Annotated in this window: 786 protein-coding genes, 15 tRNA genes, 12 rRNA genes, 2 other RNA genes, 6 pseudogenes and 12 riboswitches (2 of these 833 running past the window's edge); of the genes and pseudogenes, 497 read left to right on the top strand and 324 right to left on the bottom strand. The window is 44.9% G+C overall.

Features of this window, described 5'->3' with window-relative positions; translation table 11 throughout:
• Positions 1-870 carry the 3' portion of a peptidase T gene (gene pepT, locus MHH49_RS11120; RefSeq protein WP_076099720.1) on the top strand. 363 nt of this gene lie to the left of the window's left edge, so 870 of the gene's 1,233 nt are visible here — the last part of the coding sequence; its start codon lies beyond the left edge, outside the window; the stop codon is at positions 868-870.
• 94 nt (positions 871-964) lie between these two features.
• Here pepT and MHH49_RS11115 read toward each other — a convergent pair whose 3' ends face one another.
• The 3 genes from MHH49_RS11115 to hxlA form a co-directional block, all read right to left on the bottom strand.
• Positions 965-1,342, bottom strand: coding sequence for a winged helix-turn-helix transcriptional regulator (locus tag MHH49_RS11115; protein WP_036682121.1), 378 nt, complete (start codon positions 1,340-1,342; stop codon positions 965-967).
• Between the two features lie 84 nt (positions 1,343-1,426).
• Positions 1,427-1,984: a 6-phospho-3-hexuloisomerase gene (hxlB, locus tag MHH49_RS11110; protein WP_036682124.1), complete on the bottom strand. Its 558-nt coding sequence runs from the start codon at positions 1,982-1,984 to the stop codon at positions 1,427-1,429.
• A gap of 7 nt (positions 1,985-1,991) precedes the next feature.
• The gene (hxlA, locus tag MHH49_RS11105) at positions 1,992-2,624 is read right to left on the bottom strand and encodes a 3-hexulose-6-phosphate synthase (RefSeq protein ID WP_036682127.1); all 633 of its coding nucleotides are present in this window, start codon (positions 2,622-2,624) and stop codon (positions 1,992-1,994) included.
• Between the two features lie 263 nt (positions 2,625-2,887).
• Here hxlA and MHH49_RS11100 point away from each other — a divergent pair, with 263 nt between their 5' ends.
• The 5 genes from MHH49_RS11100 (at position 2,888) to MHH49_RS11080 (ending at position 7,989) form a co-directional block, all read left to right on the top strand.
• On the top strand, positions 2,888-4,279 hold the full coding sequence (locus MHH49_RS11100; RefSeq protein ID WP_038573751.1) for an MATE family efflux transporter: 1,392 nt from the start codon (positions 2,888-2,890) through the stop codon (positions 4,277-4,279).
• A 152-nt stretch (positions 4,280-4,431) separates the two neighbouring features.
• A complete protein-coding gene (locus MHH49_RS11095) occupies positions 4,432-6,105 on the top strand; it encodes a GAF domain-containing sensor histidine kinase (RefSeq protein ID WP_341138130.1) in 1,674 nt (557 codons plus the stop codon).
• Between the two features lie 16 nt (positions 6,106-6,121).
• Positions 6,122-6,814 (top strand): response regulator, encoded by a 693-nt coding sequence (locus MHH49_RS11090; RefSeq protein ID WP_076099723.1) that lies wholly within the window; start codon positions 6,122-6,124, stop codon positions 6,812-6,814.
• Between the two features lie 153 nt (positions 6,815-6,967).
• Positions 6,968-7,531: an NADPH-dependent FMN reductase gene (locus MHH49_RS11085; RefSeq protein WP_038573757.1), complete on the top strand. Its 564-nt coding sequence runs from the start codon at positions 6,968-6,970 to the stop codon at positions 7,529-7,531.
• Positions 7,528-7,989 (top strand): VOC family protein, encoded by a 462-nt coding sequence (locus MHH49_RS11080; protein ID WP_341138129.1) that lies wholly within the window; start codon positions 7,528-7,530, stop codon positions 7,987-7,989. Before MHH49_RS11085 ends, MHH49_RS11080 begins: the two co-directional genes overlap by 4 nt.
• Positions 7,990-8,058: 69 nt before the next feature.
• Here MHH49_RS11080 and MHH49_RS11075 read toward each other — a convergent pair whose 3' ends face one another.
• The 3 genes from MHH49_RS11075 to MHH49_RS11065 form a co-directional block, all read right to left on the bottom strand.
• Entirely contained in the window at positions 8,059-8,289 is a 231-nt protein-coding gene (locus MHH49_RS11075; RefSeq protein ID WP_036682139.1) for a cold-shock protein, read from the bottom strand.
• Positions 8,290-8,407: 118 nt separating this feature from the next.
• Positions 8,408-8,608 carry a cold-shock protein gene (locus MHH49_RS11070; RefSeq protein ID WP_019914790.1) on the bottom strand — a complete coding sequence of 67 codons (201 nt, stop codon included), beginning with the start codon at positions 8,606-8,608 and terminating at the stop codon, positions 8,408-8,410.
• 259 nt (positions 8,609-8,867) lie between these two features.
• Positions 8,868-9,146, bottom strand: a complete 279-nt coding sequence (locus MHH49_RS11065; RefSeq protein ID WP_038573758.1) for a hypothetical protein — start codon at positions 9,144-9,146, stop codon at positions 8,868-8,870.
• Between the two features lie 238 nt (positions 9,147-9,384).
• Here MHH49_RS11065 and gdhA point away from each other — a divergent pair, with 238 nt between their 5' ends.
• A complete protein-coding gene (gene gdhA, locus MHH49_RS11060) occupies positions 9,385-10,770 on the top strand; it encodes an NADP-specific glutamate dehydrogenase (protein WP_036682144.1) in 1,386 nt (461 codons plus the stop codon).
• A 93-nt stretch (positions 10,771-10,863) separates the two neighbouring features.
• On the opposite strand, the gene MHH49_RS11055 is transcribed toward gdhA, so the two are convergent.
• Both MHH49_RS11055 and MHH49_RS11050 read right to left on the bottom strand, forming a co-directional pair.
• Positions 10,864-11,577, bottom strand: coding sequence for an HAD family hydrolase (locus MHH49_RS11055; RefSeq protein ID WP_341138128.1), 714 nt, complete (start codon positions 11,575-11,577; stop codon positions 10,864-10,866).
• A 34-nt stretch (positions 11,578-11,611) separates the two neighbouring features.
• Positions 11,612-14,179, bottom strand: a complete 2,568-nt coding sequence (locus tag MHH49_RS11050; RefSeq protein WP_076099725.1) for a DUF2339 domain-containing protein — start codon at positions 14,177-14,179, stop codon at positions 11,612-11,614.
• A 191-nt stretch (positions 14,180-14,370) separates the two neighbouring features.
• Between MHH49_RS11050 and MHH49_RS11045 the strand changes: the two genes are divergently transcribed.
• Positions 14,371-15,411 (top strand): stalk domain-containing protein, encoded by a 1,041-nt coding sequence (locus MHH49_RS11045; RefSeq protein WP_076099726.1) that lies wholly within the window; start codon positions 14,371-14,373, stop codon positions 15,409-15,411.
• 535 nt (positions 15,412-15,946) lie between these two features.
• Here the strand turns inward: MHH49_RS11045 and MHH49_RS11040 are convergent.
• The 8 genes from MHH49_RS11040 to MHH49_RS11005 all read right to left on the bottom strand — a co-directional run bounded on the left by MHH49_RS11040 (position 15,947) and on the right by MHH49_RS11005 (position 24,627).
• Positions 15,947-18,664, bottom strand: a complete 2,718-nt coding sequence (locus MHH49_RS11040) for a CHASE3 domain-containing protein (RefSeq protein ID WP_052097386.1) — start codon at positions 18,662-18,664, stop codon at positions 15,947-15,949.
• A gap of 213 nt (positions 18,665-18,877) precedes the next feature.
• The gene (locus MHH49_RS11035; protein WP_339212128.1) at positions 18,878-19,585 is read right to left on the bottom strand and encodes a DNA alkylation repair protein; all 708 of its coding nucleotides are present in this window, start codon (positions 19,583-19,585) and stop codon (positions 18,878-18,880) included.
• Between the two features lie 33 nt (positions 19,586-19,618).
• A complete protein-coding gene (locus MHH49_RS11030) occupies positions 19,619-21,193 on the bottom strand; it encodes a histidine kinase N-terminal 7TM domain-containing diguanylate cyclase (RefSeq protein WP_341138127.1) in 1,575 nt (524 codons plus the stop codon).
• An 83-nt stretch (positions 21,194-21,276) separates the two neighbouring features.
• A complete protein-coding gene (locus MHH49_RS11025) occupies positions 21,277-21,798 on the bottom strand; it encodes a YcxB family protein (RefSeq protein ID WP_036682157.1) in 522 nt (173 codons plus the stop codon).
• Between the two features lie 131 nt (positions 21,799-21,929).
• The gene (locus MHH49_RS11020) at positions 21,930-22,178 is read right to left on the bottom strand and encodes a type B 50S ribosomal protein L31 (protein WP_036682161.1); all 249 of its coding nucleotides are present in this window, start codon (positions 22,176-22,178) and stop codon (positions 21,930-21,932) included.
• 223 nt (positions 22,179-22,401) lie between these two features.
• Positions 22,402-23,190 (bottom strand): SDR family oxidoreductase, encoded by a 789-nt coding sequence (locus MHH49_RS11015; protein WP_036682457.1) that lies wholly within the window; start codon positions 23,188-23,190, stop codon positions 22,402-22,404.
• A 16-nt stretch (positions 23,191-23,206) separates the two neighbouring features.
• The gene (locus MHH49_RS11010) at positions 23,207-23,977 is read right to left on the bottom strand and encodes a DODA-type extradiol aromatic ring-opening family dioxygenase (protein WP_076105075.1); all 771 of its coding nucleotides are present in this window, start codon (positions 23,975-23,977) and stop codon (positions 23,207-23,209) included.
• The gene (locus tag MHH49_RS11005; protein ID WP_341138126.1) at positions 23,974-24,627 is read right to left on the bottom strand and encodes an alpha/beta hydrolase; all 654 of its coding nucleotides are present in this window, start codon (positions 24,625-24,627) and stop codon (positions 23,974-23,976) included. The genes MHH49_RS11010 and MHH49_RS11005 overlap by 4 nt, the downstream gene beginning before the upstream one ends.
• Positions 24,628-24,770: 143 nt before the next feature.
• On the opposite strand from MHH49_RS11005, the gene MHH49_RS11000 reads away from it, so the two are divergent.
• Positions 24,771-25,322 (top strand): helix-turn-helix domain-containing protein, encoded by a 552-nt coding sequence (locus MHH49_RS11000; protein WP_036682170.1) that lies wholly within the window; start codon positions 24,771-24,773, stop codon positions 25,320-25,322.
• A 6-nt stretch (positions 25,323-25,328) separates the two neighbouring features.
• On the opposite strand, the gene MHH49_RS10995 is transcribed toward MHH49_RS11000, so the two are convergent.
• From MHH49_RS10995 to MHH49_RS10900, 20 genes are all read right to left on the bottom strand, one after another.
• Entirely contained in the window at positions 25,329-26,180 is an 852-nt protein-coding gene (locus MHH49_RS10995; protein ID WP_036682174.1) for a diguanylate cyclase domain-containing protein, read from the bottom strand.
• Positions 26,170-28,266, bottom strand: coding sequence for a cellulose biosynthesis cyclic di-GMP-binding regulatory protein BcsB (locus MHH49_RS10990; protein ID WP_341138125.1), 2,097 nt, complete (start codon positions 28,264-28,266; stop codon positions 26,170-26,172). The genes MHH49_RS10995 and MHH49_RS10990 overlap by 11 nt, the downstream gene beginning before the upstream one ends.
• A 52-nt stretch (positions 28,267-28,318) precedes the next feature.
• The gene (locus tag MHH49_RS10985; protein ID WP_036682179.1) at positions 28,319-29,569 is read right to left on the bottom strand and encodes a glycosyltransferase family 2 protein; all 1,251 of its coding nucleotides are present in this window, start codon (positions 29,567-29,569) and stop codon (positions 28,319-28,321) included.
• Positions 29,570-29,597: 28 nt separating this feature from the next.
• Complete coding sequence (locus MHH49_RS10980; protein WP_341138124.1) at positions 29,598-31,148, bottom strand: hypothetical protein; 1,551 nt, start codon at positions 31,146-31,148, stop codon at positions 29,598-29,600.
• Positions 31,145-32,698 carry a glycan biosynthesis hexose transferase WsfD gene (gene wsfD, locus MHH49_RS10975; protein ID WP_076274852.1) on the bottom strand — a complete coding sequence of 518 codons (1,554 nt, stop codon included), beginning with the start codon at positions 32,696-32,698 and terminating at the stop codon, positions 31,145-31,147. The genes MHH49_RS10980 and wsfD overlap by 4 nt, the downstream gene beginning before the upstream one ends.
• A gap of 31 nt (positions 32,699-32,729) precedes the next feature.
• Positions 32,730-33,884, bottom strand: coding sequence for a glycosyl hydrolase family 8 (locus MHH49_RS10970; RefSeq protein ID WP_341138123.1), 1,155 nt, complete (start codon positions 33,882-33,884; stop codon positions 32,730-32,732).
• Positions 33,885-34,053: 169 nt separating this feature from the next.
• Positions 34,054-36,099, bottom strand: coding sequence for a catalase (locus MHH49_RS10965; protein WP_076274853.1), 2,046 nt, complete (start codon positions 36,097-36,099; stop codon positions 34,054-34,056).
• Between the two features lie 136 nt (positions 36,100-36,235).
• Positions 36,236-37,249, bottom strand: a complete 1,014-nt coding sequence (locus tag MHH49_RS10960) for a potassium channel protein (RefSeq protein WP_036682185.1) — start codon at positions 37,247-37,249, stop codon at positions 36,236-36,238.
• 87 nt (positions 37,250-37,336) lie between these two features.
• Positions 37,337-37,729 (bottom strand): DUF350 domain-containing protein, encoded by a 393-nt coding sequence (locus MHH49_RS10955; protein ID WP_038573772.1) that lies wholly within the window; start codon positions 37,727-37,729, stop codon positions 37,337-37,339.
• Complete coding sequence (locus MHH49_RS10950; RefSeq protein WP_232061559.1) at positions 37,726-38,319, bottom strand: hypothetical protein; 594 nt, start codon at positions 38,317-38,319, stop codon at positions 37,726-37,728. Before MHH49_RS10950 ends, MHH49_RS10955 begins: the two co-directional genes overlap by 4 nt.
• Positions 38,320-38,388: 69 nt before the next feature.
• Positions 38,389-39,591, bottom strand: a complete 1,203-nt coding sequence (locus MHH49_RS10945; protein ID WP_036682191.1) for a glutathionylspermidine synthase family protein — start codon at positions 39,589-39,591, stop codon at positions 38,389-38,391.
• Positions 39,588-40,277, bottom strand: coding sequence for a hypothetical protein (locus tag MHH49_RS10940; RefSeq protein ID WP_036682194.1), 690 nt, complete (start codon positions 40,275-40,277; stop codon positions 39,588-39,590). The genes MHH49_RS10945 and MHH49_RS10940 overlap by 4 nt, the downstream gene beginning before the upstream one ends.
• Before the next feature lie 28 nt (positions 40,278-40,305).
• Positions 40,306-40,524: a hypothetical protein gene (locus tag MHH49_RS10935; protein WP_036682196.1), complete on the bottom strand. Its 219-nt coding sequence runs from the start codon at positions 40,522-40,524 to the stop codon at positions 40,306-40,308.
• A 67-nt stretch (positions 40,525-40,591) separates the two neighbouring features.
• Positions 40,592-41,947 carry an MFS transporter gene (locus MHH49_RS10930; RefSeq protein ID WP_341138122.1) on the bottom strand — a complete coding sequence of 452 codons (1,356 nt, stop codon included), beginning with the start codon at positions 41,945-41,947 and terminating at the stop codon, positions 40,592-40,594.
• A 92-nt stretch (positions 41,948-42,039) separates the two neighbouring features.
• Positions 42,040-43,074, bottom strand: a complete 1,035-nt coding sequence (locus MHH49_RS10925; protein ID WP_341122363.1) for a CdaR family transcriptional regulator — start codon at positions 43,072-43,074, stop codon at positions 42,040-42,042.
• Positions 43,075-43,183: 109 nt separating this feature from the next.
• Entirely contained in the window at positions 43,184-44,335 is a 1,152-nt protein-coding gene (locus tag MHH49_RS10920) for a glycerate kinase family protein (RefSeq protein ID WP_036682201.1), read from the bottom strand.
• A 33-nt stretch (positions 44,336-44,368) separates the two neighbouring features.
• Positions 44,369-45,667 (bottom strand): GntP family permease, encoded by a 1,299-nt coding sequence (locus MHH49_RS10915; RefSeq protein ID WP_038573777.1) that lies wholly within the window; start codon positions 45,665-45,667, stop codon positions 44,369-44,371.
• Between the two features lie 211 nt (positions 45,668-45,878).
• Positions 45,879-47,198, bottom strand: a complete 1,320-nt coding sequence (locus tag MHH49_RS10910; RefSeq protein WP_036682206.1) for a nucleobase:cation symporter-2 family protein — start codon at positions 47,196-47,198, stop codon at positions 45,879-45,881.
• On the bottom strand, positions 47,192-47,806 hold the full coding sequence (locus tag MHH49_RS10905; protein ID WP_036682464.1) for a xanthine phosphoribosyltransferase: 615 nt from the start codon (positions 47,804-47,806) through the stop codon (positions 47,192-47,194). Before MHH49_RS10905 ends, MHH49_RS10910 begins: the two co-directional genes overlap by 7 nt.
• A 168-nt stretch (positions 47,807-47,974) precedes the next feature.
• Positions 47,975-48,078: riboswitch (purine riboswitch) on the bottom strand.
• Between the two features lie 160 nt (positions 48,079-48,238).
• Entirely contained in the window at positions 48,239-49,186 is a 948-nt protein-coding gene (locus tag MHH49_RS10900) for a sugar-binding transcriptional regulator (RefSeq protein WP_038573779.1), read from the bottom strand.
• Positions 49,187-49,385: 199 nt separating this feature from the next.
• Here MHH49_RS10900 and MHH49_RS10895 point away from each other — a divergent pair, with 199 nt between their 5' ends.
• The 4 genes from MHH49_RS10895 (at position 49,386) to MHH49_RS10880 (ending at position 53,345) form a co-directional block, all read left to right on the top strand.
• Positions 49,386-50,354 (top strand): Gfo/Idh/MocA family protein, encoded by a 969-nt coding sequence (locus MHH49_RS10895; RefSeq protein WP_038573781.1) that lies wholly within the window; start codon positions 49,386-49,388, stop codon positions 50,352-50,354.
• A gap of 128 nt (positions 50,355-50,482) precedes the next feature.
• On the top strand, positions 50,483-51,025 hold the full coding sequence (locus MHH49_RS10890) for a hypothetical protein (RefSeq protein WP_038573783.1): 543 nt from the start codon (positions 50,483-50,485) through the stop codon (positions 51,023-51,025).
• A gap of 210 nt (positions 51,026-51,235) precedes the next feature.
• A complete protein-coding gene (locus tag MHH49_RS10885; RefSeq protein WP_038573785.1) occupies positions 51,236-52,444 on the top strand; it encodes an MFS transporter in 1,209 nt (402 codons plus the stop codon).
• Between the two features lie 58 nt (positions 52,445-52,502).
• Entirely contained in the window at positions 52,503-53,345 is an 843-nt protein-coding gene (locus MHH49_RS10880) for an aldo/keto reductase (RefSeq protein WP_038573786.1), read from the top strand.
• 4 nt (positions 53,346-53,349) lie between these two features.
• On the opposite strand, the gene MHH49_RS10875 is transcribed toward MHH49_RS10880, so the two are convergent.
• The 4 genes from MHH49_RS10875 to rlmN form a co-directional block, all read right to left on the bottom strand.
• Positions 53,350-54,279, bottom strand: coding sequence for an AEC family transporter (locus tag MHH49_RS10875; protein ID WP_038573789.1), 930 nt, complete (start codon positions 54,277-54,279; stop codon positions 53,350-53,352).
• 157 nt (positions 54,280-54,436) lie between these two features.
• Positions 54,437-54,916 (bottom strand): transcription elongation factor GreA, encoded by a 480-nt coding sequence (greA, locus tag MHH49_RS10870; protein ID WP_036682220.1) that lies wholly within the window; start codon positions 54,914-54,916, stop codon positions 54,437-54,439.
• 109 nt (positions 54,917-55,025) lie between these two features.
• Positions 55,026-55,313 carry a DUF6509 family protein gene (locus tag MHH49_RS10865; RefSeq protein ID WP_036682221.1) on the bottom strand — a complete coding sequence of 96 codons (288 nt, stop codon included), beginning with the start codon at positions 55,311-55,313 and terminating at the stop codon, positions 55,026-55,028.
• A gap of 79 nt (positions 55,314-55,392) precedes the next feature.
• Positions 55,393-56,463, bottom strand: coding sequence for a 23S rRNA (adenine(2503)-C(2))-methyltransferase RlmN (rlmN, locus tag MHH49_RS10860; protein ID WP_036682223.1), 1,071 nt, complete (start codon positions 56,461-56,463; stop codon positions 55,393-55,395).
• A gap of 155 nt (positions 56,464-56,618) precedes the next feature.
• Here rlmN and MHH49_RS10855 point away from each other — a divergent pair, with 155 nt between their 5' ends.
• Positions 56,619-57,677, top strand: a complete 1,059-nt coding sequence (locus MHH49_RS10855) for an endonuclease/exonuclease/phosphatase family protein (protein ID WP_326046176.1) — start codon at positions 56,619-56,621, stop codon at positions 57,675-57,677.
• Positions 57,678-57,693: 16 nt separating this feature from the next.
• Here MHH49_RS10855 and MHH49_RS10850 read toward each other — a convergent pair whose 3' ends face one another.
• From MHH49_RS10850 to MHH49_RS10835, 4 genes are all read right to left on the bottom strand, one after another.
• Positions 57,694-58,947 (bottom strand): polysaccharide deacetylase family protein, encoded by a 1,254-nt coding sequence (locus MHH49_RS10850; RefSeq protein ID WP_036682226.1) that lies wholly within the window; start codon positions 58,945-58,947, stop codon positions 57,694-57,696.
• Between the two features lie 5 nt (positions 58,948-58,952).
• On the bottom strand, positions 58,953-59,675 hold the full coding sequence (locus MHH49_RS10845) for a hypothetical protein (protein ID WP_326046177.1): 723 nt from the start codon (positions 59,673-59,675) through the stop codon (positions 58,953-58,955).
• A 175-nt stretch (positions 59,676-59,850) separates the two neighbouring features.
• On the bottom strand, positions 59,851-60,516 hold the full coding sequence (locus MHH49_RS10840; RefSeq protein WP_235219468.1) for a glycosyltransferase: 666 nt from the start codon (positions 60,514-60,516) through the stop codon (positions 59,851-59,853).
• Positions 60,517-60,651: 135 nt separating this feature from the next.
• Positions 60,652-61,008 (bottom strand): nucleotide excision repair endonuclease, encoded by a 357-nt coding sequence (locus MHH49_RS10835; RefSeq protein ID WP_036682230.1) that lies wholly within the window; start codon positions 61,006-61,008, stop codon positions 60,652-60,654.
• A gap of 255 nt (positions 61,009-61,263) precedes the next feature.
• On the opposite strand from MHH49_RS10835, the gene MHH49_RS10830 reads away from it, so the two are divergent.
• Positions 61,264-62,754: a peptide MFS transporter gene (locus tag MHH49_RS10830; RefSeq protein WP_036682231.1), complete on the top strand. Its 1,491-nt coding sequence runs from the start codon at positions 61,264-61,266 to the stop codon at positions 62,752-62,754.
• Positions 62,755-62,821: 67 nt separating this feature from the next.
• Here the strand turns inward: MHH49_RS10830 and MHH49_RS10825 are convergent, their stop codons facing one another.
• The gene (locus MHH49_RS10825) at positions 62,822-64,237 is read right to left on the bottom strand and encodes a hypothetical protein (RefSeq protein ID WP_326046178.1); all 1,416 of its coding nucleotides are present in this window, start codon (positions 64,235-64,237) and stop codon (positions 62,822-62,824) included.
• 163 nt (positions 64,238-64,400) lie between these two features.
• Positions 64,401-65,153, bottom strand: a complete 753-nt coding sequence (locus MHH49_RS10820; RefSeq protein ID WP_038573803.1) for an SDR family NAD(P)-dependent oxidoreductase — start codon at positions 65,151-65,153, stop codon at positions 64,401-64,403.
• Between the two features lie 187 nt (positions 65,154-65,340).
• On the opposite strand from MHH49_RS10820, the gene MHH49_RS10815 reads away from it, so the two are divergent.
• Positions 65,341-65,982 (top strand): TetR/AcrR family transcriptional regulator, encoded by a 642-nt coding sequence (locus MHH49_RS10815; RefSeq protein ID WP_076274859.1) that lies wholly within the window; start codon positions 65,341-65,343, stop codon positions 65,980-65,982.
• A 123-nt stretch (positions 65,983-66,105) separates the two neighbouring features.
• Here the strand turns inward: MHH49_RS10815 and MHH49_RS10810 are convergent, their stop codons facing one another.
• The 3 genes from MHH49_RS10810 to MHH49_RS10800 all read right to left on the bottom strand — a co-directional run bounded on the left by MHH49_RS10810 (position 66,106) and on the right by MHH49_RS10800 (position 68,547).
• The gene (locus tag MHH49_RS10810; RefSeq protein ID WP_341138121.1) at positions 66,106-67,227 is read right to left on the bottom strand and encodes a nitric oxide synthase oxygenase; all 1,122 of its coding nucleotides are present in this window, start codon (positions 67,225-67,227) and stop codon (positions 66,106-66,108) included.
• Between the two features lie 139 nt (positions 67,228-67,366).
• Complete coding sequence (locus tag MHH49_RS10805; RefSeq protein WP_038573810.1) at positions 67,367-67,645, bottom strand: hypothetical protein; 279 nt, start codon at positions 67,643-67,645, stop codon at positions 67,367-67,369.
• Positions 67,646-67,725: 80 nt separating this feature from the next.
• Entirely contained in the window at positions 67,726-68,547 is an 822-nt protein-coding gene (locus MHH49_RS10800) for a methyl-accepting chemotaxis protein (protein ID WP_036682244.1), read from the bottom strand.
• Between the two features lie 108 nt (positions 68,548-68,655).
• Between MHH49_RS10800 and MHH49_RS10795 the strand changes: the two genes are divergently transcribed.
• Both MHH49_RS10795 and MHH49_RS10790 read left to right on the top strand, forming a co-directional pair.
• Positions 68,656-69,504: a metallophosphoesterase gene (locus MHH49_RS10795; protein WP_341122367.1), complete on the top strand. Its 849-nt coding sequence runs from the start codon at positions 68,656-68,658 to the stop codon at positions 69,502-69,504.
• 185 nt (positions 69,505-69,689) lie between these two features.
• Positions 69,690-70,796 carry a PdaC/SigV domain-containing protein gene (locus MHH49_RS10790; RefSeq protein ID WP_076132759.1) on the top strand — a complete coding sequence of 369 codons (1,107 nt, stop codon included), beginning with the start codon at positions 69,690-69,692 and terminating at the stop codon, positions 70,794-70,796.
• Positions 70,797-70,859: 63 nt separating this feature from the next.
• Here the strand turns inward: MHH49_RS10790 and hmpA are convergent, their stop codons facing one another.
• The 9 genes from hmpA to MHH49_RS10745 form a co-directional block, all read right to left on the bottom strand.
• The gene (hmpA, locus tag MHH49_RS10785) at positions 70,860-72,065 is read right to left on the bottom strand and encodes an NO-inducible flavohemoprotein (protein WP_341138120.1); all 1,206 of its coding nucleotides are present in this window, start codon (positions 72,063-72,065) and stop codon (positions 70,860-70,862) included.
• Positions 72,066-72,274: 209 nt separating this feature from the next.
• The gene (locus MHH49_RS10780; protein WP_036682251.1) at positions 72,275-73,111 is read right to left on the bottom strand and encodes a YitT family protein; all 837 of its coding nucleotides are present in this window, start codon (positions 73,109-73,111) and stop codon (positions 72,275-72,277) included.
• A 38-nt stretch (positions 73,112-73,149) separates the two neighbouring features.
• Entirely contained in the window at positions 73,150-73,671 is a 522-nt protein-coding gene (locus tag MHH49_RS10775; protein WP_051491230.1) for a VanZ family protein, read from the bottom strand.
• Entirely contained in the window at positions 73,671-74,522 is an 852-nt protein-coding gene (locus MHH49_RS10770) for a D-Ala-D-Ala carboxypeptidase VanY (protein WP_038573816.1), read from the bottom strand. The genes MHH49_RS10775 and MHH49_RS10770 overlap by 1 nt, the downstream gene beginning before the upstream one ends.
• 108 nt (positions 74,523-74,630) lie before the next feature.
• Positions 74,631-75,326 (bottom strand): response regulator transcription factor, encoded by a 696-nt coding sequence (locus MHH49_RS10765; RefSeq protein ID WP_036682255.1) that lies wholly within the window; start codon positions 75,324-75,326, stop codon positions 74,631-74,633.
• 112 nt (positions 75,327-75,438) lie between these two features.
• The gene (locus MHH49_RS10760; RefSeq protein ID WP_076105097.1) at positions 75,439-76,446 is read right to left on the bottom strand and encodes a sigma-70 family RNA polymerase sigma factor; all 1,008 of its coding nucleotides are present in this window, start codon (positions 76,444-76,446) and stop codon (positions 75,439-75,441) included.
• 193 nt (positions 76,447-76,639) lie between these two features.
• Entirely contained in the window at positions 76,640-77,674 is a 1,035-nt protein-coding gene (locus tag MHH49_RS10755; protein ID WP_076140620.1) for a C40 family peptidase, read from the bottom strand.
• 176 nt (positions 77,675-77,850) lie between these two features.
• Complete coding sequence (locus MHH49_RS10750) at positions 77,851-78,315, bottom strand: RidA family protein (protein ID WP_076140618.1); 465 nt, start codon at positions 78,313-78,315, stop codon at positions 77,851-77,853.
• Between the two features lie 55 nt (positions 78,316-78,370).
• Positions 78,371-79,429 (bottom strand): LLM class flavin-dependent oxidoreductase, encoded by a 1,059-nt coding sequence (locus tag MHH49_RS10745; RefSeq protein ID WP_341138119.1) that lies wholly within the window; start codon positions 79,427-79,429, stop codon positions 78,371-78,373.
• Positions 79,430-79,713: 284 nt separating this feature from the next.
• Between MHH49_RS10745 and MHH49_RS10740 the strand changes: the two genes are divergently transcribed.
• Positions 79,714-81,378: a histidine kinase N-terminal 7TM domain-containing diguanylate cyclase gene (locus tag MHH49_RS10740; RefSeq protein WP_341138118.1), complete on the top strand. Its 1,665-nt coding sequence runs from the start codon at positions 79,714-79,716 to the stop codon at positions 81,376-81,378.
• Positions 81,379-81,455: 77 nt separating this feature from the next.
• Here the strand turns inward: MHH49_RS10740 and MHH49_RS10735 are convergent, their stop codons facing one another.
• Entirely contained in the window at positions 81,456-81,797 is a 342-nt protein-coding gene (locus MHH49_RS10735) for a zinc ribbon domain-containing protein YjdM (protein ID WP_036682263.1), read from the bottom strand.
• 221 nt (positions 81,798-82,018) lie between these two features.
• Here MHH49_RS10735 and MHH49_RS10730 point away from each other — a divergent pair, with 221 nt between their 5' ends.
• Together MHH49_RS10730 and MHH49_RS10725 are read left to right on the top strand one after the other, a co-directional pair.
• Positions 82,019-82,357: a DUF4234 domain-containing protein gene (locus MHH49_RS10730; protein ID WP_051491231.1), complete on the top strand. Its 339-nt coding sequence runs from the start codon at positions 82,019-82,021 to the stop codon at positions 82,355-82,357.
• The gene (locus MHH49_RS10725; protein WP_341138117.1) at positions 82,320-82,748 is read left to right on the top strand and encodes a DUF2752 domain-containing protein; all 429 of its coding nucleotides are present in this window, start codon (positions 82,320-82,322) and stop codon (positions 82,746-82,748) included. The genes MHH49_RS10730 and MHH49_RS10725 overlap by 38 nt, the downstream gene beginning before the upstream one ends.
• Positions 82,749-82,760: 12 nt before the next feature.
• Here MHH49_RS10725 and MHH49_RS10720 read toward each other — a convergent pair whose 3' ends face one another.
• The 7 genes from MHH49_RS10720 to MHH49_RS10690 form a co-directional block, all read right to left on the bottom strand.
• Positions 82,761-83,414, bottom strand: a complete 654-nt coding sequence (locus MHH49_RS10720) for a response regulator transcription factor (protein WP_036682266.1) — start codon at positions 83,412-83,414, stop codon at positions 82,761-82,763.
• Positions 83,411-88,492: an AAA family ATPase gene (locus MHH49_RS10715; protein WP_341138116.1), complete on the bottom strand. Its 5,082-nt coding sequence runs from the start codon at positions 88,490-88,492 to the stop codon at positions 83,411-83,413. Before MHH49_RS10715 ends, MHH49_RS10720 begins: the two co-directional genes overlap by 4 nt.
• A gap of 84 nt (positions 88,493-88,576) precedes the next feature.
• On the bottom strand, positions 88,577-89,212 hold the full coding sequence (locus tag MHH49_RS10710; protein ID WP_036682269.1) for a response regulator: 636 nt from the start codon (positions 89,210-89,212) through the stop codon (positions 88,577-88,579).
• Positions 89,213-89,457: 245 nt separating this feature from the next.
• Positions 89,458-95,271 carry an NPCBM/NEW2 domain-containing protein gene (locus tag MHH49_RS10705; protein WP_076099749.1) on the bottom strand — a complete coding sequence of 1,938 codons (5,814 nt, stop codon included), beginning with the start codon at positions 95,269-95,271 and terminating at the stop codon, positions 89,458-89,460.
• A gap of 258 nt (positions 95,272-95,529) precedes the next feature.
• Positions 95,530-95,616, bottom strand: a riboswitch (cyclic di-GMP riboswitch).
• Between the two features lie 157 nt (positions 95,617-95,773).
• Positions 95,774-96,340: a hypothetical protein gene (locus tag MHH49_RS10700; RefSeq protein ID WP_036682474.1), complete on the bottom strand. Its 567-nt coding sequence runs from the start codon at positions 96,338-96,340 to the stop codon at positions 95,774-95,776.
• A 116-nt stretch (positions 96,341-96,456) separates the two neighbouring features.
• The gene (locus tag MHH49_RS10695; RefSeq protein ID WP_036682271.1) at positions 96,457-97,440 is read right to left on the bottom strand and encodes an EAL domain-containing protein; all 984 of its coding nucleotides are present in this window, start codon (positions 97,438-97,440) and stop codon (positions 96,457-96,459) included.
• Between the two features lie 55 nt (positions 97,441-97,495).
• Positions 97,496-98,179, bottom strand: a complete 684-nt coding sequence (locus MHH49_RS10690) for a Crp/Fnr family transcriptional regulator (protein ID WP_036682272.1) — start codon at positions 98,177-98,179, stop codon at positions 97,496-97,498.
• 135 nt (positions 98,180-98,314) lie between these two features.
• Here MHH49_RS10690 and MHH49_RS10685 point away from each other — a divergent pair, with 135 nt between their 5' ends.
• Positions 98,315-99,166, top strand: a complete 852-nt coding sequence (locus MHH49_RS10685) for a leucine-rich repeat domain-containing protein (protein WP_036682274.1) — start codon at positions 98,315-98,317, stop codon at positions 99,164-99,166.
• Positions 99,167-99,181: 15 nt separating this feature from the next.
• Here MHH49_RS10685 and MHH49_RS10680 read toward each other — a convergent pair whose 3' ends face one another.
• The 3 genes from MHH49_RS10680 to MHH49_RS10670 form a co-directional block, all read right to left on the bottom strand.
• Positions 99,182-100,171, bottom strand: a complete 990-nt coding sequence (locus MHH49_RS10680; protein ID WP_036682276.1) for a sensor domain-containing diguanylate cyclase — start codon at positions 100,169-100,171, stop codon at positions 99,182-99,184.
• Between the two features lie 38 nt (positions 100,172-100,209).
• Positions 100,210-101,004 (bottom strand): alpha/beta fold hydrolase, encoded by a 795-nt coding sequence (locus MHH49_RS10675; RefSeq protein WP_036682278.1) that lies wholly within the window; start codon positions 101,002-101,004, stop codon positions 100,210-100,212.
• A gap of 427 nt (positions 101,005-101,431) precedes the next feature.
• The gene (locus MHH49_RS10670; RefSeq protein WP_036682280.1) at positions 101,432-102,193 is read right to left on the bottom strand and encodes an SDR family oxidoreductase; all 762 of its coding nucleotides are present in this window, start codon (positions 102,191-102,193) and stop codon (positions 101,432-101,434) included.
• A 203-nt stretch (positions 102,194-102,396) separates the two neighbouring features.
• On the opposite strand from MHH49_RS10670, the gene MHH49_RS10665 reads away from it, so the two are divergent.
• Complete coding sequence (locus MHH49_RS10665; RefSeq protein ID WP_235219469.1) at positions 102,397-103,029, top strand: TetR/AcrR family transcriptional regulator; 633 nt, start codon at positions 102,397-102,399, stop codon at positions 103,027-103,029.
• Between the two features lie 68 nt (positions 103,030-103,097).
• Here the strand turns inward: MHH49_RS10665 and MHH49_RS10660 are convergent, their stop codons facing one another.
• Genes MHH49_RS10660 through MHH49_RS10650 form a run of 3 tightly spaced genes read right to left on the bottom strand, consistent with a single transcriptional unit; the run spans position 103,098 to position 106,610 of the window.
• A complete protein-coding gene (locus tag MHH49_RS10660) occupies positions 103,098-105,170 on the bottom strand; it encodes a carbohydrate-binding domain-containing protein (protein ID WP_036682282.1) in 2,073 nt (690 codons plus the stop codon).
• Positions 105,171-105,193: 23 nt separating this feature from the next.
• On the bottom strand, positions 105,194-105,874 hold the full coding sequence (locus MHH49_RS10655; protein ID WP_036682284.1) for a DUF4956 domain-containing protein: 681 nt from the start codon (positions 105,872-105,874) through the stop codon (positions 105,194-105,196).
• Entirely contained in the window at positions 105,867-106,610 is a 744-nt protein-coding gene (locus tag MHH49_RS10650) for a polyphosphate polymerase domain-containing protein (RefSeq protein WP_036682286.1), read from the bottom strand. The genes MHH49_RS10655 and MHH49_RS10650 overlap by 8 nt, the downstream gene beginning before the upstream one ends.
• A 260-nt stretch (positions 106,611-106,870) precedes the next feature.
• Here MHH49_RS10650 and MHH49_RS10645 point away from each other — a divergent pair, with 260 nt between their 5' ends.
• Complete coding sequence (locus tag MHH49_RS10645) at positions 106,871-107,548, top strand: response regulator transcription factor (protein ID WP_036682288.1); 678 nt, start codon at positions 106,871-106,873, stop codon at positions 107,546-107,548.
• Positions 107,548-108,822, top strand: a complete 1,275-nt coding sequence (locus MHH49_RS10640) for a sensor histidine kinase (protein ID WP_036682290.1) — start codon at positions 107,548-107,550, stop codon at positions 108,820-108,822. The genes MHH49_RS10645 and MHH49_RS10640 overlap by 1 nt, the downstream gene beginning before the upstream one ends.
• A gap of 58 nt (positions 108,823-108,880) precedes the next feature.
• On the opposite strand, the gene MHH49_RS10635 is transcribed toward MHH49_RS10640, so the two are convergent.
• Together MHH49_RS10635 and MHH49_RS10630 are read right to left on the bottom strand one after the other, a co-directional pair.
• Positions 108,881-109,636, bottom strand: coding sequence for a class I SAM-dependent methyltransferase (locus MHH49_RS10635; RefSeq protein WP_036682291.1), 756 nt, complete (start codon positions 109,634-109,636; stop codon positions 108,881-108,883).
• The gene (locus MHH49_RS10630) at positions 109,633-110,193 is read right to left on the bottom strand and encodes a hypothetical protein (RefSeq protein WP_036682293.1); all 561 of its coding nucleotides are present in this window, start codon (positions 110,191-110,193) and stop codon (positions 109,633-109,635) included. The genes MHH49_RS10635 and MHH49_RS10630 overlap by 4 nt, the downstream gene beginning before the upstream one ends.
• A 95-nt stretch (positions 110,194-110,288) precedes the next feature.
• Between MHH49_RS10630 and MHH49_RS10625 the strand changes: the two genes are divergently transcribed.
• Positions 110,289-111,203: a phosphatidate cytidylyltransferase gene (locus MHH49_RS10625; protein WP_036682294.1), complete on the top strand. Its 915-nt coding sequence runs from the start codon at positions 110,289-110,291 to the stop codon at positions 111,201-111,203.
• Between the two features lie 22 nt (positions 111,204-111,225).
• Here the strand turns inward: MHH49_RS10625 and MHH49_RS10620 are convergent, their stop codons facing one another.
• The 6 genes from MHH49_RS10620 to MHH49_RS10595 form a co-directional block, all read right to left on the bottom strand.
• A complete protein-coding gene (locus MHH49_RS10620) occupies positions 111,226-111,972 on the bottom strand; it encodes a uracil-DNA glycosylase family protein (RefSeq protein WP_036682296.1) in 747 nt (248 codons plus the stop codon).
• A gap of 10 nt (positions 111,973-111,982) precedes the next feature.
• Entirely contained in the window at positions 111,983-113,221 is a 1,239-nt protein-coding gene (locus tag MHH49_RS10615) for an amidohydrolase (protein ID WP_036682298.1), read from the bottom strand.
• Between the two features lie 104 nt (positions 113,222-113,325).
• Entirely contained in the window at positions 113,326-114,090 is a 765-nt protein-coding gene (locus tag MHH49_RS10610) for a polysaccharide deacetylase family protein (protein WP_051491233.1), read from the bottom strand.
• Positions 114,090-114,695, bottom strand: a complete 606-nt coding sequence (locus MHH49_RS10605; protein WP_036682300.1) for a YkoP family protein — start codon at positions 114,693-114,695, stop codon at positions 114,090-114,092. Before MHH49_RS10605 ends, MHH49_RS10610 begins: the two co-directional genes overlap by 1 nt.
• 23 nt (positions 114,696-114,718) lie before the next feature.
• Entirely contained in the window at positions 114,719-115,315 is a 597-nt protein-coding gene (locus tag MHH49_RS10600; RefSeq protein ID WP_036682302.1) for a sensor domain-containing protein, read from the bottom strand.
• 189 nt (positions 115,316-115,504) lie between these two features.
• Positions 115,505-117,295: a hybrid sensor histidine kinase/response regulator transcription factor gene (locus tag MHH49_RS10595; RefSeq protein ID WP_339812875.1), complete on the bottom strand. Its 1,791-nt coding sequence runs from the start codon at positions 117,293-117,295 to the stop codon at positions 115,505-115,507.
• Between the two features lie 281 nt (positions 117,296-117,576).
• Between MHH49_RS10595 and MHH49_RS10590 the strand changes: the two genes are divergently transcribed.
• The 3 genes from MHH49_RS10590 to MHH49_RS10580 all read left to right on the top strand — a co-directional run bounded on the left by MHH49_RS10590 (position 117,577) and on the right by MHH49_RS10580 (position 120,361).
• The gene (locus MHH49_RS10590) at positions 117,577-118,185 is read left to right on the top strand and encodes a LysE/ArgO family amino acid transporter (RefSeq protein ID WP_036682305.1); all 609 of its coding nucleotides are present in this window, start codon (positions 117,577-117,579) and stop codon (positions 118,183-118,185) included.
• A 166-nt stretch (positions 118,186-118,351) separates the two neighbouring features.
• A complete protein-coding gene (gene guaC / locus MHH49_RS10585; protein ID WP_036682307.1) occupies positions 118,352-119,335 on the top strand; it encodes a GMP reductase in 984 nt (327 codons plus the stop codon).
• A gap of 135 nt (positions 119,336-119,470) precedes the next feature.
• A complete protein-coding gene (locus MHH49_RS10580; RefSeq protein ID WP_036682309.1) occupies positions 119,471-120,361 on the top strand; it encodes a diacylglycerol/lipid kinase family protein in 891 nt (296 codons plus the stop codon).
• A gap of 106 nt (positions 120,362-120,467) precedes the next feature.
• Here the strand turns inward: MHH49_RS10580 and MHH49_RS10575 are convergent, their stop codons facing one another.
• The 3 genes from MHH49_RS10575 to MHH49_RS10565 form a co-directional block, all read right to left on the bottom strand.
• Entirely contained in the window at positions 120,468-121,649 is a 1,182-nt protein-coding gene (locus MHH49_RS10575) for a multidrug effflux MFS transporter (RefSeq protein WP_036682310.1), read from the bottom strand.
• Positions 121,650-121,921: 272 nt separating this feature from the next.
• Positions 121,922-122,458, bottom strand: a complete 537-nt coding sequence (locus MHH49_RS10570) for a DUF2798 domain-containing protein (RefSeq protein WP_036682312.1) — start codon at positions 122,456-122,458, stop codon at positions 121,922-121,924.
• Positions 122,455-123,021, bottom strand: a complete 567-nt coding sequence (locus MHH49_RS10565) for a TetR/AcrR family transcriptional regulator (RefSeq protein WP_036682313.1) — start codon at positions 123,019-123,021, stop codon at positions 122,455-122,457. The genes MHH49_RS10570 and MHH49_RS10565 overlap by 4 nt, the downstream gene beginning before the upstream one ends.
• Positions 123,022-123,435: 414 nt before the next feature.
• Here MHH49_RS10565 and MHH49_RS10560 point away from each other — a divergent pair, with 414 nt between their 5' ends.
• Positions 123,436-123,837: a RidA family protein gene (locus MHH49_RS10560; protein ID WP_036682315.1), complete on the top strand. Its 402-nt coding sequence runs from the start codon at positions 123,436-123,438 to the stop codon at positions 123,835-123,837.
• 137 nt (positions 123,838-123,974) lie between these two features.
• Here the strand turns inward: MHH49_RS10560 and MHH49_RS10555 are convergent, their stop codons facing one another.
• The gene (locus MHH49_RS10555; protein WP_036682317.1) at positions 123,975-125,387 is read right to left on the bottom strand and encodes an alanine/glycine:cation symporter family protein; all 1,413 of its coding nucleotides are present in this window, start codon (positions 125,385-125,387) and stop codon (positions 123,975-123,977) included.
• A gap of 449 nt (positions 125,388-125,836) precedes the next feature.
• A complete protein-coding gene (locus MHH49_RS10550) occupies positions 125,837-126,424 on the bottom strand; it encodes an NAD(P)H-dependent oxidoreductase (protein ID WP_036682318.1) in 588 nt (195 codons plus the stop codon).
• A 121-nt stretch (positions 126,425-126,545) separates the two neighbouring features.
• Here MHH49_RS10550 and MHH49_RS10545 point away from each other — a divergent pair, with 121 nt between their 5' ends.
• The gene (locus tag MHH49_RS10545) at positions 126,546-126,983 is read left to right on the top strand and encodes a MarR family winged helix-turn-helix transcriptional regulator (RefSeq protein WP_036682320.1); all 438 of its coding nucleotides are present in this window, start codon (positions 126,546-126,548) and stop codon (positions 126,981-126,983) included.
• Positions 126,984-127,430: 447 nt separating this feature from the next.
• Here MHH49_RS10545 and MHH49_RS10540 read toward each other — a convergent pair whose 3' ends face one another.
• From MHH49_RS10540 to MHH49_RS10510, 7 genes and pseudogenes are all read right to left on the bottom strand, one after another.
• Positions 127,431-128,312, bottom strand: coding sequence for an SMI1/KNR4 family protein (locus MHH49_RS10540; RefSeq protein ID WP_036682322.1), 882 nt, complete (start codon positions 128,310-128,312; stop codon positions 127,431-127,433).
• A 222-nt stretch (positions 128,313-128,534) separates the two neighbouring features.
• Positions 128,535-129,452, bottom strand: a complete 918-nt coding sequence (gene hprK, locus MHH49_RS10535; RefSeq protein WP_036682323.1) for an HPr(Ser) kinase/phosphatase — start codon at positions 129,450-129,452, stop codon at positions 128,535-128,537.
• A gap of 118 nt (positions 129,453-129,570) precedes the next feature.
• Positions 129,571-130,647: an ankyrin repeat domain-containing protein gene (locus tag MHH49_RS10530; protein ID WP_036682325.1), complete on the bottom strand. Its 1,077-nt coding sequence runs from the start codon at positions 130,645-130,647 to the stop codon at positions 129,571-129,573.
• 248 nt (positions 130,648-130,895) lie between these two features.
• A complete protein-coding gene (locus tag MHH49_RS10525; RefSeq protein ID WP_305953524.1) occupies positions 130,896-131,132 on the bottom strand; it encodes a YiaA/YiaB family inner membrane protein in 237 nt (78 codons plus the stop codon).
• A gap of 57 nt (positions 131,133-131,189) precedes the next feature.
• A pseudogene (locus MHH49_RS10520) lies at positions 131,190-131,372 on the bottom strand (YiaA/YiaB family inner membrane protein); the annotation flags it as partial.
• Positions 131,373-131,601: 229 nt separating this feature from the next.
• Positions 131,602-131,886 carry an alpha/beta-type small acid-soluble spore protein gene (locus MHH49_RS10515; protein ID WP_036682328.1) on the bottom strand — a complete coding sequence of 95 codons (285 nt, stop codon included), beginning with the start codon at positions 131,884-131,886 and terminating at the stop codon, positions 131,602-131,604.
• 75 nt (positions 131,887-131,961) lie between these two features.
• Positions 131,962-133,149 (bottom strand): MFS transporter, encoded by a 1,188-nt coding sequence (locus MHH49_RS10510; RefSeq protein WP_051491242.1) that lies wholly within the window; start codon positions 133,147-133,149, stop codon positions 131,962-131,964.
• Positions 133,150-133,442: 293 nt separating this feature from the next.
• Between MHH49_RS10510 and MHH49_RS10505 the strand changes: the two genes are divergently transcribed.
• Both MHH49_RS10505 and MHH49_RS10500 read left to right on the top strand, forming a co-directional pair.
• Positions 133,443-134,024: a TetR/AcrR family transcriptional regulator gene (locus tag MHH49_RS10505; protein ID WP_036682330.1), complete on the top strand. Its 582-nt coding sequence runs from the start codon at positions 133,443-133,445 to the stop codon at positions 134,022-134,024.
• Between the two features lie 81 nt (positions 134,025-134,105).
• Positions 134,106-134,825, top strand: a complete 720-nt coding sequence (locus MHH49_RS10500) for a DUF4386 domain-containing protein (protein ID WP_036682332.1) — start codon at positions 134,106-134,108, stop codon at positions 134,823-134,825.
• 8 nt (positions 134,826-134,833) lie between these two features.
• On the opposite strand, the gene MHH49_RS10495 is transcribed toward MHH49_RS10500, so the two are convergent.
• From MHH49_RS10495 to MHH49_RS10460, 8 genes are all read right to left on the bottom strand, one after another.
• The gene (locus MHH49_RS10495; RefSeq protein ID WP_036682333.1) at positions 134,834-135,418 is read right to left on the bottom strand and encodes a Crp/Fnr family transcriptional regulator; all 585 of its coding nucleotides are present in this window, start codon (positions 135,416-135,418) and stop codon (positions 134,834-134,836) included.
• Between the two features lie 14 nt (positions 135,419-135,432).
• Positions 135,433-137,859, bottom strand: a complete 2,427-nt coding sequence (gene helD, locus MHH49_RS10490) for an RNA polymerase recycling motor HelD (RefSeq protein WP_036682335.1) — start codon at positions 137,857-137,859, stop codon at positions 135,433-135,435.
• A gap of 459 nt (positions 137,860-138,318) precedes the next feature.
• Complete coding sequence (locus tag MHH49_RS10485) at positions 138,319-139,905, bottom strand: ABC transporter substrate-binding protein (protein WP_036682336.1); 1,587 nt, start codon at positions 139,903-139,905, stop codon at positions 138,319-138,321.
• A gap of 54 nt (positions 139,906-139,959) precedes the next feature.
• Positions 139,960-140,841: a carbohydrate ABC transporter permease gene (locus MHH49_RS10480; RefSeq protein ID WP_036682338.1), complete on the bottom strand. Its 882-nt coding sequence runs from the start codon at positions 140,839-140,841 to the stop codon at positions 139,960-139,962.
• Between the two features lie 40 nt (positions 140,842-140,881).
• Entirely contained in the window at positions 140,882-141,802 is a 921-nt protein-coding gene (locus MHH49_RS10475; RefSeq protein ID WP_036682339.1) for an ABC transporter permease, read from the bottom strand.
• Positions 141,803-141,997: 195 nt separating this feature from the next.
• Positions 141,998-143,578 carry a response regulator gene (locus MHH49_RS10470; protein WP_305953801.1) on the bottom strand — a complete coding sequence of 527 codons (1,581 nt, stop codon included), beginning with the start codon at positions 143,576-143,578 and terminating at the stop codon, positions 141,998-142,000.
• Between the two features lie 5 nt (positions 143,579-143,583).
• Positions 143,584-145,320, bottom strand: coding sequence for a sensor histidine kinase (locus MHH49_RS10465; RefSeq protein WP_036682341.1), 1,737 nt, complete (start codon positions 145,318-145,320; stop codon positions 143,584-143,586).
• A gap of 100 nt (positions 145,321-145,420) precedes the next feature.
• Complete coding sequence (locus MHH49_RS10460) at positions 145,421-145,855, bottom strand: Lrp/AsnC family transcriptional regulator (RefSeq protein ID WP_036682342.1); 435 nt, start codon at positions 145,853-145,855, stop codon at positions 145,421-145,423.
• A gap of 158 nt (positions 145,856-146,013) precedes the next feature.
• On the opposite strand from MHH49_RS10460, the gene MHH49_RS10455 reads away from it, so the two are divergent.
• The 5 genes from MHH49_RS10455 (at position 146,014) to MHH49_RS10435 (ending at position 150,307) form a co-directional block, all read left to right on the top strand.
• Complete coding sequence (locus tag MHH49_RS10455; RefSeq protein ID WP_036682343.1) at positions 146,014-146,478, top strand: VOC family protein; 465 nt, start codon at positions 146,014-146,016, stop codon at positions 146,476-146,478.
• A gap of 386 nt (positions 146,479-146,864) precedes the next feature.
• Complete coding sequence (locus tag MHH49_RS10450; RefSeq protein WP_036682346.1) at positions 146,865-147,452, top strand: class I SAM-dependent methyltransferase; 588 nt, start codon at positions 146,865-146,867, stop codon at positions 147,450-147,452.
• 224 nt (positions 147,453-147,676) lie between these two features.
• On the top strand, positions 147,677-148,219 hold the full coding sequence (locus MHH49_RS10445) for a sigma-70 family RNA polymerase sigma factor (RefSeq protein ID WP_235219471.1): 543 nt from the start codon (positions 147,677-147,679) through the stop codon (positions 148,217-148,219).
• Entirely contained in the window at positions 148,212-149,378 is a 1,167-nt protein-coding gene (locus MHH49_RS10440) for a DUF4179 domain-containing protein (protein WP_036682348.1), read from the top strand. The genes MHH49_RS10445 and MHH49_RS10440 overlap by 8 nt, the downstream gene beginning before the upstream one ends.
• A 23-nt stretch (positions 149,379-149,401) precedes the next feature.
• Positions 149,402-150,307 carry a DUF5643 domain-containing protein gene (locus MHH49_RS10435; RefSeq protein ID WP_036682350.1) on the top strand — a complete coding sequence of 302 codons (906 nt, stop codon included), beginning with the start codon at positions 149,402-149,404 and terminating at the stop codon, positions 150,305-150,307.
• A gap of 87 nt (positions 150,308-150,394) precedes the next feature.
• Here the strand turns inward: MHH49_RS10435 and MHH49_RS10430 are convergent, their stop codons facing one another.
• The 5 genes from MHH49_RS10430 to MHH49_RS10410 form a co-directional block, all read right to left on the bottom strand.
• Positions 150,395-151,612, bottom strand: a complete 1,218-nt coding sequence (locus tag MHH49_RS10430) for a sensor histidine kinase (RefSeq protein WP_036682351.1) — start codon at positions 151,610-151,612, stop codon at positions 150,395-150,397.
• Positions 151,613-151,933: 321 nt separating this feature from the next.
• Entirely contained in the window at positions 151,934-153,316 is a 1,383-nt protein-coding gene (locus MHH49_RS10425) for an amino acid permease (protein ID WP_036682353.1), read from the bottom strand.
• Positions 153,317-153,431: 115 nt separating this feature from the next.
• Positions 153,432-154,694, bottom strand: a complete 1,263-nt coding sequence (gene ltrA, locus MHH49_RS10420; protein ID WP_036681916.1) for a group II intron reverse transcriptase/maturase — start codon at positions 154,692-154,694, stop codon at positions 153,432-153,434.
• Positions 154,695-155,358: 664 nt separating this feature from the next.
• A riboswitch (glycine riboswitch) is annotated at positions 155,359-155,441 on the bottom strand.
• A 244-nt stretch (positions 155,442-155,685) separates the two neighbouring features.
• Positions 155,686-156,393, bottom strand: a complete 708-nt coding sequence (locus tag MHH49_RS10415) for a DNA alkylation repair protein (protein WP_076143912.1) — start codon at positions 156,391-156,393, stop codon at positions 155,686-155,688.
• 70 nt (positions 156,394-156,463) lie between these two features.
• Positions 156,464-157,018, bottom strand: a complete 555-nt coding sequence (locus MHH49_RS10410; RefSeq protein ID WP_036682356.1) for a TetR/AcrR family transcriptional regulator — start codon at positions 157,016-157,018, stop codon at positions 156,464-156,466.
• Positions 157,019-157,184: 166 nt separating this feature from the next.
• Here MHH49_RS10410 and MHH49_RS10405 point away from each other — a divergent pair, with 166 nt between their 5' ends.
• On the top strand, positions 157,185-158,660 hold the full coding sequence (locus MHH49_RS10405) for a DHA2 family efflux MFS transporter permease subunit (RefSeq protein ID WP_076143914.1): 1,476 nt from the start codon (positions 157,185-157,187) through the stop codon (positions 158,658-158,660).
• A 95-nt stretch (positions 158,661-158,755) separates the two neighbouring features.
• Here MHH49_RS10405 and MHH49_RS10400 read toward each other — a convergent pair whose 3' ends face one another.
• Positions 158,756-159,283, bottom strand: coding sequence for a pyridoxamine 5'-phosphate oxidase family protein (locus MHH49_RS10400; RefSeq protein ID WP_038573887.1), 528 nt, complete (start codon positions 159,281-159,283; stop codon positions 158,756-158,758).
• A 153-nt stretch (positions 159,284-159,436) separates the two neighbouring features.
• Here MHH49_RS10400 and pdxR point away from each other — a divergent pair, with 153 nt between their 5' ends.
• The 3 genes from pdxR (at position 159,437) to MHH49_RS10385 (ending at position 162,657) form a co-directional block, all read left to right on the top strand.
• Positions 159,437-160,867, top strand: a complete 1,431-nt coding sequence (pdxR, locus tag MHH49_RS10395) for a MocR-like pyridoxine biosynthesis transcription factor PdxR (protein ID WP_038573889.1) — start codon at positions 159,437-159,439, stop codon at positions 160,865-160,867.
• Between the two features lie 93 nt (positions 160,868-160,960).
• Positions 160,961-161,821 carry a hypothetical protein gene (locus MHH49_RS10390; protein WP_143758638.1) on the top strand — a complete coding sequence of 287 codons (861 nt, stop codon included), beginning with the start codon at positions 160,961-160,963 and terminating at the stop codon, positions 161,819-161,821.
• Positions 161,822-162,084: 263 nt separating this feature from the next.
• Positions 162,085-162,657, top strand: a complete 573-nt coding sequence (locus MHH49_RS10385) for a DUF4352 domain-containing protein (RefSeq protein WP_052097390.1) — start codon at positions 162,085-162,087, stop codon at positions 162,655-162,657.
• 271 nt (positions 162,658-162,928) lie between these two features.
• Here MHH49_RS10385 and MHH49_RS10380 read toward each other — a convergent pair whose 3' ends face one another.
• From MHH49_RS10380 to MHH49_RS10350, 7 genes are all read right to left on the bottom strand, one after another.
• A complete protein-coding gene (locus MHH49_RS10380) occupies positions 162,929-164,293 on the bottom strand; it encodes an MATE family efflux transporter (protein WP_038573894.1) in 1,365 nt (454 codons plus the stop codon).
• A 75-nt stretch (positions 164,294-164,368) separates the two neighbouring features.
• Positions 164,369-165,028: a dihydrofolate reductase family protein gene (locus tag MHH49_RS10375; RefSeq protein ID WP_036682374.1), complete on the bottom strand. Its 660-nt coding sequence runs from the start codon at positions 165,026-165,028 to the stop codon at positions 164,369-164,371.
• Between the two features lie 20 nt (positions 165,029-165,048).
• Entirely contained in the window at positions 165,049-166,185 is a 1,137-nt protein-coding gene (locus tag MHH49_RS10370) for a sugar ABC transporter substrate-binding protein (RefSeq protein ID WP_036682375.1), read from the bottom strand.
• A 15-nt stretch (positions 166,186-166,200) separates the two neighbouring features.
• On the bottom strand, positions 166,201-168,141 hold the full coding sequence (locus MHH49_RS10365; RefSeq protein ID WP_341122389.1) for an alpha-amylase: 1,941 nt from the start codon (positions 168,139-168,141) through the stop codon (positions 166,201-166,203).
• 36 nt (positions 168,142-168,177) lie between these two features.
• On the bottom strand, positions 168,178-169,218 hold the full coding sequence (locus tag MHH49_RS10360) for a zinc-dependent alcohol dehydrogenase (protein ID WP_076132874.1): 1,041 nt from the start codon (positions 169,216-169,218) through the stop codon (positions 168,178-168,180).
• Between the two features lie 272 nt (positions 169,219-169,490).
• The gene (locus MHH49_RS10355) at positions 169,491-170,873 is read right to left on the bottom strand and encodes an SMI1/KNR4 family protein (RefSeq protein WP_036682378.1); all 1,383 of its coding nucleotides are present in this window, start codon (positions 170,871-170,873) and stop codon (positions 169,491-169,493) included.
• Between the two features lie 122 nt (positions 170,874-170,995).
• Positions 170,996-171,739, bottom strand: a complete 744-nt coding sequence (locus MHH49_RS10350; protein WP_051491236.1) for a glycoside hydrolase family 16 protein — start codon at positions 171,737-171,739, stop codon at positions 170,996-170,998.
• 148 nt (positions 171,740-171,887) lie between these two features.
• Between MHH49_RS10350 and MHH49_RS10345 the strand changes: the two genes are divergently transcribed.
• The 6 genes from MHH49_RS10345 (at position 171,888) to MHH49_RS10320 (ending at position 181,760) form a co-directional block, all read left to right on the top strand.
• Entirely contained in the window at positions 171,888-172,808 is a 921-nt protein-coding gene (locus MHH49_RS10345) for an ABC transporter permease (protein WP_036682380.1), read from the top strand.
• Between the two features lie 18 nt (positions 172,809-172,826).
• Entirely contained in the window at positions 172,827-173,711 is an 885-nt protein-coding gene (locus tag MHH49_RS10340; RefSeq protein WP_036682382.1) for a carbohydrate ABC transporter permease, read from the top strand.
• Between the two features lie 8 nt (positions 173,712-173,719).
• The gene (locus MHH49_RS10335) at positions 173,720-175,441 is read left to right on the top strand and encodes an extracellular solute-binding protein (protein ID WP_143758639.1); all 1,722 of its coding nucleotides are present in this window, start codon (positions 173,720-173,722) and stop codon (positions 175,439-175,441) included.
• Between the two features lie 147 nt (positions 175,442-175,588).
• A complete protein-coding gene (locus MHH49_RS10330) occupies positions 175,589-177,427 on the top strand; it encodes a sensor histidine kinase (RefSeq protein WP_036682384.1) in 1,839 nt (612 codons plus the stop codon).
• A 3-nt stretch (positions 177,428-177,430) separates the two neighbouring features.
• Entirely contained in the window at positions 177,431-179,002 is a 1,572-nt protein-coding gene (locus tag MHH49_RS10325) for a response regulator transcription factor (RefSeq protein ID WP_036682386.1), read from the top strand.
• A gap of 136 nt (positions 179,003-179,138) precedes the next feature.
• Positions 179,139-181,760, top strand: a complete 2,622-nt coding sequence (locus tag MHH49_RS10320; RefSeq protein WP_341138115.1) for a family 16 glycosylhydrolase — start codon at positions 179,139-179,141, stop codon at positions 181,758-181,760.
• A gap of 187 nt (positions 181,761-181,947) precedes the next feature.
• Here the strand turns inward: MHH49_RS10320 and MHH49_RS10315 are convergent, their stop codons facing one another.
• The 4 genes from MHH49_RS10315 to MHH49_RS10300 form a co-directional block, all read right to left on the bottom strand.
• Complete coding sequence (locus MHH49_RS10315; protein WP_036682390.1) at positions 181,948-182,328, bottom strand: FlxA-like family protein; 381 nt, start codon at positions 182,326-182,328, stop codon at positions 181,948-181,950.
• A 202-nt stretch (positions 182,329-182,530) separates the two neighbouring features.
• The gene (locus tag MHH49_RS10310; protein WP_036682392.1) at positions 182,531-183,241 is read right to left on the bottom strand and encodes an ABC transporter permease; all 711 of its coding nucleotides are present in this window, start codon (positions 183,239-183,241) and stop codon (positions 182,531-182,533) included.
• Positions 183,238-184,083, bottom strand: coding sequence for an ABC transporter ATP-binding protein (locus tag MHH49_RS10305; protein WP_036682393.1), 846 nt, complete (start codon positions 184,081-184,083; stop codon positions 183,238-183,240). The genes MHH49_RS10310 and MHH49_RS10305 overlap by 4 nt, the downstream gene beginning before the upstream one ends.
• Before the next feature lie 104 nt (positions 184,084-184,187).
• The gene (locus tag MHH49_RS10300; RefSeq protein WP_036682395.1) at positions 184,188-185,123 is read right to left on the bottom strand and encodes a LytTR family transcriptional regulator DNA-binding domain-containing protein; all 936 of its coding nucleotides are present in this window, start codon (positions 185,121-185,123) and stop codon (positions 184,188-184,190) included.
• A 673-nt stretch (positions 185,124-185,796) separates the two neighbouring features.
• Here MHH49_RS10300 and MHH49_RS10295 point away from each other — a divergent pair.
• The 5 genes from MHH49_RS10295 to MHH49_RS10275 are packed head-to-tail and all read left to right on the top strand — an operon-like array spanning position 185,797 to position 193,138.
• Complete coding sequence (locus MHH49_RS10295; protein ID WP_036682396.1) at positions 185,797-187,194, top strand: radical SAM/SPASM domain-containing protein; 1,398 nt, start codon at positions 185,797-185,799, stop codon at positions 187,192-187,194.
• On the top strand, positions 187,191-188,651 hold the full coding sequence (locus MHH49_RS10290; RefSeq protein ID WP_036682397.1) for a radical SAM/SPASM domain-containing protein: 1,461 nt from the start codon (positions 187,191-187,193) through the stop codon (positions 188,649-188,651). Before MHH49_RS10295 ends, MHH49_RS10290 begins: the two co-directional genes overlap by 4 nt.
• Positions 188,652-188,669: 18 nt before the next feature.
• Positions 188,670-189,902, top strand: coding sequence for a hypothetical protein (locus MHH49_RS10285; protein ID WP_051491237.1), 1,233 nt, complete (start codon positions 188,670-188,672; stop codon positions 189,900-189,902).
• The gene (locus tag MHH49_RS10280; protein ID WP_036682398.1) at positions 189,862-190,575 is read left to right on the top strand and encodes an ABC transporter ATP-binding protein; all 714 of its coding nucleotides are present in this window, start codon (positions 189,862-189,864) and stop codon (positions 190,573-190,575) included. The genes MHH49_RS10285 and MHH49_RS10280 overlap by 41 nt, the downstream gene beginning before the upstream one ends.
• A 7-nt stretch (positions 190,576-190,582) precedes the next feature.
• Positions 190,583-193,138, top strand: a complete 2,556-nt coding sequence (locus tag MHH49_RS10275; RefSeq protein WP_051491238.1) for an FtsX-like permease family protein — start codon at positions 190,583-190,585, stop codon at positions 193,136-193,138.
• A 126-nt stretch (positions 193,139-193,264) separates the two neighbouring features.
• Here MHH49_RS10275 and MHH49_RS10270 read toward each other — a convergent pair whose 3' ends face one another.
• From MHH49_RS10270 to MHH49_RS10255, 4 genes are all read right to left on the bottom strand, one after another.
• A complete protein-coding gene (locus tag MHH49_RS10270) occupies positions 193,265-193,798 on the bottom strand; it encodes a YceI family protein (protein WP_036682399.1) in 534 nt (177 codons plus the stop codon).
• 251 nt (positions 193,799-194,049) lie between these two features.
• Entirely contained in the window at positions 194,050-194,484 is a 435-nt protein-coding gene (locus tag MHH49_RS10265; protein ID WP_036682401.1) for a MarR family winged helix-turn-helix transcriptional regulator, read from the bottom strand.
• A 1-nt stretch (position 194,485) separates the two neighbouring features.
• Positions 194,486-195,442: a quinone oxidoreductase family protein gene (locus MHH49_RS10260; RefSeq protein ID WP_036682403.1), complete on the bottom strand. Its 957-nt coding sequence runs from the start codon at positions 195,440-195,442 to the stop codon at positions 194,486-194,488.
• A 172-nt stretch (positions 195,443-195,614) separates the two neighbouring features.
• On the bottom strand, positions 195,615-198,512 hold the full coding sequence (locus tag MHH49_RS10255; protein WP_036682404.1) for an S-layer homology domain-containing protein: 2,898 nt from the start codon (positions 198,510-198,512) through the stop codon (positions 195,615-195,617).
• A gap of 316 nt (positions 198,513-198,828) precedes the next feature.
• Between MHH49_RS10255 and MHH49_RS10250 the strand changes: the two genes are divergently transcribed.
• Positions 198,829-199,299, top strand: coding sequence for a pyridoxamine 5'-phosphate oxidase family protein (locus tag MHH49_RS10250; protein ID WP_036682406.1), 471 nt, complete (start codon positions 198,829-198,831; stop codon positions 199,297-199,299).
• A gap of 98 nt (positions 199,300-199,397) precedes the next feature.
• On the opposite strand, the gene MHH49_RS10245 is transcribed toward MHH49_RS10250, so the two are convergent.
• The 12 genes and pseudogenes from MHH49_RS10245 to MHH49_RS10190 form a co-directional block, all read right to left on the bottom strand.
• The gene (locus tag MHH49_RS10245) at positions 199,398-199,706 is read right to left on the bottom strand and encodes a hypothetical protein (protein ID WP_036682407.1); all 309 of its coding nucleotides are present in this window, start codon (positions 199,704-199,706) and stop codon (positions 199,398-199,400) included.
• A gap of 327 nt (positions 199,707-200,033) precedes the next feature.
• Positions 200,034-200,702 (bottom strand): cyanophycinase, encoded by a 669-nt coding sequence (locus MHH49_RS10240; RefSeq protein WP_036682409.1) that lies wholly within the window; start codon positions 200,700-200,702, stop codon positions 200,034-200,036.
• 21 nt (positions 200,703-200,723) lie between these two features.
• Complete coding sequence (locus MHH49_RS10235; RefSeq protein WP_051491239.1) at positions 200,724-201,617, bottom strand: DUF2785 domain-containing protein; 894 nt, start codon at positions 201,615-201,617, stop codon at positions 200,724-200,726.
• A gap of 94 nt (positions 201,618-201,711) precedes the next feature.
• Positions 201,712-202,632 carry a helix-turn-helix transcriptional regulator gene (locus tag MHH49_RS10230; protein ID WP_036682411.1) on the bottom strand — a complete coding sequence of 307 codons (921 nt, stop codon included), beginning with the start codon at positions 202,630-202,632 and terminating at the stop codon, positions 201,712-201,714.
• A gap of 51 nt (positions 202,633-202,683) precedes the next feature.
• Complete coding sequence (locus MHH49_RS10225) at positions 202,684-205,275, bottom strand: FtsX-like permease family protein (protein WP_341138114.1); 2,592 nt, start codon at positions 205,273-205,275, stop codon at positions 202,684-202,686.
• The gene (locus MHH49_RS10220) at positions 205,272-205,955 is read right to left on the bottom strand and encodes an ABC transporter ATP-binding protein (protein ID WP_036682414.1); all 684 of its coding nucleotides are present in this window, start codon (positions 205,953-205,955) and stop codon (positions 205,272-205,274) included. Before MHH49_RS10220 ends, MHH49_RS10225 begins: the two co-directional genes overlap by 4 nt.
• Positions 205,956-205,979: 24 nt before the next feature.
• Entirely contained in the window at positions 205,980-206,918 is a 939-nt protein-coding gene (locus tag MHH49_RS10215) for a VanZ family protein (RefSeq protein ID WP_036682416.1), read from the bottom strand.
• Positions 206,919-207,019: 101 nt separating this feature from the next.
• Positions 207,020-207,859 (bottom strand): annotated as a pseudogene (locus MHH49_RS10210) (sensor histidine kinase); the annotation flags it as partial.
• Positions 207,856-208,002: pseudogene (locus MHH49_RS10205) on the bottom strand (DNA-binding response regulator); the annotation flags it as partial. The pseudogenes MHH49_RS10205 and MHH49_RS10210, both read right to left, overlap by 4 nt.
• 95 nt (positions 208,003-208,097) lie before the next feature.
• Positions 208,098-210,341 (bottom strand): U32 family peptidase, encoded by a 2,244-nt coding sequence (locus tag MHH49_RS10200; protein ID WP_076099773.1) that lies wholly within the window; start codon positions 210,339-210,341, stop codon positions 208,098-208,100.
• A 552-nt stretch (positions 210,342-210,893) separates the two neighbouring features.
• Positions 210,894-211,373 (bottom strand): 23S rRNA (pseudouridine(1915)-N(3))-methyltransferase RlmH, encoded by a 480-nt coding sequence (rlmH, locus tag MHH49_RS10195; RefSeq protein ID WP_036677839.1) that lies wholly within the window; start codon positions 211,371-211,373, stop codon positions 210,894-210,896.
• Between the two features lie 259 nt (positions 211,374-211,632).
• Positions 211,633-211,983 carry an ArsR/SmtB family transcription factor gene (locus MHH49_RS10190; protein ID WP_036677838.1) on the bottom strand — a complete coding sequence of 117 codons (351 nt, stop codon included), beginning with the start codon at positions 211,981-211,983 and terminating at the stop codon, positions 211,633-211,635.
• A gap of 142 nt (positions 211,984-212,125) precedes the next feature.
• Between MHH49_RS10190 and MHH49_RS10185 the strand changes: the two genes are divergently transcribed.
• Positions 212,126-213,538 carry an MFS transporter gene (locus tag MHH49_RS10185; RefSeq protein WP_036677836.1) on the top strand — a complete coding sequence of 471 codons (1,413 nt, stop codon included), beginning with the start codon at positions 212,126-212,128 and terminating at the stop codon, positions 213,536-213,538.
• Positions 213,539-213,636: 98 nt separating this feature from the next.
• Here MHH49_RS10185 and MHH49_RS10180 read toward each other — a convergent pair whose 3' ends face one another.
• The 8 genes from MHH49_RS10180 to MHH49_RS10145 form a co-directional block, all read right to left on the bottom strand.
• Positions 213,637-213,804 (bottom strand): CxxH/CxxC protein, encoded by a 168-nt coding sequence (locus tag MHH49_RS10180; protein ID WP_063829780.1) that lies wholly within the window; start codon positions 213,802-213,804, stop codon positions 213,637-213,639.
• Between the two features lie 230 nt (positions 213,805-214,034).
• Positions 214,035-215,786 (bottom strand): thiol reductant ABC exporter subunit CydC, encoded by a 1,752-nt coding sequence (gene cydC / locus MHH49_RS10175; protein WP_036677835.1) that lies wholly within the window; start codon positions 215,784-215,786, stop codon positions 214,035-214,037.
• Positions 215,783-217,549 (bottom strand): thiol reductant ABC exporter subunit CydD, encoded by a 1,767-nt coding sequence (gene cydD / locus MHH49_RS10170; protein WP_036677834.1) that lies wholly within the window; start codon positions 217,547-217,549, stop codon positions 215,783-215,785. Before cydD ends, cydC begins: the two co-directional genes overlap by 4 nt.
• Complete coding sequence (cydB, locus tag MHH49_RS10165) at positions 217,549-218,565, bottom strand: cytochrome d ubiquinol oxidase subunit II (protein WP_036677832.1); 1,017 nt, start codon at positions 218,563-218,565, stop codon at positions 217,549-217,551. Before cydB ends, cydD begins: the two co-directional genes overlap by 1 nt.
• The gene (locus tag MHH49_RS10160; RefSeq protein WP_036677831.1) at positions 218,552-219,955 is read right to left on the bottom strand and encodes a cytochrome ubiquinol oxidase subunit I; all 1,404 of its coding nucleotides are present in this window, start codon (positions 219,953-219,955) and stop codon (positions 218,552-218,554) included. Before MHH49_RS10160 ends, cydB begins: the two co-directional genes overlap by 14 nt.
• Before the next feature lie 222 nt (positions 219,956-220,177).
• Positions 220,178-220,405 (bottom strand): cold-shock protein, encoded by a 228-nt coding sequence (locus tag MHH49_RS10155; RefSeq protein WP_036677829.1) that lies wholly within the window; start codon positions 220,403-220,405, stop codon positions 220,178-220,180.
• Between the two features lie 92 nt (positions 220,406-220,497).
• Positions 220,498-220,698 carry a cold-shock protein gene (locus tag MHH49_RS10150; RefSeq protein ID WP_019914582.1) on the bottom strand — a complete coding sequence of 67 codons (201 nt, stop codon included), beginning with the start codon at positions 220,696-220,698 and terminating at the stop codon, positions 220,498-220,500.
• 419 nt (positions 220,699-221,117) lie between these two features.
• Complete coding sequence (locus tag MHH49_RS10145) at positions 221,118-222,365, bottom strand: S1C family serine protease (protein WP_036677827.1); 1,248 nt, start codon at positions 222,363-222,365, stop codon at positions 221,118-221,120.
• 388 nt (positions 222,366-222,753) lie between these two features.
• On the opposite strand from MHH49_RS10145, the gene MHH49_RS10140 reads away from it, so the two are divergent.
• On the top strand, positions 222,754-222,960 hold the full coding sequence (locus MHH49_RS10140; RefSeq protein WP_036677826.1) for a hypothetical protein: 207 nt from the start codon (positions 222,754-222,756) through the stop codon (positions 222,958-222,960).
• Here the strand turns inward: MHH49_RS10140 and MHH49_RS10135 are convergent.
• The 21 genes from MHH49_RS10135 to rpsF all read right to left on the bottom strand — a co-directional run bounded on the left by MHH49_RS10135 (position 222,929) and on the right by rpsF (position 246,550).
• Positions 222,929-223,735, bottom strand: a complete 807-nt coding sequence (locus tag MHH49_RS10135) for an MBL fold metallo-hydrolase (RefSeq protein WP_036677825.1) — start codon at positions 223,733-223,735, stop codon at positions 222,929-222,931. The two genes, MHH49_RS10140 and MHH49_RS10135, sit on opposite strands and share 32 nt — an antisense overlap.
• Before the next feature lie 14 nt (positions 223,736-223,749).
• Positions 223,750-224,490 (bottom strand): two-component system regulatory protein YycI, encoded by a 741-nt coding sequence (yycI, locus tag MHH49_RS10130; protein WP_036677823.1) that lies wholly within the window; start codon positions 224,488-224,490, stop codon positions 223,750-223,752.
• 38 nt (positions 224,491-224,528) lie between these two features.
• The gene (locus MHH49_RS10125; protein WP_036677820.1) at positions 224,529-225,821 is read right to left on the bottom strand and encodes a YycH family regulatory protein; all 1,293 of its coding nucleotides are present in this window, start codon (positions 225,819-225,821) and stop codon (positions 224,529-224,531) included.
• Entirely contained in the window at positions 225,818-227,647 is a 1,830-nt protein-coding gene (walK, locus tag MHH49_RS10120) for a cell wall metabolism sensor histidine kinase WalK (protein WP_036677817.1), read from the bottom strand. Before walK ends, MHH49_RS10125 begins: the two co-directional genes overlap by 4 nt.
• Positions 227,647-228,378 carry a response regulator YycF gene (yycF, locus tag MHH49_RS10115; protein ID WP_036677815.1) on the bottom strand — a complete coding sequence of 244 codons (732 nt, stop codon included), beginning with the start codon at positions 228,376-228,378 and terminating at the stop codon, positions 227,647-227,649. The genes walK and yycF overlap by 1 nt, the downstream gene beginning before the upstream one ends.
• A gap of 191 nt (positions 228,379-228,569) precedes the next feature.
• On the bottom strand, positions 228,570-230,117 hold the full coding sequence (locus MHH49_RS10110) for a M23 family metallopeptidase (RefSeq protein WP_036677813.1): 1,548 nt from the start codon (positions 230,115-230,117) through the stop codon (positions 228,570-228,572).
• A gap of 316 nt (positions 230,118-230,433) precedes the next feature.
• The gene (locus tag MHH49_RS10105) at positions 230,434-231,078 is read right to left on the bottom strand and encodes a hypothetical protein (protein ID WP_036677811.1); all 645 of its coding nucleotides are present in this window, start codon (positions 231,076-231,078) and stop codon (positions 230,434-230,436) included.
• A gap of 190 nt (positions 231,079-231,268) precedes the next feature.
• The gene (locus tag MHH49_RS10100) at positions 231,269-232,555 is read right to left on the bottom strand and encodes an adenylosuccinate synthase (RefSeq protein WP_036677809.1); all 1,287 of its coding nucleotides are present in this window, start codon (positions 232,553-232,555) and stop codon (positions 231,269-231,271) included.
• A gap of 211 nt (positions 232,556-232,766) precedes the next feature.
• On the bottom strand, positions 232,767-234,128 hold the full coding sequence (dnaB, locus tag MHH49_RS10095) for a replicative DNA helicase (RefSeq protein ID WP_339812736.1): 1,362 nt from the start codon (positions 234,126-234,128) through the stop codon (positions 232,767-232,769).
• 1 nt (position 234,129) lies between these two features.
• Complete coding sequence (rplI, locus tag MHH49_RS10090) at positions 234,130-234,576, bottom strand: 50S ribosomal protein L9 (protein ID WP_036677804.1); 447 nt, start codon at positions 234,574-234,576, stop codon at positions 234,130-234,132.
• A complete protein-coding gene (locus tag MHH49_RS10085) occupies positions 234,573-236,579 on the bottom strand; it encodes a DHH family phosphoesterase (RefSeq protein WP_036677802.1) in 2,007 nt (668 codons plus the stop codon). The genes rplI and MHH49_RS10085 overlap by 4 nt, the downstream gene beginning before the upstream one ends.
• Positions 236,580-236,590: 11 nt before the next feature.
• Entirely contained in the window at positions 236,591-237,508 is a 918-nt protein-coding gene (locus tag MHH49_RS10080) for a DUF2232 domain-containing protein (RefSeq protein WP_036677800.1), read from the bottom strand.
• A gap of 6 nt (positions 237,509-237,514) precedes the next feature.
• Complete coding sequence (locus MHH49_RS10075; RefSeq protein ID WP_170914153.1) at positions 237,515-237,817, bottom strand: MazG-like family protein; 303 nt, start codon at positions 237,815-237,817, stop codon at positions 237,515-237,517.
• Positions 237,818-238,040: 223 nt separating this feature from the next.
• Complete coding sequence (locus tag MHH49_RS10070; RefSeq protein WP_036677795.1) at positions 238,041-238,466, bottom strand: CBS domain-containing protein; 426 nt, start codon at positions 238,464-238,466, stop codon at positions 238,041-238,043.
• 194 nt (positions 238,467-238,660) lie between these two features.
• Positions 238,661-239,686, bottom strand: a complete 1,026-nt coding sequence (locus MHH49_RS10065) for an LCP family protein (RefSeq protein ID WP_038573960.1) — start codon at positions 239,684-239,686, stop codon at positions 238,661-238,663.
• Between the two features lie 323 nt (positions 239,687-240,009).
• Positions 240,010-240,954, bottom strand: a complete 945-nt coding sequence (locus MHH49_RS10060; RefSeq protein WP_036677789.1) for a D-alanyl-D-alanine carboxypeptidase family protein — start codon at positions 240,952-240,954, stop codon at positions 240,010-240,012.
• Between the two features lie 84 nt (positions 240,955-241,038).
• Complete coding sequence (gene opp4A, locus MHH49_RS10055) at positions 241,039-242,757, bottom strand: oligopeptide ABC transporter substrate-binding protein (protein ID WP_076105179.1); 1,719 nt, start codon at positions 242,755-242,757, stop codon at positions 241,039-241,041.
• A 193-nt stretch (positions 242,758-242,950) separates the two neighbouring features.
• Positions 242,951-244,900: an endonuclease MutS2 gene (locus MHH49_RS10050; RefSeq protein ID WP_076143952.1), complete on the bottom strand. Its 1,950-nt coding sequence runs from the start codon at positions 244,898-244,900 to the stop codon at positions 242,951-242,953.
• A gap of 516 nt (positions 244,901-245,416) precedes the next feature.
• Positions 245,417-245,689 carry a 30S ribosomal protein S18 gene (gene rpsR / locus MHH49_RS10045; protein WP_036651767.1) on the bottom strand — a complete coding sequence of 91 codons (273 nt, stop codon included), beginning with the start codon at positions 245,687-245,689 and terminating at the stop codon, positions 245,417-245,419.
• Between the two features lie 21 nt (positions 245,690-245,710).
• Positions 245,711-246,217, bottom strand: a complete 507-nt coding sequence (gene ssb, locus MHH49_RS10040; protein WP_036677780.1) for a single-stranded DNA-binding protein — start codon at positions 246,215-246,217, stop codon at positions 245,711-245,713.
• Between the two features lie 48 nt (positions 246,218-246,265).
• Complete coding sequence (gene rpsF / locus MHH49_RS10035; protein ID WP_036677776.1) at positions 246,266-246,550, bottom strand: 30S ribosomal protein S6; 285 nt, start codon at positions 246,548-246,550, stop codon at positions 246,266-246,268.
• A 217-nt stretch (positions 246,551-246,767) separates the two neighbouring features.
• Between rpsF and MHH49_RS10030 the strand changes: the two genes are divergently transcribed.
• Positions 246,768-246,965 carry a YjzC family protein gene (locus MHH49_RS10030; RefSeq protein ID WP_036677774.1) on the top strand — a complete coding sequence of 66 codons (198 nt, stop codon included), beginning with the start codon at positions 246,768-246,770 and terminating at the stop codon, positions 246,963-246,965.
• 368 nt (positions 246,966-247,333) lie between these two features.
• Here the strand turns inward: MHH49_RS10030 and MHH49_RS10025 are convergent.
• The 4 genes from MHH49_RS10025 to MHH49_RS10010 form a co-directional block, all read right to left on the bottom strand.
• Positions 247,334-247,424 (bottom strand) — tRNA-Ser (locus MHH49_RS10025).
• Positions 247,425-247,467: 43 nt separating this feature from the next.
• The gene (locus tag MHH49_RS10020) at positions 247,468-247,680 is read right to left on the bottom strand and encodes a DUF951 domain-containing protein (protein ID WP_036677772.1); all 213 of its coding nucleotides are present in this window, start codon (positions 247,678-247,680) and stop codon (positions 247,468-247,470) included.
• Complete coding sequence (locus MHH49_RS10015; RefSeq protein ID WP_052097399.1) at positions 247,680-248,720, bottom strand: mechanosensitive ion channel family protein; 1,041 nt, start codon at positions 248,718-248,720, stop codon at positions 247,680-247,682. The genes MHH49_RS10020 and MHH49_RS10015 overlap by 1 nt, the downstream gene beginning before the upstream one ends.
• A 21-nt stretch (positions 248,721-248,741) precedes the next feature.
• Positions 248,742-248,987 carry a DUF3343 domain-containing protein gene (locus MHH49_RS10010; RefSeq protein ID WP_036677843.1) on the bottom strand — a complete coding sequence of 82 codons (246 nt, stop codon included), beginning with the start codon at positions 248,985-248,987 and terminating at the stop codon, positions 248,742-248,744.
• Positions 248,988-249,106: 119 nt separating this feature from the next.
• Between MHH49_RS10010 and yyaC the strand changes: the two genes are divergently transcribed.
• Positions 249,107-249,715, top strand: a complete 609-nt coding sequence (gene yyaC, locus MHH49_RS10005) for a spore protease YyaC (protein WP_036677770.1) — start codon at positions 249,107-249,109, stop codon at positions 249,713-249,715.
• On the opposite strand, the gene MHH49_RS10000 is transcribed toward yyaC, so the two are convergent.
• The 12 genes from MHH49_RS10000 to rpmH form a co-directional block, all read right to left on the bottom strand.
• Positions 249,687-250,187 carry a DUF4446 family protein gene (locus tag MHH49_RS10000; RefSeq protein ID WP_036677768.1) on the bottom strand — a complete coding sequence of 167 codons (501 nt, stop codon included), beginning with the start codon at positions 250,185-250,187 and terminating at the stop codon, positions 249,687-249,689. The genes yyaC and MHH49_RS10000 overlap by 29 nt on opposite strands.
• Before the next feature lie 36 nt (positions 250,188-250,223).
• Positions 250,224-251,369, bottom strand: a complete 1,146-nt coding sequence (locus MHH49_RS09995) for an aminotransferase class V-fold PLP-dependent enzyme (RefSeq protein WP_341138113.1) — start codon at positions 251,367-251,369, stop codon at positions 250,224-250,226.
• 197 nt (positions 251,370-251,566) lie between these two features.
• Positions 251,567-252,409, bottom strand: a complete 843-nt coding sequence (locus MHH49_RS09990; protein WP_036677764.1) for a ParB/RepB/Spo0J family partition protein — start codon at positions 252,407-252,409, stop codon at positions 251,567-251,569.
• Positions 252,402-253,163, bottom strand: a complete 762-nt coding sequence (locus MHH49_RS09985) for a ParA family protein (RefSeq protein WP_036677762.1) — start codon at positions 253,161-253,163, stop codon at positions 252,402-252,404. Before MHH49_RS09985 ends, MHH49_RS09990 begins: the two co-directional genes overlap by 8 nt.
• Before the next feature lie 178 nt (positions 253,164-253,341).
• Complete coding sequence (gene noc, locus MHH49_RS09980) at positions 253,342-254,157, bottom strand: nucleoid occlusion protein (RefSeq protein WP_341138112.1); 816 nt, start codon at positions 254,155-254,157, stop codon at positions 253,342-253,344.
• Positions 254,158-254,570: 413 nt separating this feature from the next.
• On the bottom strand, positions 254,571-255,296 hold the full coding sequence (gene rsmG, locus MHH49_RS09975; protein WP_076105182.1) for a 16S rRNA (guanine(527)-N(7))-methyltransferase RsmG: 726 nt from the start codon (positions 255,294-255,296) through the stop codon (positions 254,571-254,573).
• A gap of 3 nt (positions 255,297-255,299) precedes the next feature.
• Entirely contained in the window at positions 255,300-257,186 is a 1,887-nt protein-coding gene (gene mnmG / locus MHH49_RS09970) for a tRNA uridine-5-carboxymethylaminomethyl(34) synthesis enzyme MnmG (protein WP_036677754.1), read from the bottom strand.
• Between the two features lie 39 nt (positions 257,187-257,225).
• Positions 257,226-258,602 (bottom strand): tRNA uridine-5-carboxymethylaminomethyl(34) synthesis GTPase MnmE, encoded by a 1,377-nt coding sequence (mnmE, locus tag MHH49_RS09965; protein WP_076099801.1) that lies wholly within the window; start codon positions 258,600-258,602, stop codon positions 257,226-257,228.
• A gap of 109 nt (positions 258,603-258,711) precedes the next feature.
• Complete coding sequence (gene jag, locus MHH49_RS09960; RefSeq protein ID WP_036677749.1) at positions 258,712-259,446, bottom strand: RNA-binding cell elongation regulator Jag/EloR; 735 nt, start codon at positions 259,444-259,446, stop codon at positions 258,712-258,714.
• Positions 259,443-260,312, bottom strand: a complete 870-nt coding sequence (locus MHH49_RS09955) for a YidC/Oxa1 family membrane protein insertase (RefSeq protein WP_036677747.1) — start codon at positions 260,310-260,312, stop codon at positions 259,443-259,445. Before MHH49_RS09955 ends, jag begins: the two co-directional genes overlap by 4 nt.
• An 86-nt stretch (positions 260,313-260,398) precedes the next feature.
• Positions 260,399-260,749 carry a ribonuclease P protein component gene (gene rnpA / locus MHH49_RS09950; protein ID WP_036677842.1) on the bottom strand — a complete coding sequence of 117 codons (351 nt, stop codon included), beginning with the start codon at positions 260,747-260,749 and terminating at the stop codon, positions 260,399-260,401.
• A gap of 289 nt (positions 260,750-261,038) precedes the next feature.
• Complete coding sequence (gene rpmH / locus MHH49_RS09945) at positions 261,039-261,173, bottom strand: 50S ribosomal protein L34 (protein ID WP_036677745.1); 135 nt, start codon at positions 261,171-261,173, stop codon at positions 261,039-261,041.
• 675 nt (positions 261,174-261,848) lie between these two features.
• On the opposite strand from rpmH, the gene dnaA reads away from it, so the two are divergent.
• The 6 genes from dnaA to gyrB all read left to right on the top strand — a co-directional run bounded on the left by dnaA (position 261,849) and on the right by gyrB (position 268,177).
• The gene (dnaA, locus tag MHH49_RS09940; RefSeq protein ID WP_036677741.1) at positions 261,849-263,195 is read left to right on the top strand and encodes a chromosomal replication initiator protein DnaA; all 1,347 of its coding nucleotides are present in this window, start codon (positions 261,849-261,851) and stop codon (positions 263,193-263,195) included.
• 197 nt (positions 263,196-263,392) lie between these two features.
• Complete coding sequence (dnaN, locus tag MHH49_RS09935; protein WP_036677739.1) at positions 263,393-264,535, top strand: DNA polymerase III subunit beta; 1,143 nt, start codon at positions 263,393-263,395, stop codon at positions 264,533-264,535.
• Between the two features lie 48 nt (positions 264,536-264,583).
• Positions 264,584-264,811, top strand: a complete 228-nt coding sequence (gene yaaA, locus MHH49_RS09930; RefSeq protein ID WP_036677736.1) for a S4 domain-containing protein YaaA — start codon at positions 264,584-264,586, stop codon at positions 264,809-264,811.
• A 23-nt stretch (positions 264,812-264,834) separates the two neighbouring features.
• Positions 264,835-265,953: a DNA replication/repair protein RecF gene (gene recF, locus MHH49_RS09925; protein ID WP_036677733.1), complete on the top strand. Its 1,119-nt coding sequence runs from the start codon at positions 264,835-264,837 to the stop codon at positions 265,951-265,953.
• 17 nt (positions 265,954-265,970) lie between these two features.
• Complete coding sequence (gene remB / locus MHH49_RS09920) at positions 265,971-266,219, top strand: extracellular matrix regulator RemB (RefSeq protein ID WP_036677731.1); 249 nt, start codon at positions 265,971-265,973, stop codon at positions 266,217-266,219.
• Between the two features lie 47 nt (positions 266,220-266,266).
• Entirely contained in the window at positions 266,267-268,177 is a 1,911-nt protein-coding gene (gene gyrB / locus MHH49_RS09915; protein ID WP_036677726.1) for a DNA topoisomerase (ATP-hydrolyzing) subunit B, read from the top strand.
• Between the two features lie 80 nt (positions 268,178-268,257).
• Here gyrB and MHH49_RS09910 read toward each other — a convergent pair whose 3' ends face one another.
• The gene (locus MHH49_RS09910; RefSeq protein WP_340950140.1) at positions 268,258-269,133 is read right to left on the bottom strand and encodes a YheC/YheD family protein; all 876 of its coding nucleotides are present in this window, start codon (positions 269,131-269,133) and stop codon (positions 268,258-268,260) included.
• Between the two features lie 356 nt (positions 269,134-269,489).
• Here MHH49_RS09910 and gyrA point away from each other — a divergent pair, with 356 nt between their 5' ends.
• From gyrA to MHH49_RS09830, 16 genes are all read left to right on the top strand, one after another.
• The gene (gene gyrA, locus MHH49_RS09905; protein WP_341138111.1) at positions 269,490-272,054 is read left to right on the top strand and encodes a DNA gyrase subunit A; all 2,565 of its coding nucleotides are present in this window, start codon (positions 269,490-269,492) and stop codon (positions 272,052-272,054) included.
• A gap of 256 nt (positions 272,055-272,310) precedes the next feature.
• On the top strand, positions 272,311-273,408 hold the full coding sequence (locus MHH49_RS09900; RefSeq protein WP_038567989.1) for an HD-GYP domain-containing protein: 1,098 nt from the start codon (positions 272,311-272,313) through the stop codon (positions 273,406-273,408).
• Positions 273,409-273,788: 380 nt separating this feature from the next.
• Positions 273,789-275,346 (top strand): 16S ribosomal RNA (locus tag MHH49_RS09895).
• 232 nt (positions 275,347-275,578) lie between these two features.
• Positions 275,579-278,504 (top strand): 23S ribosomal RNA (locus tag MHH49_RS09890).
• 129 nt (positions 278,505-278,633) lie between these two features.
• Positions 278,634-278,750 (top strand): 5S ribosomal RNA (gene rrf, locus MHH49_RS09885).
• The 16S, 23S and 5S rRNA genes sit together here, the layout of an rRNA operon.
• A 154-nt stretch (positions 278,751-278,904) precedes the next feature.
• The gene (locus MHH49_RS09880; RefSeq protein ID WP_076101044.1) at positions 278,905-280,521 is read left to right on the top strand and encodes an ABC transporter substrate-binding protein; all 1,617 of its coding nucleotides are present in this window, start codon (positions 278,905-278,907) and stop codon (positions 280,519-280,521) included.
• On the top strand, positions 280,518-281,507 hold the full coding sequence (locus tag MHH49_RS09875) for an ABC transporter permease (RefSeq protein WP_063829812.1): 990 nt from the start codon (positions 280,518-280,520) through the stop codon (positions 281,505-281,507). The genes MHH49_RS09880 and MHH49_RS09875 overlap by 4 nt, the downstream gene beginning before the upstream one ends.
• Positions 281,504-282,370, top strand: a complete 867-nt coding sequence (locus MHH49_RS09870; protein ID WP_143761395.1) for an ABC transporter permease — start codon at positions 281,504-281,506, stop codon at positions 282,368-282,370. The genes MHH49_RS09875 and MHH49_RS09870 overlap by 4 nt, the downstream gene beginning before the upstream one ends.
• A complete protein-coding gene (locus tag MHH49_RS09865; RefSeq protein ID WP_256717659.1) occupies positions 282,367-283,134 on the top strand; it encodes an ABC transporter ATP-binding protein in 768 nt (255 codons plus the stop codon). Before MHH49_RS09870 ends, MHH49_RS09865 begins: the two co-directional genes overlap by 4 nt.
• Positions 283,125-283,874 carry an ABC transporter ATP-binding protein gene (locus MHH49_RS09860; protein ID WP_076101048.1) on the top strand — a complete coding sequence of 250 codons (750 nt, stop codon included), beginning with the start codon at positions 283,125-283,127 and terminating at the stop codon, positions 283,872-283,874. Before MHH49_RS09865 ends, MHH49_RS09860 begins: the two co-directional genes overlap by 10 nt.
• Positions 283,875-283,895: 21 nt before the next feature.
• The gene (locus tag MHH49_RS09855; protein WP_076101049.1) at positions 283,896-284,954 is read left to right on the top strand and encodes a pyridoxal-phosphate-dependent aminotransferase family protein; all 1,059 of its coding nucleotides are present in this window, start codon (positions 283,896-283,898) and stop codon (positions 284,952-284,954) included.
• Positions 284,955-284,956: 2 nt separating this feature from the next.
• Positions 284,957-286,108, top strand: coding sequence for an amidohydrolase family protein (locus MHH49_RS09850; RefSeq protein WP_076101051.1), 1,152 nt, complete (start codon positions 284,957-284,959; stop codon positions 286,106-286,108).
• 425 nt (positions 286,109-286,533) lie between these two features.
• Positions 286,534-288,091 (top strand): 16S ribosomal RNA (locus MHH49_RS09845).
• A 232-nt stretch (positions 288,092-288,323) separates the two neighbouring features.
• Positions 288,324-291,249, top strand: a 23S ribosomal RNA gene (locus tag MHH49_RS09840).
• 129 nt (positions 291,250-291,378) lie between these two features.
• Positions 291,379-291,495: ribosomal RNA gene (rrf, locus tag MHH49_RS09835) — 5S ribosomal RNA — on the top strand.
• A gap of 258 nt (positions 291,496-291,753) precedes the next feature.
• A complete protein-coding gene (locus MHH49_RS09830) occupies positions 291,754-292,167 on the top strand; it encodes a hypothetical protein (protein WP_036678856.1) in 414 nt (137 codons plus the stop codon).
• 60 nt (positions 292,168-292,227) lie between these two features.
• Here MHH49_RS09830 and MHH49_RS09825 read toward each other — a convergent pair whose 3' ends face one another.
• The gene (locus tag MHH49_RS09825; protein WP_036678854.1) at positions 292,228-292,752 is read right to left on the bottom strand and encodes a hypothetical protein; all 525 of its coding nucleotides are present in this window, start codon (positions 292,750-292,752) and stop codon (positions 292,228-292,230) included.
• A gap of 209 nt (positions 292,753-292,961) precedes the next feature.
• On the opposite strand from MHH49_RS09825, the gene MHH49_RS09820 reads away from it, so the two are divergent.
• From MHH49_RS09820 to rsmI, 10 genes are all read left to right on the top strand, one after another.
• The gene (locus tag MHH49_RS09820) at positions 292,962-293,147 is read left to right on the top strand and encodes a sigma factor G inhibitor Gin (RefSeq protein ID WP_036678851.1); all 186 of its coding nucleotides are present in this window, start codon (positions 292,962-292,964) and stop codon (positions 293,145-293,147) included.
• A 212-nt stretch (positions 293,148-293,359) separates the two neighbouring features.
• Positions 293,360-294,898 (top strand): aminotransferase class I/II-fold pyridoxal phosphate-dependent enzyme, encoded by a 1,539-nt coding sequence (locus MHH49_RS09815; RefSeq protein ID WP_076215446.1) that lies wholly within the window; start codon positions 293,360-293,362, stop codon positions 294,896-294,898.
• Positions 294,899-295,540, top strand: a complete 642-nt coding sequence (gene tmk / locus MHH49_RS09810; protein WP_076099910.1) for a dTMP kinase — start codon at positions 294,899-294,901, stop codon at positions 295,538-295,540. It begins immediately after the preceding gene.
• A 126-nt stretch (positions 295,541-295,666) separates the two neighbouring features.
• Positions 295,667-295,996 carry a cyclic-di-AMP receptor gene (locus MHH49_RS09805; protein WP_036678844.1) on the top strand — a complete coding sequence of 110 codons (330 nt, stop codon included), beginning with the start codon at positions 295,667-295,669 and terminating at the stop codon, positions 295,994-295,996.
• A 51-nt stretch (positions 295,997-296,047) separates the two neighbouring features.
• Positions 296,048-296,491 (top strand): YaaR family protein, encoded by a 444-nt coding sequence (locus MHH49_RS09800; RefSeq protein ID WP_036678842.1) that lies wholly within the window; start codon positions 296,048-296,050, stop codon positions 296,489-296,491.
• Positions 296,492-296,508: 17 nt separating this feature from the next.
• The gene (gene holB / locus MHH49_RS09795) at positions 296,509-297,483 is read left to right on the top strand and encodes a DNA polymerase III subunit delta' (RefSeq protein WP_076099912.1); all 975 of its coding nucleotides are present in this window, start codon (positions 296,509-296,511) and stop codon (positions 297,481-297,483) included.
• Positions 297,484-297,622: 139 nt separating this feature from the next.
• Complete coding sequence (locus tag MHH49_RS09790; protein ID WP_036678838.1) at positions 297,623-298,423, top strand: PSP1 domain-containing protein; 801 nt, start codon at positions 297,623-297,625, stop codon at positions 298,421-298,423.
• A gap of 30 nt (positions 298,424-298,453) precedes the next feature.
• A complete protein-coding gene (gene yabA, locus MHH49_RS09785) occupies positions 298,454-298,819 on the top strand; it encodes a DNA replication initiation control protein YabA (RefSeq protein ID WP_036678835.1) in 366 nt (121 codons plus the stop codon).
• Between the two features lie 109 nt (positions 298,820-298,928).
• Entirely contained in the window at positions 298,929-299,702 is a 774-nt protein-coding gene (locus tag MHH49_RS09780) for a tRNA1(Val) (adenine(37)-N6)-methyltransferase (protein WP_036678833.1), read from the top strand.
• Positions 299,699-300,610: a 16S rRNA (cytidine(1402)-2'-O)-methyltransferase gene (gene rsmI, locus MHH49_RS09775; protein ID WP_038568004.1), complete on the top strand. Its 912-nt coding sequence runs from the start codon at positions 299,699-299,701 to the stop codon at positions 300,608-300,610. The genes MHH49_RS09780 and rsmI overlap by 4 nt, the downstream gene beginning before the upstream one ends.
• 405 nt (positions 300,611-301,015) lie before the next feature.
• Here the strand turns inward: rsmI and MHH49_RS09770 are convergent, their stop codons facing one another.
• Positions 301,016-301,270, bottom strand: coding sequence for an AbrB/MazE/SpoVT family DNA-binding domain-containing protein (locus MHH49_RS09770; RefSeq protein ID WP_036678829.1), 255 nt, complete (start codon positions 301,268-301,270; stop codon positions 301,016-301,018).
• A gap of 295 nt (positions 301,271-301,565) precedes the next feature.
• On the opposite strand from MHH49_RS09770, the gene MHH49_RS09765 reads away from it, so the two are divergent.
• From MHH49_RS09765 to MHH49_RS09705, 13 genes are all read left to right on the top strand, one after another.
• On the top strand, positions 301,566-302,849 hold the full coding sequence (locus tag MHH49_RS09765; protein WP_038568006.1) for an HD domain-containing protein: 1,284 nt from the start codon (positions 301,566-301,568) through the stop codon (positions 302,847-302,849).
• A 51-nt stretch (positions 302,850-302,900) separates the two neighbouring features.
• Positions 302,901-303,671, top strand: a complete 771-nt coding sequence (locus MHH49_RS09760) for a TatD family hydrolase (protein ID WP_036678823.1) — start codon at positions 302,901-302,903, stop codon at positions 303,669-303,671.
• A gap of 198 nt (positions 303,672-303,869) precedes the next feature.
• Positions 303,870-304,099, top strand: a riboswitch (cyclic di-AMP (ydaO/yuaA leader).
• A gap of 285 nt (positions 304,100-304,384) precedes the next feature.
• A complete protein-coding gene (locus MHH49_RS09755) occupies positions 304,385-305,551 on the top strand; it encodes a 3D domain-containing protein (RefSeq protein WP_036678820.1) in 1,167 nt (388 codons plus the stop codon).
• 175 nt (positions 305,552-305,726) lie between these two features.
• On the top strand, positions 305,727-306,278 hold the full coding sequence (gene rnmV, locus MHH49_RS09750) for a ribonuclease M5 (RefSeq protein ID WP_036678817.1): 552 nt from the start codon (positions 305,727-305,729) through the stop codon (positions 306,276-306,278).
• Positions 306,275-307,159 (top strand): 16S rRNA (adenine(1518)-N(6)/adenine(1519)-N(6))-dimethyltransferase RsmA, encoded by an 885-nt coding sequence (gene rsmA / locus MHH49_RS09745; protein WP_076317138.1) that lies wholly within the window; start codon positions 306,275-306,277, stop codon positions 307,157-307,159. Before rnmV ends, rsmA begins: the two co-directional genes overlap by 4 nt.
• Before the next feature lie 165 nt (positions 307,160-307,324).
• Positions 307,325-308,227, top strand: coding sequence for a sporulation peptidase YabG (yabG, locus tag MHH49_RS09740; protein ID WP_036678813.1), 903 nt, complete (start codon positions 307,325-307,327; stop codon positions 308,225-308,227).
• 276 nt (positions 308,228-308,503) lie between these two features.
• Positions 308,504-308,779, top strand: a complete 276-nt coding sequence (gene veg, locus MHH49_RS09735; protein WP_019914493.1) for a biofilm formation stimulator Veg — start codon at positions 308,504-308,506, stop codon at positions 308,777-308,779.
• A gap of 143 nt (positions 308,780-308,922) precedes the next feature.
• Entirely contained in the window at positions 308,923-309,099 is a 177-nt protein-coding gene (locus tag MHH49_RS09730; protein ID WP_036678812.1) for a small, acid-soluble spore protein, alpha/beta type, read from the top strand.
• Positions 309,100-309,239: 140 nt separating this feature from the next.
• Positions 309,240-310,094 carry a 4-(cytidine 5'-diphospho)-2-C-methyl-D-erythritol kinase gene (gene ispE, locus MHH49_RS09725; RefSeq protein ID WP_036678809.1) on the top strand — a complete coding sequence of 285 codons (855 nt, stop codon included), beginning with the start codon at positions 309,240-309,242 and terminating at the stop codon, positions 310,092-310,094.
• A 75-nt stretch (positions 310,095-310,169) separates the two neighbouring features.
• On the top strand, positions 310,170-310,997 hold the full coding sequence (gene purR / locus MHH49_RS09720; protein ID WP_036678807.1) for a pur operon repressor: 828 nt from the start codon (positions 310,170-310,172) through the stop codon (positions 310,995-310,997).
• 209 nt (positions 310,998-311,206) lie between these two features.
• Complete coding sequence (gene spoVG / locus MHH49_RS09715) at positions 311,207-311,494, top strand: septation regulator SpoVG (RefSeq protein ID WP_020425826.1); 288 nt, start codon at positions 311,207-311,209, stop codon at positions 311,492-311,494.
• 272 nt (positions 311,495-311,766) lie between these two features.
• Positions 311,767-313,167, top strand: coding sequence for a bifunctional UDP-N-acetylglucosamine diphosphorylase/glucosamine-1-phosphate N-acetyltransferase GlmU (gene glmU, locus MHH49_RS09710; protein WP_036678799.1), 1,401 nt, complete (start codon positions 311,767-311,769; stop codon positions 313,165-313,167).
• An 87-nt stretch (positions 313,168-313,254) separates the two neighbouring features.
• Positions 313,255-314,208, top strand: a complete 954-nt coding sequence (locus tag MHH49_RS09705) for a ribose-phosphate diphosphokinase (RefSeq protein ID WP_036678796.1) — start codon at positions 313,255-313,257, stop codon at positions 314,206-314,208.
• Between the two features lie 88 nt (positions 314,209-314,296).
• Here the strand turns inward: MHH49_RS09705 and MHH49_RS09700 are convergent, their stop codons facing one another.
• Positions 314,297-314,497 carry a hypothetical protein gene (locus MHH49_RS09700; RefSeq protein ID WP_036678792.1) on the bottom strand — a complete coding sequence of 67 codons (201 nt, stop codon included), beginning with the start codon at positions 314,495-314,497 and terminating at the stop codon, positions 314,297-314,299.
• Between the two features lie 125 nt (positions 314,498-314,622).
• Here MHH49_RS09700 and pth point away from each other — a divergent pair, with 125 nt between their 5' ends.
• From pth to MHH49_RS09460, 48 genes are all read left to right on the top strand, one after another.
• Positions 314,623-315,183, top strand: coding sequence for an aminoacyl-tRNA hydrolase (gene pth / locus MHH49_RS09695; protein ID WP_036678864.1), 561 nt, complete (start codon positions 314,623-314,625; stop codon positions 315,181-315,183).
• An 88-nt stretch (positions 315,184-315,271) separates the two neighbouring features.
• Entirely contained in the window at positions 315,272-315,502 is a 231-nt protein-coding gene (locus tag MHH49_RS09690; protein WP_036678789.1) for an anti-sigma-F factor Fin family protein, read from the top strand.
• Positions 315,503-315,633: 131 nt separating this feature from the next.
• Positions 315,634-319,158, top strand: a complete 3,525-nt coding sequence (gene mfd / locus MHH49_RS09685; RefSeq protein WP_038568019.1) for a transcription-repair coupling factor — start codon at positions 315,634-315,636, stop codon at positions 319,156-319,158.
• Positions 319,145-320,185, top strand: coding sequence for a peptidylprolyl isomerase (locus MHH49_RS09680; protein ID WP_036678785.1), 1,041 nt, complete (start codon positions 319,145-319,147; stop codon positions 320,183-320,185). The genes mfd and MHH49_RS09680 overlap by 14 nt, the downstream gene beginning before the upstream one ends.
• A gap of 255 nt (positions 320,186-320,440) precedes the next feature.
• On the top strand, positions 320,441-320,983 hold the full coding sequence (gene spoVT / locus MHH49_RS09675; protein ID WP_036678783.1) for a stage V sporulation protein T: 543 nt from the start codon (positions 320,441-320,443) through the stop codon (positions 320,981-320,983).
• A gap of 147 nt (positions 320,984-321,130) precedes the next feature.
• Positions 321,131-322,813, top strand: coding sequence for a putative polysaccharide biosynthesis protein (locus tag MHH49_RS09670; RefSeq protein WP_076099914.1), 1,683 nt, complete (start codon positions 321,131-321,133; stop codon positions 322,811-322,813).
• Positions 322,814-322,840: 27 nt separating this feature from the next.
• A complete protein-coding gene (gene mazG, locus MHH49_RS09665) occupies positions 322,841-324,340 on the top strand; it encodes a nucleoside triphosphate pyrophosphohydrolase (RefSeq protein WP_076099916.1) in 1,500 nt (499 codons plus the stop codon).
• Between the two features lie 289 nt (positions 324,341-324,629).
• Positions 324,630-324,902, top strand: coding sequence for an HU family DNA-binding protein (locus MHH49_RS09660; protein WP_036678778.1), 273 nt, complete (start codon positions 324,630-324,632; stop codon positions 324,900-324,902).
• The gene (locus MHH49_RS09655; protein WP_036678775.1) at positions 324,902-325,180 is read left to right on the top strand and encodes an RNA-binding S4 domain-containing protein; all 279 of its coding nucleotides are present in this window, start codon (positions 324,902-324,904) and stop codon (positions 325,178-325,180) included. Before MHH49_RS09660 ends, MHH49_RS09655 begins: the two co-directional genes overlap by 1 nt.
• Before the next feature lie 157 nt (positions 325,181-325,337).
• The gene (gene yabP, locus MHH49_RS09650) at positions 325,338-325,622 is read left to right on the top strand and encodes a sporulation protein YabP (RefSeq protein ID WP_036678773.1); all 285 of its coding nucleotides are present in this window, start codon (positions 325,338-325,340) and stop codon (positions 325,620-325,622) included.
• Positions 325,619-326,182: a spore cortex biosynthesis protein YabQ gene (yabQ, locus tag MHH49_RS09645; protein WP_036678771.1), complete on the top strand. Its 564-nt coding sequence runs from the start codon at positions 325,619-325,621 to the stop codon at positions 326,180-326,182. Before yabP ends, yabQ begins: the two co-directional genes overlap by 4 nt.
• Positions 326,183-326,206: 24 nt before the next feature.
• Complete coding sequence (locus tag MHH49_RS09640) at positions 326,207-326,542, top strand: FtsB family cell division protein (RefSeq protein WP_036678769.1); 336 nt, start codon at positions 326,207-326,209, stop codon at positions 326,540-326,542.
• A 124-nt stretch (positions 326,543-326,666) separates the two neighbouring features.
• Positions 326,667-327,167 (top strand): S1 domain-containing RNA-binding protein, encoded by a 501-nt coding sequence (locus MHH49_RS09635; protein ID WP_036678766.1) that lies wholly within the window; start codon positions 326,667-326,669, stop codon positions 327,165-327,167.
• Positions 327,168-327,510: 343 nt separating this feature from the next.
• Entirely contained in the window at positions 327,511-330,018 is a 2,508-nt protein-coding gene (gene spoIIE / locus MHH49_RS09630; protein ID WP_076099918.1) for a stage II sporulation protein E, read from the top strand.
• Positions 330,019-330,486: 468 nt separating this feature from the next.
• Positions 330,487-331,233: a VWA domain-containing protein gene (locus tag MHH49_RS09625; RefSeq protein WP_038568031.1), complete on the top strand. Its 747-nt coding sequence runs from the start codon at positions 330,487-330,489 to the stop codon at positions 331,231-331,233.
• On the top strand, positions 331,223-332,161 hold the full coding sequence (locus MHH49_RS09620; protein WP_036678862.1) for a serine/threonine protein kinase: 939 nt from the start codon (positions 331,223-331,225) through the stop codon (positions 332,159-332,161). Before MHH49_RS09625 ends, MHH49_RS09620 begins: the two co-directional genes overlap by 11 nt.
• Before the next feature lie 36 nt (positions 332,162-332,197).
• Positions 332,198-333,640: a tRNA lysidine(34) synthetase TilS gene (gene tilS / locus MHH49_RS09615; protein WP_341138110.1), complete on the top strand. Its 1,443-nt coding sequence runs from the start codon at positions 332,198-332,200 to the stop codon at positions 333,638-333,640.
• A 46-nt stretch (positions 333,641-333,686) separates the two neighbouring features.
• Complete coding sequence (gene hpt / locus MHH49_RS09610) at positions 333,687-334,226, top strand: hypoxanthine phosphoribosyltransferase (protein WP_036678757.1); 540 nt, start codon at positions 333,687-333,689, stop codon at positions 334,224-334,226.
• A gap of 109 nt (positions 334,227-334,335) precedes the next feature.
• Entirely contained in the window at positions 334,336-336,390 is a 2,055-nt protein-coding gene (gene ftsH / locus MHH49_RS09605) for an ATP-dependent zinc metalloprotease FtsH (protein WP_038568034.1), read from the top strand.
• A 259-nt stretch (positions 336,391-336,649) separates the two neighbouring features.
• Positions 336,650-337,588 carry a quinolinate synthase NadA gene (gene nadA / locus MHH49_RS09600; protein WP_036678753.1) on the top strand — a complete coding sequence of 313 codons (939 nt, stop codon included), beginning with the start codon at positions 336,650-336,652 and terminating at the stop codon, positions 337,586-337,588.
• A gap of 39 nt (positions 337,589-337,627) precedes the next feature.
• Positions 337,628-339,244, top strand: coding sequence for an L-aspartate oxidase (gene nadB, locus MHH49_RS09595; protein WP_036678750.1), 1,617 nt, complete (start codon positions 337,628-337,630; stop codon positions 339,242-339,244).
• Entirely contained in the window at positions 339,234-340,109 is an 876-nt protein-coding gene (nadC, locus tag MHH49_RS09590; protein ID WP_036678747.1) for a carboxylating nicotinate-nucleotide diphosphorylase, read from the top strand. The genes nadB and nadC overlap by 11 nt, the downstream gene beginning before the upstream one ends.
• Positions 340,106-340,873: a type III pantothenate kinase gene (locus tag MHH49_RS09585; RefSeq protein WP_036678745.1), complete on the top strand. Its 768-nt coding sequence runs from the start codon at positions 340,106-340,108 to the stop codon at positions 340,871-340,873. Before nadC ends, MHH49_RS09585 begins: the two co-directional genes overlap by 4 nt.
• 48 nt (positions 340,874-340,921) lie before the next feature.
• A complete protein-coding gene (gene hslO, locus MHH49_RS09580; protein ID WP_076099920.1) occupies positions 340,922-341,806 on the top strand; it encodes an Hsp33 family molecular chaperone HslO in 885 nt (294 codons plus the stop codon).
• A gap of 9 nt (positions 341,807-341,815) precedes the next feature.
• Positions 341,816-342,760 carry a peptidylprolyl isomerase gene (locus tag MHH49_RS09575; RefSeq protein WP_081382530.1) on the top strand — a complete coding sequence of 315 codons (945 nt, stop codon included), beginning with the start codon at positions 341,816-341,818 and terminating at the stop codon, positions 342,758-342,760.
• Positions 342,761-342,901: 141 nt separating this feature from the next.
• Positions 342,902-343,840 carry a cysteine synthase A gene (cysK, locus tag MHH49_RS09570; RefSeq protein WP_036678737.1) on the top strand — a complete coding sequence of 313 codons (939 nt, stop codon included), beginning with the start codon at positions 342,902-342,904 and terminating at the stop codon, positions 343,838-343,840.
• 404 nt (positions 343,841-344,244) lie between these two features.
• Positions 344,245-345,858: an anthranilate synthase component I family protein gene (locus tag MHH49_RS09565; RefSeq protein ID WP_076105851.1), complete on the top strand. Its 1,614-nt coding sequence runs from the start codon at positions 344,245-344,247 to the stop codon at positions 345,856-345,858.
• The gene (gene pabA / locus MHH49_RS09560) at positions 345,855-346,436 is read left to right on the top strand and encodes an aminodeoxychorismate/anthranilate synthase component II (RefSeq protein WP_036678733.1); all 582 of its coding nucleotides are present in this window, start codon (positions 345,855-345,857) and stop codon (positions 346,434-346,436) included. The genes MHH49_RS09565 and pabA overlap by 4 nt, the downstream gene beginning before the upstream one ends.
• Positions 346,433-347,314 (top strand): aminotransferase class IV, encoded by an 882-nt coding sequence (locus MHH49_RS09555; protein ID WP_076099925.1) that lies wholly within the window; start codon positions 346,433-346,435, stop codon positions 347,312-347,314. Before pabA ends, MHH49_RS09555 begins: the two co-directional genes overlap by 4 nt.
• Positions 347,311-348,168, top strand: coding sequence for a dihydropteroate synthase (gene folP, locus MHH49_RS09550; protein ID WP_076099927.1), 858 nt, complete (start codon positions 347,311-347,313; stop codon positions 348,166-348,168). Before MHH49_RS09555 ends, folP begins: the two co-directional genes overlap by 4 nt.
• 30 nt (positions 348,169-348,198) lie before the next feature.
• Positions 348,199-348,561: a dihydroneopterin aldolase gene (gene folB, locus MHH49_RS09545; protein ID WP_036678726.1), complete on the top strand. Its 363-nt coding sequence runs from the start codon at positions 348,199-348,201 to the stop codon at positions 348,559-348,561.
• Positions 348,562-348,572: 11 nt separating this feature from the next.
• Positions 348,573-349,124: a 2-amino-4-hydroxy-6-hydroxymethyldihydropteridine diphosphokinase gene (gene folK, locus MHH49_RS09540; protein WP_036678725.1), complete on the top strand. Its 552-nt coding sequence runs from the start codon at positions 348,573-348,575 to the stop codon at positions 349,122-349,124.
• Positions 349,076-349,285, top strand: coding sequence for a helix-turn-helix domain-containing protein (locus tag MHH49_RS09535; RefSeq protein WP_076099929.1), 210 nt, complete (start codon positions 349,076-349,078; stop codon positions 349,283-349,285). The genes folK and MHH49_RS09535 overlap by 49 nt, the downstream gene beginning before the upstream one ends.
• 33 nt (positions 349,286-349,318) lie before the next feature.
• On the top strand, positions 349,319-350,335 hold the full coding sequence (gene dusB / locus MHH49_RS09530) for a tRNA dihydrouridine synthase DusB (protein WP_036678722.1): 1,017 nt from the start codon (positions 349,319-349,321) through the stop codon (positions 350,333-350,335).
• Between the two features lie 201 nt (positions 350,336-350,536).
• Positions 350,537-351,016, top strand: a complete 480-nt coding sequence (greA, locus tag MHH49_RS09525) for a transcription elongation factor GreA (protein WP_036678719.1) — start codon at positions 350,537-350,539, stop codon at positions 351,014-351,016.
• Between the two features lie 248 nt (positions 351,017-351,264).
• Positions 351,265-352,782, top strand: coding sequence for a lysine--tRNA ligase (gene lysS, locus MHH49_RS09520; protein WP_038573979.1), 1,518 nt, complete (start codon positions 351,265-351,267; stop codon positions 352,780-352,782).
• A 406-nt stretch (positions 352,783-353,188) separates the two neighbouring features.
• A 16S ribosomal RNA gene (locus MHH49_RS09515) occupies positions 353,189-354,746 on the top strand.
• A gap of 232 nt (positions 354,747-354,978) precedes the next feature.
• A 23S ribosomal RNA gene (locus tag MHH49_RS09510) occupies positions 354,979-357,904 on the top strand.
• A gap of 129 nt (positions 357,905-358,033) precedes the next feature.
• Positions 358,034-358,150 (top strand): 5S ribosomal RNA (gene rrf, locus MHH49_RS09505).
• A 431-nt stretch (positions 358,151-358,581) separates the two neighbouring features.
• On the top strand, positions 358,582-360,039 hold the full coding sequence (gene guaB / locus MHH49_RS09500) for an IMP dehydrogenase (protein WP_036679982.1): 1,458 nt from the start codon (positions 358,582-358,584) through the stop codon (positions 360,037-360,039).
• A gap of 125 nt (positions 360,040-360,164) precedes the next feature.
• Positions 360,165-361,559, top strand: coding sequence for a D-alanyl-D-alanine carboxypeptidase family protein (locus MHH49_RS09495; RefSeq protein WP_036679981.1), 1,395 nt, complete (start codon positions 360,165-360,167; stop codon positions 361,557-361,559).
• Positions 361,560-361,671: 112 nt separating this feature from the next.
• Positions 361,672-362,553 (top strand): pyridoxal 5'-phosphate synthase lyase subunit PdxS, encoded by an 882-nt coding sequence (pdxS, locus tag MHH49_RS09490; protein ID WP_076148021.1) that lies wholly within the window; start codon positions 361,672-361,674, stop codon positions 362,551-362,553.
• 18 nt (positions 362,554-362,571) lie between these two features.
• Positions 362,572-363,168, top strand: a complete 597-nt coding sequence (pdxT, locus tag MHH49_RS09485; RefSeq protein WP_036679979.1) for a pyridoxal 5'-phosphate synthase glutaminase subunit PdxT — start codon at positions 362,572-362,574, stop codon at positions 363,166-363,168.
• Between the two features lie 74 nt (positions 363,169-363,242).
• Positions 363,243-364,529, top strand: coding sequence for a serine--tRNA ligase (gene serS, locus MHH49_RS09480; protein ID WP_038568043.1), 1,287 nt, complete (start codon positions 363,243-363,245; stop codon positions 364,527-364,529).
• A gap of 67 nt (positions 364,530-364,596) precedes the next feature.
• A tRNA-Ser gene (locus MHH49_RS09475) sits at positions 364,597-364,685 on the top strand.
• Positions 364,686-364,830: 145 nt separating this feature from the next.
• Positions 364,831-365,172 (top strand): hypothetical protein, encoded by a 342-nt coding sequence (locus MHH49_RS09470; protein WP_036679977.1) that lies wholly within the window; start codon positions 364,831-364,833, stop codon positions 365,170-365,172.
• An 11-nt stretch (positions 365,173-365,183) separates the two neighbouring features.
• Complete coding sequence (locus MHH49_RS09465; protein ID WP_036679976.1) at positions 365,184-365,336, top strand: small acid-soluble spore protein P; 153 nt, start codon at positions 365,184-365,186, stop codon at positions 365,334-365,336.
• A gap of 105 nt (positions 365,337-365,441) precedes the next feature.
• Positions 365,442-366,533: a hypothetical protein gene (locus tag MHH49_RS09460; protein ID WP_038568046.1), complete on the top strand. Its 1,092-nt coding sequence runs from the start codon at positions 365,442-365,444 to the stop codon at positions 366,531-366,533.
• Between the two features lie 105 nt (positions 366,534-366,638).
• On the opposite strand, the gene MHH49_RS09455 is transcribed toward MHH49_RS09460, so the two are convergent.
• Positions 366,639-367,208: a GNAT family N-acetyltransferase gene (locus MHH49_RS09455; protein WP_339211067.1), complete on the bottom strand. Its 570-nt coding sequence runs from the start codon at positions 367,206-367,208 to the stop codon at positions 366,639-366,641.
• On the bottom strand, positions 367,209-367,724 hold the full coding sequence (gene tadA, locus MHH49_RS09450; protein ID WP_256721116.1) for a tRNA adenosine(34) deaminase TadA: 516 nt from the start codon (positions 367,722-367,724) through the stop codon (positions 367,209-367,211).
• 310 nt (positions 367,725-368,034) lie between these two features.
• Between tadA and MHH49_RS09445 the strand changes: the two genes are divergently transcribed.
• Together MHH49_RS09445 and rluF are read left to right on the top strand one after the other, a co-directional pair.
• The gene (locus tag MHH49_RS09445; protein ID WP_341138109.1) at positions 368,035-370,362 is read left to right on the top strand and encodes an ATP-binding protein; all 2,328 of its coding nucleotides are present in this window, start codon (positions 368,035-368,037) and stop codon (positions 370,360-370,362) included.
• Positions 370,352-371,053: a 23S rRNA pseudouridine(2604) synthase RluF gene (gene rluF, locus MHH49_RS09440; RefSeq protein WP_036679985.1), complete on the top strand. Its 702-nt coding sequence runs from the start codon at positions 370,352-370,354 to the stop codon at positions 371,051-371,053. Before MHH49_RS09445 ends, rluF begins: the two co-directional genes overlap by 11 nt.
• Positions 371,054-371,165: 112 nt before the next feature.
• On the opposite strand, the gene motB is transcribed toward rluF, so the two are convergent.
• A complete protein-coding gene (gene motB / locus MHH49_RS09435; protein ID WP_036679969.1) occupies positions 371,166-371,981 on the bottom strand; it encodes a flagellar motor protein MotB in 816 nt (271 codons plus the stop codon).
• Positions 371,965-372,765 carry a flagellar motor stator protein MotA gene (gene motA / locus MHH49_RS09430; RefSeq protein ID WP_036679967.1) on the bottom strand — a complete coding sequence of 267 codons (801 nt, stop codon included), beginning with the start codon at positions 372,763-372,765 and terminating at the stop codon, positions 371,965-371,967. The genes motB and motA overlap by 17 nt, the downstream gene beginning before the upstream one ends.
• A gap of 206 nt (positions 372,766-372,971) precedes the next feature.
• On the opposite strand from motA, the gene MHH49_RS09425 reads away from it, so the two are divergent.
• Both MHH49_RS09425 and MHH49_RS09420 read left to right on the top strand, forming a co-directional pair.
• On the top strand, positions 372,972-373,265 hold the full coding sequence (locus tag MHH49_RS09425) for a hypothetical protein (RefSeq protein WP_036679966.1): 294 nt from the start codon (positions 372,972-372,974) through the stop codon (positions 373,263-373,265).
• A 228-nt stretch (positions 373,266-373,493) separates the two neighbouring features.
• Entirely contained in the window at positions 373,494-373,781 is a 288-nt protein-coding gene (locus tag MHH49_RS09420; protein WP_036679964.1) for a 4a-hydroxytetrahydrobiopterin dehydratase, read from the top strand.
• Positions 373,782-373,862: 81 nt separating this feature from the next.
• Here the strand turns inward: MHH49_RS09420 and MHH49_RS09415 are convergent, their stop codons facing one another.
• From MHH49_RS09415 to MHH49_RS09390, 6 genes are all read right to left on the bottom strand, one after another.
• Complete coding sequence (locus MHH49_RS09415) at positions 373,863-374,219, bottom strand: c-type cytochrome (RefSeq protein WP_036679962.1); 357 nt, start codon at positions 374,217-374,219, stop codon at positions 373,863-373,865.
• Positions 374,220-374,346: 127 nt separating this feature from the next.
• A complete protein-coding gene (locus tag MHH49_RS09410; protein ID WP_036679960.1) occupies positions 374,347-374,832 on the bottom strand; it encodes a GNAT family N-acetyltransferase in 486 nt (161 codons plus the stop codon).
• 188 nt (positions 374,833-375,020) lie between these two features.
• Positions 375,021-375,512: a C40 family peptidase gene (locus MHH49_RS09405; protein ID WP_036679958.1), complete on the bottom strand. Its 492-nt coding sequence runs from the start codon at positions 375,510-375,512 to the stop codon at positions 375,021-375,023.
• A gap of 5 nt (positions 375,513-375,517) precedes the next feature.
• Positions 375,518-375,660, bottom strand: a riboswitch (cyclic di-AMP (ydaO/yuaA leader).
• A 362-nt stretch (positions 375,661-376,022) separates the two neighbouring features.
• Positions 376,023-376,451 (bottom strand): C40 family peptidase, encoded by a 429-nt coding sequence (locus tag MHH49_RS09400; protein WP_052097401.1) that lies wholly within the window; start codon positions 376,449-376,451, stop codon positions 376,023-376,025.
• Between the two features lie 57 nt (positions 376,452-376,508).
• Positions 376,509-376,647: riboswitch (cyclic di-AMP (ydaO/yuaA leader) on the bottom strand.
• A 217-nt stretch (positions 376,648-376,864) separates the two neighbouring features.
• On the bottom strand, positions 376,865-377,695 hold the full coding sequence (locus MHH49_RS09395; RefSeq protein WP_341138108.1) for a hypothetical protein: 831 nt from the start codon (positions 377,693-377,695) through the stop codon (positions 376,865-376,867).
• 11 nt (positions 377,696-377,706) lie between these two features.
• The gene (locus MHH49_RS09390) at positions 377,707-379,713 is read right to left on the bottom strand and encodes a M1 family metallopeptidase (RefSeq protein ID WP_076100083.1); all 2,007 of its coding nucleotides are present in this window, start codon (positions 379,711-379,713) and stop codon (positions 377,707-377,709) included.
• Between the two features lie 103 nt (positions 379,714-379,816).
• Between MHH49_RS09390 and MHH49_RS09385 the strand changes: the two genes are divergently transcribed.
• Positions 379,817-380,323: a YwhD family protein gene (locus MHH49_RS09385; RefSeq protein ID WP_036679953.1), complete on the top strand. Its 507-nt coding sequence runs from the start codon at positions 379,817-379,819 to the stop codon at positions 380,321-380,323.
• A 79-nt stretch (positions 380,324-380,402) separates the two neighbouring features.
• Here the strand turns inward: MHH49_RS09385 and MHH49_RS09380 are convergent, their stop codons facing one another.
• Together MHH49_RS09380 and MHH49_RS09375 are read right to left on the bottom strand one after the other, a co-directional pair.
• A complete protein-coding gene (locus tag MHH49_RS09380) occupies positions 380,403-380,876 on the bottom strand; it encodes an AbrB/MazE/SpoVT family DNA-binding domain-containing protein (protein ID WP_076106037.1) in 474 nt (157 codons plus the stop codon).
• A 205-nt stretch (positions 380,877-381,081) separates the two neighbouring features.
• On the bottom strand, positions 381,082-383,148 hold the full coding sequence (locus MHH49_RS09375) for a transglycosylase domain-containing protein (protein ID WP_341138107.1): 2,067 nt from the start codon (positions 383,146-383,148) through the stop codon (positions 381,082-381,084).
• A 181-nt stretch (positions 383,149-383,329) separates the two neighbouring features.
• Here MHH49_RS09375 and MHH49_RS09370 point away from each other — a divergent pair, with 181 nt between their 5' ends.
• The 3 genes from MHH49_RS09370 to argS all read left to right on the top strand — a co-directional run bounded on the left by MHH49_RS09370 (position 383,330) and on the right by argS (position 387,269).
• Complete coding sequence (locus MHH49_RS09370) at positions 383,330-384,514, top strand: sialidase family protein (protein WP_052096708.1); 1,185 nt, start codon at positions 383,330-383,332, stop codon at positions 384,512-384,514.
• Positions 384,515-385,143: 629 nt separating this feature from the next.
• Positions 385,144-385,587, top strand: a complete 444-nt coding sequence (locus MHH49_RS09365; RefSeq protein ID WP_036679946.1) for a DUF1934 domain-containing protein — start codon at positions 385,144-385,146, stop codon at positions 385,585-385,587.
• On the top strand, positions 385,584-387,269 hold the full coding sequence (gene argS, locus MHH49_RS09360; RefSeq protein WP_036679944.1) for an arginine--tRNA ligase: 1,686 nt from the start codon (positions 385,584-385,586) through the stop codon (positions 387,267-387,269). The genes MHH49_RS09365 and argS overlap by 4 nt, the downstream gene beginning before the upstream one ends.
• Before the next feature lie 127 nt (positions 387,270-387,396).
• On the opposite strand, the gene MHH49_RS09355 is transcribed toward argS, so the two are convergent.
• Positions 387,397-388,563, bottom strand: coding sequence for a S8 family peptidase (locus tag MHH49_RS09355; RefSeq protein ID WP_076297126.1), 1,167 nt, complete (start codon positions 388,561-388,563; stop codon positions 387,397-387,399).
• Between the two features lie 460 nt (positions 388,564-389,023).
• On the opposite strand from MHH49_RS09355, the gene rpoE reads away from it, so the two are divergent.
• The 35 genes from rpoE to MHH49_RS09180 all read left to right on the top strand — a co-directional run bounded on the left by rpoE (position 389,024) and on the right by MHH49_RS09180 (position 416,657).
• A complete protein-coding gene (rpoE, locus tag MHH49_RS09350; protein ID WP_038568074.1) occupies positions 389,024-389,572 on the top strand; it encodes a DNA-directed RNA polymerase subunit delta in 549 nt (182 codons plus the stop codon).
• 325 nt (positions 389,573-389,897) lie between these two features.
• A complete protein-coding gene (locus MHH49_RS09345; RefSeq protein WP_036679937.1) occupies positions 389,898-391,505 on the top strand; it encodes a CTP synthase in 1,608 nt (535 codons plus the stop codon).
• 271 nt (positions 391,506-391,776) lie between these two features.
• On the top strand, positions 391,777-392,163 hold the full coding sequence (locus MHH49_RS09340) for a response regulator (protein WP_036679935.1): 387 nt from the start codon (positions 391,777-391,779) through the stop codon (positions 392,161-392,163).
• A gap of 207 nt (positions 392,164-392,370) precedes the next feature.
• Positions 392,371-393,225, top strand: a complete 855-nt coding sequence (gene fba / locus MHH49_RS09335) for a class II fructose-1,6-bisphosphate aldolase (protein WP_036679934.1) — start codon at positions 392,371-392,373, stop codon at positions 393,223-393,225.
• 188 nt (positions 393,226-393,413) lie between these two features.
• Positions 393,414-394,667 (top strand): UDP-N-acetylglucosamine 1-carboxyvinyltransferase, encoded by a 1,254-nt coding sequence (locus MHH49_RS09330; RefSeq protein WP_036679932.1) that lies wholly within the window; start codon positions 393,414-393,416, stop codon positions 394,665-394,667.
• A 164-nt stretch (positions 394,668-394,831) separates the two neighbouring features.
• A complete protein-coding gene (rho, locus tag MHH49_RS09325; protein ID WP_036679930.1) occupies positions 394,832-396,184 on the top strand; it encodes a transcription termination factor Rho in 1,353 nt (450 codons plus the stop codon).
• Between the two features lie 25 nt (positions 396,185-396,209).
• On the top strand, positions 396,210-397,487 hold the full coding sequence (locus MHH49_RS09320; protein ID WP_038568079.1) for a radical SAM protein: 1,278 nt from the start codon (positions 396,210-396,212) through the stop codon (positions 397,485-397,487).
• 121 nt (positions 397,488-397,608) lie between these two features.
• The gene (rpmE, locus tag MHH49_RS09315) at positions 397,609-397,806 is read left to right on the top strand and encodes a 50S ribosomal protein L31 (protein WP_036679927.1); all 198 of its coding nucleotides are present in this window, start codon (positions 397,609-397,611) and stop codon (positions 397,804-397,806) included.
• A gap of 117 nt (positions 397,807-397,923) precedes the next feature.
• An RNA gene (ffs, locus tag MHH49_RS09310) (signal recognition particle sRNA large type) lies at positions 397,924-398,192 on the top strand.
• A gap of 137 nt (positions 398,193-398,329) precedes the next feature.
• Positions 398,330-400,099 carry a DNA polymerase III subunit gamma/tau gene (dnaX, locus tag MHH49_RS09305; protein WP_076148013.1) on the top strand — a complete coding sequence of 590 codons (1,770 nt, stop codon included), beginning with the start codon at positions 398,330-398,332 and terminating at the stop codon, positions 400,097-400,099.
• 47 nt (positions 400,100-400,146) lie between these two features.
• The gene (locus MHH49_RS09300) at positions 400,147-400,458 is read left to right on the top strand and encodes a YbaB/EbfC family nucleoid-associated protein (protein ID WP_036679924.1); all 312 of its coding nucleotides are present in this window, start codon (positions 400,147-400,149) and stop codon (positions 400,456-400,458) included.
• Between the two features lie 38 nt (positions 400,459-400,496).
• On the top strand, positions 400,497-401,096 hold the full coding sequence (gene recR / locus MHH49_RS09295) for a recombination mediator RecR (RefSeq protein ID WP_036679922.1): 600 nt from the start codon (positions 400,497-400,499) through the stop codon (positions 401,094-401,096).
• Between the two features lie 137 nt (positions 401,097-401,233).
• Entirely contained in the window at positions 401,234-401,485 is a 252-nt protein-coding gene (locus MHH49_RS09290; protein ID WP_036679920.1) for a DUF2508 family protein, read from the top strand.
• Positions 401,486-401,527: 42 nt separating this feature from the next.
• The gene (locus tag MHH49_RS09285) at positions 401,528-401,785 is read left to right on the top strand and encodes a pro-sigmaK processing inhibitor BofA family protein (protein ID WP_370510561.1); all 258 of its coding nucleotides are present in this window, start codon (positions 401,528-401,530) and stop codon (positions 401,783-401,785) included.
• Between the two features lie 302 nt (positions 401,786-402,087).
• Positions 402,088-403,645 (top strand): 16S ribosomal RNA (locus MHH49_RS09280).
• A gap of 124 nt (positions 403,646-403,769) precedes the next feature.
• A 5S ribosomal RNA gene (rrf, locus tag MHH49_RS09275) occupies positions 403,770-403,886 on the top strand.
• Positions 403,887-403,932: 46 nt separating this feature from the next.
• Positions 403,933-404,009: transfer RNA gene (locus MHH49_RS09270), tRNA-Ile, on the top strand.
• A 26-nt stretch (positions 404,010-404,035) separates the two neighbouring features.
• Positions 404,036-404,111: transfer RNA gene (locus MHH49_RS09265), tRNA-Ala, on the top strand.
• Between the two features lie 139 nt (positions 404,112-404,250).
• Positions 404,251-407,176, top strand: a 23S ribosomal RNA gene (locus MHH49_RS09260).
• Positions 407,177-407,258: 82 nt separating this feature from the next.
• Positions 407,259-407,350, top strand: a tRNA-Ser gene (locus MHH49_RS09255).
• A gap of 30 nt (positions 407,351-407,380) precedes the next feature.
• A tRNA-Met gene (locus MHH49_RS09250) sits at positions 407,381-407,457 on the top strand.
• Positions 407,458-407,465: 8 nt separating this feature from the next.
• A tRNA-Val gene (locus MHH49_RS09245) sits at positions 407,466-407,541 on the top strand.
• Between the two features lie 32 nt (positions 407,542-407,573).
• A tRNA-Thr gene (locus tag MHH49_RS09240) sits at positions 407,574-407,649 on the top strand.
• Positions 407,650-407,663: 14 nt separating this feature from the next.
• Positions 407,664-407,741, top strand: a tRNA-Asp gene (locus MHH49_RS09235).
• Between the two features lie 62 nt (positions 407,742-407,803).
• Positions 407,804-407,876, top strand: a tRNA-Phe gene (locus MHH49_RS09230).
• 8 nt (positions 407,877-407,884) lie between these two features.
• Positions 407,885-407,970, top strand: a tRNA-Tyr gene (locus MHH49_RS09225).
• A gap of 5 nt (positions 407,971-407,975) precedes the next feature.
• A tRNA-Lys gene (locus tag MHH49_RS09220) sits at positions 407,976-408,048 on the top strand.
• 149 nt (positions 408,049-408,197) lie between these two features.
• Positions 408,198-409,292 carry a PucR family transcriptional regulator gene (locus tag MHH49_RS09215; protein ID WP_038568087.1) on the top strand — a complete coding sequence of 365 codons (1,095 nt, stop codon included), beginning with the start codon at positions 408,198-408,200 and terminating at the stop codon, positions 409,290-409,292.
• A 111-nt stretch (positions 409,293-409,403) separates the two neighbouring features.
• Positions 409,404-410,525 (top strand): ABC transporter ATP-binding protein, encoded by a 1,122-nt coding sequence (locus tag MHH49_RS09210; RefSeq protein WP_036687044.1) that lies wholly within the window; start codon positions 409,404-409,406, stop codon positions 410,523-410,525.
• A 210-nt stretch (positions 410,526-410,735) separates the two neighbouring features.
• Positions 410,736-411,674, top strand: coding sequence for an HPr(Ser) kinase/phosphatase (gene hprK / locus MHH49_RS09205; protein WP_036687047.1), 939 nt, complete (start codon positions 410,736-410,738; stop codon positions 411,672-411,674).
• A 12-nt stretch (positions 411,675-411,686) separates the two neighbouring features.
• Positions 411,687-412,718, top strand: a complete 1,032-nt coding sequence (gene lgt / locus MHH49_RS09200; protein ID WP_038568089.1) for a prolipoprotein diacylglyceryl transferase — start codon at positions 411,687-411,689, stop codon at positions 412,716-412,718.
• A gap of 5 nt (positions 412,719-412,723) precedes the next feature.
• The gene (gene ppaX, locus MHH49_RS09195; RefSeq protein ID WP_038568092.1) at positions 412,724-413,380 is read left to right on the top strand and encodes a pyrophosphatase PpaX; all 657 of its coding nucleotides are present in this window, start codon (positions 412,724-412,726) and stop codon (positions 413,378-413,380) included.
• Positions 413,377-413,886, top strand: coding sequence for an acyltransferase (locus MHH49_RS09190; RefSeq protein ID WP_170914218.1), 510 nt, complete (start codon positions 413,377-413,379; stop codon positions 413,884-413,886). The genes ppaX and MHH49_RS09190 overlap by 4 nt, the downstream gene beginning before the upstream one ends.
• Before the next feature lie 293 nt (positions 413,887-414,179).
• On the top strand, positions 414,180-415,388 hold the full coding sequence (locus tag MHH49_RS09185; RefSeq protein WP_341138106.1) for an acyltransferase: 1,209 nt from the start codon (positions 414,180-414,182) through the stop codon (positions 415,386-415,388).
• Positions 415,389-415,499: 111 nt separating this feature from the next.
• Positions 415,500-416,657 (top strand): acyltransferase, encoded by a 1,158-nt coding sequence (locus MHH49_RS09180; protein ID WP_038568098.1) that lies wholly within the window; start codon positions 415,500-415,502, stop codon positions 416,655-416,657.
• Positions 416,658-416,729: 72 nt separating this feature from the next.
• Here MHH49_RS09180 and gntK read toward each other — a convergent pair whose 3' ends face one another.
• Complete coding sequence (gene gntK / locus MHH49_RS09175) at positions 416,730-418,259, bottom strand: gluconokinase (protein ID WP_038573985.1); 1,530 nt, start codon at positions 418,257-418,259, stop codon at positions 416,730-416,732.
• Positions 418,260-418,539: 280 nt separating this feature from the next.
• On the opposite strand from gntK, the gene MHH49_RS09170 reads away from it, so the two are divergent.
• The 26 genes from MHH49_RS09170 (at position 418,540) to MHH49_RS09045 (ending at position 446,455) form a co-directional block, all read left to right on the top strand.
• Positions 418,540-419,757, top strand: a complete 1,218-nt coding sequence (locus tag MHH49_RS09170; RefSeq protein WP_036687060.1) for an ATP phosphoribosyltransferase regulatory subunit — start codon at positions 418,540-418,542, stop codon at positions 419,755-419,757.
• A gap of 69 nt (positions 419,758-419,826) precedes the next feature.
• Positions 419,827-420,465, top strand: a complete 639-nt coding sequence (gene hisG, locus MHH49_RS09165) for an ATP phosphoribosyltransferase (protein WP_036687062.1) — start codon at positions 419,827-419,829, stop codon at positions 420,463-420,465.
• A 38-nt stretch (positions 420,466-420,503) separates the two neighbouring features.
• Positions 420,504-421,814, top strand: a complete 1,311-nt coding sequence (gene hisD, locus MHH49_RS09160) for a histidinol dehydrogenase (protein ID WP_036687064.1) — start codon at positions 420,504-420,506, stop codon at positions 421,812-421,814.
• Positions 421,801-422,409: an imidazoleglycerol-phosphate dehydratase HisB gene (gene hisB, locus MHH49_RS09155; RefSeq protein ID WP_036687073.1), complete on the top strand. Its 609-nt coding sequence runs from the start codon at positions 421,801-421,803 to the stop codon at positions 422,407-422,409. The genes hisD and hisB overlap by 14 nt, the downstream gene beginning before the upstream one ends.
• Position 422,410: 1 nt before the next feature.
• The gene (gene hisH, locus MHH49_RS09150; protein WP_038568103.1) at positions 422,411-423,028 is read left to right on the top strand and encodes an imidazole glycerol phosphate synthase subunit HisH; all 618 of its coding nucleotides are present in this window, start codon (positions 422,411-422,413) and stop codon (positions 423,026-423,028) included.
• A 147-nt stretch (positions 423,029-423,175) separates the two neighbouring features.
• Entirely contained in the window at positions 423,176-423,913 is a 738-nt protein-coding gene (gene hisA / locus MHH49_RS09145) for a 1-(5-phosphoribosyl)-5-[(5-phosphoribosylamino)methylideneamino]imidazole-4-carboxamide isomerase (protein WP_076297209.1), read from the top strand.
• Positions 423,914-425,043: 1,130 nt separating this feature from the next.
• Complete coding sequence (gene hisF, locus MHH49_RS09140) at positions 425,044-425,802, top strand: imidazole glycerol phosphate synthase subunit HisF (protein ID WP_076101059.1); 759 nt, start codon at positions 425,044-425,046, stop codon at positions 425,800-425,802.
• Positions 425,799-426,512 (top strand): bifunctional phosphoribosyl-AMP cyclohydrolase/phosphoribosyl-ATP diphosphatase HisIE, encoded by a 714-nt coding sequence (gene hisIE / locus MHH49_RS09135; protein ID WP_076101061.1) that lies wholly within the window; start codon positions 425,799-425,801, stop codon positions 426,510-426,512. The genes hisF and hisIE overlap by 4 nt, the downstream gene beginning before the upstream one ends.
• A 13-nt stretch (positions 426,513-426,525) precedes the next feature.
• Positions 426,526-427,353 carry a histidinol-phosphatase HisJ gene (hisJ, locus tag MHH49_RS09130; RefSeq protein ID WP_076101063.1) on the top strand — a complete coding sequence of 276 codons (828 nt, stop codon included), beginning with the start codon at positions 426,526-426,528 and terminating at the stop codon, positions 427,351-427,353.
• Between the two features lie 26 nt (positions 427,354-427,379).
• Positions 427,380-428,330, top strand: coding sequence for a ribose-phosphate diphosphokinase (locus MHH49_RS09125; RefSeq protein ID WP_036687083.1), 951 nt, complete (start codon positions 427,380-427,382; stop codon positions 428,328-428,330).
• 232 nt (positions 428,331-428,562) lie between these two features.
• Positions 428,563-430,302, top strand: a complete 1,740-nt coding sequence (locus MHH49_RS09120; protein WP_076101065.1) for a tetratricopeptide repeat protein — start codon at positions 428,563-428,565, stop codon at positions 430,300-430,302.
• A gap of 150 nt (positions 430,303-430,452) precedes the next feature.
• Positions 430,453-431,406: a thioredoxin-disulfide reductase gene (trxB, locus tag MHH49_RS09115; protein WP_036687084.1), complete on the top strand. Its 954-nt coding sequence runs from the start codon at positions 430,453-430,455 to the stop codon at positions 431,404-431,406.
• A gap of 351 nt (positions 431,407-431,757) precedes the next feature.
• Entirely contained in the window at positions 431,758-433,185 is a 1,428-nt protein-coding gene (gene uxaC, locus MHH49_RS09110) for a glucuronate isomerase (protein WP_038568112.1), read from the top strand.
• Between the two features lie 57 nt (positions 433,186-433,242).
• Entirely contained in the window at positions 433,243-434,247 is a 1,005-nt protein-coding gene (locus tag MHH49_RS09105) for a LacI family DNA-binding transcriptional regulator (protein WP_038568114.1), read from the top strand.
• 157 nt (positions 434,248-434,404) lie between these two features.
• Entirely contained in the window at positions 434,405-435,874 is a 1,470-nt protein-coding gene (locus tag MHH49_RS09100) for a tagaturonate reductase (RefSeq protein WP_038568116.1), read from the top strand.
• A 33-nt stretch (positions 435,875-435,907) separates the two neighbouring features.
• Positions 435,908-437,398 (top strand): UxaA family hydrolase, encoded by a 1,491-nt coding sequence (locus MHH49_RS09095; RefSeq protein WP_076101249.1) that lies wholly within the window; start codon positions 435,908-435,910, stop codon positions 437,396-437,398.
• Positions 437,399-437,601: 203 nt separating this feature from the next.
• Positions 437,602-437,826, top strand: a complete 225-nt coding sequence (locus tag MHH49_RS09090; protein ID WP_036687092.1) for a DUF1858 domain-containing protein — start codon at positions 437,602-437,604, stop codon at positions 437,824-437,826.
• A gap of 15 nt (positions 437,827-437,841) precedes the next feature.
• Positions 437,842-439,101 (top strand): DUF438 domain-containing protein, encoded by a 1,260-nt coding sequence (locus MHH49_RS09085; RefSeq protein ID WP_076101067.1) that lies wholly within the window; start codon positions 437,842-437,844, stop codon positions 439,099-439,101.
• Between the two features lie 209 nt (positions 439,102-439,310).
• Entirely contained in the window at positions 439,311-440,261 is a 951-nt protein-coding gene (locus MHH49_RS09080) for an ROK family glucokinase (RefSeq protein ID WP_036687097.1), read from the top strand.
• A 46-nt stretch (positions 440,262-440,307) separates the two neighbouring features.
• Complete coding sequence (gene rapZ, locus MHH49_RS09075; protein WP_036687099.1) at positions 440,308-441,207, top strand: RNase adapter RapZ; 900 nt, start codon at positions 440,308-440,310, stop codon at positions 441,205-441,207.
• 54 nt (positions 441,208-441,261) lie between these two features.
• On the top strand, positions 441,262-442,209 hold the full coding sequence (locus MHH49_RS09070) for a gluconeogenesis factor YvcK family protein (protein ID WP_169744815.1): 948 nt from the start codon (positions 441,262-441,264) through the stop codon (positions 442,207-442,209).
• A gap of 45 nt (positions 442,210-442,254) precedes the next feature.
• Complete coding sequence (whiA, locus tag MHH49_RS09065) at positions 442,255-443,184, top strand: DNA-binding protein WhiA (protein WP_036687104.1); 930 nt, start codon at positions 442,255-442,257, stop codon at positions 443,182-443,184.
• A 97-nt stretch (positions 443,185-443,281) separates the two neighbouring features.
• Positions 443,282-443,551, top strand: coding sequence for an HPr family phosphocarrier protein (locus tag MHH49_RS09060; protein ID WP_036687106.1), 270 nt, complete (start codon positions 443,282-443,284; stop codon positions 443,549-443,551).
• Positions 443,552-443,719: 168 nt separating this feature from the next.
• Positions 443,720-444,475 carry an SIMPL domain-containing protein gene (locus tag MHH49_RS09055; protein ID WP_076101069.1) on the top strand — a complete coding sequence of 252 codons (756 nt, stop codon included), beginning with the start codon at positions 443,720-443,722 and terminating at the stop codon, positions 444,473-444,475.
• A gap of 126 nt (positions 444,476-444,601) precedes the next feature.
• Positions 444,602-445,705, top strand: coding sequence for a PdaC/SigV domain-containing protein (locus MHH49_RS09050; protein ID WP_076101071.1), 1,104 nt, complete (start codon positions 444,602-444,604; stop codon positions 445,703-445,705).
• Positions 445,706-445,816: 111 nt separating this feature from the next.
• Positions 445,817-446,455 carry a GDSL-type esterase/lipase family protein gene (locus MHH49_RS09045; protein WP_036687110.1) on the top strand — a complete coding sequence of 213 codons (639 nt, stop codon included), beginning with the start codon at positions 445,817-445,819 and terminating at the stop codon, positions 446,453-446,455.
• An 89-nt stretch (positions 446,456-446,544) separates the two neighbouring features.
• Here MHH49_RS09045 and clpP read toward each other — a convergent pair whose 3' ends face one another.
• Entirely contained in the window at positions 446,545-447,141 is a 597-nt protein-coding gene (gene clpP, locus MHH49_RS09040) for an ATP-dependent Clp endopeptidase proteolytic subunit ClpP (protein WP_036687113.1), read from the bottom strand.
• Between the two features lie 193 nt (positions 447,142-447,334).
• Positions 447,335-447,409 (bottom strand) — tRNA-Arg (locus tag MHH49_RS09035).
• A gap of 268 nt (positions 447,410-447,677) precedes the next feature.
• On the opposite strand from MHH49_RS09035, the gene MHH49_RS09030 reads away from it, so the two are divergent.
• The 22 genes from MHH49_RS09030 (at position 447,678) to MHH49_RS08925 (ending at position 475,196) form a co-directional block, all read left to right on the top strand.
• Positions 447,678-448,730, top strand: a complete 1,053-nt coding sequence (locus MHH49_RS09030) for a sugar-binding transcriptional regulator (protein WP_036687118.1) — start codon at positions 447,678-447,680, stop codon at positions 448,728-448,730.
• A gap of 113 nt (positions 448,731-448,843) precedes the next feature.
• Positions 448,844-449,854, top strand: a complete 1,011-nt coding sequence (gap, locus tag MHH49_RS09025; RefSeq protein ID WP_036687120.1) for a type I glyceraldehyde-3-phosphate dehydrogenase — start codon at positions 448,844-448,846, stop codon at positions 449,852-449,854.
• A gap of 116 nt (positions 449,855-449,970) precedes the next feature.
• Positions 449,971-451,152 carry a phosphoglycerate kinase gene (locus MHH49_RS09020; protein ID WP_036687122.1) on the top strand — a complete coding sequence of 394 codons (1,182 nt, stop codon included), beginning with the start codon at positions 449,971-449,973 and terminating at the stop codon, positions 451,150-451,152.
• 26 nt (positions 451,153-451,178) lie between these two features.
• The gene (gene tpiA, locus MHH49_RS09015) at positions 451,179-451,931 is read left to right on the top strand and encodes a triose-phosphate isomerase (protein WP_036687124.1); all 753 of its coding nucleotides are present in this window, start codon (positions 451,179-451,181) and stop codon (positions 451,929-451,931) included.
• A gap of 1 nt (position 451,932) precedes the next feature.
• The gene (gene gpmI, locus MHH49_RS09010) at positions 451,933-453,477 is read left to right on the top strand and encodes a 2,3-bisphosphoglycerate-independent phosphoglycerate mutase (protein ID WP_076101073.1); all 1,545 of its coding nucleotides are present in this window, start codon (positions 451,933-451,935) and stop codon (positions 453,475-453,477) included.
• Positions 453,478-453,550: 73 nt separating this feature from the next.
• Positions 453,551-454,837, top strand: a complete 1,287-nt coding sequence (eno, locus tag MHH49_RS09005) for a phosphopyruvate hydratase (RefSeq protein ID WP_036687130.1) — start codon at positions 453,551-453,553, stop codon at positions 454,835-454,837.
• 231 nt (positions 454,838-455,068) lie between these two features.
• The gene (secG, locus tag MHH49_RS09000; RefSeq protein ID WP_036687153.1) at positions 455,069-455,302 is read left to right on the top strand and encodes a preprotein translocase subunit SecG; all 234 of its coding nucleotides are present in this window, start codon (positions 455,069-455,071) and stop codon (positions 455,300-455,302) included.
• A gap of 354 nt (positions 455,303-455,656) precedes the next feature.
• On the top strand, positions 455,657-458,524 hold the full coding sequence (gene rnr, locus MHH49_RS08995; protein ID WP_036687164.1) for a ribonuclease R: 2,868 nt from the start codon (positions 455,657-455,659) through the stop codon (positions 458,522-458,524).
• Between the two features lie 769 nt (positions 458,525-459,293).
• Positions 459,294-459,773, top strand: coding sequence for an SsrA-binding protein SmpB (smpB, locus tag MHH49_RS08990; protein ID WP_036687155.1), 480 nt, complete (start codon positions 459,294-459,296; stop codon positions 459,771-459,773).
• Positions 459,774-459,974: 201 nt separating this feature from the next.
• Positions 459,975-460,339: a transfer-messenger RNA gene (gene ssrA, locus MHH49_RS08985) on the top strand.
• Between the two features lie 298 nt (positions 460,340-460,637).
• Complete coding sequence (locus MHH49_RS08980; protein WP_036687156.1) at positions 460,638-461,000, top strand: hypothetical protein; 363 nt, start codon at positions 460,638-460,640, stop codon at positions 460,998-461,000.
• Positions 461,001-461,405: 405 nt separating this feature from the next.
• Positions 461,406-461,771 (top strand): hypothetical protein, encoded by a 366-nt coding sequence (locus MHH49_RS08975; protein ID WP_036687158.1) that lies wholly within the window; start codon positions 461,406-461,408, stop codon positions 461,769-461,771.
• A gap of 854 nt (positions 461,772-462,625) precedes the next feature.
• Positions 462,626-465,343 carry a DNA-directed RNA polymerase subunit alpha C-terminal domain-containing protein gene (locus tag MHH49_RS08970; protein ID WP_076101074.1) on the top strand — a complete coding sequence of 906 codons (2,718 nt, stop codon included), beginning with the start codon at positions 462,626-462,628 and terminating at the stop codon, positions 465,341-465,343.
• Between the two features lie 54 nt (positions 465,344-465,397).
• On the top strand, positions 465,398-466,615 hold the full coding sequence (locus MHH49_RS08965) for a hypothetical protein (RefSeq protein WP_076101076.1): 1,218 nt from the start codon (positions 465,398-465,400) through the stop codon (positions 466,613-466,615).
• A complete protein-coding gene (locus MHH49_RS08960; RefSeq protein ID WP_076101077.1) occupies positions 466,608-469,175 on the top strand; it encodes an SNF2-related protein in 2,568 nt (855 codons plus the stop codon). Before MHH49_RS08965 ends, MHH49_RS08960 begins: the two co-directional genes overlap by 8 nt.
• Positions 469,176-469,586: 411 nt before the next feature.
• The gene (locus tag MHH49_RS08955; protein ID WP_076101079.1) at positions 469,587-469,784 is read left to right on the top strand and encodes a hypothetical protein; all 198 of its coding nucleotides are present in this window, start codon (positions 469,587-469,589) and stop codon (positions 469,782-469,784) included.
• Positions 469,785-469,798: 14 nt separating this feature from the next.
• Complete coding sequence (locus MHH49_RS08950) at positions 469,799-470,542, top strand: hypothetical protein (protein ID WP_076101080.1); 744 nt, start codon at positions 469,799-469,801, stop codon at positions 470,540-470,542.
• Positions 470,543-471,217: 675 nt separating this feature from the next.
• Entirely contained in the window at positions 471,218-471,424 is a 207-nt protein-coding gene (locus tag MHH49_RS08945) for a hypothetical protein (RefSeq protein ID WP_143766210.1), read from the top strand.
• Positions 471,425-471,635: 211 nt separating this feature from the next.
• Complete coding sequence (locus tag MHH49_RS08940) at positions 471,636-471,893, top strand: hypothetical protein (RefSeq protein WP_076101084.1); 258 nt, start codon at positions 471,636-471,638, stop codon at positions 471,891-471,893.
• Positions 471,890-472,276, top strand: coding sequence for a retropepsin-like aspartic protease (locus MHH49_RS08935; protein ID WP_076101085.1), 387 nt, complete (start codon positions 471,890-471,892; stop codon positions 472,274-472,276). Before MHH49_RS08940 ends, MHH49_RS08935 begins: the two co-directional genes overlap by 4 nt.
• Positions 472,277-472,540: 264 nt before the next feature.
• Complete coding sequence (locus MHH49_RS08930; RefSeq protein WP_326046974.1) at positions 472,541-473,848, top strand: BaiN/RdsA family NAD(P)/FAD-dependent oxidoreductase; 1,308 nt, start codon at positions 472,541-472,543, stop codon at positions 473,846-473,848.
• A gap of 31 nt (positions 473,849-473,879) precedes the next feature.
• On the top strand, positions 473,880-475,196 hold the full coding sequence (locus tag MHH49_RS08925) for a BaiN/RdsA family NAD(P)/FAD-dependent oxidoreductase (RefSeq protein ID WP_036687159.1): 1,317 nt from the start codon (positions 473,880-473,882) through the stop codon (positions 475,194-475,196).
• 235 nt (positions 475,197-475,431) lie between these two features.
• Here the strand turns inward: MHH49_RS08925 and MHH49_RS08920 are convergent, their stop codons facing one another.
• Together MHH49_RS08920 and MHH49_RS08915 are read right to left on the bottom strand one after the other, a co-directional pair.
• Positions 475,432-475,878 carry a YdeI/OmpD-associated family protein gene (locus MHH49_RS08920; protein ID WP_036687161.1) on the bottom strand — a complete coding sequence of 149 codons (447 nt, stop codon included), beginning with the start codon at positions 475,876-475,878 and terminating at the stop codon, positions 475,432-475,434.
• Between the two features lie 51 nt (positions 475,879-475,929).
• Positions 475,930-476,400, bottom strand: a complete 471-nt coding sequence (locus MHH49_RS08915) for a DinB family protein (RefSeq protein WP_339812613.1) — start codon at positions 476,398-476,400, stop codon at positions 475,930-475,932.
• A 227-nt stretch (positions 476,401-476,627) separates the two neighbouring features.
• Between MHH49_RS08915 and MHH49_RS08910 the strand changes: the two genes are divergently transcribed.
• On the top strand, positions 476,628-477,254 hold the full coding sequence (locus MHH49_RS08910) for a Crp/Fnr family transcriptional regulator (protein ID WP_339812611.1): 627 nt from the start codon (positions 476,628-476,630) through the stop codon (positions 477,252-477,254).
• Positions 477,255-477,365: 111 nt separating this feature from the next.
• Here MHH49_RS08910 and MHH49_RS08905 read toward each other — a convergent pair whose 3' ends face one another.
• Entirely contained in the window at positions 477,366-477,542 is a 177-nt protein-coding gene (locus tag MHH49_RS08905) for a hypothetical protein (RefSeq protein WP_169744731.1), read from the bottom strand.
• 343 nt (positions 477,543-477,885) lie between these two features.
• On the opposite strand from MHH49_RS08905, the gene MHH49_RS08900 reads away from it, so the two are divergent.
• Positions 477,886-480,039, top strand: coding sequence for a pectate lyase family protein (locus MHH49_RS08900; RefSeq protein ID WP_038568140.1), 2,154 nt, complete (start codon positions 477,886-477,888; stop codon positions 480,037-480,039).
• Positions 480,040-480,174: 135 nt separating this feature from the next.
• On the opposite strand, the gene MHH49_RS08895 is transcribed toward MHH49_RS08900, so the two are convergent.
• Positions 480,175-480,396, bottom strand: coding sequence for a helix-turn-helix domain-containing protein (locus MHH49_RS08895; protein WP_036687168.1), 222 nt, complete (start codon positions 480,394-480,396; stop codon positions 480,175-480,177).
• A 222-nt stretch (positions 480,397-480,618) separates the two neighbouring features.
• On the opposite strand from MHH49_RS08895, the gene MHH49_RS31165 reads away from it, so the two are divergent.
• Both MHH49_RS31165 and MHH49_RS08885 read left to right on the top strand, forming a co-directional pair.
• A complete protein-coding gene (locus MHH49_RS31165; RefSeq protein WP_445667569.1) occupies positions 480,619-480,858 on the top strand; it encodes a DUF6809 family protein in 240 nt (79 codons plus the stop codon).
• A 192-nt stretch (positions 480,859-481,050) separates the two neighbouring features.
• Positions 481,051-483,840: an AAA domain-containing protein gene (locus tag MHH49_RS08885; protein WP_339812609.1), complete on the top strand. Its 2,790-nt coding sequence runs from the start codon at positions 481,051-481,053 to the stop codon at positions 483,838-483,840.
• Between the two features lie 155 nt (positions 483,841-483,995).
• On the opposite strand, the gene MHH49_RS08880 is transcribed toward MHH49_RS08885, so the two are convergent.
• Positions 483,996-484,793, bottom strand: a complete 798-nt coding sequence (locus MHH49_RS08880) for a WYL domain-containing protein (RefSeq protein WP_339812608.1) — start codon at positions 484,791-484,793, stop codon at positions 483,996-483,998.
• A complete protein-coding gene (locus tag MHH49_RS08875; protein WP_076141443.1) occupies positions 484,780-486,093 on the bottom strand; it encodes a helix-turn-helix transcriptional regulator in 1,314 nt (437 codons plus the stop codon). The genes MHH49_RS08880 and MHH49_RS08875 overlap by 14 nt, the downstream gene beginning before the upstream one ends.
• A gap of 229 nt (positions 486,094-486,322) precedes the next feature.
• Here MHH49_RS08875 and MHH49_RS08870 point away from each other — a divergent pair, with 229 nt between their 5' ends.
• The 5 genes from MHH49_RS08870 to MHH49_RS08850 all read left to right on the top strand — a co-directional run bounded on the left by MHH49_RS08870 (position 486,323) and on the right by MHH49_RS08850 (position 492,056).
• Entirely contained in the window at positions 486,323-487,114 is a 792-nt protein-coding gene (locus MHH49_RS08870; RefSeq protein ID WP_076105209.1) for a nucleotidyltransferase domain-containing protein, read from the top strand.
• A 25-nt stretch (positions 487,115-487,139) separates the two neighbouring features.
• Positions 487,140-488,405, top strand: a complete 1,266-nt coding sequence (locus tag MHH49_RS08865; protein ID WP_036687179.1) for a class I SAM-dependent methyltransferase — start codon at positions 487,140-487,142, stop codon at positions 488,403-488,405.
• 3 nt (positions 488,406-488,408) lie between these two features.
• Positions 488,409-490,994, top strand: a complete 2,586-nt coding sequence (locus tag MHH49_RS08860; protein WP_339812604.1) for a metallophosphoesterase — start codon at positions 488,409-488,411, stop codon at positions 490,992-490,994.
• A 209-nt stretch (positions 490,995-491,203) separates the two neighbouring features.
• Positions 491,204-491,653, top strand: coding sequence for a LytTR family DNA-binding domain-containing protein (locus tag MHH49_RS08855; RefSeq protein ID WP_038568151.1), 450 nt, complete (start codon positions 491,204-491,206; stop codon positions 491,651-491,653).
• Positions 491,646-492,056, top strand: a complete 411-nt coding sequence (locus MHH49_RS08850) for a hypothetical protein (protein WP_036687183.1) — start codon at positions 491,646-491,648, stop codon at positions 492,054-492,056. Before MHH49_RS08855 ends, MHH49_RS08850 begins: the two co-directional genes overlap by 8 nt.
• 74 nt (positions 492,057-492,130) lie before the next feature.
• Here the strand turns inward: MHH49_RS08850 and MHH49_RS08845 are convergent, their stop codons facing one another.
• The 3 genes from MHH49_RS08845 to MHH49_RS08835 form a co-directional block, all read right to left on the bottom strand.
• Positions 492,131-494,512 carry a GH36-type glycosyl hydrolase domain-containing protein gene (locus MHH49_RS08845; RefSeq protein WP_076297219.1) on the bottom strand — a complete coding sequence of 794 codons (2,382 nt, stop codon included), beginning with the start codon at positions 494,510-494,512 and terminating at the stop codon, positions 492,131-492,133.
• Between the two features lie 213 nt (positions 494,513-494,725).
• A complete protein-coding gene (locus tag MHH49_RS08840; RefSeq protein WP_076274185.1) occupies positions 494,726-495,334 on the bottom strand; it encodes a zf-HC2 domain-containing protein in 609 nt (202 codons plus the stop codon).
• Positions 495,331-495,813 carry an RNA polymerase sigma factor gene (locus MHH49_RS08835; RefSeq protein WP_038568157.1) on the bottom strand — a complete coding sequence of 161 codons (483 nt, stop codon included), beginning with the start codon at positions 495,811-495,813 and terminating at the stop codon, positions 495,331-495,333. The genes MHH49_RS08840 and MHH49_RS08835 overlap by 4 nt, the downstream gene beginning before the upstream one ends.
• A 203-nt stretch (positions 495,814-496,016) precedes the next feature.
• On the opposite strand from MHH49_RS08835, the gene MHH49_RS08830 reads away from it, so the two are divergent.
• Positions 496,017-496,358, top strand: coding sequence for a nitrous oxide-stimulated promoter family protein (locus tag MHH49_RS08830; RefSeq protein ID WP_036687189.1), 342 nt, complete (start codon positions 496,017-496,019; stop codon positions 496,356-496,358).
• A gap of 48 nt (positions 496,359-496,406) precedes the next feature.
• On the opposite strand, the gene MHH49_RS08825 is transcribed toward MHH49_RS08830, so the two are convergent.
• The 3 genes from MHH49_RS08825 to guaD all read right to left on the bottom strand — a co-directional run bounded on the left by MHH49_RS08825 (position 496,407) and on the right by guaD (position 500,516).
• On the bottom strand, positions 496,407-497,558 hold the full coding sequence (locus tag MHH49_RS08825; RefSeq protein WP_076274191.1) for a glycosyltransferase: 1,152 nt from the start codon (positions 497,556-497,558) through the stop codon (positions 496,407-496,409).
• Between the two features lie 202 nt (positions 497,559-497,760).
• The gene (locus MHH49_RS08820) at positions 497,761-499,113 is read right to left on the bottom strand and encodes a uracil-xanthine permease family protein (RefSeq protein WP_036687191.1); all 1,353 of its coding nucleotides are present in this window, start codon (positions 499,111-499,113) and stop codon (positions 497,761-497,763) included.
• A 38-nt stretch (positions 499,114-499,151) separates the two neighbouring features.
• On the bottom strand, positions 499,152-500,516 hold the full coding sequence (gene guaD, locus MHH49_RS08815) for a guanine deaminase (protein ID WP_038568158.1): 1,365 nt from the start codon (positions 500,514-500,516) through the stop codon (positions 499,152-499,154).
• 119 nt (positions 500,517-500,635) lie between these two features.
• Here guaD and MHH49_RS08810 point away from each other — a divergent pair, with 119 nt between their 5' ends.
• The 9 genes from MHH49_RS08810 to MHH49_RS08770 all read left to right on the top strand — a co-directional run bounded on the left by MHH49_RS08810 (position 500,636) and on the right by MHH49_RS08770 (position 512,264).
• Positions 500,636-501,334, top strand: coding sequence for a GyrI-like domain-containing protein (locus MHH49_RS08810; protein ID WP_254924599.1), 699 nt, complete (start codon positions 500,636-500,638; stop codon positions 501,332-501,334).
• 115 nt (positions 501,335-501,449) lie between these two features.
• Positions 501,450-501,638: a hypothetical protein gene (locus MHH49_RS08805; protein WP_076101096.1), complete on the top strand. Its 189-nt coding sequence runs from the start codon at positions 501,450-501,452 to the stop codon at positions 501,636-501,638.
• A gap of 87 nt (positions 501,639-501,725) precedes the next feature.
• The gene (locus MHH49_RS08800) at positions 501,726-502,448 is read left to right on the top strand and encodes a GntR family transcriptional regulator (RefSeq protein ID WP_036687196.1); all 723 of its coding nucleotides are present in this window, start codon (positions 501,726-501,728) and stop codon (positions 502,446-502,448) included.
• A 293-nt stretch (positions 502,449-502,741) separates the two neighbouring features.
• The gene (locus MHH49_RS08795) at positions 502,742-505,123 is read left to right on the top strand and encodes a phosphoketolase family protein (protein ID WP_175618986.1); all 2,382 of its coding nucleotides are present in this window, start codon (positions 502,742-502,744) and stop codon (positions 505,121-505,123) included.
• Between the two features lie 627 nt (positions 505,124-505,750).
• Complete coding sequence (gene ltrA / locus MHH49_RS08790) at positions 505,751-507,013, top strand: group II intron reverse transcriptase/maturase (protein WP_036681916.1); 1,263 nt, start codon at positions 505,751-505,753, stop codon at positions 507,011-507,013.
• Positions 507,014-507,179: 166 nt separating this feature from the next.
• On the top strand, positions 507,180-509,375 hold the full coding sequence (locus MHH49_RS08785; protein WP_076141435.1) for an ABC transporter ATP-binding protein: 2,196 nt from the start codon (positions 507,180-507,182) through the stop codon (positions 509,373-509,375).
• A complete protein-coding gene (locus MHH49_RS08780) occupies positions 509,368-509,901 on the top strand; it encodes a DUF1854 domain-containing protein (RefSeq protein ID WP_052096710.1) in 534 nt (177 codons plus the stop codon). The genes MHH49_RS08785 and MHH49_RS08780 overlap by 8 nt, the downstream gene beginning before the upstream one ends.
• Positions 509,902-510,055: 154 nt before the next feature.
• Positions 510,056-511,378 carry an MFS transporter gene (locus tag MHH49_RS08775; RefSeq protein WP_076101099.1) on the top strand — a complete coding sequence of 441 codons (1,323 nt, stop codon included), beginning with the start codon at positions 510,056-510,058 and terminating at the stop codon, positions 511,376-511,378.
• The gene (locus MHH49_RS08770) at positions 511,350-512,264 is read left to right on the top strand and encodes a polysaccharide deacetylase family protein (RefSeq protein ID WP_036687200.1); all 915 of its coding nucleotides are present in this window, start codon (positions 511,350-511,352) and stop codon (positions 512,262-512,264) included. Before MHH49_RS08775 ends, MHH49_RS08770 begins: the two co-directional genes overlap by 29 nt.
• 36 nt (positions 512,265-512,300) lie before the next feature.
• On the opposite strand, the gene MHH49_RS08765 is transcribed toward MHH49_RS08770, so the two are convergent.
• Positions 512,301-512,738, bottom strand: a complete 438-nt coding sequence (locus MHH49_RS08765; RefSeq protein ID WP_076316573.1) for a hypothetical protein — start codon at positions 512,736-512,738, stop codon at positions 512,301-512,303.
• 686 nt (positions 512,739-513,424) lie between these two features.
• Between MHH49_RS08765 and MHH49_RS08760 the strand changes: the two genes are divergently transcribed.
• The 6 genes from MHH49_RS08760 (at position 513,425) to MHH49_RS08735 (ending at position 526,130) form a co-directional block, all read left to right on the top strand.
• Complete coding sequence (locus MHH49_RS08760; RefSeq protein WP_076101105.1) at positions 513,425-517,765, top strand: bifunctional 2',3'-cyclic-nucleotide 2'-phosphodiesterase/3'-nucleotidase; 4,341 nt, start codon at positions 513,425-513,427, stop codon at positions 517,763-517,765.
• Between the two features lie 227 nt (positions 517,766-517,992).
• A tRNA-Leu gene (locus tag MHH49_RS08755) sits at positions 517,993-518,076 on the top strand.
• A 118-nt stretch (positions 518,077-518,194) separates the two neighbouring features.
• Positions 518,195-519,589, top strand: a complete 1,395-nt coding sequence (locus MHH49_RS08750; RefSeq protein ID WP_076135377.1) for an MATE family efflux transporter — start codon at positions 518,195-518,197, stop codon at positions 519,587-519,589.
• A 164-nt stretch (positions 519,590-519,753) separates the two neighbouring features.
• A complete protein-coding gene (locus MHH49_RS08745) occupies positions 519,754-520,854 on the top strand; it encodes a glycerol dehydrogenase (protein WP_076101108.1) in 1,101 nt (366 codons plus the stop codon).
• Positions 520,855-521,071: 217 nt separating this feature from the next.
• Positions 521,072-521,413, top strand: a complete 342-nt coding sequence (locus MHH49_RS08740; RefSeq protein ID WP_076101110.1) for a hypothetical protein — start codon at positions 521,072-521,074, stop codon at positions 521,411-521,413.
• 397 nt (positions 521,414-521,810) lie between these two features.
• Complete coding sequence (locus MHH49_RS08735) at positions 521,811-526,130, top strand: glycosyl hydrolase (RefSeq protein WP_081382604.1); 4,320 nt, start codon at positions 521,811-521,813, stop codon at positions 526,128-526,130.
• A gap of 103 nt (positions 526,131-526,233) precedes the next feature.
• Here MHH49_RS08735 and MHH49_RS08730 read toward each other — a convergent pair whose 3' ends face one another.
• From MHH49_RS08730 to MHH49_RS08720, 3 genes are all read right to left on the bottom strand, one after another.
• A complete protein-coding gene (locus tag MHH49_RS08730; protein WP_038568170.1) occupies positions 526,234-526,989 on the bottom strand; it encodes an SDR family NAD(P)-dependent oxidoreductase in 756 nt (251 codons plus the stop codon).
• Between the two features lie 714 nt (positions 526,990-527,703).
• Positions 527,704-529,056 carry a sensor histidine kinase gene (locus MHH49_RS08725; RefSeq protein WP_076297226.1) on the bottom strand — a complete coding sequence of 451 codons (1,353 nt, stop codon included), beginning with the start codon at positions 529,054-529,056 and terminating at the stop codon, positions 527,704-527,706.
• Complete coding sequence (locus MHH49_RS08720) at positions 529,034-529,771, bottom strand: response regulator transcription factor (protein ID WP_036687211.1); 738 nt, start codon at positions 529,769-529,771, stop codon at positions 529,034-529,036. Before MHH49_RS08720 ends, MHH49_RS08725 begins: the two co-directional genes overlap by 23 nt.
• 160 nt (positions 529,772-529,931) lie before the next feature.
• Here MHH49_RS08720 and MHH49_RS08715 point away from each other — a divergent pair, with 160 nt between their 5' ends.
• Positions 529,932-530,579: a hypothetical protein gene (locus MHH49_RS08715; protein ID WP_038568178.1), complete on the top strand. Its 648-nt coding sequence runs from the start codon at positions 529,932-529,934 to the stop codon at positions 530,577-530,579.
• A 96-nt stretch (positions 530,580-530,675) separates the two neighbouring features.
• Here the strand turns inward: MHH49_RS08715 and MHH49_RS08710 are convergent, their stop codons facing one another.
• The gene (locus MHH49_RS08710; protein WP_341138105.1) at positions 530,676-531,599 is read right to left on the bottom strand and encodes a DMT family transporter; all 924 of its coding nucleotides are present in this window, start codon (positions 531,597-531,599) and stop codon (positions 530,676-530,678) included.
• Between the two features lie 142 nt (positions 531,600-531,741).
• On the opposite strand from MHH49_RS08710, the gene MHH49_RS08705 reads away from it, so the two are divergent.
• A complete protein-coding gene (locus MHH49_RS08705) occupies positions 531,742-533,082 on the top strand; it encodes an aminotransferase-like domain-containing protein (protein WP_076107303.1) in 1,341 nt (446 codons plus the stop codon).
• A 458-nt stretch (positions 533,083-533,540) separates the two neighbouring features.
• Entirely contained in the window at positions 533,541-534,515 is a 975-nt protein-coding gene (locus tag MHH49_RS08700; RefSeq protein ID WP_256717074.1) for a MerR family transcriptional regulator, read from the top strand.
• Here the strand turns inward: MHH49_RS08700 and MHH49_RS08695 are convergent.
• The 7 genes from MHH49_RS08695 to MHH49_RS08665 form a co-directional block, all read right to left on the bottom strand.
• A complete protein-coding gene (locus tag MHH49_RS08695) occupies positions 534,497-535,975 on the bottom strand; it encodes an alpha/beta hydrolase (protein WP_341138104.1) in 1,479 nt (492 codons plus the stop codon). The two genes, MHH49_RS08700 and MHH49_RS08695, sit on opposite strands and share 19 nt — an antisense overlap.
• Positions 535,976-536,163: 188 nt before the next feature.
• Positions 536,164-537,474, bottom strand: a complete 1,311-nt coding sequence (locus tag MHH49_RS08690) for a 6-phospho-beta-glucosidase (RefSeq protein WP_076101120.1) — start codon at positions 537,472-537,474, stop codon at positions 536,164-536,166.
• 6 nt (positions 537,475-537,480) lie between these two features.
• Positions 537,481-538,476 (bottom strand): N-acetylglucosamine kinase, encoded by a 996-nt coding sequence (locus MHH49_RS08685; RefSeq protein WP_326046954.1) that lies wholly within the window; start codon positions 538,474-538,476, stop codon positions 537,481-537,483.
• Positions 538,477-538,507: 31 nt separating this feature from the next.
• Positions 538,508-539,497: a LacI family DNA-binding transcriptional regulator gene (locus tag MHH49_RS08680; protein WP_076101123.1), complete on the bottom strand. Its 990-nt coding sequence runs from the start codon at positions 539,495-539,497 to the stop codon at positions 538,508-538,510.
• Between the two features lie 135 nt (positions 539,498-539,632).
• On the bottom strand, positions 539,633-541,018 hold the full coding sequence (locus MHH49_RS08675; RefSeq protein WP_076141426.1) for an ABC transporter substrate-binding protein: 1,386 nt from the start codon (positions 541,016-541,018) through the stop codon (positions 539,633-539,635).
• 52 nt (positions 541,019-541,070) lie between these two features.
• Positions 541,071-541,949: a carbohydrate ABC transporter permease gene (locus MHH49_RS08670; RefSeq protein WP_339812585.1), complete on the bottom strand. Its 879-nt coding sequence runs from the start codon at positions 541,947-541,949 to the stop codon at positions 541,071-541,073.
• On the bottom strand, positions 541,946-542,839 hold the full coding sequence (locus MHH49_RS08665) for a carbohydrate ABC transporter permease (protein ID WP_036687229.1): 894 nt from the start codon (positions 542,837-542,839) through the stop codon (positions 541,946-541,948). The genes MHH49_RS08670 and MHH49_RS08665 overlap by 4 nt, the downstream gene beginning before the upstream one ends.
• Before the next feature lie 363 nt (positions 542,840-543,202).
• Here MHH49_RS08665 and MHH49_RS08660 point away from each other — a divergent pair, with 363 nt between their 5' ends.
• A complete protein-coding gene (locus MHH49_RS08660) occupies positions 543,203-544,000 on the top strand; it encodes an ATP-grasp domain-containing protein (protein WP_341138103.1) in 798 nt (265 codons plus the stop codon).
• Here the strand turns inward: MHH49_RS08660 and MHH49_RS08655 are convergent.
• The 3 genes from MHH49_RS08655 to MHH49_RS08645 all read right to left on the bottom strand — a co-directional run bounded on the left by MHH49_RS08655 (position 543,995) and on the right by MHH49_RS08645 (position 547,123).
• Complete coding sequence (locus MHH49_RS08655; protein WP_038568200.1) at positions 543,995-545,344, bottom strand: bifunctional folylpolyglutamate synthase/dihydrofolate synthase; 1,350 nt, start codon at positions 545,342-545,344, stop codon at positions 543,995-543,997. The two genes, MHH49_RS08660 and MHH49_RS08655, sit on opposite strands and share 6 nt — an antisense overlap.
• Positions 545,345-545,358: 14 nt before the next feature.
• Positions 545,359-546,405, bottom strand: a complete 1,047-nt coding sequence (locus MHH49_RS08650; RefSeq protein WP_341138102.1) for a hypothetical protein — start codon at positions 546,403-546,405, stop codon at positions 545,359-545,361.
• A gap of 67 nt (positions 546,406-546,472) precedes the next feature.
• Complete coding sequence (locus tag MHH49_RS08645; RefSeq protein ID WP_076101130.1) at positions 546,473-547,123, bottom strand: N-formylglutamate amidohydrolase; 651 nt, start codon at positions 547,121-547,123, stop codon at positions 546,473-546,475.
• Between the two features lie 333 nt (positions 547,124-547,456).
• Here MHH49_RS08645 and MHH49_RS08640 point away from each other — a divergent pair, with 333 nt between their 5' ends.
• From MHH49_RS08640 to MHH49_RS31160, 5 genes are all read left to right on the top strand, one after another.
• Positions 547,457-548,839: an ABC transporter substrate-binding protein gene (locus tag MHH49_RS08640; protein WP_036687237.1), complete on the top strand. Its 1,383-nt coding sequence runs from the start codon at positions 547,457-547,459 to the stop codon at positions 548,837-548,839.
• A 156-nt stretch (positions 548,840-548,995) separates the two neighbouring features.
• Complete coding sequence (locus MHH49_RS08635; protein WP_036687240.1) at positions 548,996-549,838, top strand: carbohydrate ABC transporter permease; 843 nt, start codon at positions 548,996-548,998, stop codon at positions 549,836-549,838.
• The gene (locus MHH49_RS08630; RefSeq protein WP_036687243.1) at positions 549,838-550,671 is read left to right on the top strand and encodes a carbohydrate ABC transporter permease; all 834 of its coding nucleotides are present in this window, start codon (positions 549,838-549,840) and stop codon (positions 550,669-550,671) included. The genes MHH49_RS08635 and MHH49_RS08630 overlap by 1 nt, the downstream gene beginning before the upstream one ends.
• A 164-nt stretch (positions 550,672-550,835) precedes the next feature.
• On the top strand, positions 550,836-551,867 hold the full coding sequence (locus MHH49_RS08625) for a LacI family DNA-binding transcriptional regulator (protein WP_076107316.1): 1,032 nt from the start codon (positions 550,836-550,838) through the stop codon (positions 551,865-551,867).
• A gap of 49 nt (positions 551,868-551,916) precedes the next feature.
• Entirely contained in the window at positions 551,917-552,231 is a 315-nt protein-coding gene (locus MHH49_RS31160) for an ArsR/SmtB family transcription factor (protein WP_080742665.1), read from the top strand.
• Between the two features lie 440 nt (positions 552,232-552,671).
• On the opposite strand, the gene MHH49_RS08620 is transcribed toward MHH49_RS31160, so the two are convergent.
• The 4 genes from MHH49_RS08620 to udk all read right to left on the bottom strand — a co-directional run bounded on the left by MHH49_RS08620 (position 552,672) and on the right by udk (position 557,448).
• Positions 552,672-553,871 carry a Ger(x)C family spore germination protein gene (locus MHH49_RS08620; RefSeq protein ID WP_076107318.1) on the bottom strand — a complete coding sequence of 400 codons (1,200 nt, stop codon included), beginning with the start codon at positions 553,869-553,871 and terminating at the stop codon, positions 552,672-552,674.
• 50 nt (positions 553,872-553,921) lie between these two features.
• Positions 553,922-555,034: a GerAB/ArcD/ProY family transporter gene (locus MHH49_RS08615; protein WP_341138101.1), complete on the bottom strand. Its 1,113-nt coding sequence runs from the start codon at positions 555,032-555,034 to the stop codon at positions 553,922-553,924.
• Between the two features lie 48 nt (positions 555,035-555,082).
• Positions 555,083-556,675: a spore germination protein gene (locus tag MHH49_RS08610; RefSeq protein ID WP_341138100.1), complete on the bottom strand. Its 1,593-nt coding sequence runs from the start codon at positions 556,673-556,675 to the stop codon at positions 555,083-555,085.
• 146 nt (positions 556,676-556,821) lie between these two features.
• Positions 556,822-557,448 (bottom strand): uridine kinase, encoded by a 627-nt coding sequence (udk, locus tag MHH49_RS08605; protein WP_036687251.1) that lies wholly within the window; start codon positions 557,446-557,448, stop codon positions 556,822-556,824.
• 157 nt (positions 557,449-557,605) lie between these two features.
• On the opposite strand from udk, the gene MHH49_RS08600 reads away from it, so the two are divergent.
• On the top strand, positions 557,606-558,706 hold the full coding sequence (locus MHH49_RS08600; protein WP_076141424.1) for a threonine aldolase family protein: 1,101 nt from the start codon (positions 557,606-557,608) through the stop codon (positions 558,704-558,706).
• On the opposite strand, the gene MHH49_RS08595 is transcribed toward MHH49_RS08600, so the two are convergent.
• The 4 genes from MHH49_RS08595 to MHH49_RS08580 are packed head-to-tail and all read right to left on the bottom strand — an operon-like array spanning position 558,692 to position 563,732.
• Positions 558,692-560,008: a glycosyltransferase family 2 protein gene (locus tag MHH49_RS08595; protein ID WP_341138099.1), complete on the bottom strand. Its 1,317-nt coding sequence runs from the start codon at positions 560,006-560,008 to the stop codon at positions 558,692-558,694. The two genes, MHH49_RS08600 and MHH49_RS08595, sit on opposite strands and share 15 nt — an antisense overlap.
• Before the next feature lie 19 nt (positions 560,009-560,027).
• Complete coding sequence (locus MHH49_RS08590; RefSeq protein ID WP_341138098.1) at positions 560,028-561,575, bottom strand: sugar isomerase; 1,548 nt, start codon at positions 561,573-561,575, stop codon at positions 560,028-560,030.
• Positions 561,550-562,677, bottom strand: a complete 1,128-nt coding sequence (locus tag MHH49_RS08585) for a polysaccharide pyruvyl transferase family protein (protein WP_341138097.1) — start codon at positions 562,675-562,677, stop codon at positions 561,550-561,552. Before MHH49_RS08585 ends, MHH49_RS08590 begins: the two co-directional genes overlap by 26 nt.
• Positions 562,674-563,732 carry a glycosyltransferase family 2 protein gene (locus tag MHH49_RS08580; RefSeq protein ID WP_341138096.1) on the bottom strand — a complete coding sequence of 353 codons (1,059 nt, stop codon included), beginning with the start codon at positions 563,730-563,732 and terminating at the stop codon, positions 562,674-562,676. The genes MHH49_RS08585 and MHH49_RS08580 overlap by 4 nt, the downstream gene beginning before the upstream one ends.
• Positions 563,733-563,952: 220 nt before the next feature.
• On the opposite strand from MHH49_RS08580, the gene MHH49_RS08575 reads away from it, so the two are divergent.
• From MHH49_RS08575 to MHH49_RS08560, 4 genes are all read left to right on the top strand, one after another.
• Entirely contained in the window at positions 563,953-565,179 is a 1,227-nt protein-coding gene (locus MHH49_RS08575; protein WP_341138095.1) for a Zn-dependent hydrolase, read from the top strand.
• A gap of 281 nt (positions 565,180-565,460) precedes the next feature.
• The gene (gene ald / locus MHH49_RS08570; protein WP_038568222.1) at positions 565,461-566,594 is read left to right on the top strand and encodes an alanine dehydrogenase; all 1,134 of its coding nucleotides are present in this window, start codon (positions 565,461-565,463) and stop codon (positions 566,592-566,594) included.
• An 811-nt stretch (positions 566,595-567,405) separates the two neighbouring features.
• Positions 567,406-568,668 (top strand): PucR family transcriptional regulator, encoded by a 1,263-nt coding sequence (locus MHH49_RS08565; protein ID WP_036687266.1) that lies wholly within the window; start codon positions 567,406-567,408, stop codon positions 568,666-568,668.
• A 75-nt stretch (positions 568,669-568,743) separates the two neighbouring features.
• On the top strand, positions 568,744-569,472 hold the full coding sequence (locus tag MHH49_RS08560; RefSeq protein ID WP_038568230.1) for a hypothetical protein: 729 nt from the start codon (positions 568,744-568,746) through the stop codon (positions 569,470-569,472).
• Between the two features lie 156 nt (positions 569,473-569,628).
• On the opposite strand, the gene hflX is transcribed toward MHH49_RS08560, so the two are convergent.
• On the bottom strand, positions 569,629-570,894 hold the full coding sequence (hflX, locus tag MHH49_RS08555) for a GTPase HflX (protein ID WP_036687269.1): 1,266 nt from the start codon (positions 570,892-570,894) through the stop codon (positions 569,629-569,631).
• Positions 570,895-571,421: 527 nt separating this feature from the next.
• On the opposite strand from hflX, the gene MHH49_RS08550 reads away from it, so the two are divergent.
• Positions 571,422-572,222: a hypothetical protein gene (locus tag MHH49_RS08550; RefSeq protein ID WP_038568234.1), complete on the top strand. Its 801-nt coding sequence runs from the start codon at positions 571,422-571,424 to the stop codon at positions 572,220-572,222.
• 49 nt (positions 572,223-572,271) lie between these two features.
• Here the strand turns inward: MHH49_RS08550 and MHH49_RS08545 are convergent, their stop codons facing one another.
• A complete protein-coding gene (locus MHH49_RS08545; RefSeq protein ID WP_445253114.1) occupies positions 572,272-574,398 on the bottom strand; it encodes a DEAD/DEAH box helicase in 2,127 nt (708 codons plus the stop codon).
• A 78-nt stretch (positions 574,399-574,476) separates the two neighbouring features.
• Between MHH49_RS08545 and MHH49_RS31155 the strand changes: the two genes are divergently transcribed.
• The gene (locus MHH49_RS31155) at positions 574,477-574,626 is read left to right on the top strand and encodes a hypothetical protein (protein WP_370510716.1); all 150 of its coding nucleotides are present in this window, start codon (positions 574,477-574,479) and stop codon (positions 574,624-574,626) included.
• Positions 574,627-574,962: 336 nt separating this feature from the next.
• Entirely contained in the window at positions 574,963-575,100 is a 138-nt protein-coding gene (locus MHH49_RS31150; protein WP_341070298.1) for a hypothetical protein, read from the top strand.
• 188 nt (positions 575,101-575,288) lie between these two features.
• Here MHH49_RS31150 and MHH49_RS08540 read toward each other — a convergent pair whose 3' ends face one another.
• Positions 575,289-576,935, bottom strand: coding sequence for an SWIM zinc finger family protein (locus tag MHH49_RS08540; RefSeq protein WP_036687274.1), 1,647 nt, complete (start codon positions 576,933-576,935; stop codon positions 575,289-575,291).
• A 409-nt stretch (positions 576,936-577,344) separates the two neighbouring features.
• On the opposite strand from MHH49_RS08540, the gene MHH49_RS08535 reads away from it, so the two are divergent.
• The 3 genes from MHH49_RS08535 to clpB all read left to right on the top strand — a co-directional run bounded on the left by MHH49_RS08535 (position 577,345) and on the right by clpB (position 582,412).
• The gene (locus tag MHH49_RS08535) at positions 577,345-577,818 is read left to right on the top strand and encodes an Hsp20/alpha crystallin family protein (RefSeq protein ID WP_036687276.1); all 474 of its coding nucleotides are present in this window, start codon (positions 577,345-577,347) and stop codon (positions 577,816-577,818) included.
• Positions 577,819-577,993: 175 nt separating this feature from the next.
• A complete protein-coding gene (locus tag MHH49_RS08530; RefSeq protein WP_341138094.1) occupies positions 577,994-578,992 on the top strand; it encodes a DnaJ C-terminal domain-containing protein in 999 nt (332 codons plus the stop codon).
• 765 nt (positions 578,993-579,757) lie between these two features.
• Positions 579,758-582,412 (top strand): ATP-dependent chaperone ClpB, encoded by a 2,655-nt coding sequence (gene clpB / locus MHH49_RS08525; RefSeq protein ID WP_341138093.1) that lies wholly within the window; start codon positions 579,758-579,760, stop codon positions 582,410-582,412.
• 55 nt (positions 582,413-582,467) lie between these two features.
• On the opposite strand, the gene MHH49_RS08520 is transcribed toward clpB, so the two are convergent.
• A complete protein-coding gene (locus MHH49_RS08520) occupies positions 582,468-584,045 on the bottom strand; it encodes a glycosyltransferase family 2 protein (RefSeq protein ID WP_036687287.1) in 1,578 nt (525 codons plus the stop codon).
• 434 nt (positions 584,046-584,479) lie between these two features.
• On the opposite strand from MHH49_RS08520, the pseudogene MHH49_RS08515 reads away from it, so the two are divergent.
• From MHH49_RS08515 to MHH49_RS08485, 7 genes and pseudogenes are all read left to right on the top strand, one after another.
• Positions 584,480-584,640 (top strand): annotated as a pseudogene (locus MHH49_RS08515) (peptidylprolyl isomerase); the annotation flags it as partial.
• A 127-nt stretch (positions 584,641-584,767) separates the two neighbouring features.
• Positions 584,768-586,384, top strand: coding sequence for an ABC transporter substrate-binding protein (locus MHH49_RS08510; protein WP_036687290.1), 1,617 nt, complete (start codon positions 584,768-584,770; stop codon positions 586,382-586,384).
• A gap of 69 nt (positions 586,385-586,453) precedes the next feature.
• Positions 586,454-587,404, top strand: coding sequence for an ABC transporter permease (locus tag MHH49_RS08505; RefSeq protein ID WP_036687292.1), 951 nt, complete (start codon positions 586,454-586,456; stop codon positions 587,402-587,404).
• A gap of 4 nt (positions 587,405-587,408) precedes the next feature.
• Positions 587,409-588,254 (top strand): ABC transporter permease, encoded by an 846-nt coding sequence (locus tag MHH49_RS08500; RefSeq protein ID WP_036687295.1) that lies wholly within the window; start codon positions 587,409-587,411, stop codon positions 588,252-588,254.
• Positions 588,255-588,269: 15 nt separating this feature from the next.
• Positions 588,270-589,289: an ABC transporter ATP-binding protein gene (locus tag MHH49_RS08495; RefSeq protein ID WP_036687296.1), complete on the top strand. Its 1,020-nt coding sequence runs from the start codon at positions 588,270-588,272 to the stop codon at positions 589,287-589,289.
• The gene (locus MHH49_RS08490) at positions 589,282-590,199 is read left to right on the top strand and encodes an ABC transporter ATP-binding protein (protein ID WP_305953613.1); all 918 of its coding nucleotides are present in this window, start codon (positions 589,282-589,284) and stop codon (positions 590,197-590,199) included. Before MHH49_RS08495 ends, MHH49_RS08490 begins: the two co-directional genes overlap by 8 nt.
• A 33-nt stretch (positions 590,200-590,232) precedes the next feature.
• Complete coding sequence (locus tag MHH49_RS08485; RefSeq protein ID WP_036687301.1) at positions 590,233-590,682, top strand: hypothetical protein; 450 nt, start codon at positions 590,233-590,235, stop codon at positions 590,680-590,682.
• Between the two features lie 94 nt (positions 590,683-590,776).
• Here the strand turns inward: MHH49_RS08485 and MHH49_RS08480 are convergent, their stop codons facing one another.
• The 6 genes from MHH49_RS08480 to MHH49_RS08455 are packed head-to-tail and all read right to left on the bottom strand — an operon-like array spanning position 590,777 to position 595,974.
• Positions 590,777-591,646 carry a metallophosphoesterase family protein gene (locus MHH49_RS08480; protein ID WP_341138092.1) on the bottom strand — a complete coding sequence of 290 codons (870 nt, stop codon included), beginning with the start codon at positions 591,644-591,646 and terminating at the stop codon, positions 590,777-590,779.
• Positions 591,647-591,697: 51 nt separating this feature from the next.
• A complete protein-coding gene (locus tag MHH49_RS08475) occupies positions 591,698-592,024 on the bottom strand; it encodes a DMT family transporter (protein WP_076107439.1) in 327 nt (108 codons plus the stop codon).
• A gap of 11 nt (positions 592,025-592,035) precedes the next feature.
• Positions 592,036-592,824 carry an HAD family hydrolase gene (locus MHH49_RS08470; protein ID WP_341138091.1) on the bottom strand — a complete coding sequence of 263 codons (789 nt, stop codon included), beginning with the start codon at positions 592,822-592,824 and terminating at the stop codon, positions 592,036-592,038.
• A gap of 15 nt (positions 592,825-592,839) precedes the next feature.
• Entirely contained in the window at positions 592,840-594,186 is a 1,347-nt protein-coding gene (locus MHH49_RS08465) for an ABC transporter substrate-binding protein (protein WP_341138779.1), read from the bottom strand.
• Positions 594,187-594,221: 35 nt separating this feature from the next.
• Positions 594,222-595,067, bottom strand: a complete 846-nt coding sequence (locus tag MHH49_RS08460; protein WP_339189174.1) for a carbohydrate ABC transporter permease — start codon at positions 595,065-595,067, stop codon at positions 594,222-594,224.
• 25 nt (positions 595,068-595,092) lie between these two features.
• Entirely contained in the window at positions 595,093-595,974 is an 882-nt protein-coding gene (locus MHH49_RS08455; RefSeq protein ID WP_339170823.1) for a carbohydrate ABC transporter permease, read from the bottom strand.
• Between the two features lie 219 nt (positions 595,975-596,193).
• Between MHH49_RS08455 and MHH49_RS08450 the strand changes: the two genes are divergently transcribed.
• From MHH49_RS08450 to MHH49_RS08440, 3 genes are all read left to right on the top strand, one after another.
• Positions 596,194-596,751 carry a GbsR/MarR family transcriptional regulator gene (locus MHH49_RS08450; RefSeq protein WP_076101159.1) on the top strand — a complete coding sequence of 186 codons (558 nt, stop codon included), beginning with the start codon at positions 596,194-596,196 and terminating at the stop codon, positions 596,749-596,751.
• A 208-nt stretch (positions 596,752-596,959) separates the two neighbouring features.
• A complete protein-coding gene (locus MHH49_RS08445) occupies positions 596,960-598,147 on the top strand; it encodes a polysaccharide deacetylase family protein (RefSeq protein ID WP_081382606.1) in 1,188 nt (395 codons plus the stop codon).
• Between the two features lie 140 nt (positions 598,148-598,287).
• Entirely contained in the window at positions 598,288-599,304 is a 1,017-nt protein-coding gene (locus MHH49_RS08440) for an AI-2E family transporter (protein ID WP_076101160.1), read from the top strand.
• Between the two features lie 105 nt (positions 599,305-599,409).
• Here MHH49_RS08440 and MHH49_RS08435 read toward each other — a convergent pair whose 3' ends face one another.
• A complete protein-coding gene (locus tag MHH49_RS08435; protein ID WP_038568262.1) occupies positions 599,410-599,796 on the bottom strand; it encodes a hypothetical protein in 387 nt (128 codons plus the stop codon).
• Positions 599,797-600,052: 256 nt separating this feature from the next.
• Here MHH49_RS08435 and MHH49_RS08430 point away from each other — a divergent pair, with 256 nt between their 5' ends.
• From MHH49_RS08430 to MHH49_RS08370, 13 genes are all read left to right on the top strand, one after another.
• Positions 600,053-605,944 carry an S-layer homology domain-containing protein gene (locus tag MHH49_RS08430; RefSeq protein WP_341138090.1) on the top strand — a complete coding sequence of 1,964 codons (5,892 nt, stop codon included), beginning with the start codon at positions 600,053-600,055 and terminating at the stop codon, positions 605,942-605,944.
• A 575-nt stretch (positions 605,945-606,519) separates the two neighbouring features.
• Entirely contained in the window at positions 606,520-607,059 is a 540-nt protein-coding gene (locus MHH49_RS08425; RefSeq protein ID WP_036687318.1) for a MarR family winged helix-turn-helix transcriptional regulator, read from the top strand.
• 25 nt (positions 607,060-607,084) lie between these two features.
• Positions 607,085-608,539 carry an aryl-sulfate sulfotransferase gene (locus tag MHH49_RS08420; RefSeq protein ID WP_076107352.1) on the top strand — a complete coding sequence of 485 codons (1,455 nt, stop codon included), beginning with the start codon at positions 607,085-607,087 and terminating at the stop codon, positions 608,537-608,539.
• Positions 608,540-608,561: 22 nt separating this feature from the next.
• Positions 608,562-609,602: an ABC transporter substrate-binding protein gene (locus tag MHH49_RS08415; RefSeq protein ID WP_076215544.1), complete on the top strand. Its 1,041-nt coding sequence runs from the start codon at positions 608,562-608,564 to the stop codon at positions 609,600-609,602.
• 12 nt (positions 609,603-609,614) lie between these two features.
• Positions 609,615-610,391: an ABC transporter ATP-binding protein gene (locus MHH49_RS08410; RefSeq protein WP_036687325.1), complete on the top strand. Its 777-nt coding sequence runs from the start codon at positions 609,615-609,617 to the stop codon at positions 610,389-610,391.
• A 15-nt stretch (positions 610,392-610,406) separates the two neighbouring features.
• A complete protein-coding gene (locus MHH49_RS08405) occupies positions 610,407-611,186 on the top strand; it encodes an ABC transporter permease (protein WP_036687327.1) in 780 nt (259 codons plus the stop codon).
• A gap of 274 nt (positions 611,187-611,460) precedes the next feature.
• Entirely contained in the window at positions 611,461-612,573 is a 1,113-nt protein-coding gene (locus MHH49_RS08400; protein ID WP_036687329.1) for an ABC transporter substrate-binding protein, read from the top strand.
• Between the two features lie 91 nt (positions 612,574-612,664).
• Positions 612,665-613,585 carry an ABC transporter permease gene (locus MHH49_RS08395; protein WP_076107355.1) on the top strand — a complete coding sequence of 307 codons (921 nt, stop codon included), beginning with the start codon at positions 612,665-612,667 and terminating at the stop codon, positions 613,583-613,585.
• Positions 613,582-614,385, top strand: coding sequence for an ABC transporter permease (locus tag MHH49_RS08390; protein ID WP_051491499.1), 804 nt, complete (start codon positions 613,582-613,584; stop codon positions 614,383-614,385). The genes MHH49_RS08395 and MHH49_RS08390 overlap by 4 nt, the downstream gene beginning before the upstream one ends.
• A complete protein-coding gene (locus MHH49_RS08385; protein ID WP_076215547.1) occupies positions 614,382-615,425 on the top strand; it encodes an ABC transporter ATP-binding protein in 1,044 nt (347 codons plus the stop codon). The genes MHH49_RS08390 and MHH49_RS08385 overlap by 4 nt, the downstream gene beginning before the upstream one ends.
• A gap of 4 nt (positions 615,426-615,429) precedes the next feature.
• On the top strand, positions 615,430-616,305 hold the full coding sequence (locus tag MHH49_RS08380) for an alkaline phosphatase family protein (protein WP_081386806.1): 876 nt from the start codon (positions 615,430-615,432) through the stop codon (positions 616,303-616,305).
• A 57-nt stretch (positions 616,306-616,362) separates the two neighbouring features.
• Positions 616,363-616,680, top strand: a complete 318-nt coding sequence (locus MHH49_RS08375; RefSeq protein WP_036687337.1) for a hypothetical protein — start codon at positions 616,363-616,365, stop codon at positions 616,678-616,680.
• 110 nt (positions 616,681-616,790) lie between these two features.
• Entirely contained in the window at positions 616,791-617,027 is a 237-nt protein-coding gene (locus tag MHH49_RS08370; protein ID WP_036687339.1) for a DUF6953 family protein, read from the top strand.
• 104 nt (positions 617,028-617,131) lie between these two features.
• On the opposite strand, the gene MHH49_RS08365 is transcribed toward MHH49_RS08370, so the two are convergent.
• From MHH49_RS08365 to MHH49_RS08355, 3 genes are read right to left on the bottom strand one after another with little or no spacing between them, the layout of a single operon-like run.
• Positions 617,132-618,211, bottom strand: coding sequence for a mannose-1-phosphate guanylyltransferase (locus MHH49_RS08365; protein WP_036687341.1), 1,080 nt, complete (start codon positions 618,209-618,211; stop codon positions 617,132-617,134).
• Positions 618,204-619,310 (bottom strand): glycosyltransferase, encoded by a 1,107-nt coding sequence (locus tag MHH49_RS08360; RefSeq protein ID WP_076275598.1) that lies wholly within the window; start codon positions 619,308-619,310, stop codon positions 618,204-618,206. The genes MHH49_RS08365 and MHH49_RS08360 overlap by 8 nt, the downstream gene beginning before the upstream one ends.
• On the bottom strand, positions 619,310-620,491 hold the full coding sequence (locus MHH49_RS08355) for a glycosyltransferase family 4 protein (RefSeq protein WP_036687342.1): 1,182 nt from the start codon (positions 620,489-620,491) through the stop codon (positions 619,310-619,312). Before MHH49_RS08355 ends, MHH49_RS08360 begins: the two co-directional genes overlap by 1 nt.
• Before the next feature lie 216 nt (positions 620,492-620,707).
• Between MHH49_RS08355 and MHH49_RS08350 the strand changes: the two genes are divergently transcribed.
• The 3 genes from MHH49_RS08350 to MHH49_RS08340 all read left to right on the top strand — a co-directional run bounded on the left by MHH49_RS08350 (position 620,708) and on the right by MHH49_RS08340 (position 622,583).
• Positions 620,708-621,004 (top strand): helix-turn-helix domain-containing protein, encoded by a 297-nt coding sequence (locus tag MHH49_RS08350; RefSeq protein ID WP_051491502.1) that lies wholly within the window; start codon positions 620,708-620,710, stop codon positions 621,002-621,004.
• Positions 620,970-621,914 carry a DUF1861 family protein gene (locus tag MHH49_RS08345; protein WP_341120040.1) on the top strand — a complete coding sequence of 315 codons (945 nt, stop codon included), beginning with the start codon at positions 620,970-620,972 and terminating at the stop codon, positions 621,912-621,914. Before MHH49_RS08350 ends, MHH49_RS08345 begins: the two co-directional genes overlap by 35 nt.
• A gap of 87 nt (positions 621,915-622,001) precedes the next feature.
• On the top strand, positions 622,002-622,583 hold the full coding sequence (locus MHH49_RS08340; protein WP_051491503.1) for a 50S ribosomal protein L25: 582 nt from the start codon (positions 622,002-622,004) through the stop codon (positions 622,581-622,583).
• A gap of 64 nt (positions 622,584-622,647) precedes the next feature.
• On the opposite strand, the gene MHH49_RS08335 is transcribed toward MHH49_RS08340, so the two are convergent.
• Positions 622,648-624,945: a UvrD-helicase domain-containing protein gene (locus MHH49_RS08335; protein WP_036687345.1), complete on the bottom strand. Its 2,298-nt coding sequence runs from the start codon at positions 624,943-624,945 to the stop codon at positions 622,648-622,650.
• Between the two features lie 734 nt (positions 624,946-625,679).
• Here MHH49_RS08335 and MHH49_RS08330 point away from each other — a divergent pair.
• The 3 genes from MHH49_RS08330 to MHH49_RS08320 all read left to right on the top strand — a co-directional run bounded on the left by MHH49_RS08330 (position 625,680) and on the right by MHH49_RS08320 (position 628,575).
• The gene (locus MHH49_RS08330) at positions 625,680-625,979 is read left to right on the top strand and encodes a hypothetical protein (protein WP_341138089.1); all 300 of its coding nucleotides are present in this window, start codon (positions 625,680-625,682) and stop codon (positions 625,977-625,979) included.
• Between the two features lie 377 nt (positions 625,980-626,356).
• Complete coding sequence (locus tag MHH49_RS08325; protein WP_036687392.1) at positions 626,357-627,193, top strand: DUF6492 family protein; 837 nt, start codon at positions 626,357-626,359, stop codon at positions 627,191-627,193.
• 2 nt (positions 627,194-627,195) lie between these two features.
• Entirely contained in the window at positions 627,196-628,575 is a 1,380-nt protein-coding gene (locus MHH49_RS08320) for a sugar phosphate nucleotidyltransferase (protein ID WP_341138088.1), read from the top strand.
• A gap of 414 nt (positions 628,576-628,989) precedes the next feature.
• On the opposite strand, the gene MHH49_RS08315 is transcribed toward MHH49_RS08320, so the two are convergent.
• Positions 628,990-629,862 carry a Cof-type HAD-IIB family hydrolase gene (locus MHH49_RS08315; RefSeq protein WP_038568287.1) on the bottom strand — a complete coding sequence of 291 codons (873 nt, stop codon included), beginning with the start codon at positions 629,860-629,862 and terminating at the stop codon, positions 628,990-628,992.
• 305 nt (positions 629,863-630,167) lie between these two features.
• On the opposite strand from MHH49_RS08315, the gene MHH49_RS08310 reads away from it, so the two are divergent.
• Positions 630,168-631,409, top strand: coding sequence for a DUF445 domain-containing protein (locus MHH49_RS08310; RefSeq protein WP_038568289.1), 1,242 nt, complete (start codon positions 630,168-630,170; stop codon positions 631,407-631,409).
• Between the two features lie 443 nt (positions 631,410-631,852).
• Here the strand turns inward: MHH49_RS08310 and MHH49_RS08305 are convergent, their stop codons facing one another.
• Positions 631,853-632,992 (bottom strand): glycosyltransferase family 4 protein, encoded by a 1,140-nt coding sequence (locus MHH49_RS08305; protein ID WP_076101179.1) that lies wholly within the window; start codon positions 632,990-632,992, stop codon positions 631,853-631,855.
• 181 nt (positions 632,993-633,173) lie between these two features.
• Between MHH49_RS08305 and MHH49_RS08300 the strand changes: the two genes are divergently transcribed.
• Positions 633,174-633,950 (top strand): YheC/YheD family protein, encoded by a 777-nt coding sequence (locus MHH49_RS08300; protein ID WP_036687402.1) that lies wholly within the window; start codon positions 633,174-633,176, stop codon positions 633,948-633,950.
• Here MHH49_RS08300 and MHH49_RS08295 read toward each other — a convergent pair.
• Complete coding sequence (locus MHH49_RS08295; RefSeq protein ID WP_341138087.1) at positions 633,943-634,758, bottom strand: hypothetical protein; 816 nt, start codon at positions 634,756-634,758, stop codon at positions 633,943-633,945. The two genes, MHH49_RS08300 and MHH49_RS08295, sit on opposite strands and share 8 nt — an antisense overlap.
• Positions 634,759-635,038: 280 nt before the next feature.
• Here MHH49_RS08295 and MHH49_RS08290 point away from each other — a divergent pair, with 280 nt between their 5' ends.
• The 5 genes from MHH49_RS08290 (at position 635,039) to yfcE (ending at position 642,632) form a co-directional block, all read left to right on the top strand.
• The gene (locus tag MHH49_RS08290) at positions 635,039-637,540 is read left to right on the top strand and encodes a PAS domain-containing hybrid sensor histidine kinase/response regulator (protein WP_051491506.1); all 2,502 of its coding nucleotides are present in this window, start codon (positions 635,039-635,041) and stop codon (positions 637,538-637,540) included.
• Complete coding sequence (locus tag MHH49_RS08285; protein WP_341138086.1) at positions 637,537-638,160, top strand: C39 family peptidase; 624 nt, start codon at positions 637,537-637,539, stop codon at positions 638,158-638,160. Before MHH49_RS08290 ends, MHH49_RS08285 begins: the two co-directional genes overlap by 4 nt.
• Before the next feature lie 107 nt (positions 638,161-638,267).
• Complete coding sequence (pulA, locus tag MHH49_RS08280) at positions 638,268-640,223, top strand: type I pullulanase (protein ID WP_341138085.1); 1,956 nt, start codon at positions 638,268-638,270, stop codon at positions 640,221-640,223.
• A gap of 250 nt (positions 640,224-640,473) precedes the next feature.
• Positions 640,474-641,958, top strand: coding sequence for a glutamate synthase subunit beta (locus MHH49_RS08275; RefSeq protein ID WP_341042266.1), 1,485 nt, complete (start codon positions 640,474-640,476; stop codon positions 641,956-641,958).
• 125 nt (positions 641,959-642,083) lie between these two features.
• Positions 642,084-642,632, top strand: a complete 549-nt coding sequence (gene yfcE / locus MHH49_RS08270; RefSeq protein WP_076316588.1) for a phosphodiesterase — start codon at positions 642,084-642,086, stop codon at positions 642,630-642,632.
• Positions 642,633-642,645: 13 nt separating this feature from the next.
• On the opposite strand, the pseudogene MHH49_RS31145 reads toward yfcE, so the two are convergent.
• Positions 642,646-642,987 (bottom strand): annotated as a pseudogene (locus MHH49_RS31145) (LysE family transporter); the annotation flags it as partial.
• A gap of 183 nt (positions 642,988-643,170) precedes the next feature.
• Between MHH49_RS31145 and MHH49_RS08265 the strand changes: the two are divergent.
• From MHH49_RS08265 to MHH49_RS08170, 20 genes are all read left to right on the top strand, one after another.
• Positions 643,171-644,199, top strand: a complete 1,029-nt coding sequence (locus tag MHH49_RS08265) for an agmatine deiminase family protein (protein WP_038568299.1) — start codon at positions 643,171-643,173, stop codon at positions 644,197-644,199.
• 54 nt (positions 644,200-644,253) lie between these two features.
• Positions 644,254-645,129, top strand: coding sequence for an N-carbamoylputrescine amidase (gene aguB, locus MHH49_RS08260; RefSeq protein WP_036687411.1), 876 nt, complete (start codon positions 644,254-644,256; stop codon positions 645,127-645,129).
• A 231-nt stretch (positions 645,130-645,360) separates the two neighbouring features.
• Positions 645,361-646,170, top strand: a complete 810-nt coding sequence (locus tag MHH49_RS08255; protein ID WP_076134895.1) for a transporter substrate-binding domain-containing protein — start codon at positions 645,361-645,363, stop codon at positions 646,168-646,170.
• Between the two features lie 93 nt (positions 646,171-646,263).
• Positions 646,264-646,914: an amino acid ABC transporter permease gene (locus MHH49_RS08250; RefSeq protein WP_076124698.1), complete on the top strand. Its 651-nt coding sequence runs from the start codon at positions 646,264-646,266 to the stop codon at positions 646,912-646,914.
• Positions 646,915-646,924: 10 nt separating this feature from the next.
• Entirely contained in the window at positions 646,925-647,647 is a 723-nt protein-coding gene (locus MHH49_RS08245; protein WP_076220274.1) for an amino acid ABC transporter ATP-binding protein, read from the top strand.
• A 156-nt stretch (positions 647,648-647,803) separates the two neighbouring features.
• Positions 647,804-648,250: a tellurite resistance TerB family protein gene (locus MHH49_RS08240; RefSeq protein WP_076185595.1), complete on the top strand. Its 447-nt coding sequence runs from the start codon at positions 647,804-647,806 to the stop codon at positions 648,248-648,250.
• A gap of 124 nt (positions 648,251-648,374) precedes the next feature.
• Positions 648,375-648,971 (top strand): TerD family protein, encoded by a 597-nt coding sequence (locus tag MHH49_RS08235; RefSeq protein ID WP_076124695.1) that lies wholly within the window; start codon positions 648,375-648,377, stop codon positions 648,969-648,971.
• Positions 648,972-649,000: 29 nt separating this feature from the next.
• A complete protein-coding gene (locus tag MHH49_RS08230; protein WP_036687420.1) occupies positions 649,001-649,576 on the top strand; it encodes a TerD family protein in 576 nt (191 codons plus the stop codon).
• A gap of 56 nt (positions 649,577-649,632) precedes the next feature.
• Positions 649,633-650,214 carry a TerD family protein gene (locus MHH49_RS08225; protein ID WP_036687422.1) on the top strand — a complete coding sequence of 194 codons (582 nt, stop codon included), beginning with the start codon at positions 649,633-649,635 and terminating at the stop codon, positions 650,212-650,214.
• A gap of 133 nt (positions 650,215-650,347) precedes the next feature.
• Positions 650,348-651,628 carry a TerD family protein gene (locus MHH49_RS08220; protein WP_038568304.1) on the top strand — a complete coding sequence of 427 codons (1,281 nt, stop codon included), beginning with the start codon at positions 650,348-650,350 and terminating at the stop codon, positions 651,626-651,628.
• A 27-nt stretch (positions 651,629-651,655) separates the two neighbouring features.
• Complete coding sequence (locus MHH49_RS08215) at positions 651,656-652,396, top strand: TerC family protein (RefSeq protein ID WP_036687425.1); 741 nt, start codon at positions 651,656-651,658, stop codon at positions 652,394-652,396.
• 224 nt (positions 652,397-652,620) lie between these two features.
• Positions 652,621-653,829, top strand: a complete 1,209-nt coding sequence (locus MHH49_RS08210) for an HpcH/HpaI aldolase/citrate lyase family protein (protein WP_235219550.1) — start codon at positions 652,621-652,623, stop codon at positions 653,827-653,829.
• Positions 653,774-655,216 (top strand): phosphoribosyltransferase family protein, encoded by a 1,443-nt coding sequence (locus tag MHH49_RS08205; protein ID WP_081386972.1) that lies wholly within the window; start codon positions 653,774-653,776, stop codon positions 655,214-655,216. Before MHH49_RS08210 ends, MHH49_RS08205 begins: the two co-directional genes overlap by 56 nt.
• Positions 655,197-656,348: a cysteine protease StiP family protein gene (locus MHH49_RS08200; RefSeq protein WP_341138084.1), complete on the top strand. Its 1,152-nt coding sequence runs from the start codon at positions 655,197-655,199 to the stop codon at positions 656,346-656,348. Before MHH49_RS08205 ends, MHH49_RS08200 begins: the two co-directional genes overlap by 20 nt.
• Positions 656,345-657,178 (top strand): HAD family hydrolase, encoded by an 834-nt coding sequence (locus MHH49_RS08195; RefSeq protein ID WP_036687429.1) that lies wholly within the window; start codon positions 656,345-656,347, stop codon positions 657,176-657,178. The genes MHH49_RS08200 and MHH49_RS08195 overlap by 4 nt, the downstream gene beginning before the upstream one ends.
• A complete protein-coding gene (locus MHH49_RS08190; RefSeq protein WP_036687430.1) occupies positions 657,175-658,230 on the top strand; it encodes an ATP-grasp domain-containing protein in 1,056 nt (351 codons plus the stop codon). Before MHH49_RS08195 ends, MHH49_RS08190 begins: the two co-directional genes overlap by 4 nt.
• A 34-nt stretch (positions 658,231-658,264) precedes the next feature.
• Complete coding sequence (locus tag MHH49_RS08185; protein WP_076224902.1) at positions 658,265-658,972, top strand: hypothetical protein; 708 nt, start codon at positions 658,265-658,267, stop codon at positions 658,970-658,972.
• A gap of 11 nt (positions 658,973-658,983) precedes the next feature.
• On the top strand, positions 658,984-660,084 hold the full coding sequence (locus tag MHH49_RS08180; protein ID WP_036687432.1) for a toxic anion resistance protein: 1,101 nt from the start codon (positions 658,984-658,986) through the stop codon (positions 660,082-660,084).
• 416 nt (positions 660,085-660,500) lie between these two features.
• Positions 660,501-661,289 carry a formate/nitrite transporter family protein gene (locus MHH49_RS08175; RefSeq protein ID WP_036687433.1) on the top strand — a complete coding sequence of 263 codons (789 nt, stop codon included), beginning with the start codon at positions 660,501-660,503 and terminating at the stop codon, positions 661,287-661,289.
• Between the two features lie 192 nt (positions 661,290-661,481).
• Positions 661,482-663,098 carry an ATP-binding protein gene (locus MHH49_RS08170; protein WP_341138083.1) on the top strand — a complete coding sequence of 539 codons (1,617 nt, stop codon included), beginning with the start codon at positions 661,482-661,484 and terminating at the stop codon, positions 663,096-663,098.
• Between the two features lie 91 nt (positions 663,099-663,189).
• Here MHH49_RS08170 and MHH49_RS08165 read toward each other — a convergent pair whose 3' ends face one another.
• Both MHH49_RS08165 and MHH49_RS08160 read right to left on the bottom strand, forming a co-directional pair.
• Entirely contained in the window at positions 663,190-665,472 is a 2,283-nt protein-coding gene (locus tag MHH49_RS08165) for a TPM domain-containing protein (protein WP_076101188.1), read from the bottom strand.
• A 174-nt stretch (positions 665,473-665,646) separates the two neighbouring features.
• Positions 665,647-665,790 carry a hypothetical protein gene (locus MHH49_RS08160; protein WP_167348483.1) on the bottom strand — a complete coding sequence of 48 codons (144 nt, stop codon included), beginning with the start codon at positions 665,788-665,790 and terminating at the stop codon, positions 665,647-665,649.
• 305 nt (positions 665,791-666,095) lie between these two features.
• On the opposite strand from MHH49_RS08160, the gene MHH49_RS08155 reads away from it, so the two are divergent.
• A complete protein-coding gene (locus MHH49_RS08155; RefSeq protein ID WP_076101189.1) occupies positions 666,096-669,218 on the top strand; it encodes an EAL domain-containing protein in 3,123 nt (1,040 codons plus the stop codon).
• A gap of 118 nt (positions 669,219-669,336) precedes the next feature.
• Here MHH49_RS08155 and MHH49_RS08150 read toward each other — a convergent pair whose 3' ends face one another.
• A complete protein-coding gene (locus MHH49_RS08150; RefSeq protein ID WP_076101191.1) occupies positions 669,337-670,431 on the bottom strand; it encodes a GGDEF domain-containing protein in 1,095 nt (364 codons plus the stop codon).
• Between the two features lie 234 nt (positions 670,432-670,665).
• On the opposite strand from MHH49_RS08150, the gene MHH49_RS08145 reads away from it, so the two are divergent.
• The gene (locus tag MHH49_RS08145; RefSeq protein WP_051491509.1) at positions 670,666-672,180 is read left to right on the top strand and encodes a methyl-accepting chemotaxis protein; all 1,515 of its coding nucleotides are present in this window, start codon (positions 670,666-670,668) and stop codon (positions 672,178-672,180) included.
• A gap of 75 nt (positions 672,181-672,255) precedes the next feature.
• Here MHH49_RS08145 and MHH49_RS08140 read toward each other — a convergent pair whose 3' ends face one another.
• Positions 672,256-672,771, bottom strand: a complete 516-nt coding sequence (locus MHH49_RS08140) for a nucleotidyltransferase family protein (RefSeq protein WP_051491511.1) — start codon at positions 672,769-672,771, stop codon at positions 672,256-672,258.
• A 260-nt stretch (positions 672,772-673,031) separates the two neighbouring features.
• Here MHH49_RS08140 and MHH49_RS08135 point away from each other — a divergent pair, with 260 nt between their 5' ends.
• From MHH49_RS08135 to MHH49_RS08125, 3 genes are all read left to right on the top strand, one after another.
• A complete protein-coding gene (locus MHH49_RS08135) occupies positions 673,032-674,636 on the top strand; it encodes a sensor histidine kinase (protein WP_280513476.1) in 1,605 nt (534 codons plus the stop codon).
• Positions 674,633-675,361, top strand: a complete 729-nt coding sequence (locus MHH49_RS08130; protein WP_036687441.1) for a LytR/AlgR family response regulator transcription factor — start codon at positions 674,633-674,635, stop codon at positions 675,359-675,361. Before MHH49_RS08135 ends, MHH49_RS08130 begins: the two co-directional genes overlap by 4 nt.
• A gap of 138 nt (positions 675,362-675,499) precedes the next feature.
• The gene (locus tag MHH49_RS08125; RefSeq protein ID WP_036687460.1) at positions 675,500-676,744 is read left to right on the top strand and encodes an L-lactate MFS transporter; all 1,245 of its coding nucleotides are present in this window, start codon (positions 675,500-675,502) and stop codon (positions 676,742-676,744) included.
• Between the two features lie 765 nt (positions 676,745-677,509).
• Here MHH49_RS08125 and MHH49_RS08120 read toward each other — a convergent pair.
• Positions 677,510-678,421 carry a helix-turn-helix transcriptional regulator gene (locus MHH49_RS08120; protein ID WP_038568333.1) on the bottom strand — a complete coding sequence of 304 codons (912 nt, stop codon included), beginning with the start codon at positions 678,419-678,421 and terminating at the stop codon, positions 677,510-677,512.
• A gap of 190 nt (positions 678,422-678,611) precedes the next feature.
• Between MHH49_RS08120 and MHH49_RS08115 the strand changes: the two genes are divergently transcribed.
• From MHH49_RS08115 to MHH49_RS08035, 17 genes are all read left to right on the top strand, one after another.
• Complete coding sequence (locus MHH49_RS08115) at positions 678,612-679,727, top strand: glycoside hydrolase family 88/105 protein (RefSeq protein ID WP_076101196.1); 1,116 nt, start codon at positions 678,612-678,614, stop codon at positions 679,725-679,727.
• A gap of 127 nt (positions 679,728-679,854) precedes the next feature.
• Positions 679,855-680,901 carry an inositol 2-dehydrogenase gene (gene iolG / locus MHH49_RS08110; protein ID WP_340950214.1) on the top strand — a complete coding sequence of 349 codons (1,047 nt, stop codon included), beginning with the start codon at positions 679,855-679,857 and terminating at the stop codon, positions 680,899-680,901.
• A gap of 38 nt (positions 680,902-680,939) precedes the next feature.
• On the top strand, positions 680,940-681,770 hold the full coding sequence (gene iolB / locus MHH49_RS08105; protein ID WP_076101200.1) for a 5-deoxy-glucuronate isomerase: 831 nt from the start codon (positions 680,940-680,942) through the stop codon (positions 681,768-681,770).
• Positions 681,771-681,955: 185 nt separating this feature from the next.
• Positions 681,956-682,966, top strand: a complete 1,011-nt coding sequence (locus MHH49_RS08100) for a LacI family DNA-binding transcriptional regulator (RefSeq protein ID WP_076101202.1) — start codon at positions 681,956-681,958, stop codon at positions 682,964-682,966.
• 262 nt (positions 682,967-683,228) lie between these two features.
• Complete coding sequence (gene iolC / locus MHH49_RS08095; protein WP_341138082.1) at positions 683,229-684,239, top strand: 5-dehydro-2-deoxygluconokinase; 1,011 nt, start codon at positions 683,229-683,231, stop codon at positions 684,237-684,239.
• Positions 684,240-684,348: 109 nt separating this feature from the next.
• Entirely contained in the window at positions 684,349-685,809 is a 1,461-nt protein-coding gene (locus MHH49_RS08090; RefSeq protein ID WP_339812470.1) for a CoA-acylating methylmalonate-semialdehyde dehydrogenase, read from the top strand.
• 26 nt (positions 685,810-685,835) lie between these two features.
• Positions 685,836-687,809 carry a 3D-(3,5/4)-trihydroxycyclohexane-1,2-dione acylhydrolase (decyclizing) gene (gene iolD / locus MHH49_RS08085; RefSeq protein WP_341138081.1) on the top strand — a complete coding sequence of 658 codons (1,974 nt, stop codon included), beginning with the start codon at positions 685,836-685,838 and terminating at the stop codon, positions 687,807-687,809.
• A 39-nt stretch (positions 687,810-687,848) separates the two neighbouring features.
• The gene (gene iolE / locus MHH49_RS08080) at positions 687,849-688,745 is read left to right on the top strand and encodes a myo-inosose-2 dehydratase (RefSeq protein WP_076275640.1); all 897 of its coding nucleotides are present in this window, start codon (positions 687,849-687,851) and stop codon (positions 688,743-688,745) included.
• A 281-nt stretch (positions 688,746-689,026) separates the two neighbouring features.
• Complete coding sequence (locus tag MHH49_RS08075) at positions 689,027-691,276, top strand: helix-turn-helix domain-containing protein (RefSeq protein ID WP_341138080.1); 2,250 nt, start codon at positions 689,027-689,029, stop codon at positions 691,274-691,276.
• A gap of 379 nt (positions 691,277-691,655) precedes the next feature.
• Positions 691,656-693,266: an extracellular solute-binding protein gene (locus tag MHH49_RS08070; protein ID WP_038574040.1), complete on the top strand. Its 1,611-nt coding sequence runs from the start codon at positions 691,656-691,658 to the stop codon at positions 693,264-693,266.
• Between the two features lie 75 nt (positions 693,267-693,341).
• Complete coding sequence (locus MHH49_RS08065) at positions 693,342-694,244, top strand: ABC transporter permease (protein WP_038568353.1); 903 nt, start codon at positions 693,342-693,344, stop codon at positions 694,242-694,244.
• A 25-nt stretch (positions 694,245-694,269) separates the two neighbouring features.
• Entirely contained in the window at positions 694,270-695,142 is an 873-nt protein-coding gene (locus MHH49_RS08060; RefSeq protein ID WP_341138079.1) for a carbohydrate ABC transporter permease, read from the top strand.
• Between the two features lie 34 nt (positions 695,143-695,176).
• The gene (locus MHH49_RS08055; RefSeq protein ID WP_076107395.1) at positions 695,177-696,127 is read left to right on the top strand and encodes a sugar phosphate isomerase/epimerase family protein; all 951 of its coding nucleotides are present in this window, start codon (positions 695,177-695,179) and stop codon (positions 696,125-696,127) included.
• Positions 696,127-696,813 (top strand): hypothetical protein, encoded by a 687-nt coding sequence (locus MHH49_RS08050; protein WP_341138078.1) that lies wholly within the window; start codon positions 696,127-696,129, stop codon positions 696,811-696,813. The genes MHH49_RS08055 and MHH49_RS08050 overlap by 1 nt, the downstream gene beginning before the upstream one ends.
• A 28-nt stretch (positions 696,814-696,841) precedes the next feature.
• The gene (locus tag MHH49_RS08045; RefSeq protein WP_076282349.1) at positions 696,842-698,590 is read left to right on the top strand and encodes a hypothetical protein; all 1,749 of its coding nucleotides are present in this window, start codon (positions 696,842-696,844) and stop codon (positions 698,588-698,590) included.
• Between the two features lie 326 nt (positions 698,591-698,916).
• The gene (locus tag MHH49_RS08040; protein ID WP_076282348.1) at positions 698,917-699,525 is read left to right on the top strand and encodes an RNA polymerase sigma factor; all 609 of its coding nucleotides are present in this window, start codon (positions 698,917-698,919) and stop codon (positions 699,523-699,525) included.
• On the top strand, positions 699,486-700,448 hold the full coding sequence (locus tag MHH49_RS08035; protein ID WP_341138077.1) for a hypothetical protein: 963 nt from the start codon (positions 699,486-699,488) through the stop codon (positions 700,446-700,448). The genes MHH49_RS08040 and MHH49_RS08035 overlap by 40 nt, the downstream gene beginning before the upstream one ends.
• A 375-nt stretch (positions 700,449-700,823) precedes the next feature.
• Here the strand turns inward: MHH49_RS08035 and odhB are convergent, their stop codons facing one another.
• Both odhB and MHH49_RS08025 read right to left on the bottom strand, forming a co-directional pair.
• Positions 700,824-702,110, bottom strand: a complete 1,287-nt coding sequence (odhB, locus tag MHH49_RS08030; protein ID WP_280753314.1) for a 2-oxoglutarate dehydrogenase complex dihydrolipoyllysine-residue succinyltransferase — start codon at positions 702,108-702,110, stop codon at positions 700,824-700,826.
• Between the two features lie 52 nt (positions 702,111-702,162).
• Positions 702,163-705,030 (bottom strand): 2-oxoglutarate dehydrogenase E1 component, encoded by a 2,868-nt coding sequence (locus MHH49_RS08025; RefSeq protein ID WP_341138076.1) that lies wholly within the window; start codon positions 705,028-705,030, stop codon positions 702,163-702,165.
• A gap of 470 nt (positions 705,031-705,500) precedes the next feature.
• Positions 705,501-705,585, top strand: a riboswitch (cyclic di-GMP riboswitch).
• Positions 705,586-705,612: 27 nt separating this feature from the next.
• Between MHH49_RS08025 and MHH49_RS08020 the strand changes: the two genes are divergently transcribed.
• The gene (locus MHH49_RS08020) at positions 705,613-705,768 is read left to right on the top strand and encodes an anti-repressor SinI family protein (protein WP_232061118.1); all 156 of its coding nucleotides are present in this window, start codon (positions 705,613-705,615) and stop codon (positions 705,766-705,768) included.
• A 107-nt stretch (positions 705,769-705,875) separates the two neighbouring features.
• Here MHH49_RS08020 and MHH49_RS08015 read toward each other — a convergent pair whose 3' ends face one another.
• From MHH49_RS08015 to MHH49_RS07980, 8 genes are all read right to left on the bottom strand, one after another.
• The gene (locus MHH49_RS08015) at positions 705,876-706,205 is read right to left on the bottom strand and encodes a helix-turn-helix domain-containing protein (protein ID WP_036682795.1); all 330 of its coding nucleotides are present in this window, start codon (positions 706,203-706,205) and stop codon (positions 705,876-705,878) included.
• Between the two features lie 169 nt (positions 706,206-706,374).
• Entirely contained in the window at positions 706,375-706,983 is a 609-nt protein-coding gene (locus MHH49_RS08010) for a TasA family protein (RefSeq protein WP_036682781.1), read from the bottom strand.
• Between the two features lie 90 nt (positions 706,984-707,073).
• On the bottom strand, positions 707,074-707,664 hold the full coding sequence (gene sipW, locus MHH49_RS08005; protein WP_076124645.1) for a signal peptidase I SipW: 591 nt from the start codon (positions 707,662-707,664) through the stop codon (positions 707,074-707,076).
• A 1-nt stretch (position 707,665) separates the two neighbouring features.
• Entirely contained in the window at positions 707,666-708,841 is a 1,176-nt protein-coding gene (locus MHH49_RS08000) for a hypothetical protein (protein ID WP_036682777.1), read from the bottom strand.
• Positions 708,842-709,220: 379 nt separating this feature from the next.
• Entirely contained in the window at positions 709,221-710,198 is a 978-nt protein-coding gene (locus tag MHH49_RS07995; RefSeq protein WP_036682775.1) for an aldo/keto reductase, read from the bottom strand.
• A gap of 52 nt (positions 710,199-710,250) precedes the next feature.
• Positions 710,251-710,466, bottom strand: coding sequence for a hypothetical protein (locus MHH49_RS07990; protein ID WP_051491260.1), 216 nt, complete (start codon positions 710,464-710,466; stop codon positions 710,251-710,253).
• Between the two features lie 89 nt (positions 710,467-710,555).
• Entirely contained in the window at positions 710,556-711,122 is a 567-nt protein-coding gene (locus MHH49_RS07985; RefSeq protein WP_036682773.1) for a PadR family transcriptional regulator, read from the bottom strand.
• 5 nt (positions 711,123-711,127) lie between these two features.
• Positions 711,128-712,648: an MDR family MFS transporter gene (locus tag MHH49_RS07980; protein ID WP_036682771.1), complete on the bottom strand. Its 1,521-nt coding sequence runs from the start codon at positions 712,646-712,648 to the stop codon at positions 711,128-711,130.
• A gap of 259 nt (positions 712,649-712,907) precedes the next feature.
• Here MHH49_RS07980 and MHH49_RS07975 point away from each other — a divergent pair, with 259 nt between their 5' ends.
• From MHH49_RS07975 to MHH49_RS07935, 9 genes are all read left to right on the top strand, one after another.
• On the top strand, positions 712,908-713,255 hold the full coding sequence (locus tag MHH49_RS07975; protein WP_051491259.1) for a metal-sensitive transcriptional regulator: 348 nt from the start codon (positions 712,908-712,910) through the stop codon (positions 713,253-713,255).
• Positions 713,256-713,308: 53 nt separating this feature from the next.
• Complete coding sequence (gene copZ, locus MHH49_RS07970; protein ID WP_036682768.1) at positions 713,309-713,509, top strand: copper chaperone CopZ; 201 nt, start codon at positions 713,309-713,311, stop codon at positions 713,507-713,509.
• A 113-nt stretch (positions 713,510-713,622) separates the two neighbouring features.
• Entirely contained in the window at positions 713,623-716,085 is a 2,463-nt protein-coding gene (locus MHH49_RS07965) for a heavy metal translocating P-type ATPase (RefSeq protein WP_036682766.1), read from the top strand.
• Positions 716,086-716,116: 31 nt separating this feature from the next.
• Positions 716,117-716,869 (top strand): oxygen-insensitive NADPH nitroreductase, encoded by a 753-nt coding sequence (nfsA, locus tag MHH49_RS07960; RefSeq protein WP_076101226.1) that lies wholly within the window; start codon positions 716,117-716,119, stop codon positions 716,867-716,869.
• 195 nt (positions 716,870-717,064) lie between these two features.
• On the top strand, positions 717,065-717,973 hold the full coding sequence (locus MHH49_RS07955; protein ID WP_036682763.1) for an ABC transporter ATP-binding protein: 909 nt from the start codon (positions 717,065-717,067) through the stop codon (positions 717,971-717,973).
• 2 nt (positions 717,974-717,975) lie between these two features.
• On the top strand, positions 717,976-718,710 hold the full coding sequence (locus MHH49_RS07950) for an ABC transporter permease (RefSeq protein ID WP_036682760.1): 735 nt from the start codon (positions 717,976-717,978) through the stop codon (positions 718,708-718,710).
• 4 nt (positions 718,711-718,714) lie between these two features.
• Positions 718,715-719,869 (top strand): sensor histidine kinase, encoded by a 1,155-nt coding sequence (locus MHH49_RS07945; RefSeq protein ID WP_036682757.1) that lies wholly within the window; start codon positions 718,715-718,717, stop codon positions 719,867-719,869.
• Positions 719,866-720,468: a response regulator transcription factor gene (locus MHH49_RS07940; protein WP_036682756.1), complete on the top strand. Its 603-nt coding sequence runs from the start codon at positions 719,866-719,868 to the stop codon at positions 720,466-720,468. The genes MHH49_RS07945 and MHH49_RS07940 overlap by 4 nt, the downstream gene beginning before the upstream one ends.
• Before the next feature lie 18 nt (positions 720,469-720,486).
• On the top strand, positions 720,487-720,663 hold the full coding sequence (locus MHH49_RS07935; RefSeq protein WP_143758693.1) for a histidine phosphatase family protein: 177 nt from the start codon (positions 720,487-720,489) through the stop codon (positions 720,661-720,663).
• Between the two features lie 532 nt (positions 720,664-721,195).
• Here the strand turns inward: MHH49_RS07935 and infC are convergent.
• Both infC and MHH49_RS07925 read right to left on the bottom strand, forming a co-directional pair.
• Positions 721,196-721,714, bottom strand: coding sequence for a translation initiation factor IF-3 (gene infC, locus MHH49_RS07930; RefSeq protein ID WP_038568388.1), 519 nt, complete (start codon positions 721,712-721,714; stop codon positions 721,196-721,198).
• 61 nt (positions 721,715-721,775) lie between these two features.
• Positions 721,776-722,681 carry a LysR family transcriptional regulator gene (locus MHH49_RS07925; RefSeq protein ID WP_036682751.1) on the bottom strand — a complete coding sequence of 302 codons (906 nt, stop codon included), beginning with the start codon at positions 722,679-722,681 and terminating at the stop codon, positions 721,776-721,778.
• Positions 722,682-722,791: 110 nt separating this feature from the next.
• On the opposite strand from MHH49_RS07925, the gene MHH49_RS07920 reads away from it, so the two are divergent.
• From MHH49_RS07920 to MHH49_RS07900, 5 genes are all read left to right on the top strand, one after another.
• Positions 722,792-723,196, top strand: coding sequence for a tautomerase family protein (locus MHH49_RS07920; protein ID WP_036682749.1), 405 nt, complete (start codon positions 722,792-722,794; stop codon positions 723,194-723,196).
• Between the two features lies 1 nt (position 723,197).
• On the top strand, positions 723,198-723,527 hold the full coding sequence (locus MHH49_RS07915) for a carboxymuconolactone decarboxylase family protein (protein ID WP_036682746.1): 330 nt from the start codon (positions 723,198-723,200) through the stop codon (positions 723,525-723,527).
• 85 nt (positions 723,528-723,612) lie between these two features.
• On the top strand, positions 723,613-725,187 hold the full coding sequence (locus MHH49_RS07910) for a sigma-70 family RNA polymerase sigma factor (RefSeq protein ID WP_076147992.1): 1,575 nt from the start codon (positions 723,613-723,615) through the stop codon (positions 725,185-725,187).
• Positions 725,188-725,454: 267 nt separating this feature from the next.
• Positions 725,455-727,845: an ABC transporter permease gene (locus MHH49_RS07905; protein ID WP_076147994.1), complete on the top strand. Its 2,391-nt coding sequence runs from the start codon at positions 725,455-725,457 to the stop codon at positions 727,843-727,845.
• 102 nt (positions 727,846-727,947) lie between these two features.
• Complete coding sequence (locus MHH49_RS07900) at positions 727,948-728,925, top strand: phosphotransferase (RefSeq protein ID WP_076316598.1); 978 nt, start codon at positions 727,948-727,950, stop codon at positions 728,923-728,925.
• 47 nt (positions 728,926-728,972) lie between these two features.
• Here MHH49_RS07900 and MHH49_RS07895 read toward each other — a convergent pair whose 3' ends face one another.
• Positions 728,973-729,866: a helix-turn-helix transcriptional regulator gene (locus tag MHH49_RS07895; protein WP_076316599.1), complete on the bottom strand. Its 894-nt coding sequence runs from the start codon at positions 729,864-729,866 to the stop codon at positions 728,973-728,975.
• Between the two features lie 145 nt (positions 729,867-730,011).
• On the opposite strand from MHH49_RS07895, the gene MHH49_RS07890 reads away from it, so the two are divergent.
• The 3 genes from MHH49_RS07890 to MHH49_RS07880 all read left to right on the top strand — a co-directional run bounded on the left by MHH49_RS07890 (position 730,012) and on the right by MHH49_RS07880 (position 734,805).
• Positions 730,012-732,264: a beta-L-arabinofuranosidase domain-containing protein gene (locus tag MHH49_RS07890; RefSeq protein WP_339812443.1), complete on the top strand. Its 2,253-nt coding sequence runs from the start codon at positions 730,012-730,014 to the stop codon at positions 732,262-732,264.
• Between the two features lie 306 nt (positions 732,265-732,570).
• Positions 732,571-734,286 carry an ABC transporter ATP-binding protein gene (locus MHH49_RS07885; RefSeq protein WP_076316601.1) on the top strand — a complete coding sequence of 572 codons (1,716 nt, stop codon included), beginning with the start codon at positions 732,571-732,573 and terminating at the stop codon, positions 734,284-734,286.
• 36 nt (positions 734,287-734,322) lie between these two features.
• Positions 734,323-734,805 carry an NUDIX hydrolase gene (locus MHH49_RS07880; protein ID WP_036682730.1) on the top strand — a complete coding sequence of 161 codons (483 nt, stop codon included), beginning with the start codon at positions 734,323-734,325 and terminating at the stop codon, positions 734,803-734,805.
• A gap of 65 nt (positions 734,806-734,870) precedes the next feature.
• Here the strand turns inward: MHH49_RS07880 and MHH49_RS07875 are convergent, their stop codons facing one another.
• Complete coding sequence (locus MHH49_RS07875) at positions 734,871-735,767, bottom strand: LysR family transcriptional regulator (RefSeq protein ID WP_036682727.1); 897 nt, start codon at positions 735,765-735,767, stop codon at positions 734,871-734,873.
• Between the two features lie 228 nt (positions 735,768-735,995).
• Between MHH49_RS07875 and MHH49_RS07870 the strand changes: the two genes are divergently transcribed.
• A complete protein-coding gene (locus MHH49_RS07870; protein WP_036682724.1) occupies positions 735,996-736,667 on the top strand; it encodes an O-methyltransferase in 672 nt (223 codons plus the stop codon).
• A gap of 164 nt (positions 736,668-736,831) precedes the next feature.
• On the opposite strand, the gene MHH49_RS07865 is transcribed toward MHH49_RS07870, so the two are convergent.
• From MHH49_RS07865 to MHH49_RS07845, 5 genes are all read right to left on the bottom strand, one after another.
• Positions 736,832-738,778 (bottom strand): FtsX-like permease family protein, encoded by a 1,947-nt coding sequence (locus MHH49_RS07865; RefSeq protein WP_036682721.1) that lies wholly within the window; start codon positions 738,776-738,778, stop codon positions 736,832-736,834.
• The gene (locus MHH49_RS07860) at positions 738,768-739,529 is read right to left on the bottom strand and encodes an ABC transporter ATP-binding protein (protein ID WP_038568421.1); all 762 of its coding nucleotides are present in this window, start codon (positions 739,527-739,529) and stop codon (positions 738,768-738,770) included. Before MHH49_RS07860 ends, MHH49_RS07865 begins: the two co-directional genes overlap by 11 nt.
• Positions 739,530-739,635: 106 nt before the next feature.
• Positions 739,636-740,640 carry a sensor histidine kinase gene (locus tag MHH49_RS07855; protein ID WP_036682716.1) on the bottom strand — a complete coding sequence of 335 codons (1,005 nt, stop codon included), beginning with the start codon at positions 740,638-740,640 and terminating at the stop codon, positions 739,636-739,638.
• Positions 740,637-741,326 carry a response regulator transcription factor gene (locus MHH49_RS07850; RefSeq protein ID WP_036682713.1) on the bottom strand — a complete coding sequence of 230 codons (690 nt, stop codon included), beginning with the start codon at positions 741,324-741,326 and terminating at the stop codon, positions 740,637-740,639. Before MHH49_RS07850 ends, MHH49_RS07855 begins: the two co-directional genes overlap by 4 nt.
• Before the next feature lie 77 nt (positions 741,327-741,403).
• Entirely contained in the window at positions 741,404-742,294 is an 891-nt protein-coding gene (locus tag MHH49_RS07845; RefSeq protein WP_235219480.1) for a TetR/AcrR family transcriptional regulator, read from the bottom strand.
• 205 nt (positions 742,295-742,499) lie between these two features.
• Between MHH49_RS07845 and MHH49_RS07840 the strand changes: the two genes are divergently transcribed.
• Positions 742,500-744,023 carry a DHA2 family efflux MFS transporter permease subunit gene (locus MHH49_RS07840; protein ID WP_036682711.1) on the top strand — a complete coding sequence of 508 codons (1,524 nt, stop codon included), beginning with the start codon at positions 742,500-742,502 and terminating at the stop codon, positions 744,021-744,023.
• A 47-nt stretch (positions 744,024-744,070) separates the two neighbouring features.
• On the opposite strand, the gene MHH49_RS07835 is transcribed toward MHH49_RS07840, so the two are convergent.
• A complete protein-coding gene (locus MHH49_RS07835; RefSeq protein WP_051491257.1) occupies positions 744,071-745,117 on the bottom strand; it encodes a YncE family protein in 1,047 nt (348 codons plus the stop codon).
• A 185-nt stretch (positions 745,118-745,302) separates the two neighbouring features.
• Between MHH49_RS07835 and MHH49_RS07830 the strand changes: the two genes are divergently transcribed.
• Entirely contained in the window at positions 745,303-746,184 is an 882-nt protein-coding gene (locus tag MHH49_RS07830) for a nucleotidyltransferase domain-containing protein (protein ID WP_038568432.1), read from the top strand.
• 383 nt (positions 746,185-746,567) lie between these two features.
• A complete protein-coding gene (locus MHH49_RS07825) occupies positions 746,568-747,317 on the top strand; it encodes a WecB/TagA/CpsF family glycosyltransferase (RefSeq protein ID WP_038568435.1) in 750 nt (249 codons plus the stop codon).
• Positions 747,318-748,251: 934 nt separating this feature from the next.
• Here the strand turns inward: MHH49_RS07825 and MHH49_RS07820 are convergent.
• The 8 genes from MHH49_RS07820 to MHH49_RS07785 form a co-directional block, all read right to left on the bottom strand.
• Positions 748,252-749,253: a hypothetical protein gene (locus MHH49_RS07820; RefSeq protein WP_341138075.1), complete on the bottom strand. Its 1,002-nt coding sequence runs from the start codon at positions 749,251-749,253 to the stop codon at positions 748,252-748,254.
• A 229-nt stretch (positions 749,254-749,482) separates the two neighbouring features.
• The gene (locus tag MHH49_RS07815; RefSeq protein WP_038574047.1) at positions 749,483-750,316 is read right to left on the bottom strand and encodes an ABC transporter ATP-binding protein; all 834 of its coding nucleotides are present in this window, start codon (positions 750,314-750,316) and stop codon (positions 749,483-749,485) included.
• A gap of 34 nt (positions 750,317-750,350) precedes the next feature.
• Complete coding sequence (locus MHH49_RS07810) at positions 750,351-751,112, bottom strand: ABC transporter permease (RefSeq protein ID WP_076101296.1); 762 nt, start codon at positions 751,110-751,112, stop codon at positions 750,351-750,353.
• On the bottom strand, positions 751,109-751,402 hold the full coding sequence (locus MHH49_RS07805; RefSeq protein WP_036682688.1) for a thiamine-binding protein: 294 nt from the start codon (positions 751,400-751,402) through the stop codon (positions 751,109-751,111). Before MHH49_RS07805 ends, MHH49_RS07810 begins: the two co-directional genes overlap by 4 nt.
• Before the next feature lie 560 nt (positions 751,403-751,962).
• The gene (locus MHH49_RS07800) at positions 751,963-753,012 is read right to left on the bottom strand and encodes an ABC transporter substrate-binding protein (protein ID WP_036682667.1); all 1,050 of its coding nucleotides are present in this window, start codon (positions 753,010-753,012) and stop codon (positions 751,963-751,965) included.
• Between the two features lie 161 nt (positions 753,013-753,173).
• A riboswitch (TPP riboswitch) is annotated at positions 753,174-753,284 on the bottom strand.
• A gap of 158 nt (positions 753,285-753,442) precedes the next feature.
• Positions 753,443-754,906 (bottom strand): hypothetical protein, encoded by a 1,464-nt coding sequence (locus MHH49_RS07795; protein ID WP_051491254.1) that lies wholly within the window; start codon positions 754,904-754,906, stop codon positions 753,443-753,445.
• Between the two features lie 72 nt (positions 754,907-754,978).
• Entirely contained in the window at positions 754,979-755,818 is an 840-nt protein-coding gene (locus MHH49_RS07790) for an MFS transporter (protein WP_235219479.1), read from the bottom strand.
• A gap of 20 nt (positions 755,819-755,838) precedes the next feature.
• Positions 755,839-756,198, bottom strand: a complete 360-nt coding sequence (locus MHH49_RS07785; protein ID WP_235219478.1) for an MFS transporter — start codon at positions 756,196-756,198, stop codon at positions 755,839-755,841.
• A gap of 160 nt (positions 756,199-756,358) precedes the next feature.
• Between MHH49_RS07785 and MHH49_RS07780 the strand changes: the two genes are divergently transcribed.
• The 7 genes from MHH49_RS07780 to MHH49_RS07750 all read left to right on the top strand — a co-directional run bounded on the left by MHH49_RS07780 (position 756,359) and on the right by MHH49_RS07750 (position 761,893).
• Entirely contained in the window at positions 756,359-756,778 is a 420-nt protein-coding gene (locus MHH49_RS07780) for a pyridoxamine 5'-phosphate oxidase family protein (protein ID WP_036682665.1), read from the top strand.
• Between the two features lie 119 nt (positions 756,779-756,897).
• Positions 756,898-757,572: a response regulator transcription factor gene (locus MHH49_RS07775; protein ID WP_036682664.1), complete on the top strand. Its 675-nt coding sequence runs from the start codon at positions 756,898-756,900 to the stop codon at positions 757,570-757,572.
• The gene (locus tag MHH49_RS07770) at positions 757,569-758,996 is read left to right on the top strand and encodes a HAMP domain-containing sensor histidine kinase (RefSeq protein ID WP_036682662.1); all 1,428 of its coding nucleotides are present in this window, start codon (positions 757,569-757,571) and stop codon (positions 758,994-758,996) included. The genes MHH49_RS07775 and MHH49_RS07770 overlap by 4 nt, the downstream gene beginning before the upstream one ends.
• A gap of 70 nt (positions 758,997-759,066) precedes the next feature.
• On the top strand, positions 759,067-759,978 hold the full coding sequence (locus MHH49_RS07765; RefSeq protein WP_036682661.1) for an ABC transporter ATP-binding protein: 912 nt from the start codon (positions 759,067-759,069) through the stop codon (positions 759,976-759,978).
• Positions 759,975-760,691 carry an ABC transporter permease gene (locus tag MHH49_RS07760; RefSeq protein WP_036682659.1) on the top strand — a complete coding sequence of 239 codons (717 nt, stop codon included), beginning with the start codon at positions 759,975-759,977 and terminating at the stop codon, positions 760,689-760,691. The genes MHH49_RS07765 and MHH49_RS07760 overlap by 4 nt, the downstream gene beginning before the upstream one ends.
• 1 nt (position 760,692) lies before the next feature.
• Positions 760,693-761,427, top strand: a complete 735-nt coding sequence (locus MHH49_RS07755; RefSeq protein ID WP_036682657.1) for an ABC transporter permease — start codon at positions 760,693-760,695, stop codon at positions 761,425-761,427.
• Between the two features lie 100 nt (positions 761,428-761,527).
• Positions 761,528-761,893, top strand: a complete 366-nt coding sequence (locus tag MHH49_RS07750) for an ArsR/SmtB family transcription factor (protein WP_036682656.1) — start codon at positions 761,528-761,530, stop codon at positions 761,891-761,893.
• A gap of 363 nt (positions 761,894-762,256) precedes the next feature.
• Here MHH49_RS07750 and MHH49_RS07745 read toward each other — a convergent pair whose 3' ends face one another.
• The gene (locus tag MHH49_RS07745; protein WP_036682655.1) at positions 762,257-763,018 is read right to left on the bottom strand and encodes a CPBP family intramembrane glutamic endopeptidase; all 762 of its coding nucleotides are present in this window, start codon (positions 763,016-763,018) and stop codon (positions 762,257-762,259) included.
• Between the two features lie 264 nt (positions 763,019-763,282).
• Between MHH49_RS07745 and MHH49_RS07740 the strand changes: the two genes are divergently transcribed.
• Both MHH49_RS07740 and MHH49_RS07735 read left to right on the top strand, forming a co-directional pair.
• Positions 763,283-765,526 carry a heavy metal translocating P-type ATPase gene (locus MHH49_RS07740; RefSeq protein ID WP_036682654.1) on the top strand — a complete coding sequence of 748 codons (2,244 nt, stop codon included), beginning with the start codon at positions 763,283-763,285 and terminating at the stop codon, positions 765,524-765,526.
• Positions 765,527-765,706: 180 nt separating this feature from the next.
• Positions 765,707-767,749 carry a methyl-accepting chemotaxis protein gene (locus MHH49_RS07735; protein WP_235219477.1) on the top strand — a complete coding sequence of 681 codons (2,043 nt, stop codon included), beginning with the start codon at positions 765,707-765,709 and terminating at the stop codon, positions 767,747-767,749.
• Positions 767,750-767,858: 109 nt separating this feature from the next.
• Here the strand turns inward: MHH49_RS07735 and MHH49_RS07730 are convergent, their stop codons facing one another.
• The 3 genes from MHH49_RS07730 to MHH49_RS07720 form a co-directional block, all read right to left on the bottom strand.
• Positions 767,859-768,821, bottom strand: a complete 963-nt coding sequence (locus MHH49_RS07730) for an L-lactate dehydrogenase (RefSeq protein WP_036682652.1) — start codon at positions 768,819-768,821, stop codon at positions 767,859-767,861.
• 402 nt (positions 768,822-769,223) lie between these two features.
• Positions 769,224-769,724, bottom strand: a complete 501-nt coding sequence (locus tag MHH49_RS07725) for a CcdC family protein (protein WP_036682651.1) — start codon at positions 769,722-769,724, stop codon at positions 769,224-769,226.
• A gap of 207 nt (positions 769,725-769,931) precedes the next feature.
• Complete coding sequence (locus MHH49_RS07720; RefSeq protein WP_036682650.1) at positions 769,932-770,192, bottom strand: GlsB/YeaQ/YmgE family stress response membrane protein; 261 nt, start codon at positions 770,190-770,192, stop codon at positions 769,932-769,934.
• Between the two features lie 249 nt (positions 770,193-770,441).
• Between MHH49_RS07720 and MHH49_RS07715 the strand changes: the two genes are divergently transcribed.
• Positions 770,442-771,491 (top strand): lactonase family protein, encoded by a 1,050-nt coding sequence (locus tag MHH49_RS07715; RefSeq protein WP_036682649.1) that lies wholly within the window; start codon positions 770,442-770,444, stop codon positions 771,489-771,491.
• A 129-nt stretch (positions 771,492-771,620) separates the two neighbouring features.
• On the opposite strand, the gene MHH49_RS07710 is transcribed toward MHH49_RS07715, so the two are convergent.
• Entirely contained in the window at positions 771,621-773,888 is a 2,268-nt protein-coding gene (locus MHH49_RS07710; RefSeq protein ID WP_036682647.1) for an alpha/beta hydrolase family protein, read from the bottom strand.
• Between the two features lie 386 nt (positions 773,889-774,274).
• Between MHH49_RS07710 and MHH49_RS07705 the strand changes: the two genes are divergently transcribed.
• The 4 genes from MHH49_RS07705 (at position 774,275) to MHH49_RS07690 (ending at position 777,676) form a co-directional block, all read left to right on the top strand.
• Complete coding sequence (locus tag MHH49_RS07705) at positions 774,275-775,402, top strand: sulfate ABC transporter substrate-binding protein (RefSeq protein ID WP_036682645.1); 1,128 nt, start codon at positions 774,275-774,277, stop codon at positions 775,400-775,402.
• 93 nt (positions 775,403-775,495) lie between these two features.
• Positions 775,496-776,344 (top strand): sulfate ABC transporter permease subunit CysT, encoded by an 849-nt coding sequence (gene cysT / locus MHH49_RS07700; RefSeq protein WP_036682643.1) that lies wholly within the window; start codon positions 775,496-775,498, stop codon positions 776,342-776,344.
• Between the two features lie 126 nt (positions 776,345-776,470).
• On the top strand, positions 776,471-777,334 hold the full coding sequence (gene cysW, locus MHH49_RS07695) for a sulfate ABC transporter permease subunit CysW (RefSeq protein WP_036682641.1): 864 nt from the start codon (positions 776,471-776,473) through the stop codon (positions 777,332-777,334).
• Positions 777,335-777,451: 117 nt separating this feature from the next.
• Positions 777,452-777,676: a YezD family protein gene (locus tag MHH49_RS07690; protein WP_036682638.1), complete on the top strand. Its 225-nt coding sequence runs from the start codon at positions 777,452-777,454 to the stop codon at positions 777,674-777,676.
• Positions 777,677-778,312: 636 nt separating this feature from the next.
• Here the strand turns inward: MHH49_RS07690 and MHH49_RS07685 are convergent.
• Positions 778,313-778,621, bottom strand: a complete 309-nt coding sequence (locus MHH49_RS07685; RefSeq protein ID WP_036682636.1) for a hypothetical protein — start codon at positions 778,619-778,621, stop codon at positions 778,313-778,315.
• 179 nt (positions 778,622-778,800) lie between these two features.
• Here MHH49_RS07685 and MHH49_RS07680 point away from each other — a divergent pair, with 179 nt between their 5' ends.
• From MHH49_RS07680 to MHH49_RS07670, 3 genes are all read left to right on the top strand, one after another.
• On the top strand, positions 778,801-779,214 hold the full coding sequence (locus MHH49_RS07680; protein WP_235219476.1) for a GNAT family N-acetyltransferase: 414 nt from the start codon (positions 778,801-778,803) through the stop codon (positions 779,212-779,214).
• A gap of 232 nt (positions 779,215-779,446) precedes the next feature.
• Positions 779,447-780,079, top strand: a complete 633-nt coding sequence (locus MHH49_RS07675; RefSeq protein WP_036682631.1) for an NAD(P)-dependent oxidoreductase — start codon at positions 779,447-779,449, stop codon at positions 780,077-780,079.
• Positions 780,080-780,169: 90 nt separating this feature from the next.
• Entirely contained in the window at positions 780,170-781,816 is a 1,647-nt protein-coding gene (locus MHH49_RS07670) for a bifunctional ADP-dependent NAD(P)H-hydrate dehydratase/NAD(P)H-hydrate epimerase (protein WP_036682629.1), read from the top strand.
• A gap of 16 nt (positions 781,817-781,832) precedes the next feature.
• Here MHH49_RS07670 and MHH49_RS07665 read toward each other — a convergent pair whose 3' ends face one another.
• Together MHH49_RS07665 and MHH49_RS07660 are read right to left on the bottom strand one after the other, a co-directional pair.
• Positions 781,833-782,288, bottom strand: a complete 456-nt coding sequence (locus tag MHH49_RS07665; RefSeq protein WP_051491252.1) for a hypothetical protein — start codon at positions 782,286-782,288, stop codon at positions 781,833-781,835.
• Between the two features lie 31 nt (positions 782,289-782,319).
• Positions 782,320-783,219: an SDR family oxidoreductase gene (locus MHH49_RS07660; protein ID WP_341138074.1), complete on the bottom strand. Its 900-nt coding sequence runs from the start codon at positions 783,217-783,219 to the stop codon at positions 782,320-782,322.
• Between the two features lie 124 nt (positions 783,220-783,343).
• Between MHH49_RS07660 and MHH49_RS07655 the strand changes: the two genes are divergently transcribed.
• From MHH49_RS07655 to sdaAA, 4 genes are all read left to right on the top strand, one after another.
• The gene (locus tag MHH49_RS07655) at positions 783,344-783,919 is read left to right on the top strand and encodes a DUF4269 domain-containing protein (RefSeq protein WP_038574055.1); all 576 of its coding nucleotides are present in this window, start codon (positions 783,344-783,346) and stop codon (positions 783,917-783,919) included.
• A 2-nt stretch (positions 783,920-783,921) separates the two neighbouring features.
• On the top strand, positions 783,922-784,341 hold the full coding sequence (locus tag MHH49_RS07650; protein WP_339279525.1) for a GNAT family N-acetyltransferase: 420 nt from the start codon (positions 783,922-783,924) through the stop codon (positions 784,339-784,341).
• Positions 784,342-784,495: 154 nt separating this feature from the next.
• Positions 784,496-785,206: an L-serine ammonia-lyase, iron-sulfur-dependent subunit beta gene (gene sdaAB, locus MHH49_RS07645; protein WP_339279527.1), complete on the top strand. Its 711-nt coding sequence runs from the start codon at positions 784,496-784,498 to the stop codon at positions 785,204-785,206.
• Positions 785,203-786,081 (top strand): L-serine ammonia-lyase, iron-sulfur-dependent, subunit alpha, encoded by an 879-nt coding sequence (sdaAA, locus tag MHH49_RS07640; RefSeq protein ID WP_339279529.1) that lies wholly within the window; start codon positions 785,203-785,205, stop codon positions 786,079-786,081. Before sdaAB ends, sdaAA begins: the two co-directional genes overlap by 4 nt.
• 2 nt (positions 786,082-786,083) lie before the next feature.
• Here the strand turns inward: sdaAA and MHH49_RS07635 are convergent, their stop codons facing one another.
• Positions 786,084-786,386 (bottom strand): hypothetical protein, encoded by a 303-nt coding sequence (locus MHH49_RS07635; protein WP_036682619.1) that lies wholly within the window; start codon positions 786,384-786,386, stop codon positions 786,084-786,086.
• Between the two features lie 62 nt (positions 786,387-786,448).
• On the opposite strand from MHH49_RS07635, the gene MHH49_RS07630 reads away from it, so the two are divergent.
• Positions 786,449-786,646 carry a YwbE family protein gene (locus MHH49_RS07630; protein ID WP_036682616.1) on the top strand — a complete coding sequence of 66 codons (198 nt, stop codon included), beginning with the start codon at positions 786,449-786,451 and terminating at the stop codon, positions 786,644-786,646.
• Between the two features lie 64 nt (positions 786,647-786,710).
• Here MHH49_RS07630 and MHH49_RS07625 read toward each other — a convergent pair.
• A pseudogene (locus MHH49_RS07625) lies at positions 786,711-787,040 on the bottom strand (HNH endonuclease); the annotation flags it as partial.
• Positions 787,041-787,229: 189 nt separating this feature from the next.
• Here MHH49_RS07625 and MHH49_RS07620 point away from each other — a divergent pair.
• The 12 genes from MHH49_RS07620 (at position 787,230) to MHH49_RS07565 (ending at position 803,255) form a co-directional block, all read left to right on the top strand.
• A complete protein-coding gene (locus MHH49_RS07620) occupies positions 787,230-787,415 on the top strand; it encodes a hypothetical protein (protein ID WP_254924567.1) in 186 nt (61 codons plus the stop codon).
• A 291-nt stretch (positions 787,416-787,706) separates the two neighbouring features.
• A complete protein-coding gene (locus MHH49_RS07615; RefSeq protein ID WP_094902055.1) occupies positions 787,707-788,189 on the top strand; it encodes a hypothetical protein in 483 nt (160 codons plus the stop codon).
• A 62-nt stretch (positions 788,190-788,251) separates the two neighbouring features.
• A complete protein-coding gene (locus MHH49_RS07610) occupies positions 788,252-789,268 on the top strand; it encodes a LacI family DNA-binding transcriptional regulator (RefSeq protein ID WP_076101327.1) in 1,017 nt (338 codons plus the stop codon).
• Positions 789,269-789,664: 396 nt separating this feature from the next.
• On the top strand, positions 789,665-791,002 hold the full coding sequence (locus MHH49_RS07605; RefSeq protein ID WP_038568480.1) for a glycoside hydrolase family 30 protein: 1,338 nt from the start codon (positions 789,665-789,667) through the stop codon (positions 791,000-791,002).
• A 28-nt stretch (positions 791,003-791,030) separates the two neighbouring features.
• Complete coding sequence (locus MHH49_RS07600; protein ID WP_341138073.1) at positions 791,031-794,258, top strand: cellobiose phosphorylase; 3,228 nt, start codon at positions 791,031-791,033, stop codon at positions 794,256-794,258.
• A gap of 173 nt (positions 794,259-794,431) precedes the next feature.
• On the top strand, positions 794,432-795,421 hold the full coding sequence (locus MHH49_RS07595) for an ABC transporter permease (protein WP_036682605.1): 990 nt from the start codon (positions 794,432-794,434) through the stop codon (positions 795,419-795,421).
• A 17-nt stretch (positions 795,422-795,438) separates the two neighbouring features.
• On the top strand, positions 795,439-796,329 hold the full coding sequence (locus MHH49_RS07590) for a carbohydrate ABC transporter permease (protein ID WP_036682603.1): 891 nt from the start codon (positions 795,439-795,441) through the stop codon (positions 796,327-796,329).
• Between the two features lie 92 nt (positions 796,330-796,421).
• Positions 796,422-798,116: an extracellular solute-binding protein gene (locus MHH49_RS07585; RefSeq protein WP_036682600.1), complete on the top strand. Its 1,695-nt coding sequence runs from the start codon at positions 796,422-796,424 to the stop codon at positions 798,114-798,116.
• 118 nt (positions 798,117-798,234) lie between these two features.
• Positions 798,235-800,145 carry a cache domain-containing sensor histidine kinase gene (locus MHH49_RS07580; RefSeq protein WP_080742381.1) on the top strand — a complete coding sequence of 637 codons (1,911 nt, stop codon included), beginning with the start codon at positions 798,235-798,237 and terminating at the stop codon, positions 800,143-800,145.
• Entirely contained in the window at positions 800,142-801,701 is a 1,560-nt protein-coding gene (locus MHH49_RS07575; protein ID WP_248549096.1) for a response regulator, read from the top strand. The genes MHH49_RS07580 and MHH49_RS07575 overlap by 4 nt, the downstream gene beginning before the upstream one ends.
• 73 nt (positions 801,702-801,774) lie before the next feature.
• A complete protein-coding gene (locus MHH49_RS07570) occupies positions 801,775-802,578 on the top strand; it encodes an aminoglycoside N(3)-acetyltransferase (protein ID WP_339170970.1) in 804 nt (267 codons plus the stop codon).
• Positions 802,579-802,616: 38 nt separating this feature from the next.
• Entirely contained in the window at positions 802,617-803,255 is a 639-nt protein-coding gene (locus MHH49_RS07565) for a histidine phosphatase family protein (RefSeq protein ID WP_339170971.1), read from the top strand.
• Positions 803,256-803,361: 106 nt separating this feature from the next.
• Here the strand turns inward: MHH49_RS07565 and MHH49_RS07560 are convergent, their stop codons facing one another.
• The gene (locus MHH49_RS07560) at positions 803,362-809,658 is read right to left on the bottom strand and encodes a 5'-nucleotidase C-terminal domain-containing protein (protein ID WP_341138072.1); all 6,297 of its coding nucleotides are present in this window, start codon (positions 809,656-809,658) and stop codon (positions 803,362-803,364) included.
• Positions 809,659-810,073: 415 nt separating this feature from the next.
• Positions 810,074-811,363, bottom strand: a complete 1,290-nt coding sequence (serS, locus tag MHH49_RS07555) for a serine--tRNA ligase (RefSeq protein WP_341138071.1) — start codon at positions 811,361-811,363, stop codon at positions 810,074-810,076.
• Between the two features lie 401 nt (positions 811,364-811,764).
• Between serS (MHH49_RS07555) and ssuE the strand changes: the two genes are divergently transcribed.
• Positions 811,765-812,313, top strand: coding sequence for an NADPH-dependent FMN reductase (gene ssuE, locus MHH49_RS07550; RefSeq protein ID WP_036682586.1), 549 nt, complete (start codon positions 811,765-811,767; stop codon positions 812,311-812,313).
• Positions 812,314-812,494: 181 nt separating this feature from the next.
• Here ssuE and MHH49_RS07545 read toward each other — a convergent pair whose 3' ends face one another.
• From MHH49_RS07545 to MHH49_RS07530, 4 genes are all read right to left on the bottom strand, one after another.
• The gene (locus MHH49_RS07545; RefSeq protein WP_036682584.1) at positions 812,495-813,526 is read right to left on the bottom strand and encodes a ribonucleotide-diphosphate reductase subunit beta; all 1,032 of its coding nucleotides are present in this window, start codon (positions 813,524-813,526) and stop codon (positions 812,495-812,497) included.
• Positions 813,527-813,810: 284 nt separating this feature from the next.
• Positions 813,811-816,144, bottom strand: coding sequence for a ribonucleoside-diphosphate reductase subunit alpha (locus MHH49_RS07540; RefSeq protein WP_076142084.1), 2,334 nt, complete (start codon positions 816,142-816,144; stop codon positions 813,811-813,813).
• 55 nt (positions 816,145-816,199) lie between these two features.
• Complete coding sequence (nrdG, locus tag MHH49_RS07535) at positions 816,200-816,715, bottom strand: anaerobic ribonucleoside-triphosphate reductase activating protein (RefSeq protein WP_076124537.1); 516 nt, start codon at positions 816,713-816,715, stop codon at positions 816,200-816,202.
• Positions 816,712-818,697 carry an anaerobic ribonucleoside triphosphate reductase gene (locus MHH49_RS07530; protein ID WP_036682578.1) on the bottom strand — a complete coding sequence of 662 codons (1,986 nt, stop codon included), beginning with the start codon at positions 818,695-818,697 and terminating at the stop codon, positions 816,712-816,714. The genes nrdG and MHH49_RS07530 overlap by 4 nt, the downstream gene beginning before the upstream one ends.
• Positions 818,698-818,939: 242 nt before the next feature.
• Positions 818,940-819,174: riboswitch (cobalamin riboswitch) on the bottom strand.
• Between the two features lie 378 nt (positions 819,175-819,552).
• Between MHH49_RS07530 and MHH49_RS07525 the strand changes: the two genes are divergently transcribed.
• From MHH49_RS07525 to MHH49_RS07515, 3 genes are all read left to right on the top strand, one after another.
• Positions 819,553-819,861 carry an MTH1187 family thiamine-binding protein gene (locus MHH49_RS07525; RefSeq protein WP_339281612.1) on the top strand — a complete coding sequence of 103 codons (309 nt, stop codon included), beginning with the start codon at positions 819,553-819,555 and terminating at the stop codon, positions 819,859-819,861.
• A gap of 93 nt (positions 819,862-819,954) precedes the next feature.
• Positions 819,955-820,026, top strand: a tRNA-Thr gene (locus tag MHH49_RS07520).
• A 723-nt stretch (positions 820,027-820,749) separates the two neighbouring features.
• On the top strand, positions 820,750-821,553 hold the full coding sequence (locus tag MHH49_RS07515) for an undecaprenyl-diphosphate phosphatase (RefSeq protein WP_036682573.1): 804 nt from the start codon (positions 820,750-820,752) through the stop codon (positions 821,551-821,553).
• Positions 821,554-821,830: 277 nt separating this feature from the next.
• Here the strand turns inward: MHH49_RS07515 and MHH49_RS07510 are convergent, their stop codons facing one another.
• The 4 genes from MHH49_RS07510 to MHH49_RS07495 form a co-directional block, all read right to left on the bottom strand.
• Complete coding sequence (locus MHH49_RS07510) at positions 821,831-822,046, bottom strand: hypothetical protein (protein WP_038568499.1); 216 nt, start codon at positions 822,044-822,046, stop codon at positions 821,831-821,833.
• A gap of 316 nt (positions 822,047-822,362) precedes the next feature.
• Positions 822,363-822,704: a DUF3221 domain-containing protein gene (locus MHH49_RS07505; protein ID WP_038568500.1), complete on the bottom strand. Its 342-nt coding sequence runs from the start codon at positions 822,702-822,704 to the stop codon at positions 822,363-822,365.
• Positions 822,705-822,895: 191 nt separating this feature from the next.
• Complete coding sequence (locus MHH49_RS07500; RefSeq protein WP_036682566.1) at positions 822,896-823,717, bottom strand: SDR family oxidoreductase; 822 nt, start codon at positions 823,715-823,717, stop codon at positions 822,896-822,898.
• 13 nt (positions 823,718-823,730) lie between these two features.
• Positions 823,731-824,144 carry a MarR family winged helix-turn-helix transcriptional regulator gene (locus MHH49_RS07495; protein ID WP_341138070.1) on the bottom strand — a complete coding sequence of 138 codons (414 nt, stop codon included), beginning with the start codon at positions 824,142-824,144 and terminating at the stop codon, positions 823,731-823,733.
• A gap of 327 nt (positions 824,145-824,471) precedes the next feature.
• On the opposite strand from MHH49_RS07495, the gene MHH49_RS07490 reads away from it, so the two are divergent.
• Complete coding sequence (locus tag MHH49_RS07490; RefSeq protein ID WP_341138069.1) at positions 824,472-824,885, top strand: ASCH domain-containing protein; 414 nt, start codon at positions 824,472-824,474, stop codon at positions 824,883-824,885.
• Between the two features lie 196 nt (positions 824,886-825,081).
• On the opposite strand, the gene MHH49_RS07485 is transcribed toward MHH49_RS07490, so the two are convergent.
• Positions 825,082-825,474 (bottom strand): hypothetical protein, encoded by a 393-nt coding sequence (locus tag MHH49_RS07485; RefSeq protein ID WP_081386753.1) that lies wholly within the window; start codon positions 825,472-825,474, stop codon positions 825,082-825,084.
• Positions 825,475-825,970: 496 nt separating this feature from the next.
• A riboswitch (cyclic di-GMP riboswitch) is annotated at positions 825,971-826,061 on the top strand.
• Between the two features lie 108 nt (positions 826,062-826,169).
• On the opposite strand from MHH49_RS07485, the gene MHH49_RS07480 reads away from it, so the two are divergent.
• The 10 genes from MHH49_RS07480 (at position 826,170) to MHH49_RS07435 (ending at position 838,031) form a co-directional block, all read left to right on the top strand.
• Entirely contained in the window at positions 826,170-828,359 is a 2,190-nt protein-coding gene (locus MHH49_RS07480; RefSeq protein ID WP_341138068.1) for a choice-of-anchor A family protein, read from the top strand.
• 149 nt (positions 828,360-828,508) lie between these two features.
• Positions 828,509-829,444, top strand: coding sequence for an alpha/beta hydrolase (locus MHH49_RS07475; protein ID WP_305953821.1), 936 nt, complete (start codon positions 828,509-828,511; stop codon positions 829,442-829,444).
• An 819-nt stretch (positions 829,445-830,263) separates the two neighbouring features.
• Positions 830,264-830,653 (top strand): NusG domain II-containing protein, encoded by a 390-nt coding sequence (locus MHH49_RS07470; RefSeq protein ID WP_036681022.1) that lies wholly within the window; start codon positions 830,264-830,266, stop codon positions 830,651-830,653.
• Positions 830,637-831,194: a Gx transporter family protein gene (locus tag MHH49_RS07465; RefSeq protein WP_036681020.1), complete on the top strand. Its 558-nt coding sequence runs from the start codon at positions 830,637-830,639 to the stop codon at positions 831,192-831,194. The genes MHH49_RS07470 and MHH49_RS07465 overlap by 17 nt, the downstream gene beginning before the upstream one ends.
• 29 nt (positions 831,195-831,223) lie before the next feature.
• Positions 831,224-832,078 (top strand): ATP-binding cassette domain-containing protein, encoded by an 855-nt coding sequence (locus tag MHH49_RS07460; RefSeq protein WP_341138067.1) that lies wholly within the window; start codon positions 831,224-831,226, stop codon positions 832,076-832,078.
• Positions 832,069-832,971: an ATP-binding cassette domain-containing protein gene (locus tag MHH49_RS07455; RefSeq protein WP_036681017.1), complete on the top strand. Its 903-nt coding sequence runs from the start codon at positions 832,069-832,071 to the stop codon at positions 832,969-832,971. The genes MHH49_RS07460 and MHH49_RS07455 overlap by 10 nt, the downstream gene beginning before the upstream one ends.
• Positions 832,964-833,755 carry an energy-coupling factor transporter transmembrane component T family protein gene (locus tag MHH49_RS07450; protein ID WP_036681014.1) on the top strand — a complete coding sequence of 264 codons (792 nt, stop codon included), beginning with the start codon at positions 832,964-832,966 and terminating at the stop codon, positions 833,753-833,755. Before MHH49_RS07455 ends, MHH49_RS07450 begins: the two co-directional genes overlap by 8 nt.
• Before the next feature lie 43 nt (positions 833,756-833,798).
• Entirely contained in the window at positions 833,799-835,724 is a 1,926-nt protein-coding gene (locus tag MHH49_RS07445; protein WP_038568508.1) for a peptidase U32 family protein, read from the top strand.
• Positions 835,725-835,821: 97 nt separating this feature from the next.
• The gene (locus MHH49_RS07440; RefSeq protein WP_076275468.1) at positions 835,822-837,108 is read left to right on the top strand and encodes an aspartate aminotransferase family protein; all 1,287 of its coding nucleotides are present in this window, start codon (positions 835,822-835,824) and stop codon (positions 837,106-837,108) included.
• 38 nt (positions 837,109-837,146) lie between these two features.
• Positions 837,147-838,031: a UbiA-like polyprenyltransferase gene (locus tag MHH49_RS07435; RefSeq protein WP_036681005.1), complete on the top strand. Its 885-nt coding sequence runs from the start codon at positions 837,147-837,149 to the stop codon at positions 838,029-838,031.
• A gap of 550 nt (positions 838,032-838,581) precedes the next feature.
• On the opposite strand, the gene MHH49_RS07430 is transcribed toward MHH49_RS07435, so the two are convergent.
• From MHH49_RS07430 to MHH49_RS07415, 4 genes are all read right to left on the bottom strand, one after another.
• A complete protein-coding gene (locus MHH49_RS07430) occupies positions 838,582-839,562 on the bottom strand; it encodes a polyprenyl synthetase family protein (RefSeq protein WP_036682537.1) in 981 nt (326 codons plus the stop codon).
• A 16-nt stretch (positions 839,563-839,578) separates the two neighbouring features.
• Positions 839,579-840,028, bottom strand: a complete 450-nt coding sequence (locus MHH49_RS07425; protein ID WP_036682535.1) for a hypothetical protein — start codon at positions 840,026-840,028, stop codon at positions 839,579-839,581.
• 245 nt (positions 840,029-840,273) lie between these two features.
• On the bottom strand, positions 840,274-842,154 hold the full coding sequence (locus tag MHH49_RS07420; protein ID WP_036682533.1) for an FAD-dependent oxidoreductase: 1,881 nt from the start codon (positions 842,152-842,154) through the stop codon (positions 840,274-840,276).
• A 48-nt stretch (positions 842,155-842,202) separates the two neighbouring features.
• Positions 842,203-843,096 carry an FMN-binding protein gene (locus tag MHH49_RS07415; RefSeq protein WP_076141849.1) on the bottom strand — a complete coding sequence of 298 codons (894 nt, stop codon included), beginning with the start codon at positions 843,094-843,096 and terminating at the stop codon, positions 842,203-842,205.
• A 460-nt stretch (positions 843,097-843,556) separates the two neighbouring features.
• Here MHH49_RS07415 and MHH49_RS07410 point away from each other — a divergent pair, with 460 nt between their 5' ends.
• The 5 genes from MHH49_RS07410 to MHH49_RS07390 all read left to right on the top strand — a co-directional run bounded on the left by MHH49_RS07410 (position 843,557) and on the right by MHH49_RS07390 (position 847,869).
• Positions 843,557-843,760 carry a CsbD family protein gene (locus tag MHH49_RS07410; RefSeq protein ID WP_036682530.1) on the top strand — a complete coding sequence of 68 codons (204 nt, stop codon included), beginning with the start codon at positions 843,557-843,559 and terminating at the stop codon, positions 843,758-843,760.
• 167 nt (positions 843,761-843,927) lie between these two features.
• On the top strand, positions 843,928-845,340 hold the full coding sequence (locus MHH49_RS07405; protein WP_038568513.1) for an ATP-binding protein: 1,413 nt from the start codon (positions 843,928-843,930) through the stop codon (positions 845,338-845,340).
• 95 nt (positions 845,341-845,435) lie between these two features.
• Positions 845,436-846,710 carry an MFS transporter gene (locus MHH49_RS07400; RefSeq protein WP_051491245.1) on the top strand — a complete coding sequence of 425 codons (1,275 nt, stop codon included), beginning with the start codon at positions 845,436-845,438 and terminating at the stop codon, positions 846,708-846,710.
• A gap of 19 nt (positions 846,711-846,729) precedes the next feature.
• A complete protein-coding gene (locus tag MHH49_RS07395) occupies positions 846,730-847,395 on the top strand; it encodes an oxidoreductase (protein WP_038568515.1) in 666 nt (221 codons plus the stop codon).
• Positions 847,396-847,488: 93 nt separating this feature from the next.
• A complete protein-coding gene (locus tag MHH49_RS07390) occupies positions 847,489-847,869 on the top strand; it encodes a RidA family protein (RefSeq protein ID WP_036682524.1) in 381 nt (126 codons plus the stop codon).
• A gap of 93 nt (positions 847,870-847,962) precedes the next feature.
• Here the strand turns inward: MHH49_RS07390 and MHH49_RS07385 are convergent, their stop codons facing one another.
• Positions 847,963-848,727, bottom strand: a complete 765-nt coding sequence (locus tag MHH49_RS07385) for a TspO/MBR family protein (RefSeq protein ID WP_076146867.1) — start codon at positions 848,725-848,727, stop codon at positions 847,963-847,965.
• 463 nt (positions 848,728-849,190) lie between these two features.
• Between MHH49_RS07385 and MHH49_RS07380 the strand changes: the two genes are divergently transcribed.
• The 3 genes from MHH49_RS07380 to MHH49_RS07370 all read left to right on the top strand — a co-directional run bounded on the left by MHH49_RS07380 (position 849,191) and on the right by MHH49_RS07370 (position 854,392).
• Positions 849,191-852,277: a DEAD/DEAH box helicase gene (locus MHH49_RS07380; RefSeq protein ID WP_036682521.1), complete on the top strand. Its 3,087-nt coding sequence runs from the start codon at positions 849,191-849,193 to the stop codon at positions 852,275-852,277.
• Between the two features lie 33 nt (positions 852,278-852,310).
• Positions 852,311-853,102 carry a hypothetical protein gene (locus MHH49_RS07375; protein ID WP_076101349.1) on the top strand — a complete coding sequence of 264 codons (792 nt, stop codon included), beginning with the start codon at positions 852,311-852,313 and terminating at the stop codon, positions 853,100-853,102.
• A 138-nt stretch (positions 853,103-853,240) separates the two neighbouring features.
• The gene (locus MHH49_RS07370; RefSeq protein ID WP_076141851.1) at positions 853,241-854,392 is read left to right on the top strand and encodes a WD40/YVTN/BNR-like repeat-containing protein; all 1,152 of its coding nucleotides are present in this window, start codon (positions 853,241-853,243) and stop codon (positions 854,390-854,392) included.
• 362 nt (positions 854,393-854,754) lie between these two features.
• Here MHH49_RS07370 and MHH49_RS07365 read toward each other — a convergent pair whose 3' ends face one another.
• On the bottom strand, positions 854,755-855,444 hold the full coding sequence (locus tag MHH49_RS07365) for a GTP pyrophosphokinase (RefSeq protein ID WP_051491247.1): 690 nt from the start codon (positions 855,442-855,444) through the stop codon (positions 854,755-854,757).
• A gap of 243 nt (positions 855,445-855,687) precedes the next feature.
• On the opposite strand from MHH49_RS07365, the gene MHH49_RS07360 reads away from it, so the two are divergent.
• The 4 genes from MHH49_RS07360 to MHH49_RS07345 are packed head-to-tail and all read left to right on the top strand — an operon-like array spanning position 855,688 to position 858,302.
• Positions 855,688-856,479 (top strand): zinc ribbon domain-containing protein, encoded by a 792-nt coding sequence (locus MHH49_RS07360; protein ID WP_036682517.1) that lies wholly within the window; start codon positions 855,688-855,690, stop codon positions 856,477-856,479.
• 40 nt (positions 856,480-856,519) lie between these two features.
• The gene (locus MHH49_RS07355) at positions 856,520-857,338 is read left to right on the top strand and encodes a TrmB family transcriptional regulator (protein ID WP_036682516.1); all 819 of its coding nucleotides are present in this window, start codon (positions 856,520-856,522) and stop codon (positions 857,336-857,338) included.
• 25 nt (positions 857,339-857,363) lie between these two features.
• A complete protein-coding gene (locus MHH49_RS07350) occupies positions 857,364-857,666 on the top strand; it encodes a hypothetical protein (protein ID WP_038568522.1) in 303 nt (100 codons plus the stop codon).
• 42 nt (positions 857,667-857,708) lie between these two features.
• The gene (locus tag MHH49_RS07345; protein WP_036682513.1) at positions 857,709-858,302 is read left to right on the top strand and encodes a xanthine phosphoribosyltransferase; all 594 of its coding nucleotides are present in this window, start codon (positions 857,709-857,711) and stop codon (positions 858,300-858,302) included.
• Positions 858,303-858,415: 113 nt separating this feature from the next.
• Here MHH49_RS07345 and MHH49_RS07340 read toward each other — a convergent pair whose 3' ends face one another.
• The 3 genes from MHH49_RS07340 to MHH49_RS07330 form a co-directional block, all read right to left on the bottom strand.
• The gene (locus MHH49_RS07340) at positions 858,416-859,372 is read right to left on the bottom strand and encodes a diacylglycerol/lipid kinase family protein (protein WP_052096739.1); all 957 of its coding nucleotides are present in this window, start codon (positions 859,370-859,372) and stop codon (positions 858,416-858,418) included.
• A gap of 113 nt (positions 859,373-859,485) precedes the next feature.
• On the bottom strand, positions 859,486-859,824 hold the full coding sequence (locus MHH49_RS07335; protein WP_036682511.1) for a DUF4870 domain-containing protein: 339 nt from the start codon (positions 859,822-859,824) through the stop codon (positions 859,486-859,488).
• A 93-nt stretch (positions 859,825-859,917) separates the two neighbouring features.
• Positions 859,918-860,907, bottom strand: a complete 990-nt coding sequence (locus MHH49_RS07330; RefSeq protein ID WP_038568527.1) for a serine hydrolase domain-containing protein — start codon at positions 860,905-860,907, stop codon at positions 859,918-859,920.
• Between the two features lie 470 nt (positions 860,908-861,377).
• Here MHH49_RS07330 and MHH49_RS07325 point away from each other — a divergent pair, with 470 nt between their 5' ends.
• The 7 genes from MHH49_RS07325 (at position 861,378) to MHH49_RS07295 (ending at position 867,442) form a co-directional block, all read left to right on the top strand.
• Positions 861,378-861,566 (top strand): hypothetical protein, encoded by a 189-nt coding sequence (locus MHH49_RS07325; RefSeq protein WP_019913840.1) that lies wholly within the window; start codon positions 861,378-861,380, stop codon positions 861,564-861,566.
• Positions 861,567-861,969: 403 nt separating this feature from the next.
• Positions 861,970-863,016: a cytochrome c oxidase subunit II gene (coxB, locus tag MHH49_RS07320; RefSeq protein WP_038568530.1), complete on the top strand. Its 1,047-nt coding sequence runs from the start codon at positions 861,970-861,972 to the stop codon at positions 863,014-863,016.
• A gap of 126 nt (positions 863,017-863,142) precedes the next feature.
• Positions 863,143-864,990, top strand: a complete 1,848-nt coding sequence (ctaD, locus tag MHH49_RS07315; RefSeq protein ID WP_051491246.1) for a cytochrome c oxidase subunit I — start codon at positions 863,143-863,145, stop codon at positions 864,988-864,990.
• The gene (locus MHH49_RS07310; RefSeq protein WP_076101357.1) at positions 864,987-865,613 is read left to right on the top strand and encodes a cytochrome (ubi)quinol oxidase subunit III; all 627 of its coding nucleotides are present in this window, start codon (positions 864,987-864,989) and stop codon (positions 865,611-865,613) included. Before ctaD ends, MHH49_RS07310 begins: the two co-directional genes overlap by 4 nt.
• 5 nt (positions 865,614-865,618) lie before the next feature.
• A complete protein-coding gene (locus MHH49_RS07305) occupies positions 865,619-865,945 on the top strand; it encodes a cytochrome C oxidase subunit IV family protein (protein WP_076316514.1) in 327 nt (108 codons plus the stop codon).
• Between the two features lie 85 nt (positions 865,946-866,030).
• Positions 866,031-866,951: a cytochrome c oxidase assembly factor CtaG gene (gene ctaG, locus MHH49_RS07300; RefSeq protein ID WP_076316513.1), complete on the top strand. Its 921-nt coding sequence runs from the start codon at positions 866,031-866,033 to the stop codon at positions 866,949-866,951.
• Between the two features lie 26 nt (positions 866,952-866,977).
• Positions 866,978-867,442 (top strand): DUF420 domain-containing protein, encoded by a 465-nt coding sequence (locus MHH49_RS07295; RefSeq protein ID WP_036682502.1) that lies wholly within the window; start codon positions 866,978-866,980, stop codon positions 867,440-867,442.
• A 352-nt stretch (positions 867,443-867,794) separates the two neighbouring features.
• Here the strand turns inward: MHH49_RS07295 and MHH49_RS07290 are convergent, their stop codons facing one another.
• A complete protein-coding gene (locus tag MHH49_RS07290; RefSeq protein ID WP_179088402.1) occupies positions 867,795-867,965 on the bottom strand; it encodes a hypothetical protein in 171 nt (56 codons plus the stop codon).
• 465 nt (positions 867,966-868,430) lie between these two features.
• Here MHH49_RS07290 and MHH49_RS07285 point away from each other — a divergent pair, with 465 nt between their 5' ends.
• From MHH49_RS07285 to MHH49_RS07260, 6 genes are all read left to right on the top strand, one after another.
• A complete protein-coding gene (locus MHH49_RS07285) occupies positions 868,431-869,159 on the top strand; it encodes a hypothetical protein (protein WP_051490929.1) in 729 nt (242 codons plus the stop codon).
• Between the two features lie 61 nt (positions 869,160-869,220).
• Positions 869,221-869,616, top strand: a complete 396-nt coding sequence (locus tag MHH49_RS07280; protein WP_036676688.1) for a GntR family transcriptional regulator — start codon at positions 869,221-869,223, stop codon at positions 869,614-869,616.
• Positions 869,617-869,635: 19 nt separating this feature from the next.
• Positions 869,636-870,565: an ATP-binding cassette domain-containing protein gene (locus MHH49_RS07275; protein ID WP_038568538.1), complete on the top strand. Its 930-nt coding sequence runs from the start codon at positions 869,636-869,638 to the stop codon at positions 870,563-870,565.
• Positions 870,566-870,569: 4 nt separating this feature from the next.
• Positions 870,570-871,472, top strand: a complete 903-nt coding sequence (locus tag MHH49_RS07270; RefSeq protein ID WP_036676693.1) for an ABC transporter ATP-binding protein — start codon at positions 870,570-870,572, stop codon at positions 871,470-871,472.
• On the top strand, positions 871,465-872,745 hold the full coding sequence (locus MHH49_RS07265; RefSeq protein WP_076101360.1) for an ABC transporter permease: 1,281 nt from the start codon (positions 871,465-871,467) through the stop codon (positions 872,743-872,745). The genes MHH49_RS07270 and MHH49_RS07265 overlap by 8 nt, the downstream gene beginning before the upstream one ends.
• A gap of 31 nt (positions 872,746-872,776) precedes the next feature.
• Positions 872,777-872,971, top strand: a complete 195-nt coding sequence (locus MHH49_RS07260; RefSeq protein ID WP_143761263.1) for a hypothetical protein — start codon at positions 872,777-872,779, stop codon at positions 872,969-872,971.
• A gap of 462 nt (positions 872,972-873,433) precedes the next feature.
• On the opposite strand, the gene MHH49_RS07255 is transcribed toward MHH49_RS07260, so the two are convergent.
• The 3 genes from MHH49_RS07255 to MHH49_RS07245 are packed head-to-tail and all read right to left on the bottom strand — an operon-like array spanning position 873,434 to position 875,017.
• Positions 873,434-873,886, bottom strand: coding sequence for a hypothetical protein (locus MHH49_RS07255; protein ID WP_038568543.1), 453 nt, complete (start codon positions 873,884-873,886; stop codon positions 873,434-873,436).
• A gap of 40 nt (positions 873,887-873,926) precedes the next feature.
• Positions 873,927-874,448 carry a hypothetical protein gene (locus tag MHH49_RS07250; RefSeq protein ID WP_052096743.1) on the bottom strand — a complete coding sequence of 174 codons (522 nt, stop codon included), beginning with the start codon at positions 874,446-874,448 and terminating at the stop codon, positions 873,927-873,929.
• Between the two features lie 14 nt (positions 874,449-874,462).
• The gene (locus MHH49_RS07245; protein ID WP_036676704.1) at positions 874,463-875,017 is read right to left on the bottom strand and encodes a hypothetical protein; all 555 of its coding nucleotides are present in this window, start codon (positions 875,015-875,017) and stop codon (positions 874,463-874,465) included.
• A 68-nt stretch (positions 875,018-875,085) separates the two neighbouring features.
• A riboswitch (cyclic di-AMP (ydaO/yuaA leader) is annotated at positions 875,086-875,250 on the bottom strand.
• A gap of 419 nt (positions 875,251-875,669) precedes the next feature.
• Positions 875,670-875,859: riboswitch (cyclic di-AMP (ydaO/yuaA leader) on the top strand.
• A gap of 252 nt (positions 875,860-876,111) precedes the next feature.
• Between MHH49_RS07245 and MHH49_RS07240 the strand changes: the two genes are divergently transcribed.
• The 6 genes from MHH49_RS07240 (at position 876,112) to MHH49_RS07220 (ending at position 883,564) form a co-directional block, all read left to right on the top strand.
• Positions 876,112-876,528, top strand: coding sequence for a hypothetical protein (locus MHH49_RS07240; RefSeq protein ID WP_036676842.1), 417 nt, complete (start codon positions 876,112-876,114; stop codon positions 876,526-876,528).
• A gap of 126 nt (positions 876,529-876,654) precedes the next feature.
• Complete coding sequence (gene kdpF / locus MHH49_RS31140; protein ID WP_076101420.1) at positions 876,655-876,732, top strand: K(+)-transporting ATPase subunit F; 78 nt, start codon at positions 876,655-876,657, stop codon at positions 876,730-876,732.
• 12 nt (positions 876,733-876,744) lie between these two features.
• Positions 876,745-878,421: a potassium-transporting ATPase subunit KdpA gene (gene kdpA / locus MHH49_RS07235; protein WP_036676707.1), complete on the top strand. Its 1,677-nt coding sequence runs from the start codon at positions 876,745-876,747 to the stop codon at positions 878,419-878,421.
• 16 nt (positions 878,422-878,437) lie between these two features.
• A complete protein-coding gene (kdpB, locus tag MHH49_RS07230) occupies positions 878,438-880,471 on the top strand; it encodes a potassium-transporting ATPase subunit KdpB (RefSeq protein WP_339812347.1) in 2,034 nt (677 codons plus the stop codon).
• Positions 880,472-880,547: 76 nt separating this feature from the next.
• Positions 880,548-881,135, top strand: a complete 588-nt coding sequence (gene kdpC / locus MHH49_RS07225; protein ID WP_036676845.1) for a potassium-transporting ATPase subunit KdpC — start codon at positions 880,548-880,550, stop codon at positions 881,133-881,135.
• 104 nt (positions 881,136-881,239) lie between these two features.
• Positions 881,240-883,564 (top strand): histidine kinase, encoded by a 2,325-nt coding sequence (locus MHH49_RS07220; protein WP_036676712.1) that lies wholly within the window; start codon positions 881,240-881,242, stop codon positions 883,562-883,564.
• Positions 883,565-883,664: 100 nt separating this feature from the next.
• Here MHH49_RS07220 and MHH49_RS07215 read toward each other — a convergent pair whose 3' ends face one another.
• Positions 883,665-883,904, bottom strand: coding sequence for a glutaredoxin family protein (locus MHH49_RS07215; RefSeq protein ID WP_036676715.1), 240 nt, complete (start codon positions 883,902-883,904; stop codon positions 883,665-883,667).
• On the bottom strand, positions 883,901-884,227 hold the full coding sequence (ytxJ, locus tag MHH49_RS07210; RefSeq protein WP_038568551.1) for a bacillithiol system redox-active protein YtxJ: 327 nt from the start codon (positions 884,225-884,227) through the stop codon (positions 883,901-883,903). Before ytxJ ends, MHH49_RS07215 begins: the two co-directional genes overlap by 4 nt.
• Positions 884,228-884,455: 228 nt before the next feature.
• Between ytxJ and MHH49_RS07205 the strand changes: the two genes are divergently transcribed.
• The 7 genes from MHH49_RS07205 to MHH49_RS07175 all read left to right on the top strand — a co-directional run bounded on the left by MHH49_RS07205 (position 884,456) and on the right by MHH49_RS07175 (position 890,949).
• Complete coding sequence (locus MHH49_RS07205; protein WP_036676722.1) at positions 884,456-885,178, top strand: SDR family NAD(P)-dependent oxidoreductase; 723 nt, start codon at positions 884,456-884,458, stop codon at positions 885,176-885,178.
• Between the two features lie 49 nt (positions 885,179-885,227).
• On the top strand, positions 885,228-885,863 hold the full coding sequence (locus tag MHH49_RS07200) for a ThuA domain-containing protein (protein WP_076101367.1): 636 nt from the start codon (positions 885,228-885,230) through the stop codon (positions 885,861-885,863).
• Between the two features lie 144 nt (positions 885,864-886,007).
• A complete protein-coding gene (locus tag MHH49_RS07195; protein WP_036676727.1) occupies positions 886,008-886,400 on the top strand; it encodes a MerR family transcriptional regulator in 393 nt (130 codons plus the stop codon).
• A 38-nt stretch (positions 886,401-886,438) separates the two neighbouring features.
• Entirely contained in the window at positions 886,439-886,765 is a 327-nt protein-coding gene (locus MHH49_RS07190; protein WP_036676728.1) for a thioredoxin family protein, read from the top strand.
• A 111-nt stretch (positions 886,766-886,876) separates the two neighbouring features.
• On the top strand, positions 886,877-888,622 hold the full coding sequence (locus tag MHH49_RS07185; RefSeq protein WP_076101368.1) for a spore germination protein: 1,746 nt from the start codon (positions 886,877-886,879) through the stop codon (positions 888,620-888,622).
• A 27-nt stretch (positions 888,623-888,649) separates the two neighbouring features.
• Positions 888,650-889,741 (top strand): GerAB/ArcD/ProY family transporter, encoded by a 1,092-nt coding sequence (locus MHH49_RS07180; protein WP_036676848.1) that lies wholly within the window; start codon positions 888,650-888,652, stop codon positions 889,739-889,741.
• Positions 889,738-890,949, top strand: a complete 1,212-nt coding sequence (locus MHH49_RS07175; RefSeq protein ID WP_036676729.1) for a Ger(x)C family spore germination protein — start codon at positions 889,738-889,740, stop codon at positions 890,947-890,949. Before MHH49_RS07180 ends, MHH49_RS07175 begins: the two co-directional genes overlap by 4 nt.
• A 28-nt stretch (positions 890,950-890,977) precedes the next feature.
• Here MHH49_RS07175 and MHH49_RS07170 read toward each other — a convergent pair whose 3' ends face one another.
• Positions 890,978-891,865 (bottom strand): CHAD domain-containing protein, encoded by an 888-nt coding sequence (locus MHH49_RS07170; protein ID WP_036676731.1) that lies wholly within the window; start codon positions 891,863-891,865, stop codon positions 890,978-890,980.
• A gap of 239 nt (positions 891,866-892,104) precedes the next feature.
• Here MHH49_RS07170 and MHH49_RS07165 point away from each other — a divergent pair, with 239 nt between their 5' ends.
• Entirely contained in the window at positions 892,105-892,998 is an 894-nt protein-coding gene (locus MHH49_RS07165; RefSeq protein WP_081384020.1) for a lipoate--protein ligase family protein, read from the top strand.
• A 100-nt stretch (positions 892,999-893,098) separates the two neighbouring features.
• Here MHH49_RS07165 and MHH49_RS07160 read toward each other — a convergent pair whose 3' ends face one another.
• The gene (locus MHH49_RS07160; protein WP_036676852.1) at positions 893,099-893,884 is read right to left on the bottom strand and encodes a carbon-nitrogen family hydrolase; all 786 of its coding nucleotides are present in this window, start codon (positions 893,882-893,884) and stop codon (positions 893,099-893,101) included.
• Positions 893,885-894,042: 158 nt separating this feature from the next.
• On the opposite strand from MHH49_RS07160, the gene MHH49_RS07155 reads away from it, so the two are divergent.
• The 8 genes from MHH49_RS07155 (at position 894,043) to MHH49_RS07120 (ending at position 900,796) form a co-directional block, all read left to right on the top strand.
• A complete protein-coding gene (locus tag MHH49_RS07155; protein ID WP_036676732.1) occupies positions 894,043-894,471 on the top strand; it encodes a MarR family winged helix-turn-helix transcriptional regulator in 429 nt (142 codons plus the stop codon).
• A gap of 35 nt (positions 894,472-894,506) precedes the next feature.
• A complete protein-coding gene (locus tag MHH49_RS07150; RefSeq protein WP_076101373.1) occupies positions 894,507-895,142 on the top strand; it encodes a nitroreductase family protein in 636 nt (211 codons plus the stop codon).
• A 58-nt stretch (positions 895,143-895,200) separates the two neighbouring features.
• Positions 895,201-895,494, top strand: a complete 294-nt coding sequence (locus MHH49_RS07145) for a putative quinol monooxygenase (protein WP_038568563.1) — start codon at positions 895,201-895,203, stop codon at positions 895,492-895,494.
• 175 nt (positions 895,495-895,669) lie between these two features.
• Positions 895,670-897,238 (top strand): phospholipase D-like domain-containing protein, encoded by a 1,569-nt coding sequence (locus MHH49_RS07140; protein ID WP_339812334.1) that lies wholly within the window; start codon positions 895,670-895,672, stop codon positions 897,236-897,238.
• A 62-nt stretch (positions 897,239-897,300) separates the two neighbouring features.
• Positions 897,301-897,678: a hypothetical protein gene (locus tag MHH49_RS07135; protein ID WP_036676739.1), complete on the top strand. Its 378-nt coding sequence runs from the start codon at positions 897,301-897,303 to the stop codon at positions 897,676-897,678.
• Between the two features lie 74 nt (positions 897,679-897,752).
• Entirely contained in the window at positions 897,753-898,079 is a 327-nt protein-coding gene (locus tag MHH49_RS07130; RefSeq protein ID WP_036676741.1) for an ArsR/SmtB family transcription factor, read from the top strand.
• Between the two features lie 107 nt (positions 898,080-898,186).
• Complete coding sequence (locus MHH49_RS07125) at positions 898,187-899,950, top strand: SulP family inorganic anion transporter (protein ID WP_339812330.1); 1,764 nt, start codon at positions 898,187-898,189, stop codon at positions 899,948-899,950.
• A gap of 150 nt (positions 899,951-900,100) precedes the next feature.
• Positions 900,101-900,796, top strand: coding sequence for a DUF1361 domain-containing protein (locus tag MHH49_RS07120; RefSeq protein ID WP_076103907.1), 696 nt, complete (start codon positions 900,101-900,103; stop codon positions 900,794-900,796).
• Here MHH49_RS07120 and MHH49_RS07115 read toward each other — a convergent pair.
• Entirely contained in the window at positions 900,793-901,110 is a 318-nt protein-coding gene (locus tag MHH49_RS07115; RefSeq protein ID WP_036676747.1) for an MGMT family protein, read from the bottom strand. The genes MHH49_RS07120 and MHH49_RS07115 overlap by 4 nt on opposite strands.
• Positions 901,111-901,324: 214 nt before the next feature.
• On the opposite strand from MHH49_RS07115, the gene MHH49_RS07110 reads away from it, so the two are divergent.
• The 14 genes from MHH49_RS07110 to MHH49_RS07045 form a co-directional block, all read left to right on the top strand.
• Complete coding sequence (locus MHH49_RS07110; RefSeq protein ID WP_036676749.1) at positions 901,325-902,377, top strand: LacI family DNA-binding transcriptional regulator; 1,053 nt, start codon at positions 901,325-901,327, stop codon at positions 902,375-902,377.
• A 67-nt stretch (positions 902,378-902,444) separates the two neighbouring features.
• Positions 902,445-904,856: a hypothetical protein gene (locus MHH49_RS07105; RefSeq protein WP_076103909.1), complete on the top strand. Its 2,412-nt coding sequence runs from the start codon at positions 902,445-902,447 to the stop codon at positions 904,854-904,856.
• 92 nt (positions 904,857-904,948) lie between these two features.
• A complete protein-coding gene (locus MHH49_RS07100) occupies positions 904,949-906,349 on the top strand; it encodes an extracellular solute-binding protein (RefSeq protein WP_076101376.1) in 1,401 nt (466 codons plus the stop codon).
• Between the two features lie 34 nt (positions 906,350-906,383).
• The gene (locus MHH49_RS07095; protein ID WP_081384363.1) at positions 906,384-907,361 is read left to right on the top strand and encodes a carbohydrate ABC transporter permease; all 978 of its coding nucleotides are present in this window, start codon (positions 906,384-906,386) and stop codon (positions 907,359-907,361) included.
• The gene (locus MHH49_RS07090; protein WP_081382617.1) at positions 907,361-908,239 is read left to right on the top strand and encodes a carbohydrate ABC transporter permease; all 879 of its coding nucleotides are present in this window, start codon (positions 907,361-907,363) and stop codon (positions 908,237-908,239) included. The genes MHH49_RS07095 and MHH49_RS07090 overlap by 1 nt, the downstream gene beginning before the upstream one ends.
• A 19-nt stretch (positions 908,240-908,258) precedes the next feature.
• On the top strand, positions 908,259-914,639 hold the full coding sequence (locus MHH49_RS07085; protein WP_341138066.1) for an S-layer homology domain-containing protein: 6,381 nt from the start codon (positions 908,259-908,261) through the stop codon (positions 914,637-914,639).
• Between the two features lie 1,515 nt (positions 914,640-916,154).
• A complete protein-coding gene (locus tag MHH49_RS07080) occupies positions 916,155-917,705 on the top strand; it encodes a spore germination protein (RefSeq protein WP_340950263.1) in 1,551 nt (516 codons plus the stop codon).
• The gene (locus MHH49_RS07075; protein WP_036676759.1) at positions 917,702-918,859 is read left to right on the top strand and encodes a Ger(x)C family spore germination protein; all 1,158 of its coding nucleotides are present in this window, start codon (positions 917,702-917,704) and stop codon (positions 918,857-918,859) included. The genes MHH49_RS07080 and MHH49_RS07075 overlap by 4 nt, the downstream gene beginning before the upstream one ends.
• A gap of 24 nt (positions 918,860-918,883) precedes the next feature.
• Positions 918,884-919,072: a hypothetical protein gene (locus MHH49_RS07070; protein WP_143763183.1), complete on the top strand. Its 189-nt coding sequence runs from the start codon at positions 918,884-918,886 to the stop codon at positions 919,070-919,072.
• Between the two features lie 26 nt (positions 919,073-919,098).
• Positions 919,099-920,211, top strand: a complete 1,113-nt coding sequence (locus tag MHH49_RS07065) for a GerAB/ArcD/ProY family transporter (protein WP_036676761.1) — start codon at positions 919,099-919,101, stop codon at positions 920,209-920,211.
• A gap of 225 nt (positions 920,212-920,436) precedes the next feature.
• Positions 920,437-920,955 carry a DJ-1/PfpI family protein gene (locus tag MHH49_RS07060; protein WP_038568581.1) on the top strand — a complete coding sequence of 173 codons (519 nt, stop codon included), beginning with the start codon at positions 920,437-920,439 and terminating at the stop codon, positions 920,953-920,955.
• A gap of 23 nt (positions 920,956-920,978) precedes the next feature.
• Complete coding sequence (locus MHH49_RS07055) at positions 920,979-921,605, top strand: alpha/beta hydrolase (RefSeq protein ID WP_036676765.1); 627 nt, start codon at positions 920,979-920,981, stop codon at positions 921,603-921,605.
• A gap of 18 nt (positions 921,606-921,623) precedes the next feature.
• Entirely contained in the window at positions 921,624-921,920 is a 297-nt protein-coding gene (locus MHH49_RS07050; RefSeq protein WP_036676767.1) for an antibiotic biosynthesis monooxygenase family protein, read from the top strand.
• Between the two features lie 14 nt (positions 921,921-921,934).
• Positions 921,935-922,746 carry the 5' portion of a phosphotransferase family protein gene (locus MHH49_RS07045; protein WP_341138065.1) on the top strand. It continues 7 nt past the right edge of the window, so only the first 812 of its 819 coding nucleotides appear in the window; the start codon lies at positions 921,935-921,937; the stop codon falls past the right edge of the window.

Genomic DNA, 922,746 nt, shown 5'->3' with positions numbered 1-922,746 from the left:
CTGGCGGAATACAAAGGCCACACCTTAATTACAACTGATGGCACGACCCTGCTTGGCGCAGATAATAAAGCCGGTATTGCTGAGATTATGACCGCCATGCATTACCTCATTCAACATCCAGAAATCAAACACGGCAAGATTAGAGTTGCCTTCACACCAGACGAAGAAATCGGCCGCGGGCCTCATAAATTTGACGTAGCCGCTTTTAATGCTTCCTATGCTTACACTGTAGACGGAGGTCCACTCGGAGAATTAGAGTATGAAAGCTTTAATGCTGCGTCTGCTAAAATCTCAGTCTACGGCGTTAATGTTCACCCTGGTACTGCAAAAGGAAAGATGATTCATTCCGCCAAAATCGCCATGGCACTTCATCTCAGACTCCCTGCTGAGGAAGCGCCCGAATATACAGACGGTTATGATGGCTTTTATCACCTAAGCTCTATAGAAGGCACACCTGAATTCAGCAAGCTGCAATATATCATCCGCGACTTCGACCGTGAGAAATTCGAGGCACGTAAAGCTTATCTCTCAGCTGTCGTAGAAGAATTCAAAAGCATCCATGGCGAAGAGAACATCGTGCTTGAAATGAAGGACCAATATTACAATATGCGCGAAAAAATCGAGCCTGTGCGTCATATCGTCGATATTGCCCATGAGGCGATGGAGAACCTTAACATCACACCGATCATCCGCCCGATTCGCGGAGGTACAGATGGCTCGCAGCTTTCCTACATGGGCTTGCCGACACCTAATATTTTCACCGGAGGCGAGAATTTCCATGGCAAATTCGAATATGCGTCTGCGGACAATATGGTAAAAGCGGTAAATGTTATCGTGGAGATTGCTAAGCTATTCGAACAGAAAGCCTAAAGCATTATCCGCATCACTCCTTTAAAACACCAAAAATCCCTGTAGAGGCCGATCCAGACCTCTCAGGGATTATTAATGTTCTTAGACTATTCGATTAGCATCTTTCTTCCGGCGGCGTGTCCTTCCAGATCACGTTTTCTCCGTAATTCTTACCCCAATCGTACATCAATCGAAGGACGGGAAGCAGACTTTGGCCGTATGAAGTCAGGGAATACTCTACTTTTGGTGGAACCTCAGCGTAAACTTTTCTTAGAACCAACTGGTCCTCTTCAAGCTCGCGAAGCTGATTGGTCAACATTTTTTGCGTGATATGAGGAATTAGCTTTTTCAGCTCGCTGAACCGCTTTGTCCCTTCAAGCCCAAGATGCCAGAGGATAATCAGCTTCCATTTCCCTCCGATCACCGCAAGCGTTAATTCCTTCTCACAGTTAATTTCCTTCAAGTTTATGCGATCTTTAATCTCGGTTGCCATTCCTAAAGTGCCTCCTCTCTCCTGTTATCATACTAACACAAAAACGAATAACCTCCTTATAGGAAGGCATTCGTTTCTGTACGTTCACTCTAAATTAGCATGCTTGCCGAACATTTGCTGATTCGTCTGCCCCGTCTTCTCCATCATTCGCAGAATAATAGCATCATAAAAGACCAACATCGTCTGTTCGAATAAAGAAGCCATCGGCTGGATCGTGCTGTAGCTTCCACTGGCCGGATCTTTTGGAGATCCCGGCAGCTTCACTGTGTAGCCCGCTAAACGTCCAACCGTCGAATCCGGCGCAATGGTAACGGCAACAACTTCTGCACCCACCCCTTTGGCTTTCTCAGCCATAGAGATCAACCCTTTCGTCTCACCGGAACCGGAACCGAGGACTAACACATCCCCCTGTTCAATCCCCGGAGTCACCGTTTCGCCTACAACATAAGCCTCTTTACCAACATGCATTAACCGCATAGCAAAGGCCCGTCCCATCAATCCAGATCTGCCCGCTCCAGCCACGAAGATCTTGTTGGACTGAAGCAGCAGCTCAGCCATTCGCTCAGTCTCTTCTTCATCAAGCTGAGATATGGAGCGCTGGAGCTCCTCTATAATTTGCTGCGCGTATTTCATTGTATCCATTGTAATCTTAAGCCTGACTAACTAGACGTTTCATTTCTGCTGCGGCAGCCTTTTGATCCGCTTCACCTGTGATGCCTCCGCCAACGATGACAAGATCAGGGTTCGCGGCGATCACTTCTGGAAGTGTGCTTAGCTTGATCCCTCCAGCGATAGCTGTTTTTGCCTGCTTAACCACACTCTTAATCGCATTTAAATCTGCAAAAGAATTTTTACCTTCCGCTTGATGGTCATATCCAGAGTGCACACAGATATAGTCTACGCCAAGTGCGTCTACTTCAGCCGCTCTTGTTTGGATATCCTTCACATTGATCAGATCAACTAGAATCTCTTTATTGGTTTTCTTCGCTTCCTCCACTGCACCTCTAATGGTAGAATCATCAGAAACACCAAGTACAGTAACGATATCCGCGCCCGCTTCCACGGCCTTCATCACTTCATATCCACCTGCGTCCATGATTTTCAAATCTGCCAACACAGTCAAAGCAGGAAAAGCCTCTTTAATTGCTTTCACTGCATGCAAACCTTCATTTATAACGATAGGTGTTCCAATTTCAACGATATCTATAAATTCGGCAACTTTTGAGACAACCTCTTTCGCTCCCGCAATGTCCACTAAATCCAACGCTAATTGTAATTTCATATTTATTTGCACTCCTCATTAATATATTTTAGTAAGTCATGTACAAATTGTAGTTCCTTACATCCCTCTAGGGAAGTAGGCACTTTATTGTGATGTAGTTACCTGGAGGATACTAATACGCGGTTAAAGGGCTCTTTTCGACCTAAATTAAAAACGTTTTGTCATTTTTCTGTAAAAATACTGCATTTCCATGAAAGCTGTGCTAATATTACAGTTTGTTTATGAAATTTTAGGAAGTACATCATAATATAAGAAGGTGCACAATGAAGCAAAATAATCACCAGGAATTCAACCTGGTCAAACTGACCTGGCCGATTTTCCTCGAGCTATTCCTCTTTATGCTCATGGGTAGTGTGGATACTTTTATGATCAGTTCAGTGTCCGACGATGCCGTGTCTGGTGTCGGCGCAGCGAATCAGATCATTGCGATAGCAATTTTAGTCCTCAGTGTAATTGGTAACGGTGCAGCTATTGTGGTCTCCCAATATCTCGGTTCCAAAAAACCTCTGGAAGCCGCTCAAGTGACCGGCAATGCCATTACCCTAAACCTGTTAGTCGGCATTCTTCTAAGTACGTTTTTGCTGATATTCGGAGGGACGCTACTGACTGCGCTGAATGTAAAAGGGGATATCCTCATTTACGCCAAAGCCTATATGAATATTGTTGGGGGCGGTATTTTTCTGCAAGCATTAATCAATGCTCTGGCGACTACTATCCGTACTCACGGTTTCACCAAACAGACGATGGTCGTATCCTTGCTGATGAACATTATTCACGTGGTGGGCAACTACCTGCTCATTTATGGTCATTTCGGACTTCCGGCGTTAGGTGTGGAGGGTGCGGCTATCTCAACAGTGATGAGTCGATTTATCTGCCTGATCCTTTTCTTCCTGCTGCTCTACAGAGTGATGGAGGTACGGGTGAAAGTAACCTATTACATTCATCTTTCTAAAAAATACGTGCTGCAAATTCTCAAAATTGGCATCCCGTCCGCTTTTGAATCCATCACTTATCAATCATGCCAGCTTGTATTCACACTCTATATTACTTATTTAGGCGCTGAAGCTATGGCTACTCGCCAGTACGCGCTTAATATTTCCAATTATATTTATTTATTCAGTGTAGCTGTCTCTATGGGAACTTCCATCGTTGTAGGACATCTCGTGGGAGCTAGACGCCCTGATGAAGCCTATAAGCGTGTATTCACCAGTGTAAAGTGGGCGCTGCTGGTTACCGTAATAATAGATGCTGTGGTGATTTTCTTCCGGGTACCGCTATTCGGGCTTTTCACAGACAATGAGAACATCATTAGGATGGGGGCGCAGGTCATATTGCTTAGCTTCTTCCTGGAAACCGGGCGCACAACCAATCTGGTTATCATTAACTCTTTACGCGCCTCGGGCGATGCCAAATTCCCTGTATATATGGGACTGATCTCTATGGTCTGCATGAGCTTACCTCTTGGTTATTTCCTGGTGTTCCAACTTGATCTCGGGTTAGCCGGCGTGTGGATTGCCACTGCGGTGGACGAGTGGGTGAGAGCCGTCATTATGTATTTCCGTTGGAAAAGCCGAGCTTGGGAGAAACATGGACTTATTGAACACGAAGCTCCAGAACACTGTACGCCTTCCGCTACTCCCGCAGCTGTAAATTAACATGTATACTCAGAGGTTCTTTAAGGTCATATCAGATCTTAAGGAACCTTCTTTTTTATTTACGCCAACATTACATAAAATTTGAGAATGAATGAACCATTCTACGTTACAATAGATAGAACATAATTAACAAAGCTAAAGGAGAGAGCTTCATGCCGGAGGAAACCGGAATTCATGAGTTACTGACGCTCAAAACGATTGCGGAGACTTTGAACAGTTCCAATGAGCTGAGACCCATGCTCGATACAGTCATGGGCAAGCTACTTGAGTTAACCGGAAACACTGCAGGCTGGATCTTCCTGAGCGAAGAATACATGGAATATGAGTGTGCCGCTGATCGAGGTCTGCCACCTGCACTACAACGCGACAATAAACAACCAATGCAGTGCGGAAGCTGCTGGTGCCTAAGCCGCCTATGGGATGATCAGCTCGAGCATGCCGTCAACATTCTAAGCTGCAAGCGGCTCAGTAACGCCAGGCAGTATAACTGGGGCGACACGCTGGGGATCACCCACCACGCTACCGTCCCGCTGCATTCAGGTGAGCGTTACTTGGGACTTATGAATGTGGCTGCACCAGGCAAAGCACATTACGCCGACAGCGAGCTGGCTCTGCTGCAATCCGTGGCTTTGCAAATTGGCAGTGCTATTGAACGGATGCAGTTATATAGCACCGAGCAGCGCCGCGCGAATCTGTACGCCAAATTAGGCGAATTCAGCGCAGCTTTAAATCTAACCGCCAACCAATGTATCTCGCCCAGTATTCTAATCGAGAAAAGCGCCGCCCTGATTGGCGACTATTTCGATTGGCCCTTTGCAGCGATTATCGGGCAGCATGAGGGACAATTCGAAGTCCATGCTGCCTATGCGGCTAATATAACGCCGGAAACAGCTCCCTTCGAGCTCTCGGATTCTTTTAAAGTACGTCTAGGAGATATCGCAAAAGGACAACGCTTTGCGACATTAAGCCCTGATGAAGAGCAGGAAATTACGAAGTCCTGCTGTTCTGAACAACCTGTTGCGGAGCGTGTCGTGATGCTCGCTGTGCCCTTTCGGCAGATTGCCGCACAAGGTGCAGGAATTCTACTGATCACCTCACCCAAAGCACTAGCCTCCGCAACTGCGGATGGAGAGGTGCTTGAGGCTGTCGCTGAACATATTTCCGCTACATTGGAAAGTGCTCAGCTTGGAGAGAAACGCCGCGAAATTGCGCGTCTTGACGAGCGGAATCGTCTGGCCCGTGACCTGCACGACTCCGTGAACCAGATCCTCTTCTCCCTCTCAATGACCGCCAAAGGCGTGGAAAGCATGCTGAAGCAGGAGCATATCTCCCATCCTGCTACTGAAGCTGTCCGCGATATTCAAGCTTTATCCCAGTCAGCACTCAAAGAAATGCGTGCATTAATTATGCAGCTTCGGCCTGCCGGACTGGAAGCCGGTTTATTGACTGCGCTGCAGGCTCATGGCCAGCAGCTAGGGCTGCTGATACAGACGCAACGGAGCGGTGTTCACGAACTTCCCCGCAACGTGGAGGAAGGGCTGTGGCGCATTGGCCAAGAAGCGCTCAATAATGTACGAAAGCATTCCGGAACCTCTAAAGCGGAGGTATCTCTGCATCTGAATGCAGCCGAGGTGGTAATGAGCGTTGCCGACCAAGGTAAAGGCGGGGCCAAACGTCGTTCTAACACAGACACTAATGAATCTCTTGGTCTGCATATTATGAAGGAAAGAGCAGAAGCTCTCTCCGGTCGTATTCATATCCACAGTGTGGAAAATCAAGGCACAACGGTTGAGGCAATCATACCTCTGCCCATCCAATCTACATGAAGTCGGGTGATCATAAATGACGATAAACTTATTATTAGTAGACGACCATGCAATGGTACGCCGTGGGCTGCAAGTATTTCTCTCCACACAACCCGATATCAAGGTTATTGGGGAGGCCTCCAACGGCCGCGAGGCACTGGAAAAAACAGCTGAATTGAACCCGGATGTCATATTAATGGATTTGCATATGCCCATTATGGACGGCATTGAGACCGCTCAAGCACTGAGGATCTCCCACCCGCAGGTCAAGGTCATTGTATTGACCTCCTTTTCGGATCAGGATCATGTACTCCCGGCTATCCGCGTAGGAATCAAAGGCTATTTGCTTAAAGATATAGAACCAGAAGCGCTGGTAGTTGCGATCCGCAAGGTACATAACGGGCAAGTGGAGCTACATTCCGAGGCTGCCAGCCAACTGATGAATCTAATGGCGACCTCTACACTAGAGCAATTGGAACTTAATGCTTCCGATCCGAACGGCCCAAACGCAACACCTGCTGCGATCACCGGATTAGAGCTTCTTACTCCACGCGAGCAAGAAGTATTAGACCTGATTGCGCTCGGTATGAGTAACAAAGAGATTGCCAGCAAGCTGGTCATCACCGAAAAAACCGTTAAGACCCATGTCAGCCACGTTCTCGGAAAGCTAAACTTAGCGGATCGGACTCAGGCTGCCATTTTCGCATTGAAAGGCGGCTATAACGCCTAGAATCAAAACTCCTCTACAACTTTAGTCTTAGACGCTCAGCACAATGGCTGAGCGTTTTTATTATGTATGTTCATTCCATGTGCTGATGTTAACAGAGGCCGATTCAACTATCATTGGTTTATAGCAATTGACCTCACATAGGAGTGGATACAGATGAAAGTGATGATCCTGACAGGCAGTAATCGAAAAGAAGCAACCAGCACGAAGCTGGCAGAACATGCTGCCCATTTCATTAGTCAGCATGGGGAAAAGGTTACCATGTTTGACCTCTACAAACGCCCACTTCCCTTTTATTCACCAGACGAGATTTACACAGAGCATGAACATTTAAACGAGCTTAAACAAGAGATGTTAGCAGCGGATGCAGTAATCTTGGTTACTCCGGAATATCACGGCTCGGTAAGTGGCGTATTAAAAAATGCGATTGATCATCTAGGCCAGGCGCATTTCAACGGTAAAGTTGTGTTATCCGCCAGTTCAGCCGGGGGAGCGGTAGGGATAAGCTCATTACTTCAATTGCAAGCCATCGTACGTAACCTGCACGGTATTAATACACCAGACTGGATCTCCATCGGCGGACTGCAACGCAAGCGGTTCGAGGTCGGGTACGACGGATACGAGGGTGGGCAAGAAATCGAAGATCGCATTCACCTAGTATTAGAAGCATTCCTGAATTTAGCCCGCAAAATCGACAGATCGGCAGGTGCTATCCAATGATCAAAGGACTATATGAAGCACATTTACCAGTAAGCAATCTTGAGGTATCCATCGAATTTTATGAGAAATTAGGTCTGAAAATGGCTTGGCGGGATGAAGAAACTGTATTCTTCTGGATCGAGGAAGGTCGGAGCTGGATTGGTCTTTGGGAAGGCCAGGAGGTTCATACCCCATACCACCCGTCCTTACGGCATATTGCCTTCCGTGTCACTTACGAGGACTTGAAGCAATCACTGCAATGGCTGGAATCGATTGGGGTAGAGGCTGTTCCGTTCCGCAACCGGACTTCTGTTGAGCCTTTTATCCGGGCTTATCAAGGAAATGCTTCTGTCTACTTCAACGACCCTGACGGCAACAGCTTGGAATTTATGTGCCACGTAGAGGTCCCTGAACATCTGAAGCCTATTTCAGAGAACATAACCTTAACGGAATGGGAGAAATTACTGCACAGTAAATAAAATACTCAAACAAAAAAACAGCTGCTCCCGTCCAAGGGTCCAGCTGTTTGAGTATATTAGCTTCTTCGATTACTTAATCGAAATGCCCTTCTTCATGGCCTTCATGTCTGCATTCGTATTCACAAGCGTTGGCAGTATCTTCATACTTCTAGTCATGGGAGAGTTGCATTGCCAGCAGGTAGGTACATATTGAAAGGCGAAATTATCGCGCATCCAACCTGTGCAACCTTCCTTGGTACAGGACCAAATTGCTGTGTCTTCTTGCGGAAGTTCCTCCAGTGCTTTTTTACGAAAATACATAAGTACCCCTCCTTGGATCGAATCGAGACGATATCGCTACCCTATTAGGGGCAGATTCATAATATGAAAATAAAAAAAGCTGCCCTCAACTTGTGTTAAGGGCAGCCTGATTTTTAAACTACAGTTTTACAACGTTTTCGGCTTGTGGTCCACGAGCGCCTTGAGTTACGTTGAACTCAACGCGTTGGCCTTCGTCCAAAGATTTAAATCCGTCGCCTGTGATTGCGGAGAAGTGTACGAATACGTCGCTTCCACCTTCAACCTCGATAAAACCGAATCCTTTGTCTGCGTTAAACCATTTCACTGTACCTGTTTGCATGATATTACCTCCAATATTTTATTTAACACATGTCCTTTTATTCCTACGTAGTGTACGAACAAATAAAAATTCACACATTGGAAAAGGACTCATACGCACAAATGATAACCTTTTACAATATGTGAATTAAGGGTTAAATTTATGATTGATTTCATTGTACCACACTAAATCACTAAAAGCAATGCGTATGCCTATTTAATTTTCACTCCGGCTCTTATTGCCTGTAAACAGCAGCAGCCGAGCCGGACGAATACCCATGTTAGTCGATATAACCTGCCAATCCTTTATCCATCAAGTAATCCATTTCTGCATCAAGAATGGTCTCTACTGTGATTTCATCCAGCTTCACATCACGTTGGGCAGTGACATAGTCGACCAGATCATCGCTGTCGATGTCTACCTCACCCTTGGCGTTCGCCTTGGCCTTATTGATAAAGGTCTGTTCATGCTTCAATACTAAGCGGATGATTTGCGGATCCACTTTGGTTTTGGCAGATAATACATTTACTAGCTCCTGCTCATTTACTTTGTCACTCATTTTTTAAATTTCATCTCCTTACAATTATTACACAATCATTGTAGCATATTTCGCGCTTTAACGCGTCATTACGCGAAGTATACCGCGGTTTATTCACACTTTTCTTATCATCCCAGCGTCTATAACGTTCCACTTGAAGTAAGTTATTTAATAAAAACAGTTGTGAGGAACATTGACTTGTGCCAAAATATAAAAAAAGTGTTGGACCAAATGAATACTAGAAAAGGCGGTTGAATTCATGAGCTCTGTATCTACCCAGCAATTAGACACAAACAGCAACAAGGCACATCGTTATATCGAAGACGTATACGCACAGGTTGTTGCGCGTAATCCTTTTGAGCCCGAATTTCATCAGGCCGTAAAGGAAATCCTTGAATCTTTGCTTCCAATCCTCGCTGCTGAACCTAAGTATCAGGAAAATGCCATTCTGGAAAGATTGGTTGAGCCAGAACGTTTGATTATGTTCCGTGTTCCTTGGACAGACGATCAAGGTAAGGTCAGAGTTAACCGTGGATATCGTGTACAGTTCAGCAGTGCAATTGGACCTTACAAAGGTGGACTTCGTTTTCACCCATCCGTTAATGCTAGTATTATCAAATTCCTTGGTTTCGAGCAAATCTTCAAAAATGCTCTTACCGGCCAACACATCGGCGGAGGTAAAGGCGGATCCGACTTTGATCCTAAAGGTAAATCCGAAGGCGAAATCATGCGTTTTGCACAAAGCTTCATGACTGAATTGCAAAATTACATCGGTCCTGACCAAGACGTTCCTGCAGGAGATATCGGTGTAGGTGGTCGTGAGATCGGCTACATGTACGGACAATACAAGCGGATCCGCGGAGGATATCCGGCTGGCGTATTGACTGGTAAAGGTATTGGTTACGGCGGAAGTCAGGCTCGGACAGAGGCTACTGGTTACGGTACGGTTTATTTCGTAAACGAGATGCTGAAGGCAAAAGGCCTTTCTTTTGAAGGAAGCCGCGTTGTTGTTTCCGGTTCTGGTAATGTAGCGATCTATGCGATCGAAAAAGCTGTACAGCTAGGCGCTAAAGTCGTAGCTTGTAGTGATTCGGCCGGATATATCTATGACGAAAATGGGATTAACCTCGAAACTGTCCGCCGCCTAAAAGAAGTCGAAAGAAAACGGATTAGTGAATATGTGAATGAACATCCTAACGCTGTGTATACTGAAGATTCCACGCAAATTTGGACCATTCCTTGTGATATCGCCCTTCCGAGTGCTACTCAGAATGAGATTGATGAAGCCATGGCATTGAAACTGATTGAGAATGGTGTAAAAGCAGTAGGCGAAGGTGCCAATATGCCATCCACCCTTGAAGCTATTCATCAGTTCCAACAAGCTGGCGTGCTATTCGCACCTGCCAAAGCTGCTAATGCTGGCGGCGTAGCTGTATCTGCGCTTGAAATGGCACAAAACAGCATGCGGTTGTCCTGGAGCTTTGAAGAAGTAGATACGAAGCTGCATGAAATCATGGTTTCCATCTACGAACAATCTGTAAATGCATCCGAGCAATATGGACAGTCCGGCAACCTTGTTGCAGGAGCGAACATCGCTGGATTCAAAAAAGTGGCCGACGCTATGCTGGCTGAAGGTGTAATCTAAATAAATTACCGGCGCTCTAGACACGAACGCCCGACATACAAAAGTCCCCGTAACCGGTCAGTAAGAATCCGGTTACGGGGACTTTTTGTATGTCTAAGCGTTCCATCCGGGGATCTTCCGCAAATCCCCGTCCCCTATCGATTGAGTACTCTCCGCAGTCGTATTGGGGGGTGAAGAGGCCGTACGAATGTAACAGGAATCTATTCCTATCGTTAGTGCCCCTGCAATATCCGTACGGGGATCATTCCCGATCATGATGGCCGAACGCAAATCCGCTCCATAATGCTCAACTAAATAACGAAAAAATAGCGGATCCGGCTTACTCACTCCTGCTTCGGAGGAAATGGCAATGCCATCGAATAAAGGAAGAATATTCAGCATCGTTAATTCTGCTTCTATAAAGGTTTTCTGGCCATTGGAGAGCAAAAACACCTTTTTGCCACGTTCTCTTAATGTTTGCAGAATTTCAACCACACCCTCATAAAGTGAGATATGGATCATCGATAATGTCCGCAGCCATCTAACCGTTTCATGTAACCACGCTTGATCCGGTTGTCCGCCCAATTGACGGGCAACAGAACGAAACACATCCTCCATTACGAAATCCGGGTACTGACAATTCCGTGCGGCTTCGGTGAGCTGTAAATCTCTCTCCCGCAGAAATTGTGCGTGTAGCTCACTCCCTGTTATGGACATCCCCTGATATCCGAAATGGAGCGATAATCGATCCCATACCTCCGGCTTCTCCTCATCTGTCTGAATATCGATTAATGTGCCATACAGGTCGAAAATATAAGTCTCGTACATCCACCGTCTTCCTTCCTATTATTCTCTCTGTGTTTTATCCTTTAGTACCATTATCGGCGGTTGTCTGGCCCTCCTCCATCCGGTTTGACACCTTTTGATAGAGATAAGAGATACCGAGCAAGCAGATGCCAAAGCTGGCATAAGCTATGATTTTGCTGCCAGTGTTCAGCAGGCCCAAATCATAGAGCAGCAGCTTGCCCGTAGCCAGCAGTGTTAATCCAAGGCCGAAGCGCCGGATGTACACATACCTTTTGCGGAAGCCATACATGATAAACAGAACGGCTAATAGTAGATAAATGAGACTAAAAATTAACCCTGCATCACTCAATTGCAATTGCACTCCTAGGAAAGCGGTGATAATGCCGAGTAGATAAATCGCCATGAAAACAGGATAGATCTCCATACTCTTAAACTGGCGATTCAGCGCTGCAATCAGCAGATCACGTCCGCTAAACCAAACAAAGATATTAAAGATAATCAGTACGGCTAGTGCGATATAATCAGCTGCTGTATTTTGCGCGAGATTATTTTGCAGACTTGGAAGGCCTACTGTAATTACTATACAAATGACGTAGCCAACCCCAAACAGAAATCTCACAAAATATTTAACAATCGTGTCATACAGCACCTTCACCTTTGGCAGCACGTACGCCAGAACCAAGGTCCATACAGCGGACAGCAGTAAATTATAGAAGGTTCTATGCGCAAAGTCCTCCGGTACAACCAGATGATACAATCTTCTCGATTCATACAAGCCGTAAATCCAAAAATTTAATAACGCCGCATATTTAAACCACAACGCTAAGGTGATTTCATAAGGTTCGCTGCGCTGAAGAGCATCCTTGCGGTTATGCTGAACTGCATACAACACCGCGACAATCAGCATGCCTGCTGTGATAAAGACATATTTTAGCGGGAAGTAGACATCTCTAAAATTCGTCCATTGATAGTCTGCGACCCACTGCGTCGGTACATTTAGACAGAAGAATACTACAAGGCAGAGCATCATAATGCCCCAGCCTGCCCTTTCCATCCCCTTAAAGCGGTTCAGATTGCCATACAACGTAAGAACGACGCCCTCAATCAGCCAACCGATGGACCACCAAGCCGCTCCAAATTGAAATGGAATCATCAATATGCCGAAGGTCAGTGAAGTGGCGTAGAACAGCAGCATGCTTTCTTTTTCCTGTGGCATCAGCTTCTCAAGCCCTCGACCCAGACCGAGATACAGCAGGCAGAAAAGCAACGCCAGTGCACCATTGTAATCCTTCAGTCCTGCATCCATAAATAAAATATACAAGGTGAGACAGCTAATAAACGTATTACATCCTAAGAGAGAGAAATCCCACCAGGACAGCTTGGAACGATATTTGAACGGGTACCACAAGGTAATTCCCAGATACATCGCAAAAGTCAAAACAGCATAACACATATTAATTCCGTTGCTATCCGACAAAGCTATTAATATGAGCATGGAGGGTGTATTAAATAAGTAGCTGATATAATTGACAACGTTCCAGCGTTTGCGGAAAGAAATCAATAAGATGAATAAATTCAATAGAAACAAGTAACCCATAGCTACATAAACTGCGTTGCCCGAAAGGCCAAACGCCCCCAGATAAGAGTATAAGGGCAGATATCCTCCGATTAAGCCCAGTGCACAAATACTCCGTGATTCATACCTTAAAGACAGGAGTACCGCAGTTAAAGTAACGAGTACAGACAAGGATAACCCTACATATATACTAATAATATCAAGCAGAAAATAGCTATAAAAAATAGAGCCATACAGCACCGAAATCCCGCCGCCAAGCAGCCCTAAAGCGAAGGTACCTTTTCCTTTGCGGTATAACCACTCCCCGCCTCCCAGCATCAATAATCCCAGTAGAAAAAAGGCGCTTCCCTTCATATAACCTGTGAACCAGTTGGAATAGGTATACCGGAAGCCTGCCCCCACCGCCAAAATCAACAGCAGAATACCCAGCTTGTTAATCCAGCTTAGTCCAATCTTCATTTCGATCTGATTTTGTTTTCTTCGGCGCTTCAGCACCTCTTCACTGATCTCTTCCGAGGCAAAATCATGTAATCCATTATCCATGCCCGAGTTGAGGCGAAGTTCCGCTTCCCTCATTCTCTGCCGCTGTGCCAGCACACGCTCATTTAATTCTGCCGCCAACGCCCCAAGTCGACTGGATATCTCTGCTTGTTCCTCACCCAGCTGCCTGGAGGCTGTATGGTACAGCTGCTGAATATGACGTTTCGTCTCCACTTCAAAAGCCGTCAGACGATCTGTATGAGCATGGCTTCTAGAGGAAAAATAAGTCTGCAGCTTCTGCCTCGACACTTTAAGAATGCCCAGCTTTTCATCTAAAATCTGTTCCGTTAGCGCAACTCTTAGCTCAGTATTCTCTTCTTGAAGCTTACCTACCTGAGTCTTTAGCTCGACCAAAGCAAGCTTATGCTTCTCATATTGCTTCTTCAAGTATTCATTCTCGTTGACCAGATCGTGACTTTCATATTCCGCAATCAGAGCCTCATATTCCTTAATAAGCCCGTCCTGCTGTACCTTCATGAATCTCAGTCGATCTTTGAATGACTCCATAGCGCCTCCTTATGTGAGCGATTGTTAATACTTACATATTACTACATATAGCTGTGGGGTCTTATGCTTTTTTTATATTTGCAGTGAATGAAGATTACGATCGGGATGCAAAAAAACTGCAACATTTTGGAGGGGTGTCCCGTCAGAATAATAACAACACTAACAAAAGATTTTAAAAGGAGCTCACAACCATGAACAACATTTTAAAAACAAGTACAGTTCTTTTAACTTTGTCACTAGCACTTTCTACAGGAGCAGCTTATGCTGCACCCACCACAACTTCTGCTAAAAATGAGGCTATACAAACCTCCGCTAGCGTTAATCAAAAGACGTTTGCGATTGAAATCAACGGATCGACTATTAAAGAAACAGGCTTCCAAAGCACAAATGGCAAAGAGCCGATGGTGCCACTACGTTCGATTACTGAAGCCCTTGGATTTGAATTAACCTGGAATGCACAGAATAAATCCGTTGAACTTATCAATGGCGCTGTATTCACTACAGTGAAAGCTGGAGAAGATCGTTATAGTATCAACAAAATGTATACAACACTTGGAACTGCACCACAATTGGTTGACTCCACTTTGTATGTCCCAGCTTCCTTTTTAAGCGAAGTAATTCATCAAAACATGACTGTGAAGGGAGATTCCATTGTGATCAACACAAATGCCGCCGAGCAGCACATGACTAAGACTGGTGTGATTACAGCAGTCTATGATGGTGGTAAATACCAATCCGTTCAAATCCAAGGTGTAGGTACGGATGGAATCGTATTAAATGTAGGGGAAGATACGGCTATTGAGATGGCAGACGGCACTAAAATTGCACTCAAAGATCTCCATATCGGGATGACTGTAAAAGCAGAACACTCCATGGTCATGACTATGAGTCTTCCGCCACAAACACCAACTTACAAAATCACCGTTCTGGATAAGCAGAAACAAGATGATCTTCTAGGTACTGCTGGCACTATTGAAGAAGTTCAAAAAGACGATGAAGGAAATATCAGTATCACTGTTAAAGGCAGTGGCCTGAGCGAATTGTCACAAAAAGAAGTAGTACTGCGCATTAACGAAGACACAGTACTCATTAATAAAGACGGCGAAGCTGTTAAAAGCAGCGAGCTTGTTAAAGGTACAAAAGTTATCGGATTCTACAGCCCAGTGCTGACCAGAAGCCTGCCACCAATCGGCACAGCTGTCAAAGTTGTAGTAGATTCTGCGCAACAATAAGTGAGAGACTGAAATCTTATTAAAAAGATTCCAAAGAGACATTAAAACAGCGATCCTTCCGTTATGGGAGGATCGCTGTTTTGCGTTTTGGGCAATAGGGTGGCTGACTCGCTTCAGCCGATTTGAGGTAAACGAAAGCCGGCTGAACGCCTAGGCACACTTTTGCTCACCTGCTGCAGAGTTTTGGATGATCATAATTGCGAGGCTTACGGACTCAGATGACGTTATTTCCGATTTTTCCGCCTTTAGAGCAGCGTTTCGGACTCCAGCGCCACCATTCATTAAAAAGAGGGCATATTCGGTATTTTTTATGCCAATAGCGTCAGTGGGGTCCGTTAGAATTACAAATGTGGTAAAAAGCTGCGTTAACGGTCAGCTGTGTCCGATAGCAGATTATAGTTACTTCGTTCGCGCAACTTCGTTTGAATTATCCGAAGTTAGAGGTCTAGTTCAACGTCAACAAAAAAGGGGTGCCCCAGCAGCCATTGTCATGACTACTAGGACACCCCATGATTGTTTCCGTCCATTATCTATTTCATGAATCGCTAGCTAGAATCAATTGCATCAACGCTAATAAACGTTCCAGGTTAATCGGCTTGCTAAGATAATCTGTTGCCCCTGCCTGAAGGATTTTAGCCTTATCTTCCTTCATCGCTTTTGCAGTCAGTGCAATGATGGGAATATCCTTCTTTGCGGGCATTTGTCTGATCCGATTGATTGCCTCATACCCGTTCATCACTGGCATCATAATATCCATAAGAACGATATCTATAGAAGCCGCCTGCTCCAGTTCATACAGGCCGCTCTCTCCGTTAGTAGCTGTAGTTACATGCAGCCCGCGCTTTCTTAGGGTATTTGATAAAGCGAACAAATTCCGTTCATCATCATCCACGATAAGTACATGCTTTTGATTCAGAGAAGTGAAGTCATTACGTGTATCCTCAGCCGTTGTAGCGGCAAGTACCACTCCATTCCCAATCTCTTGAATAACAGTCGCTTGATCAGCCACTTCCTCAAGGCTTGGGGCCTCAAGCTTCAAGGGCAAATACACCGTAAAGACGCTACCCACTCCTTCTTGACTCTCCACTATAATTCTACCACCGAGCAGGGTTGCCAGCTCTCTAGATATGGATAACCCAAGCCCTGTTCCACCATATTGACGTTCTGTATTTCCATTTGCCTGTTGAAAAGCCTCGAAGATAATTGACTGCTTTTCTTTTGAAATCCCAATTCCAGTATCCTTGATGGCGAAGGCAATAAATTCCCCTGTATACGAATCTGCCAAATCCAGCAGCTCGTCCTTAGTTGCTGAACGGATTTCCAGAGTGACTGCGCCTTCCGCTGTAAACTTAAACGCATTGGACAGCAAATTTATAATAATTTGCCGCACTCTTTGAGCATCCGAATAAAACAGCGGGGGTAAGTTCTCTCCCAGCTGTATTTGCAAAGGAATCTCTTTTTTGCGGGAAAGCTGACTGAAGTTCTGGATCATTGCCTCCGGAATCTCCGATATATTTATCGCTTCAATTTCAATATTCAGCTTTCCTGCCTCAACCTTGGACAAATCCAGAATGTCATTAATCAGCGCCAGCAGATCTTGTCCCGAAGAATGAATGGCTTTTGAGAATTCAATATCCTCTTCGCTTAAAGCTCCCGACTGATTCTCCATAAGAAATTCGGAGAGCAGCAGAATGCCGTTAAGCGGAGTTCGCAGTTCGTGAGACATGTTAGCCAGAAACTCTGATTTATATTGTGAGCTTTGCTGCAATAACTCTGTGTATTCACTGAGTTCCGTTTGAGCTCTTTCCGCCTCTAGTGACTTTTGTTCCGCCAGCAGTTTCTTATCCTCCAGCTTTCTATTCGTTGCATGCAGTGACTCCGTCTGGATTTGCAGCTCCTCAGACTGAGTCTGTAGTTCCTCGGTATATACCTGTAGCTCTTCGTTTAGACGCTGAGATTGTGCCAGAAGTTGGTCAATCTTCATAATGCTAATCGTACTGTTAATTGCGGAGCCAAAGGCATTCGAAATAGACCCTAGGAACTTAACCTGCAATTGCGTAAGTGGAGCAAAGGCGGCGATTTCCACCACAGCAACTACCTCACCCGAAAAAGAAATCGGCATTAGTAGAAGCGCCTTCGGCGCAGAAATACCCAACCCAGATTGTATGCTAATATAATCCTCCGGCAGATCCTGTATTTGCATCAAGCGCGCCTCTTTAGCACATTGTCCAACTAGACCTTCTCCGATCTGGAATGCCCGCTGATCTGGAATGTTACTGCTTCCGCCAAAAGTAGAGACTCTCTTAAAGAAATCTCGATCATGGTCCTGTGTTCGAACATATAAGGAACCATATGGGTAATCGAGGACTTCTGCGGTTTTGCCAAGAAAAATGTCGCCCAGTTGCGAGATATGTGTGATGCCCTGATACCTCGCCAACAATTCGTTTGCGTTAGCCTGAATCCATATCCGCTCTTGTTGCGTGTCTATCAGATGATTCGTAGCTACGCTCAGATCCCTGATCTCATCATTCGTGGTGATCTCTATCCTTGTCTTCATATCTTCGTCAGATTCCAATTCTGCAATCGTATGGGTAACTTTACGAACCGTACTAACGATGGCGCGTGAATTGATCCACGAAGCGACCATCGCGGTAACCGCTATAATTGCCCAAGCAATATAAAGAAGCTCTAGCAATAATTTATTCTTGTCTGCTTGTCTAGCAATCAGACTGTTGGTGTTCTCTTTCATCGTCTCGCGGTAAGTGCTGATCTGATTACGAATCCGGTCCATTTGATCTTTGCCGTCGTCGGAATTGAAGTATCTTAGGAGCTCAGCGTCCTGTCCCTCTTTTTTCAACTGGATCACATAATTTCCCGACTGTTCGATCCATTGCTTAATTTTACTTTCAATACCCAACAGACGCTGTAGCTGTAAAGAATCATTAGCAGTCAGCACGTAAAGCTTATCATAATTAGCTTCCCATTCAGCCTTACCCAAATTGTAGGGCTCCAGATACTTGTTATCGCCGGTGATGACATATCCACGTTGTCCGGTTTCCATATCTAAAATATTCTTCTCAATTAGATTAGCCAAATTAGTAATCTCTCGATCCTGATGAGAGATGAAGCTGGTTTCCCGCTGTAGAGCATTGATTCTTCCATGCATGACAAAAACAAATCCTAATAGACAGATCACGATTAAAACTGTAATTGACAGTATTTTATACTGCAAAGTGAATCGACGTTTGTTCACAACTAGCCTCCGTCCTGTCTTCTAACTATAAACCCCTTTCTATTCTACATCATTGCAAAAGATTACTTGAATAAGGCTTCATTAATTCTTCTATGTAAATTTTGACTGCTGCTAATTTAAACAATTTCCGCAGGGTTGAAACACTTGTTTTTCCCGGAATAAAAAAAAACCCACAAGTGCCTTTCTCCTTGAAGGGTTACCTAAATATCTAACTCAGCAAATACAAGTTTTCTTCTTCACACCTAGCTTCCCAGCCTGTTCAACCTTAGCAATATAATCAACAGCCATGGGAACTTTACAAGCGGTTTGTCCCACGTTCACCTGGACCTTACCTATACCTGCTGCGATCTTTGCTGCCTCCTCATGCAGTTCTGTGATACTGCTGCCCACCATAATTACAAAAGTATTCATCGTATAACGGACACGATTCCGCTCCTGATGAATAGTAGCGCCTACTTGTTGTAACAACTCCCTAATCTCAGCGATGTCCAGCTTATCATCCGGTGTAATTGAAATGTAATTTGCATAAGTGCTCCAGCCGCAAACGGCTATTAGTTCATCCGAGGAACGAATCCACTCTCTCGCAAGTTCCAATCCATATGGACTCTCTGCGGCGAGAGGGGATACTATATATTCCACTACCGCATGCCAACTGGCCGCCGAAGCCCAGCTTTGAAGCTCTTGCTTCGTCATAGTCTTGGGATTGACGGTTAGCCCAGCCAAATACATTGCATCGTAATTGCCTGTCTGATACAAAGCCCTTGCCAGACTCTGATCTTTTTTCACATCCTTAACCAGCTTCTTCATATCCCCTACCTTTACTCCAAATAAAGGTTCCACTGCGCCATGTCGTAAGAAGGTACGTTTCGTCTGCTCTGTACCCATCTCCTCAAGCTTGCTCATCACTTCATCAACAGTCAGATTCATTAGGCCACTCCCTTATCTTCGATGTTCTTATCCCTTTACTGTTTCTCTTATGATCGGTTCACGACCTAACGTAACTCTGTTCTTCCCTGTATTCTTAGAGTGATATAACGCTTCATCCGCTTCCCGATATAAATCTTCGAAAGTCACCTCTCTACGCTCCGTAAAAGAGATTCCGATACTTGCGGTAAGATGAATGCTATCCTGTTCATTCAAGATTATCGTGTAATCACTCATCATTGTACGAAAATTCTCTGCTTCTTTTAAGGCTGCACATTTATCTTCAGCGAAAAAGCATACGGCAAATTCCTCGCCACCTACTCTTCCAGCAATACCTTTATTCTGGTATACCTGAAGTATTTTATTCGAGAAATCAACTAACGCCTGATCGCCCGCTAAATGACCATAAGTATCATTAATTAATTTAAAATCATCGATGTCAAATAACAGCAGAGCCAACCCTAATCCATCCGGGATCGTTTGATTCTGGACCCTTTGCATGAAATGCCTGCGATTATAAAGCCCTGTCAGATCGTCAACCGTTGCCTGATAGACCAGCTCACGCTCATACCGCTTCTTCTCACTATGATCACTAAACACAATAAGCATACCCTTATTCTCTGTTGTCGCATGTTCCGTAGCAATTAAAGAAACCCCATAACAGAGCTCCCCTGCGCCAGAACAAACTACCTCAAACTGTCCCTCCGTCCTCTGACTGTAATGAGCTGCAATGTCTTTGTGAGACTTCATAAAAAGATCAATGTTTTTTCCCATCCAGTTATCGTTCGCTATTCCGGTAATGTCGTATAAAATAGCAGTCGCCGCATCATTTATGCCAATGATATTATCATAACGGTCAGTCAGAACTACGCCGTCTTTCATGTGCTCTAGAATTTTGTTTTTGGTTAGAGGGAAGATGGTTAATTTGGAGCTAACAAAAAGTGCGAAATAAGCCGCTATAATCGCAGGCAAATAAGTAAACGCCGTAAAACCTGTAATGGTAATCTTCAAGAGGGGAAGTAAAAAGACGGAAATAACCGGAACTAGCAAACCCACCAACAGCAGCAAATTAGTCCGCAAATAAACTCTCGGGGTATTCAGTAGGGAAACTGCCAGCAAGCAGACTGCATATAGCCCAAAAAGCTGATCATACGCAATAAAAGCCATACTAAGGAGCGTAGGCTTTACAGCAATTCCACTAACACCCGCGACCGTCAGGACGGCCACTTCACTGCGCATCAGATGATGATAGCTATCCGTAAAAATAAGAAGTACATCCATAACAATAGGGATAGAGAAGATGGCAAGCTTCACGGGCAGGCGCCCTGTGGAAGGAGATACGTATTCTTTTACCACAGCATAAGTAAAGAGCGCACTAAAAAAAAGCGGAGCCTGCTGCACATTCTTCCACCACAGCTTAGACTGAAAAGAGGGTGACATAATCTCTCCGGCCGTTGCAACAAATATAAGGCTGACTAACAGCATTAAGATCCACAAATAGCGTCTGCCTGCTAACTTACGGTGCCGATAGGAGCTGACGCCCATGTACAGACTTAGAACACTGCCCATTAATAAGTAATACGGATATCCCTGAATCCATGGCATGCCATATTTCTCCTATTTTTCAAGTCGCTCCTATCATTATAGCCTAATCCTTGGTACAAATGAATCAACAATAACAGCACATCTTATGCCTTAAATTTCACCCGATTGGAGAACATATATTTTCTGGCTAAATCCTTAAATGTTATTTTATCTTGTGCCGATTCAAAGAAACGTTTAGGGATAATCAGCGCTCTCTGTGTGGACACAAAAAACACAAACAAGTTCGTAGTTTCACCTATCTTATGTATCTCTTCCCACTTCACTTGTCCAGTGCCCGCTTCGGAAAGATAAGATATGCCTTCATCTGAAATCGTATAATTTTGCGGTTGCTGAATTAGGCTATCTGTTTTGAACGCCTTCTTGGATTTTTTGATCAAGCTTGCCTTGGTCATATACCATAAGACAGCGGCAAGAATTATAGCAGTCACAGCCAGGATTGAGATGCTTTGAGTACTGTAATCCTTAGTAATTAATAACAAAATCATAAAGTAAGCGACTACGCTAAAAGAGTTGAGTATAATCCGGCTATTCAAGCTGAACCATAAGTTAAACTCCTGAACGTCTTCACTCTTTAGGACTGTATCTACTTTTATTACATTTTCCATCACTGATCGCTCCCTCGACGCCATGTATATTTTTAAATTCATCTCATTTTAACATGCCTGAACACAAAAAAGGGACATCCCCGAAGCGATTGCTTCTACATGGGTTGTCCCTCTTCAATCCGTAAGGATTCTTATTTCTTTTGTGCAAGACGTTGTTTGAACTTGTCAACACGGCCGCCTTGTTCTGTATCTCTTTGTTTACCAGTGTAAAATGGGTGGGATGCGGAACTTGCGTCCACACGGAGCACTGGGTAAGTGTTGCCGTCTTCCCATTCCATAGTTTCATTGGATGATTTAGTAGATGCACTCAAGAATTTGAAGCCTACGCTTGCATCCAAGAAAATCACTTGGTTGTACTTAGGATGTATGCCTTCTCTCATTCTAATCGTCCTCCTTCTGAATAAATTCGTGGAGCCTTTATGGTAAATTATCCAAATGATCTGTAGGTTTATATATAGTATAACCTAATAAACGTAGGAAAATTCGTAAATCTTACGATTTAGACCACCGCTCCATCATACGCTTATTTAGAGCACAAAGCAACTAATATTGAAATTACTAATATTTCCATAACCTTTCAAAGCCTACCCATAACGCCGGAGGTTAGAGCGATTTCACCATTCCTCCATCGACTAAAAGAGATTGTCCCGTAACATAAGTATTCGCAAAAGAGCCTAGAAAAACAGCAGCCTTGCCGAATTCTTCGGGCGTGCCCAATCTTCCTAACGGGATTTGCAGCAGCGCTTCCTCTTGAATCTGCTCCATAGGGATCCCCTCGGCTTGTGCACGTTTGCCGTCTAGTTGAAGAATCCTGTCGGTTGCAATACGCCCTGGAGCGATCGTATTAATTAAAATGCGATCCGCAGCCAGCTCAGTAGCCAAGCTCTTGGTCAAGGCATACACGCCAGCGCGAAAAACATTGGAAAGAATTAGTCCCTCAATAGGCTGCTTGATAGAAATCGAGCTTATATTAACGATTCGCCCTGCCCCAGAAGAGCGCAGATGCGGCAGTGATTCACGGATCAAACGAATGGTGCTCATCAGTGTGAGCTCAAATCCTTGGTTCCAATCCGCGTCTTCCATATCAGCGAAACCTCCGCCATGAGGCCCCCCCGCATTGGTCACTACAACATCAAGCCCACCGTTTTGGGCTACAACCGTTTGAATAGCATGTACGATATCCTCTGGGACAGTCACATCCATCTGAACAATGTTCACCTGCTGTCCTGTGGCTGCCTGAATCTCTTTCTGTGCGTCTACAAGCTGCTCCATACTCCTGCTGGCGATCATTACCTTCGCCCCCTCACGGGCGTACTCCAGCGCAGTTGCGAGTCCTAACCCTTTACTTGCTGCGGCTACAAAAACTGATTTCCCACGAAGTCCCAAGTCCATCATTAATGCCTCCTTCTTAATTAAACTCCCAACAGCTAAGACTTAAATTGCCATACTGATAACTTCGGTGCAGCAGCTTCGCTTCTTTCCCTTTATCGCCAGCTCCCATAGCTATTATCAGAGGGATAAAGTGCTCATTAGTCGGCACTGCATCAATACCATAGGGAGCAAGCTCCTGATAGCTAAATAGTGACTCTGTATCCCAAGCTTCCACCCTGTGCTGCAGCCAGTCATCGAATGTCTCCGCCCATTTCTCGACGTTCTCCATTCCCCACTTCACGCTACGCAAATTATGGACGGTTCCACCACTGCCAATAATCATAATATCCTGCTCACGCAGCTCAGATAAAGCCTTACCCATTAAATATTGCTGTTCATTGGACAGCTCTCGATTAACTGACAAAGACACGACAGGAATATCTGCATTCGGATAGATTAATTTAAGAATAGCCCAAGCTCCGTGATCTAGTCCACGCTCTGTATTTAATTTGCTGACAATCCCATTCTTGTGGAACAGAGACATAATTTGCTGTGCAACCTCATTGTCTCCTTTGGCAGGATAAGTCATTCGATACATCTCATCTGGGAAGCCATAGAAATCATAGATGGTGTCGAAAGTCTCCATAACTCCAACCGACTGTGTGTGTTCTTCAAAATGTGCAGAAAATAGAACAATCGCTTTAGGTTTGACATTCCTCTCAGCGAGCTCCCCAAGAAATTTCGTATATGCATTGTTATCAAGTACCAGAGAAGGAGCACCGTGGGCAATAAAGTAAGAAGGTATCATAATTTATCACTCCCTAAGTTCTGCAGTAACCAAGCGATCAGGTCATGCTGATTCTGCGGTAATACACCATGATCCGAAGGATAAGTTTTAAAGGTTAATAATGGGGTTAGACCTTCGAAATAAGCGGCTGTTTCTGTCCCCACTGAAATTGGAAATACAGAATCATATTCACCATGCGAGATGAATACCGATACCTCCTGCACACTCTTCAGCTCATAATCTGTCTTCACAAACCCCGGAACATAACCGTTCAGCGCCACAATTCCCCGAAGCGAATTCCCCATTGTAAGAGCGAGTGTCATGGACAAAATGGCTCCTTGACTGAAGCCAAGCAGATAACGGTGTTTAGCATCTATAGGATATTTGTCGGTGGCGTATTCGATAAACTGCTGCAATTGCGATACAGCCTGATCAAACTGCTCACGGATGGGATGACCTAGACTTTTGAGATCATAATATTGAAATCCAGCCCCTAAAATCATATTTCCCCGAATCCCGATAATAATAAACTCTTCAGACAAGGGCTCGACAAGTCCGAACATATTCTTCTCATTGGAACCTTTGCCATGCAAGGTGAAGATAACCGGATAAACCCGATTCACATCGTAGCCGGAAGGTAGACTGACATCATATATATAAGGTGCCTTCATACTAAACACTCCTTCAAAATATTTGTAATACAAAAATAATATTTGTAAGGATAATATTATAAACCTCTGGCTAGTATGTCAATTAATAATTTGTTAATATAAAAATATATTTGCTATTACTAATATTAAAAGGGGCTTTACTTATGAATATAGGTTCAAACATTCGTACAATCCGTAAAAGAAAACATATAACGATTGCCCAAATCTGTGAAACTACTGGCCTGTCACAAGGTTTTATGAGCCAAGTTGAGACTAATAAGACCTCTCCTTCGATCGCTACCCTTAGCCTGATTGCTGATGCGCTGAACGTTCCGTTGGCTTATTTGCTGTTAAAAAAGGAAGAGCGGATGCAGGTGGTACGCTCCAAGGAGCGGCAAATCACCAGCAGTGGAAGTGATCGACTGCAAGTTGAACATTTAAGCTCGGCAGGTGGTGTACGAATGGTGCTTGTCCATTTCCCTCCGGGTACTTCTACGGGTGAAACTCCGCAGGCGCACGAAGGCAAAGAGGTCCATTTAGTGATAAAAGGTGAGGTTTATGCGGAGCAAGGTGAAGATTTCGGGATGTTCCAAGCGGGGGATTCCTTTAGCTGGAATGCCTGTGTGCCACATCTGGTCATAAATAAAGGCGATGAGCCGGCAAGCGTGCTCATCGCCATCCATACAGAGGCTGATAGTGAAACTGTTGATTTTTAAGCTGGCCTACACGTCGTACTCCAGCTGTTTTTTGGCCTGAACAATGAAATCCAGCGGATTCTCAATCGTGCCGGCTTGGTATTCGACCGCCCCAATCTTAAGACCCAGGCTGACCTTATATTTTCTGGAGAAATTATTGTCATTCAACTCCTGAAGCTTGAGCTTAATCCGCTCGATCACAATCTTCGCCCCATCGCTGTCCGTGAACAGCAGCAGGCCCCATGTTGCTTCATCCTTATCTAGCAGATAGAGTGCATCATTGGTACGAATACTCGCCTGACTAAGCTGAGACACATCATAGATAGCTTCTGCCAGCTGATCTTCAGGAATGATCCGTCTGATCTCTTTCCAATACTTCACCTTCACCACTAGCAGGGTGAGCGGAATCTGATAGCGGGTCGAAATGCTTGTAAATAATGTAGCATCCGTCTGAAAAGAAATACTGTTCCGCAAATTTGTGTTTTCATCGACGATAGCCATATTGGCAGTCTTTTTGCGTAGCTGCTCATTCTCCACCTGCAAATCACGGCTGCTTAAAGTGAATACCCATAGAACGACCGTTAATAGCGGAGTCATAATTAACCAGAAATAAGTATTCAGGCTAATCGTCTCCCCTAGCGTTATCGTCTGGTACATCGTGTAGAATCCGTAAGCAAAGATAAACACCAGATTCAAGACCAGCCCTGCAGTGACCGTTGTAAAATACGTAACAATGGCCAGAATAAAAGCCACCGTTAAAATGATAATATTCTGGAGGTAATCATCCGGCGCCCCGGCAATGAAGACGATACAGAGGAACGATAACACCAGGAATGATAAGAGAGCGATGTCCGACACTAAGCTGCGATTACGTCTCACGCTTATCACCACGTTTCTTCATGTGTTTGCGAAGCAGCAGGATCAGCGATAGAACCACCAGCGTTAGAACCAGTAAAATCACAATGATAAAACTGAGCACATCCGACCGTTCCATTATTTTTTGGGCCACAGAGTCCTCGGCTGCTCCAGTGATCGTTTTGAAACGATGTGCGCTGACATTACCGTCTTTATCAACGATTGCACCATCGCCAAACACCTTCCACTTGTCCCGTTCTGTAGCGAGCAGCTTCGATCCTAAGTAATACTCTTCCGAGCTGACTCCCGTAACCGCGAGCAATGCACGTCCCGCCTCAAATGGGGAATCAATCAGCTGCAGTGTTCCGATTCGTGCGCCGTATTGCTCTTCAATACTCATTTTCTCATTGGAGCGAATTGTGGTTCCATCTCCGTTATATTGAAAATAAAGCTTAGCATTCTGATCACGGATCACCTTATTATTCTTATAAGCACCAATAACGATGATATTATTATTTTTCAAATGATCGGTGCTGACGGTATCGGTATAGAACTGGATATTCCCTATATTTCCGCTGGCATATTTACCAAGCAGATTAAAGATATTCGATACACTTAAATAGGCGTAATCATCCATTTGTTCGGGCAGTACAACCGCCACATGATTATAGATCCCATCGCGGATGAACGGATATGGATAGTTATTAAATAAGAGATCTGTGCGATCCTTCGTATTCAGCTGCATTACAGAATCTTTACTGATATAAGCCCACGGCATTTGATCCCGATCGATAATACATCTGGCTCCTTCGATCTCCAAATCAAAAGCCACTGTCACCGAGAAATTTCCGGATATATTCAAGTTCTGAGGCACCGAGAGATTAAGAATATCGCCATTCGCCAGTTCCTTGGTCAGCTTCTTACTGCCAATCGGAGTATTATTGATGCTCACGGTAACCAATGAACGAGTAAAATCCAAATTCTGTGCATAACGGAAATCCAGGCTGATTTTACCGGAATCGGCAATCGAGCGGTTCGCTGGCAATGAAATAAAATACGTCTGCTCCTGATGATGTGCCCCGGTCAGTTTATCACCTGTTTCAGTGAACGTGATGTTAGAGCTAATCGAAAGCGCAGGTGCTGACACTTCTGTAGCATCCGTTACTGTTTTCAGATCACTAGTGATCTGCCCGATCAGCTCTGGATTAGCAATCAAACGACCCGCTTTAATCAGCAAGTTCTCATCCTTCGAGGTTACAACCAAGGTGGGCTGGGTATCCTTATTCACTAGCTGGAGCAACGCGTGCGTACCCAAATCTTCAGTGGAGCTTAGCTGAGCTTTCAGCCCGCTTGGTACTCTGTCATACATAGCTACCAGTACAACTGCGGCCTTATTCTGCACAGTGTCTGCCCGGTAGGGAAGCAAGGGAATAGTCTTATCATTTAACGTAATCCCCTTAACAAACCCGGAGAGCGCATAAGTGGCTGCTTCCATTTCTGCCGCCGTGCTTTTGTCCGGTACAGTCAGAATACTCTGATTCTTCGTTAAGGTATCTATCCCGGCGAATCGCTCGCTGAAGTCACTGATCCCTCCACTCAAGGGCTTTGCGGTATAAATCACGTTAACACTGGACGTATTGAACAGATGCAGCCAATTATCCGACGTTTCATCGACCGAACAAAAGAGGTCATCTTGACGATCTGTCTTTAAATAGCCCTGAATGCCCAGCGTATTCGTCCCTTTTTTCAGAAACCCCTTGGGCGCCGCAAGGGTCAACAGCTGTTCGCCGTTGTCTTGTAGTGACGGACGAAACGTATAGAACGGGCTGCCGTTTAGCGTTAAGGTAACACTAGAAATCTGCTCTTCGGTAATTTGTGAAATTTGAAAATGCAGTTTGATCTTTACTTGATCCACATTCCAATAATCCAGAACCTCAAAATATTGCTGCTGGGCACTCGAACCTGTTAAGGACGAGTCTGTTCCCGTGAATGAGGTTGTATAAGTAGACTTATGATCCTGTGGCAACGTCTCTGCGGCAGCAGGATGGATTGGAATTAAGAAAAGGGAGAGGCAGGTTAACAGTATAACCAGCTGTTTTTTTATCTTCATGTTCTGTTTCTCCTGTGATTACATTTTTCTCATATGACTTTTTGGTGCCTCGTTAGTAGCGCTCCGTCTTATACCATTTGGCTTCTCTTTTGAAGATGAGGTCTTTCAGGTATAGATATAATCCGTTAGCCGCGACAACCATCCACAGCTGGCAATAAGACACATACATCAACATTACAATCCCTAGATTGGACAAGCTCATCTCGCCCTTTTCTGTTGTTAGCGTAATGAAGGTCCCCACAACGAATAAAATAATAGCGAGCAGCCATAAGAAATTACTAAGACCTGCAATAGTAGTATGCACATAACCCAAAGCATGCAGGATCAGCAGCACATCCGAGGTGATTAACGACAGCAGCAACAAGAAGTAAATGGATAGAAAATAAAGAATATCGAACCGCACCTTTGCGGCCGATTTATTGAACAGCAGCGGGATATTTTTGACAATGACATAAATATTGCCCTTCGCCCAGCGGGTTCGCTGCTTGAACCAGACCTTCAGGGTCTGTGGTTCCTGCTCCCACGTGACGGATTTGGGCTGGAACTTGATTTGGTAACCCATCATATAAATCCGGAAGCTGATTTCTGTATCCTCGGCTATCGCTTTGACATCCCAGCCACCGATGCTTTCCACAATAGACCTGCGCATAATGAAATTTGTTCCCGGAATAGTGCAAAGCTTGAACAGCTTCCAGCGCCCCGCTTGAGCCATCCATTGAAAGGATAAGGTCTCAATATTAATGAACCGGGTCAGTAAACTTGCATCACGATTACGGGTCCGGAACTTCCCAATCACCGCACCGAGGCTGGAATCATGCATGATCTCAGCAACCAGATAACGCAAAGCTGTTTTCTCCGGAGTATTGTCGGCATCATAAATGGCGATTAGCTCCCCTTTACAGCTGGTAAAGCCTATATTCAAGGCATTGGATTTGCCTTTGCCTCCTGTAACTGCATCCGTATTAATGACTACCAGCTGACGCCCCGGATTTCGGGATTGTATGCCCGCAAGCAGCTCAGCACTGTTATCAGAGGAATTATCATTAATCACAATAATCTCATACCGATCTTGCGGATAATCCAGCGCCAGCAGAGATTCAACCGTCTTACAAATCACTACCCCCTCATTGTGAGCGGGAACCATAATTGAAACAAAAGGATATTCACCCTCTATCTCTGGTATGTCCTCATTTTCGGATTTAATGTAATATAGATAGCCCGCGATAATGAGGGTCACATTCACCAGCAGCAGAGACCAAATACAGATCACCGCAATCACCATCAGCACGTCTGAAATCGTCATAGGGTCCTCCAAATCACGATTAGTTGTCTCATTTCAAAAACTTTCTGCGATATAACCGGTATCCGATCATCAACAATCCGCCAAACAGCAGCAGAGAAATCATGATCACAACAATAAAAAATTGATTCTGAATATTAAAAAGTCGGGTGAAGCTCTTTTGCTGCTCCTCTGTGTAGCGATAATCGCTATCTACTGTTTCCGGTGTATAGTCCAGGCTTAGAGGTTGTCCATTAATAGAAATCATTCCATCTAGTGAGGAGATTGTGTTCTGATCAGTAACGACCTGGTGCTCTTCTTGCTTATAATCGGCAAAAAAAACCCAATTCCGTTCCAGACTTTGCAGCATTTCTTCAAGCTGACGCTCATCCTCGGGCATGTCGACGGTGATTACAGTATCCATCGGCAATTGCGGTATCACTTTATTGGATGTAGGCAAAGCCTGAAGAAATTCCAACGGAACGCTATATAAAGAGGATGGAAAGGATCTTGAGGTGTCGCTCTGCTCCATATAATCAATCTGTTCATCCGGATATAACACCACGGAATCAAAAAAGCTCATCCCCGCTTCTGAATACTCCTTGTCATACGACCAATGCATTTCCGCCCCGACTCCAAGCGGCCCAAGCCCGTTTTCGGCCAACAGATTGATGAAATCATTCATCTTTCCTTTAAGCGTATGGTCACTGGAGCTTATCGTTGGCATCACCACTGGGGCATTGACCAGAATGCTTCCATTGCTGGATTGCACACTTTTCATGGCCACTAAATAACGCTGCATGGCGGGATAATCGGTATTGCTGAACACAGGCCGCACACTTGCAAGAAACGGAATCCCCAGTTGATACAGCCGCTCACCCGTTTCTGCCAGCAGTCGCAGATCGGAGAAAGGATAGATTTCTTTGATCGCAAGGTACATTTTAGGAGCAGCAGTGATATGGAGCCAATCCTTCAGAACATATGCCATCCCCAGCGTACTGACATTCCCTTGTTCAAAATATGGGGCATATGTATCATTCCCCTTACTCACAGCGTACGGTGCTTGCAGACCCTCCTCCGCAAAAGAGAGTTTCCCAAAGGATTTGAACGCCTGACTCGCTGCAATATAAGGCATATCCTGCACCTTAGCTTGAATTCCGGAGAACTGTCCAATTTCGAGCTCAGCACTCCCGTCATAGATCACATCAGTGGTTAGCTGTAACGCCTTCATTAGACTAGCAGGTGGGTTGTACCCAATATGCAAATACTGCCCCTGATAATGCTCCCAATCCTCTATATAGGATTTATTCGTGATCGAAATATCCGCTTCGTTACGGACCATGATCACTCTGGAGTAATTTTTCAGCATCCCCTGCTCGTATTGATCTAGGCTTCGAAGTGTAACCTTTGTCGAGTAAGCTGCCAGCAGACGTTGAAGTTCAGTCACATTTCCATCCTTAGCGGTCCCCTTGGCAAGGCTGTCATAGAGCAGTAAGACTTGTTGTGGCGATGCAGCAGATTGAACAGGAGTGGCGGGAAGCAATAGGATGGTTAAGCTCAGCGTCAGCAGCAATATACAGTATAAGATCCCTCTGCGCTTCAAACACTCACATCCTTTTGAGACTTTGTATATGGACTAGAAGTGGTGGAACTCTCGTTAACCGGCTTTTTACGATTTTTGGAGAATCTGCGTCCGATCACACTAGATACTGTCAGAAAGGTCACCAAATCAAAAGATAAAGTGAACAAGAATTCATGCTTGGAAATGTCGGCATCACCAGCACCGATAATCGATACAAAAATGCCTGAAAGACCAATGCCTATCGTAGCGACAATCAATACCATCCGCTGCAATCCTCTAAAATTACGTGCCTTAATGGCTGTTACGAAGGAAGGCATATACAGACCGATGACAAGCACTGTCCAAAGGAAGATAAAACCTATCGTTCGTGGTGCCAAAGCCTTTTTCAGCTGACTGTATCCAGTAAAAAAGTGACTCTGTGCTCGAAATTCCTTCCCAACGGATTGCTCGTAATTGCCCATCGCCGCTGGTTTGATCGAGAATGCACTTTGAGCAGCTACATTAAGAATCGAGTTAAGCTGATCCGGATTCGATATATAGTATTTAAGGATCGAAACAAATCCGTAACGACTGTAAAAGTTCTCTTGGAGGATCGGTGAATTCACATCAATAGTTCCGTATTTCTCGTAGTAAATGCTATTCTTCAAGATGGCATATTGTTCATTAATATCGAATGACTTCAGTGCCTTCTCCGGATCGGAGGAATCCTTCAGCACCCCGCGGGTCATGGCATGGAACTGGTTAATATTCACGAACTCATCCGAGATATTCAAATAGGTGAACACACCCGCGAACAGGATCAAAGCAAGGGAAACCATTGTCAGAATGCGAAATATTTTATCCCTGCGAATCCAAAGGAGCGAACACCCCAGAACCGCAATGATTATACCCACTGGCGCATTTTGCTGCTTGGAAGTAGTCAGGATGATCGTACTGATCAAGAACAGGGCCAGCAGCACATAGTCATTGTATCTTTTTTGATATAACAACAACCAAGCTGCGAACATAGTAATCATCGTGATCATCACGACGCTCTCGCCGTAAAAGGAGTTGAAATAAGCGGTATACCCGGTATCTCCAAATATAAAAATAGCAATACCTGCAGTGACCCATCCCTGCTTGCGGGTCATCCCCCATGTAACAGCCTCTATTAATAAGTAGATCGCCGCAACATATAAAATCGTATAAATGACTGCTTGAAACCGGATATCGAAAACCTCGCTGCTAAAAAACAGCTTATTAAGTCCAATGGCCAGCTTGATAAATAGGGACTGCGAAGAAAATAATGTCGCGCCATTCTCATTAAAATATTGAAAGATTCCATATTGCTTTACAAAATAACCAAAGTATTGCTCGTCATAATCCGGCAGATTGAAATAAATTCCGTTACTATAGATGCTGCGAAAAAAATCACCATTATCCGCCATTCCGACATACGGGGCGGTAAATAAGGCTATGATGGTTATAAGCAACACTCCAACAGCAGTGATAAAAGCCGGGGACAATGGCAACGGTAGGTTAGCGAGTGTCATCCCCTGCCTCAGAGGTGATTTCACCGTGTTGTTTATCATGCAGATTCACCTTCGTTACTATAGGTTTAAATTAATAGACATAGGCCAATGATGCCATCAGATTATCAAAGGAATAGGCTTGGCCACTAGCTACATCGCCGAAGCCTCCATACAGTGAGCTGCCGGCATCGGTTATTCTGAACTCGTTCATTCTTTCAATGCTTTTGCGATAGAGTGCATCGTCTCCGATCTCGGCACCAATCATAGCCGTAATAGCGTAAATGGCTGTTGAGCGAATATCGTTAAGCGGCTTTCCCTCACGCGAATATTGTCCATATAATGTGCCAGCTTCGACCTGCTGCTTGATATAATCAATGCTGGAGGATTTCTGCTGGTCTACCTCTGCCAAAGCCAGAATAGACAGTAGCGATTCTACTGTATTGATATTCTCCGAAGTATAGGTTCCACTCTCATAATTAAACCTTGTTTCATAGAAGGGAAACTCATCTGATAAATATCCATCTTTCAGTATAACGCTCATATTATTCAACAAAAATTCACGAGATTCTCCAGAAACCGACAATTTTCGCATTGTACCTAAATCAATATAACATAAAGTAACGAATGTGTTGGTTTTTTTGTAATTTTCATCATAGAAGTCATACATATATCCATTTTTTACATTATAGTTATAAAATCTTTCACCATACTTATCCGCTTCCTCTGTATAGTGTTTATCCCTAAACGTATCCCCCGCTTCATAAAGCGCACGAATGATACGTAAGTCATCAACGGCAGCATTCACAGGATATAATTTCTGCTGTTTAGGGCTATATCGGTAGCTAAAACCGCCCTTCATATCAAAGGTTTGCTTAGCCAGCGCCCATTCTTCTGCAAATCGCTCTTTCTCACCATTCCGTACGGCTGCCAGCATCCTCAGAGAGGCAGACTCACTTAGAATCTCATGGCCGCTTGCCGCTTCCCCGGATTGCTCTGTTTCAATTAAATTCGTATAAACACCGGACGAGCCGGTAAGCTTCGTAACAATAAATTGCTCTAAAGCATCCAATTCCTGTGAATGGTCCCCCACATCATTATTAGCCGAACCCGTAGGATTCGGTGGCTCTGTTGTATGAACATTCGCGGAGGGCGAGGGTGTTGATGCCGGCGTTGCTGTTTGCTCGCATGCTGTTAATGCTGTAAAACCTATAAGTACCACTACAGCAACAGCTATCTCTTTCCTCAAAAAATCACCTCCCTAAGCATCTGCTTATATTGCCTAGTATTATCTATAACGGTAATATACATCACATACTTAATCCAAATGTTAAATTTATGAAACTATTAGATGAAAAAAAGAGGCATCCACACGCCTTCTGACGAGCAGACCCCTCTTTTTCTATCATCTATTTACTTTATTCCATACGTTCCCAAAAACGATGGGCAGAAATGGCCGCAACGAAGCTAGCCGCAAAAACTTCCCCACCATCGCCTATTACGACGCCCGGACTGCTTCTGTGTTCATCTGTTGCAAGCAGCTCAGCAAGTGTTGTGGTCATCGCGATGGGTTTAAAATGTGCATATGCTTGGTTGAGGAATAGCGCTGCATCTTTATGGAATTTCTTGCGCTCTGCATTTCCACCAGCCGCATAAATCGCATCGAAGAGCACCGAATCTGTAGTGGATAAGGTGTGGATGACTTCAAGCTCTGTGCCGTTTGAGCCTTTAATAAATCCAAGCTTATCACTGATTAGCTCCGGTTGAATCCCAGCTCCCATAAGCGTGTCCAATACAGGCATTACCGCAGCTTCATCAAAACCATCCCCGATAATCACGCCTACTTTCCGCGTGTTGGGATGTTTTTTCGTATTAGCTTGACTTAAGGCTGGGGAAGCTTGAGTGACCTCAGAACCGCCAACTTCTGGAGCCGCTATTCCAATGGCTTCTGCCACAGGTACAGCAAGCTCGGAGGTAATGTTAGCAAGCATATTTACGACCTGCTGTCGGACCGACTTACTCTTAACCTTTCCAAGCTCAAAAGAATAAGCTTCGATAATATGCAATTGTTCCGGAGGGCTCATACTATTCCAGAATAACTTGGCTTGTGAAAAATGATCCTCAAAGCTTTTACTCCGGCTCCGTACCTTACGGCCCTCAATCTTTTCTTGATAATGCACATAACCGCCTTCAGCCTCTGGGACAGGTCTCGGTGTATTTTGGGCCAGAGAATTATTATGATAACTCACAGTGCCCTGATTAATCGTCTGCCGCCCATATCCGTCACGCTGGTTGTTGTGGAAAGGACACACCGGTCTATTAATCGGCAATTCATGAAAGTTAGGACCCCCAAGCCGAATCAGCTGTGTATCCGTATAAGAGAATAGTCTGCCCTGAAGTAGGGGGTCATTGGTGAAATCAATACCAGGCACTACATGTCCAGGGTGGAAAGCCACCTGCTCCGTTTCGGCAAAAACATTATCCACGTTGCGGTTCAAGGTCATTTTCCCAACGATCTGCACGGGCACGTCTTCCTCTGGCCATAGCTTTGTAGGGTCCAACACGTCGAAATCAAACTTGAATTCATCTTCTTCACTAAGAAGCTGAATGCCCAGCTCGTATTCCGGAAAGTTGCCAGCTTCAATCGATTCCCATAAATCACGTCGGTGAAAGTCAGGGTCCGCTCCTGATATTTTCTGTGCTTCGTCCCACACCAAAGAGTGTACACCAAGCACTGGTTTCCAATGGAATTTAACAAAATGTGCTTTCCCCTGCTCATTGATCAGACGGAAGGTATGAACCCCAAACCCTTCCATCATCCGGAAGCTTCGCGGAATGGCGCGGTCAGACATCAGCCACATCGCCATATGGGCCGATTCCTGGTTATTGGCGATGAAATCCCAGAAGGTATCATGGGCTGATGCCGCCTGAGGCATTTCATTATGCGGCTCCGGCTTAAGCGCATGCACTAGATCAGGGAACTTAATCGCATCCTGTATAAAAAAGACCGGCATATTATTGCCTACCAAATCATAATTGCCTTCTTCGGTATAAAATTTGGTCGAGAAGCCCCGGGCATCCCGCACAGTTTCGGCTGAACCCCGTGATCCTGCTACCGTTGAGAACCGGACAAACACCGGGGTCTTTACGGACGGATCTTGAAGGAATTTCGCCTTCGTATATTCTTTCAACGATTTATATACTTCAAACTCCCCGTGGGCGGCAAATCCGCGTGCATGCACGATCCGCTCAGGAATCCGCTCGTGATCGAAATGGGTCATTTTTTCCCGAAAATGAAAATCCTCCAGCAAGGTTGGCCCCCGGTCACCGGCTTTTAGGGAGAACTCATCCTCGGACACTTTCAATCCCTGATTGGTTGTTAAAGCGTGACCTTCGTCCTTACTGCGAAACTGTTCCAGTTGCTCATTTTTGCTATTTCCGTTCACTTTTTGCTGTTCACTCATTAACAATGGCTCCTTCCGAAAGGTAGAGTAACGATAATATTCATCTCTTACCCTTAAGGAAGGAACGGCAAACAAAAAGAAGCGGAATTCCGAGAAGCCCTTCTCCCGAAAATCCGCTTACTCGCTTATCTCTGACCTAACCTTTAATTCTCCGGTACGTCTCTTCATCCGAAACAATATATAATCTAGCCTCTTTAGGAATAGGCTGGCCCAGCTTGCGATTGATGCTAAGGTCACTACGATCCGAGAGTAAAGTTGCACCTTGAAGGAGCAATTCCTGAAACGCCTGCCCATAGGTCTTCCATGCACTATTCACTGGAATCTCATAAATATCATCCCCATACTGGCGGCTCAGCAGCTGCGTAATCACCTCTGAATTCCCCTCTTGTAGAGCGGATCGGACAGCCAATCTAGAAATGGCATCATGCGACAGAACGAATTCATTGACCTGAACATGCCTGAAATTCTGTATATTCTTCTCCTGCATAATTTCTACGGTAGTATGTACTTGTGGCGCTATGCGCTCAATGCTGGAGGCGATAAGCAGAGACTTCCCGTCAATTAGCGATGCTTCATCAATCCGTGTGTCTCCGAACACAATGGCTGCCCGGGCTTCGTGTATGTTAGCTTTAAGGAGAATCTCATCGCTGGAAGCATCACCGCTTACAAAGTGGACCTGTTCCATATGCTCCAGCGGATGCCGTCCTATCTCATCAATGATGACGATATGACATTTAGGTGAATAGCATAACACCTCATCTACCGCAGCTTGCGCTTTCTTACTCCAATTGATTAATATCACATGATCCTTTCCCCGGAAGCTCAATGTTCCTGCTCCTCTCCTTCTCTGCACTTCTGCAATAGAGTCAATGACCTTGCCAATAACCAAGCTCAGAAGACCAATCCCAAAAATATACAGAAACATGGTGAATAGCTTACCCACTACAGTCTCTGTAAAATAATCCCCATACCCAACGGTTGCCATCGTTGTCATGACCCAATAGAAGGCATTAAACCAGTTGTGGAATGTACTCGGTTCAAGCAGGTAAGCTATCGATGCGCTAAGAATTATAAAGATCAAAATAATCAAACCGATCGACCGTTTGCGTAAACGCATCATCCTGGTGGATATTCTCAGAAAAAAATGCATCTGCCATCCCTTCCTCACATTAATAAAGCTGCCTCTCGAGGTTATTACTGAGGGCAGCCTTATCCATGTCCATCTGCGATTTTTGAACTAAACAATCAAACTGCTGACTGCAAACGCTGTGCCGATAAACACCAAGCAGAGCATAGTGCCTACTGCCACATTGCCTTTTTCCAGATGTTCTGAAATTTTAAAGCTTGGTGTCGCCAATTCAAAAATCCAGTAAGCAGCGATGAGGCACACATAACCGACAGCAAACCAAATGATCATATGCAGAATAGAGGTATTCGTATACGCCGCTACTCCAATGATAATTGCTGTGGCGAGAAATTTGCCGCCAAGCGCTAGAGCTACAGCCACATTCCCTTTTTTCAGCTCTTCCATATCCTTGAACGGGGTCATCAAGCCAAAGATAACCATACCCAACAATTGCAGAAGAATAATCACAAATATACTGACTATCAAATTAACAACAATCGTCACTTTGCCCACCCCCGAAATTTCGCATATGCCGAGTCATAATCGGCGAAATCATGTACTTCCTCAAGGACTACGGAAGCGGTCTTTTCTTTCTCTAATGCTGCATAACGCTCATCGTCTATCGGCTGCTTGATCCGGTTGCCGGAAGGCAGCTCAAGGACGGCAAAGTTTCTTGTCTTCTCATTATATTTTGTCTTGTATACTCCTACAAGATCAACATCCGTAGTTACCGATACCTTAAGGTTGGTAAGGTCCTCTACTGCTGTTTTTTCATCGGGATACGATTTAATGGTCGTCCAGGAAGATAGGCGGACTTCATTGCGTTGGTCAGCATCTGTGATCAGCTCAGCGTCCATGAACTGCAATGTCCATATTTTATCGCCAGTAGCATAATTCTCATCATTCGGCAGCAGCTCATTATCCGGCAACACCGTCATATCGCTGCCAATTAGATCGCCTACAGTACTCTCCACAACCCGGTAATCCCAAGGTACCCGTGCAACACTGTCAGAAGTTTCGGCAGTGCCTGAATCAAACACACTCCCCTGATTACTGGAACATGCACTAAGCAGCAGCACCGTTAGAAGCATCATACATAAAGCGCCGATCCGGGCCTTTACTAATCTAGTAGACGACTTGTTTATAGCCTTACTTTTATCCAACTATCTCACTCCCAACGCGATAAAATGACTGGCATTGCCCGTAATCAGTCCGCCAGCCCGGCCGAGCAGCCCACACGGCTTCCCATTAATGACGAACATGCCTGTCAGTAGGTGGAATTCACCTTCGGCGGTGTGTATTCGGGCTAGTTCAGCTCTTTTTTGATATACAGAGGGAAAAAGCTGACTGCTATCATAACCCTCTTCGTCCTCAATTTCCAGAGTTCCACTATCGTCAAAGAGACGTACAGAACCGCCTTCGCGGCCAAATACAGATTTGGACACAAAGCTGCCAGAGAACACAGGCTTATTATAAGTCGGCAAAATATAACGTGAGATCGCCTCACGCTCTTCATTGTCAAATAATAAGCCAAGCTCATACATTCCCCACACAGCTGCAATCAATCCCTTAGACTGCAACAGGATACTGTGAGGTCCATTAAAAAGCTGAAGATTTCCCTGCTCAACGGCATAGGCAAGTGCATCTCCACCTTCGTCGACGGCCATCCACTCTTTAGGATATAGAGCAAACATCCGCTGTATCACCCGGTCCTCCCCATCCTTCAGAATGCCCTCATCGACCCACAGGTCGAGGCAATCCACACACTGAATAGTAAGTCCGCTATGTCTGACCAAGGCTTCAATCGTACCTGAATCTTCAAGATGGGACCCATAAGCAACACAAGCTGCGGTATCTGGACGTTCTATCTGCCATGCTGCGGCAAGTTGTTCCTTCATCGCATGATTTGGACTAGCCACACCCGCCTGTTCACAGATCCAAGGTGTTGCTATGGAAGCCTCCACATAACCTGTAGGTGTATCGGCATTCAGTTCCAGAAGCTTGATGGTTCCATCATGAGCTATCGCAAAATCAAACCTTGCATACCGGCTGATTAAGCCTTCTTCCGGAATAGGAGACCCATCAAGCATCTCCCAAAGAACAGGGGGAATGCCCAGTAGCTCATACAAATCGCGTTTTAGATGTATATACCGAACCGCCTTATCGAGGATAGCCCAAAGCTTTGCGGAGGCTTCCTCAAGCTCCTTGTAAATGTCGCTGCGCATCACAGCTATTGCATCCATCCAATACTCTTCTTCCTCTAGATCTGCCCAAGTGAACCCAAGCTCATACAGCGCTTGTACCCGTGGGCCCCGCTCCAGATCAGACAAATCCAGGATCTCAAACACGCTCTGCTGATCACTCATCCGCCGAAACCACTCTTGCTTGAACCTGATCTCGATGAAGATTTCGAGCCTGAGCTTGATTTAGAGTTCTTCGAAGAGTTTAAGCCACTGGAAGTGCCCCCGATTCCGGTCTTCGAAGAGGAACCCCTTCTCGTGATGGAACCCGTGGATGAGGTTGAGGTTTTAGGTTTCACTACAGAACCGGGCACCTTTTTATTCTGAAACTTTTCGCTGCTATAAGTAGGTGGTTTATAAGTGGTTCTCGTGCCTCCATAATAGGTAGGACGGTCCTTAGCCCATCCTCTGGAAGAGTAATTGGCACCGCTGTTAAACAACATATGATACAGAAGCAAATCCGTCCAGCCAAAACCTGAATGATAACCGCCATAGTTATTCACTACAGTTGTCCCGTTTGAAGTTACTACGCCTTGGCCTTGCTCCTCTACCTCTTTCGTACCTTCTTCGGGATAGGGAATATTCCAATCCACATTTTTATCAAAATAAGCTTTAACCTCTTCATTAGACCAAGAGACTAGCTGTGGTTCGCCCGCAGAAGTATTCGCGCTAGCCCCCGCTCCGCCAGGAATAAACATAGCATTCGCTAATAAGGCTATGCCTAGCGATGTTGATAATACACGGATGGGTTTGCCATCGGCGGTAAATAATTTTGATGCAGGCAATTCCTTATCCCTTTCTTCTTTAGCCATCGTAAGGTTCTCCTTCCCTGATGATCTTCTATCCCTCAGTGTGCATCGGAACAAGCAAAAGCTCCAGCTTGCCTTCATCCACATTCAGCCGTCCTTCAACCGCTTCATATTCCTTACTGCCCACCACTATATAATTGACATGTTCAAGTGCAGTTATCATATTCATGCTCCACGTACGCTCTTCAATTACTCGTAGATCACCCTCTGGCATTTTTTCGATTAAAACTACACTCATCCCGTTATCCATTATTACCATTCCTTCCTTATATCTGCTATAGCATCTGATACGTTTTTATCACCTTTTCGTTTCAGTTCTAAGCTTGTATAGATTGCCCAGTATTACTTTTGGAATGAGAACGTCTGTATAAAAGGAGAACTCCTAACGAACACAAGCTGACAAGAAGCAACAGTCCGTATACATGCTCATATGCTTTTGCCGGCGCAAGATCACGCTGAGCATGCAGCAACAGCCCACAGACCGCAACAGATACAGAACCTCCAAAGAACTGAATCAGTTGTAAAAGCCCCATACCTGAACCAATCCAAGTTCGCGGAAGAACCCGAGAAGCTTCATTATTTAAGGATGCCATTGTCGCCGAGAAGGCAGGAGAGAAGCAAAGATAACCAAGCAGAAGAACTACAGGAGATACAGAAAGGTTCAGCGCAAATGCAGCCATAACAGCGGCAAGGATACAATGTCCTATGATTAAGAAGCGCAAGTTGCCATACCGGTCAATAAAACGTCCAACAAAACGGGTAAGAAATGCGGATAATAACGCACCAGGTGCGATAAACAAACCAATCATCAACGCGGATTTACCAAACAGATTAGCGAGCACAAGCGGCATCAGGAACAAATTCCCCAAGTTCAGCACCAGAATACAAAAGCCTATGGTAACTAGCTTCAAGTATCCCGGCATTTTTAGCAACTGCGGGTTAATAAAGGATTCCTTCGCCTTCTTCAAATACCAAGCGTGCACGATAATAGATACTATGCCCACTGCTAACCATACCAGAGATTGGGTAGTTACGGCTACCAGCAGACTTGCCGCATTTACAACGGTCAACGCCGCCCCAATAACATCAAAGCCTGCAGGCTGAGGCTGTTCCTTAGGTAATAACCGCAGCAGCACTGGCAATACAACAAGCACAAGGCAAGTAATTCCGAATAACCCATTCCAGCCAAAATACTGACTGATGACGCCACCGAAAATAGGGCCCAACCCAAAGGCCATTGCACTCCCTGCGGAGATCATGGCGATAGCCGCACCACGTCTTTCAATAGGTACATAACGGCTGGCCAGTACGAGACCCAATCCAGCCATCGCACCCGCGCCGGCAGATTGTACTATTCTCGTTATCAATAATGTATTAAAGTCATGCGCAAATAATCCAAACACTGAGGCTAACCCAAGAGTAATTAAGCCAACGGTCAAAAGTCTCCGAATCGGCACCACGTCTGATAAGCGGCTATAAATAACCGTCGATAAAGCATATCCAATCGAATAGCTCGAAATTACCCATGAACCTAGATCAGCAGAAATTTGGAGATCCTGAATAATGGTTGGAAGTGATACATTAAACATCGTTGTGTTCATCACTACGATAAAAAGGCACATGGTCCATAATGGCATGACTACTTTATCATTCATTACTACTTTATCATTCATTCCTATCCATCCCTGTCCTAATTTATCTATACAAGCTTATCTAAGTTTATGCCTATAAAATCAGGATGGCAATTGGAATAGGGGGATTTAAATTACTTCCGCCACATCAATCCGCACAACAATTCAAACAACTCCATGTAGTTACGTGGATTTTTGCCCGTCAATGTATGAATGCGATTAAGCCGGTAGTTCAGTGTATTTCGGTGAATATTCAGCTTCTGTACAGTACGATTATGGTCCCCATTCTCAGCAATAAATACTTGCAGCGTTTCAATCAGGCCTGTCTTATCGCCCGACTGATCCAGCAGAGCATAAATCGTTCCGGGCCGTTCAGCACCGTCATAAGAGAGATGAATCAAGAATTTTAGTTCCTCATAAGTGTACAGTTTCTTGAGCGGGTCGACTCTGCTGCCAACACTAATCGCCGCCTGGGCCTGTTCAAGTGAATAAGCAGCTAACTCCGCCGCTTCGCCAGAACCTATTCGCCCCACATTCGTACATGAATTTAGTTTTCCTATAAGCTCTTTATAAAGAAAAGCATCCGTTATGAAAAAAACCGCCTTATCATTCTCCAAATTCCAATAATGTGGATAAGACCTAAATACATTTTTGAATTCTTTTCCGTTCACATCACCTTCCACAAGGATCGCCCAGCATTTTTTCTTAAGGTCAAGCCCATAGCTGCCCGCCCGTTCCAGAAACTCAAGATCATATGCTTCTTTACGATAAGACAATTCATGATAAAATTTCACACGTTTTACTCGCTCATCCTGTTCCAGCTTGTTCCTTGCTTCCTGCTCAATAAGTAATATAGTAGTGACTCTGACCAGCTTACTAAACGGCCTAACCTCATCTGGATGTCCCGTAATACCTACCACACCCAAAACTTTATGATCTATAATAATGGGTTCATTCACCCCCGGCTTCATGCCGCTGCCATCCTCGTACACTTCAAAGACATGCCCACTTTGAATAGCTATTCTCGCTCCCTCATGTAAGGTTCCGACCCGTTTCAGATCTCCGCTCCCCACAATAAACCCGCTCTCATCCATAACATTAATGTTATAAGGAACTACGCTCATCATTTCTTGTGCTATTTGTCCTGCGAGTGATTTCGATATCTTCATGTCTGTACCTCCTGTTCCTTTATATTCTACTCAGAAAGCTTCTACCTTAAAAAAGAAAAAAGGGGCTGACTCCGTTCAGTCAGCCCCTCTATCACTTTGTATAATTCAATCAGCTTCCTTGGTTCAGCATGACTAACCTAGCCACATTCTCAGCCGTTCTTTCCAGATTCTCTTGCCCTTTATTCAAGGCATCCTCCAATGAAGCTGCACCTGGCATGATGCCAAAAATAGCATCGATCCCTTTATCATACAGCACTTCCGTCTGATCGCCGATCCGTCCCGCGAAGGCCAGTACGGGTTTATTATATTTCTTAGCTACCTCAGCAACGCCAAGCGGGGTCTTGCCATATTGGGTCTGGAAATCGATGCTTCCTTCCCCGGTCCACACCATGTCCGCCTGCTGCACCTTTTCTTCAAGTCCAGTATAGTCGATCACAAGCTCAATGCCCTTTTTTAATATTCCGTTTAAGAACACTACCAGTCCTGCCCCAAGTCCACCCGCTGCACCAGCACCAGGCATATCTATAATATCGAAACCCAGTTGCTCTTTGATGACACTCGCATAATGATGCAGATTGCTGTCCAGCTGTTTGATCATATCCGACGTAGCCCCTTTTTGCGGACCAAATACATTGGAAGCTCCGGTCAACCCACATAATGGATTCGTAACGTCGCAGGCCACTTCAACCTGTACATCCTTCAGGCGAGGGTCAAATCCACTCAGATCAACACGGGCTAATCTGCCAAGCTGACCACCACCAAATAACAGCTCATTGCCTTCGGCATCCAGCAGCCTGCCGCCTAATGCCTGCACCATCCCGGCGCCTCCGTCATTGGTGGCACTGCCACCGATGCCAATCAGCAGCTTGCTGACCCCACGATCCAGACATGCTTTGATTAATTGTCCTGTCCCGTAGGTGGTTGTAATCAATGGGTTACGTGTCTCAGGGGATACCAGCTGAATACCACTCGCACTAGCCATTTCCAGCACCCCTGTCAGCCCGTCTCCTGTGATTCCGTAGGATGCGCTAACTTCATTGCCCAGTGGCCCTTTAACTTTTGTTATATATACTGTACCTTCCGTTGCATCGACCAAGGACTGCATCGTTCCTTCGCCGCCATCTGCCATGGGTACATGAATACAAGTAATATTAGAATTTACTTTATGAATGCCTTTTTCCATGGCTTCACAAGCTTCTTTGGCTGTCATGCTTTCCTTGAAAGAATCCGGTGCCAATACGATGACAAAGTCTTTATTCATAGAATATCCGTCCCTTCTAGTTGCAAATATAAATTATAGGATGAAGCCGTATAATATAGTGGCGACGATAGCCATCGTCAGACCCACGAGACTTTCATAAGGAATCAGTGACATCCGGTCCTTAATGTTCATCTTAACGGAATCTGCGGTCACGTGGAAGAAGTTACCGTGTGGCAGATGGTCAATAACTGTAGCCCCGGTGTGCACCATAATTGCTGCATTTAGCGGCGCTGTGCCCATCGAAAGAATAGCGGGACCAAATGATCCGGCAGCCACGATAGAAGCCGTAGAGGTTGATGCTGTAGCAGCCGCCATCAGGATCCCTGCAATTGGAGCAAGGAACGTTCCGGAAATCCCCATAGCCGTTATTGCATCTACAACAGTAGCGCTCAGATCCGATTTCGAGATAATACCAGCGATAGCACCAGCACCAATCAGGATAATGGCTGTACCTGTCATTTTATTTAACCCTGAGGTTGTAAAAGAAATGATGTTCTTCGTTTGTTTCATAGCAATCAATCCAATAATGCCGGCAAGAGGCAAGATGATCATAGAATCGACTTTAAATGATTTCAGCAATTCGATATTTAGAATATTTCCGATTGGGTTAATGGCTAGAAGCAAAATAGCGACAACTGGAGCGACGATAGCACGGCCAAAGCTAGGTTTAACCTTAGTGCTGTCTTCCTCTTTAGTTACAACGTCGCCCTCTGCAATTTTTACACCTTTGTTGACCAACAGATTAGCAATAATAACAGTGACAATCAGACCCGCAACGGCTGGGATGAATCCATGAATCATGACCTGAGCCAAATCTACATCAAAGCCTTTAGCTACGGCAATGGTGTTCGGGTTCGGTGAAATAATGTTACCGGCTTTACCGCCACCGACCAGTGCGAGCAGCAAAGCGGTTTTGGAAATGCCGATCTTCTTACCTACGGACAAAGCGATTGGAGCGACAATAATGATAGCGACTGTGATGAATACGCCCACTGCTGTAATTATCATAGTAGCCAGCGCTATAGATAATAAGGCTTTCTTTTCACCAAGCTTATCTACTATGGTCTCGGCCATTCGTTCGGCTGCCCCAGATTCAATCAATACCCCCGCCAGCACACCTGCCGCGAGTACACGTACAACTGCACCCATAACGCTATTCGTTCCGTCGATGATATATTGTACTGTCTCTGCAATGGATGCCCCGCCTAATATTCCTCCGGCAATCGCGCCTAAAAAGAGTGCGTAGACCGGGTTAACCTTTTTGAAAATCAATACGACGGCCAGAATCAATCCCGCAATCGCGCCCATCCAGTTAATTACTGTGCCTTCCATCTCTAGTTGCCCCCTAGTATAAGAATTTGACACTATACAGTGTGTAATTTGATAACGCTTTCTAAACTGAGTATACTGCGCTTACAAACCCAATAATATTGACGGGACAACCTATTTTTTTGTGCATATGCACAAGCACTGAGCATGAGAAAAAGACCAAGCTTAGGTTTCAGCACACCAGAGCTTGGTCTTTTAACATGAATTAAACGTATTATGAGACTTGTGTTTCTTTCGTTAGAACAGGGGCAGCAGGATCTTCTGCCAGAACATTATCCTTTGTCTTCGAGAGGAAGATATTCAGCACAATCGCTGTAAGGGAACCGGATACGATACCGTTTTGCAGCAGCATCCGGGCGAATTCAGGCAATTGATCGAACATCGCAGGTACAGTTGCCGAACCCAAACCAACAGCGATACTACAAGCGGCAATCAGCAGATTACCATCCTTACGCAGATCTACCTCTGACAGAATCGACATCCCGGAAACAGCAACCGATCCGAACATCACGATCATCGCTCCACCCAGTACGGCATTGGGAATAACCGTTGTCAGAGCCGCCAATTTAGGCAGTAATCCAAGCACAACCATAATCCCGCCGGCTGCAAAAATAACATTACGAGTTTTGACCCGAGTTAGCGAGACCAATCCTACATTTTGCGAAAATGCTGTGTACGGAAATGCATTAAAGATCCCGCCCAGCATAATCGCCAAACCTTCCGAACGCAGCCCGTTTACGATCTGCTTTTGTTCCACTTTCTGATCCGTTACTTTACCAATCGCAAAGTAAACACCTGTGGACTCCACCATACTAACAATATTAACAATGATCATAGTGAAAATAGCCGTAAGATTGAACTGAGGCCATCCGAAGTAGAAAGGCTGTGCAACACTTACCCAAGAGGCTTCACCTACTGTAGAGAAACTAACAATGCCCATTCCATAAGCAATAATTGTACCCACTAAAAGACCTATCAAGACAGAGACCGAGCGAAGAAATCCTGTAGTAAAACGGTTAACCGCTAAAATGACCAGCAGCGTGATCAGTGCAAGCAACAAATTGCGGGGATTCCCAAAATCAGCGCTGCCTTCTCCGCCAGCTACGCTATTCATAGCTACAGGAATAAGAGATAACCCAATAATGGTCACGACTGAGCCCGTTACTATCGTTGGGAAGAACCTCAGCAGCTTCCCGTAAAGCGGGGCCGCCAGTACCACGAATAGACCAGATAAAATAATTGCTCCGTACACCGTTGCCAAATTGTTGGCACTGCCGATAGCGATAATCGGCCCTACTGCCGTAAAGGTACATCCAAGAATAACCGGCAGCCTGCTGCCAAAATACTTAGTGCCCATAATCTGCAGCAAAGTAGCTAACCCGCAAGTAAACAAATCAGCTGCGATAAGATAGGCCATTTGGGTGGCATTCAGGTTCAGCGCGTTCCCTACGATCAGCGGAACAACAACTGCTCCGGCATACATCGCCAGTACATGCTGAAATCCTAACGCAAATACTTTTTTCTTGCTTAACATCTCGCACTCTCCTTGATTGGCTCTTTTGAACTTTCATTATCAATGAAGTGAATTTCACCTGGTGACATAGATGTGATCCGGGCTAAAGCATGGACTTCTATCCCTCTATCCTCGAGTAGACTCCGGCCTTCTTGGAAGCATTTTTCAATCACACAACCAACGCCAAGGAGCTCAGCGCCAGCCTCTTGCACGATATCAACCAGTCCAACAAGAGCAGCACCAGTAGCCAAAAAGTCATCTACAATAAGCACCTTATCGCTTGGTCCGATATATTTTTGCGAGACACTAACCATATAATCCTCTTTGCGTGTAAAAGAATGTACCGGCGCGGAATAGACCGCTTCAGATAAGGTCACTGCTTTCTTTTTCTTCGCATATACAAACGGTACGCCTAAGGCGATGGCCGTAGCCATGGCGAATTGAATGCCACTTGCTTCAATAGTGATGATCTTAGTGATAGGCAAATGTCCAAACAACCGCTTGAACTCCTGTCCAATTTGTAAGGCAAGCTCCGTATCCACCTGATGATTCAGAAATGAATCTACCTTTAGTACCGTATCTGATAAAATAAGACCCTCTTGTCTGATGCGCTCTTGAAGTACCTTCATAGTAAACTTGATCTCTCCTTCTGAATTAAAAACAAAAAAAGGACAAATCCCTTGAGTCGTTTCTCTCAAGTGAATTTGTCCTTCTGGGTTTTTGTCCCTTAGTGGTGTAACACTGCATAGTGTCCGCATCGCTCGGTCCAGTCCTTCCATAGTCAGGAAGCGGAACCCTAGATGCGCTATTTCACTCATAGTCGGATAATTACAGTGGTTATCCGGTAGAAACTTATGGGCCATATTCCCAAGATTATATGAGTTGACAAGCAAATATAAGGATAATGTATAATGTGAAACTTATATTTTTATAAATGTTCGATATGAATACCTTGTATATCTTACACGCTCTGTCTGGTGCTTACAAGCAAAATTTTAAGCAATTTGCATGCCATTTTCAGGTTATTTTCACGAAATTCAATTGTTTACATTTAGTAGTTGTTACTCCAATATCTTCTGCGCTGTTTCTTGGGTCGTTACAAGTACATTCATATAACCGCCATTTAGCGCACCACGGATCCCTGTAACCTTCTCAAGTGACTCCGCTACACCAATCGAATACCGAGCTTGCTTGATCTGCTCCAGCTCAATAGTCAGCGTTCGATCCGATATTCCGGTATGCACGGGAATCCCGTTCCCATCATAGAATCGTGAACAGATATCACCAGCGACCTTTCCATTCTCCAGCTCAGCAATCACTGCATCACCATAAAATCCGCGCCACGCCTCTTCCCCTTTCATTTCCGGCGATCCGATGCCGAACACAGCGATATCCAGATGGTCCCACGCCTTGGCAATGGTCTGATAATACTGCGAATTCATCAGTTGATCTCTAGTTTCCTTTTGCTCCGTGATCGCTGGAACATCAATCATTAACGAGCGCGCACCCCATTTCAGGGCAGCTTGATAGCAGATGTTATTTACATGGTACCCGCTCTCCATCTTTCCTGATGGGCCGCCAACCGTAGGTACACAGGTTACAAAAGGTCTCTGGGCTTGTGTTAGGCTTTCTACAACGCTAGCTAAGCTGCTTCCCCAAGAAAACCCAATCGTATCTTTCGGGAGAAGCACTTGCTCGAGCCATCTCGCACAGGCTTGTCCTATAGCTTTGCGTTTTATCGTACTGGACTGTGCAGGATCTACCTCCACAACAATGGCTTCCCGTAGCCCGAACCGCTCCTTCAGCTCCTGCTCCAATGTAAAATGATCGCCAGTATCGTAATTAATAGTTATTGTAACGATACCTTCTTCACGTACCCTCTTTAGCATCCTGCTGATGGTGGTACGATATATACCAAGTTCGCTAGAGATTTCACTCTGCGTTAAATTCTGTTCATAATACATTTGTGCTATTTTAATGAGCAGCTTCTTATCTTCTTTTCGATCCATGTTACAACGCCCCCGCTATATTCAACAGTTTGACGGATTTAGAACCCCCCGCTATACTGTAGACGATTGTTTTGCACATTTATTATTATATTGCACAAATGTGCTTAATATCAAAACTTTTATGGAGATGAATGGTTCAGATGGAATCAAGGTTATCTCTAAATAAAAACAAACAATCCAAACAGGTGAGGTGCTGGAAATGAATCCCTTAAAGTGGGCAATTGTAGGTCCGGGAAGTATAGCTGCCGAATTTGCGGCTGCGCTGAATGAAACGGGGGAAACATTGTATGCGGTTGGATCGCGGAGCTTAGAGAAAGCACAACAATTCGCAAATCAATATGGAGCCACGAAAGCTTATGGCAGTTACAGTGAAATGCTGCAGGATCCCGCAATTGATGTAGTGTACATCTCTACGCCACATAGCAATCATTATGAATACATCATTGAAAGCTTACAGAATAACAAACATGTTCTCTGCGAAAAAGCAATCACAGTGAACAGCAAACAACTTCAAGAGGTCACCCTACTTGCCGCTGAAAAGGATCTGGTTGTGGCCGAAGCTATGACCATCTACCATATGCCACTGTATAAAAAACTGCGGCAGCTCATTGAGGATGGCATCATCGGGCGCCTCAAAATGGTGCAGGTCTCCTTTGGCAGCCATAAAGAATATGATGTGAACAACCGTTTCTTCAGCAAAGATCTGGCGGGCGGAGCCCTGCTGGATATTGGGACGTATGCGTTGTCCTTCACAAGATTCTTCCTGTCCAAACAGCCCCATGAGATTCTTACTACGGTAAAACGATTCGAGACAGGAGTGGACGAGCAATCCGGCATTATTCTTAACAATGCTGCAGATGAAATGGCGGTAATCTCCCTTACAATGCGCTCCAAAATGCCTAAACGAGGCGTGGTTGCAGGAGAACTCGGATTTATTACCGTAGACAATTTCCCGCGGGCCAGCAAAGCCACCATTCAATATTTGGATGGCACAGTAGAGACGATTGAGGCTGGAGATACAGCCAAGGCTTTACAATACGAGATTGAAGATATGCGGCGGTATATTGCAGATAAAAGCCATAAAGAGACCCTCGACCTCTCCTTGGATGTCATGGACATTATGAGCAATGTCCGGGAACAATGGGGGATCAAATATAGCTTTGAATAAATAAACCGATTATTAGGCAGCAACTTAGGCAAATGATTGTTTTTCGAGGTGGTCCGCCCGTATTCATCACTTAATCCCCCCATCTGCATTAATGTTAATGAAGTCAAAGTATGGGAGAGTGAATATGGGTGGCCTATAAAAGAGACCGGATCGTTGTCATTATTCAAAAAGGAAAACGGCGCATAATTACAAGGACCCCACTCCACGGAGTGGACAGATTAATCTTTGTCATCAACAATCAATATACGAACGCCCCCAACACTACACAAATTGCAAGCGGTGCAGGACGCAGCAGCGCAAGCGGCAATAATGCCGCCATTGCTTCTCCCTATACACGCCAACAACAAAGTGTCGGCGCAGGCGGTGATGCGACTAACCTAGGCAGTGGGGGCAACAAACGCGGCAAAGCTAAGCCCCTCTTATTATATCCGTATCGCAAAGAAGTTGTGGTCGTTATCAATACCCAGACGGTTAAACTGCCTAAACGGAGCCAGAATGCCTCCGCAACTCAGGTAGCAAGCGGAGGCGGAACGTTCAGCACCGGTGGAACAAACTCCGCTATTGAAAGTCCAGGAACAAGACAGCAACAGGCGGTTGGTGGAGGATCGGGTGGGCACGCCACTAACAAAGGCACAACTAAACGGCGCCACCTCAAACAACGGTCTCGTTAACCCTTTCGGGACTATATAACAAGTATAGCAAAAAGCATGGGCAAACCCGACGAGATCAGGGCGCCCATGCTTTTTTTGGGTTTGGTGAGTTGCGTTACAGGTACTTTTTAGTACCTATAGCACTTTAAAGTACGTACTATACTTAATGGACATATCTCTTCATAATAGCACTTACCGGCCGGTGATTAACACAGCGTAGGAGTGAAAGAAATGTCCTTAGATAAAAGAAGAAGCACCTTGGCGCTCTTAGCTCTAGCCATTAGTGCCTTTGCGATTGGAACCACTGAGTTTATCAGTGTGGGGCTGCTGCCTCTAATCGCCACGGATCTGCATATACCGGTAACCACAGCCGGGTTGACCGTTACTTTATACGCTTTAGGAGTAACTTTTGGCGCACCCATCTTAACGTCGCTAACCACGTCGATATCACGCAAAACATTGCTGCTAAGCATTATGATCGTTTTTATTATCGGCAATAGTCTTGCGGCGGCGGCGGACGGGATTACATTGCTGTTAATCGCGAGAGTGATTTCCGCCCTGGCACATGGCTTGTTCATGTCGATTGCTTCGACCATTGCCGCCGACCTCGTGCCTGAGGATCGTAAGGCCAGTGCCATTGCCATCATGTTCACTGGACTTACAGTAGCTACTGTTACTGGCGTTCCGCTAGGTACGTTCCTTGGCCAACAACTCGGCTGGCGTGCTGCATTTGTTGCTATCATTGCAATCGGGCTTATAGCACTCATCGGCAATCTGATCCTTGTTCCTTCATCCGGGCTGCGCAAAGGTACCCACACACCCCTTCGTGAGCAAGTTAAGCTGGTCACCAATGGGCGTTTACTGCTTGCCTTCGCGATTACAGCTTTGGGCTATGGGGGCACATTTGTAGTCTTTACTTATTTATCGCCCCTTCTGCATGAGATCAGCGGATTCAAAGAGAATACAGTCGCCGTCATCTTGCTTGTCTACGGCATTGCGATTGCCATCGGGAACGTGATTGGAGGTAAAGCCGCCAACCGCAAACCAATGAATGCTCTATTCTATATGTTTGCAGTCCAAGCTGTCGTCTTATTTGTCTTAGCTTTTACCGCACCTTACAAGGTTGCCGCACTGATTACGATCTTCTTTATGGGACTGTTAGCTTTCATGAACGTGCCCGGCTTGCAAGTACATGTTGTTACGCTTGCAGATCGATATGCGCCAAGTGCACGAGATGTAGCTTCTGCATTAAATATTGCTGCTTTTAACGCTGGTATTGCCATTGGTGCGTACCTTGGCGGCATCGTCACAGATCATATGGGACTGATTCATACCACTTGGGTAGGTGCAATCATGGTTCTGTCCGCAGTATTACTGACGGCATGGAGCCGTGCTCTGGAGAAGAAAGATGAGGCTCCTCTCCAGACTAAAGCTGCTTAAACAGCAGTCCATTAACAACCCAAACAAACTTTTAAATATCTTAGGAGGTTACTTTATTATGGCTCAACATCTACAGGATACAACTACATTACACAACGGTGTAAATATGCCTTGGCTAGGGCTTGGCGTATTTAAAGTAGAAGAAGGCGCAGAACTGATACAAGCGATCAAGTCCGCTATTAAACACGGTTACCGCAGCATTGACACTGCCGCAATTTATGAGAATGAAACAGGCGTGGGACAAGCCATCCAAGAGGCTCTGCAAGAGAACAGCTTGTCCAGAGAAGAGCTTTTCGTAACCACAAAGGTCTGGACCGCAGATATGGGCTACGAAGAGACCATCGCCGCCTACGAGACTAGCTTAGCTAAACTCGGACTTAAATACCTGGATTTGTACCTTATTCACTGGCCTGTAAAAGGAAAATATAAAGAGTCTTGGAGAGCGCTTGAAACGTTGTATAAAGAGGGCCGGGTAAAAGCCATTGGGGTCAGCAACTTCCAGATTCACCATCTTGAAGATGTACTGAAGGATGCTGAGATTAAGCCGATGGTCAATCAAGTTGAATTACATCCCTATTTGAATCAGCAAGAGCTGCTCGACTTCTGCAAAGAGCAAGGAATCCAATTAGAAGCTTGGTCTCCGTTAATGCAAGGTCAATTGTTCGATCAGCCTGTACTGAAACAAATTGCTGCCAAACATGACAAATCCGTCGCTCAAGTTATTGTCCGTTGGGACCTGCAACGTGGGATTATCACTATTCCTAAGTCTACTAAAGAACACCGGATCATCGAAAATGTAGACGTGTTTGATTTCAATTTATCTGACGAGGATATGACTCTAATTAACTCTCTCAACCAAGATCAACGGGTAGGTCCAGACCCAGATCATTTTGATTTCTAAGGGCTTACGCACCTTGCACTAACACTATAAGCACCGGCAACACGAGAAACGAAGCAAGCGTCGTCCACAAAATACATTTGGATACCAGCTCCGGTGAGGCATTAAAGCGCTCGGCTAACACTACGGCGTTGACGGCAACTGGCATAGAAGCCAAAATCAGCAGCACAGAGAACAAGGTCCCGGTTATTTGCAGGATCGATAATCCGAGGTAAGCCACTAGCGGCGCTAAGATTAATCGAATCGACATCCCTGTCCAAAAAGTAGACTGGCCCTTGCGTGCGGATGGCATGGTTCTCACTTTAACCATCTGTGCGCCAAGGATCGCCAGTACCACCGGCGAATATCCTCCAGCTACCAAGGCAACCCCTGTAGCCACCTCTGTAGGCAAATGCAGGCCAAAGATGCGGAGAAGAAGGGCCAACAGAGCTGCGTAAATGGCAGGAAGCGAAAAGACCGATTTCACTGCATTTTTTACCGAAAACTGAGATCTTGCTGCAAAATAAACGCCTATCGTATTCACGATAATCATCTGTCCGATCACATATACAGAGGCCTTATCGAGACCAAGCTGTCCGAAAGCTAGCAACACCAGCGGAAGTCCATAATTCACGCTATTCGTAAACGTTGAAATCAAGGTCAGACCGGATACTTCGGATGGATCTAGCTTCAATAATTTGCCCACTATATTCGCAATCGCCCATAAGAAGATTAGATTTAGAAGCGAAAAGGCGAGCGTCCTATAAATATCATTCATGGATATCTCGGCAGTAGCCAATGTATTTAAAATAATTGCCGGCGTTAAAAAGTATAGATAAAGCGTCAATAACGGCTTCGTATCCAGATTCTTAAACCGCCCAAGCAGCGCACCCACGATCACAGGAATGGACAAGGGCACGATGACTTGGTATAACGTCGATAACACACTTTGGATCATGAATAGAACTCCTCTGCTGTAGTTTACTTCAAACTATAAGCGCAACAGCGCAGAACGTCTAAGATATGAAATCAATATACCTCATAGCCAAAACCTATCATGCCAACAAAAAAAGCTCCCAGCCCTTACAAAGGGTTGAGAGCTTTTCGGTATATTGTTACATCATTTTGATCTCAAGCAACTCATATTTAATGATGCCCATCGGTGCATTTACACTAACAATATCGCCGACCTTTTTACCCAGCAATTCCTTGCCTAGCGGGCTTTCATAGGAAATCTTGTTATTAAGAACATCTGCCTCAGCAGCTCCAACAATTCTATATTCGATCTTCTCCGAATATTCGATGTCATTCAGAATAACAATACAACCCATACTAACCTTTGACAGATCCATTTGGCTCTCATCCACGATCTTGGCTTTGGTCAACATTTTCTCCAGAATCATAATACGAGTCTCCATGAACGATTGATCGTCCTTGGCCGAATGGTACTCACTATTTTCCTTCAAGTCTCCATAGCTGATCGCCAATTTAAGCCGTGCCGCCAATTCCTTACGCCCTGCGCCTTTCAATTCCTTCAGCTCTTCCTCTAATTGAGCCAACCCTTCTTTGGTCAAGAACACTTCTTCATTAGACATGTATACAACTCCTATTTAGATAATTTACAGCTTGAACATATAAATGCTTATATTTTAAAAAAATCCCTGCCACAATTGAACATTGGGCAAGGAGGTCAATGCTGCTTAATTATTCTGGCAAATGCTCTTTACAAAAAAGGAGTAACGCTTCTTCCTCGTCCTCTTCCATATCGAAATCGAGCAGTTGACCTGAAGTTGTCTCCTGTAGATCATAACTTACGATGCTGACTTGATCTTCATCCACCTTAATAATCGCTCTAGCGGATACTCCGTTCTCTACATACAGCTCATCATCCTCTGGAACGTCCAGTTGAACGACAAATTCATACCGTTTACCGGTTAGTATACCGAAAGGATCTTTTACATTCTCCACATTGTAGCCCGTAAATGTCAACATAACTCAATCAACCTCTTTTCCTAATACCTGCCACGTCATTGTATCACAAAAAGTAACATATTGTTGTCGAGGTAGTCCATCAAGCCATGGCTTTGGATTTCTTGATTTGTTTGCTTCGCAGCTGTCCGCAGGCAGCATCAATATCCACACCATGCTCCAGACGAGTGCTTACGCTGACACCCTGCTTCTTCAAGGTATCAAAAAAGGCCCGCACCGTCTCCCGCTCGCTTCTTTGATATTGGCTGTGTTCATCCACCGGGTTATAAGGAATCAAATTCACATTGACGAGCGGGCGTCGATCGCCAATCAGCTCGGCCAGTTCAAGCGCATGCTCTCTGCCGTCGTTTACATCCTTCATCAGAATGTATTCCAGCGTAATTCTCCGCTTGGTTTTCTCCAAATAATAATCTATAGACTCCATTAGCTTTTCTATTGGAATGGCCTTGTTAATCTTCATGATCTGCGTCCGCAGTTCATTATTAGGGGCATGCAAAGAAACCGCCAGGTTCACCTGCGTATTCGCATCCGCAAATTCAACGATTTTGTTAGCCAATCCGCTCGTTGATACGGTAATCCCTCTACCCGCAATTGCTAGTCCCTTGTGATCTTTGACAATCGCCAGGAAATCGAGCAGGTTCTTAAAGTTATCGAATGGCTCGCCAATGCCCATCACTACGACGTGACTGACCTTTTGATCCAGGTTCGCCGCATCCAGATGCTGCTGGACCTTCATAATCTGCTCCACAATCTCTCCGCTGGAGAGATCCCGGCTCTTCGCCAACAGCCCACTTGCACAGAAGCTGCAGCCGATATTGCAGCCCACTTGCGTGGTTACACATACAGACAAGCCGTATTTCTGTCTCATAAGCACTGTCTCGATCAGGTTGCCATCCTTTAGGCGGAACAGGAACTTAATCGTTCCATCCGCAGATTCCTGCTTCACATGTTCTTCCAAGGTATGAATGACAAAATTCTGCTCTAATAATTCTACACAATCTTTATTTACATCGAGCATTTCCGAAAAGTCTGTAATCCGCTTCCGATAAAGCCAATCCCAGACCTGCGTAGCCCGAAACTTTTTATGTCCACGTTCTAACAGCCATGCCGCCAGTTGATCAAAAGTTAATCCATAAATGGATTCTATATTCATTCGTTATCCTCTTTTCAAAACGTTAAAGTTCAGACCATCACTACTCATTGTCTCAAATTTTTTTTATTAAAACAAGGGGAGTTATTGGGTAGTGTCGAAGTTTACACCATTAAAGTCTGTTCTATGAACATGTATCTAAGGAGCGATGGAATCATATGGGTTCAACAAGAATAAAAGCAATCAGTCTCACCCTTCTAGCTGCCGTTCTAATCCTTGGTGGTTTTTTAGTGTATATTACCCTCACTGACTACAAACCACAGGAGATTACTACCCTTACTGTAAACAATAATCCGCAGCAAGTACTGAAGCAGGGAGAGTCCTTCTCGGTAACCACCTTTAATATTGGCTACGCCGGGTTGGATAAAGGCCAAGATTTCTTTATGGATGGCGGAACAAAGTCACGCTCAAGCAGTAGGGAACAAACGAAGACAAACCTTGAGGCCGTAGCGTCCCTTATGACAACTACAGACTCGGACCTGTTCATGTTGCAGGAGGTCGACGTCGATTCTTCCCGTAGCAACGGTATAGATGAAGTCTCTTTCTTGTCGAATAAGTTCGCTGATTACAGCAATGTTTTCGCGACCAACTACAAGGTACCTTGGGTACCGCTTCCAGTTCTTGATCCGATGGGCTCGGTGAACAGCGGTTTATTAACTTTATCCCGTTTTAACAGCACAAGTAATATTAGATATGATCTCCCGGGCAAAGAAACCTGGCCTCGCCAACAGTTTGATCTCGATCGTGCTTTTGTGGAGAGCAGATTGCCCGTTGATAACGGAAAAGAACTGATTCTGATCAATCTTCATTTATCAGCTTTTGACCAAGGCGGAACGATTCGTAAACAGCAGTTGGAGTATTTATCGGCTTATATCAAGAAGGAGAATAACAAAGGGAATTACCTCATCTTAGGGGGAGATTGGAACCATTCCCTTCCGGGTACAGCTCCTGATGCTTTCGAGACAACGCAGGATTGGCCGCAATGGCTGCAAGAATTCCCTGAACATTTTCAACAGGGCTTTCAGTGGGCTGTAGATGCCAAGGTACCCTCCGTCCGGACGCTCGATGTTGCCTATACAGAAGGTGTGAATTTCCGCGCAGTGATTGATGGCTTTCTAGTCTCACCAAACATCAGCATAAGCGGCGTACAGGGTCATGAGTTATCCTTCGAACACAGTGATCACAACCCTGTAACAGCCACTTTTATTCTGCAATAACATGGATTCTCTGATTCTATTTAAACACAACAAATTTCAGGTTTTTCTCTTGGAAATACTTAATGATAGCAGGCAAAGCTTCTACAGTAATCTTCTTTTCGTGAAATAGATAGACTCCGCCGGACGGATCGGCATGATGAACATATTGAAGAATATCCTCTGGGTTCTTGACGTTCCAATCCTCGGGATCACGATTCCACAATAATACCTTCATCTGCTGTTCCGTCACCTTGGCGGTTAACTTGTCATTGATCGCCCCATATGGCGGCCGAAAAATAGTAATCGGCGATTGTGTAATTTGCTCCAGCGCCTGATTAGTCTTCGCCAAGTTATTCCGGTTCTCCTCAACGCTATTAGCAGTCATTTTGCTATGATCCCACGAATGACTCCCAACCGACATCTTATGCTCATTAGCATACCTAACGGCTTCCGCATTATGAGCTACCTTATTCCCAATGAATAAAAAGGTGGCAGCCACCTTATGTTCTACTAGAATATCTACGATCTCTTTCGTATACTTTGACGGTCCATCATCAAATGACAAGGCAACGTAACCCTTTGGCAAGCTATACAAAAATTCATTCTCGGGTAATTCATACTTCTCGTACGGCAATGTCTGTTCCTGAGGAGGGGCCGAAGGTTCTGGTGTAGGCTCGGCTTGCTGGTTATGAACCGATATCGTCTGCGCAAGGGTAACGAACGGCACCGAAAGTAATGGCTCAGAGTCGGCCCCTAATACGGGTTCCTCCAGCGCTTCAGCACTATCTACGAGTTGTCCATCCATTCGCAGAGGTAACACAAATATCAAACAAGCGAACATGAGACACAGCAGTGCAACCAGTCCAATTCGTTTGGTCTTCTTTCTGCTTATCCTATGCCCTGGTTCTGTAGAGGGAAGCATGGTCTGAACTACCCTCTCCTCTTCTGCTTGAGGATAGTCCTGCTGCTTTAATTGAAGAAGTTGGTTTACATAATTTTCAGAACAGGCAAAATACAATGTTTCGCTGTAAGCTCTGTTCATTATAATCAGCGTGCTGTAGTAACTATTCCGAAACGGATCCCACTTCGGATACAGCGACAATCTCATTCTCCCTCCGGAAAAGGGACCTAGCGCCTTCAATTGTTCGTATGTAAATTCATCTATGGTGAGCTTGCTTCTTGCGTACCCAACATTACGGGTTAGACCTACCTCAATCTGATAACCGGCCTGTTCATGCTCAAGCGACAGTAACTCAATCATTAGAATGGTGTCCGGTTCCTTAGATGCCATGAATCCTATGTATCTCCGTTTCCATCATTTCGATCCGTCAGACTACTGCCACTCCCAAAAGGAACCGTCATCCGATTGGTGAAATCGCTGATCATACCCGAGAGATACGCCTTTTCTTGGCGAATCGTATCGTACTTTTGTTTTAAATGTGCATTCTCAATCTCAACCCGTCCGATTTTCTCTTCCAGATCATTCATCTTTTTAAGTTTCTCTGCATGGGCTTCGTTATGTTTTTGAATCAGATTTACATATTTTTGCTGCTCCAGCTCAATGGTACTCTTTAATTCCTCGAGCTCAGCTGTGAGCGCAGTTTGAAGCTCGCGGTAATCCTCCAGCACTTGATCGACCTTCAAATTTCTCTCAATCAACTTATGCTCAAGCTCGCGGACATTCTTTTCTCTTTCCTCAATGACCTTATTAAGGTTTTTCATATCCCGGTTTAATCGCTCCACATGACTGCTGGAATGGGTCAACCGATCCTGAAGCTCATTAATATTGGTCTCCGCATGTTGTCTGGCCTGAATAATCTGCTCCACGGAGAAGATCAAATCGAGTGATTTTTTATCAAGCTGAGCTTTGCCTGTCGTAACCAATCCAGCTAAAGTCTCGTCCGAGGTCTTTTCTTCTATTTCTTCGACCTGATCATCTAATAACTGTACCTTTTGAACCATATCCGACTTGGATTGCTTATCCACTGAATCTTTCTTTTTAAAAAAGGGGGAAATCATCGATTTTATCACCTCAATTATAAAAAAATGTCAAAAAATGTCGAGTGCCCACGAGTCTATTATAGTTTACTTATCTTGTATGTAAGTGAGCCTTTATATCTAACTTTCTGAAATGCACCTAAAGACCTATTTTCTTCTGCAAAATAAAAAAAGCACCCCTTCGGGTGCTTTGATTTCAATTGAATTTATCGGGAAATTGTTTGATCAATCCCTCGGTTAAGATATCTGCGAACATGATCATATGCTCCAGCCCTTTATCAAATGCGACAATTTCGGCATCCCAATCCTTTTTAACTCTAGCCGTCACGTCATCAGTAATCAATTCCAGATGTTCATGAAGCATTTCCTTTAATTGTTCATAAGAATATTTGGGATTCTGACTACTAAGGAACTTGGCAATGTCATCGGCGTTGGTATACCACTCTTTATTGTATTTTTCCACATCGGCCTGATTTCCAGCCTTCGCAGCATCTAGGACTTTTCCGGCAATAAGAATATGCTCCCGCAATAATTGAGCTACCTTATCTCCAACTGCCTCACCGTAATACGGTTTAAAGGCATCCCCTATGTCCTGCTGATTCTGTAACAGCCTTGCCAGTACCTTCTCCTTATCCTCGGAATCTGCAAAGGCGCTAACAATGTAGTTTTTTGTCCATACCACATGATCGATCCATAACTTCCTAAGATTATCCTTAAGCTCAATTACGGAAGGGGTTAAGCATTGCTTGTGGGAGCTCTTTTTCTCTTTAGCCGCTGCAGCATCAGCAATTGTAGGTGTAACACTTACAACCAGAAACATACACAATAAGGTTAGCTTCAACATCAAATTCTTATTTTTCAATATGACCTATCTCCTTGTGAACAGTGATGGATTTGAATATCTTGTATATTGTGCACCTTTACTTCCATTTCATTCACAGCTGATCTCAGAACACAAAAAAAGCACCATCACGTGGACGGCGCCTGAGTCTAACTATTATCTAAACATCACTTTGTCTACATTGTATTTAGATTTCAGTTCATTAATGATATAGGTTTCATAGATCTCTCTATGAACTGGACTTTCGATTAAACATACATCAATTCTGGTGACCTCGTCCCGATGTTGCTTGATGTCAGATACGGTGTCTTCAAAATGTTTTTTAATTCTTGGTCTTAACTTTCTCGCTTTACCTACAAACAACAACTCATCTTGATCATTGTAGAACATAAAGATACCGCCGTAATCTCTCGGAATCAGGTGAAAATCAGTAAATCCGTAAATATTGCTTAACTGCGGGTTAATTTGTTTAGTAATACTAACATCCGCTTTGGGAATCGTTATGTTGATCATTAGCTCACGTCCTCTTTCTATATAGGAGTAAATAGTATCATAAATCGCTAAGTAAGACCATTCAATCTGGCCCAGTCAAATAAATACAATAAAAGCAAGTTCGATTGATCTAATGGAAATATTACTAAAAAATATGGCATTATTCAAAACCTTCCTGCCCAAGGGTTGCGGTCTTAGACAGGAGAGGATTATAAATAAAATAGAGGCGTTTGCATCATGATATATAGATATTTGTCATCTAGGAGGATTTGATTCATGGCAGTAACAGACCGGCAAAAAATAGTAGATAGTGTCCCGCAAAAGGGTTTCTTCGGACATCCTAAGGGACTTTTCACCCTTTTCTTCACAGAATTTTGGGAGCGTTTCTCTTATTATGGCATGCGAGCTATCCTTGTCTACTACATGTATTATGAAGTGAGCCAAGGCGGTCTCGGATTACCTGAAGATATGGCACTTTCTATTATGTCTATCTATGGATCGCTTGTATATATGTCAGGGATCATCGGAGGCTGGCTTGCAGATCGGCTTCTCGGGACTTCGAGGGCTGTTTTCTACGGCGGCGTTTTAATCATGTTCGGGCATATACTACTGGCTATTCCAGGCAATACCACATTGTTTTTTGCTTCGATGGTTTTAATCGTACTCGGAACGGGTCTACTGAAACCCAATGTTTCAAGTATTGTCGGCGAAATTTATAGCGAGCAGGATAACCGCCGTGACGCTGCCTTCAGCATTTTTTATATGGGCATCAACCTGGGAGGATTTCTCTCCCCACTAATTGTTGGTGCAGTAGGCATGAATAATTTCCATCTAGGTTTCTCGATTGCCGCAGTCGGAATGTTTATTGGACTAGTCGTTTATATTATGACTCGCACAAAAAATCTGGGTCTGGCCGGTACGATTGTACACAACCCTATTCCTGCAGATCAGAAGAAAAAAATCTTTACTTGGATTGGTGTAGGATTAGTTGTACTTGCGATTTTGATTACGATCGGCATTCTTACCGGAGTGCTTACCTTTGAAACATTAATAAAAATAGTAGGGGTATTAGGCTTACTTATTCCTACGATGTATTTCATTATGATGTACCGCAGTCCCAAAACAACAGCCGTTGAACGGTCAAGAATTCTCGCATACATTCCTTTATTTATCGCATCGATTATGTTCTGGGCGATTCAAGAGCAGACTTCCACAGTTCTAGCTAGTTTTGCTGATAAACGGACCCAATTGGATTTTGCAGGCTTACACATTTCTCCTGCTTGGTTCCAATCGCTTAACCCGCTGTTTATTATCACTCTTGCACCTATATTTGCCTGGTTGTGGTTAAAGCTCGGTAACCGTCAACCCTCGATTCCGCAAAAGTTCTCGCTTGGTTTATTGTTTGCAGGTTTATCCTTCCTGGTGATTTTAGTACCTGCTTATTTCGGTGGAGCTAATTCACTTGTGAATCCATTATGGCTGGTACTCAGCTATTTTATCATCGTAATCGGGGAGTTATGCTTGTCCCCTGTGGGTTTATCAGCAACGACCAAACTGGCACCGGCGGCTTTTACCGCTCAAATGATGAGTATGTGGTTCTTATCGAATGCCGCTGCCCAAGCAATTAATGCTCAGATTGTGAAGTTCTATACCCCGGATACCGAAATGATGTACTTTGGAGTAATTGGTGGAGTGGCCCTTATCCTTGCGCTTATCCTCTTCCTATTCTCTTCCAAAATTCAGACTTTCATGAAAGGGATACATTAAACACACCCAAAGGCTGCCCGAGATTCTCTCGGCAGCCTTTTTTTGGTTTCCTATAGTTATCCAACCTCTACACCAGAAACATGGCGACAATCGTCGTGACTACCAGCCCAATCAATACAGGCTTAACATTCCGTCTCGCCAGCTCAAAGGGGCTTACTCCGCAAATAGCGGCGGCCGGAATCAATGCCCACGGAATCAGCGTGCCTCCACCCACCCAAATGGCAGCTACCTGACCTAGCGCAGTTAAAGTCGCCGCATCGGAATGTGTGGCCACAGCAAACAATTTCCCAATGGACCCGGCAAGTGAAATGCCCGAGAACCCTGAACCATCTAGGCCTGTAATGGCTCCGGTTATGGTCGCGGTTACTGCACCCACAGCGCCGTTCAGAGGAACGTTATGAGCTAGAGCGACCCCTAGATCATTTACAATCCCCTGAGATGCGGCGGGCAGCACTTTGCCGAATAATTCAGCAAACGCCGAATCCCCCAGATAGAAAAAAGCGGCAATCGGTATCACAGGACCAAATACTTTGAAGCCAAACGTAAGTCCATCAATCAGATAAGAGGTTACTTGCTCCAATCCTTTATTACGATGTGCCAACAAGGTGACTACAACCAGAATGAATACCGCAGTACCACCAACTAAGGCAGTTGCGTCTCCACCCTGCAAATCGAGCAGGAACATGCCTGCTACATCGGCTAAAAACAGGATGGGAATGGCGATGGCCAGCCATTGTTTCAATGCTGGATGAATCACCGCTGGATCCTCTGCCGTATCATTCTCTGCAGATAACGCACTCACGGCACTTTTCCCGGCAATAAGCCCGTCTCGCCAAGTTCCCTTCTTCTGATCTCTGCGCATCATCCAATACGCCGTTATCGTAGTCACCACGCCCATAACAATTACAAGCGGAACACTCGCCTCCATGACACTGGTCACTGGAAGTCCGGCCGCATCTGCTGTTAGTTTAGGTGCACCTTGAATAATGTAATCACCTGAGAGCGCAATCCCGTGGCCAAATAAATTCATTGCCATCGCCGCTCCAAGAGCCGGCAGTCCCACTCGAATGGCAACCGGCAGCAGCACAACCCCGATCAAGGCCACTGCAGGTGAAGGCCAAAAGAACCATGAGGTGACCATCATAATCAGACCGATCCCCCAAAAGGCTATGAACGGTGTGCGCAAAAAGCGGGTAAGTGGAGCAACCATGATCTCGTTAATCCCCGTGCGTGTTAATACCCGGCTCATGGCTACTATGATCGAAATAATCATGATCGTACCCATTAGCTCCTTGGTTGCATATACAAAAGAGTTGAATATACCTGTGACTGAACCACTGACGGTCTCCGTGGCTAACCACCCAAGTACAAAGATGCCCGCAATACAGATCATCGTTGTGTCCCGTCTCTTGATCAGAAGTGCCATTATAAATACGATAAATGCCAGATATACATAATGGAGCGCTGTTAACTGGATGCCCATCTCTGCACCACACCCTTCTCCTACTATCCGAGTGCTATATGGTATGCAGGGGTGTAGGCTAAAGTTCGGTAGAAATGGGCTTAAAACAGCAAAAGAAGCCATCCCGTGCGTAGAGAAAATCTACGTATGGGACGGCTTCTTAATGTTTCTTAATTAGAGACTATTATTTAGCTACAACTCCGCCATCAACCGGCAGCTCAACACCTGTAATGTAAGAAGCTTCATCAGAAGCCAAGAACAATACAGCTTCAGCTACTTCAGAAGCACGACCAACACGTGGCAGCGCAGTCTGAGACATAAAGAAGCTATGCATTTTTTCGTTATTTACAAATTCAGCACTCATTGGGGTTTCGATAAATCCTGGGTGAACAGAGTTCACACGAATGTTATCTTTACCAAAGTCTACAGCTGCTGCTTTACTTAGCATACGAACTGCACCTTTAGAAGCTGTATAAGCACCAGCACCGCTGCTGCCAGTCAAACCTGCGATGGATGAAATATTAACGATGGAACCACCTTTATTGTTCTTCATTTGAGGAACAACATGCTTCATGCCAAGGAATACGCTGCTCACGTTGATGTTCATTACTTTGTTCCATTGATCAACAGTGGATTCGAGCAATTGAACCGGGAATGAGATCCCTGCATTGTTTACCAAAATATCGATTTTCCCGAACTTGCTAATCACATCTTCTACAACCTTGATCCAGTCTTCTTCGGAAGCCACATTATGTGCATAAGCTGCTGCTTGTCCACCATTTGCTTCAATTTCCTTCACAACTGCTTGTACGGCAGCCTCGTTAATATCAGTTGCCACAACTGTAGCGCCCTCTTTGGACAATAAAAGGGCTTCTTCACGGCCCATGCCACTGCCTGCACCTGTAATAATTGCTACTTTATTAGTTAGACGATTCATAATTAGGTCTCCTCTATAATCGTATTGTGATATAATATTTGAGTGATGATAGTCACACTATCACTGTGATATATATCATATCATTTTTGTAAAAGAACTACAACTACTCCTTGCTTAATCCAATAAACGGTGGATATAATACTAATAATTGAAAATCCCAATCAAAAAATGGAAGGGTCTAGCCCTCATGAATCCTAAAACACGATACGAAAAAGAAAGATCCGATGGTAAGCAACAACGATTAATTACGATCCTCGAATCCGCAGAACGAGTATTTTCACAAAAAGGAATCGAAAAGTCGACGATGCAAGATGTCGCAAGCGAAGCCAACATCGGGATTGCGACGTTATTTCGCTATTTTCCCAGAAAAGAAAAACTCGTAGTGGCTGTAGCCACCCGAATGCTGGAGCCTATGCTCGATCATTTTAAATACGTAGCGGACTTGCCCCTTACTTGTCTTGAACAAATCGAGAAATTATTTGATTTTTTTATTCAGGATCAAAATCATCTAAGTATTATTTTTATGGTCAATTTCGAAAGCTACGCCTCACACTCAAGTGAGCCTGTTGAGGATGTTCTGAGCTTCAATGCACTCAACCGCAAAATTTGGCATGAATACTCCAGGATCATTCAAAATGGGGTAGAAGACGGCTCTATTCGTGCGGGTCTCCCCGTAAAAGAGACCTTAATTACGCTCATGAATAGCTTTGCCCTCTTTTCCAGAAAACTAACGATGAAAAAAAACATTCTCCTGCTGGAATCGGATCTAGACTCCGACGATCAGCTTGAGCTACTTAAACAAATTTTTCTGGATCATTTAAAAGCCTAAAAAGCGCCAGTTTCCTTAGGAGGGGAACTTGGCGCTTTTTCTATAGTCAAACAAAAAGAGACATTTCCGAGGAAAATGCCTCTATCCAGATTCAAGTTACGACCTATATACTGCCTTCGTTAGCTAGTGAAACGGGCAGGTTGCGACGGGTGATTGTTGATAAAGAAAACGAGGGCTGAAATCATATTCTTTTAACGTACGATCATGCCAAATCGGTGTAGACGAAGGTGACATAGGCGGAATCAGCCAGGACCAGCGCCCTGAGACTTGGCGCCCCTGCTCGTTCTCCTGTTGCTGGAATCGAACAAATTGATCTGCTGCTGTATGGTGATCCACGATGCTGACCCCTGCTTGCTTGAAGGAATGCAGCACTGCGCGATTCAGCTCAAGAAGCGCCCGATCCTTCCAAAGCGTTGTGTTGCTGGAGCGATCCAGTCCCATCACATCAGCTATAGCTGGCAAAGTGTTGTATCGTCCAGTATCCCCCAAGTTACGCGAGCCGATTTCAGTCTCCATGTACCAACCGTTAAAAGGAGCAGCCGTGTACAGAATACCGCCAATTTCCAACTGCATGTCCGTGATAATGGGTACAGAATACCAACGGAGCTGAAGCTCAGCAAAACGTTCAATTTCAGGATGTGTTAACGGTACCTCCTGAATGAGGTGATCAGGAATAGGGAAAACGTAAGGATGCCCGTTGCCAATACTGATCACTAACGGCAACACATCATAACCGCCACCTGTTCCTTGCCAACCTAGTTGCTGGCATATTTTTGTGAATTCATCCGATGCCGGATCGCCAGCGCGTCCGTGTTCTTCATCGCCAGGATACCCGGCATAACGAATCAATTGGTGGTTCCAGATCCGAATCCGCTGATTCGGATCTTCTCCGCTGCGGAAGACCGTGATGAGTGAACGTATACGTCCTCCGTTGTTCGCCTTTTCCAGATGTCGCAGCAACGCTTCAGCAACTTGTTCCTCAGTCTCTGCTTGGCGTTCATCGACCAGCTCAATGGATTGCCAAAAAAGACGCCCAATGCAGCGGCTATTGTGGCGCCAGGCCATTCTTGCACCATGCGCTAATTCTTCCGTTGTATGTGTGTAACTGCCTGATTGGTTAATTTCCTCATGTACGGCTAGGATGCGATGATCCGTCTCGGCTTCAGACTTGTCTAGTTCAGCGTAACATTGTCGAATGAAAGCTTCCGCCTGCCGGGTTAATTCTTCGATGTGCTTGCCATTCATATCCCTAATCCCCCATCTACACCCTTGCTTAAACTCTCAATCCAGTATAACATCCCTCTTCCTATGCCACATCTTTCAGGGAACAGCGCATAAGAACAACCCGTGAAGCTTGGAGCTTCACAGGTTGCGGCAGGAACATTTAGCGCTCTGAACGTTTCCCTTGCTTATTCAATGAGGCAAGTCTGCTCTTATCCTCGGTCAACAGTTCTTCAGCCAACTCCACACCTTGAGGACCTAGCCAGTCCTGAGCTTGCTGAATCGCCTGCTCAGTATGTGCCAGGCGGTTCTCAGCCTGTGCCAAAGTCTGTTCTGTTGGATGACTAAGTGCCTGAGAGACAGAGAAATGAAGCTTGCCCAAAGAATTTTTGGCTTGAGTTACATTGTCATTCGCTTGCAGACTGGAATCGGGTTGTTTCATAAATGAAATACGCTCCCTTCTGAAATGCGCCTGTTCTCTTCTAGCATGGTTTGGGTGAAGTAATCTTATGCATTCACTATCTACTGGATAATGGATTGCATAAAGGACGTCATTTCATTACTCGCTTTATTCAGGCGCTCAATGACACCGCTGAATTCAGTGACCAATTCTGCTTGTGAGTGTGAAGAAGCAGAGATCGCTTCAATTTCTTGCTCCATTTGCTTAATGGACTTTTGAACATCACTCAGTGATTTTTCAATATTATGGGTTGCTTCTTTAGTGTTAACGGACAGTTTGCGTACTTCCGTAGCAACCACCCCAAAACCAGCCCCTTGCTCTCCTACACGAGCGGCTTCAATTGCCGCATTCAGCCCAAGCAGGTTCGTCTGCTCAGAAATCTCACGAATGAAGCCGGCAACCTTATTCACTTCTTGTGATTCCGTTACGGCTCTACGCGTATTATCTAATATTTGCTGCGAAGTAGCTGATAATTCCTGAGATTGGGCAGCTACGCTCTGCACCATCTCCATTAGATGACTGCTTATCTCATTAATCTCATCTGTGAATCCTTCAAGCTTATTCTCGTTCTCTAGTGTATAGGCAATGGCAAAAACCCCGATTACATCATCATCCGTTCCGTAGATAGGTACACATGTTGAGATTACAGGAGCTCCATAAATTTCTGCTGGGATTCGGTTAGAGCTTGCTATACCTTTCAGTCCATTTGAAAGCGACAGATCTTCAGGCGGGATAGGGTTACCCTTAACCAATCCGAGATCAATAACTTTACTTGGTGCGTAATAATGGAAGATCTCCCTGTCCGTGATTCCAATCATAATATCCTGCGAGTGAATCTTTTTGAAATAAGGTGCTGCGAGGACTAAGGCATCGATAATACTCATCTCTTCATCTCCCATATAAAAAAAATGTATATGTAGTTTTATCGTCACAATGGGTTATTAAATGAATATTGTCATAGTAGAGTAACAATCCCCACGTATGATTTGTTTATGAATACTATTAGCAGACGACAATTTCTAAAGAAAAGCGCTCAATTGACTCTAGGGCTTCTTGGGACAGCTGGTGCATCCGGCATCTATTCACATTGGATCGAACCCTACTGGCTGGAAATCAAATATGTAGATATTACACTTCCTAGACTTCCTCCAGCCTTCGATAGATTTCGTATCGTTCATTTTAGTGATTTACATCAGGGGGTATATTCCAAGCCGCAAGCTTTAACGGAGTTAGCGCAGCAAATTCAACATGTAAATCCAGATCTGATCTGTTTCACCGGCGATTTATTAGATCATTCAGCCGATTATATTTCAGAAGCCGTAGCCTTGTGCTCTCAATTGCGGGCCCCCTTTGGACAATATGCAGTATTAGGAAATCATGATGCTTTTGGGACCAGAAAGGTTGTAACGAAAGGGCTAACACAATCGGGCTTCCACGTGCTCCATAATGAACATATCGTCTTAACCCAAGGTACGGACAAGCTCTATATTGCCGGAATAGATGATCCTTGGGTCGGAAAAGCAGACATTGCCCAAGCGCTGCTTCATATCCCGGAAGAGGCTTGCACAATTCTCCTTGCCCATGAACCTGATTTCGCCGATGACTTTTGCAAGCTGCCTATAGATCTGCAATTGTCTGGCCATAGCCACGGAGGCCAAGTGCGGCTTCCCTTTGTCGGAGCTTTATATACCCCGCCTCACGGAAGTAAATATTCAAGTGGATTATATCAACTGCCCAACAGCCAACTTCAGGTCTACACCACTCGCGGGATAGGAGTAACTCGTATGCCTGTTCGTTTTAATTGTCGCCCCGAGCTCACCGTAATTACTTTACATTCTTAATGCTAGTGTCTTAATCGTACAAAATGGTTAAAAAGTATATACCTTTTGCATATCTATGCAACAACACTGTAACCGCCTTTGTAATCAAATCTATTTAGGACCTAGGTATAATTGTAGGAGTGATAGAGGAAAAAATATCATATTGCAACTACATAAGCCCATCCTTGGGAAGGAGAGATTAAGTTATGAATAAAAGTATGAAATGGACCTCAGCCATCTTGGCTGCTGGAGTATTGCTTGGAGGGTCGGGACTAGTAGGAGGAACTTCAGTTCAAGCCGCAACTACCGGAGGAAATACGGTAAAACAAGCCGCACAGCAACCCTCTGTAGTGCTTAAATATAAAGGCCAGACCTTATCGCAGCAAGCGAAAATAGTAAACGGCAATACCATGATCCCTTTAACTGTACTACGGGATGCTTTTGGCCTTTCCATTAACTATAATGCAAGCACTAAAACTTATAGTGTGGGCAGCGATTCCATGAAGCTGGACATGGAGGTCTCAGATTACGGTGTTAGTACAACCCTGAATGGCTATTACATTTATAGCATGACCGGCAGTCATGATGTGAAGGTCATCAACGACCGGATTTATGTTCCATTCAAACTCTTGTCTGACTATTTAGGAGTGCAAGGCGTTTATAATCCTTCATTGAAATCACTTGATCTAAGTAAAAAAGTAATGAATGACATCAAAATTACCTCTGAAACCTTAGATAAGAGTAATAAAAATGCTAGTATCAAAGTGCAATATCCAAAAATCAGCGGCTTAACAGATGAAGTACAAACTAAGATTAATGCAATCTTCAAAAAGCAAGCTGAACAATTCGTCGCAGAGAGCGAAGAACAGGCTAGTCATAGAGATGGCACTATAGAGAATAAATATGACTTCTCTCAAACTTTTGTTGTCTCCTTTAACCGTGAAGGTGTACTAAGCTTAGTGACGGATCAGTATGGTTATACAGGTGGAGCTCATGGTGGAGCCCTTCGTGAAGGATTTACCTTCTCGCTGAAAGACGGCAAACCAATAGAACTTAAGGACCTGCTGAAGGCAGAGCCAAACTACAAACAAAAATTAGATAAAATGTTGAAGGAAAGCACCAAGGAGCTAGCTTTTCCAGATACACCTGGCGGACTAACAGAAAAACCAAACTTCTACGTTTCCGAGAGTGGCCTTGCAATCTTCTACCAACAGTATGAAATTGCCCCTTATGCGGCTGGAATTCCTACGTACACCTTTAATTTCAGTTCAATATTACCAAAGGGAACTAACCCATTCGCTGCCTTCAAATAAACTTCTATTGTAAAAAAGAGCGTCACAGTCATTAGGACTGGGACGCTCTTTTGGTTTTACAGCTTATGCTTCCAAACTTCCAGCCGGGCCGAAGAATTCATAATGAATTCTGTCTTCAGCCACCTTCCATTCCTTAAGAGCCTTATATATCGCCTTCATAAAAGGAGTCGGTCCGCAGAAATAGAATTCAGAGTTTACGTCTGTTACTTCTTGCAGGCAAGCTAGATCAATATAACCTGTTTTATGGAACGTATCTCCTTCACTTGGGGTTTCATAACATACATAGGATCGTAGGGTAGGATGGGACTGCTCTAAATCCGCCACCATTTCTTTCATAGCATGCAAGCTTCCATTGATGGCTGCATGAATGTACGTTACCTCTCGTTCTGGCTGCGTAGCAATTAACGTCTCCAGCATACTTACCATAGGGGTTAGTCCAACCCCACCGCTGATAAGAACCACTGGACGATCACTATCTTTATTTAGTACGAAATCACCCGCTGGCGAGCTCACTTCCAATATAGATCCCACTTGAACAACATCATGAAGGAAAGTAGATACGACACCAGCCGGTTTATCGGGCCCCTCACCTTCCCGTTTAACTGTGATGCGGTAATACGACTGTCCCGGCGCACTGGACAAACTATAGTGGCGAACATGGGTGTATTCCTCGTCCTCAGGCTGAACACGAACCGTGATGTATTGACCCGGCAAGTAAGAAGCTATAGCCCCTCCGTCCTCAGGAGAAAGGTAGAAGGAAGTAATAAGTTCACTTTCTTTAACCTTCTTAGTAACCACAAAGTTTCTAAATCCACTCCAACCCCCGGGAATTTCGGCAGCCTCACGATACTTCTCTGCTTCGACACCAATAAAGGCATCTGTGATCACGCCATACGCCTTTGCCCAAGCATCAATAATTTCTGGCGTCGCCGCATCGCCAAGTACTTGCCCAATAGCAGCTAACAAAGTCTCACCTACGATGGGATAATGTTCAGGTAATACTCCCAATGCCCGATGTTTCTCCGCAATCTGTTTTACCACAGGCAAGATATTTTCTAGCTGATCAATATTCATTGCCGCCGCGAGTACGGCGTTAGCAAGTGCAGTCTGCTGTTTACCTTCCCGTTGGTTGGCGTGATTAAATATATTTAGTAACTGCGGATGATTTTCAAATAACATGCGATAGAAAGTAGTTGTGATGGTCTTCCCATGAACCTGCAAGACAGGCACCGTTGATTTTATGATTTCAATTGTTTGTTGATCTAACATCTAAATACCCTCTTTCCTGCAATAAATTAATTCCTCTATAAAAAGCATATAGAAGCTTCGCATGCCATAGTGTGCGTTCAATCACACGGGAAATTGAAAAAATGTGAACGAACCAATAATTGCAATGATATCCATCACAATAACGTACCCAAAATCAAAAAAAGCTATCCAAGCAGCCATTATAGCTTCCGGGATAGCTTTTTATCTTATTATTTTGACAGCTCCACAAACCCTTCTCCGAATACATCTCTTACATCGTGTATGGTAATAAATGCCTCTTTATCAATGGATTTGACGATTTTCTTAAGCATAGTCACTTCCTGCTTGCTAATCACAATATACAGCAGCTCTTTAGGTGTCTTGGTATAGTACCCACGGCCATATATTACTGTGACGCCTCTATCCATAATTCCATTAACCTGTTCAGCAATTTTGTCCTGCTCTTGGGATACAATCGTAACAGCCTTCTTAGGGTTCACTCCCTCAATAATGAAGTCCATTATCTTAGTGGCTACATAGAGCATCACGATCGTAAACATCAGACTTTGTACTCCAATGATGAAATACGAAGCGAACACCACAATTAAATCGACGAGCAGCAGTGCGTAACTAACGTTCCAGTCCAAATATTTATGTAGGATTCTGGCGATGATGGTTGACCCTGCAGTCGTTCCACCCACTCGTATAATCAGCCCGATCCCCACACCTGAGAAGATACCCCCGAATATTGCATTAATTATCAACTCATCACTGCCAATATTCCAATTTTTCGTAAGAATCAGGAATAACGAATTGAAAAACACCGCAATAATCGTGTATACCGTCGTAGTTTTGTCTAGAAATTTGTACCCCACAATTAATAATAAAGCGTTAAGAATCAAACTAACAATACCGGGTGACCACTGATACAAATAGTAAGTAATCATAGTCAGTCCCGTGACCCCGCCTTCACCGAACTCGTTTGGAATTACAAACAAATTAACGGCCAAGGAGAATAACAAAGCTCCTACTATGATGGAAACAATATCCGAAATACGCTTTTTCATACGATGCCCCTTCTACCCTAGATCTATATCCACAAATACTAACACCGCTTTGATATAGATGCAATCCATCCGAAAGAAGTCAACAGTCTATAGATACAGTAACCAACCACCCCACCGCTAGTGTTCAAAATAAGATCATCCACATCAAAGGTACCGATATACAATACTAATTGCGTGAATTCAAAACAGAAGCTCAGCGCCAGTGAGAGAAAGAAGACTCTTTGAAACAGCCTTACTTTTTGCGATAACAGCATAGGCACCAAGATCCCAAATGGAATAAAAGCCAACAGATTCCCTACTAAATTAATAGATGAAAAAGGATCTGAAAGTGACAGATTGTCCATCCCCCGTGAGATCTCCTTAAAAGGGATATAGTTGCCACGCCGATTAAAAATCCTGTCTGGATGTTCAAACATACGTCCCGCTTGATCCAAAAGCGATAATAAGTTAACCGGTGCACCTTTAAATAAAATAATTCGGATTAAAAAATACATATAGACGATAAATATCGCTGCCAGCAAAAGGTTTATAGCAGACTTTTTTTTCGGCTCTTTAGTCATTAATATGTAGTAACAATTATGCCATCCATGTTATCGCCTGAAGTCATATATTGCCCTTCCTGTGGAATTTTGATCGTAGTGTATTTGGATACCGGAAAATAACTTACTGTATAAGCTTTACCGTCTACTGTTGTCGAAATCTCTTTGTTCTCCTTCAAGAAATCCAAATATTGCTCTAACACAAGCCCTTTCTCATGAATAATGGCGCTGTGCGGCAACCCTACATAACGGAAATGCCAGGGTTCATATTTTATCCCCGTAATCTCGGTTTTGTCTTTCGGATAGCGGAGAATAAAGCCGTATTTCCAAGCATTTTTTTGCAGCCATTTTCCTTCAGGCGCTTTACTCATTTCTGCTTGGGACGACCCGATATCCAGAGATAATCCTAAATTATGTTCACTGTATTGCGCCGGTAAAGCATAGTCCGAGCCTTTTTCCTGATATAATTTCTCTTGCTCTTCAAAGTCCCTGTACCCGCTGCTAATTAAAAAATGATTCACACCCTCTTTTTCGGCAGCTTTGACCATCTTATTGAATTTATGCGCTACACTTTCAGACAAACGAATCGAGGTATCCAGCAGTCCATAACCCTGCACCAGATCCGCCTGCTCATATAAGGTCACGATATCAGGCTTCACACTATCCTCATGTACCGGGTATTGTCTATTCACCAGCAACAAATCCCCTTGATACACCTGATCTTGTGTTACCACCTCTAAACTATTGTTATTTGTAATAGATTCTTTGCGAATCTTATCATCGTATCCTAAATTGCCCGTATTCGGTAAATAACGAGCCGCTGCATACCCAAGCAACAACACAACCAACGCCAAAAAGCCCCACTTCTTCATCAGCAATGTCCTCCCATTTCCTTGATAGGAATAGAATAACGAAGACACTTTAAAGAAAAGGCGGGACAAATATAAAGTTTTTCTTAAAATATATAAACTTCACTGGCTTTACCCATTAAAAGTATATCCAACGCCCCAGATCGTCTTAATGAATTTATTCTTATTGATGTCTTCGCCCAGCTTTTTGCGCAAGGTACGGATATGCACCATGACCGTGTTCCCACTCTCATAATAAGCATCGCCCCACACCTGTTGAAAAATGCTCTCCGCACTAAACACCTGCTTGGGATGGCTAACCAATAAATGCAAAATATCAAACTCTTTTGGAGTTAACTCTATGACCTCACCATAAAGAGTAACCGTATGCTCATCCGGTGAAATCATCAATCCCCGAACCTCTAGCACCGATTTAGTTATGGCTGCGGGCTGACTGAATTGTATGGAACGCCGCAACTGGGAATTAACCCGGGCGACCAGCTCCATTGGATTAAACGGTTTGGTCATATAATCATCTGCGCCCATAACCAGTCCGGTGATTTTATCAAGATCGGAAGTTTTAGCACTCAGAAAAATAATCGGCAGATGATGATGCTCCCGAATATGGCGGGTTACCTCGTAACCATCCAGCCCCGGCATCATAATATCCAGAATCGCCAAATCTATCGTTTGCGACTCAATGGCTTGTACCGCTGCCCTTCCATCGGACACTTTGAGGATATGATACCCCTCTTTTTGCAAATGCAAGGCCACCAAGTCGGCAATTTCCGCCTCATCATCCGCAATTAAAATGGTGATGCGCTTCATCTATTTTTCACTCCTATAGGTTGTGCTGTACACTCTTCATCCATTATACCCTAAACTCAAAAACCACTCCTAGAAAGAAGTGGTTTCCAATTAAATCTATGATTTATATAGTTTATTTACTTTTATTATAGCTGTCTAACAATAGCTCTAATGAAATACCATTTACTGTGACGCCTGAAAGATTGCAGTCTCTTATATCCACATTCGAAAGATCACAATCTACAAAGGATGTCCCGTTCAGCTGGCATCGCTCAAACTTATTGCCTTTGCCGTACAAATGAATATCGTGGAAATAAGCCTCTCCTAGTTCACTGTTACTAACCTCTATTTCCCACAGCCCCACTTCATTAAACTTAACAGAATGCATATTGATGTCATTAAAGGTGGTACTGCTCATATTAATATTATCGAATCCGGTCCCCTCCATATTTACATTGGAGAAGTTTGTCTTATGCATATCAATATCATCAAATTCACTCTGGCCCATAGCCACACGACGAAAATTCGTTTCAGTCATTCTTTCATCCTGAAAGACTCTCTTCTTAAATTCGTCCTGTAATTTGTTTTCACTAAGATTATTATTCACTGTACTCAACATCTCCCTTTTTAAGATCGCTCTTGATCTACGGAGTCTACTCTCAACAGCTTCGCTGGATAAATCAAGGAAATCGGCGATTTCCCTAACCTTGTAATTGTCGATATAGTAGAGAATTGTGACTATACGGTTAGCTTCTGATAGGGTGTTTAAGGCTTTCCACACATCTTGCTGGAGTTCTTTTCTGAGCAGCTGATCTTCGGTAGATTCTAGCTGCGGAACCTCCATTTTTTGCATGAATTCGTAAGCAGTTTTCTTTTTATTTGACCTAAACCAATCCATGCATTCCCGTGCAGTAACCGCATATAACCAACTGGCGAGTTTCTCAGGCTCCTTCAAGTTGGGTAATTTGCGATAGGTTTTAACAAAAACCTCTTGGGCAATGTCTTGTGCGGTATGAAAATCACCCAATTTACCATAAGCAACCCCGTATACTGCATTGGAATATTTGCCGATAAGTACACTGAATGCATCCATGTCACCTTTACACACCTTATCTACCAGTTCTGCGTCCGTACAAGTCACTATTTTCCTCCTTAACATCAAGCTCATAACATAGACGGAAAAGAGACTCAAAAACCGTCTTTATGCCTGCAAATAAATTTTAATGGAGAGGGGATTTCAACTTTTCTACTATGGTCTTAGCCAATCTGCTTCATCCCCCAAATGTATTCGGATGCTTATTCACCGTGATAATTATAGCCTAATTATTACCTAGCTAAAACAATCTGCGAGCCGTCACCAAACGTTTCTTCCACTTGTCACTTAAGGCTTCATAATGAACGCCAAGCTCCTTGGAGTACGTATGTAAGATCTGATTATTTCCCGCGTAAATCGCCACATGTCCAATATCAAGTCCACGTGCACTGAAGAATAACAGATCCCCCTTGCGCAGCTCGTTAATTCCAACCTCTTTGCCCTCTTTGGCCTGATTGTAAGAGACACGTGGCAGGTCAATTGCCAACATATCCTTAAATACATGTCCTACAAAAGAAGAACAGTCAAAGGTTGACGTCTGGTCAGTAGCAGCGCCAAATTCATAAGGCGTTCCCAGATATTTTTCTCCGTAAGCAAGCAGCTCGTTTCCCTGCCGCTCTACAAGAGCAGCACTCGTATAATTGCTATATTTGGGTTTAGCAGAGATATATCCACTCTTGTTATCCTGCGTTCGCACTTCTAACCATAAAGCATCTACTTCTCTAACCACATGTACCTTATCTCCTGCCGACAACATTTGCTGAACCGTTGATTGGGCTGACGAATCTGGCAAACTTCGCAGATTAACTCCATAAAGAATTGTCGTATCGTAATCCACTGCCGAGTAGATACGAACAGCACGAGTAGCAGTATCCCACTTCACAGTGCTGCCCAAAGCTTCGCTGACAAAACGCAGTGGCATCATCGTATAACCGCCGGCAATCTGGCCGGGAACGGCTACGCTTAAGGAATGGCCATTTTTATTCGCTGCTTGATCGCCAATATGATAGGTCAGCACCAGGTCTCCCTTGGTTGCCTTAACGGTCTTGGTATCATTATTCCAAGTAATCTTTGCCCCTTGAGCTTCAAATAACTTGCGCATAGGGACTAGTACTGTATCGTTTACGAGCAAGGGCTGAGCCTCTAATTGTAGCTGTTGATCATCCAGATAGACGGCTGTAACCGGAGTCTGAGGCGTTGTCGCCGCATAGGCCGGAGCAGTATAGAGCATAGATGTAAGTAGTAAAAGTAACATAGCTTTCTTTTGAAATTTCATGATGTCATCACCTCGTTGATTGATATGTACACCTATTGTTACTAAAAAAAGGGTGATTAGTTTTGTTACAAATTTTGGGGTAAGCATCTACCTACGGCATAAGCACCTAAAAAAAGAGGACTACGATCACCTTTCGGTATCATAGTCCTCTTTTTAAATATGCCTCATGGAGCCGGCTAGACAGGTTCCTCAACTTCAAAAATGGAATCAATAATGATCGGTAGATTATCCCTTACGGAAACAGCACCCAATACAGAACGAGCATGAACACCCTTGTCTCCGAACACCTCAAGCATTAAATCTGAACAACCATTAAGCACTTTATGATGTTCTTCAAAAAGGGGATCTGCATTAACGAAGCCTTGAATTTTGACTACTCTTTTCACTTTGTCCAAAGAACCTAAAGCTGTCTTAAGGACGGCAAGGATCTCTATACCCGTTAAACGTGCAAAATGGTAGCCTTCTTCGGTAGTGTAGTCTTGTCCCAGCTTTCCTTTGGGATGGCCCGCTGGTCCTTTTCCCGACACAAAACATAAACCATTAACAATTACGTAGTTAGCGTATTTTGCCGCCGGTTCACTAGCCTCAGGCAGGACAACTCCTAATACTTCGAGTCTGCTCGCTATAGTGTGCTCTGTCATATCCATCTCCCCCTCCATTATCAACAGCTTCAATAATTAAGTAAGATCATAGTTACTACTTAGCTTCAACCTCTGCTTCCCATCTCGATATCTCAGCGCGAACAATGGGTGCTACTTGGGTACCCAATAGCTCAATGGCTCTCATTACATCCTTATGAGGCATTGTGCCAAGCGGCACATGCAGCATAAAACGTGTGATGCCTACTTGCTTGCGCAGGTGAATGATTTTCTCAGCAACGGTCTCTGGGTCACCTACGTACAAGGCACCTTCAAATCTACGTGCCGCATCATAGCTTGCACGGGTGTATTGACCCCATCCGCGTTCCCGGCCAATAACATTCATACTAGCTTGCGTAGAAGGGAAGAACATATCCGCAGCCTGCTGATTATCCTCTGCAATGAAGCCGTGTGAGTGTGAAGCAACGGGCAGCTTCGACACATCATGTCCCGCTTGCGCCGCAGCCTTCTTATAGAGCTTCACGATCGGAGCAAACTGTAGCGGACTGCCGCCAATGATAGCCAGCACAAGCGGTAATCCTAGTAGACCTGCACGAATTACGGATTCTGTATTTCCTCCGCTGCCAATCCATACTGGCAAAGGATTCTGCACGGGACGCGGATAAATCCCCAGATTATTAATGGCAGGACGGTGCACGCCGCTCCAGGTTATTTTTTCGGATTCCCGTATTTTGAGCAGCAAGTCCAGCTTCTCATCGAACAGCTCATCATAATGATTCAAATCATACCCAAACAGCGGGAACGACTCGATAAAAGAACCCCGGCCTGCCATGATCTCTGCGCGTCCATTTGAGATTCCATCAAGGGTAGCGAAATCCTGAAACACACGTACTGGGTCATCAGAGGAAAGTACTGTAACCGCACTGGTTAGCCGAATCCGTGTCGTCTGTGAGGCCGCCGCAGCCAGCAAAACTGCTGGAGAAGAAGCCGCATAATCTTTACGATGATGTTCGCCCACGCCAAATATATCTAAACCCACCTGATCTGCAAGCACAATCTCCTCTACGACCTCGCGCAAACGCTGCGCATGACTTATCACTTCACCTGTCTGGACATCCGGTGTTGTTTCTACGAACGTGCTTATTCCTATTTCCACTTACAAATCCCCCTTAACTATAATTTCCTCTTTAAATTGTTTGTTTGATTATAACACAAGTTAAGGTTAAAAAAGCTAATCATTCTGTCCAACCCCAGTTTGTCGAGAAACTCATCCTTAAAATTTGCAAAACCACGCTTACAAATAGAGGATTTTGAAGGAATATGTTGAAACACTCTTAAACAAATAGCCGTTCTCATAGAACAAATGATCATATGGCAAACGATTAAAATTCAAGGTAACATGAAAGAACTGTTAACCGGGTGGGAGAAGGTGTCACTGAAATGAATATCATGACATGGATTGATTTATTATTATTTTTTGTTTTGTTCGCTTTGTTCATCTACATATTTGCGTCTGTAACCATCACTAACCTACATAAAGCATACTTAGTATTTCATTTTACTATGATGTTATGGCCCTTCTGTCAATTTGCTATTAAAACAACCGACAATCCCAGGTTTCAATTGTTTTATGTGAAGCTCGCATTTATCGACTCGGTTCTGTTAACGATTGGCTGGCTTCTTTTTACGATACTTCTCACTGGAAATTCACATCTCCTTCGAAAAAAGAACACGCTGATCCTATACATTCTCGCAGCATTGATCATAGTAGTAGTGATCGCTAATCCAAACGGAAATTTTGTTCTCCCTATGAACGGCGGATATATCGAAAGATATTATGGTCCGATTTTTTGGCTGCTTATTATCTTCTTAACCACCAGCGTAATGATTTCTCTGTATATCATCTATTCAGCCCTAGTCTCAAACACTACACAGCGGATCAAAAAACAGGTTGCTCATGTGCTCAAAGGGGTGCTGGTGCTAACGGTATTTATATTATTGGATGTTTTTCTTAATGTGGTGTTGCTTAAATCTGATCCAGTTATTCCGGGGCTGACCTCTCTTGGGATCTTAATCTCGGCAATTTTTTTCGTAATTGCTATTCATCGGGATAAAATATTTGATCTCGTAACCATCGCCCATCAGGATATCATTGACACAATTACAGAAGGAATTCTTGTACTGGATGATAGTGAGACTGTAGTAGAAATCAATCGCTCGCTTTTCCCAAGAATCAATCTACTAACCGGTGCTCGCTTTGACGTGTCGACCATCGCACCCATGGAGCAAACTTCCGGAGCTTTCGATTTATTCCTTCATACATACTTGAACCAGCCCATGGAGAGAACCGAGGTTGAACTATTCTACACCTCACTCAATGCATACATTAACATTACTGCCGCGCCGATTGTGGTAGGTGGAATCAGGGTTGGACGCATTCTTACTTTTCAGGACAGAAGCGAGCTGCATCGCCTCATAGCCGAGACCAATCACCAGAACGAGACCCTGCAAGAGCGTAATGCTGCATTAACTGAAATCCAGAATGAACTATCGCAAACCAACCAAAAACTTAAGCAGATGGCCATAACGGACAGCTTAACCGGTTGTTATAATCGTCATTACTTAACGTTACACTTAGAGCATGAGATCATAGAAAATATGAAACTCAAGCAGCCTTTTGCTATCATCCTTCTGGATATCGACTTTTTCAAAACAGTGAATGATAATTACGGCCATTTAATCGGTGATGTGGTCATTTGCAGCACGGTAGAGGTAATTAAGAAAACGTTGAGGGAGACGGATGTTCTGGCGCGTTATGGCGGAGAAGAATTTATCATATACTTACCAAATACAGATCAAACACAAGCAAACCACTTGGCAAAACATATCAAATCTATAATAGAAGCTAATAAAGTACATGTAGAGGATGTTGCTCATGCCCTATCAATTACTGTTAGTATGGGACTGCTGTCCATTAGTAATTTTGCAGCTCAATATACAGAAAGCCTGACCAATCAACTAAATGATTTATTCGAATCTGTGGACAAAGCCTTATATCAAGCAAAAAATGCCGGACGAAATCAGATTGTTGAGATTAATAGATAACACTCCTTTGAGCGAATGACCATATCAAAAAGAAAGAATCAGCCTACTTCTGTTGAAGTTAAGCTGATTCTTATTTTTTAGATCTTTTTAACAAACTCGGACTTTAATTTCATAGCTCCAAAACCATCGATTTTGCAATCAATATCATGATCTCCGTCCACTAAACGGATGTTTTTCACCTTTGTTCCTATCTTCAGAACGGATGAGCTTCCTTTTACTTTAAGGTCTTTAATAATAGTTATAGCATCTCCATCATTTAAAATATTACCGTTGGCATCTCTGACAACCTTGTTCTCTTCACTGCTTTCAGCCTCTGTGTCGAGGCTCCACTCATGCGCACATTCCGGGCAGACGAGCAAACTACCATCTTCATAAGTGTATTCTGAATTACATTTCGGGCAATTTGGCAAAGTAGACATCAAAGTGTCCTCCATTCGTTAATGTAAATCTAGTTGTGGTTCCAGTGCATAGCCTCAAAAGTATATTTCATATTTGGTAAGGTTTCCACTAGATATCAGCAGTAAGTTTGTCTAGATTTCGACAGCGGACAGTAATTCTCAAATATTGTCTTGTATATTTTTTCCTAATTCAATAAGATGGAAATGTCGAATTTTTATGTAAATAGATAGGAGAGTGAGTAATGATTAGTCGCAGAAGTGTTGCATTCGCCATTATTTTGTCATTAATTACATGTGGGCTCTATACAATATATTGGTTTATTGTTCTAACCAATGAGGTAGGCGAACTGAGTGGGGACTATACATTTACAGGAGGAAAACATTTTCTTTTAACGTTGGTTACGTGTGGGATCTGGAGCTTCATTTGGGCCTATCAGGTAGGTAAACATATTGCTGAAGCTCAAAGACAGCGCGGCCAGTACCCGTCAGATAATTCAGTGCTTTATGTGATCCTGACACTCTTTGGTCTGGGTATTGTCACGTATGCCTTGGTACAATCCGATGTTAATAAACTGGTATAAGTTTACGACTTATAAAAGGACACATCCTAAACTATTTTGGGGTGTGTCCTTAAGTCTCGTCGGCGTAGTTTATCTCAAAGCATGGATACCCTTAACCAAGATTAGTATCCCTTGTCCATTTCATGAATGGACTGGATTGTATTGTCCCGGATGTGGAGTCACAAGAGTTATTCTTTCCTTGCTGAAGCTCGACGTTATTCAAGCGTTTAGATTTAACCCGTTGCTGTTTATTTTAGCACCTCTGTATATGTTGTATTGGATTACTAATAAGAAGCAAATCCGGCCTCTTAGCCAGGCAATGATGGCTATAATGTTGATTCTGACCGTTACATTTGGAATACTGAGGAATCTCCCGCTGTTTGAATATTTGGCCCCGACAGTAATTCGTTAACAGCAACAACTATTACAAAATAGCTTGCAGTCGCACAATCGCTTGGGCCCGATCAACCACTTCTAATTTGCTGTAAAGATTGCTAATATAATTGCGCGCCGTACCTTCCGCAATATGTAATGTATCGGCGATTTCACGATTGTTCAGTCCCCGGATAATGAGCTGTGCCAGCTCTTCTTCCCGTTCTGTCAGACTGATACGATCCAGACCCGATCTTTGCCAATGTTCATAGTCCTCTGTTAACCTGTTCATCCTCGACGCCAGTTTGGCTGCTACCGGAGCTGGCAGAATAAATTGCCCGGATAACGTATCATGAATCGAAGCGATCATTTTATCTGCGTCCATGTCCTTCAGCATATAACCGCTTGCTCCGTAGGCCATTCCCTCTACAATATAATCAGTCTCTATAAAAGTAGTCAGGATCAGAATGAAGATGTTCGGCCGAATCTGCTTTATTCGTTTCAAGGCGCTAAGGCCATCCATAACTGGCATTTGAATATCAAGCAGCACCAGATCAGGCTGGAGTGCCTCCACCATCTCGCAAGCCTCTTCTCCATTCTTGGCAGCACCGACCACTTCCATATCATCTTCCAGATCCAAAATGGTGCGAAGTCCTTCCCGCGTCAACAATTGATCATCGGCAATTACAATTTTTATTTTACTCATGTTCTATCCACAACCCTTCGCATGGGCAGATCAATCTCCAGTAAACATCCTTCATCCATTTCTGAATCGATGGATAAGCTGCCTCCCAGTTGCTCAACCCGTTCCTTCATCGTCCTAAGTCCAAATCCCATCACGATTGGACTCATCCCTAGCCCACAATCCTTGAGTCTAAACTGCAAGTTCGCTCCAACAGACTCCAGACTAAAATGGAACTCGGCACTCTTTCCATGTCTGATCCCATTAGTTAAGCCCTCCTGCAAAGCATGATAGATTGCCTTTTTATAGGCTGTTGACATGGCTTCCGGCAGATCATAAATAACTGCATGAACAACAACGCCTGCATTGCGTTCTGTATCTTTAATCAACTGCCTCAGCATCACGGTTAGGTCAGAATACCTGTCCTCTTTCAGCATATGGACAGAGCCGCGGATTTCATTCAAGCTATGCCGCACAAGATCCTGGGCTTCTGCCAGACGCTGAAAGCCGCTGTCTATCTCCTTCTTCTGAAGCAGCCGCTTGCCAGCTTCAATCTGCAGAATCGTCGATGTAAGGGTATGCCCGACAATATCATGAATCTCTTGGGCAATACGATTGCGTTCCTCAAAAACAGTAGCTTCGGCCAAAGCCGCAGATGTTTCCCGCATCGAACGCTCCAGGCTGCGAGTTCTTTCTACCACTTGATCCTCCAGATTTTTTTTGAGATATTGGATTCCCGAATATAGCTTGGCATTAGCGATTGAGATTGCGCATTGTGAACCAAGCAGCTTGAGCACATCGAGTCTGCTTGGAGTAAATACACCCGGCGATAGATTATTCTCCAAATAGAGCAGGCAAACCAATTTATTCTGATTCATGATGGGGAGACATAGAACAGATTTCAGTCTATTATTCCTAACGTAAGTATTACGTGTAAATATCCCTTCACTGAGCGCATCATGTAATACAACCTGTTCTTGTGTTCTTGCCGCGTAAGCTATAATCGCTGCCGGGACCAACCCCGATTCTTCCCCAAGTGGAACAGATTCGATATGCTGGGCTTCTGAGGTCCCATAAGCTTCCACCATCCATTTGCCGTCATGATCAAAAATAACAGCCCCATATTCTGCCCCAGCATTGTGGAGCATGATTCGCATCAGCGTGGCCAATAATCGGCTCATCTCCATCTCGCCCGATAATGCTTGGGCAGACATTACCACAGAAAGGGAATCCACACGATCGAGCCCGGGCTCTCGTTTAATATGCAGCAAATGGCGATGCTGCTGCTCCAGGTCAGCCGCTTTAGCCTTTGCGCCCCATTGCAGATAAGCCTCATAGGCCTCAGTCATATAGATTCTTGCCAGATGCATTTTGCCATGACGAAGCCCATATTTGCCATAACATTCCGCCGCCATCGCTAAATCGTGAATATGACCGTGGACCCGGGCGGTCTCAATGGATTGCTCATACAACGCTTCAGCTTGGCGGGGATCTCGCGATAGACGAGTTAACTCAGCCTTCATCAACAGATATTTATGCTGATAATTCCCCGGACAACGCCTGGCAAGCTTTTTCATTTTCTTCAAGCATTTACGCATTTTTGCCCGATATGTACGTTGCTCTTCAGCGTTATATTCCTCATACAACTGAGCCCAGACTAAACATTCATACATGATCTGCATGGGACTGTCTAAGCCATCTTCGCGTGATTTTATAATGGCCGCTGATTTGGCTAATGCCTCACCGGCTTCTCGGTATTCTCCAAATACATAGCCCGTCAAATACTGATAGATCCAGACCATTTCTTGTATAAAATCAAAGGTGTCCCCATGAACCGACTGTGCAAAATCAGGCTCGCTAATCTCCGCGATGGGAAAGGGATCATCTATAGAGCGATAACCTGTCAGTCGAACAAGAATGGCCGCCGCTACAATAGCCTGCTTACAGTGAAGACTGTTGTTATGGCGCAGCAAATCTCCGGAATGAGTAATTAATCGCTCATAGATATCGCCGAGAGGATGACCAAATTGCAAAAGGGAGGCACAGTTGATCAGCACATTCTGGTTGCCCTTCCATAAGTCACCTGATTCCAGTCCCACTTTACCAGCCTTCTCGGTAAATGTATGGAGCATAGCTGGATCATAATGCCGCCAGCTATCGTAGCACATGGCGAACGCGGCTAAGGTTGTCATATGCTGTTTCGGATAGGGTTCGGATAAGCTGAATGCCAGCATGGCCCATTTAAATGTTTCTTCATCATTACGGAAGTAATAGTACTGAAACATTGCATAGCCTATGAATCCAATGGAAGCCTCCGGGGTCATCCCATAATCAAGCGTTAATTCAATCATGGTGAAGGAAGAAGCGAGCCACCCTTCTCGATTGACGTAGAAACAAGCATTGCTCGAATGATCTAAAGTAGACATTGCGATTCTACGTGCTTCATCAGTCATTGGAGGTAAAAGAGTAAGCGATTCGAGTGAGACCTTCTTGAGTCTACGCCGCAATCGTAACCATTGAAGCGTCAATTGAGCATAACCAGGATCAAATTGATGCTTCACTTTCAGTAACGATAGGGTATGCTGGCCTAAGGAGATCACCTCTTCGTGGTTATCATTACTTGCTTCCAACTGCACCTTCATTGCGTAGACATAAGCCTTATCCATATTTGTCGTAGCTTTATCAATTAACAGATGGAATAATTCATTAGCCGTATCAAAATGGGAACATAAATATTCGAGCTCTGCCCTCTCACGAAATACCCGGAAGGTTAGCCCATAATGCGCCTCCCAGCTCTGCTCCGCTAATAATGACGTTGCCTGAAGCATATGTTGTAAGGCTGTCTCATGTGCGGTTGTTTGCTTCGCTTTGACCCCTGCCTGTAAGTTCAGCTCTACCAGTTGAAGCCTCTGTTCAGGGCGGTCTAACCATGTAAGTGCCTGATTCAAATGCTGGACAGCTTCAAATAGGGTCGTTCCTTCACTTAGCGGGCTGCGGCCTAGCAATAACAGACCAATCTTCCAATGCAGCTCGGAACGCTCCTCTTCGGAAATAAAGGCATATGCTGCCTGATGAATGCGGTTATGCTGAAACTTATAATGCGGATATTCCTCCCCGTTAACGGGCTGCAACAAGCGCCCATGTACAGCAACCGCCAACGCTTCGCTCAATGCCTCTATCGGGGTCTCCGTAATATCAGCAAGTGTACGTAAATCAAATAGGCTGCCTATGAATGCGGCTCTGCTAAGTGCATATACCGTCTGTTCAGAAAATTGTTGCAATTTACTTGAAAGGTATGAAGCTACGTTATCGGGAACATTTAATTCAGTAATACGCTGGAGATCCCATTTCCAGCTTCGAATATTCTCATCAAATTCCACTCGCTGATCATCTATCAAATCTTGAAGGAATTGCTTAATAAATAACGGGTTTCCATCTGTCTTATGAAGCAGCACACGCGCCAGCTCGTCCAAGTCAGCTGCCTCGTAACGCATAACATCAAGTAGCAGTTGTTTTAAATCGGTGAGTTCAAGCGCTTGTAAAGAAATTCTGCTCATCGCTACGTTGCGGTCAATCAGATGCTTTTCCAGCCTACTGAGTGGGTGCAGCCTTGTAATCTCCCGATTGCGATAGGAAAGCACGATTAGCAGATGAGTCGTTGCCGTATCCTCTATAAGCGAAGTGAGATATTGCAGCGACGTATCATCAGCCCATTGCAAATTATCCAATACCAAGATCAATGGATGATCCTCATGAGGAAAGAGTTGAATAAATCGGCTCATGATTAATTGAAAGCGATGCTGAGCTTCCAGCGGTGGCAGTGAAGGCACGGAGGGTTGTGGGCCAATCAAGAGTTCAAGCTTAGGAACAAAATCGATCAGCAACTGACCGTAATTGTCCACTGCTTGTAGAATACGCAGCTTCCAAACCTCCACTTGCAGCTTTGTTTCCATCAGCAGCTGACTAACCAACTCTTCTATGACTTGATGCCAGATGCCATAAGGGAGTGAGGTATGTCGGGATTCGAATTTGCCTCTGGCGAAGAAACCATCCAAAGAGACTGTATTTCTAAGGGTCTCCTTTAGAAAGGTTGTTTTGCCGATACCACTCTCCCCGCTAATCCAGACCGTCTCTACGGCACCTTGTGATGCTCGTTGCAGCGCTTCCCTTAAGCTTTGTTGCTCAAGATGTCTTCCATAGAAGCGTCCTGATACCATCCACCGCTCTGGGATATCCCAGCTTCCTAGTGGAAAAGGCTCAATATGCCCGGATTCTTCTAGACGGGATAGACATTCCTCAAAATCCGATTTAATGCCTAATGCGCTGGCGTATCTCGCTTCAGGCATCTTCTCCATGCATTTACCAACAATATCAGAGACCGATAGAGGGATAGTGGGGAACTTGCGGTGCAGAGGCTCAGGTGTATCTGCAAGATGACGATATACAATATCAACAACATCATGCAGCTCAAAGGGGCGGCTGCCTGAGAGACATTCATACAGGATGATCCCAAGCGAATAAAAGTCAGAACGGTAATCCGGTTTGACTCCGGTTCGTCCCGTTTGTTCTGGAGCTATATAAGGAAGCAGAACATCGGGCCGACCGCTTAACGGTGACAAAGGACTCGTGATGTTTTCGGTAGAGCACATTCTTATATCAATAAATTTCACTTCAAAAGTAATGGGATTGACGATTAGATGAGCGGGGGTTAGTTCATTTAGTGTTATTTTTTCACGATGAATTTGCATAAGACAATCAGCAATGGCTGTAGCGATCCGAAGCAGCGCTGGAAGACCCAGTGAATTAACAGGCATACGCAGGATCTGCCCAAGAGTACTCCCCTCTATATCTTTTAAGAGAAGGACTGGTCGGTCCGCCATAATTTCCAAACTGTACGCCTCTATTGCACCACGTCCGCAAAGTCGCTTAAGCATGTCATACTCATGACGAAAAGCATCGACCATGGCAGCTCCCGGGTATTCTCCTATTGTTGTCTTAGCGATAACCCTTAGGCCGTCCTCTTGACGTAGGAGTCTGTATAATCTGATATCCGCGGTATTATCTATCAGATCTAAGGTTTGGTATCCTGGCAATTCAAACATCAACAGCACTCCCTAATTACAATTAGACAGAATACTCAATCTTGCAAAGTAGTTAAAGCCATTATAACATCTGATCTTGCCGTTCTACTCGTAAGACATTTCATATTTCGTTAATCCTATCGCGTTGGCGCACAGTGCCGCCTGTGTCCGGTCAGTAACCTGCAGCTTCGCTAAAATCTGACTGACATGCTTCTTCACCGTAAATTCACTGATAAAAAGACGTGTGGCAATCACTCTATTGCAAGCACCTTGTCCAAGCTGAATCAGGACTTCCTTCTCTTTTGGTGTCAATTCATCTGTTGGACTGCTGGCGCTCATTCGCATCTTTTCTTCCATTAGGCCAGGATCGTAATATTTTCTCCCTTTGTACACCAACTGGATAGCAAAGAGTAATTCCTCCGGCAGTGCCTCTTTCAGTACATATCCGTCTACCAGTACTTCTTCAGCCCTCAAAAAATCCTCTCTGCTCGCAGAGGAAGTCAACAGTATGAATTTACTAACAATGCCGCGGGTACGTGCTATCTTAATGACATCCAGTCCTGATTCATCAGCAAGTTTAAGATCAATGAGGACAATGTCTGGCTTTGTCTCTTCAATCACATCAAGTGCTTCCGGACCAGTCGTAGCTTCACCTGCAAATTGCATATCCGATTGCATTGCAATGACAGATGCCAGCCCTCTTCTAACTAAAGGATGATCATCTACAATGATGATTTTCACAGAAACACCTCTCTCTAAACCGCATACATTATTTACTTCTTTGTATAAAAAGCTTCAATTAGAGTATTCATTTAAATTTGGCGCATTTCTGATTAAGTATAGTTAAAAGACTACACCGCTTATAGTGAGCGTTGTCATTTCTTTTGTCACATGACAAAATGGATATTTTTACATAAAAACTTCCTCATTTAAAAACTGGCGAACCATGGTTATAGAGACCACAATCCGCCTGTTTTCTTGGGAATTTAATTATTATCAATAAAAGAAATGATTTGCACGAGATTACCTGCGACTTGGTAAGTTAACCCCAGCATGTAAGTTCCTTTCTCCTCGTTTGATAGGTCAATAGTGAACACATCCGGATTAGCAGCCCATTCCTTCATATCAAACACAATTTCTTTAGATGTTCTAGTGTTTCTTACCCCAGCGGAATTAGGGATCACTTTGCTGCCATCGAGCCCTCTCACCAGATTAGCTACTTCAACCACAGGTCCCTTAAATTCTCCTACCTCTAACACTTGTGGGTCGGCCAATAAGCTCGTTAGTTTAGTTAACCCTTGTAATGGGGAGAAATCTGTAATTTCATTTCCAGTAATATCAAGTGTCTCTAGGTTCTTTGCGTACTGCAAACCTTCCAAGGATCTGGCTCTTCTGGTTTCGCTGGTTAACGTTGTAAGGTTATACATATCCCCTAACGTTAGTTCTCCAGTTACGCCCAATGTAGTCTTGATCGAAGCACTTAAATACGGGTCCGCCACAGTAATCTCTTTCGTAAGATCTATTTGGACCAAACCTTCGGTTGCTTGTTGCAACGCTGCTACAGCTTCGTCTACTTCACTTTGCGTAACAGAAGAGTTAGCCAACACTGTCTCTGCTGTCGAGAGGTTGGACGTAAATGCCGCGATGCTCTCAGGTGTGAAGCCTTCTAGAGAAATTGCTTTAGCCGCTGCAATCGCCTGTTCCAGATCTCCAGTGAATAAGTGATCTCCATTCGCAAAATGTAGTTTGGCTCCACCCCATGTAGCATGGTCAGATCCGTTGCCATTTCCCCCGTCTGTGACAACTAATTTCAGTTCTTTTGCTCCATTAATATCCAATTCAATGAATTTCTGCGGATCTCTTGAACTCATGACTCCACTATCGAATTTCTTCTCTCCATCGACAAACACCTCAAAGCTCACCGAACCAACAGAACCGTACATTTGTCTATCTACACCTACATAGGAAGTGAAATAGTCCACGTTTTTGTCGCTTAGATCGTATACAATCGTCGAGTTAGAGTGCGCTCCAATTCCTCTTTCATAGGACACTACCTGATTGTTCTCATCTGTTAATCTCAGCGTATTCGCACTAATAGATTTATCCTTCAAAGGTGCAGTATAGCTGTTCTGAGTAGAGTTCCAGTCGTAATCCGTCATATACGTAAAGTCCGTCATGTCTACTACGGCTATAGTTCTAATCTTCGTGGTCGTATTTCCATCACTATCTGTTACTGTGTAAGTGATTGGATACTTTCCAGCCCGGTTGAATTTAACTTGCTCTTGACCTGTGACCTTCACTTGAGCCGTCAAGTCACCGTCTTCCGAATCCATTGCCGAATAGCTTTCACTGATATCAATCACTTGGCCCACTTTGGTTGAGACAGATTTAGGTATGGTAAGCTCTGGTGTATTGTTCAAGATCATAAACTTCGCATCAGCAAAATCACCGTGATCTGAAGCATTTCCGTTACCTGCATTATCTAACACCAGCTTCAATTCACTTACCCCCTTAACAGGTATCCGCGCAAGCTTGGCTTCTGTACCAAATTTCATCAGTCCGCTGTTATAAACCTCTGCCCCATCGGCAAAGATTTTGAAAATCACACTGGAGTTGCTTTGCTCAGGGATATTTCTATCAACCCCTACATATGTTTCAAAATATTCATAGTTTGTACCCGCCAGATTATACACGATTTCAGAGCTGGCATGGGTTCCTAAGCCCTTAGCGAACTCTTTGACCTCGCCATTTACCAGCAGCTTAATCGGATTGTTAGAGCTAGCCTTATCTTTTCGAACCACATTATAATCCGTTTTTGCCGATTGCCAATCTACATCACTCAGGTATTTACTAGCGCTGTATACAACAATCTTTCTGGCCTGCACAGCGGAGTTCCCATCTGAGTCTGTGACTGAAAACTCGACGTTGTAAGTCCCTGTTTTGCTTGATGTGAACCCATTTGGGTTTACATCAACGGCTCCAATTAAGTTACCATCTTCCGTATCAAAAGCCGTAACATCGCTCAACACATCAAATTCGCTGTTCAGCTTAACGAAGGTTGTCTCTTCCGGCACTGTAATGATAGGTTTGCTTGAATTATTCGAGAACTTCGCATCGGCCCATACCGTATGGTCTGAAGCATTGCCATCCTTAGCATCTGTTGTAACCAGCTTCACCTCTCTTGCGCCAGTCACAGGGATTTTCACAAATTGATGTTCTGTTCCTGCCCGGAAAACATCACTCTCAAATTTCTGTTCTCCATCCACATACACTGCAAAAGTAGCCGAGGAAGGTTTCCCTTTCATGGCTTGATCGATCCCAATGTAGCTTTCAAAGAAGTCGTAACCCTTACCTTCAATATCGTAAACTACCTCAGAGTTGGCATGAACACCAATCCCTTTCGCGTATGTCGCAGCCAATCCTTGGCGAACAAGGGTTATGATTCCCCCGGAAACGGCTTTATCTTTCTTTAATTCACCCCAGCCTACAACGACTGACTTGGCATTGAGATCGGAAATATAGGCGTAGTCGCTCGTTACCGTAACCTGTGTGGTTTTCGTTTCCGTAACCCCTTCGCTTTTCACTTCATATACAATTTCGTAGTTGCCTTTTTGCGTTACATCAACGTTATTGGCTTTCAGAGAGACATCTGCAGTAATATCGTTTCCTAGATAGTTAGCCGCTTTTACATAGCTCATCGGATCAAAGGTTTGATTAAGCTTTAAAGTGAGCTGATCTTCAACAGACAAGGCTGGCTTAAAGGCTTTAACCTGTACGGGCTTCAGTGGGTTCAGCTTTTTATCATAACCGACGATCTTGTACGTATAGTTGATACTCGCATCTACATTCTGATCCACAAATTGGTCAGTCCCTGTAAAACCAACTAACACATTATTTCTATACACTTCATATCCTAAGAAATCTTGCTTAAGCTCTTTATCTATACTGAAACTTAACGTGTTCGTTCTAGCCGTGGTGTTAGGTGTGATATTAACCTTAATGGCCAGATTTTTATCCGCTATTCCAGTTCCCTCATAATTAATCACCGAGTTATTTAAATACCATAACTTTTGCGGTGCCGGATACTTGGCTACTTTCGCTTTTGTCTCAGGATTCACAGTGAAGCCATGTCTGGCAAAATAGCTGCTTAAATCTAATCCCAGTACTTCGGAGGAGAACTCCACCAAATACTGCTGCTTGGAATTGTCACCGTTGGGAAGGGTGACCTTCCGCTCCCGATATAGCTTGGTCAGCTCTGTCCAGTATCCCGGATGTGCCAGCTCCAGCTGCCAATAGGCTCCGAGTTGTGCAAATAAGCCCTGCTGATTCATAACCACTTTATTTTCTTCGAGGACATATTTATAGATATCTGATTCATACGGTATACGATTATCTATCGAATTCGCCGCGACAGACATAAACATAGACACCATATTATTAGTTACTTCGCCATATTCCCGTTCACCCATAGCCAAGCGATGCCCAATTTCGTGATTCAGTCCCCAGCCCGGATAAGCTTTGTTAAAATCACCTAACATGGTTCCTACTGTTCCAAGTTGGATCCCTGTATGATCTCCCGCTGCATACATCGCACCATAAGGCTGCATCAATCGAATATTCTCACGAATTAGCTTGGCATCATGAATCTCACTACTGCCATCCAAGCCATAGAAGGTAAAAATGCTTTTCATCCAGGTGTCATACCCAGTTACGGTATCCAGCGGGTTATTTCCTTGCGTAATAAATTTGTTGTACGCTTCAGTCGCAGTTCCTGTAAAAATAACATGATCGCTGGCCATTTCTACCACATCGATAAGTTTGCGATCTTGAACATTTGGATGAGCCGCTTTATCTTCGTCTAATCTTTGTTTGTATGTGGTTAAGAAGGTTCTGAATTGTTCTGGATCCGTGGTCTTGGTCATAAAAGGAATCTTTTCTAAACCTTCGAAGCGGATCAGTGGCGCCTTCCCTTGCTCCTCAGCTGTATAGGGATTTACGATATAAACGGTTCCGCCCTTAGTTACATCATGAGCATAAGCACTAGTCGTTGCAATTTCAGGTACAGTTATAGTGTTCTTGCCCGCACGCAATTGTACGCCCCTAGCCCAACTATTCCAAGCTCCCTCTTGTTGAGAAAAGATCAAAGAAGGCAACTTATCACCCGAAGCAGCATCCACATAAACATTGATGGTCTCGCCAGGCATTGCCGCAAGTCCTGTAGGCTGGTTGTTCGTGCCGAAGCCTATTCTCAGGTTTTGCTGAGCATGTTTTTTCATATCTCCACGCTGCTCCGCCTCTATGATGGTACCTTCGATTTGAACCTCGCCATTAACCAGCTTCTTAGCTAGTTCCAATGAATCTTTAAGGATTGGATAGAGCGGATGTACTTTTGTCGCTTCCTCCAATTCATTGATTTTTGCAACGTTATTATAAGCAGACACAACCGCACTCATCGTTCCATCTGTGAAAATACCATTTACAGCTTCGCTTACTTTATCTTCTGTATAAAATCTAAATTCAGCCGCAAAAGGTCTGTTAATATTAGCTTTTGTGAACTTAAATTTTAATCTTTTAAACTTCGTCGGTTCGAATTTAAATTCCAGAAAATCATTGGTACTAATCGCGGTTCCGCTAGATACAAGTTGGAAGGTCTCTCCTTTACTCGTCTCTGATGCATAGATTTCAAAAGCCTCTGGGAATCCTTTGCGGTTATCTCTAGCCAAAAAAGCCACTCTGTCCAGCACTTCCGCTTGCGCTAGTTCAAACACGACTTCATTCGTGAAGCTTGCATCATTGTTTTTGTTCGTTTCCCAATGCGTAGTGGGCTGGTCATCCAGCATATATTCAGGCTTCGTACCTGGGTAGCTTCCACCGTTCACCGTTACTTTTGATACGTTTGCATTTGGCATTCTATAAGCTTGGCTATAGGCATTTTCATAGGCTGTACCATACCCTTTTAGCTTCGAAACCTTGGCTGCCGTTGCATCTACCTGATGGTTCTCCAAAAGGATCTTTGCATTCTCTATCTCTTCTTTAAACTGCGTATACAGTGGATGTGCCTGCACTTCATTCTCTAAAGCTGTTAATTTCTCTGTCGTATTAAAGGCAGCACTAACTTGGCTCAAGGTATCATCTGTAAATAAATTTTTCATTTTAGCAGAGACACTATCCTCTTTATAAAAAGAAAACTCAGCCGCACTCGCCCAATCTTGGTTGGCTTTTTTGAAGACAAATTTAAATCTCTTAAAAGCCGTAGGTGCGAACTGAATCTCCACTACATCACCGGTTGAGCCTTTATATTCTCCAGAAGACACGAGTGTGAAATCGCCTGCATCTGTAGTGGAGCCATAGATATCAAATTCTTGAGCAAAACCTTTACCTTTAGCACCAGATTGCCTAGCGGCGTAGACCATTCTATTTAATTCAGTGGACTCATTGAAAACAAACACAACCTCATTCGTAAACGTTGAACTATTCGGTTTGCCAGTCTCCCAATGCGTGCTCATATCCCCATCCATAGCCTTAGCTATAGGTGAGCCTGAGTAGTTGCCACCGTTATTTGTGATGGTTTTAATATTTGCTGGATTCATTCTAAAAACCTCATTATAGGCATTTAGAACATCCTTGCCGTACAGCTCAAACGGAATAACCGAAGCGTTGCTTAATAAGTTGACCTTACTTTGCGCGACTGTTTTTGTTACATTTACCTTGCTTGCCTCACTTGCTAAAGCATAACCTGCCTCACTCGAAAAACTGGCCAACATGGCCGCCGATGTAGCGATCGCAATCATTTTCTTCATCTCTTCTTACCCCCAGATGTCATATGAATCTCTCCAGTGCCCAAAAATGGGCACAAAAAAAACTACCCCAAAAGAGTAGCTTGATTGCGTATAAAGTCGCCTAAAAATTAAGACTTAATTTTTATTAAACCTTAACAAGCATAAACGCCTTCGGCGTCCTTATAAGGACGGTAAGCGTTTAAGCGAGAAATATAAGATATTAAGTATAGGTGTATAACTTATACTTTCTTATATTTTAACAAAAAGCGTTACACACTCTTTGGCAGCTGGCTGACAATAGTTATGATAACCTTAGTCCCTATAGCTTTGCGTCCCTACATTTCCATAGGTTTGCCTATGAAGTTTCGAATACATTCAAAGAGTAACATAAGCCTAGATCTGATCGCATGATTAATTGGTATGAAATGAGTATAGGTAATTGCAATTAGTTTTTCTCATGTGATAGATATTATTTATCGACTATCCCGGAAGAGAATGGGATCCTTTAGGACTGGAGGTCTAATTAACTCCCCGATCCGAACAAACGCCGGAACCAATTCCACACATCGCCCGTGATGGGAATTAATCCGAAACCATGTTCGCCAACTGCGATTACACCATATGCCCATTGTCCGATAGCTATGGCACCCCCAGCGATCCTGCCTATCGCTATCGCACCAAACGCCGTATCCCCTATGGCGATGGCCCCCAACGCTTTTTCCGCGATTGCGATCGCTCCTACAGCCACTCCTGCAATCGCAATCGCTCCCACTGCGAAGCCAAGCCAGCTAAGTGCTATTGCTCCAATCGCTAACCACATTCCCAGTGATATTGCTCCTAAGGAAAGTACGCCCACGCTTATCGCACCTATGGAAATCAATCCGACAGCTACATCTCCAATAGCGATTAAACCAACAGCTGTCTTTACACGGGGTTTACTTCCATGACCATACTTTTGACCTGAGTATCGCCCTAAATTACTACGAATACTGATGACCGGAAATGAGGGAGAAGGCCATTGATAATCAATTTCTCGTCCATCAAAGCCCCTAGAATCCGCCCAGCGCGTTACAAATTGATGCCATTTCATATCCATCCCGTCCCCCTTTTCAAATTACCTAAATTATACAACCCCGGGGGTTGGCTGTACTCAGACTCTGACCTGAAATTCATCTCATCCTCTGGACCGATATATACTCATTAGGATTACTGTTTGGGAATAGGATCAGGCTTTCCAAATAAATATCCCTGAAACAACTGATAACCACTCTGCTTAAGCCATTCAAAGTCCTCTCTAAACTCCACACCTTCTGCTAAAGGAACAGATTGGATTTCTAAAGCCTTTTCTAAAAATTGTTTAGCTATTTTCTGTTTGTTCGGATCACTGGACACGCCTTGAACATATTTCATATCTAACTTCATGTAATGAGGTTTAAGCTCCAATAACATCTCGATTGTGCTGAAGCCTTCCCCAACATCATCTAAAGCGTATTCAAATCCCCGGTCCTTGTAATATGTCAAAATAGCTTTCAAATGAGCGAGATCATCCACTTTCTCCGTTTCAACAACTTCAAAGACAAAAAGAGAGGGATCGACACCTAATTGATTAGCCAATTCAACCGTTGATCTTAAGCAGAACTCTGGAGCGTAAATTGATGTAGGGATAAAATTAATAAACGTTTTTTTATTTAAGGGCGCAGCATATTTTACGGCAGTCATTCTACATAACCGGTCTAAAGCATATAAACGCCCACGATTCCGTGCTGCCGCAAAGATCTCATTAGGATAGATAAGGGATCCATCTTCTTTTTTAAATCTCGATAAAAGCTCGTATGCAAAAATCTCTTCCCTTACGTTCACAATCGGTTGGAAGTAACAAGTAACAAGACCCTTAGTGATAACCTCATCAATCCACTTCATATCCATTACAGTAGACATCTCGGATAGAGGTCTCCATGCTTGGTCATCTATACGAAATTCAATTTTCCCGGACTCCATATGATCGTTACAGAAATCTAGAAGATCTCGCGCTTCAGCTTCCTTAATCGTAATCACATTTTCTTCTACCTTATGTATCGTATTACTTCTACTCAAGTGATGAATAACCTTAGGTAAAACCCTAAGATTAAGCTCACCATGAGGCTTGATTTGAAAATTCAGCTCTCTTACTACACAATGATTACAAGCCATATTCATAACCCCTTTAATAATCGATTCTCTGAAAAAGATCCCGGAACGGCTCTTCTCAATCGAAATCCGTATACTCCAGTAAATATGTCGCGTCTAACACGGTGATCTGCTGATGTTGAATCTCAATAATCTTTTGCTCTTGCAGATCTTTAAGCACAAGGGTAGCCGTCTCCCTTAACGTTCCGATCATATCCGCGAACTGCTGATGGGTCAATCGAAGATCAATCCTCTGTTTGCCTTGCTCCTCTACTCCAAATCTTTGGTATAGTCTTCTCAGCGTAAATATCGCACGCGCTCTCGCATCATGAAATTTCATTTCATGTAATAACCGATTCGATAAAAATAAACGGTCCATTTGCAGCAGCATCAATTGCTCCTTAATCAACGGGTAATCGGCAAGCATCTGCTTAAAAAGCTCATGTTTAATCTCAAATAATACAGTATCATTCATAGCCACCGCAGACAGCACTCTTATATTGGAGGGATGGATCACTTCCAGATCGCCAAAGAAATCGCCTTTTCCAAAAAGATCTACGGTATGCTCTTTCCCTTTCGTGGTAGCGTACACCCTTATAATCCCCGAATAGATAATGTAGGCATAATCCCCCGGATCTGATTCTGCAAACACCATGGTCCCCTTAGAATATGCCTTATAAGTGAATAATCCTGAGACCGCCTCGATCTTCTCCGAGGGTAAACCTTGAAAAAAGCGAGTGCCAGTCCAAAAAGAAGCTTCCATCTCATTATTCCTTTCTAACAGATTCCATAGTTTTGTATGCCAACATACTGATAATAAATCATCATCCTGTTATATTCTATCGTAACGTTGTCACATAGGCTTGATGCCAATACAAATTACAAAGGAGATCCATTCATGAAATATAATTTTGACGGAAAAGGACTTATTGAAACGCCAGATGTCGTGTTTGAGAGCAATCCGCTACTAGAACTGAGCATGTACAACAATCATATTAAAGAGATTCCCGATCAGCTCTTCCTTCATGACGAATTAGAGGTACTTAATTATGCGGGCAATGAAATCGAACAGTTATCCGAGAACATCGGTCGCTTAGTTCACCTAAGAATGCTGGATTTAGGCCATAATCGGCTGAAGGTGTTGCCGGAGAGCATTGGCGGATTGCAGGGGTTGGATTCTTTTCTATACCTAAGCAATAATCAGTTCGAACAGCTGCCGGAGCAGCTCTGTATTCTCCAGAAACTTAAGTATCTGAACGTAACAGATAATCATCTCAAGCAATTGCCTGCCCGTATAGGCGAAATGAGCAGTCTGATTGAAATGCGGCTTTATTATAATCAGCTAGAATGTTTACCTGATTCGATCACACAAATAAAAGGGCTAAGAGAGATCCATCTCTATGGTAATCAACTGGTCATGTTACCAGAACATTTAGGTGCTATAGAAGAACTTCGGATACTTGATTTAAGTGATAATCGAATCACTAAGCTGCCTTCATCTATCGGTAATTTAAGCAAGTTAAGAAGACTGAACCTTAGAAAAAATAAACTTAATCAGCTTCCTGAGGAAATAGGTCAATTAAGCAGCCTTGTTGAGCTTGATTTAAGAGATAATAATCTGCAAGAAATCCCGGATTCGATTCTACAACTTGGACGATTAGAGAAACTGGATTTAAGATGGAATCACAGCTTAAGAAGAACAGAATTATTAGAGCAATTAGAGCAAAGAGGATGTATCGTTTATAAATAACAAAAAAGCCTCCGATTAAAGAAGCTTTTCACTCAAATCCATAATATGCGTAACGCGATTTCTCCCCTGTTCTTTCGAAGCGTAAAGCGCATGGTCAGCTTTTTCCAGAAGAGTGATGTCTGTATCGGTTGCTTCAAAAGTAGCTATGCCGACGCTTACCGTAACCCTGCCAATCTCCCAAGTGGAGCTGGCAATGAATTGCCGCAAATTGTCCGCTATAGCCTTGGCATCCGATGAATCTATATTAGGCAGCAGAAGGATAAACTCCTCACCACCATACCTAGCTACTATATCTTCTTTACGAGATTGGGACTTCAGGATACTCGCCAATTTCTCCAGGACATAATCACCCATCTGATGACCGTAGGTATCATTCACATTTTTAAAGTGATCAATATCTAAAATACATAATGAAAAAGGCGCCTGATCACGGTGATACGCTGCAATCTGCTCTTCCAGCTTTTCTTGCAGGAACCTTCTATTCTTTAATCCAGTAAGCTTGTCTGTAGTAGATAGCTCTACTAAAACGGCATTCATCTCCAGCAATTCAGCTTGCTTTTGCTCGATTTCCAGGTGGATTTGTTTGAGCTTTGCCAGCGCCTGATCTTTTTCCCAATAGGCCTCTTCTATTTGCTTCTTCGCAGATCGTAACTCTAGCTCATAATCAATACGTTTGCCCATCTGTACGAGAATACAATCAATGACCTCTACACCTTCACACTCGAGGCGTCTACCATTTAACAAGTAAGGGACGGCTTGTCCCTTGCTGTCCTTCAAATTGATAAATAGCTCTTCTACATGTCCATTCAGATTGATAAAAGGATAGAAGTATGAATGAAAAATAAGCTTGTTTGCCGTAGACATGATAGATTCAAAATGTTTATTTACCAAATCAACCTGCTGATATCCCATCCCATCCAAAAAGGTTTGATTCACATTGAGGATCATTCCTTCATGGGTAATGGAAACATATCCGCATGGCGCATATTTTAACCGGTCATCCATTGTCTAAATATCCTTTCAACACCATAATCTTCTCCATCTCACCTAAGATACTCATTAATCAAAGTAATGGTCTCCTGTGGATGGCTAATATGCGGATAATGGCCCTTGGCCTCCATTAACCGGAACGTACTATTATTCAAGTGTCTATGTAAATATTCTCCTACTTCTATAGGAACGATACTATCATCCGAGCATTGCAATATGAGTGTAGGCACTGTCGCTTTAGGCAGATCTTCTCTATGATCCGAAAAAAATGTAACTTCCGCAAATTCTCTAGCGATAATAGGGTCGGCCGAAATAAAACTTCGTTCCAGCTGTTTAGTCAACATTGGGTCAGGGTTATTCATCGCAAGTGGAGCCATAAAGCTAGCCCAGCCCGCGAAATTCATCTCCATCATATCCAGAAGCTCAGTAATATCACTTTTTTCAAAGCCCCCGAAATAAGCATCTCCCTCATTTAAATAACGTGGGGAAGGTCCGATCATAATCATTTTATCAAAATAATCCGGCCGCTCGATTGAAGCAAGCAAACCGATCATAGAGCTAATAGAATGGCCTATAAAAATAATATCCTTGAGTTCAAATGTTTCGATGACATCTAGTACATCCTGTACATAACCATGGAGAGTATGATATTTATCCGATGTATATGCGCTTAAATCTGAATGGCCTGAGCCTACATAATCAAATAGAACGATTCGATACTTTTTCTCAAATGATGGCGTAATAAACTGCCACATGCTTTGATCACACCCAAATCCATGCGCAAAAAGGATAGTTTTTTCTCCTGCTCCAATGACTTTTACATGATTCCGCACCATAACATCGTTCATTTCATATAACTCCTCTATAGTTAGCATTCTCTCTATTTTGCAGGGTTCCCCTGGAAATATCAAGCGTATAAAAAACTCCGCTAGATTAATCTCTAGCGGAGTTTTATGTAACATCCCGTTTGGGTCATCATTTGGCATAATGGTAGCGTGCTGGGGCACTCCTTCGTTTAATCCGATAACATTTTGCCCGAAAAAATTGGTTGGCGGACCCAGCAGACCTTAAATGCGCCATTATTCCATATTTGAATTGCTATCGGACTCCACTGCAGCTATTGGCGCGAAAACACCAAATATGGGTCGATTTATATGAAATAGCGTCTCTGGAGTCCGAATCCCTTCTCAAAAGACTGAAAATTTGCGAATAACGTCATCTGGGTCCCTAAGACTCCGTGGATAAATTGTTGAGGCAGAGGTAGACAACCAACATTTAGAATGCAGAAGTCCAACCCGCATCAGCAGCGATGATAGCTCCGTTCACAAAACTGGAATCATCCGAAGCCAGGAATAACGCAACTTGTGCGATTTCTTCAGGTGTACCTACACGAGGGATCACAGCCTGTGTTAATTGTGTACGGCTCACGCCGAATTCATTTATATTTTTCATTGAAGCACTGATGTTTGTGGCAGTAGCTCCCGGTGCGATAGCATTACAACGAATCCCTTTGTTGGCATACATAAAAGCTGTATTTTTCGTCAAGCCTACTACAGCATGTTTAGAGGCAGTATAAGTTGCTCCCGCATGGGCACCACTTACGCCACCTGTAGAAGCGGTATTAACGATAACCCCTTTTCCTTTTTCCAGAAAAATAGGCATTGCTTTACGAGTGGACCGCATTACACTTTTGGTATTGATATCAAAGATAAGATCCCATTTCTCGTCGCTAATGTCGCCAACTGGCTCAAACCCATCCATAATACCGGCGTTATTCACAAGAATATCTAGTGTTCCGTATTCTTTTACTGCGGTATCAATCATGCTATCGATATCTTCAACTAGGGCAACATTTACTTTCAGTGCCTTAGCTACTCCACCATTACTGTTGATCCCTGCAGCTACTTGTTCTGCACCTTCGAGATTAAGATCGGCTACAATCACTTTCGCCCCTTCTTTAGCGTACAACTCTGCGATAGATTTCCCCATACCTGATGCCGCCCCGGTAACCACTGCAACTCTGTCTTGAAGTTTCATGTTGGAAGTCTCCTTTACGTTTATCTATAATGTAAATATCAATATATAAAATCTCTTTAACGCTTAAAATTTATACTACTCAAGTTTAATCCTCTAAAATTTAACTATCAATATACAAATGGGACACCAAATGTTCATAAATATATATAATGCAGGATTCTGTTCAAATAGGATTAGAAAATAGACAGTTAGGTGGTCTTCTGTTGCTTAAAAATAATCGGAGAACTAGCAAATCGCGTAAAGAGCTTAAAAACGCATTGATATTAATCATGGAAAAAAAGAATTTCCGCACCATTACGATAACCGATATCGTTACCCTTGCCGATTTAAACCGCGGAACCTTCTATAAACATTATCAAACCAAAGAAGAACTTCTGAATGAGCTAATTGATGATGTGTTGGAGGATTTAATTAAGGCTTATAAAGAACCCTATCTTCATACCGATAAATTTATAGTTAGTGAGCTGACCACCTCGAGCATCAAGATTTTTGAACATGTGGTCTCTTACTCTAATTTTTATACCATCATTATAAATTCCAATGTTCTGCCAGGGTTCCAAAATAGGATTTGCGACCTCTTAAAGGAGCTCACCAAGCGGGACTTAGTCGCAGTTAATAACACTAATACCAATGTTAATATCGAATTGTTTTCCAGTTATACCGCCTATGCTCTATTTGGATTAATCATAGAATGGGTAAAAGGCGGATTTAAATATACAGCTAACCATATGGCAGAGCAGCTAATTGAGATTCTGTCTTTTAATTCACATAATGTGATCATCAATACTTCAAATCAACCGATTAAACAGAATTCCATCCCTGTTAACGGCGACTGATTTACCTCAAACTATCAAAAGCCACTCCAAAATAATGCTGGAGTGGCTTTTGATATGCAATTTATAAACTAAGGTCTTCTGTTTCCACCACCACCGCCACCTGGACCTTGATTGGTGTTTGCGGTTGTTACTCCGGATTCATTTAGCCAAGTTACGCTGCTTGTAATTTCGAAGGCTACTACTTTTGTTCCTCCTGTGTATTCACCATCCGTATACAGTCCGTTCGCTTCACTACCAGTCGAGGTACCTCCCGAGTAGAGGGTGTAAGAACCTCCGTCCTTCAGATCCGGTGAACTAATCACCACCGTTTGATAGCTCTTCGAAGGAGCAAAGGTCAGGATTGTGTTGCCTTCGCTGTCCTCTAGATGAACCAAGGTTCCAGCCTCCTGGGTCTGAGGGAAAGTCATGCTCACTGCATGTTGGCTAGAGGTGTCAGACGGTGCTTGTGCCATGCCCGAACTTCCCGCAGCCACCAAAATTCCTCCACTCTGTTCAAAGCTACCGTCGAAATCAAGTGCACCGTTACCGCTATTGGTAGGTCCATTGACAATAACCGTGCCACCCGACATTGTGATGGAGCCGTTCGAATCCAGCCCGTCACCTGAAGCATCCACCGTTAGTGTTCCTCCACTAATCGTTAGCATATTGCTAGCAGAATCGCTGAATTGATCCTGCTCCTGAGGCCCGCCGCCTACAGTCGCCTCATCGTTACCTCCTGCTACATTCACTCCATCATCAGAAGCAACCACATGAGCCTCGCCACCGGAAATCTCGATGTTTGCTCCTTCAATCCCTTCGTAGCTCTTCGTAATATCAATTTTGCCACCAGATATCGCCACCAAGGCATCCGCATGGATTCCATCGTCGCCAGTTTTGATGTTGAATTCTCCATCAGCTATAGCAATGTTACTGTTGCTGTGCACTGCATCATCAGCAGAATCGATGGTAAAGGTTCCGTTGTTCACGCTAATATCTCCTCCAGCCTTCAAGCCTTTAGTACTTGGTGTTTCCGATCCTGTAGTTGTTGCCGTTGTTGTCGTTGTTGATGCTTCCGTTGTTGGTATCTCCGGTTTTGTTTCTGGCATCGTCTCTGGTTTTGTTTCAGGTGTTGAGGTTCCTGTTGTTCCTGGTGCTTGATCCCCTGTTCCCTGACCTCGGCCACCTCTCATGCCCATACCTTGCCCTTGATCACCTGTTTTCACTTCACCCTTCTCGTTGCCCCCACCCGTAACTAAGGTGTATGTTCCGCCATCTATTACAAGTGAAGTCTCAGCTTGAATTCCATCATTACCAGCCGTAATATCAAATGTTCCTGCTGCTATTGCTATGAAGCCTTTGTCCGTCTCAGTATCGTTGGTTGATTTCATACCATCGCCTTCTGCCGTTATGCTGATATTTCCGTCTTGTACAGCGACAAGATCTTTACCTACAATCCCGTCATCGGCAGCCTTAATTTCAATAGTGCCACCCATAATTTTCAGATCGTCCTTGCTCGTAATTCCGTCATTATAGTTAGCGGAAACAGACAACTTCCCGGTACCATTAATCGTTAAATCCGCTTTACTGAAGATAGCCGCACTCGGTTCATCTGTAGTTTCATCGGCATACACGTAAGTTGCTCCATCAGATACGGAGTTCTCCGTCCCGTCTTCCAAGGTAATGATCACTTTGCCTGCTTCTTTAATATAAATTGCAGCACTATCGCTGTTCGTGATGTTCACACCGTTCAGTACCAAGTGCACACTACCTTCATCCTGATTATTAACTACAATCTGTCCATCACTCAGCTTACCAGACAGCACATAAGTTCCTGCTGCAGTAATTGTCACTGCGCCATCCTTAGACTCAGCCCCGGTGCCGTCAACAAGCGCACTTGTTCCAGCCAAAGCAATTTCCGTCGATTGGTCAGCCGTCCAAGTTGTATTAGAATCCTCTTCATCGAACGTCACCAGATCGGACAATTTGGCGCTTGCCAGTTGTACTCCCGTGTCAGCCCCGTTCTGAGTTATCGTTGTTCCCGAGGCTGCTGCTGTACCCGCCGCTTCAGACTGTGTTGTTGTGGAATTGGTGCTGCAAGCCGACATAAGTAATGCACACAATAGCAAGATTCCTACTTTACTTCCGGTTATATATTTATCCATTTTTCATCCATCCTTTCGTTATCTTAATAGTCATTAACAGTTGGAGTCATGGTCAGCGAGAGGTCTAGATTACCGTTCCGGGTACGAATCGCATCCAAAAATTCCTTCTGGTTCACAGCCTCACCCAGCGTTACAGCGTAGACCAGCTCATATAAACTGCCAAGCTCAGTTGTTCTAATCTTTTTAAGCTCGTATCCAACATTATATTTATTGAATACTTCAGCGAAGGCTTCCTCATATCCCAGACTCTCCGGGATGGTTACCTTTAATGTTTTTTGCGACGTTGTTCTTACGCCAAAGTTAGTCCGGTTAAGGATAAACATAAGGGCACATAGGATAAGGGTGAACAAAACTGCATATCCAAAGGAACCCACTCCGCAGGCAAGTCCAGAAGCCATGGTGAACAAAACAAATGTGATATCCTTCGGATCGCCCGGCGCACTTCTAAAGCGAATGATGGAGAACGCCCCGGCAAGACTGAAAGCTCTGGCAACATTACTGCCGATAAGCAAAATGATGATTGCCACAATTACGGGCAGCAGTACCATCGTCAGTGTGAAGCTTTGCGAATAGCCGCTGGCATTCGTCTTCATATAGGTGTAGCTAATGATTCCGCCAAGAACAATAGCTATAAAAATAGTTAGCAGTGCGTTGGTAAACGTTAACTCTGTACTAGTTGCTACGGTAAATAATGAATCAAGCATAGAGGGCACTCTCCCGTTCTGTTTTACTGTTCTTCAGCATTTTTTTATATTCGTTGCCGTACTTAGAGAAGCTTGTACGGTACATTTGATGCTCTGAGAGCATTCTGGCCAGCCAGACCGGAATCGTGTTCTCAGCCTTTACTTCCATAAGCCACTGCCCCGGCTCCAGCAAGGGTTCGCCATGAACACCCTGCTCCATCTTCAGATCGTACCGGCGGCTGCGAATATTTGTATCGAATGTAATTCTTAGATCGCGATTGTTTTTACAGAACAACGCTTTTCGGTCATAAGACAGATACACCTTGGGCTGCAAATCATAGCGTGTCAGAAAATATTTGATCTCTTCAATCACCTGTTTATTCATGTAATCCTTGAATTCCGGTTCCATACCGGTGGCGACAAAATCATAAGCCTCGTTTAATTTAAGCGACGTTCTTCTTTTATTAACAAGACCAAATACCTTCTTCTTGATTTCCAGATACACCTTCGTATCTTGATTTGGAACACCGTAAGCTCTTAAACGAAGCTTCTCTTTGTACTTGGGCTTCGCAAGACTGTTACGAATCAGGGTGTTGTGCTCCGTGTCATAATATAAGTTGGTTATGGAGTAAAACTCATGTTGCTTGTTGAAATCGTCCAGTTCCATGTATTCAAGCAATTGGTTATAAAATTTATAGTAGGCTTCGTTGTCCAACAAATATTTGTTCTCATAACGGTTGAATACCTCAATCGCCATATGTGATCAATCCTTTCTGTTTATCGTTGTCTCGTGTGCTTATGAATGTATCTTAGATCCCAAACCTTTAATGAATCTTAAATGGTTTTACAAATTATTGATTATCTTTTACATTCCCTTAACACAGGTGTACATCGTAACTGCGGTGTATGTTGGACTTCCGGCCGCTGTTGTCTCTCTTCATTAAGGTTCAATAAAGGTAATACTGATATAATGACCTCAATAACAAATACTGGTTCTATGTAGGGGATGGCAAAACCATGAGAATATTAATAGTAGAAGACGAGCTTCATCTCGCTGAAGCCTTAACTCAAATATTAAAAAAACATAATTATTCGGTGGATGCAGTCCATGACGGCAGGTCGGGTCTGGATTATGCACTGAGTGGAATCTATGATTTGCTGCTGCTCGACATTATGCTGCCTGAGATGGATGGGGTTAGCGTCCTCAAGATGCTGCGAAAAAAGGGGATACCCACTCCCGTTATCCTGCTTACTGCAAAGGGTGAGATTACAGATATGGTCACTGGGCTGGACTATGGGGCTGACGATTATATCGCCAAACCTTTTTCCTCAGAGATCTTATTGGCAAGAATAAGGGCTGTACTAAGACGTAAAGGCGAGGTGATACCGGATGATGCTTTAAAGTTCGGGGATATTGAACTGAATACATCCAATCTGAAGCTTACCGTGGGTGGCAAAGAGATCAAGCTCAATCTAAAGGAATGTGAACTATTGGAGCTTCTTATCTTGAGGAAACAAGCCGTAACCTCCAAAGAACAAATTATTGAGAAGCTGTGGGGCTTCGATTCTGATGCTGAGCACAATAATGTAGAGGTGTATATTTCTTTTTTGAGAAAAAAACTGACCTTCTTAAATTCGACCGTACGTATTAGTACGATCAGAAACGTAGGGTATGTATTAGAGGTGACGACCTAATGTTCACGAAGCTCAGAAATCGGTTTCTTATTGTTAACTTAGTCACTATCTCGGTGATCATGCTGGTGGCCTTCATCTCGATTTATGTAATTACGTACCAAGATGTCCAAAACAATATTCAGATGGATCTTCACAGAATCATGGAAAACTACAAGTCTCCCGGTGGTGATACAGGACGAATGGGCTCAACTAAGGGAAGTTCCCAGTTACCCCATGCTGATAATAAACGTATGGATAACGGGACTCCACCTCCTGAACGGTCAGTCTCATTTATGCTGAAGATAGATACAGCGTCGAACCTCATAGGGAAAGATTCCAAATTTACTATGGACGATGAATTTTATAATACGGCTCTGCAAGAAGCGCTAAGTGCCGGTAAAGATACCGGAAGGTTCACCTTGGATAGCAGCAAATGGATCTTCAACATCCAGCATACGAGTGATGGGGCGATGCTTGTATTTCTGGACATCACTGCAGAGCAAAAAATCCTCACCAATTTAATCTATACCTTCTCTGTAGTTGGTTCGGTGATGCTGATTATCTTGTACTTCGCTAGCCGCTTTTTTGCTAATCGTTCAATTGCGCCGGTAAAGGAGGCTTTTGAGAAACAGAAACAATTTATTGCGGATGCTTCCCATGAGTTAAAGACGCCGTTGACCATTATTAACACCAATGCGGATGTTCTCCTGTCCAACAGTGATGACACCATTCACAATCAGTCCAAGTGGCTGCACTATATCAAATCGGAAACAGAGAGAATGACCAGCCTGACCAATGATCTGCTGTACCTGACCGAGATGGACGATTCCAGATCGAGAATGATTTATTCGAAATTCAATCTGAGCGACGTGGTTGAAAATATCATTTTAACGATGGAAGCTGTAATCTTTGAGAAGCATATCTCCCTTGAATATGACATCGAGCCTGATCTGACAGTGCTAGGCAATAGTGAACAGATCAAACAAGTGATTATGATCCTCTTGGACAATGCTGTAAAATATTCGAACCCTAAAGGCTCAGTCACCTTATCCCTTAAAAAACAGCATAATGACATGGTGTTAGCAGTCACTAATACGGGGGAGGGCATTGCACCGGAGCACTTAGCGAGCATCTTTGACCGATTCTACCGTACAAATGCCTCCCGGGCGCGTAAACAAGGGGGATATGGCCTAGGACTGGCGATTGCCAAATCCATTGTTGAACAGCATAAAGGAAAAATTTATGCCAAAAGTTTCGTCGGCGAGTCCACCACGTTTTACGTACATCTTTCATAACTACAAATAAAAAAGACTCAAACCCTGTTATCACTAAGGTTTGAGTCTTTTATTTATTTTACACTTCGCCCCAATAAATTTCGGTCTTATAATCAAAAAACACTTGCCCACTCTGGTTATTTCGTTCAAATATATTCCGCAGCTCAGTCATCATATTCTCATAGCTTGGATCTCCGGGGACCGGAGTGTAGGAAGACGATCGAAGCCGCCCGCTTAAGCCCTCCAAATCAAACACCTGCTGATTGCTAAAATGCGCTACTTGCATCTGTCCTTTCTTGAAAAAGGAGCTAAGGATCTCAGGGGTAATGTTCTTATGATTAACTTGAGTGTAGTTCGTGCCGAAGGTCTGCAGTAGCTGCTCATATTCCTCCAGAAATGGGGTACCGTAAGTAAGCCGGGAATTCCATATCAGAATAACTTTTCCACCCGGTTTTAGAATCCGCTTGAATTCCAATTGCGTTGCGTCCCTATCAAACCAGTGAAACGCTTGGGCGCATACTATAAAATCCATCGACTGATCTGATAATTCTGTATGTTCAGCAGACCCCGGCGATACAGAGAAATGGTTATCCTTTGCGAACTTCTCTTCCGCAGCTCTACGCATTTCCGGATTGGGTTCAACGGCAGTCACACAACTCCCGCGCTCCAGAAGTAATGCTGAGAATATTCCTGTTCCTGCACCAATATCAGCAATATCACAATTAGGTTGGAGCCCAATAGTATTGTACAAATAATTAATGGCTTCTCCAGGATAGCTCGGCCGATATTTCACATACGAATCTACCCGATTAGAAAATATTTCTTTGCTATTCATCCTTCGTCTCCTCCTAGGCGCTCAGGTTCATATTCACTTAATTTACCTTGGTAAACCAATCTCAGCCGATCACTTTGGCGAAAATCATCCGGAGTAACGAGTGCAGGCAGCTTATTCCATAACTTAATACCCGACCGCTCTAGAATTTCCGCTACAAATTGCGAACAAAAATAAGAGTTGCTGAATTCGACAGGCTCCTTCAGGGCAATGCCAATTACGCCGAGAATATTATAGAGATACTTTTGACGGCTTCGGATAAAGACTTGCAAGACCCGCTCCATTTTCTCCACTTCGCGGGCTGTAACTTGAAGTTCATATAGGACACATGTTGTATTTGGATATTTGCTGAACGTACCTGTCTTAATATCCTCCTTCACAAACCCTCCATTCAGGGGGTTGCTCGGATGCTTCCTGCCAAAGCTATACAGCTCGGAAAGCTCTCGATTAAAGGAGATCGAGGCATGATTATAGGGTGCTTTTGTATAGCCTTGAATGAGCTTCGTAAAAAGCGTCCCGGTATTCGTCAGTAATATAAAGACCGATGGATCTGCTGCCATTTACAATTTTCCCCTTATCAAGTTTGAACGTTTCCTTCATAATAACATATGAACCCATTAATGGAATCTACTCTAGGACAAGTTGGTGATCAGTTATCGACCGCTCTTTATTAACTATAATTCTTATCTTTGCGGCCCTATCGGCCATTCACTTGATGTATGTAGTTATAGGGAAGCTACAGCCAAATAAAGATTATACGGGCATTGGCTTTCGCATCAAGACGTGGTGGGGAATGCTTTTTATCTTTTGCCTAGCTACCCTATTTAATCCCGTCGTCTCTCTTCTTTCTCTCATGGTGCTCTGCTTCTTTGCACTGAAGGAGTATTTCTCCATGATGAAATCACGAAAATCCGACCGCAGGCTATTTCTGTGGGCGTACTTATCCATTCCGTTACAGTTCTACTGGATTTATATCGAGTGGTACGGAATGTTTATTGTCTTCATCCCAGTTTATGTATTCTTGCTCCTACCACTGCCCAGAATGATTAATAAAGGCACGGTTGGTTTTATGCGTAGTGTCAGCTCCACGCAATGGGGGCTAATGCTGATGGTATTCGGGCTTAGTCACTTGGCATACTTTCAATTTGCTACACCGGAGTATGGAGCCGGGCTTGTACTTTTTTTAGTAGTGCTAACGCAGCTCAATGATGTGGTCCACTATCTGGCATCACTTTATGTAGGGAAGCGTAAAATAGTTCCCACCGCCAATCCGTATTTGACTTGGGAGGGTTTCGCTTTCGCATTTGTCATCACGACAGGAGTTTCCTATCTAATCTATCCCTACCTGACGCCGCTCAACCCAATCTTCGGGTTACTGTCAGGCATGTTGGTCAGCTTGAGCGGCTTCTTTGGCAGTTTAACGGTTTCCGTGTTAAAGCGGGATCTGCTAATCGGCGATGGCGATAAATTCGTGGCTTTGAAGCAAAGCCATTTAAGCCGGATCGATAGCTTGACCTACACTTCACCGGTCTTTTTTCATGTCATTCGTTATTTTTTCGACTTCATGTAAATTATCTGATTGTGAGCTTGAATCAGCCCTTCCATGAATGATTATGCAGTATCTTCATCATCTGTTCTTGATGGCTGGCGAACTGCTTATATCGATGTCCGTTGGCGCCCGAGGGGTGGGGAAATCCCCATAAGCAGCGTTGTTTATCTAGCTCACCTGCGGACACAAGGAGTTGAAGTATACTTTCCACTGTTTTTCCTAAGGGAATAATTAAGGCCCGGCTCAGTATGTTCAGCTCCTCACGCAAGGAAGATAATGCCTGCGCCCTGAGGAATGAATTTGAAAGTAGCTTGGGCTGGGTCCCACTATAATTTTTCTTATCCACGAACACAGGAAAACGCAATAAAGAGCTGGTGTGCAGGATCGTCTGCTGCTGCTGAAATAGTTCTTCACAAGAGGTTAGGTTCAAGTGTTGATGCAGTTTAAGTGTATCTAACATATGAATTAACGTGTTCCGCATGGAGCCTGCGAATCTCGCCGCTTCCTTCGCTGTCCTACATACCTCTTCATCTGATAAACCAGCTTCCAGACCTATGATCGCTTCTTGTATCGCTATGCCCATTTGTGTGAACCCGGGCGTTAACCCTATAATGATCATCTTAGCAGAAGGATTAATGTATTCATTATGGGGGGCATAATACATTTCCACCTTGCCATTACGCTCCATTAGAAGCTTATCCACCTGCAGATCCTCTTTAGTTAGCACTGTACCCTTCGGGAGTGAGAGGATCGCCGATTTATACTGATGCAGATAGTTAGAGAGGAGCATATCATCTGCCTCACAGGTCTCTATTTGTTATCGAACCACTCACCAGACGGCCTTCGTACCAGACAGCTTGGCGCTGCGCTCTTCGGGCTACTGCTTCTGCCGAACAGCTGGCATGCAACAGCACAAAGCTAGCAGTGTCGCCAACCTTTGGCCATACCTGCTCGCCTTTTGGATCAAGGGGTGTTAATCCTCCTGTTATAAATCCGAGGGATTGAGATAATGCCAATTCATCGTTGCAGCCGTACAACTCCGCGTAACGTCCTGCCTTTTCCAATTGATCTCCATTACCAAAAGGGGACCAGTGATCGGTAAGGCTATCTGTTGCCAGCTTCACTTTTACCCCTTGGCTATGCAGCATCGGAAGTGGCATCATCATTCTTCCAATAGGCACTGTGGATGCAATAGTCATACCCAGTGATGCCATCCGTTTAGCTACCTCTTCTGCCTCTTGCTGCTGAGCTCCTGCGAACCAGAACGCATGACTGACCGTGACCTTTCCTTGCAAGCCAGCTTCTTCCGTCAGATCAGCTAACCGCGTCAGTGTTTTCTTTCCCGCTTCTTTTCCATCATGTAAATGAATATCAATGCCGGCATTACTCATCACTGCTAGTTCCACCATCGTCTGAAGTGACTTCTCGATATCTCCATCCACCGTATAAGGATCTACTCCGCCTACAAAGGTTGCCCCCTCTGCCAGAGATTGTTTTACCAGTTGCACAGAATCCGAGCGCAGCAGGCCATGCTGGGGAAACGCCACAATTTCAGCTGAAATTGTGCCCGCGAATGTATTTAATGCTTGTACAGTTGCCTCTAATCGCTGCAAACCGCTGACAGGCTCAATATTGCAATGGCTACGCACATGTGTGGCACCAAACCCCTGAATAAGCGTCAGGATGCTCTCTGCTTGTTGTCTCGCCATGGGCAGCAGCTTAGGCAATAATACCTTCTCTTCCTCAATCCGTTCGAAAACACTGGACGCAGGCTTTACCGCTCTCCATGGTCCACCGTAATACGTTTTATCTAAATGGATATGTGCTTCTTCGAAAGAAGGCAACATCAACAACTCTTTACAGTCATATTTCGGGAGCTGGCTCTGAAGCTCTATGTCTGCTCCAACAACTTCTGATATCTTATCCCCGTCAATGCGGAGATGACAAATCTTCGTATTCGTACCCGCTACTTGCCCATCCTCAATAACATAACCTTGTTCTAATCTTATATTGGTTAACCAGTAAGAAGCATTCAACATGCTACCCCATCCTTTTCTCAACAATTTATATAGGTACGGACCGCTTTACTCTAAATGTTACCATAGCCCTTGCCATATAAAAAATGATTGAGAAATTTCAATAGCTACAGATCAATCTGCCCCCGATGTTTGACTCTGGATCTAGCTTCTCTACTATGACTAACTTCCTTGTTCAGCAGTTCATCCATCCGAAGACACTTCAGACCCTTTTTATCCATTTCTTTTAAGACTTCTTCTAATCCAGTGATCATATTCAAGGGCGCTTCTTCATCTGCCCACGGTGTATCTCCGCTGTCGTGTAGAACAATGATTGAGCCTGGTTTTATTTTTTTTATTAAGGCATCCTTTAATTGTTCTGCACTCAGTGACGCTTTCCAATCTCCGACCATGACAGACCACAATACGATTCGATAAGATTCTCTTAGCAAAAAGAAATCCCCTAAATTAAGAAGCCCCCAAGGTGGGCGGTAAAAGATAGGCCGCTCTCCTGTAATTCGCTCAACAATGTCTGCTGTGCGATCTACTTGCTTCCGTCTATTGGTCCAGGGGAAGTGGATCCAGTTGGGTGTATGAGTATAATTATGAATGCCGATTTGGTGTCCTTCTCTGTGCATACGCTCGATCAATTCCGGATATTGCTTTGCCTTTTTGCCTAATACGAAGAAGGTCGCCTTTATGCCATGCTCTTTTAATAGATCTAGAAGTTCAGGTGTATAACAAGGATCCGGACCGTCATCGAACGTAAAGGCAATTTCCTTCTCTGCACCTACTTCCGAGTGAACCCCCCATCCCAATATTCGGGTAAGCGCAAAAGGAACGATCATATAAAGAACAATCACATCCACTGCTAAAATTATGAAGGTCCACATTAGGAAGCCGCCTCTGTCTTGCGCGGGGCAAATCGTGCTTTCAAGGACTGCTTGCTAAGCACAAGCATCATGGGAGATAACTTCTCTGTGCTGTCCTCTACACGATGTTTCCCTTCCGGATGCAGCATGCGAAGTAAGAAACGAAGGTATATCCCAAACCAGTGCCGCTGCCATTTGGACTTGATAGGGCGCTGCTCAAAACCTATTCCATGAATAATCCCCCGGTGAAGCAGTGTAATCCCGGTTAGCGCATTTACTTTGCTTAGTTCCGGATTGCTGTCTAGATCACGACTGATCTCCTTCATAGCCTCGCGGAGCATGCGTGCCGTACGAATTCCGGCCCGATCTGCGCCAAGCGTACGTGTCAGCTGCACGATCTGGCGATTGTCCAAATGAAGCTCACCCACCCAATCTCCCGGAAGTATCCGTTGCCCATCTTGGCAGACCAAAATTTCTCCGTGATATTTCAACACTACCAATTTACATATCCCGTATCTACGCACGGACTGACTACGAAATTTGGTGATGACAGCAAATACGTTCTCCCACATCATCCAAAGGGATTGTGAGAATAATTTTATAAATGGAACTGAGGTTATCATCATTTTTCCTTCTTTCCTGTTTGAGTTTATCTTCTAGCAAAATCCTTCACTAAACGCCGCGTATACCTGCCGATCATCTTTACCAGACTGTTTCCGAGATAAGCACCTATCCATAGAGACACTGCACCTAACAACATGAAGAAAAGTGAGATGTTGAATGTTTTATTTTCAATCCCAAATAGCGTTATAGAGGATACATCTAATAAATACAGGATAGGTGACAACAGGAGAATAATAGGGGTCAAGTAAAAAAGAGTGGCACAAATGAGACTGACCATGCCGATGCCAAGTTGCAACATCAACCCTATAATCGCTCTCCAGTTATGATTATCCTGCAACTCCATCTTCACCTTTTCCCACAAGCTGCCTTCTTCGTGAGATCGGGTTGGTAGCGTGCGAACGGAGATATCGGTATAGACTTTAGTTCGAATTCGCTCATACTGTAAAAAAGTCTCGGTAGAACGCAAAACATAATAGAGGATCGGAATCCCCACTAAGGTGAAGGACATCGCAACTCCAAAGGTAATACCCACCAAATAAAAACAAAAGTAAAATAGCCCTGTGGCAAAAGTAATTAATAAGAAACAGAAATTTCTCACATGTTTCCGGATCATTTGATTCATGCTTTTCTCTCCCTCTCTGCAATAAAAAATTGTTCATATCTAAGCAACTCTTATGCTAGTGCTTTTGGTGTAAAATCGACCAGTGCCATAATGTCATATGACAAAAAAAACACCCTACTGCCTACTCCCACAAGGGAAAGCAAACAATAAGGTGTTTCTCAATTTTAACTGATTTAGATTTAGTCAGCGTTAATCCGAAATGCCAAAAGCCTTCTCGACTGCCTCCTCACGGTTTCGTACCCCGAGCTTAGCATAGATGGTGGACGCGTAATTTCTCACCGTTCCATCGGACAGATATAGTTTAGCGGCAATAGATTTATAACGCATTCCCTTCGAGAGGCATTCTAGAATCTCCAGCTCACGCGAGGTCAGCCCATATTCATTATTCTTCTCCGTCGGCGGCGCCTCTGAAGCTGGATGCATCTCATAGTGATCAATTAATACATTCGTAATATCGGGTGTAATCATCTTTACGCCCCGATGTACGAGACGTATTCCTTCGAACAGCTCCTGCGGCTCGGTAGACTTTAACAAGTAACCATCTGCCCCATTTTGCAGTGCCTCGACTGCCATATCTGCTTCTTGAAAAGTAGTCAGGATCAACACTCGTACCCCTGGCCACTTTTGCTTAATAAGCTTAGTCGCTTCTGCACCGTCCATGCCTGGCATATTTAAGTCCATCAGCACCACGTGAGGTTCTTCCTGCTCGCAGAGGCTTATTGCTTGTTCACCATTCTCAGCTAACCCAATAATCGCAAAATCCGGCTCCTGCTCTAGAATAATTCGCAGACTATCGCGGATATAGGGTTGATCATCCACCAGCAATAAACGAACCGTTTCCTCCTGTATCTCTTCAAGCCTTGGTAAACTGCAGGTCACTAAGGTTCCTTCCCCTGGCTTAGAGTAGAAATACACCTGTCCTTGCAAGTTGGAGGCACGCTCCTTCATCGCATTGACACCAAATCCTGCTTTTAAATCTTCAGTGCCTAATCCATTATCCTGCACATCCAGCCGAATCAACTTCTCTTCATAATGTAAGCTGATGACAATTTCAGTGGCGTGACCATGACGTGCAGCGTTGGTTATCGACTCCTGCAAACATCTGTATAGTGCCATTTGGGCCTGCTTAGATACTGTATACGGCTCTCCGAATGTTCTTAAGCGAATCTTAACCTTGGAGAAGGTCTGGAAGTCATCCACTAATTTCTGTAGGGACTGCATAAGCGTCAATGCATCCTCCGAAGCGCCCACATGGTGCAAATATCGCCGAACATCATCCAAGCCATTGCGGGTTAGCTTTAACAAGGCATCTATTTTGTGCTCTCCTTCAGAGGTGTTCACCTCCGAACGTAAAGTCTCTAGCCCCATAATAATTGAAGTATAAGAATGCCCCACCGTATCATGCAGATCTTTGGATAAACGATCTCGTTCTTCCAGAAGTGTCATACGTTCAACTTGCGAGATATACTGCTCTAAAACAGCATTTTGCTCCTTAATAATTCTACCCTGCTTGTGATTCACCACTAGTAAATGAAAAGCGAACCCAAGCGTATACACTAAACCCATGTTAAAAATCATTGATACAGCATCCATTTGTTGTGACAATCTAGATAACATAATTGGAATCAAAATGACCGTGATCGGAGCTGTCCAACGATAGGACTTCTCTGCACTATTGCTGGCAATCATAAAAGCGATAGGCAGAAAAGTTACGTATGATTCAGGAAACAAAGCAGCCAAATATAAGCAAAGTCCACCCGAAAAGAGGATCTCCGCCATCAGATAATACTTGTAGTGCAGCTGCAAACAAAACCAAGGCACAGAAAAAGAGACCACGCCCCAAACAAACGCGATCCAGAACGGAATCGTAAAATCCTCCGAAAGATAACACATGGTGACCAAAAAAGAAGTAGAAAAACAAATCCGAAACAGGAGGACGAGCCAATCGTACCAGAACCACTGTTTGACCAGATTAAACAAGACATTTCCCCCTATATACTCTGCTGACTTAATCTTTATTATAGTGTAACCCCTTAAGGACTCACTAGTTACAAAAAGTCATGAGTTGAGATGACATTTTTACTAATGGTGTAATTAGTGTAATTGATCATTCAATGTCCCTCTGAATAAGCAGCTTTTTAAAGCAAAGCCCAGACTGTATGATAGTACATATTATTTGTCCATAAAATTGTAGTAAACCAATCAAACCAATAGGTCCGTAAATTTTATAACGTATGACCAGTATCGGGGGAATAATAACTATGTTAGCCGCACTACTTCATGGCATTGCACTAGCCTTTGGATTAATTCTTCCACTTGGCGCACAAAATGTCTTTGTATTTAACCAAGGGGCCTCGCAGCCACATTTTAAAAAAGCCATTCCCGTTATTGTTACAGCCGCTTTATGCGATACCCTGCTTATTTTATTAGCCGTATTAGGTGTTTCAGTCCTTGTGTTTGCCATCCCCGTTCTGCAGACCGCTTTATTTGCTGTAGGACTTTTATTTCTTTTGTATATGGGATGGTCTATCTGGAAAAGTACACCGGCATCGTCAGCGCAAGACGCAACCCCTTTATCCTCCAAAAAACAAATCCTGTTCGCGCTGTCCGTTTCTTTATTAAATCCACATGCGATTTTGGATACTATTGGCGTTATCGGCACTAGCTCGCTTAGTTACACAGGTGTAGACAAAGTTGTATTTGCTGGCGCGACTATCCTAGTGTCATGGATTTGGTTCTTTGGGCTGGCTGTAGCCGGAAAAACCGTAGGACAAATCGACTCAAGTGGCAAAATCATGCGGATCATTAATAAGATCTCCGCGATCATTATCTGGACCGTTGCTGCTTATATTGCCTTCAAGCTTTTTTAAATGGAGGAAAAAGAATGCCGTACACGAATTTGCCGTATAATTATGTCCAATTTACACCATAATGTACTAGAATTTTGACTTACGGCGCAGAATGAGGTACATTACAATTTGGACGAACAATTAACAAACCAAAATACTATAATGTTCGCATTTAGAGGTGTAAATTATGAAAGAAGTATTCGATTATGAAGATATTCAATTAATTCCTGCAAAATGTATCGTAAACAGCCGTTCGGAGTGTGATACATCAGTCACCCTCGGTGGGCATAAATTTAGATTGCCGGTGGTACCTGCCAACATGCAAACCATCATTGATGAGAAGATCGCTATCTCCTTGGCGCAAAATGGCTATTTCTACATTATGCATCGTTTTGAACCGGAGAAACGTACGTCTTTCATCAAAGACATGCACTCCCGTGAATTAATCGCATCCATCAGCGTCGGAGTTAAAGAAGAAGAGTATGATTTCGTCGAACAATTATCCAAAGAACAGCTGGTTCCGGAATTCATTACAATTGACATTGCACATGGCCATTCCGAAGCAGTCATTCGGATGATCAAACATATTAAACAATACCTGCCTGCTAGTTTTGTTATTGCAGGAAATGTAGGAACACCTGAAGGCGTTAGAGAATTAGAAAACGCTGGGGCTGATGCTACTAAAGTTGGGATTGGACCAGGGAAGGTATGTATCACTAAGATCAAAACTGGATTCGGTACAGGCGGCTGGCAGTTAGCTGCACTACGCTTGTGTGCCAAGGCTGCAAGCAAGCCTATTATTGCCGATGGAGGCATTCGCACACACGGTGATATTGCTAAATCCGTACGATTTGGCGCTTCTATGGTCATGATTGGTTCACTATTTGCTGGTCATGAAGAATCTCCGGGTGAAACCATCGAAATCGCTGGGAAGCTCTATAAAGAATACTTTGGCTCCGCTTCAGAATACCAAAAAGGTGAAAAGAAGAACGTCGAAGGTAAGAAAATTGCGGTTGAGCATAAGGGGGCTTTAGCAGAAACCCTAAGAGAAATGGAGCAGGATCTTCAATCCTCCATCTCTTATGCAGGTGGCAATAAATTAGAGGCTATCCGTAATGTGGATTACGTTATCGTTAAGAACTCCATTTTTAATGGAGATAAAGTCTATTAATTGAATACACAGGTGGGCAGGATGACTTAGGTCAATCTTGCTCACCTTTTTTTATGAGAACGAGTTCCGCTGGCCTACTTTGGGGTAATGGTAAGAATAAACTTCTATTAGATCACAATAGAGAGGATTATCCTTATGCGGCAAGCTATGATTATTATTAACCCCTCATCCGGTAAAGAGGAAGCCAGCCAATATGTCAGATACGCAACAAGAGTCCTAAGTGACAAAGACTACTCCGTTACGATCAACGAGACGGCAAAAGAACTAGACGCCACTCGTTATTCCATCACTGCTTGTGAGGAAGGTTATGACCTGGTTGTCTCTATCGGCGGGGATGGCACGCTTCACGAGACCATTAATGGTCTTATCGATCAGGAACACCACCCAATATTAGGTGTGGTTCCTTTAGGAACGGCTAATGATTTCGCCCGTGCATTACAAATTCCACTGAATCCCGAAATAGCCATTCAAACCCTTGCCTCCTCTAACCTAAAAAACGTAGATATCGGTCGCTTAAATGACCGCCTATTCGGCAACGTTGTTGCTGTAGGTTCAATTGCCGGATCATTATCCTCTGTATCCTCCGAAGATAAAACCAAACTCGGCTCATTGGCATACTTGAAAGAAGGTCTTAAACAACTTACAAGCCCTACAGCCCACCCCCTTGTCATTCACCATGATGAACAAATATGGCAAGGAGACTCCTTACTCTTTCTCGCCGTATTAACCAACTCAGTCGGCGGGTTCGAGAATCTAATACCGGATGCTGCGGTTGACGACGGTCTGCTTCATTGTTTTATTATTTTGGACCTCAGTATATTCAATACCATTACAGCCAGTATATCTTTACTGCTGGGTACCCTCAAAGATCATAAAGACGTTGTCTATTTCACAGCCCACAATGTAAGTGTAAGCTCTCCAGAAACCGTAAGAACCAATGTAGATGGCGAAGAAGGTCCAACTTTGCCTATTACACTAAGTGTTCTCCCTCGTCATATCCAAGTCATTGTGCCAGAAGTGGACTAACAAACAAAAAGCAGTCCGGAACTCAAAAAGTTCCAGACTGCTGCCCTTAATTTATGGACGCCCCGATCCATATCTTCCTACTAATCAAATGACTAAGAAGTTATTTCTATTCCACTACAATAAATTTTTTGCCTAATAACCACATTCCGCCGCTAATCCCCAAGAAATAAATAGGCATCGTCAGTAATGAACCATTATGAAGAGCGCTCATTCCCCACGTCGCCAAGCTAACAAGCAAATAATAGCCCAAGCTAAATATTGCGCCTGCTGTTCCTACAACATCCTGAAATTGAACAAGAGCAAGACTTAGACAATTAGGTAAAGCAATCCCTGCACCCATTAATAGGACAAACAGCGCTATTAGAATACATACGATCACTATCATGTCCGGCAGCGAGTCAAGACTGCTTGCGATTGTTAATAGCAAGGCTCCGCCCGCCATTACTAGACAGCCGATATGGATTATTTTTTCTGGGGCATAGAGGGTTAATAACCTTTTGGAGATCATTGCTCCTACAATCGACGCCAAAGCCACAATAATGCCGAGAAAACCATAGACTCCTGGCGAAATCTGAAAGTGTTCAATAAATATAAAAGGAGCTTCAGCATAATAGCTGAATAAGATTCCGTTAATGCCTCCAATTAGTAATCCAAACACCAATACACGTGGCAATGCGAGCATTTTTTTGACTATAGGCAGAATAGCCACCTTTTTTCTCATGGAAACATCAGTGGTTTCTGGCAGCTTCCAAAAAGCATACATAAATAACAACACACTCATCATCACTAATGTAAAGAAAACCGCTCGAAAACCAAAAGCTTGATCCACCCATCCGCCAATTAACGGACCTACTGCGGGAGTAAAAGCAATGACCGCCGAGATTTGGGCAAACATAACATGCCGTTTATTCCCGGAGACACTCTCACGAAGAATGGTTTGGGTAATAATCGAACCTGTTGCTGCTCCAAACGCTTGTATAAACCGGCTGACTAACAGCAGATGAATGGATTCTGAGTAAAAACACATCAGGCTTCCCATACCGTATACAAGAAGTCCAGCCAGCATGGAAGATCTCCGCCCGATGAAGTCAGACAACCAACCCCAGCTAAAAACACCTAAAGCAAATCCAATAAAATATATACTTAACGTTAACTGTACAGAACTATTGGTGGCCCCAAGTGCTACTGCGATATCCGGTAACGATGGGGTGTAAATCGTCTCACTAATTTGCGGAAAAGCCACAAGAACAATCATTAAAAGTAACGATGGTGCTGCATATTTTTTCATCTTATTTTCGCCCTCCTACAAGCTTATATCCTCGAACAACTACAAGAATATGAGCCTAGCTAGGGAAATGGGGGCATCATTATGGCAAGACGACTATAGATCATCATGTCAGAAAATCACCTTTCATTGTTATGCTTTCATTGTTATATAGGAGGGCTTACCCGAAAGATATCGGGCAAAGATTTGAGTTTCAATTATTCAACCAAAACATCATTATACACGGTAATAGAAAAGCTCTCAAACGAATCGCTTCGCCTGAGAGCTTATTTAGGTTAGGAATTTTGTTCTGATAATCCATGTATAGTTACGCCAACAGCGCTGGATTTCTTTTTGTCCTGAGAAGCATGTAGCTTTACCATCACAAATCTTGCAAACGGCTGTATTAATATACTTTCAGCGAACAGTGCAATCAGGAAATTTCTTGGCCAATTGGCTAAGAAGTGATTAAACGTTTGAGAACTCAACCCGTTTCCGATAATGTCTCCAATAAACGTCATACAAAATGACATCCCTAGTACGGTGAACAAGATACGGAATAGGATTTTGGCGTTGAAGCTATCTGTGGGTTGTGTGAATGTAGCTGTCAGCTTTTCGGCAATACGGCCAATAACAACAGGCTCAATAATCATGACAATTACCCAAATGATCGGAAACACCTTAAGAATCGTTAAGGCAACCTCACCATTAAATTCTCCAACCCCTAAAATGATATTTATTGAAGACATAAACAGTACCGTCAGTGTACAAATGATTGCACCATATAATGCCCCCTCCTTACCGTTTCTTGGTAATCTTGCTTCTTGATTCATGATGTTCTTCCTTTCAATATTGTCGGTAATAGTTTGGCGATAGTTTTTAAGGGAGTTGTAGATTTTTGCGTTAGGCACAACATCATCGCCCCTTCAATCGAAGCCGTCATCCACAAAGCCATATCGGAGGCTGATTCCTGCGAATAACCTTCAGTTACAAGCTTATCGCAGTAAATTCGTTCCATGTTCTCATAGAGCAAGCTACATGCCTGGCGAACAGGTTCACTCACCGTAGCCATCTCACTGACAATACTGCTAAAGGTATATCCGGTAATCGTGCCCTCAGTTTCTAAGTTGTGAACTAACTTGTCAATCATGGATTGTGTAGCTTCTAACGTCGATGGATGCTTTTTAAAAATATCCTCAATATCTATCGTAATTGCTTCATTTAAGCCCTTTAAACAAGCAATTAATAGTTCTTCTTTTCCATTTGGAAAATGATGATAAAGCGCTCCTTTGGTCACATTACAGGCTTTTAAAATTTCACTCACGCCTACATTTTTATATCCTTTTTGCTGAAAAAGAAGTGTCGCCGTCTCAATCATTAGCGATTTTGTATCCACAATAACGTACTCCCCCTAACATACCAACCGGTCTGTTTGTTATTATAACAATATAAAAATGATTAATGTAAGTCTTTTTTGCTTTTTTTTCAAAAAATATTTCATTATTTTCATTTATAACAGCAAAAAAAGCTTAGAAAATTGTGTCGAAAGTGGAATTGTTGCAGTATCACTTGGATTAATGATATCATTCTGAGGAAACTTATCTTACTTTAAATATGAAGGAGGAATACCCGGTGAAAAAGAGATCGCTAAAATATCTATCTTTTGGTATTGGGTATTCTACTGCTGTTTTTTTCTAGAATTAATTATTGATAGGATAGGTCTGTCAAAAATTAAAAGAAACTAAAAAACAGCGGAGATATATAACTTAGATATCGGTATGTATCTTCTATTTAAAGGAGAATTCACAAAATGAACTTAAATAATAATGTTATTACAAGATATAATCCAGAGAATATTGCTAAACCGGTTGGTAACTATAGTCATGTAACAAAAATAAGTAGAAATGCTGAAATGTATGTATTTTCTGGCCAAATTGGAATCGATCAAAACAATCATATCCCTACAGATTTTAACCAACAGGTAACAAATACGATGAGTAATATTGTTGAAGTCCTTTCTTCTCAAAGGCTAACACCTGATAATGTAATCAAAATCAACATTTGGGCTACGGAAGAAATCGATTGGAACCATTTCTATGAAATTTGGAATAAAGTATTCGGCATGACACCTCCTTCAATGACAATTGCTTATATTAAAGGATTAGGGTTACCTGAATTAAAAATTGAGTTAGATGTATGGGCTGCTGGTTAAACCCTAAATCAAGAGGGAGTAATTTAATTTTCTGTACACCAAACGAGCCTTAGAAGCGATTCTAAAGGCTCGTTTTTCTAACTACCCCTTTATACCAAAAAGGGCTCAGTTTCCTGAGCCCTCAAATACTTACCCTACTATGTTTTTATATCTGAAGAATTGTCCCAACATTCCACGTTCTCCAAACCCTCTATGCTATCTTTATAAAAGACAGGGTCCTTGCCTGCACGCTTCTGGCGCTTATAATCCTGCAGGGCGGCAAAGGCCACCTTAGATAATAGAAGAATAGCGATCAAATTCACGATGACCATGAAGCCCATAAATAAATCAGCCAAATCCCATACCAATTGAACCTTAGCTACGGAGCCAAAAATAATCATCGCCAAGACGCTGTATCTATAGAATAGTAATACTTTTTTATTGGAGTTCAAGAATTCTATATTGGTCTCACCATAATAATAATTTCCGATTAACGTACTGAAAGCAAACAACAAAATCATGATCGCTAGGGATCCAGAGGCCCACGAACCAATATGTTCGCTTAATGCCGCTTGTGTCAGCTTAATTCCATCCAGCCCTGGCTGTTTATACGCATCAGATAACAAGATAATAAAAGCAGTACTCGAACAAATAAGTAACGTGTCTGTAAGTACACCCAGCGCTTGCATCAGCCCTTGTTTCACCGGATGACTAGTTGTTGCAGTTGCCGCAGCATTTGGAGCACTACCCATCCCCGCTTCGTTGGAGAATAGTCCTCTTTTCACCCCTTGCAGAATGACTGCCCCAAAAGATCCCCCCGCGATTTGTTCAAATCCAAAAGCACTTTTCACAATAAGCGCCAGAATCGCCGGTATTTCCGTAATATTAATTAACATAATAATAACAGCGGCCCCAATATAGATCCCTGCCATTACCACTACAATATATTCGGACATTCTAGCAATACGTTTAACCCCACCAAAGATAACAGCCGCAAAAGCAGCAGCGACTACAAGTCCAAGAATCACCCGATTAGTGCCAAATGAATTCTCAAAGGCCACTGTAATCGTATTGGATTGAACTGCATTAAATACAAGACCAAAGGATAACGTGATCAAAACCGCAAATACCGCGCCCATCCAGCGTTTTTTCAGGCCTTGCTCCATATAATAGGCGGGACCACCACGAAATCCAGTCTTGTCCTTCACTTTATACACCTGTGCCAGAGTACTTTCAATAAATCCGGACGCTGATCCAATAATAGCTATGACCCACATCCAAAAAACAGCTCCTGGTCCACCTATTGCGATAGCAATTGCGATCCCTGTAATATTCCCTGTCCCAACCCTTGCTGCCATACTGATACAGAAAGCCTGAAACGACGAAATGGAATCTTTTGACCTTTCATTGGACTCTTTAAGGACCCTAAACATTTCTTTAAACATGCCAAACTGAACAAACTTCGATCGAATGGTGAAATAAATTCCACAAACAATAAGCAGAACCACCAAAATTTTCGACCAAAGAAAGTCATTTGTTGCGCTAATCATACTGTCTAACATTTGTTGCATGTGAATCCGCCTCTCCATTGTGTCGATACCCAGTTGCTGAACCTTAAGTTACATAGTATTTTCAAATATAACAGCCCTTATTTCAAAAGCCAACAAAAAAAATTAGCCAGCAACACCATACCTTACACCGGTGTGAGAGCTATTTCTCCATCTTCATCTGAGCCACAAGCTGCTTTAGAATAATATAGGCTTTTTTTACATTAATTATATTTAATCACATACGAGTTGTATATAATTAAGGCTTTCACAATTAATAGTAAATAAGGAGGCTGAATAAAAAAAGCAGCCGGTGGAAGAAATGTATGACTACAATGTATGCGCGTATTTATATCGTGGAGAACATTTGGTTTGATCCCACCGTTGTTTTGAACCATCCAACTATGGGATCGCTTGAGACATCCACTTCCAGTGTTATCTTGAATAATCATAGAGCAGATATTTTCGAGGTATTAATTAGCCACAGCTTTAAAATATTGGTACACCTGATTTAACTTCTTATCATGTTTCCCTTTCGGACTCTCCATATTCCCAAATTCGAAAAACTTCACTTTCTTGATGCCACAATATTGAAATAATGCTTTTCTCATCAGCACTTTATGGGAATTATTCAGCCAATATAAAGGATAGAGGGTCGGCCCCTTCATGCTGGAAATGCAAACCACTGACTTTCCTTTCAGCAACCCTTCGGGGATGAGGCCACCCTTTTCTCTGTAAGCGAAATTAGAAGCAAACATTTGGTCAATATAACCGAGCAACATCGCGGGGGGACGTCCCCACCAGATTGGATACACAAACACAATTTTATCGGCCTGACGAATCTGCTCCCGATACTTCTCGAGCTTGGGATCAATATGCATGTCTCTTCTACGTTTATTTTCATTAAAGACCAGCACAGGATCAAATTGCTCTTCGTAAAGATCAAGGACCTCTATCTTCGTGATCTTTTGATTCTCATTACTTCCCTGAATGACTTTATTGAAAAAAGCATAACTTAAACTTTTATGATTCGGATGTGTATAGATGACCAAAACGTTCATTGCTCCACCTCTTTAATTATCATTTGATAACAAAATGGTATCACAACCGTTATTTAGTTGTCAAATGATAATTGTATTATGATAATTATTTTGTTAAGGTTTACAATAAGAGGTGATCCTTATGGACAAACAAGCGTTTTTTCAGAAAATTGTTACCTTTACGACAGCAGTCCATGAAGTAACATTTGACTTTACCAAAGATGTTAGACCGGAAGGCATTACGCCCGTTCAATATAGTATTCTGGAATATATTGCGGTTAGCCAGCCTGTTACCCTCAGCCAAATCAGTGATTGTAAGAATATCTCTATGCCGAATACCAGCCGTGAGCTCAAGAAATTAACAGAAAAAAACCTGTGTGAGAAGCTTGATGTCGCCGAGGACCGGCGTAAGCAAATGATTCGGTTGTCTGATGCTGGACAAGCGATGATGAACGAGGCTTTTGAACGGATCGGTGAACGTTTTCTGAACCGGATTAAAGAGGTTCTCCCAGAGGAATTAGCCGAGATTAACCATGCCCTCGATATCCTGCAATCTAAGGTGTTTAGCACCCAGCAATGATCCGAGAAAAAGACAGCAGAGCAGCGGTTCCCCATTAATGGGGGCACCGCTGCTCTGTGTTTTGGGTCGTTGGTTAGCTGACTCAAGACCGATTATTGGCTAGTAAAACCCAACGACTTCGAATCAGCCCCACCTTCAGCTAAATCGCCGAATCGCATTCGTCCACTGAGGCTTTCGGACCCAGATGACGTTATTGGCATATTTTTAGCCTTTTGTGCGTAGTTTCGGACTCCAGCGACGCTATTCCTATGAATCGGGTTCATATTGGGTGTTTTTTATGCCAATAGCTGCTATGCGGTCCGTTGGCATTTCAAATATGCGAAAAAGCTGCATTTAAGGTCAGCTGAGTCCGAAAGACGCTCCCCTTATAATCACCTAATAGAAATAGGCACTCCTCTTAAGGAATGCCTTGATTTGATTATAAGTATTCTTAGCCAGCGAAATAGACTATTTCACCAGTCCGCTGATAAAGGTCTCAAAATTATCAGCCAAACGTGTGATTTTGTATTTGTTATCCCGATCTACATGAATAACCTCAGGTTCGCCATCATTCCCGAATTCGCGGTAATCCAGCATCACCACTTCATTCTCAGAAGGACAATCACAAATCACCACGCCAACTTCAGGATAACGTCCATTTTCAATCACAGTCCGGCTGCCTGAAGCTCCACACAGCGACTTATTCTTATCTCGTCCAATTCCGAGGATACCAGAAATCGTAATAAATTCTCCTGTTCCCGGAATCGGATAACGATTGTTATGAGGAATTCCCCCATTATGTAACTTCATCATATCCACATAGGAAGCAGGCAGCTTGAAGACCAGCTCTTCTTGTACTGAAGTAATCAACGCATCTGAAGGCGGATCAGAGATATATTCTGAGAACGCATACTCGCTGTCATCCCAGAAATTAGTGGTATCCAACGCTATTACAGGCTTCTTTGCAGGTTTGTTTACAGGCTTTCTCGCAGCTTTTTTAGCCAATTTACGTTTGATCCAGCCCAGAAACTCCAATGTGTCTTCATCATCAGGCTCCAGCTGATCGGCAATCGTAAACGCTTTTAAAGCTTCGTCATATCTTTTCAGATAATAATAAGAAACCCCGATACGGTAATGCCAGAGCGGGTCACCTTCACCCTCTTCTTCAATGCTCAAATACTGCTCTAAAGCCTCTTCATATTGACCGAGATTATTAAGCGCCCTGCCCAAATGACTAGTTAGAACATAATCTCTTTCCTCTTCAGGAATTTCCGCGATTGCATCCACGATTTCTTGAAATTCATCTTCCTCATGCCATTCATCCAATTTTGCCAATAACTCATCACTCATCATTAATACCTCCTATTAACGATCACTCAAAATACCTATTAGAAATTATACCATTTCTAACCTATGCCCAGCCAATAACGCATGTCCTAGCCATATCAATCAAAAGACAACTTCCCTTTTTGCTGTGAAAAACAGACCGCAGCGTTTATCTGCGGCCTGTTTTTCGTATACAGAAAACCATTTATTTATGGGTAACTATAATTGCTGCCTTCTATCTTGCCTTTACGACTGCATCCCGTTTTCGATCCTCTGCAGGAACTCTTCAGCGGCACTATAGCCAAGCTGCTTAAGGTACCAATTATTCGCAGCCGCTTCGATCAGGCCAGCCACATCGCGGCCAGGCTGAAGCTGAACTTCAATATGCGGAATTTGCACGCCAAGATAGTCTGTGAACTGGGGTTCGATTTCGAGCTCATTATTCAAGGAATTCTCCCGCCATGGTGACAACTCGATGTCGAGTACAATTCGTGTCTCTTCCTGAAAAGCTCTACGCCCGTACTGCCGTACAACATTGATTAGACCAATACTGCGCAGCGCTAGGAATTCACGGGTCGTTTCATTATGCGTGCCGAGAAGCGTCGCCGGTCCCAGCTTCTTAAGCACAACTACATCATCGGCCACAAACCGATGGCCTCTCCTAATGAGCGTGTGTGCGGTTTCGCTTTTTCCGATCCCGGACTTGCCTCTCAATAGGACCCCTATGCCGGACACGTTCACACACACTCCATGAATTGAAAGTTCAGGCGCCAGCGCCTTCACCAGATAAGTATCAATCTTTGCGATGAACTCTGACGTCGTCTCTTCCGTTCGAAGTAGTGGTATACCTTCTTGGTCGCAGAATAAAGTCAAATAAGGAATCTCCTGCTGACCCGTCGTCACAATAAAGCATGGGGGATGATACTTAACAATATTGCCAATATGTAACTTGCGTTGCTCAACGCTTAGCTTTAGCAGATAATTGATTTCTTTGCGGCCCAATACTTGTACTCGCTTCATGGGGAAAAAATCGAAGTAACCCACGAACTCCAGGCCAGGTCTATGTGTCTTTGAGCGAGTAATCTCACGGTCCATGCAGCTAGCACCCGCAAGCACTTCCAGCTTAAACGTTTCCGTAAGGCTTTGAACGGTAATCGATTTCAATGTTGTTCTCCTCCTGTGGCTACGTATTTTGAATACGTAATACGGTTACCGGGATATATTCAACGACGAATAGAATGATTCCTGCAAAAGAAATAGACAGATCAAGAGATATTAACAACTATGTTCCTTCAAGAAAATTAATAAGGTATATCTCCGGCTGCGTGAGAAATTCTGCAAAACTACATAAATCCGCGTACGTCTGATGTTCCACGTCGTTACAGCCGATCAGGCCTTTTTTCTTCGGATTCCACATAAGCAGCAGATCAGAGTAATTATCTATATCGGCTGACAGACGGAGCAGCTTTTGCCGGCCGATTTTCATTTCAATGGTATCAGTTAATGTGAAAAAGTCGATATATCTAATTTCATATTCATTTTGTGTTAGCTCAAGACGCAGATTTTTTCCAGTAAGAAAGCTAACCAATTCATCAGACAATTTATATTTTCTCAGCTCAAACTTCTTGTTCTCGATATCATGAAATTCAGCCGGCTCTAACGATTTCAAATAGTCAGCCAAAGCTGTATTCTTATTACTCACTGCAATGGTGTACGGGCGATCGCCATCTTTTTCTGCCAAGGTAACGTCTGCGCCACGTTCAATCAAAAATTGTACCATCGCTTGATTACCAATTCTCGTGGCAACTGTTAACGGAGTCGCTTGATAAGGATAGACCATATCGGATTTGTTGTAATTAATGTCCACCCCATGATCCAGTAAATAAGTAACGGTCTTAAGGTCATGATCTGACACCGCTTTGCGTAATACGCCCCCACCATGCTGCTTAATATCTAATCCTAGCTCATGTATGAGCGGGATATTGTTTTTGTTGCCATAGTAGGCCTGCGAATATGCACCTGACTTGACCTGATTAAGCTTGTCCAGTTTAGCCCCTTGTGCTGCAATATAGCGGACGATATCTTCTTTGCAATAGCGAACCGCGAGCAAAAAAGCCGGATTATTCTTCACATTCAGATTTACACCGTGCTGTACCAGCAGCTTTATGACATCCATTCTCTCTGATATAAGCGCCAAATCTAACGGGGTTAACGTAGTATATTGGCTAAGGACGATGCCCTCTTCAATATCCCAGCCTGCTCTAATGGCAGCCTCTAATTCCGGAATGTTTCCATTGTAAATATGCATGGCCATTTGCGGCAGTTCCTGGAACTTCCCTATATCCTTCAGACGGATCATCCATTATCCACTCCTACTTCAAGTATTATGAAGAGTATAGAGAACCGTATAGTAAAAAACAATCCAAACTAAGGATGTTGTTCTAACAAATAGTCCTCATAATATTTAGATCGGCAAGATTATTGCTGCTATTCAAAAAAATAAAAAGAAGCTCCGTTAATACACGAAGCTCCTGTTTACAATTTATGATGGTAAGTAAAGTTGAAGCAGCTTGCTGTTGGCAGCGAGAAAGCTGGCTATATCCCTCTTTATCCTTGGATGTCCCGTCTCGCCTCTTGCTCGGCAAGAATCTCGTTATCTTCCGCGTTATCCCGCGTCACTTTCTGAACGCCAATAGCGCTATAAGAAATCAAGAGAATAACAGCTATGTAATACCCCTTTACATTTAATTCAAATGGAGCATTGTAAAGGCCAATAAAAAACATCGCATACCCGATAATCAAACCCACAAAAGCCATAATTGTGAAGGCCCCTGTGTTTCTCATCCTGTGTTTAGGGTTATCCAAACGAAATTCTTTATCCTCTGTATTGTCCCTGACCACCTTTTGCACAACGATACAGGAAATCGTAATTAACACCATACAGAGCAAATAATACCCTTTTACGTTTAGCTCCCAAGTGTCGTTGTACACTCCCAAACAGAATAGAAAAAGTCCTGCCCCCAATGCAAAATACGATGCCCCCGTAAAAGCAGCCGTGTTGCGTTTGCGATATCTCTGATTCATCTGATAATTCCTCTCCCACTACAGACTTGAATGATGATATATCCTTCTCCACTATACCGTGGAACATCGGTAAAATTCTACCATGAATCAGGTTGTTTTAGGGAATTTCAGGAATTTTTTTACTATACAAATATAAAATAACGCAAACACCGAAAGGACGGTCTCAGTCCCATACAATATAGGACAAAAACCGCCTCCCGCGATCTCAGCAACATATATTAGAAAAATGCTACTGCCTTTCCTGGTCCACCAATTGCTGCTGTGCGAGACGAATCATTTCGCGGACCATCGATCCACCAATTTTACCGCCGATCTGGCCCACCGATTCTGTGCTCAAATGACCATTTTGACCGTGCTCCAAAGGGACACCCAGTTCTTTTGCAACTTCGTATTTCACATCATCAGGCCGCTCCGGATCTACGTCATACCCCTCGCGGCGCATCACTTCCGCTTTAAAAATTTGCATTCCGCGGCTGGCTCCCGGCACTGCATATTTCCTGTTTCTTCTAGACATCCTTATCCCCTCCCAAACCTGTTTTAAATAACATGCCCGGAAACCGGAACCTCCACCCTTATTGACTTGCCCCGATTATTTCCAAGCAGGGCGCCGTTGCAACGCGGCATTCGTAGCACGCAAGGTTACAGCCCAAAATAAAAAAGCCACAGCACTAACAGAAGCTCCAAGCCAACATACCCCGTTCCAGCCATAGTGAGAATATATTTGAGTGGAAGCAATCGATCCGGTAGCACTTCCAATGGAGTAAAAAACCATATACCCTGCGGTGAGCCGACTACGTGCCTCCATGCGCAAGGTAAGTATGATACTTTGATTGGTGACATGCACCGCCTGCACAGCCAAATCAAGCAGAACAATACCAATGACCAATGCCAACAGCGACTGCTCCGTAAAACTGATAAACCACCATGAAATCAACAATAGAAGTAATGCTATGCCTGTCGTTCTCTGTCCATGACCCTGATCAGCTAGCTTTCCCGCCCGCGCAGCAGCTAATGCTCCCACAATTCCCGCCAGACCAAATGCCCCAATTGCAGTATGTGAAAGTGATAACGGCGGAGCACTGAGAGGCAAGACCACAGAAGTCCACAGAATACTGAAAGCAGTAAAAATCAGCAAAGCCAGAATAGCGCGGATACGCAATACTCTCTCTTGCACAAACAACATAAACACTGAACTAAGCAGCTGAGCGTATGACAGTGTTTTTACCTCACGTTCCACATTTGGCAACACCCTAAATAATGTACACACCATACAAAGCATTAAAGCAGCAGAAAAAAGGTATACGGAACGCCAACCTGCAAGATCTGTAAGTATTCCTGAAATGGATCGCGCAAGAAGTATTCCAATCACAATTCCACTTGTGACCATGCCTACGACTCGCCCGCGTTCGGCAGGGGCAGCCATTGTCGCCGCGAACGCAACAAGCGTCTGTGTTACAACAGCGAGTAGTCCCACTGAGGCCATACCTACGAATAGTACCGTGCTGGAAGAGGCAGTACCCACGATAATCAAAGCCACCACAGATAATAACATCTGGCCGATAATCAGGCGGCGCTGATTCAGTAAATCTCCTAGTGGCACGAGCAGTAACAGCCCCACTGCATAAAAGATCTGCGTGATAGTAATAAGAATACCAATGGTTGAATAATCAATACCAAATTCTCTCGACAAATGATCAAGCAATGGTTGTGCAAAGTAGATGTTTGCAACCGACATCCCGCAGACAACGGCAAACAAAAGTGTCATATAACGAGGCATCGAGGAAGCATGAATAGAATCAGATGGCGTATGCGTCTCTTGTGACGAAAGCTTCTCTTTAGTCCCTTGCATTTTGGACACACCCTTTCTCTGTTAAATTTAAATCGCAAACACTTTCCATACCGATCAGTATGTTATTGTGCTCAGTAAATTTATCTCACAAAACAAATGATGTCAACATAAATATTTGACGCCACCGACTTTCATTTGACAATTTATACGACTAGTTCTAGTATTATAAAATACTGTTCGGTAATCAATTATTGAAATCAAATATAAAGAGGGGTGTTATAATGGCTCGAACCCGTGAATTTGACGAGGAAAAAGTATTAGAATCAGCTATGGAGCTATTTTGGGAAAAGGGATATGAGGCTACCTCATTAAGTGATTTAACTTCCAGAATGGGCATTCAACGCCCCAGTATATACTCAGCTTTTGGAGACAAAAAAGAATTGTTCGAAGCTGCGCTACGTAAATATACGATGTCCCATGCTTCTCGTGTCCGAGCCCAACTTCAAAGCAATCCATCCGTGAAAAAAGCCTTTCGTAGTTTTTTTGAAGATGTGGTGGCGGAGGAGTATTCAGGCAGTGTGAACCGAGGATGTTTTTGCATCAATACAATGGTCGAGCTGGCACCTCATGATGAGAAATTCGAGATCCTTACAAGAGAACATCAAATGTATCTATCGGTCATATTTCAAGAAACTATTGAACGCGGTATACAATCAGGTGAGCTTAAGGGTGGTGTAAATGCGAAGGCCTTGGCACAGGCACTAATCGTATCGCTAATAGGGCTTACTGTACTCTTGAAATCTCGCCCAGAGCGATCCTTTGTTGATAACGCGATAACAATGATACTTACTTCGCTTGATTAAATTCAGAGTCTTGATTTAAGTCAATGCCCGACATAGTACTCCTAATTACAATGAAATAAAAGTCCTTTAGGAGGCTATCTTATGGCTATCTCAGAAAAAGACCTGTCGAATCAGCGCAAGTCCGCTTTAACAGCTGGAATATCACTGATCATCATGACCCTCGCTTCATTTTTTTCATATGGCTTTGTCCATGGGACTCTTGTTGTGCAAGGCGATGCCAGTGCCACATTTATTAACATCGTATCTTCCAACAACCTTTTCAAAGGGGAAATCTTGGGCTGGATCATCATTATGATTGCTGACATTCTGGTCGCCTGGGCGTTTTATGTGTTTCTAGAACCCGTCAACCAAAATCTTTCATTACTCGGCGCATGGCTCCGTTTAACCTATTCCGCTATATTGGCAATCTCTATCTTAACCTTGATATTTGTGCTGCTGCTCACGGGAAACACAAATGGCTTTTCCACATTAACAATCGAACAAACTCAAGCATTTATGATGTTATTTCTGGATGCATTTCAATTCATTTGGTCTATGGGGTTAGTCGTTTTTGGCGGGCATTTGTTAATAGTGGGCTATGTGGCTTTAAAATCCGATGTCATTCCTAAAGTAATCAGCATCCTGCTGCTGCTTGCTTCAATAGGCTATATTATCATTCATCTAAGCAAAATGTTTCTCCCACAATATGAGGCAGTCATTACAACACTTAATTTTATTTTTACTATTCCTATGATTGTAGGAGAACTAGGCTTTGGGATATGGCTACTGCTTAGAGGTGGAAAAATCCCCAAAAGTGTATAACGATTTTGCTATTCATCACCGGAATGAACCCGCTTCTTAATTCTACTTAATGACTCTGGCGTAATCCCCAAATAACTGGCTAGTTGATGTTGGGGGACACGGGTAAGTAAATGAGGTCTTTTTTGTAACAAGGCTTTGTAACGTTCTTCAGGATTGGAAGCAATAAAGGAAGTCAACTCATCCTGAACCTCACCCAGGTTTTCCTCTACCATTTTGCGTATCATGGTTTCCAGCTGAGCGTGTTTATGGAGCATATCCTGTTCCGCATTAAGATCACCAACCACCAATATGCTGTCTTCTAGGCAGGTTAAGGTGTACGCTGAGGGTCTACTCTCTTGATGCCGATTAAAAATCGAAACCGCTTGCTCTTCCGTATAAAAATTAGATGTGACTTCTTTGCCCGATTCATCTACCGAGGACTGCCTCACACATCCCTTTAACACAAAAAAACATTTTGAGGGAACGTCTCCTTGTCTAAGGAGTACCGTTCCCTTCTTGTATTCCTCAATAGGAATACCTTCAACAATATCCTGCTGTTCCATTTCGTTAAGAGATGTAAATTTACTCATATACTTATACAATATGCTTTTCATTTATCTCTCCAATCTCATTGCACGACCTCATATAAAGATACCTCTAACGGCTGAATAAAGTGTGACCAATCACCCGTTGTGTACAGCAGAAGCCGATGCATCGCACGCGTACAGGCTGTATAAAAAAGCTTGCGTTCGCTTTCCCGATCATACGTCTGTGTGGAAGCATCATAAATCAGTACGGCGTCGAATTCAACCCCTTTTGCGAGATAAGCGGGAATTACTAAAATGCCCTTCTCAAAAGTGAGCGTCTCCTTCGTAATAAGCCGCAGAGCTTCGCATCCTTGTTTCTTTAATTCTTCATAGGCCGCACGGCTTTCAGCTGCAGTCTTGGTAATAACGGCAATAGAGTCGAGCCCTTCAGCCATCAGCGCCGCGAGATCCTCTTTAATTCTTATCGCCCGCTCTACGTCGCTACTCGCCTTCACTAGGAACGGCTTCTCACCCTCTCTTTCAAAAGGTACGATCTCCTCATTAGGCAGCAACGCCTTCGTAAACTCCACAATCTGACGAGTTGATCGATAACTTCGAATTAGACGGATCAGGCTCGTTTCATCTTCCCCATAAAGCCGGATCAAAGTCGAATCCACCTCGTGCAAATTCGTTGCTTGCGGAAAAATCGCTTGGCCGAAATCGCCGAGCACAGTCATGCGCGCGCGGGGAAACAGCTGTTTGAGAAACGCGTATTGGAACGGCGAATAATCCTGGCCTTCATCGATAAACAGATGCCGCACCTCTGTGTTCATACGAGTCCCCTCGACAAGTTCTTTTAAATACAGGAATGGAGTCGCATCCTCGCAAAAGAGTTCATCGCGGCTCAGCTTTTCCTTCGTTTGCTTACAGATCCCCTGCCACTGAGCAGGCAACTCAGTCTCGTTTGTCATTCTCCGATAGATGGTTTCATCAATAAACAACTGATCGTATAACCCAATCGTATCTATGAACTTGAACCGTTTGACATCGCGTCTCAGCGGTTTAAAGTGCTCCTTCACAATCATGCGGCGCAGCAGTTCTTCTTCCTGCAGACCAAAGTCAAAAACATTCTCTTCCCCTTGATCCTGATTAGGAAAATCCCCATAGTTCTCAAGATACTGAGTCGTAAAATCAAAGACGGCTTCCTCCCGCCGATATTTCTTAAGTATCTCACTGTAGGCTTCGGCATACTGATCGGTATCGAGGTAATCGAGTTCATCTTGAACCCAGAATGCCTCCTGTTCCTGACGCTCCAGCGAAGCCAACTGACGCAGTAGCCATTCACGCAATAAAACGATGCGATTAGCCAAACGAATGGAGCTATCATAGCTGTAAAATTGCGATTCCATCTGCTCCGCAGTAATCAACTCGCGATCCCGAAAGCAGATACTATGAAACAACATCCCTTCCTTCCCTAACCACAACGCATAGTTTTGCAGAGCATGCAGAAAAGCTTCTGAAGCTTTATACTGCATGCCAGTTAGCCGCGCTTCATACTCTGGAGAAGCTTTGGACGTCAGTACATATTCAATCTGCTCGAACGGGTCCTCTAGACGAAGCGTAGATCCAAGCCAATAATCAATATACTCCTGAAAGGTAGTTTGCTGCATATTCTCTTCGCCAAGCTCGGGAAGCACCGTGGATACATAACTGTTAAACATCGGGTTAGGCGAAAAAAGAACAATCTGATCCGCCTTGAGCCTATCGCGGTGTTTATATAGCAAATAGGCTACCCGTTGCAGCGCTGCGGATGTTTTCCCACTGCCCGCAGCCCCCTGCACAATGAGCATACGACTACTATCGTTGCGGATAATAGCATTCTGTTCCTTCTGAATAGTCGCCACGATGCTCTTCATTTGTGAATCCGCACCCTTACCAAGCACCTGCTGAAGTAATTCATCACCGATCGTTAAGCTCGTATCGAACACGTTCTGAAGCTGACCCTGACGGATCTGGTATTGCCGCTTCAGCATCATCGTTCCCGAGATTTGTCCTCCCGGTGTATCGTAAGAGGCGGGGCCTGGCGAATGGTCATAATACATACTTGCAATAGGTGTCCGCCAGTCATATACCAGAAAATTCACACCTTCTGCATCGATGAAAGACGCCACCCCGACATAGATTTGCTCACTGGAGTTCAACCCATCTTCTTGAAAGTCCATTCGTCCAAAATAGGGCGACGGCAGCAGCCGTTTCATGTTCTTATAACGCTGCATCCGTTGGCGGTGACTACGCTCCCGTTCAGACAACAACGCTTCTTGCTGTTTTATACTGTAAAAGGTCTCCTCGAAATCCTCATGTGTGCTCGTATTGACCGTAACTTCCTCCCAAAACCGCTTGCGGATGTCCGTTACCTGTTCACGTAATCCTGTCACTTCCGGTTCCAGCTCGCCAATCTTTGATTGCAATTCTTCCGTGACCAAATCTAGCCGTTCCTGTTCTCGCTGCCAATCTTTTTCGTTTAACATTTTTACTAACACGCTCCTTTTCAAGGTTGTTATCAAGAAGCAAAAATACAAATTTGACAAACTGCTAATCCGCATGGTATTATTAATGTATAAATAAGATGTAATAAATCTGTCTAAAATACACGGATTAACAGTGGTCTTCTCATATTATCACGTTATTTCGTTGTGCGCAAATTATATATTAAGAAGAACCGGCAGCTCATGCCGGTTCTTCTTTTTTATTCCTTTTCACAAAGAGTATCCGTTCTCCTGAGTTTACTGATTTTCAGCCTTTAAAGCAGACTTTCGGACTCCAGTGCAGCTATTCTTTATCCTGAGCTTCATTCTAGGCATGTTTTAGGCTGATAGCGACTGTGGGGTCCGCTGTGTCCGATAGCGACTTCACCCGCGGATGAGTTCAATTAAACAGGGAGACCTAACAGCCATTTGATGACTGTTAGGTCTCCCTTATTCCTTATCTTATTTGTTTGCCAAAAAAGCATCAATTTGAGTTTGCAGTTCGGTTTGGATTTTATCAATGCCAGCGGACTTCAGTTGCTTGTTCAGATCTTCAAGACCTTTATCGATATCTTTAATTACGCCGTATTCGAGCGGAATCGCATAACGGAGCATTACGTTACCAATGTTGGCAATTTCCGTTTTCACTTTGCTGTTATCGAATACAAAGGTTTCAAGCGCGTAGTGATAGACATTTGCTTCCCAGCCTTTAGCCAGATCGTTTGCTTCTTGCGGGAATGCTTCATTGTCACGGTTAAGTGGCGAGTTGAAGTTCCAGTTAGAGAAGCCCATAAAGTTCGGATTCTTTTCAAGTGCTTTATATTTGTCATCGCCAACCGCTTCGTAATGTACACCGCTAAGGCCGTACATCATCAGGTCGTGCAGTTCTTTATCATTTTGCATCAGATCGAGGAACATCAAGGAGCGTTCCACATTTCTGGAAGTAGCGTGGATCGAAGTACCGTTTTGTGTTGAAATTGCCACTGATTTCTTCTTGCCTTGGTTGATGTCAGCCAAAGCTACTTCATAAGGGGAATTCTCTTGGCGCATCAAAGCCATAAGTGCTCCAAGTGTTCCGTTGTTGTGTGTAATCGATGCTGTTTTGCCTGCTTTAAAATCGGCCTGATGATCATTTTTACTGTTAAGGACGTTTTTCGACCATGCATTGTTATCAGCAAGATCTTTGTAATATACGAGTAGATCTTTAAACTCTTGGGTTTCATATACGTTAAATACTTGCCCTTTTTCATCCGTCAATTTGAAAGCAAACGGAAGGTCGAGATCAAACATATTCCATTCGTTTTGCTGCTTCAGCAATACACGGTCCAAATTATGAAATTTCCAGTCTCCTGTTTCCGGAGTGAACGGTGTAATTCCTTTTTCGTTTTGCGCTATGGTTTTCAAGTAAGTGGCATACGCTTCTGGGCTGTTGATCTCAGGAAGATTGTATTTCTTACGCAAATCCTCACGGTACAAAATCAGTTTTTCAACGGATTCCCCTCTGTTTTGTGGAACCATGTACAGTTTGCCGTTTACTTTAGCCTGATCCCAGCTCACATCAGACATGGCTGCTAAAGTCTGCGGCATATATTTGGTAAGCAGCTCATCAGTCAATTCCAGGAATCCGCCTTTCAACGCCTGGTCATTGTAGCCAGCCCAGTTTGCCGAATAGATGAGGTCAAAATCTTCATTTGCTGCCAGCTTCAACGGATATTTTTGCGCCCAGTCCGACCAATCCAGGAACTCGCCCTCTACAGTAGCATTAATTTTTTCTTTCAGCTTTTTATTAATCTCAGCAAAAACGCTATCATAGTCTATCGGTTTAGGGCCCACAAAAATCATTTTCAGCTTCACTTCTTTTGAGGTATCAAGGGTGTCTGAGGTAGTTGCAGGTTCTGAGGTGTTCGTAGTGTCGCTTCCCCCCTCTGACGCATTATTTGTAGCCTGTGCAGAAGTATTAGCATTGTTGTTTCCACCACCACATGCACTTAGAATCATTACGAAGGTTAAAACGAGCGCTAGCATTATCAATCTATTTCTCTTCAGCATCTCAAGCCTTCCCCCTTGTGTTTAATTATATTGATAAACCGAGTGTCCCCGGGTTCATCCTTTCACAGCACCAATCGTCAAACCTTGGACAAAATACCTCTGCACGAATGGATAAGCCAGCAAAATCGGGCCAGTGGCCACAACTGTCATCGCCATTTTCAAACTCTCGGTTGGGATCGATGTCGTTACGACTGCCCCTGCACCCATCATCGCTTTGCGCATGCCATCCATATTGCCTAGCATTTTATACAAATAATATTGAAGCGGCATCAAGTTTTCATTCGATACAAACAGCAATGCATTGTACCAGTCATTCCAGTAGGCTAGTGCTAGAAACAATCCAATGGTAGCTAACGCCGGCTTGGACAGCGGCAGGATTAGACGAGCATAGATCTTAAAGTCGCCTGCACCATCAATTTTTGCTGATTCTACAATCGCTTCCGGAATGCTGCCCATAAAAGACTTCATAACAATGATATAAAAGACATTGAGCATCATCGGAACCACTAAGGCCATCAGCGTATCCTTCATATGCAGGTAGTTGACCATAAGCAGATACCACGGAACTAAACCGCCGCTGAACAAAGTCGTAAAGAAAAAGAAGAATGAAAATTTATTGCGCCACTTAAAATCTTTTCGGGATAGCGCATAAGCAGTCATCGAAGTCAGAAACAAGCCAAGCACCGTGCCGAGTATAGTAACCCCTATTGTCACTATATAGGCTTGAATCATCTGTTCGGGATACTTAAACAAAATGCTGTAGGCCTCGGTTGAGAAGGCCGTCGGTATAAATTGATAACCATCCGTTAGGATTTTGGTTTCTTCCGTAAAGGATGAAGATACGACAAGTATAAAAGGGAAAATACATAAAACTGAGAGAAAAATCAGGGACACATAACCAATACCTGAAAATATTTTACGATCGAGCTGCTTCATATCGTTACCTCCATTATGAAAGACTTAACTCCTGATACGATTAGAACAGAGCGCGGTCTTTGTCGTATTTACGGACAGCATAGTTCACTGACATGATCGTCGCAAAGCCAAGAACGGACTGGAAAACACCAGCTGCAGCTGACATGCCGATATCATTCGAAGTAATCAGTGACCTAAATACGAAAGTGTCGATAACGTCTGTCGAGGAGAACAGCAAGCCGTTGTTGCCGATCATATTATAGAACATCCCGAAATCACCACGGAAAATATTTCCGACCGCCAGCAGCACCAGAATAATAATCGTCGGATACAAATTTGGAATGGTTACTTTCATAATTCGCTGAAAAATATTAGCCCCATCAATTTCGGCCGCTTCATACATTTCTGTATCTATCCCCGTAATCGCAGCCAAGTACATTACCGTTCCGTATCCGAGACTTTTCCATGCAGAAACTATAACCAGGATATACGGCCAATAGGAAGGCGTATTATAAATATCGACAGGCTGGAGTCCGATACCTCTGAGCAAAGCATTCACGGTGCCAATATCATAATTGAGCAGGTTATAAGCAATCGCTCCGACAACGACCCATGAGATAAAGTAAGGCAGGAACAACGCCGATTGTGTGATTTTGCGGAACCATTTACCACCGACCTCAAACAACATAATCGCTGCAAAAATTTGCAAACTGTTATTAACGACGATAAACGCAATGTTATATAGTGCTGTATTTCGTGTTACCCGCCAAGCATCGCCTGATTCAAAGAAAAAGCGGAAGTTGTCGAGTCCGTTCCAGGCACTTCCAAAAATACCGCCCGCGTAATCGTAATGCTTGAAGGCAATAATAATACCCGCCATCGGGACGTAGGCAAACAGAAGGAAAAAAGCAACCGCCGGAGCCAGCATCAGCAAGAGAACCCTGTAATTTTTCAAATCGCTCCAAAATGTATGCCCTTTCATCTTTGCACCCCTCTCTTCTCTATATCTCTCATTATAAAAGGGCGAAGACGCTTAGATAATTCAGCGAAACAACTAAACATAATACTAATTCAACGATTCGACAAAAAAAGGTTAGCGGATAAACCAAAAACACCCGGCAGCGATTCTCTAATAACAGAAAAATCATCGCCGGGTTTTCATTTCACCGCTGTTTTGTTAGATTTTATTTTTCTTCCGGTACTCGCCGGGCGACATGCCCATGTAGTGCTTGAACTGTCTGTTAAAATAAATAATATTTTTATATCCGGCTTGTTCCGCAATCTCATACACTTTCTTAGTCGGATCTTCGAGCAGCTCGCATACCCGTTTCATCCGTAATTCACTTAAAAAATCGCTGAATAAACTGTTGGTTTCAAGCTTGAACAAATGACCCAGATAGTTAGGCGTAAAATCGAAGTGGGCGGCCACTTCGTTCAGCGTTATTTTTTGATCTAATCTTTCTTTCACATATTCCGTGATTTCATCAATTAACTTCCGCTTTTGTCTTTGCCGTTTCAAATAAAGCAGCTCCGACAACTCAAAGAACCTTCTTCTCAGCCACGAGAGAATATCATGCACCGTTTCGAACTGAAACAGCACAAAGGGATGATGCGAATCCCAATTTAAAATCTCGTATAGATGCTCGTTCATTTGCTGCAGATCGGCATGAAGCTTGGAGGTAATTCGAATAATGATATCGTAGATGTCGTTTTTCTGGGAGAGCGGACTGTCCCCGGCAAACAGCTTCAGCAAACAATCATCAATGGTGGTAAGGTCGTAGTCGAGCATCGCTTTAAGCATCCGGTCCACAATAACCTCTAAATCTGAGGCGATTTTTTCCTTCGGGCTCCATTCCGAAGCATCTTGGATGATTCTGTTTTTCCCAACAATCCATTTAATACTTAAAGCAGCCTGAGCTTGCCGATAGGAATCATGCAGCTTACCCAGTTCTGTTGTGTACATCCCTCTTCCAATCGTAATTGAACAGGAGAACTCCTGATAGAATGACCGAATGAGCTCTTCCATCAAAGCGGTAAAATATTGTTCCTGAACCGCAGCTAGGATCACAAAATGATAGTCATAGGTTGTGATGACCATGCCTAAATTTTGATCTTGCGCGAACTTCCGGATAAACTGATTAGCTGCGCTGCTCCATAAACTCCGCTCTTCTTCCGTCCAAGTTTGGATTTTCCGTGCCATATCGTCGATCTCGACGATGGCGACCGCCGACGCGCCTTGTAAGTATGACGTGAGAACGTTGTGAATGTGCGTCTCGACCTGCCCCGGAGCATTCTCGTTAAACCAGCGCAGCAGCAGCTCCTGATTCACAAGCGTCAGTGTTTCCGACAAGGAAATATGCTGCTTCCTCTCCTTCTCAATCTTGGCGCAGAGTTCAGTCAGCGTCTTATTCAACTCGTCATCATCGATGGGTTTAAGCAAATAACCGGAGGCATTTAATTGAATCGCCTCTTTGGCATAGTTGAAATCCTGATGTCCGCTAATAAAAAGCAGATGGACCTCAGGGTTAATCTCCTTCGCTTTCCGGGCAAATTCCACACCTGACATAATCGGCATGCGGATATCGGAGAGAATGATATCAACGCGGTGCTGCTCCATCATTTTTAAAGCGGAAAAACCGCTCGTTGCCGTTCTCACGCTATGCAAAGGCAAATGATCACTGCCCGCCACCCGCCGTCTCAGCCATTCCAAATCGATCACTTCATCATCCACCAGCAGAACGTTGATCTCCATCGCCATACTATTTACTCCCCCATAACTTCCCGGATTTCCGCATTATCCACCGGTAAGATAATTTGAACGGTCGTTCCTGCCCCAAAGTAACTGCCGATATGAATGCCGAAATCATTGCCGTATCTCAGCTTGATTCGTTCCTCCACGTTTCTCAGTCCATAGCTGCTCGAATGGAATGAGCACGAACGCATATTTCGCAGTGTGTCCGCCCGCATACCAATTCCGTTATCGATAACCTTAAGCTCGATGCGTTCACCCAGCCGTTTTCCGGTAATCCGGATCGCAATCGTCTCCCCAAACCAAGCATGCTTGAATATATTTTCTACAAATGGCTGCAAAATCAGCTTGATGATGGGAACCTGTAAAATATCAGGATCAATATCATAATAAACCTCAAAAGCATCGGCATACTTTACCCTCTGAATTTCAAGGTACATCCTTACCTGCTCCAGCTCTTTTTCAAGAGAGATATAGACATGTCCTTCATTCAAGGTGAGGCGATAGAATTTAGAAAGACCTTGTACCATCTGTGTAACCTTCTCAACTTCGCCCAAATTGGCCAAGCTGCCAATGGTCGACAATGTATTGTACAAAAAGTGCGGACTGATCTGAGCTTGAAGCACATCCAGTTCTGCTTGCTTTTTCTGAATACCTTGCTCATAGACGTTCTGGATCAAGTCCTGGATGCTAGTCGCCATCTGATTAAAACTATTAGCAATGTAGACAAATTCATCGTTCCCGGCAAACCCAATTCTTTTATAAAAATTCCCTTCCTGAAACGACCGGACCAAATATACGATTCGCTTAATTTTTTTGCCTGATATGCGGGCAACGAGGAAGCCGATCACCGCCATGACTAAAAAGCTGATCAAACAAACAGTGGTGATCACCTTCTGCATTCGGCTAGCATCTTTATTTAAGTATGCATGCGGCACCCGTACCTCGATAGCATAGTCAGACAACGGAATATCTTCACTAATGATCAGATAAGCATCTTGCTTCGCATGTTCATCGACAATACCTTGTTCATAAAGCGTTAATCCACTAACCCTATCCACTAGGCGAAGGTCTATGCCCTGTTCAATTGGAAAGGTATCGAAATTGCCAAAAAGCTCGTCAATTCTCGCCGTGACGCGAATATAACCAATAATCGACGGGCCTCCCTTGGAAGAAACCAGCTTGCGGAAATACGAAATATTGTTTAGTTCACTGTCGCTGTCCGCCTGAAGCCACAAGCTGTCTTTGTTATTGGCAACGATCGACTTGAACCATTCCTTATTTTCAATAACCTGATCAGAAAGAATATAATAATCGCTTCTACCGATAGGTACAGACATATCATCACCGGGGATTTCAAGCATCGTCTCATTCGCGGTATAGAGCACAAGTCTCAGATTGTTCCCATACAATTGCAGAGGGGCTTTCATATAAGGAACGATGTCATCCCTCATTTTGAGCATGTTTTCCAATGCATCTCCCCTAAACTGCAGAGCATTCTGAAAATTCGTATTGAGAAACAGCGAGTTAGTCATTCGTTTGATTTCATCTGTCTGATATTCGATATTGTTCCTCGTCTGCTTCAAAGCTGTCCGGACATTCGTTTCCGCCATTTCCGTTCTGGACTCTACGAGCATCGTATAAGCTATATAACCCACCAATACATCTGTCAGCAATACTAGAATGAGGTACGGTATCATCATCTTATAGGTGAACGGAATATACTTTTTACTGAATAAAAACCTCTCCATACCCATGCTCCCTTGTATCCGAGTCAATGCTAACGTTGTTTTCATCCATTCTACAATGCAATGAAAGCGGTTACTATATATTGTGTTTGGAAAATGGGCTCTAGAGCAACACCCTGTTTTCCAATATATTTTTCAAACTGATATGAGATTTTGAAGGTCCAAACTTTATAAGGTTGTCTTGGAATTCAGCTAACTCCTCAATCGACGCGGTTTGCACCTTTATGAGATAATTATATTCACCGCTAATCCGATATAAATCGGTAACTTCCATAGCATGTTTGCAAAAATCCGTAATCTCTTGGCAATGTTCTGTTTTTAATAGAATAAACGTAGTTGTGCCCCGATCCAGATCTCGTAGATTAAAAGCTGTATGATACCCAGAAATGATATTCCTTTCCTCCAGCTTGATCATTCGTTCTTTAACAGAGGGTTGTGACATCGAAACCTCTTTGCTGATTTGTGAAATGGACATTCGGGCATTGTACTGAAGTAATTGCATAATCTTTTTATCAATGTCATCTATAAGTTGTTCCATAGCAAGCGCCTCCTAAACTCATTTTATAAAATAAACTGATTCCACTAAAATACCTTAAATTTAATAACCATATTACTACAAAACACTTATCTTATATATATATCTCATATTTTAATACAACTATAATAAATATATATTAAAGTTGGGAGCGATTATAAATGAGTGTAAAAGGCCTTGCACATGTAGCGATTCAAGCCAAAGACTATAAAGCAACTATTTCTTTCTATATTGACGTTTTAGGATTTAAGCTAGGTCATCATTGGAGTCTGCCATCCTTTCAGATCAAAGAAGCCTCCATGCTGATTTCACCTGACCGCAGAACCTGCATTGAGATTTTTGATAATGATGCAGTCATCGCCGCTCAAGGAAAAAAAGCCTTGTCTGATGAAGATATAGCGCACGGAGCGTTATTACATCTTGCCTTCTATGTAGATAATGTAGAGGAGATGTATCAAAAAGCCCTTGCACATGGGGCAAAAGCTTTTATAGCACCGGACTCTCTGTCTCTGGGCGAACCGCCTCTTCTAATAAAAAACGCGATCATTCACAGTCCCAATGGAGAAGTTATTGAATTTCTTGAAGAGGTTGATTTTGATATGTCCAGCAAAGTTCATGTAGAATAAACGCTAGGGAGGGTTATGAATTATAAAACATACCATTCTCAGTAAAAAGTCGCTTTTCCTCTTAATTTTTTTGATATTTCTTATAGGAGTCTACTTTTTATTCTTTGGACTTCCGTGGAAGTCTCTGGCTTTAAAAAAGCAATTTGAAATCTATTTAGAAGATAAATATCAAATCGATTTCCAGCTGGGTAAGATGGATTTTGATTTTATACATCGCACTTACCTTTCTTATGCCCATCCAGTAAATGATCCCACTCTGATTTTTTATGTAGGTCAAGATATTGAAAGCAAGGAAATTCAGGATCTTTATAAATATCAAGTTGATAAACGAAATGCTGGGAGAAAGTAAGAGAATTTGAAGCCAACTTCTAGCAGATGAAGAAGGAATGATCGTATTGATTGTGATTCAAGCCATCGCTTGGCTCATCGCCTTCGCAGCCTTGTTATCCATGGTGTCGATTGTGCTGGTGAGCTGGAGGAACGGGATATCGCCGATGCCTACGTCAAAATCTGTACGCTCGGCTGTTGCCGTTGAGGTGAATCGGATTCCGGGATATAGCAGCATTGTGGAGGCGGGATCGGGTTGGGGAACACTTGGTATGGATGTTATTCGCCAATGTCCAGGCAAAAGGCTGACAGGCATTGAAAATTCCAGTATTCCCTTATGGGCATCCCAGCTGCTTACTAGGTTCGGCACACGTATGCTGCGAGCAGCCAAAGGCCAGAATCTGCTCCACGGAAGGCTCCGTTATGTACGTGGGGATATTTATAGCAGTTCTTACGAGCATGCGGATATTGTTCTTTGTTACTTATTTCCCGGAGCGATGAAACGGCTGGCGGAAAAGTTCAAGCGTGAGCTACTGCCGGGTGCGGTGGTTATTAGCATTTGTTTTGCCCTTCCAGGCATGCAGCCTGTCCGTACCATAACATGCACGGACACACTGCGTACCAAGGTATATGTATACACTTTTTAATTCAGGATTACCCCACTACTTCTTTTCAGTTAAGGTGGTAATTCTGGATTTTTTTCAGTTTATCCACTTGAAACTCCCCTTGCCAAAAACAATGAATTGCACGGACTTTATACCACTACCGAGGTAAGTGATTTGTCCAGGAGAATGAATTTTATCCTAAATATAACTTTTTGTATGTCTTCTCCATCTAATTATACAGAGGGCCCTCAAGGAGGAAAAATCATTTGCTGGAAAACGAACTGGATATCAAAAAAGCGCAGAAAGGCGACCACGAGGCGTTTACCCGTCTTTTCAGGCAACTGGAATCCCAGTTGTACAGATTAGCCAAAACCATTCTGCTAAAAGATGAAGATTGCGCGGATGCTCTTCAGGAAACAACACTGAAGGTGTATAAAGGGTTGGCCAACCTTAAGCAGCCTAAGTTTTTCAAAACCTGGGTTATACGCATCCTGATTAATGAATGCAATCAGTTACTTCGTATGCGAGAACGAACTATAGCTGTGGCGGAAATTCCCGAGGAACCGGTCGTTTCCTATGTGCATTTTGAAGATTCAGGCAACGTAGACCTGCAAAGCTTCATTAATCAGTTGGACGAATCCCTGCGGCTTGCTATCGTGCTTTTTTATTATGACGATTTATCCATTAAGCAGATTGCAGATGTGCTCGACATCTCCGAGGGAGCGGTCAGGGCACGACTCCATCGCGCACGGAGATTGTTGTCCAAACAGATACATCCTGTGCCGGAGGAGGGTCTTGCTAATGAATAATAACAATTTAGAAAAGCAGATCAGGGAGCTAGGGAAAGCTAATATACAGGAGCTTCCTCCTTTACTACGATCACGGCAGGATTCGATTTATGCATCGCTGGCCACCATTGTCCAGGATCCTGTGGAAAAGGAAAAGAAAAAGAAAAAGCGGATATATCCAAAAATCACAGCTGCTGTGACTGCGGCGATATTGTTAAGTGTTATGCTAACGGCTATCTATCCGCCTACGTTGGCCAATGCGCTCAAGCAGCTTCCCTTGATAGGTGGTATTTTTGAACGGGCAGATGATATAGGATTACAAGCGGCCCAGCGTCTGGGACTGACTTCCCGTCTAAACAGCAGTGATACGCATGAAGGGATCACCTTGTCTGCCGAAGAGGCTGTATTTGATGGCAGCCGGTTGGCATTCTCGGTGAAGCGTGAGGGAGAAGAACTGGAAGGTAAGCTAGCCGGAGTAACGATTGGAGCGGATGGGAAGCCTTTTCTAGCGGAAGGTGCGATAACCTCTGCAGAAGTATTGATCGACGGGGCTTCCCTGGAGCAATTTTCAGAAGGTCTCTGGAAAGCTATGCCGTTTCTAAGCTGGATAGAAGGTGCTGAAAGCAACACAGCTATTTTTAGACTAGTGGATTCCTCGAATTCGGGGATCTCCAACAAACCTTTTCCTGATCGATTTGTATTGACCGTAACCCTTGACTTAAACGGTATTGATGAACCGTTTGTTCTCCAAATTCCTGCGCGGAAGGCTACGATTAATAAAATTTCCACACCTGATATACGCGCACAAGTTGGAGGATGGAGTTTGATCCTGAAAAAGCTGGAATATAGTCCATTAACGACACGCCTGTCGCTCATGCTGGAACAGGATACAGACGAAGATCATACAGCATTGAGTTTAGTGGGCTTTGAAGTAAAGGATCAACAAGGACAGGTGCTGAAAGATATTTCGCAGAAAGTCCTCTCGACTTCCAATAGGTCACTTAATGTCGATTTGCTTACTGAGCCATTTGAGAAACACCCTAATATGCTCACAATCCGTGGCTATCTTTATGAGTTTGAGAACCCACAAAGTAAGAATGGAGCATTTAAAACAGACAGTTCTGGAAACCCAGTGAAGCATTATATTGACGGTCTAGAGATAAACGTGCTAGTTAAATAAAAATTAAGGAGCTTGATAATATCATGAAAAAAATGACTAAGAAGATGTCTGTAATTTTAAGTGCTGCTGTATGCCTAGGAGCGTTGGGAATGCCAGCTTTAACTCAAGCATCCAGTGCCCAACCCGCTGTTGAAGCTTCCCTGAATACAACAAAAGTGGCCGATTCACACGATCAGCTTACTTTAAAGGGCAGTGCGCAGTTTGATGGTAACTATATTAAGATCGACCTGAGCCGTGAGGGATCGCTATTTTCAGGAATGCTCGCAGGAGTAACTTTAAATGATAAAGGTGAGCCCTATCTTGCAGAAGGTACTATTGTGGGAATAGACGCCAAGCTCGCTCAACCAGGAGGCATCGATTTAAAAACACCACGCTGGATCAGTGACGGAGATGCCAACAAGGCGGTTGTTGTATTGCAGACCGGATGGCTAACCGAGCAACAAAAGGCAAGCCTGGCTTCCTCTGAATTGAGTATCTATGTGAAGCTTAACGGAATCGAAAACCCGTATGTACTTAAATTTTCCCTCAAGCAAGCAGGATTAGTGCGTAATATTCAGCTACCTGCTATAAAGAAAGACAACCAATTTGAAATCAAAACCACCCGTGTTGCTGCGGGAGAGACTTCTGTGCGTATCGCTTTAGCGGTTAAAGGGGTTGCCACCCAAGGCCAGGCTTTAGGATATGACATTTATGATAATCTGGGCAATAAATTAGAATCTATTGCAAGAGATTCTATTGCAGCAACTCAAAATACGGTTTCTGAAGATTTATTGTTCGAAGCGCCTCGCTCAGCCGCTGAATATCTAGTTATCAGACCTTATCAAGCCGTATTTGAAAAAGGCAACACCGGGGCTTATAAATTAGATGCCAAAGGCAATGTAGTTAAAAATTATAACAAGCAACTGGAGATCAAAATCCCTCTAAAATAATCGTTAACGCAGCTAGGAAAAGGGGATTACCTCTCCAGCCGAAGGCTTGAGGTAATCCCCTTTGTTCAATTGAAAGAAGGCTCATTATTACTGATCATTTATAGCTAAAAAGCGGATAGTAGCTGTTGTCCCCTTACCTTCAGAGCTACTATAATAAATTTCCCCGCCGTATTTTTCTACGATATTAAAGCAAATCATTAATCCTAAACCTGTTCCATTACTTTTTAATGAATAAAAAGGAGTGCCTAGCGACTTAACCTCAGCTTCCGACATCCCGCTTCCTTCATCGATGATTGTTATCTCAATAAAATTATTGTTCCTATTCGCCATAATAGAGACAGATTTACCAACTTCCGAAGCCTCTAAAGCATTTTTTATTATATTAATAAGCAGCTGCTTAAATTCAATTTTATTAATAGAAATCATGCAATCTTCTTCTACGTAGGTAACGATTTGATTATCAGATAACATTGCGTAGGAATGGAGCAATCCTGTAACACTTTCAAGTACATCCTTCACATCTACTTTTTCTAATTTTTGCTCTCCATTTGGCTTTGAAAGGGTTAGAAATTGCGAGATAATCTGTTCTACTGTGTTTAATTCATCAATCATTAATTTAAATTTTCTTTTCATAGGATCATCAAATGAAGGATCCTCATCAAAAAACTGCAAAAAACCTCTAACCACTGTCACTGGATTTCTAATTTCGTGCGCAACGGCAGCTGTTAATTGTCCAACCATCTTTAAACGCTCAGATTGCTGTAATTGTTCATAATAAAGCTGCTGTTTTTTCATCCGTTTAAATGATATTTGAAAAATGAAAAATAATAACACTTGAACCGCTATTATATTAATGAAATTGCCTAGCATATCATAATGTAAATATGTATATAAATCCCCTCTATCAATCAAGAGGATATAGCCAAATGTAACTACCATTAGTACCCCATTTATAATGAAGGAAAAATAGAACAATTTTAAATCAAAAAATAGAATAGACAGTGCAGGAATAAGACAAATGAGGATATAGGTAGTCCATGTTTGAGGATATAAAAAGAATAGCGTATAAAAATACGCAAATCCAAATAGAATGATAATCTTTCTAAAAGTATGTGTCTCATGCTTAGGGTAAATCCATAAACAAACCGTTAGAAACGCCACACATAAAAAATGAATGATATAACCAAAATCAATCCCATCTAACTCTAGGGTAGATAGTATCAATCCAAACATCATAAGAACGATGATCATTAACATTAATATGTAATAGGTTTTTCGATTCACCCGACTGTAGAACTCTCTCATGAATTCACCACTTTTAAATTGATTTTACCATTACGATAGTTATCTTACTTGTAAACTTATTGTCGAAATAAGAATTATATCAGTTGAAATAGTAATAAACAATAACTGAAAAAAACTGTAAACTCGATGATATTATAGTTTGTAAAAAACTAAAAAACCGGGAGATACCATTTTAACAGTATCTTCCGGTTTTCTGTTTAACTTTGCATATTCTTTAAGCAAACGTCCATGTAGGAACGCTTGAAACCGGCAAGGGCTCCCTGCCCAGTCGCGGTTGAATATAACCACGGCTTCTGCGCCGGTTAAAGCTTTCCTCATAAACTAGAGAGGTGTTTCGGTCCTGATTATTTTATTATCTCTTTCCCTCTTTCTTCTATTTATCGAATACAAAACAAATAATAAAATAAACCATAAAGGCGTCAACAATAATGCCGGACGAGTTTCATCAGCAAACAGCATAATTATGAGTATGATTGCAAACAAGGCTAGAACAACATAATTCACAAAAGGTGTGAACGGTGCCTTGAATTTTGATTTGGCCTGCAATTCCGGCTTCGTCTTTTTATATCGCAAATGGCAAATTAGAACGACGCCCCAAACCCAGATGAAACAAATGGCACTAATCGTTGTCACGATGCCAAAGGCCGTCTCCGGAATCAGCTTACTCAACAAAGCCCCTACAGATAAGACAAGCGTGGATATGAATAAAGCATTACTTGGTACATGATTTTTATTAAGCTTTGCAAAGTTGGCTGGAGCCTGGTCATTTCTGCTTAGATTGTATAGAATCCGGCTTGTTGAGAACATCCCGCTGTTACAAGCGGAAGCAGCTGAAGTTAATACAACGAAATTAATAACCCCCGCGGCAATCGGAATCCCCACTAAACTAAATGTTTTAACAAAAGGACTTTCTGCCGGGTTTAGTTCTGTCCAAGCGTTGATGCATAATAAGGCAATAATAGCACCCACGTAGAAAAATAGAATTCGTAAAGGTATTTTATTAATCGCCGATGGGATAGTTTTTTCTGGATTGGATGTTTCCGCTGCTGATACCCCCACCAATTCCACACCCACAAAAGCAAACACAACCATTTGAAATGAAAGTAAGAACCCGGAAATCCCGTTTGGAAATACTCCCCCATGTGCCCAAATATTACTGAGCGCAACCGTTCCGGTAGTTGTTTTGAATCCAATCACCAGTAAAACTACCCCTATGGCAATTAACGCGAGAATAGTGATTACCTTAATTAAAGCAAACCAAAATTCCAATTCGCCAAAGCTTTTTACAGTTAATAAATTGAGTCCTAATAAAATAATTAAACAAATGACTGCGGGTATCCATTGCGGGATATCAAACCAATATTGTACATAGACCCCAACAGCTATAATATCGGCCATAGCCGTCATGATCCAGCAAAACCAATAGGTCCATCCAGTTACAAACGCCGCCCGCGGTCCAAGATAGTCTTCGGCAATGTCTGTAAAAGATTGATAACCTGCTTTTGACAACAGAAGTTCTCCCAATGCCCTCATCACAAAGAAAATAGCGATACCCACGATTAAATAAGCAAAAATGATCGATGGTCCTGCCAGCTGTATAGCTTTTCCAGATCCTAAAAATAATCCGGTACCGATGGTTCCACCAATCGCAATGAGCTGAACATGTCGATTCTCTAAATCTCTCTTTAATTCTTGTGCTGCCATTTCGAACTCCCCCTTATGTGAAAAAAATAACAAGTGAAAATGATAATCGAGTAGGAGGGGGCGGCTAGCCCCCGACCTCTCACACCACCGTACGTACCGTTCGATATACGGCGGTTCATGAAATATTCCGTAAGGAGTTGTATCTGTCCAATACACTCTTTAATCCATTGGCTTCCCAATATTGGTTATTCAATGCATGTTGTAGAATTGGACTCCCTGCAATTCGCCAATACCCTTTTCGGGTATTTCCCCACTCATAGGCTTTATCCTTAGGTACCCCTAAGGATATAAGTCTTTTGACTTTGGTTCTAGGGGTCTTCCACTGCTTCCAGAGGCACATTCGTAGCCTTCTTCGTATCCATTTATCCATATCTCGAAAGGTACTTGGGGTATCCGCCAGCGAGAAATAACCGCACCATCCCATGAGGTAGTGGTTTAGTTCCTTGATTCGCTCTTCCATCTTCATCGATCTCTTTCGAGAGGATATCTCCTGTATTCGAACCTTGACTCTCTGTAAGGACTGCTTCGCAATTCTCACCTTTGGTTCTTTGTCCACACTAAAACTAAATCCTAGAAACTTTCGTTTCCAGGGACGGTCTACCGCGCTCTTTACTTGGTTCACCTTCAGCTTTAGCCTCGTCTCGATGAATCGGGTGACCGTTGTCTTGACTCTCTCTCCTGCTCTTAGCGTTTTCACGTAAATATTGCAATCATCCGCATAACGAACGAAGCGGTGCCCACGTTTCTCGAGTTCTTTGTCGAGCTCATCTAGGACAATGTTAGATAATAACGGACTCAGTGGACCGCCTTGCGGGGCACCTTCCGTTGTCGGGGTTACTAACCCGTTCTCCATCACACCTGACTGAAGATATTTGCGGATAAGCAGGAGAACTTTCTTGTCCTCCACTTTCTCCGAAATCTTCATCATCAGTCGGTCATGGTTGACGCGATCAAAGAATTTCTCCAAGTCTAGGTCGACTACGAATCGATATCCTTCTTTCATAAAGGTTCGAGCTTTCCTCACCGCATCATGCCCTCGTCTTTTCGGACGGAATCCATAGCTATGGTCGGAAAACTCTGGATCAAACAATGGAGTTAACACCTGCGCGATTGCTTGTTGAATCATTCGATCTGTCACGGTAGGTATTCCTAGTAACCTAACACCTCCGCCACCGGGTTTCGGGATTTCGACTCGGCGCACGGGGCTCGGTTCATAGGTTCCTTCTTCTATGGCATGCCGCAAGGTCTGCCAGTTTTGTACGATGTGTTCTCGTAAGGATTTTACGGACATCCCATCTACGCCATGACTTCCTTTATTCGCTTCAACACGCTTTAAGGCTTGCAGAAGATTTTCCCGTGATAGCAGTTGCTCCAACATTTTTTTTTAACCTCTCTTTACGTGATTTATACCTTCCATTTGTGCCAAAGATGAACTCCGCCCTGCTGAAGACCCCCACGGGATTCACCGTTTCCTTCTTCAGTCAGGTCCTTTCGGATTTTTTTTCTGCATTCATCGCTCATCTTGAACGCCTGGATGTATAAATCCTATTCCATGTTCAGCCCTTCCGCAGCTGTTGCAACAGCTTGCGTACTATGGCGTCTGCTGACTTCTGTGCACTCAGCCTACTCTCACAAGTAGGGTTACGAAGTATACTCGCCTATCACACAGATCTCCCCAGGTAAGAACGCTATCTTCCTCTCCATCTATCTGCTTCATTTACTCTCGTACGCCTTTGGCAGTATGGACTTTGGTTTGTTGTGCAACCTCATCCAGCCTACGTTAGCCTTGTATGAAGTTCGTATTCCTCAGACCGGAGATTTGCCGCTGGCTTCCTTCAGATTCCACCTCGCGGTGGACACCCTTGCCTTAAGCTAATGGCTACTACTGCCTTCGCCATTCGGGACTTCAACCCTATAGATAGCGCCCATGCTGGGCGCACACAAAAAAGAGATTGGATACGCTCCAATCTCTTAGGTATAAGAATAATAAATAAAATACATTTATTTATTCTGACGATGATCAGAATAACAAATGAATTATCTAGTACTCTTCTGTCCTTTTGCCTGAGATTGTGAACCCTTCGGCGCCGGGGGATTCCCCCACGGTCTCTCCAGAAGCTGCTCCTGCTATAGTGTGATCCATAGCAATCATAGCTTGCGAATTATTTAATTTTTATGTCGCTAACTTCATTTTTAATATTTTTCAATACTAATCATTGTCAAATATTTTGTCAATAACATTAATTACCGCTTTATTATTGTTCCATTAACTTTTATTGCACACAATTAAGGGCTTGTCAGCCAAGCCGCCAATTCTTCTGTCTGCAGGCACAACCTTCAATACGCTCTCCTTAGCACTCCATGACTGACTAACACCTTACATGTTTTCGTTTGAAGCCCAGCTGCGATTTATCAACTGCCTTTTGAATATTAATTGAAGCATTCAAAATCTTGCTTTTTGCACTACCGGTATGGACTTCCACCGGGCCAACTTCCTTTGCAATCTCAACCGCTTTATCATGAAGCGGCAGATAGGATACGCCCACAGTGTAGATGAAATTGTTCATTGCGTATTTCGTTCGTTCAGGGGCATCATGAATCGTATTTTTAGCAAGCTCCAACATAGCGGCCAATTTTTCTGCGGAAAATTCACTGTCCGGGCGATTTCCGAGCAGCCAGCAGTAACAGTTCCAGCCCGCCGACATTTTCAACTCTATCTCACTTGCAATCCATTTATCAGAAACCTCTTGCGCAATATCCGTCTCCGCCAACGTTACTGCCACCACAAAGTCCGATAGCATATAGAAATAAGCCCCAGCAATCCACCGCTCAAAATCCGACTCTGACATTGCTTTAGGCTCCGCGATCACCCCGGCAAAATACATAGCGTCGTAATTTCCCGTAGCATAAAGCTGCTCGGCCAAGGGTTGATTATGTTTTATTTTTCTGAAGATAGGCTTCATCTGGCCTGTGGCCACACCAAAAAGCGGTTCGTGCGCGCCATTGGATAGATATATTTTCTTGGTGCGTTCCTTGCCGAGAGCTTCAAGCTCTTGCATGACCGTTTCTAAATCCATTGTTCGCACTTCCTTTTTTATGAATATTGGCTAGGGACTCAAACTTTACTTGAATATATCATAAAAGCCCTTATAAATATCTTCTTTTATACATCAAGGTAATTTGCCCCGCTATGTATTCAGCGCTATATTGGTTGCCATCCTTAATCCACCACATAATAATCCCCAGTAGTGAGGCTGCAATAATATCAACGGAGACTACCTCCTTAGTAGAGTCAATGTTCCTCGCGTTTCTTCGTTTTTCGACAGTATTTTTTAACAGGTTGGTCAAGTGGTTTTTGAAGCCTTTATGCTCAATCAATACAGCAAAAACTTTCCGGTATTCAAAAAAATAATTTAAAAAGGTGATCAGCTGCTCCTGTTCGTTGTTGCTCTTCATTTGTAATAGCGGTTCAACCTTCATGGATAGGTCATCGAAGATTTCATGTACGATCTGGCGCAATAAATCGTTAATATCCTCATAATGCAAATAAAACGTTGCGCGATTTAGTTCCGCGCGGTTGGCGATTTTTTGGACGGTCAATTGCGAAATCTCCACATTGTCGGACAATAATGAAAAAACAGCGTTTTTCAACATCTTTTTTGAGCGAATGGCTCGTGGGTCAACTCTTTTATGTTCAGTCATTTCATCCCTCTATTATCGTTTAAATGGCCTTTCATCAACTAATTTGCCTATTCTGTCGATTAGTCGACATTTTCAATAAAATTGCAAATAGGAATACTTTTTAAATCCTGATATGATTTATTTTATTGACACTATGTCGAAAAAGCAATGAAGAGAGGACTGCAACATGCAAGAAGACACTAAGAACATAAATAAAGGGATCTTATTAACCATCTTAATCTTTGGTTGTTTCTTATCCACACTCAATCAGACGCTTTTAAATGTCGCCTTAAGTAGTTTGATGGATGTTTTTGATGTCACAGCAACAACCGTACAATGGATTTCAACAGGATTTATGCTGATCAACGGGATTTTGATTCCGATTACGGCCTATTTAATGAAACGTTTTACAACACGGCAATTATTTATAAGTGCCATGTCATTTTTATTAATCGGTTCTATAATTTGTGCAGCAGCGCCGAGCTTTAGTCTACTCTTAATCGGACGGATGATCCAAGCTGCCGGTGCAGGGATTATAATGCCGCTCATGATGAGTGTTGTGCTCGCGATCTTCCCCGTTGAAAAACGTGGCAGCGCTATGGGACTGCTTGGGCTGGCGATGATATTCGCTCCTGCTATTGGGCCAACGCTCGCGGGTTTTGTTGTCGAATACCACTCTTGGCGCTGGTTATTTATCGGGCTTATTCCACTTGTCCTCATTGTTATAACGTTGGCGTTCAAGTATTTAGTGAATGTATCTGAGACGTCTAAGTCGAAGCTTGATGTGGTAAGTGTTCTTTTATCAACCGTCGGATTCGGCTTAATTTTATACGGCTTCAGTAGTGCAGGAAGTAAAGGCTGGGATGATGTAATCGTGATCCTAACCTTAGGGATTGGGGTCGTGGTAACAGCCGTATTCTGTCTTCGACAAATCAAATCGGATGATCCACTGCTAAACCTGTCGGTCTTCAAAAATAAAGTGTTTACGATGACATCTCTTATTAACGTACTAATCACAATGATGATGTACGCAGATATGATCTTATTGCCTATTTATCTGCAGAATGGTCGCGGGTTTACAGCATTTGATGCAGGACTACTATTGTTGCCGGGCGCACTCGTAAATGCGTTCATGTCACCCGTCACCGGTAAATTATACGACCGTTTCGGTGCGAAACCGCTGTTCATCATTGGCCTATTGTTTATTATTCCATCTATGTGGGCGGTAACAGATTTATCTGAATCGACCACGTATACTTATCTAATGATTCGTACCATAGGCCTGCGAATTGGATTAAGCTTCATTACTATGCCACTCAATACAGCCGGACTAAATGCGTTGCCCAAACAACTTGGCACTCATGGTACAGCTGTGAATAATACCGTTCGCCAAATTGCCGGGGCCATTGGTACTGCTGTCGTAATTACAATTTATACAGTGCAGGCAACCAGTCATGTAACTACACTGATGCAGAATAATCCCTCCGCTACTCCTGAGATCCTTAAATCCCTTACATCGATTCTTGGGGCAAGTGACGCCTACTACTTCATGATGATTTTATCCATTGCCGCATTTGTTATAACATTATTTATGCCCACGAAAAACAAGCTCATGATTGAAAGGAAAGCAAACCTAGTTAGCAAAGAAGAACCTCCGTTGTAACTAGTAATTGCAGTGTATATGAAGAAAAGCCATTCCTTAGCGGAGTGGCTTTTGTTATACTTATGAGCTTTCGTCAATCATTAAAAATATCATTTTCAACTCCTTTTATACATTTTTTCTGCTTCAATAGGACTTTCTTTTGCCGTGATATGATGCGGAATTACCCGATAAACTTGAACCGGACCGCCAAATACAGCCGATCTATACTTTTCCACATGCTGCTTGGACAAGGGGCGATTATAATAACCCGGTACGTATTTATTGATCAATTCCTGAAGTACGTGTGTGGCTTCATCCAAATCTGAAATCGGTTCTGCTTGTCCAAATATCATTACGCTCATATAAGCTGTATCCGTTTTGGCTGGTACCGGGTCTGTAATAGTTCCGTATTCCTCACATACCGTAAAACATACCTCCGGATTATCACGCATGACCTGATTACGTCTTCCATCTCCAGCCCCGTGAATATACAGTTTCCCTTCAGTCCATACATAATTAAGTGGCACAACATAAGGGAGGTTCCCATCAACCAACCCCAGATAACCTAATCTCGTTTGGTGAAGGAACCTTTCAATCTTCTCTTGATCTAAGCATTCCCTGGTCTTGTAACGAACCGAATTCATATCGAATCTCTCCTTTTATTTAAATTGCGGATACCAGCGTTGTTACGGTAGTATATCAATGAATGGATTGTATTAAAATATCCAAAATTCGCTGTTTAGAGCAATCCATAATTCGTTTTTTATGATTGGAGTTTCTATTTGGAGGTATGTACGATGATGAAAGTAATTCGCAATGATAAGAGACCAATCTGGCAGCAATTGCTTGATCAAGCGATTCATAATATTACTAGCGGAGTCTGGGCACCAGGAGAATTACTGATTCCTACCCGCGAACTTGCGCACATCGTAGGTGTCTCCCGCTCAACTATACAGATCGTCTATGAGGAATTGTTAAGTCGAGGTTATACAGTTACCTCCCGCCGGGGAGGGACGCGAGTTAGTACGTGGAAGCAAGTCACTATGTCCACGAAGGAAATAGAAACAGAGGGCCCCACACCTCCGTCACTCTCCTTGCTAGACTCAGCTGTTGATCAATTACATGACTGGTTCAGAGGTAAAGAACAGCTAGAAGTGGATATTGATTTCAGTCCCCATGAACCCTATTTGGATGAACAATTTCAAAAAAACTGGCGGCAATCGCTGCTCCAGGCATCCGCTGAAATGGATTTATCAAGCTGGGCTTACGGTAACTGCTACGGGTACACACCATTACGTGAGCAAATACAGCGTTATTTATCACTTGAACGGGGCATACATGTCCAAACCAATCAGATTCTGTTGACCTCAGGAGCTCAGCATAGTATTGACTTAATCGCACAGTCACTTTTAGCTGATGGGGACACTGTCTCAGTAGAGGATCCAGGTTTCCCAGCTGCTTGGATGGCAATGAGATACCGCCGTATGAATGTGGTACCCGTTCCCGTTGATGAGTATGGTCTAGTGGTTGAACATATTCACCCGCAATCCAAGCTGGTCTTTGCCACCCCTTCCCACCAGTGCGCAGTAGGGGTCGTTATGTCGGAGCCCCGCCGGCAACAATTGCTGTATAAGGCCGTTCAAGAACGATTTTGGATCATTGAAGACGATTATGATAGTGAATTTCGATATCGCGGGGAGCCGCTGCCAACGCTGTTTAGTCAGGCATCTAATAATACTTTGTACCTCATGAGTTTCTCTAAAATGATTGCACCAGGTATTCGTATTTCGGCTATTGTTGGATCAGTCGAGGCGATTGCTCAGCTAGCGAAGGTGCAGGAGCTGACTTACCGTCATCTTCCGATTATGGATCAGCTAACACTAACCCACTTCATTAAAAATGGTCATTTTATGCGCCATATGCGAAGAGTCAGAAATGTGTACCGGCGAAGACACGAGGTCATGGCAAAAGCTATTATGGCTAGCGGTTTAGGGGAGCGCTTCACGCTCAGTGGAGTAGAAACTGGATTACATATGTTATTAGAAGCTGAGGAAACATTCGACGAAGAAGCTGTGACAAAGTTAGCCCTACAACATGGAATACGTGTGTACCCTCTTGGGCCCTATTGTTTGGATAGCAAAAGAAAAGGATGGGTATTAGGGTTTGCAAAAGTAAATGAGGCAGCGATCGAGCAGGGCATTCATCGTCTTGCGGAGTTGATCCTATAAAATCACCTCTGCAGCACTCACAAAATTTGTTGAACAGTCCATAAACTATTTTAGATTTATGAAACCATTAAAACTTCAAAAAATAGTTAATATATGGTAAATTTAAACTACGATAGAACCTGGAGATGGGGAATTCATGGCTTCAGCAAATATTTTTTAGGAGGGCTTCCCATTAAGAAAATGCTGTTGTTAACCATAGCTTTATTTTTATTATTTCTGACTTTTCCCTTGCCTGCATGGGCTCAGGCCGTAGCTGAAGATGTTATTTCTTTTGCGAATAAAGAAGGATTAACATTGATTAGAGAAGGGCTTTCTAAAGACCCTAAAGGATACGGTTACAACAATGAAGCAGAGATTAGTAAAATTACCGTAGGCGAAGGAATGCAAATTCATTTTATTGATGGCGCTAAGCTTAGGCAAGCTTCCAATAGTCTGATTGAAACGGTCACACCCCAAGAGATCTGGGAGTTTCTTATTTTATCGGGCGGGATACCCAAATCTAAATTGATCATTCAAAAGGATTCAAACGGGTCCTATCAAGTTACTGAGTTTGGAGGGAATCCTGATACTCTGGCCTATGTTATTGAATCTCTACAGGCTGAGGGTGAAGGGAGTGAGCCCATACTAATCCGTGAGCGCGACGAATATATAGCTGCCTTCAAGAAAGACAATCAGGAATTCATCATTGTTCCACAACAAGCCTCATCGGCAGAAGCTAAAGGACTAACCACTAATATAGAGCCTCAAACCCCAGAACATTTAATAGACGTGTTGCAGACGATGCAGAACGACTTTTCCGATGACGAGCAGGATGGTTGGGAAACCATTGCTTCCGCGTATTACGCGGACTATAATAATCACCTAACAAGGTCTATCACCATTAGCGCCATTATTGCTCTAGCAGCAGTATTTGTGATCTGGGCCTATCTCAGAAGACGTAAGCAACCTAAGTAAATGTAAAAAGAAATAGGCCGCTCTCCTTCATGGAGTGCGGCCTATCTTTCTCTCATCTACGGCTCCCGAGAAATATTCAAACACTGCACTAATACTATTAAAAACTTACCAAGAAACTACTCAAAGGCATATCGGTTTACTCAACTTTCCTTATAAACAATTTTTTTCAAAAAAAGCATAATCCTTATAAAGAATTTTCTGGAATTTCCGATATATTTATAGTACACATAATGGTTCAAATTACCTAATTGGGAGGGTTTTATTTGAAAAAGATTTTTAAAATCGGGTGTCTGGGATTCATCGCTTTAATTGTACTAATCATTGTCATTGGTATATTTGCTAAAGATAAGGATAGTTCAAACGACACAACTAGCAAATCTAATACCACCGCAAACTCTGTAGAAACAAAGGGCACCTCAAAAGAAGATGCGAAAAAACTAGCAAAAAAAGGAGAAGAATTACAAGTTGGCGATGTTGTTTTTAAAGTTAACAAGGTAACTACTACCAAGGAAATTAAAGATGGAAATTACTTATCCTACTCACCTAGTGCTGACGGAAGTATTTTCCTAGTAGTAAATGTAACTGTTAAAAATGCTGGTAAAAAAATGATTACCACAGACTCATCATACTTTCAGCTCCTAAAAGATGAAGTTACGTATAACCCATCAACGTTGATTACTACTTCCGGAGACTATTTTTTATATGAAGGAATCAATCCTGGATTGGCTCAAACAGGCAATGTAGTATTTGAAATCCCAGAAGATATGACTGGCTTTCTTTTGAATGTCCAAACTGGGTTCTGGGGAACCGAACAAGGACAGATTGAATTGAAATAATACTATATGGATCGTAAACCACCAATGTAAGTTGGTGGTTTTTTGCTACTTCTTCGACGTAAAAATTCTACTTTATGATCAAAATAACCGTCAACGAAGTAACTAGTGCTTTAAAACGTAGTGGTTAAGATACTTGGCAGTTAACAACTGGATATTTAAAAAACAATGCAAAAGGCACTACCTTGAGGCAGTACCTTTTGCATTGTTAAGTGAAGAGATATCTAATTTAGGGGGAGATTAATCCTCCGCATCGATTCAATCAGGTCGTATGTTACATAGCTTTTTCAGCCAGATCGCTAACTAAATTTCTCATCCACTTACGGGAGTAAATCCGGGCGTAGCCGAAGCCAAAGCGGACAACCTCCTCCAGCGAGATGACGAGATACACAAGGTAGACAGGTTGCTTCCAAATGTATGACAGCAACAGCCCGGATGGGACTCCTATCAGCCACGTTGCGGTAGACTCCATGCCGAATACGAACTTGCTGTCTCCTCCGCTGTTTAGTATACCGCCGGCTATAATCATATTGGATACTTTGACCCAAAGAAATCCAGCAAACACGATAACGATATACATGCTCATTTGTTTAGCGTCCTCGGAGATATTGAACGCAGAGACATACAGCTTCGAGCCTGCCGCAATGATAACCCCGACGATCAGAGAGATAATGATGCCTAGACGAATGAATCTTTTCGCATGATCGAGTGCGATATCAGATTCATTCGCACCCAAACGGTTGCCAACCATTACCCCTGCTGCACTAGCCAGACCCGATAATAGGCCAATGCAAAGACCCTGAAGTGGGAAGGTAATGGTCATCGCAGTCATTTCCATCGTCCCCATACGGCTATAAATAATCGCATATGCTGTTTCGCCCAATACCCAGATTAATTCAGTCAGTAGCAGCGGATAGGTCGTTCCAAAAAACTTGCGAATGAGCGGTTTAGGAACAATGAATAAGTTCTTTAACCCGACAGCTCCCGGTAAACGATACCGGTACACGGCACCAATGATCAACAAGCATTCGAAGACCCTAGAGATAAGAGTAGCAATGGCAGCGCCCTTCAGACCAAGCGCAGGAGCACCGAAATGTCCGTAAATAAGTACGTAATTCAGTATAATATTCAAGCCAACTGCAATTAGACTTACATACATCGGCCATTTGGCATGGCCAGTACTGCGTAAAATCGCGGAATACATCATCGTGAGCATGACAGGCACAAAACCGATCGACATTATCTGGAGAAAGATATAACCCTCATCTATTACATTCATGTCTGTAGTGAATAGGCTCAGAAAGAGCGGCGAATCGATAAAGACAGCCGCAGAGAACAGGAACGAGAACGCAAAGCCAGTGATCAGTCCGAGACCCAGTACTTGAGAGACGCTTTTGGAATCTTTATTTCCCCAAAACTGGGCTGCATATATGGATACACCCGTCGATAAACCGGCCAAGACAACCGCGATGATCCCGTATATTTTGGTCGACATCCCCACCGAGGCAATTGCCACATCTCCCAGCTGCCCAACCATCAATTGATCCGTCAAATTAAGCAATGCCATCAGCAAGCTTTGAAGCGTAACGGGCACAGCGATTTTATACACACTTTTATAGAAATCTTCTTTCTCTGACATGTATCGTTCACAACCCCCATATTCTCGATTTTTCCAGAACTTATAGCCATTCGCAGTCTATGACTTAGTTTGAGGTTAGATCACCTTTTTGTAGCGCATGAGCGTGTAGTTATCTTTTGGTTGAATTTCTACAACCTTGAACTTTTTCGCAAAGTTCAATTGCTGATACCCGTCTCCATCCACTAAAGTAATGTTTGTGGAGCCGCCTATGATGATTGGAAGCTGCATTAGAATAATCTCATCGACGATATCCTGATTGAAAATATGCCAGTTTAAGAATCCGCCGCCTTCGACCATCAGACTGGTAATCCCATAGTTCTCCTCCAACTGACGTTCAAGCTCCACAAAATCTACTTTATCCTCGCCGCAGATAAGGCACTCCTTTCCTCTTTGCCGGATCTGTTTGATTTTTTCTTCATCCCGTCCTTTCTCAGTCGTGACAATAATCGTCTTCCCTTGGTCCGAGAGTACATTGCAATCCAGCGGAATATCCAAGGTAGTTGTCGGAATGATACGGATTGGATTTTTATTTTCCTCATACCGATTAGTAAGGAAGGGATTGTCCGTCAAAATTGTATTTTTGCCGACCATAATTCCCTGCACCTTCCCCCGGAATAGATGAATAAATTCCATATCCTCACTGGAAAATAAAGAAAAAAGCTCTTTACTCGAATTACCAGCGCCCATAGTGAGCTTTCCATCAATAGAAATTTGGCTGAATATCGTTGTTTTCATTTGGCTCTCCCCATCTCTAATTAGCTTTTAAATGCGCCCCAAGAGGCTTGAATAGTCTGTTCTATTTTGTTCAATGCTTGTTCAGGATTGCTCAAGGGCAGCTCGATAAGACCCGCATTTAACGCCTCCCATACATGGATCATGAAGGGATAAGTCGGCATCGGCCGTGAGTGATCCAAAAGCGATAAAATCATCTTTTTGTTAGGCGCAGCAGAGGCAGCTAGATGGTTCAGCACCTCTTCCTGAGCCGGAATCCGCTGTACACCCAGCGTCCACATAGTTTGGCATTCGTCACTCAGCATAAAGCGCGTGAATGATAAAATATCTTCCCGCTCCTCGGACGTTAATGAATGATTAGGGTAGATCAGGCCAATAGAAGAAGACATGGATAATGATTGCCGCCCTTCGATGCTCGGAAGCTGGCAAACCGCAAGCCTATTGTTCATATGTTTATCTAGATGGTTATAAATCCACTCGCCACAAATAATGGCGCCGATCTTACCGTCAATGAACTGCTCAAGCAGTCCTGTGGAGCCGTCGAGACTAACGAGCACGCCTTGATCCATCTTGTCGCGAATAAACTGAAGCGCCTGCTTCATTTCAGAGGTGACGATATTCGGCTTTCCATTCTGTACAGGCCAACCGCCGAAAGCTGTAAGGAACGGAATAAACCAATAGCCTTGCTGTAAGTCTGCTCCAATCGGTATGATACCTTGGGCGGATAACTTTTCTGCTGCCTCTTCGAACACGTCCCATGTCGTCGGCGCACTAGGGTAAATCAACGGGTTGTAATACACAACCAGATGATTACCCCGCAATACAGGGATACCATACTGAACACCATTCATTTGCATCGTTGAAAGGGCTCCCTCAGTCAGCGTATCGTCAAATAGCCCGCCCGGTACTTCGGAGTAAAGACCGTTCTCCACATAGGAGGACATGTCAGCAGGAACCATCGCCAGATGCGGACCTTGCTGGGTGTCCTTAATTTGGTTCAGGCGCGCAGTCAGCTCCGTAATATTCATCACTTGTGGTGTAATTTGTACGCCGAAGCGCTCTGTATACAGCTTACAAATTCCCTCCAGCACCTCAATCGAGGTATCTCCCGGACCATCAAACTCATGCCATACCACGACTTCCTTATTGTTCTTTTCCATTGCAGCCTCTCTCCCTTACCTAAATTGTCTATGATTGTTTACGAGCACTAAAGCCTGATTAGGCGCAAGCAGCAAGCAATCGAACGCCTGACCTACGCTGCTACCCGTTAAGGAACTATCCAGTGTTACCGTCATTGGGCATCGGCCAGGTACGGCAACCTTCAAATCAACTTGGCAGAAAGCATCAGCACTCAAGTTAAAGCAGCACAGCAGCGTTTCATCCCCTTGCATATACCCGTACAGAACAATACCTTCCGGGGATTGAGCCACGAAAAAGTTTTCCGGCTTCACTAGGTGGCGCCAATCTTTCTTGAGTTCACTTAGCTCCGCCAACAGCGGCAGCATCGGTGTAGGATTGGTCCAATTAATTTGCATAACGTTAAAAAAAGCTCGGGAAATCTCCTCTCCGTTCGTGTTGTCTCCAAGACCACAGTTGAGCGGCTGCTCCTCATTCATTTCATAACCCGTCGTCACGTATGGAATTGCGTTCGGAAGAAATTGATTAAATACCGCGATCATCCGAGCAACCTCTACACCGCCACGGCTGGTGATCCGAGGAGTATCTGCTGTTTCTGCACAGGCAAATACATGAATATTCAACTCAGGCAGCTCTTCTAAGAATGAAATGAGATTCTCTTTAGTAATTTGTGACATGACGTTCCATCCACTGCCAAGCATAATGTTATAGCCGGTGTTTGCTGCCTTCTTGTGGTTGCGATTAAACAAATCTTCGCTGATTAAGATCGCATTTGGATTCATCTCTTTAATCGTTTCAAAAATACGAGTCAACAACGGAATAGGAAGCACGTGTCCGATGTCGATACGGAAGCCGTCAATCCCATATTTTTCGAGATTAACCCGTACTGCCTCCTCCAGAACATCCCACAGCTCCAGATTCGGCTCCTCTCCCGGGTAGTCATTGCATTTAATCGTATCAAAAAGGACATATGGCGCCTGATCCGGACTTATAAGATGTCTCACTTGCGGAGAGAAATCCTGGTAGAGGCGTAAGAACGTAATGTCTGTCCAAATCGGCTGCACATCATTTATCCAATCCGAATGCGCTGGAGCAGTCGTTATCCCCATCTCTTGCTCTACCAAAGTTAATAGCTCATCTCCTGTTTTAGCAGCTCTCTCTTTCAAGTGCTGCCAAAGGATTGGATGGAGTTCATTGGGCGGTGGCGTGAACTTCCGCAGAAATACTGCTGTCTCCTGGCTGCGGTAGACCGTCTCCAATTTGTCCGGCGTACACTCCTCAAAAAATCCAAGCTGGGGAATCGCGGGCGGCGCAAAGCCTTCTAATTCATCCATTTTGATCCAATACACCCATTCAGGATGCTCGGTAATGAACGCACTGTTTTTCGCCGTCACACGGGGAATGAAGTCAACAACAGTCTTAATATCAAGTAAATGACAAGCCTCTACCAAAGCGCTGAGCTCATCGTGGATCGTAAACTCCTCCATATCATCCAATAGGCTATCATGCAGGTTCTCGTCCAAATGGAATAACGATTGCACCGCGTAAGGGGACCCCATATCCCCCTTCAGATTCAATTTGCTATACTGGTTAACTGGAAGCATGTACAGAATATTGATGCCCATTTTCTTTAGCAGCGGCAGAAGCATAAAGAATCTTAAAAAAGTACCCGATTCAATTTTTCCGTCATGGTTGTAATCCCAAGCGGTCGAATAGCGAATAAGCGAAGAATAGATCGCGCTATCGTCCAGATTTGTACGTTCCTTAAGCAGATATCTCCACGAAAGCCTGTCCACATAATTCAAATGATCTGTCAAAAAATCATACGGGTGTACACAAATTTCACCCTCTTTTTCTAAGAGAACACGCTCATATTGGCACTCATTCCACACTGCGGGTATCCAAATTGGCTCTACGTCTTTGGCCTTGTGTGCAGACAAGTAGTCTTGAATTAATCTGAATTTGCTGTCGTTGCTCATTAACAGTGCCACCTCTCATTGAATGTAGTTTTACGTTTAGGGAACAAAAACCGTCTTAACGGTTTCACTTCCAACCACCTTCAAAGAGTTCAATTCATAGCCGATCAACTCGTCTATCGCTGCTTCATGCTCACTGAGCTTAACTTTTCTAGTCACTAGTTTCTCCATTTCAGGAGTTTCAGCGGCAAACCGCAAAGCTTCCTCGAACATGTAGCGGTATTCACCTGCTGCTATAATTTTTATTGCATGCTGCACGAATTTAGTAGGGGAAAAGGTGTAGCGATACTTCGCATTAATACCAAAAGGAACGATGCGGCCTCCACGTTCAATCCACTTTTCCGCCATTTCGAGTTGAGTGCCCACCGTATCGATAATCACATCAAACTTATGTCCCGCACAGATTTTGTCTACGATAGCTTGATTTAATTGGGCAGGGGTTAAAGCAAAATCTGAGATCTCTCTGGCAAAAGCTAGCCGATAGGGATTAACTTCAGTCGCTACCGTGAGCGCAGATTTCGACTTGCTCACAATTTGGCTTAACAGTCCCATTGGACCCGATCCAAGAATGAGCACCTTGTCGTCTGCTGTGACATTGGCTTCTTTGAAATTGTGCAGTACACAGGCAAGCGGCTCAATCAAAACCCCCGTCTCCCAGCTCATATGATCGGGAAGACGGTGTGCAAACGTTTGTGCAGTGGAGTAAAAAAAAGTGAATGTCCCATTTCGATTCAAACCCGCAATAGGCATCCCATTTCCATCGATGCCCGTACAGAGGTGCGGCTGTTTCTTCAAGCAAAAATAGCATTCATCACAGCTTTGATTCGGATCGATAACTACGCGGTCGCCTACCTTAACACGATCAACGTTGCTGCCGATTTGAATTACAGTCCCTACTGCCTCATGACCACGAATGACCCCTGGAACCCCCTCCTCTTTCCCGGTGATGACTGCTAAATCTGTTCCACATACACCTGTCATCTCAATCCGGATCTTGACTTCATCCGGTGCTGCAATCTGCGGCTCTTCCCATTCGCAGAGCTCCAGCTTATGATTAGATGTCCACACCAACGCTTCCATACTCATTCCCCTTTCTTTTTTGTTATCCATATTCGCCCAGAATATATCATAACTACCATGTAAAAGTAAGGTGAATGTTGTCGAAAAATGTTAATAATTACATTTATATATAAATACTTCACGAGTAAGCGCTTTAATTTTCTTTCGCTTATTATGCGGAGTGCACTGTCTGAAACGGCAAGTTTAAGGGCCATCCTTTGTGGGATGACCCTTGAATACGATTGTGATCAACCGAGCTCCGTGCGGGAGAGTAGCCCCCGAATCAACGTCTCCTATTTTGCAGCTTCCGCTTCCAGCCGTGCAATGACCTCAGAGCGGGCTTGATCTGTGAAGCGAAGCACCCCGTTTTCCTGGACGATTAGCCCTTCCCGTATTCGCCCATCCAGCCAGTCGCTGATCCATCCCGGAGCGTATCCTCCTTGCCCGAACTCGCCGCCAAAAGCGATCATTTTCTCATATACATCCAGATATTGTTGACGGCTCGTATTTGGATAAGAGCTTGTGTACAGCCAGAACTGCACATCGTACATCAGAGTAGAAAGCTCATCCGCATGAAAGGAGAAGTGTCCCTTCTCTTCAACGATTCGGGTACAGACTTTACGGATCTTCTGCTCAAGCTGATCTACCTCAGACACATCACTGCACAGCTTCGCAAGCAAAGGTGAGAATTGGCCTACGGCTACTTTGCGCAAATCCTCCTCTTTATCTTCTTCAGAGGTGTCGTATTCCTCATCACTCACCAGGCCGCGTATAAACGTCTCGAAGTCTTGGGCCAGAAACGTAATCTCATAATTATCTTCCTGATCCACATGAATTACCTCGGGTTCGCCGTCCCTCCCGCAATTGCGGTAATCCAGCATCACGACATCATGGCCTGCCGAAGGGCAATCACAAATTACCACGCCGATGTCGGGATACCCCCACTCCTCAATCATGAACGGGCTGCCGAGATCGCCGCAGATGGAATAGCTTTTCTCGCGTCCGATGCCCATAATGCCCGTAATCGCAATATGATCCTCAGCCCATGAGGTCGCGTCCTCGGTCGGAAAACAAGTATTATAAGGCACTCCCCCATTGTGCTGCTTCATCAGACTGATATAAGAGGCAGGAAGCTTGTAACCCAGTTCTTCTTCTACAGAAGCAATCAGCTCATCCGTAGGCGGAGAAGAAACATATTCTTTTAGCGCATAATCGCTATCGTCCCAAAAGCCGGAGAGATCCATCCCGTCAAAAGGAGCTGCAGTCGTCCCCGAATCATTATGCTGTTCTCTGATTGCCCGTCTGGCTGCGGCGTCTTGTTCTTTGCGAAGCTTGCGCTGGCTGAATTTCAAAAACATGGCCGTGTTCTCATCATCCGGATCGAGGTCATGGGCAATACTCAGCACTCTCACCGCTTCCTCATATCGATTCAAATAATAGTAGGAATATCCCACACGAAAATGCCACAGATAATCATTCTGCCCTTGTTCCGCAATCATCGCGAAGTGTTCAAGGGCTTCTTCATAACATCCCACATTGTTATACGCTCTTGCCAGACTGCTGACTACCTCGTAATCTCTGTCCGCTGGAGGAATCTCCATCAGAGTGTCTACAATCTTCTGGTGTTCATCATCTTCATGCCACTGTGTCAGCTGTGCCACTAGTTCTTTGTCCATAGTCTACCTCCCCAAGCTTATAATTAAGTTACTAGAATATAGAGAAATATGGTTTTCCCTATTCTACCAGATGGGATGTAGGTATTGAAAATCGAAAAAGAGGGCATCTCCAAAATTTTTAATTATGGATACAGCCATATTCCTGAAACCGTCATCACCGCTGGCAGTGCAGTCTCGTCAACCGCTACATTGTCATACCAGCCGCCCACTGCAAGGTTCAGCACCAGATAAAATGACTCGTTAAAGGGCATAATGCCTGGCTCCAAGCAACGCTCGGCAAAGCAATGTCCGTCTACCAGCCATCGAATCGAACTGGCATTCCATTCCAGTGCATAATCATGGAATTCATTAATGGTTCCGCTTTCAAAATGGTGCGAGAACTCCTCAACGATTTGATGTTCCCAATTCTTTCCGTAGTGCAGTGTTCCGGATATTTGCTGAGGCAAGCGGCCTTTGGCTTCCATGATATCAATCTCGCCGGAAGCTGGCCAAGGCCCGTAAGCCTGTTCCTGCGGAAGCAACCAGATGGCAGGCCATACCCCTTGCCCTACCGGCAGTTTTGCACGCACAACCAACTTGCCATAACAAAAGGAAAAATGGTCCTTTGTATCCAAACGAGCCGAGGTATATGCAAAATTGCGCCCATCCTTTTCAATGGATTCGCTGCGCGCGCACAGGTTTAAGCCAAATTCATCGATATACAGATTGCTGGAATGATCCGTGTAATACTGCTGCTCTCCGTTGCCCCAACCTGGGTCTATGGGATTACCTTCATTATCTAACAAGTCGTTGCCAAGGCGGACATTCCATAGCTTTAAATCGGCATTTCTATCTAAGAAATTCTGTTCCCATATAGGTTTATTCATCCTTTGCACACTCCCTTCATTTAATCACAGCATACTTAATTTTTGCGGCTGGTCAAACAAATCTAAAAAAATGGGATAGGGTCGATAATCATGGGCTTTTTTTCCTATACGCTTTTTCATACGATGAAATAGAAAGGGGGCACGGAAAATGTTCCAATACAGAACGGAACAAATGAAAGCGCTTTTTAAGCAGTGGCAATTGCAAAGCATGGTTATCCCGGGAATCATCTGGATGTTTATCTTTTGTTATATCCCTATGTTCTGGCTCATTATTGCATTTATGGACTACAGCATCGCCAAACCCTTACTAGAATCACCGTTTGTCGGGCTGAAGCATTTTCAGGATTTTTTGACGGATGAGCGTTTTTGGCGTTCGATTCGCAATACTCTGGGAATGAGCAGCATCAAGCTGGTCTTGGGTTTTCCCATTCCTATCTTGTTCGCCTTGCTGCTGAATGAAATACGGAGTCTTCGATTTAAGCGAACGGTACAAACCATTTCGTACCTGCCGCACTTTATTGCCTGGACGATTTTTGGCGGCATTGCGCTCAATTGGCTGGGCGAGGGCGGTGTGATCAATCAGTTGATGATGGCGTTCGGGTTCCAGGAACGCGAAATCCTGTTTAACAGCGACCCTAAGTACTTTTGGTGGATCACCTTTTTCACCGATACGTTAAAAGAAACCGGCTGGAGCGCCATTATCTACATAGCGGCAATATCCGGCATTGATCCGGGGCTGTACGAAGCGGCTGAGCTGGATGGCGCAAATCGGCGGCAGCGGATGTGGCATATCACCATTCAGAGCATACGCCCCACCATCGCTATTTTGTTCATCCTCGCTGTCAGCGGGATACTCGGCAGTAACTTTGAGCAGATCTTTATGTTGAAGAACAATATGAACATGAGGATGGCGGAAAGCCTAGACTTGTATATCTACAACATGGGGTTGGTCTCCGGGCGCCATTCCTTCTCAACAGCCGTCCTGTTCGCCCGCTCTATTGTGGCGCTAGGTTTGTTGTTTTTGGCCAATCACACATCCAAAAAACTAACCGGCGACAGCATTTTTTAGAAGGGAGAGGACAGAGGTATGGAAAGACGCAAAAGATTTCGGCAAATTGGAGTATTTGAGGTCTGCAACACCCTGCTGATGCTGGCGGTTTGCTTTTTAACACTGTACCCGATGTGGTTTGTATTCATTAACTCGCTTAATGCTCCGCAGCAGGCATCCCTGGGCACCGTCAACTGGTTTCCCAAAGAATTATCGCTGGCCAGCTATAGCGTTGTGTTCAATGATAAGACTATGATGAACGGTTTTTACATTACCACTCTGCGCACAGTGATCGGGACAGCAACGCATGTGTTGTTTACCGCCATTATTGCTTACGGAATGAGCAAGTCTAATCTGGTCGGACGCAAGCTGTATCTTAAAATCGCATTGGTTACGATGCTGTTCTCAGGCGGGCTGATCCCTACATTTATTCTGATGACGAAGCTGGGCTTATATGATAATTTTTGGATATTCATCATTCCCTCTATGTACACTTTTTTTAATATGGTCATTTTCATGAGCTTCTTCCGCACCATACCCGATAGCCTGGAGGAGTCTGCGAAGGTAGACGGTGCTTCAGACTATGGCGTCCTGTTCAGAATCGTATTGCCCAATAGCATGGCTGTCATTGCGACTATATCGCTTTTTTCAGCCGTTTATCATTGGAATGATTATTACCAGGGGGTCATCTACATCCGTTCGCAGGAATTACTGCCACTGCAGACCATGCTGTACAAAATCATTGCGGAGAACTCTATGTCCTTCATGCAGCAGCAAGCTATGGCGCAATTCGGCGCAAGACTTCCCGGCAACTCTATTAAATTTGCATCCATGATGGTGGCCACACTGCCTATTCTGATAGTCTATCCTTTCATTCAACGCTATCTGGTCAAAGGCGTGATGATTGGCGCCATTAAGGGATAAGAGTGTGAGTGTCTAGAAACTGGTATTCAAAAATTCAGAAGCAGCAAAGAAAGGATGATTATGTCATGAAACGTAATCTCATTAAGCCGGGGTTGACCCTCGTTCTGGCCGCAAGCCTGATGCTAGGCATAGCCGCGTGTTCCAATTCAGCGAATAGTGAAAATAAGCCGACACCACAGCCTACAGATAGTACACAGCCGCCCCCGAGTGAAGCAAAGCTCAATCCCGATGATCCGGCATGGAAGCTGGATACCAGCCCTGTTGATTTAACCTGGTTCGTAGGTGCTAACTGGTATGCCCACACTTGGGGAGACAGCTTGACCTCCAAGTACGTAACGGAAAAAACAGGCGTAAACATCAAGCTTGAAGTACCTTCCGGTGAAGCCAATGAACATATTACCCTGATGATGACCTCGGGCAAGCTGCCAGACTTGATATCAATGGGTTCGTGGGAAACCGCTGTCAAAAAGCTGTGGGAAGGCGATCATGTCTACGCCTTAAATGAATTAGCTGACAAGTATGACCCTTACTTCTTCAAGGTGGCCGGGGACGGTACACTGAAGTGGTATCGTCAAGAAAATGGCAATACCTATGGCGTTCCGAATGATTCATATAGCCCCAACCTGATGCATGAAACTGGCATGACGGCGGCTAACCAGACTTTCCTGGTGCGGAAAGATCTGTATGAGGAGATGGGCAGCCCGGACCTTAGCACTCCAGAGGGCTTTCTGAACGCACTGCAACTGGTAAAGGATAAGTACTCCCAATATAAAGGCCAGCCCATCAGTCCCTTTTTTGCACAAGGGAACGTCCCTTACGGGATGACCGAATATCTGCAGAACCTACTGGCCGTTCCGCATGAGAAAGACGGAAAAGTATACGACCGCATTACCGATCCCGATTATATTGCCTGGCTAAAAACCTTCCGTACGGCTTACGAGCGCGGGTTGATTAATGTGGATTTCCTGGTGGATTCCGATACTCAGGTAGAGGAAAAAACAAACAACGCCCGCTATTTCATGATGGTCCGCGAGTGGACCGGTATGTCGGCTGTCAATCCTATGCTGGCTGCTAGCGGCAACCCGGACTCTTACTACATCGCAGTCGATGGGCCAAAGAACAGCAAGGGCGATAACCCTAAGTTATTCCCTGGCAACATGGACGGCTGGATGGTGACGATGATTAGCAAATCAACCGAAAACCCTGAACGAGCCATCCGCTTTTTGACCTATCTGGCCAGCGAAGAAGGCCAACGAGATTTGTTCCTTGGCAAGGAAGGCGAAACATGGGAGATGGTAGATGGCAAGCCGCAACTGAAGCCTGAAATGGTAAAATTACTCGACACTGATATTGAGAAGCTGGAGAAAGAATACGGCATCATGGATACCTATTGGATGATGCGAAACCCTGTAATCGTCAACCAGTGGAGACCGGAGAAATCTCCTGTCATTAAGCAAATGGAAGACTTCGCCAATAAGCAGGCCGATATTGATAGCGGTATCTATAAGGGCTTAGATCCACAGGGCGATTCTGATGTGTCGGTAGCCTGGTCCCGTATTTCGCAAAATTGGGAGGAAGTACTCCCTGAGCTAATTACGGCCAAAAATGAGGCTGAATTTGATAAAATCTTCGACAATTTCCTTGACCGCCGCGAGAATTACAACTTTGGCAAGGTGATGGAATACCGCCAGGCTGAACTGGATGTGCGAAAATCCAAAATGGCAGAGTAATAATGCCCGTATTAAGATTGCTGCCGGCCACCGAAAGGGTGGCCGGTATTCCCTTTTTCGCTTCTTTAACCATTTAACAAAACAGCCTAGTTACCTACCGGGCAGTTTGTAATATATGGTATATTACAAGGGTAGGAGGCTACTTAAATGAAGTATCTGCTGACTAAAATGAGGAAGCTGTACCGTAATTCCCGAATCTCCCAAAAGTTGTTTCTGGCTTTTAGCATGATGATTGCCATCCCTGCGATTGTGGTATCCTTTTTATTTATCCGCACACAGGAAAGTCAGCTATACAAGGACGCTATGGCTACCGGCAGCAGCCATGTCTCACGAATTAACGAACAACTGCGCAGCAAAATGGGCATTATTGAGAACGCTTCCTCTACTGCGCTGAATCAAAAGGCATTTGTAGATTTTATTCACTCCAATATGCGCGGGGATGGCCTGCGTCTCGTAAAATTTAGACAAAATCAATTTGAGCAAATGCATAATATCATTCAAAGCTACGAGATGATCAGCGAGCTAAGTTTCTATGTCGATAATCCAAACCTATTTGAGATTTGGCCTGAAATCTACCATTATGACAAGTTCTGGCCGAAGGACTACTGGGTGACACTTCGGGAGGAAGGCGGTGCGGCATACCGCTTATTTGCTTTTAAAGATGGAGAGCATACGCTATCCTATTACCGGCTGGTACGCCTTCAGGGGCAACAGCAGAAACTCCCTACCATTATGGAAATCCGCGCCCAGCATAGCGTCTTTTTCAGTGACCTGCTTGAGGATAGCGGGGGGGATTTCTTTTCTGTAGTGATGGATGGAGCCGACTCTTCCCGATCTGTATACAATCCTGAGCATATCTTTTCACAAAATGCCGGTGAGGAATTGGATAACATTCTAGGTAGCATTCACCAGCGGCTGGATGTGCTGCAGCAGAGTAGCCCCATTAAGGTCAAGGTAGGCGACCATACTTACTACGCGTTGTATCGCTACATCGCCCCACTGAACGCCTATGTAGTGGATATTGCCTCTCATCAAGCGCTGATGAAAGGCCCACGAAGCTGGTATTTGCTCGTAGTAGCGATCACATTGTGTATATTGCTGCTAATGTTACTGCTCGTTTCACATACCACTCGGCGCATTTTCCGCCGGCTCGACAGGGTGCTGGCTTCTATGCGCAAGGTGCGGCAAGGCCAACTGGATGCGAAAATTGATACCGGCCTGGATAAAAACGAAACCGGTGACGAAATCGACGAGGTGGCCGTCAGCTACAATAATATGTTGGACGAAATCAAACATTTGATGACCCAAGTGGTAGATAAGCAGCTGATTGCCAAAAATGCACAGCTGCACTCGCTGCATTCGCAGATCAATTCACACTTTTTATATAACGCGCTGGAATCCATCCGTATGCTCGCGGAGGTTCAGCGACAGCCCGCTATCGCCGAAGCGTTGGTGTCTTTAGGCTCACAACTGCGATACAGCATGCAATGGCGCAGCGATACGGTTGCGCTTAGCGAAGAACTTGCCAACATACACAGCTATGTCCGATTCATAAACTTTATGGAGGGTGGCAGCATTGAGTTGACGGCGGATCTCCCGCAGGAGGTACTGCGTTATACAATTCCTAAAATGTGCATGCAGCCCATCGTCGAAAATGCCGTTCATCATGCAGCGCCCTCGGGCGGCAGCGTACGTATCCATATTACCGTATCGGTAGAAAATGAAAGCCTTCTGCTAATTGAGATACGAGATGATGGCGCAGGTGTTGACCCGGAAATGCTGTCCAGTCTGCAGGCTGTGCTGCGGGGCGACTCAGATTCACCGATTGTTACCAGCAAAAACGGACTGGGCTTGGAGAACGTGCATAAGCGCATACAGCTTCATTATGGTAAGAACTGCGGTCTTTGGATTGACAGTGTGCAGGGTGCCTATACTTGTGTAACCATACGTTTGCCTTGGGAAAATGTGAATCTTGGAGGATGGTAGGGCATGATCAATATTCTAATTGTGGACGATCAAAAGCACATTCGTGATGGGCTGCAGGCGATGCTGCGTCAATTTCCGCTGCAGCTGGACAATATTTACTGTGCAGTAAACGGAATTGAGGCCTTAGATATATTGAGTCAGCACACCATCCAACTGGTGATTACTGATATCAGGATGCCCGATATGGATGGACTGACGCTGATGGCGAAGAGCAAACAGGAGCATATTGAGGTAGATTACCTGATTATTAGCGGCTATAGTGATTTTGCCTATGCTCAAAAAGCCATCGAACTTGGAGCAAAAGGCTACCTGCTCAAACCTGTGAAACGTGAAGATCTGCAAACCGCAGTAGAACATGTAGCAAATGAGATAAAAACACGGCAGGCGCTCTCGCGTAATATGGAGCATATCTCCCGCCGCGCCCGGGAGACAGACCGCAAAGAACTGAGTATGTTCATGCAGGGTGCAATGATTGATGAAGCGTGGGTTCTCCAGACCCAGCAACAGAATCCAGAGTTGTGGAGTAATTACCGCCTGTGTCTGCTGCGGGAGGAATTATGGATTAACCAACCGGGGGCCGACAGTAGCCACAGTATGGAATCCCTTGCCTACCGTGTGTATGGCAGACGAGGGTGTATATGCCTGCAACACCGCCCGTACCTGATTCTCGCGGTTGATGCGGCCGTAGATACGGGAGCCTTCCCGGCCGCCCTCAAAGCAGGACAGATAGATGCCATTACTGCCATGACCAGCCCGCAGCAAGGATTGAAGGAGTTGCCCCGCAGCTATACACAAGCGTTGGAGCTCTATCGCCACAGTTACCTGTTTCCAGAGAAGAGCTGCATTTTGCCAACACATATTGAACGACTGGAGCAGCAGTGGGAGCTTCCCTATGAGGAGTTATATGCCCTGTTCCAGTTAATCGGCACCAAAAACAGCGGTACAATCACCCAAGGCATTTCTATGATATTTCACAAAGATACATTGCAACGCTATCACATCCAATACACACAGCAGCTATGCCGTGCCATTGTACAGATGCTGGAGGAATCTGTGCGTGTGATCCGCCCGTACATGGGGGAAGAAGCGCTGGACATCGAATGTTTACGTAATCTATTCGATTATCCGGGTATTCGCGATTATATTCAGGCGCTGCAACAACAGCTGCTTCGGCTGAACCAATTTTATTATGAATATAAGTGCAGCTATCGCAACTCGCAAGATTTGAATGAAGCCATACGCTTTATACACGAAAGCTATCATAAACCCCTGGATCTCGCGATGGTATCGAACCACGTGTCGCTTAATTATGCCTATTTTTCTAACCTGTTCAAAAAAAATATCGGCAAAGGCTTTGCAGAATACTTGCGCGATGTGCGCCTGGATAAAGCCCGGCGGCTGCTGGCCGAAACCGATCATAAAATTGTAGAGGTAGCCACCATGGTAGGGTATGAAAGCTACAAAAGTTTTACACGATCATTTCGGGATGTCATGGACATGCAGCCCACAGAATACCGGCAAATGATGCGCCGGAAGCACGACAGCGAGGAAAAGTACCGTGACACAGCGCTATAAATAATCAAAAGCCAAAAAATTGGGTTAGAACAAAAATAATTGTACCTTTTAGCTGATTATTATATTCGATAGAATAGAGATGATCCTAAATGTAAGCGGTTTCGTTTCTTCATTATTTTATTAAAGGAGGGCAAGTATGAAACGACTTTACGATACGGAAAGTGGTTTTAAGCAGAAGGTATTTAGTTTGTTTTTAGCAGTAGTACTGTTGGCCGGGGTTGGTCTATTGCCGACTTCGAAGGTGCAGGCAGCAGGAACCACAGTTACCTCTATGTCTTACTTTTCAGCGGCAGACGGTCCTGTCATCTCAAAATCAGGGGTTGGGCAAGCTAGCTATGGTTTCGTCATGCCTACATTCAATGGGGGCTCTGCCACCTGGAATGATGTTTCCGATGACGTCGGTGTAAAAGTAAAAGTTGCTGGAAACTGGGTGGATATTGACAATGCAGGCGGCTATACCTACAACCAAAACTGGGGACACTGGAGCGACGGTGGCTTGAATGGCTATTGGTTCACTCTCTCCGCAACAACGGAGATTCAGCTGTTCTCCAAGGCTAATGGAGTTACACTTGATTACACCCTGGTATTTCAAAACATAAACAAAACGACCATTACTGCTATGGCCCCTACACAAGGGCCGCAGATTTCAGCAGGATTTACAGGAAGTGCAGGCTTTACTTATCCTACCTTCAACAATGATCCGGCCGTTACCTATGAAGCCGTAGCTGAAGATCTGAAGGTATATGTAAAACCTGTAAGCAGCAGTACATGGATTGATATTGACAATAATGCAGCCAGCGGCTGGATCTATGATAACAACTTCGGACAATTCACCGAAGGCGGCGGTGGCTACTGGTTCACCGTAACAGAGTCTATCAACGTCAAGTTAGAATCGAAAACCTCAACGGCTAACGTCGTTTATACCCTCACCTTTAATAAACCTGTAAGAAATTCATATGTCTTAACTCCTTATGAGGGAACGACCTTTACCGCAGATGCAAAAGGTGTAATAGGTGTACCGCTACCTAAGATTGATGGGGGCGCTCCAATAGGCACTGAACTAGGAAATTACGTATACCAAATTAACATCAACGGACAATGGGTTGCTATGAGTGATTCCAGCCAGAGCGGATTTGTATACGCCGGCAATGGCTATAACAACATGTCCGATGCCAACCAGTGGGGATATTGGGCTGACTACATCTATGGGCTTTGGTTCCAGCCTGTCCAAGAGGATGTGCAAATCCGTATTGGCTATCCATTAAATGGACAGGCGGGCGGAAGTGTCGGCAACAATTACGTCAACTATACCTTTATTGGTAATCCAGATGCCCCACGTCCGGATGTATCCGATCATGATGACATTGCCATCGGAACACCAAACGACCCGGCGATAGAGGGCATGAATCTCATTTGGCAGGATGAATTTAACGGAACAGCACTCGATACGAGCAAATGGAGCTACGAACAAGGTTATTATATTACTGACGATCCGAATAGCTGGGGCTGGGGCAACGCGGAACTGCAGCACTATACAGACAGTACACAAAATGTATTTGTACAGGACGGAAAGCTGAATATCAGAGCTTTGAACGATTCAAAATCCTTTCCACAGGACCCAAGCCGGTATGCCCAGTACTCATCCGGCAAGATTAACACCAAAGATCAGCTGTCCTTCCAGTACGGCAGAGTAGATATTCGTGCTAAGCTGCCTACAGGTAACGGCGTTTGGCCAGCACTTTGGATGCTTCCGGAAGATGCCGCTTATGGAGCGTGGGCCGCATCCGGGGAAATTGATATTATGGAAGCCAAAGGACGCTTGCCCGGCACGACCAGCGGGGCCATACACTTTGGCGGACAATGGCCTGTAAACAGATATATTGCTGGTGAATATCACTTCCCTGAAGGTCAGACCTTCGCCAATGATTATCATGTGTACTCCATGATCTGGGAAGAAGATAATATGAAATGGTATGTGGACGGCAAGTTCTTCTTTAAAGTCAGTAGAGATCAATGGTATTCCGTAGCTGCACCTAACAATCCGAACGCCCCATTCGATCAACCCTTCTACATCATTATGAATCTGGCGATCGGCGGGTACTTCGACAGCGGCCATACCCCAGATCCGTCGGATATTCCTGCAACAATGCAAGTGGATTATGTTCGTGTCTATAAAGAAGGCAACAGCGAGAATCCGGTAAACGTGCCGGTTACCGGTATTTCTCTGAATCAAACCACTGCGCAGGTGGAGGTCGGACAGACTGTGCAGTTGAACGCCAATGTTGCCCCGTCTAATGCAACCAATAAGCAGGTCACTTGGACCGTATCAGGTACCAGCGTCGCTTCCGTGAATCCGAACGGTCTCGTGACGGGACTCACTCCAGGCACAACAACCGTAACGGCTACAACAGCCGACGGTAATAAAACAGCCTTCTCCACCCTCACTGTTGTACCGGCAGCATCATCCGGTGTTATCATCGTCGGCGATGAGGTGCGGGGCCTGAAGAAAATAGGCGATGACCTGCTGTTCTATGTGAACGGCGCAACCTTTGCCGACTTACACTATAAGCTGAATAACGGTGGGCAGCTAAACGTAGCCATGACCCCGGCAGGGAACGGTAACTATACCTACCCTGTAAATCACCTGCAACACGGGGATACCATCGAGTACTCCTTCACCTATAATCCGGGACAAGGGGCCGTCGATTCCCCAACGCTCTCGTATATCCATGGGGTAACCCAAGGAACACCAGAATAAAGTAGTTGAACCCTAAGCAACTGCATGAACACAAATAGGCGAGGAGGAAGTGTTGAAGCTTCCCTCTCGCCTATTTTGTTGTTTTTACCGTGCTGCGGGTCTTCTCGGTGGAAGCTCGGCTAGCTAGCCTCATGATTATGGACCGTCGGTTCATCACCTGACGCTTTCCGGACCTTCGCTCGCTTGCCTAAATTAACGCGTCGAAATGACCCTCCGCGTCCACCGTCGCCGTCCGGGGATCAGTCAGGCCGATGCCCTTGAGGCCTCCCTTTCCTTCATTTGCCCAAAGGGGGAGGTGATCTTGAAGCGGAGAAGCAGGCACAAAATTTACGGAGGTACTGCTCCCGCTTTTCTGTACCAGTTGGGACTCCAGCAGCCGGATTTGCCGCTGCAGCTGCTCCCTGCGATAAGGAGTCTGCATCTCACTTCCTTGTGCCGCATTCACTTTATCCAGTTCCATCATCAGCCGGTTTCGCTGTTTCTCCAGAGAACTGACATCACTCTGTGTACCGCCGTAGGCCGCAATGGTCTGTACGGAGCTGATGCCTGATACTGTCTGTGCCGCCATGATCTTTCCCCCGTTTCCTTGGCTCCTAATCCAAAATCAGCCAAATTTGAAAGTTCTAATCATCTTTATTACCCGGCAGGCCCCGTCATGACAACATCACAGCCTCAATTGGAAAATAATCGTCGTATAGTCTCAGTCGGCCGCTTGTTTCAACCCTACCAAAGACCCACCCAAGGCTGGCTAAAGTCCCTTCAGAGCTCCCTTACTCGTCCTTCAACCGCCGCTGATACAAAATGACAGACACTACTGTTAGCACAACCGTCCATGACAAATTAATGAGGAGTGGTTTCACTACATCGCCCGTCGTATAACCTGTATTGCTTAGACCCAGCAGATGCACAAGCTGACTGCTTGGCATGTAATCCAGCACTTTGAAGACCGGATAATCCTTCGCTAGTACTTCTCCCCACGGTGCCCCCATAAATATGAACGCCACAGGGAGTATAGATAATGAGGCTTCAAGCAACGTCTTGGAGAATAAACCGCAGATCGTCCCGGCTGCAGTGTACAGAATAATCGAAAGAATGATTACTGCCACAAACGCCCATATATTAGCTGGCTCATAGCCAAATAATAATGTAGAAATAGCGAGAACAACAGCAGACATGACAAAGACCAAACTGCTTTTACCGATTAGTACATCCATGGTCGTAGCCGGTGTCATCATTAATGACCGTAAAGTGTTACGCTCCTTCTCTTCCGCAATCAAGCAGGCTTGTGCGAAACATGTTAGCAATACAAACGAACTATTAAAAAGAAAACCGCTGGCTCCAGGTAAAGACGCACCTGCCCTCTTGAAAATCAGAGCGATAATAATAGGAAAAATCAGCATAATGGACAGTGCGTAGTTACGTGAAAACTCTTTGTAATCCTTCACAAATATCGCCCGGGCACGTTTGTATGAGATACTCATAGTAGCTCACTTCCTGTCATTTTAATAAAGATATCACCAAGACTTGGCTCTTTCGTCTCTAACCGGTCAATTAGCCCCCGCTTCATCCAATCCGCGATTTGATCAGCCGTCCCCTCATCGATCGGGAGCTCGTAGGTTTCCCCATTGATTAAGTCCACACAAATTACGTTCTCCCGGTGCTGTCGCTTAAGTTCCTTTGGTGAGCCCATTGTTTTGATTTGACCCTGATACAGAATCGCTACACGGTTGCATATCAATTCTGCTTCAGACATATCATGCGTAGTCAGAAAAATCGTTGTTCCTTTCTCATTTAAGTAGCGTAAGCCTTTATAAATATGTGCTGTGTTTACCGGATCTAGAGCTGAAGTAGGTTCATCCAGAAATAATAATTCCGGCTCATGGATAATCGCGCATGCCAGCATGGCACGCTGACGCATCCCTTTGGATAAGAGATTGGCTTTCTTTTTGCGCTCCCCGCTTAAGTTTACAAACTGCAGCACCTTGTCGACCGCAGATTTGGGAAGATCATATAACTTACGATACAGCTCCAGATTTTCCTCAATACTTAACCTCTCATATAGACCACTGTTATCCGTCAAAATGCCAAAACGCATCTTCTGAGCAGACTGCTGCATCATCTCCGCCGGCTGGTCAAATACACTTGCCTGTCCACTTGTCGGATTTAACTGTGCCGTTAGAATCTTGATTAATGTTGTTTTGCCTGAGCCACTCGGGCCAAGGAAACCAAAAATTTCACCCTTAGGAATTGAAAAAGAAACATCTGCTAACGCATCCTTTTCTCCAAATCTCTTACGGATACGTTCTACCCGGATAACATTCATTAACTCCACATCCTTAGTGTTGATGGCTTAAACATATACAGATTACATGCTTCCTGCCATCAAAACGCGCCGAAATGTAGCTGTAAGCGCCTGAATGGTACCCTTTAAATGTTAAGAAGTGCTTTTAAATCAGGCAATTTTGAACGGGATAACGGAACCACGGCATCTTGACCTGTATTTAATCGCAAGCTGTAGCTATTTTTCGTCCATGTAATAATCTCTCTTACTTTTTGCAGATTAACAATGTAGGATCGGTGACACCTAAAAAAACCGAAATTTAATAATCGCTGCTCGAGCTCGGTCAGCGTCAACGCACAGTCATAATTTTCACCGCCCACATGAACAAGGATTGACCCCTCTACACTTTCTATAAAATCAATTTCAGGCGGATTAAATAAAATCACTTTATCATTTCTTTTGGTAGAGATCTTCTGCAAGGTTATATTGGCCTCGTCTTGTTTCTGTACTTCCTGCTTATCCTCGTCGAAGTCCCGAATATCCAATGGATGAAATCCCGATTCGTTCAACCGATAAATGGCATCACAGGAAATAAGGGCATCCTCTAAATTCGAAGTTAAAATTAAAATCTGCTTTTCTTGAGAAAGATCATCCAGAATCCGTTTGAGTTGACGACAATCTTGCTCTTCCAAGTAAAAATAGGGTTCCTCCAGTACAAGTGTAGGCTGATGCGCAAAAAAGACACGCAGCAATGTCACATACATCCTTTTCGATGAGCTTAGATCCTTGATCTTTACCTTCCGTTCTTCTTTTAAAGCAAAATAATCTATCAACGAAGCGGTACGCTCATTCCTCTCTGTTACTCTGATTAGAAAAGTGATTAGTTCCTCCACCGTTAAACGCATATACTCGTTTTGCCCAGCCCGAAATAAATAATATTGGGAATGATCCCCTAATTGATTCATTAAAAGCTGCTTTCGCTTCAAGTCCGTTATGATGCCAACCGATTGGTTCGGTGTCATATTTAATTCGATCTTCGGTAGAAATAATTCCCCATTATAATAAATTGGTTGAAATTGCATGCCATCCTCCCGGTCAGTGCTGCTATAGGGTATACTTTTTCAATTTTGTTCCTGTTATTTCCTCCTCGATAAATACGATTTAGGTAATATTTAATGCAAATATTAGTAGTCAAGGCATCTAGTTTACCGCATCTCTAGTGAGCAGGAATTCCCTCAACTTAAATTCCTCACTGAGATTTAATACATTTATTTCGAAAATTTTGGAAGAGTTTTGATTTTGTGACTAAATTCACATAATAAGTAGATTTAAAATTATAGAATAACATTGTAAATAAATGGGTTATTAGGGTATCTAAAGAATCAATGGATGTCATTAGGTTTGGGTTAACAATTTTATCTAAAAGCATCTTTCTTCTAGATAAAAATAATATAAAGGAGGTTTACATATGTCGAGTGAAAATCAATTCAAAACTCGCTCCGTGAACGACGACAAGGATCTATGGACAGAATTATTTGATCAGGTAGAAACATTGGAAAATCGTGACGAAATGGCCTGTATTAATCTTTGTTGCTGGAATTGTTGTTTCCAAATTTGAGTCGATGAAAAAAGCCGTTCTCTGCGGCTTTTTTTTACGAATAATTCTTTAATACCCAATATAAGTGATTCACAATAAATTATACAATTAAACAATATTTTTTAATAATTCCAAAATTGTATAGAGGTGAAAATATCATGATAGTAAATAAATACCATTTAAGATATGAGTTTGATGAAAAAAACCTTGTTATCAATACTTTGACAGGTGCTGTAGATTTTTTCTCTGCAGAAATGCTTGATTTACTGGATTCAGCAGAGAGTTGGGAACTATCTAATTACCCGCCTGAGCTTAAAGAAGACGATATCGAGTTCTTATTGAGGAGAGGCTACATTTTTGAGAATAATGAAGATAAGGAGCGACGATTAAACCAAGCATCACAAATCATGAATTATGATCAATTCATGCATTATATTATTTGTCCGACTTATGCCTGCAATTTTCGTTGTACATATTGCTTTGAAGATCATTTGCTTCATGAGAGTACACGCTTCATTACCGAAGAACAAATAGAGCATGCGTTTTCCGCAATTGATATTCTGCATAAAGAAAGCGGAATGGACAAAGGATTAATTAACCTATTCGGAGGTGAGCCCCTCTTACCTCCCGCCAAGAACATGGTAGAAAAAATCTGCGAAGAAGCGGAAAAACGAAATTTTATAATCGGTTGTAATACAAATGGTTATCACTTGAAAGCTTACGCCGACATTTTAGAACGCTTTCGCGATTGTTTAAGTGTTATGGTTTCTGTCGATGGCCCTGAGGAAATACATGATAGTCGGCGCTTTTTATCTGGAGGACAGGGTACATTTCAACGGATACACCAAGGCGTTAATGAATTATTAAACCGTAACATCCCTGTTATGATCCGGATTAATATAGATCAAACTAATATTAAAACTGTACCTGAGTTAATAAAGTACTATCATCAATGCGGCTTCTTCGGGCATCCTTCCTTCTCAATAACCTTTGCTCCTGTAACAGATCATACTTGTCTAGGTCTGAGTTCTACTTTGATGAAAGGTTATGAGATTGCAAAGTCTTTAATCCGACACGTCCCTAACTTTACAGAACTTGAAAAACAAAAGAAGATCGGCCTTAGTCCTGAAATGTTCCGTTTCTTCCGGACAGGCATGTTACTTGATCCTGAATTACAAGATAGAGTTGGGATTATTTCGCCACAACTTGTCTACTGTGAGGCTACTGAAGGAAAAACCTATGCTTTTGGACCTGATAATAATATGTATGCATGTCCGGATTTAGTGGGAAAATCAGAATATCGCATCGGCCAGTTCTCCCCTGTTTTTACGAAGGAACCCGTTTTTGACCAATGGAGAAATTTTAATGTTCTACAAATACCCAAATGCAAAGACTGCTCTGCAGCAATGATTTGCGGCGGCGGCTGCGCTGCACAAGCTTTATCAACATACGGAGATCTGGACCTTCCTTGTTGTCCGGATGCAAAGAACATGCTTGGTCAATATCTACACGAATTGCAGGAGGAAGCTGCACAATACGAGGAGGTTAAATCATGATCAAAAGCACATATAATTCTATTCATCCTATTAACAATGGGAATTATATCTTGATTAATTCTCTTAGTGGAGCAGTAGATGTAGTGGATGGTCTAGTAAAGGAACGGCTAGATCGGATTGAACAGACTAATCTGCAACGAGATAATCAAGATGAGGTTGAACTACTTACTTTTTTCAAAAAAAGAGGGTATATCTTTCATAGCCTTGCAGAAGAACAACAAATACTTTTTAAAGTTAAAGATGCAATGGAAAAAATGACGGCAAAGAGTAAATGGGGTATGACCTTCAATGTTTGTACAACATATGCTTGTAATCTAAGGTGCCCCTATTGCTATCAAGGCCATCAAATTCATGACCATAATCATGCATTAGACTCAGATGAAATAACCAAAATGTTCGAAGCTATTACTCAAATTATTAAAATGGAAGAAAATCGTGGCCGCTTCATAGGAGCACAACATCGTATGGTTTTATATGGAGGAGAACCACTTCTTCCGCAGACTAAAAATACAGTTAAAGAAGTGGTAGAACGTGCTGTTAATGAATATGGTTTCCGTATGTGCGCTATTACTAACGGGACATTCTTGCATCAATTTTTAGATATTTTTCAACCTTACCGTGACCAATGGGATTTCTTTCAAATTTCACTTGACGGCCCCAAAGCTGTTCACGATAAACGGCGTATCATGGCTGGTGGACAAGGAACATTTGATCGTATAGTCCAAAATATTGATATGGCCCTGGAACGAGGCTTTGCCGTTGCTACTAGGACAAATGTTAACAAAGAAAATCTGGGTCATCTGGTCGAACTGGCTAATTTCATTGAACAAAAGGGCTGGAATAAGTTCCCCCACTTTGGTTGGCAAGTCACGCCTGTTACTAATCACTTCAGTGAACCAATGCCCGACCACTTACCTGAACATGAACTGTTGATAGCCCTATATGAAATGTTCGGCGACTTGGATTCTTTTATTGATAAATACAACGCAAGACTGGGATCAGTGATAAACATGCGCACCTCACGAATTAGAAACACGATCCGATCTTTTGATTGGAGCAGGATGGACGATATGGATGCTTGTACTTCCTCGGGGGTCACTAGTGTTCCACATTTTAAAGAATGCAGCGCGCGCGAACAACGTTTCTATTCATTTGGGACAGAAGGACTTATCTATGCCTGTCCCGACTCTGTAGGCCGTGCAGAGACCGCCGTTGGATCATTTTTCCCAAAATATGAGCTGAATTCTGAAGCTCATCAGCAATGGGACCGGGGAATTACAGATTCCAAGGAATGCACGGAATGCTCTATCTCTCTCTTTTGTGGTGGTGGTTGTGCTTATGCCAATTTAATGAGGAATGGAGATATTACAAAGCCCTATTGTAATTATGCCAATGAAACAATAGATGTTTATATCAAACATAATAAACACCTTTTCGAAGAATTGGGTACCGTCTAAAGAAAGAGGGGGATAATTATGAATGCGATAGCAGCAACAAAATATCCCCAATTGATACCCTATATTATCCATGAAATGGATGTTTGGGAAGAGGGGGCTCGCTATTTAGTTCACTTTGACAATGGTCTACAAATGAAAGTAACAGAAAAGATTTTAACCATTTTTAACTGTATGGACGGAAAAAAGTCGCTTTTAGAGATTTCTGAGCAATTATTAGAGAAATATGAAGTTGCCCCACGCTTAGAAGAGCTACAATATTTATTAGAACATCTTCTAACTGAGAAGGGTATCGTTGTAGGGAGCGAAAAAATAGCAGAACATTCCTCGGCCATCCGTTTTCGTACTCCACTATTAAATGCAAGCCGACTGGAAGGCTGTTCCCAACCCTTTCAGCATCTTTTTTCTTTAAAAGGTATTTGTATTTTTGGAGTTCTTATGAGTATTGCCCTCTACAACTACATAATAAATTTAAGTCTTTCTGCAAATAAAGCAGATTTAGGTTCTTATCTTTTTTGGATTATTACTTTTTTCATGATTTTGTTTTCGGCTATATTCCATGAATTTGGGCATACAGTGGCGGCTTTTAAATATAATGTTAAACCAAGAGATATGGGGATCGGATTGTTTTTTTTAGCCCCTGTTCTTTTCGTGGATTTGAGTGATGCTTGGAAAGCAAGTAGAAAAGAGCGAGTAGTGATCGACCTTGGAGGTATATATTTTCAATTATGGATATTTATTATATATGAATTATCATCTATAATAACAGGGAGCAATATACTATTTACTGCCAACCATTTTATTTTGCTTTCCATTATTAGCAATCTAAATCCATTATTACGTCTTGATGGTTTCTGGGTACTTACAGATATCCTCGGAATTCCCAACCTGCATACTAGAACTTTTACATTGGTAAAACAAGGATTATTGGGATATGTATGTAGGAAACGACTTTTCCGCGAGAAATTTAGATTAAATATTATCAATATGAGCAGTACTTACAAGAAAGTATTTTTAGCGTATTCCTCTTTATACTTAATTGTTTTCAGCATTGCTTTAATGTATATGTTACGTTTTATTTTTTCATTTACTTCCCTCCTTCATTCTTGGAACTGGACAAACTTCAAAGGCCTTTTGATAGTGATTGTGATATTAATTCTTCATTTCACCATATTACTTATTAAAAAAATTAACAGAAAGAAGGAAAATTCAGTTGATTGTAGAACAACCGATTCTGGCCATCCAAAATCTTAACAAAGAGTACGAATCCGAAGCCGGCATAATATCTGTTCTTAAGGGAATAAATCTGAAGTTTTACAAAAGTGAGATTGTAAGCATTATGGGACCCAGCGGCAGCGGAAAATCAACCCTGCTTGGGATTATGGGATCCCTAGATAAGCCTAGTACAGGGAAAATCGCACTTGAGGGTAAGTCAATCGAATCTTTATCTGAAGAAAAACTTTCTGATTATCGCGCACAAAAAATTGGGTTTGTTTTTCAATCCTTCAATCTAATCTCTACAATGACCGCTCTTGAAAATGTAATGCTTCCCATGTTCTGCATCAAAGGCACCCGACATAGTGAAATACGTAAAAAAGCAGAAGAAATGTTGAAGCTTGTGGGGATGGGCGATCGGATGAAGCACCTGCCTAATCAACTATCCGGCGGACAACAGCAACGTGTCGCTATTGCAAGAGCTCTGATTAATAAGCCCTCTCTAGTCATTGCTGACGAGCCAACCGGCAATTTAGATCGTGATTCCGGACAGAAAGTTCTTGACCTTATCTTCCGCTTAAAACAGCAAATGAGAATGACCTTCATTATTGCTACCCATGATCCAGAGGTTGCTTCAAAATCCGACCGAGTGATTTACATTAGAGATGGAAGGGTTGAAACTGAGGATCCTTGTCTGAGTAAAGGAAGGTGAATATCTGATGATATGGCTGAGCTCTGCCGGGAGAAGTTTATTACGTAACAAATTAAGAACAATTTTCACTATATTGTCTCTCATTATTGGAAGTGCAAGTTTCTTTAGTATGTTCCTATTATCTGAATTGGCGCCACGTTCTATTGAGAATTCTGCCAAACTGCTATTAGGTGGGGATGTATTAGTCCAGTCCTACCTTAAGCCACTACAGAGCAATATAGTGAATGATATATTCCAAGACATGGGAGAAATCGACAGCCATTCATCTTCATATGTCGGACAGAGCATGGTGCAATCCAAAAATAAAACAACAAGCGTGATCTTGAAGGGAATTGATACGAAGACTTACCCTTATTATGGGGAAAATCAATATCCTGGCATCCGTTCACTTCAAGCAAATGAGGTCCTTCTTGCTGATAATGCAGCAGATCGCCTACAGGTAAAGGTTGGAGAAAAAATTTGGTTGCCGAGCGCGTCTGATGGAAGTCTGCATGAGTACAAGGTAAAAGGATTAGTACTTAATGTTCAAGAGTCTTACGGAGATGCGGATATTTTTGGAGCTGCTTATCTTCCGTTGAATGAAGCAGCTAATCTGCTAAACGCTCCAGCCGGAAGCACAAATGAAATTCTTATCCATTGGAAAGCGGGCACACCAAAGACTTCTTGGCAAGCAGAACTTGAGAAGCATCTGCCAAGTGCTACACTAACGGACACGAAAGAGCGGACAGACGAAAGCTTGGCTCAAGCCAAGACCCTTCTTTTACTTTTACAATTGTTCAGTCTGCTTGCACTGGGAATCAGCGCTTTGACAGTTTCAAATACAATGAAGCAGGCAATGAGCACTAGAATGCGCGATATTGCAGTTATGAAGGCAATAGGTGTACGCTCTCGCTCAGTTGCCGGTACCTTTTTAACAGAAGGTATTCTTATCGGGACGATAGGAACTATTACTGGAATAGTAACAGGTCTTCTAGTGAGTACTTGGTTAACTTCTTACGTAGGCAAAATGTTAGCTATACCGTTGTCTTGGGAGTTTTCATGGAAAGTCACAATTGTTACCTTCGCAGTAGGAATGCTAATGGCACTGATATCAACATGGATTCCTCTAAAAGGAATGCTCATCGTCTCTCCTATGCAGCTATTGCTTGAAGGAAACCATCAGATCCCTTCTTATCGGGTACGCTTTTGGAAAAGAGGACTCTTATTATTACTGATTTCGCTAGTTGTAGCATTCTACTTACAAAAAACACTTTTTCTGGGTTCAACCGAATCCATTAGTTCTAGAGTCGTTCTATCTTTTTTAGGGATTCTACTGATTATTATATTGGTAAGTATATTTGTGAAGGTATGTTCTTCTGCTTTCTCTTTCATTTTCAGAGTGGTTGGAAGCATGAGGAAACTCATCTCTCCTCGTTGGTTTATCCCTTTTCATAATTTATCATCTGGAAGAAAACGATACGGACTATTGGCTCTTATCTTGAGTGTTGGTGTTGCATCAGCAGTATCAAGCGAACTTTTCGCTGATAACTTAACTCAGTCTGTCAGTCAACAGTTAGAGACCGAGGCCAAAGGAAATCTACTCATCACAAGCTCCTTAGTAGAGTCTGAAGCAGTCAAGGAAGCTTTTCAATCTCTCGATATTAAAAAGTGGACAGAGGGTGTCCAGATGAACGGTCTTTTAAGTTCAATTAACGGAAGTGAAGCAACTTCTCTTTTTCAGCAAAAGTCAGACGGGAATAAGTTCTTCGCTTCCAATAAATTGAGCATTGAAGGTGTTGACCCTTCACTTGCATCAAGGTCCTATTCCATTATTGGTGGACGTGACCTTATAGAAGATGATTCATCGCACAAGACCGCATTATTATTGGAAGATTATCAACAGTTGGGAATTAAGACAGGCGATACAGTTGAAGTTACAATGGGAGAAAAGAAGATTCCTTTCAAAATTGTTGGCTTTTTTGAATCAGGGTTCGTAAAAACAGTAGGTATGAGAACAACTAAAGATATATTGTCTAAATATGGGGCGCCTAACCGGGTAATGTTTTCTATTGACGGAGGGACCCTGACTACGGGTTTACTCTCTGAATTAAACGGTGTACTTCCAGCATCCGCTATGGCGTATTCAGTATCAAGTACAGCCTCCGAAAGCTTAAATTCAATGATACGTATGATAAGTGTATTCTTCTCTATAGTGACTTTATTTGCCTTCATTACAGCGATACTTACCATCGGGAATCAAATTGTGATAAGCCTTTTAAGAAAACGCAGAGAAATTGCAATCATCAAAGCAGTGGGAGTATCCAATGGTAAGACATTACGGTCAATCTTGTTAGAGAACTTTGTTTTATCTTTAGTCTCAGGAACTGCTGGTACAGGGATAGCTTTGTTGTTAACGACTGTAGCTCTAAAACTTATGTTCAAGTTACCTGTCCTGGTTGATGTTAAATGGGTGATTTATGGGATTGGCCTATGTGTTATAACCACACTCTCAGTGGCTTGGATAGCGGCGAGGCCTGCTCTGCTTACTAAACCTACGCAGCTCTTACAGACCAACCAGTTATGATCTAATAAGGCTCTAATGAATTGGTACTTAAATAGTTACTGTCCCTCTCTATTACGCAGAGAGGGATTTTTTTATACCTTGTCATAACTACGTTTGGTGTAAAAATACATTAATTTGTGATACGGTTCACAGTATTTTAATTGCCTCAATATAAAGCTCGATCCTCACTTCATTTCCGACTATAATTCCACCGGTTTCCAGAGGCGAGTTGAATTTCAATCCAAATTCATTACGATCAATACTGGCTGTTGAATGAAACCCTACACGTTCCCGTCCGCGGGGGTCCTTGTTTAGTCCTTCAAAAACAGTATGAAAAGTAACAGATTGGGTTACTCCATGCAGAGTTAGATTGCCTGTAAGTTCATATTGCCGCTCACCAGCAAAGACGCAGTTGGTGCTTTGAAACGCAATGGTTGGATACTTGGCAGCATGAAGGAAGTCGTCGCCCCTCAAATGTTCATCTCGCTGCGCTTGGCGAGTTGTGATACTATTTGCGTCTATGGAAGCCTGAATACCCATAGTTGTTAACTCGTTGGGATCAAAACTTAAGATAGCCTGGAAACGCTCAAATACTCCTTTGATTTTATTAATCATTAAATGCGTCACCGAAAACTCGACGGAGCTGTGGTCCGGATCCACTTCCCATTTGATATTACTCATGAATAAATTCCACCTCTATAATAAGATTATGAGCAAGGTCACCCTATCTCCAAAACACTGCGCTACTCGCTATACCCCTAATATACAAAAACGCTACTGACAACGTTGTGTCAGTAGCGTTTTAGCATTTTTGCGGCTTCCTCGTAAATCCGATTTCAGAATGGTTCCCCATTGAATCCGTAATTCCTTTTACCCGAATATCCACCATCGCAATAAACATTGAGCTGTGTGTGAACAGTCATAATCTGCAACTAGTCGAATCTTTGCAACGATTCAAATAAACGCCTTAAGTTATTCAATAAGCTGTTTTTTTCCTCTAGAGTCCAGTCATCCAAAGCTTCATGCAAAATGCGTTCACGGGTGAGGCTAATCATTGCATTGATTTCCTCCCCGCTTTTCGTCAATTCAGACACACGAATGCGGGAATCTGCACTTGATGGATACGTATGAACCAACCCCGCGTTTTCTAACTTATCGATTTGCCGGCTAACACTCGAATAGTTTTTTCCCATCATGGCGGCCAAATCACCAACACTAGTCGGTTGGAGATGCACGATGCCCACAAAGACACGAAAGGTTGCTGCTTCCAAATTTACGCCAGCATTAGCAATCATCTTCTTATCACGGTCTGGCCTATTGATAATGGAAACTAAATCGATCAGTGCTTTAAAAATATCGTTTTCCATTTTATTTCACCCTTACAACAGGACGAGGCATTAGCGGGGCATTCCAAGCCTCTTCAATATCTTCTAGAGCGAACTCTTTTGTGGTAATTTTTATCTTCCCCTCGGCAGCCATTTCAAAGACACCTCTAACAGCAGATAGCATATCAGCTTTAGAAACACTCTTATCTCCGCTACCTACGAGTTCGATTGTTGATGAGCGTAAAAGAGATGAAGGTAAATGAATGCTTTCTTGGCCAGATGAAGTTCCAATGCTTACAAAACGAGTTGAACGATCCGTTTTCGCCTTAACAAGAGCTGACATGATAGCGAGTGCGCTGTCGCCCCAAAGATAATCCAATATAACATCAACACCTTCAGCAATAACTGGCATTAGGGCGTTTTCAAACATTTTTTGACCGTTGTCGGCTGTCATATCAAATGCAATAGCCTCATCAGCTTCAAGTGCTTGCAACTTCGATTCGTTGCGTCCTGTTACAATGACCTTCTTGGCCCCCAGACCCTTAGCAATCTGAACTGCTAAACTACCGGATGCACCAGTAGCGCCATTAATCAATACAGTTTGACCGGATTTAAAACCAGCTCGAAATACCAATGCAGCCCATGACGACATAGCAGGGTTGGCGATAGCGGCAGCAGTGAGATCATCAATACCATCTGGTAAACGGACAGTCAGCTTTTCGTTGACGATTGTTTGCTCAGCCAAACTGCCATATGGTGCAGTAGGCAGCGCAAAGTAAACACGAGACCCATCTTTCAAAGTTCCTACACCGTCGATACCGGCTACAATTGGAAAGTTAACTTCAGAAGAGTAGTGCATACCCATTGAACGGAACTTGCTAACTCGACTCAAGGCTGTGGCCGTAACGTTAATTATAACTAGCCCCTCTGTCCCAACAGGGGAATCACAATGACCCATTACGGGAATCGTCCCCTTATCCTTTACGATTGCTGCCTTCATATTTACACCCTTCTTCCACCCCATATTATGTGCATATTGCACATAATAAAGTATAACACAAATTATGTGCAATATGCACATTTTATTTGGAATCCATATCCGAACGCAAGTCCATTAGCTTATTTCCAAAAGAAACGGCTGGTCAGGTTCCCCTGATCCAGCCGTTTTTTGATTACTTTAATATTACATTATCGATTAGTACTGCCGTATCGTAGATACTATCTCCTTGATCCCAAACATGGAACCGAAGGACAATGGAGCCCTTGCCGGCAAATTGGCTTACATCAAATTGTACATGCTTCCAATTCGTCATGTATGTTGTATGATCCCCGCCGTAGAAATCAATCGCTACTTTGTTCTCTTCAATCCAATAGGCCGTGGATTCATTAATCGATTCAGCCCCGATAATAACAGAATCATTGCCATAGACACTGGACGTCACTGTATTGCCGCCATTCATGTGAGAAGTAATGAGGGAAGCCGTATTAATGTATACACTGGAAGTTACCGTTGCTCTGAAGGTGTCATTGAATTTGCTTCCAACGAATTCCTTAGGCTCCTCAGAAATGAAATTGTAATCAAACGATAGGGTTGTTGCACCCGCTGGAACAATGAAACTTTGCTCGATATAACTATCTGAATTGTAGTCATATCCTCCTTGATCATTGTTTTCATACCCAAGGCCAGTGCTGATAATAGCCATGTAGTTCCCCTCTGTCGGTTTAAGCGGTCCCAGCTTGGAGATCACCCGAACATCGCCGTTTCCATTCCAGCCGGTCCAAGTTCCGTTTTCAAAGGTTCCGTTGATGACCCCTTCGGTCTTAGTGCCAATGCTGCTTCCTTTCATGAAGAATGCCGCCAACCCATCGTTTGCTCCATGGGCAGCCACTGCTGCTTGAAAGGCTTTTTCGGTTGTCATGTTCTCATCGTTTAAAGCGGTAAATACGGATTTAGCAATAGCTTGATCATATGCAAGCTTTACATAATCGGTATATCCATAATAAGTGCCAGCACCATTGTTGATGAAGGCATCTGCCATGGAATCGTTGTACGCGCTGCGGCAGCTGCCATTATATACGATGGTATCAGGAAGCATATCGTTGTACCGTGTAATAAAAGACGGTGTAATAGCATAATAACCGGATATAATAGCCAATCTTCCCTTTTTCAAGTCCAACTCATAGGTCTTTTTGCTCTCTGTCGTTGCCTTTTCTCCTGTCAGGAACATGACTTGCGGTCCAGCGTATTTGAAATCAATGCCGTATTTATTATGGAGCTTCTGTAGCACTATTTCATCATAATAAGTATCTCCGTGGGTATCCAAGACCACGACGCCATACTGATTCAGTCCTTTAAAGAAATTCACGCCCGCTGCGGTGTCCTTTACTCTTTCCACAAGGAAAGGGTAACTCGACTGGTCAAAGCTGTGATATACAGCGTCATAAACAGTCGAAGATGGAAGTGTGCCGGAGAACGGAGAAATTACAGCAACCCGCTGGCTTCCTATGGTGGCTACAGTTTGTTCCACATTTTGCGTTAGCGCCTCAGCCGCCAATGCAGTACTGGACGCAGCCTCTTCTACGGTGCTGCTTAACCCTTTTGTATTCTCAGGAGCTGCGGATATCCCCCCTAGAATCCCGTTGTCCAGCAAATACCAGATGCTTCCTCCTTCACCCGAAATTCCAGCATGCTCTACTTCTGCTTGGGTTTGGAGCCAAGCCACAGTTTCTTCCTTTGCTTTTTGCAAATTACCATATGAAGTAGCCAGTTGATCAAGCTTACTCTGTGTATTATTTTCAATGATTTCCGTTTGTGCAAGCTGTTCATCCGTAAGATGCTTCATTACAGATAATTTAAAAACTGTGCTGCTTGGCACATCTCCCACAAACGCCTGCAGATTTATGTAACCCTCCGTACTTTCAGTCAATACTGCTTTGCCACTGTACAGCCCGTCTGCCTCAAGACTGTCTCCATGGGCTTCCAAACCGTCATCGTACAACGAAATGATTTGGGAAATCACTTTGCCGCTGTCATCTACTTGATAGACACTAGCGATTACCGTTCCTGCCGCATTAATCGATGAGCGGAATATAACTTCTGTTGGCTCTTCCACATAAATGGCATCTGAACTCTCCCCCTTCACCACAACCTGGAGAGCATTTGCCGGTGCCGGGGTTGCCGGTGTCGGTGTCGATGTCGGTGTTGGTGTTGGTGTCACTGGTGTTGGTGTCACTGGTGCTGGGGTTGCCGGTGCTGGGGTTGCCGATGCTGGCGTTCCCGGACCTGAAGCTCCCGGCGCTGGTGCTGTCACAGATGTCCCGCGGTCAGTCGTTGCCGGGGTGGCAGTCGGTGTTACCTCAGGACTCTTGCCCTTATTAACCTCTTCAGCCAGAAGCTGTTTGGATTTCTCGACATATACTGACTTATTGGTTTTGAACTCATAAGCCAGACGAGCCAGAGCTTGGCGCTCCGCATGCTCTTTGGGTTTGAATTTCAGGGTGCCGTCACTGCCTTGGACCCCGTTGATGAAACCATTTTTAAAGGCAAGGGATACTTGCGCTTTTGCCCATTCGGACACCTCTGAGATATCTGACAGCTTGCTATCAACCGGAAGCTTCTTCGCTGTTTCATCCAATTCGAAAGCTCGGATGAAAAATACGACCAGCTCTTCACGGGTGACATTTGCATTAGGACTGAAGGTGGTCGCCGATGTCCCCTCCGTAATGCCTGCCTTTACCAATGCACCTACATAACCGCGATACCAACTGTTCGCGGCAACGTCTTTAAACGGTGCGGCTTGATCAGCATTTGCTTCTAGACCTAACGACAGGACTATGATTTTCGCCAGTTCGGCACGTGACATAGCCTTTTTCGGTTTAAAAGAGTTATCTTCATACCCTGAGATTATTCCTGCTTCAGTTAATGAATGAATCTCCTTTTGCGCATAAGAGCCTGTGATGTCTTTGAACTGCGCGGCCTCACCAAACACCATATGTGGCGTAAGAGTGCTTACTAATAGGGCAAACACAATCATCAGACTGAGTTTACGGCGTGCTGCTTGGAATAACATTGTTTCTTCCCCCTTCTTACTCTAAAAATATCAATGAGTCTGTCGTCCTAGTGAGTTCCAAGGATGGCATTTTACACCATTATTCGACAACTTCTTGATTCTACAATAGGACCAGGGTAATTGACAATGTCTATTACATAAAAAAAATAGATATATTTGTAGACTGGAGATTAAATGGCATAAAAAAAAGACCATCGAGTATAAGCTTGGATTGATGGCGATTTAATCTTTTATCGTATTATTCTTCACATGCACTAAGATTTTACAATGATAAGCTTAACAATGTATACCTTATGACATTTTAGGAGGTAGTATAATGAGCAAGTACGACGAAGCCATGAAGCTGCTGGAAGAACAAGTGGGTAACAAGGACGGCCTGATTACTCTGTCTACCATCGCGCTGGAACCCGGGACCAATGGTATAAGCCGTCCCGCCGCCCGCATAGTGGACGCCTATTATGAGGACGGCGCGTTCTACACCGTCACTTATGCGACCTCAGGCAAAATGCGGCAGATCGCCCAGAACCCCGAAGTCGCCGTTTGTATCATCGTCGAAAACTTTACGGCCGATGGTATCGGTGAGAACCTGGGCTGGGTATGTGACGAGAATAACGCCGAGATGATGACTAAGTTGCGCACTATATTCGCCGATTGGTATAACGAAGCCAATAACGACGAAGATCCTAACACATGCCTGCTGCGCATTCGCCTGACAAAGGGCCTGTGGAATGACGCCCATAAAGGGATCAGAAATGAGATTGATTTTATCAATAAGACGGCAAATTAAGTGGTCTGTGTGATAGAACAGTCAGCAAAAAAGGTTCATCGCAGCAGTCCGCCGCGATGAACCTTTTCATAAGAACCAACTAAATGATAACAACTACATTAGAACTTTATAAAACCCGTAAGGCCTGGGAATTGACTTCCCGGAAATCCCGGATTTTCACCTTCTCCACCTTCTCCGCTTCCTTCGTCAGGCAAGATAAGCTCATAAGTCACATTTTGTGCCGGCACTAAGTTCATAGCATACTCATCAATTTCCGGTGCCCCGTCTAACGCCTTCCATCCAATTCCAGTCACTCCTAATCCCCAGACAGATTTACTTGGAATCGTGAATTGTACGCCGAAACGATAGGTTTCCTCATTGATTAGCTTTTCTTCTTGTGTAAATGGATCAATGTAGATAAATTTCATTTTATACACATTTCTATAATAAATGAATTACATGAAAAAAAACGACTGACACCCTATTACAGTGTCCAGCCTCTTGTGCATCCAATTGTTATCTTCATTTATGTTAGCATAGCAACTTAACCCTCATCTGAAACTTAAAGAAAACTTTAACTTTAGCTTAAATAATGGGAAATAGAAATAGAGCGAAAATGATGTTCATCTAAAAAAAATAGCGGCGGAAGAGAGTTTATCTCTTCGCCGCTTACCGGAATACTCTGGATACAGGTCCATATTGAGAGGTGACTAATTATTATTTGAGCGTTTCATTTCGGTAGCCCCTCTCCCTAGTTAGAGCGTCTCAACCAATTTTTGAATCTTTGAGCGGGAAATTAAATATAAAGGACCCATTGTTTCGATTTTGCCGTCCTTTACACGTATAGCGCTCTCCTGTTCTGCCGCATAAACATCGATCTCTTCAGACAAGGGGAACAGATAGCCTTGAACAAACGTGGCGTAGCCACGCTTAGAATGGGATTCATAGGCAAAATGATCAAAGCCAATCCCCTCATAAATCGTACTTGTTTCAACTTCATGACCAGTGTCATTCAAGCTTAACCATTGAGCAGACATGTTTAGCGCACCGGCGCTGGCACCCAGTATAACGGCATCGCTATTTTTAATAACATCCGATAATTCATAATCCGCCAAAAAATCCTTCTGCAAAACAGGATACCCGCCGCATAAAAAAATGACAGAAGCGTTCTGAATGAACCTCTGGGCATCCTCCTTCTGCATGCGGTAATCAATGAAATGATATTCATCAAAAATAATGTTAGCCTGATTCAGCCATGTCCATTCAGAGATATCATCAAAGTTAATTGGCTCTTCTGTGTAACCAGACGGGTCAGCGCTAATCATAACAAGCGATTGTCTGTCTTGTATATCCTCATGCAAACAATGGACCAGCTTCTCTGGAAAAAAATGATTAAACCAACTGAAATAGTAGTGAGTACTCAAACTTAATTACCTCCATATGTATTAATTAGCCTCTTTAAAGTGGTTCAATTTAGCTTCAGCCGTCAGCATGGCGCCGTTAAGAATAAGATTATTCCCGTCATTGTGGGCCCTCGTTCTAAAATATAGGCTGCGCACAAAATTTTTCCCGTTTACTCTGGCAATTCTCGGCGCGCGCGTATCCGGCCATTCCGTACACAGCGACAAGCTATGAATCCAGTCGGCAATCTCCTGCTGCGGAAGCAGTGCTTCGCTAATCATCGTCTCCACAATGCTGGCCATGCGCTCGTCTTCCTCCTCGTCAAATATCCGGACACCGTTATGCAGCATCCCTTTAATCTCCCCCAGCACCTCGCGCTGCACTGCATTATCGCTTTCCGGACAGCGGATCAGCTCCTCGAGGGCATCTGCCCCGTGAGCCGCGGCATGCGCCCAGCCTTCAACTGCCAGATAACCGCGCAGGTCCTTCTCCTCCTGGTAGTAGCGAAGCAGCGAATGCTTTAGATGCTGGAACTCATCCGGAGTCAAGAATGAATTATTCCTGTGCCGCTGTACAATAAGAACGATAGGCAGAACCGCAAACGCCCTGGTGAGTACGCTATGGTCATCTTCGCTTCCAATCTGATAGAACAGATGCCGGTCATCCATCAGGACAGCCAAAAGATGCTGCATTTCCGCACATGAGAACTTATTATCGCGCTTCAGCCATATGTGAAAAGTGGAATAGATCTGCTCACGGAGCTCCGATTCCGGATCGCCAATATGCCGCAGCATCAGATTGGTAAAGTCTTGTAACCTTTCTCCCTCACGCAGGATATAGCGTTCCTCCTCCAATCTTTGCAGCTTCCGTATCAGTTCTGTTCGTGTGTCCTCCGTACCCCATTCATTGAAATCATCGTCCAAAATACTGGCTTTCATTTAGTCGGTTCACTCCTAGCCTAGTTATAGCGGGCGTTATGGATTTCTCCCGCCGATATCCCTACTATAGAACACAATGACTGACACCAGGGCGTCAGTCATTGTAGGATAGAAGCATATTTTGCATATATTGCTGCAGCTCCGCCCGTAATTCACGAGGCTCCAGCAGCTCGCACTCCTTGCCGAAGCTTAGAATGAATTTCAGCAGGCCCTCCTCATAAGGAAATGTATCCGAAACGAGATAGAAACCATCTTCACCCCGGCTAATCTTCTCTTTCTGAAAATACTCGGGAAGCTGCGCACCAATTCGTGAAGTGAATCTGAGCACAACCTGTATGTCCCGCTGCGAATAGCTGTGCTCAATGACCTCGGCGATTCGGTCATCGGGCAGCTCTCTTTTTACAAAAGGCGGTCCCTGCTTCAGTTGCTTGATCCGCACGAGCTTGAATCTGCGGTAGTCCCCTCTGACCCGGCAAAAGCCTATCACATACCAATCTCCATGGCGAAAGTCAATCCAGCTTGGCTCTACCGTTCGCTCCAGGTATTCCATATCCCTGTTGATATAGTCGAACACCAGCAGCCTGTTATCCGTGATGGCCTTGCTTATGATCCCAATGTATTCTTTAATTTCCTGCTCCATGCTGAAATGGGACATATCCAGAGTCAGTTTATGCTTCTCGGGCTCCCGCTTATAGGTATGCTCAACCTTTAGCATAATGTCATTAAAAGCTTCGTTCCTGCCAAACAAGCCGTGTAAATTCTTCATTACAGCTACAAACGTATGAGCTTCATCCCGGTTTAAAAAGAGGCCGCTTATATTATAGCTGTCCATAATATAGTATCCTCCGCCCTTGCCGCTGGACGAGGCAACCGGTATGCCGGCTTCTCCTAATTTTTCGATATCCCGGTAGATCGTCCGCAAGGATACCTCGAAATGCTCGGCAAGCTCCTTGCCCGTTACCGTACCTTTACCGGAGATGATCAGCAGCATGGAGAGCAATCGGTCAACTCGCATGATTGTGTGTGACGTCGGGTAACGTCTCCTCCTCTGGGTGAAGTAAGTGAATCATATATTCTCTTGCTTTAATGCATCAATAATATTCTCCTTTTTTACTTTAGCTCCGGAATAAACAACCGCAGAGCTGACAATGACAAATACACACACTATGACAGACAGAATGCTCATCCAGGGCAGGGTGAACCCATAGCTGAATTTGTTCGCAAATGCTTTATAGATCAGAACCATCACGGCGAAACTGACAGGAAGCCCATACAAGAGCGACTTGACCCCATAAAAAACACTCTCATAGTTCAGCATTTTTGCAAACCCCTTTGGCGTCGCGCCTACGGATTTCAGCATCGCGAATTCCCGTTTGCGAAGAGCCAGCCCTGTTGAGATCGTATTAAAGATGTTCGCAACAGAAATCGCAGAGATTAATACGATAAAACCGTAAGAAAAGACCTTCATCAGCAGAATCTGTTGTTCTTCTCTTATTCTGAATTGATATACATTGTAGACATTCAGATTGGTCTCATTCATCGCTTCAATTTCCTGCTGCGTTTTCACCGGTTCCGTGCTTTTCAAATGGAGGTACATCGAAGCGTTAGCCAGCTCCTCGCCGTCTGCCAGCCGATTCATGACGCGTTCCGACACGATCATATTTAACCCGCCTACGCCTACCGGGCTCATCCCCATCGGTGCCTTATCCGTCAATGCGGCAAATATCACTTTATTTGCCTTCGTTTCTTCCCCACTCGCTTTAATAAAACTCATTAGCTCGATATGTTGTCCGATATTCGCATATATGGACTTCGTCTGAATATATTTCCCCGTATCTATATCTTTGTAATGAATCGTATCCATCACGATTGCGGCGGGATGATCCAGATCCGTAAGCTGTTCGTAATCTGCGCCAACCGCTCTGGCATAGGCTTGCAGGCTCGAATCATTCATTGCATATAGCTTAATTTCGTAAGGGTATTTCCCGTCTTGCAGCATACTCTTATCCTGCTTAACCTTCTCTTGCAACTCGTCGGCGATGCCTGCTGCATCGACCCAAGCGTTCCCGACTAACTCATGACTCACGTTGTATTCCGTGACGCCAACAAGAGATACAAGCGATTGCATCAACCGGTCATCTAGTCTTTCGCCATTACTGGACGACACTTCAATATCGTAATTGATGCCTTCCAGCGACAATGCCAGAGATTGTGTCAGGCCAGTCGTGAAAAACGATATCGTCAAAAACAAAACGATGCTGATAACAAGCGAAAAAAGAATAACATGATGTCTTCGTTTGTTCCTTTTTAAGTTTTTCAGCCCGATTTCTGCTTCGATTCCGAAGAGCTTACGAATGATCTTCGACGTCTTCACTGCTTTGGCCGTAAGCTTTACGTCAGTGGTTTGGCGAATCGCGTCCACGGGAGATACCCTGGATGCTTTAACCGCCGGGAGATACGCCGAAACGAAAATCGTCAGCATCGAAACAAGACAAGTAATCAAGAGCAATAACGGCGTGACGATAAGCCTCAGCTTTTCACTAGTCCATAATGCCCCTTCAATCATTGTGTTCATGAACGAAAAGGCGATTCCGATTCCGGCAAGACCGCATAAGATGCCAATGGGAATGCTGATCAAACCAATGACGATACCTTCAAAAAATACGGAATTTCGCTTCTGCCTTTTCGTCGCCCCCACGCTCGCGAGCATCCCTAAATGGCGGGAACGTTCCGAGACGGATATCGCAAAAGCGTTATAGATGAGTCCAACCGAGCCAATTATAATAATCCCTATAATGATTGCCGATAATGAGAACATCATGCTGGATGAGGCCCCGCTGCTGGACAAGCCATAATAACGAAGCAAATCGTCATTATATTGGACAGTGTCAATTTGGTTTTTCTCAGCCAGCTTCTCCGCATGTGCGAACAAGAACGGATTGACCCGCTGCAAGACCACCGACGCATCGACCCGATCGTCCCCCCCGATGATATGATCATCGACATAGCTAATGATCGTATAAGCCGGGGCCCAAGCCGTTTCCGACACCGGATGTTTAATGAAGCCTACCACCGTATAATCCCTAATTATGCTATGCTGTAATGTCTCGGTTAATGTGCCGTCTTTCCTGCGCAGCGGTTCCGTCTGATCCAGGGGATGATCGCCCCCTTGTTCGAATCGGTCGCCGACGCGAAGCGTTAGACGGTCGCCGATTTCGTACTTCACTTTGCCATTTGTTGCAACAGACTCGGAGATCACAACCTCCTTGTCCGTGTGCGGAAGGCGTCCCTTGCTTATTTCAATCTGAAATTGTGTGAACCCTTGCACATCATATTCCTTAATGAACAAGTACGGCTTATTGGAATTTTGTCCCCCTTCTAATGGGGCATACCCAAGGTCTCTTGTGATTGCAACCGTTTTGGTTGCATCATCGCCCTGTATCGCCGCAAGCTGTTTCTTGGTTATATCTTGATACTGAATATGCCACTCCCCTGTATCTGTGATAGTTTGTCTGATCATTAAATCCGCAAAGGAAAAAATAAGCGTAATGACAGCGGTCATCATGGATACCGAAATAATTACGCCAAAAATAGTCACAAGTGTTCGTCTCTTGTTCTGCTTCAGATGCCGGATGGTTAATGTATTGACAATATTCATCGCCTTATCACCTCGTTTTTGGCAATCCTCCCATCTTCAATCGAAATGATTCTGTCGGCTTGCAGGGCGATCCGTTCGTCATGCGTGATTACGATCAGTGTCTGATGATAGGTCTTATTCAGCATTTTCAATAAAACGACGATCTCAATGCTATTCCTGCTGTCCAGATTCCCGGTGGGTTCGTCGGCCAGCATGATCGCAGGATTGCCGATGATCGCCCTGCCAATCGAGACACGCTGCTGCTGTCCACCGGATAGCTGATTCGGCAGATGGTTTAATCGATGCTGCAAATTCAACGTATTCACAAGATCAGCCAATTGCTTTTGATCTACCTTTTGTTGATCCAGCAAGAGCGGCAGCGTAATATTCTCTTCCACCGTCAGGACGGGAATCAGATTGAAAAACTGGTAGATCAGCCCGATTTGCCTGCGTCTGAAGATGGCCAGCTGCGTTTCGTCCAAGGTATACATATCCGTATCCTGAACATACACTTTCCCGCCAGTCGGTCGATCCACACCGCCCAGCATATGAAGGAGTGTCGATTTCCCCGATCCGGAAGGTCCGATAATTGCGACGAATTCACCTTTTTGGACCGAAAAGGAAACATCATCAAGCGCCTTCACCGCCGATTCGCCTGTGCCGTATATTTCGGACAAATTTTCAATTGTTAAAATCTCCATTGTCATCCCTCCTTCCCTAGATGCTCAATTCCAGGTATATACCATCTCTCTATATCCAACATCCCAAAGGGTTTCATTCCCCTCAATGGTTATCTTAAGCTCATTAGCCCCGGTGAGATAAAGGATCCTCATATCCGGCTCATGGAGCTGATCTTCTGCAGATACAGACAGGAGCTCATGCCCGTCAACGGTAACCTTAATGCTGCCCTGAAAATCCTTATGATCAGGAATTCCATAATTCAAGCTAAGATACAGATCTCCCTTATTACCTAGCGAATACGTATATGTTTCCTTCTTTTTACCTTCGATGCCATACACATTATATTGGGGTGTCACGTCTTGACCGCCAATCTTAAGACTGTCCTGTTTGGTTCCCGTTAATCGATTTCCGGTACTATCTTCCCATTCGTTTATCGCTACAAAAGGGGCCAACTCTTTGGTGAACACTTGATCAACTACTCCTAAGACCCCCCACACGCCGAGCATTAAGACAGCACTGGCAATTCCCGTAGCAGTGATATTTCTCCAGTAGTTTTTTGTACGGAAGCCAATCTTGTACGCCCCGAATCCAATAGCAGCGCCCAATGAGTTCTTTATGACGTCGTTCGTGTCAAAGCTGCCGAGGAATGTTAGTGCCTGGATGGTCTCCACCACAAGAATGGACAGGATAAACCCTGTCATGAAGCGAACAAAGCTGGTGCGGTATAACAACGGAAACAGTATGCCAAAAGGTATGAAGGCTGCAATGTTTCCAATACCCACCAAGTCCATCAGTGTCGGATGTAGAAGATCGGAAAGACCCGGCACCCTAAAAAAATCGTCCGGCAAAAAAATAAAGGTGTACTGACTGGTTAGATCTACCTTATCCGCTCTGCCGAAAGCAAAAAACATAAAATAAAGAATAATCAGGGTGTAGCCTATGGTGATAAAAAAAGTAATCTTGCGCTGCTGCTTCATTTGCATGGTTGTACCTCCATCGTTCATCTGATGAATATCATTTTATCTGTCCAAAATGACTTTACAGTGACATTGGAGGTGACAGTTTAGTCACTTATGGAGTGCTGTTAAATCACATGCTTATAAAATTTGATCCGAAACTCTGTACCAGTCCCGCTGTCGCTCGTTACATCAATCACGCCGTTCTGGCTTGCAATGATGCTGTGAGCCATCGCAAGCCCTATACCGATGCTTCCTTCATTAGCATTCTTTCCTTTATAAAAACGTTTGAATATATAAGGCAAATCCTCTTTCGGAATGCCCTCTCCGTTGTCAGCAATAACGATTTCCGTAAATAGCACGTTGTCGGAAAATGTGATGGTAATCGCACCGCCCTCAGGTGTATGCTCCACTCCATTCTTCAAAATATTGATAACCGCTTCAGCAGTCCAATGGAAATCGCCGTCAAAAGAGACGTTGTCATCCCCTGTGATGGAAACGGTCTGACCCTTAATATCCATCGGAATCATAACCGGCTCCAGTGCATTTAGGATTAGGGTTTTCATGTGTATTCGATCTTTTTTGAACGGGATAGTTCCCGCATCCATTTTCGCTAGCTTTAATAAAGATGAAACAAGCCAATCGATCCGTTCAAGTTGAATGCGAATATGATGGGTGAACTTCGTTCTTTTGAGTGGAGGCAGATCAGGGGCGCTTAACAGATCTGCCATGACTGTCATAGAGGTGATCGGTGTTTTGAGTTGATGTGAAATATCGGAGATGGCATCGGTCAGTTGAAGCTTATCCTGCTGCAATAGAGAACGATGCTCGGAGAGCATGCGTGTCACCTTGTAAATATCATTCTTTAAGATGCTAAGCTCACCTTCTTGATTATCGCGAGGGTCAAGGGAGGCCTGGCCGCTGCTAATCTCCCGTAAATAGATGGACAGCTTCTCTAGCTCGTAATAGTGAACTGATCGATGTCTTCGGCGAGCACCTTTCGGGCTGAAGCGGCATTATGGCAGAGAACAGTCCAATAAACCTCTTGCTGCAGCGAATATTCCAGTCCCGACGCGATCGTCTTATCATCTTCAACTAATAATATTTTCATCTGAAGTTCATCCTTATGATTGGATTGAATTGCACCTGTCTCGGATTTACTTATAGTATTCCCCAAGATTTTAGAACATTTAATGAATTCAACGACTACACAATCTCTTTATTATAATGCCCTCTTGTGTCTGTTTCCTGATTAAAGACAGCATGATTCATTGAGCCATTTAATTTGCCTGACGCCATATTAATGACTTTCACAACCTGCTCTTTTGATTCAACTGTGAAGTTTAATCTGAGCGCCTCAATTCCTTGGATATCTTGTAGCTCATCTAAAAGATTAAGCGTCTTCCCGTTAAGGAGAGTCGTTGTACAATCATCATGGGAAATGATAGGGAACGTTCCGTGCTCATCTTTTAACTCATAGCTCTTCGTTTTGCAAATTCTGCATTGATTCATTTTTTTCATCGGACAATATTTCGTAAACATCAAAGGAGCCCTGCCATATACAATCATTTCCAGTGCAGGATAGCCGTCATTTTCTTTAACATAGGCATTCATTAAATCTTCAATTTGGCCCTTATTCAATTCATAAGATAAAGTGACTCGCTTTGCACCTAATTTATATAATTCATAGCAACTAGTGGCATTAATAACATTTAGAGAATAGTCCGTAACAAACGGGTTTGTTTCTCTATAGTGATTAATCCCCCCATATCCTCCAATTAGTAGCTGTCCTTCTTGTTCCTTATAATCATTCTGATTTCTTCTAACCACATTTTCGTAATAGATTTCCTTAATTCCACAGCTCACGCAAGCATCGTACTGTTCCTTAGTCGTTACAGAGGCCGTAAGGTATGGTTTTCCAGGGGCAAAGCTTATTTTTTCTTTTGCTTCCAAAGCCTTGGTTCTTTTCTGCTGGCTGTTAAGCTTTAAGTCATACAAGCCCAGTACAATATCTCTTCTTGCTGCATTTAACAGTTTAGCTGGAATAAATGCATTGCATTCCTCATACTCGACATGATTAAGTTCGAATATCGTATCATTTAATCTTGAGAATTGCTTGATTACCTGGTCTTTTGTTGTTGGATTATTAATGGCTTCGCCCAGTATTTCCTCGCTTTCATAGGAATAATTAAAGCCTAAGCCTTCCGCATCTATGAAAAGCTTTGAATCTGGACATGCATATACTCTAATATCGAGGTCAAACCGCTTAAATTCTTTTTCCAGTGATGCTTCTAATTCTTTGTTATAGAAATAATCCTTCGTTTTATATACTAAATCTCCCTTAGACATCTTTTCTTTGATTTTGATATAGCAGACATCCTCTGCTTTGTTGATTAATTCGCCATCTTTATCGTACAGTTTGGCAACCGTTAAATTAACATCTTCATTGTTGTGACTGATTCGAATGGTATCGTTCTGATTTAAAGGACGTGTAAGTGTTATTTCATACATGTCTTTAACAATCCCGCTGATTGTTCCAATTTCATAACCAAAGTTATTAGGTTTTAAGATGTTTGTAATATTTCTCCTGTCTTCGTGAAACAAATACCCTTTAGTAAATGTTCTATTGAATGTTTTTTTCAGATTTTCTTTGTCTTCTTCGGTTATTTTATGATCTAAGGCCTTGCGGTATTTGGATACAACATTAGCAACATACGTAGGCGCCTTCATTCGGCCTTCTATTTTTAAAGAATCGATTTCTTTTAAATCATGGATATAATCGATGGTGTTTAAGTCCTTAGTAGATAGAATATAGCTTTTCCCTAAAGATGTATCTGTTGTCTTATCGATTAGTTCATACTCCTTACGGCATGAACCCACACATCTTCCGCGATTTGCGCATCGATTGCCGAGCAATCCTGACATTAGACAATTTCCCGAATAAGATACACATAAAGCACCGTGAACGAAAATTTCTAAAGGGATTTCAGCTATTCTTTTGATCTCTTTTACTTTTTCAATCTTGACCTCACGGGACAGAACAACTCTTTTAGCACCAAGTTCTTTAAATAATAAAGTTCCATCTAGATCGTCTATTCCCATTTGAGTTGAACAATGTGCTTCCATATCAACAAAGTTTTTAACGATATAATCAAAAGCAATCAGGTCCTGGACGATAATGCCATCAACACCGATTTTATTTAATTCGTGTATCTGCTCTTTCATCTCTTCAACTTCGTTTTCAAAAACGATGGTATTCATGGCAACATAGATTTTAACGTTCCTCAGGTGCGCATACGTAACAGCCTCTTTTAACGTTTCTAAATCAAAATTAGACGAGTATGCACGTGCACCAAATTTTTGCATTCCTAAGTATATTGCATCACAACCATTAGATATTGCAGCTTTTAAAGCTTCCATATTTCCTGCTGGAGCTAATAATTCAGACATTTTTTCCTCCTATGACCCATAAATTGTACGCTAGTTAAAGCGACATTTCTTTATTAAAGATATTTTTTGTTACGCCTCAAACTTCAGACTATTTCCATTAATCATAAAATAAGAAATATACTTAAGCTGCAGCAAAACGCACAAGTCAATGGCTTGTGCGCTTGTTTTAAATGACCTCATTTGCTCTAAGGGACGTATCTCATAATAATTCTTTAAGTACATTTTTCGCCACGCGTATCTCCTGAATATCGCTCTCAGCTGAGGTAACCATAAACTCTTCACTCCTCATGTATAGAGAATTATTTGGCTCCTGAAGCCAAAATTGAGCAGGAATTATGGGTGCCTATCATTGCCAAGTAGCTAACATTTTATTTTACATAAGTATGAGCGAGCATCTGGCGCATTGATTAGCAGCCTTAAAAGAGCCTCCACTAAAATCGAAGTGGAGGCTCTTTTTACATTTTTGTTATTTCAATTGTATTGGCTTTAACCGTTATGCTGTGCAGTTCAAGTCATTTAAACTAATATTGAGTTCTGTTCTCCGCTTTACCACTATTTGTGATACGGTTCACCGCGATTGATCTTCACCGCGCGATACACCTGCTCCACCAGCACCAGGCGCATGAGCTGATGAGGCAGCGTCATGCGCCCGAAGCTCATGCGTTGCTGCGCGCGGCGCATGACCTCGTCGGAGAGCCCGTGGCTCCCTCCGATGACGAACACGACATGGCTCGTCCCGTAGGTGCCGAGCCGGTCAATTTCTGCGGCAAGCTCTTCCGAGCTCCACAGCTTGCCGTCGATCGCGAGCGCAATGACATGCGCCTCGCTCTTAATCTGCGCGAGGATGCGTTCGCCCTCGCGTCCCTTTACCTGCACGACCTCTGCTTCGCTTAGAGAATCGGGTGCTTTTTCATCTGCCACCTCAATGACCTGAAACTTCAGGTATGGTGTCAGCCGTTTTGCATACTCCGCGATGCCATCGATCAAGTACTTTTCCTTCAATTTTCCTACGCCAATAATTTGAATAAGCATAAGTGCCTCCTGTCATAATCCTCTATAGAAATAGCAAAAGGACGCGCACTGGGCGTCCCTTGTAGTTTTAGTAAGTACCTTCTGTTCTATCACATATTTGGTGGAAAAGAAACGACAATTAAAACGGCCTACTCTTGCGCAGTCCCTAAATGTCCTATTTTTCATGCAATCTATGGATCTCCTGATCCCACGTATATTCCTAGATTGCCTGAATCTAGAATTTCATGTATTCCTCGTCCTCAGCAGGTTCAATCCATCCCTACTTACTTTCTTCCTGCTCCTCCATCACAAAATCCGGTTTCCCCCCAGCTTCATAAGCGCTCAATATAGAGTCCAGCAAGCCTGGGAAACGTGCATTAAGATCCTTAGTCCGCAGGGACAACATGCGCTGTGTTCCTTGAACTCGTGTAAAAACAACTCCTGACTCGCGCAAAGTACGGGCATGGTGAGACATAGTGGATTTTGCGATCGGGACGTTGAAGCCGTTGCAAGCCTGTTCTCCATTTAAGTGAATATCCGATACGATATGTAAGCGAATCGGATCGCTGAGTGCATACAATACGGAGGCAAGCTGAATGTCCTTGCGGTCCGGATGAAATAGTATTTTCACGGATGATTATCCCCTTTTGTCGTACGATGAATGCGAAAAAAATATTGGTGTTCCTAATTGCATTTTATATCAACGCATGCTATATTTCAATTGTTCGTAAGTAATCGAACTATTAAACAATAATAAAAGGAGTGCTTCGCACATGACTTCTGTAAATAACCTCTCCGCGAATGCGGATCATGAAGCCTCCGTTCCGGAAGCGCCTCTTCCACGAGAAGGCCTGCTGACCCTGCTGTTCAGTGTCGCTGTGGTTCTCGTCATCATGAATACGGCTATGTTCAATCTGGCGCTGCCTGATGTGACCGAAGCCTTCGGGATTACGGCTGCGTCCGCTTCTTGGATTGTCACCGGGTATTCTATTATGTTCTCGATTGCCTCAATCACGTACAGCCGGCTTTCTGATTTTCTGCCGATTCGCCGTCTGTTGGTTATAGGCTTGTTGACGCTGGGCCTCGCGGCTGTTGCCGGCTTTTTCAGCACCAACTTTATCTTCCTGCTTATCGTACGCATTCTCCAGGCCTCAGGCGCGGGCGCAGTAATGTCCTTGTCGCTTGTCCTGTTTACCCGCTATATCCCGCAAGCTCGCCGCGGCAAAGCAATGGCGACAATTATGTCAGCCGTCTCGCTGGGTCTAGGGCTTGGGCCGGTCGCGGGCGGAGCCATCGTCGAATATCTTGGCTGGATTTGGCTATTCTCTGTAACGGCAGCTATTCTGCTTCTAGTGCCGCTGTTCCTTATCCTGCTGCCCAAAGAAGTACCCACCCGTGGCTCCTTTGATGTGCTTGGTGGGCTGTTCTTGGGCGTCGGCACGACCGGGCTGCTGCTGTTCCTGACCAGCGGGCTGTGGATTGCCTTGATCGCCGGAATTGTCGCCATTGCTTTATTTGTTGGCCGTATCCGCAGCACACCTGATCCATTCGTGATGCCGGAGCTTTTCCGTAACCGCTCATATCTCGTGTTGGCTCTGATCGGAGTTGCCTCCTACCTATGCAGCTTTGCCACGTTATTCCTGCTGCCGCAGATTCTGACTCACCGTTTCGGCTTCAGCGCAAGCCATGCCGGGCTTGTGATCTTTCCGGGTTCGCTGCTCGCCATCTTTGTCTCCCGCTCCATCGGGCGAATCATTGACCGTTATGGCAATGCGGGGATTTTGCGTTTTGCACCATTGCTCGTATTGACCGCTACCATCCTATTCGCTTTCTTTGCTGGGCGGTCATGGATTGCCGTCATGTTCATCTATATGATTATGAGTCTGGCCTTCACGACACTGTCCAGTAGTGTATCCAATGAAATCTCTCGGATTCTGCCTTCTTCACAAATTGGCTCCGGAATGGGCCTGTTCCAGCTGCTGCAATTCTTCAGCGGCGCCTTCAGCGTGGCTATGGCCGCAAGCGCACTAGAATGGCAGCGCGGACTGCCGCTTTCTGCAGCCTACTCCAATATCTACTGGGGACTCTCTATTGCAGCATTGATCGCCATCATCTCAGCTATTCTCTACCGCCGAGGCAACCGAAGTAGCTCGCTGACCGACATAGTAGATGCAGCAGATGCATAAGACCTAATCGGCTAACACATATATTATTTCATGCAAAAAAACACCCTGCGGCCCATTTCCGGGACTGCAAGGTGTTTTTAATAAATTTTAACAGTCCTTTAGACCACTAAATATTCCGCATTCTTCTCACATTCCGCACATTTGGCCGGCGGGTCCCAGTCCGAGAACTCGGTCTCCTTCAAGTCCACAATATCAGGTGCATCCTCATACTCGTCCACAAATTTGTCGATGGCTAACTCTACATGTTCTTTACATACTACATACATTCAACCAAGCATCCCTTTCTGTGCCGCTGCGGCCTATACTCCTTCTATTGTTCTACCATACTTCCCACGAAAATGGAACTCCTATCTATCCATTCCAGCAATCTGTTCATCCATTGTCTATATTCTTGCCCTACCGAAAAAAAAGATTCCTCTCACCCCAAACGGGCAAAAGGAATCTCTTCACTAATATCTCTCTAATTTCTATAAATGTTATCTACCAACTCTCCATCTTACCCTAGAAACTCCACTGGACGATCCAGCTCATACAATCTGCGGTAACGTGGTTCTTTTTCCATCAGCTCCGCATGGGTTCCACGCATTTCTACCGAGCCATTTTCCATAAAAATCACTTCATCCATCTGCTCTGCACCAACCAAATGATGCGTTACCCAGATCAGAGATTTACCGTCCATAGCTTCAAACATCGTCTGCAAAAGATCACGTTCCGTGCTTGGGTCCAGCCCTACGGTCGGTTCGTCAAGAATGACGACAGGTGTATTTTGCAGCAAAATACGAGCTAACGCTATCCGCTGACGCTCTCCACCGGAGAAACGTTGCCCCGCTTCACGGACAAAGGTATTGTATCCCTCTGGTAACGAGGAGATCAGCGTATCCATTTTGGCTAATGCGCCAGCTTCTTTAATCGCTTGTTCGGAAGCCTTCGGATCACCCATGCGAATATTGTTCGCTACCGTAGTATCAAATAAGTGTGGGCTTTGATTTAGCACCGCAATAATAGAAGGAATATTATCGCCATAGGCAGCCGCCGCGATTCCATTAATCATAGCCGAACCTGCAGAAGGTTGGATAACCCCTTGAATAGCCTTTAACAACGTCGATTTCCCTGCCCCACTACGGCCGATGATGGCAATTTTTTTGCCTTGTGGGATGTCGAGGCTGAGATCACGAACCGACCAGTTATCCTCTGATCCATAGCGGTAACCCACATTTTCGAGCTGGATATGAGCACTTTTTATGGCCTGAGGTAGAACATCGACTACAGATGCCTGTTCGGAAACTATATTCTGCTCTTCTCCAACCACTCCAGACAACCGCTCCAGCGAGTTACGGTACTGCGGGATTTTCTCCACAGCTTCGGATACTGGCAAAAAAGCATCTGCCACAGGAAAAACAACCAATACAAACGCCGCAATCAACGTACCTGCAATAGCACCATCCGCATACTCCCCGGCGGCCCAATATAACATCGAAAGCACGCCAACTCCAACAACTGCTTGCCCGATGAACGCACGTAGACGCGCCCAGCTGCGCAGCGCTGCATCCGTTTTGGCCACTTTTTTCTCATCTGCTTCATAGGTCTCCACGAACTGGCTTTGCCGTCCACTAATGACCCAATCGCCCATACCGAGAACGGCGTCAGTCAGCTTTTGATAGAGGCGATTACGCTCTACCTTCACTTCACGTTGACGTTTCTGGGTGAACAACAAAGATATAAGTGGCAATACCACGACCAGCACCAAAATATACAAAGCCATTAATAACGCAAAACCGATATCAAAGGTGCCCAACGCAATCACTACAACCCCGTAGATCAATAAAGCAATAACACTTGGAAATACAGTTCTCAGATAAACATTTTGCAAATATTCGATGTCATCAGCTAACATCCCTAGAATATCCCCAGTACGGAAACGCGACGACAGGAACAAGGCCTGTGGCTCCAAAATATTGTACAGGCGCACACGCATTTTAGAAAGAATCCGTAAAATGGTGTCATGCCCAATCAGCCGTTCCACGTAGTGAATGACTGCTCGGCTTGTTCCGAACGTACGTACACCAACAATCGGCACGTAGATCATCAGGATATTTTCGACCGGTGTAGACGCTTTTGAGATCAGAAATCCTGAAGTATACATCAATGAAGAGGCTGTAAAAATCGTCAACGCCCCAAGCACAATAATTAGCACAAAACGCCAAAAATACGACGATACATAGGGAGCAAACCATCCTTCACGTTTCAATGGATTCCCTCCAATTGCGACCCAATCAACTCATAATACGCACCCTTGCGGGCAAGTAACTCCTGATGGGTACCGATTTCTGCCACTTGGCCTTGCTTCATTACTACAATAATGTCCATATCTAGCATCCAGTGTAGGCGATGGGTAGCCAGAAAGACCAGCTTTCCTTCAAAAAGAGGCACCATCGTCTCCTTCAGCTCATATTCCGTTTCAATATCCAGATGCGCCGTTGGCTCATCTAGAAGCATAATTGGACGGCTGCTAAGCAGTGCCCGGGCTAATGCCACCCGTTGCTTCTGGCCACCGCTGAACGAACGGCCGCCGCCACCAATCATCTCATCTAAACCATGCGGAAGAGTATCCACCAGCCCCGATAAACCAGTAGCTTTCACTGCCGCGGAAACAGCTTCCATAGAAGCCTCAGGGTAATAAAAACGTATATTATCCGCTAACGTGCCGCTAAAAATATACGGACGCTGCGGGATATATGAGGTCTGTTTTCGCCAAGCCTCATCCGTTAATGCACTAACCGTTGTACTGTTAACCGTGATACTTCCTGAGGTAGGGTGTAAGAAGCCCCCTAATATATCCACTAAAGTAGATTTACCGGCCCCGCTCTCTCCGATAATCCCAATTTTACTAGCTCCTTTAAATTGCAGGTTCAGCGCTTCCAGCGAAGAAAGCCCTGCTTCCTCATACTTCACGCTAACGTCATTTAATGTGAGCACGCTATTCTCATGCCAAGTGAATATTTGTTCCGATGTTTTTGCTGCAGAACCGACAGATAGATTACCGTTAGGGCCGATTACTTCAGCCTTCACCTCATCTTGATCTATAATGCTCTTCATTGCTTCAGCGGCTTCTTTCCCATCCAAAGTAGCATGGAAATCTGAACCCACCAATCTGACAGGCAGGAAATATTCCGGAGCCAAGATTAGAATCGTTAAGCCCGTAACCAATGTCATCTGTTCATTTACAAGCCGTAAACCGAGGCTTACCGCTACAGATGCTACAGACAGCATAGTGAAGAAATCCAGGGCGAACGATGACAAAAAGGCCACTCGCAGCGTACGCATGGTCGCCGAGCGATAACGATCGCTGACCGTAGCAATGCTGTCGCTATGACTACGACTTCGTCCTAGAAATTTTAATGTTTCTAGCCCACGTAGTGAGTCTACAAAATGATTAGATAATGTGCGATATGATTTCAACTGCCGATCCATTTGCTTACGGGCCGTCATCCCAATCAAAATCATAAAAACAATAATAATCGGCATAGTTACCGTAAGAATAATCCCGCTCGTAGTGTCCATCGTAAAGACGTAAATAAGCACCAAGACCGGTGTAACAGACATCCCTACCATTCTAGGAATGATTGCTTCCAGATACGTGCGGAATTTAGTTACGCCTTCCAGCACTAGTGTAACAAGATCCCCGGTTCCACGCCCGCCCACCATTCTAGGGCCAAGCTGGAAGAGCTTGTCCATCATTTCCCTCCGCATAGTGCTGCCCGTTGCTTCCGCGAAGCGGTAAGAGACACGGCTCATCAGCATAGCACAAGCATGGCGCACAAGAAATGCAAGAAGGAACAATAGCGCAGTGCCCCATTGTTCCTTCAGAGGTTCTCCCGCAAATAGCGCAGAGATGACTTCTGCCAGCGATTTAGCCAGCAGAAGTATGGACAAGCTTTGCACCAGGGTAAGGAAGCCTACAATCAGAAAGACTGGCTTAACTCCTTTATACCCAAGCAAGTTTTTATCCATTAGTATTCAAGATGCTCCTTCTCGTGAACCCGTTTATGAAAGACAAAGTAACTCCAAATTTGATATCCCAATACGAACGGAAGGATGGTCAGTGCCACAATCGTCATTACCTTCAAAGAGTAATGGCCCGAAGCCGCATTAGTGATCGTCAAATTAAAAGCTTGATCAATTGAACTAATCATAACACGCGGGAACAATCCTACAAAGATAGAAGTTACCGAAAGCGCCATTACCGCTCCTGTCATTCCAAAAGCGTAGCCGTCCTTCTTCTTCGTCATGAAGTAACCGGACAGTACAAAGGCGATAACTCCCATGGCTACAATAATCATAAGAACCGTTCCACGTTGCTCGAAAATATCCGTCATATTATAAGTCATAATCACAAAAGCAGTAAATAAAGCTGCGAGTGGTATCAGCAATTTTTGTGCCAACTTGCGAGCGCGAGCCTGTAGATCACCCACTGTACGCAGCGTTGTGAACATGAGACCATGCACCAGGCACAGAAGGACAACAGTAAGCCCTGCTACTACAGTGTACACATTCACGATATCTGTGAACCCTGCATACATTTGCATATCCCCATCAATAGGCAACCCTTTGATAAAGCTTGCAAACACTACAGCCAAGAGGAATGGTGGAAGGAAGCTGCCGATAAAGATACAAGCATCCCAAGTTCTTTTCCAAGCCAATGAATCACGTTTACCTCTGAATTCAAAAGCAACACCACGCGCTATCAGAGCTAATAAGGCAAATACAAAAGGAATATAGAATCCACTAAACAGCGTTGCATACCACTCCGGGAAAGCCGCAAACATTGCACCCGCAGCGGTGATAAGCCATACCTCATTCCCATCCCAGAAGGGTCCGATCGAGTTAATCAGAACACGGCGCTCTGTATCATTTTTAGCGAGAATTTGTGTTTCCATCCCTACGCCGAAATCGAAACCCTCCAGGAAGAAGAACCCTATAAACAGAACTGCAATCAGCACAAACCACAATTCATTAAGAGATATCATGGGAACCCTCCTCGTTATATGGATCATTCGAATCGCCGTGATCGTTATCCATCGCATAAGGACCTTTTTTAATCACTTTAATAAACAATCCGACCAACACTAATCCTAGAATTAAATAAATCGTTGTAAAAGAAATCACGGAGAACAGAACTTGACCACTTGTAATATTAGGCGACACACTGTCTTCCGTTGTCATCAGTCCGAATACCGTCCATGGCTGACGCCCGAATTCGGTCATAACCCAACCGGCTGTATTCGCAATCGGAGGAAGCAACAAGCCCCATAACATGAACCGCATAAACCAAGTGTTCGGACGGTCCATTTTTTTGCGCCACATTAAGTACATAGCGTACATTCCCAATACAATCATTAACGTTCCTGCTAGAACCATGATCCGGAAACTCCAGAATGTCGTACGTACAGGTGGAATATAGTCACCGGGGCCATAGGTTTGCTCATACTCCGCTTGCAGCTCAAGCATACCTTTAACTTCACCGGAAAATTTACTGTATGAAAGGAAACTCAGCATATAAGGAATTTGAAATTCTCCAGTACTGATTTGATTCTCTGGATCAATGTTTGCCCATACGGTCCAAGGTGCCGGGTCACCACTCTTACCCCACAGTCCTTCGGAAGCTGCCATTTTCATTGGTTGAGTTTCAACCAAATATTGCGCTTGGGCGTGACCAGCAACAGCTACACCAATAGAAGAAATAATCCCTACGATAGCTGCAATCTGAAAAGACTTCTTAAAGAAAGAAACCTCTTGTTTCTTCAATATTTTATAAGCACTAATACCTGTTACAAGAAAAGCACCTGTTGCATAAGCAGCCAGTACTGTATGTGGGAATTCAACCAGCAATTGTCCGTTCGTAATAAGCGCGAAGAAATCATTCATTTCTGCACGTCCATTATTTATCTCAAAACCCACAGGATGCTGCATAAAAGAGTTAGCCGCTAGAATCCAGAATGCAGATAACATCGTACCGAATGCTACCAGCCAGATGGACAGTAAATGTACTCGCTTGGAAACCTTATCCCAGCCGAATATCCATATCCCAATAAAAGTAGACTCCAGGAAAAAGGCTGCCAATGCCTCAACTGCAAGTGGAGCCCCGAATACATCACCCACAAAACGTGAATAATCGGACCAGTTCATCCCGAACTGAAATTCCTGCAATATCCCTGTAACTACCCCTACTGCAAAATTGATGAGGAATAGCTTTCCCCAGAACTGCGCCATTTTTTTGTACTCTTCATTACCTTTTCTAACGTACATTGTCTCCATGATTGCAATCAAGAGCGCTAGTCCGATTGATACCGGTACAAAGAAATAGTGGAATATTGTCGTCGACGCAAATTGTATACGCGACAGCATTACTGTATCCATATTTGTCCCTTCCTTCTCCCCTTTTCGTTAATTATATTCTGTCAAAAATTTAAGCTTCTTTTTGTGATAAATGTCACATAAAGATAGTCATTTAACGGTGAAATTCAAATGATTTGTGACAAAGATCACAATTTAGCATAAAGAAAGCAAAAAAAATAAGACGGTTTACCCGTCTTGAGTGGTTCGTCGTTCTATTAAATGCTTGACTCATTTAGGTATTGGTTAGATGGAAATACCCTTCTTCAGCGATTTGAGATCGCCATTCGAATTAAGCAATTGGGGTAGCATCTTCGTGCTGCGAACCATTGGAGAGTCACATAGACGGCAAGAAGGCGCATGTTCAAATGCGAAATTATCCCTCATCCATCCGTTGCATCCCTCATTGGTACATGCCCAAATTGCGGTATTTTCTTCCGGTATTTCTTCCAAAGGTTTCTTCCGGTAGTTCATTGCCGTTCCTCCCATCCTGTAAGTCAATAGTGAGTAACTAGATATAAAAAGACCGTCCCAACTTTCACAAGCTGGGACGGTTTCTTCTATTATTACAGTTTTACAACGTTTTCGGCTTGTGGTCCACGGTTGCCTTGAACAACGTTGAATTCAACGCGTTGGCCTTCGTCCAAAGTTTTGAAGCCGTCGCCAGTGATTGCGCTGAAGTGAACGAATACGTCGCTTCCGCCTTCAACTTCGATAAATCCGAATCCTTTTTCTGCGTTGAACCATTTAACTGTACCTGTTTGCATGTGTGTTACCTCCACAAATTTAAATTAATATGTTCTTTTTATCTTCAAACAAAGAAAAAATTCACACATTGAAAAAGGTTGTATTACCAAATATGACAGCCCTTTTCAATGCGAGAATTAGGGACTAAATGTATGATTGATATCATATTACCACACCTGATTAGCAAAGGCAAGCAAGCATCCGAATATATCCGGTTTTGCCCTAATAAGTATTACCTTCCAATGTAAGGGCTGCCACTTAGTGTTTATTCCCTAAATAGATCCTTTTTCTGGCATAATTATCATGGTTTTAGAAAAATAGCTTTCCCAAAAACGTTACTTTTATCCGCTTTTTCAAGAAGGTACCCCCTCGGAATCGAAGGGGTAGTCCGCTCTACTTGTCGTAACTGCTATATCATTATATACCGACTTCCAGCATATTATTCCTGTGGTTTTTCAAGAAGTTTAACTGTTGCCTGTTTGGCCTCGCCGTTTCGATAGTAAGTAATTTTCAGATCATCACCGATCTTCGTATGATTATATAAGTACTTGCGAAGAGAAAGGGTAGATATGATGGATTGATCATTAAATTTGGTAATGACATCATTGAATTGCAGTCCAGCTTCCTTCGCAGGGCCAACGGCTTCTAGAACAACTACTCCATCCTTAACACTGTTCGGCAGGTTCAATTCATTGCGTTGATCTTCTGCTAGTGGAACGTACGGATTGTTTAAATCAACTGAATATACACCCAAGTACGAACGTGCAATATGCCCTTTTTCAGCCAGCTCATTAGCGATATCTATCACATGATTCGCAGGAATTGCAAAACCCAGACCCTCTACACCCGTGTCTGAAATCTTCATCGTGTTAATTCCAATGACCTTGCCATCGAGATCCACTAACGCGCCGCCACTATTTCCTTCATTAATCGCCGCATCGGTCTGTATCACTTCTTGTTCCCAGTCATATACTCCATCCTGATTAAGGGATACGGGAACCATCCGTTCAGTATAGCTAACAATCCCCGAGGTCAATGTATCACCAAGTCCTAGCGGATTACCGATAGCAATGACCGTTTCACCTAGACGAAGCTTAGAGGAATCACCGAGCTGCGCGATGGTATCGATTCCTTTGGCATCAATAGAGAGTACCGCAATGTCGCTTACTTTATCCGTTCCAACGAGTGTTGCCTTACGGGTCTCTCCGTTCACTGTAACTACCTCGAGATTACCGGAGTCTTCGATGACATGATTATTGGTAATGATAAATGCTTTATTTCCTGTCTTTTTATAGATCACTCCTGAGCCTAGTGCGGACTCATCCAGAATGTTTAATTCTTCATTATCTTCTTTATGATTGATAATACTTACTACTGCAGGGCGAACCGTGGCAGCAGCTTGAATAATCCGGTCAAATGGATCACTACTGCTTGGGGCAACATTTCCAGTTGTTACAACCGGCTTTTGAGCAGTCTCATGACTCATCTGGCCTGTAAACATACTGAATAACAGAACTGCCACCACAGCGCTGACTAAGGAGCAAACGGCGGATATTTGCCAGGTAGATAGCCCTTTACGCGATCTGCGTACAGAATGTCTACGGTTAGCAAACGATCCCTTTGATGCTTCATCCCCTCTGGACCGCGAAACTTTAGTTGAATAGAAATCATCATCAAACAATCCCACCGAAAATCTCCCCCTTCTATTGCCAAGCGTTCACTGTTGTTAAGACCTGAACCTATAGCAACCACGTCCGAACCAAACCTCTGTAACCATTAGACTCCAAATATCACTAAAAAGTTTCACTTTATCCATTAACCCCACAAGAGTTTCGATCAATCGTTAGATTATGATAATCTTTTAATATATCTTCTCTATTAGGAATATTTTGCAACTTAAAAGACTACAATAAAATAGAAGTGTCCCTAAAATTTTAGCTTTGCTCATCACGCTTTTAATTGTATCACAGGCAACCTGCAATTCGGGATTTTCCTCAGCTAAAACACCTGCGAATTTTTTACAGTTTTCAGTTCTAATTACACTATAAATTCACACTATTAAAGGAGGATTAATTATGAGTTCTTTTTCAACAAGTATGGATTTAGTCGAGTTTATCGGTAAGCTTGGTGACTTAAAGGATGAACACTACCACATGACCCTTGCCTTTAGCGCAATGATCGAATTGATGATTGAAAAAGGCCTAATCTCCCGCCAAGAATTAGATCGCAAGACCGCTGAACTTGATCAGCTTATGACTGGCTCAGCTTATCCCATGGCGTAGGTTGATCATAATACGTATCACACAGTCTGAACTCACTATCTTTGAAAAAACAGCCCCGATCCTCCATTGCGCCGCGTACCGACATTTTTGCCAAATCCATCATATTGTGATCCCGGCTTAAATGCGCCAAATAGGTCCGTTTGGTCCGCCCTGTAAGAATTTCGCTAAGCGCAGCTCCAGCTGCCTCATTGGAAAGGTGACCCATGTCGCCTAGGATGCGCCGTTTCGTATTCCACGGATAACGTCCCATTCTCAGCAATTCGATATCATGATTCGCCTCCAGCACCAATACATCTGCATCTGAAATTGCATCTCTTACCTTATCACTAACATAGCCCAGGTCTGTAGCTACACATAACTTCTCTTTTCCATCATAAAAATTGTAACCCACTGGCTCCGCTGCATCATGAGAAATCGCAAAGGATTCTACTCGCATACTGCCGAAATCCTTGTGCTGGCCAGACTCCATGATCATCCGGTTATACTCCGGTATTTTACCAATTCCCTTCTCGATAGCTCCCCAGGTATTGGTGTTCGCATAAATCGGAAGATCGTATTTACGGGCCATGGCCCCGAGTCCCTTGATATGATCGGAATGTTCGTGTGTAACTAGAATCCCGTCTATATCATTACCCGTTAGTTCACGCATGGCCAACAGCTCATCGATCCGCTTGGCACTAAAACCTGCGTCAATCATAAGTGTTGTCTCCCCGTTTCGTACCACCGTTACATTGCCGGTAGAACCACTGGACAGTACTGTAAATGAAATCCCCATTTTCCTTACTCCTTCTACTCTGTTGTCTTAGGACTGATGATGTCCGCACTAATAGCATCCACATAATAGGCATTGCCGTTCTCCAGCATAAACCGCCACATCGGCGAAGCTACCTGACTTTCCGAGTTGAACAGCTCACCGTAATACCCCAGCTCAATCTCCTTCACTACGGAATCTGCCGGAAAATACTTCTCTATCAAGCTACTAAGTGCTTGCGATGCTGGAAGCACCTTCTGTTCTTTATCGCTGCTGCTTGTCCCTATTTCAATCTTCGGCCAGCGGTAAGCTACGATTTTTTGATCACTGTTAATCAACTCTAGCCTAACACGGAACAACGACCACTGATTTTGAACCAGCGGATGAAGAACGAACTTTCCTACCTCACTTTCCTGTGAATCAAAGCGATAATTGGAAATGTCAGGAATCTTATCCTCAAGCGCCTTGCTAAGCTCTGAGAAGGAAGAATAGATCAGCTTGCTGTCTATAGGTACATCTAATTTAATTGGTGGTTCAGTCTGCTCTTCAGCAGAATAACGATAAGTAATGTTAGGAAGCTGCGGGGTAGACGCCGGAATGGGACACAATACACGAATCCCTTTCTGCTCCATTACGGCTTGGGTCTCAGCAGACAGGGAAGTAAAATCAAGATTAGCACTAACCTGATCGCGCAAATCGACCCACAGCTGGTAACATAGCAGCAGATTCAGACCTAAAAAGGCGCAAATCAGTACATTTTTAGCTCTTCCCCAATCCATACCCGAACCTCCTAATTGTTATATGAACCACTTGTCCATTAATTTAAAGTAAGAACACTGCCATCACTAAGTGTAACTTTCCAGACAGGTATCAGCTCCAGATGATCTTCCTTCACCTCAGGCACATAAGCAGGCGTTAAATCCTTCACTGCCGAAGTTTTACTGACCAGAGACAACCTATACTCCAGATCCGCACCTCCAGATAGCTCCACTACCTTTTTTACGGCCTTACTTTCATCTATATAAATTAGAGAACGTTCATAAGAGGATACTGTTCCCTGCTGCAGTTCCAGATTTATTACACCATACTGTAATGATGAATTGCTCATTATCGGATAGGAGCCGTACGGATAGGAGCCATAATATTGTTGAAAAGAGACCTTTCTCTCCTGTCTGCCTTCCTCTGTAGCCTCCAAACGGTAAGTCCCATTCCATCCGCCATGCTGGTTCACAAATTCTACAGCTTCCAAAGCATCCTTGGCAGGGGTACTTTCTCCAGCTGGAAGCGCCGCAGGGTCACTATAGCTCATCCAGTTCTTACCCTGGTCCACCTGAAGGCTCCGTTTGCTATCCGTATAAATCTCCGAGCCGTTCTTCTCCCGAATATATCTAGTGCTTCCAACATCGAAGAAAAGATTACTCTGCATTTGCTCTATGGTGTACATCCCGGAAGGCATGTCTACCTGAACCAGAGAAATCTTACTGTCTGGCACATAATAATCCCCGCTTACGGTCTTGTAAGGCGTCCAATTCTTACCGAAATCAACATGCTGCTGCACATCCTGAACCGTTAAATCCGCTTTTGCCGCTTCGTATATGATGTCGCCTCTCGTACTGAAGAAAATAGCATGGGCCTTGGAATCATTCTTAATGTTATAGATCCAAATGCGATCAATGCTTTCTCCTTCAAAAAGGGAATCTGGCGATAACTGCATCACCCGCTGCAATAACGTTACCGGAATGCCCGCTCCGAATGAAAGCTCAATCCCAGGATTCTCATTGCGGATCTTATCCCAATCATAATCCTGTACCGAGTGCCGTTGGAAGCTTTCGAAGCCACGACCTTTTAAGCGATTCATGATCAAGCTATAGAACGTAGAGTCCGGATAAAAAAGCGTATGTTTGCCTTCTCCCATATGGATGATCATTTTGTCAGGGTATAACAGGTTCTCTACCTTCTCTTCCGGACCCATATTATCTGTCTTCACATACAGGTTCTCAGAAAGCACTGCTGAATCAGCACCAGGCAAACGGTAGATCAAATAATAGCTTTCAACCAGGCTTCCGAGCACGAGCAAGGCTAGAATGCATGATTTGATTCGTTCCTTCATGCCTCACTCCCCCTTTGCTCGTTCAAAGGCAGGGTAAAGGTTACCTTTGAACCTTCATTTAGCTCGGATTGCAGGGAAATGGAGCCTCCATGTGCCTTCACAATTTCCCGGGCAATGGAAAGGCCAAGTCCGGTGCCTCCCATGTTCCGCGAACGTGCCTTATCCACGCGATAAAATCGTTCGAAGATCCGCTCGATATCCTTTTTCGGAATCCCTATCCCCGAATCACGCACAGAAATGGAGAGCATTCCATCCTCATTCTTCAACGCTTCCAGTTCAATCGTACCGCCTTCTGGCGTATATTTTAGCGCATTGGAGACCAAATTCCCCAAGACCTGATCGATTTGATCGCGATCAAGCCACGCCGTGGTAACATCTTTGCGGACCCTTGTACTTATATCTATACGCTTCTGCCGAATTTGAAAAGAAAAACGATCCGCCACATCCTCCAGCATCTCGGTAATATCCGTCTGCTGAATTCGAAGAAGAGCTTCCTTGGAATCCAGACGGGAAAGATGCAGCAAATCCGTGACCAGACGAATCATCCGTTCTGTTTCGTTGCGAATAACCCCAACAAATCGAACCGCCAGCTGCGGATCTTCAAGTGCTCCATCATCCAGTGCTTCAACATAGCTTTTAATAGTGGTAAGTGGTGTTCTTAGCTCATGCGAAACGTTCGCCACGAACTCACGGCGTGATTCCTCCAGATTCTCCTGTTCGGTGACATCCTGCAGCACAGCAATTGTGCCGGCAATGCCACCCTCACGACGATGAATCGGAGTAAACGTCACTCTTACGATATTAGAATCTTCTCCACCCATATGAGTCAGATGAAGCATTGCAGATTGGGCATTGCCTTTAGCCAGAGATCCGCTTTGTTCGTAATCTAAGCCCAACAATTTATCTAGAGGGGCACCTTCCGGCAACGGTCCTTCATTTCCGAGCATCAGCGCTGCCCGCCGATTCATCAGAATCACTACTCCGTTCTCATCTGTAGCCACGACACCATCACTCATGTTCGTCAGAATAGAGGTAAGCTTCTCCTTCTCCTCTTCATTCTGCGAGAGTGCCTCACGCAATCTACCGGTCATATAATTGAACGCCTGACTGAGTTGTCCAATTTCATCATTGCCCAATACGGGCATTTTACGATTGAATCGGCCTTCAGCGACAGCCGTAGCATGCCTCGTCATTTCCTTAATAGGCTGCGTGATGGTGTGCGCCAGAATGACGCATAAAACAACCGTTAACGCTAGAGCTAACAGCAAACCTGAGATAAATACACTATTGATCCGGCCCATCGTGGCGTATAGATCCTTCATGTCAGCAGCAATATAGATTGCGCCCACTACCTTGTCACCCGAGAGCACAGGCTTGGCCACAACCTTTTTACGCACATTATCATCGGCAATAATATATTCCTCGTTATCACTGATGCCCTGCAAGGCCCGATTCACAACTGTCTGGGTGTTACGCTGCCCGACATAGTCATTCTGCGAGGGAACGGAAGTGGTGATGATTTTGCCGCTGGCATCCAGTACCTGAATCTCAGCCCCGTTAATGTACAGATTATTGACCATTCCGCGCAGACTTTCCACAGCGGTTTCCTCATCTGCGGTTCCAGCCTCACTACCAAATTTATCAGCAGTCAGGATAGACAACATCTCAGCACGTGCTTTAAGGTCCTTGGTGAAATTATCTGTTAACGAGTTCTTCATCGAGCTGACAAAATAAACCCCGATCAACTGCATAGCTATCAGAATTAGCAATACGTAAATAATAATAAGTTTTGCCTGAATTGTCCGGATAAAGGACCGCCACTTCATCACAGTCCTCCATTTTTAGGGCTATGCATCAAATAGCCGAGTCCACGCCGAGTATAAATATATTCGGGCTTGCTGGGGTTCTCCTCAATTTTCTCTCTTAGACGACGGATCGTCACGTCAACGGTCCGCACATCACCGAAATACTCAAATCCCCACACTGCCTGCAGCAAATGCTCCCGAGTCATCACCTTACCGGCATGTTTGATCATATAGTAGAGCAGCTCATATTCACGATGGGTCAAGTCAAGCGGCTCCCCGCCCTTATAGACCAAATACATATCTGTATCTATAAACAGATCAAAATGATAAATGCCCTGCTTATTCTCTGCTGGTTCACTCGCCATCCCCTGTGGTGACGGTTTATGCTGTCTCCGCATCTGGGCTTTAACTCTGGCCAGCAATTCACGTGTACTAAAAGGTTTGGTCACATAGTCATCAGCACCAAGCTCCAGGCCAAGTACCTTATCAATCTCTCCGTCCTTGGCTGTAAGCATAATGATAGGAATGTCCAAGTGCGCAGAACGCACCTCGCGGCAGACGTCCATACCATCTTTGCCGGGCAGCATAAGATCAAGCAGCATAAGATCGGGCCTTTTGGACAATGCCAGCTCCACTGCACTGTTGCCATCAAAAGCACAAATAACCTCGTAGCCTTCTTTTTCTAAATTAAATTTCAATATATCAGCAATAGGCTGTTCATCATCTACTACCAGAATCGTTCCCATCTGCATGTCCCAGCTTCACCTTCCTATCCTTACTTAATGATCATTCCTTTATTTTAACATACCTGTCTAACCGTCACATCCTACGAAATAAGCAATCCCCCTGCCCAGCAAAAAGAAACGGCTTTGCCGTCACTCGTAGATTAAAAAAAATAAAAACCGCCCGATTGAAATCGAGCAGTTAAAGGACAAAGTATGAATTATTGCAAATACTTCATTGGATTTACAGCAGTGCCATTCTTCCGAATCTCAAAATGCAGATGTGTACCCGTCGAACGTCCGGTGCTGCCCATTACGCCAATCTTGCCACCCTGCTCCAAGCGTTGGCCTGTAGAAACCGAGATGCTTTTTAAATGACCATAATAGGTCTGGTATCCGTTGCGATGATCTACAATAACTACATTCCCGTATCCACTCTGCACACCTGCAAAGATCACGGTCCCGGCATCAGAAGCTTTTATATTCCGATTGCTAGATACCATATCAATACCCTTATGGGCACGGCTCCAACGCTCGCCGAAGCTACTTGTCAGTGTCGCCCCGCTTACCGGCCAACTGAACATGCCTGTTCCTTCACCAACAACCTTCGTTCCCCGATAAACAACTTCTGGCAGCGAGGCTTGTATAACGGTCTGGCCTAACCATTCTTCTTGGACGACCGTACCATTTTCCTTCGTTACCCGATACTCCATTTCTTTAAGTCCAGTTTGCCCTGGACGAACGACTTTGCTTTTGCCTGCCGCTAGCTGATCGCTCGAACGCACAACCACTTCCGGCTCAGTCACTATTTGCTCAGTCACTTTTTCCACAGTTACTACTGTAACATCTGGTTGGGGTACCTTCAGCTTCAGTGTATCTCCAATCTTCAACGTCAGCTCTTTCACGTTAGGATTGTTACTATAAATCTCTTTTTGGGTGATTTCAAACCGTTTGGCAATCCCCGAAATCGTATCACCCTCTTGAACGGTATAAAGAAGGGGCGCCTCTTTACCTTCGGTAAGTGTCTGGACCGCTGCCTCCACATCCAACACTTTATTAGGATCTGCTTTGATAGGAACGATAGAAATATCTTCACTAATCTCTACCGACTCTACTTGCTCCGGAGTCTTCGCTTTTGCAGCAGATGAGCTGGAAGCAGCCGTTCTTGTTAGCTTACTAGCCGTCGTTGCTACTTCTGCTTGTGGGACATAATGATTTTTTACCCCTTCAAGCACTGCATTAGCAGTTTCCTGATCCTTAACTATGCCAACAGCCTTGCCATCTACCATCAATTGTACGCCTACCGCATAAGCCTTCAGCATTCCATCTAGTTTAGTAAGTGTCGCCTCACTATCAACTTCTGGCTTGTATGCCTTCTGCTCTTCTATTGTAATGCCCTCTGTTTGCAGCACCATGGTTGAATTCGGATATTTCTCCTGATATTCTCGTTGTTTCTTATCGTATAGCTGGTTAAGCTGCGTCTGATCGGTAAGTCTTCCGACTTCTTCACCCTTCACCAACACTTGATAATAGGTAACCGTGTTAGCAGCTACATACCTTTTCTCTGCTCCAACCAACACCGTAGCTAGAAGCACAAGGCCGACAGATCCCAAAATCCAAGCGCGCCGAAATCTGCGAGTACCTTTCTCTTGTTGAAAGTGTTTGGAGTCGTGATCGAAATTGTGGCTCTGTTGAACATTCGCCTCGGACTCTGCTGGATGTCCATCTTGCAGCTTGCTCATCCGACGCATGAACTTAAATCCCTTCATGAAACTCTCCCTTTCAGTCCGCTTTTACTTCCGACAAAAGCGGCCAAGCTAATTGTACGACCTCGATTATATAGATTACATCCATGTAAATTTCTGCGTATACTAGTGCTTAATTCCTGCTTCTAATGAACCTATAAAAAGGTTGTTAAGGAGGTTACAAAAAATTAACCTCTTGAGGTCCTTGTTTACTGTACCATAGCTTAGAGAAAAATTTCAACTTTAGACATAACAAAAAACCCGCCAAATACGCGGGTTTTTTGCGCAAATATGAAATTTTAACCTTTTTCATGTGTCTATAAAGTGACAATTACAAATGCTATTGCGTAGATTCTGTAGTTGGTGTAAGCATTTTCATTATGCTCTCATATTCGTCTGCATCAACATATTTTGCAATTACCTGCTGCAGCTCTTTAACCTCATCTTCTGTTAATCCATCCTCCATCGCTGTTGAAATTTTTGCCATCTCATCCTGGGGTAGTTTGGACATCAAAATATTGAATATATTTACCTTCTCTTCCGATGGAAGCTTATCTTTGAAGTCACTGAGTGCCTCAGGTGTCATTACTAATTGTTGGTCACCAACACTTCCACTTCCGTTATCAGCTGAACTTTCGGTTGTAACTTGCCCCATAACTGGTAAGGCATCAGTCGGAGTATTATCATCTACGGGCTCACCCTTGCCTTTAGCTGGCGAATCCGTGCTTTTGTCGGTCTCCTTGCTAACTGTACTCCCTGTGGTTACTTCTTTATTAGCTGTATCCGAGTCAGATTTGTTATCCATGCCAATAATGCTCCGAATCATTCCTCCAAATCCCGGACCGGGAGTATTCACTTTAATATCGAAGCTAGCCAGTACCGACTGAATATAAGCATTTACAACCACGCCCGTTGTTAGAATTGAAAGAGTGCTGGCAAGTACCACAATCAGACATACGCTAAGTGCACGCTTCACGATCTTCATCTTCATTTCTCCTCTCACCTATGTTCAAGTCTATCTGGTAGATCATGTACATGTTCTTCTATACATCCAGTATTGACTAGAACCGGCCTTGGGAAACGTCTAGGCATAAATCTAGGCCCCAAAAGAGAGAGATATAGTCCTCAGAACAAAAAAAAGAGCCTCTAACGAGGCTCCTTAGTATAACTAGGTTTTAGATATAAATTGGCAATACTTGATTCGTCTGCTCACGGTTACGACCCACTGAGAAGATAGCAATCGGAATACCCGTAAGCTCAGATACACGTTCAACATATCTGCGTGTATTGGCTGGAAGATCATCCAACGTTTTTGCAGAAGTAATATCTTCGCTCCAGCCTGGAAGCTCTTCATATACCGCTTCGCATTCTGCCAGCATTTTGAGGCTAGCAGGGTAATGAGTAATTACCTCACCACGGTATTTGTAGCCTGTGCAGATCTTCACAGTCTCAAGTCCGCTAAGTACATCCAGCGAGTTAAGAGATAGCCCTGTGATTCCACTTACACGACGAGCGTGACTCACAACTACACTGTCGAACCAGCCTACACGGCGCGCACGTCCGGTAACTGTGCCATATTCATGACCTGTTTCACGGATATAATCACCTGTTGCATCATTCAGTTCTGTAGGGAACGGGCCATCTCCAACACGAGTGGTATAGGCTTTTGCAACCCCAATAACCTGTTTGATTTTGGACGGTCCCACACCAGAACCTATGCATACCCCACCGGCAGATGGGTTGGATGAAGTAACAAACGGATACGTACCTTGATCGATATCAAGCATTACTCCTTGCGCACCTTCAAACAACACTTTGCGATCCGCATCAATGGCTTCATTAAGAATAACAGAGGTGTCTGTTACATAATTACGCAGCACTTCTGCATATTCCAGATATTGAGTCAGAATCTCTTCTACGTTAAGAGCTTCCGCACCATAGACCTGTGTAATCACTTGGTTCTTCTCTTGCATCAAGGGGCGGAGTCTCAGTTCGAATTCCTCAGCGTCCATCAAGTCAGCAATACGGATACCGTTGCGTGCTGCCTTATCCATATAACAAGGACCGATACCTTTACGTGTAGTACCAATCTTGTTCGGACCCTTACGGTCTTCTTCGAGAGCATCCAGCACCATATGGTATGGCATAATGACATGAGCACGATCACTGATCACTAAGTTCTTAGTGTCAAAACCGTTCTCGTGAATATAATTAATTTCTTGGATCAAGGCAGCCGGATTAATAACCATTCCGTTACCAATTACACAAGTTTTCTCTTTATAAAATACACCCGAAGGGATCAAGCTGAGCTTAAACTTCTCACCGTCAATCAGAATCGTGTGACCGGCATTATTGCCCCCTTGATAACGGGCGACCACATCTGCACTTTCCGCTAGAAAGTCAGTGATTTTCCCTTTACCTTCGTCTCCCCATTGTGTTCCCACGACGACTACCGTTGACATGTTCATTCCTCCGTAGGTGCTACTTAGCACCATTATTTTTCATAATATGGGCCCTATACGTCATTCTTATGTACGTGGCCCTCCGGACGCCAAGCAGATTTAACCCGCTAAAGGACAATTCTCAGTGTAACAGCGGTTTTTTTCAAAGTCAAATAAAACGAACGATTACACAAAGAAATGTGCAATCGTTCGGGAATTATACATGTCAGGTTTAACCAACAAAGGGTTCCGCATGTGCTCGCTCGTAGTTAACGAACTTGTTGAAATTTTTAAGAAAGACCAGTTCTACCGTGCCTACGGGACCATTACGCTGTTTAGCTATAATGATCTCAATAATATTCTTCTTCTCCGTATCTGCATTGTAATAATCATCACGATACAGAAACGCAACAATGTCGGCATCCTGCTCGATAGAACCCGATTCACGCAAGTCACTCATCATTGGACGTTTATCCTGACGCTGCTCTACACCCCGGCTTAACTGCGACAGAGCAATAACCGGAACATCCAGCTCACGAGCAATCTGCTTCAGTGTACGAGATATATCCGATACTTCCTGCTGACGGTTCTCTCCGCCTTTACCGCGGCCCTGAATGAGCTGCAAGTAGTCGATGACGATCATGCCAAGTCCTTTTTCCTTCTTCAGTCTCCGGCACTTTGCACGAATATCGGTTACCGTGATACCTGGTGTATCGTCGATATAAATCTCCGCTTCAGATAGAGACTGAATACCCATCGTCAGCTTGGACCAATCATCATCACTCTTGAAGTCACCGGTACGCATAATATTGGCATCTAAGTTGGCTTCAGCACAAATCATCCGCTGTACCAGCTGTGGCGCTGACATTTCCAGACTGAATATCGCAACAGTTTCTTTAGCGCGTACTGCCACGTTCTGTGCAATATTCAGGGCGAATGCAGTCTTACCAACAGATGGACGAGCCGCAACAATGATCAGATCGTTACGTTGGAATCCGTTAGTCATATGATCTAAATCCACAAATCCGGTTGGGATACCTGAGGTACCCCCCTTATTTTGATGAAGCAACTCAACCTTGTCGAACACTTCCATCAAGACATCGCGGATCGCAATAAATCCACTGCCGCTTCGCCGGTTGGAGATTTCAAGAATACGCCGCTCTGCATCACTCAGCATATCGGCTACATCTTCACCGCCAGTATAACCTTCGCTCACAATCTGCGTGGCTGTGCGAATCAAACGGCGCAGCATGGCTTTCTCTTCGATAATCTGGGCGTAGTATTCTACGTTAGCAGCAGTAGGCACGGCATGCGCCAGCTTAGCTAAGTAGCTAACACCACCAATATCTTCAAGCTCTCCTTTGTCCTGCAGTCTGGACGTAAGTGTAACAAGATCAATCGGCTGGCTCTCTTCTCCGAGCTGCACCATCGCCTCAAAAATCATTTGATGCGCTTTATCGTAGAAGTCTTCAGTATTCACCCGTTCCATTGCAGTAATGAGCGCTTCATCCTGCAACAGAACCGCACCAATTACCGCCTGCTCGGCTTCAAGATTCTGCGGGGGAACCCGATCGAAAAAGAGATCTCCACCCATGTTACTCCTCCGTTACCTCAACCTTAAGTGTGGCCTTTACTTCAGTATGCAATTTTACGCTTACTTGAAATACTCCTATATGGCGAATTGGCTCACCTAATTCAATCTTGCGCTTATCAATAGTAATTCCTTTGGTGGAAGCCAGTGTCTCAGCAATCTGTTTGCTTGTAATAGCGCCGAATAAACGTCCGCCTTCACCTGATTTTGCTTTCATTGTCAGTGTTAACTCGTCAAGCTTCTTACCCAATTGCTGTGCTTCTTCTTTTTCGTTATCTTTACGGCGTTGTTCAGCAGCTGCTTGATTCTCCAGCGTCTTCACGTTACCTTCCGTTGCCGGACGAACCAATCCACGTGGCAATAAGAAGTTGGAAGCATAACCTTCGGATACCTCTTTAACCTGACCTTTTTTACCTTGACCCTTAACATCTTTTATGAAAATGACCTTCATTCGAATAACCCCTCTTTCGATTCGATTTCCGCCAGCACCTGCAGTAATCTGGCTTCTGCTTCTTTACATGTTCCTTCAAGCTGTACTGCGGCATTGGACAGATGCCCACCGCCGCCTAATTTCTCCATCACGACCTGTACATTCATACGTCCGAGTGATCGGGCACTAATGCCAATCAGGCCGTCAGGCCGCTCGCTGATGACGAATGAAGCGACTACGTTGGTCATCCCAAGTAGCGTGTCCGCAGTCTGAGCAATAAGAAGCTGCGGGATTTTCATGCCTGGTGCCGTAACTACGAGCGCGATTTGGTCATACACCATTCGCGCATGTTTGATAATTTCGGCTTTGGAAATATACTCCTGTAAATCCTCCTTCAGCATGCGCTGAATAAGTACGGTATCGGCACCATTCCGGCGCAGGAAGCCTGCGGCCTCAAAGGTACGCGAACCCGTATGGAGCGCAAAGTGCTTTGTATCCACCGTGATCCCCGCTAACAACATTGTAGCATCCAGCGGACTGATCTTTACCTTCTCATGGATATACTGAAGCAGCTCTGTCACCAGCTCACAGGTCGATGAAGCGTAAGGTTCCAAATATACCAATACAGCATCATTAATGAACTCTTCACCTCTGCGGTGATGATCCACCACTACGATTCTGCTGGCATATTGTACTAGCCGCGGCTCCATCGTCATAGACGCCTTATGTGTATCCACAACAATAAGCAGGGTATGCTCTGTCATGATCTGTAGGGATTGCTCCGTTGTGATGAATGACTTATACAAATCGTCATCCTTACGAATCTGCTCCATCATGTTAGTTATCGATGGATTTGGAGTCTCCATCACAATGCTAGCCTCTACATTATACATCTGCGCAGCCCTTAACAGGCCGATTGCAGCACCCACAGCATCGATATCCGGTGTCCGATGACCGAGGATCAGCACACGATCGCTCTCCTGCATCAGATCCCGCAAAGCATGCGCAATGACCCGCGCCCGCACTCGGGTACGCTTCTCAGCAGCATTACTCTTGCCACCGTAGAAGGATAACCGTTGGCCTGCTTTTACAGCCGCCTGATCACCACCTCGGCCCAGCGCCATGTCTAGACTGGATTGGGCCAATGCCCCTAATTCACTTGCAGAGTCTGCGCCAAAGGCCAGACCAATACTCAGTGTCATAGGTACCTTGAGATCAGCAGTCATTTCTCTGACTTCATCTAGAATCACGAAGCGGCTCTCTTCCAACGCTTGCAGGCTACGATGATTAAGCAGCATTAGATAACGTTCCGAGGACAACCGCCGCAGATAAACCTCAAACTGCTTACTCCATTCAGTGATCTCACTCGTCACCTTAGCAATCAGCGAGGTTCGCTGTTGATCATCCATTCCTTGAGCGGATTCATCCAGGTTATCCATCATCACTATGCCGATCGCCAGCTTCTCATCCTCATACCGCTCACGTAACACCACAAGCTCAGTGATATCATACAAGTAAAGAATACGCTCACTCGGAATAATGACAGCTTGATAAAATCGTTCATCCACGGTGATCTCAAGGCGGGTGTCATGGAGCACACCTTCTTTGCCGACCTCCCGCTTACCCGCTGCAGCACCTGTAAAAAAAGACTGCATATCAGGCAATAATTCTTGCAGTGATTCCCCAACTAAAGACTTGCGTGCGAAAATATCGCCGGCATAGCGGTTATTCCATTCCACCGTTCGATCCTCGCTAAACAGAATGATTCCAAGCGGCAGCATGCTGACTGCTTCGCCCTCTACCCGCTTAATGCGGAAAGACAGCCCATTAATATATTCCACCAGATTACGGCGGAACGAGATCTCCGCTTTCAACATATAGAAGCATAAAGTACCTGACAGAAACAGGCCGGCGACCCCAAGCGCCCAGTTATAGACACTGACAATTATAATAAGGACCAACAGCAGCATGAACGCCCATACGGTATGATAGCCGTGCCAGCGTCTTTGCAGAAATTTAGGCATGAACTCTCACCCTATCGTTTCGATTTGGTCACATACTCCCGCAGTGGGAACGCAAGATCAATAATACCAATAATGCGCAGCGGCGGCAGTAAAATAACCGGTATCGCTAACAAAACGGCAGACATCTTGTTCCATTTGCGTTCATGCGCCAGGAAGAAGAAAAATCCGATGGCCTGAATCATAAAGCCAATTCGCAGCAATGGCAGAAGATTGGCAGAAATCATGAGGATGAAATTGTTCTCCGACCCTGAGAAGAAGAGCTGTAGAACAACACCAATCAGATAGTACCAAATAAACGATCTCGAAAGTCTCCATTCACGTGCAGGCTTCATCTTAGGCACTGCATAATTCATACTGTTCAGAATCGGGCGGGCAATAGCATGCGTAATCACAGCAATCATGAAGGAGCTTACGATTAGAGTCATAGGGATCATTTGGACCGTCATATGACTTATCTTGTTTACATCCTCAGTTGAAAATCCAATATCAGTGAGCAGAGGATTGGTAGTTCCGAGCTCGGACAGAGGTGAATTAACCATTTGCAATACATCGTTCACATAGGTAGACAGGTCAAAATTAAATAATGCCGTACCCAGCAGCAAAAGCAGCAGGAACTGTGCAAGAATCGTAACCGTACCTGCGATCACAGTAGACATAGCCGGGGCATGTCTTTTATACCAGCGCCCCATAACCAGCGCCGGTATTAAGAAATACGCAGCTATCAACAGATAAATTGGTGTAATCAAGCCTACAATCAGCAACACCGGCAATACATGCAGCACAAATTGTCTCGTGTTCAGTGTAGTAAACAACACTACTGCCGGAACAATCATAAACAGGGTAGTGATGATGAGGAGTGGAGTCGTTAAACTAAGCAGCAAAAGTAAGTATGCTACGCTCCAAGCCACAGATGACCAGCGAAATTTCAACAGTATTCACCTCTTACGCATATGTTCTTCTAAAGCAGATATATCTTGGTACCAATCTTCCAGTTGATGCCCTTCCTGCTTGTGCTTTCTAAGCTTCTCCAGTAGCAAGTCATCTAAAGAACGATAAGGAATCCCTAGTCTGCGGCCCAAAATATAAGAGCTCATAATCAAGCTAGCCAGACTGTCACCGACACGGGTAGTACTGCCTTCCCATAACGCTTTAAATAACCGTGAAACTTGATCAATCACTTCGGTTTTCAGCCATTCAATTACCTTGGCGCGCTTGGCTACATCCAGATCCTTCGGCACATTGGACACGTCTCTCTACCTCCGGCAAAAAGCTTTATTCTCCATTATAGCATAAAAAATTCGGTGTCACACTGGACGCCCCGCGCCCCTTAAGTATGCTTCAATCCATGCTGACTATGCCTCTTTTTGGAGAGGAGCTTTCTTTAAAAAAGACCCGCATTCCGTTATCGCCGGAAATACAGGCCTTGTTCCGATAGCTTCTATAACCGCGAATACACTGGGACTATAATGATTCCTGTGATTGTCTTGTTACAAATTTCTCGCAATACTCTATGACTTGACTCCGGCGAACAATTCCAATAAACCGGTTCATATCATCGACCACAGGTACAAAGTTCTGCACCTTAGCCAAATTAATTAGATCTTCCATATCCGCATCAATCGAGACCGGCTTGTTATTCATACGTAATGGAACGTCCTTCAGCAAAAATTTTGAAGCGTTCTCAAACGAAACCTTGCCCTCCGACTCTTTCATGTACCAGAGCAGATCACCTTCCGTTACCGTGCCGGCATACTCTCCATTACGGTTAAGAATCGGGACTGCTGTATAGCGGTGAAACTCCATCCTCTCAAGCGTTTGGCGCAGCGTAGAATCGAGCGTTACGCAGGCCACCTCCTGTTTCGGAAGTAAAAAAAATGCAATATTCATCTCTTGATCCTCCTCAAAGAGTTCCGAAGGAATTACGGTTCTTTAACTTCCTTTTACTGCCATACCAATGTGATTATACGTAGCAGCTAAATAATAGTTCCAATTCATTATAACATGAAGACAGTAAGCAGCAGCCATGAGAATGTTTATGGCTGCTGCAATTTATTTATATGAGTTTAGCTTTCCAATTAGAATTACTGCGTAACTGCTGTTGCTTTGGGCTCGAGTGCATTACTTGCTTTTCCCGGCTCAATCAGTTGATCTACTGGTGTTCCTGCATTCATCCAATTATCAATCAGCGCCTTAGCTTCACGCAAATCCTCTTCATCAACGATATCATAATAAAGTCCGTCAATACGTTTTCCTTCGCCCATTACCGTAAAGCTTGAGATATCCATGTCTTTGCCGCCCATGAATTTCTTGGCCAGACTAATGATCATTGAAGGCTCTATATCGGTCTTAAAATTATCGCCCATAATATCCAGCAGCTTTGGAATATTGCCGATTTGGCTGATCGATAACATTTTATTAGCTACAACATCAATAAAAACCTGTTGGCGTTTGGTCCGGTTAAAGTCACTATCTTCACGGTAGCGTGTATAGTTAAGTGCTTCTTGACCGTTATAATTCGACTTTCCACCCTCGATCGTAAACTTTTCATGGTCCTTACCCTTGTTTACAATGTCCTTCTTGATTGGCAGCGGAACGCCTCCAATAGCATCAACGGCATCCTTGAGCCCTTGAAAGTTAATGGTGGCATAATACTGAATATCATGCTCCAGCAGTGCTTCCAGAGTATCCTTAGCCATTTGCTGCCCACCAAAAGCATAAGCATGGGTAATCTTATCTTTTTTATTATCGTTATGCCCAATAATCTCGGTATACGTATCACGTGGAATAGAAATAAGCAGAATTTTGTAATCCTCTGGGCGAACAACAGCATACATCATCGTGTCCGAACGTGCGGTTTCATTGTCGCGTTGATCAGTCCCGAGCAGCATCAGCGAGAATGGATCGCTTTTGTATACAACCGGCTCTGGCTTAACCTTATTCTCATCCTTAAGTGGCTGGTAAGATTCTTCTTTCAGCTTGCTTTCTACCCGATCGGACAAAAAGAGGTCAAAAGCTAATACGGCCAAAGAATTTCGAAAGAGAAAACCTCCCGCTATAATAACGACGAGAACAATTAGCGCAATGTATCTTTTCTTTATTTTTTTCATCTTTGATTCCTTCTTTATTGTAGAATAATTGCACGTACCATATATTTACAATGCCTCCTGATCGTTCTCAGGCAGTCATGGTTTTATTTCTCTCGGCGGCGAATTTACTGTCCCTTATTCCATTATCTTATTGTCCCCCCTTTCAGGAAATTCGGGTCATTCTAAATTATAGAAAAAAAGTTTTTTTGTGTTTCTAAAATAATATGGGATAAAACAATATTTCTATTGTAATCACTAAATTGATAAAAAGAAACAACAAATACCGACATGAATAGGGAAAAAGCACCATACCAAGTAATAATTACTGGTATGATGCTCCAAATTTAACTTCGAATCCCAAGGGCATGTATAATATGTTTTACCCGTTCTCCATAATGTAAACCGCGGAAAAACCCATAATCGAACAATTTAGCAGCACCCTCAAATCGGCTGCCATAAGTCTCCGCCCCCATAACGACCGCAATAAGCCGGTGCCCCTCCCTCTGGGCTGATCCCGCAATACAATATCCCGTCTGGCTATCATATCCAGTCTTCAACCCATCTGCTCCATCGTATGCGTAAGCGCCGCCCATACCTGGAAGCATAAGGTTGCTATTACTAACATATAACCCTTTATCCTTTAATTGCATCTGTGTACGACCGGAAATATTCAGTACATCAGGATGATTATGGATTAGCGCAGCTGCCAATTTGGCTGTATCCCTCGCTGTCATCATCGTCTGGCCACCGATATGCGTAGGCTGACGAATGATACCAAGATCCTTGCTCGACAATCCAGAGGCGTTGGTAAATACCGTATTAGGAGATAAACCTAAACTACGTGCTCTATCATTCATCATAAGTACAAAAGAATCCTCTGATCCTGCCATATATTCTGCCAATGCAACTGCAGCATCATTAGCAGAATATATGGTGATGCCTTCGAATAGCTCCCTTACTGTATAGAAATCTCCTCGTTTTAATGAGAGACTCATACCTCCCATTTGACTGGCGTAAGCACTAATAGGGACTCTATCCTCCCACCTAAGGGTTCCAGAGGTTATGTGATCCAGCACAATCATTTCAGTCATTAATTTAGACACACTGGCCGGTGGCATAGGCACATCGCCGTTTATATTGACCCATATGTCTCCACTATCCATATCTAGCAGCACTGCTGAACCCGCGTCAATATCCGGTTTAAAGCCCAACTCGATAGGCCTCCACACCGTAATTAAGACAACGACTATCAAAGCTGCACCAGCCCATATTAATATCCGTCTCTTCATCGTTGTCATCCTCCATAATATATATGACGAATGAAACAGCAATTTGATTTCACTTTTTGCGTAATTTTTTTTATTTTTTTTAATTTAGTCCTTTATCCACCATTTATTAGGCTCAATTATGGAGCCCAAAGAATCAACACGCACACCTTGTAGACGTTTATTGACAGCAGTAATGCTTTCTCTTTCCGCAAAAAAGATCATAGGAACCTCTTCATTCACTAGCTTCTGCCATTCATAATAGATTTGTTGTCGATAATCTCTATCATACGCCTTCATACTTGTGCCATCGCGAATCAATTCTTCATTCCGCTCCGAGGACCAACGTGGGTAGTTCCACAAATCATTCTCTCTCCAGAGACCTGAAGGATCAGGATCATTAGCTAATCCCCATACCCCGTTAAACAACTCAATGGACGGATCATCAGCCTCTACTGCTTCATAGAAGGTGTTGAGCTCTTTTAACGCCCCACCATTAAGCTGCACATCAAGTCCCACATTTCGCCAATCCTCCAGAATAGCAGCAGTTCGTAACTCCGCTGAATGACTGCCTAGCATAGAATCATAATTAATAACTAACTTTTCTCCTTTTTGATCCTCACGCAGGCCATCTCCATCAACATCTACAAAACCAGCCTCATCAAGCAGCTGCTTCGCTTTTTCCGGATCATAGGGATACGTATTAATCTGACTATCAGGGATCTTCGCCCAGCTTGCACTGGAAACCGGAGTTTCTATAGGCTTGCCTAACCCATGAGAAAATGATTGAATGATCCCCTCCCGATCAAGTGCATAATACATCGCCTGACGTAATCTTTTATCCGCAAATTTAGGGTTATCCATTACGATTTTTTCAGCTTCACTATCCCAATACCCAAATTTAAACCCTATATACTCATAAGCAAGCTCATTTGATTGTAAAATATTAATATTATCGAGTTTACTCAACTTTTCATAAGTATCTCGTGGAGCATTCTCTATATCAATTACGCCTTGTTCAAACAGGCTGATGATTTCCTTGTCATCAAATACCTTATACAACACACCATCCAATAAAGCCTTACCTTTATAGTATTGATCAAAGCGCTTCATCTCCACCCGCTGGCCAGGTTCAATAAGGCTCACCTCAAAGGGGCCAATCCCAATCGGATTTTTTCGCATCTGATCACTCTCAGGCATATCCTTAACAGCGACTCCAGTATAATATTTTTTATTCATCGGATACGGCCATAGATTATCAATCGTATTTACGCGGGCAGCTGTCATTGTTATTTTCAAAGTATAAGGATCTATAACCTTAAGACCTGTTATATTCTTCGCCTCACCTTTATGATAGGCTTCTGCACCTTGAATCATTTCCACACTATAATAACGCGATCCGGTGTAGTCTGGACTAGCAATAGTCTCCATCGCAAATTTCCAGTCCTCTACGGTCAGTTCATCTCCATTATGCCAACGGATTCCCGGTTTGATTTTAAAGGTAAATATTCTATGATCCTCGGACTCCTGCCAAGTGGCGATATTAGGAACCGTTGATAAATCATCATCTATCGTAAACATGGCCTCAGTAATAAACTCCAGCACATGAAAATCATCTTCACCTTCATAAAAAGCAGGCTCAAAGAAGCCCATAAACGGCGATGAGTATCCATAAGTAACTACTCCGCCAGTCTGTGGCTTTTCGACCACCTCATTGTGATGTAAAGATAATGAATTACTGCTGGTACCTGCTCTGCTGCATGCTGACAATACAGTAGTCATCACGAGCATTGTTAACAAGAACCCGCATATCTTCTTATTCTTCATGTGTTCCTTCCCTTCTCTAGTTGAACGTATATCTACATCTAAGCTATGGAATAAATATTTACTGTAACAAAGTTTTAGAATGGTTACAATAACTTCTAAGCTTTAGGCCTATACTCCTGCTTGAATTTACGCATATTTCATAGTATTTATAAAAAAAGAGGGACCTACCTCATAGGCAGATCTCTTTATTTCATTATTCTTCATCCTTATGCGTAATTCTCAGGCCTTCGACATGCTTACGCTGCATCAATTTACGCTTTTTACGGGTATCCTTGCTCTCAAAAATTATATCAAAGTCATATTCCTCAGGATACAGCTCATCTTTGGATAGATATGGCTTTAAACGTTTATGATTAATCCGCATTTTTTGCTTCTGGATCATCACTCCGACCATTCCTAAGTGATCTTTTTTCTCATAAACAATTCCTAACCGTCCCAGTGAAGTTACAAGAACGGCATCACCAATTTCATATTGGGTCTGCTTCTCCTTATCGCTCTGTGATTCCGCAGACTTTTCTTCTTTTTCAAAATCCTCTATAACAGGTGCAGTCTTCCCTTTCTCTCCCTCTTTGCTAAAAAGACTTGCCCATGCCGACCCATCACCTTTCTGCAGCCTTTGCTGCTGCGCCTCAACGATCTCCCACGATCGCTTGATAACGTTATCCTGGATACCCAGCTTTTTAGCAATTTGCAGAGCGTAACTCTCCCCCGCTTCTCCGATAGTCAGACGATACAACGGCTGCAGCGTTTCTTTGTCGAATTCCATTCGTGCATTTTGAAAACCGGCTGTCGCAGCAGCAAAGGCTTTTAGCTCATTAAAATGGGTTGTGACGATAATATTCGCCCCTTTACGGCTCAGTTCTTCCAGAATGGCGATTGAGAGGGCGATTCCTTCCCCAGGGTCTGTACCTGCCGCCAGCTCGTCAATGAGCAGCAGCACCCCTTTAGAGGCATCTCTCAGCATTCCCTCAATACTCTTCATTTGTGCCGAAAATGTACTGAGTGATTGGGCCAAACTTTGTCCGTCTCCGATTACACTGATCACATCCGTAAAGACCGTAAACTCACTCCCCTCCTCGACCGGAATCAACAGCCCCGATTGAGCCATGAGGGTCAGCAGCCCGAGGGTCTTGAGCACCACCGTTTTACCGCCTGTATTTGGACCTGTAATGATTAGGGATCTATATCCCTTCCCTATCTCCAGGCTAATTGGAATCATGCCCTGCAGCATAGGATGCCTGCCTCCGTTCATCCTTAGAAAACCCCTATCATTTAGAGTAACCTCAGATGCTCCCAGCGTTCGTGCGTATTTTGCTTTGGCAAAAATAAAATCATAGGTGCCTGTAACCTCGATATTTAGGCGCAGTGCAGTTTGTTCCTGTTCTACCATGCTGGTCAGCATACTGAGGATCACAGCTTCTTCACGTGCCTCTTCTCCTAATAACAAATCCAGCTCAATCTGCATGGAGGCGATCTCATCTGGTTCGATGAACACCGTCTGTCCACTTGTGGATTGATCAAGTACCGATCCCTTTATTTGCTTATGATACTCCCGCTTTACGGGGATAACGTAACGTCCACCACGCTGACTATAAATATTCTCTTGCAAAATCGATTGATGGCGCGACATGATCCCGTCGATTTTTTTATGAAGACGTTCTTTAGCTACGCCAATCCGTTTACGAACCCGCTCTAACCCCTTACTAGCTCCATCATCAATCGCCCCAAAGCGGATACAGCGGTCAATTGCTTCCCGCACATGATTTAATTCCAGCAGAGAGGAGGCATAAGCAGCAATCCGGGGAGCACTTTGCTCTTTAGAAGCCATATATTTGCGCAATTGACTACAGCTCTTTAGAAATGTAGCCACTGCAGTGAAGTCTTGCTCACTGTACAGATATCCAGTCCCCATTAGTGACATGATCCACTCAATCCCCTCTAATGAAGGAATCGGTACACTGGACCCCCGCTCCAGCAGCTCTTTAGCTTCAGACGTTTCCTCCATCGCTCTTTGAATGGAAGGCAAATAGGTCATAGGCATAAGCTCTTCTACAGTTTTCTTTCCTACATAAGATACCGCATGACGGCTAAGCTCGGTTTTAATAATTTCGTATTCCAACGTGTTTAGACTTTGTAAATTCACAGCAAATCCTCCTTATTGATCTAACTATTTTTTTGGAACAAAATCTCCCTAACGCAAAAAGGACAAAGAATGCCACTATGGCAGTCCTTGCCCTTCTTTTTATACTATTGTTCTCTGGCGTTTTAAGGTCCCCCTATAAAAGCCAGGGTGGCCGAAAAACAAAAAAACCGTGCTCTAAGAGCACGGTTAATTACAAAGAGAACAATAGCCGTAAAGAGGCCATATGACGCTTCGTGTGTTCTTAACTAAATCATCCACCGTTAGGAACAACAGACATCTGTGCGAGACGGACTCAAATAGAGCACGTAAACGCCAAAAGACGAGCCTGCTAAAGCCTTCCTAATCCAGTGTTATGAAATTGCTAGTTAAGAACGGTCACCAACATCAATATTTCCCCTTTTATTATAGGATAGCTGTAATTTAACACATTCCAGATTGAACGTCAAACGTAATCCGCACGCTGGCTTTTCACAACAAAAAAAGCAGCCGGTTTCCCGACTGCTTCTATAAAACGTCCTATTCCGTTGTGTAAGGAAGCAACGCGATTTGACGCGAGCGTTTTACAGCAATGGTAAGAGCGCGTTGGTATTTTGCACTTGTACCTGTTACACGGCGTGGCAAAATCTTTCCACGTTCGCTGATGAACTTCTTAAGAAGTTCAGTATCTTTATAATCAATGTGAGTAATCTTGTTCACAGTGAAAAAGCAAACTTTTTTACGCTTGTTGCGTCCACCACGACGTGCTGGTCTTTTGTCGTTGTCAGCGCCTTCTCTTGGTTTAAAAGCCATATTCTTTTCAGTCCTTCCTAATTAAAATGGCAAATCATCATCCGATATATCAATCGGTTTACCATCGCCCGAAAAAGGATCTTGAGTATTGTTGTTACGCGAGAAATTATTGTTGTTATTTCCGCGTCCAGCGTTACCACCGCCACCATATGCTGGCTCTTCAGGCATACTACTTGCACCACTTGAAGTATTTCCACCTTCACGGCTTTGTGAAGATTCCAGGAAACGAACATTATCAGCAATAACTTCAGTTACGTATACACGTTTACCTTCGTTATTCTCATAGTTCCGCACTTGGATGCGTCCTTCCACTGCTGTCAGACGACCTTTGCGCAAATAATTGGCACAGGTTTCTGCTAGCTGTCTCCAGGTAACAACCGGGATGAAGTCTGCCTCACGTTCACCGTTCTGGCCCGTAAAGTTACGATCTACGGCAAGCGTAAATTGAGTTACGGCAACACCAGCGGGAGTATAACGAAGTTCCGGGTCACGGGTCAACCGTCCGATCAAAATGATACGGTTCAACAATTCTGGTCCCCTCCTTTAGAGCGATTCATTACAAAGCTTGTCAAGATCTTAAGCAACGTCGTTCGTAATGAGATAACGAATAACTTCGTCAGAAATCTTCATAAGACGTTCTAATTCAGTAACTACTGCAGGTTCTGCATTGAAGTTAACCAAAACATAAACGCCATCACGGAATTTCTTGATCTCATACGCAAGACGGCGTTTACCTTGCACTTCGTGCTTTGTAATTTCCCCGCCATTGGAGATGATGCCTTGGAATTTATCGACTGCTGCTTGAACAGCTTCTTGTTCAATGTCAGGACGAATAATGTACATCACTTCATATTTGCGCATAATTTTCACCTCCTTATGGTCTGAGGCCCCTAATCACGTCAGGAGCAAGGAACGAGCACAAACATAGACTCGCACCTGATTAATATACCAAAACGAGCAGCAGAGTGCAAGCAATATTAATACCGGACAACCCTCCACCCTCTTTTTACATGAAAAAAACCCTACCTGCGCACAATAATCAGTGAATTCATCTGCACTTAAGGAAGGAGCGATAATGATGGGCGAAAAGACGGAATATGAAAAAGGCGACAAAGCCCCCAATCCAGGCATGTATACAGAGGTAGGTGAAGCGCGAAGCTTCCATACCGAAATTCAGAATCCACAGCATATTAAAATGGAAAAAGGGGATACCTTCCCCGAGACCAGTAACAAAAATCGGAAGTGGAAAAAGGTTGAAAAAGCACGTGTACATTAATTAAAAATAAATGTGTATAAAAAAAACGACATTACACCATACTATTCTCAGGCAGTACAAAAGAGAGGTGTGGTTCCGTTGGCCGTCGTAGACGAACACAATCACAGGATATCTGATTCAGCATCTATTGTTAGCTGGGAATAGTAGTGGGTTATTGTCTAAAAAGCAGTAACCTCAGCAACGCCTAAATCACTTTAGTAGCTATATACAGAGAAATTCCAACATCATTGATGTACTGCCTCTTAAAGAAGGACCCGAAAGGGCCCTTCTTTTTGCATGTTATGATCTTTTGCAAACAGCTCATTGGACACAAAAAAACCTCCGTTACAGGAACGAAGGATTCATTAAAATGTTATATTATGCTGAAGTGGCGGAGAGGGTGGGATTCGAACCCACGCACGCTGTGACACGCCTAACTGATTTCGAGTCAGCCCCCTTGGGCCTCTTGGGTACCTCTCCGCAGCAAAAATAATTGTATCATGCAGACATGCCATTTGCAAGCTTAATTATTGTCTGTATTTCCCTCTGCAGAACGCAGTACCTTCTTCATATTCTTCTCGAATTTCGCCCGGGGAATCAGAACACTGTGCTGACATCCTGTACACTTAATGCGGATATCCATCCCCATACGAATGATCTCCATCTCATTAGAACCGCAAGGGTGCTGTTTCTTCATCTGTACAATATCTCCAAGCTGAAAAACTTTACGTTCCACTACCCTTCCCCCTTTTTCCCCTCTTGTGTAGCTGCGATTTGGCGTCTTGATCGAGTGTCAGGCGTATCCGATACTTCCTGCTCATTTTCTGTTTTTCCCAGTTCAATTTCAGCCTTTGCTTCTTCTTCTGCCTTCAAACGAGCTTCCTCTTCGGCTTGAGCAGCTTGAGCCTGCTCTAGACTGCTTAGTTTCTCTAGTGCCTGCTTAATATCATTCTGAATCTGTCTCTCCGCAACCTCTTTTGCATTGGGTAAACAGCTAGCCGCTATACGAATTACATATTCCGAAGTACTCATGGACTGTATACCGAGCACATTAGGATAAGCAAGCACATTAGAGTTACGCTCTTCTATTCCCTTTAACGCTTCTCCAATCAAACCTAGCGTGGCCTCCAAGCTGCGCTCCATTTTTACAGGAACATCAACTACAGCCAATGCATTCGAGAGAGAATAATTGGTCACGTTCGTGATTAATCCATTCGGGATAATAAATACTTCTCCAGTTGTGCTTAACAGCCTGGTTGTTCGCAGTCCGATTAATTCTACAGTTCCTTTATAGGTACCTGTTTGAATCACATCACCCACTGCAAATTGATCCTCTAAAATAATAAAGAAACCTGTAATAACATCCTTCACCAAACTTTGCGCCCCAAAACCTACTGCTAAACCAAGTACACCCGCTCCAGCCAACAATGGTGCCAAATCGAAGTGGAACTCAGAAAGCACGAGCATGATCATCACAAAATTACAGATAACTGTCACTACATTTTTCATCAATTCCCCAACCGTAGTAAACCTTCGTGTGTTGGACAGAAGTCTGCCACCGGTTTTACGCTCAAGCGAACGATCAATAATATTAGAAACAATTTTAATAATAACCCGGGTTAAGAGAAAAATAACAAGAATCCGTAGACCCGCAAATAATACATCCGCCCACATATCAGCATCGGTAAACCAATTCCACACCTTATCTTTAAAGCGAATGGCATCTTTTAATGTATCCGCACCGGGTGTATCAGCCTCCAGTATCCACATATTCATCGCATGTACTCCTCCCTACCCCTAAATCAGTATGTAGTTCTCGTTGTGTTTTCCGTAGATGCCGCGTATTTCTATTTCTTGCTCAACTATAATCTTTTTTACCTCTTCCAGCGCATTTTGAAAAAACTGAATTGAAATTGCACAGCCTGCGGTGATTTCCTTCGGAGTTGGAAATATATCAATTTCTATTTCAGCATACTCAAGCAGCATTTCAGCACGAAGCGCCTGCTGGGTGGAGTCAAACGCTATTAACATCTCATCCTGCATATACGTCAAGCCTCTCCATAGGTTTATCGTCCTATCTCTTGCTGCTGTAGTATAAAACCCCTCTTCTATCCATATACTAGATACCAACAAATAGAATCACCTTTAGAAAGGAAGATGGTATGAACTCCTCATCCAAGGCTACAGCAGCGCAAGAAACGTCCTGTTTAAAAATATCACATACAGATCCCGATATCTATTCCGCAATTACTCATCGGCTACTTTTTCACTTTTCACGCACGCGTCCAGAGACTCAAATTATCGTCATCTGTGTAGGCACTGATCGCTCCACCGGAGATTCTCTCGGTCCTCTTGTTGGTACTGCATTATCCCGTTTTCATAGCCCGTTGTTTCATTTATACGGTACCCTTGAGGAACCGGTTCATGCCGTCAATCTTGAAGAGACTTTGTCGCTAATTAATGAAAAATATAATAACCCGTTTGTCATCGGAATAGATGCCTGCTTAGGTCACTCTACTAGTGTTGGCTGCATCCAAGTCGTTGAAGGCCCCCTCAGACCAGGAGCTGGCGTAAATAAACAATTGCCGCCGGTTGGGGATATCCATTTGACTGGAATCGTTAATGTCGGCGGCTTTATGGAGTATTTCGTATTGCAGAATACACGGCTAAGTCTAGTCATGCGATTATCTGATATTATCGCTACAAGTCTATATTCTGCTTTAAAACAATGGAACCTACATGCTACTTCTGCTGCAACGCGAGAGTTATAACTTCTTTTTCTTCCGGCGATAAGGCATATTGTGACTCCCCATTTTGCATAGGCTTGGAGTAAATATATGAGTTCTCACGATTATGAAGGCTGGTTAATACAATGCCACTGCTATTGTCATCCAGAATAGCCACCGAGAAGCTCAAATCATTACCACGTTCACCGAAGGCATTATAACGCTTGAGAGCGATATTTGACTTCATACCGCGGATTTTGACTTGGGTAGCTTCTATCAACGCTTTTTGCTCACGTTGTTCTTCTTCCAGCATGTCGCTTTGGTTCTTCAGATCAACCAGAAGGCCTTCCAGATCCTCCACACCGCTTCCTGCCATCATGGCCTCATATTTGCGCCGTATAGTCCGCAGCTTAGCTCCCTGGGCGATTACAGTCACTATCAGTACTAGCATAATTACTACGAAACCAAACACAAACCACTGCAACTGTTCATTAATTAATTGATTCATTTCAGACATGAATGGACCATCCTTTTTATTTATCTGCTGCGGGCATCAGCCATATAACTCATCCATAGCAGCTAGCATTCTGCTTATATTATGCTCTGTTGTATCTACGCCTACACTCGCCCGAACAGCACCACTTTCTAGTGTATCAACAGCCTTATGTGCCAGTGGGGTACAATGCATACCCGCTCTGACGGCTATTTTATACTCACGATCTAGACGGTGAGCTATATTCGCCGATTCTTCCCCATCCACTACAAACGACACAATTCCAGTTCTCGGAGCCCCTAATGTGGGTCCTAATAGTTTAATGTTTGGAATGTGGGACAACCCCTCCATCAGCAGTTGAGTCAGCTTCCACTCTCTTTCGTGGATAACGTTTGTCCCTATCGATTTTACCTTTTGAACACCGGCTAGTAAACCAGCAATTCCTACCGCATTTTGCGTTCCCGCTTCATACCGATCTGGGCGAACAGAGGGTTGTTCACTATTCTCAGATTGACTGCCTGTGCCTCCATGCATTAAGGGCTCGAGATCCAATTCAGGTGATATATAGAGTCCACCAGTCCCTTGTGGTCCAAGCAATCCTTTATGCCCAGGAAAAGCTAATAAGTCAATATTCATCTTTTTCACATCAATATCAAGCGAGCCTGCACTTTGAGCAGCATCTACTAGAAATATAGCACCCTTTGCTTTAGCTAGATCTCCGATTTCACCAATGGGAAGTATACTACCTAGTAAGTTGGAGCTATGATTACAAATTACCATTTTAGTGTTTGGTCGAAACGTTTTGCCCAATTCCTTCAAATCCAATTGACCCGCCCGATCCACCTTCAGATAATCAACACTTATCCCTAGTGACTTACGTAAATATTCCAAAGGTCTCCGCACAGAATTGTGTTCAGTCATTGTAGAGATTACATGGTCCCCTGCTTTGAGCGCACCTCTAATCGCCATATTTAATGCCATCGTAGTGTTTTGGGTAAACGCTATGTCTTGTGCATTAGAAACCCCAAACAACTCCGCCAGCAAACTCCGGGCTCTCACCAACGCCCGTCCGCTTCCCATGGCCAGCGAATAATTCCCTCTGCCAGCATTTGCTCCCGACTGCAAAGCATTCATCATCGCAGCTGCCACCTCTGGAGGTTTAGGCCAGGACGTAGCCGCATGATCCAAATATACGAAGTCTTCCATAACCCCGCTCCTCGTCTCATACTCTTTTTCATTAAGAAGAAATAACGTTGTCACCCTTTATTGATAATAACCTTATCTGTAGAAAATATAAGGATAATATTCAGCTCTACTTTATACACCCTTATATTTTGAAAAAACATACCCCTACTTATCCGATTACGGATAGCTCAGGATATGTTCTTGGCATAGATACCCATTTAGTTACCCAATAATTCCAACAGTCTTTCTAAGTCCTGCGCACTGTAGTAATTCAGTTCAATCTTCCCTTTTTCCTTACCTTGTTTTATCTTAACCGTTGTTTTAAACCGTTCACGCAATACTTCCTCTACATTATCAATATAGGGATCACGTTTAACAACTTTAATCTTTGTACCGTTCGTCGGCTTTCGATCCAGATTTTTCACCGTTTCTTCAAGCTCTCTTACGCTCCATTGCTGTTCCACGCATTGTTCAGCCAATTGTTTAATAACTTCCGGATCTTTCAAGGCAACAATAGCTCTCGCATGTCCCATAGACATTGTTCCACGTGAAACATATTCTTTTACTTCTTCCGGTAAAGTAAGCAATCTTAGGAAGTTAGCGATGTGTGATCTGGACTTCCCAACTTTCAGAGATAGCTCTTCTTGTGTGAGTGAAAATTGATCCATCAAACCTTGATAAGCAACTGCGATTTCCATGGCGTTTAAATTTTCACGTTGCAAGTTCTCAATCAGGGCGATCTCCATAACCTGTTGATCACTTAGATTTCTTACGACTGCTGGAATCGTAGGTTTACCACAATATTGCGAAGCCCGGAATCTGCGTTCCCCGGCAATGATTTCATACCCCTTCAAAACACTCCGTACAATGATCGGTTGAATCACGCCATGTTGTCTGATAGACTCAGCCAATTCCTGGATTGCTTCTTCATTGAAATCCTTGCGTGGTTGATAAGGGTTAGCTCGCAATTGAGCTAATGGGATTTCTACTACCTTATCATCTTCATTAATAGATAAAGAAGGAATCAGAGCATCCAGACCTTTCCCTAAACGTTTACTCATAAGAAATCACTTCCTTTGCCAACTCTAAATACACTTCTGCTCCCTTTGAGCGAGGATCATAAGTAATAATGGATTGTCCATGAGACGGTGCCTCACTTAAGCGGACATTCCGAGGAATGATAGTTCTGTAAACTTTTTCCTGAAAATACTTTTTAACCTCTTCGATGACTTGGATCCCTAAATTCGTACGGGCATCCAACATGGTTAATAATACTCCCTCTATTTTCAAATGCGGATTAAGATTTTTTTGCACTAGACGCACGGTGTTTAAAAGCTGACTCAACCCTTCGAGCGCATAATATTCACATTGAATCGGAATGATTACCGAATCAGCAGCTGTAAGGGAATTGATCGTCAAAATCCCAAGGGATGGAGGACAATCAATGATGATATAGTCATAATTATTTTTAACCGCATTTAAGGCTTTTTTCAATTTCAACTCTCTGGAAATCGTTGATACTAATTCGATCTCCGCCCCCGCTAATTGAATAGTCGCTGGAATGATGTGCAGTCCTTCATTTTGAGTTTCAAGTATCGTTTCTAGAGGATTTACTTCATTAATGAGAATGTCATATATACAATTCGCTACGTCCGCCTTGTTGATGCCAACGCCGCTGGTAGTGTTGCCTTGAGGATCGATATCAACTAGAAGCACTCTTTTTCCTAATGTAGCCATACCGGCACCTAGGTTCACAGAGGATGTTGTTTTACCGACACCGCCTTTTTGATTTGCTATGGCAATAATCTTGGACACTAATTTCACCTCGAATAGTTAGGAAGAATCTTCTCGTAGATCGCAAGTACAAACGGCCAAACTATGTTACTTTATATAGGCTAAAACTCTAAAATGCAGGACTGAGCAATACATCCTGGTTCAAGTCACACAAAAGGCGGCCAATCACTTTAAGGCCGCCTTCAGCTTTTGAAACAATTTATCTTTTGGGGATTTGGATTACAATCTCGTAATGGTCACCACGGTCATTTTCTGACGTTTTGATTTCCATACCTGAGCCTGACACCATATCAATAGATTGACGAATTGTATTAAGAGCTAGACGAACATCCTTGGTATAGGAGACCCGTTTTGACTTTTTAGTTTGTGAGACTTGTTTATAGAAAGCAATACGAGCTTCCGTCTGTTTAACATTTAATCCTTTTGCAATAATCTCTGCCAAAACTTTTAATTGCATTTCCACACTATCCAGTGATAAGAGTGAACGGGCATGTCTTTCGGAAATCTGACGTTCCATCAATGCTGTCTTGACCTCTTCAGGTAAGTGGAGTAAACGAATCTTATTCGCTATAGTCGACTGACTCTTGCCTAAGCGTTGTGCTAAGCTTTCTTGTGTTAATTGATGAAGATCAATTAACTTCTGATAAGCGACAGCTTCTTCTATGGAGGTCAAACCTTCACGCTGTAGATTTTCTATGAGCGCAATAGATGCAGCCTGCGAATCATTGAACTCACGGACAATAGCAGGGATCGTCTCTAAACCAAGCTTTTTAACTGCCCGCCAGCGCCGTTCACCTGCGATGATCTCATATATAGAATCTCGCATACGTACAACAATAGGCTGAATGACACCATGAGTTTTAATTGTCTGACATAACTCATCAATTTTGTCATCATCGAATATAGTCCGTGGTTGGTAAGGACTGCTAACGACCTCATGAACTGGTATTTGTTTGATTTCTTCTCCGCTGCTCCGCTCGTTAAACCCAAATAGCCTGGTAAATTGTTCTTTCATTCCGTTCATAACCACCTAATTTCGTTATAGTACGATCTTCTTGACCTTCTTCACGGAAAGCATATCGTACAGCAATCTAAAACATTCTGATATTATGGAATTACCTGTAATGAACAGGCATCATAATCTCTCCTTCTTTCGAACAAGAGTACAGAGAAGGAGTTATATACAAAATTAAAGTCTACTATGCTATTCTATCACTTTTCTCTACATAATCATATTCTCCGTAAAGACCTATTTTTCCTGCATTTTTACAGGTGCACAACCAAATCAGCTTATAAATCTAATTTTCATCTAAATTGATATTTATCGATTTTTGTTATCATCATCTTCATAAAAAAAGAGCATTCCCTTTGTTCAAAGGGAATGCTCCTAAAGGAACTTTGAGTATCGGCAATGTTTCACGTGAAACATTATTTCATCAATGGCGTTTTGGCAGGAATTCCCGCTTTTCTTGGATATTTAGCTGGTGTTGCTCCTGTCTTACGGATCATAACAATATGTCGATCCGACTCCTCCACTGGTAAGCTGAACGACTCCACTTTGCTGAGTTCAGCACGAAGCTCTTTTAAGCTGTACTTAGCTTCGCTTAATTCCTCTGAAGGATCGCTGCCCTTCATTGCAGCGAACACCCCATCTTTGCGTGTGAAGGGAAGACAAAATTCATTCAATAAAGACAGTCTTGCTACCGCACGTGCTGTAACCAAATCATAGGCATCACGATGAGTGAACTTGCGCGCGACATCCTCTGCCCGCCCATGGATCAATTGTACATCAGTTAATCCCAATGTCGTACTTACATGCTGCAGAAATGAAATTCGTTTATTGAGCGAATCAACAATCGTTAGCTTCAAATGAGGAAAACATATTTTAAGTGGAATTCCTGGAAAACCAGCTCCTGAACCGATATCTGCGAGATTGGTGATCTCGTTAATATCAAGGAAAAAAGCTAATGAAATAGAATCATAGAAATGCTTCGTATATACCTGCTCTCGCTCAGTTATACCCGTGAGATTCATTTTTTCATTCCAGGATACGAGTTCCTTATAATATAGATCAAATTGTGCTAACTGTTCTGCTGTAAGGGATATGCCTCGTTCCTGTAATAGTTGTGTGAATTGAACTTCCGTATTATCCATAGCTTATCCTTTCGCCGCGGTTACCCGGTTGTAATGCTCAAGATATACAAGAAGAATGGAAATATCAGCAGGTGTAACTCCCGCAATCCGAGAAGCCTGCCCGATAGAGATCGGGTGAATCTTAGTCAGCTTCTGCCGCGCTTCCATCGCTAATCCATGGATTTCATTATAATTAATGTCATCTGGAATTTTTTTCTTCTCCATCTTTTGCAGGCGCTCCACATGTTGAAGTTGTTTTTCTATATATCCGGCATATTTAATTTGGATTTCTACTTGCTCCTTCATTTCTGCATCCAGCATCTCTGGAGATGGTGATACTTGATCAACAAAACTATATACAAGCTCTGGGCGTCGCATCAGAACTAGCAAATTACTGCCATCTACAATAGGTGCCGATTCATATTGCGCTAGTACTTGGTTTACATCAACAGGTTTAACCTTTGTTTCTTGCAGACGAACAATTTCACGCTCCACCCGTTCTTTCTTATCTGTGAAGTTATCGAAACGCTCCTGTGTGATCAAACCAATGTCGTAACCGATAGGTGTAAGTCTTAGATCTGCATTGTCATGGCGAAGCAACAAACGATATTCTGCACGTGAAGTAAGCAGACGGTAAGGTTCATTCGTTCCCTTAGTCACGAGATCATCAATGAGTACACCAATGTATCCCTGTGAACGATCTAGAATTACGGGTTCTTTGTCTTGCACTTTGCGTGCTGCATTAATTCCAGCCATAACCCCTTGGCCTGCTGCTTCCTCATAACCGGAAGTGCCATTGATTTGTCCAGCAGTGAACAGACCTGGAAGACGTTTAGTTTCAAGAGATGGCCATAGCTGTGTAGGAACCATTGCATCATATTCAATAGCATAGCCGTTACGCATCATCTCTACCTTTTCCATACCGGGGATGGAACGTAAGATAGCTAGCTGTACATCCTCAGGAAGACTAGTGGACAGACCTTGTACATAGTATTCCGATGTATTTTTTCCCTCTGGCTCTAAAAAGATCTGATGCTTAGATTTATCACTGAATCTTACGACCTTATCTTCTATAGAAGGGCAATAACGTGGGCCAGTTCCTTCGATAATACCTGTGAACATTGGCGCACGATGAAGGTTATCATTAATAATCTGATGAGTAACCTCAGAGGTATACGTTAACCAACAAGGAAGTTGTTCGTTATCGGATGATTTCGTTTCGAACGAAAAGAATTTCGGTTCATCGTCACCTGGTTGAATTTCTGTCTTAGAGAAATCGATCGTATCACGATGTACACGTGGTGGAGTACCTGTTTTAAAACGCACCAATTCAAACCCAAGCTCCCGCAAATTCTCAGAAAGCTTCACGGATGGCTGTTGATTGTTAGGTCCACTTTCATATGTTAGCTCACCCATAATCACTTTACCGCGCAGGTAAGTACCTGTTGTCAGGATAACAGTCTTACTATGGTATTCGGTGCCAGTCTTCGTAACTACACCTACACAACGTCCATCCTCAACGATTAAACGCTCAACCATCCCTTGACGAAGTGTCAAATTAGGCGTTTTCTCCATAGTTTCCTTCATTGTATGTTGATAAAGGAATTTATCAGCTTGTGCACGTAAAGCATGTACTGCTGGTCCTTTACCTGTATTCAGCATACGCAGTTGAATGAATGTCTTATCTATATTGCGGCCCATTTCTCCGCCAAGCGCATCAATTTCACGCACTACATGTCCTTTGGCAGGTCCGCCTATGGACGGATTGCAGGGCATGAATGCAACCATATCCAGGTTAATTGTGATCATTAACGTACTGCAACCCATCCGGGCTGCAGCCAGTGCTGCTTCACAGCCAGCATGACCAGCGCCAATGACGATAACGTCATAGTTGCCTCCATCATAACTCATGTCCTGTTTCCCCCTTGAAATTATATTAAATCGTGAATCTTATTTTCCTAAACAAAATTGTGAGAATATTTGGTCTAACAAAGAGTCAGCTGCAGTATCGCCAATTATTTCCCCAAGCTGTTCCCATGCGAGCCGTACATCGATTTGAATCATATCAATCGGTATATACTGTTCTGCAGCATCGTATGCATCTTGAAGTGATTTATAGGCTTTTTTGAGCAGGGCTATATGTCTCACATTACTCACATATGTCAAGTCACCCGATTCCAGCTTTCCACCAAAAAAGAGTGTCGAAATGGCATCTTCAAGTTTGTCTAGACCTTCCTCTTCCAGAACGGACATCGGTACAATGTTAGACTCCTCAAAAAACGAGAGCAACTTATCCTTATCCAGTTTGGACGGTAAGTCCATTTTATTCATGATTACTAGGCACTGTCTACCGTGTATTTGTTCCATCAATGCCAATTCATCCTCATGCAGCTCTTCATTAGCATTCAGCACAAGTAGAATCAGGTCGGCGTCACTAACTGCCGCTTTGGAGCGCTCCACCCCAATTTTCTCAACAACATCCATCGTTTCACGAATTCCCGCAGTATCGAGCAGCTTAAGCGGTATATTATTTATCGTTATAAATTCTTCTATTACATCACGTGTTGTTCCCGGAATATCTGTTACAATCGCTTTATTCTCACGAGCTAATGCATTTAGCAATGATGATTTACCAACGTTCGGACGTCCGACAATAGCTGTCGTAATCCCTTCACGAAGTATTTTTCCTTCATTAGATGTCTTAAGCAGCTTTGTTATTCCCTCCATAACCTCACTGCTTTTATCTTTAATAAATTCAGCTGTCATGGATTCTACATCATGTTCTGGATAATCTATATTCACTTCAATATGAGCCAGCATCTCAATAAGTGTGTGGCGTAAAGCATGAATTCGATCCGATAAGGATCCGCTAACCTGTTTTAAAGCTACAGAAAAAGCCCGGTCAGACTTAGAGCGAATCAGATCAATAACAGCCTCAGCCTGCGATAAATCGATACGTCCGCCCAAGAAAGCACGCTTGGTGAACTCCCCCGGCTCGGCTAACCTTATCTCCTGCTGCAGAAGTAAGTCCATCACTCTTCTTACAGAAATTACACCGCCATGAGCACTGATCTCTACTACATCCTCGGTCGTAAAAGAACGTGGTCCTTTCATAACGGTTACCAACACTTCTTCCATCTTCTCTCCGTTATCAGGACTGACGATATGTCCGTAATGAACGGTATGCGATTCCGCTTCAGTTAATGGAATTCGGCTGCGAAATAATGGTGCCACTTGGGAAATAGCCTGTGGGCCACTTACCCGAATAATAGCAATTCCTCCCTCGCCTAATGCCGTCGATACGGCAGCAATGGTGTCACTAAGCATGCTGTTTTTCACCCCAAAACTTATATTTTTTGAATAGAAACGTTCTTTTATTTTTAAAAAAACAATGACCCCTTACATTGGTCAAGGAGTCATTGCATCCATATAGTCTTTACTTCAAGGTTATAACGACGCGGCGATTTGGCTCTTCGCCTTTACTGAGGGTACTCACTTGCCGATGATCCTGTAACCTGGAGTGGATAATCTTGCGCTCCTGAGGAGACATTGGCTCCAATACAACCTCTTTACGAGTGCGAATTACACGTCCGGCTAAACGATCAGCCAGCTCTTCAAGCGTTTTTTTACGGCGCTCACGGAAGTTCTCTGCATCTAACACAAGCCGTATAAAACTGTCGGAATAACGGTTAGCTACAATATTAGCCAAATACTGTAGAGCATCGAGAGTTTGTCCTCTTCTGCCAATTAACAGTCCCAAATCTGGACCGGAAATTTGCAGAATCGTGGATTCCTTGGTGTGGACGATTTCTACCTCCACTTCGAGCCCCATGCTCTTAGCGACATCCACAATGAAATGAACGGCTTCTTGGTAAGCTTCCTCCACCGGTTGTCCGGAATCTTGGCGTGGCACACCGCCGATGGCCTCCTGTTTGCTCTCTCTTGCTGACTGTTGAGGCAGTGACGGAGCACTCGCCGCTGATGCCGGTGCGGCTTCGGCTATCAAGGTTAGTTCAACCTTGGCACCTTTCGCACCGATCAATCCCAGGAATCCTCTTGATGGCTGCTCAAGTACGTTGACCGTTACCCGGTCCTTTTGAACTCCAAGCTGGGTTAGTCCCCGTTCTACAGCTTCTTCAATGGTTTTCCCTGTTGCGACGACTTTGCTCATTTTGACTTTTTGGCTCCCTTCGATGACTTGTTGCCGCCTTTGCTCTTCGGAGCAGGACTGGAGTCATCTGTACTTTTTACAGCACTTGCGATTGCCAATTTGTGTTTATCGTTGTTGCGGTATAAGAAGTAGTTCTGAATAATAGTGTAAAGGTTACTGTACACCCAGTATAGTGGCAAGGCTGCAGGGAAGTTGTACGACATAACGAAGATCAGAACTGGATAGATCATCATCATGAACTGCATTGGCCCTTGTTGTTGCACTGGGTTCATTTTGGTCATCATTCTAGTTTGAATAAATGTTGTTAATGCTGCTAGCACTGGTAAGATAAACAGATGATCCGGTTTACCTAGCTCCAGCCACAAGAAGGTGTGCTCCCGTAGATGTGGATTATAGTAGATCGAGTTGTAGAGAGCGATAAAGATAGGCATTTGAACGATCAGCGGTAAACAACCCGCCATTGGGTTAACCTTGTTCTCTTGGAACAAACGCATTGTTTCTTGCTGCACCTTTTCAGGTGTGTCTTTATATTTTTTCTGGATCTTTTGGAGTTCCGGTTGAATGGCTTGCATTGCACGCGAGCTCTTCACCTGTTTAATAGTAAGCGGAAGAATCAACGTGCGGACAATAATAACCATCACAAGTACGGCTAAACCATATTCTCCGTTAAACCAATCTGCAAACTTGTCCAAGGCAATGGCGAAATAATACACTACATTACTTTGCCAGAAGCCTCCATTCTTCAAATCCTCCGTAGTGTGCGTAACAGCAGTCGACGGAGCGCATCCCGACAGAACAGCTAACGACAACACCATTACCGTGATGAGGAGAAACCATTTTCCTCGTCTAGTCTTCATTAGAGACACTTCAAAACCCCTCTCTTAAACATTCCATTCCACCGTAAATCATACCATAATTATGAATACAAATAAACAAGCCTCTTAAGCACCCTTTATTTGCGGGAAGCCTTGAGTAGCTTGGCTTTACGAAGCACATGCAGCACACTTTTTTCGAGCTCTGCATACTCCATGGAAAGCGCTCCTTTTCTTACGATAAACACCATGTCTAAGCCACCTGCAATCTCGGGTTCATGGTGACGGACGATTTCCTTAACTAATCTTCTCATACGGTTACGGACAACCGCGTTTCCGACCTTTTTGCTAACAGACACACCTACTCTAAATCGCTCTACCTCTTTTTTGCCAAACCAATACACTACAAATTGATGATTCGCAAATGACTTCCCATGGCGGTATACACGACTGAAGTCGGCACGGTTTCGTAAACGTAACTTTTTGTGCACGGGAATCTCCTTCATAAAAATCCGGTTTAAGTGTCCCTCCGAATTTTTTCTTCTAATAGTATAGGCATTTGCAAGCAGCCATAAACGACCACATTCACTGTGCTGAAATTAAGCTTCTATATATAGTAGGAAAAATAATTTCAACTTCTCACAAAATATTTCTCAATATACGTTAAATAGCCCCGCAAAGTGTAGCTAGCGCATTAAGCGAGATCCTAGACTTTTGCAGAGCAATAATAATAAAAAGCAGTAAAAAAAGACCACCGCAGTGGTCCCTTAGTGGCCTAACTTACGCACTCAAAACTTTTCTGCCTTTCAAGCGGCGAGCTGCCAGCACTTTACGGCCGTTTTTCGTGCTCATTCTTTTACGGAAACCGTGAACCTTACTACGTTTGCTCACATTTGGTCTAAATGTCGGTCTCATAATTGCACCTCCCTTACAGGAACTTAATTACTGTCATATAAGCAGAAACGGACTAAGCCGTCCTTATAGTAGGGACAGTATCTACAAGAATCATCATTTTTATATATCGAGACATATCCTTACAGAAAACACCTTTATATATTTAAACACATTTTATGAGCAAAAGTCAACCTAGTAACCGGCTTGTTCCTCCCCCTCAAGCTCAGGTGTTTATCCACAACTCTCCCCAGAAAAAAAGTAATCCACAAGATATGACAGTTATCCACCTGTGATCAAAAAATAAAGTCGACTGCTCACAGTTGAGCACAACCTGTGTATAAAATTATCGAACCTTTGGCGTAAAGTGTCGAACCGTAAACAAATTATCAACAATATGTAGTGGTGTTCCTAATAATTGTACACAAGTGCTTGAATTTGTGGATAAAATAGCCCTGCTCATTGAAAAATAAGGGGCGTTTTGCTATGATGGTATTACTTTTGAATGTGAATAGATTTGTTTGTTCTCTTAATTATCAACAAGCTGTGGATAAAGTTGTGAACAAATCAAATTTATCCATATTTTTTTGTCTCTTCATATTGCCTACTGGGGATAAATATCAGCACCAACCTATTTTCTTCGACATTTCCACTTCATGGCTGATGCCACATTTGGAAGATTTAAAGGAGTGACAGTCTGTGGACAGCCATACTTCCGAATTATGGCAACAAATTTTATCGATTATTCAAACCAAATTAAGCAAGCCGAGCTTTGATACCTGGTTTAAGGCTACTAAAGCGATAACCTTCAACTCCCAGGTTCTCATTATCTCGGCACCTACAACGTTTGCTGTAGAATGGCTGGAAAGTCGTTACACCAAACTGGTAGGAGCAACCGTCTACGAAGTCACAGGGAAACAAGTGGATGTAAAATTCGTGATTGAAGAAAGCAAGCCGCCTGAGCTTGTGGTTCAGCAATCCGCTCCGACTCCCGTAGTATCAAGAGAAGAAGCACAAACGCATCTGCTTAATCCAAAGTACACTTTTGACACCTTTGTAATCGGCTCTGGGAACCGCTTTGCGCATGCAGCCTCACTGGCAGTGGCCGAAGCACCAGCCAAAGCATACAATCCCTTGTTTTTATACGGTGGAGTAGGTCTGGGCAAAACCCATTTGATGCACGCAATTGGGCACTATGTCCTGGAACATAACCCAAATAACAAGGTAATTTACATCTCGTCTGAGAAATTCACGAATGAATTTATCAATTCGATCCGTGATAACCGCGGTGAAAGCTTCCGTAACAAGTATCGTAATGTTGACATTTTGCTTATCGACGACATTCAATTCCTCGCTGGAAAAGAGTCTACACAGGAGGAGTTTTTCCATACTTTCAATGCGCTCCACGAAGAACGCAAGCAAATTATCATCTCCAGCGACCGACCACCAAAGGAAATTCCCACACTGGAAGAACGGCTGCGTTCCCGGTTCGAATGGGGCTTGATTACGGATATTCAACCACCAGATCTGGAGACCCGGATTGCGATTTTACGCAAAAAGGCTAAGGCAGAGAACCTTGATATCCCTAATGAGGCCATGATGTATATTGCCAACCAGATTGACACCAATATTCGTGAGCTTGAGGGTGCATTAATCCGGGTAGTTGCTTATTCTTCGCTTACCAACCAGGATGTAACCACTCATTTGGCAGCTGAAGCGCTCAAGGATATTATTCCTTCCAGTCGTCCCAAGATGATCACCATCGCTGATATTCAGCAAAAAGTCGGAGAATACTACAATTTGCGCCTTGAAGACTTCAAAGCACGCAAAAGAACCAAGGCCGTAGCGTTTCCACGTCAAATCGCAATGTATCTATCCCGTGAACTAACGGATTATTCACTGCCTAAGATTGGTGAGGCTTTCGGAGGACGTGACCATACGACCGTCATTCATGCGCACGATAAAATTACACAGGCATTAAAGGTCGATCAGGAGTTGTACAAAGTGGTAAATAATCTTGCGGAGAAAATTAAAAATCCTTCCTAAGAGGAACAAAGAGCCTATACACAATCTATACACATGTGGGTAGGCTTAATTTTATGCTGTTTGGTGGGGTTATCCACATATTCGTCGCCCCTACTACTAATACTATTAAATAACTATAATAATTCATCATGTAAAGACGCGTAATTAACAGACTCAAATCCATCGAAATTCCCAATTTTTCAGCTAGGAGTGAAATCATGAAAATAAGCATTCTTAAAAATGAGCTCAACGAATCCATTCAACACGTATCCAAAGCTATATCCAGCAGAACAACAATCCCTATTTTGACCGGTATTAAACTGGAAGTTAGCCATCAAGGCGTCACATTAACTGCAAGTGATACCGATATTTCTATTCAATCGTTTATTCCAGCAGAGAATGACAGCCACACCATCGTGAAGATAGATCAGCCAGGAAGTGTTGTTCTTCCCGCTAAATTTTTCGTCGAGATTATTAAGAAGCTGCCCTCCAAAGAAATCCACATGGAAGTAAAAGAAGGATTCCAAACGTACATTTCTTCCGGATCCACTGAGATTCAGATGGTAGGTTTAGACCCTGAAGAATTCCCAGTGTTGCCGAGCATTGAAGAGAATGACACGATCTCTCTACCAGGTGATTTGCTGAAAAATATGATTAAACAAACAGCCTTTTCTATTTCTACCCAAGAGACAACTCCGATATTAACGGGTATACTATGGAATCTGAGCGACAATGAGTTTAAGTTTACAGCGACTGACCGTCACCGCTTGGCAACAAGAGCTGCTAAACTTGAAGGCACGGAAAATGTCAATTTCGGAAATATTGTTATTGCCGGTAAAACCCTTAATGAGCTCAGCAAAATTATCCCTGACCAAAATATGCTGGTTGATATTGTCGTTGCGGATAATCAAGTTCTCTTCAAAATCGACAAAGTACTGTTTTATTCACGGATCCTTGATGGGATTTATCCTGATACTTCTAGAATTATTCCAACAACCTACAAAACAGAACTAACTTTAGATACAAAAAAATTAAGCGAATCGATTGATCGTGCTTATTTGCTGTCCCGGGAAGAGAAAACAAATATTGTTCGTATGCAGACGCTTGATCAAGGCGGTATTGAAATTTCTTCAAGCTCATCAGAGCTGGGTAAAGTTCGCGAGGAACTTGAAGTCATTGATTTCAAAGGTGAACCTCTCAAAATATCTTTCAACTCGAAATATATGCTTGATGTATTAAAGGTCATAGAGAGTGAGCAGCTCGTTATTGCATTTACAGGGATGATGAGTCCGATCATTTTGAAACCACTTGACCAAACCAATAGCTTGTATATCATTTTGCCTTACCGTACAACAAATTAATGCCAACATTCATGAACATGTGGATAAGTGGCTGAAAGGATAAAAACCATGAAAAAAATACTTATCCACAGTGGATACATTAAGCTGGACCAATTTCTGAAACTCGCAGATTGTGTATCCACAGGTGGAATGGCCAAAGCTTTATTGCAGGAAGGTCACGTATTGGTCAACGGAGAAGTAGAGGAACGGCGCGGCAGAAAACTTTATCCGGGTGACAAAATTGAAGTGCAGGATAACGGGACCTTTGAGGTTGAAGGCGGAGGAGTAAAAGAGTAGTACGCTAGGGGAGGAACCATTTCGTGTTTGTTAAAAATATCGGTCTGCAGCATTATCGGAATTACGGGCTGCTGCGTCTGGAGAGCCTGGGCGATGTGAATCTGATTCTGGGTCAGAACGCCCAAGGCAAAACAAACCTCATGGAGGCATTGTTCGTCCTGGCGATGACCAAAAGCCACCGTACCTCTAAGGACCGCGAACTTATCTCCTTCGATGCCCCCGGAGATGCAGCTCAGATCGTTGCCGAGGTAGAACGAAAGTATGGCGATCTCAAGCTGGAGCTCACCCTATCTGCCAAAGGTAAAAAAGCCAAGATCAATGGCTTGGAGCAGCGGCGCCTTAGTGAGTTTGTTGGATCTCTGAATGTGGTCATGTTTGCACCGGAAGATTTAGAGATTGTAAAAGGGACCCCTGGTATCAGACGGCGTTTTCTTGATATGGAGATCGGCCAAGTCCAGCCTAGTTATCTATTTCACCTACAGCAGTATCAAAAAATTCTCTTGCAAAGAGGCAATCTCTTAAAGCAATTATGGGGAAAAGAGGCTGCAGGGAAAGAGCTTCTGGAAATCTGGGATGCTCAACTTGTAGAGCATGGTGTTAAAATCGTCAAAAAAAGGAAACAATTCATAAAGAAGCTGCAAATATGGGCTGAAAGCATTCACCGGGGGATTACGAACGGCGGAGAAGAACTGAAATTGCTCTATGTCCCCTCTTTCGGCGATCGGGATGAGGAAGATGAAGCTGTCTTATTAGACAATTTTATGTTAAAGTTATCACAAACGAGAGAACAAGAAATCAGGCGCGGCATGACGCTGACGGGTCCCCATCGGGATGACCTGTCCTTTTTTATCAACGGAAGGGAAGCTCAGGTCTACGGTTCTCAAGGACAGCAGCGTACCACGGCTTTATCGCTTAAGCTGGCGGAAATCGAGCTGATCCATGAGGAAATCGGAGAATATCCTGTGCTGCTTCTTGATGATGTTTTATCCGAGCTTGATCCTTACCGCCAGACCCAGCTTATTGAAACCTTTCAAAGCAAGGTACAGACATTCATTACCGCTACCGGAATTGAGGGTCTAAATGCCGATAAATTAAAGGGCGCCAGCCTATTTCATGTTCATGATGGAAAAGTTGAGTTATAAAAGAGCGGAGGACGATCATGTATATTCATTTGGGCGGGGAGAAGATCATTAGGTCTTCGGAGTTAATTGCTATATTTGATATTTCGATTGAGAAATCTTCCAAGGTATCTAAGCAATTCGTTATTCACTCTGAGCAGGATAAGAAGCTTGAGCGGATTGGCGAAGAGGAAGCAAAATCTATTGTCGTAACTAAAAATATCGTGTATTACTCCCCAATTTCCTCCTCCACTCTTAAAAAAAGAGCCAAAATTTTGCTCGAAATATAACTTGCATTTGGTAACAAAGAGATAATCAGAAAGAAGTAGGTGAAGGCATGTCAATGAATCAACCGACATATGATGAGAGCCAGATTCAGGTACTGGAAGGGCTGGAAGCGGTTCGGAAACGTCCGGGCATGTATATTGGTTCGACTAGTTCTAAAGGTCTCCATCACTTGGTATGGGAGGTCGTCGATAATAGTATCGATGAGGCACTCGCAGGTTATTGTGACCGGATTCAAGTGATTATACATGAGGATAACGCGATCACTGTTATCGATAATGGACGTGGCATACCTGTAGGTGAGAATGTAAAGCTTAAGAAGTCGACGCTTGAAGTCGTAATGACCGTGCTGCATGCAGGCGGTAAATTCGGCGGTGGCGGATATAAAGTTTCCGGTGGTTTGCATGGTGTGGGTATCTCTGTAGTAAATGCCTTGTCTGAAAAGGTCCTTGTTAAGGTCAAACGTGACGGTCATATCTACCAACAGGAATATAGACGCGGTGCACCGCAGTATGATATCAAAATTGTTGGCGATTCAGATGAGACAGGAACGACTACAACCTTTCATCCGGATCCTGAAATATTTACGGAAACCACAGTTTTTGAATATTCGACACTGCTTACTCGTATTCGGGAGCTAGCTTTTCTTAACAAAGGAATCGAGCTTTCGCTTCATGATGAGCGGACGGATGTCACCAACGTGTTCAAATACGAGGGTGGTATCGTTGAATATGTGAAATATTTGAATGAGAAAAAAGAAGCACTACATGAGGATCCGATCTACGTGGAAGGCTCACGCGATATGATCCAAGTTGAAGTGGCTCTCCAATATAACGATTCGTATACTGAGAACATCTACTCTTTTGCGAATAATATTAATACGCATGAGGGCGGAACGCATGAATCCGGCTTTAAAAGTGCGCTGACCCGTATCATCAACGATTATGCTCGTAAAGCGGGAGTACTGAAGGATAGCAATTCGAATCTGACTGGTGATGACGTGCGTGAAGGATTGACAGCCATTATTTCTGTCAAAATTCCAGATCCACAATTCGAAGGTCAAACGAAAACTAAGCTCGGAAATAGTGAAGTGCGGGGTATCGTAGAATCACTGTTCGGAGAGAAATTACAAGAGTTCCTGGAAGAAAATCCAGCAGTATCACGTCGCGTTCTTGAGAAATCACTTTCCGCTTCACGCGCACGAGAAGCTGCCCGTAAGGCACGTGAGTTAACCCGTCGGAAGAGTGCGCTTGAAGTCAGTGCTCTGCCTGGTAAACTCGCCGACTGTTCATCCAAGGATGCCTCGATCAGCGAACTATACATCGTCGAAGGTGACTCAGCGGGTGGATCGGCTAAGCAAGGCCGGGATCGCCATTTCCAAGCGATTCTACCGTTGCGTGGTAAGATCCTAAACGTTGAAAAAGCTCGGCTTGACCGTATTTTATCTAACGCCGAGATTCGCGCCATCATTACGGCTTTGGGCACAGGGATCAGCGATGACTTTGACTTATCGAAGGCTCGCTACCATAAAGTCGTTATTATGACCGATGCCGACGTCGATGGAGCCCATATTAGAACGCTATTACTAACGTTCTTCTATCGTTACATGCGGAAGCTAGTAGACGCGGGTTATATCTATATTGCACAGCCTCCTCTCTTTAAGATTGAGCGCAATAAGGTTATCCGCTACGCAGGCAGCGAGAAGGAACGTGATGATATTATCGCTTCTTTTGGAGAAAATGCGAAGGTTAACGTCCAACGTTACAAAGGTTTGGGAGAGATGAATGCAACCCAACTTTGGGACACAACGATGGACCCAGAGACCCGTATGATGCTCCAGGTTACGATTGAAGATGCGATGCTGGCAGATAGTATTTTTGATACACTTATGGGTGACAATGTTGAACCAAGACGTGACTTTATCCATGAGCATGCCAAGAACGTTAGATACCTTGATGTGTAAAAACAATATTTAATACAACCTCCGGCTTCTATTCCTAACGGAATGAGAACGCTGGAGGTTCTTTGATTTCAAGCTTCTTTTTAGGCTCTTGTAGATTGTTTATTGCGGGTCGAATAAGGGGATTTTCTTGCTTTTACACGTCCATAGGCTACGGCATAGCGATGTATTTTACGATAGATTGATTTATCAGGAAATAATTTGAATACAGCAATGGACGGAAGAGTGTTGACTTCCAGCAGCCACATATCCAGATGTTGATCCATGGCAATATCCAGACCAATCTCTTTGATTCCTGGATAGGCAGATTGAAGCTGTGTCGCAATTTGTATACCCAAAGCTTTTAAGTGATTGATCGTAACTAGGACTTGGGAGGGCGGCATATAGTTTTTTAGTAGAGTACTTACGGAAAGGATACTGCCTCCACTGTGATAATTGGTGACGATTTTTTGAGGGGCAGCTACTCTTCCAAGCATTCCTGTTGTTTCCCATACTCCTGATGGTGTCTTTTGGGTAAGAACCCGAAGATCAAAAGGGCGGTCATGATGACGCAGAAGGTCAATCCCTTTTTGAATCAAATAGGTTCGATTCTGAATTCGTTTCTGTAAATTCTCATACAGCTCTTCTGGTGAGAAAAACACTTCCGCAGTCTTCCCATATCTTAAAATATACAAGATCTGTTCTTCGGGCTCTTCTTTATTAACGTTATCGAGGTCGGTACCGTGTTCAGCTTTCTGTTTGCTAGTGCTAAGAGTTACAGTACGCTGCTCAGCTCTCATTACACCGATACCATAACTTCCTCGATCTGGCTTAATATAGACCATTGTATATAACGCAAGCATCTCCTTAAGAGCATTGACATCGAATTTACGGGTATCAGGCACATATTGCAATAGAGAGTGATTTTGAAGGATGACTTTCGTTTTAGCCCATTTACTTGGGACGCGTTGAATCTTCATTATCTTCCTCCTTATGAGTTTTGTGCAGGAATAGGTCCTTTGGGTTCCTTGTTGTAAAAAATGCAGTGGCAGCATAATCTTTGACAGCTGAAAATCAGGACAAGCTACCTAAACAATGGTATAATATAAGGATATGGGGTTATGCCTTATCGAGCGATATTAGGATAATAAAACCGTGTTTCTTGTCTTTACAGTCTATGTAGTAAAGATATTTGCGGAAAGGGCAAATACCCTGATAAGCGCAAAAAGAAATCAATATTAGAAGATAAAAGGCTATCATGTTTAATTGTGCTGCTTTTGTGAAAGTAATATAATTAAGGGTAGCGGTTTTTTAACTGAAGGAGGTCCAGCAACTCATGGCTGAACAAAATAACCCACAAGTCAAAGATCGGGACATTGGCGTGGAAATGCGTGAATCCTTTATGGATTACGCAATGAGCATCATTGTTAGCCGGGCTTTGCCAGATGTGCGGGACGGACTCAAGCCGGTTCACCGACGCATTTTGTTTGCGATGTCGGAGCTTGGAATGTCTGCGGATAAGCCTCATAAGAAATCTGCAAGAATCGTTGGTGAGGTTATCGGTAAGTACCACCCTCACGGTGACTCAGCTGTCTATGAAACAATGGTACGGATGGCTCAGGATTTCTCGATGCGCTATATGCTTGTAGACGGTCACGGGAACTTTGGTTCGATTGATGGTGATATGGCCGCGGCGATGCGGTACACAGAAGCCCGTCTTTCCAAGATTGCAGGCGAAATGCTTCGTGATTTGAACAAAGAGACAGTTGACTTCGCACCCAACTATGATGGTGAAGAGAATGAGCCGGTTGTATTGCCAGCCCGTTATCCGAATCTGCTCGTAAATGGGGTATCTGGTATTGCTGTAGGTATGGCTACTAATATTCCACCGCATAATCTTGGTGAAGTTATCGATGGTGTGCAGGCGATGATTAAGAATCCTGATATCACGCCAATGGAATTGATGGAGTTTATCCAAGGTCCGGATTTCCCTACGGCTGGATATATTTTGGGTCGTGAGGGCATTCGTCAGGCTTATCGTACGGGTCGTGGTTCAGTAACCATGCGTGCGAAGGCAACGATCGAAGAGAACAACGGCAAGGCTCGCATCATTGTGCATGAGCTTCCATACCAGGTTAACAAAGCAAGATTGGTTGAAAAAATCGCAGAATTAGTACGTGAGAAACGGATCGAAGGTATAACGGATCTTCGAGATGAGTCTGACCGTAATGGTATGCGTGTAGTTGTTGAGATGAGACGCGATGTTAATCCAAATGTAGTATTAAACAATCTATATAAACATACTTCTATGCAATCCACATTTGGGATTAACATGCTTGCCATCGTAAATAACGAGCCGAAAATTCTTAATCTGCGTGATGTACTTTATCATTATTTGCAGCACCAGATTGAAGTTATTCGTCGTCGTACTATATTTGATCTTAAAAAAGCTGAAGCACGCGCTCATATCTTAGAAGGTCTGCGCATTGCGCTTGATCATCTGGATGAAGTGATTGCGTTAATCCGTGCTTCGCGGACAACTGATATAGCCCGCGAAGGATTAATGAGCACCTTTAGCCTCAGTTTAGAGCAGGCTCAGGCTATCCTCGATATGCGGATGCAACGTCTGACCGGTCTGGAACGGGAAAAGATCGAGAATGAATATAACGAATTGATCGTTAAAATTGCAGAGTACCGTGAAATTCTGGCTAACGAGCATCTTGTACTGGAAATCATCAGCAACGAGCTGCAGGATATCCGTGATAGATATTCTGATGAACGCCGGACAGAGATTACGGTTGGTGAAGAAAGTATCCTGGATGAAGACCTTATTCCACGTGAAGAGGTTGTTATCACTATTACACATACAGGATATATCAAACGTCTACCTGTCAGCACCTACCGCAGTCAGAAGCGTGGTGGTCGCGGAGTCATGGGGATGGACACCAAGGACCAGGATTTTGTGGAGCATCTCTTCGTGAGTAACTCTCATAACTATCTGATGTTCTTTACCGATAAGGGTAAAGTATACCGGATTAAAGCTTATGAGATCCCAGAATTGGGTCGTACAGCCCGGGGGACACCAATCATCAACCTGATTCAAATCGAACAAGGTGAGAAGATTAGTGCGGTAATCCAAGTGGAAGATGGCGATAGCGACAAATATTTGTTCTTTGCTACCCGCGAGGGTATCGTGAAGAAGACGCCTCTTGGGGATTATAATAACATCCGTAAAGGCGGTCTTATTGCTATTAATCTTCGTGAAGAAGATTCCCTGATCGAGGTTAAGCTGACTGATGGACAGCAAAATCTCATTATCGGTACAGCTCGCGGAATGTCGATTACGTTCTCAGAGAATGATGTGCGTTCTATGGGACGTAGCGCGACTGGCGTTAAGGGCATTACGCTTGACGGTAATGACCATGTCATTGGTATGGACTGTGTCGATAAAGAGCTTGAGGTTCTGATTGTTACTACCAAGGGTTATGGTAAACGGACACCAGCCGGTGATTATCGTTCCCAGACTCGTGGTGGTAAAGGGATCAAGACCATTAATCTCACAGATAAGAATGGTCCTGTAGTGGGTCTTAAGGTCGTTAAGAAGGATGAAGACTTAATGATCATTACGACTAGCGGTACCCTGATTCGTACCAGCATGGATGGAATCTCTACTATGGGCCGTTATGCTCAAGGGGTTAAGCTGATTAACATCCGCGAGGATGACGCAGTAGCTACCCTGTGTAGAGCTGACAAGAACGAAGAGGATGAATCTGAGGAAGTGGAAGGTCTGGAAGGCTTGGAAGGGCAAGAAGGTCTGGATGAGCAAGATACAGTCGAGGAATCTGGCGATATTGATCAGCCTGAGACTCTGACTGAGGACGAAGACACTGACTTAGAATAGGTTGAATTCAAAAATGAGCAAGGGCTTCTATTCCAGAAGTTCTTGCTCTTTTTGTTGCTTTTTGAATGAGCGATGCTTCATAAAATAAAATAAATATTTTGAAAGAATAGTTTTCACTGCACTAGTGTCTTCCATTTTTCCGTACTATAATTAGCCAATAGAATCCTATAAAGTACTAATTTCTCAGAAATTATCTGTCTTATCAATGTGAGGTAATGCTGGGTGTACGGCTTATAGAAATTAAGGGGCTGAGTATATGCCAAATATATTGGTTGGAGAAGTTAAAGCAGGCTCAAAGATAATAAAGGATGTAATTACACCTTTAGGGGGGACTTTATTCACTAAGGGAAAAATATTGCTCCCTCGTGATCTAGATATTTTACAGGCTTTTTTGATTGGGCAAGTGGAAATCGAAGGTGACCAAGGTGAGGCGAGTTCGGATGGAGCCAAAACAACAGCTAAGCAAGCTTCACCTAAAGCTGGAGCTATTATCAACGAATCGATGTTGGCCAAGACTAATTCTCCTCTACATGATGAATACGATAAACTGCTCACTCTTATTAAGAACAGCTATCGATCGGTAACGGCAGCCTCACTACCTATTTTTGAGCTGCGCAGTCAGTTAGAGACACTAATAGGTTATTTGAAGGATTATCATGTCTTGAAGTTTACACCGCGCACTTTAAAATATGAGGATTACAACTATCACAATGCTGTGTTGTCCGCGTTGACCTCCTATAAAATCGCTCAGTGGTGTGGGTACCCACAAAAGGATTGGATGCAGATTGCTTTTGCAGGATTATTACATGATATCGGCAATGCAAAAGTAGACAGCTCACTTTTACAGAAACCGGAGTCGCTTAACAATAGTGAAATAGAAGAGGTTCGCCGACACACTACATATGGTTATCAATTATTACGCAATGTTACAGCGATTAATGAAGGGGTAAGACTTGCCGCCTTGCAGCATCATGAGAAGGTTGATGGCTCTGGTTATCCATTGAAGCTGGATGGCAGTCAGATTCATTTCTACGCTAAAGTAGTCGCAGTAGCAGATATATTCCATGCTATGACCTTAGAAAGAGCCTACAGAAGAGCACAGTCTCCTTATTTGGTACTAGAGCAGATTCTGACAGAAAGCTTCGGTAAGCTTGACCCAGTGATTGTGCAGACGTTTATACAGAAGAGCACTGATCTCTTTAATGGCACTAGAATCAAATTAAGTGATGGCCGTCATGGGGAGATTATCTTCACTGATCGCGCAAACCCTACACGTCCGATGGTTAAAATTGAAGATACGATAGTTAACTTGATGTTGGAACGTGAATTGTATATTCAAGAGATCATTGCTTAGGGTGTAGTTACAAGGGAATAAGGCTGTGCTAGCCATTATATATCGCAGTATTGAGGCTTATGGCAGCACAGTCTCTCATTTATCTATTATATTTCAAAAAAAGACTTGCAATGAATCTCTATACATGATATATTCTAAGTCCGGCCAAGAAATACACATGCCGAGCTCGAAAAAGAAGTTAAAAAAAGAGCTTGACATTAAATAGCCGAACATGATATAGTATAAGAGTTGCTGCTGAGACATTAAACGGCGCCAACGAGAACTTGATCTTTGAAAACTGAACAACGAGTGAGTAGGAAATCACGCAAGTGATATCCAAAATTAGAGAATTAATTTTCTCGTCAGATGTTTCAAAATGAGCATATCGCTCTTTTCAATACTAATTGGAGAGTTTGATCCTGGCTCAGGACGAACGCTGGCGGCGTGCCTAATACATGCAAGTCGAGCGGAGTCATTTTGAAAGCTTGCTTTCAAAATAACTTAGCGGCGGACGGGTGAGTAACACGTAGGCAACCTGCCCTTCAGACTGGGATAACTACCGGAAACGGTAGCTAATACCGGATAATTTCTTTTTTCTCCTGAGAGAAGAATGAAAGACGGAGCAATCTGTCACTGAGGGATGGGCCTGCGGCGCATTAGCTAGTTGGTGGGGTAACGGCCCACCAAGGCGACGATGCGTAGCCGACCTGAGAGGGTGAACGGCCACACTGGGACTGAGACACGGCCCAGACTCCTACGGGAGGCAGCAGTAGGGAATCTTCCGCAATGGGCGAAAGCCTGACGGAGCAACGCCGCGTGAGTGATGAAGGTTTTCGGATCGTAAAGCTCTGTTGCCAGGGAAGAACGTCCGGTAGAGTAACTGCTACCGGAGTGACGGTACCTGAGAAGAAAGCCCCGGCTAACTACGTGCCAGCAGCCGCGGTAATACGTAGGGGGCAAGCGTTGTCCGGAATTATTGGGCGTAAAGCGCGCGCAGGCGGCTATTTAAGTCTGGTGTTTAAACCTTGGGCTCAACCTGAGGTCGCACTGGAAACTGGGTGGCTTGAGTACAGAAGAGGAAAGTGGAATTCCACGTGTAGCGGTGAAATGCGTAGATATGTGGAGGAACACCAGTGGCGAAGGCGACTTTCTGGGCTGTAACTGACGCTGAGGCGCGAAAGCGTGGGGAGCAAACAGGATTAGATACCCTGGTAGTCCACGCCGTAAACGATGAGTGCTAGGTGTTAGGGGTTTCGATACCCTTGGTGCCGAAGTTAACACAGTAAGCACTCCGCCTGGGGAGTACGGTCGCAAGACTGAAACTCAAAGGAATTGACGGGGACCCGCACAAGCAGTGGAGTATGTGGTTTAATTCGAAGCAACGCGAAGAACCTTACCAGGTCTTGACATCCCTCTGAATCTGCTAGAGATAGCAGCGGCCTTCGGGACAGAGGAGACAGGTGGTGCATGGTTGTCGTCAGCTCGTGTCGTGAGATGTTGGGTTAAGTCCCGCAACGAGCGCAACCCTTAACTTTAGTTGCCAGCAGGTAATGCTGGGCACTCTAGAGTGACTGCCGGTGACAAACCGGAGGAAGGTGGGGATGACGTCAAATCATCATGCCCCTTATGACCTGGGCTACACACGTACTACAATGGCCGGTACAACGGGAAGCGAAGCCGCGAGGTGGAGCCAATCCCATCAAAGCCGGTCTCAGTTCGGATTGCAGGCTGCAACTCGCCTGCATGAAGTCGGAATTGCTAGTAATCGCGGATCAGCATGCCGCGGTGAATACGTTCCCGGGTCTTGTACACACCGCCCGTCACACCACGAGAGTTTACAACACCCGAAGTCGGTGGGGTAACCCGCAAGGGAGCCAGCCGCCGAAGGTGGGGTAGATGATTGGGGTGAAGTCGTAACAAGGTAGCCGTATCGGAAGGTGCGGCTGGATCACCTCCTTTCTATGGAGAATCGTTCTCTGCAATGAGGACATTCAAATCGGAAGCTAAGCTTCCAAAACTCAGGTTTAGGCCTGTTACTCACTCGTTGCTCAGTTTTGAGAGTTTAAGCTCTCAAGTAAGACTTGATCCTTGAAAACTGGATACCGAAACGAATTTGCGTTTTAGAACATCTTTTAGCAACTTGTGCAAACAAGTAAATGTTATTAGTGAGATTTTTCTTCGGAAGAATCAAGGTTAAGCTAATAAGAGCACACGGAGGATGCCTAGGCGCCAGGAGCCGACGAAGGACGTGGCGAACAACGAAACTGCCTCGGGGAGCTGTAAGCAAGCTTTGATCCGGGGGTGTCCGAATGGGGAAACCCAGCTGTGGTAATTCGCAGTTACTCATACCTGAATACATAGGGTGTGTAGAGGCAGACCAGGGGAACTGAAACATCTAAGTACCCTGAGGAAGAGAAAACAATAGTGATTCCGTCAGTAGCGGCGAGCGAACGCGGAACAGCCTAAACCTAAGAGCTTGCTCTTAGGGGTTGTGGGACGTCTCACATGGAGTTACAAAGGAATATGGTAGGTGAAGAGGTCTGGAAAGGCCCGCGATAGAGGTAAAAGCCCTGTAACCTAAACTGTATTCTCTCCGAGACGGATCCCGAGTAGTGCGGGGCACGTGAAACCCCGTATGAATCCAGCAGGACCATCTGCTAAGGCTAAATACTACCTGGCGACCGATAGTGAAACAGTACCGTGAGGGAAAGGTGAAAAGCACCCCGGAAGGGGAGTGAAATAGAACCTGAAACCGTGTGCTTACAAAAAGTCAGAGCCCGATCTATGGGTGATGGCGTGCCTTTTGTAGAATGAACCGGCGAGTTACGTTTAACATGCAAGGTTAAGCCGAGAAGGTGGAGCCGCAGCGAAAGCGAGTCTGAATAGGGCGATTGAGTATGTGGACGTAGACCCGAAACCGTGTGATCTACCCCTGTCCAGGGTGAAGGTGCGGTAACACGCACTGGAGGCCCGAACCCACGTACGTTGAAAAGTGCGGGGATGAGGTGGGGGTAGCGGAGAAATTCCAATCGAACTCGGAGATAGCTGGTTCTCCCCGAAATAGCTTTAGGGCTAGCCTCGGTATAAGAGTAGTGGAGGTAGAGCACTGATTGGGTGCGGGGTCCGCAAGGATTACCAAGCTCAGTCAAACTCCGAATGCCATATACTTATTGCCGGGAGTCAGACAGTGAGTGCTAAGATCCATTGTCAAAAGGGAAACAGCCCAGACCATCAGCTAAGGTCCCCAAGTGTGTGTTAAGTGGGAAAGGATGTGGAGTTGCACAGACAACCAGGATGTTGGCTTAGAAGCAGCCACCATTGAAAGAGTGCGTAATAGCTCACTGGTCGAGTGACTCTGCGCCGAAAATGTAACGGGGCTAAACACACCACCGAAGCTATGGCTAGATGCTTTGCATCTGGGGTAGGGGAGCGTTGTGTAGGGGTTGAAGGTGTACTGAAAAGAGCGCTGGACACTACACAAGTGAGAATGCCGGTATGAGTAACGAAAAGATCAGTGAGAATCTGATCCGCCGAAAGCCCAAGGTTTCCTGAGGAAGGCTCGTCCGCTCAGGGTAAGTCGGGACCTAAGGCGAGGCCGAAAGGCGTAGTCGAAGGACAACAGTTTGAAATTACTGTACCACCGTAATCCGCTATGAGCGATGGGGTGACGCAGGAGGGTAGTGACGCGGACTGATGGATGTCCGTCTAAGCAGTGAGGCTGATGTGTAGGCAAATCCGCACATCGTTAAGGCTGGGCTGTGATGGGGAGCGAAAATTATAGTAGCGAAGGTCATGATCTCACACTGCCAAGAAAAGCCTCTAGCCAGGAGAAGGTGCCCGTACCGCAAACCGACACAGGTAGGCGAGAAGAGAATTCTAAGGCGCGCGGAAGAACTCTCGTTAAGGAACTCGGCAAAATGACCCCGTAACTTCGGGAGAAGGGGTGCCCCGGTAGTGTGAATAGCACGAGGGGGCCGCAGTGAAAAGGCCCAAGCGACTGTTTAGCAAAAACACAGGTCTGTGCGAAGCCGCAAGGCGAAGTATACGGGCTGACGCCTGCCCGGTGCTGGAAGGTTAAGGGGAGTGGTTAGGGGTAACCCGAAGCTATGAACCGAAGCCCCAGTAAACGGCGGCCGTAACTATAACGGTCCTAAGGTAGCGAAATTCCTTGTCAGGTAAATTCTGACCCGCACGAATGGCGTAACGACTTGGGCGCTGTCTCAACGAGAGATCCGGTGAAATTTTAATACCTGTGAAGATGCAGGTTACCCGCGACAAGACGGAAAGACCCCATGGAGCTTTACTGCAGCTTGATATTGAATTTGGGTACGATCTGTACAGGATAGGTGGGAGCCGTAGAAATCGGAGCGCAAGCTTCGGTGGAGGCGCCGTTGGGATACCACCCTGATCGTATCTAGGTTCTAACCTAGTGCCCTTACCGGGTACGGGGACCGTGTCAGGCGGGCAGTTTGACTGGGGCGGTCGCCTCCTAAAGAGTAACGGAGGCGTTCCAAGGTTCCCTCAGAATGGTTGGAAATCATTCGCAGAGTGCAAAGGCATAAGGGAGCTTGACTGCGAGACCTACAAGTCGAGCAGGGACGAAAGTCGGACTTAGTGATCCGGTGGTACCGCATGGAAGGGCCATCGCTCAACGGATAAAAGCTACCCTGGGGATAACAGGCTTATCTCCCCCAAGAGTCCACATCGACGGGGAGGTTTGGCACCTCGATGTCGGCTCATCGCATCCTGGGGCTGAAGTAGGTCCCAAGGGTTGGGCTGTTCGCCCATTAAAGCGGTACGCGAGCTGGGTTCAGAACGTCGTGAGACAGTTCGGTCCCTATCTGTCGTGGGCGCAGGAAATTTGAGAGGAGCTGTCCTTAGTACGAGAGGACCGGGATGGACGTACCGCTGGTGCACCAGTTGTTCCGCCAGGAGCATGGCTGGGTAGCTACGTACGGACGGGATAAGCGCTGAAAGCATCTAAGCGTGAAGCCCCCCTCAAGATGAGATTTCCCAATTAGTAAGACCCCTTGAAGACGACGAGGTAGATAGGTTGGAGGTGGAAGTGCAGCAATGCATGGAGCTGACCAATACTAATCGGTCGAGGGCTTATCCTATACTTAGAATGCAGATTCGTTTCGGATTCAGTTTTCAGGCGATTAAGCCTGAAATACGCTTAGAAATTCATTGTCACTTCTAGTGATGAACCGAATTTCACGCGGCAGCGTCTGTTTCACAGACGCATGTTTGGTGGCGATAGCGGAGGGGTTCCACGCGTACCCATCCCGAACACGACCGTTAAGCCCTCCAGCGCCGATGGTACTTGGACCGAAGGGTCCTGGGAGAGTAGGACGTTGCCAAGCACACAAGACCACTGTTGAGTAATCGACAGTGGTCTTTTTGTTATGTATATTTACTTTAGGATTGTTGCAAATTAAATTATGTTTGACAGACTACAGTGTTTAACCCATAATACAATTCATACTAAACATATAAGAATTATAGGGGGAGCAAATTATGTCATACTTTAGTGTATCTATTAAGAAACCGATTCTGTTGGGGGCAATAGCAGTTTTGCTATTGATGTTAATTGCAGGGTGCTCGGGGTCTAATAATAAGGCTGATTCAAATAAAGAGGCACAGGAAAGTGCGAGTCCGGCAACTCAAAGTCCTCAAACTGCAGAGCCTGCAACGGGAGGGACTTTCGTCTATGGACGACCTGCTTCTGTAACTTCGCTGGATTTGCATAATCAGATTACGTCCAACAATGCTTTTGCAATCGACAAAGTCTTTGAATCATTAGTCGCTTTTGACAGCGAAGGTGAAATTGTAGATTGGCTTGCTAAGTCACATACTATCAGTGAAGATGGTCTGACGTATACATTCGAGCTTCGTGATGGTTTGAAGTTTTCCAATGGTACGGATGTGACTGCAGAAGATGCTGTTTTCTCTCTTGAGCGGCACTTGAAGGTAGGCGGCCCGCTGGCAATATCTGCAAAGGTCGACACAATCAAAGCGCAAGATAACAAAACGCTTGTTATTACACTTAAAGAGCCTTATACACCATTTATCTCGGAGCTATCTAATTTCTCAAATGGTATCCTTCCTAACAATTTCGGTGGAGTATCTGAAGAAGAATTCTTCAAGAAACCAATCGGTACGGGACCTTTTGTTGTTGAAACATGGGACACTGCAGGTGATCTGACCTTCACTAAGAATACATTCTACTGGCAAGAAGGTAAACCCTATATTGATAAGCTTGTTTATAAGCTGATTGAAGATGACAGCCAAGCGATTAACCAGCTGAAGGCTGGAGAAGTTAATGCTATTGAATCTTTGGCTCTGCAAAATGCCAATGAGATTAAAGATGGGGCTGACACTAAAGTAGTTACTAACGGTAGTTGGGTGACAGAGCAATTGTTCTTTAATACGTTGGATGAACATTTTTCTGATGTGCATGTCCGTCGCGCTCTGGCGCTGGCGCTTGATCGTGAGGGCTTGACCAAGGCGCTAACCTTTGGTTATGCACAAACAGCAAACTCATTGCTGCCAACAACGATTCCTTATAACGCAAATGATACAATCAAAGCACTGAACTTTAATATCGAAGCAGCCAAGGAGGAGCTTGCAAAATCTGCCTTCCCTAATGGCTTCACTACCAAATTACTTGTAGCATCCGGTAATAGCACAAGAGCTCAAGAGGCACAAATTATTCAGGCAGCGGGTCAAACGATCGGGATTAAGATTGAGATTGAATCGATTGAACTTGCCACTTTCCGTGAACGTTTCTTCGCATATGATTTTGCGGCAATGCTGAACAGCGGTCAGGCGGATTCCCCTGAAGCGAACTCAATTATTGCTTTCCAAACTGATCCGGAAGGCTTCAGCAAATCATATTGGACGCATTATACAAATAATGAAGTTACGAAGCTTCTATATGAGGGACAAAAAACTGCGGATGGCGATGAACGTGCACAAATCTATACTAAGCTGCTGCAGACCCTTGCTGATGAAGTTCCGTATATTCCGCTTTACTATCCAGATGTTTTAAAAGGTATTCGTTCTTCAGTTGACGGTCTCGTTGTTCTACCGAACGGCAGTGCCCGTTTCGAAGATGTCCGCATCAGCCAATGATGAATCTTAAGCAGGCGTTAAATCAACCGAAAGGAAGCAAGGGTTCTTATAACTGGCTTGTGATATCTCTTATAAAAGCATTGGCAGTGATCTTCTGTGTAATGATAGCAGTCTTTTTCATCATTCGAATCGTGCCGGGAGATCCAGCAAAAATGATTTTGGGAGAATACAGCACCCCTGAGGCGCTCAAGAGTATGCATCATACTCTTGGGCTGGACCTCCCTTTATGGGAGCAATTCATCCGATTTGTGAAGACGCTGTTTACTCGAGGAGATACTGGAAACTCCATTATTATGGGGACATCAACAAGAGAGTTGATTACACAACGTGCCCCTGTTACTTTGCTGCTCATCGTGATGGCTTGTGTGTTGGCGATTTTTGTATCTCTTCTGCTCGCTACGGTAGCCGCTACGCATAAGGATAAACTGCTGGACCATTTGATACGTATTTTTCCTACAATTACTCTAGGTATGCCAATCTTCTGGGTTGGCTTACTTTTAATTTTGCTCTTTAGTGTCCGGCTTGGCTGGTTCCCTGTTGGGGGAGTAAGTGAAGGGTGGGTCGGAACCTTGCATAGTCTTGCACTTCCAGCAATCACTGTTGCTTTTTCACAGGTTCCTACGCTTGTTCGTTCATTAAGAGCGCAGATGCTTGAAGTGTTAGAATCGGATTTTGTAGTCACCCTTAAGGCTGCGGGCATACCAAACAGGGTTATTTTATTTAAACATGTGCTGCGCAACTCTGCTCTTCCTACGCTAATGCTGCTGGGTGTGAATATTTCTTATTTAATCGGAGGCACCTTGGTCGTTGAGCAGGTATTTGGAATTAAGGGAATTGGCAGCTTATTGTTCACTTCAATTTCGAAACGGGACTTTCCGGTTATTCAAGGAATAGCACTTTACTGTGCGCTATCTGTTGTGATCATCAGTCTCTTGATTGAAATCATTTCCTGGTGGCTCGATCCCAGAACGAAAGGAAAACAATGAAAACTATAAGACTAGACTCGCGATTGTATGAAGACGGTAAGATAACAAGCGGCTTAAAGCGAATATGGAATACCCCTTCACTTCTAGTGGGAATTATTATGTTTGCAGCTCTTATTCTCTTGACTGTGTTTATACCTTATATAAGTCCTTATGGCCCCTCTGAGCAAAATTTGAGTGCCTTTTTACAGCCTCCGTCAGCCGAACATTGGTTGGGAACTGATCAGTTAGGGCGTGATTTGTTTACTAGACTGATCTACGCAGCGAGGACTGATTTGAAAATCATGGTCTTGGCAGAAATCATTCCCTTTTGCACAGGTGTATTTCTAGGAATGCTGGCAGGATATTACGGCAAATGGATCGATACAGTTATTACGCTGTTGTCAGATACATTCATCGCCTTTCCTTTTTATCTGATCGTTATTATCGTTGCTTTTGCTAGTGGAGCAGGAGAACGAGGCATTTATATTACTTTTATCTTTGTAGGATGGATTGTCTTTGCCCGTGTCGTCAGAGGTCTTAGTGCTTCTTTTCGCAATCAGGAATGGGTGGCATCCGCTCAAACCTTAGGGCTACCTGGAGTGAAAATTATTTTACGTCATCTCCTGCCTAATGTACTTCCGCAAGCCGTGGTCGTCCTTATGACAGATATGATTGGATTGCTTGTTGCCATTGTTACGCTCGGGTATCTTGGTATCGGCATTACACCGCCAACTCCTGACTGGGGGACAATGATTTCAGATGGACAGCCCTTCATCACTACAGCTTGGTGGCTCTCGGCCGTGCCGGGATTTGCAGTGGTGTATACGGGGATAGCTTTGTCGCTCCTAGGTGATGGTTTGGCAGACATATGGAGGAAAAAATGATGTCTATACAACCCATTTTAGAAATAGAGGCGCTATCGCTGGCAGCTAAGTCAAATGAGAGATTGGTCAATAATGTTAGTTTTTCGCTGGGTAAAGGGGAGAGTCTGGGATTAGTAGGTGAATCGGGATCAGGAAAATCACTTACACTGCGTGCAATTTTAGGCTTGCTTCCAAATGGTGTTGAACAGACTGGTGGCACCATTAAAAGTGCCGTAAGCAGTGCAATGGTATTTCAAGATCCAAGAGGTGCGCTTGATCCGCTCTGTACGGTTGTCAAACAACTGGCTGAAGTTGTGTATTACAGACAGAGAGTAAGCCGTAAGACCTCGCGGGTAATTGCACTGGAACTGCTCGAAAGGCTTGGTCTCCCCGATTCATTGAAGAAAAAGGACCGGTATCCGAGTCAGCTGTCAGGCGGTCAGTGTCAACGGGTAGTCATCGCTCTGGCACTGGCGTGCAAGCCAGGCATACTTCTCTGTGATGAACCGACAACGGCGCTGGACGTCACGGTTCAACGGCAAATTATTGAGACGATCACGAGCCTCCAGCATGAGCTCAGTTTTGCCATGGTATTTGTTACGCATAACCTAGCGATTGCAGCAAACTTGTGTTCACGGCTATGTGTAATGAAACAGGGACAGATTGTTGAGCAGGGCAATACCCTTGATATTTTGCAAAATCCGAAAGACCCTTACACACAGATGCTGATTGATTCGGTGCTTCCTTTGCCAGAGCTTGAAGGGAGTAGAGACTCATGGAATTAGCCTTGCAAATAAAAGATTTAACTGTTCATTATGGCGGCTTTACTGCACTGGATCGTATCAATCTGAATCTTGAGCAGCACACCACCCTTGGGCTTGTTGGAGAATCCGGATCAGGGAAATCTACGCTGGCGCGAGTAATTGCTGGACTGATTGCCCCAAATGAGGGGCAGATTCTGTTGGGTACCCAAGAATTAAAAAAGAAAAGAAGCCGTGAGCAGCACAAAACAATCCAGATGATATTCCAAAATCCAGATGCTTCGCTAAATCCTAAACATTCGATTAGGCAAATTCTTTCCGAGCCCTTATTGTTTCATAAAATAGTGGGGCGTACAGGTGTTGAACAAAGATGCAAAGAGCTTTTGAATCAAGTTCATTTAGAACAGAAGGTCTTAGACAAATTCCCACATGAATTTTCCGGCGGCCAGCGTCAACGGATAGCGATCGCTCGTGCATTAAGTGTTGAGCCAAACATCCTGATCGCGGATGAACCTACAAGTGCGTTGGATGTATCTGTGCAGCTTAGTGTGCTCGAACTGTTTAATACGCTGAAGGCTGAGCTTAATCTCACCATGCTTTTTATTTCTCATGATCTAGGTGTAATCAATGCAATTAGTGATACGGTAGCAGTTATGCGGCAAGGAAAGCTCGTGGAGCAGAGTCCGCGGGACCAATTCTTCATCCGTCCTAAACATGAATACAGTTATGAGCTGTTGTCAGCGGTTCCGAAAATGCCAAAATAAAGTACATCAGGAGGTTTTCTTATGAACCGAGAACATAAAGGATACGTGCCACTTTCACTGGCTGAGTACAATAAGCTAACACATTTAATTTCCAAAGTTTTGTTTACTGAGCACCCTCCAGTTATCATCCCGGCTGAGGCAATCCTTGGAATCGAGGCGGTAGCCACCGGAATAGCTGCACCTGGTCGAACCATTGTAAATATAGTAACAGGTCCCTATGGAAGTTTATTTGGAAAATGGCTTGAGCGGGGTGGAGCAACGGTTGTTGAAGTGAAGGTTCCTTTTGATGAAGTGGTCACTAGCGACCAAGTTGCTTCCGCGATTAAGGAGTTTAAACCCTGTGCCCTTTCTTTTGTTCAAGCTGAAGTGGTTACTGGAGGCTCTAATCCTGCTAAAGAAATATTTAAAATTGCAAAAGAGTTCAATCTTATTACTGTGTCGGACTCCGTATCTGCGGTTGGGGGAGAGGCCCTGCTGGTGGATGAATGGTCCGTTGATTTTGCAGTTATAGGTGCGCAAAAAGCCTTAGCTGGACCCAACGGTGTTAGTGCCGTAAGTATTTCTCCACGTGGCTGGGAATTTCTTGAGTCGAATGAAAATGCTCCACGCAATTCTATTTTATCCTTGCTGGATCTGAAACCATCACTGGGAGACGCCGCGCCACTGCGGGTTGCCCCAAACATTCCTACGCTGGAGGCTAGAGCCTTGATTCAAGCTTTGACACGAATTGAAGAAGAAGGATTGGATCAAGTAATCAAACGCCATGAGCGAGCCGCAGCAGCTGCTGTAGCTGGTATTAAATCCTTGGGGCTTGAGCCTTGGCAAAAGGACAGCAGACATTATTCTACGCTGACTACAACGGTGCGGATTTCTGGAAAGCAAGAGTTGCGGATTGAGCAGCCTATAGGCATTGTGGCTCCCGGAGACGGAGAATTATTTGGCCATCTTCTACGGATCAACCATTTTGGAACGAATGCTGAGCGGCAAAGTGTGGAGAAGGCTATATCCACGCTTGCCGAACTGTTGAAACAAGACCCTGTTCAGGCATTAGCAGCTGTTCGGCTGGCATGGGGGGAATGAAGATGATCCTTAAGCATCCAGAGCTGCAAACGTTCAATGATATTTTTATAGCAGGTATCGAAGGCAGACGTTTTGATGTCGTGATAAAGGATGGTCGTTTTTCATCCATTACTGAAGCGGAGCCCCATCAAGTGGAGTCAAATCTTGCAGGAACAGATCTGTGGCTAAGTCCGGGTATTATTGATCTTCATACGCATTTAGCTTGGACAGATTTTGACCACTCTGATCAATTGAAGCGCGATGCCAACCAAATCGAAATTATGCAGGCACAAGCTTTTGAAGCTACTCTTAGGACGGGTGTAACGACTGCCCGTGATGCAGGTGGGATTCTGCCGAGCACTGTGCAGCATCTTGTTCAGCAATATCAACATCCATTAAGAGTGCAGACCAGTAGCGATATGATTGGAGCAGCAGATGCCCGTGGTCTCAAGCATTTAGAACAACGAATGGCGGAAATCTTTGCTACAGGAGCGGGTTGGATAAAAATCATGGCCACAGGCGGGCTTGGAGCACCTACCGAGAAAGTCGTTGACCCGATCTTTTCCGAAGAAGAGCTCGCGTTCATTGTTCGTAATGCACATGCCCATGATAAGAAGGTACTGGTTCATACCTGGGGTGGAGTGACGATAGACTGGTCCATCCAGGCCGGCGTGGAATCAATAGAGCATGGGATGTTTTTAACTGAGGATCAGGCAGGAAGACTTGCTAACTCGGGGGTAGCGTTTGTGCCCACCACATCAATTTATCGTATTGCTGCAGACCCAAAAGGCGTTCTAGCGTTAAACCCGATCATTTGCGACCGAGCTGCCCGCGCTGCCGAATGTCATTCCAAGGCCATTCATTATGCAAAAAGAGAAGGCGTTCGTATTGGATTCGGTACAGATTATGCCACACCTGCACTACATGGCTATAACCTTCAAGAACTGGATACATTGATTGATTATGGCTTAACTCGGAGAGAAGCGTGGCAGGCTGCGACTAAAAGTGCTGCTGATATTCTGGGGAGCGGTAACGAGCTGGGGCAAATTGCAGAAGGTTTTATTGCAGATGCTGTTGTTTTCAAAGTGGATCCATACGAAGCGCACGATGCAGATGCCCTTCGAAACAATATCGTTGCCGTAATTACTGGAGCGAAGGAAGCGGAATTAATCTAGAATCCTCTAAGCTTCTTCTAAAAACAACTGTCATCTTCTGCAGTTGTTTTTTTACTTTCTAGATAATTAGATGATAAGTGGAGGTAGTTAGTATAATACGATAATACATAGATGATGTTTTATGCTTTTGATTTTATATAAAAAAAACTCTTGCAATGAATCTCTATACATGATATATTCTAAGTCCGGCCAAGAAATACACATGCCGAGCTCGAAAAAGAAGTTAAAAAAAGAGCTTGACATTAAATAGCCGAACATGATATAGTATAAGAGTTGCTGCTGAGACATTAAACGGCGCCAACGAGAACTTGATCTTTGAAAACTGAACAACGAGTGAGTAGGAAATCACGCAAGTGATATCCAAAATTAGAGAATTAATTTTCTCGTCAGATGTTTCAAAATGAGCATATCGCTCTTTTCAATACTAATTGGAGAGTTTGATCCTGGCTCAGGACGAACGCTGGCGGCGTGCCTAATACATGCAAGTCGAGCGGAGTCATTTTGAAAGCTTGCTTTCAAAATAACTTAGCGGCGGACGGGTGAGTAACACGTAGGCAACCTGCCCTTCAGACTGGGATAACTACCGGAAACGGTAGCTAATACCGGATAATTTCTTTTTTCTCCTGAGAGAAGAATGAAAGACGGAGCAATCTGTCACTGAGGGATGGGCCTGCGGCGCATTAGCTAGTTGGTGGGGTAACGGCCCACCAAGGCGACGATGCGTAGCCGACCTGAGAGGGTGAACGGCCACACTGGGACTGAGACACGGCCCAGACTCCTACGGGAGGCAGCAGTAGGGAATCTTCCGCAATGGGCGAAAGCCTGACGGAGCAACGCCGCGTGAGTGATGAAGGTTTTCGGATCGTAAAGCTCTGTTGCCAGGGAAGAACGTCCGGTAGAGTAACTGCTACCGGAGTGACGGTACCTGAGAAGAAAGCCCCGGCTAACTACGTGCCAGCAGCCGCGGTAATACGTAGGGGGCAAGCGTTGTCCGGAATTATTGGGCGTAAAGCGCGCGCAGGCGGCTATTTAAGTCTGGTGTTTAAACCTTGGGCTCAACCTGAGGTCGCACTGGAAACTGGGTGGCTTGAGTACAGAAGAGGAAAGTGGAATTCCACGTGTAGCGGTGAAATGCGTAGATATGTGGAGGAACACCAGTGGCGAAGGCGACTTTCTGGGCTGTAACTGACGCTGAGGCGCGAAAGCGTGGGGAGCAAACAGGATTAGATACCCTGGTAGTCCACGCCGTAAACGATGAGTGCTAGGTGTTAGGGGTTTCGATACCCTTGGTGCCGAAGTTAACACAGTAAGCACTCCGCCTGGGGAGTACGGTCGCAAGACTGAAACTCAAAGGAATTGACGGGGACCCGCACAAGCAGTGGAGTATGTGGTTTAATTCGAAGCAACGCGAAGAACCTTACCAGGTCTTGACATCCCTCTGAATCTGCTAGAGATAGCAGCGGCCTTCGGGACAGAGGAGACAGGTGGTGCATGGTTGTCGTCAGCTCGTGTCGTGAGATGTTGGGTTAAGTCCCGCAACGAGCGCAACCCTTAACTTTAGTTGCCAGCAGGTAATGCTGGGCACTCTAGAGTGACTGCCGGTGACAAACCGGAGGAAGGTGGGGATGACGTCAAATCATCATGCCCCTTATGACCTGGGCTACACACGTACTACAATGGCCGGTACAACGGGAAGCGAAGCCGCGAGGTGGAGCCAATCCCATCAAAGCCGGTCTCAGTTCGGATTGCAGGCTGCAACTCGCCTGCATGAAGTCGGAATTGCTAGTAATCGCGGATCAGCATGCCGCGGTGAATACGTTCCCGGGTCTTGTACACACCGCCCGTCACACCACGAGAGTTTACAACACCCGAAGTCGGTGGGGTAACCCGCAAGGGAGCCAGCCGCCGAAGGTGGGGTAGATGATTGGGGTGAAGTCGTAACAAGGTAGCCGTATCGGAAGGTGCGGCTGGATCACCTCCTTTCTATGGAGAATCGTTCTCTGCAATGAGGACATTCAAATCGGAAGCTAAGCTTCCAAAACTCAGGTTTAGGCCTGTTACTCACTCGTTGCTCAGTTTTGAGAGTTTAAGCTCTCAAGTAAGACTTGATCCTTGAAAACTGGATACCGAAACGAATTTGCGTTTTAGAACATCTTTTAGCAACTTGTGCAAACAAGTAAATGTTATTAGTGAGATTTTTCTTCGGAAGAATCAAGGTTAAGCTAATAAGAGCACACGGAGGATGCCTAGGCGCCAGGAGCCGACGAAGGACGTGGCGAACAACGAAACTGCCTCGGGGAGCTGTAAGCAAGCTTTGATCCGGGGGTGTCCGAATGGGGAAACCCAGCTGTGGTAATTCGCAGTTACTCATACCTGAATACATAGGGTGTGTAGAGGCAGACCAGGGGAACTGAAACATCTAAGTACCCTGAGGAAGAGAAAACAATAGTGATTCCGTCAGTAGCGGCGAGCGAACGCGGAACAGCCTAAACCTAAGAGCTTGCTCTTAGGGGTTGTGGGACGTCTCACATGGAGTTACAAAGGAATATGGTAGGTGAAGAGGTCTGGAAAGGCCCGCGATAGAGGTAAAAGCCCTGTAACCTAAACTGTATTCTCTCCGAGACGGATCCCGAGTAGTGCGGGGCACGTGAAACCCCGTATGAATCCAGCAGGACCATCTGCTAAGGCTAAATACTACCTGGCGACCGATAGTGAAACAGTACCGTGAGGGAAAGGTGAAAAGCACCCCGGAAGGGGAGTGAAATAGAACCTGAAACCGTGTGCTTACAAAAAGTCAGAGCCCGATCTATGGGTGATGGCGTGCCTTTTGTAGAATGAACCGGCGAGTTACGTTTAACATGCAAGGTTAAGCCGAGAAGGTGGAGCCGCAGCGAAAGCGAGTCTGAATAGGGCGATTGAGTATGTGGACGTAGACCCGAAACCGTGTGATCTACCCCTGTCCAGGGTGAAGGTGCGGTAACACGCACTGGAGGCCCGAACCCACGTACGTTGAAAAGTGCGGGGATGAGGTGGGGGTAGCGGAGAAATTCCAATCGAACTCGGAGATAGCTGGTTCTCCCCGAAATAGCTTTAGGGCTAGCCTCGGTATAAGAGTAGTGGAGGTAGAGCACTGATTGGGTGCGGGGTCCGCAAGGATTACCAAGCTCAGTCAAACTCCGAATGCCATATACTTATTGCCGGGAGTCAGACAGTGAGTGCTAAGATCCATTGTCAAAAGGGAAACAGCCCAGACCATCAGCTAAGGTCCCCAAGTGTGTGTTAAGTGGGAAAGGATGTGGAGTTGCACAGACAACCAGGATGTTGGCTTAGAAGCAGCCACCATTGAAAGAGTGCGTAATAGCTCACTGGTCGAGTGACTCTGCGCCGAAAATGTAACGGGGCTAAACACACCACCGAAGCTATGGCTAGATGCTTTGCATCTGGGGTAGGGGAGCGTTGTGTAGGGGTTGAAGGTGTACTGAAAAGAGCGCTGGACACTACACAAGTGAGAATGCCGGTATGAGTAACGAAAAGATCAGTGAGAATCTGATCCGCCGAAAGCCCAAGGTTTCCTGAGGAAGGCTCGTCCGCTCAGGGTAAGTCGGGACCTAAGGCGAGGCCGAAAGGCGTAGTCGAAGGACAACAGTTTGAAATTACTGTACCACCGTAATCCGCTATGAGCGATGGGGTGACGCAGGAGGGTAGTGACGCGGACTGATGGATGTCCGTCTAAGCAGTGAGGCTGATGTGTAGGCAAATCCGCACATCGTTAAGGCTGGGCTGTGATGGGGAGCGAAAATTATAGTAGCGAAGGTCATGATCTCACACTGCCAAGAAAAGCCTCTAGCCAGGAGAAGGTGCCCGTACCGCAAACCGACACAGGTAGGCGAGAAGAGAATTCTAAGGCGCGCGGAAGAACTCTCGTTAAGGAACTCGGCAAAATGACCCCGTAACTTCGGGAGAAGGGGTGCCCCGGTAGTGTGAATAGCACGAGGGGGCCGCAGTGAAAAGGCCCAAGCGACTGTTTAGCAAAAACACAGGTCTGTGCGAAGCCGCAAGGCGAAGTATACGGGCTGACGCCTGCCCGGTGCTGGAAGGTTAAGGGGAGTGGTTAGGGGTAACCCGAAGCTATGAACCGAAGCCCCAGTAAACGGCGGCCGTAACTATAACGGTCCTAAGGTAGCGAAATTCCTTGTCAGGTAAATTCTGACCCGCACGAATGGCGTAACGACTTGGGCGCTGTCTCAACGAGAGATCCGGTGAAATTTTAATACCTGTGAAGATGCAGGTTACCCGCGACAAGACGGAAAGACCCCATGGAGCTTTACTGCAGCTTGATATTGAATTTGGGTACGATCTGTACAGGATAGGTGGGAGCCGTAGAAATCGGAGCGCAAGCTTCGGTGGAGGCGCCGTTGGGATACCACCCTGATCGTATCTAGGTTCTAACCTAGTGCCCTTACCGGGTACGGGGACCGTGTCAGGCGGGCAGTTTGACTGGGGCGGTCGCCTCCTAAAGAGTAACGGAGGCGTTCCAAGGTTCCCTCAGAATGGTTGGAAATCATTCGCAGAGTGCAAAGGCATAAGGGAGCTTGACTGCGAGACCTACAAGTCGAGCAGGGACGAAAGTCGGACTTAGTGATCCGGTGGTACCGCATGGAAGGGCCATCGCTCAACGGATAAAAGCTACCCTGGGGATAACAGGCTTATCTCCCCCAAGAGTCCACATCGACGGGGAGGTTTGGCACCTCGATGTCGGCTCATCGCATCCTGGGGCTGAAGTAGGTCCCAAGGGTTGGGCTGTTCGCCCATTAAAGCGGTACGCGAGCTGGGTTCAGAACGTCGTGAGACAGTTCGGTCCCTATCTGTCGTGGGCGCAGGAAATTTGAGAGGAGCTGTCCTTAGTACGAGAGGACCGGGATGGACGTACCGCTGGTGCACCAGTTGTTCCGCCAGGAGCATGGCTGGGTAGCTACGTACGGACGGGATAAGCGCTGAAAGCATCTAAGCGTGAAGCCCCCCTCAAGATGAGATTTCCCAATTAGTAAGACCCCTTGAAGACGACGAGGTAGATAGGTTGGAGGTGGAAGTGCAGCAATGCATGGAGCTGACCAATACTAATCGGTCGAGGGCTTATCCTATACTTAGAATGCAGATTTGTTTCGGATTCAGTTTTCAGGCGATTAAGCCTGTAACACGCTTAGAAATTCATTGTCACTTCTGGTGATGAACTGAATTTCACGCGGCAGCGTCTGTTTCACAGACGCATGTTTGGTGGCGATAGCGGAGGGGTTCCACGCGTACCCATCCCGAACACGACCGTTAAGCCCTCCAGCGCCGATGGTACTTGGACCGAAGGGTCCTGGGAGAGTAGGACGTTGCCAAGCACATTAAGCCATTGTTGATTTATCAGCAGTGGCTTTTTTGTTTTTTTTGGACAAGAGTGATATTTGAAGGGGAGTACAACATCTGAAGGGGCTGTAATTGAGTGACATTTTTGTTACCGACGCTGAGGTCGATACAAGTATAATAGATAAGTGCAAATAATAAGCAACATCTCTAATACGAAGGAACTACTCATAAATTCTAACTTTGAATTTTCTTGTGTCTTTAGATGCATTGTGGAGGTAAGGAGGATTTAAGGCATGAAACAAACAAGAATTATTAAGATATTAATTTTTTCGTGTATAGTAGCTTTAATACTGGCAGGCTGCGGTACGAAAGCGCCCAGCTGGGATGCTTTTGAGGGTGCGCTAAACGAGAAAAATTTCCCTGTACCCCAAGAGGCGTACTCACCAGACCAGACTACGACAAACGTTGCTATGGATTATGTACGTTATTCTTTACCTGGATTAAAGGAGAAGAATGGTATCCCAGAGGAGTATATGGATACTATTAAGGCCTGGGGATGGGTTGAACAGGAAGAGGAGAATACCGATTCATCTGGTGTTTTTCAGAAGGATGGAGTAACGGTTCATTTAACAGTACATGATGATTATTTTATAGTTATGATTCCTAAAGAAAAGAAGGCCTTAATTAAAGGTCTTAAGACAAAATAAATAATCGCCGTCCTTTATGGATGGCGATTTATTTATATGCGAATACAGGTTAACCGTACTCTATTGAGAGTAATAGGAGGCATCGGTTGGATTAAACTTCAGCATGCCTTCCTTGTTGCGTTGATTTATTTTGAACAGTGTATAGAGACGGGGTAGTAAAAGCCACAAGTGGCAAATAATCAGGGATACTGTAAATGCCGGTGGTGACCAAAAAATAAAGAGAGCTGCAATACAAAGACCAATATAAAAATTATGTAACTGTACTTTACGGAAAATGCGGTAACTAATGTGTTGATCTGGCATGAAGCCAAGCCACGGGATTTTAAATGAGATGGACCATCTTTTTGAAATAGGATGCCCGGAGATTAGAAGTACTGAGCGTGAAATAACATATTGAACCCAGAACATAACCGGAGCAGCTATAATTAAGTAGAGAATACTCCACCAAGAAAGAAAGACTGTCTCGAGCACAAGGACCAAAAAAGGGAGCAAAATATAAACACGCAGCAGAGGTGCCGTTAGATTAATTTTTTTGATTAATTTATATTGATAGAATGTAGCAGCGCCTTTGGTGTTGGATTCCATATAAAATAGACTAACCTCCTCACAGATTCATATGTTCTTAATATCGGCGAATGAAAGCATTTTATTAAACTATGGGCGAATATTCACCGATATGGGGGCAGCGGAATATATATAATACACGAAACGAAGGATATGAAAAAACTATGAAAAGGTTTAAAATGATAGAAGGTGTATCATACTGTTCTTAAAAGAGTCAAGGTGGGATGGTTATGGAACAGCAAACCGGGCAAGCTTGTATCATTTGTGGACAGGAAAAAGAAGAAGGTATTGTGATTGTCTCGCATTTTATTTGTGAGGATTGTGAGGCAGAAATGATCCGTACCGAGGCAGAAGATGCTAAGTACCGTTTTTTTATTGGCCAGATGAAGAAGATCGGATTGCAAAAGAACGCTTAAGTAAGTAGAGTAACTCTGTTAATTCATGCGGATAAGAGAGCGGTCTGGATGAAAGATATAAGGACTGCATTAGAGATATTCATATACGGCTTCCTCGTTGTTTAAGCGGGGGGAGCCGTTTTGCTGTTCAGTCAGATGCTTTTATGAGGAAACATAGGAGTTTTTGAATATTTACGTTAAAATAGAAGGAACCCTATGGGAAGGAATTTAATATGAATAAATTACAACGATGTAGGGCGCCTGTATACGAAATGCTGGAGCAATATAGAATTGTGGGTAATATATCTTATCATGTGCCGGGACATAAAAATGGAGCGGCATATGACGGCGTAGAAGGCGCTGGGTATCTAGATGAGGTTATGAAGTACGATGTTACGGAGATTACCGGCACGGATGATCTTCATCATCCTGAGGGAGTCATTAAGGAAGCACAGGAGTTGGCTGCTGATTGCTTTGGCGCAGAGGAGAGCTTTTTTCTAGTTGGCGGAAGTACGGCGGGCAACCTAGCGCTGATTCTAACGGCTTGCCCCGAGCCTGGAATGATTCTGATCCTTCAACGAAATGTGCATAAATCAGTGATTCATGGTCTTATGTTAGCTGGAGTGCGGGCTGTTTTCGTCGAGCCGCTGATTGATCCACTCAGCGGCTTGGCAGTAGCGCCGGCGGCAGAAGCTGTTGAGGCTGCACTTGCAGCCTATCCTGAAGCCGCCGCTGTATTTGTCACCATGCCCAATTACTACGGCATGGGCAGTGACCTCGCGCCCCTCGCGCGTATCTGCCACGACAGCGGAGTACCGCTGCTTGTCGATGAAGCGCATGGGGCGCATTACGGGCAGCACCCGGCACTGCCTGCCGGGGCGCTTGCTTGTGGCGCGGACGGCGTAGTGCAGTCCACGCACAAGATGCTCACTGCGATGACCATGGGCGCTATGCTGCATGTTCAAGGGCAGCGGCTCGACCGCGCCCTGCTCTCGCAGCGGCTCGCCATGGTGCAGAGCTCCAGCCCATCATATCCTATGATGGCGTCGCTTGATCTTGCCCGGCGGCTGCTGCACAGCCGGGGCAGCGATGCTTTCACGGCGGGGCTGGCCGCCGTGGATGTCCTGCGGCGCGGCCTTGCCGAGCTGCCGCGCTATGGATTGGTGCAGCCGGCAGAGCAGCTGCACGACGGTACGCCGCTGCATAAGGCGGCGTACGAGATGCAGGACCCCTTCAAAGTCGTCATTTATGACGCCACCGGGGTCCTAGGCGGTTTCGAGCTGCAGCGCAGGCTCGAAGCTAAGGGCTGTGTGCCGGAGATGAGTGACGACCGGCACGTAGTGCTGCTGTTCAGCCTCGGTTCGAGGGCTGAAGATGCAGTAAGGTTATTGCAGGCGCTGCGGGAAATAGATTCGGAGGATACATCCGAATCACCGCACACCACGGGCATTTCAGAATCTCGAAATATTTCCACGTGGAACAATTTGAATGTTTTACAAATCTCAGCACCTGTTCCCTTCTCTTTGAAGCCGGTATCAGTCAATGAGGTAGAAAGTATTAATCTTGAACACAGCGTGGGGAGAGTAGCTGCAGAAATGGTAATTCCCTATCCACCAGGCATTCCATTATTATATCCGGGTGAGGTCATCACAGATCAGATACAGCAAAGACTGACTGGTTTAGCTTATGGAGGCGCGAAGTTCCAGGCTTGTGCTGATCCGGTCTTGCAGCGTATTAAGGTATACAACATTCAGAAGGGCGGAGAAGTATAAGTGGGCAAAGAAGGTTTCTTCATAACATTAGAAGGGGGCGAAGGCTCCGGAAAAACAACGGTACTGGGCAGAGTAGCAGCATATTTGCAGAATCGGTCCATGCCCTATCGAATTACACGTGAACCTGGAGGCATTGAAATCGCCGAAAAAATTCGCTCTATTATTCTGGATCCTGCCCATACTGCAATGGATGCACGTACAGAGGCATTGCTGTACGCTGCATCAAGAAGCCAACATCTCGCTGAAGTAGTAGAGCCGGCTCTTAGAGAAGGGCTTACAGTCCTCTGTGACCGCTTTGTAGACAGTAGTCTCGTTTATCAAGGACATGCAAGAGGATTAGGTATGGAAGAGGTGTGGAGTATTAACCGCTTTGCTATTGGAAATCGCATGCCCGATCTAACCTTTTATCTGGATGTAGAACCTGAGATTGGATTATCACGGATTGCGGCCAATCAAGATCGCGAAGTCAATCGTCTGGATATGGAGAGTCTTGCCTTTCATCAGAAGGTTCGTGAAGGATATCATTTATTAATTAAGGCGAATCCGGAGAGAATAGTAGTTCTTGATGCAAACCGCCCTATTCATCTGGTAGAACAAGATATCGTGAGAACTCTTGAAGAGAGAGTATTAAAGGGTTTTTAGGGTGTTTTGTCTAATATAATAAGAGAAGTGGCATATAACTAAGCGTTTGCTTATGAAGTGAGGTTACTACTAAGAACACATTAAGTAGTAATACTCCATAAAACTTTTTTGGGAGGGAATGCGAAGATGAAGTTGATCATTGCAATTATCCAGGATAAAGACAGTAACCGGTTATCCAGTGAGCTAGTAAAAGCCAATTTCCGTGCTACCAAACTCGCAAGTACAGGTGGATTTCTGCGGGCGGGAAATACGACATTTATGATTGGGGTAGAAGACAGTCAGATCGAAGCTGTATTGAACGTTATCCGTAACAGCTGTAAAGTGCGTGAACAACTAGTCACTCCAGTAACTCCGATGAGTGGCACGACGGATTCCTATTTACCGCTCCCTGTTGAAGTACAGGTCGGTGGCGCTACTGTATTCGTGCTTCCTGTAGATCGTTTCGAACATTATTAAGTATAATATAAATGAGCAAGTCATTTACAAAAAAGGGGCGGTAGATAACCTTTGAAGATCAATCCGGGATATAGGCCCTTAAAGAGTGAGCTTCCAAATGCAGAAGGGGCTAATAAGCCTGTTCAGCAGAAATCGTTCTCTGACGTTTTTCAGCAGCAAGGTGAACAGAAAACCAAAGATGAACTAAACCGCCAGATCAAAGAAATACAGTCACAAGGCGACCGTTTATCTAAGTCTATGACCATTCGTGAACTCACCATTTACCGGATGATGATCAAAAGGTTTCTGGAAGAAACCGCTCGTAGAGGCGTTATACTGAAAGAGACACGTGGATGGGATAGACGTGGGCGGGGCAAGCGTTACAAGCTGCTTGAGGAAATTGATGCGGCTTTGCTATCTATGGCAGACGATCTGCTGAATAGTGAGCAGGGCCGAATAGATCTGTTGGGACGTGTTGGAGAAATTCGCGGGTTGTTAATCAACCTTTCTTTTTAAAGTTTTGGGAGGAAATTATGCCTTTTCATGATATAGTAGGCCAGGAGCATGCTAAACGGCTACTCCAAAATGCCTTGCGCAAGGACGCTGTGAGCCATGCTTATTTATTTACAGGACCAGCAGGCAGTGGACAAATGAAGACGGCGCTGATGTTTGCCCAAGCAATTTTTTGCACTGAAAGCAAGGATGACGCCTGTGGCGAATGTCTAGAGTGCCGAAAGGTTGAGCATGGAAACCATCCTGATTTGTCATTGCTGCAGCCCGACGGTGCAAGCATAAAAATAGATCAGATCCGTGAGCTGCAGCGTGTCTTTTCCTATCGATCTGAGGGTGTGAATCCAAAGGTTTATATTATAGATGGGGCAGACAAAATGACGGTACAAGCTGCCAATAGTTTGTTGAAGTTTCTGGAAGAACCGCCAGCTCCGGCAGTAGGAATCCTAATATCTGATAATAGTCGTTCTTTATTGCCGACGATTCAGTCACGGACTCAGCGGATTCCATTTAGTCCGTTAAATCCGGATATTATGCTTCAAGCGCTAGCAAGTGAGGGTGTGCCGATCCCCTTAGCTCGATGTGCAGTATCACTTAGTTCGGGACTTGATGGTTGCAGGGAACTTTTGGAACAGAATTGGTTTGCAGAAATGAGAAATCTAGTGTTACAATTAGCTAAGGAGTCCTTAAGCAAGGGCAGCTCCACGGTAGCAACTGCCGGGCAGAAGCTGTTCAAGACTGGGCTCGCTGAACATTTGGATATCCTTTTCAGCATGTTCCATCTATGGTTTAAAGATATGCTCTACTTCCTGTACCGCAAGCATGAAAGTATCGTTTTTATAGATCAGTTAGACTTTATTTCCAGGCATGCCCGTGGGCGCAGTGCGGAACAATGGGTGGCTTATATGGGATATGCAGCAGAGAGTACTAAGAAGCTGCGTTCCAATGCCAATGCCCAGTTGTGTCTGGAGCAGTTCTTAATCCGACTGGAAAGTTAAAGGATTAGCAATGATATATCCTCCGGATGTCGCTTTACCTGGAAGTATCGTTTTAACAGACGAGGAAGGACAAGCATGGATCATCAGGGAGCGGACATGCCCATAGGTTCCTTTTACCGGCAAACAAGGGGGTTAATTTTTGTACAGCGTAGTAGGTGTCCGTTTTAAAAAAGCGGGTAAAATATATTATTTTGATCCACTTGATTTTCCGATTGAACGAGATCAATGTGTTATTGTTGAGACAGCACGTGGGGTGGAATACGGTAAGGTTGTCGTAGGCAAAAAAGAGGTGGAGGAGTCCGATGTTGTACTACCCCTCAAAAAAGTGATGCGTATTGCCGGAGAAACCGACGCACGCGTAGTTGAGGAGAACAAAAGCGCCGCTAAGGAGGCTTTTACCACCTGTTTAAATAAAATACGCGACCACGGTCTCAAAATGAAGCTCGTAGATGTAGAGTTTACTTTTGACCGTAATAAGATTATATTTTACTTTACGGCCGAAGGACGCGTTGATTTTAGAGAATTGGTTAAGGATCTGGCAAGTATTTTTCGGACCCGCATTGAGCTTCGGCAAATTGGGGTACGTGATGAAGCAAAGATGCTAGGTGGACTTGGACCTTGTGGACGAGTGCTTTGCTGCTCCTCTTGGTTAGGGGATTTTGAACCCGTATCCATAAAAATGGCCAAGGATCAGAACCTTTCACTTAATCCGACCAAGATTTCCGGACTTTGTGGACGTCTGATGTGTTGTTTGAAATTTGAGCATGACAATTATGAGAGTGTAAAGGAAGAAATGCCAGCGGTCGGCAAGATTGTCGTGACCTCATTGGGGGATGGCAAAGTAGTAGGAATCAATGCCGGAAACCGTACGGTTCATGTACAGTTGTTTGAAGTGGGCAAAGTTAAGGAACTTCCAATGGATGATGTTGTCGTCAAGTAAACCATATAAGGTTACTTTCGGGGTGGAAACTTGGAGAAGAAAAATATATTTGCACACATGCAGGATATGGAAGCGCAGATGGAAACGATGCGCGCCAATCTTGGAGAATGGAAACAGACGGTAAAAGAACTGATGGAAGCTAACCAGAGGTTAACTCTGGAGAATGAACAGCTTCGCAAAATTTTAAAGCGGGATGCACCTTTGGATCCTACCGTAGATTCTGCGGAGGCGGAAGCTCTTTTAGCTACCGGAGAGGGAACAGAAGAGGTTGTCGGGGAAGGTTATGACAACTTGGCTCGACTTTACCACGAAGGCTTTCACATCTGTAATGTTTATTTTGGACATTTACGCACGGAAGGTGACTGTCTGTTCTGTCTTTCTTTTCTTAATAAATGAGGATATCCAGCCGTAGGAGATTAATCCTACGGTTTTTTTTGAATTTTGGCCAATAGGCATATGCATTTGAAGCAAGTTTTTTTCAACAAAACCTTTAGGAGATTATTACATGACGAATTCTTTTAATGATATATCTGTCCCCTTGTTACCGACGGAGCGGGTGGATGATTTACTAACGCATGACCTGCGCATTATTCAAAGTGATGAAGTATTTAGCTTTTCTATGGATGCTGTATTGCTTGCTCGTTTCGCCAGTGTTCCGCCACGTGGAAGAGTCCTCGATCTTTGTACGGGAAATGGTGTAATACCGATTTTAATGACTACCCGGACAAAAGCTTCTATAGAAGGTATTGAAATACAACCTCGTTTAGCTGATATGGCTCGTCGTAGTGTGGCTCTCAATGGCCTTCAGGATCAGGTTGTAATTCATGAAGGTGATTTACGCGAGTTATATACTACCGCAGGACATGGTGTGTATGATGCAATAACGGTGAACCCTCCTTATATGCCGCTTAATGGCAGTGATCTGAAGCTGAACAACCATCAGGCTATGGCTCGTCATGAGATAGGCTGTACTCTGGAGGAGGTTATTCAGGCTTGTGTGCGATTGGTTCGGACGGGCGGAAAGGTAAGTATGGTTCATAAACCACAACGGTTGGTTGATATTATCAGTCTTATGAGACAATATAGACTCGAGCCAAAGATTATTCGGTTTGTACATCCACGTGCCCATCTAGAGGCTAATATGGTATTAATCGAAGCTGCACGTGATGGAAAGCCTGAGGTTCGTTTACAACCACCGCTCATCGTATATAATGAGGACAATCAATACTGTCCAGAGATTATGGACATCTACTATGGTGCTAAAGAGGGTAAATCATGACGATATCATGCCAAAGCAGTTTTCAAAACAAGACCAATACCAGTACTCAGGAGACAACAGGGTCGCTTTTTCTGGTGGCTACACCTATCGGTAATCTGGAGGATATGACCTATCGTGCAGTCCGCACTTTACAGGAATGTGATATTATTGCCGCGGAAGATACGAGACAGACCCGGAAATTACTCAGCCACTTTGAGATTTCACCTTCGATGTTGTTTAGTTATCATGAGCATAATAAGGCCGCCAGTGGACCTGAGCTTGTACGCTATATAATAGAAGGAAAAAATTTGGCACTCGTCAGCGATGCCGGTTTACCAGCGATTTCTGACCCTGGAGCGGATCTTGTAGCCCTTGCTATAAGTCATGGAATTCCGGTGATTCCTATCCCTGGAGCTAACGCAGCGTTGTCAGCTTTGATCGCTTCTGGTCTATCTACAAATACGTTCACTTTTATCGGCTTTCTTCCCCGAGAGCGTAAGGACATCCGAGCAGTATTAAGTCCACTTCGTTCGGCTCAAGGAACTTTGTTGTTCTACGAATCTCCCCATCGCGTAGTTAAGACACTTGCTCATCTTCAAGAAGCATTCGGCAATCGCCAGATTGTGTTGGCACGTGAATTAACGAAAAGATATGAGGAGTTTCTACGCGGTTCGATTGAGGAATGTACACTTTGGCTTGCTGAACATCCTCCGCTAGGCGAATATGTTATTGTCGTAGAAGGGGAGAGCAAGGAAGATGCTGAAATCGCAGAATCGGCGTGGTGGCGTCAGTTAAGCATTGAAGAACATGTAGCTCATTACGAAGCACAGGATGTGCCACGTAAAGAGGCTATGAAAAAAGCGGCATCAGACCGGGGTGTAGCCAAACGGGATATTTATAATGCGTTGCTTGATAGAGCAGAAGAGTAAGTGTTGTAGACGAACTCTTAGAATAACTAAGGGTTCTTGGAAACGGCCCGAGCTTGAATGATTTATCTGTGGGTTAAATGTACTTTGTACAGTTATTTTTGAATTTTTTTATGTATTTGTTCGTTTAGTTGTACTTCATACAGTTATAAAGGTGGAAATGATTGATTTCACGGAGATATAGGGAATATAAGTGTACAAAATACAATTAATTCGTTTAATGGTAAAAATCATTTAAAATAACTGTAAGAAATACAACTAAGTATTACTGGTTCCGTCTTGAAGTACATTGCCCTTAGGGAGGGCAAACCCAGACATAAAAAATACCTCCCGCGGTCACGGGAGGTCAAGGAGATATGAAAAGGTTAGAATTAACAATTTGATTAGTTCTATTATATACTATTTAATTTAGTTTGTCACAGGGGTAGGGATGGAAGAAATGCATTCATGACAAACTATTTTTCCTTTAAAGTAAGTTACGTTCTCAGCGTTGCCACAGAAAATGCAGGCAGGCTCATACTTTTTAAGCATAATCCGTTCGCCATCAACGTAAATTTCCAGTGCGTCCTTTTCGCCAATGCCAAGTGTACGGCGTAATTCAATAGGAATAACAACCCGTCCAAGTTCGTCTACTTTTCTTACAATTCCTGTTGATTTCATCATAACAATCGTTACTCCTCTCAATGTTCCAAAAACGTCATTATTCGACATTGTTCACTGTTTTATGATACTTATAATACCAACGATTCCCAAATCAGTCAACCTTTTTTCATAGGCTGAATAAGAAAATTTCCATAAGAACTTTGAATGTCCCTATAAAAATTAAGAATTACCCTGAAAGCATTTTGTCGATTTACCAAGACCAAAAATGATACTTTTCGACAAAGTACGACATAATTACTTATTATATACTGATATTAGTTAAAATCATATTAAATTATTAGAAGGAGTTGATCTCATGAAGCAGCCGCTCACGGAAGAAAAGGTTTTCAAGGATCCCGTTCATAATTATATTCATGTACAGGATACGATTATTTGGCGACTAATTAATACAAAAGAATTTCAGCGTTTACGCCGGATTCGCCAGTTAGGTACCTCATATCTCACTTTTCATGGTGCAGAGCATAGTCGATTTTCTCATTCTTTAGGAGTATATGAAATTACACGAAGAATCATTTCGCAATTTGAGCGCAGCGGGTATAAGGATTGGATTCCGGAAGAAAGTTTGCTTACTTTGTGTGCGGCTTTGCTGCATGATTTAGGGCATGGCCCATTTTCCCATTCTATAGAAGAAGCTTTTGAAATGAACCATGAGGATTGGACCTGCCGGATTATTTTGGAGGACACGGAGATTACCGAAATATTGCGTGATGTGGAGGAAGATTTTCCTCGTAAAGTAGCTTCAGTTATCTCTAAGACTTATGAGCATGAAATTGTTGTCAATTTGGTTTCCAGTCCGCTGGATGCTGATCGTATGGATTATTTGCTGCGTGATGCGTACTATACAGGTGTAAACTATGGAACCATCGACATTGATCGGATTTTGAGAATGCTTCGTCCTTATAATGGGCGGATTGTAGTAAAAGAATCAGGTATGCATGCCATTGAAGATTATTTAATGTCACGTTATCAAATGTACTGGCAGGTATATTTTCATCCGGTGACGCGCAGCTCTGAAATTATTTTGCGTCAAATCTTCCGTAGAGCTAAAGAATTGTTCCAAGAGGGGTACAAATTTCGCTTTATGATCGCTCCGCTGGAAGATCTCTTTCGAGGAGAAGTAACAGTGAAGCAATATTTAATGCTTGATGAGGCACTGGTACAGACTGCTTTTATGCAATGGACACTTGAAGAAGATGAGTTATTAAGCGACTTGTGTACCCGTTTTATTCATCGTAAACTGTATAAATATGTAGAGATCGAGAATTTGGATACAGATATGATTACGGAAATCCGCAGCAGTTTTGCGGGAGTGGGACTTAACCCAGAATATGACCTAGAGATTGATTATCCGACAGATTTGCCTTATGATGTGTTCCGTCCAGGAGCAGCCTTCGACAATAATCAAATTTTACTGCTTGATCGGAATGAGCAATTGCGGGAAATTTCAGAGGTATCGGATATTGTGCGCTCAATAAGCGGAATTCATCGTGGCAGATATCATCTATATTTCCCACAGGATAAGCTGAAAAAAGCCCTTACACGCTTGCCCTCTTCTGTAGCAGAGATTTTTGCAAAATAATACAAATATTTATGGAACTATTGATAAAAACAACAAGGAGTGAGCTTTAAAATGTATCTGTTCGACACACATACACATCTAGATGCGCCTCAATTCGACGAGGATCGCGAGGAAGTTATTGCTCGTGCAGTAGAGGCCGGAGTTAGCAAGATGATCAATATTGGATTTAATCGGGAAACGATCCCTTCAACGATGAAGCTGGCTGAATCTTATGATTATATTTATGCAGCGGTGGGCTGGCATCCACAGGATGCGATTGATATGAAAGAGGGGGACCTCGATTGGATCGCCTCTCTTTGCAGCCATGAAAAAGTGGTGGCCATCGGAGAGATTGGATTGGATTATTATTGGGATACCTCTCCCAAGGATGTGCAGCAGGAGGTCTTCCGCAAACAAATCGGACTAGCCCGTGAACTAAAAATGCCAATCTGTATACATGACCGTGATGCTCATGAAGATGTTGTACGGATTTTACGGGAGGAAAAAGCAAATGAAATTGGTGGCGTGATGCATTCGTTCTCAGGCAGCTGGGAAACAGCAAAAATGTGTCTAGACCTTGGATTTCATTTGTCATTTGGAGGACCGATAACGTTCAAAAATGCCAGAGTGCCTAAAGAGGTGCTTGCACAGACGCCATTGGACCGATTATTGATCGAAACAGACGCTCCATATTTGACTCCACACCCCTTCCGTGGCAAGCGAAATGAGAGTGCTCATGTGAAGTTAGTAGCAGAGGCTGCGGCTGAAATTAAAGGGTTAACATGGGAAGAATTGGCTAAAATTACGTATGCGAACGCACTGGAACGATTTGGGATTGTCTGAAAACAGGAGTAAAACGGGTGAAAAATAGAGAATAGCCGATATATTAAACTTTTTTAATATAAAAACGGCTGATTATTACAATATTTTAACCATATATTTGCTTAAACGTGGTTGAATCGTCCTTTACAACATGCATCAAAACAGGATATCATCTTTTCAGTGATGTGAGCTGTTGTTATTGTGACAGCCATTGATTCATGGATCGTCTCGCTGAGTCTCCGTATGGAGAACGGGGGAACCAATATTGAACTGCCGCATGCCTGTATCTTGAATACGACTAGGAATTGCCGCAGAACAATATTTGATTTCTTCACGTGGTCTTTGGGGTGAATTTAAGGGCAACCGCCGTGAGCGGGTGACCTGAAATAGGGCGTCTCTCTTTCGTCCGAACCCGACAGCTAACCCCGTAAGCGCAAGTAAGAGAGGCAACCTCGTGCACAAACATTCCCGCGTATTCTGACATCGGAGAAGCCACGAAAGAGTCCTCAAGAGAACTCTTTTTAGGCTTCTTTATTTTTGAATAAACTGAATGTTGCCCGCATACTGTTATATAACAGGTGTGGGAGTAGCTGTGCCGAGCAGGCGATCCATGAGCAGGAGACGCTAAGTTAATACGTGCGTATCCTGTGACAATCTCAAATAGTTTCGTCAAAGAAATTCAGTCCTCATGATATACAAATTGACGACGAGGCTATGTAAGGAGGATGGAGAGAATGGGCTTATTCCAACCAGAGGTATCCCATGATTCGCAGTCATCCAGCAGGTCTTTCGCATTACGGTGGGAGCAAGTAAATACTCGCGTACTTTTACTTGCAGGTGTGATTTCAATCGCAATCGCGCTGTTAATTCTGCTGTACGTACACGGTCAAAGTAACAAACAATTTGTTTTAGTAATAGACGGGCAAACACAGACACTTGAAACGCGAGAAGCACTTCTTGGTGATGTGTTGGAGAAAGAGCAAATTTCGCTGCAGCCGCATGATGAATTATCTTTAGGTCTGAGTGATGAAATAAAAGACGGTGACCGTGTCGTTATCAATCGTGCGCAGAAATTTAGCCTTACTGCGGACGGAGCAACAAAAACGTTATATACGACCGAAGACACTATCGGTCAGGCGATTGACAAACTGGGTATCAACCTAGAAGGCTATGATAAGATTTTTCCTTCGTTAGACACCACCATCTCTGCTGACATGGAGATTAAGATCGTTCGTATCAACAAGCAAACGGTACAGCGAACAACTAACTTACCTTTCCGTGTTATTAAGACAGCAGATCCCTCCCTTACTGTGGGAACAGTTAGAGTGGCACAGGCAGGCAAACCAGGCGTCATGGTTCAGCATATTGAAAAGATCTATCAAGACGGAGAACTGGCCTCTATGCGCATGATCGGCAAGGAAGTACAAACGGTAACAAAAGATAAGATCATTGCCGTTGGTACTAAAGCACTTCCTAAGCCTACTGTAGTTGCTAAAGCTACAACAACTTCCAAATCAAGCACTACCTCCAAAACGACTAAAGTTAGCGCTAAGACTAAGAACGTCACAAGCAAGGCTGGCGTAGACTTTGAGTACAAGAAGATGATTAAGAACGTCTCCATGACAGCTTATTCGTCAGAAGAGCCAGGAATAGGTACTAAAACTGCCTCCGGAACACGCGTAACGGAAGGTCGTACAATTGCAGTAGATCCGAATGTAATTCCTATTGGCTGGTGGGTTTATATCGATGGGCTTGGATTCCGCCGTGCAGAGGATACTGGCGGTGCCATTAAAGGCAATAAAGTGGATGTCTATTATGATTCCCTGAGCCATGCTCGTAATTTCGGCCGTAAATCACGTACCGTATATGTGATTGGACCTGTGAAACCAGAGCTTAACTAGAACTGAAGCTTTTGCAAAAAATCCTTTGATAAGCTATAGTGATGATAACCGTAAGGAACGCTGGATGATCATTTCGTTGATCGCAGAGCAACCGCTCATCACTTATACATTCTTTAACCAAAAGAAGAGGAGCGAATCCTCTTCTTTTTGCTTTTTTTGGAAGGAGTCAAGAAATATGATTAAGGAATTAATCGTCGTTGAAGGCAAAAGCGATACCGTAGCCATTAAGCGTGCTGTGGAAGCAGATACGATTGAGACAGGCGGCTCTGCTGTAAACCGGACTGTAATTGCGAAGATTGCGCTAGCTATGGAACGCAGAGGGGTTATTATTCTTACGGACCCGGACCATGCCGGGGAGCGAATTCGTAAAATCGTTTCAGCGAAGGTGCCGGGCTGCAAGCATGCTTTTATTCCGGAGAAGGACGCAACTCGAAAAGGGGATATCGGTGTAGAGAATGCATCGCCAGAGGCGATTCGTCATGCGCTGCGTAATGTACATACCTCTTTTGAAGGAGCACCTGCTTTGATTGGTATTGATGACCTTATGGCCGCTGGAATGCTTGTACACCCTCGGGCTGCTGAAAGACGTATGGCGCTTGGTAATTTGCTTGGAATCGGATATTGTAACGGCAAACAGCTGTACAAGCGGCTGGCGATGTTTGGGATTACGCGGGAGGAATTTGCCGGGGCTCTCGCCCAAATTGATCAGGGAGGCATTACTTCATGAGTGGTAGAGAGGAAATTTCGACTCCAAAACGGACCAAAGAGATTATTCAACGTTATGGATTCAAGTTTAAGAAAAGCCTGGGACAGAATTTTTTGATTGATCAAAATATTTTGGACAAGATTGTAGACGCTGCTGGACTAGATAGCGATTCTGGGGCGCTGGAGATCGGGCCGGGAATTGGAGCGCTGACGGAGCGTCTGGCACTAACAGCCGGTGCTGTAACTGCCGTAGAGATAGACCGTAGACTGATTCCAATATTAAAAGACGTACTTTCCCCTTATCCCCATGTTAAGGTTCGTAACGATGATGTCCTCAATGTGAACTTGCAGGAAATGTTCAAGGAAGATTTCACCACTGTGAGCAAGGTCAGTGTGGTTGCTAACCTGCCTTATTATGTGACTACTCCGATTCTGATGAAGCTGCTTGAAGAGAAGCTTCCCCTTGATAACATCGTTGTAATGATTCAGAAGGAGGTTGCGGAGCGTATGGCTGCATCTCCAGGTGGAAAGGAATACGGAAGTCTTAGCATTGCCGTGCAGTACTACAGCGAGCCTGAGCTCGTCTGTATCGTGCCGCGTACGGTATTCATCCCTCAACCTAATGTGGAGTCTGCTGTTATCCGTCTGAAGGTTAGAGAGCATCCTCCGGTAAAGGTGGAGAGTGAGAAGCATTTCTTTGAAGTGGTTCACGCTTCTTTCACACAGCGCCGCAAGACGATTGCTAACAATCTGAAGGCTCGTTACTTCCCTGAACAAGGACGTGAGCAGCTGGAGGCTTTACTCGCAGAAGCGGGTATTGAACCGACCCGTCGCGGAGAAACACTCAGTCTTGAAGAATACGCCCGCTTAAGCGGTGTTTTGCTAGCCGCTGGAATTGAATAAGCAATAAGAAACGGTTGTTGTCTTAAAGGACGACAACCGTTTCTCGTAGAAATATAAGGATGTTATTCTGGTGGAGCATTATACATTCTTATATTTTAAAAATATGGCGAGTTATGAACCAACTGAGGCCTTTGCCCATACGATGGGGTAGAGGTGGTGGTTGTAATGAATTTAGGAGACTTGGTCGTTCGCAAATCTTATGGCGGTGATTTAACATTTCGTGTAGATAATATCGTGCAGGATAGAGCCGTCATTAAAGGCACAGATTTCCGCCTGTTGGCGGATTCTCCTCTGGATGACCTGGTTCAAGTGCCTCCTACCCGAATAACGGAACGGGGACAGCAAGCACAGATCAAAGCGAAGGAATCACTGACACAGCTGCGGAAGGACCGTCAGGAGCAAAGTCAGCGGAGCGGGGGAACCCTAACAGAGGGGACATGGGCTCCACCCTCCAAGGAAGCTCCTTATTTTGAAGTGCCGGGTAAAGTACTGCATCTGGATGGCGATCCGGCATATTTGAATAAGAGCCTTAGCTTATACGAGCAACTGCGGATTCCCGCTGAAGGGCATCATGTTCATGAATCTGCAATGGCTGATACGTTATACCGGCTGTTGCCCCGTGTACGCCCAGACATTGTAGTGATCACTGGTCATGATGGGGTACTGAAGCAACAGCATACTTACGATCTATATAGTCTGAATAGCTACAAAAATTCGCAAAACTTTATAGCTGCTATTAGGGTAGCTAGGGAGTATGAGCGGAATTTTGATGCGTTGACTATTGTTGCCGGTGCTTGCCAATCTCATTTCGAGGCATTACTTGGAGCTGGGGCTAATTTTGCCAGTTCACCTGGTCGAATTTTGATCCATGCTCTGGATCCCGTTTATGTAGCAGCAAAATCATCCTTTACTTCCATCAGGGATACTGTAAATCTTAGTGATGTTCTGAATAATACCATCAGCGGTAATCAGGGTATTGGTGGTGTTGAGACCCGTGGCAGCTTCCGTATCGGAATGCCGCGGCTGCAGAATCTGTCGGCGCTAAAAGTGACACCATCAGCCATTTAAGCGGCAGAGATAGGTCTATGGTTTCAGGAATATAGGTAATTTGAATGGGCTGAATAGAATATCCGAAAGAAAGGGTGAGCGCTGAGCTTAACCCTTTCTTTTTTTCTTTGTGATGCCTATATTACAGATAACAAGGATATTAGTCCGGCGCTGATTTCTCGCAAAAAAATTCCGTTGACAACGAAATATGCATCAACTATAATTAATTATTTATTTGCTTTGACATTGTCCTGAAAAAGTTGTATAATGGACAAGAAAAGAGGTGGTCGTCAGGTAATGGCTAATAACGCGCTGTTGGAAATCAAACGCAGTCTTGAAGCTCACGTCGGTCATAAGATCACATTGCGTGCAAACGGAGGTCGTCGTAAAACCGTTGAACGCACAGGTGTCCTGGAAGAAACGTACCCTTCTGTATTTATTGTCAAACTGGATCAGGAGCAGCAAACTTTTAAGCGAGTCTCCTATAGCTATGCCGATATACTTACTGAATCTGTGGAAATCACAGTTTGTGAAGACGATGGGCAGATGCGGATTATGTATATTAAAGCTTAATGTTTCACGAACAGTCTCCTTTGGAGGCTGTTTTTTGTTTGCGTTTTTTGGGACAAATATTTGGTGCATGATCCGTGTTCTAAGCAAGCATACTAATTGGGCAACGGGTTAATCATTTATTTTCATAAGGGAGGAATTCCGTAATGAGCCGCAGAAAACGAGGCATGATGTCGGAGGAACTGAAGACAGAGTTAGCCAAGGAGCTGGGTTTTTATGAAACCGTAGAACGTGAGGGCTGGGGTGGAATTACAACTCAAGACGCTGGCAACATGGTGAAAAAAGCGATACAGCTTGCTGAACAGGCCGCGCGGAAATCTTAAATTTTAGGCTATAAAGTGAATATTACTGAAAAAGGGTGCGTCTAAAAGGCGACACCCTTTTATTATTGGACTTCATTAGAAGTTTCTCATATAATATGTTAAGTTGTTTTTACGGGAAAAGCTGAAGGTGGGTGAACGCCTTGAAAATGTATGAAAAGGCACCAGCTAAAATTAATTTGATGCTGGATGTGCTGCACAAACGTGCTGACGGTTTTCATGAGGTGGAAATGATTATGACCATGGTAGATCTAGCAGACCGCTTAGAGCTGTCTGAGCTGCCAAGGGATACTATTATAATATCAAGTCAGGCTGGTTATATTCCCCTGGACGAGAAAAATTTAGCTTTCCAGGCGGCAAGGCTTATTAAAGACCGTTATAACGTGAAGAGTGGTGTACATATCCATCTGGATAAAAGAATTCCGGTTGCGGCTGGCCTAGCTGGCGGCAGCAGTGATGCCGCAGCTACGCTACGCGGTCTAAACCGTCTGTGGCGTCTCGGTATTCCTGCGCAGGAGCTACAGGAGCTTGGCGCTGAGCTGGGTTCAGATGTGCCTTTCTGCGTCACAGGCGGCACAGCCTTAGCTACAGGACGAGGTGAAAAGCTGACGCCAATCAACAACCCGCCACAATGTTGGGTTGTGTTGGCGAAACCACCGATCAATGTATCGACTGCAGAAGTGTATGGACGCGTTCGGAGCAATAATATAGCTGTGCATCCTTCTGCTCGAAAGATGCAGCAAGCGATTGAAGCAGGAGACTTTGGGGGCGTATGCAACCATCTAGGCAACGTGCTTGAAGATGTTACCCTAAGGCTGCATCCAGAGGTTCAGCAGCTCAAGGAAGCGATGATAAAGCTCGGAGCAGATGGGGTGTTGATGTCAGGCAGCGGACCTACCGTATTCGGTTTAGTGTCCAAGCAGTCTAAAGTAGCAAGGATTTACAACGGACTGCGAGGGTTCTGCAAGGAAGTCTACGCAGTGAGATCACTGAATTAGTCTGCTTCTCTTGTATAAACCCGTACAAAAGTGATATATTTTTCTAAAATATTCGGTTTTGGCGAGGAGCATTCCGTGAAGAAATTAAAAAGAAGCCAACGTTTGGTAGACATGACTCAGTTTTTACTTGAGCGGCCGCATGAACTACTGCCGCTGTCTATATTTGCCGATCGCTATGGAGCGGCTAAGTCCTCCATCAGTGAAGATTTGGCAATCATAAAAGAAGTATTTGAAGGTGAAGGCATCGGAGAGCTGCAGACTTTAGCTGGTGCAGCGGGTGGAGTTCGTTATATCCCAGTTATGCCTAAAGATATGGCGCTAACCTTTGTGCAGCGCTTATGTGTGCAGCTAGAGCAGACTGACCGGATATTGCCTGGCGGTTATTTGTATATGTCGGATCTACTTGGGTTGCCGTCTTTGATGGAACAGGCGGGTAAGATCATCGCAACGGCCTTTTACGGATCGGAAATCGATGTGGTGATGACCGTTGAAACGAAAGGCATTCCACTAGCCTATGCAACAGCAGCACAGCTAGGCTTGCCGGTAGTGCTTGTGCGACGTGACCATCAGGTTACAGAGGGATCAGCAGTAAGTATTAACTACGTATCAGGATCTCATAAAAGCATACACACAATGTCTCTCTCCAGACGGGCACTCAAGGAGAAATCGCGAGTACTTATCGTAGATGACTTCATGAAGGCGGGAGGGACTGTACGTGGTATGGTCGATCTGCTCGGTGAATTTAATGCCGAGGTTGCTGGGGTAGGCGTTTTAGTGGAATCAGGCGCTGTAGAGACGGAAGAGCGTCTGTTGCACGATTACGTGTCTTTGGTAAAACTAAGTGAAGTAGACTCCAAAGAGCGGAGAATTTCGGCGCATCCGGGCAACTACTTTTCCTCTTGATTAGCCATTCTCTTACATTTTCAAAAAGCGTGGAAATTGTCGAAAACGTAAGGAATATTAAGTAAACTACTCGATGTATGTCGAAAACAACATATCCCAAAAAATATATTTCTTTTTTAGGTATTTTATGGAATGAAAAAGAAGGAATTCGCTTTGCTGTGTGGAATTATACACCAAGTCTCTGATGGAAAAAGGTGGTGAACACACACATGCAAATTACGGATGTCAGACTCCGCCGCGTTAACTCTGAGGGGAGAATGAAAGCAATCGCATCCATTACCATCGATAACGAGTTTGTTGTTCATGACATTCGCGTCATCGATGGCAATAATGGGATGTTTGTTGCAATGCCCAGCAAGCGTACACCGGACGGCGAATTCCGCGATATCGCGCACCCGATCTCTTCGGGAACACGCGAGAAGATTCAATCCGCGGTTCTGGCCGAGTACGATCGCGCCGCTACGGAAGAAGAAGAAGTTATTGAAGAGGGAGCTTAGGCTTCCTCGGAAGACTGCTACCTTTTGGGTGGCGTAGGATCCGCCGTTTTTGATAAGATCACACCGACATACACTTCATGAATTAGCAGCCTGATCTTGCAAGAAAAGCTATTGCTGGTGAAGGATTTGACGACATCTTCGAAAGGCAGCGATAAATGCTTTTCTAACTTGGGGTTTATAGAAAAGAGAACCATGACTTCATGGTTCTCTTTTCTTTTTGCCCGGAATGAGATATATTCAGTAGTGAGTTCAAGAGTAGGAGGTTGGCATTCTTGAAAAGAATGGCTGTAGTACTTGCCGCAGGTCAAGGCAAGCGAATGAAATCTAAATTATATAAGGTGCTGCACCCCGTTTGCGGTAAGCCGATGGTAGGGCACGTGCTTGATACAGTAAAAGCGACCGGATGCCAGCGCACCGTTGTTGTTGTTGGGCATGGCGCAGAGAAAGTTAAGGCCTATGTAGGTGATGGAGCGGAATACGTTCTGCAGGAAACTCAGCTCGGCACTGGCCATGCTGTCAAACAAGCAAAGGATTTACTTGCTGGCGAAGAAGGAACAACTATAGTTATTTGTGGAGACACACCACTCGTAACCACGGAGACCCTGGAAGGACTCATGGCGCTTCATGAACAGCGTAATGCGGCTGCAACCGTATTGACAGCAGTTATGGAAAAGCCTACAGGCTACGGAAGAATTATTCGTGGTGAAGATGGCGGCGTTCTGAAGATTGTAGAGCAGAAGGATTGCACTACTGAAGAAGATGCGGTTCAGGAAATCAATACAGGCACTTATTGTTTTGATAATGCTAAATTATTTGCTGCACTCGAGAAGGTAACGAACAGTAATAACCAGCAGGAGTATTATTTGACTGATGTGATTGGGATTCTTCGTTCACAAGGGGATACCGTACTAGGATATCAGACCCATGACGCAGCTGAGTCTATCGGCGTTAATGATCGTTTAGCTTTGTCCGAAGCGGAAGCCTTTATGCGTCAACGTATTAATCGTAAACACATGCTGGGCGGTGTGACCATCATTGATCCAGCCTCCACTTATATCGGAGCAGATGTAGTTATCGGATCAGATACTACGCTTTATCCAGGAACCATCCTGAAAGGGAAGACTGTAATCGGGGACAATTGTGTGATCGGACCGGCTAGTGAAATCGAAGACTGTCAGATTATGGATGATGCAACGATTAAGCAGTCCGTATTGAATCAAGCTCAAGTCGGCGCACGGACAACCGTTGGGCCTTTTGCCTATTTGCGTCCAGGCTCTGTGCTTGGAGAAGAAGTTAAGGTTGGAGATTTCGTCGAGATCAAGAATGCTACTATTGGTGACGGTTCAAAAGTGTCACATCTTAGTTATGTCGGCGACGCATCTGTAGGTAAGAATGTAAACGTCGGGTGCGGTGCGATTACCGTTAACTACGACGGGTATAATAAATTCAAGACAACAATCGCAGACGATGCCTTTATTGGCAGTAATGTTAACCTTATTGCTCCAGTTACTGTGGGCAAAGGGGCTTTTGTTGTAGCAGGTTCGACAATTACACGTTCCGTTTCCGAGAACGATCTGGCTGTAGCTAGAGTAAGACAAGAGAACAAACCGGGATATGCAGAGAAGATCCGTTCCCGTGCTAAAGCGAAGAAAGACCACTCGAGTCCATCGTAAAGCGTTGCTAAGAAGCGCCGGACGGACTTATATTTCCGCGCCGGCGCCTTTGGAAAGCTAAATTCCGTCACGGAGGGTTTATATTTTATGACTTATTGTGATTCCAAGTTAAAGATTTTCACCTGTAACTCCAATCCTAAGCTAGCTAGTCAAATTGCTGATTACATCGGGATTCCGATGGGTGAATCACACACCACAAGTTTCAGCGATGGAGAAATTCAGGTCAAGCTGTCAGAAAGCGTTCGGGGATGTCATGTTTATATTGTTCAATCCACTTGTGGCCCTGTAAATGATAACCTGATGGAGCTTTTGGTTATGGTAGATGCGCTTAAACGTGCCTCTGCAAAAAGCATCAACGTGGTTATCCCTTACTACGGATATGCCCGTCAAGATCGTAAAGCCCGTTCCCGTGACCCCATTACCGCTAAGCTGGTAGCCAATCTAATTGAAAAGGCTGGCGCTCACCGTGTAATTACGATGGATCTTCATGCCATGCAGATTCAAGGATTCTTCGATATTCCAGTGGATCATTTGCTTGGTGTACCGATTCTGGCTCAGTATTTCCGTTCCAAACAAATCGAGAACCCAGTTGTCGTATCGCCGGATCATGGCGGTGTAGTACGTGCAAGAAAGCTTGCTGATTTCCTAAACGCTCCGCTGGCTATTATAGACAAGCGTCGTCCAGAACCTAACGTCAGCGAAGTTATGAACATCATCGGTAATATCGAAGGCAAAACAGCCATCCTGATTGATGATATCATCGATACCGCTGGAACTATCGTACTTGGTGCTAATGCTTTGATGGAAGGCGGCGTGAAGGAAGTATACGCATGCTGTACACACCCAGTATTGTCTGGTCCTGCACACGAGCGTCTGGAGAATTCTCCAATCAAAGAAATTATCGTGACGGATACCATTCCAATTCGCAGCGCGAATCCAACCTCTAAGCTCAAGGTGTTGTCCGTGGCTCCACTTATGGGTGAGGCAATTATCCGCGTTCATGAAGAGTTGTCGATTAGTAAATTGTTCGAGATTGAATAAATATAACGAATGAATAGTACAAAAGGGTTACACCTCCGTTCTCGGAGATGTAACCCTTATCGGCGTGCTACAGGTAGAACTACTGGATTCAATATCCGGGGCGGGAGACAAAGGTGAATAAACTGCGGTTATAGAGTGTCCCTTGTAGCTCCACGAAAGCTTCGTCTACCGCTGTTAATACACCGATATCAATATGCACGTCGCCCTTATATATTTCCACGGGCACAGCATATTGGATGTGGTACTGAAAATGGCGTTGATGTGTCAATAATTCGCCTTTGTGCGGCATGGGTTATCACCTGTCTTCGGAGTATAATTTCGCTCTGGTTGCACAGAGATATGTAGATTAGATCTATTGTACCAAAAACGGACTCCTCTTGCCGGAGAGCCCGAATGGAAAGGAAAGGTTCGATAATGAAATGGATTGTCGGATTGGGAAATCCCGGAACACAGTACGCGAAAACAAGGCATAATGTTGGCTTTATGGCTTTGGATGAGCTTGCCGCCCAGAACGGAATTGCCTTCAACCAGAGCAAATGTAAATCCGTCATCGGTGAAGGGGTCATTGGTGGCGTCAAAACCGTATTGATTAAGCCCATGACCTTTATGAACTTGTCCGGTGAGGCCGTTCGCGCTTATATGGATTATTACAAAGTTCAACTAGAAGATATGATCGTCGTTTATGATGATTTGGATACAGAAATCGGAAAAATCCGTTTGCGTTATCAAGGAAGCGCTGGTGGACATAATGGAATTAAATCCATCATCCAGCATGTAGGAACACAGAATTTCAATCGGGTACGAATGGGTATTTCTCGTCCTGAGCCAGGTTTTGCTATTGTCGATTATGTACTTTCTACTTTTCCAAAGAAGGAAAGCGATCCGCTTAAGCAAATGATCCTTAATACTTGTGATGCACTGGAATACAGCTTACAGCATTCATTCGAGCAGACGATGGCTAAGTTCAATGGTTAATCTGTAAACCCTGTTGTTTGTTTTTAAGGCTAAAGATGAAGCTGCCCGGACATACTGAAGGTATATAGTACCTTCAGGAGGCATATAGATGGCAATAAACTATGTTTGTAGGCACTGTAAGACATCTCTAGGCAGTATTAATAGAAGTGATGTTACAGAAATGCAGTTGGGCCTTCATTCCTTGACCCCTGCGGAGCGCAGAGATATAATAGCGTATAATTCAGAAGGTGAAATCACGGTAAAGGTTACTTGCGACTATTGCAAGGAGGCTTTAGAGAACAATCCGGAGCTTAGCCTGCTGACAAGTCCGCTTCAGTAAGGTGGAAGCGCCTGTCTCTATCGTCATCCGCAAGCCTTGGCGTTACAGCTGAGGCTTCTTTTCGATTCCAATCATAATAGGTGACGGTGGCTACGCCACCGTTAGCCTGTTTAGTAAGAGAGGTGCGCCTGTTGTTACAAGGTCTTATAGAAGCTTTTTCCAAGGATCCCGATTTCCAGTCTATCACCCATGGTGTTGCTGCAGGTATGAAAGAGCAGCTCATTTCGGGGCTTACAGGTTCTGCTAGACAGATTATGCTTGCAGCATTACATGAAGAGACAACTCGTCCCTTACTTGTAGTGACTCATAATATGTTTTCGGCCCAGAAGATGGCCGATGATTTGCAGGAAGCGCTTTCTCCTGACCGGGTTCTGCTCTATCCCGCCAATGAACTAGTGGCTGCAGAAGCGGCTGTATCAAGCCCAGAGACACTGGCTCAGCGTATAGATGTGCTGACCAAATGTGCTCAGGGCTTCCGTGGTATTGTTGTAGTTCCTTACTCAGGAGTGCGTAGATTGCTGCCAGCCCCAGAGGTTATGGCAGAGGCACAAGTCACCGTTTCCCAAGATGGAACGCTTGCTCTGGATGAATTTTTGATGTCCATGATCGAAATGGGCTATGAAAGAGTAGAGCGGGTTGAAAATCGTGGTGAACTGAGCGTACGGGGTGGAATAATTGATTTTTATCCAATGACATCTCCTTTGGCTTATCGGGTTGAGTTATTTGATGATGAGGTTGACTCCATAAGAACCTTTGATCCAGTGGATCAGCGTTCTATTGATAAGGTACGTAGTGTGAAGATTACACCGGCTAAAGAGATTATAGCTAGTAGATTACGCCAGGAATCTGCTTCTGCTGAAGCCTCAGCTATGATGGAGCGACAGTTGGAGAAGATGGCGGATCGCCAGGCGAAGCTCAGACTGCGGGAAGAGATTGGCCGTGAGCTGGAAATGCTGCGGGAAGGTACTTATTTCCCGGAGATCTATAAATATATCAGTCTTTTATATCCTGAACGCTCTCATTTATTTGATTACATGGCCCAGGATACCATTCTTATTCTAGATGAGCCGACAAGACTGCTCGAAACGGCGAGACAGCTTGAAAGAGATGAATCGGAATGGAACCTGCATTTGCTGCAAAACGGCAAATCTTTACCGGATCTAGATCTCTCTGTCGATACGGATGTTGTTATGTATCAGCGCCCGTTCCAAAGTCTGTTTATGTCAATCTTTTTACGTCAGGTTCCGCATATTCAGCCTCAGAACATTCTTGGATTTATCAGTCGTGGAATGCAGGATTTCCATGGCCAGATGAATGTGCTGAAATCGGAGATGGAGCGTTGGCAGAAGTCCGGTGTTAAGGTAATGATGCTTGCGAGCAGTGAGGAACGGATTGAACGAGTGCGCAGAGTTCTTTATGATTACGGCATTAACGAGCCGATGATTGTACAAGGAAATCTGGGTTCTGGTTTTGAGCTGCCCTCTATTCATCTAGCAGTTATAACTGAGGGGGAAATGTTCTCTCAGAAGCAGCGGAAGGCACGGAAGATTTCCAAAGGAATAGATAATGCTGAACGGATCAAGAGTTACACAGAGCTGAAAATCGGTGATTATGTCGTCCACCAGAACCATGGTATCGGAAAATATATGGGAATCGGCACGCTTGAGGTCAGCGGTATTCACCGTGATTACATGCATATTCTGTATGCTGGCGGCGATAAGCTCTCGGTTCCGATTGAGCAGATTGACCTGATTCAGAAATATGTCGGTTCCGAAGATAAAGAGCCGAAAGTATATAAGCTAGGCGGCAATGAATGGACACGAGTGACCAATAAGGTTCGTTCCTCCGTTCAGAATATTGCTGATGATTTGATAAAGCTATATGCTGAGCGCCAAAGTGCCGCAGGATATGGTTTTGAAAAGGATACACAGGAACAGCATGAATTTGAAGAAATGTTCCCTTACGAAGAGACCCGAGATCAGCTTCGGGCTATCGAAGAGATTAAGAAGGATATGGAACAAAACCGGCCAATGGACCGATTGCTTTGCGGTGATGTTGGATATGGTAAGACTGAAGTGGCTATTCGGGCGGCTTTTAAATCAGCGATTGAAGGTAAACAGGTGGCGGTGCTAGTCCCGACAACGATTTTGGCTCAACAGCATTATGAGACCTTCCGCGAACGTTTCGCTAATTACCCGCTTAATATTCAGGTCTTAAGTCGTTTCCGCAGCCGTAAAGAGCAGAACGAGACGATTAAAGGCGTTAGGGCAGGAACTGTCGACGTAGTTATCGGTACACATCGTCTGTTATCTCAGGACCTTGTATTCAAGGATCTGGGGCTATTAATTGTGGATGAAGAACAGCGTTTCGGCGTAACTCATAAAGAAAAGCTGAAAAAACTGAAAACGAATGTAGACGTTCTTACGCTGACTGCAACTCCAATTCCTCGTACGCTACATATGTCGATGCTCGGAGTGCGGGATTTGTCTGTCATTGAGACCCCGCCAGAGAACAGATTCCCTGTACAGACGTATGTAGTGGAGCATAGCCAGACCCTTACGCGGGAAGCTGTAGAGCGGGAATTAGCCCGCGGTGGTCAAGTCTATTATCTCTATAATCGTGTGCAGGGCATTCAAGAAATGGCTGCTCAAATCTCTATGCTTGTTCCTGAGGCTAGAGTTGGCATCGGACATGGTCAAATGTCGGAATCTGAGCTGGAGAAGACCATTCTCGATTTCCTTGACGGAGAATACGATGTGCTCGTCAGCACAAGTATTATTGAGACGGGCGTAGATATTCCGAACGTTAATACACTTATTGTGCATGATGCGGATAAAATGGGCTTGTCTCAGCTCTATCAGCTGCGTGGACGTGTAGGCCGGTCCAATCGGATCGCTTACGCTTATTTCACGTATCAACGGGACAAGGTTCTGACAGAGGTTGCAGAGAAACGTCTGCAGTCTATTAAGGAATTTACGGAGCTGGGCTCTGGTTTCAAAATAGCGATGCGAGATCTGTCTATTCGCGGTGCAGGCAACTTGCTGGGTGCAGAGCAGCATGGCTTTATCGCATCCGTGGGGTTTGATCTGTACTCACAAATGCTGGCGGAGGAAATTCGTAAGCGTAAGGTTACTGTGCTTGGGGAGGAAGATACATCCCTGAAAGAAGGCAATACAGTCATTGATTTGTCGATTGACGCGTATCTGCCGTCAGAGTATATTTACGACAGTATCCAAAAAATTGAAATTTATAAAAAAGTTGCGGCAGTAACCTCCTTCGATGATGCTTCCGAGCTTGAAGATGAGCTCTTGGATCGGTTCGGTGAGTTACCTGAAGCCGTGGTGAATCTACTATCGGTTGCTCGTTTGAAAGTGTATGGAAAAATGTATGGCATTGATTCCATGATTAGACGCGGAGATGATGTTACCTTGAATTTCTATGAGGGAAGTCTCGGCGCTTTAGACACAGCGAAACTCGCCAAAGTTGGAAATAGCTTCGAAAGACGTGTACAATTTGATAGGGATGCGAAAGCCAGTATCCGGGTCAAATCGAAAGATTTAAGTGATAAACAGCTGCTTGACTTGCTTGAACAGTTTCTTAAGGAAGCTAAACAGTCTTTTAAATCGAAGGGAGAACTACACAATGTCGTTAAATAAAACAAAATCATGGAAAGTGCTGCTCGTTTCATTGGCAGCGGCAGTTTCCTTTTCTATGCTAGCAGCATGTGGAAATAGTGCTGATGATAATCAAGCTGTAGCCACTTATAAAGGTGGAACGATTACACAAAAGGAATTTGCAATGGATCAAAAAATCATGAAATTCCTATCTCCACAACAAGCGCAATATTTAGAGATTGATGCGTTTAAGGAGTCCATTCTGAAGCAAGAAGTGGGCTTTGAATATTTGGCTTCCCAAGCAACGGATGAAGCGAAAAAGCAAGCGGAGAAAGAAGCCGATACTCAAATTGCAAGCATTAAGGAACAATTGGGCGATACCTATAAGAAGACACTGAAAGATGCTGACGTTACAGAGAAAGATATTCGTACTTATATGGAGCGTGTGCTGTCAGTTTATCAGGATATGCTGCTTAAAGTGACTGATGATCAAGTTGTCAAAGAATTCGAAGCGACTAAAGGCGACTTTACGGTTGCCACACTGCGTCATGTGCTAATTGGTCTGACAGATGCAGACAACAAAGAGCGTACCAGCGAAGAAGCGCTTAAAATAGCGAAAGAAGTTAAGGCGAAGCTGGATGGCGGTGCTGATTTCGCAGCCATCGCTAAGGAATATTCTGACGATACTGGCTCTAAAGAGGCAGGCGGAGAATATAAAGATAAAGCTGTAGGCACTTATGTGGATGAATTTAAGAAGGCTGCACAGACCTTGCCTCTAAATACCATCAGTGATCCTGTAGAAACTTCTTACGGTTACCATATCATCAAGGTGGAGTCCCGTACAGACAAGACTTTCGACCAGTTAACGGATGAGCAAAAAGAAGGCATTAAGAGCTCAATTGTATCCAAGAACCTAGAAACGTTCATGGAAAAGGATCTGGAAGGCATTATTGAGAACATCAATCTGCCAAAAAGCTCTGCTTCCGCAGATGAAACCGGAACAAATAGTGGAACAGAAGCCACTACAGCTCCAAGCGCATCCCCAAGTGCTACAGATGCCGCTGAATAAACATCGGTAAATATGGACAAGCTTACCTTAGAAAAGCCATCTTCACTTAAAGTGAAGATGGCTTTTTATTTCGCAGAAACGGTTGTAGAACTACCTTTATCTTGATGCAGATATTAATACATGTCAGCTTATGTATAAGGATCTGGGAAGAGATGAATACTATGGTCAGATATTACGATAAATCACTGGGATTATCCTTTCCCATAATGGACAGTAGTAAGACCATACTTCTTAAGAAAGCGGGGCACATGTGAAATGAAAGCTACTGGAATTGTTCGCCGTATTGATGACCTCGGACGCGTGGTTATTCCCAAAGAAATTAGACGTACTCTTCGTATTAGAGAAGGAGACCCACTGGAAATATTCGTCGATCGGGACGGTGAAGTCATTCTCAAGAAATATTCTCCGATTGGTGAGTTGGGTGACTTTGCAAAAGAGTACGCGGAGTCATTGTTCGAAGGTACTGGGCACATTACGATGATTGCTGATCGTGACACCTTCATTGCCCTTGCAGGCGGCTCCAAAAAAGATTATTTGGAGAAACAGGTGGGAGTGCTGTTGGAGAAAGTCATGGACAGCCGTAAGACTGTGTTAGAAACCAATGAAGGCAGTTATGAAATCGCTAAAGATCATCCGGATTTGGTGTCCTCATATGTAGCCTCACCGATCATTTCCGGTGGAGATCCTATTGGTTGTGTAGTGATGGTGAGCAAGGATGATTCGGCGAAGATGGCGCAAATGGAAATAAAAATGGCCGAAACGGCTGCCGCTTTCCTGGGCAAACAAATGGAGCAGTAATCTTAATTTAGACCCCGGTTTCCTTTTGGTAAGATATACAAAGGGCAAACGGGGTTTTGTTGTTTACACAAACCGTTTCTACTTGTGGGCATACATAAGTTATAATATAGAAATTCATCCCATCAAAGTTGTAGAAGCAGGTATTATATGAAATCCAATACACAAACATCACGATTGCTGCAAGGCGCATTTATTCTTAGTGCCGCGGCCATTATCTCAAAGCTTATTGGCACACTCCAAAAAATTCCGCTGCAAAATCTAGGCGGAGATGCTGTATTTGGTATATACAACACAGTGTATCCCTTGTATACAATGCTGTTAACGGTAGCTATGCTAGGTCTGCCTGCGGCGATCTCCAAATTTGTCGCCGAAGCTTCGGCTGGGAGACGCGATGAAGAAGGCCGGCGGATTCTACTATTATCCGCGCTAATTACAGGCATCAGCGGCTTGATTATCGGCGCCATCACCTATGCAGGTGCACCCATCATTGCCGAATGGGTAGGTAACTCACATGTAATGCCTGCCTTGCGGACAAGCGCCTGGGGTTTGGCAGTTGTCCCTGTCATGTCGGCCATACGCGGGTATTTTCAGGGGCTGCATAATATGGTTCCTACTGCCGTGTCACAGATTGTAGAGCAGTCTGTACGGGTTACAGTGATGATTGTTCTTCTTTTATATCTCACTTCGCAGGGAGCAGGAGCTGAGAGCATCGCTGCTGGCGCGCTGCTTGGTTCTGCCGGAGGGGGAGCCGCAGGGCTTGTAATTATGCTGCTGTACTTGAGACGTCACCGCCGGAGGGTAAAACAGGAAGCTGCTGCTGAAGTAGCTGCTGCTGTCGAAAGTCAGCGTGTAAGAGCGCTGGATGCAGGACATGGACTAGGTTCCAAGCAAGGGTTCATGGGCATTAAAGCAGGTACACTGCTGGCTTATGGAATTCCCGTAATGCTAGGTGCACTGGCTATGCCTCTTATCGGTCTTGTAGATGTATTCACTGTGCCTCGACTGCTGTCGTCTGACGGAAGTGAAGTAGCTGCGATGGCCCAGTTTGGTGTGTACAATCGGGGTTTGCCACTTGTGCAGATTATAACGATGATTGCCACCTCACTGTCTGTTGTGTTCATTCCCGCTTTGGCGGAAGCGAAGTACAAGGGAGATATGAAGCTGATTGAGACCCGCTGCAGCTTGTCGCTGCGTTGGTTCTGGCTGTTAGGTCTAGCGGCCTCAGCGGGCCTTGCAGTGCTTGCTGAGCCGATTAATATGGCTCTTTACGGCGATACCGCTGGCAGCAGCACAATGACTTGGCTGGCTTTTACCGCTGTGGGCGGTACAGTCAGCATCATCTCTGCTGCGCTCCTGCAGGGCCTCGGCTACGTGCGCGCCCCGGCCCTGCACCTTTTGGCCGCCGCGCTGCTCAAGGCGGCCCTGAACCTGCTGCTGGTTCCGCAGCAGGGCATTACCGGCGCGGCCATCGCTGGCGTGGCTGCGCATTCGTTCGCAGCAGCGCTTAACGTGCTGCTGCTGTACCGCCAGGGCCATCTGCGGCTTCGCCTCGCAGATGCCCTGGCACGGCCCGCGCTGCTCACAGCGGGCCTGGCTCTTGCCGCCGCAGCTGCCAGCTGGGGCACTGGCGCCGCGGCTACGGCCGCTGGCATCGGCGGCGGACGCACCGCCAGCTTGGCGCAGAGCCTGCTTGGGGTGCTCGCAGGCTGCGTTATCTTTGCCGTAGGCGCGGTGGTGCTGCGGCTGCTCAGCGAAAGCGAACTTCGCCAGCTTCCGGGCATCGGCCCGTCTCTGGCGGACAAGTTCAAAAAGCTGTGGTTATTTCCATAATTAACTCGCTTAAAAGGAGGAACACATATGAGTGCAACATTAACAGTTGTTGGTCTCGGGTCAGGTAATCCCGATCGCCTGACACTAGGAATTATAAAAAAACTGAAGGCAGCATCCGTTGTATACGTTCGTACCCAAGAGCATCCAGTCATGGCTGCTCTCACCGAGCTTGAAATCGCCACGCAATCCTTTGATGGACTGTATGAAACATTATCTTCGTTTCCTGAGGTCTATGCGGCAATTACTTCAAAATTGATTGAAGAGGCTCGCTCTGCCGCAGACGGTACAGATATTGTCTATGCGGTTCCGGGGCATCCCATGGTTGCAGAGTCAGCTGTTTCACAGCTGCGTCAGCGTTGCCCGGAAGAAGGAATAGAACTGCAAATATTAGGCGGGGAGAGTTTTCTGGACGAGGCGTTTGTACGACTGGGGTTTGACCCTATTGAAGGGTTCCAGTTATTAGATGCTTCAGGCATTCGCAGCGCTCAGCTTCAACCTGAATTGCATACTCTGATTGGCCAGGTTTATGACAGCTTTACAGCTTCGGAGACAAAGTTATGTCTGATGGAGCTATATCCGCCGGAATATGAAGTGGTGGTGGGTCATGCCCTTGGCGTGGAGAACGAAGAAAGCATTGTGACTGTTCCTCTATACGAATTGGACCGGCTTGAGGGTTATGGCAATTTGTCTCTGGTCTATGTACCTGCGAATCGTGATGAGAAGCTAAGAAGTCGTACTTTCGCTCGCTTGCATGAGATTGTCGATATTTTGCGCAGTCCGGACGGTTGTCCGTGGGATCGGGAGCAGACTCATGAATCTTTACGTAAAAATCTAATCGAAGAAACCTATGAAGTGCTTGAGACGATTGATGAGGATGACCCAGACCATATGAAAGAGGAGCTGGGCGATCTTTTGCTGCAGATCATGCTGCACTCCCAAATGGAAGAGGAGCTTGGCACGTTTAACGTATTTGACGTCATAGAAGGACTGAATGATAAGCTTATCTTCCGCCATCCTCATGTATTTGGTGACAAGAATGCGAATGACGCTGAAGAAGCTCTGATCAATTGGGAGGGCATGAAGGCAGAGGAGAAGCGGCGGAAAGGCGTAAAGCCCGAGGAACTATCCGTACTCAGTGGAGTTCCGCGTGATTTGCCTGCTCTTATGAAGGCGTACAAGCTTCAGAAAAAAGCATCCAAGGTGGGCTTTGATTGGGACAACGCTACGGATTGCTTAGCTAAGGTTCGTGAAGAAATAGAAGAGCTGCAAGAAGCCATCGATACTGACGCAGCCGCGGAGGATCAAATCCTGGAGCTGGGCGATCTATTATTTGCTGTTACCAATGTTGCCCGATTTATTGGTGCAGATCCGGAAGAAGCTTTAACCCGGACCAACCGCAAATTTGTGCGTCGGTTTCAGTATATCGAGCAAAGTCTGCGAGCCAAGGGTGTGAGTGTAGAGGATAGCAGCTTGGAAGAGATGGAAGAGTTGTGGCAGGAGGCAAAGACTGAGGAACGAAAAGTATAGTGATTTTCTCAGACTATGTACGGTATACGGACCTTAAGATGAGGCAATGCTGTGAAAGTAGCATTCATCTCTGATTTAGATTATGGCGAGTAGTTTAATAGTGCTATAGAATAGATTCTGCGACGATTTCTGAGAAATAACTGTTTCTTTTTTTAAAAAACGACGATTCGTGGCAGGATTTTAAGATGACATCAAGAATATCATAAAGACGAAATGACGACTTGCCCCATAATATGGCGGTGAATCTCGTTTCATTTATTTTTTCGTATCCTAGGAGGAACTTTAAATTATGAACAAGACAGATTTGGTAAACAACATTTCCGAGAAAAACGGATTGGCAAAAAAAGATGTAGAAGCAGTATTGAACGGATTCTTGGGTGAGATCACAGAAGCTTTGGCAAAAGGCGATAAAGTCCAACTGATCGGTTTCGGTACATTCGAAACTCGCAAACGTGCAGGACGTACTGGTCGCAACCCGCAAACGGGCACAACGATTGAAATTCCAGAATCAACTGTACCGGCATTCAAAGCTGGTAACAAGCTTAAAGAAGCCGTTAACTAATGCGTCTTGACAAATTCCTGAAAGTGTCCCGATTAATCAAGCGCCGGACAGTGGCCAAGGATGTGTCCGAACAAGGCCGGGTGCTGATTAACGGGCGGGAATCTAAACCAAGTAGTGCAGTTAAGATCGGTGACGAGATTACTGTGCAATTTGGACAAAAGCTTGTAACGGTCAAAGTCGAAAAGCTAGTCGAAACGACGCGCAAGGACGAAGCCGCTGGTATGTATACTCTACTTCGGGAAGAGCCTGTTGCCAAAAGCAGCGGATTGGACTGGTAGGAGTAACATAATGAATAGTAAATAAGAAGGTGCAACTTTACATATTGTAGAGTTGCACCTTCTTTTTTCTTATTGTCTCTCTTATTTTAGTGGATTGGAATGTTCTATAACTTCTTCTACTGCCATAGATTAGAGGTAAGAAGGAGGGGTACATGCTATGATCGAGCCAGGAAAGGTAAATAAACAGCATGATCTGCACATGCGCAGTCGTAAACAGCTAGAGTTGACGGGCGTGCAAAATGTGGAGAGCTTTGATAGCGAGGAATTTTTGCTTCGTACAGAACTCGGCCATCTCACCATTCGCGGGAATCATTTACATATCAAAAATTTAAGTCTAGAGAATGGACTGTTGTCCTTGGAGGGCAATGTACATTCCCTGATTTATCTAGATCCCGGATCGCAGGGCAAAAATAAAGGTCTACTCGGTAAGCTATTTAAATGAATCCTGCAGTTCAGTGGCTGACGCTGTTCTACATGATATTGGCCGGGGTGACAATGGGACTGGCCTATGACAGCTACCGGGTGCTGTCGCTCAAGTTCAATTTTCCCAAATGGCTGAATGCCATGCTTGACCTGCTGTATTGGCTTTGTGCTGCTTTGTTTGTTTTTAGAATGCTCTATGCCGGAAATCAGGGGCAATTGCGATTTTATGTCTTTTTAGGTTTATTTCTAGGAATATGGATCTATTTTTTGATCTTCAGTGTTACGGTGCGGCGTTTTGTGTTAATGTTAATTCAATCGGTTCAGTATATGTGCAGATTGCTATGGAGACTTATGGAGATTATGATAGGTAAACCTCTTCGCTGGCTTTGGCGCCTTATTATAGGGTTGCTAGTGCTGCTAGGTCGTATTCTATTATTCATCCTTAAGCTTCTGCTGCGTCTAACGAAGCCAATTTGGGTATTACCTGTAAGGTGGATTTCTCCATGGTTATCACGGCTTAAGCATAGCGCCTGGATCGTGAAGATCACTGGATGGATTACCAAATGGCGGAAACGCTGACCTTTGAATTAGGGGGTACGCTGCATGAACAGATTCACTGCGGAAGAGAAAAGTAATCCTAGCAAAAATTCGGCCGCAGGCGCGAAGAGAAGAAGATTCATGTGGATTCTCTTTGTGGCAGTATTTTTTGGCTGGGCGGGTTATACTTACTTCAATCAAAGTGCAGTTATTGCGGACAAGGGCGAGCAACTCGCCAAGAAACAAAAGACTAGCGAGAGTGTCACGTCATCTTTGAATCAACTGAAATATGAAGTGTCCAGACTTAATGATGATGAGTATATTGGCCAATTAGCGCGTAAATGGTACAATATCTATCCTCAAGGGGAAACTCCTATTCGAACAGAGCAATCAGAGCAATAATACTGGCTAAAAGAGGCTTTTACTCTGTTGCCTTGCTTTGCTCTTTACTGTATAATCAAATCACCGCAGACAGGATGACCTTAATATTCGTCTGTATATTTTTAAGGGAGGATCATTTTATTCTATGGCAATTGAAGTGGGCACCAAGTTAGAAGGCAAAGTGACAGGCATCACGCATTTCGGAGCATTTGTGGATCTGTCAGGAGGTGTCACAGGTCTCGTTCACATCTCGGAAATCGCCGATAATTACGTCAAGGATGTTAACGATCATCTGAAGATTAGTGATGTAGTAACCGTCAAGGTGATCAACGTCGATAAGGACGGCAAGATCGGACTTTCCATTAAGCAGGCTGTTGACAAGCCAGCATCGGAAGTACGTCCGCCTAGAGCTCCAAGACCAGAACGTCCTAGCGGCGGAGACCGTTTCGGCGGCGGTGGCGGCAGTGGTGGAGGCGGCGGTGGATTCAATCGTGAACGGGGTGGGCGTCCATTTAAGCCTGCAGCCGGTAAACCTTCATTCGAGGATAAAATGTCGCGATTCCTGAAAGACAGCGAAGAACGGATATCTTCGATTAAGAAGAACACAGAAGGAAAGCGCGGAGGCCGTGGAGCCAAACGCGTATAATCCAATACCTGTACATCATAAATAACCGCAAGGGCATTTCGCCCTTGCGGTTTTTTTGTCGTGTCATATAAACTTGCCGACAGCATCCATGTCATTTTCACATAACTCTAGGGCAATCGCTGGCGAATGACCGCCAGGCTTGCGCCTAAAACTGCACTGGAATCAAGCTTGAGGAGAAGCAAACTACTGCGCCGCAAGGGATCGCTCTATTTTTTTAGGAATAATGAACAAAGGCTTTTTTGTCGGAAATTTCTTATGACTGTCCCTCCATTTCTGACAAACTTTCTCAAATGACCCGCTATATAATGAGAACCATAAATTCTTAAACGGGTGGTGTAGGGTAATGAGTAAAAGCAATGTGGTGAATTTGCCAGAGTGGACAAGAGTGGGAAGCGAAGATAAGAAGCAGAGACAAGCCTTAGGCACGCGTATTATAGCTTGGGGTCAGAAGCAGCGTTATATTCAGCTTATAACAGCGAAGAAGTGGATGCTTCTGTTAAGTTTTATGGGGTTTCTGCTAGGTAGAGCTATGATCCTGGACGAGCTGTCCCCTTTTGCTGTCGCATATTTTGCCGTCATTGTGTTTATGCGTCGAGACTCTATTTTACCTGTAGCGGGTGCTATTATAGCTGGAAGTCTCTTCACTCCGTTTCCGGGTGCCTTGGTTACTACGGCTGAACTGATTATCTTCTTTCTTGTTTATAGAGGGCTTGAAAGTTTCGAACGAATAGATTTGTCCTATGCACCCCTTATGGTATTCGTATCCTCGTTTATGGTTGGCCTGTTCAAGATTGTTCTCGGACCTTCTCTTTCCTGGTACCCCTTTATGATGACAACTCTGGATGCTTTACTTGGGTTTGTACTTACTCTTGTGTTCATTCAGGCACTTCCTCTACTAACTTACAAACAAAAGAGCAGATCGCTGAGGAATGAGGAGGTTTTATGCCTTATTATTCTGTTAGCCTCCGTAATGACAGGCCTTGTGGGATGGACCCTTAATGGTTTGTCATTAGAGCATATATTGTCTCGTTATTTAATTCTGCTCTTTGCCATGGCAGGGGGCGCTCCCCTCGGTGCAGCTGTTGGGGTGGTGACGGGGTTGATCCTTAGTCTGGCCGATATCAGTGCTATCTATCAGATGAGTCTGCTTGCTTTTTCCGGAATGCTAGCGGGAATGATGCAAGGTGGGCGAAAGGGTGCGGTATCTATTGGCATGCTGCTAGGATCAACGATCCTTTCCGTCTATTTTACGGGTCCGGGTGATATGATGGCCTCAACATGGGAGACCTGCGCAGCAGTAGTGCTGTTTCTAATAACGCCTAAAACGATGATATCAGCGATAGCAAAATATGTACCGGGCACGTCAGATCATAGCCGATCTCAACATGAATATGCCCGCAGGGTCAGGGATCTGACTGCAGAACGGGTCACTCAATTCTCACAGGTATTCCAACAGCTCTCCAGTAGCTTTGGTCAGATTCCACGTGCCGGAGAAGTGGGCAAATCGGATCGTGAAATGGAAGATTTTATGAATACGGTCACAGAAGGAGCCTGCGCTGGCTGCATTCGCCGTACTCACTGCTGGGATGCAAAATTCTATCAGACATATAGATACATGACAGATATGATGACAACTGTTGAGGAATGCCCTGATATTACGGCTGCTCAGCTGCCACCGGAATGGAGCCGTATTTGTGGCAAAACCGGTGAAGTGCTTGAGGTCATGAAGGGACAATATGATCTCTACCAACATGATATGCGGTGGAAAAGACAAATATACGATAGTCGGCAATTTGTTGCCGAGCAGCTGTCCGGCGTGTCACAGGTTATGGAAGACTTGGCCAAGGAAATTAAGCGTGAGGGGCAGGCCATGTATCGGCAGGAAGCGCAAATCCGCGAGGCTCTTGAGAAATTGGGACTGTCTATTCATGGCATTGAAATTTTAAGTCTGGACCCCGGACGCGTAGAAATAGAAGTAGTGCACGCTTATAATCGCGGTTTTGATGAATGCCGTAAAATGATTGCCCCACTCCTCTCCGACATTCTGGATGAGAATATTGCTGTCATGAGTGAGACGGCGGTTCATCCCCGGGAAGGACTCTCGATGGTTACCTTTGGTTCAGCCAAAGCCTTTGAGGTAAATACGGGTGTGGCAGTTGTTTCTAAAGGTGGAGATATGCTATCTGGCGATAGCTTCAGCACCGTAGAGCTTGGCAATGGCACCTTTGCAGTTTCCATCAGTGATGGAATGGGGAATGGTGAACGGGCAAGGATGGAGAGCAGTGCCGCACTCGGCATGTTAGAAAAGCTGCTGCAATCCGGAATGGATGAGAAGCTGGCTGTAAAGTCGGTCAACTCAATTCTTTTATTACGCTCCCCTGATGAATTCTATGCTACTGTCGACATGGCTTTAATCGATCAATATTCTGCGCAGACAACGTTTATGAAGATTGCTTCTGCACCAAGCTTTATCCGGAGGGGGAGTGAGGTCATTCCAATAACCTCTAGCAATCTGCCGATAGGAATCATTAAAGATATTGATGTGGATTTAATCAGTATGCAGCTTCGCCCCGGCGATATTTTAATTATGATGACCGATGGTATTTATGATGCGCCTGGATATGCCGTTAATAAGGAGATATGGATGAAACGGATGATCCAAGAGCTTGAGGGTGATGATCCTCAAGATTTAGCGGACAGCCTGTTGGAGAAAGTGATCCGTTACCAGGGCAATGAGATCCTTGATGACATGACTATTGTCGTCAGCCGTCTTGATCATTTCCATCCGGAATGGTCCAGCCTGCATATGCCGGGCATCGGCCGTATGGAGCGCCCGCGTACGGTAAGTTAGTTATTTTAGGTTTAGGTTTAGTAGGTTTTAATGTTGGGTACGCGCGAAGCGTCGTGTTGCTTGTATAGTTTAAGGCACGCGTAAGGCGTCGTGCTAATGGAGGCAGTCAAGGCGAGTCCGTGATGTGTAACTCGCCGGCCTCTACTATTCTCGTTTCAATGGTCGGCTGACTTGGGACGGAATCTGTAGATCTAAACTGTTTACTAGTGAAGGTATGGAACGGAGAGAAAGTTTGGAGCTGTAGAAGCGGAGCGTTCGCCTTTGTCCTCGGATTCCAACCGCGAGAAGCGGTTCTAATCAAGGAATCTGAGGACAACAGCGATCGAAAGCCCAAACATTTCTCGCAGCTCCCCTATTCACTAACCCCTCTGTTTTGATCTAGACTCCCACTTAACATCGACCGTTTGAAATCTCTCATTTCTGGATATGCTAGAAACAGAGGTTCAAACAAAGGGGGAGTTGAGGGTTATGAAGCAAATTATGCTCATTACTGACGGTTGTTCGAATGTAGGAGAAAGTCCGGTGTTGGCAGCGGCGCATGCCCTGCAGGAGGGAATCACCGTAAATGTGGTCGGTGTAGTTGATTATGGTACGATCGGTGAAATCGGCAGCCGGGAGATTGCCGACATTGCCAAGGCCGGGGGAGGCCTTAGCCGAATAGTCGGAACACCACAACTGGCGCAGACGATTCAGATGATGACACGCAAGACCGTGGTTCAGACGATCCAGCAGGCGGTTAATAAAGAGGTAAAAAAGATACTAGGCGACGGCTCACTGGATCAGCTGCCTCCTGTTCAACGTTCACAGGTTGTTACAGTTGTAGATGAACTGACAGAAACAACGCCGTTGCGCATTGCACTTCTTATCGATGCCAGTGCCAGTATGAAACCTAAACTGGGTGCTGTGGAGGATGCAATTCGCGATTTGGCTCTCAGTTTAGAAGCACGGGAAGGCAAGAGTGAGATCGCTGTGTTTCATTTTCCCGGAAATAACAGCAGTGAAGATGCCAAGCTTGATCTAGATTGGACGCATGACATGTCAGGTATTCGTACGCTATTCTCTAAATTACACATGAGAGGCGCAACACCGACTGGCCCAGCTATTTTCAAGGTGCTTGAACATTATCGTTATGATACACTGGATGAACATCGTGGACGCCGACTAAGCGATGACCACGACGAAAGAGAAGGGATGATTGGTGGGTATGTCGTCTAATCCGTCCTATCCTACTGGTACCTTAATTAACGGCAAATGGCGGGGTAACCGTTATGTCGTTGAGCGGATGCTGGGAAGGGGCGCGAACGGAACCGTATATCTTGTGCAAAGAGAAGGCAGACGGGAAAGGTACGCGCTAAAAATCGGATACGATACACTTGAACTTCAATCGGAGATCAATGTGCTGACCTCGCTGCAATCGCGACGAAAGCGGAATGAACATCGGGCTCGTCGTGAGAATCCATTGTCTTCTTATTTTTTGGAAGCGGATGATTTTGCGAATGGGGATAATATCCCCTTCTATGTGATGAGGTATGTTGAAGGCAAACCGCTGCATCATTTTTTATCGAAAAACGGTCCCGATTGGTTAGGCCTGGTAGGTCTTGGTCTGCTTGAAAAGCTGCGCACACTGCATGAATGTGGATTTGTGTTCGGTGATTTGAAGCCCGAGAACGTCATGGTATCGAAATACGGTGAAGTGGAACTGATCGACTTTGGGGGCACAAGCCCTATTGGTCGTAGTGTGAAGCAGTTTACCGAATGGCATGATCGTGGTTTCTGGAATGCGGGCAGTCGAATCAGCGATGAGGGTTACGATCTTTTCGCATTTGCTGTGCTGTGTCTTCGTTTGCTCAATGAAGAAGGGCTCAAAAAGGCAGCCTTACAGCTGCCGCAGACGAGAAGTGTGGACGAATTATTTAAGCTGGCTAGAAATTTACCCAATAAGAAACTATCCTCCTGGATTTGTATGGCGTTAAAAGGGGGGTTCTCAGGCTCTGCGGATGCTACTGAGGTCTGGCGAAACCATATTTATAACTCGCGCAGAAAGCGCCCGGATAGTATGGACACCCCTCGGTGGTTAAAAAATGCATTCGCATTGTCTTTGTTTTTGCTCGCCTTTACGATTTATTGGGTATTCCGTTTTTGAACTCATACATATAGTTGGAGAGAGAGGGGGGCGCATATGGAGCAAATGAATGGACTGGTGGAGTCTGTATTGGAGTCAGCAGCCGAGCATGAGCTGTGGGCGCCCCATGACACCATTGTAGTCGCAGTTTCCGGCGGCCCGGATTCTGTGGCTCTTTTGCATGTTTTACATGAAATATCTTTAAAATTTATACCGCTTACCTTAATATGTGCTCATGTGAATCATGGATTTAGGCCGGAGTCGAAGGAAGAGGCAGAGCTCGTACGTGGTGTGGCTGAAGAACTGGGACTGCCCTTTGAGTTTGCGGAATTCGATATTCCCTCCTTGGCTAAAGAGAGTGGACTTGGTCCTGAGGGTACTGCACGTGAGAAGCGGTACGAATTTCTGATTGATACGGCACACCGATATGGGGCGCGTTCTGTTGCTCTGGCTCATCATGCTGATGATCAGGCAGAAACTGTAATTATGCGTCTATTACGCGGAAGTGGCTTATCTGGACTGTCGGGTATCAAGTGGAAAAGAACAGAAAAAAAGGTGGAACTCATTCGCCCATTCCTACGTATTAACAAAACAGCACTTTTAGGGTTATGCCAAAATGAAGGTTTCACTTATGCTGAGGATGCCACCAATCTGCTGACGAAATACAAGCGAAATGCCATTCGTTTGGAAGTTCTCCCTTTTCTGGAAAAGTATAATGGCAGAGTGAAGCAATCCCTCGTACAGCTTGCGGAAATTGCGGGAGCTGAAGATGAGTATATGGAGACGTCTGCGGCAAAATGCTTTGAAGAGCTAGTTTCGGAAGGGGATGGGAAATACACCTTTAACAGAGCTTCATTTGCTGCCATACCCTCCGCTTTACAACGGCGTTTGATTAAACTAATATTAAATTATCTGTCGGCGGATTTATCTGCCCTTGATTTCCCCAAGATCGAAACTGTACGTCGGGGAACGCTGCAGAGCTATCCCACCACCTGGAGCTTGGATTTGGGTGGAGGCCTGACTTGTGTGCGGCAATATGATAGTATCTTGTTCTCGTCCAAGCCCACGACGCCACAGGCAAGCTATACATATCGTCTGTTTTTACCGGACTCTAAGCTTAAATTGGAGGAAATAGGTAAGGTGATGTCGATGGCGGTACTGGAGAGAGAAAACTTTTTTGTACAGGGGGAGGATTATGGGAAGATGTCGGCTTGGTTTGACCGTGATGAACTGGTCTTTCCACTGACGATACGATCCCGATTGCCTGGAGATACCATAAGGATCATGGGATTAAACGGAAGCAAAAAGGTAAAAGATATTTATATTGATGATAAAATACCTGCTTCCGAACGGTCATTGATTCCCCTCGTTTGTGATGGTTTGGGCAATATCGTCTGGATTCCGGGCGTAAGACGCTCGATGCATGCCGCAGTAGGGCGGCACACGACCTCCGTACTTCTATTGTCTCTGGCAGAGCTGGATGACCGCGAAGAAACGTAATGGTCGAAGTAAGTCTTTCATAGTATAACTTAGGAGGTTTCGCAAGTTGCAAAACGATATTCAAGAAGTATTGATCACCGAAGAGGAACTTCAGCAGAAAATTAAGGAGCTCGGTCGAACACTGAGCGAAGAATACGCAGGTCGTACCCCTTTAGTCATTTGTGTACTAAAAGGTGCGTTTATATTTATGGCAGATTTGGTTAAAGCCATTACAGTACCTGTTGAGATGGATTTCATGGCAGTGTCCAGCTATGGAGCATCCACCAAGTCCTCTGGAGTAGTCAAAATTATTAAGGATTTGGATGTATCGGTAGAAGGCCGCGATATCTTGATCGTTGAAGATATTATTGACAGTGGTCTTACACTCAGCTATTTAATTGAGTTGCTCCGCAACCGGAATGCTGCTACTATCTCTGTGGTTACCTTGTTTGATAAACCATCAGGCCGCACTGTTAATCTTGAAGCCAGCTACACAGGCTTCGTGTTACCTGACGAATTTGTAGTAGGCTACGGATTGGATTATGCCGAGCGGTATCGGAACCTCCCATATGTTGGAGTACTGAAACCTGAGATTTATTCCAATTGAACTAAGGACTGCCTCGATCATACGGATCGGATACCCACAACTTCCTTTATTTGAGGTGTCCCAAGAGGCTATGGTACAATAACTTGAGTGTTGTGAGAGGAGGTAGGGGATGAATCGGTTCATCCGGAATTCTGGTTTTTATTTGATTTTATTTTTAGTCGTGGTGGGTATTGTCCAGTTTGTGAGCAATGGAAATGAAGCCGCCGATTTCCCTAGATACGACGAGTTACGGCAGGAGATCAAGAACAACAATGTGAAGGATTTGACGGTTCAGTTTGAGGGTAATGCCTTTCTGGTCACAGGCGAGTATAGAGAGCTGCCTGCCGATACTAAATCGAAAAGCTTCTCCACATATATTCCTCCTACAGATGCCGCTATCAATGAACTGATTCAAGCCAGTGATGTTAATGGGATTGAATTAACTCAGAAGAAAATGGAAGGTACCAGCATTTGGCTGACATTCCTTTCTTCAATTATCCCACTGGTAATTATGTTCATCTTGTTCTTCTTCCTGTTTAATCAGGCGCAAGGTGGCGGCGGTAAAGTCATGAATTTCGGCAAGAGCAAGGCTCGGTTATATAATGAAGAGAAGAAGAAAATCAGCTTTGAGGATGTTGCAGGGGCGGACGAAGAGAAGCAAGAGCTTGTCGAAGTCGTTGAGTTCCTGAAAGATCCACGCAAATTTGCAGCTGTCGGCGCACGTATTCCTAAGGGCGTATTGCTTGTAGGTCCTCCGGGAACAGGTAAAACATTGCTTGCCCGTGCGGTAGCAGGTGAAGCTGGCGTTCCTTTCTTTAGTATTTCCGGTTCTGACTTTGTGGAAATGTTCGTGGGTGTCGGTGCTTCTCGGGTACGTGATTTGTTCGAGAATGCTAAGAAGAATGCTCCATGTATTATCTTCATTGATGAAATTGATGCTGTGGGTCGTCAGCGTGGTGCCGGTCTTGGTGGCGGACATGACGAGCGTGAGCAGACGCTTAACCAATTGCTGGTTGAGATGGATGGATTCGGTGGTAACGAAGGCATTATTATTGTAGCGGCGACTAACCGCGCTGATATACTTGATCCGGCATTGCTTCGTCCAGGACGTTTTGACCGTCAAATTACGGTTGACCGTCCTGATGTGAAAGGCCGTGAAGCTGTACTTAAGGTGCACGCTCGTAACAAACCGCTTACGAAAGATGTAAGACTGGATGTTGTTGCTAAACGCACAACCGGATTCACAGGTGCTGATTTGGAGAATCTGCTGAATGAGGCAGCTTTGCTAGCTGCACGCCGTAACCGTAAAGATATTTCCATGATTGAAGTGGATGAAGCTATTGACCGTGTTATCGTAGGAACTGAGAAACGCAGCCGTGTGATCAGTGACCGCGAGAAACGTATTGTAGCTTATCATGAAGCAGGCCATACTATTGCTGGTTACTTCCTTGAGCACGCCGATATGGTGCATAAAGTTACTATTATCCCACGCGGACGTGCAGGCGGATACGTTATTATGCTTCCGAAGGAAGATCGGATGATCGTTACCAAGCAGGAGCTTTTAGATAAGGTTACTGGATTACTTGGTGGACGTGTTGCCGAAGAATTGTTTATTGGTGAGATCGGTACGGGTGCATACAGTGACTTCCAACAGGCTACGCGCATCGTGCGTGCCATGATTATGGAGTACGGTATGAGCGATAAGCTTGGACCTATGCAGTTCGGATCTTCTCAAGGTCAAGTATTCTTAGGTCGTGATATTGGGCATGAACAGAATTACAGTGACTCCATTGCTTATGAGATTGATCAGGAAATGCAGAACTTTATTACTTCGAGTTACGAACGTTGTAAAGATCTGTTGATCAAACACTCCAAAGAAATGCACTTGATTGCCAATACATTACTTGAGAAAGAAACACTTGAGCTTGATCAGATCACACAACTGATTGAACAAGGATTCCTTTCCGAGGATGGTAAACCAGAGGGTGGCGAAGGTGTTGCCCATGAAGTTGGCGAGCCTGTCATCGACAATATCGGTGATGTGCGAGTTCGCATTCAAGGCAAGCCTGAGGACGAACAGTCCACACTTCCTGACTTATCAAAGGATATCCCGAATAACCCTGATTCTGAGGGTAATGACGGTTCCGATGATGACAACAAAGGTGGGGGCACTAGCCTTACCTAATTGGGTCCACCATTCATATGATGTAAATTTATCCGGAGAACGTAACTGTTCTCCGGATTTTTTATTTTAATTTTTAAGGGATTCTATGCCTTAAAGCCTGTCCAGTTACATTGACAGGGGCTGGAACGTTGTGTACATTAGTGATTAATATTACTTACTATTTATATCAGCATGTTCATTTTTTCACCATGATGGCGCATGCCATTTGATAACATCATGTCGGCGAAAAGCCGCGAGGATTTAAGGGGGAGAACAATCGGTGGAAGCTCTGGCGCTTGAGCGCAAGCAGGAACAGAATCGAGAACTTCGTATACGTCTTGAACAGCTTAAAAAGGAACGAAACGCAATCATTTTAGCTCATTATTATCAGCGTGATGAAATTCAGGAGGTTGCCGATTTCCGGGGCGACTCTTTTTTACTCGCTCAGAAGGCTGCAGAGACAGATGCGGAAGTTATTGTATTCTGCGGTGTTCATTTCATGGGGGAAAGTGCAAAAATTTTAGCCCCGAACAAAACCGTCCTAATTCCTGATGAACGTGCAGGCTGTCCAATGGCAGATATGGTCAATGTAGACGGTTTACGTAAGCTAAAAGCTCAACATCCAAATGCTAAAGTAGTCACTTATATCAACTCGTCCGCCGAGATTAAAGCAGAAACCGATATTTGTTGTACCTCTGCTAATGCTGTGAAAGTAATCGAATCCCTTGACGCCGAAGAGATTATTTGGGTCCCAGATAAGAATCTTGGTCAATATGTACAAGATCAGACGGGCAAGAAGCTGATTATCTGGGAAGGTTATTGCAACACTCACGACATGTTGACCGTCAAAGATGTAGTAGAGATGAGAGCAAAATATCCAGATGCGGAATTTGTAGTTCATCCAGAGTGTCGTCCTGAAGTAGTGGCCATGGGTGACTATGTAGGCAGCACTACATCAATTCTGGAGTATTGCCGGAAATCGGATCGTAAGCAATTTATCGTTGGAACGGAAGATGGTACCGGATATCAGCTTCGTAAGGATAGTCCAGATAAAGAATTCCATTTTGCTACCAAATTTCTTGTTTGTCCTAATATGAAAGTTAATAATCTAAAAAAACTGGTGAAATGCCTGGAGACGATGAAGCCACAAATCTATGTACCGCCTGCTGTCGCCGACAAAGCCAGAACATCCCTAGAGCGCATGCTACAAGTCCGGTAGCATGCGCTACTCTTTCGTTGAAACAGGTGAAAAGCGGTCATGATTCCACAATATTTGGTTGATTTTGATCTTCGGGATATTCCTACGGTAAAGACAGATTGTATTGTTATTGGTTCAGGGATTGCCGGATTATTCACGGCTATTAAAGCCAGTGAAGATCGGCGTGTCATAATGATCACAAAGAAATCAGTAATGGAAAGTAATACTCGCTATGCACAGGGGGGGATCGCAGCTGTTATAGCTGAGGATGATTCCCCTGCATACCACCGGCAGGATACCTTAATGGCCGGTGCAGGTCTTTGCTCCTCAACAGCTGTCGATGCACTTGTTAATGAAGGGCCGGAAGGCGTTCATGAGTTAATTCGCTTAGGAACCCTGTTTGATAAGGAAGATGGGGTACTGGCTTTGACTCAGGAAGGAGCGCACAGCCACCGCCGTATTTTGCATGCAAATGGGGATGCTACTGGTTATGAGATTGTTCGTGCATTGGCGGAACAGGTAGCGGAACATGAGAATATTGAGGTCTGGGATGATCATTATGTTATCGATCTCATCACTGAAGGTGGCGAATGTGTAGGCGCATTATTGCAGCGGCCCGGTGGTGGACGGTTGTTCCTGCAAGGGGATGCGACCATTTTGTGCTCTGGTGGAGCAGGACAATTATATCGATACACTACCAACCCTGAGGTAGCTACAGGAGATGGTGTAGCGATCGCCTATCGCGCTGGTGCTCATATACGAGATATGGAATTTATTCAATTTCATCCTACAGCACTTAGTTACCCAGGAGCTCCTAGATTTTTAATCTCCGAAGCTGTGCGTGGGGAAGGAGCAGTCTTGCGCAATATTAATGGAGAGCGGTTCATGGAGCGTTATCATAACCTGCTTGAACTAGCCCCGCGGGATATTGTAGCGCGAGCTATTGTAAGTGAAATGGAACTTACTAAATCAACGTTCGTTTATTTGGATATTACACATGAATCTCCAGAGATGGTGAAGCATCGGTTTCCCACAATATATGAGACATGTATGGGCTATGGACTGGATATTACAAGTGATTGGATTCCAGTGGCTCCTGCTGCGCATTATATGATGGGGGGGATTAAGACCGATCTGAATGGAGAGAGTACCGTCCCGCGTCTGTTTGCTTGCGGAGAGGTTTCCTCCACAGGCCTGCATGGCGCTAACCGTTTAGCTAGTAATTCTTTATCTGAGGCCATTGTATTTGGACAGCGTATTATTGATCGGATTCATGAGCTTTCCCCGCTGGACCGTGATATTTTATCGGTTATCAGTAACGAGGGCCGTGTAGATTCGCCAACTCAAGCTATTGTGGAACGTCGTTTGAAGCTACAGAAGGTAATGGTTCGATATGCCGGACTACGTCGTAACGAAGAGATGTTACTTAAAGGATTAGATGAATTAAAACGACAGCTGCCAATCTTTGGATCAGCTTTGTCCAAACGTGAGGAATATGAATTTGCTAATATGCTGACCTGCTGTTTGCTTGTGACAGAGTCTGCTCTGGCACGGGAAGAGAGCCGTGGGGCGCATTACCGTGAGGATTATCCGCAGCGGGATGATGATCAGTGGCGTAAGCACCTGCTTCAAATTCGCGAACTGGGAATAGTGGAGGAATTAAGCGATGATGTTTAATGGTTACAATGAAGAACTAGTACAATCTATCAAGGCTTGGTTGCGGGAAGATGTTGGTTCCGGAGATGTAACCACGCAGATGACGATTCCAGTGGGCCATGAGTCCAAAGGGATTATTCATGCCAAGGAAGATGGGATAATTTGTGGCATCCCAATTGCAGAGCTGGTCTTTGAAATTGTGGATCCGGCGCTTAGTTTTACAGCCCTTGTCGAAGAAGGTCAAGCTGTAACCAAAGGGACTGTAATTATTGAGGTTGAGGGCAGCACACATGCGATTCTAACAGGTGAGCGGCTTGCGCTTAACTTGATGCAGCGTCTTTCGGGTGTGGCATCACGTACAGCTTCTTTCGTGCAGGTGCTGGAGGGATTACCGACTCGCTTAGTGGATACACGTAAGACAACACCAGGTCACCGGATGCTTGAGAAATATGCTGTTCGTATTGGTGGAGGCTTTAATCACCGTTTTGGCTTATATGATGCAGTTATGATCAAGGATAATCATATCAAAGGCGCGGGTGGTATTCGGCAGGCTGTAGGTCGTGCTCGGAAGAACATCCCGCATACGATGAGCATCGAAGTGGAGACCGAAAATTTAGAGCAAGTCGAAGAGGCGCTGGCAGCAGGTGCCGACATTATAATGCTCGATAACATGTCTAACGATATGATGAAGCAAGCCGTGGCTAGGATTAAATCCCAAGCTCCGCATGTTAAGACAGAGGCTTCTGGAAATGTATCGTTAGAAACCGTACGCGGGATTGCTGAAACGGGTGTGGATGTGATTTCTGTCGGGCGCCTTACGTACTCCTTCTCCAGTCTGGATATCAGTCTAGACCTTAATGCTAAGAAGGAAGGGCCTTTGTCATGATGCTTGCTGTCGATATCGGTAATACCAATATTGTTCTCGGTGTATATAGAAAACGCGAATTGCTGCATCATTTTCGGCTAAGCACTGCGCGCCAATCGACCGTGGATGAATATGGAGTAATGATACACAATCTTTTTCACATGTCAGGTATATCTGTCAAAGACGTTGAAGGTGTAATTATATCTTCTGTTGTTCCACCACTGGTTAAGACTATTGAGGATATGTGTATTAAATATATAGGGAAAGACCCATTGATTGTTGGACCAGGGATTAAGACGGGGCTTAACTTACGTTATGAGAATCCGCGTGAAATTGGCGCAGACCGGATTGTTAATGCAGTTGCTGCGATTGAACAATACAAATGTCCACTTGTGGTTGTTGATTTTGGTACGGCTACGACTTTTGATTGCATTGATGCAGGTGCTAATTATCTTGGTGGCGCGATAGTTCCTGGTCTAGGCATTTCAACAGAGGCATTATACCAGCGGGCATCTAAGCTGCCGCGAATTGAATTGGAGAAGCCTAAAAAGGTCATCGGGCGTAATACGGTGCATGCGATGCAGGCCGGAATTATTTTTGGCTATGCGGGTCAGGTTGAGGGCATCGTTAAACGAATTAAAGTCGAGATGAACGCTCCCGAACTGAAGGTTATTTCGACCGGAGGCCTCGCCTCGCTAATTGCGGGTGAAACGGACTGTATTGATGAAGTAAATCCTATGTTAACGCTAGAAGGATTAAGAATTATTTACGATCGTAACCAATAAAGATAAAGAAGCCTAAAAAGGCGAAGAGATAGGAGGGCTATGCACCCAATGGAAAAAAAGAAGGATCGACTAATCCGCGGCACGGCTCTTAATGGTAAAGTGAGAGCGTTTGCTGTCCGCACAACTGAATTGGTTGAAGAACTGAGACGCAGACACGATACGTATCCAACGGCTACAGCCGCAATGGGACGTACAGTTACCGCTGCAGCCATGATGGGCGCTATGCTCAAGGGTAGTGAGAAGCTGAGTATTATGGTTAAAGGGAATGGACCGATCGGACAAATCGTTGCAGAATCCAATGCATTGGGAGAAGTGCGTGGTTATGTGCATAATCCACACATTCATTTACCGAGCAATAGTATGGGGAAACTGGATGTAGCTGGAGCGGTGGGAACTGAAGGGTTCATTGATGTTATAAAAGATTTAGGCATGAAAGAGCCGTACCGAGGTAGTATTCCTATTATCTCCGGGGAGCTTGGCGATGATTTTACTTATTATTTTGCGGTTTCTGAGCAAACTCCAGCTGCGGTTGGCCTAGGTGTATTGGTAGATACCGATGAGTCGGTAATTGTGGCTGGAGGGTTTATTGTTCAACTTCTTCCTGGTCTGACAGATGCGGAGATTACTGAGATTGAAAAAGCTGTAGGGGCGATGCCTTCTGTAACAGCACTTCTCGATCAGGGGCTGGAGCCAGAAGAAATGCTGCGCTACCTTTTGCCGGATGCAGTGGTTATGGATGAACTGGATATTATCTTTGCTTGTCAGTGTTCGCGTGAGCGGGTAGAGCAGACATTGGTTAGCTTAGGGCGGGATGAACTGGAGAGATTAATTGCAGAAGATGAACAGGCTGAAGTCGTATGCCATTTTTGCAATGAGGCTTATGTTTTCAATAAGGACGATTTACAGGTCATTTTAGAACAAGCGAATTCGTAGGGCATTGGGATGATGACGAGACAGGAACGTGCACTTCGCAATACGGTTATTATTCTAGCTGTTGCAACTTTAATGCTCGGGGGTCTATTATTCTGGAGTTTGCGCGCCATGGCCCTACTTAAAGGAGATACAACAGACAATGAATCACCGGATGTAGCGACTGCAGGCGGACAACCGATAACGGATCAGCAGTGGATGGATGAGCTCAAAAAAAAGCATGGAGAAGAAGTGTTAATCAGTATGCTTAACCATATTGTCGTGGACATGGAAGCTAAGGCTTTAGGAATTACTGTGACAGACGATGAGGTTAAGCAGGAACTGGCACGCACTATAGTTGGATACGAATCAGAAGCGCAATATTATGCTCAAATGCAATCTCAGCTGGGATTATCTCGTCAGGAAGTGTTCGCAGAGACAGCTTATCGTCTGTCCTTACAAGCGATAGCCACGGTGGGCATTACAATCAGTGATGCCGATATAGATGCTTATTTAGAGCAAAATGCCGAGCGCTTCGTTCCAAAAAAGGAAATGCAGCTTTCTATGGTCAAGGTTTCATCCTATGAGGAAGGTCAGCAGGTAATGGATCGCTTGGAACAGGGTGAGGATTTCGCTGATTTGGCTAGGGAAGTGTCTATTGATGAAGAGAGTCGGCAGCATGGAGGCAGTTTAGGCAAAGTAGAGGAAGACGACCCTTTTTGGCCAGAGGGAATGTTAAAGACTGCGGCTGGATTGGATGTGGGTGATATAGCCGGTCCGATCGAGACAGGGGAAGACTTCGCCATTATTCGCTTGGAGAGTATTCACTCTCCAGAAATGCCAGATCAGAAAGAAATTCGGGCGCTTGTACGTCAAGAGCTGGCTTTGGAGCAAGCCCCTCCCTTGCAGCAGGTGGAAAGCAATTTACGCAATAAATATGAGGTGTCAATAAATATTGACAACAGCCTGCAAGATTGATAATATGATATTAACGTAAACCCTACCATTTTAGTCGGAAATAACTGACGGTGGTCAACAATTTAAACTCCACACACAGAAGCATAAAGTCACAATTTACGTTCTTATATCGCATTTATCATTCTAAGGAGGTTTTTGCTCATGGCTAAAGTCGTTAACAACGTAACAGAATTGATCGGAGGTACTCCGCTCGTTCGTTTGAATCGTCTGGCACAGGAAGGCTCCGCAGATATTTATTTGAAATTGGAATATCAGAACCCGGGATCAAGCGTAAAAGACCGGATTGCAATCAGCATCGTGGAAGAAGCTGAGCGTGAAGGTCTACTGAAACCAGGAGGTACGATTGTAGAAGCTACTAGTGGTAACACTGGTATCGGCCTGGCACTTGTAGCTGCTGCTAAAGGTTATAAGGCAGTTATCGTAATGCCGGAAACAATGAGCTTGGAGCGCCGTAATCTCCTTCGCGCATATGGAGCGGAATTGGTGCTGACCCCAGGATCGGAAGGTATGAATGGTGCGGTTAAGAAAGCAGACGAAATTTTGAAAGAGAACCCAAGCTATTTCCCATCCGAGCAATTCAAGAATAAAGCGAACGTGAAGATTCACCGTGAGACTACTGGACCTGAAATCATTGACGCTATTGAATCCATCGGCGGTCCTTTGGATGCTTTTATTGCAGGTATCGGAACAGGCGGAACGATCACTGGTGCGGGTGAAGTGCTGAAAAGCCAATATCCTGATATTAAGATCTATGCTGTGGAGCCTGCTGCTTCCCCAATCTTGGCTGGAGGCAAACCAGGCCCTCACAAAATCCAAGGTATCGGAGCTAACTTCATCCCTGAGATTCTGAACCAAGATATCTATGATGAAATCATCCACGTTGAGAATGATGAAGCTTTCGAAACTGCACGTCGTGTAGCTAAAGAAGAAGGCGTCTTGTCTGGTATTTCTTCAGGTGCTGCTGTATTTGCCGCACTTAAAGTAGCCAAAGATTTAGGCCCTGGCAAAAAAGTAGTAGTCATTATCCCAAGTAACGGCGAACGTTACCTGAGCACACCACTTTACAATTTCGAAGCGTAATTGTTTGCAATAACGTAAATCTATAAGAGTCTTCATACCACTTTTTTGGTGGTGATGGAGACTCTTTTCGTTGATTTAAAAGGCATTAGGTACTGTGCATATATGGCAGGCTAGACGTGGTAATTTTATTATTGTTGAAAAAAGCTCTGGTTTTTGCAGAAACGAAAAAATCATAATAATTTCCTATCGCTGAGGGCTTTTCAATAATGCCTTAAGTACAGTATACTGACAGGCAATATACTACTGATGATTGGACAAAACTAAGCAAATGCTTACGAAGCAAGTTTTATTGCGAAGTGATGTCTACGAAGTAATGGCTTCATAAAACTAAGCATATGCTTACGAAGCGAGTTTTGTCTCGAAGATTAAACTGTAAGATGATGCTAGACAAAACTTTTAGGAGGATGGCTTTGGAAATCATAACAACCTGGAACGAGTGGGAACAATGGGCTGCTGAAGACTGGAGCATGTTTCCCTTGATTATAAAATCCCCCCGGTGCACCAACGAATTACCCGCGTCCTGGGAGAAAGCCTGGGAGTTAGCTTCCCAGTATTCTGTAGTTTTAGAAAGTGGTAAGGGTGGCCGTTATACGTACTTGGGCTTGAACCCTGTTTCGATATTGAAGGGCAAGGAGGATAATGCGGAAGTATTTAGCTTCCCTACTGAATCTTTGGAATCAGCATCAGTGGACGAGGAGAGGATACCTGAGGCAACAACACTGCATGGACAACCGCTGGAGCTACTGCAGCAATGGATGTCGGATTTTACGTCGCCTAAGTTAAAGGATGAAGATGTTCCTCCTTTTTCTGGTGGATGTATTGGTTTCCTTGGTTATGATGTGGTTCGTTCTTTGGAACGATTGCCGTCTCTTGCCCAAGATGATCCTGGTTTTCCTGATTTTCTTTTTATGAGGTTTGACGAGATATGGATCTATGATCACGAAGAGCATGTGCTTTATTGTGCTGTTCACGTTCCAGTTCCAGCAGACTGTGGGATGGAAGAGCTGCAAAATCTTTATCTTGGCAGTATAGAACAGGCTGGACAAATGGTAGAGCAGTGGCAGCTGATATCTTCAGCCGCAGGATTGGATGATGAGGCTGTGGGCAGCATTGAGGCCCTTACAGTTTCATCAGGAGAGTGGCCGGGCATGGCTTCCGCTTTTTCGCCTGAGAAGTTTCAGCAGGCAGTGCTGGACGTTCAGGAATACATCCGCCAAGGTGATGTCTTCCAAGTGAACCTCTCGCTGCGCCAGGAGGCGCAGCTGAAGTCCCCGCCGGAGGATGTTTACGAGTGGCTGCGCAAGCTCAACCCGTCCCCGTACATGGGGCTCTTGCGGTCGCCCGGCTTCGCGCTGTCCAGCGCTTCACCGGAGCTGCTCGTCAAGCTGCACGGGGACAAAGTGAGCGCCCGGCCAATCGCCGGCACCCGGCGCCGGGGACTCACTCCCGCGGAGGATGCCGCCATGGAGGCGGAGCTTCGCGGGAGCGAAAAAGAGATCGCCGAGCATATCATGCTTGTCGATCTGGAACGCAACGACATCGGGCGTGTCGCTGCATACGGTTCCGTCAGCGTGCCGGAGCTGATGACGGTGGAGCGCTACTCTCATGTGATGCATCTCGTTTCGCAGGTAGAGGGCCAGATTGCGCCGGATAAAGACGCGTATGCGGTTATTGCAGCTTTATTCCCCGGGGGGACTATTACAGGGGCTCCCAAGGTAAGGACAATGGAGATTATTGAAGAATTGGAGCCGGTTCGACGTGGACCCTATACAGGATCGATGGGTTTTATTGACTATAACGGCAATATGGAATTAAATATTATTATAAGAACGCTGGCTGTAAAAGACGGGGTCGGATATATTCAGACAGGTGCCGGCATAGTGATCGATTCCGATCCCTACCGTGAATACCGTGAATGCCATAATAAAGCCAAAGCGGTAGTGAAGGCAGTACTCTGTAGTGAACTGCAGCAGGAATTGCCAGCTACCAGCGGAGCCGAAGGGGGAGTAGCACTGTGATCTTGGTCATCGATAATTATGATTCCTTTACGTATAACCTCGTACAGTATTTAGGTGAGCTTGGGGAAGAGGTTAAAGTGCACCGCAATGATGAAATTACCATCGAAGAGATTGAAAAGCTGGCACCTGACCATATTCTAATTTCACCAGGCCCATGTACGCCAAATGAAGCGGGAATTAGTCTGGAATTGTTGCATCATTTCAAGGGGATCATTCCGATCTTCGGCGTATGCCTTGGACATCAAGCGATTGGACAAGCATTTGGTGGCAATGTCATCCGTGCTGAGCGTTTGATGCATGGGAAGACATCGCCTATTTACCATAACGGGACCTCAGTTTTTGAAGGTCTGGAGTCTCCATTTACAGCTACCCGATATCATTCACTGATTGTAGAGCGGGAGAGTCTCCCAGATTGCTTGGAGATTACGGCTGAGACTGAAGAAGGGGAGATTATGGCATTGCGCCATAAAGAATACCCTATTGAAGGTGTGCAGTTCCACCCGGAATCTATTATTACGGATCATGGTCATACGATGCTGCGTAATTTCTTGAAACGGAGAGCCGGAGAAACGGCATGAAATATATAGGATTTAACAATGGTGTCATTGACGCCCGAGAAACCGTGGTTTCTACCTTGGATCACGGCTTTTTGTACGGCATTGGCTTGTTCGAAACCTTTAGGACCTATGGGGGAGTTCCCTTTTTGCTGGAGCGTCATTTGAAGCGTATGGCAGAGGGTTGCAAGGCACTGGGCATTCCATTTGAAGCAGAAGCGGCACATCTACTTGACTGGATTAAGCGCGTTATGGACAAAAATGAATTAAAAGAAGCTTATATACGCTATACCGTAACAGCCGGTGAGGATATTCTCGGATTACCTGCTGGTGATTATCAAAAGCCTAATCATTTGTTGTACATCAAAGCGCTGCCGAAAGTACCAGATAAACTCTATAGTGAAGGCAAAGAGCTGCAGCTGTTGTCCTTGCGGCGTAATACTCCTGAGGGAACAGTGCGATTCAAGTCGCTGCATTATATGAATAACATTCTGGCTAAGCGAGAGCTTAGAGGGTATACTTCTGCGGCAAATGGTGCTGAAGGACTAATGCTGACGGCAGAAGAATTTATTGCCGAGGGCATTGTCAGCAACATCTTTTTTGTAAAAAACAACAGGCTCTATACCCCAGATCTTACAACAGGGATACTTCCGGGAATTACCCGGGAAATGGTAATGGAGCTGGCTCTTAGTGCAGGCCTTAGTGTTGAAGAAGGAACATATCACTGGGAGCAGTTAAAAGCTGCTGATGAAGTGTTTCTTACCAATTCCGTACAAGAAATCGTTCCTGTTACTGGGGTGTGGCACGGAGATGCAAGATTTACTATAGGTACTGGCCAGTGTGGAACAATTACTGCTGGCTTGATTTCATTATATAGAGATAGGACGGCGATTGCGAAATGAGACCAGTCCTCTTTAAGCGGACATACCGTTGTGGAAATACAGACTTGGAGTTAGGAAATCGAACATTGATTATGGGCATCCTTAATGTGACCCCTGATTCTTTTTCAGATGGAGGACTTTGGGATCATCCGGACAAAGCAGTTGAGCATGCGCTGCGTATGGCTGCAGAGGGTGCTGATATTATTGATATCGGCGGTGAATCTACTCGTCCTGGCCATCAACCGGTGGGACTTGAAGAGGAGTTAGCCCGTGTATTGCCTGTGATCGAGAGTATTCATAAGGCGGCACCTCACCTTCCGTTATCTATCGATACCTATAAAGCTGAAGTAGCCCGCCAAGCTATAGCTGCGGGTGCCCATATCATTAATGACATATGGGGTTGTAAGGCCGATCCGGAAATGGCGGCAGTGGCCGCTGCTGCTGACTGTCCTATTATTTTGATGCATAACCGGCAGGACCGTAATTATACGAATCTGAGTGCGGATATGTCGGCTGACCTTAAGGAAAGTATTGATCTTGCGGTAGCCGCAGGTGTTAAGCCGGCCAATATCATATTGGATCCAGGTATCGGCTTTGCTAAGGATTATAATGAAAACCTGCAGGCAATGACGCTTTTAGACGGGTTGACTGAGTTAGGTTATCCGTTGTTACTGGCGACTTCCCGCAAAAAATTCATCCGCACGGTACTTGATTTGCCGTCTGATGATGTTGTGGAAGGCACCGCAGCTACAGTAGCTTTTGGGATAGCTCAGGGTTGCCAGATCGTACGTGTACATGATGTATCTCTGATTAAACGAACGGTTAAGATGTGTGATGCGATGTTGTATGCTGCACCTCCAGTGGTGCGTGAATAGCTATATTTTACGAAAAAGGGCGGATTAATCATGGATAAAATGACAATGCATCGCATGGAATATTACGGATACCACGGTGTATTTGAGGAAGAACGTAAGCTGGGACAACGTTTTTACATTGATTTAGAGCTGGAGCTTGATTTGCAGGGTGCGGGCTTGAATGATGATTTGAGTCAAACCGTGAATTATGCTGAAGTTCATGAATTAGTCAAAAACATTGTCGAAATAAAGTCTTTTAAGTTGATCGAAGCTTTGGCAGAATATATTGCATCCTCCGTACTGGACACTTATACTGTTATCAATGCAGTAACGGTTAAGGTAACTAAACCCCATCCGCCTTTCGACATTCATTTTCAGGGAGTGACTGTAGAGCTGCGCAGAACTAGAAAGTGAGAACAAGGTCCATGAATATACATTCCACCTCTGAAGAATCAGAGGCTTATATTGCTTTAGGGGCTAATTTGGGTGACCGCGAGGGTACACTGTCAGAGGCTTTGAACAGACTGGACGCTCATGATGAAATATCTGTGGTCCGCTGCTCCAAAGTTTACGAGACAGAGCCAGTAGGTTATTTAGATCAGCCGCAGTTTCTCAATATGGCAGCAGCTTTGCGAACGACACTTGCGCCCGAGTCCTTGCTGGAAGTGATGTTGGGGATTGAAACGCAGTTGGGTCGTATCCGGGATATCCGCTATGGACCGAGAACGGTAGATTTGGATTTGTTGTGGGTTGAGGGTCAGGTGCTCGATACACCACATTTAACGTTACCGCATCCACGCATGTTAGAGCGTGCTTTTGTATTGTTTCCGCTCAGTGACATCGTTCCACAGAATGAACAATCTTCCGGACTTCGCAAGCTGATTACAGCAGCGCTTCAAGACATAGACGGGAAGGAAGGAATTCGGTTGTGGACAACAAGCGTTTGGGACGGAGGGTCAGGGCATTCCGTAAGCTAAAAGGGTATACTCAACAGGATCTTGCGGATCTTGCCGGAATTTCCTTGGCTGTGCTTGGTGCAGTCGAGAGGGGTAACAGACGATTAGAAGATCAAATTTTAGATAAAATTGCGAATGTCCTAGGGGTTACAACAGAAGAGCTTGTGGATCCCAACTCATAATTTTTAAGAATTAAAAGGCAGGAAGTGATACGAATGCTGAAGATTGGCGATATCGAGATGAAAAATCAGGTTGTTCTGGCACCTATGGCTGGCGTGTGCAATCCGGCTTTTCGTCTGATCGCTAAGGAATTTGGTACAGGTCTGGTCTGTGCGGAAATGGTAAGCGATAAGGCCATTATTCACGGAAATACACGTACTCGCGAAATGTTGTTTGTAGATGAACGGGAGAAACCGCTTAGTTTGCAGATTTTTGGCGGGGATAGAGAATCACTGGTGCAAGCAGCAAAAGTGGTTGATAAAGAAACCAATGCTGATATTATCGATATCAATATGGGATGCCCAGTGCCTAAAGTAACTAAATGTGATGCGGGAGCCCGCTGGCTTTTGAATCCCGACAAAATCTATGAAATGGTCTCTGCGGTTGTCGATGTTGTCGATAAACCCGTAACCGTGAAAATGCGGATTGGCTGGGATAGCGAGCATATTTTTGTCGAAGATAATGCGCGTGCGGTTGAACGTGCCGGGGGTAAGGCTGTCAGCGTACACGGTCGTACCCGGGAGCAGCTTTACACAGGCCATGCGGACTGGAACTATATCAAGATGGCAAAAGAAGCAGTTTCTATTCCTGTTATTGGCAACGGGGATGTTAATACACCTGAAGATGCTCGGGCTATGTTGGATCAGACTGGCTGCGATGGCGTAATGATCGGGCGTGGAGCACTCGGCAATCCTTGGATGTTGTATCGTACGATTCAATATTTGAGCACCGGCGAGCTTATGCCTGAACCTGGCTTGGATGAGAAGATTAAGGTTGCTATTCTTCATATGGATCGACTGGTAGCTCTTAAGGGAGAAGCTGTAGCTGTCCGTGAGATGCGTAAGCATATGGCCTGGTACTTAAAAGGCTTGAAGGCTGCCGCTAGAGTGAAGGATGTTCTCATGACAGAAACAAAACGCGATGGAATGGTGAGGATATTGAATGATTTTGTCGTTCAATTAAAGCATGAAGAAGAGAGCAAGGGCATTGAAATGTCTTCTTCTGCTGTATAATCACCTTTTTTCTGCTGATATTTGAACACATCTGACTTTATATGTGGTGTCATTGACATTTTGTAGCGGTTCCAATATAATTTCACAGTATAAAATCGCCGTTACAGTAAGAGCAATGCAGCAGGGAGGGTTCTTATCCTTCTAGATTAGCATATAGTATGGTGTTTTCAATAATTGTATACGACAGGAGAATCGGTTGAGATGAGCGATAAAGAAGTCATCCTTACGCCGGACGGGCTAAAACGTCTGGAAGATGAGCTGGAGACCCTCAAATCCGTAAAACGCCGTGAGGTTGCTGAACGGATTAAGGTAGCGATTGGCTACGGAGATATCAGTGAGAACTCGGAGTATGAAGACGCGAAGAATGAGCAAGCTTTTATCGAAGGACGCGTTCTAACTTTGGAGAAGATGCTTCGCAACGCGCGTATCATCAATAGCGACGAGATCGTTACTGACGTAGTAAGTATTGGTGTTACTGTAAGTGTCGAGGATTTGGAATATGGGGACACTATGGAGTATACGATCGTAGGTACAGCAGAGTCTGATCCACTGAATAACAAGATTTCCAATGAAAGTCCGGTAGGCAAAGCTATTATCGGGAAAAAAATAGGTACGGTTGTTGATGTTTCTACACCTGCAGGAGTTATTCAATATAAAATTCTCGATATCAGAATGAAGTAATATACAGACCTTAATGTCTGTAAATAGATGTGCTGCCGTATGTATTAGTCATTTCACTGTACATAGGTAGATAAGGGAACATGTTTGGGAAAGCTTCCTTAGGGAAGCTTTTTTCAAATCATCCAGAAACGATAGGTAAAACAAACTGCTTATATTTTGAGCTGGAACGGGACTGTCCTCTAACTATGGAGACGGAGCCGTTTCTTCTTGTGTATATGATATTACTGAGTTATAAGGGGATGAATCGCATGACCGAGGAAATGAACAATGTGGACAATGCAGAGAACGAACTTAGTGAGCTTTTGCAGATCCGCCGTGCCAAACTGGACGAGCTAAGAGGACTTGGTATTGATCCTTTTGGCAAAAAATACGAGCGCACAGCTAACGCTGGCGATATCGTAGCTAAGTATGATGGACTTTCCAAAGAGGAATTGGACGAGCTTTCTGTTGAAGTGAGCATTGCTGGACGTATTATGGCAAAACGCGTTATGGGTAAAGCCAGCTTTGCGCATATCCAGGACCTTAGTGGAAGAATTCAGCTTTATGTTCGTCAAGACAGCATTCCTGAAACTCAATACGCGGCGTTTAATGTTCTCGATCTGGGAGATATTATTGGCGTTCGTGGAACAGTATTCAAAACCAAAACAGGCGAGACCTCCATCAAAGTGCATAATCTCGAAGTCTTGTCCAAATCCCTGCTGCCACTTCCTGAGAAATATCATGGTCTTAAAGATGTAGAACTGCGTTATCGCCAGCGCTATGTTGATTTGATTATTAATCCGGAAGTTCAACAGACCTTTATTGCCCGTTCAAGAATTATTCAATCGATGCGTCGCTATTTGGATTCACTTGGTTATCTTGAAGTTGAAACACCTACACTTCATACGATCGCCGGCGGAGCAGCTGCGCGTCCGTTTATTACTTACCACAACACACTTGAAATGCAGCTGTATATGCGGATTGCTATCGAGCTTCACTTGAAACGCCTTATTGTTGGCGGTTTGGAAAAAGTGTACGAAATCGGCCGTGTATACCGTAACGAGGGAATGTCGACTCGTCATAATCCAGAGTTTACTATGATTGAGTTGTACGAAGCATATGCTGACTACAAGGACATCATGAATCTCACGGAGAATATGATTGCACATATTGCCCAAGAGGTATTAGGTACACAACTGCTGGATTACCAAGGCAAAGAGGTAAATCTGTCTCCAGGATGGCGTCGTGTAACTATGGTTGATGCTGTTAAAGAAGTAACCGGTGTTGATTTCAGTGTTCACATGACAGATGACGAAGCACAAGCTTTGGCAAAAGAACATCGTGTGCCTGTTGAGAAACATATGACGTTCGGTCATATCCTTAACGCTTTCTTCGAGCAATTTGTAGAGGAAACTCTAATTCAGCCAACCTTTGTAATGGGACACCCTGTTGAAATTTCACCACTTGCGAAGAAAAACGATGAGGATCCACGCTTTACCGATCGTTTTGAGCTGTTTATTGTGGGTCGTGAGCACGCTAATGCATTTAGTGAATTGAATGATCCGATTGACCAACGTCAACGCTTTGAGGCACAGATCCAGGAGAAAGAGCAAGGTAATGACGAAGCTCATGAGATGGACGATGATTTCATCCGCGCCCTGGAATATGGTATGCCACCTACTGGCGGACTGGGAATCGGCGTAGACCGTCTGATCATGCTGCTTACCAATTCTGCATCGATTCGCGATGTATTGCTGTTTCCACATATGCGTAACCGTACTGAATAGTATCTATACAACACAGGGCTTAAGGGAGCTGTCTAAGGACAGTTCTCTTGGCTACTGTTGATTAGAAGCGGTGCTTTCACTTCATTGCTCCTATAGAATGTAGAGATTTAATATTAGTTTCAAAAAAACTCTTGCAATGAATCTCTATACATGATATATTCTAAGTCCGGCCAAGAAATACACATGCCGAGCTCGAAAAAGAAGTTAAAAAAAGAGCTTGACATTAAATAGCCGAACATGATATAGTATAAGAGTTGCTGCTGAGACATTAAACGGCGCCAACGAGAACTTGATCTTTGAAAACTGAACAACGAGTGAGTAGGAAATCACGCAAGTGATATCCAAAATTAGAGAATTAATTTTCTCGTCAGATGTTTCAAAATGAGCATATCGCTCTTTTCAATACTAATTGGAGAGTTTGATCCTGGCTCAGGACGAACGCTGGCGGCGTGCCTAATACATGCAAGTCGAGCGGAGTCATTTTGAAAGCTTGCTTTCAAAATAACTTAGCGGCGGACGGGTGAGTAACACGTAGGCAACCTGCCCTTCAGACTGGGATAACTACCGGAAACGGTAGCTAATACCGGATAATTTCTTTTTTCTCCTGAGAGAAGAATGAAAGACGGAGCAATCTGTCACTGAGGGATGGGCCTGCGGCGCATTAGCTAGTTGGTGGGGTAACGGCCCACCAAGGCGACGATGCGTAGCCGACCTGAGAGGGTGAACGGCCACACTGGGACTGAGACACGGCCCAGACTCCTACGGGAGGCAGCAGTAGGGAATCTTCCGCAATGGGCGAAAGCCTGACGGAGCAACGCCGCGTGAGTGATGAAGGTTTTCGGATCGTAAAGCTCTGTTGCCAGGGAAGAACGTCCGGTAGAGTAACTGCTACCGGAGTGACGGTACCTGAGAAGAAAGCCCCGGCTAACTACGTGCCAGCAGCCGCGGTAATACGTAGGGGGCAAGCGTTGTCCGGAATTATTGGGCGTAAAGCGCGCGCAGGCGGCTATTTAAGTCTGGTGTTTAAACCTTGGGCTCAACCTGAGGTCGCACTGGAAACTGGGTGGCTTGAGTACAGAAGAGGAAAGTGGAATTCCACGTGTAGCGGTGAAATGCGTAGATATGTGGAGGAACACCAGTGGCGAAGGCGACTTTCTGGGCTGTAACTGACGCTGAGGCGCGAAAGCGTGGGGAGCAAACAGGATTAGATACCCTGGTAGTCCACGCCGTAAACGATGAGTGCTAGGTGTTAGGGGTTTCGATACCCTTGGTGCCGAAGTTAACACAGTAAGCACTCCGCCTGGGGAGTACGGTCGCAAGACTGAAACTCAAAGGAATTGACGGGGACCCGCACAAGCAGTGGAGTATGTGGTTTAATTCGAAGCAACGCGAAGAACCTTACCAGGTCTTGACATCCCTCTGAATCTGCTAGAGATAGCAGCGGCCTTCGGGACAGAGGAGACAGGTGGTGCATGGTTGTCGTCAGCTCGTGTCGTGAGATGTTGGGTTAAGTCCCGCAACGAGCGCAACCCTTAACTTTAGTTGCCAGCAGGTAATGCTGGGCACTCTAGAGTGACTGCCGGTGACAAACCGGAGGAAGGTGGGGATGACGTCAAATCATCATGCCCCTTATGACCTGGGCTACACACGTACTACAATGGCCGGTACAACGGGAAGCGAAGCCGCGAGGTGGAGCCAATCCCATCAAAGCCGGTCTCAGTTCGGATTGCAGGCTGCAACTCGCCTGCATGAAGTCGGAATTGCTAGTAATCGCGGATCAGCATGCCGCGGTGAATACGTTCCCGGGTCTTGTACACACCGCCCGTCACACCACGAGAGTTTACAACACCCGAAGTCGGTGGGGTAACCCGCAAGGGAGCCAGCCGCCGAAGGTGGGGTAGATGATTGGGGTGAAGTCGTAACAAGGTAGCCGTATCGGAAGGTGCGGCTGGATCACCTCCTTTCTATGGAGAATCGTTCTCTGCAATGAGGACATTCAAATCGGAAGCTAAGCTTCCAAAACTCAGGTTTAGGCCTGTTACTCACTCGTTGCTCAGTTTTGAGAGTTTAAGCTCTCAAGTAAGACTTGATCCTTGAAAACTGGATACCGAAACGAATTTGCGTTTTAGAACATCTTTTAGCAACTTGTGCAAACAAGTAAATGTTATTAGTGAGATTTTTCTTCGGAAGAATCAAGGTTAAGCTAATAAGAGCACACGGAGGATGCCTAGGCGCCAGGAGCCGACGAAGGACGTGGCGAACAACGAAACTGCCTCGGGGAGCTGTAAGCAAGCTTTGATCCGGGGGTGTCCGAATGGGGAAACCCAGCTGTGGTAATTCGCAGTTACTCATACCTGAATACATAGGGTGTGTAGAGGCAGACCAGGGGAACTGAAACATCTAAGTACCCTGAGGAAGAGAAAACAATAGTGATTCCGTCAGTAGCGGCGAGCGAACGCGGAACAGCCTAAACCTAAGAGCTTGCTCTTAGGGGTTGTGGGACGTCTCACATGGAGTTACAAAGGAATATGGTAGGTGAAGAGGTCTGGAAAGGCCCGCGATAGAGGTAAAAGCCCTGTAACCTAAACTGTATTCTCTCCGAGACGGATCCCGAGTAGTGCGGGGCACGTGAAACCCCGTATGAATCCAGCAGGACCATCTGCTAAGGCTAAATACTACCTGGCGACCGATAGTGAAACAGTACCGTGAGGGAAAGGTGAAAAGCACCCCGGAAGGGGAGTGAAATAGAACCTGAAACCGTGTGCTTACAAAAAGTCAGAGCCCGATCTATGGGTGATGGCGTGCCTTTTGTAGAATGAACCGGCGAGTTACGTTTAACATGCAAGGTTAAGCCGAGAAGGTGGAGCCGCAGCGAAAGCGAGTCTGAATAGGGCGATTGAGTATGTGGACGTAGACCCGAAACCGTGTGATCTACCCCTGTCCAGGGTGAAGGTGCGGTAACACGCACTGGAGGCCCGAACCCACGTACGTTGAAAAGTGCGGGGATGAGGTGGGGGTAGCGGAGAAATTCCAATCGAACTCGGAGATAGCTGGTTCTCCCCGAAATAGCTTTAGGGCTAGCCTCGGTATAAGAGTAGTGGAGGTAGAGCACTGATTGGGTGCGGGGTCCGCAAGGATTACCAAGCTCAGTCAAACTCCGAATGCCATATACTTATTGCCGGGAGTCAGACAGTGAGTGCTAAGATCCATTGTCAAAAGGGAAACAGCCCAGACCATCAGCTAAGGTCCCCAAGTGTGTGTTAAGTGGGAAAGGATGTGGAGTTGCACAGACAACCAGGATGTTGGCTTAGAAGCAGCCACCATTGAAAGAGTGCGTAATAGCTCACTGGTCGAGTGACTCTGCGCCGAAAATGTAACGGGGCTAAACACACCACCGAAGCTATGGCTAGATGCTTTGCATCTGGGGTAGGGGAGCGTTGTGTAGGGGTTGAAGGTGTACTGAAAAGAGCGCTGGACACTACACAAGTGAGAATGCCGGTATGAGTAACGAAAAGATCAGTGAGAATCTGATCCGCCGAAAGCCCAAGGTTTCCTGAGGAAGGCTCGTCCGCTCAGGGTAAGTCGGGACCTAAGGCGAGGCCGAAAGGCGTAGTCGAAGGACAACAGTTTGAAATTACTGTACCACCGTAATCCGCTATGAGCGATGGGGTGACGCAGGAGGGTAGTGACGCGGACTGATGGATGTCCGTCTAAGCAGTGAGGCTGATGTGTAGGCAAATCCGCACATCGTTAAGGCTGGGCTGTGATGGGGAGCGAAAATTATAGTAGCGAAGGTCATGATCTCACACTGCCAAGAAAAGCCTCTAGCCAGGAGAAGGTGCCCGTACCGCAAACCGACACAGGTAGGCGAGAAGAGAATTCTAAGGCGCGCGGAAGAACTCTCGTTAAGGAACTCGGCAAAATGACCCCGTAACTTCGGGAGAAGGGGTGCCCCGGTAGTGTGAATAGCACGAGGGGGCCGCAGTGAAAAGGCCCAAGCGACTGTTTAGCAAAAACACAGGTCTGTGCGAAGCCGCAAGGCGAAGTATACGGGCTGACGCCTGCCCGGTGCTGGAAGGTTAAGGGGAGTGGTTAGGGGTAACCCGAAGCTATGAACCGAAGCCCCAGTAAACGGCGGCCGTAACTATAACGGTCCTAAGGTAGCGAAATTCCTTGTCAGGTAAATTCTGACCCGCACGAATGGCGTAACGACTTGGGCGCTGTCTCAACGAGAGATCCGGTGAAATTTTAATACCTGTGAAGATGCAGGTTACCCGCGACAAGACGGAAAGACCCCATGGAGCTTTACTGCAGCTTGATATTGAATTTGGGTACGATCTGTACAGGATAGGTGGGAGCCGTAGAAATCGGAGCGCAAGCTTCGGTGGAGGCGCCGTTGGGATACCACCCTGATCGTATCTAGGTTCTAACCTAGTACCCTTATCGGGTACGGGGACCGTGTCAGGCGGGCAGTTTGACTGGGGCGGTCGCCTCCTAAAGAGTAACGGAGGCGTTCCAAGGTTCCCTCAGAATGGTTGGAAATCATTCGCAGAGTGCAAAGGCATAAGGGAGCTTGACTGCGAGACCTACAAGTCGAGCAGGGACGAAAGTCGGACTTAGTGATCCGGTGGTACCGCATGGAAGGGCCATCGCTCAACGGATAAAAGCTACCCTGGGGATAACAGGCTTATCTCCCCCAAGAGTCCACATCGACGGGGAGGTTTGGCACCTCGATGTCGGCTCATCGCATCCTGGGGCTGAAGTAGGTCCCAAGGGTTGGGCTGTTCGCCCATTAAAGCGGTACGCGAGCTGGGTTCAGAACGTCGTGAGACAGTTCGGTCCCTATCTGTCGTGGGCGCAGGAAATTTGAGAGGAGCTGTCCTTAGTACGAGAGGACCGGGATGGACGTACCGCTGGTGCACCAGTTGTTCCGCCAGGAGCATGGCTGGGTAGCTACGTACGGACGGGATAAGCGCTGAAAGCATCTAAGCGTGAAGCCCCCCTCAAGATGAGATTTCCCAATTAGTAAGACCCCTTGAAGACGACGAGGTAGATAGGTTGGAGGTGGAAGTGCAGCAATGCATGGAGCTGACCAATACTAATCGGTCGAGGGCTTATCCTATACTTAGAATGCAGATTCGTTTCGGATTCAGTTTTCAGGCGATTAAGCCTGAAATACGCTTAGAAATTCATTGTCACTTCTAGTGATGAACCGAATTTCACGCGGCAGCGTCTGTTTCACAGACGCATGTTTGGTGGCGATAGCGGAGGGGTTCCACGCGTACCCATCCCGAACACGACCGTTAAGCCCTCCAGCGCCGATGGTACTTGGACCGAAGGGTCCTGGGAGAGTAGGACGTTGCCAAGCACACAAGACCACTGTTGAGTAATCGACAGTGGTCTTTTTGTTATGTAAATAGAGAATTCATTAGGCTATATTTTGAAATACTATGATGGAGATAAGCGTGGGTAATAAGATGAGCAGAAATGCATTGTGGATTTTTTATACACTATATGTCCACTGAGCACGGACTAACGTCCAATAATTCGCTTACTCGGGGGCCGTTTTTTGAATACCTACTCTGATGATGTAATGTTCTTGACAGTCCAAATGCCCTTTGCTAAGATGGCAATAATATATTTTTGGATAAGCATCTCAAACCTTAATTGAAGATCTACACTTGTTCAGCCCCCAGATGTACAGAATTGTCTGTCGTGAATGGACTGGAGTCAAAGGTTCTTCTTTCATAAAGTTTGTAGGCGGGTATAATTTAAAACAACCGAGGAGGAATGACCCAGGTGTGGAAAGATAAGTTTGGTAAAGAAGGTCTAACTTTTGATGATGTGCTGCTGGTTCCGCGTAAATCTGAGGTACTGCCTAAAGAAGTGGATTTGACCACAGTTCTAAGTAAGAATGTGAAGTTGAATATTCCACTTATGAGTGCAGGTATGGACACAGTCACAGAAGCAGCCATGGCCATTGCAATTGCTCGTGAGGGTGGCATCGGGATTATACACAAGAATATGCCTGTAGAGCAGCAAGCGGAAGAAGTAGATCGTGTGAAGCGTTCCGAGAGCGGAGTTATTACGAATCCATTCTCACTTACGGCAGAACACATGGTATCTGATGCAGAGCTTTTAATGGGTAAATATCGCATTTCCGGAGTGCCGATTGTAGACAGTGACAATAAACTTGTCGGTATTCTAACTAATAGAGACTTACGCTTTATTCATGATTTCAATATTCAGATTAAAGAAGTTATGACACATGAGAATCTTGTAACAGCTGCTGTGGGTACAACCCTTCAGGAAGCAGAAGGTATCCTGCAACGTCATAAGATCGAGAAGCTTCCCCTTGTGGACGAGAATAATATTCTTAAGGGTCTCATCACCATTAAGGATATTGAAAAAGCTATTCAATTCCCTAACGGAGCCAAAGATGCACATGGCCGTCTACTTGTTGGAGCAGCTGTTGGTATCTCTAAAGACACGTTCGAACGTACTGCAGCATTAGTAAAAGCTGGTGTGGATCTGATCGTCGTCGATTCTGCACATGGTCACCACATTAATATTATTGAAGCGGTTCGCCAAATTCGTGAGTTGTATCCTGATCTTACGATTGTTGCTGGTAACGTAGCTACAGGCGAAGCAACCCGTGAACTTATTGAAGCTGGTGCATCTGTAGTTAAAGTAGGTATTGGACCAGGATCGATCTGTACAACACGCGTTATCGCTGGTATCGGCGTACCTCAGGTTACAGCCATTTATGATTGTGCGACAGTTGCTCGTGAGTATGGAATTCCTATTATCGCTGATGGCGGTATTAAGTATTCTGGGGAGATCACAAAGGCTATCGCAGCTGGTGCTCATGCTGTAATGATGGGAAGTATGTTTGCGGGTACAGAAGAAAGCCCAGGGGAATCTGAGCTCTATCAAGGCCGTAAATTTAAAGTATATCGTGGTATGGGCAGCATGAGTGCCATGAAACAAGGCAGTAAAGACCGTTATTTCCAAGATGATGATAAAAAGCTCGTTCCTGAAGGAATTGAGGGACGTATTGCTTTTAAAGGGCCTCTTTCTGACACTGTTCATCAATTGATCGGCGGATTGCGCTCAGGTATGGGCTATTGCGGTACGAAGTCATTGGAAGAACTGCGTAACGATACTTCTTTCATTCGCATCACAAGTGCTGGACTTCGTGAGAGCCACCCGCATGATGTGCAAATTACAAAAGAAGCACCAAACTATTCCGTATAATGGACTAACCGTATTATTTTTTGGACAGACAGGACTATTTCGTCCTGTCTGTCTTTTTTTGCGGGTACCCCTGTGTTAGAATAGAACAAGCTATTGATATGAGATTTAAAGGAGAGTCGTAATCATTGAAGCACAAACGAAAATTTAATGGTAAGCAAATTGTAATTAAGACAGCGACTGTAGGTCTGCTTTTAAATATGTTAATGAACCCAGTAATTCCAGCATTGGCTGAAGCGGGCAAAACTCCGGTTACAACCGAAGGTGCCGCAACTACTACTGAAACTGCACCCAAGACCAACGCAGTTAAGATCCCTTCTGTGGAATCTCTTAACTTGGAATTGAGTTCTGCTATTCTAATAGAACCAACTACAGGCCAAGTACTTATGGCTCTAAATCCAGATACACCACTCCCACCTGCGAGTATGACCAAGATGATGACTGAATATCTTGTATCTGATGCCGTGAAAAAAGGAGACATCTCTTGGGATCAGAAAGTTATCATTCAAGAGAATGCTTCCAAACAGGTCGGATCACGAATTTTTCTGGCAGCTGGAGATGAACATACGGTTAAAGAGCTATACATAGCGATGGCCGTAGGATCGGCGAATGATGCCACAGTTGCTTTGGCAGAATTGGTATCGGGTTCAGAAGAACAATTCGTAGAACTAATGAATCAGACTGCACAGAAGATGGGCATGAAAAATACCTATTTTATTAACTCAACTGGACTTGATCGGGCAGACATGCCGAAGAAATTCCGTCCTGATCTTGATAAAGAGACTGTAATGTCAGCTAGAGATGCAGCTACTCTTGCTAAATTTATAGTTACTGACCACCCGGACTTCACTGAATTTACAACGATTCAGTCTTATAAATTCCGTGATCGGGATACAGCGCCGATCATTAACTACAACTGGATGCTGGAAGCTAACAAAAGTATTCCCAACTTTAAGGCATATGCTTATCCAGGTCTAGATGGACTGAAGACTGGCCATACCACAAATGCAGGTAACTGCTTTACAGGTACTGCTGTGCGTGATGGAATGCGTCTAATCAGTGTTGTTATGGGTGCTAATTCAGAGGCACATCGATTCACAGAAACTAAAAAAGTGCTCGACTACGGGTTTAACAACTTTGAAATCAAACAGGTTGTAGCTCCGAAGGCTGTTATTGCTGGCACGGAAACAGTTCCGGTACTGAAAGGCAAGAATAAAGATGTTTCTATAGTTACTGATGAAGGAGTTTCTTTCATTGTTCCTAAGGGAACTGTTTCTCCTGAAGTTACTACAACTGTTGTAACAAATGACCCTGCTACTTTGGTTGCTCCTATAGCCCAATCCTCTAAAGTAGGTAAAGTTACCTATTCCTACAAGGCTGAAGGCATGCAAGCAGCACAGGAGAAAACAGTTAATCTGATCACTGTAGAGGAAGCTGAGAAAGCTGGCTGGTTCAAGTTGTTCCTTAGAGCGATTGGCGATTTCTTCGGTGATTTATTTTCAGGGATCAAGAACTTGTTCTAATGCAGTTCGGTGTCGAAATCAGCAGTAAATCCGAGTGAATGGGTTGTAGATTTCCCTTCATTGGGGTAAAATTACAAGTTAGATTAAGATAGATCATTCGGGGGGTTAGGACATGGAAACAGGTACATCGCGAGTTAAAAGAGGCATGGCAGAAATGCAAAAAGGCGGCGTCATTATGGACGTCATGAATGCAGAGCAAGCAAAAATTGCTGAGGCTGCTGGTGCAGTTGCTGTTATGGCTCTGGAACGCGTACCTTCTGACATTCGTGCAGCTGGCGGTGTAGCACGGATGGCCGATCCTACAATTGTAGAAGAGGTTCTCAAAGTGGTAAGTATCCCTGTTATGGCTAAGGCTCGTATCGGCCATTATGTAGAAGCGAAAGTTCTAGAATCTTTGGGTGTTGATTACTTGGATGAGAGTGAAGTTCTTACTCCTGCTGATGAAGTATTCCATATTGATAAACGTGAGTTTACCGTTCCTTTTGTATGTGGAGCGAAGGATCTGGGAGAAGCATTGAGACGTATTAACGAAGGTGCCTCCATGATCCGTACAAAAGGTGAACCAGGAACAGGCAACATTGTTGAGGCCGTGCGTCACATGCGCTTTATCAACAGTCAAATCCGTAAAGTAACGAATTTGTCCAAGGACGAGCTATATAATGAAGCAAAGAACCTGGGAGTTTCCTATGAGCTGTTGCTCGAAGTGCATGAGCTTGGCAAACTGCCGGTTGTTAACTTTGCCGCTGGGGGTGTAGCTACTCCTGCCGATGCTGCTCTTATGATGCATTTGGGTGCTGATGGTGTATTCGTAGGCTCGGGTATTTTTAAATCGGACAATCCTGAGAAATTTGCGCGTGCGATTGTTGAAGCTACTACACACTATACTGATTACAAACTGATTGCTGAAGTATCCAAGAACCTTGGTGCACCAATGAAGGGGATTGATATTGCAACTCTCACCCCGGCTGAACGTATGTCGGAGCGTGGCCGTTAATAGAGAGAAGGTTGTAGGATGAAGATAGGAGTATTGGCGCTTCAAGGCGCTGTTACGGAGCATATTGTTAGTATAGAGAAGACCGGTGCAGAAGGCGTGCCTATCAAGCGTGTGGAGCAGCTAGAAGAGGTTGAAGGCCTGATTATCCCCGGCGGAGAAAGTACAACGATTGGAAAGCTAATGCGGAAATATGGTTTCATAGAAGCCATCCGTGATTTTTCTGATCAGGGCAAGCCTATTTTTGGCACATGTGCGGGTATGATCGTGCTGGCCAAAAAAATTGCCGGTGGTGAACCGGGGCATTTGGAGCTGATGGATATTACCGTAGCCCGGAATGCATTCGGCCGCCAACGGGAAAGCTTTGAATGTGATCTGGAGGTTAAAGGCATTGATGAGCCGGTTCGTGCTGTATTTATACGTGCACCGCTTATCAACGAGGTGGGACCGGGAGTTGATGTGCTTACAGTCTATAATGATGAGATTGTAACCGCGCGCGAAGGGAACTTGCTGGTGTCTTCTTTTCATCCAGAACTGACCGATGATTTCAGACTGCACCAATATTTTGCCGATATGGTAGAGGCGAATAGGGAAGTCCAACAACAAAATTGCATATAAAGAACATCCTGACTCTTTCAAAGCTGTAATCAGCATTTTGAAAGAGTTTAGGCTGTTTTCAGGAGGGAAACATTGTGTTAGATGTAAAAATACTACGTAGTGATTACGCAAGAGTGGAAGAGGCTTTAGAAAAACGGGGCAAATCGCTGGACTTAATTGCTGATTTTCCACAACTTGATTTGCGTCGACGTGAATTACTGCAAGAAACCGAAGGTCTTAAGAACCGTCGTAATACAGTTTCGGGTGAAGTAGCGAAAAAGAAAAAGAACGGCGAGCCAGCAGATGATCTAATTACAGAAATGCGTACAGTATCTGACCGAATTAAAGAGCTTGATGATGAAGTACGTGAACTGGAAGCTCAGATTGCTGATCTTACTATGAATATCCCTAATATTCCTCATGATTCAGTTCCAGTAGGGAAGTCTGAGGATGATAACGTTGAATTACGCCGCTGGTCGGAGCCCAAAGAGTTTGGATTCACTCCGAAATCACATTGGGAGCTTGCGCAGCAGCTTGATATTATTGATTTTGAAGCTGCAGCAAAGGTTACAGGATCCCGGTTTGTTTTCTATAAAGGACTTGGAGCACGTCTAGAACGGGCGCTGATTAACTTTATGATGGATCTTCACAGTGGTGAGCATAACTATGAGGAAATGCTGCCGCCTTACATTGTAAACAAAGACAGCTTGTATGGTACAGGACAACTGCCTAAATTCGAAGAGGATCTGTTCAAGCTGCGGGATACCGAATACTATTTGATTCCTACAGCTGAAGTACCGGTAACGAACTACTATCGCGAAGAGATTTTGACGGCAGCTGACCTGCCTAAATACCATGTAGCTTACAGCTCTTGTTTCCGTTCTGAGGCGGGCTCGGCGGGCCGTGATACTCGCGGTTTGATTCGCCAGCATCAATTCAACAAGGTAGAGTTGGTGAAGCTCACCACGCCTGAATCCTCTTATGAGGAATTAGAAAAAATGACAGCAGACGCTGAAAGTGTGCTGCAGCTGTTAGGACTGCCTTATCGTGTACTTGGGTTATGTACGGCTGATATGGGCTTTACATCGGCTAAGACGTACGATTTGGAAGTGTGGTTGCCTGAGAGTGGGATGTACCGTGAGATCTCCTCTTGCTCAAATACAGAAGACTTCCAAGCACGCCGGGCAAATATTCGTTTCCGTAAGGATCCAAAATCGAAGCCTGAATTTGTTCATACGCTGAACGGCTCTGCTTTGGCTGTTGGACGTACAGTTGCTGCAATTCTTGAGAATTATCAGCAAGAGGATGGCAGTGTTCTGATTCCAGAATGCCTACAACCTTATATGCGCAATGTAAAATCGATACAACCAAAAACTATTTAAAGATATAGTTGCTTTTTCTTTGCATTGTATGGTACAATCCTAATGCATGTGAAATTTAAATGCATTTGGAGAGGTACCGAAGCGGTCATAACGGGGCGGTCTTGAAAACCGTTAGGGTGCAAGCCCACATGGGTTCGAATCCCATCCTCTCCGCCATTCCTTTATGAACTTAAAGAATAATTAGATAGAAACCGTTCCCTCTGGGGGACGGTTTTTTGTTTTGTTTGGTAGACCGAGTTCTATTGAGAATAAAAAGCTTCATTTCTCCGCAATGTATTAGAGAAGGAGGATGATCATAATCATGGATAGATCATTAGAAGTTGATCAGCATAAGCTTGTTTCAGCCTGGCAGGAGCGTTTGCCGGCGTTGATGGATGATGGGGATAGTTTCAGTGTGCTGGCGGATAATGGGGATCCGAATAGCTTGCTGATTCATTTTAATGCGGCAGGTCATCAAGGCTATTCGCTGGATTTTCGCTGCAAGTATGTAGATAGCAGAGAAGTGGCAGTGGATCTGCTGGATGTGGAACAGAGCGGTCTCCATATTGATGAGCGTAGTGATGCCGTACAGCAGCTGGCACAGCAATACTCACGGCAAATTCACGAATGTGCTCAGGCTCTTCAGAACTTGACCAATCCTTAGGAGGAATGAAAATGTCGAAACCAAAAAGTATCCCTGTTCCTGGGGCAGAGCCAACAAGTGGTGAGCGGAGAAAAGACCATGCTCCTTCAGGTCCAGAACCGCTTTCAGGTTCTAAAAAGGTGAAACAAGCGAACCATGTTGACCACCATAATCCACAAGGTTAACAAATAAAAACGTTAAGAATTTTAAAGAAGTGTTTCTTGATTTTTACAAATGGTTTATCATAGGAGGGGGAGAGATTTCTTTTACAATGGGAGAGGAGAACAATAATGAACAAAAAGTGGGGTTTGTCGGCCGCTGCATTGCTGCTTACAGCAGCAGTAATTCTGCCGGGATGTGCAAGTAAACAGGAGGCGCCAAAAGAGGCCTTAAAATCAGCTGCTACTAAAGCGACTACAATGTCATCTTATGAGATGAAGAGTAAATTCACGATCAACGATCTTACGATCGAGACTTCTGACGCTGAATCTGCTGCAATGACTACACAGGTACTTAGTATGCTTAAGAATGCTGATATTACCATTGATGGGGTATATCAAGCAGAGCCAATGCAGACAGAACTAACTATGGTTCTGAATCTGAAAGGCGATATGAGCATGAGCTTTAATGTTCCTATGGTAATGACTGCCGAGAAGTTGTATGTTAAGATTCCATCTATTCCTTTCGTACCGATTCCTGAGACGATCCTCAATAAGTTTGTAGAGGTTGATCTGAAGGCGTTGGCAGAGCAGGAGGGTGCAGAATTTAACCCAAGTACGATGGATACTCAAAAAATGCAGAAGCTGTCTAATGAAGTGGTGGACACTGTCCTAGCTGAATATGACGAAGAAAAATATTTTAACGAGATTGATCCCAAAGATGCTAATTTACCAGAAGGTGTGGAAGCTAAACAAGTTGTTCAGTTCCAAGTGACTAACGATAATGTTAAAGAAGCAATCACTATCTTGGTGAATAATGCCCTGCCTAAAATTATTGATATCGTAAGCAAGGAAGAATACAAGGATATGCTGCAGATTAAAGATGCAGATCTAGCTAAGGCTAAAGAAGAACTGACATCAGGTGAAGCTAGAACTGAATTGGATAAGGGCTTAGCTGATCTTGATAAGTACCTTACCATCAACCAGTTCCACTATAATACTGCGATCGATAAAGATGGATACGCTGTGTATCAGGATTTATTGATGGATGTTAAAGTAAATGATCCGGAAGATGGCACAAAAGTGGCCTTCTCAGTAAATGGAACGGGCCAATACAGTAAGATCAACGAGAAGCCGGTATTCAAGATTGGTATCCCTCAAGGTGATGATGTAATTACAATGGATCAACTTGGAGAAGAATTCGGTGGTATGGGAACTTATTAATCCCAGTTCGCAAGATTAAGACCCGCATGATGCGTATATTATACGCCCATGCGGGTCTTTTTTTAGGAAAAAAAGTAGCACTCATTCCTGCGACAATGCAGAATCTTATTTCCGTTCCTCAGTCAGCACGTCTTCGGTTAAGATTGCGTAGGTTTGGTGATCCTGCCACTGTCCATTTATTTTAAGATACTGACGGGCGATCCCTTCAGGTTTGAACCCACTCTTCTCCAGGACTCTTCGGGAAGCTTCATTATGCAATAAAATAGCTGCTTGAACTCTATGTAGACCTAAGGCCCGGAACGCATAGCCGAGGACTAATCCGACTGCTGCTGTCATATAACCTTGTCCTTGCATCCGATGATCCATTAAATATCCTAAATCAGCATATTGTGCTATACCTCGTGAGACGTTGGACAATGTGATCTGACCGATTAGCTGTCCATCCAGCAGATAAATGCCGAACATATAAGCTCTGTCCTGTAGGGCGTCCTCAATACGCTGATTGATGATCTGTTGTTGACTCTCCAAGGTAAAGAAGTGATCATCACGTTTTGGCTCAAACGGTTCATGGGTTACCCGGTTATTTAAACGAAGCTCCAGCAGGCTCTGTGCATCCTTAAGCTCAAGTGGAGAAATATAGATGCCTTGAGAGGTATGATATAGAGTAAGGGTCATTTAGGAGTCCTCCTTTTGTTTTATTGGCTTTTTACGTAAACGGCGAAAGAAGGAGGTGAGTAGATCTGCACATTCTTCTTGTAAAACACCCTGTATTACCTCAGTTCTATGATTAAATCGCGGTTCTTCAAGCAAGTTCATGAGGGTCCCGGCACATCCAGCTTTAGGGTCAGGCGTTCCATATACCGTGAGAGGCACTCTGGACTGCACTATTGCTCCTGCACACATCGGACAAGGTTCTAGGGTGACGTACAGCTGGCAATCCAGCAGACGCCAAGAATTCATGACATTGCTGGCCTCACGAATGGCTACCATCTCTGCATGGGCTGTCGAATCCATTGTCGTTTCTCGTAAATTGTATCCACGTCCTATAATTTCACCATGTCGAACAATGACAGCGCCAATAGGAACCTCACCTAATGCCTCAGCTTTACGTGCTTCTGCGATCGCCTGCCTCATCCAATATTCATGAACCGCTTGTATATCTTCTGGCGATTCATTGGCTTTAATATTCAAGATCATCTTCCCTTCTTCTGTAACCATTGTACAACGAACAAATATTCGTTCTTAACAAAATGTGTATAACTCTGTGGATAACAGCCTACTTATACACATTTTTGTACACATCGGACTTTAATAATTTGTTTATATGTGCATAAGATGTGGATGGTTTCTTATATATTGTAGAGAAACACCTTTTGAATTTCAATATTTCGTGAATTAATAGGCTTGTTTTAAATGTCCTTTTCAAATGAGGGGGCAAAAGGTATGATGTTTATTATAGGCTCCGCAAGGATTTACCAGTGGATAAGAGGTGAATAACAGTTTGTCCATAAAGACAAAACTATCTGCTATTATTTTTGGAGCGGTACTGCTAATTTTAGCATTAAACCTGACATTTAACCTTTATGCCGCTCAGAATAATCTAAGAAATGAAAACGTAAATAATATGCAGATCACCGCTATGCAAATGGCTGTTTCTGTAGAACAAAGTAACTATAGCTCTAACTATGTAGAATATCAAATTGCGCATAACTTAAGAATGGCTGCCATCTTTGCCTCTAAGGAATTGGGTCCGGATTATAAGAATATAACCAATGCTCAACTTAAGGCCCTAACTTCCAAGTTGGGCGTGTCTAATATTTCAATTCTGGTAAAGACTGATAATGATATCGTGGTGACAAAGGCATCAAATCCTATTGATATTGGAATGTCCACTCAAGGTTGGGGGTACTGGTACCTTGCCCTTTTGGAGTTATTTGATAATCAGGAAGTCACTGTGGGACAAGGTCAGGCATTGGATCATTTTTGGTCAGGCCCATTTGAATATTCAACCTACAATCCCGATTTCATTGAGAAGTGGGGTTATTATCATGATGAAGCAAGTAACTACATCATTAATCCTGTTATTCTCAATACTGCGGCTAGTGAATATGTCAAAATCACCAATCCCGATCAAATTGTAGAGCGAACCAAAGAAGTTAATCCAGGGATTTTAGAGCTTACAGGATTTAATCCAACAACATTTGGTTTAGCGAGTATGGCGGGCGATGGAAGCGATGCATTTAAAAAGAAACTTGGCAACCGCCCAATTAAGTTCGGTACCTATACTTATGGTAATGTGGAGCAAGATAAAGCGGCCATTCTATTAGCTCAGCAGAAGCAGAAGCCAGTTACACTGGAGACGAGGGTACATGGGAAAAGAGTGCTCAAAAGCTTCATTCCTATTCAGAATCCTAAAATGGATCCTTACGTAATCGGTGTAGTTTTGGATTATTCTGTGATTTCATCCGTAGTTCATGAACAATTAGCCAATTATTTGACTACGTCTCTGTTGTTGCTGGCATTATTTTTGCTATGTAGTTACATACTTTCAGGTTTTGTTACTCGTCCAATTCAGGCTATACTTGCCAAAGTCAATGATGTAGCGCGAGGTAAGTTCGAACCTCCATTAAAGGTAACCTCTCGTGATGAGTTAGGTCAATTAGCCTTGCGGATTAACGCTATGACTTCTCATCTTATGCAACGCACCAATCGTCTTAAGCAGACGCTGGAAGAGAACCGGGCGGTTAAGGAGCATTTGGAATCCGTAATTAACGGTACGTCTGATGCGATTCATACGTTGGATATGGAGGGACGAATCACTAGCACTAACAGGGCCTTTGAGGAGCTGTATGGATGGAGTGCAACAGAAGTGATCGGCAATATGCCATATCTTGTACCCGCGACAGCGCTTAAGCAAGAGGAAGAGCGGCTTGACGCGTTAAGAAATGGTGCAGTTCTGCCGCCGATCGAGACAGTGAGACTTAAACGGGACGGATCATTAGTTGAGGTTAGCATTAGTACCTCGATAATTCGAGATGAAGAGGGTTATCCCCATTCCTTTATTCACGTTTCTCGTGATATGACGGAACGCAATCGAATGGAGGAGCTGCTTAGACGCTCTGAGAAACTAACTACAGTCGGCCAATTGGCCGCAGGAGTAGCTCATGAGATTCGTAACCCTCTTACCACATTAAAAGGATTTCTACAGCTTCAACAGGAGAAGGAGCTCTTGGTTCCGCTTCATGTAGAGCTGATGTTATCCGAGCTGGAGCGGATTAATCTTATTGTCAGTGAATTTTTAATCCTGGCTAAGCCGCAAGCCGTTCATTTTCAGGAAAAAGATCTTCGCTACATATTAGGTGATGTAGTTTCTCTATTGGATAGTCTGGCTCATCTACATGATATTCAATTTAGTACGAAATTCTCTGAACAACCTGCTACTGTACATTGTGAAGAGAACCAGCTGAAGCAGGTATTCATTAATATTGTTAAAAATGCAATTGAGGCTATGCCTGAGGGTGGCGTCATTTCAATGGAACTGTGGAACTCTGTGGATTGCGTCTTTATAGTAATCAAAGATCAGGGTGAAGGGATTCCAGAGGACGTGCTGCCTAAGCTGGGTGAACCGTTCTTCACGAATAAGGAATCGGGGACTGGTCTTGGGTTAATGATTAGCCAGCGTATTATTCAGGCTCATAAGGGTCATTTGGAAATACAAAGTGAAGTTGGCCGGGGGACAACCGTTATGATTAAGCTGCCTGCAGCTGGAGGGGGTACACCTTGGCTTAACATTAAGGATGAACGGAGTGAAGAACAACGTGAGAATTAATAAATTCATCAGTGAGACAGGGTACTGTTCACGCCGAGAAGCAGACAAGCTTGTGGATGCCGGCAGAGTTACGATCAACGGAGAGCCTGCTGTGCTGGGCAGTCAGGCTGTTCCGGGCGATGATGTGCGAATAGATGGTATAGCGCTTGAAACCTCAAGCCAGACGGTCTACATTGCTCTAAACAAGCCGGTAGGGATTACATCAACCACAGAACAGCATATCAAGGGGAATATTGTCGATTTTGTAGGTCATCATGAACGTATATTCCCGATTGGTCGTCTCGATAAGGATTCGGAAGGATTAATCCTGCTTACCAATGATGGCGACATCGTTAATAAAATTTTGCGGGCGGAAGGCCGGCATGAAAAAGAATACGTGGTTACCGTGGACAGACCCATTACGCCTTCTTTTATTACCGGCATGTCCAGCGGTGTGAAAATATTAGGCGAGAAGACGCTGCCCTGTGAGGTAACGCGTATTACGGAGCGTGTCTTCCGTATTATTTTGACAGAGGGCAAAAATCGCCAGATTCGTCGTATGTGCAGCGCTTTTGGGTATGAGGTTCGAAAGCTGCAACGCATTCGGATTATGAATATTCGCCTGGGGGCATTGCAAACGGGAGAATGGCGTGAGCTGTCTGCTGATGAGAAGAAAGAGCTTGGAGCTACGCTGAACTACGAGTTACTGTAGGAGTGTCATTACAATAATACAGTTCCATATAGAATGTAGTACTGCAACAAAAAAAGAGCTGTCCGGGGTCTAAGACCTTTGGACAGCTCTTTTTATTACCTTACGAAATCACTTATTCAGCAGAGGGAACAATCCCTGTAAACTCTTTGGTTTCTTGATATTTTCGAATAATGGAAACCTCTACCCGGCGATTCTTGCTTCGACCGGTAGCTGTGTCATTATCGGAAATAGGATGATATTCGCCGTATCCAATCGCACTAAATTTGCGTGGATTTAGATTTGTGTTCTGCAGCAAAATCTTCATGAACTGAAGTGCCCGATCCGCACTCAGATCCCAGTTGGATGAATAGTTGCTATTAGAAATCGGAATATCGTCGGTGTGCCCTTGCACTACTACATCATAATCCGGGAATTGCTGCAGCATCGTTGAGATGGATTTAGCTAATTGCCGCGAATCATCCTTAACAATGGCTTGGCCAGAAGCGAACAATGCGTTATCACTGATCGTAATCATTAGCTGAGATTGATTAAGCTTCGTACTGAGCAGATCAGTTAGGCCGTTGCTCTTAATATATTGATCGAATTGTTTCTTAAGCTTCTCTAAATCCTCTTGTTCCTTTTGTCGTAGCTTTGCCATTTCTGCTTCTTCAGCTTTCTTGGAAGTAGAGCTACCCATCTTATCATTTTTCCCTAGATCTTCTTGAGTCTTACTAGGCATTGCTGCCCGCTCTTCAAGAATACCTGTACCGCCATTAAGTGCGGAACTGAAGGCCTGACTCATCTCTTCAAATTTCTTGGCATCCGTTGCACTCATAGAATACATAACGATGAACAGAGCCACCAGAAGAGTCATGAGGTCGGAGTAAGGTAACAGCCACGATTCATCGGCATGTTCTTCATGCTCTTCGTGTCTAGTCTTTTTGCTCACCTGATCCACCGTCCTTCTCATTTAACTTAACGCGTTGCGAAGGTGTTAGGAATACAGCAAGCTTCTGATTGATGGCAATAGTAGATACACCGGACTGTATGGACAAAAGACCTTCGACCATCATCATTCGAACTTCGATTTCTTGTTTGGAGAGACGTTTCAGCTTATTAGCAATAGGATGCCATAATACGTAACCTGTAAAGATACCAAGCAATGTGGCGATGAAGGCAGCCCCGATTGCCGCAGCCAGTTTGTTCATATCACTCATATCAGCCAGAGCGGCGATGAGACCGATAACCGCCCCGAGCACCCCGAGGGTAGGAGCATACATACCTGCCTGTGAGAAAATGAGGGCTCCTGCTTTATGTCTATCCTCTGTGGCGTGGATATCCTCCATGAGGACATCGCGGACAAAATCCTGATCATTTCCATCAATAATCATCCGCATGCCGTTTCTGAGGAAGTTATCTTCTATTTCATCGACCTTTGATTCTAGAGCCAACAGACCTTCACGCCGTGTGATAGAAGCCCATTCCATGAACATAGTGATTAATTCGGGTTTACTGATTAATTTCTTTTTGATAAAAATCATTTTGAACAGACTTGGAATCTTTTTGACCTCGTTGAAAGGAAAGGCCATGAAAATAGAAGCTGCCGTACCCACCAAGATAATAACGTAAGCAGCGGGTGTGGCCAAAGCATGAAGTGGAGCGTGCTTGAGGATCATGCCCCAGATTACAGCAACCAAACCAAAAATTAAACCAATTATTGTTGAAATTTCCATTTTGCACCTCGTCCGTGAGATTTAAGATGTGTTCCGACAATGCCGCGTATATCATCCTTGAAACAGCGGCAGGGCACTCTGTGCGAAACCGAATTAACGTATATTCTTATTTATCGACATCATTCGGTTTTTTGTGAAGTCATTTTTTCGGCTATAATGGATAAGGTAAGTAATTATTCATCTGTGAAGAAAACGGAGTGATATACGTGGGTGTAAAGCATGGTAGAGATTACGGTGAAATTCTAACCGATTTGACCGAAGCCGTCGGACGAATTTCCGATGGATATTTATTTTTTGAGATGGATCCGGACGAGTGGCAGGAACTACCCCAAGAATCAAAGCTGGAGGTATGGGAAGCATTGGCTGAGGATCTTTTCTTCGCGCTGGGTAATGAACCTATGATTGAAGTGGGGAGTGGCGTAATTATTTACGATAAGGACACTCACCGCATTAATATTCTAGTTGGCGAAGAGGATTTGGCTTCAGTAGTTTTGATTTAGGCAGAGGAGACGTCTGGACGTAATTTGCCCGTAGTTAGTAGCCCGTGTTAAAATTGATAAAGCCGAGTTATAATCGCTGGGATTTGTGAATACATTTAATCGAAAATATCGCCTTTATCCTGGCACATCCCTTGGACCTCAGAAGCTAAGGGATGTTTTGTTTAACGCCTAAGACAAGTAAAGGGAACTACGCACTTTACTGCAATTTTTTGTAAGGGAGGAAACGAATTGTTATTTACGGAAGAGGAACTGCGTGAGGAGATCACCAAGCTGGAGGGCTGGAAACTGGAAGATAATGTTATGGTGCGAAAATATATGTTCAGCCAATATATGAAGGGCATTGCGTTCGTTGATGAAGTAGCCACGATTTCAGAAGCCTTCGATCACCATCCACATATTACGATTGATTATAAAACAGTTACCCTGCGCCTGAAATCTAATGAAGAAGATGGGATTACAGCTCTAGATCTTCGAGAGGCGCATGAATTTAATGAAGCTTTTGAAAAAAATCATTAGTTTAGCCAAAATCATAAAATAAACGCCCGTGCACAGATAGTCACCTATCTCATACACGGGCGTTTTTGGTTGCTTGGCTGGTTACTTTTTCTCTGAGAGCCAGAGTGCGACGTTGGCGATCTCTTCAGGAGCTAGCTTCTCCTTAAAGGAAGGCATTTGGCCACGTCCTTTGGTGACGATGCTGTAGATTTCCTCAGCGTCATGCTGACCGCCTTCATTCTGAAGACTTGGTCCAACTCCACCTTGAAGCTGATCGCCGTGACAGGTGATACAGCTGGCTTTCACGGTTGCTTCTGCCTTTGCCGCGTCCAGTTGAACTACCGGCATCGTGGGCTTATTTTCTTCTGCTACCTCTTCTTTACCCGGAAGTGTAAACATGAGTACTACCGCAAAGGCACAGGCGGCAAAAAACAAACCGCTCATGATCCATTTCTGCATCCCAATTCGTCCCTTCTATGTAAGCTGCTCCCTACATTATAGCTTATGGTGAAGCGTTATCATAGGGTTTGTGACAAAAAAATGAACGAGAATACAATCATTCTTATGAAATATCTGGTATTTAATATCATTTGTCATAGACCATGCAATAAAAAGGTTTGTCTCCTGTAGGTGTGCGGCGTTCATACGTATCTGTAATCGTAAATCCACATTTTTGATAAGTTCGAATGGCGCGTTGGTTCCAGGTCAGGACTTCCAGATCTATCTCACGATCAGGATAACGATTCAAGGCTGTCTGGACGATGGCATCTACGAATAGTTTGCCTAAACCATGGCCGCATAGATCGGGGCGCATCCCAACTCCTAAACGGACGACTCCTTCCATCGGGAACAACTGTGCGAATCCGCACAAAACCTCATTTTCATTTAATATGGAGATATATTGTTCCTCCCGGAGCTGCGGATCACCAAACTCGATGCCAAGAGCCTGCATCTGCTCCCACGGCATCCAGCCATAAATATTATATGGGGGCGTATAGCTCCACTTACAAATAGCTTCTCCGTGAATTGCCTCCATAGGAACAACATGAAAAGTTACCGAGGGATTTATCATAAGGTCAACGATCTCCTTTCACGAGGACATTGCTATATTACTAATTATATACAAAATGGGGGAGGTTCGACTCAGAAACTTTATATGAGGGGAATGTTTTACAAATTATGAGAGGGGTAAATAAGTAATAAGACAAAAAAACAAGCTCTCCTCCAAGAGTACCTTGGAAAAGAGCCTATGTACGTTATTTATTGCACATCATCATTGTCTTCCGATTCAGCAGCAACCGATTGGTAAGCGTCTGTGCTCATAATGCGCTTGGCACCAACGTAGCGTTTCACGTAGTAGCTATCACTCAGAGAGCTAATCGTAACACCGCGTGAGGTAGAAGCGTGTGCGAATTTACCTTCACCGACATAAATGCCGACATGGGAGACACCTTTGCCACTTGTATTGAAGAATACAAGATCTCCGGCTCTTATATCATCACGGGAGATTGCTGTGCCCATTTGATATTGGGAACCTGATTGGTGTGGAAGGTTAATGCCAATCTTATCAAACACATACATTGTAAATCCGGAGCAATCAAATCCGTTAGTGGATATACCGCCGGATACGTATTTAGTACCGATGGCCTTGTCAATCACTTTATCCATTTTGGAATCTGCGAAAGCGCTTCCTGCTCCGATGGTGAGGATGATGGAAAAGCTTAGTACTGCTGCTGCTAACTTCTTCTTCAAAAGTGTATACCCCTTCCAAATGCCTACGAGGTTAGCTTAAGGGTTCGGTTGAAGGTCCCCTATGACCCCTCTATATAATGGAGGTCAATTCACCCAAAGTTGGTTCCCCCGTTTTCCTAATAGTTAGGAAACTCGGCTCATACTGTTGATTAGGATTAGCTTGTAATCAATACATGACAAAACCTTTGTAAATAACAACTTAATGATTACAAAAATGTTACTAAAATCTCACTGCGCTAATTGTAACAAACAGAAAGCCGCTTGGCAATCGTTTTTAACATATTAATGCAGAAAAATTGGCATTTTTACGGTAGAAAGGCATATGTAAGCGTTAATAATGACCTAATTTTTAATATAATTGCAATTTTTATCAAATAAACGTGTTTCAATTGGGCTCTAATAGTGTAAAAATATATTATGGAATAAAGAAAAACCCGAATTTGATTACGGGCATAATCAGATTCAGGTTCATATAGTTGTAATTGTGAGGTTATAGTTGTGAGGAAGGTTTCAATCGAAGGCTACAGCTTGATAAGCTGAAGTACTCATTACTCTTTTAGCGCCAACATAACGATTGGCCCAGTAGGCCTGACTGAGTGAAGTGATGGTCACTCCACGCGAAGAGGACGATTGTGCGAATTTTCCGTTTCCAACATAAATGCCGACATGGGATACTCCATTGCCAAGTGTGTTAAAGAACACTAGATCACCAGAACGCAGATTGCTTTTGGATACAGCAGTTCCAACGCTATATTGAGCTTTTGATGTACGAGGTAAAGTAAGCCCCACATTCTTGAATACATACTTTGTAAATCCAGAGCAATCAAATCCGGCAGTGCTTGTACCTCCGGTTTTATAGGCAACTCCAATAGTTTTTGAGATTACAGAGTCCATTTTAGAGTCGGCAAAGGCGCTTCCTCCACCAATAGATAACGCCATTACAAGTCCTAGCGCCGCAGCGACGCATTTTTTTCTTAAATTATGTCTTTTCAAAAGATGTACTCCTTCCAAGGCCTGCGAGGTTAGCTTAAGGGTTCGGTAGAAGATTCCCTATGATCCCTGTAAAGCGAGATCAATTCACCCAAAATATGGTTCCCCCACTTCCCGGTGCAAAGGAATTAGGCGTGTTAAGCACCAGAGAATGACGTTTCGACAGTTACACTTACGATAAATACATTTAGTTATGTAGGAATCGTTTCAATTGATTACAAAATTGTTACTAATAGCACAGGACTTATTGTAACAGAGCTTTTACGATTTTGCAAATACTCTTAAGTTATCCGTAATGAGAAAAAGTCCCAGCTCCTGAATACAGGAATTGGGACCTTTTTATTATGTCAAATAAGGTTGATTTATTGTGGAAATGCTTTGCTACGCCATAGATGATATTGTGCAGAGATTCCCCACATTTTTAAGAGCGTAGAAGGTAGTGGTGAGATTTGCCGTATTATAAGTGCCGGTAGGCCGGGACAGAACAGACCCGTCAGTCCGCACACTAGCAGTAAGAGCAGGCCTCCCGCCCCAAGTACAATGGAAACACCTATAGCAGGAATCAGTGACCGCAAGCAGATGATCAGTGAGGAGAACATTCCTGTACCGCCGGTGTAACCAAACTGCATATATAGAAGAAACAGGCGCACGATAAAAATATATATAAGCCATGCCAATACGTGTGGTACTAAATGAAGTAACAAAGCGTAGTTAAACAAAGAGGATAAGAACAGCCCGTACATTTTTGGAGCAAGCCAGTAAAGCGGCAGCAGGGTCAGCACCCATTCGATTAGGCTAAAGACTAAGACAGGTAGTCCATAGATCTTCATGCCAGGGAAAAAGAACAGTCCACGCTCGCCCTTTCGCTCCTGGTGGAGCTCATGCAGCAATCCTGCCCTTATGAAAGGGGAAAGCAGAAGTCGCAAGACAACAAGCGCCAGAAGCATCCATAACCAAGTGCGTATCGCAGGGTCCGTATTCAAGCTGAACTGTCCCTCGATATAATACAACAGTCTGCCCATACCGCTGCCTCCGGCGTCTTTATCCGGATAGCGCAGTAGAATTGGAATAATAGCAGATCGGATGAAACCATACATAAAGTAGCCCCAGAGCAGTCGGTAGATGAAGAGCAGAATTAAAATATAAAATTGCTCCTTCATGCTTTGCCAGCCGCGGGTTATCGATGTTCTCACAATCATTCACCTCACCAGACAAGAGTTCCGAGCACGGTTTCAAGTAGTTTAGTTACACTTAATGTCCAGCGAGAGAGCGTCTTGGGCTCTATTTCCGCCAGCCTAAAGTTGTTTAGATGTTTGCTCTCCAATAAGATGGAATGTTCAGGGTCAATCTCAGCAGAGAGAAGAGGCTTATCGCTTAACAATTGAAACGTAGTCTCTACTCCTTCACCGTTCCAGACCCGCTGCACCGAAGAGCTGTCGGCGAATGTGAATTTCACGGGAACATCAACGTAATGGCTCCCTTTGTTTGAAATCTTCACTAATGATTCGTAGCTTGGAGCATCGCCGCTGTTATTTTTTTTAAAAGTAATCGTATCTACTGAGAAGTCAGGCGCTCCATCACCATAAATGTAATCATCGAAATAGGCCTGCCATGATTTTTTGGTTACCTTCTCAACGACTTTCTGAAAATCTGACGTAGCAGGATGCTGGAAACGGAACTTACGAGCGTAGGAGGACATGATGTTGTTCATTGCTTTGGTACCTACCTGGCGTTCGATATCTTTAAGTACAAGCTTGCCGCGGATATAAACATTTCGGCTATAGGAATCCGCCCCTGCATATTTCCACGTTTCCAGATTTAACGGCTCAGGTATAGTCACCAGGCTGGCCTGTAAAGGCAAATTAGACTTGATACCGTATTCTTGCTCCATAAGTCTGTCTTCGGCATAGGAAGTGAAGCTTTCATCCAGCCAGGCCTCCTCGAATTCATTACTGGCTACCATACCGTAGAAGTATTGATGGCCGATTTCATGAATGACGGTTCTTTCAAGTGAGGTATCTGGAGAAGAATCCGCGGCCCCAAAGGCTGTAATAAGGGTAGGGTATTCCATTCCTCCAGCACCGTTGCCCTCCTTAGGTGGGACGACAATAGACAGCGTAGAGTAGGGATAAGGACCATACCATTTGCTGAAGTAGGTCAGGGCAGCCTTGGCAGCCTGAAGGTAACGCTCTTTTAAATCTTTGTGTAGTGGGTCGAGATACACCTTAATTCGTACTCCAGGCACCTCCGGCGTAGAGAAGGCTTCCTCAGCTACTGTAAAATCAGGGGAAGCGGCCCAAGCGAAATCGTGGACATCATCGGCGTAGAACTGATATATTTTCTGATCTTGTTTGAGCTTGGCATTTTTTACAGGAAATCCGGTCGCAGCCACCGTATAGTTGGAAGGGACGGCAATCGTTACATTAAAGATGCCAAAATCACTGTAAAACTCAGAGGTTCCGTGATACTGATGCAGGTCCCAGCCTTCTTCTTTAACTCCGCGTGTGCCCCTCGGCTCGTATACACTAAGCTTAGGGAACCATTGCCCAGCCATAACGAAGTTGCCTGAAGCACCCATGCGTGCAAAGATTTTGGGCAGCTGGACTTCATACTGAAGCTTAAGTGTTACACTTTCCCCACCATTAACAGGCTGAGGAAGATGTACCTTTAGGAGCGTCCTATCGTTGATATTGCCGTCATCAGGTTGGACATATTGCACTCTTTGCATTAGCGAAGTTCCTTCTGTCGTGCGCAGATCGGTCAGCGTCATATTTCCGAAGCCATTCTCAGGCATACTGTCGCCTCTGAGCGTCCCCCCGGATTCCTTCATAAAGGTGGTATCTGATGAGGCAAATGCATTTGGATACATGTGAAAATATAAATCACTTACTGGCTTTACTCCGGGGTGTGTCCAGGTTACTGTCTCAGAAGCTTTTAAGGTTTCTGTGTCAGGAACAAGCTGGACATCAATGTGATACTCGACTACCCGCTGGCTTAAAGCCTCCTCTGCCGGGACGGGCGCGCTCTCAGGCAATACCTGCTGTGGTACGGCTGCAGGCGCTGTGCCGCTGGAGGACTTGGCCTCTTTTGAAGCAAAGCTAGTAACAGAAGCTGTAGAGCTATCCCCTGAAAAGGCCCATATTCCTCCTCCCAGCAGCGCGAGGATGGCCAGGGTCGCAAAGATGATGTACTTTAATGATAGTGACTTCATAGTGTGATTCCTCCCGTGACAAGCATCTACGGGATGTATATGTTTGCAATCGCCGCATTATTAGCTAAAATTAAATTATTCGTAAGAGGAAGGGTGTGCACTCGTGGACAACATACAACCGGAGGGCAAGAAACAGATTGCCTTAAATATTGTGAACGCTAAAAGTAAACATAAAGGCTTTGGAGCTGGCTCTATAGATCTCAACAACGTTTCACCTGTCATTATTGATGGTGATGTGGCGGTTATTGATATCGGTGCCATGCATGCCAAGAGCAAAGTGGAAAAAGGAATTAAATTTTCCATGAATCGTGAAGACGTACCGAATGGAAGACAGGTTTGGGTGGTATGGGTAGCGGTAGACCGTACATTGGAAGCTCAATTTTATGGTGGAATCACAGCCTGTGAAATGTGGATTGATACAGAAGCGCGCCGCGGATGGAAAATTCTTGCCGAGCATGTCAATAAGCTGGATGCAGCTCTTAAACGCAAGATCGATGTGGCAGGGCTTGGAGCCATTGAGAAGTCGGCTCTCAAATCCCTTCTGATCTCTCATAATGAAGCATGGTGGAATGCATCCTCAGATGAGCTTAAAGCTGCACTGACTGAATAGTATAGGAGCCTCCAGAAGGGTTATCCGATATAGAAAAAGCTTCGACCTCCGGAAATAGGAGCGTCGAAGCTTTTTTAATTTATGATTTGCTTGTGCTGCTAAGCTTGCGTTTGAGCTGACTCACTCTCGCTTGGCTAATACCGAGGATTTCTGCAAGCTCTTTTTGGTTGGCATAGGGATGATCTTCAATAGCTTGTTCCAGACGTTGGCACATTTCCTCTGTCTTCGACTTTCGGATGCTGGTGTTGTGCTCAGGTGCCTCAACAACAAAATCCTCACGTGACTCTGGCAATTGAGACATGCGTTCAGGATCGACAATTTCTTTTAGACAGTTGCTACAAATAAACTGCTCTTTATAGTAGGTGACATGGTCGTGGCTTCTGCAAAATGTACACTCTGTCGAGGTGTACTTCCTAAGGACGATGATTTTTTCGTCTAAAACAAAAAATTCGATAGGATCACCAATGTCAATATTACGCGTCATACGGATTTCTGCGGGAACCACAATTCTCCCAAGACTGTCTAAACTCCGGATCATGCCTGTATCCTTCATCCCATGTCCCTCATTTACATCATTATATTTTGGTTTCTAATAACTATTATAGCAGTAATTGAGAGTTAAGAGAATGGGGTAAGCATAATAAATAAAACGGTTACATCCCTTGTGCGATAAGTGATATTTGAGTTTGGCAATCCTGTTGTTACTACAATATATAACTTATAAAAAAGGAAAAACCCCTTCAATATAAATGAAGAGGCTAATTCAACCACCAGCGTTTAATGTTCTTCCACAGGGAACGGTTTTCTTCGGCAGAATCTACCTTACTTTGTGTGTCATCGACAGCAGGAGCGGAGCCTGTGCCATGCAGTTCGCAGTATTCGGTGGGCTCAGTTCCACTAATAAAAGTTTCCAGTTCTTTGTCGGGACATGCTGCTGTAGCAAGTTTGCCGGATTGCGGATTGACGTATACGCTGACTACTCCATCTGGAATAGGGAAAATTTTTGGAGGGACATTTTCCAGCGCTTTTTCAGTAAATTGGGCGAAAATGGGGGCTGCGCGCCGTCCGTCGGTAGTTGCGATGTCGCGCCCCTTGTCGTAACCAACCCAGACTGCAGTTGATAGCTCCGGGGTGAAACCTACCATCCAGCCATCTGTATCCGTGGTGCCGGTCTTGCCGGCTACCGGACGTTTGATTATCGAAGCCACACGATTACCCGTCCCCCCAGTCTCGAATACTCCCTCCATTAAACGAGTCAGTACATAGGCAGCTGAAGGTTCTACGACGGTTACTCCTTTGGGTTGAGGTGCTTCATACAGGACCATGCCATTTGAATCGGTTATTTTTAGAATGGCTGTGATCGGCATTTTCTGACCGCCGTTTCCAATTACAGCGAAAGCTGCAGCCATTTCAAGCGGACTGATCGGTGAAGTGCCTAGAGCCAGTGAAGGTACGCTTTGAAGTGGACTGTCAATGCCCATCTTCGCAGCCATTTCGCTTACTTTATCCGCGCCGATCTTCATAATTGTATTAACAGCATAGATATTGTCGGATGCTGCGATAGCTTGCCGCATATTAATTTCACCCAGATACTTATCCCCAAAGTTTCGGGGCTGATACGTTTTGCGGTTGTTATCATAATGAAACATCGTTGGCTGACTATTAAAGACCGAAAGTCCTGTCATCTCTTTGGATGAGAGTGCGGCCAAATACATAATCGGCTTAAAGGAAGAACCCGGCTGGCGTGTGGTGGCCAAAGCATGATTGTACTGGTTGGTACGATAATTTTTTCCGCCGACCATTGCTTTGATGTAACCGGTGCGAGGATCGATGGATACAAGTGCAGTCTCCAGATCACTAGTTTGATCCATCTCTTTGTCAGCGGCATTTTCTGCGGCATGCTGCATGTCAGGGTCAAGGGTGGTATAGACATTTAATCCGCCTTGCTCCAGCTCATCATTACTGATGTGGAGAGACTCTATGGCCAAATTGCGGATATAATCCCGGAAATAAGGCGCAGCTACAAGCGTATCCTTTTGTCCTTGCGGCTTGAAGTTTAAGTTCTCCTGGTCGGCTTGTCCCGCTTCTTCCTGAGTGATATTGCCTAAATTGGCCATGACGGTCAGGATGATTCTCTGGCGCTTTTTAGCATTGTCCATGTGGTTGTAAGGTGAATAATAGGTAGGTCCCTTTGGAATTCCAGCCAGCATGGTACTCTCTGCCAGGTCTAAATCCGCTGCAGATTTACCAAAATACATCCGTGAGGCTGCTTCAATGCCGTAAGCACCGTGGCCATAGTAGATATTATTTAAATACATGTTCAGGATTTCATCTTTGCTGTATTTCATCTCCAGCTGCATCGTATAGACAGCTTCTTTAGCCTTGCGCGTCCATGTTTTTTCATGGGATAGGTAGAGGTTACGTGCGAGCTGCTGAGTTAGCGTACTAGCACCCTGCGACCGGTTTCCCTCTTCCAGATTGACTAGAACAGCTCGCGCCATCCCCTTCAGATCAAATCCGGAATGTTCATAAAATTTACGATCCTCGACTGCTAGTGTAGCTTCAATGAGCAGGGGAGAAATTTGACTTAATTTGACGGGTTCGCGGCTGCGGCCGTCTGAGGTAAAGGTGGCAAGAACATTGCCCCGGGAGTCAAACAGCTTGGAGCGCACATCATCGCTAATCGGTGGAAGATCTTTTTGATATAGATAACCGAGCAGAGCTCCGGTGGTTAATACAAATAATATGATCAAGGCTGCCAGCAGCCGAAATAAACGCCGGAAGCGGCTTTTTCGTATCGGTGGATTCGTTGATTCGCGTGTCATGGCACCAGACTCCTTTCTCTCATATTATGGGGAAGGATCTGGAAGGATATTCATTAGGGATATGGAGGGTAACAAATTGTTTCTATTTTGTGATTGTTTAAGGTAGATAGGCCATCATCTCTGGCGGTATAACAGAGTAGGGATTGTAAGTAAGGGTATATACATATTAGGAGGTGTCATCATGAAATGGACGAAAAAGATTCATAAGACGACAATAACCGCCCTCTCGGCGACGCTTATTATGGTATCAGGCTGGAGTGCACCAGTAAGTTCTGTACATGCTGCGGCTGCACCAGCACCAGCGACTTGCGGCACAGGAGATCACGGCTTGCTACAGGCCCTGCAAAACAAGCACTCAGGTGATATATCCACACCGCTTAGCTTTTCTGATGTTCAGTTTTTGAAAGGGAATACCGGACGGGCAGCAGGTAATGGATTTATGATTGGTACCTCTGACGGAGGCTGCCATTTTCAAGAGATCTATCAAGGCCAATGGAGCTTCAAACAATTCGATTTTCCCGATAATGTACATGGCTTTGCTCTTGCTTCTGTAGAGGAGGGGCAGGCTCAATATTTAATCGGTACCTCTAACGGTGGCTCGGAGTGGAAGAGACTTTCGAACAAAGCCGTCAGCTTTGAAAGAATAAATTTTATCGATAGTAAGAAAGGTTTTGCTTATGAGAGAGCCGCAACGTATCACACCAAAGACGGGGGGCTGAGCTGGAGTAAGATTTCCACCCCACCCAATACAAGAGGTGCTTATTTTAGTGACCGGAATACCGGCTGGGCGGTTGTAATCGTGCCGGGAAGCGGGTATCGGGTAATGAAGACCACAGATGGAGGGGCAACTTGGAGCCTTTCACTTAAGGCGGCTTTTGCCGAGCCCGAGTTTGGACAAATCTCCGCTAAGGGAGATCAGGTCGCTGTAGTGCTCTATGGCGGTACGGGGATGAGTCAGACCTCCTACTCGCTGTATGAAAGTGCGAACAGGGGGAAAAGTTGGAATCGTGTGATCGCTCAGGAAACTGCGGGCGGCGGACCTGCGCCAGGAAGTGGCAAGGCTGAATTCAATAAAGGGCCAGCTGCTGGCAAACCTGGGAACCTGCAGCTTGTGGGAAACAGCACCTCCTTTTTAGTGGGGTTTTCCCCAGCAGCAGAGAAAGTGGCGGTTGGACGCTCTTATAACGGCGGTAAGCAATGGACTAATCTTCCGGCGCTCGCTGGTTATGAGGGGGTAATCTCCTTCACTAGTAATAAAGAGGGCTGGCTCGCCATCCGTGAGCTTGATTACTCTTCCTTGTATGTGACCAAAGACGGCGGAGCTTCATGGGAACGCAGGTTTTCTTTGAAAGTGATGACCCAATAATTCTTTACAGTGCAAGAATATAAGTTCCGATGTATTGTGAAAATCGCAAATAGACAGCAGAGCAGCGATTCTCCGGATACTTGGAGAATCGCTGCTCTGTATTTTTGTCGTTGGTATCTTTGCTTGCTTCAATAGTACCCTTATCAGTGCCCTAATCAGATCCCTCATCCTCGGAGGGTTACGGACCCAGATGACGTTATTTGCAAATTTTCGGCCTTTGGGATAGAGTTTCGGACTCCAGTAACACTATTCTCTAGAAAGAGGTTCACATGGGTTGTTTTTTAGGCTAATAGCGACTATGAAGTCCGTTATCGCACCAAATATGGAATCATACTGCGCATAGGGTCATTTATGTCCGATAGGTGCTTGGTAGGTGCAAATATTATCGAAGTAAATGATATACATAGAGAATGGACGTTCAAAGTGTGCTTTTAATCATCAATATGGTAATATTTTATGTGCTTATGAAGATATGCTTGATTCTGTATTGAAATGCTTCTTTGAACTGGATTATAGTGTACAATGGGAAAGCGAAATAGGCCTTTGATTAATATAAAAATGTTTAAGCTTTGCCATTAGACGTTTTTCTTATGCAGAATGCAGAGGCTTGCAGAATGGAGGAACGTGTGATGCCTGAAATACAGTCTGACAAATATGATGTCTCTATTACGCTCGTGAGCCTTCAAGATGGTCAGCGAAATGTTATGGAAGCGAATGGAGAAGTAACATCCAAAGGACCGCATCTATATATTCAATATGAAGAATTAGAGCAGGGTCCTCGCGGGGAGGAAGTTTCTGTTCGTACAACGATAAAGATTGCAGGTAATCAACTGAAGCTAATCCGCCATGGCGGGATTCAGTCAGAGCAGAGCTTTGAAGCTGGACGGCGTCTGCCAGGATTCTACCGCTCGCCATATACGCAGTTCAATCTTTCTACGGAAACGAACAAGCTGGAAGTTGTGCGCGAAGGGCGCTCTTTAACGGTTGCCTGGGAATATGATTTGTACGTTTACGAGGAATTGACAGGAAAGTTCGCTATTAGTTTGCATATACAGGAGGAACCGAAATTATGACACATAGTAAGAATCCGTTAGAGCTTGTAAATGAACGGGTAAAAGAAGCCATCGCCGATGCGATTGTGAATGCTGGGCTGGTTGCACCGGAAGAGGTTCCGGATATTGTACTGGAAGTACCAAGAGATAAGGCGCACGGTGATTTGGCTACGAACGCTGCTATGCAGCTGACCAAAATTGCTAAACGTAATCCACGCCAGATTGCTGAAGCTATTATTGAGCATTTGGATACGAGCAGAGCTTCTATTGAGAAAGCGGAAATTGCAGGACCAGGCTTTATTAACTTTACCCTGTCTAAGAACTACTTGTACCCAATCATCAGCCTTGTTGCTGAGCAGGGGGATGACTATGGCCGTATTAATCTGGGTCAAGGTCAGAAGGTTGAAATGGAGTTCGTCAGTGCCAATCCAACAGGTAGCCTACATTTAGGGCATGCCCGTGGTGCTGCTGTCGGTGATGCGCTGTGTAATGTGCTTGATTATGCAGGTTATGAGGTGACCCGGGAATATTATATTAATGATGCCGGTAACCAAGTAGCTAATCTGTGTAAATCCATTGAAACCAGATACCTGCAGGAGCTGGGTCAAGAGGCAGAAATGCCGGAAGATGGTTACCATGGTGAGGATATTAAGGGTTTTGCGAAGGAGCTTGTGGCAGAAAAGGGCGATACCTTGCTCGAGATGAGCCCTAGTGAGCGCGCTGCTTTTTTCCGGACCTATGGACTTAATAAAGAGTTGGATAAAATCAAACGTGATCTAGGTCTTTTCCGTGTAAACTTCGATATCTGGTTCAGTGAAACCTCGCTGTATGAGAACGGAGAAGTACTGCGTTCGCTGGACGAGCTCCGTGATCGTGGAGAAGTGTATGAGCAAGATGGGGCAACCTGGCTGCAAACGACAAAATACGGCGATGATAAAGACCGTGTCTTGATCAAAAATGACGGCACATATACCTACCTTACCCCGGATATTGCTTATCACAGCGATAAGTATGGCCGCGGTTACGATAAAATGATTAACATTTGGGGCGCTGATCACCATGGTTATATTCCGCGGATGAAGGCGGCAATGTCAGCCCTTGGCAATGATCCTGAGAAGCTAGTGGTTCTGATTGCTCAGATGGTCAGCCTGTTCCAGAATGGTGAAAAGGTCAAAATGTCCAAACGTACCGGCAAAGCGGTTACGATGGAAGATTTGATGGAGGAAGTAGGAATCGATGCGATTCGTTATTTCTTCACCATGCGCAGCATGGATTCTCATCTTGATTTCGATATGGATTTGGCGATCTCTACTTCTAATGAAAATCCTGTATTCTATGTTCAATATGCGCATGCCCGTATTTGCAGTATTTTCCGTCAGGCAGAGGAGCAAGGGATTTCTATCCCTGATTACGCTGAAATTGACTTCTCCAAGCTGACAGCAGTGCATGAATATGACCTGCTGCGAAAAATTGGTGAGCTCCCGGCAGAAATCGCTGTTGCGGCTGAAGGTTATGCTCCACATCGCCTCATCCGTTATGTATATGAGCTGGCTGCGATGTTCCACAGTTATTACAAAGCTGAACGTGTAATTACTGAGGATGCTGCTCAAACCGTGGCGCGTCTTGCATTGCTTGGCGCAACGCGTACTACTATTGCCAATGTACTGCGTCTTGTCGGAGTTTCTGCACCGGATCGCATGTAAATCAACAGCAAACGACAAAAAATCCGCCTTCCGGTTTCCTGGGGGCGGATTTTTCTTTGATGCCGTTCCTCGCACCGGCATCAGCTGCGCTCACGTCAGAGTGACCCACCCGGTGCCCGGGCGGGGTCTACACGTTCGCGGAGACCGAACGCTTCGCCCTTACTCCTGCTCTCAGCAGTCGCAGGGCATCGGCAGAGCCGCCGCCTAGGGATGCGCGGCGTTGCCCCTTGCGTAGCCGCACCGGGGACGCGGTGCGGCGCAAGAGCAGCTTCAGCTCCCTTGGCGTGAGGCCCGGTCGCAGTGCGAGCAGCAGTGCGGCGGCTCCCGTGACATGCGAGGTCGCCATGGAGGTGCCGCTCATTTCTTTGTAGCCCTCCTTCAGCCAGCAGGAGGGCACGCCTTCGCCGGGCGCGTATACATCGATATATGAACCGCGATTGCTGAAGCCGGCAACCCGGTGTCTTTTATCGATGGCGCCCACGGCTATCGTCTCGGGATAACGTGCGGGATAGTCCCCGCCACGTTTGCCGTCATTCCCAGAGGAGGCAATGACGGCGATTCCGGCCCGATATGCTTTTATAACCACATTGTGGAGCGCCTTGCTTCTAGTCTTCATTCCAAAGCTCATATTAATGACGTCGATTCGGTTCTGCACACACCAATCAATACCTAGCACAATATCGGACACATATGCTGATCCACTATGATCAAAGGCCTTGACTGGATATAGCAGCGCTCGCGGCGCCACTCCCATCATTCCGCGATTTCCCCCTGCTGCCGCTAAGGTTCCGGCGATATGAGTTCCGTGCCCGTTATCATCCAGCGGCAGCATCCCGCGGTGTAGTAGGTTGACTCCAGAGGCTAATGAATGCTTCAGATCGGGATGACGGTAATCCGCGCCGGTGTCAATGACGCCGATTTTGACGTGAACTCCGGTTGATTTAGACCATGCCTGAGGAGCATGAATCGCTTTCACCCCCCAAGGGAGGGCGGCGATTCCGCTCTTTTCGTTAGCTATAGAATGAATTTGAATCTGCAGATCGTCTTCGACGTTTAGAAGGTCTGCAAATCGGTTCATCAGCTTTCCGGCGGCAGCGGGCACGAAGAAGGCCCGAATCAGCGGAGATGCCTGTACTTGACGCAGCTCGGGCTGCTTTGCTTTTAGAGCCTTCCATTGGGAGAAAGCTCCGGCATACTGGCGGGGATCGTTGAAGGTAAGAATACGCCGCTCACCATTTTTTGGGGCAACCGATATTTCTTCAAGAAGCATGTTCCAAAATTTGTAATAGTCCATAGGTTTCGCTGTCCCCCCTCGGTGCCCTGCTGCCATATTGTATGAGCGGAGGGAGGGGTCCGAATGGGAACTTGCCCTTTTTTAAGGAAATGGGCTGCCCAGCGTGTCAAAAGACGGCGCTTTACATAAAATAAACAGAAGAGATTAAAACTCTCTTTGTAACATCCCGTAAGGAGCCGATCCTTGGCGTGGATACAGTCATGCGCGGAGGTCTTCCTCCGCCTTTTTAAATCCCATTTCTAAAAACTTTGGGTGCGGCGACCCTTGCTACAATTACATATCAACTCTTCTTGATGAAGACAGGTTTCCTGTATGGATAATAAGCAGGAGGCTTTTTCTGTTGGGCGGTTCTTGCATTTGACTTGCATTTTGTTGTTAAATAGGTTTTACTTAGTTTTGTTAATGGATATTATTGAAATAAACCGTAATGTGAACAATGCGTGAGAGGAAGTGTCCTTTAGTGAGTACGCCACTCAATTTAAAGCTAGACCCTGAGAAAGTTAAAGAAATGCCAATGGTGGATCTTGCCTTTCTGGTGCTTAAAGCAGCCAATACACCGTATTATTACCGTGATCTGATGGTCGAGGTAGCCAAGTTACGCGGTATGACCGATCAAGAAAGCCAAGATACTATTGCCCAGTTATATACCGAGATTAACATTGACGGGCGTTTTGCCTGTGTCGGAACCAACCTTTGGGGACTGAAACGCTGGTATCCTCTAGAGCGCTCCGATGATCCGGTTGGTAACACTAAACGGGTGCGCATCATCAACGATGAAGACGATGATTTGGAAGATGACGATTTTGCTGATGAAGAAGAAAACTACACAGCTGAAGAAGAGGATTTCGACGCTATCGATGAAGATCGCGACGACCTCTATTCTGACGACGACAGCGAAGAAGAAGTCGACGAAGATGTCGTGATCGATGAAGATGACATAGACGAAGACGATACGGACGAAGACGATGCAGAAGATAGCGACGATGAAGATTCCGAGGATGACAAGTAAGATCAATAATCAGAAGAGTCTTGTCTGTGGCATAATTCCTCCCTTGACAGTGGGGGATCGTCAGAGTAAACTATTGCATGGGCTTATCATGTAAGTTAATAAACGTGTTTTCTAAAATAAAAAGTGCCCCGGTTCTACGGGTGTCACTTTTTTGTTTTTTTAGATGCAAAGTAGCTGTAGATTAATGGAATTTGCGGGATGACGTTTTATGTTTTCCCCGGTGAATTAAACTTTTGATTTCCCCTGTTTTGATGATAGTAAAACGGGTTACGATAAACACCATGTGCCGCTTTTATGTTTGGACTTTATTTAGGAGGGTTTTACAGTGACAAAGTATATTTTTGTAACGGGTGGCGTTGTGTCTTCCCTGGGTAAAGGCATTACCGCCGCTTCGCTGGGCAGGCTGCTCAAGAACAGAGGTCTAAAGGTAACGATTCAGAAATTTGATCCGTATCTTAACGTAGACCCTGGAACAATGAGCCCTTACCAGCACGGAGAAGTCTTCGTAACGGATGACGGTGCAGAGACTGACCTTGACCTTGGGCACTATGAACGGTTTATTGATATCAATCTGTCGAAGAACAGCAATGTGACGACAGGTAAGATCTATTCATCCGTAATCAGCAAGGAACGTCGTGGAGAGTACTTGGGTGGAACTGTACAAGTTATCCCGCATATTACGAATGAGATCAAAGAACGCGTGTTCCGCGCGGGCCGCGAGACTAACTCTGATGTTGTTATCACAGAGATCGGCGGTACTGTAGGGGATATTGAAAGTCTTCCGTTCCTGGAAGCGATTCGTCAAATCAAGAGTGATATTGGCCGGGAAAATGTGATGTATATCCACGTAACCTTGATTCCTTATATTAAGGCTGCTGGAGAAGTGAAGACGAAGCCGACACAGCATAGCGTTAAAGAGCTGCGCAGTATCGGTATTCAACCGAATGTCATCGTGTGCCGTACGGAATATGAGCTTTCCGCAGATATGAAAGCCAAAATCGCACTCTTTTGCGATATTGATGCTAATGCTGTTGTGGAATGCCGCGATGCTTCGACGTTATATGAAGTTCCATTGAACCTTCGTGATGAAGGATTGGACGAGATTGTTGTTAATCATTTGAAGCTTACAACACCTGCGCCAGATATGCGCGAATGGGAAAGTATGCTTAGCCGGATTCAGAAATTAGAGAAGACAGTAGAAATAGCAATTGTAGGTAAGTACGTAGCACTGCATGATGCTTATTTGAGCGTTGTTGAATCACTTTCACACGCAGGTTTTGCTGCGAATGCAGAGGTTAAGATCCGCTGGGTGAACGCAGAGGAAATTACGGATGAGAACGTGGACGAAATGCTGCGTGGCATTGGCGGTATTCTTGTTCCTGGTGGTTTCGGTGATCGGGGAATCGAAGGTAAAATCTCCGCTATTCGTTATGCCCGTGAGCAATTGATACCTTTCTTTGGTATTTGCCTTGGAATGCAGGTTTCTGTAATTGAGTATGGCCGTTCTGTTCTTGGACTACAAGGTGCAAACAGCTCCGAAATCGATCCAAATACACAATATCCATTGATTGATTTGCTTCCTGAGCAAAAAGATATTGAAGATATGGGTGGCACTATGCGTCTTGGGTTGTATCCTTGTAAGATTATTCCGGACTCTCTGGCAATGTCTTGCTATGATGATGAACTGGTATATGAGCGTCATCGTCACCGGTATGAGTTCAACAATACTTATCGTGATGAAATTGAAAAAGCGGGACTGGTTATCTCCGGAACTTCTCCGGATGGCCGTCTAGTTGAGATCGTAGAGCTTCCAGAGCATCCGTGGTTCCTCTCGGTTCAATTCCACCCGGAATTCACTTCACGTCCGAACCGTCCGCAACCGCTATTCCGTGAATTTGTCAAAGCCTCTTTGACGCATTCCGAGCAGCAGTAATTTATACACAGACAGAAAGAACCCATCGGTTCTTAAATAGTCTAAGAGAGCCTTCATCCGAAGGCTCTCTTTTTGTATTACCCTTTAATAGAAATATTGTAACTGACATTTATTTCATTTTAGACTCTTTATTTACCCATTTTATCCAATTAGCAGGATTTGGACAGTAAAGCACGAATAATAGGTTTCGTATGGAGTAGTTTCTAAAGGGGCCGGTCGCTGTGGAGAGCGCGGTATAGTCAATCTGCCTTAATTTCTGGGAGGGTATCGTATGGAAAAGAAGAAAGTATTAATTGTCGATGATCAGAACGGGATCCGGATTCTTCTTATGGAAGTGTTCAATAGTGAGGGATATACAACATTTCAAGCGGCTAACGGAAAATTGGCATTAGACATTGTTCGCAGCGAGTCACCCGATTTGGTCTTACTCGATATGAAAATACCGGGAATGGATGGACTCGAGATCCTGAAGCATCTAAAGGAGATCAATCCGTCCATTAAGGTCATTATGATGACGGCATATGGTGAACTGGACATGATTAAGGAGGCGACCAAGCTAGGGGCGTTAATGCATTTTACAAAGCCGTTCGACATAGACGAAATGCGCGTAGCGGTAAACATGCATCTTCATAACAAGTCTGTGGATCAATGCAGTTAGAACGGTGATTTCTGTATCGGTCCTATTTCGCGTGGTGACTCCGAAGAGGATGAGTCTAATTGCTATATGGGCTGGATAAAAATCGTCCCACCGGGACATTTTTTTGTTTACCCTATTTAGTATTTGACACAGGATGTGCTATAATAAGCCTGTATGTGATGTCGGTTTAAAAACATAGCCAACCAACATTCTTAGGAGGATGAAACCATGCCATTAGTATCTATGACAGACATGTTGAACAAAGCACTTGAAGGAAAATATGCAGTAGGTCAGTACAACATTAACAACTTGGAGTGGACTCAAGCTATTCTTGGTGCCGCTGAACAAGAAAAATCACCAGTAATCCTTGGTGTATCTGAAGGCGCAGCACGCCACATGGGCGGCTTCACTACTGTTGTTAAAATGGTTGAAGGTCTAATTATTGACATGAATATCACTGTTCCTGTAGCTATCCACCTTGACCATGGATCTAGCTTTGATAAATGTAAAGCAGCAATTGATGCTGGATTTACATCCGTAATGATCGACGGTTCCCATCACCCAATCGATGAGAACATCGATATGACTAAAAAAGTCGTTGAATATGCTCACGCTAAAGGCGTTTCTGTAGAAGCTGAAGTAGGTACTGTTGGTGGACAAGAAGACGACGTTATCGGCGGCATCATGTATGCTAAGCTTGATGAGTGCGTACGTATTGTGAAAGAAACAGGTATCGACACCCTGGCTCCTGCACTTGGTTCCGTTCATGGACCTTACCATGGCGAGCCTAACCTCGGATTCAAAGAAATGGAAGAAATCCGTGACGCTACTAACATCCCAATGGTTCTTCATGGTGGTACAGGTATTCCTGAACATGACATCAAGAAAGCCATCTCCCTGGGTACTTCCAAAATCAATGTGAACACTGAGAACCAAATCGTGTTCGCAAAAGTGGTTCGCGAAGTTCTAGCTGCTAAACCTGATGCTTACGATCCACGTACATTCATCGCACCAGGTCGCGATGCAATCAAAGAAACCGTTATTGGTAAAATTCGCGAATTTGGATCCAACAACAAAGCCTAATCATTGTAGCTTCCGCCTCAGGTGGACAAGCAATTTGTTAAAGGATAGGGCTATTACTCTGTCCAGTTGAATAGTTTGATGAGGAAAGCACACCGCTTAGCCGGTGTCTTTCCATTTTCATCACTAAAAGTCCACAGCACGTATTGCCCACCCAGCTGCAATACACGTAGGGGGAAATTGATAAATCTATGGAAAAATTAATGATTGGCGGTGGACGTCCGCTAGAGGGCGTTGTAACCATCAGTGGAGCAAAGAATAGTGCCATTGCGCTTATTCCTGCGGCAATTTTGGCCGAATCTGAAGTTGTTCTGGATAATTTACCGTCCCTTAGTGATGTAGCCGTTTACTCCGAAATCTTGCAAGAGCTTGGCGCTAATGTATCCTGGTCAGGCAATCAGATGAGAATTGACCCTTCACGTATTGTATCTATTCCAATGCCCAATGGGCCGGTTAAGAAACTTAGAGCTTCGTATTATATGATGGGAGCTCTGCTTGGAAGATTCAAAGAAGCGACAATAGGTCTTCCTGGTGGCTGTAATTTTGAACCTCGTCCAATTGATCAACATATCAAGGGATTCGAGGCTTTGGGAGCAACAGTTACCAACGAACATGGTTCTATCCACTTATATGCAAAAGAGCTACGCGGTGCGAAGATTTATCTGGACGTATCAAGCGTAGGTGCCACTATAAACATCATGCTGGCGGCTTCACGAGCCAAAGGCTCTACAATTATTGAAAATGCGGCTAAAGAGCCTGAGATTATAGATGTAGCTACCCTATTGAACTCTATGGGCGCTGTTATTAAAGGCGCTGGTACAGAAACCATCCGGATCGAAGGGGTCTCGGAAATGCACGGTTGCCGTCATTCCATTATTCCCGATCGGATTCAAGCAGGAACTTATATGATTGCCGCTGCGGCTACGCGTGGTAATGTGTTGATAGATAATGTTATTCCTAAGCACTTGGAAGCCTTAACAGCCAAGCTTTTAGAGATGGGCGTGGATATTGAAGAGCTTGATGAAAGTATCCGAGTTATAGGTAGAGCTAATTATGAACATGCAGATGTTAAAGCACTGACCTATCCTGGATTTCCTACAGATTTACAATCTCCTATGACAAGTATGCTGACACAGGCAGAAGGGGTTAGTGTGCTTAGCGATTTCGTCTACAGCAACCGCTTCAAGCATGTGCCAGAGTTGGTAAGAATGGGCGCAAAGATTCGTGTTGAGGGCCGATCTGCAATTATTGAGGGCAGTAAACTTAATGCTGCAAAAGTAAAGGCAGCTGATCTGCGTGCGGGTGCAGCCCTTGTCATTGCCGGGTTAACAGTAGAGGATGGTATTACAGAAGTGACCGGCGTAGAGTATATTGATCGTGGTTATGATAATTTAGTGAGCAACCTTCGGCAACTTGGTGCTCATGTTTGGCGTGAGAATGAATAATATTAGGATATCCCGCTTGGAAGGAGTATTAATTTGCGGACAAACCGCATATTTCCTTCCATTTGGGGTAATACTAACCTAATGAGCATTTTAATAGAATCATATTTTTGCCTAGTAGATAGACTAGGAAGAACTCATTTAAAAATTGAATAGGTGGTTATTACATGGATCTTCAAATTTCCGATCTGGAAGAAATGAAGCTGACCGAGTTATATAAGCTGGCCAAGAAATACCAGATTCCTTATTACGGACAGCTGAAGAAACGGGAACTGATCTTTGCGATCCTTCGGGCACAGGCAGAGCAGAGCGGTCTCATGTTTATGGAAGGCGTACTAGAAATTTTGCCTGAGGGCTATGGATTTCTTAGGCCGATTAACTATTTGCCCAGCGCTGAAGATATTTACATCTCAGCTTCACAAATTCGTAAGTTTGATCTCAGAAGCGGAGATCTTGTGTCTGGTAAATGTCGGACACCAAAAGAAAATGAACGATATTTTGGCCTGCTTCAAGTCAATGCCGTTAATGGCGAGAACCCTGCTAGTGCAGCGGAGCGTCTTCATTTTCCAGCATTAACACCACTTTATCCGCAAGACAAGCTACCGCTTGAAACATCCCCTACTCATTTGTCTACCCGAATAATGGATTTGCTCGCTCCTGTAGGATTGGGGCAGCGGGGTTTGATTGTAGCACCTCCAAAAGCAGGAAAAACGCTCCTCTTAAAAGAAATAGCCAATAGTATTTCCACTAATAATCCTGAGATTGAGCTCTTTGTATTGCTGATTGATGAACGTCCTGAAGAAGTAACCGATATGCAGCGTTCTGTAAAAGGCGAAGTGGTTGCATCGACGTTTGATGAGCTTCCAGAGAATCATATTAAAGTGGCTGAGCTTGTGTTGCAAAGGGCACTTCGTTTAGTTGAGCACAAGAAGGATGTAGTTATTCTTTTGGATAGCATTACGCGTCTGGCGCGTGCTTATAATCTGGTGGTTCCACCATCTGGACGTACACTTAGCGGGGGGATTGACCCGGCGGCTTTTCACCGGCCGAAGCGGTTTTTTGGTTCTGCACGGAATGTGGAAGAAGGCGGCTCATTAACTATTTTGGCAACAGCATTAATAGATACTGGCTCGCGTATGGATGATATTATATATGAAGAATTTAAGGGTACCGGTAATATGGAGCTTCATTTGGACCGCAAATTGGCGGAACGCCGGATATTCCCAGCTATCGATATTCGTCGTTCAGGTACACGTCGCGAAGAAGTGCTCTTGAGCAAAGAAGAACTGGATACGATTTGGGCGATTCGCAAAAATATGAACGAATCCTACGATTTTGTGGAGGGATTCATCAAAAAGCTGCGTGATACGAAGACTAATGCTGAGTTCTTGGCATCCTTTGACGTTGCTGGGGCAAAAACAACACCAAACGGGACTGCAAGTAACGGGGGCACCTCCAACAGTGGTACAGCTGCTCGTCGTACCACGCGGGCGAAGACACCTTCAGTACCTACAACTTGAGAATTGATAATAAGAGGAGACTAACATGTATTTGGTATATGCCGACGGGCAAGGAAACGTATATGATCATCCCGAACTGTACGGGCTAGCTCGTAGCGGGGATATGATTGTTGAAATGCTGGAGGAAGAATTAATTCCATTACCAGAAGGTGCTACGCTCGTGGGCTTGCCTAGTACACGTGCTGTGGGTATGAATCCTGAGACGGGTGAAATGATGTCTTTGCCGGAAGGCTCGCAGGCTGTCGGAGCGCTGCTGCCGCAAGGCTATACTCGTCTATGTCTTCCTGGTTATGTGAAGACAGATAAGTCTTATAAGCTTCCTCTGTTTGGGTATTCGGCTGTAGTGTGGAAGGATGGCGGGTTCTATGTTGCGGCAGACCCTACCGATAATCCAGAGAAATGGAATCCACTTAATTGTGACAAAGAAGATCTTGAAGTCAGCGTTGGTGAGATGACAGCCAAATATCCTGATAACCGTCTCTATGAGCATCTTTCTAACTGTGCGCTTGGCTATGAATGCCTGACTTCCTCCAATACCTTTTTAGGGCGTTGGGAGGGCGGTGTACCCGTCTCTTATTCATGTAATGCTGGATGTTTTGGCTGTATTTCTGAGCAACCTGATGATAGCGGCTTTGTATCTCCGCAGACTCGGATGAATTTCCGGCCTACGGTCAACGAAATTTCACAAGTTATGTTGGAGCATTTAAAGACGCCTGAATCGATTATCAGCTTTGGACAAGGCTGTGAAGGGGAACCTTCCACGCAGGCAAAACTTATTATAGAAGCTATTCGTGAAGTGCGCTCGATTACTGATATGGGCTATATCAATATCAACACCAATGCGGGATTAAGCGATCATATGCGAGGAATCGTTGATGCTGGACTCGATTTGATGCGTGTCAGCACAATCAGTGCCCTTGATGACCATTATAATGCTTATTACAAACCACGCGGTTATACATTGGCCAATGTAGAAAAATCTTTGAAATACGCTGCTTCGCAGGGGGTTTACACATCGATCAATTATCTGATCTTCCCTGGAGTGACTGATCGCGAAGAAGAGATTGAAGCGATGCTGGAGTTTGTAAGACGTACTGATCTGAAGCTTATTCAGATGCGTAATCTAAACATTGACCCGGAGAGCTATTTAGAGTTGATTCCTCCTGCCCAGGGTGAAATCCTTGGGATGAAGACGATGCTTGATATTTTCCGCGATGAACTGCCGGATGTAGTTATAGGCTCTTATACACATGTGCCACCAGCAGATATGGCGCGGGCTAAGCGGCGGGGAATCAATATTTAAGCGGCTAAAATGTAAAAATGAAACATATTGCCCAATTCGATATTTCGTGCTAAAATACCACAGTGTAATCATATAACTCTGGGTCCGCATGAGGCTTAGGGCATGAGAGGTGAAATTCAAAATGCAAGAAGCAATTCAACCAAAGTATAATGTAACTAAGGTAACCTGCGCATGTGGCAACACTTTCGAAGCTGGCTCTGTTAAACAAGAGCTTCGTGTCGAAATTTGCTCCAACTGCCATCCGTTCTTCACTGGCAAGCAGAAGTTCCTGGATGCCGGCGGTCGCGTAGATAAATTTAAGAAGAAATATGGTATCTAATTTGAACAGTCGCTTTGCGGCTTAACGGTTAGATTGAGCCCCCAGCTGTATAGCTGAGGGGCTCATTTTATGTCTTGGAGTTGATTTTTGTCCGAGCGTGAGCTATACTTATCTTCGCCGTGCTAGACGGGGAGGTAGCGGTGCCCTGTAACTCGCAATCCGCTGTAGCGAGGTTGAATTCCTGTTAGAGGTGCTATCGATGTGAGGCCTTGGTTCCTATGGGCTGTGTTGACAGTTGGGTCCTCCGCAATGAGTGCTTATGAACCTGGTCAGGTCCGGAAGGAAGCAGCCATAAGTAAGATTACTCTTGTGCCGGAGGGTGGCCTAACTCGAGCAGTCATGTAGGGTTGCCGCTTGGATCGTAGCCATCAATAACAGGTGCACGGTTTATAATTCTGTTTATCATAGCATCTTTGCCACAAGCAAAGATGCTTTTTGTTTTTGGTCAATAGCCGATGAATATAGTATAATAAATTTGCGACAAATGCCGGGAAAGCGGCAGCTTAAGAGAGGGTAATGCATAGTGGAACATATCGCGCTGTACCGTGCTTGGCGGCCGCAGTCGTTTCAAGACATGGTTGGACAACAGCACATTATCCAAACGCTGCAGAACGCAATTCGTGAACAGCGGGTTTCGCATGCCTATCTGTTCAGCGGTCCGCGGGGAACTGGTAAGACAAGTGCTGCTAAAGTCTTAGCTAAAGCGGTTAACTGTGAACGTGGGCCAGGTCCGGAACCTTGTAACGAATGTCCATCCTGCCTGCGAATCGCTGCGGGTAATGTAATGGATGTGCAGGAAATAGATGCGGCATCAAACCGGGGCGTAGAGGAGATCCGTGATCTGCGTGAAAAGGTGAAGTATGCACCTACCGAGGTACGCCGTAAAGTGTATATCATTGATGAAGTGCATATGCTGACTACAGAAGCTTTTAATGCTCTATTAAAGACGTTGGAGGAACCTCCGTCACATGCGATGTTTATTCTTGCGACAACGGAACCTCACAAATTGCCAGCGACAATAATTTCCCGTTGTCAGCGTTTTGACTTCCGTAGAGTGGCGTTAGAAGAACAGACCGCCCATCTGACTGCTATTTGTGAGAAGGAAGGGATTACAGCGGATAACAACGCATTGCAGTATATTGCCCGTCTATCTGATGGCGGTATGCGTGATGCATTGAGCTTGCTGGATCAGATTTCATCCTTTACAGATGGTAATGTTACGTACGAACAAGTGTTAGGAATGACAGGAGGAATTCCCTCCGAGCAATTTGCACGTCTTGCCACTGCCATATTGGAAGGTGATATGGGTCTTCTTCTGGAGCTCGTTGAGCAGCTTATGCATGAAGGTAAAAGTGCAGATAAATGCCTAGAGAATCTCATGTATTATTTCCGAGATTTATTGATGATTAAGATGGTACCCGAGGCCGATCAATTAACAGAGCGGGTGCTGAATCCTGCTGAATTTAAAGATATGGCCACCGCATTTTCTCGGGAGCGTCTATTTCAGATTGTAGATACAATCAATAAATACCTAGGTGAAATGAAATACGCAACACATCCTCAGACACTGTTTGAAGTGGCGCTGATGAAGCTTTGCAGCTTGCAGCAAGAGGTAAGTCAGAGCGCCGCATTTGCTCCGTTAGGTGAAACAAATGCCGGAGTAGGCGCGAATAATTCGAGTGTTGACTCTGGTGAACTGGATCTTCTCAAAAGACAGATCGCAGCACTGGAGAAGAAGCTGGAACAGGCTATGCAATCCGGTGGTATTTCCGGAGGAGGGCGTGATGGTGCTTCTGCACCGAAATCGCATGCGGTTCCAACACCGCGGGTTTCTTCAGCCTCAAAAATGCCTCCTAACGTAGATAAGTTTATTGCTGGTAAAGATAGTCCCGATTTTGCAGCAATCTATAAACAGTGGAGCCTTGTCCTGCAGGGAGTAAAAGAGGAAAAGGTAACGGTTCATGCATGGTTTGTAGACGGTGAGCCAGTATCGATTATGGAGGATGCGGTGCTTGTTGCATTCAAGAACACGATTCACCGCGATACTACTGAGAAGCCGGCAAACAGACAGGTTATTGAGAGTGTGCTTGCAGCGCGTCTAGGCAAACCTTATAGACTTGTAACCATGATGCTTCGTGACTGGAATGAAGCTGCCCAGAAGTCTGTGGGACAGACTGGCAAAGAAGAACTGCAGCTGGAGCATGAACACGATACTGCAGAAGCTAAACCTGAACCTTGGATTGATGAGGCTATCCAGCTTTTTGGAGAAGACCTTGTTGTCATAAAAGAGTAATATAAACATACTAGCGCTAATTGCGCATTCCAAAGGAGAGACGAAGTATGAATAATATGAACCAAATGATGAAGCAAGTTAAGAAAATGCAGGAGCAAATGCTCAAAGCTCAAGAGGAACTCGGAGGCAAGGTTATTGAGGGTTCATCAGGTGGCGGCGTAGTTACTGTTCAAGTAAACGGCCACAAAAAATTGCTGTCTATTCAAATTAAACCGGAAGCCGTTGATCCGGAAGATGTTGAAATGTTGCAAGATCTTGTAATCACTGCTGTAAATGATGCATTGACTCAAGCTGAAGAGCTTGCTAACAATGACATGGGTAAATTCACTGGTGGAATGAAGATCCCAGGCTTGTTCTAATAGCCCACTCCACTTCAGTCTAAAGGAGAATTATTAATTTGTATTATCCCGAACCGCTAGCTAAGCTGATCGATGCTTTTACGCGTTTGCCCGGGATTGGACCGAAGACAGCCGCCCGGTTAGCTTTTCATGTGCTTAACATGAAAGAGGATGAAGTCATTGATTTTGCAAAAGCGCTAGTAAGCGTCAAACGCAATCTTCACTATTGCTCGGTCTGCTGTAATATTACGGATACGGACCCATGTAAGATATGTCAGGACAAAACTAGAGATCCTTCAGTGATATGTGTGATACAAGACTCTAAGGATTTGGTGGCTATAGAACGAACCAAGGAGTTTAATGGATATTACCATGTTCTTCAGGGCGCAATTTCACCTATGGAAGGTATCGGCCCTGATGATATTCGCTTGAAAGAATTATTGACCCGTCTGAGTGATGAAAGAGTAAGCGAGCTTATTATGGCGACCAACCCCAACATCGAGGGAGAAGCAACGGCGATGTACATTTCTCGTCTTGTTCGGCCGTTTGAGATTAAAATCACCAGGATAGCTCATGGCTTGCCTGTAGGTGGCGATCTTGAATACGCTGATGAAGTTACCTTGTCCAAAGCGTTGGAAGGCCGTCGCGAGCTATTCTAGCAGCTCTATAGTGGTATTTTTCAAAAAGGAAGCCCTCGGGTTTCCTTTTTTTTGTTCTAAGTTTGTCCCTATCCCGATATGAATGAGAATAACGAGATGTGTATTTTGCATCAAAATTATTCTGAGGAGGAATTGAAATGGGATGGTGGAGAGAGCTGTGGCGGGGAGTGGATAAGGAACAAGGTAAAAAGGAAAGTGAGGGATGGGAAACCCTCTTAGAGGTCCGTAAGGCGCATTCAGAGTGGGAGAGGGCGTATCTAATGTTCGACGAGGCATTGGGACAGGATCAGATAGATTACGCGATATATATTCTGGAGGCTGCAGAACGTAAATATCAGATACATCTCAAACATGCAAAAAGCTTGGGGTTGAACAGTAGTCAAATATAAGGGCTTATAAATAAATGTATAAGGGGGATCTACATGCTTAGAATGATAGCTATGGGCGTATTGATATTATCCGTTATCTTATTAGGTTTAGTTGTATTTAGAAAAAAGCTGGGTTTTGGGTGGCTAAGCTTATTTGGGGTTCATTTGGTATTGGCTGCACTCGGGATATATGTAGTGAACTTCTCGGGTTTGCTCACGCAGGTGTATATCCCTTTGAACCCTGCAACTATAGGCGCAGTAACGGTTCTTGGGCTTCCTGGCGTGGTTATGTTACTCGGATTAAGAATAATTTTATTTTAATGCTTGACGTGGCTTTGAAAAATATGATACATTAAGTCTCGCCCGTTTGGACAAGCTGTTGATTAACAACTTGCTGAAATGGTCAAGCAAAAAAAGAAATTAAAAAAATGCTTGACGAAAACAAAGGCGCTGTGATATATTATAAAGGTCGCTGCTGACAAGCAACGACGACGAAAGATGAGACATTGATCTTTGAAAACTGAACAACGAGTGAGTGGGAAATCACGTAAGTGAAATCCAAAATTAGAGAATTAATTTTCTCGTCAGATGTTTCAAAATGAGCATATCGCTCTTTTCAATACTAATTGGAGAGTTTGATCCTGGCTCAGGACGAACGCTGGCGGCGTGCCTAATACATGCAAGTCGAGCGGAGTCATTTTGAAAGCTTGCTTTCAAAATAACTTAGCGGCGGACGGGTGAGTAACACGTAGGCAACCTGCCCTTCAGACTGGGATAACTACCGGAAACGGTAGCTAATACCGGATAATTTCTTTTTTCTCCTGAGAGAAGAATGAAAGACGGAGCAATCTGTCACTGAGGGATGGGCCTGCGGCGCATTAGCTAGTTGGTGGGGTAACGGCCCACCAAGGCGACGATGCGTAGCCGACCTGAGAGGGTGAACGGCCACACTGGGACTGAGACACGGCCCAGACTCCTACGGGAGGCAGCAGTAGGGAATCTTCCGCAATGGGCGAAAGCCTGACGGAGCAACGCCGCGTGAGTGATGAAGGTTTTCGGATCGTAAAGCTCTGTTGCCAGGGAAGAACGTCCGGTAGAGTAACTGCTACCGGAGTGACGGTACCTGAGAAGAAAGCCCCGGCTAACTACGTGCCAGCAGCCGCGGTAATACGTAGGGGGCAAGCGTTGTCCGGAATTATTGGGCGTAAAGCGCGCGCAGGCGGCTATTTAAGTCTGGTGTTTAAACCTTGGGCTCAACCTGAGGTCGCACTGGAAACTGGGTGGCTTGAGTACAGAAGAGGAAAGTGGAATTCCACGTGTAGCGGTGAAATGCGTAGATATGTGGAGGAACACCAGTGGCGAAGGCGACTTTCTGGGCTGTAACTGACGCTGAGGCGCGAAAGCGTGGGGAGCAAACAGGATTAGATACCCTGGTAGTCCACGCCGTAAACGATGAGTGCTAGGTGTTAGGGGTTTCGATACCCTTGGTGCCGAAGTTAACACAGTAAGCACTCCGCCTGGGGAGTACGGTCGCAAGACTGAAACTCAAAGGAATTGACGGGGACCCGCACAAGCAGTGGAGTATGTGGTTTAATTCGAAGCAACGCGAAGAACCTTACCAGGTCTTGACATCCCTCTGAATCTGCTAGAGATAGCAGCGGCCTTCGGGACAGAGGAGACAGGTGGTGCATGGTTGTCGTCAGCTCGTGTCGTGAGATGTTGGGTTAAGTCCCGCAACGAGCGCAACCCTTAACTTTAGTTGCCAGCAGGTAATGCTGGGCACTCTAGAGTGACTGCCGGTGACAAACCGGAGGAAGGTGGGGATGACGTCAAATCATCATGCCCCTTATGACCTGGGCTACACACGTACTACAATGGCCGGTACAACGGGAAGCGAAGCCGCGAGGTGGAGCCAATCCCATCAAAGCCGGTCTCAGTTCGGATTGCAGGCTGCAACTCGCCTGCATGAAGTCGGAATTGCTAGTAATCGCGGATCAGCATGCCGCGGTGAATACGTTCCCGGGTCTTGTACACACCGCCCGTCACACCACGAGAGTTTACAACACCCGAAGTCGGTGGGGTAACCCGCAAGGGAGCCAGCCGCCGAAGGTGGGGTAGATGATTGGGGTGAAGTCGTAACAAGGTAGCCGTATCGGAAGGTGCGGCTGGATCACCTCCTTTCTATGGAGAATCGTCTTCTGCAATGAAGACATTCAAATCGGAAGTTTAACTTCCATAATAGAACCTTCGGGTTCGAACACTCACTCGTGTTCAGTTTTGAAAGAGCAAGTCTCTTTCGTATGCGTTTGGTGGCGATAGCGGAGGGGTTCCACACGTACCCATCCCGAACACGACCGTTAAGCCCTCCAGCGCCGATGGTACTTGGACCGAAGGGTCCTGGGAGAGTAGGACGTTGCCAAGCGGACAACCAATTCATTGGTTGATTCACAATGTTATATATGTTATATGGGCTTTTAGCTCAGTTGGTTAGAGCGCACCTCTGATAAGGGTGAGGTCGGTGGTTCGAGTCCACCAAGGCCCACCATATAACATTATATAGAGTAATTTTATGGGGCCATAGCTCAGCTGGGAGAGCGCCTGCCTTGCAAGCAGGAGGTCAGCGGTTCGATCCCGCTTGGCTCCACCATAAATTTTTAAATGAATAACTTTTTTAACTTGATCCTTGAAAACTGGATACCGAAACGAATTTGCGTTTTAGAACATCTTTTAGCAACTTGTGTAAACAAGTAAATGTTATTAGTGAGATTTTTCTTCGGAAGAATCAAGGTTAAGCTAATAAGAGCACACGGAGGATGCCTAGGCGCCAGGAGCCGACGAAGGACGTGGCGAACAACGAAACTGCCTCGGGGAGCTGTAAGCAAGCTTTGATCCGGGGGTGTCCGAATGGGGAAACCCAGCTGTGGTAATTCGCAGTTACTCATTTCTGAATACATAGGAAATGTAGAGGCAGACCAGGGGAACTGAAACATCTAAGTACCCTGAGGAAGAGAAAACAATAGTGATTCCGTCAGTAGCGGCGAGCGAACGCGGAACAGCCTAAACCTAAGAGCTTGCTCTTAGGGGTTGTGGGACGTCTCACATGGAGTTACAAAGGAATATGGTAGGTGAAGAGGTCTGGAAAGGCCCGCGATAGAGGTAAAAGCCCTGTAACCTAAACTGTATTCTCTCCGAGACGGATCCCGAGTAGTGCGGGGCACGTGAAACCCCGTATGAATCCAGCAGGACCATCTGCTAAGGCTAAATACTACCTGGCGACCGATAGTGAAACAGTACCGTGAGGGAAAGGTGAAAAGCACCCCGGAAGGGGAGTGAAATAGAACCTGAAACCGTGTGCTTACAAAAAGTCAGAGCCCGATCTATGGGTGATGGCGTGCCTTTTGTAGAATGAACCGGCGAGTTACGTTTAACATGCAAGGTTAAGCCGAGAAGGTGGAGCCGCAGCGAAAGCGAGTCTGAATAGGGCGATTGAGTATGTGGACGTAGACCCGAAACCGTGTGATCTACCCCTGTCCAGGGTGAAGGTGCGGTAACACGCACTGGAGGCCCGAACCCACGTACGTTGAAAAGTGCGGGGATGAGGTGGGGGTAGCGGAGAAATTCCAATCGAACTCGGAGATAGCTGGTTCTCCCCGAAATAGCTTTAGGGCTAGCCTCGGTATAAGAGTAGTGGAGGTAGAGCACTGATTGGGTGCGGGGTCCGCAAGGATTACCAAGCTCAGTCAAACTCCGAATGCCATATACTTATTGCCGGGAGTCAGACAGTGAGTGCTAAGATCCATTGTCAAAAGGGAAACAGCCCAGACCATCAGCTAAGGTCCCCAAGTGTGTGTTAAGTGGGAAAGGATGTGGAGTTGCACAGACAACCAGGATGTTGGCTTAGAAGCAGCCACCATTGAAAGAGTGCGTAATAGCTCACTGGTCGAGTGACTCTGCGCCGAAAATGTAACGGGGCTAAACACACCACCGAAGCTATGGCTAGATGCTTTGCATCTGGGGTAGGGGAGCGTTGTGTAGGGGTTGAAGGTGTACTGAAAAGAGCGCTGGACACTACACAAGTGAGAATGCCGGTATGAGTAACGAAAAGATCAGTGAGAATCTGATCCGCCGAAAGCCCAAGGTTTCCTGAGGAAGGCTCGTCCGCTCAGGGTAAGTCGGGACCTAAGGCGAGGCCGAAAGGCGTAGTCGAAGGACAACAGTTTGAAATTACTGTACCACCGTAATCCGCTATGAGCGATGGGGTGACGCAGGAGGGTAGTGACGCGGACTGATGGATGTCCGTCTAAGCAGTGAGGCTGATGTGTAGGCAAATCCGCACATCGTTAAGGCTGGGCTGTGATGGGGAGCGAAAATTATAGTAGCGAAGGTCATGATCTCACACTGCCAAGAAAAGCCTCTAGCCAGGAGAAGGTGCCCGTACCGCAAACCGACACAGGTAGGCGAGAAGAGAATTCTAAGGCGCGCGGAAGAACTCTCGTTAAGGAACTCGGCAAAATGACCCCGTAACTTCGGGAGAAGGGGTGCCCCGGTAGTGTGAATAGCACGAGGGGGCCGCAGTGAAAAGGCCCAAGCGACTGTTTAGCAAAAACACAGGTCTGTGCGAAGCCGCAAGGCGAAGTATACGGGCTGACGCCTGCCCGGTGCTGGAAGGTTAAGGGGAGTGGTTAGGGGTAACCCGAAGCTATGAACCGAAGCCCCAGTAAACGGCGGCCGTAACTATAACGGTCCTAAGGTAGCGAAATTCCTTGTCAGGTAAATTCTGACCCGCACGAATGGCGTAACGACTTGGGCGCTGTCTCAACGAGAGATCCGGTGAAATTTTAATACCTGTGAAGATGCAGGTTACCCGCGACAAGACGGAAAGACCCCATGGAGCTTTACTGCAGCTTGATATTGAATTTGGGTACGATCTGTACAGGATAGGTGGGAGCCGTAGAAATCGGAGCGCAAGCTTCGGTGGAGGCGCCGTTGGGATACCACCCTGATCGTATCTAGGTTCTAACCTAGTACCCTTATCGGGTACGGGGACCGTGTCAGGCGGGCAGTTTGACTGGGGCGGTCGCCTCCTAAAGAGTAACGGAGGCGTTCCAAGGTTCCCTCAGAATGGTTGGAAATCATTCGCAGAGTGCAAAGGCATAAGGGAGCTTGACTGCGAGACCTACAAGTCGAGCAGGGACGAAAGTCGGACTTAGTGATCCGGTGGTACCGCATGGAAGGGCCATCGCTCAACGGATAAAAGCTACCCTGGGGATAACAGGCTTATCTCCCCCAAGAGTCCACATCGACGGGGAGGTTTGGCACCTCGATGTCGGCTCATCGCATCCTGGGGCTGAAGTAGGTCCCAAGGGTTGGGCTGTTCGCCCATTAAAGCGGTACGCGAGCTGGGTTCAGAACGTCGTGAGACAGTTCGGTCCCTATCTGTCGTGGGCGCAGGAAATTTGAGAGGAGCTGTCCTTAGTACGAGAGGACCGGGATGGACGTACCGCTGGTGCACCAGTTGTTCCGCCAGGAGCATGGCTGGGTAGCTACGTACGGACGGGATAAGCGCTGAAAGCATCTAAGCGTGAAGCCCCCCTCAAGATGAGATTTCCCAATTAGTAAGACCCCTTGAAGACGACGAGGTAGATAGGTTGGAGGTGGAAGTGCAGCAATGCATGGAGCTGACCAATACTAATCGGTCGAGGGCTTATCCTATACTTAGAATGCAGATTTGTTTCGGATTCAGTTTTCAGGGAGTCAAATTCCTGTTTGGATTGCTGTGGTACTGATATCGTTTGGAGAGATACCCAAGTGGCTATAAGGGGACCCTCTGCTAAGGGGTTAGACTGCGTAAGCGGTGCGTGGGTTCGAATCCCACTCTCTCCGCCATTTTCAATCCATAGCAATACTAATTATTGTGGCGGTGTAGCTCAGCTGGCTAGAGCGTACGGTTCATACCCGTGAGGTCGGGGGTTCGATCCCCTTCGCCGCTACCATAATACCTGGAGGCTTAGCTCAGCTGGGAGAGCATCTGCCTTACAAGCAGAGGGTCGGGGGTTCGATCCCCTCAGCCTCCACCATTTTCATCTTTTTAGAATTGCTTTTACACCGTGCCGGTGTAGCTCAACTGGTAGAGCAACTGACTTGTAATCAGTAGGTTGGGGGTTCAAGTCCTCTCGCCGGCACCATTTTTAATTAATGCGGAACCGTGGTGTAGTTGGCCTAACATGCCTGCCTGTCACGCAGGAGACCGCGGGTTCGAATCCCGTCGGTTCCGCCATTTTTTCCACAAAATGAGTGGGAAGTGTAAGACTTTTCCGCTTAATTGTCATGTAATCTTATGGCTCGGTAGCTCAGTCGGTAGAGCAGAGGACTGAAAATCCTCGTGTCGGCGGTTCGATTCCGTCCCGAGCCACCTTTTTTGGGGGATTAGCGAAGTGGCCAAACGCATCAGACTGTAAATCTGCTCACGTACGTGTTCGGTGGTTCGAATCCATCATCCCCCACCATTTATGAGCCATTAGCTCAGTTGGTAGAGCACCTGACTTTTAATCAGGGTGTCGAAGGTTCGAGTCCTTCATGGCTCATCCCAAACAGAAAGTCATCACCTTAGGGTGGTGGCTTTTTTTGTGTTTTTATGTCGTATTATAGTAGCGCGCTGCTGTAGTGATTAACATAATATTAGAGAATATGCTAAAATAGGCGAAAAGAGCAAAAGTGGTGGAGTATGGTGACTATGGATAGCGAAACATTGCGGAAAAAGTTAGAGCAGCTCACCGGAAAGAAAACCGGAATCAAGCAGTTAGGGAGGCAACATTCAGCTTCTCTTTTTAGCATGGGATTGGAAGCACAGGAACAGCCGGTAATCCATGAGGGTCATCTTTGGGCACCATTATATGAGACTGATGGACGTGTAACCGCTGTCTGGGTGGAATTGGATGGACTTAACTCTTTGGAAATTCAATTAGTGAATTATGCGGTTCGAAACTTTGCAATTGCACTAAAAGCTACTGGGGTTAGAGAAGAAGGGGAAGCGGAGGCTCGGCAGCTGGGAACCTGGTTGAACACCGAACTGGAGCAAGAGAAAAATGACTCTGAGATACCCGATGAGATGGCTCTAAAGGGACGTTTATTCGGAGATATGGTTCCATTCCTACTTAGCAGTGAGAATGCACATAGCCCGCAGATCACTTATCGTTCCTTAATGAAGCTGCTGCGCAGCTATTTTGAGAATGAAATTCTGCTTATACCTCTTCAAGAAAAAGAATGGTTAATATTGGCCCGGAAGGAACTACTCACGGGCGGAGATGATAAGGATGAGGAAGAAGAGAGTGTAGATGAAATTCTGGCTCAGACCAGCATGGGCTTACACGAACTGATAGCCAGCGAATGGGTAGGTGTATTCCATTTGGCTGTAGCTCCGGCTATAGTTCCTGTTAAGGGATTGACGGGATCCGTGGCCTTGCTGAGGGAGACTATTGTACTTGGACGTATTTTCCAAGTGGGTGAATATATTCATTTACCTTGGGAGCTGCATCTGGAACGTTTGGTTAACAGCATTCCTGATGCACGGCGTAAACAGTTACTTGGACAGATTGGCGACTATTCTTCCGTATTATCGGATAAAGAGATGCTGATGACCCTGGAGACGTTTTTTGAGATGGATTGTAATGTGAGTGAAACAGCCAAGAAGCTATATATTCATCGCAACACGCTTTTATACCGTCTGGACAAGATCAAACAGGAGACTGGTGCGGATGTGCGTAGCTTTGGGGACGCTGCTATTGTGAAGCTTACTATGCTTTTGTATAAAGTGACGAAAAGGAAATAGGTTTTTTGTGAACGTTACAAATAGCCACCGTGTCCCGTCTAGGGTAATATAAATGTACAAGGAAAAAAGAATTTTTCAATTAATCAATAATTAACTCGAGGGGGAAATACAATGGCAGGCGTACGTTTAGAGCATATTTTCAAAAAATACCCGGGTTCAGATAAAGCAACAGTAATGGATATCAATCTTGATATTAAAGATAAGGAATTTCTAGTATTGGTTGGACCATCCGGTTGCGGTAAATCCACAACTTTGCGTATGATCGCTGGTCTGGAAGAAATCTCCGAAGGTAAAATGTACATTGGCGATCGTGTAGTCAACGACGTTGCACCTAAAGACCGCGATATCGCGATGGTATTCCAATCCTACGCCCTGTATCCGCATATGAGCGTATACCAAAACATGGCTTTCGGTTTGAAACTTCGTAAAGTGAAGAAAGATGAAATCGACAAGAAAGTACGTGAAGCTGCTAGAATTCTCGATATCGAGCATTTGCTAGATCGTAAACCAAAAGCACTTTCCGGTGGTCAACGCCAACGTGTCGCTTTGGGACGCGCTATCGTACGTGATCCACAAGTCTTCTTGATGGATGAGCCTCTTTCCAACTTGGATGCTAAACTTCGTGGTCAAATGCGCGCTGAAATCACTAAACTGGTTAAACGCCTTGAAACCACTTGTATCTACGTAACGCATGACCAAACAGAAGCTATGACAATGGGTGACCGTATCGTAGTTATGTATGATGGTATCATTCAACAAGCTGCTTCCCCTGAAGAGTTGTACAATGAACCAACTAACCTGTTCGTAGCTGGATTTATCGGATCCCCTACAATGAACTTTATCAATGGTACTTTGTCCGAAGCAAACGGTTCTGTCCGTTTCCGTGCTGAGAACCTTGATGTTGAAGTACCAGGCGGAAAAGCTCAAATCATCCGCAGCAAAGGCTACATTGGCAAAGAAGTAATTATGGGCGTTCGTCCAGAAGATATCCATGAAGAGCCAGTATTCTTGGAAGCTTCCCCGAACACAATCTTTACTTCATTGGTTGATGTAACTGAAAACCTTGGTCACGAAATGCTCCTTTACTTGAGCGGCCTTGGTAAATCTACTGTAATCGCTCGTGTAGATGGACGTTCCACTACTCGCGAAGGCAGCAAGCCAAAATTGGCTATCGATATGAACAAAGTTCACTTCTTCGATAAAGAATCCGAAGTTAACATTCTGTTGGGATAAGATCGCAGGATCTTTTCTCTCTTGATAAAGCCACCCGAAAGGGTGGCTTTATTGTTTAATTAGGGTCGTAATGGATAGGCGTTAAGATTGCATTCACAAGCGTTATCAATTAAGATAGCAGGAGAATTACCTCCGGAATTGTAATGAGATCGCTGTCAACCGGACGCAGTAAGCGGACATATACCGCAGGTGACGAAAGGACGAATTTACATGGCTAAGAAAGTAAAAGTATCTGAATTGGTACAACATTTTCAATTAGAGGTTATTTCCGGCCAGGAAGGTCTAAAGCGACCTATTACGGTAGATGACCTGAATCGCCCTGGACTAGAGATTGCTGGTTATTTCGAATATTATCCGGAAGAACGTGTTCAACTATTAGGTAAGACAGAACTCGCATTCTTCTCCATGCTGCCTGAAGCTGAACGTAAAAGTAGGCTTCGTGGAATCTGTAATGACAATACCCCTTGTATCGTAATTACCCGTAGTTTGGATGTACCACAGGAGTTAATTGATATAAGTAATGAAAAGGGACTTCCTGTGCTTCGTAGCTCGATGGCTACGACTATTTTCTCCAGCCGTTTGACGAGCTTCTTAGAAGGGAGATTAGCCCCTACAGCAACGATTCATGGTGTACTCTGTGATGTATATGGTGTAGGTATGCTGATTACTGGTAGTAGTGGTATTGGTAAGAGTGAGACAGCCCTTGAACTTGTAAAACGTGGACATAGACTGATCGCTGATGATGCCGTGGAAATCCGCCAGACTTCAGATAACCAGCTGCATGGTACAGCCCCTGAGTTGATCCGTCACTTGTTGGAAATTCGCGGAGTAGGTATCATTAACGTAATGACACTTTTTGGTGCGGGTGCTATCCGTAATCATAAACGGATTACACTTGTCGTTAGATTAGAGGCTTGGCAGCAAGACAAGCAGTATGACCGGCTTGGACTTGATGAGGAAACGACGCGGATTATTGATACCGATGTTCCACTTGTAACCATTCCTGTACGTCCAGGACGTAACCTTGCCGTTATTATTGAGGTTGCTGCGATGAACTATCGCCTGAAGCAAATGGGCTTTAATGCAGCCCTGCAGTTTACGAATAAGTTAACTGCGACCATATCTGAGGATATGGACGATCTCGATTAGGAGTGTGAGACAATGTTCCCATTAGCAATAGATCCTATTGTATTCTCAATTGGATCACTGCCTGTACACTGGTACGGGTTAATACTAGGGGTCGGTGCACTCGCGGGATTATTTCTTGCGATCCGCGAGGGCAAACGGTTCGGAATCCCGCAAGAATTCTTTATGGATATGCTGCTACTGGGTGTACCCTCGGCAATTATAGGGGCACGGATTTATTTTGTAGCTTTTAAATGGGACGATTATAAGCATAATCTGATAGACGTCTTTAAGATCTGGAATGGCGGCATCGCCATTTACGGCGCATTAATAGGAGCGATTATTTGCGGAATTATTTATTTCCGTTATAAGGGTTACCCTTTCTGGCGTATTGTTGATATTTGCGCACCTGGACTACTGGCGGGTCAAATGATTGGCCGCTGGGGAAACTTTGTCAACCAAGAGGCATACGGCAGCGTAGTTGAGGAATCTTTTTTACGGGATAAACTGCATTTACCTGACTTCATCGTTAATCAAATGTACATAGGGGATGCTTTTCATCATCCGACTTTCCTGTATGAATCTCTTTGGAGCTTACTAGGGATTGCGTTATTGATGGTTCTCCGTCGTCAGAAGTTTGTACGTGCTGGAGAAATCTTCATGTCTTACTTTATATGGTATTCCATCGGTCGGTTCTTCATCGAGGCTGTGCGTACTGACAGTTTAGCTTTTAACGGAAGTGCAGGACTGGCTTCGTTTATAAATGGCTTATGGAGTCCGATGGAATGGTTAGGTTTTGAACAAGGATATCTGGATCCTGCCTATGGTAATATTCGTATTTCTCAGCTGCTTTCTCTACTGATTATTGTGGCAGCTATATTATTAATCGTTATTCGCAGAGTAACCGGAGAGCCTAAAGCACATTATTCTGACCCTATCGTATGTACTAAACTGATCCAAGCAGATACTGTAGTGCCAGAAAGCGCAGTAAATACACCGCAGAAAACTCGTCAAGGAACACAACCTGAGCAAGGACAGCCAGCGGATGGAGATAAGAAGGAGCAGTAAAACTTATGATAGAATGCGTTCTTTTTGATCTGGATGGAACGATTGTCGATACGAATGAGCTAATCATTAGTTCATTTATGTACGCGCTGAAGGACAATGGTCTGGCTCCACTGACCAGAGAAGAGATAATTCCGCATATGGGAACAACCCTTCAGCAACAGATGAGAGTATTCTCTGGACTAGAGGATGTAAATGGTACGTTAGAAAAGTCCTATCGTTCTTATAATAATGAGCATCATGATGAGTTAGTGCGGTCCTTCCCGCTTGTAAAGGAGACCATTGAGGAGCTCTCGAGTCGTGGGATCAAACTTGGGATTGTAACTACTAAGATCCGTCCAACAACGATCAAGACTCTGGAAAGGTTCGATTTGCTTAAGTACATGGATACGATTGTGACTGTGAACGATGTTACTGAACCAAAGCCACATCCGGAGCCCGTTCTGACAGCGGTCAAAAACCTTGGCGTTGATCCTCGTAAAACCTTAATGATAGGTGACAGTGCGGTTGATATTCAATCAGCCAAAGCTGCCGGTGTATACGCTGTTGGAGTATCTTGGTCTTTGAAGGGCGAGGATACGCTCCGCAAGTATGATCCGGACTTTATCATCCATAACATGAAGGATATTATAGAAATTATGGAGCGAGGAACGAATGAATCGTGAGAAACGTAACCCGTTATCCAGTAGAAGGTCATAACTCACTTTGGTATATTTACCGTACGGTCAGCCCTTGGAAGGGTGTCCGCAACTTTATTTTTATTCAGATTGCCCGCTATTGTCCGATTCTACCGTTAAAGAATTGGATCTATCGACGGATGCTGGGGATGAAAGTTGGTAAACACACGGCTTTTGGTCTTATGGCAATGGTGGATGTGTTTTTTCCGGAGAAAATAACGGTAGGTGAGAATTCTATTATTGGTTATAACACGACGATTCTAGCGCATGAGTATCTGATCAAGGAATATCGCCTGGGCGAAGTGGTGATCGGTGAAAATGTATTGATCGGCGCGAATACAACGATTCTTCCCGGTGTAACCATTGGAGATTGGGCAGTTATAGCTGCTGGCTCCGTGGTGCACAAAAATGTGGCAGCTGGCTCTTTTGTCGGGGGCAATCCACTGCGAGAGCTGCGCCCCTCTTCAACGGAAGAACATGCGGAACAAGTGTAAACGATGCTTTTTTAACCCTGCAGTTACATATTGCGTTTTTTTAGCGCAGGTTCTGCAGGGTTTCTTGCGTCTTAGAGAAGATTATTAAGGAAACTTTAAGTTCTTCTTAAGTTTTTAGAACAGATACATTCGATATAATTAGCGTTAGTGATAAGGCGAATCCCACGCTAGGCATTCAGCTTCAAATATCAGAATGTAAAATCAGCAGGTGCAGGCTTCCTGGTATTTTCAGTTTCCACATTCCGCTTAGCGTCTCTATGAACAACCATCATAGTAGAGAAGAGGAATATAATATGAACACTGCGAGACAGGAAAGGCTGCCCCAGCTGGATATCTTCAGAGCATTAGCGATCTTAGGCGTATTGCATGTGCATTCCTCATCTTTTGCCGCTGGAGAGCAGGCACTGCATTCACCTTATTATTACTGGCTGAACTGGATCAACATTTTCTTTAAATTCGGTACGCCCTCATTTATTTTTCTGAGCAGCTTTGTATTGTTTTATAATTATTATGGGTGCCCTGTGACACGCAGCTTGATTATTAATTTCTACCGTCGTCGATTAAAGTATATTTTATTGCCTTATCTGCTAGCCTCTATGGGCTATTACGCACTAACCTTATATGTGAACGGACGATTGACCCAGAACCTCGGTGGCAACCTGTACAGCTTTATTAGAGCGTTATTCTCAGGTTCCGCATATGCGCATTTGTATTTTGTATTTATCAGCATTCAGTTTTATTTGCTTTTTCCAGTACTGCTTAAGCTACTCCAGAGTTCCCGCTTTTTAATAAAATGGGCGATTCCACTCGGATTGGCACTTCAGTGGGGGTTTATTTTCTGGAATAAATACGAACTGCACATTGTTGAAAAAGGGAGCTTGGCGATCTCTTATCTGGCTTATTATATGATGGGCGCTTATATCGCGATTCACTTTGAGAAGGTGAAGACGTGGCTGATGAAGCCATGGAGGCAGCTAACTGCCAAGCAAAAAGGATGGACTGCCCTGTTAGTGAGCGGGTGGTTAATTGCAGCCTTTATCCATGTGCAGCTATGGTATGTGGCCCGCCATTTTGGGGTGTGGACGGATTCGTTGTGGTACGAGCTATTATGGAATGTCCATACGATGTTATCAGCATTGGTTCTGTTGTATGCTACATTTCTGATCTATCGTAAGGCTCCTCGCGGGATTGTTGCTTTTTTTACTCGTTTGGGTGAACTCTCCTTTGCGATATATTTGATTCATCCGCTATTGCTGGCGGTATATCGCAGGTTCAGATATCATATTCCCCTAGAGTCGCTAACATATGTTTTGTTCATCTACGGAGGGCTTGTGGTCGCACTGGGAGGGAGCTGGCTTATTGTGCAGTTTGCTTTCCGGCGAGTTCCGGGTTCATGGATTATTTTTGGAAGCGTGCCTCGCTCTTTGGAGTCCAGTCCGCAGGAAAAGTCAGGTTATATCCCTGAGGAACGGGCAAAGGGGTTCGTGCAGCAGGAGAAATAACGTTAAAAGAAGGTCTCATACACGCACACGCTTAAACGTGGGGAGGTAGCCTTCATAATACTTGGTTAAAAAGGCATCACTTCGATGCGGAGCTTAACAGGAGGAAAGATTATGAGACAAAAAGAAAGAATTCCGCAGCTGGATATTTTTCGGGCGATTGCTATTTTTGCAGTGCTGGCTATTCATGCTACTTCACGAACGTTGGCGGAGACACTAGGCACAAACATGTTTCATCCGTTCTTATTTATTAATAAATTCAGCCAGTTCGCCGTACCTTCATTCATATTTTTGAGTGGGTTCGTGCTCTTCTATAACTATATTGACCGTCCGCTGGGTGGCAAAACGCTAGGAAAGTTCTACTCTAGAAGGCTGCTTTATATTATTGTGCCTTATGTAGTGTTTTCGCTGCTGTATTTTGCGTTAAAAATGAATGCCGGAAATACTTGGGGCTTACCTCCGGGGGAGATGGCTTCTAAGCTATGGAAGTATTTATGGACAGGAACGGCATATACGCATCTGTATTATATTATTATCATTATTCAGTTTTACGTGTTATTTCCGCTTATTTTGTGGTGCTTGCAAAAGGTTCGTCATCTGGCGGCTTGGGCGCCGCTGATCGGGTTATTACTACAGTGGGGTTTTGTGCTGCTGAATAAATACATGACCAATCACGGGTATTGGCAGTTATCCAAGGGGAGTCTGGCGATTACTTATTTCTCGTATTTCCTGCTGGGTGCTGGGATTGCGGTGTATTATTCTTCTTTGAAAAAATGGCTAGTGCCTTCACGTGAAGGCTGGCGCGCCGGTAAAGGTCCGGTTTGGATTACGTTGTGGTTGTTATGGATTGTATCAGGGGTTGTTCATGTTGAGCTATGGTTTAACAACTACACGAAAAAAACTGTCATCAACAGCTTATGGTATGAGGGTTTCTCTAATCTACATGCGCTACTCTCTTGTGTGGTGCTGTTGCAAATCTCCTTCTTGCTCTATGGAGCGGGTCGAAGCTTGCTGACAAGACTCTTGGTATCCGTGGGAGCATGCTCCTTCGGGATTTATCTATTACACCCTATGTTGCTGTATTTCTATAGAAAATTACCGTTTCACGGGGGTTCTCTTGCGTACATCGCAGCGATTGCAGGAGGATGGCTTGTTGCGCTGCTGGTCTCATGGCTGGCAGTGGCTCTCGTCTTCCGGTATGTGCCTGCGTCTTGGATTATTTTCGGATCAGGCGCACCAAAGAAAGCTAAAACAGGTTCCCAAAGCGCATAGTTTACTGCTAGGTAATATAAAAGCGTCGGTCTCCCGTATGTGCGGGTTGACCGGCGCTTTTTATTTTTTGCTCTATTCTCCAGCTTGTTCCCGCTGAAACTCCGCAATAGCTTGATACTGGCTTTCCAGACTACGGTAGACGGAAATATAAATCGGCAGCAGCTGCTTGTACACTTTGGTATGTTCATCAATCGGATCATGCTGGTAAGTTGAGCCGATCATGTCGAATACAACATCGAAGGAGTCCACGCGGCCCGTTGCGTAAAGTCCAAGCACTACTGCTCCGAGGCAGGAGCTTTCGATACTCTCCGGAATGATGACCTCTTGATCAAAAATATCAGACATCATCTGCCGCCATACTGAGGAGCGGGCAAAGCCCCCTGTAGCCAGAATTTTGCTAGGACGCCCGATTTGCTCTTCCATAGCTAGCAGAACCATATACATATTGAAAATTACGCCTTCTAGTACCGAGCGAATCATATGCTCCTTATGGTGATTCATCGAAAGGCCGAAGAAGGAGCCACGAGCATCAGGATTCCACAGCGGTGCCCGTTCACCAGTTAAGTAAGGATGGAACAAAAGACCACCGCTACCTGCCGGAACTTGTTCCGCGATGCGCGTTAGAACCTCGTAAGGGTCAATGCCAAGACGTTTGGCGGTTTCGACTTCAGAAGCAGCGAACTCATCCCGTACCCAGCGGAACAACATACCGCCGTTATTAACGGGTCCTCCGATCACCCAATGTTTTGGGGTTAAGTTATAACAGAAGGTCCGTCCTTTAGGGTCGGTAAGCGGGTGATCGACTACGGTACGAATCGCTCCGCTTGTTCCAATCGTAGCGGCCACTACACCGGGCTTAATCGCGCCTACGCCAAGGTTGGACAAGACGCCATCACTGGCTCCTACGACAAAAGGTGTGGCCGGGAGCAGTAACAGCTCCTCTGCTAGACCGGGAAGCAGGCCTTGCATGATCTCTGTGGTGGGAACAAGCCGTGAGAGTTGATCTGGTGAAATATGGGCTATCTCCAGGGCCTCTTTATCCCACTCCAAAAGTTTAAGGTTGAGCATGCCTGTAGAAGAGGCAATGGAATGATCGATGATGTATTCGCCGAACAGCCGAGCGAATATGTATTCTTTTATAGAAATGAATTTATAGGCTTGTTGGAACAACTCAGGCTGCTCATCCCGAAGCCACATTAGCTTGGTAATCGGTGACATAGGATGAATAGGTGTTCCTGTGCGCAAATACAACTCATGTCCGTTAAACTCGTTCTTCAGGCGAAGTGCAGACCCGGCACTACGGTTGTCAGCCCAAGTGATGCAGGCAGTAAGTGGTTTACCTAGCTGATCAATTGCAATGACACTGTGCATGGCTGAACTGAAAGAGACGAATAGGATCTTATCTGGAGTTACGGCGCTTTGCCGCATGACATTAGAGATGGTATGAAAGACTGCACCTAGGATTTGCTCTGGGTCCTGCTCCGCTATAGAAGGGGAGGGTTGATGCAAGGGATAACCCATATTCGCTTGTGCAACTATGGCTCCATTCTCCTCGAAGAGAACTGCCTTTGTACTTGTAGTACCAATATCAACGCCAATCATATAGGATTTAGTCAAGCGTTAGCCCTTCTTTCTAGTTGAAAGTATATTTTTAGAACACCAATTACAAAATTATGAAGTACAATCGTATTAGCTCATTATAGTATTCGATAAGCGGGGAGGCAAAAATAAAGAAAATGCCAAACGCTCGACTAAGGGTTTGATTGACGAAAAAGCAGTGAACATGATACGATATTGAAAATACTTTAATTTGCTACCACTTTACCATAGTAAAGTAAACATAAACAGTATCTAATGATAACTGACGAGGTGAACAATGAAGATGTCCAAACCAAAGGGATTTGAGAAGCCGTCTGGCGTTCGGGACTATCTGCCCCGGGCCGTAACGAAATTGCGCAAAATTGAGAACGATGTACTGCATTGCATGAGTCGCTGGGGATATCAGCAAATGATGACTCCAACGTTGGAATATTACGATACAGTTGGCGTGGCTAGCTCTACGTCCGACCAGAAGCTCTATAAATTACTTAACAATCGTGGTCAGGCTTTGGTGCTTCGATCAGAAATGACTGCCCCGGTTGCCCGTGTTGTTGCCTCTCTATTGAAGGATGAGCCACTGCCATTGCGTCTGTCATATCACGCGAATGTATTCCGTGCTATTGAGGAAGAAGCGGGGCGGGAAGCGGAGTTCTTCCAGACAGGTGTAGAGCTGGTAGGTGATGATTCACCAGAGGCCGATGCGGAGGTAGTGGCGCTTGCTATTTCTTCGCTGCAAGCCGCGGGTGTGAAGTCTTTTAAGATCGCTATGGGGCATGTAGGCTTTCTGAATGGGTTATTTCAAGAGGCACTTCCTGAATTACCCGAGGCTCAAGAGGAGCTGAAAAGTCATTTGCTGGGCCGTGACTATGTTTCTTTCCGGGAGACTTTACGGCGGCTGGATCTTACAGAAGCGCAGAAGAACGAACTGGATGGGCTGCTGCGTCTGCGCGGAGGCAAGGAGATTTGTGGACAGGCGCTAGAGCTGAGCAATCATCCGCTCGCCCGTCATTCGATTGATCATTTGTGCAAGGTGTGGGAGGTGCTGGTCTCTTACGGCGTATCACAGCATGTACTGATTGACCTGACGATGATCGGGGACTTTTCCTATTATACAGGCATGACTTTTGAAGGTTATGCAGCGGAATTAGGATTTCCGGTATGCAGCGGTGGTAGATACGACAATCTGCTGCAACAGTTTGGGCGTCCGATCCCATCCACAGGATTTTCCTTAAAAACGAATCGCATCCTGGATGGTGTAACTGGAGTGGTCGAAGAGGAAGAGCTGCCTATTTTGATCCAATATGATGCGATTCGCAGAAAAGAAGGCTTGGAAGAGGCAACACGCCTGCGGTCAGAGGGTCATGCAGTCGTTACTAGACTTGCTGCAGGTCCAGAAGAGCTTGAAACGGTGAAGCGTTTGGATACGGACACGGTTGAAGCAGAGGGTGTACGGTACGGTGAAATCTATACATTCGTATCTTTTGTAAGTGAGCATGGCTGAGGATATCGCTAGTACAAAAAGCGATTAACATAAATTTTGCATGGAGATGGAAAAGGAGGCAACTTAACAATGGCACAGATATTGAAGGTGGCTATGCCAAAAGGCCGGATTTACGAAAAGGCTGCTGAGCTGTTCCGCCAGGCAGGTCTTCCGATTCCACCGGACGGTGAGGCATCACGCAAGCTTGTTATTCCGCTGCCTGAGGCAGGGATGGAGTTTATATTGGCGAAACCAGTAGATGTACCTACATATGTAGAATATGGCGTGGCGGATATTGGGATCGTGGGCAAGGATGTTTTGCTGGAGGAAGATCGTGATGTATACGAGCTGCTTGATCTTGGCATTGCCCGCTGCCGGATGTCTATCATCGGATTGCCGAACTGGCAGCCGGGGATTCAGCAGCGTGTAGCGACAAAATATCCGAATGTAGCTTCAAGGTATTTTAGGGAGCAGGGCCAACAGGTCGAGGTCGTGAAGCTGAATGGATCCATCGAGCTTGCACCACTGATTGGTCTGGCCGATCGTATCGTGGATATGGTAGAGACCGGGCAAACGCTGCGGGACAACGGATTAATCGAAATGAAGAGTATATTCGAAATTACAAGCCGCCTGGTGGCGAATCGTGTGAGCTATCGGATGAAAAATGAAGAGATACAGCAACTGTGTGACCGACTACAGGCAGTTATAGGGCAACCTAATTTGCGGTAGGCGGCAACAGATGTTAGGGGTAAAGGGAGGAACCAGCGATGAAGGTTGTGTCGAGCAAGGACTTTAAGCTAGAGCGGGAAGTGGAGTATGGTACGCCAGAGCAAAATCAGGCGGTAAAGGAAATTGTGGCCGCCATTAAAAAAGAAGGAGACACGGCGCTTCTTCGCTATACGGAGCAATTTGACCGGGTCGTACTTACGCCGAATCAGCTGCGGGTAACCCCGGAAGAGCTTCAGGCAGCATATGGCCGAGTAGAGCAATCTTTCGTATCCGCTATTCAAGCGGCTGCAGCCAATATCCGGGCGTTCCATGCCAGACAGAAACGGAATTCATGGATGGACTTGCAGCCGGATGGCACGATCTTGGGGCAGATTATTCGTCCGCTGAAGCGGGTAGGGGTATATGTACCTGGTGGCAAAGCAGCTTATCCCTCCTCGGTGCTGATGAACGTGATCCCAGCTCAGATCGCGGGTGTGCCGGAGATCGTCATGGTGACTCCGCCATCCACCGGCGGCAAAGAAGGGATTGACCCTTACATCCTGGTTGCTGCTGCAGAAGCAGGTGTTAATGAAATCTACCGTGTGGGCGGAGCACAGGCGGTAGCTGCTTTGGCTTTTGGTACGGAGAGCATAGCGCCGGTAGATAAAATATGTGGGCCCGGCAACATATACGTTGCGCTGGCTAAACGCGAGGTATATGGCGCCGTGGATATCGACAGTATCGCGGGTCCCAGCGAAATTGTCGTGCTGGCAGATGAGACCGCTGAGCCGGCCTATGTCGCAGCGGATCTGCTCTCGCAGGCCGAGCATGACGAGATGGCCTCGGCGATTCTGGTCACGCCATCGCAGAGCCTGGCGGATAGCGTGGCGGCCGAAGTGGAGCGTCAGCTGCAAGAACTGCCGCGTCAGGCGATCGCCCGTTCTTCCGTAGAGAATTACGGCGCGATCATTGTTGTGGAATCTATGGAGGAAGGGATCTCCGTAGTGAATAGACTGGCACCAGAACATCTGGAGATTGTTGTCGAAGATCCTATGGGCCTCGTAGGCAGCATTGAGAATGCTGGAGCCATCTTCCTGGGAGCGTATAGCTCTGAGCCCGTGGGTGATTATTTTGCCGGACCGAATCATATTATCCCAACCAATGGGACCGCACGCTTCTCGTCACCAGTGGATGTGGATGATTTTATTAAAAAATCAAGTCTGATCTATTACAGTAAGGAAGCACTCTTGCGTGATGGGAAGACCATTATAGAGCTGGCACGCCGCGAAGGGTTAGAAGGCCACGCACGAGCCATTGAGATTCGACTCAAGAACGAAGGAAAAGGTGGAGACGGATATGGAGAACAATAACGAACAGGCCTTGCGCCAAGCTGGATTAAGCCGCAAAACAAACGAGACGGATATAAAGTTGTCTCTTAATGTAGATGGAAGTGGAGTTTCAGAGCTGGAGACGGATGTTCCTTTTCTGAATCATATGTTGGATCTGTTCACGAAGCACGGACAATTTGACCTGTCTGTACAGGCGCGTGGAGACATCGAGATTGATGACCACCACACGGTTGAAGACATTGGGATCTGCCTAGGGCAGGCGCTGCACGAAGCACTGGGTGATAAAAAAGGAATCAAACGTTATGCGAGTGTTTTTGTACCGATGGATGAAGCTTTGGCGCAGGTTGTGATCGATATCAGCAATCGCCCGCACTTTGAATATCGTGCAACCTATCCTTCACAGCAGGTAGGCAGCTTTTCGACGGAGCTTGTTCAGGAGTTCCTGTGGAAGTTCGCGCTCGAAGCACGGATTACGTTGCATGTTATCGTACACTACGGTTCTAACACTCATCACATGATTGAGGCTGTATTCAAAGCGCTTGGACGGGCGCTGGATGAGGCAACTTTGATTGATCCACGTGTGAAGGGTGTGCCTTCTACGAAGGGAGTGCTGTAGGATGACTGTTGCAATCGTCGATTATGGCATGGGCAACCTGCACAGTGTGAGCAAGGCGGTAGAACGTCTCGGTTATGAGTGTGTAGTGACGGGTGATGCCGAGCAAATTCTCGCTGCTGATAGTGTCATTCTGCCAGGTGTCGGTGCATTTGGCGATGCGATGGGGCATCTGCGGGAGAATGGTTTGGATCTTGTCGTCAAACAGGTAGCCGCTGGAGAGCAGCCTCTGCTTGGGATCTGTCTTGGCATGCAGCTGTTGTTTAGCACCGGTGAAGAGCATGGCAGCCATGAGGGGCTAGATATTCTCTCGGGTTCAGTGGTGCGGTTCGCTCCTAGAGATGGCTATAAGGTGCCGCATATGGGGTGGAACAAGCTCAGCTTTAGACAGCCGGAGAATCCGCTTTTTGTTGGCCTTGAGGAGGGGCATGTGTATTTTGTCCACTCTTATCACGCGCTTGTAGCAAAAGAGAGTGATCTGCTGGCTGTCACAGATTATGGTTACCCAGTCACGGCTATTGTCGGGCAAGATAATGTGTTCGGTATGCAGTTCCATCCGGAAAAAAGCGGAGAGCTGGGAATCAAGCTGTTGGGTAATTTTTTGAAATATAAGAAAGTATAAGTTTCACAATACACTTTATCCTTATATTTCTCGCTTAAACGCTTACTGTCCTTATAAGGACGACGAAGGCGTTTATACTTGAAGATTAAGAGAGAGCGGGCGTAAGCCACGCTATAAATATAATGTAACGAAAGTGGGGAGCGCCAAATGTCTTCTTTTATTGTATATCCGGCGATTGATATCCGGGATGGAAAATGCGTCAGGCTGCAGCAGGGGGATTACAATCAGGAAACGATATACAATGATAGTCCACTAAAGGTGGCAAAATCATGGGAAGAGCAAGGTGGAAAGTTCATTCATTTGGTGGACTTAGATGGTGCGAAAGCAGGTCATCCTGTGAACGATGCAATCATCGGTGCTATTGCTGCTAATGCTAACGTTCCTGTGCAGGTGGGCGGCGGTCTTCGCAATCTTGCGGACGTAGAGAAATTGCTCGGACTTGGCGTTAGCCGCGTTATTATTGGTACTGCTGCGATTAACGATCATACTTTTACCGAAGAGGTATTGGCAAAATACGGCGATAAAGTAGCGATCGGCATTGATGCGCGCAACGGTTATGTTGCTACACACGGCTGGCTGAACACTTCCGAAGTTCGTGCTGAAGCTCTTGCCAAAGAATTGGCGGCAAAAGGAGCCGAGACGTTCATTTACACCGACATCTCCCGTGACGGGATGATGCAGGGGCCGAACGTGGATGGTATCCTGTCCATGGCGCAAGCCAGCGGTAAAACAGTGATCGCCTCCGGCGGAGTCACCAGTCTTGATGATCTGTTGCGTCTGAACGTGCACAGCGGCAGCGGTGTGGGTGGAGCTATTGTTGGCAAGGCGTTATACACGGGCAATATTGATCTTTCTGAAGCTTTGCGAGCGCTTGGGCAGAAGTAGCGTTGGGCGAACGCGCTAATTCATGAGCGGATGAACAAAAAGACGACATGGGTTAGCCAAGGAATAGTGAATCAATGAAACAGACAGAACCAACAGTGGGTTAAAGAAATAGACTTAACAGTAACGTAGTGAACACATATCACCAAATCACCAAACTAAATTAATAGACGAGCGAATGAACAAAAAGACAACAGTTGAGCAATCCAATGAGCAGTGGATAAAAGAAATAGACGTAACAGTAAATGAGTAACTAATAATAATTAAATGAACGCACAGAGAAGCAAACTAGTAAAAGTTTAAACGAACAAACGAGCAAACGAACAAACAAGTAAACCAGCAAAAGGGCTAGACAACAAAGCAACAAAAGAGCTAAAACAAACCAGCTGACCAATAAAGCAACAAACCCAACTAGCTAATGTGTTTCACTTTGTACAATCAAAACTGGTTAAAAATCTCCTTTTCGTGAATTCTACAGGAAATTATTGTATGAAATGCAACACACTGTTCAACTAGAGGGTATGAGTTCGATTCTATTGCACTGAGTGCAATAGAATGTTGAACTAAGCTGGTTATCGGCTAAAACCCGCTGCACAATCTGCTACAATAGGCGTAATTAGGCGGCGGGAAGGGTATTTTTCCTCGGATGAGGACTTAAGTGTACTTTATACAGCTATTTTTCCTTTTCAGAGCTGATTAGCTAATTTAGTTGTATTTCGTGCAGCTATAAATGAGAGATGAGTTGATTTATAAGCTCATCCTCAGATTTAGTTGTACGAAATGCAGTTAAAAGAGTGGCTTGCAAAAAGGCTGATAAAATAACTGCACGTTGTGCAACTAAATACTCGTGGGCTTGCAGGTGGCGCGAGCTCTTCCGACCACATAAGGGTCAAAACCGCGGAACTTGAAGGTGTTATGGGTCAAGGAAGCGGCCACGAAGGGGTTAGCGATCATAGCACATGTTCAGCCGTGTGGGCTATGGTTCAGCCGGATGGGTTATGATTCGCCCATGTCAACAATCAAGGTTACCAGAGGGCAGCGGCCCTTGGGCTCCCCCTGGGCTAAGAGAGCTTTAGGGGGACCGACACACTTTAGGCGTTTGAAACGCTTTTTAAAGAAAGGGGGATTTCATAATGTTAGCAAAACGTATCATCCCTTGTCTTGACGTTAAGGATGGACGGGTAGTCAAAGGCGTTAACTTTGTGAATCTGCGTGATGCTGGAGATCCGGTAGAGCTAGCGGCACTGTATGACCGCGAGGGCGCAGACGAGCTTGTGTTTCTAGATATATCGGCTTCCGTAGAAGGTAGAGCAACGATGATCGAGGTTGTGCGGCAGACCGCCGGTGAGATTGCCATTCCTTTTACAGTGGGTGGAGGGATCTCTACAACTGATGATATGAAAAGGATTCTTCGTGCAGGCGCAGACAAAATCGGCATTAATACGGCAGCCATCACTAATCCTCAGTTAATTTTGGAGGGTGCTCGCCGATTTGGCTCCCAGTGTATTGTAGTAGCGATAGATGCTAAATATAATGAGGCTTTTGGTGAATGGGAAGTGTACACTCATGGCGGGCGTAAGCCCACCGGCATCCGTGCTCTGGCTTGGGCTAAAGAAGCTGAAAAGCTGGGCGCAGGCGAGATTTTGCTCACTAGTATGGATGCAGATGGCACAAAAGACGGCTTCGATCTGAAGCTAACCTCGGCAGTATGCGATTTGCTCAGTATTCCTGTGATTGCTTCTGGCGGCGCTGGGAAGAAGGAGCATTTTTACGATGTATTTACGGAAGGGAAAGCCGATGCGGGACTTGCGGCGACCATTTTTCACTATAAAGAGATTGCAATTAATGATTTAAAGGCAGATTTGAAGCAAAAAGGGGTAGAAATCCGATGAGCGAAACACAAAAGAATACAACAATAAGCCAAAAAGAAGCTCTGGCAGGCATTCGCTGGAATGAAGCCGGTCTGGTGCCTACGGTTGTTCAGGATGCTAGCAGTTTAGAGGTACTGATGGTTGCTTATATGAACTCCGAATCATTACAGCTTTCACTGGAGAGTGGTCAGACTTGGTTTTGGAGCCGCTCACGCAGCGAACTTTGGCATAAAGGCGGAACCTCAGGCAACACACAAGCTATTACCTCCATATCCTATGATTGTGATAGCGACACACTACTCGTGAAGGTTGTGCCTGAAGGACCAGCTTGCCATACTGGAGCTACGTCATGCTTTTTCCGTGAGATTCCTTTGAATAACCCAATAACAGATGCTTCGAAACCAGTGTCTAGTTTGACAGATGGTGAGCGTTTTGCTGTTCTTGGTGAGCTGGAGCGTGTGATTGCTGAGCGGGAAGTGGAACGCCCGGAAGGCGCGTATACCACTTATTTGTTTGATAAAGGCGTGGATAAGATCCTCAAAAAGGTAGGCGAGGAAGCTTCCGAGACCATTATTGCCGCCAAAAATAAAGATAACGCCGAGCTGCGTCTTGAGGTCAGTGATCTGATCTATCATCTGTTGGTATTGCTGCAAGAACGTAAGCTTCCACTGGATGAGATTATGGAAGAGTTGAGTACCCGTCACGAACGCCCACGCCGGGATCAGTACTAAGGGGGACTGAGTGATGCATATTGATTACCACACGCATCATGAACGCTGTGGCCATGCCGTGGGTAAGCTTGAGGAGTACGTGCAGCGCGGGATAGAGCTTGGACTTCAGCAGCTGGGGTTATCCGACCACTTGCCGCTTATCCACGTAGATCCCGCCAGCTATTATCCTGAAATGGCTATGCCAATGGCTGAGCTGCCTCGTTACGTGGAGGAATGTCTAACCCTAAAGGAGCGTTACCGTGGAGTCATAGATCTGCGGGTGGGGCTGGAAGCCGATTATATCGAAGGCTACGAAGAGCAAATCCGCGAGATTTTGTCGCCGTATCCATGGGATTATCTTATAGGTTCTGTGCATTTTCTTGGGGAGTGGGATATTACGGATCACCGCCAGGTTCATGGTTGGGAAGGCAGAGATGCGCTAGAGGTGTATCGTCTTTATTACGATGCGGTAAAGAAGTCGGCGTTATCGGGATTATATGATATTATAGGACATATGGATGTTATTAAACGGTTCGGTTATGGTCCACAAACACCGGAGGGCAAGGCTGAGGTGAAGGCGCTGGAGCTAGAGACCTTAAAGGTTATAGCGGATAGTGGAATCGCCATGGAGCTGAATGCTTCCGGACTTACGAAGCCTTGCGCTGAGATGTTCCCGGCAGAGCATCTGCTACAGGAGGCCCTAAGGCTCGGCATACCGCTGACATTAGGCTCCGATGCACATGATCCTGCCAAGCTGGGGGACGGGCTGCAAGAGGCGCGTAGCATGCTTTGGCACACTGGTTTTCGTGAGCTGGCTGTATTTGAGGGACGCCGCCGTACCACTGTTCAGTTCAAACTATAATAATTTATAATCCGCAGGAGGGTATTATGCATCATCAACAATTACGTATTTTTTCCGGTTCGTCGAATCCAAAGTTAGCGGCTGATATTGCGGAGCGACTTGGTGTTGAATTGGGGCAGATAAAGCTGACCCGCTTCATGAGCGGCGAGATTTACGTTCATTACGAAGAAAGCATCCGGAACTGCGACGTATTTTTGGTGCAATCCCTTTCGCATCCCATTAATGAGATGTTCGTGGAACTGCTGGTGATGATAGATGCTGCCAAACGGGCTTCAGCTCGCACAGTGAACATTATTGTGCCGTATTATGGATATGCTCGGCAGGAGCGGAAGTCCGCACCTCGTGAGCCGATCTCGGCTAAGATGGTGGCTGATGTGCTGACGACCGCTGGAGCAACCCGCGTGATCACTATCGATTTACACGCAGCGGCGATTCAAGGCTTTTTCAACATTCCGGTCGATCATCTGACTGCACTCGATTTGATCAGCAGCCATTTGAAAGCCAAGGCAATGTCTGATCTGGTCATTGTTTCCCCGGATGCAGGGCGTGCGTCTATGGCTGAGAAGCTGGCGAATAAGCTGGATTCACCTTTTGCCATTATGATCAAGAAGCGTCCAGCCCATAATGAATCGGTAATCACTCATGTGATTGGTGATGTCGAGGGACGGACACCAATCATTATTGAGGATCTGATCGATACTGGGACGACCATTGTGAATGTGGTGGAAGGTCTGAAGGAGAGAGGTGCGAAGGACAGTATTGTCTGCGCGACGCACGGATTATTCTCAGGGCCCGCGCTACAGCGGCTTGACCATCCTTCTATTCAGGAAGTGGTTACGACAGATTCTATTGCACTGCCTGATGACCATTCAAGTCGGTTTACGGTATTATCTGTTGCACCGATGCTTGCCCAGGCTACGCACATCATCCTTGAGGGTGGTTCAATCGATAAGCTATTTAGAGACGCGGGAATTTAATTCCCCGTCTTTTTTATTTTTTGTCAAAAAAGATGTTGTAAGCAGAGTGGTAGAGTCTTTCTCAACTTGAGATTCTCGCTGTCACATGTGGTATACTGTGTGGAGATACCCGCGCCCAATAAGGGAACGGAATAGCGATTAAGGATGGAGCTCCGGCATACCCCATAGGGCGCCGCCCTCCTATTTTTCGTTAGTATAAGGAAGCTTCTTATAAGGGAGGTGCCTTGCTTCCATGATTGAGAGAACTTCAGAGTATGAACTGGGGAATGATAATGTGATTCCTGTAACTCTGAATGCCAATTTTTTCTTTGAAAGAGCCGTTCGGTCCTTGGATCGCTTTCAATATGATAAGGCATTAAAGAATTTTCGCAAAGCTGTAGAGTACGAGCCGGAGAATCCGGTCAATCATTGCAACGTGGCTGGCGTATTATCAGAAATGGGTAATTATGAAGCGTCCAATGACATTTTAACCCATGTACTGGAGAATATTGATCCGGCAATGACGGAATGTTATTTCTATATGGCTAACAACTTCGCCAATATGGAAAGCTATGAGGAGGCAGAACGCTCACTCGTCACTTATCTCGAAGAAGATGTGAACGGTGAATTTCTGGCCGAATCGGAAGAATTGATGGAGCTGCTGCAATATGAGCTGGACCGTCCTGCTCCACTTATCCGGATTAGAAGCCGGGAAGGTGTAATAGAGCATGAGCGAGCCCGAGCACTGTTGGAGGAGGGCAAGTTTACACAAGCCGTCACTTTGCTTGAAGAGATTGTGAGCAATACGCCTGACTTCCTGGCGGCACATAACAACCTAGCCCTAGCGTATTTTTACATGGGTCGTTTTACCAAAGCTAAGGAATGTATTATGCGGGTGCTGGAGCAGGACTCCGGGAATCTGCATGCACTCTGTAACTTAGCGATCTTCCTTCAGTATGAAGGCGACCGCGGGCAACTGGATGGATTGTTACGCCTTCTGGAGACCACTATTCCGTTTCATCAGGAGCATCTGTTCAAAATGGCCACCACCATGGGGATTCTGGGACGCCATAGAACCGCCTATGGCCATTTTAGACGTCTGTTGAAGGATGAAGAGGTCGGTGGCGACGCCAGTCTCTATCATTATTGTGCGGCTGCTGCCAGCAATAGTGGCCTGTATACAGAAGCCCAGCGCTGCTGGCAGAAGGCGGCTAAGCTCGATCCGGAATCGGCTGTGCCGAGATTTTTTCTAGCTCAGCTGCAGCAGGCGCAGGGGGAAGGCAAAACGCTGTCGCTGGTCAGCTACAACTATCAGCTTCCTTTTCAGGAGCAGCTGAAGCTGTGGAAGGACAACAAGGGCAGCTTTACCGAAGAGGTACGGAACAATCCGCTGCTTCGCTCTTCCTTCTTCTGGGCGCTCCGCTACGGGGATGCCAATACGAAGCTTCAGGTTACAGAAGCTCTGCGGTGGATTGAAGATGAAGAGATGTCCGAAATTCTGCAAGGACTTCTGAAGCAGCAGCCCTTGCAGGAAGAAAAGCTGCAAGAAGCGGCACTTCTTAGTCTGCAGCGGCTGATTGGAAGTGTTCCTGAAGAGAATGTGCTTCAGGAAGTCAAAGAAACCTCTTCCCCGCGTCTGAAGGGACTGCCGGAATGGAGAGAGGATTGGCAGAAAGTTATCGATCAGACCCTTAGTATGATGGATCGAAGATATGATGCAATCCATAAAAAAAATGCTGAATTACTTTGGAAGCAATTTCTGAGCAGCCTTTATCCGGATATTCCGTTTATCCGTCATGCGAATGGCTGGTGTGCTGCCTTAGAATATCTAATTGCTAAAACGCATAACCTGCCGGTCACCTACCGTGAAGTAGCTCAGCGTTACAATGTTTCTGTATCTATGGTCAGTCGTTATGCTCGGCGCATAGATGAGGAATGTAGTTTCGAGGGAAGTGTGAGCGACAGTCTTCCGCCATTTACCGAGAATATCTAAAACGATCATGTAGTATTTCGTAGAAACGGAGCCCTTTTTATATGTCTTGCGTAAACGTTAATGTCCTTCTAGGGACACCGAAGGCGTCTATGCTTGCCAAAAAAGGGCCCGTTTCTTCTAAATAAACCCTATTGTGAGGAGGCCACTGTTATGTACAAAACGATTGTAATCGGAACAGGCCCAGCCGGGCTTACTGCTGCAATTTATTTGGCACGTGCCAACCTAAACCCACTTGTGATTGAAGGTATGCAACCAGGTGGACAACTGACAACGACAACAGAAGTCGAGAACTTCCCAGGCTTTCCTGAAGGAATTCTAGGCCCGGATTTAATGGACAACATGCGCAAGCAGGCTGAACGTTTTGGAGCTGAATTTAAGAATGGCTGGGTGGATTCAGTTGATTTTTCACAGCGTCCATTTAAAGTGACTGTAGATGGATTGGGAGTATTAGAAGCGGAGTCAGTGATCATCTCAACCGGCGCATCTGCCAGATATTTAGGAATCCCCGGGGAGCAGGAGAATGTGGGCCGTGGGGTCAGCACTTGTGCTACTTGTGACGGATTCTTTTTCCGTGGCAAAAAGATTATTGTCGTCGGTGGTGGAGATTCAGCGATGGAGGAAGCCAGCTTTTTAACCCGATTCGCTTCCAATGTAACATTGGTTCACCGTCGTGATGAGCTTAGAGCTTCGAAGATTATGCAGGCTCGCGCACGGGATAACAGTAAGGTATCGTGGGCTCTTAACCGTACACCGCTTGAGGTTACAACCGACGAGTCTGGCGTTAAAGGGCTGACGGTTCGCAACAATGAGACGGGAATTGATGAACTCATCGAAGCGGACGGAGTGTTTGTCGCGATCGGGCACACGCCGAACACCGGATTTTTAGGGGGACAAATTACGACCGATACCAACGGCTACATTGTGGTCAACCCTGGAACGACAGAAACGAACATCCCGGGCGTATTCGCTTGTGGCGACGTGCAGGATACCCGTTATCGTCAGGCAATTTCTGCAGCCGGATCTGGCTGTATGGCAGCAATGGATGCCGAGAAGTACCTAGAGGGCACGATGGTGCATGACTGGAGCGAAACACTGGATAGTTAATTTTGCGAGAAATCGTAGTCCGATGACATATAAGCAGGTTATCCTTTTTCTAAAAGGTTGCCTGCTTTTTTTATAATGGTGGGGCCGTGTCCGGAAATTAAATATGTTGTTTATTTATTACCGCTCAGAAGTTAAAATAACTGTAACAATGTCCTTATAAAAAGACTTGCGCATTTTAAAAATACGTTTACAATGAAGATATAATGTTAACGTGAACAATTTATATTAATACCTATTACAAGCAATGATTTTAAGTTTAAAATATTTATTGGGAAATCAACTGATTAAATTAATGTTCACGTTAAACTTTGTGTAACTCCCATTCGAACTTAAAGGAGAGCAGCAAACCTCATGAGTAAAAAATTCATGGATGAGAACTTTCTATTGTCGAGCGAGACCGCAATTAAGCTATTTCATAATCATGCGAAAGACATGCCCATTATCGATTATCATTGCCACCTCAGTCCAAAAGAAATTTATGAGAACAAAACGTTCAACAATATTACCGAAGCTTGGCTGTATGGCGACCATTATAAATGGAGAGTGATGCGCGCTAACGGTATAGAAGAGAAATTCATTACTGGCGATGCCAGTGATTATGATAAATTTATGGCCTGGGCTAGAACGGTTCCGATGATTATCGGGAATCCGCTATACCATTGGACGCATCTGGAGCTGCAACGTTTCTTCGGTGTATATGAGTTGCTGAATGAAGCTAACGCACCAAAAATTTGGGATGAAGTGAATAGACAGCTACAAAGTGAAGGATTCGGAGCAAGAGATTTGATCATTAAATCGAAGGTGACTACGGTTTGTACTACCGATGATCCTGTAGATAATCTAGAATATCATGAGAAAATCAGTAATGTGAGTGGGTTCAATGCTAGCGTTGTGCCGGGATTCCGGCCAGATAAAGCGCTTGAAATCAACCGTCCTACCTTCCAGCCGTGGGTAGCCCAGCTAAGCGAAGTTTCGGGAATGGCTGTTGAGAATTACGGACAGTTTCTTGCAGCATTGGAGAGCAGAGTTAGATTCTTCCATGCCAGAAGCGGCCGTGTATCTGACCATGCTTTGGATGCGGTAATGTTTGAGCCTACTACCTTGGAGGAAGCTACAGCTATATTTGCTAAAGCACTTCATGAAGGCACTGTAAGTGAGAGTGAAGAAAAGAAATATAAAGGATTCACGCTAGTATTCCTCGGCAAATTGTATAACGAGCTGGGTTGGGCGATGCAATTCCATATTCATGCGCTTCGGAATAACAACAGCGTAATGTTCGGACGTCTCGGACCTGACACGGGTTATGATTCCATCAATGACGGCGTGATTGCTAAGCCTTTGGCGGGTCTGCTCGATGCGCTGGATCGTGAGAATGCATTGCCTAAGACCATTTTGTACTCACTGAACCCTAATGATAATCATGTTATTGCCAGTTTAATGGGCAGCTTCCAGGGCGGTGGTATTCCAGGCAAGATTCAATTCGGAACCGCATGGTGGTACAACGACAATAAAGACGGCATGCTGGAACAGATGAAGACACTTGCTAATCTAGGCGTACTTAGCCAATTTGTTGGGATGCTAACAGACTCCAGAAGCTTTTTATCGTATACCAGACATGAGTACTTTAGAAGAATCTTGTGTGATCTGGTAGGCTCTTGGGTAGAGGCTGGAGAAGCCCCGGATGATATGGAGTTACTGGGCAGTATGATTGAGAACATCTGTTACAATAACGCTGATCATTATTTTAATTTCTCGAAACAGGCATTGGTGACTAGGTAATCGTTATGATATCCTTACATGGAAGAGCCAAACCCGTTTGATAAGGAAGGTTGACCCATGGCACCTACAATCAAGGATATCGCCAAATTGGCGAATGTATCGCATACAACTGTATCGAGAGCACTTAACAATAGTCCACTAATTAAAGAGGTCACACGTAAAAAAATTGCCGAGATCGCTGCGCAAGTGGGCTACGTCCCTAATTACAATGCCAAAAGCCTTGTGATGCAGCGATCCTATACCATTGGTCTGTTCTTCACGAGTATTGCCAACGGCACAACTTCGGGTTTCTTCTCTGACACGATTCGTGGTGTAAATAGTGTCATAGATGTAGAGTACAATCTGTTCATCCGTGGGATCGACGATTATGCGGAATATTCCTCTATTCATCGCAAACGTTTTGATGGAATTATTCTAATGAGCCAGAGTGAAGCAGATAATAAATTCATTTACCATGTTGTCCAGCAAGGCATTCCAATCGTTGTGCTGAACCGGGAAATTGATGACCGCTCCATTATCAACATCATCTCGAACGACCGGGAAGGTGCTTATAATGCAGGCAAATACCTGATCGAAAACGGGCATCAAGACATTGCAATTATTGAAGGTGTCGAGGGCTTTAAATCCACACAGGAACGCAGAGATGGCTTTATAAAAGCTTTGATTGACCATAATATCCCTGTTCGTAATGACTACATGATAAGTGGTAATTATGATATGCAAAGTGGATATGAGGCGATGGGCAAGCTACTGGATCTCGAGAAACCACCAACTGCTGTATTTTGCTCCAATGATGATATGGCGATTGGGGCTATGAAAGGTGTGTTTGAGCGAGGGCTGCAGGTGCCAAATGATATCTCTGTTGTTGGTTTTGACGACATTGGGTTTTCACTTTTTGCCAATCCTTCACTCACCACGGTCAAACGTCCTATTGAGAAGATTAGTGAGCAAGGCGCTCGCCAGCTGTTAAGCTTGGTCAAGGAGCCCTCAGAAAAAGACGGGCGGATCTCGATCGAGACAGAGCTTATTGCCAGAGAATCAGTCAGGAAGTTGCAGAAGTAGAGGCTGCGTATAGCAGCCTAATCCTTTACTATCGTAAAGGGTTGCTATCTAAAATTTTCACGTGTGCATATATTTAATTAATTATCAATATAAATATGATTTTATATAGTTTGTTTAATTAGTTTATCGTGTGCATTTACTATTAGGAGGCGTTTATATGAAAAGATTAAATAGCGATAATTGGACAGCTTACAAGCAGTATCCTGAGAAGGTCCTACAATTTGGCGAAGGCAATTTCATGCGCGCTTTTGTAGATTGGCAGATTCATACCATGAATCAAAAAACGGATTTCAATGGTGGAGTGGTTGTTGTACAGCCGCTGGCTAACGGACTGGCGGAAATGCTAAATGATCAGAATGGGCTGTATACCCTTTATCTGCAAGGCATTAAAGACGGAGCGGCTGTAAAAGAGCACGAGGTAATTAATTGTATTACGCGGACGCTTAATCCCTATTCACAGCATGAGGAGTATATGAAGCTGGCTGAGAACCCTGAGCTGCGCTTTATCGTGTCTAATACTACTGAAGCGGGAATTGCTTTTGAAGCCGGCGACAAGTTAACCGATACGCCGCAGAGTAGTTTCCCGGGCAAGCTGACGGCCTTATTGTACAAACGTTATCAAATTTTTAATGGGGATGCTTCTAAAGGTTTTATCATCATTCCATGTGAGCTGATTGACCGGAATGGTGATGAGCTCAAAAAGGTTATTTTGAAATATGCTGAGCTGTGGAATCTTGGAGAAGGTTTTGTGAACTGGTTGAATGAAGCTAATACCTTCTGCTGCAGTCTGGTGGACCGCATTGTTCCCGGTTATCCAAGAGACAGCATTGCCGAGATTACAGAAGAGTTGGGTTATGAGGATAAGCTGGTCGTTGTCGGCGAGCAATTCCATCTTTGGGTAATTGAAGGACCACAGTGGATTAAAAAGGAGTTCCCGGCTGAACTAGCAGGTCTTAATGTGTTGGTGGTGGATGATATGGCCCCTTATCGGACTCGTAAAGTGAGGATTTTAAACGGAGCTCATACAGCTATGACACCAGTAGCGTATTTGTACGGTATTGATACGGTTGCTGAGGCCATTGAGCACGAAGAGGTTGGGGCGTACGTGAAGTCCTTAATCTACGATGAGATTATACCAACGCTGGATCTGCCGGCAGAGGAATTGAATTCTTTTGCAGACGCGGTATTAGAAAGATTCCTGAACCCTTATGTGCAGCATTACTTGATGAGCATTTCCCTCAATTCTATATCGAAGTTTAAGACAAGAGATCTGCCTTCTTTACTGCGATATGTAGAGGCCAAAGGACAATTGCCTGAAAAGCTTGTCTTCTCATTGAGCGCATTAATTGCCTTCTATAGAGGACGCAGAGGGGAAGAAGACATTCAACTGGCTGATGATGCGGATATTTTGGAATGGTTCGCCTCCTTATGGGGAGGGTGGGATGGCACAGACACCGGGCTGCGCGCACTGGCCGTCGAAGTACTTGCCGCAACCAATCGCTGGGGCTGTGATCTGAATGAAGTGGCTGGACTTACTGACAAGGTGACAGAAGGACTGATTGCGATTGAGAAAAATGGCATGAAGCAAGCGTTAAAAGCGTACGTGAAGAGACCGGCACACAACTAATACCCTGGAGGTGACAATGATATGATCAAGACGATGAAAGAAGTATTGCAGATTAATGAGGCTGATAATGTCGCTGTTGCACTTAAAGACTATAAAGCAGGCGACACCATTGTGATTGGTTCAAAAGAGATTAAAATTACTGAAGATATCGCTAGAGGCCATAAAATTGCACTATCCAGCATTAGCGAAGGTGAAAACGTATTGAAATATGGTTACCCCATTGGTCATGCTATAGCGTCTATCGCGCCGGGGCAGTGGGTGCATACCCATAACACTAAGACAAACCTAACAGGGGTAGAGGAATATACCTTTGAGCAGAAGCTGACGCCGAATCCTTTTACAGCGGAGAATTTGACCTTTAAGGGGTATCGCCGCTTTGATGGATCCGTAGGTATCCGCAATGAGCTGTGGATCGTCCCTACTGTTGGTTGTGTGAATGGAGTGGCGGAGCAGATCATCAATATTTTCAAAGCAGAGGTTGGGGATATCGCACCTTTCGATAACGTGCTCGTGCTTAAGCATAATTACGGTTGCTCCCAGCTGGGCGATGATCATGACAATACGCGAACGATTCTGGCTAACGCGGTTAAACACCCGAATGCGGGCGGCGTGCTTGTGCTCGGATTGGGCTGTGAGAATAACAATTTGCATATTTTTAAAGATATGCTTGGCAGCTATGATGAGGATCGTGTGCGTTTCCTTGTCTCCCAAGAGGTTGGGAATGAGATTGAAGAAGGCGTGAAGCTGCTGAAGGAAATCTACAATAATGTACAAGGCGATCAACGGGAAGAAGTATCACTCTCCGAGCTGAAGATCGGTCTGAAATGTGGAGGCTCCGACGGGTTATCCGGTATTACTGCGAATCCGCTCCTTGGACGTCTGTCTGATTATATGGCTGCTCAAGGCGGGACCACTGTACTGACTGAAGTGCCTGAAATGTTTGGTGCCGAAAAAATTCTAATGGAACGTGCTGCGGACGAAACTATTTTCCACAAAATTGTCGATCTCATTAATGACTTTAAGCAGTATTTTATGGACTATAAACAGCCGGTATATGAAAATCCTTCTCCAGGGAATAAAGCCGGAGGAATTACTACGCTTGAGGATAAATCGCTGGGTTGTACTCAAAAATCCGGTAACTCTACGGTGATGGATGTACTCAAGTACGGAGAGCTTATCACTAACAAAGGCTTAAATCTCCTTAACGCGCCTGGCAATGATCTTGTGGCATCCTCTGCACTGGCTGCTGCAGGCTGCCAATTGGTGATCTTTACGACCGGACGGGGAACGCCTTTTGGTACATTCGTGCCAACGATGAAGGTGTCTACCAATACCCCATTGTATGAAGGTAAACGTCACTGGATCGATTTTAATGCAGGTGTGTTGGTGGAAGATGGTTCTCCAGATGAGGTCCTGCGCAGCTTCATAAACTATATTATTGCGGTCGCCAGCGGTGAATGGGTTAATAATGAAAAGAATAATTTCCGTGAGATTTCCATATTCAAAACAGGAGTAACGCTATAATAAATAATTAATTACAAATCAGGCTGTCTCTTATGCTTTTTAAGCGTAGGGGACAGTTTTTTTAGGTTCACAGCATACATAATCCGTCTTAAAAAGAACGATAAATGCTTTCTTTTGAATTAGTGATTGCAATCACAATGGTCCTCTACGGCCTGTGCTAATCTTTTATTGAGAATAGTTCTCACATAAAGGAGAAGAGTCAAATGGAAAAAGTGCTGAGTTTGGATGAATCTATATTCGAGATGGTATCACGGCATCCGGAGGTCATCGAGATTATGGTAGAGCTGGGCTTTAAGGATATTGCCAAGCCTGGCATGCTGCAGACCGCTGGCCGTTTCATGACCTTATCCAAAGGAATTAAGCTGAAGAAAATGGATCTCGAGCACGTGAAGCTAACTTTTGAACGTCATGGTTTCGAGATTATTTAATAAAGGAGTGTTAATATGAGCGAACTAATTAACAACCGTGAAGTTGATGTGCCGGAACAGACTCGTCGCCAGGCTATGCTTAAGGAGATTATTAAAGAGCTGCATGCAGGCAAAAGTGTAGAAGAGGTTAAGGCGCGGTTCGCCGAAGCTGTGGGTGATGTTACCGTAGCGGAGATTTCCGCGATGGAGCATTCATTAATGACCGAAGAAGGAATTCCGGTATCCGAGGTCCAACGTCTTTGTTCGGTGCATACAGCCATCTTTAAAGGCTCTATTGAGCAGATTCACCGCTCGTCCCAGCCCGAGGAGCAGCCAGGTCATCCAGTACACACCTTCAAATTGGAGAATCGTGAGATCGAAAAACTTGTTAACTTCCGCATGGATCTGCACGCAACAAAGTTTCAAAAGAACGGTAGTGAGGAACTGATCTTCAAGTTGTTGGAGGATCTTAGCTTGCTGCTGGATCTTGATAAGCACTATAGCCGAAAAGAAAATCTGCTGTTCCCATACCTCGAAAAATACGGCATTTATGGCCCAACCAAGGTAATGTGGGGAGTGGATGATAATATCCGCCGTATGATTAAAGAGGCAAAAGCAGCGCTCAGCACTTATAGCGGAAACGCAGCAGAAATAGGCGTTCAGCTTGAGGAGATCATCAAGGAAGTTAATGAAATGATCTTTAAGGAAGAAAATATTCTACTGCCCATGGCCCTGGACAAACTAACGGAAGATGAATGGGTCAAAATCGCCCGGGAGAGCGATGAGATCGGGTTCTGCCTAACCGCACCAGAGCAGGAGTGGATCCCTGAGCGGGCTGCAGAGCCGGAAGGCGCAGTGCCGGAAGAAACAGAAGGAGCGACGCCGCAAGGCGGGTTCATCCGTTTTGAGACAGGGTTGTTGTCACTGCATCAGCTCGAGACCGTACTCAACCATCTGCCTGTAGATCTAACCTTCATTGACGAGAATGATGTCGTTCGATATTTTTCACACGGGAAGGAACGTATCTTTGCTCGAACTAAAGCGGTTATCGGCCGTACAGTACAGAACTGTCATCCCCCGCAAAGTGTTCATGTGGTAGAGAAGCTTTTGGAAGACTTTAAGGCAGGTCGTAAGGATGCTGAAGACTTCTGGATCAACATCAAGGATAAGTTTATCTACATCCGTTACTTCGCTGTACGAGACGAGTCAGGCCAATATATGGGCACGCTAGAGTTCACACAGAATATCGCTCCAATCCGAGCACTAGAGGGACAAAAGCGCATTTTATCAGAATAAATCGGTACGTTGGGTTATTTTCCAGATAATAATATAGGTACGAGACTCTCTTACTTAGGCGTAAGGGGGTCTTTTTAGAATATAATAGAGTATACTCTTAAAATAAGGAATTCCCGGGTGTGTTGTCTTTCCTTGACCACAGAGAGGGCTTCTATTATAGTTGGTACTTAGGATTAACTATTTTAGTATAAAAAAAGGTGGCTTGTTACATGTCTGAGAATATCTACGTTGGCGTGGATTTGGGTGGAACTGCAATTAAGGTTGGAATCTGTAATGCTGAAGGTACCCTGCTACATACTTATGAGGGACCTACAGGAACTGCAGAGGGTGTCGATACTGTTATCGATAATATCGAGAAGTATGTACGCCAAATTGTGGAGGATTCCCCGTACTCTTGGGATCAGCTTGCAGGTGTAGGAGCGGGTGTAGCCGGGTTCACAAATATTCGTGAAGGAATCATCATCCTTGCGCCTAACATAGGATTTAGAGATGTGCCGATCCGTTCCATTTTGGAAGATCGTTGGAACAAGCCTGTCAAAATAGACAATGATGCGAATGTGGCTGCACTGGGGGAAGCTTGGAGTGGTGCGGGACGTGGCGTTGATAACTGTGTCTGCTATACGCTTGGAACAGGTGTCGGTGGCGGAATCATTATTAATGGAAAGATTTATCAAGGTTTTGCGGGATTAGCTGGTGAGCTTGGACATATCACAGTAGTGCCGGATCTGGAAGCTATTCAATGCGGCTGTGGCAACATGGGCTGTCTGGAAACCGTTTCCTCCGCTACAGGTATTATCCGCATGGCTAATGATGCAGTAGCTCGTGGCGATCGTACTTCCCTCTCTATGGTAGAGAAGATTGCTGCGAAAGAAGTCTTTGATGCGGCTAAGGCTGGCGATGAAGTAGCTATCCGTATAGTAAATCGTGCAGCGTACTATCTGGGTAAATCCATGGCTTCTGTTGCGGCTGTGCTTAACCCTGAAGTATTTATCGTTGGCGGCGGCGTATCTAAGGCTGGAGATATTCTATTTGATGAGGTTCGTCGTGTGTTTGCGAAATTGACACCGGCTCCGCTTCAAACTGGTGTTTCGATTATTCCAGCTGAGCTTGGCAATGACGCAGGTATTGTTGGGGCTGCCGGCCTTTTGCTGCGTTCTTAAAAGACGGGAAGTATTCATATACTAAATCTAGGGAGGGGACGCTTTTATGACCGAATTGGACAATACCCCAACGGCTGGAGCCACCCTGATTATTATTACGGGAATGTCAGGTGCGGGGAAGACAATTGCTGTACAGAGTCTGGAAGACCTAGGGTTCTTCTGTGTCGATAATTTACCACCGGTACTGATTCCCAAGTTCGCAGAGCTAATTGAACAGTCGAAGGGTAAGATTGCCAAGGTAGCCCTTGTAATTGACCTGCGTGGTCGAGAATTCTTCACTGCTTTGTCTGAGTCTCTTGCCTATATCAAGGATGAGTCAACCATTGGCTGTGAGATCTTGTTTTTGGATGCTACAGATTCAGTACTTGTTCAGCGTTACAAGGAAAGTCGACGTCATCATCCATTAGCACCTAAGGGGCTGCCGCTTGATGGTATCAAGCTAGAACGTAAGATGCTTGAAGAATTGAAAAATTCAGCTACGTTATGTTTAGATACCAGCAGTATGAAGCCCGTGCAGCTTAAGGAGAAGATCATTTCACGGTTTTCGCATCTAGGAAAAAGTACGCTTTCCGTCAATATTACATCCTTCGGATTTAAGTACGGTATTCCTATTGATGCAGATCTTGTCTTCGATGTCCGCTTCTTGCCTAACCCACATTATGTGGACCATCTGCGGCCTAAAACCGGCCAGGATAGTGAAGTCTACGATTATGTAATGAAGTGGCCTGAAACACAGGTGTTCCTGACCAAACTGCTCGATATGCTTCATTTTCTAATTCCGCAATATCGTAAGGAAGGTAAGTCCCAGATTATCATTGGCATTGGCTGTACGGGAGGTAAACACCGTTCCGTAGCCATATCCGAGTATTTGGGTAAAATGCTGGGCGTTAGCGAGACGGAATCCGTAACCGTTAGTCATAGGGATTCCGAGCGTGATCGGCACTAGAGAGAAGGGGTCATAGTGGCTGAAGAACAAAGACAGCGTCCACGTATCGTCGTTATGGGCGGTGGCACGGGGTTATCTGTCATGCTTCGTGGTTTAAAAGAGAAGCCATTAGATATTACTGCTATTGTTACCGTTGCCGATGATGGGGGAAGCTCTGGTATTTTACGCAGTGAACTGCAAATGCCTCCTCCTGGGGACATCCGCAACGTATTGACAGCTATGGCTGATGTTGAGCCGCTCATGGCAGAGATTATGAGATACCGTTTCAACACGGGTGAGGGACTAGCTGGTCATAGTCTCGGCAACTTGATTCTTGCTGCGCTCACGGATATATCCGGCGATTTCGTTACGGCTGTTCGGGAGCTTAGTCGATTATTCGCTGTTCGCGGGCGGGTATTGCCTGCAGCCGGTGAGGCTGTAATCCTGCATGCAGAAATGTCGGACGGCACGATTATCACAGGGGAGTCCAAAATCCCTGAAGCTGGCGGGATCATCAGACGAGTGTCCTTGGAGCCGCCAGATGTAGAACCGTTGCCCGAAGCGCTTGAGGCGATTCGGAATGCAGATGCGATCCTGCTGGGTCCTGGCAGTCTGTATACGAGCATTCTTCCCAACCTGCTTGTTCCGAAACTGGCAGAAGCGGTTGTATCTTCGAATGCTATCAAAATTTTCGTCTGCAACGTAATGACTCAGCCGGGTGAAACGGATAACTATACCGTCAGCGATCATCTTCAAGCTGTATATGATCATATCGGGATCGATTTATTCGATTATGTTATTGTTAATGACGGTGAGATTCCGGAACAGGTCCAGACGAAGTACGCCGAGAAGGGCGCGCGCCCGGTGCAGCTTGATAAAGAAGCGCTGGATGGCAATGGATACAAGGTTATAGCCGATAAACTGGTTTTATTCCGAACTTATTTGAGACATGATACCGATAAGCTTAGCCATCACATTTATCAGCTTGTGCAGGATTGGATAAACAGAAACCCTAGGGTATAGCTTATAGATGAGAATGAAGTACTTATCAAGAAAGAGGTGAGACCCTTGTCTTTTGCGGCCCTTACCAAAAAAGAGCTGACGATGGTGGAGAGTGAACCCTGCTGCGAGAAGGCGGAAATGTCAGCGCTTATCCGTATGAATGGATCTGTGCAGCTTTCAAGCAAAAAGGTTATTCTCGACATTTCGACGGAGAACGCCGCGATTGCAAGGCGGGTATATTCTTTACTTAAGAAATATTACCAGGTCCATATTGAGCTACTCGTGCGTAAAAAAATGCGTTTGAAGAAAAATAACGTCTATATCGTCAGAATTCCAAACCGTGTACAAGAGATCCTAAAGGATCTTAGAATTGTGTCGGAAGGATTTATTTTTACCGATGGTATTGATGATGAGATTGTTGGGAATAACTGCTGCAAGCGTGCTTATTTGCGTGGTGCCTTTCTGGCTGGCGGATCGGTTAATAATCCGGAAGGCTCCTCCTACCATTTGGAGATTTCCTCGATGTATGAGGAACATTGTAAAGCATTAGTGGATCTGGCTGGGGAATTCCACTTAAATGCACGCTGTATTGAACGTAAAAAAGGATTCATTCTTTACATTAAAGAAGGCGAGAAGATCATTGAATTCTTAAGTTTGATTGGAGCGCATCAGGCGTTGTTCAAATTTGAGGATGTAAGAATTATGCGCGATATGCGTAATTCCGTGAATCGGATCGTGAACTGCGAGACCGCAAATCTCAACAAAACAATAAGTGCTGCGGTGCGGCAGATTGAGAATATCAAGCTGTTGCAGCGAGAAATGGGACTGGAGAATTTGCCGGATAAACTGCGTGAAGTAGCAGAAATTCGAATGGCGCATCCAGATATCAACCTCAAGGAGGTTGGTGAAATGCTCAAAGGTACAGTCAGTAAGTCGGGAGTAAATCATCGGCTTCGTAAGATTGATGAGCTGGCGGACAAGGTTCGAGGCGGCTAATTACTTTTTTTCTAGTGTGGTTTACGTTATAATGATATAATAATATAAAATTAATGTGAAACTTTTGGGGAGAACTCAATTAGGGGGTAAGCGTTTCATGACAAAGCACCCGGTAGTTGTTCGGTTGAAGACAGGGCTTCATGCCCGACCGGCAGCATTGTTTGTGCAAGAAGCTAACAAGTTTTCGTCGGAGATTTTCGTGGAAAAAGATGATAAAAAAGTAAATGCTAAAAGTATTATGGGGATTATGAGCCTCGCTATCAGTTCCGGCACGGAGATTTACATTAGCGCGGACGGTGCGGATGCCGATCAAGCTGTAAACGCTTTGACAAGTCTGGTCAGCAAAGAAGAGCTTGAGAACCAATAATAGGAAGACAACATCGTTTCTGCTAGGAAGACTTTATTTATCGCATGACCAAAAGCCCTTCGGGGCTTTTTTTAATACCAAAAAATAGATTGAGACGTGCAACATTTACCAAAATGACTCGTCTAGAGGATAATAACAAATCACAAGAAATGAAAGGGGCTGGCAAATATGAAAGGTTTATTGAAGAAAATTGGTTCAGTGATGATCGTAGGGAGTTTGTTAATTGGAGGGATCAGCATGAGTGGTGTTTTCCAAGGTCCTGCAAAGGCTTACGCAGATGAAGTGCAGAAAAATGTCGTTAGTGTAGTAGGTAAAGGCGAATTGTCCCTCAAGCCGGATATCGTATACTTAACCATCGGTGTGGATACTACGGCCACAACTGCGCAAGAAGCGCAGAAGACCAATGCCGCTAAAATTCAGAAGATTATGACTTTACTGAAGAATACTTGGAAAATTGCAGATAAAGATATTCAAAGCACGCAGTTTTATGTGCAACCCAATTATAGTTACAGCGAAAAAGAAGGACAGCAAGTGAAGGGATACAACGCCAATCATACGCTGTTAGTGTCTTATAGAGATCTGACTAAGGTTGGTGAATTGCTGGACGCTGCATCTGCGGCAGGGGCGAATAATATCGGAAATGCACGTTTTTCTGTGGAAGATACTTCTGCATTTGAAGCTCAGGTGATTGAAAAAGCGATGGCGAATGCAGATGTTAAAGCAGGGGCTATTGCTAAGGCAGCTAAACGCAGCTTGGGTCAAGTGATCACGGTCAGCCAAAATGATGGCGATATCACTCCGGTTTATTTTGAACAGAATCTAAAAATGAATATGGCTGCAGCAGATGCTGGTGCAAGTACATCCGTGCAACCTGGTGTAGTTAAAGTTACAACTCAGCTAAGCGTAATGTATGAATTGAAATAGTATCAGAACAAGGTGAATGCAGAGAGGAGAGGTGATCTTCCACTAGTAATAGTGGGGGGCGCCTCTTTTTTTGTGTAAGTTCTCTACGATTCTGTTTAATAAATTGGAAAGGAGAGGAAAAATAAGATGATGAATATTATTTCAAAAGAATCAGTACGCAAATGGGGCATAGGTCTGATGTCGGCAGGTTTATTGTTTGGTGGAGGTCTGCTGCCCAGCGAAACGGGTTATGCAGCAGCTAGTAAAACGGAGAATAAAGCTATTGATTCGCGTATCGTTTTAAAGGCAAACGGGATAAATTCGTTACAGGAAGGTATTTTGAAGGAAGGACAGGCCTGGATTCCCATAACTTTTATGCGAGATGTGTTGGGATTACCGCTTGCGTATGATAAGAAGGAAAATGCGTACATGATTGGAAAAGGATCGGCCACGGCGAAGTTGATGTTATCCAGTTACGGTACTTCTGTGTGGGTGAATAACTATTTCATTCGAGAGTATGAAGGGAAGTTAATTAATAATCGCCTCTATGTTCCATCAGGATTGTTAAATGATTATATGGGTTATAAGGTAGATTGGAGTCGGGCCGCTAGTAGGCTGAATGTGGTGAACAGACCGCAGAACGCGCTGACGGTAACCACGGAAACTTATGCTAAAGATCGGGCAGAAGCTTTTATTCAGCTTGATTATCCGAAGATCAGTGGATTCGGCAACTCCAGTGCCCAACAAGCTATTAATAATACTTTGAAGGAAAGTGTTATGAAATTCGCGGCGGGTGCAGAACAGGATATCTCCGATCGAGATGGAGCAGAGCCCAAATACACCTATGATTCAGGTTATGTAGTGACCTACAATCAGAATGGGGTGATCAGCATAGTGATGCATCAGTATAGTGATACGGGCGGCGCTCATGGAATGACTAACCGTGAGGCATTCACCTTCTCGCTTAAAGATGGTAAACGTCTATTGTTGGGCGACCTGTTTGGAGCTAATCCAAACTACAAAAAACAGCTGAATGCTAAGCTGAGCAAGCTGCTGAAGGCAGAGGATAGTTATTTGGGAGGATTCAACGGATTGAATACGGAGAAATATTTCTATCTGAAGGATGACAAGGTTGTTCTGTTCTTCCAATTATATGAGTACACAGCGTATGCTGCAGGCTTCCCTGAGTATACCTTTAGTTTCAAAGAGCTTTTGCCGGATGGCAGCAGCCCGTTTGCTGGCATGAAATAAATGGAGATACCTCGTCTCCGCTAATGTCAGCACAAGGCATCTCCCCCTTACCGGAGTTGTCTCTAGTTCATATGCTAAAGGGAGTAACTAGTTTATGAACGGGGGAGAGCTATGGGCTACCAATATACTGCAATTGGCGATTCCTTGACGACTGGATTTGGTGCTCTGCCAGGTAACGGTTTTGTTCCGGTGTACCGTAGAATGGCAGAAGGGAGACTGCGGACTACTGTAGCCTCTACGAATTTAGGCGTGAACGGAATGACTACTTCAGAGCTGGAGCAGCGGCTGCGCGGAAATTCCATGATGCGTGAGGCCGTTCGAGAAGCCGATATCATCACTGTGTCTATCGGTGGTAATGATTTGATTCACGCGGCCAAATCAGCAGCAAGACAGCAAGGGAACTTATCCGCAGAACTGCGCAGATCGCTTCAGGAATGCAAACAAAATTTCTCTGCAATTATGAATATCCTTATACAATTGAAGGCGAGGACGCGTAGACCTTTTATCATTAGAATTGTGGGATTATATAATCCCTATCCTCAGGTGGTTGGTGCGACAGAGTGGGTCAGACAGTTTAATCAATACGCAGCACAGTACAGCAGCCGAGTATGTGGATTTGCTTCGATTTACAGTGAGTTCGCAGGAAATGAGAGAGGGCTGTTATCCATTGATCATTTGCATCCGAATGGCCGGGGTTATCGCGTAATTGCCGAGAAGCTGGATGCACTAGGTTATGGAGGGCTGAATTGATTGGATTTAGGTCTTCTATAAAATATAAAGAGGCTGTGCCCTATCCGTTATGGTTAGAGCACAGCCTCTTTATATTTTTACTTTATAGCTTACACACCGCTAGGCAATGTCTTCTCGATTACTTTATCTACGATACCGTATTCAGCCGCGTCTGCAGCAGTCATGAAGTAGTCGCGATCTGTATCCTTCTCAATACGTTCTAGAGGTTGACCCGTACGTTCTGCTAGAATACGGTTCAGCTTATCGCGCAATTTGAGGATGCGGCGGGCACGGATTTCAATGTCCGTTGCTTGACCTTGAGCACCACCCAGAGGCTGGTGGATCATGATCTCGCTGTTAGGCAGTGCAAAGCGTTTGCCTTTGGCGCCAGCGTTTAGCAGGAAAGCTCCCATGGAAGCTGCCATACCCACACAGATGGTGGAAACGTCTGGTTTAATGTACTGCATTGTATCAAAAATAGCCATACCTGCAGTAATGGAACCGCCTGGGCTATTCACGTAAAGGTGAATGTCCTTGTCAGGATCTTCGGCAGCCAAGAACAGCATTTGTGCGATGATAGAATTGGCTACCACGTCATTAACCTCCGTTCCAAGGAAAATGATGCGGTCCTTCAGCAGGCGGGAATAGATGTCATAAGCGCGCTCGCCGCGGTTGCTCTGTTCTACTACCATAGGAATATAACTCACGTGGAAAACCTCCTTGATATTGGTTCTTTAAATGTATTCATTTTTACTCTTGCCGTATTACCCACATGATAAACAAATTCAAACAAAAAGTCAAAGAAAGTCAAACTTATATTCAAAAAAAAGAGCCGACAAGCGGCTCTTTGGTTAAGTAGTAGTATAGGCACTACTAAATTATGTGCAAAAATGAAATTAATGGCGCGCCCGCCAAGAATCGAACTTGGATCTCAGGCTTCGGAGGCCTACGTCATATCCATTGGACCACGGGCGCAACAAAAATGATTATAATACAATTTTTACACAATTGCAATGTAATATTAATACTGGACAAGCGCTCTAGGGACAGGCATCGGGCGCTATATCTTTTTCTGACCTTATTAATGTATAAGAAGACAAGCGCTTGAGAATTCTACTCTCGGAAGACTTGCGCTTCGAGCAATATTTGGTTAGAATATGGGTGGGACTTAAAAAGTTTACCCGGGACGTTTTGAGACCATGAACAAGGGAATAGAGGAAGACGAAGTTGCAGGAGTGAAAGTATGCGTAATTTATTAGATATCCAAAAGCAGCTTCTGCCTGATCTCATGGAAACCCTTAAGAGACGGTACACGATTCTTCATCAGATCATGCTGTCCGATATTATTGGGCGCAGAACGCTAGCCGCTTCGCTAGATATGACTGAGCGGGTACTGCGTGCCGAGACGGATCTTCTGAAATCGCAAGGGCTTATTGAGATCGAGAGTGTTGGCATGCGCATTAGCGCTGCTGGACGTAGACTGCTTGATTTGCTAGAGCCGGTTGTTAAGAGCCTATTTGGTCTGGATGAGCTGGAAGAGAAAATTCGAGCAACGTATGGTCTGGATAAAGTTATTGTAGTACCGGGTGATTGTGAGTCATCGCCGTTCACCAAACGAGAGCTTGGCCGGGCGGGTGCGAAAGCGCTGCTGAGTATACTTCGCGCAGATGATACAGTTGCCGTCACAGGTGGATCGACGCTTGCCGATATGGCTGATCAACTGACACCACCGTTGTCCCTTTCCTATAAGAACGCTTGGTTTGTTCCGGCGCGTGGAGGATTAGGAGAGAGTATGGAGATTCAAGCCAACACGATTGCCTCAACAATGGCAAAGCGGGTTGGAGCCAACTACCGGTTGTTGCATGTCCCTGATTTGCTTAGTGGGGATGCATACCAATCGCTGGCACTTGACTCTAATATTGGAGAGATTGTACAAACCATCCGCAGTTCGCGTATTATTGTACATGGGATTGGGGATGCCATTGAAATGACCCGCCGCCGCAAACTGGACGAGGCTACAGTCTCGGAAATCCAGGGTGAAGGGGCAGTGGCCGAATCTTTTGGCTATTATTTCAATGAAGAGGGTCAGGTTGTCCATACCATGCTTACGATGGGTCTACGTCTAGAAGATATTATTCGGACAGAGAAAGTCATCGGTATTGCAGGAGGCAAACCCAAGGCCAAAGCCATTCATGCCATGCTGCGTTTCGGGCAGGAGAATATTCTCGTTACGGACGAGGCTGCCGCAGTAGAAATAGGCAAGGAAATTGACAATCAACTACAGCTATCTTCGTAGTTTTTAGATTGCAGGCAATAACATACTTCTTGCATCATACTTAACATTGTTGTCATGACAGACCTCACCGTCTGTTTTGAATAAATAAAACGAATTCTAGGAGGAACTATTCAATGAGTGTAAAAGTTGGAATTAACGGTTTTGGACGTATTGGACGCCTTGCTTTCCGCCGTATTCAAAATGTAGAAGGTATCGAAGTGGTAGCAATCAACGATTTGACTGACGCTAAGATGCTTGCTCATTTGCTTAAATATGATACAACTCAAGGTAAATTCCAAGGTGATGTTGAAGTGCATGATGGCTTCTTCAAAGTCAATGGTAAAGAAGTTAAGGTTCTTGCTAACCGCAACCCTGAAGAATTGCCATGGGGCGACCTAGGCGTTGATATCGTACTTGAGTGCACAGGTTTCTTCACAACTAAAGAAGCAGCTGAAAAACACTTGAAAGGTGGAGCTAAGAAAGTAGTTATCTCCGCTCCAGCTACTGGCGACATGAAAACTGTCGTTTACAACGTTAACGATGACATTCTTGATGGTACTGAGACTGTTATTTCCGGCGCATCTTGCACAACTAACTGCCTAGCTCCAATGGCAAAAGTACTGAACGACAAGTTCGGTATCGTTGAAGGCTTGATGACTACAATTCATGCTTACACTGGCGACCAAAACACTTTGGATGCTCCACATGCTAAAGGTGACTTCAGACGCGCTCGTGCAGCAGCTGAGAACATCATTCCTAACACTACTGGTGCTGCTAAAGCAATCGGTCTGGTTATTCCAGAACTTAAAGGTAAATTGGATGGTGCAGCTCAACGTGTTCCAGTTGCAACTGGTTCCCTGACTGAGCTTGTAACTGTTCTTGATAAGAGCGTTACTGTTGAAGAAATCAACGCAGCAATGAAAGCAGCTTCCGATCCAGACACTTATGGTTACACTGAAGATGAAATCGTATCTTCTGACATCAAAGGTATGACTTTCGGATCCCTGTTCGATGCTACACAAACTAAAGTATTGACTGTTGGCGACAAACAACTGGTTAAAACTGTTGCTTGGTATGACAATGAAATGTCCTACACTGCACAATTGGTTCGTACTTTGGAGAAATTCGCTAAAATCGCTAAGTAATTGACTTGATATAAGCAACATCTATAGAGCGGAAACAGAAATTCCTTGTTTCCGCTCTTTCTAAATGTATTTCTTGTTTCCTGCTAGAAACAATTTTGGGTGTGGAGGAATTAATCATGAACAAAAAAAGCGTCCGTGATGTAGAAGTAAAGGGTAAGCGCGTATTTGTACGCGTGGATTTCAACGTACCTGTAGAAGACGGTAAAATTACTGATGATACTCGTATTCGCGAAACACTTCCAACCATTAAATATTTGATCGAGAACGGTGCAAAGATCATTCTTGCGAGTCATATGGGTCGTCCTAAAGGCGAATTCGTAGATTCCATGCGTTTGACTACTGCTGCTGAACGTCTGTCCGAGCTTCTTGGCAAACCAGTAGCTAAAGCTGACGAAGCAATTGGCGAAGCTGTAAAAGCAAAAATCGCTGAGCTAGGCGAAGGCGACGTACTTGTACTTGAGAATGTTCGCTTCTACCCAGGTGAAGAGAAAAACGATCCTGAACTGGCTAAACAATTCGCTGAACTGGCTGATTTGTTTGTTAATGATGCGTTTGGCGCGGCTCACCGTGCACATGCATCGACAGAAGGTATCGCTCATTTCCTACCGGCTGTATCCGGTCTTTTGATGGAGAAAGAATTGTCCGTTCTTGGTAAAGCTCTTTCTAACCCAGAACGTCCTTTCACTGCGATCATCGGTGGTTCGAAAGTTAAAGACAAGATTGATGTTATTGATAACTTGTTGTCTTTGGCTGACAACGTCCTGATCGGCGGTGGATTGTCTTATACATTCACTAAAGCACAAGGCTTTGAAATCGGTAAATCACTAGTAGACAACGACAAACTTGACGTTGCTCTTGGATTCATCGAAAAAGCAAAAGCACTTGGTAAAAACTTCATGCTTCCTGTTGATGTTGTTGTTGCTGATAAATTTGGTGCTGACGCTAACACTAAGATCGTTGATTACAATGAAATCCCAGAAGGTTGGGAAGGACTTGATATCGGACCTAAGACTCGTGAACTTTATGCCGATATTATCAAGAACTCCAAGCTGGTTGTCTGGAATGGACCTATGGGCGTATTCGAAATCGATAAATTCGCTGAAGGTACACTTGCAGTAGCAAAAGCTTGTGCAACTACTGAAGGTTACACTGTTATTGGTGGCGGAGATTCCGCAGCAGCAGCAGAGAAATTCCACCTGGCTGATCAAATGGATCATATCTCCACTGGTGGCGGTGCATCCCTTGAGTTCATGGAAGGCAAGGCGCTTCCTGGCGTAGAAGCACTGAACGATAAGTAAGACCTAAGAAGGAGGCAACATAAGTCATGAGAACACCTATTATTGCAGGTAACTGGAAAATGTTCAAAACAGTTCCTGAAGCAGAAAGCTTTATTGCTGAAATTAAAGGCAAAGCAGAAGTAGAAGGCGTTGAGACTGTAATCTGCGCTCCATTTACTAACCTGCCTGCACTTGTAGCAGCTGCAAAAGGTACTAACATCAAGATTGGTGCACAAAACCTACACTTTGAGGATAACGGTGCTTACACAGGCGAGATCAGTGGTGTAATGCTAAGTGATCTTGGTGTGGACTATGTTATCATTGGCCACTCTGAGCGCCGTGCTTATTTCGGCGAAACGGATGAAATCGTGAATAAGAAAATGCATGCTGCATTCCGTCACGGAATTACTCCTATCGTATGTGTTGGCGAAAAGCTCGAAGAGCGTGAAGCTGATCAAACTAAAGCAGTATGTAAAGTACAAACTGAAGCTGCATTCCAAGGTCTTAGTGCCGAGCAAGCAGCAAAAGTTGTTATTGCATACGAACCTATCTGGGCTATTGGCACAGGTAAATCTTCCACTTCCCAAGATGCTAACGAAGTTATTGCTTACATCCGCAGTCTTGTAAAAGATCTGTATGATGCAGCAACAGCTGAAGCTGTTCGTATTCAATACGGCGGCAGCGTGAAGCCTGAGAATGTAACTGAGTACATGGGCCAAAGCGACATCGATGGTGCGCTTGTTGGCGGTGCCAGCTTACAACCGGATTCCTTCGTTCAATTGGTTGAGGGGGCGAAGTAAGATGTCAGCTCCAAAACCCGTAGCTTTGATCATCATGGATGGTTTTGGTTTGCGTGGAACGACAGAAGGTAATGCCGTTGCTCAAGCCAACAAACCTAACTATGACCGTTACCTGAAACAATATCCTAACACTACACTCACTGCTTGCGGTGAAGCTGTAGGCCTTCCGGAAGGGCAAATGGGCAACTCCGAAGTAGGGCATTTGAATATTGGTGCAGGCCGGATCGTTTATCAGGATTTGACTCGTATCGATAAATCGATCCGCGAGGGCGAGTTCTTCGATAACGAAACCCTGGTTAGTGCAGTGAGAAATGCTAAGAACACTGGCAAAAAGCTTCACCTATATGCGCTTGTATCCGACGGAGGGGTACATAGCCATATTAACCACCTGTTTGCTATGCTTGACCTGGCTAAAAAAGAAGATATGCATGAAGTGTATATCCATGCTTTTATGGACGGCCGTGACGTAGCTCCTGATAGTGGGAAGAAGTTTGTCCAAGATCTAGTAGCTAAAATCGAAGAGATTGGCGTGGGTACAATTGCAACGGTGTCCGGACGTTATTACGCAATGGATCGTGATAAACGTTGGGAACGTGTAGAGAAAGCCTACCGTGCTATGGTTTATGGTGAAGGCCCTAAATACACGGATGCTGTGCAAGCCATCACTTCATCTTATGAAAACTCGGTATTTGATGAATTCGTTGAACCTAGTGTAATTGTAGACAGTGAAGGCAAACCTGTAACGGCAGTAGAGAGCGGCGATTCCGTCGTGTTCCTCAACTTCCGTCCTGACCGTGCTATTCAATTGTCACAAGTGTTCACGAATCAAGATTTCCGCGGTTTCGACCGTGGTCCTTTGTTCCCGCAAAACCTGCACTTCGTATGCCTAACTACTTTCAGCGAAACGGTACAAGGTTATGTAGCCTACTCACCGAAGAACCTGGATAACACATTGGGTGAAGTGCTTGTTCAACAAAACAAGAAGCAACTGCGCATCGCGGAAACTGAAAAATATCCGCATGTAACCTTCTTCTTCAGCGGTGGACGTGACGAGGAGCTTCCTGGGGAAACCCGGATCTTAATCAACTCTCCTAAAGTGGCAACCTATGATCTTCAACCTGAGATGAGCGCATACGAAGTGGCTGCAGCCTGCGTAGCGGAAATCGAAGCGGAAAGACAGGATGCTATCATTCTTAACTTTGCCAATCCTGATATGGTTGGACACTCCGGCATGCTGGAACCAACAATCAAGGCTGTAGAAGTGACGGATGAGTGTGTGGGTAAAGTAGTGGATGCGGTTGTTGCCAAAGGTGGCGTTGCAATTATTATCGCTGACCATGGTAATGCAGATATGGTATTTGACGAGAACGGTCGCCCGTTCACAGCTCATACAACCAATCCTGTTCCGTTCATCGTGACTACTGAGAATGTTGTATTGCGTGAATCCGGTATTCTTGCAGACGTAGCACCAACAATCCTCGATTTGATGGGACTTCCTCAACCTGCGGAAATGACCGGACAATCCATGATTGCTAGCCGTAAGTAAGGTAAGGTATAACGCTTTTGATTTTAAGCTATACAAGTAAGACCAAAACAATGTTAAAAGGAGATTAACTTACATGACTATTATTTCTGATGTATATGCTCGCGAAGTCCTTGACTCCCGTGGTAACCCTACAGTAGAGGTTGACGTTTATCTGGAATCCGGTGCTAAAGGCCGCGCTATCGTTCCTTCCGGCGCTTCCACTGGTGCTCACGAAGCTGTAGAACTTCGTGATGGCGACAAATCCCGTTACATGGGTAAAGGCGTTCTGAAAGCTGTTGAGAACGTAAATGAAATCATCGCTCCAGAAGTTATCGGTATGGACGCTCTTGACCAAGTGGGCATCGACAAATTGATGATTACTTTGGACGGAACTCCTAACAAAGGTAAATTGGGTGCTAACGCAATCCTAGCTGTATCCATGGCAGTAGCTCGTGCAGCTGCAGCAGCTTTGGATATTCCTTTGTACGTATACCTGGGCGGATTCAACGCTAAAACTCTTCCAGTACCAATGATGAACATCATCAATGGTGGTGAGCATGCGGATAACAACATCGACGTTCAAGAGTTCATGGTTCTTCCTGTAGGAGCTCCAAGCTTCAAAGAAGCTCTTCGCACAGGTGCTGAAATCTTCCACAACTTGAAATCCGTACTTCAATCCAAAGGCCTGAACACAGCTGTTGGTGACGAAGGTGGTTTCGCACCGAACCTTGGTTCGAATGAAGAAGCAATCACTACAATCATCGAAGCTATTGAAAAAGCTGGTTACAAACCAGGTGTTGACGTATTCTTGGGTATGGACGTTGCTTCCACTGAGTTCTACAAAGACGGTAAATACACCCTTGCTGGCGAAGGTAAATCTTACACTTCCGCTGAGTATGTTGACCTTCTTGCTTCATGGGTTGAAAAATATCCTATCATCACAATCGAAGACGGTATGTCCGAAGACGACTGGGATGGCTGGAAATTGCTTACTGAAAAATTGGGCGACAAAGTCCAATTGGTTGGTGACGACTTGTTCGTAACTAACACTGAGCGTCTTGCAACAGGTATCGAAAAAGGTATCGGTAACTCCATCTTGGTTAAGGTTAACCAAATTGGTACATTGACTGAAACTTTTGATGCTATCGAAATGGCTAAACGTGCTGGTTACACAGCAGTTATCTCCCACCGCTCCGGTGAATCCGAAGATAGCACAATCGCTGACATCGCTGTTGCGACTAATGCTGGTCAAATCAAAACAGGTGCTCCTTCCCGTACAGACCGTGTTGCTAAATACAACCAATTGCTTCGCATCGAAGATGAGTTGGGTGAATTGGCTCAATACAACGGCCTGAAATCCTTCTACAACCTCAAAAGATAATCTGCTTTTATAGCAGACTTCTAAGACCCGCCGTTATGGCGGGTCTTTTTTATGATTTGAAGAAGATAGACTTCAATAGGTTTATCCTTATCTTGCAAGAAAAGCTACGACTTAACAGTCTAAGCTGTTGTATTACCGACAGCGCTATGATAAAATAAGAATACTGTTTATGTATCGTGATAACCTAAATTACCATAGATAGTGATGCTTAGGCGTAGGAGGTGGAAGTGAATGGATATCTTTTTGAAAGTTGTGCTCCTGATTTTTTCCGTCGGTCTTATTGCGGTCGTTCTTCTGCAAAAGGGGAAAAGCGCGGGTCTTTCCGGTGCCATCTCTGGCGGTGCTGAGCATCTCTTTGGTAAAACAAAAGCTCGTGGTATGGAGCTCGTACTACAACGTGTAACTGTTGGACTTGCTGCTGGTTTCTTTATCATGGCGATTCTAGCTGCAGTTCTAATCGACTAAAAGATCTACCGTAAGCCCTCGCTCTGTTCTAAATGGAATAGAGCGGAGGCTTTTTTGTTATATTAAAAGGAGTTAAAAAGCACCTAAGGGTGCTTTTCTTTTCATATTCGCAAAGAAAAAGGCTGGATCGATAGGAAGTAAACCTGAAGTCGGCATGGATGTATTTCAGCATTTAAAGGAAATTTTGTACTGTGTTAACCTTTGGATGACAGTAACAGGGATGCGCAGGATTGATTTCGTGTATACTAGGGTATGAAGTAGTAAAGGTAAAATTTACTTGGCATTACTGCAGGGCAGGACAAGATATACATATTTGCCAGCGGCTTGAAGCCGCGGAGGGCTGGGGTGACGAACATGATAACACAAGAAATATTACTCGATTTCATGCGGGAAACTGCATATAAACCAATGACTTATGAAGAGCTGGTGAGTCATTTTGCTCTAGAGGATAGCGAGGGGTTTAAAAAGTTCGAGGAACTGCTGATTGAATTAGAGCAGGATGGAAGAATTGTATTAACCCGTACTGCACGTTATGGCGTGCCAGAACGGATGGATTTGCTGCGTGGACGTTTACAAGCACATGCGAAGGGTTTTGCTTTTCTAATCCCGGATGATCGTGATCATCCTGACGTATATATCCATGCAAATGATCTTAAGGGAGCTATGAATGGCGATATCGTTCTGATTCGTATTACCTCTAAAAGTCCGTCCGGCGGACGTATGGAAGGCGAAGTAGTACGTATTGTAAAACGTGGCGTGTTGCAGACGGTAGGTGTATTTCAGAACCTGGAGACCTATGGTTTTGTGCTGCCTGATGATAAGCGGATTAATCGTGATATTTTTATTCCGAAACAATCCTTTAAAGGTGCTGTTGATGGTCAAAAGGTCGTTGTGCGTATTGTGAGTTATCCGGAAGGCCGAGCAGCGGCAGAAGGTGAAATTATTGAGATTCTCGGACATAAGGATGATCCGGGTGTTGATATTCTTTCCATTATCCGCAAACATCAATTGCCTGAGGCATTTCCAGCTGAAGTGATGGATGAAGCCGATAGCGCTCCTGATTCAATTACAGAAGAGGAGATTGCGGAGCAAGGGAGACGCGACCTGCGCGGACTGAACATTGTTACGATTGATGGCGAAGATGCTAAGGATTTGGATGATGCGGTAAACGTACAGCGCTTGGAGAATGGACATTACAAGCTGGGCGTCCATATAGCAGACGTAGGTTATTATGTGCGTGAAGGCTCTGAGCTGGATAAAGAAGCCTATGACCGCGGTTGTAGTGTGTATTTGGTAGACCGGGTTATTCCGATGCTGCCGCACCGCCTATCGAACGGGATTTGCAGCTTGAATCCTCAGGTAGACCGGTTAACAATGTCCTGTGAAATGGAATTTAACGAGCAAATGAAGGTTGTGAAGCACGATGTCTTTACGAGCGTGATTCGCACCAAAGAGAGAATGACTTACTCCAATGTTCGTAAAATTCTCGAAGACGAAGATCCAGAGCTGTTGGAACGTTATAGTCCACTGATTGACGATTTCCGCCTCATGAAGGAATTGGCGATGAAGCTGCGCGATGCGCGGATGCGCCGGGGTGCGGTTGATTTTGATTTTGAAGAGAGCAAAATCATCGTGGATGAGAACGGCAAGGCTGTAGATATCGTGAAGCGTGAACGTTCTGTAGCGGAACAGATTATCGAGGAGTTTATGCTGGCGGCAAATGAAACAGTTGCTGAGCATTTCCACTGGTTGAAGGTTCCGTTCCTTTACCGGATTCACGAAGATCCAGACCCAGAGAAGCTGCAGAATTTCATGGCTTTTGCGGCCAACTTCGGATATCACGTGAAGGGCCGTGGCAATTCGGTTCATCCACGTGCTTTGCAGGATCTGTTGGAGCAAATCCAAGGCACAAAGGAACAAACGGTCATCAGTACGATGATGCTGCGTTCCATGAAGCAGGCAAAGTATGATGCAGAGAGCACGGGCCATTTCGGACTGGCTGCGGAATATTATTCTCACTTTACTTCTCCAATTCGCCGGTACCCCGATCTGGTCATTCACCGCGTAATGCGTGAAGTGATTGAGAATGGAGGGGCACTGACCCAGAAGCGGCATGATTATTTGTCTAGCCGGATGCCTGACATTGCTCAGCAGTCTTCGGAACGCGAGCGTGTGGCGGTAGAAGCTGAACGCGATACGGAGCAACTGAAGAAAGCAGAATACATGCAGGATAAAGTAGGCGAGGAATTCGAGGCTATGGTCAGCAGTGTGACCAGCTTCGGAATGTTCATCGAGCTGGATAATACCGTCGAAGGTCTTATTCGTCTCAGTGCAATGAGCGACGATTATTATCACTTTGACGAAGGTCATATGGCGCTCATTGGCGAGCGCACATCGCGTGTGTTCCGCATTGGTGACGAGGTGAAGATCCGAGTCGCGAAAGTAAATATGGATGACCACACGATCGATTTCGAGTTGGTCGACATGAAGCCACGCGCGCCTGGTGAGCACCGCGGTGGTGGCTTTGCGGGCGGCCGCGGAGGCAAGGGCGGCCGTTCGGGCGGCGGCTTCATTAAGCCGGCCGGGGGCAAAGGCGCCGCGGGCAAGGGACGCGGCGGTAAAGGCAAGCCCGGCGGCGGCGCTGCAGGCGCGGGCAAGGGCAAGCCGGGCGCAGGTGTGCGCGCCGGTGATGGACCGCGCGAAGCGGCCGGTGTTGGCGCAGCGGGCGGACGCGGTAAGCGGAAGCGCGGGCGCGAGGCCGGCGAGGATGCGAGCCGGGTGGTTGCTGCGCCGGGCGCAGAGCGCGGAGGCGAAGCCGGCGGCAACGCAGGCGCGCCGCGTGAGCGCAGCGGCGGGCGAGGCCGCGGCGGAGACACCGGCGGTGCCGGTGGTGGACGCGGCATCAGCTTCGGCTTTGGCTCCGGCAAAGGCGGATACGGCGCTCCTGCGTCCGACTCCTCCGGCGGCGAAGCGCGGGGCATGGACGGCAGCACGAAGTTCCGCAGCCGCGAGGATCGCGGGGGTAACTTTGGCGGTGGAGAAGGCCGTAACGGCGCTCCTACAGGCAAAGGCCGCCGCAAAAAGAAAACCAAGGGCGGGGTGTTCATCGGCCAGTCCGTGACACCAGGCAACGTAGAGACATCTGAGCAAGTCACTTCTAAACGAAGTGACAATAATGGCGGCGCTCCAGAAGGAGCACCACGTAAGCGTAAAAAGAAATAAATGACGGTTATGCGCTGCATAACTCTATAACGATACTAAGCACCGTCCCTCTTGGGGCGGTGCTTTTTAACTAACTAATCATCAACATGGTTAATTGCATTATGTGCAGTTAAATTTGGGTTATGTAGTAAAAGTGGTAGCTAATTGCATTTTGTACATCTAAATCTGATCAGTTACCCATAATTGGTCCGATTTCGCTTTTTTAGCTGCAGAAAGTGCAACTAATTAGTTTTTTGGCGGTGATAAGGCTTAAATAGTTGCACGAAATACATTTATATAGAAAAACGTAGGTGATAGCAAGTGAATAGGTAGAGGATAGGATAGGATAGGTACAGTATAGGATTGCACAGTATAGGTAAAAGCAGCACTATTTGAATAGGCGTCGAATAGATGTATATCCAAGAAGAGGGAAGCGGATAATTGAGAACAAATAGGTAATAAGTAAATAGGGTAGATGGATATAGATATGTGGAGATTAGTGGATAACTATCTGTTAATTAAGGCGCACAAGTAAAAGGGTAACTTCGCTATTTGCTGAAAAACTCCAGATCAACTCAGCTTAATGCTTTTTTGTAACAAATGCTAGATATTGGGTAATGTTACTGACAACTCTATGACAAATTAGGTGAAGTATATTTGGTTGAAGGTTCCTTGCGCTCACTTGATTCCATTTGTTACAATATAGATCAGACGTTCGATGGCTGTGTCGTTTAAGATTAGACAGACATGGTTACTTTAACTTATGAATATGATTCAAGGAGTGATTCTCATGGGTAAAAAAGCAGACGGGAAAGTACTTGCCCAGAACAAGAAAGCTTCCCATGATTATTTTATCGAGGATACTTATGAAGCTGGCTTGGTGCTGACGGGTACAGAGATCAAGTCGCTGCGTAATGGCCGCGCTAATATTGGAGATGCTTTTGCTACGATCCGCAATGGTGAGATTCAGATTCACAACATGCATATCAGCCCTTTTGAACAAGGTAACCGTGCCAATCCTACCGATCCCACACGCACACGTAAATTGTTAATGCATAAGGAGCAAATTCATAAACTGCTGGGCTTGTCCAAGCGAGATGGGTTTACGATTGTGCCACTTAAGATTTATGTGCGGAATGGCTATGCGAAGCTGCTGATTGGTCTTGGTAAAGGTAAAAAAGAGTATGACAAACGTGACTCGGCTGCCAAGCGAGATGCTCAACGTGATATCCAGCGTGTACTGCGTGATAAGCAAAAGATCGCCAGATAATCTGGGAGAACTAGACGATTCAAATGAGTTCCAGTTTCAACCTTCAATTCCTTTAACCCACGTGTTAAAGTGTTGATAAATGTGCTATACTGAGTAAGTAAGTTAGTTATTGCTTCGTTACAGTTTTCTTGAATAAGAAGCTGTAGATTGGATCTCTCTTGCTTGGAAGATCCGCTTGATCCGAAGCGCCCTTTTTAATGAGGGGCCGTTCTTGGATTCGACGGGGGTAGTTCGAGCATGAGTAGCGAGTAGTGGGGACGCGTCCGCTTCATCAACGCTAAAGCCTATTAAACGGCAAACAACAAAACAACTACGCTTTCGCAGCCTAAGAAACTGTGTGCGTGCTTCTACTCTGCATCGCCCATGTGACAGGGATAGGGGCTAACAAATAGTGGGATACGCTGTCTCATCTCCGCCTGCGGTGAGCTGAAGAAGACAATCAGGCTGACCCAACGTATAGCCGGTTACGGGGCGATACTCGGGTGACATCAAAACTGTGACTACACTCGTAGAAGCTTATGTGCCGTTATCTTCGGACAGGGGTTCGACTCCCCTCGGCTCCATATGGAGTTTTAGAAAAAGCGACCTTTAGGGGTCGCTTTTTTGTATCCTCATAATTAAAGTTAGGCAATGCCTTTTAATGATTTCAGCCAATTCCTCAAATGTGTACTTGTGGTTTATCATGTCTACTATGTGGTCTCGGAATGTTTGGTATGCATATTTTTAAACTGCAAAAGATTTCTCTACCACCACGAATACCATCCGCATGAGGATGGTTCCCATACTATGGTTAACGGTACCCTTTTGCAAAGTTTCTTTGTTATAATTATTATAATAAATCTCTTCATTGGCTGGTGATTATGAATGAGTGAGAAATTTTGGTTAGTAGTACAGTATCCTCTAAAAAGTGAAAAAGGAAGCCAACGTGATAACTGGTTAAGAGATAAAGTCATGGAATACCTGGACATATCTCTAGTAGATACTAACTTAGGTTGTGTTGATGGCTTTGATATGGGTAAATGCATTTCCGACCCGAAAAAATATGCTCTTAATATATTTTGTATCATTACGGAAGAAGAACGGAGTATAGCCTTGATAAAGAGAGTGTTAAGAGATAGCAGGCTTGATTATACTCGTATAAAAATTGCTACAATGCCCTATGGAAAAGAAGAAACATATAGTCTTAAATTTTCCTATAAAAAGGGTGTTACCGATTTTTCGCTATAGCACAGTTTTGAGTTAGAATTACAACTACACCGTAAACAATTTTCTGGTGGGAGTCATGAATTTTGTGACATCAAAACAGTAACTACATTCGTAGAAGCTTATGTGCCGTTATCTTCGGACAGGGGTTCGACTTCCCTCGGCTCCATAAGCAAAAAACCGCTGAGATAGCGGTTTTTTGCTGTTTAGTGATTGAATTGTAGACCGAATGCAGACAATGAATTATGGGGAACTAATATATTCATTTTTGTAGACATGTTGTCTACGTCTAAAATTAGATCATTCACTTTGAAGTTAATAATTAGTGGCACATTTTCCGAAACTACATCTATAAGAGCTCGAACTGATATAAGATTAGATTATGGCATTAAGCACTCAAAAGCAAAAACATTCGGAGGAATTACTATTATGAGTTTTACTATTGATTATGTTAAAAATAAAAACAGAATTATTGTAACATCGGACGGTATGGAAGTTGAGGATGCCTTTGCGTACGCAGAACAATTTCCGAAAGTACTGAAGAAAACTAAGCGAGGGTTTACAGGTATGACTGTAATTACTGGTGGCCTGGTATTTAAGCAAGAGGTGATGGCAATTCTTGCTCCAACTGGTGAAGATGCTGTGAAAGCTGGAATCTCTACAAAACATAAATGGGTGTATGTTGCGCCTACCGCGTTCTACAAAACGCAAATGAATCGTATGTTTAAAGATATTGCAAACTTGTACGAATCGATAGAAGAAGCTGAAGCGTATCTTGATTCCGCAGGGAATTAGCAACTTCTAAAAATTAAAAGGATCCAGCCATCATCTGTAGCGCCAAAGGTACTTTCTGCGTATTGAAGAAGCACTGATAAAAAAACGATATATTCAGGATTAACTTATACAATGCATCACAATACTAAGGAGTTATTCCTATGATTAGTCTCCTTAATCAGACTGATTCATCAAATGCTGGTTAAATGCTTCGAGGGTGACTTTAAAACTGTGATTACACTTGTAAAAGCTTATGTGCCGTTATCTTCGGGCAGGGGTTCGACTCCCCTCGGCTCCTTATGCCAAATCCACAACATTCAGTAGAAAGCAGTTGTCGCAGAGTATTTCTGTGATGGCTGCTTTTTTCTTGTGGCAGCTCCAGCAGTTTTTGGGTGAAAGATTATTTTCAGGTAGAGCTCTATTCGTTTAGGTTCAACTTGTTATTAGATTCGTAATCAAGGCATTGTCTAATTTTTGGGGTTTGTGTTATATTGTGTTTGATAATTCTTGATATTAAATGCTGAAATTCGAGAGAATAGAAGGAAATACTGCCTTTACATAGAGGAAAAGAAAGACAACAGCCCAGTTCTACTTCTCAACATCAGGGTGTAACAATGAAAATACAATTTAAACAATCGAAGAAATACTTTTAACCACCCATTGCTACAGTGTAACGCGGAGACAATCGTATAGAAATCTTTCAGTGTCGATACTATATCACCCGCTATAGAGATCTATACGTTAAGGGACTTTTGCTCGAAAGCAATGCTCAGCGTAACGATATGTAACAGTGAATATTGAAAAGTATCAAGCACTAACCTTGGTGTAGAGCTGTAATCATTTATGCGATTTTTTAGCGAAACGAGGGAAATGTAGTGAAGTACTTGACTCGATTAGATCCAATAGAAAAGTTGGACTTTTCTGCAAGAGCGTATAACGCCCTTCGTAGAGCAGGCATCGATGGTGTAGGCGATCTACTGGATTTCCCAAAAGAAAACTTCCCGAGTCTGAAAAACATGGGGGCTAAATCTGTATCAGAAATTACAGAAGTGATTGAGCAGATAAAAATTAACGAGATTGATCCTTTGAATTGCAGTGCAGACCAAAAGGCAGAGGGCGATTTGGTTGCGTGGTTCATTGGAAAGGATGGCCTATCGTATCGAGATTTGCCTATAGAGGACATTGGGCTATCAAAGAGATCATTCAATTGCTTAAAAGGAGCAGGGATTGACTATATTTCCAAGTTGTTGGATAAGACCGAGGCTGACTTATTTGGAGTCCCAAAAATGGGCGCAAAGAGCCTGAAAGAAATAATTGAAGCCATAAATCTACTTGTTCTACAACCAGCGCCTGCTGCTCAGAGCTCCCATAATGAAGATTCAGTTTACGGAACTGATGAGTTTTGCCTTTGCATCGTACAGGAAGTTGTTAAGACAATAGGCGTTCATGCAGGCCAACTATATGAGGACATTCTTCCGTTGGTTGAGAATCGTAATGGTAGTTTTTTTTCAACGTTTTCAACTGCGGAGGTCGATGAGCAGCTGATTTCAGAGCTCTATGGGTTGCCCCTTTTGAGAGGTGCAATCAAAGAAACTTTTCTGAAGAAATTTGAATCCAACCCTTATGGACTAGATAAGTTTAATCTGGTGAGATACTTACCTTCATTTTTGCAGAATGAAGCATTAGTGGATAGCCTGATATCAGAACTGATACAGGACGGTAATTTACTCTGCTTACACGCTCAGATGTATAAGCGGAAATATCTAACGGCTCTTGAATATGCTACATACTTGCCAAAATCGCAAGATTGTGCTGTTTTAACTGGACGGCTATACGGGCAGACATTGGAAGAAATTGGTAATAAACTAAATCTTACGAGAGAACGTATACGGCAAATTGAAGCAAAGTGTATCCGTAAGGCGCCCCCTCTGAGTGAGGATCTATATGCGCTTGTTTTTCAGAAATATGACATAGCAAAAAAAGATTTCCTTTTAGGGTTCAAGGAATCCGAGATTACATATAATTACCTTTCTATTGCTTATAGAAAAGGGGAATATCCCATAGATGATTTGGCGATGGATTTTGATTTTCCCGATTACTTTAAAAAGGCGGCAGAACGAATAATTTATAAAAATCACGTGGTTCTTGGTAGCGAACGAGTTCTTTGTAGCCGCTCCGAGCTTGGTGAATACATATTGCGCACAGCGGGTGTTGAAGGTCTTACCTTTGAAGAATTTTCGCAATTATATAAGATGCTTCTAGAAGATTTAAATCTACAGGATAATCCTAAGTTTTCGGTAATGGATCGAGGATATTCCAATAAATTAGCAGCAAGCAACCATGTTCTGTGGAAATATGGACAAAAACTTCGATACTACAATATTGATGCATATGATTACTCAGATCTGCTCAGCGGTCTTAATTTGAGCGATTATAAGAATGTAGAGTTCTCAACACGCAAGTTCTTTCAAGAATATCCAGAGTTGATGAGTGATTACGACATTCAGGATGAATATGAGTTGCATAATCTGCTTAAAAAGATCTGTACAAGTGACGATTACCCACAAATTCGCTTTAAGCGAATGCCTAACATAGAGTTCGGGGTAGGAGACAGAGATACTCAGGTGATGGATATGTTGTTGGTTCTCGCTCCTATTAGAAATACAGATTTTGCTGCAGCCTATGAACACGCTTACGGCGTATTGTCTCAAACAGTGCTGGCCAACTACATGAAAAACTTCGATCAGTATTTTTATTCGGGTATTTACAAAATAGATGTGCCGATGCTCTCTGACATAATGGCTTCCCAAATGAAGCGACTACTGTCCAGAGAATTCTATCTCTTGTCCGATATTCGGAAGTTGTATGTGCGTCAATTCCCTCAGGTCGATCCCAAACTGCTGAATCCATACACGCTAAAGGCACTTGGATTTCGGGTTTATGCAAATTATGCAATCAAAGACCAGTATCCGTCTGCAACAGAGTACTTTCGTGCGATTCTTACTACAGAGGATATCGTAGATGCGCAGTCTTTTCCTAAGGAAGTGCTAAACACGATAGCATATATGTCGGAGGTCTATAAGCTAAAAGCGGCGTATGAAATTTTAGAATATGCACCATTAAAATATGTTCATTTTCGCCGGCTAAATTGTGCTGGTGTAGAAAAAGAATCCATACTGGACTATTGCCGCAAAGCATATCAAGCAGTTGATTCACAATATTTCACTGTATATTCCCTGCAAAAAAAAGGTTTTACTCATGCCTTCGATGAGCTTGGTTTTGACGAATGGTTTTATGCATCACTACTTTCAGAAGATAAGGAGCATTTTACCTATCGCCGGATGGGAAAAAACAAACTTTTCAGACGAGGTAGTGAAAATGTATCCCTAATAGATTTTTTGGAATGGATTTTGTATTCCAGTGAATCACTATCTTTAGATGTATATGAGCTGACTGAAAAACTATTAAGTGATTACAATATAAACTTTGAATGGTATAAAATAGTTGAAACGATTAAAGGTAGTGCAATGTACTATGACACAATAACTCAAAAAGTTTACGCTGACTACGATGTATATTTTGAGGAGATTTAACCTACGGTTAGCGGATGAGTTATTACAAGATAAATATGAGGAGGTATTATCTAATTGAACTTACTTAAAGAAGGCATTGAAAACAGAAGCATTTTACCAACAACATTGACCAAAAAGCTATCGGTGGATAATCACATGCAAACTTATACCGTATATAAAATCCGGCTGGATGAACTTTATTATAATGATCAGAACGACCGCATTGCGACTTGGATCAGTCAGTATAAAGCGGAAAATGAGATTACTAATATAGACACGGAAGATAAAGAACAATATAACCGGATCATTCAAGGCTTTATTACCGAAAGCAATCCAGAAGCATTGAAGAAAACACAAAATAATATTGAGCTCATTGGACAACAAGAGGCTGGAGTCATCTTGACTGATGGTAGAATCATTGATGGTAACCGGCGCTTTACTTGCTTGCGCAATTTAGAACAAAAAACCGGAAAAACGCAATACTTTGAAGCTGTTATTTTAGAGCACAATATTGCTCACAATGCTAAACAAATCAAAATGCTCGAATTGTTTCTTCAGCATGGTGTGGACAAGCCGGTTGACTACAATCCGATAGATCGACTGGTGGGTATATATAATGATATCGTAGAAAATAAACTTCTTACAGCACGTGAATATGCCAGTAGTTCTAATCAAACGGAAGCGGATATTAAGCGAGAGGTGGAAAAAGCAAAATTAATGGTGGAATTTTTGGAGTTCATTAACGCCCCGAAACAGTTCTACTTAGCTCGCACCATGAATCTCTCCGAATCATTAAAAGACTTGTATAGTATGTTAAGTAAGGTGAAAAATGATGATAGTCGTGAGGACTTAAAAAACAATGTATTTGCCCAATTACTTATGGCACCGGTTGGGGATACAAATAGATACATAAGAAAAATCGGGAAAATTGCATCAAACTCCAGACTTCTGGATGAATATCTTGATGAACAATCAGATTTGATAGAAAATGTTTGTGATGCTGTGGAGCAGCACCCAGTTACGACTGAAAAAATAATTAATGAACATATTCGTTCACAAAAAGAAATTCAATTAGAATTTGCTAGATCCACTGAAAAGTGGGTCAGCAAAGCGGACGGTGATGCAAGCCGAAATCGTCCTGCGCAGCAAGCCGAAAAGGCGTATGAAATGCTTGATACCATTGACACGAATATATTTAAGAAAATATCAGATGTGCAAAAAGAAGATATACGCGAAAAGCTTGATTTGGTTCAACAAATATTAGATAGCATTAGAGGAGAACTAGATGTTTAAAGATCTTTCGCTGAAAGCAACATATTCTTCTTATGAAGATGATATTGGATCTTCTTTCTATACCCCGATCTTGCGTGAGTGTATCAGTTATGACAGGGCTACTGCATATTTTTCAGCTCAAGCACTTGCTAACTACGCAAAAGGTCTAGAAGTATTTGCACGTCGAGGAAATAAGTGCCGAATGATTGTTTCTACGGAACTATCAGAATATGACTATCGTCAAATCAAAGAGGGATACCAGTTACGAGAAGAGGTCAATCAAGTACTGTTAGGAAGGCTGAGAGAAACACTTTCTCTTGAGGAAGAGCGTGATATCTCTAATCTTGCCTATTTAATCTCACTTGGGATTATTGACATTAAGATTGCCTTTACACGTAAGGGGATTTTTCACGATAAGTTTGGCATCATGGAAGATGAAGTAGGCGATGTGATTTGCTTTCGAGGATCAAATAATGAAACTGCGGCGGCTTATAATAATAATTACGAAGCATTTGACATTACTTGCAGTTGGCAGGCATCGGCTTTCGATTACTCAAAAATCAACAAAAGCAAAGAAGTATTTGAAAAACTTTGGAATAACAAGGTTGAAAATGTCTTCGTTTTTGATATGAGCCAAATCCTTCATAAAGAAATTGTTTCTCACAGCAAAGGGAAGGTCATTGTCGACACTGCACAGCTTGAGCCAAGTTGTCTCCTATTGGATTACGACGATGGGTTAAAGCTTGACATTAAAATTGAACCCTCTCTTCTTTTAAATAATGCAGTTTATAAACGGTGGCTCAAGCGATATGTTGATTTAGAGCGGAGCAATGAACATATTATTCGTTTTAAAAGCAGTTTAACTTATCCAACTTACAAGAAAATCATTCGTATTCTGGAGCAAGATGCCCAAAAGCGAACCTATAGCTTCTTTACCACGCGACGGCTCCATGATTATATCGCAAACCGAGAAATATATATTGAAAAGCGAGCTAATGTTGGACTTTCCATAAAAAATCAAGATCCTATTGTACGAGCAGAGTTTGCTGAATACAAAGCGGTTGTCGATTGCGCTTTTTATCGGAAACTTCGAGACAAGCAAATGTGGGATTCGTTTTTCATGTGTACCATGAAAAAATCCAGCAACTTCTCTGTCCCTGGATCAGGGAAAACGGCGTCTGTTTTAGGGGTATACGCATACCTGCAAACACAAGGCCTGGTCAAAAGAATTGTTATGGTTGGGCCAAAAAATTCATTTGGTTCTTGGGTTGATGAATTCAACGCCTGCTTCGGTACGAAGCAAAAGGTTCAATTATTTAGCATACAAGATCCAAGTTATCGATCTACCAAAGAAAAACAGCAAGCCATTTTATATGATACGGGAAATAACAATCTTTTGTTGTTTAACTATGAGAGTTTAGGGACTTACTTGACAGAAATCAAAAAACTAATTGACTCTGAAACATTGCTCGTGTTTGACGAAGTGCATAAAGTGAAAGCTCTGAATGGCCGCCGCGCTTCTGATGCACTTGAAATCGCAAAGGATGCTTGCTACACAATTGCACTTACCGGAACTCCTATACCTAACTCGTACACCGATATTAGAAACCTGTTGGATATTCTTTATCACAATGAATATGCTGATTTTTTTGGATTCACTATTCCACAATTGAAAGACCCAAGTATAGATGATATTTCCGTTATTAACCAGAAAATCCAGCCTTTCTTTTGTCGTACAACAAAACAGGAATTGCAAGTACCGGCAGCAAATCCAAATTCTCTTATCCAAGTAATGGCCAGCCGCCTCGAAAACGAATTGTTTCAGATACTGCTGCTAAAGTACGCAAAGAATAAACTTGCTCTAATAATTCGTCTTTTGCAATTGGAATCAAATCCACAAATGCTATTAAAGTCACTTGACTTATCGGAGTTTTCAGATGTTTTGGATATTTCTGGAGAGGTAGAGCGATTTGATTATGTGGATTTTTCCGACGATGTGGTTTCTCTCATTAATAATATTGAAACCACCAAAAAGTTTGATGCCTGTATAGAAATCGCCTTACAGCTTCATAGAGAGCATAAACCGGTAGTAATTTGGTGTATATTTATTGATTCTATGATGAATATTAAGGGGGCCTTGGAACGAGCAGGGGTTCGAACTGCATGCATCTATGGAGCGATTTGTATGGAAGAGCGTCAGGTGATTTTATCGGCATTTCGAAAAGGTGAGATTGATGTCCTAATCACTAACCCACACACCTTGGCTGAGTCTGTATCTTTGCACGTTGTTTGCCATGATGCAATATATTTTGAGTACAGCTATAATCTTGTTCATCTCCTACAGTCGAAAGATCGTATCCATCGCTTGGGGCTGCCTAACAATCAGTACACCCAATACTTTTTCACACAGGAGATATTCTTTACCAAAGATGGAGATCCATATTCGTTGGATGAAAAGATATATCTCCGTCTTAAGGAAAAAGAGCAGATTATGTTGGATGCGATTGAAAACAACATGCTTGAACGAGGTAATACAACGGAAGAAGATTTAGATCTTATTTTTTCTGATCTTAGATTATAGATGAATTTTTCACTCGTATATAAACAACACTTGAAAATATCAACTGCTTATCCAGTTTAACTTATTTTGCTCCTTAATACATGTAGCTAAACTACCCTCCCACACATCTGAAGCACCAAGCGGCGGCGAATTATGGATTTACCAAGCAACGGCTCAGAAAATTGAACCCTTGTCCATACAAAGCCACAATGGATAAGTTAGACTGGAATTTAACTCAGTCCTAATTTAGGATACTTAGAGGAACGAAAAATAGAACGATGATATCTCAGTGGCGTCAAAGGATGCCCTGAATGTATCACCGTTTTTATTTCACTTCGGTTAAGTATTCTTTCGTATTCTCATGTATTGTGCCCATAGCATACCATAATTTGGTATGCTTGATTTAAATGGATCAATAATGGAGGCGAGCATATGAGTAATCCTAAACTTTTAAAATCTTTAATTCGTTATTATTATTTTGCTGAAGCAATGGCATTTTACGAAAAGTATTACGAACCAATGAACAAGGTGTACCTGAAGAAATTATTCAATCTAAATATGGTGAGACAGTGGATATTCTGGAAAGGCCAATTACCTGAATACCCCTTGTTTTTCACTGCACATCATTAGAGAATTTCGCTTCAATGGTTAACGATGTTGATATTGAGCCTCGCTCCGGCACTGGATTTACTTCATTTACTGAGCTCCCTCTTGGGGAATTGGATCGAATGAAATCAAGGAGTCCCAAAGAAAACTCACAGATTACTATAGGGTTTCCAAGAAAATATATAATGACACAGGGAGCAACTCCAGTATTGTCACTAAAACGCAATAAGAAATTAATGGACATAGTACTGAGTAACAAGGAAATAAAAGAACATTTAAAGCATTTTGTAGTAGATGACGATGTTAGTGCTTTTCAGGAACTGAGGGTTCTGAAGAAAATTCCTATAACTGAAGCTGTGTGGATCTTATCTACAGATAAATTGAACTCTACGGATTGCACTGTGTCATTTAAAGATTCTGTTGCCAACTATAAGGGGAAATATGGGAATATTGCGTTTTCTTATTGGAATCAAAAACATCAGATGGAAGCATTAGCGGAATGGCAATACATGAAAATTTTTGAGGAAAATGGTTCTCTTCTAGGTTTTAAATGTATGGGTGAATACTATTGGAAACAAATCTATTTTTCCCAAATAAGTAAGAATGTTAAGATGGCAGCCGGAAATAAAGCCAAATATCAATTTAAAAGCTTCAGAAACGACTTGGAACCATTTCTAGGCCCATTTACTTTTTTTGATTTGGCCAGTTTTATTAGAGAGCTTATTGAGGAGAAATTCGGTAATTCTACATCGAGAATCAATCATTCCATTAATGAACATTGAGCAAAAGTCGCAAAGTATTTTGAAGCATTAATGCTTCATGTGTTCAGATATTCAAAACAGGAGTATTTGAATGACTATATAAAAATAGGTCCAGAGAATAAACGAATTACGCTGCCTGATCAAACATCCTCAGCATCACACGGCGGCGAATTGTGGATTTGCGCATCCACGGCTCAGTTTCTAAAGTCCCTATCCAATCAAGGGTTTAAGGCCCTTTTTGGGAAAGGAGTTCTACACGGGTTAATAGAAGAAAGGTATGGTCATTTAATTTATATAGCTTACCCAGTATTCTTTTCTGGATAGCACCATTTACAGCCATTATATCCTTGAGCAAAGTAAAACTAGGCATTGACTGTATCAATTCTATGTTGGGGTTTAATTTCATTAATTCTGCAGCGTGACTCTACTTTAGCGGTTTTGTAAACTTCCATTGTATTGGTATTCACTATATAAGTCGCCATTGTACACCTCCCTTAAAATGTATTTTACTGTATAAAAACCAATAAAATAAGAACATTTGTTGTTTTGTTATTTGTTTCCTTGTTATATATAATATTTGCTACCTGTCACTGTTCGTTGTTTTAAATCTAGCAAATAGGAAACACTAGTATTGTAGATTTGAAAGGGGGAATAAGGAATGGAGCTTGTCGTATATCAATGGTAAGGATGGACACAGTGGGAAAGCATTTTCCGAAGAAGAGAGAAACATTTTCTGAATATGCAGCACTAGAAAATGCCTATCTTGATGGAATGAGAGAAATACTGAGCGAGGTGGCTGCTAGAAAACATCTTGAGATATGGGGAATGCGATCTAAAAATCCTCATATCAGGAAGGCTAACGAAGAGTCTTTTATCAAATCGATCGCCTACACAGTAGTTTAAACGAGACTCAACGTGAATTGTACGGATTCATGGAAGAGGCTATGAGCACAGAACAGGGTCTCGAAGAAGAGGAAGCCTTTGTAGTTGGATTTCTGGAAGGATACCGCTTTATAAAAGAGCTTCAGAGATCAATCGGAGGTCTGACTCTGGTTTAGAAGTTGATAACCTATATGCTATAATAATAGTAATTATTTAACCGGAGGTGTCCAAGATGCGATGGGATGAAGTTCAGGAGCGTTTTCCGAATGAATGGGTCGTACTTGAGGCGACCAAGGCGTATTCTAAAGAAGGCCTGCGTTTTATTGAAGAGATGTCCGTTATCAATTCCTATGAGGACTCTACCAAAGCATTGAAGCGATACAGTGAGTTGCACCAGGAAGACCCTCATAGAGAGTATTGTTTCTTTCACACCTCCCGTCCTGAGATTGTGGCGCGAGAACGATATGTTGGTATCAGAGGGCTAAGATGAATATAACAGAAATTTATGGACTTCCCTTCGTAAGCATGACCGTTTTATTTAGGGGGAGAGAATTAAAGCTTGAGAAGGTACTGCTTGATACAGGTTCTGCCAGCACGCTTTTGAACGCGGATATCGTACAGGAGATTGGCATGGTTCCTGAAGGAAATGATATCGTGGATATTATACGAGGCGTAGGTGGTGTGGAGTATGTGTACACTAAGTACCTAGAATCCATTATAGTCGATGAAGTAATGCTTAAGGATTTCCAAGTTGAAATCGGTAACATGGATTATGGCATGGATATCGACGGGATTCTCGGATTTAACTTCTTGAAACAAGTAGGGGCTGTGATTGACATCAAGGAAATGGAACTAAAAAGCAGCGGCTGTTAACCGGCAACTGCTGCATATAATTCTAATAGCAATCCATGCCGAATTGTGGCTCTGCACGTTCATCCCTAGGCTCTATTTGAAACCCGCTGATAAAGCGGTTTTTTTCTTGTTTATGGACTAAATTGCAGTCAAGGGATAAAAGGCTAACCTAAGATGTGATGAGTACATAAGGAGATAAATGAAAACCAGTACACTTATGCTATAATTTAATAAAGTGCTTCTGTGCTTTTAGAAAAATTGGAATAAAGGATGCATTGATCAACCATGTATGAGAATCAGACTTCTATGCACCACAAGCTGTTTATTATCGGCGCAGGTGCTGCTGGATTAATGGCCGCTGTTACTGCGTGTGATATGGGTATCGATACTGCCATTCTGGAGAGTAACGACCGGATTGGAAAGAAAATATTAATGACAGGTGATGGGCGCTGCAACATTACAAATGAATCCACTGCAACGGGTACAGATGAAGCAATCGCTTTATCGCGCAAGTATCACAGTAATCAGGCCGGATTTCCACTTGCGGTATTGCAGCAATTTGGCATCCGTCAGACCATAGATTTTTTCTCCTTTCTCGGGCTTCCGCTTACAAGATTGAAGGATGGCTTGATGTATCCGATGTCGCTGCAGGCAGCAGCGGTGCTGGATATTTTCCAGCTTGCGCTGGAGGATCGGAATGTTCCGGTGTACCTCAATAACAAAGTGTTGGATGTTACTGTTTCGAAGAATCATCCGCGCTTCAAGATAAAATGCCAAACGGAGACAGAGGAGGAGGTTGTTTATACTAGCGACTATCTACTTCTATCTGCGGGTGGCCTTGCCGGTCCAAATGCGGGAAAAGAACCTCCTGGGTATACACTTGCTGAACGTCTGGGACACACCCTGATTGAGCCTTTACCGGCCATTGTGCAACTGAAGCTGCAATATCCGAATATGAGAGCACTGTCCACTATCAAATCTCAGGGACAAGCTCATATTATTGTAAACGGTAAAGTCATCGGCAGTGAACAGGGCGAAATTGCCTTTACGGACTATGGTATTACTGGTCCGCCAATTCTCCAGCTAAGCAGGAAGGCTGCGTATCATCTTGCAAGAGGAGAACAGGTGAAATTATCGGTGGATCTGATGCCTGACCGCACGGAGGAAGAGTTAGTTGAGTTTTTAGAAAGGCTCTGGGAGACTTTTGGACACCGGACGGTTGCAGATTCTCTCGTTGGCATCTTTAACAAGAAGCTTGTTACGGTCCTACTCAAGGAGACCGGCTTAGATCAGCAGCCACAGCTGCTTTGCCAGGCTCTGTCGTTGAAAACTAAGGAGAAATTTTATCGAATCTTGAAGCGCTGGGAATTTAAAGTGACGGATACCAATGGCTTTACGAATGCACAAGTGACAGCTGGCGGCATCGATACGTCGGAAATAATCGAAGGAACGCTGGAATCCAAGCTAGTACCTGGGCTTTATTTGGCTGGCGAAGTGATGGATGTGGATGGAGACTTCGGCGGCTATAACCTACAATGGGCCTGGAGTTCCGGATATGTGGCCGCCATGGCGCTAGCTAAGTCAATTCAATAAATTTATTAGGAAAAGGGATGCATCAATTAACATGTATAAGGATCAGACTTCTAAGCACCACGAGCTGTTCATTATCGGTGGGGGTGCTGCAGGTCTAATGGCTGCAGTTACAGCGAGGGATCAAGGTATTGATACAGCAATTATTGAAAGCAATGACCGGCTGGGGAAGAAAATAATAACGACGGGTAACGGGCGTTGCAACATTACGAACCAATCCACCGCCACCGGTACGGATGAAGCGGCCGCTTTATCACGCAAGTATCACAGTAATCAGGAAGGATTCCCAATACATGTATTGCGGCAATTCGGTGTCCGCCAAACGATCGAATTTTTCTCCTCGCTCGGGCTTCCTTTTGTAAGCTTGGAGAATGGCCGGATGTATCCGATGTCGCTGCAGGCGGCTTCGGTGCCGGGTGTATTTAAGCTGGCGCTGGAGGATCGGAATGTTCCCGTATATTATAAACATAAAGTGTTGGATGTTACCGTTTCGGCGGGACATCCGCGGTTCGCGATAACCTGCCAGACGGAGACAGAGGAACAGGTTGTGTATACCAGCGACTATCTTTTTCTATGTGCAGGCGGCCTTACCGCTCCCAAAACGGGAACGGACGGCTCCGGTTATACGCTTGTCCAACGTCTGGGGCACACCTTGATCAACCCGGTGCCAGGCATTGTACAATTGAAGCTGGATTATCCGTATTTGAAGGAACTATCGGGCATCAAATTTGAGGGAGAGGCCCATGTTATCGTAAACAATGAAGTCATCCGCACTGAGTCTGGTGAGATTCTTTTTACGGACTATGGTATCTCGGGCCCGCCCATACTTCAGCTCAGCAGAAAGGCTGCGTATAATCTCGGAATAGGAGAATCGGTGACATTGTCGGTTGATTTAATGCCGGAGCGCACGGAGGAAGAGTTAATTGATTTTCTGGAGATCCACTGGGGGATCTTCGGACACCGGACGGTTGCCGATTCCCTTATAGGTATCGTCAGCAAGAAACTGATTCCAGTTCTGCTGAAGGAGGCTGGAATTGATCAACAGTTGCACCTGCTTTGTCAGGATCTTTCGTGGAAAACAAAAAAAATATTTTATAAAATCTTGAAGCGTTGGGAATTTAAAGTGACCGATACCAATAGCTTTACTAATGCACAAACAACAGCTGGTGGCATCGATACGACGGAGCTAACCGAAGGAACGTTGGAATCTAAGTTAGTCCCTGGACTGTATTTGGCAGGTGAGGTGATGGATGTCGATGGAGATTGCGGCGGCTATAACCTGCAATGGGCCTGGAGCTCCGGCTATGCCGCCGCGATGGCGCTTGCTGATCGACGTGCTAGCACCACGTAAGGGGGCAGATGGTTGCTGACTCTTAAACGATCACCTATTACTAGGCAGAGGTTTGCTGTAACAAGTCTGGTTTTAGTAATGTGAAAGCGATGAGGGTTGTTTCTCATCGCTTTTTTGTGATTTTTTAAAGTTTGGTGCTCATTTAAAAATGATTGTTGGGGTTTAGCGAAATATCAATATTCGTTGCTTAACTCTGATGTCTTCATTTTACCTCAACTTTATTGTCGTCCCTTTATTAATCCTTAAGTTTATCAATTAGAGCTAGTATTCGTCTATTTTTTGTATCTTCCTTTTTAGCAAGCTCAATATAATTAATCTGCTCTCGTTTAATGTAATCAGGCTGGTTTAGAAATGTATTCAGCATGTGGTACTCTTCAAGGTTTGTAGTAATGTAATCTGGCACAATCAGTTTACGATTTTCCTCGCATTTCTTAAGTATTATATGTAATGTATCACCGAGCTCTTTTTGTAATGCTCTTCGAATAAATTCGTTATAAACAAAATAATGCCCATTCTTTGACGGCAATAAAGTATGGTCAAATTCGTACCCGTCAACAGAGATTTGAATAGGTACTTTACCATTAGTATTGAATATCTCCCTTACTGAATAGGGGAAATAGACTACTTTCCATTTCATTTTACCTTCCAGCAGCTTTATCTCACTATCAAATTCATAAACCATATTAAATAACACTCCTCGTGGTAAAGAAGCTGATTTCGGTCACTCATTTTATCATAGCCACTTTGCTGTTTCTAGGTGATTCGAATTCAATATGCTGTTGCAATAACCTATATGATGTTGAACATGCCTTATCTGCATGAGGATAACATCAGTTTTAGTTATTTCTTCGTATAGCACACATGGTTCCAATAATCTGCCGTCAGTAAGTTCATCAAAAAACTTGCGAGCCACACTCAATATATCTTCTACGTACTGTGTCATTTCCTCTTTAGTAGGGTACTCAGAGCACTCCTTATCTAAGTCTTCTGTTATATCTTTACCGAAGTCAGGTATTTTGAATTCTTCATCCTTTTGCTGCCTAAACCAAAATTTCATACTGGTTGTAGCATGGAATATATGCTTCCAGTATTTATGCTTGGCATCCTTCCAAAAATGATCAGGACATACTTCGATAAGATTCTTCAACATTTCTACGGTTGGATCAAACTGTCTTCTTAAAACAGCCACCATCTTATCACTCATGTTCATCAACTCACTTCTCGAAATTTTGAATCTTAACTTTATTCTTGTTCTCCACAAACAAAACCAAAACCTTCCATTTTACGATGGTGCATTTGGAAAATTTGTGTCACATAATAATTTAATGAAGCTGTCGCTATTTATCTTGAATTAAAAGTATTGCAATATAGGATAGGTTCGCGATTCAATCATAAAAAAATTATTACTTATACTGGAGGAACCTCTAGAAGATGAACCCACAACTGTTACAGGATTTTCCGTTCTTTGAACATCTTGATGATGAATATTTAGCTGAAATTACTAAGGTATGTGGCGAGCGTACTTATATAAAAGGAGAGTCCATCTTTTTTGAGGGTGAAGAGGGAGAGGAGCTCTATCTGGTTCTATCTGGAGTTGTTCAAATCTATCAAGATAACCACTCTAGGGATGTAGTACTCTCTATTTTTAGAGTAGGTGATTTCTTTGGAGAGATGGCTTTGTTGCAAAATGAAAGAGCGCGCTCTGCTTCTGCGAGGACCATTGAGAAGTCTACCTTATGTATTTTGAAAAAACGCGATTTCATTCCTTTACTAAAAAGTAATCCGGAAATACTAATCTGCATTTTGGAAACAGCATTAGATCGTCTGCGTGATGCCAATAAATTAATAACAGGCTTGACCGTTATCGACGTGCGTACGCGTATTGCTCGCGTGTTGTTGCGTCTAACAGAAGAGCACGGAGTGCCCTCTGATGAAGGTGTTCTAATCGATTTGAAATTAACGTATCAACACCTGGCGGATATGACAGGAACGGCGCGTGAGACCGTGAAAAAATCATTGCTTGGATTACAGGATGAGCAGTTGATACGTATTGATTAAAGGAAATACATTATGATGCGGCTCCATAGGTAGTAAAAGAAAAGACACCTTGAAGGGTGTCTTTTTACGTTATTGCAGCTTAAAAAGAAGATTCCAACAGTATTCCCGACTTTAATGAAAGTTCCCGGTTTCATTTTCCGTGAATTTGCCGTCGCTGTCATGCTGAGATTGCTTGCGGCGATCATTACGGGCTTGTTGCTGCTGTTGGGCTTCCAGGCTGTTTACGGGCGTGGCTTCCAAATCTTTTACAGTGTTGATCAGATTCTTGTCTGGTTTATTTGCGCTCAATTGAAAATTCCTCCTTGTTTACCTAATGGTTGTGAATTTTATTATGTGCTGGCTACTGTGTGGCTATTCGTGTTGTATGATCACAATCCATTCGCTGTCCTATAATCATTAGCTCAGAACACGGTTAGATATGGGAGATATGAGTAAATGATTGTTTCGGAACCTTTTTTAGTTTTGATATGTTGAACGTGTTCTGGTTCCAGAATTTGTATTATTTTCGAAGGGATACAGGGGCTAGATGCAGGATCTCTTTCTAAATATTTAGGAGGTGAAAAGAGAAACTTCATTTTTTGCAAGCGGTTACAATGATATCTGCAACAAATTTAAATCGGGAGGAAATAAAATGAAAAAAAGAGTTGCAAAGGTAACCAGTATTGTTGTGTTGTTTTCTCTTGCTCTTTCTTTAATAGTAGGTGGATGGACAAATACGGTGGTGCATGCTGCTGGTCTTGCGGTAACAGGCAGTGGAGGCTGGAATGAAACGGCATATGTGGAATGGTCACCTGTAAGCAATGCGACAGGGTATAACGTTTATGTTAAATTGGCAAGTGCAGCGGATTCTGGGTATCAACAAATTAATAATGAGTTAATCCGCAAATATTCTTCCTACTGGAGAGCAGATGCTGTTGGGCTTGCAGCCGGTAATTATGTGATGAAAGTTGAAGCTACCTTGTCAGGGGGTGGGACGGTAAGTGCGGTTTCAAATCCACTATCCGTAACGTCATATGACCGCTCAGGATTTGCTTTTTCGACTAGTTCGCAATATGGTACAGGATCAGGGGCTTATAATGAGAATGGAACCCTCAAGAATGGTGCTCAAGTGCTGTATATAACATCTCAGAATGCGCAAACCGTAACCCTTGGTGTGAAAATCAACAGCTCCGGCGCTGTACAAACAGGGGTTGGTCTGGGTGGTATTCTGACACTGAGACAAAAAGGTTATGATACAACTCCACTTGCGATCCGAATTATCGGAAAAGTTACAGCTGCTGATCTGAGTGGACAGCTTAACAGCAGTGGGTATCTTGAAGTCAAAGGTAAAAACAATTATTCGGAAATGAATATTACTATTGAAGGTATCGGGAATGATGCTTACGCGTACGGTTGGGGAATGCTTCTAAGATATGTAGGTAATGTGGAAGTAAGAAACCTGGGTGTAATGTTATTCCCTGACGATGGCATTTCAATGGATTCCGGCAATATGAATGTCTGGGTGCATAATAATGATATTTTTTATGGAGCTGCTGGAGGCGATGCAGACCAAGCCAAGGGCGACGGTTCCACAGACCTTAAAAATGGATCCAACTATATTACAATCTCTTACAACCATTACTGGGATTCCGGAAAATCCTCGCTAGTTGGTTTGAGTGAGCCGGCTGAATTTTTTGTTACCTTCCACCACAACTGGTTTGACCATTCGGACTCCCGTCATCCGCGGATTAGAGTGGCTTCCGTCCATATCTATAACAACTTTTTCGATGGTATCTCCAAATACGGTGTGGGTGTAACTACAGGTGCTTCAGCTTTTGTAGAATCTAATTATTTTAGACATGCTAAATTTCCAATGATGATCTCCTTACAAGGTACAGATGCTTTAGGGGAGGGTACGTTCTCAGGCGAAAATGGAGGTGTGATTAAAGCCTATAACAATCTTATTGTAGAGGCTTCAAGTCTCATCTATGCGAATTCAAACACAGGGACAGCTCCTGCTAATGCTACCTCATTTGATGCTTACTTAGCTTCGTCAAGAAATGAAACCGTCCCAAGCTCATACAAAGCATTAAAAGGCGGAACAGCCTATAACAACTTCGACACGAGCGTAAATACAGGAGTGAACGTATCTAATATTGATAACGTAAGCAATGTTGAACAGATTGTTATGGCAAAAGCCGGACGTCTGAATGGCGGAGACTTCACATGGGAATTTAATGATTCAGTGGATGACGTTTCGTATGCGCTGAATACAGCGCTGATGTCTGCAATCAGAGGCTACACAACGGGACTTGTCTCTGTAGGGGGGAATTCAAACCCAACGAACCCGACTCCGACTCCATCAGTAACACCTACGCCAACAGTAACTCCTGTGCCAACAGCGACCCCAGCTCCAACAGCAACTCCTGTACCAACGGCGACTCCAGCACCGACGACAACGCCAGTGCCGACAGCGGGAGCAACCGTTCACAACTTTACTACGGATGGAACAACAAGCAGCTTCTTCAATATCCAAGGCAATCTCTCAACAAGTAAGGGAACTGTGGCATATCAGGGTTTAACCCTATCCCAATGTCTAAAAATTGAGAGTGCAACCAGCATTCAATTCACTTCTGCTAAAGCTTCAACGCTAACCCTAGTGTTCAACACAGAGGGAACGAAAATCAAAGTGGATGGAACAAGTTACCCTATAACCAATGGCATTGCCACTGTCTCTCTGGCCGCAGGTGCGCATACCATTACAAAAGATAGTACGGCGAATCTGTATTATATGAAGCTGGAATAGGGAACTGACCGCCTCTACTTTAATATGGAGTATCAGAAAAGCGACCTGTAGGGGTCGCTTTTCTTTGCTTTTTCTTATGGTCTTATTACTTGAGTTATTGTCGATTGAAAAACTATCAATTTTGTGTTGATTTGATTAATCTTTATCATCAACCAAATCAATAATCTCACGAATATCCTCAATATTTAAAGCTTCTGCAATTTTGCTTATATGACTAAAGTTAATATTCTCCCTTTTTCCATTAGCTAACTCACTTAATGCAGCATGTCGGACATCGGATATTCTGGACAATTCTCGTAGGGAAATCTTATGTTTTTTGGTCAATTCTGATATTTTTACTATAACTCTCTTTCCCACTTCTAATCGCCTCACTAACTCTGAGTTTTCATCTTGACTATACGCATAAGCGTAACGTATAATAATTCCATAACTGGTACGCTTATGCGTATTGAATGCGTATTTTTTATTCTCACCAAAAAAATGTATCTCATATGAGAAGTTGAGGATAAGTGGTGGATATGAGCCTTTATTTAATTCGTATCACTAGAAGCAAACTATAATGAAAATAAATCTCCTCAAATATCTAAAAATGGAGGCTCCTATGCCCAACATTCTCGAATCTCTATACCACGGCAGCTTATTTCCCAGCGTGGATTTCATCTCCAAGGATCCCAGCTACCGTCCGAAGGGGATTTTGATGAGCTGGAGTCTTTATTGGAACTGTATTCTCAAGCCCAGGGGATGGAGATGACTGCTGCATTTGTGTGTGGATTCAAGACCGGAGCGGCAATGATGATTGAAATCTTAGTTGATGATTAATAATAGGATAGTTTCTCTTCATAAGTAGTTTCCTCAAATACTTTCTTGGATTAGCTTTCCCCTCAAGACACCAATCAAGGTGTCTTTTTAGCCTATCAATAAGACTATGTCCTTCCTATGAAGGAATATCCTTACATTCTACCGAATTCCCTACATATTAATTCTAAATACGCGAACACAGAAGGAATAGCCATGGACGAAGAAAGATACCTGATTATTGTTAAAAACAAAGACCGCACCTCAGAAATCGCATCATATGAACAGTTGGGCGTAAACATAAGGTTGATTTATCGCAGTTCTAATAAACCCTATTATTACAATGCAAGTGATGTAATGATTCTAGACAAGCCCGTTATTACAGCAATCACCAAAGAGCAAGTGGTGTTTCATCGGGATAACCCTCTTAGCAATGTTATGCGAGTGCTGGATTTCGGATCTCGGATTCGTGTGTTTTTTAAGGATGGAACCAATCGGGTGTATGAAGCCGTGCATGTTCGAATCGAGAGCAGCGGAGTGAAGAGCTCAGATGCGTTGAAGGTCATGGAGTATTGGCGTGCCATTTCAGGGCATATTGAGGGCGGAGAAGATCAGCCGGAGATGGACGCTTTTTTAAAAAAGGAATTTGCCAAGCTCAGTTTTGTACACCCAGAAAGTGTATTGAGTCACTATGTTAATGGGTCTCCGGTGAGCGAGGATGTCACTGTTGAATTACAGCCGATCTTCCCATTCAGGTATAACCTTAGCCAAAAGACGGCCCTGGATCATGCCTTACGAAGTAAGATCAGTATCATTGAAGGCCCTCCAGGTACAGGCAAAACCCAGACCATTCTCAATATATTGGCCAACCTGGCTGTGATGCAAGAGAAGAAGGTGGCTGTGGTCTCAGGCAACAATGCGGCGGTGCAGAATGTGCGCGATAAGCTGGAGGCGGAGGGTTATCCCTTTTTGGTTGCGGGGCTTGGCAATAATGAGAATAAAGAAAATTTCTTTGCGAATCTGCCTGTCGCCGAGGTCTCTGGCTGGGAAAGCGAGTTGCCTGAGGCGGAGCTACTATCCAAGATACAGGAGCTGGATGGTCGTATTAATCGGCTGATGGTACTGGATATGGAGAAGGCGCGTTTGAAGCAACAGCTGTCGGCGTATGTGCTGGAGCAGAAGCATTTTGAGAACTACTACGCCAAGCAGAATATAGAGCCATTAGAGAAGTTGTCATTCTATCATGAGACGCCTGAGCGGATGCTTGAGTTCATGAAGGATAGCCACCTTGCGGTGAGAAAAGGTAAAGAGAATGGTCTTTTGTACAAGTTCAAGCTTTTTGTCAAACATGGGTTCACGGAGCTTAAATATTTGAAGGAACAGGGGGCAGATGTGATTCTGAATGTTCAGCGGAAGTTCTATATTCTGCGGATTGAAGAGCTATCGGGTCGTATTGTAAGGATTGAACAAGAGCTGCAGTCTGCGTCCTATCAGCCTTTACTGAAGGAACACCAGCAGTGTTCCGTTCAGCTTTTCCAACATAAGTTGTATGAGAAATATCGTAATCTCTCTCGGTTGAAATGTAATGCAAAAGATTATCGGCAGAGCAAAAACTTTAAGTCATTCATCGAATATTATCCGATTGTCCTAAGCACGACTCATTCTTTGCGTAATTGCGTGCCGGCCAATGATCTGTTTGACTACGTTATTATTGACGAGTCTTCTCAGGTAGATCTGGTGACAGGCGCACTTGCGCTATCCTGTTGCAAACGTGCGATCATTGTTGGGGATACCAAACAGCTGCCGCAAATTGTGAGTATGGAGATTGAGAAGAAGGTTGGATGTGCTGCATCCGCTAACATCGACGAAGCTTATAATTATTTTCAACACAATCTACTGTCATCCATGCTTGTCCTATATGGAGATGATATTCCCAAAGTGATGCTTAAAGAGCACTATCGGTGCCATCCCAAAATCATTCAGTTTTGCAATCAAAAGTACTATAATGGCGATTTAATTACTTTTACGACTGAAGAGGATACAGAAGTTCCACTGCTGATTTACAGGACTGCGCCGGGTAATCACTTGCGAGAAGTAACCATTGGTGAGAAGAAAGGGAAGTTCAACCAGCGGGAGCTGGATGTCATTGAAGGGGAGATCCTTGCGGGTTGGGAGGAAGTAGCGGCTGGTCAATCGGATATTGGCTTCGTCACACCTTACCGCAAGCAGGTAGAGAAAGCAGCAGGACAGTTTGTCGATGATATCGAGAGTGACACGATACATAAATATCAAGGCCGGGAGAAGTCTATTATGATTATGTCTACAGTGTTGGATCAGACACGCTCTGGCAAAATAGGTATGAAATTTGTGAATGATCCCTGTAAGGTTAATGTGGCCGTATCCCGTGCGCAGAAGAAGTTTATTCTGATAACGGATCATGCCCTATTTCGGAAATATGGTAATGAAATTGGGGATCTCACACGGTATATGGAGTATAGCACGCTGGATGAGAACGTGGTGGACAGTGAGATAGTATCCATATTTGATCTGTTGTATCAGGAGTATTCGGGTAAGCTTCGGGCATTTAGAGAACGGGCTAAGAGAGTTAATGTATCTAAATTCAAATCGGAAAATCTGATGCAGGCACTGCTTGAGGGGCTTTTACAGGAGCCGGTTTATAGCGGATTTACACTCGGCAATCAGGTTCTTCTCAAGAATCTATTCAAGGATGTGAATAGATTGAAAGACCAGGAGCGGCGATATATCAGTAATAGAGCCTCTGTGGATTTTGTCATTTATCATAAGTTGGATCGGAAAGCGGCGCTTGCCATTGAGGTAGACGGATTTGCTTTTCATGAGAATAAACCGGAACAGAAAGAGCGGGATAAAATGAAAGATACTATTTTTAATACATATGGAATAAAGTTAAAAAGGTTCGCAACTAATGAGAGCTCAGAGGAGAGAAAGATCAGGGAGCTGCTGGATGCTATTATGCAATCAAGCTGATGTTTAATAATCACAGTACTCCGTAAGTCCACCTTTCAGTTTCTAAGAAAGCTGCTGTAAGTAAAGTAAAAGACATCTTAACCGTGTCTTTTACTTTACTATATAAGCACGTTTCAGCGCTTCAGGATAGTTGACCAGCCTATACTAATTCTCGGTTATTCCCCATACCGGTCAATCGCCATAGCTGCGGATTTCAGCATGCGCCGCTTAAGATGCTCACCCTCGACGATTTTTACGCGCAGGCCAAGAAAACGGATTTTGGACAATAGGAATTCGCTGTCGTCTCTCATGTAGATGACTTTGATTCGATAGATGCCCGAATTTTCATCAAAGGACACGGATTTATCAAAACAGGAAAAGGCGTACAGAATTCGGGACAGCTCAGCATTAAAGGTGGGAATGACTTGAATACATGCACATTCTTTCTGATCCTCTAATAATCGCGTTATTCTTGCTTTTAAGTCATCAATCCGTTTGGCAGGGAAGGGAGCTACTTCAACAGAAACAATGTTTTTTAGTTTAGTGGACATAAGAGAACGTTGCCGGGTGCTGTACCATTGCAAATACCACTCCCGCTTATACATGTTGTATTCCAGCTTATGAGCGAACCCGGATTGGTCAGTTCGTTGGCCTCCATGCTTAATATGGAAAGTAATAAGGATCGCTTGATTCTGCATGATTATACGGCGGAGTGTACGAAGCATTGGGTGATAGACCTGCCGCTCTTTGCTTTTAGCTTTCTCCATAATAATTCCCTGCACTTCTGTGGACGCTTCTGCCTCCAATATGGAGTTCAATTTACTTAAGGTATCCAGTGTAAAAGCTGCTTCTGAGGCCGGGTGCATTAACATGGTTTTCAGCCAGGAACGTTCCTGGGAGGTCAGCGCTAATGAACCCACTTCGTCGAGGCGTGAAATGATTTGGAAGTTAAATATTTTCTCAAATGGATTCATAATAGCTGTGAATCTCCTTCCACTCCGCGATAAATTGCTTACGCAGCCAAGGGGGTTCTAATACCTCGCAGCTCGAACCAAAGCTTCGTAACCACGGCTTAATTTCATAAATACCATTCACTGTGATCTCATAAAGGAATGTAGAATCGGACTCTTCCGTAATTACTCCCCACTGTCCCTGCGCTTCAACCCGCTCCCGAATAAAATTAACACCAGAGCGATTGGGGTTATAAAATCTCGCCACCACTTTAATTGCACGGGTGGTATCTATAACCCAGCTGTTTGTCATCTGCTCTTCCAGATTGCTGAGTTTCTGAGCAAACTCTGCTTCTTCCACAGTGTCGCCCTCCTCAATTTGAGTAAGGCCCTCCATTCGGAATTTCATGATGCCCATACGTGAATTATGTCCGATTAAATACCAGCGCCCATATTGATGGTCATAGATGACGCGGAGCGGAAGAACGGTTTCTGTGACGCCCCTTGTTTCCCGCTCAAAGAGAGGATTGGTATTCTGAGAGGCGTAGTTTTTGCCCTTTTTAGGGGATAGATATAGAAACTTAATTTTTTTTCGCTGCTGAATCGCTGCAAAAATTGTGTATAGGTGTGCCTCGTCAAGAATACGTGAATGATAATTATACTTGTATCTATGGGTTTCCGTAGCTTCGGGGTTATAACCCCGCTTCCGCAGGACCTTTTTTAAGGTGTCGCGCAGCAGGTAACCTTGCACCGACGGAGTCTGCGTGTTGGCGATGACATCAACATAGTCGTAAAGATCCAAGAGCTGATCGCCCGATAATTGATCAATCAGATCGTTAGCAGCCTTGTATCGATAAGGACGGCCCTCATTTACACGAAGAATAACGCCAACTTCCTCAAGATATTTCAGATCTCCACGGATGGTCTTCTCATCGGGCATTGGACAATCGGTTGGCATTTGCTCACTGCAGACATCCTGTAGATCTTTAGCCGTTAGCTCCTGAGTCTGAAGCGCAGTTAATAGTAGAGTAAGCCGGATGCTCTCCGTTTCCTTAAGCGACTTCGCCCGGAACAAGAACAGGAGCAGCGGGTCGGCAGATTCATAATAGTTATAGCGGAGCCATTCAGAGAGTTCCGTTCCTTGTTCTGTAGGCAGGTCTTGTTGTAATACGGTTACCATGCCCTTCAGGTTGCGCAGCGTTTTGTCATAGGTATGTACAGAAATGCCGAGACGATCGGCGAATTGTTGTCTGCTGTAAGCTCCCCCCGCTAAAGAGAGCATGCGAAGAAATTGAATCTCCTTGTCAAAACTTTCCCGGGCCATTTGTATCCCTCCAGCCTGTAGCGAATCCATTAGAAATAGTAGTACTTATTATATTAAGCACCAGAGTTGAATAAAATGGAAGTATTTTTGGCCGCCGCCATACTTCCGCCCTGTTCGTTACAGGGAAGATGAGCGAAGATAGATCCATGAAGCCGAAGCAATTCTGAAGAGGCGTTCGAATAGTATCAATGGTAGAGAATAGGGAAGTAACCGATCTGGAGGGATGAAGATGGATCCTATAAACAAGCTTATCTGTGAGCAGCTGGAACAGATTGAATATGAGGAGCAAGTTACAATATTGTATGCCTGCGAATCAGGCAGCCGGGCCTGGGGATTCCCATCGCAGGACAGTGATTATGATGTGAGATTTATTTATCTGCATAAACCGGAATGGTATCTATCTATTTTTGATAAGCGGGATGTGATCGAGCGTCCTATTAACAATATGCTTGATATCAATGGCTGGGATTTGCGTAAAGCACTGAATTTATTCCGGAAGTCAAATCCACCGCTGCTGGAGTGGCTGCAATCACCCATTCAATATGCAGAAAAGTACAGTATAGCAGAGAAGCTTAGAAGCATCTCCCCGTACACATTTTCGCGGAAGTCTTGTATGTACCATTATTTAAACATGGCAAGAGGGAACTACCGTGATTATCTGCAAGGCGAACAGGTCAAGATCAAAAAGTACTTTTATGTGCTTCGTCCCGTTCTAGCTTGTGAGTGGACTCACCGATATGGAGAGATGCCGCCGATGGAGTTCGATGTACTGGTAGAGCGGCTTATTCCGAAGGATGAAGAGCTGTGGCAGGTGATTCAGCAATTGCTGGCACGAAAAAAATCCGGTGAAGAACTAGACTACGGACCGCAGCTAACCGTGATTAACGATTATTTAGAAGAACAGTTCCAAGTGTTGGATAAGGTGGCGGCGTCCTTGAATGCTAAGGAGAACAACAGAGATCATCAGCTGGATGCTCTATTTCGAGAAGCTTTACAGGAAGTATGGGGACGGGCCCTATAGAAAGATTGATAGGAGGAAGATGGTAGTGGCTATTGTACAACTGAAATCTACGAATCCAAAATTCACTTTTTTAATTAAAAAAAATCCAGTGACAGGTATGCAGCTTCGTCCGGTTCGTCAGGGAGTGGCTTATGGATGGTATTCTGATGAGGCAACTTATAACGTTTATTTTAAGGATGCAGATAACGATATATCCTACAAGCAGAACGGAAGCGAGAGCTTTGAGTATTTAAATGTCTCCCGGTTTAATACACCTCTATTTCCGCTTAATGCGGTCAATGAGTTTTTCTCTACACCCTTCAAAGCCCAGGATGAACGGGATGCGGAAGGATATGAGCATTCTTTTTTCATTAATATGGTTCAGGTTGAGCGGATACACTATATTGAATTTTTCCAAAAGCATTTAAAGGGATATACCTTCTCCTTGCAGCATCAGGCACATAAGAGCTATTCGCTGACGATTACCACACATAAAAGCTTGTATCACCTCTTGCATGTTGTTGGTGTGCTGTCCTTGTTCTTATCCATATTTGGGGATGAGTACATAGATATTTCGGATGCTATCTTGGATAAATATATCCGCAGCCTTAACGTCATTGATGCACCCTTTTATATAAGAAGTCTATTTGCAAGGAATTTCCTTACCTCGAAGGAACGGTTCAAGCGATATAAAGCCTCCATCGAACAAACGGACCAGTATTCTATTGGGCTGGAGTATGGCGGTACTGCGATGCAGCGGCGTACTTTTATTTCGAGTGTGCTTCCATTCAATAAGCCGATTCTGGACATCGGTTGCGGAGAAGGTTTCTATGCAATTCCGTTTGCCGGGAAAATAGAGAGTACCTATTATGCGGTAGATATAGCTGAGGAGCTGCTGGAGGTTGTGAATCGGAAAGCGAAAGCTAAGGACATTGATAACATTGCAACCTTTGGCTCACTGGACCATTTTCTGGAGTCGTACAACGGGGAGCAGGTTGATGTGATTCTAACAGAAGTTGTAGAGCACATGAGCGAAGGTGAGGCAGCAGAGCTTATTCAGCAAATAATCGGTAATGTGAATTTTCAACAGCTTATTGTGACCACACCGAATGCTGATTTCAATCGTTATTATGAGCTGGAAGGATTCCGGCATGAGGATCACAAGTGGGAAATGGGACAGCAAGCGTTCGGGCAATGGGTTTTGGATACGATTCAAGGTTTAGCAGTCGAGGTCGAATATTTGATGGTTGGTGACCGGGTTGGCGAGATCCGTACGACGCAATGCGCTATTGTGCGAAGAAAGGAGGAATAGACAGTGGAAATTCAGACACGTGTACATACCATATTTCTGCTTGTAGGAGCAACGGAATGTGGGAAATCGACCTTTGCTAAAGAAGTTCTGATCCCGCAGTTAAAACTAGAGGATGTTTCTAAAGGGTTACGTACGAATGTGCAGTACTTATCCTCGGATAGTATCCGTCAGGAGATATTGGGCTACGACTATGATAAGTATGATCAGGTTATGCTGGAGGCGAGTTCGCATACCTTTCAATTATTGTTTGAGAGATTGAAGTTAGTCACTTCTTTTCCGATTAATGCGGAGTTTGTGGTGATGGATACCATTGGGCTATCCGAAGATTATCGTAGTAAAGTCCGTGAGATCGCCGGGCAAAATAATTACAATCTGGAGGTTATTCTGTTTGATTACCGCAAACGGGAGGATTACTACGCCTCAGAGCGCTCGAAGAAGCTGATCTCCAATCATTTAAACCGGCTCAGAAAAGAAGTCTTGCCTGTTCTGTCACGGGAAGGTTACAACAAGATTTATAAAGTGCGTGCTAAAGATTTTATTCTCGAGGGTGATGGGATACCTAATCCGGACTACCGGGTGATTATACAGGATTGGGATACTTATGCATCTACGGTACTTCTACAAGCACAAGAGTATATTGTGGTTGGGGATGTTCATGAGTGTGTCGAAGAGCTTCGGGGACTATTACGTAATTACGGCTACCGGGAGCACGAAGGTAAGTTAAGTGCAACAGATAAGCTCAGTAACACACGAGTCATTCTTGCTGGTGACTGGATTGATAAGGGTAAAAAGACGCGGGAGACGATTGAGTTCTTATTTGATAACCGCGAGCATTTCCTATTTGTTATGGGCAATCACGAGAACTTTGTATACAAGTACGTAAAGGGGGAGATTCAAGGAACCGATCCGGAACTGCTAAGAACGTACTTTGATTCCACCCAAGTGCTTAAGGAGGATCCCGCGCTTTTTAGTAAATTTTCGGCTTTAGTGGAGCAATCCCAGCCCTTTTACCGCTATATCGGTATGCAAGGTCCTTCTTTTTATGTTACCCATGCTCCTTGCCGTAATAAGTACATTGGTAAGCTGGATACGAATTCACTACGCCATCAGCGTAACTTTCGGCTGGATCGTGAGGTTTCCTTTGAGGAACAGCTTGATTTCCTAAAGCAAGAGGCTGTGAGTAATCACCCCTTTCATCTCTTCGGACATATTGCAGCCAAGCAGACTTTTCGGATCAAAAACAAACTCCACCTTGACACAGGGAGTGCGCAGGGTAATGAACTAACTTCTGTTCGCATGTCGTTTAAACCTTTCTATAAAAGTCAAAAATCGCATGTGACTACGGTGCACGAAGAGCTACCTATCCTGTTCCGGGAAAAGCAAACCGTATCCTTGCTGGAGCTTGATTACGAGTCTGTGCGCAGACTGCAGTATTCCTCGCAGAACCGGGTCAACTTCATCTCCGGGACGATGTCACCTGCGGATAAGGATGTGGCTGCCGGTGAGCTTGAGTCTCTGCGAAAAGGGTTGGATTATTTTGCCGAACGTCGTATTTCAGAAGTCGTTCTGCAGCCTAAATATATGGGATCACGCTGTAGTTTGTACCTTTATCGGAACTTAGAGCAGTGTTACGCAATTAGCCGGAACGGCTATAAGGTTCAGGCGGTCGATCTGACGCCTATCTACGAACAGCTGCTTCATAAATTCGGAACCTATATGGCTGAGCAGGGGATCCGTGTGCTTTTACTGGATGGCGAGCTGCTGCCTTGGAAAGCGCTTGGGGATGGGTTAATTGAGCGTCAGTTCCGGCCAATTGGCAAAGCGCTGGAGACAGAGCTGGATTTCTTAAGACAATATGGATTTGAGGAGTCACTGGGTAAACTGATACAGGATTTTGAAGTAAGCGGGTTTGAACAAGACCAGCACCATATGTCGAAAGAGACGCTTAACAATAACTATGGGTCTCATGTTTACCAGACTTTTAAGCATGTCCGTGACATAAGAGAATCGTATGTAGATCTTGACCAGCGTGACGAAGCCTACCGAGTATACAAGCAGCAACTGGAGCTGTATGCGGGTGATGCGGAATTAGCATACAAACCTTTTGCAATCCTGAAGGAAGTGCTGGAGAATGGCGCTGAACGGTTACCTGACGGCAAAACCTCCGAACTATACAGTTTTTTAAATGATGATGAATTTCTGGTTCTGGACTTGAAAGAGCCTGATGCTTACATCAGAGCAGAGGAGTATTTCGCAAAGATAACGGTAGAGAAACATATGGAGGGAATTGTAATCAAACCGGAGCAAGAACAGCAGGGGGTAGTCCCATACATGAAGGTCCGCAATCCGGGCTACCTGTCGATCATCTACGGGTACGACTACAAGTTTCCACATAAGTATGCCAAGCTGATGAAGCAGAAGAATATCGCTCCTAAGCTTCGTACGTCCTTAATCGAACACCGGCTGGGCAGACAAATGCTAGAAGTGAAGCTGGATGAGATCTCGTCTGACAACGAGGACTACAAGCAAATTGCAGCAAACTTGTTATTCGAGGTAACGAAAGAGAAAGAGATCGACCCGAGGTTGTAGAGGATTGTTACAGGCGAAGAAACTTGGTTTGCCAATTATGAGAATGAGTTCAGGCTGTCGGGAAGGTCCCGGCAGTCTTTTTTTCGTTCGGGGAGGAAGCGGAAACAGCTATCTTGCAACAAACAGACAAATTAATGCAAGAAAACGTAAGATAGTGGTCATAGGCCTTTTTTGATAATAATATGAAACCTGAGAGGAGGCAGCACAACTTGGAAATCATTTTTGAAGAGGACATAGAAATGGACCGGGGTACTACGAAAGTAACAACCCACCCGGCTGAAAAGGAACATTGGGCAAATATCGAAGTAGCCATTCAAACATCGGAGAAACGGATCATGGTCATCAACGCCAAAAATGATCGCAATGTCTCGATTGTATCCAGCTCAATCGCGGTCATAGAGCCGGAAGGCCGTATGTGCAGTGTACGTGTAATTACGGGAGAAATGTTTCTTCTTAATACACGATTGAAATTTGTTGAAGAAGTTCTGAATTCACCTCAGTTTATAAAAATTAATAATCAGACCATAATCAACACCAGCTACATAAAAGAGTTCTCAGCAACGGATAATGCGAGAATAAAAGTGATTCTGACGAATGGTTCTTGTTATTTTGTCAGCCGCTATTATATTAAAAATTTCAGGAGGAACTATCATGGTTAATCAATTAAAAAATTCGTTTTTTCAAGTGTTTACTTTAACTTCTTTATGGATAACGCTACTGTTAACTGTGTTTTTCAAGGATCAATCTATTGATATGTTATATCTATGGCGTATTGCAGGTATCGCCATTATTTCCGCGGGGATATTCGGAGTGATGTACAATGTGTTGTGGAACTATTTCACGTTAAGACCGCTTTGGAATATTCTGATTTCTTCGACCTTCAGTATATTTGGCGGAATGGGAATGGTGTGGTTATTCTCAAAAGAAATGTTCAACTTCATAAGCCCCTGGTTGCCTGGAATGTTGTTGTTATCGGTTATACTGCACACTATAGCTTTCTATTTCTACGCCAGAATTAATAGCAGGAAACAAGCTGAGGAGTTAAATAAAATTTTGAAATAACCTCGTTCTAATTGTAAAAACAGGAGGACGCACCTTATCGGTCCGTCCTCCTATCTATTCCTCATAAATACGCTTTAACCCATAATAACGAGCACGTTGTTTTCTGGCGCCATTTTGGCGACGGGGATCAGGTTGCCTTGAATTTCTTCACCGTTAATAACGATATGGGTAACCCCTTTTTGTACACCTTTCTTGTTCTCCACCTGGATGTTCAGCTTCTTCCCACGGAATTCCCGGACCATGGAAAAGTCTGTCCAGTCGGAAGGAACACACGGGTTGAGGCGAAGGCCATCAAATTGCGGTTGAACCCCCATAATACCTTCCACCAAGGAGACCATCACGGTTGAAGCGGTGCCGGTCAGCCAGTGGACATGGGCCCGGCCTTGATATGGGCTGTCCTTGGATTCGACAAACTGGCCATGTACATAAGGCTCGAGTTTGCGGATTTCGGCCTTATCGTTCATGCTGGCCGGACTGCAATTCAGGAAGTATTCGAACGCGCGCCCACCGTTGCCAATCATGGTTTCCGCCAGAATGAGCCATCCCTGCGGCTGGCTGAAGATGCCGCCGTTTTCCTTAGTTGAGGCGTTGAAAAGAGCCATCAACGCTACTGGCAAACCGTATTCACGGAACGGTGGGTAGAATAACATAGTGCCGTAATCGGTCCGCAGATTCTCATACACTTTGTCCATGGAGAGCTTCGCCTGATCCGGGCGGGCTGCACCACTTAATACGGCCCAGCTTTGCGGATTAAGCCAAATTTTGGCCTCATCATTCTCCCAGGAGCCGATGGTATAGTTGTCTTCTGTAAATCCGCGGACGAATTGATCGTTCTCCCAAGCGTGCTTTTGAATGTTATCGTCCAGCTCATCAAGCAGGCCCTGCGCCCATTGAATGTCTTCAGGCTTGTTCTTATTTTGTGCAATTTCCATGAACACCTTGAATGCCATATACAGCTGGAATGCGACGAACAACGACTCGCCCTTCGCTCCAAGCCGTAGACAATCGTTCCAGTCGGCATGAAGCCCAACCGGCATGCCGTGTGCGCCCATACGATCCAGACTGAACTGAAGCGCCTGGCGCAAATGCTCGTACACAGTGCCCTCACCTTTATCCGAATAAGGGATTATTTCATCTGTAAAATCCCAGTTGCCACTTTCATTCAAGTATTTAATGACGGTTGGGAACAGCCATAAAGCGTCATCGGCCCGATAATGGGGATGACCAGTTTCCCGTACATATTCCGGATCATCCGGTGTGCCCTCATGCCCAGGATTGTGGTCAAATTTCACCAACGGAAGTCCACCGCCGTTGGAAACCTGGGCGGATATCATCAGTCTAAGACGTTCAAGGGCCATCTCATGATCCAGATGAATGATGCCTTGAATATCCTGCACCGTATCCCGATAGCCCAGTCCATTACGAAGACCGGAGTATTGGAAAGAGGCTGCTCGTGACCAGATGAAAGTGATAAAGCATTGATATGCATTCCAAGTGTTGATCATGTTGTTCAGGTTATCGCTTGGTGTCTGGACCTGGAAGCGGTTAAGCTTGCTGTGCCAGAATGCTTTTAACTCTTCGAGTTCTTTATCTACCACGGACAAGTCTTTATAATGGCTGAGAATCTCGGAAGCGCCTTTCTCATCATACTGTCCCAGTAGAAATGCGATTTCTTTCTCTTCTCCCGGCTGCAAATCTACGTTAATCTGCAGGGCACCGCAGGAGTTAGTATTGTAGTTTAATGAATTGGAGCATTGGCCGTTCTCGACAGAGGCTGGATTGCCATAACTGCGGTAATCGCCTAGGAACGTATCCCGGTCACCGTCATAAGCGGTAACTTCTGCACCTGCAGCGCCGAAGAATCTCCAGGTCTGTTCTTCGGGGGTGTTTTCATTGATGACTTGAAGGATCATATTATTTTTATAGTAGGTCCGTGAAATAAACAAAGTGTACTGAAGGTTGACGGTATCCTGCTCGTAGTTGTTATTGTTGGTTAATTCAACAAATCCGAAGAGAGCCAGCTTGCGTGCTTTGGAGTCATCATTGCGCACCTTCATGCGCCACACCTCGTAGGTTTTGTTCAGTGGCACATAATATAATGATTCTGTATGGATGTTATCGTAATCCGAGACGAGGTTCGTGTATCCGGTTCCATGATGGCATACGGACTTATATTGCTCCAGATCTTTACCCACAGGCTGCCAGGAGCCGGACCAATAATCCCCGTTCTCCAAATCTCTCACGTAAATATAGCGTCCGGGCTCGTCCTTAGAGTTGAAGTGGTAACGGATATGCCGCCCATTTGCGCCAGATTTTACAAAGCTATAACCGCCTGCGTTACCTGAGATGATCGCGCCATATTCCGGCGAGCCGAGGTAATTCGCCCAAGGGGCAGGCGTATTCGGCTTGGTAATGAGGTATTCCTTGTTTTTTTCATCAAAATAACCATATTGCATAACCATTCCTCCTATTAAGTGGTTAATGGGTCAATCTATAAACGCGCGTTCACAAAGGGGTGAAATATCCATGTGTAATTTTATTATAAGATACTTTTAGTAAATCGATAACCCTATATTTTAGCGAAAAAACGAACAAAAATGCTAACTTTTTTGGTAGGTGTAAAGCGAAAGACACCTTGAAAGGTGTCTTTTTTTATTTTTGCGGCATGTCTACTCCACTAAAACACCATTAACAAACGTCATAGATTTATCTTTGAATTCAAGAATAAACTTGTTTGGAAAATCCAGATCGGTATGAATCTCCGTCCCCAACATAACTTTTTTTCCTACATCATCAAAGGGATTATGAAGTAAACCTCTAGGCGTATACCTAGTTTCAGAACCGATTACATTATTATTCTCATCGCGGATAAATTTAGTTTTTCCTGAGAACACGAGGTCCTTGCCATTTTCCAAAGTTAGATGAACCTCCAAACGATCCTTTGTCTTCTGATAATCTATGACTACATCTTTAGAGGATACAGGGAAACCGATAACAAAAAATCCAATAAGGGCCGTAGCCAGTATAAGTACCGATAAGACGGAATAAATGAGAGTTTTTATATTCTTTTTTTTCACTTTTTTAAAATAATTGAGTTTGTTAACTTCCTCTTTATCAATAATAGGCACACTTAGATTTGCTGTGGCGGTCATTTCATTATAGGATTGAAGGCAGCTTTCACAGGATTGCAGGTGTTTTTCGATTTCTTCGTTACTATGTACAGAGGTTAGCTTTTCAATATAGGAAGGTAATAAATCCTGAATAATCTCGCATTTCATGAAGATCTTCCTTTCATCAATTTTTGTTTTCCACGGTAAAAGGTAACTCTTGCCCAGGTCTCATCTCTTCCAAGAATTTCGCCAATTTCCCGAAAACTGAATTCTCCGGTTAAACGCAGATATAATACTTCTTTGGTATTTGGATCAAGTAAATGAAGTTGTTTAAATAAATCCATTTTGTCCTGAGCAAAAATGAACTGGGATTCTGTTGAATTTGCGTTAGCCAAAGAAGCGTCTTCTAATTCCTCAGACTTCCGCTTGCGCTGCTTGTCCAGCTCCTGATACCACACATGTTTAGCAATTTGACAGAGCCATACGTATACTTTGCAGGTCCCATCGTATTTGTCTATCGATTTTATAGCTCTATAAAAAGTTTCTTGGGTAATTTCTTCTGCCAGCAAGTGATTATGACAAAGGCTAAATACGAATTTATATACTTGGGTTGAATATTCCCTGTATAATTGCTCGTTGTCCTGCATCCATTCACCTCCTCAAGTTATATATCCGTAAAAAGCTATAAACGTTACAAGTTTTTTTAAAAAAATTGATTTATACAATTATCGCTTTCAACCCCGGTATGTGAGGGAATTAAGGAAGTTCAGCGTTAAGGCTGGTTTCACAGTAGGTTTACCCTTTATAATTACATGAGATCTTATTGTACAAGTTACAAGGGGGTTCATATATGATAACAAAGGTAAACCGGCAGTTAAATGAGGGTCCTAAAATTCAAAAAGAGCAAGAGCTTGTTACCAAAATGATTCGTATATATTGTAAGAAAAAACATCATCATAAGGGGTTTTGTGAGGAATGTCAGGAATTAAATGAGTATGCGCTGAAGAGGCTAGCCTATTGTAAATTTGGTGAAGAGAAAACAGCTTGTGCCAAATGTCCTGTTCATTGTTACAAACCGGATTATCGCCAAAGAATTAAAGGGGTTATGCGTTTTTCTGGTCCGTGGATGCTGCTCTATCATCCCATTGAGTCGATTAGGCATATTCCGCTACCCAATAAATTGAGAAAATAAGTGAAAACCGGACATCATTTGATGCCCGGCTTAATGTGTTTTTAGATATCATTCTCCCAGTTTTTCAGCCTTCACCAAAATCTCTCGCAAAACCCGGGCAACCCGGCTTTTTCTTCTCTTTACTTTTACACTTATCCGTCTTAACGACTCTTGGTATACGGCGGTATCCTTGGGTTCATAGAGCTGTTTGGCGGCAATCCGTAACGTTCTTCTCATTAATATTGCTGATGAACGTGTTAACTTCGTTCGGTATCCTCTGCGCAAGACCCGTATAGTATGTTTGTACTTCTCTAAGTCTTCGTTTGGGGGAACAAGGGCGAACAGATTTAGGGAGGAGTCATTGAACCCGTAGCTTTTGAACATAATTTTTAGATTCTCAATATTTATGAGATTCCCTCTGAAGTGGGTTGGATGTTCTTGGTGAACGCCGACAACTTCTTTGATGCTGTGAAAAGGGATTTTTAATCGATGCAGTCGATACCCAAGGTCCCAATCTTCGAGTCCATAGAGGATAAACTGTTCATTAAAACCTCCAGCACGAGTTAATTGGCTGCGTCTTATGGACACACAACGTGTGACGAGTAACATCCAAGGGGCTACATCTGTGCTGGCAAATTGCTTTTTAGTATTTGGAGGAACTCTTGAGGGAAAGGTGACTTTTGATAACGTCTCCGTCTGCTGAAGGATATCATTGGGTGTGATTAATGGGATGATTTCAGTCGCTGATTCGAAGTCGGGATTCCATAAGTTAGAAGGCGAAAGTGTATTGCGGCAATGCTCTTTTTCTTCAGGAGAAAAGTCTGGGTAGTAGTGGGTATAAGCGTCATCCCATGAGTGTGGAATACCTGAAATTATGGACTTAGGATATTTACGGTGATACTGGTTTACGATCCTAATGAAGTCAGGGAATACTAGAAAATCAGCATCGCAGAAGATGACGTATTTCCCTTTTGCCTGACTCAGCCCCAGATTTCTCACGGCAGAACGGCCGCGTTGTTCCTGCTGAGCGACATAAATAAGCGGATAAGAAGTTTGAAAGCTTTCGACCATTTCCTTGGTACCATCTGTAGAACCGTCATCTGCGACGATCACCTCGAATCGATCCTTCGGATAGGTCTGTGTCTCGAATGAAGTGAGTGTAAGTAGCAGCTGCTGAAGTCGGTTATAGGTTGGAATTATGATGCTGTAACGGATAGCCAGAATGATCACCCCCACCATTTAATAAAAGCCCTTGAATAGGATAAATAATAACAATATATTCAGGGACTTTAGCCTGGTCTAGTCAAACGCCTTTAAGGATCGAAATAGGCAGTGGACAGGGGCCAATATGGGATGATCTTTAAAAAAGACAGCCCCTAAAGGAGATCTATCGATTCCTTTAGGGGCTGCTCCTTTTTATTTTCTATTTTCCACTAGGTAATAATTTATTCAATAAGATCGCTGCCAATGAAGCAGCTAGGATAGGTGAGCCTAATAAATACTGCACGAATGTAGGTAAAGAGTTCAAGTAGTCACCAGGAATGAGTACCAACGCCAAGGTGATGATCATAGGTAAGGCAATAATGTACATTTCTTTTTCGCCGATAGTTACATTCTTCATTACTTGCACACCATTAATTGCGATGATGCCGCAGATGATGGCGAAGACGCCGCCGATTACAGCGGATGGAATGGAAGAGATCAAAGCGGCGAGTTTACCAGAACAACCAAAGAGGACAAACCATCCTCCTACAGCGAGAAAGACCCGGCGGCTGGCAACACCTGTAATGGAGATGATCCCTGCATTAGTTGAATAACCTGTAACAGGAGTCGAACCGAGCACAGAGGCAATAAGACAGCCAATTCCTTCTCCAATTACGCCGCGGTTAATATTTTTGTCTGTCAAAGGTTTATTGATTACATTGCTGACCGCAAACCAGGTGCCTGTTGTTTCAGCCAGCAGCACGATATAAATAATAACCATGGTGATAATAGCTGAAAAGTTGAAGGAAAAGCCGAAATCAACAAAAGCGATCCGCGGCATGCTAAACCATTTAGCGTTGCTTATCGCTGAGAAATCTAAAACGCCCATAATATTAGCCGAAATACATCCGACTACTAACGCCATCATTACGGAAAGAATTCGGAAGATAGATCCTTTATTACGGAACAAAGTACCGAGAATCACAAAAATAAGCAGTGTAGCGCCTGAAATAAGGGCTAATAATACGTTTTGATTAATTGAAGCGCCGGAGGCTCCGTAGATATTATCTCTGATCGCAACAGGCAATAAAGATAGACCTACAATGAAAATGATTGTGCCGCCTACGATAGGTGGGATAAAGTTTTTGACGATTTTATTAAAAATTCCAGCATAGCCCAAAATAATAACCAGGATGGCCCCGATTAAGCTGGCACCTAACACGGAGCTCCAACCGAGCTCCCCGCCACCACTAGCCGCATAAATACTGACGATCGCACCAAGCGGAACATAAGAAGGACCTTGAGCGATAGGCAGCTTCATACAGAAATAGGTTTGCACAATCGTTGCAAGTCCTGCGGCAATAAAGGTGGATTGGATTAACGCGCTGGACTGATTGGGTTGTAAGCCGATTAACATCGCAATAAGGAATGGCACTACATAGACATCCATAGCCAATACATGTTGAAAACCGAGAATGACGGATTTACTAAATGAAACTTTTTCATCGGGTAGGACAGTTAATAGCTGTGATTCCAAATGTGCTTGCTCTTGTACGTTTGCTTGTGTTTTCACTCCGATGCCCACCTTAAGTTTTTTAGTTTAATTAATCTTTAACGCGAATGAACTTTTTCACCCTGTACCCAGACTTCACGGATATTTTCAGGCCGGGCCAGATACATTATCTTTTGAAAAATATCTTGCAAATCCTCATTCTCATCAAAGATGGGCAATTTCGCCGACGGTAATTTCGTATCAATAATTTGAACATCCCAGGTATAACCTTCTAGTAACCGGCCGATAGGTAAGCTTAAGCTTTCCCCGCCGCCAGCGGTAGCAAGATAAAAGGATTCATGGATCGTAATCCGTGATCCGGGTACTCCGCGATTTGGTGCAGACAGGGAAGGATTCACACCATCCTCCAGCATTCTTGAAGACATTACGGCTTGTCTAATGTTATCGAAGAGACTAGGTGAAAAACCTCCGGAAATATCAGAGCCTAAACCAATCTCCACGCCTTTGGCATGGAAGTCAGCGATCGGAATAACACTATTGGCAAAATACGCGTTGGATATCGGACAATGAGCAATAGCTGTTCCTGTCTCTGCAAACAAATTCACATCATCTTCATCTAAAAAATTACAATGTGCCATTACAGATTTATCACTGAGCAGACCAAAATCATGCAAGGCAAAAGCATCGTTCTTCTGGAACCGTTCTTGCACATAACCGTGCGCCCAATCACTTTCACTACAGTGCGATTGAACATACGTATCATATTTAGCGGCTAGTTCTCCCAAGCCTTGTAAAGCCTCATTAGTGCAGCTTGGAATGAACCTTGGTGTCACTACCGGATATACGCCTTGTTTAGTAGATTTAGCGAGTTCTTGTACAGCTAGTATAAATTCTTCCGTATCCACTAGTGCGGTGTGGGTGTCGGAGTCGCGGTAATTCTCAGGATTTCCCTGCGGATCGTCCATAACCACTTTTCCAACGAGTCCACGTTGCCCTTTTTCCGCACATATTTTAGCCAATAATAAACTGGCCTCTTTATGCACCGTTGCAAAATAAAGTGCTGTAGTTGTTCCGTTTGCGAGCAAAGTGCCAACCACGTCATCGTAGACTTTTTTTGCAAAAGCCAGGTCCGAGAATTTAGACTCCAGTGGGAAGGTATAAGTATTTAGCCAATCATAGAGTGGAATATCTAATGCAGTTCCAGATTGAGCCCATTGTGGCGCGTGAACATGCAGGTCGATAAAGCCGGGCAAAAAATACTGGCCTTCAGCTAATACATGAAAATTGTCCTGACCTTGATAAGCATCAAGCAAGGGTTGATAGTCGGGGTGCTTCGGTGCAACAATCATTTCTATCATCCCATCCGTGTTGATACAGAAGAGATGGTCCTTTAAAATTTGAATTTCTTTTGGGGATAGGCTAGAAAATGAAGTGCCTAGGAATATTTGCATATATTTTCTCATGATTTCCGCCTTAATGTTCGTCTTTTGGTGTGCATTCGTTATTATAATCCGTGAAAAAGGATAAGTCCAGACCAAAAGTCGAATAAAGGCGTAATTGACGGATAGGAGGAGCGGAGGAATTGAAACCGAATATGACGCATAGACGTCATGTTCGCTATGCTAGAATACAGAAAAAGATAGGGGGAAGTAAAATGCCAAAACATGAATATAGAAAGCATGAAAAGGAGTTATATCAACCCAAAGCTAAGCCGCAATTATTAGAAGTTGGGAAACAGAAATTCATCTGTATAAAAGGTAAAGGTAATCCTAATCATGAGGATTTTTCAGAAAGAGTCGGGGTTCTATACTCTCTGGCCTATGCGGTGAAAATGATGCCTAAAAATGGATTTACTCCGGAGGGTTATTTTGATTATACGGTATATCCACTCGAAGGATTATGGGATTTGACAGAGGAAGGTAGAAATCACAAGGATTTAATAAAAGATGAATTACTATATACAATAATGATAAGACAACCGGATTTTGTAACAAGAGAGACGGTAGAAAGAGCTTTTGAGATAGTAAATAAAAAGAAACCTCACCCCCTATTGAAAGAGGCATATTTTGATGAATTAGAAGATGGCTTATCGGTGCAAATCTTGCATATTGGTTCATATGATAGTGAACCTGAATCATTCCAACAATTAAAAATGTTTATAGATGAAAACAATTATGTGCTAAAAACGCTTGTTCATAGAGAAATTTATCTGTCGGATGCTAGAAAAGTAGAACACGATAAGTTGAAAACCATTTTAAGATATAGAATTAATAAAAAATAGCAGGTCGGCTTCGATTCCTTTACGGTTATAGGAAATGAATGCGGTTACCATCTTGTGATATAATAGATGAAATCGATAGATAGTTTGAGAAAATTGGATTAGGAGTGTTGCCTGGATGAGAAGATACAACATTTGGCGCCCGTTGATGTTAATTATTGTTGCTGTACTTACAAAAAGCTTGGTCACTAACCTGTGCATTTTGTTTGGTATGCAGGCTGAAGCAGCGAGTAGTATGGGAACGCTGGGCATGGTCATTGCCGGTTTAGTGATGTACAATCGCATGACAAATCGCCGTCGTAAATAAGGTGGCCGGATAGATTATAAACGTCTGGTTATTATGTTATAGTAAAGATTGAAATAAAACTTGTATCGACCTGAAAAGGAGTACTTCATGACACAGTTTGTCTACAAACAAATTATTGATGACTTAAAAATGAAAATTTTTGCTGGGCAGTTTCCCGATATGAAATTACCGGATGAACGAACGCTTAGTGAAACTTATCAAGTGAGTCGTAGTTCTATTAAAAGTGCTCTGACTAAAATGGCAAATGCCGGCATTATTTTTAAAAAGCGTGGCTCAGGGACATTTATAAATCCTTTATACATAAAAAATGAATCTATTTTTAACTACGAAGGCTCTAATTTAGGTGTCACCGACAATTTTCAAATGAATGGGAAGAAGCCAAAGATTAAAGTTCTGAAATTCGAGGTCATTCCACCAACGGAAGAACTGCAACGGGATCTGTTTTTAGGACCACATGATTTTGTATACAAAATCGTTCGCTTGCGTCTTTTTGATGATGAACCCTTTATGATTGAAACGGGTTATATCCCAATCAAAATCGTGCAGAACTTAAATCAGACTATTATTGAAGGATCTATCTTTAATTATTTGGAGGATTCACGGAACCTGGCGGTAACCAAATCCTTTTTATCGATATCCGCAGAACCCTCTGAGGCTACGGATCAAGAGCTGCTGCATTTGCAGGCGAATGAACCAGTAAGCATTATGGAAGGGATTTTCTTTTTAGATAATGGCACACCCTTTGAATTCTCCCATATGCGCTTCCACTATAAATACTTAAAATTTAATACCTTTGTGTCCGTTCATTAAAAGTAAGACTGGGGAATTTTTCTCGGTCTTATTTTTTTTATTTTGCGCAAAATAGATGAAGGACGAGTAGCAAATATCCCTGCAAACTACAGCCCATATTTTTACATATATATTAATATTGACGTATTTTTACAGACAATTGACACCATTTTTCATACTATGTTCATATTTTCACAAAATTGGACCGTATCATTTGTTGAAAAGGTTGAATTAATTTTTGGCGGCGGTATGATGTACTTGTGGAAGAAATTACGGCAATGTAGACACAGAAAAAATTTTGGGGAGTGGAAGAAATGGTATTATCCATGGATGTTGATTACTCATCAAAAACTTATTTAGAGAAACTTGATGCATACTGGCGCGCAACTAACTACATCTCTGTAGGTCAACTGTATTTGAAAGATAATCCGTTGTTAAGAGAACCGCTGAAAGAAGCAGACGTAAAGATTAAGCCAATTGGACACTGGGGAACTATTCCCGGCCAGAACTTTATTTATGCCCATTTGAATCGGGTCATTACTAAATATGATTTGAATATGTTCTATATCGAGGGTCCTGGTCATGGCGGTCAGGTCATGGTTTCGAACTCCTATCTCGATGGTAGCTATACTGAAATTTATCCGGAAATTACACAAGATATCCCAGGTCTGAAGAAATTGTTCAAACAATTCTCTTTCCCAGGTGGAGTTGCTTCCCATGCTGCCCCTGAAACACCTGGATCGATCCACGAAGGTGGCGAATTAGGTTATTCTCTATCCCACGGTGTAGGTGCAATTCTGGATAATCCAGATTTAATCTCCGCTGTTGTTATTGGCGATGGAGAGGCTGAAACTGGCCCATTAGCGGCTTCATGGTTCTCCAACCGGTTCATCAATCCAGTTACTGATGGTGCAGTTCTGCCGATCTTGCACTTAAATGGTTTCAAAATCAGTAACCCAACGATTCTGTCTCGTCAATCCAAAGAAGAAATTACTGCATACTTTAAAGGTATGGGTTGGGAACCGTTCTTCGTTGAAGGCGAAAATCCTGATCTAATGCATCCAGAAATGGCTAAGGTGCTTGATACCATCGTAGAAAGAATTGAAGCGATTCAAAAGAATGCACGTGACAACAATGACCTTACGCGTCCGGTTTGGCCAATGTTGGTCTTCCGTTCTCCTAAGGGCTGGACGGGTCCAAAGCAATGGGATGGTGTTCCGAATGAGAACTCGTTCCGTGCCCATCAGGTGCCGATTCCAGTGGATCAAAAGAATATGAAACATGCTCCAGCGTTATTGGAGTGGATGAACAGCTATAGACCAGAAGAATTATTTGATGACAATGGTCGTCTGAACGCTGAACTTGCTGAGATTCTGCCAACTGGCGACAGACGTATGGGAATGAACCCAGTTACTAATGCTGGCAACCAGATTAAAGATCTAAACTTACCCAATTTCCGTAAGTTCGCACTTGATAATTCCAAACCAGGTGAAGTAATAGCACAAGATATGGCCGTTCTGGGTAAATACATGAAAGATGTTATCTCTCTGAACGAAGAGAACCGCAATTTCAGAATTTTCGGACCGGATGAAACAATGTCCAACCGTCTGGGACCTGTCTTTGAAGTGACGAAACGTCAATGGTTGGATCAAGTGATTGAGCCGAATGATGAATTCCTAGCTTCTTATGGCCGTGTTATCGATTCCCAATTGTCTGAACATCAGGCAGAAGGTTTGCTTGAAGGTTACGTATTGACAGGCCGTCATGGTTTCTTTGCAAGCTATGAAGCTTTCTTGCGTGTCGTGGATTCGATGATTACTCAGCATTTCAAATGGCTGCGTAAAGCAACAGATCAAAGCTGGCGTGCGGATATTCCATCATTGAATGTGGTAGCAACTTCAACTGTATTCCAACAAGACCACAATGGTTACACTCACCAAGATCCAGGTTTGCTAGGTCACTTGGCTGATAAAAAACCAGAATTTATCCGTGAGTATTTGCCGGCTGATGCGAACTCCTTGCTGGCTGTCTTTGACACCGTCTTAAATGACCGTCAAAAAATTAACTTGATCGTTTCTTCCAAACATCCTCGTCCACAATGGTTCAGTGCGGATGAAGCACAAGAGCTGGTGGATAAAGGACTGAAGATTATTGACTGGGCAAGCACCGATCAAGGTGGAGAGCCTGATGTTGTCTTTGCTTCTGCAGGTACAGAACCAACTATCGAAAGCTTGGCTGCAATCTCTATCTTGCATGAAAAACTGCCGAACCTTAAGATTAGATATATCAACGTGGTAGACTTGTTGAAACTGAGAAGTCAAAAATTAGATCCGCGTGGCTTATCTGACGAAGAGTTTGATCAATTTTTCACAAAAGATAAACCAGTTATCTTCGCTTTCCACGGATATGAAGGTCTGATTAAAGACTTGTTCTTTGATCGCCATAACCATAACCTGCACGTACACGGATACCGCGAGAATGGCGATATCACAACACCATTCGATATGCGCGTATTGAATCAAATGGACCGCTTTGACTTGGCGAAGGAAGCTGTTCTGAGCTTGCCTAATGCTAACGACTATAAAGCGATCGCAGATGAAATGGATGCTATCGTTAAGAAACATCACCAATTCATTCGTGAAGAGGGTATTGATTTGCCAGAAGTAGAGAACTGGGTATGGAAAGCTTTGAAATAAACGTATAGCCAGTACCATAGGAAGCAATACAAAAAGACACCTTTAGAGGTGTCTTTTTATTTGTGTGCGCCCAGCATGGGCGCTATCTATAGGGTTGAAGTCCCGAATGGCGAAGGCAGTAGTAGCCATTAGCTTAAGGCAAGGGTGTCCACCGCGAGGTGGAATCTGAAGGAAGCCAGCGGCAAATCTCCGGTCTGAGGAATACGAACTTCATACAAGGCTAACGTAGGCTGGATGAGGTTGCACAACAAACCAAAGTCCATACTGCCAAAGGCGTACGAGAGTAAATGAAGCAGATAGATGGAGAGGAAGATAGCGTTCTTACCTGGGGAGATCTGTGTGATAGGCGAGTATACTTCGTAACCCTACTTGTGAGAGTAGGCTGAGTGCACAGAAGTCAGCAGACGCCATAGTACGCAAGCTGTTGCAACAGCTGCGGAAGGGCTGAACATGGAATAGGATTTATACATCCAGGCGTTCAAGATGAGCGATGAATGCAGAAAAAAAAATCCGAAAGGACCTGACTGAAGAAGGAAACGGTGAATCCCGTGGGGGTCTTCAGCAGGGCGGAGTTCATCTTTGGCACAAATGGAAGGTATAAATCACGTAAAGAGAGGTTAAAAAAAAATGTTGGAGCAACTGCTATCACGGGAAAATCTTCTGCAAGCCTTAAAGCGTGTTGAAGCGAATAAAGGAAGTCATGGCGTAGATGGGATGTCCGTAAAATCCTTACGAGAACACATCGTACAAAACTGGCAGACCTTGCGGCATGCCATAGAAGAAGGAACCTATGAACCGAGCCCCGTGCGCCGAGTCGAAATCCCGAAACCCGGTGGCGGAGGTGTTAGGTTACTAGGAATACCTACCGTGACAGATCGAATGATTCAACAAGCAATCGCGCAGGTGTTAACTCCATTGTTTGATCCAGAGTTTTCCGACCATAGCTATGGATTCCGTCCGAAAAGACGAGGGCATGATGCGGTGAGGAAAGCTCGAACCTTTATGAAAGAAGGATATCGATTCGTAGTCGACCTAGACTTGGAGAAATTCTTTGATCGCGTCAACCATGACCGACTGATGATGAAGATTTCGGAGAAAGTGGAGGACAAGAAAGTTCTCCTGCTTATCCGCAAATATCTTCAGTCAGGTGTGATGGAGAACGGGTTAGTAACCCCGACAACGGAAGGTGCCCCGCAAGGCGGTCCACTGAGTCCGTTATTATCTAACATTGTCCTAGATGAGCTCGACAAAGAACTCGAGAAACGTGGGCACCGCTTCGTTCGTTATGCGGATGATTGCAATATTTACGTGAAAACGCTAAGAGCAGGAGAGAGAGTCAAGACAACGGTCACCCGATTCATCGAGACGAGGCTAAAGCTGAAGGTGAACCAAGTAAAGAGCGCGGTAGACCGTCCCTGGAAACGAAAGTTTCTAGGATTTAGTTTTAGTGTGGACAAAGAACCAAAGGTGAGAATTGCGAAGCAGTCCTTACAGAGAGTCAAGGTTCGAATACAGGAGATATCCTCTCGAAAGAGATCGATGAAGATGGAAGAGCGAATCAAGGAACTAAACCACTACCTCATGGGATGGTGCGGTTATTTCTCGCTGGCGGATACCCCAAGTACCTTTCGAGATATGGATAAATGGATACGAAGAAGGCTACGAATGTGCCTCTGGAAGCAGTGGAAGACCCCTAGAACCAAAGTCAAAAGACTTATATCCTTAGGGGTACCTAAGGATAAAGCCTATGAGTGGGGAAATACCCGAAAAGGGTATTGGCGAATTGCAGGGAGTCCAATTCTACAACATGCATTGAATAACCAATATTGGGAAGCCAATGGATTAAAGAGTGTATTGGACAGATACAACTCCTTACGGAATATTTCATGAACCGCCGTATATCGAACGGTACGTACGGTGGTGTGAGAGGTCGGGGGCTAGCCGCCCCCTCCTACTCGATTCAAGTAACCATACAAAACAATTATAATCATTTTTTCATCTTTACCACTGTAAATATATGTGAGTAAATAGGTGGGTAAAGAAAGGGGAGAAATGTATGACATCTATTGATAAACTTCCCAAGTCTATAGAAATACAGCTTACAGAACAACCTTTATTTCACTCTGTATCTGATTTAATGAAAGATGGGCAATTCGGTGAGCAGTGGCTTGTATTGACTGAGAAGGAGGTTTCCGTTTGGGGGACGGACGGGAAACTGGTCTCAAAGCTTCTAGTCTCGAATATTACCGATGCCCGGGTAGTAGGCGGGGTAGGCGGCGGTTCGTTGCTTGTGGATACCCAAGCGGGGCCTATTATACTTATACGTTATACAGCATCACTTACCTCTATATTTGGTTTTGCTGCTAAATTAATTGGCGCTGTAGCTAAAGGCGAGGAACGGCCAACCGCTTCTGAAAAAGAGTTTCCAAGAAATTGTCCAAAATGCCGCAATCCGCTGCCGGAAGATTCACAAGCTTGTCCGGTGTGCAAGAGTAACGGCAAGGTTCTATTTCGGATGTTGAGTTACGCTAAGCCTTATAAGATCCAAATGATCGCTGCGGCGATTATGTTGATTTTTACTACATTGGTAGAGCTTGTTCCACCATTTTTGACGAAGATGATCGTTGATAATGTGTTGACAGAAAAGGATATGGGCTCGACGCTTCTATGGATTGTGATCGGGCTAGCAGCCACGTCCTTAGTAATAACTTTAATGCAGACTGTACGTGGACTTATAGGGGTATGGATTGGTTCCAAAATCATGGGTGATCTTCGTCATGATGTGTATCATTCCTTGATGAAATTATCTTTATCTTTTTTCGACCGAAGACAATCTTCGCAATTTATTGGACGGGTGAATAATGATTCAGAGGCGATGCGGCAATTTATGACTGACGGTGTAATCTGGGTCTCGGGTGAATCGCTGCGGGTAATCGCTATTTTCACTATTATGTTCAGTATGGATTGGAAGCTAACGCTGCTTGCTATGCTGCCTATGCCGCTTATGGTGGTGCTGTCGACCGTGTTATGGCCGATGATTGGCAGACGTTGGTACCAGCAGTGGAGATCTATTTTTAGATTAAACGCTTTGGTTGGCGATTCTTTGCAGGGGATTCGTGTAGTCAAAGCATTCGGCCAGGAAACAACAGAGATGTCACGTTATACGGTCGCCAATAAGGAGTTGGTGCGGCATAATATTCGGATCGAAGGCTTATGGCAGGGGATGTTTCCTGCTTTTGCGTTGGTTGCTGGTGTTGGTACGTTATTAATTTGGTTTTATGGCGGAAAAACGGTGCTGGAGGGTCAATTATCCATCGGTACGCTAATTGCTTTGGTGACCTACCTTGGGATGCTTCTCGGACCTTTGCAGTGGGTGAGCCAAATGATCAACTGGGCCAGCCATGCGATTTCAGCAGCAGATCGGGTCTTTGAGATTATGGATACTCCGTCAGATGTGCCTGATACAGTAAATCCAGCAGCCATCGGCCGCGTAAATGGTGAGGTTGAGTTTAAGCGGGTTACTTATGGATACGAAAAACATCATCCTGTGCTCAAGAACGTGGATTTAAAAGTGGGTGCGGGCGAGATGATTGGTCTGGTCGGACATTCAGGTGCCGGTAAGTCGACGTTCATTAATATGATCTGTCGCTTCTATGACACAGATGAGGGAACCATTACCATCGATGGTGTGGACATCCGAAATATCAGCCAGTCAGATCTGCGTAGTCAGATCGGTGTAGTGCTGCAGGAGACGTTTCTATTCGACGGAACGATTGCTGAGAATATTGCCTATTCTAAACCGGACGCTACGGAATTAGAAATCATGCGCGCTGCAAAAATCGCCAACGCCCATGATTTTATCGTTCAATTGCCGGATGGCTATGATACAAGAGTTGGGGAACGTGGACATAAATTGTCTGGTGGAGAGAAGCAGCGAGTGTCTATTGCCCGAGCAATAATTCACGATCCACGAATTCTAATCCTAGATGAAGCAACAGCTTCTGTAGATACAGTGACCGAGCGGCAAATTCAAGAAGCGATCTCGCGACTGGTAAAAGGCAGAACGACATTCGCGATTGCCCATCGATTATCCACGCTAAGAAATGCGAACCGGCTTGTAGTGCTTGAACGCGGTAAGATCATTGAAGTGGGTACACATGAGGAATTGCTTGCTGCAGAAGGTGCTTACTTCAAGCTAGTTGAGGCACAGAAGGAAATGTCGCAGATTAAGGGGGTTGAGATGCATGAGTGATCCGAATCTTGCTAACGGGGAATTGAATCCTAAAGATCCCTATGAGATTAACATTCTTGAACCGGGTGCAATCTCTTTTAGCCGCAGTCAAGGTGGCGTGTTTCAAGGAGTAGTGGAGGGTCAAGTCTATGAGGAATTAATTCTTTTTCGTATATTTCCATTCCAATATACCACGGAGTATATTTCAGTTCGTAACTCCAAGAGTGAGGAGATCGGGGTCATACGTGACATTGATCAGCTCGATGAAGAAAGTCGGGTGGAAGTGGATACAGAGCTCCGGCTGCGGTATTTTCTCCCGGTTGTAACCCGCATTGATTCTATTAAGCAAAAAGCGGATATGTGGATTTGGGAGCTGCAAACGAATCTGGGCCAGACCCGGATCGTCATGCGGAACCTGCACGAGCATATGCAGTATCCAAGTCATAAGCGAATCATTCTTACAGATATCAATGGGAAAAGATGCGAAATCCGTGATTATCTAGCCCTGGATGTTCAGAGCCGGAGCAAGCTGAAGGATGTTTTATAGTCTAGTTGTGAAAAAGCTCCGCAGCCATTTGTTGATGGTCTGCGGAGCCTCTTTTTTTTATCCGTAGATTCTACGAAGGAAAAAATTGATGGCGTTCTCTCATTGGTATGGTAATATATTACAACCGGATCTTTTCCATATGGGAGGTATGTGAGTGAAGCGTAAATGGATCAATTCGCCGTACACCTTTGCTTTAGGGATGTTTGCGATGATGGTTCCAAGTCAGGCATTTAGTTCATTTTACAGTTACTTTTATGTAGAAAAATTAGGATTGGGCATTGGACTTGCTACATTAGCCAGAACAATCTTTCTGATCTGGGATGCGGTAAACAATCCGTTATTTGGTTATTGGTCAGATCGCACAGATACTCGTTTAGGTCGACGCAGACCATGGGTATTTGGCTCAATTCCGTTATTTATGCTGGCATTTGTACTGGTTTTCTCCCCTCCCGGCGGATTATCTGAGAATGGATTGTTCACTTGGTTTTTAGTCACACTTATTTTCTATGAGGCAGTCGCTACTGTGTTGTGGGTGAACTATGGAGCGTTACTCCCGGAGCTCTTCCGAGGAGACCGTATTCGGGCAAAAGCTTCCGCGATTCAGCAAGGCTATCAGGTCGTTGCTTTGTTAATCGGTACTGCCTTAACGCCAATTATTTTTGCAGCTATTAATTTCTCTAATATGGCTATAGTGTATGCCTGTCTCTTTGGAGTGTTTATGTTTTTATGTATGATGAATGTCCAAGAAAAGAAGGAGCTCACAGAGCAGGAACCCTTGAAGTTGATTCCGGCTTTTCGGGAGACCATTCGGAATAAAAAGTTTTGGGTGTTTAATATTTCGAACTCTTTTGCTCAAACGGTGAATGGACTTGTAAGCTCGATGATCCCTTTTTATGCAAAATATGTACTTCATATCTCAGAGGCTCAGGTATCGATTTTACTCGCAGCTGTGTTTGTTTCGGTCATTCCATTAGTATTCGTGTGGTACTGGATGATTCGTAAGATGGACGGGGTCAAGGCGTGGCGGTTATCGCTGATTTTATATGCATTATCGGTAATTCCGTTATGGTTTGGTTATGACCTCTTAAGTGGCGTGGCTGCTGGCGTAGTTGTCGGTTTCGGATTAGCCGGATTTCTAGTGACCCCAGCAATAGTAGGTGGCAAGATTATTGATGAGGATGCGGAAAAAACAGGTCTGAGAAGAGAAGGGATCTATACGGCTGTAAGCGGATTCATCACTCGTTCAAGCGGGTTAATCTCAGCGTTGGCTTTTTTCATTGTAGGTATGATTTTTGGCTATCAAGGCGGCGATGACCCAGGGTCCAATCCTGAAGCGACATTTAGGTATTTAATAAGTGTGGTGCCATTATGTCTGTTGGCCATAGCTGTTGTCATATCCTTCACAATGAAATTTACATTTATGGACTCTTTGAGAGGTGAAGCTGACTATGAACAAAAAATTAATCATCAACTGTGATGATTTTGGGCAAAGTCCCCCCATGAATCAGGCGATTAAACATCTGCTGGAAGAGGAAAAAGTATCCTCAGCAACGATTATGGCGGTGGCCCCTGGGTTTGAGGAGGCAGCTGCATGGTGTAGTCGCAGGCAACAACGAAATGTGGGACTGCACTTGACGATGACTAGTGAATTTGAGGCTTTGCGCTGGGGAAGCCTGACGGGAGAGGTTTCTCTTCACGACGAGAGCGGACATCAATATAGGACGGTAAAAGAGTTCGAACTGGGGGCGCAGACGAAAGCTGTACTAAAGGAGATAGATGCGCAGTACGAGCGAGTAAAACAGTCGGGAATAGTGATTAGCCATGTAGACAACCACATGGGTAGTTTATACGGAATGGAAACAGGACGCAGCTTGCTTCCGCAGACGCTGTGGAAAATTTCGCGCTGGGGATTGCCCTCACGATTCTTCAGATACATCCATGCTGAGGATCCGCTTTTGGCATCGCTGAAAAATATTGAACGACCAGTTGCCCTTGGAGCAGGGCTGGCGGATACGTTTGGGGTGCCGATTCCCGACTATTTGCTGTCGCATCCTTTTGGTGTAGAGGAAGGCGAGACGTATGAAAGTTTTAAAAGATCTATTATTGCTAAGCTGTATTCGTTGCCGGATGGCGTTAGTGAGACCTATATTCATCCCGGGATAGACGATCCATGGATGCAAGCAAATATTCCGCACTGGAGTAAGCGCGTTTGGGAGTATAAGTTACCCTTTGATGATGATTTTACCTATGCCCTCTGTGATGCTAAGGTTGAAATGACGAATTATCGTTATGTACAGGAGCAACTAAAGCGTCCACGGTTAAGATCTGCAGGCAGATTGTTAAAGAAACTGATAAGCTCATGAGCAAAAATAAAAGACACCTTGAGGGGTGTCTTTTGATTATCCCATTAATCCTTTTAGCCCATTAAGGAAGGGGGAAATAGATTTAATCATATTGTAGCCCATCTTCATAACCGGCATAGTTTTTTGTACCATTCCAATAAAGTTGCCGATTCCTCCGAACCCCCCGAATCCGCCAAATCCACCGCCTCCGGAACTGGCAGCCCCTGCTCCTGCGGAGCCTAGAGCGCCTCCACCCATTCCGAAAAGTGAGCCGAATAAGGGCATTAATCCTGATACGTTTGCTTTCCGGGAGCGGGAAGAAGAGTGTTTTTTTGATTTTTTGTGTTTATTTTTACGCGGTTTGGAAAGGGTCAGTCCATTCTTATCGAGGCCGGTTATCCATCCTACATACGTACGTCCATCAAGTAGCGTAATGCATACGGGTCTACCTTTCAGCTGTTCAGCACGTTTGCGAATCTTCGTTGTATTTGCCATTTGCGGATCACCTCATTGGTCTATTTACTTCTATATTACTCAGATATTTTTGTGTTGCTTGTGCTGGTTCATCATAAAAAAATATTTGGGAGCAGTGATTCTTTATGTACTGCTGTCTCTGGGACTGCCTTATGGGGAATATGCAATGGGAGGAAGGCATAGAATTATGCCTCCACAAATGAGAGTCGCGTGTGGAGTTTCAGTAGTGATACAGCTAATTGCCATCCTGTACTTATTGCAGGCAGGTAATGTGATCTCTATTGGATTACCTTTTGATAGAAGGGTATGTTATTTTTTTGCCGTCTATTTAATTCTTAATACTATAATGAACTTATTGTCGAGGAGCATGAAAGAAAAACTTGTGATGACACCCTTATCTCTAATAACTGCAATCTGTTTTGGGATTACTGCTATGAATGGGTAAAAAGTAGTGCCGGATATAGATTCGACTTTTCTAGACTTTATATAGGATTGTTTTTAGGACACATCTGGTGAAGATGTGTTCTTTTTGCATCTATTGACTCTTGACCTATAAAAACGGATTCATAAGTCTAGGTCTTTCTTCTTATGTTATTATATTTAACATAGTTTTATATTATTTTTACAATTATATGATAATTGGTTATGTTTGTGTGATATAATATCACAGAAATTATGTGAAAATGATAGGGAGGACTAATATTATTATGGGATGGAAGACACGATGGAATAAGCCGATTGCTTCTGTATTAGCAACTGCAGTGCTTTCTTTGCAGGTGTTTGGAGGTATTGGTTTGGGTGCAGCTTGGGGTACAGATAAAGCTGAAGCAGCATCCGCAGCCACAGCCAAACTCCGGCTGATGAGCACGACGGACGTGCACACCAATGTCTACGGCTGGGACTATTTTAAGAATGCGGCTTCAGTAACTGTCGGTCTTGACCGCACAGCAAGCTTGGTGAAACAAGCCAAAAGTGAAGAACCCAACACCCTCCTACTCGACAATGGGGACTTGATTCAAGGAACTCCGCTAGGTACTTATGTGGCGAAGGAATCGGATCTGAAGGATCCTACTAATGTTACTGATATCCATCCGATGATTGCAGCCATGAACGCTATGGGATATGATGCTGCGACTTTTGGTAATCATGAATTCAATTATGGATTACAATTTTTAGATCGTACGATAAACGGTAGCACTGGTAATGAGATGACTACTGGAGCCAATTTTGATTATGTGAATGCGAATATATATAAAATGGATGGCGTTACAAATGCTTATCAGCCTTATGTTATTCTTCCTAAGAAAGTTACGGATAGTAACGGCGATGAGCAGACGATTCAAGTTGGTCTAATCGGCCTAGTTACTCCTCAAATCATGGAGTGGGACAAGGTTAATCTGGAAGGCAAAGTTGTCGTTGAAGATATTGCTAAAACGGCAGAAAAATTTGTTCCTGAAATGAAAGCTAAGGGAGCAGATGTTATTGTTGCTATGGCCCATACGGGGTTTGATGTTAACGCCGTTACAGGAGACGGTTCTGAGAATGATATTAACGCTTTGAGTAAGGTTCCTGATATTGATGCGATTACGTTCTCTCATACGCATAAGGTATTCCCAACAGGGAATAACGATACGTTGGACGCGTCGTTCAAAGATCCTGTTACTAAACAACCGTATGCAAACGAAAAGGCTGTGATCGATAATGTGAATGGTCACATTAACGGTACGCCTGCTGTACAAGCTGGTTACGGCGGAGCTTATTTGGGTCTAATCGATCTGAACATTGTATACGATGGTAATGACTGGACGGTAGACAAGCAAAGTTCAAAAGCTTCTGCTCGTTCTATTTATAAGACAGAGAATAAAGTGAATATACCACTGGTTGAGCCTGATGCGGCTGTAGATGCAACTGTTGCAGCAGCACATGAGGCTACTATTGCTTATACTGGACAAAAGCTGGGTGTTACAACAGCTCCGATGAACAGCTATTTCGCAATGGTTCAGGATGATCCTACGGTTCAACTTGTTACGTATGCACAAAAGTGGTACGTTCAGAATTATATTGATATCAATGTTCCTCAATATAAGGACCTTGCCATTCTTAGTGTTGGTGCTCCTTTTAAAGCAGGACGCAACGGACCTGATGAGTACACCAGTATTGATAAGGGTGACTTGACTATTCGTAGCGCAAGTGACCTGTATTTATATGATAATACCCTTAAAGCAATCAAAGTTAAGGGTTCTGTTGTGAAAGAATGGTTGGAAATGAGTGCGGGCGCATTTAACCGCATCAAACCAGGGATCTCGACTCCGCAGTCTCTGTTGAATACGAAATTTTCGGTTTTTAACTTCGATGTAATCGATGGGGTTCAATATAAAATTGATGTGACGAAAAACGCGAAGTACAATCCGGATGGTACGATTAATGATGCTTCTTCGAGTCGTGTAACGGATGTCACTTACAATGATCAACCTTTAGATCTAGATCAGGATTTCATTGTTGTTACTAACAATTACCGCGCAAGTGGTGGCGGGAACTTCCCGGGTGTTAAAGGTGCAGAGCTGGTTGTAGACTCTCAAGATGAGAATCGTCAGGTTCTGATGGACTACATCAGTGAAGCTGGTACGATTGATCCAACTGCTGATGGTAACTGGTCCTTGGCACCTATCAAAGGCAATGTTGATGTTACATTTACAACAACACCTAAAGCGGCAAATGTACTCCCAGCGAACATTTCCGATACTGGACAGCAAGATAATAAGGGCTTTGGAATTTTCAAGCTAGATCTAAGTGTGAAGACACCTGCACCGACGGAAGATGTGGAGGTTCACCTTCTTGGAATTAATGACTTCCACGGTCAACTCGACACTGTTTCTACAGTGAACAATAAGTCTGTAGGCACAGCAGCCTATCTCGCGACTTATTTGAAAGCAACTCGTGCAAAGTATGAGAACTCATTACTCTTCCATAATGGTGACTCCGTTGGAGCATCCGCTCCAGTATCATCCCTTGAGCGCGATGAGCCGACTCATGCTTGGATGAACATGATGAAATTTGATGTGGGTTCTCTTGGTAATCACGAATTTGACCAAGGTGTTGATGCACTGATGACACAGCTTTATGGTGGTATCGACCCTAAGGATAATAAAGTTAACCATGCTGGATCTGATTTTGATTATGTTAATGCGAATGCAGTGGATGCCAAAACTGGCGAGCCAATTATTAATCCTTATGTAATCAAAGAAGTGGGCGGTGTGAAAATTGGCTTTATTGGTCTTGTAACAAAATCCACACCAAGCAAGGTAGCGCCTTCCGGTACGGCCGGCGTGCATTTCCTCACGCCTGAGGAGGAAGTGGCGGCTGTGGAGAAATACGCTAAGGAGCTTCAATCTAAAGGTGTTGAGACGATTATCGTGCTTGCACATGATCCTGCAACGACCAAAGATGGTGTGACTACAGGTGAAGCGGCTGATCTGGCCAATGCGCTTCCTGCGGAATCCCCTGTTGATGTTATCGTTGCTGGTGATAACCATGCACTTGCAAATGGAACAGTAAACGGCAAGCTGATTGTACAAGCTTATTCTTACGGTACAGCATTTGAGGATATCAAGTTGATCATTGATCCTAAAACAGGTGATGTGAAGGATAAGTCTGCTGTGGTAACTTCCACCTTCCATGAGGGTGTAACACCAGATCCGGAAAGTGTGGCACTGGTTAATGCTTACCTTGAGAAGCATCCTGAGCTTACCCAACCAGTAGGTACAACGGACGGAACTATCACTCGTACCGATGCTTACAATAATGAGGCTGCACTTGGGAATCTGATTGCTGACTCTATGCGTAATGCTGACTTCGGCGATGGTGCAAAAGCTGCCGATTTCGCCTTTATGAATCCAGGCGGTATCCGTGCGGACCTTCCAAAAGGTCCTGTAACCTTCGGCGATCTGGCTAAAATTCAGCCATTCGGCAACACGCTTGTGAAGCTGACACTAACCGGAGCGCAAATCAAAACATTGCTGCAACAGCAATGGAATGTAAAAGCTGATGGAACACCAGATATCAAAACGCTGCAAATTTCCGGACTGAAATATACAGCGAATATGTATCTGCCAGTAGCTGATCGTATTGCGAGCCTCACACTAACTGATGGAACACCAATTAATCCTACGCAGAAATATACAGCAGTAGTAAATAACTTTATGGCTGCGGGTGGAGATAACTACAAGGTTCTGACTCAAGCTAGTGATTCATTGGCTGGACCTATTGATTTGGACGTATTCTACGACTACATTGTAAAAACGTTTAATGGCAAAGAGATTAAAGCGGCCATTGAAGGACGTATTATTAATAAATTAAAGGCTGATTCGGGATCGGGCAATGGCAGTGGAGGCGGTTCTACCGGTGTAACTCCAACGCCTACTCCAACCGCGAAACCAACAGCAACACCTGCACCATCAACAGCACCAACGGTAACACCTGCACCAACTACTGCGCCAGCAGCAAACTTCAAGGATCTGGGTAAGGTAGCTTGGGCGCAAGAAGCTATTGAAGCATTGGCTGCTAAGGGCATTCTGAAAGGTCTGGATGCAAATACTTTTGCGCCAACCAAAACAGTGACTAGAGCAGAGTTCGTTACGATGCTGGTACGCGCACTGAATCTTACGGGTTCAGCAACAACCAGTTCGTTCAACGATGTTAAACAAGGAGTTTGGTACACGGATTCTATCGCCCTTGCGGTGAAGGCTGGACTTGTACAAGGCTCTGGAAATGGCAAATTTGAACCGGGTCGTGAAGTGACTCGTGAAGAAATGGCCATTATGGTTGCTAACGCACTGAAAGACAAACTACAGCCGATTGATAAAAATGCAGCATTGGGTAAGTTTGCAGACAAATCCAGTATTGCTCCTTATGCACAAGAGGCTATCGCACAGCTAACTCAATTGGGAATCGTCAACGGTGTTGATGGTGGGAAATTTGCACCTAAGGGTATAGCTAATCGCGCTCAAGCAGCGGTTATCATCTATCGCATGCTTGGACAAGCATCATAATTCTATTGTTCTAACTAAAAGTGTATCGATGATCCTCGTGAGGGCATCGATACACTTTTTTTAAATATAAGAAAGTATAAGTGGCACCAATACTCTTATAGTCTTCCCTTAAACGCTTACTGTCCTTACAAGGACGCCGATGGCGCTTTTACTTGTTAAATTTGTTGTTGCTCTTTCTGTGAAATCATGTTAACTTATATTCTGCACTGTATTTTTTAATATTTTGTGCGGTCGTGGCGGAATTGGCAGACGCGCACGGTTCAGGTCCGTGTGGGCTAACCCCCGTGGAGGTTCGAGTCCTCTCGACCGCATACCTAAGTGCATATAAACAGGCAATACTTTTGAATCGCTCTTCAACCTGAAGAGCCTTTTTCTATTTATACGCATAATTCAATTTGACAAACTCTATGTAAAAGAAGTGAAGCAAAGATGGAGCCTAATGTAGGTGTAAATACGAAGCAAAGTGTGCGGTTTCTGGAAAAGTATTTCTCTGGTGAATCGATAGATTATCGTCAGATGATTGCTTTATTCATCCCTATCCTAGTGGATCAGGCCTTTGTGGTGGGTCTTAATCTAGTGAATACAGCTATGATAAGCTCGTCTGGTGTGGCAGCTATCAGTGCGGTCAATATGATAGATTCTCTTAATATTTTTCTCATTAGTGTGTTTATTGCCGTCTCAACAGGTGGGACGGTTGTTGTTGCGCAGTATAAAGGGAGCGGCAATGACCTCATGGTGTCAAAAGCTACGGCAGGTGCTACGTCATCTGTTTCGCTGATGGCATTTGCTATTGGGATGTTCGGAATTCTTTTTCACAATCCGCTGTTAAATTTACTATTTGGAGCGGCCTCACCAGAGGTTATGGAGAACGCCCGAATATATTTGATTGGGAGCTGTATCTCTTATCTTGGTATAGCTGTTGTGGAGGCGGTATGTGGTGCTCTTCGTGGAATTGGTAGAACGAGGGCCTCGCTTGTGCTTTCGCTAATTATGAATTTAACTTATGTCTTATTGAATCTCGTCTTTATTAACCTGTTACATATGGGTGTTCTGGGGATGACCATTTCTATAAATATAGCTAGATACCTGGGGGCGTTTTGCGCACTTTATTATCTATTCCGATTGGACAACGATCTGCATATCCGTATTCGCGATCTTGTAGCGGTTAAGCTGTCTATGCTGAAAAAAATAATGTTCATCGGGATGCCGTTTGCGGCGGAGCAGATGTTCTTTAATGGTGGTAAAATTCTGACTCAGATCTTTATCGTTAGTCTGGGTACGTATGCACTTGCGACTAATGCGATTGCCTCCTCCTTTGCAGGGATTATGCAAATCCCCGGGAATGCGTTGTCCTTGACGATTATTACAGTGGTTGGACAATGTATGGGAAGTAATAATGTTAAGGATGCTCGAAAATTCATTAAATCCTTCCTTGTCACCTCTTCTCTTTCTCTGGTGGTGATGGGTTTGCTGATTATGCCGTTTTTCAATCCGTTAGTGTCGATGTTCCATCCTCCTGCTGAGATTGTGGGAGATATCTTCCTGATTGTGCTCATCAATACGATTGCGCAAATTCCGTTATGGTCCATAAGCTTTATTACACCTTCGGCGCTTAGAGCAGCAGGGGATTCCAAGTTTACCTCCATGGTTTCGATGCTTACGATGTGGCTGTTCCGTGTAGTGCTCGGATACATCTTAGGTATTGTTCTGAACTTTGGTATACTCGGCGTTTGGCTGGCGATGAATTGTGAGTGGGGGATCAGAGGTTTGATTTTCCTGCGGCGATTTATGGGCAAGAAATGGGTTCAGCATCGTGTTATATAATAGATATAAAAAAATCAAAGGACACCCTGAGGGGTGTCTTTTTTGCATGCTCTGATGAGTGCCTTTGGAGAATGCAGCTTGAGTATTTCTTGGGTAGCGGGGTAATAATATGTAGGAATTGCGTCTTTATGCTTACTAAAACACACAACAAGGAGTCTTGCACAATGTCACATTTCGTTAGATCCGTTACTTCACCAAAGAAATTTATCTCCGGCCATAACTTACTTTCAGATCTGAATGAGTATATTAAGGCGTTTGGCGATCATGCCTATGTGATCTGTGATGAGTTCATTTTGGAACGTGCTAAGAAAGAGGCGGGAAGTTCCATCGAAGGTGCGGGGAATAAGGCTACTTTTGAAAAATTCAATTATGAATGTACTCAGGAAGAGATTAATCGTAATCGGGAACTTGCCCGTAAAGCTGGGGCGAATATCATCGTTGGTATCGGCGGAGGTAAAACACTGGACACCGCAAAAGCTACTGCGTATTATGAGAAGCTGCCTGTAGTTATTTTTCCGACGATTGCATCTACTGATGCACCATGTACAGCGCTGGCTGTCATTTATAATAAAGATGGTTCATTTGATCAATACTTGTTTCTCCCAAGTAATCCGGATGTAGTCTTGGCAGATACAGCGATTTTAGCTTCAGCGCCTTCCCGTTTTTTCGCAGCTGGAATTGGCGATGCACTGGCTACTTATTTTGAAGCCCGTGCCTGTTATGCCTCTAATGGCGACAATCTCGTACTCATGAAACCTTCTACAACGGGTCTAGGTATATCAAGACTTTGTTATGAAGCTCTACTTAAGAATGCGGTAAAAGCAAAACGTGCGGTTGATCAGAAGCTCTATACACGCGCGGTGGAGGAAACTATTGAAGCGACAATTTATCTAAGTGGTGTGGGTGCTGAATCTGGTGGTCTGGCTGCCGCGCATGCTATCCATAATGGGATGACAGCCGTTCCTTCACTACACAAAGCTCAGCATGGTGAAAAGGTTACGTTTGGTCTTTTAGCTCAGCTAGTACTGGAAAATGCCTCAAATGAGGAGCTGGAAACTGTCATTAAGCTTATCAAGGATGTAGATCTTCCGCTAACCCTCGCCGATCTGGGGTGTACGGAATTTATCGAATCCGAATGGCGCCAAGTTGCTGAAGCTGCTTGTGCAGAAGGAGACACAATGGGCAATATGCCGTTCCCGGTTACTCCGGAAGATGTGTACAATGCGATAGTGGTAGCGAACTCGCTGGCAGAGTCTTATAAATAACTAGCACAACTAATATGCAGTGATAATGAAGGCACCCTTGGGGGTGCCTTTTGTTTTTATATAGGGTAAGCTTTTGAAGTACTGTAGTGGTAAAATTTTGCATATAGCTATTGGCTTCGGCACTTAATCGCGGGATAGGGTGCCTACAGAAACGAGATTATTGCTAATCGCCCCGCGCTGTGCCAATTGTACTCTATGTAATAAGGAGGAAGGAAAGATGAGAAAAAACCAATTGGGTTATCTAATCCTTATTATCATAATTATTGGAGCGATAATAGCAGTAATTCACGGAAGCTCGGAGTGTCAGAACAAGCGGGAAGCAGGAAGTCTTGGGATGGATTATGTGCGCAAAGAGTACACGGAAAGTGCGTCGCTGAGAGTTGCAACGGTTTGCAAACCCTTATTTGGAGGGTCGGGTTATCAGGTAGTGCTGGAGGATTCACGTGGGCAATCGTATTATGTCATTATCGTTCTCGGAACTACACGTAATCTTGTCACTATGGACGATCTGACGAAAGAGGTGCGGGAAGGTACATCTGTATTTCCATGCCACCAATAAAAAAATGATAAATGAATTGGATTTCATCTATATGATTATTGGGAGGCACTCCTGCGGGGTGTCTATTTTTGTTATATTAAATTGAATTTTGTTATTTATTTTCGGAATAACTAACATATGTGCTAACGTAAAAGATAAAATAATTATAACAAAAGGCAATATTTTGATTGTTTTATGCCAATGTAACCGCTATAATCTTGCATATACCGGAATATGTAACGAAATAAGAAGTTTTTGTTAGTGTTTGTTATCAATAACAAAGTTGAAAATGTGGAGGTGAATAGTTAGCGAGTAGGTCTGTAATTGTCTTCTATAAGGACAGATAGTTATTGGGTTCATAACAGCTGGTTGGCTATTCTTATTATCAAATCCATTTATTTTCGAAGGAGAATTAGGAATGAAAAAAGCGAAAAAGTGGCTGGGGGGTATACTTGCCTGTGCAATGATAATGTCTCCTTTCCCATCTGTAATTTCTGCAGCAGCAGCACCATCCACTGTTGGATTCGGTGATACAAAGGGTCACTGGGCACAACAAAATATTGCGAAGTGGGTAGAAAATGGCGTTTTAAACGGGTATCAGGATGGTTCTTTTCATCCCAATGAAGGAATTACAAGAGCTGAGTTTGCTACGATCTTGAATAAGGTATTCGGTTTCTATATGAAGTCAGATCAATCTTTTTCCGATGTAAAAGCAAACGATTGGTATGCAGATCAGCTTTCGTTGGCACGATATGCTGGGTATTATGAAGGCTACTCAGAGAATAAAGCACAAGCTACTGATTATATAACGCGTCAGGATGCGGTGACGATGTTGGCTCGGATATTTACTCTCCAAGCTACTGAAAGCGCTTTATCAATGAGTGAATTTAGTGATTCCGCTCAGATTCAGGCTTATGCTAAGGATGCAGTTCATGCGCTCTCAGGTTTGATTACAGGGTATGAGGATGGAACCTTTAAGCCGCTTGGAAGGATCACCCGTGCCGAAGTTATAACGTTAATTAATAAAATAGTGAAGAGTTATTACTCGCAATCTGGGAGCTTTGAAGGAGGAATAGTTTCTGGAAATGTAGTCGTTAATCAGGATGGTGTTGTGTTAAAAAATGCAACGATAAACGGAAACCTGTATCTAACCGCTGGGATCGGTAACGGCGAAGTGACCCTTGAGGGCATTAAGGTTACGGGCACCACATTTATTGCAGGTGGCGGGGTAAACTCCATTCTTATTAAGAATAGCTCATTAGGCAAAGTAAATATAAATCGTAAAGAGGGTGAGGTTCGTGTCCTCACGAGTGGTACAACCCAAATCTCTCAGCTAACGGTAGATAGTCTAGCAAGGCTGGAGTTTGGAATTGGGACGATGATCACCACGGGAATTCTAAATAGAACTGTGGGACTGATCCTAGGTGAAGGCGCATCGATTGCAAATCTAAACGTTGCTGATAAAGCGACTGGAACCACCCTTTCCGGTCAGGGCGACATTGCAAAAGCGGACGTTAAAGCAACAGGAGTAACGTTGAACGGTAAGCCCATTGCTCCTGGCACAATTGTCATTATCAAAGGCAATCAAGGTCCTGTAGCAACGGCTACCCCAGCGCCTAGCTCGGCATCGGGTTCATCAACAACGCCGGCAGGCCCGACTAATCCAACCGCGGCACCTACAGCGACAGCAACACCAACAGCAACGGAAACACCGACACCAACGGCAACACCAACAGCAACACCAACAGCAACACCGACACCGACCGACCCGACGGGTCCTGTGGGACGTATCGAGAATTTAGCGGATGTTGATGCAAGTAGTGAGACTAAATCACTATTCGCCTACTTACAGGATATCCGCGGCAGTGAGATCTTGTTTGGACATCAGCATGCTACTACAGAAGGACTTTCTATTACTGAAAAGGACGGAACGCAGTCTGAGGTCGAGAATGCAGTAGGCGACCTTCCGGGCCTGTTCGGCTGGGATACGCTTAGTCTTGAAGGTTTTGAGAAACCAGGCGATCTAGGCGCAACCAAGCTGGAGAATCGTGATAAATTAATCGGCGTGATGAAATCTGCTTATGAAAAAGGCGGCGTGCTTACATTAAGCTCACATATGCCGAACTTCGTCACAGGAAAGGACTTTTATGACACCAAAGGGAATGTGCTTACGCATATATTACCCGGTGGTGACAAGCATGCAGAATTTAATGCATTCCTGGATATGATTGCGGACTTTGCGAATAACTTAAAAGATGATAATGGTAAAGCTATTCCGGTCATTTTCCGTCCATTCCACGAGCAAAATGGTGGCTGGTTCTGGTGGGGTGCGCCTTACCGTACGAAGGAGCAGTATGCTGAAATTTATCGTTATACCGTTGAATATTTACGGGACAAAAAAGATGTGCATAACTTCTTGTATGCGTTCTCACCGGGAAGTCCGTTTAACGGCACAGATGCGACCTTCCTTGAGACGTATCCGGGAGATGACTATGTCGATATCCTTGGCTTCGATAATTATTATGACGGAACAACTGAGGGGTGGTTTGATTCAGTCGTGAAGGATGCTAAGCTGATCTCGAAGCTGGCGGATGATAAGGGGAAAATTGCAGCATTTACTGAGTTCGGTTATTCGGGTGTGAAGCCAACCGGCACGAAGGACCTGAAGTTCTTTACCAAGCTAATCTCTGCACTGCAGTCTGATCCGGATGCTAAACGGATGGCCTACATGCAGACTTGGGCGAATTTCAATACAGATTCTATCTTTGTCCCTTATAGAAATGCTCCAAACGGACTAGGGGATCATGAACTGCTCCCTGATTTTGTGGACTATTATAATGATCCGTATACAAGCTTCAGCCATGAGGTGGCTGTTGCGGATGCTTATTCGAAACAGGTAACTACAGAAGCCGAGCAACCTTTTTTACACATTGTCTCACCAACGGCAAACCAAACAGTGCCCACGACAAAAGCATCGACCCTTCGTGTTCGTGTGTTAAATCAAGACGTGGATAAAGTAACCTATCTGATTGGGGATGACACAACAGAGTACAGTATGGCAGCTGACACAGAAGGTTTCTATTACTTGGCAGATTGGACACCAGGTGTAGCCTTCGACGAATCAGGCGTGATGCTTACTGTTAAGTCCTATGCAAAGGATGGTTCTGTACTTTCACAAACGATCCAAATCTTTGTAAGTGACGTGCAGGGCATTGGGGACCCATTGATTGTAGATACTTTTGAGAATTACAAAGGGAATGATGAATTACTTCGTGCGGCATTAAGTCCTGCGGGCGATCTAAATACGATCTCACTTGATGCGAACCATAAAAATGATGGCAAGTATGGCCTGAGGTTCGATTATAATGTGGATGGTCAAGGTTATACAGGTCGTACCAAAAACATGAATAATGCCGACTGGTCGGACGCCAACAAATTAAAGCTCTGGATTGCACCTGATGGCAGCGACCACAAGCTTGTTATTCAGGTCAATGCAAGTGGCATCTCTTTTGAAGCTTATCCTTCACTGGCAGGTACGACACCTGGCATGGTGGAAATTCCATTCAGCCAGTTCGCTCCAGCGCCATGGGATACAGGAAATGCCGGTAAAGTAATCACTAAAGAGAACCTTAAGGACATTCGGGCAGTGTCTATCTACGTAAATAAAAAGGACACAGTAGCAAGTACGTCTGGTACGCTGTACTTTGACGATATTACAGCGTTTAATGATGGAACGGGTGGCGTCCCTAACGGGGGCGAAGGTCCTGGCAGCACGCCAGAACAGGCGAAGCTGTTGTATGGCTTCGAAAAAGATACTCAGGACTGGACAGTAGAGCAGAATAATGCCAGTGCAACCGCGGCAGTGATCTCGACTGATGAGGCTGCTGAAGGAACTCATTCGTTAAGCTCCTTGTTCTCACTCGATTCAGGTGGAGCTTTTGAGCTCAGCAAAAATGGCAGTCTGGATCTGAGCGCGGTAGATAAATTAAGCGCACAAATTAAACTGTCGAACGGAACAGCGGATGCACGTTTGTATATTAAGACGGGATCGACCTGGTCTTGGGCTGACAGTGGAGCTGTGAAAGTAGATTCGAGCGGATTTACTACGGTTTCACTCAACTTGGCAGGTATTGCTGATCTTAATAGTGTAAAAGCCATAGGTATCAAGCTCGAGGGATTCAGCGGTACGGGAACTTCTACGTTGTATCTGGATGATGTTCGGACCCTGAAGAATGGTACCGCACCTGAAGCTGTCGTCTATGGCTTCGAGGACAATACACTGCAAGGCTTCAGCATCAATGTGGATGAAAATAATAAATATAATACAGCACTGGCTCAGAATCTATCGGTGAGCAATGCTGTGTATGCTGAGGGAACTCACTCGATGCAAGCGGACTTAACATTAAATGGAGGGCAATTCCAGCTGCGTCGTATGGTGGTTACCAACTTAGCGAATGCATCAACAATTACGCTTAAAATCAAGGTTGTACCTATTGATGCAAGCGATGTTAGCGGTGTAATGGCTCAGCTGTTTACCCAAAGTGGCTCAAGCTGGGGAACATGGACTGCTTCTACGGCTGCACCAGTAGATGCCAATGGATTTACTACACTAACACTGGATATCAGCAAGGTAGCAGATCGTAATTTGACCCAAGCGATTGGCGTACAAGTCATGACCACAGCAACTGATCCTCTAGGTAGTGCTACCGTATATGTGGATGAAATCACGATTAAATAGAAAGTAGTAAAGCCGGAAGCGAACATTTCACGATGTTCACTTCCGGCTTATTTATTTAGCATCAAATTTATTCATTTTAAGGTCTACGAGAATCTGCTTGAAATTAACGAAGCTTAATAGATCCGCCATCTACCATGATAGTCTGGCCCGTAATATAATCGGAATCTTCACTCGCTAGGAATACCGCAACACGACCAATATCACTTTCCAGTTCACCCAATCTTCTCAAAGGAATTTTTGAAATCATGTTTTGGTAATACTCAGGGTTTGCTTCTGCCCATTCAATCATGCCAGGGGAATTAGCAATTGGAGCAATGATGTTTACGTTGATTCCAAATGGACCAAATTCATTAGCGGCTACCCGGGTAATTCCACGGATGGCTTCTTTTGCAGCAGCATATGTTCCTTGATTGGTATCACCGTTGAGGCCAGCACCCGATGCAAAGTTAATAATTTTACCTTGAGTTTCTTTTAAATAGGGTAGTGCTGCTTGCATGAAATAGAAGGTTGGATAGAAGCCTGTATCAAAAGATAAATCGAAATCAGCCTGTGTAGTTTCTTCGATAGATTTCATTCTGGATGCGTGGGCATTGTTTACTAAAATATCTATTTTTCCGAATTTATCAGCTACTTGTTTAACAAGGTGAGCTATTTTATCGTGTTCCTTGAGGTTCGCTTGAATAAAGATAGATTCAGGTTGATATTCTTGTAATTCTTTAATTGTTTCTTTGCCGGTTTCTTCATTGAGGTCAATAATAGCTACCTTAGCGCCTTCTTTAACAAAAGCCAGGGCCATCCCTTTACCAATACCGCCTGCTCCACCAGTAATAATAGCTACTTTTCCTGCAAGTCTGCTCATGTTGTGATCTCCTTTTTGTGAAAAAATGTAGTATTTAACTCTTATCAGAGGTAAGGTGTAATTGTTACTTCGACTATATATTACCCAAAATAGTAGCTATATTTACCATGAAGTAGAAACGGCATCATTTACCAAGATGAATATAGAGGGTGATGATGAATGTTTCAGCAGCTGATGAGGCCTATTCCGGCTCTTATGTAGATGTTGAGCGATTGAATTAAGCGGCGCACCAAGTGATGAGCAATTGATGATTCATGTGTCGCACCAAGTGATGCTGCAAGTGATGCAATAAGTGAAGTATTTATAGAGTAATTAGGGAATTTCTCCCTGAAATTCAGAGATTTCTGTTCATCAGACTTATAATTAGGGAAAACTTACCTGATTTTCGGCCGATTTAGTAACTAATTAAGAAATCCCCCTAATTATTAGGGAAGAATTCCCTGATTTCGTTCATTTAGAGCGAATACCGGTTATTTTCAGGGAGTTTTTCCCTAATTAGTTTAAACCCTACCGCAAGCCGTACGAAAATCACACCTAGCAAGTCGCCCACCGCCCACTGCCTACGCCCACCGCCCAACCCAATATTATAGAACACTACGCGTGGTGTCATATGGCACAGTAAAATCCATTACTTTTCTTTTCAATTCCATTCCATAAAAAAGAAGCTGCCCCCAAGTAGAGTTCACTACTTTTGAGACAGCCTCTTACGAATAATTATAAGGGAAACCCCATCGAGATGACCGCACCGCCATTTCTGCGGTTGCCTGCGCTGATCTGACCTCCACAACGCTCGATGATTGCGCGGGAAATAGCCAGTCCAAGTCCGGATTCTCCGTCTTTTCCTTTTACAAACCGATGGAAGAGATAGGGGAGCAGATCGTCCGAAATTCCAGGACCATCGTCACTTACGGATAACAGGGCCCGGCCCTCCTTGACCGAAACATGGATATAGATATGTTGGTTAGCGTAACGTGTGGCATTCGATACTACATTAAGAAGCGCCTGTAGCAGCTTATCTCTATCCGCACGAATCGTAAGAGAATCTTGATGATCGTGGGAGATATGGAGGGTTAATTCTTTTTTCATCAATAGAGGGTTCATTCTTTCGATGGTTTCTGTAAGTAGATCTTTTAAACAAATATCCGTAGGCTTGAATATATCTTCCTCGCTGTCCAGCTTCGCAAGTAAAGTCATTTCGGACACGAGCTTCTTCAAGCGGCTGCTTTCGCTCATGATAATGTCTAGCCCTTTTACTACATTCTCACCTTCAAAAACTCCATCCTTGATTCCTTCAGCATAGCCGGAAATGGACATTAAGGGGGTTTTTAATTCATGAGACGCATTCTGGAAAAATTGTTTCTGCACATGGTTAAAACGGTTCAATTCATCTGCCATGTCATATACCGATTGTGCGACAGAGCCAAGTTCCCCTCCTGCCTTAATTAATTTAACATCTGAGAAGTGGCGTTCTTTGACTTTGCGGAGTTCTTGTTGCAGCCTCATTAGAGGTTGAATCAGCTTCTTGGTGATAAATAGGCCAAATAGGAACATAAATGCTCCCGCTGCACTGAAAACGATCAGCAGTCTTTTGAGCAAAGCTTGTTCAATAGCAGTGACTGCGCTCATAGGGGTTAGTAAAGTTAGCGTGCCTATAGGTGTAGCCTTCACTTCAGTAATATACCGTGTATCTGTTCCATTCCAAATGTTCTGGAGCTCAGTGGCTTGGCCTGTGACACTCTTGGCATCGTAGTTTATTGCAATTGAACTCATCTCTGATGATGTGGACAAGACTTTTCCTGTTTCATCGCTAAGAATGGCTTCGACGCCTGCAGTGCTTAGAGAAGGTATGGTCACGGGCAGAGCTTCCAGCTGAGTGCCAATCTCCCCGATGTATTTACTTTCTTCAGTCAATGTAGCTGACATCGCCGCACCAATGGTTCTTAAATCCTCTTTTTGTGTTCCGACAAAATGGTTGAGCAGTACAAAATGGATCACGACAGCAGTAATAGATAGTAGCAATACCAATGCAATACTAAAGGCTAAATTAATCTGATGTGCTAGTTTCATTCGTATGCTCACCCCCATCTGTTCTCATGCGGTATCCGTGTCCCCATACTGCCTCAATGGGCAAATGCTCCAGTTTTTTGCGCATCCGTTTAATTAGATGATCCACGGCGCGATCACTTCCAAAATAGTCGTCTCCCCACACATAGCTCAGCAGCTCATCTCTTGTAAATGCCCGGTTAGGGGCATCAGCGAATACTTTTAGCATGGTGAATTCCTTGCTGGTCAAGTCCACCTCTTCACCACACCAGAATACACGTCTTTCTTCCGGCAATAGTAGAAGCTGGTCAATTTCAAGACGGGTGGAAGTGGCCTGACTGTTCAATTTTTCGGCCTGATTACTCATTTTGTACCAGCGTTGAAGCTGACGTTTGATCCGGGCGACTAACTCACGAGGACTGAACGGCTTGACTAGATAATCGTCACTGCCAAGCTCCAATCCTAATATTTTATCCACTTCATTATCTCTTGCGGAGATCATAATGATCGGTACTTCGGCTTCGTTACGAATCCTTTTACAGAACTCATAACCATCCATGCCGGGGAGCATAACATCGAGTACCCACATATCCGGGGGGCTTGTCTGCCACAAGGTCCATGCTTCCTCAGCGCTGCCAAGGCCGATGGTGTGGTAATTTTCTTTTTGTAAATAAGCTTCAACAAGATTGCGTATATGTTCATCATCGTCGACTACGGCAATGAGGTATGGATTATTCATTTCGGGTTACCTCCAAATTATTCTCCCACAAGTATATCAATCCAGAGGTGGGTAGGGGCGGCTGCCATCGTTTTTCCACAAATTAACCAATGTTCTGCCACACCCATTTTGTAAGCTTGGTCTTGTAAGATCATTCGAATCGACGAGGAGTGTTGTATTTATGAATCAACAGATGTTATTTAAAAAGTTAGCGCTGTCCACCCTGCTAGTGTCCGCCGTTGCTGCACCGTCTGCAACGAACGCAGCAAGTGGAGCACAAGACGGAAACACGAAAACAACGGCCGCAGCCGTGGTTACTGCTGCCTCTAAAGGAACAATTGCCACTAAAGTAACCACTATTGATTGGGTAGATCCCCTGGAGTTGGCTAAGACCTACGCACCTAATACCCAAGAAGACTGGAAGAACACCTTGGATCAGTATTATAAGGTTGCTGGATTTAGTGTAACCGCACTTGCCGAGCTTGTGCCTGCGGAACTGGTGGAGGGAGTTCAATTATCAAAAGAAATACTATCCACCGAAGCTCTACCTGCGGGATATATCGAAGCTGGTCGTAACCTTGAAGTAGTACCTGTAGTCGATGATATGCAGGTAGATAGCAATATCACTACTTCAATTAAAGCTGTAGATGCGACTTCAATTGCTATTTCCATTCCAGATCTTAGCGACGCGGATAAAGCTTTTTTCAAAGCTCAAGATGATCTGAATAGTGCCGTTAAATCCAAAGATGCGACTGTGATCAAGGAAGCTTTAGCTAATCTGTTGGACCAATATAAAGAGAAGATCAAGGAGCTTGAAACAGCCAAATAACGGTGATTAGCGAGGCTTGATACAGAATAGAGATACTGAAAAGGGTAAAGATAAAAGACACCTCGCGGGGTGTCTTTTTTGTATGCATATCAATCTTCACGCTTTGCCTTTGGCCTTTACTTGCTTCCGCCAGTTCACACCGATCACCCCGGCGATGATCATCACTGTACCAGTCCAATGGTACCATTCCAGTTGCTCATTCAGCAGAAGTACACCACCGAGAATAGAGACAACTGTTGAAAGACTGCCGAAAATGCTCACGCGTGAAGCCTCCATCCGTGATAAAGCATAGTTGGAGAGGAAGGAGGTCACGAGGGAGGAGAGTACGCCGAGATAGAGCATGGAGAATATAAATTTGGGCTCTTGAAAAGGTGTGAAATACTGATCCAAGGTTCCTGCCGAACCATGCTTAATGATCGCCAGTCCATTAAAAAATATAAATCCGAACAAAGTAATCATATAGGTAAGTTCTTTGGGACTCCAGGTACGTGTCAGCTTCCGAGCCGCAACATTATAACCGGCAAGGGATAAAGCTGAGATTAGGATGAGCAAGACGCCCCAAAGACTAGAAGAAGAGATACTCAAACCTGGAATGGCAAAGATAAGAATAATGCCTGCAACTGAGATTAATGTAGAGATCTTTTGGAAGCTGCTCGTGGTTTCCTTCAAGAACATCGCCGCCAAAAAGATGGTGAAGATGGGCATTGTTGCCTGAATAATACCCGCTACAGCGGAGGTTGTATACAGAAGTCCATACGCTTGAAGGGTGAAATACAACGCTGGATACATTAAAGCCAGTGGGATGATCACTGCGGCCTTGGATATTCCAAACTTCACCCGCCCCCACCCTGGAAAAGTAAATAAAGAAGCGGCAAGGAAAGATAACGTGAAGCGATGAGCTAGCGTATCAAAAGGATCCGAGACGGTTAGGGCCATTTTTACAAATATAAAGGAAAACCCGACAATAATAGCATTCAAGACAGCTGCTGCTATCGCTTTTTGAGTAGAAGATGTATTCATTAGTAAAGACCTCCAAAGTGTTGCGCGCATTTAGGTACCGGTCCTGTTCTGCTCTTTATTCTAAGGCTAGAGTAGCTGTGCTACAATGTAATTATTATTTATCTGTACCGGTACAGAATAAGCTTGGAGGAAGGTGAAAGGGATGTATAAGTATTCGGAGTTAATCAACGAGCTGGAATTGCAAATCGCCGAGGATACGTATCGTGAGGGGGATAAATTACCGTCTATCCGGGAGTTGTCCTTACGTTATGGATGTAGTAAAAGTACGGTTATTCGCGCGTTGCAGGATCTTCAGGACAAACATTTAATCTATGCCGCCTCAAAAAGTGGTTATTATGTCATGAAACGAAGCGGACAGCGAAAAGACGAAGGTGCACATTGGATCGATTTTACGGTGTCTGCACCCGACCCGGATATTTTTCCGTATCTGGATTTCCAACATTGTATTAATAAAGCGATTGATATGTACCGCAATGACTTGTTCATCTATGGAACGCCGCAGGGGCTTCCTTCTCTTATTCGTGAAATGCAGCGCCATCTGGCTTCTTATCAGGTATTTGCTAATCCGGATCAGATTTTTATTACCTCAGGTGTGCAGCAGGCGCTTGGCGTATTGACCCGAATTCCTTTTCCGAATGGCAGGCAGCGAGTGCTGATTGAGCAGCCGGGTTACCCGTTGTTTATGGAATATCTGAAGACGTATGGCATTGAGACAGAGGGGATAAAGCGTTCGGACGCTGGGGTTGACTTGAATGAATTAGAGCGGTTATTTAAGACAGGCCAGTTCAAGTTCTTTTATACCGTCCCGCGATTTCATAATCCGCTTGGCGTCTCCTATACCCGTACCCAGAAGAAGGCGATTGCTCAGCTAGCAGCTAAATACGATGTGTACATCGTTGAGGATGACTACATGGCGGACTTGGAGCAGGATGCAAAAGAGGATCCGATCTACGCTTATGACGATGCTTCCCATGTGATCTATTTGAAAAGCTTTTCCAAAATTATTTTTCCGGGCCTGCGTGTCGGTGTCGCTGTACTGCCAGAGGTCCTGTGTGACTCTTTTAACCGATTCAAAAGACTGATGGATATAGATAGCTCTATGCTGTCTCAGGCTGCCCTGGAGTTGTATCTGAAAAGCGGAATGTTCGAGCGCCACCGAAAAAAGATGCGTTCCTGCTACGAAAAAAGATCCACGCTGCTCCATGAATCGATTATGAGAGAGTTAGATACAGCAACAGCACAGCATTATTCTTACCATCCAACCGGCCAGCTTGGCGTGCATACGTATCTGAAGCTTGGTGACAGCGTAAAGACAGAACAGATGATCAAACGTCTGCAAAAAAAGTTCATTCGCATCGAAATGGCGGACAGCGGTTATTTGCCCTCTTTTAATAAAGAGAAGATTCTAAAGCTTAATGTATCCAGTGTAAAAGAGCCGGATATTCGCTCTGGCATTGAACAGGTAATGCAAGAAATACGCTGAGGGCGCAGCGATAAATCAGTGGATAATAATGGTGGAAATGCTGGGAGCCATCTATAATAAAAGGTCAGTAATCCCTGGTTTCTCTATAAATATCCGAACACATTTTCTGGTGCAATCTTCCGCCGAGTCATGCGGACCCAGATGACGTTATTTGCTATTTTTTAGCCTTTGGAGCAGAGTTTCGGACCCCAGCGCCGCTATTCAAGTAGAAAGTGGTCATATTGAGTGGTGTTCACGCTAACAACGGCTATGGGGTCCGATAGCACTCTAAAAGTGGGAAAAAGCCGCTTTTAAGGTCAGCTGTGTCCGATATCGAATTGGCTAAGTGCAAATTACCAAGATGCTTTATCCATCTTTGCTTGGGTAGCGAGTATCAGCAACAAGCAAATTGAAAGTTGTCGTTCCTTTCGGTACAATCCATTCCAACATCGTATGATTCCATCAAAAAGGGTGATCACTTGCGTAAAGATACGAAAACCATCGGCGAGGTGGCTAAGCTGCTGGGCACAACTATTAAAACCGTTCGTTATTATGACGATATCGATCTATTGAAACCATCCAGCCACAGCGAAGGCGGACACCGTTTATATACTCCTGAAGATATTTCCCGCCTGCGGCTGATCACAACGTTACGTTATTTGGATTTCGGCATTGACGAGATTCGCCAAGTTATCGCTGGAGAAATCCAGCTCACTACAGCACTCAACTGGCAGATTGAAGCTTTGGAGACCCAGGTCAGTACGCTGACCAATATGATTTCGATTCTGCGCCAAGCCCAAGAGCATGTCTCAACAGGTGATTCCATGGATTACATGAATGAGCTGGTTGATTCTTTGTCCATGAATGCTGATAAGCGAACCCGGTTCATCTCCAGTAAAATAGAAGAAATACAGCCGCTCGGTCAATTGCCGTCCGAATGGCGGGATACCTTTTTATATTTGTTCAATAAATATATTATGAATGAAGTCAAAGTGACAGCCGGACAAACCGTAGCTTGGAACGAACTGCAAGCACTTATGAACGATACACAGTACATGGAGGAGCTTGTCCGATTTGAGCTGCCTTTTTTCAATATGGTTAGGCATCCCCGCGTTCCCGCTGCGGTTTGGATTCGGACGCTGGAGAATATCCGAATTCGGGTGGAAGCAGCCTTGCAACAAAAACTATCAGCAGACAGCGCTGTTGTACAGGCAATTGTTGAAGATTTTGTGATGATGTATGCAGGTCCAGAGCAGTTCCGCGATAAAGCCGCCTTTTTCCGCCAATATGCTCATTTGATGCAAACTGCTCCTACCGAACGGATAGAACGCTTTAATAAACTATGCTTGCTCCTCAATCCCAAATGGGATGTTATTGTGAGAGGTAACGCCTTGCTGATGGAAGGGCTACAATGGAAGCTTGGGCAGGAGAATTCTCATTCCGCACCTTGTTGAAGTGTATACTTCGGATGGTCTCCCAGGTTGTTATTCAAATATTGCAAGGGCTGTCCTTTTAAATAATGGTCAAAAAAATCCAGCGTATATTCATTAATCAGCTCATGTGTTCCGCGCACATCTATATCTTCTATCCATTCAAACAAGGGGGTAAGCAGATATAGATCTGAGAAGCTCATGTGCTTGCTGTGTTTGAAGGTCAGCCAATAGTTCCCGCCTGCAGTTACTGGCTCATACCGTGCGAATAGCTCATTATAGTAGGCTGTAATCTCTTTCCTATCCGTCCCTAGTGCGGCGATTTCAGCATCGCTGGTTTGGTCTACTCCTTTTAAGGTGTCATCGGCACTCATGAGCAGAAAAGGTTTCTTCAAGCCGTCTGCAGGAATCCGCTTTTCACCGTAAAGCACCCCATCCATATCAATGCCTGCTTGAATTCTTTGATCCTCTATCAGCATCTGCACCGTTGTGGCTCCCCCAAAGGAATGACCGAACATGCCCATATGTTCAAGATCGATCCGGCCTGTAAACAGACCACTAGGATCGTCCGCAGATAAGGCCTCCATTTGATCCAGCACATACTTAGCATCTTCTACCCAGATTTCATTACGCCGATCCATAAAAGAATACTTCATTTGCTCATAGCCTGTTTTTCCTTCTGAATCAAACTTCACCACAGACTTGTCTGGAAATACCGAAGCTACGCTGCTATAAGCATGTTCAATCCCTACGACAATATAGCCGTGGCTTACCAATTGCTCGACTTGAAAGGTGTTCTGATTCTTGTAGCCCATAAATCCATGCGAGAAAAGAAGCACCGGATATTTAGTTTCCGTATCTGCCAAACCGGCATTCGCAATAGCGTGGGTGTTGGCCAGTTTTAATCCTGAGAATAAAAACTCCGGCAATTGTAAAAATTCATGTAGTCCTTCTACATACGGAGTCGGATCAGATAAATATGGCGCCGGGCTCCCTGGAGCCTCTGAACTTGCTGGATACCAGATTTGCACCATTAATTCGCGGGAGTCACCAGATGTTTCCGTGAACTTTTCTTCCCGTGCAGAATCGGTCCAATGGTAGGTGACGGTTCCTATCTTGTAAGGACCTGTGGGCTCCGCAAAAGAAAATACAGGGAACAGGAGGGGCAGAGCAATGGAAACGGCAGCATAAACCGCCCCAACTCCAGTCAGCACTAGTGTTTTCCAACGCCGTTGCGGTTTTCTTGCTGCCTTTGCTGCGGATCGGAAGAAAAGTCTTGTTCCGCCCACGTTTGCCCATAGTGTGATCAGATACACTGGAATCATCGGCCACCGCAACCCTTCCACGAATGCATGGATAAGCAGTAAAGCAGTAGAAATCCCGCCGCCGATCAGCCACCCGCGCTGTGTTTTGGGCTGTCCTAAGGTTAGCCAACCCAACAACAATACATTAAATAAGACAAGTGTGATTTCAAGTAATCTCATAATCTATAATCCTCCTTGGTTTTCTTTTCTGGCTGCTGTACTGAATCCAAGTATAAAACCTCCTGTTAGGGGAGAATCAATGCTCACTGTGACTTCACTATATTTAGAGGATTATTTAAGATTTATAACAAGAAAAAAAAGAGACCGGGTTCGGTCTCTTTTAGTTATTTCTCGATAGGAGGTATGAATTAATTCGCAAAAAAGTTCGGCAGGAACTCTTTATTAGCTTCCAGCATTTCGTCCAGCATCCGAATCGCTACGTCCACGGACGGAACAAGCGGGTGATGTGCGAGCGCCTGAAGGGCAAGGGCGCGGTCTCCGGTTACAGCGGCGTCAATCGCCAGCTGTTCATAGGTTTTGACAGCATGAATGAGTCCTTTAGCCATGGTTGGAATTTTGGTCAGTGGCAGAGGTAGCGGGCCGTTTTTGGTGACCACGCAGTTCACTTCAATGCTGGCGTCATCTGGCAGGAAGTCCAATATGCCGCGGTTAGCGACATTTAGGGTCTGAATGTCGTTTGATCCGTTATGGAGCGATCTCATGAGGTTAACAGCTGCTTCTGAGTAAAAAGCACCGCCGCGCTGTTCCAGCTGCTTCGGCTTCTCGCTTAGCTCTAGATTGCCATAAAGCTCGAAGAGCTCTTCTTCTACACGTTTGACGACTTCAGCACGGTTAATGCCTTGTTTATGGGATTCCATCTGCTCTTCGAGCATGGCATCGGTCATATAGAAATATTTTAAATAGTATGAGGGCAGTGCATGAAGGGATTGCAGGAATTCCGGGTTCCATTCTCTTGCCGGTACGTTCTTAGCGCTGTAGCTGGTTGTATCTGCAAGCATATCATCCAGCTTGTCTTCACCTTCAACATCGATACGAGTAATCCAGTGCAAGTGGTTGAGGCCCACAAATTCGGCATATACGCGGTCTGCTGCTACATTATATTTGGCAGAGACTTGCTTGATCAGGCCGATAGGTGCGTTGCACAGGCCAATACTTTTAACCTTAGAATATTTCAGAACGGCTTCGGTGACCATCCCAGCAGGGTTAGTGAAATTGAGCAGCCATGCGTTGGGAGCCAGTTCCTCGATATCACGGCATACATCCAGAATAACAGGGATGGTGCGCAGTGCTTTCATCATTCCCCCAGGACCTGTTGTTTCTTGGCCAATAACGCCATATTTGAGCGGAATCGACTCATCACGGGCACGGGCATCAAGCATGCCGACACGCATTTGGGTGCTGACGAAGTCGGCGCCTTCGATAGCTTTACGGCGGTCTGTTGTCAGATGAACCTCAATCGGAAGGCCGGATTTCTCCACCATACGTTTTGCCAAATTACCTACAATATTCAGCTTGCGAAGACCAGGCTCAATATCTACAAGCCATAATTCGCGCACGGGAAGTTCTTTATAGTGAAGAATGAATCCCTCTACTAATTCTGGGGTATACGAAGAACCTCCACCGATAACTGCAATCTTTAATCCTTGGTTAGCTGCCAAGATTAATCACTCCTGTCTTGTAGTTTGTTTGATCGATTCATAATCCTGAAATTTCCGCATTTTGTCATATACTTCACTACTAAGGGCCAATCCATCTTGATCCATAGCTGACCATACTGCACCGACTACAGGCTCTGTGGCAAGGGTAACCACGGTTGCCTGAGGGGCTGCAGCATGTACAGCTTTCTCGATAGGCTGGCGAATCCAACCGCGATCCCCTCGGGTTAGCAGACTTCCTGCCAGCACCACATCGAAGGTCTCCTGCTCCATGCCTAGCTTGTGAATGATAGCTGCCGCAGACTTACCTAGTTCAACCCCTTGCCGATGTAAAATCTCCAACGCTACGGCATCTCCTTCAGCTGCTGCTTCAAAGAGCAGGCGAGCAACATTTACAGGGACTTTTTTCCAATGATCGAGGAAATCGTGAAACATATGCCCAACTTCCTCATAACCTAGCATTTTTAGCAGTAAGCCTGTTAAGAGGGTGGGCTGTTCCCGGCCGTCCCAAGCTCGGATAACGGAACGAAACACCTCAATATTGAGTGCGCCACCTCCGCCAAAATCACCGTACATATAGTCAAAGCCGCCGCATTGATAATGCTCTCCCTGCAGGTTTCTGCCTGCTGAATTGGTGCCGGTGCCGCAGATGAGCGCGACACCATATGGGCGATTCGTTCCGGCGCGTAGACCGATCATAGTGTCACAGTTAATAGTGTATTTGGTGAATCCTATCTGGCGTATCATCGGATGGAGAATAGCGTAGTCGGCCTCGCGATCAGCACCGGCAAGTCCGAGATAGGTATGCTGGATGTCTTCCAACCGGAGTCCGGCTTCAGCCAGTGCCCCGAATGTGGCCTCTTGAATACTGTTGGCGGCCTCAAGGGCGCCTGTCTGGTGGTTGCCGTTACCGCTCTTGCCTTTACCAAGAACATTGCCATGTTCATCGCTTAGCAGAGCATAGGTTTTCGTGCCTCCCCCATCGATCCCCAAGTAGTAAGTCAATGGTCGTCACTCCTAGTGTATAAAATTTAATCTACTCAGCTCCGGTAGACTCACGTACGATAAGTTCCGGATCAATCCGCATCCCGGCTCCGCGTTTCATCTTTCCAGAGATGCGTTTGAGCAGCATATCCGCGGCTGCCAGCCCGATTTTATCCGCAGGCTGACGTATTGTTGTCAGATGTGGATGAAGCTGTGAAGCAATATAATGATCGTCATAGCCGACCACTGCCACCTCTTCGGGTACCTGAATACCCGCTTCCATCAGGGCATTGATGACTCCTAGCGCGATATTGTCATCCCCGGCGAATACGGCGGTGGGCAGCTTTCCTTCCTTCAGCCAACGTTTGCAGGTATCGTATCCCATACCAATATCGAAATCACCTGGTACGATCTCAAAGGGGGTCAGCCCTTGTTCCTGAAGCGCCTGTAGGAATCCACTGCGCCGCTCCCGCGTACTCCGGAACATTTCCTGACCGCAGAGATGAGCGATTGAAGTATGTCCCAGCTCCAGCAGATGACGCGTAGCTGCATATCCCCCCTTGAAGTTGTCGATCGTGATGGAGTAGGTATCATTTTCGGGCTTCTGATTATCTATCAGCACATAAGGGATACCCCGCCGTTTTAACTCCACAATATAATTGTCCTCTTCCATTGGAGAGAGCAGAATTAAACCGTCTACACGATCCTCCTGAATTAAATAATGGCTGTCATCCGATTCGATGCCTGTTGAGATAGATATGGCTAAAAAATAACCATGCATCGCTAATATTTCATTCAGCTCTTTGACCACTGCGTCAAAAAAGGAATCTTGCAGGGTAGTGACAATAATGCCGATAATTCCCGTCTTACCGCTTGCCAGACTGCGTGCCGCAGCATTAGGGCGGTAATCCAGCTCTTTAATTGCCTCCAGTACCTTTTGGCGATTATTCTCACGCACCGATTCGGCCCCATTTAACACCCGGGATACGGTTACAACGGATAATCCGGATTTTTTGGCTACATCAAAAATACTCACTTTCATCTTTAATTCTCCTCACGGCAGATTTTCCGATCCTGTTTTCTACTTTCAGTATACAGGGTTGGCAGACTGTCCGCTAAACGTATGATTTCACGCAGGTATACCGTCCCTAAAGGGGGCGGTATACCTGCCAAACAGTTATCGCTGAATGATCTCTGTAACCTTCTTCTGAATCGTCGCCATCACCTCTTCAACCGTCTTATGTCCAGTTTCTACTGGCTGCAATTCATTAATGAACATGTCATTAATTTGCGAGTAGTTGGTGATTAAGTGGTTATAGGATTCGAAGCCGTAGTTAACAGCACCCTCGTAGACATTTTTGATATCCTGTGGATCGATACCGTCAAAATGTTTATAGTAAGCTTCTGCAGCTTCGGTGTTGACTGGCGGGTTACCGCCACTAAGCTCAATGGATTTCTCTTGCACTTCGCTTGTGATCAGGTATTTGATCCATTCAAAAGCTTCCTTCGGATGTTTGGAGTCCTTCAAGATCAGCAGCGGATCGACATAAAGGGTGCTGCGTACCTTATCGTTGCCTCCCCATGGGACAGCAGCAACGCCAATTTTGAAGGGGAAGTCATTTGCGCCTGCAAGGTTCCATGAGCCTCCGATAGACATGCCGATTTTACCAGCAACAAAGGGATCACCGTTCTGTCCAGCTACGCTTTTGCTCCATTCGGAAGAAGGAGAGACTTTATCCTTAAAGACAAGATCAAAAAGCTTGTTGTAGGCAGCGATCACCTCGGGGGAGTCAAAATAAGTCTCGGAAGGCACGCCGCCATTAGTCCATGTATCTTCTGAGTAAGGCTCCGCTCCAAAATATAATGGCCGCATATCGCGTTCGGACCAAGTGAAGTCTACGCCATATTGAGTTTTGGCAATATCATCGGATACAAGCGTCATTTGTTTAGCTTCGTCGACCATTTTTTCAAACGTCCAGCTCTTATCTTCATAATCGCTTGTTGGATAAGTCAGTTTGGCGGCATCAAACATGTCTTTGTTATAGAGCATTAAGGTGACATACATATTGACCGGGATGCCGTAAGTGTGATCTTTAACCTTGTAGATGCCCATCAGATTCTCTGGGATGCTGTAATCCTCTGCCTTGAAACCATCCTCTTTCATAAGGTCGGTCATATCGAGCAACATACCCTTATTGTAGTATTCTGCGAAACCTCCATACCCCCAGTGACTTGTCACGTCGGGCGATTTGCCGCCGGCAATTAGCGTTTGCAGCTTGCTGTCGAACTGCTCATATGGCGCTTTTTCCACTTTCACTTTAATATTCGGATGCTGCTTCTCGAAATCAGGGATTAACTTTTCGACAAATGTGCGGTCTTCTGAATCTATTGTGTAATGGGTAATCGTTACCGTTTCTGCTTTGCCTCCAGAATTAGTAGAGCTACCGTCTCCTTCAGATAGGGCGTTACCCGCCGATTTGCCGCCGCTACAGCCTGATAAGGCTAGAACAACGAGCATGGTTGCTGCAAGTAAAAGTGCAATACTTTTCCTGTTCTTGTTCATTAGCTAAACCCTCCATGATTTCAAGTATATTTGGCCGCCTTATGGCGGATTATTACTTAATCCCTGTAAGTACAATCCCTTCGACGAACTGTTTCTGGGCTACAGCAAACAGCGTAACGATTGGGACCATAGCTAGAACCGAAGCAACCATTAGCAGATGCCAAGGTGGAATGCGGAACCTCGATGAGGTAAGAGAAGCCATCCCGACGGGTAGCGTGAACTTATCTGATGAGCTTAAGTAAAGCACTGGCGTAAGCAGATCATTCCAGTTGTAGATAAAAGCAAAGATAGCTACGGTTGCAAGTGCAGGTTTGGAGAGTGGGATTGCTATGGTAGCCCACATTCGTATTTCGCCACAGCCATCAATGCGTCCGGCATCAAACAGCTCTTCAGGCAATGTAGAGAAGAATTGGCGCAGCAGAAAAATATTATAGGCAGAGCCGAAGAAAGCAGGCACGATTAAGGGTAAAAAGGTATCGATCCAGTTCATTTGCGAAAAGAGTACAAATTGCGGAATCATAATGGCTGGATAGGGTAACATCATGGTGCTAAGCAGCAGGATGAACCACACCTGATTACCTGTACCTCTGAATCTGGCGAATCCATAAGCGACTAGCGCCGAAGAAATCAAGGTTCCCACAACACTAAAGCCGGCGATAATCAGACTGTTTTTATAAAGTGTACCGAACTGCAGGGTATCAAATATTTCTGTGTAATTGCTCCACTGCCAGCTCTCCGGAAGAAAGGTGGGTGGGAACTTCAGCATCTCACGTTTGGACTTAAGTGAAGTGGAGACCATGAAGAACAAAGGAAGCAGCATCAGAAATGTTGTAACTACTAAAGTAATAAAGCTGAAAATCTTAACAGGCTCCGCTTTCCGGCGGCGTTTTGTTCCTTTAGTCCGGGGGTTTAGCGCTCTGACTGTACTCATTTGCGTCCGCCTCCTTCATAGTGAACATAACGGTTAGACAATTTCATAATTAGTGCGGTGCACAGCATAACTACGATAAGGAGCACCCATGCCAAGGCTGAGGAATAACCGGCACGATATTCTTTGAAGGCGCTGGTGTAGAGATTATAGACATAGAACCAGGTAGAGTAATTCGGCCCCCCTTGAGTCATGACAAAAGCTTGGGTAAAGACTTGGAAGGAATCGATCAGTCCCATAATTAGTTGGAAGAGCAGCACGGGAGAGATCATCGGTAAGGTAATGTTCAGGAAGATTCTGAAGCGCCCAGCACCGTCAAGGTTAGCGGCTTCGATCAAGCTTGCCGGTACGCCTTGCAGACCTGCGAGGAATAAAATCATTCCTGAGCCTGCTGTCCAGAAAGTCATGATAATCAAGGCATATAGCGCAGTGTCTGGGTTCATTAGCCAAGCCGGTCCATGAATACCGAACCAGGAAAGGATGTAATTGAAGAGCCCGATCTGCGGGTTGAAGATCCAGTACCAAAGCAGGGACATGGCCACGCCGGATACCATGCTTGGAAAATACATTGCTGTTCTGAAAAAGCCGCGCAGAGGAATGGTCTGGTGGAGCAATAGCGCAAAGCCAAGACCGAGCGCAAGCTGGATAGGTACACCGATGAAGGTATATCTCAGCGTGACAACCACCGATTTCCAGAACAGGTCATTGTGAAACATCTCTGTGTAGTTAGCGAGCCCGATAAATTTAGGTGGGTGTATGATGTCATAATCAGTAAAGCTGAAGTAAAGCGATGATAAGATAGGATAAAGGGCGAATACTAGGAAGCCGATAATCCAAGGAGAAATGAACAGATACATGTAGAACGTCTGCCGCCTGTTCTCGCGATTGATCATGACACACCAACCTCTCGTTTTAAAAGTATAAGCGCTTTAACTTTTAATCATACTAACACTATTAATTAGCAATAATACTAGGCGCCTAGATATTAAAGTTTAATCGCTTTAACTTTTTGATTCGCTTTAATAAGCTTATCATAGAGGATGATCACTAAATAATCAACACTTATTTTAACTATAAAAGCGCTATCAGTCATTAAACGTAACATGTATTCTGCTATTTTTGTGAAAAATGGACCTAGAACAAGATTTGAGAGATTATTGTGTTAACTATTATAACGCAATATTATTATTTTTTGATTGATATTTCTCATGCTATGATTAGGTTTGGTCATATTTTGTTAGAAATGAGGAAACTGAATGACGACTAGACCTTACTTAAAAATGATCCAGCATTCTGTTACAGCCTCAGGGATTAGCTTTGAGGAAATTACACCAAATTTCGTATATAGAGCGACAGATGGAGTGAAATCATTTGTGATGGTAGACGCTGAGATCGGACTAAACAACAGTGCTTCTACGATTATTGCCATGAGTAAATCTCTAACTTATGATGTTTTGCATAAGGCGAATATCCCAGCCGTAGAACATATTTATTTGCCGCATCCTGACTCCAAATTTAGCAATTTGAATCCTTATCCATTGGCTGAGTGTTATTTCCAAGCGCGCAATGGGGAGGTAGTTATGAAGCAGGATAACGGGGCGCAGGGAAAGCATGTGTACAAAATCAATGAGATAGCCGATCTGCATGAAAAGCTGGATTTATTATTTTCTTTACAGCTTAATGGGGCAATAGGTCCTTATTATGAAGCGGAGATTGAGTATAGAATTGTAACCTTTAATCATCAGGCGCGTGTATTCCTTGGCAAAAAAAGAGTTCGTTCGTGGAAGCATAATTTGATTAACGGGGCTGTTACGATTGAGGTGAAAGATCAGGCCAAACAAGAGGCGCTGGCGGAGCTTGCCTCCCGGACCTCTAAAGCGCTGGGCCTTGATTTCTGCTCAGTAGATATCTTAGAGACAAATCAAGGCTTGATGGTGATTGAGGTCAACCATAAGGTGATGTTAGATGAATATTGCAAGCAAAATCCAAGTGAAGTACCTGGCCTCTCAGACCTTTACAGGGAAGTTATTCTTCAGCGTATGAATCAGTTATAAGCCGATATTCAGCAGCGATTGCCCGAATAATCTTTTGGCATTTCCGATTAGAGTTTGCGTACCCACGATTACAATAATCTCCGAAGGTGATTGTTCTTTAAGATACGTAAGAGCATCCTCTAAACAAGGGAATTCGGAACTTTTTTTGAGAAAACTTTTGGCGATTAGCAGGGCATCCGTAGGGAAAATCAGATGGCTTATATCGGGTTTGGTTACGATTAGTTGATCCGAGACTGTGCTCATGACTTCAAGGACCCCTGTGTAATCTTTATCCTTAGGGACACCGATGATGGATGTGACGGTACGGCTGCGCTCAGGATTCACTAATTGAATAAGTTCAGCCAGATAGCTTGCAGAATCTCTATGAATAGCTCCGTCAATAATCGTCAGTGGGTCATGATAGATAACTTCACAACGCCCCGGCCATTGTAATTGTTCAAAACAGTGATGTACGATCTCCTGATCAAGGGGTCCCCCTGTAATCTCTTCACAAAGTGACACTGCACTGGCAGCATTGACCGCTTGAAACTGTCCCAATAGCGGGAGGGTCAAGGATGGATAAATGGCTTGCTTCGTCCGGACATCAAAAGTAGTCCCGATAGAAGTGGTTGTGATAGATTCAGCTAAAAACTGTTCTTCATAATATTGCACAGGGTTGGAGGAGAGGTTGTCCTTCATGATCGCAAGAACTCCCGATTTCTGTTTGCTAACATAGACATTTGTTGTGTTGTTTTTGACAATCCCCAGCTTATGCAGTGTAATGCTGTTCAGATCAGGTCCCAAATGGGCTACATGCTCTTCCATAATTGGGGTAATGACAGCCCAGTCATTGCTCAGGACATTGGTGTCATCAAACCTTCCCCCTCTACCGCATTCAATCACATTGATATCTGTACCCTTCTCCTTAAAGTACAAAGCCGCAATAGCCAAAGCAACCCCAACCGGACCTTGATATTCGTCAGCAGCAAGCTGCTCCTCAATCTGGTGGAAGCCCCCGCGAATTACATTACCTAATCGTACAAAGTCTTCGGTGGCTATTGCCTGCCCATTGACCCGGATTCTTTCGTTGAAATCCACCAGGTGAGGGGAGGTGAATAACCCCACTTTATATCCCAAGTGACTTAACAGAGAGGAGATAAATCTAGAGGTGGAGCCTTTACCTTTACTGCCTGTGACCAGTATGTATTTTTGATTACGATCCGGACTTCCAACTGCATCCAGTAATACTCTGGTTAACTCCGGTTTTCTAACTTCTTCATCCAAAGTTTGTGTAATGTTGTTAATGGCTCTTAGATAAGAGCTGTAGATCATATCTTCAACTTGGGATTGTGAAGTGAATTCCACGGAAATCCCTCCATTTAATTAATTTTGGCGCGTTCCTCAGATAGTGTTGTGTAGATGATAATCGGAAGTAACACAAGAGAAATGATGACGGTCAGAGCGATGCTCCAGTTCAAATCTTTATATAGCTGTACTATGGTGAACAACAAAGCGATAACAGGTAAGACCAGTTTGTTTAAGTGCTTTAGGAATAAGGAGTACATACTTCTTTTTACGGTAACTGATGTGCCGATGCTTGGAATTTCTAACTCGTTACGCGATAAGGCGGTGATTCCGATAAATAAGTGGCTGTCGATAAATTTAAGCTGCTCATTATCCGCATGAAGCTTGACCGACTGGGCAATATGCTCCGTATCGATGTCTAAGATGGGGATGGTGATTTGTTTTGAATTATAGGAGATCACGATCTGATCTGTTTCTTCCATGCCTAGCAGTTTTCTAACATTCGGATGAATTCTGCATAAGTTCTGGTGCTCATCAAAAGGGTAAGGATGGCCCACTCTGAGGGTGAGCTCTCTTTTGCCAATAAAAAAGTTCCCTAATGCACTTAAGGGCCGTTGGATCAGTTGATTGATAAGTTTATGTATACATGGCTTGGGTTGGGAACGCGTCCTAGCGCGAGTAATGATTAATGGGTCATGCCCCTCGGAATGGGTTTCAAGCAATAACATGATGTATCTGTTGAAGTAAAGGGTATTCGGTTTGGCTGTGCTATCTTCTCGTAAAGTTAGGTTTACCCGGAAGCCGTTTGTGGGATTGATTAGTTCCACTTGATTCGTATATTTACGGACGAGTGCTGGACAGGCTTTTACATAGGGTTTGGCAATCTCGTCCACTTTAGGAATTCCCCGAAGAACTGTGTCGTATTCTGGCTTCGTTATAGTTAATCCTGTAGTGAGGCAGTCCCCGAGCTTGTCCTTTGCCCGCTTGGATAATTGGATTGTACCTCTTGGCACCTCATCTGCCGATAAAATTAAACAGCTGACTTTCACACCATTCTCTGCTGTAAGATCAACGAAGATATGCTGGACTAAACCTAATTCCTTTAACTCTTCAGAGTTCATTGTGATTTCTTCACGAGGTTGAAGGCTTTGTTTGTCTAGAATAGTAAAGGTTTGCTCGATAATAATGTCAGACACCGCCCAATAGTTTAATGATTTGTTCAAGGGAATGAATGGTTTTTTGGAATAAATCAAACGCATTCGGGTTACGATAATTTCGATTAATTTCAATTTGAATACTTTGAACTAACAATTCCTTAGCACAATATGAAGTAATCGTTCCAGGATGGGAAGCGGAAAATGTATGATTTTGTCGAACTTTGGTAATACCATTATTGTTAAAGATGCCTATGACGTCATTTAAATTATTCTCTCGTATAGAGGTTCCGTACAGTGTCCCTAGGTCAATATCAAACTCCCGAAGTTTGGAAGCCCCGTGCAGATCGATCACAAACTGAATGCGATGTTCTTTGACAAGCGCTCGTAGCGCAGCCTTATATTCTCCACCTAAGATGTAATTTGGGTCTTCTTTGGAGAAGCTATTCGAATAAATACAGTAGCAATTTGTGAGCTTTTGTAACAAGAGGGCAAGGGAGCCTGTATACATGTCAGCTGGTTTTACAGCATGTTCTCGAAAATGGTTAATGGCATGTGGAGCTGAGACAAGTACAGGAAGGGAGCCTTCTACAATCGAGTAGGAGGGATCTACCCCGATATCGCCAAAATAATTATTATTGGAGAATTGTAGCTCATACTGTTCGATCAGAGATAAAATATGCAATCACCTATTCATAGTTATTTAATGGGTCGTTAACCATTAGTATGTCCTAAGCATTCACCATTCATGAATAAGGATGAATCTATTATAACGCTTGCAAGGTTTGCCGTGGGCAGTTTTTCCATAAAATGATTCTAAAAGATTAGCTATTGAAAAGTTCAAAACGGTGTGCTAATATTTCAATTGAAAACGTTACCGATAAGGATACCGATAAGGATACCAAAAAGTAGGCTGGGGATTACTTAAGCAAATGAAAACGCTGACATAATTTTCACTGAGAGCATCGGAACGTCTTCATGCGAAGTAATCTAATAAAAAGTACGAGGGGGAAGAAGAATGAAGAATATCAAAAAATATTTAGGGCTCATGTTAGTAATGTCTATGGTTGTTGTCTTAGCGGCAGGATGTGGGAATAAAGAAAATAATTCTGCATCCAATGATGGAAACGCTACATCTGGTAAAAAAGGGTCAGTTTATTTCTTGAACTTCAAACCTGAGATTGCAGAAATATATGAAAAGATCGCTAAGGATTACGAAGCAGAAACAGGAGTTAAGGTAAAAGTCGTAACGGCTGCTGCGGGTACTTACGAAACTAAATTGAAATCCGAAATCTCCAAGTCTGAAGCGCCAACTATTTTCCAAATTAACGGACCTGTTGGTTTTCAATCCTGGAAAGATTACACCTTGGATTTGAAAGATACTAAGCTTTACAGCTATCTGTCCGACAAAAGCTTGGCTGTAACTGAAGGTGAAGGCGTGTATGGTATCCCTTACGTAGTTGAAGGATACGGCATCATCTACAACGACGCAATTATGAAGAAATACTTCGCTTTGGCTGATAAAGCGGTATCGATCTCCACCACAACTGAGATCAATAACTTCGATACTTTGAAGGCAGTAGTAGAAGATATGACGGCTAAAAAAGACCAACTGGGTATTAAAGGTGTATTCGCCTCCACTTCCCTCGCTGCTGGCGAGCAATGGAGATGGCAGACTCACCTTGCAAACTTGCCGCTGTACTATGAATTCAAAGACAATACTGAGTTTGACAACACCGTTCTTGCGGGTCTAGCTTCTAAAGAAGTTGAATTCAAATACAACGATAAATTTAAAAATATTTTCGATCTGTACATCAAGAACTCTGTAACTAAAGAATCCTTGCTGGGTAGTAAATCCGTAGCTGACTCCATGGCTGAATTTGCACTAGGTAACGCAGCAATGGTTCAAAACGGTAACTGGGCTTGGTCACAAATCAACGATGTTGACGGTAACGTAGTTAAAGCTGAAGAAATCAAATTCTTGCCTGTTTACACCGGTATGGAAGGCGAAGAAAAACAAGGTCTGGCTGTAGGTACAGAAAACTATTTCGCAATCAACAGCAAAGTATCTGCTGAGAACCAACAAGCTTCTATCGCTTTCTTGGAATGGTTGTTCTCCAGTGAAAAAGGTAAAGCTTATGTAACTAACGATCTAGGTTTCATCGCTCCATTCAATACCTTTGAAGACAGCGAAAAACCAGCAGATCCACTTGCTAAAGAAGTATCTGCTTGGATGGAAAAAGATCTTACTTCTGTAGCTTGGACATTCGCAGCATTCCCAAGTGAAGAATTCAAAAACGTCTTTGGTGATGCCCTCTTGCAATACGCTCAAGGAAACAAAACTTGGGATGAAGTTGTAACCATCTTCAAGGACACTTGGAAGGCTGAAAAAGCAAAATAATAAATGCATGGAAAGATGCTTGAATAACTCTCAGTTGTCATACAGATAAAAGCTTAGTGCCACTGGGCTCCCTCGGGATTCAGTGGCACTAAGCAACAATTTGAGTGGATCTTGCTACGTTTCATCATTTTCCATACTGAGATAGGAGAAGACTCCATGGAAAAATCGATAAAAAAATATTTTGCTCTTTTTGCATTACCGACCATAATAGCCTTTGGAATTGCATTTGTGATCCCTTTTCTTTTGGGTATATATTTGTCTTTTACAGAGTTTACTACAGTCAATGATGCAACATGGATAGGGTTTGGCAATTACGCTAAAGCTTTTTCGAATCAAGAGTTTCTAAATGCATTAGGTTTTACCGTTAAATTCACAGTTTTATCTGTTCTTACTATTAATGTGTTCGCCTTCATCTTGGCGATGTTGTTAACTAGAAAGCTAAAAGGTACCAACGTATTTAGAACGATCTTCTTTATGCCTAACTTGATAGGCGGTATCGTATTAGGATACATCTGGCAGTTGATTTTTAATGGGATTTTGTACAAATTTGGTGTCACTTTGACCTCTGATGCAACGTACGGATTTTGGGGACTAATCGTTCTTATGAATTGGCAATTGATAGGGTACATGATGATTATCTATGTTGCAGGTATTCAGAATGTTCCTAAAGATATAGTAGAAGCCGCAAGAATTGATGGAGCTTCACGTTCTAAGATTTTGCGTAATGTGACTATTCCACTCGTAATGCCGTCCATTACTATTTGTTTATTCTTAACCTTATCCAATTCATTTAAATTGTTTGACCAGAACTTAGCATTAACCGCTGGTGCTCCGTCTAAGCAGACCTCCATGTTAGCACTGGACATCTACAATACATTCTACGGAAAATCAGGATGGGAAGGTGTCGGTCAAGCGAAAGCCGTCGTATTCTTTGCTTTAGTAGCCTTAATCGCCTTAATACAACTTGTCATTACTAGAAGAAAGGAGGTTGAGAACTAATGCAAAAGACTAGAGCAAAAGATTATTCCATATTCACCATTTTGTTGGTCTTGGCCATTGCGTTCTTATCTCCTATTTTTATTGTTCTGATGAACTCCTTCAAGGGTAAGTTCTACATTAGTGATACGCCGTTCTTATTCCCTAATGAGACTACATTTGTTGGTTTAAAGAACTATACTAGTGGTGTAGCAAAGATTGATTTTTTCAGTGCCTTCGGAATGTCCTTGTTTATCACGGTATGCTCGGTGGCTGTGATCGTGTTATTTACTTCCATGACTGCATGGTACATTACCCGGGTGAAGTCCAAATTCACAGGTATGATGTATTATGCGTTTGTATTCTCGATGATCGTGCCTTTCCAAATGGTTATGTTCACAATGACTAAGACTGCAAACGTGCTGCATCTCGACAATCCGATTGGGATTATCTTAATCTATTTAGGGTTTGGATCAGGGCTGTCTGTGTTTATGTTTAGCGGATTTGTGAAGTCTATCCCGCTTGAGGTTGAAGAAGCGGTAATGATTGATGGCTGTAATCCACCTCAGGCCTTCTTTAAAGTGGTATTGCCCATCCTGAAACCTATTGCTGTAACTGTAGCTATCCTTAATGTAATGTGGGTATGGAACGACTTCCTATTGCCAGACCTGCTGATTGGTACAGAATATAAAACGATTCCTATTGCGATCCAGTACCTAAAGGGTGGATACGGATCGATTGACATGGGAGCTATGATGGCGATGCTGGTCTTAGCTATTGTGCCAATCATCATTTTCTACCTGACTTGTCAAAAGTACATCATCGAAGGTGTCGTTGCCGGTGCGGTTAAGGGTTAAGCTTGATCTACCTCGTTAAATAAATTAATATTCATGTAAGAAGCGAGTAGGGTGTTTTTCTTGATGGGTGACCATCAGGAATCCCCTGCTTTCTTATTTTGACTATGAAGTTGAATAAGGATTAAGGAGTTTGATAGATACTAACAAGTAAAGGATAGATAGAAATGGAGAGACTGACTATTATAGACATCGCCAAATTATGCGGTGTTGGCGTGACTACTGTATCAAGGGCTATTAACAATCATCCGGATATTAATGAAGAAACAAAAGCGATGGTTATGAGGGTTATCAAAGAAAATCATTATGTTCCGAACAACAGTGCAAGAAATTTAAAACGTTCTGATTCGAAAACGATTGCAGTATTGATTAAAGGGATATCCAATCCATTTTTTAGCCCGATGATCAAAGTGTTCGAAAAAGAGATTCAACGCAAGAAATACTCCTTCATCCTACAACGAGTTGATGAGAATCAAGATGAGATCGAAGTGGCGATTGAGCTGGAGAAAGAAAAACGGTTGAAGGGAATTGTCTTCTTAGGGGGGTTATTCTCACACTCTCAAGAGAAATTACAGCAATTAACGGTTCCATTTGTCCTTAGTACGATTGGGATGACGGAAGAGTTTGATTTGAGCGACTATTCCTCTGTATCTGTAGATGACTTTAATGAGAGTTATAAAATTGTCGACTATCTATGTAATCTAGGGCATGAGAAAATCGCGGTCATTACTGCACCAGAAGAAGATGTAAGTATCGGTAAGTTGAGATATGAAGGGTATAAAAAGGCTTTAGCTGATCATGGAATCGCTTATAATGAACGGCTAGTGCGGCGGATGAAAGAAGATATCGACAGTTACAGTATGGAAAATGGGTATGCGGTTACAAAAGAATTGCTAGAGTTAGGAGAAGAGTTCAGCGCTATTTTCACCTTATCAGATAGTATGGCTATCGGCGCCTGTAAGGCGATATTTGAAGCGGGCAAGCGAGTCCCGGAAGATTACTCGGTTGCTGGTTATGACGGATTGGATATTTCCTTCTATTATAATCCTTCTATTACTACCATCAAACAGCCGGTAGTAGAGATTGCGGAAGCGACGATTAAGATTCTTTTTGATCTCATCAATAAGAAGGTTAATCATGCGCATCAGATTTTCCCGGCAGAATTAATAGTTAGAGAATCTACGAGGTCTTTATTGTAGTTTCAACAAGTGAGTATGTTTAAGTTTATTTACGAATCGGGGTGGGGAGATAGAACCGCAAGAGATTAAACCTAACGATATCAACAGCATCACACGGTTTCTCACCGCATTTGGTGATCCTACTCGGATTCGGATTGTTACGTTATTAGGGAATAAAGGTCGGCTGAATGTTGGGGAAATTGCAGGTGAATTCGAAATAAGCAGGCCAGCGATTTCACATCATCTCAAAATCCTACGGGATGCCCGCATTGTTGACCATAAAAAGAGAGGCCAGGAAGTCTATTACTGGCTGGCGCGTGAACGGCTAGCAACAAACTTTAGGGCGCTTGCTGATTTGGCAACGTCGTTTAATCATGGGGACTAAGCCATCTCAAGGGAATGGTTCAGTCCCATTTTAGGATAACCAGGCATTTACCATATCCGAGACGGGTTTATAGATAAATATCATCCATCCCAGTGGGTTAGAGAACGAAATATGTAACGCATTAATAAGACTGAAGAAAGTTCCCAGCAACAGAAGAAATGAGAAAATCCACATCTCCTTGATTAATTTTTTCCTCCACATCAGGGAACTTCAATGGCTGCTATAATGGCTACAACTATGAGAATCACTACTATACCCAATATTCACAACCTCCCAAACCATCTAGTTTCGAGATATTAAGTCTTTGCTCAGTGCTCTTCTGAACATTACTGCGCTTAACAAAACCAAGTGTAGTAATAGGTTAACACTCGATACCTAAAGATTCCACCTACAGATATGCGCCTTGCGATGTTATACATGGTTTTGTTCACTCCAATTCATCACTTCGTCTCTTCTAGGAAAGAGTTAGTCACTTTCCCTAACAGGCGAATCTTAATATCCATCTTTACGCTTATTGGAAGGTTAACAAAGGTCTCATCCCAATTGTTTCGCAGTTTCTTCCACGCCTGCGGGTTAGAACGATGGATGATTTCGCCGAATCCAAAAATATCGCTTTTGTATTCATTCTGTACCTTTTTAATAGTAGTTTTAAATAAATTTTGGACTTTTTTATTGGCGATTTGTTCTAATTCGGTGATAGTTTTTGTGTCTGTCAGTTCTAGATTTCTACACTGAACCTCTCCTATATCTGATTCTATATGTTGCTCAATACTGACTTCTGGTTTGTCACTATGGATGCTGCCTTTCATTTTGGAACGGGCTTCAAATACATCAAGCGAAACCTTTTTACCTTCGGGACATTGGATATAGAAAACAGTGCTCTCAACTTTATTGGTTAAATAGTTATACACTTTTGATTCCTCAGGATTTAGCCAACCAATCAATTTGTCCTCCTTGAATACGGCCAATCCGGAGTATTTCAATTCTGTTGGAGAGTCTACCGTTTCAACATTATTCGGAGTTTCTCCTACATCTAGACTCCCCTCGATGACAACACCTGTTAAGACTGGATTCTTACCCCTACTCACAAGTTCTGTAATTAGTGTTCCTAATGTCACAGTAGATGTAGGTGCCCAATTTTTCTCCGAGCTTTCCAGACTGAAAAACAATCGCACGGCAGGAATCTTTTCAAGACTGGTTAATATTTTCAACGCATCTTCTGCCTTTGCATCCTTTGCTACCACTATAAAATAATCATTTCGCGTATCGGTATCTCTTGACATGAAATCAAGAACATCACTAATTCCCTCTTTAGCCAAATCCTCGCCAAGGACTAGGATTCGTAAATGAGAGATATAAATTTTACGTGGACTAACGGTTGTGATTTTCCTAAGGGCTTCATATACGGTATGCCCCGTCGCTTTGTAAAGGTTGACTGGTGCCTGAGGAGAGCCTCCCTTTGAGCCAGCGATTTGACTGGGTAAGACCACTTGTGCAGAAACTTGATATTGATCTCCAATTTTATCGATACCTATTCCTACAGCAATCGCAAGATCATTTAATTCTCGGCGGCTCCAGCAACCTGTTACAAATATTTGCATGAGAATAAGAACACAAATCAGAAGCGATCTTCGTTTCATGGTTTAATCCTCCGTTAGATCTTTCGGTATTCATGACTCCCAGCCCATCTTTAGCTTCTAGATTTTAAGCCTTTGCTCAGTGCCCTTCGAAACATCCCCACACCTAACAACACCAAGGGTAGAAATAACCCGAAGGTTATAACATAGTACACCCAATAATTATCGAATACTTTGTTGTAATAGGTGTAATTTGGCGCAATAAGAGGTGCTAGTGTAACCAAAATTAATCCTGTGGGTAGAGTTAGCACTCGGTACTCTTTTAGTTTGAATAATTGAGACAACCCCAGAACGAAAGCATAGAAGTATAAGGTAACTTCTATAAACAAGGTTAACATCCAAAGTAGTGCTATCATGGCTTCCACCCGCTCGAAGAAACCACCAACGGATATGCGCCTTGCAATGTTATAACTGGGATAGATATCCCTGGTTGTCAGATCCGGACCCAGCACTAATATGGAAATAGTGATTGTCAGGAAGATAATAATACCGCCTAAGAAACAGCCCTGTAATAAGCCTTTGGTTATCTTTTGTTGTTGGTGTACATAAGGGAGAAACATTAGAAAAACAACCGGTTCTAAAAAGGTGTAAGCCGTAATGGAAATAGACCCTCTCACCACTGGTTTTATGCCATCCTCCAATATGGGCAGTAATCGGACAATCTCCATCTGAGGAATAATTGCGACCGTCAGAATCAGAAATAGGATAATAATCATAGGTGTAAAGATCTCTCCAGCTCGTCCTATGACTTCAATACCTAGTCGTGTAGCCATAATCACGATCACCATGAATAAGATTAAAACAGCCGGAATAGGGGTTCTCGGTAATATTTCGGATGTAACGAACTCACTGAGTTCTCGCATGCTTCCAACGGTGACGATAAGAAAATACATTAAGGTCAAAAGCGATAGAATAGTCCCAATCCATTTTCCAAAAGCCTTTTGAATCGCCTCAATAAGCGTTAGTTTGGGGTACAACTTTGCGAACTTGCTGTACATATAGATGGCTAGTAGACCTACGATCATGCCAATTAATGCGGAAATCCAGGCATTTTGTCTGGCGTAGTGTGTAGTGGAAGGGGGGATTACGAGAATGGAGTCCCCGATCGTAAGGAACATAACCAGTATGGTAAGCTGGCGAGTACTTATTTTACCTTTTTCGAGCATGGCTTTGTTCACTCCAATTTATCACTTCATAGGTCAAGGTTTCAGGGGCTATTCCTCTGTGAGATCTCCCGGTTTTTCCGGTGGTGTGCTCTTTTCCCGAACGATATTTTTTTTATTGATTAGCCTAGGGCGGGTAAACATAGCCCAATGCGGCATTCGGAAAAAGGTGTCCTTTTGATCGGCGAGATTATAGGGAGCAAACGGGCTCAAATAAGGAACGCCAAAGGAACGTAAGCTGCACATATGAAGAACTATCGCAATAACCCCGATGATGATTCCGAACAAACCAAAAGATGCAGCAAGGAACATCATCGGGAAACGGAGCATTCTGATGGTCAGGGCAAGATCGAAGGATGGCAGCACAAAGCTGGAGATAGCAGTAATAGCGACGACAATAAGCATGGCAGCAGAAACAATGCCGGCATCAACTGCCGCAGTCCCAATCACCAGGGTGCCTACAATGGATACAGATTGGGCTATGGTTTGAGGCATTCGTACACTTGCTTCCCTTATAATCTCGAAGGCAAGCTCCATTAAGAGTGCTTCAATAAAGGCTGGAAGCGGTACGCCCTCCCGTTGTGCGGCTAGACTGATCAGCAGGGTTGTGGGCAGCATCTCCTGATGAAAGGTAGTAATAGCTACATACAAAGATGGGGCTAGTAGTGAAATAAAAATACTGAAGTATCTAAGCATCCGTACTAAGGTGCTGACATCGGCACGTTGATAATAATCTTCCGCTGTCTGCATGAAGGAAACGAACAAGGTAGGGACCGTCATTACTATAGGAGTCCCATCTACTAATATGGCTACTTTTCCTTCCATAAGAGCAGCAGCTATAACGTCAGGACGTTCCGTATGATGGATGGTTGGAAATGGGGTATAGGTTTCATCCTCGATTAATTCTTCGATATAGCCACTTTCCAGGATACCGTCAATGTCGATCCGATCTAAACGTGAGTGTACTTCTTGCAGAATCTCATCACTAACAATGCCATTGATGTACATGAGGGCTACGTCTGTCTGTGTTACACGTCCAATTTGCTGTGTTTCTAACCAAAGATTGGGGTCTTTTATTTTCCGCCGGATTAATGCGGTATTCGTGCGTAAGCTCTCTGTGAAGGCTTCCTTTGGTCCACGAATCACCGTTTCAGTGGCACTTTCCGTTACGCCACGGTCTTTCCAGTCACGCATGCCTATGGTGAACCCTTTGGTATATCCATTGAGTAAGAGGATCACATCTCCGGATAATAGAGAGGTGAATAAAGAATTGAACGCCGTCGCATCTTTAATATCCCCTACAGTGAGCATGTGATCTTTTAATAATTGATAGTTGGCTGTTTGTGTATCAAGATTTGGATCTGGAAGTTCTAAGATTAGGGATTCCAGAATGAAATCCTGAATAGCTTTACTATCCGCCAATCCATCTGTATAGAAAATAGCTGCTTTAATCTGGTGTTTGGAACCAATAAAGAATTCTCTAATCACAAGATCTGTACTATTGCCGAGTGTTGTTTTTATATATTGAATATTATCTTGAAGTTTTTCTTTAATAGGTTCCTTAGGTAATTCTTTAGTGGGGTTGGGGTGCCCTAATGAAGGGTTCTTAAAAACTTTTGTTATTGTTCTGTTCAGAAATCCCATTGTTGTTATCCCTCTTCCGCTGGTGCTGTAAATATAGCTATTACCATAATGAGGGGGGATTATTCTAAACCATGGATGGGTTCATACACACCAAAAAAGCCGCAGAGAGATTCTCTGCGGCTAGCTAGAAGCGCTTAATTAAGACTTTAAGACGTCCAATCGTTATATAGATGCTTCTCCGTTAGGATAGACAACAACTGAATACCAACCTCATTATGGCCACCTTCAGGGATGATCAGGTCAGCGTATTTTTTGGATGGCTCGATAAACGCTTCATGCATGGGTTTAACTGTACTCAAATATTGATGATGGATCGACTGGATGCTCCGTCCACGTTCTTCAATATCTCTAAGGACCCGGCGGAGAATACGTACATCAGGATCGGCATCTACGAATACCTTGATGTCGAGCATTTCACGGAGATTCTCGTCAGAAAGGACGTGGAGTCCCTCAATGATTACAATATTGTTTGGCTTCAGCTCTACCGTCTCTGTAGTGGAGCGGGCATGGACTGTAAAGTCGTACACGGGAGCGAATGCGGTCTGTTCTTCGCGCAGAGATTTAAGATGCTCAATGAGCAGCTCGTTATCGAAAGCGAAAGGATGATCGTAATTAATGGATTCACGTTCAGCAAAGCTGAGATGTGAGTGATCCTTATAGTAGTTATCTTGAGATATGAAAGTTACCTTTCCCGTTCCAAGACGGTCAATGACGGAGCGGGCTACGGTTGTTTTTCCCGAGCCGGTGCCGCCGGCGATACCAATAATGAGCATGTGATTCAATAACCCTCCCTAAGATTGCCGTTGCAATTCCAATATTGTAGCACAGCGCTCATGTTTTTTCACCTTAGATCGGGTAAAATTAAGATGGGATTTTTGGAAATTCGTCTATATTAGGGACAAGGCAAATCCGGAAGGGGTTATTCAACGAATGAACGGAAAAAAATCAGTACAAGAGGCTTTTAATGAAACGGCCTATCGAATCGCAGGGAATGGAAATAGAGATGTGCAAGTGTTGAAGGAAGCCTTGGCAGCCGTAGAGAACAGTATGGCATCTGATATCTATGGAACGGGCGAAGTGATTGAAGATTTCCAGACGAAAATGGCGAATATCCTGGGCAAAGAAACCGCAGTTTTCTTTCCGAGCGGAACGATGGCGCAGCAAATCGCTTTAAGAATCTGGTGCGATGAAAAAGAGGTGAAAAAAGTAGCCTATCATCCCTTATGCCACTTGGAGATTCATGAGCAGGATGGCATGAAGGAATTACATCATATTGAGCCTATCTTGCTTGCGGATAAGGACCGATTAATCACTTTGGAGGATGTGGCGAATCTAAAGGACGATATCGCTTGTCTGTTGCTGGAATTACCCCAGCGCGAGATTGGTGGTCAGCTGCCAGAGTACACGGAGCTTGAAGCTATTTCTGCTCATTGCCGTGCACGCGGCATTAAATTGCATTTGGATGGGGCGAGATTATTTGAGATTCTTCCGTATTACGGGAAGTCAGCAGCTGAAATCTCTGCACTCTTTGATAGTGTGTATATATCCTTTTATAAAGGAATTGGAGGAATCGCCGGGGCAATTCTTGCAGGCAGCGAAGACTTTACGAAGCAATCAAAGATATGGAAACGGCGGCATGGTGGAGACTTAATCAGCTTATATCCGTACATCATTTCTTCTGATTATTATTTCCGGCAAAGAGAGGGCAGGATGCAGCAGTATTATGAAGGCGCGAAGGAGCTTGCTGCTTGGGTTAATCAATGTCACGACGTAACCACTCTGCCCGCTCAACCTGTCTCCAATATGTTTCACATGCATTTTCAAATGTCTAAGGAACAAATTGAACCGATCCTGTCAGCGGTGTATGAGGCGACAGGAATCGGTTTAAGCGCGGGTATAAGAGCTACCGGGGAACATACTTCTTATTGTGAGATCAGCATTGGAGACAAGTATGCCGACATCCCAAAAGAAAAGCTTAGAGAGTTTTTTCTGCTGCTCGATAAGCTAATGAGCGAATCATCTGCCGAGTAGCGTACGGAGTAAGGAGATTCGTAATAATTGTTTTTTAATAAGCTTCATGCGAAACTCATTTTTTAATTGATTGTAGATCAGCGGGCAATGGTTAAGCGCCCAATGGTACATGAATTTAAAGTCTGTAGCATCTTTTGCAGAATTTAATAAATAGTATGAGATCGTATCGTAAGCATTATGGTTGAACCATTCCGTCATTTCCTGTGCGTTATATCCATATTTCTGCACGGCCATATTCTTAATGAGTTTCTTTTCTTCCAGATTCTCAATTAAGAATCCTTGGCTCAGATTAAAGGTGATATTGTTCCCGTGTATTCTGTACACGCCGGCAATCACATCAATGAAGCCCGCATCACCTACCAGCAGGGAACGCAAATAGATGGAAGCATCGTTGACCATATTCATATCTAGGATATCCATAGCCATTAAGGCCTCTCGTTTAAAAACAGTAGTTAAAGTAGAGGCGGGTTTTGGATATCCTTTTTTCTCAAAATTCATGAAATAATCGCGTTTCTTAATAATGCTGCTAAGCTGCAGATTGGAGATTTTTAGTTGTTTGGCTTTGGAATACTCCAGGAACACATTCGCAGCTACAAATGAAATTTCGGGATGAAGGAGATGGAAGCGGACCGCTTTACTGAAATAATTCATGTCGATCAGATAATCATCATCATCGAGAAAAAGAACATATTCCCCATCACCATGTGCAGCGAAAGCTTTTCGGCGATTATTTCCAGGTCCGCTATTGGTAGCATTGCGCATGTAAATGACCCGTGGCTCCACCCCAAAGTGTTGCTGCATTAACTCTTCCGTGCCATCTGTAGAACAATCATCAATCACTGTAATCTCTTTATTGGGATAGTCCTGCATTAAGATACTTTGGATCGCTTGGTATAGGAATGCTTTTCTATTATAGGTAGTGATAATGACACTGATCTTGGGGGAATCGGCTAAGGACTGGACCGTTGGATAGGAAATTTCCGTATCCGAAATGCGGCTTTCCATTTTAACCAACCCCTGAATTAAACCTGCGATATCGCTGGCAACAATGCTGAATTGTTCAGATAAATAGAATTTCAAGGTATCCTCTGAAGCCCTCCCCGTGAGATAAGCATGAATAACCTCAGATAAGGTTTCCAGATAAGGTTTGATTTGTACATTTTGTTCTTGATCTATGATCTGGCGGCATCTTTGCAATAGTTCTGTATCATCTATTTGGATGGTGGGTGAATGGTTTATTTCATCATTTAGGTCATTTAAAAAGACGTAACAGGCTTGCTGCAAAACCTCGCTATGATCCATTTCCAGTCCTCCTGTTGTGTTATTTGGATAAACCACTTACCTCAGGCTGAGCGTTAATTTTATTTTTGAGTTTATATCGATACTTTTTGAGATGTTCCCATGTATAGAGGAAGACTTCCCGTTCCATTAAAGAGCCGATTACGAAATATACAGGCAAGATCACAAATCCTAGAAGTACACCCCAGATCATAAGCCCCAGATAGGAATGGATCGGGATGTCGATGGCAGTCGTGATGAGAATAATACCTACAAAAACTACTGCATTCGTAAGCCATCTTCTAAAAGTGACCCATGGACTGCGTGCCAGCAAATGTTTGCTGGCATAGATTACAATATCTATGGAGCGGTATAAGAGGGCAGCTATCGTTCCCATTAGTACACCGTAAATTCCCATGAAGATTACGAAGACAATAGAAGCCACCAGATTAATGGCGGATTCCAGAATGGAACGGTTTTGTGTTTTTTTGAAATGTCCAGCGATGGTAATCACATTATTGGAAGACGTTCTGGCATTGGTTAATAATTTGATGACTACGAACAGGATCGGCAGCCACATATCAATGTAATTCACGTCGTTTACCCCAGCGGTATACAATTTCATAAAGGGTAAAATCAAAATGTAAGCCACCGTTAGAATCGAGAAGATAAGCCCCATGAAATACACTTCGTACGCATCATAAAATTTAATAAATGCTTCTTTGCTCTCATGGTAGCTTTGCCCGAGGGCAGCCTTCACACTTCCGTTTATGGTCTGGACGATATTATCCACGATCGTAAAAATCATATTGTACATAACATAGATACTGACGATTTTTAGATTCGTAAAGATGGTTAATATGAGTACGTCCGTATTTCTAAACACCAAGTAGGAGATTTCATGGACTAATACGGAATTCTTTTGGCCAATAGCTTCATAGTCTGGTTTGAGATTCAGGTTGATCCACTTGTAATTCTTATTCATATAAATATAGAAAGCGATAATTTGAAGTAAGGTTAAGATAAAATAGGAAGCTTGAACGGCAATAATGTCCACACCTTGCAGTAATAACAGAATCCGGATCAGGCTGTTCATAATATTAGCCACAGTGACAATAGAAGTCTCTACATAGCTTTTTCCCTCCGCAGCGAGCAGGACCTTGAATTTCCCCTGAAAATAATAATTGATCGCTCCGCCCATCCCTGTAAGCAAAATTATGACCATAATCGATAATTTATCGATCTCAGAAGAGATCACCAGCGGGTACACGATGGCGAGTAGCAGTACGGCGAAGAAATAGTAAATGCCTGTTTTTTTATAATAGCTGGAGGTGGCAGCCAGAATAGAGTTGATATTGTTTTTATTATTCGAAGCTACCGGCTTATAAAGCGCTTGGATTGAGGCCGCCCCAACACCTGCTTCCAGCAGCGCCAAATAACTAATAATCTGCACAATCGAAGCGATCAACCCATTGGCCTCAGAGCCATAGTTGACCATTATCAGTCTGGGTATAAAAAAACCGAGGATGATCGTGATGAGTTGACTTCCCAGTCCAAAGGATAAGTTAAGAATGCTCCGCTTGGCTTTCATAACGAATCCCCCTTTCGTAAAGCGATAAATACGTATCTAGATGCTCGAAATGCCTTTCGGCTTGTTTTGCTTGCAGTGTGACATCCATAGAGCAGGTGATCATACTTTCAAAAATCTGTGCAGGCTGGACCTGTTCCAGCGTATTGAAATCGGCATACAGACCTGTGAACCCAACATCTTCCATTACGTTGATCATTTTTTTGCTGTAGGCTACGGGGAATACCGGTTTATTAAATACCCAGCCCAGAATCATTGCATGGAATCTTGAAGCCACAATAGATCTGGCATTAGCTAACACGGACAATACTTCTTCCATGTTCGTTTTATATAAATGCACTTGCATAGCATCCTTGTAGAAGGGACCGATAAGGCGCTGAATCTCTTCAATTGCCAGTTGATCGCCTTCGTGTTCGCAAAATGACATGAAATGAACCGCGTAACCTTTTTCAATGAAATAAATTGCGAGTTCTTTCATTTTTTCATAATAGAGGTTGTCAAAACCGTTCAGACCTTTCGCAGAAGGTTTAATAACGGATAAGACGATGTAATCCTCCGGTTCGTTTGGAATATCTGGCGGGTCTAGCTGAAAAATAATATCTGGGGCTAAGCGGACATTATCCAGATCCTTAAATAAATCATAAGAGTACTGTTCTCTGAAACATATATCTGTATAATCCTTGAAAATCCGCTTGTGCTCATCATAGTATTCTTGATTTGTAAAAGGACCAAAATTAGATCCTAACAGATAGTAAGGCTTATTTTGATTACGAATGACTTCTGCATTCTTGAAATGCTCTGCCCAGTGGTCTGCCTCCATGAAAATCGAGCCGCCGATATGAACGACGCCATCTGAGTGATCTGCCAGATATTTGTGAGCCACATTATGTATCTTTAGCTTCCTGCAAATATAGCCAATGCCTCTTAGAAGAAGGGAATCGGAAGGATACACTTTGAGGTTAGGGAGCTCTTTGAAACATAGTTTATAGAGGCGTGGTGCGCAGATTCTGAATCTGGTATCCGGATATCTTTCGCATAGCACCTTAATGAATAGATCATCGCCCAGATTAAATTCAGTATAGGCGTATATCAGCATTTTTTTCATATTCTAGATTCCTTTCGGGTTCCGTTCCCTTTAAGTAGGTTTCGCTTGAACCTGGATAAGCCTCTCTCCACAGAGATGAATCTGTGATATAGAAGCGGGGAGATTAAAAATGTTCTGATATAAAGGGTTAATCTGCGATTATCTCCTCTATAACGTCTTATGAGTTCATCCATTTCTTGATTGAGCTTGGGATAGGTATGGTTGATGTCACGAAGTAATTCCTGAATGCTTACCCCTTCCGTACCATTTAGACAGGTTTTGAGGTTGAAAAAGTAGTTCTCAATCAGCTCCCGGTTCATTAACAATGGGGAGATCGTATCTAGTTCAGCAAAGGGATAGGTTTTGAAATATTCATCCACCCTTTTAAAAGCATCCACTACATCAAATTTATTCACGTTATAGCTGTTGGAGATGGAGGAGTTTCTCTGTAAATAAAAGGATAGTATATCCGGGATTGAGATGACTCTGGCCGCTCTGGACAAGGCTTTGTAGATGAACTCTTGATCCTCTCCATTCACACAGCGTTCTGTATAACCTAGCTCGTGGAGAAGTAGGAATTCTCGCTTATAAGCGATACTCCCTGTCCATATTCTCAAGCTCTTGTTCACGAAAATCCGCGCCAGTGCTTCACTTCCCGTCACGTCGCTGAAATCAGAGGTACAGCTCAATAGAGTTTCTCTGCCTTCGGAGACATGATTATAACCCCAGCAAATAATCTCGGGTTGTTCATCTTGGGTATAAGACTGAAGGGTTGAGACCAAGTCTGCGGAGACATAATCGTCTCCATCTACAAAAAGAACATAATTACCTGTGGCTTCAGCTAAACCCCTATTTCTAGCCGCGCTTACTCCATGATTCTCCGTTCGAATGACTTTACAGAAAAGGCCGGGATTACGCGAAAGAATCTTTTCTATAACGTTGTAAGTGTTATCCGTAGAACCATCATCTACGATGATGACCTCGAAATGCGGATCGCTTTGGTCAAGGAGTGAATTGAATATAGGGGTTATATACTGCTCTATATTGTATACCGGGATCACAAGGCTTAGATTCATGGGCTCGCTCCTTTCCTGTGTAAAACGGGATGATAAGCTATCTTAAGCTTACCCCTCGTATGAAAAGATTGTATATACTACTTTAGTTTACTTATTGCTGGCTCTACTCGTTGTAGCATCATGTGAATAATAATTATTACAATATGTAAAATGAAAATATTATGGTTTGGTTTAACATAGATAGAAAGCCAACAAAACGTTCGAAGCGGAGGGATCTGGGATGCAGCTGCAAAAAATATTCGTGAACGGTGAGAGACTGAAGAATACAATCGAGGCATTTGCCGATTATGGGCGTACAGATAAAAATGGCGTGACCCGATTATCGCTGACCGAAGAGGATATTAAAGTTCGGGAGTATTTTCGTGCCTGTTGTGAAGAGCTCGGAATGTCTGTGAAGATGGATGATATGGGGACGATGTATGCCACATTGGCAGGCGAAACTTCCGGGCCTCCGATTGTGATTGGCTCGCATATGGATACTGTGAAAAAAGGGGGCAGATTCGATGGCGTCCTAGGGGTTATCGCGGGTCTAGAGGTTGTGCGGACGCTTGTAGATCACGGGATTAAGCCGAAGGTTCCGGTGACGATTATGAATTTTACGAATGAAGAGGGGGCACGTTTTGAGCCATCGTTGATGGCCTCTGGTGTGCTATCCGGAAAGTTTGATAATAGTGTTATGTTGAACAAAAAGGATCCAGCGGGCATTAGCTTTGGTGAAGCGCTGGAGAAGAGTGGATATAAGGGAGAAATGAGCAATCGTATCACCGAAGGCACCGCTTATTTGGAGCTTCATATCGAGCAAGGGCCTGTTCTTGAAAAAGAGGAGCTGGCGATTGGGCTGGTTGACTGTGTAGTTGGTATGGCCTGTTACGAGATTGAGGTGACGGGAGAATCCGATCATGCGGGCACAACCCCCATGGCGATGCGCAAAGATGCTTTGTTTGCTGCCACAGACCTGATTATTGAGCTGCGGAGCAAGCTGGGGGCGCTCGATTCCGAGCTTGTGTATACCATGGGCAGAATGAATGTGCTTCCTAATATCCATACCGTCATTCCCAATAAAGTGATTTTCACTATTGAAGCCAGACATAAAGATATGGAGATTGTGCGTGAAGTGGAAGCCATTATTAACGGTTTGCCAGAGCAACTGCTGGGTTGTGAAGTAAGCAAAACTAAGCTTTGGGGCCGAGATACGGTGTGGTTTGATCAGAATGTGTGTGATTTGGTGGAGCAAGCGGCTCAAACCTTAGGTTATTCCAGTCGAAAGATCGCAAGTGGTGCAGGGCATGATGCACAGTTCGTAGCCAGCTTTCTGCCATCCGCAATGGTGTTCGTGCCTAGCGTGAATGGTAAAAGCCATTGTGAAGAGGAACTAACCTCTTATGAAGACTGCGAAAAAGGGGTAAATGTAGTGTTAGAAACAGTGATGTTGTTATTATCAAGATAGTCCATGTAACTTAATATAACATTATGCGATATGGTAGTCGCTTTAATTTCATACAAAATCGTCAAAAAGGCACTCTATAGGGTGTCTTTTTTTATGAGATAATAAAGATGGTTGTGTTGAGTACCAAAGTAGTTAAAGATTAATGGGCAGTTAAGTCTGATCCTTTGTGTAAAAACACAATCATGGTAGATAATATTTTAATTTTTTAACAAAATGGGAATGCTAATCATATGTTATTATTCTTTACATAAGGGATCTACATTAGATGGGAGAGATGAATGATGATTATCGGAGTACCTAAAGAAATTAAAAACAATGAAAATCGTGTTGCCATAACCCCTGCGGGTGTAGTTAGTTTAATTACTGAAGGTCATCAAGTGCTCGTAGAAGCTGGAGCCGGTGTGGGCAGCGGATTTCCTAACGAAGAGTATGTCTCTGCCGGAGCACAACTGATTGAGGATGCAGCAAAAGTCTGGAGCTCCGCTGAAATGGTGATGAAGGTAAAAGAACCATTGGCAACGGAGTACCCCTATTTCCGTCCAGGCCTTATTCTATTTACGTATCTTCATCTTGCTCCAGAGCCTGCCTTGGCTGCTGCGCTTAAAGACAAAGGTGTCTTTGCGATCGGATATGAGACGGTTGTTCATGGACGCACCTTGCCGCTGTTAACACCGATGAGCGAAGTAGCTGGCCGGATGTCCGTCCAATTGGGAGCGCAGTTCCTGCAAAAGAACTACGGCGGACAAGGTATTCTTCTTTCCGGTGTTCCTGGCGTTAGCCGAGGTAAAGTGAGTATTATTGGCGGCGGTGTAGTAGGTACTAATGCAGCTAAAATGGCTATTGGCTTAGGTGCAGATGTTACGATAGTTGACCTCAGTGCGGAGAGACTACGTCAATTAGACGATATTTTTGGAGCACAGATCAATACGTTGATCTCTAACCCTTATAATATTGCCAAAGCAGTGGCTGAAGCCGATCTGCTGGTAGGCGCCGTGTTAATTCCGGGTGCCAAAGCACCGAAGCTGGTTACCGAAGAAATGGTCAAGACCATGAAGCCGGGATCGGTGATTGTCGACGTGGCCATTGACCAAGGTGGCATTGTAGAAACCATCGACAGAGTGACGACACATGATAATCCCGTGTTTGTGAAACACGGCGTGCTGCATTATTCCGTCGCTAATATGCCGGGCGCTGTTCCTAAGACCTCAACTATTGCCTTAACAAATGTTACAGTTCCATATGCCCTGCAAATTGCCAATAAAGGTGTGATCAAGGCGATTCAGGATAATGACGGCCTAAGAAGCGGCGTGAATGTAGCCAATGGCAGAATCACCTGCCAAGCTGTTGCCGAAGCGTTGGGTGAGACACCTTATTCGGTTGAGCAAGCCATGGAGCAGACATTCACATTGATCTAAAATAGACACGTTCCATAATGGAATGAGCCAAACAGCAAGCTCTCTGCGGGGAGCTTGCTGTTTGGCGTTTCTTGCGGAGGAGATCGGGTGGAAGTTTGTCAGTACGGTATTAAAGTAAATAGATTGCGTTTCAGTGTGATTAGATACATTAGATGTTTGCTCGTGTGGTGTGATGGTGGAAAGATTACGTAGTGAAGTTGGTTGGAATCCGAACAGAACTGGCTAGTTCCGGCTGTATCCGGTTAGATTTGTTTAGATCAAGCTAATTTTGATTAGCTTTTTCTTCTGCGACGGTGAAAGCTTTGATGAGAGATGTTTTAGGGAAATTCTCCCTAAAAAAACGAAAAAATAGCTTTAAAATGCTGTTATTAGGGAATTCCTCCCTAAAAAGCGAGGAATACGCCTGTTTATACGCAAAACGGAAGAAAATCAGGGAGGATTTCCCCAATTATGATCGTGTGATGCTTAAAGTGCAGAATATTAGGGAGGATTTCCCTAATTATGATCGTGTGATGATTAAAACACAGAATTTCCGGGCGATGTTCCCTAAAAACCATCTATAACATTCGGTAAACACCAACAACTATTAAACCTTCCCAAACACCCGACAAAACTCCCCACAAAACTTCCCACACCACCCCCAACAAAACCCCCACCAAACATCCCCGTCCCAAACACCTTCCTCAACTAGCCGATCTCGTCCCTCACCTAAACCAGCTATTTATCTTATAGTCAGTTAGGGGGATGCATACTATAATGAAATCACTCTAGAGTACAGGATTTGGTTATTCTTCAGGTGGGAGTGAAGCTAGTGACAGATAAAGATCCATTATTTGATCGTTTTTTCGACAGTATGGAATCATTGGCGGATACGATAAGTGAATCGCTACAGTCTCAAGTTACCATCGAGGACAGCAATCATCATGTGATTGGCTACAGCTCGCATGAATTTGAGAGTGACTCCGCGCGGATTTCAACGATTATCGGGAAGCGTGTACCTAACGCTGTGATTATTGGCTTGCGCAAAAAAGGGATTATGCAGCAGCTGGAGAGCGCGGCACATCCCATTCGAATTCCTGCGGTGCTGGAGGTGGGACTTGGTCCCCGGCTGGCCATTTGTATCAAACATCAGAAGGAAATTCTCGGGTACATATGGGTAGTAGATACAGGCAACCTGGTAGAAGGGCATGCCGAAAATATCGTTGAGAAAGCGGCAGGTATCGTAGGCCGTTATTTACTTAAGCAGCGAGGCTGGAAAACGAAGCAGGATAAAACGCATGAGGATTTTTTCTGGAAGCTGATTACCTCCCACTACGACAACGAAGCAAATATTAAAAAGGATGCGGAATTTTGGTCCATTCTTTTGCCGGAAAAATATTATATTAGCGTGTTTGAGAGTGACAAGGTAATCGATGATCATTTAATACTCCGGTTTCGGCAGGTTATGGCTTCTTATTCCGGCCTGCAATTATTATTTCTGACGGCTGAGCACAATCGGCTGATTATTTTGTTTTCCTTCAGCTTTGTGATCGAGGGGGCGGGTGGATTATCTTCATTCCTGCATAAAACAATGGAGGATATGTATAAGAGTGAAGGCTGCACACTGGCTGCTGGCTGTAGTCTCGATTACACTGAATATATGTCCGCGGCTATTGCCTATTGGGAAGCGGTATCCATTGTGGAGATCAAAAAGCTGCTGCCTTTTCATGGGCGGGAGCTGCTATTGTACGAGGAGATTGGATTTTGGGCATATATACCGGCTATTATGGAGCAAAAGCGCAGTCGAATTCGTAAAAGCCCGTTGCTATATCCGCTAAAAGAACATGATCGCGAGCATAAAAGTGATTTTCTCAAAACCATCGCTGTCTATTTATCATTAAGCGGCAATTTAAAGGAATCCGCGGCTTTTTTACATATACACACTAATACATTGCTTTATAGATTAAACCGAATCGCAGAGATTACGGGCAAAAGCTTGAAGGATACGGGTTATCGGACTTCTATTTTCCTCGATATTTTGACGGAAGAGACACGGCAGCTTAACCAATGGTTTGTCGATGCCTGGGAATCATGAGAATTAAGCACCAACCCGGTGACGAACACGTACAATAACCTATATTTAGAACCTATAACATTGGAGGGACTAAGCATGGTGAAGGAAGTTCGTTCACCCGATGCCCTTGACTTTGAGCGCAAAATGAGAGAAAGCATCGTGGAATCGGCTGAAGCTTTAAATGAAAGTGGAGTGGATTTTGCAACATTTGATGATTCCCGCTGTAATCCGCTGTTTTGGACACGTACAGAGATTGGTGGACTTCAGCTGAACGCTGGCGTGGAACCCACAGTGGGGATTAAAGATATTTTTCGGAATGGACATTTATATGCCTTCGAATGCGCGACAGCCATGGTTATTGTTTTGTATAGGGCGACAATTGAAGCTATAGGTGAAGGAGCCTTTAATAAGTATTTTAAGGACTTGTTCTTATGGGACTGGAATTATGACGAGAATTTACGCTTAATCACAAACTACAACAAGGACCACACGCAGCTGGGAGACGTTGTATATTTCAAGAATCCCGATCATGCTCCGAGCAAGCCAGAATGGCAGGGCGAGAATGCAATTAAGCTTGAAAATGATCTGTTCTACGGCCATGGCATAGGGATTACTACTGGAGAGATCATCATAGACTCTCTGAATCAGGAAAGAGTATATGGGAGTGATATCTCGGCCTATTTAACGGATGAATCGGTGCATCCAGACTTTAATTACTTACAGCGGTTATCTGCAGGAACGGTTTTACCGGCAGCCAACAATAGAAGCTTCCGATACACTGTATGTTCAAGAATAGGGTCTAGAAACTATATTTATAAGATCTAGCGTCTGCCTATTGTATACTTACTGAGCAATGCAAAGAGAGGGCACTTTTGTATTGTTCATTTTTTTATTCACAAAAGAAAGGGATAGAGCTTCAGATAACTCTGAAAACTCTATCCCTCTTTTTTAATTAAGGACTACCACGTCGTTTCTAATTTGTTATAGCTCAATAAAATCGTTGCGGAATTTCTCGAAATCAGATTTTCTGCATTCCAGCTCAAGGCGTGTGCCTGTTTCTTCATAGCTAGTAGATTGAACATGGGCATGTTCGTTGAAATATGAGACTACATTACCCCGATCAAATGGAACCAGAATCTCACACTGGACATAGTCCGTAAAAACATGGCTGCGGATCAGAGCGGTAAGTTCAGCCATTCCACTATTTTGCTTGGCGGAAAGGTAGACATTGTCACCTTCAATTTGCGGGTAAGGCAAATCAGTCAGATCAGCCTTATTATAGGCATAGATCGTTGGAATCTGGTCAGCGCCGAGTGCTTTAAGCGTCTCATCCGTAACCGCCATATGCTGTTGATGCTGCGGATCGGAAATATCGACTACGTGAATCAATAAGTCCGCTTCGGTAACCTCTTCAAGAGTGGAGCGGAACGCTTTGACCAGATGATGGGGAAGCTGGCTGACGAATCCGACAGTATCTGTTAATAAAAAGGTTTTGTGATCAGGCAGCTCAATGCTGCGAACCGATGTCTCTAGTGTAGCGAACAGCATATCCTTGGCGAATACTTGTTTATTGGAACCTGGATGGTAAGTCTCTACCATGACATTCATTAAGCTGGACTTTCCGGTGTTCGTATAGCCTACAAGGCAGACGACGGGAACTTCATTTTTATGCCGTTGTTTCCGCTGGATTTGACGTCTTGCTACTTGTTGCTGCAGTTCAACCTGTAAAGCAGTGATCCGCTCTTCAATTCTTCTGCGGTCCAGCTCTAGCTTGGTTTCACCCGCACCTCTGTTTTTAAGTCCAGCTCCGCCACCTTGTCTGCCCAGCGACTCACGAAGACCTGTGAGGCGCGGCAGCATATATTGCAGCTTGGCTACTTCAACTTGCAGCTGTGCTTCCTTGGTCTTCGCTCTTTCCGCAAAAATATTCAAGATCAGAATGGTCCGGTCAATGACCTGACGGTCCAGTGCGGACTCCAAATTGCGGATCTGTGAAGGTGACAGTTCGTCGTTAAAAATAACAATAGGAGCATCGTGTGCTTCTAAAAGTGCCGATAATTCCTCGATTTTACCTGTCCCGATATAATGGGAGGGGTTAATTCGACTTGCCTTTTGACTAAGCTCTCCTACGACTTCAAGGTCACAGGCAGCTGCCAGATTGCTCAGCTCTTCCATCGAATAGGCGAAATTCGTTTCGTTCTGAAGCTGGACACCGACTATAATTGCTTTTTCTCGTATTTGTTCCATATATTTATTCATCCTCCAATAGTAAATAATAAACGCAAAAAAACACAGGCAATCTGCCTGTGCTTACGGTTCGTTAGAGGACGTCAGAGTTAGGGCCTTCCATAGGTAGAATGAATTAAACAACAGTCCAGTCGCAGGGAAGAGGCACTTTGATCCCTTGCGAGCAGCAGTTGGCTAATCGGCTTCTATGGATGTTCAATTCTTAAAGGAATGGAGGTGAAGAGAATCCTCCCTACACGCTGTTGTTAAATTATCGGGTTACCTTTAAAAATGGGTAGACCAATCCTGAGTCCTCTGCACATGGGCAGAGCTTTAGCGCTATTCAATTAGCCGCGCAAAGTTCTAACTCGGATAAAGTCTATCACACGTAACCCTCCGTTCATAAAAAGTTAAGTCGAGTTTACCACATTCGTTATTTAGTGGCAAATCTCTATTTAGGCTCTGGAACATCTCTTGTATTTTAATTACATCCAATAATTCTAAACAATGTTTACATATCATATATGAATTGATATATAGGAGGTGTGATGACATTGCCTGTTCTGTCCACAAACACCATTATTAATTTACCTGTCGACGGTACTCGGCCAATAGATCAAGTAGTGATCAAAGTTGTTAACAATGGATCGGCTGGCGCGTTTTGTTATATTACGGGCTTATCCAATAGTGTCAGTCCCCAGGCCATTTTTGTTGAAGAGTTATTTGAGCTGCAATATCAGGAGACCTTAAGCAAGACCTATGTCATGGTAGAGGATTTATTCCAATTTAATTTTGTATATTCGCAGGAGCAGATGAAGATTCAGGTTTTTCTTGTTGATGTGGACGGTGTATGGACCGCCGTTGATCTTGAAGTGTTTCAAGTGAGCCGGATAACTTCGGAAATACGTGATAACGTGTCCGTTACATCGACTGACTTCGCAGCAATCAGCTTTATGAGGCGTCCCGGCTTTGCTATTCCACAAGGTCTTGCGGCTGAGATTCGACCGGCGGCTTTAGATGTTATGTCCAAAAGACCAGTGCGCTATATGATCCTTGCAGGCGGGACACTTGATGGGACCTTCGAGAATTATCCTACACCGACTACGAATATTCCTGCCACGGACACGGCACTGCTAGTGAACTATACCTGCACTACGGTCACGGGTGGAAAAGTTATTATGCAAGGTACAGGATCAGGGATTTCTGGTGCGTATGCGAATCTGGCGGTCAATTTGCTTAATGAGCGACTCTCATACGAGTTCCATGATGAACCTGTCACATTGGTGGTAAACTCCCTCTCGGGCGGGGATGATCTCGCAGTCACCTTTAAAATGTCCGAGCAATGGTAATTATTCTTGTGAAAAAGAAACATTCGCATCTACGCGAATGTTTCTTTTTCTAGTCATTTAAGTCTCTACGCAAGGTAAAGAGATCTTTCAGAGCCTCAGTGGACAGCTCGGTAATCCAGCCTTCTGAGCTGGAGATCACATTGTCGCTGAGCTGCTGCTTATTCTCCAGCATTTCATCAATCCGTTCTTCGAGTGTACCCAGGGCGATGAACTTATGCACCTGGACATCACGAGTCTGGCCCATGCGGTAAGCGCGGTCAGTTGCCTGATTCTCCACCGCTGGATTCCACCAGCGGTCGAAGTGGAATACGTGATTGGCTGCAGTTAAGTTCAGGCCAACTCCCCCAGCTTTGAGTGAAAGGATGAATACATTCGGCTGATCAGACGGCGGTGCGTCTGGACGTGTAGACCCATCTTCCGCAGCAGGGGCTGGTGTCTGAAACCGCTCGATCATACGGTCGCGCGCCTGTTTGGAGGTGCTTCCGTTCAAATAAAGGACAGGTTCGCCCAGCTCCTGCTGGAGAACCGCCTGAAGCATTTTTCCCATACCCACATATTGAGTAAAAATCAGGCAGCGCTCGTCTTCCGCGCGCAGCTCCTTGACCATATCCAGCAGTCTTTCGAGTTTGGAGGAACGGTTAATAAGAAAGCTGGTATCCAGCTTGTTGTCCGTATCCAGTTCAGGGATAGCCTCTTTTGTTACAAGCATCGGGTGATCGCATAGCTGCTTAAGCCCGGTCAGAGCTCCAAGAATTGCCCCTTTGCGCTCAATGCCTTCCAGCTTCTTCATCCGTTCCAAGAGTCCATTTACGGTCTGATCGTAAAGCGCTGCTTGCTCGGCAGTCAGATGAACATAGGTTTTCATTTCGTTTTTATCAGGTAGATCGAGCTGTATATTAGGGTCTTTTTTCTTGCGGCGCAGCATGAAAGGTTTCACTAGATTTTGTAGGTCCGCTGTACGTTTCGCGTCGTGTTCCTTCTCAATAGCATTCGTGAATCGGTCATTAAAAGACTTGGCGCTGCCCAGATAACCTGGGGTTATAAAATCATAAATGGACCACAGCTCGGATAATCTGTTCTCTATAGGCGTCCCTGTTAAGGCAACCCGGTGTAGTGCTGGAAAACTACGTACAGCAGCGGATTGTTTGGTTTGGGCATTTTTGATATTTTGAGCTTCATCCAGGCAGATCGTCGCCCAAGTGAATTCCTTCAGCAGCTCCTGGTCAAGCGCGGCAGTCGCATAAGAGGTGAGTACCACATCGGCTTGCGAAGCTGCGCCATAGAAGAATCCTGCGTCCAGACGGCGGCTTCCGTAATGAAGCATAACATTCAACGAAGGCGCGAAGCGTTGCAGCTCCTTCTGCCAATTGCCTAACACGGAGGTCGGGCAGATGATCAATGAAGGCCAACCTGGTGGGTCGGTCTGCCGCCGGGCTGAGCTTGCATCCGTGTTCTCTTGGATGTGTAGCAGATAGGCGATGAGCTGTACTGTTTTGCCTAGTCCCATATCATCGGCTAGGCAGGCCCCCAGCCCAAAGCGGCGCAGAAAGGTCAGCCAAGCGAATCCTTCATGCTGATAGGTGCGCAGCTCCGCCTTAAGGCTTGCAGGTACGGGCGGCTTAGGCCATTCTGAGCGCTGGCCCAGCTGACCGATAAGGCTGATCAAATGCTCGTTCAGCTCTACCTCCAGACGCAGACGCGCGGCATCCTCTTGCAGCTGCTCTTCCGTAGCTTCAGAGTCTGCCTCTTCACCAGCTCCTAGCAAGTGGAGCTGAAGCACGTCTTGGAAGGACAAGCCTTGCGACTTGTCCATTCCCGCCATGGCTCTTTGGATTTGCGCCAGCAGAGCCGGATCGAGTGAGACCCATTTGCCCTTGAAGCGGACGAGCCGTTCCCCTCTTGCGACCAGCTCGGCAAATTCGGCCTCAGTGAGATCCGCGTCGCCGATGGAGATGCGCCAATCGAAATCGATGATCGAATCGAGACCGAACAGCGACTCACCGCCGCTGCGTTTGTCTTCGCCGGAGCTGATCTTTGCGCGCAGGCGCGGCTTTTTCCGGCTGGCGGCTTCCCACCACGCCGGCAGCAGCACTTGCCAGCCTGCTTCCAGCAGCCGCTGGCTCTCGGCCGTCAAGAACCGCCAAGCGATGGCATCGCTGAGCGGTTCGGCCAGCACATCGCCGCCCGCCGCGAAGCGCTCGGGCGGCAGACTGCCGCGGAGGCGCTCCAGCCATCCCGCGGCCCGTTCATGCACGTGAGCCGACCACGCGGCCGGCCACAAGCCGTACGGCTCGCCGTTATCGGCGAGCCTGATGGGAACAAGCGCGGATTCATCGCGCTTGTCCTGAAGGATCAGCTGCAGCCGCCAATAGGATTCATCCTCATCGGGCTCCAGCAGCTGTAGCGCGGGCCGGAAAGGCGCGGTGTCCGCCTTCCAGCCAATGGCGATAAGCCACGCGGCGGTATCCATGCCCGCTGCAAGTGCTCCGCTTCTATCGAAGAGAAGCGGGAATTCGCTGCGGAGGTCGCCGGCCTCGGCCTCCGTGCTGTAATAGCGCTGCGATACGGCGGCAGAGAACGCCGCACGTAATCCGCGGCTAAATTCGCTGCCGCCATTTAGCGCCTCAAGGGCTCCCTTAGCAGTGTCACTGTCCACTGCCACCTGCGCAAGAGCCCCTTCGTCCCAAGTCCATTGCAGCCTCCCGGCGCGGTAGGCTGAGATGTCGGGAATATACTGTTTGTGCTCCAGACATATTGCCAAAAGTGGCGCCAGTTCTGTGAGCTGGGCGGCATCGCCCTCCCAGCTCCATTCGATATGCGCCAGAAGCTTCTGCTCGGCAAAGAAGGGGATGACCTGCTCAGCAGGAAGAATCACTAGCTCCACGCCTTCGCCAGCTGGCTGCACGGTTAACTCCGTACCATAAAAAGACGCTTCATGCCAGGCGAAAAGCCGCTGCTTAAGCTGCAAGCCCGGCACGAGATCTTCGCGCTCATTCATTCCAAATATTAAAGCATCGCCATACTGGCTTAATGCAAGCCGGATGGTCAGCGTGCGTAAATGCATGTTCATGGTATTAGCTTTCCTTTCCGAAGCTCCTCTTGCAGCGCACGGAGCCTGCTATGCCTAATGGCGAAGGCAGTGAGGAACTCTTCCCAGCGTTCTTCTTGTTTCAGCTTTTTATACAGCTTGGATAATCGTTTCAATAATTTCACAGCCGCTTTGTAGCTATGTCTGTTCTTATCCAGCACAAATCTTTCGGCGGCCTGATGGTAAAAGGGCAGCAGAACCTCAGGTGCATTCTTTTCCAGCGGTTGGAGGTCTTTGACACGAAATTCAGAGGGCTGTTTACCGATGGACAGCTGATAATCCATCCAGGTCTGCCATTTCTCATAGGTGATTAGCTTCTCTTCATAGACTTCGCCAGAGATAGGTAACATGGTGGCTAGTGTATCCCACATTTGCGGCTCAGCTTCAGGCAGGTGGCGAACAGCTTCTTCCCAACTGGTTGAATAGCCATTGAGATTATAGAGTCTGCTGCTCAGCAGTGGACCGATTTGAGCAAGCCAACCCACCAAACGGGACCAGTCCCCTGCATCCAGCAGCGGAGAGGTGAAGCTCATGAGCTCATCGGGATGGAGACCCGGGCGCTCGGCCGCTTTATTCAATAAGTCCCAAGCCTTCTGGTCATCCATCAGATAGTAATACATACGGCTCTGAGCTAACAGCCACGCATGTTGTGAAAGGGAAGCACCTAATTCACCCTCTGCTTGCTGCAGCTGTTCGATTTCATTCAGGTAAAGCTTAGTTCCACCTGTATTCGGATAAATCCAGTTTCTCCACAGCAGATCATAGCTAAGAGAAAAAGAGGGTTGATCCCGTGAGCGATCCCGCGACTCCGTCAACATCTCGCGCCGCAGATATGATAAAGTATCGATGACATACGGCCATAGATCCTGCTCTTGCTCGGGAGATAGCGGGAGTGTCTTTTTTAATAGACCTGTGATTACTTCCTGTAGTTCTGAGACCGCTACCTGTGTGTAATAACCAAGAGAAGGGGCGTAAGAGACCTGACCGACGGATTGCGCGGAAGGCTTAGCGAGCTTTTCCAAAAGAAAAAGATGAGCATGCAGAGTGAACAGCTTCTCCGTTTCCGGAAGCATTTTCGGTTTGAATTTATTGATTGCAGACAAGGCCCGACTCACATATTCAGGATTTCGGGTGGTATGGGCTAGAGGGGAGACACAGAATTCAAAATACTCCCGCCACTCCGTTATTTTTCCGCTAGCGATGCGGTTGGCCATCTCTTTCATTTGCTGCTGACGAGTTGCATCGGCTCCAATAGATGTACTTGTTGCTGTACTTGATATTTTGGGCAAAAAGGATGCAGCTTTAGCGTTAGCCAAAACCTGTACAGATCTATTTTGTTGTTCGGCATAATTCAGCAGCACAGCAGCCATATGCTTGCAATGACCTGATACTGGACAATTACAATGACAATTGGTGAAGCCGTCAAGATCAATGGTGACGCGGTAATCCTCTCTACCTTCAACTAGAGCGTTAATCTTACGAGGCTCCGTCATGGTAAACGGCTGCACTCGATTTTGTTTATAATATTGGAACCCTCGCTTGAGGGTAAGATCATCGAAATAATAGGCGACATTTTGGATGAGCTTACTCCACTGCGTATCATCCATAGCATAGGTTGGTTGCATACAATTGGTCTCCTGTAACGAAAATGGTCTTTATTTGTCTTTCATTATATCACTTCTGCAGGCTTCATCTTTAAATCGTTAAATTTTGATAGCTCGTAAGGAAACTCCGTTTAAAAGCTGGCGTGGAGATGATTAGAAGCTAATGGCTTGTATTGAACGGAAGGTCTGAACATATAATAATCGTACTGCAAGTTGGGTCATGATTATATAGGTGTCATTTACGAAAGATCAAACAAAGGTCAAAATTGGTCAAATAAATAAAAAGAACTAATTTTCTCGTGTGAAATCAGTTAATTCGCCTGAATTTGAGCGATAATCGTCTTAAATCGGTTTTGTTATTCCTCAGTTAGGGGACTATAATAAGGTCATAGGTCAAATAAAGTCAAAGTCAATGAGAGGAGAATGGATAATGTTTGATATGGTTCCTTTTGGTAAACGGAGAGATGATGCTTTTGGTATGCTGGCTAAGTCTTTGAATGATGTTTTTAATGATGATTTTTTTGCACCGATTAAGAGTTCCACGATGTCATTCAGAACAGATATTCGTGAGAGTGAGCAGGCTTACCTGATTGAAGCTGAACTTCCTGGTTTGAAAAAAGAAGAAATCGACATTGATTATGCCAGTCCTTATTTGACGATTAAAGCGGTACGTAAGGAAGAAAATGCCGAGGAGAACAATGAACATCAGATTGTACGCAGAGAACGTCGATATGGTGAATATGTGCGCAGATTCTATGTTCAAGATATTGCCGAGGAAGAAATTCGCGCGTCTTTGAAAGATGGAGTGCTGAAGCTGGAAGTTCCCAAACGGCAAAAAATGCAAGGTAAACGCATCGAGATTCAAGACGGAGATTCTAATTCTACGGGTTCGCAGTCTGAATAAGCATAAATTAAGCGGAATGAACTTCCGCTCAGTCTTTTAGAGATGGCAGCGGGCTTTTAATATAGTGTTATGAATAGAAGGCGCATTGTAGTGGAGGATTCCGGCTATGGTGCGTCTTTTCTCGGAGTGCAATGGTGGTCGGTATGAGATTAGGGATGGAAAGGAGGAAGCGCGAGTGGCTAGTAAAAGCTATTATGATGCTTTGGGCGTGAGCAAAAAAGCTACTAAACAAGAAATTAAAAAGGCTTATCAGAAGCTTGCCAAGAAGTGGCATCCCGATGTTAACAAAGCCCCTGAGGCTGAGGCGAAATTCAAAGAAGCAGCTGAAGCCTATGAAGTGCTTGGTAATGAGGATAAACGAAAACTCTATGATGAAGAGCTGCTTTATGGAGCTCAACGTGGCAGAGCTAGTGGAGGGGCGGCGAGTGGAGCCTCTTCTTGGGATTCAAACTTTGGTGGAAATGGAAGCTGGAACGGTGGGACTTATTCAACGGGAGGTTCTGGTATTTCGGAGGAAGATTTATTCGGGATGTTTTTTGGAAATCGGGGCTCGGCGGATCGGGCTGGCTTTGATTTTTTCTCGGGAAGTGGAACGGGGCGTGCGAATGGCAATCCGTGGGGCGAGGCCCGCAGTACTATGCAGGCGCAGCTGGATATTACCTTGGAGCAGGCTTATAAGGGCGCCACTGTAAGAGTACAGGTCAGCGACAAAACGGTGGATGTGAACATTCCGCCTAGATCCTATGAGGGTACAATTATTAAAATCGCGGGAAACACTCCGGGTGGCGACGTGCTGCTGGCACTTCATATTCTTCCTCATGATATTTATGAGATTCGCGATGGTGACTTATATGGCATGGTTGAAATTGCTCCTTGGCAAGCGGTATTGGGCGGAGAAGTGAAGGTTCCATTACCGGGTGGCGGCGCCGTGAAATTGAAGATTCCAGCAGGAATTCAGAGCGGTAAAACTCTACGCATCCCCGGCAAGGGCTTAAAACGTGAGAATGGTGCGAACGGCGATATTTTATTTGGTATTGAGATTGTTATCCCTGAACCCACCAGCGAAGCGGAGAAAAATCTGTACCGAAAGCTGGCAGACTCCAGCCCTTTCGAAGCCAGAGCTAAACGTCAAAGTACTGGCACCCAGCGGCAAAAGGCGAAAGTGGGTAATTAATAGATAGGTAGAAGAGGTAGAGGTGAGGTGATTTCACCCGTTTGTGATCAACTCTGATTGGTGAAAGGCTGAATTGAATGCTAGTTGCAGAACAGTAACTTATTTAGCCACTAACTATAAAAGAACTTTTCGCTCAAACGGTGAAAGTCGGCACTATGGTGGGAAAAGAGAGTCAAAAGTGTACTAGAAGGCGCTAGATGAGGCTCGTTGGTCGAAAAGAGAAGCAAAAGTGCCTTAGAATGCGCTGAATCAGGCTCGTTGGGCGAAAAGAACGGTAAAAATCCCGTAGAATGAGAGCAAACCAGCTAGTTACTCGAAAAGAACGGCAAAAATCCCGTAGATTGGGCGCAAAGCGTTCAGTTACTCGAAAAGAACGGTAAAAATCCCGCAGAATGAGCACAAACCAGCCAGTTACTCGAAAAGAGCGGCAAAAATCCCGTAGAATGAGAGCAAAACGGCTAGTTACTCGAAAGAACGGTATAAATCCCGCAGAATGAGCACAAACCAGCTAGTTACTCGAAAAGAGCGGCAAAAATCCCGTAGAATGAGCACAAAACGGCTAGTTACTCGAAAAGAACGGTAAAAATCCCGCAGAATGAGAGCAAACCAGCTAGTTACTCAAAAAGAACGGTAAAAATCCCGTAGAATGAGAGCAAACCAGCCAGTTACTCGAAATAAGCGGGATAATTCCCGCTAAATTAACCTATCCCCGGCCAAAAAGGCCGATTTAATATAATCACTCTTAAATAGAAAGGTGAGAGAGCTATGGATTTCAATAAATTAACTCAAAAGCTGCAGGAAGCAGTGGCTGCGGCGCAGTCGCTGGCATCAGACAGCGGTCATCAGGAGATCGATAATCTCCATCTGTTAAAAGCGTTGCTTCAGCAGCAAGAAGGATTGCTGCCAAGATTGCTGCAAAAGATGAATATCCCTGTGGCTGAGCTGATGCGCAGCACAGATGAACTGCTTCAACGCAAGCCGAGCATCAGCGGGTCAGGAGCAAGCACGGTAAGGCGTTACGCCTCGCAATCGCTGATTCATCTGCTGGAGCAGGCGGAGAAGGAAGCGGCGAAGATGCAGGATGAGTTTGTTTCTGTGGAGCATGCGGTGCTGGCCATGGTGTCAGATTCGAGCGGGGAGAATCGTGAGCTAAGGGATCTTTTTGTCCGCCGTGGGCTGACCCGTGAGAAGCTGATGTCGGTGCTTGCTGAGATTCGTGGACATCAGCGGGTAACCAGCCGGGAGCCAGAAGCTACTTATGAGGTGCTGGAGAAATACGGCCGTGATCTTGTAGCAGAGGTTCGCGCGGGCAAGATTGATCCAGTCATTGGTCGTGATGGCGAGATCCGCCGGGTAATCCGGATTTTGTCCCGTAAAACGAAAAATAACCCTGTGCTGATCGGTGAACCAGGTGTAGGGAAAACAGCCATTGTGGAAGGCTTGGCCCACCGGATCGTGCGCAAAGACGTACCAGAGGGGCTGAAGGATAAGACGATTTTTTCACTGGATATGAGTTCACTTGTGGCAGGCGCCAAGTTCCGTGGTGAATTCGAAGAACGCCTGCAGGCGGTATTGAGGGAGGTTCGCGAAAGTAACGGTCGCATTATTCTTTTTATTGATGAGCTGCATACGATTGTGGGCGCAGGTAAAACCGAAGGCTCGATGGATGCGGGCAATATGCTGAAGCCGATGTTGGCCCGGGGTGAGCTGCACTGTATCGGTGCCACAACGCTCGATGAATATCGCAAATATATAGAGAAGGACCCTGCGCTGGAGCGCCGTTTCCAACAGGTGCTCGTGAGCGAACCCGATGTAGAGGATACGATCTCCATTTTGCGTGGTCTGAAGGAGCGGTTTGAAGTTCACCACGGGGTCAAAATCCATGACAGCGCACTGGTAGCCGCAGGGGTATTGTCCAATCGTTATATTACGGATCGATTTTTACCGGATAAGGCGATTGACCTAGTGGACGAGGCTTGCGCCATGATCCGCACAGAGATAGACTCCATGCCGGGTGAGATGGATGAAGTGACCCGCCGCCTGATGCAGATGGAGATTGAAGAAGCAGCGCTAAAAAAAGAAACCGATGACGCCAGCAAACGCCGTCTCGAAATATTGCAGCGCGAGCTCGCTGACCTGAAGGAGAAGCAGCTAGGAATGACGGCGCGCTGGGAGAAAGAGAAGTCGGCCATCCAAGGGATTCGCGACCTCAAAAAACGGCTGGAGCAAGCACGTAAGGATCTGGTCGATGCACAGGAGGAATATGATCTTAATAAGTCAGCCGAACTGAGCTACGGCATTATTCCTGATCTGGAGCGTCAGCTGAAAACAGCGGAAGAAGCGGCACAGCAGGATCAGGATACAAGATTGCTACGTGAGGCTGTTACTGAAGAGGAAATTGCAGATATTGTCTCCCGCTGGACCGGCGTTCCGGTTAGCCGACTGGTAGAAGGCGAACGGGATAAGCTGCTGCGTCTGGAGGATACGCTGCATGAACGGGTAGTGGGCCAAGACGAAGCCGTCAGCTTGGTGGCCGATGCGGTGCTTCGGGCAAGAGCAGGAATTAAAGATCCGAATCGCCCGATTGGTTCATTCCTGTTCCTTGGCCCGACGGGTGTAGGGAAGACTGAGCTGGCTAAGTCGCTTGCGGTATCTCTTTTTGACCGCGAAGATGGCATGATCCGTATAGATATGTCGGAGTATATGGAAAAGCATAGTGTCTCCCGTCTCGTCGGCGCACCTCCAGGATATGTTGGATATGAGGAAGGCGGGCAGCTCACGGAAGCTGTGCGGCGTCAGCCTTATACTGTAGTGCTGCTCGATGAAGTGGAGAAGGCGCATCCCGATGTGTTTAACATTCTGCTGCAGCTGCTTGATGATGGACGGCTGACTGATTCACAAGGCCGAATGGTTGACTTCAAGAATACAATCATCATTATGACTTCTAATATCGGTTCACCTCATCTGATTCAAGGCACCGATGAAAAAGGTCAGCTCACGGAAGCTGCCAAGGATAGAGTGATGAAGGAACTGAGTGGTCATTTCCGTCCAGAGTTCCTGAACCGGGTGGATGACATTGTAATGTTCAAGCCGCTGACACTGGGTGAGATCGAGAAAATTGTGGACAAACTGGTGGATGGATTGCGTCTACGTCTGGCAGAACGGGAGATCGGGCTGGCATTAACTGAATCGGCGGTGCGTTTTATCGCTAAGGAAGGTTTTGATCCTGTGTATGGAGCAAGACCGTTGAAAAGATTCATCCAGCGCAGCTTGGAGACACGTGTGGCACGTGCGATTATTGCTGGTGAAGCCGCAGAGGGATCAGTTATTCAGGTAGATGAATCCGGCAACGAGCTTGCGGTAACCATTCTGAAGCCAGAAGTCGATGGGCCACAGAGTTCTGAATTGAGTTCTGAATAAAAAAAGCGTCCACAAAACCGTAACGGCTTTGTGGACGTCCTTTTTATGGTAAGCCTCACTCCACCCAAGGGATTAGATGAGGCTGTTCATCCAAGATGGACATATATTGCTCTTTCCAGCCGTATTTGCCGTCGGGGTCGAGGAGCATATAACGCAGATATTTTTCGAGCCGGAACTCGGCTTTGGACCAACCGAGATGCTTGAGCCGCAGGTTGCTTAGCTGATGAGACAGCTCGAAGATATTTTCCGGGAATCGCCCACAGTGCTGTGGGGATTCATTCCATACATAGTTGAAGTCTTCTTTATAGCGAAGCAAAAAAGGGCGGTAGTTCAGATGAGAGCGCCAGTAGGTATCCTCCCTGTAATGGTTCGCGTTCCATAAATCGTAAAGGCGGAAGCAGAACAGATCGACCCCATCTGCATACAGCAAGGTATCTATATTTTCCGCAAAGCTGGCTTCAAAGATCTCATCCGCGTCCAGACTCAGAATCCACTCGGGATTTGTCTTTAGGACTTCCTCCCACTGCTGTTTTCGCAGCTCAATTTCATTGCTGAACTTGGATTCGGTATTATGCACGAGATGAACGGGAATGCCGTCAAGTGCTTCCAGACAGACAGCTGCTGTATTGTCGGTGCTGCCGTCATCAATAATGACAGCCTCATCGATATATTTGCGGTGTTCCTCCAGAACCTGTTGCAGGAAGCGCCCGCTTTCATTTTTTACAACCATGGTAAGGGTTAGCTTGGGGCGCTTTTTGGTTATAGGAGCAGCTGCAGCCTCATTGGAATTTTCCTCGATGGGTGTGGGTGCCGATTCAGCTTTTACCCCTGTTGTTTCTCTGATGAAATCTTCAACCTTGCTCAAATCACTATCTCTGTACAAATGAAGGGCAGGATAATGGGTGTCAACAAATAGCGGAATGCCAAGGGCCGCGGCACGAATGCAGAAATGGCGATCCTCGCCCCAGTATGAAATGTTCCGGATCTGATTGTAGCTTACCCCGGCTTTTAACGCATGCTGGCTAATCAATGTACAAGCGCCGAGACCCCCCACTTCATAGATTCCAGGATTGCGGAGTTTGGCTATGAATTCATGAAATCTGCGGTTGATCTCCTCGGGTTGCAGTTTTTCGCCGGGAAGTATCTCCCACTGATTGTATTCGTCATGCATCCAGACCTGCGGCTGAAACATGGTATCTGGCTGCCACTGTGTCCAAAATACTTCTGAAATAATATCTTTGTTCGTCCCTATTAAATGTCTTAGCGTATCTGGGTGGAGGATGAGGTCAGAGTCGATCAGGAAGAGGTAGTCATAGTTCAGGGTTTGCGCTCGGTTAATCATGAGGTTTTTGAAGTTGGCGACTTTCCAGACTAAATCAGAATTCCAAAAGTGGGTCGTATCATTGCGAATGTACGCATCGTGAAAGCCGGAGCTTTGAATAAAAATATGCTCACCCTTGCTTTTGAATTCCTGGAGCAACCGGCTGGACGCTTCATCATCATTGTCATCAATCAGATGGAAATCCAGTTCGATTTGCTCGATATTCAGGCGCAGCAGGGAATTCAGAAATTCTCGCAACACATTGGGCTTTTGATGGATCGGGCTGCCGATTAATACGCGTGTCTTATTCATTGCGGCCTCCTTGGGGGACTCTCCCTTTCTTCCGAGAGGTATAGGTATGTTCTCAATATATTTACAGTTAGATAGTAATAATCCTTATTTCGCAAAGTTCTTATAGTAAATGAGAAATGAGAGTTGGATAAATTGAACTTTTTAGATATATTAATTTTTATGGATCTGCTGTACAATTACCGGATAATTAGATAAGAATGCCAGCCAGATGAGCACAGGAATGAGACTATGGATAAATCACCACAAAAAGCTCAGTAGTTAATCGATCTGTTACTGGCCATGAATCCTCGTGCGGATGTGTTCTGGTATGATGCAAAGGTAAATACCGACCTCTGCTGGATGGGGATGTTGAGGAAATATACGTACCGGAAGAGACAGCGAAGACTGAAGCTCATATTGGTGGCTGAACAGAGTTTAGGAGAGTAGTCACGATGAAGCTGGTCCATCAAGGTTTTTATAACGGTCTGACTTTCCAACGTGTGGTTCGTGGATTTATTGTCCAAGGGGGTATTGCGACCCTTGGCATACTGTATTCGGAAGAGTCATTTCAGGTATGGACCATGTGGATACTTTAAAGCGTGGGGATGAGTCATGAAAAAGGTTGGAATTATCAGTTCCCTCAATATTACATTAATGTGAAATGCTATCCATTGTAATTCCTAGTATCCCGATATACAATATAAAAAACAAACAAAGACAATATAGACACGGGGGAGAAACTTATGCGTAAAGGATTATCTGGAGTTATTACTTTGGTTTTGTTAACATTTTTGATTAGCGCGTGCTCCGGGGGAAATAACGCCGCTTCCACAAATACAAATCAGACGCCTACGGCTACTGAAGGATCGACAGCAAGCACTGAACCAAAAGATGGTGGCAACTTAATTATTGGGGTCGCTGCAGATCCTGTCATTCTAAATCCGAACTATGCTGGTGATCGTGTCAGTCTGACGATTGACCAAGCGCTCTACGCGCCATTGTTCCAAGTGAATAACGGAGAGAAGACCTTCTACTTGGCAGACAGCCTGACACTTTCCGAAGATAACCTGACTTATACATTGAAACTGAAAAGTGGACTAACTTGGCATGACGGAGAAAAGCTTACAGCTGACGATGTCGTGTTCACGATTGATAGCATCCTCGATGAGAAGCAAAACAGCATGTTGAGAGCGAACTTATTCATCGGTGATAAACCCGTTAAGGCAGTTAAGGTGGATGATCTGACTGTAGAGTTCAAGCTTCCGCAGGTCAGCCCAGCTTTTGAAGCTACACTAGTGCAAGTATTTCCGATTCCAAAGCATATTTTTGAGAATGAGACGGATCTAGAGAAAAGCACCAAGAATGCTGCTCCGGTTGGATCTGGCCCATTTAAATTTAAAGAATACAAAGCAGGCGAATATGTTACGCTCGAGAGATTTGATAACTACTTTGGCGGCAAACCACATCTTGATTCTATAACGTACCGGATTGCTAAAGATACGAATGCTGCGAATCTCGCACTTCAGAATGGTGAGATCAACATTAAGTATCTAGATCCACAGGATGTTGGAACGATTGAGGCTTCGAACAATTTCGAAATCCTGCCTTATAGTGAAGGCCGATTGTCCTACCTGTTGTTCAATGCAAACAGTGATAGAGGTGCTCTTGCTAAAAAAGAAGTTCGTCAAGCCTTGTCTCTAGCCCTAAATCGTGATGAAATCATTCAGGCTGCTTATACTTCTAACGAGTATGCAGACCCGGCGAAGTCCTTTTTGACTCCGGATGCATTGTTCTATACTAATGACGTACCTTCTTTTGATAATGATGTAGAAAAAGCCAAAGAGCTTCTGCAATCGGCAGGGGTTAGCGATCTGAAATTGAGATTGATTGTATCGAGCGGTAATAAAGCTCAGGAAGCCATTTCACTATACGTGCAGCAAAAGCTAAAGGCCATTGGCGCTGAAGTTGAACTGCAAAATATGGATGCCTCGGCATATGGTCAGAAATTCAGTGATATGAATTCAACAGATTTTGAACTTGCGATTGCAGGTTATATTATGGGTTACGATCCTGATGCTTACAGAATTTTGTATACATCTACTGCAGACTCTAACTACTCGCATTATAATAATGCTGAAGTCGATAAGTTGTTCAATGATGGTGCAGGAGAAGCAGATGTGACTAAACGTGGTGAGATCTATAAGAAGATCCAAGAGATCATTGCTGACGATGCACCGATTTATCCAATTGCTAATACTAAGACTATTGTAGCTGTCTCCAAGAACTACGGCGGTCTAGAAGAAGCAGTCTTGAAGCCTGTCGTTATTTTTGAAGATTTATCGAAAATCTACCTTAAATAAGAACGGGAAAAAATAAGCTGGTCAATCCAGCTTATTTTTTTACCGATATAGAACTGGGAGAATATACGTATGAGACAACTTATCGTCCGAAGATTACTGCAAACCCTGCCGATGCTGTTTTTTGTCTCGGTTGTGTGCTTTGCGATGATTAAGCTGGCTCCGGGGGATCCGGTACTATCCTTCGTTACGCCGAATATGCACGCGGATGATATTGAGCGCATCCGGCATAACCTTGGGCTGGATAAGCCAGCCTACATTCAATATTTTATATGGATCAAAGAAGTACTGCAGGGCAATTTCGGTTATTCCCTTGTGAATCATCAGCCTGTATTGGAGCAAATTCTAGAACGTTTACCTGCAACAGCAGGTTTGATGGGCAGTGCAATCGGCTTAGCCGTTCTGTTGGCGATCCCGATGGGTCTGCTTGCTGGAGCTAACCGGAACCGCTGGGTGGATAAACTAATTAACTTTTTATCCTATATCGGAATTTCAGTACCTTTATTTTGGCTGGCCATATTACTTATGTACTTATTTGCAATTAAGCTGCACCTGCTGCCTATTATGGGGATGCGAACCATTGGTGTGGAATCAGCGGTTGATGTATTGAAGCATGGTATTCTGCCTTGCGCCGTATTGGCTTTTGGATTTCTGGCCGGTTACGTACGATACATCCGCTCTAGTACGATTGGACAGCTAAAAGAAGAGTATGTGCAGATTCAATATGCTTTTGGATCCAGCAAGACAACGATTCTGTTCCGTCACGTGCTTAAGCATGTACTGTTGCCAGTAATTACATTGCTCGGGATGTCGATGGGTGATCTGGTGGCGGGTGCAATTGTAACGGAGACGGTATTTTCATGGCCGGGTATTGGCTCTTTAGGGATGACTGCGGTTAAAGGGATGGATTATCCCGTAATTATGGGAATAACTTTGTTCTCTTCTTTAATGCTGATCATCGGCAATCTGGTCGCGGATATTCTATATAGCTTCGTGGACCCACGAATTAAATTGACGAGGTGACCTCATGAATCGCAGTAAATGGAAAAGTGTTGGAGATGAGCTATTTACGAATAAATTGGGTGTCGCAGCCCTCATTACTTTAATCGTCTTCACACTAGGCTCTATATTTGCTTTTTTGTCCGGACATGATCCGAATGCAATGGATGTTTTGGCACGCTTGAAAGCGCCCGGAGCGGATCATTGGTTTGGTACGGATGATTACGGCCGGGATTATTTTGCCCGAGCTTTGTATGGTGGCCGGGTATCTTTGCTAGTTGGTTTTGCTTCAATGATCATTGCCACGGGTATAGGTGTGACGGTGGGCGTAATCAGTGGATATTTTGGCGGATGGATTGATAATCTATTGATGCGGATGCTTGATGTAGTGATGTCCATTCCATCTTTCCTTGTGCTGCTGCTGCTCAGCGTATTTCTGAAGCCGAGTGTAGGAAACATCATTTTAATTATTGCTCTATTAATGTGGATGAACATTGCCCGTGTGATTCGTGCGGAGACGATGACGATTAAAGAACGGGAATATGTACTATATGCAAAAGCTTCCGGCCAGAGCAACTTCGGAATTATCTGGCGTCATATTCTTCCGGGGCTAGTACCTGTTGTGATTGTAGGTGCGACGAATAATATCGCTTCCGCGATTATGATGGAGTCGTCCCTAAGCTTCCTTGGGTTCGGGGTACAACCTCCGAATGCCACTTGGGGCAGTATGCTTAACAATGCACAGGGATATATCGCTCAGGCACCTTATTTGGCATTGTTCCCGGGGTTATTGATACTATTAACGGTTCTGAGCTTTAATGTTCTGGGCGATATTTTGCGGGTTGGCTTTGAACCGAAGCTGATCCGAAGATAGGAGTGTGAAGACATCATGACGGAACGGCTATTGTCTGTTGAGAATTTGAAGGTTTCCTTCCAAACTCGAGATGGGGAGAATCAGGCAGTTCGTGGCGTTAGCTTTCATATAGACGCTGGAGAAACGGTAGGGATTGTTGGTGAATCCGGAAGCGGGAAAAGTGTAACTGCGAAGGCGATTATGTCGTTGATTACACCTCCGGGTAAAATTATCGCTGGAAATATTAATTTTCGGGGTGAGAATTTATCTAACCTTTCGGAAAAAGAGTGGAGAAAACTACGCGGCAACCGCATAGCGATGGTGTTTCAGGATCCCATGACCTCTCTTAATCCTGTGAAAAAAATCGGCCAGCAGCTTACGGAGGTCATCCGGCGGCATCGCGGCTTAAATAAGGAAGAAGCGTTCAAAGAAGCAGCAAGTATCCTGCGGCAGGTGGGTATAAATAATCCTGAGCAGCGGCTGCAGCAGTATCCGCATGAATTCAGCGGCGGGATGCGGCAGCGGGTCATGATCGCCATGGCTCTTTCCTGCCAGCCAGAGCTATTGATTGCGGATGAGCCGACAACTGCGCTTGATGTAACGATACAGGCCCAAATTCTTGATCTTTTTAAAGAGCTAAAAAATAATACCAGTACAGCTATAGCACTGATCACCCATGATTTGGGTGTGGTGGCTCAGGTATGTACACGGGTTATCGTAATGTATGGTGGACTAGTGATGGAGGAAGGTACGGTGGAGGATATTTTTTACCGCCCACAGCATCCTTACACGAAAGGTCTGCTTCGCTCGATCCCGAAACGTGACGGCAAATCACGTGAACGTCTGATTCCAATCGAAGGCACACCTCCGGATTTGTTGAATCCTCCTTCTGGCTGTCCCTTTATGGAGCGTTGCCCTAATGCTTTTGCCCGTTGCAGCGAACGTCCTCCGGTAATCGAATTATCGCCCGGTCACCGTTCGATGTGCTGGTTAGCAGATGGTGTGCAGGAGACTCCAGCCGTAGCTGGCGTTGAAGGGAGCGGTTCGGTTGAGTGACAATAAGATTCTAGTGGACGTAAATAATCTCAAAAAACATTTCTCCAAAGGCAAGGATATGTGGGGACGCGATACATCGGTGCTTAAGGCAGTAGATGGCGTAAGCTTTCAGATTCGTCAGGGAGAGACCTTTGGGCTGGTTGGAGAGTCAGGAAGCGGCAAGTCCACGGTTGGACGCTGCTTGCTGCGCTTATATGATTACACAGACGGTGAAGTGTCTTTTGACGGGCAGCCGCTGAGCAAGCTTGGAGAGAAGCAGCTAAAACCTTTTCGCAGACGCATTCAGTCGATCTTCCAAGATCCCTATTCATCACTTAATCCAAGCTTAAGTGTACTTGATCTGATCAGTGAGCCGATGAAAATCCACGGCATCCACGAAGGTGAAGAACGCAAAGAAGCTGTTGCGGCATTGCTGGAAAAGGTAGGTTTAAAAAGAGAACATCTCTACCGCTTCCCGCATGAATTCAGCGGTGGACAACGCCAGCGGATTTCGATTGCCAGAGCATTGTCCGTAAGACCTGAGTTTGTCGTGTGTGATGAGCCGATCTCAGCGCTGGACGTGTCTGTCCAGGCCCAGGTAGTGAACATGCTGGAGGATTTGCAGTCCGAATTTGGCTTGACCTATCTCTTTGTCGCACATGATCTGTCGATGGTACGGCATATTTCTGACCGGATCGGCGTGATGTATGGCGGTCGACTAGTAGAGGTAGCCGAAAGTGATGAGCTGTACGATAATCCTATTCATCCTTATACAAAGGCGCTGCTGTCTTCCATCTTGGAGACGGATCCCCGGCGGGCCAATCAGAGAATTATTTTAGACGGATACTCGCAAGAGTACGGCAGAGCTGAGACTTCTACACTACAGGAAGTAAGCCCGGGCCATTATGTTGCTTATGATTTTACGGTATGATTAGACTCTATATATAGATTGGGAGGGATCAGAATGTCAGAGAACTTAAACCGGGTAAAGTTATCCCAGTGGGATGCGTTATTGGTGGAATCACTCCGCTCCTTGGGGTGGTCTGATGAGGATATTCTTCGTAAAGTGGCAGAGGGCGATTTGCCCGTTGACGAGAGCGAATACCAATTTGATTATAAGCAGCTGACCGCGTTGCAGTCAGAGCAGCCGGAGTTGTTCGGGCAAGCGGTGAAGACAGGCTATCAGATCAAATACAATACGATTCGTGGGATTCGCAGCTGGATATGGGTAGCTCTGGGCAAAGAAGCGGCTCTGGAGCTTGAGGAAGGTAAGGAAGCCGCTGAGGTGGCTTTAACCTTGGCTGAGAAGGAACGTTTGGCCTCTGTGTTGTCCTTCGGTTGGCAGATCGAGAGCGATACGAAGGCAGCGGATGGAGATACAGCTGTCTACCGGATTGCGCCCATTGGACGATAAGCTGAATAGCTACAGTAAAAAACGATTGTTGCGGGGAAGGACTCCCTGTGCACAATCGTTTTTTTTGTTATATTTCTCGCTTAAATGCTTATCATTAATATACGCTTACCGCTGGGTAAGCTACCTCATATTGTGCAGCCTCAATCCAGCTTCCTGTCTTAAAATCTCTGCCCCGGATAAGCACTTTATCGCTATACACTTCCACATAGAAGCCTTGGCTGCCCGTCTTATGTTTATCTTCATTAGTCCAAAGATAGGCGACAGAAGCAGCATTAAACATCGTTGCGATCTCTCCATGGCCAGGGAACATAGTGTTGTTTACCTCCAGCTCCCAATGGGTATGTCCAGTGAATAACAAGGTCTGGGGATATCTCGACAGAATTTCTTTTAATTCCTTATCTTGTGTGACACCATACCAATCTTGCGATTCCAGTGATCCGGCTACGGTGTCTTTAAGCGGTTGATGCAGGAAGAGAAAGATAGGCTGCTCTGGTGAAGCTTGCTCTCCAAGCTTATGCTCCAGCCAATCAAGCTGCTCAGAGGAGAGATCACAGAACTTGGGCAATCCTTGCTCCGTCCCTAGCAAAATAAAATGATAGCCATTGATCCAGTGATCATGATAGGGTCCGGACATTCCGGTCTGTGACGTATACATTCCTAAACGTGATTCCCAATTTCCGAGCCCCACATCATGATTGCCTAAGGTAAAGGTAATCTCGGGCAGGTCGGTTTTATATTGTTTGAGGATACGAAGCATTTCTTCGTATTCAGCAGGGAAGCCGTGGTCTGTGACATCACCGATATGCATAATCCCGCTGCTGCCTTCCCCATGCGCTGCTATATCACGGAGTGCCAGCTCGAAGTTAAGATTGTACTCATGATTGCGGTCAGCAGTGACATGGGTATCCGTAATGATCTGAAAGGTGATAACTGGTTTATCTTCAGGTGATGTGTTCGTACTCATGTTTGGGCATCCTCCTTCATCTATGAACCTATCCAATACTGTTGCTGTTCGCTAATGCGTCTTGCCGCTAATGTTCAGTCCTATGATCCCGACAATGATGACGGCTATCCATACTAGTGAGGATAGGGTTAGCTTTTCTTCAAAGAACAGGGTTCCCATGAAGGAAATCAGGATGATTCCCGCTCCTGACCATATCGCATAAGCTACGCCTACCTTAATCGAGGTGAGAGCATAATTCAGGGAGGTGAAGCTGGCTCCATAGAACAGGAACATAAGCACGGAAGGCCAGAGCTGGGTGAACCCCTGAGATATTTTCATTGAGATGGTCCCTGAGAGTTCGAACACAATAGCCAGCGTCAGAAACATCCATGCCCACATTCCTTCTATTCTCACAGGGAAGTAACCTCAATTCTGAGCTCAGCATAAGATTGTACAATGAGATCTGCATCCGGGAGAATATGTGTTGAAGCACTAGTACCTTCGCTTTCTGCTAGGCCGATAGCTACCTGTACACCCGCTGCTTTAGCCATTCGCATATCCCCGTTAGTATCGCCGATAACCGCTGTGTACGCGGGTTCCACGGCTAACCTTTTGCAGGCCAGCTGCACCATGTCGGGGAAAGGTTTACCCTGATCCACAAGATCTGTTCCAATTACTTCGGAGAAATAATGCCGTATGCCCAGCCATTGGAGATGTTTGTCTGCGGCCTCTGTTTCATCTGCGGTCACCACGGCGAGAGGGATGCCTGCACTCACGCACTCATCAAGAAAACGATGAAGTCCCGGAAGGGAGTGAACAGGGCGTTTCTCTTCTAACATAACATCCGCTTCGAGACGGCATTGATGGACAAGCTCCATGGACTCCGCCCAAGATAAACCTTGCAGATAACCCTGCCATGACAGAATGGCATAAAGATCACTCATAGTCCCCATAGCCAGCGGTCCGTTGCGATCATAATTGGTAATGCTCCCCTGGGCATTGTGTATAGTTCCCATTAATGCAGGGAGCTGCTCTTCTGCAATCTGTAGCCCTCTTTGCTTCATATACTTCGTGAATCTCTCTAAAAAACATTCGCCCCAGCTGCCCCAGAGGGATACGAACTGGAGCAGCGTACCATCCTTATCGAATAGAATAGCTGCTACAGTGTATCTGCCTTGCGGAGTGATGAGCTCAGACATGAAGTCCACCGCCCTTTATTTTAATTTATCAAGCGCTGCTTGTGCCGTTTCTTGTGCTTCCTTAAGTGCTTGTGCTGCTGGGATATTCTCAATTTGCACCTTATCTGCGGCGATTGTCAACGCATCGTTAATTTTGCCGCCAGTTGGGTCTTGGAAAGGTGCAGAACCATGAGAAGCTTGCATCAATGGGACCTTAATCTGTGGATTGCTTTCGCTGAATGACACAAATTCCGGGTCTTGCAATGCGGATTGGCGCACCGAAATATATCCCGTATTAATGGACCAGGACGCAGTATTCTCAGCATTTGTGAAGTAGGTTAGCCATTTTATAGCTGCTTCCTTTTCACTGTCGTTAGCTTTGGATAGAATGCCGGCCATAAGTGCTTGGGCTACGGGTTTGCCCTCACCGATCCCTGCCCAGCCTGGCTGCTCCATAGCCGAAACAATGCTGAAGTCCAAGTCTCCCTGATCGCCGCTGGAGCCGGTGTAGCCTGCGGATTGACCCTTCATTACATCGTCAATCGTCTTGTACCAATACTCCCAGCCTTGACCGCCGGAATGAATTCGCATGATCTTATCCTCGTGAATCCACTTGCGGAACAAATCCCAGGTTTCAATCCACTCTTTAGAGTCGACCATAACTTGTTTTCCATCCTCACTAAGGATAGTGCCTCCTTTGCTGAGTACGGCATCAATCATGTTCCCTGAACCCCACATAGGCTCCCAACCATAAAGGGTGGTTTTGCCGTCGTCTTTCACTGTCATTTTCGCAGCTGCGGCAGCTAGATCTTCCCAAGTCTTTAGTGTGCTAGCATCAATTCCATTCTTCTCAAAAACATCTTTGCGATAGTACATGACCTGCGTTGTTCCATACATCGGCAGGAAGTATTGCTTACCATCAACCTGGCCCTGATTTAGAAAGGTTTGGACAAAATCCTCTTTATTAAAATCTGGCTGCAGTGCCATAAGCTCGTCTATCGGAGCGAAATATCCTTTACGGGCCCAATCTACATTGGAGGAGAGAGCAGCCGCAGGCACTTTTCCTATAGCGATAGCTGCTTGCAGCTTCTGTTCGGTTTCAGTGTAGTCTGCCTGCGCGATACCTTTGACGATGACCTCTTGCTGAGAGGTATTAAATTTCTGAATCAGTGCCTCCATATTCTCACCAAGCTTGCCGCCGAGACCATACCAGAATTCAATCGTTACCGGCGCATTTTGTGTGGGTGCAGCCTCTGTGGAGGGGGAGGAAGAAGCTCCATTTGCCGCTGTAACATTGCCTGTATTCGCATTTCCTCCGCAAGCTGTTAACATTGTAAATCCGGCAACCAAAGACAGGGTGGACAGTCTCTTCAATACGTTCATCATCATTCTCCTCTTATTAAAATAGAATTGTTAGCTTATCCTTTGCTGGAACCAGCGGTCATGTTGACACTTTGCATGATCGTTTTCTGAGCTAGTAGAAATACTAGCAGCAACGGGGCGATGGTGAATGCGCTAGCGGCCATGATCAGCGGCCATTTTAATCCGTAAGCACCTCCTTGAGTAAAGAAACTACGCAGACCCGCCGAGACTAGCTGGAGATTAGGGTCTTTGGTGATCAGCATCGGCCAGAAATAGTTATTGTACTGATCAATGAAGGTGATCAGGGCTAGCACAGCAAAGGAAGAACGTGTAATGGGGACAAGAATGGTCCACAGAATCCGCATATGTGAGGAACCGTCCACTTCTCCAGCCTCCACCAGCTCATGGGGAACCTGAAGGAAGGCTTGGCGAATTAGAAAGATGGAGAAGACACTTACACAGTTGGATAGAATTAATCCGGCATATGAATCCAGTAGATGGAGCTGGGACAATACCAAATATCCGGGAAGATAAACAGCGGTGGCTGGAACCATATAGCCGAAAAGAATAACGCCTGAGAACAGCCCTCTGAAGCGGAATTTCATATGCGTAAGCGCATAGGCCATCATCCCGGAATTTATGACCTGCAGAATAACAATCGACACAGCGACAAATATGCTATTGCCCATATATCTGAAGAAAGGGGCTTCGTGCCAGGCGGCTGAAAAATTACTCCACAGCGGATCCTTAGGCCAAATTGTGGGCGGAGACTGCCAGATTTCATCATTGGTTTTTAAGGCGCTGGTGACCATCCAATAGAAGGGGAAGGCCATGATCAGTGCAATAGCTGTAAAAAATAGATGGCGGGTCAGCTTGCCCGCGCGTACGATCGTTGCATTCATCAGTCGTTCTCCTTTACAGCAGTTGTTATTGATAATGGGTTGTCCGTTTACTAACCTCTAGTGAGATTACGGAGAGCAGCATACATATAAATACCAGAATCATTGCGACACTAGAGGCTTCTCCAATCTGAAAGGCTTCAAAGGCAGACTGATAATACATATAGAGCAAGGTGCGTGTTGATCCTGAGGGTCCACCTTGTGTAAGTACGTTAATCTGGTCGTAAGCCTGTAACGCCCCGATGATCTGTACGATGAACAGAAACAGTGTCGTTGGCGAGATTAGCGGTAAAGTAATACGGCTGAATTTTTGAACAGCATTTGCTCCATCCAGTTGAGCTGCTTCCAGCAGATCCGTAGGGACATTGCGTAGTGCCACCAAGTAAAAAATCATCGCCCAGCCTACCGATTTCCATATTGTCACGAGCAGAACGCCAAGCAGCGCCCATTTAGGGTCTTGAAGCCAACCGATTTTTTCTAGACCTAAGAGGTCAAGTACAGTATTGGCAAGGCCGATTTCGGGTTCATAGATCCAGGACCAGACAATGGATACAGCCACGGTCGGCGTGACCCAAGGGGAGAACAGCAATACCTGATAGAGGGTGGACCCTTTCAGCTTCCCGTTCATCAGGAGTGCTAGTCCAAGTCCGATCAGAATAACGGGCAGCACACTTCCGGCACAGAATAACAGAGTCACTCTAAGTGCTTTATAGAAGGCAGGATTGCTGAACAGATCCAGATAGTTGGTTAGTCCGACAAAGGTTTTCTCAGGGCTCATGAAGTCCCATTCGGTAAAGCTGAGATAAAATACATAAAGTAATGGCGCTAGCCAAAATACAACGAATGGAATCATTGCCGGCAAGGTGAAGAGCACCGGTTTCAACTCCCCTATAAATCTCGAACGTTTCATTATTCTGTCGATACCCCATTCCATCTTCTGTTTTTTGCGGTATAATTCTGAGGCAAGCTCTTCCGTTCAAAAAAAATTGTACACTCATCGAGCGGCTGCGTGGTCAAGTGGACGTAAAGATCGATGCGAGATTATGTAAAAATTTAAGAGATTAGCGCAGGTAGTTGCTATTTTGTGTAAAATAGAAGGGTAGATTCTAAGTGGAATGAAGGTGCAGCTATGAAACAGGTAGCCTTTGGTGAAGAGAATAAAGACTTATCTCCACGCGAGCAGCTGCTGCGTCCGATGATCGATGCGATTGCTCAGACGATGGACCTATATGGTGCGAATTATTCATTCGGGCAGCTGTATGGAATTATGTTCTTTGAAGACCGTCCGATGACGCTTGAAGAGATGAAGAATGTGATGAATATGAGCAAGAGTAATATGAGCTATGGAGTCCGTTCTTTGATGGCCTCCAAGATGGTCACTAAGCTGGAGGAGAAGCGGGACCGAAAGGATCTGTATGCAGTGGAAACAGATTTCTTTCAGACCTTTAAGAACTTTTTTGGGATGAAGCTGCAGCGGGAGATTGATGTCATGAAGCACGCTTTAGACGTTGTCATTCCTGAGCTGGAGGGATTGGTTCAAGCCGTGGATACGTCTGAGGAGGAGCGGCAATTCTGCCTGAAGGATCTGGAGAAGCTGGAGCATGCCGTTCAATATTATCATTGGCTGCAGCAGTTCGTGGACGAGCTTGGGGAAGAGAATTACTTCGCAGATAAGAGAAGGTCCTAGACCGTCTACATTCACATATAGATGTACATAATTGTATATAGATCTCCATTTTTGCGGGTGTTCCTTAAGCCGGTTCGGCTTGAGGTTCACCCTCTTTTTTATGATAAAGAAACAAAAATAAGAAGAAAATGTAACCAATAGCAGGTGGAACTTCCATAAAATATATAGTTACATAGGGACAAGAAATGTTTTTAAGGAGATTCTGAGATTGAAAACGAAAAAATATATGCTGCTTGTTGTTGTCATAATTCTACTGCTAAGCCTTGCTGCTATTTTAAATACACAACGTGAACCTTCAACAATTACTATTAATGTAAATGGTCAAGTTATAAAGACGGTAGCTGCCAACCCAGCCTCGCCTGATGATCTTATGATCCCTAAGGCAGTGGCTGAACAGGCACTAAATACACAAATCGGCTGGCAGAAATCCGGACCTCTTCCGCAAGGCATTTACTACAGAGATCAGGTGGCTGTGCTGATGTATCATCATCTTTCCGAGAAGCCCATGCCACAGTTTCCTTGGGTGTTATCGGTTGATCGGTTTGACGATCAAATGAATCTGCTGAAGCAGGAAGGTTTTCATGTGATCACCATGGCGGAATACCGCGAATTTATGCTGAATAACGGCGCAGTTCCGGACAATGCAGTGCTGCTGACCTTTGATGATGGATATGAAAGTTTTTATGAATTGGCGTTCCCCGTTTTGCAAAAATACGGATATACAGCCGTCAATTTTGTTATCGTATCTACAATTGATCACCCAGATCCGAATAGCGTGCCGAAGCTCACTTGGGAGCAAATGCGGGAAATGAAGCATGCTGGGATGGGATTTTATAGTCATACCTATGATTTGCATCATTATGGGATTGTGGATGCCGAGGGCGGGCAGCGGCCAGCTGCAAGTGCTTTGTTATATGTTGATGATGAGAACAGGAATGAGATGAATGTTGAATACTACAGCAGAGTTACACGTGATCTGGCCAAGGCGGAGCAAAGGCTGAAAGAAGAATTGGGCAATACGGATTCGGCAATTGCTTTTCCTTATGGGTCCTACAATGACAGATTGCTGGCTGTTTGTGATTCGCTGGGGATTTCACTGACCTTCAAAATTGAGGATGGGATTAACACTAGAGCGGATCGGAATGCCGCACGAATTAACGGGGGAAGTGAGACACTTACTGCTGCGTTGACGCTTGATCAGATGAAGCATATCGATTTGCCCATGGAATTGACCTTGAACAACCAAAAGGTGAATATGGTAAGGAATTCTCCTGAAATGAGGAAGGGAACCTTGATGGTTCCGTTTCATCAATTATGCAAAGATCTGCATATAGATATGAAATATGATCCGAAACGCCGAATCGTTGAATTGACTCATATGGATGCAGGAGCATGAAAAGTGTCACTTTTATTGATGATGAGATTACAAAAAGTGAGTAATTTCGTCATTTTAGGCGAATCACTAGTTGCTATAAGTGAATTCCTTACTGTAGACTATAAACAGAGTACTAATTGGTAGGCGAATGGAGAGAACTGATGGAATTGTTTAAGCGTTATTACGCAAATTTAACGGTCCGGCGTTTTTTGATTTTAGGATTGGTTGCTCTGCTGCTATTCAGCATTAGAGATATGCTTAATTTGGTACTGTTGACGTTTTTGATTGCGTATGTAATGAATAGCTTTCAAGTGCTGCTCACGAAACGCATTAACAAATATGTAGCAGTTAACAGCAAAGTGATTATTGTTATTCTATACCTTGCCTTAATCGCTGTAGTTGTCATAACCCTCGTTAATTATCTGCCTAAGGTTTTCATACAGATTAAACAGTTAACGAATTTTTTGACCAATTTGACCCCTGAGAACATCCCGCAGAATGATATAGTGCAGTATATATTCGCCCAGCTTAAGGATTTGAACTATCAGTCGTACATGAAAGACGGTATTGAATATGTCTTGAAAATAAGCAATTGGGGCACCAGCTTTGTTTTATCAACCATTTTGAGCTTTGTATTTATACTTGAGAAAAACAGGATCGTTAGCTTCACTTCCCGCCTTAAAGAGAGCAAAATTTCTTGGTTCTATGTAGAGCTTGAGTATTTTGGCAGAAAATTTATTTCCTCTTTCGGAAAAGTGATCGAAGCACAAATTCTGATCGCGTTGTTTAATACATGCTTTACGGTGATCGGACTCTGGATTTTAGGTTTTCCTTACCTTTTCGCATTATCCATTATGATCTTCTTGCTCAGTTTAATTCCGGTAGTAGGTTTTGTTATCTCGCTAATCCCACTTTGTATTATTGGTTACAATATTGGTGGTCTAGTCATGACGATATACGTACTGGCAATGATTGCCGTACTGCATTTTGTAGAAGGCTACTTCCTAAATCCTAAACTGATGTCATCCAAAATGAATTTGCCTATGTTCTATACGTTTATCGTGTTGTTATTCTCTGAGCATTATCTCGGGGTATGGGGTCTGATTCTGGGGATTCCGATCTTTGTATTCTTCCTTGATATTCTGGAAATTAACAGAGAGAACAAGATAGGAACTTAGGGATTCTGTTATAAAATAAGTATTAAACATACAAAACCCGGCTAAATGGAAGGTCCATCTAGCCGGGTTTTTTGTGTATGTTACAGCGTCGCTGTATGTATTCCCTTAACCGAAGGAAGTATGGACACTATCTGAAACGATGTCCCTCAGCTCCGCTTTATATGCCGCATACTGCTCGGTTGTTATGCTTCCAGCGGCTAACCGTGAATCCAGTTGATCCGTTAGCTGGGCAACTTGTAGATCGATTACAGCTTCAATATCTTGGCCTTGTTCTGATGCAATATCTTGAAGTGACTTACCGTCATATATGGCCTCGTATAGATCCTCGTCCGTTGGCTGGTTAAGTACCTCCAATAATTCGTCTTGATCCGCGACCTCTGCGGTGGACCATTTTACAGGCGAACTTGCATTAGCGGTAAGACTAGTCCAAGCATTTCCGAAAGACATCACTACAACTACCGTTCCGACTATGATCACTCTTTTTATATCCATTAGAGTCCTCTTTTCTTGTTCTGCAATAACTTATCTTGCTTAAGCATCCGTCTAAAGTATCGTTTAAAATGGGTTCTAACTAGTTATATTGTAACCCGTGAAGCTGAACTGAAGCTTAAGCAATATTAAAAATAACCTAAAGATTTAACACGGCTATGATATAGCGATAATACACCACAGGTATACTTTCCAGATGAGCTTCAATGCATATTTATGCATTGAATCACAATCAAACAAATGGGGAGTGTTCGGAGTTTTGAGAATAACAGCAAAAGCTAAACGTTTTCTATCCAGCGTAATTGCCAGCAGTCTGATGTTTGGAATCATGGTTCCAGCAGGATATGCCGAGGAGCAGCAGCTGGAGATGGAGCAGACATCTTCCGAATTAGAGGCGCATTTTGATGAACAGGTTGAGCTCGACACGCTTTTAAGTCAACCGACTGTAATGGCAGATGTGTACGCGGTACCTAACCATCCAGGAGCATTACTGATTACAGAAGTTGTTCCGGATACTAAAAATGTAAAAGGGACAGATGGAACCTCTGTAGATGGTTACGAGTTCGTTGAGGTCTACAATAATACGGACAAGCCGGTTAATTTTAAGGATTATTATTTCTTTTATAATGACAAAGATACATGGGCACCTAATGGTGATGCTGTAATACCGGCGCATGGAAATATTGTTTTCTGGATTATGAACGGCAATAATCTGAATGTTCCTACGGAGGATTTCATCAAAAACTTTAGTCCTACTGCAGCTTTGCAGGAAGGAGTGAATCTGTTCCGGATCAACGGTGGCGGGGGGATGGCTAATACTTCTGCGCGTAATTTACAAATTAAAAGCAATGCAGGAGATACGCTAATTGTTTCTGCTTCCTATGGAAAAGAACAGGTGAAGGAGAATAACGGGATCTTCTATCAATATTTGCAGGCAGATAGCTCCGTTATGAACCTCATGGCGAATTCGGGAACGGTTGTGGCTACGCCTGGAACCGTAGAGGCAGAACAAGTGCCTGAGCTAGTTCCTGGGGACAAGCAGCCAGTGATTGAACATATCGCACAGAGTAGTGTTGATCCAGCCGATCTTCCTATCAGTGCGAAGATTACTAATCTGGAAAGCGGGGCAGATGGATCACTACCCGTAGTGAAGCTACAGTATGGCTCTCCTTCTCAGGTGAAAGATACGGTAATCACCATGACCTCAAAAGGTGGGGACGATTATGCGGCAATGATTCCTGCAGCTGCGCTGGAAGAGCCGGAGCTGCATTACAGCATCCGCGTTAACAATGTGACAGAGAGTTATTCTGTTCATGTGAATCTGCCGGCGTTCGATCCGAACAATGTGCCACCATTGTTAATCACAGAGCTGCTGCCAAACTCGACGAATGTAAAAGGAACGAGCAGCGACGCTTTTGAATTCATTGAGGTCTATAACAATACCGATGCACCAGTTAATTTCAAGGAATACAAGGTCTATTATCGTTATCCCGATAAAGGTAACGCTTCTGATGTGAAGTGGCCTTCGACACCAGAGAACTTTCTGATTCCTGCACAGCAGTCCGTGGTGTTTTGGGTTATTAATAGTGCAAATAGCACTTACACTGCTAATGATTTCAATACAGAATTCAACACAAACTTAATTGAAGGCACCAATCTCTTTTTGATCAAAAGCGATGGTATGGCGAACTCAGGCCGCCGGGCAGTCGTAATCAAAAGTAACACGGAGAAAGAAATTTCCTCCGCGTATTATGATGCAGACCTCACCTACGATGGTGGAGCTAAAGGTGACGATACTAAAGAAAATAAAGCCCTTCTATACAAGTATCCTGTCAATGGACTAAGCAAAATGCTCAAGATCAGTACGGGCTCAGCCGTTCCGTCACCAGGCCATACAGATGTAACACAACTTCCAAACACGCCGATCCATGTGGAGCCGGATACAGAGAAACCATCAGTAGAAGATCTGACGGGCGTAACGGAGATTGACCAGTCGATGGGTCTCGATTTGAAGGCTTTTGCTGATGACAATAAAGCTGTTACTTCTGTGGAGGTTAGAGTATCTTCGGACAAGCAGCCGGAGGCTGTTAGCCACAATCTATCCCAAGACTTCAACGACAGCTTGTATCACTTTAAATTGACCTCTGCTGATTTGATTGGCAGAAATGAAATTCAATATTACTTTGTCGTTTCTGATGGAACGAATGAAACACAATCTCCAGTAATAAAAGTAAAAGTTACAGGAGGACAGGATCAATCCCCACTTCGTTTGAACGTGAAGGAGGGGCAATTGATCAATGGTTCTGTGACCGTAAAAGGAACCTCTGCCACCGCTAAGGCTGATGATTTAGGCTTGAGCATCGACAGTAAGCTACTGGGCAATAACGAGGCATATACTGCACTTGAGAATGATGCCTACTTTGTATTTGAAGCCAAAAATGTGGATTATTATTTTAAAAATGCCATCACGATGGGACCGGAAGAACTAGGAGATGCCAGTATTCTGTATACCTTTCTGGACCCGATTACTACGTATACTACATTGACTTTTCCTATTTCTTCTGCCGCTTTACAAGTGGGCGCGGATAATGTGATTTACATTCGGGCGGGCTCTAAATCTTCCCCCTTTGACCCTCGTCCTGAGGAGAATAAGGATGATTTTGAAGTGAAAAATGTTCGTCTCCTGCTGGCAGACGGTACCGAAATTTGGGATCCGGCTTATGCAGAACGTGATAAGGAAATCAAGATGGGGGACAGCGCAGGTAAGCACGAATCCCTCGGCTTCCAGTTTGATCTGAAAGCGGATTTGTTCCGCTCAAAGGCGTATAACTGGAATACTAAAGAAGTACCTGACGGAGAACATAAAGTAACGCTTACCGAAGGTGGAACGAAAGTATCATCAAACGTGATTGTCGATAACACGCCACCATCCATTAAAGCATCGATAGAAGAAGGACAAACTTACCGTGGCAATTTTGAAATTGCTGCTGAAGTTAAGGATACCTATGCGGGTGTAGATAAGGTCAGTGTAAAGCTGGACGGTAATGTCATTGAACTGCCCTATGCTACTTCATCCGGGAAGTTATCCGCTGGGGATCATACGCTTTCTATCACAGCCTTGGATAAGATCGGCAATCAGGCAGAAAGGGTAATTGCATTCCATGTGCCGAATGAGAATCCATTTGCACCACTGCTTATTTCTCCTACGAACTGGGAGACTGCTGTAGGTACTAATCCGACTTTAAAGATTAAGGTTGAAGATCCTAATCAGGATAAGATAAACGTTACCTTCTTTAGAGGATTCAAGTACGATGCTAACCATCCAGAGCACGGCTTTGCTGGGTTTATAAACGCATCCGATACAGAGCCGCCGAAACAATCCGAACCTGCGGGCGAACAAGCGCTTAGCGGTGACGACTACAGTAAAATAAGTGCGGTGGACGGACAATATTTAATTAATGATGCTGTTGATCAATTCCCTTATCAGCGTTATGAAATTAAGCTGGATGAGTCGGTTAAGGCGTCAGATCGTGTAGATATTAAATGGAAAGGGAATTCGTTGCCGGGACGTAAAGTAAGTCTCTACGCTTGGAGCCCTGCTCAACAAAAATGGTTACAGCTGGATCATTTAATCGCTGGAACAGAGGATTTTGAGCTGAAATCCACGGTTACAGCTGGAGCATATGCTAATGGAAATAGCATTGCTGTAATGGTTCAGGACGAAATTGCTTCTGTGGCTAAGACAGCACCTACAGTAACACAAGATACGTATGATTTCTCTTTTGTATGGATGTCTGATACACAATATTATTCACAGAGCTACCCTTACATTTACCGTAAAAATGTAGAATGGATAGCTGACAACAAAGAGAGCTTGAACCTGAAATATGTAATCCATACAGGAGATGTCGTGGATAAATCCTATCAGGAGTATGAGTGGAAGGAAGCTGACCGGAACATGAAGGTTCTGGAGGGAGCTAACATTCCTTATGGTGTTCTTGCGGGTAATCATGACGTAGGCCATCAAACCGGGGATTACACGAAGTTCTGGGAGTATTTTGGGGAGTGGAGATTCAAGAATATGCCGACCTTCGGTGGCTCTTATGACAACAACAGGGGCCATTACGATTTAGTGTCTGCGAACGGAAATGATTTTGTTATTGTATACATGGGCTGGGGATTGGCTGAGGAAGAAATCGAATGGATGAATGAGATCGTTGCCCGTTATCCAGAGCGTAAAGCGATTCTTTGTCTCCATGAATATTTGCTGGTTTCTAATAACCGTGCACCTATTGCGGATAAGATTTTTGAGATGGTTGTGAAACCTAACAAAAACGTAATCGCAGCACTGTCCGGCCATTATCATGATGCTGAGCTTAAGGTGGACGAGCTGGATGATAACGGTGACGGTATTCCAGACCGCAGTGTCTATCAAATGCTGGCAGATTATCAAGGTGCTGAAGAAGGAGGCCTTGGCTATATCCGTCTGCTTCAGTTCGATGTTGCTAATAACAAACTTCGCGTGAAGACTTATTCGCCTTATTTGGATGATTATAACTACTATGATGAAGACGAATATCCAGGCAAAGATGAGTTCGTTCTGGATCTGGATCTACAGCCTGTGACTAAACGTGTGGCTACCGACTATATCGGAGTCAAGGTTTACAGCGATCAGGAAATTTCGGCCAATCAACAAGTAGAGAGTGGCGCGGAGACTCAGGTCATTTGGAGTAAGCTAAATCCGGATAGCTACTACCAATGGTACACAAAGGTTGAGGATGATCACTCCGGCAGTGTGCTTTCAGATATCTGGGGCTTTTACACTGGAAAAGAGGATGTGACGCCGACACCAGAGGTGACACCAACACCGTCGCCAGAGGTAACGCCGACACCTGAGGTATCGCCATCGCCAGAAGTGACGCCGACACCAACACCTGAGGTGACAACGGCACCTCCAGTAGTTTTCCCAGTGCCAACAGTGACTCCACCGCCTACAGCCACACCTGGAGCGGGAAAAGGAAACATTGAACTGACATTAGGAAGTAATGGAACGTATATAGCTGATCCGTCAGCCTTGAAGAAGCGGATAGAGGAAGCTGCTACAGGGGGAAGCCTAAAGATTAGCGTAGGCGGAGCCGCCTCGGCTCAAGATCAGATTAGAATTGCTCTTGATGCAGCGAGTATACAACAGGCTATCGATAAGAAGCTGAACCTGAATATTGTGTCTTCTAACGTTACATTGAGCGTACCGACAAGCTCCTTACCAGCCATCCCGGCAGGCAGTGATATGCTGCTACTAAGCATTGATATGAGTATGATTTCTGTACAGGCCAATGTCGCTGGAATGGGTCCAGCTAGAGCTACCGTTACGATGAACCTCAGTACATCAGCAGGCGGCAAAGAAACAGCTATCCATCAGCTTAAAGGTACTGTTACGGTTACCTTGACGCTGACTAAGGAACAGCTTGCTAAGCTCGATACGGATTTTGCGGGTGTCTATTATGTAAATGGCAGCACGTTAGAATATTTGGGTGGAGTGTTTAAGGATAATACCGTTACCTTCACAACAAATCACTTTTCCTCCTTTGCGGTGCTGGAATACCATAAGCAATTTAGGGATACTGCTGGCCACTGGGCAGAGTCGTATATTTCCAAGCTGACGGCTAAGCATGTGATTAAAGGGATTGACGATACGCATTATGGACCACAGGCGAATGTAACCCGCGCAGACTTTGTTACACTGGCCATTCGTTCTCTCGGATTGGATGAGGCAAGTGGAGCTATCGCCCAGAGTGCTTTCGCAGATGTATCTAAAGATGCTTATTATGCACAGTCGATAGACAAAGCTGTCCAGCTTGGATTGATCCAAGGCAGTGATGGCAAGTTCCGCCCTAAAGATGCAATTACCCGTGAGGAAGCGGCAGTTGTCTTGCAGAAACTGATGCAGTATAAAGCTGGATCGCAAGCTTCCGTTGCTGCTACTGCAAGCTTCAAGGATATGAATAGCGTATCTGAGTGGGCGAAGCAAGCAGTCATTGATTTACAGGCTAAGGGAATCCTTGACGGCAAGGACAACAATAACTTTGACCCTCGTGGTAAAGTAACCCGCGCTGAAATCGCAAAACTGTTATATGGAATAATTAATTTATAAGATTGGATGGCAAAGGCAGGCAGAGGTGACTCTGGTCTGCTTTTTGTCATTTTTGGCGTGTAGTCTTCATGTTCTTCTATGAAAAAAAGGAAATTCTCACTACTCATATGATTTTTCATATATAATATTTTGGATTAATTTTTAATTTTCAAATTTTTCGAAATAAAAGATAGATTGCAAGGAGTGCAAGTGAAATTAAATATCTCCAATCTGCCACTTCAGGAATCGGGTAAAATATATTTACCGGTTAGAGCGTTATTTACCGGCCGTATAATCTTTTATGCAGGTTTATGATGAAGACAGTCATGCGCTTGTACTGGAAAGTGGTCAATAAGCTTACAAGTTAGAGGGCACCTTTGTGAGTGCTCTTTTTTTGAATTCTTAAAAATACGCACTTGACAGGTAGGAATAAAGGGGTATATGATATCACCAATACTTAAACAGTAATTAAATGAACAGTGAAATAATTCAACCGAGCTGATTGGACCACCAAAGGCTCCCGTACTTTTCCCTTGTCAGGGGTAGGTGCTGGGAGTCTTTTTTTATGGGCTGATTGGGAGAAAGCAGAGGTAAGCATGAGCGAACAGTATTGGAGACAGCTGGAGGAGACGGATTGGGCATTTCGCAAGGCGGTTCGCAGATTCGTGAAAGAGCGGGATAAGGTCGCCGTAGCAGGCATCTCCTTACCAGGCATGCTGATTCTGCACAAAATCATTCGCGATGGTGAGCAAAGGCTAGGAGACTTAGCGGATGAACTAGACTTCACCTCAGGTGCGATTACCGCATTGAGCGATAAGCTTGAGGCGGGTGGATATACCGTACGTAGACGTAAAGAAGGCGACCGTAGAACGGTAATGCTGGATATTACGGATAAAGGCCGCAAGCTGGCGGAGCAGAACAGCAACATCGGAGAACGATGTATTTCGCTTTTGTTTGAGGGGTTTACGGAGGAGGAATTGGCGCAGCAAAATGACTTTTATCAGCGGATCATTAGCAATTTAGAAGGATTCTCGGATATCCTGCTGAAGCTCGCCAAGGAGAATGCAGAGACCTCTCCAACCCTTGAACAGAAGCCACGCACAACCACTAAAAAAAGTAATTATCTTAGCTACTAAAAATTGAAAATAGGAGAGATGAACGATGGGACATTCAACCATTTATCCAACTGGAGCAACCGTATATAACCCTGACAAAGCCTGGAGTGGCTATACTGTATTTCAAGCTGGTGAAGAAGGTGTTGTACTGATAGATATGAACGGTAAAGAGGTGCATTTGTGGAAGGGGCTGCTTGGATTTCCGGCTAAAATCTTCCCGGGTGGTTATGTGCTGGGCAGCACAGGAAGAAGAGATCCCAAATTCGGCATACAGGATAATGTAGATCTGGTACAGGTGGACTGGGATGGGAACATCGTGTGGAAATATAACAGCTATGAACATATAGAAGATCCGGGTTATGAACCCCTCTGGTATGCCCGCCAGCATCATGACTATCAGCGCGAAGGCAATCCGGTCGGATATTTTGCACCAGGGCTTGAACCCAAGGTAGACAGTGGCAAAACGCTAATTCTTGCTCACAAAAATATCTACAATCCTCAGATCTCCGACAAACAATTGCTTGATGACACGATCCTTGAGGTGGACTGGGAGGGGAATATCGTCTGGGAGTGGGCTCCAAATGAACATTTTGATGAGCTAGGCTTTGATGAAGCTGCCAAAAATGTACTATTCCGTGATCCTAACTCACGCTCTTTCGGAAATCTAGGTGGCGGTGTTGGGGACTGGCTGCATATCAATTCGGCTTCTTATGTAGGACCCAATAAGTTTTACGATGCAGGTGACGAGCGTTTCCATCCGGATAACGTGATCTGGGATGCGCGGGAAGCAAATATTATTGCGATAACGGATAAGCGTACCGGAGCCATCGTTTGGAGAATCGGTCCGGATTACTCGCTGCCAGAAGTGAAGCATATCGACTGGATCATTGGCCAGCATCATGCGCACATCATTCCGAAAGGTTTGCCGGGAGAAGGTAACTTACTTGTATTCGATAACGGGGGCTGGGGCGGTTATGGTCTTCCAAATCCATCTTCTCCTTTTGGGCAAAAAAATGCACTCCGCGACCACTCGCGAATTCTGGAGATTAATCCCGTGACTCTTGAGATTGAGTGGCAATATACAGCGGCAGAAGCTGGTTTCTCTGTCCCAACCGATTCTTATAAATTCTACAGTCCATATATCAGCTCAGCTCAACGGCTTCCGAATGGCAATACCTTAATTACAGAAGGTTCTAACGGCAGACTCTTTGAGGTTACGCCAGAACATGAACTGGTATGGGAATATATCTCGCCATTTACGGACTCCAGAAATACCAACATGGTCTATCGTTCCTACCGTGTGCCTTATGCCTGGGTACCACAGTTGGAAGCGCCAGTTGAACAAGCGATTGAGCCAATAGACGTAACACAGTTCAGAGTCCCGGGGGCTGCACCTAAAGGATCGGATTCTGTGGTAAGTGTGGCGACAACCCTGCCCTTTGTTGAAGGAGCTGCTTGTGTGGCGACGACGGATGAAGGCAGCAGCCGCAAGGTAAATTAACAAATTTGAGGAGATGTGTCGGTTGAAAAAATCATGGATCAGCTCAAGCTTTCTGCTCTTATCTTTATCAGTGGTTATCCTTTTATCGGGCTGCAGCTCCAAGGGCGATGCGGCTGCCTCTAATGCCTCTAAAGAGGGAGCGGCGAACAGCAAAGATGAGATATTAAAGATAAAAATTGCTGACATCAATACGAATCCCACTTTTCGGGTGGCATTAGATAAAGGCATCTTTGCCAAACACGGGATTGACGCTGAACTAGTCAACTTTGGTTCCCCTGCGGAAGGTGTAAATGCCCTTTTTATTAAACAGGTGGATGTGGCTTTCGGGGCAGACTTCCCATTGCTGAACGCAGTGGCGAAGGGCGATTATGCTATTATCGCCTCGGCGGGATTAGCGACTGATGAAGCGTCCACTGAATGGAAATTGTTCGTACAGGACGATATTCAGAAGGCTGAAGACTTGAAGGGAAAGAAGCTGAGTTTCATACGCGGCACCTTCATTCCGTACCTTTGGGATGAATATTTGAAAGAGCATAATGCCGCTCTCAGTGATGTGGAGTTAATAGGACAGGGTGCCTTTGATGAAGCTTATATCGCTTTGAAGCAAGGTGCTGTGGATGGAGCATGGTTTTATGGTTCGGTTCTGAATGATAAGCTCTATGCGCTTAAAGGTGTTCATGAACTGACGGATATGTCTAAAACCACGGTTCGATTGGGGATGGGGATTGTAACGGAAAATGATTTTGCGGCTAAGAATCCGCAAGGTATAGCGAATTTCCTAGCAGCGGTGGATGAAGCTGGAGCCTATACTCAGGCTCACCCAGATGAGGTTGCTGATCTGATGTATAAGGAAGTGAAGCAGCCTAAGGAATCTACGATAAAAGACCTGCCGAATAATCCGTGGGCACTAGGATTTACTCAAGCAGCGTATGACAGTTTGACCAAGCAGAAGAAATATATGGTCGACAACGGAATCATCGAGAAGGATTTCGATCTGGATAGCAAGCTGAATCTTGAGCCGCTGGCGAAGGCATTGCCAGAAGAGGTTACGTACAAGAAATAGGGGGAGTTCAGAATGTCATTACCTGCTAAGCAGCATACCATTCATATTGAGCAGCTCCGTAAAAGCTACAGCGAACCAACTGCTGGGGACATTCACTACATTATAAAAGATGTAGATCTCGTAATTAAAGGTGGGGAATTCTTCGTTCTGCTTGGGCCGAGTGGTTGCGGGAAATCAACACTGCTGAATATGATCGCCGGGTTTGTCTCCAAATCTGGTGGGCATCTACGGGTGGATAATGTAGAGGTGAATAAGCCCGGCAGAGATCGGGCGGTTGTGTTCCAGCAGGCGGATTCCTCCTTATTCCCTTGGTTAACCGTCCGGCAGAATGTGGAGTTCGGATTGCGGATGAAGAAAATCGCAAAGGCGGAACGGCACACAATATCGGATAGGTTCATCGGGCTTGTTGGGCTGAACGGGCATGAGGAGAAGTTCCCGAAGGAGCTGTCTGGGGGTATGAAGCAGCGTGTTCAGCTGGCTCGGGTGCTGGCGAATGATCCAGCGATTCTGCTAATGGATGAGCCATTTGGTGCGCTGGATGCGATGACGCGCCGAACGATGCAGAAGGAATTGGTCAACATTTGGCGCCAGACACATAAGACGGTGATTTTTGTAACTCATGATATTCAGGAGGCGTTATTGCTGGGAGAACGAATTGGCATTATGTCAGTAGGACCGTCCTCTAATATTACAGATATTTATGACAATACACTGGCGTATCCGCGGGACGTAACCTCACCGGAATTCTACTCGTTATACAATCAAATTCAAGGTCATTTCGAAGAATAGGATAGGGTGAGACAGATGAGGAAATGGGTGGAGAAGAAGTGGGTTTCCGTAACCCTTCTATGGATTACCGCGCTCTGCGTCTGGCAGCTTGGAGCTGTAATCTATGGCCCCGATGTGATCCCCGGACCATGGAGTACACTTAAGGGCGGACGGGAGCTGCTGGAAGACGGAACCTTGCTGCAATATATAGGGATTAGCTTTTATCGGGTGCTCATTGGTTGGGTACTCGGCAGTTTACTGGCGATTCCCGTAGGACTAATCATTGGGAAGGTGAACTTGATCCGTATTTTTGCGGAGCCTTTCCTGAACTTTATCCGTTTTATCCCGCCGATTGCATTCATTACTTTGTTCCTAGTATGGTTTGGTATTGGGGAGCAGTCGAAGATTGCGTTAATTATGTACGCCACCTTTTTTATCGTGGTGCTGAATACTTTAACCGGTGTGATGTCCGTGGAAGAGGACAAAATCCGCTCAGCCCGCAGTATGGGCGCCAGTGAGTGGCAAATTCTGATTCATGTGGTCGTTCCGGCGACGATCCCTTATATTTTTACGGGTATCCGGTTAGCGATGGGCACCTCATATATGGCGATTATCGGCGCGGAAATGATTGCTTCGAACGAAGGTGTAGGTTATCTGATCTGGAATTCCCGGTTGTTTTTCCGTACGGATTGGATCTTTGTCGGGTTGTTCTGCCTTGGCTTTATGGGCTTCTTTACGGATCGGCTTTTTGGCTGGTTCGGTAAGAAGGTGCTTTACAGATACGGTGTTGTCAGTGTGGCAGCGCGTAGACGGTAGTTATATTCATACATGTAAAACTGCCTGGAAATGTCGGGCAGTTTTTTACTTGGACTGAAGTTTATACGAATGTTTTTTGTCATTGTAAGTAAATTGTATTTCTAAGGGAAACGGCGGTCATCTAAAAAAGACGACAGGTCGTTTCTTTTTATTTACAAATATTCCTATTCTCCTTAATGCCGCGAAAATAGTACACGCCTATACTGCAATTGGGTGCCTAACAGTTGGAGCATAAAGAAGCCCGCAAATAAGAAATAGGAGTGAAGGGGAAATCATGAAAAAAGGGATCAAAAATCAATTATCAATGGGTCTAATGTTATCCTTGCTCGTCCTGTTGCTTGCTGCTTGTGGAAATTCAGCCAAGGCTGAAGAAACAACGAATGGAAAGGCTGGCACCAAAGAATTAAGTCTGACTGAGATCGAGAGTAAAGCTAAAGAAGAGGGCAGTATCGTCAGTGTAGGAATGCCGGATTCTTGGGCGAACTGGAAAGATACATGGAGTGATATGGACAGTAAGTATGGTCTTACACATTCGGATACCGATATGTCGAGCGCGGAGGAAATTGCCAAGTTTGATGCGGAAAAAGACAAACCAACGGCCGACATCGGAGATGTGGGGATTGCGTTTGGATCGGTTGCCGTGGAGAAAGGGGTAACACAGCCTTATAAAACATCCTACTGGGATGAAATCCCTGATTGGGCTAAGGACAAGGACGGAAATTGGATCGTCGGCTATCAAGGCACCATCTCTTTTCTGACTAACACTAAGCTCGTGGCGAATCCGCCGAAGAGCTGGGAAGATCTGAAGAACGGCAATTACAAAATCATCGTTGGTGATGTAACCAAAGCTGCTCAAGCACAGATGGCTGTATTGGCCGCAGCGATTGCCTTTGGTGGCGACGAGTCGAACATTGAACCAGGGATTGCTTTTTTCGAGGATTTAGCTAAAAAAGGACGTCTCTCCAATGCAGAGGCTTCCCTTGCCAACATTGAAAAAGGTGAAGTGGAAGTTACCCTGCTGTGGGATTTCAACGCTTTGAATTATAGAGACCAGATCAACAAAGATGGCTTCGCTGTAGCCATTCCACAAGAAGGCAGTGTCGTGAGCGGGTATGCCACGATCATCAACAAATATGCGCCGCATCCTAACGCGGCGAAGCTTACACGCCAATACATCCTTAGTGATGAAGGACAGATTAATCTTGCCAAAGGTTACGCTCGTCCGATCCGTGACAGTGTAACGTTGCCGGATGATGTTGCAGCTAAGCTGCTGCCAAAAGAAGAATATGTCAACGCTAAGCCTGTTGGTGATTACAAGGTATGGGAAGAGACGGCAAAAACCATTCCTCAATTGTGGCAGGAACGTGTGCTTGTGCATTTGAACTAGTATTCATTTCTCTCCAAAAAAGAAGCAGGGCGCCTTCGTCATGATGCCGTAAGGCGCCTTTGTTCTATTCCCGCGACAAGGAGCGAGTAAGATGAAACAAAGAAGCCGCGGTGTGATCCTGGCACTTATTCCATTTGCACTAATGGTGTTAGCCTTTCAACTGGTACCTATAATATCCATGCTGACGGGAAGCTTACGCACAGCGGACGGAACGGGATTTACGTTAGGCAATTATCTGCATGCGTTGCAAAGTGCCTATTACATGCAGGCGATTAAGAACAGTCTGCTAATCTCCATAACCTCAAGTCTGATAGGGATCATTGTCGGACTTTTTTGTGCTTATTGCATTACCCGGTTTACCCCGAGAGTACGCGATAGACTTCTAATGCTGTCGAATATGACCTCTAATTTCGCAGGTGTTCCGCTGGCGTTTGCTTATATCATTTTGCTCGGAAATAATGGGGTATTTACACTCTTATTTAAACAGTGGGGCTGGAGTGTTTTTGCCGATTTTGATCTATATAGCTGGTCAGGTCTAATACTGGTGTATGTATACTTTCAGGTTCCGTTAGCCTTATTGCTTTTGTACCCGTCCTTTTACGGAATCCGTGAGCAGTGGAGAGAGGCAGCGTCCTTACTGGGGGCTGGGCCTTGGCAGTTCTGGAAGACGATTGGCCTGCCTATTCTAACTCCAGCGATCTTTGGCACACTTGGAATTCTTTTTGCTAATGCAATGGGGGCTTATGCCACGGCTTACGCATTGGTTGGCGGAAATTACAATCTGTTGGCGGTACGTATCGGTTCACTGGTTGCCGGAGATGTGGTTACACAGCCACAAATGGGGAGTACGCTTGCTGTTCTGCTTGGTCTGACTACGATTTTGGCGGTTTATCTGAACCATTTAATGGTGCGGCGTGCGGAGAGGTTTGGAACGAAAGCACTCAGTAAACCGGATGTGAAAATCAAAGCTTCCCGGCGTTTATGGACAGCTCGTGAGGAGGTAGGGCAATGAATATACGCAAAGCAGGCTTCGCTCCACGCACCTTCATGCTGCTGCTCATGGTGTATTTGCTGCTTCCTCTTTTGGCGACGGGTATTTATGCTTTTGCACAAGACTGGCAGAATACCCTGCTGCCCCGAGCTTGGACCTTGAATTGGTTTGGGGAAATGTTTGAGGATATTCGCTTTCTGGAGGCGCTTTGGACCTCGCTTTATTTATGCCTGATCAGCGTGGTGCTGAGTCTGGCCGTGATGCTGCCAGCTGTTTTTGTCATCACCCTCTATTTTCCGCGCTGGGAGAGCTTTATGAAAGGTATTGTTGTTTTGCCTTATGCGGTGCCTGGTGTTGTGGCTGCGGTAGGTCTTATTCGTACCTATTCCTCTGGTCCTTTTGATATCGCTGGAACAGCGTATTTATTGGTGGGCGCATATTTTGTGGTCATCCTTCCCTATATGTATCAGGGCATTCGCAATAGTCTGTTAACGGTTAATGCCGTAGAACTGCTGCATGCTGCGGAGCTGCTTGGTGCCCGCCGAAGAACGGCCTTCTTGAATGTGATTTTGCCTAATATATGGCCTGGGGTTATCGTCTCTACACTGTTATCATTTTCAGTTCTATTCGGCGAATTTGTTCTTACGAACATGTTAGTTGGCGGACATATTCAGACGATTCAGGTATATCTATATCAAAGGGTTGGTGAAAGTGGACATTTGGCCAGTGCGATTGCGATCTCTTATTTTCTGTTTATTCTAATTCTTTCGATGGTACTAATGAAGCTCGGTAAAAAGATGGGGGGAGGTATTAAGGGATGAATGATTATCTAAAGCTGCAGGGTGTACGCAAAATGTTTGGGAATACCTGTGTGTTAGACAATGTTGATTTGGAGATCCGTGAAGGTGAGCTTGTGACACTGCTAGGCCCCTCCGGTTGTGGAAAAAGCACATTGCTACGCTGTATAGCCGGTCTTTCAGAGCTGGATGGCGGCAGAATTCTTTTGGAAAATAAAGATCTGGGAAGTTTGCCGCCCCGTAAGCGCGAGGTAGGAATGGTGTTTCAGTCTTATGCCTTGTTCCCCAATCTGACGGTGAGCCAAAATATCGAGTATGGTATGAAAATGCGGGGATTATCGAAATCAGCCCGCCATCATCGCTGCGCGGAATTGCTGGCATTGGTCGATCTGGAGGATAAACGGGATGTATATCCGCAGTCCCTCTCTGGTGGACAGCAGCAGCGGGTAGCGCTGGCTCGTTCTCTAGCGGTGCAGCCCAAAGTATTGCTGCTGGATGAACCTTTAAGCGCACTTGATGCTAAGATACGCAAGAATTTACGTGCTGAAATTCGTGATATTCAAAAAAGGTTTAACATGACGACACTATTCGTGACGCATGATCAGGAGGAGGCGCTGATTCTTTCAGACCGCATCTGTATTATGAACGGTGGCCGGATTGTGCAGGATGGCACACCTGAGGGGTTGTACTCCGCACCACGAACAGAGTTCGTTGCCCGGTTTATGGGCAGTTACAATGTATTGACCCGATCAGAAGTGATGACGTTGTTCCGGGGGATAGATAGCACGAAGGACCGCTTTGCTATTCGGCCTGAGGCGGTTACGCTGCTGCATGAGGGCGCGGGACTTCACGAGGTTGCTGCCGGAGTGCAACTGGTGGATGGCATCATTAAATCTGTCTCCGTATTGGGCAATATTATTAGGTGTACGGTAGAGGTGGAAGACATTTGCTTAACGGTTGATCTTTTAAATGACGGACGCTGGCTGAGGCTGGTGGAAGGGGCTAACGTCACCTTGGCTCTGAACCCTTCTGAGCTGCTGCATCTGGAACGAGAGGGAGCGTAATAAGATGACTGAAATGAACAATAAACTTATTGTGGTAGTGTTGGACGGACTTAGATATGAGGCCGCACGTGAATATATGGGGTATATGGAGCATCTGGTGGAGCAGGGGGAAATATCATGTCACCGAGTGAAATCGGAATTACCCAGTCTGTCACGCCCGCTTTATGAAGTGCTTTTGACGGGTACACCCGTGTCCAAAAATGGAATTACGGCTAACCATATTGTGAGACCAAGCCATGAAGAGAGCGTATTCCATCTGGCAGTGGGCGCTAATTTGCGCACAGCTGCTGTCGCCTATCATTGGGTCAGTGAGCTTTATAATTCGGCCCCTTTTGATCCGCTTGCTGATCGCCATCAGCACAATGTGATGAAGCCCATTCAGCATGGCAGTTTTTATTTCGAGGATCACTATCCCGACAGTCATGTGTTTGCCGACGCTGTGTATTTACGGAGTGCCTATGATCCGCATTTCCTATACATTCACTCCATGAATATAGATGACGCCGGGCATCGTTATGGCGGAGAGAGCAAGGAATATGAGTTTTCAGTGCGTAATGCTGACGGTCTGTTGGCCACTGTTTTGCCTATTTGGATGGAACAGGGCTATAAGATTATGATTACGGCAGATCACGGAATGAACGCAAATGGGTACCACGGCGGGATAACTCCTTCCGAGCGAGATGTGCCATTATATACGTTTGGGGTAGATGTATTATCTTCGGAAAAAGAGGAAGAAGTACTGCCACAGCTGCGAATGGCTCCTTTAATGTGCCACTGTTTGGGGCTGGCCCCTTCGGCAGCAATGAGTAAGGAGGGCTTGCCTCCACTTGTGCAGAAGCAATCCCATGACAAAGTGGAAGAACCTTTGCCGTTGGTATGAAATAAAATAATTAGCACGAGAAAAATCATATATTTCAACCAATTAGGAGGTTGTCTATTGAGCGCTTCTAAAGCTATGAAATGGATTACGGGTTCCTGTGAAATTATTTTGGCAATTCCAATCCTGGGTGCTGCTATTGTTATTGGCACGGGGTATTCCGTTCTGGGGTTGATGTTTATTCTACATGTGATTACATTGATTTTATCTTCAAGAGACCGTGAGTCTATCTACGGTTCAGTGCTAGGAATTATAACTTCTTTATTGGCATGGATTCCTTTTGTGGGCTGGTTCTTGCACTTAATTACTGGGATTCTGTTGATGGTGAGTGGAGGACAGAAGTCCCGTTATCCTTCGAACCATATCTATCCACAGTGATGTAAAATGACTTCAATACAGCCCAATTCGGACGTTTGTCCGGTTGGGCTGTATTCATGTTATAATGAGGGCACATTTTAGCAGTAAGCACAGAGAGGAGGCGCATCCATATGGAAATAACCGCACAAGAAGTAGCAGAATGGATGGTGAAGGAGATTCGTTTTACGGGTACCTTGCATCAGACGGCGGCGATTGAATATGTGAAAGAGAATTTTGGAGAACAATTTGTATTTGTGAATGAGAACGGCAATGCCTCACTCTCCAAAGAAGTGAAGAAAGCTTTCCGGAAACTCCATGGCGGGAGAATTGCTTGGGATCGAGACGGGTTCTTGTGGGCTTGGACCTAAGTTTGGCGCTTACAAAACATGTACAAACTGTTCAACTTATATAATTAGATAAAAAACGGACCATGCATGTACTGCAATGGCCCGTCTTTTTGCATTCTTTTTAGTTAGATATATTCTGTCATTCCCTGTTCCTTTAGAAGCTCCACGATATCTTTGACTGACTGCGCTTTATCCTTGGGACAGATTAACAGTGCATCCCCAGTATCCGCAATGATGAACCCGTCTACACCAATGGTCGTGATAAGTCTGCCATTTCCATAAATGATTGAGTTATGGGTATCTATTCCCACATGATTTGCTTTTATAATGTTGCCTGCATCATCCGGAGGGAAGATTGAACCCAGTGCATCCCAGCTACCGATATCATTCCAGCCAAATTGTCCGGAAAGCACGACAACTTCATCAGAGCGTTCTAAAATGCCGTAATCAATCGAAATATTCTGAAGCGTTGGGTAGATGGCATTAATAACTTCCTCTTCCTGATCTGTACCCAAACAATCACTGATGGGCAGCATGGTTTTGTAGAGTCGAGGTAGATAACGTTTGAAATTATCAATAATGACAGAGGTCTGCCAAATAAAAATCCCACTATTCCATAGATAATTACCGGATGCCAGATAACTCTGTGCATTCTGAAAGTTTGGTTTCTCTACAAATTCATCTACATCATATACAGCCACTGGGCTTGTCGCAATCGGCGTCTTATCAAAGGCAATATAGCCGTAGCCAGTAGATGGGAAAGTAGGCTTGATTCCGATGGTTACTATTTTGTCTGACTCCATGGCAACAGTACAGGCTTCGTCTAGTGTAAGACGGAATTGTTCCTCATCCGTTATATAGTGATCGGAAGGAAGGACGACCATTAAAGAATTGCCATGAGACTTCTCTATAGATAATGCTGCAAAAAGAATGCTAGCGGCTGTATTTCGCGCCACAGGTTCAATTAGAATATTAGCTTTGAGAACGCTGCTGTGCATAATACTCTCCAACAATACTGCTTGGGTACGATTAGTAACGATAACTGTATTCTCCTGAGGAATAATCCCTTTGAAGCGTTCAATCGTATCGTTTAACATAATGTCGTTGCCACTAATGTTCAGCAGCTGCTTTGGGATTTCTTGTCTGGACAGGGGCCAAAACCGTGTTCCGCCCCCGCCGGCTAGGATCGTAGCATATTTATTCATGATGCATCACCAACCGGGCAATTGTGAAGGATATAATGCTCTCCGAGCCTTGATTCAGGTTGAGCCCCGCCGCATGAATACCGTCATAACAAGCACCAGTCTGCGGATCGATTAGGGGGATTCCCAAGGAATTATGCCCTAGATACCAGTTGTAGCATAATTCTGCCTGCGCAAGATAAGAGGGGTCCTCAAGAACAACAGCTGCTTCCCGGCAGGCCAGCAGCATCTCGCAGGCTTCAATGGGCTGTTCATCATAGGGTGCAGCCAGCCCATCGCGCAGCAGCCAGCCATGGCTGCCGATCGGTTTATAGTAGCCTTTGCTGGAGAAGGTGGTGGAAGCTAGGAAATCCAGGCTTTCCTTGGCGGTCTCCCGCAGGTTTTTATTCCCGGAGATTAGGTAGGCCCGAAGCAGAGCCCAGGGCAGCATGGAATTGCCATAAGTGATGCTGTCCTCGAACCAATTCCAGCCGTGCCCCTTATAGCGGGTATATTGATTATGCAGCCGAACCGCAATATTTTCGATCAGACTCTCAATGGTTGCCCTTGGCAGAAAGGCGGCTTCTTCGGTCGTGTTTTCAGTATGCGGGTATGGAAAAGCATAACCTAATGGGCCGGGTGATTCGGTAAGATAACTTAAGCCGATGATGGCATAGGCTCCGGCCCGAGGTGAGCCCAAGGCTTCCAGATGCGGCAGTGCCTGATTGATCAAATACCGGCAGGTATTCATCAGGTTGTCAGGCAGGGAAGCTGCATGCGACAAGGCGAACCCTAGTGCCCACAAGGTACGTCCCTGGCAATCTTCAGAACCTTTATCCTCTATAAAGGAGCGGTTATAATCCATGAAATTGCGAAAATTGCCGTCCGCTGTCTGGGAATGATAGATAAAAGAGATATACGTATGAATGAGATCGAGTGCCACGGCATCCCGGGAATTCTCGTACATTAAGACCGCAGCAATCAGGGCGCGGGCATTATCATCGGTAGTGTAGCCCTTGGAACGGTCCGGAACCCCAAACTTGGTATGCTGAAAGATTCCTGTATCGTCCGTGATTCTGCGCATATAGCCTGGTTTAGACTGTACTGTGGTGGAGGTTTCCATTAAATCACGCTCCGATCAGCTGACGCCGAGCTCTGGATATGGCTGTGGAACAAGGCGGCATAGATTTTGGCGATTTCGTTCCAGCGCATAGTGAGCCCGAGCTTCAACGTGCGGTCTTCCATCGTTTGCACCAGAGCAGGGCTGTTCAGCAAGCGCAAAATGCAGGCTTCCAAGGAAGCAGAATCATGAAAATCAGCCAGTAGACCGCGGCCTTCTGCCAGCATTTCCTGGGCGTAGCGGTAAGGGGTCGACACGATGACCCGGCCATAACCGACTCCGTAGGCCAGGGTGCCGCTGACGGCCTGATCCTTACCCAGATAAGGAGTCACATAGATATCTGACATGACCAAGGACTCTATTACTTCTTCTTGGGTCAGCAACTTATCGACGAATTGGACATTGTCCTGCAAGTCAAACATTTCTACGAGGTCCGTCAGTTTCTGGCGGTAAACTTCCCCGGATTCCAGCTTGACGACCGGATGGGTCTTGCCCCAGACAATGTAAAGTGCTTCGGGATGGCGCTTGACCACGCCGCGCATGGCTTCGATGCTGTATTCAATCCCTTTGCCGGGACTGAGGAAGCCGAAGGTGGAGAGGATCTTGCGGTCTGGATAACCGTATTGTGCTTTAAGGCTGGTGCGTGAGGCTGTGCTAACTTGAGGGACACCGTGATGGATGAATGTGATTTTGGAAACTGGGATCTCATAAATAGTAGATAAATCGGTAAGGGTTGATTCTGCCATCGTCACGACCTGCACGCTACGCTCGGCCAGACATCGGATGATCTGATGCTGCTTAGGGGAGGGCTTGGTCAACACTGTGTGAAAAACAACAACATACGGAATGTTCAAACGTTCGACAAAGGGGAGCAGGTATTCACCGCTTTCTCCGCCGTAGATGCCAAATTCATGTTGGATGACCAACAAATCGGTATCAGAATTGTTGAGGAAATCGGCCGTATCTATATAATCTGCGTAATTATGCTGGTCGATCTGCCGTATTACCTGCTGATCGTAAGCGTAGGTTTCATTGTTGTTTATGGCAATAATCCGGGGCGGGTTGAAGCCGGGAAGGTGGATAAGTTCATCTAGCAGATCCTGTGTGAACGTGGCGATACCGCACTCTCGCGGCAGACTGGTTCCCAAGAACACGATGTTGTGATTACGGACTGTATTTTTCATTCAAAGAGCCTCCCTAATGGTCTTGCGATTGGTCTGGATACAAAAAAAGAAAATAAAGAAGACTCTATTTTCTGAATAGGGAAAGGTATTTGGTTTTCTGAAATTAGAAATGTTGCAAATTATTTCCTAATCCCACTGTAACATGACCGTTTTATCTTGTCAATTCGATTGACGCCTTGGGGTTAGTGCGGATATATTATTGGAGGAGGTGTAGGAATGCCAGTCATACGCAGTAAACTGAGTGAGGTCATGGAGAGGCATGATCCGAAATTATCGATCCGCAAGCTTGCTAAAGAGATCAATTACCATTTTGATTCGGTACGCCGAATGTATAAGAATGAGATGGTGCAGTATCCAAGGGATCTGTTGCTAAAATTATGTGTATACTTTAATGTCCAGCCCGGCGAGCTGATTGCCATGGATGCGGAAGACAACGATTGGGTGATCGATCGTTCAAATGATTACGAGGAGGACGGCGATGACAAGGAACCCGGCACGGACAGCCACCTGTAAGCAGCTTCTGGATACATATCATGCCGGACGCGGTACAACTACTGTAAATAAACTGACGTTCACCGGTGTTGGGCACCGGGATGTCTATAATATAACCGCCCCGTTTATGTATAACGGGGAAGAGGTACTAATGGGAAGAGTTGAGGAACGGGACAGTGAGTTCTCTCAAGTCTTCTTTTTTACATGCCATGATGGGGTTTGGAGACCTCGTGCGCATACGCATACGTACAATTTACAGGACCCGTGCTGGACCCGGATCAGGGGGGAACTGATCGTGGGCGGGGTGGAAGTGATTGCGGCAGCGGATGATCCGCACCGGATTGTCTCCTGGGTGACCCAGTTCTACCGGGGGTATCACATCGATTCTTTGACCCACTTTTCTTCAGGTCCCGGCACGATGAAGGATATCCGGCTTATCGAGCTTGATAATGGCAGTGTAGGCGTATTTACCCGGCCACAGGGCGAGCGGGGTGGGCGAGGACAGATTGGGTTCACAGTGATTCCTTCGCTGGACGAACTAAATGAGCAGACCTTCATTGATGCCGAGGTGCTACAGGATCAATTCGTGCCCGAAGAGTGGGGTGGAGCCAATGAAGCTCATCTGCTGCGGGGTGGGAAGGTGGGCGTGTTGGGCCACATTGCTTGCTTCGATAGCGCCGGAAACAAACACTATTATGCCATGGCTTTTTCGCTGAATCCTGAGACTTATAAGGCAACTCCGGTCAAAATAATAGCAGTCCGCAGTGATTTTCCGGCGGGCCCGGGCAAGCGCAAAGAACTGGAGGATGTCATCTTCAGCGGTGGCTTGAAACGTCTTGGAGGAGGCCGGGCGGTATTGTCTGTAGGGGTGAGTGACGCAGAAGCGTATCAGATTGAGATCGCGGACCCGTTTGACGAATATGAATCCTAGCGTTCTTTCAGTTGGTTTGACTAGATTATATGGTCATGTTACACTTAGTTTGACAAGAATTTATGGTCAAAGAGAGCGGGAAACCCAATGAATAAGTTTATTCAATTCAACACACGTAAGACTGACACCAAGTCCAACATCAATCAGGCGCGTAAGCAAGGACGTATTCCGGCTGTATTATATGGTATTGGTAAAGAGACTCTGACGTTGGAAGTGAATGAAAAAGAACTTCTGGACATTCTCAAAAAGAATCCGCGCGCAATTCTGCAAGGTAAGGTATCGGAAGATCTAGAGGTTCCGGTCGTGGTTCAGAACATTCAGAAGGATACCCTGTCCGGCAAAATTCTGCATATTGATTTTCAACATGTAAATATGAAAAAGAGCATGGACAGCAAGGTGACTATTCATTTTGCAGGTGAAGCCGTAGGTATTAAAGCAGGCGGTACGCTTCAGGTTGAAATTTATGAAGTGGAAGTTCGCTGTATGCCTGAAGATCTTCCTACCTCCATGGAAGTGGATATTAGCGGATTGGATATTGGCGACCAATTGCTTGTCTCTGATCTGATCTTTAAGGATGGGATTGAAGTGTTGACCGAACCGTCAACCGTAATGATCCAGATCAAGACCGTGCATGAAGAAGAGGAAGAAGCGGTAGTAACTCCAGCCTAAACCTATATTTTTATTAAAAAAGCAAGTTTCCAGGGAAGAGGAAACTTGCTTTTTTTGCGTTGAATCATACAGGAACTTCTCGTTGGTCCTTTGCCATAGGGGAACTACATAACGGGCAGGGCTTTGAGGTTAAATGATCCTCAGCTCCGCCCGCTTTCATGCGCGTCCATCCAGGACAGGTATTGCTGGTACAATTCCATACTGGAACGACATGAGTTCTTGTCGCAGTTGTGCGACTGGTAGGTAAGGATCTTGTTGTCACTGTTCTGCTCACCGTAGTCGTTGCTGTGGAGGAAACGGCAGAGCGGAAGGCTGATAACATGAAGCGGGAGACCTCTGCTTTTTTGCCTCGATGCCTCGCAGGTGAACTGATAAATAGCTCTTCCCGGGCTCTAGTAACAGCTACGTAAGCCAGTCTTCGCTCCTCTTCCAGTGCAGCCAAGCTTGAACTACCACTATTTGCAGCGGCCAGCTTGCGGTCCTTGAGCCGGTCGCCCTCCAGTGCGGAGCTATGCGGAAGAATTCCTTCAGAGGCTCCAATCAAAAAGACCACAGGAAACTCTAAGCCCTTGGATTTGTGAATGGTCATAAGCGCGATCCGATTCCCTTGTTCTTTGGTGCTTGGCTGACGATTATGTTCATTACGTTCCGTAACATTATCTATGAAATCTAGAAAGGCAGGAATACTATCAAATCGCTCTGCAGACGATTCTAGTTCATCTAGCATTTCTTTTAACGTTTCGCGATGCAAGGTTGCTTGATGCCGCTCATTCGCTTCGATGAAATAATCATAGAATTGCGTGCGGATCTGGCGGATCGCTTGGACTGGGGTTAACTCGCGCATATTGCGAATTAGATCCAGCCGCTCTCTAAGCTTAGTGCCCTTGAAATCCTCCATGCCGGGCATGGACAACAGATGGATTAGTGGGCCTTGCTTTGGTTGTCTAGCTTCCATTTGCCGGATGTGATTCATACCCTTTTCACGGTTCATATATAGAGTAGGCAGGATGTTCTCCATAGCCGCAAAATTCCGCCGATTCACGGAGAGACGCATATGATCCACGACCGGGGAAATTAGCCAGTGTTCGTACAGTAATTGGCCTTCTCCATAATCAATATAGGGAATATCGCGTAAAAGAAGTAATTCCAGAACGGCCCGGTTGCTGCTGGACGCTCTATATAACATGGCGAAGTCGCTATATTCTCTTTTGCCGCTCGAAACCTCGTTTAAAATATGCTCAACCATCTGCTCAGCTTCCTCGTCTGCTGTCTGCGGACGCATATACCGGGGCTGACTCCCGCTGCCTTTGGCAGCTTGCAGGGTTTTGGAACGCCGGCGCGTATTGTGCCGGATAATACCGTTGCCGAGTCCGACTATAGCTGGACCAGAGCGGTAATTAATATCAAGTGTAATAACCCTTGCTCCCGGGTACAGCTTCTCGAATTCCAGAATGAATTCACTGCGTGCCCCGTTGAAGGAATAAATCGTCTGGTCATCGTCGCCAACTACCATCAGATTATGCTGCGGGTGAGCAATCATTTTGACTAACTCGTACTGCAAGGCATTGGTATCCTGAAACTCATCCACCATCACGTATAGATATCTCATCTGCAATTCCTGCAAAAGCGTTGGACGCTCCTTCAGCATCCGATAGGCGATTAAGAGGACATCATCGAAGTCGATTTTGAAATTGTCTAGTTTCCATTGTTCGTAGATTTCCAGAATGGATTTCATTTCTTTTTCAGCGGTGGTTCCTTCAGGCAAGCCTTCTACGGTACCCATGTTCATCTTGCAGGAAGAGAGCAGGGAGAGTAGCGTTTCCGGTGGATAGGCATCTTTAGGTAGCCCGAGCTCACGCATGATTTGTTTCAACAGGATGTGCTGGCGCCGCGTCTCACTGAAAATTTCTTGCTGCAATCCTTGTCTGCGCAAGAAAAATAAGAAAAAGGAATGAAAAGTACGGGCTTGCAGCCGCGCGACGTCCGCTGGGCCTACTCCCGGCAATAGGGCGATCCGTTCGCGCATTTCCGCCGCAGCTTTACTCGAAAAAGTCAGCAATAGCAGCTGACTTGGCGAGACGCCGCGCACGGACAACAAATAACCGGTTCTGCAGATCAGAACCGAGGTTTTGCCCGAGCCTGCGCCGGCCAGTGTTAGAAGCGGCCCTTTATGATGCCGTACCGCAGAAATCTGCGGACGGTTGAGCAGGATGCCGCCTTCTTCCAGCCTGCGGAAATAAGCGGAGTCCTCATCCTCCCGCTTCACCAGTTCTTGGCTTGTCTGCGCTGAGGCCACAGCCGCTTGCGGGATCCGCTCACCAGTAGCTCCCAGCGGGATAGTATGAAATAAAAGCTTATTCAATAGATTCACCTTCATTATTTCTGTATAGAGTAGTGATCTCAACAAACCTAGTTCTATGATGTTTGAGTTCATCTTAAAATGTGCCGAAAATTTAGCCAATCTACAATATACCATCCCAAGCTTTTTGCTGCACAGGAAAAGTGTTGGATATTGAGCCAGTAAAAATCTGGGGATTGGTGTGGGAGTGGGACACAACGGTGGTATAAATCCCGTAGATAGGTAGGGTTGTGGCTGCGCGGACGGAATGTACGGTATAAATCCCGCAGATTAGCTGGAATGTGGCTGCGTGGGGGAATCTACGGTATAAATCCCGCAGATTATCTGGACCGTGGCTGTGCGGGCGGAATGTACGGTATAAATCCCGTAGATTAGCTGGAATGTGGCTGCGTGGGCGAAATGTACAGTATAAATCCCGTAGATTGGGTGGAATGTGGCTGCGCGGGCGGAATGTACGGTAAAAATCCCGTAGATTAGCTGGAATGTGGCTGCGCGGACGGAATGTACGGTATAAATCCCGCAGATTAGCTGGATTGTGGCTGCGCGGGCGAAATGTACGGTATAAATCCCGCAGATTAGCTGGATTGTGGCTGCGCGGGCGAAATGTACGGTATAAATCCCGTAGATAGGTAGGATTGTGGCTGCGTGGGCGGAATGTACGGTATAAATCCCGTAGATAGGCTGGAATGTGGCTGCGTGGGTGAAATGTACGGTAAAAATCCCGTAGATTAGTTGGAATGTGGCTGCGTAGACGGAATGTGCGGTATAAATCCCGTAGATTAGTTGGAATGTGGCTGCGTAGGCGGAATGTACGGTATAAATCCCGTAGATTGGCAGGAATGTGGCTGCGTGGGCAGAATGTGCGGTATAAATCCCGCAGATTAGCTGGATCGTGGCTGCGTGGACGGAATGTGCGGTATAAATCCCGCAGATTAGCTGGATCGTGGCTGCGTGGGCGGAATGTACGGTATAAATCCCGCAGATTAGCTGGAATGTGGCTGCGTGGGCGGAATGTACGGTATAAATCCCGCAGATAGGCAGGAATGTGGCTACGTGGGCGGAATGTACGGTATAAATCCCGTAGATTAGCTGGATCGTGGCTGCGTGGGCGAAATGTACGGTATAAATCCCGTAGATAGGCTGGATTGTGGCTGCGTGGGCGAAATGAGAGGCAAAAATGCCCTAGAAAAGGATGAATCCGCCTCCGTAAGCGAAATGAGAGGCATATTCGCCCTACTAAAAGGGCGCTGGGTGCAGGTCTGTTTCTATTTTTATAATATAAAAATTTCCGCCCCGCGCATCACAGAATTGTTCAGCGCACGTTTGCCACTCCCCTGAACAATTCTGTGATGCCCATTCCCTTTTCCTATCATGCTCATATCCTAAAGCAAAAACATGATATGGAGATGACCCTATGCCCTCGCCCAGTAAGGTCCGCATCAGACATGCCGTTACTATAGACGTACTGATTCCCGCGATTGAAAAAGATTTACAGACCCTTCCCCATGTGATTGACGCTGTTAGAAAGCATGTTAAGCATCCCATCGGCCGGATATTAATTGTTGCTCCCAAAAAGAAACGGATGATTGAGTTCTGTCGCACAAAAGGCTGTACCTTTATTGATGAGAATACGGTGCTGCCGATTACGAAAAAAGACATTCATTACCGCTCACGCACCTGGGAACGTTCCGGCTGGCTATTCCAACAGCTGCTGAAACTGAATGGCGACAAGCTCTGCACGGCGGATTATTTTCTGGTTATTGATGCCGATACCGTTCTGATCACCCCCCACCGTTTTCGGGCGGACGGCAAGACACTCTTTTACAGCCGGAACTGGAGCCAACCACAGTATTTTGTAACCTATAGGAAACTCATGGGCCGCAAGGTGACCGCAAAATCGTCATTTGTGACCCATTATATGCTGTTTGAACGCAGTCAATTGACTCAAATGAAAAGAGAGATAGAAGCAAAACACCAAATGCCTTGGTATCGAGCTATTTTACACAGTATGAACCGTTCCAAGCAATTTGCCTTTTCTGAATTCGAAACCTATGCCAATTACCTGTATTCGAAGAATCGCGAGGGAATGAAGATTCAAAAAGCGCGTAATAAAGGTCTCCATATGAATGCAGGACAGCTATCCAAGCAGAGAGTGAATCAGCTGGCTGAGAAGTATAGATCATTGTCTTTTCATAAACGAAAGGGGTATGTGAGAACACCGGGGGCTAAATCCAGCGCAGGGGGGCGATAGGGTTGCAGATCGTACTCCTTTCAGGGGGATCGGGGAAGCGGTTATGGCCGCTATCAAATGAGATCAGGTCTAAAGCTTTTTTAAGGCTGCTTCCAACAGAAGCTGGCGGTGTGGAGTCGATGATCGAGCGGGTATGCAGAGGGCTGGAAGAAGTAGGCTTGTTGGATTCAAGCTGCATTGTGACTCATCGCAGTCAGGTGGAGATTACTCGCAAATCCGTTGGTGCTCAAGTCCCTTTATTAGCGGAGCCGCAGAAACGGGGGACTTTTACTGCAGTAGCTCTGGCGGCGAGTTATCTGCATTCTGTGAAGGGTATGGACTCAAAAGAGATCGTAGTGGTCATTCCGGTGGATTCGTATGTGGAGACTTCTTTTTTTAAGCAGCTTCATCAATTTCCTAGTGTACTTGCCGAATCACAAGCAGATATTGCTTTGATTGGTGTTTTACCTGAATTTCCTTCAACACAGTTCGGTTATATTCTACCTGGTGAAGGGTCAGGGGTAGGAGGGACGTCTTTTTTAAATGTTGAGCAGTTTGCAGAGAAACCGAACGAATCGACAGCGGCTGAGTTCATTTCTCAGGGAGGACTGTGGAATTGCGGCGTGTTTTCCTGCTCATTAGGGTACTTGCTCTCAAGTATGGTGGAACGGGATCTTCCCGTAGATTACATGGAGTTTTTGGGGCATTATGATCAATTGCCAGAACGAAGCTTTGACTATGAGGTGCTGGAACACACACGGTGTGCGGTAGTGATCCCCTATATTGGGGTATGGGCGGATATTGGCAGCTGGGATGCGCTTGTTCCCCATTTGCAAGGAACGGTGATTGGCGAGGGGAGTATCTCAGAGGATTCAAAAGGTACCCATTTGATCAACGAACTCTCTTGTCCTGTGCATATCATCGGCGCTCCTGGTTTAATCGTGGCGGCAGGGCCAGATGGTATATTGGTTGTTGGGATAGAGCAGGCAAAACGAATTAAGCAGAAGCTGGAGGGCCATGCAGCGAAGCCGATGATTGAAGAAAAACGCTGGGGCACCTCACGCATTTTGGACTTCTCTCGCACGGCAGCCGGTATTGAGGTTACGACCTCAAAAATAACCATTTTGGCAGGTGAGCACACCAGCTACCATTTTCATCGGCATACTAAAGAAGTTTGGTCTTTTCTTTCTGGGAATGGAGAATACCGGATGAATGGCCATCTTCATGCGGTTGCCGCCGGGGACACGGTCACGATTCCTGCTGGTACGAAGCATGGGCTGCGGGCCATTACAGCGCTCGAATTGATTATCATTGAACTGTTGGAATTTCCTGAGGTGGATGACTACGTACGAGTGTCTGCCGAATGGGAGGGGGAGGACAGCTTCCTTGATGATTTGGGATAAATGGAAAGGTAGTTCGCTTTAACCCGGAGGCTGCTATAGATATGGATAGATTGCGTGGCTGAAGTGAAATAGATGTATTCAGTGCAACTATTTCGTGGAGTAGCGAATGTCTTGCGATTTAGATGTAGTTTGTACAGTTAAAAATCGCGAATTTTTGCGTTTTGAATAGATTTGCTGAATATAAGTGTACAGAGTGCAATTAAATCCGAATTAGCGCCTAAAAGAGGGCATTTAACTGTACGAAGTACAACTAATTCTTGAGAGGGACGGGGGATGCAATAGGCACGCCACAAGCTAAACCTAAACCTAAAGTGTAAATGAGAGACCCCTGCCTAACAAAAATAAACCCACAAATAGCACCGTGAGCAGAACTGCCCACGATGCTATTTGTGCATTCACTGCTTTATACAGAAATTATTCTTTAGAATTTCTATTCAAAAGATGCTCAATTCCTGCCGCGACTCCGTTTTCCTCATTGCTGGTGGTAATGAATTCCGCCATTTCCTTAAGGATTGGCGCAGCGTTAGCCATAGCAATCCGGTAGCCGGCCTTCTCGAACATCGGCTGATCGTTATAACTGTCGCCCATGACAGCTACATCCGCTAGCGAGATACCATAATGGTCAGCAAGCATGGTTACACCGGAGCCTTTGTTGGCCTCTTCATGGTTAATCTCGATATTATTCACATGGGAGGCGGTGATAATTAAGCCCGGAATAGCCGCGAAGCGGGTGGAGGCTTCCTTGAGCAGCTCTCGGTTTAGAGAAAAAGCCAATGTTTTATAAATAACATTTTCCTCCTTGCTCCACACCTCTTCCATACTCTCCACATAGGTTACCGCTGCTTGTTGAAACTGTTGATCGATCATTGCTTTCAGCAGCCAGCTGACTTCTTCAGGAACTTCTTCATCGCTTAGTGCAGATAATTTCTCTAACCGTACACGTTTGTTCAGCTCTACATAAACGTTATCCTCAGTGTAAACCTCGTAATACAAGTCCGGAATTTCGTTCATCCAGCGCAGAGCGGGAATGATGTCCGCTTTATTCAGCGGCGTGCTTGCCGCGAGGGTGCGATCAGATAATGTGACGACTGCGCCATTTAGACTGACTACAGGACATTCCAGATCCGCTAGCCGAAGCTGACGTTCTGCATCCATAAAAGAGCGCCCTGTAGCAATGATAACAATGTGACCTAGTTTCTGAGCTTTTATAATAGCTTCGCGGTTTTTTGGACTGATGTTTCCTTCTTCGTTCAGTAATGTTCCATCCATATCTAAAGCAATCAGCATATTGTATGAGCTCCTTTTCCAGGTAAAGTGGTACTTTTTAAGGGGTATTGAAACGTTACTTGTATCTTATCATTAATATTCTGAAAACCAAAAACCATTTTCATGCAACTGTACAATAATGAACGTCCAACAGGAGATAAAAGGTTTTTACAGTATATTTTTAGAAAATAGTTCAGTCGTGGTACAATAGTTGTCAAACTAACCGACTAGCCGAATCTATCGTCAGCTTATGTTCGAGGAACGTGACCGACGGTATTTTTCCTGCGTAAGGACATCGGCAGCTGCTTATGTAAAGGGGACTATTTATGAGATCCAAAAACTTAGCCACCATGTCACTCGCCTTTATGGCATGTGGGTTTCTGATTACACTGTTTCTACCTGAAAACCTTGCCGTGATTCTACTGAGAGGTGGTTTCGAGGCCGGTTTGGTGGGGGGGATTGCCGACTGGTTCGCGGTAACGGCGTTGTTCCGCCATCCGATGGGATTACGTATTCCACATACCTCACTACTGCTCAAGAATCGCGATAAGATCATCCAATCACTAATCACCGCGATGGAGACTGAGCTTCTTAACAAGGAAAGCATTGAGAACAAGCTGCGTAAGTTTGGCTTTATATCAATGGGCTCCAAGCTGCTGACAAAGTTTTTTAGTAAAAAGAAGGCAAGAGTACAAATATTGGAGCAGCTTGGCGAATTCGTGTCTCGTCTTCCGGTAGAGAAGGCAGTACCGTTTCTGCAAAAGGCAGCCTCCGAATATGTTCGTGAAGCTGAGCTTGGCGCTGCGGCCGATAAAATAGTTACTAAATTAATGAATGACGGTAAAGATGTAGCTGCTCTGGACTATGCGCTGGAAGGGGTATCTAATTGGAGCGGACGTCCTGAAACGAAAGCTATGCTTGGCAAGATCGCCAGCGAGAAATTGGCTGAAGTGAAGCTTGGCGGACTTAAAGGCATGGCCTTTCAGGCTTTTGTCGGGTTTATGGATGCAGATATGCTTGGTGAAATGCTGCAAGGTATGTTGCAGTCCGGTATCCGCGATTTTCGGGAAGAGGATAGCCCATACCGTGAAGAGATTATCCGTGAGATTCGAGTGGCCCTGTTCCAGATTGTTAATGATGAGGCTAGACTGGCTTCATTAAAAGAATGGGCACTGAATGAGCTTGAAGGCGAAGCAGCAACCGCATTTCTGCATACGCAATTGGAGAACATTCGCAGCAAAGCAATTTCCCTACTGGAAGAAGACCGGGCGGCTGGCGGACGCAAGCTGTTCACGTTATATACCCTGCTTGTACGTCGTATTGGTAAGGAACAAGAATGGATCAGTAGCTGGGAAGAGCGGATTCGCGCTTCGCTAATTGCCTTTGTAGAGGCTAACCACTACAGAATAGGTCTTTTGGTAAAAGAGAATCTGGACAGCATGGATGACGCTAGTCTAGTGAATATGCTGGAAGATAAAGTGGGTAAAGATCTGCAATGGATTCGTGTGAACGGAGCCTTATGCGGGTTTGTCGTAGGGCTTGTGCTTACAGTTATTCAATTGATTTGAATGAAACTTACCTATGTAATGTAAAATTCACAAAAAAAGCAGAGCAGCGATTCTCCCGTGTTGGAGGATCGCTGCTTTTTGTTGTTGCTTATGGCCTGTCTGCATCGTGGAGTAATAATCCTTCTCTGAGGCTTACGGACCCATATGACGTTATTTGTTAGTTTTGACCCTTGGAACATGTTTGCGGACTCCACTGACGTTATTCCTATGGATGCGTTCATATTGGGCATTTTTCATGCCAATAGTGGTTATAGGGTCCTTTAGCATTGCAAATGTGGGATAAAGCTGCGTTTGGGGTCAGCTGTGTCCGATAGCTACCTTTTATACGCATATATGACCTAATTCAATCGGAGATTGGTGTTTGTTTAGCTCAAGCAAACACCAAAAAGAAGGGAACCCAGCAGCCAGTTGATGGCTTATGGGCCCCCCTACTTTTCTTGAGTCTACAATTGCATTCCGCCTGCAAGAGTTCTGTACGCCTGCTGTGGTGATGTAGAAGCTTGGTACAGCTGTTCTAAATGGTTTGCTGTACGCTGCCAATTGAAGGCTTCAAGCGCATCTGTTCTCCCTTGTGATCCGATGGTAACTGCCAATTGTGGATTGCGGGCAATCCGTAGCAAATGTCGGGCAAAGGGTAAAGCCTCACGATATCGTTCTACCAGATAACCGTTATGGCCAGAGGCGACAATCTCTCGGATTCCCCCATTATTAGAAGCGATAACAGGTAGACCGGAGGCCATAGCTTCTACATTAACAAGCCCGAAGGATTCATGATTCTGGGAAGGGCATACAAAGCAGTCTGCTGCCTGATAAAGGGTGTGAATATTCTCATGAGCTACATTTCCTAGAAAAGTAACTGACACTCTCAGCCGCCGTGCAAGTAGCTTCAACTGCCGTATGTACGACGGTTTGCCCTTGCCTGCGATGACGAGATGAGCGGGGAGGTGTTTGTTTAAATGCGACATAGCACGTATTAATATAGGCACTCCTTTGCGGGGTATAACCCGACCAACGAACAAAACGGTAAAGGTCTGTGGAAGTCTGTAAAAACTACGAAGCTGTTGTTTTTCAGATGTCTGCACAGGGGTAAACCGATCAAGATCGGCTCCCAATAAGACAATGTGAATCCCTGTGGTCAGTTGAGGGAAGCGGCGATCCAACCTTCGCTGTAAGGAGTGGCTGTTGGCAATGATCAGATCTGCTTTTGCCAAGGCATTTGCCACTTTATCTGTACCCGGTGTGAAGGTAAGAGAGTGCAGGAACAGAAATACCGGGATATGAGGAAGCTGTTTCTTTACAGCAGACATAAGATGGGGGCGATTATCAACCTGAATGATATCAAAGGATTCTTTCTGAATGTATTCTAATACCGAAGTAAGATAATGGGCTGGGGTGCTTGCGGGCAACCGGATAATTCTGACCTGCTCCAATATAGTGGCAGCAGGTAGTCCAGGTAACTTCCGACTTACAATGGTTACCTTATGTCTCTCCGCGAGCCTTCTGGCAATGGCCCAAATGCAGATTTCTACTGAACCGTCTCCCGGAACTGGGAACTGCTCCGGTGCAATGATACAAATGTGCATGGTTCACGCCTCCTTTTATCCGCTAATGGATATCCTCTTCCACCATATGCAACACAGTAAACAGTAGATACATCCGAAAGCGGAGAGGGCGTTTCACTCATGCCATTTGTACAGTTGCAGCATAAAATACTAAGGCTTACTAAGGCCGTGATTATTTTCTGAGGGACAGGGGAGAGGACAGTTGGGAAAGAAGTTAAAGTCTGCATTGACCAGCAAATGGATTAAAACCAAGGTGCTCATGCGAAGCACTGAAATTTCACCGTTGATTCCCGAAACAGTAAAATTCAGTAAAGTCAATCTGAAAGCTATGCTGCTGAAATATGGAATGGTTTATGTCAAACCAGAATACGGTACCTATGGCAATGGTGTGATGAAGGTTGAACAGAGTAGAGAGACTTATGGAACAGAATACAAGTACCAAAGTGGAACAAGACTTAAGACTTTTAGAACCTTCGACGCCTTCCATTTATCCTTAAAGAAAGCGACGCGTGGACGTAGTTACCTGATCCAGAGAGGAATAGTATTGCTAAAGCACGGGAAACACCGCTTTGATATCCGTGTGATGGTCCAGCTCAGCCCGCAGGGCAAATGGGAAACTACCGGTCTGATTGGTCGGGTAGCTGAGAAAGGTAAGATTGTTACCAACTATCATAGCGGCGGCAAACTAACTGCTATGGAAAAGCTTCTGTCTCCTTATCTGAACGAAGCTCAGCAAGCGCAAATGCTTAGGATACTGAGAAAGCTAGGAGAAGATACCGGACGTTTCTACCATAAGAAATATCCTGGGTTTAGACAGATTGGTGTCGATGTAGGATTGGATAGATCCATGACGCCTTGGATTATTGAAGTGAATACTAGTCCGGACCCATATATTTTTAAACATCTTTCTGATAAAAGCATGTACCGCAAAGTAATGGCTTACCGCAGAGCGAATGAGAAGAAAAAAAATACTAAATGATCTGTTTCCTCGTATTAGCAATGACAACAGAAATCTTTTGTTCTAATTCTATGACTTTTTGCTTGTGCGTTGCGATTTGGCGGTAACCCGAGACGAGTGAGGACAGAGACTGAGTGGTTAATGTAAGGTTTTGCTTGCGAATTGCTGCTTTGAAGTCACTCCAATCTGCGGAAATCCGTTTATTCAATGAGGTGACTACGCTTTTGTTAGATTTAATTGAGACTTGTGGGCTATCAATGCCAGACAAGGTTTTGCGGGCATAGGTTATCTTTCGGGTACGTGTCTGTTTGGCTGCATTCAACTGATTCTGTTTGTCGCTAATCTCTTTGCGAGCCAACTGAACCAGGACCTTCATAGCATCGCCTTGGGCTTGTAGTACGGTATTCAAAGTCTTATTTTTAAGACCCTTGGCGATCTTGATACGTTTATGAAGCGCATTGTATTGGTCGAATAAGGGCTGATAGTGCTGTTTACAGCTCTTAACGGTGACCTCCAGCTGAGCTACGGCTTCTAAATCAATCTCTTTAATTTGCTTACGTACCGCAATCAGTGTTTGCTCATTGTTATAGTGAAGGGTTCGGATCTGCTCCTCACGGTTATTGTATTGCATCTTTAAAGTAGATAATTCATTGTACAGATTAGTCATCTTCATCCTTGCAGGAGCCTCGGCAGTGGCAGCTGTTAGATCAAAAGCCGCTTGAATAGAAGGTGTTAATTCAGTCGTTGCTGCAGCAAAAGCTCCTGTTGATGTGCTTAACGATAGCAGGATCACCAGTAGTAGTAAGGGGAATGACTTTAGTGCGTTCATTGATTCGCTCCTCCTTTTGTCCGTATTCCTGAAGACAACAAAAAAGCACCCGTAGCAAAGGCAAAAGCCTTTATTACGGGTGCTTCCATCGTAATAGGTCACGAACGATATATTTATTGTTAAATATAAGTTGTTTATTTGCTTGCGTCAATAATTTAAATTTAAATATTTCCAATTTAAAATAATGCGCTAGACATTTCTTTCCCCAGTTCTCTTATCGTATACTGACATAAGAAGGTATGAGAGCTTTAGCGCTAGCAACAAAGGAGGTCTGGCTTAAATGGGCAGCTCGGTAGAATTTAACGCAATTCTGGATCATGCATTTATGAGGTCTCCAGAAGGAATGGCCGTACTGTTTTCGAATAACGGCAATTTCAACTGGATAAAAGTCAATCCGGCTTTTTGCAATCTACTTGGCTTTACGGAAGCCGAGTTTCTTGCCGGGGCTCTTTTTACAGAATCGGAAAATAGAGAGGCACATTCAAAAGAGCTCTCCTATAGAGTGGTAATGGATGAGCTTCAGAAATCGCCAGCGGGCAGCTGGAAGAAGGAGCATTGTTTTTTAAACAAAGAAGGTCAACCCGTCTGCCTGTCTCTCATGTTCTCTGGGTTAGGAGCAGAAGAAGGACAAGCGCCTTCGTATATTATAGTATATGCCGAGGATATTACGGAACTAAAGATCGCAGCTCAGGAAACGGTGGATCATCTGGATCAGCAGCAGCAAATGGAAGAACAAATTCGTCAAAGTGAACGCAATTATAGATTAATGTCCGAGAATTCACTGGATTTAATCTCGCGTCATGCGGTCAAAGACAGTATTTTCTTATATTGTTCTTCGGCTAGTCGTACCCTGCTTGGTTATGAACCTGAAGAGATGGTTGGGACAAGCGCCTATAATTATCTCCATCCGGATGATCTAGTTATGATGCAAGGTTTAATGGAGCAGAGCCGCAGCTCTGGCGTTATTCCGGCTGTAGCTTACCGCTACCGCCATAAGAATGGCACCTATGTCTGGTTCGAGTCGAGCAGTCGTTATACCTATGATGATGAGGGGAATGTCATGGAGATTATAGCGATTGGACGTGAAATTACGGAGCGCAAGCAGTTCGAGTTCAAGCTTAAGGAGAGCGAGCAACGGTATAAATCTTTGTTCGAATATAATCCATCTGCCGTGTACTCTATGAATTTGCATGGAGATTATTTGACCGCCAATGCGAATTTGGAGAAGTTGACCGGGTATTCGCTGGATGAACTGATCGGAATGTACTTTGGCCCCATTGTCCATGAGAAGGACATAGAGAAGACGTTGTATCATTTTAACTTAGCCGCCCAGGGTTATCCTCAAAGCTATGATCTAACGCTTATTCATAAAGACGGACACTTTGTAGAGATTAATACTACCAATATTCCGATTATTGTAGATGATCAAGTAGTAGGTGTGTATGGGATTTCCCGTGATATTACAGAGCGCATCCGTTATACAGAACAAATTGAGAAGCTTAGCAATGAGTACACTCTTATTTTAAATGCAGTTTCGGAAGGCATCTTTGGACTCGACATGGAGGAGAAGGTGACGTTCATTAACCCTGCAGGTTTGCAAATGCTGGACTATGAACATGATGAAATTATGGGCCATCCTTATTTGGATCAAATTCAGCAGATAGCACTCGATGGGAGCCATTATCGGCCGCAGGAATCTCCACTAATGAAGGCTATTAAGTCAGGTGTATCTTATCAGAGTAATGATGCGGTCTTGTGGCGTAAGGACGGTTCTAGCTTTCTTGCGGAATATCAGGTAACCCCTCTGTTTGATAAGGGGGAGCCGAAGGGTGTTGTTGTAGTGTTCCGGGACATCACGGATGAGAAGGAAATCATTCGGGCGAAGGAATCTGCGGAAAAAGCAGACCAGGCTAAGTCTGAGTTCTTAGCTATTATGAGCCATGAAATCCGTACTCCGATGAACGGAATTGTAGGGATGACGGATCTCCTGGCGGAGACGGAGCTTGATGAAGAACAGCTTGGATATACTGACATTATTAAGGAGAGCAGCAGCTCGCTCCTATCTATTTTGAATGAAATACTGGATTACAGCAAAATTGAAGCCGGAAAAATGATGATTGTAAATGAGCCCGTGCAGCTTCAAGCCGTATTGGACAGCGTAATCGATCTATTTACAGCGAAGGCTTTGGAGAAAAATATTCAGTTATCATGCAGCATGGCACCTGGAGTGCCGCCACTGATTATGGGCGATGCCGGGCGGTTGCGTCAGGTATTGGTCAATCTGGTCAGCAATGCAATCAAGTTTACAGATCGGGGCAGTATCAGTATTTACGTAGAGCAGAAGCTGTCCGCAGATCAAAAGAAATTAACTTTGAAATTTAATGTTAGGGATACGGGAATCGGCATTCCTCTAGAGAAGCAGCATCGGCTGTTTCAGTCTTTTTATCAGCTGCATTCCTCGTTTAACCGCAAATATGGCGGGACCGGATTGGGGCTGGCGATTTGTAAAAAGCTCGTTGAGCTGATGGGCGGAGCCATCGCTGTAGAGAGCAGTGAAGGAGAGGGCTCTAATTTCTATTTCACGCTGCAGATCAATCCTGATAGTAAAGCTGAGATAGATGTGGAAGATACAGTGCAGACAGAAGAACGGGAGACAACAATGGAAGGGGCAACAGCTGTAGAAGGAGAATTGGATGCCGGTACAAATGTGATTTTACTTCCGGAGGCGACTCCACATATTACTCCTAAGTCTAGCCCTTTAAGAGGGGATCTATCTGAATGAAGCATAGACAGCCTCGGATTAGCAACAAACTGCCTGCGGAGCCATATACACAGTGGGAGGTTGGGGTCGAATCCCCGTCCTCTGCGTGTGGCCCAGCTACGATGGCAGCGTTAACGGAGTATTGGAACACCCATTTCGGAGCGGACTTTATTCGGGGGAAAGGTCATTTTCCTTCCAAAGCCGCTCATATTAATTACATATACAGCCATCACGGCGGAAGACCTTGGGGGATGAGTGTGCGCTGTTTTACCAAAGAACTGAAGAACTATATCCATTCATCGACTTTACCTAAGGATCAGCAAAAGTTACTCATTACTACGTTTAATGATTTTGAAGTATATAAAACAGAAATTGATGCCGGCCGGCCTGTGGCTGTTAAATTTGATAAGTGGTTTCGTCTGCGGTGGAGAGGCAAGTTTACTTACGATTACCATTGGGTACTAGGTATAGGATATGAGGTATTTGATGACGGAGAGCGTCCTATCCTGATTGTCCACGATAATGGTGTGCGGTACAAGGATGGTAGAGTCACTCTAGGTAAAGAACGGCGTATTCCGTATTTTGCAAATAAAGACATTATTACGATGGTCGGGTTAGATATTGCAGATGCATCGAGGTAGAGGGGTTGTCCTGACAAAATAGCTTGAAAAATTCGAGTCCAAACGTTTGCACTACTTAGACGATCATACTATAATCCAGTTAATAACTGGAAAAGGGGATAGGTGCTTTGTCCGTACAAAGGGAAATGAAGGAACCCATTTATTATGGGGACCCTGCGGCTACTAGAGGGATTTCCGTGTTTGCTCAGGAGTTTGATCAGTTATTCAGCTATGATGGGGATGATCTTGGCCTAACGTACTCACCGGGTAGTTCAGCTTTTTGTTTGTGGGCGCCCACCGCTCAAGAAGCGGAGCTGGTACTTTATAATTCATGGCAGGGAGCAGCCGAGTGTAAGTATTCTATGATCCGTGATATCCGGGGCACGTGGAGAATTACAGTTGACGGTGATTTAGATGGCAAGTTCTATACCTACCGAGTACGTCTTGGAGAACAGTGGAATGAGGCAGTTGATCCTTATGCACGTGCTGTAGGAGTGAACGGTGATAGGGGAGCTATTTTAGATTTACGCAAAACAGATCCTGAGCGGTGGACGGAAGATAAACCACCCCTGGATGATCCTGTAGATGCCATCATTTATGAGCTTCATTTGCGTGACTTATCTATCCATCCAGCAAGTGGTATGACCCATAAAGGACAATATCTTGCTTTGGCGGAAGAAGGGAACCGCGGACCGGAGGGTATTCTCACTGGACTCGATCATATCGCGAACCTCGGTGTAACCCATGTGCAGCTATTGCCTGTTTATGATTATTCTACAGAGAGTGTAGATGAGACGAGGCTGGATGAACCGCATTATAACTGGGGTTATGATCCGAAGAATTATAATGTGCCAGAAGGTTCCTATGCTACAGATCCTTATGTGCCTGGAGTGCGTATCCGTGAACTAAAAACAATGATTCAAGCACTTCATGATCGGGGCCTCCGCGTCATTATGGATGTGGTTTACAACCATGTGTACGATGGCTACCGCGTGAATTTTACCAAGCTGGTTCCCGGCTATTATTTGCGTTACAAGCAAGACGGAAGCCTGTCGGATGGCTCTGGCTGCGGGAATGACGTGGCTTCGGAACGATTGATGATGTCCAGCTTCATTGTGGAATCCGTAGTTTATTGGGCCAAAGAATACCATATCGATGGTTTTCGTTTTGATCTGATGGGCTTGATTGATCTCGACACGATGGAGGAAATCCGGCGTCGTCTGGATGGGATTGACCCGTCCATCATGACGATTGGTGAAGGTTGGATGATGGGGACAGAGTTGCCGATGGAGCGGCTTGCCCATCAGAAGAATGCGGCGCTTTTGCCGGGAATCGGACACTTTAATGATGATTTCCGGGATGCAATTAAAGGGAATATTTTTCTGCATGATCAACCGGGCTTCATCAGCGGAATGATGGGTCTGGAGCTTGCGATAAAGGCCGGAGTCGCGGGAGGCATTGCTTTTGCCCCAGGCATTGGACAATTTGCCGTGGAGCCTCAGCAAACCGTCAATTATGTGGAATGTCATGATAATCATACGTTATGGGATAAAATATTACTGTCCACACAAGGGGAGACGGACAAACAGCGCCAATCTATGCATAGATTAGCTTCTGCGATAGTGTTCATGAGTCAGGGAATCCCCTTTGTCCATGCGGGTCAGGAATTTATGCGCACGAAAAACGGGGTGGAGAACAGCTATAAATCCTCGGTGAAGATCAACCAATTGGATTGGGAACTGTGCGCTGCTCATCAAGACGATGTGGTTTATCTGAAGCAGCTAATTGCCTTGCGAAAAGCGCATCCGGCTTTCCGTATGCGAACGGCAGATGACATTCGGAATCATCTAGTATTTGAAAAAGCACCGGTAAGTTCGGTAGCTTATACGCTGCGTGGCCATGCTGGAGGAGATGCGGCGAAGCATATCTATGTGCTTTTTAATGCTAATGTTGAACAGACGGCTTTGGTTCTGCCACAGCTCGGGGCATGGAAAACGGTTTTTGGAGCCGATCTTGTGCAGAATCTGACGGGTAATAAGCTAAATGTAAGTGGGATTGGAATGGTAGTGCTGACGGTGAACTAGATGGTTTGTTATAGATAATTCGTCAAAAGCATACGGAGTATTGTGCTCAATGAGTACAGTGCGCTGTGTGCTTTTTTGCGCGGAACTTTCTTTTGAAAGGATGCTTTTATTTTACATAAAAAGGTGACATTACTCATTTTCGTTAAAGATCTAGGATGCTAATATTAAGGCATTTACTTTGGCGCTTTAGAGTGGCATAACAGCAGAAAGTGACAGAGAGTACTTTTCTTTGGTAGAGAGGATGAAAGAGATGGGGAAAGCAACCGGATTTTTAGAGTTTGAACGACAGACACCCTCCGAGTGTGAGGCATTGGAGCGAATTAAGAATTGGAATGAATTTTCGATTCCTATGGATGAAGAAAAGCTGCGCGAGCAAGGGGCACGTTGTATGGATTGCGGTACGCCATTCTGTCATGTAGGACGTCTGTTGTCTGGTATGGCTTCCGGCTGCCCTTTGCACAACTTGATTCCTGAATGGAACGATATGGTCTATCGTGGAAATTGGGAGATAGCGCTAAAACGTCTGCATAAGACAAACAACTTCCCTGAATTTACAGGCCGTGTCTGTCCTGCTCCTTGTGAAGGCTCTTGTACGGTAGGGATGAACGGCAAACCTGTCACCATTAAATCTATTGAGAAGTCAATTGTAGATAGAGGTTTTGCAGAAGGCTGGATTGTGCCTGAGCCGCCACTTCATCGCACGGGTAAGAAGGTTGCTGTAGTGGGTTCAGGTCCGGCAGGCCTTGCCTGTGCGGCACAGCTTAATAAGGCTGGACATACGGTGACTGTGTATGAACGGGCGGACCGGATTGGCGGTCTGCTTACCTATGGTATTCCCAACATGAAGCTGGATAAAAAGACTGTGCAGCGCCGGGTGGATCTGCTTGCGGCTGAGGGTATTACCTTCGTAACTCGAACAGAGATCGGCCGAGATCTCCCAGCTTCACAGCTCAAGGCAGAGCATGATGCTGTGGTACTGTGTGGTGGATCTACACAGGCACGTGATCTTCCGATAGAAGGACGTGATCTGCGTGGGATTCATCAAGCTATGGAGTTTTTAACGCTGAATACAAAGAGCCTACTGGATTCAGGGCTTGCAGATGGCGAGTATTTATCTGCAGCAGGTAAGGATGTAGTTGTAATCGGCGGTGGGGATACTGGAACAGACTGTGTGGCCACCTCAATCCGCCACGGCTGCCGCAGTGTAACACAGCTCGAGATTATGCCACAGGCGCCGCTGACTCGTCAGCCTAACAATCCTTGGCCGGAATGGCCAAAGGTGCTTAAAGTGGACTATGGTCAGCATGAGGCCGCTTCACTGTATAAAGAAGATCCACGCCGTTATCTGGTTTCGACGAAACGGTTTGTCGGCGATGAGGGCGGGCAAGTGCAGGAGCTGCGTACAGTGCGCGTTGAATGGACCCGTAATGAACAGGGACGAATGGTACCGGTCGAAGTGCCGGGCAGTGAGGAGACCCTGCAAGCGCAGCTGGTATTGCTGGCTTTGGGATTCACAGGGCCTGAAGAAACTGTACTGGGCGAGCTTGGGGTGGAACGCGATGAGCGGGGGAACGCCAAAGCAGAGTTCGGAGCACAAGCAACCAATGTAGAAGGTGTGTTCACAGCAGGTGATATGCGGCGCGGGCAAAGCCTTGTAGTATGGGCTATTGACGAAGGGCGTCAGACTGCGCGCGAAGTAGACCGCTTTTTGATGGGATCCTCGAATTTGCCGTGAGTATTAAGATATAGCGAGCTGGGCGTTCCTTTGGGAACGTCTGCTTTGCGTTGTGGTATGTTCAAGGTTAAGATTATTGTCTAAGCACATATTTACTTAAGTTAAGTTGAAAAGGAGAATACATGATGAAGTTAATGTTTATTTCCGACATTCACGGATCTTTATTTTGGCTGGAACGGGCTTTGGAAAAGGTAGAAGAAGAGCAGCCGGACAGTCTTATTATTCTAGGAGACTTCCTATATCATGGTCCAAGAAATCCGCTGCCGAAGGACTATAACCCACAAGAGGTTGCTAATAAGCTTAACGTATATAACAAAAACAAGCCGATAACCGCAGTGCGTGGAAACTGTGACGCCGAGGTAGACCAAATGCTGCTGGAATTCCCGATGATGGGCGATTATGTAATGCTTTTGCACGAAGGCAGACGGATTTACGCTACACATGGTCATGGCTTTAGCATTGAGCATTTGCCGGCGCTTTCCGAGAAGGATATTTTTATTCAGGGACATACCCATATACCAGTTGCCGATGTAAAGGAGGGAGTGTACGTGCTGAACCCCGGCTCCATATCGCTGCCTAAAGAGAATAATCCGAATTCCTATGCTGTTCTAGAGGGCGGGGAATTTATCGTTAAGGATTTTGAAGGCAATGTGGTAAAAAAGATTACCGTATAGTGAGAGGGATCGTTTAAAGGAACTCCTGAAGATTGAGAGATTGAACAAGGGAGACAATGCCAAAGGACAACATTACCAATCCGGATAGTTTGTTGAACAAGAGCTGTTTCGAACGTCCTGACATTATGTTGTTTCTGAACAAAGCGGTGCTCCCTGTCAAACCCATCCACCATAATGCGGAACCCAGAAAGACGCCGCTAACTAGAAACGGCATATTGGAGCTGCTATGAGACAGAAGGACGCCTGATGCGCTGAATACGCCAAGGAAAAAAATAATTGTCATGGGATTGGACAACGTCAGCAACAGCGTTACCGTGTATGAATTCAGTGAGCTTTTTGGGGAATTGGGTTCTGTTAGCTTCGTTGTAACGGATGAAACTTAAATTTTTTAACTGTAAAATGGGGGCTGCGAAAAAAAATTCCTTCCAACATTATTAATGTCCCAGGGAATTGAGCACTAGAACATATTATTGTATGATGAGGAAGGAGTTTTAAGGGCAGGAATGGCTCCAAATATATTAGTAAAGGTAGTTAACACATGAATCCTAAAGATTTGAACTATACAATGCCACCGGAATGGGGCAAGCATGAACGTACTTTTATCTCCTGGCCGGTGCAGGAATCTATGTGTTTCCCGGACAACCACGAGTCAGTGTGTCAAGGTTATGCTGACATTATCACAGCCATCGCCGAGTTTGAACCGATCACGGTCATTGTGAACCCGGAGGACGTGGAGCGGGTAGAACATCTGGTCGGCGGACCGAATGTAACGCTGCTGCCTATTGCGCATAGCGATGCTTGGCTGCGTGATAACGGACCTACCTTTATTGTTAATAAAGAAGGACAAATGGCAGGTGTGAACTGGAAGTTTAATGCTTGGGGCGGTAAATATTCACCTTGGGATCTGGATGACGAAGTGGCTCCGCAGATTCTGGAGCATGCACAGATCACCCGTTTTGATGCACCGCTTGTGATGGAGGGTGGCTCGATTCATACGGATGGAGAAGGCACTTTGCTTACTACAGAAGAGTGTCTGCTTAACCTAAACCGCAACCCGGAGCTGAAGCGCGAAGAGATCGAAGAGTACGTGCGGAACTATACAGGTACAGAAGCTATTATCTGGCTGAGACGTGGCCTTAGCGGCGATGAAACCGATGGTCACGTTGATAATATTGCTTGTTTTGCTGCACCAGGCAAAGTTATTATCCAGGTCTGTGAGGACCCGCAGGATGAGAACTATGAGATTACGCAAGAAAATCTGCGTATTCTGGAGAACGCTACAGATGCCAAAGGGCGTAAGCTGGAGATTATCAAGATTCAGCAGCCACCACGGGTCGATCATGACGGCAGTCGTCTGACGCTCAGTTATTTGAACTTTTATTTCGTGAACGGCGGAATTATCTTGCCTGTGTTTGGCGGCACCGCAACAGAAACGGATACACTTGCTGAGAAAGTGCTCGCTGGTTTGTTCCCGGATCGCAAGATTCGTACAGTTAACGGAATGGCCGTTATCACCGAAGGCGGGAATGTACATTGCACTACGCAGCAAATGCCTGCACAGCAATAATTTGAAGGAAACTAAACGTCCAAAGGGACATTTATATACAAGGAGGACAGATTCTTGAGAAATGTAAAAGTAGCTGCGACACAAATGAGTTGTTCCAGCAATATTGATGAGAATATCAGCAAAGCCGAGACATTGGTCAGAGAAGCGGCAGCACAGGGTGCGCAAATAATTTTGCTGCAGGAGCTGTTTGAGACTCCGTATTTCTGTCAAAAAGAGAAAGCTGATTATTACGCATACGCAACAGAGCTTGAGCATAACAAGGCGATTAATCATTTCAAAGCAGTAGCCAAGGAGCTGCAAGTGGTGCTGCCAATTAGTTTTTATGAGAAAAAGAATTACGCGCGTTACAATTCACTTGCTGTAATCGATGCTGATGGAACGGTGCTTGGTAAATACCGCAAGAGTCATATTCCAGATGGCCCAGGTTATGAAGAGAAGTTCTACTTTAATCCGGGAGATACTGGCTTTAAGGTATGGAACACTCGTTATGCCAAGATTGGCGTAGGTATCTGCTGGGATCAATGGTATCCAGAAGCGGCTAGAGTAATGAGCCTGATGGGAGCAGAAATTCTGTTCTATCCAACGGCTATTGGTTCTGAACCGCAGGATGGATCGATCGATTCCAAGGATCATTGGCAGACCTGTATGCTTGGACATGCAGCTGCTAATCTTATTCCAGTCGTGGCTTCCAACCGTATTGGTGAAGAAATTGATGAGGATTCGAGCATTAATTTCTACGGTTCATCATTCATTGCAGGTCCTCAGGGCAATAAAATCGTTGAGGCTGGACGTGATGAGCAAACCGTGCTGGTAAGCGAATTCGATCTGGATGCTTTGGAAGTTGGACGGATCGAGTGGGGAATCTTCCGTGACCGCCGGCCGGATTTGTATAAATTGATCGGTTCTTATGATGGAGATATCACACTTTAATAGGTTTAAGGTTAAATCTAAAGGCATTGCTAGGGAGAATACAATCTCTGGCAGTGCCTTTTTGTGTTTGATGGTAATTTTTTGAGAGTGATGTACGTATAAAACTTATAAAATAATAATATTATGTTATATAACCTTACATAAAATAGAAAAGTTAATTGTCATGAATCCTTTAATCTGTTAAAATCTCTTTAAGTTATTTCCAAAAATAGGGGGTATGGAGATATGACAATAAAAAGTCGCGCTTTAATGTCAGTTTTTATCGCATTGGTGGTGGTTGGATTGGTAGGTTGTGGAGCAAATAACAGTAAAGCTGGTAACGAATCCCCGGCAGAGAAAATTAAGTTTGCCAGTGATGCCAGCTACGCTCCTATGGAGTACATGGACACGGATAAAATCAAAGGATTCGACATCGATTTTATTAAGGCAGTTATGGAAGAAGCGGGAATAGACTATGACGTAACGAACACAGGCTGGGAAACGATGCTTCAAAGTGTGAAGCAGGGAACGGAGTATCAAGCAGGGCTGTCTTCAGTATCCATTACGGATGAACGTAAAGAAACCTATGACTACTCCATCCCTTATTTCGAATCTACCAATATGATCATGGTTAAAGAAGGCAGCGACATCAAAAATGCACTTGATCTTAAAGATAAAGTAGTTGCAATACAAGGGGCCACAACTGCAGACGACCTGATGAGCGGAATAATGGGCGTCGACAACCCTAACTTGAAACGTTTTGACAGCAATGCGGTGGCATTGATGGAACTGAATGGCGGCGGAGCCGATGCGGTCGTAGCGGATATTGCCATTGTACGTGAGTACATGAAAAACAATCCTAAGCAGAAGCTGGTGGGGATTGTAGACACGGAGAATTTCGGAGCGGAATATTACGGCATTCTTTACCCTAAGGGCAGTGAGTTAAAAGCGAAACTGGATCCGGCTATTAAGAAGGTATTGGAAAACGGAAAGTACGCGGAAATCTACAAAACTTGGTTCGGCGAAGAACCTAACCTGGATAGCTTATTGAACGCAAAATAAGGAAAAAACCTAATAAGCATGCGTAATGATAGCTATTGCGCATGCTTATTTTTTTAAAGAGAGATGACATAAAGAAGAGAAGGGGAGAGTCCTATGGATTTTAGAATGGACATTATCATTCATTATTTGCCCGTCCTTTTAAAAGGGACACTACTGACTATCGGTATTTCTGTAGTTTCTATTTTATTTGGCTCTATTTTGGGACTGGGGATCGGATTTGGCAAAATGGCCCCAAAATGGTATTTGCGCTGGCCTTTTCATTCATATATCAATTTTTTTCGAGGAACACCACTGTATGTGCAGATTCTGATTGTTCACTTTGGAGTGATCCCCCCGCTGTACGGCAAAACCAATGCTCTAATTACTGCGTTTGTTGCTCTGTCGCTTAATTCGGCTGCTTATTCGGCTGAGATTTTTCGGGCAGGCATTCAGTCGGTTGATCGTGGGCAACGGGAAGCGGCTATTTCACTGGGGATGACTAGTCGGCAAGCGATGAGATTTATTATTTTACCGCAAGCGATCAAACGGATGGTTCCGGCTTTTGGTAACGAGTTTATTGTGCTTGTGAAAGACTCCTCTCTTCTGGCTTTGGTGGCTGCACCGGAAATAATGTACTGGACCAACACGATGAAAGGGCAATATTTGCGGATATGGGAGCCTTATTTGACAGCGGCACTTATTTATTTCATTCTTACCTATTCTCTTAGCAAGCTGCTGAATTACGTTGAACGGAGGCTGAAATAGGATGGAGCCTATGATTTCAGTACGGAACTTACATAAATCATTTGGAACAAATACGGTGCTGGCCGACATAAGTATCGATATTTTCAGTCAGGAGGTAGTGGTGGTTATTGGGCCGTCCGGATCGGGTAAATCCACCTTTTTGCGTTGCCTTAATTTACTGGAGCAGCCGCAGGCCGGCGAGATTGTAATTGAAGGCACTTCTTTGATGGCGGCGAGTACGAAGATTAACGATATCCGTACAGAGCTTGGGATGGTGTTTCAGCAGTTTAATCTATTTCCTCATATGAGGGTTATAGAAAACATTATGCTGGCGCCGGTTCAGGTGCGTAAATGGTCTCCGGATAAAGCGCGGCAAAAAGCGCTGGAGCTGCTGCGAAAAGTAGGTCTAAGTGAAAAAGCAGAGATGTATCCAGCCTCATTGTCTGGGGGTCAGGCTCAGCGGGTAGCGATTGCAAGGGCGCTGGCTATGGAGCCCCAAATTATGCTCTTTGACGAACCAACCTCAGCGCTTGACCCGGAGATGGTGGGGGAAGTGCTGGCGGTGATGAAGGAACTGGCCCGTGAGGGGATGACGATGGTCGTGGTGACACATGAAATGGGCTTTGCGCGTGAGGTGGGGGATCGGGTGCTGTTCATGGAACAAGGTGAGATTGTGGAAGAAGGAAGTCCGGAGCAGCTGTTCGGAAATCCTATGCAAGAACGGACACGATCCTTTCTATCAAAGGTGCTGTAATTTAGTGGAAAGTAGAATCTTGTTATTTTATCAGGTATATTAGAAGAGTAACGGTTAATTCAGGGATTTATATGCAAAATCTGTCGGAACGTGGAGAGGAGGCTCTGGGGATATCTTTTGTTATCATAATCTTGCAGTGATAGAGGGAGAAATACGATGAGCACATTTAAAAACTGGTTAAACACAACCAAAAACGGACTAACAGATCAAGTGAAAAAATTCAAAAATAAAGACTTCATGAACGCGATAGTTGCAGGCTGCGCTTTGGTTGCTGCGGCTGACGGTAAAATAGAAGATGCAGAGAAGAATAAAATGGTCGGCTATATAAATCTAAGTAATGAATTGAAGGTATTTGACATGAGAGATGTCATTGCTCAATTCAACCATTATGTTAGTAACTTCGAGTTCTCTCCGGAAATAGGGAAACAAGAGGCTTTGAAAGCGATCGCTAAGTTTAGCGGCAAACCAGAAGCGGGCCGTCTGATCGTGGGCGTATGCTCGGCAATTGGATCAGCTGATGGTGATTTTGATGATTATGAAAAAGCAGTTGTGCGGAATATTTGTGGTGTCTTAGGATTAAACCCTAGCGAATTCAGTTTATAAATTAGGTGAAGTCATAGATAAAAGTTCGTTGAAACGTAATTTATTCTTTATCGTATCACTGATATAACACCTAAAAGCTAGACTAACAGATAATGATTTTTATCGGAAACGGAGGTACGTTGATTTGGCTGGAATTAATCTGGTAAAAGGTCAAAAGATTGATTTGACTAAAGGTAATGCGGGCTTGTCCAATGTAATTGTGGGCTTAGGCTGGGATCCAATTGAAGCCTCGCGGGGATTCTTTGGAGTCAAGAAACAGGCGAATGTCGACTGTGATGCCTCAGCACTGCTATTAAATGAGGATGGTAAGCTAACTAAGAAGGGTAACCTGATCTGCTTCCACAACAAGCAAAGTCCTTGCAACTCGGTCATTCATTCCGGAGATAATCTGACGGGTGAAGGCGACGGAGATGACGAGCAAATCATGGTTAATTTGAAAGCCATTCCTGCCGATGTTCACAAGGTTCTGGTTGTCGTTAACATTTACGATGCGGTGAATCGCAAACAGGATTTTGGAATGATCAAATCAGCGTATATTCGGGTAATAAATGCTGCCGGGAATAGTGAGTTGATTAAATTCAACTTGTCAGACAACTACACAGGTTTTACGGCACTTATTTGTGGAGAGCTTTACCGCCAAGGTGGAGAATGGAAGTTCGCTGCAATTGGTGAAGGCAGCCACGCCGCTCATATCAATCAACTTGCAGAACGCTACGTATAATCCAAATATAAGAAAAGAGGTATGTAATCATGGCAATTAATCTATCCAAAGGTCAAAAAATCGATTTAACGAAAACAAACCCAGGTCTATCCAAAATCACAGTAGGTCTTGGTTGGGACACTAATAAATATGACGGCGGAAAAGATTTCGATTTGGACGTATCCGTCTTTTTGACCAATGCTAGTGGTAAAGTTGATAAAGAAACAAACTTTATTTTTTTCAATAACAAGCAAAATGAAAATGCTTCTGTTGTTCATACTGGCGATAACCGTACAGGTGAAGGCGATGGTGATGATGAGCAGGTTCAAGTGGATCTTCAGAACATCCCTGCTGATGTAGACAAAGTAGCTTTTACTATTACAATTTATGATGCTGAAGCAAGAAGTCAAAACTTCGGACAAGTTTCCCGTTCTTATGTACGTATCGTAAACGATCTGAACAATGAAGAGCTGATTCGTTTCGACCTCGGTGAGGATTTCTCTATTGAAACTGGTGTTGTTGTAGGCGAACTGTATCGTAATGGTGCAGAGTGGAAGTTCAATGCCATCGGCAGCGGCTATAAAGACGGCTTGAGCGGTTTGACTCGCGACTACGGCCTGCAATAAATTTCGTTGTATATGCCAAAGATGAACCAAATGAATAATGAAGGAAGGTTTTGTCAGTGACGATCAGTCTCTCTAAAGGACAACGGATTGATCTTACCAAGACTAATCCGGGTTTGACTAAGGTAGTAGTAGGATTGGGCTGGGATACTAATAAGTATAGCGGCGGCCAAGATTTTGACCTTGATGCTTCAGCCTTTCTACTGCATGAAGATGGTAAAGCCAAGGGCTCCGATGATTTTGTATTCTACAATAATCCCTCGGGTGGCGCAGGTTCTTTGACTCATACGGGGGATAACCGTACGGGTGAGGGGGACGGAGATGATGAGCAGATTGTTGTTGACTTCAGCAAAATCCCTGCTCATATTCAGCGCATCGGAATAACGGTAACGATCTATGATTACGAAACTCGGGCACAAAACTTTGGACAAGTCTCCAATGCCTTTGTACGTGTGGTAGATGCTTCTAATGATCGTGAAGTGCTTCGCTTTGATCTGGGTGAAGACTTCTCAACTGAAACAGCTGTTGTATTCTGTGAGTTCTACCGCAATGGTGCGGATTGGAAGTTCCAGGCGATTGGAAGTGGCTTTGCCGGCGGTCTAAGCGCTTTATGCAGAAACTATGGACTGGACGCGCAATAGCATCCAAGTGGGCGGGGTCATTACCGATCCTGCCCTTTTTCTAAATATTTAGAGCAGTACAGACTCCACTTTGTGGGGTTCTTTTTTACAAAATTATGGGTTGGTTTACTCCATTTATAAAGGTGGCGTAAGAATGAGTGTTAACGTAGTCAAAGGGCAAAAAGCTGATCTGACCAAAGGCAATGCTGGACTTCATTCTATAATCGTAGAAATCGGCTGGAATGCTCCGGCTGCTCTGGAGATTGATAGCTCTGCTTTCCTGCTTGGATCAGAGGGTAAGGTAAGTAAAGACGAGGATTTAATATTTTATAATAATCCAGCCACTTCTTATATTAGGTATAAGGATGTGCCAGGATTCAATGACCGCAAGCAATTCGAAGTTCAATTGGATAAGATTCCTTCCGATGTGATGAAGATTGCCTTTACACTTACCATCTATGATGGGGAGAAAAGGGGTCAAAGTTTTGGGCAAGTAAGTCAGGCCTATTTTCGGATTCTGAATCAAGTAACAGGTGCGGAACTGCTCCGATGTGATCTCGACAATCTTTTCTCCGTGGAAACGGCCATTGTGGTAGGGGAATTATATAGATATAACAGTGAATGGAAGTTCAGTGCCATTGCAGCGGGGTTTGCCGGAGGTTTGAAAGAGATATGCAGCAACTTTGGTATTGAAGCGAATGAGGAGCCTGCTCCTGCTGCTCCACAGCCGGAGGTTAAGCCGCAGATTCCACCACAAATCTTCGCAACGCCGCCTGCGCAGCCAGTGAAACGTGAAGAGAGCCCTCCACCCACACCTCCGCCTTCGCCAATAAATCTCAACTTGAAGAAAATCGAGCTGAAGAAAAAAGGCGATTCCATCAATTTGAAAAAATCAGCCAGTGGTGATTTAGGGGAAGTGTTGATTAATCTCAACTGGAACCAGAAACAGGGCGGACTCTTTAGTCGTAAAAATGGCGTAGATCTAGATCTTGCTTGTCTGTATGAACTGAAGAATGGCAGTAAAGGAGTGGTACAAGCGTTAGGCAATGCCTTTGGCTCCTTAAATCAACCTCCTTATGTCATGCTTGATGGGGATGATCGTACAGGCTCCGTAACTACTGGTGAGAATTTGCGTATAAATGGTATCAAAATTTCCGAGATTGAACGCATTCTAGTGTTTTCCTTTATTTATAAAGGGGTAACCAACTGGTCGGAGGCCGATGGGGTTGTCACCATCAAACAAGGCGGAGGACCTGATATCATTGTAAATTTGGACGAGCATAACAACCGAAAAGGGATGTGTGCCATTGCGTTATTCCGGAATGTAAGCAATGAAACATTTAGTGTTGAACGGCTGGTGCAATATTACAGTGGTCATCGTGAGATGGATGAAGCCTATGGATGGGGGCTGCGCTGGGTTGCGGGCAGCAAATAATCGATTTTACCGGAGGCGCAAAGTGTAATGGATTGGTTCGCAGATTTTTTTAGAAATATTAGTGAGAATTACGGGCATTTTTTCTCATGGAGTGATGTAGTAGGCACGCTCTCTGATCCTGTGAGCTGGGGGATTATCGGAAGCTTAATTCTACTAGAAGGTTTGCTCTCTGCAGATAATGCGCTTGTGCTTGCCGTTATGGTTAAGCATCTACCTAAGGAGCAGCAGAAAAAGGCACTTTTCTACGGTATCTTAGGGGCTTATTTGTTCAGATTCCTGGCCATTGGACTAGGGACATTTCTTATTAAGTTTACTTTGGTTAAGGTTCTTGGTGCACTGTATCTCTTTTATATCGCATATAAAGGTTTATTTAAGGGCAGTGGCGAAGAGCATACGGAGAATAAAGGCACTTCTTTTTGGAAGACGGTTCTCCTTGTTGAATTAATGGATATTGCTTTCAGTATTGACAGTGTCATTGCTGCATTTGGACTTAGCGATCAGGTTTGGGTTCTCTTTATGGGTGGTATATTAGGAGTTCTGATGATGCGCGGAGTGGCGCAGGTATTCTTGAAGCTTATTGATAAATTCCCTGAATTGGAACAGGCAGCGTTCCTGCTTATCGCCATTATTGCGGGTAAGATGCTAGCGGGTGCTTTTGGCTTTGAATTGCCGCATGTCGTATTCTTTACAATCCTTATAGCGGTATTCGTGGGTACGATCCTCTACAGTGCTAGACGTAAGAAAAAAGATGCCCACAAAAGTGCATGATTAAAAAAGTAATTGCACCATAGAGAAGTCGGAGCCGATCATGCAAGAATAGAAACGCCTGCTTCTTTCAGGTAATCGTATATGTTATAGCGTAGGCCTTCACTTATATTTGAGAGAGCCAAGATGCCATCCCAAGGGACAGTATTGCCGGTTCTGACACTCTCTATGAGGAGAGGTCTACGCTTGTTTTGCTTGGCTTCGCAAAACTATAAGGGGGAACCGATTTGAGATACTTCGATTACCTGACGAAAGAACAAGAAAACTCTTTGTTTTACACTCCGCCTATCTCATTTGATCATACCACGAACAAGGAACTGCTAGCCTACGCTGTCGGCGCTGCCCTCTATATGCCGGCTACCCGTGCAAGTGTTGCAGAAGACATCATTAAGCTCAAGAATGCAGGTCTGGTGACGGTTATTATAGATCTGGAGGACGCAATCGGAGATGACCAGGTTGACAATGCAGAGGAGTCTATTATCCAGCATCTTATTTATCTAGCTGCTTACGCAGAAAATGAGCTGGATTCGGCAAACAGCCTCCCGCTTCTTTTTATACGAGTACGTAACCCGGACCAACTCCGGCAAATGATTTTCCGCTTGGGATCCTTGGTAACGATGTTAACAGGGTTTGTTTTTCCTAAGTTCTCTGTGGACAATGGAATTCAATATTTTGAAACGTTAGCTGAGTACAACAATACGCGTGGTTATAATGATCCTGTGCTTTACGGGATGCCAATCTTGGAAACTGCACCTATTATTTATCGGGAAAGTCGAGTGGACAGTCTGCTATCTATCCGTGATTTACTCCGTAATTACCGTGAACTTGTCCTAAACGTTAGAATTGGGGCAACGGATTTCTCCAGTCTGTTCGGACTGCGTCGCAGTCCTGATGTTAGTATTTATGATCTTACTCCTATTCGTGACTGTATCTCGGACATTATCAATGTGTTTGGGCGGGTTGAAGAGGGATATGTGATCTCAGGACCCGTCTGGGAGTATTTTGCGAATAAAGGCCATCGAGTTCTCCGGCCGCAGCTACGGCAGACGCCATTTGAGGATACTTACGGCAAAAACGGCCGTGATATGCGGAATAGCTATATTTCGAGCAGTGTAGACGGGCTAATTCGTGAGGTTATTTTAGATAAAGAGAATGGAATTGTAGGCAAGACGATTATCCATCCTTCTCACCTCAGACCTGTTCAGGCGATGTATACGGTTATGCATGAGGAATACGTTGATGCTTTAAGCATTGTAGAAAGTAATGATGGCAGTTTGGGCGTGTTTAAGAGTCAATATTTTAATAAAATGAATGAAATTAAGCCCCATCTCAATTGGGCAAGACGAACTTTACTACGATCTCAAATATACGGGGTGTTACATGAACAACAGCATTTTGTCGGATTATTACCCGAAAACGAATTTACGCACGTATAACATAGTCGAGAACCTGCAAGTGAATGTAACCGAAACCTTTAACCCCTTTCATATGCCTCTGGATTCTTTATTCTCTATGGCGGCGCGAATTAATAAAAAGCGGACTTTTCTGTTTGTCAGTAAGGTGCTTGGCAAGCATATCCCCGTCGATCCGTATACTTCACTTCTAAGCGGAGCAGCGTTGGCGCTGCTGTTATATCAGGAGATGAACGGTGATTCCGTGGACAGTGATCGTATGACAGAGTTATTGGATATGGCGGTTCATGGGCTGATTCATCCTGAATTTGCTAAGGAAGCCTATCAACATTTGCTAGCGGCCCAGCTGGTTTTGCCCAAGCCTGTGGTTTTTATTGGATTCGCAGAAACGGCAACTGCACTGGGTCACAGTGTGTACAACATCTTTGCTGAGCAGGCATCATATATTCATACTACGCGTGAGCATATTCCTGATTTGGAGTCTGTTGTAAGTTTTGTAGAAGAACACTCTCATGCGGTTGATCATCTATGTTATGCCTTGGATACCGAACTCTTATCTGGGACAGAGCCTATTATATTGGTAGATGACGAGATAACGACTGGGAAAACCGCGATCAATACGATTCGGGATATTCAGTCAAAGTTCCCGCGGGAGGAATATGTGGTAGTCTCTCTTCTGGACTGGAGAAGCGGCAGCAATCTTCAACGCTATAGTGATCTTGAGCAGGAGCTGGGGATTCGCATTAAGTCGTTATGTCTGCTGCAAGGGAATATTGAAGTGATAGGTTCACCAGTATTTAATAAGGATACAGAGCAGCTGGATAGAGAGGCTGCTGTAGAGTGTGAGGTTGTAACCACTTATGCTCCAGATGGAATGGAACGACTGGAGGTATCCTCTATCGATTCATATGGTGAGATTAACACAGCGCCGTATATGAAATATAGTGGACGTTTCGGAATTGTGTCGCAGGATAATCCGGGGCTTGATCAGGGTGTGAAGCGAATAGCTGAACAGCTGCGGCAATTGCGTAGAGGACAGAAAGCCTTGGTAATGGGCGTAGGGGAATTTATGTATCTTCCGATGAGAGTGGCGGCGGAAATGGGGGAAGGGATTGCTTATCAGTCTTCCACTAGAAGTCCAATCCACCCTGAGCGTCGACCGGATTATGGGGTGCATAGTGCTGCTGCCTATCCTTCAGCCGGCGACCCGGAGATCACAAACTTTATCTATAATGTAGCTCCTGATCAATACGATGATATATTTGTGCTGATTGAGCGTGATGTACCGCATGAACGTATGAAACCTATGCTTGATATACTGAAGAAACTGGCCCGCCATAAAGTGCATCTTATTGTACTGACCTCGGAAAGAAGAAGTGGAGGCCCTACCAATGAAGGGAACAGTAACTGAAGAAATTCTAAACAGAAGTATAGCCGAACCGGTTCCGCTAGGCAGCTATTCTCCATCAGATGTTATATTTTTGCTTAAGGATCTGAGTGATGTTTCACTGGAGCGGGCGACTGACGAAAGAGAGGCCGCCATTCAATCAGGTGTACATTACTCTGAGATGCTGCCCGTGGAATATCAGCCTACTGAGCAGTATATTGAGTTATTTCACGAGACGCTGGAGCAATCTGCGGAGAAGGTCGCTCTAGCAGTAGCGGTAGTCTCTGAGATGATTGTCGCTCAACGGGGACTTGATACGGTGTTAGTCTCTTTGGCAAGAGCGGGAACACCAATTGGTGTACTGATTAAGCGTTATATCCAAGAGCGATATGATGCTGATTTGCCGCATTATAGTATCTCTATCATTCGGGGCAAGGGGATTGATGAGAACGCAATCCTCTATATTCTGCAAAAGCACGGGCTTGACGCTGATTTGCAGTTTGTCGATGGATGGACGGGGAAAGGAGCTATTCGCCAGGTATTGATTGAAGCGTGCAACAGCCTGTATGAGAAATATGGCATTCGGCTAAATGATGACCTGGCCGTATTGGCTGATCCCGGGAACTGTTCAGGCACGTTCGGTACTAGAGAGGATTATCTTATTCCTAGTGCATGCCTCAATTCTACGGTCTCAGGGCTGATGAGCCGGACAGTGCTGCGCGACGATTTAATCGGTCCGGAAGAATTCCATGGGGCTAAATTCTACAAGGAATGGCTCGATACGGATGTATCTAATGTATTCATTGCGGCGATCTGCCCGTATTTCTCCTCCGTTGCGGAAGAAGCACAAGCGATTGCTGAACAGATGCAGCAATCCCCGCCAGAAATTACATGGCAGGGGCTGTGTGATATTCAGAGTATTCAAGAAGTGTTCGGCATAGATAACATCAATTTGGTCAAGCCCGGAGTCGGAGAAACAACCCGAGTGCTGCTGCGCAGAGTACCGTGGAAGATTCTTGTCGATACTATGGATAATCCAAATCTCCGTCATATTATTCTCTTAGCAGAGGATAGGGGGGTTCCAGTAGAAGTATTCCCTGGACTCACCTATTCCTGTTGCGGAATTATTAAACCGCTGAGAGGTGAGACGGAATGATCTATGCCAGTGATTTGGACCGAACGTTAATCTATTCCCTAAATGCAATTGGTGTCCCGGAGAATACTCCGGGCCTGGTTCCTGCGGAGGTTGTGGATGGCAAGACGGTTTCATACATTTCCCAAAAAGCATTGGCTGATCTGATGGAGCTTACTTCCCGTATTATCTTTATGCCCGTTACAACACGTACAATCGCGCAGTATAAGCGTATTAATCTGTTTCAAGACACGATTATTCCAGACTACGCGATTACTAGTAATGGCGGGAATATTCTGATTGGTGGCGAAGTGGATAAGAGCTGGAGAGCTTCTGTGGGCAGGCTTGTTCAAAATGAATCGGCTGCGGCAGAAGAAGTTAGAATGCACGTTAGGTCTGTAGTGCACGAGGAATGGATCATTAGTGAGCGGTATTGTGATGATTTATTCTATACCTTTGTGGTAGTGCGTGATTTATTACCTATGGATGAGATTACGAATCTGGCAGAGCGATTATACGATTTGGGCTGGCGGGTATCCTTACAAGGGCGCAAGCTATATGTCGTTCCTGCCGCTGTAAATAAAAGTGATGCGATTGTTCATGTACGCCGGACGGTTCGGTCAGAACCGATGGTAGCATCGGGAGATTCCTTGTTGGATAAGAGTTTACTAGAAAGTGCGGACTATGCGATTGCTCCTTGTCATGGAGAAATATTTGCAGAGCAGCAAAGTGGTCTTGTAAAATCAAGGTATCCCTTTACGAAGCAAGCGGGTGTTTTTGCTGGTGATGAAATTCTACAGTATGTAAACATGATCTATAATAACTTAACCGTATTGGGAGTTGGGCCACTATGAAAAAGGTAAACATTTATTTCAATCGCTGGTTTTCCGTCGCTTACCATTATATGAATCTCATCCGCAATAATGAGGATGGCGTTCCTGTACAAATCTTCGCCACGCACCCAGATATTCACCATATGTCACTTCAAGGGGCTGATGTTGCTGGGACTGAACCGGCACTGACTGGAATAGAATATGTTCAATTTTGTGTGGATTTCTGTCGCCGCAATGAGATCGATATCTTTATTCCACGGTTACATATGCTGGATATAGCTTTGCATGCTGCTATGTTTGATGCGATTGGTACCAAGGTTCTGGTCTGTAGAGATTTGGACTTGTTGGAGACCATCATGGATAAGGGTAAGTTCTACGAAAGTGTTAAGGAAACCGGGATTATGACAATTCCTGATTATCATGTGGTCAGTACAGCAGAGCAGTTCAAAGAGGCTTATCATGATCTTGTAGCCAAAGGGCATCGCGTATGCTTTAAACCTACGGAGACAGAGGGGGGCCTCGGCTTCCGTATCATTGATAACACACGTAGTCCTCTGCAGGAGCTGTTTGGTCATGTAACACCGCTGATATCCTTCGAAGAGGCTTATCGTATTCTGGGAAGTGAAGCTACATTCCCTGAACTTATGGTGATGGAATTGCTGGAAGGTTATGAATACAGTATAGATTGCTTGTCAGATGAGAACGGCAGACTGTTAGCGGCTGTGCCCCGTCGTAAAGCTGGTGGCCGTCTGCGGCTGATGGAGCATATTCCGGAGCTGGAGGAGATTGCTTCTCGGGTAGCAGAGGTATATAAAATACCTTTCAATTTCAATATTCAAATGAAGTATAGTGGTGGAATTCCTAAACTGCTGGAGATTAACCCCCGGATGTCTGGAGGTCTTCATATTTCTTGTCTGTCTGGAATTAACTTTCCATACCTGGCTGTCAAAAGTGCACTCGGCGGAGAGGTCCAGCCTGCGGAGTTCGGCGATAATGTGCTTGCCAGCCATGTAGAGCAGCCGCTAATTATGAAAATAAACGGCGAATCCGTAATTTCGGATCCCGTGAATTGAGCGTTCGCAATCTCGCTCACAAGAGGTGAGAAAAATTAAATTTAAATCGAAAATATTGCTGTATGCCGGTATTGGCTATGTTGTCGCTGTATTAACGAGCTCTTTTCTGCCTGAGTTACTCTCCTTGCTGTTGCCTGTAGCAGGTGCTGCTGTAGGGGTTCTTGCAACGAGAAGTCCGAGAACCAACCTTCCGGCTGAGGTGCTGCCAGCAGGTCCAGAGACGGTACCTATTGCTCCAGCTCCCTCTGCAAATGCTCCGCAATTAAATAGTGCGGCAAATAATGCTGCACCAGGTAATCCGGGCAATAGTGGTAGAACTGAGGCCGAACCAACGAAGATTGGACCGGAATTTGCTCCGGTAGTTGAGTATCTTAGCATTCTGGAAGATATGATTATCTCCGAGGGGCAGAAGGATACACTGGACAATGAAATTGTCGAGAAATCACTGGCGCTTTTTGCGAGACTTCAACGTGTAATTCCGCTGCTGCAGGAGCTCAATAATGGCGATATTAATCACACGGTCCGCAGATTGATTCTGAAGGATTTGAATGGTGTGATTAACCCATTTTTGCGCCTAAGTGGTGAAGCAAAGACGAAGAATCGGAGAACGCTGCTGAACGGTCTAAGAGATGTTGATTCCAAAATATCGGATATTGCTTCGACGATCGAACATAAAGACCTGATGGAACTTCAGACGAAGGCGGAACTGATTCATCAGCGGTATAGCAGTTCCGAATTATAGGAGGGAAACCCATGTCCACGCAGTTGATCCAATTAAAAAAAGAAGATGAACAAAAGGTAGTCGAAGAAGCGGCACAATTGATCGAGAAGGTATCCCAAACAGATACCGTCACGTTGGATTCTTTAATGGATGATATCGGGAAGCTTGGGGTGAAGACGCAGGAAAAAGCAGGCCAAACCCTCAAACTGCTGGATCGTCCGGTAAATGACCTGATGTCCGGTAAGCGTGTTGAAGTGCCTAACATGATTATGAAGCTGCGGAATGAGTGTGAAAATCTGCAACAGAGTAAGAATGTTAGCTTTTTCGGCAAAATGCTGCGGAAGAGTCCGATGAAGAACTATGTGTACAAATATCAGTCTGTCCGCACGAATATTGATGCGATTGTTACCGGTCTACGCGACGGCAGGGATACCCTCGAAGAGAGTATTGTAAATATGCGCCAGCTGAAACGTACCTCTATGGAGGAGATCTATAACCTGCAGACCAAAATTGCCTTCGGCAATAAGCTAAAAGAGCTGTTCGAGGTGGAGATTGCGAAGCCTGAGAATGAGTTCCGTAAAGCTTATCTGGAGCGTGGTCTACGTAAAGTGATGGTTCGTATTCAGTCCATGACAGAGATGATTCTATTGTACAATCAAGCGATCGCTGCTACAGATATCATCAATGACAATAATGATAAACTGATCGATTCCGTGAATAATGCGATTGATAAGACCTCTAATCTGATCACAGTGTCGGCAATGATTGCGATGTCGCTGGCCGATCAGGAGAATGTTATCAATGCTGTAGAAGCAACAAATAAGACGATTGAAGATCAGTTTAAAGAAAATGCACGCTTGCTGCGTACGACTACAGAAAAAACGACCGAGCTTCTATCCAAACCTTCCATGTCTATGGAAGCCGTGAATCAAGCGATCGGCGATCTGCTTAGCGCATTAGACACTTCGGAACAGTCAAACCGTCGTATTATCGAGAGCTGCCAGGATTATACATCCAAAATGACGACGATCAATACCCAATTGGGCAATCGTCTAGGTCTCAATGAAGCGGACAAGCCTGAGGCGCTGAAACAAGGTGAAGCAGAGAGCCAACTGAGCAGTTTCTTGAACTAATTAGTTAAAAAAAGACCGTAAAAATATAGCAGAGCAGCGAGCCTTCGTTTCTGGGGGCTCGCTGCTCTGCTTTTTTTGGTCTAATCAAACGAAGTTTGCTGTAGCCAAACATAAAGCCCTATCCACATACATAAGTTGTCACAAGACTACATGTGGAGGAAGTGGGGATAGGCTATGGTTTTAGGCTGTTTGATACTCGTGCTTATCATCGTCGCCAGCAGTGAAAAAGCAGAAGCCATTGCTAAAATCAATGAAGACAATTAGCAAGAGGTAGCTTCGCTTCCCCGTAAGTATTCAGGGATTTTTTGGCGTGAATTGGTTCAAGTAATTTCCAGCGGGTTATTGGGTATAATAACGCAAGGCTGTACGATTAGCACATAATCAGCTGGAAATACCAAAATCCCTAAGGAGGTCACATGGAGAACGAGGCGCTGCTTCAGGTTGAACATTTAGCACTTAAGAAACAGAAGATATTCCGGCAAAGCGTAATGCGCTATATTGCCAGAGCCATGCTGGCCAGTATGTTTATCGGATTCGGTGTAATTGTAGCCTTTAAGACAGGCAACTATTTCTTTATGGAGCAATCCCCCTTTGCATATCCAATGGCTGCGATAACTTTCGGAGCGGCTATTATTCTAATTTCTTTTGGTGGTGGGGATTTATTCACCGGAGATACTTTTTATTACACATACACGGCACTAAGACGGAAAATGAAATGGTCTGAGGTTATCCGCATGTGGATCATGAGTTATATCGGTAATATTCTTGGAGCTGCCGTTTTTGCCTTGCTGATTTTTTTGACAGGACTGTTCTATAGCTCAGATGTAAACGGATTTTTGTTATATGTAGTGGAGCATAAGATGGAAGCCCCGGCAGGTCAGCTTTTCTTTCGGGCCATTCTTTGTAACTGGCTCGTTTGTATGGCTTTTTTTATACCCATGAATATGAAAGGCGATGGGGCCAAAATGTTCGCAATGGTCTTATTCGTATTCTGTTTTTTCATCTCCGGCTATGAGCATAGTATTGCCAATATGTGTACCTTTGCGATTGCGCTTGTACTTGATCATCCCGGAACGGTATCGTGGTATGGAGTGTTCCATAACCTTGTCCCCGTTACGATCGGCAATTTAATTGGCGGTGGCGTACTGATGGGGGTAATGTATTATTATGTGAATAAACCTTTTTTGGATGACACTAAGCATTAACAGAAAAACAGAAAATAATAATCCTCCAAAACTTCGCTCTTTTACAGGGGTGGAGTTTTTTTGTGCAGAAAGTTATTTTTTAACATTGGGATTATTTGATTTTTAAGGATTGAAAAGGATTAGAGGGAGAGAGGTAGAATACATAATTATGCAATGCAAAATTGAAGATTCATACAGAATGGGGTAAGGGCTTTGGATGAGACAACAGGGATACTGACGGATGAGACCATTATTAAGGCTTCCAATCAGCATTGTATAGACCAAGGAATTGATCCTGAGCAACCGCCTGTCTTTGCAAAGGGATATTCTGCTGATGAATTGGGAGCGCAGCTTAGCGTATATAGTGAAGTGATTGAGGTTATCGAATTTTTTGTCAAAAAATTTCTGTCCTCAGTAAAGGGGAACCCGATCCTAATTACGATTTCGGATGATGCAGGTTATCTATTGGCGTTCCAGGGAGATGCGACGATTATTGATCTCGTAGGACAGGTAGGCATCAAAGAAGGCGTGCAGATGAACAAAGAGGTGGGTACCAATTCAATCGCTTTAGCCCTTGAATATCAGAGGCCATTCCAGCTGACAGGACGAGACCATTTCCATCATATTTTGCATCATTTAGTATGCTGTACGACTCCATTTTATAAAGAAAATGGGCAGGAAATCTTAGGCACAATTTCATTTATGGCAGATATAGATGTAGCCCATCCCCATTTGCTGCCTCTGCTCTGTACGATGGCTGACTCGATTGAACGTGAGATTTTGTTGCGGAGAGGAAATTCTCAGCTGCAATTATTAAATCGGATTTTGCTAGAGACCAATTACTTAGGGGTAATCATAACAGATCAATTCGGAACAGTCGTGAATATAAATGAGAACGGTTTAGCCATGCTTCATTTGGGTGGTGAGCATCAAGAGTCTGTTGTTGGAACTAGTGTCTTTGAAATTAGGAATGTGGGCGCATACTTTCAACATGTCATCATACATCATGTCGCATGTGCCGGGTTAGAAGTGATTCAGGAGAAAAACGGGTTGTTCGAGCATTATATGTTAGATGTACTACCCGTTTACGATGCGAATGGTTACTTAGCGCGTGTGATTGGAAGTTTGCGCAACATCACGGAGATGAAAAGAACGGAAGAAGTGCTGCGCAATACAGAAAAGCTAGTGGTCGCAGGACAACTGGCCATGAGCATTGCACATGAGATCCGCAATCCCCTGACTACGGTGAAAGGGATGCTTCAACTGGCTAATAAAGATTCACGTCTGCTGCATTATGATCTCATTATGTCAGAAGTGGAAAGAATGAATCTCATTGTGAGCGAGTTTCTTATTCTGGGTAAGCCGCAGGCTGCGCATTATATGACTGAACAATGTAGTACGATCCTTCTGGAAGTATTGAATATCTTCGCGATTCAGGTGGAGATGAATAATATAGCGTTGAATACAAAGATCCATTATGATGCTGAGATCGAATGTGACCGCAATCAGATTAAGCAGATTTTCCTGAATATCCTAAGAAATTCAATGGAAGCTTTGCCTTTTGGCGGGAGCATTACAGTAACTCTTGATGTGAAGGATGAATTCCAGGTGATTACCTTTACCGATAATGGAGAGGGTATGAACAAGGAAGTTCTGGAGAAATTAGGGGAGCCCTTTCACACGACCAGAGGCGATGGGAATGGACTTGGCTTCATGATTGTCAAAAAAATCGTGACTGCCCACAGAGGATATGTGGCAATAGCTAGTGAAAAGGGAGTGGGCACAGCCGTTACAATTTATCTTCCAATGGCACATTCATACCACAAATGAAACAGCAATAATTCATAATTAAAAAGACTCTTCCGCCCGGTATAGGCGAAAGAGTCTTTTTGTATATCCATTTGCATCTAAGTGTGAGGAATCACCACTTTGAGCCACCCGATGAATTTCCACCGGATTTGCCGCCGCCACCGCCCCAAGAAGAACCGCCGGAGGATTTGCCGCCACTGCCGCCTCCGCCCCAGGAAGAGCCGCCGGAGGAACGTCCCCCACCGAATCCGCCTGAAGAAGGAGGACCAGAGGACATTCGTTTACGGGCTTGTGCACGCCGCTGTTGCTCTCTCATCATGGCTAGCTGGGCCAGCCGTTCTTCCTCTTCCTTTTGGCGAATGATTCGGTTCGCTTCATTCACAAAGGAAGTGATGTGAGCGTCATAAGCGCGGCCAATCGATTCCAGTTCCTCTAGGTTGTAAGGCCGGGATGACAGCCGTTGCTCCAACTGGCTATATTCCGGCAATAAGGACAACTCAAAGCGGATTCTGGAAGACAAGCCTCTGCTGTGCAGCATTCGCTGGGTCGTCTCTACCCGGCTTTGTCCTTCGGAGAAGAGACGTTGTACTTTATCAAGTCTTTCATTTAATACATTTAGACTTTCAGAGACACCGTCATATTGCCGGCCAGCTTCATCCTGCAATGACAGCAAGCGCTCCAGCGCATCGTGGGCCTTGTCATATTCGCCCCGTTCATCACTGGTCCAGTTCTCAATTTGCGCCACTTCACCTGCGCCTTCCCGAAGACGTGTGCTCCACTCCGTCAGAATATTCTCTATAGTAGCTACATGCTGTTCTTCGAAATGTACACGTGCTTCTGTAATTCGTGCCTGCAGCTCGTCTCGCCGCTGTTTCAAATGGCTCCATGTGGTGCGGAATGTCTCTAGATCTCTACGGTTATTCTGCCGCAGCAGTGCTTGTTGCTCTGTCATAGCAATAGCTTCATCCAGAAGAAGGTCTAGACTGGCGCCGATTCTGCGCACCTCATCCATATCTCCTATACGCAGTGGCGCTTCAAGAGTCAACGATTCTGCGCGGGCCTGCTCCAGGTGATCATATGGCTTAACCTTCATATTGTGCAGTGAATTCTGTTCAATGATCCCGGTGATTTTGGCACGTGCCGCAGCTAATACCGTAGGGAATTTGTTTAGCTTATCATCATAGAGATCAACATCCTTCAGATCCTGTTCGATCTTTTCCTGACGTTCCTGTGCATCCTCGGTAACCTCTTGTGCAGCAATGGGATCAAAAAGCTCTAATTGGTCTGCCTTAGCTGTCTCCTCCGCAAGCTCCTTAAGTTCTTCTACAATTTCTTGAAGTTCATATCCGGTTTCTTTAACTGCACCTTGCAGTTGCTCTTCAAGCTCCGGCGTATCCTCTTTCAGCTCTGTAATACGCTGTTTGACATTGCGGTCAGCTTCGCTGATGACAGCAATGTGTTTCTCTTCCTCTTCAAGCGCTGCGCGGAAGGAAGCTTCGGTCAGCTGTAATTGTTTCACAGCTGTCTTGAGGGCAGCCAAGCGATAAAATGCCGGCTGAACGCCTTGACCTTCGCTTTGTAGTGCAGAGATTTCAACGAGCTTGGCAGACAGCCGCTTAGAAATACCCTCGACTAGCTCTCCCGTCTTGCCTTGAACGATCCCTTGAAAAGGATTTAGCGATTCCAGTGCCCGATTTGCCTGGACCATTAAATTAGATAACTGTTTCTGTTGCTCGCTAAGCTGCTTGCGACGACGCAGGCCCGTAACCACTACAAAGAGTACAAGGAGGATTAGAAGGGCTCCGATAAGAATCGCTGCAATCATAAACATGGAGCTGCTGGAGCGGTTTACACCATTCCCGGCGCCGACTGCGCTCCCGCTTCCTGCGGTTCCTCCAGTATTGCCGGCACGATCTCCAATAGAATGGATGGCATTAATCAAAGTCTTTGTCCCGCCAGCGAAGTCCCCTTTTTTGGCATAAGGAATGAAATAAGTGTCGAGCAGTTTTTGGATGGCTGAACTTCCCGAGGACCCTCCCTGATTCTTAGACCAAGTATTTAACGAGCTTTGAAAGTCTGGATTTAAGAAATTTAGCTCAATGGACTGGTCACCAGCGGAGATCAGCAGTAGAAGATCCCGCGTGGACAGTTTCCACGAGTCGTAAACCTTGTCTGCATACTTATCAGCTGGAGTACCGTCTGTGGAATCTACAGTGAGTACGTGGATGGTCAGGAGTTCTCCAGTAGCGGTAGCAGAAATAGACGCGGCTTCTGCGGAACTGAACATTTCAGCGTTATCGGTAACGAATCCCTGCTGTGCAGGAATTCCAGCGGCATATGCACCGGGTATCCATAACAGGCTGAGCATTAAGAATAAAGCTATATACTTTTTCAAGCTGACACGCTCCGATCTGAAGGGCTTTTTATTCTATATATTATGCTGATAATTATACTATATCATTAACCATCAGGTGACCTGGAGATACTCCTATTATTATATAGCTATGTCGGCATACCAACAAAAAAAGCCATGCTCCCAATAAGGGAACACGGCGTATATTCAGAAGCATTATCTTGTCGGCAGACAGAGAATGTATTGCAGTCTGGATTTAATTTCTTTTTGCCATTTCAAATCTCCAACTTTAACGGCAAGATTGAGCAGATCCAGATAATCGTCAACCTGTAATGTTGTTCGGGTAGAGGTAACGTTCATGGGTGATCAGTCTCCTTTTAACTTAAATATAGTAAATTGAAATTATTAACGCTTATAATAATGATAATCATTATCATCGTTTGTCGTTATTGCTATTATCCACATTTTCTATGTAAAAAGCAATATAAAAATCAAGACTTCGTAACTTTTATCATTTACAAATAAAAGAGTCCATCGAAAGATGGGGATTTGCGTATAATGTGTGGTTTTAGGAAAGAATTAGCAGGAATCTTACCATATTTTGTCGAATACTTTTTAGAATAATGCTTTAAATTCTAAATTTTTGCAAAAAGGGGAATTGGGCAATGAAGCGGTGCACAATGTTGCTTCTGATTATTTTTCTGCTTTTGCTCGTACCTCCTACAGCCGCTCACGCCGAAAGAGAGGATATAAGGTACCAAGTAGAACTGGAATATCCACCGTATAAATATGTAGAAAATGGGTATTTGACCGGGTTTGATATTAATTTGAGCACGATGATTTTTGAGAAGCAGGATTATCTTATTCACTACAGTACTGGGCAATGGGATGAAGTTTACAGTCGGCTGATTCAAGGAGATATTGAGATAGCAGGTCTTATGGCAATTACGGAGTCGCGTAACCAAGAGGTGTTATTTTCAGATCCGGTTATTAAAAACTATATTTCCATCTATGCAAGGCGAGAGCTTGAGGATGAGATCGATTTAAAGACGTTGGGAAGTTATAAGATTGGGTTAGGGAATGGACAGTATTCTGCAACCGTGCTGAATAGCAAGGTGGGGATTACAAATTACATAGAGTATGCAACGACTCCTGAAGCTTTAAAGGCTCTTGAAAAAGGGGAAATCGACCTTCTATTTGAGAATCAGGAAGTGATCGATTATCTGATTGCTGAACAGAAATTGAAGGGGAGTATTATCAAAAAAATGAGCAATCTCTACCCTAGGGATGTTGCTTTTGCAATAAGTAAATCCGCTCCGGAGCTAGTAACTTATGTTAACGAGAGATTGGATCGCCTGCATCGTTCCGGTGCTTTTGAAGAGCTGTATCAGCACTATTTCTTCGTTCATTCAGATTATTATAAAGTTATGATGCGCAATAGATTTATTGTGGGAGCCATTATTCTGCTTGGTCTTCTAATCATTAGTGCGGTTTTGCTAAAAATGTATATTAATCACTTACGGCGTGCGGTTTATTCGGAACAGCAATTTTTTGAGGATGTAATAGAGCATAGCGGTATGGTGGTTTGGGCTGTGCAGGCGGATAAAAAGGTAGTTCGGTTTAACAATTACGCTGAGCGAATGACGGGCCTATGCGAGAATGAAGTAGTGGGCAAAAACATTGAGGATATCGAGGGTCTGGCAGGCAGTACGGCGGCTATTCGGAATCTGCTGGAAAGGGCAGTTCAGCTTGACTATGTTGATAATATTGAGCATAAACTTCCGGACAATTCGCCAGCAGCGCGGTATTTTTCATTTCGGACCACCTTGTTAAAAGGATTGGATAAGCAGGCAGCTGATATTTTTGTGCTTGTAGGAGTGGATATCGATGAGCGCAAACAAAATGAGCTAAGGCTTCAGCAAAGTTATGAGGAACTGGAAGCTACTTACGAAGAGCTGTCAGCGACAGAGGTCGAGCTACAGGAGCAATTTGCTAAGCTGCAGGTAGGTGAACGACGGTTCAGTCTCGCGACAGAGGGTTCTGGTGCTTACATGTGGGAGCTTGATTGGGAGACAGGACTGTATAATCTATCGGATCGCTGGTACAAGCTCATGGGCTATACGGAGGATGAAATTAATTCATTCGAAAATGGGGTGCTTAGTATTATTCATCCCGATGACCAGCCATCATCCCAAAAGGCAAGACATGATCATCTGGCAGGTTTAACACCTATCTACGAGACGGAATACCGCATGCGGACCAAAGATAATCAATTCGTCTGGTTTGAGGTAAGTGGTAAAGCTATCGTTGATCCAAAGGATGAAGTTGTGTTATTTATCGGTTCACTGATTGATATTAGTAAGCGGAAGCAGGTAGAGCTAAAGCTGAGCAACAGTTATCAGGAGCTTGAGGCAACCTATGAACAGCTTACAGCCACACAGCAGGAGCTTGTAGAGCAATACGATATGCTAGTGGAGAATCAAAAACACATGCATCGTCTGGCTTATGTGGATGAGCTTAGTAATTTACCCAACCGTGTATGTCTACTGGAATCTATGGAGAAATATCTGCAATGTTCAGGAGGCAAGGCGGCGCTGTTGTTCGTAGATACCGATAATTTTAAATACATCAATGATACCTTAGGGCATAAATCCGGTGATGTTCTCATTCAGAAGGCTAGCAAAAGGCTGCAGTCGTTGGTGCGTGAAGGGGATATGCTCTCTCGGCTCGGTGGGGATGAATTCGTGATTTTTATTAAGGATATAGAAGACCACGAGGATGTGCTAGACCTGGCGGAGCGGATCATGAGAGCATTCAGGCAGTCCTTTTTAATCGGAGAGAGTTATTTGTACGTTTCCGTAAGCATCGGAATTTCCTTTTATCCGGAAGATGGGGAGACCACCGAGCAAATCTTGAAAAATGCGGACGTCGCTATGTACCGGGCGAAAGAGGATGGCAAAGGGACTTATGTGGTATATGACAAATCCATGCATACTGCGTTTAATGAACGAATGAATATAGAGAAGCATTTGCGCAGTGCCATGAATAATAATGAGTTTGAGTTATATTATCAACCGCAGGTGGATATCCAGTCTGGATTAATTTCTGGTTTTGAGGCTTTAATTCGCTGGAATAGTCCAACGCTGGGCTTTGTATCTCCACTTTCCTTTATCAAAATCGCCGAGGATTCCAGGCTGATTATTTATATTGGAGAATGGGTGCTTAGGGAATCGTGCATCTTTATGAAGGGCATTCAAGATCGTATGGGCATTCCTTACAAGATATCAGTTAACATTTCCATTATTCAACTATTGCAGGATGATTTCGTCGAGATGGTGCAGGAAAGTCTGACTGAAAGTGGGCTCAAGCCTAGTTGTCTTGAACTGGAAATTACCGAGTCTATTTTTATGGAATCGTTTGAGAGTATCGTGAATAAGCTTCAATTCCTCAAATCCCAAGGCATTCGTATTGCGCTGGATGATTTCGGAACGGGATACTCATCTCTTAGTTATTTGCAGCAATTGCCGATTTCTACGCTTAAAATGGATAAGACCTTTATCGATTCGCTTTCGGAAAAAGCTTACAGCCAGTCTTTTGTGCAGACCATTATACAGCTGGGCCACAATATGGGGCTGGAGGTCGTTGCGGAGGGAGTGGAAGAGATCAGCCAGCTGGATTTCCTCAGAAAATCGGGCTGCGATAAGGTACAGGGATATCTGGTTAGCAGACCTGTTCCGAAGCAGGAAGTGGTAGAGCTTTTGGAACCGCAGAAGCGTTACGGAATATAGCGGTTGATACACAGCCCTCATCTACAAGGTGGGGGTTTTTGGTGTGTAATGCTTCTGAGATTAAGTCTTTGCAAAAAAACAAGCTCCGACAGATAAACAGTGTCTGTGGAGCTTGTCACTAGCTGATGACAATTTTATTCTTCCCGGTGTTTTTAGCTTCGTAAAGTGCATCATCAGCCTGCTGAAAAGTGGAATTTTTGGAGTCTGCGCCTGTGTAATCATGCATCCCGATACTGACGGTTATGCTTTTACCTTCCATTTCGGCAAAAGGGGTATCGGCTACTTTGGCTAGAATTTGTTGCATGATTTCATAGGATCGCTCAAAGGTTTTGGTAGTCAAAATGACAATGAATTCCTCGCCACCGTACCGCGCGGCGAAATCAGCAGGACCGATATACTCGAGCAGAATCGCTGCGACTTTTTGTAATACGATATCTCCAACGGAGTGTCCATAGCAATCATTTACTTTTTTGAAATTATCGATATCCATAACGGCAAGCTGCATGGAGAATGGATTACTCTGCTGGTGCTCAATTAGCCAACCTAAATATTCGTGAAAAGTCTTGTGATTATACAGATCAGTCAGGGGGTCTATCTTAGATAGACGATCCATAATTATATTCTGAATGCGTAATTCCTGTTCTGACTTAACGGAGTTCTGCAGGGATTGCATCAAATCACGTCCACGAACGATTACTGCAAAACCTGCCAAAGCAGTGCCTGCAAAAATAAGAGCGATAATGATAGTTTGGGTGATCGGTAAGTACTGGTGAATGGGTGTCCTGGTGAATAAAATGATCGTGTACAGTAGAGAAATAGCAGAAGTGGCTATCATATAACTGCTCTTCAGATAGATCATCGAGACTAGTAGCGGGAACAGCATAATTAATGATTTAACATGCAACTCATCGCTGAGATTGACGATAATCAAAACCGCAAATAGATGGCTTGCAACCGTAATGGCGAGTTGGGCCCATAGGGGCTTCCATCTGTAGATTACTTCTAGAATAATGATCAAACTCACTATGATGGAATCAGAAATCAACGAGTGCTCAATATAATCGTTCCTGGTTGGGGTTTCCGGACGCTGGCTCCATAAGGATAGAGAAACAATGAACTGAATACTTAAATACACAATCAGGATGATCCAGAATGAATTGAGAAGCACACGATTCCAATAGGTCTGACGAGGAGTTTGAGGTGTGGCGCGCATAATGTGATCCTCTTTTCCAGTGGCAATATGCTTATATATTCGACAATAAGCTCAGGTTTCCTCTTGATGGCTTTCTTGGAAGCGGGAGTTCAACAAGCATCTTTATAAGGGGGGATTGCCTGGCCCGGGGAATGATTGAACGAAAAGGAATACTATAGAAAGTATTTCCTTTAATTAACTCTGCTGATATAATGTTAGAATACATAACATCAATCGAGTGGAGTGGAAGTGAAGATGCAGATCCGTCCAAACCAGATTTTCGTAGTCGTCCTGTTGCTTCTTGTCAGTGTGTACAGCTTATTGATTGACATGCTCTGGATTCATAAGCTGGTGATTATTCTGTTTATGGGTTCTCTAGGATGGTTCTCGCTGAATACATCCCGCTACGGTTATCGCAAAGAAGCGCTGCTGAAGGAGTCACAGAACAAAGTGGAGCTTCTTGGCAATGAGATTGTAGTTACCTCGGATCGGCTGCATGGTGCACTTGAAGAAATCAGCCGCCATACAGAGCAGCTGCAGCAGACAGCGGATTATTCACACGCGTATGAAACGGATTTAAGGATTCGCAGCAACGAAGCTAAAGCCAATATTGAAGGGGCCTATCAGACGATGGGCGGTGTAGCTTCAGTTACAGCACATATCGAAGAATTGACGGAAAAACTAGGCTCGAATATGCAATATGCCCGGCAAGGAATGACAGCAATGGTAGATTCCCTGAGCATTGCAGATGGGGTGATGAAGGATCTGCAAACACAGAGTGGGGACATGTTAGCTAAGTTTACTACCCTGAGTAATCATATTGCGATGGTAGAGGAGATCAATACATTGATTAACTCCATTGTGAATGAGACCTCATTGCTCGCGCTGAATGCTTCTATTGAAGCGGCCCGGGCCGGTGAACAGGGCCGCGGATTTGCAGTAGTGGCCAGCCGGATTCGGCAGCTGGCTGATCAAAGCAAGAGCTCGGTAGACCGCTCCTCAGGCATCTTGCTTGACATTAATAATGGAGTACAGCAGGTGCTGGAATCCGTTACGAAAGAGCAAGTCTCAGTGGAGCGTGGGGTGAACGAGGTCGGCACGGTGAAGCTTCGACTCGATGATATCGCGTCGAGAGTAGATGAAGTAGGCAGCGCCGTGACGGAAACAATCGATGCTGCCGCGAAGCAGGGCAAGCTGATTGTAGAAGTGACAACGGAGCTGAGCGGTGCGGTGGCGATCGTGAATGAGACGATTGCCAATGTAGACCTTACGCTGGAGCAGGTGACACGGCAGCGGGATCAAATTGGGCAGCTGAACGAAGTCAGCGCCAATCTGTTAGCGGAGTCGCAATCCTTGCAGCAATCGGTTACTAGCATTGCGGGCAGAGCGGAAATTGAGATGAGCCAATATGCAGCCCGGCTTCAGGAAATGCAGAGTCTCTTGGAGACGATTTCCGCCAAGGAAGAACTTTACGCTCCAGATACTGAAGTTCATCAAGGTGTTTTGAACGCTTACATTAAGAAAATTCCAGATGTACAAGCCATTTGGTCTAATCGGACGGATGGAACCTTTATCTACTCCGAGCCAGCGGCTGGCTTGTTGAATGCTAAGCGGCGTGATTGGTGGAATGGGGCCATGAATGAAGGTGAATATGTCTCTAAACCTTACGTATCTGCGATTACGAAACGTTCTTGTATTACATTATCTAGAGCAATCCGGAATCGTCAGGGAGATGTAGTAGGCGTGGTGGGTATTGATTTAGCGGTGTAATAAAGCAACAGCAGCAAGCCCTTCTGTAGCAGAGGCTTGCTGTTTTTTTTATTCCGATGCTAACACAACTTAGCTTTAGGTAGCGCTGACCTGCAATTGCTTCCACGTTGCCTGCCAGTTTTTTTGTGCAATTCGTTTTTCATAAATAGGGAGTAAGCTTGGATTATTGTTGAAATGAGGGGTAGCCCGCAACACTACATTAATAACATCCGCAATCCCATGCGGAGCGGTTAGGATAACCTTACCGTATTCATCTAAGGAAAGCCCAAGCGCTGTAGCTGTTTCCGGAAACTTGGAGATGGCATCTACAGATGACGTATAGGGTGCAAGGTTGTTAATGGTATGCATTCTTGCTTCATTCTTAACGGACCATGGCACATGGGGATTTAAATCTCTTAGTTTTGCCTCCCATTGCTTTTCCACTTCCTCATGAAGATTGCTGCCGTCATAATAAATAACATCAATATCTGGCAAAGGGGTCCGTTCTTCAAATCCATGTAAGGTATCCCAGATTTTTGAACGTACAAACCCCGCACAAACCCACCAGTCAGGTAACTGTAGCGATCTGGCATTTTCTAAAATATCCATCATCCAGGGATCATTATGTACAAGCTGAATGATATCTGCCTCGTGTTCTATTTTGTGCAAACTGTCACCTCCGATATTCATGCTTCCAATCTGTTAATATCATACAACAAGAGTTTCAATAGAGGTATAAAGGGACAGGCTGAATGGACAGAGGCATGAACTATCTTTATAATGAATCGACATCGAGACCTTTGGAGGCGGTGACCGTGCAATATACGTTTACTATATTACTGCAATTGTTGGAAAGAGCTGCGTTATTGCTGATGTGTCTATTTGTATTGACTCGTCTGCCGCGGTTTAAAGAGGTTTTTCAAAAAGGGAGTTACGCTCCGCAAGAGCTTGCTATTGCAACGATGATCTTCAGCTTATTTGCCATTTTTGGCACTTATAGCGGAATTAATGTGGAAGGTTCGCTTGTGAATGTACGAATTATCGCCATCGTATCTGGCGGGATTTTGTTCGGGCCATGGGTTGGACTTATAACAGGCATCATCTCAGGGGTTCACCGTTTTCTGATTGATATCGGAGGGGTAACCTCTCTTCCTTGTCTGATTACGAGTATCACCGCGGGCATAGTGTCTGGGATAATCTATCGCCGCACCTCTGGTGAGCGTCGCTGGATAGCAGGCATTTTGGCGGGAATGGCCTGTGAGGCACTGACGATGCTGCTCATTCTAGCGATGGCTCAGCCGATGTCGCTGGGTGTGGATATCGTGTCCAAGATCGCTTTTCCGATGATTATGAGCCAGATTAGTGTCGGCCTGATTGTCGTGTTAGTGCAGAGCGTGGAAGGTGAGAAGGAACGGATTGCGGCTAAGCAGTCCAAGCTGGCGCTTGATATTGCCAATAAGACCTTGCCGTATTTTCGCAATATTAACCAGGAGTCGCTGCACACCATCTGCCAGATCATCAAAGAGGATATCGGTGCAGACGCTGTAGCGATTACTGATACTCGGTTTATTCGTGCCTATGTTGGTGTGGGTGAGGAGGATTATGAGACAACTAACGATATTATCAGTGAGGAAACTAAAGTAACGTTGTCCAGTGGTGAAATTACCATCCGTAATGATGATAGTGATTACGTGAATCCGCAGATCAAGTCGCTGATCATTATTCCTTTAAAGGAAAAGGGTGAGGTGACGGGAGCGCTCAAAATCTATTACACCAAAGCCCACAAGATTACCTACTCACTTCAAGCTATGGCCGTGGGTCTGTCGCAAATGATCTCTACCTTGATGGAAGTGTCGCGGGTGGAAGGCATTAAGGAAATGGCGAACAAAGCGGAGCTGAAGGCACTGCAGACCAGCATTAACCCGCATTTTTTATTCAATGCACTGAATGCGATTGCGTCCTCGATTCGAATTAATCCGGATAAGGCGCGTGAGCTGATTGTGAATCTGTCCGGTTATATGAGATACAATCTGGAGCTTACCGATGAATTCATTGATATCAAACGAGAGCTACAGCAGGTCCAGCAATACGTAGAGATCGAAAAGGCGCGTTTTGGAAGCCGGCTTAACGTGCTTTATGATATTGATGAGGTTCAGGTTCGGATTCCGAGTCTGATCATTCAGCCGCTTGTAGAAAATGCGATTATACATGGCATACTGAAGGTAAGAGGGACAGGAACAGTAACGATTTCTGTAAAAGACCACGGGGATACCGTACGGGTGGGCATTCGCGATACCGGAGCTGGCATCAGCGAGGAAACGATAGAGAAAGTCTATACTGGCGATATGCCGGAGAATAAAATCGGGCTGTTTAATGTACACCAACGGGTAAAGCTGATCTATGGGACTGGACTTACCATTCAGAGATTGGATAAAGGGACGAACATCTTTTTTGATGTTAAAAAGGAGGACCAATGAGAGCGATCATCGTAGAGGATGAAGAGCTGGCAAGACAGGAGCTGGCTTATTTAATAGAGACGCACAGCGGGATCGATATAACGGCACAGTTTGAAGATGGGCTGGACGCACTTAAATTTTTGCAGAGTGATACGGTAGATGTGATTTTTCTGGATATTAATATTCCCTCTATCGATGGGGTGCTGTTGGCACAGAATATCAGTAGATTCTCGGTAAAACCCTACATAGTGTTCATCACTGCGTATAAGGAGCATGCCGCTGAGGCGTTTGAGATTGAAGCTTTTGACTATATTCTTAAGCCGTATAGCGAGGTTCGCATTAAAGCCATGCTGCACAAGCTGGAAAATGCGTTTGCCAACCGTGGACGACAGGGGGAAGAGGAGCGTAATCCGGTCAGTGACAAGGTCAATCTGTGGAAAAATGAAAAGATTATCGTAGTGAATGCCGACGATATTTATTACGCCTCCGCGCAGGAAAAAAGTACAAGTGTGATGACTAAAGGTGAGGAATACAGCATGGCACTTAGTATTAGCGATTTCTTTCAGCGGCTGCCGCAGGATCGTTTTTTTCGCTGCCATCGTTCCTATATTGTTAACCTGTCCAAGATCAAGGAAATCATCCCGTGGTTCAACAATACGTATTTGCTGCGCCTGCATGATTTAGATTTTGAAGTGCCGGTAAGTCGTAGTAAGGTAAAAGAATTCAGGCAGATTATGCGCTTATAAATGCAATTCATTCTTCATTTCCGTCATCTCATGCCGGATTTCTCTCAACATCGGCTGGTTTAGCTACAATAAAGAGGCGATAGAAGCTCTTGTAGCAGACAACGAGAGAGAAAGAAGGAAAAGACCATGACTACGACAATGGACAGCAAAAGCACCAAACGGTGGCTAATCGTATTAGGTACAGTAATTATGCAAATGGGTCTAGGTACCATCTATACATGGAGTTTATTTAATGCGCATCTGGTAACAAAATTTGGCTGGGAGCTTAACTCCGTTTCGATTACTTTTTCTATAACGAGCTTTGCACTCGCTTTCGCGACCTTGTTCGCAGGGAAGCTGCAGGATCGTTTCGGGCTTCGCCGTTTGACTGCTACTGCTGGGATTGTGCTCGGACTAGGATTGATCCTTAGCTCGCAGGCCAATTCACTCTTCATGTTCTATTTATTGGTTGGGGTGATCGTTGGTTTTGCGGATGGGACAGCTTATATCACTTCATTATCTAATTTAATTAAATGGTTTCCGAATAATAAAGGTTTAATCTCCGGCGTATCCGTTGGTGCTTATGGAACAGGGAGTTTGATCTTTAAATATATTAACGGCGGGTTGATTGACTCAGTGGGTGTGTCTAATACATTTATGTATTGGGGTTTGATTGTTATGGGCATGATTGTAATCGGTTCCTTGCTCGTAAGAGAAGCTCCGGTTCAAGCGGCCCCAGCACCAGCGGGTTCAACGACAGCTGCAGTAATGAGCTCACCGAAAGACTATACGGTCAAAGAAATGCTGCGGACAAAAGAAGCGTATCTGCTATTTATCATCTTTTTCACCGCCTGTATGTGTGGTCTGTATTTGATCGGTATTGTAAAAGATATCGGCGTGCAGCTGGCTGGACTTGATGTACAGACTGCAGCTAGTGCGGTGGCTATGATTGCGATCTTTAATACAGCGGGACGTTTAATTCTGGGTGCTTTATCTGACAAAATGAGTCGCTTGAAGCTGGTAGGCGCATCACTTGCTGTAACTGCGGCGGCTATGCTGACCCTCAGCTACGCGACCCTGAATTTCGGACTTTTCTTCACTTGTGTAGCAGCCATTGCGTTCTGCTTTGGCGGGAATATCACGGTGTTCCCGGCCATTGTCAGCGACTTCTTCGGACTGAAAAATCACAGTAAGAACTACGGAATCGTCTACCAAGGTTTTGGTATTGGTGCCCTTTCCGGTTCGTTTATCGCCGTCTTCCTAGGCGGGTTCAAACCAACCTTTGTTATCTTTGGCCTCTTGTGCCTGCTGGCCTGCATCATCGCGATTTCTCTGAAACCGCCAGTGGCGAAGTCGAAAGAGAAAAAAGCGCTGCGTCTCAAAGCAACGGAACGTACAGCTTAAGGTGTAATTGAAGTTAGAGCCAGGCAGCGATTCTCCGGTTAGTGGAGAATCGCTGCCTGTTTTTTTGATTTGCGGTGGCTTGCTGAGCTGAGACTTGTTTGGGCGGATTATCTTCAATTGGGAGAAGGAGTTTTGCTGGGATCTGAGAAGTAACTGCATTCTGTACAACTATTCCGTATGAAATAGTGAATCTTCGGATTTTAGCTGTATTCTGTACAACTAAAAACTCGAAATTTTGCTTAGAGGCGAAAAAACCAAGGAAATAGTTGCACCAAATACAGCTATATCTAATGGTGGCGTGATGCGTGAAAAAATAGTTGTATGAAATACAGTTAAACGTGACTACCCTTGCACCAGCACCAGCACCAGCACCAGCACCAGCACCAGCACCAGCACCAGCACCAGCACCAGCACCAGCACCAGCACCAGCACCAGCACCAGCACCAGCACCTATATCACTACGAGCGCCTAGCACCTACATCACTAGGAGCACTTAGCACCTACATCACTAGGAGCACTTAGCACCTACATCACTAGGAGCACCTAGCACCTATATCACTACAGGCACCTACACCAGCACCTACATCAGTACCAGCATCTGTACCAACGTCTGTGGGCCTGCACCATCACTTTTGCCATTCCTTTCCCTTCGTCTCTCTTTTGCGTCTAAACATTGCCTCCGTTACTGCTCAATATGTTTATTTAGAGGGTGGATAGATTTGTCGGACGCACAGCGGATTTTTTGTAACTAGGTAAGCAAGTACATCAATAGGACAGTGTGGTCGAAGCAGTGTTGGATGTGATCTGATTCTTGCGGAACTCGGATGGGGAGACCCCGCTAAGTTTATTGAATATGCGGTTGAACTGGGAGAAACTGTTGAATCCGCATTGCCCGGCGATCTCGGAAATCTTCAGGCGGGTGTAAATCAGCAATTGCTGGGCATTACGGACCCGGGTCATCTGAATATATTCTGTCAGCGTGGAGCCGGTAATTAACTTAAATTGGTGTGATAAATAATAGGAGCTGATAAAGAACTCTTTAGCGAGGAAATCAAGGGATAACTCGCTGTTGTAATGGCTATGGATGTATGCGGTGATCGAGTAGATTTTTTGCATAATGGCATTTCCGATCTCCTCTGGGACATAGCTGTTCTGATCCCTGCGCTGGTATAAAGCACATAGAAACTGTTGGAAAAGGCTGTGAATGAGTACTGGATTTAATGGTGAAGTGCTGTGTGATAAGGTGAAGATAGCGTTAAGAGGATCAAACACGGCTTTGCGCAACTCTTTTGGCAAACGGTAGATCGGTATTTCTTCCCAAAATGAGAGAAACATACTTTTGTAAGCGTTCTCTAAACCGGGTATATCCTTGGGCATGGCGAAGTTTATGATCAGCCGCTTAAATGGCGGCCCTTCCGGATATTGTGTCTTATGCATCCGATAAGGACGCAGGAGCACGATGTCATACTGCTGGAGGGCGCAGACATTCCCATCGATAATATGAGTGGCTCGGGAATCCATTAAGATATGAATCTCGTAAAAATCATGAAAATGCTGAAACTCCATATTGATATCGTGAGAACGCTGGTCATAATCAAAATAGTAAAAAAGGGGATCAACGGGCGTGTTGATACGTACGCTATATCCTTGTTCGTACAGTAAGTCGCTTTCAAGCAAATGCTCTCACCGCCTTATTCTGTAATATGCACTTATTATATGTTCAGAAAAGCAAGATTTGCAATATATGAGGGTTATTACAGCAAATATAAAGTAGTTTTTGTATGGAATGGTTTGATATATTACGGGTGAATGGAACTAGCCAACATGAGGGAAGACCCAAAATGGCAGGCGAAGGGGCGGAAAACAGATGAACAACAGCCGGATTAGTAAAGTTGAGATCATTGAAAAGCTGAACCGCGTGACGGATAAGCTGCTGAAGCTGGAGCGGCCGGAAAACGAAGCCGAACTGCAAAATTTAGGGGAGGATGCGGGACGACGGGGGTATTTTGCTCGTGATTTTGGCATGGAGGAATGGGATTGGCCGCAGGGAGTGGGGCTTTACGGACTTCAAAAGCTTGAGCAGCATTTCAAGGATGAGCGTTATCAAGAATATGCCAAGCTTTGGATGAGCAAGCAGCTGGGCAAGGGGCTGCCGAGCCGGAATATCAATACAACAGCGCCGTTGCTGTCATTGATGGAACTGAAGGAAGCGGAGGAATTAAGCCTGGAATGGGTACAGTGGTTGATGCATGGCCTGCCGCGGACGAAGGAGTCTGGTTATCAGCATGTCACAACAGGAGCGAGCAAGGATGAAGTTACGCTCAACGATAATGAAATCTGGATTGATACGTTATTTATGGCTATTTTGTTCACGGCAAAAATGGGTGTGAAATACGATAATTCCGCATGGCGGCAAGCGTCGCTTTACCAACTGCTGCTGCATATCAAATACCTGTTTGATAAAAAGACAGGGCTGTTTTTTCATGGCTGGCATTTTGGCGGCCGGCATAATTTCAGCGAAGCCTTCTGGTGCCGGGGTAATAGCTGGTTTACACTCGGCCTGCCTGAATACCTGGATTTGATGGGGCCGTATCTGGACAGTGGAGTGTTTGAATATCTTCAACAGATCCTGAACGCACAGGCAACAGCTTTATTAGCCTGCCAGAGCGGAGATGGATTGTGGCATACGCTGCTGGACGACTCTAGCAGTTATGCTGAAACGTCAGGCTCAGCAGCTATCGCAGCGGGTATTTTGCATAGCGTACGCAGGGGGTTGTTGCCGGAATCGTATGCAGGTCATGCCCTGAAAGCGATCCGGGCGGTGCTGGACAGAATTGACGATGAAGGCACGGTGCTTGGTGTATCCGGCGGTACTCCGATTGGTGCTGCAAAAGAAGATTATAAGCAAATCATTATTGCCCCTATGGCCTACGGGCAGGCCATGGTTTTAGTCGCACTAGGTGAAGCGTTACATTACTGTTGAGGTTGAGTAAATAGCTAAGGCGAGAGTCAAAAAAGCTGGAGAAATATTTGCTTGTAACTTCGCTGGTGCTTGGAGTATACTATTTTCGGGATGGTTAAGCGCTTACCTTGAAGGAGGATAAGCAAACATGGTAAATCCGATCGTAGTTGGCATTATTGGGGCAGGCAGAATTGGCCGGCTTCATGCAGATAATCTGCGTGTGATGCCGTCGTTTAAGTTGAAATCCATTGCGGAGGCTGTGGTAAGTGAGGAATTGCTGGTCTGGGCAGAGAGCCGGAATCTTGGCTCTGCATTTGTGAATGGGCAAGACCTTCTGAATGACCCTGAGATCGAGGCTGTGTTTATCTGCACACCTACGGATACCCACGCCTCATGGATTGAGCTAGCAGCCCGGGCTGGGAAACATATTTTCTGTGAAAAGCCGATCAGCCTGTCGTCAGAGTTTACCCACCAGGCACTGAAGATAGTGGAGGATGAGGGTGTATTGCTACAGGTCGGCTTCAACCGGCGAATGGACCCTAGCTTCCGCAAACTTAAGCAACTGGTTCAGTCAGGAGAGCTAGGCAGTCCACATGTTGTGAAGATCACATCACGTGATCCGCAGCCTCCGGGTGAGGCTTATGTGCGGTCTTCCGGCGGGATGTTTATGGATATGACGATTCACGATTTTGATATGGCCCGTTATCTGATGGGTGAGGAAGTAACAGAAGTTTATACCCGAGGTGCCAATCTCGTTGATCCGATGTTTGGGCGCTGCGATGATGTGGATACAGCTGTCATCACGCTGACCTTTGCCAGTGGCGCAATCTGCGTCATAGATAACAGCCGTAAGGCTGTATATGGTTATGATCAACGTGTAGAGGTGTTCGGTTCCTGCGGCTCAGCCACCGCCGACAACTGCCGTCCAACAACTGTAGAGGTTTCAACCGCTGCTTCGGTCACACGCGATCAGCCGCTTCATTTCTTTCTCGAGCGGTATAACCAGGCTTTCGTGGAAGAGGTTACCGCATTTGCCCGGGCAATCCGCTTGCAGGAGCCTATCATTTGCAGCGGGCTTGATGGGCAACAGGCGGAACGGATTGCCGAAGCCGCTAAGGAATCCTATCTTACCGGGCTTCCGGTCAAGTTGTCTTCTTGTGCCGGAGAGGGAATATCGGCGACACATGCTTTGTAAGCGGATGCAGATGCTGAAGATGGGGGAGGTCTGTGAAGATGTCCAATCTAATCATAAAAGCCGGAGCACCCGGCAAAGATGGACTTGTAGCGGCAGTTAGCAAGGAGAGCGCTGGATGGGAGTATGTAGGTTTTGAAGTGTACCAGCTGCAGGTTGGGGATACGCTGAGCCGCAGCGCGGAAGGGAATGAAATCTGTCTGGTGCTGCTGGCGGGCAAGGCGGATGTGAGAGCAGGCGCCCAGTTGTTCACCGGGATCGGTGAACGTATGTCTGTATTTGAGGATTTGCCGCCGTATGCGGTGTATATTCCGGCGGGAGGGCATTATGAAGTTACGGCCTTGACGGAGCTGGAACTTGCGGTTTGCTTTGCACCAGGAACGGGCAAATATGCGCCACGTTTGATCGCTCCGTGCGATACTGTGGCGGAAGCCCGCGGTTCTGGCAGCATGTCACGGCGAGTGGTCAACATTTTGCCTGAGCAGAGTGAAGCAGAGAGCCTGCTGGTTGTGGAAGTGCGTACGGGTGGCGGCAATTGGTCCAGCTATCCTCCGCACAAGCATGACTGTGACAATCTACCTGCTGAGTCTTATCTGGAAGAGACATACTACCACCGGGTTAACCCGGCTCATGGTTTTGTAGTGCAGCGGGTGTATAATGATGACCGCAGCCTCGATGAGACGATGGCGGTGTCTGACCGCAGTATTGTATTGGTTCCGGAGGGCTATCATCCTGTATCGGCACCGCCGGGTTATGATTCTTATTATCTCAATGTGATGGCAGGTCCGGTCCGCACATGGGTTTTTCATAATGATCCGGAACATGAATGGCTGTTCGAGATGCAGCAACACCAGAAGGATAAGAAGGAATAGTGTAGCAGCACGCACGAAAAGGGGGCTTCCGCAAGGCGGAGGCTCCTTCTTTGTGTCGATGTATTGACCAAATGTTCGCCACAGTAACAGAGTCCCTTGCACCGCTTAATAGACACTGTCAGAAGAGTTCCTTATAATCTAGGTATAGGATTGATTGTACGAACGTAAAGGCGGGCTCACTAACGATGAAACCTACGATATATGATGTGGCACGGGAAGCGGGAGTCTCCATCGCTACGGTGTCCAAGGTGTTGAACAAGAACGGGAGAATTAGCGATAAGACACGGGAGAAGGTTCATCGGATCATGGAGGAGCTGAATTACCAGCCGAGTCTGGTGGCCTCTGCGCTGACGAGTCGCCGAACGGGAACAATCGGGTTGATGATTCCCGATATTTCCAACCCCTTTTTTGCTGAGGCGGCCCGAGGTATTGAGGATTATGCTCAGGAGCAGGGAAGCGACTTAATTGTATGCAGTACAGACCGGGATGATGAGAAGGCGGCCCGGTATATCTCACTGCTCCTGCGCAAACGGGTGGACGGTATAATCATTGCTTCTCATACAGGGAATCCGGATATGGTCCGCCGCCTGCTGGCTGATCACGTGCCGCTTGTGTTATTTTCGGCTGATATCCGGATGATGGAGAGCAACAGCGTCACGGTGGATGACTATAAGGGAGGCTATCAGGCGACAGAATATCTGTTGTCCTTGGGCCATCGCAGGCTCGGCGTTATCTCTGACAATTTACCGGGGAGTAAGCTGCGCGTGGAAGGCTTTATGGATGCGCTCAAGGCAGCAGGTGTTGGCTTTGACAATCCGGCTAATCTCACGCATACCTCAGCCACGCTGGAGAACGGCCGCAAAGCGGCTGCCGCGATGCTGGCTCAGGCGCAGGAAGACCGGCCGACCGCAATATTCGCTTGCAACGATCTGCTCGCGATTGGGATATTGAAGGAGGCGCGCAGCGCAGGCTTGTCAATTCCCCGTGATCTGTCCGTAGTGGGTTTTGACAATACAATGCTGGCTGAAATTTGCCATCCTACCTTGACCAGCATTGCTCAGCCTCTGCGTGAGATGACGGAACAGGCGATGATTCTGCTGAACGAATCTATCGACAATCCCGATAGTCCTAAGCGCAAGATCATGCTGATGCCGGAACTGATAGTCCGCCATTCCACTGGACCGGCACCGCATTAGGAAGACACAAACTCTACAAACGGAGTAAGAACGCCGACTCCTATCTGAAGACCTGTACTTCGCTTAGCGGCGAGGAACAGGTCTTTTCTTTGTTTTTTTCTGGTACATGAGTTCAGATCCCAACTTCGTTTAAGTTCAGGATTGCCAAACTCCAATTTCTAAACTATACTAATGGAAATTAGGTTAAGCGCTTAACCCACCCCCGATGATTGTTGTATCTCATTAATCCATTTCACTGAAGTTTTCTCAAGGAGGCGTCATAATGAACGGTTTACAGTTCGATCCTGCACGACCGCTGGATTTAATCGCTGTCGGTCGGCTCTGTATTGACTTGAACGCTAATGAAACCGGAAGACCCATGGAAGAGACACTGACCTTTACCAAATATGTTGGCGGCTCTCCTGCCAATATCATAATTGGAGCAGCACGGCTAGGGATGCGCACTGGCTTTATCGGTAAGATATCCGATGATCAGATGGGCCGTTTTATCCGAACTTATCTGCAAAGGAATGGCATTGACGATAGCCAGGTGAGTGTTGACCAGACTGGTGCAGTGACTGGGCTTGCTTTTACTGAAATAAAGAGCCCTCAGGAGTGCAGCATTCTGATGTACCGGGATCATGTGGCTGATTTGCTGCTGAGTACGGAGGAGATCTCGGAAGAGTATATTCGGAAGTCCAAGGCACTGCTGATCTCAGGTACTGCACTGGCACAAAGTCCGTCCCGTGAGGCTGTGTTTGTCGCTTTGGAGTTCGCCCGCAAGCACAATGTCACTGTATTTTTTGATCTCGATTACCGCCCCTATACGTGGAAGTCAGCCGCAGAAACAGCGGTTTATTATAATCTGGCAGCTGAGAAATGCGATTGTATCATCGGTACCCGTGAGGAATTTAATATGATGGAGAGCCTGTACAATGTAACAGATGCAGATGACGAAGCAACAGTTAACCGCTGGTTCTCGCACCAAGTAAAGCTGGTCGTTATCAAGCATGGCGGGAGTGGTTCAATCTCCTACACGGCGGATGGGCAGAAGCATCGGAGTGGTATTTTTCCCGCTAAAGTATTGAAGACATTTGGAGCCGGGGATTCCTACGCCTCAGCCTTTATTCACAGTCTAATGCGGGGTGAAAGCGTCGGTGAGGCCATGCGCCGCGGCAGCGCGTCGGCATCCATTGTCATCTCCCGCCACAGCTGTTCGGATGCCATGCCAACCTTGGATGAATTGGAAGCGTTTTTATTGTCTAACGAGGAAATCATTTCAGGTGCAGAGTAAGTAGCCGGAGGTTGGAGAGGACACAACTCAAACAACCCCAGATCGAATAGTTATGCAAGATTAGATTACATTCGCAGGATCGCATTAATGAGATGAAGGAGTGAGTAGAATGGCACAGCAAACCGTGCAAGTGCTGAACAACTATATTGACGGGCAGTGGGTAGAGGCGGCTACGGAGCACTTAGAAACGGTATACAATCCAGCGTCTGGTGAGGAGATGGCAAGGGTTCCGCTGTCCAGCAGAGTCGATGTTGATCGGGCAGTGGCGGCGGCAAAGGCGGCTTTTGCAGGCTGGTCCAAGACACCGGTGCCGCGCAGAGCACGGATCTTGTTCAAATATCAGCAGCTGCTGGTGGAGCATTGGGATGAACTGGCGAAGACGATCACGCTGGAGAATGGAAAAAGCTTCAAAGAGGCCTACGGAGAGGTGCAGCGCGGCATTGAGTGTGTGGAATTTGCGGCAGGTGCGCCGACGCTGATGATGGGCCGGCAGCTGCCCGACATCGCGACAGGCATCGAGTCTGGGATGTATCGCTATCCCATCGGTGTAGTCGCCGGGATCACACCGTTTAATTTTCCGATGATGGTGCCTTGCTGGATGTTCCCGTTGGCTATCGCCTGTGGGAATACCTTTGTGCTGAAGCCCTCCGAACGCACACCGCTGCTGGCAGCGCGTTTGGTTGAATTGCTAGAGGAAGCCGGGCTTCCGAAAGGTGTGCTCAATCTGGTTAACGGTGCGCATGAGGTGGTAAACGGCCTGCTGGAGCATCCTGATGTGAAGGCGATTTCCTTCGTTGGCTCACAGCCAGTGGCCGAATATGTCTACAAGAAGGGTACGGCGTGTTTGAAGCGGGTTCAGGCGTTGGCAGGGGCGAAAAATCACTCTATTGTGTTGGCCGACGCGAATCTTGAGGCTTCAGCAACACAGATTGTCAACGCAGCCTTCGGCTCGGCGGGAGAGCGCTGTATGGCTTGCTCCGTGGTAACGGTGCAGGAAGAGGTTGCTGATGAGCTGATCTCCATCCTCCTGCGTGAATGTGAGCAGATGAACATCGGCGATGGCTTGGACGACGACACGTTTCTTGGGCCAGTTATCCGCCAAAGTCATAAAGACAAAACGGTCGCTTATATTGAACAAGGCGTGGCTGAGGGTGCTAAGCTGCTAAGAGACGGCCGGGCGGATGCTGCGGTGCAGGGACAGGGTTATTTTATCGGCCCAACGTTGTTTGATGGAGTGACCCGGGAAATGAAAATCTGGCAGGAGGAAATTTTCGCGCCTGTCCTTGCAGTGATCCGCGTCAAGGATGTAGAAGAGGCGATTGAAATTGCCAATGCCTCTCGTTTTGCCAACGGGGCTTGTATTTTTACGAATGACGGCGGGAAAGTGCGTTATTTCCGGGAAAATATCGAGTCAGGCATGTTGGGTGTCAATGTCGGAGTGCCAGCACCGATGGCCTTTTTCCCTTTCTCCGGCTGGAAGGATTCCTTCTATGGCGATCTGCATGCGAATGGAAGCGACGGGGTTGAATTTTATACACGCAAAAAAGTCGTCACTGCCCGCTGGCAGTAACAAAAACGGCGAAAGGGAGGCTTCACGTGGATACGATTAGATTAACGACGGCGCAGGCGCTGGTGAAATTTCTGAACCAGCAATATGTGGAATTTGGCAATGGACCGGAGCGTTTTGTACACGGTATATTCACCGTTTTCGGCCATGGCAATGTACTTGGACTGGGGCAGGCACTTCAGGAAGCGCCGGGTGAGATGACGGTCTATCAGGGGAGGAATGAGCAAGGAATGGTGCATGCGGCGACTGCCTTTGCCAAGCAGAGCCGCAGACGGCGAATCATGGCCTGCACCGCTTCGGTAGGGCCGGGTTCAGCCAATATGCTGACAGCCGCTGCCACTGCGACGGCGAATCAGATTCCCGTGCTGCTGCTCCCCGGCGATACCTTTGCCACCCGTCAACCGGACCCGGTACTTCAGCAAATGGAGCACACCTACAATCTGTCGATAACGGTCAACGATGCCTTCAAAGCGGTGAGCAAATACTGGGACCGGATTTATCGGCCAGAGCAGCTGATGACAGCATTGCTGAACGCGATGCGTGTGCTGACTGATCAGGCAGACACCGGGGCAGTCACGATTGCGCTGCCGCAGGATGTGCAAGGGGAGGCCTGGGACTATCCACTTGAGTTCTTCCGCAAGCGCATCCATCGGATCGTTTCCCGTACTCCGCATCCGGATGAGCTTGCTGCGGCAGCTGATCTTATTGCCAGCAAACAGCGACCTCTGCTGGTCTGTGGGGGTGGAGTCCGGTATGCAGATGCAGGGATGGAATTACGTGCATTTGCAGAGAAATTCGCCATCCCATTCGGTGAGACGCAAGCCGGAAAAAGTGCCGTGGCAAGCGACTGTGCCTACAATCTCGGTGGCATAGGAGTTACCGGGAATGGCTGTGCTAATACGTTGGCCGCAGAAGCGGATCTGGTGATCGGTGTGGGTACCCGGTTTACGGACTTCACGACAGGTTCGAAGAGTTTGTTCGCCCATCCCGAGGTGGAGTTCCTGACAATTAACGCTTCCCTCTACCATGCCTCCAAGCTGGATGCGCTGGCTGTGGTCTGCGATGCTGCCGAAGGTCTTAGAGCGCTGTCTGCCACGTTGGAGGAGCGCGGTTACCGCACCGCTTATACAGATGAAATTGTAGTGGCAAAAAGGGCATGGGAAGTGGAAAGAAAGCGTCTATCTGACGTGGAGTATACGGTGAATCAGAAGGCAGATCGTCCAGATCGTCCAGATCGTTCTTCAGTTTCCTTCGTGCCGGAAGTTGCCGGACATCTTGACGAGAAGCTATCTGAATATGCGGCGAAGTTGAACACTTCGCTGGCGCAAACACAGGTACTCGGGATTCTCAATGAATATCTTCCGAAAGACGCCATTGTGATAGGAGCCGCAGGCAGCTTACCGGGCGACATGCAGCGGATGTGGAATTCCACTGTGCCGGATACTTACCATATGGAATATGGCTTTTCGTGTATGGGGTATGAAATCTCCGGTGCACTCGGTGTGAAATTGGCGGAGCCGGACCGGGAGGTATATGCATTGGTGGGCGATGGCAGCTATCAAATGCTGCATTCAGAACTAGTGACGAGTCTTCAGGAGAACAAGAAGATCAACGTCATTCTGCTAGATAACATGGGGTTTGGCTGCATCAACAACCTGCAGATGGAGCAAGGACTGGATAGCATGGCGACTGAATTCCGCTACCGGGGCCCGGAAGGTCAGCTGAGCGGCGAACTGATAGGCATAGATTATGCAGCAAGTGCCGCGGGATATGGAGTGAAGACCTTCCGTGCGTCAACGGCTGAGCAGCTGCGTGACGCTTTGAGGGAGGCTCAGCTGCAGGATCGTTCCACCCTAATCGACATTAAGGTGCTGCCCAAGACAATGACACATGGTTACGGAGCCTGGTGGAATGTTGGTGTTCCAGAAGTGTCCGGCAGTGAGGCCGTTCGGGCTGCCCACGAGCAGAAGCTTGAACAGCTTGGAAAGGCCCGCAGTTATTAGTATTAGTAATACTGTGAAACGGAAGGGGTAGAATCGATGATGTTCAAAGAACATGCGGTCAAGCTGGCGATTGCTCCTATCGCTTGGACTAATGATGATATGCCTGAACTGGGAAAAGACAATACCTTTGAACAGTGCATTAGCGAAATGGCGCTTGCCGGGTTTCAGGGAAGCGAGGTGGGCAACAAGTATCCACGCTCTCCGGAACGGCTGCGCCGGGCACTGGAGCTTCGTGGACTTGAGATTGCCAGCGCTTGGTTCAGCGCGTATCTGACTGTGCGGCCATATGAGGAGACAGCGGAGGCTTTTTGCGCGCATCGTGATTTTTTATATGAGATGGGTGCGAAGGTGATTGTCGTCTCAGAGCAAGGGCGGAGTATTCAGGGACAAATGGATACGCCGCTATTTGCTAATAAACCTGTATTCACAGAAGCGGAGTGGGCCGCACTTGCCGATGGACTGGGTGGGCTTGGCCGGCTGGCTGCTGAAAAAGGTATGGCGCTTGTATACCATCATCATATGGGGACAGGGGTGCAGACTGGGGGCGAAATTGCTAGGCTAATGGAGCTCACGGAACCGGAAGAGGTGTCCCTGCTGTTCGATACCGGTCATCTAGCTTTTGCCGGTGAGAATCCCTTAGAAGTGCTGCACATCCATTTACCTCGGATTAAACATGTCCATTTGAAGGATATACGTCCGGAGGTTGTTCAGCGTGTGCTGCGGGATCAGCTCAGTTTTCTCCAGGCTGTAAAAGCGGGCGCATTCACCGTACCTGGCGATGGATGTATATCCTTTGCGGAGATTTTCACCGAATTGGCAAGTTACTCTTATACGGGATGGTTTGTAGTGGAAGCGGAGCAGGATCCGGCACTTGCCGATCCGCTGGAATATGCGATCAAGGCGCGCCGTTATATCAGAGATCTGAGTGGTTTATAGGCCGAGGAGGGCTACCACTTGGTGCTTGGCGGCTGCTCGGACAGATTTATATGCGGGGGTTCACGGCTATGGCTGTGCGCACCTCGCCTTTTTAATGAGCAGGTGTAAAATACGAATGGCTTCGTTGGTCGGGTTCATGTTGTATGTGTTATAATGGCAGCAAATTAGGCGGAAGAGTTTCCATTTCCATGATGGTGCAGCCATATATCTATGAACTACTCGTGCATTAACGGCTAAACCGTGGCCGGGTATCCTAACGGTTATACAGAGGGGGTTATCTATTGTTCCGTTCCTGGTATCGCCGATTACTGCTGTCCTACTTTCCTATTTTTTTGCTTACTGTGACGATACTGATTTTTTCCTCTTTTGTATTTATTAATGATATTTCACGAATGGAAACCAAAAAAGCGGACCGTATCACCGCCAGCTATCTTATGGATAATGTGGACCGAACGATCAAGGAAGCTGAATTGTCAGTGCTGGAGGCTGCTGAACGCAGCGATGCTTATAAACGTTATTTTAACAATCAAGGCCAGATTGATATGGCGACCGTCTACGCTGTTGCCCAGAATCTACGCAACTTGACGCGTGAATCGCCCTATATTCAGTCCATCTATCTTTATGACAAGAGAAATGAAAGCGTTTTAACAGAAACTGGATTAAAGGACCTTTCAGGATTTGTAGACGAGGATTGGATTGGCCGCATCACCTCCGGCTCTTTATCGGAAGGCTGGCAGCCTGTTAGGGAATACAAAGATGAATTTCAGCGTACGTCTATACGTGTGCTTACCATAAATAAAGGTATGCCGCTGCCCTTCGGCTCGGAGGGAGTGCTCGTAATCAATCTCAAGATGAGCGGAATGGAACAGATCGTCGACGGTATGGTCAACGAACAGTTGTCCTTTCTGACCATCTTTGGCGCAGATGGACAGGTGGTCTATCAGGCCCATTCGGACAGTGAAGGTGCCAAGAATGGGAAGCAGTTGAACACTTTATATATGGAAAGGCTTGGCTGGACGTTTTCCAGCGGGATCAAAACGGGCAGTCTATTCAGCTGGGTGTCGGTGATTTCTTACCTTTGGGTAGCTATTGCCTTAGGTACGGTTGTGTGCGCGATTTTTTACCTGATCTATGTTACGCGGCGGAACTATAAACCAATTCAGGTGATTATGAACCGGATTGAAGGCCATCAAATTCGCAAGCTGGACCAATCCAACGACAGACCGGACGAAATGATGCTCATTGACGGGGTGCTGGAAGATCTAATCAACCATATGACGGATTATGATAAGAAAAGCAGAGAGAATCTGCTGTTACAGCGCAGCAAGCTTTTCAACGATCTCTTGCAAAGCGAACGGTTGGACAATGTCGTCCAGCGGATGGAAGAGCTGTCGCCGCTCTCCGGAGCTCATTCCACATCCCGCTTTATGGTTGTGCTAAGCGAAATCAACCGCTACGACAAGGTTTTTCAAGATCGGTATACAAGGGGCGATCAGAACACGCTTAAATTTGCCCTGATGAATGTCTTTCAAGAATTGGCGCGGAGTGCGGAATTGCAGGCTTGGGCGGAGTGGATTGGGACTGACCGGGCGGCAATTCTCTTCCTGACCACAGGAAGTGATGAAGAGATGGCAGAGAAAATCCGTGTATTCGCTGAGGACTGCCGCACCTGGGTGGAGCAGAATTTGCGCCTCTCCCTAAGCTTCGCTATCGGGCCAGTGGCGGCTGGGCCAGGGGAGATTCGCGATTCCTATGCGGCAGCGGAGAATGTGATGCAGCACAAGCTTTTAATGTACGAAGACATCGTTTTAACGGAATTTGGAGAAACGCGCCAGCCGCTTCTTGAGACATTCAAGTATCTACAAATGATTGCTGAGTTTGTTAAGCAGTTCCGGATGTCGAGCGGCCAATGGCGGGAACTGCTGGAAGGTGTTTTTGATGGTTTTAAACAGGATTATTTACAAGATGATGATATTCGCTCTCTAATTCAGGCCATGCTACAGATGCTGAGCCGGGAAGTGGCTGTCATGTCTGAGCAGCTGCAGGATGAGCTGTCAGCGGAAAATGCGGAGAAGCAGCTGAAGCGGCTGGAAGAGGCAGAATCCATAGATGAAATGAAGGGGATTTTGTTTGAGTATTTGACTGATTTATTCCGCACTTATGTTTCTGTCAGTGAGACTAAAAGCTACCGGGCGATGGTAACCGAGATGAAGAACTATATAGAAGAGAATTTTACAAATCCCGATCTCTCCTTAAAGCATTTGAGCGACCGGTTTCAGGTATCCGGCAAATATGCCAGCTATCTATTTAAAACAGAATTTAAAATGAAATTTGTTGATTTTCTAACAGAGCTACGCATGAAGGAAGCCGAAAAGCTTTTAGTGGAAACGGAATGTTCGCTGCAGGATATTGCACTCCAGGTGGGGTATGCGAATGCAATTACATTCGGCAGGGTATTCAAACGAGTATTAGGAATCACGCCGGGTGACTACCGTTCTTTAAAGCGCGGGCGCGGGACCTCCAGACTATAGGCTGCCGACTTTATTAATCCAATAGCAAGTGAACAATAGTTTTTTATAACCGCATCTGTGCACGCCAACCTCTATGATGGGGGCGCGAACACCGATGCGGTCTTTATTTTCACACTTTTGAAAGCGGTTTATTCTACGAAAATGGTTTGTATGGATAAACCGGAAGTCCGATTTTGCTGGGATATGAGCATCCGAAAGAGGTTTATTGTCAGACTGCCGAAATTCGTGAAATACTGTGGGCATCCAGAACAACAAGCGACCCAGTAGCACGGCAGTAAAAAGCATCACGAGCTATGGATTCCGCTGGGGATGGATAGAGTTAAGGCTAGGGGATCATAAATACACCATTAAAGCCTGCAAGGGCGAAGGGGATGGAAAAATGACAGTGAACGTACATCAAGGAGTTCTGAAGAAAGCAATCGGGATCGGATTAACCGCAATAATGGGCGTTTCTCTGCTAGCAGGCTGTTCCAATGATTCTAAAAACAACACAGCATCCGAGGGTGCCGCAGCCGGCGAAAGTGCCAAGCGCGTTACATTAAAGGTGGAAGTGTTTGATCGCGGCAACAGCCCAGCCCCTCATACCATTACCAATAACTACTTAACTAAACTAGTGCAGGAAAAGTTCGGAGATCCGAATAACATTGATGTGGAATTTGTACCTATCCAACGTTCTGAGGAAGTTACCAAGCTGAATGTTTTGATGGCGAGCAATACGGATGTGCCCGATATCGTATTTACGTATGATTCCAGTGTGTTTTATCGGTATGCCCAGCAAGGTGGCTTGACTGATGTCGGAGAAATTCTCGATGAATATGGCCCGAATCTGAAAAAGTTTATTGGCGAGGATACGCTGGCGTTCGGCCAGCTTGAAGGTCAGCAGTATGCGATCCCTGGTAAACGGGCGATCACAGGCCGTTATAGCTCCTACATCCGTCAGGATTGGTTAGATAAATTAGGATTGCCTGTGCCAACGACGACCGATGAGCTGTACACCACTTTGAAAGCGTTTAAAGAAAAGGATCCGGGCAATCTCGGCAGCAAAAACATCCCGATGGGCATGGCACTGGCACCAGCCCAATTCGAGACGTTGATTTTCTCTTTCATGAAGCCGATCAGCGGCGATCTGACCTACAGCCAACGTTATGAGCTGCCGCTGCATGAGGGCTTTAAGGATGCCCTGCAATTTCTTAATAAGCTCTATAATGAAGGGATGATCAGTAAGGACTTCAGTCTGGACGAGGATAAAACACAGTTGGCCAAGGATATCCAGAACGGCAATGTAGGCTACTGGTCGGAGGATGTGGATGTCTTGTTCTATGCCGATGGTACCCTGGATAATCTCTACAAAAATGTAGAGGGAAGCAAGGTGCTGCCGGTAGACGTCTTAACCAACGCCAACGTTGATAACAAGCACATTAAATCCCGGTATGCCTCCAACGGCATGTACATCATGATTCCGAAGAGTAGTAAACGCGCCGTGGAAGCCGTTAAGTATCTCGATTGGATGGCTTCGGATAATAATCTGATTGATATCCAAAATGGCGTTGAAGGTGAAAACTACGACCTGGTAGACGGTATTCCAGTGGCTAAAACAGATGTTTCCCAGGAGTTCGCCGATCGTCTGTTTAATGCTGGGGACATGGCCATTATCTCCAACGGCAAAAACATCGGTGATCAGGCCACTAATGAAAAAGCATGGGCGCTGGGCTTCCCGGAACGTAACCGGGAGATGCTGACTCAATCTATCGCAATCGCCAACGCTGACACGGTGGGTCCGCTCGTCTTCGGCAAGCCGATAGAAGCGGAATCCCAATATGGCACAACGCTTAAAGATAAGCTCAACGTAATTATTGTAAAGACGGCAATGGCCAAACCAGAGCAGTTTGAAGCAGTTTACGAGCAGGAAATGAAAGATTACATGACTTTGGGCGGAACCAAACTGAAAGAGGAACTGGAGAAGTCGTTTAAGGAACTTTCGGCTCAATAAACAAATATATAGTGAAAACCGGGGGGGAGATGGTGCTGCGCTCCACCCGGTTTTTCTCCTTAGGAGGAAAACGACTTGAGCAAAGCGACATACTTTAGACGGTATTGGCAATTGTACGCGCTGCTTTCGCTGCCTATTATTTATTTTCTGATCTTCCGCTATGGTCCGATGTATGGTGTGCAGATTGCTTTTAAGGATTTCAATTTGTTTCAAGGGATTGGAGGCAGCGAGTGGATCGGCTTTGATGCGTTCCGCGAGGTTTTTGGAATGAGAGAGTTCTATACCACCTTGCGCAATACCTTTATGCTGAATTTTCTGGATTTGCTGGTCTCTTTTCCGGCTCCGATTATCCTGGCGATTATGCTGTTCGAAATTCGTTCGGTGTGGTTCAAGAAAATATCGCAGACGATTTTGTATATCCCCCACTTTATTTCCTGGGTGATCATCGGGGGGATTGTGTATCAATTATTCGGCAACCAGTCCGGTATGGTGAACGGTGTGCTGGAGAGCTTAGGCCTTACTCCCATTCCGTTTCTGACTGAAAAAAATCCGTGGCTGATCACTTACTTATTCACAGGCGTCTGGCAAAGTGCCGGTTGGGGGACTATCCTTTATCTGGCGGCGTTAACCGGTGTCAACCGAGAGCTGTTTGAAGCTGCTGAAGTGGATGGAGCGACAAGGCTGAAGAAAATCCGCTACATTACGCTTCCCAGCATAAAACCAACCATCGTGACGCTGCTTATCCTCAATCTGGGAAAGATGGTCAGCATCGGCTTTGACCGTCCTTACATTATCGGTAACACTGCTGTGCGTGAGTATTCTGATGTGCTTAGTACCTTTGTGTACCGGGTGGGTCTAGAATCCGGACAATATACGTTGGCTACCGTAGTCGGATTGTTCCAGGCCGTGGTGGGACTGGTGTTTATTTTTGGCTCCAACTATATTTCGAAAAAAGTGACCGGAGACGGTATTTTATGATAAAGAAAGAAGGAGGCGGAGTGCTATGAGTGAACGTATCTCAAACCGGATATTCGATATCGTCAATATAACGTTTGTTGCCTTGTTCGTGTTGTTCTGCTTGGCTCCATTTTTGCATGTGATTGCCGTGTCGCTTAGTTCCAACCGGGCAATTACTTCTGGAGAAGTAACGATTTTCCCCATTGAATTGAACTGGAATGCATACATTAATGTTTTTTCCAATAATGCGATGATCCGCTCTCTTGTCTTTACGGTTATTCTGACGTTTGCCACAACGGTGCTGTGTATGCTTTTCACTGTCGCAGCAGCTTATCCGCTGACCAAAAGAAAATTGAAGGGCCGCAAATTTTTTATGTATCTGATCGTTATCACCATGTTTTTCAGCGGTGGTATTATTCCTGAATATTTGTTGATCCGTGATTTACATTTGATTAATTCGGTCTGGTCGCTTATTCTGCCAGGTCTGGTCAGCCCCTTTAACCTGATTATCCTGATCTCCTTTTTCAATAACATTCCTGCCAGCCTGGAGGAATCCGCCGAGATCGATGGCAGTTCCCATCTTCGTACACTGATGAGTATTATATTGCCGCTATCCATGCCGGTTATGGCCACGTTGGCTCTTTTCTACGCAGTGGGAAGGTGGAACGGCTTTCAGGATTCTTTGATGTATATCAATAATCCGGATTTGTATCCGCTCCAGCTTAAGCTGTTCCAGATGGTGCAGAACAACATGGTATCCGAACTGACACAAATGGAAGGTGCCAACCGGACCCCGCTGACACCAGAGAGCCTAAAAGCGGCCACCGTTATCTTTGCAACAGTACCGATCCTTGCCGTATATCCGTGGCTGCAGAAATATTTTGTCAGCGGGGTAATGCTTGGTGCCGTAAAAGGTTGAACCGTAAGCTGTAACAAGGGAGGAAAACATAATTATGGAGGACAAAGGCATATTTTCGTTCTCAACTTGCTGGAACATTAAACGCCACACTGCCGGTGACGCCATGCTGCGGGAAATCCGCGATCTCGGCTTTCAGCGGGTGGAGCTGAACTATAATGTGACTAAGGAAATGCTGGAAACGATCGAGCCGATGCTTGAGCGGGGGGAGATGGGGGTCTCCAGTGTCCACAACACCTTCCCGCATGTGCAGGACTCCGATTATGGCACAGATTCCGTGCTGCTAGGTTTTGAGGATAAGGAGAAGCGGCAGCGGGCGATTGAGCTGCTGATTGGCTCGGCTAAGTACGCTCAGCGTTACGGAGGAGAAGCCGTTGTTGTGCATCCCGGTGAGGTACCCTTTCCAAATGATATCAGCAAAGAGCTGGAGCAAATTTATAACGGAGAGGGTAGAGATTCTAACGCTTATCGCAGCAAATGGGCGGAACTGATGGAGCGGCGGGAAGCTTACAGCGCCGGCTATGTGCAGAAAATTATTGAAAGCCTAGATGAAGTATGTAACCGGGCAGTTTCTGAGGGGCTAAACGTCCGCTTTGGTATCGAAACACGTTCCAAACCGCAGCAGATTCCGACGCTTGCGGAAGCCAAAACGATTATTAAGGCGCTAAAGGGAGCGCCTGTGGGCATATGGTATGACACCGGGCATGCCATTATGATGGACCGTTTGGGTTTGTACGACAGTGTGGGGGAAATGGAAGGTCTGATGGATGATATTGTAGGTGTTCACATTCATGAGACCATCGGTCTGTCTGACCACTGGTGCCCTTATGTAAACAGCGGGAATATGGAATTCTATGATGCGTATCTGCCGATGATTGAACGGGCGCAGGTCAAAGTGTATGAGCTGAAGGCAGCTTGCCAGCCGGAAGAAATTGATGAAAGTCATCGGCTGCTTATGGCCAAATTGGCGCGTAGAGGGCAGGTCTGATGTTGAACGATGAAGACCGTAGGTTAGCTATGAAGTATGCTCCGCGCTTATTTTTCGATCAGAACGAGCCGTTTTTTCCGGTACGTCTCGGTATAACGGTGATGCGGCAGGAGGAGGAGTCTCCTTCCTTCCGGCGCCGTCTAGCTGTGAAGCATCCGGATGTGCAGTTCGTTGTGGAATACGCGATTTATTACGATTATGATATTCAGCATTTATATGATCTGGAGCATGTGTGGGTTTACATCGGTAGAAACGGGGAAGTGGTGGATGCCGAAGCGAGCTTTCACGGGAAATTTCTTAAAGCGCTGCTGCGCGGGGGCAGCAATCTAAGCGGAACACGGGTGGACCTCTATGTCCAACCCGGCAAGCATGCCCTCGCCCCGTTCCCTGAAGTCTTTGAGCTGTTACCAGGATTCGCATCCAGTACACAGGATGGGGCAGGTGCGGAGGGTCTGATTTATGGTGACTTTTTCCGCGATATACTGGCATCGGATGAAGAAACTGACCGTCTTGTCCACCGTTATCTGCAAACCTGCCGGTTCACGCCTTCCCTGTCCTATTCGATCTGGGAATATGCGGACCGGGAGGAATTGTTCGTTTCTTGGATTCAACTGTTCACGGAAATTCCTGAACGTATCCGACAAGAGCTGGCGCGGCTTCAGCTCCTGTTACCACCCAGACATTGAGCAGATTGTTAACATGGAGGGAAGTATAATGTACAAGCAACTGGTAGCCAGTAATGATAGAGCGGCAGTGGAGGGATTATCCCGGCAGGTGCTTGATCCGACGAGCCGCTATTATGGAGGGACAATAGATCCGGGTACTGGCGTTGCCTGGGTTAATCATACGACCGGCACACCAACCGATATGTGTTATTGGGGAGCGGCTCTGGTTAACCCGGATTCCGCATTCTACCGTGATGAGCTGCTGCTGGCCCGCCTGCTGCTGGCGACGGAGTTCGTGCTGCGTGCACAACATGAGGATGGCTCGATCTCTCCGGGCTGGACGAACTATCATTCTCCCCCGGATACAGCCTTTGTCATCGTCGGCTATGCTCAGCTATACCAACTGTTGGCGTCGCAGGATTGGGCGCCACTGCAACAGGTGCTTGATAATATGCTCTTGTTTCTTAAGCGAACTATTCCCGTCATGCTTACAGGGGGCTGTCACACGCCGAATCATCGTTGGGTATTGTGTGCAGCACTGGGATTTCTGCATGAACTGTTCGGACTGGAGGAGGCTGTCCAACGGGCGGAACAGTGGTTGGCGGAAGGGATGGATATTACACCTGATGGAGAATGGACGGAGCGCAGCAACGGTATTTATAGTGCGGTCAGCGACATCATGCTGATTCATGCCGCTCGTCTGCTGGATCGGCCGCAGTTGCTGGAGCCAGTTCGTCTGAATTTACACATGATGGTCTATTTGGTGCATCCTAAGGGCGAAGTTGTGACCGATTATTCTGGACGCCAGGATCTGGGGAGCTTTCACGACCTGTCTCCATATTATTTACCGTTCGCTATTCTGGCCCGTTCCGATAAGGAGCCATTGTTTGCGGGGATGGCCGAATGGGCAGGCAGAGCACTGGAAAATCCGGGGGTCTGCTCTGTCAACGTACTTGTACGTATGCTGCTGGAGCCGGAGCTTCAGCAACCTTTTGAAGATTCGGCAGCTCTGCCTGTAAAATATGAGAAAATACTGAACGGCGATTTTCCGCGACACGGCTATCTGCAGGATATGGAGAAGTCCGGCCATCAAGGGCGAATTTACCACAGCCGGCTGCATACTGATTTCGGAGCACCGGTTGCGCGCTACAGGGACGGGAACACTAGCGTGACCTTAATCACGGAGACGCCGTCTTTTTTTGCACTCCGTCACGGTGCCGTCAGGCTGCTTGCAGTGCAACTGGCTTCTTACTTTAATCCGGGATATGTCCCGATGCAGAAAATGATCAAACTACCTGACGGATACCACCTGTCAGGAGAACAAAAGAAGGGTTATTACGGTCCTGTAGAAGGTGAACTGCTTCCGCAAACATCTGGGGAGCCAGTAAGCCCTTGGTATCTGCTACCGCATCAGAGCCGCGCACTTACGCATGAACAGACATTCGGCGTGGAGACGGAGGTTCAACGCACGGACAGAGGGTGGACCCTCCGGTTGCATGCTGAGGAACCTACAGAGGTTATGACACAGCTGTCTTTTATTTTTGGACGTGAAGGATGTTTCACATCGGGTGAATTGCAGGCTGTCGGAGAGGACCATTATCTCTGGAACGGCGGTAACCTCCGCTATAGTTGTGAAGAGGACTGGATTGAACTGACAGGGGGCGAGCTTGGCCATCTGGCGGCTACGGTGCGTGAGGCGAAGCTACAGGATAACTGCAAGGCGGTGTTGGTCAATTTTATGACCCCGTTCGATAAGACGATTACGATCACTCTATCTCCTTCCATGATAAGAGAGTAACCTTTGCAACAATTTACAATTTAGCAGACGTTGACGTTACACCTCAGTCTTAGAATAATAAGCCTTATTAAAAAACCTTCCATTAGAAGCAAACCTGGAGTTATCAGGTCTAATGGGAGGTTTTGTTATGCATCTGCTAAGCATAGACTCACCAGATTTTAACCGTGCATAATGGTATAAGTAAGAAATCCGGGGGCACCAGCCGTCAGAAATTCAAACATTCTCCGAAGCCGTGACTGTCAGCTTTTATAAAATTTCCTTTAGTTTGGTTTACATAGGCACTTTTTTCGGTGGTCAAGTGTTATAGAGATATAAAGGTTAAGGAGGTGCTTACATCGCCACAGGATTCGCTAGACTCGACAGAGTTGGAAGAGCTAATCGTTAGGATTCAAAAGGGAGATTCCGAGCAGTATGCTTTAATTGTCAGGTCATTCCAAAAGCCGATCTATCGATATTGCTATCGTTTGTTAGAAAACAAGCAGGATGCGGAGGACGCGGTTCAGGATATTTTGGTAAAGGGTTATCAATCTATCCGGCAATACAAATCGCAAATGCATTTCTCGGCATGGCTCTATCGTATCGCATATCATCATTGCTTAAATCTGCTGCGCAGGCGTCGTCTGCATAAGCAAGTCATGCGTATTTTTCGTCCGGAAGTACTGTCTGCAAGTCCTGAACAGGAGCTGGATGCTCGGTTGTACAGTCCTTCATTGTCTGCAGCTTTAGCGCGATTGTCGCTTGAGGAGAGAAACATACTTATTCTGCGGGTGTTTGAGGAACAAACTTATGCTGAGATAAGTGAGATTCTAGGGGTCAGTCCCAATGCGCTAACTAAAAGAATGAATCGGATCAAGCTAAAGGTTCAGGAAGCTATGAAGTCAGAGGAGGAGATCATATGGAAAGAAACAAAATCAGCAATGAATACCAAGATATAATTTATGCCTCGGCGGGCAATGAACTTTTGGATGAGGTAGATGTAGAAGATAAGGTCATGGGGCGTATTACTGGCATAACAGGTCGAAAGCGATCGTTCTCGCTGAGGGTGATGAATAAAACAACGGCAGTGGCCAGTATGTTAACGCTGTTTCTGCTGATTTCTGTGACTGCGTATGCTGCGTCTGAATATATCCAAATCCGCAATAGTGAAGGAGTAGTGAAGGTCCAACATGTTGCGCCGACTGAATCTGCAGAAAGGGCTTCTTATGATAAATATGCGCAGCAAGCAGAAGAGTTCGCTAAACCGGGTGAATTGATCGCTTATCTTGTGAAAAATAAAGCAGGTGCAGCAGGCTTGGCGACAGAATTGCAGTTTAAGTATAAAGAGCAGCGGATAGATGCGTATTCTGATTTTTTAAAAGAAATCAAAAGAACAGGGGCGCCAATGCTTCCCAAAACGGCAGCGGGGTACGCTTTTAAATATGGTGTAATCCATCCTAATTCTCCGACTACGGATACAGCTAAGCCAGGTTCTCTGTATAAGGAAACATTAAATGATCTTACCGCTCAGGCAAATAAGGACAAGGGGACCCGCAATTTGTTTATGAAGGCTATACCGTGGTCCGAGCCAGGGGCGCTAAGTGTAACTTATTCGAAGAACAATGCTTTTATAGGGATCTCAGCAACGCTCATGCATGGCGGCAAGGTTTTCGTGGAACAAACGCCTGAGAATCAAGTTAATAAGCTCACAGTTGCAGGGACAGAAGTTATCTATAACAAGGTAGTAAGGGAAGAAGTCAGCTATGATTATCTGAATTGGTATAACGAGAAGCAGGATGCGTATTATACACTCACCAGCTATGGAGATACGATTTTGACCCAGGAGCAATTTTTACAGCTGGCTGAGGAGCTATTGAAGTAGAGTTTTGAAGTTTGAAGTTTGAAGTTAGTAGTTAGTAGTGCGTAGTGTGTAGTTTGAAGGTGCATGCGCTAAGTTAGTTGTATTATGTGCAATTAAAGTTCACCAATAGCTGTATATAGGCCCTTTAGTTGTATTTGATGCAGCTATTACTGGTTAGATTAGTGGAAATAGAAGTTTTTACGGATTTTAGTTGTAGAGAATGCAATTAGAGAAGAGGCTATGAGCGGATCAGAAATAAATAAGTGTATAAAATACAGTTAAATCGTATGCAAGGAAGGCAGCAATTGGATCCAGATATAAAAAAAGGTATCCCCAAAGCGAGAGCTGTAGGGATACCTTCTTTATATTCTTATGTCTTCGAAAATTCGAAGAGCGTTAGCCTTCTAGCAGTAGTGCTTCCGGATCTTCCAGCAATTCCTTCACTTTGACCAGGAAGCTTACCGCTTCAGAGCCGTCAACGATCCGGTGATCATAGGAAAGGGCGATGTACATCATTGGACGGTTTACGGTTCTTTCTTCGTCCAGCGCGATCGGACGCAGTTGGATCTTATGCATCCCTAGAATACCCACCTGTGGTGTATTCAGAATCGGTGTGGATAATAAGGAGCCGAATACGCCACCGTTGGTGATGGTGAATGTTCCGCCTTGCAGCTCGGAGAGGCTGAGCGTATTGGCACGTGCTTTGGAAGCGAGCTCGCCAATCTGGCGCTCGATTTCCGGGAAGCTGAGCCGATCCGCATCACGGACTACGGGAACTACAAGTCCTTCTTTCGCTGCAACAGCAATACCGATGTCGTAGAATTTCTTAACGACCAGATCTTCACCGTCGATTTCGGCGTTTAGCAGTGGATAGGTTTTAAGCGCACCGATCACGGCTTTGGTGAAGAAGGACATGAAGCCTAGTCCAACTTCATGTTTCTCTTTAAATGCATCCTTGCGACGCTTGCGGATGTCGAGGATCGCTGTCATGTCCACCTCGTTGAAGGTGGTAAGCATGGCCGCGGTCTGCTGCGCTTCGACCAAGCGGCTGGCAATCGTGAGCCGTCTGCGCGACATGCGCTTGCGCTCCACGTTTTTGCCCTCGTCCGGCGTGGCTTTGCCCGCTGCCGGCTTCGCTGGCTCCGGCTTGCCTTGCGGCGCCGGAGCTACCGGTGCAGCGGCCTGCGGTGCTGCTGCACCATGACCGGACACATCGGCCTGACCAATCCGGCCGATAGGATCACGGGCGCTAACCTCGCCGAGGTCGATGCCGCGCTCCCGTGCCAGCTTGCGTGCGCCCGGCGATGCCAAGGCAGCGTGGCTGTCGCCACCTGCTGCAGGCACTTCGGGCGCAGCTACAGGCGCGGCGGCTGCTACTGCGTTGCCGCCTGCCGGAGCCGCTTTAGGCGCTTCGGCTTCGCTTGCAGCGGCCTGCGGCGTACTGCCGCTTGCGGCTCCAATGATGCCGATGGCTTCGCCAACGGCTACGTTCTCGCCCGCTTGACGCAGGATGGTGGAGATGACACCCTCCACCTCTGCACTAATTTCCAGATTGACTTTATCCGTTTCCAGCTCAGCAAGCACATCGCCTTGACCTACCGTGTCGCCTTCTTTAACCAGCCATTTGTAGATGGTTCCTTCGGATATGGATTCTCCCAGATCGGGTACTAAGATTTCTGACACAGGCCGTTTCCTCCCCAAACATAATGGTTTACGCTATTGTGATACCGTCCTCTTAAGAGGACGATACAGCCGCTTGTACGTTCGAATTTGATTTTAGGGCTTCTGTTACAATTCTACGCTGTTCGAAGCTATGAACATCTGCATAACCACTGGCCGGGCTGGAACGTTCCGGACGGCCGATATATCTTACGCCGGCATTCTTCGGTGCGATGGCGCGCAACCGAGGCTCACTATAGCTCCAGCCGCCCATATTTTTCGGCTCTTCTTGCACCCAGACAATTTCCTGAAGGGAGCTGAAGGAGTTTAAATGTTCGCTTAGCTCCTGTTCCGGGAACGGATAAAGCTGCTCTAGGCGAAGAACATGCAGCCATGACCAATCCTTATCCGGTGCTGCTTCCAGTTCTGTTTGGATGTCGATAGCGACTTTACCGCTGCAGACTACGAGCCGTTTAACTTCACTTGGTTTCTGGCCAAGCAAAGATTCAGCTAATACAGGCTTGAATTGTCCTGAAGCCAGCTCGGTTCCGGCAGAAGTGCTGCGCGTATTCCGAATGAGACTTTTCGGCGTCATAATGACTAGCGGTCTAGCATCTTCCTGCCCGCATAACGCTGCTTGGCGCCGCAGCAGATGGAAATATTGCGAAGCGGTAGTCAGGTTAGCGACCGTCCAGTTCTCCTCAGCGGATAGCTGCAAGAACCGTTCCAGCCTACCGCTGGAGTGCTCAGGTCCCTGTCCTTCGTAGCCATGCGGCAGCATGATGACGAGATTGCTGCGCTGTGTCCATTTGGCGCGTCCAGCGGCAATGAACTGGTCAAAAATAACCTGACCCGCATTGGCGAAATCACCATACTGTGCTTCCCAGATTACGAAGGTTTCCGGTGCAAACACATTATAACCATATTCAAAGCCTAATACTGATGCCTCTGACAATGGACTGTTGTATACGCCAAAGGAGGCACGGGAATCGCTTAGCTGATGCAGCGGAGAGAATAAATCTCCTGTTTTACTGTCGTGCAGCACCAGATGGCGATGTGCGAAGGTTCCGCGCTGGGCATCTTGACCGCTCAGTCGGATGGGCGTTCCATTTTTCAGAATGGTAGCGAAGGCTAATGTTTCAGCCAGTGCCCAGTCGACCTTTTCACCCTCATTCAGTGCATCTTTACGACGTTGTAAAATGCGCTCCAGCTTCGGATAAACCTGGAATCCAGCAGGAACCGTCAACAGTTCACGATTGATCTCCTGCAGGCTGGAGATAGATACCGCTGTAGTGTTTGCCGCTGCGCGGTCTGTTTGTAGAGGAATGAAGGCTTTGGGTTCTTTTTTCTTATGATTGCCTTCCTTCATATTATCGTACGCACGCTGCAATACGCTTTCTGCTTCAGCATTCATCTTTTGTACGTCTTCGGCGGTAAGAACCTTTTCGTTTTTCAGTCTCTCTGCATAAACCTTGTAGACGGTTGGATGATTGCGAACCTTACCGTAGACAATAGGTTGTGTGGTTTCAGGATCATCCATTTCGTTGTGACCATGACGGCGGTAGCCGATGAGATCAATTACGAAATCTTTTTTGAATTGATGGCGGTATGCGCTAGCTAAACGTACAGCTGCTACGCAGGCCTCTGGGTCATCAGCGTTGACATGGACTATTGGGATTTCATACCCTTTGGCGATGTCACTCGCATAATGCGTAGAACGGGAATCTTCACTTTCAGTCGTAAAACCAATTCGGTTATTAACAATGATATGGATCGTCCCACCATTTTGATAACCTTGAAGTTTGCCGATATTAAGCGTTTCTGCAACAATGCCTTCACCTGGAAAAGCAGCATCGCCATGCATCAGCACCGCCATAGCTTTACTGGTATCAATCTTCGGCAGTCCTGCAGTGCTCCGATCTTCTTGTGCGGCACGAGTGAAACCTTCCACAACAGGATTGACGAATTCCAAGTGACTTGGGTTATTCGCTAGTGTTATTCTTGTGCGTACGGTTTCTCCTTCACGGACAGCACGGTCTGCACCGAGATGGTATTTCACATCACCTGTCCAACCATAGTTAATGCCTGTGGAGCCTTCGGAAGGGAAAAGCTCCTTGTTCGGAGAATGATGAAACTCTGAAAATATGATATCATAAGGTTTGCCCAAAATATGTGCAAGAACGTTGAGGCGGCCGCGATGCGCCATGCCCATCAAAATATGCTCCGCACCGTCATGTGCAGCAGCACGTACGATTTCATCTAACATCGGCACAAGAGCATCATTGCCTTCAAGACTGAAACGCTTCTGACCTACAAAAGTCTTGTGGAGGAAGGTTTCAAATTGCTCTACCTGAATCAGGCGGTTCAGGAGCTCTTTGCGTTCTGTATTATTTAGGGGTGCTGGTGAGCTGGTGGATTCTGCCTGTCTATTTAGCCATTGCAGTTCTTTTTCTTCATGCACATGCCCGAATTCATAGGCGATGGTCTTGGTGTATGCCTGACGCATACGTTGCACGGCATCCCATCCGGTATGCACATCATTCGGCGCATTTTCCCATATAAGCGTGGCAGGCAGTGCGATCAGGTCTTCGCGGGTCAGCCCATAGGTTTCAAGCTCAAGATATTTTGCCATGGGATTCTGATCGCGTACCAGCGGATCAATTTCAGCGGCCATATGGCCATATATACGAATATTGGCGATTAGCTTGGAAGCTCTTACTGCTTTTCTAAGCCATTCGGTGTCTCCCGAGATGCGCGGCTGAGGAGCCGGTTCGCTATCCGGAGTTAGGGGAGGAGGTCCCGAATTTGTAAAAAGCTCGCGATAATTATTTTCTACGGTGGAGGGATCTTTCACAAACTGTTCATATCTTTCTTGAATGTAGCCTAAATTGGGTCCGTAATACTTACTCCAAATGGATTCGTTATAGGGCTCTTTGGCTGCCATGAATACATCCTCCTTAACGGATGAACTCCATACGTGACATTTTGTGTCAACGCTTACTGGAGCTGTGATGATTGCGGTTTCATTTCTCATCTTATTGTGCTACTTTCGGCCACTGTAATCAATTCATTCTTTCGTCCAATACGTTCGCAAAATGGTATGGGTTAGCTTGTTCTAATGAAAAGAAGGGTGTTTCTTCTCATTACCCATTCTAAAGGCCTATTAAAATGATTCTATTATCCTTATTTTTAACTATTAGGTCAGTAAATATTTATTTTGCTAGTACAATTTATTTTATGTAACGGACGAGTATCGTGATAATCGGACAAGATCTTTGAAAAAAAATCTTTTATTTTTCGTTTTTAAAATAGAAAGTAACCAGGAATCGACACACTTTTCCGCTTTCTTTTTGTATAATGTTATTGCAGATAGTAATTTTATAGTTTTTTAAGTAGATCCTTTCGTGAAAAGGGTCCAGTAAAAGGTAAACTTGCCGAAAGGCAGGGGCACAAAGTCGCGGGTCTAAGGTAGAGATACTATGACAGCCGGATTGCCTGGGGACGTAAAATCTTAGGGGGAGATTTTTTGGAAAAGTCCAACCAGGGTAGCAACAGAGAACAGCAGTTTATTGATCTGGATCAAGAGTGGGTACATTTATTATTAGCAGCTAAGAAGGCTGGCATTAAGGCAGATGAAATCCGCCAGTTCTTTCATGAGAAAACTGTGCAGATCGTGCAGTAATACATTAGAGGGGTTACATATCGAAAAAGGGCACAGCGGTTCTTCGCTGTGCCCTTTTTCGATATGATTTAGTAGAAGAGAGGATCGTACCAGATTAGTAGGAAGTATTAATCCTTTTGATCGAGCTTCCATTTCTGATAGTCCAGAAATTCTTTGAATTCGCGTTTGCTAATGCCTGAGTCCATAGCTTCCTGCACCAATCGGAACCATTCCGAATCTAAATGTGATTCCTCTGCATCATTGGGTTCTCCATAGAGTAGGGCATGAATGGATACCTGAAGCGCGTCAGCGATTTTTTCGATAAACTGGATGGATGGATTGGATTGGATGTTTCTCTCCACGTTGCTAAGATACGACTTAGCCACATCTGCTCTGTCCGCAAGCTCAGATAGGGAGAAACCCTTGTCTAGGCGGAGCTGCTGGATACGTTGGCCCATATTCTGTGGCACTATGCTGACGCCCCTCCGTAATTTTTGTTATTAGTATAGCAAATATCAATAAATCGGACAAAGTTTATTGTAAAGAGAAGAGCAGCAATCTGCTTATCCGTGGCCGGATTCAGGATCTGCTGCTCATCGAGTATTTTATTAAATTACTTTATTGATCTTAGTAGTCTTTTTTCGCACCTTGTTTAGCTACGAAATCCCAAGTCAGTGTTAAGCTATCGCCTTGGAAAATATTTTGATCTTGGTTATTTTCCACAAATTCGAATTGGACGGAGAAGCTGTCGTTGGTACCGGCTTTAATACCGGATGCTTCGGTAAAGAGTTGATCCCAACCTGTATTTTTTACGAGATCCGGATGCTGACTTTTTAAAGCAGCAAGTGTAGTCTCATAAACTACATTTTCAGGAGAGACGATAGGTACTCCTTTATCATTATTTCTAAGGAATTTAACTTTAATGAACTCGGCTAAATCCAGGTAGTTATCTCCTTTAGCATCCGTGATTTGAGTCGATGTATTCAGAATAATAGATCCGATATCGAGCGAACCATCGTTTTTCAATTTGAAGGATTTAGTTACCGTATCACCTGGTTTCAGGTTAGGAATATTAACGATGACAGAAGGGTCGGAGTTCAGATCGAGCGTGCCCGCTGCGAATGTAGCTGTGCTTTGCGCAGTGTCGCTAAAGTATGCGAAGGTTCCTCCGCCGATTAATGATAAACCCAGTGCTGCAGATGCTACGCCAAGACCCAATGTTTTCTTGATACCCATAATAAAATTCCTCCTCAAATTTGTGTTTGAATTTTTTATAAAATTTATATATTGTATCTTCCGGTTCGTAAGCGGAAGTGGACAATCAACTTAGGGCTGTGTTTCTGTTGGGGGCGGTGAGGCTGGCAGTAGGGCAGCATTTTTCTTTTCTAATGCAGCTACAGCCTTCCAAGAGGTATACAGAGCATAGAGCAGAAGCATCAAGCCAGGCACGATCATGAGGACTACACTTCCAGCTTTGGAAACCGCGAAATTCATAGCGTAACCGACATAGGGTACAGTGACCCCGGTATACTGAGCTACAACATTCACAGAACTGGTAGGGTTCATGTCGGGCGCGTCGTTGTTATCGCCTTTAGTGCGATAAACAGCTTCACCAGTAGCGTTATTGACGGTCGCTTCTACAATTCGGTGAGTAATGAGCAGATTATCTTCATTCCTAAAGGTGATGACATCGCCTGGTTTGAAACGATTCATATCCCCTCCGGGTTTTAATGCGACAATTGAGCCTGTCTGAATTCCTGGTTCCATCGATCCTGAGAGTACGGTTTTGATCTCATATCCGAAGAAAGCAGGTTCACCACCGGAGGCCTTGGATAACACTACGGCTGCCACCAGCAGAATAAAGATCACAAGCATTAAGCTCGATAAGGTATTATTGATAATTTTTTTAATTCGCATCTTATTCTCCACCTTTCTCAGGTTGAGGGTCCGAAGGAGCTTGGGTTGCTACCGGCGGGGTAGTCGTACTGTCTTCCGCCTTTGCCGTCTCTTGTGGAGCCTCTTGCTGAGGAACATCTTTTGGAATTGTGAGCTCTTCGCCAATTTCCGGCTTAACCGGGTCAGTGGCTGGGGCTTCAGGTTGTTCTTTATTTGGGGCTTCCGGAGCAGCTTCACCTGACGTTGGAGGGGTTGCCTCAGCTTTCGCTTTATCCTCGGCTTCTTGTTGCTTTTTCTCCTCAGCCAAACGTTCTTCTTCCTTCTTCGCTTCTTCTTCTTTCTTTGCTTGCTCTTCTTCTAGCCGAGCTTTTTCAAGCTCTTCTAGTTTTTGCTCGCGAGTCTGACTGATCATTTGGAGTTTATCTTGAAGGGTAGTGATACCTGAGGTTGCCGATTCTTTAAGGTTAGTCAATTCGGTATTTAGAGCTTCATAAGTGGAGGTGAGGTCGCTAGAGATCACGCCATCTGGTTGAGTGAAGGTAATCAGGAATGGCAGTGGCTGTGGGAACTCTCCTTCGCGTAATTCAAGTTGTCCATAAACATCACTGGTAACTACCGAAGCGAATGGAAGACCGACATCGTGTATGGAGGTTAGGTAACTAATAACTCCATTTAAGGAAGCATTCAAGGATTCCGAGATCACACCGCTTTGATTCAGGCTGCTTTGTAAATCTCTGAAAAATTGCTCATCCTTGATTTCTAGACAGTTTGAATCTAGAGAAGTCATATATCCTCCTATCTGGAAGAGTAAGGCTGCTGCTGCACTTAGCTCATTGTGGATTTGATTCCAAATTTGGCTGTTAGCCGCCAGTTGCTCGTTAACGCTATCTATTTGGGATTGAAGCGCCGCTATTTGCGAAGAAATCTCTTGTGCAGCGACATCAAGCTCTTCCAGCGACATCCCTTCTATTCCCGAAACGTCCGAGTAGTTAGCTGATGAGGAAAAGGGTTGTAGTGATTCTTTTAAAGTGAGCGCTCGATTAACATGCTCTTTGAACTCTGTAAGCAGTGCCTTGATCGAATTCGGAAATACTTCGCAAAAGCTAATCGTGCTAGTGGTTTGCGCAGCAGCTCCAAAGCCTCCATAGGTACCACCAACTTGCTGCGAGGTATATAGAAATAAGACGGAGACAGCCATTCCTGATTGCAGTATACGTAAACCAATTTTCCTGTTTCTTCTAGGTCTTCTCCTTGCTGATCTGGGTCTCAGAGGAATACCTCCCCTCAATGTCTGTTTCTTTGGTTCGTTATTATCGTTCTTTATTAAGAACAACTTCTGTAATGAATCATACATGGAATAAAACAAAAAGAAAACTGCCAATAACGCGCATTTGTACTCTATAAAGAACAAAAATGATAATTTATCTCTGAATAACTCTATTTATCGCTCGATTACTAAATATATTCGCAATAAAGAACGATCTATTAGGGTGATTCGCATAAAAATACCCGGCTCGCAGTAAAAACGCGAGCCGGGTATAAGTGGAGTAATGAAGTTGAGAATATAAATGTATATGTTACGGAAGTTTTGAACCACGTGAACTAACATACAGGTCGTACCATTCCTTACGGCTAAGCTCCAGCTTGTCCGCATCGGCACAGGCAGTAATACGCTTCGGATTCACAGTTCCAATAACAGGCTGAATGGCAGCTGGATGTGTCATTAGCCAAGCCAATACAATAGCTTCGGGTGTTGTTCCTTTTTCATCTGCAAGCTGTTGGACCATAGCTGCTGTTTGGACGATATTCTCCGGTTGATCCTCTAATGAACGCCCGCTAAATAGACCTTGGGCGAGTGGTCCCCAGGCTTGAAGCTGAATGTTCTCCATTCGACAATGTTCAAGGGTTCCCTCAGGAAAGATAATATCCTTCCAGGGTTCACGATTTACACTGATTCCAGCATCCACCCAGCTGATCTTAGCCAAGCTCATATGCAGCTGGTTTACGATAAAAGGTTCATCGCAATAAGTCTGCAGCAGCTTGATCTGAGCGGCGCTCATATTGGAAACCCCGAAATGGCGAACCTTACCAGCGGCCTTCAGTTGATGTAATGCGGAGGCTACTTCCTCAGGATCCATTAAGGGATCGGGTCTATGCAATAGAAGAATATCAATGTATTCGGTCCCAAGTCGTGACAATATTCCATCCACGCTGTTCAGAATATGTTGGCCAGAGAAATCAAACGTATTAGTGCTGTCCCCAGGCTCCATTAGCTTAATTCCACATTTAGATTGAATTATAATTTCTTCACGTAGTCCTGGACGATCCTTAAAAATCTGACCGAATACCTTCTCCGCCTTGCCACGAGTGTAAATATCTGCATGATCAAACATGTTGATGCCGATGGAAAGTGCGGCATCGACCGCTTCATGCCCTTGTTTAACATTCTCCGCAGTAATCGGCTCATGGTCCCAGTCACCGCCTAGTCCCATGCAGCCTAAAGCAATGCGGCTTGCGGGAATCCCGCGCTTGTTTAAAGGTAACGCTTTCAACAATGTGATTCCTCCTTGGAAAATATGATTGCGTACTTGTAGTTATTGTACACTCTCAGAAGCCCGTATGGTATTTTTTGTCGCTGGAAGAGCGGTGTTTGGTCTCCTCTTTATTCTTTTCCTCTTGCTTTTCCAGTGTCAAATCTTCCATCGGAATTGGGTCTACATTCTGCTCACTTTCATGAAGATCGAATAGACTTTCTTTCTCTGTTGGATATTGTTCCGGGTGATCCCGTTTATCACTATTCAGCTGATGTTTTTCTTGGGTCATTTTTACCGCCTCGTCTTCCTTTGAGATTTAATGGATATTGTGCTCGTTAATAAACGTATTTTGACTCCCTTAAACAGAAAAAGAGGCCATTAGGCCTCTAAATTCAACGGTGTCCCTATGTCTTTTAGCTTGCGTGCTACAACATCATCGTATAGGCGCTGCAGCCATTTCAGCTCAGTCAGGGTGTGCTCATATGTACCGTACATTAGATGCAGGGCAGAACGAGGCACGATGGAGATATGCTCCTCGTATACCTGATAAGCCAGATTAACCTGATGTTCTGTTTCCCGTAGGCGTTCCTCGAGCAGCTTCTCAACCTTGCTCTGATCGATATGACGGGACATAGCCAGGGCCATATACATCGGATGATAGAAGGGTTCGTTTTTCTTAATTTGTTGCAGGATAAGCTGTTCGAATAAAGCTTTACCTTGCTCCGTTATGGCATAGATTGTTTTGTCCGGCCGATCACTGCTGCGGATGACCTCTAAGGCTTCTATATAACCATCTTGTGCAAGCTTATCCACAGCATAATAGAGTGATCCCATCTGCAGCTTCGTGATCCGGTCCATGGAACGTTCCTTCATCACTAATGTGATTTCATAGGGATGCATGTTCCGCTCCAGCAGTAAACCTAGAATGGCTAATTTCATGGACATAATGGTTACCTTTTGCCCTCTGACGCCTGAACAGCTTTAGCAGGAATGGTAAGACGGTCTTTTGGCATGAGCAGTACAAAGACTAGACCGAGCACTGCAGGAATCAAAGCCCACATAAAGGTTTGAGCAATAGAGGTGGATAACGCACTTGATATTTTTTCTAATATTTCAGCAGGGATCTTCGCTCTTGCTTCAGGTGTTAACGCAGCGCGTGGATCTCCGAAAGCTGCTGACTGTTCACTACCGCCAAAAGCATCGCTTAGACTGTTAGTAAAGCTATTCCGCTGAATAATCCCGAAGATCGTAATTCCCAGCGTCATTCCAAGGGAGCGCATGAAGGTACTGGTTGATGTTGCCGACCCCCGTTGACGCATATCGAAATTATGGATAGCTGCCATGCTCAGCACGGAGAAGGAAAAGCCTACGCCGAACCCAGTCAGAGCCATAAATACATTAAGCATGAGGCGGGAGGTATCTGGTGATAAAGTGCTTAGGCTGTAGACCCCTGCGACAAAGCAGACTGCGGATAGGATCATAATGTTGCGGAAGCTGGTTTTTGTTGTAAGCAGCCCCCCGGTCTGACTGCCAACGACCGTACCGATCATCATCGGCATAAGGATCAGCCCTGAGTTCGTAGCTGAGCCGCCAAATACACCCTGCACAAAGATAGGGATATAAATAGTAGCTACGATAAAAGCAGAACCATAAAATAAGCTGGTCACGCTGCTTGTTGCAAACAACCGTTTGCGGAACATAGCGAACGAGATCACAGGTTCAGCAGCTACTCTCTCAATAAGGATAAACGCCAGCAAGAGAACAGCAAAACCTACGAATAAGCCAAGGATGGCACTGGAATCCCAAGCATATTGATTACCACCAAGTTCCAGAGCGAACATTAGGCAGATAATCGCGCCAACCAGAGTGAAGGCTCCGCCCCAGTCAATGCGCTGTTTAGCGTGGGAGATCGACTCCTTATAAGAAGTTGCAATCAGGAACAGTGCAATAATTCCTAGCGGCAGGTTAATGTAGAATACCCACTGCCAACCAACATAGTCGGTAATATAGGCACCGAGTAAAGGTCCAAGTACACTGGAAATTCCGAAGACGGCTCCAAAGAGACCGGTCAATTTCCCTCTTTTTTCAGGCGGGTAAATGTCGAAAACGATGGTGAAGGCGATTGGCATTAGTGCACCGCCGCCGATCCCTTGAATGGCACGGTAAATGCTGAGCTGTGTGATACTGGTGGCAGTACCGCACAGAGCCGAGCCAATCAGGAATACAATCAATCCGAAAATGAAAAAACGTTTACGTCCGTACATATCAGAGAGCTTGCCGAAGATAGGGGTCCCGGCCATTACCATTACCATGTAAGCCGAGGTGACCCATACGATTTTATCCAGACCGCCGAGATCTGAGACTATCGTTCCCATAGCTGAAGCTACAATGGTATTGTCCATTGCGGACATAAGAATACCAAGCAGCAGGCCAACTACTACGAGTTTAAGATTACTTTCTTTAGTATGCATGCTTCGCAGCTCCTTCTTCTAAATAGTGATAGTTCTGTTCGAAAAATGTTCATAATTGGAAGCAAAATTTATTATATTCAAATTTGAATAGGGAGGCAATAGTTTTTTTGAAAAATAGAGATGTATAGCCAACCATAGAAGAATACGGCGGTAATAAAGGGACAAACTACCGGTGGAGATCATCTGTGGATGAATTAGGAATGCCTCTTGACATACCCTACGGGGGTATATTATATTATAACCAAGGAGGCTGATTCTTATGTCTACTGCCAAGAAAGAGCAAGCTGCAGAATCCTGCGACATAAATTGTCATTCTTCATCATCAGGAGAACGAAAAAGTCATCATTCGGCAGAATTCAAGAATAACTTGAATACGCGCCTCAACCGGATTGAAGGCCAGATCCGCGGGGTAAAGGGTATGATTGAGCGGGATACCTATTGTGATGATGTGCTCAACCAGCTCGCAGCGGTACAGGCGGCGTTAAATGGTGTCGGTAAGTTGCTGCTAGAAGGGCATATGAAAAGTTGCATTGTTGAGCGAATCGAAGCTGGTGAACATGAGGTTATCGACGAGCTCCTAATTACGGTTAACAAATTAATGAAATAATAAGCTAATGCTTCTAGAGCATAGCTTCACAACATTTATTGGAGGTTATATTAATGTCAAACGCTACATTAAACGTTGAAGGAATGTCTTGTGGTCACTGTGTTAACTCCGTAGAGAAAGCCGTAGGCAATCTTGGAGCAACAGCTAAAGTTGATCTTGCTGCTAAGAAAGTTTCCGTCGAGTATGATGAGAACAAAGTAAGCCTTGGCGCGATTAAAGAAGCGATTGAAGATCAAGGGTATGACGTAGTTTAGTTTGAAGCACAGTAATAAGGCTTGGAGTGATATGGGGAAGCAACCCGAAGCTCCAATGCCTTTTCTTTTAGAAATTATCATACCCTATAGGGGTATGTGGAGGCGTGGAAATCATGGATAAAACCAAAACAACAGCTTCACCAAACGAACAGCAGGCAACTGTACAGATTACAGGGATGACTTGTTCCGCTTGTGCAACCCGGATTGAGAAAGGTTTGTCCCGAATGGACGGCGTATCTCGTGCGAATGTGAATCTAGCCTTGGAACAGGCTACTGTTGGATTTGATCCGACAGTATCAGGGTTGCCACAAATTGAAGATAAAATCCGTTCTCTTGGTTATGACACTATTAAAGAATCTGCGGATTTTGATATATCGGGGATGACCTGTGCTGCTTGTTCCTCACGGATTGAAAAAGTGTTGAGCCGTACACCGGGCATAGCAGCAGTTAATGTGAATTTGGCGCTGGAAACAGCACATGTAGAATATACACCCGGTAATATCAGTCCAAGGGAGATCATGGAGAAGGTAAGCAGTATCGGCTATAAAGCTTCTCTTAAAGAAGACCGCAAGGATCATGTGGATCGTCGTGGAAAAGAAATTCAGCATAAAAAGTGGAAATGGATCATTTCTGCAATTCTTTCGTTCCCATTGTTATGGGCGATGGCGGGTCATTTCTCCTTCACCGGCTGGATTCCAACACCGGATATATTTATGAATCCTTGGTTCCAGCTTGTTCTGGCTACCCCTGTGCAATTTATCATCGGTTGGCAGTTCTACGTCGGTGCTTATAAAGCCCTTCGTAACCGGAGTGCCAATATGGATGTGTTGGTCGTATTAGGGACGTCGGCAGCTTATTTCTACAGTCTTTATCTGACCATTGATTCCTTAAGCATGAAGGGAATGAATCATACTGTAGAAATGTATTATGAGACGAGTGCTGTACTCATTACCCTTATCCTCGTCGGTAAATGGTTTGAGGCGCTGGCGAAAGGCCGTTCCTCTGACGCAATCAAAAGCTTAATGGGGCTTCAGGCAAAAACCGCCCTCGTAATTCGGGATGGGCAAGAAATGAATATCCCGACAGATGAAGTCATTCCTGGCGATATTGTATTGGTGAAGCCCGGTACTAAGGTGCCTGTGGATGGAGAAGTTGTCGAGGGATCTTCTTCTGTGGATGAGTCGATGTTGACCGGAGAAAGTATTCCTGTGGAGAAAAAACCAGGGGATACCGTGATCGGTGCCACTATGAATAAGAATGGTATCTTGAGAATCAAAGCAAATAAAGTGGGTCGCGACACTGCGCTGGCTCAAATTATCCGAGTAGTGGAGGAAGCTCAAGGCTCCAAAGCTCCGATTCAACGGATTGCCGATGTAATCTCAGGGATTTTTGTGCCGATTGTTGTGGGTATTGCTGTGATAACGTTTCTGATCTGGTATTTCTGGGCAGCCCCTGGCCAGTTCGCTGATGCCCTCGAAAAAGCTATTGCAGTGCTCGTAATTGCTTGTCCATGTGCGCTAGGTCTGGCAACGCCAACCTCCATTATGGCAGGATCGGGCCGGGCAGCAGAGCTTGGAATCCTCTTCAAGGGTGGGGAGCATTTAGAGGGAGCGCAAGGGATCCAGACCGTTGTGCTAGATAAAACAGGTACAGTGACGAATGGTAAACCCGTGCTTACTGATGTTGTGACAACAACTGGAATTGCAGCTTATGGAAAAGAAAACGCGGAAAACCGTTTGTTAGCTTTAACTGCAGCCGCCGAAAAGCTATCAGAGCATCCACTTGCGGAGGCTATTGTTGCTGGCGCCGCTGATAGAGGTTTGGCTTTGCCTACTGCTGAGCAGTTTGATAATGTGCCCGGACGTGGAATTATGGCGGTTATCTCTGATCAGCAGGTTATGGTAGGCACACGGCGGATGATGGAAGATCATCAGCTCGATATCACAGAATGGACTCCAATTATGAAGAAGCTGGAGGAGTCGGGAAAGACAGCTATGCTAGTAGCGGTAGAGGGAGAAATCGCTGGAATTGTGGCCGTTGCTGATACGATTAAACCGACCTCAAAAGCGGCTGTAGCCGCGCTTCATGATATGGGTATTGAAGTCGTTATGATCACTGGTGACAATAAAATTACAGCTGAGGCTATTGCGAAGCAGGCAGGGATCGAAAAAGTGTTAGCAGAGGTTCTGCCAGAGGGCAAAGCTGAAGAGGTTCGCAAGCTCCAGCAAAATGGGACTAAGGTTGCCATGGTTGGGGATGGGATCAACGATGCTCCGGCACTGGCTACTGCCGATACGGGTATGGCGATTGGGACAGGAACGGATGTAGCTATGGAAGCAGCAGATATTACGCTGATGCGCGGGGATTTGAAGAGTATTCCTGATGCGATTATGATGAGCCGCAAAACGATGAGAAATATTAAACAAAATTTGTTCTGGGCGCTTGCTTACAATACAATAGGAATACCGATTGCTGCACTTGGGTTTCTAGCCCCATGGCTGGCAGGAGCTGCGATGGCATTTAGCTCCGTGTCTGTTGTTTTGAATGCACTTCGGCTACAGCGGGTAAAGCTGTAATATCACCATCACTATTTAGGGAGTGGCCACAGTGCAAGTAAATAACGATACAATTTCTCTGTTAATGAAACATGCATCTGTCCGCAAGTTTCAGGATAAGCCAGTAAGTGAAGATCAGCTTAGCGCTATTATTGGAGCAGCTCAGATGGCTTCAACCTCAAGCAATGTTCAGGCCTATAGTGTTATTGCAGTTACTGACCCGGCACTAAAGACGGAGCTTGCGGGATTAGCGGGCAATCAGGCTTATATAGAACAATGCCCAGTGTTTTTGGTCTGGTGCGCTGATCTGTATCGGCTGCGCGAGGTGACGAAACCTCATTTGCAGGGAGAGACTTCTTATGAAGATTCTGCTGAGAACCTGATTGTAGCTACCGTTGATGTTGCGCTTGCTGCACAGAATGCTGCAGTGGCTGCGGAATCACTAGGACTTGGAATTGTATATATCGGTGGAATCCGTAACCGGATCGCTGAGGTATCGGAATTGCTGGGACTGCCTGAATTGGTCTACCCGATATTTGGGATGTGTGTGGGTTATCCTGACGGAGCTTCGGGCCTGCGTCCGCGGCTTCCACTAGAGGCTGTTCTGCATCGTAATCGCTACAATGCGGAAACCACTGTGGAGCAGGTCAAAACTTACGATAAAGTCTCTTCAGACTATATGCGTGAGCGGACCCACGGTGCCAAAGACACCCCTTGGTCGGCCATTATGGCGGAGCGATTGGCACAGCCAGCACGGCTGCATATGAAGGAGTTCCTGCTGGAAAAAGGATTCCTTCGAAGATAACTAAACTTTCTTCACCTAAAGAGGCTGCCTTATTAGTAGTTCATTCTACTGATAGGGCAGCCTCTCTTTTTTATTCGGAGCCAGGAAGGTGACAGTTGTCATCTTAAAGAAATGACAGTCCATACTAATGTCATGTCTTCTTTTTCCATATGATTGAAATAGATCAAACGCATTCGGAAGCGGAGGGATTACGTTATGGATAATATTATAGAAATGCACGGAGTCAGCAAAATATATAAGGATAAAAAGGCTGTAGATAATATCAGCTTTAACATTGCTAAAGGTTCGATTACAGCTATTCTGGGACCGAACGGAGCGGGTAAAACAACGGCATTAGGCATGCTGCTGGGGCTAATAGAGCCTACCGAGGGTACAGTGGAGTTATTCGGGCATCATCCGAAGGATAAAGTGGTACGAGAAAAGACAGGAGCAATGCTGCAGGAGGTAAGTGTAATGGATCGGCTAAAGGTGCGGGAGATCATTGACCTGATCCGCAGTTATTATCCAAAGCCTATGGATATGGAGTTTCTAATTAAGGCTACTGGACTTGCGCCAGCCGATTTGAATAGATACGCCGAGAAGCTCTCGGGCGGTCAAAAGCGTAGTTTGGGTTTTGCGCTAGCCCTCGCGGGTAATCCGGAGCTGATCTTTTTCGATGAACCTACAGTCGGACTTGATATTACTTCCCGGCGGCGGTTCTGGGAAACGGTTCGTGGACTTGCGGAGCAAGGAAAAACGATTGTGTTCACGACCCATTATTTGCAGGAAGCAGAAGATATCGCGGATCGTATTCTGTTATTCAGTAAAGGCCACTTAGTTGCGGACGGAAGTCCAGATGAGATTAAATCGCGGATTGTGAAGCGTTCCGTGTCCTTCCTGCCTGTGGGTGATCGCTCGCAATTGCGCAGCAACCTGCTAGACCTAGCTGCTATAGAGGATTGTTATGAAAAAGATGGCCGCATTCATGTGACCACAGAGGATACAGATGAGGCGCTTAAAGCGATTTTTGTGGCTGGACTTCCCGTGAAGGATGTTCGAATTGATCAGGGACGTTTGGATGAGGCTTTTGAACAATTGACCATGAACCAAGAGGAGGCTGTCTAACCATGAGACTAATTACTGTACAGTGTAAAGCAGAAATGCTGCGGATCATCCGTAATCCCTATTATGTGTTCTGGTCTTTGCTCATGCCCATCATGTTCTATTTCATCTTCACCCGGGTGGTCAATACAGGTAGCGATGACCTAACGTGGCGTGCTCATTATTTAATGTCTATGGCGACCTTCAGTGTAATGGGCTCAGCCATTATGACGCTTGGCATCCGGTTGGTGCAAGAGCGAACACAGGGCTGGACCACCTTTATTCGGATTACACCGCTGCCGGGTTCGATCTATTTTTTCGGAAAAATGTTCGGACAGACGATGATGCATCTGTTTTCGGTCATTTGTATTTTTATCGCAGGCTATTTAATCAATGGCGTCTCTTTATCCGCGGGTCAATGGGTGCTTAGCGGGCTGTGGATCCTGATCGGTTCTCTACCATTTTTAGCGATTGGTACGCTTGTAGGTGCTATGAAACGGGTGGATACAGCCAGTGGAGTCAGCAACGTGATTTATATGGCTCTTGCTGTAGCAGGGGGCATGTGGATGCCGATTGAGATTCTGCCACGATTAATGCAGCGGATTGGTCATTGGTTGCCTTCCTATAACTATGGGAATGGAGCCTGGGAGATCGTTCGTGGATCAGCTCCGACGTGGAGTAATGTCTTGATTTTGCTCGGATATTTGGTAGTTTTTATGTTACTATCGGTCTATATTCGAAAAAAACAGGAAGCGGTGTGAATGAATGGCTGAGCGTGCGAAGTTCCGGTTATTTCCACAAAAACAGGGGTTTTTCCCTTTTGTATGGGCTGTTTATCTGGTTTTGCCCATCCTGAATTTGCGCGGGGAGACTGGAATGAAGCTCATTCTGGGCGGGATTATGATAGCGGTATTTGCCCTCAGCTATCGCCAGCTGTATTGGGTGCGGGGTGGAGTGTTTAATGTTTGGTTAATTATTCAAATGTTGATCATCGTGGTGCTTAGTGTGTTCTATACCCCCTATAATCTGTACATGGGCTTTTTCACCGCAAATTTTATCGCATATTATACGGAGAATAAAGGTTTCAAAATTGCATTTACTTCTTTTGTGATCATGATCCTTTCGGTGCTGGTCTTAGTGGGTCGTGGGATGGAGTGGGGAAGTGTGATATTTTTAGCTCCGTTTATTGTTATTATGTTGATTAGTCCGTTCGGAGTGAGGTCCATGAATCGGAATCAGAAGCTGGAGAAAGAGCTGGATCAAGCGAATGAGGTAATTAAAGAGCTGGTGAAGCGTGAGGAACGAATGCGAATCGCCCGTGACCTGCATGATACCCTTGGCCATACCTTGTCCTTGATTACGTTAAAGAGCCAACTCGTAGAGAAGCTGGTGACGAAAAATACGGAGCGAGCCCAAGAGGAAGCGCGGGAAATCCAGCGCACTTCACGGGCTGCGCTCCGTCAAGTGCGTGAGCTAGTGTCGGAAATGCGTGCGGTCTCAGTAGCAGAGGAACTGGCTGAAGCTGGAGAGATGCTGCGGACGGCAGAGATCGCCTTAGAAGTGGAAGGGGATATCTCTCTGGAGGGGGTATCCGACCTGACGCAAAATATCCTCAGCCTCTGTATCAAAGAAGCGGTGACTAATATCGTGAAGCATAGCAGAGCGGATAAATGCTTCATAGGAGTGGCAAAGCTGGCTGGAGAAGTGCGAATTACCGTTAAAGATAACGGTATTGGCCTACAGCACGGGGAGAAAGGGAACGGCGGGCTTAACGATGGAAATGGCATGAAGGGGATGGCGGAGCGCCTATCCCTGATTGATGGCTCCCTGTCGCTAAGCTCAGCTGAGGGTCAGGGAGCTAAGCTGATCGTTGCCATCCCGCTAATCGTAAAAGATGCACAAGGGGGTGAGACTGCATGATAAGCATTGTTATAGCGGAGGATCAACGTCTGCTTCGGGGAGCGATGGCTTCTTTGCTGGATCTTGAAGACGATATCGAAGTAGTCGGAGAAGCTTGTGATGGGGCGGAGGCGTTAGCTTTAATCGACAAGCTTCAGCCGGATGTCTGTCTCATGGACATTGAAATGCCGTTCAAGAGCGGGCTGGAGGTTGCAGAAATATTGCGGAGTAAGGGGTGTCCGACCCGTATTATTATTTTGACTACCTTTGCCCGTCCGGGATATTTTGAGCGTGGAGTAAAGGCTGGTATTCAAGGGTATTTGTTGAAGGACGAGCCTGTAGATAAGCTAGCTGAATCTATTCGTCGTGTCATGGCTGGACATCGGGAGGTATCTCCGGAGTTAGTCTTTGGCAGTTTGCGGGAGGAGAATCCATTAACAGCACGGGAGCGAGAGATTTTAAAACTGGCTGGAGAAGGGCAAACCGCGAGCGAGATAGCCTTTTCGCTGCATCTGTCTTACGGCACTGTCCGCAATTACATCTCTGAAATACTCAACAAGCTGGAAGTGAAAAGCCGGATTGAGGCGGTACGGCTGGCGGAAGAAAAAGGCTGGATTTGAGGGGAGAAGGGTATTGTTATGCAAATATTTCTGATTCGTCATGGTGATCCGGACTATTCCATAGATAATCTAACGGAATTCGGGCATCAGGAAGCAGCAGCGGCATTGGGAAAACGCATGGCATCTATCGGTCTGGTTGAATTATATGCTTCACCATTGGGGTATGAACTATCGCCCAAGGGGATTAATGGGTAATCATGTTTAAGGTGACTGATTAAGAGCGAGCTAGGATATTGTCTATGAAGTGAAAGGCCATCCCGCAGAGGATGGCCTTTTTTTAAAATACAACAAGAACGTATAAGTTCGGCACGATACATTACCTTCTATTTCTCGCATAAGCGCTTACCGTTCTTTAGGGACATCGAAGGCATTTTTGCTTGCATATAAGAATCGTGCCCCTTGCCCAGTTCCTGATTTCCACTTGCTATTGTACTAACGGACTTAGATGCAGCTATTTGTACATTTTAAGCCTTTTGGAGGAAGTTGCGGACTCGAGAGATCTTATTTTCCATAAATGGAGGGAATATCGTGCTATTTTAGTGATATAAAGTCTCTGAAGTCCGTTAGCATCCCAGAACAGCGAAATAGTTACGAATAAGGGCTGTGGTGTCCGAACGCAATTCTGAATTCTGCTCGCAATAAAGCTACATTGGCAGATAGCAGCAGCTTTTCATGAAATGGTCGACTCATTTTAGTTTTGAGCCTACTCTATCTGAAATTCCACTCTTCACCGTGGATTTAATTTCACCTGTGAACCTTTGCCGCCTGTCTGTATGCCCGTTTCCTTCGTTCCAACGTCCTTCAAGTCAGTCACTAGTCGCTCCAATACGGCCTTGGAGGCAGCCGCTTCTTTGGCGCCGGATGCCTTCACGACTAATTGCACCGGCTTGCCGGAGCGGAGATGCTTATCAGCCTGACGGAGCTTAGTATCGTAGTCGTGCTCTTCAATATGAGCAGTGAAGCGGAGTTCTTTGACCTTCTCCTTGCTGCCGCCCTTTGCAGCTGAACCCCCACTGGCCTTGCGTGCTGAGGCTGCCTCCTTCTGCGCGGCCGCTTTTGCTTTGCCTTTTGCAGTTAGGCTGCAGGGCGGTGGGCTGCTCATTAGCGAGGTGCATACCAGATCAGCACCTGCTGATCTGGCCATGGCCAGCGCCTCTTCCCGGGAGACGATACCCAGCTTCTCACCCCTAAGTCCTGTAAGGACTACTTCGGATGCTCTGATTTGTTCATTGATTAATACTGCCACTTCTATGAATCCTCCCCTGATAACGATGATAAAGCTATCATATATGGAACTAGCTTGAGGTTCAAATGTGGAGCGTAGGATTAGCGTTACTAATCCTCTCAATTTCTTCTTTTATGATTTTTAGGATTAGTTTTTTAGATGATGTTGCTAGATATTCTCGGTTGCGCCGCTGCAATATACCTACTTGTATGAACGGTTCGCTTAGTGCAACATCTATTTTTACGATATCTGTCATTAAAGCTGTCGAATCAAGCACTACCCCTACCCCAGGGTTCTTTCTTACAAAATGAGGAATAGCAGAAATTTGGCTTATGGTGGATAAAGTGGGCTTTGATTCGAATCTCGAAAATTGCTTAGCTAACCGAAGGTAATATAAGCAAGTGCGCCCTCCAGCTATAATTGGATATTCAAGAATTTCTCGAAATGAAATATCGTCTCGTCCGCTTAAAGGATGATTTTCATCTACTATAAAAGCGATTTTCTCGTGATAGAGCGGTTCGAAATAAATGAAAGACAGGTCGGACGGCTCACCGCAGATGGCGAAATCCAGCTCACTTTGGAGGACAAGCTGTGAGAGGGAATCAGTGTTACCCTGAATGAAGTTACATGCCATCTTTGGTTTTTGCTCCTGAAACTTTCGCAAGGCGTTCGGTAGGACGGATTCCATCATGGATTCAATGCCTCCGATATGAAGTGTGCCAATTTCGTCATGCTGTAAAGCTTTGGTGAGTTCTGATACATAGTTCCAGTGTTGAATAAGGTTATCGATTTCCGCTGCAAAAACTTGCCCAGCACTTGTCAGTTCTACTTCCCAGCCTCTGTGAAAGAGTTGTATGCCCAGTTCTTTTTCAAGTCGTTGAATTTGGTTGGTAATGGTAGACTGCGCATAATTCAACTTCTCGGCAGCGCGTGAGAAAGTGCCTTCTTGAAGAATGGTCTTAAAAGCCATCAGTTCTTTTAGATCCATCGATTGTCACCTCTATCGGTATAATTGATTAAGATTATTATCTTATTCAATTATATAAATCAAAATACTGAGAGTACAATAAAAGAATTCCAAAGAAGGAGTGAATTAAAATGCCTTTCATTAGAGTCAGTTATCTGGAGCAACAATACGACATTCATCAGCTAGAAGGAATATGCAGAGCGATTATGAGCGCGTTAATTCAGCATTTCCATGTACCGGAGGATGATATGTTTCAGGTTTTTCATGCGCATAAAGCGGGGGAATATTTTTATAGTAAAGATTATTTAAATATTGAACGAAGCGACGGACTGATATATCTCCAAGTTACGCTAAAATCCGGAAGATCAACGGAACAGAAGAAAAGCTTTTACGCGAGGCTAGCCGAGGAATTATCGATGACGCTAAACATCAGAAAAGAAGATATATTCATTGTGCTCGTCGATACGGAATTCGAAGATTGGTCGTTTGGTAACGGTGTTGCTCAAATGCTACAACCTCCGGTTAGGGAGGCGTAATATGGCGCATCAGAAAATCGCCACAAATGTACGGGAATCGTTAGGCGAGTTCGCTCCGGCATTCGTCGAATACTCGGAAAATGTGTTATTTGGGGACTTATGGAGACGTGAGCAATTATCACTTCGGGATCGTAGCATGATTACGATTTCTGCCTTGGTGATGGGGGGCATGACGGAACAACTACCCTATCATCTGCGCTTGGCTTTAGAGAACGGCTTACAACTTGAAGAAATCGTGGAGGCCATCACCCACCTTTCTTTTTATGTAGGTTGGCCGCGAGCCTCTTCTGCTCTAGAGGTTGCAAAGGATGTAATAGGAAAAAATAAATAACGTCTGACTTTTTAATCCCATCCGTAACCTTTAGGAACTTCATTGGCACTTGTATATAATACGGAAGAAGGGGGTGGGGGAGAAAATGCTTCAGTATATCGAGGAGGCTAAACAAGGAGACCGACAAGCCTTTGAACAGATTGTTAGGCACTTTACACCGATGGCAATTGCAGTTGCGTCCGAAAAGCTGCGTGACTATCAGTTAGCGGAAGATGCTGTGCAGGAAGCTTTCACAGAAGCCTTTTTGCATTTGAATAAATTACGAGCAGTAGAGGCATTCCCGGGCTGGTTTAAAGCTATTGTGGTACGGCAATGTTATCGTATCTTGCGAAGAAAGCAGCATCCTGCATTACCCTACGATGAAGCTGCGCAAGCGACAGAATCTTCATTTTCTATAGCAGATATTATTGAGAAAAAGGAAACCCAGCGGCTGGTTCACGAGTCTATAGCTGCATTAACGTCCAATATGCGGATTGCCGTTCAATTATATTATTTTCAAGGCTACTCACTACAAGAGATTGCTGACTTTCTGGGGACTTCGGTTTCGGTATTGAAGAAGCGACTTTTTGATGCCCGCCGCAAACTGAAAGGTGCATTGCCTGTGGCAGATGTTCTTTCCGTATTCAACCATTTGTACGAAGGGGGAAAAGATGTGCTTCACATTGTAAATGGAGATGTAGTGGGAGAGAAGCTGCGGCAAGGAATCGTGAAAGGTGATGTACTGGTGTGGAGAGAGGTATATTCGCATGGGCCGGTATTTTTGGATCCTGCCGATGGAGATAACCGTGCAGTTCGAGCGCAATATTTGGAACAAACGATGGGAATTCCGCAGAGGGAATTTATTGAAAATAGTGAGAGGCAAGAGAAGATTTTAGCTGATTTTCATAAATATGAAGAAGTGGTGTTATGGTTCGAGCATGATTTATTCGATCAGACGATGCTCAGTTATTTACTCCATTGGTTCTCGAAGCAGAAAATGTTAACCACCAAGCTAAGCTTACTATGCATTGGAGAGTATCCGGGAATAAAGTTATTTCGAGGACTTGGACAACTTTCTATAGAGCAGATGGAAACATTATCAGGCACATGGAAGCTAATCGGAGCCAAAGAATTAGAAGCAGGTCAAGCACTCTGGGAAGCCTATGTATCACCGAATCCAGAATTGCTGTCACAACGATTAACTACCGATACATCGGCTTTGCCCTTTGCACATGACGCTTTTCAGGCGCATTTATCGCGCTTTCCCTCTACTACAAACGGACTTGGTATCGTAGAACAACTCACGCTGGAGATGATCTATGAGGGAATAAAATCACCATATGAGCTGTTCAAAAATGTGGGTGATAAGCTTCATATCTTGGGAATGGGCGACTTGCAATATTGGCATATCCTAAGAAAGCTGGTACAAGGCACGTACCCTTTGCTACAAACCCATGGATGCAATGAGTTCCCTGTTTATAACGATTCAGTAATGCAATTTAAAGACTGTGAGCTTGTATTAACAGAGCTAGGTAAGAGTGTAATAACTGGAAACGAAGACTGGGTGCAGAAGAATGACAGCGATGAGTGGTTTGGAGGTGTACATCTGCAAGGATTGACTCCGCGCTGGCGGTGGAATCCGTTGGTCGGTGTGCTTCAGGAGAGAAGTACCGAGGCGTAATTTTATTAATCTAAATGCTTGCTACACAAGGCATACTGAGCATAAAAAGACTTCCACTAACTTGGAGATACTCAAACGCTCCAGAGGGGGAAGTCTTTTTTTGTTGTATCCATATATTATATGAATAGTAAATATAGTATATATCATCTATTTAAAGGGTGATTGATCTTTGTTGGAGAATATTATCTATAGAATAAATAGTGAAAGTATTCACTTGTTGATGTAAAGGGAGGAATATTCGTTATACGATAGGAGGATGATGTATCAATGTCCATACAGAATAAAACCGCAATGATAAGAATTGCAAAAGCGAATTTAAAAGCGGAAAAAACCAAAAATTATTTTGTAGGCAGTGTAATAGCTTTAGCTGCATTTTTATTAACTGTTGTGATGACCTTTGGTTATAATTCTTTTACTAACCTACAAAATGAGTCGAATTTCCAAGCTTTATTCTATAACCTCAATAACAATGAAATCTCACGATTGAAAGAAATAGAGGAAATTAATAAAATCGGACTCTATAAGGAAATAGGCAGAGAGAAAAAAGAAGAACGTTTATTGTCCATTCTCTACACGGATCCAGCCATGATGGATTTATCAAATGCCAATATCGTTCTGGGGAAATTTCCTACAAAAGAAAATGAAATTGCAATAGAAAAAGACTTTCAGTTATCCGATGATCGAAGCCTGGGGCTTGGCGATTCTATTTCTTTGCAATTTAGAAACAATGCCAGCAAAGAATTTCAAACCAGCCAATTTGTGATTACTGGAATTCTGCAAACAACCGCATCAGGTAACGAGAATCGAATCGGTTACAATGCTCTGGTATCAAGCGCGTTCGTTGAGGCGGATCCGTTTCTTTCCAAAGAAGATTACTCCGCGGCAATTAGCATCAACAATAGCAGCAGTTATTCCAACGAGGAACTGAAGTCAAAAATCAAAGAAATAGGGCAGCGAATGGGTATCCCTGAGAGAAATATTCAGATCAATAATGTGAATGTGGATAGTAATAATCTGTCAGGAAGCACTGTGATAACCATCCTGTCTATCATGCTGATTATCGTACTGGCTTGTTGGCTTGTCATCTACAATATCTTTTATATTTCAATTACTAAGCGAATTAAACAATACGGACAACTTAGAGCAATCGGTGCAACAAAAAAGCAGATAAAACAGCTTGTTCTATATGAAGGGAAAAATCTTTCAAGAAAATATATCCCTATTGGAGTTATCTTTGGATGTTTAATGAGCTGGATTTTAAGTGGCTTTCACTGGAATGCAGCTCCAAGTTTTTCACTTGCTTTTTTAGCAGGTTTGCTCACCAAAGTAACAGTTAGAGCTTCATTAAACGCACCATCTAAATTCGCATCAAGAATCTCCCCTATAACAGCGATTAGACATGTAGATGCCGATGTTAATACAAAAAAGGAGAAAAGAAACTCTAAAAGACTAACACCATTTTCTTTAGCTGCATTGAACTTATCAAGAAGCAGGAAAAAGACGGTGTTAACTTTGCTGTCTCTTTTTTTAAGCGGAACGCTATTTGTTTCCTTGGGGACATTGTTAAACTCGGTCGACCCAATCTCAAAAGCAGAGAAATATTTTCCAAATCATGGTCAGTTTGATATTCAAATTAATAATGATTTGTATTCTGAAACAACCTCATTAAGTGATCTTCAGACGGAAGGGCAACTATCTACTTCTTTAAAAAATAAAATCCTAGCTATAAATGAAGTTGAGGACGTAATCGAACATCAGTATATTGAAGCTGCTATCGAAGGAATAAAAACGGATGACGGGGCCGCGATAGTCAGTATTGAGAATATCCCTACGTTATACAACGAAAGATGGAGTAGTCATTTGGCTGAGGGGAAGATCCCGGATGTTGATTCATCGGATGCATCCTACATTCTCTTGAACAGCGCCAGTAGTGACTTAGATTATTACGGGGCTCATTACGCTGTCGGTGATCATATTTCATTCATAATTGCTAATGATCAGGAGAAGGCCAAACATGATTTTGAGATCATTGGAGATATTCCGGATAAGAATTCAGGAACTTCATTTTATCTTCCACCCAAAGTAATGCAAACTACAGCCCCTTTTAATAGCAATAAGAGCTACGAAGTTATTACTATGGATAAAGCGAATGAAGAGTTAATAAAGAGTGAGTTAGAGGGTATGATTCTCAATGAGGATACACTCAAATTATTGTCTTTTTCCGAAGTTGTGGAATCCAATAGAATTGCTTTTAGAACTATCACTATTTCAGTGTATAGTTTTATGGTTTTTATAGCAGTATTCAGTATGATCAATCTCTTGAACACCATAATCACCACTATTTCTGCAAGAAAAGGGGAGCTAGGCCTTATGCAAGCCATAGGAATGGGCCGAAAACAATTAATGGCTATGTTAACCTATGAAACAGGATTTTTAGTTGTCGGAAGCTTTACGATGGCTCTTGTTACGGGCAATCTAATGGGATACATGATAAGTAAGAGTGCGGGGAATATGGGGGGGCTTTCCTACATTCAATACCAATTCCCTTGGAGTGCTATTTTCCTGTATTTCTTGGTTATTTTACTTGTCCAGACTGGTATGGTTCAGTTTGTTAGACGAACAATATCGAAGCAGAGCATTATAGAGCAATTAAATTAACGATGCGGAAAGTTTAGCTATATTTAATAAATCCCTCGCCTTTATACGGGCCAAACGTGAAAATAAATAGTGAGTAGCAATTAACGTTGAAGGGTGATTTATATGCTGAAACTACCGGTGTATCATTCCGTTATTTCTTCCAATGCCTTAGTACCCGTAATTAATGATCTTTATGAAATCGGGGATGTTTTGGAGTGTAGTTTTTATGAGAACGGACTTAATGATACCTATTTACTAAAGACCTCTATTGATAAATACATTCTTAGGATCTATAAAGCTCATTGGCGAAATAAACATGAGATTGATTTTGAAGTGGAGTTATTGAATCACTTAAATAAGAACAATATCCCTGTATCGGCTCCGGTAATCAGCAGGGATGGTGGTTACCTAATTGAGCTGGAGGCTCCTGAAGGAACACGTTACGCAGTTCTGTTTACTTTTGCAAAAGGCAATTATTCCGATGAAAAAGCTAGCTGTGAATTATACGGTGAACAAGTGGCTAAGATGCATCTGGCTATGAATGATTTCGAATGTGGGCAGCAAAGATTTACGCTTAATCTGGATCATCTGCTTAAAGAACCGCTTCAATCGATTCGCAAGCCTTTATCCCACAGGCAAGAGGATATCGATTATCTAGAATCTTTGTCGGAAGTATTGGCAAATAGCATAGCAGAAATCTCATCAGAGCTGGATTGGGGGGCATGTCATGGTGATCTTCATGGAGCGAACGTACATTTCTACGAGGATACCCTGACTCATTTCGACTTTGATTGCGGAGGTTTTGGCTGGAGGGCCTATGATATTTCCGTGTTTTTGTGGTCAAGGGTTAGAGGGAAAGAACGAGAGCATTTTGACAATGAACAATGGACTGTTTTCCTGGAGTCATACCAAAAGCATAAAGTATTATCTGAGAACGATCTAAAGGCAATCCCTATATTTGTTGCTATCCGGGAGATATGGTTGATGGGTCTGCACACAGGGAACGCACAGGTTTGGAGTTGTGGGTGGCAAAACGATCATTACTTCAATACTAATCTGCAATTCCTACGTAATTGGTGTGAAGTTCATTCTATCCAATAGACAATACCCAAACAAGAAGCCACTCCATATTTAGGGGTGGCTTTACTTCAGTCATTATTCATAAACGTCTTATGATAAGCGTTACGATATTGGGTGGGCGTCATGTTTTCGTATTTTCGGAAGAGGCGCATGAAATATTTATCGTCGGTGAACCCCGTCTCTGTCGCGATTTCCCTCACGCTTAATGCGGTTCTGGTTAGTAGCTCCTTCGCTTTAGTCACACGTACTGAATGGATATATTCCAATGGCCCCATGGAGGTATGCTGTTTAAATAGCCGAGCTAAATAGTCCTTGTTGTAATTGAATTTATCCGCGATGATGGCCACGGTAAGGGGTTCGCTTGCATGAATCCTTGTCCACTCAGTTATTTTGACGAAGGTGACATCTTGCTGTGCGCGGATCAGCTTACTGGCGAACGGCTGAAGTGCATGCTCAGATAGCTCAATTAAAAGCGAGGTCAGCAAATAATTAACGCTGGAATAGGTTAAATACCCCGAATTGGCCACATGAAGGATTTGATTCGCCAGAATATGAATCCGGTCACTATGTTCGATTTTTATGATTTGGGGCAGATATAGATCATGTACGGACCATAAGCGCTGTGTGCGCGAAAAGATTTTTTCTGCCTCAGGCTTCATTTCCTCCTCACTCAGCAATAGCCCCTCGTTTGTCAGTTCGAAATGAAACCAATAAAACTTAACCCCGGGTCGTGACTCTCTATAGCCGACATGTGTGCGATTAGGCATGAGCAGAAGAGCTTCGTCAGGGCCTACTTCAAATTGTTTGTTTTCCTCACTCAAATATACTGTTTCGTTCACGCCAATGATTAGTTCGTAGTTCCCCATAACACGCTCCACATGCTTCCATGGTGTTTCTGAGATAAATTCACCTGCCGCTGTAAAATGAACAGGTACATCTGCATTTATTTTTAAATAGGTCATGCGGTCCTCCTAGCAATCAATAAGTCGGGTTTGTCCACTATTTGTACGACTGATCTACCGACAAATCAACGTTCCGGTGTTATCTTATGGATACAAATATACACTTGTCATCTAACCCTGACAAGATTGCGAGGGAGCGATTTCATTGAAGACGCAAGCTTTTGATCTACAGAACGTACGAATTGATTCAGGTCCACTTCTCCATGCGATGGAGTTAAATACTGATTATTTACTCAAGCTTGAGGCAGATCGGCTTCTGTCGCGTTTTCGCGAATATGCTGGCTTAGAGCCTAAGGCTGCTCACTACGAGGGCTGGGAATCTCAGGGCATTAGCGGCCATACGTTAGGCCATTATATTTCTGGATGTGCGTTAATGTATGCCTCTACGGGAAATGAAGAGCTGCTACAACGCGTGAATTATGTAGTAGATGAATTAGAGCAATGTCAGGATGCGCATGGCAATGGCTTTATTTCCGGCATTCCTCGTGGCAAGGAGTTATTTGAGGAAGTGAAGGCAGGCGACATTCGCTCACAGGGCTTTGACCTCAACGGAGGTTGGGTGCCACTTTACACGATGCATAAGCTGTTTGCAGGTCTTCGCGATGCTTATCGACTGGCCGGCAATCAGAAGGCGCTCGTTATTGAAACGAAGCTGGGCCTGTGGCTTGAGGATATTTTTGCAGGGCTGAGTAAAGATCAGATCCAAGAGGTGCTGCGTTGTGAGTTTGGCGGCATGAATGAAGCGCTGACGGATTTGGCAGAGGATTCCGGGGAAGAGCGTTTCCTCGCGTTAGCGGAAAGCTTTTATCATGGGGAAGTCTTTAATGATCTTGCTATAGAAAAAGATACCCTAGCTGGAAGACATGCTAATACACAGATTCCAAAAATCATCGGAGCTGCTAGACAATATGAGGTAACAGGGCAGGAGCATTATGCAGGTATTTCCCGCTTCTTCTGGGATCGGGTCGTGAATCATCATTCTTATGTGATCGGCGGCAACAGCTATAATGAGCATTTTGGTGAACCGGATAAGTTAAATGACCGATTGGGTGAAGGCTCCTGTGAGACATGCAACACGTACAACATGCTGAAGCTGACCAAGCATATGTTCCAATGGGATGCGTATGCAGCGTATGCGGATTACTACGAACGTGCGATGTATAACCACATCTTAGCCTCTCAGGAGCCGGTAGATGGCCGGGTATGTTACTTCGTATCTCTCGAGATGGGTGGACATAAATCGTTTAATTCGCAGTTCGAAAGCTTTACGTGTTGTGTAGGCTCGGGAATGGAAAGCCATTCTATGTATGGCTCGGCGATATACTTCCATAGTGCAGATGAGCTTTATGTCAATCAGTACGTACCTTCTACAGTGGCTTGGAAAGAGCAAGGCATTAGCTTGCAGCAAGAGACCAAGTTCCCGGCAGAGGGACAAGGTGTACTGCGGATCAGTGCAGCACAGCCAACGAAATTCACATTAAAGCTAAGACATCCTTACTGGGCTGAGCAAGGGATGAGTGTTAGCGTAAATGGTGAAGATGTTCAAGTAAATGTAGGCAAATCTAACTACTTTACTTTGGATAGAGAGTGGCAGGATGGAGACGTTGTCGAATACGATATTCCGATGTCGGTGAGAATCGAGACGATGCCGGATAATCCGAACCGAATTGCATTCCTTTACGGTCCACTTGTGCTCGCAGGTGATTTTGGGCCTATAAATGCAGAGGCCAATAGCGATCGCGCCCTTGCCTCCGTATTAATCGGAGATCGGGACACACTGACGGACAACCTCATCCAATCTAATGTGAGCAAAAATGTGTTCCGGATGAAAGGTTTAGGTTATACAGGGGATCATGAGCTTCGTCCGTTCTACCCTATGCATGATCATCGTTATTCCGTGTATTGGGATTTGTTCACACCGGAAGAGTGGAAACTGGCAGAGGCTGAATATCGCGAAGCCGTGGAGAATAACTTGCTGCTTGAGCTGTTAACTGTCGATTCCGTACAACCTGCTGAAATGCAGCCTGAACGCGATCATAATTTCACAGGTGAATTTGTAGGCTTAGGCAAAATCCACAATCGCAAGTATCGGGACAGCTGGATCAATGGCTGGTTCTCCTTCACGATGGAAGTTTTGCCGGATGAGCAAGTGGATCTGGTGGTCACGTATCTGAAGTCGAACGATACTTCGCTGGCATTCGATATTTTGGCGGATGGGGAGCAACTTGGTGTAGGCACTCTTGAGTCTGAGGAGATGAATAAGCTGGAGACGATTCGTTATGAACTCCCGCAACCGATCACGAGCGGCAAATCAGCGGTTACGATCAAGTTTGCTTCTCATGAAGGACATAAGGTTGGCCAAGTGGCCGGACTACGTATCGTTAAACGTAATTCTTGAATAAAAAGGCTTACAGAATTATAATAGGAACAATTCTTTTAATTGAGGTGAAATGGATGTCTTTCCGTACCGTTACAAGGAACTAGTTATCGGGCTGGGTGAAACGCGTACCAGCTATCAAGGGGGGAGTCTACCCTTTTGATTACAACTAACTAGAGCTTTGTACGGTGCCATAGGCAGCTATTTTTGTAGAGCCAGGCACTTAACCTATTTAACTTAGAGAACCGTTTATTTGTGGATGGTTTTTTACAGTGGGATAGGGGCGCCTGGCTTTTTTGCATTCAATTAAAAGAGGGGATAAACGATATGTTAAAAAAGAGTCTAGCTCACCTAAAATGGTGGGTAGGTGGTTATATTTTATTGGGTTTTGCCATTCAGCTGTTAAGTAGTTTAGGTGTTGTTGTCTTTCAAAAAATATTAGATAAGGCCACGGTAATCAACAGTTTTGATGAAATAGCAACATTAATTATGGTGTATGGGGCTCTGCTGGCTGGGGTGGCGATCCTGAATTATATAGACGAATACCCGAGTGTGTTTTTATCGAACAGCATCACGGAGAGGTTAAAGATCATTGCACTGTCCAAAATATCAAAAATGGATTATCAAGCGTATCAGGATATGGGGACAGGGCAAATGATTAAGGTGATCGAGAACGGGGCAGCGGCTGGAAACAGTATTATTTTTTCTTTTTTTCTCAAAACACTACATGAGCTATTACCTACTCTTCTATTCAGTCTAGTCTTTATCAGCTTCTACGATCTAAGGATCATGTTAGTGATTGCAGCTGGCTACGTGGTCGTCTTTCTGATAACAAATCTGCTGTTGAAATTTCTGTATGCCATGAAGGCAACCATTCTCCAAGAGCAAGAAAAGATGTCCAGATTCTCTATCCGCGGGTTTATGGAATTGGTCGTCTTTAGAACCAACAAGAGATATGAGAAAGAGATCGAGAAATTAAGCCAGACCGCACGCACTATCATTCATAAAAATGCTCAGCTAAAAATGATCCATGAAGCTTTTTTTGCTATATTCGAGTTATTTGTCACGATCATTAAAGTTGTTGTCCTGATTTATGGTGTGAAAAGCATTGTCGCAGGCGAGACCTCACTTGGTATTGTGGTCGCATTGTTTATGTTCATCGATAAAATTTATACCCCAATTGCCATCTTCAATGTTTTATTTGTAGATTACAGACTGAATAAAGTGACTTACAGAAGATTCGAGGAATTTATTGCTGCCCCAGAAGATAAGAACTTGGAATCCGGAGAAGCCATCACTGAGCTCCAAGGTAATATTGACTTTAGGGAGGTGTCCTTTACTTATGGGAATGTGCAGATTCTGAATAACCTGTCATTTTCGCTTGCGCGAGGAACTTCCGTTGCTATTGTCGGATTAAGTGGAGGCGGGAAATCTACGCTGATTAAATTGATTGTGGGGTTATTAAAAAAGGGCGAAGGTGAACTCTTACTGGACGGTAAGGATATCGATGAGATTCGTTTGAATAGCTACTATGATCATATTTCCTATCTATCCCAAGACACGCCGATTTTCGATGCTACGATAAGAGATAATATTGTATTCGATGAGGATACTCTGTCCGATGAAGAGCTATATGAGATTTTGGAAAAAGTTCATTTGCAGGAAAAAGTAAGCCATTTGCCGGATCGCTTAGATACTTTGGTGGGCGAAAAAGGTCTAAAATTATCAGGAGGCGAAAGACAGCGATTAGCCTTTGCCAGAATCATTGCCCAAAAAAGAAATATTCTATTTCTGGATGAGCCTGTGTCAGCGCTTGATAATATCACTGAGCAGAGTCTTATGGAGACGATTTTGAATGAATTTAAGGACAAAACTATCATCATTGTGGCCCACAGGCTTAATTTTATAAAAGACGTTGATAAGATATTGGTAGTGGATCAAGGGTCAATTGTTGGGGAAGGGAAGTTTGATGATTTAATAGAACAGTGCGAAGCTTTTAAAGCGTTATGGAATAGAAAAATATCGTTTACAGATTATCGATAAATTGCTAGACTCTTCTAAAAAAAAGAGGTGCTATCGATGGCTTGGCCAACACATATTGTAGCGGTGGGTGGAATTGCAATAAATGAAGAGGGAGATATTCTTTTAGTAAAAACACATCATGGTGGGTGGGTATTTCCTGGAGGACAAGTGGAAGTTGGAGAAAACCTAATGGATGCACTAATTCGCGAGATTAAAGAGGAAAGTGGAATAGATGTCGTTGTTTCTCAATTGATTGGCGTGTATTCGAATACAGGTATGCATAAATGGTATGACGGTGAGACGGATGTTCCTACCAAGGTCATGTTAGACTTTATCTGCAAGCCCGTGGGAGGAGAATTAAGTACTTCAGAGGAAACATCTGAAGTGATGTGGGTAGCCAAGGAGAAGGTGCTGGATCTGATTTCTGCAGGGGCTATTCGTACCCGCTATCAAGCTTATTTGGATTTCGATGGAAATACTAGGTATATGGATTATGTAACTGGAGGTGCGTTTGAAGTTAAATTGGATCGGATGGTGTAAAAAAGATACTTTGAGGCTTTCCCGAAAGGGAAGGCCTCTTTTGTTGAGAATGAGCGATCATTCCGCTATATCGTATAAGGATTGTGACGAATCATCTCAATTAAATTCACTGCGGCTGCTGATAAGGGCTCATTTTTACGTGTACAGATCGCAATGGTGTTCTTCAGATGGATTCCTTCTACATATACTCGGCACAATTCTCCACGCTCTACATATTTGCGTACGACTAATGAAGAAACGAAGTTTGCACCATATCCGGCGATAACGGCTTTGATGGCTTCATGTAGTCCATTAAATTGCAAAGAGATGATAGGAGCGGGTGTGTTGTATGTGCGGCATAAAGATAATAATCGCTCCCGCGTTGAACTTCCTTCTTCACGCATAACAAAGGGTTCCTTCATCATTTCGGATAGAGAAACTTGCTGATTGGCATAACGATGATCGGGTGCGACTACAAACCATAACTCGTCCTGAAATAACTCTTCTGTCTGGATTGTATCTGGATAAGCCTCGGCGATTCCTCCATAAATAGCTATATCCACGTCTACATTTAACAGCTGCTTGAGGGCATCACTTGAGTTGGTAGTGGTGATCATCATCTCCACTTGTTCATATTGTTGCTTAAACTTTGCAATCCAGGTAGGAATGAGAAAGTGAGCAGGCAAATACGTTGCGGCTAGACGGATACTTCCGTTAGTGCCGTTAACATAATCTTGAGTGAATTGCTCAATTTGTTGTTCTACGGCGAACAGTCGCTTGGCGAGTAGAGTAAGCTCTTCCCCAGCATCCGTTAAAGCGATTCCTCTGCCTTGAGGTTTAAATAGGGTAAAGGACAGTTCTTTTTCGAACTTCTTAATCTGCGCAGTGATGGCAGGCTGACTTATATTTAAAATTTCTGAAGCGCGTGTCACACTGCCTGTCGATGCGATTACATGGAATAAGCGTAAGGCATGTAGGTTCATGGTTAAACTCCCATTCTTCGATTTATATAATAAATATATAAATTAGACTTAAAGATATATTATATTTATGATTATAACTGATTTACAATACAGATATAAAGATGAACTTGGAAAAATGAGATTAGGGAAAGGAGTAATGGAGAGGAGGTTTGGAACTGTAGGAGCGTAGCGATCGCCTTTGTCTCCGGATTTCAACCATGAACAAATACTAAAGGAGAAGTGATAAATATGAATCAAACGACTACTTGGGATAAAGTCGATCAGTATATTACAGAGCGCCTGATTCCACAGGACTCTGTGTTGGAAGAAGTGTTGGTCACCAATCAACAGGCAGGGCTGCCGCCCTTTGATGTTTCGCCCAGTCAGGGGAAATTCCTGAATCTACTGGTGCAAATGAAAGGTGCACGCCGGATTTTGGAGATTGGCACCTTGGGCGGGTACAGTACGATTTGGATGGCAAGAGCCCTGCCGTCTGACGGACAGATAGTTACTTTGGAGCTGGATCCCATTCATGCGCAGGTAGCTAAAGCTAATCTTTCGCTTGCCGAGGCGGATCATCTGGTAGAGCTTCGTGTAGGGGATGCATTAGAGCAACTGTCTCAGATGAAACAAGAGGGCGTTGAACCCTTTGACTTTATTTTTATAGATGCCGATAAACCGAATAATCCTAACTATTTAAAGTGGGCGCTGCAATTCTCCCAGCCCGGAACGGTGATCCTTGGAGATAATGTGATTCGTGAAGGTGAGGTCATTAATGAGAATAGCGAAGACGCTCGTGTAGTAGGCGTACGGGAATTCTATGATCTGTTGGCTGAAGAGTCTAGAATTTCGGCTACTGCCATTCAGACGGTGGGAAGCAAAGGTTATGATGGATTTGTATTGGGGATTGTGAATAGCTGAGGGATTTCACAGGTCCTCTGAGCGTTACGGACCCCAGTGACGCTATTGCTTAGAAAGAGGTTCATATGTGTCCGATAGATGCCGGTGCCTCCTACCTGTAAATGATATCAAATCAAACAAAGGTGTCCCTAAGCCATGATGGCTTTTGGAACACCTTCGTTATTTTAAAGCGCCTCTTTAATTACCTTTTTGTAATAAAAGACGGACAATATTGCAAAGATCGAATACAAAGCAGTGTATAACAGCATCACCAGAATCATCGGTGTCCAAAGCTCTGTGCCGAATAAGAACCAGCCGGATTTAACGGCGAAGTAGCTGTGAAGCAGACCTATGACTAATGGAATACCGAAATTGAACAATTGCTTCATCTGTATACCTCTGAGCAGATCGCCTTGCGTGAACCCAAGCTTTCTCAGAATGGTGTAGTTAGGTTTTTCATTTTCACTTTCATCCATTTGTTTAAAGTATAGAATACATCCGGAGGTAATCAAGAAGGTTAACCCCAGAAAAGCAACGATAAACATAATGAGTCCCATATTTTGTTTTTGACCTTTTATCGACTCTAATTGAGAGTCTTGTTTGTTTTTCTCATCAAATTTCAAGGTCTTAAAAAGTTCATTTGCCTGTTCAACGCTTGCCCGGACTTTCATATCAATCCCGATATTAAGGGAGGATCCTCTTTGAAGGGAAGGATCTAAATCCTTCTTTAAGCGCTTGAAGATCGATTCGTCTACAACCGCAACCGGTAAGCCACCACCTGTGTAATACCCTGAAATGGGACTTTCGATATCTAATCTTTTATAATCCTGCGGAAAAACCTCATGTAACCCTTTTAGTTCAATCGCACCTTTATCTTTCATAGTAACAAAATTATCCAGTGTACTGCTTGATTTCGTAAAATAAGCTTTATCTGGAGTTAGATCAACGTCTTCAAGTGCATTTTCACTTATGACCGCCAGGGTCATAATATTTGAAAACATATTGTCTCCGTCCGGTTTTTTAACAAGAATCTCTTCAACATCTACATCGACCTGAAGGACTTGGGTCCTTCTTTCTGTAAATACTAAATCATTTGCCGTTAGGATCTTTGTAAATTGTTCAGCCTCTTGGGCATTCGTGAATACAAAATCCGTTGGGACATATTGCTTGGAAGTTTTCTCAGCAGAGTAAAAGGAAATGTAGCTAAGGGATAATAAACCCAGGGCTAGTGCCGATACCGTTGTAATGATGGTTAATAATACGGCATTTGATTTCATGCGAAACATAATGGAGGAAAGAGATAGAACCTCTCTAATGTTCAGATAGCCGTTTTTCCGCTTACGAATGATATGAAAAATAAAACTTACCGAGCCTTTATAAAATAGATAGGTCCCAATAATGACGGATCCCAAAATAGTAATCATGGAAATAGCCAATTGATTCATTGAGGTTACGTCTTCGGTAAGTAATTTAGAGGAGAGCACATAGCCCAGTAGGATTAGGCCAATTCCGACAATCCCTATGATCATTTCAAAGAAGGATAACTTTTTCACTGTACCTTCTGTTGTTGAGGTCACCCGGAACAAGGATAAAATACTTTGTCTTTTAATAAATCCATAATTCATCAGCATGATCAAAAGATAAATCACACAGAATACGATTAACGTCTGAATCAAAGCTTCGATAGAGAAATGAAGGGAGGCTATAGCATCGACCCCCATTATCTTAAATAAGATCATGAGGATTAATTTTGAGATAGAAAAGCCAACCAATATCCCCAGGACCAAGGAACCGAAATACAGAATAAAGTTCTCTGCCGAAAGAATGCGGAAGATTTTATTTTTGGTCATTCCAATTAACTGAAATAAGCCAATTTCTTTACCGCGTCGTTTGATGAAGATCGTATTAGCATATAACAGGAAAATAGAGACAATTACGACTAGTAAAATCGAGGCAGCCATGATTGCTGCGCCCCCTTTGATAGAGCTTTCCAGCTCATCCATCGAGGGATCATATTGCAAGGTGACAAAGGCGAAATATAAGGCCACACTAAAAACTAGCGCAAACACGTATAGGTAGTAATTTCGAATGTTTTTTCGCAGATTTCGAATCATTAATACATTAATGCTCATTCTGCACACCGCCTAATACACCCTGTGTTTTTATAATGTCGTTGAAGAAAACTTGTCTTGATTGTTCTCCTTTATTTAGCTGCGTATAGATTTTTCCATCTTTTATAAAAATAACTCTACTGCAATAACTGGCAGCCACTGGATCATGTGTAACCATAACGATGGTTGCTTTTCGTTTTTGATTGAGTTCACTTAGCTTATTTAATAAATCAGAAGCGGATTTAGAATCCAGCGCCCCGGTAGGCTCATCAGCAAAAATAATACTTGGATCATGAATGAAGGCACGAGCTGCTGAGGTACGTTGTTTTTGACCGCCAGAGATTTCATTGGGGTACTTATTTTTTAATTCCAAAATCCCCAATTCCTTTGCGAGACTTTCGAATTTCTGATTGGCGGCTTTCTTGGGTGTATTGGTAATGGATAGTGGCAGCAGGATATTCTCCTTTACCGTCAGTGTGTCCAAGAGATTATATTCTTGAAAAATAAAACCTAAATGATTTTTGCGAAATTCCGCGAGCTGCTTCTCTTTCATATTGGAGATTTCATTGCCCTCAATGGTAATAGATCCGTTGCTGATTTTGTCGATCGACGAGAGTACGTTGAGTAGGGTTGTTTTACCTGAACCGGAAGGCCCCATGATGCCAACGAATTCGCCTTCTTCTATACGAATATCGAGTCCGCTTAACACGGATTGTTTGTTTAATTTATTGCCATAGCTTTTATGAATTTTAGTAGCTTCTAGAATTGCCATAATGATTCACTCCTTCGTTTCTTCTTGTATAGCCTTATTATAAAAAAGTTTATTGTTCTTATCCTGCGATTGCCCGAACAAAATATAAAAGCATGTGACATTGTTGTCACATGCTTGAGATTTTAACGAATTCATTTTTGAGTGGGAAGGTTAAAGTAAATGTTGTTCCCGCTCCAAGCTTGGATTGAACCCCGATGATGATGAGTAAGGATTGAGCTGCTTTCTGAGCTAAATATAAGCCCATGCCTGTGGCTGCATTGTCGCGATGTACAGTAGTGGAAGTAAACCCTCTATCGAAGATGCGCGGCAGGTCCTTCGGATCTATCCCGCGCCCGGAATCCTTCACCTCAAGAACGATATGTTCAGCTTGCTGGTAGCTATTCACTGTAATATCAGAAGCTTCACTATATTTTACGGCGTTGGTTAGTAGTTGTCTGAGGATAAAAGCCAGCCATTTTGCATCACTAAGCACTTCAGCAGCTTCTAAGTTCAACTCAAAGCCGATTCCCTTCTGAATACACCAAGACTGTAACGTCTTAATCTCACTAAAAATAAGCGTTTCTATATCGATTTGCTCCATATACAGATCGTTTTCAATAAAGGGTATCCGTCTTTGGTGGAGCTGCTGATCCAGCAGCAGATGAATACGCAGCCACTCATAGGTCAAGTGCCTCTTCATAACATCATCTTCTATACGTTCAATCATTAGATGCATTGCGGTCAGTGGAGTCTTTACTTCATGAATCCAGGATAACAGCTCATCCTTCTCTTGCTCCAAGTTCATTAGATTGTCTGAAGCAGTCCTCTTTAACAGTTTCACTTGGTTGGTGATGCTCTCTTCGATGATTTTCTCAAAAGGACTTTCGGCAAGAGCGATACTTGTCAGATCGAGATCATCGTCCCGCTCATTTAAGCTTTTATAAAATCTGGTTTCCTTAGGATAGCGAATGACTAGAAAAATTACGAAAAAAATCATTGATAAAGAGACCAGATAGAGCACTGAAGACAGGGGGATGGTCGGGTCCATAAAGGTGATAAAGAGCATAAATAGATGTACAAAGAGAAAGAGCAGAATCCAACCGAGTCTTTCGAGCAGGTACTTTTTTATCATAGACAATCCTCTTCAATGGCTACGTACCCTTGTCCAACCTTCGTCTCAATAAACGCCCCTAATTCAAGCTCGTCCAGCTTTTTGCGCAGCCGATTTACGTTGACGGTGAGGGTGTTATCACTAATAAAGCGCTTATCGTCCCATAAGCTATTAATTAATTCCTCGCGGGTGACAATTTTATTCTTTTTCTCAATGAGTAATTTCAATATGAAAATCTCATTTTTGGTAAGCTCAATCGATCCCGTGTCGTTGGTCACTGAATTCCGCTCATAATCGACGGTAGCTCCGCACCACGTTTTGAGTTCAATGTTATCCGAATTGTAATTGTACACACGTCGGAGAATGGCTTGCACCTTGGCAATGAGTACATCGAAATGGAAGGGCTTTTGGATATAATCATCGGCTCCCAGCTGCATGGACATCACCATATCTGTCGGATGATCCCGGGAGGATAAGAAGATAATCGGCAGGTTAGAGTGAGAGCGAATCATTCTGCACCAATGAAATCCATCGAATTTGGGTAATTGGATATCAATTATCACTAAATCAGGTTTGATTTCCGTGAATTCCTGCGTAACATTGTTGAAATCTTGAATGCCATATACATCATAAGACCACTGCGTAAGCCGCTCTTTGATCTCATTAAACAGCGTTGTATCATCTTCGATTAATAAAAGCTTGAACAAATCGGTCACCACACTTTTAGTTTCGTACCTTGCGTTTAGAATACGCTTAAACGATTGAAGCCATACTTTGATTGTGCTTAGAGCATTGCAGATAACACTGTCTGATAATGCGCAAATTCCTTCGTTTCATTAAACTGAGGGCACATTTTCAAGGAGAGCAGGGCGCTTTCGATTAAGAACTCTCTTGGTTCCTTGTTGTTCATGATCTCTTCTTGGATAAAATATAACAGCTTTAGTGCATTGGACAGGTTAGGATCATCAGCGGCGAATGATTTATCTATGATTTTTTTTAAGCTCACGGTCGCAAACGATAAATCATTATTAAAAAAATCAGTGTATTCGGCTACAGGTAATAGTTTCCCTACATGATCGGGGGAGATAAGCTGGATTCCTTTTTCGCTTACATCCTCAACAATCGTCTGGATAAGAGTAGTGCAATAATTAATGATTTGTTGAGAGGTAATGACTTCATTCATGGCACTGTTAATTTGCAGCATATGTTGCAAGATGCCTGTGAAAATGATGGCTCCATCCAGTAGATAGGGCTTCTTATCTTCAGAAAATATATGCAGGAAACGTTCATGCACCCAGGTTAATAAGGTGAATTTAGTTTTTTTGATGAACGTAATTAAGTCCGGATCATTGGAGACCAGGGCATCTTCAACCAGCTGCAACAATTTATTTTTCTTATTGATTTTCATAACCAGTTGAACTTGTTTAGCGAATATATCAATGTCAGAGGGGTCCTGGCCAATGAGCAGGCCATTTCTGCCTTCTTCCAGCTGGTCATGAATAGAGGTGAATACAGCTTTAAAGAGATCCCCTTTGGAAGGGAAATAATTATAAAAAGATCCTTTGGAGATCCGGCTGTGATTCAGAATGTCCTGTATGGATGTGGCGTGGTAGCCTTTTTCAATAAATAATTCATGTGCTTTTTGAATCACTTGCTCTTTCCGTTTATTTATCATCTTAGGTGCCCCTTTAAGCTGGACTCTTTTGTGCAAAAAAAACACTTCACGTAGAATAGACTAGCTTATATTTCCACTTAATACAATTTAGTTTTTAAATGAATTCTGACTTGCCAAGCAGTAAATATAAGAGTAATATATTCTACATTGTAACATAAGTTCAAATTTGAACCGACGGTATGATTATAGAATGGAGGATTCCAAAATGAAAACGAAAGAAAGTAAAGCGTCCTATGGGATTTTGGCAATCCTTATGATTGGTGCATTTGTTGCTTTACTAAGTAATACACTACTCAATATAGCTTTACCATCGATTATGAAGGATTTTGATGTCAGTGCCTCAACGGTACAGTGGCTATCGACGGGTTATATGCTAGTGAACGGGATCATGATTCCTTCAACGGCCTTTTTAATTCAAAAGTATACAGCGAGACGATTATTCTTAATCGCCATTGGATTATTTGCAATAGGGACCTTTATTGGAGGCTTTGCTCCAAGTTTCCCTGTATTATTGATTGCGAGAATGGTCCAAGCCTCAGGGGCCGCAATTATGATGCCATTATTAATGAATGTATTGTTTACCACATTTCCACCTGAAAAACGCGGCTCGGCCATGGGGATGTTTGGTTTGGTTATGATTTTTGCACCAGCCATTGGTCCTACACTGTCAGGATGGATTATTCAGCATTATGAATGGCCTGTGCTGTTCTTTATGATTGCACCTATCGCCGTATTGGTGTTCATTCTTGCCTTCTTCAAACTGCATGATCCTAAAAAAGATGTGGCTATTAAAATCGATATTCTATCTGTAGTTCTATCAGCGATTGGGTTCGGGGGTCTTCTATACGGCTTCAGTTCCGCTGGGAATAAAGGATGGGATGATCCAATGGTCTACTCCACCCTTATTATCGGGGTTATTGGTTTAGTGATATTCATAATGCGCCAGATGAGAATGAAGGAGCCTATGCTTAACTTCAGAGTGTACAAATATCCGATGTTCGCTTTATCCTCAGCGATTTCGATTACACTGAATATGGCGATGTTCTCAGCGATGATGTTAATGCCGATTTACCTGCAAAATATTAGAGGCATTTCACCTCTGGATTCGGGACTCCTAATGTTGCCTGGTGCGTTGATTATGGGGGTTATGTCTCCAATCACAGGTAAATTGTTCGATAAATTCGGCGGTAAAGTCTTGGCGTTAATGGGTCTGGCTATCGTAGTGATCAGTACGTATTTCTTTAGTGATCTAACTGAAACAACGAAATATTCGACACTTATGATTTTGTATTCTGTGAGAATGTTCGGGATTTCAATGGTTATGATGCCTGTGATGACCAATGGTCTGAACTCCATCCCGGCTAAATATACACCGCATGGTACAGCCATGAACAGTACGATTCAGCAAGTCTCCGGAGCGATTGGCGGGGCGCTGCTTGTAACGATTATGTCTAACAGTACCACTTCACATGTCAAAGATATGGTAGCAGAAGCTGTGAGTAAATTAACGGCTAAACCTTCTGCAGAGCAATTGCTTGGTATTCAAAACCAAGTCATCGCAAAAGCAACGATCGAAGGAATTAACGATGCGTTCTTAGTGTCAGTAGGCGTAGCCATCATTGCCTTTATCCTAGCTTTCTTCATAAAAAGAGGGATACAGCCTAAGGATACAGAAACAGTCGAAGAAAAAGTGGCTGTTAAACAAGTTTCATCCGCTAGATCGATGTAATTTGCTATGCAGAAAGACGCTCACCTGTGGTGGGCGTCTTTTTTGTCTTAATTAAAAATAGAGCTCTGAGTGAGTCTTGGTCCATCCTGAATGACCGTTATGGAGTCGTTTCCACCTACATAAATTCTATTTGTGAGCGGGTTTAGCACAGTACTGCCTGATACAGAGGGGAATCTTGCGAGCCGTTTAAACGTGGTGGCGTTATAAACAGACATATGATTTTTATCGAAATTACCAACAAATAAATGATTTGTATTCGGATTAATGGTTATGTTGGAGGAAGTAGGAAGAACCTTTGTTGTAATGATTTTGTTGTTATTTCCATTGATGACGAATAGCTTTCCTTTACCTTCAACTTGTGCACTTGAAACAAAAATACGGTTCGTCAGGGGATTTATAACGACCTCGCTTTGCAGACGTCCCAGCTGTACATTACGCAACAATTTGTTGGTTCGGCCATTGATCACAGAAAGAAACCGGCTTAAGTTATTAGCGACATAAATACGATTGGTAATTTTATTAAGTGCTGGCGCTATCACGGGGTTACTTCCGACTTTTATTGTCGCAATGATAGCCTGTGTAGTTCCGTTAATGACGGTGACGCTATCATTTGCTGTATTGGTCACATAGACACGGTTTGTAAGCTCATTGATAACGATTCTGGAAGGGCGTCCACCGATTTCAATCTTTTTGCGGACCTGATTTGTTTTCCCGTCTATGACGAATAGGGTTCCGAATGCGCTAGTTACATAAATCAGATTGGTTAGAACATTCACTCCGATATTGTCTGGGAATCGGCCTACTTTGACAGTTTTGATTACCTGGTTTGTCCGCCCGTTTATGACAGAGACATTTTCGTCACGGAAGTTAGGTACATAAATCCGGTTGGTTTGGGGGTTGATTCCGAGCTGAGACGGCAGTCTTCCTACAGGGATCCGAGCGATAATGCGATTAGTTCTGCCCTCCAATACCCCGATAGTTCCAGCCTCGGTGTCTGGGTTTACAAAGTATACTCGATTCGTGACGACATTTACTTTTATATCTCCGATCGGTCCGGCAGAGCGGACTGTAGCAATCACTTTTGGCTGCGCCATGCTTTTACCCCTTTCCAAGTAAATAGATACTTCATTATATTTAGGCTTAGGCAAAAGGGTACTTCATTTATCCTTGCAAGATATATATTAGGAGTGTAGAATGGTACTCCATTATCCAAATATTAGGTTATGTGTAAGCGTTTTATTTTTTGAAAAATTGAGATTGATTGGAGGTTGGGGTTGAGATGGTGAAATCAGTGTTGTCGGATATTTTATTAACACCTGATAAGACGCAGCTTCATAGTGAATTGTTAGAGGAAATTGGGCAGTATATCACGCAAGAAATTCTAAATCATCCGTTAATGAAAGAGGAGAGTCAGCGGGTAAGTATTCTCCTTGATGGATCGACCGCACTTGGTGTGGTGGATGAGCAGTCGGATGTGGATGTAATCATTATTTGTCAGGACGAGTATTATAGCAGCATTAATCATCGGTTCGAGCAAGCGGGGTTGATCCCGGAGCAAAGTAGTTTTTTTATGGATTTACGACTTCCCAGCGGCAAGTCCGGACATTACACACTGCATAAAATATCAGAAATCAAAGCGGCGTTAATGAGCGGAAGTATGGAATGGCTGTGGAATGCTTCTGTTTCTTATATCTACTATGACCGATTGGATGTAAAGTCACTTTTTGATGCCTATGTGCCCCTCCAACCTGAAGTTCTAATGAGATTTCGTAAGAATTCATACATACAGTTAAGAAGTTATGCCAAAAGCTTAGATAATCCTGTAGTGCGTGGCGATGCCTTTCCTATTTTATTTTTAGCGGTTTCTCTTTATAAAGAAGCATTACGCTGTGCCATTACTATTGAAGGTTATCCCTACCCCTACGACAAATGGCTGGTACCTGTAGCCAAACAAACGACTGTCGGACGAAAGATTACGGAGTGTGCGGGCGATTTTTGGAGTTTTATTAGAGATGATGAATCCTTTGCCCCTATGTACCAGGAGGATAATAACTTTGTCAAAATGGAAAAACGTTTCCGGAAGATACTTGTAAAGGAATTCCGCATGCGGGGGATCGATGAACCTTGGTTAGTAGAGTGGTGGAAGTTTATGGAGGAGTGAATGGAGCTATAGGGTGAGTTAGTGGTTGAGTGTAGTGGTTAGTGGCTGGGGTGGTTGGAGAGGTGGCGGAGGGAGTGAAGTGGTTATTGTGAGGTGAAGTGGCTATGGTGGATTGTAGTGGCTGCAGTAGCGTAGTAGCTGTGGTGGCTGGAGAGGTGGCGGAGGGAGTGAAGTGGTTATTATGAGGTGAAGCTATGGTGGACTATAGTGGCTGTAGTAGCGTAGTAGCTGTGGTGGCTAGGGTGGTGGAATGGTCGGGTGGTTGAAGTGGCTATAGTGTTTGGGTGAGTGGCTGTAGTGATTAAGTAACTTAAATGCCCCCCCTTCCTCCTCTTGATTATGGTAAGGTATATTGAAGTGAAATTTTAGTGAGAGGTGATTATATGGACGGGACAGTTTCAATATTAGGAGTTCCCTTTTCAAAACTAACACTACATGAGACAACACTTCATCTAACAAAACATATTCAATCCGGAGAACCGAAACTTTTCCATTTGATCACGGCTAACCCGGAAATTACGATAACAAGTCAATCGGACGAGTTGCTACGAACCATACTTCAAGAAGCGGATTTAATCACTCCTGACGGGATTGGCATTGTGATGGCTTCAAAAAGAAAAGGCGATCCTATTGCTGAGAGGGTAACTGGATATGAGCTGCTTCTTGAGCTTTTGGAGCAAGGAAATAGCTTGGGATGGAGTTTTTATTTCTTGGGAACAGATGAGCTTACCAGCTGTAAAGCGGTCGAAAAGATCACGGAGTTATATTCGAATGTGAAGATTGCAGGAAGACATAATGGTTTTCTTACCAAGGAAGAGGAGCCTGCCATTGTAGCAGAGATTCAGCGTGCACAGCCGGATTTTCTGATCGTTGCGATGGGGGCGCCATACTCTGACAAATGGGTATATAAGCACAAACAGGAGCTTACGCAGGTAAAAGTTGTTTTTGGCGTGGGGGGCAGCTTGGATGTAATAGCGGGAAAAGTTACTCCTGCACCAGCGCTATGGAAAAAACTCAATCTGGAGTGGTTGCATCGACTTTTGTTCGCTCCAGTTGCGAAGGGACAAAAGTCGCGATGGCGCAGACAGGCAGTTCTGCCCAAATTCGTGTTCCGAGCTATGATTAAGAAATGAAGAAAAGGCCTCGTTTATGGGGGCCTTTTTTGGTTCGGTTGGTGTGAGAGGAAGAGGAGGCAGGTGTGAGAGTAGGAAGTAAGGAGTAAGGGGAAGAGTAATAGTGGTTAGTGGGAGTGAGGTGAGGAGTAGGGGGAAGAGTAATAGTGGTTAGTGGGAGTGAGGTAAGGAGTAGGGGCAAGAGTAAGTAGTGGGAGTGAGGTAAGGAGTAGGGGCAAGAGTAAGTAGTGGGATTGAGGTAAGGAGTAGGAGCAAGAGTAAGTAGTGGGAGTGAGGTAAGGAGTAGGAGTAAAAGTGAGTAGTAGGATTGAGGTAGGGAGTAGGAGTAAAAGTGAGTAGTGGGATTGAGGTAGGGAGTAGGGGCAAGAGTAAGTAGTGGGATTGAGGTAGGGAGTAGGGGCAAGAGTAAGTAGTGGGATTGAGGTAAGGAGTAGGAGTAAAAGTGAGTAGTGGGATTGAGGTAGGGAGTAGGAATAAAAGTGAGTAGTGGGATTGAGGTAGGGAGTAGGGCAAGAGTAAGTAGTAGGATTGAGGTAAGGAGTAGGAGTAAAAGTGAGTAGTGGGATTGAGGTAGGGAGTAGGAGTAAAAGTGAGTAGTGGGATTGAGGTAGGGAGTAGGAGCAAGAGTAAGTAGTGGGATTGAGGTAAGGAGTAGGAGTAAAAGTGAGTAGTGGGAGTAAGTGTAAGAGTAGCGAGTAGAATGTAAGTGCGACTATAGTTGTGACCTTTAAACAAATTAATAATAATAAACAACACCGATTCTGGTTGATGCCATAGCCTCGTATTTAATTCAAGCTAAAAGCTAAAGGGAAACTATAAGGGCAAAAATGCCCTTGAGTCACTGGAATTCCGCCCGAAAAAGTAAAAGAAAGACAAAAATGCCCTAGAATCGGTGCGATTCCGCCCGAAGTGGTAAAAGAAAGGCAAAAATGCCCTAGATAGGGTGCAATTCAGTCCGAAGCAGCAAATCAACGGTATAAATCCCGTAGAATGAGCCGAATCCGGTCCGAAGCAGCAAATCAACGGTATAAATCCCGTAGAATGAGCCGAATCTGGCCCGAAGCAGCAAATCAACGGTATAAATCCCGCAGAATGAGCCGAATCCGGCCCGACGAAACAAATCAACGGTATAAATCCCGTAGAATGAGCCGTATCCGGTCCGAAGAAACAAATCAACGGTATAAATCCCGTAGAATGAGCCGAATCCGGCCCGAAGAGGCAAATCAACGGTATAAATCCCGTAGAATGAGCCGAATCCGGTCCGACGAAACAAATCAACGGTATAAATCCCGCAGAATGAGCCGAATCCGGTCCGATGAAGCAAATCAACGGTATAAATCCCGTAGAATGAGCCGAATCCGGCCCGACGAAGCAAATCAACGGTATAAATCCCGTAGAATGAGCCGAGTCCGGCCCGATGAAGCAAATCAACGGTATAAATCCCGTAGAATGAGCCGTATCCGGTCCGACGAAGCAAATCAACGGTATAAATCCCGTAGAATGAGCCGAATCCGGTCCGACGAAACAAATCAACGGTATAAATCCCGTAGAATGAGCCGAACCTGGCCCGAAGCAGCAAATCAACGGTATAAATCCCGCAGAATGAGCCGAATCCGGTCCGACGAAACAAATCAACGGTATAAATCCCGTAGAATGAGCCGAATCCGGTCCGATGAAGCAAATCAACGGTATAAATCCCGTAGAATGAGCCGAATCCGGCCCGAAGCAGCAAATCAACGGTATAAATCCCGCAGAATGAGCCGAATCCGGCCCGAAGCAGCAAATTAACGGTAAAAATCCCGTAGAATGAGCCGAATCCGGCCCGACGAAACAAATCAACGGTATAAATCCCGCAGAATGAGCCGAATCCGGTCCGACGAAGCAAATCAACGGTATAAATCCCGTAGAATGAGCCGAATCCGGCCCAACGAAACAAATCAACGGTATAAATCCCGTAAATGTCCCCAGCCCAACCCGGTTACTATCCATTACCAACACGGAGGCCGTTTTCGCCACACATTTAATGTGATCCCTACTAGGATGAGTGAAATTTGTTAAATGAGCAGATACATCCGCACCAATTGTAAATATGTTAGGGAATTTATCGCTGCAAATAAATAACTGACACCGCTATACCAGCGATATCAGTTTACAGTGCTTAGCGATTAAGCTAGCGGCTGCCTATTTTTAGCTTGTTCCTCTCGCATCCACTGTGACAACTGGCGTTTGAGCTTAAGGAACTCGGGAGAGTCCGTAATCTCATCACGGCGTGGCCGCGGAAACGGCACATCGACTGTATGCAGGATGGAGCCGGGGCGGCCGGAAAATACATAGATACGATTAGAGAGCAGCAACGCTTCTTCGATGTTGTGAGTAATGAACAGCACAGAGCGGCGATTCTCTTCCCACAGCTCAAGCAGCCAGCGCTGCATTTCACTGCGAGTTAGTGCATCGAGTGCGCTGAAAGGTTCATCCAGCAACATTAGCTCCTGCGGAGCGAGCAATGCTCTGAGAAAAGCTGCACGCTGCTGCATCCCGCCAGACAGCATATGCGGATAAGCATGTTCGAACCCGCTTAACCCAACCTTGGCAAGCCACTGGCGTGCTTCCTCGCGGGCTCCATCCCGCAGTGCGCCCTTGATCTCCCCAGCAAGCAGCACATTATCCTCAATCGTACGCCAAGGAAAAAGAGCAGGCTGCTGCGGCATATAACTAATTTCACCGCGTTGACCTGTAACGACCTTACCGTTCATGCGGATCGTGCCTGCATCGGGTTTCACAAGGCCGCCAATCATATGGAATAAGGTGCTTTTTCCGCAGCCGGAAGGACCAACGATCGAAACGAATTCTTGTTGCTCTACCTTGAGAGAGACATTATTCAGAACTTTTGTCTCACGGCGACGATGGAAAAAAGATTTGGAGATGCCGCTCACTTCAAGGGCGGGTGCCGCGGTATGAGCTTCAGGAGAGCTGGTGACTTCTGTTGTTCTGTGTTGCATTTGCATCGCTTGAGACATACAGGCATCTTCCTTTCTATGAGTTACGGCGCGGCTTCCAGCGAACCAGCCATTTTTCCAGCAATGCAATAATAGCAAAGAGTACAAGACTTAAAAGTACAATAATAACAATAGCGACAAACATCCGATCCGTACGATAAGCGGATTTCTGCAGAAGCATATAATAGCCAATACCCTTATCCGCGCCAATCCATTCAGCGACCACGGCGCCCATAACCGCATAAGTAGCAGATATTTTTACACCGGAAAATAGTGCCGGGATAGAAGAGGGCAGCTCCAGCTTGGTAAAGATTTGCCACTTGCTTGCGCCAGCCATTTTCATATAATTCATCATGACCTGATCACTTTGGGCCAGGCCGCCCATCGCAGCGACAGCTACAGGGAAGAAACATACTAGTGTAATCAGCACGATTTTGGGCAAAAGACCAAAGCCGAACCAGATAATGAGCAGGGGGCCGAGCGCGATGGAGGGAACATTTTGACTCAGAATAATGAGTGGATAAAAAGCCCGTCTAGCCCAAGGCAAAAGATGCAAAAGCAAAGCGACGATCAGACCTACCCCCGTACCGATGGGAAAACCAATTAAAGTGAGCCGCAGCGTAGCCATCGTATGAGCCCAAAGACCAGAAGCGTTACTGGTGGATTCACGGGCAATATCAGCAGGACTCGGCAGAATCCAGGATTCAATATGAAATACAGATACAGATAGCTGCCATACGCTTAAAAAGAAGACGACCGCCACAAGGGGCGGCCATATTAGCTTCCAGGTCGATCTCACGGCCGATATTTCTCCGTCAATTTATCCATGCTGATTCCGTTAGGATTATGAGCGATTTTGATCTGCGAAATTACGCTTGGACTGCCTGCTTCGATCAACGCCTCTTGCATCTGACGCACAACCTCCAGCAGCTCGCTAAGCTCACCTTCCATTGTGGTTTCCAGCGGATTCACCTGATGTTTAACACCGGATTTTTGAATGACCTCAATCGCTTTATCTACGTATGGGATGGAATCCTCATTGTTCGGAGTTTTTGGAATTACTTGAATGCTTAGTAGGGTGTTAGCCACAATAATCAATCCTCTCATTTTATAAGGTAAGTTCAAAAAGCCAACTTTGATAACGAAGTAATTCAGGAAGCAAACTCGACATCGAATCTTGAACGAACTTGGGAAGTCCGGTACTCACGTAGCACATCACTACGCTCCGTTCCTCCTTCCTCAAGTAACGTCCAACCTTCTTGGTTCTGAAAGCCGACTTTTTGAGCTCTTAAATTATAAGGTGAGTTCAAAAAGCCAACTTTGATAACGAAGTAATTCAGGAAGCAAACTCGACGTCGAATCTTGAACGAACTTGGGAAGTCCGGTACTCACGTAGCACATCACTACGCTCCGTTCCTCCTTCCTCAAGTAACGTCCAACCTTCTTGGTTCTGAAAGCCGTCTTTTTGAACTCTTAAATTATAAGGTAAGTTCAAAAAGCCAACTTTGATAACGAAGTAACTCAGGAAGCAAACTCGACGTCGAATCTTGAACGAACTTAGGAAGTCCGGTACTCACGTAGCACATCACTACGCTCCGTTCCTCCTTCCTCAAGTGACGTCCAACCTTCTTGGTTCTGAAGTCCGCTCTCTACTCCGCCGGTAAAAAATCATTACTGAATGCACTAGCAGCATCCAGCGGTTTATCCAGCAACTTCAGATCATACATCCAGTCGCCGTAATTTTGCCAGACCTCGGTTTTTTGCTCGCCCCAGCGGGCAGCATCGTCCTTGTATTTTGGGCTAAGCCATTTTTGGCTAGCTAGGACAAGGTCGGCGTCCAGGTCAGGAACGGCCTTCGATAACATACCGGCAGCCTCTTCCGGATGATCAATGGCATATTGATAACCTTTTGATGTGGCTTTCATGAAGGCCTTCACCAGCTCAGGATGATCTGCAATTTGCTTCTCACTCGTCGTCAGCACAGGCGTGTAATAATCGAGCTGTGGCGCATAATCCTTTAAGTACAGCATATCCAATGGCTCGCCACGCAACTCAGCCTCAACGCCAGTCCAAGCGTAGAAAATCCAGGCGAAATCAATGTCACGTTTGACGGCGGTAAAATAATCAGCTTCACCGATACTTATCAGCTTCACCTTTTTCACATCGCCACCTTCAGGATCCATGATAGCTTTCATGGCTGCTTCTTCGGCCGGTGAGCCCCAGCCTCCGTAGGTTTTACCTTCGAAATCCTTTGGTGATTTAATATTGCGATCTACTGGAGCGGCGAATCCCGATGTATTATGCTGAATAATAGCTGCTATCGAGACAAGGGGGACGCCTTGTAGACGGGCTAGAGTTAATCCTTCTTGCGCGCTGATGCCAAATGCGGCCTCGCCAGAAGTAACCATAGTATCAGAACCCGCTGCGCCTGGTTGAACGATTTCGACGTCCAGACCTTCTTCAGCGTAGTAACCAAGATCCTTAGCTACGTATAGACCGGTATGATTCGTGTTCGGTGTCCAGTCGAGTGCGACTTTAACTTTGGTGAGCTCTTTTGGAGCATCCGTCCCAGCCGCTGCAGTTGGATCAGTAGCATTTGCTTTGTTTCCGGCTGTATTCCCATTGTTGCTGCCGCATCCGGCAACGGCAAGAATGAGTACACAGGTGAGGCACAACGTAAGTGCTTTTTTGAGGTGCATGTCTTCTTCTCTCCTTTAAGGTTACAAGAATCCCGTCTTCACAACATGAACCGTAAAGTGTAGTATGTACGTTTTTCTACATCTTTTAGTGATCTTACAAAAAAAGCGCCCCGAGTGATCGGGACGCTGGCTTGGCGCAAGGTTAGTCAAGGTCACAGGGACCAGAACCAATTGGCGATTCCTACGCTGGCATTATCCAGATCAGGTATAAGGGTCAGTATCTTGTGGGATACAATCTCAGCCGGCCAATTCCAGCACCCCTGGTTCTATGAAGTTAACGGGTATTTCTATGTGCAATATAAGTAAGCATAAGTTTTGTACCTATACTTAATGTCTTATATTTCTCGCATACGGTGTATTATAGACGGCTGTACTCGGAATGTCTAGTAGTGCACTCCTGAATTTTTCCAATCCAGTAGTTTCTTTTTTGCTAGTCTAGATCTTTATATTTCTTGCGGTGACGCCGTTTAAGCTCACTAACCAGCGCCCCTAGCGTGAGGACAACGCTGATCAGAATCCCGCTCATGATCACGAAGAGGGCAAGAAATTCAAAGGGGGAATATCCAATCATTTTACTCCATTGAATCTTTCCATCCAGATCGTCAATGACCTGATTCATGCCGTAAATCCCGCTTACTACCGTAAATACAGTGAGAATCATCAGCAGATTATCCCGTCGCTTGGACTGAAACTTATCCTGATACTGAAACAGGTCATTTAAGGTTTCTTTCACTTCCTCGAATAAAGCGTCGTTTCCGTATACTTTACGCAGCTGAAGAAATATCTCCCGGCCCTGCGACTGGGAAATCAACTCCAAGAAGTAGAACTTTGCCGAGAACTTATTGATGGAATAGATTAGATTGTCTATTTCCTCATAATCATGATTAATCCGAAGTCGGGAGTGCATATTGGCGAGCTTCAGCAGAACGATTTTGTGGAAAATATTGAGTAAAAATCCGTAATAATATTGCCCATACATCTGGTTGGCTAGACTTACAGCAATCTCCTGTTCAGCCCGGGTCATGCAGCAAAAGGTCTGCTCATTCATCATATAATACGTGTCTGGGCCCCAGCGATTATAGGAATGCTCATGACAATAGTTTGCAATATACGCTGGATCGCTTGCACTGGCATAGGGCTTTCCGTTCAGATCAATTCCATCAAGCTGTGAGGCGCGATAGCGTAGATTTACACTAATCTCATCAGAACCTTCTTCATTCTGAAAGCCGTAAAAAGCTTGCACCTGCATTCTTTCATCTACGAAAAAAGGAAGGGTCTCAAAATAAGCCCCATTGATATCCGATTGATCCAGATATGGCTCCAGTCCATCCACCAAATTTCGGAAGACAAAATCCTCTACCATCTCATAGGTCTGTTCCCCGCAATGAATATAAGTGTAGTCATCCTGTATGAAGGTTTTCTCTAGCGCACGGAAACGATCCGCGAATTCTAGGGCAATACTAAAGGGAATCGAATCCCCCTCCAGCTGGACACGTATCGTCACGAATCCAAGCTGAAAGGGACATATGAATATATCCGTCGAGAGAATTTTGAAAAATATAGATTGCTGCGGAATCTCCAGAATGCAGTCGAGATTATTTACTCTGGAAAAACGGCGAAACGAGTCGGCATCCTTCCTGCGCGGAAAAAGGACGTGTGCGGCAAACGGTAAATAGGTGCGCTCCATTCGTTCATGGGAAACACAGTAACCTTCTCCATAATAGGCAGCTTCCAGTTCTTTGTTATCCAGAAAAAAACGTGTGAATCCGTCGTCCTGTAATTGCTGGATAAGCTGCTTAGAATCGCCCTTTTTTATAGAGAAGGGAAATATAAACTGCATAAGCGCAGTATGTAACAAAGGCTCAGTTGAAGACTCATTTAAAGACTCATTCATTCATTGTCCATCCTTGTGCTCAGAATATGCTTATAGATCACATTACCCTAAAAGGATAACGTTGATACTATTCTAAATACTGGAACTCTTTCCTTCCACCGCTTGCCTGGCTTGGAATCTCCATGCGGCAATGCTTAGCAGGAACAAGAAGGCAGCAAAAGTGGCAAGTAATCCGGCTGTTTGTGCCACTTCTAAATGGTCCATAGACCAGCCCGTAAACAGAGGTAGCAAAGCACCACCAACGCCTCCGGAAGCAATCATAATGCTGGGTGTTGACTCTTCGGTGCCAGGCAGCATTTTGCTGGAGAAAACCAATGCAATGGAGAAAATACCGGACATAAACAGCCCCAGCAGCAGAATTACAATGAAAGCAGTCATTCGATTGTCAGTGAACGGAAAGAGTGTCAGCAGTAACAAGGTTAGTAAACAGCTGCTGAGAATGTACGCGCGATAAGATATTTTTTCGGCAATTACACCCGCAAACAATCTTCCTGTAGACATCGCCAGCCAAAAGAAAGTGACTGTCAGTGCTGCCGCAGACTCTGTCATCCCTAGCTTGGCAATAAAGATAGCCGGCATAAAGTTGACTAAACTCATCTCTGTGCCTACATAAAGAAAAAAGAAAACGATGAAGATCCCTAGCAGAATCCATTGCTTACCTTTATACGGAAATTTTTTGTTAGAACGTGAGCTTGAGGAATGCGAATTGTCTGCTCCTTGGACAGAGGCACGTTCATCCAGCATGCGTTGTAGATTACCGAAGTGTCCTCTTGCCCAGAGGATAAGAGAAATCAAAGAGAAGGCAGCGACGATTAGAAAGGCCAATCTCCACGCTCCGGCAGCAATGAGCGGACTGGCGATAAGCGGCATCACGAGTGCGCCTATCCCGAATAGAACTTCGAGCCGGCTCATCGCAATAGCCGTTCCTTCGGTTACAGCACCAATAATGATGGTGCCATAACCGCTTCGATCATCCCGAAACCAAAACCTGCGGCAACAGCGATAAAATACATCCAGCCCCAAGGCGGTAGAAAGGCATAGGCAACTTCTGCAACTATTAGAAGACTGGTGGCAATGAGGATGCCTCCACGTTTACCGAAGCGGCGATTAAGTAGGGGAGAGACCAACACGCCTGCTAAAAAACCAGCGAATTGACTAAAGATTAATTCACCGCCAGCACTGTAATTTTGATCATAATGTTGCAGTAGAACGGGCAGAATAGATCCCAGCACAACATGTGCCAGACCGATAACGAAGTAGGAGAGACAGCCGATCCAAATCAGTTTTTTCACGAAGTAAGCTCCTTATCTTGATGTAGTTTATGGAGTAAGGTCGGATTCAATGTGAACCTGAAGGGTACATTATAATAAGCACCATTGTTATGATAAATCCAAACGGTGAGCTTGGATATATAAACTTTTGTTTACATGCTTGAAGGGAGAGATTTACGTAATGGATAACAAACAACTGGAACAACTCATTATTAAAGCATTGGATGACAACAAGTTCGGTTCCTTTGGTACGATCGAAGAAGGAAATAAGCCGAAAGTACGTTATATGGCCATTTTCCATGAGGGTTTGAAGATTTATTTGGCTACAAATCGCAAAACTCATAAAGTGGAGGAGCTATCCGATAATCCGAATGCTTTTGTACTGCTTGGCTATGAGGCCGGCGGAAGCAAAGATGTGCTGGAGATTGAAGCGACCGCTACCGTCTCTAAGGATGAAGGCTTGCGCTCCAAGGTATGGAATAAAGAGCTGGAGCCATGGTTTACTGGACCTGATGATCCTAATTATGTGATTTTGGAGCTTACTCCAACACGTATTGAGTATGTAGGTAGCAATAAAGAGCATGGAGTATGGCAGCCATAAGCTATAGCCTTGAATTGATCAAACAGCCCTCCTATCCCCTATGGGGTAGGAGGGCTGTTTGATGTGTTATAATGACTTCAACTTTTTAGGTATTCATATCGGGGAGGAGCTAAAGCTACATGAGCGTTACTCTGTTATATATTGAAGATGATCGTGAGATTGGCAGCGTAGTGTCTGCTGATTTAAGCGAAAGAGGATATAGTGTCCGCTGGCTACGGAGCGGCGAAGGTGCGATGGAAGAAGCCGGCGCCTGCCAACTGGCTATTCTCGATGTTATGCTTCCTGGTCTGGATGGGTTTACGATCGGGCAACGATTGAAACGTTCCTACCCTAAGCTGCCCATTTTAATGCTCTCCGCCCGAACCTCGATTGATGATAAGCTGCAAGGTTTGGAATTCGCAGATGATTACTTGACCAAGCCTTTTCATCCGGATGAATTGGCCGCTCGAATCGAGGTGCTGCTCAGACGGAATGGGGCATCTGTACAGGATTCGCTCACACTTAAACATCTGGTCGTATATGAAGGGGATAACCGCGTGATAAATGCTCAGACTCAGGAAGAAATCATGCTTACAGGCAAGCAATTTCAGATTTTTTCCTATTTGCTGCGTCATCTTAACCAAATTATGACGAAGGAGCAGATCTACGAGGCCGTGTGGGGTGAGGCTTATATCGAAGGGGATAAAACTCTGATGGTACATATTCGTTATTTGCGCGAAAAGCTGGAGCTTGATCCGGGTAATCCGGAAATTATCGAAACTGTCCGTGGGATCGGATACCGGGTAAGAGCATGAGAGGATTGGAGCGCATTCGCAAGAAACGCAATTCCTCTTTGTTATCAGGGTATTTGCTAATTATCGTTTCTGCACTGCTATTTATCCCTGTGGTCCTTCCGCTGTCTTTTGTTGGCTACAATATTGTTAACGAAGTGACTAAAGGTGCCCCGCCTGTAGATACATCCCTGTATTCGAATATTGCACCGCTGGAGACTATGTGGCATAAGGAGGCACTTCACTTAGAAAATGCTTCTTCGGAAGCCATAAATCAGCGGCTGCATGAACTGAGTCGAAAATACACTGAGACTACTATGTTTTGGGTAGACGGGCAGGGAAAAACCCAGCTGATTCTCACACCTGATGAAGGGGATACGGATAAGATTTACCATGAAGTTCCTGATCAGTGGACTGCGGCTGAGGCTATTTCATTTATGAAAGAAAGTACGAATCGTGATCCTTTAGCGATCGTTGCTTTCGTGGGGGACAAGGTGGAGGCAGGCAAGGGATTTATAGTGATGCAAATTCCAAGTGAGCTGCTGAACAAAGGGGCTTATGGGGGATTAGGGGCTTGGGCTTGGTATAACTTTGTGTTATTTACCCTTTTTGGAGGGTTCGCTCTGGTTTCGTGGATGTTCTTTAGAAAAATTCGCAAACGGCTATTGCAACTGCAAACCGCGATGACGATTACAGGCCCGGATAGAATGCCTAAGTCTATAGTGACAGGCAAACTGGACGAGATCGGTCGCCTGGAGGAAGCTTTTAATACGATGGTAACCAAACTGGATGAAAGCCGACGCAGGGAAATAGAAGAGGAAGAGTTGCGTAAGCGTCTAGTCTCGAATCTATCTCACGATTTACGTACACCTCTAACCGTCATTCGCAGCCATATCCATGTTATGACCAAAGAGGATCTGACCTCAAAAGGTAAGCAGTCCTTACAGCTTATGGATGAGCGTATTGCGGATCTTAGCGTCCTGATCGAGAATCTTTTGTCTTACAATCTGCTCAATAGTGGACGGGTAACCTTAAAGCTGGAACGTAAAGATGTTTTACGCTTGTTGCGGGAAAGTGCGGCTGCTTGGTACCCCGTATGGGAAAAAGAGGGCTTCGACATTGATATTAACCTGGAAGCCGAACCGCTATTCTGGAGGGTGGATGAGGTCTGGTTCCGCCGTATTCTCGATAATTTGTATCAAAACATTGTACGACATGCCAGCAGCGGGCATTATGTCGGGATCTCAACGGAGCAACGTAATGAACAACGTGCCATAATTATTGCGGATCATGGTCGAGGCATTCAGAGTCCATCCGATTACAAGGGGGCAGGTTTGGGATTGTCTATCGTCGATCTTTTGATGAAGCATATGGAGCTGGAATGGGTTATGGAGAGCACAGGCGAAGGCACTTCTATTGTAATCTTTGATCCGCGTCGTGAAATTTAAACAAAACTTAAACTTGGCACTTCCTTGTTCTTAACCTTGGGACGTTATGCTGTATACCGAGGTGAAGAACATGGAAGAAACAGTGATTAAAACTAAGGATTTATTGAAAAAATATCGTGGCCGGGCTGCGGTAGAAAATTTGAATTTAAATATCCGCAAGGGTGAGATTTATGGTTTTCTGGGTCCCAACGGAGCTGGGAAAACTACAACAATCCGTATGCTGCTTGGCCTAATTACACCGACATCTGGAAAAATTGAAGTGTTCGGCCAGGATCTTCGGAAGAATAAGCTGCAAATTTTACGGAAGGTAGGGTCGCTTGTCGAATCCCCCTCGTATTATGGGCATCTGAGCGCTGTGGACAATCTCGAAGCGATCCGCCGCATTCTGGATGTTCCGAAGTCACGAATCGCTGAGGTGCTAGATATTGTTTCTCTAACCGGGGAAGAGAGACGTCCGGTCAAAGGGTTCTCCCTCGGGATGAAGCAGAGACTTGGTATCGCAGCTGCCTTGTTAGGGAATCCAGAGCTGCTTATTCTGGACGAGCCAACGAACGGACTCGACCCGTCAGGGATTCAGGAAATTCGTGGGCTTATCAAACGTTTGCCACAGGAGCAAGGAATTACGGTTGTAGTATCCAGTCACCTGCTTAGTGAAATTGAACAAATGGCAGATACCGTGGGTATTATTCGCCAAGGGCAAATGGTGTACCAAGATACAATAGCTAATCTGCAACAACAGGCTGCTGGCGAGATACGCCTTGCGGTTTCGGAACCAGAGTCTGCGTTACGTCTCGCTGGAGGCCGGGGGTATGAAGGGACACTACATGAGCAAAAACTGATTTTTTCAAGAATGAACGATGCAAGAGTAGCGCTGCTAGTCAAAGCTTTGGTAGAGAATGGGCACGCTGTCTATCGTGTAGAGGAGCGGAGACAATCGCTTGAGGACTTCTTCCTACAGGTTGTGGGAGGCGGGGAATCATGATGTGGCGGGCGTTGTCAGCGGATTGGCTTAAAATCCGCGGCAAAGGAATTTGGTTTCTAGTGTTTCTAGGACCGATTGGTCTAGTAGCCATGCAGGGCCTTAACTTTGGCCTTCGTTATGATTATCTGCGTCAGCAGTATAGCGCGGATTTATGGGGAGGACTACTGGATAATGTGTCCGGGTTTGTGCCCACAGCTCTTTTTCTGGGAGGCACTTTAGTATGCTCGCTGATTGCAAATGTCGAACATCAGATGAGCTCGTGGAAGCAGCTCTTGGCACTGCCTATCTCCCGTACTTCAGTGTTTATGGCTAAGCTAACGCTCTGTCTGCTGCTTGTGGCAGTTTCCTGTTTGTTGCTCTCAGTGGGGATAGTTGTTTTAGGGCTTATTTTGGGCTTCAAAGCTGATCTTACTCCTTATGTGGATGTACTCAGAATTGGCTTTATGTCCTATATTGCGGCTCTGCCGGTCATCGCGCTACAGCTGTGGCTTTCCCTGGCTAATCGTAATCAGACACTGCCGGTTGCCCTGGGGATCACATTATCCTTGACGTCATTTTTCTCCATGTTCCTTTCGGAGTGGGTGCCTTTAACATGGCCATATTTGGCGTGGGACTCCTCTAATCGCCTCTTGTTCAGCGGTGCGGGTCTGCTGCTGGGAATGCTGGTGTTTTTGCCGGGTGCAGTGCATTTCGCTCGAAAGGATGTGGATTAAGATGAAGTCATTTTGGAGAGTATTATCCTCAGAGCGATTAAAAATGTCTAAATCATATGTTTGGCTTTTAGTCATAGGAAGTCCGGTTTTATCACTGGTTCCCGGATTGTTATCGGATAATCAAGGCGAGAAGATGACTTGGGAGCTGCTGTTAAGTGTGATGTCAATGATGCATGCTTTGCTGTTTCTGCCTGTGCTTTCAGGCATTTTTGCGGCCCTGATCTGTCGTTATGAGCATCATGACGGTGGCTGGAAGCTATTGTTGTCTCTGCCTGTAACCCGGTTGTCGGTGTATCTCTCAAAATATGTGATGATCATCGGATTGCTGGCTGCTGTGCAAATAACGTTCCTCGTTATGGTGCTGGGAATGGGCTTGTTCCGTGGGGCTCCAGATCCAATCCCTTGGGCGCTGCTGCTAAAATCAGTATTTGGCGGCTTTGTAGCCTGCCTACCACTCGCCGCATTGCAGCTGGCGATCTCGCAAAGCTGGAGCAGCTTCGGCGCACCGCTGGCGCTGAATGTGAGTCTGACTATTCCCAATATACTGATCGCTAATTCTTCAACCTACGGCCCCTATTATCCTTGGGTACAGCCGATGTTAGCCATGAGTCCTTATGGTGATGACGGATTTGGTGCCTTTAATCTGCCTTTAGAGACACTGATGATGATAGTGGGAGGGAGCTTGATTGTCTTTTTTGCCGCAGGACTAATCTCCTTTTATCGTAAAGCAGTCTGATTCACAATCAGAGGCTATAAACTCCTCCTCAATGGACATCCCGTGCTGTTTTTCTTATAATTAAAGAATATAATTAGCTAAGATGGAGGAGGGCGAGAGCATGGAGCCAACGGCATTAGAAGATTGCGACAATACATGCAAGGGTTCAGAGCTTGAACCGGAATCCATTGCATTGATCCTGCCAGACCGTGGGATTACTGATAAAATGGCAGAAATGTTCAAAGCGTTGGGTGATCCAACACGAGTGCGGCTCATTTACGCTTTGTCCCAGCAAGAATTATGTGTACATGATTTGTCCGTGATCCTTGATATGGGCCAATCTGCGATATCCCATCAGCTCCGTTATTTACGGAATCTACGGATCGTGAAACGCCGTAAAGAGGGGAAAACGGTATTCTATTCGCTGAACGATGCGCATGTGGAGCAGATCTTTTTGCAGACCCACGAGCATGTCCGACACGAATAGCTAGTTGCAAAAAGGGGGACTCCCAGCAGCCATTGGATGGCTTTTGGGAGTCCCTCTTTTTATTATGCCGACGAGTCCTGATCATCCGCTACGGCTTACGGACCCAGTTGACCTTATTTGCAAAATTAACGCTTTTTGAGCAGAGTTGCGGACCTCAGTGCAGTTATTCCTTAGAAAGAGGTCTGATTTTGCTCTTTTTCATGCCTATAGCAGCTATGGGGTCCGATAATATGCTAAATCGGGGATAATACTGCTTTTAGGGTCAACTGGGTCCGTTAGCTGTGTGGGTTGCGACAAATATTGCTCTAATGAAACCAAGTTGAATCAACTGAAGCTTTGTATTTTGAAGCAAGGGTTAGCTTATTAACTGGCTTGATTTAGGTTCTTCGTTAGGTTTGGTTTTCTAAAGGACAACACTAGCCAGACACATTGCACTGCGAGCACTAGCAGGATAAATAGATCGATTCCCATGTATTCACTCGTATTATCATTGCCCACAAACTGAATTAAATTATGTATAAAATGAAAGGATATCAGCGGAAGAATATTATTATTTTTTAGCATCAGCAAGGCTAGCGCAAAACCGATCAGAAGCGCATATACGAGTTGTAGAAGAATTTGTGTGATATCTGTGCCGGATAATGCATTAAGTAAGTGGGTAATAGAGAAGAGAATGCTTGAAGTGATCACTGCTGTTTTAGCCCCTTTAGGAAGCAAGGTCTTAAAAATCAAACCGCGATAGATGCTTTCCTCCACAAAAGCGACCAGCAGGGTGAAAAAAATAAAGAACAGTACCTCGGATGCGCTGATCTCACGAAAACCCTTAAAGGATATGGTAATCAGGACCACTACTAGTGGGGCATAATAGATCCAGTTGCCCGAGGATATGGTGTTTAGAGGTCGGAAGCCGAGCGTGCTCCATTTGCGCTTAACTGTAAAGTAGATGATGAGTACAAGCGCGATTGGGATGAAGGAGATAAGTACAGGGGCGTTGTACGCAAGTTCCTTAATGGTTGCGTAAGCCCCGGCGGCAGTTACGGCTACAAGTAATAACACCTCGATAATAACTACGCTCCAAATGGGGTGTTTCTGTGAAAAAGAAGACGTTTTGGCTAGCTTTGACATGTTCTAAATTCATCCCTTCTGTGTAAATCATTTGCCCATCGAGCTTCATTGATAATGGGGTCATTCGTATGTAAGAAACTTACTTTCGGTCATACATGATTTTACATATTTTCACGTAAAGGTCAATTGATTTAATTTTTAAGATAATGTAGAAAAATGGTGTATATCGCGTATTGACCTTGAAATATAAAGGGAATATAATAGGGCTAAGATAACATATGAACAAGTGCTCATATATGGTTTTTATTTGAGGAGATGTGCCGTATGGATACAATGCAAGGAAAATTAAAACGTCAGTGGGAATTAGAAGGTTTGGATTGCGCCAATTGCGCGATGAAAATTGAAGATAAGGTGAAGAAGATTGAAGGTGTATCGTCTTGTTCCGTTAACTTTGTAACAAAAACAATGACGTTGGAAACCGCCGCAGGGTATGAGGAATCAGCGATTGTAGAAGCGAAGAAAACGGTGAAGGCACTCGAGCCCCACGTAAATGTGAAAGAGAAGGTTGGGGGAAATCACAAGGCGCGCAATAGCGGTGCTCATGAACATACGCATGCTCACGAGCATGGTCATGAGCACGGCCATCAAGCTGATGGACATCATCATGATCATGAGGATGCTGAAGGTCATGGTCATACACATGAGCATGGGGAAGGCGACACACGCAAAATATTGCTGCGGTTAGGCGCTGGTGGAATTCTTGCTCTAGCTGGGATATTCCTGCCCGTGGATGGAGTAGTTGAATTGCTGATCTTTTTGGCAGCCTATCTTATCGTGGGTGGTGAAGTTGTCTGGCAGGCGGTTAAGAACATCATCCGTGGCCAGGTGTTTGATGAGAATTTCCTGATGGCTCTGGCAACTATCGGTGCATTTGCGATTGGTGAGTATCCAGAGGGCGTGGCAGTAATGCTGTTTTACCAGATTGGAGAACTGTTCCAAGGTCTGGCTGTGAATCGTTCACGCCGATCTATTACGGCACTTATGGATATTCGCCCCGAGTTTGCCTATCTCAAGCTTGGAAATGATCTGAAGAAGGTCTCACCTGAGGAAGTAGCCATCGCAGATTTGATTGTTGTTAAACCCGGTGAGAAGGTACCCCTTGACGGAACTATACTTGAAGGTAACGCCATGATGGACACATCTGCACTTACTGGAGAGTCGGTACCACGATCAGCTGGTCCAGGAAGTGCGGTGTTAAGTGGTTTTATTAACCGGAACGGCGTAATTACTGTGCAAGTTACTCAGACCTTTGGAGAATCGGCCGTATCCAAAATACTGGAGCTAGTGCAGAATGCATCAAGCAACAAAGCTAAAACCGAGAACTTTATTACTAAATTTGCACGTGCCTACACACCTGTAGTAGTGATCACAGCAGTTCTGCTGGCCGTCGTTCCTCCACTGCTGATCAGTGGTGCGACTTTTTCGGATTGGATTTACCGAGCACTTGTATTCCTCGTAATCTCTTGTCCTTGTGCGCTTGTGGTCTCGATTCCACTGGGATTCTTCGGAGGGATTGGTGCAGCTTCACGCAGCGGTATTCTGATTAAGGGAAGCAACTACCTGGAAGCCCTAAATGATGTGAAGGTAGTTGTCTTTGATAAAACGGGAACGTTGACCAAGGGACAGTTTAAGGTGACGGGGATTTATCCGTCGGGTGGCAAATCTAAGGATGAATTACTGCGGACAGCCGCTTATGCGGAGAGCCATTCCAATCACCCGATCGCTGAGTCGATTCGGACGGCTTATGGTGAACAGATTTCTAAGGAAGCTATCACGAATTACAATGAAATCTCTGGTCATGGTATCGAAGTAACTATCGAAGGCAAGACCGTATTTGCAGGCAACGCACGTCTGATGGAGCGTGAGGGAATTGCTTATGAGGTCCCAGAGCAGAGCGGTACCGTTGTTCACATTGCGGTAGATCATCAATACGGGGGTTATCTGGTGATCGCCGATGAAGTGAAGGAGGACTCACTGCAGGCCATTCAGCGCCTCAAAAAGCTTGGTATACGCAAGACGGTGATGCTGACAGGTGATGCTTCCGCCGTAGCTGAAGATGTAGGGAAGCAGTTAGGGGTAGATGAGGTACACGCAGAGCTTTTACCACAGCATAAGGTAGAGGCCATCGAGAAGCTGGATCGTGAAAAGTCTCCACGCGAGAAGATTATTTTTGTCGGAGACGGAATTAATGATACTCCTGTACTGGCTAGAGCCGATGTCGGGATCGCTATGGGGGGACTCGGTTCCGACGCTGCCATTGAAGCAGCGGATATTGTAATTATGACCGATGAACCTTCGAAGATTGCTGTAGCTATCGGAATTGCCAAGCGTACACGGACCATCGTATGGCAAAATATTATTTTTGCTTTAGGTGTAAAAGCTATATTCCTTCTGCTCGGTGCATTCGGGATTGCCACGATGTGGGAGGCTGTATTCTCAGATGTAGGGGTAACCGTACTAGCCGTACTGAACAGTATTCGAGCTTTAAAAGTGCAAGACGAGGGTTAAGTATCTTTGGTGTTTAAATAAATGATTTCAACAAAAGTGAGCTTTAGGATTCCAGTTTTAGGGGTCTTAGGGCTTATTTTTTTTATTTGCCAGCAAAGAATTTGTCTTTTTTTGCCGATATAGAAGATATATCCACATCAGGAGACATTATAACAAATGGAGTGAGGAGGCTATTTCATCGTGAATGAAAATGAAATGAAAGGAAACAAGATGAAAAAAATGAGAAAAAATGTAACGAAGAGAAAAGCGACGTCAATTCAACTTAAGTGGTCATCTGTTATATTAGCTATTGCAATCGTGCCGCTTATGGTAGCGACCATATTTTTACTTGATTATTTCGGCAATGTCACACGCACAGACAGTGAGCAAATGGCGCAGGACACCATTAATACGAACACATTCCGGATGGATGAGTGGCTATCCAACAAAACCTCGTCCGTAAAGGATCTGGTGTCCCAGCATCCTGAGTTCGATTTTACGAATCCAGCGAGTATCTTCCCTGTGATAGAAGTGCTGGAGGAAAGTGACAGTGAGACAGAAGGTTACAGTGTCATCAGTAAAGACGGTCAGTTAACTAATATGATGAACATGACCGCAAGTGTAGCAGATGCGAGCTATTTCTTGAAAGCGAAAGAAACACATGCGCCTGTGTTGGGGGAAATGTCCTATCTGGAGCAGCTTGATAAATATATCATTCCGATCGTAGTTCCTGTCATGGATAAGGATAAGCAATTTATGGGAGGTATTGTCTTCTCGATTACTCCTGAAGTTCTTGCCCAAATGAGTAATGAAATTACTATGGCGGATACCGGATTTGGATACGTAATCTCAAATGATGGCATGTATTATACTTATCCAGACGTCAGTCGTATGGGCAAAAAAATTACCGATTACGCTAAAGAGCCGGCTCTTCAGAAGGTCGTTGACAAGATTTTGAGCAACAAAGAGGGGTCCGAAACTTATAAGGGCGAAGATGGTAAGAAAGTCATTACATACTTTAAGACCATTCCAGATACTGACCTGAAGCTTCTTGTAACAGTACCGGAGAAAGAGGTTTTTGCCAAAGTGACCTCTGCACAAAGAACAGCAATGTTCATCTTATTGGCAGTTATACTCGTCATAATTTTTGTTTCTCTCTACCTTACTCGCCTTATCGTTAGACCCATTAAAGCTATTTCCTCCACTATGAAAAAGGTGGCAGAGGGTCATCTGAATGAGAGGGTTAAAGTGCAATCCGGAGATGAAATCGGCGAGATGAGTCAAAATATCAATGATATGATTGAGACACTCTCCGGTATTGTCAACAAGATTGATACAACGGTAGTGGAGGTTTCTTATTCCTCAGAAGGAATGCTGAAATCGGCTCAACGGTCGTCTTATACTTCAGCAGAGGTAGCAACAGTTATCCAAGAAGTGGCTCAAGGAATGGAAGAGCAATTCAGAGGCTCGGAGCAATCGGCAAGAGCAACGGAAGAGATGGCCGTAGGTTTGCAACGTATTGCTGAGTCCTCTGCAGCGGTATCAGATCAGGCTGAGACGGTCAACTCAGAAGTAGAGAGTGGCTATTTGGAAATCCAATCTACACTGCAACAGATGGCTGTTATCAGTTCCACAGCTAATCAGACAGCCGAGATGATTGGTAAATTAAGTGAGCAATCGGAACAGATCGGACAAATTGTGGATGTAATTTCTGAGATATCCAATCAGACAAGCTTATTATCTTTAAATGCTTCTATTGAGGCTGCCAGAGCTGGGGAACATGGCCGTGGCTTCGGGGTAGTTGCGAATGAGGTGAAGAAGTTAGCGGAGCGGACGAACAGTTCCATCATTAGTATAGTGGAGCTGATCGGCGGCATTCAGTCTTCGACAACAAGTGCAGCGGATTCCATGAAGAAGAGTATTGAGGAAATTGGCGATGGAATGGGAAAAATGCAAAACGTCGGTGTTTCCTTTGATCATATCCGTTCTTCGATCCGTGAAGTATCGTCGCAAATACAGGATGTGTCAGCAATTAATGAAGAGATGTCAGCTGGCACAGAAGAAATAACGGCTTCTATATCCGATATGCTCGGAATAGCTAAAGAATCTGCTGAGAATGCTCAGGCGGTCTCATTAGCTTCAGCGGAGCAGACGGAGATTATGAAGGATGTCGTGTCCTCGGCGGAATCACTTAATGAAGTGATGTCTGTGCTGAAAGAAGAAATCGAGAAGTTTAAAAAGTAGGAGATAAACTGAGATTCATCTCCTTATAATACAAAAAATCGCTCTTTGGGAGCTGGTGGGCTTATTTCACCAATTCCCAAAGTAGCGATTTTTTTTGTTCTTTATGAGATTAAATGCTTTCTTCCAGCTGTAGACTCTCGATGCCTGCACGTACAATATTGCAGGAGTTGTTCAATTTCTGGGTTTCCTCTGTATTTAAATTAAGCTCCAGCAGCTCTTGAATCCCAGTGTTGCCTATAATGGCGGGCACACCCGTGCATACACCACTATGTCCGTATTCTCCATCCAGAATGGCGGATACGGCGATAATTTTGTGCTCATCATTCAGGATCGAACGGGTAATGTAGGCAAGTGCGCTGCCAATCCCGAAATGTGTGGAGCCTTTACGGGTGAAAATTTCCCAGCCGGCATCTTTTGTCTTGCGGGAGATATCCTCCAGATCCAGATGCGGGAACCGCTCGCGATGCTGATCCAAAATTTGTAGAATAGGCTTGCCGCCAATTGTCACATGGGACCAAGCTACAAATTGAGATTCGCCATGTTCACCTAACGCGTAGCCATTAACACTACGCGGGTCAATGGAGAACACATCGGAGAGCAGTGTTTTTAGGCGCGACGAGTCAATGGAGGTTCCGGTACCGATAATTCTGTGGCGAGGCAGACCTGATATTTTCCAGACCATATAAGTGACAATATCGACCGGATTAGCGGCGACTACGAATATTCCATCAAATCCCCCAGCCATGATGTTGGTAATGATTTCTCTAGTAATAACAGCAGAGGCTTCCAATACGTCAAGTCGGGTCTGCCCGGCTGTTGGATTAGCACCAGCGGTTAAGATAACTACATCCATCTTTGCACAATCGCTATAGGTTCCGGCATATACCTTTGTGCGTGTGCTTGTGAAATCCATACAGTGCGAGAGATCAAGTGCTTGTGCCATAGCCCGATCATAGGTGCGGTCGATCATCATTATCTCGTCACAAATGGCCTGATTAACCATGGAGTAAGCACAGCTTGAACCCACCATTCCGGCCCCGACGATGGCTACTTTTCTCGATTTACTTTTCAATTGCCTTGTCCTCACTCTCTAAAAGTTATACGCAGTATAGGTTTCCAAATGATATTTATTTCAGCATTAAGGTCTTTTGGAAGCTTATCGTTAGGTATGCTTATAGTTTAACGTATCCCTTCGCAGGTTACCTGACATCGGACTTACAAAGATTATATTTTTTCTTTTTAATGCTGAATAGGTGACATAACGAGTTAGATATTTTAAGTGATCTATTCCTATAGTGTATGTAAAGTACTAAAAGAGGATGTAATAAGAGGATGGCTAATTGATGTCAGAAAAGGGTGAAAAGTAGAAAAAATCAGAGGATATAACATAAGCTTGAGTTACAAGAGGTAAGAAGTCATCTCAAGGATATCGGGTAAGCACCCTGAGATGGCTTCTTAGGATCATTGTTGACAATCATGGCTGGGGCAGCAGACTCCCCGAGGAAGTCATAGCCTTATAACGCTTGAACATAAAAAATCTCCAATGAACAATCATGCCGAAGGCTAAAATAAAGAACAAACCACCGGACTGTGGGATAGACACATAACGGTTAATAAATTCATGGAGTAAAGTGCGGACTAGAAGAAGTCCGAGCAGGATAAACGCAAAGCTCTTGGAGCGTTGAGCATAAATTTGTCCATCACGTTGTTCAAAATGGGTGCTGCGTATAAGAGGATACGCGAAGATGAACCAGCCAATCAGAAAGGCGACTGCCGCCCACCATAATGGGAACCTGACCGCAGGTGCCACAAACATGGCAAAACCCGTCGACATACCGAGAGGTGGAATCCATATTTTTCGAATGGTAACCGGACGTGCGCTTGCTTTTAGACGAATGAAAATAACCATCAGCGCCATGAACAAAGCCCCTAATGTAGAGCCAATATGTAGAAGCGAGGGGTTTATGTTACCCATGATACACGACCTCTCTATGATTTCAGTCACTTGTATCTTCATTATAACAGAAAAACGATGGCAAAACATTGAAGTGTATTGGCTCCATACCCGCTACAATTCCAGCTTAGGAATTATTTCTTAAAGGAGCGATACATACAAAAATCCCCGCCAGAGCATACTCTGACGAGGATTTATTGATGTGAATATTATTATCTCAGCCCAGACTTACGAACGGCTGCGTCCACTTGTCGAGCGAAGAATAAGGCTCACGATAAAGATCAGCACAACCGCACCGATCAAAGAAGGGAAGAAGTAGAAATCACTTACTTTAGGTCCCCAGCTTCCCAGAAGCACGCCACCGAGCCATGAACCGATAATACCAGCGATGATATTACCGATAACACCACCAGGAATATCTCTGCCCATAATCAGACCAGCCAACCAACCAATAACCCCACCAACGATTAACATCCATAGAAAACTCATGTTACTTCAACTCCTTCGTTTTGTTGTTTGCGATGTCTACTATTAACCTTTGTGACCATCTTTAAACCACATGGAAAAACTTACTTCTTCCGGAATAGTTAGGGAGTAGGCTCTAAATGCAGTTTCGATAATGTATTACAACTATAAACATGCTATAGTGAAAAAATATTATAAAATTATGAGTAAACCCCTATTAGTAAAGGGTAAGTAAGAAGTAATACAATACATAAAGATAAAGGAGCCACTATTATGGAACGGGCTAATGAGGCATTGTTTTATGTAGGAACGTATAACTCTGAGAATGAGAAGGCGATTCAGTTATGTGCGCTTAGTCTTTTATCGGGGGAAATGAGAATTCTTGAGGGTACCGAGGGAATTGAGAACCCATCGTTTTTAGCTGTGAATAGTGCAGGCAGCGTGTTGTATGCAGTTAGTGAGAAGGATCAAGGTGAGGTTTACGCATATGCAATTGATCCCGCAACTAAAGCGTTGCAATCACTTGGAAGTCGTTCTACGGAAGGCGGCGCTCCTTGTTATGTCTCCATTAGTCCTAAGGAAGATTACATATTCGTCTCCAATTACTCGGGAGGCAATGTTAATGCTTTTCCTGTAAATGAAGATGGTTCGCTTCAAGAAATGTCCGACCAAGTAAAACATGTGGGTTCAGGCATTCGTGAAGACCGTCAGGAGGCTCCGCATCCGCACTCTGTCATTCCGGACGCAAGTGGTAGACATGTGCTGGTGTGCGATTTGGGATTGGATCAAATTGTGATCTATCGCCCTGAAGAGGGCAAACTGGTAAAACATCGTGAGCTTAATCTGCCACCTGGTTCAGGTCCACGTCATCTGGCGGTGCATCCCTCTGGACAATGGATTTACCTGGCGAATGAACTGAATTGTACAGTAACGGCATTTGCTAATGATGAACAGGATGCAAATCTAAATAGTTTACAGCATCTTAGCACGCTTCCTGATAATTATACTGCTGGTAGTGACGATACAGCTTCCGATATTCATGTCTCCCCTTGTGGCAGATTCCTGTATGTCTCCAATCGCGGACAAGACAGTATCGCCCTGTTCCATATCGATGAATTAACGGGTCTGCTTGAAGCAGTGGATTGGCAGGTTACCGGCGGTCGTACTCCGCGTAACTTTGCAATTATTGGGGATAAGCTGCTTGCTGCTAATCAGAATAGTGATAATATTACCTCGTTCTCCATCGATAGTGAGAGTGGCAGATTAATCCCTACAGGAAATGAATTGGAAATGAAGTCACCTGTTTGTGTGCAAGCGTTGTAGGCTGAGACTAGGTTATTGTATGTCGTAAAAATAAGGGCTATTCCCGTAATCCATTCATTTTTTCGTGAGTGGAGGTTGGGAATAGCCCTATTTTGCAAATGAAGACCTAAGGATAATAGCAAGTGATTGTTAAAATGTATTTCTGATACCTAAATCGTAAAAACCGATGTCATCAAGCATGATCCGGTCGCCTTCTTCTTCAAGATAGAAGGTGATTTCCGTCAGGTTGTCAGGATCCAGCTCTGGTTCTTCCTCCTGAAATTGTTCGAACGGCATCTCGTAGGTTTGAAATACAGCTTCGGAAAGGTCGCCGTATTTGCCATCGTTTATCCGCTCTTCAAGCCATGGGAATAACGTGAACTGAGTTTGTGGAAGTGGCAGTATATCCATTACTTCATCCAGCTTCAAGCGTGCTGAGGTATCGTTATGGTCAGTTAACTCCACCTCAACCTTTGGAGGTTGTGGAACATCCATTTCTTCATTCATGTCGTCATTCAGATTTGCCATGGAGAACGTAAGGCCATCTGCCCCTAAAAGAGCAGTTTCAGTACGGACACTGTCGTTAAGCTTAATGTTGTAATAAGCTTCTTCGTTTTTGCTGGCTGTGCGTTCAAGGACAACACCATAGGTGGCTTTGCTTTTCGACTCCCGGTCTTTAGCTAACTCTTCTGACCAAGAAATACCCGATGCTGCTGCTGTTCCCAGTTCTACAGTGTTTTTGTTACGGTCATCGTCAAATGTGGCTACAGGACGATATCCCCCGCTTTGGAATCTATTGTAGTAGGCGGTATCTGGTAACCACTTCAGCCCGCTGCGATAATCCCGGAACAAGCTTTGGTATTCCTCTTTTTCATGCAAGGTGGTCTCTAAGAAAGCTGATACATAGACCTTGGCGATTTGCCGTTGTTTGTCTGCATCCATGATTTGTGTCCGATTTAAAAAGAGTCCAGCTGGCAAGGTCTGATCATACCCGCCCCAATCGCTGTTGAATTGACTGTGATTGGCATCCGCAATATACAGCGAGCTTTTGAAAGCAGATGATCCTTGGGAATAGGAAGTGCGTATATACTGCCGATCACCATAGAAATCATGTACATCTCCATCGCGGGCTCCCTGCAAGGTCAAATAATTGATGTCTTTGAGACGGGCTTGCTGGTCATCTATTGTTTTGTCCGTCGGTGCAAGCGCGATTACAGAGGTTATATTAAAGCGATTAACTGCCGCCATCACCGGATCATCCTTAAACCAACGAGTGGCATCCGCGGCCATAGCTACGGCTTGTCCTCCGCGGCTATGGCCGAGCAGGGCGGTTTTTGTGAAATCTATTTTCTGATATAAAGGACTGCCCGGATCATCTGAAAAATCTGCTAGCTGCTCTAAATGTTTCAGTAGGATCCAAGTACGTACTTTAAAATCATTGTCCGGAATGCCGGACCAAGCAGAATAATTCAGGAAATTCTCATCGAGCGAGATCGCGATAAATCCCCGGCTTGCCAATAGTTCGCCGAGATAAGCGTACCCGCCATCAGAGTAATCTTCCATCATATGATTGCCGTGCACCATCAGCACTACTGGATATGGACCTTCACCTTCTGGCATCCATACGCGACCATTCAGGGGAAGTGCCTTATAATCGAAACCCCAGAATAAAGTGCGCAGCTTTGACCAATCCTTAATATAAGCAGAAGCATCGGCCGTAGAGGATATCAAGCTTGTATCCTTGCCGTATTCGGCACGATGAAGATCGGTACCACTGGCATAGGTGAAGGTCTGATAAGCTAGATTGCCTGGTATTCCCGGATCGGAGGCTGTCAGTGGAACGACTTCCGTATCGTTGATATCGACCGACTCTGAAATAGGCAGTTCTTGTACTCCGCTTGCCAGCGCAAGTGGGGAAAAAGTCACCGCCACTGTTAGCAGAAGCCCTAGTGTTATTCTTTTGCTGCGGAGCAGGCCGATGGCTAATCCGCCTAATGCCCCTAGCAGTGCAAGCACGACCGCGATGACAACCGCGGCTTCAATCTCAAAATCTGCGTAATATAAGATTAGTAGAATAGCTCCAAAATCACTCAATACACAGCCTGCAAATAATCTTGGGATACGCAGTCCGGTCAACGCTAGCAGAACAGCTAAGATATTGCCGGAAATCGCCAGCAGGACAGTGCCTGCACCTGCAGCAAGAGCGATATCCGTAGGTTTACCTAATCCAGTAGGAATGCCTAACACGGCACTACTAAAGGCTAAAAAGCATACTATCCAAAGACCGGCTATAGCTGTTCTCCAAACTGCTGTATCGTAACGGTAGGTTCCCCTAATTCTTCGTCCAATTTCTTGAGCCATACGTCTGTGGAGCCGTGGTTTCAACGGCGCAGGGACGTACTCTAACTCCATACCCATGACTCTCTCCCCTGACATAAAGCGGTATTTTCTCTTAACCCATAAGCTGTAGCAATAATATTACTTTATAGCATCAATAACAAGTGGATCTTACAGGAACCGACCCCATAGCTTGTACGGTGTGGTGTGTGGGAGTTTTCTTTGACATAGGCTGGAAAAAAAGGTTTGACACAGTTAAAGGGTTTCAGTATTATATCCATATAAACCAACTAAGTAGATAGGAATAATTGAAGAAAGTTCTTACCGTACGAACGGAGGAACGCCTGCATTAGGCTCGCAGACACGGTCTTAGGACCGGTTTGACCTGCCATACGTAGGCTTTCCTCCGTTCTTTTTGTGTTACCCAAGGGTTGTCTGGTACGAAAAAACATGGGGGAGTGGAAGAGATGAAGAAAAAGATGAATAAAGGGCTTCTTGTAGGGTTTAGCTTGTTGCTGACGGCAGGGCTTACTGCTGCTTGCGGCAGCAATAACAATAACGGCAATAGTGCTAGTCCGGCAACAGACGCACCAGCAACAACCAATTCAGCGGAGGCCACAAATGCGGCTGAAGCAACAAAAACTCCATCTAAAGATCCAGTAGAACTACTGAACGTCTCATATGACCCTACTCGCGAATTGTACGAGAATTATAATAAAGCTTTTGCTGCCTATTGGGAGAAAGAAACAGGACAGAAGGTCACCATTAAACAATCCCACGGTGGATCAGGGAAACAAAGCCGTGCTGTGCTTGATGGTCTGGAAGCGGATGTTGTGACATTAGCACTTGGTTATGATATTGATGCCTTGCAGGAAAAGGGACTGATCAATGAGGGCTGGCAAAGTAAATTCGATCATAATAGCTCGCCTTACACCTCGACTATCGTGTTCCTTGTACGCAAAGGGAATCCGAAAGGAATCAAGGATTGGCCAGATCTGCTCAAAGAGGGCGTAGAGGTTATTACACCAAACCCGAAAACATCAGGTGGAGCACGCTGGAACTACTTGGCAGCTTGGGGCTACGCACTAGACCAGAACAATAACGATGAGGCTAAGGCTGAGGAATTTGTAAAAGAACTGTTCAAGCATGTGCCAGTGCTGGATACCGGCGCGCGTGGATCTACGACAACGTTTGTGGAGCGTGGAATTGGTGATGTGCTGATCGCATGGGAGAATGAAGCCTATTTATCTGTGGAAGAGCTGGGACCGGACAAATTTGATATCGTGAATCCTTCGGAGAGTATTTTGGCTGAACCGCCAGTAGCTATAGTAGATAAGGTTGTGGATAAAAGAGACACGCGTGAGGTATCCGAGGCGTACTTGAAGTACCTCTATAGTGAAGAGGGACAAAAAATCGCGGCTGAAAACTACTACCGTCCTACATTAGATAGCGTGAAAGAAGAATACAAAGATAAGTTCCCGGAAATCAAGCTGTTCACATTGGCTGACAAATTCGGAACCTGGAAAGAAACGCAAGAGAAGCATTTTAATGATGGCGGGATCTTTGACAAGATTTATGTGCCAGGTGCCAAATAACAGATGAATGAAACGCAGGATGTAATCATTGAGATTTGTCCCGGTAGGGGCTGATCGGCTAAAAGGCCGAAGGCGAGAAAGGATGAATAGGGGATGAATGTCACCACTACGGCTACACCAGCAGCAACACGGCGCAAAATACTGCCCGGCTTCGGGCTGACGATGGGCTACAGTGTACTATACCTGAGTCTAGTGGTTCTACTGCCACTTTCGGCGCTGCTGTTCAATTCTACAGGTCTGAGCTGGGCGAAATTCTGGGATGTAGCTACGGACCCGCGGGTATTAGCCTCGTATCGTGTGAGCCTGTCGACAGCTGCTGCGGCCGCTTTTGTAGATGCAATTCTAGGACTTTTGCTGGCGTGGGTACTGGTACGTTATGAATTTCCGGGCAAAAGAATATTTGATGCGCTGATCGATCTCCCGTTTGCCTTGCCGACAGCTGTAGCCGGTGTCTCTTTGACGGCGCTCTATGCAGGCAATGGCTGGATTGGGTCTTGGCTTGAGCCGCTGGGATTAAAGGTGGCATTCACTCCGCTCGGGATTACCTTGGCTTTGATGTTCATCGGCATACCGTTCGTTGTCCGGACGGTGCAGCCGGTGCTGGAGGATTTGGACAGAGATATGGAGGAAGCTTCGGCAACCCTTGGCGCAGGCCGCTGGAGAACCTTTCGCTCAGTAGTACTGCCTGAGCTGTTCCCGCCACTGCTAACAGGTTTTGCTCTAGCTTTTGCCCGGGGCATCGGTGAATTCGGCTCCGTCGTATTCATCTCCGGTAACATGCCGATGAGGACGGAGATTGCTCCGCTGCTTATCATGTCTAAACTGGAGCAATATGATTATGCCGGAGCTACCGCCGTAGCCCTGCTATTGCTCTTCATTTCCTTCCTTATGCTGCTTGTTATTAACACACTTCAGCGCTGGGTTCGTAAGACTTCTCGTTGAGGGTAATCTCCGTGACAGCTGACATCCGATCATGTTCAAACTTACTCGGAGACAATTCGTATCTGTTGTCGATACTGCATACTCGAAGTATCTTGTCTTCGTAAAACCCTTAAAGGAGGAATAATTTTGGCCGGTACCGTCCCCCTCTACACCCCCCGGCTACAAAAGAATGCGTCCTCGTCCGCGACAACAGAAACCCCAATTGTAAAATGGGTGTTGATCGGAGCGGCTGGGCTAGTCCTTTTTTGGCTGATTGCTCTGCCATTAGTTGTTGTGTTAACCGAGGCGCTGAAGAAGGGCTGGGATGTATATATAGCTGCCCTGACTGATCCGGATGCCCGCTCAGCGCTGCGATTGACGCTGCTTGTTGCAGCGGTAACGGTGCCTCTGAATACCTTTTTTGGTGTAACAGCGGCGTGGGCTGTAACCAAGTTTCGTTTCCGCGGCAAAGGGTTTCTAATTACCTTGATTGATCTCCCTTTTGCAGTTTCGCCTGTCATCGGCGGTCTAATCTTTGTGCTCGTCTTCGGTGCTAACGGATGGTTTGGTCCTTGGCTAAGCGCACATGATATCAAGATTGTATTTGCGCTTCCGGGTATCGTGCTAGCCACGTTGTTTGTGACGTTTCCTTTTGTAGCGCGTGAGTTAATCCCGCTGATGGAGGATCAGGGTACACAGGAGGAAGAAGCCGCAATTACACTCGGAGCACATGGGTGGCAAATCTTTTTCAGAGTCACACTGCCTAATATTAAATGGGGATTACTATACGGCATTATTTTGTGTAATGCGCGGGCCATGGGTGAGTTTGGTGCGGTTTCTGTGGTGTCCGGGCACATACGTGGGGAGACGAATACGCTGCCGCTGCATGTTGAGATTTTGTATAACGAATATCAATTTTCAGCATCTTTTGCAGTAGCTTCTTTGCTCCTGTTATTGGCTTTGGTAACGATGATTATTAAAAGCTGGTTGTCGCGAAAAAATGCCCATTGACATGACTTTTAGTTCCATGCTAAGTTAATTCATAGTATACTGGTTGGTAATAACGGAATTGAAGAAATAAGGAATTTAGGCGGATACAATCCTTTGGTGAGAAAGGGAGGCTAGAGAATGGCTAAACCGCTGAAAGTGGACGATTTATGGCTTACGCGGATTGCAGGACTTCTGGATGATATGGAATTTGGCTCATTGCATATTGTGGTGCATGAAGGTCAGATTGTTCAGATGGAGCGTACGGAACGCAAACGGTTTGAGAATAGCAGTGGCAACGCAAATGGACGTTATATTGGTGAAAACGGCGGCCGGCGGGCCGATTCTCAATCCGCGGGACGTTGATTCAATCTCAGGGCAATCATAAAGATATATCTCATCTTTTTGGATAAAAGATTATGGAGTTGTCACATAAGCCACGTAATGGCTGCTGGGGCAACTCCTTTTCTTTGTATGCTTGGATATTCTGGCACGTATGACGCATCCCATCGGACTCAGTTGACGCTAAACGCAGTATTATGCCACATTTGCCACGCTAACGGACCGCATAGCTGCTATTGGCATAAAAAACACCACATATGGACCTGATTCTAAGCAATAACGTCCCTGGAGTCCGAAACCACGCTCCAAAAGCTGAAAAGGTGCAAATAACGTCATCTGGGTCCGCAGGTCTCAGGGAATGATGACTATTTAAGCAGACCGCCCACGAGTAAGCCCACAGCAATACGTTTTACGGGTCCGTAAGTGGCAGGTGATGATGAGTGTTGAAGCAGACCGCTCATGAGTAAGAACAAAGCAATATGTCATCTGGGTCCGTAGGTCGCAGGGAATGATGAGTGTTGAAGCAGACCGCTTACCAGTAAGAACACAGCAATACGTCATCTGGGTCCATAGGTCGCCGGGAATGATCTGTCTTTTTACGACTTTTACAAATGATTCGGCCCGTGGGACAGCTACATATTTTGATGACGCAGTAAGTTGTTAATAACGAGGGGCTTGGCGTGAGGCGGATACGCCCTCCATTAACAGGATGAACGCAGTGATGGCGTGCATAATCCAACCAACGATCGGAATAAAAGCTAAAATCGAGGTGATAATGCCCAGAACGTTACCCATGAATGGTTTATGCTCTCTCTGCAGCACAACAACGGCTACAGCGTGGAGCAAAAAGGCAATGGCCAAAGGGACCCAACCATTTGCAATGATAAAGAGTCCGCCGATCAACGGCAGAGCCAGAAAAGCTTCATAAAGGCATGTTCCCCATTTAAACAGCTTGGCTACAGGAGACATAATGCTTCACCCACCCTTTTATAAATATTGTTACAGATACTATTCCACACAGTCAGTAAAGGAATTCAAGAATATAAAACTTATCCCTCGGTTTCAAAAACATCCCTAGCAGTGAGCCTTGCCTGTGAACCATGCAGTCGTATATAGTGGGAACAGCAATGCTGAACGGAGGAGTGCGGGTGGAAACAACAAGAAAGCTTGATATACGCCATGAACAGCCTTCAGTGGAACAGTATTTGGCGCTGAGAAAAGAAGCTGGGCTGAGTGAAATGAGTGTGGAAGGTGCAGCGATCGGTTTGCCTCGTTCTATTTTTGCTGTAACTTTGTATGAGGAGAATAACCTAATCGGGATGGGACGGGTGATTGGCGATGGGGGATGTTTTTTTCAGGTCACGGATATCGCGGTCAAGCCTTTACATCAAGGACAAGGTTTGGGAAAGCTGATCATGCGGGAAATCAGAGAATTCCTTAATACTGTACCAGACAAGGCGTATGTAAGTCTGATTGCAGATGGAGAAGCCTCGAAGCTCTACGCACAATATGGTTTTGAATCGGTTATGCCACGTTCTCAGGGAATGTTTTTGCGTCGCTAAGCTAAGGCGAATACATGCTGCTTTTTTTAGTAGAGAGTGCCCCTTGTATTGGTTAAGGGGTTTTTGGTCTGAAAGCGGGTTAGTAGGTGCGATCTGGTTTCGATTGGATCTCAGGGGATAAATAATGTTTAAAGGCTGTAAGGGAAAAGCTATTCAGATGAGCATCAAAAAAATAATTGAGCAGAAGGCTGCACGATAATGGCTTTGCTCGTAGAATGTGAGGAACAACAAGATGGATGTTGTAATATTGGGCGCTTCAGGAACGATTGGAAAGGCAATTGTACAGGAGGCATTAAAAAGAAAACACGAAGTAACAGCTGCGGTACGCAATCCAGAGTCAATAACTCTCGAACACGAGCGTTTACATGTAACAACGGTGGATATTCTTGATCCGGCTTCAGTAGCAGCTGCAGTCCGTGGCCATGAAGAGGTAATCAGTGCTTATGGACCAGGAGCGGGGCAAGAGCAGGATCTGATTACGGCGGCAAAAGCGTTGGTGGAGGGTATGCAGACGGTAGGGTTAAATCGGCTGTTGGTTGTTGGAGGTGCAGGTAGCTTAAAGACTGAAACTGGAGAGCTGCTGATGAATACACCGGATTTTCCGGAAGAGTTTAAACCAGTTGCAGAGGCGCATGCGCAGGCTTATGAGATTTACAAAAATACAGAATTGGATTATACGTATCTCAGTCCTGCTGCGGTAGTTCATCCAGGTCGTCGTACAGGTCATTTCCGCATCGGATTGGACCGTCTTATTCTAGATGAGAATGGTGAAAGCAAGATTAGTGTGGAGGATTTCGCTGTAGCTATGGTGGACGAGCTGGAGGAAGGGAATTTTAGTCGGGCCAGATTTACTGTCGCTTACTGATATCAGACTTGCGCCGGACTTGCGCTCGGACTTGTACTTGGAATTGCGTGTGAAGCTTTGGAACGGTAGATTGCGGAAAGGGGCTAAATCATGTATCTGGTAACTGCTGAGCAAATGAGGCAGCTGGACAGCGAAACGATCCAGCAGCTGGGGATTCCAGCGATTGCGCTGATGGAGAATGCGGGAAGAGTTATCGCCGAGGAGATCATCACGCTTTGCCGGGAGAGAGGCGGGGCAGGCTGCAGGAATGCAGCCGAAAGGAACGATACCGGGCTAAGGGAGGCCGCGCTGGGTGGCACAGGCAAGGCATTTAAGGTCAGCGCAGATCATGCGCTGACGCTTGCCTCTGCCGCAGCCGAGCGATGGTTCATCCTCGTCGGCAAAGGCAACAACGGCGGCGATGGCCTCGCCGCCGCACGGTACCTTCGCGAGACCGGCATCGCCGTCACGCTCGTCTATGCGGTGCCGCCGGAGTCGCTCTCCGGCGAGGCCGCCCTGCAGCGCGATGCGGCTGCAGCCATGGGCCTGCCTGCCGTAGTATACGGCAGGGATCGGCTGGACCTTGCCGAGTGCAGCGGCATCCTGGATGCGCTGCTCGGCACCGGCGGCGCGGGAGCCCCGCGCGGCGCCTATGCGGAGCTGATTGCCGCAGCGAACAGCAGCGGTAAGGTCATTGTGTCCGCGGACATCCCCAGTGGTCTGAACGCGGACACAGGAGAGATGCATGAGCCTTGCATTCATGCATCTGTGACGGTATGCCTCGCCTTTCTCAAGCGAGGCCTCCTGCAATACCCCGGTGCAGGCGCAGCGGGGCATGTCAAGGTACAGGCTATCGGCATTCCGACTGCTCTGGCTCTTAACAGCGGTGTGCAGGCACACCTGCTGACACCGGAAGTGCTGCATGCCCATCTGGGTGTCGATCTGGCCCGGCGGCGGTCGCCTGAAGGCCATAAGGGTACTTATGGGCATGTACTCCTTGCCGCCGGCACCCTACGGATGAGCGGTGCTGGACTACTCGCAGCCCGTGCTGCGCTACGCACGGGCTGCGGACTGGTGACGTGGGCGCTTCCTAAGAAGCTGTTACCTTCCGTCATCGGTGTTGTTCCTGAATTGATGCTGGCTGATGTAGGTGGCAGTGAAGAGGGAAACTGGGTGGCTGAGACCGTGTCAGAGCTACTGAAGTTAAGCGAAGAGCGAGATGTAATAGCTGTGGGTCCTGGTCTTGGACGGTTCCCGGGAGATACAGATTGGCTTCGCAGTCTTTGGGAAGGCAGTGATTGCCCGCTGGTTATCGATGCGGATGCCTTAAATATTCTGGCTGACTCCGATTATAAGAGTTGGGTGCGGCGTCATTCTGTAATTCTGACCCCTCACCCAGGTGAGATGGCTCGTCTAGCCAACCTAACTACGGCTGAGGTCCAGCGTGACCGGATCGGTCTGGCTATGGACTATGCCAAGGAGCATGGGGTTACACTTGTGTTAAAAGGAGCGCATACCGTGATAGCAACTCCTGAAGGGCAAGCTTATGTAAATACCACAGGCCATCCCGGCATGGGCACTGGTGGAGCCGGTGATGTGCTAACGGGCATGATTTCCAGCCTGCTGGCTCAGGGACTTCATGCTACGCAGGCAGCAGCTTTTGGGGTATACCTGCACGGATTAGCAGGAGAGAGAGCAGCCCGTCAGCGGAATAATCCGGCGGCTATCATTGCCGGAGATATCATTGAAGCGCTTTGAATACACCTAATAAGGCTTATGACAGCAGTAAACAGAGCAGTGGCAGAAACAGGGCGAATACTGGCAGCAACAGAGGGAATCTTTCCACACCAAGCTGGGTCACTCGAAGAATGAGCAGTCCCAGAATTCCACCCAGACCCCATAGCAGATACTCTGCACCTTGTTCCGCTGCCAGCCATAAACCTGCGCCGAAACCCGTGACGACGTATACAGCCAGAGGCAGGATTTGCGATTTCGAACGCAGAATATGCAGCAGTATATCCGCTACTAACGCCGCAGGCAATCCATAAGCATAAATGGCATAAGGAATCGATAGTGGCCAGCCTTCAGGGATTCCGTCGGATTGTGGAAATCCAAGCATAAGTAAGGTAACAAGGACGTAGGTTAACCCTGCGCAGGCTAATTTGGTTAATGCGTACATGCCACTGCTCAGGCGGACAGAAGAGATATCATAATCGTTTATCTTATTCATTTGATATACATTCCTCTCGTGGTGTAATGCATCAGCTGGTGACCATGTCTCCACCATTGACATGAATACATGTCCCGGTAACATACGAAGAATCCGGTCCCGCTAAATAAAGATAGGCTCCTGCTAACTCATATGGCTGTGCGGCACGTTTAAAGGGTGTATCCGTCCCAAATACACTAACCTCATCTGCGGAGTAGCTGGAGGGAATTAGTGGTGTCCATACGGGTCCGGGAGCTACACTATTGACACGAATGCCAGAGTCTACGAGTGATAAGGCTAAAGAGCGGGTAAAGGATACGATCGCACCTTTAGTTGAGGAATAATCTATAAGCTCTTTATTTCCTTGATAGGCAGTAATGGACGCAGTATTGATGATGGCTGCGCCTTTTTTTAGATGTGGAAGTGCGGCTTGCGTCAGGTAAAAGAATGGAAATATATTCGTCTGAAACGTTTGGTAGAGCTGTGCTTCCGTGATATCCAAAATACTTTTTTGTGGATACTGGACGCCATGATTGTTGACGAGGATGTCCAGCTTGCCAAAAGTGCGAAGGGTATGCTCCACAGCCTTGAAGCAGTTTTCCTTATGGCGTAAATCAACTTCGATCCGCAAACAACGTTGCCCTAATTCTTCAATTCGCCGCTGAGTGACCTCTGCATCTGAAGCTTCGTATAAATAAGCTATAGCGACATCTGCGCCTTCCTTTGCAAAAGCAATGGCCGCCGCTTTACCAATCCCGCTGTCGCCTCCGGTGATGAGTGCAATTTTTCCTTTCAGCTTTCCACTGCCGGCAATCTCCGGATCTTCACTGATGGGGCGAGGATTCATTAGACTCTCTAGACCTAGCTGACGGTCTTGGTGCTGCGGGGGAAAAGCAATAGGCTGTTCCTTACATATCGTTTGTTCCCCATAGTAGGGGTAGGTGGGATTCATTTTTACATACACTCCTCCTTGCCTTCTATCTTCCGTATATTTCTATGCATGCGCCTAGAAAAGCGTGCGCTGTTATCCAGTTATACCTGTGTTTATATCCTAGTCGGAGGGGCGTTTGTCCGAGATGAATGATTGGCGAAATATAGATTATTTGAATCACGGAACTCCAGTGCAAAAAGAGGTCTATGCCCTGTTAAGAAAATTAAATATTATGAGTTTGCTGGCCGACTATAACCCGGTGCTGGTTGGCACAGTGCCGCTTGGAATTCAGGTGAAGGGCAGCGACCTGGATATTATTTGTGAGGTTCATGATTCCGTAATGTTTACGGACATTGTTAGTCGATATTTCGGAACCATGGATGATTTTACTAGTGTATCGCGTGTGGTTGATGGGGTCCCTCGAACGAAAATTAACTTTATGGCCGGGGGCTGGCCTATAGAACTGTTTGGGCAGCCGCGACCCACAGCTCTGCAGAATGGTTACTTACATATGATCATTGAAGCGGAAATTCTAGCTCAGCTGGATAATGATTTTCGCCAGCAGATCATTACAATGAAAACGAACGGGTGGAAGACCGAACCTGCCTTCGCGCAAGTGCTGGGTTTGGAAGGTGACCCTTATGAAGCGCTGCTGATGCTGGAAAAGCTTCCGCGGAGTGCTCTTTATGCTTTTTGTCATTCTATACAAGCGAGGGGATAGACATGAATTATCGAGAGATGATTGCGGATGATTATGAAGCTGCCTACCAGCTATGGGAAAATACAGAGGGAATGGGACTCAGCGAAGCAGATTCGAGGCTGGAGATTGCGCATTATCTGGAGCGTAATGCTGGCTTCAGCCAGATCTGCGAGAATGAAGACGGGCGGATTGTAGGAACTGCATTGTGTGGACATGATGGGCGAAGAGGTTATATGTATCATGTGGCGGTTAGTAATGACTGCCGAGGCATGGGCATCGGGCGTGAGCTTGTAAAGCGTTGTCTCGGTAATTTACATGCAGCTGGTATTGCAAAATGCCATCTGATGGTTATAGGAACCAATGAACAAGGAAGAGGATTCTGGGAAGGGATAGGCTGGCAGTATAGAGGTGGAATTATGTTATACTCCCAGGATATCTTATGATACATAAGATGCGAAATGAAGATACTATCTAAGTATAATATCATTAGATTAGAAGTGGATATATCACAGCAAATGTAACGGTGAACTCCGACTGCCAGTGCAGTATACTATATATGAGTTTGATAATTGCCTATTTGCAGGCAGGAGGTCTTTTATGCGTTTTAAAGATGTGTTTTCAATTATTGGTCCGGCCATGGTCGGGCCTTCAAGCTCGCATACAGCTGGTGCAGCACGGATCGGAAGGGCTGCAAGGCAGGTGCTGGGTGAAGTGCCGCGTGTGGCAGAAGTGACGTTTTTTGGTTCTTTTGCAGCTACTTATCAGGGACATGGTACAGACCGGGCTATTGTCGGAGGACTTATGGATTACGCTACCGATGATCATCGGTTACCCGTCTCTCTGGAGTTGGCGGCTGAAGCTGGGATGGAAGTATCTTTTGAGCAAGGAACGGGATTGTTTCCTCATCCTAACACGGTTAAACTGCATCTTATCGGACAAGAGACAGGAAGTCAGCTGACTTTAACGGGGACATCCATCGGTGGTGGAAACATTGAGATCGTCGATGTGGATGGTTTTGGAGTAAAGCTTACGGGAATGTATCCGACGGTATTGATTCATCATATGGATTATTTAGGTGTTCTGGCGAGTGTTACAGAAGTGATGCGTAACGGACAATTTAATATAGGGCATATGTCTCTTGATCGGAAGAATCGCAGCGGTGCAGCCTTAACGGTACTGGAGCTGGATGAAGCTGCTACTCCTGAGCTTATTGAAGCGCTTAAAGCGCTCACTGCGGTGAAATCGGTGAAATTGGTTAATTTAAACGAAGGTAAGCAAGATGAGAAGGGGAAGGAAAGCTTAACATGAATTTTCAAACACTTAGCCAACTGGCTGTATTATGTGAGGAACGTGGCCTTACCATTGGAGCTCTTATGCTCGAAGAGCAAAGCGCGGAATCTGGACGTTCCAGTGAACAGGAATTTGCCACTATGCGTGAGTATTATGGGGTCATGAAAGAGGCTGTTCATCGTGGGATGCATGAAGACACCACTTCGCGCAGCGGCCTTACGGGAATGGATGCCCAGCGTGTAGGAGCCTATAACGCAGCAGATGAACCATGCCTAGGTGGACCCGCTGGTCAAGCAATGACCTATGCTTTGGCTGTATCCGAGGTTAATGCCTCAATGGGCCGAATAATTGCTACACCTACCGCAGGTTCATGCGGAATTATTCCGGGTGTATTTCTCAGCTGCCAGGAACGGTTTGGCTGGGATGATGATTATATGGTTTCCGGTTTGTTCGCTGCGGGAGCAATCGGTTATGTCATTGCCAACAATTCGTTTGTATCTGGCGCAGAGGGCGGCTGTCAGGCCGAGGTCGGATCGGCCATCGGGATGGCGGCAGGAGCTTTAACCGAACTGCGTGGAGGGACGCCTGCACAAGCAGTGCATGCTGTTGGACTGGCGCTTAAGAACACATTAGGACTGATTTGCGATCCGGTGGGAGGACTTGTAGAGATTCCTTGTATCGTTAGAAACGGATTCGGTGCAGTGACCGCGCTCGCCGCCGCCGATATGGCACTGGCTGGTGTACGTAGCGTGATCCCTTCAGATGAAGTAATCAAGGTCATGCTTGAGGTAGGCTCAGCTATGCCAGAAAAACACCGCGAGACCGCAGGTGGCGGATTAGCACAGACACCTACCGGCCGCAAGATCATGCAGGATTTACGTAAAAAGAAATAATTTTAGAGCATTTTGAAACGTTCCAACTGTTCCCATAAGCCTTCCTTCCGAAGGATTTCTGCTTGTTTGGGTCCCATAAGGTCAAAGTGGGGGAATGGGGAACGATTATGAATATATTTAGCCGGCAGTCCATTTTCCTCACACCAATAGGTTAATCTGGTTAGGTCACTACAGCCTACCTTGGTGACAGTAGTCATGCCGGGAAAACGCGGGTCTAGCCAGTAATGGGTTAAGAAGGCGATTTCTCCTGCGGAGACTGCTTTTTTCCAGCGGGTTAATTCTTCTCTGTTGATGCCGAAGGCCATTACGTCTCCTCCTTATCTAGTATAGTTGACAACATTATAACCCATTGAAAGGGGATTACATCATGAACGGACAGGTAAGAGCCGATATTCGTCCTGGGCTTGAAGTGGATATTGTGCTTAAGCAGGATCAGCCGACGGGTAAGCTAACACATGGAACGGTGAAGGATATTCTCACCAACTCACCTCGACATCCGCATGGCATCAAGGTGCGTTTAACCAGTGGACAGGTAGGACGAGTTAAAAATATTGTTGCTAACTAATAATAAAATTCACCTTTAATTTAAAAGCGCCCCTAATCAACTGAGATTGGGGCGTTTTTCTATTTTATCTGCTCATAAAATCCTCAACGGACTGATCGGCCTTGGTCTGATTACATAACGTACAAGCGCAAACGCAATTATCCGGAGTAGTATGACCACCTTTAGCACGGGGCAGCAGATGATCTATAGTGTCTCCATAGGAGCCACAGAAGTAGCAGGTATAGTTGTCTCTGGTCAATATATAAGCACGGAAATCCTTATTGCTGTATATCCTGCGGATGGTTCGGCGATTCACTACGATAGCGGCATGTTCTCTGACTAGAGTAACCGCAAGCTCGTAGTCAATTTCCTGATGCCAGCGCCGTCCTTTATCACTGTGGCCACGCATTAGAATTTTCCCTTTGGCAGAGGGAATCAATTGCGTTGGATCTTTGGGACTCAGTTTCGCGCCTTGAGAATGAGAATGTTTCCTTCGTTGTTCCAAGCCCCGTATGCGCTGATTTGGGTTGGATTGCGGTGAAGAAGCAACCGTGGGAGAAGGCTTTCCTTGTTTGGAGCGTTCCTTGACAGCTGAAGAAGGGGGTTGAATGGTATCAGGTTGTACTGGAATGGGACCTGCTGCAAGAGTGAGATCTATGTTTTGTCGTTGTTTGCGGCACTCCCGACAAGCACCACGGCGAGACTGGCCTTTGGAACGTTTGCCGGTACGTTTACGAAATTCAGAGAGCGGCTTCTGTTGCTGGCAATAGGTGCATTGTTTGGTGGATAAAAGATGGGTATCGTTCATAGATATGTTAGGTTCAGCGCGTCTTTGCGCCCGTCCTGTCTCCTTGTTTTTTAGGATCCAATGTATTTTATTTATTAGATTCAGTCGGCAGGGTTAACATTTCGTTCTAATCTTAGTATAGCGTAAAATACAATCGTTCACATCGCACTCAAAAAAAGCTTAAATACGGCTTTTTGTGTGATATCTATCTTGGTGACGTTCAGGAAAAACATGTAAAATTGAAAAGAGCAGTAAGGAATGCTCTACTTTTTTAACATGGGAAGGGGTATTGAAATGGAACCAACCAAAAGAAGGCCGTTTACGGTAACATTGCTTTATATTCTTCATATATTTTTGGGGGTTGGAGCGTTAGCAGGAGGCGGGTCAATGGTCATAGATCCTAGTGGTGATCTGATACACATGCCCACATCTATGCTGGAAAGATCGCCATTTTCAGATTTTTTAATTCCGGGTATTCTGCTATTCATCGTATTTGGTATCCTGCCCTTGTTTGTGTTTTATGGGTTGATCAAGAGACCAGAATTGCGCTGGGTGAATACTTTGAATCCCTTTAAGAAATTATATAGCTTCTGGGCATTGTCCCTATATATCGGATTTGGGTTAATTATTTGGATTATGGTGCAGACGTATATGTTGAACAGTGTGGCAATCATACATCTGATCTATATGAGTCTAGGGCTTTTGATCCAAGTCTTTACGCTGCTTCCTTCCGTACAAAGTTACTTTTTGCTGGACGGCGGTACCGAAAGACGTTAAAATTGCAGTGAACAGAAGGTATCAGAAGGTATTTCATTAGTCTGGGCAAGGAGTGAACCGGATTGACAACTATATATGATATTGCCAAAAGAACCGGTTACTCTCCTACAACGGTATCCAAGGCGTTTAATAATTATTCCGATGTACGGGAGAAGACTCGCCAGGAAATTTTCCGGGTTGCCCAAGAAATGGGATATTTGCCGAATTCCCATGCCCGTACACTGACTACTAAGAAATCATGGACCATCGGTGTATTGTTTGTAGAGAATACGGGATTTGGTATTCGCCATCCCTTTTTTAGCGCTGTGATTGAGAGCTTTAAGAAGGTTGCTGTGGATAAGGGGTATGCCCTCATGTTTATTTCCAAGGATGTTGGAGGTAAACAAAGTGGTTATTTGGAGAATTGCCGAATCCGTGGTGTAGATGGTGTTGTCGTATTCTTGTCTGATTACGAGGACCCTTATTTCCGTGAGCTGCTAGAGAGTGATATTCCTACTGTGATTCTGGATTTTGAGACTACGCAGTCGCATACGGTATGTTCGGATAATACGGCTGGAGCTCAGCTTGCGATAGAGTATTTAGTTTCTTTGGGTCATCGCAAGATTGCTCATATTTCCGGAGGTATGAACACTTTCCCTGGTAAAACCCGGGAGTTAGGATATAAGAACGCTATGAAGCAGCAGGGGCTTGAAGTGCTGGAGTCCTATGTTGTGAATGGAGCTTTTTATTCTCGTGAAAGTGGTTATCAAGCGATGCTGGAGCTTCTTAAGCTGCCTGATCGGCCAACCGCTGTTTTTGCTTCGGGTGACATGTTAGCTTTAGGGGCTATTATGGCGGTAAAAGATAGTGGACTTTCCGTACCGCTGGACATTTCAGTTGTGGGGTACGATGATATTGATCTAGCTGAGTATGTTACACCTGCATTGACAACCATTCGTCAGGATACGGAACTTTTAGGAAGCCGAGCAGCGGACATTCTTTTAGCATCGATTGAAGGGAAACAGTTGGATAAGGAAGCGGTTCTAGTTCCGGTAGAAGTGATCGAACGGGAATCCTGTGCGCCTCCGAGTGGAAATTAGGGCTGTATCAAATTCCATAAGTACAGAGAGCAGGCTGCTGCCCACAGGATAAATCTTGACGAAAAGAAAAGAGTCCTGATAAAGTAGAGGACATCATAGCTCGAATTCTTCCTATGTGGTATTTGCTACAGCTTATTCAGAGGAATGGGGCTATAATGGGTATATTGTTATGCCGCTTTTTTTTCCTGCTCTTCGTTAGATCATTTTTTTTCGCAACAATCGAAACCGGTTTCGATTTTAGGTTTCGAATGAGCTGAAATCAAAGTTTACCGAAGGCTTTCTTGAATTTTCTCAAACGTTTCAGTGGCCCATCGCTCCGAACCCTAACATCGGATGGTGATCCAGTAAAGACAGTGCTTGTTGTTAGTAACAAAACAATTAGAGGAGATGGATGAAATGGCAAAAGTTCAAACTGTAGTAACTGCAAAAGATACAGGGGAACGCTTAACTCCGAAAGAGGCAATTGTTTTTAGCACAAGAGTAGATTCTGGATCTGCCGATGTAGAGCTTAAGCCAGAGCAGGAGTTCCAAAAGATGATAGGATTTGGCGGCGCTTTCACAGAAGCTGCGGCATATACGTTGTCACGGCTCAGTCCTGAGAAACGGGCAGAGGTTATTCATCGCTACTTTCATCCGGTAGAGGGATTAGGCTATAACATGGGTCGTGTTCATATTCATAGCTGTGATTTTGCGCTTGGAAATTATACTTATGTCGCTGATCATGATACGGAGCTGGCTACCTTTGATATCTCCCATGATCATAAGTGGGTGCTTCCGCTGATTAAGGATGCAATGCAGGTAAAAGGTGGACCGTTCACGATGTTGGCCTCTCCTTGGAGCCCTCCGGCATGGATGAAAACAAATGGTGAAATGAATAATGGAGGATCGCTCAAGCCAGAATACGCTGAAGTTTGGGCACGCTACTATACCAAATTTATTGAAGCTTATGGGAAGGAAGGCGTACCTATTTGGGCGGTTTCCGTGCAGAATGAGCCGGCTGCTGTTCAAGTCTGGGATTCTTGCATTTATAGTGCGGAAGAGGAACGCGATTTTGTTAAAAATCATCTCGGTCCAGTGATGCAGCAGGCAGGCCATTCCGATGTGAACATTGTTATCTGGGATCATAACCGCGATATTATGGTCGAACGTGCTTCGGTCGTGTTGTCTGATCCTGAAGCTGCACAATATGTGTGGGGTACAGGCATCCACTGGTATGGTGGTGAGGAGTTCGACAAGGTAGAGAAGGTACATGATCTATTTCCTGACAAACATCTATTGTTCACTGAGGGCTGTCAAGAGGGCGGCGTCAAGCTTGGCGAATGGTTTACAGGTGAACGTTACGGCAGAAATATGATTGGGGATCTCAATGCATGGACAGAAGGGTATCTGGACTGGAACCTGGTACTGGATGAGACCGGCGGGCCCAATCATGTAGGGAATCTCTGTGATGCTCCAATTATTGCAGATACAACAACAGACGAATTGCACTATAACAGCTCTTATTATTATATCGGGCATTTCAGTAAATTTATCGCGCCAGGTGCGGTACGGATTGGCTTTACTTCTGAAGCGGAAGGAATCCTATCCACAGCATTCCGTAATCCGGACGGCAGCCTTGCTGTCATATTGATGAATGAGAGCGAAGAAGCTCGCACGGTAACCTTGGGGCTTGGCGAAGAGATTGCCAACTGCGAGCTATCCTCTCATTCTATCGTAACGCATCTGATTTCATAAATAAGTAACAGTTTAGGAGGACATTAACGTGAGTAATTATTATTTCGAATCAGGTAATTTTGTAATGGAGCAGTTTGATACAGGAAAGCCTTTCTCTAGTTTCCTGCCAGGTCTTGCAGGTCTTAAGGGAATTCCAATGTGGACTTTTTATGTGAACCGGGGGCAAGCGATTTGCAGCTTTGGAGTACGCGACAAGAACTCGCCAATCATGGAATTTTCTCCAGCAAATATCTCTTATAAAGACGTAGGAACCACCGGCTTCCGAACCTTTATTAAAATAAAAGGCGAGCAAGAGATTTATGAGCCATTTCAATCGGCACGTCCAGATCCTGCCGCCAAGCGGATCATGACCATTTTGCCTAACGGACTGACCCTTGAAGAAAGCCATGCCGGGCATGGGCTGAAGACGACCGTACACTATTTCAATCTGCCTAATGACGATTATGCCGCGTTGGTACGTCGGGTGGAGATTGAGAATATCGGGGGCAAAGAGATTGAACTGGAGCTGATGGATGGTCTGCCTGAGATCTTGCCTTACGGAGTAGAAAACAGCGGCTACAAGGAGATTGGTAACCTGCTGCGCAGCTGGATGGACGTATACAATCTGGAGAACGGTATTCCGTTCTATAAGCTGCGTTCCAGCACCAACGATAGCGCGCAGGTTAGCGAAATCACAAATGGGCATTTCTATCTGTCGTTTACTGGAGAAGGAGAAAAAGTCGCGCCAATCGTTGATTTCGAGCTTATTTTCGGCGGCAATACCTCTCTTACTTACCCAGACCGCTTTGCGGGATTAACGCTTTCGGAGCTGAGTGAGCTTCCACAATATCCAGTCAATAAGGTTCCTTGCGGCTTCAGTGGTGTGGCTAGACGTTTGGCACCCGGCAGCAGCTTGACCCTGAATACTTTGGTTGGGCATGTAAATGACATCGATAAAATCAATAAAAAGGCAGAGCATTTATGCCGAGATGAATATATTCTGTCCAAATCCCAAGAAGCCGCAGGTCTGACAGAGGAATTAACAGAAGACATTGCCACGCACACTTCATCGGCTGTGTTTGATGCTTATTGCCGTCAGTCCTATCTCGATAACTTCCTGCGTGGAGGCTATCCTTTTATTTTTGACAATGGCGGAGATGGCTTTGTGGTTCATTTATATTCCCGTAAACATGGCGATTTGGAGCGCGACTATAACTTCTTCTCGCTTGCCCCAGAATACTATTCACAGGGGAACGGAAACTTCCGCGATATGAATCAGAACCGCCGGAATGATGTGTTTTTTAATCCGAAGGTGGGCAGCTTCAACATCAAAATGTTCTATAGCTTAATTCAAGCAGATGGCTACAACCCACTTAGTGTTCAAGGAACAACCTTTGAAGTGAAGTCAGACAGCAGAGCGAAGGCTGCGGAATGGATCGGAGAAGCGGCTGCGGATCATCAAGCTGAGCTTGTTAAGCTATGCAACAGTCGGTTCACCCCAGGCAGCCTGATCAATTACATTGCGGATCATAACGTTACGTTGAAGGTTAGTGAGCAGGAGTTTCTGTCGGGTCTGCTAGCCCTGTCACAGCAAAACATTGAGGCTGCTTTTGGCGAAGGCTTCTGGTCTGATCACTGGACATATAATTTGGATCTCGTAGTAGGTTATTTGGACATCTTCCCTGACAAGAAGCAGGAGCTTTTATTTGGGGATAACACTTATGCGTTCTATGACAGCCCAGCATATGTGCTGCCACGTAGTGAGAAGTATGTAATTAGTGACGGAAAAGCCCGGCAATATGGCGCCCTCCTGGAGGATGAGGAGAAGCTGCATAAGCTGAAATGGAAAGCAGGAGATACCCATTGGCTGCGTGCCGAAGGTGGGCAAGGTGCTATTTACCACACCAATCTGTTCGTGAAGATGTTGTCTCTTGCTTTGAATAAATTTGCTACGCTTGACCCTTACGGCATGGGTGTGGAGATGGAAGGCAACAAGCCGGGCTGGAACGATGCCATGAACGGTCTGCCAGGATTGTTTGGCTCCGGAATGAGTGAGACTTTTGAGCTGAAGCGTACTGTAGTCTTTTTGCTGGATGTGCTGAACGGTGCTGAGAATGTACAGGGAGCTGTAAAGCTGCCAGAAGAAATCGCGGAGCTGCTTGAAGTGGTATATCACGCGGTAACTGCTGTCCTAGCAGGAGAAGTGGAACAATTCAACTATTGGGAGACAGTAGCTTCAGCCCGTGAAGCTTATAGAGCAAGTATCCGGTTTGGCATTACTGGTGTTGAGTCCGCAGTAACGCTGGAGCACATCCGCGAAGCCCTTTCCAAGTTCCTAGTTAAAATTGATGAGGGGATCAACAAGGCGGTAGAAATGGGCAATGGACTTACCCCCACCTATTTCCGTTTTGAAGCGGAGAAATTCCATCAGGTAACAGATGCTGAGGGTCAGCCAGTCATTAGCGGATACGGACTGCCAAAAGCTGTGGTTGAGGAGTTTAAGGCTTATGCCTTGCCTTATTTCCTGGAAGGACCTACCCGCTGGTTGAAGACGATGAAGAACCCGGTGCAGGCAAAAGAAATCTATAATCTGATTAAGCAAACAGAGCTGTATGATCGGGCAACATCTATGTATCAGACCTCTGTTAGTCTAGAAGGTGAATCGCATGAAATCGGACGAATGAGAGCCTTTACACCAGGCTGGCTAGAACGGGAGTCTAACTTCCTGCACATGTCCTATAAGTATCTGCTTGAGCTGCTGAAGGGCGGGCTGTACGAGGAATTCTACGGTGAGCTGAAGACGTCGCTGGTGCCATTCCTTGATCCTGCTGTTTATGGACGCAGTACACTGGAGAATTCATCTTTTATCGCAACTGGAGGCAATCCTGATCCAAATAACCACGGTAGAGGGTTCGTAGCGAGACTTAGTGGATCGACCGCGGAATTCTTAAGCATGTGGAGAACAATGATGGCTGGAAGCCATGTTTTCAGAATGGAGGATGGAGCGCTTACGCTGTCTCTTGATCCGGTATTGCCAGGATGGCTATTTGATGAAGAGGGCAATCTGTCCTTCACTTTCCTTGGGAATACGGAGGTAATCTATTCTAACCCAAAACGTGAAAATACCTTTGGCGAGAAGAAGGTTAGTATTCAATCTTTGATGCTTGTATACCGTAATGGAACTATGACTAAAATATCTGGAGCGTTCGTGCGCGGTGAAGAGGCAGAGGCTCTGCGGCGTGGAGAAATCGCGCAAATTCAAGCAGTATTAGCATAAAAATAGAGGGGCGAGCTGCGGCTCGCCCTTAAATTTTCAATGAATCCGAAAAATGGAACCTATAATCCGAAATTCAAAGCCTTACGGAGACAGGCAAAAGCAAATACAATGGATACATAAACATTGTAAGCGCTTTAGATTAAATACAGATATAGAGCCTGGAGGTCCAAAGGATGGAGAACAAAAAAAGCATGGAAGTAAGCTCAGCGATGAAGCCGTTAATTCCTGGCAATTTCGAAACCGGTAAAGTAAATCGCAGTCCGCTTTGGAAGAGGTTCATTGCCCAGCGTCATTTGCAGACAATGGCTCTACTCGGCATTGCGTGGATGATAATCTTTAACTACATTCCCATGTATGGAATTATCATTGCTTTTAAAGATTACAACATCGTTAAAACGATTGCAGAAGCCCCATGGGTGGGACTTACACATTTCAAAGAGTTCATGGATGATGACAATCTCTCGAATGTAATTAAAAATACACTCGGCATTAGCTTGTTTAAGCTAATTATCGGATTTCCCTTGCCGATAATCTTCGCTCTATTTCTGAACGAAGTTCGTTCAATGAAATTCAAGAAGACCATACAGACGATTTCGTATTTGCCCCACTTTCTCTCATGGGTGGTACTCGGAGGGATTTTGGCTACATGGCTTGCTGATGTAGGAATTATCAATAACATTTTGCTAGCGCTTCATCTTATTGATCAGCCAATTACATACTTGGCTGAGCCGGGTTACTTCTGGACAATTATTATCTCCTCTGATATCTGGAAAGAACTTGGATGGTCAGCGATTATCTATTTAGCAGCAATTTCCGGTGTATCTCCTGAAATGTACGAGGCGGCGACAATCGACGGCGCGGGCAGATTTCAGAAGATGTGGTATGTTACCTTGCCGGCGATTAAATCGACAATCAGCATTCTCTTCATTCTCGCGGTCAGCGGAGTGCTGAACTCCAACTTTGATCAGATTCTGGTCCTGCGCAACTCACTGAATGATAGTGCAAGTAATGTAATTGATTACTATGTGTACTATACAGGGATTCTCTCAGGCCGCTTCTCTTACTCAACTGCAGTTGGATTGTTAAAATCGGTTATCGCTCTAATCTTGCTGCTGATTGCCAACCAAGTATCTAAAAAAATCAACGATACATCGTTGTTCTAGGATAAGGAGGACCATATATGTTTGCACTTAAGCGTAAAACGAAGGGCGAGGCCCTGTTCGATATCATCAATAACCTCATCATGTTATGTATCTGCTTCATAACGCTTTACCCGATCTGGTACGTATTGGTTAACGCCTTCAATAACGGTAATGACGCCATGCGGGGAGGAATCTACTGGTGGCCGCGGATGTTCAGCTTTGAGAATTTCGAGGCCGTGTTTGCCAGCCCCGGCATCATGCAGGCGATGTGGGTTACTGTCGCCAAAACACTTTTGGGTACTGTACTGCATGTATTTTTCACAGCGATGGTAGCTTATGCATTCTCCAGAAAAAACCTCATTGGCGGTAAGTTCTACATGCTTATGGGTACAGTGACTCTCTTTTTTGGCGGGGGACTCATTCCTACCTTCCTGCTGATGAAGGACCTTCACCTATTGGAGAATTTCCTAGTCTATATTATTCCGGTTATGTTTAGCTTCTTTGATCTTATTATCTTCATGACCTTTTTCCGGGAGATTCCCGATGGGCTGGAAGAAGCGGCACGGATTGACGGTGCTAATGATTGGTCCATCTTTTTAAGAATCGTACTTCCAGTATCCATGCCTGTAATTGCTACCATTGCGCTGTTCCATGGCGTGTATCAGTGGAATGATTACTTCACGGGTATGATCTATATCAATAATACTGATCTGCAGCCGATTCAGACGTATTTGTTCCGGGTCGTCGCACAATCGAGCTCTAGTCAAATGATGGTCGCTGTACAAGGCAGCAGCGTTACGAGAAGCGTAACGTCACAGTCCATTAAGCTGGCGACGATGGTAGTGACCACATTGCCGATAGTATTCGTGTATCCGTTCCTGCAGCGTTATTTCGTTAAAGGGATGATGATCGGCTCCATTAAGGGCTGATGTCTAGCAGTGATAACTCCTCCGGTTGCCTACAGCTGTAGGCACTGGGGTTGAGCTTATAATTAACATTCATAGAAAAGGGGTAAACAAGCATGGGCATGAAACGTAAGCCAAAAGCAATGGGAGTTCTGCTTCTCGCAATAATGATGTCATTGTCAGCCGCAGGCTGCTCCAGCGGAAATAATGCTGGCAAGAATGCCGAAGGTAATGCTAACAGCGCTAAAGCTACTAATACGGAGGCAAGTGCTGAACCGACTGCTGCTGCATTATCAGCAGATGAACCGGGATGGAAGATTGATACTTCACCCATTACATTTGACTGGTACCTGAACTTCTCATGGTTCCCTAATAAATGGGGCGTGGACCCAACCTCCCAATATGTAACTAAGAAGACCGGAGTTGATATTAATTTTATCGTTCCGGCTGGTAACGAGAATGAGAAGCTTAATACGCTGATTGCATCCGGTAAATTGCCTGATTTCATCACTTTGGGTTTCTGGGAAGATGCGATTAAGAAAATGGTCGAAGGTGAACTTGTTCTTCCATTGAACAAACTTGCTGATGAATATGATCCGTACTTCTTTAAAGTATCCGATGCTGATAAGCTGGGCTGGTATACACAAGAAGACGGCAATGTGTATGGCTATCCTAACTCTTCTTCCTCTCCTGCCGACTATGAGAAATATGGAGAAAATTACGTATCCAACCAAGTATTCGCTGTCCGCAAGGATATGTATGAAGCTATTGGAAGTCCAGATATGCGCACACCAGAAGGTTTCTTGAATGCGCTTAAATTAGCGAAAGAGAAATTCCCTGACGTAAATGGACAGCCGCTTATTCCACTTGGTTTGCATGAATTTACCGAGAACGGTAACGATTCTTTGGAAGGTTACCTGCAGAACTTCTTGGCAATCCCAAGAGAAAAAGATGGCAAGGTATATGCTCGTGAAACCGATCCTGAATATATCCGCTGGATGAAGGCACTTCGTCAAGCGAATCAAGACGGTCTGCTGGCTAAAGATATCTTTATCGACAAACGCCCACAAATGGAAGAAAAAATTGCCCAAGGCCGTTATTTCGCAATGCTGTATCAACGTACAGACTTTGCAGCACAGCTAGGAACGATTTACCAACAGGATCCAACCAAAACGTATATCGCTGTTGACGGACCTTCCAATACGAACTTGGATAAACCAACCCTTGATGGCCCTGGTATCTCCGGTTGGACGGTAACGCTGATCTCCAAAGATGTTAAGGATAAAGCACGTGCTATCCGCTTCCTCAGCTACTTGAACAGTGAAGAAGGCAACAAAGACTTGTTCTTAGGCGAAAAAGGTGTCAGCTACGATACGATTGATGGAAAAGATCAATTTAAACCAGAAGTGTTTGATTTGATGAATAAAGACCGTTCGACGTTTGATAAGCAAATCGGATCTTCCTTTACATTCTGGATGCTGCAAAATACGAACATTACGGACCAATGGGCTCCTAAATCGGTAGAACCATTTAAGCAATTGGAAGATTGGACTAGAGGTAAATCCATAGGCTCCTCTGAGTTCCAACAAATCGAACCAACAGGAAACTCTCCTGAAGGCATCATCGCTTCGAAGCTGAAACAGTTGCGCGGTAAAACTATGCCGAAATTGCTCATGGCTTCTTCCGATGCGGAATTCGATAAGATTTGGAATGAGTATTTAGAGAAGAGAAAGAAGGAAGGCGAAGATGTATTTGATGCCTACCAACAAAAGAAATATGAAGAGAATAAAGTGAAGCTGTCCATAAAATAAAAAGCATGACCCAAAATGCCCGCTAACTGCGGGCTTTTGGGTTATTTTCGAATTATAATAAGGAATAGTTATTAAGTATTTGAATATTCACTATTTTAGCGAGGTGGACAGGACAGAAGTGTATAAAGTGAATAGGCGAGATCGAATCAGAGCATTATGGCATTCTTTTAGTTATTGGTGGGGGCGGAGATCTCTTCAGAGCCGTTTAATTGCAGCTTATGTTTTTATTGTTTTAGGCCCGTGTATGCTGGTTTCTGTCTATTCCTATAAAGCCATTAATAATACCTATCTCCGCGATGCCGTCGAGAAAAATGATTATTTATCGCAAATGGAGAAGCTGCACATTCATAATCAGATTGAGGCGATGGAACGGGCGGCACAAATGGCTTATTCTGATGCCGAAGTAGAAAAATTCTTAGCGAATGAAACCGAGCCGCAGCTAGTAGATTTGGTTGATTTTAATACAAATGCCTATGTGAATATGACTCGTATTCAATTTAATAATCCGAATATTGAGCATTTACGGCTGTATTCGAGAAGCAATAAGGTGCATGAAATTTGGCCGATTATCTTTCGCGAAGAGCGAGTTTCTTCCACCCCATGGTTTCAGAAAGCGCTTCAATTGAAAGGGCAGGAATACTGGTCTTTTCAGAAAAGTGATCCGGATTTGATGCAGAGATACTTGGGAGCACCGACGGAGAGTCTGCCAAAGGTTTCTTTGCTGCGTGAGAAGAGTCGGCCAGCAGACAATCATATCGGCATGGTGCAGGTGGATATGCTGCTGAGTCGGTTTACACCCAAGACGTATACAGATGTACGGGATAATCAGACCCAGATGTTCCTTGTGGATAGTGAGCTGCAGCTTTTCACCAGGCCGGACAATTCTTTTTTGCAGGATAATCTAGAGATGGCTGATATGATTGCAGAACGGTATAAGCAGTTCCGGGAAACTGGCGAATGGGACAGTAATTACTCGGAGAATGGTAAATCGTTTTTGTTAATTAACACTCCGCTAGAACGAATTGATGCTTATTTGTTAAATGTAGTGTCAATGGAGGGAGTGATGAAGGATATCTCCCGCACGCGCAACTTAATTATTGGAGCCAATGTTGGTTTTATTACTTTACTAACGCTGATCGCTTATGTGACAAATGCCTTTATTCTAAAAAATCTACGTAGATTGACCGAAACAATGAAAAAAGTGCGCAGAGGTGAAGCGTACACTGGAATAATGATTCGTGGTGGAGGGGAAGTCGGGGAGCTTGCCCATCATTTCTCCAAGCTGATGAATACCATCAATACGTTGGTGGCTCAGGCAGTGAGCAAGCAGGCGTTGTCTAAAGAGGCTGAGCTGCGTACGCTGCATAACCAGATTGACGCACATTTTTTGTATAATACGCTGGAAAATATAAAAATGCTGGCTGAAATTGAGAACCAGCGAACGATCTCGGACGCACTGACCTCGCTGGGTGGGATGATGCGCTATAATTTTAAATGGTCCGGAGAGTATGTGAAGCTGCGGGATGAAGTCCGCCACATTGAAAATTACATTGAAGTGATGAATATTCGTTTTGAATATCCGGTTAAGTTAGTGCTTCATATTGAACCTCGATATTTGGAGCTGGAGGTGCTGAAAATGTCACTGCAGCCTATTGTAGAGAACAGTGTTAAGCATGCTTGGTGCGACGAGAAAGAGAATTTACAGGACCCGAACATTCATATTCATATTTCGGAAACGGAAGGTGATATTTGCATAGAGCTTCGTGATAATGGCATCGGCTTAACTCCAGAGCGTTTGGTTGCTTTGAACGAGGCGATTTATGCGAAAGATGAGCGCTGTGAGAGTGCCTCAGAACAGAGAGATGTTGACCGCCGAACAGGTGGTATTGGACTGAGAAATGTACATCAGCGACTGCAAATCTTTTATGGTGATGAATATGGGCTTGTAGTACAGAGTGAAGCAGGGAGTTGGACGATGGTACGTCTGACCTTGCCGAAAGTTCTTTTGACAGGAGAAAAACAACTATGAAGAAGCTACTGATCATTGATGATGAAAAGAATATCCGTTACGGTCTCAAGACTATGATAGAAAGAGAATTTCCGTCCGTGTATACCATCACAATGGCGAGTAATGGCGCAGAGGGTTTCGAGATATTTAAGACCGAAGGTGCAGATATTATTATTACAGATATACGTATGCCAGTGATGGATGGTATTACGCTGTTGGAGCAGATATCTAAGGTAACAAGTGGTGAGAAAAGCCCAGCAGTGCTGATCTTAAGCGGGTATGATGATTTCGAATATGCCAAAAGCGCGATTCGTTATCGCGTGAAGGATTACTTGCTGAAGCCGATTCGCCGAGATGAGTTGTTCGAAATTTTGAAGAATATCGATAAGGAACAGGAAGAACAGGATCTCAGCGCAAGGCAGCTGGAACAGGAAACGGAACACTTCCGCAGGGAACTGCGGTCCAGTCGTTTACGGGGACTGCTAATGCAGCAGGAGGTTCCGCTGGAGCGTGAGCAGCAAGAGTGGCTAAGTGATCTGCAAGCACCTTTTACAGTTGGTGTGTTGAATTACTATTACAATGACGGAACAAGAATGAAGTCGGGGGATGTTCAGGGACTGGCGGAACGATTGATCGGACCGCTTGAAAAGTTTTTCTCGGAAATCACAACGGATTGGGATGGCAAATTAGTCTTGATCGGGAGCAGAAAACAGGATTTTATAGAGCTGTCCAGACAAACTGAAGCTAAGGAAATAAAGGGATTATCGATTGGGATTAGCAGCGAAGGAGAAAGTCTTGAGGACCTCCGTTCCTGTTATAAGGAAGCATGTCGGGCACTGCAATATACTTTTTTATATCCGCAACTGAGTTTGTTGGATTATGGGGATGTTGGCCAGGGACGGTCTAATTTTCCCTTACCGAAGGAGGAGCTTCGCAAGCTTCTCAATATGCTGGGAACAGAACGCGAGAAGGAGATGAAGCATCTTCTATCTGTGATTTTTCAAACTGAGCATTTGAAGGAACTGGACCTAGCTTATCTGGAGTCCGTGGGACAGAATGTAAACGAACTGGTGTTGGATGAAGTCTTTAGGGTGCATGGCGAAGCCTCAGTAGAGGTATTGAAGCTGTATCGCACGGTAGGCAATATGTACAACTATCGTCATTTCCACGAATATTATCGTGCGCTGGAGAACTTACTCTTGAGTGTGAATGAATACATTGCAGGCGTAAGGTCTGCGCATACCGAGCATGCGGATATGGAAGAGGCACTGAGCTATATTGAAGCCAACTATGCCCGTCCACTGAATATGGCTATGGTCAGCAATCATGTGTCCCTGAATTATTCTTATTTTAGCGAAGCCTTTAAGGCATATACCGGTGAGAATTTTGTTATTTATTTAAAAAAGGTCCGTATCCGTCACGCTAAAGAGCTATTGGCAAAAGGCTGCAGTAAGCTCGCAACAGTCTCAGAAGAGGTAGGCTTCGAGAACAGTAAACAATTTGCCCGTGTTTTTAAAGAGCTGGAGGGGATTTCCCCAGGTGATTATAGAGCGAAAATAGTATCCGAAGAGTGTTGAGGCTATTGAAGATGCATTTAGAAGCGGCCCTCCTATATAATGGATTTGAGAAGATTCATTGGAGGAATGAAGGGTGGAAGAAATACAAGGCAATTTGATTACGGTTCAGACATTAGCAGCGGATTTTCGTCGACTGGGCGTTAAGGCGGGCATGACGATTTTATTGCATTCTTCTTTTAAATCGTTAGGCCAATGGGTAGCCGGGGGCCCGGTCACTGTTATTTTGGCATTGGAGGAGGTCCTCGGAGAATCTGGCACGCTGGTAATGCCCACTCATTCCAGTGACCTGACTGATCCCGCAGGCTGGAGCAACCCACCGGTGCCGGAGGCGTGGTGGCAGAGTATCCGCGAGCAGATGCCGGCTTATGATCCAGACCTGACCCAGCTTAGAGGAATGGGGGTTATTCCGGACTGCTTCCGTAAACAAAAAGGAGTAAAACGCAGTGACCATCCGATTCATTCGTTTGCCGCTTGGGGCAAGCATAGAGACGAAATTATGTATGGTCATTCGATTGAAATGGGTCTGGGGGAAGATTCTCCGTTGGCTCGGATTTACGATTTGGGCGGACATGTACTGTTGCTGGGTGTTGGCAATCTTAATAATACTTCTCTGCATCTTGCCGAATGCCGCGCATCTTATGCTGGCAAGAAGGAAACCCTTGGCGGGGCGCCCATTATGGTGGATGGAGTTAGGCAGTGGGTGGAATTTAAGGAGCTGGATTGGGATTCTGACGATTTCGTTCAGCTGGCAGATCAGTTTGGACAAGAGACGGGACTTATTACATATGGACAGGTTGCTTCCGCAACCGCTCAATTGATTCCGCAACGGGAAATCGTAGATTATGCAGTGAACTGGATGGAACAGAACAGGAAGTAAAACCTCATTGGATAGGGGAAATGGAAGGAGAAGCTGGCATGAGTACAACAACGATATTTTTAACCCGGCATGGTCAAACGGAATGGAACGTGCAGCATCGGATGCAGGGACATATGGATTCTGAACTGACGGCTCTTGGTGTGCAACAGGCAGAATGGCTGAGCCGGGGAATGCGCACTGAACAGCTGGATGTCATCTATGCAAGCCCCAGCCCAAGGGCGCTGCGCACAGCTGAGATTATTCGTGGAGAGCGGAGTACTCCGCTTAAGACCTCTGAGGCGTTCAAAGAGATTGGCATGGGTATGTGGGAAGGCCGTGATTCTACTGAGCTGGAGAGCGAGTATTCGGAGCAGCATCGCAATTTCTGGCAAGACCCTGAGCAGTTTAAAGTGGAGGGTAGTGAGACCTTCGCAGAGGTGCAGGCACGGGCGCTGGGTAAGCTTCAGGAAATTCTCGTTGACCATCAAGGTGAGACCATTCTTATTGTCACACATACAGTAGTGATTAAGCTGTTAATGGCCTATTTTGAGGGCAGAGCGCTGCCTAAGCTCTGGGATCTGCCTTACATTTATCCGACCTGCTTATGCAGGGTTGATTTTACGGATGGTGTGCCGGAAATCCTGCTGCATGGGGATACGAGCCATTACGAAGAGAGTGAAGCTGGGATGGAATCATAACACTTCCTACAGATCAGATTGGGTTTATAAAAAAAGGCGGTTCCTCGGGTGCATTACGCACTCGGGAAACCGCCTTTTTGTCTTCAGAGCTGGAGATCAGCTTTTGCTAGTTGATAAATTGGAGAGATTTCAATGTCTTCTCCAGCATCGTAACCGCTTCGGCACGAGTTGCTAGCTTCTGTGGAGCAAAGGAACCGTCTGTTGCTCCTTGGATAATTCCCTCAGCAGCGATTTCTGCTACTGCTGCTTGAGACCAAGCAGGAATGCTTGCTGCGTCACTGAATTTAGCCAGTGCCGCAGGATCGGCATTTAAGGTTTTACCTGTGTACTTGATGGCTTTCGCTAATACCGAGGCCATTTCCTGACGAGTGATTGGGCTACCCGGCTTAAAGCTGCCATCGGTATAACCGGAAATCAATCCGGCTTCTGCTGCGGTGCGTATAGCATCAGCATACCAAGCACTTGAGTTTACATCTTTAAATGTGGTCTCACCATTAGCTGTCGCAAGTCCCAGAGAACGCGTAATTAATGCGGCGAACTCAGCACGTGTGATCGACTGTGAAGGAGAGAACGTATCGTTGCTTGTTCCGCTGACAATTAGTTTGGTAGCTAATAGATCAATGGATGATTTAGCCCAGTGTCCGTTAATATCTGCGAACGTTTTGGAAGACTTAACAACGGTGTAGTAGCTGTTGCTGTTCCGTTTAATCGTAACGTCCGTTGTTCCATCTGTTTTAGGAACAAAGATAGCAGGCACGAAGGAGATCTTACCTGAAGCAGGATCGAAGACTACTGCCGTTGCGTTATTTGAATTTAAGACGGCAGGTACATTGATCGTGCGCTTCACGTAAGTGCTGCCGAAATTGTTCAGCGGCACACTCTTAGTTCCGGCTTGCGCTGAAACGCTGAATTCGATTACTGGAGCAGCTAAAGTAGCATTACCTAGCTGTGAGGCTATAGCTTGGTTTGTGCTGCTTAGTGTTCCCGAATTCGCTACTAGAATGGATACCGTAATTGTAAAGTCGCTGGTGCCTAATTGAGCGGCAAGTGCTGCGCTGTTTACAACACGGAGTGGCAAGGAATAAGAAGCACCATCCGTAGTAAAGGTAAGAACTGTGTTAGGTTGTGCTGCTGCTTGTTTTACAAGCACACTGCCTGGAAGCACTACTTGAGCGCCGCCTGTAGTGGCTTTAACCGGAATAACCAGCTCTTGGCTACCCGTTGGCAGTTCAGCAAGTTGTTTGGTTAGATCAGCAGCATCAATTGTTGTTACTTGTGCTGAAGCAATTGGAGCCACAGTTGGAGCAACAGTTGGTGATGGTGTAGCTGTTGGTACTGTTGGAGCCGATGTTGGTACTGAAGTTGGTACTGAAGTTGGTACTGAAGTTGGATCTGGTGTTGGTACTGGTGTTGGGTCTGGTGTCGGAGTTGGATTTGTCTCCGGCAGTGGTGCACCTTTCAGATCAACAATCCGGCCTTCAACGGCGGAAGTGTTCGCAGTGACCGTTCCAACCTTCTGCAGATACTTCGTAAATACATCAAAGTCCGGTAGGTACAGCAGATTGACGCGACCTTCTTTATAGGCCTTTTCAAGTGAAGTATAGAAATCTCCACCCTTCGCTGTGAAAGCATTCGTAGCTACTTCGTAGGATGCGTTCAGATCCAGAGGAACGTATTTATCCCCGTTTTTCACTTCAATACGCAATACACGTTCGTTCACAGGTTTCGTAGAGTCGTAATAGAATTTCAACCCTGCAACGTGTGGGAAACGTCCGTCTGCTGCCGGCGTTTTGGAAACCCCGTTCTCCATAGCATCCTTAATTTCTTGTCCAGTCAAAGTGATCGTAACCAGATCGTTGTTGAATGGAAGTACGCCGAGTACTTCGCCTTGTGTGATCGGTCCTTCGTTGATGGATTCGCGAATACCGCCGCCGTTTTGCAAGGCGATTACGGCATTAGTGCCCGCTTTTTGAGCTGCATAAAGCATGCCATCGGCAATCAGGTTACCAAGATTAGTTTCCTTTGTGCGCACATTATCACGAACGCCGTTTAGAACAACCTCTGAATTTCCTACTACCTCATTGGTTAGTTCTTGAATACCCGGCTTATACTCGGTATCCAGGATCTTTTTAGCTTCAGGATCCTCTGCGATAACGTAGTTAGTACCGTTTTTAGCATCGATGGAGATTAATTGGTCTTTCCAATCGGTCAGTACGCCATCTTTGTTAAATTTAACTTCAAGTTGGCCAAGGAAAAGACCTTTTTCACCAGTTTGTACAATTAGCTTCGGTGCTTTTGGATCGGTGTTATCAACAACGGCTTGATTCAGTTGCGTGTGGCTGTGACCCCCAACGATAATATCAATGCCGTTAACGGCTTTGGCTAGCTTGAGATCTTCTTCATAGCCAAGGTGAGAGAGAACAATGATCTTGTTAACTTTCTCTTTTTCAAGCATAGCGACCGTTGCTTCCGCTTTAGCGAAGGCATTCTCAAAGGTCACTTTACCTGGTGAAGCAATGTTCGCCGTATCTTCTGTCGTCAGACCCATGATACCGACCTGTTGGCCGTCTACTTCTTTGATCAGCGCAGGGTAGATGGTTCCAGCATTACCTGACCGGCCGATTTCATTGGTGAACATTTTACTAAGAATATCATCCGCTGAGAAGTTCACATTGGAGGAGACAAATGGGAACTTTGCGTTGCCGATGAATTTGGACAGTACATCTGAATCTTTATCAAACTCATGATTACCGAAAGTCATAGCATCATATTTAACCAGATTCATAAAGGCCAGATCTGCTTGACCCAGATACTTATTGAAGTAAAGCGTTCCGGAGAACACATCACCTGCGTCTACAAGAATAGGATTCTCTGTAGTCGCCTTGGCATCTTTGATTGCTGTTACACGGCGCAAGATGTTGTTTGGTGAGCTGACAGTATCTAATCCTGCATGTGTATCATTGGTGTGCAGAATGGTTAGTGGGAAGTCTTCAGCAGTATTAAAATCAATCTGTGCCAAAACCGCATCATGATCGGATACCCGACCGTTCGATGGTGAGAAGTCGGCATTTAGATGAACGACATCTACTTTAGAAGAAGCCGTTAGATTTTTACTGACAAGAATATGATCTAGCACTTGAGAGTTTCCGTCATAGGTGTACGTATACTGCTCATTTAAAGGCAATGTATCGATCAAATTATCTAGTTCTGTACCTTTTAAGAGGGTTGCAGTTTTAGTAAATTGGAAATCATTCAAATCGCCAAGAGCTACGATGTTGGCTTTAGGATTTGCAGTCAGAACCTCTTTGACAAATCCGTTTACGACCGCCGCGATTTTATGGCGTTGTGTTTCACTGGACAATACAGGGGGCTGAACATTTCCGAAAGGACCGGTATCGCCGCCTTTTGAATTGAAATGGTTAGCGATCACAATTACTGTCTCGCCACCGAATACGAACTGTGCAGCAAGGGGTTTACGTGAACTTGTAAAGGCAGAGTTTGTTGGATCAATTCGTCCTGGATTGTAGGTCAATTGATCTGCCGCTGCGTTATATCCAACGGATTGTATAGCTGTACCTTTTTGTCCGCTCACACTGTCCGCAAGCTGTACTCTTGCTGGATTGTACAGGAATCCTACGCGAATGTTTCCGCCTGGGGCACCGCCATCCATATTGTTCTCCGGAGCGATATCTGTGTATTTATATACAGGACCGCCAGCGGTTTCAATAGCCTTAATCAATTCGGCTGCACTTGCTTCAGTGATACCATTATTGGCTTCACCATTGCTGTCCTGCATTTCGACAACGCCGATAATGTCAGGTTTTTTCATATTGTTTGTGATGGAGTCGGCTAGTTTCTGGATTTTTGTTGCTCCGACACCCGGGTAGAAGTTTTCAATGTTGTACGATGCGATCAACAACTTACTATCATTGACTTCAAGAGTAGTTGTTTCTTGCTTAAAGGTACTTGGAGTGATGGCTGGAAGCTTACCGTTTTCCGGAATCACTTTGAAGTTACCGTTGTTGTATCCGATGACGCCAGTTACATCTCCCGCGAACTTATCTCCGGTGATGACTTCTTGACCCGGATTTCCGTAAGCAATGATGAGGCGCTGAGGATTGTATTGGTTGTATTCTTTGAGAACTAATCCACCAGCTGGTGTGATGACATCAGGTGTTTCATTTTCTACTCTTGTAGGGATGTTATACAGCATGGAATTTCCGCTACCACTTGTCCAGTAAGGACTGATAATCGTAGGGGTAGGGAGCTTGACGAGCATACCTTCTAACGATTCGTAGAAATCAATTGCATCTTCATTAGGCTCAAAATCAGCCATGCCGTCATTGTCAATTATGGAAGACGGAATGGCTCTCCCGCCTTTACCAAGTACGACAGGCTCTGGCACAGTATAACTTGAAGAGGAGTCTACTTTTATTGAAGTCATAGTAATTTGAGTAGAGGTTAAATTACTTGCGTTACCTTCGTTGTATTCGGAAACAGCTCCACTAACTTGGACTAAATCTCCAATTTGAGGCTTAAGGGATGAATTAGTGCTGTATACAAAAATACCTTCCGAAGTGTTTACATTATCGTCTGGCTGAGGGTCTTGCATAAAGAAACCTCTATAAGCGCCAGTGGCGAAGGTGTACCCATATTGGGTAACGATGCCTTCTACATCGGAAACGTTCTGACCTGTATACTCAGAAGTATGAGATTCTCCTTGAATATCATGTATACGAGGGAGTTCAGATGCTTTATATGCAAAGGTATAAACCTTACTTGTCTTGCCATCTGCTACGACAATTGCATGGATGGTAAGATCTTGATTAACTGTAATCGGATCTGAATAAAGCTTACTTGCTGTTGTTGGTTCAGTTCCGTTGGTCGTGTAGTAAATCTGTGCTCCAAGAGTAGGGCTGGATAGGGTCACAGAACTTTCTTTGATGATGCGACCTGCGCCAGGGCTGGCCATAACGGAAAAAGTTTCTTCCACCAAAGCATTTTCATTAAGTGGAATGAATTGATAAGTCGTACTATATTGCTCGATAACCCCAGTGATATTGTCAAAGGTTTTACCCTTAACTAGTTTAGGCAGGGTTGAAAAAATTGTGAATTGTTGTCCACCTTGGCTAGCAGTCACCGTGCTGCCATTTACATTGTCTATGGTCACATTATTCATAGTTACCAGCTGAGCTTCGTGGCTTTCGCCGTTCGCGGCAGACAAGTCGGTTGCTGTAATCAATTTTGGTGCAGGCACCCCAACATTTTGTGCAGCTACATTGTATTGAAGTCCACTTTGGAATTTGATTTCTTGCAGGTTGCTGTAGATATCCATTGTGCCGCTTACTTCAACACGATCTCCAACGTTTGCGAACTCTGGGAAACCATAAAGTACGATCCCGCCGGATTCATCCTGAATATACATTTTTGCTGCATTAATGTGAGTTACGATACCTTCTGTTAAAATATTCTGACCTTTACTAGCAAGGCGTGCTGTTGCAACATCTGTTTTGGCCAGAATGGTGTAGTCAAAAGTCGATATAGGGCTGTCTGGCATATTTGGTTCTGAAGCATACGCTTTAATCGTAGTGTCCTCAGTTAAGGTAATAGGCCCTGTGTAAGGTTGGAAATTAGTTGAACCACCTGATCCATAAACAGCTGCATAGACGGATGCTCCAACCGTTGGAGAATTCAAAGATATTTCTGTACCAGCCGGCCAGGCATTAGGGGCTGGTAAAGCTACTGCGGAACTAGCAGTTTCCGGTAATTCAGGTAACGTACCGTAGGTGCTGTTCCGTGGACTTGGTGCTTGGACAACAAAATCCGTAGAGTTGTTATCCGTATCTAGACCGCGGCTGTCAGCCGGTGCACCAGCCGCAGCTTTACGGATAGCGGCTGTCGTATTGGAGAGAGCAGCGGTCGCACTTCCCTCGACATTTGTAGCTGTTCCGTAGCCAACTAAATCAATTGTTGTACCTGATTTATCAACGAGGTCGACTTTGCCGTTTGTACCACTCATAGCAAGGATTCCCTTGCTAACATCAGGAGTAGGCAAGTCGGTAGTTCCTCCCGTTCCAGCGGCCTCCTCAATAAGGAAGTATCCATTTGCCGGGATGGTTCCATTTAAGTCTGTTCCGCTACTAAAGGTTCCGGCCGCTGAGGTATAGCGAACTTTCCATCCAGTCAAATCTACTGGATGATTTGTAGGATTGTATAATTCAATAAAATCATTTTTAAGTTCCGCTCCGCCGTTTCCACCACCACCATAGACCTGCGAGATAACAATATTGCTATTATCCGGTGCTGCCTCGGCAGTCTGGACAGCTGGTAACACACTGCCGGCAACCATTAACATTGCCAGTCCAGTAGCGAACCATTTCCTTACTCTTGAAGAAATAATCATTTGGATAAGTCATTCTCCCCTCGAATCTTTTATTTACAACCTATTAAATCTTAGCATTCAAATGTAAAATGAAAGGTTGTCTTTCATGAATATAAATTAAAGTTTGCATCAATTAAATCTAAAAATTGAAATGTTGTGATTTTAGTATAAAAACAGGGCATAAATACAATATTAATTATAAATTTAGTATTTTTATGGTTAATAGATCACCGATATTTTAATTTTATGTTATATATATTGTTGAATTTATTATGGAGTGAGACAAATTTATTCTAGAGTTTTGTTAATTTTTACATAGGGAAAACAATAGAGATTAGAATTATATAGAATGTATCGGAACAAAAATAATGCCCCTCCAGCTTCTTATCGAGAAGTGGAAGGGCATTATTAATTTTAAATCTACTTGGACAACACATCACTGCTGGTGCGGAAGCTCAAGCCGTTCAATTCCATCCATATATTTACGCAGTGCCTGCGGAATGTAAATGGATCCATCCTCCAGTTGATGATTCTCCAGCAGCGGAATTAGGATCCTTGGTGTAGCCACTGCGGTGTTGTTTAGGGTGTGGCAGTATTGCAGCTTACCGTCGGCATCCCGGTAACGAATGCCCGAACGACGAGCTTGGAAATCGAGCAGGTTGGAAGCCGAGTGTGTCTCTCCGTATGCATCTCTGCTTGGCATCCAAGTCTCGATGTCATACTGCTTATGTGTCTTCAGGGACATATCTCCTGTGCAGACAGACATGATCCGATAGGGAAGTTCCAAGAGCTGTAGAATATGCTCTGCATTCGCAAGAATCTCCTGCAGCATGCCCTCTGATACGCCCTCATCATTCCGACATAAGATAACTTGTTCAATTTTTGAGAATTGATGAACACGGTACAGGCCACGCACGTCTCGTCCCGCAGATCCTACCTCACGGCGGAAGCAGGCCGACATTCCGGCGAGTCGCATTGGCGAATCCAGTTCGACAATCTCATCGCTATACAGCGAGACAAGCGACACCTCCGATGTGCCTACCAGCCAGCGATTGTCTCCGTTTAGCTCATAGGTCTGATCCATCCCGCCGGGGAAGAAGCCCGTACGTTCCAGCGCTTCCGGACGGACAATCACGGGAACATCCATCACCGTGAACCCGCGGGCAGTTAGTACATCAATGGCCAGCCGCTGTACAGCGAGATGTAACAACAACCCTGCACCCTTCAGCACATAGCTGCGTGGGCCGCCTGCTTTGACACCACGGGGGATATCGATGATATTGTGGAGCTCGCCTAGCTCTACATGATCACGCGGTTTAAAGCCGAATTCCGGCAACGTTCCGGTTCGTCGCAGTTCTACATTATCTTTATCATCATGGCCAATCGGTGTATCCTGAGATACAGGGTTTGGTGCGAGCAGCATGAGTTCTCCACAGCGCCGGTCTGCCTCAGTTAGTTCTACCTCATAGAGATTCAGGCGGTTGTTCAGTTCTCTTACTTGTTCTTTAACTGCTTCTCCTGCCACGCTGTCACCCTGTCGTAAAAGTCGTTCAACCTCTTTGGTCAGCCCGTTACGCTGGGCTCTCAACTGTTCCGTATCTTGGCGCAATTCGCGCCGTTTCTCATCCCATTCCAGCAGTTCATCCAGTGGGAAGTCGACTCTTTTCCAAGCCGTAATGTTTCTTACAAGTTCCTGATTGTCTTTGATCCAGTTCATATCCAGCATACCGTTTCGCTCCTTTTTGGTTAAAAAAACGCAAAAAACGCCCTCATCCATGGGACGAGGAGCGTCAGCTCGCGGTGCCACCCAGGTTGATCGAATCTCCTTAACTGCAGGAACAATCCGACCCTCTTTGGTCTTCGCGATAACGGGCGAAACCCGGTGAACTTAGGGAGTTGTTGTAGACTCCGGTCGCAGACGCCTCACGGTTGGATGCCGATCATTGGCCTGATTGTTGGATTTAATATTGTTGCTTAGTATAACGTAAGAGTGGGAGGAGCGCAAGTGGTTATGGTTTGACAAAAATATCAATTCTACGTTAGGATTAGTATTAATTTAAAGTAATTTTGTCGGGATAATAAATAAAGCAGTGTGAGCTGCTTAAGTGGGATGGAAGAGGTGGAAAAGTGGCTAAAATTGTTGTGATTAACGGAACGCCTTCCCTGGTATCGCGTATCAATGCAGCTATAGAATATGCGGAGGCCAGCTTAACCAATCAGGGCTTCGAGGTTGAGCGTATTAACGTAGCAGAACTACCAGCGGAGGATTTGATTCACACTAAGTTTGAAAGTGAGTCTATCGTCAAAGCCAATGGCCTTGTAGCGGAAGCTGATGCGGTAATTGTGGTTAGCCCGGTTTATAAAGCTTCTTATACAGGCGTGTTGAAGACCTTTTTAGATCTGGTTCCACAAAAGGGATTGGCCGGAAAAGTTGTACTCCCGCTGTTCATGGGCGGCAGTCTTGCACATCTGCTCACAATTGATTACGCATTGAAACCTGTGTTGTCTGTACTGGGCGCGCGTTACATTCTTGGCGGCGTCTATGCCGTGGATTCTCAAGTGGTTCGTAATGATCACGGAGTGGTAGAGCTTGCTGAGGAGCTGAAGCTGCGCCTGAACGATGCATTAGATGAGCTTGCAGAAGAAACTACACATCGTGTGGAACGCAAGGCATAAGACTAAGTAGCAAGCCTTCTGTGCTTAGTGCTAATAACAAACGTATAAGCGTCTCTTTCATCCCTGATACCAGGGGAGAGGGGCGCTTTTTGCATTATATAAGCTATAGCAAAAAGGCCATCTCACTAAGAAAATAGAGAATGGCCTCTTTTTTTATATAGGGATCGTTATATATCCGGTCTTACAAATCGTCGAATCCGTTATCGTCGCCAACCTTACCATAGTTGCGGGATTTGGCTTCGAAGAAGTCAGTTTTGGTAGCATTAAGCGCATCATCGGAGAAAGGTTTGATCCAAGGCATACAGTTAACGTCAACACCTTGATAAGCTTTTTCCATACCCATCAAAGTCAGACGTTTGTTCGCTGTATATTTGATGTAGTCGCTAAGCTCGTTAAGATCAATACCACGCACGTTAGTAAGTGTGTAATAAGCCCAGTTGGTTTCGAGCTCTACCGCGCGGTCGATGGTACGGTATACGTAATCCATGTTTTCTTTGGTGTTCAGCTCAGGGAAGTCTACAAGCAGCTGCTTAAATACTTCTGCGAAGAAGTAGCAGTGCTGATTCTCGTCACGTTGAATATAAGAGATCATTTGGCTAGTCGCCATCATCTTCTGGTCACGGGCCAGATTGTAGAAGAAGGCGAAAGTGCTGTAGAAGAAAATTCCTTCCAAGATGAGATCTGCTACCAGCGCATGGAAAAAGGTCTGTCTCGTAGGGTTATCACGGAACTCTTGATAAATATCAGAGATAAACTGATTACGTTCCAGCAGGACAGGATCTTTTTTCCAATATTCAAAAATTTCCTTCTGCTCACTCTCCGACACGATAGAGGATAGAACATAGGAATAGGATTGGTTATGCACCACTTCTTGCTGCCCGATAATAGCGGAGATAGCTTCCAAAGAGGAATCGGTGAAATAACGCTTCACGTCGCTCACGAACATCGTCTGCATCGAATCCAGCACAGCGAGTAGGGAGATATTAATCTTAAATACGCGTTGTTCCTCGGCATCCAGCATCGGGAATTGTTGCGCATCCTTGGACATTGGAATTTCATCCGCGATCCAGTGATTAAGCAGCAGTACCTTATACAGCTTGTACATATGAGGCATGCGAATATCGTTCCAGTTCAGAATACCTGAGCATTCACCGTCGATAATGCGTGTGGATTGGTTAGGTGCTTCAGTATTAAAAATCTTTTGTAATTGCATTTCTTATCCCTCCATTTTTTGCGCTGGTAATCTTTCTTGGTGTCTTGTTCATAGAAAGACGGTGATGGAGTAACGGAGAGGAAGTTTGGAGCTGTAGGAGCGTCAGCGTTCGCCTGAGAGCTTTCCGTAGGAAAGCTCTCATCGAAAGCATATGCTGTCATCGGATGTCATCCGCTAATAGCGGTAAAGATCAAGACCTCTGATGACAACAGCGGCCGGAAGCCCAAACATTCCTCGCAGTTACGAAATTCATCATCGTTTTTCTATTCAGGGCACTAAGATAATTAGCTAGCGCAAGATTCACACTCTTCTATAGTCAAAGCACGGCTACGCACATAATAAGTTGATTTCAAGCCGCCCTTCCAGGCATTCAGATGCAGTTCCAGGAACTCGGTAGCCTTGATGTCAGGACGGACATACAGGTTGAAGCTTTGGCCTTGATCGACGTGACGCTGGCGAGCAGAAGCCATGCGGATCGACCAGTTTTGGTCAATCGTAAATGCTGTCTTATAGTACCAGATCGTTTTGTCGGACAGATCCGGTGCTGGGTTAGCGATCTTATAAGTTGTTTTTTCTTCATAGGAAAGCAGTTCATACAGCGGATCAATGCTGGCGGTGGAGCCGGCGATAATCGATGTAGATCCATTCGGCGCAATGGCGAACATCCAAGCGTTACGCACGCCGTCCTTAGCTACTTCTTCTTGCAGCTCACGCCATTGCTCAGTCGTTACATATTTACCTTCTTGCTCACCGCTAACATACCCGCGGGAAGTGAAGTATGCGCCAGTCTCCCAATCGGATCCAGCAAATTTCGGATAACGGCCTTTTTCACGGGCAAGCTCCATGCTCGAACGAACCAACAGGTAGTTGATATGTTCATATAAATGATTGTTATATTCTACGGCTTCATCGGATTCCCAACGAATGCCCTTGAGTGCCAATAGGTGATGCAGGCCGAATGTGCCGAGACCTACTGCGCGGTACTGGCTGTTCGTGTATTGTGCCTGCAGAACTTCAATATTATTAATGTCGATTACGTTATCAAGCATACGAACTTGGATCGGAACAAGTCTTTCTAATACGCCAGCTGGAATCGCCCGTGCTAAGTGAATCGAATTCAGGTTGCAGACTACGAAGTCGCCAGGGATTTTGGAAATAACGATACGGGTCTGGCCATCTTTAGTTACTAATTCTTCTTGCTCAATAACTGTTGCAGACTGATTCTGCATAATTTCTGTACACAGGTTGGAGGAGAAAACCATACCTTGATGACGGTTTGGGTTAGTCCGGTTCACGGTATCGCGGTAGAACATGTACGGTGTACCTGTTTCTAGCTGTGATTTCATAATCCGTTTCATGATGTCGATCGCAGGAACAGTGATCCGGGATAATTCCAGGTTCGCTGTAGCTTCAGCATATTTTTCACGGAAAGTACCTTTGCCAAGCTCTTCATCGTAGAAATCTTCCAATCCTAGTGGACGGCCATTTTTATCTGTCCAGCCCATGACCTTTTTCACTTCATGAGGGCAGAAGAGGTTCCAATGGCTGCGCGATTCTACAGCTTCCATGAACAGGTCAGGTAGGGAGACGCCATGGAACACGTCATGTGCACGCATGCGCTCGTCACCGTTGTTCAGCTTAAGATCGAGGAAAGCGAGAATATCTTTATGGAATACATCAAGATAAACAGCTACAGCACCTTTACGTGTGCCCAACTGGTCTACGCTGACTGCTGTATTGTTCAACTGGCGAATCCAAGGGATTACGCCGGAGCTTGTGTTCTTGTGGCCACGGATATCCGAACCACGTGCTCGTACTTTTCCAAGGTAAACGCCGATGCCGCCACCCATTTTGCTTAGACGTGCTACGTCTGTATTGGAGTCAAAGATACCCTCTAGGGAATCGTCTACAGTATCAATAAAGCAGCTGGATAGCTGTCCAGCGACCTTTTTGCCGGCATTGGACATTGTAGGTGTAGCAGCAGTCATATAGATGTTGCTCATAGCCCAATAAGCTTCTTTTACAAGCTCAAGACGTTTCTCAGCTGGCTCACGGTGCATCAGGTACATAGCAATAATCATATAACGTTCTTGTGGAAGCTCCATTACACGGCCGTCAAAATCATGCGCCAAATAACGGTCGGATAGCGTAAGCAGACCGATATAGTCAAACAAAAGGTCGCGTGTATAATCGATACACCCGCCTAGTTCGATAATTTGTTCTTTGGTGTAATGACTTAGAAGTTCTTCGCGATAGATTCCTTTTTTCACGAGATCCGTAATTAGTGGATACAATTCACCGTAAGGCTCTTCTGGATAAGCTTTGTAGCGGCGATGAACGGCAGCTTTTTTATAAAGGGTAGTCAGAAGGGCGCGGGCAGCTGCGAACTTCCAGTTAGGCTCTTCTTTTGTTACAAGCTCTAGAGCGCTCATGGTGAAGGCATTGCTGATTTCTTCTCCGCTTACCGAGTCACGACGCAGTTTGGAATTCACTCCACGCAGCAAAGTTTCTTTATTTAGTTGATCGAGACCTTCCAGAATACGGTCAGCGTAGACGGAGAGACGGTTCTCATCAAAAGCCAGTTGGCGATTATCCGGTTTTACTACGAATTGCGGCATAGTTAGTTCATCCCTTCTTATTTCAAATTAATTTTCAATATCAAAAATTGATATATTATAGCGCAGCAGGCTGCCACAGAAAGACCTCCGAGCCGTTCATGCTGGCCGGAATGTCGATAATGCGTTGGTTGGAGCTTCCCCGGTAGAGAAGCGTAGTATCTTTCAGTTCTTCTACAAATCTTCCATCTATTAACACCTGACACTGTTTAAGTAGATTCCACTCCGGTGTACCGGGAAGGGCTGTAAGTTCTTCGTACGTATAACCACTGTAAATCCAGATTGAGAACCCTGGCAGTACAGTGCGAAGCTCATGAATGAACCCCAGCAACTCTTCTGCTGAGAAAAAAGGATCGCCGCCTGCCAGTGTCAGACCATCCAGCAAAGGGTTAGCGGCGATTTCTGCAATGATTTCATGTTGTCGTTCTAAGGTGAAGACTTCTCCATATTTAAAGTTCCATGTCTCGGGATTAAAACATCCCGGGCAACGATGGCGGCAGCCGCTGAGAAAGAGGACGGCCCGCATGCCCTCTCCCTCGTTAATCGACTCCGGATAGTAACCGCAAATATTCATAGATGCTTAACGCGATCCCGTACTTCAGCTTGTTTGGCGGCATTAAAGCGGGTCTGATAGTCGCCGGTTAAATAACCTGTAACTCTGCGCAAACGGCGGATGTGCACGTCATTCTCATGTGCGTTGCAGGAAGGGCAGTTTGTCCCAATTACGCCTTCGTATCCACAGCTGGAGCAGCGGTCAATCGGATGGTTAATGCTGAAATAACTGACCTGTTGTTCGAGCGCATATTTAATGATTTTGATAAAAGCCGATGGGTTGTTGCGGGCATTGCCGTTTAATTCGACATAAGAAATAGCCCCGGCATTGCAGTATTCATGGAAAGGAGCTTCCAAGCTGATCTTCTGAGCAGCACCCAGATCGAAGTATACAGGGATGTGAAAAGAGTTCGTATAATATTCACGGTCGGTTACGCCCGGAATGGAACCCAGTACCTTGCGGTCAACTTTGGTGAATTTACCGGACAAACCTTCTGCTGGAGTTGCGAACAGGGTGATGTTAAGATCCAGTTCCTCACTTTTCCGATCGCAATAGTCCCGCATATGACGCACGATAGCCAGCGCCTTGGCATGAACTTCCATATCCTCGCCATGGTGTTTGCCGTACATAGCTTTCATACATTCCGCCATACCGATGAAGCCAAGAGACAGACTGCCATGCTTCAGCAGATCGCCTACAGTGTCATCAGGTGCAAGATGCTCGCCGCCTTCCCAGACGCCTTCTCGCATCATGAAATCGGAAGCTTTAGCTTTTTGTGCGGTTTGGATGTGGAAGCGATGAAGAAGTCCTTCCAGCGCAATATCCATGTAATGATTTAGATCTTCATAGAAGCCAGCTTCGTCTGCGATGGTACGTCTGCCTGTTACTGTGCCGTGTGCCAGACCTAGCCGAACCAGATTCAGTGTATTAAAGGAAAGGTTGCCCTTCCCAGAGCAATGATTACGCCCAAAACGGTCACCGAGCACTCGGGTTCGGCAGCCCATTGTAGCGAACTCCGTATCAGGATCACTTGGATCATAATACTGCAAGTTGAGCGGAGCGTCCAGATTAGCGAAGTTTGGATATAGTCTGCGCGCAGAACATTCAGCCGCTTTTAGGAACAGTTCATAGTTAGGATCGCCTTGCTGTTGATTGATTCCTTGCTTGCATTTGAAGATTTGAATCGGGAACACTGGTGTTTCTCCGCTGCCAAGTCCGTTCATAGTTGCGGTTAGCAGAGAACTGATCACAAGCTGACCTTCTGGTGAAGTACAAGTACCGTAGTTGATGCTGGTAAACGGTATTTGTCCACCGGATCGGCTGGACATGGTATTCAGATTATGTACCATACTTTCAGCCGCTTGCAGGGTTTCGATTTCGGTTTCCTTTAGTGCAAAACGGAACGCTCTTGGATATAACTCCGCCAGATCGGTCCGGCTCATCGTAATCTCGCCCAAAGATTCGTCAGCTTGTCCTTCTTCAAAATAATCCAGACCCTTGCGGAACAGCTTGGCGAAGGATTTGGTTACATAAGGTGCCAGATCGTAATCGAGTTTATTGGCGGATACACCACCATATTGAGCATTTTGCTGGGATTGGAAAATAATCGCTACCAGAGACATAGCTGTCATTATTGAGTTCGGAGGACGAACGCTGCCGTTGCCGGTATTGAAACCTTCACGGAGAAGTTTATCAAACGGGATAAAAATACAGTTCGTCGTTCCAATCGCGTATTGATCCAGATCATGCACATAGACGACATTGTCATCAATAGCCTGCACTAGCTGTGGCGGCATCGTAAAATTGCGGGCGTACCATTTTGAATATTCACTGCCGAACTTGCTCATTTTACCGGAGAAACTCTCTCCATTCAAATTGGCATTCTCGCGCAATAGGTCCATATCCCGACTGTCGATAATATCCCGGCCTAAATCAATGAGCTCTTCTAAAAGAACTTCCCGTGCATTTTCTACTCCATTAAATTGTCTCTCCAACAACGTCATTGTACAGCTCTCCTCTCAGTATAAAAGAAAAACATCTATCATCAAATCCATATATCCATAAGAAGTTGGACTGCTATAAGCAGTCGTATATTTGTTCAGATTACATAAAAAAAGCATCCCCTACCCGAGGATGGCAGAAAATGCCCGATGCGTTATGTAAATATCCACACGGATATTTGCAGAGGTCTCTACGTAGATGACCGCATGCGGACACCATCCCTGTTCCTCGCAGGCATCAATAGTTGGTGTCGTCGAAACAGGTAGGTCTCCTGGCTTCCGTGGGATCTCTCGGCGCCTTCCCAAGGGTGTTCCTAACCCTCAGTGGCATTTGCCGGGAGATGTGGATTCTCAAGCTTCCCAGAAGCTTAAGAAGGCCATCCGGTTACAGTGGCGGGACCGCAGCGGATTCTCACCGCGCTTCCCTATTAAGCTCTAAATCCGGTTAAGGATCAAAGCGCCTGTCTCCACTATATTTTGTTGTCGTTAGATAAAAATAACCCAAGATGTTGTGTTTGTAAACAGTTTTTTAGAAAACCCGCGCGGGGAGCGGGTTCTTTAAAAGTACTCCACAAATGATCCACAGGCTGTCCATAAGTAATCCACAATTGATCCACAGGGAGATGCGAAATGATTCATAAATTGTCCGAAAAGATGCCACAAAGAGTCCATAAATATAGTGCAGATGACCCTAGAATTTGCTCATGAGAAAATACTCTTAGCCCAAAGTCATATTTTGGAGTAATCAGAAGAAATAGAAGAGATAAGGGAGGATAATCTTGCTTAGTTTGTGACAGAGCGGTGGAATTGTTACAATGGAAGGAGACAGCTACTATAAAATTTCGAGGAGGTATTCTCATGCCTATTGCTGAAGTTACAGTTATTCCAATTGGAACAGGCAGCACCAGTCTTAGCAGCTATGTTGCGGATATGCAGCGGGTGCTGAAGACAGTAGAAGGGATTACTTATGAACTTACGTCCATGGGGACGATCATCGAAGGGCCTCTGCAACGCATTTTTGCTGCGGTAGAAGCTTTGCATGAGTCTCCTTTTGACGCAGGTGCAGAACGTGTCTCTACCTCACTTAAAATAGACGACCGCCGCGATAAACCCTCTACTAGCCGTGGAAAGTTAGAGTCTGTGGAGCGTAAGCTACAGGTGGATTAGCAGTTTAGAAGGGCGGAAAACAGGGAGAAATAGGCTTGCGTTTCTGGCTGGAAGTTGTATAATATTTTTTGTTTGACAGAAAAACAGCGTTAAGCTGGTGTAGCTCAGGGGTAGAGCAACGCACTCGTAATGCGTAGGCCGGGGGTTCAATTCCCTTCACCAGCATATCTAAGAATGGCGCAATGGCGCGGTTTTCCGGGATTCCGGGACCGTGCCATTTTTCATTAAATCCCCTGGCTTCTAACATTCTTCTAAAAGATAAGACATGGCGAAATCGCTAATGAAAACGGTATGACTAGTGGTCACTGTCGAGCAGATGGAAGGCGTGTCGCAAGCTGACAGCAATCAGAATGAAGGATAGTGGAGGAGGAGCAGCATAAGCTGCTTTTTTCTTGCGGGGGCAGATCGGTTAGATGGTAATTACTATAAAAATAAAAAAGACACCACAAGGTGTCTTAGTACAGATACTTTTCGCTCGAATTTCACGAGCTCGTCAGTGAACTGAGTTCATAAGCAAGACTGGCTACGGCTAACAGATGAAGAGATAAAGTAATATCAATGTTAAAATGTGCAGTAATATTAATTTTCATAGATAACCACGCTCCTAAAGTATAAATACACATAAAGAAAACTTTATAAAGCGTTTGGCCTGCCATCATCAGTGCCAGGTAGCCATCCTGTACAGACGCCTTAGCGTTTCGACAGTAACATTATACTTAATATTTTGTGTTTTGCAAACCAAAGCCCCCTTAAGACTGAAATAATGAGCAATGTGACAATTATGTCATTCTGAATTGAATATTGTTAGGTTAATCGATGGGGAAGTTTACGTGTCTCCCTTATACTGGAAATTAAATGATTTTATTTCCGAAAGGGGACAATCCACTGATGACTGACGTAATTAAAGCAATAATACTTGGCATAATAGAGGGCTTAACTGAATTTTTACCAGTATCATCTACTGGACACCTTATTTTAGCAGGCGATTTGCTTAGCTTTGAGGGAGATGCTGCAATAACTTTTAAAATTGTTATTCAGTTGGGTGCAGTGATGGCAGTTCTAATTCTTTATTGGAAAAGGTATTTGGAAATTGGGCTTAATATGATTAGAATGGATTTTTCCAAAAGCAAAGGATTAAATGTCATTCATATGATTTTGGCTATGTTACCAGCATTAATCCTATATCTTCTCTTCAAGGACACAATAAAAAGCCAATTATTTGGCCCAACCCCTGTTTTGATCGGTCTAGTTGTTGGTGGCGTGTTGATGATCATTGCAGCGCGAAATAGGCGGACTGAAACCGCTGATACTATCGATGGGATTAATTATAAACAGGCTTTCGGAATTGGTCTGTTCCAATGCTTGGCGTTATGGCCGGGATTTTCGAGATCAGGTTCGACAATTTCAGGTGGCCTGTTGCTTGGCACTAGCCAAAAAGCCGCCGCAGATTTTACATTCCTTATTTCCGTGCCAGTTATGTTTGGTGCAAGCTTGTTGGATTTGTACGATAGTCGTGATTTGCTGAGTTCTGACGATTTACTTCTAATGTTAATTGGCTTTGCGACATCCTTTCTTGTGGCAATGATTGCAGTAGTGACGTTCATCAAACTGATTAAGCGACTTCGATTGGAGTGGTTTGCTCTATACCGGTTTGTTTTAGCAGCTCTCTTCTATTTAATTGTCATACAGTAATTGGATTAATCAATATGAACATCATGGGAAAGAAGCTTTTAAAAAGGGCTATACATCATATCCTGTACAGATTAAACTAGAGGTTCAAAACAAGGGGAAATCACCAAACAAGACAAAGCTCAAGTAGTCTATGAACTAAGGAATGAATTTTCGGTGAAAGCACTTCTACAGCTAGCCATTATCCCTCGTTTGTTTCTTCTACCATTAATATCACAAAGTGATTTTACAAGTGTTTGGGAATATGAAAAACCCCACCAGTTTAAGGTGGGGCTTTTGCTTACCAAGTATTATAGTTCGATTGATACTTAACTTGTTTATTCTCATAGCTCTCATTGGGGTAATCACGTCTGACAGACTGCAAGTAGCCTGAAATTGCAAATGCTGCAATAAGCCCTCCTATAATTCCTGTGATTAAGCTGAATGTTGAAAATCCGAATGTGGCAACTACTCCAATGGAAGACAATGCTACAAGCAATAGACTCAATATTTTCATCTTTATACACACCTCCATTTTGTATATGTAGTAATTTGAAAATTAAGATTGATACGTTACTATATTTGATCGGTTTCGATAAAAATAATAATATTTCAGCAAATCTTTAGACGGGCTTCATACTTATTTAAGCTAAGAGGATTATAGTAATCACATAACCCCCTTATAAAATAGATCTAGACCCTGCCGAAAGTGGTGGGGTCACTTTTTTGCACAGAGTGCATTTATAAATATGGATTTCTCCTTAAATCTACACAAAGAAGCGCCGCCCCTTTTGGAGACGTCGCTTCTTTATAGTAGATTCTATTCTTTTTGCTCAATTCTTGATTTTGGTGATTTTTTTGGCGGTAACTTGTGCAGGGAATGAATCATCACTTACTTCAAAAAATACTTTAATCTCATCGCCTTTTTTATATTTAGAAGGTGCAACTTTATTTACCCAAATGGCTTGAGAGTACTCATTAGATTCGAGCACCTCCTTGTATTCCTTGTTCAAGTCTTCTTCTTTTAATTCGGAAATTACTAAAATTCTTTTATTTTCTACATCTATTGTATGTACAATTCCTTTCAAAACTTCATCATTCTTACTACAGGCGGTGACTAATAACAAAAAAAAAATAAGAGTCCATTTAATAGTAGTACGTGGTTTTTGAATCATGGACCTTCCCCTCTAGTGGTTACGACATTAGTTTAAAATCGGTTGCACAGGCATAGCGTTTAGTACATTACCAATATAAGAATAAACAGCAGCATATCCATTATGACGACCTTTATTGATTCCCCTCGCACGCGGCAGGAACAATGTATCCTGAAATGCTTCCTGATGGTTTAGCCAAAAAACCACCATGATTAAACTAATTCGTACTTATAGTCATGTGCAAATTCTTTGAATGTAATGGGTCTTTTACCAAGTAATATTTGTAAATCGGGCGTGATTTTTTTGGCTAATCCAATTTTTGCAGTGAAGTAAATTCCAATCATAACAGTCACAAATTCTTTTTGAATTCCTTTTGTTAACATTTTATCTCTAAACTGAAGAACTGATGGATTAACATATTTGATTGTTTCTCCTAGCTCTTCAGATAAAATTTCAGCTACTTCATAGTAATCTAGCGCTTCAGTTCCCGTTAACGAGTAACCTTTATTTTCATGACCATTCTCAGTTAGGATTCTAGCGGTTACAGTACCGATATCACGAACATCGATAAAGCTAGTCTTGCCTTTTCCTGCGGGTACATAGATCTCCTTTTCTTTACGTAGCTCTTCCCCATGTTGAGAAATTAAGTTTTGCATGAAGAAACTTGGGCGTAAAAAAGTATATGGAATTCCTGATTTTTTAATGATTTTTTCAATTTTATGGTGTGGAACAATTGGGTTTTTCTCTACGCCCAATAGAGATAGAAACACAATGTGTTCAACTCCGACTTCCTTTGCGATATCTATGAGGGGTTGGAAATATTTTTTTGCGTCAGCTATATGAGGAGGGCGCAGTAAAAATAATTTTTTCACTCCTGTTAACGCTGGACGAAAAGAATCAGCATTTTCAAAATCAAAATAAACATACTCACTGTCTTTTCGATGGGAGGCAATTTTAAAAGGTGTTTCACTTTTCCTTAGTTCGTTAACCACTTCACGTCCTACATTACCGGTTGCCCCTGTGATTAGAATCATAAGTCTCACTTCCCTAACTAATATTTAAATAGATCGTTTTAAGCACGTTCATAAACGTGGACATTTCTTGTTCAGAAATATTTTTAAGTGCGTTATCCATGATTTCGTCACTAAGAACTTCTATTTGACTCTTAATTATCATTCCCGAATCTGTAATAAATACAAGATTTGATCGTTTATCATTTGGATTATCTCTAATGTCCAGAAGTCCTTTTGCTTTAAGTCGCTCGAGTATACCCGTTATTGTAGGGCGATCCGAGTAAGTTCGCTCTGCAATCATAGCTGGAGTTGTTCCTTCTAAATGAATAGATATATCTTTTAATACTGCCCATTGAGGAGCTGTTACATTATAAAGTGAAAGTTTTTTTGTTAAGCTTTTTTTCATTTCAAGACTTACTCTTATTAATAACTGTCCTGGGTTGTCCATAAATTAATTCCCCTCTTTAAATAGTTTGCACACTAACTACTTGATTAGTATACAAACTATATTCTCCTTTATCAATTTTAATTATTTTATTTGTTTAAATTGTGGGGAGTTACAGGTGAATGTCAATAATATTGATATTTAGAACTTTTGTTTGTATATAATAAAAATGAATGTTCTTATTTTTAGAGGCGATCAATCATGGAAATGAGTATTGACCAAACGGTTGGGATTATTTATCAAGTCTAGGAGAGCAAGATTACACAACGCGAGATCGAGATCCGTGACATCCGTGACAAACGTCCAACATAAACAAAGGGGATAGATATCATGCGGTGTATAACAATACGGCAGCCTTGGGCGACCTTAATTGCTCTTGGTGAAAAAGAGTTTGAAACTCGTTCATGGAGAACAGCCTACCGCGGCGAGTTAGGCATTCATGCCGGAATGAGGATTGACAAAAAGATTTGTGAACAGGAACCGTACAAATCAGTATTGGCGAAACATGGCTATACAGCAAATAATTTGCCGACAGGAGCTATTATTGCTACAGGTCAGCTCGCGGGATGTTATGTGGTTACTCCAGAGGTGGATTTAAGGGAATGGATCAATGGGAACGAATATGATTTTGGCGACTATAGCGAAGGACAGTTTGCCTGGAAGCTTGAAGGGGTTCATCCATTAAGCCATCCAATTCCAGCTAAAGGTCGGCTAAGCTTGTGGGAGCACTCTAATCACTTCTGAACAGCGAATGATATTTTTAATGTAATTTTTATGTGCCTATCAGCTTTTTTTCAGGTTCGAGGTATATATTGAAGACACCAAACACCCCCCAGTGTTTTGTGGTATATCTCTCTCAGGTCTTGCCAACTCCCATGGTAAGGCCTATTTTTTTGTTCGCTAATTGATGGGGGGAGAGTAGAGCGGCTTCTATACAGCTTTATTTAATTTGAAACTGTTCTTCGTAACTCTTAAAAGAGGAAATATCCAGCCCTAGGTATCTGCGCATATGGATGGCAGCCTGAGCCGCAACAATGTCATTCAACAGCAGCATTCGTTCGTGATAGCCACGACATATATACTTGGCTTCAATTCCCGTATTAAGTCTGTTTTGCTCATACACCTTGATTCCCCGTCTTCTCATTTCTGCACGAACATCCCTTAGATCTGTTGTAGCTACTGCAGCAGCTGTTCCAAGCACCTCCAGATAAGGGGCGGGTGTTCGTAAGTGTGTAGATAAAATGGCGGAGTCCCGTTCGAAAGCTGATAAAATCATCGGAAGCAATAAATAAGATTTCACCAGCATGTTGTCCCTGCTTTCTGCTCTATGCATGAATCTCATCACCTCTAATAGGAACGTATATTCGTATTCTACCCCGATATTCCAAAAATAATCAATGGTATTTCTAAACAGCTTATCCAATGTGATTAAATTCACAACTAAATAACGAAGAATAAATTATATTAAAATTGTAATAATAAAAATTAATGTATCGGACGTACATAAAGGAGAATTATGATGGAAAAAGAGGGCAGCCTCCAGCGTGGATTGTTTTTTGGTTTAATTCTGAGTGTTCCCTTATGGATATCCATATTGGGCTATATACAGTTACTTTAAAATTTAATGAAAAACCTTATGCGAAGCGCCTTTAGGCGCTTTTTTTTGTATGGTAATAATGAGCGGAATCATCGAAAGGAATTGATTGACAATTGTGGGTGTCGGGCGCTAAACTGTTATTAATTCAAAAAGTATTAAAAGTCATAGACGGTTATTGGAGAGAATGCTTCGGCTACCAGTTCTGGACTTGCAGTGTAATACATATATATAGTCATGATAATAGCAAACCGTCTGAAAGGGCGGGACGCAAAGTCCAGGAGTCTAAAGTGTCTTAAAGGCACAATGACCGTCCGACTGCCATGAGAAGGGAATTCCACTTCTTTTTGGCGGTCTTTTTTGTTGTTAGGTCCTTTAGAGTTTCTGGTAATTATTCTGATTAATATAAATCATAGTTTTAGGAGGTGTGCCATTTGAAAAGAAGAATAAGACCGTTACTCTCGCTTGTATTAGCTGGGATTTTGACGGTAGGTAGTGGGCTTTCCTCATTAGGAGCTGGAGTTGCTGGAGCTAGTAGTTCTTCTACATTGGGAATTGCAGGGGTCTACAACGTGTTTATTCTAGGGGATATAACAACGGTTTCGGATACGGAAGGAAGGTTTGCTGCTGGAGGTAACGTTAACTTAACCAACTATAGTGTTGGAGATAGGTTGACCGCTGCTGAGGTTTCCTTGACTGACACACTTGTTGTTGGAGGGAATCTTACTTTCAACGGAGGTACTGTTTATGGGAATATCGTGCACGGGGGAGATTTTTCAGGGAATGTAACGCTCCTCAAGGGAGGTACAAAAAGACAGGGGAGTACGATTGACTTTTCAGCCGTAGGTCAGTCTTTGAAGGACAAATCAGCAGAACTTGCAGCATTGCCGGCGAATGGAACAACAGTGTACCAATATGGCAGTCTTACCCTGACAGGTACAGATCCTGCGGTCAATGTTTTTAATGTTCCAGGAGATAACGTCTCTAATACCTACGGAATTACAATAAATGTTCCTTCAGGATCTACAGCAATTATTAATATTGATGGTTCTAACGTAAAAATGAAAAACTTCGGATTTCTACCTAATAACGTGTTGAACAGCAAGAAAATTTTGCTTAACTTTAGCCAAGCTGCGTATATTGATATGGCAGGCATAGGTGTAATGGGAAGCATACTTGCCCCCTATGCTCATGTTGATTTTATTAATGGTCAGATTAACGGTACTTTAGTGGCGGCTTCACTCAAAGGGACTGGTGGTGGTGAATTTCACCACTATCCATACGATGGTGATGAACCTGGACCAACGCCGACACCAACGCCAACAGTGACACCAACGCCAACGCCAACAGTGACACCAACGCCAACGCCGACAGTGACACCAACGCCAACGCCGACAGTGACACCAACGCCAACGCCGACAGTGACACCAACGCCAACGCCGACAGTGACACCAACGCCAACGCCAACAGTGACACCAACGCCAACGCCAACAGTGACACCAACGCCAACGCCGACAGTGACACCAACGCCAACGCCGACAGTGACACCAACGCCAACGCCGACAGTGACACCAACGCTAACGCCAACAGTGACACCAACGCCAACGCCAACAGTGACACCAACGCCAACGCCGACAGTGACACCAACGCCAACGCCAACAGTGACGCCAACACCAACACCATGTCCGACACCGACGCCAACGCCTACGTCAACACCAACAGTGACGCCGACACCGACGCCAACAGTGACACCAACACCAACACCGACACCGACAGTGACACCAACACCAACACCGACACCGACAGTGACGCCAACACCAACGCCGACGCCAACAGTGACACCAACGCCAACGCCGACAGTGACACCAACGCCAACGCCAACAGTGACGCCGACACCAACGCCAACGCCAGAAGCAACACCGACACCGACGGTAACACCAGAAGCAACACCGACACCGACGGTAACGCCTGAAGCAACACCGACACCGACGGTAACGCCAGAGGTAACACCGACACCGACGGTAACGCCTGAAGCAACACCGACACCGACAGTAACACCAGAAGCAACACCGACACCGACGGTAACGCCAGAAGCAACACCGACACCGACGGTAACGCCAGAGGTAACACCGACTCCAGAGGTAACGCCTGAAGCAACACCGACACCGACAGTAACACCAGAAGCAACACCGACACCGACGGTAACGCCAGAGGTAACACCAACTCCAGAGGTAACACCAACGTCGACACCAGAGACTTCGGTGTTCCCGACACCAACGCCATCATCCGTAATTGGCACTATAGTTCTTGCAGAAGATCCTGTGCCGCTTGGGCCTGTAGCTTCGCCGACACCAGCGCCAGTACCAACACCGTCGAATAGCACAGAAGTACTTGTTGATGATGATGAGATCCCATTAGGTCCGGTACCGGCAGTGACACCAACGCCAACACCAACACCTGATGAAATCATCGTAGTGGACGATACGATCCCATTAGGTAAGCCGCCTGTGAAGGAATTGCCAAAAACGGGTGAATCAAGTCCTGCACCTTACTATGTAGCAGGTTTAGGTTTTGCACTTATCGGATTATTAATGAGAACCAAGTTCTCCAAAAAGAATAAATAATAAACGGTAGAGCACAACATAGAGTCGCTTTCGGGGGGTGTCCTGATGGCGGCTCTATTTGTATGTCATGATTGCGATAGTTTGGTGCATTCTAAGTAGATGGTATACTCTTGTTGCAAAAGAAATGAAGAGGGGATGGCGAAGGCGAATTGATATGGTTCATTATTAGCGCTGTAATCATCATAGGGATTCTAATCTATGTGGGATTTTTCTTCTATGGTATTGCTATTAAACGAGCACCAAAGGTATTTCTAAGTAATAATCCTAATCTGAAGGCTGATCCTCCGGTTGCCGGAGCTTCTTGGGGGGAGGGGAAGGATTGGGTCTCTCGCCAGAGCTTCGAGAATATTGAGATCGTATCTGCAGATGGACTTAAACTAAGAGGTTTCTTACTCCAATCTAATCGTGCTGCGGGACGCACAGCCATTCTAGCCCACGGTTATTCAGGTAAAGCAAAGGATATGGGGGCGTACGCCAAAATCTACTACGAGAACTTAGGCTTTAACATCCTAATTCCCGATGCAAGGGGGCATGGAGATAGCGCAGGGGATTACATTGGTTTTGGTTGGCCGGAACGAAAAGATTATTTGCAATGGATTGAATACATGATTAAAAAGACTGGGTCTAGTGCTCAAATTGTGCTTCACGGTGTTTCTATGGGCGGTGCTACAGTGCTAATGACCTCAGGGGAAGATCTTCCGCCGCAGGTAAAAGCTATTGTTGCGGACTGCGCTTATACCTCAGTAAAAGCACAATTATCTTACCAACTACGGCGCATGTATCGTTTGCCAAGTTTCCCTTTCGTTCAAAGTGCAAGTCTAATCACCCGCTTGAAGGCGGGGTATGGTTTTGGTGAAGCCTCTGCATTAAAACAAGTGCGGAAAGCGAAGGTTCCGATTCTTTTTATTCACGGGGATGCGGATAACTTTGTACCTTTTGCTATGATGAATGAATTGTATGAGGCATGCCAGAGTCCAAAGGAGAGGCTCATAGTGCCGCAAGCGGGGCATGGATTGTCTTATGATACGGATAAGGCGGGGTATATAGATGTAGTAACAGCTTTTGTAAGCCGATATGTAAAATAAGTCCTGAACGTAGACAGCGCCCGATATCCGCTAGGTAGCGGTTATCGGGCGCCTATATTTTTCCACACATGACGTAGTCCTTGAATAAGGATCGTACCGTCATGCTTTCTCGTTATATTCATCCCCCGCCGTTCGTGAGTAACGGGTGTCTTGATTCCTTGTTATTTCCAGCAGCCGTGTGGCGAGAATAATCCTTCCAATACGACAAAAGCCCTACCTCTCTTTTGCCCTTGCGGCTCCATTGACCGCGCCAGTGTGAATCGGAATGCTATATTTCGAATTTAATCTCATAAAAAGGAAGAGTACTGCAAGAAAACATAAAGCCTCTTTGTCCAAAATGCCGATGTGTATAATAGTCGGCCTGACATCTTCTTGGTGGGGATATTCAATATATCGAAAAACAAATACCATATAAATATAACACACTATTGTTTAAAAGGCAAATATAATAATGAATTCCAAGATAAGGTTTATTTGATTCTAGAGAGAAACAAACCTCGATAGGGAGCGCTTAGATTTCGAAAGTAACTTAAATTGGGTTAATTGTGAATTATTCCGGAAAAGCTAGTAAACCAGAGGAGATGGGCGATCTCGGTGCAAATGGGCTAAAATGTAAGTTGGATATTTTTGCAAACGCTACAAACTACAACTGAAAATGCCAGAGACGAAGGGCTTGTGTCTGCTGGGGTTATTTTGCGTGCCTATTTTGTGAACAGCTCTCTAAAACTGACAATAAACTCCAACATTGATTGAAGGATTGAGGGTAGACCGTTATAATTAATAAGTCTGGATTTTAATTAAAAAATAAGGGAGATTTTTATGAAACGCGCAGATGTGTGGCTGATTTCCATCGTATTGATTGCTGCGCTCGCTTTTCTCGTACCGAGATGGTTTTCGGACAATGATGACAAAGGTGGGGCCGGTAAAAATCTCATAGCCAATGTAACGGTGGACGGTGAGTTATTTAAAACGGTAAAGCTTACAAAAGAAGAACAAACCATTGAGGTCCGCACGGAACGCGGCTATAACATTTTGAAGGTGCATGATTACGGGATTGAAATGTACGATGCCGATTGCGCTGATAAAGTTTGCCTAGGTTTTGGTTTTATTACCCTGCCCAAACAGACGATTGTCTGTCTACCGCATAGAGTATTAGTCGAAATCACCAGTGCGTCGGGGGAGGATGATATAGATGCCTATGTCCAGTAGTGAATCTGCAACAGCTTTAAAAAGAACAGTGATTATTGCGATTTTCGCCGCAGTGGCAGTAGTGTTAAGTTTAATAGAGGCACAGATTCCGTTATCCGGGATGGGACTGGTGCCGGGTGCTAAGCTCGGACTGGCCAACATTATGATTTTGACTTGTATTTACTTTTTACGTGGACGGGATGCTTTCCTGCTTGTCATCCTCAAAACACTGCTTACTGCATTTCTGCTAGGTACCTTCTCAAGCTTGCTGTTTAGTTTATTTGGTTCACTTTTTAGCTTTGTTGTTATGTTTGTGCTGATGCTGATTAGTGGCAAAGGTAAGAGTATAAGCTTGATCGGAATTAGTATAGCTGGTGGGATTGCACATAATATCGGTCAGCTGCTGGCAGCTTCTATGGTATTTGCATCACTTAGTATTTTTTATTATCTTCCCATGCTGCTGATCACTGGGGTAGTAACAGGAATTGCCGTGGGCTATGCAGTCCGTTATTTGGTGGCGTCATTGTCAAAAATATCGCTGTTTGAAGAATTTTTGGACTGATTAGTCACATCAGCGGAAGGATGACTAACATGAATGAATCATACGAAGGTCAAGACTTAGAGGGAGAAGGACAAGCAGTCATCTCTCTGGATGGGGTATCGTTTGGCTATGATCCCGAGCATCCGATTCTTCAAAATATAACGTTATCTATCTCACAAGGACAATGGGTCAGCTTGGTTGGTCCTAATGGCTGCGGGAAGTCTACGTTGGTCAAGCTGCTTAATGCTCTGCTGCCTAAGGGGGCTGGTGAGATTGAGGTTAGTGGCATGCTGCTTAGTGAGGAAACGATCGGAAGCATTCGGCAATGTATCGGAATGGTGTTCCAAAATCCAGATAATCAGTTTATTGGAGCCACTGTAGAGGAAGATATCCTATTCGGCCTGGAAGGGCTTCGTTTGCCGTACGAAGAGATGGCTGAACGTTTGCACTCCTATACGACAAGACTAGGAATAAATCATCTGTTGTCCAAGCATCCGGGTGAGCTGTCGGGAGGCCAAAAGCAGCGTGTTGCTATCGCTTCCATTCTTGCTATGGAACCAGGCATCGTCATTTTTGACGAGGCCTCTTCTATGTTGGATGAAGGAAGCAGAAATGACCTTCTCGGCATTCTGCAGGATATGCGGGCAGAAGGGAAGTACACGATCCTCATGATTACGCATGATGCAGATGAGATTTTGGCATCGGATCGGGTGCTTGCGCTGCATGGAGGTAGTTTGGCTGCAGATGTTACACCGGCGGAGTTGTTCCGGAACGAGGAGCTTCTGGAAAAATGCCATCTGCGTGAACCTTATCCTTGGCGCCTTGCACGCGAGCTGCAGAACCAGGGTATTCATGTGGATGTTCCGATCAGTGAAAAGGAGCTTATAGACACGTTATGGCCATAGAATTACAGCAAGTAAGTTACACCTACGCTGAACGAAGCCTCTGGAAGCTGACGGCGCTCCGGGACATTAACCTCAGTGTACCCATTGGCTCGATGGTTGGTATTGCGGGGGCGACGGGCTCAGGTAAATCGACGCTGCTGCAAATGTTTAACGGGATACTGAAACCAACCGAGGGTATGGTAAAAGTGCTTGATGTAACCATTCAGGCTGGTGAGAAGTCCCCTAAGCTAATGCCACTGCGCCGCCGAGTCGGATTGGTATTTCAATTTCCGGAGCAGCAGATGTTCGAAGATACGGTCGAAAAGGATCTCATTTTCGGTCCCCTTAATTTCGGTATGAGTCTCGATGAGGCAAAGTCACGTGCACGTCAGGCCATGTCAGATATGGGGCTGGATCTCGCGTTGCTGGAGCGGAATCCTTTTCAATTGAGCGGTGGACAAATGCGTAAAGCGGCTATCGCTTCCGTGCTAGCTATGGACCCTGAGGTCATCGTTCTGGATGAGCCCACGGCAACGCTTGATCCCATTAGCCGTGCAGAGCTTATCAGCTTGCTGGAGCGATTATGCCGTGAGCAGGGCAGAACGATCATTATCGTTACGCATCGGATGGATGAGTTATTGCCCTATGCGGACAGCTGGGTTGTACTTAAAGAGGGCAGCACGGCGTTTCAGGGCAGTGTAAAGGCACTTGCAGATGATCCTTCGATTCTGGAACAGTGTGGTTTGACGGTTCCGCAGTCCCTTCGTTACTGGCGTGCAGTTGCTGATCATTTAGGTCTTGTGGATGAAGTCCCCCGCTTGACGGCTGAGAGTCTGGCAGAGCTTATAGCTTCGCTGCCAGCGGAATCAATAAGCACTGGTAAGCCCGATGGAAAGAGGGATGACCATGAATGAGAAACTGATCTTAGGTCGGAGTATTGAGACCGGTTCGTGGGTGCACAAGCTGGATGCTCGTGCCAAAATCACTGGCATGCTATTATACGTAGCTGTTATCTTGCTCTCACGTTCGTGGATGGCCATGGCTGTGTTGGCTATTTTTTCGATAGCCGTTATGGCTTCCACGCGGATTCCGCTTAAATACTTCCTGAAAGCAGCTAAGCCTTTACGTTATTTAATGTTATTTATCTTTATTGTGCAGGTGGTGTCTGTGAAGACAGGGGAGGTAGTGCTGACTCTTGGTTCCTGGTCTATCTATGAGGGAGGGCTAAGATTAGGGGCATTTTCGGTCATCCGCATGTTCTTTCTTATCACCTTTACAGCGCTTCTGACCTTCACAACAACGCCGGGGAAGCTGAATCAAGGGTTGGAGGGGATCTTGACACCCTTCAAAAAGCTTGGCTTATCCCCTGACCGTATCACGCTGATGATCAGCATTTCACTTCGTTTCATTCCTACGATTCTAGATGAATCGCAGATCATAATGAAAGCGCAGGCCTCAAGGGGAGCCGATCTAAAAGAGCTGCCTTTGAAGGAAAAGGGACGGATGTTAGTCTCCCTGCTGGTCCCGATTATCGCCAGTGCTTTTAGGCGTGCTCAGGATCTGGTGTATTCCATGGAAGCCCGCGGTTTTCGCATGGATGCTCCCCGCAGTCGGTATCACCGCCTAAGGTGGGGCAAATTCGATACTGTTTTTATTGGGATGTTTGTGGTCATGGGAATTGCAGTAGCTTTGTTATAATACTCATTCCCTATTAGTAGTATCAACTTGGGAGGGAACTTGAATGGCACGTTATTTTAACGGTAGAGAAGTTGAATTACTCGCACCCGCAGGAACGTTTGAGATTTTCAAGGAAGTGATCCAATCACGGTGTGATGCAGTTTATTTTGGTGGACCTGTATTGAATATGAGAATGATGCGTAAAGGTTATAATCTTACTCATGAAGAGATTGTAGAGGCACTTGATATCGCTCACCGTCTAGACAAAAAAGTGTATATCACTGTGAATAATCTTTTTAGTGAGGAAGATGTGGAAGAAGCTAGAGAATACCTGCGTTTTCTTGATAGTGCTCGGCCGGATGCCTTGATTGTTCAGGATATGGCAGTGTTGGAGCTTATTCGGGAGATGGAGCTTAACCTTCCTATTCACTCTTCAGTAATGATGAATGTTCACAACCTGGAGATGATCTATGCGCTGCGTGATCTGGGTGTAACTCGTGTAGTTACCTCGCGGGAAATGGACCTGCAGACAGCTAAGCTGCTTGGTCAGCGGAGTGGCATGGAGCTGGAATATTTTATTCATGGAGATATGTGCTCTGTGCATGGTGCAAATTGTTACTTTAGTTCCCATGTTTTTGGTATGAGCAGCAACCGGGGGAAATGTATGAAGCCTTGCCGCTGGGATTATCGGGTTAAAAAAGACGGATATGTATATCCTGCTGAATATCCACTGGCTGTCAAAGATATGTTTATGTATGAGCATCTTCCGGAATTGATTGAATCAGGCATTACTTCTTTTAAAATTGAGGGCCGTATGCGTGATAAGGAATTTATGGTGATGCTGGCGAATAGCTACGGCGAAGCCATTGACCGATATATCGATGATCCGATTGGTTTTGATCGTACGGTTGATACCAAAGAACTGTACAACAACCGCAAGCGCGACTTTTCGACAGCTTATGCTTTTGGTAAACCAGGGTTAGCTAATATCAACCGTCGTTATGAAGGTACGGGCAAATTCTATAGCACTGGAAAAGTATTTAGCACACCAACCGCAGAACGTGAGCTATCTGAAAAACGTGTAGAGGAATTGCGGGAACGTTTGGCGCAAGAAAAGAAGCCTAAGACAACAAAAGCGAAGCTGGCTGTACGTGTGAATAATATGGAACAGGCGCGCGTAGTATTGGAACTGGGTGTGGATAGTCTGTATTTGCCGGGCGATGTATTTGAACCGGACAGACCTTTTACAAAACGTGATATTAAGGAACTTGGTGAATTAAAAGGCGATAGCAAAATATATTTAGGGTTGCCACGCATGATGACCGAGCTGCATTTCGATCAATATGATCAATTGCTTGGTGGAGAACGCTTGCCGATCGACGGTATAATCGTTACTAATTTGGGAGCGATTCGCAGATACAGCTCTACAGGTTATCCGTTAATTGGAGATGGTAGTTTAAATGTCTACAATCATCTTTCCGCCCAATTATATGCAAAATTAGGTTTGACTCAGCTTTCGGTTTCACCGGAAATGACGCTGGAGCACTTTGCTACCTTTGCCTCACGTTGTGACACGCCTTTGGAAGTTGTTGTACATGGTACACCTGCACTAATGTATATGGAGCACGACCTTTATGAGAATACTGAAGTAATGGAACCTATCGCTGAAGAGGATAATCAATATGTGCACAATAATGTATTGGTTCTAAAAACAGACAAAGGTGAGAATCCGGTATATCGTGATCAGCACGGCCGTTGCCATCTTTTGTTCGCAAAAGAGCTCTGCTATTTACCGTTACTTGGTGAGATGATTGATCTAGGCATATCTAGCTTCCGTATTGAAGGAGCGACGTATAGTGCTCAGCAGTTGCGTGAAATTATAATTTCTTATCAACAAGCTATGAATCGTACTGAAGTGAAAGATGACATGCTAGGTGGTCTTGAGCCCATTTATGCGGGTTATACTCTAGGTTCGCTGCAATTTAACTAATTCTATTTTTTGGGACAAAATATCGTCTGCTAGTAAGAAGAATGCACAGTACTCTATCAATAAGTTACTATTTTCACAAGAAGAGAGGGAATCAATCATGGAACAGCAAGAATTCATCGGAAGAGAAGCCGTAGCGGCGAAGCGTAAGCAATATTTCTATCCGTGTACACAGCATTTTTACCGCGATGCGCCTCAGCTTGTGCGAGGTTCGATGCAGTTTGTGTATGATGAAAATGGCAAACAATATACAGATTTCTTCGCAGGTGTATCTGTAGTCGCTTGTGGGCACTGCAATCCAGCCATAACTGGACGTACGATTGAGCAATTGCAGCAGCTGCAGCATACGTCTACGATCTATTTAACTCAGCTAAATGTGGATTTGGCTGAACGTCTGGAAGAGGTTATGCCAGGCGGTCTACGCCGAACCTTCTTCGTGAACAGCGGCTCAGAGGCTAATGAAGGGGCGTTGCTGCTCGCCCGGATGTATACAGGACGTAAGGGGTTCATTGCATTGGAGAGTGGTCTACACGGCCGTACCAATCTAACTATGAGTGTGACAGGACTGCCGATGTGGCGTACCGATAAATACTTGGATCATGACGTTGAGTTTATTCCTCGCCCATATCATCCAGAACTATCTCTGGAGGAAGCCGCTGCACTCTCCCTGGAATCTCTGGAGCGAGTGCTTGAGGAGAAGGGGAATACTATCGCTGCAATGATCGTAGAGCCAATCCAAGGCAATGGTGGTATGATTATGCCAACGCCAACCTACTTCAGTGAGGTCAAAATGTTGCTGGAGAGATACGGCGTACTTCTGATCGCTGATGAAATTCAAACTGGATTTGGTCGTACAGGCAAAATATTTGCTATGGAGCATTTTGACGTAGTGCCCGATATTATAAGTATGGCTAAGGCACTGGGGAACGGAATTCCGGTGGCAGCCTTTGCGACAACGGATGAGATTGCACTTGCGCTGAACCGTCCGTCGGCTTCTACCTTTGGAGGCAATCCGGTATCTGCTGCAACGGCACTGGCTGTGCTTGATTATATTCGCGATGAACGGCTTCCTGAACGCTCAGTGCTGCTCGGAGAACAATTGAAAGCAGGGCTAAAGACCCTTCAAGAGCGTTATCCTTCGCTTATTGTGGATGTCCGGGGAATTGGGCTTATGTTGGGAGCGGAGCTTGCTGGTGAGAATGCAGAAGGCTCTGCGGCGCTTACAGATCAAGTGCTGGAAGCGATGAAAGACAGAGGATACCTGATCGGCAAAAATGGCATAGGACGCAACGTACTAGCCTTTCAACCGCCGATGATTATTACGGAAGAGGATATCGACGGGCTGCTTAACAACCTGAATGAAGTCCTTGCGGAGCTTAATGTCTAATACAATGAATTTCAAGTAGCGAAGAAAGAGGAAAACGAATGGCTATTCTAAACATTTTTAAAACTGCAGGCCTAAAGCTGAAAATGTTCAGTGAACTGGTGATGTTCTCTCATACACTTTTTTCGCTGCCGTTTGCCATTATCTCTATGGTGTGGGCCGCTGGGGGCTGGCCATCAGGGCATGTAATGATCTGGGGTCTGATTGCATTGATCGGTGCCCGTAATGGCGCTAATGCATTCAATCGGCTGGCAGACCGTACGTTTGATGAACAGAATCCTCGTACGGCACATCGGCATTTGCCACAACGGTTACTGGCAGAAAAAGAAGTGGTTGTCTTTGTTATTGTCAATTATGCCATCTTTATTGTGGCTTCAGGCATGCTGAACTTGCTCTGCCTGCTCTTATCGCCGGTAGCAATCGTATTGATATCGACTTATTCTTATACAAAACGTTTTACCTTTCTCAGCCATTTATATTTAGGCTTTGTCATTGCTTCCGCGCCGATTGGTGCATGGTTTGCCGTAACTGGAAATATCGCATTTACACCGTTTGTGATCGGGACGGTAGTTATGCTCTGGATTGCCGGATTTGATATTATCTACGGCACTCAGGACATTGAATTTGACCGGCGGCATGGGTTATGGTCTATTCCGAGCTTCTTTGGATTAGAGAATGCGCTGCGTATCGCCAAAGGTCTACATTTCATTATGATTATGCTGTTATTATTTCTATACGTATGGCAGGATCTCGGATGGATGTATCTGGTTGGGATTGGCATCGCTACATTGCTCCTGATGACCGAGCATAAGATTATAAAACCTTCGAATCGTAAGCTGATGAAGGTTGCTTCTTATAATCTAAATCAGGTAATCAGCATAGTGATATTATTGTGTACGCTGATTGATTTTTTCTATGTTAGTTAGAGAGCTGGCTTTGGTGAGCCGGCTGGCTGAGCATTGGCGCATTGCCCGCAAACTAACAATAAAAGACAATAGCCTACCCAAAAGGAATCGGAAAGCTGGCTACGCTAGCTTTCCTTTTTTGTGTTGACTCGCTCCCCGCTCTGTAAGGGGGAAGCTAAATGCAAAGATTAGGGAAAACCTCCCTAATCTTATTGCGTTTATTATCTTTAAACTCTGTTTTAGGGAATTTCTCCCTGAAATATAGCTGGTTACTCTTAAAAGCATGCTAAAGTGGACTTTATTAGGGAGGTTTTCCCTAATATCGTAGTTTTCGAGCGATTAGTAGCTAATTTTAGGGAGGTTTTCCCTAATTATATCCGATGGAGTAGAATGACTAAATTAGCTCATGTGCGCTACGCTGCGTTTGCGTGTTTAGCTTGTCTTGTTGAAGCGGAAAAATATCGGTTTGAATTTGCGACAAGATCAATGAAATGATGTGTTTAAATCAAAAAAACGGATACCCCCAAGTGAATGGGAGGTATCCGTTTTTATTTGTATTAGAACGTACGCTTTAGCGATCACGGTCCGCAAAATATTGCAGCAACGTTTCCAGATCAGCATGCGCCGGGTAGGAGGAGAGCTGCTGCACAATAGCTGCAGCTTTATCCAGATAGTTCTGGCTGACCCGTTCAGCGCGAGCGAGGGCATCGCTATTGTTAATTAGGGTGAGCACATGTGCTACTTCAGCGTCGGAAGAATCCGGGCCGATTGCACGGATCACAGGCGAGAGCTTAGGGTCCTGCAAGGCGTACAGCACTGGCAGGGTGACCTGACCATGTCGCAGGTCGCTACCGGCAGGTTTGCCTAGGACATCGGCGGACTGTGTGAAATCTAGCAAGTCATCTTGTATCTGAAAGGACATCCCCAAGGCTTCTCCAAAATTATAAAGGAGATTGGCAACTTCTTCGGTGCTTTCAGTGGACAAAGCACCAACCCGTAAGCAGGTTGCCATAAGAAGAGCGGTTTTGTTTAAGGATTTCTCCAAATACTGATCCATTGTAATTTCATAATCAAAAGCATGTTCCATTTGCTGATATTCACCCAGACACAGCTGAGCGGTGGCTACAGAGGATAAGTCATGAACGTATCTGTTTTTATCTCCGGTATATTTGCTCAGCAGCTCGATGACCCGAGCGGACATGTAATTACCAACATGTACTGCTGACAATGTCCCCGTCTTAATATGTAAGGCGGGTACGCCCCGCCGTAACTCTGAACGGTCAATGATATCATCATGAATTAATGAGGCGGCATGAATAAATTCAGCAGCAGCAGCTAATTGAAGCGCTCTGCGGCCGGTATCCTTACGGCCAAACCGACTGCCAACAATGACCATGAGGGGACGAAGGCGTTTACCACCGGAATTTATAAGCTCTAGAACACTTTGCGCGAGCTGAGATTTCTTAGGTACATCTTTATCACGCGCCACAAGGTTTACGATTTCGCGGTTGATTTCATTTATGTCTATATTTAAGGCCTCATGCAGCTTCATTTATGGATCCCACCTGTCAAATGGCTTTGCTTGTGCGATTACGCTGTCTGCACTCTTGGATCAAGAACTCTTCGATTCCAGTAGCTGGATCATGTTCCGCGAAGTCTCCATTTGACCGTCTAATCTGCATTTTTTTGATCGAAGGAGCTAGATAAGCAACTAAGTCGAGCTCACGGCATTTCACCGCAAACTGCAGGTAAAAGCTATACAAATAATCTCCATCCAAAATGTTGCGTGTAAGGTCGGGATGATGTGGGATACATTCCATATGGCGCTCTGCTGCCAAAGTGAGAATAGTGTAAATACCCAGCAAATTGACTTTGCGGCTGTATTCCAGATCATGGCGTTCCAGTACCGAGATTAACTGTTCACATGCAGCCGGAGAGGGCTGAAGCTCAATTCCGGCAATAGGTGACATTTCAGTATGCAACAACCGGAGGGTATCTTCTATGAGTTGTTTGTTCACAAGATTCTCTCCTTCTTGTCGGTTTTGCCGGAAGAAACCATACCCCGATCATCCCTACAAAACCATTCATTCAAGAAAAAACCACCATTTCCTAGGATTAGGAAGGTTATTTTCTTCTTGTAAATAAGGAGAGTAATGTGTCCTAGGGACACATTACTCTGAAGTATATCCATATTTAACCCTAATAAAATACAATTTGCACATATGTTCTATATGATAAATTACACTAATTCAGGGTTTTATTATCAGTCGGTGTATAGATACCATCGTCTGACGAGCGGAATTCTCTTCCACTGTTTCTTAAGCCAAGGAAGTACATAATAGTCTAGACCAAGTGTGCTTCCTGATCCGCCGATGCAGGCAATACCAGCAGCAACGTACCATAACATTTCTGTCGATGCCATTTTGGTTGACCAAATCATGACCGACATGGCGACAGTCGCTATAGAAGCGAGTGCAGTGAAGAGACCAACGATGAGCATAATACCGAAGACGATTTCTGCACATACCATACCGATTTGGAACCATTTCGCGAGGAAAGTGTAACTTCCGTCGTTGTTGTAGAACATCAAATCCATGAACCAGTTTGTAATGTTGTATACGAAGTTAGGTACAGGCAACGCTTCAACAGCTTCTTTTGCAGTGGATACTGCTGAAGCTGCAGATTGTGCATCTACGGTGTCTTTAACTGCATCTACTGCAACACTGGCTGCTGATGAAGCATCCGTTGCAAAAGGAGCAGCTGGAATCAAGAAAATCTTATCTGGATCTTTCCAAATCTTTTGGATCTTCTCAATACCTTCGTATAACCACATACCACCAAGTAGAACACGAAGTGGTACGAGCCAGAAATTAGGTGAACGTTTGGAGAAGTGACCACCCAAGAAGCTCTTGCGGTTCTCAACATGGAAGAACTCATGCATCATATATGTCCATACTTTATTGAATCCGACAACCTGAGACAGGTAGAACATATTAATAAAGTGTTTGGAAAGCATTGCCATGAATCCAGTAAGCATAAAGAACTTACCTGGCAGACCAACGTTTGCTACACCGTAGCGGCTACCAATGGAGACCATTGTACCGTGGAAACCTGGTTTGTAAGCTTTTTTAGCAGTGTTCTGAATGTCAGCGGCAATGTTGCCAGCAACAATCGGAGCTGCTTGTTCAGCGTTCTCAACCATTTGTGGTACAGGACGAGTTTCACCTTCAGGAATGTAGAAAATGTTGTCCCCTACTACGTAAACGTTCTTATGATCTACACTTTCCAGGTTCTCATTCGTAACAATCCGTTTGCGGCCTTGTTGTTGTACTTCAAGTCCACCAACGATTTCGGAGCCTTCAACACCAGCAGTCCAAACAATTGTTTGGGAATCGACAACGTTTTTCTCACCAAGTGCAACACTACCATTGCCTACTTCGGTGATTTTAGCGCCAGTCACGATTTCTACGTTCAGCTTACGAAGGCGAGCTTCAGCTTTTTGAATCAGCTTATCTGGAAGGATAGGCAAAATCTTCGGAGCCATATCAGCCACAATCAGTCTTACTTCGGATGGGTCGATAAAGAACTCCTTGCATAATTCCTCGCGTTGTTCAGCCATTTCACCAACTAGCTCGACACCAGTAAAGCCGGCACCGATAATAACGAAGGTTAGCATAGCACGACGTACAGCTGGATTTTTCTCCATAGCCGCTTTGGTATACATATCGCGGATTTGACGTTTCAATGCTACCGCATCATCGTAAGACCAGAAGGAGAAGGTGTTTTCTTCTGCGCCTGGAATGCCGAAGAAGGTTGGTTTGCTACCTGTGCCGATTACAAGGTAATCGTAAGCGTAGGTAGCTTTATCCGATTTAAGTTTTCTGCTTTTGAAATCGATATTGCTGATCTCATCAAGAACAACATCTACTTTAAGGCCCGCAAAAATCTTCTTAAGATCGATCTTGATTGAATCCTCTGGAGCACGGTTCGCGGCAACCTCATGCAGCTCAGTCAATAGAGTGTGATATGGATTCCGGTCGATCAGTGTAATTTCAACATCTTTGTTTTTCTTAAATTTCTTTGCCAGTTTTTTAGCCGTGAGTACGCCGCCGTAGCCGCCGCCCAAAATGACTATCTTCTTCAAGAGAAATTCACCTCATTCGTCTGATTAGCTGCAGAAGGTCCTGCGAAATTATTTCGCGCCTTCGAGTGCTTTTTCTGCAAGTGTAAAATATTCACCAACATGAATACTCACGCCGGAAATTGCATCAGTTTTGCCTTCAGCATCAAGCGTTGGAGCAACACCTTTGTTTTCAAGGAAGTATTTTTCAGCCAAAGCGATTTCTTCATGCCATTCAGCAGAAGCGCCGCCAGCTTTCATACCATATTTACCATCAACGGAGAATTGCTTCTTGTCATCGCCAGCAGCATTCAAACCACTGAATTTAACAGCTACAACATTACCGTTAGCAACAGTCAGGTCAACAGTGGATTTCCAACCGGATTCAGCGTCCATTTCGCCTTCAGCATGGTAGCCTCCGTCTTTATATTGACCAGCTTCTACTGGACCAACAGCAAGAGCAGCTTGAGCAGCTTTTACAAAGTCAGATACGTGTACGGATACACCAGAGATGGCATCAGTTTTCCCTTCAGCATCAAAAGTTATAGCTGCTGGATCTTGTTTTTCGATCAGGAATTCTTCAGCTTTAGCTGCTTGCTCGTGCCATTCAGAAGAAGCACCGCCAGCTTTCATGCCATATTTACCATCTTCGGAAACTTTTTTCTTCAGGTCGCCTGCAGTGTTAACGTTAAAGGCATCCCAGTCAGCTTTAGTGATCTTTCCACCTTCTACAGTTAAGAGTGCGAAATATTGCCAGCCAGTTTTAGCATCAACGTCAGCAGTACCGTAGTAAACTCCGTCTTTGTACTGTCCAGCTTCAGTTCCAGCGTTACCGGAATTTGTTGCAGGAGCAGTTGTTTCAGCTGGTGCGTTAGTAGGGGCTGCGGCGTTGTCTGTGTTGTTACCACAACCTGCGAGCAATCCAAGGATAAGTGCGCTCGACAAGATAACAGAAGCTTTTTTCATTTCAAATGACCTCCAAAAATATAGTTTAAAATATATATATTAAAATGTAAAACATTTTAATAGTCGAGCGAAGTGATAAAAATCACTTTATAAATGATATTTGTCACTTTAATCTCATGCGTTATTACCCATTTGTAACAGTATCTTGACTTATATCGGCATACATTAGGAAAAAATTTAATGATGTTGTTTTATCTCCGATGGCATTCTAGCACATGGACTAGGAAAACCATTGTGAAATAAATCACTTAAAAAATTAAATATTTAATTTATATCTGGATTATATCAAATTTTAAAAGATTTGAATACATATATTTAAAAATATATGTGACAGAATACGACTTAATTTGCGAATGTCTTGAAATGTGGAAAGATTCATAGCGAATGGGGAAGGGTAAGTAAAGGTAACACGGGATAACAATCCTACCCTAATTAATTCAGCTAAGGAGATGAGCTTATAATGGACAACAATGTATTTAAAGGAAAATGGAAACAGCTCAAAGGCGAGGCCAAGAAGCAATGGGGCAAGCTTACAGATGATGATCTTGACGTAATTGACGGTGAAAAGGATAAATTAGTAGGTAAACTACAAGAACGTTATGGACATACGAAAGAAGACGCGGAGAAAGAGTACCAAACCTGGGGACGTTCCTACCGCGATTAATTCATTACTAATGACGTTAATATAAAATTCCAGAAGAAGAGCGCAAATCGCATCTGATTTGCGCTCTTCTTCTGCGTCCATGGGCGTTAGTTATCGAATGGGGCTTTAGTATGGTAGTATTATGAGATGAAAGTTGTATTTTATTTTGCCGAGGTGGGAGTGAATCTATGGGTTATCTTAAAATATTTTTTGGAAACACCGCAATGCTAATAGCTGTAGCCTATTTGGCTAATCTTATATATAAAAACACCATTTCAAATGCAAGTGTAGGAATAAAAAAGGTAAGCTGGGTATTACTGGCCATTTTTGCCGGGTGGATTAGTACTCTTTTTGGATATAGGCTGGGTGAGCATGTGATTTTTGATTTACGTTTTGTGCCACTTATTATATCAACGCTGGCTTATCCGCATCCTTTCATTCTTGTTTTGATCGGTATAGGAACAGGTCTTACACGGTTAACTTTTGGAGTAAATGAGGCGGCGATGGCCGGAACCATTAATCTGTCCATTCTAGGATTTGTTTGTGCTGCGCTTAGCTACTGGGTCAGACGATCTAACTTATGTATGGTGAACAAAGGTTTGATCGTGATTCTAGTCATAAATGTAATGAACGCAATCAACATTATGGTGTTTGGTGTGATCCCCGCCCCAGAGTACATAAAAGAGATTATGCCGATTACTTTCCCTGCCGGATTGATTCTAAGTGTTCTATTCTCCTTAATTATCCGTGACTTTCAATTGGGTCTCTTGCGGAATGGACAGATTGAGCGTGCTAATGAACAGCTGTCTGCCCAGACGGAGGAGCTGCATAAGAATAAGATCGAGCTTGAAGAGCGTGCCGATCAGTTAATGATGGCTTCGCAATTTAAATCGGAATTTCTGGCAAATATGTCTCATGAGCTTAGAACGCCACTGAATAGCATTATTAATTTATCGCAATTAATTGAAGACAATGATAATTCTCTTACGGAAGCAGAAATGAGGGAGTATGCAGCTATTATCCGCCGTTCTGGTGAAGAATTATTGATGATTATTGGCGATATATTAGATCTGTCCAAAGTGGAAGCAGGTCGATTAGATATTATTAATGAAGATTTAAGTGTTAGTGAGATTCCAGAGATTCTGGCTATGCAGTTCGCTGTGACAGCGAAACAAAAAGAACTGGAATTTAATATTGATATGGAAAAAAATGTTCCACAAATGATTCATTCCGACCCGCAGCGGATTCAGCAAATCCTGCGCAATTTGCTTTCTAATGCTTTTAAATTTACAAAGTCTGGCCATGTCGCACTCCGTATTCGTCAAGAGGAACGTGGGGAAAGAGCTATTGTGAAGCATTGGATTGTATTTGAGGTAGAAGATAGCGGTATTGGTATTGCACCAGAGAAGCATGCCATGATCTTTGAAGCCTTCCAACAGGCGGATCGAACAATTAGTCGAAAATATGGCGGAACAGGATTAGGGCTTTCTATTAGTAATGATTTGGCCAGACTGCTCGGAGGTTTCATTACTTTAGAAAGTGAGGAAGGTAAAGGGAGCCGTTTTTCGCTTTATTTACCCCTCGAAATCATAGAAGAGTAAGCTCCAATATTATTTGTTAATTTGGCGTATTGACAGTAGATTGATGCGGAGTAGAATGAAGCAAATGCCGCATCAAAGGAGTGTTACCCCTCTCTATGAACAACATGGAAACTAAGCACACAGTTACTAGTTCAAAGCGTGTCCGTAAAACCTCAGTACATCGCAGAAATTTGCGCATTGCTACCTGGGAAGGTGTGCCATCGACCATTTTCCAGGTACTGCTGCAAGGGCAGTTTCTAACAGGATTCCTACTATATTTAGGAGCCACTTCAAGTCAAATTGGATTTGTGCTAGCGCTTACCACCTTGGTTAATGTGATGCAGATCGGGGTAGCTTTTTTGATTCAGAAGCTGCCAAGCCGCAAATGGGCTATGGTTACTTTTATCGGCCTGCATAGGATACTTTGGAGTTCTACGGGGCTAATTCCGTTTATTTTTCCTAAAGAGTATTGGGTCATGGCTTTTATAGCCTTATATACTACTGCATTTATTGCCAATACGGCGGGTGGTGTGCTGTGGAGCTCTGTGATCAGCGATCTTGTTCCAGCACGTGTGCGCGGACGTTATTTTGGGATTCGTAATACGTTCCTGAATGCACTCGGTAGTCTGGTAATGTATGGTGGGGGTATCGTTTTGGATCGTTATCCCGGGAGCCATGGCTTTCTGATTCTTTATATTGTTGTGTGGATCTTCGCGATCTCTAACGTCGTTGTATTCTTTTTTTATCCCGACGTGCCTTTCGAGAAATCGGAAGAACATAAATTTTTGCCGATGTTTAAGAAACCGCTTAAAGATACTTTATTTATGAAGTCTACTTTGTTTCTGGCCGCCTGGTTGCTGCTGCAGAATCTAACTGTTCCGCTATACTCGTATGTCATGTTGCAGTTACTTCATATAAATTATGAAACGTTATCACTGCTTAATGTGTCCCAGACTCTTTTTATGATGGCCAGTTTCTACGTTTGGGGCAATCTAAATGCAAAATATAGCAATAAACGTCTGTTGTTCTTTACGTTGCCGATTATTGCCTTGTCCTCTTTAATGTGGGGACTCTTGTCTGTGCTGCCGATGCTGTTGGTGTTGTTTGCCGCTCATATTGTTTTTGGTGTAGGTGTAGGCGGTTTCAACCAGCTGGCCTTTAATTTTATTATTGGGGACACGCCGAAAAAAGAACGGCCTATGTATATGGCGACCTATGCGGCGCTTACGGGTTTATCATCCTTTTTTGGCCCGCTTATCGGGGGACAGTTGTATGAAAAAATTGCCCACTGGCCGCAATGGACCCAAGTATACGGTATGCAGTTGGTAGTGGGAACGCTTATGATTGCTCTTGCCTTCCTGCTGGGCCGTCGTATTCTAAAGGACGAATAGAAGTAAAGGGGACTATTCCATGTTAAGGATTGCGTTGGTATTAGGGGCTACTGGGTTAGTAGGGAAAGCGGTTACGGAGGAATTGCTGAATCGTGAAGGTTGGGGTGAGGTGAGAGTGCTTGTACGGACTCCATTAGCTTTAGAACATCCCAAGCTTAAGCAAATCGTTGTGGATTGGGAGAACCTGGCGGAGTATAGCGATTCGTTCGAAGGCGTTCATTCCATCTTCTGTTGCCTCGGGACTACGATCAAGAAGGCAGGTTCACAAGAGAAGTTCGAACGTGTTGATCTGGATTATCCGCTTGCAGCTGCTACTATTGCGAGAGATCACGGTGTTAAACAGTTTTTGGTTGTTTCATCCATGGGGGCAGATGCCAAATCGCGCAATTTCTACAGTCGGACTAAGGGTAGAGCAGAGGAAGCGTTAAGCAAAATCGGTTTTCAAGGGCTGCATTTGTTTCGGCCATCCTTGCTGCTGGGTCATCGTGAGGAATTCAGACTGGGAGAACGCGTCGCGGCTAGATTGATGAAAGCGCTGGAGTTTGTAATGGTTGGCAAAGCAGCTAAATATCGTGCCATTCCTGGTGTAACTGTGGCGAGAGCTATGGTTAACATTGCCTCTGCTGACACGCATGGTTTGCATATCTACACGAATGAAGTAATACATGTGATTGGAAAACGATAAGTTTTTCGGGCTGCTAATAAATTTGCATTACGGTGAGAACAGGACTTACAATGGACAATAAATGATCAGCGTTTAATGGAGAGGGGTAACAAGATGAGTAAAAAACAAGTAGCTACTACAAAAGCACCTGGAGCCATTGGTCCTTATAGTCAAGCCATTACCACCGGTAGTTGGGTATACACTTCAGGACAGCTGGGCCTTAATCCAGAGACAGGGAATTTGGCTGAAGGCGTTCAGGAACAAGCTCGTCAAGCACTTAGCAATGTACAAGCTATTCTTGAGGAGGCTGGTGCATCACTGGATCATGTAGTGAAGACCACTGTATTCCTAAAGGATATGAATGATTTTGCAGCAGTTAATGAGGTTTACAGCACCTTCTTTAAAGAACCTTATCCTGCCCGCAGTGCCATTGAGGTTGCCCGTCTGCCAAAAGATGGCCTTGTTGAGATCGAAGCGGTAGCGCGTAAAAAATAAATATGATTTCGCACTTCTAAATTAATCTACAAAAAAGGCAGGCTCAGAAGGATCACCTTCTGAGCCTGCCTTTTTATAATATCAAAAGGACAATCAGTATCTGCTGTATCTTCTGCGGGGTGTGAGCAATAGCCAAATGCTGTAGAGCAGCAGAAGACCTGCCGTTATTGTGCCCGTCACAAAGACTGCATTAGCCTCTCTATGTTCCAGGGCAATCGCGATGAAAGCCCATACGAAGACCAGAGGATAGATGCTGTCTCGGTTAGGATAGCTGACTAACACCGCAAGCAGTGTCCCCACGCAGAGCATGATCACAGCCCAGGTTATCCCGCTAAGTCCAAATCCATCCCAATGATTTTTCTCCAGAACAACGCTAACATTCACGATAGTAGCCACAGAGATCCAGCCAAGGTATATACTAAAGGGTAGCTTGATCAACCATTTCTCACCTGAAGTAGGATTTGCGATCTGGCGCGATTTGCGATAGATAACAATGATTGAAATTAACATTAACACCATGGCAATCAATGAAAGCTCGATGTATAGATACTGCCAGAGGAAAAGCCAGCTCATATTAAAAACACAGCTCAGGATAAACCAGAACGAAATAACTCGTACAGAATCCCTAGAGCTTGTATAGGAGCGGAATTGATAAATAACGAAACCGGCTAACAATAAATAAATCAGCGACCAAATGGAGAAGGCATAGCCAGCAGGAGTCATGTAAGTCTTATATTTGTCAGAGATCTCTCCTGTACTGTTTCCGCCCAAAGGCAAGGTTACCGCCAGCACATTTACGATAATTACACCCACAAAGAATACGAGGTTCCACCATTTATAAGGATTATAACGTCTCAAATTATTCACTCCCTAGCTTTTTTAATAGGGTGTTGCTTATTTAGAATATACCCCTTTTTGGCACAATTAAGACTATAAAAAGAAAAGAAGTGACTAGTGAGTCATAACATTCTTGGATAGCAGGGCAGTAGTGCGGGGTATTTTAAATGAATCAAATTACTGGGTGTTTCTATATCCTTCAACTTTATTTCATAAAAATCTACAGAAAATATGCAGAAATGTTTTTAAATCAGCGCTTTTTCGTATAAGATGAAGAGATGAAGATTCAAGAAAATATAAGTTTTGTCCTAGTTCTTTATCCTTATATTTACCGCAGGAGCGCATCCCCTCTCTAAAAGAGGAAGAGGCGGCTTCTACTTGTATAGCTTCAAAATTTATTTCTCGCGGAAAAGGTTGCAGTTACCCTTCCTGATGGTGGGGGGCTGGTTCTTTTTTTGCTTGCTTAAAAGACAGGAGATCACCGATGACTAAGCATCTGTATGCAATATGGTTAGGGGACGTTTTATTTTGCTTCTCTGGCGAAACTTCGGAGCCGAAGGTTGACGCTTGGACTCGCGTAGTGAAGCGGATGGAGCTACAGGGAGGAGTGCGTCCTTTTGCAACTGCTGCTCTGCGTCTGGCAGAAGTGAAATATCCGGCTCCCCCTGTAGAGGGGAAGCCAGCCCGGCGCGGATTGCCCGGACGAACGTTCGAAGGGCTCGCCTTGGTTCCTAGCGATGCATTTCAACTGCTTCTGGCATGGGATGAGACGTTATGCCGAGATCAGGGAGTGGAGCCAGGCGGCGAACTGCGTTACTGGGCAGCAGCGGCACGTTTTGCGCTGGAGCTGATGGGTACAGGCGGGATTACGCCGGGAGCCTTGCCACCACGCCCCGTGGGCTCACGTCGCCGCGGCGGAGAACAGGCGGCGACAGTCTGCTGGTCGCCAGCTTTCCGAAAGCAGGAGGACAAAGAGATCTTTTTGCAGCTGGCAGCATCCATGCCTGTTCTTGCACTAGGAACGCATATCGCAGAGGCAGGGGATCTATCCTCTCGCGATGAGGCTGGAGCTTATGTGCTTTACTCCTTTATGCAGGCTGTAATGACTGCTGAGATAAAAAAGGTAATTGCGGGCATTGAAAGTGAGTTAACCCCTTATAAAGCAAATTATCGCCGGGGTTATTCTCCTTTAACTGAACTGTGGTGGAATAGCCTTCTCACTGGAAGCCGAGATATACCCGTGCAAGGAACTCCAGCAGAGGTGACGGACCTTTTGGTCACTGTGAACGAGACCGCTGGCAGCGATGTGCCACATTCAGAGCCAGAGGAAGCGCGGAGCGGGCAGCTGGGTCTTGGGCTACGGCTGGAGCCGCCAGAAGACAATAATGAAGTCTGGCGGTTAACCTTCTGGGCGGAGAATAAGGAAGAAGGGGAATTCTGGTTTCCCGCCAAATCGATCTGGAGCAGTAAGGAACGAGAGTTTACGTTATGGGGGAAACGCTATCGCAATATCCAGCAGCAGCTGCTTATAGCGCTGGGCCGGGCTGCGAAGATATCGCCGGATATCCAGCGCGCTCTTGCTAAGCCTGCGCCTACGGGGGCAGATTTGGAACCAGAACGTCTTTATTTCTTTTTGAAGGAGACGGTGCAGCAGCTGCGCGATCGGGGAATAACGGTGCAGATGCCTTCGCGCTGGAGCCGTGAAGGACGCCGCCGCATTGGCATGAAGATGAAAATGCAGCCAGGCGTGAACGGGGGCGATAGTCCTGCGCCCGCGGCTCTGGGTATGGAAGAGCTGATCTCGTTCCGTATTGAGGCCTCGCTTGGAGAAAGTGCGATTAGTGAGGAAGAACTAAACGCATTAGTAGAGGCTGGCGTACCTTTTGTACGTTTCCGCGGGGAATGGATCGAGATAGATCCTAAAGAAATCCGCCAGGTTCTTAGATATATGAAACGCCATGAAAACGGAGAAATGACTGCCGCGGATTGGATGCGCCTAGAAGCCGAGGATGGTGAAGATCGGCTCTGGAAAGGAATGTCCGTCACTGGGATGGAGACATCCGGGCTGTTGGCATCGCTTATGCGCGGAGATGTATTACGTAATCTTCCGGTGCGTCCCGTACCTGAAGGTCTGCATGGAACTTTAAGACCTTATCAAGAGCGGGGTTATCAGTGGCTGGCCGAGCTCAGTGGTCTGGGTTTTGGGGTATGTCTCGCCGATGATATGGGTCTAGGTAAAACGGTGCAGGTTATCACCTGCCTGCTGGACCGGGCGTTAAGTGCTCCCCCTGAAGAGAAGCAGGAGCCTGTGCTGATTCTCTGCCCAACTTCGCTTCTTGGCAACTGGCAGCGGGAGCTGCAGCGCTTTGCTCCTTCGCTTAATGTACACATACATCATGGTGGACGCCGTGTTCGGGGAGATAGCTTCTTAGAACTGGCAACCAGTCATGATATCGTACTGACGACCTATCACTTGGCAGGGCGTGACAGCGAGGATTTAGCTAATGTTCAGTGGTCAACAGTGGTGCTGGATGAAGCTCAATATATTAAAAATCACCGTACGAAGCAGGCGCAGAGTGTGATGAAGTTATCAGCGCCGCATCGCATAGCTATGACGGGTACTCCGGTAGAGAACAGACTTGGCGAGTTATGGTCTATTTTCCACTTTTTAAACCCGGGCTATTTAGGAACCTATCATTCCTTCCGGCAGCGTTATGTGTCTGGGGAGGGTGGGGAGCGTCTGCGGGAGCTGCATCGCTTGGTATCACCCTTCCTGTTGCGGCGTCTGAAGAGTGATCCGGATATTTCTAAAGATTTACCGGAGAAGCTGGAGTTGAAGTCTTATTGCCCGCTGACCGAGACCCAAGCTGCCCTGTATCAGGGTGTTGTGGATGAAATGCTCGGCGTGATCGGGGAGAGCAGTGGTATGGCTCGCCGTGGACTGGTGTTATCCTCTCTGACGAAGCTGAAGCAGATTTGCGATCATCCTCAGCTATTCCGGAAAGAAGAAGGTCGGAGTCCGCGTAATGAACATTCCGGTAAAATGGAGGTTATGTTCGAGGTATTGGATAGTATTGCTGAAGTTGGCGAATCTGTGTTGATCTTTACGCAATACGTAGCGATGGGCGAGCTGCTGGTGAGCAAGCTTACTAAGCGTTATGGTACATCGCCATTGTTCCTTCACGGAGGGATTCCAAAACGAGAGCGTGACGAGATGGTGCATGATTTTCAAGAGGGCAAGGGTCCATCCTTCTTCGTGTTATCTCTTAAAGCGGGTGGAGTAGGTTTGAACTTAACCCGGGCCAATCATGTTATTCATTACGATCGCTGGTGGAATCCGGCAGTGGAGAATCAGGCGACAGACCGGGCTTTCCGAATTGGACAGGATAAGAATGTTCAAGTTCATAAGCTGATTTGCCAAGGAACACTGGAGGAACGTATTGACGAATTAATTGAGCGGAAGAAAAGCCTTTCGGAGCAGGTTGTTGGTTCTGGTGAAACATGGTTGACCGAGATGTCTAATCATGAACTGAAGGAGCTTATTGAACTGCAGGATCAGGATTGGATGTAAGGAAAGACATGAGCAATACGGAGGGATCAAACAATGAGTGAACTGTTAGAGATGCGGCTGGAAGTTGTGCCTGGATTAGTAAAAGCAGCATGGACGACTTCGCCCGGGAGAGTGACGGGAGGGTCGCGGGCAAAGGGTGAATGGAATGTCGGTACTTCTGCTGTTCCTCAGGGACAAAGACCGGAGCGACCTCTCTCTCTGAAGGTTCCAGTCTGGCATGCTGCCCGTAGAAAAGAAATATTGCGGCGTCTGGCGCTAAGTCCGGATGAGGTATTTGCATTGTTGCAGGGGAGATTAACGGGTGGGCTGGCGGAACTGGATCTTCTGCCTACAGATACAGAGCTGGAGCAGGCCCTCTTTGAGGGTGAAGGGTTAGAGGATCAGGCGGAGACTCTGCAGCTTATAAAAGAACGACTAGCTGAAGAACCGCTGCTGGCGCTTTCTCTGAGAGGATTTACTAAGGGAGAACTCCTGGATGGAATATTTGCCCTTTGGGCTGAAAGTGATATAGCCGCCGATGATTCTGAGACAGAGGCAGCCCCCGTTAGTGAGCTTGCAACGGAATTAGCACGGCTAGAGCGCAAGGGCCCCGCAATTTCCTCTGGAGAATGGCTTGCAGAAGCGGCTGCTGAAGGTTCGCTTCACCAGCCGGGACCGCAGTTCCATGAGATTACGGCTAGGCCATTTCCTTCATCGCCGGTAGTAGCAGCGGTAACGGAAGACTGGGGAGCTTTGCTGCCTCAGACACCTAAGGCGCTAGAAGGCCTAACTTTGATTATGAATCGAGTAGCAGAAGCTGCTGCCCGTCGAGCAAGTAAGGCGTAATTAAACAGCAGTGGAGTGTAGAGAAGCCGCATCCTATCTGAGGAGGCGGCTTCTTTGTGTAAAGCTTCTGTAACCTTTTACTATTAAACTCTGTCTATGATTATAGAATAGAAGGAAATGGAAAAAGGAGGATTTCATTTGAGACTATATGCCGTTTTTGCCCCGATAATCATTGCCGGGTTATTTCTGCAATCCTGCATGGTAAACGATAAGTTTGGTTTAGATTCGAGTATTGGGACAAATACCGCTGAGCTGAAGACGGATATGAATTCTTTGCAGGGGTATCCTGCTAAATTTAGCATGAATGACATAAAGCATGGGTGGGGAATAGACGAGACTGGATTATGGACTACGAACGATGGAGGGAGTAGTTGGTACCATCCGGACAGCAATATCGTTCCTATTCCACAAGAAACAGGCATCTTTGCCGCAGCAAGCTTTTTCCTGAATGCCACAAATGGCTGGATTATAAGTAGTCATGGTATGGGTCAATCTGTCCTGATCTATCATACCTCTGATCAGGGCCAGACCTGGAAGGAGACAAAACTTCCCGTCACGGAGGATTGGGAGCAAGGATACAGTGGCGGATTTATTCATTTTATCGATGTGAATAACGGGTATGTGCTGCTGGATTCAGAACCTGGTCTCGGGATGATGGAGAAATCCTTGTATCGCACGACAGATGGCGGGAACAGCTGGAAGCGAATCGGAAATCTAACGGGGAGTATTAAAGCCTATCCAACAGGGATGACCTTTCAGGATTCCCGGAATGGCTGGATCACCTCCAGCAACCATGGGCAAGAATACATTTTAACGTTCAGAACTTCGGATGGCGGGAAGAGCTGGAAGCCGGAACAATTAAAGAAGCCGGCTGCTATGGCAGCATTTACTTACAGTAATAGTTATCCACCTAAATTCTCAGGCAAAGACAATATGAAAGGCATCCTGCCGCTGGAGATTGTTGACGATGGGATTCGAAGTATGGTGTTTTACATAAGTGATAACGGAGGTAGGACATGGAAGCCGGGCCCTCAATTACTCGGTACTGAGGCGGTGAGAACAACATGGCTGAACGCTCGGGAAGGTTGGGCCTTGCAGGAGGGTGGTAAACTGGTGGCGACTGTCAACGGGGGTGTAAGCTGGAGGATAATTGCTACTTCGCAGCTATTCACGAAGGCAGAGAATATTCAGTTTGTTACGCCGAAAAACGGTTGGCTGGCGGGTCCTGAATTTCTACAGACCACTACAGATGGTGGCGTTACATGGAAGCCTTTGGTTGGCAAGCCTTGAGGCTGAATACAGCGGAATGCCGGATGTAATGATTAGCCGTTGAGACTTAGGGACCCAGGGGGCGTTATTCACACATTTACCGCCTATCCAGCATGTTTTCGGACTCCAGTGCAGCTATTTCATATAGTAGGGCGCAGATCCGGTGTTTTTTATGCCGTTAGTGACTTTGGGGTCCGTTAGTATGCAAAATGGAGGATTATTCTGTGAATAAGATCGGCTGTGTCTGATAACCCCTTGCTTCGGCGGCGAAGGGTATCGATCAAACGGCCTAATCGATTAAAAAGAAGGGGGTGTCCCAGCAGCCATTGTCATGGCTTATGAGACATCCCCTTAATTTTTGAGAAATGTAGAAATATGAAAGCTTAAACCTGCCCGCCGGCAGGGGATTCCCCTTCTGCAAGTTCCAGAATCTCACGGCGCAGGCGCAGCATTTTTTGATCCAGTTCATCGGCGGCGCGTGCGGCATCCTTCAATTCCTCAGCAACATGCGAAGGGAGCTGTTTATCGAATTTATAATACAGAATATGTTCCATACTTGCCCAGAAGTCCATGGCTAGGGTTCGCAGCTGTATTTCTGCTTTGACCCAGCGTGTTCCTTCCAGCAGGACGAGCGGAATTGCGACGATAAGATGCAGGCTTTGATACCCATTCGGCTTGGGATGGGCTATATAATCTTTGATCTCCAATACGCGAATGTCTTCGCGTGTGCTGAGGTGATCAACCAGACGGTAAATATCTTTAACAAAAGCACATACAATCCGCATACCTGCAATATCGTGAATGTGCTGCTCCATATTTTCCAAGTTGAACTCGAAACCTTTGCGCTCCATCTTTTGCAGGATGCTCTTGGGTTCTTTAATTCGGCATTTAACATGTTCGATGGGACTGAAGCCGTCACGGACCTGCCATTCCGTTTTGATCACATCGATTTTATTCTCAAGATCATTTAGTGCATGGCGATAGAGTGCTGGCAGAGACTTAAACTCATTGATAAGATTTGTGAAATCCTCGTTATCCTGCCAATGTTGCAGATCCTTAACGTGTACCTGCATCTGTTTTAGCGTAAGCTGTGTGCTGTCATGTTCTTCCACTGAAACTCTCCCAATTTCGTTATTTGTGATTAATTCTATTTTAACCGATGTAGAACCCCTGACGCAAAATAACGTCTGAAATCAGTGAAAATAAGAATTTATAGGAACATTCTCCGCTAAATCGCGTATTAAAGCACATTAATGAATCTGTTCGATACATTTGGTATGATAGAATCACGTATCGCTGGAGAGGGAGGAACTGTAATGAGTTTTATGAAACGAATCAAAGATAGTGCGAGCCGGGTTACTGAAAAAGCACAAAGCTCTGTTGAGATTGGCAAGCTGAACGGGCTTATTTCCGATATTGAACGTGAGATGGAAGTGGAATTCACGAAAATGGGCAGGCTTTTTTATGAAGGGTATCGCACTAAGGATATGTCGGTAGCTGAAGGCAAAATGGTAGAGCTGGCACGGACCTGTTCCAAACTTCAGGAAAAAATCGAAGTCCAACGCGCAAGGATTGCTGAACTGAAAAATGAACGGTTATGTTCTTGCGGCAATGTTGTGGCGCTCGATGCAAACTTTTGTCCAAAGTGTGGAAGTAAGCTGGAGGAGCTAACCACTTCAAGAAAGATTCCTTCACCGCCCGTATTCGTCAAAACTGTGGATGAGGACGAAGAGGATGAGGATCAATACTATGGTGCAGATGAGCTAACGGATGAAGAGAAGGAGATTGCAATGAAGCTCCATCCGCAAAGTATGGTGTATTCTGAGATCCTGCCTTCAGAGGATGATGAGCTGCCATTGGAGGAATATGCGGCGAACGAACATGACATTGAACGGGATCGCAGACATGCTGATCAGCTGGAACGGGAAAGACAAAGACAGCTTGAGCTGGATCGTCGCATCCGCGATTGGAATGCGAATGAACATCAGGAGGAGTCCGCAGTCACCCAGGACAGTGGTGTACGTGATATGATTAAGTGTCAAATCTGTCGGAATGAATTGCCAAAGGGCTCCTTATGGTGCCCGCGTTGTGGATCGGAGCAAATATAGTACAGATATCAGTCAGCTTAGGGCTTAGGGGGACAACAAGATGGAACAGCTGCTGCTGCATCTGCGCAATCTGGGCTTCACGGAGATGGAGTCCAAAATCATGGTCGAGCTTGCGACTAAAGGTCAGGCTTCTGGCTATGAGGTTGCCAAACAGCTCGGAGTTTCAAGATCAAATGTGTATGCGGCGCTTCAGCGCCTAACACAGCAGGGATATGTACGATGTGGTGAAGGAGAGCCTGCGCGGTATAGTGTTCTCAATCCAGAGGAGCTGGCGACGATGATCTCGGGAAGAGTTCAAGCTTCGCTGGCTTATATGGAAAGTGAGATGCCTCGCGGGGGGCCTGTTAGTCCTTCTTTTTATAATGTAGAGGGCGACCGCAATGTAATGGGGGCGCTGATTCGCCAGCTTAACATGGCAGAGCAGGAGATTGTAGTGGATATGTGGCGCGAGGAAGCGTCGCTTCTGCGGAGCGAACTTGAACAGGCCGAACTGCGTGGCGTTAGGCTTTTATGGGCTTTTGACGGTGGCAATGCTGCTGCTGCCTCTTACCCGGTATGGCCGTCATTCGGAAAAGATTCGCAGCGGGCGGATGGACGGAAGTTCTCATTTGTGATCGACCGGAGCTGGTGTATGCTGGGGATGCGTTATGATGATGGATCCGCACAAGCAGTGGTAACAGAGCACCCGGTGTTAGTGGAGCTGCTGTTGAATCATTTTACACAGGAAATGGTCTTATTCGAGCTGGAGCAGGATATGGGCGCAGAATTAGTAGAGCGTTATGGAGAACGTTACAGCAAAATTCATAGCAAATATGTTATGTATGATCAAGGCGATGATGGGGAAGAACAGGCGCAGTAGTTATTATCATAGGGAGGTGAGAAGCATGGAATGTATCGTTCATTTTGAAGTGGTGCACAATGATGGTCCTAAGAAATTGCGTGGACTATTGTTTCTGGATAAGGGAGCATCTCCTGGAGAAGCAGAACTGGTCGAAATGTTTAAGGATATGAATTTTAACGTGAGACTGGAAGACCGCGAGAAATTGATTTTTAAACCGGTAAATCCGGGAGATTTCTTGGAGATTCGAATTACGGGTTATGATAACGGTCAGGAAAAGAGCAAGGATGATCATAATTTAAAATCGATCGTTGGAAATTTATTGCCTCAGAAGCCGACAGGCCTGTAATGTGGGGAGAATGGATTTAATGATGGGAGAAGGAGGAGCACTATGGAGCTGTTGAGACAAAAGGTATTGAAAGAAGGTATTGTACTCGGGCAAGGAGTGCTCAAGGTGGATTCTTTTCTGAATCATCAGATGGACCCCTTCCTGATGCGCGAGGTTGGCCGTGAGTTTATCCGCCGGTTCGCTGGCGAAGAAATTACGAAGGTGCTGACTATAGAATCCTCGGGAATCGCTCCGGGGATTATGACAGCATTAGAGCTGGAGGTTCCATTGATTTTTGCCCGTAAGCAGAAATCGCTGACGCTGACAGAAGACATTTACGTGGAGAAGGTATACTCCTTCACGAAGAAAGAAACGAATGAAATTACCGTTTCGAAGAAATTCATTGCTCCCGGAGAACGGGTGCTGATTGTTGATGATTTCTTGGCGAATGGTGAAGCCGCCTTCGGACTTGCCCGTATTGTTGAGCAGGCGGGAGGGAGTGTGGTTGGAATTGGCATTGTGATCGAAAAAGCGTTCCAGCCAGGGAATCGGCTGCTGCAGGAAGCGGGATATCGCGTAGAATCACTCGTGCGTATCGCCTCGCTGGAGGACGGAAGAGTCACTTTCGTGGAAGACGAGGAAGAGCATCTTGTTTGAGTCTTTTGGAATCAATTCTCAGTCAAAAGCTATAGGATATGCAAAACAGCAAGCGAACTGGTAATGAACCAGTCGCTTGCTGTTTTTTGTGTGTATGGTATGCACGGGTCAGGTTACCCGTTGCTGCCGCATGCCGCTGCAGTGTCGACGGGCAGCTGTACGCTGTCCGCCGCCAGCGGCGATAGCACCCGCAGCGCCCCCGGCTCGCAGCGAACGGCCAGCGGCCCTTTGCCCAGACTCTCGCCGTCGCCGATCGCAGGCCGGGCCTCGGCAAAGCCTACGGCTACGCTACGTCCGCGCAGCATAGACACGAAGGGCAACGCCACATGCTTGCCCTTCAGTACCGTAGGGAACAGCCGCAGCAGCTGCCCGCGGCTGCACCCGTGCACGACGCAGACGTCGAGCTGGCCGTCATCGGCCTTTGCCTGCGGGCAGATCAAAAGCCCGCCGCCGTAGCTGGGCAGGTTGCAGATCGAGACCAGCCATGCCTTCTCGAAGGCATGCTCCGTGCCGTCGCAGACTACGCTTACCCGGCAGGGCTTGAACGTCATCAGCGTATGCAATATGCCGATGATATACGCCAGCTGGCCTGCTCCAATGGCATTGCACAGCCGTTTGTAACGGCTGGCATTCACATTCTCAGCCACCTGAGCATCAAAGCCGTTGGCAACGGCTGTTACGGTCAGTCCGTTTGCTCCTGAAAGCAGGTCTGCTTCGATATACCGCTCACTAAGGGCGGCCTCCAGCGCGGCTTCTATCGAAAGCGGGATGCCGAACCCCCGGGCGGTGTCGTTGCCGGAGCCGGCAGGAATCACGCCCATGGGGATATCTTTACCGCAAAGTGCACCCAAAATGCTATGGAGCGTGCCGTCACCACCGATTACAATCACAGCTTTCCAATCCTCGCGATGCTTTAGTGTATTTAAAACAAGGGCTTCTGCACCCTCTACGCTGTGCGTAAACAAGGACATGAAAGGCAGCGAACGCTCCTTCATGAGCGCCTCTACAGTATGCCAGGTCCGGCCGCCTGCTCCCCCGCCGGAACGTGGGTTTATGATAAATAGATACATATAATTTCCTCCAGCCTGTAGAATTCCATTGATGCCCTTTCTACATTGTAAGGAGTGGATGGGCAAAAGGGAATACTTTTCAGCGATCAGAGGGACTGCTTTTTGGGGGGGGATTACAGATGGCGAATCTGACTTTCTGCGATATCACCTGCCCAAGGGAGTTTGTACCACCTGCCACTTAAGGCATGGTAGATCATTAGCAGCCACACTCCAAAGCTGCAGAGAGAGACGAGTGCACTCATCAAGGGACCGAGGAAAGGGACCAATCCGGTTAGAACGTGGAGGATCATCAGCACTCCGAAGGTAATCAGTGATTGCAGCGAATGGAACAGCACAAAGCGGCTGCGTTTCTCCAATGCGAGAAAGACGACGCCGCCGAGAAAAGGGAAAAAGTAACACAACGCGCCCGCTATATTATCGGGCAATCCGGTAGATGATTTAAAAGGGGACAATAGGCTCACTCTCCTTCTGCTTGGAGAAGAAGGGGCTTGATTGTTCGAATCCTTCTTCCTTACAAGCCTATGACTTGTCAGGAAAAAGTATGTTTAGCTCATTGAAGGGAGAACATACTTTTCAAGCAGCTTGCGTGGGTTCTTCCAGTTGTTTGTCTTGCTCTCTGCTGTAAAGACCACGACAGTATCCAGATTGGGGAAGAGCAGAATCTGCTGCCCGCCATGCCCGTGGGCGAGTTTGTAGGGCTGCCCGCTCATCGTACCGATCCAAAACTGATATCCGTAATCACCAAACGCTGGATATCCCTTAGTTTGAGCGGTAAGTGCATCCTGCAACCAATGCTCTGGGATGATTTGCTGCTCTGCAAACACTCCATTATTCAGCAGGCAGATTCCGAATTTAGCCATATCCCGAGAGGTTAAGTGCAAGCCGATATGGCCCATGCTATGTCCTTCGGGACTAGGTAACCAAGCGGTATTAGCCATTCGGAGTGGAGTAAATAAATGCTGTGCTGCATAGGAAAATGCATCAAGACCTGTAGATTCACTAATCATCATCGAGATTAGATGTGAGTCGATGCTTCGATATTGGAACTGGCCGATATGTTCTGGAATAATGTTCAAGCTAAGGCCAAAGGAACCCCAGCGGCGGCTGCGATGGAGGTTCCGGACGAGAGGTTCACCGAGCTTCTTCCCTGTGATCCAGCTAAAGCCGGAAGTCATGGTAAGAAGATGACGGAGTGTGATTTTTGAGAGATGTGGGGAGTGAAGGTATGGAATATGCTTGTGAAGTACCTCAGATACAGAAATATGGAGATCAGGCATCTCGCCACGGTCGATAGCGATTCCCGTAAGGACACTGACAAAACTTTTGGTAGCAGAACGGAGATCATTTAATGCTCCAGCATGATGGTCGTTATAATAACGTTCGAAGATAAGGTTGCCATGGCGCACAATAAGTATGCTATGCATCTTGGGATATTCTTTTAGGATAGCTTGATGGGCTTGTTCAAGACCCTCCCGGCGTGTAGCTGTGTCCTCTGGCGTTGCGGTAGTCATTACGGGAATTACAGGCTGGACCATAACGATCTCCTTCTCATTTGTTGATAAATGCAGTTTCACTTGCTGTATTGGTTATTATATTTTAACCAGTTTGGAGACATATGACTTACGAAGAGAGTTGTAAAAAAATAATATTTTCCAAATAGTACATTTTACAAGGAAAGGTGGAAGTTAATCCGGAATATGATACAATATAACGATAAGGCCCGAAAGGAGTGATTCAGTAAGTGGCTCTTCGGGTAATAAAAGTGTCAAGGAGCTATCGTTCATCAGGCGTCCTTACTCTCAGCCCAAATCACGACGAACCTGCTTCACCGGCAAGGCGGTGTTTCAAAGGCTAGACATAGCTTTAGATTCCACGTTTTGACGGATAGTGCAAGCCACGTATGTGTAATGGATACTTCACTTGCATTCGAGGTTACGGCGTACTTTTCATCATGCATTCTCTACAACGGAGCATTCATTTTCAATGTTTTGGGAGGGAACTGATCATGGCAAGTAAAGGTCATAACGAAGTCAAGGAAAGTCTACGGGAAATGACACGCATTTTCCGGCCCAAAGATCCCAAGAAATTCGTAAAGGAGTACGTCCGAAAGTATCGGATTACAGGAGGCTATGAAGAGGAACTGACCATGGTCGTGGAACACGAGTTGGTACGGATGAATTCATCCGTCTCCTAGCTAACAGATACGTTTGTCACTTGCTTAACTTTAGACATCATTTTGAGTAATAACATCCACGAGGATTCTTATAAACCGTGCCCGAGCAACTTTTGTTGCTGGAATCGGTTTTTTTTGTATGCCCATTTACGAATAAGGAAAAGTCTTCCTCATAGAATAGTCAAATGAATTAATAGACACATTTTAAAGTGTATGCGCTTTCTTTATTATTTTTTATTTGTTTGCGTTTTCATAAAATGCCATCAAATCCAGATGGGACAAGGGTTTATTGTGTCGAAAATTACAATGTGAACTAGTTGTGAACGATTGACAAAACTTTCCCTTAAACTTATATTAATAGTGATTGTTATAATTGACAGAAAAAAACAGGAATCTACGAAATCGGGAAAAGCGGGGTAGATCAATGATGAAAACGTGGCAGGCTGTAAAGCGACTCCTTCCCATGACCGCTATGTTTGGACTCTTTCTTGCCGGGTGCGGTCGTGAGGACTTGTCAGTACTCAGACCACAGGGACCTGCAGCAGACAGATCTTACGGATTAATGGAGCTGTCGATCAGCATTATGATCGTGGTGCTGCTGATTGTCTTTACGATTGCAGCTTATGTACTGATCCGCTTCCGCAGAAGACCGGGTCAGAATGAAATCCCTGAGCAGGTTGAGGGCAGCATTAAACTTGAGATTCTCTGGACAGTTATTCCGCTTATCCTTGTTGTAGTACTGGCCGTGCCAACGGTGAAAGCAGTGTTTGCCGCTGGAGATGATCATTCCAATGACAAGAATGCGATCAAGGTTAAAGTAACCGGCCACCAATACTGGTGGGAGTTTGAGTATACCGATTATAAGGTAACTACAGCACAGGATCTGATTATTCCGGTGGGCAAAGATATCGCCTTTGAACTGGAAACTAAAGATGTGCTGCACTCCTTCTGGGTCCCTTCTCTTTCCGGTAAAATCGATACCAACCCAGCTGGAACGATTAACCGCTTTAGCTTTAGTGCGCCTAATGAAGGCGTTTACCGTGGGAAATGTGCGGAGCTATGTGGGCCTTCTCATGGATTGATGGAATTTAAGGTGAAATCAGTTAGTGAACAGGAATTTCAGAAGTGGATTGATTCGATGAAAACGCCTGTCGCTGTGCTGCCGGAGGATCCTGCTTTAGCTGAGAAGTTCAAAGCGGCATGTCTGACTTGCCACGCTGTAGGCGATCAAGGGATTAATAATGCGCCGAACTTGACCGGAATTGGTTCTCGGGAGTCGATTGCTGGAATTCTGCTCAACGACGACACGAGGGAAGATGGTGCGCCGATTGAAGAGAATCTCAAAACCTGGCTGCACGACCCGCAATCCGTAAAACCAGGCAATCTGATGCCTAACCCCAAAGATCTGGGCCTGAGTGATGCTGAGATTGATGGCATTGCAGAGTATCTGGCCAACTATAAGCTGGACTAATGCCTTAGCCTAAAGGCGGGCGGAACTTTCGAAAAGGGGGGACGAACTTTGGCTCAAGCAGCGCATACCTTGAATTCATCCAAGCCTCTGGGGCACGGCCACAGTGTGAAGCGCCATACAGGACTTATGGATTGGCTTACTACCGTCGATCACAAAAAAATCGCGATTTTGTACCTATGGGCCGGAGGATTGTTTTTTGGCATCGGGGGAATTGAAGCGCTTCTGATTCGCTGGCAGCTCATCAAGCCGATGAATAACTTTTTGGATGCACAAACGTTTAATGAACTCATAACCATGCATGGTACGACGATGATCTTCCTCGGCGTCATGCCAGTCATCTTCGCACTCATGAATGCCGTCATTCCGCTACAGATCGGTGCACGTGACGTAGCCTTTCCTTTTCTAAATGCACTTGGTTTCTGGACCTTCCTGTTCGGCGGGATTCTACTGAATCTTAGCTGGGTTATGGGTGGCGCTCCTGACGCCGGGTGGACCGCCTACACCCCACTATCTACGAGTACATACAGCACTACACACGGTGTAGACTTCTATACGATCGGCTTACAAATTGCCGGATTAGGGACCCTCATCGGGGGGATTAACTTTCTAGCCACGATCATTACGATGCGTGCACCGGGAATGACCTATATGCGGATGCCGATGTTCGCCTGGACCACATTTATCACTTCCGCCATTATTTTGTTTGCTTTTCCAGCAATAACAGTAGGTTTAGTACTGTTGACATTCGACCGGATTCTCGGAGCCAATTTCTTCGAAGTTGGAGCCGGAGGAAGTCCAGTGCTATGGCAGCATATCTTCTGGATATTTGGTCATCCGGAAGTTTACATTCTCATTCTGCCTGCCTTCGGGATTATTTCCGAGGTCATCCCAACCTTTTCGCGTAAAAGACTGTTCGGATATAGCTCCATGGTGTTTGCAACCATCTTGATCGCCTTTTTAGGCTTCATGGTCTGGGCTCACCACATGTTCACAACTGGACTTGGACCTGTAGCTAACGCGTTGTTCTCCGTATCAACGATGTTAATTGCGGTTCCTACCGGGATTAAAATTTTTAACTGGTTGTTCACGATGTGGGGCGGGCAAGTACGTTTCACAACCCCTAACCTGTTCGCTGTTGGATTTATTCCTACCTTCACTATGGGGGGAGTAACTGGAGTGATGCTGGCGTCCGCACCTGCTGACTTTCAGTTCCATGATACGTATTTTGTCGTAGCGCATTTCCACTATGTTATTGTTGGTGGCTTGGTGCTTGGCCTGTTCGCAGGTCTGCACTACTGGTGGCCGAAGATGTTCGGACGGATGCTGAGTGAGAAGCTGGGCAAGTGGACTTTCTGGACGTTTATCATCGGATTCCATCTGACCTTCTTTGTACAGCATTTCCTTGGGCTTATGGGGATGCAGCGCCGCGTATTTACTTATTTACCTAATCAGCAATTTGATTTCCTGAATCTAGTCAGTACCATCGGTGCAGGACTTATGGGTGTCGGTATGATTATTTTCTTGGTGAACATCTTCCTGACTTCCAGAAAACCAGCGGATGCAAGCAATGATCCGTGGGAGGATGGACGTACATTGGAATGGACCATTCCTTCACCGCCGCCAGAATATAACTTCAAGCAAACACCTCTTATTCGGGGGATTGATGCCTTCTGGAAAGAAAAAGTAGCAGGGAATAAAGGCATGACACCAGCAGAGCCGGTGGGCTCAATTCATATGCCGTCGGCAACGATTTTACCGTTTACGATGTCTATCGGAATTTTTATCGCTGGGCTTGGCTTTATGTTTAGCCGTGATGAATTCGGCAATGCTTTTATGAGCTTCCTGTTTAATAATTATATCGTTACAGCCATCGGTCTTATTATTACATTTGGATCCATGCTGATGCGTTCGCTGTATGATGATCACGGATGGCATATTGAACCTGAAGAGCTGGAAGGAAGTGAGCGGACATGACAACGGCACATGCAGAAGCTTCTAAGGATACCTTTCCGCACGAGCCGGAAAAAGCTACGCTCGAAGGACGCAACAAGGTTCTTGCCTTTTGGTTGTTTCTAGGCGGCGAAGCGGTATTGTTCGGCACGTTGTTCGCTACTTTCCTCGCACTGCGTAATCAGACGAATGAGGGGCCTTCGGCGAATGAACTGTTTCACCTGCCGCTTGTAGCCGCTGCAACATTCATCCTGCTGGTAAGCAGTCTGACGAGTGTATTCGCTATTCAAGCGATGCACAGAAATCGGCCGGCACTGCTACGGAATTGGCTTTTAGTGACTGTAGTCTTAGGTTTAGGTTTCCTGGTTTTGGAGATCTATGAGTTTACTCAATATGTAAGACACGAAGAATTCGGAATGACCACAAGTGCATTCAGCTCGGCATTCTACACACTGGTAGGATTTCATGGTGCGCACGTAGCCTTCGGGATCGCTTGGATCTCCATCTTGATCGGGCAGCTCGCCCGCAAGGGGTTAACGGTAGTTACTGCACCAAAAGTGTATGTGTCAGCCATGTACTGGCATTTTATCGATGTGGTATGGGTCTTCATCTTTACGGTTGTATACCTACTCGGAAAGGTGGGCTAGGCACTATGACGACGGATCAGCATATGCCAGATAGCGGCGGGTATAAGCAACGTCATCGGCATGAAGGACCACAGAAACATATTGTTGTCTTTATTTTCTCCATTGTCTTAACATTGATTGCTTTCGCCGCTGTTGCGGCTGGGGGAGTAAATGCGACCTTTGCGATTATTTTGCTGCTGGTAATGGCTGTTCTTCAGGTGATTGTACAGATGGGCTTCTGGATGCACCTAAAAGATAAAGGGCATTTTCTGCCGATTCTCTTCATGCTGGGCGGCTTCTTTATCGCTGGGACCTGTATTGTTATGTCGCTGTATTGGGTTTGGTGGAACTAACGGACAATAATGAAAGAGGTGGGCTGCGATGCCCCCTCTTTTTGATGTTTAGATATAAGAATTCCTGCGCTAGGAGGTTGGGATTATGCTGGGATTAGAATACTTTAGCTTTGCTGAACTATGGAGTCCGCTTTTTCTAGCGGTAATGCTGCTGCTGACAGCAGGTTATTTTGTGTGGATTGGTCCGATTGCTGGGCGTTATGCCGATTCAGTTACGGTGCCATTTTGGCGTAGAGCGTTATTTGTCTGTGGGATGCTTGCCCTTTATCTGGCACAAGGAGGACCCATTAGCCTTTTAGGGCATATGATGTTTTCCTTCCACATGGTCAGTATGGCCTTGTCTTATCTGGTAGCGGTGCCGCTGATTATGCTTGGAATTCCAGATTTTATCTGGCGCAGGATACTAAAGGTGAATCCGCTTCGGCGGTTATCTTTTTTAGCTCATCCAGTGGTCGCTGCCCTATTGTTTAACGGACTTTTTTCCTTGTACCATATTCCTGTTATTCATGATTATGTGATGTTGCATTTTACTGTTCATCGTATTTATTACATTATTTTGTTCCTGACCTCTGCTTTAATGTGGTGGACGCTGATTAATCCGCTGCCGGAACATCGTATGGCGAGTGGGCTTGGGAAGATTGGGTTTATTTTTCTGAACATGGTATTGCTGACGCCAGCTTGCGGGCTGATTATATTTGCCGATCATCCGCTCTACGCCACTTACAGTGATCCAGAGACTTGGGCGCGTGCTATGGGCTATTGTATCTCGGGTGACCCCGCTGTTTTACTTCAGAATTTTGGAGGTCCTGCATTCTTTGAAGTGATGTCGCCGAAGGTGGATCAACAGGTGGGAGGCATCGCGATGAAGTTCATTCAGGAATTTATTTTTGCCTCTATGCTTGCTTATGTGTTCTATCATTGGTATAAAAAAGAGAACGGACAAGACGACGATGAATTGTCGACGCCATCCTCAACACTTCAGGAGAGCAACTTGAACCGTGCATAACTGGTAGACTGCCGAGGGGGAGAATCATGGATATTTTCACAGTGTTCCCGACCATTAGTACGTCATTCATCGTGCTCAGCGCGGTGCTGGTGGCTATAGGTTGGTGGCTCATTATCAAGGGCAAACGCGAGGCGCATAAGAAAACGATGATTGCTGCCGCTATCGCTGCGCTGCTGTTTTTTATTGTTTACGTATCGAGAACGTTGTTTGTGGGGAATACCTCATGGGGCGGTCCGGATGAACTGAAGACGATTTATCAAGTGTTTCTGATCTTCCATATCGTCCTGGCAACCGTAGCTGCGGTATTCGGACTTACTACGTTAACTCTTGGTTTCAAGGCGAAGTATTCCAAGCACCGTAAGTGGGGCAGAGTGACATCGATAATTTGGTTTATCACAGCGATTACAGGCGTTATGGTGTACGTGCTGTTGTATGTTTTGTATCCAGGTGGACACACCAAGCCGGTGTGGGAAGTTATTTTGGGTGCGTAAAATAAGTGCTTGAATAGAGCACAGAGTTTAGTGCGTTGAGCGAATGAACAGCACTAGAGTAGCAGAGTCGTAAATAGTTATGAAATAAGCCTATATATCTGCATGTTCCTGAGTAGGGATTGCGGGTGATGGGCTTATTTTGGTTTGTAGAGCTTCGGGATCTGTCCTGAAATTGAACGAAGTTAGCTCGAAAAAGACGTAATCAGGGAAAACCTCCCTGAAAATGAACGAAATTAGCTAAAAAAGGCCATAATTAGGGAAATCCTCCCTAAAATTGAATGGAATTAACCCAATAACAGAGTAATAGCTGAATTTTTAGGGAGGAATTCCCTAAAAACTCGTAATCTAAGCTCTATTTGGCTGATTTTAGGGAGTTTTTCCCTAATGTTGCTATTCCGTCCGGCAGTCGCCCATATCCCACACCTGAAACTGCACTAGCAGCCGAAACGGTATCCCGCACCCGAAACCGCACCATCCGCCATACCCGCATCACACAATCGGAACTGCACCATCCGCCGCGCACGCATCATACCCCCGAACTAGCATCCCACATCCGAAACCCCCGCCCTCACTCGAACCCTAACCCGAACCAGTATCTGCTCCGCCGCCCGCCTCTCTCAACGCACATCACACCAACACGTTGCATAGAAGCAGAGAGTGAGCTCTTACTACTTCATTTCCTGAAATCAATTATCTAATAAACTCAATTATCCCAGTTACATTCGCCCCGTAGCATTCTGCCTCAATTCCCCCTCATTGTAGTTAATCTCAATTAATAAGCGTTACCTAACGTCTGAGAGTGTCTTCATAAGCTTGAAGTATGAGGTTGCCCAAACCTCCTATTTCTTTTGAATAATTTCCAGTTACAGGATTGACAATAAAAAACCAAGGTCATATACTGTGTATATAGATATATACAGTAAGCACAGGGATATGAACACCTGCTTCTGCTAGACGCTGAAGACATTGTAAAGCGAGGTTAGCATTGATGAGAACATTAAAAGATTCATGGTTTATGTTGCGCTCTGATTTTCGCGGAGACAAATTAAAAATATTAGGGACCCTCGTAATAACAGTTGTTTTTATGAGTTATCTTGGTGGACTGACTAGCCTGATAGCAAATGATGTACTAGGTGAGCAGGATCGGACGATGCTAGCGGATTTCTTATTTCTCTCCTTTATCCCCTTATTGGGATTAACATTCTCTCGCCGCTCCATGAAATATTGGAGTGAAGACTCTTACACAAAAATGTTGGTTTACTTACGGACTTTACCGATTCCAGCTGCAGTAATATTATCGCGGAGGAAACTTCAGGGTGTGGGCTCCTTTACACTAAATGGTACGTTATTCTTCGGTATTATTTACTTGTTAGGAGAGAATTTCCGGACAGAACTGGCGGTTCCTTCGTATATAGCTTTTGCGATTACTTGGCTCGGCTTCGGATTCATGGTCTCGGGTCTATATATTTTTATTGAATATCTTTTTAGCGGCAAAGCTTATCTATGGCTAACATTGCTTATCGTAGTTTTATCGTGGGCAACATCGTTCTTAGTTACACTGGGCGGAGGCAGTTTGTTCTTATACAGTATCTCCTATTCCAAGGAGTGGGGGTTGTTATCTCCGATCATGTGGGGGTCACTTCTGCTGGGGACAATATCTGTGCAATTATTCTCTAAATGGACTATACATCGGCTGAAAAGTCGCAATCTCGTATAAAAAATCGGAAATGGCAAGGACTGCGCTCTAGCACGCTAGAGTGGAAGGCGAGGTGTAAATAATGTGGATACCGGTACAAATCAACGAAAATAGTGCAGAGCCCCTCTATCATCAAATAGAGACTCAGCTTAGATCATTAATCATTAGCGGAGTCATTACAGAAGGTACGCTGCTGCCCTCAATTCGTGAGTTCGCAGGAGATCTGAAATGCAGTGTAATTACCGTGCGGCGGGTATATCAGGATCTGGAGAACGAAGGTTTGCTGCGAACGCGACAAGGAACAGGTACCTTTGTATCCCATGTAGGTGACGGAGCAATGGAAGAATATAAACGGGAAACGGTTGGCAAAGCACTTGAAAGTGCAGTGGATATCGGCCGATCGGTACATTGCAGCAAGGATGAACTTGAACAGATTTTTATGGAGATTGTAGAACGCAAGTATAGAGAAAAGGATTGAGAGGGGGGCGCTTACTCATATGGTACAGATGGCTATAGAATTGCGGAATGTACTTAAACGGCGGCGAAACAAGACGATAGGGCCGCTGACCCTGAATATGCCTAAAGGATATATTACAGCTTTGGTAGGTCAGAATGGTTCCGGCAAAAGCACACTGCTGAATCTGCTGATACAGCTGACTAATCCAGAGGAAGGCGAGATATATTGGTTTGAGAACAGGTATGATAGCGGGTTGTCTCTGGAGCTTCGCCAGACCATTGCCTATGTTCCTGAAACGTCAATTACTGAGGAGAACCACTGGAATGCAGAGGAGGCAGCTCGATTTCGGAAGTATTGGTATCCAAATTGGGACGATCAATATTTTCAGGAGCTGATGGATCGCTTGGAGGTTCCGTATCATATGAGACTTTCGAAGATGTCTAAAGGGGAGCGCCGGAAATTCGAAATTGCTGCAGCACTTGCGGCGCGGCCAAGTCTGCTGCTATTGGATGAACCTTCATCAGGTCTTGATCCTTTTGCTTGGAAGATTATGATCGAGACACTTCGTAAATATATGGATGAGAACAACGCAACGATCATCATCTCCACACACATTGTGGATGAGGTGCGGCGGCTGGCGGATTATATCGTCCTTATGCATCGGGGAGAACTGCTGGGCATGGCTGAAAAAGACAGTCTGTTCGGTGCTTGGACCGAGGTTTGGGTGAATGCTGCGGATGAAGAGGAGCTTGCGGAGTTATCGGCTGAGTTGCCAGGAGGCTTGCACTTTACAATGGATACACCGGGTGTAGCTTCTTTTATCATAGAACAATTTTCTGAAAACGAGAAACGCATTCATAACTTGGGCGTAAAGGTTATCAAGAGCCGCAGTTTGGAACTGGACGAAATATTAAGTTTATGGACACAGGGTCATCGTCCTATTCTAATTGACCACAAGAGAGGGGACTAGAGAAATGGAAGCCTTAAAGCTGGAAAGTGTAGTTAAGCAATATGGAGAAAAAACCGCAGTAAACGGAATTAACCTAACTGTAGGTAAAGGGGAAATTTACGGATTACTGGGGGCGAACGGCGCGGGAAAAACAACCACGATGCGTATGGTACTCGGCCTAATCTACCCTGATGAGGGCAAAATTTTGTATAACGGGAAGCCTTTCAACAGTGAACTGCAGCAACTTATGGGTTATCTGCCCGAAGAACGCGGACTATATCCTAAGGTGAAGATCAGCGATCAAATCGTTTACTTAGCCCGCCTGCGTGGGATGTCAGCTAGTGATGCAGATAAGAGCTTGCGCTATTGGCTGGATCGATTTGAGGTTCCGGATTATTACAATAAAAAGATAGAAGAGCTTTCCAAAGGAAATCAGCAAAAAATGGGCTTTATCGCCGCTGTCGTTCATAAACCGCAGATTCTGATTCTAGATGAAGCTTTCAGCGGGCTGGACCCAGTAAACGTGGAGCTGCTGAAAGATACGGTCAAAGAATTGCGTGATTCGGGAACAAGTATCCTTTTCTCTACGCACCGGATGGAGCATGTAGAAGAGCTGTGCCGTAACATTACGATTCTCGATCGTTCCAATACGGTCGTTCAAGGGGATATCCGCACGATTAAGAATGGCTACCCGCGGGAAGAAGTATTGCTGCGTACAGCTAATGAGGTAAAAGGTCTGGAGTCCATCGCAGGCGTTACAGCAGTGAAACGGCTGGAGCGTGGGTATCTGTTATCGATCAGTGAGATCGGTGCAGCACAGCGTATTTTACAGCAGGCGATAGCACAGGGTGAAGTGGAGCATTTTGAAATCAAGGAACCTACGTTAAACCAAATCTTTATCAGAGCGGTGGGTGAATCTAATGAATAAGATGGGGACAATTATCGGCTTTACCTTTAAAAATAAAGTTAGAACGAAATCATTTATGATTACTACTTTGATTCTAGTATTATTGCTCAGCATAGGGATGAATCTTCCCTATATCATCGATCAGTTTAAGGGTGATTCGGCCAAAAGTGAAGTTACTCAAATTGCTGTGATTGCTGAAGAGGGAAATCAGGTTGCAGAATTGTTGAAGGCTTATACTGCGCCAGAGGGCATGCCACAGGCTAAGATAGTACAATATGCTTCTGCGGATGATGCCGAGTTAAAGAAAGCATTAGATGAAGAGACAGTAGAAGGTTATGTTACTTTTGCAGAACCTACTGGTGAAGGGCTTCCACCCGTTACTTATCACAGTAATGATGGAGAACTAAACGGAGATGTTCAAGTTTATCTTCAAAATGCACTTCAGCAAGCAAACACACAATTCATCGTTGGCGACAAGCTGACCTCTGAACAGATTGCTGCAATGTCAACACCAGTGCAGATTACTACACAACAGCTTAACGCAGGCGGTGGCAGTGAAAGCTCTCAGGAGGACACTCCGGCCATTAACTACATTATCGTATATGCCATGCTTATGTTGTTCTTTATGTCCATTATGATGACAGGCAACATGATTGCCGCTGAGATAACCTCTGAGAAAAGCTCGCGGATTATGGAGATTCTCATTACAAGTGCCTCACCTTTAGCGCAAATGTTCGGTAAAGTTATCGGTGTTTTCCTAGTAGGAATATTGCAAATTGGGATCTTTGTCGCAGCGATCGTCGTCAATTTGACGCTCCCGCATAATGCGACTGTATTGGCTGATTTTGATCTCGATTTAGGCCAGCTCAATATTAACTTGCTGCTCTATGGATTTGTCTTGTACGTATTAGGTTACTTCCTCTATGCCTTGATGTATGCGGCTGTAGGTTCGATTGTCAGCCGTACGGAGGATCTCGGCCAGGCGGTAATGCCAATCATGATGTTAGGCTTCGTAGCGTTCTATGTTCCACTGTTCAGTATCTCCAATGCAGATACTCTAGTGGTTAAGATAGCGAGTTATGTACCTTTCACTTCACCATTGACGATGCTGCTCCGAATTGGTGTCGGTGAGGTGGCGATCTGGCAAGTCATTGTATCGCTGCTGATCCTGCTTGTGACTACCTTCATCTTCGGATGGCTGGCAGCCAAGATCTATCGTACCGGCGTACTGATGTACGGCAAACGCCCAAGTATTAAAGAAATCAGAAAAGCGATGAAAGCATACAAGATCTAAGAAGGCCTCATATAACTTTTAAGGAGTGCTAATGATGTCTACAAGCGAACAATATACCATTATGCTTTTAATGAGTTCGGTATCACTGGCTTCGGTTAGTAGAATGCTTCCGGATGGCTCCACTTTTATGGATTTCGTTCAAGGCGTATTGACCGGTGTTGCTATAGTGGGGATGTTGGCAGGATTGTGGATGTACAGTAAGGCGCGTAAGAGTAAGGCACAATAGTAGGTACTGAATTTTCGGGGGGGATCCTAACAGCCATTTATGGTTGCTGGGATATCCCCGTTTTTGCGTTGGCAATCTCTTTGTATACGAGCTGATATAGCTAACGGACCCAGCAACACTTAAATGCAACAATCATCGAGATTTGGCAAGATATCGGACACAATAGTCGCTATTGGCATGAAAAACGGTGAATTAGTAGCTCTTTTAACCAAATAGTTGCACTGGAGTCCGATACTATGCTCAAAAGGCGATAAACGTGCAAATAATGTCATCTGGGTCCGTAAGCCTTGCCTTGGTGGAAGATGATTAGGGCCTGCTTGAAGACGATCCGAGACGCTCATCGCTCGGGATTTCTACTGGAGTCCGAACGCCGGCCAAATTTGAGGAAAAGCTTCAATTAAAGGCTCCTGAGTCCGTTAGATGCTTCATGCGCTTAAAGATCGTCTGAATTCTAGTCAGTGACTAAATTATAGAAAGATTTGCGCTCGTTCGTATATCCGCTTGGTCGGTCATCTGCTCCCGTACAGCTCTAAGCTGTGCTTTCAGTGCAGGAACACTTTTTTGCAGAATAATGCTTATTTGAGAAAGAGGCAGCTTTAAGCCGTACCACAATACCTTCACAAGCTGTTCCTCCCAAGGTAATCCCTTAGCCGATAGAAGAGAGCGCCGGGCAAAAGAATCAGCACACTGGCGAATACAAGTGCGGTAAGCGTGGATAGAGAATAACTGAGGGTCGAAGTTATCCTGACGATATATTTTATGAAGCTCTGTGAAGGTGCGGATAGTAACCTTGTCTGCCTCATTAGATTGTTCTAATAACATGGAACTGAGTACGTAGACTTCATTAGTATACTTTTGAACACACTCTGCAAATTTAGCACTGTAGGTGGACACGGGAGGTAAGGGGTCAGGCATGGTGAACACGATCCTTTCAGAATGAGAGATTTGCTTGAATCTATAATATAGAAAAGTAAGAGATGGATTTATTGATAAGATCGGCGGTGTCTGGTTCCGGGCAACTGTGTTTCTGCTGGGAGGCAGTGGAAAAAGCTTTGGAAGGTTTGTAGTAGAGCCGTTCACTTCTGGAATTGCTCCCCCCAGCTGCAACACTGTACAGACGCCCTTGCTGAATATGCCCAGCCAAGGATTTACCCTGGAGCTTGGCCTTTAAATCCTGCAAAGCACCCTGAACTAGCTCAAGCTTAACCTGCTCCCAATCTGAACCTTCGCGGCGGACCTTATCCAGCGCTTCCTCAAGACGGCAATGACAGATAGCCCGTAAAAAAGAACTCCATTTAATGAGATCGAAATTTTTGGTGTTGGCAGAGATTAGACAAGCCCCCCAACTGCAACCTCCCTTACAGGTGAGCTTCAGAATACCATAACGGCAGCCTTCAGCCCCTTCCATTCCATAGTGAATAGGCTCGGGTTCATCCAATACAAATACTTCAATGCGGGATAGTCTGCGCTGGTCCATAGTAGGGTTCCTCCTTAGATTTCCAAAAGCTTTAAGTCTACATGATGAGTGACACTAGCCTTTTCTACACAAGCGAGCATTTCCATTTTATTCTCACAGACTGCGGTATGCTCTAGCCATAGTCGGAACTTCTCTTTCCGTATAACAGATAGATGTAAGGGAAAGGTGCTGCGGGATCTCAAGACATACCAACCGGCGCTTACATCTTTCCAAGGCTCCTTGAAGGCTGTAAACCACGGGAGTTTTTGATGCGATGACCAATCCTGCTGCTGTTGTTGTTCTCGAATTTTTTTATATATTTCATATACAATCTTAGAGTCTAAACAGTCTTTACAAGAAGAAGGTGTACTGAATTGGCGAAGGGCTTGGATCTGGTTCTGGCCAAATGCATAACCTACAATGTACCTGTGATTATTTTCTTCGAACCACAAGGCCCCGAAACAAACGTAATTTAGACTTATCGGCTCAAGCAGCCCTTGATGTATCCCTAAATAATAGTGCTTCAAAACATTCACCCCATCCAGCGTGCTATCACCTAATAGGCTCAGGTAACGCAAAAACCGCAGCAAGAGGAGGACCTCTGCTGCGGTTTTGGATTACAGGCAGATATACCTGGGCCAAAGCGTGGCGGATCAAGGGTCTCTCTCTTTACGCTTACGAGGTTAGCTGTCGGATTCGGACGGTGAGAGTCGCCCTACCTATTGAGACTTACGCAGTCTCCTTTGGATTCACCCCAAGTAGGCCAGGTGGCCTGATGGTTCCCCCGTTCCCTGCGAATGCAGGAACTCAGCGTTGATTGTTTTTCATGAATTAGATTCAACCCGAATCATACTCTTTTCAAGATTTTCTGTAAAAAACGGAAAATGTTCTTTTAGAGCGATTTTAACCATATCCTGCCGACTACGACTGAAAAACGAGGTAAATAGGTATTTATGGCGTGTTATCGCGCCTCTTTCTCGCTCAACCTCTGCTTCTTGCGTTTCAACCTATAAAGGGAATTTGCAGTATTTTCACCCTAAAAAGGTGAATAAAATCACATGGGTTATAGATAGCGATTAAACGCTCGAAACTCGAGTAAACAAGAGATATAGAGAGATTAGATATCAAGTAAGCGCTATCTAATGGGAAAATAGTTTTTAATTTGCATTATTTTGGCATCATTCAGGTTTTACAAGTCTTCGTGCATAAGAGTATGATTACTCCTGTTTCAACGACAATCGAATATTTGATCCGCTTAATTTCCGATAAGGAAAGCGGGGGAACCAACAATCGGCAGCCGATGTGAGAGTCGGAAGCTGATTATGGGGTGAATCCTGTAGAGGGTGCGAGTGAGTTCGCATCTATACAGGTAGGGCGACTCTCACCGCCCGAATCCGACAGCTAACCTCGTAAGCGTATGGAGAGAGGATGAGTGCAATGTGACCGCTAGCGAGCCACAGAGGAGATCCTTTGTGGCTTTTTGCTGTGCTCTTAGAAGCAAAGCATTTATGGAGGCCTCCCCCAAGAGGTCGCTAAATTCATCATTAGCGGTATTTGTAAGGCAGCGTCTAATGACGTGACACAACCGAGCTTTAGGTTGTGCCCGAAAATGACGATAGGTCAACATCCTTTCGGAGATTTTCGTTGCCTCCTTGTTGTAAATGAGCAGGAGGAGAAAAAAGAGATGACGGATCAGAATGAATATGTGCTTGTATGTGCGCCTACAAAGGCGGGAGAACATTTCATTAAACTTCTGAAGTTCAGGGGTATTAAGATGGCGGGATTAACCAACAATCTGGCTGAGAAGGCTTTACTAGAGGAGCTCGGAATCGAGCAGGTTATTCTAGTGGATACCCGCCATCAGAGCACTTGGTTTCGCCCATCGTTCCCGGTAGGCAGGGTATATCTGTTTGAGAGCAGCTTTCCGCTTTGCTGCCGCTATATTCAGATGTGCCGTACCTGGACGACACAGCCAATTTTTGTGATTACAAGTTCTATAAATCCTAGATTGGTCTATAAAAGACTTGGTGCGAGCTATGTAATCTATTCCCATAGTGGTGATGCTGATTTTCTAATCGATAGATCACCTCATCAAGGATAATGGAAGGAGTGCGGAAGATATGATGGATCTGTATATGGTGGCTTCGTTAGCTGTAATTTACGGGTTATTTTATGGCTTTATGCGCTGGTGCGCAGGTGTAGTTGAGGATACGGGGAGGGATAAGCTGTGATTCTAGTAATCGCTGTTACCCTACTGTTGTTTATATATCTGGTTTACGCGTTGATTCATCCTGAGAAATTTTAAGGAGGGGCATTCATGGGCATTTTGCAAATAGTCGTCGTAATTGTAATTCTCATCTTGTTGGTCAAGCCGATGGGGACGTATTTATATCATGTATTTTCTAACGAACCGAATCGTACGGATCGCTGGTTTGCAGGCACAGAGAAAGGTATTTATAAGCTGATCGGCCTGAAAAAACGGGACGGAATGTCCTGGAAGAAGTATGCACTCAGCTTTGTTTTAACTAATATCGTACTGGTTGCTTTCAGTTATATTTTTCTAAGATTACAGCGGGGATTGCCGCTGAACCCGAATGGAATTGCCGATATGGAACAGACGCTTTCATTTAATACGGTGATCAGCTTTATGACCAATACGAACCTGCAGCATTATAGCGGGGAGACGGGACTATCGTATTTTTCACAAATGGCAGTCATCACGATGATGATGTTCACGTCTGCAGCGAGCGGATTTTCTGTTGCGGTTGCTTTTGTCAGAGGGATTACAGGACAGAAATCAGTCGGGAATTTTTTTGAGGACTTCGTAAAAGCACATATTCGTGTATTCATTCCATTAGCTCTGCTAGTTTCATTGGTGCTGGTAGGATTGCATGTGCCACAAACGCTCAAGCCATCGCTTGAGGTCACTACACTCGAAGGGCAGACGCAACAAATCGCTATCGGTCCAGTCGCTTCTTTGGAGTCAATTAAACACTTAGGTACGAATGGTGGCGGCTTCTTCGGAGCCAATTCAGCGCATCCTTTTGAGAACCCTAATCCACTTACGAACGTTCTGGAGATTCTCTCTATGTGGATGTTGCCAGCCTCTTTGCCATATATGTACGGGTTGTTCGCTAAGAACAAACGTCAGGGCTGGGTGATTTTCACAGCAATGATGACCTTGTTCGTTCTGCTGCTGGGGCTGAATTATTATGCGGAAACTAAAGGGAATCCCGCTATTAATGCGCTGGGGATCGAGTCTTCGCAAGGCAGCATGGAAGGTAAAGAGGTACGTTTTGGGATCCCGCAATCTTCGCTGTTCACTTCGGTAACAACGGCAGCTACGACAGGTAGTGTTAACAATATGCATGATACGCTGACACCGCTGGGTGGCATTACCCCTCTGGCCCTAATGATGCTCAATAACGTCTTCGGGGGAAAAGGTGTAGGACTAATCAATATGCTGATGTATGCCATCATGGGCGTCTTCTTATGTGGACTAATGGTTGGCAGAACACCAGAGTTTCTCGGGCGAAAGATAGAAGCCAAGGAGATGAAGCTGATTGCGATTGCTATCCTTGTGCATCCGTTCATTATCCTTGTACCAACAGCAGGTGCGTTCTTAACGGGCTTGGGCAACGGTTCCATTACGAATCCCGGATTCCATGGACTTAGCCAAGTGTTATATGAATATGTCTCTTCTGCCGCGAACAATGGTTCAGGATTTGAAGGGCTTGCGGACAATACCACCTTTTGGAATGTTACAACCGGGATCGTAATGCTGCTTGGCCGTTATGTCTCTATAATCGCAATGCTGGCAGTTGCAGGTTCACTGATCCAGAAGAAGCCGGTTCCTGAGACGATTGGCACATTCCGCACAGACAATGGTCTGTTCACCGGAATTCTGATTGGTACGGTAGTGATTATCGGTGCGCTGACGTTTCTGCCGGTCATTGTGCTCGGCCCGATTGCAGAATATTTGACCTTACGGTAGGAAGAGGGAGAACAAGATGAGTACTGTAAAAAGAAAAAAGCTGCTGACGGGACCCATACTCCTAAGCGCTGTAAAGGATAGCTTTATTAAGCTTAACCCGGTGACGTTAATCAAAAATCCGGTCATGTTCGTAGTCGAAATCGGCACGATTATTGTATTGCTTATGGTACTGGCCCCCGGATATTTTAATGCAGAGAAATCGGTAGGCTTCAATATCACGGTGTTGTTCATTCTGTTATTCACAGTGCTGTTTGCCAACTTCGCTGAAGCGCTGGCTGAAGGCCGCGGGAAGGCCCAGGCGGATTCGCTTAAGAAAACGAAACAGGATATCACAGCTAATAAGCTCGTTGGAGGGTCTGTGAAGACCGTTTCTTCCTCCGAGCTGCGGAAAGGAGATATCGTGATCGTCAGTCAGGGAGAACTTATCCCTGGCGATGGTGAAGTGATTGAAGGGCTGGCCTCCGTAGATGAATCGGCAATTACAGGTGAATCTGCACCTGTTATTAAGGAAGCCGGCGGAGATTTCGGCTCAGTCACAGGCGGCACCCGGGTAGTTAGTGATGAGATTAAAGTCAAAATTACCAGTGATCCCGGTGAGTCATTCTTGGATCGGATGATCTCCCTCGTTGAAGGGGCGAAACGTCAAAAGACACCCAATGAAATTGCACTAAATACACTCTTGATCAGTCTGACGTTGATTTTCCTGATTGTAGTAGTGACCTTGCGGCCAATTGCGACTTATCTGGGTGTTGATCTAGATATTCCTGTTATGATCGCCCTGTTGGTCTGTCTGATCCCGACCACAATCGGGGGACTGCTCTCCGCTATCGGGATAGCAGGGATGGACCGCGTCACACAGTTTAATGTCCTTGCTATGTCAGGGAAGGCCGTTGAAGCTGCCGGCGACATTAATACAATGATTCTAGATAAGACCGGTACGATTACTTTCGGAAACCGGATGGCGAGTGATTTTGTGCCAGTTGGAGATGAAACGGAAGCTGAGCTTACGGCTTGGGCAGCTATTAGTTCGCTAAAGGATGAGACTCCGGAAGGACGTTCTGTTATTGAGCTGGCTAAGAAGCTGGAACGCAGCTATGACAGCAAACTTGCTGAAGGCGGAGAGTTCGTAGAGTTTAAGGCTGAGACCCGGATGAGTGGTATAGATCTGCGGGATGGACGATCTGTTCGTAAAGGGGCAGTCGATTCCGTGAAGAAATGGGTACAGTCGAAGGGCGGAGTCATTCCCGCGAACCTCGACAGTAATTCCGATGCTATCGCTCGAATGGGGGGGACCCCGCTTGCTGTTGCGGTAGACAACCGGATTTATGGACTTATTTACTTAAAGGATACAGTTAAGCCAGGCATGAAAGAGCGGTTCGATGAGCTGCGAAAAATGGGAATCAAGACTATCATGTGTACAGGGGACAATCCGCTGACCGCAGCTACTATTGCCCGTGAAGCAGGGGTAGATGATTTTATTGCAGAGAGTACACCTGAGGATAAAATAGCGGTTATCCGCCGCGAGCAGAACGAAGGCAAGCTGGTGGCAATGACTGGTGATGGAACGAATGACGCACCTGCCCTTGCCCAAGCTGATGTGGGCTTAGCGATGAACAGTGGGACTACAGCCGCTAAGGAAGCAGCAAACATGGTTGATCTGGACTCCGATCCCTCGAAGATCATTGAGGTTGTAGCTATTGGTAAACAGCTACTGATGACACGGGGCGCGTTGACAACGTTCAGTATTGCGAATGATATCGCTAAATATTTCGCAATTATTCCGGCAATGTTCATGCTCGCCATTCCTGAAATGGAAGCTCTGAATGTCATGGGATTGAGTTCACCTAGCTCGGCAATTATATCTGCATTAATATTTAATGCGATTATTATTCCGCTGCTGATCCCATTGGCTATGAAAGGTGTCTCGTATAAAGCGATGAGTTCTACGAAGCTGCTGGGACGTAATATTTTTATCTATGGTCTAGGTGGGGTAGTCGTTCCTTTTGCGGGCATCAAACTTATTGATTTGCTCGTAAGTGTATGGATATAACAACGGATTAACTAATCATTGAAAGGGTGAGAGCATCGTGAATAACAGAAAATCGATTGCGGACGCTGAAGAACAGTTGTCATCATCGAAGGGTGCTAATTTCTTTATTATATTACGGCTATGTCTAGTGTTTGTTGTTCTCTGTGGAGTGATTTATCCTCTGACTACTACAGCGATTGCTCAAGTTCTGATGCCATCGCAAGCGAACGGCAGTCAGCTGAAGAATGACGCTGGAGTAGTAGTGGGTTCAGAACTCATCGGGCAGAGCTTTACGGACCCGGCATTATTCCATGGCCGTGTATCCAGCATTGATTATAAAGCGGAAGCTTCAGGCTCCAACAACTATGGCCCATCCAACCCCGATATGCTGCAGCGGACGAAGGATTCCATCACACAGTGGCAGCTGGATAATCCGGATGTGCCTGTAAACAAGCTGCCGGTTGATTTAGTAACCAACTCAGGTTCAGGTCTTGATCCGCATATCACTCCTGCATCGGCAATTGTGCAGATTCCCCGGATCAGTAATTTGACCGGGATTCCAGCCACGCAGCTGGAAGAGCTAGTGAATAAGCAGACCGAAGGTCGTGATCTAGGGCTGTTTGGTGAAGAACGGGTAAATGTTCTGAAGCTGAATATGGAGCTCCAGAAATTAACGAACAAATAAATATAGCTAATATCCCTGCCCGATTGTTCAAACTGGGTCAGGGATATCTTGCTTTCTGGCATAGAAGAGTGAATGGATGAACGGGTTATTAAGGAGTGGTCTTGATGGGAACATATCGGAGGAAGACGCCGGAGGAACTGCTGCTCTCTATCTATGAGCTGCATCGTGGACGCCTGAAGATCTATATAGGTCCGGTCAGTGGATCAGGCAAGACCTATCAGATGCTGCGTGAGGGGCAGGCGCTGAAAGCACAGGGCATCGATGTTGTAATCTGTGCGGTTTCAACCAACCAGAGTCCAGAAACAAGGGATCAGCTGGGTGACTTGGAACGGATTCCAAGTATTCATTGGTTTCAGAAGGAGATCGAGAAGAAGGATCTGGACGTGGAGGCCATTGTGGCGCGTAATCCAGAGGTTGTACTGACCGATGGATTGGCTCATCATAATCGCGAGGGTGCGGAGAGATCAACTAGGCTGGAGGATATCAAATATTTATTGGGCTGTGGAATTAGTGTCATCACAACTGTAAACGTATACGAGCTGGAGGGCGCAGCAGATCTAGCGCGAAAGTGGACGGGGATTGAGGTGGAGTATTCCTTGCCTGCGGAAGTGCTCACCCTTGCAGATGATATCGTTCTAATTGATGTGACTCCGGAAAAGATACTTCAACGTTTGTCCGAAGGACATTTGGGCAAGAAGCAGCGGACATCGCTTTTTAACAAAGGGAATCTAAGCAAGCTGCGGGAGCTGGCGCTGAGAATGGTAGCGGAGGATGTTAATGGTTCGCTGGAGAAGCATCGGGAGGAGCAAGGGTTGCTTGGAGCTTCGGGGATTGCCGAAAAAGTGTTGGTGTCCGCACAGTATTATTGGAATGGCTCGATTCATATCCGCCGTGGACAGCAAATCGCTAAACGGTTAAACGGAGATCTGGCGGTGGTATCCTTCTGGAAGCAGGGCCTGACGCCCTCTAAGGAAGCAGCAACCTTCAAGCGATCCCTATGGAAGCTGACTGAGAAGATTGGGGCCTCGATGGAGGAGATTTCTTTTCGCTCGAAGAGGGAGATTCCGGGACTTCTAGTGAAATACGCCATCCAGCATAATATTACCCGTATCGTTATGGGACACTCCAAGCAAACGGCGTGGCAGGAGCTGTGGAAGGGTTCGATTGCTAACTCATTGTTAAAACAAATCCGCGGAGTAGATGTGTTTTTCGTGGCTGATCGTGCTGAGCGTGAGGGAGAACGCGTTCTTCCTACCCGGCAGAGCCGAAATGAGCGGAAAGCCGATGCCTATCACAGATTAAGCAGTCAGGAAGTAAAGGATAAAATCGATGCCATTCGTGGGGGCACATTTAAAGTGTACATTGGTGCTGCTCCCGGAGTGGGCAAGACTTATAAGATGCTGCGAGAAGGAAATGATCTCCTAAAGAGAGGGATCGATGTTGTTATTGGACTACTAGAAACGCATGGACGTAAAGAAACCCTTGAACAGATCGGTGATCTGGAGATCCTTCCGCGACTGAGTATTGACTATCGGGGGACTGTCCTTGAGGAAATGGATACGGCAGCTATCATTAAGCGTAATCCGGAGGTCGTACTGGTAGATGAACTGGCACATACCAATATGCCGGGCAGCAAACATAAGAAGCGGTATATGGATGTTATGGAGTTATTGGATGCAGGGATCTCTGTAATCTCCACAGTGAATGTTCAGCACTTAGAAAGCTTGAATGATGCTGTAGAACAAATTACCGGAGTTAGAGTTAGAGAGACTTTCCCAGACAGCATTCTGCAACGGGCCGACGAGGTTGAACTTATCGATGTATCTCCTAAAACACTGCAAGAGCGGATGAAGGATGGGAAAATATATGCGATGACCAAAGTGGATCAGGCGCTGGGGGCTTTTTTCAAAATCGGCAATCTAATCGCCCTCCGTGAACTGGCGCTGCGGGAAATTGCTGATGATGTGGATGAACGTCTGGAGGCCTGGGAACGTGTCGGGTCGCTGCGGGGACCTTGGCGGCGGCAGGAAGTGATCTATGTGTGCATCACCTTAGGAGATCATGCGGAACGTCTGATTCGGCGAGGTTTTCGGATTGCCTATCGTCTAAAAGCTTGCTGGTATGTTACGTACGTACAGGAATATAAGCAGAGCGGGCCTTCTTACGATAAACGAATTAATGATTTGAAAGAATTGACGGAACGACTGGGTGGAACGTTTAAGATGATTCCTAACGTGCTCCCGGCACGAGTGTCTTCCTTGCTGCTTGAAAGGTCTCAAGCCTTACAGAGCACACAGATTATTATCGGCCAATCTCAACGCTCCTGGGTACGTAAATGGCTGCGTGGGGATGTCACTAAGCAGATTCTGCGTTCGGCCAGAAATGTAGATGTACTGGTCGTGGCAAATCTTATGCGTGAGGAACCTTAAGCTTTAGAACAATGAAAAAAGGGGATTCCTAGCCAAGTGGCTGTTGGAATACCCTTTTTTGGTATGCATATATCAAGTGCTAAATAATTAACCGGATGAATTACTGGGCCGCTTCGATGAGTGCTTTCAGCTCGGGAAGATTGAATCCTTTGGTGGCATGATCCCCTGCTACAGTAACAGGAACACCCATGAAACCAAGCTTTTCGACTTCCTCTTGATAGACTGTGCTAGTCATAACATCTCTTACTTCAAAAGGGATACCTTGCTCCGTAAGATATTGTTTGACCAGATTACAATCGCTGCAGCCTGCTGTTGAATAAACAATCACTTGCTGGCTCATTGGTTCACAGCCTCTTTGATAGCATCTCTTGTGATCTTCCAGTGGGAAGTGTTCCAGCGAACCTCATTATCCTCAAGCAGGAAGAGCTGTGGAGATTCATGCTTAATCCCGAAATCCTCGGCAATTTGATTGGAAACTGGACGATCCTCGATGACTAGAACTACTGCTGCTGCAGTATCCGCATCCTTTAGATAAGCCTGGAATTCTTCATTAGCTTTGGCGCTAATCGGGCAGGTAGTGCTGTGTTTGAACAGCAGTTTTTTGCCAGGTTTAGCCACATACTGCTTAAGATCTTCCAATGTATGAAGTTGTTGAATAGACATAGATATCACCCTCCTGGGATCGTTATTTTACTAACCATTGTGTTGTTAACAACCTGTAATCATGATTGTAACATATATTAAATTTAAAACAAAAAGGATTCTGGAGCAGCTAATCCAAGGATGACCAAACCCTCATTTTAGCGCGTTGAAAAAAAGGGGACGGCATGCTAAGGTGAAAGCAAGACAACTTGCTTCAATAATCCTTACTAGGTAGGAGTGTTGATAAGAATGAACAGAGTCGCATGTGTGACTGGAGCTGATCGGGGTCTTGGATTGTCTCTTGTACACTCTCTTTTAGAGAAACAGTTCTCAGTATTTGCTGGACAATACATGAGAGACGCAGATGAATTGAAAGCGCTTCAAGAAGAGTATCCGGAACAGCTGGAACTTATTCCACTCGATATTGGTAGTAAGGATAGTGTAAAGCAGGCAGCAAGGGCTATCGCCAGCAGAACTGGGCATGTTGATATTCTTATTAATAATGCCGGAATTATTCATTCCGCAGATGATGCTACGATGCTGGTGGATATGGATGATGAGGGCATGGCAGAGATTTATAATGTGAATACGCTAGGCGCGTTGAGAGTCAGCAATGCACTTATGGGTCTATTATTGCAAAGTAAGGATAAATTAATTGTTAATATTTCTTCGGAAGCGGGCAGCATTGGCAGAAATAAGCGTATTAATATGTACGGCTACTGCATGTCTAAAGCGGCACTGAATATGCAGTCCTCCCTGATGCACAATCATCTAAAGACGCTTGGGGGTCAAGTGATGGTGTTTCACCCCGGCTGGATGAAGACTTATATGCATGGCGAAAAAAATGAGCAAGCGGATATTTCACCTGATGTGTCCGCAGATCAGATTATAAGTCAGGTTATGGAGTATAAAAAATATCTAGGGGATGAGCCGGCCTATCTTGATGTGGATGGCAATACATGGCCTTGGTAGAGGGGTTTCCCGTAATCAAAAAAAGTACACGAAGAAAGGCGATGATAGGATGTCTATACTAAAAGCACTGGCACTCGGAAGTTATACGGAGGTTAAATATCATCCATTTGCGGGTGTAGACCGAGAGATTGAGCAGATACTGGCCAATGATCTACAGGTAATCTCCTCGGAAGATTACGGGCTGCTTAATAAAGAAACATTATCTGACTACAAGCTGGTAATCTCCTATACCGAATTCTCCGATGATAAAATACCGGCGGAACAAAGCAGCGCATTGCTCTCCTATGTGGCTAATGGTGGCGGATTACTAGTGGTACATAACGGAATCTCCTTACAGCGTAATCAGGAGCTGGGCGCCATGCTGGGAGCTCATTTCACTCATCATCCAGAATTCACTTCGCTCCAGATGTCCATACCGGCAGGGGAGCATCCCATTATGCAGGGAATCGAAGAATTTGTGATCGATGATGAGCCTTATTATTTTGAGCAGCATCCCTATTTCGAAACAACTGTGCTTATGGAATATCCTCATGATGGGGCAATGAGGCAGGCGGCTTGGTGCCATGAATTTGGTCTAGGCCGGGTTGTTTATTTAATGCCTGGTCATCATTTGCCGTCATTTTCCGTAGAGCCTTTTCGCCAGATGATTCGTAGAGGTGGACTTTGGGCGGCGGGATTATTGTAGGATATAAGCGGATATACCTGTTGTAACATAAAACACGAGTCCAACTGCGGGTTAACTGCGGTTGGATTTTTTTGTTGACTCTAACATTGGTGTCAGGGTTTATACTGGTGTAGAACAATTCTCATGAACCCCGGGGAGAATGCTATGAAAATAGGTGAGCTTGCTAAACTGACGGGCGTAAGCGTCCGTTCACTTCGTTACTATGAGAGTCAGGGATTAATCTCGCCGATCCGTCAGGCCAACGGATATCGGGAGTACTCTTTACTTGCTGTAGAGACGGTAGAAACGATTAAACTATATTTGAACCTGGGTCTGTCGACAGAGCAGATCGCGGGCTTTCTACATTGTGTGTTGAAGAACAAAGAAGCCTTCTGCGCAGAAGTGATGCCACTATACCGCAGTAAACTGGAGGATATTGAACGTCAGCTTGTAGAGCTAAATCAGATCAAGAGGAATTTGGAAGAACGAATGGCATCTATCTTGCAGGAGCAGGATGAGAGCAAGTTGGGCGCGTGTACACTGGAGAACTTGGAATAGGTACTGCTGGTGCTGGAAAATATGAGGAGGAATGGCAAATGTCAATTATAAATGCCGATAGCGCGGATTGGGTGCGGGCAGAAATACGTGGTGGAGGAACCGTGCTGGTGGATTATGGTGCGCCATGGTGCCCCCCTTGTAAGGTGCTGTTGCCTCTTCTGGAAGATCTTCACCAGGAATATGGAGACGATGTTTCTATTGTAAAGGTGAATTGTGATGAACTTCCGGATCTTGCTGGGGAAGCTGGTGTTATGGGGATGCCTACTGTCATTGTATATAAAGAGGGACAGCCTATAGAAAAGCTGGTCGGTCTGCGTCCGAAAGCAGCCTACCAAGGCATACTGAACAAGGTTCTCCAAGCATAAGGCAATAAATATAAAGATGAAATTAGGGAGACTCCATATTGTGGGGTCTTCTTTTTGTGCATGAATTAACCATCTTCGGTAAAAAATACGAACACAGCTATAAAGGAGGTGATGAGGGTGTGGGGTAGTATTTTAGAGCTAATTCCTAAATGGAGCGTAATTTTCCAAGGTTTTATGATCTTTTTCGTTCCGTTTATTCTAATTCGTACGACGAGTTGGGCTAGGGCAAAGGAAGATACGATAAGTACTAGAGCAAAAAAAGCTGCCGGCAGCATAGGCGGGGGTGTTCCTTACGGAGAAACATCTATAGGTACTAGCGGCACGAAAAAGGTTGCTAAGCCAGATGGATCGGCTGATCTAAGTGAAGGTCCTACAGGAGCAAGCTATAGCGGTCAATTTCGGGAGGATTTGCAACGATTTAAAGAGATGAGCACAGATATGCATGATGTGAGTTTTCGGGAGTTGCGTATCGGAGGTATAAAGCTGCAAGCGGCCCTTATATTTGTAGATGGATTGACGGATAAAGATAAAATGGATCGGAATATTCTGAAGCCTTTAATGGATGCTTATCAGGTCTTTAAGGATCCCCATACGATACCGGAAGCAAAGGATCTAAAAGATATTCTCATTCATGAAATTGTGCTTATTTCGGAAGTTGAGTTTACGGATAATGTGAAGCTCTCGCTTCAAAAGGTGTTGTTCGGCTCTGTAGTGCTGCTAGTGGAAGGGATACCGGAGGCTATTGTGCTCAGCACCCCGAAGGGGAACACAAGAGGGATAGAGGAGCCTGAATCAGAGGCAGTCTTGCGGGGATCACGAAGCGGATTTAATGAGACGTTAAGTGACAACACAGCATTACTGCGCAGGCACGGGCAAAGCACAGAGCTAGCGATGATTTCGTTTACTGTAGGAAAGAGAATGAAGAAGGATTTGGTTCTAACTTATATCAAAGATATCGCGAATGATGAACTTGTCGAAGAAGTCAAACGAAGAATTAGGACGATTGATATAGATGATGTGCAAGAATCTGGTTATGTGGAGCAATTAATCGAAGATAATAGCTTCACGCCATTCCAGCAGATTCAGAATACGGAAAGACCTGACCGCGTAATGGCAGCGCTACTGGAAGGGAGAGTAGCTATTTTACTGGATGGCACTCCCTTTGCCCTGATCATGCCAGTTTCCTTCGGGATGCTGCTGCAATCACCTGAGGATTATTACGATCGGTGGATGGTGGGTTCGTTGGTGCGCTTACTGCGTTTTCTCGCGGCATTGATATCAATGTTTGCACCGGCACTATATATTTCCTTCCTCTCCTTTCAGCCAGGATTGATTCCAACAAAGTTGGCTATTTCAATCATCAGCTCCCGCCAAGGTGTACCTTTTTCGGTATTAATCGAAGCATTGATTATGGAGACCTCCATCGAAATATTACGGGAGGCTGGACTCCGGCTGCCTAAACCTATCGGTCCTGCAATGGGGATTGTTGGCGGTCTAATCATCGGTCAAGCCGCGGTAGAAGCCGGAATTGTGAGTCCAATTCTAGTCATCGTTGTTTCAGTTACAGCAATTTCTTCCTTCACCATCCCTATGTATAGTGCTGGAATGACACTTCGCACGCTCCGTTTTGTAGCTATGTTTTCTGCAGCAGTCTTTGGATTATATGGAGTTGTGTTATTTTTCCTTTTCCTGAGTGCCCATTTAATCAAGCTAAGAAGCTTTGGCATGCCCTATCTTGGCATGTTCATACCGTATAAGATTAAGGATTGGAAAGATTTTATATTCCGTATGCCACTGCAATTTCTAACAGGCCGCCCTACGCTGTTGAAGCCGAAGGACCCCCGACGCAAAGGGTGAGGGGTCTAGGTAAAGGAGGAAGAAATTATGAGTACCGAGGTTAAGGACCGAATTACTGCTGTTCAAGCAACGATCATATTAGCCAATTATACTATTGCGGCAGGGATACTTACACTTCCTCGGACGATTGTAGAGGCTAGTGAGACTCCAGACGTATGGATCTCCGTTTTTTTAGGGGGAGTGATTACCTTTTTTACAGGTTTAATTATAGTGAAGCTTAGTCAACGGTTTCCAGGTCAAACCATCTTTCAATTTAGCGGGAAAATCATTGGCAAGCCACTTGGAGTGATTCTTTCTATATTAGTGATTGTTTATTTTCTGTGCATAGCCAGTTTTGAAGCACGTTCCGTGCAGGAAGTGACCTCTTTTTTTCTGCTGGAGGGAACCCCTCCTTGGGCTATTGTTGCCGTGTTTATTTGGATAGCCTTCTATTTGTGCAGAGGAGGGCTTAATGCCATAACTAGCATGTGTAGGTTGATTGTTCCGATTGCATGGACAGTTTTTGTTGGGGTATGTTTGCTTAGTGTTGAAGTTTTTGATATCGATAATCTGCGGCCTTTTCTTGGAGATGGGTTAGGACCGGTATGGAAGGGCATCAGGCCAACCATTCTGACTTTTACTGCTGGTGAAGCGATGCTGTTCATTGTTGCTTTTATGGATAAGCCACAAAAAGCAGTAAAGGTAATTATTGCTGGATCATGTATATCAACGTTCTTTTATCTTTTAGCCGTTGTAATGACTATTGGTGCGTTTTCTATAGATGGAGTGGTCACAAGAACTTGGCCATTTCTTGATCTAGTGAGAAGCTTTGAGGTGAATTATCTTATTTTTGAGAGGTTTGAATCGCTGCTGCTGGTAATCTGGATTATGCAAATTTTCTGCACCTTCTGCATCACTATTTATGCTGCTGCTTTGGGAGTTTCTCAAATATTTCATAAACGATTTAATAGCTGCTTATTGGCTATACTTCCAGTAGCCTATGTAGTTTCCAGAACGCCTCCAAATGTGAATGCTCTGTTTGCATTAGGGACAGTTGTGGGGAATTGGATGATCGTTTTATTTGGATTAATTCCATTGCCGCTGTTAATCATCGCACATTTCCGGAGGGCGGCTTCATGAAAAAGTGGAGAGTGTCGATTACATTTCTTATATTATGTATTCTGTTGACCGGTTGCTGGAGCAGTACACCTGTTGAGGAGTTGAGTATGGAGATTGGTGTTGCCCTGGACAGTGCGGAGGAGACAGGGGATGAGGAGGCAACTCAGCAAGGAGGTGGGGGGAATCCCATGCCTGCCCAAATAATGAGTACCTATCAGTTTACGATTCCTCAAGGCTCAGGAGGGTCAGGTATGAAGTCTGGGGCTTCCCCATCCTCAACCAGAAATTACTATAACATGAGTGAAGTAAGTGATTCGATGTTTGAAGCATTACGGGCACTTTCACTGCGTACTAGACGTACTCCGATCGGACATCACCTTAAGGTCATTGTGATCGGTGAGAAGCTTGCACGCTCTACTAAGTTTTCTGAGTTAATTGATTTCTTTAGCAGGGATAACGATATTCGTCCCAGTGTTCTACTATATGTCAGCAAGGGAAAAGCCAGAGATGTATTGGAAAATGCGCTGCCGGGCCAAACCCCTTCATTTGTATTAGAGGGGATTTTTGTGAATAGAAGTCGGAGCACGAGGATATGGGAGCCAGTTTCAATAGCTAAAGTAGCGGGTCCTTTGCATGGTAAAAGAAGTTTCATGTTGCAGAATGTAATATCTTTAGAAAAAGAGAAGGAGACAAAGCTGGATGGAGCAGGCGTAATTAAAGGGAAAACGGGAAAACTCGTTGGTTTTTTTGATGCATCGGAGCTGGAAGGAATGGTCTGGCTGACTGGAAAGGGAGAGGGGGGTGCTCTCAAAGCATACGACCCGTCTAACAATAAGCTCATTACCTATGAAATCAAATCCCTGGGTAGCAAGTATAAGGCTATTGTGAAGGATGGGAAGATCTCCTTTCATGTGAAAATAGAATCTACGGGGAGATATGGTGAGGCTTTTGCTAAGAGTGCGAAGAAGTTACATGACGGCATTGTAAAGGAGGATAAAGCAGTGCTAGAGAAGCATGTCGTAGACATGCTTCAGGTCACTGTGAAAAAAATGCAGAAGGAGCTGCATACAGAGGTTGCAGGTTTCGGCAACGCTTTGCGTATTCAACATCCAGCCGTATGGCGGAGCGTAGAGGATAACTGGGATGAAACCTTTAGCGAGATTCCGATTACCTATGAAGTGAAACTGAATATTGAAGAGTATGGTGCATCAGATACATCGGCTGAATAGAAAGGGCTATTTGCAATGTTGTATGGAGCTACTTCGTTTGTGTCTGGATAGGAATGACATCATTCTGATGCAGTGCATCGAGCACTTCATCCTTTAATTGAGATGTGAAGGCATTCCATGTTTTTTTACCGATGTCCAGTTCTTCACGTCCAATAGCATTCAGTGTTTCTAGCCACAGACGTTTGTCGTTAATCAGCCCAAGTTGATCTTGAATCTCCTTATAGATCTCCTCATGCGCATGGAATTTCTGATTTAACGCAAAATCGGCTGCACTCGCGGTATAGCGCAGTTCCTTAGCGGCAATTCTTAGCTGGTGCAAAGCGTCGAAGGCTTCTTTAGATTCGGCATTGTCTTCATGAAAAATAGCTTTACAGGTTTTTTTCTTCTGCTCATAAGCGATCTCAAGCTCACGCATAACAACGTTAACATTCTTTTTTGCGACTAGGGCTTCAAGCTGCTCGCTTAGGAAGGTCTTCCACTTTTCCTCGAGGCCTTCATTGATTAGTTCAGGCAGCTCATTAGTGAGCTTCTTGCGGTAAGTTTTGCGCTTGTCCTTTTGGTAAGCAATCACTGCCTTTAACAGGTCTGCAGTTTTAGAATCTCCGTTCTCCTTCGCTTGCTTGCGCTTGTTCTTAAAAGATTCTATTAGAACATCTGCATCTCTCACTTTACCTAATCTCTTTTGCGCTTTTTTGAAAATAGGGTACAGGCCTGAAGTGTGCCGCGGATCAAGAATGGATAATAGACTTAGCAGCTTACGGCAGTTCACTCTTGCCTGGTGGATATCTTCATCAGCGAATTTATTTAATGCGTCATGGCTGTAATCCCAAAAGTTGATATAAAGGTGGTTAAGGGCTTGTTCCCATTGCTTTGTTTTGGTTAGCTGTCGTTCTTTGGTCAGCTTGTCTCCTGTCATGCAGCATCACTCCTTAACGTTTGGGATAGCATGAATTTAGGGCTTCCCCTATTATGCTCTGGGGCAAGTCCATTTACTATAAGAATAGCGTTATCATAACCTCATTTCAATTCTCTACTCACAGCATAGAGACAGATCGGTTACAATATTACTATCATTATTTATACGGATAGGCTTGGATCTTTAGCTGGTAGAGAATAGCAGGTCTCGTGGCTCATATTCGGGAAAGAGGGGCTTTGGTGGATACTCGTGAGTATGATTCAATAGTTAGTAAACTTCCTTCAGAAATGGGGCTCTTTCAACATCTGAGTGCAAAGGATGAGAGCAAAGATACAGAAGCAGGGAGCCTAGAAGATATGTTGGTTCCATTCGCTTTTGAGGAAACCTTATGCAGGGATGTTGGAGCGGGCATTATACCTCCTAGCTTACATCTGTGGAGTCATTCTGGTGGTGTGGCGCTTGGACTTCGGGACAGTAAGCTACCGTGTGCAGCTCAGGCGATGCTTATGCTTGAGGAGCAAGGGATTAGAACGGCGGTTAGGCATTCAGGCGGGGCTGCGGTGCCTCTGGATTCAGGGATCGTTAATGTTTCTCTAGTTCTGCCCAAAGGACGTGGAAAGCTGGACTTTCATGATGACTTTAAGCTCTTGGCTGCTTTGATCACGGAAGCGGTTGCTATAAGTCATCCACAGGCTGCGGCGCAAATTGAGGCTGGTGAGATTGTTGGTTCTTACTGCCCGGGTGATTTCGATCTGGCCATTAATGGTCGGAAGTTTTGTGGGATCGCTCAGCGTAGGCAGAATAATGCTTATTTTGTACATGCATTTGTTGTAGTTTCTGGCTCGGGACAAGAACGCGGTGAACAAATCCGCGATTTCTATGCGCAAGCCTCCGGAGGAGACTCCTCATTAGCTTATCCACGGGTTCGTCCAGAGACGATTGCTGGACTTGGTGAACTCGGTGGACCTGAAGTGGCGACAGTGTTTGTGGAGGGAATTATTCAGGCTTTAATTCACCGGGGAGTGTCTCTTAGACCATCCGGCATTTTGCAGCAAGAGACAGGATACAGCTTGGACTATGATGATCCACGTGTGCTCGATGCAACGCGGGTGCTTCGCGAGCGGTATTCCTGAGGGCTAAGCATGGGTTGGAGTCTGTTAAAAAAGGACGTAATGGAAAGCTGGCTAGAGCCAGCCTACGAAACGTCTTTTTTTAATATTCAATCACGCTCTTTTAATTATACAACTCAGGACGTCTGTCCGAAAAAATCGGAATTTGTTTCCTAATCTCACGCACCTGATGTAAATCGATATCTCCAGTTAGAATTTCTTCCTCTTCAGAAGCTTCACACACAATATCTCCCCAAGGATCAATAATCATAGAATGCCCAGCAAAGATATTGGCTGGATCGCTGCCTGCACGGTTGCAGGCTACAACATAACATTGATTCTCGATGGCCCGGCTGATCAACAGCGCCCGCCAGTGGGACAACCTGGGCAGTGGCCATTCAGCGCAGACGAACAGGATTTCCGCCCCTTGTGCGGTATGGGCGCGAACCCACTCCGGAAAACGGATATCGTAACAGATTAGCCCTGCACATAAGATGCCGTCCAATGTGAAGAGTCCTTTAGTTTCTCCCGGTTGGAGATACAAATGCTCCTCCATCAGCTGGAACAAATGCAGCTTGCTGTATTGTCCAACAAGCTCACCTGATCGATTAAATACATACATACGATTGGTGACCCCAGCATCATTACGGCTAGCCACTGAACCGGCGATGATATTGATGCTGTATTGTTTAGCCAAGCTGGAGATGAATTCCTTGGTAATTTCTCCTTCTAGATCGCCAATATCTTCTAAGCGAGTCAGATCATAGCCAGTGGTCCATAGCTCAGGGAGAATCAGACAATCAGGGGCTGCGGAAGCAGCTTCATTTATTTTCTGGGCAACAGCAGCATAATTCATAGCGGGATTGCCAAATGCTATATCCAGCTGAATCAGGGATATTCTCATAGGTATCCTCCTCTTTTGTTCAAGCGTATAGCACCGGATAAGGATAAGCAATGTTGATTTTTTAAAAATGATTTGATATATTAGTTGACGGGTCAATGATTATGCGTTAGTATAATTTTGTACAAAACAATTGCATGCAATTAAATTTAGAAAGGAGGCATATTTTGACGGAGCACTGTCCTGAGGAAGAGCATATATTTGAACTGCTGCAGGCTTTAAACAAAGGAATCTCTCCAAAATTCGAACGTTGTGCCGGGATTAGTCCCACACGGCTTCGCCTCCTGCACGAACTGTTTCGGGTAGACGAAGTCAGCCAAATCAGTCTGCAAAAGGAAATGGAGATTGATGGGGCAGCCGTCACACGTCATCTGAAGGGATTGGAAGAGAGTGGCATGATCGCCCGCCGCAATAACCCAGCCGATAACAGGGTCACATTGGTCTCATTAACCGATCAAGGTCGGGAAAGAATGGTTAAATATAGCGAAGAGAAAAGGCGGTTTATCGCTACTTTGCTAACAGGTTTTAACGATCAGGAGCGAGCAGTGCTCATTGATATGCTTAATCGTCTGCAATCTAATATCATTCTGTTGTAACTTACAAATCACACACTCAAAGGAGAATTACACATATGAACGCTACACAAACAAATGATTTTCAAGAAATTATTACAGGACGCCGCTCTATCCGCAAATATGATCCATCCGTTAAAATCAGCAAAGAAGAAATGACACAGATCCTTACCGAAGCTACACTTGCTCCATCTTCAGTGAACATGCAGCCTTGGCGTTTTCTGGTCATTGAAAGTGACGAAGCTAAAGCTACTTTAGCGCCTCTCGCTCGTTTTAATAACGTACAAGTAGAGACTTCTGCAGCTATGATTGCCATCTTTGGTGATCTGAACAACTTCGATTATGCTGAAGAAATTTACGGTACTGCTGTTGAACGTGGACTTATGCCTGCTGAAGTAAAAGAAAATCAATTAACCAGATTATCCGCTCATTTCGCTAACCTGCCACGGGAAATTAACAGAGACACCGTGCTTATCGATGGCGCACTTGTTGCTATGCAGCTGATGCTGGTTGCTCGTGCACATGGTTACGATACAAACCCAATTGGTGGATTTGAAAAAGACCAAATCGCTGAAGCGTTTGGTATGGAAAAAGATCGTTATGTTCCTGTAATGCTACTCTCCATTGGTAAAGCTGTTGATGCAGGTTACCCATCTGTTCGTCTGCCTATCGATAAAGTTGCTGAGTGGAAATAATTATAAAGTTAGTAAGCCAACGCGCTACCATAAACACTAATCTTAGGAGGAATATACAATGATCATTATTCATGCTGTACTTAAAGTTAATCCAGAGCGTCGTGAACAGTTTTTGACGGAGTCTAAAGCATTACTGGCTGCTACTCATGCTGAAGAGGGTAACCTTTCTTATGAGCTATATGAGAATGCTGGAGAAGCCAACTCATTTATTATGATTGAGCAATGGCATGATGCTGAAGCAGTATCCAGCCACAATACGAGCGCTCATTTCACTGCTTTCTCAGCTAAAGCTGGCGAATTCTTGGCTGCTCCTCTAGATGTTAAAGTATTTAGCGCAGAACAGGTAAAATAAGCTGTCTCCATTCTTAGCGAATTCTGTTTAAACCTAAACAGGGATGATCCATAGCCATAAAGGCTGTGGGGCATCCCTGTTTTGCATTTCACCCCGTTTATAAAAAGGAGATCTAGGGTATCTATCCTTACCTTGATTCAAAGGCATGCAATATAAACGATGGGGGACTTTACATATGAAGACACAGAGAAATATGATTGATTTCTTGAATTATTATCTATCCGGCGGATCGCTTGCCCGTATTATGGGTGTAGCAGGAGAAGAGGTGGAGCGTAAGCTTGAGGGGATAGACCTAGAGGCTGCCAGAGCCTATCGTCAGACGCTTGGCGGGGTCATTACGACAAGTCAGCAGCTATTCCAACTTCCTGGATTTAGTCCAAGCTTACTGGAACAACTTACTGAAGTATTGGGCAGACTAGACTCAGGTAAGCTAAAGGTTCTGGCTCCGCAGACTACGTGGAATAATCAAGTAACACCTTACGTGAATGGTCCAGAGTGTCTAGGAATGATATTAGAGGAGATCAGAAAAGCGCAGCATTATATCCACCTGTCTGTCATGCTTTTTTTTAATGATCGTTCGGGGAATCTGGTTGCAGATGAACTGTTTTATGCTCTTAAGCGTGGCGTTAAGGTAAGGGTTATGGTCAATTACACATTGACGGCTTTGGGGTACGGAAATAATCTGGAGTACGGCCAGTTCTCCAAGATTGCTGATCAGCTTGAGAATGCAGGCGCCAAGCTGCTGAATACCTTCAATTCGTATTATACAGCCATTGAATGGCGGGTGAAACGAAAGGCGCTGGAGCAAGAGGGAGTGCCGGGAAGTATCCTGTTTCTGCAGGATAAAGTGCAAGAGGATGTTGAGGTTACAGGACTGAATGTCATCGATCATCGGAAGTTTATGGTCATAGATGGGGTAACCTCGATTATAGGCAGTGTAAACATTGGTGACCAATATACGTATGAGACCCCAGTTCAGGCGTCCTCTGCAATGAGTATAGACGGACATCCACAGGGGATTCCTAGTAAAGAGGCTGAGTGGCATGATGGCTGCTTCCGGATTCGCGGCGCTGCAGCGCAGCCTTTGAATGCGATGTTCTATTCTCGCTGGCTGCTACTAGGCGGAGATCATTTTGATGTGAATGATGTCTTTTATTATCCTGATGTAGATTATCATTTTGGTGAGGAAGAATGTACGCTGTTAGCAAGCTTTCCAGGTAACCCGGTTAACCTGATTCAACAATATTATCTGGATTTAATTACTTACGCGGCTGAAGAGACTATCATCGTGAATCCTTATTTGATTGATCAGGATTTTTGGGATCGGCTCGGGCTGCTTGGTCCGGAATGCTCGTGTAATTTGAACATTTGCAACCCGCTGGAGGTCAATGATCATCCTACAAATCGCGCGGCGGTAAGAGGCAATATGTATATGCCGTTTATTAACGGTGTTTCCTTCTATGACTACAGTGCCACCGGTCGATTTTCCCATTGGAAAATTACCTATGATCATAGATCACAAGCCGTTTTTCATGGTTCATATAATATCAACGAAAGAAGTGCCTGCCACGATTTTGAGCTGGGAATGCTGGTAAAAGGGGAGGCCTTTGCAGAGCAGATAAAGTCTATGATCGATTATGACCTGAGTGTCTCGCGGAAGATTACCAGTAAAAGTGAGTTCTTTAAGCATCCTTGGCTACACCCTAGTACTTATCTGAATAAGGTAACCCAGAATTATACTTGATAAATTGGGCTAATTCTCATGATATAATGATCGTTATAAATCATTAGGGTGGAGTATTGGCTATGCAAATCAAAATTACAAAAAGTGGTTTGAAAAAGGACGAGGTATTCTTTCTCACAGAATTTGGGGAGGGCCGGGGAATCTGGTGTGGTGCTCCTGTGAATCCAGGGGCAGAAATGGATGTGGAATTCGAGCTTTCGGAGCTGCTTATGAGGTGGGTGGATATCCATCCTGTACCTGCAGGTGAGTTCAATATCAGGCTCGAGCAGGATAAGGTTATTTTTACGGGCGTGTTGGAGAATATTGAAGAAGATGGCACAGGATACTTACGAATAGGTGAAGGGTTAGTGATGTTCGAGTGTCTCGGTGAACCTATGGCACTGGGTGTGTTCGTAGAATTGCAGGTTCGTGATGTGCGAATCTATCCCTTCAGTATTTGACGCTTCTCAGGGACTAAGATAACATACAAAGATAACATTAGATTCAGAAAGTTAAGCAAGAGGAGTAGAAAGCTATGAACACCGAAATTCAGCAATTTAAGACCGAATTCTTCAAGGCGCTGGCTCATCCGATGCGTATTCGTATTCTGGAGCTGCTCAGCGAAGGTGAGAAGAATGTGAATGAACTGCAGGCTATTCTCGGCTCGGAAGGTTCTGCTGTATCCCAGCAGCTAGCTGTTTTACGCGCCAAAAATGTAGTAACCAGTGTGAAAGAAGGCACCACAGTCATTTATGCCTTACGTGATCCTCTGATCAAGGACCTTCTGGTCGTGGCCAAACAAATATTTGATAACCATCTCGTGAATACCATTTCATTGCTGGAAGGCATGCGCGGCGAGTGAAAATGGCATAGATTAACGTTATTTTGGCGTTGACAACAGTCGCGTCCTAGAGTAATGTTCTTCTTATATTCAAATAATCAGATATTTAAAGAAAAGAAGGTTTGAACATGACAGGGCGGGGTCGTTATAAAGGCTACAACATGAACGCTTTTCGCAAGGATTTGATATCAGGGACAATCGTCGGGGTTATTGCCATTCCTTTAGGGATGGCATTTGCTATTGCTTCTGGTGTAAAGCCGGAGTATGGCATTTATACGACAATCGTTGCCGGCATATGTATTTCATTGTTCGGGGGATCAAAATTTCAGATTGGTGGACCGACAGGTGCATTTATTCCTATCTTGTTCGCCATTGGGATGCAGTATGGTTATGAGAACCTGCTGTTAGCGGGGATGATGGCGGGGGTTATTTTAGTCCTCATGGGATTGTTAAGGCTGGGTGTACTGATTAAATTTATTCCGAAGCCGGTCACGATTGGTTTCACAGCAGGAATAGCGGTTATTATCTTCACCGGACAGATTGCTAATTTCCTTGGGTTAAGGAATATTGAACGGCACGAGAGCTTTGTAGATAACATGAAAGAAATTGGACTTCATCTATCGACGATCAATGGATATAGTATCCTGACCGCCGCGATTTGTCTGGCCGTTGTTATCCTAGCGATTCGCTTCGCTCCGAAGGTGCCGGGCTCATTGGTTGGCCTTCTTTGTGCGACTGTCATAGCAGCGTTATTTTTTAGCGGTAAGGTGACTACGATTGGTTTGGCCTATGGGAATATCCCTAATACACTGCCAAGCTTCCGTTTTCCGACCATTACCTGGGAGCGGATTACACTGCTGATTCGTCCGGCCTTTATCATCGCGATGTTGGGTGCTATTGAATCCTTATTGTCAGCTGTCGTAGCTGATGGGATGACAGGCAGCCGCCATAACAGCAACCGTGAACTGATTGGTCAGGGAATCGCCAATATTGCAGCTCCATTGTTTGGAGGAATTCCAGCTACAGGTGCCATTGCCAGAACCGCCACAAATATCAAAAGCGGTGCAGTTTCTCCGATCTCAGGGATCGTTCATGGGGTAGTGGTATTCCTAATTCTTCTGTTGTTTGCACCCTATGCTTCTAGTATTCCGTTGGCAGCGATGGCTCCTATCTTGATGGTAGTAGCTTGGAATATGAGTGAACGCAAACAATTTCTTCATTTGCTTAAAATCAAAACAGGCGATTCTTTGGTATTATTCATCACCTTCTTGTTGACGATATTTGCAGATTTAACGCTGGCCGTAGAGGTGGGATTAATTCTTGCGGTGATTTTGTTTGTGAAACGGATGGGTGAGGTTCATCTGGTATCCAAAGTATTGCCTGATCCTAATTCCGTCAAGGTAGGGGCACATATGGTAACGGAGAGTCATGATTGTCCGCAGATTGGGATTTATACCGTGGAAGGGCCGCTGTTTTTTGGCGCTGCGTATAGATTTGATGACACCATGCCGGGTTATGGCTCCGATCAGCCGAAAATTATATTAATGCGGATGGGAAAAGTGCCATTCATGGATACTACGGGCGAATCCAATCTGGCGGAGCTGGTGCGGCATTTACATGCTGTTGGAGGGAAACTAATGATCTCTGGTGTTCAGCCACAGCCGTTTGAGCTACTTAAGAGAACCGGGCTATATGACAAAATAGGAGAAGCACAGTTTTATCATCATACCGGTGAAGCGATCAATGAAGCTCTTAGCAGTATTAATCACAACAAATGTATCGGATGCAGTCATGCGGCGTTTAGGGAGTGTACGGCATTATCCTGTCAGGAGGATGCAGGTGGACTACGAGGTCTGACAGGACGCAAGAAGCCAGCATTGCCTCTGAACTAATCAGCGGTACTTGAGCTTAATAAATAAAGTCGGCCTGGGCGCTATTCTTGCGTCTGGGCTTTTGTATTAAAATTGGACTTCGGAATTCTGAATTTGTACAATTGGGTATAAGTTTAATGTAATCAATATCGATAAGGAGAATATAAGCTCATGAAGGAATTGAATTATCCGAAGGTGTTTATGCTCTTGGCGGGATTGTCTGTCGCTACATTGGCGGTATATCGTGTAGTGTCACTTCAGACGGATTCGTTTTACGCTTTTTTAATTTGGAATTTGTTCTTAGCTTGGATTCCGTTTTTATTCTCCATGGCTGCTTATGAGCTAGACAAAAGGAAGATAGGCGGTTTATTACTTCTTCCTTTGGGTGTCGCGTGGCTGCTGTTCTTTCCAAACGCGCCTTATCTCATGACTGACCTGGTGCATTTAACGGTAAGAAAAAGTAGATATATCGTGGAGGGAGCCATTCAGAATCGCTACTGGTATGACTTGGTCACTCTTTTATTGTTCACCTGGAGTGGATGGTTGACCGGGTTCTTCTCATTGTATCAGTTCCAGACGGTCATTTATCGTAAAAGCAACCTGCTGTGGTCATGGGTATTTGTGCTTGCGGCATGTATGCTCGGGGGATATGGTGTACTGCTTGGCCGAGTCTACAGACTCAATAGCTGGGACGTCCTGACGGACAGGCATCAGTTGTATCAACTTGTTCTGGATAGCCTGAATCTCCAGTCCGTATTTTTCAGCTTGTTCATTGCCTTTGTCCTGCTGGTCATTTACGCGACGATGTATTGTCTACTCAATGCTCTTGGCACCGGAGAAAGACGAAGAGTTACCAGAGGGTACTAATCGGTACACTCCGGCTCAAACTGGAATTGCTTCAGATCTACCACACCTTTTTCATTAAAACTAACTCCCTCTCCCTGTAGATAGAGCCTCTGGAGGGAGTTAGACTCATCCTCAGTTAGTGCGATCATTCCCTTAGCATTAATGACCCGATGCCAGGGCAGCTTATATTTTTTGCTCATGGAGTGAAGGATGCGAACGACCTGCCTCGCTCCTCTTGGGCTACCTGCCGCGCGGGCAACTCCTCCGTAAGTCATCACTTTACCTTCTGGTATAGACTGTATGATATGAATAACTCTCTCAGTAAATGGTGTCATAGCAAGCTCAAGCTCCTATATCTTATTTTTATCCATTGCTCAACAGATAAATCAATTCTAAACGAAACGGGGGACGAACAGGAGGATTTTTTGAGGATAGCAAAAAAAGGGTTGCAAAGCAATAAATACGCGTGGTATATTCTAACTGTAAAAATAATCTAAACGTTTAACAATGTGATTGAAAGAGTTCCATAATAAGATAGGAGAAGGTGTAATGAGGAAAACCAGCATTAAAGACATAGCCGCAAAGGCTAATGTTTCGATTGCTACAGTCTCCTATGTGCTTAATGGTACCCGCAATGTACGTTCTGATACAAGGGAACGAGTTGTTGCCGCCATTGAGGAGTTGAATTATAAGCCGAATGCTATTGCGAAGAGTCTCAAACTCAACCGTACGAATACAATAGGTGTTATTGCAGAAGATGTGACGGTATTTAACACCCCCGATATTATCGATGGAATTAATGATTTTGGAGATCGAAACGATTTGCATATTTTACTGGTGAATCTTCGTTTAGACAAGCGTATCGGCCGTAACTTCTCGAATACGGAAGACTACCGAAAGTATGCCGCTAATGCGGTTGCCGAACTGCTCAGCAATCAAGTGGATGGGATTATTTATATCGGTGTTCATCCCCGTGATTTAACGGGTCTAATCGATACGGAGGGTAAGCCGATTGTGTATACCTACTCTTACACACAGGACGATATCTCTATCCAGTATAATGATGAGCAAGCTGCTTACCAAGCCATGTCCTACTTGGTTAACCAAGGACATAGCAGAATTGCTGTAATCAGTGGTTTGATGGATTCTATCCCTTCCAGATTAAGACTGAACGGTTATTACAAGGCAGTTACTGAATATCAATTACCGTTCGATCCACTGTTAATTAAGATGGGAGACTGGGAGAGGGAATCAGGGTATCGCCTTACCTCCGAGTTGCTCGCTTTGCCGGAGCCCCCAACCGCGATTCTTTCCATGAATGATGTAATGGTTGTAGGTATTTTGCAGGCGGCAGAGGAAAAAGGGGTTAAAATACCGGATGATCTGTCGGTTGTCGGTTTTGATAATCGTGAATTCAGTGATTACTTACGCCCGCGTATAACAACAATGGGACTTCCGCTACATGAGATGGGCTATCAAGCTATTGAGGTTTTGTTCAATTTAATCAAGGGGACGAAGATGGATTCACTGACCATGCCGGAGTGCCGGTTGATCGAACGTGATTCCGTGGCTACGTTAAAAAATGCTGTGAAACAAAAATAAGTTTCACAGCTCCTTTTTCCTCATAAATCTAAACGTTTAACTTAAAATATCGAAGAGGTGCTAGGCAATGACGATTCTAGGCAATGAAAACTTCACGATGGAGCTAAGCGACCGCGGAGCACTTCAGTCTCTGATATTACAGGGCGACCCTAGTGAAATGAATTGGGTAGTTGATCCGTCTTATTTGAAAGAGGCAGGTTATGCGGATACAGATAAGCTATTCGGAGAATGGACAATAGAGCTGGACGGGAATATCATAAAAAGCACTGATCTGTTGCCCAAAATTACGCCAGAAGGAAAACACCGTGTAATTGTGGATTTTGAAGGCGCACCGATTGCAATCAGACTTACATATTCTCTGGAAGATGAGCGACTAAGATGGACTATTGAAGCTACAAACCGCTCACCACAATCTGTAAGAATTAATGGACTTCATGTGTGGCTTTCGCTCGCGTATATCATGTACAGAGATGAAAATGTGCAGCGCAATATGAGCCAGTCCTGTGCAGTGTTCCCCCATCTTGGTGGGGATTTCGCTAAAATCGCTGCTATTCGACGGAGCAACAAAGCACCACATCTGGGTGTTTATGGGGTTCAGGGCAGAACAGTAAGCGTAGGTACTTATTGTAGTTATAAGAATCGTTTTCTTGAGCAGGTCTCCCCTTCTTTGGATGGTCTGCTGTATCATCGGCTATCGTTGGTGGAGGACGGATCATCTATGACCGAATCTGCAGCTGCCGACTGGATATATGGTGGCGCTTACAGTCCGCTGGATCTTGGCGCTGGGGAGACCTACAGCTGGGAATACATATTCCATCCCTGTCAGAATCGAGATGATTTCTATAGGCAGGGCATGGCCTATGGACATCCGCGCTGGAGCTATACGCCTGTATTAACCCGAGGAGGAAGGTTCGAAGCTGTTGTTGATCTGCCGCAGGGCCAGGTTCTACGTGAGCTGCGTTTGTATAGCACTTTACCGGGGACGGAGCTGATCCGCCAGGAGAATATTACGAACGAAGCTGTACGGTTGGAATCAGGCAGTAGCTATGCTATATCTTTACAGCGTTTGGAGCCGGGAGAACATAAGCTGGAGCTGGTGCTAGAAGATGGACGGAGCGATATCCTGGTCTGGAATGTACTGGAGTCGATTGACCGGATTCTGGAAAAGAGAGCCGAGTGGTTGGTAAATAATAACTTTGGAGGGACAGGGGAGGTCGAAAGGCCATATGCCTTCCGTCCGCTATCGAATCAGGGAGAATCGCTGGGTAAGGTTGCTTTTCTACTGATGAAGAATAGCATGGCCAAGGCTGTCCCAGAACAAGTAGCTAAGGCCGAGATTGCAGCAGTATTGGATGTGAAGGAGCATTGGTTTGAAGGCGGGGATTTTAATCATCCGCGTCCCTTGTACGGAGAATTCTACCGCATTTATGATCTGGATTATATTGGGCATGTCTTTTATCTATTGTCACGAATGGATGGTTCATTACTTAAAATTCATTCTCCTAGAGAATATCTACAATGGGCTGCCGAAATCATGTGTCTTCGCCTAGACCCTGATCGGCACAGTGGCCAGCGTGAGAAGGATGAGAGCCGTCTAAATGGGATATTTGTGCTCTATATTCTTGATTTATTAGAAGCACTGAAGCAGTGCGGTCTTTCAGAAGAGTATAAACGTCTACTTACCTTATGGGAGCGCTTTGGTAGAAATCTGGAGACAGGGATACAGCAGTATGAGGGAGCTATAACGGAGCATTTTTACGATAATGCAGGATTTGGCCCTACCTGTGAAACGTTGTGTCACCTTGGAAATAAAGAGGAGGCCCAGCGTTATGGACAACTAATTCTGGCAAATATCGGATTCAGCAATGATTACAGAGTGCAGAATCCGGATCGCTGGTGGGAAGCTTTGTCTTATATGATTCATTCCCTTTGGGGTGGATTGGTAGCAGGAGCATCCCGGGTTGCCTATGAATTCCTTGGAGACCCTGAATATTTGGAAGCCGCTTACCGTTCTACGATGGCAGTATTCAATTGTTACGATTGGAATGTACGCTCTACTCCACGCCGTTTGTTGCCTGGAGAGGCAGCTTCTACATATAGTGTGGCAGCTCCTAACCTGAATATGCCAGAATTGTCGCGAAACCGTTTTGGGCAATCCGTATTTGTGGGGGCAAGTGATTCCTTGTTTGCTTCGCTGTTCTCGGGTGTGACAGGAGATGATTGGGATATGGGGGAGGAGCTAGTGGCCTATCTAATGGGCTTCGGGACAACCACATATTTGTACAGGGATCCACGCGGAAAGATGCGCTGTATTAACGGTTATATTGAAGAAGACTCGGAGGGCTGGATCGTAACAAGTTACGCTGCATATCCGTCAAGATATGTGCTGCTTGAGGACAAGCTCGAATATCGCACAACTGAGGGGATGCTAGAGCCTCACGTAAGACTGGCAGGCGGAATGTTCAGCCCTTGTCTGTAATCGCTAAGAATGACAAACCATGATGATTTTAGGCTAAAGCTTTAAATGCTTGGCTTGAAATAAATAGATATGAAAAAAGGGAGGCAACAAACATGAAGTTTGGAAAACGTACTCTAGTTCTATCTTTAGCATCAATGATGGTTTTTTCCGCACTGGCAGGTTGTTCGGGCAATTCCAACAATGCGGCTCCAAAGGCATCTGAAGGGTCTGGAGCAGCCAACAAAGAAACTACGCCTGATAAAGATGTAACCTTGGAATTATTGTATTGGGGTGATGATGTACAGAAAAAGCTGGTAGAAGCGGCAGCAGAAAAATATACAGCCGACACCGGAGTAAAAATCAATGCACAAGTGCTTCCAGCGGATGGCTCCTTTGATACATTTATTCAGACCCGGCTCGAATCCGGCGAACTTCCAGATATCAGTTATATGGGCGAAGGCGATATCCAAAAGTACAATGAAATGGGAATTATCGAAGATATCAGCGATTTATTAGCGGACGGAAGTATTCCTGAAAAACTATCAGCGATAACAATCCATTCACCTGAGCAAAAAGTGATCGGAGTCGGTCTATCCAACCAGCTGGAGCTGCTTTACTATAGCAAGTCCAAATTTGATGCAGCAGGTCTTGAATATCCACCCTCCAAAGTTGAAAATGCGTGGGATTGGGATACATTCGTAACAAACGCGAAAAAGTTAACGACAGATACTAAAGGAAAAACAGCGGCAGATGAAGGCTTTGATGCTGCTCTGACCGAGAACTACGGGCTTGGTATGACAGCGGGACGGGAGTTCCACCATTTCTGGGCAGCTTATGCCAACGGTGGCGGGATTGTTTCCCCGGATGGAAAGGAGTTTCAATGGGATTCTCCCAAAACGGTTGATGCCATCCAGAAGCTAGCTGATCTCGTTAACAAAGATAAGGTTGCATCCGCTTTCAATTACACTTGGAATTCCGGAATTGGTTCTGCGGTAGACGCTTTGAGTGGTGGTTATGCCATGGCGATCAGCGGCTCTTGGGATCTAGCTAATATCAAAGGAAATGAAGATATCGGCGTTGGGGTTCTGCCTAAGATGGAAAAGGCAGTAACGATGAACTGTGGTGCTCCGCTTGTTGTGTACAATACATCGAAGCACATTGAGGAAGCCAAGAAATTCTATGCCTACATGGTCAACCCTGAGAACAGTCTGGAGCTGCTGAAGAGTGGTGCGTGGTTGCCAAACCAGGCAGATTGGTATACCGATCCTACCTTGGTTGAAAAGTGGACCTCCGATCTTCCTGAAAGCGCAAAAGAAACTATCCTTAGTTATTCGACAACGAAAGATTCTATCGCACAATGGCCTGCATATTACGTTCCTGCCTACCTCAAGATGAATACTGAATATGAGAAATCTATTGATCAGGCATTGGCAGGTAAGAAAAGTGTTAAAGAAGTCTATGACGCGATCATGCCAGCGATCAAGCAGTTGTTCGAGAGCGGCAAGGTTTCCTAATTAGAGCTTATATTTGAAAAGAGGGCTATTGCTTATGAACCCAGAGAGCAAAACCGAAACGGCTGCGGTCTATGTTAAAAAGCATGCCAAAGGTGTCACCAAAGAGGCGGTGGCTGGATATTTGTTTGCAGCACCGGCCATTATTGGATTTTTGGTATTGACGCTTTATCCGATGCTGGCCAGTTTGTTTTACAGCTTTCATAAAATAACGATTATGAGCGGAAGCCAAGTTATGGAATGGATTGGGCTGGATAATTTCCGGTACATATTCACCAATACCAGCTCCGAATTCAAGAAATCCATAACGGTGACCTTGATTTATGCCTTCATTAACGTGGCGCTTGTAATCACCTTTTGTCTGATTGTTGCACTCTTATTGAACCGTAAATTTATCGGCAGAAACTTGATGCGGGCTATATTCTTTCTGCCGTCTGTAGTTCCGATGCTGGCGACAACGATTGTGTGGCAGATGCTTCTACAGAACCAAGCCAAGGGTGGACTGCTTAACTGGATTTTATTGCAGATAGGAATAGCCCCTGTTGATTTCCTGACTGATCCCATCCGTATTTTTGAGACATTGTTTATCATGAGCTTGTGGACCTGTGGTGGGACGATTGTTGTGTTCATCGCTACGCTGCAGGATGTTCCGGGAGAATTGCTGGAAGCCATCGAGATGGACGGGGGAAATGCTTGGCACAAGTTCCTCAAAGTAACCTATCCGACGATCAAGCCTGTCCTCTTTTTCCAATTGATTATGTGCATGATGACCTCTATCCAGATTTATACGCAAAGTGTGGTGTTGTCCAGAAATGGTGCACCCGATCGGATGACTTATTTTATCAACGTTATGATCTATGACCATTCATTTGTTCAGGTAGGGATGCGCGGTTTGGCGTCTGCTGAGGCATGGGTCGTCTTCCTAATCACTATGGCCATTACTGGTGTGCTGTTCTACTTCCAGGGCGCATTTAAAAGGGACGATTCGATGGGCAAAAGAAAGAAGGTGAGATAATGGCGGCAACCGCAATTATGAATTATACAAGTATCCAGAAAAAAAAGAAAAGAGCTAAAGCCATCAATACCGGGCTGATTCTGTTCTCCTGTCTGCTCGCAGTGGTGTTTGCTTTTCCGCTCTATTGGCTGCTGCGAGGTGCCTTCGTGAGCCACACAGAAATACTGGCGCGGCCGCCTGTGTTTTTCCCCGAGTCACTAAATGTCGATAATTTTCGGCTTGGATTGGAACGTATTCAGTTCCTGCGGCAGCTCTGGAATTCAGTTTCGATTGTAGTTCCTTATGTGATTGGGACGGTGCTGACGACAAGCTTTGCCGGGTATGCCTTTGCTAAGCTGAACTTTCCGCTGCGCGGGATGTGGTTCGTGCTGGTCATCAGTACGATGATGCTGCCTAGTGCCGTAACCCTGCTGCCACAATATTCCCTGTACACTTCGCTGGGACTAGCTGGCAAACCTGCTCTTATTATTCCGGCCTTTTTCTGTGCAGGCGGCAACGCGTATTTTGTCTTTTTGCTCCGGCAATTTTTTATGACGATTCCGCTAGAACTCAGTGAAGCTGCCAAGATTGACGGCGCGGGTTACTTCCGTATCTACTCCCGCATCATGCTGCCGCTTATACGTCCCGCAATGATTGTTGTGGCGTTGTTCAGCTTTATTAACTGTTGGAATGAATTTTTCTATACCATGATTTATTTGAAGACTGAAGCAGATTATACGCTGCCTATGGGCTTGTATATTGTGAACGGGATGCGCATTCCGAACTATGAACAGGTCATGGCACTGGCGCTCGTCGTTACAGCTCCTTGTCTAGTATTTTTCTTGATCGGCAACAAATATTTTGTTGAGGGCATTACATTAACGGGAATCAAGGGATAAAAAGGAGGAATTCATCCAAATGACAAGTCATAAATGGCCCAGAAGAGCTTCTGTGGCGGCATTATGTGCGGCTGTTGTATTAAATGCAGGGATTGTTCCCGTATCGGCTAACTACACGACTGATTTCTATCATGAAGGCGTAGGCACCGATTACGGGCAGGCGAAGTGGAAGGATAATTCTATTGTTAAGGAAGGCGTTAATTTCAGCGATGTCACCGTCGGAGAAATGATGCAGGCGATTGAAGCTTTTGATTTTGAGGCTTTTGCAAAAGATAATTCCGATTTGCCTTGGCTTGATGCCTTGCTTGTTAACGAAGGTGTCATTCCGGATGATGTCAACGATGAAGTTAGCGCCAATACTCTGTTCAGCCGGGGAAGCGCTTTGTACATGAAGACTCAGGATAATACCAAGCTGGGTTTTGTGGGAACGGTGCATTACGCGGATACTTTGAACAAGGACACGATGTATAACATCACCCTTTCTACAGGAGACTTGGCGGAACAGAAAAATGTGCGGAAGAACTACCCGAGTCATGAGAATCAGACCTACACAAGCGGAGGCCTGGAGATTAACCAGCGGAAATTTATTTCCAGCTATAACAGTGCTGTAACGCTGCTTCAATTGAAGAATCCTACGGCCAGTGATATAACGTTGACGATGAAGGTTAAATCACCTTTCGTCTCAGCGGCTGAGGGTGATGAGCTGGTGGGTTACAGAGTGGCTGCTCCGCTAATGATAGGCAAAGCCGGGCAAAAGGTAGTTGAAGCGATGTCCTACGTGGATGTTCATCTGAGCGGAAACGGCATGAGTCCTTCCGGAAATGAACTGGTTAGAGAGATTACAGTGCCCGCCGGTGGCTCCGTTGACCAAAAGGTAGTCATGGGTTGGCTCGCGGATGAAATACCGGGCTCAAAGCTGCATTATGAGAGCTTTAAGGCTGCTGACAGCAATGACACGGCCTTCTCTGCACAGGTGCGGGAGTACAACGAGTGGTGGGCAGAGAACATTCCATATATCGATGTTCCCGATGAGAATGTGAAGAAGGTACTTTATTATCGTTGGTGGTGTAACCGCTTTAATTTGCTGGATGCCAACATTCCGGGCAATGACTGGCAGTTCCCAATGAACATGGAGGGCGTTCTCGGCTACAACAACGGGATTACGGTCAGTGTACCTTGGGCGATGCAGGATCTGAAATGGCTGCGTGATCCTTCCTACTTGTATGGAACCTGGCTGGCTCAAGGGGAATATTCCGAGAATAAGAACTATAAAAATAATCCCGGACGTCCTAACATCTGGACTTGGGATATGATGCAGAACACGTCGCAAGTAGGCTGGGATGCTTACAAGATTTACGGTGGTGGTCAGGAAATACTGAAGAAGTTCGCTGATTTTTCCGCCACTGATGTTACCGGCACACTTGAACATTTTAAAGGCACTAATCCAAATCTTGTTTATTATAACCATGGTCCGATTACAGGTAATGACGGAGATACCGTATCCATGCACTGGAATGGCAGTGGTAACTATGCCCGGCTGGATGGTTCTTCTACTACCTACGCCAATGCAGTGGCAACAGCGAAGATGTACGAGCAGCTTGGGGATACTGCGGGTGCAGCTAAAATGAACACTGTGGCGCAGAATATTAAGAATTCAATTCTGAATGAGATGTGGTACGACAAGGCTGACTTTGATGGTGACGGTGTGGCAGATACGAATGGTACAGGCAGCTTTTTGCACAAAAAAGTTGTGGGTGGTACCGATGTATTCAACCCTTGGCGGGATAATAACATGTTTGTCTTTAACTTTGGTGTAGTACCAACTGAAGGTGAAGAAGGATATGAGGCGAAATATTTATCCCAGTTGTCTGATTACGCAGATCCGAATTATTATCCGATCTTTCCCTTCTTTACAGCGGATCAGAACAGCATTATGAAGCGGGTGGAAGATTTCAAGAATGGCAAGACGGATGCCTTCGGTACAGACCAGTTCGCATGGTGTAACTTCGGCAACTATATTAATACCGTTCGTGCCTCTCTGCGCTATTATCCTATAGATAACATCAACAGTGACGTTTACAAAACACTGTTTGATTGGGGCGCTTGGTTGCATACAGTGGAGCCGGGCAATACGGACCACCTGGACTCTAATGAATTTTTCTGGCTGGAGGATTACTTCTTCGGTACGCCATGGACAAAAGACAATCCTCCTAACCCTAGTGGAGATATGGTACGGGCATGGATTCACCACGATACGCTTGGCATGATGAATTACACTGTGGTTGAAGATATGGCGGGTATTCAGCCACGGACAGATGACAAAATCGAGCTATGGCCGATTAATGTCGATTATGACTATTTTGCTGTAGATAACGTGCGTTATCATGATGCTAACTTATCTATCGTATGGCAGGATCCTGCTAAATACAGTGACAATCCTCATTATCAAGGTATTCCAGCAGGTTATTCGCTCTTCATTAATGATGAACTAGTAATGACAACTAACGAAATGTCCCATCTGATTTATGATACAGCTACTGGTAAGGTGGAAAAACCTTCAGGTGATGTAACCGGGGCTGTTGGCGACAACTCGAAGACACAGGTATTATATGAAAAAGGCAGTGCTACGACGCTTGCTGCGGCAGATCAAACATCCTTAGCCAGCAATGAGAAGACTGTCGATATGTTTAATAAAGCAGGTGTAGATATTGTTAATGACGGTACGAATCTGGCAGTTGCTACAGGTACTACCGTTGAGTCGACTTATATCAAGAGCGGTTCGAATATCCGCAACCTGGCGGACAATTCGACAATCGCATCGATTAATCATACCTCAAACACAGCTTTATTCGGAGGTTCGCCGAATTCCGTCGATACGGTTACGTTCAAATTTGATGGAGTCCAGGCTGTGGACAATGTAAAAGTCTATTTCTATAATGACCGGCTTCTGAACGGTTATGGTACACCACAGACATTTGGTGTCGAATATCAGGATGCTGATGGAAGCTGGAAACCAGTGGAGGGGCAATTCCGCTATCCGGAGTATAATGCTTCCAACTATAACAATGTAGAGTTCCAAAAGGTTAACACTGCAGCGATTCGCATTCATGTGACGCATTCGCTGGAACTTGCGACCGCCATCAAGGAGATTCAGATCTACAACAATAATCTGGAGGTTAAGGCGGCTGCCAATCAGGCACCAAAGGTTTATCTAGAAACACCATTGAAGGTTGAGCAAAATGTGCCTCTGACGATTATGCCGCAAATCGTTGATGATGGATTGCCAAGTGGCAAGCTGACTTATACCTGGGAGAAGATTTCAGGTGAAGGAGAAGTAGAGGAGACAGGGCTTGATAAGGCCATGCTGCAAGCAACCTTTAAGGCGACTGGTGAATACGAATACCGCCTGACTGTCAGCGATGGGGAACTTGAAACTGTCGTGAAGGTTCCAGTCACCGTATTTGTAGCTACTGCAGAACTGACAGAGATGATCGCTAAGTTTGCGGATCGGGATTCCGGCAGACTTGTCCGGAACAAGGATGATTTTACTGCGGCAACATGGCAAGAGCTGCAAGCTACACTGACTGCTGCCAAGGCATTGCTGGCTCAGGGAGAATATACACTGGAAGAGATCAAAGTGGCAACGGATCAAATGCGGATGGCGGTGGAGAACCTTAGATACAGAAATGCTGCCCTTTTGGCTAACCCTAGTGCCTCTTACACTTCGGCATGGGAGTCTGTGTATGGCATTAATGATGGTTATATCCCTTATACTTCAGCAAGTATTTACAATAGCGAAGCAGAAACTCAGTATGGGAACTGGGGCGGTCCCGGTGAAAGCCATTGGCTACAACTGACCTGGAAAGAGCCCGTGACTTTGTCAGGCAGCTCCGTGTACTTCTATGATGATGAAGGCGGTGTACAGGTACCGGGAGATTACAGCTTCGAATATTGGGATAAGGATGCCGGAAAATACTTACCGGTAACGGGCCTGAGCGAGAAAGGCAAAGCAAGAAATGCTTTTAACGAGGTAACCTTTGACGAGGTGAAGACGGATAAACTCCGTTTGATTCTTAATAAGCAGTCCACTAGTATTTGGACAGGCGTTAAGGAATGGCGGGCAATTTCGTCTAAGCCAGAAGGAGAAGTTCCTGCTCCCGGCGACCATGGTGCGATTGTAAGCATTGAACAGATTGCGGTGAGTACGACAGTTAACGTCGTGCCTAATCTTCCAGCTAAGGTTACGGTAACTTACGCCGATAAAACGACAGGCTTGGCAAGTGTGGTATGGGAGGAAATTCCCCTTAACAAACTCACCATTGCTACAGACTTCACTATATTTGGTAAAGTGGCGGGCACCGATATTGCTGCCAGTTGCCGCATCAGTGTGAGGTACGATAAATCTAAACTTAAAGCAGCCATTGATACAGCGGAAGATCCTTCGGTAAATGAAGAGAATTATACCGGAACGCCTGAGCAATGGGAGGCACTACGCATTGCACTAGAGGCTGCTAAAGCCACTTATGCAAATGACGGTGCTACCGATGGTGATATTAATGTGGCATATTCCAATTTGAAAAATGCCTTTGAAGCCTTACAGCCTGTCGAAGCTCATGATGCAACGATCAGCGGAATCACAATTCCGGGCGGATCTATTGATCAGGTAGCCAAAGAAATTATTTTACCGGATACGACTACACTTGATGAGCTGAAGGAAGGACTTACTGTTCCGGTAGGGGTTACCTTCGCTGTGTACGAACCCGATAGCATTACTATTGCGGGAGAAATCCAAACGGGTTACAAGGTCATTGTGACGGCACTGGATAAAACAACGACCAGAACGTATACCTTAACATTAGTTTCTGTAAATCCGCCTCTCATAACGGCACCTTTGGAAGAGAAGCTTAGAGCAATAGAAGCTTTGGATAAGAGCCTTTATGTAGAGGAGAGCTGGAATACTCTTGAGAAAGAAGTAGCACGAGCAGTGATATTGCTGGAGAGTGGGACTGCCACTCAGGCAGACATTGATGAGGCATTAAGTCAGCTTAATGCGGCGGTTGCGGGCCTGAAGTTGCTTTCAGAAGCTACGCCAACACCTACGCCAACATCAACACCTGTACCGACAGCGACACCAACGCCAACGTCAACACCAAAACCAACAGAGGCACCGGGTACTTATGTGCCGGTAGCCACGGCCAAACCGTCGCCTAGCGCGTCTGCGACAGCAACCCCTGCTGTAAGCAGTGGTAAAATCGTGGTCCAGACGGTCATCGGAGCAGATGGAAAAGCATTGGCTGAACTCACTGCCGCAGATGTTGAAAAGGCAGGAAAGGATGCAAAGGATGGTATTCTGTCCATTGTCGTGAATCCTGCCGGAAACGCGAAACAAATTGTAATTGAGCTGCCACTGCAGTCACTGGCAGCAGCGGGAAATGTTAAATCCCTCAAGATTGATACAGGAACAGCAAGCATAATGCTGCCGGAAAGTTTCTTGAAGACTTACACAGATGCTAAGAACGGCAAACTTAAGCTTATTGTGGGCACTGGAGATGTATCCGGATTGCCACTGTCGGTAAGCAGTCAGTTGAATGCTGGTACAATTAAAGACATCAGTCTTAGCGTAGACGGTGTGGTTATTCCGAGTGATGTTCTGAAGACATCGGGGATCAAGCTGGCACTTCCTTATACGCTGAAGTCTGGTGAGAAAGCTCATAAAGTAGTGGTTTATTACTTGAACAGTAATCAGCAACTAGAGATCGTTAAGAACGGAAGATTTAATACAGGAACACAGATGCTTGAGTTAACTTTGCCGCAGCTTGGCAGTTATGTAGTGGGTCACTCGAATGTTTCATTCAAAGATATCGCTACAGCTAATTGGGCGGTAAACAGCATTGAAGCACTCGCAGCACGAGGTGCAATCGAAGGGATGGATGCTGAACACTTTAATCCAAGTGGAAATGTGACCCGTGCAGAATTCATCAAAATATTGATGAACGCTTTTGATTTACTAGATGAGACGGCTGTAAGCACATTTACAGACGTTAAGGATGGGGCATGGTATGCCAGTCCGATTGCGAGCGCTCAAAAGCTCGGCATTGTTAAAGGCAAAGCGGATGACAACTTTGGTGCAAGCGAGGAGATTACTCGTCAGGAAATGGCAGTCATGATTTATCGTTTGGCTCAGACGATTAATATCCCATTGACTGCCGGAACAAAGGCTTCTGGTGAAGCATTCTCTGATGTGAATCAGTTGTCTGCGGATGCAGCCAAAGCTGTAGAAGCGATGCGTATTAGTGGAATTATTAACGGTATGACATCCAACCAATTTGGGCCAAACGGTAAGGCTACAAGAGCGCAAGCAGCGACAGTGATCTTCCGCCTGTTTGAGCAGCTTCAATAATCGTGCAGCAATAAAAAACACAGGTGTCCTAGTCATGCCAATGACTGGTGGGGTACCTGTGTTTTTTTGCTGCTGACCGTATGTCCCGAACGCCAGCTTTATTAGTTCAAAGCTGCTAGCTCAAAGGTGCCAGCCCCAAACGCCTAACTCAAAGTTGCTGGCTCAGAGATGCCAGTGCCAAACGCATAGAACAAGCTGGCAACCCCTAAGGCCTAACTCAAAGTTGCTAGCATAGAGATACCAGCCTCAAACGTCTAGATCGAAGTTGCTATCTCAGAGCTGACAACTCAAAAACACCTAATCACATGCTCGTATCCCCCATGCTCTTAAAACAAACTTTGCTTCATGGTATGTCATTTGAACGCAAGAGATCGCTAACGGACCCAGTAGCCCCTAAACACAGCATTTATCGACTTTTGGCTTGCTATCGGACTCCATAGTCACTATTGGCATGAAAAACGCCCAATATGAGCCTCTTTTGATAAAATAGCTGCACTGGAGTCCGAAAATGTGCCAAAAAGGAGATAAATGAGCAAATAACGCCTCCTGAGTCCGTAAGTGCCTGAGGATGCAAGTGGTGTTATCGCGGCTAAGTCCGTAAGTGTCTGAGGATGTGTTCGGTGTTATTGTGCTAGGTCCGTAAGCTCCCCGGGAAGAGGGTGTTTTGGCGCTAACGGACCCAGTAGCCCCTAAACGTAGCATTTATCGACTTTTGGCGTACTATCGGACCCCATAGTCACTATTGGCATGAAAAACGCCCGGTTTGAGCCACTTTTGATGAGATAGCTGCACTGGAGTCCGAAACTGTTCGCAAAAGGCAATAATTGAGCAAATAACGCCTCCTGAGTCCGTAAGTGCCTGAGGATGCAAGTGGTGTTATCGCGGCTAAGTCCGTAAGCGCCTGATGATGTGTTGGGTGTTATTGTGCGAGGTCCGTAAACCCCAAGGGATGAGTGTGATTCGGCGGTAACGGACCCAGTAGCCCCTAAACGTTGCATTTATGGACTTTTGGCGTGCTATCGGTCCTCAGAGTCGCTATTGGCATGAAAACCGCCCAATATGAGCCACTTTTGATGAAATAGCTGCACTGGAGTCCAAAACTATGCCAAAAAGGCGATAAATGAGCAAATAACGCCTCCTGAGTCCTTAAACGCCTGAGGATGTATTTGGTGTTATCGTGCCTGAGTCCATAAGCGTCTGAGGATGTATGCGGTGTTACGTGCCTGAGCCGAAAGCGTCTGAGGATATATGCGGTGTTATCGTGCCTGAGTCCATAAGCGTCTGAGGATGTACTCGGTGTTACGTGCCTGAGCCGAAGCGTCTGAGGATGTTATGCGGTGAGTCACTATTGGCATGACCCCAAGGGCTGATTGGGTTACTTACCTGCCGAACCCGGCGTATGGAGTAGTCTCGTTTCTTTCTTGTTGATCCCTTTTCAGTATAATTTTGGCGGATAGGATTTGGAGAGACGGGGGATAATTTCTAGGAAACCTAATTCTGACAGGAGTGACTACTGTGGAGGAACGGCCAGCAGGTGGAAACAGCAATACGTCTCAAAAAAACACAAAATCTGAGCAGACTCTGAGTACGTCACTGGATGAAATGATGACTTTGTTTCGAGACATATTCAAGGACGATGAAACGCTTAGAATCAGGGTGTTTAGCAACATGTTTACTGATAGTCTTCGCTTTGGGTTAGTCTATGTTGACGGAATGGTTGACAAGCATTTGATCCAGGAAGGGATTATTAAGCCTGTTATGGCTTTCGATTTTACCAAAAAGAATTGTGACAATAAAGCCGAGCTGATGGAGAACATCCGGACGCAAGTCATTAGCATTAGTGATGTGGTCGCCTCTGAAGATTTTGATGAAATGATTTATTCGATTATAGCTGGCAAGACCTTACTGCTGATGGACGGCTTTGTGGGTGTTCTGAACATTGGGGCACAGGGTTGGGAGACGAAAGCTCTTGCGGAACCGGTGACCGAAAAAAGTGTCAAAGGTCCAAGGGAAGGATTTACGGAATCACTGTTAGTGAATCTCACCCTTATTCGGCGCAGGGTGCAAGACTCCGAGTTAAAGTTTGTTTTTAGTTCACTGGGAACACGTTCCAAAACACCGATATGTATCTGTTATATGGAGAGCTTGGCATCACCGGCTATTCTCAAAGAATTACAGAATCGAATTGAACAGATTGACATAGATCTTATTCTGGACACGGCATCTCTGGCGGAATTAATTAGAGACGAACCCTATTCGCCCTTTGAGATGACAGGAAGTACAGAGCGCCCGGATGCCGTAGTCAGTAACATGATGGAGGGCAGAGTTGCCGTGCTTATAGAAGGCAGCCCGTTTGCAATGACCGTTCCCTATCTATTTGTAGAGAATTTTCAAGCCAGCTCGGATTATTACATTAACTTTTATTTTGGTTCGTTCAATCGAATGTTAAGAGTTTTTGGAGCTTTTTTGTCGATCAGTATTCCTGCTCTTTATGTAGCTTTAGTTACCTATAGCCAGGAAATGATCCCCACCATGTTGTTGCTCAGTATTTCTACAGCAAGAGTAGCAGTCCCTTTTCCTACAATAGTAGAGGCGCTATTCATGTTAACTATTTTTGAAATATTAAGAGAGGCGGGCGAGCGGATACCTACCTATATAGGGCAGGCTATCAGTATCGTAGGCGCTCTCGTGTTAGGACAAGCGGCAGTGGAGGCCAGAATAGTGAGTGCTCCAATGATTATTGTAGTCGGTTTAACAGGGATCATGACGCTACTTAATCCTAGGTTGACCGGTCCTTTAATTATCGTAAGAACATTGCTGCTGGGTGCGAGTTTTTTCCTGGGGATATACGGATATTTTCTTGGAATGCTTGGTTTAGTAGTACATTTGATGAGTTTGCGCAGCTTTGGGGTTCCATACATGCTTGAAGTAGGCTCTATCCGTCCTCAGGACATTAAAGATACAGCGATCAGGGCGCCGTGGTGGCATATGTATCTGCGTCCGGCGTTGATTGGGGCACGAAATATGAGGAGAAAAGGTTCCAATAAAGTAAGGAGAAGACCATGAGCAAGCTGAAAAGGATACTTCTGATTGTTATATCCATGATGCTTCTGATCTGCAATACAGGCTGCTGGAACTACTTTGAAATTGACGATATGTCGATTGTTGCTGGGGTCGCAATTGATAAGGGGAAAAAAGACGGTCAGTTATTGGTAACGACAGAAATTGTAGATACGAAGGAAGGGTTGAAATCAAGTCAGGCTGGTTTCAAAATGATTACGCTCGCGGGCGAGACCATGTTTGATATTGTGCGGGGGATGATCTCGATTACTGGAAAAAAGTTATTTTGGAGCCATTCTAAGGCGATTATCCTCAGTGAGGAGATTGCAAGGGAGGGAGTCACCAAAGTAATTGATTGGTACAACAGGGATACGGAAACCCGATCAGATGTGTATATCTTTGTCGCTAAAGACAAACCGGCTCAAGAAATCATAAGCCTAAGTAGTTCAACTGAGAGTATTATGTCTTACGCACTTGCACAGCAGATGAGAACTGAGAAGAATGTCAGCACAGCGCCTGTTGTGGAAATCTGGGATTTCATTGACAAGCTTGAGGCTTCTGGAGAATATGCTATCGCTCCGTTAATTTATGTCCATGAACAAAATAAGATGAAGAATGCACGAGTTAGCGGAACAGCTATATTCAAAATGGATAAAATGATCGGTATGATCAGTGGCGAAGAAACGAAATACATGCTGTTTGCCAACAATCAAATCCAGGGAGGTGTGTTAATCGTAAAGGATGAAAGTGGAGAGCCTAACTTTTCGCTCGAGATTTTATCCAATCGCACAAAAATAAAACCTGTATGGGTAAATGGTAAGCTCCAAATAAAACTTAATACACTGACACATGCCGGATTGGACGAGGTCAAATCTTCGGGTGAATTCAATAGTCTGGACAGCAAGAAGACGATAGAAAGGTGGGCTGAAAAAGAACTAGAAGAGCAGATTTTCTCAGTTATTCATAAGGTTCAGAAGGATTACCATGCAGATATTTTTGGGTTTGGAGAGCTCCTTCATGAGAAAATGCCGCGGACCTGGGAGAAAATCGAGAAAAACTGGGTGAAAGAATTTTCCAACGTAGAAGTAGTAGTGAATTCCAAGGTGATTATTGAGAACAGTGCACAAACGACAAGGTCTATCAAGATTCATCAAAAATAGGTGATAATATTGGTTGTGGTGGTCATGTTTATCTATGTAGTAATTATTTTAATCGATCCTTATGGTCTGTGGAAGCAGGGGATGAAGCGGGATTTTTATGTTTCTTCTGCATTATGTCTAATTTCATTCTGTATTGCCTTTGCATTGGCAATGAGATGGTCGATTCCTAGTCTGTCACCATTCCTTGTGTATTGGATCAAGAAGCTATTCTAGGTATTAGCCTAAAGGGAGAATAGAGTATGAATAAAGAGATCATATCAACAGGGCATGCTATTAGTATTGCTGTCTTATTTATTATGGGGACTTCAATATTTATGGGCGTACCGGGACAATCCGGTAACAGTAACTGGATCGCCGTATTGTTAGCTATGGTGCTGGTTGCCCCACTCTTGCTGATATATGCCAGACTCCACGTCCTATTACCGGGTAAGGATCTATTTGATATGTTGATTACCGTGTTTGGCGGAATCCTGGGTCGAATCATCTCCACTCTCTATATATGGTATTCCTTTCATTTGGGGGCACTAATTATTAGAAACTTTGGAGAATTCAGTCGCACAATTACCTTAACGGATACCCCTATGTTAGCACCTATGATATGTCTGGGACTATTGTGTGTTTGGGTGGTTAAGGCGGGGATTGAAGTGATGGGGAGAAGCGCTAAGCTCCTGTTGCTGTTTGCTGTATTTGTTAATTTAGTACTGATAACACTCGCCTTTTCCAGACTGGAATATCATCATTTACTTCCTCTGTTGGACAAAGGCTGGCAGCCTTTATTAAGCGACACTCTGGGTACTTTTTCTTTTCCATTTGCGGAGATTGTAATATTTCTGGGAGCATTCAGTAATTTATCGGACAAGAGCTCAATACGGAAGATATTATTTGGTAGTCTAGTAATTTCAGGGGTGATTATCATTATGGCTACTTTGCGTAACCTGTTGATGCTGGGTCCTGAAGTTCTATCCAGTTTATATTTTCCCGCTTATGTGTCTGCTGGCCGTATTAATGTAGGTGATTTTCTGACCCGAATTGAAGGTTCATCGGCAGTTGCTTTTGTAATCACTACTTTTATCAAGACAAGTTTATGTCTGTATGTAGCGAGTAGTGGGATAGCAAAAGTACTCAAGCTCAAGAGTTACCGCTCTGTTGTGCTTCAGATGGGACTACTCATGATCTATTTTGCGGATTTTGTGTACAAGGATATTATGGAAATGTACTATTTTTCTTACCATATTTATAAAATATACGCCTTTCCTTTTCAGGTGATTATTCCACTGATGTTATGGATTTGCGCTGAAATTGTTGTGAGCCGGCGTAAAAATAAACAGCTAGCGCCGCAGTCGCAGCAATAGCTCTAATAGGAGGATACAGGTGTCTCGTAAGCCTTAAAGTGGCTGGTTGCCCGTGTCTTTTTTTATTTCGTTTTATTTGATCACATTTACGCTTTTAAAGCCGCGGGAAATGTGCAAATAGCGTCCTCTGAGTCCGTAAGTTTCAGGAGAAGGCGATGATGCTATAATGATAGTTACATAGATAGAGTTTACTTTTTTATTGAGAACAGGGGAGCTGATCTATCATTGAATACATATATTCTTATATATGATAGCTTTGTGCAGTTTGAGGTTACATTGGCAGCTTATTTTATGAAAACAAAGGGCGAGGTCTATACCTTAAGCTTGGAAGATAAGGCGTTAATCTCCTGCGAGGGTTTTTCTGTGAATCCATCAGTATTGGTTGAAAATGTGGACGTTAGCACCATAGATTTATTGATTATCCCTGGTGGGGAAACAGATAATTTAATAGGGCAGGAGGCTCTATTAGATTTAATCAGAAGCCTGAATCGAGCAGGAAAAGTCATCGCGGGCATTTGCGGTGGGGTATCCATTCTTAAGGCTGCCGGAGTACTGGATGGTAAGGTTTATGTGGACAATGAATCTGGGGTATCTAACGTCTTTGTCGATGGAACAATCATTACCGCTAAACCGAATGGATATGTAGACTTTGCGCTTGAAATTGGGCGAATAATGAGTATCTATAAAGATGAGGCAGATTTGCAAGAAACGATAGATTTCTTTAAACATTTTAAATCCGTCTAAGGAGTAGAAGAGGGGAAACATGTATGAACGTTAGCAATATCATTATGTCCTCTTATTGGGGTAGAGAGGTTAAACATAAATATATCACCCAAGGGTCCAAAGCGCTGGCTGTTATTTTTCCGGGTAAAAATTATTCAGCTGATCGCTCTCTGCTAGATTATGCGGCTAAAGCTGCCCGGGAGCATAATTGTGATGTTCTGCTTTTAGAATATGGTTACCAGAGTGCAAGGGTGGATTTCAAACGTGAAGAAATGAGTATTATCATTGAGGAATGTAAAGCTGTGATCGCTTCTCTTCCGGATTATAAGAGATTTCTTTTTATAAGTAAAAGCATGGGCGCTGTTATTGCAGGTAGAATAGCTGAAGAGCTAGAAATACAGAAGAAGACGTCTCATCTATATATCACCCCGTTGCCTGAGGCGGTGCCGCTGATTCAGCGGAGTCGTGGTACTGTAATCTATGGCGGCAGTGACCCCTTATTTGGTCAAGAACATTCCGGTGAAATTAGTGGGCTGAATCATTTGAAGGTGTATAGAATCGATGATGCTAATCATTCGCTGGAGGTAGGCAGTGTCAATGAGTCACTAGCTATACTGTTGGTCATCATTAATTTCTATCATGAGTTTTTCCGTGATGCTTTAAATACATAACTTTAGGAGATGATGATTGTGATTTTGGAAGCTGCGATGCTGCAAGTAAAGCCTGGTTTGACTACTGAATTTGAGCAAAGCTTCAAGGAGGCGTCAAGTTTAATCTCCTCGATAGAGGGTTATATGGGCCATGAATTACAACATTGCTTGGAGGATGATCATAAGTATCTGTTGCTGGTGAAGTGGAGAACGCTTGAAGACCACACTGTTGGTTTTAGAGAATCCAGCCAATATCAGGAATGGAAAGCACTCCTTCACCATTACTACGACCCATTTCCGGTAGTTGAGCATTTTACCCGCATTAATCTGGACTAAATGGAGGATACCGAATGAAGGCGAAGCTTGTTGGGGAAGGCAGAACAGCGGAGATCTGGCAGCATGACAATCAGAGGATTCTTAAATTGTACCGGGAGGATATAGCAGAGCAACACGTCAGCCGGGAATATAAAATCAGCCGGTTTGTACATGCGCGGGGTGTTCGGACCCCTCAGCCTTTTGAGCTTATTACTGAACAGAATCGACAAGGTATCGTTTTTCAACAAATTCAGGGTCCCTCTTTACTAAAGGTGATGGGTGAGAAGCCTTGGAAAGTTACCCAATATGCCAGGCTGATGGCGGGGCTTCATTGTGATTTGCATAAGCTTGAAACTACAGAGGAAATCGGCCAGCAAAAGGATATGCTGAAAAGTCAGATCATGGTTGCCCCTATGCTGAGCGAAGAGGAAAAATCCGTCATTTTGAAGTATCTGGAGAAGCTGCCGGAAGGCACTCGTTTATGTCATGGGGATTTTCATCCCGACAATGTGCTTATGGATGAACAGCTCTGGGTGATCGACTGGATGACGGGTGTAGTGGGAGAACCTGCTGGAGATGCTGCGCGTTCCGTAGTGATGTTCAGTTTGGGAGCTATGCCTCCGGGAGCTTCTGCCTTCTCCAAATTAATGTTAGGTTTTATAAGAAAAAGATTAACTAAGGGATACATTCAAGAGTATCTCAGATTATCAGGACACACTTATGAGGACGTAGACCGCTGGATTTTGCCGATCGCGGCCGCGCGTCTGGTGGAGGGGCTTTCGCCTCCAGAGAAGGAGCTGCTGGTAAAAGAAGTTCGTAAACGTCTACACACCTTAGCCGCAGAGGT

Origin of the sequence: Paenibacillus sp. FSL F4-0122 (assembly GCF_038002845.1) — a bacterium.
GTDB classification, from domain to species: domain Bacteria; phylum Bacillota; class Bacilli; order Paenibacillales; family Paenibacillaceae; genus Paenibacillus_AQ; species Paenibacillus_AQ odorifer.
Note: the sequence above shows the minus strand (reverse complement) of the source record. Positions and strands in the feature narration are given on the sequence as shown.

Excerpts from the sequence above, each read along its gene's own strand:
- MHH49_RS09090 (WP_036687092.1), top strand. The coding sequence starts at position 437,602 with ATGGAAAAAGTGCTGAGTTTGGATGAATCTATATTCGAGATGGTATCA.
- sipW (WP_076124645.1), bottom strand. The coding sequence starts at position 707,664 with ATGCGAATTAAAAAAATTATCAATAATACCTTATCGAGCTTAATGCTT.
- MHH49_RS09375 (WP_341138107.1), bottom strand. The coding sequence starts at position 383,148 with ATGACACGCGAATCAACGAATCCACCGATACGAAAAAGCCGCTTCCGG.
- MHH49_RS08745 (WP_076101108.1), top strand. The coding sequence starts at position 519,754 with ATGTCACATTTCGTTAGATCCGTTACTTCACCAAAGAAATTTATCTCC.
- MHH49_RS10865 (WP_036682221.1), bottom strand. The coding sequence starts at position 55,313 with ATGTTGACATTTACGGGCTACAATGTGGAGAATGTAAAAGATCCTTTC.
- MHH49_RS07110 (WP_036676749.1), top strand. The coding sequence starts at position 901,325 with ATGAGGAAAACCAGCATTAAAGACATAGCCGCAAAGGCTAATGTTTCG.
- MHH49_RS09320 (WP_038568079.1), top strand. The coding sequence starts at position 396,210 with ATGTATTTGGTATATGCCGACGGGCAAGGAAACGTATATGATCATCCC.
- MHH49_RS10270 (WP_036682399.1), bottom strand. The coding sequence starts at position 193,798 with ATGAGTAATATCAAATGGGAAGTGGATCCGGACCACAGCTCCGTCGAG.
- MHH49_RS10540 (WP_036682322.1), bottom strand. The coding sequence starts at position 128,312 with ATGAGTGATGAGTTATTGGCAAAATTGGATGAATGGCATGAGGAAGAT.
- MHH49_RS10950 (WP_232061559.1), bottom strand. The coding sequence starts at position 38,319 with ATGATGCTTCTAACGGTGCTGCTGCTTAGTGCATGTTCCAGTAATCAG.
- MHH49_RS07650 (WP_339279525.1), top strand. The coding sequence starts at position 783,922 with ATGAATTATCGAGAGATGATTGCGGATGATTATGAAGCTGCCTACCAG.
- MHH49_RS09095 (WP_076101249.1), top strand. The coding sequence starts at position 435,908 with ATGAAAGAAGTATTGCAGATTAATGAGGCTGATAATGTCGCTGTTGCA.
- MHH49_RS10010 (WP_036677843.1), bottom strand. The coding sequence starts at position 248,987 with ATGCAGGATGAGATGTTAATAGCGTTTGACTCCACCCAGCAGGCGCTT.
- MHH49_RS08780 (WP_052096710.1), top strand. The coding sequence starts at position 509,368 with ATGAGTGATCCGAATCTTGCTAACGGGGAATTGAATCCTAAAGATCCC.
- MHH49_RS09215 (WP_038568087.1), top strand. The coding sequence starts at position 408,198 with ATGGATAGCGAAACATTGCGGAAAAAGTTAGAGCAGCTCACCGGAAAG.
- MHH49_RS10965 (WP_076274853.1), bottom strand. The coding sequence starts at position 36,099 with ATGAGTGAACAGCAAAAAGTGAACGGAAATAGCAAAAATGAGCAACTG.
- MHH49_RS07180 (WP_036676848.1), top strand. The coding sequence starts at position 888,650 with ATGAGTACCGAGGTTAAGGACCGAATTACTGCTGTTCAAGCAACGATC.
- pth (WP_036678864.1), top strand. The coding sequence starts at position 314,623 with ATGAAATGGATTGTCGGATTGGGAAATCCCGGAACACAGTACGCGAAA.
- MHH49_RS07270 (WP_036676693.1), top strand. The coding sequence starts at position 870,570 with ATGGAAGCCTTAAAGCTGGAAAGTGTAGTTAAGCAATATGGAGAAAAA.
- MHH49_RS10505 (WP_036682330.1), top strand. The coding sequence starts at position 133,443 with ATGGCTCGAACCCGTGAATTTGACGAGGAAAAAGTATTAGAATCAGCT.
- MHH49_RS08395 (WP_076107355.1), top strand. The coding sequence starts at position 612,665 with ATGAAACAAAGAAGCCGCGGTGTGATCCTGGCACTTATTCCATTTGCA.
- MHH49_RS08920 (WP_036687161.1), bottom strand. The coding sequence starts at position 475,878 with ATGGTTTATGAATTTGATAGTGAGATAAAGCTGCTGGAAGGTAAAATG.
- jag (WP_036677749.1), bottom strand. The coding sequence starts at position 259,446 with ATGAGCAAAGTCGTCGCAACAGGGAAAACCATTGAAGAAGCTGTAGAA.
- mnmG (WP_036677754.1), bottom strand. The coding sequence starts at position 257,186 with ATGAGTTATGATGGAGGCAACTATGACGTTATCGTCATTGGCGCTGGT.
- MHH49_RS10360 (WP_076132874.1), bottom strand. The coding sequence starts at position 169,218 with ATGGAAGCGTTGGTGTGGACATCTAATCATAAGCTGGAGCTCTGCGAA.
- MHH49_RS08275 (WP_341042266.1), top strand. The coding sequence starts at position 640,474 with ATGGGGAAAGCAACCGGATTTTTAGAGTTTGAACGACAGACACCCTCC.
- rpsR (WP_036651767.1), bottom strand. The coding sequence starts at position 245,689 with ATGGCTTTTAAACCAAGAGAAGGCGCTGACAACGACAAAAGACCAGCA.
- MHH49_RS10235 (WP_051491239.1), bottom strand. The coding sequence starts at position 201,617 with ATGAAAGCCAGTATTTTGGACGATGATTTCAATGAATGGGGTACGGAG.
- MHH49_RS11080 (WP_341138129.1), top strand. The coding sequence starts at position 7,528 with ATGATCAAAGGACTATATGAAGCACATTTACCAGTAAGCAATCTTGAG.
- ltrA (WP_036681916.1), top strand. The coding sequence starts at position 505,751 with ATGTTGGAGCAACTGCTATCACGGGAAAATCTTCTGCAAGCCTTAAAG.
- MHH49_RS08470 (WP_341138091.1), bottom strand. The coding sequence starts at position 592,824 with ATGTCTGAGCTCATCACTCCGCAAGGCAGATACACTGTAGCAGCTATT.
- MHH49_RS10060 (WP_036677789.1), bottom strand. The coding sequence starts at position 240,954 with ATGAAGAGACGGATATTAATATGGGCTGGTGCAGCTTTGATAGTCGTT.
- tpiA (WP_036687124.1), top strand. The coding sequence starts at position 451,179 with ATGAGAACACCTATTATTGCAGGTAACTGGAAAATGTTCAAAACAGTT.
- nadB (WP_036678750.1), top strand. The coding sequence starts at position 337,628 with ATGATTCCACAATATTTGGTTGATTTTGATCTTCGGGATATTCCTACG.
- MHH49_RS07900 (WP_076316598.1), top strand. The coding sequence starts at position 727,948 with ATGCTGAAACTACCGGTGTATCATTCCGTTATTTCTTCCAATGCCTTA.
- MHH49_RS09565 (WP_076105851.1), top strand. The coding sequence starts at position 344,245 with ATGGCTTTGGAAATCATAACAACCTGGAACGAGTGGGAACAATGGGCT.
- MHH49_RS10795 (WP_341122367.1), top strand. The coding sequence starts at position 68,656 with ATGAATACTATTAGCAGACGACAATTTCTAAAGAAAAGCGCTCAATTG.
- MHH49_RS07095 (WP_081384363.1), top strand. The coding sequence starts at position 906,384 with ATGAACCCAGAGAGCAAAACCGAAACGGCTGCGGTCTATGTTAAAAAG.
- MHH49_RS11065 (WP_038573758.1), bottom strand. The coding sequence starts at position 9,146 with ATGAGTGACAAAGTAAATGAGCAGGAGCTAGTAAATGTATTATCTGCC.
- cysT (WP_036682643.1), top strand. The coding sequence starts at position 775,496 with ATGAATGTCACCACTACGGCTACACCAGCAGCAACACGGCGCAAAATA.
- hslO (WP_076099920.1), top strand. The coding sequence starts at position 340,922 with ATGGAAAAAAAGAAGGATCGACTAATCCGCGGCACGGCTCTTAATGGT.
- MHH49_RS09290 (WP_036679920.1), top strand. The coding sequence starts at position 401,234 with ATGGGATGGTGGAGAGAGCTGTGGCGGGGAGTGGATAAGGAACAAGGT.
- MHH49_RS09770 (WP_036678829.1), bottom strand. The coding sequence starts at position 301,270 with ATGATGAAATCAACAGGAATTGTAAGAAAAGTAGACGAACTTGGACGG.
- MHH49_RS08145 (WP_051491509.1), top strand. The coding sequence starts at position 670,666 with ATGCAGATCCGTCCAAACCAGATTTTCGTAGTCGTCCTGTTGCTTCTT.
- MHH49_RS07875 (WP_036682727.1), bottom strand. The coding sequence starts at position 735,767 with ATGAACCTACATGCCTTACGCTTATTCCATGTAATCGCATCGACAGGC.
- MHH49_RS08980 (WP_036687156.1), top strand. The coding sequence starts at position 460,638 with ATGAGTGAGAAATTTTGGTTAGTAGTACAGTATCCTCTAAAAAGTGAA.
- MHH49_RS07690 (WP_036682638.1), top strand. The coding sequence starts at position 777,452 with ATGGCTAAACCGCTGAAAGTGGACGATTTATGGCTTACGCGGATTGCA.
- MHH49_RS09850 (WP_076101051.1), top strand. The coding sequence starts at position 284,957 with ATGATCCTTAAGCATCCAGAGCTGCAAACGTTCAATGATATTTTTATA.
- MHH49_RS07085 (WP_341138066.1), top strand. The coding sequence starts at position 908,259 with ATGACAAGTCATAAATGGCCCAGAAGAGCTTCTGTGGCGGCATTATGT.
- MHH49_RS09185 (WP_341138106.1), top strand. The coding sequence starts at position 414,180 with ATGAACACTGCGAGACAGGAAAGGCTGCCCCAGCTGGATATCTTCAGA.
- MHH49_RS09680 (WP_036678785.1), top strand. The coding sequence starts at position 319,145 with ATGTCGTTAAATAAAACAAAATCATGGAAAGTGCTGCTCGTTTCATTG.
- MHH49_RS07190 (WP_036676728.1), top strand. The coding sequence starts at position 886,439 with ATGTCAATTATAAATGCCGATAGCGCGGATTGGGTGCGGGCAGAAATA.
- MHH49_RS08175 (WP_036687433.1), top strand. The coding sequence starts at position 660,501 with ATGGAGAACGAGGCGCTGCTTCAGGTTGAACATTTAGCACTTAAGAAA.
- coxB (WP_038568530.1), top strand. The coding sequence starts at position 861,970 with ATGATGAAAACGTGGCAGGCTGTAAAGCGACTCCTTCCCATGACCGCT.
- MHH49_RS10260 (WP_036682403.1), bottom strand. The coding sequence starts at position 195,442 with ATGAAGGCAGCAATCGTAAAGGATAAGGGGACGATTCCCGTAATGGGT.
- MHH49_RS09875 (WP_063829812.1), top strand. The coding sequence starts at position 280,518 with ATGATGAATCTTAAGCAGGCGTTAAATCAACCGAAAGGAAGCAAGGGT.
- yycI (WP_036677823.1), bottom strand. The coding sequence starts at position 224,490 with ATGGATTGGGGAAGAGCTAAAAATGTACTGATTTGCGCCTTTTTAGGT.
- yfcE (WP_076316588.1), top strand. The coding sequence starts at position 642,084 with ATGAAGTTAATGTTTATTTCCGACATTCACGGATCTTTATTTTGGCTG.
- MHH49_RS07350 (WP_038568522.1), top strand. The coding sequence starts at position 857,364 with ATGGAATGTATCGTTCATTTTGAAGTGGTGCACAATGATGGTCCTAAG.
- MHH49_RS10500 (WP_036682332.1), top strand. The coding sequence starts at position 134,106 with ATGGCTATCTCAGAAAAAGACCTGTCGAATCAGCGCAAGTCCGCTTTA.
- MHH49_RS08405 (WP_036687327.1), top strand. The coding sequence starts at position 610,407 with ATGAGGAAATGGGTGGAGAAGAAGTGGGTTTCCGTAACCCTTCTATGG.
- MHH49_RS10820 (WP_038573803.1), bottom strand. The coding sequence starts at position 65,153 with ATGAATCGTCTAACTAATAAAGTAGCAATTATTACAGGTGCAGGCAGT.
- MHH49_RS08340 (WP_051491503.1), top strand. The coding sequence starts at position 622,002 with ATGAATAAGTTTATTCAATTCAACACACGTAAGACTGACACCAAGTCC.
- MHH49_RS10275 (WP_051491238.1), top strand. The coding sequence starts at position 190,583 with ATGATATGGCTGAGCTCTGCCGGGAGAAGTTTATTACGTAACAAATTA.
- MHH49_RS10655 (WP_036682284.1), bottom strand. The coding sequence starts at position 105,874 with ATGCTTGATTCATTATTTACCGTAGCAACTAGTACAGAGTTAACGTTT.
- MHH49_RS08060 (WP_341138079.1), top strand. The coding sequence starts at position 694,270 with ATGAGTGAACGTATCTCAAACCGGATATTCGATATCGTCAATATAACG.
- hisB (WP_036687073.1), top strand. The coding sequence starts at position 421,801 with ATGGAGAACAATAACGAACAGGCCTTGCGCCAAGCTGGATTAAGCCGC.
- MHH49_RS07895 (WP_076316599.1), bottom strand. The coding sequence starts at position 729,866 with ATGACCTATTTAAAAATAAATGCAGATGTACCTGTTCATTTTACAGCG.
- MHH49_RS07280 (WP_036676688.1), top strand. The coding sequence starts at position 869,221 with ATGTGGATACCGGTACAAATCAACGAAAATAGTGCAGAGCCCCTCTAT.
- MHH49_RS10180 (WP_063829780.1), bottom strand. The coding sequence starts at position 213,804 with ATGTATGTAGTATGTAAAGAACATGTAGAGTTAGCCATCGACAAATTT.
- MHH49_RS08635 (WP_036687240.1), top strand. The coding sequence starts at position 548,996 with ATGGAAAAATCGATAAAAAAATATTTTGCTCTTTTTGCATTACCGACC.
- tilS (WP_341138110.1), top strand. The coding sequence starts at position 332,198 with ATGGAGCAAATGAATGGACTGGTGGAGTCTGTATTGGAGTCAGCAGCC.
- MHH49_RS08365 (WP_036687341.1), bottom strand. The coding sequence starts at position 618,211 with ATGAATAAATATGCTACGATCCTAGCCGGCGGGGGCGGAACACGGTTT.
- MHH49_RS07200 (WP_076101367.1), top strand. The coding sequence starts at position 885,228 with ATGTCTATACTAAAAGCACTGGCACTCGGAAGTTATACGGAGGTTAAA.
- MHH49_RS10935 (WP_036682196.1), bottom strand. The coding sequence starts at position 40,524 with ATGGATAACGGGATGAGTGTAGTTTTAATCGAAAAAATGCCAGAGGGT.
- MHH49_RS08135 (WP_280513476.1), top strand. The coding sequence starts at position 673,032 with ATGTGTCTATTTGTATTGACTCGTCTGCCGCGGTTTAAAGAGGTTTTT.
- MHH49_RS07435 (WP_036681005.1), top strand. The coding sequence starts at position 837,147 with ATGGCTATTCTAAACATTTTTAAAACTGCAGGCCTAAAGCTGAAAATG.
- MHH49_RS07770 (WP_036682662.1), top strand. The coding sequence starts at position 757,569 with ATGAGAGGATTGGAGCGCATTCGCAAGAAACGCAATTCCTCTTTGTTA.
- MHH49_RS10780 (WP_036682251.1), bottom strand. The coding sequence starts at position 73,111 with ATGAAAAAGCGTATTTCGGATATTGTTTCCATCATAGTAGGAGCTTTG.
- MHH49_RS10650 (WP_036682286.1), bottom strand. The coding sequence starts at position 106,610 with ATGGCGATTGAGGTATTCAACCGTTATGAGAACAAATATTTGTTGGAC.
- MHH49_RS10645 (WP_036682288.1), top strand. The coding sequence starts at position 106,871 with ATGAGAATATTAATAGTAGAAGACGAGCTTCATCTCGCTGAAGCCTTA.
- MHH49_RS10735 (WP_036682263.1), bottom strand. The coding sequence starts at position 81,797 with ATGTCTACTTTGCCAAATTGCCCGAAATGTAATTCAGAATACACTTAT.
- ald (WP_038568222.1), top strand. The coding sequence starts at position 565,461 with ATGATTATCGGAGTACCTAAAGAAATTAAAAACAATGAAAATCGTGTT.
- spoVG (WP_020425826.1), top strand. The coding sequence starts at position 311,207 with ATGCAAATTACGGATGTCAGACTCCGCCGCGTTAACTCTGAGGGGAGA.
- spoIIE (WP_076099918.1), top strand. The coding sequence starts at position 327,511 with ATGAGTAAAAGCAATGTGGTGAATTTGCCAGAGTGGACAAGAGTGGGA.
- MHH49_RS08205 (WP_081386972.1), top strand. The coding sequence starts at position 653,774 with ATGAACAACAGCATTTTGTCGGATTATTACCCGAAAACGAATTTACGC.
- MHH49_RS07845 (WP_235219480.1), bottom strand. The coding sequence starts at position 742,294 with ATGATAAATAAACGGAAAGAGCAAGTGATTCAAAAAGCACATGAATTA.
- rsmI (WP_038568004.1), top strand. The coding sequence starts at position 299,699 with ATGACGATATCATGCCAAAGCAGTTTTCAAAACAAGACCAATACCAGT.
- MHH49_RS08510 (WP_036687290.1), top strand. The coding sequence starts at position 584,768 with ATGCGTAAAGGATTATCTGGAGTTATTACTTTGGTTTTGTTAACATTT.
- MHH49_RS10670 (WP_036682280.1), bottom strand. The coding sequence starts at position 102,193 with ATGAAACTTCAAGACAGAGTTGCAGTGGTTACCGGGGCGGCATCAGGT.
- fba (WP_036679934.1), top strand. The coding sequence starts at position 392,371 with ATGCCATTAGTATCTATGACAGACATGTTGAACAAAGCACTTGAAGGA.
- dnaN (WP_036677739.1), top strand. The coding sequence starts at position 263,393 with ATGAAAATAAGCATTCTTAAAAATGAGCTCAACGAATCCATTCAACAC.
- MHH49_RS09910 (WP_340950140.1), bottom strand. The coding sequence starts at position 269,133 with ATGAAGATTCAACGCGTCCCAAGTAAATGGGCTAAAACGAAAGTCATC.
- MHH49_RS07985 (WP_036682773.1), bottom strand. The coding sequence starts at position 711,122 with ATGTCCATGAAATTAGCCATTCTAGGTTTACTGCTGGAGCGGAACATG.
- MHH49_RS09990 (WP_036677764.1), bottom strand. The coding sequence starts at position 252,409 with ATGAGTAAACGTTTAGGGAAAGGTCTGGATGCTCTGATTCCTTCTTTA.
- dnaB (WP_339812736.1), bottom strand. The coding sequence starts at position 234,128 with ATGGGTGGAGATCTCTTTTTCGATCGGGTTCCCCCGCAGAATCTTGAA.
- MHH49_RS10755 (WP_076140620.1), bottom strand. The coding sequence starts at position 77,674 with ATGAAATTTCAAAAGAAAGCTATGTTACTTTTACTACTTACATCTATG.
- MHH49_RS08230 (WP_036687420.1), top strand. The coding sequence starts at position 649,001 with ATGGCAATTAATCTATCCAAAGGTCAAAAAATCGATTTAACGAAAACA.
- MHH49_RS09780 (WP_036678833.1), top strand. The coding sequence starts at position 298,929 with ATGACGAATTCTTTTAATGATATATCTGTCCCCTTGTTACCGACGGAG.
- MHH49_RS10200 (WP_076099773.1), bottom strand. The coding sequence starts at position 210,341 with ATGTCTGAATTATTAGCTCCAGCAGGAAATATGGAAGCTTTAAAAGCT.
- MHH49_RS10410 (WP_036682356.1), bottom strand. The coding sequence starts at position 157,018 with ATGACTGAACATAAAAGAGTTGACCCACGAGCCATTCGCTCAAAAAAG.
- MHH49_RS08155 (WP_076101189.1), top strand. The coding sequence starts at position 666,096 with ATGAAGCGGTGCACAATGTTGCTTCTGATTATTTTTCTGCTTTTGCTC.
- MHH49_RS07585 (WP_036682600.1), top strand. The coding sequence starts at position 796,422 with ATGGGCATGAAACGTAAGCCAAAAGCAATGGGAGTTCTGCTTCTCGCA.
- MHH49_RS09400 (WP_052097401.1), bottom strand. The coding sequence starts at position 376,451 with ATGGCGTTATCTATTGGTGGAGGAAGCGCCTTTGCCGACTCTAAAATG.
- MHH49_RS11075 (WP_036682139.1), bottom strand. The coding sequence starts at position 8,289 with ATGTATTTTCGTAAAAAAGCACTGGAGGAACTTCCGCAAGAAGACACA.
- MHH49_RS07215 (WP_036676715.1), bottom strand. The coding sequence starts at position 883,904 with ATGAGCCAGCAAGTGATTGTTTATTCAACAGCAGGCTGCAGCGATTGT.
- MHH49_RS08760 (WP_076101105.1), top strand. The coding sequence starts at position 513,425 with ATGGGATGGAAGACACGATGGAATAAGCCGATTGCTTCTGTATTAGCA.
- MHH49_RS07255 (WP_038568543.1), bottom strand. The coding sequence starts at position 873,886 with ATGCCTGACCCCTTACCTCCCGTGTCCACCTACAGTGCTAAATTTGCA.
- MHH49_RS08010 (WP_036682781.1), bottom strand. The coding sequence starts at position 706,983 with ATGGGTATCAAGAAAACATTGGGTCTTGGCGTAGCATCTGCAGCACTG.
- MHH49_RS07855 (WP_036682716.1), bottom strand. The coding sequence starts at position 740,640 with ATGATAAAAAAGTACCTGCTCGAAAGACTCGGTTGGATTCTGCTCTTT.
- MHH49_RS10310 (WP_036682392.1), bottom strand. The coding sequence starts at position 183,241 with ATGAGTATCTCATACAAACGTGCCCGGGCGATATTTGTGAAGGATTAC.
- rnmV (WP_036678817.1), top strand. The coding sequence starts at position 305,727 with ATGATTAAGGAATTAATCGTCGTTGAAGGCAAAAGCGATACCGTAGCC.
- MHH49_RS10530 (WP_036682325.1), bottom strand. The coding sequence starts at position 130,647 with ATGATCCGTCTGAAGGATATAGGGAAGTTCCAGGAACTGCCGCAAATG.
- MHH49_RS09995 (WP_341138113.1), bottom strand. The coding sequence starts at position 251,369 with ATGGAAGACTTCGTATATTTGGATCATGCGGCTACGTCCTGGCCTAAA.
- MHH49_RS07880 (WP_036682730.1), top strand. The coding sequence starts at position 734,323 with ATGGCTTGGCCAACACATATTGTAGCGGTGGGTGGAATTGCAATAAAT.
- MHH49_RS10570 (WP_036682312.1), bottom strand. The coding sequence starts at position 122,458 with ATGAATCAAGAAGCAAGATTACCAAGAAACGGTAAGGAGGGGGCATTA.
- MHH49_RS08455 (WP_339170823.1), bottom strand. The coding sequence starts at position 595,974 with ATGAAACGTTCGAGATTTATAGGGGAGTTGAAACCGGTGCTCTTCACC.
- MHH49_RS11085 (WP_038573757.1), top strand. The coding sequence starts at position 6,968 with ATGAAAGTGATGATCCTGACAGGCAGTAATCGAAAAGAAGCAACCAGC.
- MHH49_RS10515 (WP_036682328.1), bottom strand. The coding sequence starts at position 131,886 with ATGTCTAGAAGAAACAGGAAATATGCAGTGCCGGGAGCCAGCCGCGGA.
- MHH49_RS11055 (WP_341138128.1), bottom strand. The coding sequence starts at position 11,577 with ATGTACGAGACTTATATTTTCGACCTGTATGGCACATTAATCGATATT.
- yaaA (WP_036677736.1), top strand. The coding sequence starts at position 264,584 with ATGAAAAAAATACTTATCCACAGTGGATACATTAAGCTGGACCAATTT.
- MHH49_RS09125 (WP_036687083.1), top strand. The coding sequence starts at position 427,380 with ATGCATCATCAACAATTACGTATTTTTTCCGGTTCGTCGAATCCAAAG.
- MHH49_RS09700 (WP_036678792.1), bottom strand. The coding sequence starts at position 314,497 with ATGCCGCACAAAGGCGAATTATTGACACATCAACGCCATTTTCAGTAC.
- MHH49_RS08000 (WP_036682777.1), bottom strand. The coding sequence starts at position 708,841 with ATGGCTGTCTCCGTCTTATTTCTATATACCTCGCAGCAAGTTGGTGGT.
- MHH49_RS07765 (WP_036682661.1), top strand. The coding sequence starts at position 759,067 with ATGGAAGAAACAGTGATTAAAACTAAGGATTTATTGAAAAAATATCGT.
- MHH49_RS07665 (WP_051491252.1), bottom strand. The coding sequence starts at position 782,288 with ATGAATAAGATAAACGATTATGATATCTCTTCTGTCCGCCTGAGCAGT.
- MHH49_RS07135 (WP_036676739.1), top strand. The coding sequence starts at position 897,301 with ATGCAAATCAAAATTACAAAAAGTGGTTTGAAAAAGGACGAGGTATTC.
- MHH49_RS07070 (WP_143763183.1), top strand. The coding sequence starts at position 918,884 with ATGTTTATCTATGTAGTAATTATTTTAATCGATCCTTATGGTCTGTGG.
- pdxR (WP_038573889.1), top strand. The coding sequence starts at position 159,437 with ATGATGAAAGTAATTCGCAATGATAAGAGACCAATCTGGCAGCAATTG.
- MHH49_RS07760 (WP_036682659.1), top strand. The coding sequence starts at position 759,975 with ATGATGTGGCGGGCGTTGTCAGCGGATTGGCTTAAAATCCGCGGCAAA.
- MHH49_RS10765 (WP_036682255.1), bottom strand. The coding sequence starts at position 75,326 with ATGAAGCGCATCACCATTTTAATTGCGGATGATGAGGCGGAAATTGCC.
- MHH49_RS08440 (WP_076101160.1), top strand. The coding sequence starts at position 598,288 with ATGGAATTGTTTAAGCGTTATTACGCAAATTTAACGGTCCGGCGTTTT.
- smpB (WP_036687155.1), top strand. The coding sequence starts at position 459,294 with ATGGGTAAAAAAGCAGACGGGAAAGTACTTGCCCAGAACAAGAAAGCT.
- MHH49_RS08245 (WP_076220274.1), top strand. The coding sequence starts at position 646,925 with ATGATTTCAGTACGGAACTTACATAAATCATTTGGAACAAATACGGTG.
- MHH49_RS09410 (WP_036679960.1), bottom strand. The coding sequence starts at position 374,832 with ATGATAAATCCCTCGGTAACTTTTCATGTTGTTCCTATGGAGGCAATT.
- MHH49_RS10685 (WP_036682274.1), top strand. The coding sequence starts at position 98,315 with ATGAAATATAATTTTGACGGAAAAGGACTTATTGAAACGCCAGATGTC.
- MHH49_RS08315 (WP_038568287.1), bottom strand. The coding sequence starts at position 629,862 with ATGCTGATTGCTTTAGATATGGATGGAACATTACTGAACGAAGAAGGA.
- MHH49_RS10850 (WP_036682226.1), bottom strand. The coding sequence starts at position 58,947 with ATGGCATCTAAGGAACCGGACACCATTCTAATGATTGAGTTACTGTCG.
- MHH49_RS08580 (WP_341138096.1), bottom strand. The coding sequence starts at position 563,732 with ATGAATCTAAGCCTTGTGATCCCGGTATACAATATAGAGCAGTATATA.
- MHH49_RS10100 (WP_036677809.1), bottom strand. The coding sequence starts at position 232,555 with ATGTCAACGGTAGTCGTCGTGGGAACACAATGGGGAGACGAAGGTAAA.
- MHH49_RS09060 (WP_036687106.1), top strand. The coding sequence starts at position 443,282 with ATGACAAAGCACCCGGTAGTTGTTCGGTTGAAGACAGGGCTTCATGCC.
- MHH49_RS09300 (WP_036679924.1), top strand. The coding sequence starts at position 400,147 with ATGAATAATATGAACCAAATGATGAAGCAAGTTAAGAAAATGCAGGAG.
- MHH49_RS07375 (WP_076101349.1), top strand. The coding sequence starts at position 852,311 with ATGAGTGAACTGTTAGAGATGCGGCTGGAAGTTGTGCCTGGATTAGTA.
- MHH49_RS09020 (WP_036687122.1), top strand. The coding sequence starts at position 449,971 with ATGAACAAAAAAAGCGTCCGTGATGTAGAAGTAAAGGGTAAGCGCGTA.
- MHH49_RS08730 (WP_038568170.1), bottom strand. The coding sequence starts at position 526,989 with ATGAGCAGACTTGCAGGAAAAGTAGCTATTATTACTGGTGGAGCAGGC.
- MHH49_RS07380 (WP_036682521.1), top strand. The coding sequence starts at position 849,191 with ATGACTAAGCATCTGTATGCAATATGGTTAGGGGACGTTTTATTTTGC.
- rsmA (WP_076317138.1), top strand. The coding sequence starts at position 306,275 with ATGAGTGGTAGAGAGGAAATTTCGACTCCAAAACGGACCAAAGAGATT.
- folP (WP_076099927.1), top strand. The coding sequence starts at position 347,311 with ATGAGACCAGTCCTCTTTAAGCGGACATACCGTTGTGGAAATACAGAC.
- MHH49_RS07115 (WP_036676747.1), bottom strand. The coding sequence starts at position 901,110 with ATGACACCATTTACTGAGAGAGTTATTCATATCATACAGTCTATACCA.
- MHH49_RS08385 (WP_076215547.1), top strand. The coding sequence starts at position 614,382 with ATGAATGATTATCTAAAGCTGCAGGGTGTACGCAAAATGTTTGGGAAT.
- MHH49_RS10920 (WP_036682201.1), bottom strand. The coding sequence starts at position 44,335 with ATGAATAAAGACTTTGTCATCGTATTGGCACCGGATTCTTTCAAGGAA.
- yabG (WP_036678813.1), top strand. The coding sequence starts at position 307,325 with ATGAATTTAGGAGACTTGGTCGTTCGCAAATCTTATGGCGGTGATTTA.
- gpmI (WP_076101073.1), top strand. The coding sequence starts at position 451,933 with ATGTCAGCTCCAAAACCCGTAGCTTTGATCATCATGGATGGTTTTGGT.
- rlmH (WP_036677839.1), bottom strand. The coding sequence starts at position 211,373 with ATGCTTATTCAAATTATTGGCGTAGGAAAATTGAAGGAAAAGTACTTG.
- MHH49_RS09390 (WP_076100083.1), bottom strand. The coding sequence starts at position 379,713 with ATGAAGTCACTATCATTAAAGTACATCATCTTTGCGACCCTGGCCATC.
- MHH49_RS10465 (WP_036682341.1), bottom strand. The coding sequence starts at position 145,320 with ATGGAGAGGTTTTTATTCAGTAAAAAGTATATTCCGTTCACCTATAAG.
- MHH49_RS08750 (WP_076135377.1), top strand. The coding sequence starts at position 518,195 with ATGGAGCCTAATGTAGGTGTAAATACGAAGCAAAGTGTGCGGTTTCTG.
- MHH49_RS08370 (WP_036687339.1), top strand. The coding sequence starts at position 616,791 with ATGGAAATAACCGCACAAGAAGTAGCAGAATGGATGGTGAAGGAGATT.
- motA (WP_036679967.1), bottom strand. The coding sequence starts at position 372,765 with ATGGAAATTTCAACAATAATTGGTTTAATTTTTGGTTTGGTTGCTGTA.
- MHH49_RS08535 (WP_036687276.1), top strand. The coding sequence starts at position 577,345 with ATGTTTGATATGGTTCCTTTTGGTAAACGGAGAGATGATGCTTTTGGT.
- MHH49_RS10580 (WP_036682309.1), top strand. The coding sequence starts at position 119,471 with ATGCGGCAAGCTATGATTATTATTAACCCCTCATCCGGTAAAGAGGAA.
- MHH49_RS08290 (WP_051491506.1), top strand. The coding sequence starts at position 635,039 with ATGGGCAGCTCGGTAGAATTTAACGCAATTCTGGATCATGCATTTATG.
- MHH49_RS07565 (WP_339170971.1), top strand. The coding sequence starts at position 802,617 with ATGAGTACAACAACGATATTTTTAACCCGGCATGGTCAAACGGAATGG.
- MHH49_RS09815 (WP_076215446.1), top strand. The coding sequence starts at position 293,360 with ATGAATAAATTACAACGATGTAGGGCGCCTGTATACGAAATGCTGGAG.
- rsmG (WP_076105182.1), bottom strand. The coding sequence starts at position 255,296 with ATGGATAATACGGAAGTTCAATTCACACAACTATTACAGGAACGAGGC.
- iolG (WP_340950214.1), top strand. The coding sequence starts at position 679,855 with ATGGTAAATCCGATCGTAGTTGGCATTATTGGGGCAGGCAGAATTGGC.
- MHH49_RS07220 (WP_036676712.1), top strand. The coding sequence starts at position 881,240 with ATGGGAACATATCGGAGGAAGACGCCGGAGGAACTGCTGCTCTCTATC.
- MHH49_RS08725 (WP_076297226.1), bottom strand. The coding sequence starts at position 529,056 with ATGAAACTAGCACATCAGATTAATTTAGCCTTTAGTATTGCATTGGTA.
- MHH49_RS07605 (WP_038568480.1), top strand. The coding sequence starts at position 789,665 with ATGGCAAAAGTTCAAACTGTAGTAACTGCAAAAGATACAGGGGAACGC.
- MHH49_RS11090 (WP_076099723.1), top strand. The coding sequence starts at position 6,122 with ATGACGATAAACTTATTATTAGTAGACGACCATGCAATGGTACGCCGT.
- MHH49_RS10940 (WP_036682194.1), bottom strand. The coding sequence starts at position 40,277 with ATGGCTAAAGAAGAAAGGGATAAGGAATTGCCTGCATCAAAATTATTT.
- MHH49_RS07795 (WP_051491254.1), bottom strand. The coding sequence starts at position 754,906 with ATGAATGAGTCTTTAAATGAGTCTTCAACTGAGCCTTTGTTACATACT.
- ppaX (WP_038568092.1), top strand. The coding sequence starts at position 412,724 with ATGATAGAATGCGTTCTTTTTGATCTGGATGGAACGATTGTCGATACG.
- MHH49_RS10805 (WP_038573810.1), bottom strand. The coding sequence starts at position 67,645 with ATGAAACAACCCGATTCCAGTCTGCAAGCGAATGACAATGTAACTCAA.
- MHH49_RS10455 (WP_036682343.1), top strand. The coding sequence starts at position 146,014 with ATGAGTGTAAAAGGCCTTGCACATGTAGCGATTCAAGCCAAAGACTAT.
- lgt (WP_038568089.1), top strand. The coding sequence starts at position 411,687 with ATGTTCCCATTAGCAATAGATCCTATTGTATTCTCAATTGGATCACTG.
- MHH49_RS09415 (WP_036679962.1), bottom strand. The coding sequence starts at position 374,219 with ATGCAGAAATGGATCATGAGCGGTTTGTTTTTTGCCGCCTGTGCCTTT.
- MHH49_RS10220 (WP_036682414.1), bottom strand. The coding sequence starts at position 205,955 with ATGGAGATTTTAACAATTGAAAATTTGTCCGAAATATACGGCACAGGC.
- MHH49_RS10185 (WP_036677836.1), top strand. The coding sequence starts at position 212,126 with ATGACTTCTGTAAATAACCTCTCCGCGAATGCGGATCATGAAGCCTCC.
- gyrA (WP_341138111.1), top strand. The coding sequence starts at position 269,490 with ATGGCTGAACAAAATAACCCACAAGTCAAAGATCGGGACATTGGCGTG.
- MHH49_RS08880 (WP_339812608.1), bottom strand. The coding sequence starts at position 484,793 with ATGAATCCATTTGAGAAAATATTTAACTTCCAAATCATTTCACGCCTC.
- MHH49_RS08650 (WP_341138102.1), bottom strand. The coding sequence starts at position 546,405 with ATGAACTCTGAAGAGTTAAAGGAATTAGGTTTAGTCCAGCATATCTTC.
- MHH49_RS10015 (WP_052097399.1), bottom strand. The coding sequence starts at position 248,720 with ATGAATATGTGGATACTGGAGGCTGATACACCCGGTGCGGATACATTA.
- gap (WP_036687120.1), top strand. The coding sequence starts at position 448,844 with ATGAGTGTAAAAGTTGGAATTAACGGTTTTGGACGTATTGGACGCCTT.
- MHH49_RS08550 (WP_038568234.1), top strand. The coding sequence starts at position 571,422 with ATGACATTGCCTGTTCTGTCCACAAACACCATTATTAATTTACCTGTC.
- MHH49_RS09620 (WP_036678862.1), top strand. The coding sequence starts at position 331,223 with ATGTCGTCTAATCCGTCCTATCCTACTGGTACCTTAATTAACGGCAAA.
- MHH49_RS07935 (WP_143758693.1), top strand. The coding sequence starts at position 720,487 with ATGCAAATATTTCTGATTCGTCATGGTGATCCGGACTATTCCATAGAT.
- MHH49_RS09575 (WP_081382530.1), top strand. The coding sequence starts at position 341,816 with ATGATGACGAGACAGGAACGTGCACTTCGCAATACGGTTATTATTCTA.
- MHH49_RS07940 (WP_036682756.1), top strand. The coding sequence starts at position 719,866 with ATGATAAGCATTGTTATAGCGGAGGATCAACGTCTGCTTCGGGGAGCG.
- MHH49_RS10105 (WP_036677811.1), bottom strand. The coding sequence starts at position 231,078 with ATGAAGATCGTGAAGCGTGCACTTAGCGTATGTCTGATTGTGGTACTT.
- ltrA (WP_036681916.1), bottom strand. The coding sequence starts at position 154,694 with ATGTTGGAGCAACTGCTATCACGGGAAAATCTTCTGCAAGCCTTAAAG.
- sdaAB (WP_339279527.1), top strand. The coding sequence starts at position 784,496 with ATGCGTTTTAAAGATGTGTTTTCAATTATTGGTCCGGCCATGGTCGGG.
- MHH49_RS10590 (WP_036682305.1), top strand. The coding sequence starts at position 117,577 with ATGTTAGCCGCACTACTTCATGGCATTGCACTAGCCTTTGGATTAATT.
- MHH49_RS08100 (WP_076101202.1), top strand. The coding sequence starts at position 681,956 with ATGAAACCTACGATATATGATGTGGCACGGGAAGCGGGAGTCTCCATC.
- MHH49_RS08115 (WP_076101196.1), top strand. The coding sequence starts at position 678,612 with ATGAACAACAGCCGGATTAGTAAAGTTGAGATCATTGAAAAGCTGAAC.
- hmpA (WP_341138120.1), bottom strand. The coding sequence starts at position 72,065 with ATGTTAGATCAACAAACAATTGAAATCATAAAATCAACGGTGCCTGTC.
- MHH49_RS09120 (WP_076101065.1), top strand. The coding sequence starts at position 428,563 with ATGATTGAGAGAACTTCAGAGTATGAACTGGGGAATGATAATGTGATT.
- MHH49_RS10990 (WP_341138125.1), bottom strand. The coding sequence starts at position 28,266 with ATGAAGATAAAAAAACAGCTGGTTATACTGTTAACCTGCCTCTCCCTT.
- MHH49_RS10430 (WP_036682351.1), bottom strand. The coding sequence starts at position 151,612 with ATGAGAGAGTTCTACAGTCGGGTGAATCGAAAAACCTATTACATATTA.
- MHH49_RS08015 (WP_036682795.1), bottom strand. The coding sequence starts at position 706,205 with ATGGGCCAACGTATCCAGCAGCTCCGCCTAGACAAGGGTTTCTCCCTA.
- MHH49_RS07800 (WP_036682667.1), bottom strand. The coding sequence starts at position 753,012 with ATGCACCTCAAAAAAGCACTTACGTTGTGCCTCACCTGTGTACTCATT.
- MHH49_RS08400 (WP_036687329.1), top strand. The coding sequence starts at position 611,461 with ATGAAAAAAGGGATCAAAAATCAATTATCAATGGGTCTAATGTTATCC.
- MHH49_RS08150 (WP_076101191.1), bottom strand. The coding sequence starts at position 670,431 with ATGCGCGCCACACCTCAAACTCCTCGTCAGACCTATTGGAATCGTGTG.
- MHH49_RS10610 (WP_051491233.1), bottom strand. The coding sequence starts at position 114,090 with ATGTGGACCTTCATAATTTTAGCAGTGGATGTGATTGTTCTTTATATG.
- MHH49_RS07715 (WP_036682649.1), top strand. The coding sequence starts at position 770,442 with ATGGAACGGGCTAATGAGGCATTGTTTTATGTAGGAACGTATAACTCT.
- MHH49_RS08800 (WP_036687196.1), top strand. The coding sequence starts at position 501,726 with ATGACACAGTTTGTCTACAAACAAATTATTGATGACTTAAAAATGAAA.
- MHH49_RS08670 (WP_339812585.1), bottom strand. The coding sequence starts at position 541,949 with ATGAGTACAGTCAGAGCGCTAAACCCCCGGACTAAAGGAACAAAACGC.
- MHH49_RS08360 (WP_076275598.1), bottom strand. The coding sequence starts at position 619,310 with ATGGAAACCTCCACCACAGTACAGTCTAAACCAGGCTATATGCGCAGA.
- MHH49_RS08355 (WP_036687342.1), bottom strand. The coding sequence starts at position 620,491 with ATGAAAAATACAGTCCGTAATCACAACATCGTGTTCTTGGGAACCAGT.
- MHH49_RS07330 (WP_038568527.1), bottom strand. The coding sequence starts at position 860,907 with ATGGTCCAGCCTGTAATTCCCGTAATGACTACCGCAACGCCAGAGGAC.
- MHH49_RS11045 (WP_076099726.1), top strand. The coding sequence starts at position 14,371 with ATGAACAACATTTTAAAAACAAGTACAGTTCTTTTAACTTTGTCACTA.
- MHH49_RS07450 (WP_036681014.1), top strand. The coding sequence starts at position 832,964 with ATGAATGAGAAACTGATCTTAGGTCGGAGTATTGAGACCGGTTCGTGG.
- MHH49_RS08310 (WP_038568289.1), top strand. The coding sequence starts at position 630,168 with ATGAGATCCAAAAACTTAGCCACCATGTCACTCGCCTTTATGGCATGT.
- MHH49_RS08935 (WP_076101085.1), top strand. The coding sequence starts at position 471,890 with ATGAATATAACAGAAATTTATGGACTTCCCTTCGTAAGCATGACCGTT.
- hisIE (WP_076101061.1), top strand. The coding sequence starts at position 425,799 with ATGAGCGAAACACAAAAGAATACAACAATAAGCCAAAAAGAAGCTCTG.
- rapZ (WP_036687099.1), top strand. The coding sequence starts at position 440,308 with ATGACCGAATTGGACAATACCCCAACGGCTGGAGCCACCCTGATTATT.
- veg (WP_019914493.1), top strand. The coding sequence starts at position 308,504 with ATGGCTAATAACGCGCTGTTGGAAATCAAACGCAGTCTTGAAGCTCAC.
- MHH49_RS08950 (WP_076101080.1), top strand. The coding sequence starts at position 469,799 with ATGGTTAACGATGTTGATATTGAGCCTCGCTCCGGCACTGGATTTACT.
- MHH49_RS07295 (WP_036682502.1), top strand. The coding sequence starts at position 866,978 with ATGGATATTTTCACAGTGTTCCCGACCATTAGTACGTCATTCATCGTG.
- pdxS (WP_076148021.1), top strand. The coding sequence starts at position 361,672 with ATGGAAACAGGTACATCGCGAGTTAAAAGAGGCATGGCAGAAATGCAA.
- MHH49_RS10160 (WP_036677831.1), bottom strand. The coding sequence starts at position 219,955 with ATGGATACAGTAATGCTGTCGCGTATACAATTTGCGTCGACGACAATA.
- MHH49_RS08695 (WP_341138104.1), bottom strand. The coding sequence starts at position 535,975 with ATGAGATTACTTGAAATCACACTTGTCTTATTTAATGTATTGTTGTTG.
- holB (WP_076099912.1), top strand. The coding sequence starts at position 296,509 with ATGCCTTTTCATGATATAGTAGGCCAGGAGCATGCTAAACGGCTACTC.
- MHH49_RS07365 (WP_051491247.1), bottom strand. The coding sequence starts at position 855,444 with ATGCAGGTACACGTTAAGGATCTGCAACATTGGCAGGATAACGAGGAT.
- MHH49_RS10425 (WP_036682353.1), bottom strand. The coding sequence starts at position 153,316 with ATGGCAGCACAAGAATTAAAGAGAGATTTAGAGAATCGACATGTTCAG.
- hisA (WP_076297209.1), top strand. The coding sequence starts at position 423,176 with ATGTCTTCTTTTATTGTATATCCGGCGATTGATATCCGGGATGGAAAA.
- MHH49_RS10525 (WP_305953524.1), bottom strand. The coding sequence starts at position 131,132 with ATGAGAAACACAGGGGCCTTCACAATTATGGCTTTTGTGGGTTTGATT.
- MHH49_RS07660 (WP_341138074.1), bottom strand. The coding sequence starts at position 783,219 with ATGAATCCCACCTACCCCTACTATGGGGAACAAACGATATGTAAGGAA.
- MHH49_RS08600 (WP_076141424.1), top strand. The coding sequence starts at position 557,606 with ATGAACGGAAAAAAATCAGTACAAGAGGCTTTTAATGAAACGGCCTAT.
- MHH49_RS07655 (WP_038574055.1), top strand. The coding sequence starts at position 783,344 with ATGAATGATTGGCGAAATATAGATTATTTGAATCACGGAACTCCAGTG.
- MHH49_RS07560 (WP_341138072.1), bottom strand. The coding sequence starts at position 809,658 with ATGATTATTTCTTCAAGAGTAAGGAAATGGTTCGCTACTGGACTGGCA.
- MHH49_RS07670 (WP_036682629.1), top strand. The coding sequence starts at position 780,170 with ATGTATCTGGTAACTGCTGAGCAAATGAGGCAGCTGGACAGCGAAACG.
- MHH49_RS07965 (WP_036682766.1), top strand. The coding sequence starts at position 713,623 with ATGGATAAAACCAAAACAACAGCTTCACCAAACGAACAGCAGGCAACT.
- MHH49_RS07360 (WP_036682517.1), top strand. The coding sequence starts at position 855,688 with ATGAGTTTTATGAAACGAATCAAAGATAGTGCGAGCCGGGTTACTGAA.
- MHH49_RS08180 (WP_036687432.1), top strand. The coding sequence starts at position 658,984 with ATGTCCACGCAGTTGATCCAATTAAAAAAAGAAGATGAACAAAAGGTA.
- MHH49_RS08910 (WP_339812611.1), top strand. The coding sequence starts at position 476,628 with ATGAACCCACAACTGTTACAGGATTTTCCGTTCTTTGAACATCTTGAT.
- MHH49_RS08520 (WP_036687287.1), bottom strand. The coding sequence starts at position 584,045 with ATGAATAAGACACGCGTATTAATCGGCAGCCCGATCCATCAAAAGCCC.
- MHH49_RS10510 (WP_051491242.1), bottom strand. The coding sequence starts at position 133,149 with ATGCCTCGTTATATGACACTTTTGTTTGCCGTTGTCTGCGGGATGTCG.
- MHH49_RS07075 (WP_036676759.1), top strand. The coding sequence starts at position 917,702 with ATGAGCAAGCTGAAAAGGATACTTCTGATTGTTATATCCATGATGCTT.
- MHH49_RS07510 (WP_038568499.1), bottom strand. The coding sequence starts at position 822,046 with ATGAAAATATTGAGTCTATTGCTTGTAGCATTGTCTTCCATTGGAGTA.
- MHH49_RS09635 (WP_036678766.1), top strand. The coding sequence starts at position 326,667 with ATGGCAATTGAAGTGGGCACCAAGTTAGAAGGCAAAGTGACAGGCATC.
- yabP (WP_036678773.1), top strand. The coding sequence starts at position 325,338 with ATGATCGAGCCAGGAAAGGTAAATAAACAGCATGATCTGCACATGCGC.
- MHH49_RS10300 (WP_036682395.1), bottom strand. The coding sequence starts at position 185,123 with ATGCAATTTCAACCAATTTATTATAATGGGGAATTATTTCTACCGAAG.
- rpmH (WP_036677745.1), bottom strand. The coding sequence starts at position 261,173 with ATGAGACCGACATTTAGACCAAATGTGAGCAAACGTAGTAAGGTTCAC.
- MHH49_RS09585 (WP_036678745.1), top strand. The coding sequence starts at position 340,106 with ATGATGCTTGCTGTCGATATCGGTAATACCAATATTGTTCTCGGTGTA.
- MHH49_RS08190 (WP_036687430.1), top strand. The coding sequence starts at position 657,175 with ATGAAAAAGGTAAACATTTATTTCAATCGCTGGTTTTCCGTCGCTTAC.
- MHH49_RS10435 (WP_036682350.1), top strand. The coding sequence starts at position 149,402 with ATGAAAAAAATGACTAAGAAGATGTCTGTAATTTTAAGTGCTGCTGTA.
- MHH49_RS07055 (WP_036676765.1), top strand. The coding sequence starts at position 920,979 with ATGAACGTTAGCAATATCATTATGTCCTCTTATTGGGGTAGAGAGGTT.
- MHH49_RS08475 (WP_076107439.1), bottom strand. The coding sequence starts at position 592,024 with ATGTGGGCATGGATGTTTCTGACGCTGGCTATTGTGTTCGAACTCTCA.
- MHH49_RS08295 (WP_341138087.1), bottom strand. The coding sequence starts at position 634,758 with ATGAACGCACTAAAGTCATTCCCCTTACTACTACTGGTGATCCTGCTA.
- MHH49_RS07240 (WP_036676842.1), top strand. The coding sequence starts at position 876,112 with ATGACGGATCAGAATGAATATGTGCTTGTATGTGCGCCTACAAAGGCG.
- MHH49_RS07915 (WP_036682746.1), top strand. The coding sequence starts at position 723,198 with ATGGCGCATCAGAAAATCGCCACAAATGTACGGGAATCGTTAGGCGAG.
- MHH49_RS08845 (WP_076297219.1), bottom strand. The coding sequence starts at position 494,512 with ATGCAATATGGTTATTTTGATGAAAAAAACAAGGAATACCTCATTACC.
- lysS (WP_038573979.1), top strand. The coding sequence starts at position 351,265 with ATGACCGAGGAAATGAACAATGTGGACAATGCAGAGAACGAACTTAGT.
- MHH49_RS10460 (WP_036682342.1), bottom strand. The coding sequence starts at position 145,855 with ATGGAACAACTTATAGATGACATTGATAAAAAGATTATGCAATTACTT.
- MHH49_RS08715 (WP_038568178.1), top strand. The coding sequence starts at position 529,932 with ATGAATCAACAGATGTTATTTAAAAAGTTAGCGCTGTCCACCCTGCTA.
- MHH49_RS10345 (WP_036682380.1), top strand. The coding sequence starts at position 171,888 with ATGTTCCAATACAGAACGGAACAAATGAAAGCGCTTTTTAAGCAGTGG.
- MHH49_RS07410 (WP_036682530.1), top strand. The coding sequence starts at position 843,557 with ATGGACAACAATGTATTTAAAGGAAAATGGAAACAGCTCAAAGGCGAG.
- MHH49_RS08885 (WP_339812609.1), top strand. The coding sequence starts at position 481,051 with ATGGACGAAGAAAGATACCTGATTATTGTTAAAAACAAAGACCGCACC.
- remB (WP_036677731.1), top strand. The coding sequence starts at position 265,971 with ATGTATATTCATTTGGGCGGGGAGAAGATCATTAGGTCTTCGGAGTTA.
- MHH49_RS10295 (WP_036682396.1), top strand. The coding sequence starts at position 185,797 with ATGATAGTAAATAAATACCATTTAAGATATGAGTTTGATGAAAAAAAC.
- MHH49_RS07285 (WP_051490929.1), top strand. The coding sequence starts at position 868,431 with ATGAGAACATTAAAAGATTCATGGTTTATGTTGCGCTCTGATTTTCGC.
- MHH49_RS07860 (WP_038568421.1), bottom strand. The coding sequence starts at position 739,529 with ATGGCAATTCTAGAAGCTACTAAAATTCATAAAAGCTATGGCAATAAA.
- MHH49_RS10960 (WP_036682185.1), bottom strand. The coding sequence starts at position 37,249 with ATGCATTTTTTTCTGAGAATATCCACCAGGATGATGCGTTTACGCAAA.
- MHH49_RS10405 (WP_076143914.1), top strand. The coding sequence starts at position 157,185 with ATGCAAGAAGACACTAAGAACATAAATAAAGGGATCTTATTAACCATC.
- serS (WP_341138071.1), bottom strand. The coding sequence starts at position 811,363 with ATGCTGGATATGAACTGGATCAAAGACAATCAGGAACTTGTAAGAAAC.
- MHH49_RS07440 (WP_076275468.1), top strand. The coding sequence starts at position 835,822 with ATGGAACAGCAAGAATTCATCGGAAGAGAAGCCGTAGCGGCGAAGCGT.
- MHH49_RS08940 (WP_076101084.1), top strand. The coding sequence starts at position 471,636 with ATGCGATGGGATGAAGTTCAGGAGCGTTTTCCGAATGAATGGGTCGTA.
- MHH49_RS07830 (WP_038568432.1), top strand. The coding sequence starts at position 745,303 with ATGGTGAAATCAGTGTTGTCGGATATTTTATTAACACCTGATAAGACG.
- MHH49_RS07325 (WP_019913840.1), top strand. The coding sequence starts at position 861,378 with ATGGCAAGTAAAGGTCATAACGAAGTCAAGGAAAGTCTACGGGAAATG.
- MHH49_RS10255 (WP_036682404.1), bottom strand. The coding sequence starts at position 198,512 with ATGTTATTCCAAGCAGCACGCCGTAAACTCAGTCTGATGATTGTGTTT.
- nadC (WP_036678747.1), top strand. The coding sequence starts at position 339,234 with ATGATGTTTAATGGTTACAATGAAGAACTAGTACAATCTATCAAGGCT.
- MHH49_RS11095 (WP_341138130.1), top strand. The coding sequence starts at position 4,432 with ATGCCGGAGGAAACCGGAATTCATGAGTTACTGACGCTCAAAACGATT.
- MHH49_RS07865 (WP_036682721.1), bottom strand. The coding sequence starts at position 738,778 with ATGAGCATTAATGTATTAATGATTCGAAATCTGCGAAAAAACATTCGA.
- MHH49_RS10695 (WP_036682271.1), bottom strand. The coding sequence starts at position 97,440 with ATGGCTTGTAATCATTGTGTAGTAAGAGAGCTGAATTTTCAAATCAAG.
- MHH49_RS07355 (WP_036682516.1), top strand. The coding sequence starts at position 856,520 with ATGGAACAGCTGCTGCTGCATCTGCGCAATCTGGGCTTCACGGAGATG.
- MHH49_RS08665 (WP_036687229.1), bottom strand. The coding sequence starts at position 542,839 with ATGATCAATCGCGAGAACAGGCGGCAGACGTTCTACATGTATCTGTTC.
- rpsF (WP_036677776.1), bottom strand. The coding sequence starts at position 246,550 with ATGCGCAAATATGAAGTGATGTACATTATTCGTCCTGACATTGAACAA.
- MHH49_RS07150 (WP_076101373.1), top strand. The coding sequence starts at position 894,507 with ATGAACGCTACACAAACAAATGATTTTCAAGAAATTATTACAGGACGC.
- MHH49_RS11020 (WP_036682161.1), bottom strand. The coding sequence starts at position 22,178 with ATGAGAGAAGGCATACATCCTAAGTACAACCAAGTGATTTTCTTGGAT.
- MHH49_RS10110 (WP_036677813.1), bottom strand. The coding sequence starts at position 230,117 with ATGAAGGGATTTAAGTTCATGCGTCGGATGAGCAAGCTGCAAGATGGA.
- folK (WP_036678725.1), top strand. The coding sequence starts at position 348,573 with ATGAATATACATTCCACCTCTGAAGAATCAGAGGCTTATATTGCTTTA.
- MHH49_RS10070 (WP_036677795.1), bottom strand. The coding sequence starts at position 238,466 with ATGAATATTGCATTTTTTTTACTTCCGAAACAGGAGGTGGCCTGCGTA.
- MHH49_RS07925 (WP_036682751.1), bottom strand. The coding sequence starts at position 722,681 with ATGGATCTAAAAGAACTGATGGCTTTTAAGACCATTCTTCAAGAAGGC.
- MHH49_RS08575 (WP_341138095.1), top strand. The coding sequence starts at position 563,953 with ATGCAGCTGCAAAAAATATTCGTGAACGGTGAGAGACTGAAGAATACA.
- MHH49_RS11005 (WP_341138126.1), bottom strand. The coding sequence starts at position 24,627 with ATGAAGGCACCTTATATATATGATGTCAGTCTACCTTCCGGCTACGAT.
- MHH49_RS08305 (WP_076101179.1), bottom strand. The coding sequence starts at position 632,992 with ATGCACATTTGTATCATTGCACCGGAGCAGTTCCCAGTTCCGGGAGAC.
- hisJ (WP_076101063.1), top strand. The coding sequence starts at position 426,526 with ATGCATATTGATTACCACACGCATCATGAACGCTGTGGCCATGCCGTG.
- MHH49_RS07910 (WP_076147992.1), top strand. The coding sequence starts at position 723,613 with ATGCTTCAGTATATCGAGGAGGCTAAACAAGGAGACCGACAAGCCTTT.
- MHH49_RS10825 (WP_326046178.1), bottom strand. The coding sequence starts at position 64,237 with ATGGGCATCCAGTTAACAGCGCTCCATTATGTATATCTGGCATTTATC.
- MHH49_RS08325 (WP_036687392.1), top strand. The coding sequence starts at position 626,357 with ATGCCCTCGCCCAGTAAGGTCCGCATCAGACATGCCGTTACTATAGAC.
- guaC (WP_036682307.1), top strand. The coding sequence starts at position 118,352 with ATGAAAGAAGTATTCGATTATGAAGATATTCAATTAATTCCTGCAAAA.
- MHH49_RS10355 (WP_036682378.1), bottom strand. The coding sequence starts at position 170,873 with ATGGACAAAGAACTAGTGGCACAGCTGACACAGTGGCATGAAGATGAT.
- MHH49_RS08625 (WP_076107316.1), top strand. The coding sequence starts at position 550,836 with ATGGAGAGACTGACTATTATAGACATCGCCAAATTATGCGGTGTTGGC.
- MHH49_RS10305 (WP_036682393.1), bottom strand. The coding sequence starts at position 184,083 with ATGAATGTTATCCGGGTAGAACGTATCCGTAAGAGATTTGGAGAAAAG.
- MHH49_RS07275 (WP_038568538.1), top strand. The coding sequence starts at position 869,636 with ATGGTACAGATGGCTATAGAATTGCGGAATGTACTTAAACGGCGGCGA.
- MHH49_RS08975 (WP_036687158.1), top strand. The coding sequence starts at position 461,406 with ATGAGTTTTACTATTGATTATGTTAAAAATAAAAACAGAATTATTGTA.
- MHH49_RS09755 (WP_036678820.1), top strand. The coding sequence starts at position 304,385 with ATGGGCTTATTCCAACCAGAGGTATCCCATGATTCGCAGTCATCCAGC.
- MHH49_RS08870 (WP_076105209.1), top strand. The coding sequence starts at position 486,323 with ATGGATCCTATAAACAAGCTTATCTGTGAGCAGCTGGAACAGATTGAA.
- MHH49_RS08465 (WP_341138779.1), bottom strand. The coding sequence starts at position 594,186 with ATGAACGTATTGAAGAGACTGTCCACCCTGTCTTTGGTTGCCGGATTT.
- MHH49_RS10325 (WP_036682386.1), top strand. The coding sequence starts at position 177,431 with ATGATCAATATTCTAATTGTGGACGATCAAAAGCACATTCGTGATGGG.
- MHH49_RS09625 (WP_038568031.1), top strand. The coding sequence starts at position 330,487 with ATGAAGCAAATTATGCTCATTACTGACGGTTGTTCGAATGTAGGAGAA.
- MHH49_RS09690 (WP_036678789.1), top strand. The coding sequence starts at position 315,272 with ATGGCAATAAACTATGTTTGTAGGCACTGTAAGACATCTCTAGGCAGT.
- MHH49_RS10550 (WP_036682318.1), bottom strand. The coding sequence starts at position 126,424 with ATGAACGTTTTGGTCATCTATACACATCCGAATCATAAAAGTTTAAGT.
- noc (WP_341138112.1), bottom strand. The coding sequence starts at position 254,157 with ATGAAAGAACAATTTACCAGGCTATTTGGGTTTAACGAGCGGAGCAGC.
- MHH49_RS07400 (WP_051491245.1), top strand. The coding sequence starts at position 845,436 with ATGAACAACATGGAAACTAAGCACACAGTTACTAGTTCAAAGCGTGTC.
- MHH49_RS10400 (WP_038573887.1), bottom strand. The coding sequence starts at position 159,283 with ATGAATTCGGTTCGTTACAAGACCAGGGAATGCTTAGATCAAGAGAAG.
- MHH49_RS07500 (WP_036682566.1), bottom strand. The coding sequence starts at position 823,717 with ATGATTCTAATCACAGGGGCAACCGGTAATGTAGGACGTGAAGTGGTT.
- MHH49_RS08435 (WP_038568262.1), bottom strand. The coding sequence starts at position 599,796 with ATGGATATAAAAAGAGTGATCATAGTCGGAACGGTAGTTGTAGTGATG.
- MHH49_RS11100 (WP_038573751.1), top strand. The coding sequence starts at position 2,888 with ATGAAGCAAAATAATCACCAGGAATTCAACCTGGTCAAACTGACCTGG.
- MHH49_RS08680 (WP_076101123.1), bottom strand. The coding sequence starts at position 539,497 with ATGAAAGTGAGTATTTTTGATGTAGCCAAAAAATCCGGATTATCCGTT.
- MHH49_RS10330 (WP_036682384.1), top strand. The coding sequence starts at position 175,589 with ATGAAGTATCTGCTGACTAAAATGAGGAAGCTGTACCGTAATTCCCGA.
- MHH49_RS09085 (WP_076101067.1), top strand. The coding sequence starts at position 437,842 with ATGAGCGAACTAATTAACAACCGTGAAGTTGATGTGCCGGAACAGACT.
- MHH49_RS08660 (WP_341138103.1), top strand. The coding sequence starts at position 543,203 with ATGACGACTAGACCTTACTTAAAAATGATCCAGCATTCTGTTACAGCC.
- MHH49_RS10900 (WP_038573779.1), bottom strand. The coding sequence starts at position 49,186 with ATGGATCGAAAAGAAGATAAGAAGCTGCTCATTAAAATAGCACAAATG.
- MHH49_RS10365 (WP_341122389.1), bottom strand. The coding sequence starts at position 168,141 with ATGAGCAACGACAGCAAATTCAGATTAATTCAAGACTACTTGTCTGCA.
- gntK (WP_038573985.1), bottom strand. The coding sequence starts at position 418,259 with ATGATTGGCGTTGATATTGGTACTACAAGTACAAAGGCAGTTCTCTTC.
- hisD (WP_036687064.1), top strand. The coding sequence starts at position 420,504 with ATGAAGGTTGTGTCGAGCAAGGACTTTAAGCTAGAGCGGGAAGTGGAG.
- MHH49_RS08770 (WP_036687200.1), top strand. The coding sequence starts at position 511,350 with ATGAACAAAAAATTAATCATCAACTGTGATGATTTTGGGCAAAGTCCC.
- MHH49_RS07130 (WP_036676741.1), top strand. The coding sequence starts at position 897,753 with ATGAACACCGAAATTCAGCAATTTAAGACCGAATTCTTCAAGGCGCTG.
- MHH49_RS07465 (WP_036681020.1), top strand. The coding sequence starts at position 830,637 with ATGCCTATGTCCAGTAGTGAATCTGCAACAGCTTTAAAAAGAACAGTG.
- MHH49_RS10705 (WP_076099749.1), bottom strand. The coding sequence starts at position 95,271 with ATGAAGAAAATGATTGCGATCGCTACATCGGCGGCCATGTTGGCCAGT.
- MHH49_RS10620 (WP_036682296.1), bottom strand. The coding sequence starts at position 111,972 with ATGCTCCTCTCTAACTATCTGCATCAGTATAAATCGGCGATCCTCTCA.
- MHH49_RS10725 (WP_341138117.1), top strand. The coding sequence starts at position 82,320 with ATGCCTTGGTACAATCCGATGTTAATAAACTGGTATAAGTTTACGACT.
- MHH49_RS07815 (WP_038574047.1), bottom strand. The coding sequence starts at position 750,316 with ATGCAACACAGAACAACAGAAGTCACCAGCTCTCCTGAAGCTCATACC.
- MHH49_RS07635 (WP_036682619.1), bottom strand. The coding sequence starts at position 786,386 with ATGGCCTTCGGCATCAACAGAGAAGAATTAACCCGCTGGAAAAAAGCA.
- MHH49_RS09825 (WP_036678854.1), bottom strand. The coding sequence starts at position 292,752 with ATGGAATCCAACACCAAAGGCGCTGCTACATTCTATCAATATAAATTA.
- MHH49_RS10675 (WP_036682278.1), bottom strand. The coding sequence starts at position 101,004 with ATGAACGATGTTATGGTGCGGAATCATGTAAAAGTCATTGGAGCAGGA.
- MHH49_RS09660 (WP_036678778.1), top strand. The coding sequence starts at position 324,630 with ATGAACAAGACAGATTTGGTAAACAACATTTCCGAGAAAAACGGATTG.
- cydD (WP_036677834.1), bottom strand. The coding sequence starts at position 217,549 with ATGGATAAAAACTTGCTTGGGTATAAAGGAGTTAAGCCAGTCTTTCTG.
- MHH49_RS08025 (WP_341138076.1), bottom strand. The coding sequence starts at position 705,030 with ATGGCAGCCAAAGAGCCCTATAACGAATCCATTTGGAGTAAGTATTAC.
- MHH49_RS07750 (WP_036682656.1), top strand. The coding sequence starts at position 761,528 with ATGGAGCCAACGGCATTAGAAGATTGCGACAATACATGCAAGGGTTCA.
- MHH49_RS08560 (WP_038568230.1), top strand. The coding sequence starts at position 568,744 with ATGGTGAAGGAAGTTCGTTCACCCGATGCCCTTGACTTTGAGCGCAAA.
- MHH49_RS09285 (WP_370510561.1), top strand. The coding sequence starts at position 401,528 with ATGATAGCTATGGGCGTATTGATATTATCCGTTATCTTATTAGGTTTA.
- MHH49_RS07415 (WP_076141849.1), bottom strand. The coding sequence starts at position 843,096 with ATGAAAAAAGCTTCTGTTATCTTGTCGAGCGCACTTATCCTTGGATTG.
- yyaC (WP_036677770.1), top strand. The coding sequence starts at position 249,107 with ATGAACTCCTCATCCAAGGCTACAGCAGCGCAAGAAACGTCCTGTTTA.
- MHH49_RS10700 (WP_036682474.1), bottom strand. The coding sequence starts at position 96,340 with ATGAAATGGCATCAATTTGTAACGCGCTGGGCGGATTCTAGGGGCTTT.
- MHH49_RS07950 (WP_036682760.1), top strand. The coding sequence starts at position 717,976 with ATGAGACTAATTACTGTACAGTGTAAAGCAGAAATGCTGCGGATCATC.
- MHH49_RS08840 (WP_076274185.1), bottom strand. The coding sequence starts at position 495,334 with ATGAAATGCGAGATTATTCAGGATTTATTACCTTCCTATATTGAAAAG.
- MHH49_RS07100 (WP_076101376.1), top strand. The coding sequence starts at position 904,949 with ATGAAGTTTGGAAAACGTACTCTAGTTCTATCTTTAGCATCAATGATG.
- MHH49_RS07615 (WP_094902055.1), top strand. The coding sequence starts at position 787,707 with ATGGAACCAACCAAAAGAAGGCCGTTTACGGTAACATTGCTTTATATT.
- MHH49_RS10450 (WP_036682346.1), top strand. The coding sequence starts at position 146,865 with ATGATCGTATTGATTGTGATTCAAGCCATCGCTTGGCTCATCGCCTTC.
- MHH49_RS10930 (WP_341138122.1), bottom strand. The coding sequence starts at position 41,947 with ATGAATGATAAAGTAGTAATGAATGATAAAGTAGTCATGCCATTATGG.
- MHH49_RS10910 (WP_036682206.1), bottom strand. The coding sequence starts at position 47,198 with ATGTTAAGCAAGAAAAAAGTATTTGCGTTAGGATTTCAGCATGTACTG.
- MHH49_RS08805 (WP_076101096.1), top strand. The coding sequence starts at position 501,450 with ATGAGAAGATACAACATTTGGCGCCCGTTGATGTTAATTATTGTTGCT.
- MHH49_RS10485 (WP_036682336.1), bottom strand. The coding sequence starts at position 139,905 with ATGCTGAAGAGAAATAGATTGATAATGCTAGCGCTCGTTTTAACCTTC.
- MHH49_RS10250 (WP_036682406.1), top strand. The coding sequence starts at position 198,829 with ATGAGCAAGTACGACGAAGCCATGAAGCTGCTGGAAGAACAAGTGGGT.
- MHH49_RS10135 (WP_036677825.1), bottom strand. The coding sequence starts at position 223,735 with ATGGGGATTTCATTTACAGTACTGTCCAGTGGTTCTACCGGCAATGTA.
- eno (WP_036687130.1), top strand. The coding sequence starts at position 453,551 with ATGACTATTATTTCTGATGTATATGCTCGCGAAGTCCTTGACTCCCGT.
- iolE (WP_076275640.1), top strand. The coding sequence starts at position 687,849 with ATGTTCAAAGAACATGCGGTCAAGCTGGCGATTGCTCCTATCGCTTGG.
- MHH49_RS11010 (WP_076105075.1), bottom strand. The coding sequence starts at position 23,977 with ATGATACCTTCTTACTTTATTGCCCACGGTGCTCCTTCTCTGGTACTT.
- hisH (WP_038568103.1), top strand. The coding sequence starts at position 422,411 with ATGACTGTTGCAATCGTCGATTATGGCATGGGCAACCTGCACAGTGTG.
- MHH49_RS10810 (WP_341138121.1), bottom strand. The coding sequence starts at position 67,227 with ATGAATGGCAAGCACATCGAAGAATTAACCCGGCAGGCGGAAGCTTTC.
- yabQ (WP_036678771.1), top strand. The coding sequence starts at position 325,619 with ATGAATCCTGCAGTTCAGTGGCTGACGCTGTTCTACATGATATTGGCC.
- MHH49_RS10265 (WP_036682401.1), bottom strand. The coding sequence starts at position 194,484 with ATGGAAAACGATATTTTTAAAGCACTGATCGATTTAGTTTCCATTATC.
- MHH49_RS08740 (WP_076101110.1), top strand. The coding sequence starts at position 521,072 with ATGAGAAAAAACCAATTGGGTTATCTAATCCTTATTATCATAATTATT.
- MHH49_RS08460 (WP_339189174.1), bottom strand. The coding sequence starts at position 595,067 with ATGAATGCAACGATCGTACGCGCGGGCAAGCTGACCCGCCATCTATTT.
- MHH49_RS10230 (WP_036682411.1), bottom strand. The coding sequence starts at position 202,632 with ATGCGAGTTGACCGATTGCTCTCCATGCTGCTGATCATCTCCGGTAAA.
- MHH49_RS08615 (WP_341138101.1), bottom strand. The coding sequence starts at position 555,034 with ATGCTCGAAAAAGGTAAAATAAGTACTCGCCAGCTTACCATACTGGTT.
- MHH49_RS07345 (WP_036682513.1), top strand. The coding sequence starts at position 857,709 with ATGGAGCTGTTGAGACAAAAGGTATTGAAAGAAGGTATTGTACTCGGG.
- MHH49_RS10635 (WP_036682291.1), bottom strand. The coding sequence starts at position 109,636 with ATGAATAGCAAAGAAATATTTTCTAATCGGGTAGATTCGTATGTGAAA.
- MHH49_RS10770 (WP_038573816.1), bottom strand. The coding sequence starts at position 74,522 with ATGAAGAAGTGGGGCTTTTTGGCGTTGGTTGTGTTGTTGCTTGGGTAT.
- MHH49_RS09365 (WP_036679946.1), top strand. The coding sequence starts at position 385,144 with ATGCCTGAAATACAGTCTGACAAATATGATGTCTCTATTACGCTCGTG.
- MHH49_RS10775 (WP_051491230.1), bottom strand. The coding sequence starts at position 73,671 with ATGACTAAAGAGCCGAAAAAAAAGTCTGCTATAAACCTTTTGCTGGCA.
- MHH49_RS08380 (WP_081386806.1), top strand. The coding sequence starts at position 615,430 with ATGACTGAAATGAACAATAAACTTATTGTGGTAGTGTTGGACGGACTT.
- MHH49_RS10000 (WP_036677768.1), bottom strand. The coding sequence starts at position 250,187 with ATGTCTGAAATGAATCAATTAATTAATGAACAGTTGCAGTGGTTTGTG.
- MHH49_RS08785 (WP_076141435.1), top strand. The coding sequence starts at position 507,180 with ATGACATCTATTGATAAACTTCCCAAGTCTATAGAAATACAGCTTACA.
- ctaD (WP_051491246.1), top strand. The coding sequence starts at position 863,143 with ATGGATTGGCTTACTACCGTCGATCACAAAAAAATCGCGATTTTGTAC.
- MHH49_RS07065 (WP_036676761.1), top strand. The coding sequence starts at position 919,099 with ATGAATAAAGAGATCATATCAACAGGGCATGCTATTAGTATTGCTGTC.
- hprK (WP_036687047.1), top strand. The coding sequence starts at position 410,736 with ATGGCTAAGAAAGTAAAAGTATCTGAATTGGTACAACATTTTCAATTA.
- MHH49_RS09805 (WP_036678844.1), top strand. The coding sequence starts at position 295,667 with ATGAAGTTGATCATTGCAATTATCCAGGATAAAGACAGTAACCGGTTA.
- MHH49_RS10245 (WP_036682407.1), bottom strand. The coding sequence starts at position 199,706 with ATGAAATTTATCTACATTGATCCATTTACACAAGAAGAAAAGCTAATC.
- MHH49_RS11025 (WP_036682157.1), bottom strand. The coding sequence starts at position 21,798 with ATGGAAAATGTAATAAAAGTAGATACAGTCCTAAAGAGTGAAGACGTT.
- MHH49_RS07975 (WP_051491259.1), top strand. The coding sequence starts at position 712,908 with ATGTCTACTGCCAAGAAAGAGCAAGCTGCAGAATCCTGCGACATAAAT.
- MHH49_RS10215 (WP_036682416.1), bottom strand. The coding sequence starts at position 206,918 with ATGCAAATGAAGCAGCAGCGCAAGATTACTTTTTTTATCACCATAGGC.
- MHH49_RS08925 (WP_036687159.1), top strand. The coding sequence starts at position 473,880 with ATGTATAAGGATCAGACTTCTAAGCACCACGAGCTGTTCATTATCGGT.
- rnr (WP_036687164.1), top strand. The coding sequence starts at position 455,657 with ATGATAACACAAGAAATATTACTCGATTTCATGCGGGAAACTGCATAT.
- MHH49_RS07885 (WP_076316601.1), top strand. The coding sequence starts at position 732,571 with ATGTTAAAAAAGAGTCTAGCTCACCTAAAATGGTGGGTAGGTGGTTAT.
- MHH49_RS07705 (WP_036682645.1), top strand. The coding sequence starts at position 774,275 with ATGAAGAAAAAGATGAATAAAGGGCTTCTTGTAGGGTTTAGCTTGTTG.
- MHH49_RS08160 (WP_167348483.1), bottom strand. The coding sequence starts at position 665,790 with ATGAACGTTACCTCTACCCGAACAACATTACAGGTTGACGATTATCTG.
- MHH49_RS07710 (WP_036682647.1), bottom strand. The coding sequence starts at position 773,888 with ATGGGTATGGAGTTAGAGTACGTCCCTGCGCCGTTGAAACCACGGCTC.
- MHH49_RS10350 (WP_051491236.1), bottom strand. The coding sequence starts at position 171,739 with ATGAATAAACCTATATGGGAACAGAATTTCTTAGATAGAAATGCCGAT.
- MHH49_RS07170 (WP_036676731.1), bottom strand. The coding sequence starts at position 891,865 with ATGACAGGAGACAAGCTGACCAAAGAACGACAGCTAACCAAAACAAAG.
- MHH49_RS10560 (WP_036682315.1), top strand. The coding sequence starts at position 123,436 with ATGAACTTAAATAATAATGTTATTACAAGATATAATCCAGAGAATATT.
- MHH49_RS08055 (WP_076107395.1), top strand. The coding sequence starts at position 695,177 with ATGGAGGACAAAGGCATATTTTCGTTCTCAACTTGCTGGAACATTAAA.
- MHH49_RS10880 (WP_038573786.1), top strand. The coding sequence starts at position 52,503 with ATGGCTCAACATCTACAGGATACAACTACATTACACAACGGTGTAAAT.
- MHH49_RS09050 (WP_076101071.1), top strand. The coding sequence starts at position 444,602 with ATGATGAATATTATTTCAAAAGAATCAGTACGCAAATGGGGCATAGGT.
- MHH49_RS09370 (WP_052096708.1), top strand. The coding sequence starts at position 383,330 with ATGAAATGGACGAAAAAGATTCATAAGACGACAATAACCGCCCTCTCG.
- MHH49_RS07460 (WP_341138067.1), top strand. The coding sequence starts at position 831,224 with ATGAATGAATCATACGAAGGTCAAGACTTAGAGGGAGAAGGACAAGCA.
- MHH49_RS08540 (WP_036687274.1), bottom strand. The coding sequence starts at position 576,935 with ATGCAACCAACCTATGCTATGGATGATACGCAGTGGAGTAAGCTCATC.
- MHH49_RS08265 (WP_038568299.1), top strand. The coding sequence starts at position 643,171 with ATGAATCCTAAAGATTTGAACTATACAATGCCACCGGAATGGGGCAAG.
- MHH49_RS07310 (WP_076101357.1), top strand. The coding sequence starts at position 864,987 with ATGACAACGGCACATGCAGAAGCTTCTAAGGATACCTTTCCGCACGAG.
- MHH49_RS09760 (WP_036678823.1), top strand. The coding sequence starts at position 302,901 with ATGTATCTGTTCGACACACATACACATCTAGATGCGCCTCAATTCGAC.
- MHH49_RS07725 (WP_036682651.1), bottom strand. The coding sequence starts at position 769,724 with ATGGGTAACATAAACCCCTCGCTTCTACATATTGGCTCTACATTAGGG.
- MHH49_RS10415 (WP_076143912.1), bottom strand. The coding sequence starts at position 156,393 with ATGGATTTAGAAACGGTCATGCAAGAGCTTGAAGCTCTCGGCAAGGAA.
- pdxT (WP_036679979.1), top strand. The coding sequence starts at position 362,572 with ATGAAGATAGGAGTATTGGCGCTTCAAGGCGCTGTTACGGAGCATATT.
- MHH49_RS08410 (WP_036687325.1), top strand. The coding sequence starts at position 609,615 with ATGTCATTACCTGCTAAGCAGCATACCATTCATATTGAGCAGCTCCGT.
- MHH49_RS10715 (WP_341138116.1), bottom strand. The coding sequence starts at position 88,492 with ATGTTTGAATTGCCAGGATACCAAACCTTAGATCTGATAGATAATACC.
- MHH49_RS08955 (WP_076101079.1), top strand. The coding sequence starts at position 469,587 with ATGAGTAATCCTAAACTTTTAAAATCTTTAATTCGTTATTATTATTTT.
- MHH49_RS07485 (WP_081386753.1), bottom strand. The coding sequence starts at position 825,474 with ATGCATAGAGCAGAAAGCAGGGACAACATGCTGGTGAAATCTTATTTA.
- MHH49_RS08200 (WP_341138084.1), top strand. The coding sequence starts at position 655,197 with ATGAAGGGAACAGTAACTGAAGAAATTCTAAACAGAAGTATAGCCGAA.
- MHH49_RS07205 (WP_036676722.1), top strand. The coding sequence starts at position 884,456 with ATGAACAGAGTCGCATGTGTGACTGGAGCTGATCGGGGTCTTGGATTG.
- MHH49_RS07525 (WP_339281612.1), top strand. The coding sequence starts at position 819,553 with ATGCCTATTGCTGAAGTTACAGTTATTCCAATTGGAACAGGCAGCACC.
- MHH49_RS09640 (WP_036678769.1), top strand. The coding sequence starts at position 326,207 with ATGAACAGATTCACTGCGGAAGAGAAAAGTAATCCTAGCAAAAATTCG.
- MHH49_RS07140 (WP_339812334.1), top strand. The coding sequence starts at position 895,670 with ATGAAGACACAGAGAAATATGATTGATTTCTTGAATTATTATCTATCC.
- MHH49_RS07430 (WP_036682537.1), bottom strand. The coding sequence starts at position 839,562 with ATGAAGCTGCATGAGGCCTTAAATATAGACATAAATGAAATCAACCGC.
- MHH49_RS07840 (WP_036682711.1), top strand. The coding sequence starts at position 742,500 with ATGAAAACGAAAGAAAGTAAAGCGTCCTATGGGATTTTGGCAATCCTT.
- MHH49_RS10150 (WP_019914582.1), bottom strand. The coding sequence starts at position 220,698 with ATGCAAACAGGTACAGTTAAATGGTTCAACGCAGAAAAAGGATTCGGA.
- MHH49_RS07685 (WP_036682636.1), bottom strand. The coding sequence starts at position 778,621 with ATGTCTCCTGTAGCCAAGCTGTTTAAATGGGGAACATGCCTTTATGAA.
- MHH49_RS08045 (WP_076282349.1), top strand. The coding sequence starts at position 696,842 with ATGTACAAGCAACTGGTAGCCAGTAATGATAGAGCGGCAGTGGAGGGA.
- MHH49_RS08425 (WP_036687318.1), top strand. The coding sequence starts at position 606,520 with ATGAGCGAACAGTATTGGAGACAGCTGGAGGAGACGGATTGGGCATTT.
- MHH49_RS08585 (WP_341138097.1), bottom strand. The coding sequence starts at position 562,677 with ATGAAAAAAATGCTGATATACGCCTATACTGAATTTAATCTGGGCGAT.
- MHH49_RS08960 (WP_076101077.1), top strand. The coding sequence starts at position 466,608 with ATGTTTAAAGATCTTTCGCTGAAAGCAACATATTCTTCTTATGAAGAT.
- MHH49_RS09655 (WP_036678775.1), top strand. The coding sequence starts at position 324,902 with ATGCGTCTTGACAAATTCCTGAAAGTGTCCCGATTAATCAAGCGCCGG.
- MHH49_RS10630 (WP_036682293.1), bottom strand. The coding sequence starts at position 110,193 with ATGGCAGCAGATCCATCGGTCTTTATATTACTGACGAATACCGGGACG.
- MHH49_RS07780 (WP_036682665.1), top strand. The coding sequence starts at position 756,359 with ATGGATAACAAACAACTGGAACAACTCATTATTAAAGCATTGGATGAC.
- MHH49_RS07455 (WP_036681017.1), top strand. The coding sequence starts at position 832,069 with ATGGCCATAGAATTACAGCAAGTAAGTTACACCTACGCTGAACGAAGC.
- MHH49_RS07445 (WP_038568508.1), top strand. The coding sequence starts at position 833,799 with ATGGCACGTTATTTTAACGGTAGAGAAGTTGAATTACTCGCACCCGCA.
- MHH49_RS08505 (WP_036687292.1), top strand. The coding sequence starts at position 586,454 with ATGAGACAACTTATCGTCCGAAGATTACTGCAAACCCTGCCGATGCTG.
- MHH49_RS07395 (WP_038568515.1), top strand. The coding sequence starts at position 846,730 with ATGTTAAGGATTGCGTTGGTATTAGGGGCTACTGGGTTAGTAGGGAAA.
- greA (WP_036678719.1), top strand. The coding sequence starts at position 350,537 with ATGAGCGATAAAGAAGTCATCCTTACGCCGGACGGGCTAAAACGTCTG.
- MHH49_RS09460 (WP_038568046.1), top strand. The coding sequence starts at position 365,442 with ATGAACAAAAAGTGGGGTTTGTCGGCCGCTGCATTGCTGCTTACAGCA.
- cydB (WP_036677832.1), bottom strand. The coding sequence starts at position 218,565 with ATGATATCTCTTAATGAATTGTGGTTTGTGCTGATTGCAGTTCTGTTT.
- MHH49_RS08140 (WP_051491511.1), bottom strand. The coding sequence starts at position 672,771 with ATGATGGATATTTTAGAAAATGCCAGATCGCTACAGTTACCTGACTGG.
- MHH49_RS10555 (WP_036682317.1), bottom strand. The coding sequence starts at position 125,387 with ATGCAACAAATGTTAGACAGTATGATTAGCGCAACAAATGACTTTCTT.
- MHH49_RS10225 (WP_341138114.1), bottom strand. The coding sequence starts at position 205,275 with ATGAATATTGTCAATACATTAACCATCCGGCATCTGAAGCAGAACAAG.
- MHH49_RS10815 (WP_076274859.1), top strand. The coding sequence starts at position 65,341 with ATGAATCCTAAAACACGATACGAAAAAGAAAGATCCGATGGTAAGCAA.
- MHH49_RS11000 (WP_036682170.1), top strand. The coding sequence starts at position 24,771 with ATGAATATAGGTTCAAACATTCGTACAATCCGTAAAAGAAAACATATA.
- MHH49_RS07185 (WP_076101368.1), top strand. The coding sequence starts at position 886,877 with ATGAGGGTGTGGGGTAGTATTTTAGAGCTAATTCCTAAATGGAGCGTA.
- gyrB (WP_036677726.1), top strand. The coding sequence starts at position 266,267 with ATGTCAATGAATCAACCGACATATGATGAGAGCCAGATTCAGGTACTG.
- MHH49_RS08835 (WP_038568157.1), bottom strand. The coding sequence starts at position 495,813 with ATGCAGGACAACGAGCAATTATACAGGGAATATTCAACCCAAGTATAT.
- MHH49_RS10470 (WP_305953801.1), bottom strand. The coding sequence starts at position 143,578 with ATGGCGATGGAGATCAACGTTCTGCTGGTGGATGATGAAGTGATCGAT.
- MHH49_RS10845 (WP_326046177.1), bottom strand. The coding sequence starts at position 59,675 with ATGATTTCCCCCTTTTTTAAAAAGAAAGATTCAGTGGATAAGCAATCC.
- MHH49_RS08420 (WP_076107352.1), top strand. The coding sequence starts at position 607,085 with ATGGGACATTCAACCATTTATCCAACTGGAGCAACCGTATATAACCCT.
- MHH49_RS07745 (WP_036682655.1), bottom strand. The coding sequence starts at position 763,018 with ATGTCAAAGCTAGCCAAAACGTCTTCTTTTTCACAGAAACACCCCATT.
- iolC (WP_341138082.1), top strand. The coding sequence starts at position 683,229 with ATGAACGGTTTACAGTTCGATCCTGCACGACCGCTGGATTTAATCGCT.
- MHH49_RS10320 (WP_341138115.1), top strand. The coding sequence starts at position 179,139 with ATGAAACGACTTTACGATACGGAAAGTGGTTTTAAGCAGAAGGTATTT.
- MHH49_RS10290 (WP_036682397.1), top strand. The coding sequence starts at position 187,191 with ATGATCAAAAGCACATATAATTCTATTCATCCTATTAACAATGGGAAT.
- MHH49_RS10750 (WP_076140618.1), bottom strand. The coding sequence starts at position 78,315 with ATGACAGAGCACACTATAGCGAGCAGACTCGAAGTATTAGGAGTTGTC.
- MHH49_RS11030 (WP_341138127.1), bottom strand. The coding sequence starts at position 21,193 with ATGCCATGGATTCAGGGATATCCGTATTACTTATTAATGGGCAGTGTT.
- rpmE (WP_036679927.1), top strand. The coding sequence starts at position 397,609 with ATGCAAGAAGCAATTCAACCAAAGTATAATGTAACTAAGGTAACCTGC.
- MHH49_RS08220 (WP_038568304.1), top strand. The coding sequence starts at position 650,348 with ATGAGTGTTAACGTAGTCAAAGGGCAAAAAGCTGATCTGACCAAAGGC.
- MHH49_RS10475 (WP_036682339.1), bottom strand. The coding sequence starts at position 141,802 with ATGAAAGGGCATACATTTTGGAGCGATTTGAAAAATTACAGGGTTCTC.
- gdhA (WP_036682144.1), top strand. The coding sequence starts at position 9,385 with ATGAGCTCTGTATCTACCCAGCAATTAGACACAAACAGCAACAAGGCA.
- MHH49_RS10945 (WP_036682191.1), bottom strand. The coding sequence starts at position 39,591 with ATGAGTGATCAGCAGAGCGTGTTTGAGATCCTGGATTTGTCTGATCTG.
- trxB (WP_036687084.1), top strand. The coding sequence starts at position 430,453 with ATGTACAAAACGATTGTAATCGGAACAGGCCCAGCCGGGCTTACTGCT.
- ytxJ (WP_038568551.1), bottom strand. The coding sequence starts at position 884,227 with ATGTCTATTCAACAACTTCATACATTGGAAGATCTTAAGCAGTATGTG.
- walK (WP_036677817.1), bottom strand. The coding sequence starts at position 227,647 with ATGAAGTGGCGGTCCTTTATCCGGACAATTCAGGCAAAACTTATTATT.
- MHH49_RS09380 (WP_076106037.1), bottom strand. The coding sequence starts at position 380,876 with ATGAAGGATACAGGCATGATCCGGAGTTTAGACAGTCTTGGGAGAATT.
- hisG (WP_036687062.1), top strand. The coding sequence starts at position 419,827 with ATGGCACAGATATTGAAGGTGGCTATGCCAAAAGGCCGGATTTACGAA.
- MHH49_RS10680 (WP_036682276.1), bottom strand. The coding sequence starts at position 100,171 with ATGGATGACCGGTTAAAATATGCGCCATGCGGATATGTTTCCATTACC.
- MHH49_RS10660 (WP_036682282.1), bottom strand. The coding sequence starts at position 105,170 with ATGGATAAATATATAACCGGAAGTAAAGTAGGAATCTTGCTATTGTGT.
- MHH49_RS10600 (WP_036682302.1), bottom strand. The coding sequence starts at position 115,315 with ATGAATCAAATGATCCGGAAACATGTGAGAAATTTCTGTTTCTTATTA.
- mnmE (WP_076099801.1), bottom strand. The coding sequence starts at position 258,602 with ATGCTTAGTGACACCATTGCTGCCGTATCGACGGCATTAGGCGAGGGA.
- ftsH (WP_038568034.1), top strand. The coding sequence starts at position 334,336 with ATGAATCGGTTCATCCGGAATTCTGGTTTTTATTTGATTTTATTTTTA.
- MHH49_RS10125 (WP_036677820.1), bottom strand. The coding sequence starts at position 225,821 with ATGAAGGAACGAATCAAATCATGCATTCTAGCCTTGCTCGTGCTCGGA.
- MHH49_RS08345 (WP_341120040.1), top strand. The coding sequence starts at position 620,970 with ATGACAAGGAACCCGGCACGGACAGCCACCTGTAAGCAGCTTCTGGAT.
- MHH49_RS07390 (WP_036682524.1), top strand. The coding sequence starts at position 847,489 with ATGAGTAAAAAACAAGTAGCTACTACAAAAGCACCTGGAGCCATTGGT.
- MHH49_RS09045 (WP_036687110.1), top strand. The coding sequence starts at position 445,817 with ATGGGCTACCAATATACTGCAATTGGCGATTCCTTGACGACTGGATTT.
- MHH49_RS10800 (WP_036682244.1), bottom strand. The coding sequence starts at position 68,547 with ATGAGTATTATCGATGCCTTAGTCCTCGCAGCACCTTATTTCAAAAAG.
- folB (WP_036678726.1), top strand. The coding sequence starts at position 348,199 with ATGGATAAAATGACAATGCATCGCATGGAATATTACGGATACCACGGT.
- MHH49_RS07630 (WP_036682616.1), top strand. The coding sequence starts at position 786,449 with ATGAACGGACAGGTAAGAGCCGATATTCGTCCTGGGCTTGAAGTGGAT.
- MHH49_RS08215 (WP_036687425.1), top strand. The coding sequence starts at position 651,656 with ATGGATTGGTTCGCAGATTTTTTTAGAAATATTAGTGAGAATTACGGG.
- MHH49_RS11015 (WP_036682457.1), bottom strand. The coding sequence starts at position 23,190 with ATGGACTTGGGACTTCGTGGGAAATCAGTTTTTGTAGCCGCAGCAAGT.
- MHH49_RS09670 (WP_076099914.1), top strand. The coding sequence starts at position 321,131 with ATGAAATCCAATACACAAACATCACGATTGCTGCAAGGCGCATTTATT.
- nrdG (WP_076124537.1), bottom strand. The coding sequence starts at position 816,715 with ATGAATATTTGCGGTTACTATCCGGAGTCGATTAACGAGGGAGAGGGC.
- MHH49_RS10885 (WP_038573785.1), top strand. The coding sequence starts at position 51,236 with ATGTCCTTAGATAAAAGAAGAAGCACCTTGGCGCTCTTAGCTCTAGCC.
- MHH49_RS10640 (WP_036682290.1), top strand. The coding sequence starts at position 107,548 with ATGTTCACGAAGCTCAGAAATCGGTTTCTTATTGTTAACTTAGTCACT.
- MHH49_RS09180 (WP_038568098.1), top strand. The coding sequence starts at position 415,500 with ATGAGACAAAAAGAAAGAATTCCGCAGCTGGATATTTTTCGGGCGATT.
- MHH49_RS08735 (WP_081382604.1), top strand. The coding sequence starts at position 521,811 with ATGAAAAAAGCGAAAAAGTGGCTGGGGGGTATACTTGCCTGTGCAATG.
- MHH49_RS08250 (WP_076124698.1), top strand. The coding sequence starts at position 646,264 with ATGGATTTTAGAATGGACATTATCATTCATTATTTGCCCGTCCTTTTA.
- MHH49_RS11115 (WP_036682121.1), bottom strand. The coding sequence starts at position 1,342 with ATGGCAACCGAGATTAAAGATCGCATAAACTTGAAGGAAATTAACTGT.
- cysK (WP_036678737.1), top strand. The coding sequence starts at position 342,902 with ATGGCTAAAGTCGTTAACAACGTAACAGAATTGATCGGAGGTACTCCG.
- MHH49_RS07945 (WP_036682757.1), top strand. The coding sequence starts at position 718,715 with ATGGCTGAGCGTGCGAAGTTCCGGTTATTTCCACAAAAACAGGGGTTT.
- MHH49_RS08285 (WP_341138086.1), top strand. The coding sequence starts at position 637,537 with ATGAAGCATAGACAGCCTCGGATTAGCAACAAACTGCCTGCGGAGCCA.
- MHH49_RS10875 (WP_038573789.1), bottom strand. The coding sequence starts at position 54,279 with ATGATCCAAAGTGTGTTATCGACGTTATACCAAGTCATCGTGCCCTTG.
- MHH49_RS10895 (WP_038573781.1), top strand. The coding sequence starts at position 49,386 with ATGAATCCCTTAAAGTGGGCAATTGTAGGTCCGGGAAGTATAGCTGCC.
- MHH49_RS08620 (WP_076107318.1), bottom strand. The coding sequence starts at position 553,871 with ATGAAACGAAGATCGCTTCTGATTTGTGTTCTTATTCTCATGCAAATA.
- MHH49_RS08630 (WP_036687243.1), top strand. The coding sequence starts at position 549,838 with ATGCAAAAGACTAGAGCAAAAGATTATTCCATATTCACCATTTTGTTG.
- MHH49_RS07545 (WP_036682584.1), bottom strand. The coding sequence starts at position 813,526 with ATGCAATTACAAAAGATTTTTAATACTGAAGCACCTAACCAATCCACA.
- secG (WP_036687153.1), top strand. The coding sequence starts at position 455,069 with ATGGATATCTTTTTGAAAGTTGTGCTCCTGATTTTTTCCGTCGGTCTT.
- MHH49_RS07340 (WP_052096739.1), bottom strand. The coding sequence starts at position 859,372 with ATGTATCTATTTATCATAAACCCACGTTCCGGCGGGGGAGCAGGCGGC.
- MHH49_RS08720 (WP_036687211.1), bottom strand. The coding sequence starts at position 529,771 with ATGAATAATCCATACCTCATTGCCGTAGTCGACGATGATGAACATATA.
- MHH49_RS09340 (WP_036679935.1), top strand. The coding sequence starts at position 391,777 with ATGGAAAAGAAGAAAGTATTAATTGTCGATGATCAGAACGGGATCCGG.
- MHH49_RS07495 (WP_341138070.1), bottom strand. The coding sequence starts at position 824,144 with ATGGACAACCCAGGACAGTTATTAATAAGAGTAAGTCTTGAAATGAAA.
- MHH49_RS10140 (WP_036677826.1), top strand. The coding sequence starts at position 222,754 with ATGAGTTCTTTTTCAACAAGTATGGATTTAGTCGAGTTTATCGGTAAG.
- MHH49_RS07920 (WP_036682749.1), top strand. The coding sequence starts at position 722,792 with ATGCCTTTCATTAGAGTCAGTTATCTGGAGCAACAATACGACATTCAT.
- MHH49_RS08035 (WP_341138077.1), top strand. The coding sequence starts at position 699,486 with ATGGAAAGAAACAAAATCAGCAATGAATACCAAGATATAATTTATGCC.
- MHH49_RS09730 (WP_036678812.1), top strand. The coding sequence starts at position 308,923 with ATGAGCCGCAGAAAACGAGGCATGATGTCGGAGGAACTGAAGACAGAG.
- clpB (WP_341138093.1), top strand. The coding sequence starts at position 579,758 with ATGGATTTCAATAAATTAACTCAAAAGCTGCAGGAAGCAGTGGCTGCG.
- MHH49_RS07175 (WP_036676729.1), top strand. The coding sequence starts at position 889,738 with ATGAAAAAGTGGAGAGTGTCGATTACATTTCTTATATTATGTATTCTG.
- kdpB (WP_339812347.1), top strand. The coding sequence starts at position 878,438 with ATGAGTACTGTAAAAAGAAAAAAGCTGCTGACGGGACCCATACTCCTA.
- MHH49_RS08590 (WP_341138098.1), bottom strand. The coding sequence starts at position 561,575 with ATGAAAGCCAAGCGGAGCATTCTTAACTTATCCTTTGGACTGGGAAGT.
- MHH49_RS08125 (WP_036687460.1), top strand. The coding sequence starts at position 675,500 with ATGGACAGCAAAAGCACCAAACGGTGGCTAATCGTATTAGGTACAGTA.
- MHH49_RS08915 (WP_339812613.1), bottom strand. The coding sequence starts at position 476,400 with ATGAGTGATAAGATGGTGGCTGTTTTAAGAAGACAGTTTGATCCAACC.
- MHH49_RS07470 (WP_036681022.1), top strand. The coding sequence starts at position 830,264 with ATGAAACGCGCAGATGTGTGGCTGATTTCCATCGTATTGATTGCTGCG.
- MHH49_RS10730 (WP_051491231.1), top strand. The coding sequence starts at position 82,019 with ATGATTAGTCGCAGAAGTGTTGCATTCGCCATTATTTTGTCATTAATT.
- MHH49_RS08900 (WP_038568140.1), top strand. The coding sequence starts at position 477,886 with ATGAAAAAAAGAGTTGCAAAGGTAACCAGTATTGTTGTGTTGTTTTCT.
- MHH49_RS09210 (WP_036687044.1), top strand. The coding sequence starts at position 409,404 with ATGGCAGGCGTACGTTTAGAGCATATTTTCAAAAAATACCCGGGTTCA.
- spoVT (WP_036678783.1), top strand. The coding sequence starts at position 320,441 with ATGAAAGCTACTGGAATTGTTCGCCGTATTGATGACCTCGGACGCGTG.
- MHH49_RS10830 (WP_036682231.1), top strand. The coding sequence starts at position 61,264 with ATGGCAGTAACAGACCGGCAAAAAATAGTAGATAGTGTCCCGCAAAAG.
- MHH49_RS07105 (WP_076103909.1), top strand. The coding sequence starts at position 902,445 with ATGACGATTCTAGGCAATGAAAACTTCACGATGGAGCTAAGCGACCGC.
- MHH49_RS07195 (WP_036676727.1), top strand. The coding sequence starts at position 886,008 with ATGAAAATAGGTGAGCTTGCTAAACTGACGGGCGTAAGCGTCCGTTCA.
- MHH49_RS09830 (WP_036678856.1), top strand. The coding sequence starts at position 291,754 with ATGAAACAAACAAGAATTATTAAGATATTAATTTTTTCGTGTATAGTA.
- ctaG (WP_076316513.1), top strand. The coding sequence starts at position 866,031 with ATGCTGGGATTAGAATACTTTAGCTTTGCTGAACTATGGAGTCCGCTT.
- MHH49_RS07775 (WP_036682664.1), top strand. The coding sequence starts at position 756,898 with ATGAGCGTTACTCTGTTATATATTGAAGATGATCGTGAGATTGGCAGC.
- MHH49_RS08830 (WP_036687189.1), top strand. The coding sequence starts at position 496,017 with ATGATAACAAAGGTAAACCGGCAGTTAAATGAGGGTCCTAAAATTCAA.
- MHH49_RS07120 (WP_076103907.1), top strand. The coding sequence starts at position 900,101 with ATGAAGGAATTGAATTATCCGAAGGTGTTTATGCTCTTGGCGGGATTG.
- MHH49_RS09865 (WP_256717659.1), top strand. The coding sequence starts at position 282,367 with ATGATGTCTATACAACCCATTTTAGAAATAGAGGCGCTATCGCTGGCA.
- MHH49_RS07505 (WP_038568500.1), bottom strand. The coding sequence starts at position 822,704 with ATGATTCAAAAACCACGTACTACTATTAAATGGACTCTTATTTTTTTT.
- rlmN (WP_036682223.1), bottom strand. The coding sequence starts at position 56,463 with ATGAATATAGAATCCATTTATGGATTAACTTTTGATCAACTGGCGGCA.
- MHH49_RS08640 (WP_036687237.1), top strand. The coding sequence starts at position 547,457 with ATGAAGAATATCAAAAAATATTTAGGGCTCATGTTAGTAATGTCTATG.
- MHH49_RS10340 (WP_036682382.1), top strand. The coding sequence starts at position 172,827 with ATGGAAAGACGCAAAAGATTTCGGCAAATTGGAGTATTTGAGGTCTGC.
- MHH49_RS10905 (WP_036682464.1), bottom strand. The coding sequence starts at position 47,806 with ATGAAGGTACTTCAAGAGCGCATCAGACAAGAGGGTCTTATTTTATCA.
- MHH49_RS08675 (WP_076141426.1), bottom strand. The coding sequence starts at position 541,018 with ATGAACAAGAACAGGAAAAGTATTGCACTTTTACTTGCAGCAACCATG.
- opp4A (WP_076105179.1), bottom strand. The coding sequence starts at position 242,757 with ATGAAGAATAAGAAGATATGCGGGTTCTTGTTAACAATGCTCGTGATG.
- MHH49_RS09070 (WP_169744815.1), top strand. The coding sequence starts at position 441,262 with ATGGGCGGTGGCACGGGGTTATCTGTCATGCTTCGTGGTTTAAAAGAG.
- MHH49_RS10285 (WP_051491237.1), top strand. The coding sequence starts at position 188,670 with ATGAATGCGATAGCAGCAACAAAATATCCCCAATTGATACCCTATATT.
- MHH49_RS07405 (WP_038568513.1), top strand. The coding sequence starts at position 843,928 with ATGGGTTATCTTAAAATATTTTTTGGAAACACCGCAATGCTAATAGCT.
- MHH49_RS09465 (WP_036679976.1), top strand. The coding sequence starts at position 365,184 with ATGTCGAAACCAAAAAGTATCCCTGTTCCTGGGGCAGAGCCAACAAGT.
- MHH49_RS10615 (WP_036682298.1), bottom strand. The coding sequence starts at position 113,221 with ATGTTGAATGCTTCTTACTGGTTAACCAATATAAGATTAGAACAAGGT.
- MHH49_RS10835 (WP_036682230.1), bottom strand. The coding sequence starts at position 61,008 with ATGATCAACATAACGATTCCCAAAGCGGATGTTAGTATTACTAAACAA.
- MHH49_RS09880 (WP_076101044.1), top strand. The coding sequence starts at position 278,905 with ATGTCATACTTTAGTGTATCTATTAAGAAACCGATTCTGTTGGGGGCA.
- MHH49_RS09705 (WP_036678796.1), top strand. The coding sequence starts at position 313,255 with ATGACTTATTGTGATTCCAAGTTAAAGATTTTCACCTGTAACTCCAAT.
- MHH49_RS08195 (WP_036687429.1), top strand. The coding sequence starts at position 656,345 with ATGATCTATGCCAGTGATTTGGACCGAACGTTAATCTATTCCCTAAAT.
- MHH49_RS10545 (WP_036682320.1), top strand. The coding sequence starts at position 126,546 with ATGGACAAACAAGCGTTTTTTCAGAAAATTGTTACCTTTACGACAGCA.
- MHH49_RS08500 (WP_036687295.1), top strand. The coding sequence starts at position 587,409 with ATGAATCGCAGTAAATGGAAAAGTGTTGGAGATGAGCTATTTACGAAT.
- rplI (WP_036677804.1), bottom strand. The coding sequence starts at position 234,576 with ATGAAGGTCATTTTCATAAAAGATGTTAAGGGTCAAGGTAAAAAAGGT.
- guaD (WP_038568158.1), bottom strand. The coding sequence starts at position 500,516 with ATGAGAAAATATATGCAAATATTCCTAGGCACTTCATTTTCTAGCCTA.
- MHH49_RS08450 (WP_076101159.1), top strand. The coding sequence starts at position 596,194 with ATGAAACAGGTAGCCTTTGGTGAAGAGAATAAAGACTTATCTCCACGC.
- MHH49_RS10720 (WP_036682266.1), bottom strand. The coding sequence starts at position 83,414 with ATGAGTAAAATAAAAATTGTAATTGCCGATGATCAATTGTTGACGCGG.
- uxaC (WP_038568112.1), top strand. The coding sequence starts at position 431,758 with ATGAGTAAAAAATTCATGGATGAGAACTTTCTATTGTCGAGCGAGACC.
- MHH49_RS07575 (WP_248549096.1), top strand. The coding sequence starts at position 800,142 with ATGAAGAAGCTACTGATCATTGATGATGAAAAGAATATCCGTTACGGT.
- MHH49_RS07980 (WP_036682771.1), bottom strand. The coding sequence starts at position 712,648 with ATGCATACTAAAGAAAGTAATCTTAAACTCGTAGTAGTTGGCCTGCTG.
- MHH49_RS07825 (WP_038568435.1), top strand. The coding sequence starts at position 746,568 with ATGGACGGGACAGTTTCAATATTAGGAGTTCCCTTTTCAAAACTAACA.
- MHH49_RS09860 (WP_076101048.1), top strand. The coding sequence starts at position 283,125 with ATGGAATTAGCCTTGCAAATAAAAGATTTAACTGTTCATTATGGCGGC.
- MHH49_RS07590 (WP_036682603.1), top strand. The coding sequence starts at position 795,439 with ATGTTTGCACTTAAGCGTAAAACGAAGGGCGAGGCCCTGTTCGATATC.
- iolB (WP_076101200.1), top strand. The coding sequence starts at position 680,940 with ATGTCCAATCTAATCATAAAAGCCGGAGCACCCGGCAAAGATGGACTT.
- MHH49_RS10390 (WP_143758638.1), top strand. The coding sequence starts at position 160,961 with ATGGTAAATTTAAACTACGATAGAACCTGGAGATGGGGAATTCATGGC.
- MHH49_RS07595 (WP_036682605.1), top strand. The coding sequence starts at position 794,432 with ATGGAGAACAAAAAAAGCATGGAAGTAAGCTCAGCGATGAAGCCGTTA.
- MHH49_RS10085 (WP_036677802.1), bottom strand. The coding sequence starts at position 236,579 with ATGCCTAAATTTCTGCAAAGACGCTGGCACGGCTATCATACCGTATGG.
- MHH49_RS09855 (WP_076101049.1), top strand. The coding sequence starts at position 283,896 with ATGAACCGAGAACATAAAGGATACGTGCCACTTTCACTGGCTGAGTAC.
- MHH49_RS10030 (WP_036677774.1), top strand. The coding sequence starts at position 246,768 with ATGGGCGAAAAGACGGAATATGAAAAAGGCGACAAAGCCCCCAATCCA.
- hxlB (WP_036682124.1), bottom strand. The coding sequence starts at position 1,984 with ATGGATACAATGAAATACGCGCAGCAAATTATAGAGGAGCTCCAGCGC.
- MHH49_RS07675 (WP_036682631.1), top strand. The coding sequence starts at position 779,447 with ATGGATGTTGTAATATTGGGCGCTTCAGGAACGATTGGAAAGGCAATT.
- MHH49_RS08875 (WP_076141443.1), bottom strand. The coding sequence starts at position 486,093 with ATGGCCCGGGAAAGTTTTGACAAGGAGATTCAATTTCTTCGCATGCTC.
- wsfD (WP_076274852.1), bottom strand. The coding sequence starts at position 32,698 with ATGATAAACAACACGGTGAAATCACCTCTGAGGCAGGGGATGACACTC.
- MHH49_RS09455 (WP_339211067.1), bottom strand. The coding sequence starts at position 367,208 with ATGACCCTTACTCTATATCATACCTCTCAAGGCATCTATATTTCTCCA.
- MHH49_RS10985 (WP_036682179.1), bottom strand. The coding sequence starts at position 29,569 with ATGACGATTTCAGACGTGCTGATGGTGATTGCGGTGATCTGTATTTGG.
- MHH49_RS07145 (WP_038568563.1), top strand. The coding sequence starts at position 895,201 with ATGATCATTATTCATGCTGTACTTAAAGTTAATCCAGAGCGTCGTGAA.
- MHH49_RS08795 (WP_175618986.1), top strand. The coding sequence starts at position 502,742 with ATGGTATTATCCATGGATGTTGATTACTCATCAAAAACTTATTTAGAG.
- MHH49_RS08930 (WP_326046974.1), top strand. The coding sequence starts at position 472,541 with ATGTATGAGAATCAGACTTCTATGCACCACAAGCTGTTTATTATCGGC.
- MHH49_RS10855 (WP_326046176.1), top strand. The coding sequence starts at position 56,619 with ATGGGTTCAACAAGAATAAAAGCAATCAGTCTCACCCTTCTAGCTGCC.
- MHH49_RS10370 (WP_036682375.1), bottom strand. The coding sequence starts at position 166,185 with ATGGAAAAGAACAATAAGGAAGTCGTGGTATGGCATGAGTTTGATGGT.
- MHH49_RS08595 (WP_341138099.1), bottom strand. The coding sequence starts at position 560,008 with ATGGATCATAGCGAGGTTTTGCAGCAAGCCTGTTACGTCTTTTTAAAT.
- copZ (WP_036682768.1), top strand. The coding sequence starts at position 713,309 with ATGTCAAACGCTACATTAAACGTTGAAGGAATGTCTTGTGGTCACTGT.
- greA (WP_036682220.1), bottom strand. The coding sequence starts at position 54,916 with ATGTCTAATGAAGAAGTGTTCTTGACCAAAGAAGGGTTGGCTCAATTA.
- MHH49_RS07870 (WP_036682724.1), top strand. The coding sequence starts at position 735,996 with ATGAATCAAACGACTACTTGGGATAAAGTCGATCAGTATATTACAGAG.
- MHH49_RS08350 (WP_051491502.1), top strand. The coding sequence starts at position 620,708 with ATGCCAGTCATACGCAGTAAACTGAGTGAGGTCATGGAGAGGCATGAT.
- MHH49_RS07990 (WP_051491260.1), bottom strand. The coding sequence starts at position 710,466 with ATGACCCAAGAAAAACATCAGCTGAATAGTGATAAACGGGATCACCCG.
- MHH49_RS10380 (WP_038573894.1), bottom strand. The coding sequence starts at position 164,293 with ATGTCAGAGAAAGAAGATTTCTATAAAAGTGTGTATAAAATCGCTGTG.
- MHH49_RS10605 (WP_036682300.1), bottom strand. The coding sequence starts at position 114,695 with ATGATGATAACCTCAGTTCCATTTATAAAATTATTCTCACAATCCCTT.
- MHH49_RS09820 (WP_036678851.1), top strand. The coding sequence starts at position 292,962 with ATGGAACAGCAAACCGGGCAAGCTTGTATCATTTGTGGACAGGAAAAA.
- hflX (WP_036687269.1), bottom strand. The coding sequence starts at position 570,894 with ATGGAACAAATACGAGAAAAAGCAATTATAGTCGGTGTCCAGCTTCAG.
- MHH49_RS08390 (WP_051491499.1), top strand. The coding sequence starts at position 613,582 with ATGAATATACGCAAAGCAGGCTTCGCTCCACGCACCTTCATGCTGCTG.
- hisF (WP_076101059.1), top strand. The coding sequence starts at position 425,044 with ATGTTAGCAAAACGTATCATCCCTTGTCTTGACGTTAAGGATGGACGG.
- MHH49_RS08330 (WP_341138089.1), top strand. The coding sequence starts at position 625,680 with ATGTGGCTGCGTAGACGGAATGTGCGGTATAAATCCCGTAGATTAGTT.
- MHH49_RS08070 (WP_038574040.1), top strand. The coding sequence starts at position 691,656 with ATGACAGTGAACGTACATCAAGGAGTTCTGAAGAAAGCAATCGGGATC.
- MHH49_RS10575 (WP_036682310.1), bottom strand. The coding sequence starts at position 121,649 with ATGAAAAAATATGCAGCACCATCGTTACTTTTAATGATTGTTCTTGTG.
- MHH49_RS10440 (WP_036682348.1), top strand. The coding sequence starts at position 148,212 with ATGAATAATAACAATTTAGAAAAGCAGATCAGGGAGCTAGGGAAAGCT.
- MHH49_RS08705 (WP_076107303.1), top strand. The coding sequence starts at position 531,742 with ATGTATAAGTATTCGGAGTTAATCAACGAGCTGGAATTGCAAATCGCC.
- MHH49_RS09870 (WP_143761395.1), top strand. The coding sequence starts at position 281,504 with ATGAAAACTATAAGACTAGACTCGCGATTGTATGAAGACGGTAAGATA.
- MHH49_RS07905 (WP_076147994.1), top strand. The coding sequence starts at position 725,455 with ATGTCCATACAGAATAAAACCGCAATGATAAGAATTGCAAAAGCGAAT.
- MHH49_RS08090 (WP_339812470.1), top strand. The coding sequence starts at position 684,349 with ATGGCACAGCAAACCGTGCAAGTGCTGAACAACTATATTGACGGGCAG.
- MHH49_RS10740 (WP_341138118.1), top strand. The coding sequence starts at position 79,714 with ATGAATATCATGACATGGATTGATTTATTATTATTTTTTGTTTTGTTC.
- MHH49_RS07530 (WP_036682578.1), bottom strand. The coding sequence starts at position 818,697 with ATGACGTTGTTGGAGAGACAATTTAATGGAGTAGAAAATGCACGGGAA.
- MHH49_RS09030 (WP_036687118.1), top strand. The coding sequence starts at position 447,678 with ATGCGTAATTTATTAGATATCCAAAAGCAGCTTCTGCCTGATCTCATG.
- MHH49_RS09555 (WP_076099925.1), top strand. The coding sequence starts at position 346,433 with ATGAAATATATAGGATTTAACAATGGTGTCATTGACGCCCGAGAAACC.
- MHH49_RS09470 (WP_036679977.1), top strand. The coding sequence starts at position 364,831 with ATGGATAGATCATTAGAAGTTGATCAGCATAAGCTTGTTTCAGCCTGG.
- MHH49_RS07755 (WP_036682657.1), top strand. The coding sequence starts at position 760,693 with ATGAAGTCATTTTGGAGAGTATTATCCTCAGAGCGATTAAAAATGTCT.
- MHH49_RS07740 (WP_036682654.1), top strand. The coding sequence starts at position 763,283 with ATGGATACAATGCAAGGAAAATTAAAACGTCAGTGGGAATTAGAAGGT.
- MHH49_RS10375 (WP_036682374.1), bottom strand. The coding sequence starts at position 165,028 with ATGAAAACAACGATATTCAGCCAAATTTCTATTGATGGAAAGCTCACT.
- MHH49_RS07515 (WP_036682573.1), top strand. The coding sequence starts at position 820,750 with ATGACTGACGTAATTAAAGCAATAATACTTGGCATAATAGAGGGCTTA.
- MHH49_RS09170 (WP_036687060.1), top strand. The coding sequence starts at position 418,540 with ATGTCCAAACCAAAGGGATTTGAGAAGCCGTCTGGCGTTCGGGACTAT.
- MHH49_RS10915 (WP_038573777.1), bottom strand. The coding sequence starts at position 45,667 with ATGGAAGGCACAGTAATTAACTGGATGGGCGCGATTGCGGGATTGATT.
- MHH49_RS10315 (WP_036682390.1), bottom strand. The coding sequence starts at position 182,328 with ATGGCGGCACAGACAGTATCAGGCATCAGCTCCGTACAGACCATTGCG.
- sdaAA (WP_339279529.1), top strand. The coding sequence starts at position 785,203 with ATGAATTTTCAAACACTTAGCCAACTGGCTGTATTATGTGAGGAACGT.
- MHH49_RS08710 (WP_341138105.1), bottom strand. The coding sequence starts at position 531,599 with ATGAATACATCTTCTACTCAAAAAGCGATAGCAGCAGCTGTCTTGAAT.
- MHH49_RS08610 (WP_341138100.1), bottom strand. The coding sequence starts at position 556,675 with ATGGGATTTCTGAACAGAACAATAACAAAAGTTTTTAAGAACCCTTCA.
- MHH49_RS09100 (WP_038568116.1), top strand. The coding sequence starts at position 434,405 with ATGAAAAGATTAAATAGCGATAATTGGACAGCTTACAAGCAGTATCCT.
- MHH49_RS08130 (WP_036687441.1), top strand. The coding sequence starts at position 674,633 with ATGAGAGCGATCATCGTAGAGGATGAAGAGCTGGCAAGACAGGAGCTG.
- MHH49_RS07490 (WP_341138069.1), top strand. The coding sequence starts at position 824,472 with ATGCGGTGTATAACAATACGGCAGCCTTGGGCGACCTTAATTGCTCTT.
- MHH49_RS10155 (WP_036677829.1), bottom strand. The coding sequence starts at position 220,405 with ATGAACTACCGGAAGAAACCTTTGGAAGAAATACCGGAAGAAAATACC.
- kdpA (WP_036676707.1), top strand. The coding sequence starts at position 876,745 with ATGGGCATTTTGCAAATAGTCGTCGTAATTGTAATTCTCATCTTGTTG.
- hxlA (WP_036682127.1), bottom strand. The coding sequence starts at position 2,624 with ATGAAATTACAATTAGCGTTGGATTTAGTGGACATTGCGGGAGCGAAA.
- MHH49_RS09055 (WP_076101069.1), top strand. The coding sequence starts at position 443,720 with ATGAAAGGTTTATTGAAGAAAATTGGTTCAGTGATGATCGTAGGGAGT.
- MHH49_RS07260 (WP_143761263.1), top strand. The coding sequence starts at position 872,777 with ATGATGTCTACAAGCGAACAATATACCATTATGCTTTTAATGAGTTCG.
- MHH49_RS09765 (WP_038568006.1), top strand. The coding sequence starts at position 301,566 with ATGAAGCAGCCGCTCACGGAAGAAAAGGTTTTCAAGGATCCCGTTCAT.
- MHH49_RS07835 (WP_051491257.1), bottom strand. The coding sequence starts at position 745,117 with ATGGCGCAGCCAAAAGTGATTGCTACAGTCCGCTCTGCCGGACCGATC.
- MHH49_RS07265 (WP_076101360.1), top strand. The coding sequence starts at position 871,465 with ATGAATAAGATGGGGACAATTATCGGCTTTACCTTTAAAAATAAAGTT.
- MHH49_RS07540 (WP_076142084.1), bottom strand. The coding sequence starts at position 816,144 with ATGCCGCAATTCGTAGTAAAACCGGATAATCGCCAACTGGCTTTTGAT.
- helD (WP_036682335.1), bottom strand. The coding sequence starts at position 137,859 with ATGTTAAACGAAAAAGATTGGCAGCGAGAACAGGAACGGCTAGATTTG.
- MHH49_RS09900 (WP_038567989.1), top strand. The coding sequence starts at position 272,311 with ATGCCAAATATATTGGTTGGAGAAGTTAAAGCAGGCTCAAAGATAATA.
- MHH49_RS07790 (WP_235219479.1), bottom strand. The coding sequence starts at position 755,818 with ATGAGCCGGCTCGAAGTTCTATTCGGGATAGGCGCACTCGTGATGCCG.
- MHH49_RS10495 (WP_036682333.1), bottom strand. The coding sequence starts at position 135,418 with ATGAAAAGCATATTGTATAAGTATATGAGTAAATTTACATCTCTTAAC.
- MHH49_RS09080 (WP_036687097.1), top strand. The coding sequence starts at position 439,311 with ATGTCTGAGAATATCTACGTTGGCGTGGATTTGGGTGGAACTGCAATT.
- dusB (WP_036678722.1), top strand. The coding sequence starts at position 349,319 with ATGCTGAAGATTGGCGATATCGAGATGAAAAATCAGGTTGTTCTGGCA.
- MHH49_RS07125 (WP_339812330.1), top strand. The coding sequence starts at position 898,187 with ATGACAGGGCGGGGTCGTTATAAAGGCTACAACATGAACGCTTTTCGC.
- MHH49_RS10690 (WP_036682272.1), bottom strand. The coding sequence starts at position 98,179 with ATGGAAGCTTCTTTTTGGACTGGCACTCGCTTTTTTCAAGGTTTACCC.
- MHH49_RS07250 (WP_052096743.1), bottom strand. The coding sequence starts at position 874,448 with ATGGACCAGCGCAGACTATCCCGCATTGAAGTATTTGTATTGGATGAA.
- MHH49_RS08850 (WP_036687183.1), top strand. The coding sequence starts at position 491,646 with ATGGTTAATCAATTAAAAAATTCGTTTTTTCAAGTGTTTACTTTAACT.
- MHH49_RS11070 (WP_019914790.1), bottom strand. The coding sequence starts at position 8,608 with ATGCAAACAGGTACAGTGAAATGGTTTAACGCAGACAAAGGATTCGGT.
- MHH49_RS07090 (WP_081382617.1), top strand. The coding sequence starts at position 907,361 with ATGGCGGCAACCGCAATTATGAATTATACAAGTATCCAGAAAAAAAAG.
- MHH49_RS10065 (WP_038573960.1), bottom strand. The coding sequence starts at position 239,686 with ATGAAAAAAATAAAGAAAAGATACATTGCGCTAATTGTTCTCGTCGTT.
- MHH49_RS09355 (WP_076297126.1), bottom strand. The coding sequence starts at position 388,563 with ATGGACTATTACAAATTTTGGAACATGCTTCTTGAAGAAATATCGGTT.
- mazG (WP_076099916.1), top strand. The coding sequence starts at position 322,841 with ATGAGTGCAACATTAACAGTTGTTGGTCTCGGGTCAGGTAATCCCGAT.
- MHH49_RS11050 (WP_076099725.1), bottom strand. The coding sequence starts at position 14,179 with ATGGAGTCATTCAAAGATCGACTGAGATTCATGAAGGTACAGCAGGAC.
- MHH49_RS08485 (WP_036687301.1), top strand. The coding sequence starts at position 590,233 with ATGTCAGAGAACTTAAACCGGGTAAAGTTATCCCAGTGGGATGCGTTA.
- MHH49_RS08240 (WP_076185595.1), top strand. The coding sequence starts at position 647,804 with ATGAGCACATTTAAAAACTGGTTAAACACAACCAAAAACGGACTAACA.
- MHH49_RS10790 (WP_076132759.1), top strand. The coding sequence starts at position 69,690 with ATGAATAAAAGTATGAAATGGACCTCAGCCATCTTGGCTGCTGGAGTA.
- MHH49_RS09330 (WP_036679932.1), top strand. The coding sequence starts at position 393,414 with ATGGAAAAATTAATGATTGGCGGTGGACGTCCGCTAGAGGGCGTTGTA.
- MHH49_RS07720 (WP_036682650.1), bottom strand. The coding sequence starts at position 770,192 with ATGAGTTTTCTATGGATGTTAATCGTTGGTGGGGTTATTGGTTGGTTG.
- MHH49_RS10925 (WP_341122363.1), bottom strand. The coding sequence starts at position 43,074 with ATGAAGATATCGAAATCACTCGCAGGACAAATAGCACAAGAAATGATG.
- MHH49_RS07305 (WP_076316514.1), top strand. The coding sequence starts at position 865,619 with ATGACGACGGATCAGCATATGCCAGATAGCGGCGGGTATAAGCAACGT.
- udk (WP_036687251.1), bottom strand. The coding sequence starts at position 557,448 with ATGCTCATTATTGGTATCGCCGGCGGCACCGGCTCGGGAAAAACAACC.
- argS (WP_036679944.1), top strand. The coding sequence starts at position 385,584 with ATGACACATAGTAAGAATCCGTTAGAGCTTGTAAATGAACGGGTAAAA.
- MHH49_RS08495 (WP_036687296.1), top strand. The coding sequence starts at position 588,270 with ATGACGGAACGGCTATTGTCTGTTGAGAATTTGAAGGTTTCCTTCCAA.
- MHH49_RS08050 (WP_341138078.1), top strand. The coding sequence starts at position 696,127 with ATGTTGAACGATGAAGACCGTAGGTTAGCTATGAAGTATGCTCCGCGC.
- MHH49_RS08480 (WP_341138092.1), bottom strand. The coding sequence starts at position 591,646 with ATGAGTACGAACACATCACCTGAAGATAAACCAGTTATCACCTTTCAG.
- MHH49_RS07955 (WP_036682763.1), top strand. The coding sequence starts at position 717,065 with ATGGATAATATTATAGAAATGCACGGAGTCAGCAAAATATATAAGGAT.
- rho (WP_036679930.1), top strand. The coding sequence starts at position 394,832 with ATGGATCTTCAAATTTCCGATCTGGAAGAAATGAAGCTGACCGAGTTA.
- yycF (WP_036677815.1), bottom strand. The coding sequence starts at position 228,378 with ATGCAGATGGGAACGATTCTGGTAGTAGATGATGAACAGCCTATTGCT.
- MHH49_RS08765 (WP_076316573.1), bottom strand. The coding sequence starts at position 512,738 with ATGGCAAATACAACGAAGATTCGCAAACGTGCTGAACAGCTGAAAGGT.
- MHH49_RS10480 (WP_036682338.1), bottom strand. The coding sequence starts at position 140,841 with ATGAAGCAGCTCGATCGTAAAATATTTTCAGGTATTGGTTATGTGTCC.
- MHH49_RS09105 (WP_038568114.1), top strand. The coding sequence starts at position 433,243 with ATGGCACCTACAATCAAGGATATCGCCAAATTGGCGAATGTATCGCAT.